We start from the raw sequence: 922,746 nt of genomic DNA, 5'->3' as shown, positions 1-922,746 counted from the left end.
AGCGAACAGGGCTTGCTCGTTCTACACTGAGTAAAATAGAAAATGAGCAGATTTCTCCGACATTTCAAGCAATGCAAAAATTGGCGCTTGGCTTACAAATTGATATGCCGCAACTCTTTGAGCCACCTAGAAAAAAGGTTGCGACAGGGCGTAGGGATGTTACCAAGAAGAATGAAGGCAAACCACACCCAACGCAAACCTATGAACATGAACTGCTCGCTACTCAACTTTCCAATAAGAAAATGATGCCGTTTAAGAGCCAAATTCGTGCTCGCAGTTTTGATGAATATAAAGACTGGGTTCGTCATGATGGTGAAGAATTTCTGCTTATCTTATCTGGTGAGGTCATGTTCTATTCTGAGTTCTACGAACCTGTCGTTCTAAGCGAGGGCGACAGCGTCTATTACGATGCGAACATGGGACATATGTTGACCAGTGTTAGCGAGGAAGATGCGCACATTTTGTGGGTGACAGCCAAATAGTAATAAATTATTGTAAATTTCCTATAGTGAAAGCAAACGATTGCTGTCGGTGGTCGTTATGATGAAAAGGCGCTTTTTTGATGAGAATACACTCATTAAAGCGCTTTTTTTGTACGATTTGTTGTGATTAAAATGTTAAGAGTCACACTTTTGCAAGTCGATCTACGTCTTGTTCGTGCAAAATAGAATGAGCCGTGTTTATTATTGGAAACACATCGAATGCCGATAGCATTCTCGGGTCTATCTAAATGGAGACGAAAATGACTCAAGAACTACTGAAAACACCACTACACGCACTTCACGTTGAAGTTGGTGCCAAAATGGTCCCGTTCGCGGGTTACGATATGCCTGTTCAGTATCCTCTAGGCGTAAAAAAGGAACACTTACACACTCGTGATGCCGCAGGTCTGTTTGATGTTTCTCATATGGGACAACTTCGCCTAATTGGTGACGGTGCAGCTGCGTTCCTAGAAACATTAGTGCCAGTGGATATTGTGGATCTTGAGTCTGGTAAACAGCGTTATGCGTTCTTCACTAATGAAGAGGGCGGCATCATGGATGACTTGATGGTAGCTAATCTAGGCGATCATCTTTTTGTGGTTGTGAACGCGGCATGCAAAGAACAAGACATTGCACACCTACAATCGCATTTGCCATCTAGTGTTGAGTTAGAAATTATCGAAGACCGTGCTCTGCTTGCGATCCAAGGTCCTAAAGCGGCAGCTGTATTGGCGCGTTTTGCCTCAGAAGTTTCTGACATGCTGTTCATGGATATTCGTAAAGTCGATATTTTAGGCGCCGAATGCATTGTTTCTCGTAGTGGCTACACTGGCGAAGATGGTTACGAGATCTCGGTTCCTGCTGACAAGGCAGAAGAACTCGCACGTAAACTGACCGCGGAAGAGGAAGTTGAATGGATTGGCCTTGGTGCTCGTGATTCACTTCGTCTTGAGTGTGGTCTTTGCCTATACGGTCATGACCTAGACACAACAACTACGCCTGTAGAAGCAAGCTTGTTATGGGGCATCCAAAAGGTTCGTCGTATCGGCGGTGAACGTGAAGGTGGTTTCCCAGGTGCGGATATTATTCTTAAGCAGATCGAGACCAAAGATGTGGCGCGCAAGCGTGTCGGTTTAGTTGGCCAAACTAAAGCACCAGTCCGTGAAGGCGCGGAATTGTTTGATGCTGATGGCGTTAAAATTGGCGTTGTCACCAGCGGCACTGCGGGTCCAAATGCAGGTAAGCCTGTCTCAATGGGTTATGTGCGTGCTGATCTTGCTGCGATTGGTACCGAATTGTTCGCTGAAGTACGCGGTAAAATGTTACCAATGACGGTTGAGAAAATGCCGTTTGTACCGCAACGTTACTACCGCGGTTAGGTTACTCATTATTGTCATTCTTCGCGTATTCGCGAGGCAAGAAACAAGCAAAAATGCCGAGCTAGAAAGCTCGGCATTTTTATGTATATCGGTTTTATTTATACGCTTGGAAGTTATCGTAGTTTCTGCAGCCTTATCCGACCGCTTTGTCGATTGTACAACACATGTCGATAACGATATCTTCAAGTTTTTCCGGATGAATCATGTCTTCTTTTGCAATCCCAAACTGAGATGCCATGATCGTATTGAACAACTCCCAATGTTTGATCAGCATTTTTTCGCGATTATCAGCGATGTCAGGCCATGTCTCTTGCATCATCGGAGTGAGACTGATTGCACCATGTGCAAAAATCAACATCTGCCACTTTGATTCCCACTGATCAAATTGGGCGTTAGGGTTTTCACTGTTGTACTGCTCAAAAATTCCGGTAAATATCGCAGCAAACTCATCTTTTGACTTTAAGAAATACTGCAGCAGGGCACCATCATCGCCTTGGCGAATAGCATCAGCGATCATCTGTACAGGGTGAGGGTTAACGAGCGCAAATGCCAACATGCGAACCATGAACAGATAAATTTTTCTATTCGAAGGTGTGTTCTCAGGCATCTCATTGATTAATTCAGCCATATAGCACTGCATGAATTCATCCATCGCGTCGCTAACCGCTTGCCAAATCTTCTCTTTGCTGCCGAAGTGGTGACGGATCAAACTATGTGAAACACCAGCCTTTTCACTGATATTGCGCAGTGAGACACGCTCGTAACCAAGTTCACAAAACATATCTGCTGCCACCTTAAGGATCAGACACTTAGTTTGTTCTGCGGCTTCAGCACTTCTACGCCCCTGCTTTCTTTCATTCATAGTTCGAATTTTCCCGAATATTGATCAACGCGCTTACTTTTACCAGAAACCGGACGCTTTGACTAATTAATTTGCTTTCCACTTGGAAAATATCTTGATCGATTTCAAATTCTGCATATACTGCACGGCTGTGTAATATATAAAACCTACGGAGAAAGCGGGTGCGAAAACAATATTTAAAGCGCACTTTAGTTGGTGCTGTGGTGACATTAAGTCTCTCTGGCATGCTAACTGGGTGTAACAAAGCCATTTCCGAGCCGTCTGAACCTTTAATCAAACCTGTAAAATTACTGGCGGTGAAAGATCTAGAAGTTGAAGACTCGCATGCCTTTTTAGCGCGTATTGATGCGACACATCGCGCACAGCTTTCTTTTCAGGTTGGTGGTGAGGTCGATGAATTACTTGTTCGCATGGGCCAAGAGGTAAAAAAAGGTGAAGTGCTTGCAACGTTAGACCCTAAAGATCTTCAGCTTGCGTTAGACGCCTCTCAAGCTCAGTTCGCGTTAGCAAAAACGCAATGGGAGCGCGCGAAAAACCTTTATGGAAAAAAGCTGATTAGTACAGATGAGTACGACCAGAAAGAAACTCAATATAAAGCGGCATTGGCAAACTACGAACAAGCCAAAACAGATTTGAGTTATACCAAGATTCACGCACCTTTTGATGGCATCGTGTCATACACCTATGTCAACCCGTTTCAAGTGGTCGCAGAGAAGCAAGAGATCCTGAATCTTATCGATAACACGACCTTAGATGTGTCGTTCACACTGCCAGTCAGTTATGCGGAATCGGTATCACTTGAGTCACTGCAAAATTCCGATATGTGGGTGACGATGGATAGCGAGCCAGGAAAACGTATCCCTGGAAAATTTAAAGAAATTTCGACTCAGCCAAATGTCGATACCAACAGTTATGAGGCGATCGTAACTATAACTCGACCAGAAGATCGCAATTTGCTAACAGGTATGACGGGGCAGGTACACATAGCTAAACAACATCTATCGGACGCGATGACGTTGCCTCAATCCGCTTGGGTAAACAAAAAAGAGACGCAAGGCGAAGTGTGGGTAATGGACAGAAACACACAGCAAGTTAATAAAGTCACTGTGTCTCTTGATGCCTCTGGAGGTGTGAAAGCAGGGCTTGATAACAATGATTACGTTGTTGTTGCTGGCGTTGAGCGACTGGTCGAAGGACAAGTCGTGAAAGCTTGGGTTCGTGAAGGAGGCATTTAATGAAACGATCTCTATTTACGATCTCTGCAATTGCGCTTGCAGTTTTAACGGGTTGCAAAAATGAAAACCAAGCTGTCGTCGAGCAGCCGCTTTTTGTGTCGACTATTTCTGTGGATGCGCCGGTACAAAGCCAATATCGAGCTTTTAAAGGAATAGTTGTACCAGCAGAGCAAACACCTATGGCATTCCGCCGCGCGGGAGAAATTCAACACGTGTTGGTGAAAGCGGGCGACGTTGTTAAGCAAGGCCAAATGATCGCAAAGCTGGATGACAGTAAAGAAAAGCAAGCCGTAAATGACGCAGAAGCGCAATATACACTGGCGATACGTCAGCTCAAACGCGGCGAAGACCTACACGCACGTCAGATGATCTCAAAAGCCGAGCTTGACGAGCTAACGGCTAATAAAGAGTTGGCAGAGGCTAATTTCTATAACGCCACCAATCAATTGAACTACACCCGTTTATTTGCCCCGTTCGCCGGTAAAGTGTCGGACGTTTTCAAAGAGCGTTTTGAACGTGTGGCAGTTGGAGAGCCAGTGTTGAACCTATATCAAAACGATTTGGTGTACGTGCGTATTGAGCTTTCCGACAATGTTCTCGCTATGGTGGACCCAAATTCAGATAACATGAGCTACAAACCTAGAGCCACCTTCTCCGGCATTAATGACACATTTGCTTTGGACTATTTAGAGCACACAAGTGAGCCTAACTCCGAAACTCAAACTTACGAAATGTATTTGACGATGCCAAAGCCAAAAGCAGAGATTCTACCGGGAACCAGCGTCAGTGTTCTGGTCGATATGGTGAAAGCGGGGATTACCTCCATAGATGGTTACAGTATTCCAGTAACGGCGCTTCAAGCGGGCAGCGAAGAGAATGAGTTCTTTGTATGGAAAAAAGAGGGTGACGTTGTCACTCGGGTGCCTGTGATGATTTCCCAAGTGAATGGCAACGGAGCCATTGTGTCGTCAGGAGTTAAGCAAGGCGACGTTCTGATTAATTCAAACCTACGTAAATTACGTGAAGGTAAACATGTGGATGTTGTGGAGAATAAACAATAATGAACATTGCTGAGTACTCAATAAAAAATAAAGTCATCAGCTGGTTGTTTATTATTATCCTTGCTGTTGGTGGTCTAACGTCGTTTTTGGAGCTTGGGCGATTAGAAGACCCGGCATTTACGATTAAAGATGCCATGATCATTTCAACATACCCTGGCGCGACGTCGAAAGAGGTTGAAGAAGAGCTGACGTATCCTTTAGAAAAAGAGATTCGAAAACTCCCTTATATAGACAAAATTACCTCTACGTCTTCTGATGGTATGTCTCAAATCACGGTCAGTATGGAAATGGACTATGGTCCTGATGAACTGCCGCAAATTTGGGATGAAATGCGCCGTAAAATTAATGACTTGCGACCAACTTTGCCTCAGGGCGTACAATCTTTGCAGATCATTGATGATTTCGGTGACGTTTATGGCGTGATGCTGATGCTCACTGGTGACGATTACGATTATGTCGAGCTAAAACGCTATGCTGATTACCTGACTCGTGAAATCGAGCTGGTTGATGGCGTAGGAAAAGTGGATATCACGGGCGATCAACAAGAAATGCTGTTTGTTGAGATCTCTCTTGACCGCCTTGCCGCGCTGAACTTAGACATGAACGTGGTTGCGAGCTTGTTGAACCAACAAAACAATGTGGTTTCAGCAGGGGAAGTGATGGTCAATGGCGAAAGCCTTGTCATTCGTCCAAGTGGTACCTTAAACACCGTAGAAGCGCTAGAAAACTTGATCATTCATGGTCGTGACACTGGGAACCTAATTCGTCTAAAAGACGTAGCAACGATTTCTCGTGGTATCCAAGAGAAGCCAAGCAACGTCGTACTCTTTAACGGTCAAAAAGCAATTAATATCGGTATCTCGTTTGCGTCAGGTGTGAACGTGGTTGAGGTTGGCGAACGTTTGGATGCGGAGCTTGCGAGCCTTGAGTCTATCAAGCCTGCTGGCATCGATATGAACTACTTTTACAACCAAGCCAATGAAGTGGATGAGTCCGTTAAAGCGTTCGTAATTAGCCTAGCAGAGGCAGTGGCGATCGTTATCATCGTTCTGCTGTTTACGATGGGCTTACGCAGTGGTGTCATCATTGGCGTCGTGCTGTTATTGACGGTGTTCGGTACCTTCATATTGATGAATTACAACAATATCGAGCTGCACCGTATTTCTCTTGGCGCGTTAATTATTGCTCTGGGTATGCTGGTTGATAACGCGATTGTGGTCGTGGAAGGCATCTTGGTTGGCCTAAAAAAAGGGCGCACTAAAGTTCAAGCGGCCGTCGATATTGTAAAGCAAACACAGTGGCCTTTGCTTGGCGCAACCATCATTGCGATTACGGCTTTTGCACCTATCGGTTTGTCGCAAGATGCAACGGGTGAGTTCATGGGCTCTCTATTCTGGGTGCTGTGTTTCTCACTATTTTTGAGCTGGATTACCGCTATTACGCTGACGCCATTCCTCGCAGATCTATTGTTGAAAGAAGAGGACAAGGGCCAAGATACCAACGAAGAAGATCCCTATAAAGGTTGGCTGTTTGTTGTATTTGGCGCATCGCTGAAATTCGCACTGCGATTCCGTTGGCTCACGGTTGCTAGCATGGTCGCGCTATTAGTGGGTGCTGTCGTGGCATTTGGTAATGTAAAACAGCAGTTCTTCCCACCATCGAACACGCCGATGTTTTACGTTGATATGTGGATGCCAGAAGGTACGGACATCCGCGAAACGATCAAAAAAGCTGAAGAGGTCGAAAGCTACATTCGTCAGCAAGATGATATTGACTTTGTTTCTGCTTCAATTGGGCAGGGTTTGCAGCGTTTCGCTCTGACTTACCAGCCAGAGAAAAGCTACGAAGCGTACGCCCAGTTCCAAGTTCGCGCCACTGATCGTGAGAGCATGTTCGGTTTGTTGCACAAGTTAGACGCTAACCTTGCGAAGACGTTTGATGCACCGACATTTCAATTTAAATTGATGGAATTTGGCCCTTCACCAGCGTCTAAGATCGAAGCGCGTATTACTGGTCCTGACCCACAAGTTTTGCGTGATTTAGCGGTGCAAGTTGAAGACATCCTTCATACCGACCCTGGTGCCCGAAACATTCGTCACGATTGGCGAGAGCGTACTAAGGAGCTTGTGCCTGTTTTCAATGAGTCTAAAGCTCGTCGCTTGGGCATTTCGAAAGAAGATCTTTCAAGCACACTACAAATGGCGTTTGGTGGTAGCACGTTGGGTTACTTACGCGATGGTACACACACTTTGCCAATTATGACGCGCCTTCCTGAAGAAGAACGCGTGGACTTTGAATCACTACAGAACGTGACCATTTGGAGCCCATCACTGCAAACGTATATTCCGGTCGACCAAGTGATTGATGGCGTTAAATTGGATTGGAGCGAGCCGCTAATTCAGCGTCGTGACCGCAAGCGCACGTTAACTGTGCTCGCTGACCACGATGTGTTGAGCGACGACACGGCGGCAAGCTTGTTTGCACGTGTGCAGCCTAAAGTGATGGCACTGCATATTCCAGAAGGTTACGAAATTACATGGGGTGGTGAGTATGAATCATCGAAAGATGCGCAAGAAGGTCTGTTTGGTTCGTTGCCGATGGGTTACTTGTTGATGTTCATCATTACTATTTTGCTGTTTAACTCAATTAAAAAGCCGTTGGTCATTTGGTTCACCGTGCCGTTGGCGATCATTGGTGTTGCCTTTGGTTTGCTTACCACTAATATGCCGTTCAGCTTTACAGCATTCCTTGGTTTGCTGAGCCTAAGTGGGATGATTTTGAAAAACGGTATTGTGTTGCTTGATCAAATTAACCTTGAGTTGGAGTCAGGGAAAGAGCCTTACCTCGCGATTATCGATAGTGCGATCAGTCGTGTTCGTCCGGTAAGTATGGCTGCTCTGACGACCATCTTGGGGATGATTCCACTCGTCTTCGATGCCTTCTTTGGATCGATGGCAATAACGATTATGGCAGGTCTTGGTTTTGCTACAGTACTGACACTGATTGTAGTGCCAGTAATGTTTGCGATTCTGTTTAGGGTAAAACCGACCACTGCATAGGGACTCCTGGCTGTTTGCCAGCTTCCTGCCTAGCCCTGAAGGTTTTCTTCAGGGCTTTTTTGATCTTACCAATATACAGCAATCCATTCATTTACTTGATTCTAATGATTTTCTTACGAATGCAATGCAAATCATGCGTATACTGATGGAACGATACATCAAAGAGCGAGATAACATGAACAAGCGCGTATTACACGGACTCTTCTTCGTCGGTTCTTTCACCGTGGTCGGCTGTACTACGACAGACAGTATGACTACAGAAGAGGCTAAGCAAGCCGTTCCTAAAATCAACAGCGTTAGCACTGAAGTCATCTCCAACTGGATTGATAACAAGGTTTTAGCGCCTGAAGGGCTTTCACTCGAACAAGACAATCTACGTTATATATCGGGTAGCGCCGACTTAAACAGCGATGGCAATGCAGAACACATTGTATTGCTACAAGACCGTTATTTCTGTGGCAGCGGTGGTTGTGCAGCTTATATGTTTGATAACGAGGGGAACGTTATCAATCGAATGTCTGTCACTCGCACGCCTATTGTACTTGCAGATAGTTACAGCAATGGCTGGCAAGATTTCATCGTTTGGAGTAATGGCTCATATCGACTCATGAGTTACAACGGTGAATCTTACCCGAGTAACCCTTCTTTAGAGCCAAAGGTGGATCGTGACTCAAACCAGCAGGCGGCAATTGCGAATGTAATGGCGACAGAGCTTTATCAGCAAGATGGCTATGACATTATGCCCGCTGATTCGAAAACTTTGTGGACGCCGGCCAATGTATACCACTTCACCTTTAAACATTACGGTGAACCGCATAGTACTTATAAAGCTACCGTGGATATGAACAGTGGGGAAGTAGACATTGTTGCCGTTCCGGCTGCGGAATAAAAAACACCTCCCTTAACCGGAATTAAAGGGAGGTGCTGAATGCCAAATTCGAGGGTGGCATTGTTAAGCGGTGTAATTCTGTTTATGCCGCGACTTCTTGTTTGGCTTCTGCTTTGCTTTTTAAGAAAGCGTAAGTAAAGCCAGTTACTGCTGTACCAGCTGCGATAGCCACTAAGTACATTAACACTGGTGAAATGGCGTTAGGGATTAACAGTACGAACAGACCGCCGTGTGGTGCCATTAATTTTGCACCGAACAGCATAGATAGGGCACCAGTAAGCGCGCCACCTACCATACAAGATGGAATCACACGCATTGGATCTTTGGCGGCAAATGGAATTGCGCCTTCAGAGATGAAACACAGACCCAATACAAAAGATGCTTTACCTGCCTCACGTTCATTTTGTTCAAATTTGTTCTTCGCAATGAAGGTCGCTAAACCCATACCTAGCGCAGGAACCATACCTGCTGCCATGATTGCTGCCATTGGCGCGTAAGTTTGCGAAGCCAATAGACCGACGCCAAATGCGTAAGCGGCTTTGTTTACTGGGCCACCTAGGTCGAAACACATCATCGCACCAAGAATAATACCTAGCAGAACTGCACTGTCAGATCCCATGTTGTTTAGGAAGTCAGTCAGGCCGTTCATGATGCCTGAAACTGGGCCACCTACGATGTATATCATCACAAGGCCAGTGAACAGTGTTGCTACAAATGGAATGATCAGAATTGGTTTAAGCGCTTCCATCGATTGTGGGAGTTTTACTTTGTCCGCAAGGACCTTCGCTGCATAACCGGCAATGAAGCCAGCTGCGATACCACCTAGGAAACCAGCACCCGTTGAGCTTGCTAGCATACCGCCAACAAGACCAGGAGCCAGACCCGGACGGTCAGCAATTGAGAACGCGATGTAACCCGCAAGAACAGGAATCATCAATGCGAATGCAGAGCCACCACCAATGTTCATCAACGCTGCTGCTAGCGTGCCTTCTTCTTTAAATGCTTCAATACCGAACACGAAAGATAGAGCGATGATCAAACCACCAGCGACAACCACAGGCAGCATGTGCGATACCCCTGTCATCAAGTGTTTGTAAGCGCCTTTCTTCTCGTCTGCTGCCGAAGCAGAATTTGCAGAACCTGAATGTTGGTAAATCGTGGCTTGCTCGAATGCTTTGTCCATCTCTTCGGCTGTTTTCTTCAGAGCTGGGCCTGTTTTCGTGCGGTACATCTTTTTGCCGTTGAAGCGGTCAAGTGGAACTTCTATATCTGCAGCAATGATCACTAGATCAGCGTCTGCGATGTCTTGGTCAGTCAGTTGGTTTTTCGCACCAACTGAACCACGAGTTTCCACCTTGATTTGGTGTCCACGGCGTTTGCCTTCTTCTTCTAACGCTTCTGCTGCCATAAAGGTATGCGCAACGCCAGTAGGACAAGCGGTGATTGCGACAATTTTCTTCGCTGCTGATGTTGCTTCAGCAGTGCTAGGGGCTGCAAGTGTGGTTGCTTTTTCAAGTAAAGTGGCGTTTTCAACCGCTTGCTGGAGAAACGTAGTTGCGTCTTTTGCTACTTCGCTGATTTCCGCTTGGTAAACCTTTTTCCCTACGAAACGAGAAGTATCCACGCTAGTATTTGCCGCAATGATAATGACTTCTGCTTGTTCAACGTCAGCTTCCGTCAGCAGTGTAGGTTCAACCACACTTGATTGACATTCGATTTTTGCATTCCAGGTTAATTTTGCGGCTGCTTGTTCTAGTAACCCTGCCGCAAGGATGCTATTTGCAACACCGCTCGGACAGGCAGTAATAATGGCAATATTCATACGATAACCTTCTGTTCCTTAGTTTTGTTCTAAGTTTGTAATAGGGTAAAGCTCGCTAACTTCAGTTTGCAGCTTGATGTTCTCCAGTTCTTCCTGACTGGTTAGCCCTACGCCGACTTGACTAACTGCCAAGGCAGAAAGTGCTGTAGCGAAGCGCAATAAATCGTTTTTCGGCATCAGTTGCATGTGACCCCAACACAAGCCAGCAACTAGCGTATCGCCAGCGCCAACGGTGCTTACCACATTCATTCGAGGGGGTTGTGCACGAAGCCATTTGCCTTGGTTTAGCCACATCACACCGTCAGCGCCCATCGACACAACAATGTTCTCGATGCCTTTGTCACTCAGTGTTTGCGCGGCGGCTTGGCATTGTTCTGGTGTTTCTAGGTGTTCGCCAACAAAATCACCAAGCTCTTCATCGTTAGGCTTAATCAACCATGGGTGAGCCTCAATACCTGATTTCAATGCGGCTTTACTGCTGTCGAACAACACCTTTTTGCCTTGTTGATGCAGTGCTTTTATCCACGCAGCACATTGTTCGGCGGTTACGCCACCAGGTAAGCTACCCGCAAGCACAAAGTAATCGTGAGTCTCTGCGAGACGGAATAGCGTCTCCTCAAAGCGAGCAATTTCGTCAGCCGTTACTTGAACACCAGGGAAGTTAATGTCACTAACGTTGCCACTAGCCTCAACGAGCTTGACGTTGATACGAGTGGCACCTTGTACTTCTACAAACTCATTCTTAACGCCGATGTCATTGAAAAGCTGATGGAATAGCTCAGGGTTATCTTTACCAAGAAAGCCGGTAACCGTGACATCTGCGCCTAAATCGCTCAACACTTTTGCTACGTTGACACCTTTACCTGCAGCATGGAGATTGCTTTGCTGCACTAGGCTCACGGAACCAACGTTTAGCTCATTTACTGAACCTGTTAAATCTAATGCCGGGTTGAGCGTAATAGTGACAACTTTACTTGTTTTGTTCGTCATATCGGCTCCTTAACCTTCACCAAGGCCAGAAGCGATAGCATTCCCGATAGACTCCAAGGCTTGCGGTGCATCAGGACCTTCCGCAGTAAATTGAAGTTGATGGCCGTGCTTAACGCCAAGCGCAATGACTTTCATTAGGCTCTTCGCGTTTACTGTTTTGCCATCACCGTCTAGGTTGGCAACGCGAATGGTGGATTCAAATTTTTTCGCTTCCGCCACTAACATTGCACCCGGACGAGCATGTAAACCATGAGAGTTTTTGATTTTAAATACAGCGGTATTGCCTTCTTCTGAAGATGCGGCTGTGACTTCTTCACCTTTAAACAAAGCAAGAATCTGTTCTACTGATGCATCTAAAAGCTTGCCGTGCTCATTGTTAAACACAATATTAGAAAGCGTTTTTAGGATAGGCTGGTGAGCATTGTTACATGCCGCAAACGCGACAAGTGCACGCACTTTTTGACCTTCATATTCGCAGTCGTTTGCCGTCGAGACAAATGACACGCCTGTACGAGTGACATGTTTGTCACTGCCAATTAACCAAAGGCCATTACCTAAGTGAGTTGGTGTTTTGGTAACGAGATCTGCGACGAACTCGTTATCAGCACAGCCCGTGTTTTTCAAAAGACCACCAGCAACAGCACTCATTTGTAGCATATCGCTCGCAGGGAACATAAGTTGAATTAAAGAGGCGTCAAAGTCTGCTTCAAGCTGAACATCACCGTGGAGCAGGGCAATAATCTCGTCTTCATTTTTTGCATTACGTAGGCGTTCTTCTACGCCGTCAGCGCCTAGCACTTTCGTTAGCTGTTTAAGAATGCCAAGGTGCTCATCAGATTTAGCTGCAATGCCGATAGCGACGAATACCGTGTTACCATCGCCCCAGTCGACACCTTGTGGAAAGTGGTGCACAGCAACACCCGTTGTTTTCACCATTGAGCGAGTGTCAGTCGTGCCGTGCGGGATAGCAATACCGTTCCCCAAAAACGTAGAGTTTTGGTTTTCACGGTTTAGCATGCCTTCCACATAACCTTGTTCAACAAGGCCTTTGTCTGTCAGGCTTTGCGCAATATTCTTGATTGCTGCAAACTTATCTGTCGCTGATTGCGAGAGGGTAATGTCGTTCTTATTTAGCTTAAGCATGGTGCTTCTCCAGCCTTAAGGTATCAATTTAAAAATGTATTCTGTGTGAGAAGTTGAACGCTGCTTCTGCTGAGCGCTTATCACTCCTCAAACCATTCTATTTTTCAAGCTAAATCGATTCAGCTTATTGGTAAATTTTTTAAAAGACTCAGAAAAACTATTTTAAAAACTGACGTTAACAAATGAGTCTTTGGCGCTGTCCTATAGCCTAGCCTACAAATTGGTTTGTTGTGTATTCAGGTGATTTACGTCAATTTTTAAGTTTTGCTGAATCCTTTCAGCTTTTATACTGAATCGGTTCAGCTTATAATTCAACTTATCGAAAGATCGCTGATGTATTAATATGATCGCGCGCACAGAATAAGGTTTAGAATATGACACTGGATGAAATAGCCAAATTAGCAGGCGTTTCTAAGACAACTGCAAGCTATGTGATTAACGGAAAAGCGCAGAAATACCGCATCAGCGAGAAGACTCAGAAGAAAGTGATGGCCGTTGTAGAAGAATACAATTATAAGCCAGATCATGCGGCGTCTTCTTTGCGAGCAGGTAATTCACGCTCATTTGGGCTTATCATCCCAGACTTAGAAAACACCAGTTATGCGCGTCTTGCAAAACTGATTGAACAAAACTCGCGTAAAGCAGGGTACCAAATTTTAATTGGCTGCTCTGATGATGATCCTGATACAGAGCAAAAGGTGGCGGAAGCGTTAGTCAGTCGTCGCATTGATGCGTTGTTTGTGGCAAGTGGTATGCCCACTGCAAACGAGTATTATCTTAAGTTGCAAAATTCTGGTACGCCAGTTATCGCGCTAGACCGCCCAATGGATGATGAGCACTTTTGTTGTGTCATCAGCGAAGATTTTGACGCCGCACTTGAACTCACTCAGTCAGTGCTGTCCGAGGATATAAAGTCCATAGGCTTGATTGGAGCGTTGCAAGACCTTCAAGTATCAAAAGAGCGTGAGCTCGGTTTTCTATCCGCTTCTCAACAAGGTGGCAAAACGGCAACAGTGGGTTATGGGCAGCACTTCTCTCGAGAAGAAGGCAAGAAAGTCTTAGAGAGGTGGCTAGCAGAGAACGAGCTGCCAGATGCCATTGTCACAACGTCATACACACTGTTAGAAGGTGTGTTGGATGTGATGCTCGAAAAGCCAGAACTCATGAGCAAAGTTCGCCTAGCGACGTTTGGTGATAATCGACTGCTGGACTTCTTGCCAGTGAAAATCAACTCTTTACCTCAACAATTTGAGTTGATCGCGGACAGTGCAATGGAGTTAGCACTCAACGCTTCCGCCAAACGTTATAAACCGGGCGTTGAATTGATTCCACGTAAAATTGTAAAACGCCACTAAATAGGTTGCTCAAAGCTTTACTTCAGCCGTCAGCGCCACAAATGCGTGGTCGCTGGCGTTTTTATCTCTGTCATAAATCGGGTTGATCAGATGTTGGTTAGACACCTGATAGTCAACAACCTCGGCAACCGATATATCTGATAAGGTGTCAAACTCTTGAGAGAGCAAGATATAGTCGAGCACATTCCCAGTGGAAAAATGATAATGCGTAGCGGGGCGTTCATCCTTCAGAGCGTCACTTTGTAATGACCATCCATCTTTGAGTTGCAATTCAGTGACGCTGTCACCAGTATTAGATACCAACGCGCTATTAACACTGGTTGGAGTGATAGGTTGATTCATATCACCCATTAACACCGTTGGCATTGGCTCCTTTCTATACCTTTTTTGCATCGCGTCTCTTAACATCGCAGCTTCCCAACCTCTTTGCTGGGTGGATAACCAGCGCCCAATAATCGTGCTAGACGTTTCTGGTTGTTCTGAGTCGGCTGGGCGTTGAGATTTTAAGTGCGTTACGTAAACGGCGATATGGCCGAGTACAGGATGTATCACTTGCGCATAGATAGGTTTGCGACTGAACTCTGGAGCAACATTCACTCCAAAAGGCTCAAGCGTTGCTAAGTCAAATTCTACCGCTTGTACTTTTTCTATTGGAAACCGAGATGCGATTGCCACAACAGGGCTTGAGTAAATGTACTCATCCTCTACATGTGGGGTGTCAACGGTCGCAAAGTAGGGGTAGCCGATGGTTGAAAAGAATGCCTGAGTCTTCTCGATACTGAACACCTCTTGTAAGCCAATCACGTCAGCTTCGAGTTTTTCAATTTGGCGTTGCGTCCAAGCAAGTTTGTCTTGCCATTGCTCTAACGAGTAGATGTTTTCGAAATCATAGTAGGCATCAGGAGGTGCGACAAAATTAAACAAGTTAGCCGTGACAAAGGTAATTCTGCTTGGTTGAGACAAAGTATTCGCTCTTTTCAACAATAACTTGAAGAGTATATACCTTCAGGCTGCGTAATTGCAGCTTCGTTTGAACCAAGCCTCGACATACAAGCTAACGAGCAGCAAGTTAAATGGGTTAAGAGGTGCTCAAATGCCAAGGCGAATCGGTGATTGAGCATCGGCAGAGGTTTCTATTTTTAAGCATTGCGTTTAAACTTCAGGGCATCAAATAGTAAGAGTAAGTAACATGACCCAAGATTACGACCACGAAGAGTATTTAGAAGGCGAAGAGATTGAGATCGAAGCGATTGGCATTGATGTTGATGCGCATCCGATCGAACTGTACAAGCTTTTTAAAATCGCGAACTTGGTCAGCGGTGGCGGCGAAGCAAAGCATATCATCGAAGAAGGTTACGTCGCGGTGAATGGTGAGCTAGAAACACGTAAGCGCCGCAAGATGTATGATGGTGACTTTTTTGAGTTTAACCAGGAATATTATGTTGTGGTTTGCGATGCGCCAGTAACTGAACCTGAAACGGCAGAGCAAAAAGCGGAAAAGAAAGCGAAGAAAGAAGCGCAATCTGCACGTAAAGAGAAATCTCGCCAAAGCAAGTCAGCTAAAGGCTCTGGACCTAAGTCAACAGGCCGAAAAGCAGCGCATAAAGAGCGTAAAGCACAACAAAACGCGCTGTCGCAATCGGCGAAGAAAGGTAAGAAAGCTGAAAAGCCGCAAGCGACTCGTGATCCGAAGAGTGGACGTAATTCTATTGATTTTTTCTAGGGGAAACAAACGCTTAACTAAATAAGTCACATCTGAGTAAAACTAAAAAGCGCTGAGCATATTATATCGGCGCTTTTTTGGTTTCACTGTGCCGTAAGTGGGCAGTGTCAATGCACTGTCGTCTCAATATTTAGGCTATCTGTCCAGTGATGAATGGCGCAAGGCTTACCTAAGTAAAAGCCTTGGTAATAATCTAAATCAAGTTGATACATCGCTTGCAGCTGTACGTCTTCTTCTACCCCTTCTATGATCACTTTTGCTCCCATATGAGCCGCGAGCTCAACGGCGCTATGTATGGAAAAGGTTTCTCCGGCGCAGTAATCAAGTAGATAGGAGCGATCGATTTTTATGATGTCAGGGCAGAGCTGCTGAACACGTGCGATATCAGAATGTTGAGCGCCAAAATCATCGATAGCAAAGATAAAGCCATTCGCTCTCATTAACTGCACGGCTTTGATCAGTAAATCAGTATCACCGCATGACTCTTCGACTACTTCAAACACCACGTCTGATGGGCTCATACCAAGGTCGGAAAGGCGCTTGTAAAGCAGGCCGTTGTCTTTAAAGCCCATGTCTTTGGTTAGGGTGAGTAGGGTTTGAGGCATTACATTGAGAAACAGTTTGATAGGCGTTCCTGCGAAACAGCGTGCAAAATTTCGAATGTGCATTGCTCTGGATAAAAACTCAACACACAATCGAAAGTAGGGATCGAGGCCATTGTTGGCCAGAAATACATCAGGACGAATTAACGAACCATCAATGCCACGAATTCGCAGTAGAGCTTCCATTCCAATAATACGCTGGTGCTTATCAAAAATCGGCTGATAAACACTGTGAAAAGTGAATTGATTGAGAACTACGTAATATTCACCAAGATTATCTTGCTTAATGTATCGCTCGTAGTCCGATTGATTCTTTAACTCCATGAAAAACGCCGAAAATTTAGCATCTTTTCAATGTAACAGGATGCAATTCTGATTTGAAGATTCAAATGTGTCTAATTACATATACAGTTGAGTTAATTTGAAATGGATTCCGATTTTGCTTCAATGTGACGAAAAATAAGTGACAACCCAAAACAAATCAAAAAGTAAGCAATGCCGACAATGAGCCAAATTTCAAAGATATAGCCTGATGAATTTGCCATTTCGGTCCCAACAAACGTCATTTCTTGTATCGAGATCAGTGAAACGATGGAGGTGTCTTTCACTAGAGAGATGGTTTGACCTGCAAGTGCTGGGGTGATGACTTTGAGCACTTGTGGCGCGATAACGAATCGGTACTTCACCCATCGAGACAAGCCCAATGAATCTGCTGCTTCCCACTGTCCTTGGTCGATACTTTGTAAACCTGCACGCACCACTTCTGCAACGTAGGCAGAAGAGAGTAGGCCGACGCATAACACGCCAGAGGCAAGATTTTCCCAAAGGTTATAAGGCCCAAAAAGAAAGCTCTGTAGCGCATTTGGTTCGCCGTTATAGTTTCGTAGAATATCTTCTAAACCGAGTAACGGGATCAACTGGTTAGAAATGAAAAAGTAGAAAATAAAAACAAAAACCAACGGTGGGATGTTTCTTACCAACTGGATAAATGTGTTTGCAGGTGTGTGCAACCAAACGGAGCGAGAGAAGCGTGCTAAGCCTAGCAACGTGCCAAGCACTAACGCGAAGCTGATGCCCCAAATACTGAGCCTTAACGTCGAAATCAAACCTTGGAAGAAGTAGGGCAAACCACCATCGGCTCTGGGCGTAAAAAGTAGTTCAAACGCCTCTTTCCACTGCCACAAATAATGTACACCAACAGTGGAGCGATGGTACAGCCAAACGCCACCAATACCACAGATAATAAGCAGTACCCAATCTAGCGTGTTTAACCGCGATAGAAAGGAACCTGTGTTGGAATTAGTGGGTACTGTGCGAGTGGTGGTTTGTTCGCCCAAAAATTTGACTCCGATAGATGATGAAAAAGTAAAATGGATGATTGGAAAGTATAGGCTCGCGAAGACCACGAGCCATTTAGATTACTGGCCTCGCGCGACTTGATCTTGCCAATCTAATGTCGAGAACCAGTATTCATAACGTTGTTTTAACCATCCATCTTGGGTTCTTGCTTCAATCCATTTATTGAAAAAGGCTTTTTTATCTTCTTCCCCCAAACGAACTGCAAAGGCTTCGTTACCTTTTGATAATCGCTCAGAAAATGGAAGGAATAGTTTGTCGCTGTGTTTCACTGTCTCATGCTCTGGTTTTGGGCTAGAAGCAATGACCGCATGGGCGTTACCATTCAGCACCTCTTGGAACGCTTGAGCGTCATCATCAAATTGCAGAATCTTCGCTTTCGGGAAGGTTTCTCTGGCGACTTGAACGGTGAATGCGCCGCGACGGGCCGCTATTTTTACGCGTCGTGAGTCAAAGTCCGAAAACTCGCTAAAACCAGAAGCCAGTTTTTTATTTGCTGCTACTTGAACACCTGAGTGTGAATAGGGTTCAGTAAACAACACGCTTTTGGAACGCTCGGGCGTGACCGACATGCCACCGATGATCACGTCGAACTTTTTCGCCAGTAGTGCGGGAATAATGCCATCCCACGCGGTCGGTACAAATTCCACTTTCAAACCTGAATCTTCTGCTAAGCGTTTGGCAACATCGATTTCAAAACCGATTAACTCACCTTGCTTGTTGCGCATTGCCCAAGGGACAAATGTTGACATACCAACGCGCAAAGTGCCTCGTTCTTTGATTTGATCTACATTGGGTGTGGCAACATCTTCTTTCGCGATTGTAGGCATAGCGATGGCTAGCCCTAATAATGCAGTAATGGTCGCTTTGAATAACTTCATGTTATCTCCTTATAATTTGCGCCAACTGGCTCCGAGTTTGTGTTCTAGCCATGCAGACAAGCCAGAAAGTGATAGAGTGAGAGCAAGATAAATTGCTGCCACGGTAAACCAAATTTCAAACGGCATCGCCGTCTCAGAGACGATGTTGCGTGCCTGTGTTGTTAAATCAAAAATCGCCATCACGCTTACAATGGAAGAGTTTTTGATCAAAGAAACCACTTCATTGGTCAATGGCGGTAATGTGCGCTGTAAAACCTGAGGCAAAATCACGTCTTTGTAAGTGTAAAACGGTGATAACCCGAGTGTTTGTGCTGCTTCGAATTGCCCTTTAGGAATACTGTTTAAACCTGCGCGGAATATTTCTGCAGTGTAAGCACCTTGGAAAAGGGACAAAGCCAGAACGGCGGTGCTGAATCGGTCCAAACCAATCACGGGGCCAAACACGAAATAGAGCAAATAGATTTGCACCAACAACGGCGTGTTACGTATTACCTCGACATAAGTGGTGCCAATAACATTGCCGACTTTCGAATCGCTAAGCCTTAGTAACGCGGTGACCAACCCCAACACTAAGGTGAAGAATAGACTAATGGCCGAGATGTTAAGCGTGACCAATAGCCCATCGATAAGTTCTGCGGGCCACCATTCGCCATCTTCATAAAAAGCGATGTAATCAGGCACGCGTTCCCATTGCCATTGATACCCCATAGCGTTGGCACCAGAGTCTAACACCCACACAATCGCGATGAAGAGGAGCATCATTTGCAGTAAAGCTTGAAGGACGGGTTTGATTACGCGAACTATCATCAGTAACTTAAAATTTGGTTCAAAAATGCTTGGGTTCGTGGATGCTGTGGTGTTTCAAATAAGGCGATCGGTGAGTTCATTTCCACGATTTGGCCTTCATCCATAAATACCACGCGGTTCGCTACTTTTTTGGCAAATCCCATTTCGTGCGTGACGCAAATCATCGTCATTCCGCTTTGTGCCAGCTCAACCATGACATCCAACACTTCATTGATCATTTCCGGATCAAGTGCCGAAGTTGGTTCGTCAAAGAGGAGTAAGTCCGGTTCCATGCATAAGGAGCGGGCGATCGCGACGCGTTGCTGCTGACCGCCAGAAAGCTGGATAGGGTATTTACTCGCTTGCTCTTCAATGTTGACTCGCTTTAGGTAATGTCGTGCGCGTTTTTCAGCTTTTTGTTTTGACAATTTGAGTGTGCGAATCGGCGCTAAGGTGAGGTTTTCCAGTACAGTCAAATGAGGAAAAAGGTGGAAGTGCTGGAACACCATGCCGATTTTACCGGGCTTGAGAGATTTTGCGTGAGAAGGCTGGTCGAATACATGAAGTTGGCCTTCTTGAATCGATTCAAGATGGTTGATGCAACGAATGAGCGTTGATTTTCCTGAACCAGAAGGGCCACACACCACGACGATCTCGCCAGAATGCACGGAGAAGTTGATATCTTTTAGAGCGTGGTAATCGCCATACCACTTGTTTACGTTGCTAAATTCAACAACAGGAGTGTTCTCTTTCAAAGGGGCACGCTATAAAGGAAAAATATCCTTCTACAATAGCAAGTTGTGCGCATTATTTCATTAAGAACAAGCTTATATTCAGGTTCTAAGATTAAGAACCTGCTCACTTTAGTGTTTGATAAAGTAATGTTTTAAGAATTAGGCACAAAAGCTATTACTAATAAGTCAGTTCAACTGAGATACGGATAACGAACAACGATGGCAACAACGGACATTACCATCAATGTTTGTGCGGAATAGTAGGTCACCATGACGACTTGTCGCGAAAATACGGATCGTCCCCCGAAGCGTTCAAAAGCTAAGACGGTACCAGAAACGATGAAGATAAAGCTTCCGAGCACTGCAAACGAGGACGATTGTGTTTTTCCACTCAAATAATACTCGATAGCAGCCCAACACATGGTCATCAATACCAATATGTAGCTGGCAACCGGGAGCTTTTCTTGACCAAGGTCCGGTCGAAACAACCAATAGAAACACACACCGAGTCCAAATAAAGCAATAGGGAGCCAAGGCGTAAAATGCCAAGCGGACATGATGGTAAAACCGTAGCTATAGGAAAGATGGGCAGAGCAGAAGAGCACTAATCCGGTAATAAACTTATCTCTAGGGAGCATTAATAGTAGATCACCAAGCAACGAGAGCGATAAGCCAATCAAAATCCAATGCGTATATGGCATATGATAGGCAGGAGACTGGATTAAAATCCCAAGCATACAGAGCACTGGTAATGGTTTGGATACGTAGAAGACCCACTTAGGACCTTTACGGATACTGATGATATGTATGAATGCTAATACGACAACAACTAGCCACATAAAATGGATTCTCGAACAGACAAGCTAATGTAGTGGATAACTACAACAAATAAAAGGTCCATTAAATGAGTAAGTTAGACCTTTGAATTCAATTTTATTTTTGTTTGTGTAAAGCTGGACAGTTGTCTCTTTACTGACCTACACGATCAATGAGTTTGTAGGGATTAATCGTTATTTTGAGGAGTTCCCGAATTTGAACGTGATGAAGCTTACAAAATAGCATAAAAAAACGGTATTGTGACCGTTAAGTCACAATACCGTTAAACCCTAGAAAGGGCAGTGAACTGTTTTTGCTGTTAGGCAACAGCGAGTTCTAAAATTTCACGACTACGTTCAAGAGTAATCGCCTGGTTTTCACCGAGAACGGTCATTCCGTGTTTATTGAGTTGTTCGATGATGGCATCGATCGCTTGTTCACGACTTTCACCATAGTTTTCTAGCTTAGTTGCGACATCAAGTTGATGATAAAACGCTTCGATCGCTTCGATGGTACGTTCAGCAAGGTCGTCTCCAGCTTCAAGTCCAAATACGTTGCGACCCATTTGCTCTAGTTTAGGACGTTTAAATTGCATTTGGTTGCGAAGTAGCGATGGTTGGACGATTGCAAGAGAACGTGCATGATCGACGCCCCATAGAGCTGTTAATTCATGGCCGATCATATGTGTCGCCCAGTCTTGTGGAACGCCACTACCAATTAACCCGTTCAATGCTTGGTTAGCAGACCACATTAAGTTTGCGCGCCACATATCGTCGTCTCGCTCGGCAAACTGTTCTCCGAGTGTTTTTAAGGTTTTCAGCAGTGTTTCTGCATAACCATCTTGAACCATTGCGCCGGTAGGAAGCGTCAAGTATTGCTCACATACGTGCACCCACGCGTCAACAATGCCGTTGATCAACTGGCGTTCTGGCAATGTTTTCATTACATCCGGGTCTAACACAGCAAATTTAGGCTGTACTGCTGGAGACATGAACGGAAGTTTGTCTTGAGTTTCTTTTTTAGTGATAACTGCGCCCATGTTTGACTCTGAGCCTGTTGCTGGCAATGTCAAAATTGCAGCTAGAGGCGTCGCTTCAGTGACTTGGTGTTTACCAATCATGATATCCCAGCCATCACCATCATACTTAGATGCTGCTGCTACGTATTTAGAGCCATCAATGACTGAACCACCACCTACAGCAAGAATAAAGTCAACACCATGTTCTTTTACCATTGCGACCGCTTTATCGAGCGTTTCTTTGGTTGGGTTGGGTTCAACACCAGAAAACTCTAGCCATTCATGTCCCTCTAGTGCTTCTGAGACTTGGTCGTACACGCCATTTTTTTTAATTGAGCCACCGCCGTATACCACTAAAACTTTTTGGTCGGATGGGATAGCTTCTTTGATTGCAGCGATTTGTTTTTGACCAAAGAAAATCTTGGTTGGGTTTACATAAGAAAAGTTCATTATTAGCCCTCTTGCTTCCAGTAAAGGAGATTGAATACGTGCATATTAGTCCTGATTAACGTTCGTTAACAGGTCGATTTCTGTAAATAATTTGCCTATTTCTACAAAATTAATGCTCTTGAACTAGAAAGTTAAAGTTGAGAGGAAGTATAGTGCTCACAATAATAATAGAAACCAAACTCGTTGGTCATTGATGGAGCGCTCTAATGCACACTCTCGCAGATATCATGCAGCAATATGTTGAAAAGCAGGGACTGCATGACTTAGAAGGTATGAAGAAAACCGCAATAGATGGCGTATGGTTTTATCGCAGTAGCAAAGGAAATCATCGCCAGCCGTTTGTCTATCAGTCTGGCATTATTGTTTTAGGTCAAGGACATAAGAACATTCATATCGGTGATACACCTGTCCAATATGGGCCCGATGATTACCTTGTCGTAGGAGTTCCCATGCCCCTGGAGTGCGAAGCGTTTGCGACAAACAATGAGCCTTTACTTGGCATCTCGATAGATATTTCGCCAACGCTTCTTCATAAGCTCGTTAAAAAACTTGAGGCAGAGAAATTCAGTAATAAGTGCCTGGACACTACCCGTTGCGGCCTTAAATCGGTACACATGAGCGAAGGTATGCTGGATGCATGCAAGCGACTAATGAGCGCGTTGTGTAATGAGCTGGATGTTGTCATGCTCGGTGATCTACTTCTTGAGGAAATTGTTTATCGCACTTTGGTAAGCAAAGAAGGGTATGTTTTATTTGACTTAGCACACCAAGAAGGCTCTTACGCGAGGGTCGCTAAAGCACTGAATCGTGTTCATCAAGCGTACCATGAACAGTTGAGCGTACAAACATTGGCAGAAGAAGCCAATATGAGTGTGTCTGCTTTCCATCAAGCTTTTCGCAATGTCACGCTTGAATCTCCGTTGCAATACATTAAGAAAGTTCGACTTAATAAAGCGCGCGAGTTAATCCAGTTGGAGGGGCGACGTGTTAATGATGCCGCGAGACTGGTCGGGTACACGAGCCCATCACAGTTTAGTCGCGAGTACAAGCGACATTTTAATGAAACGCCAAGGTCAACAAAGGCTTAGTGATCTTTATTTCAAAATAACGACTTTTTTTGCCTTTTTTATTAATTTGCGAGTGACATATTTATTTGATTTATAAAATTAGTTACTGGTGCCAAATAATAGGTACGTTGTTGCAAGCATTTAGTGGATTGTTGCGAGGCGGTGTGGAAAACTCGTAAATAGATAGTGTGAAATCACCAACTTGTACTTAAGTTATTTTACGTCGAAATAAAAGTATAAGTGCGCTTTGTTTAGCGCATTTAGTATTGTTTTAACAATAACTTAAGGAAGAGCGATTATGCACCTTAAAAACGGCAACGCAGTGAAAAACGTGTTCACACTAAGCACTCTCACCGCTTCTTGTCTTATGGCCTTCAATAGCTATGCAGCGGTTGATTGTGCCCCTCTAGAAACTTGGCAATCATCAAAAGTTTATAACGGTGGTGACCAAGTTCAACATGAAGGTAATGCTTACAAAGCACGTTACTGGACGCAAAACAGTAACCCAGCGCAATCTGGTGAGTGGGGCGAGTGGGAAACACTTGGCGCATGTGATGGCACTGGGCCGGTTGATCCACCTCAGAATGAAGTCCCGACTGTTACTCTGACATCGCCTTCTGCGTCGGCTTCTGTGACTGCGGGGGAAGTTGTTAACCTAGCTGCAGATGCAGCTGATACCGATGGTACTGTTAGTAAAGTAGAATTCTTTGTTGATGGCGTATTAGTTGGTCAGGCAACGTCTGCGCCTTATGCTGCGTCATGGACAGCGACTGAAGGCCAGCACGAATTCTCTACTAAGGCGTATGATGATGCAGGTGCAGTGAGCACAGCAAGTGCTGTGACGTTAACTGTGGCACCAGCACAACCTGATAACGAAGCGCCGACAGTGGATGTTGCGCTTTCTGCGACTTCTATTGACTTGGGTGGCTCCGTCACACTGACTGCGAATGCCGCAGATGCGGATGGCACCGTTGCTAAAGTTGATTTCTATGTGGCGGGCGTCCTTGCTGGCACCGCAACAACTGCACCATACACGCTTGATGTAATGCCTTCACAAGCTGGTTCGCTAAGTGTTTATGCGAGAGCAACCGATGATGCCGGAGCAACTGCAGATTCTGCACTCGCGACGTTAACGGTAAACGGTGGCGCGGTGACATCGAACTGTCGCCCTGATGGCTTGTATCAAACAACGGGTGTAGACGTTCCTTACTGTTCTATTTATGACGAAGAAGGTCGCGAGAAAATGGGCGCCGATCACCCACGTCGTGTGATTGGTTACTTTACTAGCTGGCGCGCAGGTGAGGACCCTCAATCTACTTACCTTGTTAAAGATATTCCTTGGGAGCAACTTACTCACATTAACTACGCGTTTGTGAGCATTGGTTCTGACGGTAAAGTAAACGTTGGTGACGTTAATGACCCTAACAACCCTGCTACGGGTAAAACTTGGCCTGGCGTTGAGGTAGATCCTGCTCTTGGCTTTAAAGGTCACTTTGGTGCGCTAGCGACTTACAAGCAAAAACATGATGTTAAAACGCTAATCTCTATCGGTGGTTGGGCTGAAACGGGCGGTCACTTCGATACGAATGGCGATCGTGTGGCTGACGGTGGTTTCTACACCATGACGACGAATGCAGACGGTTCTATTAACCATGCTGGCATCGAGAAGTTCGCAACTTCAGCCGTTGAAATGATGCGTCAGTACAAGTTCGACGGTCTGGATATCGACTATGAATACCCGACATCAATGGCTGGTGCTGGTAACCCTTACGACAAAGACTTCATGGAACCACGTCGTCAGTATCTATGGGCGTCTTACCAAGAGCTGATGAAAGTATTGCGTGAGAAACTTGACGCGGCATCCGCGCAAGATGGCATTCATTATATGCTGACTATCGCAGCACCATCTTCAGGTTACCTACTGCGTGGTATGGAAACCTTCGATGTAACTAAGTACCTAGACTACGTAAACATCATGTCTTACGACTTGCATGGGGCTTGGAATGATCACGTTGGTCACAACGCAGCATTATTCGATACAGGTAAAGACTCGGAGCTAGCGCAGTGGAACGTATACGGCACTGCTGCATACGGTGGTATCGGTTACTTGAACACAGACTGGGCTTACCACTATTTCCGTGGTTCTATGCCAGCAGGTCGTATCAACATCGGTGTTCCTTACTACACCCGTGGTTGGCAAGGTGTTACTGGTGGTGAAAATGGTCTGTGGGGCCGAGCAGCACTGCCAAACCAAGCTGAGTGTCAACCAGGTACCGGTGAGGGTGAGAAGAACAACTGTGGTCACGGTGCTATTGGTATCGACAACATGTGGCACGATACCGACCCTAAAGGCAACGAAATGGGCGCTGGCTCTAACCCAATGTGGCATGCGAAGAACCTAGAAAATGGTATCTGGGGCTCTTACGCAGCCGCTTACGGTCTTGATCCAGTTAACGATCCTTCGGATAAGTTTGTTGGTACATATACACGTCATTACGATAGCGTTGCTGTAGCGCCTTGGTTGTGGAACGCAGAGAAGAGCGTGTTCCTATCTACGGAAGATAAAGCTTCTATCGAAGTGAAAGCTGATTACGTTATCGATAAAGAAATCGGCGGTATTATGTTCTGGGAACTGGCAGGCGACTACAACTGTTACGTACTGGATGCAAATGGTAATCGTACGGCAGTAGATGCAACTGAACAAGCTTGTGCAGCTGGTAATGGTGAGTACCACATGGGTAACACTATGACCAAAGCTATCTACGACAAGTTTAAGTCTGCAACACCTTACGGCAATAAAGTTGCGACGGGTCCAACACCAACAGAAGCGGTAGACATTACAGTCAGCGTTGGCGGCTTTAAGGTTGGCGACCAAAACTACCCAATTAATCCGAAGATCACGTTTACGAACAACACTGGTCAAGCGATCCCTGGTGGTACTGAATTCCAGTTTGATATCCCAGTATCAGCTCCTGATAACGCGAAAGATCAATCAGGTGGCGGTTTGAAAGTCATTGCTTCTGGACATACTCGTGCAAACAACATCGGTGGCTTAGATGGCGTAATGCACCGCGTATCGTTCTCTCTACCTGCTTGGAAAGATTTACCTGCGGGCGGTACTTACGAGCTTGATATGGTTTACTACCTACCAATCTCTGGTCCGGCTAACTACTCAGTGATTTCTGGTGGTAAAGAGTTTGCGTTCAAGTTTGAACAGCCAGAACTACCAATTGGCGACCTAAATGCAGGCTCGGGTGATGGTGGTACTACTGAACCAGGTACGTGTGATACGACAGGTTTAGTAACATACCCAGCCCTACCACAAACGGATTGGGCTGGTAACCCAAGCCACGCTAACCAAGGTGATAAGATCATCCACAACGGTGTGGTTTACCAAGCGAACTGGTGGACAGCGGCTGAGCCGGGCACAGATGGTAGCTGGTCAACGGTATGTAACATCTAATCGTTTCTGATTAACTGTTATAGCCTAACGTTAATAGGCTCTTAAACAAAAGCGCACGATGATGATCGTGCGCTTTTTTGTTGCGATGGTTTGTCGTTTAGTCGAATTGGTAACTTTCGGGTATGACGACAATACCTTTGTCTGAGATTTTAAATCGCTTCGCATCTTCTAGTTTGTTGATGCCAATTTGAGTATGTGGCGGAATACGAACATGTTTATCAACTATGCAGTTGACCAACTGACTTCCTTCACCGACCTCTACGTCATCAAAAATGATGGAATCGACTACCGTGGCACTGTCTTGAATGCGTACGTTAGAGGAAATAATGGAATGCTGTACTGAGCCTCCAGAGTTGATGACACCGGTAGCAATGATGGAGTTAATAAAAATACCTTCATTGCCCGTGGCTGACGATACAGTACGAGCTGGTGGAAACTGCGGCTCGTAAGTACGAATCGCCCAATTGGACTGATAAAGGTTCATTGGCGGCATAGGTTCTAGTAGATCCATATTCGCTTCATAGAAGGAATCAATGGTACCCACGTCGCGCCAATAGCAATCTTTATCGACGCGCCCTTTACTGCCACAGAATTGATAAGCGTAAACGGATTCCGTATCAATCAGCTTAGGTATGATGTCTTTTCCAAAGTCATGACTTGATGAATCGAGTTTTGAGTCGTCTTCGAGTGCTTCTTTTAAAACATCCATATCAAAGATATAAATCCCCATGGAAACGAGGCTTCTGGTTTTACTTCCTGGAAGGGTAGGTGGGCATTCTGGTTTTTCTATAAATGAAGTAACTAGCCCGTTTTCTGCGGTGCCCATTACCCCGAATGCTGAAGCATCCTCTACGGGAACATCCATACAGGCAACGGTGAGCTTAGCACCTTTCTCTTTATGCTCTTCAAGCATTGCGGCGTAGTCCATTCGATAGATATGATCGCCGGATAACACAACCACATACTTCGCGTCATTGCGCGATAGTAACCACATGTTGTGATAAATCGCATCAGCGGTTCCTTCATACCATGCACCACCTTTGCGCATTTGAGGTGGAACCGCAGTAATGTACTCGCCAAGCTCTGGATTGAATATTGACCAACCATCTCGCAAGTGTTTTTGAAGTGAATGAGATTTGTATTGGGTCAAAACAAGGATTTTACGTAAACCTGAGTGTAAACAGTTGGTTAGTGTGAAATCTATAATTCTATACTTTCCGCCAAAAGGTACTGCTGGCTTGGTTCTATCATCGGTGAGTGGGCTGAGCCTAGACCCCATCCCCCCAGCTAAAATTACGGCGAGTGCGTCTTCCATATTATTCCCTTTCCCTTTTTTGCATGCATCAAAACGGTGCTAACCAGGAGGAAGTGGTGTACAGCGCAGAGGTTTTGAAAGTGCATGTGCTGATGTGTTTACTAATGCAAACTTTAGTACAAGATTCGAGCCATAGAATATCTCTTTAAAAATCAAAGGGGTTAAAAGTTCATCGCAAGGTAATTGCACCACATTAGTGAAGTGCTAAGTAGGCCGTGCATCAAATTGGCGCAAGATTATAGGGAAGGGGAGAAAATAAGTATGGATTTACAATGTAAAGTGAGGATAAAACAGTAAGATAAAGATAATCAAGCACGCCTCTTCATCTGTTCAAAGTGAGTGGATATAGAAGTAAACCACTCACTCTTTAAACGTGCTTCCTTTATAGTCAACTATACGTTGATGTTACACTAAGAGAGACCGACGATATTTCCTTCATCATCAAGGTCTAAATTCATAAATGCAGGTTTATCAGGCAAACCTGGCATCGTCATCACCGTGCCTGATAACGCATACACAAACCCAGCGCCAGCACACAGACGTAACTCGCGGATAGGGACGGTAAAACCTGTCGGCGCGCCTTTGACAGCGGAATCTGTTGTTATCGATAGTGGGGTTTTCGCTATGCAAACCGCTAAGTTGTTAAAACCTAGATTTTCAAAATGGTTGAGCTGTTCAGTAGCAAGGGAACTCATTTCTATATTGGCGGCACCATAGCCAGCTTCACACACAGCCATAAGTTTTTCGTGTAACGATTGTTCTTTATTGTATAAAGGACGAAACTCTGTAGGCTGGGTACAAGCGTCAATAACATGTTGAGCTAACTGAGTTGTGCCTTGCCCGCCTTGCGCAAAAGCGGTGCTGATAGCGACTTTAACTTCCGGATTAAATTGCTGAACCAGCTCTTTAAGTATTTTAAGCTCTTTCTCACAATCTTGCGGGAACTGGTTAATAGCGACAACAGCTGGAATGCCATATTTATGAACGTTATTAATGTGCCATTTTAAGTTTTCAAATCCCGCTTCCAATGCTGCTTGGTCTGGATTAAAAATGGAATCTGGAATGGCCATACCTGGTCGTAAATCATAGTGTCCAGAATTTGCTTTGAGGCCGCGTAATGTCGCTACTATCACTACACAATCTGGCGCCTTGCTGGCGGCGGCAGCTTTAATGTTACACGCTTTCTCAAATCCCATGTCCGAACCAAACCCCGCCTCAGTTACAGTGTAACTTGATAGTTTTAGCGCGATATCGTCGGCAATAATAGATGAATTTCCATGGGCGATGTTTGCAAACGGGCCTGCGTGAATCAACGTAGGAACACCTTCCAGAGTTTGCATCAGTGTCGGTGCTATGGCCTCTTTTAATGTCACTGCCATTGCTCCTGCAACTTGCAGATCCTCAGTGGTTACCGGGTTTCCGTTCAAATCGTACGCTACGACAATTTTCCCAATACGCTGACGTAAATCTTTTAAATCTTTAGCCAGTGCAATGATAGCCATTAACTCAGACGCGGCAGAAATATCGAACCCTTCGTCGCGTTCGTATCCATTGATGACTTTTCCTGGCTCATTTAACCCAATTTTGACTTTACGTAGTGCACGATCATTATGGTCTATTACTCGTTTCCAAGTAATGCTCGCCGTATCGATTTTAAGTGCCTTTAATCCAGTACGTGCTTCAAAGGCATCATAGCCTTCGCGCTGTTCATGATACAAGCGAGCATCAAGCGCGGCTGAAGCTAGATTATGCGCCGCCGTCACCGCATGGATGTCACCAGTAAGGTGCAAGTTCAGTTCTTCCATTGGAGCAACTTGGGAATAACCACCGCCAGCAGCACCGCCTTTAATACCGAATACAGGCCCCATAGAAGGTTGTCTAATACATGCGATAACGGATTGTCTAAGCTTAGCTAAACCTTGCGCCAGTCCGACTGTTGTAACGGTTTTTCCTTCGCCAAGTGGGGTAGGAGTGATCGCAGTAACAAGCACAAGCTTACCGTTATCATTCTCTTTGAGCCGCTCCAAACATTTTGGATGGACTTTGGCTTTGTGCTTCCCGTGAGTGTCATATTCTTCGGGTAATACCCCTACTTTTTCCGCAATAACATCAATAGAAGAAAGTGGTGTGTTTCGGCAAATTTCAATATCTGACTGCATGGATAATCCCTAAAGTGACTCGCAGGTAGTGTTGAAAAACAATCTGAGTTGGAGCAAGTATTATTGTTGGGCAAACGTTTGCTTGGTGATGGTACAGTTTCGATTCGGTATGTAAAGAGTTTACTGCTCTATACTGTGCTACATACTAACAAAATCTACTAATTACTGCGCCAGATCAAAACAAAAAGGCCACCAAATGGTGACCTTGATGTATTTTTAGCTTTAAAGCTGTGATCTTAACGATCCCAGTAAGTTTCTTCTAAGCTATCTTCCCGTTCAGGAAGTGCTCGCGATAGGCGAGGAGAGTGTTGCGTCAACACTTCATAGCTTACTCGGTTTGCATATTTACAGATCTGAGAAAGTGATGAGTAAGTCAAACAGCGTACTTCGTGCTTTTCTGAGTTAGGCACTTCTTTTTGATGGAAAGAGTTTGCAGCCATATCATGCAGTAAAGCAGAAAGTGCCGCATCACCTGCGCCGTTGGTGTTCTTAATCTCTAGTGGACCACCTAGGTAAGGACCAATGTAAGAGTATACCTTCATTGGCTTCTCACAATCTCCTTTACGCATCGCACGACTAAATTCGTATTGGTTAAAGGCTTCAATTGAGCCTTCAAGAATGTCGTGTGTGGTTTCTCGTTTTACTTTTTCGTCAGTGTAACCTGCCATGTATAGGCCATTTGGCCCAGCAGTACATAGAACAAGATCGACCCACTCAAGTGCTTTATTAGCAGCCGCTAGCGGTTCTGTCTCGCCTGTTAATGCGGCGCCTTCTTCTTCATTCATTGCAACAACAGATATGTTCTCGCGAATGTACTCTTGCCACCACTGCGCGTTACCTTCGATAACGTACTTTGTGCCTAAAGTCAGTACAACAGGGACATCGTGCTTCTTGGCAAAGTCGATCGCTTTTTGTACCGCTTTCGGCATTGGATCCTCTTCTTTGCCGCGCATGAGGTAAGAAGAAACAACCAGAGCTGATGCTTTCTCAAAGATCTCTTCAGGAATGCTTTCCGGAAGTAGTTGGTTCATGTGACCTTCATTGATAGCAAATGTGCGTTCGCCATCTTGAGAAATCAGGGTATAACAACGACCAATAGGACCATCTACCGTTTGTAGGTGGTTGAGGTTCATGCGTGAAGACGTGCGGCAAAGGTAACGGTAAGCAAAAGAACCGACTTGAATGTTCTTGGACATCACACCGAGCAAAACGGATTTGCTATCCGCCAATACTGAGTAATTGTGCAGAGTGTTGCCAATCGTGTCACCTGGGTATTGGTGTGTGATTAGGCCTTGCTCAACCAGTTCTTCGTAAAGTGCATCTGCTTTGCTTTCTTCAAGAACGAGTGAATGTCCTTTACTTAGGTTGTATTTTTCTAAAAACGCATCATCTACACGCGCTTCGATATCTACGATGGTTTGACCGACACCAACGATAGTTGGACGATATAGCTTAGGCGCTTGTCGGATTTGGTTTACTAATGGATCTCGAGCGTGAGTTGGGAAGTAGTGTTTAGATTTACGCTGACCAGGAAACTTCATGCTTGTTCTTGAGTGAGAAAAAAAAGAGGCGGGATTGTATCACAAAAAAATGAAAATCGTGGCGTTTTATTACAAAGAAGTTTGCCCGCTGAAAAAACCAGCGAGCTGGAGAAATTGCGACCAAGATAGCCTAAATTACTGATGCTTATAGTACTGCAATTGGTCGCTTTTCAGATTGTTGATCGGTTATTCTCTTTAACAACGAGCTTGGAGCTACCCAAAATTAGCTGCGTTACTTTTTAACTTCAGTTGGCTCAACGTAAGCCTTGGTGCCCCAAAGTGGAACCGTCGATAGGCTGTGCTTAAAGCTACCGTCTGTCTCTTTTGTTGTGTAAGACAGGTAGAGTAAGGTTTGGTTGTCTGCATCATAAATTCGGCGAACCTTCATTGTTTTGAAGAAAATACTTTTTGACTTCTTAAATACAATTTCGCCAGACTTACTTTTATCTATTTTTGCAATCATTTCCGGCGTGATTTCGCCAGTCTGACGACATGATATTGAGCTGTCACTTGGATCCGCTAAGCTAAAATCGGCTTCGATAGAAGCTATATGACACGTTACCCCCGTGACTACCTCGTCTTTTAATTCACCTACTTTGATGTCTTTCAAAGTAAACCAACCGAGTCCTACATCAGCAACATCGTTATCTGAACAACCAACCAGCGTAGTAGCAAGCAATGCACTTAACAGCATCTTTTTCATTATTTTTGTCCTTAACTAGGAAAGATATTGATGAAATCTATCAGAGGTTTGCAACTAAAACAAAATTTAGCCAAGGAAAGGTCTACGTACGCTAGGTTTGTTGTGGGCTTCATGCTAATGTACTGCTCTAAACGAAATGATGAGTTAGAGTGACCATACTTTCTCCCAATATGACTTTATATCGCTTGTCGCTCTGTCTAAGCTTCACTCTATGTGAGAATGAAACACTTTGCACATTTCGTTTTGCAACTAAGGTATCAAAATGAATGAACAACAGTTAGCCAGTATCGAGCGTAAAAATGCATGGCTGTATGATCTGGTTGAAGTTGAATTTCCAACACCAGAGAGTCTGAAAGGGCGTGATGTCTATTTCAAAACACTAGAACAAGCAACCTATCAAGTGGTCGACAAAGACACGCTACTTGAGAGTAATTCTGAATTTAGCTCTGACGATATTTTTCTGGTCGATTTTCACCGACTTACTATCATGTTTTCTGTCCTGCAGTCTCAGCGTTGGGATCAACAGTACGATAAAGATATGATTGTGGAATATCTCACTCAGATAATTCTAACGCCAGATTTTGAATTATATGTTGGTTTTAAAGCTGGAGCTCCAATTGGTGCCGCTATTATTAGCCACCTTGAAGGAAACACGCTTATCTCTGATGTCGCGGTTTCTGAATCAAAATACAAGAGTTCGTTTGTGGCGGATCTTGCTAAAAGACTAAGTACCGAACACAAGCTTTTAGATTCGGTGATTATTGAAAGCTAATTTGCGCACTCAAATGCATAAAAAGCAAAGCAAGATGACGATAGGTGATCTTGCTTAGAAAAACTGTAATTGCTCCCCTCTATTTCCATGAAATGCCAAGCTCGTCGTTTCAACAATCCCAAACTTAAATAAGATTAAGCCAACATTTTTAAAATCAGCTAGGGCATTAGCCTTTAAGATGTCTGGAGATGGCTATGGCAATTACCAATATTAAGTGCGTGATATTTGATTGTGATGGTACGTTGGTCGATAGTGAACGATTGTGTTGCCAAGCTCTCGTCAATGTATTTAACCTTCATGGCGCAGAATTAACGATGGAAGAGTGCGTTTCTCATTTTAAAGGAGGAAAGCTCGCTGACATCCTTTTAGATACTAAAGAGCTGAAAGATATCAAAGTCCCTATTGATGTCTTAGAGCCGCAATACCGTGAAGAAGTCCAGTCTCTTTTTGTTCGCCACTTACAGCCGATGGATGGCGCAAAGCGATTAATTCAGTTTTTAGATTCGCATAATATCGAATATTGTGTCGCGTCCAATGGGCCGAAAGATAAAATAGAATACGCATTGGAGTTAACAGGATTGCTCGATTCTTTCCAGGGGAAAGTGTTCTCTGCATTCGATGCGAATAGTTGGAAGCCTGAACCTGACTTAATTATGTACAGTGCAATGAGCATGGGCTTTTTACCGAGCGACTGTCTTTATATTGATGACACACCTAAAGGCGTAGAAGCGGGATTAAACGCTGGCATTAAAACCGTACAGCTATTTAATGGTGAGACAATCAATCGTGTTGATGATGAACGCGTAATTCGCATTCAACATTTAGATGAATTAAAAGAGCAGCTATTTAGCTGCTCTGTTTAATCTCTTAATGGCACACCGTACTTAAGCTATGGATATGTTTAAGTTTGGACTGTAGGTAAGGGGTTTGATGTAGGCATTGGATGGATGAGAAGCTTTTTGTATGAAATCCGCAAGCAGCGCATGTGAATTTCTCTCCATCCGATGAAATGAGATATTCATCCCCCTGGCAGAGAGGGCAACTTAGGTTTTCGATGTCTTTTGTATCTTTGTAATTATTCATATTGTTTTCCAGCAGCAAATTGGAATTGGCAGGATTAAGCATAGCGGAACGCTTTGTTTATGAACATTATTTCATCAGGTACAGCGAGAACTTGAGATTCACTTCAAATATCCACTTGTGTGTAGTAGAAAATATCGACGATAACGGCTGAAAACGGTTTAAAGAAAAGGGCTCCTGAGGAGCCCTTGTTGATCATAAATGCTGTAAAGTTATGCTGTGCGGTAGCGTTGTAATACCTCACCAAGAGACACTGACGCCTGAGTGAGATTAGCTACCCCTACGGTAGATTGCTCTGCAACTTCTCTGATTGTGCTCGACTGGCTGCGAATTTCTGAAAGCTCAGATGCAATATCGTTGGCGACTGCGCTTTGTTCTTCTGCTGAGGTGGAAATTTGGATACTCATGTCCATCAATGAGCGTGCGGATTCAGCAATGGACGTCACATCATGACCAATTTCATCAATAAGCTGGCTACTGGTTTGCGCTTGTTGAACGGTTCGATCAGTGATTGAAGCAATGTTCTGGCTCTCGGTTTGTAGTTTCTCAATCATGGCTTGAATTTCTACTGTTGCCTGTTGAGTTCGGCTTGCCAATGTACGCACTTCATCAGCAACCACAGCAAATCCACGACCTTGCTCCCCGGCGCGTGCCGCTTCAATTGCCGCATTCAGAGCCAATAGGTTGGTTTGTTCTGAAATGGCATTGATCGTTGTGATAACGTCATTAATCTGCGTCGTGTTTTCATTTAAATTGGTTACTGATGTGGAAGCCTGTTCAATATAGCTGGATAACGTCTCAATTTCTCCAATCACATTTTGCACGCGATTTCTGCTTAGCTCGATCTTTTGAGCATCCTGATCGGATTGCATCGTCGCTTGTTGGGAAATGCTGGATACTTCTTTTGCAGAGGCTGTCATTTCTTCCATTGCTGTCGCGACGGAATCGAGTGTTTGATATTGATGAGATATCTGCGTTTCGCTCAACTGCATATCTTTTTCGAATGCAGAAGATGTCTCACTCAATGTAGCCGCATTATTTTTCACACTGTTAACCAGTTCACTTAAGGTGTCCATAGATTTATCTAACGCGCAACCAATGGTGCCAAACTCGTCTCGGCCAGGATGAAAACCAAGGCGAGAGGTTAAATCACCTTCACCAATTTTTTCGGTTGTCGTATATAAAACCCACAGGGCGCCTCCTATAAAGGTCGCAACCCAGTAAGAGAAAAGGGCAAAAGGAACAACCCATAAAAAGCTGAGTAACAGAGAGGTTAAGGCTGACGACTTTGTAGATTCGTATTGCGCGGATACGTTTTGAGTCAACTTGATCACTTCGCCAGAATGCAGCTTTGCATAAGCGGTGACAGAGCCATCAACAAAAGAGCTCTCGCTTACGCGACTTGATTTCGATACGCCGTCAATTTGTGGAACATGACCTGCTTGAGCGTCAACAATACCAGAAAGTTTCGCTTCGCTAGCAGAAATCGCTTGTTGTTTAAATTGTTGTATTTCATTGAAGTAGCGGCTTCCAGCCACAGAAGTGAGGGCTACTAAAAACAGCAGGAATATAACCCACATTTTGTCGTTGATAGACATCTTGATAAACAGCCTGTCTATCGTTCTAAACTCAACTTCTCTCATTTAAAGCTCCATTAGAGATAAAAGATATTGACCAAATCTATTGCTATATCGAAACAAAATATGCGAAGTTAATCAGCAAAATATGTAACGAAAACTAAATTTAGTTTAAGAAATGAGATCTAAGGACGCCTATAACGGTATGTTATATCTTTAAATTGACATAAATATTGATAAAAGAGCTATTTCTATGAAGTGCTAAAGTAGATATGAAATCTGGTTGCAAACGTTTACTTTTGATTCTGCTCATAGGTTTTTAAATCTTTACTTCTCGCTGTCATGAATGTGTCATATAAAGACTATAAAAAGGAGTTGTTGACGTGGAAATGGCAAGGCCAAGCCGTCAGCAAGTACAAGCAAGAGAGCTTAAAATAAAGGAGGTCACAATGAGCGACCAATACCAAAACGATGAGAGCCTAGAGCTGCTAGATGCGCTTGAAATTGGCATTATCTTGTCGGAATACGTTGGCTCAGACAACGAAGCCGAATAGCGGAACATTCTCATCTCGTCGTAATAGACGTTATACTAGGTTCATGTCACACCAAGCCTTAAAGGCCAAAACTGGCGTCGGATGAACTTTCTAGCCCACCTGCATATCGCAGACCACTGTAACAGCCATTTATTGGGAAACTTGCTTGGAGACTTCGTAAAAGGAGATCCAAGCAAGCTGTATGAATGTGATATCTCGAACGGCATCAAATTGCATAGATTTGTTGACCGCATTACCGATCACCATCCTATTGTTAACGAATGCAAACCTCACTTCAAAGGTACTGCGCGGCGCTTTGCCCCTATCGCTCTCGATATGTTCTGGGACCATTGTCTCGCAAAACACTGGAACGACTTTTATGCCGTATCTCTCGAACACTTTGTTGATTCGGCATACGAGCGAGTAAACCGTGACGTTAATGAACATTTGCCGCCGCGTTTTTTGGTGCTCCACAGCCGGATGTGGCACGGTCGATGGCTTCAGTCATACCAAGACCTGGATAATATCGAATTTGCATTACATCGAATGTCGCAAAGAAGCCCGAGAATGGCTGACCTTACTACAACATTTAAAGTGATTGAGAGTGATTACACATTATTGGAAGAGAAGTTCTCGACACTCTATCGAGACGTTTTACGTCAGTCGTATGATTTTCAGCAACATCTTATTGATTCAGCCCAATGAGATAGAAAAGTAGTATGGCTATTGGGGCTCTGGTAAACTCTGCGCTCCAAAAATAATGAGGTTACACATGTCTGTTAATTTTGCTGACTTAGGCATTGAACAAAAGCTAATCGAGACGCTAAGCAATCTAAATATCGTGACGCCAACACCAGTGCAAGAAAAGTCTATTCCACATGTCCTTGAAGGAAAGAACTTACTTGCTGCTGCACAAACTGGTACGGGGAAAACAGCTGCGTTTGGTTTACCTATTATACAAACCGTTCAGCAAAAGAAACTCAACGGTACGCCTCAAGCATTGATTTTGGTTCCAACACGCGAGCTTGCGCAGCAGGTATTTGATAATTTGAATCAGTACTCTGCACAAACAGAACTTCGCATTGTGTGTGTTTATGGTGGTACAAGCATTGGCGTACAAAAAAGGAAGTTAGAAGAGGGCGCTGATATGTTGATTGCAACACCAGGCCGCCTTTTGGATCATCTGTTTAATGGCAACGTAAACATCTCCAAAACCAGTATGCTTGTTCTAGACGAAGCCGACCGTATGTTAGATATGGGATTCTGGCCTGACTTGCAACGCATCTTCCGACGTTTACCCGCCGAAAAACAGATCCTGTTGTTCTCTGCGACATTTGAAAAGCGAATCAAGACTATTGCGTACAAACTCATGGAATCGCCGATTGAAGTTGAAGTGTCACCAGCAAACACGACGGCTGAAACTGTAAAACAGATGGTTTATCCGGTAGACAAAAAGCGTAAACGTGAATTATTGGCGTACTTGATTGGCTCGCGAAATTGGCAGCAAGTGCTTGTATTTACAAAAACTAAGCAAGGTAGCGATGAGCTAGCAAAAGAGCTTAAGTTAGATGGCATAAAAGCGGTTTCAATTAACGGGGATAAGTCACAGGGTGCGCGTCAAAGAGCGTTGGATGAGTTCAAACAAGGTAAGGTGCGTGCGTTGATTGCGACAGATGTAGCTGCACGAGGACTGGATATTCAAGAGTTAGAGCAAGTGGTGAACTTTGATATGCCATTTAAAGCCGAAGATTATGTCCACCGTATAGGCCGTACTGGCCGTGCAGGAAAGTCAGGTTTAGCTGTCTCTCTAATGAGTCGGGATGAAGAATATTTATTGCATGCTATCGAGAATTTGCTTGATCAACGCCTACCGCAAGAATGGTTGGCAGGCTTCGAGCCAAGCCTTATAGAAGAAGTCGAGCCTGAGAAAAATGGTAGTGGACGCCGTCGAAGCCGTTCATCAGAGAAGCGTAAGCTAAAAGCAAAATTAGCGATTCATAAGAACCGTGGTAAATCACGTAACTCTCGCTAAACCGCACAAACTTTTGTTCTTACATAGTCAGGCTGTTTTTGCCTCTTCATAAACGTCTAACGTTTGCGGGATAGCGAGTAGGTATCCTTGATACATATCGAAACCGAGTTTTTTCATTAAGTTAAGTTGATGCTCGGTTTCAATTCCTTCGATAACGGTTTTAGAACGCAACGTTCTTGCTAGTGATAATGCATCGACTAGAGCTTTCCAGTCACCATTTTCGTATCTCAGCATTAACGAGCGATCCATTTTTATTATGTCTGGACGAACGCCTTTCACTCGTTCAATTGTTGATGCATTGACGCCATAATCGTCGATCGCCAATTTAAACCCGCCTTGGCTTAACTCACGAGCTGCTTGCGACAAAGAGGACTCGTCTTCTACGTTCAACTCAAGCAACTCCATGACGATTTGTTCATTTACTAAATGAGATTGATAAATGGTTTGTTTTAGCAGCCTATTGTACGTGATGTCTCTGGCTAGTATTTTTGCTGCTTCTGGTAATACATTAAGAAACAGGTGTTTATTGTGAAAGTGAGATTGGGCAAAGTTTTTGATATGAATTAGGCGACTTAAGCGTTCAACATTGAGTAGGTCTTGAGCGGCAATGATTTTTGATTGGAAAAACTGATCTGGCCTGATCATGGCACCATTAGCATTGGTAATTCTTACTAGTGCCTCAAGTCCAACGATAGAAATATCTTTTTTATATATCGGTTGAAAGACACTTCGAAGAGTGAGCTTTGCGTATTTCGCAATATATTGCCCGTCGGCTTGTTTGCGGATGCAACTAAGAAGTTGCGAGGTGCTCATCATTGTTACAACAACCTAAATCAATGCTTCTACATCAGCGCTATCGCGCTAATTTTTTATTTCATTGGCAGTGAATCTAAGTGGGCTCATGAACTCAAGCAAGAATGATGGTAAGAGATGATTAGATTTGTCGAGTGATATCAAACAAATTGATGAAATGACTGACAATCTTCCTAATGCAATTTGATGTTACCATTGTAGTACTGCATACAGTTGTAAGTATTTTCTGACCAACTGTTGTTTGTTCGAGCGACGCAAAGGATGACCAAACTTAATGTAACAAGGGCTAATGCCAAATCGAGTGTCTAACGATTGCGTGAGCTGCGATTCGCTGGTGTACAGCGTGATGCCTTGCTCCGTGTATTCGTTGATCTGATCGGGCAGTTCACCCATCCACCAATGAAGCAACTCTCGGCTCGTTTTGCTGCGACTGATCCAATGATCACAAACTAAAAAGAGTAGATCATTCGGTTGCAGTGCATAACCATATTCGCTTTGCCATTCAGTAATTGATGAGAGTAAGTTTTCTCGACAAGATTTTCCCGCACTGACCATATGGTGACTCAGGACCCAAACCGTGCCTATTTCAGATGAAATACGATAGTGATGAGGCAGATCCGGCGTATTTAAAACTTCAATTGGTTTTACCACACTGTTGTATCCGAAGTGACGGAAAGTGTGTTCCATTCGTCTTGAAAACGCGAGACCAAGATGATGCTCACTCATGCCTTGGTTATGTACCGCAGGGTAATGCTTTTCACACAGCTTAAGACAGTCGTCTTGAAAATCATTAACACTTTGAATCACTAGGTCGAGTAGCAAAGAATATCCCTTAATAATTAACAAAACGAACTGCAAAAGGTTAGCATAGTCTTTTGAGAATAGACTAATTTACTTCGGCAACTTCTTGATCTAAACACCAAATTTCTCACAAATGATCGCGCCTACTCTTTAAGAGAGCAAGACGATAGAAGTACACATAGAACAAAATTCTGAAAAAGGGCAAAGATGATAAAGTTAGAACGTGCGCAAAAAGAAACGCTGGCAACCGCCATTCAAGATTATATGCAGGACGAACTAGATGTTGAGATTGGCCAGTTCGATAGTGAATTTCTTATTGATTTCATTACAGAAAAACTAGGGCCAATTTATTACAACAAGGGGGTGGAAGATGCAAAATCACTGGTTGAACGTAGAATGTTAGAAGTGTCCGAAGAGCTGTATGAGATAGAACAAGAAGTTAAGCTGTAAGTTTCAGTTTTATAAACGATTTAAAGTTCCTTCAAAAAATTCGAACAACTTGATAGATACGGTGCCATTGGCTGGATGTAAATGATGGTAAATAATCTGTTTCATATGACGTAAATAGGTTAATGTAGTGTTTATTGCTCAACATTAACTTAGGAATATATCTAGGAACTTGAGATGGATACACTGGTAAAGAATTACAACCTTACTGCACGCGTGATGCACTGGTTATCTGCGCTGTGCATTATTGGTCTATTTGCAGTGGGTTTGTGGATGGTCGACCTTAGCTATTACAGCGAATGGTATCGAACTGCGCCACATTACCATCGCTCTGTCGGTATTTTACTCGCTATTTTAACTTTGGCACGCATTGTATGGAAACATGTTACGTCGTCACCAAAGGTAGAAGGCAAACCTTACGAAGTGCTTGCTGCTAAAGCGGCGCATGGTGTTATGTACCTACTATTGGTCACCATCTTTGTTTCAGGTTACCTCATTTCAACGTCTGATGGACGCGGTATCGAAGTGTTTAATTGGTTTACCGTGCCAGGAGCGGGAGAGTTATTCCCAGGACAATCAGACATAGCGGGTGAAATTCACTTCTACGCAGCTTGGGCCGTCATCCTGATAGCAGGTTTGCACGCTATTGCTGCGCTAAAACACCACTTTATCGATAAAGACAACACATTAAGAAAAATGTTAGGAGCTTCAAAATGAAAAAGTCACTCTTCGCTACAGGATTAGCTATCGCTATGGCACTACCATTTGGTGCGCAAGCTGCAGATTATGTCATCGATACCAAAGGTGCTCACGCTTCAATTAACTTTAAAGTTAGTCACTTGGGTTACAGCTTCATCAAAGGTCGTTTCAATACATTTTCTGGTGACTTTTCTTTTGATGAGAACAACATTGCTGATTCAAAAGTGAATGTTGTTGTTGATACAACTAGCTTAGACTCCAACCACGCTGAACGTGACAAGCACATTCGTAGTGGTGATTTCATTGATGCTGGCAAATACAGCGAAGCGACCTTTAAAAGCACAAAAGTGGTTGATAAAGGCAATGGCAAGCTAGATGTAACTGGTGATCTAACGCTACACGGTGTTACTAAGCCTATTACTATCGAAGCTGAATTCGTTGGCGCAGGTAGTGACCCATGGGGTGGTGAGCGCGCTGGCTTCGTTGGTAACACTCGCCTTGAGCTTGCTGACTTTGATATCCCAGTAATGGGTGCTTCAAGCTATGTTGATATGGAACTTCATATCGAAGGCGTTAAGAAGTAACGAACTTCTTTTAGATACAGTAAAAGCGCTCTTCAACGAAAGAGCGCTTTTTTATTACCTCAATCACAATCGACAACATTGGCAAGCCAGTCAGTGACAGCGATTGAAAGCCAACAGACGTTGCAAGCGTTTAATGAATTACGCTGTTTCTAACTCGTTTTTTTCTACTAGGTTTAAACGCTCACCAAAAATCGGGCGTAGTGCTTTTAATACTTCAGTACGAGTAACAACACCGACCATCTGGCCATTTTCAAGTACAGGAAGTACTTGTGGCTTGCTCACTTTGATGCTTTTTGCGCGTTCTTCTAAAGATAAAGACGTCATGCGAGTGGCGATGCCCATGCTGCTCGTTGGGTACAACTGCTCTTTATCGATACATAGGAACTCGACAACATCAACGAGACGGTCACCAGCATCAATTGCGACCACATCGCGGCTCATGATGTCGACGACTTTTTGGTCTTTCACCGGAATGTAGTCCTCACACCATAGTTCTACCATCACATCGTGAGCAGAGAAGAAGCCAACCAATCGATTTTGTACGTCTACAACAGGTGCGCTAGTTACGTTGTTATCAAGTAGCACATCCAGTGCGATTGCTATCGGGGTTTCTGCACTGATGGTAACTGGTTTTGGGTTCATAATGTCTTTAACAAAAGATGCGTTTTTCATGGTGAAATCCTTAACTGACGAGAGTGTTGTAGTCGTTGTGATAGAAGAGATATTCGCTGCTTTTAGTTCTGGTCGGCGAAAAATACACCAGTTTGCAAGACCAACTAAAACCGCTCCGCCGACGATGTTGCCAAGCGTGACAGGAATTAAGTTAGCGGTAATAAAGTGGCCAATATTTAAGTCTGCGTACTGTGAAGCGGGCACACCGACGGAGGCCCAAAAAGACTCAGGTGCAAAATTCGCGATAACAATGCCAAGTGGAACCATAAACATGTTCGCGACACAGTGTTCAAAGCCACTGCTGACAAACATGGCCACAGGCATGATTGTCATTGCTGCTTTTGTCATTGCATTTGCAGAGCTAAACGTTAACCAAATCGCGAGGCAGACCAATAGGTTACAAAGGATGCCGAGCGCAAACGCCTGAATGAGAGTGTGATGAAGCTTGTGCTGCGCGATGTTAAGCGCATTTAACCCCCATTGACCGCTATCCATTTGATAAAGACCAGCTGCAGTAACTAGCGCAAGTAGGAACATCGCACCAATGAAGTTGCCAACGTAAACCTTGCCCCAAATAGAAAGCATTTTTCCGAACGAGATTTGCTTATTGGCCCATGAGATACTGGAAAGAACTGAGCTGGTAAATAGTTCACCGCCGCAGATCACGATGAGGATCAAGCCCATACTAAATGCTAATCCGCCAGCAAGACGGCTTAAGCCCCAACCAGCGCCAGCGCTGCCAGTAGTCACCGTGATGTAAAACAAGAACGCCAATCCAATGAACGCGCCCGCCATGATGGCAAGACTCAGTGTCATACTGCTGGTTTTGTTTGCTTTACTTAACGCAAATTTTTCCGCTTCAGCCATCATTTCTTTTGGAGAAAAGTACTGGTGATTTTGAGAGCTGGTCACCGCCATATTGACTCCTTAATTTGTAATCGCATAAAAATTCCTTGGTTATTAACTCAAAAATGAAATTGTTGTTTTTATTTAGAAGCCTCAATGACTTCAGTCTCAAAGTCATTGAGGCTTGCGGTGTTCCCGAACCGCACAGTCAGAATAAGGAGAAGGGTTTGGTAGGTAAAATTGATAATATTTAGAAACCTCATCAAATTAATTGATAACTTTATGCGGCTAGGTAAAATGAACTCTATTGCTTATTGGGGCATGTTTTTAACGATTGTGAGGGTATGAAAAATACTCACCAATAATGGAGGACACTTTGCGCTACTCACTTAAGCAATTAGCGGTTTTTGACGCAGTTGCAGATACCGGCAGTGTAAGCCAGGCCGCAGAGAAACTGGCTTTGACACAATCAGCGACAAGTATGTCGCTTGCGCAATTAGAAAAAATGCTTGGCAGGCCTTTATTTGAGAGGCAGGGCAAGCAAATGGCGTTAACCCATTGGGGTATGTGGTTACGACCAAAAGCAAAACGCTTATTACAAGACGCACTGCAGATTGAAATGGGCTTTTATGAGCAACATTTGTTAAGCGGTGAGATTCGCATGGGCGCGAGTCAAACTCCGGCAGAGCATCTGGTTCCAGACCTTATCAGTATCATTGATAATGACTTTCCAGAAATGCGTATTTCCCTTGGTGTGCAGAGTACAAAAGGGGTTATTGATGGCGTATTAGATTATAAATATGACTTAGGGATCATCGAGGGGCGTTGTGACGATAACCGTTTGCACCAAGAAGTCTGGTGCCGAGACCATCTTACTGTTGTCGCTGCTTCTCATCATCCTTTTGCTCGCAATCAATCTGTAAGCCTCGCGCAGTTAGAACAAGCGAAGTGGGTGTTGAGAGAGCATGGCTCTGGCACACGAAAAACATTTGATAGCTCTATTCATCATCTAATTGAAGATTTGGATGTGTGGCGAGAGTACGAGCACGTTCCGGTGTTACGCAGCTTAGTTGCTAACGGCCAGTACCTTACTTGTTTACCGTATTTAGATGTAGAGCGATATATAGAAGCGGGTCATCTTGTTGCGTTAAATGTGCCCGAGCTAAAAATGGAAAGGACACTTTCATTTATATGGCGAGCTGATATGGCAGAAAACCCACTAGTCGACTGCATTAAACGAGAAGGTCTGCGCATGATGAAAGGTAAGCCTTCGGTATTGTAAGTTACTACTCAATACACGCAATAAACTCTAGAAGCACAGCAATGCCACTCGCTTAATTGGGAGTGGCATATTTCTATGTACAGTATACTGAACTTCGAAGAACAAGTGTGATTCAGGAGCTTTTATGCACTCACTTGGTGACCCATGATTCTGCACGCCGATATTAGCTTCCCAGTCTCGTTAAAGCTTGCTGGAGTGACCTATTGGAGCTATCCAACACACATCCTTTTTACCTAGCACTAGAAATACTCATTCCCTAAATCTGTTGATTTATCGGTTGCGTCAAACTTTTAGTGCAAGTCATGAAATTGTTATAACCTTATTGTGATCATTATCACCGATAAACAAGACTGATGTATCTAACATGTGTCCTTGATTTCAATGTATGAAGGCAGTTATTGAGCCATATGGGTACGATAATAGCCAAGCAGGTACGACTACCATGACGACACTTTTAGCTATCTCTATCACTACTGGAATTTTATCTGGCGTATGGGGTTGGATCGCCATTTCTTTAGGTTTGCTTTCTTGGGCTGGTTTTTTAGGTTGCACGAGCTACTTTGCTGCGCCAACTAGTGGATTGAAAGGACTTGGTATCAGCTTAATCACTAATATGACGGGTGTATTCTGGGCAATGGTAATTATCCACGGTTCAACTTACGTTGGTTTGGAAATTATCGGTTATGTGATTACCGCTATTGTGGCATTTTTCATGTGTATTCAAGCGAAACAGGCTTGGCTCGCGTACATTCCAGGCACTTTTATTGGTTCCTGCGCAACATTTGCCGCTGATGGAAACTGGCAACTTGTCATTCCATCTTTGCTGCTAGGTGGTGTGTTTGGTTATCTAATGAAAGCGACTGGACTTTGGTTGCATACGAAATCAAGCACTACTTCTTCTACGCTTGCTGAGCAAGCACAGTAGTGAACCCCCGATCTTATTTGTATCCACTGTGTATTGAGTTTTATCCCTCTCAATACCTTTAATCAAAATTAATGATGTTTGATACAAGCACACCAATTTGGTGTGCTTTTTTTGTATTACAAGGCAAGGTGTGAGTGTGAAATACTCTAACTCATGTATTGCCGTTTGCCATGGTGACAACGCGCTTAAGTGTCCAACGCAGAAGTACAGGAATGCATTCCATACCTCGCTCTTCACAGTGGGAGACAATGGCCAAAGCTAAGTCCGGTTTTGCATGCTTTTTCAAAACACGGTTTACCACTTTTTTAGCTGGGATAGGGTGATCATGAGGAACTTTGATGATGTCCTTAAAGAAAAGTTCAAACCCATGATTGTATAGAAAATGTTCGATATCTCGATCAGGTAACTCTGTAAGTCTATGCCTTTCCTGATCATGATCGAGTTGCGCTCTCACGGCATGCGCGTACTTTTTACCTGCCGGGTCACCATCGGTAACAACATGCCAGTCGATACCGAACTCTTTTGCCACTTTGATCAGTGACTTCAGTCCTGACTGTGCAAATTCAACGATTTGAACTCCTTCCGCAGCTAAGTCATATCCGCATTGACGAGCCAGTTCATGAAATAACCAAACTTCAGTTTCGCCCTCTACGAGTAACCAACACCGTGCAAACAACGCCCCTGAGCGATGAAAACGAATGTGGAAACCAATTCGGCGTAACTCATCTCTACCAAACTTGGCAGAGTTTAAGCTCTTGGCAATGGTTCGGTCTGACAAGCGAATCAAACGCCGGATTGAATAAAGTGGAACCGAGCCAAGTAACGTACCGCTGTTGGTAGTTAAAATCTTTTGCATTGGCAACAACTGCAATAATGACCACGCTCTAGCGAGATGAGTCGGATGTAGTCGGCCTTCAGGGTCCTCGATAATCAGTATCGGTCTTGCGCAGCGTCTTAAATCGGTAGGGCCTTTTGCTTGAAGGTAAGCATTGAGAAGCCCCATTAAAAGCAAACGGCTTTGTTTATCATTTGTTTCCTTAAGGAATTGACTTAATCCTTTATCAGAGGAAGGGCTCGTATAAAAAAGACCATCACGAGGTTTTCGTGGGTTACCTTTGCTGACGCTGCGGAACGCAAAATAGTGTTCGACAAGTGTTTGCATTGAATCGAGACTACTGCGAATCTCACCCTTGTTTACGTGCCCAGGCATCGCCAATAGCCGTCGGCAGGTGTTGTTGATTCGTTTTTCAATCCGAGCATTTTTGCTGTCGCCGTTTACGTGGTTTAGATCTGGGAAGCGTCGGGAGTCTCGTAGGCGGATAACAGGGTGAAGAGTCATCAACTCTACGGCGAGTTTTTCAGAGTGGTGCAGTTTCTTCGGCTTACCGTTATGATCCAAAAATGCGTATTCAGTTTTAATATCATACTCGTCGCGAGACGCACTAATTCGATAGTAAATGACCTGCTCACCATCCTCGTTTGTGCACCATGCAGGTTTTATCCGTCGATAACGCCCAGCTTTTACTTCGTTCTTGTCTTGTGCTTTAAAGCAAACAATGATCTGCAAGTGTTGGGTTTGTGGATGAGAAATTGAATAATCAACGTGAAAATCTTTTAATTCGAATTGATACAATGAGCCATTAGCAGGTAGCGCGATAGAAAGGGCATCGAGCAATGATGATTTGCCCCACGTGTTCTCACCGATGAGCGTAGTGAGTTCGTCAAAAGAGAGTGAAAGGCGTTTGATGCCTCTAAACCCGGAGATTTCGATGCGTTCTAGTCTCATCTCAATCCTCCTTGCAATTATTTGAATTATAGAGAGTTATTTTGCTACTCCTAAGCATATATTAATTCGAAATATTGGAGTTAAGCTCAGTTCACAAAATTACGAGAGCCCCTTACTGAATAGAGACCGCAACAAGCGACGCTTGCTTTCAAAAGTAGTGTAGATAGCATCGTGATCACTTAAACATGAAATCAAAAAATCACAGTTTCATAAAATTCATGATTCTGTCATGATTCACTTCTTATTATTATAAGGAATGAAAAGAGAGAAGATGAAGATGAATAACAATCATAAGCCAGTGAGAATCAAACTGGCACACATCAATGACACACATTCCTACTTTGAGCCAACGTCATTACAGTTAAAGCTTAAGATCAACAATGAACTCACGCTAGAGCCATACGTGAGTGCTGGCGGGTTTTCTCGCATCGCAACCCGAGTAGAGCAGCTACGAGACGACGCGCAACGTCAAGGGCATGGGATGTTATTTCTCCATGCTGGAGACTGCTTCCAAGGCACACTTTATTTCTCATTATTTAAAGGTAAAGCCAACGCCGATTTGTTGAATGCGTTAAAGATTGATGCGATGGCGTTAGGCAACCATGAACTGGATATGGGTAATGAACCTGTTGCCTTATTCTGTCAACGCACTCAGTTTCCATTGCTTGCTGGTAACTGGGATCTATCAAATGAATCGCTTCAAAAGCCTCACCGAGTCAGCGATAGCAACAATGTGTATAGTTATCAAACGGAGACACAAAGCGCACAATACATCGTCAAAGAGTTTCATGGTGAGCAGGTTGCGATTTTCGGATTATCCATTGATAAAATGAGCGATATCGCGAACCCAGATGCAGATACGCCATTTAAGTCTGCAATTGAAACCGCTAAGGCGACCGTAAAACAAATTCACTCCTCTGGTATTAAAAATATCATTCTTCTGAGCCACTTAGGTTATGAAGGTGATTTAGAGTTGGCTGAACAAGTTGAGGGGATTGGTATAATTGTTGGTGGACATAGCCACCGACTGCAAGGCGATTTCTCATCAATAGGTTTAGGGCAAGATGACCCTTATGGTGTCAAAGTAAAAGATACCTACGTTGTGCAAGCGGGCTTTCATGCTTTGACCATGGGGCACTGCGTCATTGAATTTGATGAAAACGGCAAAGCAACCATGCTGAGTGGTCAAAATGAACTGTTACTTGGCCGACGTATTTTTTGGGACTCGACACTAAATCAACAGCTTGACCAAGGCGTATTCGAAACCGCGTGTGACTTTATCCATGGCCAACCTAATGTGGTGGTCTGTAAGAAACACCCGGAGACTCAATCGATCCTAAGTGATAAATACATCCCTCGGGTAAGACAGTTACAGTCACAAGTCATTGCTAGTATTGACACAAAAAAGCGTCATGTGCGAATCCCAGATGAGTTTGGTGAGAGCGAGCTGGCTTCTTCTGTTGCGCGTTCATTTTTGTACAGCCTAAATAAACGCGGGCATGAGGTTCAATTTGCGATTCATAATGCGGGTGGCGTGCGAACATCATTGAATCCTGGCAATATCACAGTGGCAGATATTGCCGGACGGTTGTTGCCTTTTGCCGTTCCGATCGGCTTTTACGACGTAAAAGGCAGTGCTATTCGCCGAGCACTTGAAGGCGCCATAAACAATGCACTCAACAATGATGTGGAAGGTACTGGCTCTGGCAGTTATCCATACACTTACAATTTAAACTTTGAGTACCGAGCTGATGCCCCTAAAGGTGAAAGAATTCAGTCATTAGCAATTTTTGATGGTCAACAATGGGTCGACGTTCAAGACGACACCTGGTATCGAGGCACTTCCTCCGCTTATACCATGAAAGGGAAAGAAGGTTACGATGCGCTACTGGAGATGAAAGGCGAGGGGCGTGTAACCAACTTATCCATGGCAGACTGTTTTATTGAACTTCTGACCGATGAGCCAAACTGCTTGAATCAAAGTCACAAACTTTATACACAGCAACACAGGTAGTAGATATTGGTATCGATTTTGCTGTCTTTCAATTGCTACATGCGATGATGAGGGTGGCAGTATGTGGAATAAAGATTGGACAGATACGGCAGTGGTGGTTGCTTGGGTCGCAATTTGGTCAACGTTAGTTTACTTTGTACCTTTGAGCGGTTTTTGAATTGCTAATAACACGGAAGTTAGGAAAGGAGCAGTTATGCTCCTTTTTTTGTGTCTATGCTCTCAGAGACATCGCTCCGACTCTTAAATGTATCACCTTGAGTCACTTGCTGATCTTTACATCTAACAAAAGTTCACGAGGTTGAACCAATTCCTTTGTTTTTATATTTCTTTCTGATTTTTAATAAGAATTTTATTTCGATTGGACAAAGCTTTTTTGTTGGAAAGCGTTACATTCGGCGTTATCATTGCGGCGTTTGGGGAGTAGTTAGCGCAAGTTTACTTATCGTCATCTCGTTAAGCATCAGCTTATCCGGTAAGTAAAGGTGTTGCGTGATTCATCCACGCCGACACTTCAACGAGACCAACGCATTCATTGACTGGCAGCACATGATTACTATGTGACTGCTTGTTGTTATTGTCTGCGGAAGGTCACCAAACTCATGTCCTTCCGCCATGGGAGGAAGCATGTCTCTTATCGAAAGTACCACCCAATTGAGCCAATCGGCACCACTTCAAGAGTCATTAGCGATGTATGGCGCTTTTGGTCTTTTTACGCTTGTTCTTGTTGCGCTTGATATCTATCAAACGCGTGGTGGCGTAATAACGATGAAAAAAGCCATCCTTTGGAGTGTTTTTTGGTTCTTACTTGCCTTTGTTTTTGCAGGTTCTATCTATTTATTCTGGGACCTTTACGCACCGCACAGCACCTATACGAACGATAAAGCAACGGTTTCATTCTTAACAGGCTACTTACTAGAGAAGTCGCTAAGCGTGGATAACTTGTTTGTGTTTGCCATCATCTTTGCACAATACAGTGTGCCGGAGCATTTGCGTCCGCGAGCGCTGCTTTGGGGCGTGATTGGTGCGTTAGTTCTACGGGCTATCATGATTGTGGTTGGTGCTCAGTTACTTGCGCAGTACCACTGGATGTTGTACCTCTTTGCCGCATTCCTTATTTGGACAGGTATTAAGCTTGCTCGCGACAAAGGTGAAGCAGAAGAAGTTAACCCATATCCTGAGCAGTTTATTCGCAAAATATTGCCAGTTACGGATGATTACCAAGGAAATCACTTAATCTTAAAGCAAGCTGGTAAGTGGGTGGCAACACCAATGCTGATCGTAGTCGGTGTAATTGCAGTGATGGACGTAATGTTTGCACTGGATTCTATCCCAGCCATATTCGCGGTAACACGAGAGCCATTTTTAGTCTTAGCCGCGAACGTGTTTGCACTGTTGGGTTTGCGATCTTTGTACTTTGTTCTGCAAGCGATGTTAGACAAGTTTGTGTACTTAAAACCAGCATTATCGGTGATCATGATGTTTATCGGTGTAAAGATGTTATTGGTAGGAACAGAGTATGAGATTCCGACAACGTGGTCACTCACATTCTTAATCGTTGTGATGACATCAGCGGTTGTGGCATCGCTCCTCAAAAATAAGTCGAACAGTCGCTCTAGCGTTAAAATTACTAATCAAAAAATATAAGTAAAGCGCTAAAAATAAAATAAATAACGAAACTTAATGTTAAGAATATGTTGTTAGTTGAGATGGCTTTATGCAGGTAACGTTAAGTTATTCAACATAATTAGACAGTTTGTGACTATTTATGCTGTTATTATTCATTTGTATTTTTGATGTTTGTAATGGACTTGTTTTATTAGATAATCTAATTCGAATAGGTAAAATTTGTCATTTCTTAAACAATAAGAAACTGACTAATATACAACCAACAAAACAGACTACTGCTTTAAAGAGAGGCAATCATGGCACAAGCAATGCAAATGACAAATGTAGCTTTACCAACCTCTATGGATAAGAAAACCTACGCGGTTAACTTCAAAGGACTGATTGCTCACTTACTAGACATTCTATTCGTAGATAATACTGCACCACGCAGTTACTATGCGGAAGATTTGTCAGCTCACATTCAAAAAGATATCGGTATGTACCGTTAATCTTGAAATAATGAATGAAAATACCGGCTTATAAGCCGGTATTTTTTTAGCTGCTCAAACGCGAATAACGGAGCTAGAACTCTATACAGAGTCAATACCGGAGTAGAGGAGCTTATTCCAAATTGGTGTTCATTAGAAATGAAAACGGGGCACTAATAGTGCCCCGTTTTGACTTGTAGAGTAATACGATATTACTTCTTACGGCAGTATTCTGCGATCACGTACATTGACTGACCGCCATTTGCCTTGCCCGAAACTAGTTTCGGATCATCACCAAGGCTGATACCACGGATCACTGTGCCTTGTTTGATTACTTGGTTAGTGCCTTTAACTGGTAGGTCTTTGATTACCGTTACATCGTCACCTTTCTTAAGTTCAGTGCCGTTGCAATCCAGCGTTTTGTCATCATCAGACATACCCTTCATCGCCCAGTTCATTTGCTCTTCTTCCATGTACATCATGTCAAGAGCATCTTGAGCCCAGCTTTCAGAGTTTAGGCGAGTGAGTTGGCGCCATGCTGTCACTTGTACTGCAGGAACCTGGCTCCACATGCTTTCGTTTAGACAACGCCAGTGGTTAATGTCTTTTGGCTCATCGATCTCACCCAGACACTTATCACAAACCATGATAGCAGTATCAACGGTCACGTTACCGTGAGGTGGGACAGCGTATGCTGTTAGTTGAGATTCAGAAGAACACAGTTCACATTTTGACTCGCAGCGCGCAAGCAGAGTAGCTTCAATAGACATAAGGACTCACCTTAGTAATGTTATTTTGTGGCGGTATTATCCACTTTATCCTGAGAAATAAAAGGGTGTTAGCGAATTAAAGCCGAGATTTTACAATATTCCAACCTGATTAGGGTGAAGATGTAAAATATTCGCTAAACAAATAATACCTGTATATAAGAAAATGCATTGATTGCTTTGGGTGATGAATTGGTTGTTTCATTTCTTGAGGAAGTTAGAGGTTCGTTGGGAGTATTAACTGCGCTCAGAAGTATGGGGAGAGCCCTCTAAATACATAGAGGGCATGTTGCTAGCGTTCAATAATCTGCACAATTTGATCTTTTGAAATGCTCATTTCTTTCCCATCCATGTCTTCATACTCGTACATACCCGTTTCTTCGTTAAGGTCTGGTTTACCGTAAGAAGTAATAATTTTTCCTTCATTTGTCGACATAAGATATTGGCTACTTCCGCATGCAGCAAGAAGTAAAGCAGTGACCATTATAGTGAATATGCGCATAGAGTTTTCCTTTCAAACAAGTAAGTTAGGTACGACACCGATTTAACTATAGCAAAGGATATACGGGACGGTTTTTTATGATAGAGAACGAAAAAGCCCAGTCGAAACTGGGCTTTGGTAAGAAAGGTGATACGATTACTTCAGAACGGAAGTATTAGTCACACCCGTTAAAGTGTCATCCATTAAGAAGTCAGTGTTTTCCATTTGCATCTCAACGTGATGGTCAATATCAGAAAGTGTGCCATTTGGAGAAACAAACGTAATGTGCGATGCAGTAGCGTTATACTGCACAAAGCTTGCCATTGGAGACACTGCTGTATTAGCACTGTTTACGGTCGTTAAACCTAGCTTAGCTGCTAGAGGCTCAGTCCCGGCAAACGGTGCATTTGGAACGCTGTTTGGTACATTGCCATCGCCATCAACCTCGGTCATCAGGAATGGTGTTGTTAGTGAACCAGAAGCAACTAAATCTGACGCGTTTGTGAACGGGTCTACGGTATCTAGCGTGGTTTGTGCCGCGTAGATAAACTGCGAGAAGCCAGCTTCTAGTGTTGCTAACTGAGTTTCTGTTGCTGCGGCCTCAAAAGCTTCGTAACACGTTTTATCTTCCAATTGTGTACATGACGCATCTGCATAACTCGCGTAGTCTGCAGACGCAGCATATGCTAAGTTATGCCTGATCTGAGCGCCATAGGCTTCTGAACCTAGTAACAAATTGCCGATTTGGCCACCAGAGTTCTGTACAGAAGCAGAGCTAAATGTGTAAAGTGCATCTGCGTTGGGGCTACCTAGCGTGTTATTTGCTGCTGCCACGGCAGATGTAGCCACAATACCGCCAAGTGAATGACCTAACATTTTGACTTTAGAACCCGTCATTGGGTTAAAGCCTTGCAGAGGCCCTTCTGCCAACAGACCACCTTGCGCCGATACCACTAAGCTCGCGCGTAAACCCAATACATCCAGTACACTTTGGCGTAGGTTATCACGAGCGATTGCCAAGTTAGAAAGATTTAGATACGCCAAGATATTAGCATTAGCTGAACGTTGCTCATCTAAGCTACGTGTGCCGTGAATAGGTAAGTCGATAGCAATAACAGCCACACCTGCTTTCACCATATTAAACGCGAAGGCATATGAATCCTCTTTTGCTGAAGTGATGCCGTGTTGATAAATCACAACGTCGGTCGCGACACCAGATTTAGGTGTGAAGATAAGTACTTCGACATCTTCTACCGATTTAACGACTGGAACTGGGGAGTAGCGAGTCACAATACGTTCACTGTCGAGTTGGGTACCATCGCTTAATGTGAGTTTAGCACCCACCAGTTTTAGCTGCTCTGTAGGATCGGTTGCAAGCTTTGTCACGTCAACAGGGTTATTTGCGAAAACGCCAGTTGATAGCTGCTGAACCATGTTCGCTTGCTCGTTCGGATCCGCCAGTGCTGCACTTAGCTTCGCTAGGCTTGGCATCGCAGATACCATTGGCTGCATGTTCCAGTTTGCCCCTTTTTCTAGATAATGAGGCAGTCTGACCACACCTTGAGTCACATTTACATCGGCACCTGACTTCGCATAAAGGCCTTTAATTGCCGTTTTTGCCGCGTCTAGGTCACTAACGTACTTACTAAAGTCATCGTCAGAGTCTAGCGCAGTGCTAAAGTCTTGGGTTGCACCAAGTGTCATTGTGTAGGCTGTTGATAAATCTACTGAACCTTCGTTCGCATCGTTTTTGTAAACGGCGTTTAGTGTATTTGCACCCGTTGAGAAACCGGTTGCAGTTACACCTTTAACCGCCGCCAAAGTGTCACCTACAGACTGAGTGCTGAACCAGGAGGAGTAAACGATGTCGTCAGGGTTAACTTGAGCTAGACCAAAAATGCCTTCCACCGCTTGTGTCACCGCTTGAATAGAAGCGAGAGCACCAGTTTCATAAACGATTTCTTTCGATTTACCTGTCGCGTAACTGGCTGATGTACCGATTGGCTCACCATTCACGTCAGTAACATCTTGTGTTACTGCAAAAATGTACTCGCTTGACTCATCAAGCGCATCCATGAACTGGATATATAGAGAGTTGCCCTTTGCTTGAACAACGTAGTCTTGGTTCTGAACGAGAACGTCTTCGATTGGGTTAGACTTACCATCCCACTCGGTCAAACGTTGATTAATCTTGATGACTTTAATACCAGACGGCAGCATACCCGTTGCAAAACCATCGCCTTTAAAGTTCAGAACGATTGGCATAGACGTTGACCATCCATCCATCGTATTCATCGAGGCTCTAGGGTTGGTTAAGGCATCATCACCGTCAGTTGGCAGACCAAGCGTGCCATCTGTTGTGTCCATTAATAAGTAAGAGGGCGCAGGTACATCCGCATTCGCCCCTTGAAGCGTAAAGCTGATAGATGTTTCACGGTCGAGCAGTGCTTGGACTTCATCTTCAAATTGAACTTTGTCGGAAGTACCAGAGCTTGATGTATTATCACCACAACCAGCAAGAAGGATTGCAGAACAAAGCATTGATAATTTAAACGTGTGTTTCATTGGTTTACTCCGTAATCCCATTATTTGAAGGTGTAGTTCATCTGTACCGCGCTGATGTAAGCAGTACCTTCAGAGTCGAACTTGATCTCTTCATCCTGAGCATTTGTCTCGGTGAAAGAGCCTGATTTACTCTTAACAAGTGCAAAGCCTGCATCGAAAGTTAAATTCTCATTCATTGCGTAAGTTAGGCCCGCGCTGTACCAAAAACGGTCACTGTCAGGGATGCTCAATGTGGCTTCACCTGCTTGTTCGTCGTATGCAAAGCCTGCACGGAATGTCCAATCCGCATTGAGGGTGTAAGTTGCACCAATAGAATAACGGTTGTTGTCTTCGTATTTCTCTGGTTTGTAGAAACATTGACCAGCAGTTCCATCATTACATTGAGGACTCGTCGCTTTCAGTTCTTTAAATGTGCTCCAATCGGTCTGTTGCCAGCCGTAATGTACTGCCCATTGTTCATTCAGTTGATGGAAAGCCGATAATTCGATAATTGAAGGGAGAGAGATTTTTAAACGGCCATCCACTTTTGGTGATGGAGCTCGGCCTGAGTCGTAACTACTAAACTCACCGTCGTCAAAATCTAGATCAACTTTAGAACGGTAACCAAAGCCAAAACGGTTGTTTTCATTTAGCTCGTACAAAGCGCCAATATTCCAACCCCAAGCAAAAGTTTCGCCTTCCATGCCGACAAGGTTATCGGACTTATTACCACCTAAAATACCGGCGAGTGCGCCTTTGTGACGAGTCAGCTCCGCTTCCGCGTACACTAGGTTGATACCGCCACCGACACTGAAAGACTCGTTAATACGGTAAGCGACATTAGGATTAATGTTTACTGAAAGTAGGGAAGTGTCACCCGCCATGTCACCCGCAGAAATATCATCTGGATAATCAGTAGCAACACCGTATGTTGTGAACATACCGATACCCCAAGCCCAGTTATCGTTGATAGGGCTGATGTAATAACCCGCTGGCACGACTTGTAAAGGGGCAACATCTTTCGCATGTTCTTTGTTAACCGTGTCATACACATCGACTTCAGGATCGATGATAGATAACGCGCCCGAGAATTGAGCTTCTTTGAAAAGCGTCATCGCTGCTGGGTTTCGTGCAAGAACGCTGGCATTGTCTGCGACCGCTCCTTCACCTGAAAATGCTCGACCAAGACCAGATGCTGAATGCTCAGCTACCTGGAAGCCCGCTGAATGGGCATTACACGCAAACAATATCGAAATTGTAAGCAGAGAGCAGTGCTTCTTGTTCATCCTTGACCCTCCTAGGGTGTCATAGTGTTGGACCGAAGTCCTTGTAATTGTTGTGTGATACTTACACCAGTTGTTAATACGTGAAATACAACTGTGATGTAAATGTAATGTTAATTGTATGTTTAATAACTTGTCAAAGTTTGAGCGTATTTTGCGTTTTAAATATGATGCATAGGTCAAACGGTGATTCGTAAGGGCATGTATTATCGTTATATTTTTTAAGAGAATGGTACGACCAGAATTGTTTTACGGGCTTTATGGTTAAATGGCATTCAAACCAAGAGATAGCGGGCTTTGCCGTTTCTGTACTTAGCAGGCATAATTCGCGCCTCGCTTTGTTGTTATTCAATAGACGCAATAGGAATCGTGTTGGAATTACTGAATGTTGAATTTTTAGGTCGTTCGTTAAGGCTCGAAGGATCGATGGCTGGTTGGCAGCAGTTATATTGGGATAACACCTTGGTGTCCCAAATAGATGCCAGTGATAATGTTGCAGACACTTGTCTTCACCAGTTTAGACTCTCTGCAGGGGAGGAAGTCCTGGTATGCCATTTGGAGTGTTCATTAACATGGCAACCGTTTGAATTGAGTTACAAGGTCACAATTAACGATGAGCTTATTAGCGAAGGTTGCCGAAATGAAAAAGACATCGAACGCCAAGTACCAGAAGTTGAGCCGCCAACGGAAAAGCGTTTAAGTGTGATAGGGCTAGTATCGCTTGGAATGAAAGCACTCAAGAGTGCGAAAGTAATCAAAGTGGCGCTAGCATCTGCAAGTCTTGCTGCATATTCTTGGCTATTTTCTATCGAGTTCGCGTTAGCTTTGATCGCCTGTTTAGTTTTCCATGAGTATGGCCATATTAGAGCGATGAAGTACTTTGGAATGAAGACCAAGGGCATCTATTTGATTCCATTTCTTGGCGGTTTAGCGCTGAGTGATGAAAAGATCAACACACGCTGGCAAGATGTGGTTATCTCGATTATGGGACCATTTTTTGGTTTAGTTCTTAGCATCGCGTTTACTTTGCTTTATTGGATGACTGGAGAGGTGCTCTTCGCTGGCCTAGCAGTGTTTAACGCGTTACTAAACCTGTTTAATCTGTTGCCTATTCTGCCACTAGATGGTGGTCATGTACTCAAAAGCATTACCTTCTCGATGAACACTTGGGTTGGATTAGTCGGCAGTATAGCTGCTGCCTTGTTGGGTATTTTTATCAGCTATTCTTTCGGGCTGACGTTGCTAGGGTTTTTATTGTTAATGGGGATGCTAGAAGTGGTCATGGAATGGAGAGGTCGACATCATAGTCATTTATTGCCGTTAACCCGTTACGGACAACTCTTCTCACTTGCTTGGTACTTGGTTTCTGTCGGTGGTTTTGTCGCTATCATTTGGTATTTTGCTACCCTTGGAGATAGCCTGTTGAGCTTGCCACTACAGATACTGGGTACTTAAACTATTCCTTATACCCATTAAGAAAGCTCCCTAGGGAGCTTTTTTGCGAAAAATAGACACTGGTAGCAGAAGTTTAGCCACATTTTGGCGTTTTCGCGTTATACGCAGGCAACTTATTTATGGTTGCTTGTAAATCTTTAATACGCGTACTGTGCGATGGGTGAGTTGAGAAGAATTCAGGCGGTTGAGAACCGCCGGATGCAGCACTCATATTTTTCCATAAATCGACACTTTGACGTGGGTCGAAGCCTGCTTTTGCCATAAACTCAAGCCCGACAATATCAGCCTCGGATTCCTGTGTACGACCGTATGGTAAAATAACACCGTATTGGACACCGACACCAAGTGCCGCCATCGTCATTTGCTGATACTGTTTGTACTCGGAAGCTCCTATAGCAACGTTTGCCAGAGACAATCCCGCATTTGCTAACTGGCTTTGTGAAAGGCGTTCATTACTGTGGTCAGCAAGGACGTGAGCCACTTCGTGACCAATGACTGTTGCCAACTGATCTTGGTTTTTCGCGACACCTAAAAGCCCTGTGTAAACGCCGATCTTCCCACCAGGTAGAGCAAACGCATTGACTTGTTCACTATCAAAAACAACCACCTCCCAATCTTTAAATCCAGATTGAGCAGGGATGGTGTCAGTGATGTGTTTGGCAACGCATTGTACGTAGGCATTCGTTTTGCGATCTTTGCTGATTGGGATATCTTTCTTCATTTGTTCGAAAGATTTGGCGCCAAGCGATGACATTTCTTGATCTGAAAACATCAGGATCTGATTACGGCCAGTCGGTGATGCGCTACATGCCGTTAAGCCCGCGATAGTTAAAAGAGCAGAGGCTTTCATCCATACCTTCATAATAGGCTCCATCTAAATTATTTTTGTTTTGAAGCAATAGTATATACCCAAATAGTAACACGATGCATAGATCAAATTATTCATCAACTGGCAAGGAGGCCAAGATGTTACACCTTGAAGTTAGACCTAAGTAAAGTCTATGCTAGCTCTCTAATAAATCGTTACAATCCGACAAACCAGTTTGTGAAATTAAGAGTAAAACAATGAGTATATGGAAAAAGCCCGTTAGCATAGAGATTCTGAATGCTACGTCAAAAAATACCCTGATCGAGCACCTACAAATTGAATACACAGATTTCACGGATGACTCCCTTACAGCAACCATGCCTGTATGTAGTTTTACTCATCAACCTTTAGGAATGCTTCATGGTGGCGCTTCTGTTGTACTTGCAGAAACATTAGGCTCTTTAGCTGCGAATTTCTCTGTTGATGAGGGGAGTTACTGTGTCGGTTTGGATATCAACGCGAACCATGTACGTGCAATGCGAAGTGGTCATGTGATTGGTACGGCAAAACCCGTACACCTTGGCGTTTCAACACAAGTGTGGCAAATCGACATAACTGATGAACGAGGCCGATTAGTGTGTACTAGTCGCTTAACTATCGCAGTGAAGCAACATAAAACGAAGTCGGTATAAAGCAAGATGGTGATTGAGTTTTCATTAGGAAAAATCATTGCTACCCAGCGTGAAATCGTGATTAAGCTCTCCGGCAGTGCAATGGTAACCTTACAAGCGCAAACCGATTCTATCCAGTTACTGGGTAGAGGAGCGAACGTTGTTTTATCTCATGGTGCAGAGTGTAAATGGTCTATCAAGCTGGATAATGAGGAACAACTTGCCGATCTTGCACGAGAAATTGGCATCGATATTCAATAATTTACTGCGTGACGTTTGCACTTTTTGATAAAAATGAGGAAACTTAGCTTATCAACAATAAGATAAGAATTTCCTCTTTATGAGTAGCCCTCGTTTACGTGTTCAGTTCGAAACACTGTTTGAAAAATTCGCCGGTCACGATACGGACGTTCAGCTAGAAGACATTACCGAAGCGCTGTTTTGTACACGTCGCAATGCCCGTATTGTTCTCAATAAATTAGAAGAGGAGGGCTGGATTGAATGGCATCCAGCGGCGGGTCGAGGAAAACTCTCAAAACTCGTTTTCAAACGTAATCGTAGCGATGTCAGTGAAAACCTCGCCAGACGTTATCTTGACGAAGGGAAAATTGGCCAGGCTCTAGATGCGCTTGATAACGACGCGGCTCGATTAACGCAGGTTATTCAGGGTTATTTAGGGCTTCAGCATCGGCAGGGCGAACAGGTGGTACGTTTGCCATATTATCGACCATTGGCGATGTTAAACCCACAGAAACCGATGCGGCGTTCAGAACAGCACATCGCCAGACAAATTTTTAGCGGGCTAACTCGCCTTGATGAAAATGAACAACTTCAGCCAGATTTAGCCCACACATGGGAAGCCATTTCTGATACGCACTGGCGTTTTTATCTTCGTCGTGGGGTGCGTTTTCATAATGGTGAACCCTTATCAACCAGTTGTGTACTTGAAAGTGTGCTTGCACTAAGTAGCCTGAACCTGTTTTCTCATATAAAAAAGGTATCTTCACCACAGGAATGGACCGTCGATATTGAACTCGTCCGTCCTGATCGCTACCTGCCTTTGGCGCTGAGTGAGTCGCAAGCAAAAATTTTGCTACCAAGCGCTTTGCGTTCAGAAAACTTCGATAGACAACCAATAGGGACTGGGCCGTTCCAAGTTAAAATAAATGATGATAAGCGTCTCATTTTGACTGCTTTTGATGGCTACTTTGGCTTTCGTCCCTTACTGGACCAAGTTGAGGTGTGGGTAATTGATGAAGCGTACTCTTCAATGGTCTATCCAAGCTTGTCTAAGCCAAAGATGGATAAACAAGGTTCATCTGATGAAGTCGAGCTTGATCCTGGCTGTACATTTCTATTACTAAACAAAAACACCGGGATTGCAAAAGACCCACGCTGGGCAGAATTCCTATCACAAACTCTCAACAGTCACCAGATTTACGCGCATGTTCCTCAAGATAAAGTGATGGAATTGGGTGTATTGCAAGCCTTTGGCCTTAAGCCAGGTTGGATTGACCTTAGGCCAGCAGAGGCGGGCACCGTGCCGCAGGCTGATAAGGTGATTTCCGTAGCGTATCAGAAAAAGCATCCGATGTTTCCAGTAGTTGCCAAGGCCATCAAGACACTCTTAAAACCGCATGGTATAGAGGTCGAGTTTATTCGTTATGATTCTCAACCGCCCGCACCTGAGGAAGTGGATATTTGGGTGAAAGCCATGGGCATTGCAACGAACCGAAATGACGCGTTAGCGGGCTGGCTTCTGGATTACAGTGATATTGAGAAATTCAGTTCTGGTTACGATTTTAGCGAATGGGCTAAGCTCGTTGATCAGTGGCGTGCTGGTGTTTATCCAGACTTCCCTGCACGTGAGTTAGGACGTCAGTTGGTAAAAAGTTGTCAGGTGATTCCGATGTTTCACTGCTGGTTGGGTGTCAATAAAGACCACAGCGGTGCCTTGCAAAATGCAAAGTGTAATGCCTTAGGTTGGTTTGACTTTAATAACGTATGGGTAAAACCTGATATAGAAAATAATCATGGCGAAACCGAATAAGAAACAGCCGACGAAAACCGTCGATATCTATTGCTCAAAGTGTAAAACTCAACTATTCAAGTACCGTAAAGGCGGAAAAGGCGCACTGGTCAAATGCTTCAAAGAGCGCATTGTTGACGATTTCACACAAACCCCATGCATCTGTCCCAGTTGCGGGCAAGAGTTTGCAAGAGATACCCTAGTGAGAGGAACGCCCGCTTACAAAATGATTGGCGGCAAAGTGACAATGAAATAATGAAGGGCTAGAAAATGAGTATAAAACATGACTACTGCATGGTGTTAAGCACAACCAGCAACGAAAAAAATCGAGATCAGATCATTAAAGGTTTGCTAGATGCCCAATTAGCCGCGTGTATTCAAACGATGCCTATTGAAAGCCACTATGTGTGGAAAGGGGAGATTTGTACTGACAACGAATGGTTGCTGGTGATCAAAACTCGCCGAGAGCTCTATGAATTGGTGGAAGAGAAAATAGAAAACCTGCACGAATATGAAGTAGCACAGATCGTACAGGTTCCAATTGTTGATGGGTTTAACCCTTATTTAGAGTGGCTGAGAGAATCGACGCTGAGCCGACATTAAAAACAGCGACAACGCTGCACCAACGGTGTCGCACAACATATCTTTCTGGGCGTCCCATATGTCACCTTGCGAGCCCAGAAAGGCGATTCCTTCATCGCCGCCAGCCAATTCTGCATACCACCATTCGATAATCTCATAGCCTGCTGCAAGCGACATGATCGCAAACAAAGCAAACCAGCAAGAGAACGTTTTGTTGAACTTGTTCTTGTGTATCAAGTATTCAGCTATCGGATACGCATAAAGACCAATCGAAAAGTGCGCAACGCGATCAAAGTTGTTTCTATCTGAACCAATCATGTCGTTAAACCAGTCAAATGGTACTTCGGAAAACGTATATTTCGCTCCGATAGTGTGCAAACAGAGCCAGATGAACATTAAAAAGTAAGCCGTATTACTGAATTGATAGCGAATCGAGATTGCCCAAATAGCAACAAGAATACCAATTGCTGGGATAATCTCCGCAAACCAAACGGCACGTGAGTTAGGTTCTAACGCAGAAAATAAAAACACGATGGCATAAAAAATCGTCAATCCTAAGAGTGTCGAGGTGCTTTTCATAGAGTTACTTGATCCTTCAATTTATCTTACAGTGGGACTCCATAGACTTGGGTAATGATTACACTTAATTGAACGGTGTGCAATTGTTATTTTGATGGTGTTTTTGATCACTGAAAATGTTGATTTATTGCCAAACTGCTCAACATTAAAACGTTTGCGCGTGCACCTTTCATTAAAGTTTGATTTACAACATGGCCATCCATAGAATCCGTGATTCAGTCTAATAAAAAAGAAGTAAAGCCATGAAACTGGAAACTGTCGATTATCTTGCTGACGATGCTGCTCAACAGTTCGTTACCTCTCTGCGCGAAACAGGGTTCGGTGTGTTGAAAAACCACCCGATTCCACAAGAGCTTGTAGAGTCAATTTACAAAAACTGGCATGAGTTTTTCTGTTCAGATCAAAAGAATGATTTTCACTTTAACGTAGACACCCAAGATGGCTACTTTCCACCTTCTGTGTCTGAAGTAGCGAAAGGGTACAAAGTGAAAGACATCAAAGAGTACTTTCATGTTTACCCTTGGGGTCAGATCCCAGAGCAACTTAAAGCTGAAATCTTAGAGTACTATGAGCGGGCGAATGCATTTGCTCAGGAGCTATTAGGCTGGGTTGAAGCGTACGCACCTAAAGACGTTCAAGAGAAGTTTTCTATCGCGTTGTCAGAAATGATCAATAACAGCGACAAAACATTACTACGCGTTCTTCACTACCCGCCAATGACAGGGGAAGAGGAGCCAGGCGCTATACGTGCTGCCGCGCATGAAGACATTAACCTGCTAACGGTTCTGCCAGCCGCTAATGAGCCGGGGCTGCAAGTAAAGAGCAAAGAAGGTGATTGGATTGATGTACCCTGTGACTTTGGTAACTTAATTATCAACATTGGTGATATGCTTCAAGAAGCGTCGGGCGGTTACTTTCCTTCAACGACTCACCGTGTAATCAACCCAACGGGTGGCCGTCAAGAAAAGTCGCGTATTTCATTGCCGTTGTTCTTGCATCCAAAGCCAGAAGTGGTTTTGTCAGAGCGCTACACCGCACATAGCTACCTTATGGAACGTTTACGTGAACTAGGGGTTATTTAACCTTTACGTGATCTCCTTACAAAGGCCGATGGTTGATGACTATCGGCCTTTTGTTGTTTATGGTACAAAATGATACCCACGCTTCATTCGGTGCCACAGAAATTAGGCCTGAAACACGCGTCAGCAAGCATTTTTACCAGTACAGATGAGTGAGATTAGTGTGATGCTTCAATATTAAACAGAGAGGATGAATGGAAGGACAACGCACGGTCAGTAGTATTGAGACTCATGCAATAGAAAACCCGTTGCTTTGGCCAATGCTAGAAATTCTTAGAAAGCAGCCTTCCGATTGGAAAGTTCACACCTTAGCAAGCAAGTTGAGTGAACAGGGCTACATTTCGAAATTGGATGATTCTCCTGATAAGGATTTATTCAAACGAAATTTCTTAATCATGAACGCGCTATACCAACTGCAAGAAACGCTTTACCCAGATGCCTGGCTGCAAGTTGAAGCGATGAATATCCAGCTGATGTCTTCGTTAGAAGCTTCGAGGCATATCGTTGATATTAACGACCCTTTGCGTGAATATTATCTGGATTGGCGCAACTACGAAGCGGACGAAGATGAAGTGCGTCGATTGTTGAATGAATTTTGGACCACTTATCAAAAATTCATTGGTGGTTCGTCTACAGTCAGTGTGGATAAAACAAAAGCACTCTCACTGTTTGAGCTTAACCCTGATGCAACACCCGCAGAAATTAGAAAGCAGTGGCGAAAACTCGCGCTTCGTTGGCACCCAGATAGAGAGAATGGTGATGCAGAAAGGTTTAGAATTCTTTGCGAAGCGTGGAATGTACTGAGAAACGAATGATTCGGTATGAATAAAAATAAAGGAAGGCAGCCTAACTATTAGCTGCCTTTTCATTGGACTATCTCAATCACTCAATCAGCGTATCAAAACTAGCATGATGGCTTAAACTGAGATTTTCTCATGCGGTTAAGCGCAGCCATTACGTCTAGTGTGCGTGGTTTGGCTAAGTCCCCTTGCTTAGGAAGCGATGCATGCCACTCTCCAGACAGCATTTCTTCAATTTCCTTCGCTGGATGATTACACCAGCCTGGAAGCTGAGCAATTTGAAACCATAACCAGCCAATCGTGTTGACTTCATCAGCGGACTCAATCTGTTCCAAAGCGCTAAGGTCAGTAAACTCTTTGCCAAATCGAAGTGACTCTTTGCCTTTCGCATTCACACGGAATTTACCGTCAGTGAGAATATTCATCAAAGCAACGCGATTCAGGGCGCGAGGCGGGAAGGTTTGTAAACGTTCTTCCGATTCGTTATGACGTTGAGTAGGGTGCTGAGCGATCACTTCTTTCGCTTTTTCTGTCACATCAACCGCTTGGTAGTCGTGCATCTGAATGACTGTGTCGGCAACGTCTAAGTAGTCGCCTGAACCACCCATAACGATAATGGTAGAGATATCGAGATCATCTCGCAATTGACCAATGCGATCGACAAGAGGGGTAATTGGTTCATCACCTTTTGCCACCAATGCCTGCATACGTTCATCTCGAATCATGAAGTTCGTCGCAGAGGTGTCTTCATCAATCAATAACGTGCTCGCACCCGCTTCAATAGACTCTTGAAGCCAAGCGGCTTGTGATGTTGAGCCTGATGCATCTTGAGTCGAAAAATCCGCAGTATCTTTACCCATTGGCAAATGGTTGATGTAATTCGACAGGTTCAAATGATGCACGCATCGACCATCTTCGGCGCGGATCTTCATTGCCTTGTCATCAGCTACGATGTATTCACGACCATCTCCTGGAATATGGTCGTAAATCGAACGCTCAATAGCATTCAGTAAGGTAGATTTACCGTGGAAACCGCCACCTACGATTAGCGTAATGCCCTTTGGAATCCCTAATCCCGTGACATGGCCTCTGTTTGGTGCATGTAAAGTCACTTGCAGCGATTCAGGGGCTTTGAACTCAACCGCCTCTTTCATTGGGAGATCACAGTTGCCAGCAATTCGAGGGAGAATGCTGCCATTTGCGACAAACGCAACTAGGTTATTGGCTTCCAACTGTGCACGCAGGGCATCTTGGTCTTCAACAACTTGGCAATGCTCAATCAATGCTGCTTTGTCGAGTTCACGTTCTAAGGTCGCTCGACGGATAAACTTAGGCAAATGGAAAGTCAGTATGTTGTTGGCTTTTTTCCCCAACACTGAACGACCTTCAGCAGGCAAGTTAACTCGAAAACGCAGTTCAATACCTTCCTCGGTAAACAATACTGCGGTGCTATCCAACACAGTTTGGCCATTCAATGAAATGGATACGGAGTTTTCTTGTTTAGCAAACTGCTCAAAACTGCGCGCAATAAAATCACGTGCTGCTCGTTGAAAAGCAGGGGACTCGTCTTTTAACCATTCCAGACCAGTCAAGGACCAGGCGCGAGTTGCACGAAAACGTGACGCGGAAGCATACGGATCTCCTTGTACGTGATCGATGAACAAAGTGAAATCAGTGAAGTCGTATTGACCTTTGATTTGCTGATAAGCGCGGTAGTTCTGCTTTTCAATTTTCTTAAGCGTGGCAGTCAACTGATCCATGAAGATATTGGCCTTTTAATAGAAGCGGGCGGCGATTATAGAAACCACCGCCACCTTAGTAAAGAGAATGCTTAGGAAGAGTAGGCGTATTGTCCGCCTGAAAGACGCTGATTAAACAAACTTTGCTCAAATTCATTACAAGGCATCGGTTTACCATAGAGAAAGCCTTGCCCAATATCACCCCCCTCACCAATAAGAAACTGCTCTTGTTGGGGGGATTCAATGCCCTCAATAACCACTTGGAGGTCCAGCTTTTTAGCTATGTGTATGATAGAGCAAATGATCGCACGATCATCGTCCGACTTTTCCATTTGCTGGACAAAGCTCTTATCAATCTTGATGGCATCAAATGGGTATTTCTTCAAATAGCTGAAAGAGGCGTATCCTGTACCAAAGTCATCAAGTGACAATGTCACACCTAGTTCATGCAATTTGTTTAGCGTTGTGCGTGCTACTATTTCATCGGCAATTAAAGCGCTCTCGGTCACCTCGAGTTCGAGAAAATGTGCTGGTAAATGGAAGGATTCGAGTAGGTGTTGCACTTGCTCCGCAAAGTTCACGTTTTGTAATTGAATTGGAGAGACGTTAACGGCAATTTTGAAATTATCAATTAACTCCGACCACTGTTTAGCTTTGTCTATCGCGGTACGAAGAACAAAAGAGCCAACTTCAAAAATAAGTCCGTTTTGTTCAGCCATATGTATTAATGCTTCGTTAGAGACGTCGCCCAGTATTGGGTGTCTCCAGCGCAGCAATGCTTCTGCGCCAATCCACTTATGAGTATGGGGATGAACTTTGGGCTGAAAGTACAGCATCAGGTCGTCATTTCTTACCGCTTGCAATAAGTAGCTTTCCAATTGATTGTGGTTGTTTAGCTCATTCGAATGACTTTCACAAAAATAACTATACGCTTCGCCAGACTCTTTACACAGCAGCATGGCATAGCATGCATTTTGAAGAAGTTGTTTGGCATTGCTGGTTTGGTGGGCTTGTACAACACCAATATAAGAGTTGAGGTGAACCTCTGTGTCTTTTATATAAAAGCTTCCCAAGCCAATATTGGTGATATCATCCAGTAGCTTACGCAATTTCATATCAATATCGTTGCCCCAAATGAGTAATACAAGGTCATTCGAACTCGGCCTCCCGGTAACAAAATAACTCGATTCTCGTTTACCAAGGCGATACCGAAATTCCTTTAATATCTCGTCAAAGGCCTCAAAGCCATAACGGGTTTGGATACTGCGAGCATTACTAAAGCCAATGTTTATCACGAGCAGTGATTGCTGGCTATGATCCAACGTTCCGAGCGTTTCTCCGACAACACTTTCCAGTGCTGCGCGGTTTAAGAACCCGGTTCCCTGATCGTGTGTTTTTTGATAGCTCACTTGTTTTTCTGCGGCCTTACGACGATCAATCTCTTTTGTTAGGGAGTAACTCAACTGCGCTAGGTCCGTAGTACGGTTCTCAACTCGATTTTTGAGTTCATTATTGAGACGCTGGAGTTTGTGTTGCTGATACACGACGGAGAGCTGCGCTTCGATTGAGTCTTTGAAAGTTCCGAGCAATTGGCGGTAAGTGTCGCTGTATTCATTCTTCTTGGAATCAAGCATGCAGATGGTTCCAAACGTCTCTCCGTTTGGCCAGAATAACGGTAAACCGCAATAAGATATCATGCCTAGTTTGATGTCAGGGTTATTGCACCATTCTTCATCCTCGAGCGCATTAGGAACCATGAGTTCGCTCTTATGCTCAATGACATGCTCACAATATAAACCGTTGCCGAGCAGTTCAGTATCGCCGGTACGATAGGGGTTGCCTTGAGTTTCACTGGATGTGTTGACTTCAATACGATCTGGATGGATACGCATGATTAATGTGGTGGGTACGTGCGTGATTTGAGCCAGTAAGTTGACGATTTCCTGCCAACTTTTTTGCATAGACTCAGGGATTTCATAATCTAATGTTTGCAATCTCCCCATATAGGTCATCCTTTACGTGGTTTCACTTCCTGTGAATTTAAAATGTAGACTGCTCTATCTTGTTCTCGGTTTTTAATTAAGTATAGGGTGGCTGGGGCTTGAAACAAAAAAAAGTCCTGAAAAGTGTTCAGGACTAGGAATAGTTATCACATATCTCATACTTGAAACAGATAACAAGCATTAAGGTTTAAGCGATTTTAGCGACTCAATAGAAATGTCTTGCGAATAGTCGACGTCTTCAAAGTTAAAGCCATTTAGCTTCATAAACTCATCTTTAAAGCCTTGGTAATCACCAATCTCTTTAAAGTTATTGGCGTTCATTTGCTCTAAAAGAGCATGGACTTCTTGTTGTACTTGCGGGTCAAGCTCTAAGTCGTCTATTCGGATTAAGCGTTCACCGTCAACAGGCACTTTATCTTGATCGTACAATTTAGTGGTAAACAGTCGCTGCATTTGTTCAATACAACGTTCGTGAGTACCTTTTTCCTTCATCACTCGATAAAGTGCTAATAGGTAGGGACTTAGCGCAGGAATGAACACACTGGCTTTCGTCACCAACGCCTTACACACTGTTGCGTAAGCACCGCCGTCAAAGTTGGCAAGTTTTAGATTCAACGAGTGACTTGTTTGGTGTAAATCTATTTTCGCTCGACCTAACGTACCATCGAGATAGATAGGGTGCGTAACGTCTGGTCCCATGTAAGAAAACGCGATGGTTTTGCAGCCTTGTGCAATCGAGTCGTTATTAATCAGTGTATCAATCCAGCTTTCCCAGTCTTCACCGCCCATCACTTTGATAGTCGCTTCGGCCTCTTCCTCTGTTGCGGGAGTTAAAGTGGTTTCTACCCACTGATCGTTCTCCAGCATAATTGAAGCGCCAGTGACAGGCTCACCAATAGGCTTAATGACGCTGCGCCAAAACTCATCAGACTCTGGTTTAGGTCGAACACCCGTCGCTAAGCTATAGATGACTAAATCAACTTCACCTTCAAAGTACGTTTCAATGGCTTCAATCACTTGATTGCGGACAGAGTCAGAGAATGCGTCACCAACAATATTGATGGCGGTACGCCCCGCATGATTTGCTTCTTGTTTAAAAAAGATGTTGTTATACCAACCCGCACTTCCAACGCCTTTATCTGAAGGCCCGCGCTCGAAGGAGACACCAATGGTATCAGCTTTAGCACCTCCGAAGGTGAGGGCAATACGAGCCGCTAACCCGAAACCAGAGGAAGCACCAATAATCAAAACCCGTTTTGGACCGCTTTTGATCTGCGGGGCGTGTTTTACGTATTCAATTTGCTCTTTAATGGATGCATGACACCCGTGTGGGTGAGCAGAGCGAGCAACAACACCTTGAATTAAAGGGTCTATTCGCATGTTGTTATCTATCCTCGATGAGTGGAATTGAAAATAGATTAACGTAAAGTTAAGTAAAACTTATTGAGCTAGACCATTAAAATTAGAGATGTTTAATTAATTCTTGAGCAACAAAGTCAGCAATCCAAGGCTGTGCATCAGGCTTTGGGTGAAGGCCATCATCCATCATCCACTCGGGTTTGATGACCACATGCTCCAAGAAGAATGGCATCAGGGTAACTTGTTGATGTTGTGCAAGCTTAGGGTAGATATCGTAAAACATATCGCTATAGCGTTTACCATAATTAGGTGGCACTCGAATTTGCATCATGACAACGTCCGCACCTGAATCTTTTATCATGGTAATCATTTTTGAGAGATTCGACGTAATAAGTTTAGGAGGGAACCCCCTCAGGCCATCGTTGGCACCTAACTCAATGAGCACCATATCTGGGCTGTGTTGGGTTAGTAGCTGTGGTAATCGAGCTAAGCCGTTGCCCGTGGTATCGCCAGAAATGCTGGCATTAATAACTGTTACATCTTGACCATGTTCTGACAACGCATCAGGGAGTAAGCTAGGCCAACTCTTTTCGATCGGCATCTGATAGCCCGCGCTCAGGCTATCACCTAAGACAAGTAGCTTTTCGCTCGCATGTGCAGTAGCGGAAAAACAAAAAAATAGAACTAAGGAAAGTATACGAATCATGCAAACACCTGTACTTAATGCACCTATTGTTCAAGCCAATTTGGTTTCTAAACAAGTCTCTACTAATCAAGAGCAATTAACAATCCTCAAAGATGTAAATGTTGACATCAGGAAAGGAGAAAAAATCGCCATCGTCGGTACTTCCGGTGCGGGTAAGTCAACGTTGATGACGTTGTTAGCTGGACTTGATACACCAACATCAGGTGAGATTACCTTGTTGGGACATGAGTTATCAAAACTTGACGATGAAGCTCGCGCAAAAATTCGCGCTGACTCTCTGGGTTTTGTTTTCCAAAGTTTCTTATTAATCCCGAGCTTGAGTGCATTACGCAATGTTACGCTTCCTTGTCTTTTACGTGGTGAAGCCGAAGATGAAGCAAGAGCAGCCGAATTATTAACCGCTGTTGGATTGGAAAAACGTGTCGATCATCTTCCAAGTCAATTATCTGGTGGTGAACAACAACGTGTCGCGCTAGCACGTGCCTTTATGACACAGCCTGAACTGTTGTTCGCCGACGAGCCTACCGGCAATCTTGACCATCAAACCGCAGACAAAGTGATTGAGCTGCTATTCGATCTTAATGAGCAGCATGGAACAACGCTGATATTAGTTACACACGATAGTCATCTAGCAAGTAGATGTGACCGTATTTATCGTATGGAGGCGGGTGAGCTTAAGGAGGAGGTGTAATGTCTGCAGTATCATCAAGCGAAGCAACATCGACAGAAAGAAGCAGTGCAATAAAACACTCGTCAAACAAAAGCCTAATACGTTGGAGCTTCGGCGAAATAAGACAGGGGAACCTTTGGCCTATTAGCGTTGCTCTTATTCTTGTGATTGCGAGCATCTTTGCGCTTTCTGCATTAGCGGAGCGAATGGAGCAGGTGATCGTCAAACAGGGGAAGGATGCATTGACAGCGGATGCGGTGTTTGTGTCTGCTAATCCTATACCTGACACGTTGTTAGCCTCGACTGAAAACCTAGAACGTTCGACGATGACACGATTTGCCACGATGGCATTTAGCGACAATGGTATGCAGTTGATTTCCGTAAGGGCAGTGGACGACAATTACCCTTTAATGGGAGAACTGGTACTAGACAACAACCCATCCGGTCGCGTTAAAGAGAACCAACTCTGGCTTGATGAGCGGATTATGGCTCAACTAGACGTCAAGTCGGGTGACAGCGTCACTATAGGCGATGCCGATTTTACGGTTTCAGGTGCAGTGCTGATGGAACCTGGATTAAGCTTTAACCCATTTCAACAAATGCCTTCTGCATACATTCATCAAAAAGACGTTGAGAAAACGGGAGCGATTCAAGTCGGGAGTCGAGTTCAATACCGTCTGTTTTTACAAGCCGATGATAAAACGCTAAAAGGCCTGCAAGAAGATACGGTTCTTTCTCCTAGTGATCGCTGGCGCACGCAAGATACTGCCAGTCGTAGCAATGAAGTTTTTGAACGAACGACGCAGTATTTGTCTCTAACTGTTGCGATTGTCATCATTATGGCAGCGACAACATTGGTTCTTACTTGCCAAAACTATGTGAATAGTCGAACACAAACCATTGCGATGCTAAAAAGCCTTGGCGCAAGTCGACGATGGATTGAAAAATGGCTGTTTATTCAAGTCACAATCCTGCTCATTAGCGCCAGTGTCGTTGGGTTATTGTTGGGGAGTGGGCTGGAGTACTTATTGCGCATTCCACTCAAAGACTTATTACCCGAACCACTACCTAGTTACGGCGTCACTCCATATTTGGTGTCGTTTATCTCAGCGGTTCTGATTACCGTTCCTGCTCTTGGTATACCATTGCTAGGTTTGATTAAAACTCCAGCCTTAGAAGTGCTACAGCAGGGCAAAGCTCAACGTTCTTGGAAGCGAATGTTGCTCGTTCTAGTCCCCGTTGTTCCATTACTTTTGCTTTATGCTGATAATACCTTAGTTTGGATTGTTCTTATTGGTATTGCAGTACTTTTTGTTGTGCTTGCTGCAGTGAGCGTCGCACTCACAAAATTGTTTGCGCGTATTTCGACACAACCTGCCATGAAGCTTGCGTTGAGTCGTATCAACCGCACGCCAGTAACCAGTGGCCTGCAGTTTGGTGCTTTGGCGTTGTCTTTGATGCTGCTATCTATTATCTGGCTTGTGCGCAGCGATATTCTCGCGGATTGGGAGAGAACCTTACCTGCAGACGCGCCAAATGTCTTCGCATTAAATATTGGTGATTACGAACTCGATAGCTACCTAGAAACCTTAGATAAAAATGGGGTTACACGGTCACAAGCATATCCAATTATTCGTGGTCGATTGACAGAGATTAATGGTCAAAACGTCAAAGAGATTGAATACGAAGGAGAAGGCTCTGACGCAATACGTCGTGAATTGAACCTTACGTGGGGAGACAGCCTGCCAGAGTATAATGATGTGCTTGCGGGTGAATGGACAAATAAAGGGAGTGTCTCCGTAGAAGCCGATGTAGCAAATGACTTGGGCATCGAACTTGGTGACAAACTGCGCTTTGTTATTAATAGCCAGAACTACGATGCGGTAGTAGATACCATTCGTTATGTTGAATGGCGTGATATGAAGCCTAACTTTTACTTTATTTTCTCATCCGACGTGATGGCTAATCTACCGGGTTCTTACCTCATCAGTTATAGAATTGATGAAGGGAACGAAGCACTATTAACGTCTATGTCTCGATCTCACCCAACGGTATCTGTTTTAGATATTCGTACCATGGGCGAAAAAATCCAGGATTTGATTCAACAAATCGTATCGGCAATCACTATTCTTGCTCTTTTAGGCGTGGTTGCGGGGTTGCTACTTATCTTTACGCTATTGAGATTAAGCTTATCCCAACGTCAGCAGGAGATCCGTTTGTATCGCACATTAGGTTCAAGTAAAAAACGGATCAGTACAACTCTGTGGGCCGAATACGGCATTATGGCGTTGATAGCTAGCGGTGTCGCGGTATTCGCTGCCGAAGTTTGTGTTGCCGCGGTAATGATATATGGCTTCGACCTAAACGCACAAATTCACCCCGAATTGTGGATAGCTTTACCACTGGCAACATTTGTTACGTTGGCACTTGTCGTAATGAGTTTGTTGAAAAGATTGTTAACGCCAGTAAACACTTAATCACTGCAAATGTTATTAAATGTGGAACACTCCATGACACTTTTATTTTAGTTATCCACAAAAACAGTGGATAACTTTTGGGATAACTAAATGGGGTAAAAAGTGGGGTGTTTCTGCAGGCTTTGCGCCATGGGTCTTACAGTGAAATTGTTATTCACATAGGCATAAAAAAGTGTCTTCCTAACCATGTCGTCAAGTACTTTTTTTGCAATTTTTTTCTACTTTAACGCACCATAAAGGCGCAGTTGGATATTTCGCAAACCCATGAACTTTTTGTGATTTTAATCAAGCCCAAACACGAGTAGAATCCACCGTTAGTAAAGAATTTTCCTTATAAAATTTTTAGTGAAGCAATGAAGTCTGAGTTTCCAAATTACAAAGATAAGCACATCGCTGTTGTTGGTGGCGGTGTCGCAGGTGCAACAGCAGCAATTCATTTTGCGGAGCTGGGTTTTAAAGTTTCCGTAATAGAGAAGGGCGTATCACTGGTAAATGGTCCGCCCATTTGCCATTTACATGCAGGTGGCAACTTATATCGAGAGATTTCTGAGCAACAATGTTTAGATTTGTTAGCACAATCCATTGATACCGTTCGCCTATATCCGCTTTCACTGAATATTCGCCCGACGATCATTGCAGTCCCTTATTCTGATGGTGGAGACCCATTCGCACTTATTCCTCGACTAGAGGTGGTGAAAAATGCGTATCAAACACTCGTTGATAAAGATGAAAGCAATAAAGTGCTTGGTGAGCCAAGTGAATACTACAAATTGTATTCAAAAGAGGATCTAGAAGCACTCGCACAACGCACTCAACCAAGTCACCCTGCAACCTTTGATGAGTGGTGTATTCCTTTTGCTCAACATGCTGATCTAGAAGCGCTAAAGTACCCAATTGTGGCGGTTCAGGAATATGGCTGGAGTGTTTTTCGCCTTGCCGCAATCGCCAACTTAACGTTGAACGCCCTGCCAAACGCCTCAGTATGCACACAAGCAACGCTCAAACAAGCGGACTGGATGGGTAATCACTGGCAACTTGGTTACGAACGAGATGGCATTGATTATCTTATGACATGTGACTACTTGGTCAATGCATGTGGTTTTGAAACAGGATCCATTGACAATACCATCGGTGCCAAGCGTGATAGGTTAGTTGAGTTTAAAGCCGCTTACGTAACCAAGTGGGCAGACTGCCAACAACTGTGGCCAGAAGTTATTTTCCATGGACCGCGTGGAACTGATAAAGGAATGGCCCAACTAACCCCTTATGGTGATGGTTATTTTCAGCTTCACGGCATGACGAAAGGCATTACGCTATTTGAAGATGGCTTAGTTGAGAGTACACCGTTCTCAGCTCAGCCTGAACTGCCAGTTCCTTTACTCTCAAAGATACGTAACGGTTGGCGAGAAGAAGTCTTAGCAGAACGAACCAATAATGCTATCAAACACATGGCGCAGTTCATTCCCGACTATCACTCTGCTATCAAAGGGGGAAAAGCCCTGTTTGGTGCCCAGCAAATTCCTGGAACGGATCCGGTACTCAGGGCAGCCGACGTGACCTTTGAAGACAACCATTACGCACGAATAGAAGTGGTAAAAGCGTCATCAACACTACTCGCAGCGCAAAAAATGCTTCAGTTCTGGTTTGATATCGAACCTAACCAAAACGTGGAATCCCAACATCCAGTCGCTGTGCATTGGTCTGAGCAAGAAATTGAGCAGTACGCGATTAAACTCACGCAAGAGCGAGACTATCCGCAAGCGTTAGCAGAGCGTTATGGGATGCCGGCATAATAGTTACGTATGGGCTCAGAGGTTGTATTAATATCCAAAAAACTGAGCCCATTGGCACCATACTTCTTGCAAGCCTTGTCTATCTCCTTTCACAAAATTCACTTTTTGCCCGGGTTTCGCCTGTGCCAACCTTGGCAGGTCAATACGTGCTACACAGCCAAACTTAGGATAGCCACCGATGGTTTGATGGTCGTTGAGCAACACAATGGGATTACCATCGTTAGGAACTTGAATCGATCCTAGCGCAATTCCTTCCGACAGTACGCCTTCGTAAGGCGGTTTGATTTTGTTTCCTTCAAGACGATAGCCCATACGATTTGAATCAGGGGATATGGTGAATGCGTTGCTATAAAAGGCTTGGCGAGCGTCTTCATCAAAGTCCTCATTTTGATAGCCTTCAATCACTCTCAGCTTGATAGGTAAGTTGTAATCGGGCTTAAAGCGAAATGTCATCAGCCTTGGTTTGTGTTTCGGTAAGTTATGAGGAAAAAAGGGAAGAATATCGCCTGCTTTTAAAGCGCCACCATTTGAGTCATAACCACCAAGAAATTCTCTCGTGACTGTAGAGGCACTTCCTAAGTGCTGAGCAATATCGAACCCACCTTTAACCGCAAGATAGGATCGAAGTCCATTTTTTGCGACTCCGAACTGCAGCTTCTGCCCCTTCTTCAATATAAAGTCAGACCAATTTGAGATAGGCTCACCATCTACTTTTGCATTCAAATCACCACCACATATTGCAAGATGGCAGTTATGTAGTGCGACAAAGCAAGCGTTACCCAAAGTAATTTCAATCGCAGCACAATTGACTACGTTCCCAAGTAAATGGTTTGCCCAACTGTAGGCGTAATCATCTACGGGGCCACCTTGAGTCACGCCAATATGCGCTAAGCCAAAACGACCAAAGTCTTGAATCAAAGAAAGTGGCCCTGACTTTTCTACCAGCAATCCAGCGTAACTCATAGAACACCTCCTAACTCGATAAACTTTTGTTTGGAAATGGCACTAAACGTGACCTTGTCACCTACTTCAAACGGTATAAAAGGTGGCGTATCAGAGAAAAGGGGAAGCGGGCTTCTACCGATAATGTTCCATCCGCCAGGACTATCTGATGGATAGACGGCCGTTTTAGAGTCTGCGATTCCCACGCTTCCGGCTGGTACTCGCGTTCTTGGTGTAGCTAACCTTGGCATATGTAATTGAGTATCGACATCGGAGAGGAATGCAAAACCTGGAGCAAAACCAATCGCTGAAACCGCATACTCGGCCTGAGTATGTAAAGAAATGAGCGCGTCTAATGATAGTCCACGATCTTGAAAGCGGGACAAATCTAGCGCGGTTTCTTCGGAGTAGTATACGGGAATAGTGATGTGGTTAGGTTGAACAAGGCTGAGCGATTGAGTATCAAACTGACAGATCATTTGATGCAGTTTATGCACTAAATCTTTTTCATTGATTCGAAAAGGCAAGTAATCAATGAGGATGGTTTGATAGGAGGGGACCACGTTCATAATGATTGACGCTAAAGTGTCTTTGATGTTTCGAGCAAGTTCTCCGATCGCATTTTCAGAGATATTCTCGTCAAACTTAATGAAAATACTGCACTCAGAGATCAAAGAGATACTAAATTTCTCTTTATGCATTAATTTCCTCCCGCGTATAGGCTTTGACGGATCTTTTGGATCAGCGCGATCGACTCTTCATTGTCACCATGAACACAAATCGTATCGGCTTCCAGTAAAATGTAGCCGCCAGAAGCGGTTTTGACACGTCCAGAATCTGCTAACGTACGGACTTGCTCAAGTATCGCATGCTCACTCTTTAATACGGCATTAGGCTGTGTCCTAGGTGTAAGTAATCCGTCATCTTGATACAAACGGTCTGCAAATGCTTCAAACAGCAAGGGAACGTCATAATCATCTGCGATTTCTAAGTATTTTTCGTTTTCCTGTGACGCTAGAATCATTAACGGCACTTTGAACAAAGCTGCCGCCTTTACGACTGATCTAAATATCGCATCACTTTTCACCATGTCGTTGTATAACGCGCCATGAGGCTTTATATAGCTGATATCTGTGTATTGAGCCCGACAAAGTGCCTGTAAAGCGCCTACTTGGTATATAACCATGTTAGTAATTTCATCACCCGTCATGTTTATACTGCGCCTGCCGAAGCCTTGGAGGTCGGCGTAGCCCGGGTGTGCTCCAATATCAACATCGTTGTCGTTGGCGAGAGTGATAGTGTCGTGCATGACATTAGGATCGGAAGCATGAAAACCGCACGCGATGTTTGCCATATCAACATGAGGCATAACATCTTCGTCTGCCCCCATAATCCAAGAGCCAAAGCTCTCACCCATGTCGCAGTTCAATGTAAGTTGCTGTTTATTCAATGTCATACGTTTTATTTCTACACAAGCAATGGGTTCACGATGCAGGAAAATGCATCTAGGTTCAGTGACTCACTTCATTCTTCTATCATGAAAGCGAGGTTTATGATCTGATGGCTGACGAAAAAGATCACTTTAGTCCATAAAGATGTTGCCGTTATTTGAGTTGATCCGAATTTTAAGGTATTTCGTTCCTTTTCCATCCAATTATTGAGAATTTAAGGTTATTTTGCATTGGCATCGTGTTAATCTTGTCGCCCTTAATGGGTAATAGATTGCATAACAACGCTTCTGTCATTTTTAGTGGTTGTCTGCGACAGGAATACATATGTCATTACGAGCAAAGCTTATTTGGCCAATTTTGGTCTTTATAACGGCTATCTTTGTTATCTCAAAAGGTTATACCTCGTATACTGCATACCAATCGTCTAAGCATGAGTTGGTCGAACAAACGAGAAAGTTGATTAACAATGTTTCTTTCTCAATTAAAGATGCGCTAACGACAAAGAACAAGCAAAAAGCTCAAACTACTCTCATCAACTTTTTAAACCAGCCAAATGTTACGCGGGTCAAACTTTACGACCAAGATGATCAACCTTTCGTTGTTCTTGAAGGAAGTGGGGTATCAGCTCCCGTCCCTAATCAAACTGAAAGAAGCAAGTTACACGCGCTAGGTTATGCCTTATCAGCCAAATTTCTTTATGTTCTAGAACCGATTATTCACGATGGTCGTGTTATTGGCAGTATGAGGGTTACGCTTTCCCATCGTCCAATCATAGAAGCCCAACAATCTTTACTTCAAGATGGTGCTGTACTTCTTCTGTTGCTGTTCGCTGGTGGCACTATCTTTTACATAAGTATCAATAGGCTTGTTCTCAAACCTGTTATAGAACTGAGTCATACGATAGAGAGTGTGACACACGGACAAAATACGGATACTCAAGTTCGCTATTACTCCAAGGATGAAATTGGAGAACTCGCACATTCCTTCAATCAAATGATGAACAAGTTAACAACACGCGAGAAACAGCGGCAACATTCATTAGAAATGTTAGAACAAAAGCGGGCGTTTTCAGAAGAAGTCATTGAATCTATTCAACATGCATTAGTTATTACCGACAACTTCGGGCGTGTTATTTACTGTAATACTGCGACTCGGCAGATATTTCAAAAAAAGTCAGAGGAACTTGAACATGCCAATATCCGTGATCTAATTAAAACGAAAACACCGAATGAGCTGAGCCAAATCCTAAGTAGGGGGTTAGAATGCGATGACATTCACCTCAAAAATGCAGACAACGAACAGCAGTTGAGTTTAACCAGTCGTCGTTTGTCCACACATGGACACTTATTGTTTTCGATTCAAGATATCACCGAAATTGAAGAGGCCATGAGCAGGCAGCGTGTTGCGGGGCGTGTTTTTGAGAGCAGCCAAGATGGCCTCATCGTTCTTAATCATCGAGGTGTTATCACAATGGCTAACCCTGCGGTCACTAAGTTAGTTGGACTAGAGATGGATCAGCTTATTGGGAAGTCATTTATCCAAACACTTAAGTGGCGCAAGTTGCAGGAAATGATGCCTAGCATCATTGAATCGATAGAAAACTACGGGGTATGGCAAGGGGAAGTTATTGAACAGAACCATCTTGGCCAGTTTGTGCCGATGTTTGCAAGGGTTAATCGTATCGTTAAGTGTGAAGACAATGGGTTCTACGACCTAGTCATTGTTCTTACCGATCTTTCTGGTGCAAAAGAGATGGAACGACTTGAGTACTTAGCTCATCACGATGCACTAACGGGGTTAGCGAATCGCTCCAAGTTCCATTTAGAGTTGGAAGAATTAGTACAACGGTCGGGATACTTACGTGACGAATTTGCGGTGCTTTACCTCGATCTCGATGGTTTTAAAGAGGTTAATGATACCTATGGCCATGACGCAGGTGATGAAGTTCTGAAAAAAGTAGCCGAGCGTCTAACATCTGCGACTCGACATAGTGATTTAATCGCAAGACTTTCGGGTGATGAATTTGTCATGTTGGTTAATCCTGCCAACCAAAAAGTCGTCACCCGAATTGCAGAACAACTGCTCGAAAGCGTATGCACACCAATCGAGTACAAAGGTAACTCGCTCAAGGTTGGCGTTAGCATCGGCGTAAAATTGGTCGGTGTTAATGAGCGAGATGCCACTCGAGTGTTAAAAAGTGCAGATACTGCAATGTATCAAGCTAAAAAAGCCGGAAAAGGCCAAGCAATATTAATGGGATGTGAATTGCAGGAGACAGTTTAAATCGTAACGTCAAAGCTTTAAACTAAACCCATTCGCGTCAGAAGGAATGATAAAATGAAAGTACTTGTTACGGGTGGTATGGGCTATATTGGTAGCCATACATGTATTCAAATGATCGAAGCTGGTATGACGCCAGTGATTCTAGATAACCTGTACAACAGTAAGTCTACGGTCTTAGAGCGCATTGAAAAGGTATGTGGCGTAAAGCCAACCTTCATCCAAGCCGATATCAGAGATAAATCGACAATGGTAGAGGTTCTAAAATCGCACGATATAGAAGCGGTTATCCATTTTGCAGGTTTAAAGGCCGTCGGTGAGTCCGTAGCAAAACCTCTAGAGTATTATGACAACAATGTGAATGGCACTTTGGTATTGGTTGATGCAATGCGCGAAGCTGGAGTTAAATCGTTGGTATTTAGCTCCTCAGCAACTGTCTATGGCGATCCTGCTTCTGTTCCAATCACAGAAGACTTTCCAACTAGCGCAACTAACCCTTACGGACGCAGTAAATTAATGGTGGAAGAGTGTTTAACAGACTTCCAAAAGGCGAATCCAGATTGGAGCATCACACTTCTTCGTTACTTTAACCCTGTAGGTTCACATCCAACTGGTGAGTTAGGTGAAGATCCTCAAGGTATTCCAAATAACCTAATGCCGTTTGTTTCTCAAGTTGCAGTGGGCCGCCGAGAGTTCCTCTCTGTATTCGGTAGCGACTACCCAACGAAAGATGGCACCGGCGTGCGTGACTACATTCATGTGATGGACTTATCCGATGGTCACGTCGCTGCTTTGGAAAAAGTAGGTAACAAAGCTGGGCTTCATGTCTACAACCTTGGCACTGGCAATGGCTACAGTGTGCTTGAAATGGTGAAAGCATTTGAAACCGCAAGTGGTAAAGATGTTCCATACCAACTTGTTGAACGTCGTCCAGGCGATATTGCGGAGTGCTGGGCTGATCCATCAAAAGCAATGAATGAGTTAGGTTGGAAAGCGTCTCGCACTCTAGAAGAAATGACGGGGGATACATGGCGTTGGCAATCTAACAACCCTCAAGGTTACCCAGACGTCTAATTTTGATTTACATAATAATAACAAAAAGACGCATAATTGCGTCTTTTTTGATCCAAATCGGAAAAAATCGTAAATTACTGGTTAAAAGGTAGCAAGTCTATATAGAGCTGTTAAACTATGTCCGACTCTTAATTTGGGTTATAAATTTTCTCATAGCTATTGGGGTAGTTCATGGAACTCGGTCTGATCATCACTTTTATCATTGCAGCAGCAGTAATGGTGAAAAAAGAGATGGCAAAACAGTAAACTTTCATTTTTCATACTTTTCTTTACATTTTTGAAATGAAAGCCATAAAAAAAGCCAGCATTACGCTGGCTTTTGTGTTTTTAAGGTTTAGAACTCGTATTTAACACTAATGTTGTAATTACGCTCAGCTTGCGTTTTATCTCGACTTAACTCAGTCTTACCGCGAACATCGTTCCAAAGATGGTATTCTTCATTCGTCAGATTCATAACACCAGCATGAATGGTTATATCTTTCATTGGTTTGTAGTACGCCGTTAAGTCAACGACTGTCGCAGACGGCAAAGCAACTTGGTCTTTGATTCCGCCTTTATCACCATCAGAGTTGATATCACTGTTCGATTTCTTAGCCGTGTAGTTTACTTTTAGGCTTGTCCCCCAAAGTGCATTTGGTGAATCGTAATTTACCGCTGCCACTGCATTCCATGGGTTGACGCTGTTCAATGGGTTACCATCACCATCTTCACCTTCTGTGTATGCTGCAACAAAACGAGTTGTCACGCCTGATGGAAGACCGGAAATAGCATGCCAATCAAGACGGTTAGAGAGCTCAACCCCTTTAATATTTGCTTCATTAATATTGATATTTGTGAATTCAGTTAAACCACCATTATTTGATGACGTTTGCTCAATAAAGTCACTGTAATCACTGTAGTAGAACGCTACTTCAGTTGCAGACGCTGCAGTGTTATGACGGTAACCAAGCTCATAAGACAAACTCTTTTCAGATCCCAAATTTGGGTTAGGGCGGTTAATATAGCCATGAGACGGATTATCGTAGGTGTAGTAAAGCTCGTCGAACGATGGCGCTCGAAACCCTTGGCTCACTTGCGCGAAGATCGTGCCAGGTTGCGATATAGAGTAAGTTGCTCCTAAACGACCAGTTAATGCAGAGTCGCTAAACTTCTCGAATGACTCTTCAGAGGTGTTGGAAGGATTAGTAGAGAAGTAATCGTAACGCACACCTGGAGTCAGAATTAGCTTGTCATTAAGAAGTGAAATTTCATCTTGCAAGAATAAACCAAAGCTTTCTTCTTTTGCATCCGGAGTGTAAACGTAAACGGTATCTGGCGTGCCGGGATCGGAATTCAACTCGCGATTGGTATTACTGATGTCACTATGTTTATACGATATTCCGTAAACAATATAGTGATTTTGAATCTCTTTATCTAACTGAGTTTCGAATTCAAATTTGTCTTCAGTATATTCATAATCTTTTTTCTGTTGGTTGTCACCACTAGGCGGTACGTAAGGTGGATAACCTGGGCTGGCTTCGATAAAGCGATTAGACACGCCGTTTTCTTCTTTACCAATCCATGTAAGCTTGGACGTGATCGTATCCGAGATAGCTGCATCTGCAAACCAAATGTGCTTGAGCCCAATGCGATTTTGCTTGGTTGTGTCTTCAGCGTTGAAGTTTTTGTAACTTTTATGTGCGATCTCTGAGTCAGTCTCGTTGTAAATAACTTCTCCCAAGAACTCCAAGCGATGAGCGTCATTCAATTGAGATTGAAGTTTTACCAATAGATCGTTTTTGTAATAATCTTGGTTGTCCACAGAATAGTTATCGTAAGGTGCCTTAGAGAAATTTTGTAGATCTCCACCATCACGTCGTGTAAAGGCAATAAGTGCTTCTGTATTAGCGAAACGCTTTGCTAAAGCTACATGCTCACTAAAAGAGTTATCTTCCGATGAATAAGAAAGTTTTGCTTGACCACCAAAGTCTTTACCATCTTTGAGGAAATCCTTCGGATCTTTTGTTTCGAATGCGACAACCCCCCCAATTGCATCACTACCATGTAGACTAGAAGCTGCACCTTTAACAATTTCGACACTCTTTAGCATATCAGGGTCAACAGTAACGGCACTAGAATTGATAAACGAATATGGTCCACCGCTGAATACACCTGGTTGAGATGCACCGTCTACTAAGATTTTAACTCGTTTACCTTCCGTCCCGCGAATGTTAATACTTTGAACGCCTTGGCGTTGAGTGCCATTAACAGTAACTCCTGGCGTATACTCGAATAGATCATTCAAGTCCTTTACCATGTTTTCTTCGATTTCTTTCTCAGAAATAACGGCAACAGACGCAGCAACCGTATCCATGGTTTGGTTGGTACGGGTTGCCGACACAACGACTTCTTCAAACTTAGAAACTTCTTCCGCATAAGCAGTCTGGGAAAGGGCAACTAAAATCGAGGCTGACAAAATTGATTTTTTATACATTGGCTTCAATACCTTAGATCCATAATAGGTAACAACAAACGGGATATTAATGGATCTAAATAATAATTACTATCATTACCATTGTCATTTATGGTTTTGTCTTGAGTAGAACTCTTAGGTTATGAGCATTTCTAGTCTTTAGTTATCAGTGTGTTATATTGTTTAACGTTAGTTCTTGATAAGATCATCCAAATACAATCAATGTGACAAAAATCACATTAAGAGAGGCCATGTGCAGAGTCCAATTACGTTAGAAGCGCTCCATATTCTGGATGCCATTGACCGAAGAGGGAGTTTTGCAGCTGCTGCGAATGAGTTAGATAGAGCCCCGTCATCACTGAGTTATCAGATCCAGAAACTCGAGCAAGACTTAGACATCATTATCTTCGATCGCTCTGGTCACAAAGCCCATTTTACTGAAGCAGGAAAGCTCATCCTTGAAAGAGGACGAGCCATTTTACAAGCCAGTGAAAAGTTAGTGAATGATGCAACGTTATTGGCGAATGGCTGGGAACTGGATATTACCATTGCCTTTGATGGCATTATTCCTATATCCAATTTCTTCCCTATGGTTGATGCATTGGCTGAAGTAAGCTCAACACGAGTCAGACTGCAAGAAGAGATCTTGGCTGGTAGCTGGGAATCGCTGAATACAGGTAGAGCGGATTTACTGATTTGCCCATCACTGGATACACTTCCTCAAGAAGTCAAATCAGAAAAAATTGGTAAAATGAGCATGTTTTGGGTAGCGGCAGCTGATCACTATGTTCACAAGCGTAGTGGTAAGTTTGATGAGGCTGCGCGAGAAAAGTACCGAATCATTGCCATTGCAGACACTGCACGCGAACAACCTGCGCTCTCAATTAATATCATTCAAAAACAGCCTCGCTTGACCGTCACCAACTTTACGGCAAAAGTAGATGCGCTCACTGCAGGTTTAGGCATTGGTACGTTACCAAGCCAAATTGCACAACCTTTGATTGATAGTGGCGTATTGAAGCGAATCGAAGGTACAGAAGAGCAGCCGATGGATATTATCTTAGCATGGCGCCGAAATACCATGGGTGAGGCGAAATCCTGGTGTATTCAATACTTGAAAAAGAATTGGAAACTAAAGTAACAACGTAACTTTTACTTCTTAGGTTCCCATTGCTTATCGAATCTAAGAAGTAAAGTTATCGCTAATGCTTTATTTTTCAATTTAAAGGAAGCACCATATCTGCCGTACCATCGGCAAACTGAACATCGACTTCAAATCCCAGGTTTTGAGCTAACATCAACATCCCTCTGTTTGTAGGCATGGTCATTCCAGACATTTGCTTTGTGCCTTTAATCTTGCAATAGCTGATAATTTTCTGCATCAGCACTTTACCTAAGCCTTTTCCTTTCAAATCTGAACGAACCAAAATAGCAAACTCAGCATCACTATTATCTGGGGTAATCAATGCGCGGGCTACGCCTATGATAGACGGTCCGTCGGTATTAAACGCTACCGCAACAAACGCCATTTCGCGGTCATAGTCGATTTGAGTGAAGTTTGCCAAAGCCTCATGGTTGAACTCACCAACCTCAGAAAAGAAACGCTTATAGAGATCTTCTTTCGATACGCTATTAATGAATTGAGCATGCAGCGGCTCATCTTCAGGCAGGATAGGGCGAAGCAGGATAGGTTGGCCATCTCGAAGCGTTACAGTTTCGACAAATTCTGCCGGAAAAGGACGAATCGCCAGACGTTTTTGCGCATCTCCCTCGTATTTACACAGTGTGATGTCCGCATCGAGGATAGTTAAATCGCTTCCCGACACTAATACTGGATGGATATCCAGTCTTTGTATTTCTGGCAACTCAACCGCCATTTGGGAGATACGAACTAAGAATTTCGACAACTCACTAATATCGAGCGCATCTTTGTGTTTCTGCAGGCGAATCTTTCCAGACTTTAAAGCAACAACGACAAGGTAGCGTGCAAGCGTCATGTTCAAAGGAGGAAGTGCAGCGACGGCATCTTGAGCGATGTTCCATTCAGATCCACCTTGACCAAGTAAAATGACAGGCCCAAATACCTTGTCGACCGCGATACTGATTCGCAACTCCTCCGCGCTGCCAAGCTTCGCCATGCCTTGAACTAGCAGGCCGTGTACGTTTGCAGATGGGTAACTGAATTTGACGGTATCTAAAATCGATTGTGCAGCGTTAGAAACTTCTCGACTATTTCTCAAATTAAGCGCCACGCCGTGTACGTCTGATTTGTGAGGAATATCAGGAGAGCGAAGCTTCACGGCGACCGGGTATCCAATATTTTCTGCCATGTGAACAGCTTCGATTTCATCCGATGCTATCCAAGTAGGCAAAACATTAAAGCCAAAGAGCTTAAATAATGGGCTAGTTTGGTGTGTATCCAGTGCAACTGTATTTTTATCCAGTAGTCGTTCATCTACCCATTCTTTTGCAGAATTTACGCTACCTGAGTGCAGCGGCTCTGCTGTTGTTGGCGTTTCCATCAACTGTTTCTGGTTTCGCCTGTATTCAACGAGGTGCATGTACGCAACGACCGCGCTTTCCGGCGTACGATAGGTAGGTATCCCCGCTTGAGTGAATGCCAGTCGAGCATCTCGAGATGTTTGTTCCCCAGACCAGTTAGTTAGGACATTAAAATGTTTATGTCGAGGGTGATTCTTGATGGCTTCAATAACCGCCAAAGCCGTTTCATAAGAATCAGACACGGCAGAAGGACTGTGCATAATCAAGATCGCATCTGCACAGTCGTTATTCATCAGTGCGTTAATGGTTTCAATGTAGCGTTTTTTTGTTGCGTCACCTGACAGATCAATCGGATTTCGAGCGCGCCAGTTGGACGGGAGTACAGTTTGTAACTGCTCAATGGAAGCGTCATCAAGCGTTGCGAGCTGGCCACCACGTTCAATCAAAGTATCAACGGACATAACAGCAGGGCCGCCGCCATTGGTGATGATCGCTAAACGCTCCCCACGAAGTGGCACAGAATGCGTGAGTGTTTCTACCGCAGCGAAGAGCTCATGCGTATTGCTGACTCGTAACATACCAGTTCGACGAATGGCAGAATCGTAAATTACATCAAGCGTATCACCATCTTGCTGTTCGAAAGTATTCATCTCTTTAGAGCGGCCCGCTTTTAATACCAATATACGGCGGTTCCGTGAAGCAGCTCGCGCAGCAGACATAAATCGTCGAGCATCCTGGATATTATCCACATAAAGCAGAATAGCTTCCGTATTCCCATCCATACTTAAGTAATCAAGCAAATCTGCAAAATCGATATCCTGTCCGCGTCCAATCGAAATGAACGAAGAAAAGCCAATATTCTTATCATTTGCCCAGTCTAACACTGTGGTACAAACCGCCGCAGATTGTGAGATGAACGCAATTTTTCCGGGCTTAGCCGCAACAGGAGAAAACGTGCAGTTAAATTTGTGCCAAGGCAAGATAATACCTAAGCTGTTCGGTCCTAAAACTCGAATATTCAATGATGAAATATTTAAAGGCTGAGCGTCATCAGAGATAACAATCGCAAACGGCGTGCCTCTCTCATCTAACTCTTTAAGCAGTTGCTCATTGCGTGAAACGTTCGTACATAAAATCGCAATATCTGGCGTATAGGGTAGGGAAGCCACATCCGGGTAGGCTATAACTCCGGATACCGCTTTGTATCGCGGCGTTACTGGCATAATCGCGCCACCAAATCCACTTTGTAGAAGGTTACGCATAACGACATGCCCTGCTCGCAATGCTTTTTGAGATGCACCAATAACGGCCACAGAGTTGGGTTTAAAGAGTTTATGTAGTTTATTCATGCTGACTCCTAGCCGTTTGCAAGTAACGTTTGCCTATCGGTTTCATATCAATCATAAACGAATAATTTATTGATAAAACGCCTTCAGACCAGACATTGCATAAAATGTGGACGATGCTTATGGAGTTTGTGTTATTCATCACATCAAAATCACAGATTATTGTATTTGATGCTTGATAAACGGCCCTGCTATCGGCATGATTTATCGTAATATTTATCCAGAGCATTTGTTACTTCATGAAAAAAATCGCAATCATCGGCTTGTCAGTCCTGCTTTCTGCTTGTGCATCTGAAACTTACATCACAGACGTAACTTCTGAAAGTTATCGAGAGGACTACAAATCAGATCGTATCTCTAAGCCAATTATGGCGTCTGAAAACGCTGTAGTAGAAAAAGACGTACAACCAACTGTTGTGAAAATGACGGCAAAGCCTGAAGAGAAGAAAGTAGTCAAGCTAACGCCAAAAGAGCAGGCGAAGCCAGTTAAGATCGTACCACCGAGTAAAAAGCAAGCTGGCATTCAACGATTCGGCTATACCATTCAAGTCGCGGCTGTGGGTAGCCAAGCGAAAGTCGATCAGTTTGCAAATAAGCTGCCACAGAACGGACAGCCAATTTGGGAAAACTACAAAGTCGTCAACGGTACTAAGTGGTTCTCAGTTTTATACGGAGACTACGCAACAAGCGCGGAAGCCAAGCAAGCGATTTCGACTTTGCCTGCTCAATTTCAGCAGTTAAGACCATTTGTTAAAAGCATTGACGCCATTAAAAACTCAGCTTACCCAACGCTTAACAAATTAAACTAACACATCAAATAAGGGAGCGAATAGCTCCCTTATTTATTTGTTCAAATCCTACTCGAACAAAATTCCTCACACTAAAATTACTGTACGTCACACTTCAAAGGTTTATCATAATAAATAGTATCTTTTGTAGGTCACGGAAAGATTGATTCATGATTAAAAATATTCTTCTACTATGCGGCGGCGGCTCTTCTGAGCACGAGATTTCATTATTGTCTGCAAACTTTGTCGAACAACAATTAAATCTTATTGAAGACGTTCACGTTACACGCGTAGAAATAAAAAACGAAGGTTGGATGACCAACCAAGGTGAGTTGGTTTACTTAGATCTCAATACCAAGCAGTTGTGCTCAAGTGAATCTAATCAAACCATCGATTTCATTGTGCCTTGTATACATGGTTTTCCAGGCGAGACAGGTGATATTCAATCTCTGTTTGAAATCGCAGGCATTCCTTACCTGGGTTGCGGGCCAGAAGCAAGTAGCAATAGCTTCAATAAAATCACATCTAAGCTTTGGTACGACGCTATCGGCATTCCCAATACGCCATACTTATTCTTAACGCGCAACGATGAAGAAGCTCATGCTCAAGCTCATAAAGCGTTTGAAAAATGGGGAAAAGTCTTTGTCAAAGCCGCTCGTCAAGGGTCATCCGTTGGATGTTACAGCGTCACAGAAAAAGATAAGCTTTCCAATGCAGTAAATGATGCGTTTGGGTTTTCTGACCAAGTGTTGGTTGAAAAATCAGTAAAACCACGAGAGCTTGAAGTTGCTGCATATGAGATGAATGGCCAGCTGCACATAACGAAGCCAGGCGAGGTTATTGCACCTGACGGTGCTTTTTACTCGTACGATGAAAAGTACAGCAGTTCAAGTCACTCGCTCACCGAAGTTGAAGCGAAGAATCTAACCCAAGCACAATTAGATGCAATTCAGCACGCATCTGAAAGGGTATTTAAGCAAATGAATCTTCGCCATTTGTCTCGTATCGACTTTTTCTTAACGGAAGATGATGAGATTTACTTAAACGAAGTAAACACATTCCCAGGTATGACTCCTATCTCGATGTTCCCTAAAATGCTTCAAAATAACGGGCACAAATTCCATGAGTTCTTGGAAGATTGTATAAACAGTGCAAAGTGATTAACGTTATCGAGGCGCGTTTTATGATAGAAATTGTTTTCTAGAGCAAGGTTTATTCAAGCCGTATTTGAATATTGCTCAGTAGCAATTATGATTATATCAACGCATTAAACAGATGACTCAGTGGTATGGCGATTTCAAACTATAGAGGTTTTAACCTGCAGTCAGGCGGACCAGATGGCAGTATTTGGAAGGTTAAAATCAAGAACCACGTCTTACAAGGTAGTTTGACGGCGGTAAAGAAAAGCATTGATTGGTGGTGCGATACCGCATCAATTATTGATCCCAAAGAGTTTGCTGCGCTTGGACAAAGAGCGCAGCAAGTTGGTGGTGCAAAATCAGAAGTCTTTAACGGTTATACGATTCAAAATGATACAGGTCAGCCCAACTCTTGGTACTGTATGTTTAATGGTAAACTGATTAAGGGTAGTAAAACTGCTATTCAACGTCATATCGAAGCTTATTTAGTTGCAAAGCAAAAAGCGATGCAAGCTCAACAACAAAAGAAACAATAGAATGACTCTGGTATATTCAACAGAAACCGGTCGAATTAAGCCGGAAGAAGAGAAAACATCTCGCCCCAAAGGCGACGGTATTGTACGAATTCAGCGCCAAACGAAAGGACGTAAAGGTAAAGGTGTATGCATCGTTACAGGTTTAGACTTGGATGATGCACCTTTAAAATTATTGGCTGCAGAACTCAAAAAAGTCTGCGGCTGTGGTGGCTCGGTAAAAGATGGCAATATCGAAATTCAAGGTGATGCTAGAGACAAGATCAAAGCGCATCTTGAAAAGAAAGGCATGACAGTCAAATTAGCCGGTGGTTAATTTATATTCAGGAAAACTCAGAATGGCGTCTAAAAATAGACGCCATTTTTTATTTTAGTAAGTAATACGCTAATTGAAGAACAAGCAATCGCAGATTGATAGATCGATATTAGCTATTTTATGGTAAATAGCCATTATGTTTAATACTCACATTAAAGGCTTTAAATTTCAAATTCACAGAGGAATAGGAGTGCTCATTGGCAACATTTGGCGTACGAGCACATTCAATTTAACATAATATACATAATGCGTACTAAGGGGTAATTTGTTAACAAAGGCTAACTCTTTGATTAAGCGTTTCATAAGTGTCTGATAACCAAGCCGTAATTTTTTATTTTGTCGATTTTCATAACGCAAGTTACTTGTACTATTCGTGACGTTCGTTTTGTGCAATCAACGAAAAACCACTAAAACCCTGACCGCCACATAATGTTGCGTTCGGTAACGCCCAAAACAACAAGAAAAATATTTTTAGTCAGTTATTCAATATGCGAGCGTTGTCATGTTTCACGAATCATTCCGCACACTCTTTTGGCGTGAGTTTACCTCTATCAAGCAAGGCGCTGAATATTTTCATGTGTCTAAACCGACGATTACCCGTTGGCTCGATGGCACGGTTCCAATCAACCCAATGGCAGAAAAACTCCTGCTCATCAAGTCACTTGGTTACTTGCCTAATGACATTCGTTGGTCTGGATTTCGTGTTGATGAGAAACGCGCGGTGTTAATCACACCGTCTGGCCGTGAGTTCAGCCCTAAAGAATTGGAAAGTTTTGTGTTTTGGCGTGACGAACATCGTCAGTTTGTGGAAATGTACGGACACTTTGAGTATCCCAAGGTTTATCCTGCTAAAGAAAACGTTTTACCGTTTCGTGGCGGCCGTCGAATGAAAGCCGCCGAATGGATACCCAGTAAATTAAAAAGCTAGCTTTCCTAATATCGCGCCCCATAAGACTTGAAGAGCACTCCAATGCTCTTCCCAGTTTACGGTTAGTATGCCTATAACAACCTGAATAATAATTAAAACGAATACATACTTTGAATACTTTTTATGGTATTCAAGGTTTTCAGATTGTATAAGCTCGTTAGTCATCAGTTTTTCGTTGTTGATGTCAAGCTCTAGCTTCCCTAAAAGGATTGATACTCTATCCAGCTCCTTCTTTAATATAGGTAAATACTCATCAGTACCTTCAGAGAAATACATGCTGTCACAATTTTTATTAATTGACGTTATCGCTTTTTTGCATTCGCTTATTTCAGTGCTTAGTTTGTATAGAGATTTGTACTTTTGATTTGACGATTGTTTTTTCTCTAGGATTTTAGAGTGCTCACTGTCAATTCTTGTATAAAAATCATGTAGGTAGTTTATAAAAGAAAGTATGTGGTGTGATTCATTTAGATTACAACTCCTTGTGATATAAGAAAAGCTCAGGCCTCCTAGACTTTGCTTTTCCTTTTCTTTTAGTAAGGACTTCAAGTAAAAGTAATGGAATGGTGACTTAAATCTACTGTGCAAGTCATCAAAAATCACCTCATTCTCTAACGGCATCACCCTTAAAAGCTCTGCTGGTCTCCCATCAAAACTGAAACTGTAATCTCCCTCACGCTCCTCACTACACAAGGTTAAGTAGTCTTCTTCCGCATCGAGCCAGAAGTCCATGCCCGAAATGGCCTTATCGAGAGTTTCAGATTTTATACCAAGCTCATTTGCGACACTTTTCATGAAATGAACAGCCTCACCATGCACTTGATTAAGGTTTGATTCTAATCTTTTAAGGGCTTGGTGCTCTGGTCGTGCATAGGTCCTTGAGCCAAAGTGTTTGCTAAAAGGGTTGTAACATAAAGGGACTTGCTTCTCTTTAATGTCAGAGACATTAATATCCTTTAACAGAGCTGTCGTATGCTCTTTGCATCCTAAATACAAAGAAAGGAAAAGAACGCCTCTGCTCATAGAGTAAAAATAAACTGAGCAATCATGAAAAAATCGACTCTTAAAATTAAGGCTGGTGACGTCTGGGTAAATACGTAGTTTCTCCCCCTCTGGAGCAAAGAAACCAAAATTGGACCAGTATTCAAATTCAGACGAAGCTTTGATTTCAAACTGACTTTCTAGGCTTGTGTATCTATCCTTCTTTTTTTGCCACTTCTTTATCTTGTCAATATCTTTAACGTTGACTTCAATTAAAAAGTGAACCCCCTTTGCTTGCCATTTTAACTTCGGGTCAAGAAAACTGTATGTTACTAGCTCTCTAGATTTATTGTTTGTTTTCTCATACTCAAGGTAACCCGCTGACGCCAACTGTATTCTTTTGCTAAATAACCATGGGACTTTATTTACAGCTTGACAGAATGTTTTTAGTAAAAAATCAGATATTTTCATTAGCTTGAAGTATAGATGCGGAAGTAATTGACTAATTGTATATCAGAAGCCTAAAAAGCCGAACCCCATCGCTAAGGGTTCGGCTTTTTTAGGCCTCTACTTTGGTGGCATTCGTTTGAAGCCTGTCGAGGTCAATCGACCCGCCAAAAGTATCGGCTCCCTACTCGCTGTGTAAATCGTCATTAGCTATCACTTGAAATCTGTCGCGAGGTTTCGTTTTCGCTTTCATGTGTCTCATTACTATTCGTTGAATCAGTCGAATTTGAGCCGTTAATCTTTTTCCACTCTCGAAACTCCACCGATTTAGCCTCCCAACCTCCAAAGACGGATAACATAAGGAGTATGGTTCCGAGCGTTAAAGATATCTCTGTGGTTCGCTGGAATATGGGAAGCAACGTCTGAACGTATCTAAGTTGGTATTTGGCCATTGAACACTGCGTGTAGGCATTCGTAAGCGTTTTGCAATCAAACTCTAGTATGTTTTCAATCTGTATTTTCTCGATTCTTTCCGCCTCAAAGAGGTTGTACTTTCCATCCTTTTCTACAGGTAAGATCACCAAGCTGATTTGCATAAAGGATAGTGTGGCAAGTGTCAGAATAAATATCCCCGCTTTTCGCCAACTAACATAATGCTCTTTATGATTTAATGCCCATTCAACCCTGTCTGATATGCCAAGTAAAATTCTGATAAAAAAAGCTTTCATGTTCTTAAATCCACTCCATTTTTCGTGGACAAAGTACCATGAAAGCCTTTGTTTTTAATATGACTACTTACGCATATTTTGAGCTTCAATAACGAGAACTTTTTCTCGCATTTCTTGAAGCCCCTGAGTAAGAGCTCGGTTGATGCTTATTTGATACTTGAGGTTCACGGCCATCAAGAAGAACATCGCCACCGACTCAGACGAAAAGCCCAAACCCGATAAGGCGTTAATTAAGGCGTTTTCCATCCAAGCCCCCTACTTTTTTGCTCGGCTTCCACTTGTCCGGCAGTGATTCATAGGCACCAATCACGGCAGGAATCGCCAAGCCAACCGCACCGCCGAAATTCACGCCTGTGTCGGTCATTTCCACGCTGAATAAATGGCCGTAGCCCGTTGCCGCAGCGATAACAGAGCCGAGAAGCGTTAAGCCTTTTAATGTTGAACGTTCAAACATGTTATGTTTCTCCTTAAACCAGATTGACGCCTTTCAGCACCGTGTGTTTGCTGTAGTGGCGACCCACTTCCATGATGCTCATGGCGTGAAGGACTTCGACCAACAGCGGCTTGTTGTTCACTAAATCAATGCGCTCATCCATACCGACGCCCACACGACCCGCGACAAAGCGTGCATAGTTGGCCGTGTGGTTTTCGTTTGGTGGCGCAAAGCGGTGAATAATTTCGGTTAGCGTGTGCAGTTCATGACGTAGTTGGTAGTTACGCAGCAAAATCGCTCCCGCACGAAAGCCCCATTCGGGCGCTTTAAAGGTTTCAAAGGCTTTATCACGTGACGGCGTCACCTTGCCTTTCCACGCATTAGGTGCAATGCGAATGTTAAGCGGGTTATGAATGCGAATCCCGCGAACGCTTGATGTGGTTGAGGTTGTCATAGTAAAGGCTCCAATCCCTAAGAGTATGATGACAAAGATAAACAGCGGCATAACTACACCGCTTGATAGTTGGCTGAGCTGAAGTAATTCAAGTGCACAGGCGATTCCGAGTAGTACGCCATGATGACGGTGGTTGCATCGGCAACCGCTCCGCGCACACTGACTTGGTCATAACGAGTTTTCACCACTTCGGCGGGTAAGTTCTGCACGGTGTAATATCCTGGCGTGCCTTTTAAACTCGCAAAGATAAGGTGCTTTTCCATGCCAAACGGCATCAGAAACTTACTCACGTTGAGGTGGACGCCCGCTTCAACATCTGCTTTGCTGAATTCGCCAAACGACTCCGTTAATCGAAAGCGGCGCGTGGCGGTATCGCTCGGCGTCAGGTCTGGAATGGTGTCCAGTTCATCAGGGTTTAAAAACACGCCCGCACTGACTGGACTTGAAGTGAACTCGCCCAAGCTGGTATCTGACTCCACAAAGTAAGCGTATAAACCGCCCGCTTGGAGTTTGATGCCGTGCAACCATGCTTGTGAAAACTGGTTAAACCCAGCTTCGGCGGGGATCTGCGCTTGTGCCACATACCCGACGAAATCGCCGTTTGCATCAAGTTCAAGCAAACCAAAGCGCACGGCGGTGTTCTTTTCACCACGGAAAAACAAGCTATACGATTGATTTTCCGGCACCCACGCGGTGCCCTCATCGTTGAGTGCTCGTAGCTCTCGGTCAAAAGGCGCACTGAACACACTGAAATGCAACACTCGACTGTTTGAGCCTGTCGCCAGTAAATAGGACGCTTTGGCTGTGTAATCGAACTTCTCAATATCACCGCCCAGACTTGAGTACGCCACGCTGTGATAGTCGCTCACGCCATCAATCGGCACGACTTCCACACCCCAACCCACGGGAGCCGGACGGCCAAAACTGCGCCCAAGGTGCATTTGGTTGGCGGCTTGGTCTTTGTAGGTGTAGGCATTGGTGAGCCAACGCAGTTGATGCGGTGAGCCCATCGCCAAATCAACACCGGAATGCGATAACTCAGGGTTTACCAATAGGTTTTGCGGTGCGTCGCTTGCGCTCTCTGCACTGGCGGCCTTGGCGTCGTCGATGCAATCGGCCAAGTATTCAATTTTGTTGCGTGGGTCGCCGTTGGGTAGGTTCTCTCGTACTTGTCCCATGCGTTAAATCTCCATAGTCGTGACGGTGTCACCCGCCGTGCCTGTTAAGGTCATGTCGGCCGTGCTTTCAATGGTGATGCGTTCGCCCGCTTCCAGTTCAAACGCATCAATAAACACCGAGGCGGTGTTAGCTTTCGCCGCCTTAATCGTGATGGCTTTGCGCGTGGCGTTTTGTGCAATGTTGTGCGGGAACACGCTCACCGCTTCGGTGATGAGATTTCCACTGACTTGCTCATCCACTTTGACCACTTGCGCGGCTTCGAGCGTGACCGCGGGCAATGCGGACACTTCCACCGATGGTAATGACGTCACCGCCAATTTCTGATTGGCTGCCAGTTCAACAGCAGGCAGCGCAGACACTGCCAGTTGTTGATTTGCTGCAATGTGTACAGCAGGTAATTGGCTCACTGCCAGTTGTTGATTGGGCGCGATTTCTACCGCGGGTTGCTGTTCAATTACCACATTCGGCAGGGCTTGAACCACAACGCCTTGACCCTCAACAGGCGGCGTAAATGTCCCAAAACCAAATTGAATTTCAATCTGGTTGTCGGTGCGGCTTGAGATAAGCAAACGCCCAAGGTGTTTACCCTCGCCCACGTTAAACACCGACGACTTGCCAAGAGTGACGCGCTCACCGGACGATTCCCGATAGATTTCGATTTCAGCTTGCGCCGCTTTCAGATACAGCCAATTGCCATCTGGCGTCAGCGGGATGGCTTGACCCGCTAATAGTTGCGTGTTCATCGTTTCTTCACCATTACGTAGCCAAGCACCAACACAAGCACGATTGCTAATACCACCATCATCTTGCTTGTTTCGACTTGCCCGCCGTCCTGTTTGAATTTCGCCAAGTCCATCATGGCTTGCAGATTCTTCGAGTTCTGCGCCGCTTGGTTGCCCGCCAGTCCCGCCAACATATCGAGGTTTTCACTGTTGGTTGAGGCGTACGTTGCCAAGGAATCGCCCGCAAAATCGGCCACTTCATCAATGGCGGTTTCGGCAATGTCGTGCGTGGTGTCCATCGCTTCAAGCGAAATGCGCTCATTGCTGTTGAGCATTTCCCCGCCAAACTCAAAGGCCTGTTCGCCAAGTTCCATGGCGGCATTCACTGCGCCGTGGTCGGTCATGGTGGTGTTGATGGTCGAGTTATTAACCCCCGAAATCGCCACACCAAGGTTATCGCCACTAATGGCATTCTGACCGCTGACGTTAGTGGTGTTACTGGTATTGCTCGATTTTGATTTAGAACTACCCATTTACTGCACTCCCAAATCCAAACGAATAAAGTCACCGTCTTGCTTGGCGGTCACACCAATCGAACGCACCAAACGGGCGACGCCATCAAAGGCGGTGTCGGCGGTCATGGATGACATGCCCGCCGCTTTCACCACTTTGCATAACTGGACAATTCCCGAACGCAGACCGCGACCCGCGACGCCCCACAAAAAGTAGTTATCCCCGTCTCGCTCACCCGCAATGATGAGATCATTTTCATTGCTGATTAGGCGATACAGACTCACGCGGCCATCCTTGACCGCTTTGCACAATTCAACGTACGCATCAGGGCAAGCGCGAAACGCGGGCTTGAGTTCACCAAGCGCACGTTTCGATTGCGTCACGACTTCAATTACTTCTTTTTCCATAGCAACACCGCCGCAATCACAATCACTACAAGAATTATCAACGTGGTGGAATTGCCCCCGCCCATATTGATATTGCCTACCGATAGGCTGCCACTTGATTCACCATCGGCACCGCTGACCGCGGGACCACCGTTGGCGCTAATTGGCATCGAGCCGGAATTGCCTAAAAGCCCACCAATCATAATTTGAATCCTTTCTTGTACAGGACATAACACACCAGAAGCAGACCGAGCACCCATCCGATGCGGTCAAAACCGCCCGAGACTTTGATGCCCGCCCATACGCCCACCGCACCTGCAATCAGGTATGGAATAAACGGCATTACTTCTTCCCCTTAGCGACGTAGAACATCGCCAATAACAACAGTACGAACAGCATTCCCATCATCAGGTGCGTGGTGGTCACCCCCGCAAACGCGGAGGTGTACACAGGTTCACCTGTGGGTTGTTGGTAGTCGTTATTGTGCTTTCGCTGTTCATCTGGATTGCTGGATTCGACGCGTTGAGCTTCGTTCTCAATCTTTACGCCGAGCCAGTCTTTGCCCAAATCGGTGACGTCGGTCATCAGTTCGCCGCCCGTTTCTAAGACGCCATCCCAAATGGAACCCCACATGCTTTGCTCTTGCGCCATAACGCCCCCTTACTGCGCGGTAGGCACCGCCACTTGTTCGATGGCTTCAATCAGAACCGGAATGCTGCCCGGTGCCGTTTTTTCCACTTCAAACGCCAGTTGTTTCATGGCCGCCGTTGGCAAGCGTGCTTCGCTACCAAAACCGCAACGCGTAAAGTCCATCGAGAAGAAGCCCGCATTCTGCTCACGACCCGCCGCAGCTAAGTCGTAGGCGTTATCGGTCTTGTTGACGTTGAGCTCTTCACGTTCATCACGCAGGACGCGAACGCGTTCAATCGTGTTGTCTTTGAGGTGCAAACGCTTGATAGACAGCGCCGCACTACGCTCAGCAAAGTCAAACGGTGTGCGACCACTCGATGCGGCGTACCACGTTTGGGAATAGATGCGCGGCATGTAAATGCGTTGGCTTTGCGCCGCCGTGGTATGAGCACGAGCGCGAATCATTGGTGCCGCGGCACCCGTTTTGGCTTTTAGCTGGATGTACATGAACCAGATTTCGCCTTGCAGCGTGACTAGCTCACCTGTACGGATACCCAGTTTGGTACGCATCGACATATCGGAGAAGTTCAGCACGTAGCGACCCGCTTGCACGTATTCTTTCTTGTGCTCTTGCAAGTCGATAAGGTCTTGACCCGTCACGTTGACGATTTCACGGCCGTTCACTTTCACCGTGATGCGCTCGATGTCTGCCGCATCGAGAATGTCCGTCACCAATTCAATGTTTTGATAAGTTGGACCCGACACCAAGCGTAAGGTGGCTTGGTTACCCCAGTTCACACCCTCAACAGGGTCAAGCTCACGTGGACGCGGGTTAAAAGGTTGTTTTAGTGCTTCCATTAGAACCACCCATTTTCGCCGTTAAGAGTTTCACGCACTGGATTGAGCACGCTGATATTGTTGATAGCGGCAATCACGATTAACGTGATAATCAGTGCCATCAATAGGTTTTTGTGTTGCTGTTTCATGTTGTCCCTTTCGGTTGTACACGGTTAAAAAGTGATTTCATGAAACAGGGAAACGGACAGGCTTGGAAGTGAGAGCAACCTATAGGTTAAGCGGTTAACCTATAGGTTGAATGAGCGTTGAAATTAACGGTGAATGGTGCCCGTCAGACAGTTAAATGAGGACTTTTCCACGTTGCCGATACCGTCACGAACGAGCATATATTCGGCAATCGGCTTACCAATTGCGGCTTTGTTGTTCTTGGCTGATTTCAATCCTGCTAAGGTATCGACGCACAAGCCTTTTTTATCGGCGAGCCATCGTGCATCGGCCATCGAGTTCACCGCGCCAATCCACCATACAGGTGATTGCTCGGTCACGGTTTTGGGGACTTCCTGCCCGCGTTGGAAAATAGAATGCAGCACAAGCCCATATTGACGCCCACCGCGCCACAATTCGCCCGCTTTGCCTTTGAGTTTGCCGGACGTTTCCACGCAGCTTGCAAGCTCTTCGATGATCACATGCAGTTGTTTGGCGTCGCCATTACCCACCGCCCACACTGCCGCGCTGAAAAATTCGAGTTCCTCACTACACGCGCCATCTTTGGGGATGTACGCCAGTTTGAACGACTTGCCGCGTTTACGTGCCATCACCAAAGCTTTGACGAACGCCACGCGAGAACTGGTTTCAAGGCATTGTTGGCCGCGGAATTTCGCCCCCGCGTAGTTGCGATATGGGTCAAAAAAAACCGCTTGCGCGGCTTTTGGCACTAAACCCAAGTGCTTAACGGCGGAGGTTTTACCCCCGCCCGTGCCCGCCACGTAGATGACATGTTCGGCATCGTGTGACGGGTTGGAGTTGACCGGATTGGGGAATTTAAGCGGCGTCTTTTTCTTTTTGCTCACGCTGTTTTTCCTCCTCTATCGCTAATAGCTCTTTTTGATATGCCATGGTTTTCTTGGCACTGTAGACCAGCGACAACACCGCCAAGCCTAAAACGGCCTCTTGCATGTAATCCCCAAACAGCGACGACACGCTGTCACTGTGCTTTTCCAACACAGGCAACGCCGCATCAATCACCGCCGCTTTGCCTTTTTCGTCAAACTCAAAATCCACACCGGAAATAATCGACGTCGCTTGCTCAGCAATGGTGAACAACACCGACAACGCACCCTCGAACATTTCACCCGCGGGTTGGTGGTTGTCCTCGTTGGCGGCTTCGGTTGGTAAGTCGGTTAGTTCGCTGACTTCGGTTTGTTCCAGTCCACTGATAACCGCGGAAAAGTCGCCCCAATCATCTAGTTCTGGTTGGTTTTCCATTTCATCCTGCATTGATTGGTTCCCCTTGTTCGGTATCTGGTTCGGTTGGTTTCTTGGTTGGCATCAGTTGACGAATCGCCCAAATCAGCAAGGCGACAAAGGCTATCCCCGCTAAGACTTTTTTAACCGGAAACGGCGGCTTTTTAACGGGCGTTGGAGCGGGTTCCGGTTCGGTTACTTGCTCGGTTTCAACGCTTGGCGCTTCCACTGGTTCAGCAGCCGCAATGCTAGGCATATCAGTGCTTGCAACGATGTCGGGCACTGGTTCAACCGTTGGCGATTCAGCCTCAATTGTGACGGTGTCACTCACTTCTAGCTGTTCAACCGAGTCAACCATGTTGGTTTCTACAAAAGCGTTAATGCTCTTGCTCATTGGGCTGTTGCCACAGCTCGGACACTTGTAATACAGCAGTCCTAAGTTGCGCCCGTTTTTGGTTGGCTCGCCCTCAGCAATCAGCTTGCCCTCACCGACACGATGCACGGTTGAGGGACTTTGGCAAACGGGGCACGATACGTGCCCGCGAATTGGGTTTGGGTGTTTACTCATCGGCGGCCGCCTCGACTGTTTCCAATTGCTGCATATTGCCTTTGACACAACCGCGATACTTTTCACGCACCTTGTTGTTAAGTTTGGTTAACTGCTCGATTTGGTCGAACAGCGTCGGATTCAAACCAAACGCTTCAAGCGAGAAATTACCCGTCATGAGCATCTTGCTTGCGCGTTTGATAATCGCGTTGGTGTCCATGTTTTTGAACTGGCTCAACTCCTTTTCGACACTGGCGTTGAGTTTATCGGCCGCATCGAGCGCGGCCATTGCTTGCTGACATTCTTTAAGAGATAGCATTTCCATTATTTAAGCCTCGGCTAGTTCTTCATCGGTGTTCGGTTTGTTCTGAATCTGTTTGTTGACTTCTTTCATCCAGACCAGCAATAGACGCCAAAACACGCCGCCTTTGCTGCGCTTCACTTCGGCTTCCATTTCTTGGGTGATTTTGTCGATGGTGCTCATTGGGTTGTCCTTACCTAGTTGCTGAAAATCGTTGTCGCAAGCAATGCCCAAACGGGCTAATGAACGTAGTGGCAATAATCATGGTAAATCGCCATGTCATTGCTCTTGATTAAGTTGATGTCCGGCTCTGGCGGCCGCTCTTGTGCTAACTGACTTTTCCAATCAGCTTGTCGTAGTTGAAATCGTTCAAACTGTTCTTTGTAAAGGTCGGTGGCGTCGTCACGAGTTAACGTCAAATCATTACCATCACGCTCGGCGGTACACTTCATCGACCAACCACGCGCACCGCGTGCCCAATACAAAAACGCCCCCGCCTTGTGTTTGAATTTTTCGCCCTCAAACACGATAGAAAATTGGTTTAAGCTACTGGCGAACGTGCCGCGGCTCTTAATTTGGTTGCGAATCTGGCGTGCTTCGTGGTCTAGCTTCTTAATCAGATGGTTAAGCTTTTGAACGGCATCGTGATTGCCTTGTTTGCGGTTGATGTCGATAGCGCGAATCGCATCTTGCTTTTTGGTTTCTTTGCGTCGGATTTCGCGCTGCATCGGTTTGCGCCATTGCTCCAACATGTAACCGCACTCTTTGATGATGCCCGTCATGTTGTCCACTTCGAACGATGCCAAGACATCCCAATCAGGGGCACGGCTACAGCGTGCAATGTTGTAGCGGTTGCCTTTTATCAGTCCTTGGTCGGCGTTATCGCCCTTGGCCGCGTAACCTACGGCTTTGATGAGATAGCCCGCCGCCGCTTCGCTGAATTTGATTTTCTCCAGATGCGCCATGCCATTGCCCCAAAGCTGCTCGATGCGCTTCGCCCATCCTGCAAAGTGGTGCTGTTCCACTCGCCAGTTCAGCAGCACATGCACATGAGGATTGGGCTCGCCATCTTCATTCGCCGGAGATTCCGCAACCCAAATGTAATGAAAATCAAATGGGTTGGCGGTTGGTCCATGAATTTCTTTAACGTGCTTGATACCGTCGTCATCTTTCCAAGCGGCTTTAAGCGGACGGCCAATTCGGCCATTTACTTTGACTTTGTCACCGTCTAACCCAAGTGACCCCGCCTCGCTTGCGGAATATTCAAACCCGCGTTGGTACATTTTCTTGAGGCCATTTAGAAAACGGGATACCTCGGCACCAATCGTGGTTTGGATTGGGCAATATGGCAGTCCCTCATCGGTGACCGCTTCGCCACCAAAAATTCGCTCGCGTTGCTTTTGAGTAAACGTCAGGGTGACGAACGTGCTGAATCCACCGTGACACGCGGCGACATACGCGCCCGATTCAAAGATTTTCTTTACAGCGCGTGGGTTTAGCTTGTCAGTGAAACGCTCACCACTTTGCGGCGCGGGTGCTTCGGACGGGCTTGGGTGGTATTTCACCTGCATTTTCATCTGTTGCGCCCAAGCACGGGACATCAAATATGCTCGGCTAGTGCCAATCGGTTGCCATTCGAGGCGGTTGTTTTCGTTACGAATCCAACCTGTTTGCGCTTGTGAGCGTGCCCGATATTCATCGGTCACGTTGTCGCCACAAAACGATTCCGTTTTATGGCGCGGCGGCAGACGTCGAGAACGGGTCATTAAGCGGTCTATCTGCTTGCGTTTTCCGTGTCCGACTTTTGCGCCCTTTGACGAGCCTAGTCTTTTCTGGACTTCGTCCAGCGCTTCGCGCCCAAGTTCAGCACTTTTTAAGGTGCGTAAATGGTGGATTTGGTCAAACGATTTGAACTTTTGCAGTTCACTTTCCATCCAATCACGGTTTGGAGCACTAAAAAAACCGCTTTCGACAGCGGCAATGTTTTTCTCGGTAACGGTAACGTCTTGCGCTAACGCCGTAATAAAGCCCACATCATGCGGGCTTAAAAGTTGGGTAAATTCGCGTGGCGATTGCACGTCGTACAGATGTTTCATACACCCCCCAACTGAGAGCAATCAGGGCAAACGACGTGGTCTTGTTTGAACGTGTTTTTACAACCGTCACAAAGCTCGGTGGAAGAATCCGCGCCCACTTGGGGCGCTTCATCTTGCTTGCGGATTTCGTGTAGTGGTTGGCCGTTGTTTTGCGCGCCAAGTGTCGCCATACGATAAGCGGCGTTAGTAATATCAGCGAGCGTGGCATCTTTCGCTTTAATGCAAGCAACAAGAGTCATGCCCTGATAAAGCCAAAGAGAGGCTTCAACGGCTTCAAGCTCAAAACTGTCGAAGTAAATATGAGTTCCGTTGCATTGGGATGCAACAAGTTGGCGCTGATTGCGGCGCGTTTTCCAGATACTCAAATTCATGCTACAACCCCCTGACGAAAACGTGTAGGAATGTAGGTTTGTTTCTTCTTTGGGAATTGTTCAGCGAACTTTTCGCGTAATTGTGCAATCTTAAGAAGTGAGTTTGCTGTTTTAGCTGGGTCAGGATTGGTACACCCTGCCATATCTGGGCAAGGTAAGTGAATTGGGTCGGTAACGATACGTTCCATGTTTTAGCCTCCGCAAGCTATTGATTTCCTGTCTCAAAAATAACGTTAAGGAAATCTTTTTAAGCACGCAAGTGGCTTGCGGTAGTGAAAGAAGCCAGACTATCCACTAAAATTTAACAATATTGCGAAAGGATGCGGGAACATGACTAATTACACAAACGTGCTTTTAGATAGACTGAAAACCCAGTTAGAGCTTACCTCTGACTATCAGTTAGCTAAAGTTTTGGACGTTGGCACAAGTAGAATTAGCAATTACCGCAATGGTCGCAGTGTTCTTGATTGGGAAATTGCCTTTAAAATCGCCGACTTATTGGGGTTAGATGATCAAGATGTGGTATACGGTTTACTCGAAGATAAGTCTATAAACCCCCGCCTAATCAATGCCTTACAAGCAGGGGCGCCAGCCTAACCTCTCATTTACCAGCTTATACATAATGCGCACCTTAGAGTTAGGAGATTAGCAGTGGCGATGTCAGCTTAGTTACACACCGTATTTGGCTTTTGCGGCCTTGCAGGCTTCATCGGCTGTCTTGTATGGGCCATGAACTTCTATTTCACCGCAGCGGCCACTTGATGAGAACCTGTCATCAACTATAAAACCGTGTAGCTGATTAAGTTCCTGCACTGTATCTTTGGTTACGTTCGACACCATGCACGTTGGTTCTGCATCTTGCTCATTCAAGTAACCGAACAACTGGATTGGATATTCCATTATTTCTCTCCAACTTTCTGAGTTAACAAGATCTTTGGCTGGCGTTCTTGAAGTTCGATACTAACTCTGCTGGGCATGAGCTAGTGTTTAAGTTATATCAGATAAGCAACCTAACGATTGCTTAAAGCCTTTGTCTTCAAATCTCATTATATCCTTTCGATAACTTATGTTTTAAGTTATCGAAAGGATGAGAAAATTCAATGTTCTCACTTATGGGCACGTATTGTTCATCCCCAAAAGTGTAATTATTACATTAGCTTTATAGGAACGTAAACTCTCTACTTTTCAATCTATACCTAGATCTTTCTTCATATGTTCACTCAACTCACTAGTGGTTCTTACATTAATTTTATGTTTGCAATGATGGATTCTCAACTCTTCACCAAATAATTTTACTAACGATTTTGTATACAAAGCACTAATATTATTTATTATTCTATACAATGTACCTTTCTGATAAACAGATCTTTTCGAATTTTGTATTGCAGTCTTCATATTTAAGTATTCTCACATTTTTAACTTTATAATTTAAAGAATTATTTTCAAGTTCGATCTTTATTATTGCTTTTGTCGATTTTGAATGAGTCATTATCAATGATGCGCAATCGACAATTAAATCACCTGAATCTAACTTAGTAATTTCACGAGAGAGAATTTTTATTTTTAAATTTTCTGTTTCGTTATTTAAGTCGATTGAGTTAATTTCTTCAGGATATTTGTTTAACTTAATATCCAATATGGTTTTATTAAGATAGTAGTCTGCCATTATTTCATGACGGCTTTTAAATATCATTGTCCCCCTCCGTTGATGCAAGTTATACTTTCCCTCCCGTTAAAAGACAACGTGACTCAGAGTTGCAAAAAGGTAACAATCATGGAATTGATGAACAATGAGCTGATCTGCTTTGCAGCCATTTGTAAACACCTCTCTCTTACAGAGGCATCAAAAGAACTTAGAAAGTCGAAAGCTCAAGTCAGCAGGCAGCTAGCGGCATTAGAAAAACAACTTGGTGTAACACTCGTCCACAGGACAACAAGAAAACTCGTTTTAACTGATCATGGTGAAAGCATTAGAGAGCTTGCCATAAAAACGTTAGAGAGCTTGCAGGAGTTAAATTACAGAGCTAACTCGTTGAGTGAATGCATTAATGGAAAGTTTAAAATTACAATGCCCAACTCTATAGCCTCTTCTATTTTTGGCTCTGTTCTTAAAGGCTTACAAGAGCGATATCCAGCAGTGAACTTTGAAATATCATCAAGTAACAATGTTGAGAATTTATTAGAAAGCAACGTAGATTTAGCGATTAGGCTTAATAATATTATTGATGACAATCTGATTGCACATAAAATCGGTGATTATAACGATGTTTTAATATCTACAGTTAACAATGCCAATAACAACACGCTATTAATCTACAAGAATCACTCGAATAAGGAATCAATTAAAAAGCAGTACACTGACGTTATCGAAGTTGATAACACCTCTATTTTAATAAACTTTGTCTCTGAGGGGGTTGGGGTTGGCGTCATTCCAAATTACCTTGTAAAAGGTAACCATATAGACAAAAATATCAAAATTTCACAAAATTTTGATATAGAACGCTCCATGTATATCGCCTACCCTTATCAAAACCCTTTACCAAGAAAGCTAGCTGAAATATCTACTTTTATTAGGTCTGAGTTATCAAAAATATTGAAAAATGAATCACTTTAGGATGGCTTTTCAGGTTTATAATTTTCCTTTGATAACTCATGAGGTCTAGCGAGAAGCTTTGTAACGTATTGTTTCAAAGAGCCTCGTTAGGCATTTATGAAAATCCCCAACTTTATGCTTGTTATCACAACATGAGATGCTATACCGTTTCATTATCAAGGCTTTGCGTGGAATAAATCACGCGGGTGAAACGATAGATTGACTTACATTAAAAATTTAATCGAAAGCAGCTTTATATTAAATTGATTTCATACCATTCTGCGTGTATCTTCTACCCATATCCCCACAATAACCAAGGAGAATGCCATGGATAAGCTACTCGCGTCTGCACTAGAAATTAAGCAGCGAACTATGGTGACTGGCTTTTTTGCTAGAAATGGATTCAAAATTGCTATGACCGATTTTGATGATGTCACTTTTGAGCGAGAAGGTGTGCAAGTTAACGTGCATTTTGATTTACAGTCAAACGCAGAGTCTGCATCTATTTTATCCCAAGAGGCATCTGCTATTCCTGGTTAGTTATTTTGTTGTCAATCATACGCAAAGCCGAACGCAAACGTTCGGCTTTTTAATATGCGAAAAACGGGATTACAAAAGATGCGGCACAAACCTGCGTTACTGTCACTCATCCAAGTAAACAATCAATAAATCCGCTTCAACCTCATTCGCTACCCTTGGTACCGATGAAAAGAAACGGCTCAATAAATTATGATGATGACCGCAGACAACTAGGTCTATTCCCTCTTTTTTTACGATTCCCGACAATTTGATATGAAGGTCACCGATAACTGCCATCGTCTCGTGTACTGGATATAGGCATTTATCAGCGAGTTCTTGTAGCTCCTTTTGCAACTTTTGTTCTTCTTTCGGCTCCATGATCACACGATCAACATCCACATAAACGAATGAAAGTTTGGCGTTCGAGTTCTTTGCTTGAGTTATTGCTTTTTCGATAACGACTTGGCTAGATTGAGATAAATCAACAGCGACTAAAACGTGCTTGTAACTCATTCTTTCTCTCCTAGTTAGTTTTCATGTGCTTATAGTAAGTCTAGTTCACTAAGAGCGAATGCAATGTCTAAACTCATATTTCATGAAAATATGGGAGTTTGATATAAGAATGTGGAAACAGCCGAGCGATCAGCTATCTAATAGCCATTGAAGGCTCGTGAAGTCAACTAGTGACTTAGGAACCAGTTATTGATATGTGGCCCATTTTGTTCTCCCTCCTTAAGATGTACATAACTATGTAACTAACGCAAACAAACCCACGTTACGCCGTCACTACGCTTCTAAACCCTGTCAATTTCTATTGCAGCTTGTTTTATATTCCTAATTACAACGTCGCCTAGTTTAGTAAAACCACTTGGCAATAAGTAATTTTTTCGTGTAATCCATCGATCAAGATTAAGAGTTATTTCATAGACAACACTGAATTAAAGACAAGATTTAGAGTTAAAACAGAGTCCAACACTCCTATGTTCAACCTAAAACCGACATACGTCTGCGAGCACTTACTGTCTCTATAAGGTCAATTATATAACTATATTCAGATTTTATTTTTCTGTTACAACGTGTCTTTTTTATCTTCACAGCATAATCCTCTACTTGAAAACATACCCAATCACCATCTTGTAATTTAATTACACAAAAAGATAATCGAAACATAACCACAAGACAAAAAACCAACACAAGTTACTGATTTTATTAATTTTAATTTAAAAATAGCATTTCACCCCATATTCGTTCAAGCCAGAAGGCATCAAGGTTAACTTAAATAAGTAAAATTTTACTAACTGCTTAGTACAGAATAGAGGAAGTTGAATAAATTGAAAGGTATAGAAATAACGTTACGACGTAACTACGTTAAGGTATGAAAATATTTGAGGATAAATATGAGGACCAAAAAAACAGGGCCAAAGCCCTGATATGAATTAATTAGTTTTGTTGCTGTTGTTTTTCTGCGTACTCGGATCGAATCTGTTCGGCAACAATTTTGATGGCTTCTGCTGTACTTGTGCCCTTCGCCATCAATTCTTGAATTTTCTCTACAGCTTGTTGTTGCTCTTGGTGAGATAGAGGGGGTAAATCGTCAAACATAAAAAAGCTCCTCATTTTGAGGAGCAGACTATAACGATTCAATTAATAGGTCGCAAGGAAATTAATGGATGCCCCCATTGCGTTCTCGTTCGTGTACTGAGCAGCAATATCTAATTCGATCAACTTAAGTGGAGACAGTCCAATACCTGCAGTAATGGTACCTTCGTCGCTACTTCGAGCTAAGTTTTTCATATAACCCGCTCGCAATGCCATTTGACGCAAGATATCAAATTCAATACCAGCTCGAATCATTTGTGTATTATCATCGAAGGATGAAAAACGTTTTTCTTCATTAAGATCGTAGTCGACACTCATAGTAAAGTAATCGGCAACAACCCCTGCCCCGACCGTATATACGGGACGCATGCTGTATTCGTATGATTTTATCGTATCACTGCCATACATGAACGATTTTGTTTTAACGTCTCTTCCGATCAAGTTTTTTGCTGAAATACCGACACGATATGGGCCAAAGAACCAAAGCGCGCCCGCATCCAAGTTAAACATCGTTTCCGCTGTCTCATGTTCACGTAAGTCTTTGGTATCGAAATTCTGAAAACTCGTGGCGTAAGAGTACGTATAAATACGCTGAAGTTTAGGCGTAACACCAAATGAAAGGTGTTGATTCATAAAGTTGGTGTATTTAGCAAGTGATACACCTGCTTCAGCAACACCAATAGAAACACCTTGTACGTAGCTATCGTCTAACGGATTAGTACCTGACGTATCTACTTTTGGTTGTACGAATGATTCAGTGTATAACTTACCGTATGCAGTTGCAGATAAAAATTTATTAGGAATACCTATAGCGACAACGCCACCAAGATCAAAGTCAGTTTTTTTTCCATCTATGGCATTCATCGATTTTTTGATTTCATCGACATCGGTCAATTTGCTGATGCGTTCGATTTCATCGACAAGATCATATTGATCATCGTAGTTACCACCAAAACTTGGCACGATCATTCCTGCATCGTCGTTTCGGCGATAAATTGCAGTAAGTGCGGGGTTGAAAAAAGGAGCAGTCAGATAAGTTGCTGATACCGTACCAACGCCACCCATCGCATCGCTACGAGCTTCTATCGCATAAGTGGCAGCCGAAGCAACGTTTGCGAAAAGTGTGGTGGCAACTGAGGTGGCTAGAATTTTATATTTGGTTTTCATACTACACTTGTGATTTTGGTTCTTCCTGAACCTTTATCGGCACAAATGGTATTTCTTTAACTATTCTTCTTGGGAAAGATCATAGGTTCGGCTAATAGTTTGAGCTTGCTCAACAATTATATCGCCCTGCCAACGACGACTGTTGATACTCACTGCTAGCACGTATCTATCATTTGGGACACCCGCAAGCTCTAGTGAATTGGGATAGTTAGACTCGTACGTCTTTTTCCACATTTGCTCGTATTGACCATCAATGTAGTCATATAAACCAACTTCAAGTTGCGGTAATGGACAATGGGGATTACGAAGTGCGCTCTTTTCTACTTTCCAATTCTCTTTAGATGTCCAACGAACATATTGCGAAGAATTGGAATCTCCTAATATTACCCAAGTTCGATACTCTTGTTTATCTTTAGAAACAATAGTTAAGTGATACAAGCCTGCTTCAAGCTTACCCGTGAGGTTATAGCGTTTCGAATAACTACGCTCATTGGCTAATTCCGTACCGCTCGGCTGTTCTTCATAACTGAATGAACTGTCTGCGGATATAGAATCATCCACCCATCGATTAAATGAAATATTTTCGATGTCAGTTGTAGCTCTTAGCTTGATCACTAATCTAAATGTATCTCGCCCAGGGCTTTGGATGGTCTGACGAATAACGTTCACGCCACTTATCCATTCAGGCAGCGTTACACCAGTGAGAGACTTGCCACAGTTTTTAGATAGAGACTGACCAAGAAGGTCATTGAGATGAGGAGTCAAATCTTTACTTGGTTCCGTTTGCCACAGTTCAACAAGAGAGTTGAACATACCGGCAAGATCATCTTCAAGTAAGTGTTGATGTGCCTGCGTTAAAGGCGTGTTGGTTTGAAACCAGTCCATTGCATGGACTGGTTTCACTAACGCTAATGAGAGAACTACGGGGAGTAGTGTTTTCATTATGACTTATGCTTTCATCTTGTAGCCAACACCGCGAAGTGTTTCAATTTCCAGTCCTGGCAGTTTTTGACGAAGCTGCAATACGTGCGTATCCACAGTACGTGTCGTTGGGAAGTGATTGTAACCCCAAACGTGGTCAAGTAGCTCATCACGAGTAAACACGCGACCTAAGTTCGACGCTAAAAATAGCAGTAGATCAAACTCTGTACGAGTTAACGTAATTAGCTCATCTTTATAGGTAACTTCACGAGTTGAACGATCAATTTCTAAGTCTTTTGTGATCACTTTATCAGCGCTGCTTTGCTCTGCTGAATCCGGTGCTCGTAGCTGTGCACGGATTCTCGCAAAGAGTTCCGCTTCAGCAAAAGGCTTCGTTAAGTAGTCGTTCGCGCCGGAATCAAGGCCTGCAACTTTATCTTTTACGGTAACAAGTGCCGTTAGCAAGATAACTGGTACGTCTTTAATCTGTTTCCATTCTGGGAGACATTGTACAGAGTCACCATCTGGGAGTTGGCGATCGAGAATAACCAAGTCAGCTTTTTTCCATTGTGGTTCTACGTCTGCAATACGTTCCACATGTAAACACTCATATCCTGCTTGTTCCAGGCTTACTAACAGGCCATCAGCCAAGTTTTTATCGTCCTCAACGAGAAGCAGTGTCTGTTTCACAAGGTATCTCCAATATAAAGGTTGTAGGTGGTCCCATCAGGGACATTTTTCCGCCCATGCGGCCTACCATAGATTCAACGATTGTTAACCCAAGTCCTAACCCGCTCTTACTGACGAACGGTTTCTTCAAATTTGCCCAATCTTTAGCCGTTAGGCCACCAGCATCTCGGACTTGGAATACTATTTTTTCTTCACTAGTTGAAACATCCAATTCAACTGGTGCAATACCGTACTTAAGTGCATTACGAAGCAAGTTATCGATACAAGTTCCTAACCAGTACACATTAACTTTAGCAGCCACATCTTCATTGATGTTGAAAAGCACGGCACTATCAAATTCTTCTTCGATCTTAAATTCTAACCAGTCTGCGACAGACGGAACCCAGTCTGTTGCAAGCATTTGGTTATCAGATTGCAAATAATCTTTACTCGCTTCTGCCAATTGACGCAAACGACGTGTATCTTCACACAATCTGCGAAACTCGTCATATACGCTTTCAGGTAGATGCTCGAACTCTCGGCGAAAGCCCTCAACCGTCAGTGATAGAGATGCAATCGGTGTTCTGAGCTCATGCGTTAAAATTTGCAACACAAGCATTCTACTACGGAGCTCTTCTCGCTTACTATTCCAGCGGTATACAGCCCAACCAATCACTAGAAGAATATTTGCGATTACCAGTATGATCATACTGATCCGCAAAACTTGTGAGTGATCTTCTACATCCCAACAAATATTGCCTCGTTTAACAAAGCAACTTTTGCTTTGAGACGCTAGAGCGTACGACAGACCCGCATTAGCGACGTTTTCTTCCCAGATATCTTTCTCGAAAACAAAGTAACGGTCACCACGTCGTAACCAAAGTTCGTTACCTTCGATAAACATGCTCGCGCCTGCAATCAAAGCATTAATGGCGTCGTCGTCCATGTTTTTCAAGCTTTCTAACAACTCATCCCCTTCCTCATTGTCACGCTCTTTAATATGCATGTATTGAGCAAGCTTTGGTTTGAGTTCTGGATACTTATCCACATAGCGTGCAGCATAAGTCCCACCACCAGGGTGAATGAGGCCACTACGCGAGAACCAACGTGGTGTCAGTTGCGTCCCTTTACAGATAGCTCTTGTAAATACTAACGGCTCAGTAATTAAAGGACTTAGTGGCAATTTACCACGACAAGTATTCGCTAAGCTGTAAAGCTGTTGTATATCTTTTAACGGATAGTCAGACGTTTGCGGCAGAAGCGAATCTGGCGCAAGTAACTTGGTAGGATAATTTGATTGCAGAATACGAATATCATACGATTTAAGAGCTACTTCATAATTAAATAGCTCTGTAAACGTATCTATTCTTTCTGGTAGTGAATCGGAAAATGCAGGTGCCGAAAAAAGCGGCAATACAGTTGCAAAACCGAGCAAAAACTTTTTAATCAAACTGTTACCGTCACTTGTTACATTAGCCAAAACTATACATCAATCTACAAGCAATTGACATCTGCTAACAGAAGGATTTGCATTACTATAACATTGAAACGGAACAAAAAAGGGCCAGCGATTGCTGACCCTGTATAGTTTTAAATCAAGAATAGTTAGAGTGCTTTAAAAATAGACTCAACACTTTCCTTCGCATCACCAAATAGCATTGATGTATTTTCTTTGAAGAACAGTGGGTTCTGTACACCTGCGTAACCAGTATTCATTGAACGCTTGAATACCACTACATTTTTCGCGTTCCAAACCTCCAGTACAGGCATACCAGCAATCGGACTGTTCGGATCTTCCAGAGCTGCTGGGTTTACCGTATCGTTAGCGCCGATAACCAGTACGGTATCTGTTTCAGCGAAGTCATCATTGATTTCATCCATTTCAAGAACGATATCATACGGTACTTTCGCTTCAGCAAGTAACACGTTCATATGTCCCGGAAGACGACCTGCTACTGGGTGAATACCAAAGCGAACCTCAATACCTTTTGAACGAAGTACGTCAGTAATTTCATGCACTGGATACTGCGCTTGCGCTACAGCCATACCATATCCTGGAGTGATGATTACTGATTTTGAGTTTTTCAGCATTTCAGCGACTTCTTCTGCCGTTGTTTCGCGGTGTTCGCCCTGCTCCTCGTCACCTGAAATTACAATCTCTTGACCAAAGCCACCAGCAATAACACTGATAAACGAACGGTTCATGGCTTTACACATGATGTAAGAAAGAATCGCACCTGAAGAACCAACCAACGCACCTGTTACGATTAATAGATCATTTGCGAGCATGAAACCTGCTGCTGCTGCTGCCCAACCTGAATATGAGTTCAGCATTGAAACGACAACTGGCATATCAGCACCACCAATTGAAGCAACTAAGTGGTAACCGAACGCGAACGCAATCAGTGTCATCACAATCAGAGCGAACATGCTGCCATCTGCTTTTACGAAGTAGATCATAAGAAGCGTAGAAATCACAACCGCTGCAAGGTTCATTTTGTGCTTGTGAGGAAGGTTAAGCGGCGAAGAAGAAATCACACCACGTAACTTACCAAATGCAACAATTGAACCCGTGAAGGTTACGGCACCAATGAAAACACCCAAGAATACTTCTACAAGGTGGATAACATGTTCAGCATGAGTTGCTGCTTCTGGCGCATCAAGGTAACTGTTGTAGCCAACTAAAACCGCAGCTAAACCTACAAAGCTGTGCAGTATCGCAACTAGTTCTGGCATCTCGGTCATTTCTACTTTCTTCGCATAGAAAATACCGATCGCCCCACCTATCGCCATCGCAATAATGATCCACCCAAAGCCTTGAGCATCAGGGCTGAAGATCGTCGCGATCAGCGCGATCGTCATACCTGCGATACCATAGTAGTTACCATTACGAGCGGACTCTTGCTTTGAAAGCCCCGCCAAACTCATGATGAAAAATAATGCAGCAACAATGTAAGCTGCTTGTACTAATCCTGCAGACATTGTAACTCCTATTTATCTTTGCGGAACATTTCAAGCATACGCTTGGTGACGGTGAAACCACCGAAGATATTGATGCTGGCGATCAATACAGCAATAAAGGATAGGAATGAAACGACCCCATTACCTTGCCCAATTTGCAGTAATGCACCAACCACAATAATGCCGGAGATAGCATTCGTTACCGACATAAGCGGAGTATGAAGTGCATGGGTAACATTCCAAACCACGTAGTAGCCGACAACACAAGCTAAAACAAATACAGTAAAGTGAGAAAGGAACGCTGCCGGCGCAACCGATGCAATCCAAGCAAAAGCACCTACTGCCGCGGCTACACCAATAATCTTCTTCGTTGGAGAGGTAGGTTCTTCTACTTTATGATCTGGTTTCGCAGGTTGCTCTTGTTTCACTTGCGGCTGCGCTGAAACCTGGATTGGTGGCGCAGGCCATGTAATTTCACCTTCTTTAACCACGGTGACACCACGGATAACAACATCTTCGAAATCAATATTGATGTTACCGTCTTTTTCTTTACACAGCAGTTTTAGAAGGTTAACAAGGTTTGTCGCGTAAAGTTGAGAAGATTGCGTTGGCAAACGGCCGACCATGTCAGTATACCCAACAATTTTTACGCCATTATCTGTCATGATAACTTGGTCTTTCACTGTGTATTCACAGTTACCGCCATTAGCAGCTGCCAAGTCAACAATGACACTGCCCGCTTTCATGCTGTCGACCATTTCCTTGGTGATCAGCTTCGGAGCAGGTTTGCCAGGGATTAGTGCCGTTGTAATAATGATATCAACATCTTTAGCTTGCTCTGCGTATAACTCTGCCGCTTTTTTGTTGAAGTCATCGGACATTTCTTTTGCGTAGCCGTCACCAGAACCAGAGTCTTCTTGGAAATCCACGGTCAGGAACTCTGCTCCCATGGACTCAACTTGTTCTTTCACTTCTGGGCGAACGTCAAATGCACGAACAATAGCCCCTAGGCTACCCGCAGCACCGATTGCAGCCAAACCAGCTACACCCGCACCCGCGACCAATACTTTCGCTGGTGGTACTTTACCGGCAGCCGTGATTTGACCTGTAAAGAAACGACCAAACTCATGAGCTGCTTCAACAACCGCACGATACCCAGCGATGTTAGCCATCGAAGAGAGCGCGTCTAAGGCTTGTGCACGAGAGATACGAGGAACGGAATCCATGGCAAGAACGTTAATGTTCTTACTTGAAAGTTGTTCCATCAACTCTGCGTTTTGAGCAGGCCAAATAAAGCTAACAAGTGTTGCACCATCTTGTAGTAGTGCGATTTCGTCAATGCCTTGTTCTTCATCTACGATTGGCGCATTAACTTTTAGAATAAGACCAGATGCCCAAACTTCTTCACTAGAAACGATTTTCGCACCAGCAGCTTCATAAGCAGCATCATCGAAACTCGCAAGCACCCCCGCTTGGGATTCAATCGCGATATCGAATCCCAACTTTATTAACTGCTCAACCGACTTCGGCGATGCAGCTACTCGCGATTCACCCGCAAGTATCTCTTTAGGTACACCGATTTGCAAAACGCATACTCCTTGTATACATATCAATAAATTAGTCCCAAAACAGAGCGTCGCTCTACTCTAACTCTTTTTTATTTCTATCTGTTTACCACGCAAGACAATTGCAAACGAAAGATGGTGTTTGGGGCCACCCATTTGCACAATAACACCTTGACTAACAGCCCTGTTATTATTCTGTTTGTATCGAACGCGTCTCATTACTTCAAGTGTTTTGTAATTTAAATACTAAATTTCATTACATATAACGCTAAGTAATGAATGATTGTCGCTCTGAGCACGAAAAATAACAACGCCATGCCTTACTAGACTGAGGTCTAACCAGATCATAATTAAATGCTGACTTAACAAACATTTAAGCTCTAAAAAAAGAAAGAGCCATCAGCATATACACTAATGGCTCTTTTTAAGATGATTGGAATCAAGTTGCGGTGAATTGTTAGTCGAAGATTTTATCGCCCATTTGATCGATAAACATTTGAGATTTCTTCAACATAAGTTCATTGGCATCTTGTTCCGAGCCGAGCAAATCTGAACGAATAAATCGATGCGTTTTCACTTCATCGTCGTATTGCTTTTCTATTCGACCAGCAATGCGGTATTGCCCACCCTCTGAAAGGCTCTCTTGGTAAATAAGGAAACCTTTGTACTCAACTGGTTCCACAGTTTTTACTTCAGCAGTCTTTTCACTACCACCAAACAAACGCGAAAAAAATCCCACGGTTCCTCCTTGGGTAAGCTCATCGATAGATTAAGCTTGTATCACTTAATATTGACATTGAGGATTGGTTTTTCATACCAGTCCAATTCTTTGTCTTCATCATAACTGGTATGGGTAAAAATTACAGGTACATCATAATCTCGGTTTTTACGCCGGTCTTCTTTCACCATTTCTGCCGCGTTTTTCACCGCGATATCTGCACTTTGCTTAAATTGGGTGAGCTTTTGTTCCGGAAGCGAAGATAGAAAATCAATATCATGACGAATATAGACAGGTTTAAGCTGAATAAGTGCAAGGCACGCAATATCTGCGAGCTGCTCGTTGTTATACTGCTCTACAAACTGAGGCAAACTGAGCACTTGTCCAACAAGTGTTTCCATGTAGTTATGCACATCTGAACTTATCTGCATTGGCAAATCTCCCTTGTTCTATGAAAACAAGTATAGCAACGACTTGTTTATAACAACTTATTGATTGCTCTTAATTTAATCAATCTCTCTCTTTTTGTCGTAATGTCTCCCAAAATACTTGGGAAAATGAGCAAATAGACGTATTCTTGCTAGTTCTCGAAGCATGAAAATCGATAGCAGATTAATATCTATATTGATGAAACGCTTAACCTAACCAATTATATAATCAACTATTTTCAGGCAATTTGTAATAGATGTCCTCATCATCAATGACTTCATCAGGCTTTCGATTCCTTTTCCCATTTATGTTGCTGGGATTAGTGAGTTCGAGCATGAACAACATCATTCAGATGACTCAGTCAAACTGGGGTATTGCCGCAAATTTGCCGTACATACTGTTAGGCTGTGCACTGCTCCTTTGCTATTCATTTAAGCAAGGTCGGGAGTCAATGGTGTGCTTAGCGACGTTACTGGCCTATTTCGTGATACAGCACAGGCTACAAGTTCCACTTCAAAGTGGTACAGCCTTACTTGAGCTGACCATTTTAGCCACGCTACTTCCTGTTTCTTTTCTTGCGGTATTTTTGTTTAGTAAAGACGGTTTCGACTCAAGAGCCATGTTTACTTACCTCTTGATGTTAACGATGTTCGTTCTTTGGTCTTACCTTACGTTAGCGTATTACGTTGAAGGTGGGTTTGAACAATGGACAAGCGGCATTTTATTTATCGTACCTACGGTTTCTAAACTGCCTTTTATTCTAGTTTTATATTGTGTGGGTATTGTCTGCTTCCTCGGTATTCTTGTTTTAAAGAAGAATGAAATCATCCATGCGATGACCTACTCTGCAATGGTGCTGGCGTCCGCGACGTTCATTTTCTTTGATGTGCAATACATATCTAGCACCATGTTTACGCTAACGGGGTTGCTTATCATTATTTATGCTGCCTCTGCCAGCCATCAATTGGCTTTCACAGATAGCTTAACGCGGATCCCGAGTAGACGCGCACTCGACCTTGACTTAAAACACATGGGCAAAAAGTTCACGATCGCAATGCTTGATGTTGACCACTTTAAAAAGTTTAACGATACCTACGGTCACGATACGGGTGATGACGTATTAAAAATGGTCGCTTCGCGTCTAACTAAAACTCCCGGTGGCGCAAAAGTATATCGATTTGGCGGAGAAGAATTTACCATCGTCTTTAAAGGCAAGTACGCAGATGAGTGTAAAGAGTTTTTAGAAGAAGCACGTAAATCCATCGCAGAGTATGAGATGATTTTACGTGATGAAGAATCCCGCCCAGATAACCATAAACAAGGCCAAAAAAAGCGTGGTAACGACAGTTCGAGGAGAAAGTCGGTCTATGTTACCGCAAGTTTCGGAGCGGCCGACAGCAGAAATGGGCAAGCACCTCAGGACGTGATTAAGTTAGCGGACGAAGCGCTTTACAAAGCGAAAAAAGCTGGACGCAATTGCGTGAGGCTTCATTAATACCCCAGAGCGAAAGTTAGCTGACTAATCTTGATTAAAGAACAAGACTAAGCTTCCTCCTTTTAACGCACTGCCATAATTGATCGTTAATCCGATCCCGATATTATCTATCCAATCGGAGTCAAATGGTGGTGTCATTAACCATCCAACACTGGCTTCGTAGTAGTGCACAGTATTCATGGGTTTTCTTGTATCACCACCAATATCAACTCGATTGAAGCTCGAATACACTGACTGCACAGTATCTCCAATGTGGGTAAAATCATAAAACACCTTTATTCCATTGACCCAATACCAGCCTTCCGGATTGCCAATATCACCATTATTTGCTTTACCCCAGCCAGTGCCATAAAAATAGTGAGGAGCCGACCAGAGGTACCATTTCCCCCACGATTCATGCTCTAGGTATTTAAGCTTTGTGTTGACTTCTCCGACAACGGCCCAAGCACTGGTGTTTAGGTATACACCTTCTAGAAATGGTTTTAGGTCATTCAGTGCATTACTACGATAACTATAATCGTTTTGATAGTACATTAAGTGTGAGCCGATTGAGCCGCTAAGCGTTAGTTTGTCTGTGAGGTATTTTTCTCCAGCAAACTCAATATATCCGCCCATGACTAACTCTTTACTTTTATCTGGAATCTGTCCTTGTTGGTCTACATACACATCTTGCTCTGTACTTAAGGCATAAACTCGGCCATTTAATAGATAATGAGTTTGTATTCCCTCTTGTTCAAACAAATCAAAACTAAATGGTAGCGTTGATACAGCGATCTTCTTTCTGAGATCAACCGAATCTTGAGTACCAATGTCTTCGTTATCTATGTTGAAGTATTCGTTCGGATCGAAATCATGAAATCCTACCGTAAAGACATCGCTATCTGACAGAACGATCCCAATAGCAAAGTTCCTTTCATACTCTTTTTGTATCTGATCTTGAATCGAATTAGCCTTAGAACATAATGAAAAAAGTGACAGTGTAGCTAAGGCGTAACTATTGATAACAGCTTGTTTCAAATTGTATTTACCACCGTATGTGTATTTCTTCCTAAAGACTTTGAGGTATACAGCGCTCTATCCACCGTCGCATACAAATCAGACTGCTGCTCTTTTCCCGTCGGTTGAAAAACAAAAACACCTTGTGACACTGTCACCCTGTTGGACGCACTAGAATACTCATGTGGGTAATCCAGAAAGTACATGGCCTCTTGTATACGTTCTGCTTCTCTCTCTGCGGTTTGGGCATCTGTGCAACCCAGTAACACCACAAACTCTTCTCCGCCATAGCGCCCTACGTATTCGCCAGAGCGACAAAATGTTGCTTTAAGTTGGTTCGCAATGGCTTGCAAGCAACGATCTCCTTCTATATGACCGTAATTATCATTAAAAGGTTTGAAAAAATCGACGTCCAATAAAATCAAAGCCATTGGCATGTTGTGACGGCCATGCCATGCAACCATCGATTCTAACTTATGATCGATATAACGACGGTTATAGAGTTTGGTTAAGCCATCTTCATTCGCTTGCTGGGTCAAAAGTTGGTTCACTTTCTCCAATTGAGCTGTCGCTTGTTTAAGCTCTCGTCTCATATGGGCAATACGCTGCATTGCGATAAGCTTAGAGTTCAGTACGAGTTTATCTACGGGTTTAATTAAATAATCATCACCGCCGGCCTCTATGGCTTTTGCAATCATTTCTGGCTCTTCGTGACTGCTCAGGAAAATTATTGGGATCCAGTCGGGAAAGGTTTCTCTGATATGAAGAGAGACTTCAAAACCGTTCATATCTGGCATCGATATATCGAGTAATACCAGTTCAGGATCAAAACTCTCGTAGGTGTTTAGTGCTTCTAGCCCACTCCCCACCGCTTTTACAATATGTCCAAGTTGCTTAAGACGAATAGCCAACTGCATCCTGTCTAGCTGAACATCGTCAACCAGGAGGATTCGCATTGATGTCCCTGTCGGTTGCATAACGCGTTCCATTTCTTATTTTGTCTTTATTAAACATATACCATACTCATAGAGTTGTTGCATTCGACTCATAATTAAGTGCTATATTTTTGTTTAAATATCACGGAATCAATTGTCTATAACGATTACACTGAGAATTGCCCTACCAAAACATGACCAACGAACGTTAGTTCAATAAACTCACGTGTTCTGGTCATCTTACGGACACATGGGTATAGCTATTTGATGCATTTGGTATTAATATTCCCGCCTTTTTGTAATGAGAGACACACCATGTCAGAAGCAACTAACAGCGAAAGCAAAAAAATCGATCTAGCAACCATTTCTCCTGAACTACGTAAAGTTATTGAGTTTGACGAAGTTCCAGAGCAAATGTTCGAAATGGTTACCTCTATCCATGAAGTGTCTGAAGAAGCAGTGCGTGAGTCTTGGGACGAAATGCCTGCAAGTGCTCAGAACATTCTAGATAACTTCGAGCAATTTCATGCTCTAGTTTCTGTTGGCCAAGCATTTGCTGGTATCAACGTGATGGAAGAATTCCCTACTCTTAATCTGCCAGAAAACATGACAGATGAAGATAAAGAAGAATACCGCGCTCAATTACTTGATAATGTGCTTCACAACTGCGTGAAAGACATGGTTAAGCAACTTAAGAAAGCACGTCGCGACCCACTTCTTAAACGCGAATTCAAAGAAGTGTTCGCAAAATAACGTTTTTCCGACAAAATAAAGGCCGCGTTTGCGGCCTTTTTTGATCATTAAGCGTGCGTAGCTTTAAATGATTAATGCGGCGCTAATGCCACGTCTTTCTGCGTGACACTGACACCTTTAATTTGTGCGAATACACTATCACCTGCCTTTAAGTCGAGATCATCAAGCGCCCAAGGTGTTATCGTTGCCCACAAATAACATCCCTCATCTAGCTTTAGCGATACATTAATACTCTGTTTATCATCAGCCGCGTTAAACACCTCGATTGAATCGACCGTCGCAGGCAGGATATTTCGAATAGAAGTCGCCTTAGGTTGCTCTAGCGTAATAGAAACGTCGTTGGCACGCACTTGTAAGCGAATTGGCGTCTCTGGCTCACCATCAATCTTTTGCACCCATAGTGATGCATTAGGTGCAAGGCTGACACAAGTCAGCGCATAGCGCTCATGATGCTCAGCAATTCGGCCTTCAAATAAGCTGCTTTGATCCGAGAAAGACTGCCATGGACGCATCGCATGAGAAGCCCACACGTCTTCAAGCTTACCTGAACTCGTAATTCTACCTTGATCGATAATAGCGAGGTGTTGAGCGAGCCTTAAGATCTCCTGCAGGCTATGCGTGACATAGATAATCGGAATATTAACCTTATCCGACAATTCCTCCAGAAATGGCATCACCTCACGTTTTCTCGGCATATCAAGCGACGCAAGTGGTTCATCCATCAAAAGCAAGTTGGGTTTTGATAGTAATGCGCGCGCAATCGCAACACGTTGCTTTTCACCACCAGACAGTGAGATCGGGAAGCGCTTTAGTAACGGTTTGATAGACAAGAGTTCGATGACTGCATCAAAGTACTCGTCATCTTTTTCTTTAACGCCATACAACAAATTGCCTTGAACCGAATAGTGAGGAAATAAACGTGAATCCTGAAACACGTAACCAATACCGCGCTTGTGTGTTGGTAAGTTGATCCCCTTTTCACTATCAAACAAAACGTGATCACCAATCGCAACATGTCCCTGTTTTGGTGCAACTAATCCGCTGATGATATTAATTAACGTGGTTTTTCCCGCACCAGATCGCCCAAACAAAGCGCTAATTCCGTTACAAGGTAACTCAAGTTTGATATCGAAATCAGTATCACCAAGCATTTGTTTAAATTGAACTTTAATCGTCATTACTTCGCACCCAATCGACTTGCCGCTTTGCGATTTAGCCATTCAGAGATCATTAATGTAGACAAAGCTAGCACGATAGAAATGATGCATAGGCGAGCCGCCTGCATTTCCGCGCCTGGCGTTTCAATAAAATTGTACATTGCCAGTGGAATCGTTTGGGTCTCTCCCGGAATGTTAGAGACGAAACTGATCGTCGCCCCGAACTCACCAAGACTACGAGCAAAAGACAGCATCGTCCCAGTAATAATTCCGGGAATGGTCAGTGGTAACGTAATGGTGAGAAAAACTTTTAAAGGAGAAGCGCCTAACGTTGAAGCGGCATGTTCCAGTTTAGGGTCAACGTTCTCTAAACTTAACCGCACAGACCGAACCATCAAAGGCAAGGCCACGACAATACAAGCGACTACTGCTCCTTTCCAATTAAAGCTAAAGACTAGCCCTACATGTTCATAGAGCCACTTTCCAAGAAACCCTTGCCGCCCTAGAGAAACCAACAACAAATAGCCGATAACCACTGGCGGCAATACCAGTGGTAAATGAATTAAGCTATCTAGAATCGATTTACCGAAGAACGTTTTTCGAGAAAGTAGCCAAGCAAGAAAAACGCCGAGAGGAATGAGCCAAAGTACTGCGTACGCGCCCACTTTGAGGCTTAACATTAAGGCTTGGTATTCCAGTTCTGTCACGCTTCGTTCCTATGATTGAAAGCCGGTTTATTGCTGAAAGCCATATTGAGCAAAAACGCGTGCGGCTTCGTCCGATTTTAGGTACTGGAAGAACTGCTCGGACTCAGTAGAATCATTCACAACCGCAGCCGGATAAACAATAGCCGCATGCGTATCACTCGCGAATTCACCAACAATTTTGACTTTGTCGGTTAACTGCGCATCGGTTTTGTAGACCACGCCTAAAGGTGCTTCCCCACGTTCAACCAACGCCAACGCTAGGCGCACATTCTTTGCTGGTGCGATTTGAGTTTGAATCTCTTCCCATACACCCAGTGTAGTCAGTGATTCTTTCGCGTACATACCAGCAGGCACTGACGTCGGATTGCCTAACGCAAGGCGATTTCCATGCAATGCCTTTTCCCATGCTGTTGCATCAGAGAAGTTAAATGAGGTTAATTCTGAAGACTGAGGCGCAATCAATACTAAGCTATTGCGCACCAAGCTTGTGACATTGTCACGAGAAATAACGTCTTTATCGACCAAATAATCCATCCATTTAGTATTCGCAGAAATGAATATATCCGCTGGTGCGCCGTTGATAATTTGTCGAGCGATAGAAGAAGAACCACCATAAACGGGAGTGATAGAAACGTCATACTTTTCTTCAAAGTTTTGGGCGATTTCGTCGATCGCATTCGTCATCGAAGACGCCGCATACACTTTGAGGTTCGTAGCTGCGTTAGCTGAAAATGAAATGCTTAATATTGCCGCGAGGCAAGCATGCGTTTTCCATGCTTTCATAGAGAAACTCCAATACAAGGCAAGCGAAAGAACTGGTTATTTGGGTAGAAAGTTCAATCAGTTAATGTGCTATTTAAACAAAAAATCAAGGTTCATATGTTGTTCTATCGCATCTGCAATACGATTAATTCCTTGCTCCTTTAACTCTTCAAAGTCTTGTTGTTTGATTTGAGTGCCGTTTACCCACTCTGACACCAGGCTTAAGACATCTGCCTCATCAAAGAACCCGTGAAGGTAGGTTCCCATGATTTGGCCACACTTGCTGATAGCCCCCTCTGCTTCACCGGTACTCAATGTAAGAGGTTGAACGCCCTGCACTTCACTTTGTCCTACGTGGATTTCATACCCCTTTACATTGGCTGTTTTGCCATTAAGAGAAAGCTGTGCTTGTGTATTTGTAAGCTGTTTGCTGTTAGTTAGCGTCGTGGTGATGTCTAGTAAGCCAAGCCCTTCGCTTTGACCCGGCTGGCCTTCGACGCCATTTGGATCATCAATCAAGCTTCCAAGCATCTGGTAGCCACCGCAGATACCAATCACTTTTCCACCAAGACGAATATGACGTAAGATATCTTTATCCCACCCTTGGCTTCTTAGATACTCTAAGTCGTCTCTAACTGATTTGGTCCCAGGTAAAATAACAAGGTCGGCTTTATCTATTTTCTCGCCTTTGCTTACATAACGTAGATTGATGTCGGGATTCAATCGCAACACATCAAAATCAGTATGATTACTAATCCGGGTTAAAACAGGCACAACGACATTCAGTTTTACCTCAGAGTGCAACTCTTGCTGCGCGGTGATCGCGTCTTCTGCTTCTAAATTCAAACCATGAAGAAAAGGAAGCACGCCGAGTACAGGTTTGCCTGTTTTTTCTTCTAGCCAGTCGAGGCCCGATTGCAATAAACGAATATCACCTCGAAAACGGTTGATAACAAATCCTTTTACTCGCGCTTGTTCAGATTCAGAAAGTAACGCGAGTGTTCCGTACAAATGTGCAAACACACCACCACGATCAATATCAGCAACAATGATCACCGGAACATCAGCGGCCTCCGCAAAACCCATGTTCGCAATATCGCCTTCTCTTAAATTGATTTCAGCAGGACTCCCTGCACCCTCGATCATGATCGAATCAAATTCTTGAGTAAGACGAGAGAAGGAATCTAACACCGTGTCCATCGCAACTTTCTTGTAATCATGAAAACCAGCCGCATCCATATTGGAAATTGCCTTGCCCTGCAAAATGATCTGAGCACCTGTATCACTATTGGGTTTAATCAAAACCGGATTCATATGCACGGTTGGCTCAATATTACACGCCTGTGCCTGAACTGCCTGAGCTCGACCTATTTCACCGCCATCTTTGGTTACCGCACTATTTAGTGCCATGTTTTGTGGCTTAAATGGGGCAACGTTTATCCCTTTTCTCGCTAATACACGGCATAAACCTGCCACAAGGACACTTTTTCCGGCATCCGAAGTGGTGCCTTGAACCATTAAAGATGGGATCGCTGATTTCATGAACATTTGTAAGGAATAGAGGAAGATGAACAATCATAACGTCATCGTCCCCACTTACTCAAGCAAATGAATAGAATATGAATGTTGAAATCATCATTGGTTCAAACAAGCTCTGTTTTAATGAATCCATCAAAGCAAACCGATGAGGATGTAACATGAAAGAGAATACAATTATCGCAACAATCGCCGCCTTAGTTATTGCTCCTTCTATCGCATTCGCGAAAGATCACGCTCAAAACCAATCAAACTTGCAGTTTAATGGTCCTGTCACTGTGGAAAAATTGGACGCCTTGCTAAACGACTCCAATATGTTTACTGAAAAAGATGTAGTCGTTGAAGGTAACTTATTACGTCAAGTTCGCGCGGATAAGTTTGTCTTTAGCGATGGTTCCGGTGAAGTCATGGTCGAACTGGATGACGATATCCGACTAAACTCTCCGATTGATCACACGACTAAAGTCCGTCTGTTTGGTGAATTTGAAGGCGGAAATAAGCCAGAAATTGAAGTCGAGCAACTGGTGATCATGTAAAACAACCCCGCTTGCTTTGGATATCAGCATGATGTGGTGAGCATTACAGCTAAATGGTGACGGCAAGCACTTAAAATGATAGCTTTATCAATCTTGGTCTGCTTTTTGCAGACCATTTTTTTGTTCATTTTAATCATCTTGCCCGGAGACACCATGCTAGGTAAAGCTCTAAAGGTTGCAGCCTTTGGTTTGTGCGCTGTTTTGCCACTTTCCGCACATGCAAATAATTTCAACTACAACACGATGGAATTTCGCATGGGCACTAGCCCTGGTACATTTGGTGGCGAGTTCAATACCTACTTTACGGAAAACACCCACTTCATTGCTCGCGCAGACAGTGAATTCAGCGGAGACTGGGACATTGCTGGTGGTATTGGCTTTAACGGCCCAGCAGGCCAATTTGCAGATATTTATGGCCAAATGTTAGTACACAACATTAAAGAAAACGGCAGTGATAAAGTGGGTGACGAGTGGCGCACTGAGGTGAATATTGGTACTCGTATTTGGTTCATGCAAAATGTTGAGCTACATGCCCGTATCGGTCAAATAATGGATAACGACGATTCCAATACCGTTTATAATTTTGGCGCAAGATTCCACTCTACTCAGCAACTATCACTTGGCGCGGATTTCAAAAATAATGGTGTCTATGGCCAACAAATTGTGATGTCTGCTCGTTTTGCATTTTAATTAAGTAACTAAGCAGTTGCATTAATAAGTGTGTGATTCAATAAAAATGGCCTCCGGTTTCGGAGGCCATTTTTGTTAAGTACCGATTGTTAACAGGAACTAGTAACAAGGCTTTAATTTTTTCCGGATTTTTTAGGTTTATCTTGGACATACTTTTTCGATACATCCACAACGGCGATATCTCTAAAAAAGCTTCGACCAAGTAAAATTGGAAACTTCATATGCCCACGCTCAGCTAACGTAAACTCTGTCTTTTCTTTGTGGTCACCGACGGTAATATACGCTTTTACTACCGCTCGTTTATCCACCTCTTCTGACGATGACTGCTTGATTTTAGCCCAGCGCTCTACAGGTACTTTAAACTCTTTAGTTTCTTTATCGCCCAAGTCGATCTTAAACTGAACCCAATCTTTACCATCACGCTCAAACGGAACAATGTCTGTCGCGCTAATTGATGATGTTGTCGCCCCTGTATCAACCCTAGCTTTGAAGGTTTGATCAATTTCAGGAACGTAAACCCACTCTTCAGAACCAAGAATCAACATGCCGTCTGGTGTCTTTGTCACTTTGGCTGGTTTTGTCGGTTTTGGCTCGGGCTTTTTCTCAGGTTTTACTTCAGGCTTAGGCTCAACCTCAGGCGTTGGATCAACCTCTGGTTTCACTTCTGGCTCTACTTTGACAGGTTCTTCGACCTTCGGCGACTCAGGCTCAACAGGTTCCTGCGTCGTTTGAGTTGACGTACAAGCAATTAAACTGCCGCTCATCATAAGCGGCAGAATCAGTTTCCAGTTTTTCATCCACACTCCAATTAAGCTTGAGATACTTTCTTAATTGCGTCCGCTACGTATGGAATATGAGTTTCGGTAAGTCCAGCGATGTTAATTCGACCATCGCCAACACCATAAATGCCATAATCTTCACGCAGTTGCGCCATTTGGTTTTCACTAAAGCCTAGCACAGTAAACATGCCTTTGTGACCCTCAATGAAGTCAAATTGATCGGTATTATGGTTGTTTCTCAATTCGTTACACAAACTTTGACGAAGACTAACCAAACGATGTTGCATTTCACTCAACTCTTGCTTCCAAACGGAAGTCAGGTTGTCATCTTGAAGAATCGTCTTAACCAAAGCCGCTCCATGATCGGGTGGCATCGTGTAAGTAGAACGCGCTAACGTAAGTAACTTGCCTTTTGCGTTGGCCACGTCTTGCATGTTCTTACCAACGACAATCGCCGCACCTGTGCGCTCGCGATATAGGCCAAAGTTCTTCGAACATGATGTCGTAATTAACATCTCTTCAACGTTATCTGCCATGAAGCGAAGCCCTTTTGCGTCTTCCTCTAAGCCATCACCAAAGCCTTGGTAGGCAATATCAACAAATGGGGTGAAACCGTTCTTCTGTGACAATTCCGTAATGGCTTGCCAAGCAGAAAAATCGATATCTGCGCCTGTTGGGTTGTGACAACAACCATGCAGCAATACAACATCGGAAGGTCCTGCTTTCGCAAGGTCATCCATCATTTTTGCAGTGTCTACTTGTTTCGTTTCTGGAGAAAAGTAATGGTAGAACTTAACTTTAAGACCTGCCGCTTCCATCACTGGTTTATGGTTTACGTAGCTAGGGTTTGAAATCCAAACCGTCGTATCTGGCTGTGCGACCTTCATCAGGTCACCTAACATACGCAGCGCACCACTTGCACCTGGCGTTTGAATGGCTGCAACACGATCCATTGCTGACGTTCCCGTCAGTAGCAAATCGATCATGCTTTTATTAAATTCTTCGCAACCCGCAAGACCAACGTACGATTTGGTTTTTTGAGTTTCAACAACGACATCCTGCGCCATTTGAATGGCTTTCATGATCGGCGTTTCGCCTGCGCTGTTCTTATAGACGCCAATACCAAGGTCAACCTTGTTTGGACGGTCATCGTTACGGTATGCAACGGATAGAGATAAAATAGGATCTAATACGGGAGTTGGGAGATTAGAAAACATGAAAGTCATAACCCTTTGAAATTCAAGTACCGAACCTCACGTTAACACCATCGCAAAAAATGGCGAAATGATTTTTCACTTATTTCATCAATTAGAGAACAAAATTCTGGGTTACGATAAGTTTTGTGCGCTCTATCGGTTATAAAAAGAACGATTCACTCCTCAATATACCAATCCACTCTTCCGTTTTTCCTAAATTCTCTTGGCGTCATGCTCGACCACGCTTTAAAACGTGTACTAAAGTTGGCACTAGTTGGATATCCGACTATCTCTCCAATATGTTGAATCGGCCATTCTGTTGAACGAAGTAACCTAGCAGCGTATTCCATGCGCATACGTGTTAAATGTGCCATCGGGCTTCGACCAAACTGCTTTTGAGTCAGACGGTGCAAATGTGGCTCCGAACATGGATATAAAGCTGCCACTTGCTCGACACTCCAATCCTTATGGAGCTGACGCTGGACAAGATCGAATACGCGCCGAAGCCTCAATTGGCTGCGTGATATCGACTCTGAGGGCGGCATGTTTAACATCAGCTCTAACTGAGCCACGCTATGTGCACCAACCGCACCACCATAATCAATAGGAAGATTAATACTGCGTAACAACGTTTGGATACACGCATACATCACCTCAGGTGCAGATGTGAGCTGGTAACTAATATTACTCTCTATCATTGGCCATGCTCTATCAGGAGTAAGAAAAAGCCATGCGATCTGCCAGGGTTCCTCTTCCATACCAAAACCGTTTTCAACACCTGCAGGCACCGTGATCAACGAGCCAGGCTCCAAATCATATCGACACGCCCCACTTTCTAACCAACCTTTACCGCGCACGGTGTAAAGCAGCATGTGTTTTTTTTTGGTTTTTACGATAAACAGAGAAGAAGTCACGACAGGTTGCAATTCCGCACTGCACAATGCCTCTCTCCTCCAATGCCAGTACTCGACTGTGATCAATAAACTCTTGATAGGTTTTTTCTGAAATCGCGTAGCGTTCTTGTTTATCTTCCATGATTTATTGGCTCACATATACACTAGTGGAGAGTTTTACAAAGGTTTTGGATGCCTTTGAAAAATACACCGCCAAATCATAGGGATAAACTACTCGCATTAATCTTTAAGGAGAAATGCGATGCTCTTAACACGCGAATACATAGATAAAGCATTTTGGCAAAAGCTGATTTCGATTGGCCTTCCTGTTTCACTTCAATCCATGCTTTTTGCGTTACTCGGCGTCGTGGATATTTTCATGGTGAGCCAACTCGGCGAATCCGCCACTGCAGCCGTTGGAGTCGGAAATCGCATTTTTTTCTTTAACCTTGCAGTCATTTTCGGTCTTTGCGGTGCAGTAACAGTGCTGGCTTCTCAATATTACGGTTCAGGGAACCTGGCAGGAATCCGCAGAACATTGGCGCAATCTTGGTGTATTTCCATTTTAGTGACGCTGCCGTTTATTATTCTCTACGCGATTTTTGATAAAGAGATCGTCTCTTTCATGTCAGACGATCCTGAATACGTCGCTTATGCGCGTGATTATCTTGTGATTACGGGCTTTAGCCTCATTGCAACCGCGATAGTGGTGCCAATAGAAGCGGTATTGCGCGCCGTAGGCCAAACCAAACTGGCAACCAACGTCAGTGTCTCCGCGATTGTCGTGAACGTCGTGCTTAATTATGTTTTGATTTTCGGTTTATTCGGCTTCCCTCAATGGGGCGTATTTGGTGCAGCCGTTGGCAGCTTTGTTTCTCGATTTTTCCAAACGGCAGTGTTGATTTACTTTTTCTGTAAACGCTACGCATACCTTATTCCGACCAAGTTCGATTGGGCGAAAGGCCGTTTAAAGCAGTATCGTCAAAAATACTTTAAGGTTTCTCTACCCATGTTGGTCCACGATGCGCTCTGGACTGGTGGGCTGATCGTTTACAGCATCATCTATGGTCAATTGGGCGTTTCAGAACTTGCGATCATCTCATTCTTATCCCCGATTGAAGGCGTACTGATTTCAACCTTTATGGGATTTGCGGTCGCTGCATCCGTTCTTCTTGGGAATGATATTGGCGCAAAACATTATGATCGGGTCGAGAAAACGGCGTGGTGGTATGTGTTAACCAGCGCAATCTTAGCCACCTTATTGTTTTTCCTAGTGTGGTTGAGCTCGCCTCTGATTCATCATCTATTGGTACTGAGCCCATTAACCGATGCAGAAATGGCACTCAACGTATGCTTAGTCATGGCGCTGGGTATGATTTTGAGAGTTTTTAACATGGTAGGGATTGGCGGCGTACTAAAGAGCGGCGCAGATATTCGCTACAGTATTTTCATTGATACGTTTGGTCAGTGGGCTATTGGTATTCCCCTTACCTATTACACTGGTATGGTACTCGGGTTGCCTTTGCATTTTGTCTTGATGTCTCTGCTAGCTGAAGAATTTGTGAAAGGCGTACTTACGACTTATCGTATCCAATCTAAACGTTGGATAAATAATATGGTCGAGGATGACCAAGCGGTGACAGCGTAACTGGAAATACACTAACGAACTCACACCAAAAGGGCTCACACGTTATGCACGTGTGAGCCCTTTTTATGTTTGGAGAATACTTGATTAAATATCCGTAAAGCGATGAATGATTTGATTTGAACTGCCACGCCATTCGAGATTGAGATCTTTCTTGTCTTGTTCAAACTTACCATCAATCAAAACATCGATGTGTTGCACCACTTCTCTTTGCGCGTCATCCAGTTCAGCCAGCGTGTAGCCTGTCCAAACCCAGATGTCTTTACCGGGACACTCTTCTCTCACCCTTTTCACGATCTTTAAAATATGAGGCACATTAGCAGGATGAAGCGGATCTCCGCCCGACAACGACAAACCGCGACGTTTAATGCGCGTGTCATTCAAGTCATTGATGATTTTGTCTTCCGCTTCTTGCGTGAACAACACACCCGAATCTAAGCGTTGCGTCGACTGGTTATAACAGCCACGACACTGATGTACACAGCCCGACACAAACAATGTGCAGCGCGTACCCGGTCCGTTAACAACGTCAATTGGATAATATTGGTGGTAGTTCATAATGCGTCTCTTTGTTATCGCGAAAAAGAAAATCAACCTAAAGCAGGTTGATTTTCAAAGTGTTGAATCGAGTGGTAATTAACCTTATAGGTGTTTCACTCGACGTTTAACTTCTTCTTGTTTGCCGAAGTTAAACGGACGTGCATCTGGGCTGCCCAAGTAGCCACATACGCGACGTGTCACCGACACTTTGGTTGAATCGTGGTTGCCACAACTTGGGCAAGTAAAGCCTTTGCTTGTACATTCAAACTCGCCGGTGTAACCACATTCGTAACACTCATCAATCGGAGTGTTGGTTCCGTAGTAAGGAACGCGGGTGTAACTGTAGTCCCACACGTTTTCTAGTGCTTCTACATTACGTTGCATGTTCGGGAACTCACCGTAACAGATGAAGCCACCGCTTGAGATTTCCGGGTAAGGCATCTCGAAGTCGATCTTATCGTAAGGGTTAACTTTCTTCTCAACATCCAAGTGGAAGCTGTTGGTGTAGTAACCTTTGTCTGTTACGCCTTCAATCAAACCAAACTCTTTGGTGTCGATGCGGCAGAAACGACTACATAGGTTTTCACTTGGTGTTGCGTACAAGCTAAAACCATAGCCAGTTTCATCAGCCCATTGGTTCACCGCATCTTTTAGATGTTTGATGATCGCGACCGCTTTTTCACGCAGTACGGCATCATCGTAAACGTGCTCTTCAGTACCAAACAACGCGTTGATAGTTTCATGCACGCCAATGTAGCCTAGAGAAATTGACGCACGGCCGTTTTTGAAGATTTCTGCAATCGAATCGTCTGCTTTCAAGCGCACACCACATGCACCTTCCATATATAGAATTGGTGCAACGCGCGCTTTTACGTTCTCTAGACGAGAAATTCGTGTTTCTAGTGCTTTACGAGCAAGACGTAGACGATCATCAAGCAGTTCATAGAACTTCGCTTCGCTGCCTTTTGCGCGAAGCGCGATACGTGGCAAGTTCAAGCTAACTACACCAAGGTTGTTACGACCTTCATGGATAAGTTCGCCATCCTCTTCGTAGGTGCCTAGGAAGCTACGACAACCCATCGGTGTTTTGAATGAACCCGTTACTTCCACGACTTTGTCGTAGTTAAGAATGTCTGGGTACATACGTTTTGAAGCACACTCAAGTGCAAGCTTCTTAATGTCGTAGTTTGGATCTTCTGCCTTGTGGTTTAGACCGTCTTTAATACCGAACACCAATTTAGGGAATACGGCGGTTTTACGGTTTTTGCCAAGACCAGCGATACGGTTTTTCAAAATCGATTGCTGAATAAGACGAGACGCCCAGCTTGTACCAAGACCAAAACCAAACGTAACGAATGGCGTTTGACCATTTGCCGTGTGTAGTGTGTTTACTTCGTACTCTAGCGATTGGAATGCGTCGTAACACTCTTTCTCAGTGCGAGCTTTAGCGAACTCTTCTGGCTCAGCAATGTTCCACTCTTTCGCGATTTCTAAATGCTTTTCATAGCTCGTGATGACGTAAGGTTCTAACACTTCGTCGATACGGTTGATGGTTGTACCGCCATAAATATGGCTAGCCACTTGAGCAATAATTTGCGCTGTTACTGCGGTCGCAGTTGAAATCGATTTAGGCGTATCGATTTCTGCATTACCCATTTTGAAGCCGTGCGTTAGCATGCCTTTCAAATCGATAAGCATACAGTTAAACATCGGGAAGAATGGTGCGTAATCCAGATCGTGGTAGTGAATGTCACCCACTTCGTGTGCTTGAACCACATCGCGAGGAAGGATGTGCGTTTTCGCGTAGTGCTTCGCCACGATACCCGCTAGAAGGTCACGCTGAGTTGGGATAACTTTGCCGTCTTTGTTCGCGTTTTCGTTGATCAAATCAAGGTTACTTTCTTCAATCAACCCCTCGATTTCACGAGTTAGTGCACTTTGCTTTTCACGCGCGATGTCGCGGTCATGGCGGTATTCAATGTAAGAACGTGCTAGGGCTTTGTAAGGACCTTGCATGAGTTCATTCTCGACTAAGTCTTGAATCTCATGGATGTGAACTTCATCGTGATCTTTTAGCTGTAACTCGACAGCAAGAGCGACATTAAGAGCATAAATGGCGACATCTTTATCCTTGTTTTCCGCTGCCGCTTCAACTGCTGCTTGGATACGATCCCTGTTGAACGGAGCTCTTGAGCCGTCACGCTTGATTACGATTGGTTTCACTTTCTTCTCCTTACCCCAGCATACTCACAGAGTTATCCACAAACACACTATATGGGGTTATTTTTTATTCTGCTAACACAATATATTGTGGCGTATTTAACGAAAAGCACCACTTGAAAACATTGATTTTGATCAATAAAGATCGGCTAGCGGACAAGAACAAATCGATCTTATTGGTACTGATCTCAGTTGCGAAGAAAACCGTGAAAATTGCAAAATTGGAACTAAATCTACTTGCTTTTTTGGGATGTCTTATAGAATAAAGGTTGGAAAGGAATACGCTAAAAACCAGGAGTGAAACAAGCCAATATGCGATCACTATTTGTTACTGCCTTATTAATTTTTAGTTCAACGTCACTTGCTCAAAACTCCATCAACTTAACCAGTTGGAATATAGAATGGCTGTCTATAAATGGAGGTAAGGTTTCGAGAACCAGTGACGATTTCGTCAAACTCAACCAATATGTGGATAAAACTCAAGCCGACATCATCGCCTTTCAGGAGGTCGACTCCAAAGCAGCAGTTCAAAAAGCTGTAGGCGATGGCTACGCGATTTATCTCTCTGATCGAGCTCAATCAAACAATAAGCACCTTCAGTTTTCTGATACCAATCAGTACACTGGTTTTGCTGTGCGTAAAGACATTGAAGTGTCTGACCCAGCAGACTTCTCAATCACGCGTGGTAATAGCAAGTTGCGCTTTGCCAGCTACATCGTCGTTAATCCAAACCAAAAGGACGAGCTTCACCTGCTCTCTGTGCATCTAAAAGCAGGATGCAGCGGAGCGTACAAAAACAGTCGTGATTGCCAGACACTGAGTCAACAAGGAGAAGCACTTGCGAAATGGATGAGCGAGAGAGAAAAGAAAAAAGAGCAGTATGCCGTAATGGGCGATTTCAATCACAACTTGTCGTATCAACGTGATTGGTTGTGGGCGCTCATGACGCTCGGTAACGATGCACAATTGGTAACGCGAGATACTCAAGCCGATTGCAAGGTTCGCTCAAATAAGAACCCAAGCAAAACACACCAATTCCGCTCTTTGATTGATCACATTATTGTTAGCCCGCAAATAAAAGCGAAAAACGCGCATCAAACGCTGTTTAGCTCACAAGATGTTTTGGATTACAAACTGAGTGACCATTGCCCTGTAAACGCAACGGTAACGCTTAACTGAACGAACAAAATAGCCCAGCATGATGCTGGGCTATTTTATGTTGTTTGCCAGATAGACGTTTAACTAGTTAACAAGAGAAACCGTTCTATCAAAGCGCTCTTGGATTCAGCAGCACTACGTCACCCTGCTTCAACCCCGTTCGCACTCTCCCCAACTCTCCAAGCTGAATAAGCCGAGTTTCTACCTCACCGCTGTCTTGCACCACTTTTACATAGTCCAATTGGCCAACTTGGTAAACCGCCTCTTTTGGCACGCGAAGTACAACATCGTCGGTCAAGGTCAACGCGACTTTGGCGTATGTACCTGGATAGATAGCCGTTGGCGGCTCAAATTGAAGCTTTACGGTATAACTGCGCGAGTTGGCATCTGCCGACGGCGTCACTTCTTTTACTGCCGCTTGCGCGTTGAGGTTGTAAGACGGAAAAACAACGTCCACTTCTTTATCATAAGTCACATAAGGCATGACAGACTCAGCAAAGTTCACCTCTATTTCCAACGAGTTTGGATTGTACATTGATAAAAGCAAAGCCCCCGGCGTCGCAGTATCACCCTTGTTGATGGGCTTTTGCGTGATCAAACCATCAAACGGTGCAGTAATGATGCTGTAGCCAAAGGTCGTTTCCGCCTCGGAGACCGCCGCTTGCGCTTTATTGAAGTTGGCTTGTGCGGTTTGCAACGCACTTTCCGCTTGGTCAAATTGCGATTGAGGGATCAGTTTTTTGTTTAAAAGCGCTCTGACACGAGAAAACTCCTTTCTCGCCGCATTGAGCTGCGCTTGTGCAGAGGATAAAGCCTGCTCACTTTGACGAACTCGCGCGTCGAGATCATCGCTTTCTAGCCGCGCCAACACGTCTCCTTGCTTCACTCTATCGCCAACCTTCACCAATACCTCCATCACCGATGCCGTTAACCGTGCCGCGATATCGGCGTGCTGCTCTGCAACGACGACGCCCGGAAACTCTCGAACAACCGATTCGCTGGTTAACATCAGTTGATGTGTCTCTGCGTTATTTACATCAATCTGGTTGGTTTTCGCGTCATGTTCTGTCGGCAACTTTTCTGTAAAAAATCCAGCCATATAGAGAAAAAGAAGCGCGAGTATGGCAAACAGAATCACGCCTAACCATTTGGTATCTAATTTCATTGCTCTTCCTCCATCTGAGGTAATCCATGTCCTTTGGTGTTTTGGTATGCAAGGTTATAAACCACCGGAACCACAAGCAGCGTAAAGATGGTCGAGGCGGTAATACCGAATATGATTGCCCAAGCCAAACCGTTAAAAATTGGGTCTAACGTAATCACGACGTTACCCAGTAACGTTGTACCCGCGGTCAGCAATATTGGCCGCATACGAACAACACCAGATTCAATCAACGCATCATGTAAACTACGACCTTCAGCCAGCGATTGCTGAACAAATTCAATCAAAACGAGTGAGTTACGCACCACAATCCCTGCTAGCGCAATCATGCCGATCATCGCGGTCGCCGTGAACAGCGCCGGGTTCGGGTAATTACCGATGTCACTGCTTAACACATTCAAAATCCAGAACCCCGGCATAATCCCAATCACGGTCAGGGGTATCGCCAGCATGATGATGCCCGATACCGCAGGTAAACCAGTTTGAATCAACATCACCACAAATACGCCAAGCAGCGCAGCGCCATAAGCAATGCCTAAATCTCGGAATACGTCTACTGTGATTTTCCATTCCCCCTCGCCACTCCAAACCACCTCGATGTTGTCTGGCACGCTCCAAGTGACACCAGCGCCATTGCTCAAGTACGTGCGATCTTGCCAGTGACGATGCGCTTCTTCCTCGTGAATTGTATCTTGGTCAGCCATCACATCGGCAATCACTTCACCCGGAACACGCCCAACTACCTCAGCGTAGACATACACAACAGGCTTGAGGTTTTTATGGAAAATCGGTTTGTCCGCTGCGCGTTTCACAAAATGACCGACTTCAGACAACTGCACGATAGGCTGAGGAGCATCCACAACCGCCCCATTGGATTCTACTTTTGCAATGCCCGGACGGCCTCGCACATAAAGCTGCTCTAGTTGATTCAGGTTATCTCTGTCTTCGCGTCGGAGCTGCACTTCGATAGGCAGTGGGTCCACTTCTCTTGGATCGGCTATATAACCGAGCACTTTGGCGTTCGCGGCGGTAATAAGCGTGTTATTGATATCAGCAACGGAAATACCAGACAGCGCCGCTTTTTCTTGATCAATGATGAATTGCCACGTTTCTAAATCACCTTGGATGCTGGTATCCACCTCAGAAACCAACTGTTCTTTGCGAAGCCTATCCGCTACTTTCTCTGCTTGGATCATCAGATCTTCATAAGATGTCGCTTCATCACCGTAAACTTCTGCCGTAATGGTGGCGATAACAGGCGGGCCTGGCGGCACTTCGACTAGCTGCAGGTCAGCGTCAAACTTATTTGCAATCTGCTCTAAATCCGCCCTGAGTCGTGTCACCAGTTCGTGTGATTGCATTGCGCGGCGATTCTTCTCTGCAAGAACGACTCGAAGCTCGCCATGGTATGGTTCGCTACGCATAAAGTAGTGGCGCACCATGCCGTTGAAGTCCATTGGGGAAGCGGTGCCTGCAAAGCCCGACACACTTGTCACTTCCGGCACCGTCATTAAATAGTCCGTAAAGCTCGACAGCGCGTTAGAGGTATCCACAAAGCTTGAAGACTCTGGCATGTTTAATACCAATTGGAACTCGTTCTTATTGTCATAAGGCAGCAACTTAAGTGGAACTAAGCGAAGTGCTGGTAACAATGCCGCCAAGACGAACAACAAGGCAACCAAACCAAGGAAAAGCCACGCTTTCTTACGACTTTCAAGTAGCGGAATTAACGCACCGCGATACAGGCGATACATCGGCGAAGATTGGATGTCATAGTGGCCGTTTTCCTCAGCACCTTTGAGTAGCTTCTTGGCAAGCCAAGGCGTGATCATAAACGCGACAACGGTACTAAAGATAACGCTGATCGGAACGTTGAACGCCAGTGGCGCCATGTAAGGCCCCATCATCCCAGTGATGAAAAACATCGGCGTAAACACGATCACGATTGCGACCGTCGACATTAACAAGGCGCTACGAATTTCTGCCATGGCGAGAACAATCGCATTGGCTCGTGTTAGATTTTTGCGTTTGAGGTAGCGTTCAATGTTATCGATACTGGCAATCGGGTCGTCCACGATCAAACCTAGCGCCAAAATCAATGCAAAGAGCGTGACTCGGTTGATGGAATAGCCAAATGCCAAGTCCATCCCGAGCGCGGCACCATAGCTAATTGGAATCGCGATGCCAACCACCAATGCACTTCGCCAGTTCAAGAACAAACCAACAAACACCACGACCGTTAGAATCGAAATACCAAGGCTTGATACCAAATTGTTTACTTTTGCGTTCGCTGTTTCGCCATAGTCCCGAATGACTTCAACTTGTACTTGCGGAGGAAACTGCTCGGATTGAAGCTCCGCCAGTTTATCCCGAACAGACTGAGCCACGTTAACCGCGTTCGAGCCTTTTTGTTTAGCGACAGAAATGAACACCGCTGGGTATGCTTCATCGTGGTTTTTATCGCGATACCAAGTATCGGATGTTGCCTCACCTTCACCGTCGTAAATACGCGCGACATCTTTCAAGTAAACGGGTTTGCCATTGAGCACCGCGATAACAAGGTCGCCAACTTCTTCGGCGTTGGTCAGAAACCGTCCCGACTCCAATGTGTAATTTTGCCCGTTTACACGAATGTTCTTGCCTTGGGTTTTACTATTACTGAGCTGAATGGTCTGTTCGAGGTCATCGATGGTTACTTTGAAGTTTGCCATCGCAACGGAATCAAGCTCTATCTGGATTTTTCTCGGCTCACCGCCAATCACTTCCACCTTGTTGGTGGCATCCAATGATTTAACACCTAACGTGGCTTGGTCTGCAATACGTCTCAGCTGATGGCGATCGAGAATGTCTGGATCGGTGGAATAAATTGCGGCAACAACAATGGGTACATCATCGATCTCAACAGGCTTTACAAGCCAGTTAGTGACAGAAGGAGGAACTTTGTCTTGGTTGGAATAGAGTTTGTTGTAAAGCTTAACCAGAGCATCTTCGCGGTTTTCGCCGACATAGAAGCGAACGATGACTTGCGCTGCACCTTCCATGGACGAGGAATAAACGTATTCCACACCGTCAATTTGGCTAACAAGCTTTTCTAATGGTTCAGTGATTTGATTTTCGACTTGAGAAGCGCTTAGTCCGGGAGCCGAAACCAATACATCCGCCATCGGCACAACGATTTGCGGGTCTTCCTCTTTCGGGGTCAGCCACAAAGCCGCGGCACCGACCATAAGCGCGAGTAAAATCATGATCGGAGGGAAAAAGCTGTTCATCACGGACTGAACAAAACTTCGCTTTAGTTTGTCGGGCATCCTTTCCCCTCCATATCAGATTGATTGTTTACGCGTTCGCGGTTTTCATCTTCTTCGCGTTACGGTAAGTAATGATCGCCTTCGCGAACAGAGATCCAAGTAACATCGCAAGGAAGAACACCACAATGCTCACGTTGCCTAATGCCAGACTCGCAACCGCAGGGCCAGGGCAAATACCTGCCAAACCCCAACCTAAACCAAAGATGGCCGCACCAGATAACAAACGTCCGTCGATGTTCTTATTGGTTGGTGTGCAAAACGCTTCACCGCTAACTGATTGTTTTCTCGGCTTGATGATTAAAAAATAGCTTGGCATGAATACCGCGAGTGCGCCGCCCATCACAAAAGCCAAACTTGGATCCCAACTACCAGAAATATCTAAAAATCCAATGACTTTAGCTGGGTCGATCATACCAGACACCGCCATGCCCATACCGAATAACACACCGCTCAAAAGAGCAGAAAAACGAAAAATAGTCTTGTTCATGGAATCTCTCTTAAACTAGGTGAAGTCGAACGAATACCGTTAGGCCAGCGACAGCCATAAATACACAGGTCGCCACAATAGAGCGCTTAGACAAACGGCCCATGCCACAAATGCCGTGCCCACTAGTACATCCGTTACCCAGTCTGGTTCCGATTCCTACCAATAAACCAGCGGCAATCACCATCCCTAAAGAAAGGTTCGCGGTACTAGGAACCGCAACGCCCAACATCAGAACGCTAATCAAGCCACCAGCTATCATTCCAACCGCAAAAAGCAATCGCCACGAATAATCGCCTTTTTTCGGTGACATAATGCCATTCATAATTCCACTGATTCCGGCAATTTTCCCGTTAACCAACAACAATATAGTGGCGGAGATCCCTAACAAAATGCCACCAAACAACGATTCCCATGGAATAACGTTTAACATTATTTACCTCTAAAATCTTAGCTACGAATTAGTTACAGAAAACGCTATGAAGCGCCTTGATTAATGACTCAACTCTCGGTTCTGACAACGAATAAAACACTTGCTGTGATGCCTTACGAGCCTTGATCAATTTGTGTTTGCGAAGCACCGTCAAGTGCTGTGAAAAGGCGGATTGGCTAAGGAACGAGTTCTTTTGCAGCTCCCCAACACCAACCTCACCTTGGGTCAGTTGGCACAACACCATTAGCCTTTCCGGATGTGCCATTACTTTTAGGAGATCAGCAGCTTCATTGGCATTGCCTTTCATTGCTGCTACATCCATATCTGTATAGCTCATGACTCACCTCTATATTAAAAACTAAATTAGATATTACTAAAGTAATATATTTAGTCAACACTAAATTAGCAATGATGAATTTAGACAAATTAACATTAGACATTTCTAATTTAGATAATTATAGTGATGAATATCAAAGGATGGCGTTCTCAGTTTGAGAGTACGAAGGAGAAGAGTTATGACGTTAGAAAATGCAGTACGAATTTTTGCAGGCACGATGGTATTGATCTCGGTCATACTAACCGTGTTCGTTCACAGTAACTTCATTTGGTTCACCGTGTTTATCGGCGTTAATCTTATTCAAAGTGCTTACACGGGAATCTGCCCTGCTGCTTATTTTTTAAAGAAATTTGGTTTTAGATAATCTAGAGCGTAGTGACCTTTCACACTGGCTATTCGTGAAAGGTCAGTTCGCCCTAAAACTTGGAGTTAAAAATGACTAAGATCTTAATCGTCGGTGGTGTTGCAGGTGGTGCATCTGCGGCGGCGCGTGCTCGTCGTCTGAGCGAAGATGCCGAAATCATCATGTTTGAACGTGGCCCGTTCGTTTCATTTGCTAACTGTGGCTTGCCTTATCACATCGGCGGCGATATCCAAGAACGCAGTAAGTTACTACTACAAACGCCAGAAAGCTTTTTAGCACGCTTTAACGTTGATGTTCGCGTGATGAATGAAGTGGTTTCTATTAACCGACAGGACAAGACCGTTACGATCAAAAACCTGTTGGATGAGTCTGAATACGTAGAATCATACGACTTCCTACTGCTTAGCCCAGGTGCAGGCCCTATTGTTCCGCCAATCCTAGGTCTCGATAACCCGCTCACCCACTCGCTACGTAACATTCCAGATATGGATCGCATCATCGAAACGATCCAAATGAACAAGCCAGAACATGCGACGGTTGTTGGCGGCGGTTTCATCGGTTTAGAAATGATGGAAGCCTTCCACCAACTTGGCATTAAAACCTCTCTGATCGAAATGGCAGACCAAGTCATGACGCCAGTAGACCGTGAAATGGCAGGCTTTGCTCATGCAGAAATTCGTGACAAAGGTATCGACCTAAAACTTGGCGTCGCGCTTGAATCTGTGAAATTCGTACCTAACGAACACGTTGCAAGTTTCGACTCTGGTGAGAGTGAGAAACACCAACACCTAGAAGGTGAATTGGAGTTAACACTGAACAACGGTGAAAAACTCACTACCGATATTCTGATCATGGCAATCGGTGTACGTCCTGAGACAAAACTGGCGCAAGAAGCCGGCCTTCAAATTGGCGCGCTAGGCGGTATTTACACGAACGAATACATGCAAACCAGCGACCCATCTATCTACGCTGTCGGCGACGCGATAGAAGAGAAAGACTTCGTGACAGGCGAGCAAACTCTAGTGCCACTTGCAGGCCCGGCAAACCGTCAAGGTCGTATGGCAGCAGACAATATGCTTGGCCGCAAAGAAACCTACCAAGGCACACAAGGGACAGCGATTTGTAAGATCTTTGACCTTGCAGTGGCTTCTACCGGTAAAAACGAGAAACAATTGAAACGCGCTGGCGTTGAATACGAAAAAGTGTACGTGCATACCGCAAGCCACGCGAGCTACTACCCTGGTGCAGAAGTGGTGTCGTTCAAAATGTTGTTCGATCCAAAATCAGGCAAGATTTTAGGTGCTCAAGCAGTTGGTAAAGACGGTATCGACAAACGTATTGACGTTATGGCTGTTGCACAACGTGCTGGCATGACGGTTGAACAACTACAGCATCTTGAACTGACTTACGCGCCACCTTACGGCAGTGCAAAAGATGTGATCAACCAAGCGGCGTTTGTGGCAAATAACATCATCAAAGGTGACGCAGCGGCGATTCATTACGATGAAATCGACAACCTGACTGAAGATCAAATTCTCCTCGACGTCCGTAACCCGGGAGAATTGGAGTCTGTTGGTTATCTTGAAGGGGCAATCAACATTCCGGTTGATCAACTGCGCCATCGTATGGGTGAACTACCAAAAGGCAAAGAGATTGTGATTTACTGTCAAGTAGGCTTACGCGGTAACGTGGCATACCGTCAACTGGTCAACAATGGTTACAAAGCTCGTAACTTGATTGGTGGATACAGAACACTCAAATTCTCGCGCTTATAACGGGATAATAAAAACAGAGAAAACCGAGGGATTGGTTTTCTCTTTTGTTTATTTACATGGACTCAAATCTAACTCATTAACCTTCTATCGCCAAACGGACTGCTGCTTGAGCATGGATAGAAGTGGTATCAAGTAGCGTAACATCGGTGTGACTTTGGTTTACAAGTAAGGCAATTTCAGTGCACCCGAGAATCACAGCTTCAGCTCCCTGCTCTTTTAGTTTTTCAATAATTTGCAGGTATATCGTTCTCGATTCCTCTTTGATTTCACCTTGGCATAACTCTTTATAAATAATGTTATGCACTATAGAGCGATCATCTTGAGCAGGAGTTATGACATCCAGCCCATAGAGGTCGGAAAGCCGTCCTTTGTAAAAGTCTTGCTCCATTGTGAATTGAGTACCAAGGAGTCCGACCTTTTGAACCCCTTTCTCACGAAGTAACTCAGCAGTCGCGTCTGCGATATGTAGTATGGGGATATTAATGCTGGCTTCAATTTGAGGAGCAACTTTGTGCATTGTGTTCGTACAAATAAGAATAAAATCAGCGCCCCCTTTTTCTATTGAAGATGCAGCATCAGATAGAATACTTGCCGTTTCTTCCCATTTACCTTGGTGTTGAAGTTTCTCTATCTCTGAAAAATTCACGCTATACATACAAATTTTTGCGGAATTTAGGCCGCCTAACGCCTCTTTGACTCCTTCGTTGATCAATTTGTAATAACTAAGCGTCGACTCCCAGCTCATGCCGCCTAGAAGACCGATAGTTTTCATATAACTCTCCAATCGTTATACACCACCGTGGCAGGGGTGTTTTTACAAACAAAATCAACTACGTGAATAGACAGCCTTCTAGCTTTTTCACTAGTGAAAACTGGATAAACCTGCAATCAGAAAAAACGAGAACCAAAAAGGACGACTACGCGATTCTCATATCTCCTCGCAACATTGTTACCGCACTTCCAGAAAGCTTAACGTATTCCGGACTCAATAGTTCTGTATAAACAACTCCACTTCTCTTGGATGCTTGGAAGCCTTTTAATTGCGCTTTACCGAGCTCTTTGGCCCAGTAAACACATAAAGCGCAATGAGCAGAACCTGTTACTGGGTCCTCATCAACACCCACCCAAGGGGCAAAATAGCGAGAGACAAAATCAGCGTCAGTGCTTGATTGAGCAGTGATGACGACTCCACGGCCTTTTTGTTTAAGCAGCGCACTAAAATCAGGTTCGAGTTGCTTTATCAAAGACTCATCATTGATGACGATCAACTGCTTATTATCAAACTGACCATAAGCGTTTACATCAGCCACATCGAGCCCTAAGCCGTAAAGCAAGTCTGTGTTAATACTTGCTCGCATATCTAAAATAGGAGCAGGAAACACCAAATGAATGTCGTCATGATCAAGTTGTGCAGTTAAAACGCCGGATAGCGTGCCAAACTCAATGGTATCACCTGTACTATATAACCCTTGCTCTCTCAGCACGTGCGCCGTGGCCAATGTGCCATGTCCACACAAAGCGACTTCCGTTTCAGGTGTAAACCAACGAAGTTGCATTGTGTTTAATGACAGAAACGCGGTTTCAGATAGTGACATCTCTGCCGCTATGGCCAACATCATTTCCTCATCAAGGCTTGATTCTGTGATACACACACCTGCAGGATTGCCTTTGAACACATCTGATGTAAACGAGTCGACCTGAAAAATTTTAACTTCCACAAAATATCCTTAAGTTCTATCAACTACTGTAGAACCATTAGCAGCGCTTAGTGCATTTGTACCACGTAATGTATTGCACCAGTTATTTGAGCAGTAAACCTTTATTAACTAAGAAGAAACCACTTTTTCTTCTGATGGGATTTATTGGTATTTTGCCGAAGTAATGAACTCACCGAATGTTTCACACCAAACAACAACAGTATTGTATTCAGAAATGGAAATCCCTTGAGGAACCTCAACAACGAAGTTATTGAATGTTTTGACATCACCAACCAAGCTCATCTCAGATTTAAGGCCATTAAACGCTTGTTCAGTCTCGACAAATTTAGGAGATAAATAGAGTTTATAGTCAGGCCCGGGAGCGAGTTTTCCTACCAGCGTAATAGCTTGGGAACTCAAATGAATTTCACCTTCTCCCCAATGAAAAGCGTCGCTATCTTTGAGGTCCCTCGTGACAACTGCCCTGTATTCTGCACCTTGCATGCGCTCAGAAACTTGCTCATCGGTCGGCGCAGGCGGTGCAATAAGAATCGGTAAAGTATAGATACCTATCGCAATACCAATCGCAACAGCCACTAAGTGGCTTAACGTTAATTTAATTATACTTTTCAAGGTCATCTATCTTCTTGTTAGTTTCATCAGCTTAGATTTCGGATCAAATACAGACATCCGTCAGGTTATACGTCCAATAGCCTAATTTCATTAATATTATACACAAGCAGGGCCAATGCGCCTTAACTGCTGCCTTTCTTTAAGAACGCTATCCAATAAGCCCGTTACTAACCAAAATAACTATTTTTTAATTCAGCCTCTATACGCCTTCGACGAAATGATCTAAAGGCAAAGTGAGCAATTAAAAACGGCTGATAATTGATATCAGCCGTTTGCTTATCTGGAATGTCGTTGTGCTGGTTTGGAAACTATTCTGCTTCCACCAAAGCGATCTTATCGGATGTCGATTTTTCCAATTTGATCGCAATAAACTTAGAGGTTGGCGTAAACGTTCTATCCCCATAACTATCTAAAGGAACCAATGGGTTCGTTTCTGGATAGTAAGCCGCCGCCTGACCTGCTGGTACGTCATAGGCAACAAGCGTAAATCCGCTAACACGGCGCTCAACGCCATCTTCCCATAATGACACCATGTCCACTTTGTCGCCCGTTTCAAATCCGAGTTTACGAATATCCGCTTCATTGATAAACAGTACTTCGCGCATACCAAATACACCACGATAACGATCATTTAAGCCGTAAAGTGTCGTATTGTATTGGTCGTGTGAGCGCATGGTTTGCAAGATCAAATCTGGCTTTTGGCCTTTTTCGAGTATCGCTTCGCTGATCAACTGTTTCGGCAACTCACTAGAGCTGAACTGTGCTTTGCCGCTTGGTGTATTCCATCGACGCTCGGCAGCTGGGTTTACCAAGTGGAATCCACCCGGGTGTTTAAGCTTATGGTTAAAGTCGGTAAAGCCCGGAATCGTGTCGGCAATCAAATCGCGAATACGGTCGTAATCTTCAATCGCCCACAACCAATCAATTGGTTTTGCCCCGAGTGTAGCATTGGCAATACCGGCAATAATCGCTGGTTCTGAACGCAAATGCTCCGAACGCGGTTTTAGCTGACCAAATGAGATATGCACCATGCTGAAAGTATCTTCAACCGTCACGCCTTGTGGGCCAGTCGCTTGCTGATCAATCTCGGTACGGCCTAAACACGGAAGAATAAGCGCATCTTTACCTGTGACAAGGTGAGAACGATTTAACTTCGTCGAAATGTGTACGGTTAAATTGCAGTTTCGCATCGCGTTGTGCGTACGTTCTGTGTCTGGCGTTGCTTGTGCAAAGTTACCGCCCAAACCGATAAATACTTTCGCTTGCCCTTCTTCCATCGCTTTAATGGCTTGCACAGTGTTGTGGCCTTCACCACGCGGGACGGCAAAGTTAAATCGACTTTCAATGCGATCCAACAACAGATCTGAAGGTTTTTCATCAATGCCCATAGTACGGTCGCCCTGAACGTTACTGTGACCACGCACTGGTGAAAGACCCGCGCCCGGCTTACCAACATTACCTCGTAACATTTGCACGTTTGCGACTTCTTTAATGGTTGGTACAGAGTGACGATGCTGAGTCAACCCCATCGCCCAACACATGATCACACGTTCTGCACGTCGATACATGCTCGCCACCATCTCGATTTCACTTAAATCAAGACCCGATTGTTCCGCGATGTGTTCCCAAGAGGTTGCGTCCACTTCAGCCAAATACTCATCAATACCTATCGTGTGTTGCTTGATGAATTCACGGTCAAATACCGCTTTGCCACCGTTTTGCAATGCCTCGCGTTCCCATTGCAACAAGAATTTCGCGATGCCACGAAACACTGCCATGTCTCCGCCCAAAGCAGGACGCAGATACGCCGTGTTTGTAGGCTCTGAGCCGTTACTCAACATCTCAATCGGCATTTGTGGGTTTTGGAAACGCTCTAATCCGCGCTCTTTAAGCGGGTTTAGACAGATAACCTGTGCACCGCGTTTTACCGCTTCGCGCAGAGGTTCAAGCATTCGTGGGTGGTTAGTGCCCGGGTTTTGACCAATCACGAAAATCGCATCAGCTTCTTCAAAATCATCAAAGATCACCGTGCCCTTACCAACGCCAATGGTGTCTTTCATCCCGATTGCACTGGCTTCGTGACACATGTTGGAACAATCTGGGAAGTTGTTGGTACCGAATGCGCGTACAAATAGCTGATATAGAAACGCCGCTTCGTTGCTTGCACGGCCAGAGGTATAAAACTCAGCTTGGTGTGGTGAATCCAATTGGTTGAGATGTTTAGCCACAAGAGAAAAAGCCTCATCCCAAGAGACAGGCACATAGTGGTCGGATTCAGCATCGTATCGCATTGGGTGCGTGATACGGCCTTGGTATTCCAACCAGTAATCGGTTTGCGTTGAGAGAGAAGAAACGCTGTGATTGGCAAAAAACTCAGGATCAACCAGACGATTGGTCGCCTCCCAGTTTACCGCTTTCGCGCCATTCTCACAGAAATTGACTTTACCACTATCTGGCGACTCGCCCCATGCGCATCCAGGGCAGTCGAAACCGCCATTTTGGTTGGTTTTGAGCATAGTGCGAATGTTTTTAACTGCATTTTCACTGCCCCACCAACTTCTGGTTACGGCTTTCAGTGCACCCCAACCACCAGCTGGACCTTTGTATGCTTTTATTTGTTCTTTTTGGCTCACGACTTTACTCCTCGCAGATATACCAGCAAGCAGGGTGCCCGTGAAAACAAGCGCGTTATTTATTGAGATAATGCGGAAGTATTGAAGGGCTTAGTTTCTAATCCATGTATTTTTTAATCCAAATAAGTAACTACTCAACATGCTCTCGCTTGTCCGAGCGTTTACTTATCTAGATTCTTGATATCGGATACCCGCCTACTGTTTCTAAGACTGTTAGATTCAATTCGCATTGTTGCGCCTTGATCTAAATCAAAGATTAAGTCGTTATTCAATATGCGTCCAATTGATAATCCTGACCGAGTGATAAACAAAATCTATGACGAATTTTTCCACTGACGCTCATCACATTTTTAATCAATACAGTTTATGAGGTTAATCGTTTTCCCATTCGATTCCACCTAGTTAGCTTAACGAACTCAATAAAATCGGCATTCTTGATAATAGATAGTATCTATCACACTATAGATACTTTAAATTTGACCCTAATTAATATCAGGAATAGCCTTGATTCAGATCAATTTTGAGTGTGGTTTTATTCTTGACTTGGTTTTGGTTTTCCATTTCCCAGTTAAAACGCTCCAGCGCTTAAAAAGTACGGTAGTGCTGTGCCCTTATTTAGGGAGTTCCCCCGTACATGTGACTCACAACGCAAGGTTAACAAGCCATTATGGATATCAAACAACTTAAATATCTCATCGCACTTGAACAGACCAAACACTTTGGTCAAGCCGCCGCATTGTGCCACATTACGCAGCCTACCTTGTCGATGAGAATCCGAAGCTTAGAGGAAGAACTCGATCTCGAATTAATCAAAAGAAGTCAACGATTTGAAGGATTTACTGAAGCCGGAGAACGCATTTTAGCTTGGGCAAAAACCGTCTTAGCCGCTCATGATGGATTGCAAGCCGAAGCCGCCAACTGCCGTGGTCAATTGGTCGGCTCTCTTCGGCTTGGAATGGTGCCACTCGCCAGCCAAAACCCTATGCAATTGCTCAAACCATTAGCTCAACAGTTCCCTGAGTTACGCTTTCAAATACTCTCCATGACGACCGAACAGATCATAGACCAACTCAATCGCAATCAACTTGATTTGGGGATGTGTTATGTCGATCAAGTTAACACCGCTTACTTCGATGTTATCGAGCTAGATTCGACCAAACTTGGCGTTTTATTCGATGAGCGTCATTTTGATTTTGCCGAATCTGAAGTGTTGTGGGAGTCACTCAATAACATTCCGCTAGGGCTGCTTTCGAAGGGCATGCACTATCGCCACTCAATTGATCTTAGCTTTGTGAGTAAAGGGCTAGTTCCGCAAACCGTCATTGAAAGTAACTCCACCTTTCACTTGATCCAAGCAGTAACCAGTGGCCTTTGTTGCGCCATTATGCCGCTGAATTGTGGATTGGAAGAGTTGAACGATACGCTTCGCATTATTCCTATCGAAGAAGCCGCCGTTCACGCCCCGCTAGGTTTGTTAAAGAGAAAACAAGAACCCTTCTCCGCGCTAACCGATCAGTGCTTTGCAGAAGCAAAAAACATATTCAATCGATAACAAGAATACACACGTCAATTTTTGGCATAGACAACGGCTTATGAGGTGATTTCATGAGATGTACTACTCAGTCTTATTTTGAACTGTCCGATTTCAATCAAGCACCACCTCAACCAAGTGCGTTCAATTATCGAGAATTGATTGATGGCCGCCCAGTGCAACAAATGTCGCTGGCGAGTGAATCCGCTTTAGCTATCAGCTACAACGGCATTAGCCAAGCGGTCATGATGGTGACGCCAGGCCATCTGGAAGACTTCGTGAAAGGGTTTAGCTTAAGCACAGGCATCGTCCACGACTTCAAAGAGATCAAAGACATTGAAATGGGTGGCGATCACGAATCTCACTATGCGGAAGTGGAAATCAGCAACCGCGCTTTCTGGGCGTTAAAAACACAACGCCGAAATCTTGCTGGCACAACCGGATGCGGCATTTGTGGCGTCGAGGCTCTTGAACAAGCTTTGCCTGATTTGGCGCCGCTAACACCGTCTCTTCCTCCGCGCTCCGATGTATTCGAAGGGCTGCGAGACAAAGTCGCACAGCATCAAGAAGCCGCACGTGAATCTGGCGCGTTACACGCCGCTTTATTTGCTGATTTACAAGGCAACATCAAGTTGTGCCGAGAGGACATCGGCCGCCACAACGCGCTAGATAAGTTGATTGGCGCATTGGCCAACAATCACATCGAACCTCAAAGTGGCTTCGCAATCATGACCAGCCGTTGCAGCTTGGAGTTGATCCACAAAGCCGTTCGCGCGCGTATCCACACTCTGGTTTGCTTATCTGCACCTACAGCGTTAACCGTCGAATGGGCAAGAAGAAACCATTTGAACCTAATTCACTTGCCAAAACACGGCTCGCCGCGTCTATACAGCCCTGCGCCTTAACACGTCGACCTAGCCGAATTCCTAATATTTCTAACGGAGACCTCTGGGTCTCTTTTGTTTGCTTCTCACTCCCAATTGATACTTAGCGACAAGACACTATTCTCTCCAACCAAACGTGCTCACCCCTTGTCACCACTAAGCTTACGCATATTAATCCGTTTGCATTTGAACGCTTTCCAATCGATAAAAACTCAGTCAAAAACCCATATATTAGTAAGGGTTTTGTGTGACTCTTTTCACGCTTTTCCGCCTTCTTAGGCATTTCTAGGAATTTTTCCTAGCCGATCTAGGCAACCATCTCATGTGCCTCACAAAACCACTCTCTAGAATTCCGGTCAGTCAAAGGTAACAAGAGCGCATAACGGTCTCCGTTGTGTTTCTAAAACAATTACAAGAGAGTTCATCATGTTAAAATTCCTCGAACAGGTGCGGAAGCCGACCCTCGATCTTCCTGTCGAAGTTAGAAGAAAGATGTGGTTTAAACCGTTCATCCAATCTTACTTGGTCGTATTTATCGGCTACCTAACCATGTACTTGATTCGTAAGAACTTCAATGTCGCGCAAAACGATATGATCTCAACTTACGGTTTGAGCATGACAGACCTAGGTCTTATTGGCCTTGGCTTCTCCATCACATACGGCATCGGTAAAACCGTTGTGTCTTACTACGCTGACGGTAAGAACACCAAGCAATTCCTCCCTTTTATGCTGATCCTTTCTGGTCTTGCCATGCTTGGTTTCAGCTTCAGCATGGGCGGCGGTAGTGCAAGCCTGTTCTTGATGGTGGCTTTCTACGCTCTGAGTGGTTTCTTCCAAAGTACTGGTGGCCCTTCTAGTTACTCAACCATTACAAAATGGACACCTCGTAACAAGCGCGGCTCTTACCTAGGCTTGTGGAACATGTCTCACAACGTTGGTGGTGCGGGCGCAGCGGGTGTTGCCCTTTTCGGTGCTAACTACCTATTCGACGGCCACGTAATCGGCATGTTCGTGTTCCCTTCTATCATCGCGATCATCGTTGGCTTTATCGGTATGCGCTTTGGTAGCGACTCTCCAGAAGCTTATGGTCTAGGTAAAGTAGAAGAACTTTTCGATGAAGCAGTGAGTGAAGAAGACACCGCCGCTGAAGAAAACCAGATGACCAAAAAAGAAATCTTTGTTGAATACGTTCTTAAAAACAAAGTTATCTGGCTACTTTGCTTTGCCAACATCTTCCTTTACATCGTGCGTATTGGTATCGACCAATGGTCAACGGTATACGCGTACCAAGAGCTTGGTCTGTCAAAAGAAACGGCAATCTCTGGCTTTACTCTATTCGAAGTCGGTGCGCTTGTGGGTACGTTGATGTGGGGTTACTTATCTGACTTAGCAAACGGTCGCCGCGCATTGGTTGCTTGTGTGTCTCTTGGTTTGATCATCGTATCGCTTGAGTTCTACCAACACGCCACTAGCGAGTTCATGTACTTAGCCTCTCTATTTGTATTGGGCTTCTTGGTGTTTGGTCCGCAACTTCTTATCGGTGTTGCCGCGGTTGGTTTTGTCCCTAAAAAAGCAATCAGTGTGGCTGACGGCGTAAAAGGTACATTCGCTTACCTAATCGGTGACAGCTTCGCGAAACTTGGTCTCGGTATGATTGCAGACGGTACACCTATCTTCGGCTTAACAGGTTGGAAAGGTACCTTCGCAGCCCTAGATACCTCCGCCATGATTTGTATTGTTTTGCTTGCTTTCGTCGCTATCGCGGAAGAGAAGAAGATTCGACACGCGAAGAAGCTTCAACTTGCACAAAACCAAGCCTAACTTCTCTGCGCGCTTTACTTCGGTAAAGCGCGCGAGATCATTAAAAAGCATGGTTCAATTCAGTATCATTAAAGGTTTTTCTATTGGCTCCTGTTGGAGCTTATTGTTGTTAGTCGTCTGCTCTATTTGGTTGTAATAATGATTCATGTTGCTCTAGTTGATGATCACGTCATCGTGCGTTCAGGTTTCGCACAATTATTAAATTTAGAAAGTGATATTACCGTTGTTGGTGAGTTCGGCTCTGTCGCAGAAGCACGCACAGGCTTGCCTGCGGTACACCCACACGTCGTCATCCTAGATATTTCTATGCCAGATGAAAGCGGCTTAAACTTTCTTAGCGAAATACCAACTGGCATTGCCTGCGTGATGCTTAGCGTGCATGACTCCCCTGCGATGGTGGAAAAATCACTAAAGCTAGGTGCAAAGGGCTATCTTAGTAAACGCTGTAGCCCAGACGAACTTATTCAAGCCGTGAGAACCAGTGCTTCTGGCGGCTGTTACCTCACATCAGATATTGCACTTAAACTTGCAACGCCTAGCGACAACACCACCTCTCTATGCCAGCTGACAAAACGTGAAAACGAGGTATGTCAGCTACTTGCCACTGGGCTAGATGTAAAGTCAGTCGCGGCAGAGCTTGGCTTAAGCCACAAGACCGTACACGTGCATCGTGCGAATGCCATCGACAAACTCGGCGTGAAAAACAACGTTGAGCTCGCCAAACTATTTTCTCAAGAGTCCTTTTAATGCGAGCTTATGCTGTTACCACCATTTGCGGACTATTTGTTATGGCTTGCGCCTGGTTTTGCTTGTGGGTGATTGCCTATTACTTTGTCAATGATCCCGAGTTGGCGATCTTATTGTTTCCTTTCGCTTTACGATTAGGTGTCGCCCTGCACACTCGCACCGCTTATTGGCCGACGATTTACCTTTCGGAGTGGGGGCTTTCCATCGCACTTGCGATGTTACTGGGTCAACCACAGTGGCTTACCGTGCTGATTGCGAGCATTGCCAGTATCCCGGTCACTCTGATTGCGAAAAAATACTACTACGGAGACCAAAACCGCCATTTAGCCGTGATGAGCGTTGTCATTATCATTAGCGCGTTTATTAATGTGATGGCCGTTGGCTTTCACGTTCCTTCGGTTTACATGGTGTGGCTGGCTAGCATCTCTGGAGGCTTGCTCGTGGTGCCTATGTGCTACTTGTTATGGAGTTATTTGTTCCAAAGTCGTTGGTCTCCGCTTAGCTCTCTCCTACTTAGTAATGCCGTTGTATTTCAGGTGCGTCATATCGTGCTTTATGCGCTGCTTTTGATCGGCAGTATTTTAGTGCAAACCAGTTTGCCTGAAGAGCTAAAACGATTTGCGCCATTTTGTATGGCGATTCCAATCATCGTGCTTGCTCTGCGTTACGGCTGGCAAGGTGCCCTACTCGCCACCATGCTCAACAGCATTGCGCTGATTGCGGCTCGCAGCGGCGTGTCGAATCTAGAAATCACCGATTTGTTGTTATCTCTCTCAGCGCAAACCGTTACTGGCATTATGCTCGGTTTAGGGGTTCAGAAACAAAAAGACCTCAATCAAAAACTGCGCGGCGAGCTTGCACGCAATCAGAATTTGTCTCGCCAGCTTATCAAAGCGGAAGAGTCTGTAAGACGCGATATTGCGCGCGAGCTACATGACGAAATTGGACAGAACATCACGGCAATCCGCACACAAGCCAACATCATTAAGCGGGTAAATAACGCAGAAACAAGCGTGGGTTGCGCCGACATGATCGAAGGGCTTTCCCTCAACGTGTACGACACCACTAAGCGACTGTTAAGCAAGCTAAGACCAAAAATGCTGGATGATTTGGACTTAAAAGAATCCGTCGAGCAACTAACGCGAGAGATGGAGTTCGCCAATCACGGAACCAACGTTCAACTGAACTGGCAGGGCGATTACACCAGCCTGAGTGACACACTCAAAGTCACCCTATTCCGTTTATGCCAAGAGTCATTGAATAACGCAGCCAAGTACGCAGAAGCGCAGTTGATCAATATTGAACTGACAATTGGAGAAGCTGCGGTGTCACTGATGATTCACGATGATGGTGTCGGCTTCAAAGTTCAGGACAGCATGAAAGGCATGGGCGTTCGCGGCATGCAAGAGCGTGTGCACGCGTTAGGTGGAAAAATGGTTATCTACTCCACCAGCGATCAAGTGATCGGCACACAAATCAGCATTACTTTACCTAAGGTGTAACTCAAGATGTTTGGATTTTTACGTTCACCTAAATTTACTCAACCGAGTCTGAGCAACGAGCAAATCGACCAGCGTTACCACCATTGGCGTTTGCACATTATGTTGGGGATGTACATCGGCTACGCAGGTTTTTACTTTACCCGTAAGACCTTTAACTACGCCGCACCAGCGATGATTACCGATCTTGGCTTAGATAAAGGCGATTTGGGTCTTATAGGCACGCTTTTCTACATTACCTACGGCTGCTCGAAGTTTATTTCTGGCACGATTTCGGATCGCTCTAACCCTCGTTATTTCATGGGGCTAGGCTTGATTGCGACAGGTCTGGTCAATATCGCGTTCGGCTTTTCTAGCTCACTCGCGGCTTTCATTACTCTGTGGATCTTAAACGCGTGGTTCCAAGGCTGGGGCTGGCCTTCATGCTCCAAGCTGCTAACCACTTGGTATTCACGCTCCGAGCGTGGCTTCTTATGGGCGATTTGGAACACCGCACACAACGTTGGTGGCGCGCTGATCCCTATTTTAGTGGGCTATTTAACGTTGCACTACAGCTGGCGTGAAGGCTTTATTCTACCCGGCATCATCGGTGTATTACTCGGTCTATTCGTTTGTTGGCGATTGCGCGATAAACCCACAACAATGGGTTTACCAAGTGTCGGACAATGGCGCAACGACGCGCTAGAACTTGCGCAAGAAAATTACGGACGTGGCCTCACCTACCGCGAAATTCTGAAATCGTACGTATTTAACAACAAATATATCTGGCTGCTCGCGTTCAGTTATGTGTTGGTTTATATCGTCCGAACCGCAATCAATGACTGGGGAAACCTGTACTTAACCGAGCAGCATCACTATAGCCTGATTAACGCCAATGCTGCCCTTTCTATGTTTGAAATCGGCGGTTTTGTTGGTTCATTGGTTGCGGGTTGGGGCTCAGACAAACTCTTTGGTGGTAACCGTGGGCCAATGAACTTGCTGTTCGCGATTGGGATTTTCTTATCTGTCTCTGCGCTTTGGCTTATGCCCCTGACCAACTTTGCATTCCAAGCGGCGGGATTGTTCTCCATCGGCTTCTTTGTCTTTGGACCACAAATGCTGATCGGTATGGCGGCGGCGGAGTGCTCTCACAAAGATTCTGCCGGCGCGGCAACAGGATTCGTAGGCTTGTTCGCCTACATGGGCGCAGCATTGTCTGGCTATCCACTGGCGTTAATTCTTGAAGAATATCATTGGACGGGTTTCTTCATCACCATTTCAGTTTGTGCAGCCGTCATTGGCCTTTTATTGCTGCCATTTTTGCAAGCGCAACCATCACGAAAACCACTCGAACCAAAACCTCGGTTGTAAATCGACTTATCGCCCTTCGGGCAAATTGGCGAGTGACCTAACCGCGCTCGCCATCCTTATTTAACGTATCTCTGCTCAATTTTTCTTCCGATTAAGTTCGGAGGGTTAACTATGGGAAAAATTCATGAATTTGAACACTATTTCATCGCATAGCTTCTTTCAAATGAACAACAAAATCCAAAACTACGCTTGGGGAAGCACCTCTTCTATTCACGATTTGTTTGGCTTTTCTAACGACACGAATGAGCCTCAAGCAGAAGTATGGATGGGGACTCACCCAAACGGCTGCTCTGAAGTTCAGATTGAGCAAAACACGCTGCCTTTGTCTGAACTGATCAAACAAAACCAACCCGCTTACTTATCAGCAGAAACCGTAGCGAAATTTGGCGACCTGCCCTTTCTGTTTAAGATCTTAGCGGCCGAACATGCACTGTCGATTCAAGTTCACCCAAGCAAACAAGATGCCGAAATAGGCTTCGAAAAAGAGCAAAGTGCTGGCATCCCACTAAACGCGAGCCATCGTAACTACAAAGATCCAAACCACAAACCTGAATTGGTGTACGCGCTGACAAGTTACCAAGCCATGAACGGTTTTCGCTCGTATGCCGAGATTATTGAGGCATTTAGCCTTTGCGATATCGATGAGCTACGCGCGCCTCTTGACACATTCAAACGCGAAATCAACTCACAAGGTTTACGAGATTTCTTTGTGCACATTCTGACCATGGAAGGAGAAACAAAAGAGCGAGCACTGAAACAGCTTCTTGCCCACGCTTCACGTCAATCGGAACAAGGCACTGACTCGGAGCAAGGCACTGACAGCAATGTTTTCCAGCTCATCTTGGACCTATCCACTCAATATCCCGGCGATGTCGGCTTGTTTGCGCCATTACTGTTGAATGTCATCACGCTGCAGCCTGGCGAAGCGATGTTCCTGAGCGCAAGAACGCCACACGCTTACATTAAAGGTACGGGATTAGAGATCATGGCGAACTCAGATAACGTTTTGCGTGCAGGACTCACGCCGAAACATATGGATGTTGAAGAACTGGTTAAATGCACAGATTTTGTGCCTAAGCCTTTTGACAGCCTTGTTTTAGAACCCAATGCCAATGGTTGCCAGAGCCTTTACCCCGTTCCAGTCGCAGACTTTAGTTTCAGCATTCTTAACCAACCGAATCACGACGTGGTTGAGGCAAACAGCGCAGAGATTTTGATGGCGATTGATGCCGAACTGACACTCATCAGTGATAACGGTGAGACATTAACCGCCGCGAAAGGACAATCTGTATTTGTTCCTGCTTACGTTGGCCATTATCGCATTCAAAGTGCGGGACGTGTGGCTCGCGCCTTCAACTAGTTTTTGAACAACTGATTCAAACTAGCGTCTGACCCAAGGGACTGGGTTAGACAATTTATTCCTTTCATAGATTGAGCCAGTCCGCTTTTAAGGTACTCATGCTTGCACTTTTTCGACTCAAATCCGCAGCGGCCTAAGCCATCTAAGTTCTCTACCCCCGATTCTTCTGTTCACTACAGCACTCATTGTCAAAACCCATTTATTTCCGGTAAATCCTCCGCTCCAATATCAAATTACTTGGATAACAAAGGCGCTCACACAGTGGTATTTGTTGCAAAACGTATAATCAACGTTGTAATCAAAGCCCCAATCACTACAATCTCTGGTTCGATTTTTCAGTTAACGTTTGTATGCCGAAGTTAAACCAAGATAACCCTGTTCAAAGCTCCGCCCTTTCCGATATCGAAACCAGCAGTAAGATTCAATCGGCATTAGAACCGAAGTTTCACAAGCCAGAGAAACGTCTCTGCTTAAGCCCTGGCCTATCGGATAAGCATTTGGCGCGCCGTTGGCAAGTATTGGAACACGTGACCAATAAAGATCATCTTCTTGATCCTTTCACGCAGTCACATTGCGACGCTTACTCCAACAACATCGAGCACTTCGTTGGTACTGTCAATGTGCCGGTCGGCATCGCAGGCCCTTTACGCGTCAACGGTTTGTATGCGAACGATGACTTTTTGGTTCCGCTCGCAACGACAGAAGCCGCGTTAGTCGCTTCCTACAACCGTGGCGCAAATCTTATTACCGCCGCTGGTGGCGCGAGCGCATTGTTGCTGAGTGAAGGGGTGAGCCGAACGCCAGTGTTCGCCTTTAATAACCTTGCCGACGCTGGCCAGTTCGTCAGTTGGGTTGTGACCCATTTTGACGCATTTCGTCAAATAGCGGAATCCACCACCTCACATGGCAAACTCAAAGACATCAATGTAAATATCGAAGGAAACCACGTTTATTTGGTCTTTGAATACGTGACTGGTGACGCTTCCGGACAAAACATGGTGACCATCGCAACAAACGAAGTGTTCCATCATATTTTGGCGACCAGCCCAATCAAACCAACGCAAGCATTCTTGGATGGCAACTTATCAGGCGACAAAAAACCAAACGCGCACACGCTGCGCTCGGTACGCGGTAAGAAAGTATCCGCCGAAGTGACCATTCCAGCAGAGTTGGTGGAAAAATATCTGCATACAACGCCGGAGTCTATGGTTCAATTTGGCAAAATGACCACGGTGGGCGGTTTACTCAGCGGGACAATTGGCGTCAACGCGCATTACGCGAATGCCCTTGCCGCGCTGTACATTGCTTGTGGTCAAGATGCCGCTTGCGTTGCAGAGTCTGCCATTGGTATCACTCGTATGGATGTGGACGCTCAAGGCAACTTGTACGCGTGCGTGACCTTGCCAAACATCATGGTTGGCACGGTTGGAGGGGGCACTGGCCTTCCAACGCAAAAGGCATGTTTGGATATTTTGGGGTTGCACGGCAACGGCAATGCGAAAGCCTTAGCCGAAGTCGCGGCCGCGCTTTGTCTGGCTGGCGAACTCTCGATTGTGGGCGCATTTTGTGCCGATCACTTCTCCCGGGCTCACCATAAACTTGCTAGAAAATAATCCTTTTACTTTGTACAAGAGAACACCCATGCGGTTTTCTCTTGTGCCAATAAAGCAACTTTATTTATTAGCTCATAAATTAGTTTAAGTTATATTGCAGACTTAATAATTGCATCACTCTCACGTTGACCGCATTATTGCAGTATCACCACACATTCCTCGCTATATCACTGTTTGACCCTATTCTCACGCGATATTAAATATCAGTACGTTACCTAAATAAATATCAAAAACATCTAGCACTAAAGTACCAAATTCATAGATTGAGTTTTTTGTTAGTCACTTATAGAGACTATACTCGTTCCTGCAGCTGCTTGATTTTTCTAAATTTATTATTTAGCTCAAATGAGCTTAATCACTCCCGTTAAATGGATTTAAGTCGTTCCCTCGGGTAAGCGAGTTAACTATGAGACGTCAGAAACAGTATGAAATCTCTTGTTGGGTACTAGGGTTGATTATCGTATTACTAAGTTACGTCCCTTCAGTACCAGCAGAAATGGAACTAACGCCCTCCGATCAAACCGTTGCGCGTTTCCTCTATCAGAGCACTTTTGGGCCAACACCAACATTAATTGATGAGGTAGAAGAAGTCGGGATGGAAAGTTGGATATCTCAACAAATCTACCTTCCTGCCACCTATCATCAACCGCTCTATCGGACACCTTTTTCCAAAGGCGCACAATCCAATCGCGAAAACGCTTGGTATCAAATTGTTATTACTGCTGATGATCAACTCAGACAACGCATGGCGTATGCATTAAGCCAGATCTTAGTGGTCTCTCGCTATGGCGGTGTTCTTTCCAGTAAGCCCACAGGTCTAGTCGACTACTATGATGTATTGATTGCTAACGCTTTTGGCAACTACCGAGATTTATTATATGACGTTTCCATTCATCCTGTTATGGGCAGCTATTTGTCAATGCTCGGTAGCGCAAAAGAGAACAACACGACGGGTGCATTACCTGATGAGAACTTCGCTCGAGAGTTGATGCAGTTATTCACCCTAGGCTTGTATGAACTGAATATCGATGGCAGTAAAAAGCTTGATCGTAAAACGGGTAAGCCTATCCCCACATATACCCAAACGGATATTCAAGAACTCGCTCGAGCATTAACTGGGTGGAAAAATGCCGATTTAGCGTTTGTCGAACCGATGCGAGTCATCAGCCACCGACACGATGATGGCGAGAAACGATTGCTTGGTAACACAATTCCTGCTGGTTTAACTGCGCAAGAAGAGCTTTCAAAAGTGATCGATATTTTGATGTCTCATCCAAACATGGCGCCGTTTGTTTCTAAGCTACTTATCCAACGTTTTGTAACTTCGAATCCAAGTCCGGAGTACATCGCACGTGTTGCTTCGGTATTCAATAACAATGGCAAAGGAGAAAAAGGAGATTTAAACGCGGTCATTCATGCCATCTTGCTCGATTCTGAGGCTCTAGGCATGACAGATACCCCTCCAATAAAAGTGAAAGAGCCAATACTAGTCCTAACTAATTTTCATCGAGCCGCGGGTTTTACAATCAAATCTACACGTTACGAAGACGCCACTACGATGATGAATATCGCCAATCAAGGACCTCTTCGTTCTCCTTCCGTATTTAATTTTTACTCTCCTGACTACCAACCATCTAACGAGTTTACAGAGTCTGGTATTAGCTCTCCGGAGTATGAGCTACTGAACTGGTCTGTTTATACCGATTTGGTCAACTATATGTTGACCAGCACTCGCAGAGGCGGCGGTGATTCCTACACTCTCGATCTCGGCGAGTTTTATCTTCTTTTGGATGATCACGATGCCTTAGTCGAGCTGGTTAACGCACGCTTCTTTGCTGGAACGGCCTCGGCGGAATTAAAAAAACTCATGCTCACCGTGTTAGATGAATATCGTGAGGACTATGTGCCAACAACAAAGCTCGCCTTGGTGATTTTTACCGCCATTTCCGGCGATGAATTCTATATTCAGGATTAGGAGTGGATTATGGATATTTCACGACGACATTTTATAAAAAGCACTGCATCGATGGGCGCTTTAGCTTCGCTTGGTCTACCGGGTTATTCTCTCGCGGCGCCATCCAATGACTTTCGAGCATTGATATGTGTTTATTTAGCAGGTGGAAACGATGCGTTCAACACTGTACTGCCGTTGTCTGACGCGCACTATAACCAATATGCCAAAGTCAGAGGGGCTCTTTCTGTCGCCAAAGACGACATACTCCCTATCAATTTGCGTACCACCGATAGCTCGGATAATCTGGTAGAACTTGGCTTACACCCCAAACTAAAAGCGCTGTCTTCAATTTTCGAACAAGGCGATGCCAATATCGTGCTCAATAGCGGCATTCTCAACCATCCCGTTACAAAACAAGCGATTGAGTTAGGTGAAGCGTCACTTCCCGAGCAACTGTTTTCCCACAATTCACAAACTGACGCTTGGTTACTTGGTGGTATGCAAGAATCTAGCAACTTGGGTTGGGCAGGAAGAATGTTGGACGTATTAACTTCTGAATCAGAAATAACCCCACTATACAGTGTGCATGGGAACTCGCTTTGGTTACGCGCGATGGAACACCGCCAAACCGTGCTGAAAAAAGACCGTGCGGTTCAGCTTACCGCGATTGATAACCCGCTATACAAGGGGATCTATGACCAACTTCTTTCTCATCAAACAGAGAATCCGTTTAGTGGTCACTTTAATTTGATGGTTGATGAGTCGATGATGATGAGCCGTGTGCTAAGCGAGCAACTCAATCATATTGATGACGCGCCGCTGTTCACCTCATCAACACTCGGCAAGCAGATGCAAACCGTGTACAAATTGATAGCAAGCCAAGATGTGTTAAAGCAACAACGACAAGTCTTCTTCGTTAAACACTCTGGCTACGACCTACACGATTCTCAATTAGTTCGACACCCCGTACTACTCGAAGATCTAGCGACTAACCTCTTAGCAATGTATCGTGCGATTGAAGGGTTGGGGCTAAACAAGCAAGTCACCTCTTTTACAATGTCTGATTTTGGTCGACGGATGACAAGCAACGGTAACGGCACCGATCACGGCTGGGGTGGTCATCAACTATTGATTGGGGGCGCGGTGAATGGTCAGCGACCTATCGGCACATGGCCTGAACTAGTATTGGGCGGAAACGATGACTATTCTCAAGGTCGACTCATACCCCAAATTGCAGCTGATCAAGTGGGCTCAACCCTCGCGCAGTGGATGGGTGTGAGTGATAACGCGGCACTGGAATACGTGTTCCCGAACATCCGCAACTTCGCTAATTCAAACCTTGGTTTTATGGCTTAAGCTGCTTTAATGAGCTCTTATTTAACATGTCATGAAAAAGGGAGCATTTACGCTCCCTTCTCAATATCATTCCCGCTGAGTGTCCGTTACGCTTCGTCGCGACGGCGCTCGTTACACAGCTTAATGGCACGCTCAAGTAATTCTAGCGCGGATTGCTCACATTCAGGCAGAGCCGCATCACTTTCACCAATTGGCGTTACGCGGTCACCCCATTTCAATACTGCCGCCCCCCATGTCAAACCTGCACCAAATGCAGCAAGAAGCATGTTATCACCTGGGTTAACTCGGCCTTGCTCTACCGCTTCACACAATGCAATTGGCACCGTCGCTGCAGAAGTATTGCCGTAGTTTTGGATGTTCACAAACGCTTTGTCGTGTGGGATCCCAGATAGGTCACATAGGGTTTGAATAATACGAATATTCGCTTGATGAGGAATAACAACGTCGATTTGGTCGGTAGTTAACTGTGATGCTTTAAGCACGGTTTTCGCAGCTAGCCCCATGCCTTTTACCGCACGTTTAAAAATTTCTTGTCCTACAAAGTTGAAATCCCAGTAACCGTTGTCTTCCGCAAAACGGTCCATACAAGTACCAAACTTTGGTACGGAAAGAATATCGCGACCTTTAGCGTCACAACCAATTTGAGATTGCAGTAGACCCGTTTCTTTTTCTGTTCTTGATAACACAACGGCGCCCGCGCCATCACCAAATAGAACAGCGGTATCTCGCATGGCCCAATCGATGTAGAAAGACAATCTTTCCGCGCCAATAATGATCGCGTTGCGATAGTTACCTGATTGAATCAAACGTGTGCCCGTTTCAAGGCCGTAGACAAATCCCGTACATGCGGCATTTAAATCAAAGGCCGCCGCAGAGCGAATGCCCAAGTTCTGCTGTATTTTAGATGCGATGTTTGGAATAAGTGAATCCGGAGAACAAGTCGCCACAATGATTAAATCAACGTCGCTGGCGTCAACGCCCGCGCGCGCCAATGCGTGTTTGGCAGCAACGGTTGCCATGTCTGAAGTATTTACATGGCTAATACGGCGGTTTTCGATACCGGTGCGGGTACGAATCCACTCATCTGAAGTATCAAGGAAAGTGCTAAGATCATCGTTAGAGAGCACGGCAGGAGGAACACATTTCCCCCAACCTGTAATTTCAGCGTAGTAATTTGTCATCGCAGACCTATTTATTGTTGTATTTTAATAAAATTTCTTAGAACCTTAGGCTCAAATACAAACCTGCTCTGCGTTATTTCGGCAGGTTAAAAAATAAGTATACAAATAATGAGGCTGACTGGTAAGTCATGTTTTCATCAATACGTAATAAAGGAAGAAGTCATGTCATCGTTTAAAACTCGCTGCCCTTCATGCGGCGGTCTGAATCGTGTCCCTAATGAGCGTGTTGCAGAGTCTGCAACTTGCGGTAAATGTAAAAGTGCACTTTTTGATGGCGCGCCTATCGAAGGAACGCAAGATAACTTTTCTGCCCTATTACAAAGTGATACGCCTGTTGTCGTCGACTTTTGGGCCCCTTGGTGTAATCCGTGCGTCGGTTTTGCCCCTGTTTTCTCGGATGTCGCTCATGAACAAGCAGGAACGGCTCGTTTTGTAAAGATTGATACAGAAGCACAACAAGCGCTCGCTGCACAATTTGGCATTCGAAGCATTCCTACCATCATGGTTTTCAAGAACGGTCAACGCGTTGATATGATCAATGGTGCGCTACCGAAAAGTCAGTTTGATCAATGGTTAAATCAAGCACTTAATAAGTAATCCTCCACGCCAACCTCACTGGTAGGTTGGCGTTTTTATGCAACTTATCGACCTATCTATTTAACAAATATTATTTGTCGAAACGACTTAAATTAATCATTTTACTTGCCTAACTATTAGCCTCATATTCGCGCCGAATAACCCATAGATTTCATTTAACTTATAGGCGCAAAACAGTGGAAAACACAGTCGTTCCTGCAGCATCACCACGAGTTACAGTTCCAGTCGTCGCACTGTCTCTTTATGCGGTGGCTTCGGGCTATTTAATGAGCTTGATCCCTCTCATGCTCGGTGAATACAACATCTCAGCAGATTATGCGAGTTGGTTGGCGAGTGTTTTTTATGGCGGCTTATTGGTCGGCGCGATGTTTATTGAGCGTGTCGTGCGTCAAGTTGGTCACCGTAAAGCGTTTATTGGCTGCTTAGCGGCATTCTCGCTAACGATTGTCACGCTACCCGTTTTTGCTAATGGGTTAGTGTGGCTTGCTGCTCGTTTTATCGCAGGTATTGCCGTTGCGGGCGTTTTTGTCATTGTTGAATCTTGGCTAATGTCTGGCGACGAAGCATCACGTGCAAAACGTTTGAGCTTGTACATGCTATCGCTTTATGGCGGTTCTGCATTAGGCCAATTTGGCATTGGTGTACTTGGCGTAAGTGGCGGTGTTCCGTTCATTGCAATCACAACGCTGATCCTAATGGCGATGTTGGTGCTGATGTTTATTGAGTGTGAACAACCAAACAGCCATGAATCAACCGCTTTGTCATTTAAGCAAATTGCCAAGCTAAACCATGCTGCAATTATTGGTTGTGTTGTATCAGGTTTGACCTTAGGCGCGATATACGGATTAATGCCTGTTGAGCTCACTAACCGTAAGATCAACCATCAAGACATTGGTACATTGATGGCACTAGTGATCCTAGGTGGCATGTTGGTTCAACCAATGGTGACCACATTGAACAAATACATGAGCCGCACAGTGCTAATGGCGTTCTTCTGTATTTTGGGTATTTTTTCGATCGGTTTGACCTTTATTTCATCGTCAGCCGTGGTATTAGCTGCTGCTTTATTCTTTTTAGGTGCAGCTACTTTTGCCTTGTACCCAATTGCGATCAACTTAGGTTGTGAAGGACTTGATGAGCGCTTTATTGTCTCTGCCACACAAGTCATGCTGTTCAGCTACAGCATTGGCTCTGTTGCTGGCCCGGTTGTGGCTGATAAATTTATGGGCCAAGAACATGGCTTACTAGGCTACTTGTTTGCCGCTTTGGTTGCGACTGGCGTATACATGCTACTTGCAGCGAGCAAAACTAAGCAGCGTATGGCCGCTGGCCTCTAACCACGCAACTTCTACTCAACGAAAACGAGGGCATGTCGCCCTCGTTTTTTATTCTTCGCTTTTTTGTTTAGATAAACGTTTGTGACGGTTTGACGCGTTCGCTGCAGGTTTTTCCGGTACCGCGCGCTTTTCATGAAGTAAATGACGAACCGCCAAGATGGGATGTTTCAGTGGCATTCTGGGGCCAGAGTAACGCATCACCAAACGCATTTGCTCTTTCGGATCCGGTTTATAACAGTGAATCGGACACTTGTTACACGTAGGTTTATTCTCTCCATAAGGACAGCGGTCAAGACGAACTTCTGCGTATTCAAGCAGCTCACGACATTCTGAGCACAAGTCACTTTTTTTTCCATGGTGATCGTGACAGTAAACCTCTACCATGGCTTTTACCGTCTTAAATTCAGTGGCGAGCTTGCCAAGTAAAATATCGCTCATGAGCTTCCAAAAATCACAACGTCATTGTGTAAAGTTCTAACATTCGACCATTATCGTATTGCTGCTCAACTCGTTCAAACTCAAAGCCCAGTTTTTTGAGCAAACTTATACTACGAATATTGTCATTGTTGGTGATGGCAGCCAACTTATCGAGTTTCATTTCCCCTCGAGCATATTCCAGCACCGCGGTTGCCGACTCGACTCCGTAGCCGCAACCATAAGCAGAAGGTAAAAAACCATACCCGAGATCGTAGTGTTGCAATGTGTCACGCTTAACTAGCCCACAAATACCGATCGGCTGTCCATCTTCCTTTTTCTCTACTACGAGTAAACTCACGCCTTTAACTTTTTGCATGCGTAGCATGTTTTCTTTTATATAACGCGCCGCTTCATATTCAGTACGAATTTGTTTATCTCCGACAAAACGGTAAAAGTCTGGTTGGTTATAAAGTTCTAATATGAATGGTGCATCATCTACACTCACAAGACGTAGTATCAAACGTTCAGTGATCAGTGTTTTCATTTGGACTCCATTAAAACGCGAGAGATGATTGGACATAGAAACGTACTTGAATCTTGCGACCGACGTAAGGGCTTATTTAGTTGTAACTTGATAAAAAAATAACTATCCTGCCCCGCTAAATTAAAGGACCACCACCATGAACCGCAAGAAGAAAATCAATCAGATCTTAAAAGCGAAGCAGAAGAAGCACAACGCTAAGCTACATAAGAGCAATAAGCCGCGTTATATCTCCAAAGCTGAACGTGCAAAAATGGAAGCTGAAGAGCAAAACCAAGCTTCAGAGCACACGGAAAACGTTGTAGACACAGCGCAGACAGATCAAGCCTAAAAGAAAAGCCGCTTTAAGCGGCTTTTTTGATACTCGAAGAGAGTTAGCTTTAGTATTCAACACTGTAGTTCAGTGTGAATGTGCGACCTCTTCCTTTGTAGTCGTACGCTGCTGCATCGTAGTGTGCTGCATAGAGAATCTGCGCACGTTGACCCCAGGCGGTTGTGTAGTCTTCGTCAAATAGGTTTTGAATACCAAAGCCTAACTGCCCAACAGGTAGTGTTACATTACCCAGAAGATCAAACGTGGTGTAGCCCTCCAACTTATTGTTGGCGTCATCTTCGTAATCAAACATCGTCTGACTTTGTAGACGAATCGAGTACGAATCTTGGTAGTATGCAGCCCATGCATTAGCCTTAGACGTACTGGCTTTACCTGCGCTCAAATCTTCCCATTTACCATCGGTTTTCAGCTCAGAAACTACGTAGTGTCCTGATGCCCCTAACAGGATATCGCGGGTCACCCAGTAATTGATGTTTGCTTCTGCACCGTAAACACGCTGCTCGTCGTCAACATTCGTAATCAACAACGTTTTTCTATCATACTTGATGGAGTTGTCTGAAAGCGAGTAATAGCCTGCCGCCTGAAGCGCAAGAGAGTTGGTATCAAGACGGTAACCGATCTCATAGCTGTCCGTTTTAATACCTGACATTTTTGAGTCAGACACATTAATGCTGTTGTTCAACGCATAATGACCGTTTGCATCTACAGCATCATAGCTGCCTTGACCATAGTACTTCGCAGGGTCAGCAAGTTCGAAACCTTGGGAGAAGTTTGCCCAAAGTTGAGATTCATCATTAAGGTGATAAATGGTGCCCAAATTAAACAGACTTACAGAGTAGTCGGTGCTGCCACCTGGTACCGCATCCGCTGACACCCCCTTACCCGAGGCAATCTTCTTTTGTACGCTATAGGCAACAAAGTCATCAATCTTATTGTCCATGTATTGATAGCGGTAACCTGCTTGAACGGACCAATCTTGATTAATTTGATAGTCACCTTGAACAAACATTGCGTAAGACGTTACATCTACACCTGGGTAACGACCAACTTCGGCGTACGTTTTATTAATCAAGTTTCCAGAGTTGTTTGCAATGCTTGGATCGAATAGAGCTTGATTGCTCTCAAAACGGTCTAAATACGCATCAACACCATAAACAAGGTTGAATGATTCCCAGTTTTTTGCCAGTGCCAAACGTCCAGCAAAAACCTCTGTCTTTTGCTGAGAAGCACCTTGGTAATAAGGAGTAAACGTTTGGTCTTCACTTCGGTAAGACAACTCGCCAATCAGTTGATGACCGAATACGCTGTCGTGAGCGTAGTTCGCGCTTAAGAGAACTCGCTCTGTACCGTGTTCACGATCGGAATCGAATCCCTCTCGTACATCAACAAATTTATTGTTAACAATGTACAAGCCGTATGGCGAATCTTGCTGGCTGTCATAGTATTGTGCGAGAAGGTTTAACTTGCTGGCTTCGGAGATTTGAATCTCTGTCGATCCCATTACATCAAGCGTCGAGTTGTATTGCAGAGAGCCTTGGGAGATATCTGGCGTGACAATGTCGCCATTTGCGTCAAATGCGCCTTGTGTTTCGGTGTACACAACCGAACCCCTAGCGGCAATTCGATCGTTACCACCGGAGATAGACTGAGCTAGTTTGTAATCAAAGTCATCGCTGCTGTTAAAACCTGTAGTGCCACTGACATACGATTCAAACGATAAGTCATCCGAGTAAGCTTTCTTGGTGATAATGTTAATAACACCACCTGTAGCGCCAGCACCATAAATGGAGGTTGCACCAGATAGTACTTCAATTCGCTCGATGTTGAATGGGTCAATCGCATCAAGCTGACGACTAATTGGGCGAGAAGACTGCAGTGAGACACCATCAATCATCACCAACATCGCTCTGCCACGCAGGTTCTGGCCGTAGTTAGTTCGACCACCCGTACCAACGTCTAACGAAGGAATGGTCGCAGAAAGAATGTCACCAAGTGTCTTGCCCGCGCGATATTGCTGAGCAATTTCCTCTTGCCCTACAAACCAAACCGTTCCTGGAATATCAGAGATCGATTTCGGCATCACACTGCCCACGACCACCATTTGTTCATCACTTGGTGTTGATGTTTGTTGAAGTTCTTCCGCAGCTATTGAGCTAACTGCGTATCCACTGCTCATCGCAAGTACGATGAGATTAAGAGAAAACGTCCTTTTTATCATTGTATTTGTCTTTTTGTTGTCAACAAGAGAATGCAATGATACTTATTCTCACTCTCAAATCGAGCACTGTTACATAAGTTAACCAAATGTTAATAAGGATTATGCTTGCTCATAAGCCGTCGATTTTTTTCTAAACGAGGACAATCTTCACAAAGCTCTCTGCCTTCACACTTATAGACTAAACAACAGCTTTTTCTGACCAATTTGAGCGGCTGATCCAGTGATGTCTCATAAAGTGAATGACTATTGTTGGCATCTAAACCCAATGCCTGTAACCACAAGATGGCATGCTCACGCAATGTCGTGTTGGTCATTTGCGGAAAACGCTGTTGAAGACGAATCAAACAAGCCATGATCCCATCCGACATCAATTGATGAGTGAAGCCTGGGCGAATGCGCGTCCACTGACTCATTTCTTGTTGGTAGAAATCGAACAACTCTCGAATTTGACGTCCGGCCTCTTTTATTAATTCTTCTGGCTTACCATGTATATGTGTTTCGTCAGCGAATCGATATCCAGACACAAAACAAGGCTTGAGTTGCTGCGCCATCTCACGAATGTTTGGCAACGTGTGGAAACCGTAAATAGAAATGAACGCAACATAAACAGGCTGCCAACACAACAAATCCCACGTTCTCGTCAACCAATACGCTTTTCCCGCTTCCGGATGAGCCTCAGACAACTGTTGGTAAAGGCCTTGAATGATCGGATTGATATCATTTTCGATATGAATAACTTCTTGCCCTATTTCGCCAATATCACCGTGAAGGTAAGGCGTAATCTCACTCGAAGTTTGAAATAGTTGCGGGAAAAATTGCTCAGACATGATGGTTTATTGTTGGTGTAGTCATTCTGACACCTTTATACCCAAGCACTAATCGCAATGCAAACTATTATCTTTTGTGTTCACATAACAAGAACCTATTCTCATCTGTGGTCTCTGTCTCTATTTTCAAGCTCTTTGCGCCCGTAAGGTCTGGTTACGTATGCGATGAATAGCAACAAACTCTTAAACCTCTTCGCATTTAGCGCTGACATGATCGCAAAAATACACAGCATAAAAACACCCTGATAAAACTGTGTTAACAGTTTCCCTGTGTAGCGTGAGTTATTGCCAATAATTGAATATTGCTGTTTCTTATCCAAAGGAGTGTGAACAACATGAAGTATTTTCTTTCTGAATATCGGGACAATGTAATTAAGTAATTTGGCTATATAGCCCCCTGTTTTGAATAAGGAAATCCACATGTTGTATCTTGAGTTTCTATTTTTGCTCGTGATGCTGTATATCGGCTCACGTTATGGTGGTATAGGCCTTGGGGTCGTATCTGGTATTGGTTTGGTGATTGAAGTCTTCATCTTTAAGATGCCGCCAACCTCCCCTCCTGTCACCGTTATGTTGATCATCTTAGCAGTGGTAACATGTGCATCCATTCTTGAAGCGGCTGGTGGTTTGAAATACATGCTGCAAGTTGCCGAACGTGTGCTTCGTAAGAACCCAAAACGCGTCACCCTGATCGCTCCTTTTGTTACTTACTTTATGACCTTCTTGCTCGGCACAGGTCACGCGGTTTACTCCATCATGCCAATCATTGGCGACGTTGCACTGAAAAACGGCATTCGTCCGGAACGTCCAATGGCAGCCGCTTCCGTCGCTTCGCAAATCGCGATTACGGCCTCTCCAATTTCAGCGGCAGTGGTTTACTACTTGGCACAACTCTCTGATATTCAGCACGAGATCACTCTGCTTTCTATTTTGCTCGTTACTGTTCCAGCGACGCTATTCGGTACGTTGCTGATGTCACTTTACAGCCTAAAACGCGGTAAAGAACTGGAAGACGATGAAGAATACCAAGAGCGTTTAAAAGATCCGGTGTGGCGTGAAAAGATCCTCAACACCACTGCAACGTCTCTTGATGAAGTGCTACCAACAAGTGCTCGTAACTCTGTGTTGCTGTTCATCGCGTCTATCTTGGTTATCGTCGTTATCGCGATGTGGCCGGACATTCGTACCATCGTGGATGGCGCGAAACCAATCAGCATGGCCGTTGTGATTCAAATGATGATGCTCTGCTTCGGCGGTATCATTTTGCTTGCAACCAAAACTGACCCACGTGACGTACCAAACGGCGTAGTATTCAAATCAGGTATGGTGGCTGCCATTGCGATCTTCGGTATCGCCTGGATGTCAGATACTTACTTCCAATACGCAATGCCTCAGTTCAAATCTGGCATCGTTGAGATGGTAACCAACTATCCTTGGACGTTCGCGCTTGCGTTGTTCATTGTATCGGTTGTGGTGAATTCTCAAGCAGCAACAGCTCGTATGATGCTGCCTGTTGGTCTTGGCTTGGGTCTGGATCCGGCACTGCTTATCGGCCTAATGCCTGCGGTATACGGTTACTTCTTTATTCCGAACTACCCTTCAGATATCGCGACAGTGAACTTCGATACGTCAGGTACCACTAAGATTGGTAAGTGGTACTTCAACCACTCATTTATGTCGGTCGGTTTGATTGGTGTGATTGGTGCCTGCTGTCTGGGCTACTTGTTAGGACAAATGATCATTCCTTCATAATTAGCCAAATCAACAATAAATTAGAGGCGAGTCATTGTACGTTAGCGTACAGCCTGAATGACTCGCCTTTTCTTTGTCACGCTAGTGATTACAGTAAGAAGTCATCATCAATCGCGACAAAGTTATCGGCACAATCAATCAGAGTTTGGGATGTTAGCTTAGGCACACCATAAACAGTCACCGTTTTATTGAAGCGCTGCTGAATTCGTTCCACCAGCAGACTAAAGTCCCCATCTCCAGAAACGAGAATCACTTCCTCAACTTCAGGGGCAATTTCAATCGCATCAAGAGTAATACCGACATCCCAGTCGCCTTTCGAGCTGCCGTCACGACGCTGAATATAGGGTTTAAGCATTACCTCGAACCCAACACCGCGTAAAATGTGATGAAACTGACGCTGTTTTGGATCGTTACTCGCGATGGCATAAGCACGAGCACTCACCACCTCTTTCCCTTGCGTCGCAACATACCAAAACTGGTTGTAATCAAAATTACTGCGATACGCTTCGCGACAGGTGTAATACACATTCTGTACATCAACCAAAATGGCGATCTTTTGTTTTCTTTCTGAATTCATCTTTTCTACGCTTGATTTATTTGCTGCCTACCCTAAGTCAGTTTTGGTAAAAGCACAATGAGCCAATTCCACTAAACTTAACGTATAAACGGTATTTGGGTTTCTAGGGGAACTGTCATGGGCGGAAAGTTACTAGTGATACTACTTTCTTGTATCTTGTCATCGACAGCATTCGGTTATCCAGCACATTCAAAGTACTGGCCGCATCGGAGTGTGCTTTACTTCGCTCCAGAAAACGATGAATACGTTAAACAATTCTTACTAGAAACACTCATGAATGAGTGCGAGTTGGAAGACAGAGACGTGGTCACATTAGTCATTACAGAACAAGGTTACACGTCTCCAGCTTGGCTCAAAGAAGAGTTTGATTTGAAAATGCTTGCCAAGCTGTATGAAATTGAAAAAGGCTCACATACCGCAATTTTACTGGGTAAAGATGGCCAAGAGAAATACCGATGGGGCGCAGAAACGGATTGGCCATTTATCAACAGCTTGATTGATCAAATGCCAATGCGTAAGCAAGAAATGCAGAGACGTCACAGCCCCTGCAAAATCTAACCATTAGACGAACTTATTTTCTAAACCAGTCTAGTTTGTTGTGCAACTGAGTCACGCTGCCAACGACGATCAATGCTGGACTGATCGCCTTCTCAGCCATTTCAGAAAGTTCGTTCAGTTTTCCTTGGAACACGCGCTGCTCTGGACGCGTACCATTTTCAATAATGGCGCATGACATCTCTGGATCTAACCCATGAGTGATCAGCTTATCCATAATGTGGCCGCTTTGCTTCAAACCCATGTAGAACACAAGCGTGTTGTTGGATTGCGCCAGTGAATGCCATTCAATCTCACGACCATCTTTTTGTACGTGACCAGTGATGAATTGAACGCTTTGCGCATGGTCGCGGTGTGTTAATGGAATACCAGCATAAGCCGTTGCACCCGCCGCAGCGGTGATCCCTGGCACCACTTCGTATTTGATGCCGTATTCTGCAAGCTCTTCTAACTCTTCACCGCCGCGTCCAAAGATGAAAGAATCACCACCTTTTAGGCGCACAACGCGTTTCCCTTCTTGCGCTTTTTGTACCAAGGTTTGGTTAATTTGATCTTGAGGTACACAGTGAAAGTCCAGTTTCTTGCCTACATAGATCATCTCAGCAGATGCGTGAGCCAGTTCAAGAATGTCTTTCGACACCAATCGGTCATACACCACAACTTCAGCCGCTTGAATGGCTTTCAAACCTTTGACCGTCAGCAAGTCTGGATCGCCCGGACCTGCACCAACTAAAGAAACAAAGCCGCTGTTTAAAGATGAGTTCGCAGTAGTCATATCAACGCCTATCGGAAATTTGGATATAAAGAGTAACACTCACGTTATTAACTTAAGGTTCAAACTACCCCAAGGAGTTATTACTTTTTATAGCTAAATCAATACAATATCTATTGAAAGTTAAATGAGTTGAGTAGCCCTACCTTCCATAGGTAGGGCCAGATAAAAGCAGTTTATTTTGCGATTGCAGGCTCTGCTTTTACTTCTTCTTCAACTACGTTGATAGAAGGCGCTGTTTTCGCATGAGTTAGGTACAGTGGCAGACAAGTCATTACAAGACCACCAACGATGTTACCTAAGATGGTTGGGATAAGGTTGAAGTTCAACCAAGTCGCGATACCAAAATCCGCACCTAAGATCATACCCAGTGGGAATAGGAACATGTTTACCACGGTGTGCTCAAATACGAGTGCGAAGAAGATGAAGATTGGGAACCACATCATCGCTACACGACCAGATACTGAACGTGCCGTCATGTTGCCGATCACGCCCAGGCACACCATTAGGTTACAGAAGATAGCGCGTACAAAACACGTGATCCATCCGTCCATACCCATGTTTTCGAAACCAAGGCTACGGGCAGTCGATACAGCGACAAACTTCTTCGCTACCGCGTTGAGCTCTAGAGAGAAGTTACCGGTTAGAGAGATTGCGACTAGGTAAGCCACAATTAGAGAACCAATCAGGTTACCCAAACCTACCAATCCCCAGCAACGGAAAATACGACCCCAAGTGATACCCGGACGGTTAGCAAACTTAGCCAAAGGCGCAAGACCAAAAACACCTGTGACAAGGTCGTAACCCATCACACTGAGAATCACAAAGCCCACAGGGAAAACAAGCGCCCCCACAAGGCCAATGCCTGTTTGTACAATCGCGGTAATAGCAACCACCACTGCAAGAGACAGAATAACGCCTGCCATCGTGCCACGAAGTAGAAGATCTCGAGTGCTGGTATTAATTTTCGCTTCACCCACGTTGATCATGGTTTGCACGAATTCAGCAGGTTTAAAGTCTGTAGACATGAATGTGTCCTTATTCAAAATTGAAAGTTAAAAAGTTAAAGATTGAATAGAGAAAGGCTTCCCGTTGACACCCACTGCTGTCGACATCATCTCGCTTCCCTGTTCCCCCAAGATGACGCTTGGAAAGCCTTTGTCTATTGAATCTAAGTACTCAGTGCATTCCCTCCCCTTAAGGAGGAGGGAATGCGAACCAAGCTTATGCAGAAATTTCTACTTCACCGTTGGTTACACGCGTTTTGTACGCTTTCACGTTAAAACGCTCGTCTTCCATACAAGCACCTGTTGTCAGGTTAAAGCGTTGCTTCTTAAGTGGGCTTGCTACCCAAAGTTCGCCTTGGTGCTCACAAATCAAACCGCGAGAAAGCACGTTTGATTGGAAGAACGGGTCTGTGTTGCTGATCGCCAGCACTTCTTCTGCTTGTGTTGGGCGGAATACCGCAACTTGCTGACCATCAACCAGTGCACAAACGCCAGTGCCCGGTACGATGTCGTTGATTTGGCAAATCTTTTCAAATGACATGTTCAACCTTCCCTTATGCTTCAGTGATCGCTACGTGTAGGATGTCGCCTTTCGCTTCAGGATGTTTCTCCGTGAAGGTCGCTGGACGGTGCTGTTCGCGCTCTTGAACAAACACAACATTGTCATCGCGCTTGTCAGAGTTGATGAAGTGTGCGAAACGAGTCAGTTGTGATTCGTCATTGATGGTTGCAGTCCACTCACATTCGTACTCATCTACAAGCTTCGCTACGTCTGCTTCTAGTTGAGCGTTAATGCCAAGTTTGTCTTCAACAATCACTTCGCGTAGGTAGTCAACGCCGCCTTCCATGTTTTCCATCCAAACTGATGTGCGTTGTAGTGGCGCAGCAGTACGGATGTAGAACATCATGAAGCGGTCGATATACTTGATTAGCGTTTCTTTATCTAGGTCACTTGCAAGTAGGTCTGCGTGACGAGGCTTCATACCACCGTTACCACATACGTACATGTTCCAACCTGCGTCAGTCGCGATGATGCCAAGGTCTTTACCTTGTGCTTCCGCACACTCACGAGTACAGCCAGAAACACCGAACTTCATCTTATGAGGTGTACGAATGCCTTTGTAACGGTTCTCGATGTAGGAACCTAGACCAACAGAATCTTGAACACCGTAACGACACCACGTTGAGCCAACACAGGTCTTCGCCATACGAAGTGCTTTTGCGTACGCTTGACCTGTTTCGAAACCAGCGTCGATAAGCTTGCGCCAGATCTCTGGAAGATCGTCTTTTTGAGCACCGAACAGACCAATACGTTGAGCACCGGTTACTTTGGTGTATAGGTTGTATTCTGCAGCAACGTTCGCTAGTGCACCCAGTGCTTGAGGTGTAACTTCACCACCCGCCATACGTGGGATTACGGAGTAAGTACCATCTTTTTGAATGTTACCTAGGAAGTTATCGTTCGTGTCGTGCAGCTTAACCAGTTGTGGCTTAAGAATGTGCTCACCCCAGCAAGAAGCCAAGATAGAACCAGCCAGTGGTTTACAAACTTCACAGCCGTAACCTTTACCGTATTTATCTAAAAGCTCATCAAACGTTTTGATCTCTTCGATACGGATTAGGTGGAACAACTCTTGGCGTGAGTATGCAAAGTGTTCACACACGTCGTTCTTCACTTCGATACCCGATTTAGCAAGCTCTGCGTTTAGAACAGAGGTCACTAGAGGAATACAACCACCACAGCCTGTACCTGCGCCAGTCACAGCTTTGATGTCTCCCAATGTGTGGTGACCATCAGCAACCGCTTGTGCGATCTTGCCTTTGGTTACATCGAAACATGAACAGATCACCGCGCTCTCTGGTAGTGCGTCTGCACCTAGTGCTGGTTTCTCAGCGCCTGCGTGTGCAGGAAGGATTAAGGCATCTGGATGCTCTGGTAGGTCGATTTCGTTCAACATCAGTTGAAGCAGATCGCCGTAGTCAGACGTATCGCCAACCATTACCGCGCCAAGCAGTTTCTTGTTGTCTTCAGAAACGATAAGACGTTTGTAAACTTCTTGTTCTTCGTTCTGGTAAACGTAACTCTTACAGCCTTCAGTACGACCGTTCGCGTCACCGATTGAACCTACTTTTACACCAAGAAGTTTCAGCTTCGCAGACATGTCAGCGCCTTCGAATTTGCTTTCTGTGTTACCTAGTAGGTGATCAACGGCAACCGTCGCCATCTTGTAGCCAGGAGCAACAAGGCCGTAGAACATGTCGTTCCAAGACGCACACTCACCGATAGCGTAGATGTTCTCATCAGAAGTCTGGCAGTGGTCGTTGATGGCAACACCGCCACGAGGGCCAACTTCTAGCTCCATTTGACGAGCCAGTTTGTCTTGTGGGCGAATACCCGCTGAAAATACAATGAAGTCTGTTTCTAACTCAGTGCCGTCAGCAAAACGCATAACGTTGCGAGCACTTTTACCTTCTGGCGCAATCTCAAGCGTATTTTTGCTAGTATGAACGTTCACACCCATACGCTCGATCTTTTGACGAAGTTGATTACCACCAGCAAGGTCAAGTTGCTCAGCCATCAGCTTTGGTGCGAACTCAACAACGTGTGTTTCTACACCCAATGCTTTTAGTGCGCCTGCCGCTTCAAGACCTAGAAGACCACCACCGATAACCACGCCTGATTTGCTGTTTTTCGCACACGCTTCAATCGCTTTTAGATCTTCGATCGTGCGGTAAACAAAACAGTCTTTGCTTTCATGACCTTTGATAGGCGGGACAAATGGGAATGAGCCTGTAGCAAGAATCAGCTTGTCGTATTGAACTTCACGGCCCGTGCTGGAGTAAACAATGCGGTTTTCACGGTTAATGTTAATCGCACGTTCACCGATCAATATATTGATGCCGTGTTTCTCGTAGAAGCCTTCTTTCACTAAAGAAAGTTCATCTGCAGTGTGGTGAGAAAAGTAAGAGGAAAGGTGCACACGGTCGTATGCGACACGAGGTTCTTCACAGAAAACGGTAATCTCCATATTAGAGATATCAGCTTTCTCGACTAAGTCTTCAATATAACGGTGCCCTACCATACCGTTACCGATGACTACTAGCTTCAACTTGCTCATTATAATTCCTAAGGGTTAGGTTCTTATCACTGAGCTCATTGTTAATTGTGAAAGAAAATTAATACATGATGTAAATCAATTACAATTTCAAACTACCCTAAAGGGGTAGATGAACGTTTTTATCTTGATATTGAAGAATAAAAGGTAATTTATTAACGGATGTTGGTAGTTTTTACAAAATGAGATAACCGCAGTCATGCTCACAAAGGGCTATACAGTTTTGGCTTTTACAGAATGGCAATGATTGTCGAGTTAAACCACGCTAACGATAAACCCTGCTTTGTTTAAAAACAAAGCATTCGTTTTAACCTAGCCGTTTCAAGGCTATTAAAGGTGAACAACTGAAGTGACTGAAAGTTTTAGAAAAATCAAGTCTCACAACAAAAATCTTTTACTAGCTAAGTCGCACTATAAAGACTAGAATCTGATTTAGTTCATATGGAATAAAATCCATATGATTGATACCGTAATTGACATATAGAGTGCCGTCCCATGTTTGTGAGGCGGCCTTTTATTTGGGAGTCATAAAATGTCAGAAAACAATTCTATCTACATTTCAAGCTTAGATATGAACCGAATCACGGCTTTGTTGGATAAAATGCCAAACATCGCGGCGGAGCTTGTTGAGCTAGAAGCAGAGCTAGACCGTGCGACGGTTCTTGAGCCAGAACAAATGCCAGATAATGTGGTCACGATGAACTCAACTGTAGAGTTTAAATTTGCAGGTGAAGATAGAACCATGACAAAGACACTGGTTTACCCATCTGAGCTGAAAAGCAGTGATGATATTTCCATTTTTGCGCCCGTAGGCAGCGCACTGATCGGTTTGTCTGTTGGTCAAAAACTTGAATGGCCAATGCCAAATAATCAAGTGAAGACAATTGAAATTGTCGATATCACCTACCAGCCTGAGCGTTGTGGTGCACTAAACCGCTAACCCTCAGTAGTCCCGGTGCAAAGGCCTCATTTATGACTTTGCACCAGGAGAGCCCCTCGCTTATCCCCTATTTCCTTCTTTGTTTTTCCAAGCATTTACTTTGCTGCTCTTAAGTAACATCACCGATTCTTTATTATTTACCGTATATTCAATACCTATATCTCCAAGCTCAATCATAGAAATTGCAAAGTATTTTTCGTATATTGTCGCTCCGAAAACGACGTAAATTATGCGCAAAATGGAAGAATATCTAACTCGAATTGCCTGCTTAGAAAAAGAAAATGAAGAGCTGAAGCGGAAGAATGCGCGACTACAAGAAAAGTTGAATGCTGCACTCGACAGTAATGGACTGTGTTTGTGGGAGCAGCATATTCCTTCAGGTACTTTGACGATATTCAATATGCAGTGGGGCAAAATGCTAGGTTATCAGCCCCATGAGTTAACCGCGACGGTTGAAACGTGGAAAAACAATCTCCACCCTGAAGATTATGATCTTGCGGTGGGTGCATTTGAAGATCACCTAGCTGGCAAAACCGACCTTTATGAGGTAGTTCATCGCATGATTCATAAAGACGGCAGTGATAGTTGGGTCTACGATCGAGGGCGCATCGTCGAGTATGGTTCTGATGGCGAACCACTACGCATGATGGGCACTCATATCGATATTACAAAAGAAAAGCGATATGAGCAGCAACTGGCTAAGTTAGCTTCGAGTGATCCATTGACCGGATTGTTAAATAGAAAAGCAATTGAGGAAAACTTTAATCATCAACCTCAAACCAAGCCGTCTCAGCAGTCTGCCTTAGTGTTTGTTGACATAGATAATTTTAAAGCAGTTAACGACCAGCTAGGCCATCATTCTGGTGATACTCTCCTCATTAATATCGCCAATAGCTTAACAGAGCTTGCGCCAAGCAAGTCTCAAGTCGGACGCATAGGAGGAGATGAGTTTGTCGTTTTAAGCTCTTATTCAAATCAAGAAGAAATATCTCAACTTTGTGATCGACTCTTAAGTTCCATCATTCCAGCGATAAATCAGGACTTAAATAAAGTAACGATTGGAATGAGCATCGGTGTTTGTCTATTTGATAAAGGAAAACAACAGTTTAATGAAGTTTATCAAAAAGCCGATCATGCAATGTATGAGATAAAGAAAAATGGCAAAAATGGCGTTGCCTATATCCAGATATAATAAGTCTCTTGTTTTTTGAAATTAATATTTCTTTAATTTGACAATTTTCTCTATGAAATTGATAGCGTCTTATTTTTAATAAGTCATTTATATAGGAAACAAAAGAAATAACAAACAATTAAGAATGTTGCATATTACACGGTGTAATATTATTACTGTCTTTGTGACTGCTTTTGTTGCATACAATATTATTTCTTATTATTTTTATAAAAACCACTAGTAAAAAGCAGTTAAACATTATAATTCATAAGCTTATAAAAACCGAAATGCATGGTTGAATTTTAACCACCCCTTCTGCTAATATCTCGCCTCGTGTTTAAAAGTAATAAACACACACAAATATAAAACAAACTTTATAAAACATAATGCACACTTGATCATTACTGGTTCTATTTAGGTAGAGCTCGGTATTTATTTTATTTAAAACATTATGAATTTGTAATTTCATTTAATATCAAAATATTAAGTAGGTATATAAATTGAAGAAGGTCATCCTCCCTCAATTGGGCTTTGTTGCGTCAAATTTACGCTTGCTAGCTCTTGGCTTTGTAACCCTCGTGTCAGCATATTCTTTTTCATCAGAGGCTTATGCTGAGCAAGTGGCTAGTGGTGAACAAAAAACATTAGTTGTACTCGTCAATTTCCAAGAAAACCCTCAAGAGACCCCGATCTCTAAAGAAGACGCCCATAATGTTGTTTTTAATACCGTTAGCGACTTCTATTCGCAAATGTCCCAGGGGCAACTTTGGCTATCTGGTGATGTTGCTGGAACATTCACCTTGCCGATATCAAACCAAATTTGTGATGATGATGCTGTAGCAGCGGAAGCCAACAAAATGGCTGAAACTGCGGGATATCAACTATCAAACTATGACCGTTTTATCTACTTAACAACCAAAACTGGATGTGCATCAGAAGGCTCTGGTAGCCAAGGAGTAACTCCCTCTAGAGCGTCAATAAATGCGGTTTTCGAGCCTCGAGTTATCGCCCATGAATTAGGACATAATTTTGGATTGCATCACGCTTCCGCACTCGACTGTAAAGACGGTACGTTGGCTGGTGATTGCCGTGTCATAGAGTACGGTGATAGCTACGATACAATGGGTAACTACGATATGGGTTACTTTAGCGCCTTCCAATTGGAAAACTTAGGGTGGCAGACCTCCCCTGCTCAAATCATTTCTAGTGATGGTGTTTACTCTATTGATGCCTATGAAGACTTTGAAAGTACTTCATCAAAAGTTTTAAAAATCCCAAGAGGTACCGATCCAATTACAGGTCAGCGCCAATGGTTTTACGTTGAATATCGACAAGCTTTTGGCTACGACAGCTTTTTACGTGACCGTTCGTACATCGTTTACCGCCAAGATGTGACAGAAGGTGTAGTTGTGCGCCTAGCGACAGACGGTGATCTTAAAAGTAGCCGCTTGCTACACATGAAGCCTGACTCCACTTTCAAACAATTATTTGGGAGTAATGACTGGGAAGACCCTGCTCTTCCAATTGGTGGAACGTTCACCGATCCAAAAACAGGCGTGTCGATTACTTTGGAAAGTGCTAATGGTCAAAACGCACAGGTCAGTGTCATATTTGGTGGTGAATCAGGGCAATGCGTTGCGACATCGCCTCTACTCTCTCTAACCCCACTATCAGGTTCTGATGCTAATGCCGGAGAAACGTTAGCGTATAATCTTAAAGTGACGAACCAGAACAATACAGAATGTGCAGACGCGACCTATACAACGGCTTTAAGCGTTCCTGACGGATGGAATTATGACGCAAGCGCCTTGACGGTTCCTTCCGGCATGAGTGCAGAAACGACGGTCATGGTTACGTCAAACAGCGATGCTCAACCGAACTCTTACAGCATAGCCGTTGACGTTATAGATGCTGAAAATGAACAATCAGCCAAAACCGAGCTATCTTACACAGTGTTATCTGAGTCAACGTCACCACTTGAGGCGGTGAATGATAGCGTAACGATCAGTGATAAATCCGTCGTTCGCATCGAGCAGTTAAATAATGACTCGTTTGAACAATCGACCTCTCTTGCGATTACGGTCGCTAAGCCAAACAAAGGCAGCGCCCGTGTACTGAGTGATGGCTCCATTGAATACACACCTTCGAAGAAGTTTAAGAATAATGATTCATTTACTTATACGATCAGTGACGGTCAATCTTCTTCAACCGCGACGATTAGTATCACCTTACAATCGACTTCTGGTGGGAATGGTGGTGGAAACGGTAAAGGGAAACCGAACTAAATCACGCAATTCAATATGAAAAAGCCTGGAGAATACTCCAGGCTTTTTATTCACAAGACGTCAATTAGTTGCTTGGTGCAGGACAAATATCACAGTCTGCAGAAGCTGTATTCGTCGCTTGAGTATTATCGATTTTCAAGAAACCAACCGCTGTCACAGTATCACGGAAAGATTGTGTTTCTGCATTGCTAAATGCCGTTGGGATATAACTACCAGTATAAGACTGACATTGATCCGAAGCGAGTTCGATATTATCCACTACTGTCACGTCATCAGAAGCATCCTCAGGCGTACCTGAGTCATCCACCACAGAAACATTCACTAAAGTAAGTCCAGGCGTTGTGTTACATACCATTCCCGAGAAGCTCACTTCTGCAATTATACCGTTTTCAGTAAGTTTGAAGCCGCTTTCACATGATTTCGTTACACTAATCATTGGAGACAAGCTCAATGACTCACATGGATCACTTGCAGTATCACTAATGGTCGCTTGGCCACCCGGAGTCGCAGCTGCTGTGACTTTCACCGTATTAGTTAGACCATTGCTTGTACTTTCAAAACTGCCGCTGTATGAAGCACTGTCACCTGAAGCAATGGCACCTAAGCTATGTGTAGTACCTGCTTCTAAATCCTCTACAACAACATCGTAGAGCGTACCGACACCATCATTAATCACGTCGCCGCTGTATGAGTAAACGTAACCATCTTCTGTTTCATTCACGACCGCTTGATTACATGTTTTAGTGATATCAACACTACACAACTCAAAGTCACCAACCACAAAGTCTTTCAACTGAGCGGTAATACTGCTTGATGCTCTTGTTTCGGCTGCAAACGAGCTAAAACAGGTGTCTGTTTGTAGAAGTTCAGTAAGGTTTACACCACCTTCAAAGAAGGTTTCTGGAGGGAAGACATTTTCGACACCACTTTTTGGCGTATACGCCCATGGTGCAGGTGAGTCAGTTGTATTGGTTGAAGCACACACATCTTGCGCGCCTGGTGAACACAGTGCATTTGTCTTAACTTTCAAACGTAAGTTTGTCGCAGCACACTGACCATCTTGTGGATTATTGTTATCAGCTTTCGCACAAGTTGTGTCCCATTCAAGAACCAAAATTTCTGGCCCCTCATTTGCCCCTTGCAAATAATTCACCTGAATCAAAAGGTCGCCAGCAATATGTTGACCCGTGAATGTACCGTCTGGGTTTGTACTGACCGAGTCTTGATAAAACCAAAAACCTAAGAAGGCATCACCGCTGTTACCAAAACGGTCTGCACCAAAGGTGAGTACAAGGTCATTATTAATGTTGTATGCCGCTGCATACGCATGAAGAATGTCCCCTTTATCAAGTACCGTACCAGTCTTCCAACCAAGTTCCGGTATGTCTTTGATGTCTTTATTACCACCAGTAAAGATTGTATCCGGTGTTGCCGTGTCATTCTCAAAGCTAAATACTAATGCTCCACCACTGTTTGGCGGCGTTGACCAGTCATCCGGAGCACCTACTCCAGAGTCATCTATCGCATTAGCATTTGCTTCTAACTCAAATACGCCATCTGTTGGTGTTGCAAATGCAGAGCTACCTATTAGCAAACTTGTAAATATTGCATAAAGAAAGCTCTTCATCGTATGCCAGATACCTGACTTACAAGAATTCATAACCTACTCCTTAGAACGCTTCTAAAGCTAGACGAAGGTCCCTATGTCATTAATTGCCTTTTAAGAAAGAGTGAAAGCGAGATACAACTTTCGTTTCGAGCTCGTATAACGCATAGAGCATGCCACTACTTAAGGTTATGATTTTATTAAACTAAATATTTTCAACAGCGAAGAGAATGAACAGAGTGTTCAATTTTAAAGAAAGAGAAAGAAAACAAAAGAGACAAAAAAACCTACGATAACAAAGATATATACGTGTTCTAGGATAATGTTACAGATTGACACTTTATTGTTTACACCTGTGACAGATGCGCAAAAGCGACGGTATTGAAACTGTCCACTATGAATATGAAATAGACGCGTACTCACCTGCTCCAACTAATGTGAAGGTGATGTGTAACACCTGTTTGCATAGTGTTACATCCTTTACACATCTAATTGAATACTCATTTAACTAAAACATATTCAGTCGTTTAGCGAATAAGTTTTAGCTCAACCATTTATGAAAATATAAACAAACTGTTCACCCCTCTGTACAAAAATAAAAAATAATCAACAAATACAAAAGGTTAAATATGGAACACTCTATGCTAGTCAACTGGCGCAGTTTAACTCTGTGAGAAAACTATCACGTATGTGGGCTCAAGGACGTAGCGAGCCCACTTACACAAGGAGGTTTTATGAAAACCATATTTAACTCTTGGTGGGGCAATAAGAGTTACCGTTGTTCCACTTTATGTAGCCAGAATATACTTACAGCGATCAATATCAGCAGCATGTTTAAGCTGTTTACTTGGGTCATAGCGGTTAGCTTAGTGCTGAGCTCTCAAATTGTTTACGCATCCGCTGGCGACCCTTCAAGCCGAGGCGTGCAACCAATATTTGTTGAAGGGAATAACACCTGTCAACAATTACTTCCAGGGATCGATGGTTTGATAGAATACAAGCTTGAGCCAGTTACAGACGGCACTTTCGGTGATGGCATGCTTGAAGTGGTTATTGATCAACAACCTGGGGCAAAAACCTTCAGTTGGGATCAAGGTGATAGCCCTGTGATTATGCAAGCTATCTTCGTAAAAGGTGGTCCTGACGGAAACCTATATAACTACTTTACAGATGGATTATTGTATCAAGATGATGCCTTACTACATGCACCTGTGGGTAACAATGGTAGATACTATGGCTTAAGTCATATTTCATTCTGTTACACACCTGGCGTACCTGACATTAAAATCACTAAAACTTGTACATTTGGTGATGTTGTCAATGGTAACACTTTGAAATACAACTATAAACTCACTGTAGAAAACACCGGTGACTTTGCATTGTATGATGTTGTGGCAACAGACACTACAGCCGTTGACAACGATATGGCTGCTGGTGACCATGTGTTCAATTTAGCGATGCTCGCCGTTGGACAAACGCAAGAGTTTAATGGTTCGTTTATTATTGACCAAAACGGTATCACTAACTATGCAGAAGTAAGCGCGGCACTTGAAACTGGTGGTGGTGTTGCGGTTTCTGACAACGCAGATTGGGAATGCCCAAGCCAAAACATCCCTGGTTCATTGTCTCTAGAGAAAGACTGTAGTGTCGTCGTCGTGAATCGATTTGAAGATACTGGTATTAATGAATACGGTCTTCAAGTCAATTACAGTGGTAGTGTATGTAATACCTCCAATGTCACCATTGACGGCATTGTCGTAATCGACAACAAAGACTCGAATCCAATCCAGGTTGGTATGCTTGCGCCTGCTGAGTGTTACGACTTTACTGGTAACTACGAGCCAATCCCAGGAGATGGTGAAGGCCTTCCATTACCGGGTGAAGAAGTCAGAGCGTTTACAGATACTGTGGATGCGAGTGGTGAAACTATCTTCGGTAATGTTGTCGTAGAAGCGATAACAGCGTCTGCAGAATGTACGCTATGTCCAACTTGTCCAGAGCCTGTTAACTGCCCTGAATAAGGTCTACTTACAACTTAATAAAACAACGCCTGACGTTAACTCGTCAGGCGTTTTCTTTCGAACTATATCGTTCTATTTATTCTTACCTTTTCCATTGTTACCAGAGTTGCCAGAATCGCCACCAGATGAAGACTCTAACTTCACTGAGACCTGAGCGGTCGAGCTGCTTTGACCATCACCTATGGTATAGGTAAAGCTGTCGTTATTTTTGAATTTCTTCTCAGGTGTGTAACGCAGGGTGCCATCTGATAACAGCTCTAGTCGCCCCTTGCTTGGTCTAGTAAAAGAAACCACGCTTGCAGAGTTTTGCTCTCCAACAACATCGTTTGCCATCACATCGATAATCACCGACTGTTTCGAAGACATAGTCACCTGATCATCAACAGCAACGAGCTCTGGTGATGGCGAGATTTCAGTGGTTACAGAGTAATTTACGGATGCTGCGGTTTGCAGACTTGAGTCCTCGCCGTGCGTCACGATCATATTCAAAGCATAGTCTTTATCACTAGCGTCCACCGAAGATACGACTGATATCATTACTTGTCCGGTTTCACCTGCTGCTAGCGTGATTGCATTGCTGCTTGCTTTCCAACCAGTTGGCACTGACGCGTTTACAGAAAAACTGCTCGCAGAACAATCTGCACTATCTTTGTTAGTAATAGTGACCTGATATTGAACCTCATCGCCGGCTGCAACCGAGTTGTTTGTTGCAGCTTTCGCAGTCACTGATGGAGCATTTACAGTACAAGTCCCGATATTACCGTTGTCAGAGCCATCAAAGACAACGCTTACTTCGGCGATGCCGTTCGCTGCACTCACCAAACTCAATGTTACACCTGAGTCTGGGTCAGTATAGCTACCACCGACCGGCATAGATGGGTCAAACCAGTCATTTCGGCCAAAAACCGCACGATATTCAGAATCAGTTTTAAAGTGAAGCAGATTACTGCTGCGTCCATCGCCTTCTACAGCGCTTCGAATGATGATGCCATCCGTAACGTCCCCACGATAGAAAGAGTAAGAACGAGCATCTAAAAAGTCATCAAACCCAATAGACTGGCGGTATTCAATGTAAAACCATTTTTTTGCACCTGTAGAAGGATCAGTACCACGAGGTACTTTTATCGTAACTGGCTGCTCACTAGTCGTCTCGTAATTCGTGATGGAGTAAGTACCATTTTGAGTAACTTCCAGTGTCTTTGAGGCGTGCTCTCCCTCTAGCCATCCTAGTCGCTCGCGCTGGAAAGTATTCAAATAGCCGATGTCTGGACCACCCATTACATCATAGGTATCACCGTATTCACGCAACGTACAGTTGTCTGAAAGCGTATGCTCGCCACAATCAAGAGCACGAGAGTGATGCAAACCAAAGTTATGTCCAAGCTCATGAGCGATATTCATCGGAGAAAAATCACCATTGATGTGCGCGCGTGAAGGCATGCCATCAATAGTTGCCGATCCAGCGACACCACATTCCGTTTTTGTCATCAAGTAAACAATACGATCGTACTCTTCAAGCTTCACTCCCGCAGCGATGGCTTCTTGATCCGCTGCATCTTGAACAGCGGTAAAATCACAAACCTGATTAGACAACGGCAAATTAAACCAACCTACGACTTTCCCAGACAGCCACATTTGATCAAAAGAGCTTTCACGGTAGAAGTCATTCACTGTGCCAAAGATTAGATTATTTGCCTCTGACAAAGTTAATGGCTGCTCATTTGGGTTTTCTTTGAAGTTCAGCAGGATAACCAATGTATTTTGCTGTCCCGTCGTACTTCCTGCTGCACTGGCGTAATGGATGCTCTGTAAACAAGCGAATATTACTAATAAAAATGACAACCCTTTATTTAGGATTGTTCTATTTATTTTAATATTTTTTATCACTGCTTCACCTAATTTTAAATTAATAACTAGTTCACCTTCCCGCCAATATAAGCAGAAATGGTAGGGTAAAATAATATAAATTTTAGGCAATAAAATGCCCTAGCCTATAAAGCCAAATATGTTCCTATATACATCAACATGGTTATAAAAGGATAACCACCAAAAATATAAGAGCCGGAATCATAGCAAAGCAACCGGTCAAAATTCAACCAGAGCGATAAGTAATTTAGGTTAAGTTTGTGTAATAATAAATTTGTCCATTTTTGTCAGTTACTTAAAATAACCTTATGATTGTTTTATATGAACAAACTTTCTATTCAATAATGACTTTAATAAATCACTTGCACTACAGCCAATTTAAATCATTAAAAATCAAACAAGTAGAAATTCAACTAAAACAACCTCAATTTCATCGCATGAAATTATAACCTTTAAATTCATTAACTTAATAACGAGTCATTCGAATAATATACCTCAACAACGCTTGAGTAATATTATCCATCTTTAATTGTTAAATTTAAGTTAAATTAAAGTGGTGAAAAGTTTTTTGCTCACCTAGTTTTATACTCGATTACAAGACAGACTGAGCGATACAGTGCAATATCAACTAGAGACATATAGAGAAACAAGCAGGATATATGCGCAACTTTATTTTCAATATTGAACTAAAATCACATTGATAATATAACGCTATAGATAGCAATTCAGGAAAACCAGTTAAAGGGTGATTAACTGATAATTGAGGTTGGTATTTGTACAAAAATTAATTATTCAATAAAAAATTGTGTATTAGAATAGTTTGACAATACCAGATAGTAAAAAACCGGCACAAGGCCGGCTTTTAGAAATAGTGGAGGCGCCTCCCGGAGTCGAACCGAGGTCCACGGATTTGCAATCCGCTGCATAGCCACTCTGCCAAGGCGCCTTTCTGATTTTTATATCTCTGTTACCAAAGATTTTGATGGTGCCCCGGGCCGGACTTGAACCGGCACAGCGCGAACGCCGAGGGATTTTAAATCCCTTGTGTCTACCAATTCCACCACCAGGGCAACGCAATCATGCGATGGGTTAGACACCATCTGTCTCAGCGGCCTTTGCCGTGAGAACGAGGCGTACTTTAACGGATTAATTTATCTGGTCAACAAAAAATTAGTCTTTTTTATTCAAATGGTTAAAAAGCCAACTCAAACGAACAAAGGGCGATCATTTTGCTCACAAGAACATCAGCATGCTTTGCTCTCGTTTGCTTTGCTTCATCACTTCATGTCAACGAGGAATCGACAAGTCGCACAAATAGACAATATGGGTATAAACTTAACTCGTACTGCAGGGGACAAATAAGCGCTCATCATGTTTCGAAAGTCATCATTTCAATTACCGCTACATACTGATTCCGAACTCGACTTCGTAGTGCCCCACTTCTTACTTACTGAATTTGATTATGCACGCTCTCTGGAACAGGGGATCGTCCATGACTTGGACCCTGAATACACACACCAGTATCGCGTCACACTAAGGCGCATACGCTCACTATGCGTACTACTTCGCGAACTGATACCTCCTTTTGAACTGCGTATTTTGAAACCTCATTTAAAAATAATGATGAAGAAAACAAATAGGCTGCGTGATTTGGACGTATTTATCTTGGACAAAAGCCAATACATTGAAATGCTCCCAAGCCACAAACCCTCTCTTGAGCAGCTTTTGGGCTTTATAGAATCCGAACGTGCTTACGAACAGGCAAAAGTTGCGCGTTGGCTAGCGACAAAAGAATACACAACGCACTGCACTTTGGTCAGGAACAGTCTGCTGCGAAGTACAAAGCACGTACGAGTGGATAACAACGTACCTGCGTTACTCTTCGCAAACCAAAAAGTCTCCGAACAATTTAAAAAGGTCGACAAAGCACGGCGCAAGATCTCGGACAAAAGTCGTGACAGCGTGATCCACTCAATGAGGATAAAGTGCAAAGCGCTGCGTTATTTGTTAGAAGGGTTTTCCGCACTCTACCCTTCCCCACAGCACAAAAACAACGTGAAACAATTAAAACTATTACAAGACAAGCTCGGTGATTTTAACGACACTTCAAGTCAAATTGAATTTTTCACTCGGCTCAAACAGGCAGTAAACCTCAATGAACAAGATCGTAAGACCCTGAAAAAGCTGCTTAACGTGCTTAGTGAACATCACGATACTTCGCGCCAGACCATCTTAACGCACTTAGATCAATTTGAGGCTTTCATCCACGATACCAACACACAAAGTCTCTACCAGCACTAACCTAGGTTCACGTATTTTTAATATTCATTAATTACAGTCAGTCGTTAGGCTCCATAAAGAAAGATAACGTGAAACCATTAAAACGATACCAATATGAGCGCTATGCCGTACTCTGTAATCTCGCCTATCCTCGCGTCTTCAGACAAACTCAATATGGATTCGATCCTAATGGGCAACGAGTCATTAGAAATGAACACGGTAAGATTATGATTCGCGTGCTCTGGAGTAAAAAACAGAGTGAAGTGGTCGTAGTAATTAAAGGCTCACACAGTATCAGTGATTGGTTGTTAAACTTCGCGATGTGGACGAGAAGTTGTCGAAGGTTGGGACTGAATTACCGCATTCACGCGGGTTTCTATCATCTGCTGTTTCAAGAAAGTTTACCGAGCCGAAATGAAGATCGGTTGGGGTTGACCGTGATCGAGCGCCTCGAAGGTATCGTTGTACCGCTCATTCTTAAGGGAAAAAGAATCACCATTACTGGTCACTCTTCAGGTGGCGCGATTGGCAGTGTTTTTGCCGATTATATAGAGAAAAAATACCCAAAGAGCATTAAACGCGTTGTGACTTTCGGTCAGCCCGCAGTTGGAGATTGGACCTTCAAAAAACGCTACCGTTTGGGGCACAAAACTTACCGGATTTGTTGCGACATCGACATCGTGACATTCATGCCGCCAGTGCCTTTTCTCTATTGGCATGTAGGCAAAATGCTATGGTTGTATAACGGGAAAATATACGAGAATACGCCAACGTTCATTCGACTTGGACGTTCTCTATTTAGTTGGTTGATGCGACCATTCTCTTATCACTTTATGAGTAAATACATCCGCGATAAAGACTTCTTTGACGAACGCTGAGCTAAGTACCCTAAAACTATGATGTACAGGCACTAAAAAGCCGGACTCAGCCGGCTTTACGTTTTTGTGGTGAATTACAGAGAGGCAATTTCTTTTTCAAGTTGATATTTGCTATCTGTGACTATGCGCTCTAACACTTCAACGCGTCGCTTCAAGTCACCAATTTGCTTGTTAAGGTTATCTTGTTCTTCTTGGCTCATCGTATTACGTTCAGATATCTCCAAGGCTCTTACTTCTTTACGATGATTCAAGATTAACTTAATTATCCCGCCCCCAAATATGGCACCGAACACAATAGCCACAACCAATACATCAGCAATAGATTCCATTCTTCATCTTCCTCTAGATAATGCTCAAATATAAGTTACTCATTTGTTATATGAATATCAAATAACGTATTGATTCACTGCAAAGTTTCATCAAAATTTGCCTGTTCTGTATCAAAATCACAAGAATGGATTACTCAACGCTAACCCAAACCGAGACAGATCCACCATTTACAGGGAACTCAGCCCACCCATTCGCATCTGTCCAAATGTCTTCAGTTCGGATGCCCAACTTGTCGACATAGCGTGTACTTGGCTTGCCCGTATACATCCACTTCGAGCCACCTGGTCCATCGCTCATGATCACTGCCATTGAATGTGGATGTTCTGCATCGCCCTCGCGAGTCCAGCCAATTACATCCCAATGGTCGAGATATGAATGTTGTTTACCATACGCATAGTCTTTACGCAGTGCTACGAGCTCTTCGATGTAAGGCACTTTGACCATATTGATGTCATGCCCTTTATCACTGTACTGCGCGCCGTAGTAATCTGCATAAAACACAGATGGATAACCTTCTTCACGCAATAAGATAAACGCGTAAGCGAGCGGCTTAAACCACCAATCGACCGTCGACTCCAACGCCTGCAAAGGTTGAGTATCATGGTTTTCTACTAAGGTTACCGCTTTGACTGGATTGTCCTTCATCAGCGTACCATCCATGATTTGACGCATATCGTAGCTACCACCCGATTTAGACGCATTGTAGAAGTTCATATGTAGCGGTGCGTCGAATAGAGACATGCTGCCAGAAGTTTTGGTGATAAAGTTATGCAGCTGATTCACATCGTAGTTCCAGTACTCTCCGACCGTGAAGAGTTCTTTCCCTGTTTTCCAACGTAGGTGATCAATCCATTCTTGAAGATATTGGTATTTGATGTGCTTCACCGCATCCATTCTAAAGCCATCAACACCAGTCATGTTGATGTACCACTCACCCCAATCTTTCAGTTCTTGTTTAACTTCAGGATGATCCATGTCTAAGTCAGCATACATAAGGTAGTCGTAATTCCCCTTTTCAGAACTGACTTCCCAATCCCATGCCTTACCTTCACCTTTGAATTTAAAAATGGCTTTTTCTTTACCTGCATCGTCCCAGTCCACGCCATCAAAATGGTACCAAGTCCAATGGAAGTTAGAGTACTTGTCGTTGCGTCCAGGGAAATCAAACTCCACCCACGCTTCAATCCATTTATCACCAAGTTCAATGTTGCGGTTGTTCCAATCTACCCGCTTAGTATCAACCCAAGATTTCCCATCCGCACCACCACGGTGGTTAAACACCACGTCACCATAAACCTGGATATTGTTATTGTGAGCGGCATTGATAGCACTAAGGTACTGATCTTTCGTGCCGTATTTGGTGCGCACTGATCCTTTTTGATCAAACTCCCCCAAGTCGTACATGTCATAAACGCCGTAGCCGACATCATTACTGCCACCCGCTCCTTTGTATGCAGGTGGTAGCCAGAGCGCTGTGAATCCGTTTTCTGCTAGCGTTGGAGCGTTATTTTCCACTTGAGTCCACAGTGTGCCATCGTTAGGCACATACCAATGGAAATACTGCATCATTGTGCCATTCTCAGCAGCCAATGCAGATGAACTTAGCAACAAGGTTAAAGGTAAAATAGTGCGTTTTAATTTAAATGTTTTCATTATTTTTCTCTCACGTTAAGGACTAAAATCCTCCTTTCTGCTCATACACACCAAGCATTGCCAACGGTCACGCTAGCCAAGTTGCTGCCTGTGATACAAAAAGTTCGGATTACAATCGAAGAGAAATTAGCACCAATCACCCTATACAATTATTGAGTTATTTAACATTTATAAAATCAATGACTAGCGCATTGAAAATATTGAATGGTGATCAAAACATGGGAGGAATTTAGAGAAGAGTGAACGAGTATAGATTGATGGATTTAAAACGAAGAAAGCCAGTCATTTAAGACTGGCTTTCGAAATAGTGGAGGCGCCTCCCGGAGTCGAACCGAGGTCCACGGATTTGCAATCCGCTGCATAGCCACTCTGCCAAGGCGCCTTTCTGATTTTTATATCTCTGTTACCAAAGATTTTGATGGTGCCCCGGGCCGGACTTGAACCGGCACAGCGCGAACGCCGAGGGATTTTAAATCCCTTGTGTCTACCAATTCCACCACCAGGGCAACGCAATCATGCGATGGGTTAGACACCATCTGTCTCAGCGACCTTTGCCGTGAGAACGAGGCGTACTTTAACGGATTAATTTATCTGGTCAACAATAAATTTTATCTTTTTGATTTAAGTGCTTAAAAAGCGATCCAGACGGTACAATTGGCATTCAATTAGGCCAAGAAACACTCGTTAGCTTTCATCAACTCTAAGTCACACACATGTTGATGCCCGTAACTGCTTAGCTTGTAAACGCCTGACTAACACGGATCGTAGTCACCACTCTCTTCAGCTCTATAACATCTGTAACAATTGGAGACTCTACTCTTGGCACTATTTCACACGAAATATCATATTTTGTTACCGATAACTTTGCATCGAATGTGGTCGTACCTTTATAAAATCATTGACATTTTTTATTTTCAAAAAAAGCTCAATTCATTATCGAAAATATCAATAAATAATGATAGCTTACACTCGTTGCAGTAATTTAATGGACATATATCACATATAAGGACGTGGTTTACTTTGGCGACACACCATAAGAAAAACAAGGTATATCACTAATGTCTATCAAGAATCTTTCTATAGCGAAAAAGATATCGCTATCGTTTTTACTCATTGCCATCGTCAACATTGCGTTTGGCGTATTTTTATCTACAGAGCTCAAAAGCATTAAATCTGAGCTTTTAAACTATACCGATGATACGCTTCCTGCTATGGAAAGAGTAGATTCGATCCGAGATCACTTGTCTCGCTGGCGCCGTGCTCAGTTTGCGACATACACTTATGAAGACGCAGACCAAATCAGAAACAAAATTGCCAGCAACATTCGCGAACGTGAAAAGATCAGCAAAGAGCTCGATTCTTACGGTGAAACGATTTGGCCAGGTGAAGAGCAACAAACTTACCAGCGCCTTATGCGTCAGTGGAAAAAGTACTTGGTTACTATGGATCAGTACAACGAAGCGATGCTAGCCAACGACAAAAGCAAAGCCCACCCTATTTTGGCGAACTCTTTACCTGCTTTCGAAGCGGTTGACTCTGAGCTCGGTGAACTGATCCGTCTACTTAAAAATGCTATGGACAGTAACAAAACTCATATTCTTTCTTCTGTAAATGGATTGAGTAACTCGTCAATTGCAAGCAACGTGATTATTCTGCTTATCATGGTAGGCATGACGTACGTGTTGACACGCCTTATTTGTGGCCCACTAAAACTTGTTGTCGAGCAAGCAAATGCCATCGCAACAGGTGACCTATCAAACGACATCGATCGTAAAGCCATCGGCAATGACGAGCTAGGTGAGCTGGCAGATGCGACCACTAAGATGCAAGATGACTTGCGCCAAGTTATCGACAACGTGATTGCTGCGGTCACACAGTTAAGCAGTGCAGTAGAAGAGATGAATCAAATCTCTGATATTTCTGCGTCTGGTATGAAAGATCAACAACTGCAAATCACACACATTGCTACGGCAATGACAGAAATGAAAGCAGCAGTAGCCGATGTTGCACGTAATACTGAAGATTCAGCGAACCAAGCTAACGAAGCAAACCGTCGTACACAACACGGTGTTCGTGAAACACAAGGCATGGTTGATGCGATTCATGAAGTTTCAAACGTAATTGGTGCTGCGGGCGATACTGTGGCAGAGCTTGAACAGCAATCGAATAAAATTAACGTTATTGTTGATGTTATCCGTGACATTGCCGATCAAACCAACCTACTTGCGCTTAATGCAGCCATTGAAGCTGCGCGTGCTGGTGAGTCTGGTCGCGGTTTTGCCGTGGTTGCGGACGAGGTTCGAACGCTTGCAGGCCGTACGCAAGATTCAACCAGCGAAATTACGTCGATCATTGAACAGCTACAATCGCTTGCAAAAGACGCGAAATCTGCGACAGAACTTTCTAGAACCAGTATCTCAGAATGTGCAGAGCAAGGCATTCAATCAAAACAGCTGATGAGCGACATTGAACACTCGATTTCTGATATCTCAGACATGGGCACCCAAATCGCCACGGCTTGTAACCAGCAAGACTCTGTTGCAGAAGAGCTTAACCGCAGCATTGAAAACATACACTTGGCATCTCAAGAAGTATCACAGGGCTCAGAGCAAACCGCACAGGCTTGTCGTGAGCTAAGCCAGCTGTCAATTTCTCTTAAAGATGTAATGAGCCGCTTTAAACTGAGTTAAACTCAGTTGATACCTTAGTTGATATTGAATCAACCTCGATTTGCGCAAATTGAGTGCAATCACTGAGATATATTTAGGTATATTGAATCATGATCTTCAAAAACGCTCCAAAGCACTACTTGGAGCGTTTTACTTCGTCAGGTACTTTCCCCAAGTACTCAATAACATAACCAATACAAAAAACGCGTACGGAGACTTTATGCGCTTAAATAAAACCTTACTATCACTGACTATCGCTGCTGCAACCGTTGCTCCTGCGATGCAAGCTACTGCTGCCCCTCTTCAAATTAGCAACACTGTAGTAAAAGCAGAGCAAGTTCAAGGCGCTAACGCTTGGCTGGAAATAAACTTAGGTCAATTCCGCGATAATATTGAGCAGTTCAAGTCGCACATGGATGGCAAAACGAAAATCTGCGCCGTGATGAAAGCCGACGCATACGGTAATGGCATCGCGGGCCTGATGCCGACTATTATCGAACAACAAATCCCTTGCGTTGCCGTTGCAAGTAACGCCGAAGCACAGACCGTTCGCGACAGTGGCTTTAAAGGTCAACTTATGCGTGTACGCTCGGCGGATATTGGCGAGATCGAAGCTGCAATCGACTTAAATATTGAAGAGCTGATTGGCACTGCAGAGCAAGCCAAAGTACTGTCTAAGCTAGCAGAGAAAGCGGGTAAAGAAATCAAAGTTCACCTTGCTCTTAACGACGGTGGTATGGGACGTAATGGCGTTGATATGACGACAAAAGCGGGCAAGCAAGAAGCGCTAGAAATCGCTCAACAAGCTGGCGTTAATATTGTTGGCATCATGACTCATTTCCCTAACTACAATGCAGACGAAGTTCGTCAAAAGTTATCTTCGTTCAAAGACAGCTCTGCATGGCTGATTAAAGAAGCGGGCCTAAAACGCGAAGATATTTTGCTGCACGTGGCCAACTCTTACACTGCACTTAATGTTCCTGAAGCACAGCTTGATATGGTTCGTCCTGGTGGCGTTTTATATGGTGATCTGCCAACCAACCCTGAGTACCCTTCTATCGTGTCTTTCAAAACACGCGTGGCATCCGTTCACCACCTGCCAAAAAATAGCACTGTCGGTTACGACAGCAGCTACAAAACGAGCAAAGAAAGCCTAATGGCGAACATTCCTGTTGGTTACTCTGATGGCTACCCACGAAAAATGGGCAATACGGCAGAAGTACTGATCAATGGCCAACGAGCAAAAGTGGCAGGTGTGGCTTCAATGAACACCACCATGGTTGATATTACAGGTATCAAAGATGTTGAGCCTGGTTCTGAAGTTGTACTGTTTGGCTCTCAGCAAGGCAAAACGATTTCGGCAGCAGAAATGGAAAAACATGCAGAGGTCATCTTCCCAGAACTATACACGGTTTGGGGTACTGCGAACCCTCGTGTCTACGTAAAATAAACCCTTTCAGTTATTCGTAACAGAACGAAAAAGCGAGCCTCGTGCTCGCTTTCCTACTCATATACTAATCTGTAACAATCCGTGCTCTTCTCAATTGAGCAGAGCTTGCTATTTGCGTTACTTTCCTTGAGCCCTGGCAAGTGACAAATCCTCTAACCCCTTCATCTTAAAATCGTTCAGGTATACTTGTTTTTTTATATAGCACTTAGTGTTTGAAAGCCATTTCAATTGATGTTAAACATTAAGTTTACAAAAGAACAACAAACGCATTCATATGGCACTGCCCTTTTTGCCTGCTGGCTAGGTATCTCTATGACAGAAAATACTCAACATCTTCAGCGTTCCTCATCTGAGTTGCACGAATTTACTCGGATCGACGTGTGGAACGGTTTCACCCAACTTTTACCTCTGTCCATGTTTGTGGTCATATTTGGCCTCGCATTCGGTGTTGCCGCCGTACAAACTGGACTAGATGTATTTCCCACTATGTTGATGAGCACACTGGTCTTCGCCGGTGCTTCACAATTTGCCACGCTAGAAATGTGGGGAGCAGAAGTACCTCTGATTCCAGTGCTTATTACTGTATTTGCTATTAATGCTCGTCACCTCTTGATGGGCGCTACGCTTTATCCATGGTTACGACAACTCCCACCGACAAAACGTTACGGCGTAATGCTGGTAGCATCAGACGCAAACTGGGCAATGGCACTCAATGCATTTGGTAGAAAAGAACCAGGTTTTGGCTTGCTTGTTGGTGGCGGCTTGGCGATGTGGTCGTTTTGGATTGTTGGCACCTGGATCGGCATTTATTTTGGTAACGCAATCAAAGACCCGGTGGGCCTCGGGCTCGATATGGTTATGGGATGCTTCCTGCTGTCTATGGTGGTGGCTGGGCCGAAAGACTTAAGAATCTTTGCGATTTGGGCCACAGCAGCAGCCTCTTCTATGTTGGCGTATTGGTATTTACCAGAGAATAGCCACGTAGTGGTTGGCGCCATTACTGGTGGAGTCTTAGGTGCTTGTTGGAAGGAGAAAAAAGCATGAACATCGAAACGAGCGTAGGTGGAACACTGCTTATCATCATCGCTATGGCGTTAGTCACGCTCATAACCCGCTGGGGCGGAGTATATGTCATGTCATTCATTCCAATTAGCGAACGGGTTCAACGTTTCATTACTGCGATGTCAGGTTCCGTATTGGTTGCCCTTTTAGCCCCACTAGCGGTTGAGGGTGATTACGGTGCTAGAGCAGCACTTTTTTCTACTGCTGTCGTCATGTTCATCGTGAAAAAGCCTCTGCCCGCAATTGCAGCTGGCATCATCGCAGCCGCCGCGGTACGCGCTATTTAACCGTTGTTTCGACGTCAATACCAGTCATCAATAAAAAGCCCCAAAACACGAAGCCCTGATGTCACGAGTGTCATCAGGGCTTATCTTATGCTCATTATTTTAACGATGATCAACGATATTAATCACGGTGAGATAGCAAATTACGCACAGCAGTTACAATTGCGCTTGTATTTGTCCATTTTGCCAATACCAGGGTTAAAGGTGTTGGTTGGATCTAGCTCGTGGTAAAACTTCTGCAGCGAATTTTCAGCTTCGTACAAGTGACCCACATTATGTTCTGCTGGGTATTTAGCACCACGGCTATTGAGGTGTTCTAGCATCAGCTTTTTCATCAACTTCGTGTCGGTCCCTTTTTTGAAAATGTAATCTTGATGGAATACATAACACATAAAGTGGCCATAATAGAGCGCTTGAACAAGGTTCTTACTCACTTCTTCTGGTAAAGTTTCTAACCACTCTTCATCATTACGTCGCAAAGCGATATCAAGTGCAACGATGTCTTCTACGTCTTTTCGGTGAATCGTCTCGTAACGAATTGCTGCACCTGCTGCTGCAAAGCGATGTAAATAAGCTTTTTTACCCTCTTCCGGCGTACACTCGAAGAAATCACAGTCGTCTTCAACAGCCCAAACTTCTTTGAGGTATTTTTGCGCTTCAGCAATACCACCATCACTCATTTTCAATACCAGGTGGTGCTCATACTTGTCGCGGAAATCCAGCATTCGTTCTGGTAAATGTTGTGGGAACAACTTACTCGCGTAGTACAAAATGGTGTCTGGCAGGTATTTACTAACAAACGGGACGCGCTCTAAGACATTTTCTACTTTAGCTTTAAGTGCAAACATTTTTGGCAGCTTATCTGTGCCTAGCAAGTCGATGGATAAAAAGACGTCTTTGCCGTACTTCTCTGCCATGTTGAAGATATCTCGATGCAAGTATTCTCCCATCTCAGGCAAGTTCTCAAACGTAGATAAGAAATCTTTTCGCAGCTTCGTCAGTTTCGCAGGATCATTGGTGCCAAGGTAAAAAACCTGCTCTTTTTCGGGTACTGGGTAGCTATCAACTCGAACGGCGAAAACACCCAATTTACCAGCGCAGCCACTGGCTTCAAATAAACGACGTTCATCGGCATTAAAGCGAGAAGGAATGTCAGAAGTCACGTCTCGAACACGTTCATCGTATTCTTTGTCTGATGCCATTCGCTCGTCATGAATGATCTTCGCAGGGTCAAAGTTTCCTTCTTGCAGGTTTGTCAGAATTTCTTCTGGCGTTTCACCTAAACCTTCAATACCAAGGTGATTAACCAGGTGTAACTGGCCTTGCTTATCGACCTGCGCATAAATCGCCAACTCCGTGTAAGCAGGACCACGCTTGACTAACGCACCGCCTGAGTTATTGGCGATACCCCCAACCACAGTGGCACCTAATGATGAAGAACCGATGATAGAGTGCGGCGCTCGGTTCACCGCCTTCAATTCTTTTTCCAATGAGTGCAAACTTGCACCAGGCAAGCATACTGCCTGCTTACCGCCATCTAATAAGTGAATCTTCTTGATTTTGGTAATATTGATCACGACCACATCACGGTCATAATCATTACCACTTGGAGCTGAGCCTTCTGTTAAACCTGTTTTGGCAGCCTGCATAATAATAATGCAGTTTGCTTCAACGCACTGTTTAATGATCTTCCATTGTTCTACAAGAGTATTAGGAAACACGATAGCAAGCGCAGTGCCACTACCTGAGCGAAAACCCGAACGGTAGTATTTTGTTTTAACCTCGTCGGTTAGGACATTTTCTTCCCCAACGATAGTTTTAAATTCGTCAATCAGCTGCTTTTGTTTCATATCCGTATCTCTAGTTATTGTACTTCGCTCACATCACCGTTTAGTGACGGTAATGGGCGTCTGAGCCACTATAAGCAGTCCATTTCTCGGCGTCTATGTCAGGCAGGCGAGCAATACTTAACCAACAGACAACAAACAAAATAATTCTTTTATTTTTCTGTCACTTATCTTTCACATTCGGAAAATTTAACGCAAGAAACAGACCGTTTCTTAAAAGAAACAATAGCAAAACCATTTGTTAACAGTTGTGCGCAGCATCTTGTTATCAATATTAGTGATAAAACAAGGAGAAGGCTTAAGCTTCTAAATTTATAAGAATTATTAGAAATGAAGATGGAAACAATAACTCAACACCAACATAACGATTGGTGTTGAGTTATTGTCTTAAAATCGATGATTTTGACTTTGAAAGCTGGTGTATAGATGATCAATGAAGATCTTAATTTTTTCTGGCTGTTGACGAGTGTAAGGATACACTGCATAAATACCCAAACATTTGGCGGTTTCGTCTTTGAACAATTGAATCAGGCGGCCTTGCTTTAAGTCTTCATAAACCAAGACACGTGGCACATAGATGATTCCCTGCCCCAACAGTGCGACGTTTCTCAATACCGAAGAGTTGTTGGTACAGAGGTTACCGTCGACTGTAACTTGATACACCTCGTCTCCCTCTTTAAACGCCCACTCACGCGCCCCGGTTTCTTGGTAGGAATAAACCAAACAATTGTGCTTATACAAGGCTTGAGGTTGCTTAGGAATGCCATGTTTAGCAAGGTATTGAGGTGACGCACAAACAATCCAATTGGCATCCACCAGCTTTCTTGCGATCAGGCTAGAATCTGGCAACACACCCGTTCTAATTGCCAGATCAAAACGTTCATTCACGATATCGACGAAACGATTATCTAGATCCATATCGATATTGATGTCAGGGTATTTCTGATTAAACTCATTGATCACTTGAGGAAGAATTAACTCACCAGAGATAGTGGGTACAGAAACTTTAATGTTTCCAGATAAATTCTTACCTAACCCCACAATGGATTCTTCTGCCGTTGCCACCGCTTGATAAACGGCTTTTGCATGAGTAAAGAACGCTCGCCCTGCCTCCGTCAACGTTAACGTTCGCGTTGTTCGGTAAAGAAGCTGTACACCAAGCTCTTGCTCAAGCTTCGCGATGCGTTTACTGACAACCGATTTAGTCAATGACATGTGTCTTGCAGCAGCACTGAATGAGCCTTGCTCGATCAGGTGATAGAAAATGATGTAATCGTCGGTATTTCTCATGCGTCTTCGTCAAATCCTTTGTAGACCGATATTGTAAACGGATATTGGTCAATCTACGAAATATCGGATCACACTTAACAGCATAACTCGCGAAAGAAACAAGGGTTATACCGACAGTTCAAGAAATTGAGATGGCGTAAATTTATCAATATTCAGATACAAAAAAACCAGCTTTCGCTGGTTTTAAGTTGATGCGCTTGGCATCGAGATACCGCAATTGCCATATCTGAATAATTTGGAGCGACACACGAGGTTCGAACTCGTGACCTCAACCTTGGCAAGGTTGCGCTCTACCAACTGAGCTAGTGTCGCATTGATTCTCGAAAGCCATTCACTCTCAAAGAATAATGGAGGCGCCTCCCGGAGTCGAACCGAGGTCCACGGATTTGCAATCCGCTGCATAGCCACTCTGCCAAGGCGCCTTTTTTTACTTCGCTTCAGGGCTCTTCCCCGTTGCGTTGGTGGCTACTTTACGGATTGAGAGAAGATAGTCAAACAAAAATCTTTCATTTTCTGTTTGTTTGATTTCTTTTAAGCCAATTAGACCAAAGTTCGATCTTATCGGCTTAAAACGAAGCAATATAAATCTAGCTTTCTGTACGTTTTACTCAATAGAATTTCAATGCCACTTAGTAATTACCGACCCGTTTAAGCAACCTGCCCACAACATTAGGATGATAAGACCACGTGTGATCAAACATCGACATCAATGCTGGGTTTCCGTATTTAGATAGGCTGATCGCGTGAAAACGGTTTTTCTTCGCTTTAAGCGCATCCACTTTGGCAAGCAACTCGTCTTGTTGTTTTGGCGCGATAAAGTCGGAAATGACCACCATATCGGCATTTTTGTACTTATCACCGCTCATCAAGTCGATAGATTTGATCAAAGTTGGCTCTAAGTCTGTACCACCATGGAAGCTATAAGTTAAAAAGTCCGCCGCCTCGCGCAGACCATCTTGTTTGGTTAGCTCGTACGTAATGTGTTCCGTCGAAAAAATAATGACATAGCAGTCACGTTGCTCCGCTAATGCGATTTGCATCAGAGCATAAGCCATGGCTTTGGCGCATTGCTCAGGAAACCCGCTCATGGAGCCGGACGCGTCCACACACACAATAAACGGTCCTTTTTCGATATCTACCGCTTTGTTGTCAGGTCGGTGAGCTTTAACTTTACGTAACGTGCGCGATTTGCCTTGTGTACGGTAGTTCATAAGTCGTTTATCGACTAAGTGTTTATAGAACACGACCTCGAGTTCGGGATACGCCAAAAACATCGTTTCGTTGGGAAGTAGCTTATTTAAATCATCGCTTTCGTGAATGCCGACAATATCATCTGTCGCTTCATCACTCTTCTCTTCGATCATTTGTAGCTCTTCAGTAGGCGCGCGGTTAAGTTCGGGATCATTCACTTGCCCCGCCATACGGCCAAGTTGCTCGGCTATTTCTTGCAAGCCTTGGTGCTTCTTCAGAAACTCCGCATGGCGTTTCATCACTGTTAAGTCAGTTTTGCTCAACTTGGCAGATGCCATATCCCATAAGCGCCCTACACTTTCAGCATCACCCGACTCCGTGACCTTATCCATATTACGCATGGTCTCCATACGCTGATACAGGTCATTCAGCACTTTCTCTTTATTGGCCTCAAGCTCGCTTACTTGCGCTTGCTTAATCGCATCGGCTAGACTTTGGTACCATTGATCACAGAAGTAATGTGGGAACATGGGATTATTCATCCCCTTGTTCTTCTCCATCATTCGGCGAGCCTGCATATAAAAAGCGGAGTGCCACTCAAGCTTTTTAATCACATCTTCGATGTTTTCGAAAAACGCCTCTTCATCCCAGTGAATGACCTCTTGATATAAAGACAGCTCTTGTTGGAAACGCTCTGTCTCACATACCTTGGTAATCCGTTTTTTAACACTGCCCCTCCACTTTAATAAGTGGCCTTTGACTGAAGATTTAACGCCTCGGTTTTCTGCCATCATCATGACTTGTGAACGCGCCATTAAATCATTAACTGCACTATCGATGATGCCAGAGTCGGCTACCATCAGCGCGAGGTTAAGTCCGTCTGCACCTAGCATGTCGTCTCCTTATGAGAAAAACTGATGTAAGTTTTTAAAGCGTTGGATAACTTTCTCGCTTTCAGCTTGGATAGACTCAAGTCTCTGACTGACCTGCTGCAGACTCGACTCCATTAGGCGTGGTAATTCAGGATCAACAAAGCTATGCGGAAGCGCATCATGAAAATTCGCTTTTACCTTGCGCATATGGTGCTCTGCTTCACTGAGTTGATTTACGGCTTTTTCACTCTGCGTTAACCACTTTTGGTAAAGCTCTATATCCAAGCCCTCTTGAGTCACTAAGCTCACCAGAATGCCTCGGTTTGCTATATCACGGATAACTAGGTTATTTGCGGCATCAACATCAAATCGTAAACGGCACATGTTGGTGTTTTGATTGACGTAGCCATACACATCACCGTGTCCCTCTTTGATGACTCGGTCTAGCTCATCTTTTGGCACGTAAACCCAGCGGCTATCACCTTTCTCTGATTCTGAAACCGACATGTTGCTTTGCAAAATAACCAGTTTAACTAAGTTAACGGCTGCGCCAACTTTGTAGGTCTTAGCTTTAGAGGTATCAAAACGCATGGTTTCTTTGCGCAGAATACCCGTTGCCGCTTCAGACGTTAACGTCATGCGGTAGGCATCTTCAAGCTCATGCTGAACATCGACCAAAGACTCGCGACAGTATTCAATTTCCTGTTCGGCGTCTTGTTGATCAAATGCATGTTTTAAGGCGAACTCTTGAACCACTTCACGTACCACATCTCGCGATTCAGGACTGTTCCATAAACAATCTTGCAGCAACAGTAGATCAAGTGGGTTGATTTCATCGCGTCCATTAAAAAACGCGCTCGCTTTTAGCAATTTCACGGCTTTCTTCCAGCGGCGGTCAGAGACATACATGTCGGTATTGGCGACATCGCCAAACTGAGCTTCGACTTTGCTTTCTAACATCGTTTTAAGCTGGAAAAGCTTCTCAAATGCATTATCGGTTAGCGTCAGCTTGTCGAGCTGCTGTTGCCATTGATGATATTCTTCATCTGTTATTGCTAGCCCTTCTGGCACTTGTGCCTCTTGTGACGTGCCTACCGTCAACATCGACTTAAAGTTTTGTTTATTCTGAATTCGATTCACAAACACGCGCACCAACATGCGGTCATAGAGTGCATCCAAACCGCTGTCTTCATCTGGCAGTTCATTGGAAGCCGATACCAACAAACGCATTGGCACACGCTCAATATCGCTGCCATTTTTGAACGTTTTCTCATTGACCACTGTCAGCAATGTATTCAGAATGGCGGGGCCCGCCTTCCAGATTTCATCTAAAAATACGACTTGTGCGGTTGGCAAATACCCTTTAGTTAAGCGAACATAACGACCGTTATCTTTGAGTTCTTGAATACTCAGTGGCCCAAAAACTTCTTCAGGTGTTGAGAATCGAGTCATCAGGTATTCAAAGTAACTGCTATTATCGAACGCTTGGATAAGTCGCTTGGCAATTAAGCTTTTTGCAATGCCAGGTGGGCCTAAAAGAAAAACACTTTCACCAGCAAGTGCAGCGAGGAGGCAGAGCTTGATGGTATGTTCGCGTTCATAAACGCCGTCCGTTAACGCTTTAGCCAACTTGTTGATGCGTTCTGAGAGAAGCGCTTTTTCGGCATTTGAGGCAAATAAGGTTTGTGTCATACGTTCTCCGGCTGCTGAACTGGTATTGCGTTAACATTTTTATACACTTGTTATAACTTTGTTACAAATGTATTTTATTGAATTCCCCTTATAGCAGATGCTTACCCCCTTCTTTAGCCAGCAATCAAAGTTTCCATTTATGAGATACAGCTCACTGAAAGTGCAAACGCTTTCGTCGTGTTGCAACATTTTTTGCTTTTGTTTCCCACCATTTGTGGTTAATGTCGAAAAACGTCAAAATGCGGTAACAGCTAGGGTTAATAACTGCATGAGCAAAATAATTCATAGATGGAAGCAAATTTCTCTGATTGAAGAAGAGGTTATGCTTCCTACAGGACAGGCAATTACGCACACCACAATCCATCATCCGGGCGCTGCGGTGATTCTCCCTATTACAACGGAAGGTGAGGTAGTTCTTGTCCATCAATTTCGCCCTTCACTTAATAAATGGCTTTTGGAGCTTCCTGCTGGTACAAGAGAAAGCAATGAAGACCCTCTCTGCTGCGCGAAAAGAGAGCTAGAAGAAGAAACGGGCTATAGTGCAGAGAAATTTACCTCTCTCGGCCAAGTCACTCCCCTTGCCGGATTTTGTGATGAAATACAGTACCTATTTGTCGCTGAGAAGCTCAGCCAAACCAACCGTTACGAATGTGATGAAGATGAAGTGATTGAGGTTATTACCCTGTCACTCCAACAACTCGAAGACAAGATTATTGATGGCACAATTACCGATGCCAAAACGATCGCTTGTTTAAGCAAAGCGCGCCTTTGCGGATATATTTAGGACTTTGACCAAGGAGACATTCATGGATTTTCGATCAGATACCGTTACACAGCCTACCCAAGCCATGCGAGAGGCCATGTTTAAGGCCCCCGTTGGGGATGATGTTTATGGTGATGACCCTACGGTCAATGAGCTTGAGGAGTTTGCCGCAGAGCTTGCAGGATTCGAAGCGGCTTTGTTTACCACTTCAGGCACGCAAGCCAATCTGCTCGGCCTAATGGCGCATTGTGAACGCGGAGATGAATATCTATGTGGGCAGCAAGCACATAACTACAAGTACGAAGCTGGCGGCGCAGCAGTACTTGGGTCAATTCAACCTCAACCAGTCGAAAATAACCCAGATGGCACACTCCCATTTGATAAACTGGCAGCGGCGATTAAGCCAGATGATTGTCACTTTGCTCGTACCAAGCTGCTCAGCTTAGAAAATACGATTAATGGTAAAGTATTACCTCTGTCTTATTTAGCAGAAGCACGTGACTTCGTGAATAAACATAACTTGCAGATGCATCTAGATGGCGCTCGCGTTTTTAATGCAGCCGCTGCGCTTGATGTTCCGGTAAAAGAAATCGGTCAGTATTTTGATTCAATGACGATTTGTCTGTCGAAAGGTTTGGCTGCCCCTGTTGGTTCGTTACTGCTTGGTAGCAAAGAGTACATCGCAAAAGCACGTCGCTTAAGAAAGATGGTCGGCGGTGGTATGCGTCAAGCGGGTATTCTTGCCGCAGCAGGCAAACTCGCCCTTACCGAACAAGTGGAACAGCTAAAACAAGATCATATCAACGCAAAAACCTTAGCGGAAGGTTTAGCTGAACTGCCTGGTTTTTCAGTCAACCCTGAATTTGTTCAAACGAATATCGTATTCGCGAAGCTTGATCCTCAAGTGGACATAGTAAATATCGCTGCGAAACTAAAGGAACAAAATATCACGATAACACCTGGAAACCCCATTCGTTTCGTGACTCATAAAGACATTTCAGCGCAAGATATCGACAATTTCTTATCAAGCATTAAATCTCTGCTTTAGTTTGATTTTGATCATTGAGCTTCCCCTAAGGGGAAGCTTTATTGTATCGATATGACTTTTTAGCGAATAGACAATCTTCATGTTCAGATTTGTACTTCTAACCTCTCTTATTTTCTCTTCCGCTAGCCATGCCGCGCCTTTTGGTGATGCTGATAAAGGTAAAATCAAATCCCCTAGCTGCGTCTATTGTCATGGTGCCACAGGCGTCGCAGGTAATGATGCCTACCCAAATCTTGCAGGTCAAAATGCTCAGTATCTATACGATGCGATGAAGTCTTACCAAGCAGGCGAACGTAAAGGGCCGCTTGCCGAAATGATGGGCGCACAGTTAAGAATGTTAAATGATGAGGATCTTCGTGATGTCGCTGCATTTTATGCAGAACAGACGCAAGACAAATGATTTGTTTATCTCGGCTCACAACAAGAGCTTGTGAGCCCCCGAACCGAGAAAAAATATTTAACCAAACTCTGCTTGTAAAATAATCACAATGACTTCACTTCAAATATTTGATGAATTTATAGTTCAATATTTCCATTAATATTGACTTTTTATTCTGGTTTATTGATATTTCATGCTTCATTGAATTTAACGTGAAGTAAGTTATGTCTCACACACATGCGCAACCAGCAGACTCGGTTGCTACACCCAAATCATGGCAGATGCCAGATACCCTCATTTTGATCTTCATTGTTGGTATTCTCGCTGCGATTCTTACCTACTTAATTCCTGCTGGCCATTTTGACAGTCAGCAAGTGACTTATATGGTCGATGGTGCGGAAAAAACACGCACGGTTATTGATCCATCTTCATTCTCTTATGCAACCGATGAAAACGGTGAATTGGTTTACAACAAGGTTGGCCTGTTTGCTTCTGGTGGTGGCATTGGCCTGATGAACTTCCCTTTCGAAGGGCTAGTTTCTGGCTCTAAATGGGGCAGCGCGATCGGCGTGATTATGTTCATGTTGGTTATCGGCGGTGCTTTCGGCGTTGTAATGCGCACAGGCACAATCGACAACGGTATCTTGCGCCTTATCGATAAGACCAAAGGTAACGAAGCACTATTCATTCCAGTGCTATTTTTGCTGTTCTCGCTAGGCGGTGCGGTATTTGGTATGGGTGAAGAAGCCGTAGCATTTGCGATTATTATCGCGCCGCTTATGGTTCGCCTTGGTTATGATGGTATCACTACGGTAATGGTTACCTATGTTGCGACTCAAATTGGCTTTGCTACTTCTTGGATGAACCCTTTCTCCGTCGCTATTGCGCAAGGCATTGCGGGTGTACCTGTTTTATCCGGCATGACAGTGCGCATGGGGTTATGGGCTGGCTTTACGTTAATCGGTATCGCTTTCACAATGCTCTACGCCGCTCGAGTAAAGTCAAACCCAGAACTTTCTTACAGTCACCGCACAGACAAATACTTCCGTCAGCAAGAGCTTGGCAATCAAGATTCTCGTTGGAATATCGGCGATACACTCGTCATTCTTACGGTCATCGCGACCACAGTATGGGTTGTTTGGGGCGTAGTCGCTAACGCATGGTACATCCCAGAAATCGCTTCTCAATTTTTCACTATGGGCTTTGTTGTCGCGATCATCGGTACGATTTTTCGCTTAAACGGTATGACGCTCAACTGCGCAGCCGATGCGTTTAAAGAGGGGGCGGCTATTATGCTTGCTCCTGCTCTATTGGTTGGTTGTGCGAAAGGTGTGTTACTTATCCTAGGTGGCGGTACGACCGATGAAGCGAGTGTACTGAATTCTATTCTGAACAGTGCTGGCGGCGTGATCAGTGGGCTTCCTGACGTAGCTGCGGCTTGGTTAATGTATGTATTCCAATCTATCTTCAACTTCTTCGTTACTTCCGGATCTGGACAAGCGGCACTGACGATGCCTTTATTAGCACCATTGGCGGATATTGCAGGTGTCACGCGCCAAGTTGCCGTTTTGTCATTCCAACTTGGAGATGGTTTTACCAACGTTATCGTCCCTACTTCAGCATCCTTGATGGCAACACTTGGTGTCTGCCGCATCGACTGGGGTGATTGGGCAAAATTCTGCTGGCGATTTATCCTATTACTCTTTACCCTGTCGAGTGTCGTCGTTATCGCAGCTCATATGATGGGGTTTGCGTAAAACGAAATCAATTGGCACTAAGGCGAGACACGTTCTCGCCTTATTAATACTCTTCGTATGGCGACGTTAAGGTTTTAGATTGGCTTATGGTTTTGGAGTGGTAACTTTAATGGCAACACAACTTCTCGATGACATGATTCAAGGTCATCAAGTGATTCAATCTCTCAATGTAGCAGACCTAGGTCCGGGTGAGCATAAGTTTTGGTTCCGCATCGCGACCAACGCGCTCTCTCAGTGGCAACATCTTCCTGTTTTGGTATTCAAAGGTGAAAAACCTGGCAAGAAAATCATGATCACCGCAGGGGTTCATGGTGATGAATATAATGGTGTGTTAGCAGCGCAGAAGACCGCTAGAGAACTCATTGGCACTGAAGTCGCTGGTACTGTCACTATTGTTCCAACCATTAACATGCCAGGTATGCTAAACCACAGCCGCGATTTCTATTCCGCAGACCCGGATGCGTCTCCTGCAAACTTAAACCGCTTTTTCCCTGGTGACCAAAACGGCAATGAGGCACAACGCTACTTATATGCATTGTGGAATGATCTGCTCAAGCCAAATGCTGATTTAGCCATTGACCTTCACACTCAAACCAGTGGTGCGGCCTATCCACTATACGTGTTTGCAGACTTCCGAATTGAGCAATCATTAGAAATGGCTCGTCTCATTAATCCTGATGCGATTTTAAATGATCCCGGAGATGCTGGCGTCCTTGAAACCGTTTGGAATAACCATGGTGTCCCAAGCATTACGGTTGAAGTGGGTATGGGGCGCTACACAGAGCAAAAACTCATTAGTCGAACCGTATCAGGCATTTTAAATGTGTTGAAGCAGCATAATGTCGTAGAAGGTGAGATAGAGCCTATCACTTCATGCTTGGAAGGAAACGAGATCGTCAGTATGAAAGCGACACATGGCGGCTTTGTACTACCTCATGTCGGTTTGATGGATTTTGTCGAGCAAGGCCAACTGGTTGCGATTCAATACGACAGCTTTGGCACTGAAGTTGAGCGCTACACCGCCCCTACAAGTGGTACAGTGCTCAGCCACAATGTGGAATCTATTCGGGCGCCTGGCTCTCTGATCGTTCGTTTGATTAAGTAAACCATAACCGTTTGTCGATAAATCAACCTTTCGACGCTCACTCAAATTTATATAAGCCCCATCACGAGTAATCACAAATGATGGGGCTATATTTTTGGTTACATGAGGTTACAAGGTAACAAAAATATTCCAAGCAAAACTCAAAACCGCTTAGACAGAAACTTCGCTTCTGTTGATTTTAGAAGTCACATTGATGAACTTAAAACTGGCGTCCACTCTCTTGATCAACGAGAATTAGCTCATCTAACGCGAAACCTTTCTCTTTAGCAACCTGCTTAAAACGCTCCAGGATTTTCTCATCAACGTTGGGTGTTCTAGACAATAGCCACAAGTAGTCGTGGTTGTAACCGGAGACAAACGCATAGTCGTAGTTTTCACCTAGCTCAAACACAATGTAAGAAGAATAGATTGGCCCAAAAAAGGAGACTTTTAAGTGCCCAACCGTTTCGTCTTCAACAAAATAAGCTTTACCTTCAACTTCGGACCACTGTTGATCTTCTTCTGAATATCCGCGGTTTGTCACCTTAACCCCACCATCCTCGCGAAGCCGATACTCGGCCGTAACGTTGGATAGACCACGCTCAAACGAATGATCGAGCCGTGCGATTTCGTACCACTTGCCTAGATAAGGCTCTAAATCAAAATTGTTAACTGGCTCCACCCCATCAGGTTTAGAGGTACAGCCAAATAAAGTTACAAGTGATAAAAGTAATAATGTTTTTAGCGATTTCATACAACACCTAAATTTGATTTAGTGATTGATTTTACTGTAGAAGGTAGCAAATCGATCACTAAGTCGCACCACTGTCCCAAAGGTACGTAGCTACACATCACAGTTCTTCATTATCAATAGCATGCTGAACACCAAAACCTCGTTATGTCAGCAATTCCCTAACAATATTGTTCTATGTTTGACTTACAAGTTGGTCATACTTGTATATTTTGTCAGCATTTAACCGTATGCATATAGAAACTTTGCACAATATAGACATACGCTGTCATATCACCCTCCTATAATACGTCGCGATATAGACAGAGGTTATTGTTATGAAATTAAAAACAGTGTCAGTTTGTGCACTTTTGGTATTGCTTGCAGGTTGCCAGCAGGAAAACCCAAGCCAAGCGACACAATTAACAACCTCGGCAGATGTATGTAATACACAAGGAAACATGCCAGGTGGGTGGAATGAGTTTAATGCTACCCCTGATGCACAAAAGGCAATGGCTTTTGTTTTGAAAAGAATGGACACAATAGCGTCGTTCAAACAAATACTGAACGTTCACGCGCAAATCGTTAGCGGCGTCAACTATGCCATTGAGTTTGAATTGGATGATGGCTCTATTTGGAATACAGTTGTTTATCGCAACCTAGATGGTGAGTATGCGATTACCCAGTCGCCAAAAGAAGGCCACTTTTGCGAACAGTAGCGATTAAGTAAGAAAGCCCCTAGATAGGGGCTTTGGGTTTTGTGATAGCAACTGAATTAGACAGCGAAGCTACATTGAGATTTGACCGATATTGTCGAACCGACTCTTGATGGTTCAACATCAATCCTCTGCGCCATTTGTTCTTTTAACTCAGAAACGTGAGAAATAACACCGATCATGCGTCCAGTCTGTTGTAAATCCACTAGCGTTTGAATCGCGAGATCCAAAGATTCTGGGTCTAAACTACCGAACCCCTCATCAATGAATAAAGTGTCTAAACGGATACCACCACTATAGGATTGCACAACATCCGACAAGCCAAGCGCCAAAGCGAGCGCTGCCATAAACGATTCACCACCGGAAAGTGTTGCAACATCACGTGTTTTTCCTGTGTAGCCATCTTCAACCATTAAATCTAAGCCGCGACCCGCAGCGCCTTTGAAGCCCTCTGTTTTTCGAGCAAGGATATAGCGCCCTTTACTCATGAGGCTTAAACGTTGAGAGGCCTGAATCAATACATCATCCAACAGTACACCAAGAACAAAGCGATGCAGGCTAACCCTGCTGCCTGTTTTACCGCTGGTAACGTCGTATAACGTACCAAACACTTTGTACTCTTCTTCTAACTTGCTATTTTTTTCATGCAGCGTAGCAATATCTTTACGAACTTTTTCAATTCGCTCAAAGGTTGAGCGCGTGGTATCGAGCTGATTCCTTACTTCAATATACTGCGCCTGCAGAGTGGTTAAGCTGTCGTTAAGCGAATCCAAGTCCGGTCTTTCAAGCGCTTTCAATGCGTGGTTTAAATCATGTAGTGTTTGTTCAAGCTTGGTTTGTGCCTGTTTGAAGTTGTCTATTTCTTTCTGCCACACTTGAAGCTCATCATCTGTCACTCTGCTATTTAGATAACTGCTTTCATCCTCAAATTTACTCGCCTGTAACGCCTCATTCCACGCTAATTCTGCTTGGCTAAGCTTTTGTTCTGACTCAGATAGCCACTGCTTGTTCGTCACTAACTGACTTTCAGCATTCGATTGCGCTAATACCGCTTGCTGCAAAGCGTTTTGTGCCTTTTCTAAACCTGTATTCAAGGTCAGAATTTGCTCTTTTGTGAGCGAAATGTCACGCTCAAGCGCATCAACGGAACTGTATTTCGGATCAATGGAAGCTTGTAATTTAGTCAATTGTTCTTGGTTTGCTTGAACGGTTGATTCATTTGCCGCCATTTGATTCTGCAGCTCATGAATTTTATTTTCACCCACTAAGCAGCGTTGATTAAGCTGCTCAACGTTCTTTTCTAGCTTTTCAATATCAATAGATTGTAGACGTAGAAGTTGATCATTAAGCGCCTGTAACTCAGTTTGAACCGTCGAGATCTCAGACGCTGCATGCTCACCAAGCTCTTCTTTCAACTGGTCGATTTGATTCTGATGCTGAATAATGACAACGTTATGTTGTTCTAGCTGATTACTTAGCTGGTTCAGTGAGGTTTGAGCTTCTCTTTCTTTCACTCTGGCAGCCTGAACTTGCTCTTTTGTAACGACTTCTTCAACAAACGTCGCAAGGTTAGGATGCGCTTGGCTGCCACATACCGGACATGCTTCACCTGCCTTTAGTCGCTGCGCTAATACTGCCGCTTGAGCGTTGTGCCACTTAAGCTCTATCGTATCAGCGGCTTGTTGACACTGAATATAGCGCTGACTGGCTTCCTGTAATGACTGCTGCTTGCTTACGGTTAACGCCGTGAGTTTAGAGAGTTCCAAAGTAAGACCATGCAGCTTTTGTAGATCCTGTAGTAGTCGTTGTTTTTGTTTTATTTCCGCATCGATGCTGCCAACAAGCGCAACATCTACTCGGGCTTGCTCTAGATCTTTCTGGCCCTGTTGCGCCTGAAACGCCAACTTGTCTTTCAGCTCTATGTACTGTTTTAACGTTGCTTCAAATTGTTGCTTTTGTTGATGACCTGCCGTTATTTTTCTTTCCAAGTTGGCTTTTTCAACCAACTTGTCTTTCATGCTTTCAAGTTGATACTGCAGTTGCGTTAACTGTGGGACTTTTGCCGCGGCTTCTTTTGCACTTTGCTGCAAGTTTTCTTTTTCTTTCGTAACAGCATTGGCTTTATCAAGGCTCTCTTTCAAAGCTACGATTTTTTGTCTGAGCTCTTGAGTTTGAGTTTTTGCATTTTGTAATGAGACGTAGGGTAATTCTATCTTATTGGCATTTTTAGCATTTTCTAATTGCTGTTGACGAACTTTTATCGAGTCTGAGTGTTCTAGATGCAGCTTGAGTGCGTTTTCTGCTTGCTCTCGTTTCGAAAACTCTCCATTAATAGTTTCCGCTTTTTGCAATTCAGATTTAGCAACATTTAGCTTATCTAACGAAGCTTGTTCTTTCTTTCTATCGACCTCTAGCTGCTCAGTTGCTTGTTCAAGCTGGTGTAATAATTCCTGCTCTGAACTCACTCCTGCAACTTGTAAAGCGCCTCGAATTTGATTATCAAATTCATCTTTCGCTTTACTGATTGCGCTCGCTTTATCTTTGAGCGCGTACTCAATTTTTTTATATATGTCCGTTTGAAAGAGCTGACCAAAAATTTCTTCGCGCTCTTTAGAACTAGCAAGCAACAGCTCCCGGAATTTTCCTTGAGGCAATACCATTACTTGGCGAAATTGCGTTTCATTCAAACCAATAATATTGCTCACTTCTGTTTTAACTTGAGTCGTCTTGCTAGTGATGAGCTTTTCGGTCTCGCCGAGTTCATAAAGAGCCGCAGTGTGCTTTTTTACCGTCATCCCTTCACCACGCGCTTTGGGCGCTTCCTGCTCTGGAGATCGCACAACTCGGTATTGTTTGCCATGTAACGAAAACTCTAGAGCGACTTCGGTTGGTAAGTCTTGCGCCGATAAGTCACATCGCATCTGGATGCCTTGCCGCTCATTACCGGTAGTTTCACCGTAAAGGGCAAAGCAAATGGCATCTAAGATCGACGTTTTACCTGAGCCTGTAGGACCATTAATCAAAAACAGAGGGTTACGGCCAAGCTTTTCAAAGTCAATGACTTCGGTTTTTGCAAACGGACCAAAGGCTTGCATGGTAAGTTTAATTGGTTTCATCTTTGGTCCCTATTGCTGTGATAATTGCTTAATAATGTCAGTAACGGCTTGTTCTTGCTCTTGGGATAATTGACTATCTTGTGCCTCAATAAAAAAGTCTCGGAACATATCAATTTCGCTTCGGGCCAACTTTGCTTGCGCCATTTCCTGCTCTACCCCAATTAACATACCCGGTTTCTCAAGATGTAAAACGTTTGGATAAACCGAACGAAGCTTTTCCATTGGATTTAAAATCGCATGTTTATCCATCAAACGAACTAACAAATAATCTTCATTTTTAGGGTCAGTCTTGCCCTGCTCTATGACTTTATCTAGCTCTCCTTCAACAATGCGCATTTCATGAGGGGCAATTAGCTCAATATGTTTAGCAGAGACAAATCCTTTCTTGTCTAGTTCGACTAACGTGAAGCCTTTCTTCTGGTTCTGTTCACCAAAACTGTACTTCATAAGTGAACCAGAATAACGGATATGCTCTGCGCCTTTCTTTTGAGGCTGATGTAAATGACCAAGTGCGACGTAGTCGAAATCTAAGAAATGCTCATGACTTACGCGATCAGAGCCACCAATAGATAGTGGTCGTTCAGAGTCAGACTCAATAGCACCATCAACAAAACAGTGGCTAACGAGAACACGCCTTTGCTCTGAAATGAAATGCTCTCTTATTTGCTCTACAAGCAGTTGATGTGCCTCATCATGAGTTGATACCGAGGTTTTGTAGGCAAATCTGACCTGTTCAGGGTCGTTATAAGGCATGCCATAAAACGCTACCTCACCCGCAGAGTCCGTTTTTATGATGATGGGAGTTAGCATATCTTCAAAGTTACTAACAATATGAAGGCCTGCATTTTTCATTTGCTCTGAGCCAAAACCTAATCGTTCTGCACCATCATGGTTGCCAGATATCAATATCATCGGTGTTTTCAGTTCAGTACAAATACGCTTCACGACTCGATTTAGCAGTTCTATTGCAACCGTTGGTGGCACCGAACGGTCATAAATATCTCCCGCCACTACAACGGCATCGACGGGGTTGTGTTCAATATAGTTAATCAGTTGTTCGAGTACTGCTTGTTGATCTTCGAGTAGTGATACATTGTGGAATTGTCGACCAAGATGCCAATCTGAGGTGTGGATAAACTTCATTCGAATTCACTTTCCGCCAAATCTTTAAGCAAGGTTTGCTCCTGCAAGAATCCGAATTTCAGCCGTGTAAACATCAGAGTATTACGTGACTGGCTGAATCTGGCACAAACCAAAGCTCAATTTATTTAATTTGGGTTAGGATATCTTGAGTCGAACAGCTTTTCATGTAGTTTATGTTCTATGGTTCACTATTTCACCGGAAAGCGAGAAGAACGTTGTATAAACACCTTTTAAGCAACATTAAGTGATGGTCTCGAGTAAACATAACCGTCACATTTAAACCATTAAAAGCCAACGTTTAGAAGGGACAAACTAGATCCAGAACTACTCGTTATGCCAATTGTATAGAACTCCCACTGTATAACCATCTGGCTCGATATCAGCTTGCAAAACGTGGAAGTCTGAGTTGAGGCTACTTCTTTGATGCTCCTCAATCATTAACACTTTTAAAACACCTCCGCATGCGCCCAGCCCTCCTAGTTTAACATCAATAAATTGATACTGAGTTTGATCGGTCACCCAGGGAGACAAGAGTTGCATAGCATTTAACCATCGAGGCTCATCTCCATCAATGGATAAATGCAACTCACTAAGTGAGTGATCACACCCTACTCCAAGTTGTTTAAACACTTTATCGACAGCAATGCTTTGTTGTTTGGTATCTAAATCAATTCGAACATCATCAGTAACAAGGCCGGACTGTTGAAAAAAGCACTTCGTCAAAATGATCGAGTTTTGAGATTTGGCATGCTCTTCTGCATCGCGAGCAATTTCTATAGCCAGTATCCAAGTTGCTTGTGTTTCGTTAACTTCACGGTTTATCCGATTTAGCGCCATCAAGAACGCCGCTTGACCATAAGGATAAAAATAAATTTCTCTGTTGGCAGAGTTACCAAGGATAAGAGAAAACTCGTTTATCAATGCCTTAAGCAAGCTTTTATCTACCGAAGACGGTAAAAGAACACAGATATTCCCTTTGATATCACTTTGCTCCAGTATCTCGCGCTTAGAGCGCACAAGATTTAATATCTGCTCATACAGTGATTGATCAGGATAGGATCTTGGTGTTTCTGCGGGCAATCTAAAACATTCGTTAGCTATATCACGAACAGTGTATGGCCTGCCATTAATGGCAAGAAGATGAGTTTGAAATGCGAGTGGCATCTAGCCTCCGATTAAAACCGTAGGCATGCCAGACAGAATTTTACCACTATGAGACGTTGAATCCCCGACCCTTGCCGCTGGCTTACCGTTGATTGTAACGCTAGAAGAGCCTGCTGAGATGCTATCCGGAGGACCTATACATATAAGCTTATCTCCCTGCCTAGCCGCTGGAATGCCGCCAATTGTCACGTTTGGCGAGCCAACTACGACGGGGCCACCTACATGAGGAATTTTTCCTGTTTTTTTAGGACAAAGATGAAAGCTGCCCAATATCGCGGCTGGTTTACCCACTTTAAATCACCTTAGTTCAATGAAATTTGCCCAGCTTTAAGAGCGATAGCAGAGCCGTTAATAGATATTTTATTGCCTTTGATGTTGATTTCTCCGGAACTAGACATCTGAATCGAAGCGCCACCGACTTTGATCTCGATACTCTTTCCTGCATTAAAAGACAACACTTCACCCGTTTCATTAGAAAAGTTTTTACCTACTTTCAAGGTCGCATTCTTGCCAATCTCTTGATTGACATCATTCGTCACTTTTTCGGTTTTACTGTTTTCAACGGCAATATCAACACAGTCTTCAACTAGCATTTGGAAAAGTTTTTCGGCATGAAGATAGATGTGTTCTTCACCGGGTTTGTCATCAAAGCGCAACTCATTAAAATTAGATGTGCCTTTTTGTACAGAACGCGATTTATAACCACTTTGAGAGCTTTGCTCTGGTAACGTGTAGGGAGGGAGTTGACTACCATTGTACAGTGACCCCGTAACAATTGGCTGGTCAGGATCACCATTGACAAACTCGACGATGACCTCCTGTCCTACTCTAGGATGAAATACCGAGCCCCACCCGTTACCCGCGATATTTTGCGCAACACGAATCCAACATGAGCTGTTTACATCGTACTTACCAACACGATCCCAGTGAAACTGAACTTTAATACGACCGTGTTTGTCTATGTAAATTTCGCCATCTTTGTTTCCCGTTACCACTGCGGTTTGCAAACCTTTCATCTGAGGTTTCGGATAGTTCACTGAAGGGCGAAGGATTGTTTTTGAGTCAACACAACTAAATGATACTTTAACACCTTGCGCAGCAGTGCCACCTTGACCAGTCTGATTATAAACAGCCGCAGATAAAAAAACGGAGGACAGTACGTATTCTTTGCCGACTCGAGACTTATCTTCATGCTTTTTAAACTTAAAGCACTTTCCCACACTGAACGTTCGACACGTTGCCTCGCCACGGCACAGATATGCGTTTTGCTGTAGTGCTTCTATAGCGTGCGTGTTTCTAAGTGCGTATTGGTCATCACTTTCCGTTTCACCCATGTATTCAAAATACTCGCTTTCAGGCACGGTAAAAAAATCACTTTCACCCTTGGCAGTATTTTTAGGATTAGACGAAGGCTTAAGCATGTTATAGCCAGACTTTTGGCTTGCTTTAGTCGTCAAAACTTGGGTTTCATGCCAAGAAGAAATATGGCTAGACTTAGCCGTACCTGTATCAAAATCGACTAAAAACTCTGTACCCGGCTTATAGAAACTGATGTCGTCAAAAATCTTAAGCGTGTGGACAGACTTAGTGTGTGTGAAACAGAACGATAGCCCTTCTTCTGACAATAAGCGTCGGACAAATTCAAGGTCTGACTCTTCATATTGCACTTTGTATGTGTATTTAGGGTACGACTTAGTTAACTCAAAACTAAAGGCGACACTATGCTCCGAGAGTACTTCGGAGACAATTTCTTTTATATCTTTATGCTGAAATATTCTGCAATTTTTTCTATAATCGGCGAAACGTAATTTAGGCTCTATTAATAACTCTATATTTTTATAATTCTCACCATTATGAGCATTAGAAACTCGTTGCCCTTCCAATCTTGCAGCAGATACATAACCATGTATATAACGAGGTTTTGAAGAAACATCCTCACTATTTTCAAGGATAATTGTTACTTCTTTACCAATTATTTCGTTTAACTCACTTCGTTGATCATTAAAGTAAGCTTTAGCACGCAATGAAAAAAGTTCTGAGATCTCTTCTCTATACTCAAATGAGTTTAGTATGATGGCATCTTTTCCGAATGGAGAGGAAATTCGGATGAAATTGTTATCTTGAGTTGCTCTTTTCATTAAATACTTCTTTCAAAAAATGCGGGGGAATATCCCCCCGCATAAAAATTACATTTGTTGACCTTTAACACCGCTGTAGCCGTAAACCAATGGCGCAGAAGTGTTGTTTTTATCGTCAGTAGGAGTCACTGTCATCATCATTTCAGTGTAAGAAATAGTGATGGTTTCAACTGGACGATCATCCTGGATAGAAACTGAGTAGTTAGAAATCATCGCATCAGTCAGTTCGATCTTCATGATTTCTTCAACTTTCTCACCTTGCTTAGTAATATGGAAAACCGCAGGTTTACCTTTACCAATTGTCGCTTCTTTAAATAAGTCAGGAGAAGAACGGTCTTGAAGTTTAGTGATAGTCAAATCATATAGACGAGTAGCGCTCGCTTCACGGTCCATCGCTGTACCAGTGTATGATGAGATCTCACGACCTACACTCCAATCTACAGATAGTAGTGTAATCAAATCCTTATATTGCTCGGCAGTTGCCTCACCCTTAATATCTGCGTATTTAAGATACGTATTAGACTGCATGCTAATCTCCTATAGCATTATTAATTGACATATATCGTAGTAATTTAATTATCTGACGTTTGATGATAATTAGTGATTAATGTATCAAAAACTTCATTTTAAATACGCCCTGTTATATCTTTAAATAAGACTTAATTTAAGCGTTTTTTATAAAAAATAATAGTTAATATGAACCAACTCCCAATTATTATTGAGAGTGTAAAGGATGTTAAACTATTGAGACATCAAGTCCACTAGTTGTACCTTTAACAATAATTTCATCAAACGTCTTATCATTAAGAATTGCATGCAATATTTCATGAGAAATCTTAGGAAGTAATGTGTTTTCTATGGTTGTCTGTACCACACGTGCACCGCTCCCCGACTCATTACTATTGTCTACAATATCATTAATTAGTTCTTCATCAAAAAATAGGTCAGCGCCGTAATTTTTACGAATGCGATTCGTAACTTTGGCTAATTTTAATTTTGTTATTTCTATCAATACTTCTCTTGATAGAGGCAAATAAGGTAATACATTAACACGTCCTAAAAATGCAGGCTTAAAGTCAACCAACAAATCGTCACGCAAAGCATCTTTTAGTGCTGAAGGTTCTGGAAATAAATCAGGATCAGAATACAACGACATCGTCGTTTCGGTCCCTGTATTCGCGGTCATAATAATAATAGTGTTTTTAAAATCTATATCGCGACCTTCACCATCTTTAATTGAGCCTTTATCGAATACCTGATAAAAAATATCTTGAACTCCAGGGTGTGCTTTTTCCATTTCATCCAAGAGAATCACACTATAAGGTTTGCGTCTGACGGCTTCAGTAAGTACACCACCTTCGCCATACCCAACATAACCTGGAGGCGAGCCTAATAATAAGGAAACTTTGTGCTCTTCTTTAAACTCGGACATATTGATAGTTGTGACATTCTCTTCACTGCCGTACACTTTCTCTGCAATAGCTAAAGCAGATTCAGTTTTACCCACTCCACTTGGTCCCGTGAGAAGAAATACACCATTTGGTCGTGTCTCATCCGTGAGCTGTGCACTGGCAGTTTTTATCACTTCAGACATGACTTCCAAAGCGTGCTCCTGTCCGACAACTCGTTTACACAAACTCTCTTTCAAACTCAGTACTGCTTGGATTTCATCATCCTGGAGTTTGCCCAGTGGTATCCCGGTCCAATCTGAAATTACTTCTGCAATAAGCGCTTCATTGACATGCGAAAATACTAATGGCTGCGAGTTAGCGGAGAGGCTACTTTCGAGCTCCTGTAACTTGTCCCTAGCAGTCTCAGAACCCTCCTTGATTATTTGAGCTCTAAGTGACTTAGCTTCACTTACCCACTCTTTTTCTTTCTCCCACAGCGTCTCTAGTTCAACTATTTCACTAGATAGAACATCAATCTCTTTTCTGACATCTTGCAACTGCATATCAAGAGGTGTACCTAGCTGACTTTCTTGGCTTAGGTGCTCATACTCAGCTTGCTTGGCTTTTAGTTTATTCCTTTTCGCATCTAGACCTCCCGGTGTAGACGATTGACTTAACGCAACTCGCGAGCAGGCTGTGTCTAAAACAGACACAGCCTTATCTGGCAGTTGTCGGCCATTAATGTATCGAGCTGAGAGTTGAACGGCAGCATTGAGAGCCTGGCTAGTGATGTGGACGTCATGGTGTTGTGCCATTACGTCAAGTAAACCACGTAACATCTCGATCGCTAGCTCCGGCGCTGGCTCGTCGACCTTCACTACTTGAAAGCGTCTGGTAAGAGCCGCGTCTTTTTCAAAATACTTTTTATATTCTGCCCAAGTTGTTGCTGCGATCGTCCTGAGTTCACCTCTCGCTAACGCTGGCTTTAGAATATTCGCTGCATCACCTTGTCCTGCTTGTCCCCCACCACCAATCAGACCATGTGCTTCATCGATAAACAAAATAATGGGTTGTGGTGCGTCGTTAACTTCTTTCACAAGGTTTTTAAGTCTGTTTTCAAACTCACCTTTCATGCCAGCACCAGCTTGCAATAACGCCAGATCCAAAGACTTAATCGCTACATTTTGTAGAGCAGGAGGTACATCGCCATCGATAATCTTTTGCGCCAAGCCTTCAACAACGGCTGTTTTTCCAACGCCAGCTTCACCAGTTAGAATCGGGTTGTTTTGTCGACGTCTTAATAAGATGTCGATCATTAAACGGATTTCATTGTCTCTACCAATAACCGGATCTATCTTACCTTCCCTAGCCTGCTCAGTAAGATCTGTTGTAAATTGATTCAGCGCAGAATTCGCGTTTGATTTCCCTAGGTCATTCGATCCTGATTGACGCGTATTACTTTCTTTAAAGTTCAATAACCGAGATGGTTCTATCTTGTTTAGCTCAGGGCTAATCGAACCAGCCATGTTGACTAACGTATTATCGGACAAGTAGGCAAATAAAAGATGAATGCAATCCAACTGCTCCTGATTGAATTCAATCGTTGCCGATAGCAAAGCATTTTGCATCACAGTCACTGTGTGAGCTGAAAGACCTGGGACCGATTGACATCCCGTTTTGTATTTTTCAAGTGTCTTTTGAAGATCAGTTTCAACCTTGATTTTATCGACATCAAATTCGTCGAAAACTTCCGAGTAAATATCGGCAGGGTGTTGAATAATCGTCATTAACCAGTGAGACATTTCAATACTGTGATGGGTTCGAGAGCTTGCCATCGCAGCTGCTTGTTCAAGTGTTTCCTTAGCCTGAGGAGACAATCTTTCGACCAACGCTGAAAGTGAGAGTGAAGCCATTATGTTTCCTTTAAATAGTAATTGTTATGGTTCGATCTTTTGTGCGTTTATGTTTTTTAAGTACAGAACCAACACCTAACTGACCATGTTTTTTTGATAAACAAACTTGAGGTAATAAACTATGTTTGGTGGTGAGCTGCCATTTCACTTGCTTATGCTTACCAATAAATTCATAAGCCGCACGTTTAATAATTTCTACATTTGGATGGTTAGGCAGTAATTTACTAACCAGATCTTTGTGCTTTGGCAGAAACTCGATCGTTGTTCCTGCGTTTATATTCCAAGCTTTCGAGCCTAAGGATGCTCCGGAACCAAGTTGAGCAAACTGCCCTTCTGGCATAGTTCGAGATGAAAGACGTGTTTGCTCTTCTTTTGCAAGATGTAGCCACTGCCCTTGAAACTCATGAATCTTTACTTGGCATCCAGATAAACATTCAAGAACACTTTTTAGTCCAGCTTTACTTCTCGTCGGTGAAGCAAAAACACCACCATAGTGCAGGGACAAAGAACTACCCTGCCCAGTTAATGCCGATTTACAATCTTCTAAAGGTGAACGTAATCCCTGTGCATGAGCACGAGACTGAACGGTCAATTGACTTAGTTGCCAGCATCGATAGTAAAGAGACAGTAAACGATGGTTAAAAATATCGTAGAAGTCCACCATTGCTGTATCGCCTTCTTTTTGACGATGCAAAGCTAACTCGCTGTAGTGCTGAGGAAGCACCCCCTGCTCACCCGTTAGGCCTATCAGATTAGTTTCTAGTGCTAGCTTGTGGCTATCAATATGTTTCAGATCGCAAAGCTGCGCATTTTCAAAACCTAACGATGGGTTGACCTTTAGGTTTAGTTTTTCATGCTTAGGCAGAGCATCTGTCCCTATTTGTGCCTCGGCTTGCAAGATCTCGTGTTCGATAAGGTGAATTGCTTCAAACAACGGATGTTGCTTTAGATCTCGATAAAATTGCTCCGCGATCATAGCAACACCTTATCGCCAGTTAATGCAGGCCATAAGTGGAAGGGTTTTCCCGTTGACTTAAGTCTTATTTCTAGCTGCGTAAAAATGTTAATTTCAGCATATTGTGCAAAGTAAACGGATAAAACACTACCTAGGAGGAAGATTTGCTCTTTAGGTAAAATTTGATCAGAAACCGTCAAAATGATTTTTATACCGTGCGCAAAACCAACTTTACCTTTCTGACTTACTCTGCCTGTAGTCGGCTCGAACTCTAACTTCGCTAAAGCATCAATTACCGCTTTCGTTTCTGCGGTCCCAGAAAATGCATAGAGATTCAGAGTTTGCTTCAAAGTTGTTAATCCATCTTCTTCGGTAAAGTGGTTTAAAGTTAGAAGCTTAGTTAACTGCCATCGTGTACTTTCATCCATTTCTGGCCGGAGGGTTTCTGATATAGAAACTAAACAACGAACTGACTCGAAGTTGTCATTTACTTTCGGCAAAGAGACTTTTGGAAGACCGCCTCCAAATGGAAGCTTCTGCGCTAAATTACGATTGCAGCACTCCGCTTCAACGTACATTAGCCAGTTTTCTCGGCTCTCTGGACTGAACAATTGATGCCTTTTATCAACAAAAGAAATGTAAGTTTCCCTGCCCGGTTCATCGTATCCACCAGCCCAATTTTTATCCTCACGTCTCATCAACCAATAAATTTCACTGGCGTTCATATAATGCGTGTGCTCACCAGCGTGATAACATGGCAGGTTGTGATACGTTTTGTTCCAGTTTCTCAATGTTACGTCAGAAATAGAGACAACCTCGTTACTCTCGGCTTCCTGGTATTGCGGTGATAAGTGGTAATCGTACTCGGTTGGTAGAATACGCTTGGGCTCCATAACACTTTTAAATAAGTTGACGACTGGCACACAACCAACCATCAAGCTCTCTTCATCCACTTGCTTAGGAAGCCAATCATCATTGGTATCAAAGTAAAAATACAGTTCAGCTTGCTCTCCAAGAGCTAGCTCTGATAATCCAAGTTCAGTGATATCAAAGAACATGAACTTCTCAGGAAAGTGCAGATACTCAACAAGTAATCTTGCTCCCGAAAAGCTTCTCTTACTGTATGGAACAACCTTCTCATCTTCTGAAAATCCCACTTCAATAAGATGCCTTTTCGTTAAAGAACGAACTTCTTTGCCACCCGCAACGACAGATAAACCAATTAGATTTTGAAATAGCATTTGGTAAAGTTTAAACGTCAACTGAGATTGCCCGTTTAAATAAAAGCGCAACCGTTCTAATCCCATGTCACTCAGAGATGTCTCTTCATCTTGGGCGGTGAGCTGGATTTTCAAAACTGAATGAGCATGGCTTTCCCATTGGGAGCCCACCGATTTAAGCGGTGCGTTTTTGAAAGCGCCAGAGGTCACATCAACAGGGTACATTCTGACCGGATAACAGGTTCTAAACTCGCATTCGTGGTATCCAGGAGCACCGATAACGACTCGCTCACCTTCTTCTACGTCAAAAAAAGAGGAAGTGGAGCTAGAGCAGTTCATCTTAATGACGGACATTGATGGAATTGGTGCGTGAAAATCCGGATATAACTGCCCCATCAAAGATTCAGTGAACTGAGGATAACTATTGTCTAAACTTTGTCTAATCCTTGCCGTTAGAAATGCACAGCCTTCTAGCAATCTTTCTACATGTGGATCGTCAACCTGCTCCTCACTGATACGGAGTCTCGCAGCGATCTTAGGATACTGCTCCCCAAACTCTTGTCCTTTGTGACGTAAATAAGCTAACTCGCGATTATAGTATTTGAGAAACTCTTCACTCATTTCGCTCTACTCAGTTTCATACCTAAATTTACCGGCTCTACTTCAGAATTGAATCGCACTTCATGAATGCTGTTATCGATTAAGCAAGTGGCGCTAATTTGTAACCTCAACACCCTATCAATAGCGTTTTTCTCGTCCGAAATCTGGACATAAGGATTCCTTAACCTAGGCTCGAACTCTTTAATTGCATCATGAACAATGTCACAAAGCTGATTCTGCCCCTCTTGGCTGCTATAAGGCATCGAGGAAAAATCTGGCAGACCATAATTCAATATTGAATAGCGAACCTCTAAAAGGTCATCAGGAATGTTTTTCCATCCGATACGACTATTTAACATAGACTCCAGATCTCTAAGCAAGCTGTTCAACATCTGTTGTTGGCTCGTAGGGAAGTCTTTTTCATCTCTAGTTGAAGGATCACTATCCATCAATTTGTCGAGCAGAGAAACGGTTAAAGACATGTTATTGTTACGCTATTTGTTTCGACTCTAACAATGTAATCAAGTCACAGATTGGGAGGGCTGAATCACCAACTAGCCAACATTTTTGGCCTAAACCCACGAAGGATTCTTGCTCACCAAGCTGTTTCCAATCTGTTTCTCGACCTAGCTTTTGTGCGTCAGTTTCTGAGTCAACATAGGTCAATGGCATATGGCCTTCTCCTTCGCCAAGTCCGTCAATATCAAACTCTACAGGTCGCCAAATACTTTCTAATAAAGAGGTAGGTGCTTTTATTTCTAGCGCTTGAATGCTAGAAATTGGAACAAGAAAATAGTTACCCGCGGTGGAAAACAGTTCAATGTAACCACCTAAACGATCATCAATATCCCTAGCATCTTCATAGTTTGTACCGTTTATGTTAAAGCCTTTAATAGTACGATGCTCTTCAATGCTATGCGCTAGGTGTGACGCTTCTGCATAGTCTTGATTTTTGAGAGCGAGGTTAAAGCGAACAAGCTCTTTAGTGAATTCCTCGTCACCTAATACCTTGGCACTAGCCGCACCGTCGATAAAATCTTTTCTAGCCTGGGCCGCTTTCACTAAATGTCGCAACTGACTTGCACCAGGTAGATACTCAGGAAACAATTTGATCGATTGCATAAGTTGCTCATCCGCACGCTCGAAGTCTCCATCAATGCAAAGCAGCTCAATGAACGAGCTTCTCAAGCTTGCATCTTTAGGCGCCGCTTTAATTTCATCGATTAATAGCTCTAGAGCTTGTTGCAATTGGCCTTGGGACAAAGCATTTTTCCATTGGGTCATTGTTATTTCCTTACACCAAGTGCTCTGGTGATAATTCAGTAATTAATTTAATGCTAGATACCATTTGATCGAGCTGGAAGTGCGGTCGCAAATGGATAACAGAGTAATAGTGTCCTGGAGTTTCTCTTTTCTCTCGAACCGTAATTTTCGCTTCATTTAAGGGGTACTTCGCCCTAAGTTCATCAGATGCTTCATCCGACGCGGTAGTGTACTGATGCAACCATCGTTGAAAGTCTCGCTCAAGGCTTTCTGCATCTTGATATCCACCAATCTTGTCACGCCCCATAACCTTGAGATAATGTGCGACTCGCGACACACACAACGTGTATTGCAACATCGACGTGAGCTTTGCATTCGTTGAAATGTGTTTTTCTGCATATTGCTTAGGCTTGTAGAGAGATACATTCGAGGTCATCCCTACCATATCGGTTTCAGGTACAGGAGAAATAGAAATGAAACCGCATTCAGACAACTCTTGTTCTTTTCTCTCAGAGATCTTTAAGTTTAAAGGACATCTTTCACGGTCATTCTTGCCATTAACACGCATTTTGTTCCTAGTAGGAGCAACGATAATACCCTGACTATAATCCCCTTGCTTAATGCCTCGCATGTGCGTAAACCACCCATGCTCCTGAAACGCTCTAATTGATACGGCCGCAAAACAATACGCGCTACTCCCCCATAGCAAATCGCGATTAGAGTCGTAGACATGCTCTTGAAAGTCGAACTGATCGTTGCGTGAACCATCACTTTTATATGGCTGACGGAATAAAACATTCGGCGCAGTCAGGCCAATAAATTTGGTATCATCGTTGTCTCTCAAACTGCGCCATTTTGCGTAATCTGCCTGTTCAAATTGGGCCGCAATATCTCTTATCGCAGAAAGCTGTGAAAAACTGTCAACACCAAACATCTCCGGCGATGCTGACATAATGAACGGGCTGAATGCTGCCGCTGCAGACTGAGAGATCTTGCTGAGCACAGACAGATCTCTATCAAAATAATTTTTACTCGCATCACAACGAAGTTGATAATCGCCAACTACCACGCCAAAGGGTTCTCCCCCGGCCATGCCATATTCATTTTGATAGAGCAGCTTAAATAGTGCTGATTGGTCAAACTCGATGGCTTTTAGTGCATCTTTACTGACTTCATTCCATGTTGCCGCCAACACCTTGACTTTGACGGAGTCTGATGAGCGAGTGTCGACCTGTTCGCATAAATACCTCACGCCGATCCAACCTCTTTCGAGTTGTTGAAACTCAGGATGATGTATTATTTCGTTTAATTGAGATTCTAATAGCTCATCAATTCGGTTTATCGTGTTCATCACACTATGACGAAAACTGTCCAAATCTCTTGAACGCGTACCTTCTAGCCAAATTCGAGCTGACTCTAAAAGAGCAGAAGATTCATTGAATCGAGTCAACCACGGGCTATCAAGCTCAGCATAGCCTCCTGTGCTGAATTCATGCTTTAGCTTGCTGGGATCGCGAAAGTTAAGTGACACTGCTATTTCCATCTAGAACATAACGATTTGGTATGGCTGGCCCTACGACCAGCCAATTCATTTCTTATCCACCCGACTGAGGGATCTTTGCAACAAGTCGCAAAGATGTCGTCAATTCTTCCATTTGCAGCCAAGGCTTAAGCCATGCTACAGCATTGTAAGAACCTGGTGCGCCAGGGATTTCCTTAACCTGGACACGAGCATCTGCTAGAGGGTATTTCGCTCGGATCTCTTGACCACCACCCTCTGAAGCATTTACATAGCCTAGAATCCAGCGGTTCAACCAAGACTCAACGTCTTCTGCTTCCATAAAGCTACCGATTTTATCTCGAGCCATTACCTTCAAATAATGCGCGAAACGAGATGTCGCCATCATGTAAGGTAGACGTGCTGAAATCGCCGCATTAGCCGTTGCTTCTGGAGATTCGTGGTTCGCCGGTTTTTGACAGGTTTGCGCACCAAAGAACACCGCATAGTTGGTGTTTTTGTAGTGACAAAGCGGTAAGAAACCAAGTTTACCCAGCTCTGCCTCACGTCGGTCGGTAATACCAATCTCTGTTGGACACTTCATATCAGGATCGCCATCATCACTCATGAAGAAATGTGTTGGCAAATTATCCACTCGACCACCACCTTCTGCACCACGGATAGCTGTACAGAATCCATATTTTGAGAAGGCGTCTGTTAACTTAACACCAAGAACATACGAAGAGTTCATCCAACAGTAGTCATTATGCTCAGCATTGACAGCAATACCTGACACTGGATCTACTTCGAACTCTTCAAATCCAAATTCCTCAACTGGAGCAGTGGCTTGTCCGTATGGCAAACGAGCCAGAACTTTCGGCATAGTCAGACTAACAAAACGTGAATCAGCACTCTCACGGAACGAACGCCATTGAGCGTATTCTAGCGACTCAAAGACCTTGTCTAGATCGCGTGGTTTTGACAGTTCAGTCCACTCATCAAAGCCAAATAGTGCTGGTGAGGCCGCGGACAAGAATGGGGAGAAGCCTGAAGCGGCTACATTTGACATTAGGCGCAGCGACTCAATATCCTCTGGGTGGTTGGTAAACTCATAGTCACCAATTAATGCACCATAAGGTTCACCACCTGCACTGCCAAACTCAGACTCGTAAACTTTCTTAAAGATCTGGCTTTGGTCAAATTCAACCGCTTTACTCAAGTCTTTATGTAACTCTTTCTTAGTCATACTCATCATGCGAATTTTCAGAGTAGAGCTCGTCTCTGAGTTCATCACTAGATAATTTAAACCACGCCAAGAACCTTCAAGTTTCTGTAATTCAGGATGATGCATTACTTCAGACAACTGATCAGAAATCTGTTTATCAAGTAAATTAATCGCTTCACGAAAAGTTACCGTTAGGTTTTTGTTCCAAGTAACCGTCCCTTTCATCGCTTCTTCAGTGAGCGTTTTAATTAGCTCTTCAGCACGAGAGGCTTCTGTCTGCTTAGTTGCACCAATAGCTTGATCTAAAAATGAAGTTGTTTGTTCATTAACAGTTGGATCTAACTGCTTTTCAGCTTCAGTCGTCATTATTCCGCTCCTTCAGTACTGTCTGACTTCGCTTTCTTGCCAAGATCTAACTCGCCCGCAAGTTTTGCCAGATTGTCTGTGTTGTTCAAAACATCCTCTAAGATGTTTTCAAGCTCTTCAGAACGGTCAACTTTTGTCATCAAATCACGCAGTTTATTACGCGTTTCCATCAGTTGGCGCAGCGGATCAACTTGATTTACGATCGCAGCGGGCTCAAAGTCTTGCATTGATTTAAAGTTCAAATCCACCTCAAACTGTGAATCGTCGTTCGCAAGCTTGTTCGCAACTTTGAACTTAACCGATGGGTTCATCTTTTTGAGCACATCATCGAAGTTGTCTCGATCGATCTGAATAAAACGGCGGTCTTTCAAAGGCTTCAACGCTTCAGTGTTTTGACCAGCGAAGTCACCCATTACACCTACAACAAAAGGTAGCTCTTTCTTAAGAGTTGTACCTTCAGTTTCAACATCATAGGTAATGTGGACACGAGGCTTCCGTACTCGTGACAGTTTCGAGTGGATACTCGTCATACCATTCTCCCTTTATTAATTTTCATTTTGTTCTGCTATGCCAACCAAACGGAAGTAGCTTTTCTTTGCATCTCCGTCGGAGATAAGTTCCGCCAGTAACTCCGGCAGAGGCATTCCACACCAACGAATGATCTGTTCGATGGAGTAAGAAACTGGTGAGTGAGGCTCACTCTCTCTGAAGAAATCAGCCACTTGCTGCAATTGTCTAATCGCCTGCTCTCGTGATTTCATGTTTGTCGCTAATAGTGCATCAGAACTTTGTGAACTCACTTGTTGTTCCGAAGAAGAAGATTCATCCACCTCCTCCAGTTCTTCAAACACAGCTTGTGGTTGATTAAAACGCTCTCCAAGGAGATGCTTTAATGCCGAGTGTATTGATTCAAGCCTTTTTGATATATAAGAGCTAGGAGTAACATCACCTACCGCTTCATCTAATCGCTGACTGAATTCATTAAATGACTCTGTGGCGAACTCCAGATCAGCGATTAGCTCACGATAAAAGGCATCAGAGGTAGATTTAACTGTAGTTGTAATATCAGATAGCTCTGTAGCGCCAAGATCGACTCGATTTCGGCGCTTATCTTCATCTAAACGCTCCAACTCAATAGCTTGCTGATATTCCCAGTAGGCATACGCTTGCTCAACGCCTACGTCAGTAAGCGGGATACAAGCAATAGGGAAAATAAGTGTTCCTTCGCTATCGATACCATTGAGGCCAGTAATCGCCGATATTCTTGTTTCAATGCCATCCTCATCAGGCATTGGATAGAGAGCATCCCAAAACTTCTCGATGTACTCGGTTGCGAGTTTGTACCCAACGCCCATACCACGAAAACCATGCAATCGAGTTAGGGCTTCTATAAGCCAAGCAACAAATTCCAAATCTTTAGACTGATTCGTAAGTATCTCTGGTACTTCCTCAATAAATACACGCCATAAGTTACTGTGGGTATAAATGCTTTCTTCTTCTATAAGCGCATTGCGCTCTGCATTTCGCGCAGCCATACGCTGATCTTTTAATCGGTAATAAGCGGACTGTGGCGAGACATCTTCTCTAGGATCAACACCTGTGGGATTCTCTTGAGATATAGGAGCCAACGCTTGTTCATACCAATCGAACATCTCACTATTCATAAGACCTCCCTCTAAGAAAAACGGGGATCGTCGCGTCTTCTCTCGTTACTGCTTCAAATTCTGTCTGCGCTTGGCGAACTTTGACTAACGCACAAGTAACGTTATCACTTGCACCTCTCACTAACGCCGAATGCATGAGCGCTAATCCTGCTTGATTTACTGAGTCCGCATACAATGTCCGGTGAATTTCATCACTCGTTAATTCTTTAGAAAGCCCATCACTACACAGAAGAAATTGATCTCCGTCAGCCAACTGCCCCGAAACTTGATCAATAGTGATACTCTCATCTACCCCAACAGCTCTGGTAATAACATTTGCGAGAGGATGTGACTCAGCATCTTCAAATGCCAATAACCCTTGATCGACTAAATCCATAACTTGACTATGATCGCGTGTTTTTTGAGAAAAATGACCATTTCTAAGCTGGTAAATTCGGCTATCACCGACCCAAAGACAGTGGTAATACCCGTCCTGGATAAACAACAAAACGAGAGTTGTTCCCATCGTTTTACCGTCTAAGTGATTTTGTGCGTATTGATAAATTTCTAAATTCGCGGCTTGAACCACACTCCGGATATCATCGATATTGGTATTTGGGACATCCTGCATATGGCGCGCGATTCTATCCACTAGCATCTGGCTTGCTATGTCGCCAGCACTATGCCCACCCATTCCATCGGCTACAACCCAAATATGCTGCTCTGTCATATCTAAAAGAGCATCCTCGTTATAAGGGCGTACTTTTCCTGCGTGCGATTTAGCAAAGGTAAAATAGTTCCAATTCATTCTTCTATCCTACCAATTCCACTTTTTCCAACCGCCATCAAGCATGGCAGAAAATTGACCAATAGAAGGGAAACCGCTGGTCATAAACATACATGGTTCAACTAGAGTAGAGCCTTCAGTCCACCAAAAGCATGGCTTACTCAATTTTTCTTTAATGAGGTAATTCAAAAGTGCGCTTTGATCTGCTCCACCTTGATCATGAAAAATCGTAGATATTTGGCTTTGATAAAGAAACTTAAGAGGCCGCACTTCACTTTTTACATTCGCCACTAAATCGTTTTTTTCTTGCATGCTCTTATGCCAAACATCAAATACAAAGTCGTCCTCAAGTACTGCTAGGGCAAGAGATGCACTGTCCTCGGTCCAAGCTTTGTCCTCCCAATATTGCGCAGCTTCACCTTTTACGGCACGAGCTATAGTAAAGAAAAAGTATCTACCGCATGCATCTACACTAGGAATCATGCTACCAATGTATGTCGAGTCTTCTAAGTAACTAACATCCAGAGCAAAGTGCCACACAGGCGCGGTTAAAAAGTGCTCATTCCAACTTTCACCCAATTGTTCTCTGCTGACTGCAATAACAGCCTGCAGCCAGTCATGCCAGCGCTCTGAAAAGTCTTGTGATAAGCCATCTTTCACAAAGTCGCCTTTTGCAGGCATTTTACCGATATAACCCCAGGCTGATGTTACAAGGTTCGTGGACATCTGAACCTCTCCATTTCATTTGACCAAAACGGATTAATAGCACTAGACGGAATAAGCTCTAGTTGCACCTTATTTCCCTTTAAATCAATCATAACTATGTTGTCTTTACGTGATTCTGGTCTTGCTTTAAGTGATTGATCTAGCAGTTTGAATATGCCCCACTCACCTTCATAAGTATGGGCAATCTCACGTTTAGATTCAGGTGGTGTGAACACTATTCGAGTCTGGTCTTGACCCGCAGGCCAGGTCAAGGATTTAGCTCGTGCTGGTCCATGCTTATAAACCAAATCTTGCTTACCTAACTCTAGAACAAACCGAGTAATGTGCTGATCCAGATACACTGGTTTCATACCGAACTCTACGCGCAATGAATTATCAGATTCAAAGAAAGACTGCCTGATACGCTTCGCTCTTTGAAAGACCATCAGCGTTTCTGGACGAACTCCAATTTCCTTTTCTAATCGCCAACGACTGTTCGACGTATCGACAAACGGTTCAAGATACTCTTGGAAGAATGAGTCAAGCGTACCTCCATAACCAAAGAAACGTTTGAAGTCCTTCAGCCTTACTTCTCTGCTCGCATTTGGCTCGAATGGGTATCTGCCCGCAATCGTCCGCTGATAAGGGCGCACCACTTGCGTAACCCAAAGCTGATTTAGATGATCTTTCGACCCTCTCTCCGCAAACTTAACTGACTCTTGAGAAAGTTCACCTAGCCATTGATTAAATGGCCTAGGCAAAAGTTCTTTAGCGCGAGCAAAGGAAGCAGCCACATCTTGTGTAACGGTCCCATCTAAAATACTTTTGTAAGCAATTTTCTGATTATTACCTGAGCTTGATAAATCGCTTAAGTACGAGCGCAAGTTAACCATAGCTTGTTGAATATCATCAAAGTCTTGTTCGCCGAGACGTAAGATCTCCGAAAAATGAGATTCGACTTCTTTACCTGGCAGTGCAACATTGAAACCATTTTCTTCAGGCAAGTACATGTCTAGTCTATCTGCCGTATTCGAAAATTTAACTTTGGCAACCTTACCAGCAACTTCAGAAGCGGCCTTCTGATTTTCTGACAATGATACTTTCGACAAACCAACTTCTTTTTGGATTGCCCTCAACAACGATTCGATTGGTCTTTCAACTCCAGATAGAACTCTAGCTTGTTCTGTTGCAAGCTCTAGGCTCGGAGCCTGCTTAAGTTGAATATCTTCGATCAGAGTTTTCCATTCATTCACATAATCTTGATAGTATCGAGATTGGACTCCTTGAATAGCGCTATCTTGATCAATTTCATGAGCCTTAAGATCGTCACCATAAACCCAGTTCTCTTCCATTAGGCTTTTTACTGTACGGTTGATCTGAATCTGAAAAATGCTATGAAAGCCATTGTACGTATAAAAGCCCGAAATGCCTTGTGATAACGGCTTTCCACTCGCTCGTTCAAACTGCTCAAGCCCTTTAGGCCCCAAGACATCAGTCAAACGAAATGAAGGAACATGACTCTTCGAAAATTGTATCTTCATTCGCTGATAAGCACGTTCTGGTAGAGACATTTGTGTCAAAACCTCGCGAGCATTAGTCACGGCAGCAGTATTATAAGAAAAGCCTTGTCCATTATTCTCTAATAAATTTTGAGTGTGCTGTAACAGACCTTTTCTTAAGTCTATATTTAGTTCACCCGGATATTGACGTTCAAAATAGAAGTTAAACCAAGCCAACACTTCATCTTGTTGGTATTTGTCTGGATTAAACAACATCAAATAAGTTTTCAACGTTTCATACAAATACTCTCGATGCTGTTGATTACTTTCCATTTCCGTCACCAAGCTATCAAGAAGCAAGGGAGCGTAATATTGGGTCAACGCATCAGAATATGCATTGTTTGCCGCCTGTGAGACTTTATCTCCTTGATAGAGACCAAACCTTTTTACGGAATCAGCATCGCCGTAGTTGCTTTGCTTTCCTAGAGGAAGCGTCATCAATCGGTCTAATGTCTCTACGGCTGAGATAATATCCGCCTCAAAATCTAGGCTCTCAGCACCAATCATTGCTTCAATATGGCCGGCTTGCTCATTGGTATCGACAATCAACTGAGAATTCCACTTGTAGCTCATAAGCCAAAGTGCAGACGCACCTAGCAGTAGAGAAGCACAGCCAATGTAAACACCTCGGCGCATCCATCCTGACTGCTTTTGATAGTGACGATTAACCGTTCCTAACAGTTGTTCCTTGAAAATAACCTTATCAAACAAGTTCTTCACGAAATAACTATGAGACCCTGTTGGGCTCTTTGCTAGAGCGAGGCGATTTAGTCCTAGTCCATTGGTCGATTCATTCATTAACTTATCGACTGGTAAGCCTTCTTGGACCGAGCTCAACATAAACACACCACGAATCAAGGCTGGCTCTTCAAAACTATTTTGTGCAAATATTTCCGCTAAAAATTCATCAAGGTTAGCTTGCAATACCCTTAGCTGTTTAGGAAACTCAAAAATAAGTGCTCGCTTCTCTAAATCATCTTCAGTTTCAAGGATTCTCAGCATTCGCGCATCAAGGCGCTCCAACATGCCATGAAATTCTTTATTGAATAAAGAAATAACCCCTCTTTCATCAGCCACTTCACGCGGAAACATGAAACCGAACAATTCCTCACGCTCTTCCTTACTTAGATCAGAGAAGAACTCATTGAAACCCGCAACTAAATCCATTTTGGTCAGTAGTACGTAAATAGGAAATTGCATCCCTAACTGATTCTTCAGTTCTTGAAGGCGCGACTTGATAGCTCGAGCATGAAGGCTTCGCTCGGTTCTTGTCTGCGACATCACACTGGCTAAACTGATCGTGACAATTGCACCATTAATTGGCCTTTGCGTTCTATATTTTTTCAACAATCCTAAGAAGCCGTGCCATGCTTTAGAGTCGACTTTTTCTTGACTGTCTTGTGTCGTGTATCGACCGGCCGTATCAATCAGAACGGCTTTATTTGCAAACCACCAATCACAATGACGAGTTCCACCGACACCAGCAATAGAGTCAGAACCAAGGCTATCCGCTAACGGAAACTCCAGCCCTGACTGCTTTAACACTGTTGTTTTCCCTGTCCCTGGAGGGCCGATCAACACATACCAAGGCAAGTCATATAAGCTTCGCTTTCCTTTATGTGTTTTCGTTACTACTTTGACAGCTTGCTCAATACGCTCGCGCATTAAGTCAATTTCACTCGCCGCTTCTTTATCTGACTGACTATCAACCTCAAGTAACGTTTGAATACTTTCGTCTTCTTTAACTTTTTGCTTGTGCTGCTTAGTCACGTTGAATAAAGCCCACACAAACACCAGCACCAAAATCGTGACGAGTCGTTGGAAGTCGCTCTTTAGTGGCTCATATCCCGCTATCGTGATAAGTGGACCAACAACCCAAATAAAAATTGAACAAGCAGCGACACCGATAAGACCGAGAAACCACCTTTGAGTAAATATTCTGCCAATTTCTTTAATACGCATCTCTATCTACCTGTTATTAATTCGCGACAAGGAGGTCGATTGCAATTCGACGGTTAATAGCTCGGTTTTCGTCACTATTGTTTTCAACCAATGGTCTTGCATCACCCAGCCCTTCTGGTATGACTCGACCTTCTAGTGCGCTATTCGAGATAAGTTGTTCAGACATAGCAGTAGCTCGAGCTAATGATAGATGCCAGTTCGAAGGATATTTACTCGTGAAAATTGGCCTATCATCGGTATGACCTGTCACAATGATCTTGCCTTGGGTCGACTCCAACGTTCTAGCGAGTTTAGAAATTACGGGTTGGATATACGCAACAACATCAGCACTACCTGATTCAAATAGATCTTGCGACTTTAACGAAATTCTTACCCTGTCTTGCAACGGCTCGACGTTAATTAGCCCCTTCCCGATCTCAGTTGCCAGATACATAGAGATCCTTTCTGCAATTGGCGCTGATTTTGATTCTGACGTTGTATCTTGATTAAGCTGTTGCGGTTGAACCAAATTGACTAATTGAGAAAAGGTGCGGTTGGAAGCCTTGTTTAGCTCATAGCTAAAATACATAAATATACAAACCAATAATGCAGCCGTTACAGAGCACACAACCCAGAGAGGAGCTCTGTCGGAAGCCTTAGAGCCATTCAAAATGTGTTGTTCGATACTATTGCTTAGCTCTTGAGGTATCCCTCTTCCGTAAGACTTAAGAATAGCGATAATCTGCCTTCTCAGTTTTCGGTGAGACTCCAGTCCGTTTTTTTCCAAACGATATTGGCCGAGAAACCCAAGCGATAGGCACACGTACATCAATTCAAGCAAATCTAAATTTGTATCTGGTTGCGCCATGCACTTATCAAGGTACTTAAAGAACGCTTCCCCACCCTGGCTGCTGGCATAGAAAGAACTAAGCAATGAGTCATGGCTCCAAAATGAATGCCCCCCCCAATTAGTATTGAGCACCGCTTCATCTAACGAGCAACACAAACAGTAACGAGCCGTATCAATAGTGTCCAAATCAACGTCGTGGTGGCGTAGTCGGTTCTCATAATCTCTAAGTTTTTGTGCCAACGTCTCTTTTAGAAACAACGGGTCAGAATGAGTCGCTGTCGCTCGAATTTGACCAATAATGGATAAAAGACCATTCGCTTCTGCCAATAAAGGGTTGTTCCCATAAGCGACCACTGAATCGTTATTCACCAATTCAGGACTTTTTGAGATAACTACCGTATTATCTGCTGACTTTTCTGATTGTGGTTTCGGTGCGGGCGCTCTTCCACCCGGTGTTGGTTTTACGATCGTTTGTTCCATACTGAGCACACCTATTGACTAATACTCCACAGCTCAAGGTCAGCATTCGGAAAATGCCCCGATAAATGCAGCGCAATACCACCACTGTCTTTCAGCCTCATCCAAAACGGGCCTTTCTTGACTACTTCGAAGTAGACATAACCCGTTTGGTAAGGGATCTGCCTCGGTACTACACTCAATGGCGCTACGTTTATGCCATTAATCTGATTGTTGATCAGATCACGAATCTGCTCCGCTGGTCCAAACTTGAGCTGCGCCGGGACTAAACGTCTGATTTCATCTGTTGTCGTATCAGCTTTGACCGCAAGCACAAACTGGCATGATTCAAGTAAACGCTTATCTGGAAGTGGCGTCACTTGAATTCCATATTGTCGTGGCTCCAAAGGAAGTTTGCTTGCTGTTTGATCAAGGACAACGCTCAGATATTGACTCAGAACTTGATTCAATTCGCTATAAACACTTGATACATCTAAGTGATCGTATGTAAGTAAGCTTGGCATCCTCTTAGTTTTGTCAGAAAACGTAGCTAATTCACCAATATAACCTTTCAGGGTCGTAGCTAATTCCAATGGATGTAGCCTGTCTAGGTCACTAAAGTGCTTTAACATCGCCTCATACCTGTTCAACATTTGTAGCATGATGAAATCAACAGCAGATGCAGATGCGGCTTTGCCCTTAATCAATCGCTGCGCAATAACGTCGGCACGCATCTTTGTCATCGCAATAACGTTACGCAAGTAAGCCGACATAACTTTGTCGCTAAGTAAGTTGATAAGCGGTGGAACATACGAATCGTCTAGTATTACTTCGCCTTCTGCCGTTACCTCTTTTATTTTCAAAATCGGTAACTCAACATAACCCGCTAATTTGTCATTGCTGGCTTTCAGTTCCAGGTTTAGGGCTGCGACTTGAATCGTTTCTTCATCCTGCCCAGTGAGATTATCTATAACGTCAACGTCTTTAAGTACATAACGAGAAACGATCGCCTCACTTACATCAGAAACATTTTTACCTTTGACATTTGAAAGGGGAAGAGTGATTTTTACTAACGTATTTTCTACGTCTTTATCAATAAATAAAGGCACAACCGAATCGCTGGCTGTTAAGGTATTAACCAGAGTCATATCTGGCAAAACTGCCTCAAAGTGATCTAATTCAATCAGACCATCTTTTAATGCATGTTCTTTTACTCGACATTTCCAAACCCCCCAATTATAAGCCCCACCAAACTGATGTAAGCCTTTGAATTCTTGAGAGGTTGCGCGTTCATGTTGTTGAAAGTGCTGGGGACGTAAAAACATCCCTTCGCACCAAGCCGTCTTGGAGTATTGCGTCATTTATAATTAGCCAACTAAACGTTATTTTACGACCAAAGACAGATCTTCTAACAGAATTTGATAGGTGTTGTAACCGGTCTTATCCACTTCAATGACTTGTCGCCAATTTGAATTTTCAATATCTCGAAACGCTGCGACAATGCCTAAGTATTCAGTCTTTGGAGACATACTTGCCTGATATGTTTCTTTCTGACCTGGAGTTAATGATATTTCATATTTATTCACTAAATCAGGGCCTAAGACTTTTTCACTTTCTTCATAAATTGAAAAAAAATCCTGACTTTCAAAAAGGGTATTTGATGTTAATTCAAAAACATACACGACTACAGGGGATGGCCTACCATTGGAGTCAGGGTTAATATTGTGATTTGCTGTTATTTCTAAATCTGAATATGGGTCAACAACTAAATTGGCTGCTGAGCATCCAAATAAAACCATTGAAATTAATACCAAAATGTACTGATAAACTCTTTTCATCACCCTATTTCCTAGCTTTTATTTTTTAATGCTAACTCATAGTGTTTAGCGAAATCTTCTAAATAAAATGGAGATTCTTTATTGATAATGTCATCGGATAGCTTTTCATGAATATCCTCAAACCGCTTCCAACTTTGAGCATATTTTCTTGCTGGAATAACCTTATTAATAACCGTGTCTTTAGCTAAAGCTTCTGAGTATATCGACGTAGGCTCAACAAGCGACATAACACTTGAAACCGTACCCTCAACACCTTTCATTAACGCTTGTTCATGATTTTCTATATCACTAAACGCTTCTTTAATGGCTGCACTTGGTTTTAGGAAACTTGCAGTTTGACGGTTATATAAGTTATGAATTGCATCTTCTAAATTCGCAGAGAACTTCAGAGGATTATTTTCTGACTTCCGAAACGCAGTATGACTAAGTCGATTTGTTTGTTTAAATACCGCTCGATTGTGCAGCGTTTCCATTAAACCAACTAACATCAAAGAAAATGATTCCCCCAGTTGTTCAAACCATTGCTCTCTGTTATCGCTGGGAATCATCGTTGGATCAATACCCGCTCCTTTAATGAACGCCGCAAGCTCGCTCCCTTTACTATCAAATTTGGGAGTTGATTGACGTTCTAGCTGTCGTGGGGTTTCCGGTACAGGTGTAGGATCTACACTCTGTTTTTCTGGTTTGGGGATATCAATAAAATCATCGACTAAGCCAATATCTAGTTGAAAGTCCGAAGGAACACTCTCATTCAAAAGCTCACTGGCACTAAGGCCGAGGTCTACAAACTCTGCTTCAGATGAACTCGAGAATGCTTCAGGTTCTGAACTGGAACGAAAGTTACTTTCCTGATTATTGAATGCCTCAGTGCTAGTTTGAATACTTACTGAAATTTGGTAATCCCCTAAACTAACCGTATCGTCGTCACTTAGTGCAATCTCATTTCCTTGGCCCACAGGTGTCACAGCGTTATTAACAAACGTGCCATTAGTTGATAAGTCTTTTATCAAGTATTTATCACCAAACTTGATGAGCTCTCCGTGAGTTCCGGATACTACTCTTTCAGGGTCTGGCAGTGTCCAATCACATTGTTCAGACCGACCAAATGTAACTTTGGCATGCTCATCACTTGATTCAAACACAAACTCACTCTCAATCTCTGGAGTAAATTTGTGAAAACTTGTTATGGTTAAAACCAACTTCATGTAAACCTCGCCAAAGACCTGCTAAATATTATTTTTAATTTTATTATTAGTCACTTTCTTATTAACAGTAAGATTAATAAAAACCTTAAATCTGCCATTGAAAATCATGCACGGAATAATGAATCATTTTTTTATCAAAGCAATCACGTATTGTTCAACAATTTTAATTATCCAACCAAGTTCAAATTTTTGACACTTAGACTTTCATCAATAAAAAAACGAATGTTAGTTTGGCCGAGAAATTCTAACATAATGACTTTTCATTGAGCAGAAAGGTATATATTCCCCCATCATTTATACGGAGTTCTTGTGATGGAAGACAGCAATAAAAACAATTCTATAAATAATAAAGATAGCGGAGACAAAACTAAAATTGTAAAGACTCAAAAACGAGACAATGCAATTCAATCAAATAAAGTTGCTAGCAATGAAGGCTCCGTTCAAAATAAAAATGAAACAAATACAAAACTGTCTCAAAAAGAAAACACTCCGTTAGTTAATAAGAAAATAAACAATAAAAATAACACATCAAATAATGACAAAGATGTTATTAATGAAAATTTAATAGGCACAACTGTCAAAAATCGATATGAAATCGAGTCGGTTCTTGGCCATGGCGGACTTTGTGATGTTTATTTGGCAAAAGATAAGATATTAGAATCTTCAGGTTCAGAAGCCCCTTACGTAGCATTAAAAATTTTACAAAAAGAGTTTGCATCTCAGCCAGAGACTGCACGCATGTTGATACGTGAAGCTCAGCAAACACAAAGATTAAGTCACCCTAATATTATTAGGGTTTTTGATTTTGGTGTCGATGGCGAAATATATTTCTTAGTGATGGAATATATTAATGGGGAAACATTAGAGAATTTAATACAACGATCTAGGCCGCATGGGCTGAAGTTTAATGCAACTTTATCGATTCTAAATCAGGTACTTGACGCCCTGTCTTACGCCCATTCACTTGGTGTCGTGCATGCCGATTTAAAGCCTGCTAACGTCATTTTAACGTCTGAAGGTAATGTTAAATTACTCGACTTTGGTGTATCTAAAACTCATCAATTAAAGCAAGATCAATACGCAGCTAAACGTAAATCCGAAAATGTGGAGACTCTTGGTTATACTCCAAACTACGCATCGCTCAACTTGTTGTCGGGTAAAGAGCCAAACTTAAGCGACGATATGTTTGCGCTATTTTGTATAGCTTACGAGTTATTGAGTTGCAAGCATCCTTATTCAAGAACTCCTGTTAATGAAGCTCTCAAAAAGAAAGTGAAGGTCTCGAAACCTGCTAATATGCCAGCATCTAAGTGGCCTATCTTTGCACGCGTGTTTTCAACTGGCATCATCCCTAAAGACCTTACCCCAGAGCAGTTAAAACAAAAGTTGAACATGCGATATTGGCCTATCGTTGGCGGTGTAGCTGCAAGCGTACTATTGGTTACCGGAATCGTATTTGGCTATCAACAACAACAAGAAACCATCTCTGATTTAGAAATAGCTATTAACAAGCAAAATGATCAGATTAATGGGCAGGAATGGTTGCTTGATACACCGCCAGAAAAAAGCTTGTCACTGATTAATAGTGAGAAAAACTTACACCCGGTGATTAAAGCTGGCTTACTACGACAGCACAAGAGCTACCTTCTAAGTGAGTTTGAATCTGAGATTGATCAGGTTCTGAATTCTGATGCTAACAACTATCCAAATTATGATGAAATCGAGTCTGTACTAAACAAAGCAAAAGCCTACTACCCTGACTCACATAAAATTGAAGTTCTGGCGTTAGATATTCAATCAAGCAAGCACTCCACATTGCTTTCGATAGCCAGACAAATCAATAGCCAACTGGAAAAGTCTCGATACAGTAAAGAAGAAGACAGTAAGTCCATCTATGAACTGAAAGATGAGTTAAATCAAATTCATCAGGATTACCCATTTACACCAAGCTCATTATCTAGCGATGTTTTTGGTAAACACCTAACTGAAGCACTCAAAAATAAAGATGCTGCAGCACTTGTTGCGCTAATTAAGGTTGGGAATACTTTCTTCTCGAACGTTGAAGAGCATCAAAACAACTTAAAAATAAGCAACGCGATGAAAGATGCAGTCCTCGAGATGAAACTGTATGAGACCGCGCTAGACTCTAACGATCCTCTACCATTTCCAGACGAGGCTGCTCGAATTTTGTTCCAAGAGGAATTTGAAAACTTCTATTACCGCCTAGAAAAGGCAAGAACAACAACTCACCTCGATAACTTAGTGAAAGATGTTGATCAGTTTTCGAAGAACTTTCCTATCGGTTTTCAAGATATTAACGATTTGAGATTCAAAACTGCAGATAAATACCTGCGCTTCTCCGACATACTGCTCAATAAGAGAAGGACCACAAGCGCAAGGCGCGCAATGAAGAAAGCGAACGAGTTAATGAGGCAGGTAGAACAGGACTCCAAGCAAAGTTAATTGTACAAAAGGGGCTCAAGGCCCCTTTTTTGCGTCAAGCTACTTGCTATTATGCAACTAGGTTGCTAGCTTGTATTTGTACTCGATTAGGAGAGTTAACCTTGACTGAAGGAATAGTCAAAGTTGGCGAGCGCTTGGCTTACTTATTTGATGATTGCTTTAAACTAGGTAGACAAGATTGTTCCCAACCCAGCATTTTATTTGGAGCCCACTATCACGTAACTTGTGTTGCCACGACACGAGTGCAAAATGCTTTGCACAAAAGATTAGATCATAGACACTTGTATATAAGGCAAAGTGTACCGAACAATAACTTTGTTTTTATGAGTCTAGCTCAAGTGATAAGCACACTGTTCAGCGCTCAACTCCCCCAACTTCAACCTTCCTATCCGATACATTTTTCTACCTCGCGGTTAGTCAGAGGTAAACATGATTAATTTTGATGTTCTCAATAAATACATGGAGAACGACGTAGATCTTATCGTCACCGTTTTTTCCACATACTTAGAAGACCACGCCAATGACATACAGCGTATCAATGAGTTGTACGCAAACAAATGTTGGCCGGAACTCTACTTATTGGCTCACAGTCTAAAGGGCATTCTAGAGAGCTTTGGTGAAGAAACCGCTGTCATTGTTTTCACCAAAATAGAAGCAGAAACAAGAAACGATAACAAGCCAGATAGCTCAGATATAGCTATAGTTACTAAAGAGCTAGCTGCCATTAATCAACAAATTTTTGCTTACTTGAAGAATATGCAATAAAACAAATTAAGGCTTAACTGGGGGAAATATGGCAATGAACAATAGCAATTTCAAGGAGCTGATTGAGTCTCTCAAAGACTTAACGCCAACTCAAAAGAGGTACTTGCTTAGTCGTACAAAGATGGCGTTAGATGATGAGAGCAATATGCTAAACATCAGTGATATACTGACACCAGAAGAGTTGGAAGCATTATTGTCGCCTTCACCAACCACAAATACAAAATAACAATAATATACAACGTAACCGTCAGATTAACGCTAGGGACCAGGTGGGGTGAATAGATCTTGCTTGGTTGTGAGTTTTTCTCCGTTCTTCTTCACTAAAACAAACGTGTTTTTTCCAATCTCTTTTTCTAACTTGAACTGGTCAGATAATTGAGCGACTAACATCAGTCCACGACCTGAAGCAGACCAACTATCATCATCCATTAAGTTAGGAGCCTCAATCTGTTTATTTTTATGTTGGTTGAATGTCATTTCATTGATTGACGCTCCGTAGTCAGAAACCCTAAGTTCAATGAAATCTGACATTTGGTCACATCTAATCCTACACTCCACGTCTATCGGCTTGCCTTCAATTTCACTGTAAGAATGGATGTAAGCATTGTTCATAAGCTCAACAACACAAAGCTCCAACGACTGAGCCGTACTTAACGATACTTGATTATCCATTAAAAACTTAGCAACCTCTTTGCTCGCACTTCGAGAGCGAGTAAGGGATCCGCCGTAAGTTCGTTTAAACTCGCTCTGGAACATTCTTTTCCTTTATCCCTAGGCTATCAGTCACGCCACCTTACTTGTAAAAGACTCGCATCATCATCAAACTCATCTTTGTTCTGCCACGATTGTACTTGTTCAAAGACACATCTAGCCTGCACTTCTGCTTCTAATTGCGAAGTACAAACAGCTTTTATACTTGATGCCAACCTTTGTACTGAATACATCGCCTCGCCTCGCCTCGCTTCTATCAAACCATCCGAATAAAGCCATACTACATCCCCCTCACTCAGAATAATTTGATTACCAACGTACTCCATCGGCTGCAAAGCGCCAATCATAAAGTTGTCTTCACCCGCCAGCTCTGTAGTTTCGGTGCTCGCTCGCCAAACAAGGAACTTAGGATGACCAGCAGTACAATAGCGAAGTTGTCCTGATTCTGTATTAAGAATGGCATAAACCATGGTGAAATATAGCTGACTGTTCCTAGTTTGCTGATACCGTCGGTTTAGCCGATCAATAACGGCTGCTGGTTCACTGATACAGTAGTCGCCATCTCTTAGCTCCATGGTTATCGAATCAGGTCCCAGATTTTGAGATAACGTCTGTTGGATAGAAAAAGCCATCAAAGCAGACGAAACACCATGACCTGAAACATCGAATACATAAAATGCGACATGTTGTTCATCAAGCTCAAAATACCCCAACATGTCACCACCAATCTGGGAGCACGGTTTGTAGGCGTAACTAAATTGCATGTTCTGGATAGACGACTCCGCTGGGAGTAGTTGCTCCATCAGGTGACTAGCAGACTGTAAATCTTGATGGATCATTCGATAGGCTGCATCTAACTCTTTATTTCTATCAACGAGTTTGTTGTGCAGCTGCAGAGTGCGAAAACCTGCTCGAATTCTCGCTTGAAGTTCTTCGACAGACGTTTTCTTATCCACAAAGTCATCTGCGCCAGCATCGATGCCTTTCACGATCGAGCTTTGGTCATTTCTAGAGGACAATAAAACAAAGAAAATGTAACGTTCGCTAACTTGCGATTTTAATTGCCGACACAGCTCAATACCATTAATGCCAGGCATCATTAAGTCACTAAGTACAAACTGAATATCTTTGCGATAAGTCAGCACTTCAAGTGCGGATTGTCCGTCTTCAACAGCAATAACTTCATAGCCCTGCTTTTCTAATGCACTACTGATATAAAGTAGTACTGTTTTACTGTCATCGACCAAAAGAATGGATTTCATTCGCCTCCTTAAGACGGTAGTCGGGCACGCTAACGCAGAACACTAGTCACTGATTGCTCATTTCTAAAACGACTATAATCTTCAGCTAATAACTGGTGTTGATATCGAGTGTAAGACAGCGCCTCATTGGAGATTAATATCTGATGCTCTTTCTCTATTAACTGACTTTGCAGTTTTTCAATCTGCTCATTCTGCTGTGTGTTATTGAGGTACAGCGCGACGAGACCAAAGACCGAAACCATTAAAAGAGCAATAAGAACATTATTGATAGTTTTAACTAGAATACGCATGACCTCTCCTTGTCTATTAATAGACTTCCCACTATGAAAAGAACGTCTACAGACTAAGAGCGCTAGGCTCTAAAACGCATTGAAGCCCATTGAGGTTGTTTTTCCAATTATAGGCGATAGGAGACAAAATAAGAAAAAAGCTGAAGAATTTGAATATCCTTGTGAATTCGAAAGGCAATAGCAGCGAGCAATGATCTACTCGCTGCTGGTACATCAACTTAGAAATGCAGGCCGAGCTGAAACTTGCTCATACCAACGCGCAATGTTTGGTGCAGTAGTAAGCACATCGATTTCTAGGCCTTTAATTGCAAAACCAATCAAAATAAAGCCTGTAATATCGACGATAGTAAAATGGTCAGCGGCAATGAACTCGCTTTCACCAAGTCGCTTATCTAACAACGGTAAAAACTCTTGCACGCGTTGCTTGGACTCTTCGCCCCACTCTTTAACACAACGCTCTCTATCTTCATAGATAGCTGTGATGTTTCTAAATGCTTGAAAAGCGGCATATAGACCTTGAAACTCCACCACGCGATGCCACATTTCCACTTGCGCTCGCTCAAGTTGGTTTGCCCCAAACAACGCCAAATCGTTTTCAAACGCTTCATCGAGATAGCGGCAAATTGCGACGCTCTCACAAATCGTCGTGCCATCTTCAAGCTCAAGCAATGGCACTTTTCCATTGACGCTTTTTTTCTTGAAATCTTCCGCTAGATTTTCGCCGTCACGCACATTTAAAGCGATGCGTTCAACATCGCCACCAATTTCCTTTAAAAAAATGCTAACTCGCTTACAACTTGGAGTTATCGCGGTTTCGTAGAGCTTCATTTTATATCCTTTTTTCTTTTTCTAACCGATTGGTTAGGATATACTGTAGCCAGTTTATAAACGATCAGTCAAGAACTTCATTTCCCAAAAGTTGTTCAATAAGTTTAGGAGTGGTTTGAGAAAAACCGCTCAGGTAGGTACGCATATGGCAAGAAAAGCCAACTTCGATCGAGAAGAAAAACTATTAGTCGCTATGGACGTTTTTTGGCGCAAAGGTTTCGCTAATACATCCATTTCTGATCTCACCGACGAGTTGAACATCAACCGCTTCAGTCTTTACAACACCTATGGTGACAAGCAACAGCTCTACTACGAGGCGCTCGATACTTACTTGAAGAAGGTCTCGCTACCGTCACTGAATGATTTGGAAAAAGACGACGCGTCTTTACCTGAATTGGAATCGTTCCTTAAATCTTTTGCTGAGCTGCAACGCAAACGCAACTGTGGGTGTTTTATTCAAAATGCGTTGATTGAGCACGCTGGCGAAGACGATGACGTGCTGCGCAAAGGGCATTTTTTGTTTGACCATCTTATCGACATCATTGCGGATTCACTAACCAATGCGCAAAAAGAAACCTTAGTGCCGAAAACGCTGAAACCAGAAGAGCTCGCTCGTTTCGTTCTCAACAACATGCAAGGTATGCGCGTACTTGGCAAAGCCAAACGTTATGCAGACTTGGATACGGCGCTTTCCTGCTTGCTGGTTTTAATTAGGAAGTAATATGTCGATTGAAGTGATAGCAGTTCGTCTTACCAAAGGCATGGACTTAAAGCTGAGCCTAGCGAAATTGGTCGAGAAGCACGGTATCAAAGCAGGCTCTATTGCCTCATGCGTTGGCTGTGTCTCTGACCTCAATCTTCGTTTGGCAGGTGCAGAGTGTACGTTAACCAAACAAGAGCCATTTGAAATCGTCTCTGTGATGGGAACACTGACGCCTGAACATCAGCACGTTCATATCTCGGTGTCTGATCGTGATGGACGAGTCTGGGGCGGGCATTTAATGGAAGGCACGGTTATAGACACCACCGCAGAATTGATCATCCATTCTTATCCAGAACTTGAGTTTACCAGAGCGATGGACGACTCGACTGGCTATACCGAGCTACAAGTGAATTCTTGCAAATAGTCAAAAGCTCCAGAGCCACACTGTGCTGTCTCTGGAGCCTTATTCGCTTGTCTCTTACGCCAATAATTTATTCATATCGAGCAAGCTAATTTCGAGGATCATTCTTCGACTAAGTAACAAACCTGATTATCGTCGACCGTTACTTGCCACGTTTTTAGACAGTGCGCTTCGTCTTCCAAACACTGCCCGCTCTTTAGGCTGAAATGCTGTTTGTACAGTGGTGACGCAACACACATCTCACCATCAATATCGCCGACAATCCCTCGACTCATCACGTAAGCCTTGCCTATTGGGTCCCAATCTTGAACGGCGTAAACACCGCTATCAGGAATGTAGAATAACGCGACATGCTCGCCTTCAATCAACACAGTGGCACCGATGAACGGCATTAGGTCATCAAACTGACACAATTTCACTTTGGTTAAAGCTGCCATTTACACCTCCTGTTTCACCGGAATACGCTGACCGCGCACACGTTGGTACGGCAAGACTTTGCTGCCCGACGTGCTGTTCAAGAAAGGACGGAAGCGCTGCAGTTTTTGAGGATTATCCAACGTACTCTTCCACTCACACTGATAGGTATCTACGACTCGTGCCATTTGCTCATCCAATGAATCACATAGATTCAGAGAGTCATCCAAAATCACTTGTTTAAGGTAGTCTAAGCCCCCTTCCATGTTCTCCATCCACACTGACGTACGCTGCAAGCGATCTGCGGTGCTGACGTAGAACATCAATACTCGGTCAATCATGGTGATCAACTCTGATTTGGATAAGTCGGATGCAAACAAATCAGCGTGTCTTGGTCTCATGCCGCCATTACCACAAACGTATAGATTCCAGCCGTTTTCGGTGGCGATCACCCCAATGTCTTTACTTTGCGCTTCTGCACACTCGCGAGTACAGCCCGATACGGCAAACTTAAGCTTATGGGGCGCTCGCAATCCTTTGTAGCGGTTCTCTAACTCAATGGCTAATCCAACTGAATCATCAACACCATAACGACACCAAGTAGAACCCACGCACGATTTCACGGTGCGCACCGATTTACCGTAGGCGTGCCCTGTTTCAAAACCAGCATCAATTAAGGTTTGCCAGATTTCAGGAAGCTGTTCTAACTGCGCGCCAAATAAATCCACGCGCTGACCGCCAGTGATCTTGGTGTACAGATCGTATTGCTGAGCGACTTCACCAAGTACGATGAGTTTGTCTGGTGTAATTTCGCCCCCCGGAACACGAGGTACAATCGAGTAAGAGCCGTCTTTTTGCAGGTTAGCCATAAAGGCATCGTTAGAATCTTGCAGAGATTGATGCTGTGGCTCCATGATGTGTTCATTCCACAAAGAAGCAAACACAGATGCTGCTGTCGGCTTACAGATATCACACCCATGCCCTTTGCCATGCAGTGCGATTAAGGTGTCGAAGTCTTTGATCTGTTCCACTTGGCAAATATGGAACATCTCTTGGCGACTTAACTCAAAGTGCTCACAAAGGTGGTTGTTAACCTCTACCCCCATGGCTGCCAATTGCGTATCCAATACCGACTTCACCATATTGCTACAGCCACCACAGCCAGTACCGGCTTTGGTGTTGGCTTTAAGGTCCGTCAGGTTGGTTGTGCCAGCTTGAATCTCGGCAACTAAGTCACCTTTTGTGACGTTGTGACAAGAACAGATTATGGCGCTGTCTGGCATCTCTCCATCCAGCATTCCGGTATCAAACAGCAGGTTCGCCGCGTGGTCTGGCAGGACAGTTTTGTTCAAATAACACTGTAAGAGCGCATCGTAGTCGCTGTTGTCACCAACGAGAATCGCACCAAGCAATTGAGTGCCACTCGCATCAACCACCAGCTTTTTGTAGATGCCTGCAACCGCATCTTGCAATACCATTTCTTGTGCGCCTTCGGTTTGCATTTGTGCATCGCCGATAGACGCCACATCCACTCCAAGCAGCTTGAGTTTAGTGCTCATGTCTGCACCTTTAAAACCTTCGCTCGGCATCCCAGTCAAGACATCGGCGGTGGTTCTCGCCATGGTGTAACCGGGTGCGACTAAACCAAAGATCTTCTGCTCCCAAAGGGCACATTCGCCAATCGCGTAAATATTCTCATCGCTGGTTTGGCATTGGTTGTTAATCACAATGCCACCTCGCTCACCTACTTCTAGCTCAGCCAGCCTTGCCAACTCATCTTGAGGGCGAATGCCTGCGGAGAAGACTATCACATCAACTTCGAGAGGATCTTTGTCTTTAAACACCATACGATGCTTAGCCGTTTCACCATCGCAGATTCGTTCCGTACCCGTTGAGGTGTGTACTGTTAGCCCTAGCGCTTCAATCTTCTCTTTCAGCACTAAGCCAGCACCATCATCTAACTGTACGGGCATCAGACGAGGCGCAAATTCAATAACGTGAGTTTCTAGCCCCAATAGTTTGAGTGCATTTGCCGCCTCTAAACCCAATAAGCCACCGCCAATTACTGCGCCTGTTTTTGCGCCTTCACATGCTTTTTTGATTTGTGAAAGGTCATCAAGCGTACGGTAGACAAACACGTTGTCGCGGTCTTTACCTTCAATTGGCGGCACAAATGGGTAGGAACCGGTCGCGAGCACAAGTTGGTCGTAACCCAGCACATCTTCACCATCAAGCAGAATACGCTTTTGCTCTCTGTCGATGCCTGTTACTTGGCTGCCAAGTACTAGTTGGATGCCATGCATGTCGTACCATTCTTGGTTACTCAGCATCAAATCATCATAGGACTTACCCGCAAATAAAGAAGAGAGTTGTACACGGTCATACGCGATAAAACGCTCTGCACCAATAACGGTAATTCGGTGCTCCAAATGCGCGTTTTTCTGCACTAATTGCTCGACGAGGTGTTGCCCGACCATACCGTTGCCTACCACAACGATGTGGCTCAATGCGTTCTTTACTGGAATCGTTAAAGGACTGTTCATCGCTGCCTCCTTATGCCGTTTGCGCTGCGGTTTTGGGTTTGTCTTCTTTCGAAGCAGGAATCTCGACTTTGGATTGCTTCTCGTAAAGGAACTTCAGCACCGCTTGTCGACACTTCTGATACTGCACATCATCCGCCAGTGCCACACGCTCACGAGGGCGCGATAGATTCACTTCTAACACTTCACCAATTGTTGCTGCCGGTCCGTTAGTCATCATCACGATTTTGTCGGATAGCAACACCGCTTCATCCACGTCATGGGTAATCATGATGACGGTGTTGTTTAGCTCGGCTTGGATCTTCATCAATGCATCCTGTAAGTGCGCACGTGTTAACGCATCCAACGCGCCAAATGGTTCATCCATCAGCAAAACCTTTGGTTGAAGTGCCAGTGCTCTGGCGATGCCGACTCGCTGTTTCATACCGCCCGATATTTCATCCGGCTTTTTGTGCGCGGCATGCTGCATTTGAATCAACTCCAAGTAGTGATTCACTTGTTCCTGAATCCACGCTTTGCCCTTTTTGCCGGCAATTTGTTTTACTGCGAGCTCAACGTTTTGATACACGGTGAGCCAAGGCAATAATGAATGGTTTTGGAACACCACTGCGCGGTCTGGTCCCGGTCCAGCTACTTCTCGTCCATCGACGATCACGCCACCGTCTGTTGGCATGTGTAGCCCTGCGACTAAGTTCAATACCGTTGATTTACCGCAACCAGAGTGACCAATCAGCGATACAAACTCGCCTTTATTGATTTGCAAATCGACGTTCTTAAGCGCGATGAACTCACCATCTGGCGTTGGGAATCGCATCCCTAATCGCGTTAGATCTAATAATGCTTTTTCCATGATCTTTTCCCTTATCTCAACGCTTGTTGTTTATTCCAAGAAAGCCACTTTTGAAGTTGCAGCATGCCTCTATCGAGCATCAAACCGATAAAGCCAATGGTGATGACCGCCACCATGATACGCCCCAGTGATACTGAACTGCCGTTCTGGAACTCATCCCAAACAAACTTGCCTAACCCTGGGTTCTGCGCGAGCATTTCTGCCGCAATCAATACCATCCAAGCGATACCTAAAGAGAGACGTAAACCTGTGAAGATCATTGGAATGGCAGAAGGTAAAACGATGGTGCGTATGTGCTGCCACCACGAAAGTTGGAGCACTTTGCTCACGTTGATTAAGTCTTTATCAACGCTTGTTACACCCACAGCAGTGTTAATCAGCGTCGGCCATAAGCTACACAGCGCCACTGTGATCAGAGAGTTAATGAACGACTTAGCAAACATCGGGTCATCACTCACATAAGTGGCACTCACCACCATGGTAACGATGGGTAGCCAAGCTAAAGGTGATACGGGCTTGAGCAATTGAATGATTGGGTTAAAGGCTTGATACAGCCCTTGATTAAGACCAAGCACGATGCCAAGTGGAATCGCGATAACCGTCGCCAGCAAAAAGCCCGCTGTCACAGTCACTAAGCTCGTCACAATTTGGTCGAAGAACGTAGGCTTACCTGTGTAAGGACGAATCTTCACTTCGGCGTCCGGATTCTTGGCTAACTTCGCAGCATTGCGCTTTTCCTGACGCTCGATAAACGCTTGTTCCTTCTCTCGCTCTTGCCAATGATCATCGACAAGGTTGCTGAACTGCTGAAAAGTTTGCACTGGTCCCGGTAGCGTACCTAATGAGGTTTGCACTTCTCTCGCCGCTAAGTGCCACATTGCCAAAAAGATCAGCAAACCAATGACGGGTAAAAGCACCAACCGACTTCGGTTCACTACCTGCTTAGCAGGAAAAAGGGAAATGACGTTACTAGACATACTCACTCCTAAGAAATTTACATCCTTGTTGCCACAAGCGAATCCCCTCGCCTGTGGCGTTTATCGTTATGGTTAAACCTTGTCTTTTCCTTTAAGCCCGATAGAGAACTTCTCTAGATATTTATTTGGCTCACGACCGTCATAAACGATGTTGTCGATAAAGTGTGTTTGTGGCGCACGGAAACCATCTTCAGCACTGAAATCTGGGAAGTCTTTTTTGCTCAACACACCATCTTCAATTAGCGCTTGAGCTGCTTGTTGGTAGATATCTGGACGGTAAACCTCTTTTGCCACATCCATGTACCAATCATCGGATTTCTCGCTTGAGATCTGTCCCCAGCGACGCATTTGGGTCAGGTACCAAATCGCATCGCTGTAATACGGATAAGTGGCGTTATGACGGAAGAACACGTTGAAGTCTGGCACGTCGCGTTTATCACCTTTCTCGTATTCAAATGTGCCGGTCATTGAGTTAGCGATAACTTCGGCATCGGCTCCCACATACTCGCTTTTTGATAGCATCTTCACTGCTTCTTGGCGGTTGGCATTGTCGTTTTCATCCAACCAATGTGCAGCTCGAATCAAGGCTTTCACTACGCGAATGTGCGTGTTTGGATACTTCTCAGCCCAAGCTTTGGAAACACCAAATACTTTCTCTGGGTTGTTCTTCCAGATTTCGTAGTCGGTCACGACGGGCGTACCAATGCCTTTGAATACGGCTTGTTGGTTCCATGGTTCGCCTACGCAGTACCCTTTGATCGTGCCCGCTTCCATTGTCGCTGGCATTTGTGGTGGCGGTGTAACACTCAAAAGAACGTCAGCATCCAACTGGCCACTGTTGTCACCGGATTCTGGTGCATAAAAGCCTGGATGAATCCCACCTGCCGCTAACCAGTATCGCAACTCGTAGTTGTGCGTCGATACAGGGAACACCATGCCCATGTTGAACGGGTTGCCTTTATCCAGATATCTGTCGACAACTGGTTTTAAGGCATCTGCTTTGATTGGGTGAACAGGCTTGCCATCTGGTTGTTTTGGAATGTACTGCTTCATCTGCTCCCAAGTATCATTGGAAACCGTGATTGCGTTACCGTTCAAATCCATACTGAACGCGGTAATCACTTCTGCTTTTGTGCCGACACCAATCGTCGCGCCCAATGGTTGACCAGCAAGCATGTGAGCGCCAGCAAGCTCACCATCGATGACTCGGTCTAAGAGCACCTTCCAGTTTGCTTGCGCTTCTAAAGTGACGTACAAGCCTTCGTCTTCAAAAAAGCCTTTCTCATAAGCAACCGCCAGCGGTGCCATATCGGTTAACTTAATAAAACCAAACTTCAGGTCTTCAATTTCTGGCTCACCCAACTCTGCCTTTACGCTGACCGTGGTGAATACCGATAACGAAATTGCTGACACTTTCAGCATCGAACTCCATTTCATTGGTTTGCTCCCATAAAAAAAGCGCCACTACTCCGAAGAGCAGTAGCGCCGTTGCTAAGTCTACAATTACCGCCGTTGATAATTGAGATAAGCGATTCAACAATAAACCCGTTTTAACTAATCCAAGTACTGTGCCAACTTATTTTCTACTTTAAATACAGCACATTAGAGTCTACCCTCGTAACCAAGCAACTGTTTTTGCTTGCTGTTAGTGCAACACGCACCACGGTAGAATTTCTGCCATAACCCCAAAGTAGTAGAGAAGTTAATCCATTAACTGCAATGCCGTAATCAGATTCTTCGCCACTTGTGAGAGCGTTTGGCTCGATTGCATGGCTGAATTTCTAAGCGCTTTATAAGCCTGATCTTCATCAACACTGTGCATCTTCATCAGCAGACCTTTGGCTTTTTCCACCAGCTTGCGCTCTTCAATCTTATGGGTCAGCGATTCAATTTCCGATTGCATACTTTCGAATTTCGCTCTCACTAATGTCGCATGTTCAATCCAGGGTTGAAGTGCAAACTCACTATCATGTGGCATGAGAACATAATCCATTTTTTCTGATAACCGATTGATATCATTGGATGATAGTTGCTTCAGCACGATAAGGAGTGGTGCCGATTTTCTGCGACAGAAATCGACAATCAAACGCAGTTCCGCCGTCGGCTGCTGCCATCCAACAACAACGCGTGCCGATGGTTCTCGCTGCATCAAAGTTTCTAGTTGTGCCAATTGGCAGCCAACGATGTTGTCGTAATCTTTGCTCAACAAGCCGGACAGTCGAGCCTGCTCTTGAAGGCTATCACAGCACACTATGATGGGTGTTTTTGACGTTGATCGAGTCATGCACATTCCTTGTTTATATCTCACTCACTAAGAGAGACATAACAAGGACTGTGCCAATTAAAGTTGAAGCGTTTTAACTAGAGGCGAGATGTTCTTTGAAGAAACCTAGTGTGCGTTCCCACGCGAGCGCCGCTTCTTCTGGTGCGTAGCGAGCCGTTGAGTCGTTATGGAAGCCATGGTTGACGTTTTCATACATTAACGCCTGATATTGCGCATCGTTCGCGATCAATTGCTGCTCATAGGCAGGCCATGTGTCGTTGACGCGCTTATCGAGCCCTGCGAAGTGAATCATCAACGGCCCTTTGACCTGCTTTTGAATCTCTTGCGCCGCTGGTGTTCCGTAGAAAGGCACACCTGCATCCAGCTCTTCTGGCATTACCGCTGCAAGCATATTGACGATGTATCCACCGAAGCAGAACCCAACTGCGCCCAATTTACCGTTCCCACCCTCGTAGTGTTTAATGAAATTAGCAGCAGCAGTAAAATCTTGTTCGATCTTGGCTCTGTCCATCTCTTTCTGCATGGCGCGACCTTCATCGTCGTTCCCCGGATAGCCACCGAGTGGATAAAGCGCGTCAGGAGCGAAAGCAATAAAGCCGTCTTTCGCGAGTCTTCTGGCGACATCTTTGATGTATGGGTTTAGACCTCGATTTTCATGAATCACCAACACTGTCGGCGATTTTAAGGTCTTCTTTTGTGGCACAACCAAATAGCCGCGACCTTCCCCATGTCCATTGGGCGAAGCAAAGGTTTCATAGGTTGCTTTGATCTCAGGATCATTAAAGGAAACTTGCTCTGCGAGTGCATAATTTGGAGTCAGAGCATCAACCAGGGCCGTCATACTAAAACCTAAAACAGCGAGGCCACCAAGACGGTTGAGAAACTCTCGACGAGAGATTTTGCCATGTGCGTATTCGTCATACCAATCGAAAGCTTCTTGTGGAATGGGATGTGACGCCTTGTTGTTAGAATTTGAGTGCTTTAGAACCATTATCCTTGTCCTCATTTCTTATCGAAAAGTAAACTCATCAGGCCTCACTGATGTTTGCCCCAATCAGCTGTGAGACACTTCAAGTGATAAATACATCACTGACAAGCTTACACAAACAATAGATAAAGGATTCCGATCCAACAACGTTTCGCGGTTAGCTCGTCACAGGATTAACTGCCACAACAATAGTTTTCCCAATAAGTAAACGCATGTTCAAAGGCCTGTTCCCTATCGTGCACTTGAGCAAAGAGTACAACTGTCATCGTTGCCAAAACCGTATTCGCCATTTGGTTCATGTCATCTTCTGACGTCCCAAACGGACAGTTCGTAGGCATTGGCACCTCAGACAGCATTTGCTCCGTCCAGTAGTGCGATGTCACGCCGCTTGTTTGGCTTAACCATACCGTTTGGCTTACTTTCGGGTTGTATTCTGATTCGCCCGATTGCCCTTTGAATGACACAACGGCGTGAGCGGTTTGACCGATTTCATATTCGACTTCTGCATGAAGTTGTTGGAAACCAGGATGGAAGCTACCACGAATACCAACCGTTGCTTGCCCCGGATTCAATGCTCGAACCACGGTATTAATCGGCGTTCTAAGCCCATAACGATTCTTCCAACCGATCATGGTTTCTGCTTGAGGAGCAAATGCACTGAGCGGTAGATACACGATGTTTTGTGTTTCTAACACACGCTTTGCGTCTTCTGCTGATTCCGCTTTCGTAATAGCAAATTTGCCGAGGTAATCTTCGGCGTGTAAACGTCCAGATTGACGGTCGTGATAGCCATGCATCAGCACTTTATGACCATTATCGGCAAGGATCTTCGCTGCCAACAGGTGCCAAGGCTGACCTGCCGCTTCACGTTTGCCTGCGTAACATGGCCAGTCGATGTCTGCACCAATAGCAGGCATGCGGGATTGGAATGCTTTTACAAAGCCAGCGATTTCTTGTTGAGTCTCGTTTTGTACGCGGATCAGCATCAGCAGCATTGCCATTTGATCATCATCGCACTCTCCGTTTAGGTATTCATCCATAACTCGAAACGCTTGATCAAAGTTCAGTGGTTTTCTACCACGTTCGCCACGACCGACTGTTCTGATACATTCCAAAATGCTGCTCATATTCCCTCGTATTCCGTCACTGACTGTACGGTTTCTATTAGTTGTTCGCGCAGTTTGACAACTTCTCCCATCACAATCAATGCTGGGCTGATGCCTTTAAGTGTAATCGATAACTCATTGAGCTGATTGAGTTGGGTCACATGAACTTGCTGCTGAGGGCTGCAACCATGAGTGATGACCGCAACAGGGAAATCTTGGTTCAAACCAGCGCCGACTAAACCGATTTGTATGTCTGCCGATTTTTCTAATCCCATGTAGAACACCAATGTTTGTCCGCTTTGCATCAGTTGGCTCCACGCTTCAAATGCGCCTGTTACCACTTGCCCTGTAACAAAGGTAACGCTGCGAGCAACGCCACGATGAGTCAGCGGAATCAAGCTGTTTGCTGAACATCCAATCGCAGCAGTAATACCGGGGATGACTTCGTAAGCGATAGAGTGTTTGACGAGTGCTAATGCTTCTTCGCCTCCACGACCAAATACAAAAGGATCTCCCCCTTTTAAGCGCACAACTCGCTTTCCTTGTAGAGCGAGCGACACCAACAAATTACAGATTTCTTCCTGACCAATACTAGGTTGTCCGCATCGTTTGCCCACGTAAATCCAATCGGCTTGTGGCGAAGCCAACTCCAAAATATCTTTGTTAACCAAACGGTCGTATAGCAATACCTCTGCCGATATAATCGCTTTCACTGCCTTCACGGTTAACAAGTCTGGATCGTGCGGTCCTGCTCCGACAATCGAGACAAAACCTTTGTGGTTCGCATCTAGATCTGCGGAGTGATTTTCTAGAAGTTGGTTCAGTTTGCTTGCTTGGTCATGCTTAGAAAAGCGAGACGAGCGTTCTTGATTCTGACTCGCTTGTCCTTTCTTAAACCAAGACTTTTGATAAGGCGCTTCCATGTGCTTATCCTCTTTATGATTTACTTTATTTGCATCGCCAGACTTTGCTGGCTCGCTTGCTGTTTGCCCTTTTGATGCTGAAGTCTGTCGACCATTTGTTTGATTTGAGAAACGCACGAACCACAGTTAGTACCGCATTTGAGTTTGTTTTGAAGCTGGGTCAGTGACGTGCAATCTTGTTTCTCCATCGCGTCATGTATTTGTTTATCGGTGACACGGAAACAACTACAAACCAGTTTGGCACTGCTTTGCGATTGAGTGATGGTAAGCAGTTGCGATAGCTCCATCGGCTTACCAATCAAGCCTGTAAAGTTGGTGTAGTCGGTTTGAATCGGCTCACTAGACACCACCAAAACAGAACGAATGATACGAACGTCTCCAACAAGATCGTAATCTACCGCTAACCAACCTTGGGCAATATCAATCGTGATCCTGCGACTCTTTTCGGTTCGACAAAAACTCTGCTTCTTTGGTCGTTTATCGTGTGCGAAGCGCCAGATGCCCAAATTACTTTCTGCCTGAAATGCGCTGTAGAGAAACTTGCCGGAATCAAACTGTGTCCCGATGAACATACCGTAGGTTTTTACCGCTGCGTCTTGCACTTCAACATAAGACGACTTAAACGCAGGTTGCCCAGAAATAGGGTCTTTTGCGCTGTTTATTATCGCGTTAACACTGCTTTCACCCCCATATCGGCCCGCCCAGTGCATTGACATAAACAGCTCCTGAAAACCCAAACCTTCATCAATGGCCACTTTGGCATAAATACTGGTGTTTGAAGTAGGCTGGAACAGCTTGGTGAGTTGTCCTGCTTTTAAGCGATTTTGAGTGGCGGAGAGTGTGTTCATGTACACGGTTGGCTCTAACTCAGAGGCGGCAAGGTGTGCGATATGCCCTGTACGCGTCATGGTATGCCATTGGTCGCGTTGTCTACCCGTATTGAGCCACCAGCCTTTTGCTCTCTCTAAGCGTTGAGGCAATTCACTGGTCACGACAAAACGCGCTTTACCATCTGGGTGCGAATAGATTCCATCAGCAAAAGGGCGCTCTCCTCCCCATTGTGTCGGCACCCACTCTTCGTATTCTTGCTCGGTTAAGTTCGCGTGTTGAGACAGGTCGAGCTTCAATGGCGAATCTGCATTCATACCTGTCATCGCCGCATATTCCCTGAATACCGCCCGCTCAGAAGTAAACGCAAAGCCATTTTGTGTCTTTTCCAATGTACACAAAGCTTGCCCGACTTGGCTTATCGCCCACCAATCTGGTTTTGCTTCACCAGGTGGTACTTGAAACTGACGTTGACGAGACATTCTACGTTCAGAGTTAGTCACCATGCCTTGCTTTTCACCCCAACCAGCCGCTGGCAATAAAACATCTGCATATTTAGCAACGTCCGACTCCGCAGTAATATCAGACACAATCACAAAAGGACAAGCCTCTAACGCGCGCTTAACCATCTGATTATCAGGCAAAGAAACCACGGGATTGGTTGCCATGATCCACAGAACTTTAATCTCACCACGTTCTACCGCCTCAAACAGTTCAACGGCTTTTAAACCGGGCTGAGTGGCAATTTCGGGTGAATCCCAAAACGCCTGCACTTGCTTGATAGACTCTGCGTCAAAAGCACGATGAACCGCTAACTGGTTGGCCAATCCACCAACTTCTCGCCCACCCATCGCATTCGGCTGACCTGTAATAGAAAACGGCCCACAACCTGACTTGGCAATTTTACCTGACGCCAAATGGGCATTAATAATGGCATTGCCTTTATCGACACCATTTTCGGCTTGGTTAACCCCTTGGCAAAACAACGTGATTGCGGTTGGGCTTTGTGCAAACCATTGGAAGAATGTCGTGAGTTTTTCTTCTGAAATCCCAATGGAAGAGGTTAGATTAGTGACATCGTAACGCAAATCAGAAACTTCTTCTGCAAGCGCATCAAACCCGTCGGTATGGGAATTTATGTATTCAGAATCAATACATTGCTGCTCGATAAGAAACTTGAGCAGCCCATTAAAAAGTGACACATCCCCATCGTTTTTAATCGGTAGATGCAAATCCGCTTGCTGCGCGGTGACCGTTTCACGCGGGTCAATAACCACTAATTTAAGGTTTGGATTATTCTCTCGCGTTTGCTGAACACGACGGAATAACACGGGATGCGTCCAAGCGGTATTCGCACCGCAGATGATCAACAGCTCGGTATTATCAATGTCGTCGTAATTGACAGGAACCACATCTTCGCCAAATGCGCGTACGTGAGCAGCAACCGCCGAAGACATGCATAAACGGGAATTGGTATCGATGTTCGCGCTACCCACGTAACCTTTCATGAGTTTGTTCGCGACGTAGTAATCTTCAGTAAGCAACTGCCCTGAAACATACATCGCGACAGAATCTGGTCCAAACTCCGCTTTCGCTTGATGGATCTCTTGTGCAATTAAGTCTGTGACCGACTGCCATGACACTTCTTTTTCCCTTAGCTTGGGGTAGAGCAACCTTGAAGGCATTTTTAAGCTTTCTGCTAATGCGACACCCTTTACACACAGTGAACCGGAATTGGCCGGATGAAGCGCATCTCCAATAATCTTGTTATTGCTGATTTCAATTCCGCAGCCTACTCCGCAATACGGACAAGTTGTCTTTCTACACCCTTGTGACATAACGCCTCCTGCGCGACTAATCCTAAATTACAGGCAAAAAAAAGCCTCTCCCGAATCGAGAGAGGCAGCAATGCCTTTAACGCTGTTAGTACATTTTCAAAAGTAATACCCTATCCCGCTCTCGCCTGCTATAGAGAGCGGTGCATCGAGTTAACGATGAACATTTATCTCAAAGCAAACGAGGTGCCAAGATTGAAAATCTTTAATTTACAAAACGTTAGAACGTAAAAAACTATTGCAAAGTAATACCGCGCACTGATTGAGTGCAAGTTTCGTTCATTATCGTGCAGGGTTACTTTACTAATTCCATGACCAATCTAGACTCTTCGTCACCGAAATAATGCGCTTCTTCTTTTAATACTTTGAAGCCAAGGGAGAGGTACAAAGACAATGCAGGCTGATTATTCGGATCGACCGTCAACTTCACACTTGAGCCCAACTTCAACGGCGCGATGGCACTTTCAATCAGAGAACGCGCAATACCCTTACCACGATGTTGAGTATCGACAGCCAGTGACATGATCCAATATTGCTGCGCATTTGTGCTTGTCGTCAGCAAAATATACCCTGCGACTTGCTCCCCCTCTTTCGCCACTAGTAAGCTTTCCCCCCAACAATCAAAAGCTTGTCGAAAGAAAAATTGAGGATAGGCATGTTCTCCAAATAAAGTATTTTCAAGCGTATACACAGCCAATAAGTCGTCTTTATGTGCAGACAGAATGTCCATTCAATAATTCCTCCTTTAACATTTGTGGCGGCAGTATATACCTAAAACTCATCTAAATGCAGGACTCATAGACCTGACACTTGCTAACTCTCCAATATGCACCATGGCACATTAAGTAAGAGCACGCTTCTTTAGCATATACATCCATGATTAAGTTTTAACCACAAAATCAAAAACCATCCATCAGTAAAAATTTGAAATATAACACCAATTTATTACTTAATTTTTAGATTAAAACTCTAGTTTTTAAAAAAATTCATAGTTTGATAAGTTACAACCACCCCTTATATTCAGCATGATTCACCACACTTCCGATGTGATAACAAACACCAAAACCTATACCATTCTCCGCATTATTATTTTTATAAAAGCGAGTTTTAAGTGAAAGAATCTCGAAATGCGTTAAATTCCAGTGAATTAAACACAACAACATCTTGGTCAAAACACGACACACATTGGGTCCTTAGTCTGTTTGGAACAGCCGTTGGTGCAGGCATTCTATTTCTGCCGATCAACCTTGGTATTGGCGGGTTTTGGCCGTTAGTCGCAATGGCTGTGCTTGCTTTCCCAATGACTTATCTTGCCCACCGTGGTTTAGCTCGCTTTGTACTGTCTTCCAAGATCAAAAATGCAGACTTTACTGATGTAGTGGAAGAGCACTTTGGCGCAAAAGCGGGTCGCTCTATTTCACTGCTGTATTTTCTTTCGATCTTCCCGATCCTGTTAATTTACGGTGTCGGTATTACCAATACCGTAGACAGTTTTATGGTTAACCAAGCTGATATGGCTTCTTTGCCTCGCCCTCTGCTTTCAGGTGTACTAGTGTTTGCATTAATTGCCATTATGATGGCGGGCGAAAAAGTCATGCTACGGGCTTTTGCCATTATGGTTTACCCATTAGTGGCTATTCTTGCCTTTCTTTCATTTTACTTGATACCAAACTGGACCATGCCAATCATGGACGCCCCTGAAGCGTCTGCTTTTGCTAGCACTATGTGGTTAGCGGTTCCTGTGGTTATTTTCTCGTTTAGTCACGCAGCTGCGATTTCAAGCTTTGCAAATGTGCAACGTCGCCATTATGGCGATCAAGCGGATGCGAAATCCGAAGTAATTCTTCGACGCACTAGCATCATGTTAATTGCGTTTGTGCTTATTTTTGTCTTTTCGTGTGTATTAGCGCTGTCACCAGAGCAATTGGCTCAAGCTAAAGAACAAAACGTGTCGGTGCTGTCTTATTTAACCAATGCAACAGACAACCCATTTATCGCAACGCTTGGTCCTTTGGTGGCTTTTGTTGCTATCACTTCCTCTTTTCTTGGGCACTTTTTAGGTGCACGCGAAAGCTTAAATGGTTTAATTACTAAACACTCTAAACTGTCTGAAAAGCGAGTTGATCGTATCAGCGTTGCAGTACTTTTCTTTTCAATCTGGGCAGCAGCGATCATGAACCCAAGCATTCTTGGTATGATGGAAGCGTTGTCAGGGCCTGTTATCGCGATGATCTTATTTATTATGCCAATGTTAGCGGTATACAAAATCGATGCATTGAAACAATATCGTGGAAATGGCTCAACTTACTTTGTTTTAACTGCGGGCATTGTAGCGGTAAGTGCATTGATTTTTAGCTTCTTCAGCTAAAAAGTAGTTATTAGGTTGGATTTTCAGGGGAATACCTTATACGAGATTAAGGTGATTCCCTGAATTTTCTTACTCTTAAGCGGGTAACCATCGTTACCATTGACTCTTAAATAAGAGCAAAAACGCCCGCAATCATAAGTACTGAAGCGATACAAGTGCGGCCAATAATACCGAAGTGTGAAGGTTGAATCATTTCATTATGCATAGTTAATCTCCTGTTTATTATAAAAGCCATTTTTTATTGGCTTAATAACACTATGTCTAATATCGAGTTTTTTAACAACCCATACAAACATTAAATATTTATGACAGAAAGATAATTTTTTAGCGAACCAGCCATCTTTCGAGATGCGAATCGCACCGACTAAATGATGAAACTTACACCACTAACAATGTTCGACACACTAGATTCGTCGTACTGTTTATCTTGTCGTTAAATCAATCTTTCCACTTTTGAACAGATTTATCATTATAAATCATAATATTAGCCTCACCTTTCGCGAAACTTTCTTCACAAGCCGTTTGTAACTCGGAATCCATCCGCACTTAGCCAATAAGAAGTGATAGACTTACCTAGTATTAGGGTTAAACGAGATCACATTTTATTAATAAGCTCATGCACTTTCCGATTAAAACGCTAACTTGCGCGCTGTTCTCAGTACTTGGATTCTTCTTCCATCCAACCCATGTACTTGCCAACACAGAAAAACAGAGCTACCTGGAAGAACACATTTCTCCTCAAAGCAGCTCCATGCTCAATCTCTATTTTCGTTCAATGGGTAAGCCGCGCTCAATTGAAGAAGATGAATTAGTTGCGCCACAGAATGCGTCAGCGGAATCTCTTGCGCTTTATTACTTTGCGCGCCTATACCTAAAGCGCTACGAAGGCGTTCCGCTGCCCAAAGATATGCCTGATTTAATTGAGTTTGGGACAGAGCATCATTTACCGTGGGTAGTCGCTGAAGCACAGCTTAATAAAGCGGTAACCATGATTGAACTAGACGACAATTGGAATGCAGAACTTGTACTCCATGACATCATCGCTGAAGCCCGCGATCTCGGCTATTTAGCGCTAGAAGGAAGAGCATATCGCTGGCTAGGGAACTTAGAGGTTTCACGGAATCAACTACGTAGCGGACTCAAGTATTACCGGACCGCCTATGAGTTGTTAGAGAGAACCGTATTTGAAATGCAAGTTGCCATGACGCTGAATAACATCGGTACCGTCTATATCGATGCATCCGATTGGGCTCGCGCCAGTAGCTACCTTACGCAAGCACTCGATACCTATTTAAACAGCGAATATCAATATGACAACAGCCTTTTCATTGGGGTTATCTACGCAAACTTAAGTATTGTTCACTTAAGCAGTGGAGATAGCGAAAAGGCAGAATACTATTTTAATGAAGCAATCCGACTCTCAATGCAAACGGGGTCAGACGTCATCAAACACTATTCATTATCCAGCTTCTCACAAATGTTAAGTTCGATAGGGAAAATTGATGAAGCGTTGATGGTTGCACAACGTTGCGTAGCTCTCCCTATCACGGGAAACGTAGAGGCGAAGAAAATGCCTTGTTATGAAGCATATGCAGAAGCATACCTCGCAGATGAACAATACGATAAAGCTATTTCGACAGCTATCAACGTACTTGAGCAAACTAAATCAACCGATGAGCTAGAAATACGACAGCGCATTGATATGCTGTCGGTCCTAGTAAACGCGAATCAAACCCTTAATAATTTTGAAGCGGCTTTTCGTTACTTAACTCAATTAAGAGAGCTAGAAGCTGAATTTTCTCATCATATTCACGGCGAAGAGATGATTAACATTAAGTTTGACCTCGAAGCTAAGTTAGCCCAGAAAGAACTCAAGCTACTAGAAACGAAAAATGCGTTGCAAGCTTCAGAGCTGCGTTCACAACGCTATAGAGAAATGTTCTACTTTATCGCTATCGCAGCGATTGGTGTCGTTGGCTTTCGTTACGTACTACGCGTTAGGCGTATTAATAAAGCACTCACTCAAGAAAATACTACCGATCCATTAACTCAATTGCACAACCGTCGCTACCTTCCCATTTGGCTGGATAAAATGGCTCGTAGAAGCCCAGATAGAACGTTTGCCTTAGCCGTATTAGATATCGATCATTTTAAAACGTTTAACGATGAATATGGGCATGATATTGGCGACAAGATGTTAATTCATATTGCCAGGTTATTTAATGAATCGACTCGCTCTGGGGACCTACTCATCCGTTGGGGTGGAGAGGAGTTTGTCTTATTATTTGAAGTAAACAGAACTGAAGATTGCGCTAAATTCTTGGAGCGATTGAGATATATCGTGGAAAACACGCCACTAGTGGTTGACTCTAAGTCATTAAACGCGACAATTTCTCTCGGGGCTGTCGACAGACTGTCCGTAAAAACTATTCAACAAGAATGGGATCAATGGTTTTTCTTCGCAGATCAAGCTTTGTATGACGCAAAGCAAGCAGGAAGAAATCGCTTCGTTATTCACCCGACGTCATAAGAGCAAAATGAAAAAAATCCTAACCATCGCTATTTTTGCGCCTGCACTTCTCACTGCGTGTAGTAACCATCAAGCCTCTCAACTGGGAATGCGCAGCAGCAGTGTTAACGTATATGCCCAGCAAATGAGTAACACTCAGTTGTGCGAGACCCTCTACTACAACCGTGCAACCAACCAAACCAAAGTTGCGATTGGCGCTGAGTTTAACCGACGTGGTTTAAACAAGAAGTGGTGTGATAGTGAGTTCAATAAGCTATACATCAAAAAGTGGATTGATAACGTGTTACCCAAAGAAAAGGCCAAACCGAAGAAACCAATGGCGACAATTCAACCAGCTTCAACTAAATAATCCTTCCTCTCAAAGCAGACAGTACGACCGTATTTTCTGCTTTTTACTTTTCATGCATGCGCTATTCGACATTAAAAAACCCTATAATTTCAGTGAATTAACACTGACTCATGTTGTTCGTCGAACTTTTGACGTAAACAAGTTGTAAATGGTTTTCGTCCTTATTCTTTGTCGTTAGCTTTGTTTATTCCTGTTAGAGGAATATGAAACAGGAGCTAAAAAATTCCAAACAAAGACATGAGGTCAAAAATGGAAATACGCATTAACCGCCTATTTGCTGCTATGTTGGCAGTAGGCATTGCACCTGCCGTCTCGGCGTTTGATCCACTCTATTCTGAACAATGGCACTTAGACAACACAGGGCAAACTGCTTTTGCAGCTAACCCAGCTGTTGCTGGGAACGACCTAAACACCAAGCTCACTCAAGCAATGGGTATTGCGGGTATTGGTGTAAAAGTCGCGGTCATTGATTCTGGAGTGCAGATCGATCACCCAGATCTTGCAGGTAATATAGTTACAGGTAGCAGAAACTTCGTCGAAGACTCTTCTTTCCCATTAAGTTATCCGGTTGATACCAATGGTCACGGCACTGCTGTCGCCGGTTTGATCAGCGCAGTCGGCAACAATGGTGAAGGTGGACGCGGTGTTGCTTCTCACTCTTCTCTTATTGGTTTTAACTGGTTAGCCAACCAGACATTAGAAGGCTGGCTAATCTCTCACGGCATGGATCCAGCCACACGCGATGTTCGTGTATTTAACCAAAGCTACGGTTTCAGCCCGATCAACCCAATAACTTTTGATGAAAGCGATCCTCAACTTAAACTTGAAATGGACGTGATAAAAAATGTCAGCGAGAGTAACTCATGGGGACGCGGTGCTGTATTTGTTAAGTCAGCAGGCAATGGTTATCGCTATTTCAATGCGGGAAGATTCTTCGTATTACCAAGTAACTTCTTTGCTGGTGGAGACAACCAAGGCTTGCCGATGCACAACTCCGCTCAGTCTTATGACAACGCCAACTATTTTAATTTAATCACCAGTGCACTACGTGCGGATGGCACGCGAGCGAGTTACTCATCGGTGGGCTCTAACGTGTGGGTTGCCGCACCAGCAGGTGAATATGGGCAAGACTTCCCTGCCATGGTCACCACCGATTTGATGGGTTGTGAAGAAGGGCAAAATACCAGCGACGGACTTGGTATCAATGGCTTACACGGCGGAACGGAGCTAGACCCGAACTGTAACTATACCAGTACAATGAACGGAACCTCGTCTGCTGCGCCAAACACGTCCGGTGCCATCGCGGCAATCATGTCCACGAATCATGCACTTTCTGCTCGTGATGTACGTGCTTTGCTAGCAGAGACAGCAAAAGTAACGGATAAAACGCATCCAGGCGTACAACTTGAATTTACTAACCACAAAGGTGAACAGGTTAGCTACGAGGCCATTTCTCCTTGGCAGAAAAACGCTGCAGGCGTAGATTTCCATACTTTTTATGGCTTCGGCGCTGTCGATTTGGATGAAGCAATGCAACGTGCTCGCATGACGAATCGTGTTTTACCGCCTCAAGTTATTACGCCTTGGGTTAATAATGCTAAAGAAGTCAGTGTACCCGATGCGAGTCTGGCTGGCGGTTCATCAAGTATCGCTATTGCCGATGATCTGAAGGTAGAATCCGTTCAAGTGAAATTGACATTAGACCACTCTCGCCTGCCCGACTTAGCTATCGAGCTCGTTTCGCCATCAGGGACTCGTTCCGTTTTGCAAACACCACGTAATGGTCTTGTTGGTCAATCTCTTGACCCAACGATTACTGGCTACAAAGACCAATTAATGTTGTCTAACCAGTTCTATGGCGAAGATGCAAAAGGCGAATGGACATTACGAGCAATCGATACGAATGGCGACGAAGTCTTTTCTTACATTGCATATTTTAACTCTTCAACCATCTATGATGTTCCGATGGCAAACAACACTCAGCCAGGTGTTATTAAGAACTGGTCGATGCGCATCTTTGGACACTAAGGAGTCAATTACATGAAATACATATCATTTTCTATGCTGGCTCTTTCTATGATGACGGCTAGCGCATACGCTGAGCAACAACTCTCTCAACAACCCGCACCTGAACTGTTCGTGCCTTCAGAAGCGGTTGAGATTAATGGCCAAGATTATCGCAAGGTGCAAACGGGTACAGCTAGGAGCCTATCCGAAGAAGTAAAGCTTCAAGCCGGTGATGAAGTGTTTAAGAATGCATTTAGCAATGTATCCAAGGCCACTGGACTGGTTTACATCACGGTAAACAACCCTAACGAAGCGAAAGCGGTCGCCAAAGAGCTAAAGCTGGAAGTTGTCTTCGCAGAGGGAGAATCTGCGGTGTTAAAAGCATCTCAAGATCAAGATCTACTGAGCATTAGCGACTATCTAAACGCAGACAGCCGGGTAAAAGCGTCTAAAATTGAACTAAACAGCGGTAAGTACCGTGCACAATAATTCTCTAGCAAGAGAAGTTGGCTGATAAAACCATGCCTCGGCAATTGCTGAGGCATTTTTATAGGTGGGTATAGAAACCCTCTTTTTCTTTTGTAGATTACTACGGAACTAGCATGATATTTAGGGGAGCGTGTCCGGCAACGCCTGTCATTTCTTAAATAAAATAACTTCGGTTCTTAGTTTATCCTGCGTGGTTTCTTGCGGGTTATCTAAGTAGCGCTCAATCCCTAATGGACTGGTTTTGGCTTTCATACCACTCTGACGAACCAAGTTCATCGCTAAAGCCCATGCATTTCCCAAAAACTGATATTCCCCACGGTGCTCGACGACAAATGTTTCACTCTCAGGTATGGTACCGGAAACCGCTCCCTCTGGCGCAGTTACTGCGTTATCAAGTGGCAAGCAAGTGATAAACTCAAACGTGCCTTTCTGCATATCCATCGACTGGTAATAACAAAATAACTCGCCGTTCACAGATAAGCCCTTGTCATCAACTATCTGCTTTAACTGTTGAACTTGTTCTTCTATTACCGGACCTAATTCTGGAATGCTGGCCTCGCCTTTTATTCCGATGTAGTGAACCTGAGGCAGGGTTCGATTACCAATTTCAACCAAGTCTGAGAGCACTTGCCCGGTTTCAAGTTTGCTTTTGAGCATGCGTAGCCCACGTTGATAATCCATCTCTATCATCGACTTAAACATACTTTTCAAAAAGAACAGATACCAAGGAACGCGTGATTGCATTTGCCATTCGACTAAACAGCCATTTTGTGACGGCGTCACGACTAGAGTCACCTTTCCATGGCTCTTGATTGGGCGAAAGAAATGCAGCTCCATATCTAATCGATGCTCTTGAGTACTTTCCAGTACAATCGCGCCAGTCCCAATACGCTGACCATTCCATTGATAACCAGCCCCAACGTGGCCCTGATTATCACTGAATGTCAGCTCGCAGCTTGGTTCAAGAATGATCCATGGTGACCAGCTTGGCCAGTTATTGAAGTTCTTGAGATAGCCAATAATTTCACTTTGATTCTTATTAATTTCAATACTTCGGCTGACCTGATAAGAGAGCATAACGGTTCCTCGAGTTTCCGCTTCACTAACTTCAGTCTAATTCAAATTCCAGTTTTTTCTTGTTTGACTGTGGGTTAGACGCACAAAGCTAGGAACGGAATTCCACTTTCGCACTAAATCGAACACCATCATCGTCCAGTATTAACGCCCATCCCATCCGTTCACATATGCGTTGTACGATAACAAGACCACAACCGTAACCAGCGTTGTACGTCTCGTTACCATCGTGACGATTCAGGATCTTAAGAGCATGACCATCCAACTCAATCTCAATATCTCCCACACTATAGCTAAAGGCATTTTTAATCAGATTGTTGATTACAATGGTCACAAAACTCTCTGGTGCATTCACGACACCACTATGTTGTTCGTGCAAAGAGTAATTCGAATCTTGCTTGGCAAATAAAGGAGCCAGCTCTTCCAGTTGTTTTTGTAAACAAGTAAGAAGCTGATGCTCTCCGTAATGCTGAGGCTCTATTTTCTCTTTACCGAGCAAGAGAAACGCTTCTGTCAGTACGCGCATTTCTTCACAAGCTGACTGCATTCTCGCGATGGCTTTTTGCGCGACTCGAGGTTGTTCTGGAATACGCGTTAGAATGTCTGTTGAGCCTTTGATCACCATGATTGGCGTTCTCAACTCATGCGATGCAAAACGACTAAATTCTTGTTCTCGTTTGAAATAGCCTGCGATATCGTTTTTATTATCCAGCAAAGTTTGCTCTATTTGGCGTGTCTCGCTGAACTTAGTTTCAACTTGGAAAGCGGGTTGATCCGGTGACATTTGGCTGATTTTGTCTTCGATTTGCGCTAGTGGTCGAGACAATATTCGCACCATATAAATGCCATACCCGACCATAACAAATGAAAATAAGCCACCGAGCAGTAGCGTAAACTGATGCAGCGAACTTTCGTATTCGTCGAGGTAATCATCGGAGTCATCTTGAAACACAATGTACATAAGCCCCTTCCCTGAGGGGTGTTTCAATACGACAAAGTGTTTGTCTTCTTCACCAAGCAGATATTCGTAAAAACCGGGCGAAGTAAAAGAGAGCAACCAATCCGGTGTCGGTGCTTCACTCCAATATGAGTTGAACTCCAATACGTTTGGCAATGGCGCATCCCAGCCCTGTTTCTCGAAATTCTCACTATAAAGCGCAGCTTCAGTATCAAGCCAGTGATGTAAACTCAGCACTTCAAGTTTGTTTTCTGCCACATAAATCAGCGACCAAAAAAGAGTAAACATCACAAGCGTCATCACCCCAAAACCCCAACGGATCTTGCGATAAATACTTGGATATTCGTTATGCTTTAAGTCGGTAACCTTGTCCATGAATAGTCTCTAATCGTGATTCTTCAAAACCTTTGTCTAACGCGGTTCTTAAACCATAAATATGGCTACGAAGTGCATCACTTCCGGGTGGTTCGTCTCCCCACACACTATCGATCACTTCTGTGCGCGAAACCGATGCTGGAGCACGTTGGAGAAGTAACTTTAAAATCTTGGTTTGAATTCGGCTCAGCTTAATTTCTTTGTCTTTTCTCGTCACTTTGCCTGTGCGCGCATCTAAACAAATGTCCGCAAACTTGAGCGTGCCAATATCTTGCCTTGGACCGCGATTAGCCAAAGCATGAACACGCAAACTAAGCTCTTCCATCGCAAATGGCTTCATTAAATAGTCATCGCCTCCCGCTTTAAATGCCGCGATTTTGTCATCTAACGTATCTTTTGCGGTTAGGAAGAGGATTGGAGTTCCACAGAGCTGATCTTGTCGAAGTTTCTGTACCGTACTAATGCCATCGAGCTTAGGCATCATGATATCCATGATGATTACATCGTAATGATTATCCTCGATTAACTTCAGTGCGGCCTCACCATGATACGCACAATCGATAATCACGCCTTCAAGCTCAAGATAGTCCGCAATCGTCTCCGAGACATTGTGGTTGTCATCTACAATTAAAATTTTCATAAAAATCACATTTCTTCACGATCTCTTCACGATATGCCCAATAAGATACAGGCAATTTCCTAAACTAGCTCGTAAATTGAGGTTAATACAATGAAAAAACTCGCTCTTATTTCTGTAGTAGGTTTGGCATTGTCTGGTTGTGGTGGTTCAGGTGGTGGCAGCAATAGCGATAGCACACCAACTCAACCAGTAGTGAAACCAAGTGTAGCGATTGGCTCTGTTGAAGCGGTCAACGCTGAAGAAAACACGTTAACCGTCAATGGATATACATACCATGTGTCTGGGGTGGTTTATGGCGATACATCAATGCAATTGGCCGATGTAGAACCAAAAATGATGGTTCAAGTAGGAACAGATGTTCGTAAAGCGTCTGACGATGGCTTCTTAGTAACACTTGAGCCAACCATTACCGGACGTGTTACAGCAATTGATTATGTGAAGAAAACATTTGCGGTAAACGGCGTAGATCTGCAGTTTGACGGTTTAAGTGATGATATAGAGATCAACGACTGGGTGATGGTGTCATCCTTGCCGACTGCTGATGCGGGTTATCGAGTGTTGTCTGTGGTCGAAATCGACGTAGATAACGATTACCCAACTCTTGGAAGCTACTACGAACTGGAAGGTCGCATTACTAGTATCGATGAAAATGCTGGCACGTTTAAGCTTGGTACAAATATAACCGTATCTTACGACAACATTAGCCAACTTAGCATCGGCCAATGGGTGGAAGTAGAAGGTGAAATGCAAAACGGCATCTTCATGGCAAATGAGGTAGAAGTTGAAGGCTACGACGTCATAAGCAATGACAGCGATGTGGAAGGCATCGTGACTTGGGTTGCAAATGATTACAGTGAGTTCTCATTAAACTACCGAGGTGCATTCTTCATCGATAACGCAACACGATTTGAAGATGGCAGCAAAGCGAACCTAAAACAAGGCCGAGAAGTGGAAGTAACGTCTGTCATGAAAAATGGCAAACGCATCGCTACCGTTATTGAGTTTGAGCAACCAGACTTTGACGATAACAACCAATGGCAAGGTAAAGAATTTGAATGTGAAGGATACGTATCAAACTACGATGCTGAAGCAAGAACATTTGACATCGAGCGTTGCGAAAACGACGCAGATCAATTGCTAAACAACACTACCGTTGTGATTGATGCACAAACACGCTTCCAAGGCATCGAAGAACTTAACCTAAATGGTGCTCGTGTCGAAGTCGATGGTGTAATCATCAACGACCAAAATATTGCCCGTGAAGTGGAGTTGGACGTTTACGACAACTGATCCCTTCTACGCTAAAGAAAAAGTGTCACTTCGGTGGCACTTTTTTGTTTTTCTATTTTTAAATCCTCTCTCTTCTTTTGGCTCACTTTAGTAGCGAAACCTTACAGTAAAAAAAGAGCGCCGATTGACGCTCTTTCCGATCTCTAATTGATAACCAATTATGCGGCCTCTGTCTGACCTATCCAATGATAATGGTGGTTGGCTTTTTTACCCACTAAACCGAGCTCTGCCAATTCCTCAAACACCTTGTCTACCTCTTCCGCAGATAGCCTAAATTGTTTGGCAACGGCTTTTTTTGTGCACGTAATTTGATGCGTTTTAAGTGCATCGCTCACTTGCTCTAACAACGTTTTCGGTTCCTTTGGTTCTTCTGGCTCCGGCGTTACTGGTATTTCTTGCTCTTCTTCCTCTTTGATATGAGGAAGATATCCCGCTGGCTCTGGATCGATATCGCGAACCGTTTTCAGTATCATGCCCTCATTTCGGCGATAGAAATGTCTGAACCGTTGCTCTTCACCAATCAGGCCGACAAAAAATGCAGCAAAGAAATCCAACAGAATCGAAAGAAATACAACCAAGCCAAGCTGAGCTTGCTGAGAGGTGGTACCAAATGCGTTGGCTAGGCTATCAATCAAACCAATCACTGAGCCTTGCGTGACCGGTGGCAAACTATCACGTTCCATAGCCAAGCGTTGCTGCTCTTCGCGTAAGGTTTTGTTTTGCTCCTGAATGCGAGTTACACCGGTCGCGATACGCTCCATCTCGATGTATTTCTGCGCTGCCATATTGTTGAGCTCAATCTGTTTATCGATTGCCGCAATTTGGCGATTAAACGCTTCCACTTTCGCCTGCTCTACCGAAATATGACTTTGTGCGCTGTTTGTTGCACTGTTAATGCCACCAATACTACCGCCAATGGAGATCGCAGCTAAGACTAAATAAAACACGAGAGCGGTGGCCGCCCCTGTATAGTTGCGATGGGCTCGGCGCTCACCGTATTCATACCAAGCGTAGAACTTACCCGCTTCAAAAATAATCGCTAAACCACCAAATAAGGTTTGCATCATCGGGTTTTCGTCGATCGACAAAAACAGCAATAGAGAAAAAATAGTCGATGCTAAAATCGCAGCACCAGTGAATGCGTATACACTCACCATGGCAAATCGACCTTTAGGGTATCGATATCCAATCTGTTGTTCGTATTTCATTTGAGAAATTTCTTAAGATTAATCGCCCCTCCGACTAAGTAGGACGGACGTTCTGGCATGTACAAAGGAGCGCAGAATACCGTATCCTTTATTAAATTACTGTCATAATTCCGTTAATGGAAAACAAGTGAAGATTCGGTGTGCATTTTGAATCGATATCAGCCAAATCTAGCACGTAAAAACATCACTTCGGCACCCACTAACCGAAGTTTCAGTGACATATAAGAGAGATTAATTCAGTATCTTCAAAAGCGACTAGGCAAGACAGACAAGCTGAATTGGAGGTTATGAATGCCAGCCGAATCAAGACATGCCATCTGCCGTAACACGTTGCTTTAAATCGTAAAAAGCCAAGCTATTAAAGCGTTAAAAATAGGCAATAAAACAAATAATGCACACTTGCATCACCTTTTAGTAAACTGATAATTACATTGTTTGGTTAATTTGTTAGTATCCCGCGCCGAAGAAGATAAGCACTCAATTGTATGGAAAACACTCTAATACAGCATAAACACCATCGCTTGCACGCTATTGCGGTTATTATCGCGGTGTTGTTTCAGTTGTATTTAGCGTCCACAGCGACTCTTAACCCAACACAAGTTCACAGCACAACCTGGCTTAACAAAGTTCAAAGTGAAAAGGTCTTACTGTGTACCGCAGATGGTTTCAAATGGGTGGACATCAATACGCTGATTGAAGCTAACGCTCAACCTTCTTCTACGCTCATTCAAGATCTTAATTTACATGAAGGCTTTCAGTTTGAGTGTCCGCTTCTTCAAGCGGTTCAATTCTTTCTTTTGGTTGCGATTGGGCTATACCTGACTACCATCCATTGGCTGCGCCGAGTCAAGAATGCCCTGACGCCTTACCGATTTTCAAAATGCGATAGGCTCGTTTACAAACACATCGCGCCTAAGCACTCTCCGCCGAGTGTTTTTCCTGCCTAACAGGCATCTAATCATTGACAACTTTATTCAAAAATAACGATGACTCTGTTTGTTGTCCATTCAGAGAAGCTATTCATTCAAAAGGAAAAACACATGCTTAAATCATTAAAAACCGCCGCTATCGCGCTTATTGCTGTCATCGCTAGCCCATTGAGTTTAGCGCACGATTATGAAGCAGGAAAAATTCATATCGACCATCCATGGAGCCGCGAAGCGCCACCAAACGCACCTGTTATCGGTGGTTTTTTTCAATTAACCAACCACGGTGACAGTGAAGATGCATTGATCGCAGCAGAAAGCCCAATCGCAGGACATGTCGAAATTCACACGCATAAGAAAGAAGATGGTGTGATGAAAATGATTAAGATTGACGAAGTGCGCGTTCCAGCCAATGACTCTGTGTTGTTTAAGCCAGGCAGCTTCCATTTAATGATTTTCAATCCAACACAAGCGCTCAAAGAAGGTGACCGCTTCCCTATGACGTTAACATTCAAAAACGCGGGTAAAGTGGAAGTAGAAATGGCGGTTGAAAAACAAGGTCACATGGAAAAACACATGCACCATTAATGACGTAAACAAAAATGCCCGCTGATTTAGCGGGCATTTTTTCAGCTTAGTAAAAATCATTATTCCGATAGATCATAACCCGATTCTTCAGAATAACGGCAGCGAGTAGCGCTTAGCGAGACGAAGTCATATACATAACAGCATGCTCGGACAATAGATTCTGAATCACGCTCGTCCCTCATTGTTCAGAATGACATTGAAAGATTTAAGAACCCTAACAAGGTTCCCTACTCGCATGAAACTCAATCTCTCAGCGAAGTCTTCCAACCATCATTTGATAAGCCTAAGCGAAGTCATAAATTTGGTAACAATGCGCCCATAGCGCAATTAGTTTTCTTTCGACTTGAAACAGACCTCAGCCCAACGAGCTAGGCCAGCAGTTACCGAGCCAAAATAATTTCCACTGACAACCGGAATATTTGGCAGTACGGTTTGCACCGCATCGCGCAAAATTGGCGAGCGTGCCGTACCACCAGTCATAAAGATAGCATCGGGTTTCACCCCAGCTTGCTCTACCGCTTCTGTCACCAACGCCGTCATTTTATTCTTCGGCGACTGAATCGCTTCGATCATTTCGTCTCGTTGCACATCGACTTCAATCAGTTCTGACAGTAAGTTGATGCCAGTTCGGTAAGAAGCTTGTTCTGAAAGCGCCACTTTCGCTTCTTCGGCACGGCGAACAATGTTGTAGCCTAAAGACTCATGATACACCTCTAGCAAACGAGCAAGCTTTTCTGGCTCTTGAGCCTGCTTTTGAAGCAACTTCAACGCGGATAGGTTCTCTCGCGAATAGAAATCACTCTGCGCTTCTACATTGTTGATTGCTATCGGGTTCCAGAATTGGGTGGTCGGCATCACAATACCTGACTCCATTTTGCTTTCCATGCCAAACGGGAACATGAGCTGCTTAAATGCTAACGCGATATCAAGATCATTCCCGCCGACGCGCTGGCCACTATGAGCTAACAAGCTTGCGGTCCTATCCGCTTTGCCACGCCAAGACGGCCCCATTTGAATCAACGAGCAGTCCGTTGTACCACCGCCAATATCGACCACTAGAATGGTTTTGTCTTCGCTGAGTGTCGCTTCATACTCTAGGCCCGCCGCGACAGGCTCAAACTGAAACTCCACATTTTGGAAGCCCGCACGTTTCGCTGCCCGCAACAAAATGCGTTCAGCCTGAATGTTAGCCGTTTCACCGCCACGCCCATGGAAGTTAATTGGCCGGCCGATAACAGCATCGGTAATACTTTGCTGCGCATCGTTTTCGGCTTGCGACTTAATATTGTCCATCATCGCGCAGACAAGATCTTCGAAGAAAGCCAATTGCATGTCACGCAAGCCAGAAGCGCCAAGAAAAGACTTCGGCGACTTTACGTAATAGATATCACGAGGATCTTCCAAATAGAGATTAAGCGCCGCCTGACCAAATGCAATGTCGTCAGATTCGAGATCAATACTTTCTTCTCTGTTTAAATTGATTGCCCGGCGTAAAACCTGCTCACCAACTTGATCTAATGGTTTAATATCTCGATGGCGAAATAAGTGCTCGGATACCGATTCACGAGTCGGTGCAGCAAGGGTGGAAGGAATAAATGGACTGCTCCCTTCTAGGTTAAGCATTACTGGCTCACCCGATTCCATTTTTGCCACTGAACAGTTTGCAGTGCCATAGTCAAAGCCGATAAACATAGTTCCTCCCACTAATAAGGGCCTGTAGACCGTTAAAAAGCCGGCAATGCTAACTTAATGGCATAGGAATTACTATCCTAAAATCGTGTGTAATTTAACGTGGCAAGTCTATCTAAGGTTTATTGCTCTCTTTTTTCATAGATGGCAAAACAACCGCAACCAATAACGCTAATAATAAGAATACAGGAGTAAGCGTTAACCCGTGCCAGATCGAATAACCGTCATGGAACAACCAGAAAATACCAACTGTCAAGAGATACGCAAAGTAACTGCAAAACACTAAGCTAATCGCAACAAAGCGCGTTCGATTGATAATAAGAATCCGCACTAGATACTGACTAAGAATACCAGAACAGTGCATGGCAAGCTGCCAATTGATGATAAAGAAAGCAAGCGCAATAAACCCTGCAACCACTAGTGAATCGTGAGTATTTAAAATAAAGTAGCTACCAAATCGGCTTATGATGATCGGGTAATCCCCTTCATATACTGTTGACCAAGATATCGCATTTGCTGCTGCAATATAATTCGCAAAATAAGCGATGGCGTAAAAAGTCGTTTGAGAACTGAACGGCTGAAATACATCCGTACAATATCCTCGCCATTCTTCTTTGTTGGCTGTAGGTCCAACCCAGTTACGTTTTTGATGAGCGACGCGCTCGGCGAATGCAGGTCCGTTGCGAAACAACAACCAAAATATATACAGTGAAAGTATGACCAAGAGTATCGAAAGCATACCCTTCCCCCTCAGAAATTATCGGCTCCACTGCCAATGGCGTTGGGGTCGTAAACTGCACTTCCCTGCTATACCTATTTCATTTATCTGAACTTATTATTTTATTGCTGCCAAAACTTATTTAACGACATGCTAAACAGAAACATGGTCTCACTTGATGCTTAAGCTCAAAAACCTACTTGTAGGTTTAGCACACAAAAACAGGGCCTGCAGAATGGAGAAAAGGAAATCGCGACTTATTAACGAACATGAAAACACTAACTTGCTACGGTGACCGCGATGAGGGGAGAAGCATTCAAAGCGGTCATACATGCGGGAGGAACAGCTATTTCTCTAGCTTCTCTTCAAATACACCAATCTCTCTACCCAGCCAAATCGCGCGTTCCGTATGATCGAGCAACTCTTCTTCACTCACAGGATGGATAAGCACAGAAAAATCACCTCGAATCGTATCGAGCCAAGCCAAAAACTCTTCACTCAATGACTCTAGGTGAATTTCAAACATCGGCATTTTATGTGGGCCAACCAATCTTCCAACCAAAGGAAACACACGCAGCACATCTTGACGCTCTTGACGGATGATCTCGTTCAAGGCTTGCGCTTTATCTTGTTCTCTTAAAGGAAAATAAACATGAGCGTGATACATAATTTCTCCATAATCACTTCGACTTGAGCACCATCTACTGTTGATAAGCTCAAGGACCGCCGAGGGTATACATTTGTAATGTCGTCACCCTACCCTGATTCCACTCTGTTGGGAAGAAGTTATGTATTCTCATAAGGCCGGAGTTTCGGGCACAACAAAAAATCTCAATACAACACATAACAACTACTTGAGTTGATTCATTAATAATGACTCACTTTGTCAAATTTTACAGCCAAATTTTGTTGCAAATATGTTTCATTCAATAGCAATTAAATTCGAGTTTAAAAATGCCAACAATTAAAAATTAGCATATTACTCTACAAAATCAGGGTGTAAGCAAAACTTTACTACTGATCAAAAGTCAAAATGAAGCACAATTTAACAATTTGTTTACACTTATTGTATCTGGCTATACCACGATTTAGTTAGAGGTTAGATGCAGAAAAAATGTTTCTCTGTGTCTTGCGATGAAATAGCCGCAGCGGTGTTATCGAAAAATAGTTTAAAGGACGTACAGATGCCTACAGCTATAGAAAACACAAGCAACCTTAGGTATGGCCTTTGCGCTGATATCAGAGTTTGAGTACCCATACAAACTCTGGTTTGATATGAACAGCTGCAGTCCAAAAGACACGCAGCGTCAAAAGGAGCTTGAGATGAACGTTCAGGCATTACCCATGCATCGGTTTATCGACCATCATGGGGACCTAGTCGGCCAACTACCCAACTGGGCTGACACTGAAACTTTGGTCGGTTTTTACCGAGACATGGTATTAACTCGCACTTACGACAACAAAGCCGTTGCGTTGCAACGCACCGGCAAGTTAGGGACCTACCCTTCGCACCTAGGTGCTGAAGCCATCGGCATTGCGGTCGGCAGAGCGCTGAAAGCCGATGATGTATTTGTCCCTTATTATCGCGATATGCCTGCAATGTGGTGTCGTGGTATTGGCATGGAGAAGAATCTTCAATACTGGGGCGGTGATGAGCGCGGTAGTGATTTTGCTCCTGAGGGCAGCCCAATTCCTAGCCGAGATCTTCCATTCTGTGTTCCCATTGCGACGCAATGTACACACGCTGTCGGGGTGGCTTCCGCATTGAAAATTCAAGGTAACCATGAAGCTGCGCTAGTCATGTGCGGCGATGGCGGTACATCCAAAGGGGATTTTCTAGAGTCAATAAACTGTGCGGGTGCTTGGAATATTCCACTTGTTTTCGTTGTGAATAACAACCAGTGGGCAATTTCAGTGCCGCGTAGCCTTCAATGTGCTGCCGATTTCTTATCAGAAAAAGCGCAAGGCGCTGGTATACCGGGCATTACAGTAGATGGTAACGATGTCGTCGCGGTTTATGATGCAACCAAGACCGCACTTGAGAGAGCGAGAAAAGGGAAAGGCGCAACACTCATCGAAGCGGTGAGTTACCGACTGAGTGACCACACTACGGCCGATGATGCGACTCGTTATCGTAAAGAAGATGATGTTCAAACCGCATGGCAATACGAACCTATCGCACGTCTTAAAACGTATCTCCTTAATCAAGGCGCTTGGAGCGACGAACAAGAACAGCAATGGCTAGATTACTGTAAAGAGCAAGTAGAGTTAGCTGTTGAACGCTATCTGAGCTTACCGCCACAAGCACCAGAAACCGGTTTCGATTATTTGTATGAATCGCTACCTCAAGAGCTTCATGCACAAAGAGATGAGCTCATCAACAAAGCAATGCGAATGCAGGGAGGCAAACATGGCTGAACTAACGTTAGTTGAAGCAGTAAACCTCGCTCTGCACCACGAAATGCAACAAAACCAAAATGTTGTCGTGTTAGGTGAGGACGTAGGTGATAATGGTGGCGTATTCCGTGCCACCGTAGGGCTCAAACAAGAGTTTGGTCTCAAACGAGTGATCGATACGCCCCTCGCTGAAGCGTTAATCGGCGGTGTTGCGGTCGGTATGGCAACGCAAGGATTACGACCTGTCGCCGAATTTCAATTTCAAGGTTTTGTTTTTCCTGCAATGGAGCACTTAATGTGCCACGCGGCACGCATGCGTAACCGAACTCGCGGTCGCCTCACTTGCCCCGCGGTTTTCCGTGCGCCATTTGGCGGCGGTATTCACGCTCCAGAGCACCACTCAGAAAGTGTAGAGGCGCTATTTGCGCACACTGCTGGCTTTAAAGTAGTGATTCCTTCTTCACCTCAACGCGCATACGGCCTGCTTCTCGCCGCGATTCGAAGTAATGATCCTGTCATGTTCTTCGAACCGAAACGCATTTATCGAACCGTAAAATCTGAAGTCGTTGATAATGGCGAAGCACTTCCACTCGACACCTGCTTCACCTTACGTAAGGGGCGCGATATCACGCTTGTTACTTGGGGCGCATGCGTCGTAGAGTCACTTCAAGCCGCACAGACCTTATCTAGTCAAGGGATTGAAGTCGAGGTGATTGATTTGGCGAGCATTAAGCCAATTGATACCGCAACGATTTTCAGCTCACTAGAAAAAACCGGACGTTTACTCGTTGTTCATGAAGCGAGTAAAACTTGTGGTGTGGGCTCTGAGCTTTTAGCTCGAACAGCCGAACACGCCATGTGCTTACTAAAAGCCCCACCTAAACGAGTAACTGGAATGGACACCATTATGCCTTATTACCGTAACGAAGATTATTTCATGGTTCAGGAAGAAGACATTGTGACCGCAGCGCGCGAACTCGTGGAGGATTGGAAATGAAGACGTTTAACTTACCCGATCTCGGCGAAGGCCTCGCTGAATCAGAAATTGTAAAATGGCACGTTAATGTCGGTGACATGGTTAAGTTGGATCAAGTGATCTTAACTGTCGAGACAGCAAAAGCGACGGTCGACGTTCCCGCCCCCTACTCGGGCCGTGTAGTCAGCCGCCATGGGGAAGAAGGTGATATCGTCAATATTGGCGCATTGCTACTCGAAATTGACGAAACTGGCGCAGAGCGCGGGGCAACGGTAGATAAAAAAGAGACCGCTGACGCCGCGACCGTTGTCGGCAACGTTTCTCATCAAGCGCATCACGTTAACGTCGATGACTTCTGGATTGGAGGCAATCACAACCCGACTGAGAGTAATCTAGTTACTGCTCTACCGTCGGCTCGTCTATTGGCACAAAAACTTGGGGTAGATCTTAATCTCGTGTCAGGCAGTGGTCCAAACGGTCTTATCGTTGATGCCGACATTTACGACGAAGCCGGAAAACAGCGTCCGGGCACAGAAGTATTGAAAGGTGCTCGACGCACCATGGTGTCCTCGATGACTGAGTCACACGAGCACGTTGCTGCCGTGACCATTACAGAAGAAGCGTTGTTGGAAGACTGGCTGCCGAACGAAGACATCAGTATCCGTCTGGTTCAAGCGATTGTTCATGCGTGTCAGGAAGAGACCGCTTTAAATGCTTGGTTTGATGCAGAAACCATGACGCGTTGCGTGCATAATACAGTTAACCTTGGTATTGCTGTAGATAGCCGTCATGGCTTGTACGTACCCGTATTGCGCCACGCAGATGAATACGAGCCACAGGATGTTCGTCGTTGGCTCGATCAAACTGTTGAAGGGATCAGAGAGAGAAAAATCGGTCGAGAGCAATTACAGCACGCGACGATTACGCTTTCCAACTTCGGAGCGATTGCCGGCATTTACGCGACACCTGTCGTCACACCTCCGCAAGTCGCTATTGTTGGTGCTGGTCGAATACTCGACCGAGTGGTGATAAGAAATGGTCAAGCAATTTCGGTGAAAGCAATGCCGCTATCCGTAACGTTTGATCATCGCGCTTGTACTGGTGGTGAAGCAGCAAGGTTTACTAAAGTGCTTGCAGAACACCTGCAACGCCCGAGCGAAAAGTAACTGGTAAAAACCAAATGATAAAGGCTTCCAGTTCGGAAGCCTTTTGTTTGAGAGAACAGATTATATCTACAGCTTCTCTAGCAACTCCGGCATCACCTCAAATAAATCGCCGACCAACCCATAGTCAGCGATGTCAAAAATAGCCGCATCGGGATCGCTGTTAATTGCGACAATCACCTTTGAGTCTTTCATTCCCGCTAAATGTTGAATAGCACCAGAAATTCCGACGGCAATGTATAATTCAGGTGCAACAATTTTACCAGTTTGCCCGACTTGATGGTCATTAGACACATACCCCGCATCAACCGCCGCTCGGGACGCTCCTACCGCTCCACCTAGCTTATCAGCCAATTGTTCGACTAAAGCAAACTTCTCTTTACTCCCGAATGCACGACCACCCGATACCACCACTCTAGCCGCTGGCAATTCTGGTCGCTCACTTTCTGGCGTTTGCTGCGAAATAAACTCACTAAGTTTGTTGATAATCACTGTATCGACTTGAGTAACCTTAGGGATAACTGGTGTGTCTGACAGCTCTAGGGCATCAAAAGCCGTACTTCGTATGGTCATCACTTTAAAGGGATCGTTCGACGTGACTGTAGCCAATGCATTCCCGGCATAAATTGGACGAATCACCGTATCGATAGACTCGATGGTCATCACGTCCGAAAGTTGCCCTACATCGAGCAACGCCGCCACGCGAGGCATCACATTCTTACCAAACGTACTGGCAGGAGAAAGAATGTGTGAGTAATTTTTGGCTACTTGTGAGATCAAAGGAGCTATATTTTCCGCTAACCCATGCTCGTATTCCTTCGCGTCAACCCAGATAATTTCTGCAACGCCCTTAACGCACTTCAACTCATCCAAAACCGATTGGCACTGATAACCAATAAGCAATACAGAAATAGGAAGCGATTTAGCATCATCCTTGATATCAAATGCCGCTTTAATTGCACACAGCGTCCCTACAGCCAACGACTGGTTGTCATGTTCCGCAATGACAAGTGTTGCTAATGGTCGGTCGTCCATGGTCATGCCTCGTATAACACGTCAGATCCATTACTTGAGCTTAGTTCACTTCACGTTAACGTCAACTGAGCTATAGTTTTCTGTATAGAAACCAAAAACCTGTCACGCAGATGACGATAATAGAAAGGAAGCAGATAGATGGAACGAGAATGCATGGAGTTTGATGTCGTGATCGTGGGAGCCGGACCTGCGGGCTTAAGTGCCGCTTGTCGCCTAGCTCAACTCAACCAAGACAGTGAAGGTGACGCACTTTCAATTTGCGTTGTAGAAAAAGGCTCAGAAGTGGGCGCACATATTTTATCTGGCGCTGTTTTTGAAACTAATGCCTTGGATGAACTTTTCCCCGATTGGAAAGAAATGGACGCCCCGCTATCAGCCTCAGTTCAGCAAGACCATTTCCTTTATCTTACTACTGAGCAAAACCATATTCGCGTCCCTCATTTCCTTACGCCACGTCCAATGATAAATGGCGAAAATAATTATGTAATTAGCCTTGCCAACCTTTGCCGTTGGCTCGCTAACCAAGCAGAAAGTCTTGGGGTGGAAGTTTTTCCTGGCTTTGCCGCTGCAAGCATCAATTATGATCAGACTGGCGCCGTGACAGGCATTAATACGAGCGATATGGGACTAGATAAGAACGGCCAAGCCAAATCTAACTTTGAGCCAGGTATCGAGCTAAAGGCAAAATACACCCTTTTTGCTGAAGGTTGTCGCGGACATCTGGGTAAAGAACTTATTCAAAGGTTCGACCTAGACGCAGGCAAGCAACCTCAGCACTACGCGCTTGGCCTAAAAGAGATATGGGAATTACCCACTGACAGCAAGGATGTATCTGGCAGTGTTATCCACTCCGCTGGATGGCCTTTGAGCGAGACAAATACCACTGGCGGCGGTTTTCTATATCACATGGAGAACAACCAAATCGCAGTCGGTTTGATCGTAGATTTAAACTACAGCAACCCTTACTTAAGCCCGTTTGACGAGTTTCAACGCTTTAAGCATCATCCAGCTATCGAGCAGCACCTAAAAGGTGCCCAACGTATCGCATATGGTGCAAGAGCCATTGCAAAAGGTGGGCTTTCTTCTCTGCCGAAACAGCAATTCCCCGGCGGTTTATTGATTGGTTGTGATGCAGGAACTTTGAATGTCGCTAAAATTAAAGGCAGCCACACAGCCATGAAGTCCGGAATCATTGCAGCAGAAGCAGTACATACTGCCCTACAAACTGGGGCTTCTGAGCCAGACTACCAGTCATTGTTTGAATCATCATGGTTGTATGACGAGCTCACCGAAACACGTAACTTTGGTGCGAACATCCACAAGTTTGGCAGCATACTGGGCGGTGCACTTTCGACCTTTGAGCATAACCTATGGCAACCACTGGTTAAGAAGCCGTTACCTTGGACTATCAAGGACTATTCGTACGATCACGAACAGTTAAAACCTAAACAAGAGTGCCAACCAATTACATACCCAAAACCAGATGGTGAAATCAGTTTTGATAAGCCTTCGTCGGTATTTTTGTCGGGAACACAGCACGAAGAGAACCAACCTTGCCACCTTGTTCTGACTTATCCTCACATTCCAATTGATGTGAATTTGGGTATGTATGACGAGCCGAGCCAGCGCTATTGCCCTGCAGGGGTTTACGAAGTGGTGGAAGTTGAGAGTAAGTTGAAGTTTCAGATAAATGCCGCCAACTGCGTGCATTGCAAAACCTGTGACATCAAAGATCCTTCACAGAACATCACATGGAAAGCGCCAGAAGGTGGTGGCGGACCAAGCTATCAAAACATGTAATCAAAGAACCACTTAAAGTGCAGAAGCAGTGCATTTACTACTGCTAATTTTTAAAGTGGTTAAACAAAAAGTCGGTAGCTAGCCGCGGCAGAAATAAAAAATAGCACCTGATGATTCAATCAGGTGCTATTTACTAAAATAACTTTATCTTCAGGTAATATTAATCCACGCTAAAAACTTGGTGATGGAACAGCTGATCAACGATTTCATGAGATGTCGCTGACGACCCTAGCTCCAACCCTGATAAATCAAAGTTCTCTAATGCCACGGACATTGTGTTGCTGTCTTCTCCAGTAATCGTCAAATTCAGAGTATCTTGGGCACTATCGTAGTCTGCGCTTACGTGTTCCAACAAGTTATCCATATCCGTTGTGTCGTCACCGACAAACTCAAGAATGTCACTCAAATCCAACTTGTCTTCATCCAGCCTAAAGTCTTTAATCACATCTCTTGATGACGTCATGTCCAGTGATTCTTGAGTAAAGGTGAAGGTGTCAATACCCTCTCCACCTGTCAAGATGTCACTGCCTAGACCTCCCGTCAGGATATCGTTTCCAAGCCCACCAACCAGAATGTCATCGCCTGCGCCACCATTCAACGTATCTTCACCTGCTTGTCCTAGCAAAATATCAATGCTTTCGCCACCGGTGATGCTATTCGCAAACTCATCTCCCACCGACGCATGACGCTCAGTTTGCACAATATCGGTGCCAGAATCGTTCAATGTAAGTGTAAAGACGTTTTCACTTATGCCACCTTTACCATCAGACACTTTAAACAAGAAATGCAAATCCGCCTGCTGGTCTCCCTGTAGAGTAAGCTCATCGCTTTGAGTAAAGCTATAACTGCCATTGGATGACACTTCCAAAGTGCCGAACGCTGTCTGGATATGAAGCTGACCATCTACGTCACTGGTTGAAGAAACTAACGGCTGATTTACGGTTACACCGTGCAGATCTGCGCCCAACAGAGTGAAATCGCCTTCTGCCAAAGAAACGGTCATGCTATCACCATCAGCGTCCTGGCTTCCCGCCAGTAACTCACCGGCAATTGGATCGGGAGAGAACTGGTTTAGGTACTGCCCCAAGTCTTCACCTGAGTCGATAAACACCACTTTGTCGCTAAGCTCATCTAGAGCCTCTGCTGCTTTGACATTATCAGAGAGAGCAATACCAATCCCATATACCTTGGCGTCATGAGTCTGTTTGTAATCCTCCCAGCGCTCGTCTAGATCAGGAGAAGTAACAGCGTCCTCGCTAGGGTTGGGTTCGCCATCTGAGATAAAGAATATGGTGTCCTTACTCTCTGACGGTTTTTCTGGACCGAAATAGTCCCAACCATCCTGCCAAGGGTAAACGGCATTACTTGCCTCACCAGGCTCCATTACAGCCTCTAAAGCTTTATCGTAATCCGTATTGGTACCGTATTCTACGTCACACCAGTTGCGCACATATTCTGAAACTTCATTTTGGAAACTTAAATCGTTTGGATCACGGCCATTCATCTCTGGTGGGCGTGTCATCAACTCAACTTCACTCAAAGTCAGCCAGCTATGTGTGGATGTATCACCGTCGAAACGTACCAGGCGGATATAGGTATTTGATTCTCCTCCATCGGCAATCATGTTTTCAACCATGGAATGTAACGCTGCTGCTGCTTTGTAAGCTCTCGATTCAGTTTTCGGTGCGGTTGCATCACGACCCACGGTATTCTCACCGTCAAAGGTACGGGTCATGCTGTTCGAGTGGTCGAACACTACCGTCACTTTATTGATCGGTAAGTCTTCCATCTGAGCAAAGCCCTGAACTGGAGATGAGGTTGGGGCATGGTTCTCAGTGACATTCAGGATAACCTGAGTTGTATCGGTATCCACACCATCGCTTGCAGACACTTCCAACTGATACGTTTGCTGAGTCGAGTGATCCAGTTTTACACCATCTTTCAGCCAAATCTCACCACTATTAGAGTCAACACGGAATAGATCAGCATCACCACCACTCAATTCATACTTTATGGTGTCACTGCCATCCGGATCAAACGCTTCCACCTGGCCGACTAATACCCCAACTTCTTGCTCAGCGACGTCAAAGCTTGTTGTATCTTCTGTTGGCATACCGTTGGCATCGGTGCCATGGGTTTGGTCTGTATCACCGACACTGATGAATTCTGGTGCGCGATCTCGGATATCAATGGTAACTTCACTATTTGTAGTATCACCGTCAGCATCGATAACCGTAACGTCAAGCTTCTCTTGTTGATGACCTACAACATTGCTCGCTTGATAGTCGTAGTGACCATTTTCAAAGTTAATGGTCAGCTTGCCGTGGTTGGTATCAATTTGCGCCAGAGAATGATCCGATATTTTCGTGCCATCGCTGGTAGTGACATCACCGTTTATTTTGTTGTAGTAATATATCTCGCCATCGATAGTGATGTGATCTACCCACTGAGCATCACCGCCATTGTCATCCAGAAGGTTACCTTGCAACTGGCCTGAGACCGTTTTGCTAAGCAAATCCCCAATCTGAGAATCATCTACAACGACAATAGCACTGCCTTTATCTGTCGCGATCGACTCCAGGTGTTCCAGAGACGCACCATTACCGATACCGACAGACCAGATATTTTCAACATCCTGACCGCTACTGCTGATGCCATTTTCCATCGCATTTTGCAGAATGATGCCCTCTTCTTCAGAAGTAGGCTGAACCCGACCATTCACTATGTCCTGATAACGCTGTTCACTTTCAAAATCATCTGATGTTGACCACTTAATCAAGTTTTCACGGGTTTGAATTTCTCCCACGTTCGTTTGATTTGTCCAATAGGTAAAATCGGAAGGTCGACCATCTGAGATAAAGTAAAGCTGGGTATCGGTATTACTAAGCAATGCATCATCTTCTGGATCACTAAGTATTTCATTTATTTGGTCAACGGCCTGGTTATATGGCGTCGATGCATATGGATGTATACCAGAGATAAAGGCATCAATGGCCTCGGCAGAATCTAGCCACTCAGAAATCTGGCCAGATGGTTGTCCGCTGTAAGTTGCAATTCTAAAACTTACTGGACCCAAATCTTGGTATTGCTCAAACATTGACTTAATAGAGTCTTGAGCAAGTTGCCAGCGAGTAACATATTGTCCGTCTGCATCTGTTACCCAGTCGAGCATTGATTCTGACGCATCAAGTGCAATCACAACACTATTACTTTGTGAATCAACATCATTTATTTCGTAGTGAGCTGAAGACGATGACGGTAATGAATCCGTCACATTCAGATGCAAGGTGGCACTCTCAGACTGACCTCCGGCATCCACCTCGACGCTAGCGCGGATATCCAGCATGTCCGCCCCCTGCTCCGCATGATCAAGAGGCATATGTTGATCAACTGTGAAATGACCCGTTTTGCTATCTATGTTTGCTTGAACCACTTTGATGCGGTCGGCACCTGTTCCAGTATAACCAGTTAGAGTGCTCTGATCTGCACTCACTTCAAACACAACCTCTTTACCATCACTGGTGAAACCACCTAGGTTTTGATCGGCGTTGAAGTGATATTCAGCCTCCGTTGCAGAACCGAGGTTTGCGATAAAGTTGCCTTCAGCATGTACGCCAGTATCCGTATCAACTTGAGATTCATCCAATGCTGCGTGTGCATCACTGAGCGACATAGGCTCACCCATCACACTAACGGTAACTTCTGCTTTATCAGTCAGGCCGTCGTCATCACGGATGGTGTATTCGAAGGTATAATCTTTCACTTCACCCGTTTTCAGGGGTTGTTGATCAGCTGGCAGTGACTCTAGGTACTTGGCCGCATCAAAGACCAATTTACCATCTTGCAGACTAAGGAAACTTTCTGATGGATAGTCGATAATAGTCAGAGCGTCACCATCCGGGTCGCTGTCATTCGCCAGAACATCCAGCTCTAACGTGCCTGAGCCGTTGGTCTGGTAAGCTTCATCAAAGGTCGTCAGGTCCGCTGATACCTGAGTAATAAAGTACTCTGAGCCTTTAGGATCAATGACACCGTCTTTATAGCTGGTAGTAGACATTTCAATACTATCGAAGAAACGCCCATCTGCATTGATGTTGACTACTTGATTACCACCACGGGTACCTTCAAACACACCTGTCGCAACCAAGTCACCTTTGTAGTAAGCCTTCCAAACACCGCGCTCAATACCAGGCTCCCAGCTACCGTTCGAAGTGTCTGTCCATAGGTTTTTCACTTCAACTTCAGCATGATCGGCAACCTGACCATTAGCGAAGGAGAAGCGCATTGCTTCACTTTGTCCAGTTGCATCATCATATCGAATCTGACCATCTTGAACCCGGTCTGAGCCGCTGTCTAGCGCAGAACTAACGCCATATTTGTGGTCGCCGTCACCAACATAATCAGCTTTCGATGCATCAGAAACCTTGTTTCCAGATCGAGTATCAATCACATAATAATCAACTGTGATATCAGTGCTATCATCCCAGTTGCTCTGGTCAAGTGTCTTGGTTGTTTTTTCAATGCCCTTATCATCTTCAGCAATAGGGGCTTCATTAATATCGCGAACCAACACTTCGACCTGAGCGGTGTCTTTACCGCCAAACTGGTCACGAGCTTCCACTTCTAGCTGGTAGTTATCGATAGATTCATGGTCCAGATTTGCACCATTTTTGACACGGATCTCACCAGTAAGACTGTTGATTTCAAACAGTTCGCTATGACCGTTTAAGTGATACGTTATCTGACTGTCCTGATCGACATCGAATGCATTTACTTTTCCAATTACACCCGATTGACTGTTTTCATCAACGCTAAACTGGTAACTATCGATGTCGGTTTTACCTTGAGCATCCAGACCAAAGTTGTCATTACTCCCACTAACAAATTCAGGAGCATCATTAGTGCCCGTAATATCAATCACGATGTTTTGTTGGGTGCCATCGGTTGCCGTCAGGGTGATGGTATCTTGTACCTGCTCACCCTCGTCCAGCTGTTGAACCTGGCTTTGGTCCAGCGTATACGTCCACTGACCATCCACCAATACCAACTCACCGTAGGTGCCCGTAACGTTGGTGTTTGCAAAAATCGGATCGTCGCCGCTATCAACATCAGAGATGGTGATGGTGCCTGTTGCGGTCGCGACATCACCGAGATTACCTTCGCTCACCTTGCCGGTAAACATACCGTCAACAATGGGCGTGTCTTCGGTGCCCGTAATATCAATCACGATGTTTTGTTGGGTGCCATCGGTCGCTGTGAGAGTGATGGTGTCTTGTACCTGATCACCCTCGTCCAGCTGCTGAACCTGGCTTTGATCCAGCGTATACGTCCACTTTCCATCCACCAATACCAACTCACCATAGGTGCCCGTAACGACAGTGTTGCTAAACACTGGCTCATCGCCATTATCAACATCAGAGATAGTAATGGTACCTGCTGCGGTCACAACATCACCGAGATTGCCTTCGGTCACCTTGCCCGTGAATGTGCCCGTCACGACTGGCGCGTCTTCGGTGCCCGTAATATCAATCACGATGTTTTGTTGGGTGCCATCGGTCGCCGTGAGAGTGATGGTATCTTGCACCTGATCACCCTCGTCCAGCTGTTGAACCTGGCTTTGGTCCAGCGTATACGTCCACTTCCCGTCCACCAATGCTAGCTCACCATAGGTGCCCTTAACGGTGGTGTTTGCAAAAATCGGATCGTCGCCGTTATCAACATCAGAGATAGTAATGGTACCTGCTGCGGTCACAACATCACCGAGGTTGCCTTCGGTCACCTTACCCGTGAATGTGCCCGTCACGACGGGCGTGTCTTCGGTACCCGTAATATCAATCACGATCTTTTGTTGGGTGCCATCGGTCGCCGTGAGAGTGATGGTATCTTGCACCTGCTCACCCTCGTCCAACTGCTGAACCTGGCTTTGGTCCAGCGTATACGTCCACTTTCCATCCACCAATACCAACTCACCGTAGGTGCCTGTAACGGTAGTGTTGCTGAACTCTGGCTCATCGCCATTATCAACATCAGTAATAGCAATGGTGCCTGTTGCGGTCGCGACATCACCGAGATTGCCTTCGGTCACCGACCCCGTGAACGTACCGTCAACAATAGGCGTGTCTTCGGTGCCCGTAATATCAATCACGATGCTTTGTTGGGTGCCATCGGTTGCCGTCAAGGTGATGGTGTCTTGTACCTGATCACCCTCGTCCAGCTGTTGAACCTGGCTTTGGTCCAGCGTATACGTCCACTGACCATCCACCAATACCAACTCACCATAGGTGCCCGTAACGGTGGTGTTGCTAAACTCTGGCTCATCGCCATTATCAACATCAGAAATAGTAATGGTACCTGTTGCGGTCGCGACATCACCGAGATTGCCTTCGCTCACCTTGCCTGTGAACGTGCCCGTCACGACTGGCTTGTCTTCGGTGCCCGTAATATCAATCACGATGTTCTGTTGGGTGCCATCGGTTGCCGTGAGAGTGATGGTATCTTGTACTTTTTCACCCTCGTCCAACTGCTGAACCAGGCTTTGGTCCAGCGTATACGTCCATTGCCCATCCACCAATACCAGCTCACCGTAGGTGCCCGTAACGGTAGTGTTGCTGAACACTGGCTCATCGCCATTATCAACATCAGAGATAGTAATGGTACCTGCTGCGGTCACAACATCACCGAGGTTGCCTTCGGTCACCGACCCCGTAAACGTACCCGCCACGACTGGCGTGTCTTCGGTGCCCGTAATATCAATCACGATGTTTTGTTGGGTGCCATCGGTCGCCGTGAGAGTGATGGTGTCTTTTACCTGATCACCCTCGTCCAGCTGTTGAACCTGGCTTTGATCCAGCGTATACGTCCACTGACCATCCACCAATACCAACTCACCGTAGGTGCCCGTAACGTTGGTGTTTGCAAAAATCGGATCGTCACCATTATCGACATCAGTAATAACAATGGTGCCTGTTGCGGTCGCAACATCACCGAGATTGCCTTCAGTCACCTTGCCCGTGAACGTGCCCGTCACGACTGGCGCATCTTCAGTGCCCGTAATAGAGATCACAACTTCATGCTCAGTGCCATCTACAGATAAAACGGTAATACTTCTGATGATTGGGTCACTGTCATGATCCAAAGCCTGCACTTCTTCGTGCTCATTATTCAGCTGATAATTCCAGTTACCGAAAGCATCAATTGAGAAGACGCCCCAATAACTATCTTGAACCTCACTCTGTGATTGGAATAACGCTTCACCTGTATTTGGATCAGTAACACTGAGGTTGCCAGAAGTTCCAAGCGTCACATCTTCTTGAACGGCACCTCTATCTTCACCATCAATCAACGCTTCAGTTTCACCAAGCTCTGAGGTTGTGAATCGAGAAATATTAAATAGCGTTGTACTTTGCTCTGTCGTCACGCCGGCGGTTTCAAAAAAAGTACTTGCTAGTACTTCTGCCCCCGTTCGTTCAACAGTACCAGAGGCCGTCAAACTTGAACCCGTAATTTCACCAGCTTCAGTAGCATATTCATCACCTAGTTGACTCGGGTCTTGTCCTTTTTCGATGGCCTCTAATATTTTCGCAAGCTTGTCGGTAGAATCAGTTTGAGCTTCACCTTCTGTGTCAGCAATATATACATGCTGAGGTTGGATCTTCCCCTCTACTAATTCAACGACCACTTCTCCCGGTAACAAGTTTTCTTTAGACGCAAAAGCTTTAATTTGACCATCTAGGCCGATTACAACATAGGTTTGTGCGGTTAATTTTGATGGTCCAACCAAGAGCTTATACCTCATTTAGTAAATACAAAAATCTCAAAGTCCATAAAACTAAGAAAGTAATAAGACTTATTTTCAAGAAGCGATATACACAATTGGGCGTAAGCTAGCATCAATTAACCCACCTAAAACACGCAATTATCCTATCAATAATTTTCATGTTTTAAATTTGTTTTATTTTGCACCGTAAAAACATATGTTATGCGACCTATTTTTAATATTCTTTAAACTTGTCATTAAATTTTCATTGAAATAGCAGCTTACATTCCAAAAAAGCAAGCAAAGGGAAACGTTTGCCTTGGGTAACATTAGTAATCTTTAATATTTATTTTTGAAAAATAACTGGCGTTAAATTATTTGGGGAGATTTTAGTGAAGCTAAGTAATATTAGTATCGCGTGTTTTGGTTTGCTAATACCACTGGTTTCTAGCGCACAAACTTTAGAACAAGCAATAGCGACAACATTTGCAACGAACCCTGATATCAAAAGTGCGTTTAACGAGTATATGAGTAGTCGTTATATTATCGATAAATCACGTGGAGCATATAAACCTAGTCTCGATATTGACACGGGTATCGGTTACGAGAGCATTCACCCTTCCGACTCTACTGGTAAGAGTGATACCGAGATGACCCGCAAAGATATGGCAATTACTCTTACCCAGTTGATCTGGGATGGTTCAAAAACCCTATATGACATTGATCGTACCTCTGCAGATGCAGAGTCTGTGCGTTATCAGTTACTTGCAGATGCCCAAAATGTTGCGTTAGAAGTCATCAAAGCTTATTTGGATGTAGTAAAAACACAAAAGCTGACTGCGCTTTCCACTAGCAACCTAAACACACATAAGCGAATTTATACTGATATTAAAAAGCGTACAGAGTCAGGAATTGGCTCAGTTGCCGACCTTAACCAGGTTAAAGCTCGTTTAGCAAAAGCTCAAAGTAATGTTTTAGCTGCACAAAATAACCATAAAGACGCTCAAACAGCATTCTTTCGCTTAGTTGGTGAAGCACCAACTAACCTTATTTTTCCGCACGCAGACCAAAACTTTATCCCCAATTCTCTAGACGAGGCCCAATCGCAGGCTTTTGACAATCATCCTGTCATAAAAATAGCACTCGCAGATGTCGATTCTGCCAGGTTCCAATATAAACAAGCAGATGCAAACTATTTCCCAGTCATCTCATTTGAAGCGAAACAAAGCTGGAACGATGATGTAGGAGGAGTAAATGGTCTCAACTCTGAAACACAAGCAATGCTCCGTGTCCGATACAACCTTTACAACGGTGGCCGAGACTCTGCAAACAGTGACAGTATGGCCTACCAACTCAATAAAGCGAAAGACCTCAGAGAGCGAGCATACCGAAGTGTGGAGCAAGAGCTCCGCCTTTCTTGGAGCGCTCTTGAGCTGACTAAACAACAAAAGTCTTTTTTAATACAACACGTTGATTCCATGTCAAACACCGTTATTGCATACCAAAAACAATATCGTATTGGAAAGCGCACCCTACTTGATCTGCTGAACACTGAAAACGAGTTGTTTGAATCACGCAAAAACTACTTAGAAACACAATTTGCGCAGCAATACGCACAATATCGAACCCTGACTTCAACCGGGCAGCTTTTAGACGCATTGCGCGTCGACATACCGGAAGAGTGGACTCAATCGGTGGAGTACTAAATACAATGAAAAAGAATCTTCTAATCACTCTGGCTTTAGTCATAATGAGTCATCATAGTGCATACGCAAAAGATGAGCTGGCGTACATTCCTATACCAAAGGCGAATCAGATTGCTGACCTAAACGACTTGGACCAAGATGGTGTGATAAACGCTCGTGATCTTTGCGCAGGTACTCCAATAGGGGCAGAAGTGGACAATGATGGTTGTGAAACCTATTTGCATAAAGAAGAGCAATACCAACTTAAGATTTTGTTTGATAATGACTCTGCTCTTATTAACCAAATTTTTAAAAACAAGATAGATGAGTTGGCTGCATTTCTTAAAAAGTATCCAACCACTTCTATAGAGATACAAGGATACGCAAGTAAGGTAGGACGTGAAGAATACAATTTAAACCTATCTCGCCATCGTGCAGAGAATGTACGCAATCTATTGATAGAAAAAGGAATCCCGGGTGACCGCCTAGCAATTATTGCTTTTGGCGACACACAGTTAGCAGAGCCGGGTATGGATCGTGTCAGCCACGCATTAAACCGCCGCGTTACTGCCACTGTTGTCGGCCAGCAAGGAATGGTTAAAGATGAGTGGACGATATTCACTACCTTCCCAGAAGTAAAATAAACTTATACCCCTGCTTATTTGCATAGATGAGTGGGGGTATTTTCATGTCATTACGCCTAACTAATTAGACACAACTAATAAAACAAACACTAACATTAATCATAACTTACTAATATTATGGCAAAAATTAAAAAGTGAGCCTTTACTCTATATTAGTAGTAATATATTAGAGTCAAAATGAAAACCACCAATACTTTTAAATGGGAAGAAGATAAGCCAATCAATAACACTGAGGGGTTTAAGCAATCACCTTTCTTCACCACAATATGAAATCAATTTATTATATAGCTTTAATAAATCAATCATCTATTGAGGAAACATAATAAAACATGACAGAAACATGTCTTCGTAGATTGAGCCAGTTATTAAAACATTACAAACACTCTCAAACGTATCAGGTAAACCTCGACGATTTAGAACTGGTTTTTTCAACTTCTAGACGCAACATATCTAATATACTGAGAATACTTGACAGCTACAATTGGATCCATTGGGAGCCAGGTCGTGGTCGTGGGAAAGCCAGCACACTAAAAGTGACGGTAACAATACATCAAGCCCTCTACTTTACGATTCGTAATGAAATCAACAATGGTAGCTTTGACGTCATCTCGAGGTTACTTGAGCATTACCGTAGCACCGCTGTAAGCGCACTTAGCCAAGCACTCGCAGAAGTTTCAGAAGAAAACAAAGATTCAAATACACTCATCGTCAGCCAGTATCCTTGGGTAGATGAGCTAACCCCTTCACTGACTTATCGCTTTTCAGAACTGCAGGTAATACGCAGCTTGTATGACACCCTATTTACCGTTGATCACTACGGTCAATTAAAAAATCACCTCGCTTGTGAGTACAAAAATGAAGGCAGTTGTATATATATTTGGCTCCGCCCTGATATCTGCTGTCACGATGGGCTAACATTACAAGCAGAAGATGTCGTACACTCTTTAAATAAGCTCGTTACAACAGATGGCCCCGTCCAAAAATTACTTCAGCAAGTCACTCGTATCAGCTTCGATAATGCCAAACAAGCTATACGTATTGACTTAAAGCAGCCTAATAACTTATTCATTTACTGCTTAGCAACCGCAAATGCGTCTATCACTACTCGACGTCAGAAGAGCTTTAAAGGTCGCAGTATCACAATAGGTACTGGCCCGTTTGTACTTAGGCATTGGGATACCAACAAAATAGTACTGAAGAAACATCATAACTATTTCGCAAAAAAGGCATTATTGGAGCAAATAACGCTCTCTCATCAAGGGACTGAGCTGGATCAATACATCAGTTATAATCAGGAAACTGACGATACCGAATGTTATATGATTCAGGCATTTTCTTTTCTAGCACGTAATCGTCGCGCCGAGTGCTCACTAAGCGAGCAAACTTGGCAGCGCCTATTTTCTTTTATCGAGAGTCGTAGATTTGAATTTGCCAAAGCGAATGGCTTGGAAACGATGCACATTCTCGATGATAACTCTCACAACGAGAGTGTTCCTCAGCTTGAGGGAACGTTAGTCATAACCCATCCAAAGTGGACGATTGATTATTTAAGTAAAGCGAACCAATGGATCGTAGATTTAATCCGTCAAACTGGGTTGCATGTAGAATTTGTGGAGCTAACTGACGCTAGTAATCCTCAACTTGTAAAAGAACAAGCCGACTTGCTCTTTGTCGAAGATGTCATTGAGCCACCTTTAACCTATGGAATTTATGAGTGGCTATTAACAGGTACAGGTATTCGATTTGCTCTTCACTCTGATGAATTTGAACAGCATGTTAATCACGTACACGATGCAGTCTCAGATCCCACGCCTGAAAAACGTTTGGAGGGAATACTCTCGGAGCTCAGAGCTGATACAACAATCTTGCCATTGTTCTGGGGGCAAGAAAAAATCACCAGAGCGAAAGGTGTAAGCGGTGTTCAACTCCGTAAATCTGGGTACAGTGATTTCTACAAACTAAGAGTCAGAGCCGGACAAGACTAATCTGTTAGAAGCTCCTGTTTGCTAATTACTTTTGTAATCTACGATGTGAGTTTTCAAAATAATGCTTAATCACACTACGCGAGCACAAAATTGAACTCACCGACGACTCGACCATCAATGTTGACAGGCTCAAACTGCAAATAATCACGGGCTTTTCCGCCCCACCACTCGTTACCAGTTCGCCCTTTCAAATAAAGCTGAGTCGTTAACAGCTCTTTCTTTCCACGCCATAATTTGACGTGGATGTGGGGAGGTCGAGAGCTATATGGAACCGGAAATAACGTTTGAAAAAGGTAATTCCCATCTTCGTCAGTTAAAACTGCACCAAAGCCTGCAAAGTGAGAATCAAACTTATTATTGTTAGGTTGATTCGGGTGATCATAGATGCCTTGTCCATCACATTGCCATATTTCTATTTTCATTTCAGACAATGGGTTTCCTGCTGTATCCATTACCTTACCCTGCAGAAAAATGGGCTCACCAATAAGACCTTTCGACTGCAAAATCAAATTTTGACGAAGTGGCACTGGAACCACGGGATAAAATGGCCCTTCCGTTTGAGGCGGTGTCGGCTTCATTGGGCTAGCGGATTTTAGCGAAGGCGCAAATATTAGCGACCATAAAGCTAAGAAGTGTCGACGTTCCATATTATCACCAGTGATTGTTTACCTTACTTAAGTTTGGTGATTCTTGATGATTTTTCCAGCATAGCAGCACACTAAAACAAATATGCCTCTGTTCAGGGCAACGCTTGAACAGAGGCATTTACAAATTAGCAACTAATAATTAAACGGCTTCAAAGGCTAGTGCTTTCTTCTCTACCTGACGGAAAATGAGAGTTAGCACACCATTTACCGTTAAATAAAATGCGCCCGCAATACCAAATACCGTCAACGTATCGTAAGTTTGTGCGTTAATGCGCTGCGCGTAACCCATCAGATCCATGATCGTGATCGTGCTCGCTAATGACGTGCCTTTGAAGACCAAAATCACTTCGTTCGAATAAGCCGGAACGGCACGACGAATAGCGTATGGCAGCAGCACTTTTAGCGTTGCGGTTTTGTTCATCCCTAGAGCACGACACGCTTGCCATTGACCAGAAGGAATCGCGTTAAACGCCCCTTTGAACAACTGAGTGCTGTATGCCGCGGTATTCAGTGCTAGCGCTAACATCGCACAGAACCAAGGTTGGCTTAACCATGTCCAAAAAACACTTTCTCTCACTACATCAAACTGACCCGGACCGTAGTAAACCAAGAAGATCTGTACCAACAAAGGCGTACCAGTAAACAAGGTGATGATGCCACGGCTTACCCAATGCAAACCCGGAGTACGTAGGATCAGAGTCAGCGTCATCATCAAAGCTAAGAGGCAGCCGACAACCAAGGAAGCGGCGGTTAATTGAAGGCTAGTGCCCAAGCCATTCAGCATTTGCCAAACGTGTTGTTCGTTCATGCGGTTGCCTCCTGTCCCATGCTCATGCCTTGAATTGAGAACTTCTTATCAATCAGTTTGACGGCACGTTGCGTAATCAAAGTAATGCCTAAATAAATCGCCGCAGCGGTTGCGTACCATGTAAAGGCTTCATGAGTTGCTGCCGACGTTAGCTGCGCTTGCTTCAACAAATCTGTTACGCCGATCAGTGATACAAGTGCGGTATCTTTCAACAGAACCAACCATTGGTTAGTTAAGCCTGGTAGTGCGTGTCTTACTGCCTGTGGCAAAACAATGCGAACAAAAGCATGTGCCTGACTGATGCCGAGTGCACTTGCTGCTTCTCTCTGTCCTCTTCCAACGGCTTTTAACGCGCCACGTAGAGTTTGAGAAGCATAAGAAGCGAAGATCAATGACAACGCCACCGCGCCAGACAAGAACGGGCTAACTTCAATAAAGTCGCCGGTGATTAAAAACAGAACCTGCGTCGAACCAAAATAGATGAACAACACGACAAGGATTTCTGGCAAGCCACGCACAATCGTCACAAATGCCGTCATTGGCCATTTAACGAAAACGCGGCGAGACATTTCACCACTGGCGAATACCACTGCCAGAATCAAACCGACTAAAAGGCTTGTGAAGGCTAGCTGGACAGTCATCCAACTAGCTTGAACAAGCGATAAAGAGTAACCCGTTAGTGCCATATTACTTACCGAAGTACTTGTTGTAGATTACGTCGTATTCGCCGTTCGCTTTCGCTGTTTTCAGTGCCGTGTTCAGCTTGTTCACTAGCTCATCGTTACCTTTGTTTACTGCGATACCGAAACCGTTACCGAAATATTTAGGGTTGGTTACGTGCTCGCCCACGTATGCTAGATTGTCTTCTTTCTTGAACCATTCGGCTACGACAGCTGTATCGCCGAATACAGAATCAATACGACCGTTCTTCATATCGATGAATGCGTCTTGGTAGCTTGAGTAAGGAACCGCTGTTACGCCCGGCATTTGCTCAATCAGGTAACTTTGGTGTGTTGAACCGTTTTGAACACCAACGCGCTTACCTTCTAGTGCTTTTTGATCAGCAACTTTTTCTTTGATAGAAACAAACGCTGCTGAGTTTTCATAGTATGCATTCGTGAAATTCACTTGCTCCAAACGCGCCTCAGTAATATCCATTGCAGAGATAGCCGCATCGTAACGTTTGAATTTTAATGCAGGGATCAGGCTGTCAAAAGATTGGTTATGGAAGGTACATTTGGCTTCCATTTCTTTACATAGTGCGTTCGCCAGATCCACGTCAAAACCTTGGATTTGGTTATTTTCATCCATGTATTCGAATGGGGCGTACGTCGCTTCCATCGCGAATTTGATCTCTTCTTGTGCTGCTGCGTTTGCTGCCATAGTTGCAGAAGAAAGGCCGATTAGTGAAGCTAGTAGAATCTTTTTCATTGCAATACTCCGTGTGTACTTAGTGGGCTGACACTCGCAATGACAGCCGAGCTTATCTGTTAAATAGACTGAACTTTAAAAACGTAATTTAGTGATTTAGGTAGTCAGCAAACTGGGCGGTTTGCGGGTTAGAAAACGAATCATTTGTGCCGTGCTCGACGATGTGTCCTTTTTCTAGATACAGTACGTGGCTAGCGATTTTCTTAGCAAAATCGACCTCATGCGTTACTACGACTTGGGTGATGCCAGTTTCGCTTAAATCTTTAATAATCTTAACGACTTGGTTAGTAATTTCCGGATCAAGCGCTGCGGTCGGTTCATCAAAAAGCAAGACTTCCGGTTTCATCATCAATGCACGAGCAATCGCCACACGTTGTTGCTGACCACCAGAAAGCTGCATCGGCCATGCATCCGCTTTGTCTGCCAAATGCAGTGTTGCGAGAATTTGCATTGCTTGGTTCTTCGCTTCTTCTTTATCCATGCCAGATACTTTTACCGGAGCCTCAATCAGGTTCTCCATTACTGTCATATGCGGCCATAAGTTGTACTGCTGGAACACCATGCCTACTTTACGACGAAGTGCTAAACCTTGTTTCTCTTTGATTTCAGTAGAGAAATCAAAAACATCATTTGCGATGTTTAGCTTGCCGTTATCCGCCCCTTCAAGAAGGTTAAGAACACGCAGTAGAGAGCTCTTACCTGCGCCACTTGGACCAAGTAACACCAGTGTTTCCCCGCTTTCACACTTAAAGCTGACATCGTGAAGCACTTGTGTCTCACCGTAGGATTTATTGATTCCGCTTACCTGAATAGTCATGCTGACATACCGCATTAATTGTCACTTGGTATTTATATTACTCAACTGGACTTTTTATGCAATAAAAATGTATAAAAATTTAATTTGTTAATTTTTTGTATGATCTGCAACCACCAAGACAGAGTATCTGACTGGTTTGAAGAGTTAGTTTTAACTGAATTTGTTGAAGAAAAATCCAACAACATGGTGACGACCGAAACAAGGTTAAAATGGTGGTTATTTTTGTGCTGACGTGTAGAGGAAGTTTTGAGTCTATGAGGATGATCTATTCCAAGTACAGCCGCTCATTTTTACACAGCATCCCCTGTTAGTTTTCCTGTAAAGTCCTCTATGGCAGGGTCCTGATTACGACTTCGCGAATGGACTATAATTTCTTTTTGTATCTGACTCTTAATTTGAGTCATCTAAGTATTAATGGGATAACTCCATGTTGAAGTCGCATTGTTTTTCTCTCGTTACACTCATTTCTTTGAGCTTGCTTTCTGTACCCAACGTTTGGAGTAGCACAGCAATCGTGTTACCTGGGTTGCATGAACAGGGTATTGATCTTCAAGATAAGCCTATCTCTGCTGCCGCTGCACTTGAATGGGAGTTGGATAATGCCGATATCGTGTTTGGAGCTTACGAAAATAAGAGTGATAACGAGCGTGTAAAAGCGCTTGGTTACATGTACAACCAAAAGCTGGAACTTAACTCAGGTTGGCTGGAAAACGATATACGTAACCAAGCAGAAATAAATAACATCGATTATGAGGACTTTTTTCTTCATTTTTCGGAAGACACTATCCTAGCTGAAGTCGACTCAAGCCATGGTGAAAATACCTTACTCAATCGAAAACCGATGATTGTTGGTTATACGGCTAGTGCTGACCACGCCGGTTTTTGGCTATATCAACCACCGCCATGGGATGCTGATGTATTCGGTCAGGCGAATAATGGTGGTGCCCTCTATGTTTATCACTCAGAGAAGTTCGACCGCCTAACCCTTACGTTTTCCCAGTTTGCTCAAGGTGGCAACTTCATAATTGAATACCCTTCTGCTATCGACTCGTTTGGTCAGGTATCGGAGTGGAAGCCCTTTGATATTAAGAAAGATAGAACACAGGGCATGACCAAAGACCAAACAGTAAACTGGTCTGTTCCTTCGGATTGGGTTCGCGCAACAACGCATGATGGTAGCGGAAAAACCTATGGTGGCGGTCAGTACTTTGGTTCCACTTTTTTACGCGATGGTGGCCGTCTATACGTGGCGCGAGTGACTTGGCATGACGACAACATAGAAAACCGCCCACGTCTCGAAAACATTCAACTCAAAGATAGCTTCCCTGTCGTCAATGTCTCAGGAGCACCAACGGAGACACCTGAAGGTCAAACCATTCAACGCTGGCGACAAATTCGTGGCTTCGACAAATCTGCAGATCGAAACCAAGACAATTATCTTTCTTGGCATGAATACAAAAACCGTTCGAATAAGAATGCAACGGCACGATTTCGTTGGGAGTCACGGGTTATTCCATTTGGTCGTATGTGGAATCAAACCTCTTCTTGGGCATTGACCAATCTCGGCAATCCCGTTTTTACCAATACAATGCGCCACTATTACCAAGCTGAATGGGCGAAACAAGGTTTAAATGGTGCGTACAACGACGACACGAATAAGTTACTCGGAGAAAATCAGTTCTACGTTTATTCCGGTGGTACGGTGGATGAGCTTGGTTTGGTGGCGGGTAGCCAAGCTGCTGACGATGCGTACCAAGCGCAATTCTCGGCGTTCTTAAACAAATTGGCGACGCTGGATGCGGATGCGTTAATTGGCCTCAACATAGGCGCGGCCAACTTATTCGGTCGTAACGGCCAAAACCACTTGGTTGGTGCTGGCTCCTTGTACTTGCGCGAGCATTACCTTTTCCCTTCTACCGGCTTTAGTGGCTATGCTGGCTTGGCTAAGTTTTGGGACAACTCTTCTCTCGCCAAAGTTGGCCAGAAAGTGATTTATCAAGCAACAACGCGTTATGGTCGCGTTCAATACTTTGGTAACACAGAAAACAATTGGAAGCAGGACCAATATTCTGCACTAGCGGTGTTCTACTTAAACTATCACCCTGAGCGCAGTTACTTTAATCAGTGGAACAATGGCTACTTATATGGAAGTAATAACACAACAGGTGACAACTTCTGGAAGGCAGGCGTACCAAAGAATATTGCTTATCAACCTAGCACCTTGCTTGCCGTTGATTTAGGTACACCAGCCAATCAAATCCCAGATGGGTATCAGGCGACTCCGCTAATGATGTCCACCAGCACGCCCTATTCCGCCGATTACACGGTGATTGGAGATGCTTCTATGAGCAAAGTGGCTCATCCTGACTTGCCTAATGGCGCTATCGATTTGTTACCAACCCATACGTACTTTGCGTATCGCTCAGACGATACGGTAGTGATGCATGGCCCTACGGAGATGGTGTTAGCCCGCGAATTCACCAAAGGCCGAGTGTTGTATCGGACTGATTTCTTTGGCAAGAATATCGATTATTTCTCCTCACCGAAGATGACGATCAAGCTTCCAGAGCCTATGCAACCTGTAGATCAAGACGGTAACATCGGCGACTATGTTTCTCACATTGAGATCGGCGGCTACGAAGGGGTGTTCTTGCTGTATTAACTCCCTTTCAAACACTCTCACTCAACGCTTCATAAATCGCCGTTTTTATGCTTAACGTCACTGAAAAAACCTTGTTCACTGAATCTTTATAAACCGATGTATATACTGAAGTAAATGACAACGACAAGGAAATTCAGTCACATGAAGACGACACCTTCAATGCTCTCTGTTCTGCTGCTATCAGCATTATCAACTCATGCAAATGCGGATGAATGTGGAAAAATAACCATCGCGGATATGAATTGGAATTCGGCCAGCTTAATGGCGCACATCGACCAATTTGTCTTAAATGAAGGCTACCAGTGCGATGCGGAATTGATCCCTGGTGATAGCGTTCCTACAGGCACCTCTATGATTGAAAAGGGGCAGCCTGACGTTGCGCCAGAGTTATGGACAAACGGTATTAAAGAAGCACTTGATAAAGGGATTGCGGATAAACGCTTGCGTATCGCTGGTGAATCGCTTGTCAATGGCGGTGAAGAAGGGTTTTGGGTTCCCGCCTATCTGGTAAAACAGTATCCAGAGCTCGCGACGATAGAAGGCGTCATCAAGCACGCCAAACTATTTGAACACCCAGAGGATGATGACAAGTTCGCCTTTTATAGCTGCCCTGCTGGTTGGACATGCCAAATCACCTCCGGTCACTTGTTTAATGCATTAGGGTTAAGTGAGCACGGCTTTGAGATGGTTGACCCAGGCTCTGGCGCTGCACTAGCTGGTACCATCGCCAAAGCCTATGATCGCAAAATGCCTTGGTTTGGTTACTACTGGTCACCAACACCCGTATTGGGCAAGTATGATATGGTCAAAGTGGATTTTGGTAGCGGAACGGATCTGGAAGAGTATCGCAACTGTACCACCCAGCCTGATTGTACTTCTCCCAAAGTAACAATGTACCCACCTTCTCCAGTTCGCACAGTAACAACTGAGGCATTTGCGAACAAAGAACCCCAAGCATTCGCGTACTTGCAGAAACGCGGATTTACCAACGAGCAAATGAGTGAAATGCTGGCCTGGATGGAAGATAACTACGCAGATAGTGAAGAAGCGATGTTTTACTTCTTTAATACCTACCCTGACTTATGGAAAGGTTGGGTATCTGAAGACGTAGCGATGAAGATCGAAAAAGCGCTCTAGTGATTGACGTCTAACTCGTACCAAATAATTTAGCCTCCCATACCGTTTGAATAAATAGTATTGGAGGCTAATCAACGATTCGTCAATACATGGTGTGACCATTCAATGTTTCTTTAGGAATCTCTTGCAGAGCGTCCCAATGTTCGACGATTTTCCCATTATGATCAAAACGAAAGAAATCCATCGTCACGTATTCAATATCATTAGGCCATGTTTGGTGAGTGTGTAGTGCCACCAAATTCCCTTCAGCAATGGCTCGCACAAACGTAATGTCTTTATTTGGATACTCGTTTTGCATCCGCTCAAAATACTCGATAAAAGCCTCGGGGCCGTTTCCAACTAATGGATTGTGCTGGATGTACTCATCGCCAACGTAGTCTTCAACCGCCTTTCTTGGATTACCTCGATAGGCGGTTTCGTAAAACGCAATGGCATTTCTTTTGTTCTCTTGCAGGTCCATTTTTCTTCCCTATGTCGCTCTACTTGGTATTTAACGATAATCATAGTCTTAGAACCTAAGAAGTGACCGAACATCGCGCACAAAAAAGGCCGTTAAACCGCAGCCTTCATCACTTGAAACTTGGAATCACCGTCCCTTCAGAGCTTAAACCACACCACCAGCGCCCTGCTTGGAACGCTCACTGTTCTCCACTAGCAACGCGGTTGCGGTTTGTTTCAGTGTTTCCCACTCTTGGTCTTCGACAAAAATACCATTTTGCCAAGAGGCTTGTTGCGTGTTGCTTAACTCATCGCCTTCAATGTGAATGGTGTATCCCTGTGCGCTTTTCTCGATATCGAAATCGTTCACAGAGAGTTCGATAACCATACTATGCAAATCCGTATCATGCCCATCAAACTGATCCGAGAAAAAGACTTCTGGCGCGATTCGTCCACGGTTTAACACATAAAGCGTTCGTTTTGGACTAGAGCCATTGACCCATTGTGCACGGCACGCGATGCCTTTTGCAGAGAGCTTCAACAACTCACTAAAACCTAGCCAACGGTTATGGCACTGCTTCAACGTGATAGTAATCGACTTACTGTTAATCATTTTCTCAAGTGCGAAATCCAACACGGCGGGTAAGTGGCACGCCACACTGCCATTGTGCAAATCCATCTCGATACTCGCTGACGTGCTGTTGGTCACCGATACGGCGCAGTCCGAATCTAACCCAAGAAACAGGCTGGCGTTATTAAAGTGACGCACCCCGTGCAAGCCAACCATTTGCAAGTCCGCCACCATGTTCGCAATGACATCCGCCTCACCACAGTGACGGCGCATGCCAAGAAATGCCTTATTAACCGCGGCCACCAATTCGTTGTGAGAGACGATCATAATGCAAATCCTCCGTTGATTTTTAGATTGTCACTTTGCGCAATTTCTTCTCGTTCCGGCATGCTTGGGAAAATCCATGTGTCCGCCAGTTTAGGATCGTGAATTTCATCCAACAACGGCGCGCCTTGGAAGAAAGTTACTCGAACCCAACGATCCGAGCGCGGATCAAACTTAGTCGCACCAAAGATCGCCAATTTACATCGCAGTAAGTGCATTGGCAGTGCATCTTGGCGTAGCACGTTCATTTGAATATCCCCCATCGCACGGTTACCTAACGTCCATACGCGACGTGTGATCGAACGATAAGCCGGTTTTTGCAATAGAAACTCTGCTACGGACATTTCTTCATCACAACCAAGCAAGGCGTGGTACAAGCGATTCACTTGTCTGCCGATATCAAGCGGCAATTCTTTTTCTTCTCCTGCCTCTTCCCCACGAACACCAAGCCTTGGCTCTTCTTTGTCTTGTGAGCGATACCAGAACCAGTAGTTGTTCTCGGCTAGTGAGTAATCCGCATTAATCGCCCAGCGGTATTTGCTTTGCAGCACCTCAAGTAAGTCATGGATCTTTTTCCCGCCCGGAATAGATAACGTTTCATCCGTATTCATTTGGCTGGCAAATTCGTCCACCAAAGATGGGTAGAGTTCGATCAAGCAAGAGGTGAGGATTTCTTGGGCTTCCACACTCATTGTTTTCTTTTGCTCGACCAAACTCGCCCAGTTCGGATGTGATGCCATTAACGTTGTTAGCTCCGATAGCAGTTGTTTGATGTCTACTGTCGCTTGATGATTGAGCCTGTCTTGATGTTCATTGATGGTGATGACTTGCTCTAAATGACGCTGCGCTTTTTGTAGTAATCCTTGCAAAGGAGCATGGAATGAAGCTTCACATGGCATCGCAAAAACTCGCGCTACCGCACGCTCGCGAGAGGTCATCCATTGGTCAACGATGCACGGGTGATTAATCAAGTATGGAGCCATGCCTAAGCCAGTAGCATTGCCGACACCAAGGTAGCGCTGCAAGCCACGATGCAAAGCCACCGCTTTGTCGCCTCCTTGCTGAAGTGCCAGGTAGTGCACCCAATCCAGGCTGAATTCACGCAACATATATACGGCACACATTTGCGCACTAAAAGACTGGCTGAAATCTGGGTTATTCTCTAACAGTTTGAAATCGGCGATACCAAACTTTCCGTTACCATACACAGCAGTGGTACGAAGGATATACCCCACTTCCGCCAGCTCTTTTGGCTCGGGCTGCTTGCCTTGAGAAAGAGCGCTAACAATGTGCTCAAACACGCGCACGCTTTTGTTTGCGCGAGCCAAAACAAGTACGTTGTTTGGATTGCGTCCCGCTTCTTGCAGCGGTACATTTGCTCGCAATCTTTCCAACAAAGTAACATCAACATCGCCTTGAACCAGTGCGAATGTGACGTCCCACTTTTCAGCAATGACGCGGTCATTACGCTCGTCATCAGCAATTTCATCACAGAACACCACCAAATGATAAACGTGCTCTGGCGTGGTCAACTTGTAAATAACGTGACCATAACCACGCGGACAAAGTTGCCACTCATGCTTGGTTACTTGCCAATTTTGGCTTGCCATATTACGAATCAGACTACGAACAAAGCTGATTCGGTTTTGGTGCATTGCGCCAAGCCTTTCGGCTGCCATGACAATCGCTGCGTCGCGCATAGTTGCTTCCGTATAAGTAGAACGATGTGCATCCATTTTGCTCACCACCTATTTGTTATTGTAAGAATACTAGGGTTTGTGCGGATGCAGGAGGAAAACACCCGCACAAGCTCCACGTTGTTTGAATTAGATAATTGTTATAGCCCTTGCTCTTTCGCCATTTTGATTGCGATTTGCGGTGCATTCCAAAGTGACGGCAACAGAATCAGAGAAACCGGAACCGCGGTAATCACAATGAAAGATTGCAGTGCAGAGATGCCACCAGAGCCAAGCGAAATCAGGATCAGAGCTGTCACACCCATCATTACGCCCCAGAAGGTACGGATGATCGCATTCGGCTCCGTTTCACCACTGATCACGACACTGATTGTGTAGGTCATTGAGTCGCCCGTCGTGACGATGAAGATCGTGGTTAAAATCAGAAATAGAATTGAAGTCAGCATTGGCATTGGTAGTTGCTGAGTCACCGCAAGCAAAGCACCTGGCAAGTTAAAGCCTTCAAACGCCGCACTCACACTACCCGGCTCAGCAATTTCAAACGCAAGGCCAGAGCCGCCTACAATCGTGAACCAAAAACAGGTGGTGAGCGGAGCCACAATACTGATGGTTGAAATAACTTGGCGAATAGTGCGACCACGAGAAATACGCGCAATAAAGATTGCCATCATCGGACCATAACCAAGGAACCAGCCCCAGAAAAATACTGTCCACCAGCTTAGCCAACCCTCGTCACCGCGATAGGTCGCCATTGGGATAAAGTTATCCAGCATGCTACCTACGCCTTGAATGTATCCGTTAAAGATAAAGTTCGTCGGACCAAAAAGCAGGATGTAAACCATTAATGCCATGGCCAGAATCACGTTATAACGACTAAGCAGTTGCATGCCTCGGCTTAATCCGCTGAGCGCAGACAAGGTGTAGAGCGCAATCGCAAATAAAATGATGATGAGCTGAGTGGTAAAGCCATCAGGAATATCAAACAGTGCATTTAACGCATAGCTAACCTGCAAGCCGAGAAACCCAATTGGGCCGATGGTGCCCGCGGCTACCGCGATAATGCAGCACGCATCAATCAATGCACCGAGCTGGCCTTTAAGCGCTCGTTCGCCCAACACTGGATAAAGCAAAATACGGGGTTTTAGTGGTAAACCTTTGTCGTAATGCAGGTGCATCACTACGATGGAAGTTAAGCTACCTACAATCGCCCAAGCCAGAAAGCCCCAGTGCATAAAGGATTGCGACAACGCATTCACCGCGCCTTGCTGCGGGTTATCTTGCGCGCCGTACAAAGGGGGTGGGCTAACATAGTGTGCGATAGGCTCAGCCGCGGCCCAGAAAACGCCACCACCAGCCAACAAGGTACAGAAAATAATCGCCATCCAGCGGAAAGAATCCATTTCTGGTTTAGCAATCCCGCCCAACATCACCTTGCCTGTTCGCCCTGCAGCCAAGCCAAGACCAATAAGAAAAGTGAGAAGCAGCAGTAACTGCCAGTAAGGACCAAACACCTGAACTGCCCAGCCAAAGCCGGCGTTAACGATCGTAGATAACAACTCGCCGTCATAAAGTGCAATAGCAACGAACAACGCGATAAAACCACCGCTATACCAAAAGGCCGGGTTATTCAGTCCCAATTTGTCCGTCGTGTTTTCTGTTGTTGATGTGTTGTGTGTTGCTTTTGACTTGCCCGATGACACGCTCATCGTGGAAGCTTTCATGCTATTGGTTAAATCAGACATACTCTGGCTCCAGAGGTTCTTTGCAGCTGCCAAAGACTGGCTACAAATGTGAGTTTTACGCCTGCCGTATTGTTGTTATGTAGGCAGGCGGTTCCTAATTTTGGGAGTACTATGAAATAGGCTCTAATCCTTCTTTGAGGAAGTTGAACCAGTTTTCACCCAATATTTTTCCTGCCTCAGATTCACTGAATCCGTGACGCATTAATCCGTTGTAGATGTTCTCCATCCCTGCACTGCCGCAGAACCATGGCAGCGCATCTGGCCATCCCGAGTTACTTGCCGAACCTTCGCCGTAATCCATCGCTTTTGACCAACGACCGTTGCGCATCCACTCCAACACTTGTTGCGGCTGGTTTAAGCACAAATCGCTACCGATACCTAAATGGTCAACGCCAAACATGTCTGCGGTTTTCGCAACCATCTGGCAGAAATCATCCAGCGTGCACTGGCTGCCATTTGGCAAATGGAACGGATATAAACTGAATCCAATCAAACCGCCGCGCTCCGTCAGTGCTTTGATCACGGTGTTGGACTTGTTACGCAGTGCGTCATGCGCAAATGTCGGGTTAGCATGGCTGATACAAATTGGACGCGAAGAGAGCTCGATAGCTTCCAACGTTGAACGCTCCGCGCTGTGGGACATATCAATGATCATCCCGACTCGGTTCATCTCTTCAATCGCTTGCTTACCAAAGCGAGTTACGCCGGAATCGTTTTGTTCGTAACAACCTGTCGCCAGTAAGCTTTGGTTGTTGTAGGTCAGTTGCATGATCAGCAGACCTTGGCGGCGCATCACTTCAATCAGGCCAATTTCATCATCAATTGGTGAGCAATTTTGCGCGCCGAAGAAGATGCCGACTTTGCCTTCTGCTTTGGCTTTTTCTACATCTGCCATTGAATAAATAGGCATGATGAGGTCCGCATTTTGCTCGAAGCGCAAGTTCCACTCAGCAAAACGCGTTAAGGTTTCGCGCGCAGTTTCGTGGTAGACGATGGTGGCATGAACGGCGGTAATGCCACTCGCCTTAAGCGTTTGGAAGTACTCTCGATCCCAATTGCAGTACTGCAATCCGTCAATCACAATCCGTTGTTGGTACATAACCACTCCTTAAACAATTTCTTAGCCTTTCAGTGCGGGTAGCTGACACCATCAGCTACCCTGCTGTTCTTAGTAAGGGCGCTGATAAGCGGTTTTCACCACGGTGTAGAACTCTTTGGCGTACTGACCTTGCTCACGAGGGCCAAAGCTAGATTCTTTACGGCCACCAAATGGGACGTGATAATCTGTACCCGCAGTTGGCAAGTTAACCATGACGCAGCCCGTTTGGACTTGCTGTTTGAAGATCGCGCTATTGCGCAGGCTTTGCGTGATAATGCCGCCTGTCAGGCCAAAGCGCGTATCGTTCGCGACCGCAATTGCCTCATCCAGATCAGAAACGCGAATCACGCTTGCCATTGGTGCAAAGACTTCTTCTTGGTTCACTTCCCAGCTGTTTTGTGTGTTCAAGAACAGGGTTGGTGACATGTAGTACCCGTCATGCTCTAGGCTCAGACGCTCACCACCGAAAGCCAGCTCTGCGCCCGCTTGGCGAGCGTTTTCGATCCATTCAAAGTTCGCATTCAGCTGGTTACCATCAACAACAGGACCCATGAATACGCCCTCTTCCAGCGCGTGACCCACTTTAAGTTCGCTCATGCGTTTGATTAGCGCTTCAACATACGCGTCGTGAATTCCGTCCATAACCACAAGACGAGAAGACGCAGTACATTTTTGACCCGCACCCGAGAATGAGCCTGCGATTGTGGCTTCAACGGCAACTTGAATGTCTGCATCATCTGCCACTACGAGCGCGTTTTTACTGCCCATCTCTAGCTGACAACGCACAAAGTTTGGTGCCGTAGCCGCTGCAACTTTACGGCCAGTGTCCACAGAACCAGTGAAGCTAACGCCGTTCACGTCTTTCGAATTGATAAGGGTATTACCTACTTGCGAACCGCTACCCAAAACGAGGTTAAACGTGCCAGCAGGTAAACCTTGGCGATGGATAATCTCAGTCAGTGCAACGGCACTTGCTGGAGTTAGGTTGGCAGGCTTCCAGACGACACTGTTGCCAAACGCAAGTGCTGGCGCGATTTTCCAAGCCGCTGTTGCTGTTGGGAAGTTCCAAGGAGAGATAATGGCGATAACGCCGACGGCTTCGCGAGTAACTTCAACGGAGACACCTGGACGGACGGAAGCAGCGTTATCGCCAATTTGACGCAGTACCTCAGCAGCAAAATATTGGAAGAATTGGCCAGCACGGTAAATCTCACCTCGACCTTCAGCAAATGGCTTGCCTTCTTCACGCGAAAGCAAGGTGCCCAATTCGTCACATCGTGCAATGAGCTCATCACCAATCGCTTGCAGCACTGCTTGTTTACGCTCGATTGGTGTTTTTTCCCACTCTGGCTGCGCTGATTTAGCCGCTTGAATCGCTTGCTCTACTTGCAACACACTCGCTTGTGCGAAATCGCCTATGTTTTCGCTGATATCAGAAGGGTTAATATTGGCGATGGTGTCCATGCCCGATTGCCATTCACCTGCTATGTAGAGGGATTTTTCTGCTTGAACATTGTTAATAAAAGTCATGGTTCTTTCCTTGTTCTTCCGATTTGTGATGGCAAGCCACCCACTCACTGATCTCAATTATTCTTGTTGGATTTATTCTGGTTGGCTTGCCGACGCGTAGACGACAAACTCCACCAACATTTCTTCTCGTGCTAACCCTGCAACCACCATGGCGGCGCGATTTGGGTACGGCGCTTCAAAATATTCCGCGTACACTTGGTTAACGGTTTTTAAGTATTCTCTGTCGGTCACGTAAATCAGGACCTGCAATACAGAGTCCAAAGACTCCCCTGCACACTCCAGGGTATGAATGAGATTGTTAAAGGTTTGACGTGTTTGTGCTTCGATGCCGCCTTCCACAACCGCGCCTGTGTCATCAATAGGAATTTGAGCCGTATACAGGGTTCCGTTGTTGACTATCGCCCATTCAAGCGGCGCTTTAGAAGCAAATAGACTGGTTTTAACTGGGTGTTTTTTAGTAGGAGTATTCACGTGCCTTTCAACCTTTGTAACAGCTTTGTTTCAATATAGTTAAATGATGCACATTGACAGGCGATAAATCTAACGGTAATTTTTTTACATTTGATAAATAAAACTTATCACCTCATTGAGAATAACGTAAATAAAGGGATTAAGAGGCATTAGGGATGAGTATTAAGCTTCAACAATTAATGCATTTTGTGATGGTAGTCGAGGAAGGTGGGTTTCGAGCCGCTTCACATCGTGCAAATCGATCTCAGGCTGCGCTCTCCACGTCGATAAAAGAGCTAGAGAAAATGCTAGGACAAACGCTGTTTGAGCCCGGCAACAAAACCAAATTAACGCCTTTTGGTGAGATTTGTTTGCCCAAGGTGGTTCAGTTTCTCAATATCTACAGTGCGCTGGACAACGATCTCAAAGCTGCCGCGGCCGGACAGCAAGGGAGAGTGCGAATTGCGAGCGTTCCTTCTGTTGCAGCGAAACTCATCCCGAGCGTGTTGGGTGCCTTTTGCGAGCAGTATCCAAATGTAGAAGTAAGCTTGATCGATGATAACGCGGCGGGCGTCGAGGCTCGCTTACTCTCCGGTGAAGTCGACTTGGCGCTCGGTAACCCCTCTCACCTTGATGAGGGCGGCATTGACTTTACACCGCTGTTGTCCGACCCCATTGGCGTGGTGTGTTTAAAAGATAACCCGATTGCCAATAAAACAGAGGGAATCGAGTGGCAAACTTTGCTCGAACAACCTTTTATTCGTAACGGCACCTGTACGCTTCTCGATCCAACCCCAGCCAGAGCACTGAGTGAGCAAGCGCTCTATTCGGTCGAGAATATCACTTCGCTGTTTTCTGTCTTAGAACTTGGGATTGGTGTCACGACCCTACCGAAGCTTGCTTTCCCAACCAATGAAACACGCTTGGTTTGGATCCCACTTATCGATCCACCGCTTGAAAGGCAAATTGGTATCTTTACGTTGACCGACCGCACGATCTCGCCTCAAGCAAAAGCGTTTCATGATTTGTGTGTACGTTATCTAAACTATCAAGATGAAGAGACGTAGTTCGAAGGTTTTAGCTAACAGTGGCTCCATTAGATTTTAGAGCCACTGTTATTTGATATTAAGTGACAGATCCGGTCATATGAAATGACGACGCTCTTATTGCACTTATTCTGGCTTGATATTCTGATTCATTCTGAACAAGTTATTTGGATCAAACATCTTCTTCACTGCTTGTAAACGCGCAAAGGTTGGACCGTAGGCAGACTCTGTACGTTCAGCTTCGTCTTGTGTAAGGAAATTGATATACGCTCCGCCACTTGCATAGGGCTTAGTCTTGGCAAAAAATTCCCTTGCCCAGCTGATGCAAGCTTCATCATCTTCTGCTAAATCCCATCTTCCATGTACATTTAATACATAGTTTGCATCACGGCTAGAATAAGCCATAGACTCGGGCTCAGGTCTAGAGGCAGCGCAGCCAAGAGAGGCGATAAAAATCTCACACTGAGGCGATGGTAACTTACCTGCGTATTCTATCGCTGCATCAATCACACCTTCGCTTAACGAGTTAAAATTGTGCGATTTCCAATAGTTACGTGCGCCCGGAGTAAGCAATGGATCAAACGCTTGCTGCCACGCCGCAAATGGCTGTACACCAACGTGCTCACCATGTGCATCACCAAACTCTCTCAACGGTGCAATTAACTTCTCACCTTCAGCCGGGTCACCCGCATAACATATCGCGAGTACAACTACTTCTTTACCGTGAACGCTTTCAGGTAAGAATGGGAGTGGCGGCGCTTTCCGACTCACCATCCAGACACTTAGGTCATCAGGGGCCGACTCAGTGAATTTCGCAAACTGGGTGATAATGGATTTCGCTTGCTCAAATGGAAAGACAATGAGACCACTTAACACCTCTGGACCGACAGGATGTAGCTGGAATTCAAAACGCGTAACGATACCAAAGTTACCGCCGCCCCCACGTAACGCCCAGAACAAATCGGCATTTTCTGTCTCATTCGCGAGCAGTTGACGACCATCTGCAGTTACGACATTTGCAGAGACCAAGTTGTCTATCGTCATACCATATTTTCGGCTCAACCAACCAAAACCACCACCAAGCGTTAACCCCGCAATTCCCGTGGTTGAATTAATGCCGACAGGCGTTGCTAATCCATATTTTTGTGTGGCCTCATCGACATCAGCCAACGTACAGCCAGGTTCAACGAAAGCCCTTCTTTCGCTTTCATCCACTTGAACATGATTCAAAAGCGACAAGTCGATCATCACACCATGATCGCAAACCGCATTGCCCGCAATATTATGCCCACCACCTCGGACCGAAAGTAGCTGATTGTTATCCCGAGCAAAGTTAACCGCCATCACGACATCATCGGCAGACTTGCAGCGAGCGATAACACCGGGACTGCGATCTATCATGCCATTCCAGATTTGACGAACTTCGTCGTACGTAGGATCTCCGGGCAAAACAACATCACCCTGAAATTGATTTTTGAAGTGTTCAATGGTTGCATTTTCTAGACTATTCATATTAGTTGCCTCTCACGTTTTACATGAGGCTTGCAAAGCACAATGCAACGACAAGCTAATACAAGTCCCTCACAATTAAACGTGACGTTTGAGTAGCTATTTTCAGCAAATAAACAAGGCCCCACAGTAACGATACCGCAGGGTCACAAATTCCCTTACTCTCTTGGGTTCGATAAAGCTGAAACACAGTTATAAAAATCAGATAGTTATCGCAATGATACCGCACCTCAAAGCACCTTCTGTATTCTTTACCCTGCGTGACACTCGCACCTAATTATTAATAAGTTCATTGTAAGTTTAGAATGCAATTTAGTTTCAGATATGAAACTTTGTCTTATAATTAATATTTTTAATAATTAATTATATTACCTTTATTTATCAATTAAATAGGATTATAAAAATATTTCGGACTGCGAATAGTGAATAGCCGTTAGAGGCAGTGATATTGAATTAAATAGAATAGCCTTCTTAGTATTTTAGAAGACTATTGCATTATTAATCAGTGACATACCGTCACTTAAGGTGGGTTATTTACGACGATTTCGGTTCTTATACACTACGCAAAAGTTACCACGTTTGGTACGGCACTTTGAGCAACGTTCGCAATCCACTGGCGCTCGATTACCCTCTTTCCAGCGCTTTATTAACTGAGGCTCAGCCAATAAAGGACGTGACACAGCGAAAAATTGGATATCTGTGTTTTCTGCAATTTTCTCAATCGCATCAATGTCACTCAATCCGCCGACAGTAATCACCGGTATGTTAACGTCCTGACTGATCACGTGCCCATATTCGTGAAAGTAACCTTCTTCTTGTAGTGTATAACCATCGAACGTTTCACCAACAAGTTCGTTTGCTTTGCCGTGAACATTGCCAGATACGATGATCGCATCAACGCCTACTTCTTCAAGTTTCTTACAGACGACGCGAGTTTCATCGAACGTTAAACCGCCGTCAAAGAACTCTGTTGCCGTCAGTTTAACGAGGATGGGAAATTCGCTCCCAACCAGCTTTCTGGTTTCAGAAAAGATTTCTAAAAGGAAACGCATGCGATTTTCTAAGCTACCACCGTATTCGTCTTCGCGACGATTATAGTACGGGCTTAAAAACTGGTTAATTAAGTAAGTGTGTGCCGCATGAATCTCTACGCCGTCAAAACCAGCGTCTTGAGCACGTTTACTCGCCAATGCGAATGCCTTTACGATGTAATCGATCTCGTCCTTAGTCATCGCTTTGCCTTGCGTATTCGTGCCACGCTCAGGCACGTCACTCGGAGCGAAGATGACACGCTCACCGACGTTGTAGGTGGTTTTGGTTCCGCCGTAAGCAATTTGCATTACGATTTTAGAATCGTGTTGATGTACTAGCTCTGTTAGCTTTTTGTATTCTTCAATAAAAGAGTCGTTGTAGATCCCCATCATCCCAGCGTTGGGTTTCTCTTCTTCCACGATATTGGCATAACCGGTAACAATTAGACCCACTTCACCTTTCGCCAACTCTTCGTAAATATCGTAAAGCTTATCCGTCATGTGGCCATTTTCAGTCGCCATGTTTTCCCACGTTGCGCTGCGCACAAAACGGTTCTTTAGGGTCATGTTGCCAATGCGGGCTTCGGAAAACAAAATGCTCAAAACCAGTCCTCTTAATGTTGTCTTTATGGTTCTATCTTTTCCCAAGTAACCAAGAACAAAAAAGGAACAGCGATACACAACGTATGGCTGTTCCTTCTCTGAACCCGTGAGACCTGCAAACTACAGGCGCACCTTAATGCCTCGTGGGTGACAAAACTTTAATCTGGATTAAGGTTTAGTGAGATAAGCTTGTAAGCAAAGCAACTCGGCCGATTTCTCAGTTTACCTTCACTCTACATTCTGGGGGTAAGATCTTCTCTTTTTCGAATGAGACTTCACAATCCACAAGAACGCTTCCTCCCCCATGTAGGTAAAAGTAATCAAACACGAAAAATACTTTATTATCACGCTCTCCATACTCTTCTACAAAAACGCCAGCACTCTGGTTGAAATCCAGTTTTTCATTATCTAGAGAAATGGAGGAAACTCGAAATACATCATTTATTTCATAATCTGAACGATTAATTGTATCGACTTCAATCACTGGATTAATCTCCATGTTGTGGATAATAAGCCTGACAAGAATATCTCCAACGCGATAAGTTTCCACGGAGCTAACCGAGGACGGAACTTGGGCTAATACGCATGAAGACATTGCAACAATTGAAAGAAGAGTAAAACGACGAAACATGAACCACGACCATAGTTAAAAGGGATAATCATATTATCTCTTTTAGGCATGAATTCGAGTCTAGCAAAGCATGTAGCTCTCAGAATAGGAGCTACATGGAAGTGATATTAAAGAATTTCAAACTCAATAAATAAATGGCAACGGAATAAGCTCTAATCCTAGTACACCACTGATCCCCATCACCACTAGCAGTGAGACTTTAAACACCGACTTTGACCAAGCGATGTAGTTGCTGTCATCAATGCTGCGAAAGGTCACTTTCGTCCACATAAAGCAAACGACCGCTGCAACCGCTAAGTATCCATACCCGGCTTCACCAAGTAAAAATAACCCCAGCGATACTGCTCCAAACGCCACGACATACGCTTTCATGTGTCGATGCACTTTATGAATGCCTTCTTTAACTGGCAATACGGGAATCCCGGCTTCTCGGTAGTCTTGCATGCGGAACATGGCAATGGCATACGAGTGCGGCATTTGCCAGAGACAGAACATGGTAAAGAGTAAAATCGCTTCCAAGCTAATGAAGTTTGTTACCGCCAAGTAACCCACCAATGGCGGAACTGCGCCTGAAATACTTCCCACTAAAGTTCCATACACCGAGTTACGTTTGTACCACATCGTGTAAAAGAACACGTAATACACGTAGCCAAGCAAAACGACGACAGCGGATAGTGGGTTCACTCGGATAAATAACAGTGCGGTGCCTACCAGCAATAAAGCAAGTGCATAAACAAACGCAATATCGATATTGATGTTGCCTTTCACTGTTTCACGATTTCGTGTACGTGCCATCTTTTGGTCGATATCACGATCGAAAATATTATTCACCACACAACCTGAAGCGATGACTAACCCAACCCCAACTAACGTCGTAACGAACAACATTAGACTGGCTGGTTCTGTTTTTGCGGCGAGGAAGAACCCCGCCGCAACAGAAATCAGGTTGCCGAAAATAATGCCCGGTTTGGTGATAGACAAATAACTTTTCAGCATACCTTGGCCTACAACTTCATGTTGACGTTCATGTTGTAGATGATCCATACCGAGCCAGCGATAAGGATAAGTACAACAATGGCGGTAAACATCAGTGATACAAGGTTCCAACGTCCGTCGGATGTTTTTGTTTCCATGTGCAAGAAGTATTTAAAGTGAACAAATATCTGCACTAATGCACATCCAAATAGAATCGCATAGGTCGTTGTATCTGGTAATGATTTCGTCCAAACAAAGTAGAACGGAATTACCGTCAGAATCAGTGAGGCAATAAAGCCTTTCACGTAATCTGACGCACTGGTTTCTACATGTTGATCCATTACATTACCCCCAGTAAGTAAACGATGGTAAAGACACAAATCCAAACGATATCTAGAAAGTGCCAGAATAGGCTTAAGCAGTTAAAGCGCATTGCCATATTGTCGTTCAGACCTTTCGTCGACAGTTGGTGATATGCTACCGCCAACCAAATCAGACCAAAGGTTACGTGCAGGCCGTGCGTACCAACCAACGTAAAGAATGCCGATAGGAATGCACTTGTTTGTGGGCCATAGCCTTCTTCAATCAGGTGATGGAACTCATAGACCTCCATACAGATAAAGCCAAGACCAAGCGCGAACGTTACTAACATCCAACGTTTGAGACCAGCAACGTTGTTGCGCTTCATCGCGATAATGCCAAAACCAAATGTGATACTGCTATACAGCAGCAGCATGGTTTCGACAAACACGAATGGCAGTTCGAAAATGTCTTTACCTGTTGGGCCCGCAATTGAATTGCTCGACAGCACAGCGTATGTCGCGAACAAGGTCGCAAACAGTACACAGTCACTCATCAGGTAAACCCAGAAGCCAAATAGCTTGTTGCCATTCGTGTCATGGTGGTGATCATGGTCGTGATGTGCTGCGATATTAGTTTGCATACGTCACCTCCAGATCATCTTTACTTTCGCTGTCTTTCACTGAGTTTTTCTTCGCTTCTTCAAGCTGAGCTCGACGCTCGGCCTCAATTGCTTTGATCTCTTCAACTTCCACGTAGTAATCCACGTCATCGTTGTAGCTGTGCTGAATACACGTCACGATAATACCGACCAAACTTGCTGCCGCTAGCCACCAGATGTACCAAATCATGCCGAAGCCAAATAGGAGCGACCAAGCCGACACGTAGATGCCTGTTGCCGTGTTTTTTGGCATATGAATACGTTCGTATTCCACTTCTTTAGTTGGATCGAACTCGCCACTTTGTTTCTGGTACCAGAAGGCATCCAGCACATCACCTTTTGGCAGGTGTGCAAAGTTGTAGAACGGCGGTGGAGACGATGTTGCCCACTCAAGAGTACGACCACTCCACGGATCACCAGTTAGGTCACGGTTTTGCTCGCGGTCGCGGATACTCACGTAAATTTGGATGAACTGAGACAATACGCCCAGTGCAATCACAACCGTACCTGCTGCGGCAATCGACAACAGTGGGAAGTATTCAGGGTTGATGTCTTGGCTTAAACGACGAGTCATCCCCATAAAGCCCAACGCGTAAAGCGGTAGGAACGCCATTAAGAAACCAATAATCCAAAGATAGAACGCACGTTTGCCCCAAGTTTCATTCATGGTGAAACCTGTCGCTTTCGGGAACCAGTAAGTGATCGCAGCGAAACATCCAAACACCACACCACCGATGATAACGTTGTGGAAGTGAGCAATCAGGAATACTGAGTTATGCAGAACGAAATCTGCACCCGGAACAGCCATTAGTACGCCTGTCATACCACCAACAGTAAAGGTGATCAGGAAGCCCACCGTCCACATCATTGGCGTCGTAAAGCGGATGCGGCCTTTGTACATGGTGAATAGCCAGTTGAAGATCTTCACCCCTGTTGGGATAGAAATAATCATCGTGGCAATACCGAAGAAGGCATTTACGTTCGCGCCAGATCCCATCGTAAAGAAGTGGTGTAGCCAAACGACAAACGCAAGAATCGTGATAACTACGGTAGCCCAAACTAGCGATGTGTAACCGAACAACTTTTTACGTGAGAAGGTTGCGGTGACCTCTGAGAACACACCAAAAATTGGCAAGATCAAAATGTACACTTCTGGGTGGCCCCAAGCCCAAATCAGGTTGACGTACATCATTACGTTGCCGCCAAGATCATTGGTAAAGAAGTGCATGCCTAGGTATCTATCCAGCGTTAGCAGAGCGATAGTCACCGTTAGGATTGGGAATGAAATGATGATCAAAATGTTTGCACACAGAGACGCCCAAGTGAAAACTGGCATCTTCATCATTGGCATAGACGGTGTACGCATACGCAAAATGGTCGCGAAGAAGTTCACGCCTGTTAACGTCGTACCGACACCTGATATCTGCAGCGCCCAAATCCAATAGTCGACCCCGACTCCTGGGCTGGCCTCAATACCTGAAAGCGGCGGATACGCTAGCCAGCCGGTGCGACCAAATTCACCTAAGCCGAGAGACATGTTTGTTAGAATGACACCAACAACAAACAGCCAAAAGCTCAAGTTATTCAGATACGGGAAAGCTACGTCACGCGCACCAATCTGTAATGGCACGATGATGTTCATCAGACCAATAACCAATGGCATCGCTACGAAGAAGATCATGATCACGCCATGGGCAGTAAAAATTTGATCGTAGTGATGCGGTGGCAAGTAACCTGCTTCACCCGCAGAAGAAAGGAGTTGCTGACTACGCATCATGACTGCGTCAGCAAAACCACGAACAAGCATCACCATCGCTACTGCGATGTACATGAAGCCAAGTTTTTTATGGTCTACTGAAGTAAACCATTCATTCCACAAATATTGCCACTTTCCGGCTTTAGTTACCGCGTAAACTACGGCTAAACCAACCAGCGCCACAACCGCTAAGGTGATGACGATAATAGGTTCGTGGAATGGAACTGAATCAAGAGTTAATCTTCCAAACATTACGATTATCCTTGGTTTTCAGGCAAACAGTTCATTGAACCAGGATGCTGAGTCACAACGTCGGTGAACAAGAACGGAGGAACGCTAGAGAACAAAGTGACTGGCTCTGCGATACTTGGCGCTGCCAGTGAGCTGTATTGCTCCCAATCTTCAATACGATCAGGGCTCGCCTTCACTTTCCGCACCCAATTTAGGAACGCAGCACGATCAGACATTGCTGAAGCTGTGAACTTCATTTGCGAAAAGCCTTCGCCGCTGTAGTTCGATGCAAAACCCTTGTAGTCACCTTCGTGGTTCGCGATCAGGTTGAGCTTGGTTACCATTCCTGGCATCGCGTAGATCTGTGTACCTAAACGAGGGATGAAAAACGCGTTCATGATGTTGTCCGAAGTCAGTTTGAACTGTACTGGCACATCTTTCGGGAACGCCACATAGTTCACCGTCGCAATGTTTTCTTCTGGATAGATGAACAACCATTTCCAATCGAGTGACACCACTTCGATGGTCATTGGTTTAACATCACTTTCCAATGGTTTGGAGGGCTCTAGTTCATGAGTCGAACGCCATGTGATCGTCGCAAGAATCGCAATGATGATGATTGGAATTGTCCATACCACCACTTCGATTTTGGTCGAGTGTGACCACTCGGGAGCGTACTCTTCTTCAGTGTTAGAGGCGCGGTATCGGTAAGCGAAGTAAATCGTCATTAGAATCACAGGGATTACAACGATCAACATCAGCAAAAGAGCAGTAATAATTAGCTCTTTTTCCTGCACACCAATGGCACCTTTGGGGTCAAGTAAAGCTGAATTACATCCTGAGAGCATAAGTATGACGGACGCCAAACTTCCCCTCGACAAGATGCGTTTATATCTTGAGGCTTCCATTAACTTTCTCGATGGTTGTCTGGTGTCAAAACAAATGCCAATCACAGTAAATAAGAGCTCAGAAACAGCGCAGGGGAAATGTTTGATAAAAAGGCAAAAATTTTGATAAGTAGTTATTCTACTTACAAATTTTTCAGCGCCGTTATCAAGCATCTTAACCAGCTAGAATGAACAATTACTTGCTACGATTGGTATCAAGCTAAGAACCAGTTGTTATAGTCATTAGAATGTTTATGTGTTGAGCATGAGTAACGTCGGGATCAGAGCGAAACAAAACGGAATTGAGTGGAGATCAAAACCACACTGTTAGTGTGAGTTTATTGTTACACTTTGAAACACAATGTTACATTTGGCGCATTATGAGGAGTAAAAAGTTAAAGCTCATTAGCCACAACTGGAAACTAACCTTCCATTAATGAAACCCACACACTTAAAATAGGAGATTAACCTCAACACGAATTTCACGTGCTTCACAGTTAATGTCTTTTGAAACAGACAGTTGCAAATTTATTTTGGTGAGACTGACTATCAACTGCATTTACGTAGATAGCTTGAGTACGAAGGGGGAATTAAAAGTTGAAAATTGTGATCAATATCAAATTAATGATTTCACTTAGTATTTGAGTGGTATTTACTTCTCATTATTTACTTTTGGCAAACCATTCGCAGGGCGAATCCAAACATGAGTAATAAACACACTTACGTTGCCCAGAACTGGCTCTCGGAAAAATAGGAAATGTTGAAAGGGAAAGAAGCTTGTCATTCCGGTCTGTGGGGTCTAACCCTAGGGCTTTACATACGAATGCCTCCATCCACTTCTAAAACTCTGCCAGTAAAGTAATCACTCTCAAGAATGTATTTTACTGCATGTGCGATTTCACTTGTTTCACCCATCCTTCCAATTGGGATCATCTTTTCTAGCCGTTCTATGGCTTCTGGTTTCATTTGCTCTGCCATCGCGGTATGTACCACACCTGGTGCAATCGCCGCCGCGCGGATACCGTATCTTGCTAACTCACGGGCCCACGTTGTCGCCATGGTTGCGACCGCCGCTTTAGATGCAGAATAATTGGTTTGACCGATATTCCCTGCTCTCGCGACACTAGAAATATTGATGATAACGCCTTGTGAACCGCTCTCAATCATCTTGACGGCAGCTTCACGCCCACACAAAAATGTCCCCGTAACGTTGACGTTCATGACCAAATTGAATTGATCCAAAGACATCTTACTGATCACGCCGTCTTTTGATTTTACAAGTAACCCATCTCTTAGCACGCCAGCGTTATTGACTAGCCCATTGAGTTGGCCAAAATCTTGGATAACCGCTTCAAACGTGTTTTCAACATCGATTTCGCTCGTTACATCCACTTGATAAGTCAACGCTTTTGCGCTCAGCATTCGGCACTGCTCTTGTGTTTCCATTAAGCCGCTAGCGTTTACATCTAATAACGCTAAATCTGCACCGGCTTGAGCAAGCGTAATTGCCATCATTTGCCCAAGTCCCTGCCCTGCACCTGTAATGGCAATGACACTATTTTTAATATCCATAGTTACTGCACTCCGTCGCTAATAATGTTCCCTATTTCAAGCCTGTTTCGGTGGTCCGAAATGATGAGTTTCACTTCACCATTTCAGACGGCTTTGTAGCAAAACTCAGTCTAGCCCTTCTTACTCTTGTAAAACTCAAACAAGCTTGAGAAGTCGAGCTCGCCGTGGCCGCTCGCGTTGTGGAAAGAATATAAATTACGCGCCAGTGAGCCCATCGGAACCGAAGAGTGTGTTTGTAACGCCGCATCTAACCCCAAACCGAGATCTTTCAACATGAGTTTGCTCATAAAGCCCGGTTGGTAATCGTTGCTGGCTGGTGCACTGTCCATCACTCCTGGGCAAGGATTGTAAAGCTCCAATGCCCAATTTCGGCCGGAGCTTTGCAGCATGATGTTTGATAACACTTTGGGATCGAGCCCATGATCGATACCTAGATTTAGCGCCTCGCACGTACCAGACATTAAAATGCCGAGCATAAGGTTGTTACAGATTTTCGCCATTTGACCATCGCCCGCTTTACCGGCATGGAAAACATTTTTTCCCATGTACTGCAAAATGGCATTGGCTTTAGAAAATGCTTCATCCGAGCCACCAACAATAAAGGTTAATGTCGCCGCTTTAGCGCCGGCAACACCACCCGAAACGGGCGCGTCGACAAACAGCACGCGTTTATTTGCCGCTTCATTGGCGACTAATCGCGCAGAGTCCGGATCAATGGTTGAACAATCAATCATCAAGGTACTTGGCGAGACAAGGTTGAGGACACCTACGCCGCCGTGTAAGTCGCCAAGATACACGGAACGAACGTGAGATCCTGCTGGTAGCATCGTGATGACTGTGCTTGCACCATCCACGACTTCCTCAATAGAGCTCGCCACCACCGCACCAAAAGGTGCAAGTTGCTTTGCCGCTTCGCTATCGACATCGAATACTTGCACGTTAAACCCAGACGCTAATAAGTTCTGCGCCATCGGATGCCCCATTCTTCCTAAACCGATAAATGCGATGGTACTCATGATCATTCTCCTTATTGACCTGGTGTTTGTTCACCCAAATCAGCAAGCGGATGTTCGTCATCCAGCCAAAGTGAGGTAAACAAGGTATCGATGACATCTTCATCGACTTCACTGACACTGTTAAACATCCAATTAGGTTCGCCATCCCGGTCAATAAGCCGAGAACGGACGCCCTCTTTAAACTCACCTAATAAGGCGCTGCGAACCGATAAACTCAGCTCCAAGCGGAAGCAATCTGCAAGCGGTAAGCTGTGGTATTCTTTCACTTGTCTGAAGCAAATATGCGCGGTGATTTGACTGCCCGCGGCGAACGTTTGTTTCGCGTTTTCTATCCACTGACTGTTCCCTTCGATAGCCATGATTCGCTGTGCTATTGCATTAAGATCAAAGCCTTTGCACGCTTCCTCTATCTGATCTAAGTATGGACAAATTTGCGTGGTTGGTTTGCTATCAATAACCTGTTCTTCCATTAATTGTAGTAGCGCAGTTACCAACTCTTTCGCATCTTCTTTGCCCCACTGGAGCCGCTTTAGCTCATCCAGTAAGGTGGGATACTGCTCTTCCAACAGTAACCAATCGGCCAAACCAATAGTGACAGCGTCACTTGAATTCACCATTGAACCTGTCAATCCGAGGAATAAACCCACTTGCGGATCTATCTGGCTTAAAAACCACGTACCTCCCACATCAGGATACAGTCCGATATTGATTTCTGGCATAGCAAGGCGTGATGTTGTTGTCACAACTTTATGGCTGGTTCCCATAAAAAGCCCCATCCCACCACCCATGACAATACCTTCTCCCCAGCCGATAATAGGTTTGTTGTAAGTGTGGATAAGATAGTCACACTCATACTCCAACGAGAAATAGTCCGTACAGAACTCTACGATTTTTTCTTTACTCTCGTTATGCATGACGTGATACATAGCTCGAACATCGCCACCAGCGCAGAATGCTTTTTCTCCAGCGCCAGTGAGTACCACACAAGTCACATGCGGATCATCTTGCCACTTGATAAGCTGATCGTTGAGTTGGACCAACATGTCATACGTCAATGCATTCAATGAAGCGGTGTTGTCTAACGTTGCGATACCAATGCGGTGCACGCCATCTAAGCACTCTATTTCACTGATGGTTACCATCCCTGCCATGTGGCCTCCTATCGGTTTTTCCATTGCGGTGGGCGTTTTTCTAAAAAGGCGCGAACACCCTCAACTTGATCTTCCGTATCAAAAAGATTCAGAAACAACTCTCGCTCTTTCATTAAGCCGTGCTTAAGTGGCGCAGAGCGCATATTTTGAATGAGCGCCTTACATGCGGCGACAGAAGATGGTGACTGGTTCGCAACAGATTCAGCAAGCTCCAACGCTTTACTTAACGCTTCGCCTTTGGGAACCAACTCCTCAGCCAAGCCTAGTTCTTTTGCTTTGTCAGCGCTAACTTGTTCTCCACATAAAATGATGCGCTTTGCCCAGCCTTCTCCTACTAACGCTGTGAGGTTTTGGGTACCGCCAGCGCAGGGCAAAAGTCCGACTTTGGCTTCAGGTAAAGCAAGTACCGCTTGCTCTTCAACTACTCGAATATCACAAGCTAATGCCACTTCTAAACCTCCGCCCATGGCGTAACCATTAATGGCGGCAATGGAAACACCACGGAATTCCGAGAGTGTTTCAAACGCTTCACCAAAGCATCGCGCCATGTCTAACGCAACCGCTTTGTCACCATCAGAAAATAGCTTGAGATCCGCACCAGCAGAGAAAAACTTTTCTCCACTGCCGGTTAAAACCAGTGCGTAGACCTGCTTATCATCGTTAAGTGTGAGTATCAGCGACTTCAGTGCCTTGAGGCTCTCTGCTGTCCACGTATTGGCTGGCAGGTTGTTCATCGTGACCACCGCAACGTGATTAGCGATCGTATGTTGAATGGCTTCTTGGGTTAATGGCATATATGAATCCTTTCTCAATGAACAAATCCAATACTTCGCTACAGCAAGGTCGACTCCTCAGAGAGCAAACGGCGCGCGATGATTAAACGCATAATTTCGTTCGTTCCCTCCAGAATTTGATGCACACGCACATCTCTGAAATGACGTTCCATTGGATACTCTTTGATATAACCATAGCCGCCATAAAGCTGCAGCGCTTGGTCGCAAACATGAAAGCCCACATCGGTTGCGAACCGTTTTGCCATCGCGCAATAAGCAGTGGCATCTGGGTCATTTCGGTCGAGCTTACTGGCGGCATAGCGCACCAACTGCCGCGCAGCCACTAGCTCTGTCGCCATGTCTGCCAATTTGAATTGTAAGGCTTGAAACTGCGCAAGCGGCTTGCCGAACTGCTTACGTTCTTGAATGTACCGTGTCGCCTGATTAAGGGCCTGTTGAGCCGTACCGACGGAGCAGGTCGCAATGTTTATACGCCCTCCATCAAGCCCTTTCATCGCAAAGACAAAACCGTGCCCTTCTTCGCCCAGTAGATGGCTAGCTGGAATAACGACATTTTCAAAAGTAACCGCTCGTGTTGGTTGGCTGTTCCAACCCATTTTGGGTTCTTTGCGCCCATAGCTGATACCATCTGTTTGAGCTGGAACAACAAATGCAGACACGCCTTTGGCACCCGCTTCTCCAGTTCTCGCCATCACGACCAAAACATCTGTCTCTCCTGCGCCAGAGATAAAGGTTTTGCCACCGTTGAGGACATACTTATCTCCCTTTTTTGTAGCGGAAGTGGTCAGTGCAGCGGCGTCTGATCCTGCGTTGGGCTCGGTTAAGCAATAGGAGCCTAACCATTCCCCCGTAACTAACTTCGGGCAGAACTGCGTTTTGGCTTCATCGGTAGCAAAACTGGCTATCATCCAACTGACCATGTTGTGAATCGTCATAAACGCCGTAGTGGACGTACATCCCATGGCCAGTTGTTCAAAGATAATTGAAGCATCCAAGCGACTCAGCCCTAGGCCACCTTGCGCTTCTGGAGTGTAGAGACTGAGAAACCCCAGTTCTCCCGCCTCTCTCAATACGTCTTTGGGGAAGATCTGTTTTTCATCCCACTCCGCCGCCATCGGTGCTAAACGCTCATCGGCAAATTGCTGAGCGGTATCGGCAAATGCACGTTGATCTTCATTAAGTTCAAAGTCCATAAAAGCTCCTTCTATTCACTCAGCGCAGTTGGATGGTCAAATTAGGCCCCGTTGGAATATCGTCATCAAACCAACGTGCCGTCACCGTTTTAGTCTCGGTATAAAAACGTACCGCTTGTTTACCATACGCATGCAAATCGCCATAGAAACTGCCTCTCCAGCCTGTAAAAGAGAAAAATGGCAAAGGTACCGGAATAGGCACATTGATCCCGACCTGACCGACTTGAATGTCATGCTGATATTTTCTTGCAGCAGCGCCATTAGCCGTAAAAATGGAAGTGCCGTTCCCGTAAGGGTTACGATTCACCAACTCAATGGCCTCTTGCAACGTTTCGACTTCCATACAAACTAAAACGGGGCCAAATATCTCTTGCGTGTAAATCGACATATTCGCTGTTACACCGCTAAACAAGGTTGGGCCAATCCAGTTTCCATCGGGAAAGCCTTCCACTTCACACTGACTGCCATCCAGTTCACACACTGCGCCTTGTTGTTTGCCATCTTCAATTAAGTCCAATACGCGTTGTTTAGCTTGCTCACTGATGAGAGGACCATAAGCAGCTTGCTCATCGTCCCAAGGCCCTGGGTGTACTTTCGCCATTGCCTGTTTGAGGTCTGTAATCCATTGTTTTGAATCGCCGACAAATACCGCAACAGAAATCGCCATACAACGCTGCCCCGCCGCCCCAACGGAGGACCCCACTAGGTTATTCACCACTTGTTCTTTGTTCGCATCAGGCATGATCACCATGTGATTTTTAGCACCAGCAAAAGCTTGAACGCGTTTAAAGTGTTTCGTACCCGTGGTGTAGATATAACGGGCAACAGGAACCGAGCCAACAAATGACACCGCTCGAATGTCAGGATGAGCCAGCAGAAAGTCGACTTGGTCTTTGCAACCGTGAACGATTTGCAACACTCCTTTCGGCGCGCCAGCTTGCTCAAATAGTTCGGCTAAACGAATAGAGGTCAACGGCACTTGTTCGGAGGGTTTAAGCACAAACGTATTGCCCGCAGCGATAGCGATTGGGAACATCCACAACGGAATCATGGCAGGAAAGTTAAACGGCGTAATGCCGCAACACACACCTAGGGGCTGAATCATTGAGTAACTATCAATATCCGTGGCAACGTTTTCGACGGTTTCGCCCATCATATTGCTGGCAATGTTTGCAGCCTGCTCAACAACCTCTATGCCTCGCCACACATCGCCTTTAGCATCCACTAAAATCTTACCCGTTTCATGAGAAAGCAGTGTGGCAAGCTCGTCATGATGTTCTTTGAGAAGGTGCTGATAACGAAGCATGACTCTAGCACGCTCGGATACTGCCACTTCCTTCCAGGATTGGAATGTCTCTTTCGCATTATCAATGGCGGCTTCCATCTCGTGATCCGTTGAGCAGGGAACGTACGCAATGACATCATTAGTGGCAGGATTGGTCACCTCGATCCAATCCGAAGTTTGAGATTCACGAAACTCTCCACCAATAAACAAGGGAACTAAACGAGTCATCATTTACTCCTTTCTGATTTCAATTAAAGCGGTATTTCAATGCCTATCGCCGTTGCCTCTCCACCACCGATACAAAGTGACGCAACGCCTCGCATCACTTTTTTGGCGTCTAGATCACCGTCGGTACCTAAAGCTTGTAGCTGACGCAAACTATGAATCAATGTCACCAGAATTCGTGCGCCACTTGCGCCTATCGGATGCCCGAGTGCACACGCTCCGCCTTTAATATTGACTTTGCTCATATCAAGCCCAAGTTCTGCTACCGCGATTTGTGTCACGACAGCAAAGGCTTCATTGATTTCCCACAGATCCACTTCGTCAATTGACCAATCCAACTGGGACAACAACTGTTCAATCGCATAAACAGGAGCCAAAGTATATTCAGCAGGTTTTCTGGCGTGTGTGGCGTGAGACTTGATAACGGCGAGTGGCTCAAGACCTTGGTGGAGCGCAGTCTCTTCATCCATTAGAACAAGCGCTGCAGCGCCGTCGGAAATCGCACTCGAATTAGCAGCGGTCACCGTGCCTTTTTTATCAAATGCAGGTTTGAGTTGAGGGATTTTATCCAGATCAATCGAGCGCGGGTGCTCATCGTAATCCAGCGTTCCTTGTTCAGACTTGGTGTTGAATTCAATCGGTGAGAGCTCGTCTGCAAATAAGCCTCGCTCTTGAGCTTCCAACGCACGTTTTGCCGACATCACTGCCCATTCGTCCATGTGCTCTCTGGTAAACTTAAGCCTGTCTGCGACGTGCTGAGCATAAACACCCATTAAGTGCCCTTCGTACGCATCTTGCAATCCATCGAGAAACATATGGTCATACGTCGACTGGTGGCCCATGCGCATTCCCTTTCTCGCCTCTTTCAATAAATACGGCGCATTGGTCATACTCTCCATACCACCAGCAATGGCCGTTCGAATCATTCCAGCTTTGATAAGATCGTGCGCCAACATGACGCTCTTCATGCCCGAGCCACACACTTTATTGATAGTCGTGCACCCTACACTCATGGGTAAATCCGCACCAATTGCCGCTTGTCTCGCCGGGGCTTGCCCACAACCCGCAGGGAGCACACATCCCATGAAAACTTCATCTACAGATGTCACATTCACTTCATGCATCGCAGCTTTTATCGCTTGTGCACCTAATTGGGGAGCGGAGTAAGTTTGCAACTTTCCTTGAAAGCGCCCGATCGGCGTTCTCTTCGCGCTGACAATCCAGATGTCTTTTTCCATGATTCGCATTCCCTTGAGGTATATGTGAACACTAGACTGACTGATAACGCCCTTGCATGACATTGCTTACCAAGTGCTAAGCCAGTCTTTGTCGCCCTTTCTCACTGACAAACTTTCATACTGCGATTTCTTGACGTTTACGTAAGCATAGCACTAGCCTTTACAATGAGATGAAAAAACACACCAAGTAGGCGTTTATCTTTCAAAATTTGCGTTCGGCCTTTCCGTTGAAGGTTCGATTTCCAGAAACTGGATTTTTATTCGAGGTAAGTATGTTATGGAAAAATACAAGATCAGTGACCTCGCCAAGGAGTTTGATATTACCACTCGCAGTATCCGGTTTTATGAGGACGTAGGTCTGATTGAACCAGAGCGAAAAGGCAACATGCGCGTTTATCAACGCAGAGATAAAATTCGTCTCAAACTGATTTTAAGAGGGAAACGGCTCGGTTTTTCACTGGCAGAAATTCGTGAACTTTTCGAGCTCTATGACATGCAACAAACCGAAGGACAGTTATTGAAAATGCTCAATATCATTGAAGAGAAACAAGCCGTCCTACAACAGCAACTCAATGACATCAGCGTCGTAATGGCAGAGTTGAATGCCGCTAAAGAACGCTGTATTCAAACACTCAAAAGCAAAGAGACATAACCGCTATACTCAAATAGCGACACTGCAATCGGCTTTTCCACCTTACCTCTGATATCGGGAGACGTTATGAAAAGCACCTACGCCCCACTCAATTTCGGACTTGGTGATACCATCGATATGCTCCGAGACCACGTTAATGCCTTTGCTACGGAACATATTGCTCCCATCGCCGCAGATATAGACCGCGATAACCAGTTTCCGAAGCATTTGTGGCCTTTGTTTGGAGATATGGGGTTGCTTGGTGTCACCGTCGATGAAGAATTTGGTGGTGCAGGCATGGGATACCTTGCTCACGTTGTGGCGATGGAAGAGATCAGCCGAGCCTCTGCCTCCGTCGCTTTAAGCTACGGCGCTCATTCCAATCTGTGCGTCAATCAGATTTTTCGCAATGGCACGCCTTCTCAACGCAAGAAATACCTTCCCAAACTCATCGATGGTACGCACGTTGGCGCCCTAGCTATGAGTGAGCCCAATGCCGGTTCAGACGTGATAAGCATGCAACTGAAAGCGGAGAACAAGGGCGACCATTTTGTACTGAATGGCAACAAAATGTGGATCACCAACGGTCCCGACGCTGACATAGTGGTGCTTTACGCTAAAACGGATGTCAATGCAGGTTCACGAGGTATTACCGCATTCATTGTTGAACGCAACGTCGAAGGTTTCAGCCATGCTCAAAAGCTGGACAAACTAGGTATGAGAGGCTCGAACACTTGCGAACTTGTATTTAACAATTGCGTAGTGCCGAAAGAGAATATTCTTGGCGAGCTGAATCAAGGCGTCGAGGTGTTAATGAGTGGACTAGATTACGAGCGCGTCGTCCTCGCTGCCGGACCACTCGGGATAATGCAAGCTTGCATGGACATTGTGGTCCCGTACGTACATGAACGAGAGCAGTTTGGAAAGTCCATTGGCGAGTTTCAGTTAGTTCAGGGCAAGATCGCCGATATGTACTCTCGAATGAGTGCAGCAAAAGCGTATGTATATACCGTCGCAGCGGCTTGTGATCGAGGTAACGCAACACGCAAAGATGCCGCAGGAGCGATTCTGTACAGTGCAGAACTCGCCACACAAATGGCACTCGATGCAATCCAATTGCTCGGTGGGAATGGCTACATCAATGAATACCCTGCTGGTCGTTTGCTACGTGATGCAAAGCTTTATGAAATCGGCGCGGGTACCTCAGAGATTCGCCGCATGTTAATAGGCCGAGAACTGTTCGAAGAATCTCGCTAAAGGAACATACGACAAGGAAGTCATTATGGCCATTATCAAAAGTAAAACTAAGCCAACTGACGAGTTATTTCTTTCCAATAAAGCGGCGATGGAAACGTTGGTCACTCAACTGAATCAACACATCGAGACCATCAAACAGGGAGGCGGTGAAAAAGCCATTCAGCACCAGAGGCAAAAAGGAAAACTCCCCGCCCGAGAACGCATCGCGCGCTTGCTTGATGACAACACTGACTTTCTTGAAATCAGCCAGTTTGCCGCCTGGCAAATGTATGACGAATCCATCCCCTGCGCTGGCGTTATCGCCGGCATTGGTTTCATAGCGGGGATTCAATGTATGGTCATCGCCAACGATGCTTCGGTAAAAGGCGGAACCTACTACCCACTCACGGTAAAAAAACACCTTAGAGCGCAAGAGATAGCCCAACGTTGCCAACTCCCCTGCGTATACTTGGTGGACTCCGGTGGCGCAAATCTCCCTCATCAGTCCGACGTCTTCCCCGACAAAGAACACTTTGGTCGCATTTTCTTTAACCAAGCGAGGATGTCAGCAAAAGGCATCCCTCAGGTTGCTGTTGTGATGGGGCTTTGCACTGCTGGGGGCGCATATGTTCCTGCCATGGCGGATGTGTCCATTATGGTCAAAGAGCAAGGCACCATATTTTTGGCGGGACCGCCTCTAGTTAAAGCGGCCACTGGCGAAGTCGTGACGGGTGAAGAGCTCGGCGGTGCAGACGTGCATTGTCGTAAATCTGGTGTTGCTGATTATTACGCTGAAAATGATGAGCATGCCCTAATGCTTGCCCGAGAAGCCATTGCCAATGCCAATAGAGCGAAACCGATTAAGTCGGAAAACACCGTGCTACCTCCCCGCTACGATGCAGAAGAAATCTACGGAATCGTGAATGCCAACTTACGACTATCATTCGACGTTCGAGAAATCATTGCCCGCATCGTCGATGATTCTGATTTTGACGAATTCAAAGCCTTGTACGGCAGAACGTTAGTGTGTGGCTTCGCTCGCGTTCACGGACACTTGATCGGCATTGTGGCAAACAACGGCATCTTGTTTTCTGAATCGGCACAAAAAGGCGCACACTTTATTGAACTTTGCGCCAAACGGAAAACACCGCTTCTCTTTCTCCAAAACATTACCGGATTTATGGTCGGGAAAAAGGTGGAAGAAGAAGGCATCGCAAAACATGGCGCCAAGCTGGTGATGGCCGTCGCTTGTGCTGATGTACCGAAGTTTACCGTGATCATCGGTGGGTCGTACGGCGCTGGCAATTATGGCATGTGCGGCCGAGCTTATGATCCAACCATGATGTGGATGTGGCCGAACGCGCGTATTTCTGTGATGGGCGGAGAACAAGCGGCAGGCGTCTTAACACAAGTTCGAAAAGACGCGAAGGAACGCCAGGGAGAAGCGTGGTCAGAGCAAGAAGAACACACTTTTAGAGAATCGATCATAGACTTGTATGAAACACAAGGACATCCCTATTTTGCGAGCGCTCGGCTATGGGATGATGGAATTATTGACCCCAAACAAACGCGTCAGGTGTTGAGTCAGGCGCTAACGGCAGCATTAAATGCTCCCATTCCTGATAGCGAGTTTGGCGTCTTCAGAATGTAAATATCCAAAGATGAATTAAGGAAGTTAGTATGCAGGAAATGCAACCAAGCATTATTCCCAACGCCCAAAGGCAAGATGATGTTCTTTGGCATGTCGATGACAATGGCGTAGCAACCATCACTCTAAACAGAACAGCCAAGCACAATGCTTTTGACGCTTGTACGATCGACTTGCTGATCCACCGCCTAGATTATCTCGCTTTACGAACGGATGTGCGATGCTTGGTATTAAAAAGTAACGGCAAGCACTTTTCATCCGGGGCCGACCTGAATTGGATGCAGTCGATGGCCGACAGCACGAGGCAAGATAATTTCGTTGATGCCCAAAACTTGGCAAGACTCATGGAAACACTAGATTCGTTCCCTCAACCCACCATCGCGGTTGTACAAGGCTCCGCTTACGGCGGCGCGCTGGGATTGATTTGTTGCAGTGATATCGCCATCGCGAGCCAATGTGCTAACTTTTGCTTAAGTGAAGTTAAGCTTGGTTTAGTTCCGGCAACCATTGCGCCTTACGTCATGCGCGCGATGGGGAATCGACAAGCTAGACGCTATATCTTAAGTGGTGAAGTCATTTCAGCCGAGGATGCCGAACGGTTTGGTATTGTGCATGAAGTGAAAGAAGCCAAACAACTTGAAAGTGCGGTCGATAGCGTGATCAAGACGTTACTACTTAATAGCCCAGATGCGATGCGTAAAGCGAAAACGCTCTGTCACCAATGTCATCAAAACCCCATCGATCAACAACTGATTCACTATACCAGCAAGCTCATTGCGGACATTAGGGTATCGCCACAAGGCCAAGATGGCTTGCAAGCGTTTCTTGAAAAACGAAGCCCAAGTTGGGTAACCAAATCACAGGACAAGTAATGCTGCCTTCCAAAGTAAATATTGTCGAAGTAGGTCCACGAGATGGGTTGCAAAATGAATCTCCTGTTGCGACCCAGACTAAAATCCGGTTGATCAACTTACTCTCTGATACTGGGCTAATGCATATTGAGGCGGGCTCTTTTGTTTCGCCCAAATGGGTGCCACAAATGGCGGACTCAACAGAGGTCATGAAAGCAATAACAAGGCGAAATCATGTTACTTATTCTGCCCTGACACCAAACCTAAAAGGCTTCGAACAAGCCTTGGAGGCTGGTGTCAATCAGGTCGCAATTTTCACTTCATCATCAGAAGGATTCTGCCAACACAATATCAATTGCTCGATTGCAGAAAGTTTAACTCGCTTCGAGCCTGTAATGCGATTAGCCACCAAACACGGCATCCCTGTTCGAGGTTATCTATCCTGCGTTGCCGATTGCCCTTACGACGGTCCAACAGCCCCTAAACAGGTGGCGAGCGTGACCAAATCGCTCATCGATTTAGGGTGCTATGAGGTGTCTCTAGGTGACACCATCGGCACAGGCACGCCAAATCGAATTGCAGCCATGCTGGAAGCCGTCATGTTGGTTACACCTCTCCCCCAGCTTGCTGTCCATTTCCACGATACATGGGGACAAGCGCTCGCCAACATTCATCAAGCCTTGAGTATGGGCATCAATACCATCGACAGCAGTGTCGCTGGGCTGGGTGGATGCCCATACGCTCATGGGGCCTCGGGGAATGTCGCGACGGAGGATGTACTGTATTTATGCCAAGGATTAGGGATCGAAACGGGGATCGACTTGGAGCTGTTAGCAAAAGCTGGCTGGATGATCAGCGAAGAGCTTAATCGAGAACCCACGTCAAAAGTATCGCTAGCTTTGCGTAACCGTATGACATCTCTAACGTAAGACGTTTATTAAACCTCGTAGTTTGCTTTAATACCAATATCAAAATGAAGTGGCATCCGCCACTTTGATATAGACAGGAAACCCATAATTAAGCCAGACAACCCTGTCGCAATAGTCGCTACCGTCAGTATTTCGAAACAAAACGCAAAGGTTGCGATGGCAAGTAGCACTGGCACCGCTTTCAAGCCTGGAACTTTAAAACAAAAGGACTCTTTCAGCGCCACACCGGAAAAAGTGACAAAGACAAAACCAAGAGAAAGCCACACGCGGGATAAGTCTGGATCGCTCACCATGAAGAGCAGTCCCACCCAAGTTGACCAGTTGATGACAGTACGCACAGTTTTACTGTAGACATGGATATTGGCTGCAGTTAATACACCTGCAATAGCGATGATCAGCAACACATTTCGATCATAAAATTCCGAACCTTCAATAAGGTGCAAACCCGATATCGTCATCGTGATAAGTCCAAAGGCAAATACGCTAATTCCTAAACGGTATAAACAGACACTTAAAATATCTAAAAAGTCTAGTGATTCCTGATGCTCAGTATTGGCCATGCTTCACTCCTAAATTGTTCCCTACCCACATTTCTTGAAGCTACCTAGGGATAGACAAACGAAATCGACCGCCAGTACGATAAATAATAAGAGAAAATAAGATAAGCACACAGCCAACTAGCTTATTTGCCGTTAGCACTTCGCCATACCACAGCACGCTTAGAATGACGGTCCAAACTGGCTCTAATATCATGATCAAGGCAGCATTACCTGCCTGAACAAATTTTTGCCCCATGGTTTGCATTACGTAACGCAAGCTCGTCGCTAGCAAAGTGCTCAACGCGAACCACCACCAAATGGAAGAGTCAACCTCTGCCGGAAAAGACTCCATAAAGAAAGAAACCAACAAACCTAAACAACCAGCAGAAAAAAGCTGCACGCAAGTAAGCAGCAACACAGGCAATTTTTGAGAATATTTACTGTTCACATTAAAGTGAAGCGCAAGAACCAGTGCCGCCCCAAGAAACCAAAATTGACTGGCCGATTGCTTCCAACCGCCAACTAAAGAGAGACAGGCGAGACCTAATACCGCGATAGGCAAAGAAAGCCAGAAAATTCGTTGTGGTCGTTGACGAAACATAACCCACGCAACAATCGGCACAAATAGCATGGAGAGACTCATGATAAATGCGCCTTCCCCGAGCGTGTCGCTGATGGAGATGGCGTAAATCCATGTCATAACGGCACTACCTAACAGTAGCCCGACACCACCAGCAGAAAGCACATCTCTCAAATTCGCTTTCAACAAAGGTCGATAGCACAACGGCAGCAGACAGAGCGATGCAATAGTAAATCGCGCCCCGATAAAGCCGAAAGGTGGTAAACCCTGTATTGTTTCCTTAGAAAAGATCCAACCAAGTGCCGCGATCATCGTTGTCGCAACCAGAATAACCGTCGCTTTGCGTTCTGAGTTAAACATAAGTACTCACAAAATATGGAACACAGTATCGCAGCAAGGGAAGTTTGCTGCGCTGTTGTATCAATTTGAAAGGAGTTTCTGTCGAGCGGAAGTGAAAGCCCGATTCTCTCCTGTGTTGTTGTTAAGCAGATTGAAGTTCTGCGGTCGGATACATTAAAGGCAGGCAAAGTCTTAAGGCAAGCGTTTTCGTATACTAAATTGCCTAAGCATCTTATGCATTAAACAAACTGGCTAAAACTTGGACCGGATGTCGAACGACCTCCCCTTCAAAACGCTTAACCTGACTGCGACAGGAATACCCCGTGGCTAACACACGCTCAGTGGGCAGGTTCTTTATATTCGGTTCCCAACTCAGCTGATAAATAGCTTTAGACGTACTTTTCTTATCCACTTCATGGCCGAATGTCCCTGCCATGCCACAACATCCCGTAGGTATCACATGCAGCTTTAAGCCAAAGTGATGAAAAATAGACTGCCAAGATTTCTCAGTCTCCGGTATTTTTGTCTTTTCTGTGCAATGCGCCATCAAATACCAAGGCTCTTCATCTGATGCGCGTACAGCTGGCCATTCATTGAGTGTATCCACCAGCCATTCATGAGCCGTATAAACTGTAAACTCGCCCCGCTTTTCTTTTAGAACCTGATGGTATTCATCACGATAACAAAGCACTAAGGTAGCATCGATACCGATCATAGGAATTTCAAGCTCAGCAACTTGGTTGAGAAAATCCGAAGTGTTTTGTGCATTTCTGGCGAATGCCTTAAGGAAACCTTTTACATGTTGAGCTTTCCCATTAGGTTTGAAAGGCAGAACAACAGGGTGTTTCCCTAACCGCTGCAATAACTGAATAAAGTCCGCAACCAACTCGGCTTCATAAAAGCTGGTAAATGGATCTTGAACAATCAAGACGTAATTTTGCTTCACTTCTGGGGAAAGCGATTCTAGATACGCAAAGTCAAACGGGCTCACGCCAAGTGCCTGACATCGACTTTGCAACGTAGGGATCGATAGCACTGGCGAATCAACAAAACCGATGGATGTCTCTAATACCTGCGTAACAGGCCTACTAGATGCAATTCGATTAACCAGCTTGGGGGCTTTTGCCATAATCGGCAGCAGTTGCTCAATATTCGACACCAGATAGTCGCGCAGCGGTCTGCGATAACGAGAGTGATAGAGGTGTAAAAAACGCGCTCTAAAATCAGGCACATCAACTTTAACAGGACACTGACTCGCACACGCTTTGCACGCTAGACAACCGCTCATCACCTCATAAACTTCATGCGATAGGTCATCAGATGCGGGGCGAGATATCAGTTGACTCAGCTTCTGAGCCAAAAGCTTAACCGATAACGTTTGATTGAGAAGTTGCTGTTCGTTAGCGAGCAAATCGAAGCCACTGTCATTAAGGCGACGCAGCCATTCACGCATTATCCCTGCCCTCCCTTTCGGAGAGTGGCGACGATCGGCTGTTACTTTAAATGATGGACACATTGGGCTATCAGCATCGTAATTAAAACACAGCCCATTGCCATTGCAAGACAGCACGGGCTTAAGCGACTCTCGGACTTCTACGGGGATCTGACGATCATAGTAGCCACGCTTGGTCGCTGTGACTTTTACCATTTCAGCGTCGCTATTCAGTGGTGTGCAAATCTTCCCCGGATTCATTTTATTGTCTGGGTCAAACGCCGCTTTAATGCGCCTTAATTCAGTAAAGAGCTCATCACCAAAGAAGGCAGGTCCATATTCTGAGCGATATCCTTTACCGTGCTCTCCCCACATTAAGCCATTGTATTTTGCCACCAGCGCGACCACATCATCGGACAGTTGATGCATCAACGCTTCCTGCTCAGGGTCACACATATCGAGCGCCGGACGCACGTGAAGGACGCCAGCATCCACATGACCAAACATGCCATAATGCAGGTTATTGCTGTCTAGCAACGTACGAAATTCCGCGATAAAGTCCGCTAAATTTTCAGGCGGCACACAGGTATCTTCCGCGAATGCAATCGGCTTTGCCTGACCTTTAGTCGCGCCAAGCAGCCCAACCGCTTTCTTGCGCATTCCATAAATAGCCTGGATGTCTTGGGGGGCGCGACAGACTTGATAACCGATGATACCACTGCGTCGGTGAGCCATTTCTTTATCGAGAATTGAAAGTAAGCGTTCAACTTTATCCTCAATATCATCGCTGTGACTGCCTGCGAACTCGACAAAGTTAATCCCTTGCATCTCTTTGCCCTGCACATCTGAGATCGCGTGTTTTACCGAGTGCCAGACAATGTCTTCTCTTGCAAGATTAAGCACCTTTGCATCAACCGTCTCTACCGATAGCGCCTCTGCTTCGACCATCAAGGGAGCATTTCGCAATGCAGAATCAAAGCTATCGTATTTAACGTTCACTAACCGTCGCGTGGTAGGTATTCGCGTAAGATTGAGCTTGGCTTCAGTGATAAAAGCTAACGTGCCTTCAGAGCCACATAATATTCTCGTGACGTCAAACTCTTCACTCTTGTCGTTGATGGCATTTTTTAGGTCATAACCAGTAAGAAATCGATTCAGAGGAGGAAACTTATCCAAAATCTGTTGACGCTTGTCTCGACAAACTTTCTCTGTAATTTTTAACGCTCGCGATACTACATCACTGTTTAACCATTTGTTTTGTTGAATAGCTTCGGTATCGAGCACCGAACCATCCGCCAATACCGCTTTGAGCGCCAACACATGATCCGAGGTTTTACCATATTGCAAAGAGCCTTGGCCTGATGCATCGGTATTAATCATCCCACCTAATGTTGCGCGGTTGCTGGTCGATAGGTCTGGCGAGAAGAAATAACCATAAGGACGAACGATGTCATTGAGTTGGTCTTTGACTATCCCAGTTTCCACTCTCACCCAGCCTTCCTGCTCGTTAATCTCTAACACTCGATTCATGTAGCGAGACAGGTCAACCACAATCCCCGAGTTCAATGATTGTCCGTTGGTGCCCGTTCCGCCTCCTCTGGGCGAAAAGGTCAGGTGCTTAAATTCATCACGTGCACTGACCTTGCCAAGTATTACCACATCATGATGGTTGGCAGGAAAGACGACCGACAAAGGAAGTTGCTGGTAGACGCTGTTGTCAGTCGCCATACTCAATCGAGTGGTATAACGAGCATCAGTATCCCCCTTGAAACCAAGTTGTTTAAGGGTGTTAAAGAACTTGATAACCACAGGATCAGAGGAAACCTGTAGCGGAAGTGCAGGAAGCATAATTTGAATCGGTGCCTTACGGTTGTCTTTTTAGGTTCGTAACATGAATGCGGAGTTAAAAGTGGTAGAGGCGCTTGGGGTTATCGACCAGAATCTTGCCAAACAGTGTCGTATCTTGCGTCCAGTGCCACAAGGTATCTAATAGCTGGCCATCATTTGGCATCTCAGCAGCAAAACATGGATGAGGCCAATCCGAGCCCCAGACACATTGCTCTTCATTCGCTTCTAACAAAGCTTGAGCAAACGAAGAAACGTCATCATAAGGCGGAGATTGAAGCGACAAACGATACGGCGCCGACAATTTTGTCCACACTTTCCCTTCGGCCTTAAGCTTCAATAAGGTTTGAAAACCAGGATGAGAAATAAGCTTGTTTGTTGGCATATGTCCAAGATGATCAATCACTACGGGCACGGGTAAAGCCCTTAATCGCTGATATAAGTCATCAAACTGCGAAACATCAATTAAGCATTGAAGGTGCCAGTGTCGCTCTGCAAGGCGAGCCGCTAAACGTTCAACATCACGCCACTCAATACCACCTTTAAACAGTAGATTCATCCGCACCCCACAAAATCCCGCTTCTTGTAGCTCATCCAGCGTTTGCTCGGACACATCCGCATCCACGACCGCGACGCCTTTGTAGTCGTAACCTTGCTGGCGTAAATACCGTAATGTATCAAGATGCAACTGGTTGTCATTGCCATACACACTCGGCTGAACCAGCACGCCATGACGGATGCCTAATTGCTGGTGCAAATGCAGGTACGCGCCGACGCTGGCATCAGGTGGTGTGTAGGTTCGCGTTTCACAGTACGGATAACGTGAAGAAAAAACGTGGGCGTGACAATCAACCGCGCCTTCAGGAGTCGCGATTGTTGGTTTATTTACAAATGGGTCAGCCGCTTCACAAAATGGAATTATGCTCATCGAAAATCATCCTGTCAGAAAGGTAGAGGTGCCATCAACGAAAGCACCTCTTAAAGACTTAACTGAAGTTCTCACTCAACCAGTTCGCGATCACGCCAGAGAACTGAATAAACTTAGGATCGTCGTCCAACATCCACTCGGTGTGACCACCTTCCGGCAGTAAGAATAGAGATTTCGGCCCAGGGTATTTCGCGTACAGCGACTTTGCTTCGGTCACTGGGTGAAGGTCGTTTTCTGCACCGTGCGCAATCAAGATTGGCGCGTCTGCAAATCGCTCGTCCAGTAGAGCTTCCGGTTTGAAATTGATGAGAGAATCCGCAAAATCCAGATCAGATGTCACGCCGTAGCCCGGCGCTTTGACCAGTTCAGTGAATACATATTCGCGGCTTACTGGATCAAGCGGGTAGATTTCAAATGGATCAATCCCCTGCTTTTCTCCACCAAGAGCAAGACGTGTACGCTCTTCTAACATAAATTGACGGAACGCTTTCCAACCGTGCTCACCACGTTGAGCAACCTGAACACGTACCGCATCATAAAAGCCGTTCATGGAGATAAGGCCATCAATCGCATCTTGGCAAACGCGGTAAGCATCAAGAATTAATCCCCCCGCCATGCCCCAGCCAGCCAGTACGACTTTGCGGCCTTCCTCGTCAGCGCGCTTTTTCACAACCGCAACCGCGTTGGCGATGTCGCGTACTTGTTCATCCAAAATAACTCGCTCACGAATACCCTCAGATTCGCCAAAGCCACGGTAGTCAAATCCGAATACTGTAAAGCCCTTCGCAGTTAAGGCTCTCGCGTAACGCTCTGGGTGAATATTTTTTTGCCCAGTAAAGCCTGAGCAGACAATAACGATCGGTAAGTCTGGGTTGTTAACGTTCTCGTCAGTAAAGAAAGCGCCATCAAGGCGTAGACCATCACTAATTACTGGGGCTTTTTGTTCAATCATAATTATCTCGTCCAAATGAATGTGTATGCTCGACAAAGAAGTCCTTGTCTTAAGTCACATCATGTTCGAATTTTGATAGCAATAATTTAACAATTGCGACATTCTTATCCAGAAATACGACATAGATGAACTGCCCACTTGGTGACCACAGAGAATGAAAACGACACACACGTATCGCATTGGTTTTTTCCTTATTCCTGATTTTTCGATGCTCTCTTTTTCGGCGGTTATCGAACCTCTTCGAATGGCAAATCGCCTCGCTGGTTGCGATTTGTATCAGTGGGATATTTATGGATTCGAAGATAAAGAAGTGTCGGCCAGTAATGGCGTTTCATTCTCGCCAACACAGTCAATCAACAACATTGCTCATTTAGACTTGCTGCTGGTTGTGGCAGGTATTGGCGCCCATGTTGCTGCTGCGAGTGGCTCGGTGAATCAGTGGTTAAAGCAAGCACTTCGTCAAGGCATCGCCGTGGGCTCGACTTCGACAGGCAGCGTGTTGTTAGCAAAAGCTGGGCTATTAAAAAACAAGACGTGTACCGTGCATTGGGAGTCCGCCAACAGCCTGGCAGAGGAGTTTCCAAACATTAACGTGACCAGTGAGTTGTACGAATTCGACCCACGCACACCAACTTGTTCGGGCGGCTTAGCCGGTTTGGATATGATGCTTCATTTAATTACAAACCAACATGGGAGCGACTTGGCGAATCAAGTGGCTGAGCAATGCATTCACCCTGCGATTCGACCAGCGCATGATAAACAGCGGATGTCGTTAATCCGTAAGCACAACATCCGCCACCCGCGCCTGCTCGACGCTGTAGAGATCATGGAAGCCAACATGGAAGAACCGCTAAAATGCTATGAAATTGGCGAACAAGTAGGGTTATCGGTCAGGCAGATGGAGAGGTTATTTTTGCAATACTTGCAAGACAAACCAGGCAATTACTACCTTCAATTGCGCTTAGAACGTGCTCAACATTTGTTGTTGCAAACCATGCTGTCCATCACCCAAATCAGCACCGCTTGTGGGTTCAGTTCTACATCGTATTTTGCGCGCTGCTACAAAAAACGCTATGAAAAAACGCCGCGTGAAGAGCGACGTTTAGCTTAAGATTGAGTAAGAGAAAAGAAGTTCGATCTCTTCGATCTCATCGTGATGTGTCAGGCGACGTGTCAGACGGCTTATCAGACAACGTGCCTTGGTAAAGCAGTGATAGCCAAGCAAGTACCTGCTCTTTACTGGCTTTATCAAGTTGCAAACAGCCCTCTTCTATCGCTGACACGCGTGAAGCGGACAATTCTTTCTCTGCCAAAGTGCGAAACTTACCTCGCATCTCGTCTCGACTGAGAGGATTTTCAGGATTACCTCGCGCAATACAGGGAGGCGAAGTCAGTTTGTCGCCATTTTTCAACGTCACCACGACATGCGCCCAGCGTTCGGCTGGAAACTTATCATTGTAAGCGGGCTCTTCAATTAACTTCATCCGCTCCGTAAGTGCCAAGCGAGCAGGATCTTTCAGTCCTTTGGTGACGGCTTCTACCGTGACCGTATTATCAATAACCGCACTCGCGACTGAAAATGGCAAACTGTACTGAGCCTGCTCGGTTGTCTCTGGGCGCTTGATATGCAGGCACACCGCCTGATGAAAGCTGTGAACTTCGATAAGTTCAATCTCATCAGGTTCTAGTTTATTTTCTTGTTGCAGTGCTCTCACCGCTTCAACCGCAGGTTGAGCCCAACGACAAACCGGATACGGTTTAAAGTATTGCTCCAGAATATACCAGCGCTGCCCTAAATCTGCCCACAAAGCGTGAGTTTGTTGGTCCAGAAGAGTCACGGCTGGCGCGCCAGTAAATCCTTCTTCTGCCAGCTCTGCACTGGCAAAGCCCGCCATTGCTCCCCAGCCAGAGCCGTCTTTGAGCATGGTTGGATGTTCAATACAACGCATCATTTGGCTGCGTGGACCATAAAACTCAGCAATGCCGAGCGCATGCTCTGTTTGTGCATCCGTTAAGTCTTTTCTTCTTGCAGACACCGCAGCGACGCCCAACGCATTCCAAGCACCAGAAGTATGATAATCACAAGCGGTTTGATGCAGCGCGATTCCGGCGCGAGTTGCTATTTCGTAGCCAATGACGAGGGACGTTAATAACTCTTCTCCCGTAACTGCTGACTCATGCATACTGGCGAGCAGCCCCGGCAAAACAGCGACGCCAACATGACCTTTCGTCAGGACTTGGCCGTCGTGCGCGTCCATACTGTCAATCAACATGCCGCCATATAGAGTTGCCCCACAACCACTAGCCGTGTGATCAGAAAACAGCATCGGCGTATCACCGGCAAACTGCTTCTGCGCGAGTTTGGCTACCATGTTTTGCAGCTGCGTCGCTTTACCAGCTGCGGCGACACCTAACAAATCCAAGACGCAATATTTCGCTTGTTCAATAACGTCAGCAGGAAGCTGTTCAAAGGTTAATTCGTGAATAAATCGATGAATAGATTGCATCATCTACTGCTCCAGTTTTAGCGTTTTGCCTTCGACAATAGCGTTGTGATCAATGGTGTATTGCTGTCTCGCATGGTAGGCAGCTCAAATCTGGCTTTATCAATATCGTCCAATGACAAGGTCGCAGTTATCAAGGTTTCACTATCTTCTGCCTGCGCCAATAGCTCACCCGTTGCAGACAAAATACAGCTTCCTCCCCAAAACCACGCTTCGCCCTCTGGCCCGTAACGATTGGCCATCAAAACTGGAGTTCCGTAGAGCACCGCATAAAATTTAACGTTAACTAACCAGTTGTCTTCATTGGAAAAGTCTTTACTGACAATACTGCTGGCCGAGTTGATCGGCGCGAGCAAGATTTCAGGCTTATCGAGTAGCGCGCAATGAACCAAAGGTGGATTCCATAAATCGGCACAAATTAAAACCGAGCCTCGCCAATTATCATCAAGAGAAACGCTGGTGGTTGCGTCACCAGAATGAAACCACTTGCCCTCTTCAAGCCCACCATAGGTTGGTAAATTGATTTTGCGATGCACAGCAACCACCGTACCACCGAGCAACCAAGCCATCGCGTTGTAGTACTCTCCCGGAGCAGCCTGTTCAACAAAGCCGACAATCACGGACATGTGCGGTGCAAGTTGCGCAAGCTCTTTAAGCCGAGCATCATCACGCTTCATGGCAACTTCACGCACAGAAGATTGGAGCTGGTATCCGGTCAAGGAGAGTTCAGGAAATAGCAATAGCTGCGACCCCAAGGCCGCAGCTTGCTTTATGTAATCCTGATGAGTATTCAGATTGGCATTCACATCGCCTAACTGGGCGTTGATTTGGGCCACACTGACTTGCAGGATAGTCATGGTATTACCCCAAGTTATGCTCAGATAGGAACTGGCTTGCGACTTCTGAGATCGAACGTCGCTCCACATCAACTTGTTGATTCAAAGTCGACATCGTATCGCCATCGATCGCCGCAGAAAGCGCGTTCATTTGCTCGGCAAGCTCTGGGTTCGCATCTAGCGTTTCTTGGCGAACCACAGGTGTGATCGCGTAATCAGGGAAAAACTGTTTGTCATCCGTTAAAACGGTAAAACCGAATGCTTTGATACGACCATCTGTTGCGAATACGAGCGCAGCATCGACTTCTTTCCCTTTCAGCGCATCATAAGTTAACCCCGTATCCATGCGTTTCACTTGGTCTCGTGAAGCTTTGAATTTGTAGGTTTTCTGTAAAGGTCGGAAGCCATCTTTTCGTGCATAGAATTCCGCATTCAAAGCAATGGTCATTGGCGGGTCTTGGCGCATTTGCTCGGCGAAGTCGGATAAGGTTGAAATGCCACGTTGTTTCGCATCGTCACTGCGCATAGCGAGCGCGTAGGTGTTGTTCGCTTTTGAAGGGTTAAGCCAAACTAGGCCTTTCTTGGCATCCAGTTCCTTAACGCGTTGATACACTTGCTCTGCTGGGAGCTTATCTTTGACTTTGTTGTAAATAATCAGTGATGTGCCCGTGTACTCCCAATAAAGATCAATCTGGCCGTTTTCTTGCGCTTTACGCAAAACCGCACTGCCCATGCCCGAGCGCTTATCAACGTCGTAGCCTTTTTTGGTTAAATATTGAGACGTGATCTCCGTTAAAAGCTGTTGTTCTGTAAAGTTTTTACCACCTACGACGATTTCCGCAGATGCGTGAAAACTTGAAAGCAGTACACCAACGGCCAGCAAGCGGCGAGTAATTTGCTTCAACATGTTTGACTCCTGTCTGTGTTCAATTTTTAGGATTGTTATTGTCTAGCTCTAATAGGGTTACAGCCTTTAGGTACAGTGACATAAGAAACGGCTCCTACCACACTGTCGATAGCGATAGCCAGCATCGCTGTAGGAATAGCGCCTGCCAGCATCATGATGGGTTCATCCAGATCAATACCGGTAAAAATGAGCTCCCCTAACCCACCGCCACCAATTAAGAAGGCCAGTGGAACGGTGCCCACGTTGACAGCTAACGCCGTGCGGATACCTGCAAAAATGACGAACAGCGCATTAGGAATTTCAACCTGAAACAACATTTGTAACTCGGTCATACCAATGCCTGACGCCGCTTCTTTTAAATGAGCGGGCACTTCTTTCAGCCCGATGTAGGTGTTTCTGACAATCGGCAACAACGAGGCAATCGTCAGTCCAAATACCGCAGGCACGGTGCCAATGCCAAGAAAGCTCATCGCCAGGGCGAGAATGGCTAAAGTAGGAATCGTGGTCCCCACATTCAAAACCTGCATCGCCGATTCTGCGACTTTCTGAAAACGAGGACGGCTGAGCAATACGCCGACGGGAATCGCGATTAGGATCGCCAATCCACCAGACAGCAGCACCAGTTCAATGTGCTGAACCGTCAGATAAACAATGTCTTCTTGGTAGTAAAGAAAATCATCGATCGTACCCGCGCCTTGTAAATAAATACCCAATGCAAAGACACACGCCAATAAAACGAAATAGTAAGTTTGTTTTAGCTGATTGGTCACGATGCCTCCTTAGCCTGATGCAATGGCTGCGGCTGACTAGGAGAGGTATCGCGCTGATAAGTTGCGCCTAGATAATGAGTAATGCCGCGCTGTGTGACTTCGCCCACTAAGCGGCCACTCTCGTCAACACACGGCATCCAAACAATGTCGTGCGTGAACATCTTCGACGCGACTTTACGCAGATCATCCGTGGTTCGGGCGATTGTTTTCAGGCCGACATAATGTTCGCCGCAGTACCCCTTCATATTGATTGCGGTAGCTTTTGGCACATAGCCGATAGGTTGGTGTTGGTCATTCACTAATATCACGGCGTCGCGATACCCATACGCGTCAATTTTGGTTAAAGCGTCGGCAAGCGTCTCGTTAGGTTTCACGTGTGCAAAGGTGGTCTGCATGACGGATTCAGCCGTCACTAAGCGAAGACGTTTAAGTGCGCGATCATCTCCGACAAAGTTTTTCACGAAATCATCTTTCGGGTGTGCGAGCAAATCGTCAGGCGTATCGTACTGAACCAGGTGACCATCACGGAAAATCGCAATTCTATCGGCCATTTTGACCGCTTCATCAATGTCATGACTGACAAACATGATGGTCTTGTTGAGCTCTTGCTGCATTTTAAGGAACTCATCCTGAATTACTTCACGGTTGATCGGGTCAATCGCGCCAAATGGTTCGTCCATCAGCATGACGGGAGGATCCGCAGCTAGAGCTCGAGCAACTCCAATTCGTTGCTGCTGTCCGCCAGACAACTCATTTGGATAACGATTAAGGAAGACACTAGGATCAAGAGCCACCATCTCCAATAGCTCTTTTGCACGCGTCATGTACCTTGCCTTATCCCACCCTAATAACTTGGGAACCACCGCGATGTTTTCGCCGATCGTCATGTTGGGAAATAAGCCAATTTGCTGAATAACATAGCCAATGTTGCGGCGCAGAGTGACCGTATCCATCCCAGAAGTATCTTCACCACCAAGATAGATCTTGCCCGATGTCGCGGGAATAATTCGGTTGACCATTTTCAGCGTGGTAGTTTTGCCACAACCGGACGGGCCAAGTAACACACATATTTCACCACTGGGAACTTCCATCTCAATGTGATCTGCGGCAGTCACCGGGCCATTAGGCGTTTCAAAAATTTTGGTTAGCTTGTCAATTTTGATCATTTGAATGTCCCTATTATTTGTCCTTTATCGAGCTGCAGTTAGGCCCGGTGGCGTTAATCTTTTTTGTAGTCGAATCAATCCATAATCCGCGATGATAGCCAGAAGGCTGACGGCGATGGCACCAACGATCAGTTGTCGAGGATCACTTTGCGAGATGCCGCGGCTGATAAACACGCCTAGCCCTCCTGCTCCGATATACGCGGCGATCGCCATAACGCCAATATTCATTACTACTGCCGTTCTCACACCCGCCATAATCACCGGAATCGCCAATGGAATTTCCACCATTTTCAAACGCTGAAAAGGCGTCATCCCGATGCCGCGAGCTGCCTCTCGGAGTGACGGTTCTACGTTGTGAATGGCGGTATAAGTGTTGCGAATAATAGGCAGCTGAGAATAAAGCAGTACGGTAATCACGGCGGGCACGTAGCCAATCCCATGACCAATGGTCGATAAGAGAGGAATCATCAAACCAAACAGTGCGATTGAAGGAATGGTGATAATGATGGACGCTACGTAAAGCACCACTTTCGCAACGCGCTCATTTTGTGTGATAAGAATGCCGATAGGTACGCCAGTTAGGATGGCAAGCCCAACAGCCAGAGCGACCAAAGAGATGTGCTCCATGGTAAGCGTACCTAGCAGCGCTAAGTTATCTATGGTGAAATTTAGTAAGTCCAAGTAGGTCTCCCCCAACTGTGATTCGCAACCAAGTTAACAGGAGATTAAATTACGCTACTTTTTATTAACAGTGTTGTAAAATAGCGACACGTTAAGATAGAAATACGAAATATTAAGGAGGGAAATAATTAGCTTTCTCATCACCAAAAAAAGCGCTTTATTGGCGATGAGCAGCAGTATTAAACAAGTTGATTATATCGGAACCGAAAACAGCCATTGATAGCATGAAGAACCCACTACAATGAGCGGTTAAATTGCTCCACAGCCTCTACGACACGGCTAGCGCCATCTTGTATTTCGTTCATCACATTCCCCGCTTTTTCTGAAAGCTCTAGCGTATCTAGTGCTTCTTTTTGGCACTTGGCGATCAGTTGGACAGCATTATCGGTTCGCTCTAAGTTTTCAGTTACCATTGTGACAATTTCATCAGTGGTCGCATTGGTTCTTGTGGCAAGCTGTCTGACCTCGTCAGCAACAACGGCAAAGCCTCTACCATGCTCACCCGCGCGAGCTGCTTCTATCGCCGCATTTAACGCCAGTAAGTTAGTTTGGTCAGCAATACCACTGATGCTATTAACCAGTTCACTAATGCGTGATGAGTGCGCTTTGAGCTCGTCAATGGCCGTATTCGCTTGCTGCATTTGGTCAGACAGTGTTTGCACCTTTTCTAGCGTCGAACCTATCACTTGCTGACCTTGCAGTGTTTGTGTTCCGGTCTCTTGAGAAACTTCATTAGCCAATTGCGCAGCCTGAGCCATTTGCTGCTCTTGCATCACCTGCTGGGTGATGTCAGTCGCGAACTTGACGACCTTGTAGAGCTCTCCTCTATCGTTATGGATAGGGTTATAGGAGGCTTCTAACCATACTTCTTCACCGTAACGGTTAACTCGCTTAAATCGGTCTGAAGCAAACTGTCCTTTTGCCAAACGTTGCCAGAACTCGCGATAAGCTTCAGAACCAGCCTCTTCCTGATCGCAGAACATACGATGATGTTTCCCTTTAATTTGATCCAGTGTATAACCCATCGTACTAAGGAAATTATCATTGGCCTTTAATACATTACCATCTAACGTGAACTCAATAACCGCCATAGAACGGCTCAACGCATTCAGCATGTCCTCTTGCTCACGCGATGCTTTGATCGTTCGCGTAAGCTCAGAAGCAAACACAAAAAAGCTTTCGACTTCTTGATGTTCGTTTAAAACAGGCTGGATAACCGTTCGTAACCACGCTTCTTCGCCGTTGCCTTTAAGTACTTGCATCGCGCCATTCCAAAATACTTTGTCTTGAACGGCTCTCTTCATTCGATGAAAGTGCTCTGTATTACGCGAATTTGATGGAACCAGCTCGGTAATCGGTTTCGCTAAAATATCCGCATCAGTGAAAAAAAGTTGTTGCTGAAGTTTTGTATTTACAGAGGTAATGCAACCTTTCTTATCCAGCGTTAAGCGAAGCATTTCTTCATCTAAACTGTGTTGGATTTGCTGCAAGCGTTGCAGATCCTGCTTTAATCGTTGGTTTTCTTGCTGAAGCGACTTATTAAAAAACATAACTTTCTCTCATTTGACTAATCTTCGAACTAGTCAACGGTGTATTATTTATATGCCCAATAGCCTGCAAAGATACGATTTCGTTTGATCGTTCTTCAAACGCAATTCCTGTCTCCGAGCTGAGACATCTACATGACATAAGGCTATTTTTCTTTGGTATGACTTAAGCGCAGTATACTGAAATTTCTTCACCGCCCAAGTTGTTTATATATTTATCAATATTAAGGCAATTGGCAGCTATTAGAGATCCGTATTAATGCGGATAGTTGTATGGAGAAAGGATGTATTTGGATCAAAAAAAGCCCTTTCCATAAAGGAAAGGGCTTTGACTTAGTTCCCAAAATTTTTGCCGTTTTACAGCAGTTCCACCGACTGTTGAGCGATTACCCACTCTTCATTGGTAGGAATAACTAGTGCTTTCGCACCGAGCAACTCAGATGTTGCAATAACACCTGCGTTGCCAAATCTTGCATCTTCGTTGCCTTTCTCATCTTCAACAAAACCTAGCAGTTTTAGGTTTTTCAAGATTTCACGACGAATTGGTAGTGAGTTTTCACCAATACCACCAGTGAAGATGATGCCGTCTAATGAATCCAGAGCAGCTAGGTAAGAAGTAATGTATTTCGCAACACGGTAAGTGAAAATTTCAAATGCCAACTTCGCACGTGTGTTACCCGCTTCCATGGCTTCTAGTACACCACGTGCGTCACTTGTTACACCGGATACACCTAAGAAGCCTGACTTCTTGTTCATCATCTCGAACACTTCGTCTTTTTCCCAACCTTTACGGAAAAGGAACTCGATAACACTTGGGTCGAGGTCACCACAACGAGTGCCCATCATTAGGCCAGCTAGCGGCGTCAAACCCATACTTGTATCAACACATTCGCCATTTTTAACCGCACTCACTGATGCACCGTTACCTAAGTGCACGGTGATAAAGCTGCTTTCTTCAACCGGTTTATCTAGCATTTTCGCTGCTTCACGGCTTACGTAGTAGTGGCTTGTGCCGTGAGCACCGTAACGACGCACTTTATGCTCCTCGTAAAGCTCGTAAGGAAGCGCGTACATAAACGCTTTGGCAGGCATTGTTTGGTGGAAAGCAGTATCAAACACAGCGAATTGAGGCAGTGAAGGGAATGCTGCCATTGCTGCTCGCATGCCTTCTGCATTCGCTTTGTTATGAAGTGGCGCTAGCTCAGCAAGACGCTCAACTTCTTGAATAACTTTTTCATCGACTTTTACTGTGCCTTTAAAGGTTTCACCACCAGCAACAATGCGGTGGCCTACAGCTACAAATTTTGAGCTCAAACCCAAAGTCTCGAGTAGTTTTACCACTCGCTCAACAGCGTACTGATGATGGTTACCGCCAGCAGGAATTGCTTCAACGGTTTTTTCTCCCTGATATTTCCAACTGATTTCAGCTTCAGGTAGGCCAAAACACTCACCAATACCTGATACCAAAGCTTCACCGGTTTCAGAATCAATAACAGCAAATTTTAATGAAGAGCTACCAGAGTTGATCACCAGTACAAACGAATTAGACATGAAATAGTTATCCTGTTGTAGAGCAGAGGTTGTAATAGCGCTTGTGCGCTGCGTACTTCTTGTTTGCCCCTCTATTATTCAATAATTTTTTAATCTTTCAACAATCTTTTAGTAAAAGCGATTTGATTGAACAAATTTTGTTGATCTGTAGCAAGTTTTGATTTTATTTGAAGACTAAAAAATATGACTTGTTAAACATAATTTATGAATAGGTCAATTTGTACAAATTCAGAGATATGAGCTACGTTGTTTATTGGGTGAACAAAAATAATAAACCAATCAATAAATCGGGGTAATAATGTGCCCACTATTGCATTTCTATTAGTGATCTTAGGTTTGATTTTGCTCTGCTGGGGATGGCAGATGACAAAAAACATCTGCTCGAGAACTGATGTACCCGGGTGGACTTTCCTATTGTTGTTAATCAGCTGTTTCATTTTTGCGTATGCCGCTTTTTTACACGCTATAATGCAAAAACCTATCGCTTCCCTCTTGGAAACCGGAGTTTCTCTCATTTTATTCGGTGGCAGCATTTTTGTGGTGCTGGTTATCAAATGGAGCAACGACTCCATACTGGAACTTCATACCGTTGCTGAAAAAGAGAAGCGTAATGCCGTTCACGACGCACTTACTGGACTCCCTAACCGTAAATACTGCTTTGAGTTAATCGAAGATAGAATACAGTCTGGAGACCCTTTCTCAGTGATCCTTTTCGATGTCGTTAACTTTAAACAAGTCAACGATGCTATGGGACACTTTTGTGGAGACCAACTGCTGATTCAAATTGGGCAACGTCTCCAAGAGAAACTTAAAGGCAGTGACAAAATTTTCCGCGTTGGTGGCGATGAATTTGTCATCCTCACCTCGTCAGCATGCGAGGAAACAGGCAAAAGTCTCATCGAAGAGTTAGATTCGGCACTGTCTAATCGCTTCCATTTAGATGAGTTTCAAGTCTCTTCCCGCGTTGTTTTCGGTGTCAGTACCTACCCTTATGACGCTCTGTCCAATGATCTATTGATAAAGCACGCGGACATTGCCATGTATCACGCCAAACGAAATGGCAATCTCTTTGCATTTTATAATGAGGACATGAACGTCGGTGCCAAATACCAGCTCGAAATCTCTTCTCGTATTCAATGTGCGCTGGAAAAAGAGGAGTTCCAGCTATACTACCAACCGTTGATTGATGCACATACTAACTTAGCTGTCGGCTTTGAAGCCGTGATCCGTTGGCACGATGAAAATGGTAAAACGATTTCGCCTAACGACTTCATCCCCATCGCGGAGCGAAGTAATCAAGTGCACAACATCACCATGTGGGTCCTCAACCAAGTTGAAAAAGATCTCCAGACCTTTATAGAAAAAGACATCAAGCTTCCTGTCCACGTTAACTTATCTGCTAAAGATCTCTCGTCTAATTTATTGTTTAACCGTTTGGAAACACTGCTCAAGGTAAACCCTCAATTTGCTGACCTTATAAGCTTAGAGATTACTGAAACGATGGCGATTGATAGAGTTGTTGAGCTCAACCCCCTAATTCACCAAATCAAAGGATTGGGTATTAAGATCAGCTTGGACGACTTTGGCACCGGGTATTCATCTCTGTCGCTTTTGAGAGATCTCCCAGTTGATCAAATTAAAATCGACCGATCATTTCTTTGTACCGCAAGCCGGACAGAGGGCACCCGCTCTATCGTTGAGAACACAATAGCGTTAGCGCATGGCCTAGGGTATTCAGTCGTCGCAGAAGGCGTTCAAGACATGGATACACTGCATTTTTTACGCAGTCATGGCTGCGACATCATTCAGGGCTACTTGTTTTGTCCAGCCCTACCCTTAAACGAAGTAATAACCTGGGTAAATGAGCACGATGAAAAACAAAGCCGTATTCGACGCGCATAAAAAAGCCGAGCATTTCGCTCGGCTTTCAATTCTTGCGGCAATTTAATCAATTGCTCTGATCACTGATTCGTGATTATGCTTCTTGAGTGCGACGACCACGGCCGTGACCACGCTCACCACGGTGGTTACCACGGTGATCACCACCACGGTTACGATCGAAGCGACGTTCGCCACCTTCACGGTTACCATCGCGGTTGCCGTCACGGTTACCACGGAAGCCACCTTCGCGACGACCGCCTTCACGACGATCACCACCACGGTTGCCGCCTTCGCGGTTGCCACGGTAACCGCCGCCATCACGACGACCGCCATCGCGACGACCACCGTCACGGCGACCACCACGAGACTCTCGGAAGTCATCGAAGTCACATACTACAGCACCAACATCTTGTTGACGGATGCGTAGTTTGCTTAGCTTGCCCGCAGCTTCAGAAGTCATTGCTTTTGGTAGCTGAACGAATGTATGGCCTTGTGCTAGCTTGATCGCACCGATAGAGCCTTTACCTAGGCCTAGTTCGTTCGCTAGAGCACCAACGATGTCTTTAACTTGAACACCTTGCTCGCGACCAACTTGAAGCTGGTAAGTATCCCAATCTTGGTTGTTGAAGTTACGACCGCCGTCACGACCACCTTCACGGCGCTCTTTGCGACGTTGCTTATCACGCTCAATCGCTTCAACCATTGGGTCTTCGCCAATGTAGAACAGAGGACGTTTACCTTGCTGACGCTTAAGAAGCATAGCAGCAAGCGTTGCTGGGTCGATTTCTAGAGAAGTTTGTAGTTTCTCTACTAGCTCAGCAAATTTGTCTAGAGCTTTGTGCTCTTTCTCTGCTTCAAGCTCAGCGCCTAGCTTAGCTAGACGAGCTTCAGCAACTTGGTCACGTAGAGGAAGTTGAATCTCTTCCATAGATGACTTAGTTACGCGCTCGATAGTGCGAAGCATACGGATTTGGTTAGTGCGAACAAGAAGGATCGCTTTACCTTTACGTCCAGCACGGCCAGTACGACCGATACGGTGGATGTAAGACTCAACATCGAATGGGATGTCGTAGTTGAATACGTGCGTAATACGTGGAACATCAAGACCACGTGCCACAACGTCAGTTGCAACTAGGATGTCGATAACACCTTGTTTGATGTGATCAACAGTACGCTCACGTAGAGACTGAGGAATGTCACCGTGCAGAGCAGCCGCTTTAAAGCCACGTGCAGATAGCCAATCAGCTAGACGCTCTGTGTCTTGACGAGTACGTACGAAGACGATTGATGCATCAGTTTCTTCCGTTTCAAGAAGACGAGACATCGCTTCATCTTTCTCTACACCCTTCACTACCCAGAACTGCTGTTGAACTTTGTCTACAGTGTGGTTCTTACCAGCAACGTCAACCATTACAGGCTCACGTAGGAAACGCTCAACGATTTTCTTAAGCATCGGAGGCATTGTTGCAGAGAATAGAACGCGTTGAGCAGACTCTGGTGCATGTTCCATGATCGCAGTAACGTCATCAACGAAACCCATGTTTAGCATTTCGTCAGCTTCGTCTAGTACAAACGTGTTTACTTCATCTAGGTGTAGACGTTCACGGTTGATAAGGTCTTGTACACGACCTGGAGTACCAACAATAACTTGTGCACCACTCTTAAGAGCACGCATCTGATCTACGATAGAAGCACCACCGTAAATCTCTAAAACTTTAAGACCCTTGATGTTCTTACCAAGGTTTTTCATTTCAGCCGCAACCTGAATCGCTAACTCACGCGTTGGCGCAAGAACGATAGCTTGTGGTTTACGTTGGTTGAGATCGATCTTATTTAGAAGAGGCAGAGAGAACGCTGCCGTTTTACCTGTACCTGTTTGAGCTTTACCCAGCGCGTCAGCACCTTCCAACAGGTGTGGGATTGCCGCAGCCTGAATTGGAGTTGGTGACACGAAACCCATTCCGTCTAGAGCAGAAAGGATAGAATCATTCAGAGATAAATCGCTGAATTGAATAACAGAATCTTGCATTGGGATCCTACTTAATTAAACAAAAAAACAGTCCCATATGCTCTTCCAATTCGATACTGATTCATCCAGTTACTGATTCCATTCAGACAGGAACACAGCACAGTACACAACCGCGATAAGCCATTAGGGACGACTAAGGGAGGCGGATTATTCCTTAAAAGCATAAAAAAAGCCAGAAAAAATTGAATTACATCACAATTTATTCTCAATAATGGCATTTTTAGCATATTTTTCCACCAGCCCCACCATTCCCCGTAGATTTGCGCAGCTCGCAGATGAGTTTTTCATCAATATTTAAGCCGATTTCCTGCAATTCGATCAGCAAATTTCACGGCGAAATTGCGCTCCACAGGTAGTAATAATAGCTCGCAATGATTATAGTGTGCCCAACTCCATAGGTAATTTAAGAAAAGATGTTTCAAGATAACCCACTACTCGCTCAGCTTAAGCAGCAAATCCAAGAAAACCTGCCGAAAAAAGAAGGCTCAATAAAAGCCACAGATAAAGGCTTTGGCTTTTTGGAAGTGGACAGCAAGACTAGCTTCTTCATCCCACCTGCGTACATGAAAAAGTGCATGCACGGTGACAAAGTCGTCGCCATTATCCGCACAGAAAATGAACGCGAAGTTGCAGAGCCACAAGAGCTGTTAGAACAAGCCGTGACTCGCTTTATTGGTCGAGTCAAAATGTTCAAAGGCAAGCTAAACGTAGCACCTGACCACCCACAGCTTAAAAAGCTTTCTCTTAAAGCGAAACTAAAGAAAGGTCTAAAACCAGACGAGTTCGCTGAGGGAGATTGGGTTGTCGCACATCTTATTCGCCACCCTCTAAAAGGCGATAACTCTTTCTTCGTGGAAATTTCTGAAAAAATAACAGACGCGAACGACAAAATTGCACCTTGGTGGGTAACGCTTGCTCAAAACGATCTACCAAACTCTGAGCCAGCAGGCATCGAGAACTGGGAACTGAAAGACGACGCCGATCTAGAACGCGTAGACATGACACACGTTCCTTTCGTGACTATCGATGGTGAATCAACCAAAGATATGGACGATGCGCTGTACGCGAAGAAAACCGAATCTGGCGATTTCGAACTGACAATCGCTATCGCAGATCCAACCGCCTACATCACACCAGAAGATGAAATGGATAAAGTAGCACGTGAGCGTGGCTATACTATTTATCTTCCGGGCCGCAATATTCCAATGCTGCCTCGCGATCTAGCAGACAACCTATGCTCTCTGATTGAAGGCGAAATCCGCCCTGCTATTTGCTGTACCGTAACCATAAATAAAGACGGCGTAATTGGCGACGATATCAAGTTCTTCGCAGCAAACATCAAATCACACGCACGCCTAGCATACGATCACGTGTCTGATTGGCTAGAAAACGGCAGCTCAGAAGCATGGCAACCATCTGAAGAGATCGCGACGATCGTTCGTGACCTTTACGACTTTTCCCTTGCTCGCGCAGAATGGCGCGAGAAAAACGCAGTGGTCTTCCCAGACCGCCCTGACTACCGTTTTGAGCTGAGTGAAGACAACGATGTGGTTGCTATCCATGCAGATATGCGCCGCAGTGCAAATCGCTTGGTTGAAGAGTCAATGATTACCGCAAACATCTGTGCTGGTCGTACACTGCGCGATAAATTTGAAACAGGTGTTTTCAATACTCACGCTGGCATTAAGACTGAGAAGATTGAAGAAGTGGTTCAACTTGTCAATCCAGAAGGTGCACTGGAATTCACAGCGGAGTCAATTACCACTCTAGAAGGCTTTGCTGCATTGCGTCGCTGGTTGGCTGCGCAAGAAACCTCTTATCTTGATAATCGTATTCGTAAGTTCCAAGCCTACAGTGAAGTAGGTAATCAGCCTCTTCCTCATTACGCTATGGGGCTGGATATCTATGCGACTTGGACATCACCAATTCGTAAGTACGGCGATATGATCAACCATCGCATGTTGAAGGCCGTCATCCTAGGCAAAGAGCCAGTGCAAAAACCTGATGATCAAGTCGGTGAAGAACTAGCTCTGCACCGTAAACATCATAAAATTGCTGAGCGAAATGTCTCAGATTGGTTATATGCACGTACGCTTGCTGATGAGCCGAACAAGAAAACTTGTTTCACAGGTGAGATTTTCGATATTAATCGTGCTGGTGCACGTGTCCGACTTCTCGAAAATGGTGCAGCAGCCTTTATTCCTGGTGCACTAATTCTTGATAATAAAGAAAGAATTGAGTGCAATGGCGACAACGGTACCATCTCTATCGATAAAGAGGTCGTATACAAACTTGGTGATACATTGGAAATTGTCCTTGCGGACGTAAACCAAGAGAACCGCAGTTTAGTTGCAAAGCCAACCCAGGTATTTGCTGAACAACCAGCAGCACAAGCAGAACAGACTGTAAGTGAATAATACCGAATGAAGTTAAAAGGCGCTCTATTGAGCGCCTTTTTTATTTGTTATGTAAAAATGATAAGAACGAATATGCCGAACATTGAGATCATTCGCTTTAATCACTTCACTGCGCGCAAAAGTGAGCGTTACACCGCAACACATAATGGCTTATATGTTGTTGAAGAAGGTGCCCTATTAGTACATCAACCAAATGGTGAACAGTTTGAACTTAAAGCAGGAGATTTTACTCTCTACAACTCCGCTGATTTGAGCAGCGCAGAAGCCATCCCTAGTGAAAAAGGCTTTAAAGCACTGGCTCTAGTCTTCAACCCAAACCTATTCTGTGACTTTAAAAAAGCGCACCCAATGCTACGCTCCAAGACTGAAGAAAGGCGCTTCTATCCTTTTTCAGCGCAAGCCAGCAGCGAAGTAGCACAGCTAAAAGACACATTGGTCAACTTAGCAAGTCGCAATGCCCCAGACTACACACAAGGCCATATAGCAATGGCACTGCTGTCGTTAATGGTGGAGGCAGAGCCAAACATCCTATCAATCATAGATGATGCAAGCAGCCTAAGCGACTCTCAAAAGGCCATCAAGTATATTGAGAACAATATCGAGAAAGATATCACTCTGGAAGGCTTAGCGGCTCATATGAGTATGTCTATCGCGACGTTAAAACGCCGCCTCGCCGCAGAGGAGCTTTCATTTTCACAGATATTAAAAGTGAAGCGGATCAACTTCGCCGCAACCCAGCTGCGCATGTCAGAAAAATCTATAACAGAAATAGCGTTTGAATCCGGATTTAAAAGTGCTGCGCATTTCAGTACCGCATTTAAATCGGTTTACAACATGACACCGAAAGACTTTAGAAACCAAGTCGTTAAATCCAAAGCATAAATTATGGCGACATTGGCAGCTGTTAGAATTGGAGCGTTCCCTATTCCCAAAAACACGCTTGAGGATCGCTTTCCAATTCGGTGAGTAGGTCTTCAAGCGTTTGGCTGTATGGAAGTGGCTTATAAGGTATCCACCTTAATAATTCGTTCCGGTACGTTGGGACGTAGAAATACCAAAGCTGATTGCCCTCATCAAACACGATCTTCGCGACGGGAGACGTATATTCGCTGTGCTGTGAATCAAGAAGGAAATGCGCTCTATGAAGTTCGACACCATTCTCTACTGGCTCATATAAGCACTTACCCTGCTCGACAGGCAGGTTAGCATTACGCGCAGAGCAGAGCGATTGAACTGATTTGTATAAACGACTTGTCGCCATTTGGGACACTGACATCAACGTTCTCCCGATGGATGATAGTTAGAGCTGTCGATCCTAGTATATAACCTTTACACCACCACCGATGGTGATTATCTGCCTACCTCAAACAAAGGGTGGCTATATTCTCATTTACTCAGATTATCATCTCACTCTGCTTGGAAACGCTACCTACATCACCTCTTGGTTAGAAAGAATTCCCTTGTTTAGACCTGACAGTTCACAAAAGTGTAACCTGAACGCAATATCATAAACGCTGCTTTATACCGTATATGGAGTTTAATATGTTACGTTTTACTGTGGCGACGTTATTGGCCATAGCAGTCTCCCTCCCCGCCATTGCAAAAGAAATTAATATCTCTGGGTCAACCTCGGTTGCTCGCGTAATGGATGTACTTGCAGAGGAATACAACAAAACACACCCGGACGATTACATTGCAGTTCAAGGTATTGGTTCTAGTGCGGGTATTACAATGGTTAATAAAGGTGTAGCCGAGATTGGGATGAGCTCTCGCTATCTGACAGAAAGCGAAAAAGGTGAAGATCTCAACGTATATCCTATCGCTTATGATGGCCTAGCTGTTGTTGTAAACCGTACAAACTCTGTAAAAAATCTTTCTCAACAACAACTGTTTGATATCTACAAAGGTAAAATCAAGAATTGGAAAGAGGTTGGTGGTGCAGATCAACCTATCGCTGTTGTCACTAGAGAGGCGTCTTCAGGCTCACGCTACAGTTTTGAAAGTCTGCTAGGACTAACCAAAATCGTAAATGATCGCCTCGTCTCAGATATCAGCCCGAACAACTTGGTTGTAAATAGCAACAGCATGGTAAAAACCATCGTGAACCATAATACTCGTGCAATTGGGTTTATTTCTGTGGGATCAGTAGATCGCTCAATAAAAGCGATTCAATTAGATGGTATTGACCCAACTTCGGCAAACATTAGCAATCACAAGTATAAATTGGCGCGGCCATTCCTAGTACTCTACAAAGTCAATAAGATTAGCGAACCAGGTAAAGGATTCGTCACCTTCCTTCGTTCAGAACAAGGACAAAAAGCGATTGCTGATTACGGTTACACTCCAGTAAAAAGCTTTAATCAATAAAACCAAAAAGAGAGCATATTAATGCTCTCTTTTTATATGTTTTCTATCTGGCTCTGGAATTAGAAATGCAGTTGAATAACAGAAACGACAACAGCACCAGGTCGACGAATACCTTCGATTTCCACTTTAATTTCACGCTCGATCTCCAAACCTTTTTTGATCGGCGTTACTTTTGTTAACGTGCTGACAGCACGAACATTGTTTCCTGCTTTAACAGGGTAAGGGAAACGAACTTGGTTTAAGCCTAAGTTAACGACCATTTTGGCTGTTGGGAACATTGGCTTATCAGGGTCCACTGAGTCAGTCAATTTAGGCAACAATGCTAATGTTAAAAAGCCATGAGCGATGGTTGTCTTAAATGGAGATTCAACTGACGCACGTTCTGGATCTGTGTGAATCCACTGCATGTCTTCCGTTACCGCACCAAATTGATTGATACGTTCTTGAGATACATGCACCCAGTCACCAGTGTGAATCACTTCACCAATTTTTTCACTTAACTCGTCATACAGCTTTTGAGCCTCAGGTGCCATTACGATTGGTGCAGGTTGAGGTGCAACCTCTTCGTTAACAGCTGGCTGTTGGTGATCACGAACTTTCGAGAAAAGAAAGCTATTCTGAGCTTTTCCCAAAAAGTCACTCCAATAATCGCGTAACGTTGGAGACATCCAATTCATAAACTCGGATTGATGAGCAGAAATCGCATCAACTTTGTCTTTAAATAGATTTGTGACCTTCATAAACACCCTTAAAAAATTTAAGCACAACTGGCTATACCAGTTAATTTTGAATTAGTTCACAAAGTCTTGCAAATACTTTCGGGCGAACACATGTACCCTAAAAGCAAGTTATTTCTTAAATATCATAAAGATAACAATAAAACACCATTTTATTGACTTGCGCCAATATAAAGTAAAAACTCTATAAATTGCTACTATTTGTCTCTTTTTTACCCCATTTTCAAACTGTTTAACATCACATCAGCGACTATAAAACGAGCAAACAGTACTTCTATTATAATTCAGCACTTTACAAGTCGGACTATGCTCCCTATTATACGTTCCGCAACGGAGAGATGGCTGAGTGGTTGAAAGCACCGGTCTTGAAAACCGGCATACGTTAATAGCGTATCTAGGGTTCAAATCCCTATCTCTCCGCCACTTATTCTTAGAAAAAAGCCTTTGATTATCAAAGGCTTTTTTCCTATCTGAAGCATAGAAAAGTCACCTAACACAGATAGGTGATACATATGTATTTGATAAAACTGGCTTCTGGCGTGTACTACACACGTATTGCCACCCCTGCTTTTCTACAAAACTCCCATGACTATCCGAAGGAAGTTCGCTTCTCTTTGCTTACTAAAACGCGTCGTGAAGCGATTAAACGCAATACTCGGTTAGCTAGTGCTATCTGCTCTCTCTTTGACAGAGCATTCAATCAGTACATGCCATACAAAACGTTCAAAGCCATTCTCCTGGTGTTGATAAAGCGTGTACGCGAGGAGTTTAAGACGAGTTCGAAGATGGAGCCTCATCATGCGCCAGTTACCGTCGAAACTCCGCCACCAACTCCTGTGGAAGCCTTACCTGAACAACAATCTAAGGACTCGAAGTTCTTCGCAACGGAATTAGATGATTTTATTCGCTCTAAAAGCCTTGAAAACATTACTCATCTATCTTCTGTTCAGCTTAAGCAACGTTGTACAGACTTCATCTTCTTTGTGAAGAAGCGGAAACTTCCAGTAACGCCTAAAACAGCCATACCCAAAAGAGACAGGTCACTCCTCACAAATCTTCATTTAAAAAACAGTTTAAAATAGACACTATTTTGTAGACAGTTTAACGCAGACAAAATGCCATTCTAGGGACATAGAAAATGATAAGAGCTTATTTAAGAGCCTCAACTGATGAGCAAGACTCTTCTCGTGCTAAGCAGGAATTACGAGAATTCGTTAAATCCAATAATCTACAGATTGCATCTTTCTATCAGGAGAATATATCAGGTACAGCAGCCGAGCGTCCTGAGCTAGATCGGCTCATTGAAGACTCTGAAGATGGCGATGTCCTATTGATTGAAAAAATGGATAGATTGACGCGCTTGCCGTTCCAAATCTGGGAAACCCTCAAAGCGCGAATCAAAGCTAAAGGGATATCAATCGTAGTTGTAGATCAACCTATGACCCACCAGTCTTTATCTGATGCAGATGTGTCAGTCTCGGCAATTCAGCAGGCGTTAACAAACTTCATGTTGGATCTGGGCGCAGCGATGGCTCGTGATGATTACGAAACGCGCCAGAAACGTGCTCAGCAAGGTATCGCAAAAGCAAAGGTAGAAGGACGCTACAAAGGACGACCTGTGAACGCAGAGACAGCACAAAAGTGCCGAACTGTTAATTTGCTAGTTTCTGACGGTGAAACCGTCAGTGCTGCATGTAAAGCACAGGGGGTAGGTAGAGCAACTTATTACAAGTACCTATCCGCCCGAGGCTGACGGCTCAAATATACTCTTTAGCGTATAAATAGAAAATATACGCCATAGAGTATATGAGGATTTGAATTACTGGGTAAAAGGAAGATAGAAGATGTACGTGAGTGATCCATTAGCGTTGGCAAACTGGATGCGAGAAGCAAGGCAAAACAGTGGATTGACACAAAAGCAGGCTTCAGAGTTAAGCGGGCTACGGCAAGCAAGGATATCTAAAATCGAAAATGAACCAGCATCTTGCACCATCGAAACCTTGTTATGCCTGGCTAGAGTCTATCAATTAGAGCTTCACCTGTTGCCGATGCTGGCTAAGGGAGAGAACTACAAGCACGAAATTTCTAAGTTGAAATAGTGAATAAGTGGTACCAATATCAGTAAAAATTTGCTATTTAACCTGGTGACAATAGCTAAGAGTAAGTAATCTATAACAATCTTACTAATAAATTACTTAATGCAGTTCAAAGTTAGGAGCCGTAAGTAAAGTTATATAAGTTTGGAAACATCACCTCGCTACCAAGTTTTTTGGATAAATCACCATAACCATAATACCGAATTAGCTTTATATAACTTACAAAAAGTATCTCAAGCACAAACTTATCTAACAGTTTATTCTCAATGTCAAGAAACTCTTTAAATTTCCGCTCATCAATTCTATATGCCCATTTTTATTACGACAAAACTCGTATGCAGAAATACTAATTACATTAGACATTTTTATAATATCACTTCCTAGTACATCTTCGTCGTGTTCATTATTCATGAAAAAACGAACCTCATTATAGAATTCATCACGAGACATAGGCACTTTACCATTATTATGGTAATTAAATCTAATAAATTCATGAAGCCTAACTTCTAATTCTAACTTCGAGAAGAGATATAATTCATGAGAAGAAGGATTATTCGACAATAATAATCTCTCAAGATTAGTTTTATTTTCATATATAACTTCAGCCAAATCGCCCCTTGAATATTGGACTAAGTGCATATGTTCGTGAGAAATTGTTCTTTCTTCACGCCTGCTGCCTTTATTATTTATAAAAATTAGATTTCCCTTGATAGGAGATACATGACCAAGCACATTTTCTTCAACGAAAATACCCTTTGTCAACTGTTTAATGATTGCAGTGAACAATTTGATAACTGAGAAAATAAAGTGAGCAAATAAAATCGGAATTGCTAACAGCATCATAAGTGATGCGAAGGTTAAGAATATTAACCAAACAAATTTATTATTGTTACGAATATAGTTTGATTTTATTATTGCTTCACTTATTGAATCTCGAACTGAACTAATTGAAAGATCCAACTCCTTTATTGGTTTAAGGTATTCCTATGGCAGTATAGCAAATGTCAAACTTAAAATCAGCGAAATCAATTTTTCCCATTCCAGGGAAAGGAAATATAATAAAATCTTTCTTAAATTGATTTATACTTTTTCTTTTCATGTTTATAATCAAAATTAATAGTAATTAGTAACATTGGTCATCACGGTTTTATATTGCTACTGAAAAATCCTTTATATTTACTATCATAGCAATCAAAAATAACCAAATTTTTCCTTGCTCTAGTTATACCTGTATATACCATTTCTTCGTGATCATCATTTAACAAAATGCAAAACACTGTATCAGACTCCAACCCCTTGAAACTATGGGTAGTAGACATTTTTATAACGCCAGAGTTCTGCATGAAAAAGCATTTCTTCCTTCTTCTGATTTTTTCTATTCTATTGACACGTTCCTTTCCTGTAATATGTTCAATCTGCCTTAAATCATCTGCATCCTCAAACATAATTTTAGTTTTTTCAATACTTCGTATTTTCTTTTCGATGGCAATAAGAGGTTCAACCTTAGAACATATTATTGCTATATCATTTGGATTTATACTCTTCTCTTTTACATAAGAGTTGATCAAGTCAATAACCTTCTCTGTATTAATAATCGAACCATAAGATTCATATGCTAGTAAGTCAAAGTTCATACTTCCTTGGATATAATTCGATTCAAATACATCACTATCACTATATTTACTTACCAGAAACTCTTCCTGGAAGCCTTTGAAAAGCTGAATCAAAGGCGTATCAATTTCTGATCGATAAGATTTACTCAACTTAAACCAACGTCCGAAGCCTTGTACTAACGCTGACTCTCTTTTATTATCATCACGCTCATAAATATTTTGAGATTGATCACCAAATAAAATCATTTCACCATTAGGTTCAAGGAAGCAATCTCGAATAATCTTTATCCAATCTGGTTCATAATCTTGAACCTCATCAATAAATATTGTCTTATATTTTTCATTTATAGGTAAAGACTCAAATAAGTTTCGATCCTTATACAGTTTTTCAAGCTTCTCTTTATCTGTGCCTTGGTATTTTTCTAACAACGGAGCTACATCTAAACCATACTCATTTAGTTTATTATTGATAAAACCATGATAATGCATGATTTCAAACTGATTACCTGCTCCTTTGCATTGAATCTGCGAAATCTTATCGCGAATGTAATGCCTTAAAGTAATGTTGTATGTGAGAATTAAAACTTCACTACCATGCCGTTCAAAGGCACTTATCGCTCGTTTTGCGAGAATTGAAGTTTTTCCACAACCAGCCACCCCTTTTACCTTACGTTTTTCAGATACGCTATTAATTAGAGATTCTTGCTTTCTATCAAATACTATAGGTAAACCTTGATCTAAAATGTGAGTAGGAGGAGATAACCTACGGATGAAGTCAAGATATATGTCATTCGTAAAAAGATTATTCTTCCTCATTCTCTTTATTTTAGATACAAGATCATTAATATTATCTTTACCATAAGAGATGTAAGCGTCACGAGAAATTTGTTTTATCTTATTACTCAAATACTTTTGTTTTTTATCATACTCGAAATGAACTATCTCTCGATTCTTTATAGAAGCATTTAGTAAATTCAACTCCATTCTTACTTCATTTTCTGGAGTTAGGTATAGCTCTCTAATTTCTAACTTGCTTGCGCAGTTAAAATATACATACGTACTAATTACATTATAAAAGTTTCTATTTACTAGCTCCTTTAAGCCTAAAATAGGGAGGTGCAATTCAAACATATTCTGTTTGTATCTGAAAACTTGTGTTTGAGGTGAGCGAATGACGCTATCTTTGATTAACCACTTGTTGTCCTTTGTTACTACATAGTTATTAATTGACCAATCTTTAACCTCTATAATAATAGCCCCATAGTCTCTTTTTACGATAACTATGTCAGGTCTGTCTCCATCAAGAAATGGGTTAAAAAACACCTCATATGATTCATCAAGACTTTCATCTATTTTTTTCAGGAGATACAGTTCACCTTCAGTTGGTTTAACAGTTAGTCTTTCAATATTGCTCCAGGAAGGATAGATCTTAGCCATACAGATTTCCGCATTAATGCTTGGTTAGATGGGACATGCATTAGATTAGTGCTATTGAAATAGAATATAAAATTCTAATCTAAAAAATTGGTTCTATTTAAATTGTAGAGCCTCATTTTTTGATGAGGCTCTACTCGTTAACTTTTATTAACTATTTGACACCGTGATTTTCAATACCTTTTCCAACACTTCGGATTAGGTCATTTGTAGCATCAATTTTTTCGTCAGTTTTATCACTATGAGTTTCAATTGCCTTCGTCTCAGCAATTACACGCTTTTTTTGTTGCTCAATGATGAATAACTCTAACTCTTTAGCTTTTAAGTCTTGCTCTAGAGCTTTCGCAGCTTGTTCCTTTTGCTTCTCATCCTGTTCTTGCTTTAACTGTTCTTGAAATTTTAATTTCGCAGCGTATTCACGAGTCTGAGCAACCTCAGTAAAAGTCTGTCCGTTGTCTAGATAAATGTTACCACTATTAAGCACCTGACCATTTAAAAATAGAGTCATTTCACTACCAAAGCAGATATCTGCTTGTGCTACACCACCACTAACGTGTTTATAGCTGTAAACTAAGCAGTCTTTACCAATACTTTGCTCATCGATGAGGAAAACAAATACTTGATCTCCAAATGGCACAGTAATAGAGCGCTTTGAGCCAGCGACTAGTGCACGCTCAGTGAGACCGTCTGCCCACTCCAAAGTCGCATTAGAACGCATCTTTTCTGGCTGTCCAACATTTGCACAGCCAGAAATAACAAGTAATGCAGTCGCTAATATGATTTTCTTAAACATTAATTCAATCAGCCTTACTTAGTTACTACGTATTGCAGACTGTAACTTGTCGCTTGCTCAATCACGATATTGTAACCACCAATTGGGAAGGACTTCGTCGTCATAGGTACTTTAAACTCAACTGTATTTGGTGGTAATTGAGTAGATTGAGCATCTTGCTTACGGTATGTAGTCGCTGATACGTTCCCCCAAGCATCAGCACTCATGTAAGTACGATCCGAGCCATAGCGAGACATCGTTGTCTCATTGCTTTCAACGACAACATCTGTGAATCGAAAAACCACTTCATTATTGTCAGACATACCCATGAATCTTAAATCAGAGTAACCTGTATTAACTTTGCCGCCATAGATATCAGCACCTCCGAAAGCGTTAGGGAGATCTTTAGTCTTCTGTAAGCGGAACACGCTACCACCGATAGAGGTCTGTAGACTTACGTTCTGGTTTACGCTGATATTTTCATAATGCTGAATATTCGCACATCCCGTTAGAGAAAGAGAAAGGATTAGACCAAGTGTCGCTAGTAATTTAGCTTTCATATGCACCAAATAGTTTAGTTGTAAAAAATTCAGTGCATTCTATGGATTAAATGAACGCTAATTTTGATATAAATCAATAATACACTTTTGATTGATAGGAGTTATTTGTCGTAAAGATAAAGTTTGATGGTTTTTTGCGTCAACCTTAAATAACTAGTTAGTTCTATGATAATGAGACACTTTCGATGGCCAAAAGGCAGTTGCTATGTCACAAACATTTCAATCAGGCTTGTAAATGATATCTGGTAGCGTATCATCTAATATGACACATTACTGTAACTTAGACTTTTCTAATTTTGATGGAAAAACCTCCATTTAGTCAAAGACTTTGATTTTTATAGGTTTCAGTGTAGATAGTTTTCAAATCCCTATCTCTCCGCCACTTATTTAGAAAGCTCGCATTTATTGCGAGCTTTCGTCGTTTTAGTGTTTGTAAAATGACGGAGGTTCGAACCCCTAGTCGTATACGGCCCCAGAATTTCACCACATTCCCATAAAGAGCCCGCTAAAACTTAGCGGGCTCTTTATTTCTATTTTCTAGTGTTTAAGCAAACTTCTTAATCATTTCAGATAGGTCATTGGTACAACTTTGCACTTTAGAGTTCATCTGATTCGTTTCTGTCATCAGATCATACGATTCACTGTACTTTAAGTTAAGCGACTGGATGTTTTCGTTAATCTCATCCGTTACGTAAACCTGTTCTTCTATCGCTACCGCAATTTGTTGATTTCGCTCGACTACATCCTGAACGAGAGATTGCAGCTGTTGGATGCTCTCTAAAGCCGTGCCTAATAATGTTACCGTTCCGGTCGACATTTCATTGCCTTTCTCTAGCGCAGAAACCGCTGATTTACTGCCCTTTTGAATCCCTTCAATGGCCGCTTTAATTTCTGTTGTCGATTCCTGTGTTCTTTTAGCAAGGGTTCTCACTTCATCCGCAACGACTGCAAACCCTCTCCCTTGTTCGCCTGCCCTCGCCGCTTCAATTGCTGCATTCAACGCTAATAGGTTGGTTTGTTCAGCAATATCATTGATCACTTCAACAACGGTTCCTATTTGCTCGGTTTGTTGGTTCAAACGCATGACCACTTTAGAGATTTCGCCGAGCTCATCCACCAGCTCTAGTACCGAGTGGTTAACATTATCGATAACGCTACGGCTATCTGTCATCGTGTTCTGCGCTTCTAGCGTAGCATCAGCAGTCGCTTGAGCATTATTTGATATCTCAGATGATGAGGCTTGCATCTCGTTGACCGCTGTGGCGACCGAGTCGATCTCTACTTTCTGTGCACTCAAGTTTTCCGTTACTTGCTGGCTATTAGTCGCAGCACTGTTGGCACTTGCACGCGTTTCTTCGCAAGAGTCTTTTACAGACACCCCGACTCGCCCTAATAGCGCATCTGCAAATTGCTTACGCATCTTCATACCCAGCTCAATTTCAGCCAGATCGTTAATTTTTCCGCAATAAATATACTCCATTAGTGGATTGTTGAAGTCTTGCCTAGCCTGTCTAGCAAGCTTTTCAACTGGCCTTGTTAATACATAAATTGAGAAAACGGAAAGTAATGCAGCAATGCCAAAGGCCACCGCTGGTGATTGGTTCATTTGTAGAGTTAGCAAGCCAAGAAGGTTTGAAATGAAAAGAAAGAAGGCTGATCTCATCCACAAACGCGTACGAGGAAGATACATTTGCAATGGTTTACCGTTATTCCGAAGCTTTGAATACGCTTTTTCCGCTCGTTGAACGTGTATACGCTCAGGTTTAAATCGAACCGATTGGTATTCAACAACTTCACCATTGGATTTGATAGGAGAAGCAAACGCATCAACCCAATAATACCCTCCGTTTTTACGTCGGTTTTTCACCATTCCCATCCAGTGTTTTCCGGCTTTTAGGTGCGTCCATAAATCTTTAAAAGCCTGTTTCGGCATGTCGGGGTGGCGTACAACATTGTGAGGCTTACCGATAAGTTCACCATCACCAAACCCCGCGACTTCATTAAAGTTTTCACTGGCATATTTGATATAGCTGGACGTATCGGTGATAGAAACTAGGCTGTAACTCGAAGGGTAATCATATTCCGTTTCACTCATAAACATGTGTCCTTACATTGATTAATTAAATAAACGGCAAGTATGAGTGTAGCAGCATAACATTTATGCGCATAATGATAAGCTCATTGTAAAATTCAATGAAATTACTGATAGGTCAATTTATTACCTGCAAGCGTAGTGGCGGTTTCACTCTCAAATAGCACTACCCTTGAGTGCTCACAAGATGCTGCGTTGATTAAAATTAATACACAAAAGCGCTTCCTTACTGAGTTCGTAAATTGTTATAAATAAACGATTACAACGAAAACAAGGAAGACAAACATATGACTATTCGTTTTAGTCAGCTTGCCGCTCAAGGGAACACGGCTCACCTATTTATTGACGATTGGAAAATAGACACTCAGCAATCTTGGGGAATATTCAGCGCGGATGGGGATATTGGTTCTCTACTTGGAGACCTTATTTGTGGTGAACTTTCACCAATAAGCGGGAAACTTGAGCTTGATGGGCTGTCCGTTGCTCAAGTGTCGCTATCAGAGCAACAGCGATTACTGGAAAGAGAATTAGAAAAGGACGATACAGACTTTCTTGATCGTATCGATCAAGGCAGTACCGTTTACTCACTCATTCAGGAGCGCAGCCAAGACGCTAATTTAATAGATCAGCTGATTACCGATCTCGACCTAACTCACCTTAAACACAGTGGCTTTCGTGTTCTCTCTACAGGGGAAACAAGACGAGTGATGTTAGCTCGCGCTTTAGCAACACAGCCTGATTTGTTACTGCTAGATAACCCATTTACTGGTTTAGATATTGCCCATCGAGCAGCTCTCGCTCACTATTTACACTCGCTTTCTCAAACCGTACAGCTACTGGTCACCTTCTCTCGCGAGTCTGATATGCCTGAGTGGATTGATCGCGTTGCGCTTTTCAGTGCAGGAAAGCTGGACAGTACAATGGATAAATCCAGTTGGGATAATCATCCAATCATTGGACAGCTTAAATCTCAGTCCGAGCAACAGAGTGAAGAAATGATGAACTTGATACGTCAGCATCAGCACTCGACACACTTCGACAACCCAATATTTGAACTAACAAATGGGTCTGTTGAATACACTGATAAGAAGATCTTTACTGACTTAAACTGGCGAATAGACAAAGGTCAGCATTGGCAGGTCAAAGGCCCAAATGGCTGTGGGAAGAGCACCTTGCTTGGGTTAATCTTTGGTGATCATCCTCAGTGCTACAGCAATGACATTGATATCTTTGGTAAAAAGCGAGGGTCTGGCGAGACAATCTGGGAAATTAAGCAGCACATAGGCATGGTATCTTCAGCGTTACACCTTCAATACCGCGTTAACTGCAGTGCGCTAGACGTGATTTTGTCCGGTTTTTACGACTCCATAGGGTTGTATAACCAACCCACTCGTAAAGAAGTGGACATCGCAAACGAATGGCTCGACATCCTACATATGAGCCAATACCGAAAAACCTCATTCAAGCAATTAGAGTACGGTCAGCAGCGCCTGTTGTTGATTGCAAGAGCCATCGTTAAACAGCCTACATTACTGATTTTGGACGAGCCATATCAAGGGTTGGATTTTCTTGGCAGGCGTTTAGTTAAGAATACACTTGAGCTCATCGCCCGAGAGAATTTAAGCCAGCTATTGTATGTATCTCATTACCAAGAAGACCGCTTGGATAGCATCAAGAATGAGCTAGAGTTTGTTTTTGATGACAATGACCAATGTTACCGGGCTAACGTTTACCAATCATAATGACTTCGCTGAGCAAGTTGATCATAAGGTAAAGGCTTGGAGTAAAAATATCCTTGATGATATCGCACTCCCATCTTTTTCAAATGGTCGGCTTGCGCCGTTGTTTCTACACCTTCAGCGATGAGTTGTACTTTCAGCTCTTCCGCAAAGTGAACAATAGCTTTTAAAACAGAAGCACTAAGGCTAGGTATACCAATAGTTTCGACAAAACATTTATCGATTTTTAGGTAATCAATACGCATGTGCTGCAGAAACGCCAGCGAGGTTTGACCGGTACCAAAATCGTCGATTAACACATCAATGCCATGTACTCGCAGCGCTGCGATACACTTTCTGGCTTCAGCATCAATGAGTTGACGTTCTGTTATCTCTATGCCTAATGAGACGTTATTTCGACTTAACTTCCTGTCAATGAGTTGAATCTTTCTAATCGCGTTTGGCCCAACTAAGTAACCGGGCGGCACATTAATACCAAGGTGAACAGACTGATTAAAGTCTAATTTACTAAAGTCTTCTGCCGCTTTATCGAGAACGTAATCCGTGAGCAAAAAGACCAATCCACTTTGCTCCGCCGCTGGCACAAACTCATCAGGAGAAATGAACCCTTTATTCTGATGTTCCCATCGCACTAGGGCTTCAAAACCAAATAGTTGACCAGTATCGACGTTAATCTGGGGCTGGTAATACAGAGTCAACTCGCCTTTCTTTATGGCTTTCTTTAAATCCAGAACCAAGCTTCGATGAGGATCGATAAATTTATTTAACGCATATAAGCAAAGATAGATAACAAAAATGATTGGAATTGAATACAAAAAATAGGAAAGTGTTCTCTGTTTGACGAACAGATCGCTAGCTTCACTCAAAGCTTCATACTCAAACATTTGCGACGATTTGATGCCAATAGGATTACTTCCCGTTCTCAACGCTTCTTCAGGTGCAACTTGGTCATGGATAAATAAGGCAGAGCGTTTTAAACGTAAATCGTTATTAAATCCTATCTTCGCATTAAAGTAGTCATGATCAATAATCGTCACCGCTTGATAACCTCGCTCTCCTTCGGTCACGACGAGCAAAAATTGGTCATATACGCTATCCACGTTTCCCAGTGCTAACGCTTGTCCCTCAGGAAATGTAATGTGCTCGGCTAACGGCTTAGAAATTACGCCCAGTTTAGAGGAACACGTAATGATCCCATCTTTTACAATCAGCATTTCTTCGATATCTCGTTCAAACATCAAGTTTTGCTGAAGCTCTTCACATCGTCTAGGATGCAACAAAGCCGTGCGGTTTTCGGTCTCTATTTGGAATAAAATTTCGTCTGCGATTTGAACGTTTTTTTCTAATAGATGATTGAGGTTGTTTTGCACGCTTTCACGAGCTAAATACAAGACCTCGCCAACAATCAAAGGAATGGGCAACAAAAAAATGATGGCTTTTTTAAAAAGCGCCTTATTCAGCATATAAAAGTAACCTTTTATAAAACCGATTTACTGAGATGGTATCTGGATTCTGATACCCACTAGCAACTCTCGTTTATAATATTATTTATTTAGATTAACTCAGTATGCGAAACACTTGGTAATACCGCAAACTAAACAATGCCTTAATCCCTCCTGTTCCAATTTAGCATCAAACGACTCAAACCTGAGACGTCAATACGACATCATTTTTGAACCTATCGGTACCGAGGTAAGCCCTCAGTCGTCAAATTCTCACTCTGCGAGAATTACCCATTAAAATTATTTTTCTTTTCTCAGTGATTAAGAATTATATTTGTCGTAATTCATATAACACGTTACAACACTCTCATGACGACAAACAAAGCTAATGCGAACCAGGTAAACGAAAAAGCACTGCAGTTGTTAATGCAAGTTGCAGTTAGTCCATTCCCAGTCTCTGCGAAAACGCTAAGCGAGCAATTGAACGTTCCTTTGAGCAGTCTCTACCGACACTTGAAGCTACTCAAAGAGTGGAACTTGATTGAAGAAAGCGTACACGACAAGACATTTGTCGTTGGCCCGGCAGCATTGCTGCTCATGCATAGCTATGAGACCGCACAGCATGGGTTAGATATGGTCGAAACCATACTGGCTCGGTTGGTACAACAAACAGGGGAAATGGCCGCTTATATGGTACCTGCAGGGTATCGCGCGCTTTGTGTCAGACAAAAAGAAAGTATGCAGGCGCTACGTTGCAGCTTCGTCCAGGGTCAAAGTCAACCTCTGCTACGTGGTGCCTCATCTAAAGTGATGCTCGCTTTTATGCCTCAAAGTCGATGCGAGAAAATCTTGAGATACTTTAATCAAGATCACCGACGAGACGAATGGGAACAAGAGCTCACAACCATCCGTAAACACGGATATGCCGTCAGTACTTCTGAAATTGACCCGGGTGTTTCTGGCATCAGTGCACCAGTGATGAAAGGAAGCAAACTGATCGGCGCGGTCTCGGTGATGGCTCCGGCCCACCGAGTCGAAAAGGATAAGCAGCGCATTATTTTGCATGTGTTGCAAGCGGCAAGGGCACTACCACCAGAAAGGTAATTCATCATGTTAAGCTTTTTCAAACGCTATAAACTCCACCACACCGTGAAACAGCCGCAGCATTACCCTTTTTCTTTTATGACAGTGTGTGAGTATTTGCCACCCATGTCTAAGGGCGCGTTTGAATTAGCTGATCAAAGTTTGGAAAATGCTAGTGATTGGCTATACCAACAGCATGATCATGAAACCGCTGAAAACTTTGGTCACTTCAACCACGACAAGCTGGAAAATGGCGAGTTTCAGGAAGCGTTAAGTCTTTCGCTTTCTCGTCATTCTATTCCCGTTTTAGTGACCAACTGTACCGAGGCAATCTTGTCCATGTTACCTGTGGTAGTGTCCTATCGAGACGAAGTGGGTGTGGTAAATATTGGACATGACATGAACTTGAAGCCAACACTTGAACCACGTTTAGGCTCGGCATTCCATTTTGCTCTTTCTCGCTATCAAAACGTGCGATTATTTTTTGCTGGTGTTAGCGAACAAGATACAAAGCAAGAAACGTGGGAATACGCGGAGGATCAAGGTTGTGACTGGGTAACCGATAAAGAGTTTTCTTTTCGTCATCGCAATAATGTAAAGCAGTTGATCGGCAATTACCTCGACCATTGCGACCAAATAATCCTCAGTATCGACCTTGGCTCCCTAAAAACCAAAAACAGCCTTGATGGTACCTCAGAGATTGATATCCAAATGGTTCTACGCACCATTAGGCAATGCCTGGTTGCAGGTAAAGTCAGAGCCATTCAACTCGTAGGCGATCGCGATCGTCTGGTCTATTCGAGACAAACGAAAGCCATACTAGAAGAGTTATATCAAATGGCCCCACTCATTGTTCACGCAGCCTAGGATTAAGTTCGGTTCAGAATCAGGACGCTCAAGCTACTGGTTCTGAATCAACATGGTTAATTATTATCTTTTACCAACAAATAGTTACATGAATAAAGCGACTCATGTCACACTTAGCTATTGAACTAATCTCATACTTACGTTCTAATAACGCCACTAAGCTTTGGTATGACATACGAAATAAAAATAGCCAAAGTTCAATAAGTAAGCGGATTAAAAACCAAAAACACCGCCGACATTTCAACTTCTGTGAGCACTTGCTCACGCTCGCTTGATGCCATCTTGTTCCACTTTTTTAGGACATTTGATGATGCGTCTTTGCAGTATTTTCGCTGCGGTTCTTGTTTTACCGCTAACCTCACACGCCACCACCTATGACTTAGCAGATATCAAGTCAAACACTAATGTTGCCTTTTGTAAAAACGGAACCATTCATGTAACGGGTTCTACTTACGATTGCACTACAAATATTGTTCTCCCGAAAGGCGATCAAATTATAAATAGTAGTCAAAGCTCATCGTCTTTAACCGCTCATGGTTCCATAACACTCCGTGGGCAGAATGTCATAGGCTCAAAGGAAAGCCCTATAAACATCAAAGCTAAAGGAACTTGGTTAAAAATTAATGGTAATAGCTACGTACTAGGTAATGTCTCTGCTTTAGGTTCTATAAAAATAACTGATAGTGAAATCGAAGGAGATATAGAAACCAATGGTGTTGGTGGAAATGGCCGTTCTGTCGAGTTTCACGGAGAGCACAACGTCCTTAATGGCAACATCATTGCTCAAAGTGACGTGTACATCGAATCTGGTATGTTCTGCGGTGATATCAAATCAAAAGGAACAAAAGTAGAAATGAATCAACTGGCATCGTCGCTTTCTAATACACCAATAGTTGTGGGCAACATCAATGCTCTATCGGGGATAAATCTTAATAATACGACAGTTTTTGGTTCTTTGACATCTCAGGGACATACTGTAGATACAGGTTTTGGCACGACCAAAATATATGCTAATAAGCAAGCTATTTCGGCAATGCATTTTTCAATTAATAACTCCAATACTTCTATTTGCGGTAGTGTGACAGCCACCCTAGAATCAAGTTCAAATTTCAACCACTATTGTGGCATTGATGAACCCAATTGTGATTACGCAAATCAAACACCAACAACTTGCCCTATTCCTTCTTATATCCCTGAATGTAAAATTACGCCTCCATCAGAGAACGACTTCGACCTAAGCGTCACACCATCGGACGATATGGCACTGATGTGCGGCGACGATCTTCCGCAATTTACAGCAACAACAACCAATAATGGAGAAGTTGTAAGCGCAGAAGTCAGTGCTGCCCTATCACACCCTGACTTGTTCACTTTAGAGGTGGTCAAAGGTCAGCAGACATTAAAAGCAAACCAATTTATGTCTGACGACAATGGTAAGCTCGTTGTTCGAGTGGTCCCGAACGATATTGATGCCATCGCGTTAGATACGAACTACACGCTGACTTTCACTATGGCAGAAGACACCAGCAAGCATCAAACGGTTAGCTTTATGTTTACGCCATTTATGTTTGAGGCATACTCAAAGACGAAAAGCGCAACTTTAAATGAAATACGCGTTATTGCAGGTAAACCAGAAAACGTGCATACGCGATTGCTTGCTTGTGCCTCCACCGGCGAACCTGTAGTGGCAAGCAACTACAATGGTACTCCTAAGGTTTTTCATCCATTGGTTCAACCATTAGAAGGAAGTGAAGGAAACTTTAGCTATTCAGCGGAATTTAAAGACGGCTTGTCTGAGCATGGTCTTATCACGAACGAGTCCGGCATATTTGAAGTGACATTGTCCGATCATTTTGAATGTGAGGGATTTGAAGAGTGCCCAGAAGAAGGCAAAGTGGAAGTGAAAGGAACATTTAATGTGTACTCGCGACCATGGACACTGGCTATCTGTGACAACCAACGTGCTTTGCCTTCTGGCACCTCTGAACAAGGAGATGGGTTTATTGCTGCCGGAGAACTTTTCTCTCTAACAGTGAAACCCATCATTTGGCAACCTGACGGCTCTGTAAGTGGTTCTGTTGAATCAGCACGTTATTGTGATGCATCTATCACCCGTAATTTTATGCTTGATGGCGCTCCAGCAGCATCGGTTGTCTTGTCGAGTGAGCAATATACGCCATCAGAGACAGCGAACCAAACCTCGAAATTGCTACAAAGTAGTGACTCACTGGCTCAGGCGCATAATTCAGCCAAGAATGATCAATTCGTCTTTAATGGATTATATTGGGAAGAAGTCGGGAGCTTGAGAGTAAAAGCAAACCTAGAAAGTAAATATCTAGGTATGACTGTTAACGAAGGCTATCGTTACATCGGTCGTTTTTACCCAAAATATTTTCAAGTGCAAGACCAAGAATGGCACTACCCACATGGCCAAACTTTTGCTTACATGAATCAACCTTTTGAGAAAGTCACTTACGATGTTGTCGCACTCAATGCGAATAAGGAAAACGTGAAGAACTACGTCCACTTTTCATCTAACCTTCAACAACATTTCGACTTAGGCGAACTAAGCTCATACTCCGATCGGTTTTTGCCGCCTAAGCCTAAGAAGGTAGACTGGAAACTACTGGGTAACGCGAGTGTCGGAACGTTTGTTATCGAGAAGCCCTCAACCAATGCGACTTGTAACAATAGCCCATGTTGGAAAAAGAACACGACCGATAAACAATATCCTGATGGCCCATTTAATAAAGGGACTAACAGTGACAGCAGCAAAATAGGTATAGTCACGACTAAAGCCGTTGATGAGGTAAATTTCTTTGATAACAGCGAAATGCTCACTCAACAACCGGACATTCGATTCGGTCGTTTGAACTTTCAAGATGTGGGTGGCAACCAAGGCATGGTGATCAAAGTGCCACTTGATGTGGAAATTTGGCAAAACGGTCGATTTACGACTAACTTCGATGACAGCTCAACAACGGCGAATGGTGAATATTACTTCAGCACGCCAATTTGGTCGCATGCGCCAGCAAACAACGCCCTGCTTTCTGGCGTTGGAACGATGAGTATTGGCAGAATGACCGATATCGTTGCAAGCCAAATTGACTCAGCGCGCGAGCAAATACAATTCCACCTAGATTTAGACAGCTCAGGCAATCGCATCCCTTGGCTGAAATACGACTGGGATAGCTCTACAAGTGAAGAGGAAAACCCACCCGTCATTGTTACGTTTGGTATTCACCGAGGAAACGATCGCATTATTTATCGTGGTGAACCCAATATGCTTGGCCTAAATTAACGCGAAACGGCAAACAAAAAGAGCCCCTCAATTGAGGGGCTCTTTTCATCACAAACTGATGTAATTTACTTTGCGCCACGACGCGCTTTCAGGCGCTTCACCATAGCAAGACGACGCTCTGCCGACCCTTGGTCTGTTGCCGACTGGTTCGGATTATTACGACGACCTTGACGATTCTTGAATGCTGGTTTTGAGTGCAGCTTTTCAATGTAAGATTCACGCTGTTTTGGTTCATAGCCTGCAAGCTCAATACGGCGAATGCGTTGCTGGATTAGATTTTCAACCTGAACCACCGTGAGCTCTTCATCTCGGTTTACAAATGAAACAGCATGACCTTGTTTACCTGCACGACCCGTACGACCAATTCGGTGAACGTAATCTTCCGCTAGGAAAGGCATGTCATAGTTCACAACGTGAGGTAAGTCTTCAATATCTAGACCTCGAGCAGCGACATCGGTAGCCACCATGACACGTGCTTTGCCAGACTTGAACTCTTCTAGCGCACGACGACGAGCGCTTTGAGCACGGTCACCATGGCAAACCACCGCTTTGATACCATCAAGTTTCAGCTCTTTTACCACTTCGTTTGCGGTCTCTTTGTAGTTCACAAATACCAACACTTGTTTCCAGTTTTTGCGACCAATTAGCTCTGAAAGCAGTTCCGTTTTTCGCTCTTGATCAACTGGATATAGCACGTGAGCAACTGTTTGTGCCGTAGTATTTGCACGCTCTACTTCGATACGTTTTGGTTTACGCAGAATGTCTTTCGCTAACAGGTTTAGCTGGCTTGAAGTCGTTGCCGAAAACATCATGATTTGTGGGTCTGTATCCACATCCAGCATGATCTTACGAACTGCATGAATAAAGCCCATATCCAAGATACGGTCTGCTTCATCAAACACCAAAAACTCTAAGTGTGCCACCGAGACATTACCTTGTTCGATGTGTTCTTCCAATCGACCAGGTGTAGCCACAAGGATATCAACACCATTTTCCAGTGCCGCAACCTGAGAAGACATTTTACGGCCACCGAAAATCGCCGCCACCGACAGATTGGTGTACTTCGTGTAAGCTTTGATGTTGTCAGCAATTTGTTCAGCAAGCTCGCGAGTTGGAGCCAAGATAAGTGCACGAGCAGTCTTACGAGAAGCGCTACGGTTACTGTCTAACAACTGCTGAATCATAGGCAGAGAAAACGCAGCCGTTTTACCAGTACCTGTTTGTGCTGTAGCGAAAATATCATGGCCTTTGCGAGCCATTGGAATCGCCTTCTGTTGAATTGGCGTTAACTTTTCATAACCGCATTCTGCCAGTGCTTTAACCACTTCTGGCGCAAAACCTTGAGATGAAAATGACATTGAGCGTATTCCTTAAACAAACCACTAAAAATAGCTTTAAAAATTTAGCCGTGCACTATACCCGAATTTGAGTGATTTATCTCACTTTTCTCATTGAAACGCTACAAAAGCAAAAACGGCGAACGCAGACAGATTGCAGGCTCAGCGTTTCCGTTTAATATTTGTTCGATTTAACGCTTAATGCCAGACAGCTGAAGGAGAATTTGCTCAAGTTCATCCCATGGCAACAGCTGAGAATCTATCACTTCTAATCGTGATTCAAACCCTTCTAAGCTGATTTCATTCACCGACACGACTCGGTTGGCAACATTAAACGCGTAGCACCCCTGATCCGTGTTGACCACCGCTTTAACGCGTTCCGCCGTTAAGTCCGAAAGCATTGAGAAAAGTTTATCAAAATCAAACGTGTACTCTGCCCCAAACAACCACCCGCAGCTAAAATACCCTTGCCCTTTGTTCTCTTTGCGCACAAAGGCTTCACCTGGCGGCAACTGGAATTGAGGCTCTTGGTGAGCATGGTCATGATGATGTGACTCGATATGGGAAGAAGCGCTGCCGTAAACCCGTTCGATATCCAATACTTCTATCGGTAACTCACCATCATGAATAAGCTTACTGAATACTTTTGAGGGAGATTGGTCCGTCACCCAGTCATTAAACACATCAATGTCGTGACTGGTACAAAGGTCAACCTTACTACCTATAACCACATCTGCGCTGTCTAACTGGTCCACGAAATTTTGGTTAGAAAGGTACTTTTCATCACTTAAGTTACGCGGATCAACCAGAGCGATCGTCGCTTTTAGATCAACGTAAGGTTCATACTGTTCTGAGGTAAGCGTCGCGATAACCTGTTTTGGATGACCAAGTCCTGTCGGCTCAATCAATAAACGGTCCGGTTTTTGGCGCAGTAACGCGGTAATACCGACCGACATCGGCACACCCGCCGTGCAACACATACAGCCACCCGGCACTTCTTTAATCAGCGCACCTTGGTCTGTCATCAATGCACCGTCGATGCCAATCTCACCAAATTCATTGACCAAAACCGCCCAGTTTTCGTTTTCCGGTTTGTTCTTCAGTAGATTTAAAATCGTGGTCGTTTTACCGACACCCAAAAATCCGGTCAGTATGTTGGTTGGTACTCGATTTGACATGCTTATCTCCGACACGTTAGTGCATTAATGCTCCAGCAAAGTATACGGAGAATGTGACTCGCTTCAACGCTTTTTATCGCGCTCATCAAGCTCATTGCGTGATGCGTGGGTACACATTTTTTGAGAATGATCAGAGTGACTTATCAACTCTGAACGCTTCATATCAGAAAGATACATACTTGTGTAAATGACGCAGGTAAAAAACGCGATAATAGCGACTACGATGGGAAGAACTCCGAGCGTGTTTTCGAATTTAAGCGCAGCGATAGCCAATGCGAAAACAACGACAGAGATAAGTGCGATTGACTTACTTTTGTTGCTTTTCATGATAACTCGCCTTTCGTAAGGGTAGCCCCTAATACCTCCTGTATTAGGGAAGTGCCAGTTTGAACAACATCCAACCTGACTATTCAATGCTACTCCTTTCGCTACTTGTGAAATTTGACAAAGCTAACATTTATTACAACATCAAACGATGAACTTATTACTAGCTTTCAGACACTTAGTGGACTGTAAAACACTTACTAGCAAATCGACCCGCCGCTGACCAATATGTCGTTTTCATTGGCAATACAAACTTGAGCCACCAGCCTTAGCCCTTCGACTATCATCTCCAGAGACATGGAAGGCTGACTGCCATCTGCTGCTTGTTCTGGCAATAATGGGATATGAACAAACCCATGACGAATAGGTTTGTCTTTTAGATAATGTTGGATGCCATAAAAAAGGTGGTTACATACAAATGTTCCGGCACTGTTGGAAATCTGGCTAGGTATCCCCTGCTTTTGCAGCGTTTGAACAATACGCTTTATCGGCAGCGTCGAGAAGTAAGCATCTGGGCCGTCAGCCACTACGGGATCATCAATCGGCTGATGACCAGCGTTATCTGGAATACGAAAATCATCCACATTAATTGCGACACGCTCTGGGGTGATCGCGCCACGTCCAGCCGCTTGCCCAACGGTAATCACACAATCTGGCTGGTGCGCTTCTATTGCATCAATAACGGTATTCACTGACTCATACCGAATCACAGGAACTGGGCAAGTAACGATCATGGCATCTTCTATTGCCGCAGCCTCTAATCGCTTGACCGCTTCTAAGGCGGGGTTAATGGCGTCACCACCAAAAGGTTCAAAACCGGTAATCAGGACTTTCTTCATAACAGCCTTTAGGAAAAGAGTTTCACAAATTATTGCACTCCCCTTCACCCCATCCAATAGCAAAAGTATTGTTGACATAAGCCAGACAACATTATGTGACTCATGTCTAACCAGCGAGGGTTTTCACTTTATTGAATCTAGACAAGTTCCGGACTATCGAGACTAACTATCGATGATTAGTGGCAGGGCTAGGCTCTCTCATTACATGACTCACGCAGAAACTTGGTTTCCACGCTTAACTTAGGTAGAGTACGCGACCGCAATGCAATTCGAAGAGATTGAATACAATGAATATTGATAACCATGTAATCGAAACGATTGAAGAGTTAGAGGCATTTCTGCATTTAGTAGAAAGCGGCGCTCTGGGTCTTGAAGGTGTCACTGGCGTTGCGCTAGCCACCACTAATACCGATGGCCGTCCATTTGTTGCCGTATTAGGAGAAAAGCACCAATTGCTCCTTGGCCGCTGGGTTTCGCAGCACGTATATGACAATGGTAAAGACATCGTTCGTAACGGCTCAACCAGAAAACACTAAGCGCTCAGCACCATCTATAACACCATGCCGTCTTATACACCAAGCGTATGCTTTGAAAGCAATGCGCTTGGTGTACTTAAAAAATAAAAAAAGAAAAGGCTAGCCTTTATTAATTTTGTCGGTATACTGCACATCAGCTCTTACGGAAAGAGCTATTAATGTAATTAAAGATCAAAGTTTCTCTCAGTTCCACATCGAATTCCTCGTTTACGTTCCTGCGACAAAATAGTTATCTCTAAAATCATATAGTAGCACTTGATATTAGCTAAAAATTCAATATTTAAAACAATCAAATATAGAGGTATCTATGTCTAATAAATTAACTGGTTCAGTAAAATGGTTCAACGAAACTAAAGGTTTTGGTTTTATTTCTCAAGACAATGGCGGTGATGACGTATTCGTTCACTTCCGTTCTATTGTTTCTGAAGGCTTCAAAACTCTTACTGAAGGCCAAAAAGTATCGTTCGTTGTTGAACAAGGTAACAAAGGTTTACAAGCTGCTGAAGTAACAGCACTGTAATTCTTTGTGTGGCATCAACGTTGTTGGTGCCACAATCCCCTTCCACTTATTGCCGCCCTTACTATTCTCTATCTAAGTTTATATACCCAAATCACTTACCTCTCCCACACCGTCATTAATCACTTTCAATAAAGTCACTTTGGTATACATCTTTAGGTAATCACACTACCTACCTTGCAATTCCAGTTTGGAATTAAATTAATCTGATTCATATCTGAATCACTTCGCCTCATGCTTTGCTCATATAAATAAAGTTTATAAAATAAAAGCGATTGGCGAATATAAGAGAAAAAAATGAAATTAAATATATCCGCACAATCAATAAATTCTAATAATTACGAGCAAATTATCCCTAGCCGAGACGTTATCCTTAGCCTATTCGATAAAGTCAAAAATCACTTAAGTCACGAGCAAATTTCTCGCTCTACTGGCTTAGATGAGAAACCACAAAAAGACGCTTTAAAAAAACGTTTACGCGCTATGGAGCGCGATGGCCAGTTGATTTTCACGCATCGCCGTGGTTATAAAAAAGTCGATCAAACCGCTTTGGTTTCTGGAAAGGTCAGCATTCACGCAGACGGCTTTGGTTTTGTCACTTACGACAGTAATGAAAAAGACCTTTTCTTACCTAAACACCAACTTACTCATGTGTTTGATGGCGATATCGTACTGGTTCTGAAAGGCAATGCTCAGCATCAAGGACGCTCAAATCATCGTTTCATCAAAATAGTGGAACGAAAAACAACCCATATCGTGGGCTTGTTAAAGAGAAAAGGTTCGAACTTCTATCTAGTGCCAGAAAGCGCGAAACTGACTCAAACCATTCATGTCACACCAAATGATCTTATCGCCAAAAGTGCCGGTAAACTCGTTCATTGTAAAGTCACGGCCTATCCAGATCACAGACAATCAACAACAGTTGAAGTGGCTGAAGTATTAGGGCGTCCGGGAGAAGCAGGGATTGAAGTTAAATTGGCGTTACGTCGACATGGCATCAATGACCATTGGGATGATGAAGTTCTTCACGCTGCTTCCGCATTTGGCAATCACGTAGAAGAAAAAGACAAAACGTCACGAGTGGATTATCGAGATTTACCGTTCGTCACTATCGACGGGGACGACGCGAAAGACTTTGATGATGCCGTTTATGCATACCAAATGGACAATGGGCATTGGAAGTTATTCGTCGCGATTGCAGACGTATCTCACTACGTTCAGCCAAACGACCATTTAGATCTTGAGGCGCAATCTCGTGCAACGTCCGTTTACTTCCCCGGATACGTTGTACCAATGCTGCCAGAAACATTATCTAACGGTTTGTGCTCGCTTAACCCGAATGAAGACCGATTGGTTATGGTATGTGAGGTGACCTTTGACGACGAAGGTAACATGCTAGATTCAGAGTTTTCTGAAGGGATCATTCACTCGCATGCTCGTTTAACTTATAACGAAGCTTACCGCATTGTTTCCCAATCAACGGAAGCAAAAAAATACCAAGGTAATAACCCACAACAAAACATCAAACAGCATCTGGTGAATCTCCATCGCTTGTATTTGAACCTATCTGGTCAACGTCAAGTCCGTGGTGCCATTGATTTTGACACGCAAGAGCTTTCATTCACGTTAAACAATAAAAAGAAAATCGCGTCCATCGTTCCGGTAGTTCGAAATGATGCCCACCGAATGATCGAAGAATTCATGCTGTGTGCCAACGTTGCCACCGCTCAATTTTTGCAGCAACAAAAAATACCGAGCTTATACCGTGTGCACTCTGGTCCTCAGATGAAAAAACTGTCCTCATTAAGAATGATGCTTGCAGACAAAGGGCTAACGCTTGCGGGTGGTGATAAACCAACTTCTCATGACTACAACGCATTACTGGAACAAGTACGAGATTTAGATGAGTGTGATGTGATTCGTACCCTACTGCTACGTTCTCAGAGTCAAGCCGAGTATTCGCCGAAGAATATGGGTCACTTCGGTTTAGCCTATGACGCATACGCACACTTTACTTCGCCAATTCGTCGTTACCCAGACTTACTCGTTCACCGCGCCATTCGCGCTAAACTTCGAGAGCAAAAAACAGGCAAGCTACGCAGTCTGCTCATGAAACTAAAACCTATTCGTCAATTGACAGGTGCTGCTAACAACTACCCTTACGATACAAAAGTAATCGAGCAACTGAGCGTGCACTGTTCGCATCAATCTCGTCAGGCAGATGAAGTGAGTCGAGAGGTTGAGTCAGCACTGAAATGTCATTACATGAAGCCATTTATCGGGCAACACTTCATGGGGACGGTGTCTGGAGTCACACACTTCGGAGTATTTGTTGAGTTAGAGGAAAACCGAATCGAAGGTCTCATTCCTTTACCAAGTTTCCAAAATGGTGAGTTCGAATTTGATGCAGTCAAACAAAAAATTTCCAGCCAGAGCACCACGTTTACTTTAGGGACTAAAGTGCACGTGTTGGTTAAAGACGTCGATTCGAAACAAAGAAAGATCATGTTCAATTTAAAAGATGCAGAACACACGGTAGGTTAGTCTGTTGTAGTCTATTTTCTAACCCATTGTTCAAAAATAAAAAATAAGCTTTAGATACCACGATTAACTTGTGACATTTCGCTGACATCAGCTCATTCTAAAACCCTAATATCTGGCAAAGGAAACGAATCTAACTTTTGTTTCCAGACACCATCGCAGAGTGTATTTCCAGCACTCTGTTTGCCTCGAGAGGTTCTTATGACAGCCTAGGATCTCTCGGGGCTTTTTTGCGCCTCTGAAACCCCACCTTATGTTGTATCCAACCCGTTAACAACTACACAAATTGTACTTTTTAACTAGTTCACTAGATCACGAATTCTGATTTAAGCAACTGATCACACAACCTCTTCCAAATTTTGGGTATAAAAGTATCAATACTTTCGTTAACTAGGATGTAAATAATGAAAAACTCGTTTGATCTCACCATGCCCAATGAAGAAGGATACTTTGGTGAATACGGTGGTAGCTTCGTGCCGCCGGAGCTTGAACAAATCATGCGTGACATCAACGCAGCTTATGAGGAATGCAGCAAAGATCCTGAATTTAAAACGGAGCTTGCTCGCCTGTATAAGCACTTTGTTGGACGACCTAGCCCAATCTTCCATGCGGAAAACTTGTCTAAGAAATACGGAGCAGACATCTACCTAAAGCGCGAGGACTTAAACCATACAGGCGCACATAAAATTAACCACTGCTTAGGAGAAGCCATTCTCGCTAAAAAGATGGGTAAGAAGAAACTGATTGCTGAAACTGGCGCAGGGCAACATGGGGTCGCGCTTGCGACAGCCGCCGCACTGGTCGGCTTAAAGTGCGATATTTACATGGGTGAAGTTGATATTGCCAAAGAGCACCCGAATGTAGTCCGTATGAGAATCCTTGGTGCCAATGTCATCCCTGCCACTCACGGGCGCAAGACTCTCAAAGAAGCGGTTGATTCTGCCTTCGAAGCCTACCTAAAAGATCCTGACACACAACTTTATGCGATAGGCTCTGTCGTCGGCCCTCACCCATTCCCTAAAATGGTACGAGATTTCCAATCAATTATCGGTAACGAAGCACGAGTTCAATTCAAAGAAATGACAGGCAAGTTACCCAATAATCTCGTCGCATGCGTTGGAGGTGGTTCTAACGCGATGGGGCTATTTACTGCTTTCTTAGACGATGAACAAGTCGCCATTTACGGCGTCGAGCCCGCGGGCCGCTCTTTGCAAAAGGTTGGCGAGCATGCTGCAACACTCACACTCGGTGAGCCAGGTATTATGCACGGATTTAAGTCTTACATGCTCAAAGATGAGCAAGGCGAACCTCAAGAAGTGTACTCTGTAGCAAGTGGCTTGGATTACCCATCGGTTGGGCCTCAGCATAGTTACTTAAAGGACATTGGCCGTGTCAATTACGGCTCAATCACTGATGACGAAGCGATTGATGCCTTCTTTGAACTGTCTCGCGAAGAAGGGATTATTCCAGCGATTGAATCCTCACACGCTGTCGCTTACGCGATTAAACTCGCGAAGCAAGGAGAAACTGGCTCAATTCTGATCAACTTATCCGGTCGCGGTGACAAAGACATTGATTTTGTCGTTGAACACTACGGCGCAAAATACGGCATTGAATCAATTGTTTAGTCCCTGTTTGGTAGGCTAACTGTCTATACAAAAAGCTACCTATTACTAGGTAGCTTTTTGTTTGCGCCTTATTTCCCCTACATGCGCTTTGAAGGCTTAACTACACAGTCCAAACCTTTTACTTTTGAGAAATAGGCATAGCTTGAGAAAGCCCTCTTACTCACCACTCCAACTATGCCTCTAGAGCATGATTCGATTAACCGATCAGAGCAGGAATGCCCGGAAGCTGACCAACGACAGCAAGCGAGCCTGCACAGACGATAAATGCAGTGCCAGGAATCAGGTATTTATCTTTTCTCGAGAGTTCGTTGGCACGCTCATGGTCGCCGATAAGTCCAAGGTTATCCAGCAGCATCGTGATTGCCCAGCCAAAGACTGGATTAACGAATGCACAGGCAAAAATACAGATACCGGCACTGAGTGAATCTTTATGATTGTGGATCATCTGCATTCCCGCCTCAAGAAGTGGTAAGAATACACCGACAATCAAAGCAACGCGCAGAACAGGTTCCCACATCGCTAGATCCATAGGGTAACCAATTACCGCCGCGGCAATACACATGAAACCCGTTAACAGTGCGCCACCTGGAATAGGACGTTTAGCAATTGCTGCTGGAATCATGTACGTCCCCCAAGAAGAAGCTAGGTTTCCGCCCCCTAAGAGTGAGCCAACCCCCTGACGAACAGACGCTCCGACCATCGTGTCGTCGACATCCATGAGTACGCCTTTCGCTTCTTTTGGGTAGTTAAGTTCTTGGAACACACGATGGCCGAGATAATCAGGGGACCACATAGCGACTGCCAGTAGAGCAAATGGAGTCACGGCAATAAAGTGCTCTAAGGTTGGCCAACCTAGTTGCCAGCCTGTATCTTCACCCCACCAATAGAATGGACTGAAATTAGGCAGGCCCGGCTCAGTGGTAAAAGCAAACTCAGCGCCCATCAAATAAGCAACAATACCCGCGAGTGCAGAGCACAATGGGATTGCCAACCAACGCTTGTTGATCTTAGCTAGGTAGGCATAAACCATAACGGTTAGGCCTATGACCACAAACGAAATGTAACCTTGGTCTGTACTTGCAGCCCACGCCTCAGTCTTATTAATCTGTCCGAGCAACCCAACAGCGCCTAGGTAGATCAATAACCCTCCTCGAACCCCAATGCCAGTCAAGGTCATGAGTTTAGAACCGCCTTTAGTCAAAGCGAGAATTAAGCCAAAAGCACATACCATCAAGCCAAGCGCCAGAGGATGCCCTCCTGCGGCAGCAATCATGGGAATCAGCGGTATCATTGGGCCGTGGGTACCGGCTAAGTTTGCGTTCGGGTTTAGGATGGCAGAAAACAAAATAACGAACAAAGCACCCGCGATAAGCAATTCGTAACGCACGTTTTCTGCAACGAACTCCGGAGATAAACCGAACTGAGCAGCAAATGCAGCAACCATGGCGGTGACCATCACCACCTTACCAATGGTTGCGGCTAATGCAGGCACCCAGTCTTCGATTTCAATACTGTAATCACGTGATGGCAAATGAATACCCCAGCGACGAAAGCTCATGATGGTTAAATCATGGTTTAGAAAGTCTTCACGACTTTCAAATTCATGCGGTTTTTTGCGCACATCCCTGTAAAAGGTCTTACTTGAGTCAGACATTGAGCTATCCTTTGTTATATTTCAACGTTGAACTATGCCAACTAGAGTTTCGCTTGGTATACAGACCAATACGAGACAACACCCACATCAAACATCGAGACCACACCAAGACAGCGGTATGGCTAATTTTTGATTTGAACCTATTAAGCATGTGTTGCTATCGGTAGGAATATTAGACATTAGTAAAAGGACAACAAAAATCTCACTTATTACACAAAGATTTAACATCACATTAGAGTACGCTGATCTTTAGTGAGAGTTTTTGAAAAGCAATTCAAGAAGAGGAACAGCCGCAACTCCACCTGTGCTTTTCAAGGTAGAAAAACATGTCTGAATTCACACAGGTAATTGGTTAATTTTGCTCATGCAAGTACGCACTAACAACATCAAATCGAGTTGCAACCCAAACCATCACTGCCTAACTATAGATATCTCTGTAATGTATAGTTTGCTAAACTCCACCCTTTGATGAGTAAGGCCCCTAAAATGATGACTGACGAAGAAAGAATCGAGCTGCAACGAAACAACCCACTGCACGGGTTAAAGCTAGAAACTATGTTGCAAGAGTTGGTGGATTTTTATGGCTGGGACATTCTAGATACAGCAATGCGCTTTAATTGCTTTAACACTAAGCCTTCGATTGCAAGTAGTGTGAAGTATTTAAAGAAGACCGAATGGGCGAGAGAAAAATTAGAAAACTTTTACCTTTATCGCTTTAAGCGCATGCCACGCGCAAGTGAAGAAGAATATGATTTACCACCGAGAGCTCGTACGTTCCCTCATGGTCTTGAACCTAAAGAGCCAATGCCGCTAACCGTTGACTCTATCCTCAAGTCACAAGCTAAAGCTGCATCCGCATTTAAAAAACGCTCACCTCGTGGACGTCCGACGCGTCGATAGTACATAACCTTGAAAAGCAATAGAGCCCTACTGGTAGCTCCAGCAAGGCTCTATTGTTCTTTAAAGAAATGGCTAGAAGAGAATACTCAAGCTAGTGCGCCCCCTTCTCCAGCGCCTCCCATAAGTAAACTCACATGTAGTTTACGTTTTCTATTGATTACGCTTTTTCTTCTTTTTACCCGTACCTGCTGGCTTTGCACGCGGCTTCATCGGTAAAAAGTAGGCTTCACTTTGGTCGTCTTCCACTTCAAATCCCTCTACCTGCTCACGTTCAAGTTGGAACTTATTTTTCTTTTCTATCACTTTGAAATGGTGATAGTCATCGTAATCGATAAGAGATAACCCTAGACCCACTTCACCAGCACGACCACTACGCCCTATTCGATGCATATAGTCAGCAGGACTACGTGGAAGATCGAAGTTAATCACCACTGGCAGCTTTTCAATATCAAGGCCACGTGCTGCGATATCGGTGGCAATAAGAACTTGAATCTCGCCAGACTTAAAACCGTCAAGGACACGAGTACGAGCGCCCTGCCCTTTATCACCATGGAAAACTTCAGCAGTAATACCGCGTTTTGACAGCTTTTGAGCTAAATGGTTACAGGCATTCTTAGCATTCACGAAAATCAAAGTCTGTCGCCACTGATGCTGTTTGATTAAGTGCGCGAGTACCGCCGTTTTCTCACCTTTATTTACACTAAACACGCGTTGCACCAAAGTGCTGGCTTCTGCGCTCTGCAACTGAACTTCAACAGGGTCGCGGAGCAAGTGCTTAGCCAGCGTCGTGACTTTATCAGGGAAAGTAGCAGAAAATAGCAGCGTCTGTTTCTTCTCTGGCAGTAACGCAAGAATCTTATTGAGTTCTTCGGTAAATCCGAGGCTCAACATACGGTCAGCTTCATCGAGCACGAGCGTTTTTACTTGGTCCAACTTAATCGCGTTACTGGATACCAGATCAAGTAATCGACCCGGCGTAGCTACGATAATGTCACAGCCACCACGAAGCGCCAGCATTTGTGGGTTCACCGATACACCACCAAATACGGCAACCGTTTTGATCTTATCTCTAAGATGGTATGAGTAAGATTTGACGTTGTATGCCACCTGTGATGCCAGCTCACGAGTTGGAACTAAAATCAGGTGAGAAACGAAGTTACCACGGCGATGATTTGTTTCGTCTTGCTGAACAATTTTTTGCAGAATTGGCAGCGAAAAAGCAGCGGTTTTACCAGAGCCCGTATTGGCACCGCCAACAATGTCTTTCCCTTCAAGGACATAAGGAATGGTATGAGATTGAATAGGCGTCGGTTGGCTGTATTCTAACGCTTCTAGTCGCTCGACTAAGGTTGGAATCAGGCCAAGATCGGCAAATGTCGCTTGCTGTGTTTTATCTGTCATTACGATGAGTGGCTCATTGCTAGTAAAGGCCGTGTATCTTATGCTATTTCGCGTCTGGATGTTAGAGATAATGGCCCAAACAGAAGATTGGTGAGAGAAGCACTGTAGAGAGCAGGAATCTCCTTTCACTAACATGAGTTAATGGTTTCTATAACCAAGGCTCTACAACTCACGATGGTAACGTTCGCGACGAACAAAGGGAAAAAGAGTCAGGCCTTCTGAATCCTGTAAAGCCAAAACACATTTTATCTTGGAAAAATTAAGGTTGCAGAGACAGACCAAATCCGCTTGAAAGGCTTAATCATACTATCTAAACCTTCGGTGTTGAGAGCTTAATATAGCTTGAGAAAACTCCAGCTCACTAATGTCCATCGTTATCTATTTAGCTAATGTTGTGGACTCGGTTGTATAGATTACTTTCGCCCGATACCAGGTTCTTCTCAGTGTACGTTTGACAGCTGTAGCCACAATCGTTGCTGATGTCGTATATGGAAATACCTGTTGTCAGAAAGGTAACGCGCCAAGATGAGTAATGTTGCATATCATCCTCGTAAGCCCAATTCCTTCACGAGGTAGTAATGGAACAAATTAATTTGCCCCGATATCTGATATGTAGCTTCGCCTTTGTGTTGCTTTATCCTACGGCAATAGATCTCTACTTGGTTGCTTTACCACAAATCGCCAATGACCTGTCTGCGAGCGAATCACAACTTCATATTGCTTTTTCTATTTACCTTGCTGGTCTAGCTTCGACTATGGTTTTTGTTGGGCGAGTTGCTGATTGTTTTGGACGCAAACCTGTTGCCATTTGCGGTGCAGTGATTTTTACCCTTGCATCAATGTTCGCGGGCTCTGCTGAGACCAGTAATAGCTTCCTAATAATGCGCTTCTTCCAAGGTGTAGGTGCCGCATGTTGCTATGTAGTGGCCTTCGCCATTTTGCGCGACACTTTAGGTGACCCAAAGCGAGCTAAGGTTCTATCGATGCTCAATGGAATTATCTGCTCTATTCCAGTACTTGCCCCCGTGATCGGCAATCTGATTATGATCAAGTTTCCGTGGCCCGTGTTATTCACTGCCATGGCGATGATGGGTATTGCGATAGGCTTAATTGCTTGCTTTGTCTTAAAAGAAACCTTGCCTAAAACCAAGCGCACAACTTTAAATGTGAGTGAAGCTTCGAACGAATCACTATCTAACCGTTTTTTTATATCGCGCGTTATTTATACATCTTTAGGCGTCACAGCGATTCTCTCTTATGTAAATACGTCACCAATGATAATAATGGATTCGATTGGCTTTACTCGAGGCGATTACTCAACCACGATGGCACTACTCGCAATGGTAGGTATGGCAACATCGTTTTCAGTCCCATTTGCTCTGTCTTACTTCAAACAAACCACATTGATGTTCGCTGCACAAATGACCAATTTTTTGTCGGCTATCGTTATTCTCGCGGCTCACTTGAATAGCGATAGTCCGACACTTTATATGGTAGGATTCACTCTGCTCAGCATGAGTTTTCCAATGGGGTTTGGTGTGGCGATGAGTCAAGCGTTAAGCCAGTTCTCACGCAAAGCTGGACTTGCAAGCTCTATGCTTGGCATAGGTCAGGTTTCTTGGTCTGCACTTTACATTTGGTTGATGGCGACGTTAGGTGTGCCAGCTGTGATGATGTTAATGATAGCGTTGGTTGCTAGTGGCGTTATTGGACTCTCCATAATATTATTATTTCCAAATCAGAACGTTAGTGAGCCTCATGAAGAAATCTCTTGCCCGACTTGATCTTAATTTACTGCTCACTCTGCAATTGCTACTGCAAGAGCAGAGTGTTACTAAAACGGCGAAAAAACTTAATGTAACTCCCTCAACCGTGAGTAAGTCTTTAGGCAAATTGCGCGCTTGGTTTGATGACCCGCTTTTTGTGAATACGCCGCAAGGCCTAAAGCCAACAAATCTCGCGACAAACGTGCAAGTGCTTTTGTCAGACTGGATGCAGATCGGTAACCAGATTGTTTCACACCGAGGTGATGATGCGCCAAGCGGGGTTAAATTTCATCTTGGAGTAGAGTCGCCATTGTCACTCATCATGGCGGATGAACTGACCAAACGAATCCATGATTTTTACCCAGACTCAACGGTAAAGTTCCATAACTGGGATTACGACTCGTTAGATGCCATTACCAGCGGTGAAGTGGATATTGGTTTTACTGGCCGTGAAAGCCATCCTCGCTCCAAAGAGTCGTTAGAACTGCTCCCGTATTTTATTAATTTCGAAGTGCTGTTCTCGGATTTACCTATGGTGTATGTCCGCAAGGATCATCCTGCACTCAAGCAAAAGTGGAATTTAGATACTTTCTTAAGCTATGCCCACATCAATGTAGCATGGGAGAAAAATGACAGTTGGGCATTGGATGAGATCTTGGCTGAGCAGGGACACACTCGAAACGTTAGCCTAACGATGGCGAGTTTCGAGCAAGCTTTATTTGTTGCAGAAAAGCCCGATCATCAAATGTTAACCACAGCACCAAAATATTGTCAGCGATACTGCGAACAGCTTCACCCCAACTTAATAGCGTTGCCTATCCCCATTGCGGAAGATTATCAGCACAAGCTACTGATTCCATTTACTATGATTTGGCACAAGCGCAATAACCAAAACCCTAAAATCGTGTGGTTGAGGGAGACGATAAAGAGCCTGTATGGCACAAGTTGAACGGGTAATTTTGAAGTACATTTAAAGCAAAGGAATGAACATTCTCCCCCCTTTATGTTGTCAATAACCGTAGGAGTGTGGTCTTGCCTTCCATTAGATTAAATATTTTAAAATCTTGAAATCTATTATCCACTTCGAAATTGATTTCAGCTCATTTGGGGCAGAAAGAAGCTAGAAGCACTTGCTTATGTTGGGTGAGTAAATGTATGTAAAGCCTCAGTACATAAAAACGAACCTAATTTAGGTAAGCTCTTGGCAACTATATGCCACGACTCGAAAAGTAACGCGTGGGTGAATCGCCATAGACCCGACGAAACATAGCGATAAAGTTACTGGGCGTCGAATAACCCAAAGCATGTGCAACCGCTCCTACAGATTCTCCGCGTGCCATCATTTCTAACGAATGTATTAGCAGTGCTTGTTGCCGCCATTCACTAAAACTCATGTTTAACTCACTTCGAATCAATCGTCTTAATGTCCGAGATGAGACGGCCCCGATATTTGCCCAATGCTCCACAGAATGTTTGCTGTTTGGGTCTATTAAAATTGCTTGAGTAACTTTTTGCAGTCTCGGATCTCTGGGCTGTGGGATGTGGAGTGACTCATGAGGGCTATTGACGATTTCATCGGATATTACGGCAAGAATACGTAAAGACTGTATGGATAGCTCGTCTGTTTTGCTCCATATCGATGCCCTAACCGATAGGGCTTTCAAGACATCGCTCATTTGGATCACACAAGGTCTCATTGGAAACCGCTCACAACTCTCTGGAGTAAACAGTAATGAACGACCTTTCAGAGAACCACAAAAATAAACACTGTGCATCGCACCCGGGGGGATCCAACCAGCTCGGTGAGGTGGTAGTATCCACGCTCCTTCATCGGTTTTTACCTGTATTAGCCCTTCATCTATACACAGTAACTGGCCTCGATGATGGCTGTGCCAATTATGTGGCCGTTGATCCAAATGGTTGAAGTCGCTCCTTTCATGCTGCCACTCCTTAGCGATCAAAGCGGCGCCATTTTTCCATTCGCTGTAGTCAGAGTTTGTCACTTTATTTACTCAATTCCATTTTGGCCATTATTCATTATTTTCTGTCCTCTTAACGTTACCATAGCAAGTTAGCGTTCGAGTAACATTTTAGCAACGACCATTTTATCGAAGGCAGAACCATCATGAACGAACCTATCTTTATTATCTATTACATTACAGCAGGCTTGGGCATTGGCTTTCTCGCTGGACTCGTTGGTGTGGGTGGTGGTGGAATGGCCGTCCCTATTTTTGCGTTTCTGTTTTCACTACAGGGAATAGCTGATACAGAAGTGGTCCATCTTGCGTTAGGGACATCAATGGCTTCAATGATTATTACAACATTGGGCAGCATGCGCGCCCACTACAAAAAAGAGAATGTAGACTCGACAATGGTAGTAAAAATGTTGAGCGGAGTTCTAGTCGGAACATTTTGCGCCACATTCGTAGCATCGTATCTACAGGGGATCTATCTGGCAGGTTTTTTCAGCGTATTCATGTTGTATGTAGCTTATAAGATGTTTCTCAACACTGAAAATGAGTACAACCCTAACCCACATGGGGCTATCGGTAATATCACTGTAGGCTCGGTGATTGGCTCTGTATCAGCACTTGTCTCTATAAGCGGTGCGGGGTTGATCATCCCCTATCTTGTCCAGCAAAATTTTGAGGTAAAACGAGCTATTGGCACCTCTGCTGCGATAGGTTTCCCTATCGCGCTGTCAGGAAGCCTCGGTTACATGTTAAACGGATGGGAAAATACAGATTGGAACAACTTAGTATTAGGATACATATACCTTCCTGCAATGATCAGCTTCTCCATTAGCAGCTACTTAACTACTAGCCTCGGAGTGCGTTGCGCAGAGTATTTCCCAAATAAAGTTCTTAAGAAAATCGTTGGTATTTTGTGTGTTCTTCTAAGTTTTAAAATGCTGGTACAAGTACTTAATTAGGGCAAATAATACCGTCATTAGTAGGTCTTGTAATATGGTGTGGGGACAAGCCTGAAAAACTTACTCCTCGCTTTGCTTGTTCAAGCAGACAATGTGTAAGAAAGTGCCGCATTGTTGCACTCTTATGACTTTGTTAAGCTAGCCAGAATCACATCCAAAATTTTCTGGTGATTATCCTTTCTGGAAACCTCGTCACGCTCCTGGCAAAGTGCTTCCTCCCCTTCTGATGCGAGAATTTTAATGCCACGCTCAGTACATTCTGCGAACGCACTAAACTGACTCGCACTGGGGATCTCTTGAAATGTTACATTGGAAAGAGCAATAAGTGATTCGGCTGGTGTCAGTGCGGGATGTAGCCGTTCAGAAAGCGTCACCACGGTGATGGTATTTTTCATCAAGGCCAGAGTTTCAGGGACAACAGTTTTCGTTAGCTCAGGGTTGATAACGACGACCGATTTCAGTTTGCTTTCAGACTGAAATCGGGGGAATTTTTGATCCGGGGTGTTGGTAATATCAACGTTATTTTCACGTAACCAATGACAGTCTATATTGGTGGCGTCGTGACACGATGTTCGGTATTTTTCCGGGCTTATTTGCGCTCCGGAGAGCATCAGCATAGATGTCCCGCCCAGAAAAAAGCCGACACCCTGCACTTCATCAGTATCTACGCCTCCGGACAGTATCCCGACCGAACTTAATTCGTTCAGCCCAAGCACCAAATCACTAGTCCTGAAAGTGATTTCATCAACAGCCATTTCTGCATTGATTTCGTTTGGTGCAGGAGGCTTTGGTGCAACAACGACATACCCTTGTTTCGCTAGGCCTGAAGCTATCCAACCACTATGGGAAAATGCTGACCGTGTTCCGCCCTGCGACAAAAGCACAACGGGAAATTTTCCACTTGCTAAAGGGGCATCTAACTGCGTTTCGACTGATTTAAAAATGTTACCCTTACCAAACGTGAAGTTGTTTTTTTCGTTCGTTGTGGGATACCAGTAGTAGACTTCTACAGGCTTGTCTCTGTCTTCACTGAATACCGTTTTGACTGTTAGCGCAGAATGGTATTTCGGCTCATTCGTACTGGCGGTGACACTGACACACAATGAAGTGAGTAGAAACGACATTATTATTTTGGTTTTCATTTTTCCCTCAGCCGGTCAACACATTATTCTGCACGGCATCTGGAAAAATAACGCGCAGGAGGTTCTCCATATATTTTGCGAAACATAGCAATAAAGTTACTCGGAGTCGAGTAACCCAAAGCGAGTGTTTGCTTTGAGCTACGCCAGCAAGCTTTTGGACAAAAGTGAGTCAGTGAAATACCTAATTTAGATAGTTCAGGATTAGCTAAATTATGGAGTAGTAAAGCTCGAATAGCTCTCCAAAAATTATCGAATTCGGAATTTACCCATTCGATATTCGTTCAATGGGCTAGACTCTCCTATTTCATTTATAGCCCCACCAATCTTCTCAGCTAGCTCTTGGCTACCAGAGGATAGTAACATACAGGCTCTGATATATGATGTTAGGTCTTCCCCCTTAAATCCTTTGAATAGCTCAACAAACTGCTCCTGAGAAAGCTTATTCAGCACTTCAACTTCTGACGAGTTATAGCTATTAGAGCCTTTCCTCAACTCAAGAATATCCATAACCGTTGGTTCAGGTTTTAACTCTAGGTACTGCTTCCTTAGCTTTTCTGCGAACTTCTTATCTTTAATACCAAAAGGATTTGCATCTATGCTATCAATATTAAACACTTCTGGATTATCTTTTCTAGATTCGATGAAGAGTTCAATAAGCTCATCAGCTTTCTCATTTTTCCCCAAAGTTCTTAGCAAAGCTAAACCAGTGGCATATTGTGAGCATGATGTTGTGCGTGCGATATCCCTCATACCCGCTTCCATTGCTTCAGCAACCTCTTCTTCGTTAGAATCGAATGAGCCATGAAAAAGCTTCCAAGCCTCATCCCATTTAGCACTAGCATGTTGAATTTCTAAATCTTTCTGCTTATGTCTACAAAGAGGAATCAACTTTTCTTTGTCAAGAAAACCTTGCTCAATACCACGAGCAACAGCCAAGTCGATTTCATCGGTATATCTGTAGCCATATCGATTTAGCGTCATATTCCAACGATCGGTTATTTCTTTCGTCCATCCCGATTCTTCGTTTTCCTTTCTAGTCCCTGATTGGTTTACAAACGCAAACTCTGGAATGTGCACCTCATCAGCACCATGGCAGTAGTAACACCAACTGAGCAATATAGTGGAGTGAATCACTTGCTTCTTGATGCTTTCATCGAAGCCATCAACAAGCTCCAAAAACTCATTTGTGTGCTCCACTATCTTTCTGATGACTCGTTTATTTTTGATGTTCAATCCAATACAGCAATCACGAACATAATCTCTAAACTCGAAGTCGTCAGCAAACATTATATCGAAGCACTGTTCAGCGGTTGGTTCGAAGTGAAGTTGTCTATCTACGATTTTCTCTTTGTACTTCCTGTAATCTTTGAAAGTATCGTCACCAGCTTCCTCATTAAGCAACAAGACAACCTTGCAACCTTTTTGCTCCTTGAAGAAAGAAACTAACCCCATGAAGTCTTTGATAGTGATTCCCTTGCTATGACGCTCTAAATCATCAAAGCAAATTATTGTCTTGTTCATCGCCAGCTGAGAAACTGAATCAATAAGACTGCCAATACCTCCAACATACTTACTCACATAGGGAATTTTTGTATCCTTCACCAAGTCAGCAACTTTCTTTGAATAGCCTTTGATGTTAGGCGCTTCTCCAATTCGATTTGTATCAATAGTGTTTAAGAACGTAGTTTGCTTTAGCTCAGCAATAGAATTAATCCCAAACAATGAAACGTAGGAGTATGATTTTAAAGCGCATTCGATTTTGAACTCTTCGATGTACTGCTTCCAACTATAAGTCTTACCGACCCCCCAATCGCCTTTGATAGCTAGTACTTCGGGAGTATCGGTGGAAAGGAACCTTCGAACTTGCTCTTTAACTAATTCAACTGACATGTATGCAAATTTCCTTACAAAACAGAATGGTACTCCGACAACTATAAGCCTGTTAATCAATATATTGAATAGAAAAAGGTGTGTTCATAGGCATTCATCAAAAAAGCGCAGGGGGGACAGATCTTTTGCTTGTCCATTATTTTTAGTAGAAAAAACCGACAAGCAGAATGAGGTGTATTTTCGTTCTAACTCACTTTGGGGCAAATTCGTGTTACCAATGGCGTCAGTCGTGACTCTGCACGCATGACCAAAAGTATGGAAAAACTCTATATACGTGGCCAGTTTTAGTTAATCACTACAAGATGTCTGGAACATCTTGACCAGAATAGTGGCCCCTAACTGGCTTAGGGCTTTAGCTTGAGTTTATCTTGGTAGGGTCATAGGGGGGCGGTGTGTGTCTGGATTCTAAAAGCCGATCAGATTTCAGCGTGGTTTGATAGGTATCTACTGAAGAAAGACAAAGAGTAGACGTGATTGTGAAGCTCTAATATCGGTCTTTAGCATGATAAAAGCGAGTAGCCAAATAAAATGGTTCTCGCTTTTTTAATCAATTGCCACGTTCGATTCGAGATAAAAATTACCCAGTAAACTCTTCAGAATCGGGACGATTGGTAAACTGCACACCATTTAAGAAGTCGCACAGCAGTTGGTCTTCACACTGTTTGTAGTTTTTGTTGTTTGGCTTGCGGAAATACGCACCAATTTCGTATTTACTTAAACTAATACCAACCACTTCTAATACGTCCAACACATCTTCTGCTTTCATGTTTAGCGCAATGCGCAGCTTCATGAGAATCATGTTGTTGGTCAACGTGACTTCTGGCTTAGGTTGCTCGCCGTCTTTTTTTCCTCGCTTGAGGTTAATAAAGCCATTTAAGAATACCGCTAACTCTTGATCCTTCATCTTAACGCAAGATTTGTCGCTTTCGTCTTTTAACCAGTTTGCCACTTTATCGTGAGCCACAGTGACTTCGGCCTGCCCGAAAGCTTTCATTATCTGCGCGTTTTTAAGGTTTAACGCGTGTTGGATACGACGTAAAATTTCGTTGTTAGTCACTAGGGGTTCCTAAAATGAGTTCTAAGAGTGAATAAAAATCCATCAATGATATGCAATCTGTGGGTGTCTTTATTCAATAGCGTAGTTGACGGTGACTCTAACAGAGAACACGTTTCTTCGGTAGGTTAAAAAATAGAAATAAGACGGCCTATTCGAACTAGTTGGCTAAGTTGGTAAGACCCCACTTTCATAGACACTATGCTGATTAGAAGAAGTAGGTCAAACCACCTCACTGTTATTTGTGAGGTAGAAGGTTACTGGTACGGAACGGGGCAAAGGTGTGTTGCAGTTCTTAAATGGGGAAGTGTTTTTCCTCATATTCCTCAACCAATGCAGCTAGCCTTTCAAGTTTACAAATTAGTCTTATATTTGCTCTATCTAAAGGGATTGAGGTTACTTACCTTGGCGAGTTTTTTAAAGTGCTCAATACCGTGTTGTATGCGACATTCAACACTTGTGCTGTTTCCCTAACTCCAGAGCTATTTATTGACATATCGACAATTTTTTCTTTTACATCTGGCTTGCGGGCTTCGTAAACTTAATCGAGTTGAAAGCCCTTTCGACACTCGATACACCTGAAACGAGGAAAGCCAGAATGCCCTTTTCCATGTTCACGGACGGGCTCTGTTTTATTACAGAAACGACATTGAACTTGGATAGTAGCCATGAGTTAAAAAACATCAGAAATCAGGTGGCTATATTAACATCTATCACCGATTTGAGTCATGACCAATGAAAGGATAGTTAGGTTTTTATTGCGTAAATTATCGGTAAGAATAGTGCATATAACAGGCAATAAGCCAAGTGTGTAGAATTATTCTATTTTAGGGATTTTGCTCTAAATCTAAATGAATCTTTGCATTTCAATTTCAATAAAGCTTAGTTATTGATCATGTTTCTGAGTATGTGAATCATTCTCAACTATGCACATGATTGCTCATTGTCTAGTTTGATTTGTGTAACGTCACTGCAGCACGTATTGAGCGTACTACGCTGATTGTCTGTGTTTTCGTGTTGACAGTTTGGTACTAGGTAAAATCAACAAGACTATGATTTCAAGGAACATTTTATGTTAAAGAAACTACTAAGTTGTTGTATCACCTCCGCGATCTGTTTTCATTCTTCTCTCGCTTTTTCGCAACCCAATGAGATTGCGGACAGTGCAGAGTTACAACAAGCTCCCGACACATTGCCTGCCACTTTGATGCTTGCACCGGACGACATCGCCATTGCAGATCGATATATAGTGGTATTTCAACAACCGCAAATGATGGCGAGCAGCTCACCGGAATTCGAGCAATTCACGCAACAGTCTGTAGACCGCATGTCTGGTTTGTATTCGATAAAAGTGGAGTCGGTTTTTGACCACTCGATAAGTGGATTTGTCGCTAACTTGAGCCCTGAGCAGCTACAAGATCTACGTTCTGATCCTCGTGTGGACTACATTGAGCAAGACAGAATCCTATCGCTTGACCCAATAGTCTCGGTAGATGCAAATCAAACCAATGCCATTTGGGGACTAGATCGAATCGACCAACGTAACTTGCCACTCGATAACAACTACAGTGCCAACTTTGATGGGACTGGTGTAACGGCTTATGTTATCGATACTGGTGTGAACAATGCACATGTTGAGTTTGGTGGGCGCTCGGTTTCTGGGTATGACTTTGTCGATAATGATGCAGATGCAAGTGACTGTAATGGACACGGCACACACGTGGCGGGCACCATTGGCGGCAGCTTGTATGGTGTTGCGAAAAACGTCAACCTTGTCGGCGTGAGAGTATTGAGCTGTAGCGGATCGGGGTCTACGTCTGGTGTTATCGCCGGTGTGGATTGGGTGGCTGCGAACGCTTCCGGACCTTCAGTTGCCAATATGAGTTTAGGTGGCGGTCAATCTGTCGCTCTCGATAGTGCGGTGCAAAGTGCGGTTCAATCAGGTGTCAGCTTTATGCTTGCAGCAGGTAACTCCAATGCCGATGCGTGTAACTACTCTCCAGCGCGCGTTGCTACTGGTGTAACTGTCGGCTCGACCACCAGCACGGATGCACGTTCGAGTTTTTCAAACTGGGGCAGTTGTGTGGATGTGTTTGCGCCAGGCTCACAAATCAAATCTGCGTGGTATGACGGTGGTTACAAAACCATTAGTGGTACTTCGATGGCGACGCCACATGTGGCGGGTGTAGCGGCATTATATCTTCAAGAAAACAGCTCGCTGTCGCCAAGCCAAGTCGAGGCCTTGATCGTTAGTCGCGCAACTAGCGGAAAGGTGACGGATACAAGAGGCAGCGTGAACAAGCTGCTTTATAGCTTAACGGATGCTGATTGTGGCCAAGACTGTGGTGGCCCAGATCCAACACCAGACCCAGAGGGCAAGTTAACCTCGGGCGTGCCAGTGAGCGGTTTAAGTGGCTCAAACGGTCAAGTAGCGTATTACTATGTTGATGTAGAAGCTGGGCAGCGCTTAACCGTACAAATGTATGGTGGCAGCGGTGATGCGGACCTGTATCTCCGTTTTGGTGCAAAACCAGCACTGAACGCATGGGACTGCCGACCTTTCAAATACGGTAACAATGAAACATGTACGGTCAGCGCGACACAAAGTGGACGTTACCACGTCATGATTCACGGTTACTCAAACTATAGCGGTGTCAGCGTTCAAGCGAGCTACTAGTTATTATTTTCGTTGTTGAAAGAGAACAAAGCCCACTTGTCGGTGGGCTTTGCTTTGGGAATACTGAGTTTAATAGGTGGCGTTCGATGCTATTCAAACGCACCGGCCTTTTTCTTCAAGAACTCAACTCGAAGCGGCATCGAAGCTTTCTATTAGTACACCGCATAAGTCGGGTTCTCCAAGTCGTGTACATCAAATAGGATGCGAACTTAATCTCCTCGGGCTAACTCTTTCTCCATCATAAATCTTGGCATGATGGCAAACCCAAGATGATACAAAACAAATTCTTTACTGTGACCGCGGTTCTCACTTGCACTTTTGGGCTGTGAGACAAACGCGTGACCTGACCTTGGCTGTTGGTCATCGTGAACGATATGGTGGCTAATCCGAGAAGATTGTATCCACTCAAAACTCAGACCCTATACTGCACATGTTATGGGCTGGCAACGGTAACATTGGATGAAATGGGCCTTGAACCACGGCAAGATCATTATAAATGGGAACTATTAGGCAAAGAGACGATCAAACGAGGTAAATTGGAATGGGGCAAAAACGTTACAAACCATACAGACACGCCACTGATATAAGTGTTCTAGTCCTTTTCTATTAAATTATTAATAACTAAGTATATTGTAAAGAGAGTTGTGGACAGTTAGCACGAGCAGTAGGCTTGTGCTAGCCAGGGCGCCTGACATTGGGAGAGCACTAAACATAAACCTTGGATTCTGCTACCGTAAAGCCCATATTTAATTTGAGAGAGATGGATAATGAACGACAGTTGGGCTAACTTCTTTCCGTACTTTGCTGGAGCTTTTAAGCTTATTGTACTAGGTATTGGAGCCTACTTAGCTATTAAATGGCATTTTGATGAAGAGCGAAGAGTAAGGGAGGCCGAAGGCGTGGTATTCGATAAACCAAGCTTCAAGAAAAAGTTCGCAATGATGCTAACCTTCCCATTCCTTCTAGGTCTTCTAGTCCTTCTCGTTATTTATGCAACTAACTGGTTTCTCTACTGACGGAATTTATTGATACGATCAATGTTTAAGCTCTCAACGGGTTGGGAGCAAAAAAGAGTCAGCCTAACGGTCTGGCTCTTTTGATGAAAACACATGGTATCGTGGAATAACTAGGGAAGCTGTGGCAGGTTACACTCACTTACTCCTTAGGCAGGTGACCAGTTTCCTTCGCAAGCTTTTGCATCGCCTCGGCAAACGTTGTTGTCCCGCCTTTAGCTTTAACCTGTATTACCTTATACCCCATTTTTTCCAACGCTTGGCGCTCTGCCAAAACAGCTTTGTCATCTTGCTGGCTACCTTGAGCTGGCTGATGAATGTAACATCCCTCTAATTTACCATCTTCGACCAATTGGTGGTGTTTCAGTGCATCGATATCAAAATTCATAATAAGTCTTTTCATTAAAAGTGGGAGTTTCTGTGGCTAGTTACATACGCTTCAAAGGCTTCACGACATTATCTAAGCCTTCAATTTTGAGCGCTAAACACAGCTTGAGCAAATCCCCTAGTTCGCCGCTTGGCCAGCCCTTTTTATCGAACCACAGTAAGTATTCTTCAGGTAGGTCGATTAACACTCGCCCTGCATATTTCCCAAATGGCATTTGCATTCTAGCGAGTTTAATGAGGTTTTCTTTTTCTAACATAAGTGACAAAGATTTGAGGTAACTCGTCCAAGAATATCACTGCCGCCCTCTCCTCACCAGCAAATCGCACTCACGTTTATTTTGGCGGCTTTGACTCGCTTTGTGCTAGAGTACGCGGCATAAAAAATGAGAACGAGAAAGCAATGAAGTCACCTTGTCGAGCAGCATGTAAAAATAACGCCGGAATATGCTCTGGTTGTCACCGAACGATGGATGAAATCATCCAATGGAAAGACAAAACCGATCACCAACGAAACACGATTATCGAACAAATCGCAGGGGAAGATTCAACGCACAATTGTCCTGAATGCGGGACTCAAGCCCATTGTGATATCGCCGCAGGCAAAGAAACCTGTTGGTGCTTTACTATTGAAACCCGTGATTTACCCAAGCCAAGCGCCAACCAGCCGTGTTTGTGCCGAAAATGTCTAGAAAAAAAGCCAGTCGCATAATACGACTGGCTTACTGTTCTGCGTTTTCAGACTGGTGTTTATTTAGCGGTTAAAGCGCGTGCTTCAAACTTAATACCATCCCACCCTGTTACCATAAAATTACGAATATTCTGGTGATCGCTATTCTCTGGATGCTGCAATACATCTTCACGATAAAAGCGACCAAAGCAGGCTAGCGTCGCTTCTTTGTCTAGGTTGTTTAGCAAACCGAAAGCGAAGATCTTACACGAACCGTTGTTCTCACCTGCATTGTTTTGCGTCTCACCATTAACAAAAGCGGTTGGCTCAAACGTATAGTTATCTTCGATCACCGCCATCGTTGCTTCAAACTCGACCTGCTCTGGTGAAGCTGCCAACAAATCTAAAAACGATTTTAATTCCATTATTCCTCTATCCCTACTTCATCATTTTGATGACACATTAGTTTCATAAAAAGCCAATATAAGAGTCATCAATCATACATATATTCAGAGCCTTACCAAATCACACGTCATTCAGCGTTCCATCATTCCAATTGCGGAAATGGACAGAAGCATAAACCCCATGCTGATTGACAACGTATCGGATTGATAAGGAGATATCATGATCACCCCTTTAAAGGCAATCGGTGCACTCGCATTGTCATCACTTGCCATCGCGTGTTCATCACAACCCGAAGATACCGTGGCTTCATTCGCTACACAATGCAAACCTACCACTGCGCCCGTTGCTGGGGAAACTTCAATTCAAGGGTTAACGTTTATCGGGACATCCGTTGCTGATGCCCCATTCGACACATCGGCAGCTGAAATCGTCAGTTATGACGCCTGTACGGATAAGCTCTATGTGATCAATGCTGAAGCAAAACGTGTCGATGTACTTTCTATGGATGACAACGGCGTACCAACGCAAACCGCATTCATTGATCTCAACAGCGCTGGCGAAGCAGCTGGCGTTGAAATTGGCGCTGCAAACAGTGTCGCTGTATTCAATGGTTTGGTCGCGGTTGCGATTGAAAACAGTAATAAACAAGCGAATGGTATTGTTGGTTTGTACCGCTCCGACGATTTGTCATTAGTCACGACGTTCCCAACAGGCGCATTGCCAGACATGGTGGGCTTCTCGAAAGATGGCCGATACATCGCAACCGCTAATGAGGGCGAACCAAACAGCGATTACAGCGTCGATCCTGAAGGTAGCGTCACTTTGATCGATCTGAACCTTGGCGTTACTCAAGCAGAAGTGACACAAATTGGCTTTAATGAGTTTGATGGTTCACGAAAAGCAGAGCTCCCAATGAATGTGCGTATTTCGGGGCCAAACGCCACTATCGCTCAAGATCTAGAGCCTGAATACCTCACTTTTGCAGATAACGGTAAAATCTATGTCGCGCTACAAGAAAATAACGCTATGGCAATCGTCAATCCAGTGAGCAAATCGGTAGAAAAAATTGTTGGCTTAGGTGAGAAGTCTTGGTCGGACGCTAAACTCGATGCATCTAACAAAGACAAAATTATTGGAAACTTGAAAAGCTACCCACAACTGGTTGGCTTATTTATGCCTGACACCATCGACAGCTACTCAGTGAATGGGAGTACTTACATCGTATCCGCAAATGAAGGCGACGGGCGTGAGTACGGATTCAAAACCACTCAAGAACTGTGCGACAAAGCTGGCTTTATGTGGGATGAAGACGATTACCTTGGTACAGATGAATACACATCTGAGCAAGGGAGCTGTTTAAGCCATATTGATGAAGTGCGCGGTAAGAAGCTGAAAGTAGCAGCAGAACACCCATTGGCAGAGGCACTAAAAGACAACAAACAACTCGCGCGTTTAAAAGTGATTAAGCCGGCACAAACGCTTTCTGCACAAGATAAGGTTCAAGCATTTGGCGCACGTTCATTCTCGATTTGGGATGAAAACGGCAAGTTGGTGTTCGATAGTGGTGACGATTTCGCGACCATCGCGCTGCTGAATGAAGGTAAAAACTTCAACAGTACCAACGATAACAATCACAGTGGCGATGACCGAAGTGATGATAAAGGCATTGAGCCAGAGGCGATTGAAGTAGCACAAATTAACGGTCGTCATTACGCGTTTATCGGCTTGGAGCGTCAAGGCGGTATCATGATTTATGACATTACCGATCCGAAACAAGCGCAGTTCCTACATTACGTAAACCGTCGTGATTACAATCAGCCAGTGTGTACAGAAGTCGAAGATGGTGAATCCGCGATCGACACATACAATCCAAAAGCAGGCGATTTAGGCCCAGAATCCATCAATTACTTTACCCGTAGTGGTGGTCATTTTATCGCTGTTGGCAATGAGGTATCGGGCACGACATCCGTCTTCCGAATCAATCTATAAAGTAATGTAAAAGTCATTTAGAACCAAAACGCCCGACGTAAGCCGGGCGTTTTTTGTATGAGGTAATGTCCTACTCTGCCGATGCTAGCGCGTCACATTTTGATGCGCAGATAAAATCGTTCTTATGCAGACCTTTGATCGAGTGACTCCACCAAGTTACGGTGACCTTACCCCACTCCAACAAAATAGAAGGATGGTGGAACTCATCTTCTGCCAGTTCCGCGATTTTGTTACTGAAAGCCCATGCTTGTTTGAAGTTCTTAAATTTATACACCTTTTCTAGTTGAGGTATGTCTTCTCTTTCAATGATCTGCCAATCAGACAATTGCAGCAGCAGAGATTGTTGTTCTTCTTTGCTTAGTGCAATGGCATCGATACTACAAGCTTCGCATTTTTGTTCATTCAACATGAGCAGGTTCCTTTGGTTCAAAAAGTGGAGGAAGCAGTCCAGCTTCAATCGCTAGATCGGCTTGTTTCAATAAATTTAACTGACTGATTTTAAAGAGCTGAGAAAAGTCATCAATCACGTAGTACTTCGGTTGCATGATGTCGATACGATAAGGCGTTCTCAGCACAGTTTGTAATTCAAATGGGTCGCGAATTGCTACATCACTCTCTAATGCGTAGAGGGTTTCGCCAGGAGATGAGAGAATACCACCACCGTAAATTTTGGTTTTGTCCCCTTCTTTCACCAAGCCAAATTCTACGGTAAACCAGTAGAGACGAGCGAGATACGCTCTTTGTTTTGGTGTAGCGGCTTGCCCTAGTTGACCATAATGTTCGGTAAATGCAGCAAAATCTGGGTTGGTTAACATCGCACAATGACCAAATATTTCATGGAAGAAATCCGGCTCTTGCAAGTAATCGAACTCTTCTCTGGTACGCAAGAATGTGGCGACGGGAAAGCGCTTATTACCGAGCAGATTAAAAAAACGGTCGAAGTCAATAAGCGCAGGAACGGGCTCCACTTGCCAACCTGTTGTCTCCATCAGGACACGATTAATTTCTGGCAATTGAGGAACGCGGTCTTGAGGTAAATCAAGCAGCGTTAAACCGTGTAAATAAGCCTTACAAGCTCTGTTTTGGATCACACCCATTTGTCGTGTTACCAAATCTCGCCAAATGGCGTCTTCTTCACGGCTCCATTCAACCCTGCCTTCCTGGTTTACGGGTTTAGAACGATACTGAGTCATGGCACATCTCCATTAACAAATCCTTTACATTAAGCCTATCTTCAGTCTTGCGAGCTTCCAATCCCCACACGATTTTCTCAGTATCAGTCCGATGTAACATATTGTTTACAACACGTCGTAACTGCATGATTTTTATGACACGATATAATATCTAGCTTGTTTGACTTTATCGTGTATTCCTCTCAAACTAAAATCTGTTACCACTTTGTTATAGAGGGACCTATGCGCGAGAGCAGCAAAGTATGGCAACCGAGCGAAAGTCGTATCGAAGAAGCCAACATCACACAGTTTATTGAACACATTAATCGACAAGGAAATACCATTGAAAACTTCGCCGATCTGCATCAATGGTCGCTCGATCATGTGGAAAAATTTTGGCAAGAAGTCTGGTTATTCTGCGACGTCATTGGTACTCAAGGAGAGACCGTAAAGGAGCAAGCAGAAAGTCGCTGGCAGCAACCCGTCGAAAATAGGGACATGAAATGGTTCCCAAACGCGCAGATTAACTACGCCGAAAACTTGCTAACCTACGCGTGTCACCAACCCGATGATCTCGCGATTTGGTTTGAAAATGAACGTGAAGAAAAGCAAACCTACACATGGAAACAATTGTGTGAAGAAGTTTCGAGTGTCCAGCAATGGTTGAAAGAATGTGGAATCAAGCAAGGTGATGTCGTCGCTGGCTATTTGCCTCACTTACCTCAAACGGTGATAGCCATGTTAGCAACCACCAGTTTAGGGGCAACCTGGACTTCTACCTCACCTGATTTTGGCGTTGAAAGCGTTTTGGAGCGCTTTGGTCAAGTGAAACCTAAAATCCTGTTTACTTGTGATGGCTATACATTCAATGGCAAAACTTTCGATATGTCTGAGAAAAACCAGCACATTGCGGATCATCTTGATGGTCTTAAACAGGTTTGCCAAATTAGCTACCTGAAACCACACATTTTTGAATGCGACGTCTGCACTCAAGATTGGCAAAACGTCCTTAATCAATACACACCCGAAGCGCTGACTTTTACTCGTGTTAATTTTAACGATCCGCTATTTGTGCTCTATTCTTCAGGCACGACAGGCAAACCGAAATGCATCGTTCATTCCGTCGGCGGAACAGTGCTTAACCATTTGAAAGAGCATCAACTGCATTGCGACATCCAACCGAACGACAGAGTGTTTTATTACACGACCTGTGGCTGGATGATGTGGAACTGGCACGTATCTTCACTCGCGAGCGGCGCATGTTTAGTAATTTTTGATGGTAGCCCTGTTTATCCGACTCATAATGTGCTTTGGGACCTCACTGAACAAGCCGAAGTGACGCTGTTTGGAACTTCGGCGAAATACCTAGAGGCATTGGAAAAAGTTTCTTTTTCTCCGCCGAAAAGTGATGCATTTCCAAGTCTGAAAACCATTTGCTCAACGGGCTCAGTTCTGTATCCAGAACAGTTTGATTATGTCTATCAGCACATTAAAGAAGATGTCCACCTCGCATCGATCTCAGGCGGGACAGACATTTGTGGCTGCTTTGTGTTAGGCAACCCTATTTCTCCCGTTTATCGAGGAGAGTGCCAATCAGCGGGATTAGGGGTCGATGTCAGAGTCTTTAACCCGCAGGGTAATAGCGTAATCGGAGAGCGCGGTGAGTTGGTTTGTGCCAATGCATTGCCCAACTTCCCCGCTGGCTTTTGGAACGACACCGGGGAGAGATATCATCGTGCTTATTGGGATAAGTTCGACAGTATTTGGCACCACGGCGACGATGTTGAACAAACCTGCGTTGGTGGATACGTGTTTTATGGTCGAAGTGATACCACGTTGAATCCCGGTGGCGTAAGAATCGGCACGGCCGAAATCTATCAGCAAGTGAACAGTATAGACGGTATTCTAGATTCCATCGCAGTAGGAAAAGAAGTCGATCGCAACGAACAAATATGGCTGTTTGTCCAATTAATGAAAGGGATAGAGCTCAACGACGAGATGATCGCCTCCATCAAAGCACAGCTAAAATCTGCATGTTCTCCAAGACATGTACCTAGTGCGATTTACGCAATAAGCGATATTCCTAAGACCCGTTCCGGAAAACTGGTTGAGTTAGCCGTTAAGCAAGTCGTTAACAATCGGAGCGTAGAAAATTTAGGCGCAATAGCCAATCCTGAAGTGTTGGAGGAGATACGCAGGATAATCGCCCAAAAATAACCTCAGAACACTTGGTTGTTAGAGAACCACTTTGCGTACACCCGCGGCGACAGGTTGAAGAACAAGTGAGATTAACTTAGTTACATCCCCTCAACCGATAAGAAAAAAGCGAGCTAGGTAGCTCGCTTTTATCGTGTGGTGTTCTTTATTCAGTCTTAACGGCGACCAAGCCCCATTAATACCGACATCGTTTTACCATCAGATGTAATGTCAAAAACGTGTTGCGATTCCACCTCAGTAAAACCTGCATCTTTCAAAGCACGTTTAGACTTCGCAAGGGTAAAACCGTCTTGTTCAGATTCTGCAATCCAATCAAAATGAACAAAGTAACCGCCGTGGTTAAGTAAAGAATGCGAGATTTTTAATGACGCGTCTAAGTCTTCCACAAACGCTAAAACTGACGATGCAACTACTAGGTCAAACTGTCCACGAAACGCTGGATGCTGAGCGACCAAGCCGCGAGACAATGCATCTACGACAGGTTCTACATTGGCAAGCTCTTTTTTATCGAGTTCTTCAATCATGGCTTCCGATGCGTCTAATGCTACGATGTCTTTAACCATCGGTGACAATCGTTGACTTAACTGCCCTGTTCCGCATCCAAAATCTAGTACTTTAATGCCATCAAGCTGAGTTAGCTGTTGTAACTGCTCAAACACCGACTGCGCAAATTGCTCTGTTGCTGGATTTGATTCCCAGTTTTTTGCTAAGCCGTCCCAATCTTGTGCCATCGTGGCCTCCATGTTCACTTTTTGTAACCCACATAGATTACCGCAAAACCGTTAAAAGACCATAGACTTATCTGGCGGATTCGCGTTTTTTTCGATAATCTTTCACGGCTTTGGGAGCACATCTGCATAATACCCAAATTATTTGAATTCATTTATTGGTTGTGTCAAATCATGAACTTAACTCAAGTAGAAGCCTTCTGCACCATCGCTGAGTGTGGTTCTGTTTCTGAAGCAGCAAGGCAACTCGATTGTAATCGCACCAAACTCAGTATGTCGATTAAGGCTTTAGAGAAAGATCTCAACGTTGAGTTGTTTACCCGAACTGGCAACCAGCTCACTCTCTCTGAAGCTGGGAAAGCCATTTACAAAGATTGCGAACACCTACTTATCATCGCACAGCGGATAAGAAAAACCTGTGCTCAAATCTCAGAAGGTTTTAACGCGGAAGTTTGGGTTGCACGTGACGACTCCTTACCTGATGATCTCTGGCAGGAGCTTTCTCATACACTGAATAACCGCTTCCCTTCCACAACCTTCAACTTAATCCTGGCATCCAGTGGCGACTTGGCCAACTTAGTCAGTACCCACCAAGTGGATTTTGCCTTTGGTGTTGATTATGAGCGCGTCGACGATCCTCGTATCGTGTATAACCCACTAGGCAAGATACGTATGATGTCAGTATGCAGTGCAGAACACCGCCTAAGTAAGATGCGCAGAGTCTCAGACGAAGATCTGCGCAGCCAGATGCAAGCGTTGATGGTGTACCTAAATGAGAAAGACAACCCTGAACTGCAGCCTTTCTCGACTCGATACATTGGCTTTTCGAGTTTTGACTACATGCTCAACACCATCTTAGAAGAAGACGCTTGGGGTGTACTGCCAGAACCATTAATCCGCCATTACCTTCGCCAGCAAAAGCTCGCCGTTATCAAGCATACATACGGATTGACACAAGAAGACTACTGTATGTTTTCACCTAACGGTCAAACTGAGCACCCAGCAATGACATGGTTAGCGGATAAATTGAGCGAGTATTTATTTGACTTCTAAACATTTTATCAGTGAGCGCCAATTTTATTGGCACCACAACCATGCAGCAAGTCATTGTTTTATAAGAACATAAACAAAAACGCAACTTTTTAGATTAGAACCTGCTCACTTAGTGGTTGCCTAAATTACCTTATGCGAGAAGAATAGTAAGGTATTAAAATTTAAAGGCATCTTTTATGTGTGACAGGACAAGCAAAAACGAAAACCGTATTCTAACCATTTCAGCCCTTTTAGCATCTGGGTTCGCTGCTGGTGGTATGGTACTTGGCTTGCTTGTAGGATCAATTGTCATCGTTTTTGACGGTGTTTACTCTTTGGTCAGCTTACTGTTAACTTTATTGTCACTGGCCGCTTCCTACTATATTAACAAGCCCTCAAAATCTGTATTCCCATTTGGAAAAGCGGTCTTAGAGCCAATCGTTATTGCGATAAAAGCGGCTGTCATTTTAGTGGTTGTAAGCTTGTCTCTTTACTCTGCAATTTCAGCATTGATGTCCGGAGGCCGTGAAGTCGATGCTTCTATTGCTACTCTATTCGGCATCGTAAACGTCATCGGTTGTGGTTACGCTTGGTGGTTTATGGCGAAACGCAGCCGTCGCTTCTCATCAGGCTTGATTGAAGCAGAGAAAAAACAGTGGCAGATGGATACGCTATTAAGTGTGGCAGTGACGGTAGGATTTGTTGCTGCTTGGGCTGTATCACTAACGCCATTCGCTGAATATGCGGTTTATGCCGATCCTATGATGATGGTGCTAATGGGCTTCTACTTTCTGAAAGTTCCTTTTGATATGTTGGTTGGTGCACTACGTGAGCTACTAATGATGACACCAAGCAAAGAGCTATGTCAGGTCGTTGGCAATGATGTACTAGAGATAGAAAAAACATCTGACCACCAGCTGAAGTTAGCGGGTATCACTAAAGTGGGCCAAGAGCTTCGTATTAACATCGATTTGCACGTCGATGACGACACCATTGCATTGGATAAGTTGGAACAAACTCGCACTCAGTTAACGAAACGTCTGTCGAAGCACAGATTCAAACTGCAACTCCATTTAAACGTCGCAAACTGTTAGAACACGAAAGAAAAAAGCTCCCTCGGTCGGGAGCTTTTTTCTTTCTGTCATTTGAGCATACAGCGCAAAGATAAAATCAGATAATTTTGGTTTAACCTGCAGCTTCACGCTTCTCCTTGGTGACAACCCAGCAAAGCAAAGAGCCCACCGTAACCATCACAACCCCCTGCCAAAAGCTCGGGCTCAACGTCACACCAAGAATAATGGAAGAAAATAGCGCAGAGAAAATGGGCGTAAAGTAAGAAAGTGTCGCAAGAAAGACCATGTTTCCGCCAACAATCGCGATGTTCCACAAACCATAACCACCAGCCATCAACGCCGCAGAAGCAAAAAGGTAGCCCATTGCTTCCCATGAAAAAGTCATCTCTGGCTCATCGGCAAACGCATATTTCACCCATAACGAAACAGCAGTAGCAATGAAAAACAACGTAATCGCGTTATGTTTGGATTGCTGCCTCTGGGTTAAATTACAATAAAAAGCCCATATAACTGCTCCTGCGAAAGCCATAAAGTAAACCAAAGGGTTACTACTGACATTGGACATAATCTGAGTAACGGATAAGCCATTTTCACCACTCACCGTCCACGCGACTCCGATAAACGCCAGCGCAACCGCTGGATAAAGCAGCCAGTTTGTTTTTTTGTTACTGCCTAAAACCGCAAACAAAACGGTGAGTGCTGGCCAAAGGTAATTGACAATCGACACCTCAATAGCCTGCGCACGCGAGTTGGAATATCCCAGAGATAAAGCGAGAAATATTTCATAACAAACGAACATCGCGCCACCAAGCACGAGATACTTTGGAGAAAAGTACGATAACTTCGGAATGCCAACTACGATAAGAAGGAAAATAGAACTGAGAGAGTACAACATGGCCGCCCCGCCCACGGGACCTAGGCTCTCGGTAACCAACCTGGCAATGCCAAGTAAGCAACTCCAAGAGAGGATGGCAATACAACCATAAAGTGTGAAACGAAATTGCACTGATTTCATGTGACCTACCACTCACGAATGCCAAAGGAAACATCAGCTTAACTCAAAAATGATCAGGTTCAACGTACTGTTTTATAAAAATCAGTATAAAAATCACTCCATTACGCAGTTGGAGTCGATATGAAACATTTTCTGCCCTCGAGTGTTATGCTTACACCTTTTGTTGTGCGCTACTATGATGAAGAAGACGACGATAGCGAAATCGTCGAAACTGATTCGAGCACTCAGCATCTAAAAGAAACAGAGCAACAAACGGAAACCTCAGACTAAAGGAATTCTCAAATGAAAAAAGTCGCAGTTATCTTCAGTGGTTCAGGTGTTTACGATGGCACAGAACTACATGAAGCCGTATTAGCACTCCATGCCATTGAAAAAGAAGGTGCATCATGGCATTGCTTTGCTCCTAACATCGATCAATTACACGTGATTAATCATCTAACTGGCGAAGAGATGGACGAAACACGAAATGTGTTGGTGGAATCTGCACGCCTTGCACGTGGCAATATTGATGATGTTGCAAGATTAAACCCAGATGAGTTTGATGCCCTACTCTTACCTGGCGGTTTTGGTGCCGCTAAAAACCTCACTGACTTCGCAGTATCAGGAGCTGAGTGCTCGATTAATACACACGTAGCTCAAGCATGTCGCGCATTCGCTCATGCGAAAAAGCCAGCAGGTTATCTGTGTATTTCACCTGTCATTATTCCGATGATTTATGATCAAGGCGTGAAAGGCACCGTAGGCAACGATGAAGCGATCTCGATAGCATTTAATCAAATGGGCGGTGAGCACATCACTTGCTCTGTCGAGGATATCGTTTTTGATGAAACACACCTCGTTCTATCAACCCCAGCTTATATGTTGGCAGAGAATATCTCTCAAGCGGCATCAGGTATCGAAAAGTTAGTATCAAAGCTGATTGATATTGCCTAATTATTGATAGATAACTTATAAACCTACCTCCCATCCCCATTGATAGTTAAGTTATTAATGGGGATTTTTTATACTTTAGTCTAATTTAGAGATATATCCGTATTAGATATCAATTTTCGCCAATCGATTGCGTCACTGGTTTCATATTTGTTCTACTTTATATCTGTGTTGCACCTATACGCTGTGCAACAAGATCACTGTCACAGTTTTTCTCTTGCAAATACCTCTAAATAGGTAAACTTGCTTCAGATCAACTTCAATCTGGAAACGAGTGTGCGACAGTAAATGGCAAATTAAGAAAGATTATTAAAAATAACGACGGAGCTATCCAATATGACAAGTGCATTTTTTATCCCTACGGTAAACCTAATGGGCGCTGGTTGTTTAAAAGACGCAGCAGACAGCATCCAATCTCAAGGCTTTAAAAAAGGTTTGATCGTTACGGATAAGATCCTTAACCAAATCGGTGTAGTCAAACAAGTTCAAGACCTTCTCACTGAACGCGACGTAGCAACCGTTGTGTACGATGGCACTCAACCAAACCCTACTATCACCAACGTTAATGATGGCTTAGCTTTACTAAAAGAAAACGAATGTGACTTCGTTATCTCACTCGGAGGCGGCTCACCGCACGATTGTGCAAAAGGTATCGCTTTAGTGGCGTCAAACGGCGGCAAGATCGGCGATTACGAAGGCGTTGACCAATCCGCAAAACCAATGCTGCCTCTCGTATCAATCAACACAACGGCTGGTACTGCTTCTGAAATGACGCGTTTCTGCATCATCACAGATGAAGAGCGCCACATTAAGATGGCGATTGTGGACAAACACACAACACCATTGATGTCAGTGAATGATCCTGAATTGATGCTTGCTAAACCTGCGTCTCTTACTGCCGCAACAGGTATGGATGCGCTAACACACGCGATTGAAGCTTACGTATCTATCGCTGCGACACCAATCACTGACGCGGTAGCAATCAAAGCAATTGAACTGATTCAAGCTCACCTTCGCACAGCAGTGAAAAACGGTGAAAACCTTGAAGCTCGCGAGCAAATGGCATACGCACAGTTCATGGCAGGTATGGCATTCAACAACGCATCTCTTGGTTACGTTCACGCAATGGCGCACCAACTAGGCGGCTTCTACGACCTGCCACACGGTGTATGTAACGCGATTCTTCTACCTCACGTACAACGTTACAATGCGCAAGTATGTCCAGAGCGTTTACGTGACGTTGCTAAAGCAATGGGTGTTGATGTTGAAGGTATGTCAGCAGAGCAAGGTGCTGCGGCGGCCATTGATGCTATCGTTGAGCTTGCTAAAGATGTCGGCATCCCATCAGGCATTAAAGAGCTTGGTGCGAAGCTAGAAGATATCCCAACCTTAGCGGACAACGCGCTAAAAGACGCTTGTGGTTTCACTAACCCGAAACAAGCAACGCACGAAGAGATCTCTAAGATCTTCGAAGAAGCGATGTAGGCTCGCTAAGTAAACAATTCTCTAGTCTTAATTCAATCCCCGATCTCGTATTGGGGATTTTTTATATTCGCATACCCTGCCAAACGTCCTCTTTTAGTGTTAGCTTTTAAGTATCTTGGATTCATATTGGAAGGAACCATGAGAACTATCACTGCGACCCTACTCGCTTGCCTAGCTTTTTCTATCGATGCTGCGGACTATCGTGCCAATGAGGTTGCCAATGGGTTTCAAATCCCATGGGGAATTGAATTTCTCGATAAGCAACAAATGATCGTGAATGAAAAAAACGGCACCGTTTCATTACTTAATATTGCGTCGGGAAAACAGCAAACCCTCTTCAAAGTACCGAATGTGAACACCAGTGGGCAAGCTGGTTTATTAGATGTAGCTCTAGTGCCGAATACCGCTCCACAAAATCCACAACTTTTCTTTACTTACAGCAAACGTACCGATAAAGGAAATACTGTGGCCTTAGCGACCGCACAATTGAAAAACAATCAACTTGTGGATTGGAAAGACGTCTTTGTCGCCGACGCAATCACGGACACCAGCCGTCATTACGGCAGCCGTATTGCGTTTGTCGATGACAAGGTTTACTTCTCAATTGGGGACCGTGGCGAACGTAATAATGGGCAAGACACTCAAACCCATGCAGGCACTATTCTTCGCCTCAACCTTGATGGCTCGGTACCACAAGATAATCCATTCAAGACTTCTGAGGCTCGCCCTGAAATATGGAGTTACGGGCACCGTAACCCACAAGGCATGTTTTACGACAAAGCAACAAAACAGCTTTGGTCGATTGAACATGGCCCTCGTGGTGGTGATGAAATCAACCTGATTAGGAAAGGAGCAAACTACGGCTGGGCAAAGGTCTCTCAGGGTAAAGAGTATTGGGGACCGTTAGACGTTGGAGAAGCGAAAAGCTTACCGAATATGGAAGACCCAAAGTTGGTTTATATTCCGTCTATCGCGCCAAGCAATATGGTGGTGTATCGTGGTGATAAGTACCCAGAGTTGGATGGAAAAATCCTCGCCGGTGCCTTGAAGCTGGCGCACATCAACGTGGTTTCTATTGAGAATGGCAAGCTCACCGAATCAAAAAGATTGATGGAGAATCTTGGCGAGCGAGTCAGAGATATCACCATCAGTCCGGATGGCTATGTCTATTTTTCAACAGATACAGGCAAAATTTTCCGTCTTGAAGAGAAGTAATCAAACACCAACATTATTGAGGCTATTTAATTTGTGACGTATCAGTGATTTATTTTCGTACAAGTAACACGTTTGAATCTAAAATTAACAATAACCTTTTGTTTTTAGAAAGATAGCTTGGTTTAAGTCGTACGAGGTCATCATGGTTCCTTTTCCATTAAAACTTGAAAGAGTCAAAGCCGTTATTTTCGACTTAGACAATACGCTCGTCAGCTCCGATATGAACTTCAAAGATCTTCGTCAGCAACTAGGCTGTCCACAAAACGAAGATTTATTGGATTTTGTTGATAAGCTTGACCATCCACATCAGAGAGAGCATGCCCATAATGTTATCTTTGATCATGAAATTTCTGATGCTGAGCAATCATCTCCGATGCTGGGTTGCCACGAGCTTTTGGCATACTTACATCAGCATAAAGTTAAAACCGCGATAGTAACGCGCAACTGTTTGATCGCTACGCTGCGTAAGTTGGAACATAACCGAATTGATGTTGAACATGTCCTCACTCGTGAATGCTACCCAGCAAAACCTGATCCTTTATCGCTCCAAGTCCTAGCCAAAGAGTGGCGATTAATGCCAGATGAAGTACTTTATGTGGGCGATTTCCTTTATGACCTACAAGCCGCATACAACGCCCAAATGCCATCCTGCCTTGTTCACCACAATACGACTGCACAATTCCGCGACTCCGCCTCTCTTGCTGTAACAGAACTGACCGATTTACTCGAACATTTTCAGTCTTTTAAGCACATTCGCGACTAACTAGGTACTTTCATAAACAAAAGGAGCACTCGCGTGCTCCTTTGACTTATTCCCGATTTATTTATGCCTCCCCAAGTGAGTGCTTGGGTGATGCGTCGCTTAGCCTTGTAGGTAAGCGTTAAGCATCCACATTAATTTTTCTTGCTCACGGATGTAGTCACCCATCAATGCCGCGGTACCTTCATCGCCTGCTTCACCCGCGTTTTGTAGAATCTCACGCTGTTTTAGAAGTAGAACGCTAAAGCCTTGAACCAGACCTTGTACACACTCCTCACCAGAAGTCGCGTTTTGATGTTCTTTAATTTCACTTGCTTCCAAGTAGTTGCTGAATGCGTGCGCTGGTGTATGACCCAAGGTAAGAATACGCTCTGCAAGCTCATCGATTTTGGTTTGTAGATCCGTGTAGATCTCTTCAAATTTTACGTGCAGTTCGAAGAATTGCTGACCTTTGATGTTCCAGTGGTAACCGCGTGAGTTCATGTACAACACTTGGTAATGCGCTAGTAGTTGATTTAGCTGTTGAGCTAGTTGTGCTGATTGTTCGCTGTCTAGACCAATTAGGCTTACTTGTTTGTTCATAATCTTGCTCCTAGAAGGATGATACCAATCGTAGTAACGAACGATTCTCTTACCGGGATTGGTATAAAGTTTAAAAATTCTTTTGCAGTATTTGCTGCCGATGGAGTCATATTACGACTCCACCTCGGTGAAGAAAATTTGGTTTTAGCTATGATTTAAATAGACAAATCCAATGAGCAAGCAGACGAATATCGGCGTATCATCCAACAAAAAGCCCCAACCCTTTTTGTGTAAAAAGGATTGGGGCTTTTTTACTATTTGGTTAACGTTCAAAAGTAGATGAACAGACGTAAACCTTATCTACGCCGTTTTAAAAGTTGCCATCTGTTGATTCAGCTCAGTAACTTGCTCTTTTACTTGCAATGATGTCTCTGATGCACGTTGGCTGTTATTCGAAACCTCATCCACTGATTGAGTAATACCGGACATCAATCCAGTGATCGAATTGGTCGCATGAGATTGCTGCTCTGCCGCTGCCGCAAGCTCTGCCATTTGTTCATTCAAAGAACCAATTTGCTCGGTCGTGACAAGCAAACGAGTTACCGCTTTTTCAATGTGCTCAGCGCCCTGCTCCGCAAGTGATTGACTGTGTTCAATCTCCTCAACCACCGAATGGGTCGAGCGTTGAATCGCATTGATGATACCGTTGATTTCTGTCGTCGATTGAGTAGTGCGCGTCGCTAACATGCGTACTTCGTCTGCCACGACTGCAAAGCCTCGTCCTTGGTCGCCCGCACGCGCCGCTTCTATCGCGGCATTCAATGCCAGTAAGTTAGTTTGCTCTGCCAAGCCTTCAATCACTTCCGTCACTCGACCAATGGCTTCGCTCTCTTTGCTTAACTGCGTTACTTGCGTGCTCGCGGTTTCAATGCTGCCGTGCAAGCTTTCCATGGTGACTTTATTTTGCTCTAAAGCATCACGACCTTGTTCAATCTCGCCTTTTGAATCAGAAAGCTTCTGCACCGATTGATTGGCTTGATCTAGAGTGTTACGCGCGGCTAAAGCGATTTCATCCAATTGGCTTCCCATTTCAACAATGCTGGTCTGTTGCTGTTCCACATTCGATGAAGTGACTTGCGCCGATTCCAACAAAGCTCCCATGCTGGTATCCACTTGATGCGCTTTCTCACTCACCCCGGCCACGATGCTCGCTAACGATTGGTTCATGCGGTTAATCGAATCGGTAAGGTCTGCCAATTCATCTTTCCCAACAACAGTGAGCGAAGGCTGAGAAACGTCCCCTGAAGCGATCGTCTTTGCTCGCTCCGATAAGTTTTTCACTCGGCGACCAATGGTGTTGCCCATGTATTTTGAAATCGCTACTGCGGCAAACAAAACCAACGCTGCCGCAATCAGCATGGTGGTGAGTACGTTCTTGATGGACTGATTAATGCCCTGTCCGCTTTGATCAGCACGACTTTGCTGCGCCAATACGATCGTCTCTAAGCTTTGGTCTAGGGCATCTGCTGCTGGCAACAGTTCGTTCGCCATCAGCAAGTTTGATTCGTTCCACTCTGGCGATTGACGCAATGCAATTACCTGCTCTGCTAAAGGAAAGTACAGTTGCTGCATTTCTTTAAACAGTGACCACAATGATTGGTCGTTATCAGTCAGTCTGTCGAGTTTACTGTCGATTTCCGCCACGGACTGATTGTGGTACTTAATCAAGTCGTGGTATTTGTCCAGATGATCTTGCTGCCCGTACAACAGGAAATCTCGCAAAGCAGACAGTGCATTGGCGAGTGAGGTATAGCTGTCGGCATAAACTTTAAACAGACGCTTTCTGTCTCCACCAAATGGGTTTCCTGACTCTTCATTGATTAAGCTTTGAAGCTGATCAAGTGCTACTTCTGCAATGGGTGCCGCTTCGTTAATAAAGAGGTTATGCGCGGGTAAGTTTTCGTCACTGTGGCTAAGTTCAATCAACTTGTTCAGAGAAACTTTTACTGCGTCCCACTGGCTTTGGATCGCTTGAAAATCCTGTTCAGAGATCAAAGCCTGCAACGTCGGAAGCGACTCGTCTGTTGACACCATGATATTACGCACGTCCTCACTCAGACGTGCGCTAGCCTCTTCATCGCCACCTAGCAACATGTAGGCTCGAATAGAAGACAACGACGCTTGAACGGACTGTTGGATACCGCGACTGGTGTCTACGGTCGGTAAATCGGATTTAAGTAGCGAAGAGGCGTATTGCTCTACGGTGGTGACGTTGCGATACGTGAATACCGCTGATGCCATAAAAAGTACGGCTAGCAGCACAAAACTGAGCTGCAACTTCCCTGATATCGTAAGGTTCATCCATAAACTCCTGACAACGATGAGCCTTAAATATAACGATGTTTATAAAAATGTTAAATGCTTGTATCAAAAACAACTTCAGAACAAGGCATTATTTGTGATTGATTGCATTATTTAGGGATAGCAGCTAAATGAAAGGCGTCTCTAGTAACTATACCGGATATTAGCAAACACCAAAGTTGCAGGTGTTTCTCCAAATAAGCTGCCGTCCGTACCGTTAAAATGTTGAACTACAGTTAGCAGTTGCCAATTATCACTGAGTGAATAGCTGCTGGATAATCCAGCAAAGTAAGAGCCATCATCATAGTAACTAGCCGATAAGGTGACGCGGTTGAGCGCCGTTAAGTCGAAGCTAGCATCGGCATAAACAGTATGCTCCGTGAAGCTCAAGGTTTTCGCAGAGAGAGGGAGGTTTAGGTAAGATAATGCGCTGCTCGCTGACTTTGGTTCAGAAATAAACAACCAAGCACCTCTCACCATCCAGTTACGCACACCACCAAAACTGTAGTCTGACTCCAAACTAGCGACTGTCGTATCCTCAGTAGGCTGACCTTGACGCTCTGTATCAATAGGATCAAACCAGCTTAACTCGCCTCGAAACCCGGCTTGATAGATATCCGTCGCAAACCCTGCTCCAAGAACATAGTCTTGCCGAGATCGACCCGCAATGATTTGATAGTCCCAACCAGAAACGTTGGAGAAATATCGTAGTGACGTGCTGTTTTCTTTAGACTGCTTTGACGGAGAGAAAACGAGATCTAACCCGTCGGCAAACCCAAGTTTTTTACTCACCATGACAGCGTCGGTGCCCGCCCGCTCTTCGTAATCAAAGTCGTAAATAGAATAGGCGTTGTAGATGTCGTTTGGGTTCCAAATGGTGTTCATTGACCAGTTGACCCGGAACCGCCCTAACCTTGCACCCCAATCTTGGTCACTCCAAGAGACGTAGAGTCGATCCAGTTGGGTATTGAGGATTACATTATCTTCTCGCCAGTTTTTGCTTAGATCAAAATACCCATTATCAAGCGCCACGAGTTCCGCATATTGAGGAATCTCAAGCGCATCGCCCCACAATGCTCTATTCCTGATACCAAGATTTATTCGCCATTCAGGAGAAAAGCGATATTCAACGTTAATCCGGTTATGGAGTAGATGGTCAAGGGTATTATCCTGCTCGTCAGGCATACTATAGGTCACCATGTATTTCACATAGCCATTGATATCCCATGCTTTTTCAGGCTCCAAACCCGGTATGCTGGCATTAGTTTTAATGCAAATTACCGCAGGACTTAACGCAAAAAAAAGCCGCAATAACTTGGATAGTAAGCTTACGCCTTCTACTCTACCACGCATGGCTCTTCTCTATGGTGTTATCAATGTTGGCAAAATCTCGTGCCAAACGCCCGTCCTCAAATACTATGATTCGATGTGCGCGCTTAATAACTCTAGGATCATGGGTAGAAAAGATAAATGTCGTGCCTTCTTTTTCACTGAGTTGTTCCATGATATCAAGCAGCTCGGCTGTACTTTTTGCATCTAAGTTGGCGGTAGGCTCATCTGCCATTACAAACCTTGGTTTTGGTGCCAATGCTCTTGCAACCGCAACTCTCTGTTGTTGGCCTCCAGACATTTTACTCGGACGTTTATGCATCTGCTGTGATAATCCAACCTGTTGCAGTAGCGCGCTGGCGCGTTCACGACATTCCCTTTCTGTTTTCCCTTGCAATTGCATAACAAACTCGACGTTTTCAAGAGCTGTCAGTACGGGGAGCAGACTATAATCTTGGAAGATAAAGCCAATGTTATCGCGTCGATAAGCGATCAACTCTTTTTCTGACATATCAGAGATTAAGCATCCATCAATTTCCACGCGTCCTGATGTAGGGGAATCGATCCCGCCCAACATGTTTAGTAGGGTCGTTTTCCCTGAACCAGAAGGTCCCATAATAGCGACAAACTCACCTTGCTTGATCTCCAAATCTACGCTCTGAACCGCATGTACCGGAAAGTCACTCTTTGGGTTGTACGTCTTGGATAAGCCTTCCAATTTAATCGTCATTACGTTTTCTCCGCCATGGCATCCGCAGGTCGATGTTTGAGAATTTGCCTTGCTGGATACAAAGCCGCAAATAAGCTTGCGACAAAAATAGCCACAATAATCAATTGATATTCATAAAACGACACTCTTGGATAAAGCAAGGTATCGACGCCATAAGCACCTAATCCATCCGCAAGTGCGCCAAGCGATAAGCCAGTAATACTCAGTATTTTCAACATGACTGCGCTTCCTAATAACCCTAGCGCGCAACCACTCAAACCAAGGAATAGCGTTTCCAAAATAATCAGTGTGCGAATTTTATGCTGCTGCATGCCAACCGCCATTAACACCCCAAACTCTTTCGTTCTTTCAAAAACTGACATCAGCATGATATTGATGATTCCCAGAGTCATGGCAAGTACGAAAACGACCAACATAATTTGGTTAGAGATATCCATTGAGCTCATCATTGTTGCGAGTAAAGGCTGTATTTCTTGCCATTTTCTCACGACCAATTGTTCACGGTTGGCTTGTGGCAATATTGATAACGTAAATGCCTCTGCACTTTCTAGCTGTTCAGTCTCGTTGGAGTTCAACAAAACGCCAATTTCATGCGCACCCGACAAGCCTGCGATTGTTTCGAGATCGACTTTACGAACGTAGACATTACCGTCATCAAACGTGGTGGATGGCGTTTTAAAAATACCTCGAACGCGAAAAGCTGCGCCAGATACATCACCCTTGATGTCAGATAATGTTAAAACCACTTTCGATCCAACACGCAGCTTCAACCGATTTGCGGTTTTTTGCGAAACGAGAATGGGGTTTCTTCCCACTTCGTTTAACCATTCTCCGTCTATCACATGGCTTGTAAGCGGTGTGATACTTTGCTCTTGTTCAATATTGATGCCATTGATCCGAACGCCTCTCGTACTGCGCGCAGAAGCAATCATGCCATCAGCAAGAAATCGCGCCGATACCGCTTTAACATCTTGATGTGCAGCCAAAGCGGCCGTTATCGTTTGATAATTCGTTATTGTGTCACTAAGGTCAGGATTATTAAGGTAGGATTTCTGATGCACTTGTAGATGACTGGTTTGCCACGCAATCGCGTTTTTGATCATGCTGTCGACCAAACCGTTCATGAATCCAATCATGGCAACAACGCCCATTAAGCCGAACACCATCGCTCCCAGCATAATGGAAGTTCTGAGCTTGTTCCGCCATAAATTACGCCACGCCAATTTAATCAACATGCGCGCCTCCTTTTAGCCCACTAGCAATGGGCAAGCGAAGAAGTCTAGCCATCGGATACATCAGACATAACGATAAAATAACGAGAACGACAAGAATTTGATCCATTAACAAATAAGGGGCTAGCGAAACAGGTACGATTGGTTCAAAGCCACTCTCCAGCATCACTTGTGCAGCATCGCCTGTAATCTCAATCGGATTGATATAGAAATACGCAAGCACAGGCGCGCTGATCAAGACACCGAGCACAAGACCAATAACGGAGATAAACATCGATTCAATGGCGACGAGCCCCATAAGCTTGCTGCGCAACATACCCGCCGCGAGCATCACCGCAAATTCACGCTGGCGCTCTAACGTCATCATCAAAATCGTGGCAAACAGGCCAAAACCAACAATGCCGTACAAGATATAGATCAAAAAGATCCCACCCGCTTTGTCCAAGGCTATCTGTTGAGAAAGTTCTGGCGACAGCTCCTGCCAGCTTTTTACTGCGACGCCATTCCCGTAGTGGCGCTTTAGTTGTTTAACAATGTCAGGCAACACGCGTAAACTTTGAGTGTTAAGGACCCATGCGGTGACTTGGTTATCAAGCGAATACAACGCTTGTGCGGTATCAAGAGGCATGTAGACCAACTGAGAATCTAACTGCTGCAAAGGAAAGTGCAAAATACCGGACACCTGATACAGTCCAGCCGCCGTTTGACCACGATAACCCGAACCATACAACACCAGTTCATCACCAACGTTCAAATGAAGGTAGTTTGCCAAGCCCTCACCAACAAGCACCGAGTTTTGTCCAGATGCAATAAAGCGCCCTTGTACGATTTTGTCACTAATGCTGGAGTAGCTATCTTCAGCGTCAGGCTCAACGCCGAGCACCATCACGCCTTTGGATCGTTCGTCTTTGGCGGCAAGCGCAAATGACTCAATTCTCGGCAGAACGATGTCGATATCAGGATTATTTTTGGCAGATGCAATGAACGCAGGCGTTTGAGGAAGGACATCATCAATGCTAGAGGAGTCCCCAAAATCGGGATGTTGTAGCTGAATTAATCCCGTATAGAACTTCGCAGCGTTTTTAATATTTGAGGAGTAACTTCCTTCTTGGAACGCTCGAGTCAGTAAGGAGAGAAACAGAACAAGAGCTAACGCAGAAGCGGTTAACAATGTCCGCCGTTTTTGCCGCCATAGATTTCGCCATGCGAGCTTGATGAGCATCCGATTCTCACCTCTTATCTAAACCAAAATCCACCCTAATCTCGCAGAGCCTTCATTTGCTGCTGGGAGAAAAAGTCATCATCGATATCAAAATCAAATTGCGCTTCGTGCGTAATCAAAACCGTTTTATTTCCTGGTTTATCTATCGGCTGCATCTCCATGCGAGTCGCAACGTCTCGCCCACCCAACGTTTTCACATCGTAAGTCGTCAAAACATTTACCAGTTCATCAAATTCATCGTAAAACTCGACTTTGCGCTGTAACAAGCTCGTTTGAGAAATCCACAGTCTGACTTTGCTCCAAACCACTGGGGCGTCAGGCTTGGCAAGTGCATCAACTACCCAAACTTTGTCGCCATCAAAGGTTTCACTTTGAAGCAGTTGATGTTGATAATCGACAACAATAGAAGATTGGTTAATTAAATCATCATTCGTGAAGTCTGATCCCATCCAAGACTGACTGAGCATGGATGGCGCAATTTTAATCACTCGCTCTATACTCGGCACCCAATTCCACATTTCTCTATGACGTTTTAACGAGGCGCTACCTTTATCTTTCGCCGGAGCAGTCACCAAGACCAAAGATAATTCCGTACCTTTCGTCCAACTCTTCATGGTCATTGAACGTGACCAGCCAGGGCGAACAATTTTCATGGTGGCTTCGCTATAACTAGATTTCCCGCGCATCGCTTGATCAGACTTTTGGACTATATCGAAAGCGCTCTCAGCGTAAGAAAAAGAAGAGAGAAGTACACAAGCGAGAACACAAAACGTTTTATACATACCTTCCCTTTGTACCGACACGACCTAGAATTTGAAGCTAAACGGGTATAATAATTTTAAATTCAATTGAGTATAGCAAGTGAGGATTTAGAAATAGCGATTGGTGACTCAAAAACGCTAAGGGACTTGACGAAGCTCAGGTTGAACTTGGCTGTCTGTTATGACTTGAAACACAGCGCGATTTTTACCTTCAGACTTACCTTGATACATCAGTTGATCAGCGTCTTGTAAATTCACGATGTGAGTAAATTCAGGGTAGTATGCGCAGCCTAAGCTAATGCTCAAATGAATCGCTTGCCCACCAAGGATAATAGGTTGTTCGTACACGGCTTTGCAGAGCATTTGAGCAAAGTTGCGCGCTTCTCGCTCAGAGAGCGATGCCGTCACGAGTGCGAACTCTTCTCCGCCAATTCTCGCCAAGGTCATACGTTCATCAGTCATTGATTTTGCTGTTTCAGCCACGGCCACTATCGCTCTATCTCCGACAAGATGACCGTATTGGTCATTAATTGATTTAAAATCATCAATATCAAATACCATTACCGTCAAGCTTCGCTGCAAGTGATTCAAGAGCGCCAATTGTTCAATCAAGTGTCTACGGTTGTAGAGTTTTGTTAGGGAATCCGTTAACGTCATCTCCAGCAATTGCTGGTTGGCAATCGTCAATTGTCTTGTGCGCAGCGCAACCATGCGTTTGAGTGCGAAGATATGATACAGCGTCGCAACCGCCATAACGAAAATCGCAATAGGTAGGAGATAAAGAGGATAGACCGTTTTCACCACACTCCAGCGATTGAGGATCCTTTCTCGATCTGTATCGATAACTTTTTCAAACGCTCGAGAGACATCCAAAATGGAAGCAGAACTATGCAACCCTGCTGCAATCCGAAGGTCTTTACTATATAAATTTATTACAGGAACAAACATGCCTGCTCCCGGCATAGTTGCCATATAAAAGTTAGCAACTTGAAGGTCCGCGACAAAATACAGCACCTTCTTATCGACAGCAGCCTGTATCATCGTGTCGTTATTGATGTACTCTGCGATAGGCGCATTAGGATAATTCGTCTTAATAAACTCAGACTCGTAACTTCCTTTAACGACACCAATTGGCAACGTCATTTCACCAGCTAAAACACTTTTGACATCAATCGAAAGCACGTCTTGATTGACATATAATTTAGTTTGAATGGGCATGATAACTGCGCCAAAATCCAAGTAATCGGCTCTTTCCGATGAGTAAACCAATCCCGCGTGAAAGTCAGCACGCCCCTCTTTTACGGCCTGTAAAGAAGCCTCCCAATCAAGAAGCAGAAACTGAACATCAATTTGGTTGTCCGCCGCATACGCTTTCCAGAAGTCGATCAAAATGCCTTTGGGTTCACCGTCTGGGCTAAGGTAAGAGAATGGCTTCCAAGCTTTGGAGTTAGCAACAATTAAAGAATGAGACTCTGACTTGTGCGCATACGTCATCGGGCAAATAGACAGCCATAGTAGTAACAAAGACGCACACGCTTTTGTATACTTGCAACCATAAGTACCATAACTCGTCGATGACATACCTACTTCTCACCAGTCTTTTTAAACCATAATCTCGGCTGTTTTGTCTGATCTAAAGATATAGCAGAGCGGTGTCGGACAGGAAGTGGCTCCTATTGATATGAATCTAACTTAGTAGGTTTTAGTACTTATTTGGTACTTTTCAGCGTCTAGTTTTAAGAAGAAAGCTAGCCAGTATAAGGTGAGGTAAGAGTGATTTAACTAACACTAACCCATTGAATTTGAATAGTTTGATAAAAACCAGCTTCAATAAAAAAGCCCTATTCAAAATCCACATCGGGGAGAACTTTGAATAGGGCTCTTTGCCTCTATGCTTCATTTTCCGACTGAAGCTGCCTTTACCTTTTTTCGCTTTTACGACACGTGTTCTGAACAATTGACTGGTGACAACCGCTTTTAACGCATTGTCCTTGATTTCACCTCTGCCGAAATCGGTCTCGTGTTGTAACTCATTCGGCTGAGGACTGGTTTTAGGTTTTGCCATAAATCCTCCTTAATGGTCGAACCAGATTGGACAATAATTATATAAATAAGTCAAATTTATAGATTTAGTTGAATTTTATGCTGAAAAACTTCACATCACCGTCATTTATTTGAAATTTAATCAAAAACATGCTGGTTAAATAGTGACTAAATACAAATATTTGTCCATAAAGCACTAATATATGTTGACTCTTCGTGGAATTAACCTAGACTCAAACACGGCTAGAAAGAAAGTTCTTTGTTTTCACATTTCGTTGGATTACTTGTAACCCGTCGTCCTGTGGTACGCAATAGCAATTTATTTTTCCACGCTATAAGCGCCGTTGAGGCGAAAGATTACATTATTTAGATATTTAGGAAATAGACATGTCTAACACAGCTACTGGCACAGTTAAGTGGTTCAACGAAACTAAAGGCTTCGGTTTCATTCAACAAGAAAACGGTCCTGACGTATTTGCTCACTTCTCTGCAATCACTGGTGACGGCTTCCGTACTCTAGTTGAAGGCCAGAAAGTAGAATTTGTTATCTCTCAAGGTCAAAAAGGCCCTCAAGCAGAGCAAATCAAAGTACTTTAATTCTTAAAGAATTTGATACGATAGCCAGCTTCTAAAGCTGGCTATTTTTTTGTCTATAACTTATTTTTGCCAACAAAAACGATATAAATCCATGGCTCTTAAACCGACTATTTATAAATTTCGTATCGCCATTTCCGATATGAATAACGACTATTACGATTCTAAAAATCTAACTATCGCCCTTCACCCTTCAGAAAAACCTCAACGAATGCTGGCTCGTGTTTTAGCTTACTGCTTAAACGCTCAAAGTAATTTAGAGTTTACGAAAGGGCTTTCTACAATTGAAGAGCCTGATTTATGGCATGTTGGCGATGATCAAAGCATTACTCACTGGATTGAAATTGGCGAACCAGAACCAGAAAGAATTAAGAAAGCCTCTCGCCTAGCAAAACACGTGAAAGTCTACACTTATAACACTAAAGCGACGGTATGGTGGGATAAAATGTCAGGAAAGTTCTCAATGCTTCCCGTCAACGTAGAAAGCTTTGACTACGACGCTATCGACTTGATTTGTCAGCACCTTGACCGAGGCACTAGCCTTTCTGTTATGATTACCGGCAGCTCTATTTTTGTTGATATCAACGATCAACACGTCGAAGTAACGGTGAAGGAACTAAAAAGCCATGACGTCTCTTAGTGAACTGAGTCAAGAGATGGGATTCAAAGAAATTCCCTTCGTTAAAGAACATAAAGCGGCAAAGCGACGTTGGTTAAAAGAACAGTCACAACTGTTTACAAAAGTTTGTGAGAACAAACCCGCCACGGCGCCTACTCTTCACCTGCTTGGTCTTTTGACTAAGTCGCATATTGAAGCCAGCGCTAACTATGAGCAACATGCGCATTCTGCCCAGCAAATGCAGCAAGTGCTGACTGACTCCTTGGGTGCTGAGCACGCGGATAAGTTCACTAACCAGTCCGCAGAAGACCTTATCTTGATAACCCACCTTTGGCTTTATACTCAAGGCTATTTGAATATGGACTTTAGCTTGGCGCACGATCATGCCGAGCAAACTCAGAATACATTGCAACACGAGCTTGTTGTAAAACGCATGGATGTTGATGCATTCAGAACCGAACTGATGCAAAGCTTTTATCTAGGTAGAGAAGCCAGTCCAGCTTCGACTAGCGGTTTTTGGGGCAGGTTAAAACGCTTATTTTCCGCATAAAATACATGGTTTTATCCATTTCAAACAACTGATAGACTTCACGCTCAATCCAATAAGCATCATTATTGCATTTTTAAAGGACAGTTACCCAATGAACATCAAGGGATCATTATGAAGTTTATCCGTTGGATTTTAGGCAAGGTTATCTTATTGCTGAACGCTGTGTTCTCACCTCGTGGTATTAAACGCAGTGCAGAAGAACAACAACGTATTGATGAAAAAGCAAAGCAATACGCACTTTACCAATTTGAAGCTTGCCCTTTTTGCGTAAAAGTCCGCCGTGCAATGAAGCGTCAGTCAGTGAACATTGAGCTACGTGATGCAAAAAATAACCCGACTCATCGAGCTGAACTAGAGCAAGGTGGTGGACGAATTAAAGTCCCTTGCCTGCGTATCGAAAAAGATGGCGAAACACAGTGGCTATACGAGTCATCTGACATCGTCGCTTACGTTGAAAAAGAATTTGCCTAAGTTCCCCCTATGAACATTGGCGGATGTAAAAGAGGCACCATACAGGTGCCTCTTTTCTATTCAGTCTAGCTGCTCGTTGCTATGCCTAGCCTTTGGGTTCACTCTTCTTGCTCATTCCCAGACGGAAACGCCAGTAAACACATAAGGGCTCAGTGAAAACGACACGACGTAGTTTATCGACCAGCCATCGCCTTACTCATCAACGATCAGCGTTAGCTCTACGCGTCGATTACAAGCTTTGCCACTGGCTGTCGAATTACTGCACTGCGGCACATACTCGCCAAAACCTCTAGAAAATACGCGTTGACGAGGAATACTCGTCGCCAGTAGTTGCTTTTCCACTTCACGAGCTCGCTTTTCTGACAACGTGTCATTAAAGCTGGCAGCTCCTGTGCTATCGGCATGGCCATCGATCACGACATCCACATCCGTTCTTCCTGCTAGATAGTGACCAATGTTTCGAATCCAGTCTTGAGATTGCGCTGATAACTGAGCAGAGCCAGTTTGAAAATGCACTTGCTCTTTCAAACGTATCATTAAGTGACCGCCACTGAGTGTCTCATGAGGAATATTGTGCCTGTTCAGAAACATTTCCAGAGAGGTCACATTTTGCGACTTTTTTACTGATGCCCTCTCAGTCTGATACGTGCGAGGTGAAGAAGCCACACTGGAAGCACTCGGATAGCCCCACTCAGGATGTCTCAGCTCGGTGTTTGTTTTAGGAGCTGTATCTAAAATGTTCCCGCCAGGAACCATGTCTTGATCAAGGCTACTGCACCCAGTCAGAATGCCGCAAACAATTAAAAACCACTGCTTCATACCACTACCAACTTAGAAAAACTCTTGTCCATTGTGTCGACAAAACACGCCGAATCTTTAGCGCTTTTATCCACCGATTGGTTTGTATATGCAGCGTTCATGCCACTGGAATCAATATCAAGTCTCTCTCAAATAAAAAGCGATGCCAAAATACCTCCCTGCAGCCTACACATCAGGAAAAGTCTGTTACCAATCGTCTCACTTTATTGTTATTTAATGGTTTTAGTCACTATCGTTAACCGATAAACTAACGCAAATTTCTTACTTAGAGCATTATTATGTTAAAAACCATATCGAAAGGCTTTGCTGTGATTGCCGCTATGATGGCTTTGTCGGCATGCGATAGCGGCAACACTCAGCCTCAGCAAGGCAAACAATACGAAGTTTTGCCTGTATCTCTTCAAGAATATGATTTAACTCCCCTGACTGAAGCATTCTCTTTAACGTGTGGCCACTGTCGCTCAATGGAAGAGTTTGTCCCTCAAATTGAATCATTGACCGAGCAAAGCGTTGAAAAAATGCATGTAACTTTCAATGAAAGTGCACAAGTAAGCGCCATCATCTTCTACACTGCAGTCATGCAACTAGAGTCGACACCTGACAAAGCATTTATGGCGGATCTTTTTGCTGCCGTACAAATGGGTCCTGATGCGACTGCTGAGGAACGTCAAATCGCCGTAGAGAAAGCCTTTGAGTCTCGCAACCTTATCAGCCCTTACCATTTAGATGAAGCACAGCAAAAAACGCTGTTTGAGTACGTCACTAAGGCAGAAGCGATCACGACTCGCGGCCAAATTAACTCCGTTCCAGCCTTTATCGTTAACGGAAAATACCAAGTCATTACTGGTGGTCATGACAGCGTCGAAGCCATGGCAAAAACCATTAACTATTTGCTAAAACAACCTAAATAGACAAGGAGCTTACGTGTCTAAATTTTTGTTTCCTCTCATTATTTTCATTCTGGCGGGCTTTTTCATTTACCGTACTTGGACAAACCATAAAGTAGCGGATGAAAACTTTGCGAAAGGCCAAGCATTCTTGCTCGAGAATGCGAAGAAAGAAGGCGTCATTACAACAGAAAGTGGTCTTCAATATATTGTTCTTGAAAAAGGCGAAGGTGAGGTTCACCCAACCGCGACAAGCAAAGTCAAAGTGCACTACCACGGTACGTTGATTGATGGCACTGTGTTTGATAGCTCCGTTAATCGCGGTGAGCCAATTTCGTTTGGTCTTAACCAAGTCATTAAAGGCTGGCAAGAAGGCCTGCAATACATGGTCGAAGGTGAAAAAATCCGCCTTTTCGTACCAAGCACGCTCGGTTATGGCAAAAGTGGCTCAGGCCCAATTCCACCAGCAAGTGTTTTGATCTTTGATGTTGAATTGTTAGAGATTCAATAATTCTAGAAACTTTGCATTAAAGCCAACTATCAAAACCAAAAACGCCGCGAACCACGCGGCGTTTTCTGTTTAAAGAGAGGCTACAAGCCAATATAGTGATCCGAAAGCAATGCAATGAACAACGCAAAAAGGTGATAGATAGAAAATTTAAACGTCTCCATCGCGGTATTGGGCTCTGGCGCGTATTTTAGCTTCCATGCATGGTACATAAAGCCAGCGTTAAGTAGTAACGAGGCAAAAAGATAAACTACGCCGACCATTCCAACCAACACCGGCAGCACACAAACCAACGTCAACAATACTGTATACAACAGAATGGAAGTTTTGGTGTACTCGATACCATGTGTCACTGGCAACATTGGAATATCCACCTTACGATAGTCCTCTACGCGATGAATTGCGAGTGCCCAAAAGTGTGGTGGCGTCCAGATAAAAATGATCATCACAAGCAGCCAAGCATTCGCATGCAACTGCCCTGTTACGGCAGTCCAACCGAGAAGAGGCGGCATCGCACCCGCAATACCTGCAATTACGATATTTTGCGGAGTAGCGCGTTTGAGGTACATGGTGTACACCATCGCATAGCCGAGTAAACTCATCAAAGTCAGCCATGCCGTCAGTGGGTTAACCAGCGCATACAAAAGAACAAACCCTATGACGCCTAACGCCGTCGCAAAGGTTATCACCGATAACGGCTTAGCTTCACCCGATGGCAACGGACGTTTGTGTGTGCGAGCCATTCTCGCATCAATGCGGCGGTCAATCAGGTGATTAAACGCTGCCGCGGAGCCTGCCATCAAACCAATGCCTGTTAGGCCAACCGCCGCCTGCAACCAAGGAAACTCAGTAACAGGCGCTAAACTCATCCCGACAACGGCCGTCACCAGCATTAATGCGACTACTTTAGGCTTCGTTAACTTCAAATAAACGAAACTTAGTCGCTTTCGCTCATTTAACGACAGTGCGATTTCTTTACTCATAGCGAACTCCTTTCGCGGTGTAACTCCAAGCTTTTTTGCCCTGCCACAAATAAAACTGACTCACACAAACAAGACTCAACATAATGGCGGCACCCAAGTTATGTGCCACGGCGACATAAATAGGAAGTTGGAATACAACGTTGCTCACGCCCAACATAACTTGACACGCTAAAGTGAGTAGTAACCATCCTCCAATGCGCTGTGAATGATGGGAATCTTGCCTCATGAGCATAATGCTATAAGCCAATACGACGGTAGCGGTGACCATCGCACCGAGGCGATGCGTAACATGTATGGTCATTCTTGCGGGATACTCCAATACACCAAACTCGTAATTCTCGAATCCGGTTTGCCAGAAAGAAAACGCCTCTTTCCATGAGAGATGACTCATCCAATCTCCCTCACAAATCGGCAGTGAGGTGCACATGAGCGCGGCATAGTTTGACGAAGTCCACCCTCCTAGCAGCACCTGCATAAAAACAACCAGAAAAACCAATAATGAGAAGCCTCGCAGCGAGCTGGAAGATGGAGAGAAATAGAGATTATTTTGCGCTTTTAACTGGCAGTAAAAAATCGCCTGCAGAACCAGTAAAGTAAAGCCACCAAGCAGATGAAGCATTACGATAACTGGCATTAATTTGAGCGTCACGGTCCACATCCCCAAAAGTGCTTGCCCGACCACCAGTACACTGAGCAGCATCGGAATAGTAGGATTCACGCGCTCAGACCTCATTGATATCACTGTCATGGCAAAAATGACCAAACCCAACGTTCCTGCAAAATAGCGATGAATCATTTCAAGCCATGCTTTCTCATGCTCGACAGCCCGTTCAGGGAAATTAAGATTGGCACGTATTACGTCTTCTTCTTGATGAGGCACACCAAGGTGCCCATAGCAGCCGGGCCAATCAGGGCAACCTAACCCTGCATCAGAAAGGCGAGTATACGCGCCTAACATGATCACCACGAAAGTTAGGAGCAAACTGAATTTAACCAACTGAATTAACTTCATATACGCCCCTTTCTAACCAACTCGTGACAATTTTAAGAGCTTGCGTAAATCCGCCAACATACCTTTGTTGAACGAGACTAAATCTTCATTCGGTTGCGGCGAGTAAGACATCACCAATTGCCCCAGAGGATCAACGATTAACATTTGTCCGGGTTTCACTTTGGCGGTAACCGATTGATTAATTTGCATTGTCGTCATCGATACATCTATGGTATCGGACAACTCTGTCTGCCAAAGCACCGGCACCACACGCTCTTGATATTTTCCTAAAGCGACATGGCTTTGCTGAAGCAGGTAAAGCTGCTGCCTGCATTGTTCTGTGCACTCATTAGGTAAAACATAAGCGAGTTGCCACCTGTGCTCCTTGAGTGGGGACTCTTGACCAAGTAGCTCTAACGTTGTGTATGGTTCAACTAACACACCTCTATTGGTCACACCGCTTTGATACCACCCTTGGGTGAGAATGACCTTAGCGATGACGGCAGGAAGCGCAAACGTACACACCAACGCAATCAACATTAGCCGCCCTTTGGTTACTTTAGATGTCATGCTTCACCTCCATGTGACGCAACTTTCTTTGCCAACGAACAAAAACAATTAAGGTCAATAACAAGAAAACGCCCGCCATCGAAAACCACTGAATCGAATAACCGAAATGCTTGGCGCTGTTGAGCGGCAATGGGTTCCAAGGAAAGTCGTAAGGCCAATTTTTTAGATTGTCTGGCTGCAAGACTGCGGGCATAAGTTCAATATTAAGTAGCTGATTCAGATGCACGATATTAAGGTTCTGCACACGAATGGCATCGCCAACTTCTGGCATTAATTCAGAGCTCAACGGGTTAGCAGATTTTCGGTACAGACGTCCCGAGATAAAGGTCGACACTTCGAGTGTTGTGACGGTTGGTAATATTGAACGATCTGCTATTCCCTCCACAAAACCAAGCTCTAATAATGCATAGGTTCCTGATTCATCACTCATAGAGACAATCTGAAATGCTAAATAGCCCACATTGCCCTGATGCGTTTGGTTATCCAGTAAAATCACGGGAAACGCCTGAGGAACAACATTAGCTTCCACTTTTTTCCCGAGAATGCTGCCTTCTCTCCAATCGTTTTCTTCAAGAACTTCGCCTAATGCTTGGTACGCACTATCCGCTCGCGCAAGAATGGCTTGTTCCAAAGCCTGTTTTTCTTGCCCTCTCTCAAGCTGCCAAAAACCCAGTTTGACCAAAAGAGAAAACACAACCACAGTTAAACCAACTGCAACCCAAAACCGTTTCGATAGCCATAATTGTCTCGATAACAACAACGATGAAACTGGAGGTGCTATGTCCACCGTATTTCTATTCAAACTGACGCTTGTCCTTTTGCTGCTTTTCATTATCTTCAACCTCGCAAAAGCGCTTATCGAAATGGTTCGTGAAGACCCAGATAATCCCGAAAAAAGAGACAAACCTATGAGTCATTACTTAGGCCGTCGAGTCATGTTCTCCGCTTTGGTGGTCGTCCTTCTGCTTATTGCGCTCAGCTCGGGCTGGCTGGCTCCGACCCCCCGTCCTTACTAATCGCCCAATGCACCTACAGCACGTACACAAACACAAACAGACATAACCAAACCACATCCACAAAATGCCAATACCAACTACCTGCTTGGAAGGCAAAATGGTTCTTAGACGAAAAATGATCTTTAGCGATTCGGAGCAATAATACGATTAAGAAAATCGTCCCAAGACAAACGTGCAAACCGTGAAAACCCGTCAGCATAAAGAAGGTGTTTCCGTAGATACCAGATTGCAACGTGAGCCCCATTTCTTGATAAGCATGAGCATACTCGACCGCTTGGTAATATAGGAAAAAGCCCGCAAGCACGATGGTGATTTCCAACCAAACAATCAGTGCCGTTCTTTTGTCTTTTTCAAGGCTTATGTGCGCCATATGTAGCGTAATCGACGACAATAGCAGCAAAACAGTATTAGTAAGGGGAATGCCCTGCCACGGCATAGCTTGTGTTGTTTCTCCACCCGGAGTAAGTGTGAGTGGCCACATCGCTTCGAAGGTTGGCCACAAAACCTCGTTGGTCATGAAGTTGTTATCTGCCCCACCTAACCAAGGCACAGAAATCATCCTGGCGTAAAATAACGCACCAAAAAAGGCACCAAAAAACATCACTTCAGAGAAGATGAACCAGCTCATCCCTTGGCGAAAAGAACGAGTAATTTGTGAGCTGTACTTTCCACTCAGTGACTCAGTAATCACATTACTAAACCAGCCCGCCAACATGTAAAGCAAGAACAGAAAACCTACCGCTAACACAATGCTACCAATGGTTCCCACAGCCCCTTCACTTTGTGTCCCCTGAACGGTCATTCCTGCACCAACGGCAACTAAAAATAGAGCAAACGCACCGATGATCGGCCAGCTACTTTGAGCGGGAACATAATATGTTCCTGGCTTGTTACTCATAATTTCTCTCCTTACTGACCAGCCTTGGTCTGTATCTCTCTCCTTGAGTGGCTAAGAACCTGTAGGAGGGGGAAGTTTATAGAGTGTGTAAGACAGCGTTAACGTGTGTATCGACTCCGGTAAGTCCGGTTCGATATAAAAAATCAACGGCATTTGAGCTTGTTGTTTGCCATCCAAAGGCTGTTGGTTAAAACAAAAGCACTCAATCTTATTGAAATAAGCGGCACCATTCCCGGGAGAAACAGAGGGAACGGCTTGCCCTACCAACTTCTGCCCGCTTTCATTAAATGCAAGGTATTCGGTTTGCACGACTTCACCGGGATGAACGTCCATCGAAATCACTTTGGGTTTAAACTCCCAAGGCATATCGGGGCTTACATGCGCCATAAACTCCACGCGAATGGTTCGGCTCATATCCGGTTGCATACCAGTTGGTTGAATGGCGGCCACTTCACTTGTTTTTCCATTGATACCCAGTGCATCGCACATTACGTCATACAATGGGACAAGTGCGTAGCCAAACCCGAACATCAAAAGGGTCGCTAAAAGCAACTTCACTGTGAGCTTTTTGTTTGATGGATTCGGTTTCATCTCACTCACCCTATTCGTTTCTAATCGACTTTAGGCGGCGTAGTAAACGTATGATGGGGCGCCGGGCTTGGCACCGTCCATTCTAAGCCCTCCGCACGTTCCCACGGTTTTGCAGCGGCCTTTTCACCGCCACGAATACACTTAATCACCACCCATAAAAAGATCAATTGTGACAACCCAAACGCAAATCCACCAATGGAGACGATTTGATTGACATCAGCAAACTGAATAGCGTAATCCGGGATACGTCTTGGCATACCCGCTAAACCTAGAAAGTGCATCGGGAAAAACAAAACATTAACTGAAATAATCGAGCACCAGAAATGCCACAAACTCAGTTTGTGGTCGTACATATTGCCTGTCCACTTAGGTAGCCAATAGTACGCAGCCGCCATAATCGAGAATACAGCACCAGATACCAACACATAGTGGAAATGCGCAACCACGAAGTAAGTGTCATGATATTGGAAATCCGCCGGCACAATCGCCAGCATCAACCCTGAGAAACCGCCAATCGTAAAGAGCACAATAAAGGCAATGGCAAACAACATTGGCGTTTCAAATGTCAGAGCCCCACGCCACATGGTGGCGACCCAGTTAAAGACTTTCACCCCTGTTGGTACCGCAATCAGCATGGTGCAATACATAAAGAAAAGCTCTGCAAAAACTGGCATCCCCGTTGTAAACATGTGATGCGCCCACACAAGAAAAGACAGCAACGCAATACTGCACGTCGCGTAAACCATCGAATGATAACCAAACAGCTTCTTGCCACTGAAAGCAGGAAGGATAGCAGAAATGATGCCAAACGACGGTAAAATCATGATGTACACTTCTGGGTGACCAAAAAACCAAAATATGTGTTGGAACATCACCGGGTCACCGCCACCAGCAGCATCAAAGAAGCTAGTCCCGAAATATTTGTCAGTAAGAACCATCGTCACCGCGCCTGCTAATACCGGCATAACCGCGATCAACAAGAAAGCGGTGATTAACCAAGTCCAAACAAACATTGGTAACTTGAACCAAGTCATTCCCGGAGCTCGCATATTTACTATCGTCACGATAACGTTGATCGCGCCCATAATGGAGCTGATACCCATGATGTGAACAGAGAATACAAACAGCGCGGTGCTATCTGGGCCATAAGTCGTGGACAACGGAGCATAGAACGTCCAGCCAAAATCGGGGCCGCCGCCAGGTAAAAACAACGAGCTCAACAAAATAAGAAATGCAAAAGGTAGAATCCAGAAGCTCAAGTTGTTCATGCGAGGTAGCGCCATATCTGGAGCACCGATCATCATTGGAATCATCCAGTTAGCAAGGCCCGTAAATGCTGGCATCACAGCACCAAACACCATCACCAAACCGTGTACCGTAGTCATTTGATTAAAAAACTGTGGATCAACCAGCTGAAGTCCAGGCTGGAATAATTCGGCACGAATGACCATCGCCATCGCCCCACCAGTCAGAAACATCGCAAAACTAAACCAAAGGTACAGGGTGCCAATATCTTTATGGTTTGTGGAATACAGCCAACGAGCAATACCTTGGGGAGCATGATGATCATGGCCATCATCAATCGCAATGGTACTGTTTGCACTGGCTTCCGCTGGAGCAGACTTCACTGCCTTTTCTATTGGCTTACTCATATTTCCTCCTTAGCACTGCCTTGTGCCTTAAAGGCATTCACATCGGATGCTTGCACCGTATCATCAGTGTCGTTGCCCCATGCGTTTCGCTGGTATGTGATGACCGCAGCAATTTCTTTGTCACTTAACTGGTTCGAAAAAGACTGCATTGCAGTGCCCGGACGGCCATTCACAATCACATCAATGTGCTCTGAAATTGGGCCTGTTGCGATAGGACTGCCCTTAATCGCGGGAAATGCACCCGGAATCCCCTCACCATTAGCCTGATGGCACACAGCACAACGCGCCGTGTATATCGATTCGCCCTGCGACATCAACTCATCCATGGATAAGTCTTGAGAGAGCGCCTCTTGTGCCGCCGCTTTTTGAAGTGCGATTTCTTCCTTCTTACTCGCTAACCATTCATCAAACTTTTCTTCTTCCATCGCATGCACCACCACCGGCATGAACCCGTGTGCACGACCACAGAGCTCCGCACATTGACCGCGATATACGCCTGGCTCATCAATTCTTGTCCATGCTTCATTAATAAAACCAGGGATGGTGTCTTTCTTGACAGCAAAATCCGGCACCCACCATGAGTGAATAACATCATCAGAAGTCATCAAAAAACGCACTTTGCGATTCACAGGCAACACCAAAGGGTTGTCTACTTCCAATAGATAATGCGCGCCTTTTGTCTCGATACCATCAATTTGCTTTTGGCTGGTGGCAAGCAAACTGAAGAACTCAACATCTTCACCAAAATAGCTGTAATGCCATTTCCATTGCGAGCCTGTGATCTTGACCGTGATATCTGATTGGCTTGTGTCTTCCATTGCGACTAAAGTTTTCGTTGCGGGAATCGCCATGGCGACAAGAATGATGATAGGTATGACTGTCCAAATAATTTCCACTTTTGTACTTTCGTGGAAATGTGCGGCAACTGCTCCTTTTGACTTGCGATGACGAAAGATGGAATAGAACATGACACCAAATACAATCAAAGCAATTACGCAGCAGATATAGAAAATCAGCATATGTAATTCATACACTTGCCCACTTATCGCTGTGACCCCTTTGGTCATGTTGTAGTCACTTTCCTTTGACCAACTGAAAGAGGAGAATGTGATTAAAATCACATTCAGTGATAAGGCTAGAGTAGTCGTTAATCTTTTCAAAAGATCTCTCCTCTGCTCAGCCGCTACGCTTGCGCGAGCTTCCTTGCGTCCCGATGCAAATATCGAACAACTTTACGAAAAATCACAAAAACTACGATTTCGACACGGTTTGTTATATTTATGTTAAAAGGCTAGTTATAGTTCCAAGGTTCTTCAAGAAATTAAATATGATTAAATTTTGTTCGGATAAGAAAAATTAATTCGGTTTATCGATTGCCCTCTTTGAAATGTAATTGAGAACCATTTACATTAATTTAAAAGAAAACATTGAGATACTTACAAAACGAAGTGTCCAAGAAAGTAGGCGCCCCCTACTAAGGAATGATTGATATGACAGCACTAATTACTCAATGGCTAGAACGAGACCCTGATCCTAAGACTCGCGAAGAGCTACAACACCTCGTCGATACAAATAATGAACAAGAGCTTACTGATCGCTTTGGATCGCGCCTTGCCTTTGGTACAGCAGGGTTACGCGGCAAAGTGGGCGCAGGTCCAAACCGAATGAACCGTTTGGTGATTCAAGAGACAGCCACTGGCCTAGGAAACTATTTGCTAGAGCAAGTCAAAGATGCCGCAAGTCGTGGTGTCGTTATTGGCTACGACGGTCGTCCTGATTCAAAACAATTCGCGCATGATGCCGCTTCCGTACTGACTGCCCTTGGCATCAAGGTTTACCTAACATACGATGTTGCAGCAACCCCAATTGTTGCGTTTGGTGTCCGTACATTGAATGCTGCGGCCGCTGTTGTTGTTACCGCTAGCCACAATCCACCAGAGTACAATGGCTTTAAAGTATATTGGGAGAATGGCGCACAAATCATTCCTCCACACGACTCTGGAATCGCAGCGAAAATTGATGACGCAACAACGAAGCCATTACCTTTAATGTCTCTCGATGATGCAAAACAGCACGGTTTGTTAGTTTGGTTGGAAGACGACTACTACCAAACTTACCGTAAAACGATGAACGAAAACGCGCTGCTTACTCCTGACAACAACACCGATATTTCTATCGCTTACACTGCGATGCATGGCGTTGGGGCGAATATGGCGGAAACGCTCCTCGCAGACGCTGGCTTCAAAAAAGTGGCAAGTGTTAAGGAACAGCGCGAACCTGATGGCAGCTTCCCAACCGTCAACTTCCCAAACCCTGAAGAAGCCGGTGCAATGGATATGGTGATGGCGTTAGGTAAGTCCGTAGATGCTGATATCGCTTGTGCTAACGATCCAGATGCCGACCGTTTTGCAGTGGCGGTCAAACGCCCAGATGGCGAATACCAAATGTTAACCGGCGACCAAGTGGGGTCACTGTTTGGCGATTACTTGCTAGAACAGCAACCTAACGCTCTGGTTGGCAACACCATCGTATCATCAAGAATGCTGAGTAGCATTGCCAAAGCGCATGGCGCCCAATACTACCAAACGTTAACAGGCTTCAAATGGCTCACGAACGTTGCAATGGAGCAAGAGACAGAAGCCAATCCATTCTTGTTTGCTTATGAAGAAGCGCTCGGTTATACCGTGGGTAACAAGGTGTGGGATAAAGATGGTTTATCTGCAATCGTCGCATTTGCTCAGCTAACAGGTAAACTTAAAGCTCAAGGCAAAACACTATGGGATAAACTGGAAGAACTGTACCGCGAGCACGGTTTCTACTTTAACGCGCAGCGCAGCATCGCTCTCGACCCGAACTCTCCACCAATCGGCGACAAACTCCGAGCAAATCCACCAACAGAGATTGCTGGTAAAAAAGTTGCAGTAACCGAAGATCTAAAAACATCGGTTCGCATGTTTGACGACGGCTCAGAAGAATCCATTGACTTACCAGCAAGTGACGTATTGATTTATCACCTAGAAGATCAGTCTCGTGTGATTGTTCGCCCTTCGGGTACTGAGCCAAAACTAAAATGTTACTACGAAGTCATCAACCTTTTCCCTGCGGATATGAGCTATGCACAAGCACAGCAAGCGGCAGAGGCGAAGATGAACGAACTTATCGACGCGCATCAGACAAGTTTGTAAGTCAAAGAGAAGCCGAGACATCTGATACGATAAGAGGCGCAAATTCGCGCCTCTTTTTTTGATTTTGACTAGAACAAGTCAAGCTAACCCGTGCTTTTCCCTAGCCTACAATTTCCTTTTGTAGAAAGTACTTGTGGATGCCCTCTGCAAGATAGCCTGAGTACTGCCCTACTTTCTCAAAACCTAATTTGAGATAGAACTCAAGAGCTTGAAAGCTGTAGGTATCCAAATAAACATGGGTAACCCCGTGAGGCTTTACTTTTTGTTCTAACATCGCCATTAACTGGCTACCGAGACCGGAGGTTCGACTTTCAGCATCTACCCACAAAAACTCAACAAACACCGTGTTTTTAAACATTTCGCCAGTCAGACCACCCATGATCTTGCCATTCTCATCTTTAGCAAAACATCCCACAGCATGCACCTCCCCTTCAGGCAAGTGCATTCGGTTATAAGATCGAATACCTTCACGAACAAAATCAAGGTCTGTTTGATCTGGATTTAAACAAAATTCAAGCTTCATATATCCTCTCCTTAGGAAACACCAATATCCTAAAACAAAAAGCCAGCAATTGCTGGCTTTCTGGTGGGATATGATAACTTTACAAGGCGAAACTGCTCAGCATCCACAACGCGAGAATAACGAACACCAAACCCATTAGTTTATGTTGATACGTGCGGAATTTTTCGTTCTCAAGCAGCCCCTTACCCAATGTGCCTGCCAGCCCAACAAGTAATAAATTGAATGACAAGCCAAGGACGTTTAACAATAACCCTAGTGCTAGCATCTGCTCACCAGAAGACGCTGTGATATTGCTTGAGACAAACTGCGGCAAAAACATCACAAAAAAGACCAACGCTTTAGGGTTAAGCAAATTACTCATCAAGGCACGTTGATAATAAGTCGATGCCATTTTGTTTTGATTATCAAGTTCTGGAGCCGCTGATGCCTCAGCTCGTAAGCAGTCCCAGCCCATTTTTAGCAAGTAAGCGCCACCTAATAGATGAAGGACTTTAAGGGCGATTGGGCTCATTGCAATCAGGGTAGATACGCCCATTGCAGCAAGCAAAGTAAGAATAACACCAGACGTCGCATTGCCTAAGCTAGCAAAAAGACCGACCTTCTTACCGTAACTCATACTAGAGCTCGCGATAAGCAACATATCGGGCCCTGGTAACAGCAACAAAGCCACTACTGCGGTGAGATAAACAGGAAGTACAGATAAATCAATCATGATGGAACCGCTTTTTCTACAACAAAGCGGCGAATGTTATACCAACAAAATGACAACAGCCAGCCCAAAATCACCAAGATAATTCAGAAAATAAAAATCATAGTTTGCTAGGACGAAAAATAACAATCAATTCGCCTGTTTATAAAAATCGAATAGCAATTTTGTACAAAAATAAGCACGATGGATCCGTTACACTTCTAAGATGATTTTCTTGAGCAGACCGGATAAAGATGAAAGAAAAGAATAAGGAAATCGCTACCTTCAAGATAGCTCAAGAGCTCGGCGGTTTAGAACTTCTCGATGCAAAGTATGAGAAGCAGAATTTTTCACGCCATAGCCACGAAGGTTACACTATTGGCGTCATCGAGAAGGGAGCACAGCAGTTCTTTCGAACAGGCGGAAATCATATCGCGCCACAGGACAGCATCATCCTTGTAAATGCAGATGAAGTACACAACGGGCATTCGGCCTCAGAAGGCGGTTGGGAATACAAAGCAATGTACCCCGTACCACAGCAGTTTCAGACCTTGGGGCAAGAGCTTGGTTCACCAAATGTAGCTCTACCCTATTTTCCTCAACCTGTGGTTTACGATCCTGAGCTGGCTAGTCAGTTGCGATTGGTGTTTGAAACGCTAGAAAAATCAGACAACCGACTACTACGAGAAACTTTGATTTACGGCACGTTGATCAAACTAGCCAGCAAACACAGCACCCACCGGGCACCGCTCAAAGAATCAACCAGAGCTCCGCGACAAATACAGTTGGTCAAAGAGTTTTTGGAAGACTTCCCGCAAACGGACGTCTCGCTAGAAGAGCTCGCAAAACTGGCTGGGTTAAGCCCTTTTCATTTGCTAAGAGAGTTTCAAAAACAGTTTGGCTTCCCTCCCCATGCTTATCAAATTCAGCAACGTTTACGTATGGCGAAGAAGCTACTAAAAATGGGACAAAAAATTTCAGATGTGGCACAAGAATGTGGCTTCCATGATCAAAGCCATCTGCATCGACACTTTAAAAAAGCCATGGGCGTCACTCCCGGCCAATACGTCCGTCACAGCTAAAGCAGCAATATTGTACAAGGCGTTATGCGACTACCGAGCTATCTTGGTAGCCTGATTTAGGAATAACTAAGAAGAAACTATGGACCACACTTTGCCGTTACAAGAAGAATCAAAAGCCACGCTATTTTGGCAAGGCACACTTGCGATGATGCCACTGAGTATCGCGGTGTTACCTTGGGGTTTGCTCGCAGGCTCATTCGCGATTGATACTGGGCTTCACCCTTTGGAAGGACAAGCACTATCCGCCATTCTGTTCGCAGGTTCCGCGCAGCTCGTCGCGATGGGGATGATTAAATCGGGGGCAGGCCTAGTAACCATGTTACTAACAACGTTTTTTATCACCTCTCGACACTTCCTCTACAGTGTATCGATGCGCAGTAAAATTGCACCACTTCCTCTTAAATGGCGGTTATCACTCGGATTCTTACTCACTGATGAGCTGTTTGCGATTGTAGGTCATCATTCCGATAAACAATTTAATCGCTGGTATGCGCTTGGGGCTGGTTTGAGTTTTTACCTGTTTTGGAATATCGCGACATTGACGGGCATTATTGCGGGAAGCCTGATCCCTGAACTGAACGAAATGGGATTGGAATTTGCTGTGGCCGCGACTTTTATCGCAATTGTAGTTCCGACTATTAAAAATATGGCGGTGCTCGCGAGTGTTGTCGTGGCATTAGTGAGCTCGGTCGCCCTAACCTATTACCAAGTGGAAGGAAGTTTGATGATTTCGAGCATTTTAGCCATGCTTACAGGCTACTTTGTGGAACAAGTACAGGAGAAACACTAATGATCATGTTGTCTATTTTGCTGATGACGGGACTTGTTTTCACTAGCCGCTACTTGTTTTTAGAACCCAAGCTACCACTGCGATTAGGGACACGTACACAAAAAGTGCTCAACTACGCCAGCCCTGCGGTACTCACTGCGATCTGGGCGCCTATCGTTTTCATTCCCGATGGAGCACTCAGCGTGAATGTGCAGAACCCATTTTTATTGGCTGCCTTGCTGGCTGCGTTAATCGCGTACTTTACTAAAAATGTTCTTTTAACGACGGTGATCAGCATGGTGGTATTTCTCGTTCTGCGAATTTGGCTTTAATCCGCCACCCACTCAATCTCCAACAAGGTGACATCACCACACTTTAATCGTCCAAGGAAGATGTCACCTTTATGCACCTCACCAACTCCTTTTGGTGTGCCAGTCATTACCACATCGCCATCTTGAAGTGTTGTGTAACTCGTTAATTCATCCAAAATGGTTAGCGGCGGATAGAGCATCTGGTTAACGTGACCTTTTTGTACACGAACGCAGTTAATCAAGAGCTCTAGGTTAAGATCATTAATATCAATGTTATCCAAAGAGACAAATCGACTAAACACTGCGGAGCCATCAAACGCTTTAGCACGCTCCCAAGGCAACCCTTGTTGTTTAAGTGAAGACTGCAAACCGCGCTTGGTCAGATCCAATCCCAAACCGACCGCTGAATAGCGTCCATCTTTGATCAGAAAACAGATTTCAGCCTCGTAATGAAGAGGCTCTTGATGAAATGAACGCAGAGTTGTCGATACGGAAGTCGCGGGTTTATTAAATACCACCATTTGCTCAGGTATCGCATTATCAAGCTCATGAATATGTTCAACGTAATTTCGCCCAACACAAAGCACTTTACCCACTTCTACTTTCTTTTCTTCAACTTGAATAACGCTCATCGCTCTTCCCTGCAAAACAAAAACCTCATCATAATCTAACCTATTGACTTAACGACACTAAATCCCATCCTCTAGTGTGAAAAATAAGACATTCACCCCGTTTTGAGTTTTGTATCATCTAATTGAAACATCACGGTATTTACAAAACAAATAGACAAAAAAGCCAGCACGAGGCTGGCTTTAAATCAATAAGGGTGAATGATTGTTCTCGCTAAATCCTATTATAGGTAGTAACGAGCACCTATCGCCCATTTGTCATCAGTTTCACGACCATGGTCATCATTTAGGTCAAACTGGTAACCCGCGTAACCAACAAATTTAGGCGTGAAGTTGTACTCTGCCTGCAGTGCCATTTCCTCACGAGCGGTTTCTGTTTTAGAATTTTTGAACTCTTTACCTTCAACCATCTCGTAGTTAACGCTCAAGTTTAAGCTGTTCGCTAGAGCGTATGCGATGATCGCTTCGTACGCATCACTTTCCGCCAAACGGTCGCCATTTACACTGAAGTTCATATTTTCATTTGAACCATATACCGCGGCAAGGAACAGACCTTGGCCGTAAGCGCCGTAAGATGCAGACACAACATGTGATTCTGCGGTGTGTTTACCTGTGTAAGCAGGGTGTTGGAAGTCACCACCGTTGTATGAGTAGCCAATTTTCGCGCCCATGATTGCGTAAGAAAGCGCAACTTGCATGCGGTCATCGTATTTAAGACCACCAGTGATAGTACCTGCGTCGTTACGCGTGTATTCATCATTTGCGCCTTGCCATCCAAGACCAACGTTAATCGCACCTGCTTCGCCTAAATCAAAGCCATTTCGATAAGACAGCATTTTATCCGCACGACCTGTGCCTAGGTTTCCGTGATCGTCGTAAATGAAGTCATTCGCAAACGCAATTGGCATATCCGCGATGCCTGCCACATCATAGTAAGGTGACCATTGCGTACCACCTACTGCACGACCGTAAACCTCATGTGTTAAACCTAAGTAACCTAGACGAGTTTTAAACGACTCTTCACCGCCATCTAAGTAGTTTAGAGCCCATTCACCACGTGCGTCTGCGGTGAAGCCATTGCCTAAATCTTGTGTCGCAGAGATATTGATACGAGGAGAGTTAGTACCAACATCCGTGTCACCTTGCTCTGAACCATTTAAGTTAACAGAAACGTGGCCGCCCATCGAAAATGTTGTGCCATCGTTATTATAAAGTTCCACTGCCACTGCTTGAGTGCCGAAAGTTGCTGCTGCGATTGCCGCTGCTAATAATTTTTTATTCATTTCTAAATCCATTACTTATTAGTTGGTTAGTCAGTTTTAGACCCAGCTCTGATTCACTTTCGTAAGACGAAATGATGAACACAGAAAGGAATACAAAGGCCCTCTGGGGCATCTTTTCCGCCAGAATGGATTTACCTTTGTGTAACAACTGCCGACACTTTATTTGATTAGTTCCTGATAACCGAGTGAAAAATTCTCAGCAAAAAACTAAAAAGCAAACGTTTACTTATCCGAAAAAAAATCCAGGCGTAAAAACCTTACAAAAAGAAATGCTTTAACGAGATAGTGCTCACAAATACTTGATGAACCCCAACTTTTAAAAATAACTTTCCCGTCAAAATGAAATATTTACTTACATTTTGGAACAAAAATAGGTTCAGGAACTTTTTGAAAAAAGCACGGTCTCCAATAGAAGGCAGAAAAACCTCAAAAAAGATAAAACCTTTCTTTTTATAAGAGATATAAGAAGGGGCACTTATTCTCGCCAGCAATAAAAGTGCAATCAAATCATAACTTAACAGAAATCTATCTTTCATTTTCAGCGTTTACCTTAACGTCATCAACACATCGGGCAAGAAAGCCCATCGATTACAACTAGGGTAATAAGAAAATGAAAAAGGCAGCACTAACTACTGCAATTCTTACAGCATTGGTATCAGCACCATCATTCGCAGCAACAGTATACAAAAACGACGGTACTGAATTAAAAGTTGGCGGCCGCGTTGAGTTCCGTGGTGACTTCATCGGTTCAGGTGGTGCTGAAGTTGAAGGCTCAATGGAAGATAAAAGCCGCGCTCGTCTTAATCTAAAAGGTAAAACGGACATCGGCAATGGCCTTTCTGCATTCGGTGTTTACGAAGCCGAGCAAAAAACGGGCAAGAGTGAATTCAAAAACCGCTACATGTATGCAGGTGTCGACTCTGATATCGGTGCCTTCTCTGTAGGTCGTCAAGACATGGCTGCAGTCATCATCTCTGACATGACGGATATCACTGAGTTCTCTGGTGTTCAGCAAGTTATCGATTCGTCTTCTGATAAGCAAGACAGCGTTTTCGCATACCGTGGTGCGTTTGATGCGCTACAACTGCAAGCAACCTACCAAGCAAACTCTAGCGATAACGAAGATAAATACGGCATCTCTGGAATGTACTCACTACCAATGGGCCTCGACTTTGGTCTTGCATATTCTGGTGGCGACGTAAATAAAGACAACTCTGAAGATCAAATTCTAGGTGGTATCGCCTACTCGATGGATAACCTATACCTAGCAGGTACTTATTCTCAAGGTTCCCTGACTGACGCTGAAGACTTTACGGCTTACGAGCTAGTCGCAAGCTACAAAGTAGCAAGCAAAGTGACACTTGCAGCTCTATACACAGCTCAAGAGAATGATCCAGACAACAGTTCAAAGTACGACACCGTTGAAGGTATCGAGCTTGTTGGTTACTACAAACTAAACAGTAACTTCCGTACTTACCTGTCTTACTACATCAACCAACTCGATGAAAAGAAGGATGTAGTAGATGGTAAAGTGAAAGTGGTTCAAGGTGAAGACACACTACGTCTAGGCGTACGTTACGATTTCTAATTCACTCTTGTCCTAAGAGCGAGTCCAATTGGCCAGCATGCTTGCTGGCCATTTTTTTGTGTAACCCAACATAACTCGATAAATTTTCACACTATCCAAACGTCGCTCAGCAATGAAAAACGAGCGTAGTGACTCCTGCCTCTGCCCTCTTTTAATGCGATTTGTCACTAAGTTAGTGCATTTCTCCTAATAGCCAACCGAACTAAAATAAAAAGACAATTAAAATCAAATAGATAAAAATTGGCACGCGTTCTGCAATATTATTTATGCAAATGCATGGCAGCGTTTGTGCTTCTCGTTCTTTGTACCTGTTATAACAGGCACGTCCTTTGAATTGGTAATGTCGCCTCCCTCTGGGAGGCATTTTTTTATTGGCGCGAAAAACAATAGGACGTATGATCCCGCCACCTCTATCAAACTGGAATTTTTCAATTGAATCATCATCCTGTTCAAGGTGCGTCCTGGATGCTAACAGCTGGCTTGGCATTCGCCATAGTGAACAGCTTCGCCCAAATTGCTAGCATCAACTTTGGTGTCTCTTCCACCACATTCGCATTATTCCAATACGCTATTGCCTTATTTGTCATTCTGCCCTATCTGCGTACACTTGGAATTAGACGCTCACTAAGAACCCAACACTTTGGTTGGCATGCCTTCCGTATTTTTCTCTCTGTTATCGGGATTCAGCTTTGGCTTTGGGCACTCGCTTATCCAGTTCCAATTTGGCAAGGCATTGCGCTGCTGATGACCTCTCCGTTATTTGCAACGGTTGGATCTGGCTTGTTACTCAAAGAGAAAGTAGGTACTGCACGCTGGTTAGCAACATTAACAGGGTTTGTTGGTGCTATGATCATTCTTGAGCCGTGGGCAGATTCATTTACATGGGCGACCCTGCTTCCTGTTGGCGCCGCATTTTTCTGGGCAGCGTATTCTCTGATGGTAAAGAAAATGTCGGTCAACGATCCGCCCTCAACCATGGTTGTCTATTTATTACTGCTGATAACGCCGTTTAATATCTTATTGGCAATACCGACATTTACGATGCCAAATACCTGGACGATATGGGGCGTACTTTTAGCCGCAGGCGCGCTTACAGCACTCGCTCAATGGGCTATCGTTAAAGCGTACGCAGTTGCAGACGCCTCGTTTGTGCAACCATTTGATCACGCAAAACTGCCTTTGAATGTCGTTGCTGGCTGGTTGGTGTTTGGCTGGGTACCACCTGGTCGTTTATGGCTAGGCGCCGCGATTATTATTGCCTCCATTGCGTTTATTACGCACTGGGAATCGAAAAAGACAAAGCTAGTTGAAAGAAAAGTCTAATTTCAAGGTTCTATATTTTCAGGAAAGGAAATGAGGAACACCATATGAGTCAACCAATCAAAATTACACTGTACCGCTGGGCTGGTAGTTGGGGTCCATTCAAAGTCAATATTCCTTGTGGTGAATGTACGTTAACTAAAGATATTTTGACGGATACTTTTAAAAACGAACTCGCTGATGTCCCCGTTGAACTGGAAGTAAAAGATTGGTTATCACATTGGTGGGAACCATTAAAAGCAGGGGCCTGGCATGCACCGATTCTTATTGTCGAAGGAAAAGTGGTCAGCCAAGGAGAAGCGCTAAACCGGGGCGTGCTTGTGCAATCAGTTATCGCTGAATGGGTCAAACGCGATGAGCTAAAAGGCAACATTGTTTATGGTAAAGCCACCTGCCCTTACTGTGTCAAAGCGAAACAACTACTTGACGATGCTGGTGTTCAATACGAGTATCATGACGTGGTTAAAGACAGCGCCGCTTTGTATCGCATGATCCCCGAAGTAAAAGCCATCATTGGAGAAAAAACGCCGGTAACAGTGCCGCAGATCTGGTTGGATGGAAAGTATGTTGGAGGCGCTGACGATTTAGAAAAGTGGTTAGCAGCAAAGGGGCTAGATAAAGTGCCTAATAATGTCGTGGAGATACCAAGCCAATCCGCTTAGCGTTTGATTCAAATGCCATCCGTCTTTGAGTAGTGGTTTACCAATGTTGTTCAATATGTAGGCTGCCACTAAAAACAAGACAGATAAAAGCAAAAAGCCCTGATTCTTCAATCAGGGCTTTTTAAATTATTTCGCCAGTTTTTTCATAACACGAGCAAAAACAGAAGCTTTTTTCTTCTTCGCTTTACCGTAAAGCGCTTTGTGCATCGCGTCTTTTGCAATCATCTGGCCAATATAAGCACCACCAAGTTCGTTACCCATGACCTTCTCCTGAATGTATTGACTTAACTATGTTGTAATTTTACACCACAATTAGATAAAAACAAGACTGATGTCACATTTATTTTGTAATTAACTTTCAGGTTGGTTCTGATTACTTTTTCGAAACGGGCGCCTATCGCTTAGGTTGCTGGTATGTTTTACCCGCTGCGACGTACGTATCTTTCTGTTTGATTTCAAAGAATGTTTCAAAGAACCACGCAGCAAATTTGATCAAGTGATCGCCTTCATTCATGACGTGCTCCACGTATTCTTGCTCTTCTCCGGACTCGTCTTCTTGAGTGGTAATATGGTAAATACGTTTCTCGCCATCAACTTCTGCAAGACCAAACTGACCCGTTAGGGATTGTGCCGCTTGTGCAACTTCTTCTTCCTCACACGCCTTCAAGACTTCGAGTGCCTTTGGCATGCTTTCTTGCTGAGTAATTTCTTTTACCAGTGTTTCAAATTCGTTTTGTTGCATTCTTTCACCTAACGATTAGAGATCGGATAGTCATATGGGCAGAAAGGTATCCCCAAGCTGAGAGGAGCATCAGGCATTGCCCTCTTCCTCTCAAACTGAGTCATTCAATATACACAATGATCCTGACTTAATTTAGCAGCGCATTTTAGAAAGCAGCCTCTTTCGTTGCAAGTATATTCAGGTGGAAGTTTCTGCTTGAATCGTCCCTTTGGGGACTTTACGAAATTGACTCAATGCAAGCACACAGCAAGAAAGTAACGCAATAAACAAATAAAACACCCCAAGCTGGTTTTGATTCGTGACCCAAGAATCTACCAAGTATCCGCCAAACAAACCGGCTAAACACATTTGAATTGATCCAGATAGCGCAGAAACCGCTCCGGCCTGTTGCTTATGTGGCGACAGCAACAAACTAATCGATACCGGAAACGACATGCCTTGGGCAAAACTTAAACACGTAAATGCCACTAGTAATGAAAATACACTGAAGGGTGTAACCAACAACATGAAGCCAGCAATAGCAACAATCACGAAACTCATCAGCAAGATTTGCTGAGCTTTGTAACGAGCGTTGATCAAATTAAGCACCAAGCTACCCGTCAGCAAACCAACTGACGGTATGATCATCAAAGAACCGTAATCTGCCGCCGTTAAGCCTAACTCTTGTTGCATTAAAAATGGATACAAGGAGAGCGTGACCAGAGCCGATAAATAACTAAGCCAGTTGTAGCTCGCACTACCAATCACTTGAGTATTCGTTAACAGGCGCAAATAATTTGCACTCACGTGGCCTACTTTAAATTTTCGCTTCGGGTAAGGCAGCGTTTCTGGCAGCACCAATAAACCAAGCGTAAAAATTGCCATTAAGTAAATCAGCACAAACACAAAGACAGCATGCCAGCTCAGGTGAAAAGCAATCCAACCACCAAACAGCGGAGCAATAATTGGCATCACAGATGCCGTGACTGAAATATAAGATAGCGCTTTGGTTAATTGCATACCGTCATAACTGTCACGCAATACGGAGCGACCAAGCACCGAGGCACTACCCGCCCCCAAACCTTGAAGTAACCGCCCCGCTTCAAGAGCAATAATGTTGTCCGAAAAGGCGATACAAATAACCGTACCAACTAGGTACACAGTTTGGCCCAGAATAAATACTGGTCGACGACCAATCGCATCAGACAATGGGCCATAAAAAAGCTGAGAGATACCGAAACCAACGAGAAATAGTGTGACGAGATTCTGAATCGAATGTTGCGGCAAATTCAAGTCATGACCAATCAATGGCAAAGAAGGAAGATAAATACTAACGCCAACTTGGCCTGTGGCAATGATCATCATCGCTAATAACAATGGTGTTTTACGCAAACGTTCCTCCTACTTTGTGACAGATTGATGGCAAACAGTGTATATTTGATACTCAAAGATGATAATCAGCTAAGTTGGAAAGGAATTAATTCCCAAGGAGACACAATGGACTGGATTCAAAGCGTGAAGAGTTATATTCGTGTGGTCGAAGAAGGTAGCTTTAATGCAGCAGCGCGGAAACTCAATACCACCAGCTCAGCTATCAGTAAACGAGTTCAATGGCTAGAAGATAAAATTGGCGTTCAGTTACTTAAACGCACGACCCGCTCTATTAGCCAAACCGAAGCTGGTGCGCTGTTTTATCAACGAGCAAAAAATCAGTTGGATTCATGGCAATCAGTATTAGATGAAACTCGCTCAGTCAATCAATCACCAGCGGGGTTATTGAAAATTGGCGCGACACTGGCGGTTGGTTCTAAGTTTTTGGTGCATTACCTAGATGATTTTCTTGAGAAATATCCAGACATCACGCTTCAATTAACGACAACGCTACCAGGCCAATTGCCAGAGCTAAGCTTAGACCTGTTTATTAGCCGGGAATTAGAGCAACTTAATTCACTAAGTTTCAAAGCCACCGCACTTTTCGAACATAAAGCCCAGTTTTACGCCGCGCCTAGTTACCTAAAAAAATATGGCACCCCACAATGCGTTGAGGATCTGACAGAGCATAATGTCCTGATTTGGGGTGAAAAGCCCTCACGAGAAATCAAAACCAATCGAGGCAAACGTATCAGCTTGTCCGGTAACTTTGCCACGACCAACCCAGAAGCGCTGTTTCATGGTGCCAAAAGAGGCATGGGTATTCTGATGACGAATAACGTCATGATCAAAGATGATCTCAAATCCGGAGCTTTAGTGCCTATCTTGCCCGATATCACAGCGGATAAAGCCACTGTATATGCCTACTATCCAAAGCTGGATTATCAGCATACCCGAACTAAGCTGTTCCTCGATTATCTCAAATCGCGATTAGAAGAGGAGAAGCGCGCCTAGCTTAGCGTTTTTATCGCTATACCTTTAAAAGGTTCAAGCATAAAAACATGAAAATAATGATTTGTTCGTTCACAAAATTTGAAAAATTCGCCTTAGTAACCGATAGTTTATTTGATGCATATCAAATAATAATTCTTCGTGTCTCACACGATATGGTAATCACAACGCTAGGTGAAATGCTCAATGGGTCAGGTACAAATCAGTTTCCACAAAATTGATGAAATATTGAAGCTAAACGGCACGGCTCAGCTAAACCGAGTCACGTTAGATATTCATCAACAATTGCAGAGCCATTGCACTTGCGTTGTAGAAGTTGCGCATCTTCAACATTCGGCTCATACCATCTCCTTCGCTAGCAATGGAAAAATTACAGACAATCTAAGCTACCACCTTTCAGGCACCCCCTGTGAAAAAGTGGCAAAAGACATTGGCGAACATATTTTCTATCAGGACCAAGTTTACAAACGCTTTCCTGAAGATCAGATGTTTCAAGAGGATGGTATTCAAGCTTACATTGGTCTGCCATTAAAGACACAAAATGGCGAGGTTCTGGGAATTTTATTGTCCACCTTTACCCGAAGCATCCACGCTAAGGAAGCGCAAGATATCCTCGACTTCCACCGCTTTTATGCCAATGTCATTATTCACAGCTTACGTGAAAAGTGGGTCAGTGAACGTTCAGATAAGCTTCTTAATCAGCTTAGCTATGAAGTATCGCATGATAACCTAACTGGACTGCTCAACCGTAGCTGCTTAGCTGACACCTTGGAGACATTGACGCAACAGGCCACTCGTCCATTCAGTTTGGCTTACCTAGACATCGATAACTTTAAATCGATCAATGATATCAACGGAAACTACATCGGCGACCAAATCATTAAGTTTACGGCGAACGCCATTCAACAAAGCTTGTCATCGCCAAACAACGCTTTTCGTGTAGCAGGAGATGAATTCGCCTTCATTACTTACGACGAAGATCCTGTCGCCGTGTGTCAGGAAGTACTCGACAAAATTGAAAGCGGCTACAGCGACAAATCTAACCGAATTTCTTTCACTGTTAGTATTGGTATCGCGCGCGCACCAGTACATATGTTGAACAGCGATGAGCTAATTTTGAATGCCAGTCTCGCTCTCAAAGACTGTAAAAAACATCGCGATACACGAATTCAGCATTACGACACACACCTTAGCGCCCTTTATCACCGTAGAACGCAGCTTATTGAAGCTATGCGCATTCAACTTAGCGCTGACATACATGATAGCGAAGAGTTGTATGTCGTTGTTCAGCCAATCGTAGATATCACAAGCGATCGCTGGAATTACTTTGAAATCCTAGCCCGCTGGAACAGCAATGTTTACGGAAACATCTCCCCTGCGGAATTCATTGAAGCTGCCGAACAATCAGGCCTGATTATCGAGTTGGGTGAACGTATTATTGAGCTCGCATGTATCGCAAAACAAGAGCTAGAGGCCAACTTAGGATACAAAGTTAAACTCTCTATCAATTGCTCTGCGTATGAGCTGGTCGACTCTAACCGCTATATTAACCACCTAACTAACATGGTTGAAAAGTATCAGCATGAAGCAAAAGACTTTGTTATAGAGCTCACCGAGACCGTTTTACTCTCGCAAAGTGGCAGTGAACAGATGGTACTTAACTCATTGCGGTACTTAGGTTTTAAGGTCGCGTTGGATGATTTTGGTACTGGCTACTCAAGCTTGAACTATATACACAATTATCCGATTGATAGCATTAAAATCGATGCAACCTTCGTTCAAAACATGCTCTCAAATACAACCTCTGAACAAGTGGTGTTTTTGATAGCACAATTAGCAGAACTGCTTGATGTGGATTTGATTGCCGAAGGCGTAGAAGACGATAGAGCATTACAAAAATTAATTGAAATGGGCTGCCACTACATTCAAGGCTATTTCTACTCTCGCCCACACAGTGTTGATGAAATCGTACACCTGATAAATGAACGTGAAGTGCGGAGCGCCTAAGAGCTCTAAACAAGCGACGGTCATGGAATGTAAATCTAGTTAATGCACAAAGTAAAAGAGACCAAGCTATACTTAGTCTCTTTTTATTTTTTGAGCGAAGTACTTTGTTACAGCACTGCTTTCTCTTTATCGCGTAATAGCTTATCCATTTCATCTCTGTTCGCGACAAAGGTTGCCATCTCTTTCTTAGGAACAGAGCTCGCCATTGGGATGTTTGCTCGCATGGCGTTAACTGGACGGCCGTATTCAATCAATTCATAGTGAAGGTGTGGCCCTGTCACTCGACCTGTTTTACCTGAAAGACCGATACGCTGGCCTCGAGAAACCTTTTGCCCTTTCTTCACCAGAATCTTACTTAGGTGTAAGTAACGGGTTTTGTATTTGCTGCCATGCTCAACAACCACGTAGTTACCCGCATAAGGGTGTTTACGAGTCATGATCACTGTACCGTCACCAGTAGAAACGACTGGAGTACCGGTTGGTACGGCAAAGTCAGTACCGTTGTGTGGCGCGACACGCCCCGTTACTGGATGTAAGCGATTAGGATTGAAGCCAGAACTGATACGCCAACGGCTACTTACAGGATAACGCTGGAATGCGCGCTGCAAGCTCTCGCCTTTGGCATTGTAGAATTGACCATCGGTATGAAGGTAAGCTGTGATTTCACGTCCGCGATTGTAAATCTTAATCGCCTCAATTTCGTTCTTGCCCGTTGGTATACCATTGATGCTTTGCGAACGACGAACGACTTCAAATCGATCACCTGCACGAAGATCACGCCCAAAGTTGAGTTGCTCTTTGAGTAAGCTCACAACTTGACTCACTTCTGCCGACGTTAGACCTAATCGACTTGCAGAAGAAGAGAAACTGCCTTGAATAACACCAACCAATGGTTCTTGGCTCCACACGCCAGGAATCGAGATATCGGTAAAGTCATAGCTACCATCACTATTTAGTTGGTAGACCACTTTATCTGCAATAGAAAATTGCAGTTCCATTTTCTCTAACTCGCCTGTCGCATCATCACGCCAAAAGCGGAGCGTGTTGCCCGGCTTTAGTGTATCAAGTGCAAGGTAGTTCAAATCCGTTTCCATTACTTTCATTAACGAGCTGTAACCGAAACCGAGCTGGCTAAAAATAGTGCTTAGGTTGTCACCTGCTTGGATTTGATATTCGAAGTTCGGGGGAGTGACAACTTCGGCAGTTGTCGCATCAAGAATTTTTTCAACGACCTGAGATTCAGGCAGGTTCAATGCGATGGTTTTGGTTAAAGATGACTCTTTGAGAGAGTGAGAAACACCAATCGCAACTAAAACTGGCAAGGAGTATAACAGCAGCGCTCTACGACTTGTCAGATTCGGCAACCGTCTTGTAATTTCATTTGTAGACACGGGAATTACTATCTCCTTTCAAACAAGGCTCATAGCTTATGCATTCCCGTATAAGAAATCACTATGAAATTTCGAGATCTAGCGCAGAAAACACTGAATTTTTACAGAACTCAAAAAAAATTCATCACTGTTGCATATGTAAGTTATTCCCTACACGCTTTAATGTGGATGAATTTAATTGATTTGGCGTATCTGCCATTGCTTGATCGTCACCATGCGCTAAATATGAAAGCGCGATAATGGCATCACTTTCCCATGTAATTTGGGTAAATTTAACGCGGTCACCGACAAAAATATTGTCTAAAAGGACAACTCGGCTCGGCACGGGGTCAAACTTAAACAAGCCAACATAGTTAAACGAACCGCTACCTTGTGTCGTTACAATCATCGGTGCAGCAATCCATGAAACACTCTCAATCTCACGCTGACTAATAAACGCAGTTGGAACGAGTACCTGACCTTTTGTCGCACCTGCATCATAATCGCCTATCAAATAGCCGTTTTCTTTATCCCACTCATCAAGAAAAGTGACCGCTCCCTGCTCTGGTACTTGAATCGTCCATGGGTTGCGTGAAGTAATTCCCAGCGTCTCTTGCACAATAACATTGGTTTCTGCTTCCGTTTGAGGGAACTTAGCCATGATCTCTTCATCAGACAAACTAAAGCGATAAACACCCGCGATCACAACCACGACCAATAATACGATCGGAATAAGAAGAATAAGTGGTATCGGCAGGATTCTTTTGTGAGCCATGAAGACTTCCTTGTTTAAAGGTATAAATGAAAAGCGAGTATAGCATTGTATACCCAAATGATTTCATCCCTTCAAGTGTTTCAAAATTAAACTAAACTGACTGTATCCAAATGATTTTCAAGCCCAGATTTCATAACTGGCCACTGACACTGCTCTCAGTGTTCCAAATTCATTGGTGTATTGGGAAGAATAGGTAATCACGATGACAACAACCATTCATACATGCGAATGCGCCTGCGGTTTAGTTGAGATCCGTTGTAAGGGAGAACCCATCCGTACATCTGTCTGCCATTGTTTTGAATGCCAAAAGCGGACAGGCAGTGTGTTTGGGGTACAGGCTCGCTTTGATAAAGAGCACGTAACCTTAAACGGTGAAGTCACCTGCTATACCCGAATGGGGGATGATGGCAGCGAGGTTCAGTATGAGTTTTGCCCTTCTTGCGGCACGACAATGCGCTTATTGGTCTCTACATTTCCTGAAATCATTATCATTCCCGTCGGTCTTTTTACTGATAAAGAGTTCCACCAACCAACGGTTTCAATCTATGAACAGAGGAAACATGGGTGGGTGAGTTTCGAATGTACAATGGAACACATCAGGTAGGGGAAATCCCCCTCTATGTCGTTATCATGGTCAAAGCAAAAGCTCGATAAGTGAGATTTTTTTGAGAATGATCAACCGAGTTTTACTGTAAGGGGTTTCGTAACGCGGTGTGAGCGTTATAATCGGCTCCTAACATTTGGTGGGGTTTTATTGTGATTTCCAGACTTCCTCGTTGGGTGGAATATGGCGCGTTTCTACTTGCCCTTCTCGCGGGCTGCGTCAATGCCGTTGGTCTTCTCGGCTTTCAACATCAAGCGATAACACATCTTTCGGGAACCGTAACTCAGCTAGGGAACAGCTTGCTAACAGGTGTGGATAGCTCCATTCACCTGCTCTTTATCGTATTTAGCTTTTTGATCGGTGCTGCCTTTAGCGGCTTTTTTATTGAGAGCAGTGCGTTAAAACTAGGGCGAAGATATGGTGTTGCACTGTGCATAGAAGGGAGCTTGCTCCTACTCAGTTTGGGCTTTTTGGTGCAAGGGGATTTGTACGGCCAATATCTAGCGTCAGCAGCATGTGGATTACAAAACGCAATGATCACTACATTCAGCGGCGCAGTAGTCAGAACCACACATATGACTGGGATCATCACCGATCTGGGGATTATGATTGGAGAAAGCTTAAGAGGTCGTCAATTTGATCGACGTAAAGCAAAGCTATTCCTATTCATTTTCTTCGGATTCTTGCTGGGCGGTGTCGCAGGAGCCGCACTATTCGTGGTATATGGATTATATACGCTCGTTTTCCCTGCAATATTGGCTTTCGCTACGGCTCTGATCTACTGGAGTTACCTTTACGTGCTTAGTCGCCAACAAAAAGCATAAAATCTCGAACCGATTGAGGCCGAATGCTTCAATCGGTTGTAGCTCAACTCTCTCACCGCTGCACATCATAATAAACGTTTTATCGTGTTGTAACGCAGCTAAAAAACCTTATAACAGCTAGGGCTAACAGGGCTTCCGGCAAAAAGTTAGTTAGATCAAAGTCACATTTGTTTAGCGTTTTATTATTCCAGTCACAATGCGCCCCATAATTCTCTGCGCTGCCCGCGCTCCGTGCTACAATTTTCTAACACAAGCAACATATTCGTATACACTTATACGTTATTTGACCAATTACCCGACAAATCGGCTGAATAACTAGATGTATTTAATGAATAGTATTGCAATGGATGCAGTTTGCGGGTACCCTCCGCAAAACTGTGATTAAATACGGATGTTTAGTGAATATTTATGTCATGGAAATGGCAAGTATTGACTAGTAGTAACACGAGACAACTATGCATAACACCACTAATGCTACTGAAGCTCCTAAGGGCAACTTTTGGATGTTTTTCATCCCTTCCCTAATCGGTCTTCTACTCTTTATGGCTCCGATCTCATACGATGGCGGCCTAACTATCCCTGTTGCGGTTATGGCAAAAGTCATCCCGGCAGTATTAGGCGATACCTTGATCGCTATCGTCACCAGTATCATCGCTTTCATGGCAGTCGCTTCTGTTCTTTGCAAAATTTTCAAGCCTGCAGCGATTTTACGTAATGGATTTTTAAACGGTCTTTTCAATCCATCGCCACTTTGGCTTATTGTTCGCTTAATCGGTGGTGCAGCCGTATTAATGACATTCTTCCAAGTGGGTCCAAAAGCGATTTGGGAAGAAAATACAGGTGGCCTTGTTCTTACCGGTCTTCTACCAACTTTGTTTGCGGTGTTCATTTTTGCGGGCCTACTCCTTCCGCTTCTTCTGAACTTTGGTCTTCTTGAGCTGTTTGGCGCGTTACTGAGTAAAATAATGCGCCCGGTATTCAACCTGCCTGGCCGTAGCGCAATTGACTGTATGGCGTCTTGGTTAGGCGACGGCAGTGTTGGTATCTTGCTAACCAGCAAACAGTACGAAAATAAATTCTATACTCAGCGTGAAGCCGCTGTTGTCGGGACAACGTTCTCAGCAGTATCGATCACGTTTAGCTTAGTGGTTATCGCTCAGGTACAGTTAGAGCATCTGTTCCTACCTTTCTACGGCGCAATCTGTTTAGCAGGTATTGTCGCTGCGGTTATCATTCCTCGCTTACCGCCGCTAAGCCTGAAGAAAGATCGTTACATTGATGGCAGCAACCCAGATAAAGATGCTGACGCCGTACCAGAAGGCCACACCACATTCTCATGGGGTATGGATCTAGCACTTAAGCGCGCGGGTCAGGTAACATCTGTTCAGTCGGTATTTAAAGAAGGCGTACATAACGCAATCGACATGGTGTTTGGTGTACTGCCTGTGGTTATGGGTCTGGGTACCGTGGCATTAGTGATTGCAGAGTACACTCCTGTATTTGAAATTCTAGGTCAGCCATTCATTCCATACCTAGAGCTACTGCAAATTCCAGAAGCTGTCGCCGCATCACAGACTATTGTTGTTGGCTTTGCGGATATGTTTATCCCGGCAATTTTAGCGGCATCAATTGATAATGAAATGACACGTTTTGTTATTGCAGCAATGTCAGTAACTCAGCTTATCTACATGTCAGAAGTTGGCGCCCTACTACTAGGCAGCAAAATTCCAGTAAACATTGTAGAACTGTTCGTTATTTTCATTCTGCGTACGCTAATCACATTACCTGTGATTGCTGGTGTTGCTCATCTGATTTTCTAAAATCAAAGCATCAATCAACAAAGGCTCCGCATTGTCGGGGCCTTTTTTATGTCTAAAACTCTATCTACAGCTCTATTCAGATCACTTAATTAGCAAACGCTCATAACTTACAACGAACAGCTCCAATCACGCCCCCTTTTACGACAGTTAAGTCGCTCTCATCTCACCAATAACGCCAACCTGAAACACTATGCTTTACACAATTCTTTTCATTATGACGCTTTCATTAACAGAGCGCACAAACCTGATCAAACTCACGGTTTTTGTCGTAACTTACCGTTTTGTTTAAATTTGGTTAAAAAAGACAACAAATAGACTCATGTTTTTGACAAAGATGTCGATAAAAAAGATAACCAAACACAATAGGTTTCTCTTGATGCGGATTCACCCGTTTAAAAAGAGGTGAAAGCATAGTGAAGCCAACCGGGAGAATCAGAGGAAAGCTCATGAAATTTAGACATAAGGTTGTCACAGCCTCGTCATTTTTGCTGCTAATTACCGTGTCACTACTGTCGACGCAACAAGTTATGACGATCCGCTCCCAAACGCAGGAGCACATTGACTCGAGTGTGAACGAGATATTGACCAGTGTTGGCAATACCGTGCAATCAGAAATGAATGCTAAAAAGGATCTCGCTCGTTCTATTACTGAAGTTATCGAACTTAATCCAAGTTCACACAACTACGTTCAGAACATTCTTGAGCGACCAACACCAAAAGCCAGCTTTCTTGCGATTGGCTTTGGTTATGAAAGCAATGGCTTCGTGATTGAAAATGACGACGGCTGGGAAGCAGGACCAGACTACGATCCGCGTCAACGTCCTTGGTTCATCGCAGCTAAAAACAAAGGCGATTTGGTCGTAACAGACCCATACGTCGATGCGTCTTCAAAAAACGTCATCATCTCTGTTGGTACACCAGTAAAAGAAAACGGCCAGTTCTTAGCTGGTATGTTTTATGACCTTGAGCTAACTACCCTTTCTGACCTCGTCAACCAAGTGAATCTGTTTGACGCTGGTTACTTATTTTTGGTCACCGCTGATGGAACAACCATTGCTCACCCTCAAAGCAAATACAACGGTGAAAAAGTTGGTAGCTACCTACCACAGGTCGATCTTACACAATCAACGCAACACATTGAGATCGATGGCGATCGTTATATGATTAACTTGACTCACATCCCTGGCGAGAACTGGTACGTGGGTTCAGTTATTGATGAAGCTATCGCCTACTCTGCCGTAGGAGAGCTTCGCAACAGCGCTATTATTTATTCAATCATTGCCGTGATTGCTTCTGTTATTGCACTGACTCTGCTCATTCGCACACTCATGCGTCCGCTAGACACATTAAACAACGCGATTAAAGATGTTGCGTCAGGGAAAGGCGATCTTACACAGCGCCTTGAAACTGATACTGACCAAGAATTCTCAGAGCTTGCTACAAACTTCAATACGTTCATGGAAAACTTGCAACAGCAAATTATTGAGTCGAAGAGTATTTCTGATCAAATTTTGAATGGCACTCAAATCACCGCTGAGGGTGCAAAAGATTCGGCTGGTGCTATTCAAACTCAGCTACAAGAGCTAGAACAATTAGCCACCGCGATGCACGAAATGTCTGTTACCGCGACTGAAGTTGCCAATAATGCGCAAGGCGCAGCGAGTACAGCCAAAGAAGCTGATCAAGCAACGGTTGAGGGCTCTTCTGTGGTCGGTGAATCGACACAAACGATCAATATGCTTTCCGATAGCATTGACCTTGCTGTCGAAGAAGTGCAAGTGCTTGAATCTGCAACCGCCAACATCGAAACGATTCTAAAAGTCATCAACGATATTGCGGACCAAACGAACTTACTCGCGCTGAATGCCGCAATCGAGGCTGCACGTGCGGGAGAATCTGGCCGAGGCTTCGCCGTCGTTGCTGATGAAGTTCGTACACTGGCGCAACGAACTCAAGAATCAACAACAGAAATTCGTACTATGATTGAGCAGCTGCAATCTGGCGCATCATCTGTGGCAAATGCTATGCATCAAAGCAAGGGTAGCGCTGTAGAAGCCGTAGAAAAAGCAGACTTGGCAAACAACGCGCTACAACGTATTCGTGATGCGATTCAGCGTATTTCTGATATGAACTTACAAATAGCCTCAGCGGCGGAAGAACAAAGCTTAGTTGCGGAGGAGATCAACAACAATACGGTGAATATTAAAGACCTATCGACTCAAGTCGCCGAATCTGCAAATCGAACTAACGATGCTATGCAGGCACAGCAAGAAGATGTACATAAACAAGATCAAATATTAAACCGATTTACAGTCTAGTCTTCACCTAAACAAAAACAGCGAGCCAATGCTCGCTGTTTTTGTTTTTAGACCTCTATCGCAGTGGTATCTAGACTTAGAACGCCTAGTTTTTAGTGTTGTTGCCACTCGACTCAAAACTGTTATCACGCTTGCTATGCTGCCTTTCCCACTCTAGTTGAATTCAACATGGATATAGCGGTCATTGGAGCGACGATAATAACGATCATCCACTTTTAAATAGGTGAAATCTCCAATCTTTATGTAGGTACTATTACGAGGAATTCGGTCGTGGTAGTAGTAACTGCGTCTTGGTCGTCGAGACTCCACATAAATAACGTCACGATGTTTATACTTATGTTTATGCTTGTGCTTGCGTTTATGATGATGGTGATGCTCATGATGGTGATCATATCGATGACCATGCCTATGTTTCGGGTCAGCCATCACTTCTGTACTAAACACACCTAAAGACAATATAACGCCAACCATGGCAAAAGATAATTGCTTTGACACAACAGAGCCTCTTATTAATATCAATAGCAACATAATAGGTAGGTGAATCACTGCACATGTCAGCCTTTCGCTAAGGAGTTTTACTACAAGGTCAAAGCTTATCGTGATTATCAGAGAAACGTCAAACATCACAAATGCTGATGACTTTGAGTGGCTTGGATTCGGCTATGAATACAAAAAAGCCGCCCGTTATACAACGAGCGGCTCAGTTTTTAAATCAGCTAGCGTGATTTTATACTGCTTGGGCAAACAGCAAGAAACAGCCGAACAGGAAGATCATGCTCATTCCCATTACGCCACCACCAGCTTCATAAATATTGTCATCTTCTACTGGCACTCGACGCACTTTCATTGTCATTGATAATGGGACAAAGACCGCGAGAAACACAAGAATAATCCCCGCGTAGCTAAGAATAGCCAAGAAATGTTCTGGCGCAAACACAGCACCTAGTAGTGGTAGCACAAAAGTAGTAACAAAAATCACTGGCTTACTTGCTTTCAGTAAGTCTGCATTTTGATCGTATAGCGCCATTGCCACACCTAAGAACGACGTTAGCAGTGCTAACCCAGTGAACATGGATAGGATAAACTCCAAACCTTCGTATTGCTGACCTAATACCGAGATTAACTCTGTTACATTGGAGTATTGAACAAGCTCATGAGGTGGTAGGTTACCGACAACTGCTAACAACCATAATAGGTAACAAACAAGCGGAATAGTTGAACCCACGATAATCATATTACGCAGTTGTGTTTTGCTCGCCTCTTTGTTGTAAGTTACAAGCGATGGGATCACGACCATAAAACCGAAACTGGTGAAAAGCACCGAGCTTGTCTTAATTAGCGCCATCTTATCGTCACTCACGACTTCATCAAGTCCCTCAAACGAGACGCTTGGTGCAAGCGCAAAAAGTGTCAGGATCAACGCCACGATCATGCCTAGGAACAAACCGCGATTAAGCTTATCTACAACTCCTGTACCTGCCGAAACAATGATACCGACTAAAAGAGTAAAACCGACTTGGCTTGCGATCGTAGATGTTGGCAGCCCAATTGAGGCTGTTACTTTTTGTACGAGATCACCCGCACCAATGATATAAGCCATCAATAGACAAACTAACAGGGCGTAAAGCAAGCTGTTGGTTACCAACTGGCCACCTTTACCTAGCGTTTCGCGAGCAATTGCATTCATGCTCGCGCCGCCGCCTACTTTGCAACTGGCCTCAAGAAGGAGCAGCGCAGCGTAAGTCGTCCCAGCCCAGATAAATAACATAAGAAGAGTGCCCCAGAGGAGGCCAAATTGAGCAAGCACCATTGGTATAGCAAGCATACCAGCGCCAAGAGCAGTACCTGCAACGATCAAGGAACTGCCGACAAGTTTTAGGTTCACGGTTAATACCTCTAAATTCAATCCGTTTATTTCTCGCCAGTTGTGCTACATCCAAAGCACACCCAACAAAACGCTCTACTCAGCCAAAATTTGGTTACAAGAACCCTATATGGCTAAGAAAACATGCAGCAAAAGGTGGTTAATTCAATTGCACATGAACACTTGAGAGTCGTTTTGGGCGATGTCATCGTTGATGAAATGCGCACAACTTTGGGTTCGAAGCAAAATTGTTCATCTTAATTCATCAACCCCCATTCGTTGTGAATGGATTTGGTTCGAAAAGATTGTAAGGCATAAGCAGGACGATTGAAAAGCAAAAGGTCAATCTTATAGCGATATATTTTAACAACTCTCCTCATTCACCTAAGATGTGTTGTTATTTTCATCACTAATCAGTCTTTTATCGCCTAATGAGAGTAAGAACGTGCTCAACCGCTCAATTTTGGATGGGTGTACAAATTAATTTACAGTTCAAGTAAAGGTGTTAGATTCCAGGGGCGTAGCCTAGATCGGACAATATCGCTATTATTCGCTGCGTACCGACACTGTTCGGTTCACATACCTCTAAACACTGATTTACGGTTCGAAACTATAGGTAAATGAGTGTCCGAATGCTGGGTGTGGTTCCCCAGCATTTGCATCCTTTCTTTTTGGTGTTATCCAAACTGTCTAAATCTAAGCTAGCTTGCCCATTCTATTAATACGCTTTATCTAACGCTCCGATGATATAAGTTAATGCTGAAACGCCCATATCCGCGACCTGCTTCTCAGTCACACTCATATTTTCATACGCAATCTGCAACTCTACCTCACCTATCGATTCTTTATGAAGATAAAGCTCTTTGTAGTTCATCAACCTCTGTTGAGACTGTCGAGTCAGAGCGACAACATTTTCTTTAGTGATACGATGCTGCTTATTAAGCTCGCTAAATAATTGATCTAAAATGCGTTGCATTTTGCGAATTGAGGATTTTGTCTCGATTGATTTGTATGATTGATACTTTTCCATTGAGTTTATAACTGACTAAAATATGTACATTTTTATTAGATAGCTATTCTTATACTGATTGCAAAACAGGTAAATATGAGATGGTTAAACTGGTCCACTTCTTGCTTTATTTAGGTCAAAACTGTCCTTTCAGGAGAGCACATGCAGGTCGATCCTATTATTGAAGCACTGATTGCGAGAAGAAAAGCGAGTGGCCTCTCCCGTGAACAAATGGCAAACATCGCAGGGATGAGCGTGAAAACGTATCAACGGATAGAGCGTGGAGAATCCGACCTGAAACTTTCCCAATATCGCTCCATACTGCGCTCTCTGCATTTGACCGATCTCGACATCGCATTGGATATAAGAGACGTTCAACACGTAACAGCGGATGATCTAATTGCCGTTGCACGCTTGCTGTCTCCTGAAGCTCAGTCCCTACTTGTTCGCCTGTTATCGCTCGTTATTGAACAGCGGAACACAAAAAGCGGCTCATAACCTTATGACTGATTAAGAGCAATAAAATTCCCGCTCGTCCTATAATATTCTCGAATTATGGCCTTCGTTCCCTTTTTCATTGATTCTTCTTTTCACGCTTTAAATCACAGTCGCGTTGTTTGTTCTACGCCTCCCCAAAACGAATAAAACCCGCAGCTTGGCGGGTTTTAGGGCTGTATAAGAAAATACTTCATTTAATGTGTTTAGGATTTTACTTAGTAAAAATCCTTAAACTCTGGAATCCTCGCCTTACCTCTCAGCAATAAGAAGTTCAAGAATCGGCTCGTCGACGTAGTGAGTATCTTCTCTTCTTCCACACCGTGTTTTTCCAGCAAAGCAATCGCCAAATCTAACTTAGAGATCTCTTCACAGAAGTGCGCATCAGATCCGGTACTGAAGTAAACGCCAATCTCTTTGCCCAGCTCGACAATGCGATCACAACGGGAGTCACTGCCCTTACGGCTTTTGCCTGTCAAAGATGTATTGTTAACTTCAACCGCAACATTGTGCTCTTTCGCGCAGCGCAGCACCTGTTCCATATCGAATGGGTAATTTGGGTTACCTAAGTGACCAAGAACATCCACTCTGCCGCTTTTAATCGCATTTATTAGAGCGGCAGTATGCTCAGCTTCGGTTGCGGGCTTGAATACGGGTTCATGGAAACTCGCAATCACCCAGTCAAGATGTTGGTCAGAAGACGATGGTAAGTCTATCTCCCCTTTCACATTCAGCGTGTTGGCTTCGACACCACGGAGAATACCTACATCGTGTAAAAAGCGGGGCAAAATTCTTTGATTATTGAAATGCCAGTAGTGAGGGGCTCCTGGCATTTCGGGAGCATGATCGGTGGTACAAAGAAGTTTTAGCCCCTTATTCTTGGCGGACAATGCGTTCTCTAAAATGGTGCTGTAAGCATGTCCACTGGCAATAGTATGGGTGTGGCTATCAACGACGATATCCATGGTGACCTCCTAAGTTGTGGACGAATTATCGAATTTCGAACGAACCGTTTTGATTCAGAAACAGCGTGAGATCCGCTGGAATCGAGTGATTTAAAACCTTATCTACATTTACGGCATCTGAGTTCAAATAAAACTCCAATGCAGCTTCTGGCTCTGTACCACCACGAATCTTACGATTGACTAAACGCTCTTGTAGAAACTCAGGCTGTGTATCTACGAAGACGGTGAAATCGGCCAAGCGATGCAGTTCTTTCCATACTGGTTCATCTAACAGCAGCCAGTTGCCCTCGACGACGACAATATTGCGTTTAACCTGAATGGCATCATCCACAGGATCATGTAAGTTGCGATCGTAGTAAGGCCATTTGCTGTCTTTCACTTTAAGCTGTTTCAGCTTGTCGATAAGCTCCGTCAGATTAAATGTTTGATAGGATCCCTTAATACTGCGCAGAGGCACGAGCTCGCCATCTCGTTCAATCGTATTGTTGTCGAGGATCTCATTTGGATAGTGGAAACCATCAAAAGGCAGAACCTGAAGTGGCTCTTGGTTTTCATCTTGTTCAGAGAGGTATTCCCAGAACGCAGCAAGGGTTGACTTGCCACTACCCGGAGGGGCACACAAGAACACCACAATGCGCTCCTGCTTCTCATGATATAGGCGGGTAAATTTTTCGATAAGAGGTTGATGGATTCGCTTTACGTCGGCATCAGGAAAGGTAGCTTCGGTTTCAAAACCACTGACGTTTAAATTCACTTTCATGGTGAACCCTTATTGATTGATCTCCCCTTCGATTCTTTCTATCAACATTTCACATGACAGCTTCAACACTGTTTTGATGAGAGATTCGTATCTCATTTGCGAAAAGGACTCAAACGAAGAGAACTTAAGCTGATTGATCGATTCAAGATAAAAGCTGTCTTGCTGAGAAGAGAGTACCGCTTGGTTTTTGATGAAATCATAAATCACGTCATCCGCGAATTCGACTTTCTCCGGTTGGCTAACCACGTACTCCAAGACCTGATCGTACAATCCGATATCGGCGTAAGTTTCCAAAGAGATTTTGCCCATCGCAAACATCAGCTTCGATACCACATCGGTCGTCACCAACGGACCATCTTCTTTCAATAAAGGATCCACAGCATACTCCTTCACCAGATCGTCTTGGACGAACACGCTCGGAAGTAATGCTTTTAACTTGAGGTTAATTATTTTGTTAGAAACCTGAAGAAACGCAGTCGCATTTTCGCACTCGTCCAGTTTCTCCAGTAATTCGTCTTCACGTGACAACGTATTATGACCTCTCCATTATGTGGCAGCGCAAAGGCTACCACACAAATTCGTTGCAACTAAACCGTTAAGCTCACGTCATAAAACTCAAGTAACGCTTTTTCTGCATGTGCGTTCCACACATAGTTATTCGCGTTCAAAATTGCGTCTAATTCGGCGAAGAACGGGTCTTGGTCTGCCAACGATAGGAAATCATCAATCGCGGTCAATGGCAGGTCGATGTGTGGGTAAATCAACTTCTTACCGCCCGGAATATCCAGCTGATTCAAGATCGTATGTGGCGCAGCTTGCAGACCACCAACGTGCGTGATCATGAACGATGGATTGATCTTACCTTGTGAAGACAAGTCGATAGATTCCACCATGTCACCGGTCGAGCCGCCAGATGTGCCCACAATGTGCGTTGATTCGTAATGCACGTTGTAGAAGTTAAACGGTACTTTGAATTTTTTATCGGTAGGGCCTGCGAAGAAGTTCAAGCAACCGTCGTTGCCCAACAGCTCATCGGCTTGTTCTAGCACTTGAGCAACCGCCGCGTAGACCATTACATCGTCGTAGCCTTTGCCACCGTTGAGTACTTTGAGATACGCGACCGGATCGTCGATTTGAGCGGTATTCACATAGTGCAGTTCAACGCCCTGCTCTTTGGCTTTTGCAACGGGAATGAGGCTTTCAGCTCGGTCTAAACGCGCGGCGTCGATGTCCGTCACCACGATCAGTTTTGGCTTTACAGGGCCGTTGATCGCATAGTCAATCGCACCAATCCCCATTGGGCCAGCACACGCAAGTAGCGCTAATGCTCCGCCCTCTTTGATGCCCATATCGTGCTCGTACACGTATTGCGTAGTGTGGTAACTCGCATGGTACGCACCGATAATGCAAGACATTGGCTCAGCCAAAGACGCATCTGCAAAGTAGTCACCGTGGTAAGGCAGTACGCAGCCTAGGTCGATAGCGATTTTAGGAATAATGGAATACGTCGCGTTGCCACCAAAGGTTTCGTAGCTGTAACCCGCTGAGTAACCAGTAGGCAAACCCATTGCTGGTTGCAGAACAAAGTAATCGCCAGCTTTGAATCGGTCTTTTAGATTCTCACCGACTTCAACAATCACACCTGCGTATTCATGACCTGTCATCACTGGCACTTCGTCAATGTTTTCAGGAACGCGTTTGTGTTTGCTACCTAACAATGCTGCTTTGTAAGTGGATAGACAAATGCTGTTTGAAATGTTTTTAACCAGAAGTTCATCGGCTGAAATGCTTGGCAAATCAAAAGTTCTTAGTTGAACGTTTTTCTCACCACAGATAACCGCTGCCGTTGTTTGTACCATGATTTATCTCCTAAATGGGGCGATACCTGCCGCCCCAAACTGCATTGTTAGGCTGGTTGCTCAGTCGCGACCGCTTGTTGCTTAATCTTGTCCATCAGCTCGTCAAGCGCTGGGTCGTTGAGGAAGTTCTTGATCGTTACGACTGGTAAACCTGTCGCGTTGACTGCGCGGCTTTCTAAGCTCTCGTGCGTCACGACGATGTCGGCTTCACTCGGGACTTTCTCGATGGCAAAGTTCTTCACTTCAATCTCTATCCCAGCTTGTACTAGCTTGCGTTTGAAGGTCGAAGCGCCCATTGCACTAGAGCCCATACCTGCATCACAAGCGAATGCGACGAATGAAATTGATTTGCTTAGTTCTTGCGTCGTAGCAGCTGCAACTGGCTTAACTGCGCCTTCCGCTTTCATCTCTTTCATGTCAGAAACTGACTTCTCAAACTCGCTTTCTTTTTCTTCTGATTTGCTCACCTTCAGAATCGCACTTGCTACCAAGAAAGAGACAATCGTTGCACTTGTCACACCTGCGATGGTCGCGATGAAGCTACCTTTCGGAGTAAGAGCAAGGTAAGAGAAGATAGAGCCTGGACTTGGACCCGCGACCAAACCGGCATCAAATAGGTTGAAGGTTGCGATGCCTGTCGCCGCACCAGCAATCATTGCCACAATCATGATTGGTTTCATGAGTACATATGGGAAGTACAGCTCATGAATGCCACCAAAGAAGTGAATGATGATGGCGCTTGGCGCAGAGCGTTTAGACAAACCCTGACCAAACTTCGCGTAGGCCAGCAGCATACCAAGACCAGGGCCTGGGTTAGACGCCACCATAAAGAAGATGGACTTGCCCGTTTCTGCGGCCGCTTGCAGACCTAGTGGGTAATAAATACCTTGGTCGATAGCATTGTTTAGGAACAGCACTTTCGCAGGCTCGTTAATGATCGCTAACAGAGGCAGGAAACCCGTCGCAACCAACGCTTCGATGCCTGATTTCACAAACAAGTTTGCTGCGGTGACTGAAGGGCCAACAATCTCGTAGGCGAACAAACACAACAACATACCGACGATACCCAACGAGAAGTTGTTGACCACCATCTCAAAACCAGAAGGGATGCGGTGTTGAATACGTTTATCCACTTGCACCACAACCCAAGCACTCAGTGGGCCCATGATCATTGCGCCAACAAACATCGGTATGTCAGCCCCGACAATCACGCCCATCGTACCGATAGCCCCCGCTACCGCGCCGCGTTTTTCACCAACAATCTGACCACCAGTGTAACCAATTAAAAGTGGCAGCAAGTAAGTGATCATTGGCCCCACGAGTTCGCCAAAGGCTTCGTTTGGCATCCAGCCCGTAGGAATAAAGAGTGCAGTAATAAAGCCCCAAGCGATAAAGGCTCCGATATTTGGCAGCACCATGGCGGTCAAATGACCTCCGAAGGCTTGCACATTGGCTCGCATGTTTGCTTTCACGTTATGTTCCTTTTAGTATGCTTTTATTATGTCTAGCACTTGTTCTTTGGAAGAGGCTTGTGCCAGTTTTGCAATGTTCTCTTCATCCACAAACATCTCGCTCAACGCTTGAATCACCTCAATGTGGGTATCAGAGTCTTTCGCAGCTAAGGTAATAAGAATATTGGCCGGACCGAGATCCGATCCAAAATCAACAGGTGATGGGAAAATATGAATGCCTAAGCCTGTTTTTAAAACACCAGTTTCAGGTCGGGCATGAGGCATTGCCAATCCAGGGCATAACACATAGTAAGGACCGTTTTCTTCCGTTGAACGGATGATTGCATCAGCATAATGCTGGGAGACGTAACCTTTATTTTCTAGGTATTGCGTTGTCTTTTTAACCGCATCTTGCCATTGGTAAGCGCGATCATTAATTACATCTACTAGTTCGTGGTCGATTAACTCGTACAACATATTTAACCCTATCAACAGTTCGTCATCTGATGGGTTAATTATCAATAACAGAGTCCCAACCGCGCAACCGAGCTACTTTTGCGCTTCGAGTCACACTTTAAAGCCTGTCAATTTGTTTAAATGGACAGAGCTCAAAAATCCCACACGTAAAAAATCTACAAATTTTATTTGAGCAACAAGTCAATAGACGAATTTTGAATACAATCACCTTCTCGAAAATATTCTTAAAGTTACATTATTTAAATTAGATCACATTAGACCTATTGACTCGATATAATTCGTGATTAATTTCAAAGTTCATTTCGGGCCGTTTCTTGATCACTCGCGCTCAAACGTAGATAAGCATCACACTTGTTGGCTAGAAAAAATAAAAACGTCACTGGCTTTCACCAAATTGCAGACACAAAAAAACCGCCATTCAGGCGGTTTTGATCAGTCCGCAGACCAAACGGATCGTATGTCTGGCCATCCCCAGTTTGTGAGTGCGACATCTTCCAAGACCCCTTGAAAACGTAGCGTCTGAGTATGGTGAAACATAGGTGCAATCCAATATTCGCTAATCAATGTGGACGCAATCGGCTCTAACGCGCTCAGGTAATCTTCAAGCGGTGAGAATGCGCGGACATTTTCCATTTGAGCATCCAACCACGCCGCATTTTGCGCCCCTAAGGTGTGGTAAAGCACAGTATTGCTAAAGAAGTTGCTAAACGCAGACGCATGACGGTTATCGTCCAAGTTGATATTGGTTACAACCAGAGTCTCATCAAGCGTGCCGTTTTTGGCTTTCTCGCTCAGTTCACGGTAGGAGTACATAACGATCTCCACTCGGCTGCCCGCACGCTCTAAACACGAAGAAATCGCTCGTGCGCACCGGCGTAGCGCCGTGTAATTGTACCCTGCGATGGTGATCAGCTTTGGCAACTTGACCGCATCTCCAAAGGGGCGCAACACTGGCTTCCAGTTAGGCAATAAGTTATAAGCAGGTATGCTCCCAAATATAATGTTTTCATTACGCATCACGTCAGCTAGCAGTTCAGGTTGAATCAATTCACTGATGTATCGGCGCTGGGCCTGAGACAAAGCGTGCTTTGCATGATGGTTAAACAGTGCGAACAAACAGCCGTCTTCCGTTCGACTGCGTTTACTCGCTGGTGATACTTCACTGTTTGGCGTCGACATATAGTGGCTGCACATGTCATCAGCAGAATCAGGTTCTGGTTGCAATGTGTTTGCGGCAAGCGATGGATTTTCCATCTGTTCATCGTTGACGATCCATATCGTCACAAAATCCGTTAATACTCGACACGCGTAATAGCCATCAAACGCTTGCAGTTTCAAACGGTTTTCACTGTGCTCAACGACGGAAAATGGACCACTCCCCACCACCAACTTGTTGTTAGCAACGTTCACCTGACTCACGGGCTGAATGCCATATTTCACGCCAGAAATAAGTCCAGCAAAACCCAAGTCAGGTCGGTTAAGCTTAAAAACAACCTTCAATGGATTAAGTGCCGTAATGTTGGCAACATGCGCCAGCTCTTTTTCGTAGTATTCCAAAGAGCTTAATTTGGCGAACAAACTGACAACCGTTTCAGCATCAATTGGGTTGCCATTATGAAAAGTCAGACCCGGACGAAGATAAAATGTCCATTCGTACAAGCTGTCATCATAACGCCAATGATGAGCCAGCTCTGGCTGCACCTGCCCGTTGTAATCGCTCGAAACCAAACAACAATAAATTTGGCGAAGCAAAAAACGCTCACTACTTCGCTGCAGTTGATGCGGAACCACACGCTCGAACATGCGTTTGTAGGTCAGCTGAATATTGAGCCGCCCCTCTTTTACCGATGCGCCCGACGTTGTTTTGAGGAGTCGCCCAAATGCAGCTTCATCTTCATCCAGAATCGACAGCGCTTTCTCGTACTTACCAAGCTTGATTCGCTCTAGTGCAAGGCTTTCTTTTAGCGCGCTGAGTTCAACGTTTAACAACAATGTTGAACGCTGGTTCCGTCCCGGTTTTGGTCGCCAACTTAACCACGCTATCTCTTGCATCTGCGCCAGCAAACTGCGCGCATGACGAGGCGAAGTAAACAATAAATCGGCGATTTCTTGCAGCGTGGTTTTTGCTTCATTACCAACACCAAAAGAGAGCAAGCGTTGGTAATAACGAAATAAGTTGAGATCAGACACCGCACGCACCTTAACTCTAGGAGGCCATTCAATAGGCGTATTTTACTGAACTTGGCGGCAATAAAATAAGAAAACTTCCAAACACTTTGTTCCCCTTTTACTAACATTTCGTACCTATATTGTAGGAAAACCCCACCAATTCGGTTTTATCAGGAATAAAGCGAAGAAATCTACTCTCTTTTTCGCCTCCCCTTTTTTCACCATACTGATTTAGCGAGCAGGAAATATAGAAAATTGCTCATAACCTAACCCCCAAGCAGAACTTAGCTCCTGATACCACACCCCCCAATTCGTCGTATCTTTAAGTTCTGCTTTTTTACTGCCAACAGTTGCGCCTTATAAAAAGCACACGTACACTTAATCGTAATTCGACGATTAACTATAAAGGTCTGCTCATGAGCAACAAATGCAGCGAAACATGCGAATTTGCTTTTGAAGCCACACAAAAACAACTGGATAAAGAGCAAGCACTCGCCGCTCAAGCAAAAGCGCTGTCTCATCCTGCTCGCTTACGCATTCTGCATATTCTTCACACTTTAGACACTATGGGCGGCTGCTTAAATAGCGATTTAGTCTCTGAGTTAGGTTTAGCGCAATCGACCGTATCAGAACACTTACGTATTCTAAAACAGGCAGGGTTTATCAGTGCAGAACCTAACCCGCCAAAGGTTTGTTACCGCATTCAACGTGAAAAACTGAACGCGTTTAACGCTCAATTTTCCGGTTTATTTAGCTAAGACACGTTGCGCGCTTTCCATGCGCGCAAAGATAAACTATAACCTTATATATCGCCTTTCGACGATAAACGAATAGAGACCACTATGACGACTGAAGTTTTAAATAGTGCCAGCGAAAAAATGAGCTTTCTTGACCGCTACTTAACGGTTTGGATCTTTGTCGCAATGGCCATCGGCGTGGGGATAGGCGCAGCCTACCCGCAAGTAGCAGAATGGAACGAAGCAATGTCAGTTGGTAGTACGAACGTACCACTCGCCATTGGTTTGATTTTGATGATGTACCCACCACTCGCCAAGGTGAACTACGGTCTATTGGGAACGGTAACGAGAGATAAAAAAGCCATCACGCTGTCTCTGGTTATGAACTGGATCATCGGCCCAATCCTGATGTTCGTTCTTGCTTTAACCTTTCTTGGTGATCATCCAGGTTACATGGTCGGTATTATTTTGATTGGCCTTGCACGCTGCATCGCTATGGTTTTAGTGTGGAATGATATTGGCGGCGGCAACAAAGAATATGGCGCGGCCTTGGTGGCATTAAATAGCGCATTTCAAATTCTGACTTACAGCGTTATGGCTTGGCTATTCATCACCGTACTTCCACCGTTCTTTGGCTATGAAGGTTTTGTGGTTGATATTTCCATGGGAGACATTGCGGAAAGCGTATTGATTTACTTAGGTATTCCGTTCCTCGCTGGTTTTCTCAGTCGTAAATGGTTAGTCGCTGCAAAGGGTGAGAAGTGGTACAACGATGTGTTTATTCCTCGAATTTCACCCATTACTTTGATCGCTTTGCTCGCCACCATCGTGCTGATGTTCAGCCTCAAAGGAGAGATGATTTTACAGCTACCAATGGATGTGTTCCGCGTGGCAGTCCCACTAGCGATCTACTTCGTATTGATGTTTTTTACCAGCTTCTTTATCGGGAAGAGAATGGGCATCCCCTACGATAAAAATGCCTCCATTGCTTTTACGGCGACGGGCAACAACTTCGAGCTGGCGATCGCGGTTTCCATTGCTGTATTTGGCCTGAACTCCGATCAAGCATTCGCTGGCGTGATTGGTCCGCTAATCGAGGTTCCCGTTCTGATTGCTTTGGTTAACGTCGCACTGAGGATGAAAACCAAATACCAGAGCTAAAATTGGAAACATAAAAGATCGAGCCAAACAGCAATATTAAGTACTAACTGACGACAGTTTTTATGTACTCGCTGGGCGTTAAACCAAACTTGCCTTTAAATCGTTGGCTAAAACGCCCTTCCGATTGATAGCCACACAACTGCGCGAGTAACGCAACGTTGTATGAACCATTTTGCATCAGGTAGAGTGCGTGATTTAAGCGCACTTCTGCCAGCACTTCGCGATACTGAGTGCCCTCTTGTTTGAGCTTGCGTATCAGCGTTGCTCGGCTCATAGCAAAGCGCTCAGCAACAAATTCCAAAGGATGGTCATCGCCCGGAGAGCGTGACAGATAGCGGCTGAGTTTCTGACTGAACGAGGTATTGGAACTCGAGAAAAGTCGATGCAATAGTCCTCGCTCTGCTAGCTGCTGATACAACCCCATCATCCAATAACGTTGCGTCGCTTCACTTAAACTTTCCCGTTCAAAAGAAAACAAGGCATTTAATGTCGCTTGCAGTGCTTTATCTGTCTCCACCGCTGGGACGTAATTTCCCAATGCATTACTCATACTCAGCTCTAACATTTCATCGCTAGGTACGCAGTGAAAACTGAACATTCGTGAGAGAAAACGCCCTTGTTGAGGAAGGTTTTCAAAATTCAGCGAAGCGTTTGCTTCACAAAGCATGATGTTAGGATGAAGAATATCAAACGCTTCGTCTTTCCAAAACAGACGCTTACTCCCTTTAATTATCTGGATAATACTCGGGGAGTGAATCCTGACGTTACGCAGCTTTTGCTGCTGCTCCGCACGAAACAGCGTCACTTGATATTGATGCCCCATCTTCTCCCCTTTCGTATTCAATTATCGTGTGTAAGTCGCGGTTAACTTCGCGTTGTCCAATGCAACACTATTCAACGTAAATCCTACAACCGCCGCTGGCGTGTTCTCATCCAAGTTCAACTTATCACTCGGCAGCGCCCAAACGGTAAACTGGTAGCGGTGCATACCATCTTTTTCTGGCGGACATGCGCCGCCAAAACCAGTAGTACCGTAATCGATACGAGACTCCTTACCGCCGAGCTTACTGATATCAACGCCACGAGGCAGCTCGTTAACTGAGGCTGGAATATCAAACGCTATCCAATGCCAAAAACCACTGCCTGTTGGTGCATCAGGATCGTACGCGGTAATCGCAAAACTTTTTGTACCCTTTGGAACGTCTTTCCACATCAGTTGTGGAGACTGGTTCGCACCATCACATCCCCAACCTGAATATTCAAATTGGATGACCTTCTTGAATATCTTTGCTCGTTAGTTCAAAAGCATGGGCAGAGCCGATAACCAAAACGCTAAGGGCCAAAACAGACTTGTGAATCGCTTTCATGTGTTTCTTCCTTTCAATGAGTTCAATTCAAGTCTATTCATCAACCCAAGCCAGGGCACACCAATAAGTATCATAAAACATAAAATCATCGTCCATTTTGAAACTTTAAGATTCTAACATAAATTTCTTATTTTCTGAGTTGCATCTGGTTTATGCTAACTAACCACTTATAGAACAAGGAAGACAAAATGGAACTGGATATCTTCGTCGTTGACGCATTTACAGACACGCAATTTAAAGGCAACTCAGCCGCAGTTGTACCCTTGCAAGAGTGGTTAGAACCAGATCTAATGCAAAACATTGCAGCGGAAAACAACCTCTCTGAAACCGCTTTTGTTAAAGCGATTGGTACGAATCAATATGAAATACGCTGGTTTTCACCACTTACAGAAATCGACTTTTGTGGACACGCAACGCTCGCCGCTTCCATGGTGTTGTTCGATCAACTCGGCGTTACAGGAAGTATTGAGTTTCACACATTAAAAGTGGGCACCTTAACCGTAATTAAGAACGCACTTGGCAAGATTGAAATGACATTTCCGACAAGAGCGCCACACCCCGTAAACGCCATTCCTACGCAATTGATTGAGGGATTAAACTGCGAAATAACACACGTACTGCTTAGCCCACAAGCTTACTTCGTCGTCGTGGAAGATGAGCAAACCGTTTTTGATGTTCAATATCGATCCGACCAACTGAAACAACTCGCCCCTTACGATGTCGTCGTCACATCAAAAGGCAGTCAATACGACTTTGTATCTCGCTACTTTTGGCCAGCTAACGGCGGAGATGAAGACCCTGTCACAGGATCAATCCACGCAGGCTTAGCACCATATTGGGCGCAAGAGCTCGGCAAAGCATCTTTAGTGGCGTATCAAGCATCAGCGCGTGGTGGCGTTCTGTACTGCGAAGTCAAGGAGGATTGCGTCAATGTATCTGGTGATGGTGTGTTGTATATGAAAGGCAAAATTTACGTCTAACTGTACGTTGAAGATTGGCGTTAACTGTTTTTATCCTGAAAGCCTAGCCGCCCGCTAGGCTTTTCTATTTCCTGTTGTTTCAGCGTTAATCGTTACAAAGGTTGTTCGACAATACACACAGGAGAGCCTATCTCACAGTCATAACCCGTTGGGGTAATTTCACCTGTTTGAGGATTGCGACGAAAGCTCACCACATTGTTGGAATGTTGATTGGCAACCAGCAACCACTTTTGATCACGAGACAACACAAAATCTCGTGGAAAAGCCCCTTCACAGTGAATGGCTGCTCGCCTTTTTGGCGTATCGCCAGACACATCAAACACACTGATTTTGTTCTGAGCTCGGCAAGAGACATACAAAAACGTTTCATCTTGCGAAAGACGAATCGCCGCCGCCGCTTGCTGATTCTCTTCCCCTTCTAATAATTCTGTTTGATTCGAGATAAGCCACTTATCTTGGTGCTTAACCAGAACAATCAAGGTTTCTGACAGTTCGCAAACCACATACGCTGTCGACTCTTGTTGGTTAAACACCACATGGCGCGGTCCCGAACCTGCGGGCAAATGAATCACTTGCGACAGTGAAAAATCCGGCGGCTGGGCATCGTAATCATAAATAAGGACGCTATCGCTGCCTAAGTCTACGACAACCAATTGATCACTGTGCTTTAAAAGCGTGACTTGATGAGCGTGAGGAGAAGTTTGGCGCTCTAAATTCGGCCCGCATCCATCAACGTATAAATCCGTCAACAAACCAAGCGGTTTACCATCGCGATCCAATTGAAATACGCTAACATTTCCAGAGCCATAATTAGCAACCGCCAACAACGGTTCTTTGATATCCAAATGACACGGATAATCGCCATTAATCGGCAAAGAGACGGATTCACTACCGCGAAAAAACGCGAGCTCTGCACCTTCATTTCTATCCATTTCGCTAAACGTATACAGCCCGTGTTCGGTGATCGTGAGATAGGACGGATTACGTTGAACTACAGCATCGTCAAGCCGAGTTAGTTCACCCGTTTCAACGTTCAGCGCTACACGCGCAATGCCCGTGCTCGTACTCGGTGGGTTGGTGTAAGTGCCAATATAAAAATGCACGTGACCAGTTGTTGTCATGGATGGCCTTATATGAGTGATTCGTATTATTCAACACCTTGCCTATTGTCATGGCCGACCGCAATCCATTTTACGAATCAGCAACTTAAAATGTGAAGTGATTTCTAATTCAGAATCAAGTGACAACTTGCAGCCCCAACTAGCCTAGTGTTTATCGCTGGGCATTTAATTTTACTTATCAGGAAAAACCTGACCTCGTTCAAGGTTTTTTCATTCCACCTCGCGACAAGCTTGTTCCAACGCTAAGCCTCTCTATTTAAAAAGAATCGCTTGTAGATAAAATGCTAAGCTCTAAAAAGAAATCGTTATGGATGGCAGTTAGCGACGGGTTGGCAGGCTCAATCAACACGCTCCCGTTCACAAGTTATCTATTCATGCATTACTTCTTCAAAGGAAGCACCGCACTATGAAGCGAATCATTTTTGGCACATTGGTTATTGCCCTTTTAAGCGCCTGTTCAAAAGATAACACGCACCAAGCGCTTGGCACTTTAGAACGTGACCGCGTAACGTTCACTGCCACATCTAATGAGATAATTAGAGCCCTTCCTGTCAAAGAAGGCAGCTTGGTCAGTGAAGGGGAAGTGTTGGTTCAGCTCGATACCAAGAATCAACAAGCCGTTCTTGCACACGCCGTTGCCGAGCAAGCCAAAGCGGGAGCGTATTTGCTTAAATTGACCAATGGTGAACGTCCAGAAGACATTGCTGCCGCATCGGCACGCGTAGCCCGAGCGGAAGCGCAGCTCACCGAAGCGCAGAAAAACTATCAACGCAAAGCAGAACTGGTGCGTAAAAAGCTCATCAGCCAATCCGAAAAAGATTCCGCTCTTGCGGCAAGGGACTCTGCGAGAGCGGAATTAGACTCAGCAAAAGAAGAGTTCAGTAAGCTCACCGCAGGTTCTCGCCTAGAAGACATCGAACAAGCTAAAGCCGCTTTAATGGCGGCAAAAGCCGAAGTGGCGTTGCAAGAGCAGAAACTGGCAGAACTCACCATCACGGCCACGCGTGACGGTACGCTCGATAATTTGCCTTACAACCTTGGCGAACGCGTACCAGTGAACGGTGTGGTTGCCGTGATTCAAGCCAACCGCGTGCCGTATGCGCGAGTGTATGTTCCTGCCGATTATCGAATCGGGTTTATTCCTGGGAAAACCGTGACGGTAAATGTCGATGGCCTTGAGAGTTCATTACAAGGCACCGTTCGTTGGGTGGCTAGTGAGCCTTCATTCACGCCCTACTTCGCACTAACCGAAGAAGAACGTTCACGATTGATGTATCTAGCAGAAGTTGATTTACCTGAGTCAGCAAAAACCTTGCCGTCAGGTGTGCCTGCCCAAGTAGATTTGGTGGAGTAAGCCAATGACCGAGTATGCAATTCAAGCTCAAAATGTGGTCAAAAAGTTCGGCGACTTTACTGCTATCAATAACATCACACTCAACGTGCCCAAAGGCAGCATTTACGGATTTTTGGGGCCAAATGGTTGTGGTAAGTCGACTACCATTCGTGTGCTCACCGGCCTTCTCAGCCCAAGCGAAGGCAGTGTGGATGTGCTTGGATTAGAAATCCCAAAACAATCCGAACAACTGCGGCTCAAAATTGGCTACATGACACAAAAGTTCTCGTTGTACGACGACCTATCCGTTCAAGAAAACCTCGAATTTATTGGGCAAATTTTTGGTTTAAGCAGCAAGTCGCTGAAAGAGCGGATAGAAGAGCAGCTCACCACTTACGGGTTGGATCAATTGCGAAAACAGCGCGTAAGCGGCATGAGTGGCGGTCAAAAGCAGCGCCTTTCACTCGCCGCGGCGACCATGCACAAACCCGAACTGCTATTTTTGGATGAGCCGACATCCGCCGTTGACCCCGAAAATCGACGCGATTTTTGGGAGCAGTTGTTCGACTTGTGCGATCAAGGTACGACGATTTTGGTCACCACGCATTACATGGACGAAGCGGAACGCTGCCACCGTCTGGCGATCATGGAATCGGGCGAAATTCGTGCCGATGGCGAACCCGAACAGTTAATGGAACAGATGGGCGTTAATATCATCGAGGTGAAAGCCGACAAACTTCGTGAACTCAAAGAAAAGCTGATTCAACGTGACGAAGTTCGCTCTGCGGCTCAATTGGGGATTCGTTTACGCATCCTTATCCACCAGCATGTCGAGCAGCCGATTGAGTGGTTAAAGCAGACGTTTCCCGAACTTCAAAACGCTGAAATGAACCACGCTCGCCCTAGCTTAGAAGATGTTTTTGTCAGCGTGACAGGGAAAGGCCGCCAATGATGAAACCTATCGCTCGCATGAAAGCCGTCATGATCAAAGAGATTCGCCAACTTTCCCGTGACCGAATCACGTTTGGCATGGTGGTGATGATCCCGCTTATCCAGCTTTTGCTGTTCGGCTTCGCAATCAATACGGACATTCGCAACATTCCGGTAGGTGTTGTTGACCAAAGTGGCAGTACCGCCGGGCGGATCATTACTCAGTCCGTCAAAGTCACTCAAGTGGTGGATATCAAAGAAACCTATGCCACCGCGCAAGAGGCTGAACAAGCGATTCAAGATGGTATTGTGCGCGCAGTGCTGATTTTGCCAAGCGATCTCACACAACGCATGATGCAAGGTCGAGAGCTTGGGCAATGGATTGTGGATGGGTCAGATACCATGATCAGCTCGGCAATATTGTCGTTGCAAACCATGCCATTGACCGATTTTGATTTCGAGATTCGCCCAGCGCCAAGCAAAACATTCGAAGTCGCACTCTACTACAACCCAAGTCGGCGTTCTGCGGTCAACATCGTACCCGGCTTACTCGGTGTGATTCTCACCATGACGATGATTTTGTTCACCAGTGCCGCGATTGTACGAGAACGTGAACGGGGAAATTTGGAGCTATTGATCACCACGCCCATCCACTCGATAGAGCTAATGGTGGCGAAAATCGTACCGTATATCTTTGTCGGCTTAATTCAGGTTTTCATCATTCTAGGGTTGGGACATTGGATTTTCGGCGTACCGATTAACGGTGCAATCAGCCAAATTCTGTTTGGAACCTTGTTGTTTATCGCCGCCAGCTTAACTTTGGGATTGGTCATATCCACCATCGCTACAACACAGCTTCAAGCGATGCAAATGACGGTGTTCATTCTTCTGCCTTCGATTCTGCTGTCTGGATTTATGTTCCCTTACGAGGGCATGCCAGTCGCAGCACAGTGGATTTCAGAAGCCCTGCCCGCCACTCACTTTATGCGCATGATTCGAGGCATAGTGTTGCGAGGAGCGGATCTGATGGACTTATGGCGAGATACCCTTTGGTTGCTCGGGTTTACCGTATTTGGATTGGTCGTTGCGTCACTGAGGTTTAAGAAATCGCTCGATTAAACTTGCCAATTTTTCTCTTTCGCAGAAACAAAAATAGCCTCGACAATGAGGCTATTTTTGTTTGGATATTCAAATTTAGTTTTACCGGACTTAACTAAGCAACTCACCTTAATAATATTCGCCGTACGAGCAGTCTCGTAAGTCTGAAATACTGTAGTTTTTCAACGAGTTAATTTTGAAGTTAAACACCACCTGTTTACAGACGACACCTTCACGATCGGTATAGGTAATAAAGCCTTCACTGTAAGCACGTTTGCCATCAGAAGACGTAACATCGGCCACGAGTTCTAAATGCCCTTTGTGAGCTTCTACGCGGTTCATCATTTCAAACACATCCATCCACTCTTCACGATTTGCCATTTGTATCAACATGGATTTGGCCTGTGTTTCCAACTGCTGCGGATACACGTAATAACGGTTGTAACCAAAGTATGCGCACATCAGTAATAGAACGAGTGCAAATGAGGTTGTTCTTGTCATGCAAGCTGCCTCTTGTTGTTATAAAAATCCTGCTTCGTTAGTTCAGTATAGGAAGCAAGCAAAGTTTAGGTCATGGAACTTGCTCAAATAACAGAGAACAGTCAGAGACAGTCAATTCTATGAAAAGCTCAGTACCGGTTTTACTTATGAAACATGACAAACTCTAAGGGCTTGAACTATGGGATATGCACACCGATCTGGGTTGTCACCATGCGGTGATCTGAGCCTTGAGGAAAAGCAGAGGATTCACGAGAGCAGATGATTCGCTGTCCTTGCTCAGATTTTAGCCACAAATGATCAATACCTATCATCATCGGCTCTGGCACGTTGATGCCTTTGATGTTAGTTGGCCAGCTCGTCACTGGCGCGGTTTGGAAACTCGGGAACAGCGCAGAAAAACGAGGGCTAACCGAGGAGAGATTGAAATCCCCCACAACCAACACCTCTGGCTCAGGATAAAGCGCGGTCAGCGTTTCTATGGTTCGCACCAGCGCATTTCTTTGATGCCAAAGCTCGCTGGTTCTTGGTGACGGAGGATGAGCTGCAAACAAAGTGATCGGTGCTTGACCTTTAGGCAACCAAGCCGCTCTGATGACTTCTTGTCCATTTGGCGCACGATAAACCGAAACTTCCGTGATGGGGTGTCGACTAAGAATCATCAAATTTGAAGGGTACCCTACGTCACGTTGGCCACCATAATAATGCGGATAGATATCATCCAACATGTGCAAGACGCTGCCAACACGCGGCGTCAGATCTTGCATCACCACCAAATCAGCAGGATGCCTCAACAGATAGTTGATGAACTGATTGATGTCTGAGTTTTCGTAAAAAAGATTGAATTGAATGACGCTCAAAGACTGCGGGCAAGACGCCACATGGCTGCGCTGCGACGGAACAAGGAGCGAGACAAACAAAATAGCGACAAAGGCAGAAAATGCACTTTGCAACCATCGACGAGTGATGAAAAACGCCGAGGCTAACACAACGTAAGTGAACACAATGAGGGCGGGAATCGAGGTAAGATTCTCCGCCCACCAAATATGTTCAATTTGCCTGACCGCCAGCCAAATAAGAGCGGGTAGAAGCAATATGACCCACTTAAAAACGCTCGACACACGCACTGCTCGTTTCGCTATTACATATCATAAGCTTAAATGCAATTTCTCAACTCGCCAGTGCGTGAAGCGTTGATGTTAGATGTGGTGTACCGCCTCCTCGACAGGCTCTGGTTGAGCGGCCGTTTCACTGATTTCAATCTTAACCGCTGCGACTTTGAATTCAGGAATTTTCGCATGCGGGTCCGTTGCCGTAGTCGTCAAGCGGTTGACTGGCGATTCAACGAAATGGAACGGGATAAACACGACGCCTTTTTGCATTCGCTTGGTCACAAACGCATCAATTTCGATGCTGCCACGACGAGTCGACACTTTTAGGCGCTGACCATTATGGATACCAATTGCTTCTGCATCTTCAACACTGATCATCGCTCTTGGCCCAGCAAGGTTATCCAACCCTTTCGTTTTGCGTGTCATCGTACCGGTGTGGAACTGTTCTAGCACACGCCCTGTTGTAAGCACCAAAGGATACTCTTCATCAGGCAACTCAGCTGCATAGCGGAACGGCACGCCCACCATTTGCCCTTTCCCTCGGGTAAATTGGGTTTGGTGCATAATACGAGTACCGTTTGGATTGTTCTTGTTACTTGGCCATTGAACACCGTTCGGCGTGATCGCGTCCCAGCGCAACCCTGCATATTGCGGCGTTACACGCGCGATCTCGCTAGTGATTTCAGAAACACACTGGTAATGCCAATCGCTACCCATCGCGTTTGCGATCGCTTGAATGATCCACCAATCTTCTTTCGCCTCACCCGGCGCTTTCACTGCTGCATTAACGCGCTGCACGCGTCGCTCAGTATTGGTGAAGTGACCGGATTTTTCCGCAAATGAACAAGAAGGCAATACCACATCCGCGTACTGCGCCGTCTCGGTGAGGAAGATGTCTTGCACGACCAAGAAGTCGAGTGCTTCCAACCCTTCAATCACGTGTGCTTGGTTTGGATCGCTAAGTACTGGGTTTTCGCCCATGATATACATCCCGCGAACTTCTCGTTTGCACGCCGCATCGATGATTTCCGTTAGGGTAAGCCCTTGCTCAGAAGGTAAGTTCGGCGCATCCCACTCAATCGCGAATTTCTGACGAACAATCGGGTTATACACTTTTTGATATCCCGGATAACAGTTCGGCAAAGCGCCCATATCACACGCACCTTGTACGTTTGATTGACCGCGCAGTGGGTTAATACCACCACCCTCAATACCGATGTTGCCACACAACAATTGCAGGTTTGCAATCGAACGAACGTTGTCGTGCCCTGTTGTATGCTGGGTAATACCCATTGAGTAATACACCGCCGTGCGTTTTGCCGTACCAATCATTCGCGCCATCGCGAAAATATCGTCCGCTTTTACGCCCGTAACTAACTCAACTTTGTCGAGGTTGTACGCTGGCGACATCACCTCTTGAAGCAAGGTATCAAAGCCGTCGACGCGCTCTTCGATGTATTCTTGATCGTACCAACCATTTTTGATGATTTGCTGCATCACGCCGTTGAGCAACATAACATCCGTACCCGGTCGATGCGCTAAGTACAACTCTGCATGTTCGGCCATGTCCACTCGTTTCGGGTCTGCCACAATCAAGCGTGCCCCGTGATGACGAATCACCTGCTTGATGTGCGAAGCGATGATCGGGTGCGCAGATGTGGTGTCAGAACCGATAATAAAGATCACATCGGAATGCTTAATGCTCGGAATGTCGTTGGTCATCGCACCACTCCCCAACGATGCTTCAAGCCCTGTCACACTTGATGCGTGACACAAACGTGCGCAGTGATCAACGTTGTTCGTACCAAGTTCACGACGGATGAATTTTTGAAACGCGTAGTTATCTTCGTTAGTGGTTTTCGCTGAAGAGAATCCGGCCAGTGCGTTGCTACCAAAATCTTGCTTGATGGTCGAAAGCTTCGAAGCCACTAGCTGAATCGCTTCGTCCCAACTTGCTGGCTGCAACCAACCATCTTTACGAATCAGTGGTGTCGTTAAACGCTCTTCGCTGCTAATGAAATCAAAACCAAAACGGCCTTTCACGCACAGCATACCTTGGTTAACCGGCGAATCCGCCCCTTTTACATAGCGGATTTTGTTTTGTCGCTCATCGACAAACATGGTCAACTTACAACCCACACCGCAGTAGGTACAAATGGTGTCGACGGCTTTTAGGTGTTCGGTTCTACCTTGAGAACGATCACGGCTGTCCACCATCGCGCCCGTTGGACACGCCTGAACACACGCCCCACATTGCACGCATTTTGAATCGCCCATGAGCGTCAAACCGCTGCAACTTGCGCCTTTTTCATCGGAACGGAATCGTGGACGATCATCTGGTCGTAAAGCTGGTCGGCCATTTTTATCCGACACAAAACTCAACACACCATGTACCGCTTGCTCACGGCATGCTTGAATACACTGACCACAACTAATGCAGCGGTTAGCATCAAATTCAATGAACTCTGAACTGTGGTCTACTTCGTATTTGTGACGAAGATCTTTCGCACGTAAATCGAGCCAATCTTGATGACCAATCACGCTAGCAGAGGAAACGTCCATGGAAACATCGAAATGTTGCTCGGCATGATATTCCGTTGAGTAATCTCGCAAGGCACAGTCAGTATTCGCCTGGCAACCACACTCTAAGCAGCGCGCCGCTTCTTTCATGGCCTCTTCGTTATCAAAGCCCAGTTCCACTTCAGCAAAACTCTGCTCACGCTGCGCTGGCGTCAACTCCGGCATGATTGAACGAGCAACTTTTTGGATATTTTCGAAATGAAGTGGGTCAACCTGCGCCAGTTTTTTCTCTTTACGAGAGTTGAACGCAGGTTTCGGCATGTCCGCCATATCGCCATTGAGGAACAGATCAATCGCTTTTGCCGCAACTCGCCCATCGCCCACCGCTTCAACCGCTGTTGCAGGACCACGACGAAAATCACCGATACTGAAGATATTGCCCGTACCCGTGTGCATGGTTTGAGCATCGGATTCAGATGTGTTCCAACGCGTTAGAGGAATGGAGAGCTCATCGTTTTCTAAGAAGCTGAGATCCGGCTTTTGCGATACCGCTGCAATCACGGTATCAAATGCTTCAGTAAATAACTCACCCGTTGGTTTCGGACTACGACGACCAGACGCATCTGGCTCACCTAACGCCATTCGTTCTAATCGAATTGCCTTCACGCGGCCGTTTTCATCCGCGATGTTTTCCGCCGGATTCGTTAAGAAATGGAACTTCACGCCCTCATGTTCAGCTTCGACGATTTCGTAGTCTTCGGCTGGCATTTCGTCGCGAGTTCGACGATAGATCAAAGTGGTATCGGCACCCGCACGACGCGCCGTACGCGCACAGTCGATCGCAGTGTTACCACCACCAATCACGGCAACTTTTTTGCCCGTAACGTAGTTTTGCTCTGTAACGTAATCTTTCAGGTAATCAACACCGAGGTAGCAACCGCCCAACTCGCTACCAGGATAATTCATTTCTACCGCTTGAGACGCCCCCACTGCCAAACAGACAGCATCGTAGTCTTCACTCAATTGAGACAGCGTGAAATCAACACCAAGCTTTTTGTTGGTTTCAACTTGCATGCCGTTGCGGCACATCAGTTCGATTTCTTTGTCTAGAATGTCTTTAGGTAGGCGATATTCAGGAATGCCATAGCGTAGCCAACCGCCTGCTTTTGGCATGGACTCAAATACGGTGACGTCATAACCTTCATTCGACAAGTAATAACCTGCCGTTAAGCCACCGGGGCCACTACCAACAACGGCGATCTTGCAATGCTTCGCTGGTTTTTTCTCTGGGACATACGCTTCATGCGCCGCTAAATCTGCGTCTGCGGCATGGCGTTTGAGTTGGCGAATGGCAATCGGCTCATCCACCAAAGAACGGCGACACTCACTTTCGCAGAATGCCGGACACACACGCCCAATCGATAACGGCATTGGTAGTGTGCGTTTAATAACTTCAATCGCTTTTTGATGATCGTTTTGCGAGATATGGTAGAGATAAGATTGGATGTCTACCCCAGCAGGACACGCCGTTTTGCATGGAGCTTCACAGTCTGCGTAGTGGTCCGTCATGATTCGGTTGAGCGCTTTTCTGCGGTGCTCACTCAGTTGTTCTGATTGTGTGACGACATTGAGACCGCGGTACACTTTGAGATCACAGGCGCGCTTAGTTCCGCCACTTTCCACTTCGACCACACACAAATCACACGGAATTTTCTCGTTACTTTTGTTCATTCCGCACAGTGAAGGGATTTCGACCCCGCACACTTTGGCTGCTTCCAGAAGGGTTAGCCCCTCTTCTACAATTCTATATTTTCCATCGATGACAATTTCTATCATACAACCCCCGAAGCAGGCACACTAAACCTTACATTCTATAAGGATAAACCCTACCATGGAAAGTTCGTGTGACAAAAAACTCACTAGCGAGATATTTCTTAGCGATTAATATGTCCAATTGACTTTAAGATGTAGAACTCATTATCTCGAAGTGGGGTCGGTATAATCCTTGACTTTACCCCTAGGGTAACCTTTATTATTTAGTGGTTACTCGATATATAAGCTCATTTTGACTGGAAACCGTATGCGTCTGAAATCATTGCATACAATTTGGCTAACGTTATGTACAACGCTGATACTGCTGGTATCTAGCGTGGTAAATAGTGCGCCTTTAATGAGCCTAAAAATGATGTCGAGTGATGCCATGATGTCTGCTCACATGACGGAAATGGCAAGCGAGAACGATCACTGCGGCTCCCCGAGTATGAGCATGGAGATGGCCTCATCGTTGAGCTCCGACTCTGCAGAGATTACCATGAGCTGTGTTGATGGCTCCGGTATGATCCACAATTGCTGTACAGCATCTTGCTCATTCGTTTTTGTCCCATTACCAGTCACTGACAGCCAGCTCTCCCCATTGGCTTGTCGCGCATCCATTGCCTCAGAAATTACCGCACCAGTGGTACAAGTCACCCATGATTTGTATCGGCCTCCGATAGTTTAATCCATACAAAGCATTCGACCCTGCATCGCTTTGCAGGCAGTTTCTTTGCGCCTAACTGATAGCGTGCTCACCTCAGCTATTCGCTCGTAACTCCATTTGTTACCTGCTATTTAGCGATAAAAAAGTGCGTCATCCGTTTGGCAAATACCAACGCTCTCCCGCTCGGTTCAATCGATCCCGAAACGCAAAAGAGCTTGGTATCAATTTGGATGTAAATTATGGAATTCAACCCAAATCGCTTAGTGGCACCAGTATGCTCACTGGCTCTGGTTGCCCTACCTGCTTTCAATGTGGTGGCACAATCGCCAGCCAATACGAAAGCACAACAAGAAGCGCAAGCTCAATCAATCCAAGCTCAGTCAACCAATGAGCTAGCAAACCTCATTAGCGTTGCGTTGAGTAACGATGGCAACCGTAAGCAGTTCTATGCTCAATCGGAAGCCATGCGTGAAACAGGCGTAGCCAGCGCAACCTTGATGGACCCGAAATTGAAAGTCGGTTTTGGTGGTTTGCCTGTCGATAGCTTCAAATTTGACGAGGATCCGATGACCAATATCTCCGTCGGTTTGATGCAACAGTTCGAACGTGGCTCGACGCTCGATCTTCAACAAAAGAAAGCCAATCAACAAGCCGATGGTTTGTCGTTGCAAGTTCACGCACGGGAGCTTGAAGTGGCAAACAGCATGACTCAGCTTTGGTTGGAGCTGGGCTATCAGCAGAAAGCAGAGCAAATTTTGCTAGAAAACCGTCGGCTCATGACGGAAATGGAAAACTTCATTCAAACCAATTACTCAATCGGCAAAAGCGAAGCGCAAGATTTACTGAATGCACAGCTTCAAGTGAGTAAGTTGGATGAAAAGCTGCAAGCCAACGCACAAATGCAGCGCCGTTTGGTCTCGCAACTCTCAGAATGGTTGGGCTCTGACTGGCTCAATACCTATACCCAAAACGGACGCTCAACACTTCAAGCCAGCAACACACTGACTTGGGCGTCATTAAACCAAAAGTTGTCTGCAAATAACGAAACGACCAAGCACTACCAACAGTTGAGTGAGCACCCGATGGTAAAAATGGCAGACGTAAGTATTTCTGCCAATGAAACTCAAGTGGACATTGCAGAGCAAGCTTACACACCTCAATTTGGTGTGGAAGTGATGTATGCCTATCGTCAAGCCAACAATATGAAAGGCGAACCAGCATCGGATTTGGTGAGCGCGTATCTAACGATGGACATTCCCCTGTTCACTGGCAATCGCCAAGACCGCAACTTAGCTGCCGCCCAGTATCAAGTGGGTGCCGCTCGTTCACAAAAAGATACGTTACTGACTCAGATGAACGCAAAGGTCAACACATTGCTGGTTGATCGCGCCAACTTGAGTCAGCGTTTAGAGCGTTATCAATCCACCTTACTTCCCCAAGTTCAAGCTCGTATTCACGCGGTAGAAAGGGGCTATCAAAACAACACCGCACAGTTTAACGACGTGATCATGGCAAGCACAGACGAGCTGGCGCTAAAGCTCGAACAGCAACGTCTTATTACCGATTTAAACATCGTAAACAGCAACTTAGCGGCTTTATTGGGTGGTTTCGAATATCAAGTATCCGCACCCAACATCACGACTGAAGCAAGCGCGAACTAAAACAAAACATGAGAGAACCCAAGTTTGGGGACGATGGCGAATGCACACCAATAAACAATCAACATCGCTGTCATGCCTCATGGGGAAAATAAGGAATTAGGAATGAGTTCAAATTCAATCAAGATAGCAACCATCGCTCTGCTTGTTGGCGGGGCACTAGGGTTTGGCGTTAATCAGTACCTATCTGGTGCAAACCACGACATGAGCGGCACAGGCGGTAGCGCTGCGAGCAGCTCAAACGAGCCACTCTATTGGGTTGCGCCGATGGATCCAAATTATAAGCGCGACAAACCGGGCAAATCGCCAATGGGCATGGACTTGATCCCAGTGTACGCTGAAGATCTCGCGGGTGAACAAGACAAACCCGGCACGGTAAAAATTGACCCATCAGTTGAAAACAACTTAGGTGTAAAAACCGCTCAAGTCTCTGTAGAGCAACTTTCACCTCGGATTGAAACTGTCGGATATATCGCGTTTGACGAAAGTCATTTGTGGCAAACCAACGTTCGCGTGGCTGGCTGGGTTGAAAAGCTTTACATCAATGCCGTGGGTGAAAAGGTCAACAAAGGCGACGTGCTGTTCACGCTGTACTCGCCTGAGCTAGTCAAAGCACAAGAAGAGCTGCTGAACGCCTACCGAACTGGGCGTAATGGCCTGGTGAAAGGCGCGACAGAACGTTTAGTGACACTGGGTGTTGATCGTTCTCAAATAAAAGCCATCGCTCAACGCGGGAAAGCATCGCAAACTATTGAAATTAAAGCTCCGGAAGATGGCGTCATCGCGAGTTTGAACGTTCGTGAAGGTGGTTACCTATCCCCTGCTCAAGCGGTGATCAGCGCGGGCCCACTTGAAAATGTATGGGTAGATGCCGAAGTATTTGAGCGCCAAGCTCACTGGATGAAAGCAGGAAGTAGCGCCACTATGACGCTTGATGCTATTCCAGGCAATGAATGGAAAGGGGTTGTCGACTACGTATACCCTATTCTGGATCCTAAAACTCGTACCTTGCGTGTACGCCTCAAGTTCCCTAACCCGAATGGCGATCTTAAACCTAATATGTTTGCCAACATTGCCCTTCAACCAGTCACTGATAACGCGGTTATGACGATTCCTAAGTCTTCCGTTATTCGATCCGGCGGTATGACCCGAGTCGTGTTGTCTGAAGGCGATGGTAAATACCGCTCAACGCGCATCAAAGTCGGGCGTGAAGCCGACGACAAAATCGAGGTGCTGCAAGGTCTGTCTCAAGATGATCGCATCGTAACCTCTGCGCACTTTATGTTGGATTCGGAATCGAGCCAAACGGCTGATCTATCCCGTATTTCATCACCTACTGAAGCCAAAGTAGAAACAGTTTGGGCTAAGGGTGAAATCACCGATGTGATGAAAGATCACCGTATGTTGACCATTAATCATCAGCCCGTAGCAGAGTGGAATTGGCCGGGTATGGTCATGAACTTTACCCTCGCAAATGACGTTGATGTGGGCACTCTGCAAAAAGGCCAAGCTATCGAGTTTGAAATTCAGAAAACAGAGTCCGGTCAATATGAAGTCGTTGACTACAAAGCCGATGACAGCGTTGTCGTGACTGACGTATGGATTACCGGAGATATCAGCATGTTGATGGCGGATTTTGGGATGATAACTCTCAACCACCTCCCAGTTGCAGAATGGAACTGGGAGGCAGGAGAGATGAACTTCTCTGTGGGTGATGAAGTGGATCTATCCGGATTCAAAGAAGGTCAGAAAGTACGGTTTTTAGTTGAAAAACAAGGAGCTGACTACGTCTTGAAGCAACTTGAAGCGGTTGAGGGCTAACTATGATTGGAGCAATAATCCGTTGGTCGATCAAAAACCGTTTCATGGTTTTGATCGCAACCTTAGCGCTTGTTTTAACCGGACTTTACAGTGTAAAGAATACACCTGTAGACGCCATTCCGGATCTTTCTGATGTTCAGGTGATCATCAAAACAAGCTACCCAGGCCAAGCACCTCAAGTAGTTGAAGATCAAGTTACTTACCCGCTAACCACCGCCATGCTCGCCGTACCAGGAGCGGAAACCGTTCGTGGTTATTCATTCTTTGGTGACTCATATGTTTATATCATTTTTAACGATGATACCGACATGTACTGGGCACGCTCGCGCGTTTTAGAGTACCTAAGCCAAGTAGCACCTAAATTACCACCAAGTGCAAAACCGACATTAGGACCAGATGCAACGGGTGTGGGCTGGGTCTACAGCTATGTACTGCAAGATAAAACTGGCAACCATGATCTTGCTGATCTACGCAGTATGCAAGACTGGTTCTTGAAATATGAGCTGCAAACCGTCGATGGCGTCTCTGAAGTCGCAACCGTTGGCGGTATGGTGAAGCAATATCAAGTTCAGATTGACCCAGCTAAGCTACGTGCTTACAACCTGACACTGCAACAAGTGAACATGGCGATCCAAAACGGCAATCAGGAAACGGGTGCCTCTGTTGTTGAAGTAGCAGAAGCGGAACATATGGTTCGCACTACAGGTTACCTAACGAGTATTGAGGATATTGAATCACTCCCGCTCAAAGTGACAGAGAAAGGTACACCGCTCTTATTGGGCGACATTGCTGACATCAACTTAGGTCCGCAAATGCGTCGCGGCATCTCGGAGCTTAACGGCGAAGGTGAAGCGGTTGGTGGCGTTATTGTCATGCGATTCGGCGAAAACGCGAGTGAAGTCATCAGCAAAGTTAAAGACAAACTGGAAGATTTACAGCGCAGCTTACCGGATGGTGTAGAAATCGTGCCTACTTACGATCGCTCCACGCTGATTAACGCTGCCGTAGAAAACTTGTGGAAGAAATTGGCGGAAGAATTCATCGTCGTGGCGATTGTTTGTGCCCTCTTCCTATTTCACATCCGTTCGTCTTTGGTGATCGCTCTGAGTTTGCCCGTCGGTATTTTATCCGCGTTTATCGTCATGCATTCTCAAGGCATTAATGCCAACATCATGTCGCTCGGGGGGATTGCCATCGCCATCGGTGCAATGGTGGATGGTGCCATCGTAATGATAGAAAACGTCCACAAGCATATTGAACGAACGCCTCTCACGGATAAGAACCGCTGGCAAGTGATTGGCAAAGCCGCTGAAGAAGTGGGCGCACCCCTGTTCTTCTCACTGCTTATCATCACGTTAAGCTTTGTGCCAGTGTTTGCACTGGAAGGTCAAGAAGGCAAGATGTTCTCCCCTCTCGCCTTTACTAAGACTTATGCGATGGCCGCTGCGGCAGGTTTGGCAATTACCCTCGTACCTGTGCTAATGGGGTATTTCATCCGTGGCAACGTATTACCAGAGCATAAGAATCCAGTAAATAGAGGCTTAATTGCGCTGTATCGCCCGTTGCTGAATACCAGCCTCAAGTACCCTAAGAGTATGATCGTTATCGCTTTAGGCCTAATGGCGTCAGCTTACTATCCAACCAGTCAACTGGGTAGCGAGTTCATCCCACCATTGGATGAAGGCGATTTGATGTACATGCCGACCACCTACCCGGGCATTTCCATCGGTAAAGCACGTGAGTTGGTTCAGCAAACGAACAAGCTGATCAAAACCGTACCGGAAGTTAAAACGGTTTGGGGCAAGATTGGCCGTGCAGAAACGGCCACCGACCCTGCACCACTCACCATGATTGAAACGGTAATTCAGCTCAAACCTCATGACCAATGGCGTGAAGGTGTGACCACTGAGTCATTGCGCAAAGAGTTCGACAATCTCGTGCAGTTCCCGGGGCTAACCAACGCGTGGGTAATGCCGATCAAAACGCGTATCGACATGCTTGCGACGGGCATTAAAACGCCAATCGGGATCAAAATCGCAGGCCCAGACCTGAAAGAAATCGAAAAGATTGGCGCGCAGTTAGAACCTATCTTGAACAACGTTCGCGGCACTTCATCGGTTTATGCGGAGCGTGTCGCGGGTGGCCGTTACGTAACGATTGATATCAAACGCCGCGCAGCTGCGAGATATGGATTGAGCATCAAAGACGTTCAGCAAGTCATCTCAACCGCTGTCGGTGGTATGAATGTTGGAGAAACCATTGAAGGCTTGGAACGCTACCCGATTAACGTTCGCTACCCGCAAGACTACCGTGACTCGGTTGTTAAACTGCAAAACCTACCACTGGTAACCCCCAACGGCGCGCGCATCGCACTCGCAGACGTGGCAGATATTCGTTATGAAGATGGTCCACCGATGATCAAAACCGAAAACGCGCGTCCAAACGGTTGGGTTTTCGTGGATATCGAAGGTCGTGACCTAGGCTCATACGTCGTGGAAGCACAACAAGTAGTAGCAGATCAACTTGAATTACCTGCGGGTTATTCGCTGGCTTGGTCAGGTCAGTACGAATACATGGAACGCGCCAAAGACCGCTTAAGTGTCGTAGTACCAATCACTATTGCGATCATCATGATGCTACTTTACTTCAGCTTCCGCCGTGTGGGTGAGGTGCTGATTATCATGCTGACGCTGCCTTTAGCAATGGTTGGTGGCTTATGGCTGATGCATTATCTGAACTACAACTTCTCTATTGCCGTGGGGGTTGGGTTTATCGCCCTCGCCGGCGTTGCGGTGGAGATAGGCGTCATCATGCTGGTGTATCTCAACCAAGCGTGGCACCACCGAAAACTGGATGCAGAAGAGAAACAACGACCGCTTCAAGCGCGGGATCTTACAGACGCAATTCGCGAAGGCGCTGGCTTGCGTGTGCGGCCTGTCATGATGACCGTATTAACGGTAATCATTGGTCTTATTCCAATCATGTACGGTGAGGGGACAGGCTCTGAAGTGATGCAACGCATCGCTGCACCGATGATTGGTGGCATGGCCTCTGCCCTGCTGTTAACACTGCTTGTGTTACCCGCCATCTTCAAGCTGTGGAAACAGCGTGAAGTGAAATCAACTCAACACCAAGACAAATAATAACGAGCGCCATTATTCAGAGAGTAATGGCGCGATAGCTCATTGATAGTAAAGGAAATCAACATGAAAAAGACTCTTATCACTCTTGCTCTAACCATGGTATCGAGTGGCGTATTTGCTCAAATGGATAACTCAAACATGAACCACGAAAATATGGAGCATGGTCAAATGGAACACGGTTCCATGAACATGGATAAAATGACGATGGATCATGGAAAAATGGACCACGGTAAAATGGATCATTCAGGTATGAGCGGCATGCCGGGCATGTCAGCGGTTGGTATGCCTGCAAATGGCGCAAAACCAGACAAAGTCGTTCATGTACTCTTAACGGATGATATGAAAATTACATTCAAAAAAGACGTGACAATAGAACCGGATGATGTGGTTCAATTTGTGGTAATGAATACTGGCAAAATCAATCACGAATTTACCATTGGTTCAGTAGAAGAACAGCTTAAACACCGTGAAATGATGAAAACCATGTCTGGCGATCACATGCATGACTCCGGCAATGCTGTCACAGTTGAACCAGGCAAAGCGAAACAACTCCTGTGGCACTTCCATGGCGATAAAAATGTAGAGTTCGCGTGTAATATTCCCGGTCATGCAGAAGCCGGCATGGTCAAAAAAGTGGAACTGTAGTGAGACCGGATTAACGCATTAACACGGTTCATAGACGTTAAATGTAAATACAAAAGGAGCTGATTCAGCTCCTTTTTATTTCACCCCAAATACTAGATTATCGCATCACAAACAGCTCTTCATGATAGTGATGTTCTGTATCAAAACGATATGCCTCTAACTCTTTTTTCAGGGTTCGAGAAAATACCTCCGGTCCACAGAAATAAAACTCATAACGCGATAAATCGCCGCATTCCTTCGCAATTTGTTCAACATTAAGTCGAGGTGAAATCGCAGTATCTATCACGTTCAGTTTCACTTGTGCCTGACGCGCAGCATTCCACAGTTCATCCACTAAATGACTATCTAAGCCACGTGTGCAATAAAACAAATGCACTGGCGGATGTCTTTTTAACGCTTTCAATGAAGATAAGATAGCAAAGAACGACGCTATCCCGACACCACCAGCAACCCAAACTTGCGGCTTGTTGACATCAAACTCTAAACGCCCATACGGTCCTTCAACAACAACCTCATCGCTCGCTTTCACGCGCTGGTACAAATTGGTCGTGAAATCGCCTAGCTCTTTGATCAAAAAGCGAATCTCTGGATCGTGCTCACCTGAAACAATCGTAAACGGATGCGGATCTTCATTACCAAAACGAACATAAGCAAACTGCCCGGCTTTGTGTCCTTGCCAAGGTTTTCCTTGACCGTTATTGCTTGGCGCCAAAACCAGCCCCATCACGCGCGCTTGAGGGAAGTAGCGAGTCGACACCACTTTGGCGGGATAGCGATTCGCTCGTCCGACAAAGCCAAACAAGCTATAAACGGCAGCCGCAGAGCCCATCAATGCAAAACCAAAAGCGATAAAATGAATGGGATCGCCCCAGTACGCGTGCTTGATCAGCAAAACGGAGTGAACAGCAACCATCAAATACACCACCGCCATTAAACGATGGGATAACTTAAACGGTTTGTACTTAACAACAGTCCAGAGTGACACTGCCAGCAATACCAATAGAAAATAAAAGCCCCACTCACCTAAATCCAAGCCTATATCACGCAGTTCTTTAACCCATAACTCAAAACCAACGAAGTTATTGCCTGATGGCCCTGCTCCAGTGTGTTTTACTGGTTTTTCCAACCAACCAGCAGCAACGAGCCACTTCGGCACTTTATACATAAGCCAATGGATCACACCCAAACTGACGCCTGCTATACCTAACCACTTGTGTACTCGATATGCCTTGTCCATGCCATGAACCCATTGCTCTATCACAGGTAAGCGCAGCGCCAGCACCATCGCAATAGACATCAAAGCTAACGACAAAACACCAGAATATTGAATAAGCGCGGAGCGCCATTGGAAGAATGGGGTCGAGGAAAGCAGTTGCGGTTCACTCATCCACCACAACACAGACACGGCGGCAATTATCATCCATACAAAATTTCGTACAGTTTTCATGAACATCACTCTCAAATTGACGACAACTCTAGTTTAGTTTTTCTAGCGTAATGCAACGTCAATATTCGTAAAGTTGAGTAAACCCACAATATACCTAAGGTCAATAACAAGCTTGGAGGTATTGCGCAGAATCCTACAAAAAATCGACATGGATTTAACAGTGGTTAGAGTATTCGCTCGTTATAGTTTGCGTAACATCGCCACAGTGCGAACCAAAACCAAAATGAAGAACACGACGCATGAAAAAGTTATTTTTGTTGGCTGGGCTAATGGTTTGCTCAACCCTAAGTTACGCTTCCCAACTGAATGAAGACATTTCTCTCATCGAACAACAAACCTCAAGCAGAATTGGAGTCTCGGTTTGGGATACACAAACCGATGAGCGCTGGGATTACCGCGGCGATGAACGCTTCCCACTCATGAGCACATTCAAAACCTTGGCTTGCGCCACAATGCTAAGTGATATGGACAGCGGTAAGCTAAGTAAAAATGCGACCGCGAAAGTCGATGAGCGCAGCATCGTTGTGTGGTCTCCAGTGATGGACAAACTCGCAGGCCAAAACACACGCGTAGAACACGCTTGTGAAGCTGCGATGTTGATGAGTGATAATACTGCTGCCAACTTAGTATTGAATGAAATCGGCGGCCCTAAGGCCGTGACAATGTTTCTGCGAACTATTGGTGATAAAGCGACGCGCCTAGATAGATTAGAACCACGTTTGAACGAAGCGACACCGGGAGACAACCGCGACACAACCACACCTAACGCTATGGTAAACACTCTGCGAACCTTGATTGAAGGAGAAACGTTGTCTTACGAGTCTCGCGTGCAATTAAAAATCTGGATGCAGGACAACAAGGTTTCAGACTCGTTAATGCGTTCAGTATTACCAACAGGTTGGTCTATCGCCGACCGCTCTGGTGCGGGTGGTCACGGTTCGCGCGGTATTAACGCAATCATATGGAAGGAAAACCATCGTCCTGTTTACATTAGTATCTATGTCACAGAAACCGAGCTATCACTTCAAGCCAGAGACCAGCTCATCGCGCAAATCAGTCAGTTGATTTTACAGAAATACAAAGATAATTAATTCACTGCGTACATATTTACTTTCCTAAGTTCACCCTCTTTGCCCTTCTCTTCCCTGAAGGGCTTTCTCATTCTTTGGTTCTACCTCAAAAACACCCCTTATTGAGTAATGACTTACTTATAAATAGGTATAACATTTATTCATTTAGGCGTGAGTTAACGCCCACATTAAGCAATTGAACACACATAGATGGCGATAAATAAACCATAATCTTACGTAGAAACGCATTTTTCTTGAAAATAGCTTCGTGTAACTTATTGTTGGTATTTGCAACATCGCAAGGAGATGTCTATTGAGACTTGAAAGAACTTTTAACCCTGATGACTTATCGATGCAGAACATGGAAAGTCCGATCTGTATGCCGATAGGGTTTGTTCACTTTTTAGCTCAATCGGAAACATTGCAGCAGGTGCTTGATACGGTCGCAGAATGGATAAATCGTATATTCAATTCCGACCGCGCGAGTATCACGCTTTATGAAAATGATGATCATCTAAAGGTCTACTCTTTCTCTGGTAATAAAGCGATTCCGGCTGAATTCTTGGTACCTATTCACCGAGCTTTTGTTGGCCGAGTGTTCAAAAAACAACAACTGATGATCTGTGACGATGTCACTCAATCTGATGAGGTCGATTGTGTGATGCTGGCATCCAATGGCATGGGAACGTGTATGGATGCGCCTTTAATGCACGGTAAAGTCTGTTTGGGCACGCTTAATGTTGCACATCACCAAACGCACACTTATACAAATGAACAAGCGGCACAGCTTCAGTGCATTGCTAACTGGATTGCTTTAAACATTGCCCTTCATATACAAATTATGAAAATGGAGCATCTCGCCACAACGGATGATCTGACTGGCATTCCAAATCGCAGAGAATTCATGCGACAAATCGAAAGCCGCTTGACTGAATACCGTACCCAAGGCATTGACTTCCATGTTGCTATTCTAGATTTAGACAACTTTAAGAGCCTTAATGATCGGTTTGGTCATGATGCTGGCGATAAATCGCTGATCCATGCAGTCAACACCATTCAAAGTAATCTACTTGACTGTGACTTACTTGCCAGAGTTGGCGGTGAAGAGTTTGCCATCGTACTAAGAAGCCGCTCATCGCAAGAAGCCCTAAACACATTAGAAACGATTCGCAATGCGCTAGAAACTACGACGATTCAACACTCAGGTCGTGATATGAGCTTTACCGCTAGTATTGGTGTAACTCAAGTCTGTAGCTTGGATGACTCGTTTGAACCACTCGTAAAACGCGCCGACTTAGCCCTTTACAAAGCCAAAGAAACCGGTAGAAACCGTGTTGAGGTTCATAAAACAGAAGAAAACTAGAAAAGAGAGTGATAAAAAAGGTAGCGACTTGTTGCGCTACCTTTTATAAATTCTAACCCGCCTAAAATAAGTAATACGAACTTTAAGCCAGTTTAGAAATAAGAGTGAGCAAATTTAATTATGCTTTCTTAAGATCTTTAGCTGGGTAAGTTAGCGTTTTCTCGCCTGCTTTTACGTGTGTGTAAAAACCGCCACTGCTTAAACCTGTAACAACCATTTCGCCAAGATCGATACCTTTAGTCGCTACTACTACGTCACCGATTGAAAACATATTGAATACCTTGTTTATTTAGATTAAGACACTAAGTCGTTGCGCGGTATTTAATATGATATTAGGCAAACCACCTAATCGAATTTTTTATCGTAAAGATTAATTTTTATTTGGCGTGAACTCTAAGTTTCCATATTGAAAAAAACACAATATTTCCCAAAAACAGATGCGCTATTCTTGTTAAATACGTTAAGATTTTCTAGCATCAATTGCGGAGGTTTACTTCGCCTCATTGGAGATAAATGATGAAGAAAGGCCTAAAAATGCGAGCACTAGAACGCTCTGATTTGCGCTTTATTCACGAACTAAATAACAACCGAAATATCATGGCCTACTGGTTCGAAGAGCCCTATGAATCTTATGATGAGCTCGAAGAACTGTACCGAAAACATATACATGATGACGCAGAAAGACGCTTTGTGGTTGAAGATGAAGACGGCATAGTGATTGGATTGGTCGAACTTATTGAGATCAACTACATTCACCGAAGCGCTGAGTTTCAGATAATCATCGCCCCAGAGCATCAAGGACGAGGTTATGCGACAGAGATGATTAATCGTGCATTGGATTACTCCTTCTCGATTCTTAATCTACGTAAAATATACTTATTGGTCGCAGTGGATAATGAAGTCGCTATTCATTTATATAAGAAATGTGGTTTTATTGAAGAAGGCCATTTAGTAGAAGAATACTTTATTAACGGAGCCTATAGCGATGTTAAGCGCATGTATATATTAAAACACCAATATCAGAAAAAGATCGAAGAAAAGAACGCGATTCACTAATTTATTCCATCAAAGTAAAAACGCAGCCATCGTTGCTGCGTTTTCAATTTACTCAAATTGATATTGGTAAGATAATGCGACGCGCCTATCTGCCTCATCTAAATACGTGTTGTTGTCCATGACAAACGTCATTACGTTAAACGAGTGACGTTTATTCACGAGATAACCAAGGCCGATACCACCAAAGAAGCCTTTGTAGTTCTCTCCTTCACTGTTTTCTGAGCCGTAAGTGCCTGCTGCGAAGCTGATTAACGTCAGCTCTTTGGTAAACGATTTCAGCGCAAATGCACCAACGTAACCACTGCTGCCTGAAGAGCTCATCATATTGAAGCCATTCTCTGCACTTGGAGTGCCCGTAAAATTAGGCTCGCTACAGTGGCTACTTTCTGCACCGTCACATACGGGAACATCACCAGTGTTGTACGTATAGCCTGCCATTGGGAAAATTTGGAAGCCTGCTGGCTCAATCCCGAAATAACTTAACGGCATAAAGGTACCAACGCTGTAGTTGGTTTGATCCGCGCCGTTTACGTATTCATTTTTACCAAAATTGAAATTCACGATACCGACCGGAAACAACCACGAACCACCAACACGCCACTCGCTCGCATCATCATTGATACGCAGGTTGATTTTGCGCGCTTGGTCAAGCGCAAGTGAGCCCGAGAAGGAGATGTTTTGATCATCAAAATCGTAGTTGTTTGCGTACGACGCGCCAAATTTCGTGATGACTTTTGTTGGGTCATCCGCCAACTTGTTTTTATTGTCTTTTACTCGATGCTCGGCACCATGAGCCAGCGTACTGACCAACAAAGTCGTACACACTAACGCTAGTTTGTTTTTCATTTTTAGTCCTTTGAGATGTTGAATACCCACACTTAGCCGCACAGATACTTTTTAAATCATCACTCACTGGGTGTGACAGAAGCGCCCTAACTACCTTAGATAGCGCGACAGCATCCAGTGCAGGTAGTTAGGGTAGAATGGCCTGTAAGGAAGGCGTTTTAGCGATTAGGAATGATTAGTTTTTCCAGTTGTAGCTCATGCTCATGAAGTACAGAGCAGGCTCATCAAAGCCAGCTTGTAAGCGTGGCGTTTCTGACGATTCCATCAAGATCGCTTCAAACGCGAAACCAATTGAGTTTTCTGAATCCAATTTGTAATCAATGCCTGTACCAATGCGGTACGCCTTGCCAGTAGGAACGGTTATGTCACCGTTTGATTGGCTTTCATACATGCTGGTATCGAATGCAAAACCTGCATTCCACATCATTTTTTCATTCAGTTTGTACTGAGTACCCAATGCGATTTGGTAAGTGTCTTGTGTCTCTACGTTCAGCGTGGTTGTGTATCCGCTCCAGTCTTGCCAGTTCACGTTCCACATCACCGCTAGGTCATCATTCACTTCATGGTAAGCACTGAAGATCAGTTGTTGTGGAGCAATGGAGTTACTATTGTCGAATTCAAATTCGGTTTCAGAAGAATAAGACAGACCAAGACGCGTGCCTGGTGTTGCCTCATAAAGCACACCTACTCGGCCGTTGACTTGAGTATCTTGGTCTTCGTCTAAGTATTTTTTATGCATGTCAGAGCTAGCCAACGTCCCTTCCGCTTCTACTTCATACATACCGTACTGAATACCAAGCGCCGCACCCACAGACCAGTGATCATTGATGCGGTAAGAAGCGGAAGGTTGAATGGTCAAGGCTTGTGTCGTTGCTGTAGGAATATCTAAATGATCACCCAAAAGGCCTTCGTACTCGAGGCCAAGACCGTAGTTGCCATACAGACCAATACCCAGCGTCCATTTGTCGTTCACTTGTTGGCTGTAAAATGCCGACGCCATAGGAACAAAACCAATCACGTTGCCCGCGTCGCCAGTCATCGTGTCTAGTTGCGCGTCACCGTAAAGGCCAATCAGGTTACCAGAGAAAGATTTACCAGAAACATTCGCCAGACCAGCCGGGTTTGCTGCCATTACTGAGGCATCTTGCGCACGAGCCGCCATACCAGCGGATGCCAAACCAATATCCGATGCTGTAGTTTCGTAAAGGTATAACCCACCCGCTTGCGCAGCAGCACACGTCAGTAGAGAGCTCGCTACGACGATTTTTGAAAGATTTTTCATGCTAAAACCTATTATTGTTTGGGGCCCCCACGCTGCGACGGTGGTTGTATATCAATGAAAGACATTGACCAATCGCATACAGCGTGGGGGTGTTGTGGAGTCAGTCAGTTGAAATCAGCGTTATTGCTCGCTCACCTCAAGTTCAGTGGGTTTCTTTCGCTTAAACTTCTCGCGCAGAGATTGCATCATCACGAAAAACACTGGCGTCAGCAACGTGCCTACAAACGTAGAAAGAATCATGCCGCCGAATACTGCAAAGCCCAGTGAATGACGAGATGCCGCACCAGCACCCGATGCAATCACCAACGGGAATACCCCCCAGATGAAGGCGAATGCGGTCATCTGTACTGCACGGAAACGGATTCGAGCAGCTTCTTTGGCAGCATCAATGATGGATAAGCCCTTTTCTTCTCGCAGAACTTTGGCAAATTCCACGATAAGAATCGCCACTTTGGCGGACATACCGATCAAGATGACCACACCAATCTGCACGTACAAATCGAACGGTTGTCCCACCAGTAATAACGTCCCCATTGCGCCGAGAATCGCGACTGGAACCGCCATCATTACCGCAGCAGGAATGGTCCAACTTTCGTACTGAGCCACCAAGAACAAGTAGGTGAACAGCAAAGACAATGCGAACGCGATTGGCGCCATGTTGCCTGCTTTCATCTCTTGGTAAGTCATGCCTGACCACTCGTACGAGTAACCACTTGGTAAAGATTCTGCAGCCAGTTTTTCAATGGCTTTTACAACATCACCCGAGCTGTAACCTGGCGCTGGTGCACCGTTCACGGTTGCAGAACTGAACATGTTGTAGTTCGACAAGGTATCAGGGCCGAAGATCGGCTTCACTTTCACTAGCGTTGCCAATGACACCATTTTTCCAGAGCTTGAACGAACAAACAGATGGTTGATGTCGTCGATGTTGTCACGGTATTGCTCTTCTGCTTGCACTTTCACTTGGTACGAACGACCAAACAAGTTGAAGTCAGAAATGTAGGCACCGCCCAACTGTGCTTGCAGTGTGCTGAAGATTTCATTCAACGGTACGCCCATCGAAATCGCTTTATCGCGGTCAATATCGATGTAACGTTGCGGAATGTTCGCACGGAAAATCGAGAACGCACGCGCCACTTCAGGCAGTTGATTGATTTGGGCAACAAAATCAGCGGTTGTTTTTGCCAACTCTTGTGGAGAACGGCCCAAGTTGTCTTGCAGCACAAGGTTGAAACCATCCACCGCACCCATGCCTTTGATTGCCGGCGTCGCGAAAACGAACGAAGCGGCATCTGGCGTTGAGTTCAGCATTTGGTTAACTTTGTTCATCAACGCGCGTTGGTGTAACTCAGGGTCTTTACGTTTGTTCCAGTTATCCAGTTTGATGATCAACATGCCCGAGTTTGGAATCGACGCCATGTTAATTACCGAGAAGCCCGCAACCGAAACCACGTTCTCCACACCTTCCATCTGTTTTAGCTCATCAACGTACTTCTTCATTAATGGTGCAGTACGCTGCAATGCTGCTGCGTCTGGCAAACGCATTTCGACCATGAACACGCCTTTATCTTCGTTCGGTACGAAAGAAGAAGGTACGGTCATGAACGCAAATGCCAGCACCGCAATAAGCGCGCCATAAACACCGATACTCAGCACAATACGACGGCTCAAGAAGCCAACTAAACCTTGGTATTTGCGCGTTATTGCTTCAAAACCGCGGTTAAACGCACGCAAAGGCGCAATAGGTTGCGAGTGAGTAGATTTCAACATCAACGCACAAAGCGCTGGCGTTAACGTTAATGCGTTGATCGCAGAGATCAGCACCGACACACAGATGGTGACCGCGAACTGGTTGAACATTCGACCAGAAATACCCGGCAATAGCGCAACCGGTACGAATACCGCCAACAAAATAAGCGTTGTTGCCAATACTGGACCCGTCACTTCTTTCATAGCTTGGATCGTGGCCGGAATCGGGTCTAAATGCTCTTCATGAATAACCCGCTCCACGTTCTCCACCACGATGATCGCATCGTCCACCACGATACCGATGGCGAGGATCAAGCCAAACAACGAGATGGTGTTAATGGTCATGCCCATCACGCCCATGATTGCGAACGTCGCAATGATGGAAACCGGAATCGCTAAGGTTGGAATGATGGTCGCTCGCCAGTTCTGCAAGAAAACGTACACAACGAAGGTGACAAGAAGTACCGCAATCACCAGCGTCTCGTACACTTCATCAATCGATGTCTCTACGTATTCGGTAGAGTCATACGCGATGTCGTAGACCAAATCATCTGGGAACGATTTCTCGTACTCTTTCATTGCCTCTTTCACGCGTTCCATCACGTCTAGCGCGTTCGCGGTCGGCAACTGGTACAAGGCCAGAACGGCGGCTGGTTCGTTATTCATACGACCATCAGCTTCGTAGCCTTGTGCGCCAACTTCGACACGAGCCACATCTTTCAAGCGAATCAAAGAACCTTTCTTGCTCGCACGGATGATGATGTTCTCGAACTCTTCCGCAGAAGTAAGGCGGCCTTTGGTTTGCAAAACATATTGATATTGCTGGTCACCCGGAGCTGGCATACCACCGATCTTACCCGCCGCCACTTGGATGTTTTGCGTTTTAATTGCGCCAATAACATCGCTAGCAGAAAGCTTCAAGGTGGCCAATTTATTTGGGTTCAACCAAATACGCATTGAGTAGTCTTTCTTACCCAGCAGCGTAATGTCACTCATACCTTCGATACGTTTTAAACGCTCAACAATATTGAGATCCGCATAGTTAGAGAGGTAGATACTATCGTGAGACTGTTTCGGGGAACGCAGTGTAATAACGCCCAACATGTCAGAAGATTTCTTCTTAACCGTCACACCGATTTGGTTTACTTCTTGTGGGAGAGAAGACGTCGCTTGCGCCACCAAGTTGTTCACACGAACTTGCGCCATATCGCCATCTGCGCCCACTCGGAAATAGATACGTAGTGTGTATGAACCATCGTTACCAATCACAGAAGACATGTAAATCATGTCTTCAACGCCGTTGACTTTGGCTTCTATCGGCTGTGCAACCGTCTTTTTAACCACGTTCGCGTTTGCACCCGGATACATGGTGCTCACCGTAATTACCGTCGGAGAGATTTGAGGATACTCAGAAATTGGCAAGACTTTCAGGGCGATCATACCCATCAATGTCATCGCCAGTGAGATCACCAAAGCAAACTTCGGCCGGTGAATGAAAAATTTACTTAACATCAGTACTCACTCAGCCTTGTTCACTCTGTAGTTCAACGTCTTTCACCGTTGCACCCGGACGCACTTTTTGTAGACCATTGACGATGACTTTTTCGTTAGCCGCCAAGCCAGTCAGCACAGCACGTTTCACACCGTAGGTCTGACCAAGTTCAACGTTACGACGTGACACCACGTGATCATCACCAACCACCATGACGTAGTCACCCGCTTGGTCTTGCTGAACAGCCGCCGATGGGATAAGCAAACCATCAATGGTTTTGTTGCGCAGCTTTATGGTCAAGTTGCCATATTCACCCGGCATAAGCGCGTAAGTTGGGTTATCAAATTGTGCTTCTGCTCGAATTGAGCCTGTTTCTAAATCGATCTTGTTGCCAACGGCGTAGATCTTGCCATCAAGCGGATACAATGAACCGTCTGAAAGCGTCAGTGTTAAATCAACATCCAGTTTGTCATCGTTACGATGAGCCACATCAATCGCGCTTCTTACGCGGCGGTAGAGCTTCTCATCCACATCAAAGCCAAAGCGAATTGGGTCGATTTGAGTGATCGAAACAAGAGGAACAAGTTGAATTTTCGAAATACGGTCACCCACTCGGAAGTTGCTGAAACCCACACGGCCAGAGAAAGGAGCACGCACAGAGCTAAATTCAAGATCGAGCCTTGCTGAAACCAGCGTCGCTTTCGCCTCTTCTACCGAAGCAATCGCTGCGGCGTGCGCGGCAATGGCGTCATCGTATTGCTGCTCACTGATGCTTTTATCTTTGATGAGTTTCTTAACACGTTCTGCATCACGCGTAGTTTGAACGAGTTGTGCTTTTGCTTTTTGCAACGACGCTTTTGCATACGCTAGTGCCGCTTTGTAAGGGCGGTCGTCGATTTCAAACAGCAATTGGCCTTTTTCGACCATATCGCCATCTTTAAAATGAATCGCGGTTAATTCACCACCGACTCGAGGCATAATATCAACGTCATTTACCGCTTCAGTTCGACCGATAAAAGTATGATAAGGAGTGATTTTTGTTTCGGTTAGGGTAACGGTTTCAACAGAGGGTGCTTGGGCAGTTTTCGTTGCGATATCGCCAGTTTTGCATCCTGATAGTAATGCAGAAGATATAGCAATAGATACCAACGCAAATTTATATTTGGCTTTCATGATAAACCTACTTTATGTAGAAAGTGTCCTAGCCTAAATATTTAAATATATGGATAAACACACTTTCTATTCTGGAAATAAATGAGGGAGTTAGAATTGGTAGTTAAATTCGATACGGTGATCACCATCACCGAAATTAACGTGCTCATTCCAGTTTGCAAAGTAACGAATATTTGCGCGAGGATTAATTTGATAAGACAACGCAAACTCATGAGTTAAGATATTATCTTCACCCGCGTAATAAGTATCTTTATATTGACTAGACCCTGACAATGTATGCATATACATTGGGTTGTAATTAATCCAGATTTTATCGGTTAATTCAATTTTTGAGTACATACCGACAACGGTGAAAGTACCTGGAATTTCGTAACCTTTGTCATCACCACTAAAATCATTAGCAATAGTGACACCCGCCCCAGCTAAAGGAAATAGCTGCAACATACCAAACTTAGGTAGGCCTTGAATAAAGCTATAAGATGCATCTAATTTATCGTTATCAACATCGTAGTTTACATCCAATTGACGGCCTAGACCTTTTGCGACTTCTACTTGGAAATTACGTAGTCGGAAAGAGTCAATGCTGTCATCAACATTGGCATACATTGGATCGTCATTGTCGCGAATGCCAAATAGCTCACCACCAATGCCTTTCATTTCGATGATGTTCATCGCCATGGTGCCAGGCTGGCTAGATTGGTAAGTTTGACCGATTTTGATGTTCGCGCCTTTGTCAGTAATACCAAAGCCCGCTTGGGTGTAAACCGCAAGTGGGTCAGACATGTCTTGTAGTTCTTCGTCATTATTTGTCTGAGCATAAGCAGAAGACGCGAGTTGAAGGGCTGCTGCCATGATAACAACAGACGGTTTCACTAAATTCATAAAACTGTATCCATTTTAATGATTATAAAATTATTCACGTCATGAGGTCATCATAAATAGCAAGTAACACAACTCGCTTTGGATAATATAAATTATCAAAGCAAATTTAATAATGACGAAACATTAGACGTTTTAATTAAAATAAAATAAAGCGTCGTAAAAGTTCAATCACTGCTACTTATATCTTATATAACTTGAAATTTGGTAAGCTTTACGAAGAAGGGAATATTAAAACTTATGAAAATTCAATTATCATTAGAACAAATGATTAATTAAATTTACCATATAAATAAGGAGTGCAATGGTGTTAGGTGATCGCGATCAAGTTTTATTTGTATCGTATATTACTCTTCAGGTAAAGAAGAGAGTTGTAATAAATTGCAAATACCTTAATTTAATTAGCCTTGCGGTCAATTTAGAATAGTTACTCCACAATAAATTGAAAGGAAATCACACTCTGTGATTCCCTTTTATTTTCGAGTGCAAAGAACCAATACTTTTCGTTAACTAAAAACGCAAACGATTCGCACTATTGCAGTTTCTCTATCCCCATATTGAACAGTGCAAAGCTATAAATATCTGCATTTGTCTCAATTATTTTACGCGTTGGTGTGCCAGCACCATGCCCTGCATTGGTTTCGATACGAATCAAGGTCGGATTTGAACCCGCCTGTTTTGACTGCAACTCAGCAGCAAATTTGTAAGAGTGAGCAGGAACAACACGATCATCATGATCACCCGTTGTAATCAATGTTGCTGGGTATTCCATCCCCGCTTTTACATTGTGCACTGGCGAATAACCTTTCAGATATTGGAACATCTCTTTACTTTGCTCTGCCGTACCGTAGTCATACGCCCAACCAGCACCTGCGGTAAAAGTATGGTAACGCAGCATATCCAGTACGCCGACTGCTGGCAGCGCCACTTTAAACAGCTCTGGACGTTGCGTCATAACAGCCCCCACTAACAAGCCACCATTCGATCCACCGTTAATGCCTAACTTGTTTGATGACGTTACCTTTTCATCGATTAGGAATTCAGCCGCCGCAATAAAGTCATCAAACACATTTTGCTTTTGCATTTGAATGCCAGCGTTGTGCCACTCTTTACCATACTCCCCACCGCCACGAATGTTCGCTACCGCGTAAACACCACCAAGCTCCAGCCAAGCCGCACGTGTCGGGCTAAAAGATGGTGTGAGGCTGATGTTGAAGCCGCCATAACCATATAGGATGGTTGGTGCACTGCCGTCCATCGGTGTCCCTTTTTTATAGGTGATGATCATCGGCACTTTTGTTCCGTCTTTTGAGGTGTAAAACACCTGGCGAGAGTCATACAAAGCTGGATCAAATGGCGCTTTAGATTTGTAGTACACCTCGCTATCACCATCTTTGATGTTCAGACGATACGTAGTGCTTGGCATCTTGTAGTTGGTGAAAGAATAGTAGACTTCGGTTTCATCTTTTTTACCCGAGAAACCGTATGCGCTGCCAATATCAGGCAATTTGATTTCTCGAATGAGTTTGCCGTTCATGTCGTATTGCTTCACCATCGAGATCGCATCAACAATATAACTCGCAAACAAATTGCCACCTGCGGTAGAAACGCGTAACACATTCTTTGTTTCAGGAATCAAATCTTTCCAGTTTTTGGGCTGCGGCTGACTCGCATCCACCGTCACGACGCGTTTGTTCGGCGCGTTAAGGTTCGTAACCAAGTACAGCTTCGTGCCTTGGTTGTCTATTACCCAAGTATCAGAACTGGTGTTATCTAAAATGGTTTTAAGCGGGCTGTTTGGCTTACTCAGATCTTTAAAGAACAGTTTGTTACCCGATGTCGATACGCTGGCTGAGATAAACAAGTAGCGTTCATCATCCGACGTATAGCCGCCAACATAACGGTATTTCTCTTCCTCAAAGCCGCCGAAAATCAGCTGGTCTTCACTTTGCTTCGTTCCAAGTTTATGAAAGTAGAGCTTGTGTTGATCTGTCTTCGCGGAAAGTTCACTCCCCTTTGGCTTGTCATAACTTGAGTAATAGAAACCTTGATTGCCGAGCCAACTGATACCGCTGAACTTAATATCCACCAGCGTTTCACCGACTGGCTTTTTGGTTTCTGTGTCTAACACAATGACTTTGCGCCAATCGCTACCGCCTTCCGAAATGCTGTATGCGACCAAAGAACCGTCTCGTGAAAAGCTCACTCCCGCTAACGATGTGGTGCCATCCTCACTAAAAGTATTTGGATCGAGGAAAATTTCTGCTTCACCATCACCTAACTGCCGATAAAGCACATCTTGGTTTTGTAACCCGTCATTTTTGTAGAAATAAGTGAACTTACCCTCTTTGAACGGTTGGCTTTGCTTTTCGTAGTCCATGAGCTTAGTGATGCGCTCTTCAATCTGCTCGCGGTAAGGGATTTTCGACAGATAATCAAACGTCACTGCATTTTGTGCCTTCACCCATTCTGCGGTTTCTAGGCTGAGATCGTCTTCCAACCAACGATAAGGATCACTCACTTTTGTACCAAAGTAGTCATCGACAACATTCACTTTTTGTGTGGTTGGGTACGTGATGGCTTTCGGGGTTACCTGTTCAACCGACGATTGCGCCGCTTCATTTGCATGCGCCACAGACAACACACTTCCGAGTGCGAGAGCCGTTGCGAGTGCTAGGGTGTTCTTTTTCATGAAATTCCTTTTTATTTTTCTGTTGTCTTTTTGTGCAATACATCAGAACTCTACTATATATCGACAAAATGAATCTAATTTCATTAAACGAGTTGTGAAAGCCATCCTAACTCCCTTATTTCCCGCCAATTCTACATATCGGTAAGTGGAGGTGTAGAGCTTAGGAACAACGCTGAAGAGCTACGATGGCGTTTACTCTCTTTCGTCTAAGTCAGTTCGATTTGACGCAAAACCCCAGACTCAGAAGCGAAATCTTGGTCGTGACTAATCAGAACAAATCCACCTTTGTATGCATTTAACGCCTGACTAAGCATTATTTTTGACTCGAGATCGAGATGGTTATCTGGTTCATCAAGCAGCAGTAAAGGCTGGAAGTGTTGATGGCTGACGATCAGCATTGCGAGCTTCATTTTCTCGCCACCGCTTAGTACGCATCCCAACCGAAACACAGCGTCTCGACGAAAACCGATCCCCGCCAGTAAGGTTCTCGCTTCACTTTCCGTCATCTCTTGGCAGGTCTCGATTACGTTCTCAAGTAACGAAAGATTTGGATTCACTGCGCCAAAGTGTTGGTCGAGATAATACAAGGGAGTATTCACTTGCAGCTCACCACTCAGCAACGACAACTCGCCAAGCAACGTCTTTAACAAGGTTGACTTTCCGCAGCCATTTTTCCCTTTGAGATGGACTTTGTCGTTCGCAAAAATCTGCAAAGTGATAGGAGTAGAATCCCCAAAAGGCAATATACCTTCTTGTATCGACAACACTTTTCGCGAACGGTTCGGATTATCTGCAAGATAAAGCTTTTGCGCTTTGAGTTGCTCATGTCGCGATTGCAACGCCTGTTCTTTGGCTTGTAAATGCGCTTGTCTGAGTTGCTCATTCTTATTGCGATTTGAGGCGCTGGCGGTCGCGCTATCCTTTTTTCCATCAAGCAAAATTTTAGGCTGACTGCCGTCTTTGCGCAGTTTGTTCCCTTGCGCGGCGCGTTGGTCTGCTTTTTCGCGATTTTTCTGGGCTTGCTCGGCTAATCGTTTTTTCTGTTTATCGACTTGCGCTAACTGCCTCTCGACCGCTTGCAGTTCAGTGCGTTTTTGCTCGGCATACACATCGTAATCTCCACCAAAAACCTGTAAACCTAGGGCCGATAGTTCCCAAATTTCCTCCATTGCTCGCAGCAGCTCACGATCGTGACTGATGAGTAAAATCGCGCCACCGAAATGCGTCATAGACTCTATCAGCCATTGTTTCGCCTCGGTATCGAGGTGATTGGATGGCTCATCGAGAATCAAAAGCTCCGTTTCGTTTTCAAACAACTGCCATAACTGCAAACGCGCCAACTGACCACCACTGAGCCGAGCACAAGAGAAATCAGGGTCTTGCGGTAAGCCCATCGCAGCAAGCTGCTGTTTGAGTTTCAATTCAATATCCCACTGCTCGCCAACCAGTTCGAACCAATGCTCAGAAACATCACCTTGTTCAATCTGCTTTAAAGCATGCAAGACCGCATCTTTGCCCAGAAACTGGGCGATCGATTGCTGACCTGAAAGCAAATCAGACGGCTGCTGGCGATACATCATGAAAGAAGAGGGAAAAGTCACTACACCGCTGGAAGGCTGAGTTTCTCCCGCCAAAATGGAAGCCAAAAGTGACTTACCGATGCCATTGCGCCCAACCAAACCAACACGTCGTTTAGTCATGGAGCAAGAAATAGACTGGAATAGCGTATCGCCATTATCAAACTGATGGCTAACATTAAAAGCTTGTAAAACTGGCATAATTTGCCTCCTGTATGACAGGGACAACAGCCGTAGCTATGATTTGAGATTGCAACAAAACGCGTGCACAAACGCATTAAGCTCTATGTAAAGCTCGACGATAAACGTCAAATCAAAAATTTGTCTTGTTGCAAAGAAATATCGGAAAGTGAGCTACGCCTACTAACCCTGCAGATCCAAAAAATAAGTAAAAAATATGGATGACAGGTTTAGTTCTTCATGTTGGCGTAATCTCCTAGAGAAATGATTTGCGAAGTTTAGCGGGTTTTCTGACTAAAAAGCAAGCAGCATTATTTATCAAAACTTTGAACGATTTCGAGATCTTATCTACACAAATTTTGCCCAAGCCATACTATGCTTACAGTAAAGCTAATCCACATAAGGGCGTGGTAATGAAATACAAACATATCCTTGTTGCACTCGAACTGTCCGATGAGAGCACTGTTCTGATCGACAGAGCCGTAGCGATGGCTAACTATCTCGACTCCGATATTTCATTCATCCATATTGATGGAACTCACGGGGAAATTTATCGTGAGCTCGTAGACATTAAAGAGAACCCAGACCAAAGGCCGCTGAATGAGCACTCTATGGAATGTTTGAGAACATTCAGTGAGTACATGGATTATCCACTCAAACACTTCTTCGTGGGTACTGGTGATTTAGCCGATAAGCTCGAAATGACCATCAAAGAGCAAGAAGTGGACTTGTTGATTTGTGGACATCATCAAGATTTCTGGAGCAAAATCATTTCCTACTCAAGACATCTTATCAACAAGTCACCAGTCGATATTTTAGTCGTTCCTATTCATGATTAATTAGAATTTGACGCTTGCCAAAACCACCAACTTATTTGGTGGTTTTTTATTGATATTGAAACAGCTTAAGCACTTTTCCAAGCTAGCTTGACGGCCATTTATGAGTTACATTTTCTAACCAACCTGCGCTCCTACCGGGCATGGTTATTTAGATAGCAAGGATCCTTATGGCGAATAAAAAAGTATTAATTCTCTTTGCTCATCCTTCCCAGCATCGTTCAGAAGTGAATACTCCACTTTTCAAAGAAGCTCAAAAAATTGAAGGCGTGACATGTGTTGATCTCTATGGTGAATACCCTCGTTTCGATATCAATATCGACCGTGAACAACAACGCTTGCGTGAGCATGATGTAGTGGTTTTTCAATTCCCACTATATTGGTATTCAACCCCAGCAATTTTAAAAGAGTGGCAAGATCTGGTTTTGGAGTATGGCTTTGCTTACGGCACTGAAGGAACCGAACTACAAGGTAAAACCATGCTGTGCGTGCTTTCGGCCGGCGGCAAGGAAGAAGCCTATAAAGCCGAAGGCTACAACCATTTTACGATTCGGGAACTGCTCGCTCCTATCGAGCAAATGTCAGCGCTCACGGGTATGCACTACATTGCGCCTCTTGCTTTGTTCGGCGCACGTACAGCCGAAGAAGAAGGCCGAATTCCTCGTCATGTCGAACGGTACAAAAGCCTGCTAACAGCATTAGTCGAAGATAGACTGGATGTTGAAGCAGCTGCGTCATTAATCAAACTCAACAGCGCACTTCCGAAGCTCATCAAGGAGGCTTCATGACAGGGATATTCTTACAAGCCTTCGTGTATTTGATTGCCGCTGTGATTGCGGTACCACTTGCCAAGCGTTTAGGGCTCGGTTCCGTTTTAGGTTACCTCATCGCTGGTGTGGTAATTGGTCCAATTATCGGCTTAGTCGGTGAGGAAACAACGACAATTCAGCACTTTGCCGAATTTGGCGTGGTGATGATGCTATTCCTAGTGGGGTTAGAGCTAGAGCCTAAAATGCTCTGGTCAATGCGAAATCGTTTAATGGGCTTAGGCGGTCTTCAAGTTGGCGGTACCATCGCGGCGATTATGGGTATTGCCCTGTACTTTGAGCAGCCTTGGACTATTGCCTTAGCCATCGGTTTGATTTTCGCCCTTTCTTCTACCGCGATTGTTTTGCAAACTTTTAGCGAAAAAGGGTTAACGAAGACAGAAGGCGGACAAAACGCGTTCTCTGTTTTGCTTTTCCAAGATATCGCTGTTATCCCGATGTTGGCCTTTATTCCATTGCTGGCCCTGCCGGAGTTAGTCGAACAAGCACAAAATGCCGTTCAAACGGCCGCGCAGCATCATGACGATTTAAACCTCGTGGCCGATTTACCAGGCTGGGCGTACGGAATAGTCATCACAGCATCGATAGCGATTGTTGTCGTTGGTGGTCACTTTTTAAGTCGACCTCTGCTGAGCTATGTTGCTAGCTCTGGGCTGCGTGAGATTTTTACCGCCACCGCATTGATGCTGGTGATCGGCATCGCAGCACTGATGAGTTTGGTTGGCTTATCTCCTGCATTAGGAACTTTCTTGGCTGGCGTTGTATTGGCGAACAGCGAATTTCGCCACGAGTTAGAGTCCAATATCGAACCATTTAAAGGGTTGTTGCTGGGTCTGTTCTTCATCACCGTCGGAGCTGGGATCAATTTCTCAGTTCTATTTGGTGACTTCTGGTTGATCATGGCACTGACCATTGGCGTGATGGTATTGAAAGCCTTGGTGCTATTTATTCTCGCGCTGATATTTAGAGTGAAAGGCAGCAACCGCTGGCTGTTTACCTTAAGCTTGGCTCAAGCGGGTGAATTTGGTTTTGTGTTGCTAAGCTTCTCTGTGCAAAACCACGTCATTCCGTTTGAACTCTCGCAAACTCTTGCGCTGGTTGTTGCTATCTCAATGTTCTTAACGCCAGGCTTGTTCATTCTATTTGACAAATTAATACTGCCGCGTTTTGAAACTCAATCAAACGAAAGAGAAAGCGATACGATTGAAGAAAAAGGCACAGTAATCATCGCTGGTATCGGCCGCTTTGGTCAGATTGTTAACCGCTTGCTTGTTTCTAATGGTGTAACAACAGTGGTGCTCGATCACCAAGCCAACCAAGTCGATAACATGCGCCAGATTGGCACTCGCGCTTATTTTGGCGATGCGACTCGACCAGATATGCTGCACACTGCGGGCATCGAGCATGCGGCTGCGTTGGTCGTCGCAATTGATAACCAAGAATCGAGTGTGGAACTGGTGAAGTACGTCAAACACACGTACCCCAAAGTAACGGTGATCGCACGCGCCTTTGACCGTGGTCACGGCTATCTTTTGCGTCAAGCTGGGGCTGATATTATTGAATCGGAAACCTACCATTCCGCATTGGAGATGGGCGGTCACACGATGAAAGCACTTGGTATTCATCCCTTCTTTGTTGAGCAGCAAAAAGCGACATACAAGCGTGTTGAAGCACGCAAGTCCGAGCTACTCTACAAAGCTTGGGAAGATGATTCTGAAGGCGAACGTTATGACAACAATTTCCGACAACTGTTTATTCAGTTAGAGGAAAAAATGGCGGAAGAGATGCAAAAAGATCGCCATGACAAACTCTCGCGCTCAGAACGTGGATGGACTCCACCGCCGAAAGGTTACGCCGATGACTTCAATGAAGATAACGTTCAAGAACTAACACCGCCGAGAGAAGAGCCGCTCTGACGGTAACTTGCTCAATATTAAAAACCTCCCGTTTGGGAGGTTTTTCTTTTTCAGTACCGAGTCACATGCCGTGCAGGATAAAATGATCTTCTCACGAGATTACATAAGATCATTCATTAAAATCTCATACTCTTCGTTTGCTTCTTCCACTAAATGAGAAAGCTCTAACGCATCAGTAACTGCAAGATTGAACTGCCACGGAGTTGTGTCTTCTTTACCACAGATTCGAGTTTCACACCCACGACTCTCAAAAGACAAATCATCAAACTCTGTGGTATGGCGCTCTTGAAGTTCTACAATCTCAACTTCTAATTTACCGACAGGGTTAACTTTAACGTGAGCATGTAAATCCGAACTGTTAGACAAACAATAATCTCTATGAACCGCAATCATGGCCGCCTCCTTGGTCTGCCAACTGACAACTCACCCATGAGTGTAGACGAGGGAGTTTGAACGTGGGGTGAAATAATAATGAAGATTGATCTGTCTCATTGGAGTAGACAATTATTGTTGTGCTGGTATGAGCCGGTATGAATCTCATCTGATTTAAATCGTTCCTAGATCACAAGAGTTGGCATTTACCGAGACTTTCCCTATTATCGAAACAAATTTACTGTAGTCATTCTTTAGAGGTCAGTATGGAGCTTGAAGCCGTCGCTAAAGCACTAAAAGAGTTAGGTCATCCTACTCGTTTAAGTATTTACAAAGAAGTTGTCAAAGCGGGATACAAAGGTATCGCGGTAGGCGGCGTACAAGAAAAGCTTGGCATTCCTGCTTCAACTCTCTCTCATCATATTTCTAGTCTAGCCTCAGCCGGGCTTCTCACCCAACGTCGTGAGGGGCGAACCCTTTTTTGCGTTGCAGAGTACCAATGTTTAGATGATGTGATCGGTTTTTTAAAGGCTGAATGTTGCGTTAATGAGTGCTCATAACCTCATAGCAGACGCGAAAGACTTCGGTTTTACATTAGACTTTACCCGTTCTTGAATGACCGCCGATAAACATAAACACCGAGCTCGCTAAGCTCGGTGTTTTATTTTTTAGTTTTCGACGAGCAACATTGAGGCTTTAGGTGGCACAATTAACTTACCGTCAGATGGAACGTCCTGATCCGTCATCAAATCCACCCAGTCGCCATCCATTTTCAATGCCAAAGACTGCTGACGCTGCGATTTATTAAGCACGACAATGCCTTTGCTCCCTCGCTTAAATACCAGCATATCATCGTTACCTTCAAGAACACTCATCGACTCGCCATGCGTCATATTATGGAACTGGATCATTTTCGCCATTCGCGGATCGTTCCATGCGCCTTGCCATCTTGGTTTGCCATTTTTATCTGTAATACCGCTAGTGTTTAAGTCGGTATAAACCAATGGCACACCACCATCGCGGCCTAGAATGTAGGCATAAGCTAACCATTCGTTTTCCTCATCCATGATCAGATCAAGAAAAACGTCATTGTTAGGAATGTCATGCGTGACAACAAATGTAATGGCGCGACCAGGCGAAAGGGCCTGACCGAAACAGTATGGGTCAATCAACGACTTGAAACTGCCCTTTTTAGCAAACGCCTTAAAAATGGTCGAGAACAACGGGAAATCGTAAGCGCCTAAGCGAGTTTCCTGTAAATACGGCTCAAGAAACAACTGATACTCTTCTTCCGTCGCACCGCCATCGGTAATAATTTCGCCAAATATATGCACATCGCGCGTGATGTCGTCTGTCCAAACACGTTTAAGATGCTCTAACGTCATGTGTTTCGCGGCATCAATACGAAAACCTTTCACACCAATGGCTTTCAGTGCTTTTAGGTAAGCGCGTTGCTGCTCAACGACATGGTCACAAACACGGAGGGTTGGCAAGCCAGGATCGGTTGGTCCACCTGTGATGCGTCCATTTTGTACCTGCCATTTATCTTTCCAGTCTTTAATACCGAACGCTTCAACAAAGTCCTCTTCATCAAAAAGCGGTTGAGATAAGTCGCCAAATAACGTTAGCGACTGATATTTCTGTTTGTTTTGTTGGTATTCCTCCAAGACATCTTTTCTTGGGTATTGGAGGTCTCGGCGAAGGTGGGCCTCATTTGCCATATGGTTAAACACCACGTCAGCGTAAACCCACACGCCAACTTGCTCCAGTTCACGAACCATACGGATAAAGTCTTTGGTATCACCCAACGCATTGTCGATGACACGGTAATCTTGAGGTTGATAGCGCTGCCACCAGCGATCATCGTGGGCGCTTTTCATTGGTGGCGAAACCAGCACGGAGCCGTAACCTAGCTCGTGGATTTCTTTTGCTCGTTGGGCAATGTCAGCATACTTCCAATCAAATGCATGTAAGATAACATTCGCACCGAATGATTGTATTTCCTGTGAGCCACTCATGTTGTTCTCCTACTCGTTTTCACTCACGATTACTTGTTTGCATTTTTTTGTGAGTGAATTCAATAGTCGAAATTATAAGAGCTATTCATCAGACGCCCTCACCCTTTTCGCCCTAACTCAAGGCTGAAAATGAAGGCGTAGTGACTCCTCCATTGCACAAGTAGAAACGGTTCTGGACGTAAACGAGTAGATGGCATTCAAGCACACCGCACATAAAATAAATTAAGTCATTGTTTTGTATTGCAAAAAATTGCATTCAAAATATATGAAAGAAAATGCCCGGGTACGCCCTAAAGGAGGCCAAAGACTAAAAACAGCCAAACCACTCTATTGAGTAACTAATTTTTAATAAAGTGAAACTGGCAGGTGGATCACGTTTGGCGCGTATTCAAAACAGCCCCCTTCTGCGTATCCAACCTTAAAACATGGAAGATTACCGTTTGTATCTATCCCGAAATGACTTCAAAATGCGGAACTTAGCTTATGCCTATTGGTATGAATTACCTTGGAGGGTAATCATGAATATCAAAGAGTTTTCTAGCCTCGTCGGCTTGTCTGCTCATACACTTCGATACTATGAAAAAATTGGCTTACTTAAACATGTCCATAGAAACGCGAGTGGGCATCGAGTGTATAGTGCGAAAGATCTAAGCTGGATTAGCTTCGTAAAGCGATTAAAAGAAACTGCAATGCCGCTTGAAGAGATTCTGGAATATGCAAAATTAAGGGAAGTCGGCTCAGAATCTGTACGACAACGCCAAGCCTTGCTAGAGCAACACCAAGAAAACCTCAAGCTCCACATTGAACAGCAGCAAAAGCACTTAACGGCTCTAGAAGAAAAAATTGCCTTGTATAAAAGCGGAAAAGTTCGTTGACTTAGAGTTAACTCTAACGATTAAGGTATGTTTGCATTTATTCACTAGGAACATATCGATGGAACAATCACGCTTTAACAAAGGATTAGAACTACTCTCTCACATTGATGGCGACGCTGGTCACAATGTTATCGAAAGCTTACAAGATATTTGCCCAGATTTAGCTCAGTACACCATTGAGTACCCGTTTGGCGATATTTATGCTCGCCCAGGCTTAGACCTAAAATCGAGAGAAATCGCAACCGTCGCCGCGCTAACGGCAATGGGGAATTGTTCGCCACAACTGAAAGTACATCTCAATGCAGCACTGAATGTAGGCTGCAGCGAGGCTGAAATTAAAGAAGTCATCTTACAGATGTCCGTCTACGCAGGGTTTCCAGCGGCATTAAACGGCATGTTTGCCTTCAAAGAAGTGCTGGCGGAAAGAGCAGAGTAATCACGACGTTGAAATCAATTTAAAGGCAATTAAAAACGGCCCTTGGGGATCGGGCCGTGATTTAAACAACGAGTGAATTAGCGCTCAGGGGTTTCAAGCAGTTTAACCGCGCAATCTACCGCGTTGTTAATGCCTTGACTACTCTCCAACTTGCCTGAACTTGCAGGACCAAGGGCACAAGAATACAAAGCCAGCTGCTTATCGAACGGCAGATCCAACTGTTCATATAGATTTTGTCGGATTCTTGCGTGTTGTTCTGGTTCTTGGTTAGCAAGGCTAATCAACGTTTCATAAATAAGCGTTTTCATGTCTTTCCCTTTTCACTTTATTGCACGGGGTGCATATATATTGTATCCGTTTGGAAAGCACAAATCAGAAGCTAGGTCACAGAACGCGTCGCTAAAAAAGTTTATGTGCGCGGTAAATTGTAATACAAACCTAAAGCCGTTTAGAAAAAGAGCAAAGGATAACTCGATAAATCAGCCGATTAACTGGCATTCGCCGCTGTTTGATCACAATGGCATCCGATACAAACAAAAACGCCGCTCTATGAGCGACGTTTTTTATCTCGATTTCAGCTAATCGAGCATGTTTTAGTTGAAGTGCACTAACATTTCAACGTCATCACCTTGTTCTGGTGCTTGAAGAGAGAAGTGCACATAGCCCGCTTCAGTAACAGGAATCGCAAGGTATTCGTTGCTGCCTGCATAGTTGGACACGTACTCGTGTTGCTCAACTGTAGGCCAATGCTCCCTACTCGCGTATAGGTCGACATTACCTGTTTGAGAGTGAGCCGTTAGCCATACACGAACCTCTTCAACACCTTCAGGTACATACACTGCCGCATAACGCTGCTTGTGAACGGTCAGCATTTTTGCTTCACCAGACTCTAATACCACCGGTGCCAAATCGTCTTGCACTTGTGTTGGCGGTGTTTGCGCTTCAACGTCTAAAGCAGCCACAAGATTCACTGAGTCATAGTTATCACGGCCAGTTAAACTGATGTAGTAACGACCTGCTTTCACGTAACCATCCTGCTCTGGCTCAAATACAATCTCTTCATTGCTGCCATCGCCATACTGGCTCATTTCAAAGTCGTAGTAATGCGCAACTTTGTTGTAGCTCATGTAAAGATCCGCATCCCCCGCACCTTCAATAGATACATTAAAGCGAACGGTGTTGGCTGGTACGTCAACGTAGAACAGTTTTTCGCTATACGCTTCGCCACTGAGTTGAAGGCTTTGGTTCGCCGTCAATTCAGTCACTTGTGCTTCAGGTTCTGTTGGCTCTTCTGGGTCAGTACCTGGTTGCTCTGGCTCCACTTCTAACGTATCCAACCAGCGCTCAAACTCTGCGTCATATTGTTGACCTAATGTCGTCACCTGTTGCGCCCACTGTTCAAACTGACCAGTGCGCGACAACGCCAACAAGCTTTCTACGTCTCGCGGATGATTTTCTAGCATGAATCGAACGGCCAAGTAACCCCAACGATAGATACGATTAGTATCGTGAGAATATGTGGTATCAAACACAGTTGAAAGGCTCAGTTTACCGCCTGCAATCAGTTCGATCGCCGCTTGGTAGCCTTGTTTGTAATGCATGTATTCAGCAAAACCTTCCAGCCACCACACGATATGACCGTGGGCTAAGTTATCACTGAATGAGCCGTACTGGTTAAATCGCGCGTCCAAATAGTGCGTGTACTCATGCTCTAGATTCAAAATCGATAAATCTTCGCCATTCGCATAGCGATAAGCCACGAAACGGGCGGTATTGTCCGCTTTTGATGGATTCCCTTCAAGGTACTGACCACCGTTGTCCGTTGTATTACCAAACAGGAACGAAGAATAATCAACGTAGCTGTCGTTACTAGCAAACACCGCTACCTCAACACGGTCATTCAAGTCATCAGCGACAGGTTGATTGCCCGTATTCGCCACTTGATGGAAGTCGGCTTCTTTCGCAGCCAGTACTTCACACGCTTTCGCAGCTTGAGCATCGGTCAGATCTTCAGAGCGAATGATGGCAGGTCCCTGACACTCAAAACGATTTGGCATCACGCGCGCTGCTAGATCTTGCTTCGCTTGATCTAGGTCCAGACCGTTTAAACCTTCAGGTGCGTAGTAGCTCATCATCTCTACGGCAGCAAGCCACAGTTTGTCATGCTCACTACCCAGTGGGTAACGCTGCATCACTTGTTGCATCACAGCCAAGGCTTTGCGTTTGGTCTCCTGATCTGGGCTCGCAAGCAAACGACCAGTTTCACGTAATGCATTGAAAACAATAAAGCTCGCATCCGTATCCAATGCCCAAGCGTTATCAGATGCGAATCTCGCTAATGTATCAATATGGTGAGTATTGTTTGCCATGTAGCGGTAGAACTCATCGTTTGCTACATGACCTGCCATAGAACGGAACAGGTTGTTTAAACCATCGACCCATTGCGTGTCCTGCGCGGTTTCACGGTTAAAGTGCATCAACGCGGCCATCATGCTATCCATGGTCAGCGGCAACTGTTTCACGTTATCAACCATCAAAGTCAAGCTCTTCATTGCGCCAACTTGTTCACGGCCTTGATCCAAAGCATGAGGGTTGTTAAGGAATAGGTTCGTCGACTGAGCAAAACGCTGACTCAACGCTTGCGAAAACTCAGGTGTACCTGTGCCAGCATTGTAACGAACGTAGTATGCAGCACGAATAAACTCGCCCAGATTTTCTAGAACACGAGCTTGCTCTGCTTCTCCACGATAGCGGGCAATTTCTTGATCCAACGCGACTTGGATACGGCTTAAGCTCGCTTCGCTGTAAATGTCGTTCAGCGTTGCGGAAGGAGCTGAAAACCAAGCGTGGTAGCAATCATACTCAGCACCAGAAACGGCAGCAGCCAGATCTCGCGATTGTTGTAAATCAGCAACAGCACACTGATTTTGTGCAAAAGAGAAGCTAGACACACTCGCTAGCATACAAGCAAGCGCCAAACGATGGCGCGGGAAAAAACGGATATGAGACATAACAACACTCATTGATTATTAACATACATTGAGTGGGGGTTTATATTCTTTACAGCTCAAACAGTGAAATTAGTATCATAAAATTTATGAAATCGCTCCCAAAAATAGGCTTTTTACTCTAAATTTATGGGATCAATCCCAACCCAAGATTTCTCATAATTATCAATAAAAACATTAATTTACATTTTTCTAAATAACGACTTCATGAGGAAAATTGCCCTTAAACGCCCCCCTTAACTCTTCCAGATAGAGTTCACGACAATCAAAGGTTCTAAATTAAATTTTGATGCTTGATACCATCTATTTTTATTTGTGACTCATTCCCAATAAGTTATCGAGTGCATATCAAAAGGCTGGCATTAATGGTAAATTCTCTTCCAAATCAAACACATTTACTCCTCGAATCATTGATGAGTGAATAAGCAGATATTTGGCTAGGGATAATACATGTCACTTTGGGGATTTTTGGGAGCGGGGCTTGCCTACTTCATGACAACGTTTGCCTTTGTTTTTGGCGGCATTTTTTGGTTATGTGCTGAAGGTAATACATTAAGAGAAACAAAGCGCCAATCATCAATAATGTCCGGGGTTATTGCTTGTACTATTGGAACTTGGGTGCTTGCTTTTGGTGTTTACGTTTACGGTTACTTTTGGGATAACTCTTCTCACTATTATTTTTATTTGCTCGCTCCATGGGGACTTGCCATTTTTGGGGTAAAACTTCGTAACCGCTGGGTTAAGCAATACGCGCGTGTAAAACACGCAAAAGAAGAACAGTGGCAAAAGCGCTGGCGAGAATTATTAGGGGAAGATACTGAAGATCTTCCACCATATACACATGATTACGAGCTCTACTCGGGCATTTGGCAAGCCAATGAAGCGCTCCGAGAACAGTGTTTTGCAGCCCTTCCTCACGGGAAAGCAGTCTACGAGAGAGTGAAAGCCTTCCAAACGATGGCCTCCCACGCTGGTGACATAAACAATCAAGTTTTGCTGAGTAAACTCGATCAACTAGAGGATGAAATCATTCAAGTTCTTGAGCAACACTCGCAAAAGAAAGTAAGCATTGAAACTGGCGCAGGTACTTTACGCAAAGAGTCAAAACGCAATGTTTATCACCATGAGAATGACCCAACAGAAGAGCAACTGTACGACTCAATCAACCTCCAACATGATTTGGATCGAGAGCTACGCAACATTATCTATGATCGGCTCGGTTACGATGGTGAAGATGAGTACTTTTTCCTCCAAGCGCCACTCGAAGAGCTTACCGAGAATGAAACCGCAATCAACTGGATGCTCTGGGGTTTAGTAAGCGACCATTTTGCTGTTGACCCATACCAAACGGCGTTGGATCTCAGCCTAATGAATGCGGAACCAAGATGGGGGCAAAATGAACGGTTTGTAATGATTACGGCTCAATAAACGCAAGTACTAAGTCTAACTTTAATACCACCTATTCTGAAACCACCCTCGCGTTGGTTAACTTAGCCAATAAGCCGCCAACGCGATCACGCATTTCACGTCTGTCTACAATCATATCTAATGCACCATGTGCTAATAAAAACTCACTTCTCTGAAACTCGTCTGGTAACTTTTCACGTACCGTTTGTTCAATAACACGCCTTCCCGCAAAGCCGATGCTTGCTTTAGGCTCACCAATATTGATGTCTCCCAACATGGCTAAACTCGCCGAGACGCCACCATAAGTTTGGTCCGTCAATACTGAGATATAGGGTAATCTGTACTCAGATAAGTGGTTTAACGCGGCGCTGGTTTTTGACATTTGCATTAGTGCTACCAAAGACTCTTGCATGCGCGCCCCTCCGCAAGCAGAAAAACACACTAGCCCAGATTTTGTATTAATCGCAGTTTCAACGGCGCGGACAAATTTCTCGCCAACCACCGCCCCCATCGAGCCAGCCATGAAAGAGAATTCAAACGCACAAGCTACAACAGGCAAGCCTAGTAACTTCCCCTGCATCACAACCAAGGCATCTTTTTCTCCAGTCGTTTTCTGCGCGATGGCAATTCGCTCTTTATATCGCTTTAAGTCTTTAAAACCCAAAATATCCTGCGGTTCCAACTCACTTGCCAACTCTTGCTGTGTTCCATGATCCAGAAAAGTGTTCAACCTTTGACGTGCCGCCATTCTCATGTGATGAGAGCACCTAGGACATACTTCCAAATTCTCTTTTAATGCCGCGCAATAAAGTATTTGTTCACATTCGGGGCATTTTGTCCAAACGCCCTCAGGAATAGACGCTTTGCGCGAACCTATTATATTCTTATTCTCAAATAACCTTTCTAGCCAACTCATGTGTACCTCATTATTTATCACCTCGTAGCAGGACATCTGCATCGTTTGCCCGCTCTGACTTTTAAATAAAATTGTATGCAACTCAGTCTGAGGATAAAGTGCAATATGCTGGCTTGATAATCCAATAAAGTGGGACAATAGAATGTTTGATAACGTCGACCAAACCTGGTTAAAAAGTTTTCATTGTGTTTATGAGAACAACAGCTTTAAGCGAGCCGCTGAGTGTTTGAATATACCAACATCGAATGTCAGCCGACATATTGCCCTGCTTGAAGAAAAGTTAAACATTAGGTTGTTCAATAGAACAACAAGGCGAATGACGCCTACCGAGGCTGGAGAAGAGCTCTATAGCAGCACTCGTCCATTATTGGAACAACTCAACAACGCGCTAGAAACCGTGACTCGCCACTCGCACACCGTAACTGGAGAGCTACGTATTCTTATGCCAGACACACCTGTACTGGCCAAAGCGGTTGTCACCTTTTGCACGCAATACCCGTCAATCTCTTTATCTTGCGATACAACGCTAAACCCTAAAGATGAGATTATTGATAGCTTTGATGTCATTTTGAGTTTTCATAGAGGGACTTTGTCTGACAGCAATTGGGTAGCAAGGGAAATAAAACGCTGGCCCAGTGCTATTTTGGCTGCGCCTCAACTGCTTAATAAGTACGCCAGCCCTTACAAAATTACGGATTTAAATCATGTTCCCAGTATCACGACACTTACTGCAGTAAATGGCGCTCCCTGGGTATTTAAAAATCCCGACGGAGGTCATATTACGCAAACAGTACAATCCTCGTTCAAAGTAAACAGTGGCCATCTCGCTAAATCTGGCGCGTTATCAGGGCTTGGATACGCAATACTTCCAATAGAATCATGCAAAGGTGAGATCGAGAGCGGCAAGCTTGAAGTCATCCCTCTAGAATACGAACCTGAAGATTTAGTGCTTTATGCGTTTTACTCTTCTAGAAAGCACTTAGCCAAGAAAATCTCTATGTTTGTTGAGCACTTAAAACAACACGCGAAGCTTAACGCCTAGTTAAGCATTAATCATTTATCACAATAACTATAAAAACTGGCATAGTAGAGCAATTCAACATGCGATTTTCTCAAATAAAAAAGCCAGCAATCGAGATTTACTGGCTTTTGCAAAAGGATTTCCGTTGGCGTTTAAATTCTAAACGCTCCTACGTGACGATCGAGAGTTCTCGATAATTCCGCAAGTTGTTGACTTGATTCTTCCAATTGCTCACTCGCCGTTAGCGCGTTTTTCACGGAGTGACTGACGGTATCCATATTCATGTTAATTTCATTTGCTACCGTCGATTGCTGTTCTGTTGCCGTTGCCACCTGAGTATTGATATCCAAAATGGTGGTCACTTGATCTGCAATAGCCTCTAGTGCTTGTCGAGCGAGCTCCGTTTCTGCAGTGCCTTCTTCAATTAGGGTTCTACTATTACTCATTGAATTAACCGCACTTTGGGCTTCGGTTTGCAACTGATGGATCATGTTGTCAATTTCATCAGTGGACTGAGCCGTTTTAGTTGCAAGATTACGAACCTCGTCTGCCACTACGGCGAAACCTCGTCCGGCGTCACCGGCGCGCGCTGCTTCAATAGCGGCATTTAACGCTAGTAGGTTAGTTTGCTCAGAGATCCCTCTAATGACTTCGAGAATACTACCAATCGACTGAGTGTTGTCCGCAAGGCTTACGATAATATTGGAAGTACTGTTCATCTCGTTTTCAAGATTCGTCATCGCCGTCTTGGTGCGTTCTAGCGTCTTGTAGCCATCTTGAGTCTCATTACTTGCCGTGCTCGCAGCACTTGCTGCACCAGCAGCATTTGACGCGATTTCGTTGACGGTCGCGATCATTTCGTTCATAGACGTGACAACCAGCATGGTTTGCTCATTCTGCTCCTGCCCTCTTGCAAGCGCTTGTTGAGATTGTCCACGCAGCGCAACAGCAGAACCATTCAGATCCACACCAGTATTTACAACTTGTGTAATGATTTCATGTACCTTGCCAACAAACACGTTGAACGCCGAAGAAATTTGTGCGACTTCGTCATTACCTTTTGCTGGTAAACGAACCGTTAAGTCTCCGTCACCTTTCGAGATGTCTTGCAACGCCTCCTTAAGCGCAGATAGCGGTCGCATCAGCTTGTTGAGTAGCAGCGATAGAGCCAAAACACACAGAACGAAGATCACCACCATGGAAATCAGTTGGGAAGTAATAATTCCATTCGTCGCTTGGCTTACTTCTGTAATAGGAATACCAATATCAAACGTACCGTACAACTGACCATTCACGTAGATCGGCGCCATGATATCAAACACCCACACTTTCTGGACATCGGCATACCACTTTGAATACTGTTGTACACCCTTGGTTGCACCTTCAACGGTATAGTTATCATTGTAGGTTTTATTTAGCTTTTGCTTATCACTGTGAGCAACCGCCGTCACATTGCGATCAATTACGACTGCATAGCTTACGTCTGAACGTTGTTTCAAACCCTCAACGAGCGATTGTAAGTCTTGCATTGGGTTGGCTGAGTTCTCCAAAATATAACTTGCATTTCCTGCTAAAAACTCAGCTTGAACTTGGGATTTGTTTAAGATGATGTCATCGATTTTCTGACTCGAAATTAGGTACGTTGATGCCATACTTGCCACGACAGCAATACCAAACATGGCGCAAACGGCTAATAAGATGATTCTTTTCATTTTAATTGTCTCGGTACAATTCAATGTGATGCTCACGACAGAGCGTTAAGCCTTTCGCCTCTTATAACCAACACAAACTGTATTTTTAGCCTGTCTGGCAAAGCTAGACGTAACTTTGTAGCCACTGTATCTGCCTGATTACCGATAACTTTAGAATGAAGGAAGAAAAGTCTTCAAAACGTCACATTTCTACGAGGTTTGGCTGAAAGACAAGAGAGCAATCGCTAACTTCAAGTAAGCGGCCACACTAGCATCGAGAGTTAAAAAAAAGTTCTAGTTAGAGCCTTGAAAATATAAATAAGCGAACGCTTCGACCTATATTCTTACAATTCTCCTTTGCTCAACTAAGTTAATTCTATTCCAAACTCTTTGATAACGATGGTCACAATGAAGAAACAAACGATTGAAATAATGGCGCAAATTCCCAAAGAGAACCAAAACGAATATCGGCTCAGTAAGAAAGGAAAAACTAGAAACATCGGCAATGTAGGCAGTACATACCAAAAAGTATAAAACGCGTGGTTCGCGAGCTTTTCCTGACCTTGACCTTCAATATACATCCAAATCAAAGCTAAAATAGTGACCGTCGGGAGCGCGGCAATCAGCGCTCCCGCTTTATCACTTCTCTTGGCAACTTCAGATATCAGCACCACTATTCCTGCGGTTAACGCGTACTTAGTAATCATCCACAACATGAAAGAGCTACCTTTAATAAACAAAAAGCGACGTAATAATTACAACAGAGCTTAGCTCATTAACGTCGTAAACCCGTGCATGCCCATATATACACCAACGGCACTAATCAAGATCCCCGATAGATAAGGTGCACGACGAGCCACATCGTTCAAACCACTCCACTTCGATGTTGCTTTTTGAACACCCACTGCCGCGACAACACCAACCGCAACTAAAGTTAACGCTAGACCAATACTGAACGACACCACCAAGGTTGCACCAAGTGTCATGGCCTTAAGTTGCAAACAAATGAGTAAAACAGTGACCGCCGCCGGGCATGGTATTAACCCACCAGTCAAACCAAACAGAAGTATTTGTCCATTGGTAACATCTCGATCGCCAAAGCGCTTTTGAATATCTAGAGCGTGAGCACGCTCATGAGCGTCTTGGTACTCTTTATTCTCACCTTCCGAGTGGGAATCCGCATGAAAATGCACCTCGAAATCGTGGGTGTGATCATGGTGCCCGACCATCAACGTGACGAAAAAATCATCAGAGGCTTCAATACAGGAGGCGGATTCCAAATAGCCATCGCGCTCAATAAAGTGATAAATATCAGAAGGCTGTCTGATTGCGTTGGGTAGCACTAGTTTAACGCTTTCAGCCGTTAAAGGCTTACCATTAAGTGTGCGTAACTGAAAACGGCAGTGATACCCTTCATCTACAATAGAAAGCGATAGATGCCCATGACCAGTATCGACAACTTGCGTTCTCCAGTCTCGAGCTTGCTTATGAGCTTTGTGCCAAGCTCGCTCATCGCTCCACGTTCTCCAGAACATCCATAAACCCGTCGAGACGATAATTACCCCAGAGATAAGCTGCATCCATGGCTCCGCAGCTTCTGCAGTAAATCTTTGGCTTATATACATCCCACCCGCAGCAATTATCCATACGATCGCCGTATGGGAAAGCGTTGCAGCCAGCCCCAACATAACCGCCTGCTTCACTGTTCCTTTTACGGCCACAATAAACGCCGCCATCATCGTTTTTGAATGTCCTGGCTCTAATCCATGTAACGCTCCTAATAAAATGGCGCTGGGTATAAAAAACCATCCATTACCTTGTTGTAATAATGCGACAAAATCCATTGTTATTCTCAATATGCTCTTCTAAAGTTGCCTTAAACTATACTCCCCCCCAGTATTTAATACTACCCCCCAGTATAAGATGAGTGCTACATTATCAGTTAGAATCTCGCAGTCAGTAACTTAAAGAAGATAAGTCATGTCCCATACAACCAGAGATCAAAAGAAGCTCAATACCCGTGTCAGCAAAATACAGGGTCAGGTGAATGGTCTTAAAAAAATGCTGGAAGAAGAACATGAGTGCCAAGATGTGTTGCAACAAATCGCTGCAATTCGAGGGGCTGTAAATGGCTTAATGAAAGAAGTAATTAAAGGTCACTTACTTGAGCACGTTGTACTTGAGGAAGACAAAACTCAACGTGAAAAAGATATGGAAGTCGTATTGAAAGTACTGGACTCTTATATAAAGTAACCCTACTTCGCTAGAGTAAAGTCACTAGGGTTAAACTCGAATAGATCCTTTATATGTAATCGTTAACTAAACGGGAAATAGAGATTCCATTTCATATCGATTAGGTTGAAAGAAACTATATCAGTTCAAGTTAAATAGTTTAGTTATCAGAACTAAAACGGCCCAAACATAGGGCCGTTCATATTATTAAAAATCCCTAAACTATCTGCTAAAAATACATATTGTGATAGGTTTTGACTTTATGGAAGAGTACAAGTAAACCTTTATACCTCTTGTAATTCGACGTGCTTAGCGCTGTAAGATTTTGTAAATGCAATACACCCCAAAAGTACAGCAAGTGGTAACACGGGATCAAAGATTGAACCATGAGATCCGAAGAATAAGTTAAGAATCATGACTAATGAACCACCAATAGCCCAAGCAATTGTTGTTGGAATAGTCCAAATGATGAGTTGTTTCTTAACCTCAGTCACCCCCATTAGTCGATTAACAATATGGAATAACGAGTCATTAAAGTAGCCAGCAAATAGAGATCCCATCGTAGCTGCCGTCGCTGCGAATAAAAGGTTAACATCAGGAATATTCACTAAAACTGGGGCAGATATAGAAGCAGCGGTTATCATGGAGACTGTACCAGAGCCTTGAATAATGCGAACTAACGTCGCAATAATAAATGGAATCATAACCGCAGAAATAGGAAGCCCTGCAACTTGGTTGGCAATCTCTGCGCCCGCACCCGTTTCACGCAATACCGCACCTAACGCGCCACCAGCACCTGTTACTAACAAAATGATGCCACAAGTGGAGATTCCTTGTTCCATCTTTTCATTCGCTTCTTCTTTGGTAAGGTTATTACCCAATGTGTAAACCGCTAATAAGGTTGCTATTGATAGTGCAATTGTAGGGCTGCCGATAAAAGCGATAAATTGACCAAATGTTGTTGCTGTCAGCCCTTCGAAACCGAAAGTCCCCTCTAATAAACCCATCACTGATTTCGCAAGTATAAGTAAAATAGGGATAATAATTGGAGCGATAGATTTACTTAAAGATGGTAGGTCTTTCGCTTCTTTACTTGCAATGTACTCTTTGTGATCATTAATCAGTTGCTCACTAGACTTCGAGAAATGTTCGGTTGGAATGAATTCAGGAAACTGCTTTTCTAACCATCTTGCATACCAAACAATACCCATGACACAAGGCGCTGCGATCATCAAACCAAAACCTAACATGCTGGCAAGATCGACACCAAAGATACCAGCAACTCCCAAAGGCCCTGGAGTCGGCGGAATAGCGTGATGCGCTACGACCAAGCCGCCCGCCAGAGCAACCGTAAGCGTTAAAATCGAGCGATTGGACGTTTTTGACAAAGACTTCGCAATTGGATAAAGAATGATAAGCGCGCTATCCACAAAGATTGGGATGCTAACAATATAGCCAGTTACAGCAAGAGCGGCCTCTTCTTTCTTTTTTCCTAACCACTTTATAAAATTATAGGCAATACTTTCTCCTGCTCCAGAAGCCTCTAAAATAGCCCCCATCATAACGCCGAGACCGATGACAATCCCTATACCGCCTAATGTTCCACCAAATCCTTTGCTAACGGTCGCAATCGTGTCGTCAACACTTAACCCACCAATAATACCTGCGATACATGCCGCAATTAACATCGCAATTAACACATGTACTTTTGTACGTAATACAAGAAAAACAAGGACTGATACGGCTACTATTAGTCCAATTACTGAGGTTGGTAACATTAGACAATCTCCATATTGTTAACAGAAATAAATTGTTGTAATACATCCTTGAAATTACTGTCTGCTTTAAATCCAAGCTCCAGTTCTTTAGTACAATCAATTTTTTGTGGCCAACTACTCACAATACGATCAATACCCGCATCATGCTCATAGGTAATATAATTAGAAAGTTGCTTACCCACTAAAGTGTCCATTGTTTGAATCATCTCAGCTGGTGTAGTTTGAATGCCAGGTAAATTAAGCGTTCTATAGGACAGATTATTTAACTGCTCATAAGGCATTAGCCCTGCATACTGAATATTGTCAACCACTCTAGACGGGCTCGATATCCAAAGTTTTAGCGTAGGGTCTACAGGACAATTTGATTCTTGAGCATTCAAAGGCTCACGAATAATTCCGCTTACGAAAGAGCTAGCGGCAAGGTTTGGTTTCCCAGGGCGAATACAAATAGTCGGTAAACGTACGGATACAGCTTTAACAAAGCCTTTACGGGCATAGTCGTTCACCAATAACTCACCTATAGCTTTTTGCGTCCCGTAGGATGACTGAGGATGAAGTGCTGTTATTGGTGTAATCGTTTCCGGAAGTTCACCACCAAATACAGCTAAAGATGAAGCAAACGTAAAACGAATATTAGGGTTTACTTTACGGCAACGCTCAAGCAATAACTGTGTGGTCGTCAGATTTACAGCTACGCCTAAATCAAAATCTTGCTCAGCATGGCTCGATACAATTGCCGCTAAATGAAAAATGTGTGTCGTTTCGGCAGTAATAACTTGGTCTATATTTTCTCGCTTTGTCATATCCATGACTAAAGAAACGACTCGGTCATCAATGCCCTCTAAGCGCGACTTTTGAATGTCGACAATAGTAATACTTTCAGCTTTGTTTTCTTTTAGTAGTGATTTGGCAAGTAGGGTTCCGAGAAAACCCGCCCCTCCAGTTATGATAATATTCATAGTCACGACCCTTTGTTTTTGTAATTAGTTTCAAGTTATTTATGGATAGAAATTAAAATTGTTATAGGTATGGTTTAACCCAACTAAGGCCCAGCTGCGTGCTATGCCTTGGGTTGTATTCACAACCGATCCAGCCTTGGTAACCAGAGTCATCCAAAACATTGAATAGGTGTGGGTAATTCAGTTCGCCTTCCGATGGTTCGTGCCTTTCAGGCACAGAAGCAATTTGAATATGGCCTGTGTATGGCGCCACATCGCGAATCAACGTACTCAGATCACCGTCCATAATTTGTGCGTGATAGAGATCGAGCTGCAATTTCACGTTTGGACGAGCCACTTGTTTGATGAGTTCCACCGCTTCACGTTGATGTGCAACAAAGTAGTTCGGTACATCGCGATTGTTGAGTGGCTCAATCATCAGCTCAACACCATGTTCGGCAAACTTATCCGCTGCATAACGAATGTTTGAGATAAAGGTTTCAATATGCTGATCACGAGTGAAGCGTGAATCAACAATGCCAGACATAGCGTGAACCTTTTTACAGTTCAGTGCCTTGGCGTACATCAACGCAGTCTCGACGCTCGTTTTAAATTCATCCTCACGCCCCGGAATAGCTGCAAAACCTCGTTCACCTGCATCCCAATCACCTGGAGGCATGTTGAATAACGCTTGCTCAAAACCAAACTGCTGTATCTTGCTTGCTAGTTCTTGCGCTTCGAATGCGTATGGAAAAAGGTATTCCACCGCTTTGAAGCCCGCTTGGTGTGCTTTTTCGAAACGATCTATAAAAGGAACTTCTGTGAATAACATTGTCAGATTTGCCGCGAATTTAGCCATTACTTACCTCTCCCTTTTAGGTCTTGAATCTCAGTATCCGTTAAGTAGCGGATGTTGCTGTCTTTAAGAATGAACGCTAGCTTCGCTGTCTCTTCTAGCTCTTCTGCGTTATCCACTGCATCTTCAAAGTCCGTACCCGTGATCACTGGACCATGGTTCGCCAGGAGGAAAGCTCGGTAGTCACTAGCCCGCTGCGCAAGTTCTTCAGCAATCTGAGGGTCGCCCGGGCGCAGGTACGGAATCACTGGCAGTTCGCCAATGCGCATTACAAAGTAAGGTGTGAAAGCTTTGATGGCATTCTCGCGATCTAAACCTTCAAGACAAGAAAGCGCCGTCAAGTAAGTAGAATGCAGATGCACAATCGCATTACACTTTGAGTTATTTCGATAAATCGCCAGATGAAAAGCCACTTCTTTTGATGGCTTTTCACCAGAGATATGGTTGCCATCAATATCCACAACCGAAAGCTCTTCAGCAATCAAGCGGCCGAACGAAGAACCAGTTGGCGTTGCCAGAAAGTGTCCATTAGGCAGTTTTAGAGAAAGGTTGCCAGCGCCGCCAGTCGCATAGCCACGTTCAAACATAGAGCGCGCCATAGTGACCATTTGCTCTCGCAGTTGTTGTTCTGTCATCAATTCTTTATTCATCACAACCTCACCTATTCAAAAAACGACTGTGCTTTGGCAAAGAAGTGTTCATCGCCGAAGTTGCCCGATTTCAGAGCCAAAGAAAGCTCGCCTTCAAGTGACTTCACCCAAGGTACACCTGGTGCGATTTGAGGACCGATATGAAAACCTTTTACGGCTAGGCTTTGGGTTACAACCCCTGAGGTTTCCCCACCCGCAACGATGAAATTTTTCACACCGTGCTGCTGAAGTTTGATTGCAAGTTGGCTAAAGAATTGTTCAACCGCGTGACTTGAAGCATGCGCGCCAAACTCTTGTTGAATCGCTTTTAACGCCGCTGCATCTGCGGTTGCGTAAACCAGTGGTGCGAACTCGCTTTCGATGTTGGTCATGACCCAATCAAACACTTGATTTGAGTAATCTTCTTCCGTCAGACACGCCTTCACATCAATAGCAAAGTGTGGCGCTTTTTCTTTGTAAACAGCGACCTGTTGGTTGGTCATGACAGAACAAGATCCAGATAACACAACGGTTGGTGCCTTTTTAGGGTTCCCCTCTTGCTTCGCATCACTTTGATCTTCAAGGTTCTCTATCCAGTTCTTAGCAATACCCGCAGCCAAACCAGAACCACCAGTTACCAGTTTTAGAGACTTCGCCGCTTGGCCAAGTGTGACAAGATGCTCTGCATTGAATGCATCAACCACTGCATAGCGGTTGCCTTGTACTTTTAGCTCTTCAAAGCGCTCAATTACCGCTTTTGGACCTTGTTCAATTATTTGGAAGTTCACCAGGCCAGATTTGCCTTGAGATTGAGCATCCATCATACGAACTAGGCTTGAATCAGTCATTGGTGTCACAGGGTGATTACGCATACCTGAGTCGCTTAGCAAGTCTTGGAATACAAATAGATGGCCGTTGTAAACTGTGCGACCATTCACTGGTAATGATGGGCATACAATGGTGAACGCTTCACCTAGCTCTGCAAGCAGTGCATCCGTTACAGGACCAATGTTACCTTCTGCTGTGCTGTCAAACGTTGAGCAGTACTTGAAGTAAAACTGCTGACAGCCATTTGCTTGCAGCCACTTAAGCGCAGCTACTGAATCCTCGATTGCCTCATCTACAGGACAGGAGCGAGATTTAAGACTGATCACGACCGCATCTGCGTTTACATCAATCTCTTCTTTTGGAATACCGTTAAGCTGAACTGTGCGCATGCCGTTTTCTACAAGAAAACCTGCGATGTCTGTTGCGCCAGTAAAGTCGTCTGCGATAACGCCTAATAACATCATTTTTTCTCCGTTTTACGTGCGCTTACTTCTGTTTGTTTTCTACACCTGGAAGCTCAATACCATCAAAAATCTTGATAACGGCACTGTCGTCTTCCTGGCCAAAACCAGCATTGCTTGCACTCAAAAACATGTTTAGTGCTGTGCTTGATAGAGGAAGTGGAAATTTGAGATCTTTTGCTGTGTCCGATACGAGGTTTAGATCTTTCACAAAGATGTCGACCATAGATTTAGGGGAGTAGTCACCATCAACTACATGCTTCATGCGGTTCTCAAACATCCAAGAGTTACCCGCTGCATTCGTCACCACGTCGTACATCAGGTCAAGAGGAATGTTTGCACGTGCCGCTAATGCCATTGCTTCAGCACCAGCTGCGATATGAACACCTGCTAGCAATTGGTGGATAATCTTCACAGTTGCGCCTAGGCCAATCGCTTCACCGATGTTGTAGACCTTAGCTGCCGTTGCGTTGAGTACTGGTTCAAGTGCATCAAATGTGCTTTGCGCTCCCGACGCCATAATAGTCATCTCACCTGATTCTGCTTTTGCAGCACCACCAGATACCGGTGCATCAAGCATCACAAGGTTGTGTTCTGCCAATTTCGCTTCAATTTGTTTTGCGTCTTCTGCTGAGATGGTTGCTGAAACCATTACTGGCGTATTCGGCTTAAGCGCTGTAGCAAGACCGGTTTTGAACAAGACCGTGTTAACTTGAGCTGCGTTCACAACAAGAACTAGAACCGAATCAAGCTTATCTGCAAACTCAACTGCATTTGTAGAAACAGCTTTTGCACCGAATGAACCTAGCTCTTCAAGCGCTTGAGAATTTAAATCGAAACCATATACATCTAGGCCTGCACGCACACATGACTTTGCGGCGCCCATTCCCATAGAGCCTAAACCGATAACACCTACAGATTGAACTTCACTCATAAAAACAATGCCTTCTGGTCTATTAAACTTTGTTAATTCTTGTTTGGTTAATGTGATTATATGTGAAGATTAATACTAAGACTTCGCTTTGAATCACATTTTTTCACATAAATTAACAATGTCGTGATATATACCTCTTTATGGGAAGAGACATTCCGAGCAGTTAACACAAGCGAAGGCTGTTCTTACAACGTTGAGAACATAATTCACAGATATTCACAAAAAATAAAAAGATTGGTAGGATACTGAAAAACAAGAATATAGAAGTGAAATTATGATCCCAGCAGAACGTCAAAGAACCATATTATCCCTGTTATCACATCAAGAAGTGTTAAGCATTTCAGATTTAACCGACCACCTTGGCGTATCACATATGACCATTCGTCGTGATATCGTGAAGCTTGAATCCTCAGGTAAAGTCGTTTCTGTTTCTGGTGGAGTGCAACTCGCTCAAGCTCTACATTCAGAACTTTCCCATGATGCGAAGGTCGAGCAACAAGCGGATGAAAAGATTCAAATTGGTAAGCTGGCGGCTACGTTAATTGGCCAAGACGCTACTATTTACTTGGATGCGGGAACAACCTCTCTAGAAATCGCCCATCAAATAGCAAATCGTAGTGATCTTTTAGTGATCACCAATGACTTCTCTATTGCTGCTTTCCTTATGACGCACAGTGAATGTGAGCTTTACCACACAGGAGGAAAAATTGACCGCGAAAACCAATCCACCATTGGTGGAAAAGTCGCAGAGTTCTTGAACGGGCTAAATATTGATATCGCCTTTATTTCGACCTCATCTTGGAGCTTGAAAGGCTTATCAACACCTAATGAAAATAAAGTTCTCGTAAAAAAAGCGATCATCAAGGCAGCACAAACCAACTATCTGATCTCAGACTCAACTAAATACGGTCAGATAGCGAGCTTTCATGCATTAGACATCGAGCAATTGGACGGAATTATTACCGATCGAAACCTATCAGAAGTGGTCACACAAGAATTAACGGATAAAGGATTACGTGTTTATAAAGAGTAACACTACCTAAACACCTGAGTTCGCGTCACTTTTATACTCGTTAATCTATAGGTGCTTCCAATATACATAGACCTTATTGTGTACTTTCTGGCAGAAAACACATCCTTTTGTTTTCTAAATTACCAAATTACTGATTACATCTGGATATGGACGCTCACTTCGCTTTATCGCTGCTCGTCACTTGTCATCAAAAATCAAATTCACCGCAATTGCCATCAAAACTAAGCCTGAGATTGGCAGCAAGACACCTAATGGCGAGCGCTCTATGTAAGGCAGATTCTCTGCAATCAATAAACCCCACTCGGGTTCTGGCGGCTTAACGCCTAGTCCGATAAAACTCAGAGAAGTCAGGCTGATCGTAATGTACGGCAAACGCAGAAACGCGTGACGAATCAATGGCGGCAGCACATAAGGCAACAAGTAGTAACGGAGTACTCGCCACTGACTGGTTCCCCAAATGGGCGCAAGATGCGTATAAGGCTGCGCTTTGGCTTCCATCAACAAGCTCGCGCAGGGCGCCGCTAATGGTGCCCACGACACCATAACAATCGCAATCAAGGCACTGTTTGGGTTCATCCCCGTTAGACCAGCGGTCAGCAGACCCGCCACAATGTATGGCACACCTTTGGTGATCTCAATTAAGCCTCGGCTATAACGAGTCACGAAGCCGAGCAGCAAACTAATCACCAAACTTAGGAACTTTGCGATGATGCCCATTTTGATCGTCGACATCATACCGCCGCCTAAACGAGCAAGCAGATCTCGACCAACGGCGTCGGCACCAAACGCAATTCAAGGCGAGTAAAGTGGATGGTGTAAGGATCGCGCATTAACGCCCACCCCGCACAACCAATCAGCAAGGCAAAGCGTAAGATTTGAAACTTACTGATGTTCGCCGATAGCCAAGTGATCACCCAAGGCTCATCTAATACACGCTAAGGCTGTCATTGAGCAAGCGCCCGAACATGAACCAGAGTTCTCCAGCAAGGAATAGCATGGATAACTGATACAACCAGCAAACGTATTCTCATACAAAGCTTCAAATAGGATAACGACTTATGAGAAAAGCCAAGTTAACTACATATAAATGAGTTTCTAGTTTGGAAAGATTAGCGTTTGGTTGAGCATGGCAGATCAGAATGTATCTGCCATGTCATAACGGTAGTGATTGGTGAAAAGAGACCGTACAGATGATATTTAAGGCTTGTGGGTTTCATCTGACAATGTTTAGGTAGATACCAAGCCTTATGTTCTGTAAAGCACCTTTACAACATGCCAGCCGAACTTGGTTTTGACTAGATGTGGCGTCAGAACCTCGCCAGAAAAGCACACTTTGTCGAACTGAGGTACCATTTGACCACGGCGGAACTCACCAAGATCACCACCGCGCTTACCTGACGGGCAAGTGGAATACTTCTTCGCTAGTGTCTGAAACTTTGCGCCTTTTTTCAGTTGCTTGATAATGTCTTCTGCTTGCTCTTTGTGCTTCACAAGAATATGTAATGCGGCTGCTGTATTTGCCATTGATCTATCTCTCACTATTCTGGTCGCGCAAGTGTACCCAATCCCTTTTAACACGCCAAACATTTCTTGTTTATACCTAGGCGGCTTCAAGGTTCAAATACATGGGACTATAAAACTTTCGGCATAACAAGATTAAAATACAACCAAGTTTTGCTCAGTTAATCACTATTCTTTAAGAGATTGTCTAAAAAGCTCACATTTGTCTCTCCGATGGTTGAAGCCTTCGTCTGATAAGATTAGATTAGACACAATTCGGTGGTATTTATAAGGTTATTTCATGGCAAAAGTCGTTAGTAAAGCGAATCAATCTCAGGGCATGTTGATGTTCAAACTCACCCTGCAACAGAGTTTCGCGATAGGCACGCTAAAAGTCCGTGAAATCGTTCCGTATATGCCAACCACGAAGATCCCTTACTCGCATCATCACGTCATTGGCACCGTTACAATACGTAACTTAACAGTGCCTGTGATCGACATGTCAGCGGCTGTCGGCTTTCGTCCTATCAGTGAAGAAGAATACAAGAATTGCTACTTGATCGTGACAGACTGTTTGCGAACCGTGGTCGCCTTTATGGTTCGTAGTATTGAGAAGATCATTGAATGCGATTGGAAAGCCATTGAAACCCCACCAGCGAGCGCTGGGAAAAATATTTTCGTAACAGGTATTACTCGCTACGAAGACAAAACGGTTCAGATGCTGGATGTAGAACTGCTACTTTCCAAAATTTATCCGCAATACGAAAACTCAAAGATCCCGATGCTGACAGATGTTGAACGTGAGCGCCTAAAAGCATTAAGCATTCTTTTGGTGGATGACTCTTCCATCGCTCGTAAACAGCTGTGTGATGCTCTTGATAGTATCAATATCGGATACCAAATTTGTAAAAATGGTTTAGACGCATTAGAGCTGATGAAAAGCGAGGCTGAGGCTCATCGACCAATCGATATTTTGGTCAGTGATATTGAGATGCCAGGGCTTGACGGCTACGAGCTAGCATTCGAAGTACAAAATGACTCCGCTCTTAATCACTCATACCGCATTTTGCATACATCGTTATCGAGCGAAATCTGTGTAGACAGAGCTCACCAAGTTGGCGCACACGAGGCGCTTGAGAAGTTCAATGCTGGTGAGCTGATTGAAGCCATGCTGCGCGGTGCAAAAGAACTAGAAGCCAAAGCTATGGCTTCTTAACTCTTAACTAAACAGCCAAGAAGCAAATTGTCGAATATGGTGTTTTGCGGCCATTTTTTCGCGCAGAAGCTTTGATGTTCGCAGCTGCTAGTTTCTCAGGTCACTTCTTTGGCATCGAGTAACTACAAGATACAAACTCTGTCTCTTCGACTTGATTGATGTGATTAATATAAGAAGCCAAGCTATAAAGTACATTCGCCAATAAGTTCGCGTAACGAAATAGAATGGGGGCAGGTTGCTTCTTACCTGCATGTTCGATCGCAACTAATGCTCGTACCGTTTTTTTAGCTTGGCAACGGCACAAATGCAATTGACTGGATGCAGGGTGCCCTCCGGGTAGAACGAAACCTCTGAATCCACCATCAATGCGTTGCTTAAGCAAGTCATAATCTGCCTTTAGCTCTTCAACTTCCGCTTCTGTAATCGCTAGCTTTCCGCGAACCGAACCATTTAGGTGATAAACATTAGGCTGCATTCTTGTCAGTATATCGCGGCTAAACTCGTCCAGATCCATCGCGAGAACTAAACCAATACGACTACAAAGTTCATCTGCCGTGATTTCAAAGTCACAAACCGGACTGTCCTCGTAAATAAAGGGATAGCAAATCTCGCTCAATTCCTTGCTCACAGGTTTCATGCTTTTGTTCCAATATAAAAAAGGGAGTCAGTATAACCTAACTCCCTTTATGCATTCATTATTCCGAATGTTCGATATTTACATGACTGGTTTACAATCAAGCACTTTCGATTTTCTTGTGACCTTCTTGAAGGTGAACAAAATCTACTAAATCATCACCAGACACTTGATACGCCTGACCAAAGCCTTTAACAAATAGCCCCGATTCTGGCTTTAAGTTAAACAACACGAAATCCTCTAGTTGGCTGAGACCATCAATTATCTCCCCAAAACGTTCTTTCATTTGTCCAACAACTTGGTGCCACATCTCCGTGTCACGCTCAACCACATTTGCCACAGCATCAAAAGTTAAGCGCTTACGAGCAAACAACTGCTTTGAAGATTCTTCATCTTCGATCATCATCAAAGAAACGTTTGGGTTTTCTAGAAGGTTACGAGCATGACGAGCGATTTTAGAAATGAGTACGAAGTAGCCTTCCTGATTTTGGACATAAGGCGCGTAGCTTACATTAGGGCGAGCTTCTGCATCGACAGTTGCAAGCTGAAGCGTACGACGCTCCTGACGAAACTCTTTGATCTCTGGCCCTAAACGACCTTGCAAACGCTCTTGTTTAACTTGTTGATCCATATTGATACCTGACTTTACTAATTAGTATTCGAGTTGAGCCTCGATTATGTTTGTGATTACTTTTTCAATTCGGCTTGCAGGGCGCGGAATGCCGTGACTTGATCTTCAAGTAGCTCGCGCTTTTCGTTACGGCCTAAATAAACTTTGAAAATATTGCTTCCGCACTCAGAGAAAAAGCCAAAATAGTGACTCTCTCTGCCCATAAACGGTTTGCTGACCAATGCAACATTTTTAACATTATCTAGCTTCAAGTGACCGTGTAGCTCACCTTCTCTGCCCATTAAATTGTAATAGCCACGCGCTACTTTTCCCTTTGGGAATGGCGCTTTGACTTCAAAAATAGAGCCAAAAGAGTGAACAATAGTCGTCACTGGGCCGAAGCCAACCAAACCTTCTAGAATGCTTTGTGCTTGCGCTCCTGGAGCGATGGCCACCATTTCCTGCGGCAAAGCCGCAACAACCTCAAATTCAGAAATACCGAGACGTTCTGCCATCGCTGCTGGCAATAATTGCGGTTCTTGCTCTAGTAATGCTTCAACTTGTTGTTTGATTGATTCCATATGTTTTCCGTCTTTTTTCAATTTTTTCATTAATTATTGGATACTTTCGGTACGGTTTCGTTCATCTCTGACGTAAGTACCTGAATACAACCTTGAGCCAATGAAACAGCCCAGAAACTACCAGCAAGAGTAAGAAGTAGGCTGCGTTCATGCAGTTCCACTAAACCTTTTTGCTGCCACACTTTAAATAGGGGCATTAAAAATCCGAACGTGTCCTCCCCCATAAACGATGGCAGTTGGTTTGCCTGAACGATACCGCGATCAAACCCGGATTTGAGTGCAGCAAATAGTGGCTCTAGAGGGCTTTGCTTCATCATCATAGCGATGGTGCTTTGCCCTTCTTTGATGGCTTTAATATAGGTCGCCAATGTGCTATGTTGCATCATTCCGTAACCACCGATATTACCTCCAGCGCCACAGCCAATTGGCAGTACCTCTGCATATGTCTTGGCTAAACTGTTGTATAAACTACGTTCACGGTTATCGATTGCCCAATGGTTCACACTCAGTTGCTTCATATGGTGTTTGGCCATAAAGTTCACACCAAGCTCATACATGCCTGCTTTTTCTGGCGTGGTAGCTGGTGGGGGGATTTTTCCTTTTTCTACAAGGTTAAGCATGGGTGCTGAACCACCGACTACCAACTGATATAAGTCCAACCCGTGTGCGCCAGTCGAGAGAAAATCATTTAAATCTTGCTCTAACACTTCTTTGGTTTGATAAGGCAAGCCGTAGAGTAAATCGATAATGACAGGAATTTTGTCATCGTTGGCAATCTCGCTAACTCGCTTTAGCACATCTTCTCTATCATCTAACCGTTTCGCGCTGCGACGCACTTGTGTATTAAAACTTTGTACACCAAAAGAGAAACGATTAAATCCACCGTCGAGAGCGCCTTGGTATAGCTCATCAGAAAAACGGTTGATGCGACCTTCTAAGGTGATTTCACAATCCGCAGCCAAAGGAAAGTGCTCATGAATCGCCTGGCCTAACACGCGAACCTGTGCTGGAGACAGATCCGTTGGCGTTCCACCACCGATATACACAGCATGGAAAATACCGTTTTGTGTCCAAGGCAATGCAGCTTTCTCCTTGAGCTCCTGCATCAGTGCGTCAAAGTACTCATCAACCAGTGCGCGGCTCGCAGCATTTTGAAAGAAGTTACAAAAGGTGCAACGTACGCGACAAAATGGAACGTGAATATAAAGACAACGTTTATTGGTCGCTTTAACCGAGTTAGCGGTAACGCTTGAAAAAATTGCCTGTTGCTGAGGTGGAGGTACAGGCACGCTCGCTCCGCCAGCGTGTGCCGAATGTTTCTTAACAAAGGCAAATCGCAATGGGTCAGGGCTATCGCTTCCCAACACTGATTCGTCAAATTTATCGATATCGACGCTCATATATACTCGCTTAGCTCCCACCATATAAGGGGTAGAGGCTGGTCTTTAAAAATCTGCAAGAATCATAATTTGAGCGTAATGATAATGCAATTGATAATTGATCTTATTTCGGTTGTGAGTAATAATCTGCTCAAGTTTTCATAGTTTCCCGAGATATTCCGTGAACGTACAAAGATATGTCATTGCAGGAGGTGCTTCCCTTGCCATCCATGCCGCACTTCTTTTTGTTTCTCAAGAAACGAAAGTGTTCGCGATGCCTGCTGGAAATCCAGCAAGTTCGGTAAGTTTAAACCTTGTATCGGCACCACCACCTACCGTCGAAACATCCACGCCAGAAAATGTGGCGCCACCAAAAGAACCGCAGCCTCAGGAGCAGCCTGAGCCGGAAAAGAAGATCGTAAAGAAACAGGTCGTTAAGAAAGACGCTGTTAAGAAAAAGGTAGTGAAGAAAAAAACAGAGCCGGTTAAACAATCTAAGCCTAAGACGGTGGAACCAGCCAAAGCCGTAACAAAACAAGAGAATCAGCCCGAAGCCAAACCGAAGAAAAAAACGGAACCGGCGAAGAAAGAGATGGTCGCTCAGCAAACCGCGCCAGCGAGCCAATCCAAAGGGGCAACGTCTCAACCTATTTTGGTCGACAAACCTACGTTTGTGAATCAACCAACTCAGCCTCGCTACCCAAGATCTGCACAAAGACGCGGTATCGAAGGCGTAGCCTTATATGAAATATGGCTCGATGAAAATGGCAATCAAATTAAACAGGTTTTGATTGAGTCTTCCGGCACAAAATCGCTGGACGCCTCAGCGCTTCGTGCCATCAAACAGTGGCAATTTACACCACATATTTCGGGCGGGCTAAAAGTGGTTCACCGAGTACAAGTACCTGTTCGTTTTAAGTTGGATGGATAATGGAACAACTACAAGAATTACAAACTCAACTTGGCCTAATGACATGGCCTTTGATCATTTGCTCAGCCCTCACCGTCATGATCATTACCGAGCGGTTATTCCACGTTTTGATTAGCCTTGGCGTAGGGAAACGAGCCATTCGCCAAAAGCTCATTGGGTTAGACCCAACGAATGGAAACGATCTTGAGACGCTTGCAGAAGAATTGTCGCATAAGCGACCGCTCCTTTATCGTGGCGTTGCCATGTTGCTTGCCCATCACTCTTTCTCAAAGTCTCTAAGAGAAGATGCCGCAGGCATTTGGCTACAAGAAAAACGTCATCAGCTGCATTCTGGCCTTCGCTTACTGACGTTGATTGGCGTCATTAGCCCTTTGATTGGTTTGCTTGGTACGGTACTTGGCTTAATTGAGATGTTCAAAGGCATCGCTGTCTCAACGGGGAATATCACCCCGAATGATTTGGCAGACGGTCTAGGTTTGGCCATGCGCACTACTGCAGCAGGTCTTATTATCGCCCTTCCTGCGATTTCAGGAGCACAAATCATTGGTTTGTGGGCGGATCGTGTGATCGCCAAACTCGAACACACATTAAACTATGTCAACTTATGGCTTGAAGGTATCTCTCTGCAACACGTGTCGCCAGACAATTCAACATTAGCAGTGCGCTCTTCTGCAAAGGTCAAGGCAGAAGCACAATGATTAAAACGCCACAAGACAACACTCGTAACGACTTAACTCCTGATTTAACACCGCTGTTGGACATCATTTTTATCGTAATGGTTTTCCTGATGTTAACTGCAGCGGTCAAGCTCGATTCATTAGATGTCAATTTACCGAGTACAGAATCTCAGGCCGTTGCAGATGTCGATAAGCAATCCATCACGGTAAACATTCTTAAAGACGAGCCTTACTGGGCCATTAACGGCAAGACATACATCAATTGGGACAACTTTACCCTCGCGCTGCTAGAAGAGAGTAATTCAAGCGATAAACCGATTGTGATTGGAGCAGAAAAAACCGCGAACATTCAGTCGCTAGTTCAACTTCTCGGCTTTTTACAAGAAAACGGAATTCAGGCAACTCAGTTACTCACTGAAGAGCCGTCATAAAAATAAATAAGATAGAGATCCTTTCAAAATGAAGAACACACGTGCCACCATTCACGCTGTTGTTACGGCAGCCATTTCCCTACTTGCGAGTAGCCAACTTTTTGCCAATGAAACACCATCATCAGAGCGTGTTGTTAGTGCAGGCAGTGCCGTCACTGAACTGTTGCTTGAACTCGACGCCAAAGATAGCTTGGTTGCTATCGACGTAACCAGTCAGTTACCAAAAGGCATGGAACTGCCTAAAGTAGGCTACCATCGCCGCCTTTCAGCAGAAGGGTTGCTCGCCTTACGTCCGACAAAAGTCATTGGCTCTGATGAGATGGGACCGAAAACAGCATTGAACCAATTAAAAGCGGCGGGGGTAGATGTAGAAATCGTCAATACCGATGCCAACGTTGAGGGCCTTTACCAACGTATCGATCAAATTGCGAACCTTATGAATCGCCAGGCTAAAGCGGAAGATTTAAAGCAAGATGTGAAAGCGCAAGTTCAAGCACTCAATGCAAATCAACCTGCTCAAGCTCAGAAAAAGAAAGTACTGTTTCTACTCATCCATGAAGGTCGACCTGCGAACGTTGCAGGATCAGAAACCACACCCGATGCAATTATCCAGCTAGCAGGCGGACGAAACCCAGCTGCTGACCAGCTGTCTTCTTACAAGCCTTTATCCACAGAAGCCATGGTAGAGATGCAGCCTGACGTTATTCTCGTTAGCGGTCGCAGCTATGAAACGCTGGGCGGTGCCGATGCGATTTTAAAAGCAATGCCACTTCTCGCCGCAACACCTGCGGGAATGAATAAAAATATCATCACGATTGACGGTCACGCCCTTGTTGGTGGTTTGGGTCTTAAAAGCCTTGCAGAAGCCGAGCGTTTGAATGCGCTGCTTTACCCATAGAGACATGGCATGTTGTTAAGACGTATCTCCCTTTCAACGACGTTATCCGTACTTAGTGGCTTTTTAGCATTTGTTGCTATCGCCTCTATTACAGTAGGTCCAATGAGCATTAGTTTCACTGACAGTTTGCGTAGCCTAACAGGAAGCAGTTCTGATCTCGCTCCTCACATTCAGTTGGTGATTAATGAGATCCGATTACCTCGCACCATTTTATGTATGTTCATCGGGGCTATTTTGGCGATTTGTGGCGTGGTTATGCAGGGCCTATTCCGTAACCCGCTGGCCGAGCCCGGCATCATTGGTGTGTCTGCTGGTGCTGCACTTGGCGGTGCGTTCGCTATTGTTGTATTTGCAGAGTTTAGCCAAAACTATCCGCAACTAATGAACTTAGCTGCGCTGCCTCTTTTTGCTTTCCTAGGTGGTGCGTTGACGACCATTCTCGTTTATAAACTCGGCACAAGTAAGTTTGGTACCTCAGTTACGATTATGTTGTTAGCTGGTGTCGCCATTAGTGCGCTTTCAGGAGCGGCGATCGGTTATATGAACTTTATCGCTGATGATCAGATGCTACGAGATCTGACACTTTGGTCGATGGGCTCATTAGCTGGCGCAAATTGGTCGGGGATAGGCCTATCTGCTGTTACGCTGGTCATCCTGTTATTCTGGTTCCAGAAAAAATCGATGGCGCTAAATGCTCTGTTGCTAGGGGAATCAGAAGCAAGACACTTGGGAGTTCCGGTCCAAAAACTCAAACGACAGCTTATTTTGCTCTCTGCATTGGGGGTTGGTATTACGGTGAGTATTAGTGGTGCAATTGGTTTTATTGGGCTCGTGATTCCTCACTTAGGACGCATGCTAGCAGGCCCCGACCATCGAACGCTACTGCCAATCTCTGCACTCATGGGAGCGCTGCTTCTTACCGCTGCTGATATGTTTGCTCGTATTGCCGTGGCACCAGCAGAATTACCCGTCGGTATCGTGACCGCCTTGATCGGTGCGCCCTTCTTCATCTACTTATTGTTCCAGCAGAAAGGGAAGATTTTGTAATGAACCAGATCGTTTTATCGGGTAAAAACATTTCGATGAAATTTGGCAAGCGCGTTGTTCTCGATGACATCAATATTGATATCCGAGCTGGTGAAGTGACCGCCCTACTCGGCCCCAACGGTGCGGGCAAAAGTACTTTGCTCAAGCTTCTGTGTGGTGAAATCTCTTCAAATCATGACATCGCCTACTTCGGTAAACAAAAGCATGATTGGGAGCCTGAAAAAAGCGCAAAACACATTGCGATGCTTCCACAGCACAGTACCTTGACCTTCCCATTTCTAGCCAGAGAAGTGGTCGAATTAGGCGCGATTCCGCTATCGCTGTCCAATAAAGAAACCACTAAGTTAGCTTTACATTACATGGAACAAACCGATGTAATGCATTTGGCAGAAAGCCTCTACCCATCTTTATCTGGTGGCGAAAAGCAACGATTACATCTAGCACGCGTGATGACACAGCTACACCAATCTGGCGAGGAACGAATCTTGATGCTTGATGAGCCAACCTCTGCGTTAGATCTCGCCCACCAACACAACACGTTAAAGATTGCTCGTGAGGCCGCGAAAATACAGAACGCCGCAGTCGTTGTCGTGTTGCATGACTTGAATTTAGCCTCCCAGTACGCAGACCGACTTGTACTTTTACATAACGGAAAACTGGTTTGTGATGACACACCATGGAATGCACTGACGCCAGAACGCATTGAGCACGTTTATGGCTACCGCTCCATCGTGACAAAACATCCAACTTTAGACTTTCCTCAAGTTCACGCCGCCGCTTAGCGTGTATCTCTTCTGAGCCGTCTCTTCTGCTTTCCAAACGACAAAGGCCCGCAATAATCATATTGCGGGCCTTTGCTTTGATATTTAATCGAATCTTGGGCTCAAAAGAGCGGCGAGAAAATTACTGTGTTCTGCCTTGGCTTTACAGCCAAAGCAGCAAACAAGTGTTCATCTAGCGCTCTCAATTGCTATTACTTACTCATTTGGATCAATGAACGACCAATCAACCACTCGAGCTCTTTGTCACCACCTGCGCCAAACTGGCTTTCAACCATTTTGTATAAACGGTCAATACCGTTAGCAGCAAATTCTTGCGCATTTTCGGCCGTGACAATGTGATGGAATAGCAGTCGTAAAATCGCGAGGAACTCAGCATCTTCCAGTGCTTTAATCCAACTTTGTGAAAATGCACTTAGCCCTTTATCAAACTCTAGGTGTTCAATAAACATTTTAAAGATACGGCCATCCAGTGCGGCGGTGAAGTCCGTTTTCTTAGGGAAGTGATGGCTAATACCGGTACGAGATATACCTGTCTGCTGACTTAGAGTCGTGTACGACATTTTGTCGTAACCTAGTCTTAGTAGCTGATCAACAACGGCATCCATGATCTTTTGGATAGTGATTTCGGTATCTTCTTTACTACGCTTTGGCATATTTTAAGCTCTTCTCTTTGTAAATCCATCTAACTCACTATTAAATGAGGCCAGAATGAAATCATTCTTAGCATTATACCCAAGTTGCCCAAGGCACTTCGTTAAGCGAAACCTAAAAATTGAACCGCTAACACCTGCGCATTAAGGCCATTTGGATATATGTACTGCGACTACTTAATATAAAGTTAAGTTCCAAATCATAACGTCTTTACAGTGCGTAATGTGCAATTTGCAGTTATGTTTTTGTCAATACATGCTACTCAAAATAAGGCGAAAAGTTAGTCTCATCAAAACCTTGCGCCAATTATTCATCGAAACTATTCAAAGACCAAGAATGATAATTATTAAAAATAATCAATCAAGAAATAGTCTTATAAATTGTCCATTAGTTCAACTGGGCTGAGCGAAATCTCGTCACTATGTTCGTTAATTGATTTTAAATGTTGATATATATCACATTAACGTTCTTGATGATTTAGTAATCCAATCTTTAACCCTTACTTAACAAGCGCCTATTCTGTTCTTTTTTTATTCAAAACTCGTCATTTTTGTAGATACAGATCAAATACCTGATAGAATACCCTTAGTATTTACAAGAGGATTCGTTATGAGTGTCGAATTAGAAAAAAACCAAGTATGTGAAGCTTGCGGCTGCGCGGGCGAGATTGGCTTCATCATCAAAGAAGGTGACGAAGTTGCCGACGTAACGGTTTTCGCACAGACAAAAACAGAGCTAGAGTCTGAACTACAAAAATACATTGAGCTCGCTAAATCAGTATGTGCTGATGTTGAATACAATGTTTCTGAAATAACAGAAGAGTCCAACCAAGCGACGGCTCGATTCAAATTTGAAGTAAGTGCTGAAAAGCTTATCTTTGAATTAAAAACTCGCTCACTCGCGCGTTAATGGAAAAAGCGAGCTCTGTGCTCGCTTTTTTATTTTTCCGTTATCCTAATATTAAACAAACCGTTTTTTGGCGTTTATTTATCTTTTTTGAATACCACCCACTTTAACGAACCATTCGTTTCAAAATCGTTCTCAGCTGTACACATCAGTAATACACCCTCAACATTAATCACGGCTCCGGTGGTGTAGGCTTTATCATCGTAGTAACAGATACGCTGACCTACCTTGCCGTCAGCGACCACCAGCGCTTTGCTTTCTGGCGTACTGTATGATTTAGCAAAAGCGGCCCCAGATAGTAGTACTGCTACAACACCAGCGGCAAAAATAAACACTCTTTTTAACTTCATGAAAATCTCCCTCAGACGCTCATGATACTAACAAGGACGCTTGTTCAGTTCTTGGCAGAACCTCATATTCTTCATATCTCTACTGATATTTTTCTCACATTTACTTTTAAATAAACTATATAATCAATCACTTAATCATTCCCTAACTTGCACACTGAAGCAACTCGGCATCGTGAGAGCGTGTATGCTTTCAGATAAAGCCCTAATTTGAAGTTCTTGGGCTAAAAATCAAAAACTGTTAACAAAGTATGCATAATGAGTCTATTTAAGTATAAGATGAGCACTTAAGATCTCTATGTTTAACTAAGTCTCTGGCTATGCGTTTTGTTTCCCTTTTCCTTACCTTGATGCTGCTCTGCTTCCCATCTTTCGCATATGAGCTAGATTACTACTCTAAGTTTGGTCACACCGATAATTACGGTAATCTTGATCTACGAAACAAACCTTACACTCAATTACCTTCTGGGTTAGTGGTCAAAGGCAACTTAAATATCTCGCAAACCCCGATCAAAAAGCTGCCTAAGGGGCTTGATGTGGGAGGCAGTTTGGAAGCAACCAACAGCGCACTCAAAACCATTCGCTCAGGTACAAAGATAAAAGGTTATGCGAATCTACTGGGTAGTAAGATCGAAAGCTGGCCTAGGGGCATCAAACTCGGCGGTTATCTGAACTTGACGGATACACCATTAAAAACGCTCCCAGCTAAACTTCGAGTCAAAGGCGATTTAAGTGTTATTCGCACTCCTATCTCTGCTCTTCCTGAAGGATTGGTGGTTGATGGTAACCTTTATATAGGAGGATCCGCGCTACAAGTATTTCCAGACACGATGACGGTGAAAGGGAATATCTTTTTAGGTGGCAACAAGATTACCAAGTGGCCTAGCAATTTAACCCTTGGCGGGGCCGTTGCTCCTTAAAAAGTAGACAAAAAAAGCCCCGGAAAACCGAGGCGTTAAGGCGTTCATAATCCATCAAGTTCAGTGATGAATATTACTCTTGATTGTTCACTGGGTTGGCATAGCTCGCCACCAAATAAGGTCTTGCACCTTCAGGTAACTGCTCCAATTTATCCGCGAGGTGACGCTTCACCGCCTCTGTGATGATGCTTGAATCTTCGCGTCCAGCAGCTAACAAGTTGATTGGGTACAACTTGTAGTTATTGTGAATTTGGCGGTCGATTTCACCGGCAAGAGATTCTGGCGTTTCAAACTCTTGATCAATCACATCACCAAACGCGACATGCACACGACCTTTATAACCAATGATGCCCTGAATGATGCTTTCGATATCTTCAAATTCACCTTTTTCATAACGGCCATTTTCTGCTTTTTCGTACAGCTCTTTTGCTTTGGCAATGTCACATGGATCATTTTCATAGGCAATCGAGACAGGAACGATTTTCAAAGAACGCGTGTATTCACCAAAGCTGATCTTCTGCTTGCGGCCTTCAACATGGAACATTTTTAAAATCGCAGGATCAGTAAAGTCGTTTCCATCTTTGGCACGACCTTCCTTTTGGGCAATCCAAATTGAATTACCGGTATCAAGCGAGTGTTTAATGTAGCTCGACAGTTGTCCTAATGCTTTCATCATTTCTCTAGGCGCCTTAGCAGAGCGCTTAACGATGAAGCTTTTATTGAGTCGCATCAATTCTGTCGCACATGGCTTCTTCAGCAGGTTGTCACCAATCGCAATACGAACCGTACGGTGCCCACTTTGGTACAAGCCATAGTTTACTAGAGCAGGGTCCATCGCAATATCACGGTGGTTAGAAACGAATAAGTACGACGTGTTTTTATCCAGCTTATCCAAACCAGAAAAAGTGACGCCATCCGTTGTCTTATTCAATGTATCTTTCAGATACTTCTTCACTTCAATCTGAATCGCTTCTACTGAATCAAGCTTGCTCCATTTAGCTTTCAGATAGATGCGCAGGATCGGGCTCATTAGCGTTTTAAACCACGCTGCTTTATTAGCAAAGCGATGATCGAGAATAGCAGTGATAAATTCATCATCTTGGATTAGACGATCCAGCGCTGCTGGAATTTCTTCGTCATTGTAAGGACGAATTTCAATATAAGGATCGGTATTGGCAGTCATTGTTCATTACATATCAAAAAAAGCTGGCACATTTTACGCATAGTTTTGCTGACAAGCAGCATTTCAACCCATACTTTTAACATGGTCATACCAGTTAGGCTACAATTTCTCATGCTAAAAAATTCTCTCAGCTGGTTGGAATCGTATAGGTTTAACGTTACCCTTAGCGCCAAAAAACACTGGTACTCATAATGAACTACGCAATTGAATTTCACGACGCTAAATACCCCTTTCTTGAAGTAGCTGCGCGCAAAAAAGCACTGAAGCACAGTCTGCTGTCTGTCGTCGAAGGGTTAGCCGTCATTAAATTGGGTAAGCAGGAGTATGCCATTGAACCAGGCCAATATTTTTGGATTCCTCAAGGATGTTTGAGCTCCCTCACCTTTTTACCTAATTCTCGTGTATATCGTTGTGATTTTTCTGTGCGTTTAAATGATGACTTCTCACAACAAGCAGGTTTTGTGAAACCTTCACCGCTGCTAAAAGCCCTCGTCGAGAAACTAGCAACAACAGCCGAGCGCTCGGATCTGCAAACCGATCTGCTGACGGTAGTAAGACATGAAGTATTGACTCTCTCTCCTAAACTAGCGCACTCAACGTTAACAAAAACCATCAATCAGTGGACGCCTGGTTGTGACATGGACATTTCTAAAGAGCTGTGCTTGGTACTCACACTCCGTGAAGCAAGAAAAATGAAGCTGTCGGGAAAGAAAGAAGAGCAGATTGTCGATACGCTTTTTGCAGGTAACACAGAAGAATATGAGCAACTTTGCTTTTTGGTCTTTGGAGAAGCGCTATAACTCGCATTCTAAAGAGCCATCTTTTCAGTATTACGCAGAGTGACGCGCACAGAAAATCGAGACTCAGATAAAAATAAAAAGGGCGTACATGGATAATGTACGCCCTTTTTATGTTCGCTCAAGGTGACTAGAAGGGAACTTCAATCTGCATCATCCAGTCAGCGTCGTAATATTCGTGCCAACGATAATCAAATCGCATTCTTGGCTGTCCGTCGGATTTATCACCAAAACCCACGCTGAACATCAGGCCATGACTACGGAGCCACTCTTCTGTGTCCATTTTGCTCTCTTCGTCTCGGAGCTCTTCCGGCATCCAAAAACCAAGTCCAAAATAATTCTTTTCTAGATTTTGGGTTAGGAGTGGTGTGTCTTCCGGCTTAATCGCCCACTCTTCCCAATAGTTTTCTGTTGGCCCTTCGAATTTCGCTTCCGCAGCATACCAAATCAACGCATCCGTACTTAATACGCCAATGGAATCTAAAATTTCTTCACAGATAGGAAGGGTGTTATCTTCAAACACAACAGAACGATCAGAAAAATAGTTACACGCAGAATGAGCTTGTGTGACCACAAGCAGCGCACATGCACTAAATACGGCTAATCTGACCATGAAAATCTGACCTCTCAGTTCCCAGATAATGTTTCTTTGTATAAGCCTTCGTTAAGCAACAATTCACAGACGGACGGGGTTGTGTAGGCGCTTATGTCTTCACCCGTAACCAATGCGTTACGTATATCCGTGCTTCTGACTTTTACTTTTTCAGGGCACGCCATAACAGTCCAACGTTCCATAATCTCTTCTGCTCTACTAAATTTAGCAAATTTGAAGAAATTATCAGGACCTATGACAAAAGTTATATCGGCTGTTGGGTAGATTTCTTGAATTTTTTCTAACAACGCATAGGTTGTCACACTTTGTCCGGGTTGGTACAAAGCTTGCTCTGCATCAGAACGCCGAACATTAGAAAGCCCCATATCTTTGATGAATGCATCAACCATTTTGCACCGAGTTGGGTAATCGAGCATATTCTTGCCCCAAGCGTGTGCAATGCTAGGTTCAAGTAGCACAAGGTCAAAGTGGCTCAATGACTCAATAACACTTTTGTGCCCTAAACTAGGTGGGTTAAATGCACTACCAAAAATGGCGATTTTTTTCATATCCGGTGATTACCTGGTTGAAGAGAGTTTTCTAATCTGATGATTTCGGTATGATACTACTAATCTTTACAGCTTTTGACCCTAAAGTCGTGTTTATCAGTCTCAATTGCATGGTTTATCACCATTTGAGCAAGCGGGCTTTGGTGTCTGAAATATTTGCAGGAAAAGGAACCCTAAATGGAACAATCCATCCGTGATGAAATGCGTGTACTCCCTTCAATTGATCCGCATTTTGAAATTGAACGCCGTATTGCTTTTATTAAGCGTAAGCTACAAGAAGCAGGTTGTAAGTCACTCGTGCTTGGCATTAGTGGCGGTGTTGACTCAACCACGTTAGGTCGCCTTGCCCAGCTTGCAGTAGAACAATTGAATGCGGAATCTGGTACTGACAAATATCAGTTTATCGCAGTACGTCTGCCTTACGGTGAGCAAAAAGATGAAGATGAAGCGCAACTGGCACTCTCTTTCATCAAGCCAACACACTCTGTGTCTGTGAACATTAAAGATGGTGTTGACGGTTTGCATGCGGCGACTGATACCGCGTTGCAAGGGACGGGCCTGCTTCCGACTGAAGCCGACAAAATTGATTTCGTAAAAGGTAACGTAAAAGCGCGAGCTCGTATGATTGCACAATATGAAATCGCTGGTTACGTTGGCGGCTTAGTATTGGGAACAGACCACTCAGCAGAGAACATCACTGGTTTTTACACTAAGTTTGGTGACGGCGCGTGCGACCTTGCCCCTCTATTTGGTTTAAGCAAGCGTCAAGTCCGCGAGTTGGCTGCAACATTAGGCGCACCAGAGCTACTTGTTAAGAAAGTACCAACGGCAGATCTAGAAGAACTAGAGCCGCAAAAAGCAGATGAAGATGCTCTGAACTTAACTTATGAACAGATCGATGACTTCTTAGAAGGCAAACCCGTTCCACAGCAAGTGAGTGATCGTCTGGTAGCGATTTACAAAGCAACGCAGCACAAACGTCAGCCAATCCCAACGATTTACGACTAAGCGATATTTTCCGTTCACTTTTAAACTCAAAACGCTGCTAAAGTTAGCAGCGTTTTTATTGAGAACCGGGGAGCCTTCTCGCTTAGTTTGTTACCGTCACGTCCGTCTCTGGGACAGCACAACACGCCAATACGGTTCCCATCGCACGTTCCTCATCTGTCAACGCAGGCACGTCCGGATGATGTACTTGACCCGACGTAAGCTGAACCTTACACGCGCCGCATAAGCCAGCACGACAGCTATTGCTAACAACCTTCCCTGCGTCTTCAAGCTGATCTAACAACGTTTTCTGATTATTCCCTACAACTTTCGTCCCATTGAAATCGATCGCTATGCTCTTCTCTGGTCTTGAAGTGACTGAAGATACGCCAAACGCTTCTTGATGGTAGTTTTCTTCTGGCAGCCCTTTTCTTAGTAGGAGATTTTTCGCTTTCTCCATAAAACCATCAGGACCACACACAAACACTTGGCGCTGTTCAACATCTTTGATTTGCTTAATGTGTGACAAACTTAAACGCCCTTTTAACCCAAACCAATCAACGGCAGGTTGCGTTAAACAGACTTTTACTTCTAGCCCTGGGTGCTCACGCTTTAACTGCTCCAACTCTGAGCGACAAGGAATATCATTTTCGGTACGACATTGATGGTAGAAAACCACGTTCTCCAACTGATTGTGATCCGCTAAGAAACGTACCATCGATAGCATTGGTGTTACTCCACTGCCTGCAGAGAGTAAGAGCAGAGGCTGCGCTTCATGAGTTTTTAGGTGGAACTGGCCATCAGGTTGTTCTGCCTCTAAAACATCACCGACTTGTAAATTGTCTAAGAGCGAATTAGAGACTCTTCCACCTGCAATACGCTTAACAGAAATAGCATAGCGACCCGGACGAGACGGACTGGATGATAGCGTATAGCGTCGACCTACTTTCTTACCATCAATATTCACTTCTATTGGCAGGTGTTGTCCTGGCAAGTAATTAGGTAAAGAACCTTTGTTTGGTTCTAACCATAAGGTCACGAAGTCTTGGGCGATTTCTTCACGCTCAACACATGTTAACGTCATGCGCACTGGCGAGTTATCCGCGTAAAACTCCGGTTCTTTGTATTCCAGCACCTCAACTTTATCGCCTTGACGAATAATGCCTTCATTCCGCGCGACAAGATTTTGCCCGAAGAACACACCACCGACATCATTTGCACGGAACTGTTGTAAGGTTTTAAGTGGCTCCTTGCTCTCTCGGAATGTGCCTCTTTGGGTATTCACCGTAGTCAGGATACAGCGCTCGCAAGGTTTGAGAGACTCAAACTCTACCTCACCGATTCGTATGCGCTTCCATGAATCTTCTTCAAACGGCTTGGTATCAGAGACCACTAAGTTAGTACGGAACTGATCCATAGAGTGTTGCTCAGAGCTTCTTCGGTTCAGTTCATCAAGGGAAGCCTGGCTAATCACTAACACCGGATAACCATCGGCAAAGCTAACGTTTTGACCTAGCTTTTCGCGGACACGATTCGATTGCTCACCACTAAACAACAACTCAACGCGCTGCCCCAACACACGACTAAACCAGTCATCTGCATCATCTGTCGTGGTATAGGCAGTAAACGTATCTTTCCAAACCGTTGCAGGTGTCTCCTGCATTTTGAAATCTTGGTAACGGATTTTAAGTGGCTCCATACCCAAACTACTAAACACCACTCCATCGGACAATAAGGCTGACTTAATGGTTACCATTTGCGGATACTTTCGCGCAGTGATCATCGAGCCATCAGCTTTCGCAATCATAAAGCGACGATCGAAGCTCAATCCTTGCTTCTCAACCCATACGGATGACAGCGATAATCCGCCAACTGACTTAACCGGAAAAACATTAATTTGGGATAAAACGGGTTGCGACATGGCCTTCTTCCTACGGGTGTTTTTTATTTGTTGCGGTATTGTATACTCAAATCACATTAAGTTGCAGAGTCTACTGCCTCTTCATCCATCGCAACTTTCTCGAAACCATATTCTTATAAATTTGGTTTTAGTGACAAGTATTTACTACACTCAATATTCGCGTTTTTTAACACCGTTCTGACCAAATACCGTTTGATAAAATGTGATACGACACACATAATTCACCCAAGTTATCACTGCCCCCATTTATCGATTTGGAGCTTAATTATGGATACAAGAAAACTGGTTCTGATTTTGTTATGTATCTTTCTTCCGCCTGTCGCGGTGTTTATGGAGAAAGGTCTAAATAAAGACTTTTTGATTAACCTAATATTGACGTGTTTCTTCTTTCTGCCGGGTACGATCCACGCGCTTTGGTTAACAATGAAGTAATCACTTACACTCTCACTCTGTAGAAAAGTGAAAAATGGGATGAAATGTGAGGGCAATTCCTCTATCATCCTGTCGCCTAAGCGCAAGCGTTTGCTCAAAAGCAAATACGGCGCTTGGGCTCCAATCAGACAACTTTTCAATGGTGGGAGCAATTAATGACAACACTGACAATCACTCGTCCTGACGACTGGCACGTTCACTTACGCGATGGGGAAGTTCTTAAAGACACCGTTCGCGACATCAGCCGCTACAATGGCCGTGCGCTGATCATGCCAAATACCGTCCCACCAGTTACTACAACTGAGCTCGCCCTAGCCTACCGTGACCGAATTCTAAAAGAGCAACATGGCGAACAGTTTGAACCTTTGATGGCGCTTTACCTCACAGACAACACCACACCAGATGAAATACGTAAGGCTAAAGCCACCGGAAACATTGTTGCTGCCAAGCTTTATCCTGCTGGAGCTACCACAAACTCAGATTCCGGTGTGACCAATGCGAAGAACATTTACCACGTTCTCGAAGCGATGGAAGAAGTCGGAATGTTACTTTTGGTTCATGGCGAAGTAACACATCACGATGTTGATATCTTCGACCGAGAGAAAGAATTCCTTGATACTGTCCTCGCTCCTATCGTCAATGACTTCCCTAATCTTAAAATCGTTCTAGAACACATCACTACCGCCGACGCAGCAAACTTCGTTAATAACGCCTCAGATAACGTAGCTGCTACCATCACTGCTCACCATCTTCTTTTCAACCGTAACCATATGCTTGTGGGTGGTATTAAACCTCATTTCTACTGTTTGCCAATTCTTAAGCGCGGAACCCACCAGCAAGCGCTGATCGAAGCAGCAACTAGTGGTAGCAAGAAGTTTTTCCTAGGTACAGACTCGGCACCACATGCGAAAGGGGCAAAAGAGTCCGCTTGCGGTTGTGCTGGTTCTTACACTGCACACGCAGCGCTAGAGCTTTATGCAGAAGTATTCGAGAATGAAGGCAAGCTGGAAAACTTGGAAGCGTTTTCAAGCTTCAATGGTCCTGATTTTTACGGCATTGCGCGCAACACAGATACGGTAACGTTAGAAAAATCCGCTTGGGATGTGCCGGAAACGATGCCATTTGGCAATGATATCGTTGTGCCTATTCGAGCAAATGAACAAATTGAGTGGAAAGTGAAGTAAGTACTTTACTGACGTTCCATCCATAAAAGAGGGTCATGCCTTTCTGTGAAAAGAAGTCATGACCCTTGTTGTTCTTGTCTTGTTTTGAGCTGTGATTATTAGTGGCCGCGAATTTTTTCTACAGCAGTCCACACAGCAACCACAATCAAACCCGCCACAAAACCGATAATACCGTTAAGCAAAATAGGCAGAATCGCTGTAGCAACCGAATGACCACTAAAGTTCATAATAATCGGCTCTACAAAGTGATGAATGGCAGGCACGTTGTGCACTACAATCCCCCCACCGACTAAAAACATCGCGGCAGTTCCCACAATCGTTAACAACTTCATCAGCTTTGGTGCAAAAGCAACTAAAGCACTGCCGACTTTCGCCATCCAGCCCTTACCTTTTGAGCGAATTTCAAGGTAGAAGCCCAAGTCATCCAATTTCACGATGCCTGCTACTAAGCCATAAACACCAATGGTCATGATGACTGCAATTAAGCTCACCACTAAGATCTGCGTCACAAGGCTCGCCCCAGTCACGGTACCCAACGCAATCACAATGATTTCCGCTGAAAGAATAAAGTCCGTTCGAATCGCACCAGCAACTTTGCGTTTTTCATACTCTTCTATCGACTCGCCAGTATGAACTAACTCATCTTTTTCTTCGTGCGGATGGGAGTGAGGGAACACTTTCTCAAGCACCTTTTCTGCCCCTTCAAAGCAGAGAAACAAGCCGCCAATTAGCAATAATGGCATGATAAGCCATGGAATAATCGCGCTAATTAGCAATGCTGAAGGAACTAAAATCAATTTGTTTTTGAACGAGCCTTTCGCAACCGCCCAAACCACTGGAATTTCTCGCTCAGATGCAACACCAGACACTTGTTGAGCGTTTAACGCTAGGTCATCACCCAACACACCTGCGGTTTTCTTTGCCGCCATTTTCGACATTAAGGCGACATCGTCGAGTACCGTGGCAATATCATCCAACAGTGTGAGTAAACTTGCTCCAGCCATTTTTTGTCTCTTATATGAAATCGAGTAAGTAACAAAATGTAACACCAATAAATCACTCATCAAAGTGATGATTTTGCAAAGAATACTATCCCAAATGGTGTTTTATATTGCCGTTAAGATAAGACAGGTCTAGTCTTGTGGTACCTTTCAGCAGTCAAAAGAAAAAGTATAGATGAAAAGTGGATACATTTACCCAATCGGTACCCCTGGCCAACCTTGGAGCGAAGAAGAACGTAAAGCTTGGTTAGCAACTCAAGAAGTAAAACGTAGCTACCAAGATGAAGTTGTCAGTAAAATCGATGCTCTACGCGAGCGTTTTGATGTTGAACAATACGGTGCACTCTCATACAACGAGGCACGTTTCCCTCTGTTTTGTATCAAAACTCGCAACTGGGATTCAACGAAGCCTGTTGTTTTGGTCACAGGTGGCGTGCACGGTTACGAGACGAGTGGTGTACATGGCGCTTTAAAGTTTGTAGAAACAGATGCAGAGTGCTACGCAGAGCATTTCAATATTGTCGTTGCACCTTGCGTGAGCCCTTGGGGTTACGAGGTGATCAACCGCTGGAACCCAAACGCGATTGATCCAAACCGCTCTTTCTATAAGGATAGCCCTGCCGAAGAATCTGCCAACCTCATGAAGCTCGTTGCGACATTAGGCAATGTATTAATGCACATTGATTTGCACGAGACGACAGACTCCGATGAAACAGAGTTCCGTCCTGCGCTTGCCGCTCGTGATGGCATTGAGTACATCGAGGGCATGATCCCAGACGGTTTTTACACGGTGGGAGATAGTGAAAACCCTCAGCCTGATTTTCAAAAAGCGGTGATTGAATCGGTTGCAAAAGTGACTCACATTGCACCTGCAGATGAAAATGGCGAAATCATTGGTTCACCAGTCGTACAGTTTGGCGTTATCAACTACCCAATGGTGAAGCTGGGTCTGTGTGGCGGCGTAACAAATTGCGTTTACGGCACGACAACGGAAGTGTACCCAGACAGCCCAACGGTGACCGACGAAGAGTGCAACGATGCGCAAGTTGCAGCCGTGGTCGGTGGTCTGAATTACGTTCTGGCTCAGTTATAATAAGCGGTTCTTATATTGCTCCGGTGTCATGCCGGAGTATTTCTTGAACATCGCGATAAAAGGGCTGGCTTGGTTATAACCTAACGTTAGCGCGACTTCTTTCACGGTCTGCCCTTTACGCAGCAACTCCATAGAATGCAAATAGCGTACACGTAAACGCCACTCAGTAAAGCTCATGCCCAACTCACTCTGGCAGTGTCTCGCTAACGTGCGTTCAGTGGTATGCACTTTTTCTGCCCATTCTGCCAAACTGATCTCATCCGTCGGCGATTCTTCTACTGCTTTTAAAATCGGTTCAAGATACTTGTTATCGGTCGTTGGTAAAAAGTGGTGTTCCACTTCTTGTTTTGCGAGCTGGTCCAATAACACCTGTACCAAGCGCTTGTCTTCATCACTTTGCGCCACGTTAATATCTCGTTGACGAAAGTCCTCAATAATGGACGACACGATTGGAGTCACTTTGATCAGACTCGTTTTGGTAGGAAAGTGCGCCGTCAATTCAGGGGCAATGTTCAAAGAACAATATTCGATAGGTTTACGGTTGTAACTAGTATGACGGATTCCAGCAGGAACCCAAATTGCAAGATGCGGAGGCGCTAGAAATCTTGTATCTTCTGCATCCATCTCTAGGATCCCACCGCTGATCAGCTGCACTTGCCCCCAAGGATGGCTATGAATTCGTGTTTCTGTATTAGAGAGAAAGGCTTCAAAATTCATAAATACATCCGATGGTGCGCGGTCGATTGATAATGAGGGATGAAGATTTCTGGCGCTCTTTTTCAAAATTGTCTTCCTATCGCTTACGATGTCTTTTAAGAGATACTTTTTATTATAAAGACCTGCCAGACTAGCGCCATCAATAATTGTGCTATAGGGTTCTCATGATTTATTTACTTCCGTTTTTCACCGTTATGATTTGGGGTGGTAACTCAATTGTGAATAAGATGGCAGCAAGCGCCATTGAACCAAGTGCGATGAGTTTCTATCGTTGGTTTGTCGCAATGGTACTTCTAACTCCATTTTGTCTGCCTGCGATCATCAAACAACGACACATTATTCGACCTTACTTAACTAAGCTGGCGTTTCTTGCGTTACTTGGTATGGTGCTCAACCAATCACTTGGCTACTACGCTGGTTTAACGACAACGGCTTCCAACATGGCACTGATTACCTCTTTGGTTCCTTTGATCAGTGTGTTTTTAAGTGTTCCTCTGTTAGGCAAGTCTGTATCAATGTTAAGTATCGTCGGTGGTGTGATTTCGCTCGGCGGCTTGGCGTTTATGCTTGGTCATGGTGATATCACCTACTTTTTACATCAAGACATGACCCAAGGTGATAGCCTTATGCTGATTGCAGCCATGGTATACGCGGCTTATTGCGTGCTGCTAAAACGCTGGAAGATGCCTTTCAGCAGTTTGACTCTGGTTTACATGCAAGGCTTCTTCTCGGTTGTGATGCTTACACCACTTTGGCTCTCTAGTGAGCAACTGTTACCAAGCCAAGACGCGCTACCATTAATCGCCTATGCTGGCATTGCGGCTTCCATTTTTGCGCCGTTAATGTGGGTGAAAGCGATCGATTCAATTGGCGCTGATTCAAGTGCCATGTTCATGAACTTAATGCCCGTCGTTTCTGTCGTACTTGCTTCAACGTTGATTGGTGAGAAAATTTACGCTTACCACATTATTGGTGGGCTGTTAGTCATCTCTGGCGTTATCCTGTCGCAAATAAAAATACGACACAGAAAGCCATTGCCCAATTCTGAGATTGCCTCAACCGCCAATTAATCCCAGTTCCCCAAGCCACAGAACTACGCTGTGGCTTGTCACTTCCAGCGTTCGAATAAAAGTTAATATTTTGTTTCATTCGCTATTCCCGAAAATTCATCTTGCTGCTAAATTGGGAAAACAATAACTCACCAAGGAAAGACAGATGAGCAGTGGTCAAAGAGACATTACCCTTCGCTTTTTAGCAGAACCCAGTGACGTCAATTTCGGCGGAAAAGTGCACGGCGGTGCCGTAATGAAATGGATCGACTTAGCAGCCTACGCCTGCTCTGCAGCGTGGAGTGGCAAATATTGCATTACTGCATACGCAGGTGGTATTCGTTTTGTTGCGCCGATTCATGTCGGCAACTTAGTCGAAGTTAGCGCGAAAGTCATTTATACCGGACGAAGCTCAATGCACATCGCGATTGACGTGCAAGCCAGTGACCCAAAACAAATGAAAAACAGACTCACCACCCACTGTATCGTTATTATGGTTGCTGTAGATGAGAACGGAAAACCAACCGACGTGCCGAAATGGGTTCCAGAGTCTGATGAAGATAAAGCCTTGGAACAATCCGCTATCCGCCTTATGAACATGCGCAAAGAAATCGGGGAAGAGATGGAAGCGCACGTAAAGTATCTCAAGTAACCTACATCCGTTAAGAACGCTATTGACTACCTCAACGTTACTTATAACCAGAGTGTGGAGCAACATCATGGTTTTGCCATTTGCTTCACACTCGGCCTCCTCTGTCATAAATCCTTCACCTAGCTTTGCTTAAATCCTTCCACTATTTTGGAGTTGGATAGAGTTTGGATCTTGAGACTAAAAGAAACGACCTTAAGTGAAGAGACGTTGACCAATTTAAAAGCGGTCGAGTACCAGTGGGTAAGAACCATGTACGTCGAGGGGTATAACGAAACAGAAATTAACCATTACATTCAAACCTGCTTTGGCGGTGATGTCACCTTTGCAAATTTATTTCGTCGCGTCGCACTACAGCAAGAAAGCTTATACACGCTGCTTCAATACGTTGGATGTGCCCCCTCCAGTCGAGAGTTTTAATCCTTACCTACCTCAATTTTACTGATACCTGAACTCAGGTTATTTATGTGAAGTGCTACGCAGGGCATTCTCCTAGCCCTGTGTAATCCATTGCAAAGCCGCTAATCTTTATCCGCTTATTGAACAACTGTATTTAACAGGTATAAAAAAACCTGAGTCAAAACTCAGGTTATGGTTACAAAAACTGTTAGTGATTGAATCGTAAGGAACTAAGCTAACAGCCAGCTATGCGTAACGCCAATAAAAGCCAAGATATTACTGATCGGCGGCCAAACCAAAATTGTAATATCCGTGCTACGTATAAGGGCGACCATATGGTCGCCCTTTTCTAGTTATTCTTATCAATCTCAGACCACAAGAGATTATCCTTTCACACCACCAGCGGTTAGACCACCAACCAACCAGCGTTGAGCAAGTAAGAATACGGCAGTGATTGGCACTGCTGAAAGTACAGCAGCTGCAGCAAAGTCACCCCACAAGTAGTTTTGTGGATATAGGTATTGCTGCATACCCACTGCAAGTGTGTACGAGTCTACATCAGAAAGTAGTAGTGATGCTACAGGAACTTCACCAATTACCATGATGAACGACAAGATGAATACTACCGCTAGGATTGGCACTGACAGTGGAAGCAGTACCAAACGGAATGCTTGCCATGGTGTCGCACCATCCAGTGCCGCCGCTTCTTCTAACGAAGAGTCAATACTTTCGAAGTAGCCTTTAATCGTCCAAACGTGCAGGGCGATACCACCTAAATAAGCGAAGATCAGGCCGCCGTGCGTGTTCAAACCAAGGAAAGGAATGTACTGACCCAATTTGTCGAACAACGCGTATAGAGCAACCAATGCCAATACCGCAGGGAACATTTGGAAGATCATCATCGCTTTTAGGATAGTGTTCTTACCTTTGAACTTCATACGAGCAAACGCATAAGCTGATGTGGTTGATAGCGCCACGATTAGGATTGCAGAAATACCACCCACTTTTACTGAGTTCCACAGCCATGTCATGACTGGGAATGGTGGCGGTGTAACTGTACCGTCTGGGTTAGTCACCGAGAAACCTAATGCCAATTTCCAGTGATCAAGCGTTGGGTTGTCTGGGATCAGGCTACCCGTTGCAAAGTTACCTTCACGGAATGAAATCGCGATGATCATCAGTAAAGGGAAAATAATCAGTGCCAAGAATGCCCACATCGCAATATGAGTAGCCCAAACACGATACTTTAATGACTTACCTTGTACCATTGCCATTGTAATCTCTCCTTAGTCCTGAGCTACTTTAGTTACGCGTAGGTTGATAAGTGCCAATGCGCCAACCAATAGGAAGATAAGTGTTGCTACTGCACTTGCTAGACCGAAGTCTTGACCGCCCGCACCTTCGAATGCGATTCGGTAGGTGTAACTTACCAATAGGTCTGTGTAACCCGCAGGTTCTGACGTACCAATCATGTTTGGACCACCGCCTGTCAACAACTGGATAAGCACGAAGTTGTTGAAGTTAAAGGCAAAGCTCGCAATCAACAATGGTGTTAACGGCTTCAACATCATTGGTAGCGTGATACGAGTAAAGTTAGTAATAAAGTTCGCACCATCAATTGCTGACGCTTCATATAAATCATCAGGAATCGCTTTTAGTAGACCCATACATAGAATCATCATGTAAGGGAAACCAAGCCACGTGTTCACAATCAGGATCATGGTTTTCGCCATGAACGGGTCTGAGAACCAAGCAGGGCTAATACCGAACAAACCTTCCAGAAGCATGTTGATCTCACCAAAGCTTTGGTTAAACAAACCTTTAAAGATCAAGATAGAAATAAACGCCGGTACCGCATAAGGCAGAATCAGTAAGAGTCGGTAAACCGAACGGCCTTTTAATGCTTCCCACTGAACAACACTTGCTAGAACAAGACCAATTACAAGCGTAAATAGTACGGTGAGTGCTGAGAACACAATCGTCCAGATAAAGATACTGATAAACGGCTCTTTGATACCATCATCTTTCCACACACGCTCAAAGTTGTGTGTGCCAATGTTCACCACAAAGCCAGGAGACACTGTGCTACCAACAAACTGACCGTTTTCATCGACAGGTTGGTAGTAACCTACTTCCATATTTGGACGTAACGTCTCTTCAGTACGATTGTTGTAAAGCGTTTCGCCGTCTTCTTGCAGCGTGTACAAAGGCACAACTGCCGCAAACTTACGTAACCCGCTCATGCGGATGTCTTCACCGCTCGGCAGATGCAAATCAACACTGCTCAACGTATTACGGCTCTTAACAATCGTCTTGATTGATTCTTTCTCGCCCGTAGCTTCTTCAATTGGCGATAGGTCAAGATCCGATGCTGAAAGGCTATCTAGTTGAAAAGTGGGCGTAGCAAGTAGCTCCCCATCTTTTTCAACCACAAGCTGATGTCCTTGATCCGTTTTATATAAAGTGAACGGGTAGCTATCACCACTTTGATAAGTTCTGTCCAAAAGTACGCTCTGCGCACGATCAAAAGAGAGTTGGTTTTTCGCGCTGTAGTTGGTAAACGCCAAACCTATGGTGTACGCCAGAGGGAAAAGAATGAAAAGGATCATCCCTGCGATACCAGGGTAGATGTAACGGTGTGCGTACGTCTTTTTACTACCAAAGATGAACAACGCTAAAGCGGTAAGAATGATCGTAAGTAGTGCAAACGCAATCTCACCGCGTGAATACATAAGGATTGTTGCGTAGCCATTGATAATGCCGACTGTGCCTAAAAGTGACCATTTCATGAACACTTTTTTGCTGCTCGGAAGGCTGGCTTCTGGTGCTGTCATAGCATTTGTACCTTGAACTGACTGCATAGGGAACCTGCTAGCGAATATAGAATAAATATAGAAAAGTAAGGAGGAGTTGCCCCCTCCTTAAAAAGGTCTTACTTAATTATTTAGTCATTTGTTTTTCTGCGTCTGCCAATGCTGCATCGACAGTTTGACGACCATCAACTACGTTGATGATTGCGTTCTTAGCCGCGCCCCAGAATGCGTTCATTTGAGGGATATTTGGCATAATTTCGCCGTTCATCGCGTTATCCATAGTCGCAGCGATACGAGTATCTGAATCTAGTTCACGTTGGAACGAGTTAAGCGCTACCGCACCTAGAGGCTTATCGTTGTTAACCATACGTAGGCCGTCGTTTGTTAGTAGGTAGTTCTCAATGAACTCAACCGCTAGGTCTTTGTTTGGAGACGCAGTGCTGATACCAGCCGTTAGAACACCAACGAATGGCTTAGAAGATTGACCTTGGAACTTAGGTAGCGTAGTCACGCCGTAGTTAACGCCAGACTTCTCGATGTTGCCCCAAGACCATGGACCGTTAATCGTCATCGCTGTCTTGCCTTGGTTGAATGCAGACTCAGATACTGAGTAGTCCATATCTGCAGAGATCACGCCTTTGTCGACCAAGCCTTTTACGAAGCTCATTGCGTCTTTAACGCCTTCTTTCGCGATACCAGCGTCTTTAACATCGTAACCTTCAGAAGTGTATTTGAACGCGTAGCCGCCATCAGCAGCCATTAGTGGCCAAGTGAAGTACGGTTCTTTTAGGTTCCACATGATTGCAGACTTGCCGTCTTTTTTAAGTTTTGCATCTAGCGCTGCAACTTCTTCCCAAGACTTCGGTGGGTTTGGAACTAGGTCTTTGTTGTAGATTAGAGATAGAGACTCAACTGCAACTGGGTAGCCGATCAATTTGCCGTCGTAACGTACTGCATCCCAAGCGAAATCAACAATACCTTCTTGAATGTTCTTAGAAGGTTTAATTTCTGCTAGCAGGCCAGCTTCTGCGTAACCACCGAAGCGGTCGTGAGCCCAGAATACGATGTCAGGACCGTCACCAGTCGCTGCAGTTTGAGGGAATTTGTCTTGAAGGCCATCTGGGTGAGCCACTGTCACTTTAATGCCAGTGTCTTCTTCGAATTTTTTACCAACTTCAGCAAGGCCGTTGTAACCTTTGTCGCCGTTGATCCAGATAGTAAGTTGTCCTTCTTCGATGGCAGCATTAGCACCAAAAGAACCCAAAGCAACAAGAGTACCTAGTGCTACAGCGCTTAACTTTTTCATGTTCGTATCCTTTTTATATTTTTGATGTAGGGCTAGTCCATTGAGGTTCAGCCGTATTTCGACATATATCATCTGAAATAATCCAATATGTCTCATCCTCCTAATCCCTACGCCCTTACAATTATGACGTATTTTCGTGATCTAAATCGCCAAGGGTAAGAGACTCAAATCACAAAACGGATACTTCCTGTGATCGGTTTCAACTTTAGGTGGTGCAATAATGTGATTTCCGACCAACTGCTTTATTCCTCCTCCTTTTTTACTCCTCCCTACCTACTCCCCCTACAATTATTTCTATTAGGAGGATGTCGCACCTCGCACAATCTTACAAACTTCAGTCATCCAAGAGTGGATGGTAAGAACCCTTTCCCAGCAGTGCCTACGTATTAGGAAAAAGATTTGCTGGTTTTGCATTGCCAGACGAGTGGAATGTCATTATTGGTGTTGTTTGTGGTAATTATTTCACGGGGGAGACAACACGAATAATGTGGGGGAGAGAAACTCGTACTTGGCTATGATGGGTAGCACTTCTATTCAGGACATTTTATTGAAGTGCTACCCTACTTTTCTTACCAACCGCAATAACTTACCGATTCCTACTGTTACTGCTCGCTAGATAATTCATATAATGATGAGCGGTGAATAATAAAAAATTGATCGAGGACGAGCTACATGGCGAGTGTCACGTTAAAAAATGTTTGTAAAGCGTATGGCGACGTACTGATTTCTAAGAACGTAGACCTAACAATCAACGAAGGTGAATTTGTTGTTTTCGTAGGTCCATCAGGTTGTGGTAAATCTACCCTTTTACGTTGTATTGCCGGTCTTGAAGACATTACTTCAGGTGATTTGTATATTGGTGACCAGCGCATGAATGACGTCGAACCATCCAAACGTGGTGTTGGTATGGTATTCCAGTCTTACGCTCTTTACCCACACCTTAACTTATATGACAACATGTCATTTGGCTTAAAATTAGCAAAAGCAGACAAAGCAGAAATCGACAAACGTGTTGAGCAAGCTGCAGAAATTCTACAATTGGGCCACTTACTTGAACGCCAACCAAAAGCGCTTTCAGGTGGTCAGCGTCAACGTGTGGCTATCGGTCGAACACTGGTATCGCAACCTAATGTATTCCTTCTGGATGAACCACTATCAAACTTGGATGCCGCACTGCGTGTAAACATGCGTGCGCAAATCACTAAGCTACAACGTCAACTTGGTTGTACCATGATCTACGTAACACACGATCAGGTGGAAGCAATGACAATGGCAGATAAAATCGTTGTACTAGACGGCGGTTATGTATCGCAAGTTGGTAAGCCACTTGAACTTTACCATTACCCACAAAACCGCTTTGTAGCAGGCTTTATCGGTTCTCCGAAAATGAACTTCATGAGCGTATTCATTGATGAAGTAGAAGCAGAGCGCGTCAAAGTTCAACTATCTAATGGCGTATCTTTCTGGATTCCAGTGGATGGCACGACGGTTAACCGTGGCGACCGCATGTCTTTAGGCATTCGCCCTGAGCACCTATTATCCGCTTCTGAAGCTGATGCAAGCATTCACGGTGAAGTGATGATTGTTGAGAAGCTAGGTAACGAAACTCAAGTATACCTAAACCTAGAAGGTGCGGACGCGGACGTTATTTTCCGTCAGCCTGACACGCTCGCAGTCGATACCGGCGATAAAATCGAGATTGGTATTCCAGCACACCGTTGTCACCTGTTCCACAGTGATGGTCGTGCATGCCGCCGCCTATACAAAGAAAACGGCGTAGAAGTCGAATAATTCTTTCGTCCTGATTCACAATAAATCCCTCTCACTTGAGAGGGATTTTTTTATCCTAATAAATATAAGTAATTCGATACTAAATCATTAATCGTTAACCCATAAGATCACCCGTTTCTTCTACCTTTACATAAACCATTGTCTTTGTACTGATACTTCATTTTTAATACTTTTCCTCATCCCTCATGAGTAAGTACCAGCTTTTTCCTAACCCGCCAAACTTAGCCAAAGGTCTAAATTTCATTCTTATTTCCACTTACCTCAACAACGCAAATTTTTACACTTATCAACGAAATTACACGTGACAAAAAACTCAGAAGCATTCAACAGAATGCTCTGTTCACCAACTACTAATAACGCTCACGACACGGCAATTGGGGGAGACACCCAAGGGCGGTAGCGTGTAAGAAGGGAAACTGAGTCATGAAACAAAAAGGACTTATCCGCTCTCACGAGATGGAGTTCGCTTTTTTATATCGCATCTCAGATCTTGCTGTCATCGTCTCTTTTATGCTGCTTTTAGTGTTCAAAGACATGAATACTGCGATGGGGAAAGATTACGTCATACTGGCTTTTGTTGGAGGCATCTCCTTTCTATTTATGGCAGAAAGCGGCAATCTGTACCGCTCTTGGCGAACCAGTTCGTTTAAAGAGCAGATGATTATTGTCTGTGTGGCCTGGGCAGTAACTTCCGCGCTTATCTTTATTGTTCTGTATTTTTCGGAAGTCTATGACTTATTTGATAACACTATTCTGGCATTGTGGTTTGCGATTACGCCCGCTCTACTTTTGGCATGGCGAGTGACATTCCGTACCGGATTAGCCTATTTAAGAAAAAAAGGATTCAACACTCGTACTGCAATAATCATCGGCCAAACTCCTCACGGCATTACCCTTGCTAACGAAATTCAAAACCACACTGAACACGGTGTACTTTTTGATGGCTTTTACGATGAGCGTTCTTCCGACAGATTGCCAAATTCTGCTTACCCTATTAAAGGGGCAGTTGACCACGCTCTTGAGCGAGCCAAGAAAGGGGAAGTGGATTACGTCTATATCGCAATGCCAATGCACGCAAAAGAACGTATTGCATCGCTTCTTAACCAATTCTCAGACACCACCGCAAATACGTATCTGATTCCTGACTTCTTTACCTATAACCTTTTGCATTCTCGTTGGGCGCAAATCGGCCAAGTTCAAACGCTCAGCGTATTTGATACGCCATTTGCTGGAATTTCTTCCTGGGTAAAACGGTTTGAAGACATCTTGTTTTCGAGCATTATTTTAGCCTTGATATCTCCAGTCCTGCTCACCATTGCGATTGGCATTAAGCTGACCTCTAAAGGTCCGGTCATTTTTAAACAGCATCGTTACGGCCTCGATGGACGCAAGATTGAAGTATGGAAATTCCGTTCAATGACCACTATGGATCAAGGCCCTCACGTGAAACAGGCGACAAAGAACGACCCACGCATTACGCCTTTTGGTGGTTTTCTGCGTCGCACCTCTTTGGACGAACTGCCTCAATTTATCAATGTACTGCAAGGGACCATGTCTATTGTTGGTCCACGCCCTCACGCCGTGGCGCACAATGAAGAGTATCGCCAGATTGTTGACCGCTACATGCTACGTCACAAAGTAAAACCGGGCATTACTGGCTGGGCGCAAATTAATGGCTATCGCGGCGAAACAGACACCTTAGAAAAAATGGAAAAGAGAGTCGAATTTGATTTGGATTACATCCACCACTGGTCGGTTTGGATGGACATCAAAATCATCTTCATGACCGTTTTCAAAGGGTTCACTGGTGCTAACGCTTACTAAGGTTGAGATTATGAAGAAACTGACAATGGCAATAGCATTGAGTCTGTTTTCAACTGGCTTACTCGCAGAACCGATGGCTTACCAAACCGAGTCTGGCATTGAGTTTATTCCCCTCGTAAGAACTTTCTACGAGGGCGATGACAACATCAACAAAGCGGAGGAATCCGGCAATGTAGAATCGGTCAATATTTGGGGTATAGAGCCAAGCTTATTAGCACGTATAGAAAGGAATCGCTATCGCGCAGATATTTTGTACAAGTTGAAAGCAGGTTTTTCATCCGATGACCGCAACGACTTCGACGATCATACCTTTCAGTTTTCCAACTTTTTTGAGTTCAATCATCGTCATCGTTTAGTGGTTGATTATCGTTTTCGCGCCCAGCATGAAATTAGAGGGGAAGACATTACCGAAGGTAATGGTAGCGCAATCGACTCACCAATTGAGTTCAACCGTAACGATATCAAAACCAATTATGTCTTTGGCTCTAACGGTGCAAAAGGCAGACTCGAATTCGGTTTAGGCTACAGTGATAAAACCTATCAAAACTACCGTGACGGATTACCTGGGCGCCCAAACGCTAAAACGAAATACAACGATTTTCGAGCTCCCAATGCACACTTGGAATTCTATTTAAGGGCGACGCCAAGAACCTATTGGTTGGTTGGGACAAAACAACTAGTAACCGACTATCAACACCGAAATTCTGCGCAGCCTTCCAAAGATAACAACACCAGTTTCTATTACACAGGTGCCGAATGGGAAGTAACGGGAAAAACCAAAGGCATCGCTCGACTCGGTTATCAAATCAAAGATTTTGACAGCGCTCAACGAGAGACATTTAAAGGCTTCAGTTGGGATATCGGCTTTGAATGGCTGCCTCAAGAACAAACTCTAGTCAGCGTGAAAACCACTCAAGCGGCAGTTAACCCAGATCAAGATGGCGATTACAACCTACAAACTCGTTACCGACTGAACCTCAAGCACGATTGGAATAGTTACCTTGCAACTCGCTTAGGTGCTATTTATCAACAAGATGACTATACGGGGATCACCAGAAACGACGATCGCTACACTCTCTCTTTTGGTATCGATTATCAAATTAAACGCTGGGTACAGCTGCAAGCCGACTGGCAATACCAAGATAAAAACTCTAGCCGATCGGGTTATAGCTTTGAACAAAACATTTGGACTTTAAGCGCACAGTTTTCTCTGTAAAAAGGATTATTAATGAAGGCATTCATCACATTCATGAGTGTAGCGTTGTTGCTATTTAGCACTTTGGTCAACGCTGACTCAAACGAGGAAGATTACTTACTCGATACTGGCGATACCATTTCCGTGCAGGTCTATGGTGAAGAAGATCTTACGATTAAAAATATTCTAATAACGTCAGATGGCTATTTTGATTACCCCTACCTTGGCCGAATCAAAGCAATCAAAAAAACACCGAAACAACTCAAGTACGAAATAGAAACGGGCTTAAAAGGCGATTATCTCATCAACCCAAAAGTGATGGTCACTATCAATAACTTTCGTCTGTTTTACGTTAATGGCGAAGTCAGGAAACCAGGTGGATTTGAGTACCGTCCAGGGTTAACCATAGAGAAGGCCATCGCTTTAGCGGGTGGCTTGACCGACCGAGCCTCACGCAAAGGCATTAACCTCACCAAACATAAAACGGGTCAAACGATAGAGGGTGTCAGTATGCACCGCAACGTTGAGCCTGGTGACATTGTATTTATCGACCAGAGCTTCTTTTAAGTGACAGGGAATCAAATGAACGGGACTCATCCAAATAATCTCCAGATGAACAAAGTAGAACTGATTCGTTTTGGTCATCACTTTAAAGCGATTAAAAAGAATTGGCTAAGCATCGCAGCTTTCACGCTTCTGTTTTCATTAACTTGTACTTGGTATATCTACTCCAAAGCATCGATATACCAAGCTACAGCAACGCTACTCATCCAAGAAGAACAAAAAAGCGCCCTTTCAATCGAGGAAGTATATGGCGTCGACACGACAAAAAAAGAGTACTTTCAAACGCAAATCGCTATTTTAAAATCGAATCATATCGCAGATAAGGTCATTAGAGAGCTGAACCTAACTCAACTACCGGAGTTCACACGCTCAGGTGGATTAAATCAAAAGATCGACCAAATAAAGTCGATCCCTTTTGTTCAAGACCTACTGAATGTGGCACCAAGCCCAAAAGAAACCGCCCAATTTTCAGAGTCCTATTATCAGGCACTTCAAGCTTTCAGAAGTAAACTCGATATAGAACCAGTACGTAACACCCAATTAGTCAGAATTCGCTTTCGTTCTACCGATCCTAAGCTTGCTACAACAATCGCCAACGCGGTCGGCCAAGCCTACATTGACGCAAATTTTGAAGCCAAATTGGTCGTTACACAAAATGCGGCCACTTGGTTGACAAATAACTCACAAAAATTGGAGGAGCGATTACGTAACTCTGAGCAAGCGCTGCAAGAATTCTTGTTAAAAGAAGGGTTGATCGATATAAACGGTATTGATGAAATTTACGCAAATGAGCTAGAAGAACTCACTCGCAAGCTGAATGTCGCTGTTAATAAGCGTATTGAAGCACAGACGTTAATCCAACTGTTAAGACGTAAATCTTCACAAAGTTTAGACAGCTTGCTGTCAATTGATGAATTCGCTAATCAAGCGCAGATCCGCGACCTAAAATTATCGGAAGCCCAAGCAGCCAAAAATCTCTCTGAGCTGGCACAGCGCTACGGCCCCAAGCATGACCGAATGATTCAGGCGAAAGCGCAGCTTGCTGAAATTCAAGCAAGAACCCAGCAACTCATTCGTGACATTTCCTTTAGCAAACAACAAGACCTTCTTGCTGCAAAAGCGCAAGAGGACATGCTTAGAGCAGAACTCGATAACAAAAAGGCCGATTTCCAATCGTTAGGGTCACAAAAAGCGCGTTACGAGCAGTTAAAACGCGAGGTTGAATCCAATAAGGCACTCTATGAAGCGTTCTTAAATCGTGAGAAAGAGACCAACGCCACCAGCGACTACAAGAATGTCACTGCACGATTTACTGACAAAGCCATCATCCCTCTATTCCCGGTGGCACCACAACGAATCAAACTGGTACTGATTGCCACCTTTTTTGGCTTTGCCATTGCTTGCGCTCTAGTCATCATCTTAGAAACGATGCGAGAAGTTATCCGAAGCACAGCCGATGTGCAGGAAAAACTTGGTGTTACGTGTTTAGGTGTGATTCCTATGGTCAAAAAACGCAATTTGCGTAAAAACGGCGTCAGTTATACCGCATATTTAGATGATGAAGAAAAGCTATTTAGTGAAGCTTGCCGCTCCGTCAGAACCTCGCTTCTGCTCAGATTAACCAACACGAAGCAAAAGATATTGTCCTTTACCTCTGCTATTCCAGAAGAAGGAAAAACATCGACCAGTATCAATATGGCGGTGTCGTTTTCAAAAATGGAAAAGGTATTGATCATCGACTGCGATTTACGCCGACCTTCCATCGCAAAACGGTTTGGTATTGCTGAATCAAGCCCAGGCTTAACGCATATCCTGACTATGGATACGCCAATCAAAGATTGTGTTACACATATAAAAGAAGCCAACTTAGATGTATTACCAGCAGGCCTAATTCCGCCAAACCCACAGGAACTGCTAGCTTCTGATCGCTTTAAAAAGTTGCTCGAACATTTTCAAAATAAGTATGACCGGATCATTATCGATACACCGCCCCTACTGTCAGTGAGTGATGCACTTATTCTTGGTCAGTATGCCAATGGTCTGATTACCGTCATTCGCTCTGAGTCGACAAAATCATCACTGGTTAACCTTGCGTTATCTAAACAAATACAACACTCAGTTCCATCTCTTGGCGTCTTAATCACACAAGCCAAGACTAAGGAAGGAGAAACGCTTTATGTCCAGAAATATGCCTACTAACTCAAACGCATCTTGGTACCAAACGTTGAAAAGCCAAGAACAACCGGTATTGATCTATCAAATGGGCAAAGTAGGTTCGAGTGCATTAGAACATTCCATTCCTAACTCGATTCACTTGCACGATCTTATGACTGTCGATGCGCAAAAACAGATATCCCCTGTAAGGGCGCAATTGCATAAACCTCAGATCAATGCGTTAAAGCGACGACTCAAGCGCATAGCGATGAGCCGTATGTTAAAGCGCAAGAAAAAAGTTCGAATTATCTCGCTGGTGCGTGAACCGATCGGACGAAATGTTTCAATGTTCTTTCAAGCACTTCCGTTTTGGATGGCGGACAAATATCTAAAAGATGACAGCGCAATACGTACCGAACGACCGCAATTACTCCAAGAGGCATTTGATAAGCACATGAATCATCAATATGCGCTGCAGTGGTTTGACAACGAGATCAAACAACTAACAGGGATTGATGTGTTTAACGAACCTTTTAATCACGAAGTAGGCTATCAGACATACCATAACAATAACTTTTCACTGTTGGTCATTCGAAGTGACAAGCTAAAGCAGGCTAACTCCGCAGTTGAAGGCTTTTTAGGTTACCCCGTGGATGTTGTTTATGAAAATCAGTCAGACAACAAATGGTACTCGCCACTAATGAAAGAATTCAAAACGCAATTTCAACCTACACCCGAGTACGTTGAAGAAATGCTGAATTCTAAATTGACGAAGCACTTTTTCTCAAATGCAGAAATCACCGACCTTAAACAGCAATATCTGACCAATTAATCATGAAAACCAAGATTCTACATATTATTAATGATCTTTCTCAGAACGGCGGTGCTCAGAAGTTCTTAGTCGACCTTGTTTTAGAACATAAGCCTGAATACGAAATCAAAATTTTGGTCTTATGTGATGAAAATGATTACTTACCAACGCTATCCGCCCAAGGGATAGAGTGTTTTAACTGGCGCACTTTGTCATTGAGTGAGAAATACTGTTTGCTACGTTGGCCGCATGTCGTTCACGGGCACCTCTACCCTTCCATTTATCTAGCGCTATTGGCGGTAGGTAAAAAACGAATCCAGACTGAGCACTGTTCTTACAACCGTCGACGTGACTATCCGTTGTTTAAGTTCATGGAGTACGTCTTATATTGGGGCCACGACTTGACGGTCAGTATTAGTGAAAAAGTACAAGATGAACTGGTGAAGTTCATGCCTCGCTACCAACATAAATATCACGTGGTGCACAATGGCGTTGATTTAAAAAGGTTTCCTATGATGCCGAAGTGCGCCAGCCACCTAATCGACAAACCAATCATCAAGATTGGCATGGTGGGCCGACTTCACCAACATAAAGATCATGAAACGCTTATCCAAGCACTTGTCCATTTACCGAGACGATACGAGCTCTATCTTGCTGGAGATGGCGAAAAAAAATCGTCACTGCAAGCGTTGGCAACAAAGCTCAACGTCACGCAACGTGTTCACTTTCATGGGGTAGTTTCTGATGTTCCAGCGTTTTTGAACGACATGGACATTTACGTGCAATCATCGCATGTCGAAGGCTTTGGCTTGGCGGCGGTTGAGGCCATGGCAGCAGGCTTACCCGTATTATCATCGGACGTACCCGGTTTGGATGACGTCACCGGACGTGCCGAATATTTATTTCAGGTAGGTAACTCAAATGAGCTGAGCCAAAAAGTGCTCCAGCTGTGTGAAAGTGTTGAGCGGTATGACGCTGCAAGTCAATACTCAGTCAATAGGGCCTCTCTCTACACCATCGATAAATTTCGTGAAGGTTACTATGGAATCTACCAGCAGCTTTGCGCCAACAAATAGTTCCGCGCCATCGAGCCAGCGAGCATCATGGTTTGCGGCATGCCTACTGGCATTATTCTTTATTCCCATGAAGTTTCGTGCTGGAGGAGTTGCACTAGCAACTTCAGACATCGTAAGTCTTTTGTCCATTGGTTTTACAGCGTTAGTGGTATTGGAAGGAAAAGCTGAAAAACTCATGCATCCCTGTATGGGGTTCCTCGTATTGTTCACTGGGTATGTGTTCTTAAATGGCCTGCTAAATCGCGTCCCCTTAATGCCGCTAGTTATAGAAACCGTGCAATGGCTGGCGATTCTCTGCTTGCTTAGCCTAATGTACGCCTATGGCGTGTTTGATGATGAAAGGGTTATGGTTTATTTCACTTACCTGCTGTTTTTGATCTGCACGCTCGTTGCCTTATGGCACTTTGCTCAAGGCTATCAAAGCGGGTTTAAGTTACTCGGGGTAAGTAAATACGGGTTCGGTGTACTTTGCTCACTACTATACCTTTATCGGGATAAAATTCGCGCTTTCCACCTTTTGATGCTCGTTGCTTTGGTATTACTGGTGTTGTCGCAAGAAAGAAAAGCACTACTTGGTTTTTGTCTGCTTTTCTTCTTTGACCAGCTGCTCGTAAAAAACCTGATGAGAAAATCGCTTAATGAAACGTACACGTGGACGATTTTATTAGCCTTAAGCTTCATTGTGTTTACTGCCGTCACAACCACACTCTACGTTGGGTTTGAAACGCTAGCGGACACATTGGAAATAACCCAAGAAGACGTCTTATTTGCCAACCAAAGTGAAGCCCGCTGGGTATCGAATCTTCATAGAAAGCTTTTACTTGCCAATGGGCTAGATATTTTACTTCAACACCCGGTGTTAGGTGTCGGCGCGAAAATGTTACCCAACTTTATGATCAGTTACTTTAACTATGATGAGCTGGCGATCTACACCCACAACTTTGTGTTAGATACCGCAATTGAATACGGGTTGCTCGGTATCGCCCTATTATTTGGTGGTTATTTTCTGTTTATTCGCTTTTGCTTCCGTAGTCTCAATGACAACAGGAAAAGCCTCTTACTCGCGATATACGCCCTCATCATGGTGTTCTTCGTTGCGGTAAATACCACCATCATTTTAATACTCTTATTACCCGTCATGATAAGCATGAGCCGCGAGTCAAAGGTCAACACCATTGCTCATACTTTTCCGGTAAACCATCACCACGAATTTGAATAATCAAGGATAGGATAGATGAAGTATTCAATCTCTCGACAATTTGAAAAGAACCGAGAACTCCAAGCTGACAATTTTGTTTTAGTTTACCAAATGGGCAAAGTTGGCTCATCGTCAATTGAGCACACGCTGGGAGAAAGAAATATCCCGAGCTATCACATCCACACCTTTGATGATCACGAAGAATTTCACATGTATCACAATAAAAAAGACGTGAGTAAATTTTTCGATTTCAAAAACCGAGCACTCTATCGCTTAGTGCTCAAGCAACGAAAACGTATCTTACAAAAACGCGAACAGATCAAAATCGTCACACTGGTCCGTGATCCAATCGCAACTGTCTTTTCTCGTTTCTTTCAAGACCTCCATTTGCAATTTATCGAAGGCAAAAAGAATGATGCAATTCACCGAGATATGGCAGTCACGTATCAGCACCTCGAACATTGTTTCGATAACTATATCAATCTCAACTATTTTGCGAACTGGTTCGACAACGAGTTAAAACGTAACTTCAATATCGATGTGATGCGTCAAGAACTGGACAACACTCAACCTTTCTTCACATTCAAGAACGAGCAAGCCAACGTCATGCTAATCAAATGCGAAAAGCTCAGCTCTCTCGATAAAGAAATTGGTGAGTTTCTCGGGCTGCAAGACTTCGTGCTAAAAAACAGCAATGAAGCGAAAAACAAGTGGTACTCCAATATCCACCAGCACTTTAAGCATCACTACGACTTTTCAAAGCTGTTCTATATGTACGATCTTCCCTTATATCGCCACGTTTATTCAGAACAAGAACGTGATGCTTTCAAGCATAAATGGATGCAGACAGCAGGAACAAAATCATCATGAAAAAAGTGCTCCATATTACAGAAGCCTTCGGAGGTGGCGTTCAAACAGCCCTCTATAGTTATGCTCACTCCTCTCGAGATGAGCCCTATCAACATTTCTTGCTAGCCAGAGCTCGAGAAAACGACTTAACCAATGAGAACAACCATCATATTTTCACACAGACCAAATGGGTGGAAGGCGGCTTACTTCAATTTGTTCGCGATGCAAACCACATGATTGCATCACTTGCGCCTGACGTTGTGCATTTGCACTCGAGTAAAGCGGGATTTCTCGGGCGATTTCTAAAACTTGGCAAGGCGCGCTTGGTTTACACTCCGCACTGTTATGCTTTCGAACGTGAAGATATCTCCGAATTCGCGCGCCAGCTCTATAAAGCGCTAGAGAAAGTAAAACTAAGCAAAATTGATGTGGTGGCAGGCTGTAGCCAACGAGAATGTGACCTAGCCATTAGCATTGGTGCGAAACGTGCCGAGCTGCTCAATAACTACGTGTCCTATCAAAGTGAAGAGCGTTTATTGCGAAACAGACAAGAAGCGCTGCGACTTGTTGTGCTTGGTCGTGTCGCCCCCCAAAAGGATCCGCAATTTCTCATCGACACATTGCAACACCTTAATCGATATGCGCTTAACCGCCCATTAGATATCACTTGGATAGGTGGCGGTGACAACACACTCGAACAAAAATTGCGTACAGAAAATGTGGATGTGACTGGCATGTTGCCTCGTGATGAAGTGGTTAAAAAGCTGAAGGGTTCAGACCTTTACTTACATACTGCAGCATGGGAAGGGATGCCGTTAACTATTCTAGAAGCAGCCAAATTACATCTTCCTATGGTGATTCGAACTATCGGCGCGACCAAAGATCTCAACTACCCATTTTTAGCGCTAACACCTGAAGAAATGGCCAAGCAGATCGCGCACTGTGTCAATCATTATGATGAAATTGATTTTTGCCAATATACAACAGCGTTAAACGACGCCTTCAGTGAAGAAAAACAGCGCCTCGCACTTAATAATATTTACGGTTAAATACCTCTATGTTTCACACTATTCAACAAAAATTACTGTTGATGCCCAGCGGTAAAAAAAGCTTGCTATCTACTGGATTGAAAACCGCAATCACGCGTGTGTTGAGTGCGCTATTTGCTTTTTTACTGACACTGATTGTATCGAAGGCCAGTGACGCTTCGACTTCCGGTCAATTTTTCTTTTTATTCAACCTAGTCTCACTACTCGCGATCGTTTCTCAGCTAGGTTTTGATGTCTCATTAGTTCGCTACAATGCGATCGCCTTTAACAACAAAGAGACACTTCAACAAAGCCATAACTATAAAACAGCACTTTATCGAAGTATGGCGTTTTGCTTGCTAGCCATTGCCGTTTTGTTGGCAGGATTTAATCTGTTTCCTGAACAGCTAAACCAGACCCAATCGCCAATGCATGCGATTACTTTAGGCTTGTTCTGCATACCGTTTTTGGTGCTTGCACAGACCAACAGTCGTGTGCTTCAAGCATGTAGAAAGGTCGTGTCATCACTGTTTGCTTTACAGCTTGGCGTGAGTATGTTGATGGTCTTTTTTGTCTTTGGCTTGGACTATATCGGTCAGCAAAATATCAACAATCTGATGACCGCACTGCTTCTGGCGAGTATGAGCGTCGCGGTAATATCCAGTGTTAATTGGCTAGGTTCAGGTCAGTATCAGACATCGGCTTTCGTACCAAACAAAAAAATGGTCGCTTCTGCCAAGCAAGTCTGGATTGGCAGTATCTTCACGAACGTCCTTCAATGGGGAAGCCTTGTCATTGCGGGCTTTTTTATCTCAACAGCGGAACTCGGTCTATTAGCTGCAGCTCAACGTACATCACTACTGATTGGCTTTGTGCTGATTACCATTAACTTTGTGGTCGCCCCGATGTTTGCCTCTCTCTACAAAGAACGCCAAATGATCAAACTGCAAAGCCTGAGCCGTTTAGCTTGCCGAGCCAACGTTGGTTTAGCCATTGTGCCCGTGATTATTTGCACTCTATTCCCAGAGTTTGTGATGCGGTTTTTTGGTGAAGAGTTTCTTGCTGCTGCGCCACTGTTAGTCGTCCTGTCTTTAGGGCAGTTAGTCAATGTTGCGACTGGCTCTGTAGGATTTTTATTACTCATGAGCGGTCACGAAAGAACCATGAAATACATTACAATTTCCTCCGGCACAATCTCTATCTGCTTGCTCATTGCGCTTTGCCAAGCGTTCGGTGTTATTGGTGCAGCATGGGCGATAGCAGTTGGCATGGCAATCCAGAATCTAGCAGCGCTGTACTTTGTAAAACGTTACTTAGGCTTCTTTCCAATAGGTTAATTATGGTTTCAATACTGACACGGATGAGTTTTGTTTTCGTTCTGGTGGTTACGGCTTCACTCTCTTTATGGAAAAGCTCTGACTTACACCATGCCACTTACCTGAAAATGGAAACCTACTTAGGTGGATCGAGTACGCTTCACTTTACTTTCAGTTTATTGATCGGCTTTTTATCGGTCTTCACCTTTCCCTCTTTAGTAAGTTCCAGTAAAGCCGACGTCTTTGGCATCCGCCTTTTGCTACTGCTGTTGGCTATCGTTTCAATGGAAGAAATAAGCCAAATTTTTATTCCAAGTCGCTCATTTAGTTTTGATGATCTCAGTACCAACTGGATAGGCATTATCTCGGGTTACTTTAGTGCCAAGTTGATTCGCGTCCTGCGCACTCGCTCGTTCTCTTGAAATAAGCACCTCAAGGTTATTTGGGTATATAATTACGCCAAACAATCAGACTAACGAGTACATCATGTCATCCCACCCAACCAAGATTACCTTTTTTGAATTCTTAACCCCGTTGATCACATCAGGCAAAAAAACGATTACGATTCGAGATGAATCAGAAAGTCACTACGTTCCAAATACAGAGGTCGAAGTTTTTACCCTAGAGACGGATCGTAAAGTCTGCAACATCAAAATACGCTCTGTAGAACCACTCAACTTTGAAGATATCAATGAGTTTCATGCTGAACAAGAAGCCATCGAACTACCAAAACTCAAGCAGTTAATTCGAGAAATCTACCCAAACACCGATACGCTATTTGTGATTGAGTACGAGCTAATCAAATAACCTACAACAAACACTAGACGACTGGTCTAATTCATTCTATAGTACGCTTCATGAACGCAAAGACGAACGACACACGCCAACATATTCTCGACGTCGGATACGAGTTAATCGTAAACCGAGGGTTTACGAGTGTTGGCCTTTCAGAGCTTTTAAAAAAGGCCGCGGTGCCGAAAGGCTCGTTTTATCATTACTTCAAATCCAAAGAACAATTTGGTGAAGCGATGATTCAAGACTACTTTACTAAGTATTTTGAGCGTTTAAACGCACGCTTTACCAATACCGATCTGAATGGCTACCAACGCCTAATGAGCTACTTTGAAGAAATGGTCAAAGTAGAAGACGACGTATGTAATGCGAACAAATGTTTGTTGGTCAAGTTAAGTGCGGAAGTCTCCGATCTCTCAGAGTCCATGCGTCTAGCGTTACGCCAAGGTGCAGACAAAACCATTCAAGCAATGGCGGATTGCATTGACGTAGGCATTCAAGATGGCTCTATCCCAAATGGTGACAGTGCTTTATTGGCAAGGCAGATATACTACCTTTGGAACGGCGCAAGCTTGCTGAACAAACTGTATCAAGATCAGGCAGCATTAACGCAAAGTCTGACCTATACTCAACATCTACTGCAAAACACGCGAACTTGCCCATAGTAGGTAGCGTAAAAGTAAGATGAACACCCTACATGTGTTTCGCATTTGGTAATAACTCCTGTGATTGCACAATACACCTTCCCGCTCTATGAGCGGGATATTTTGAAATCAAAACTAGACGACCGGTCTAATCAATAAGTGAGATAAATATGACTAACGCAACAAATCGCAGAATCGTACTCGCGTCACGTCCCCACGGTGCACCAACAAAAGAAAACTTTCGTCTAGAAGAAGTGGCGAAACCGACTCCTCAAGATGGTGAGATGCTACTGAGAACCGTTTACTTATCTCTCGACCCATACATGCGCGGTCGCATGAGCGATGCCGAGTCATACGCCGATCCTGTTGCGGTTGATGACGTAATGATCGCTGGCACAGTTTGTCAGGTAGAAGCATCGAACCACCCAGATTATGAAGCGGGTGAATGGGTTCTTGCATACACTGTTGGCTGGCAAGACTACGCCATCTCAACTGGTGAGATGGTGATTAAACTTGGCAAAGAACCACAAAACCCATCATACGCTCTAGGTGTTGCTGGCATGCCAGGCTTTACCGCGTATATGGGCTTGCTCGATATCGGTCAGCCAAAACCAGGTGAAACCATTGTGGTAGCAGCCGCGACGGGCCCTGTGGGCGCGACTGTTGGTCAAATTGGCAAAATCAAAGGTTGCCGAGTTGTTGGTATTGCAGGCGGAGAAGAAAAGTGCCGTTACGCCAAAGAAGTCCTTGGCTTCGATGAATGTATCGATCACAAAGCTGACGACTTTGCAGAGCAGTTGAAAAACGCCTGTGACCAAGGTATCGATGTTTACTTCGAAAACGTAGGTGGCAAAGTATTCGAAGCTGTAATGCCACTTCTGAATACCAGCGCACGTATCCCACTTTGTGGTTTGATTTCTCAATACAACGCAACAGAACTGCCTGAAGGTACCGACCATCTTCCATTATTAATGGGTAAGCTGCTGACTAAACGAATCAAGGTGCAAGGCTTCATCATTTTTGATGACTACGGACATCGTTACGGTGAATTTGCGCAAGATATTAATCAATGGTTGGCAGAAGGAAAGATCCAATACCGTGAACATCTAGTACAAGGACTGGAGAATGCACCAGAAGCATTTATCGGTCTGTTGGAAGGTAAGAACTTCGGCAAGCTTGTAGTACAGATTAACGACCCATTATAAGGAAGGGATAAATAAATGATTAAACTTCACCATCTCAATCAGTCTCGCTCAAAGCGCATCATTTGGTTACTTGAAGAGCTAAATGTGGATTACGAAATCGTGCCTTATGTTCGTGACAAAGTGACCTTCATGGCACCGCCTGAGCTAAAGAGCGTTCATCCGCTCGGTAAATCGCCTCTGCTTGAAGATGATGGCGAGTTCATCATTGAATCAGGCGCGATGACCGAATATTTGATTGAGAAGTACAGTGATGGTGCGTTGGCTCCTGAGCGTGGGACGAAGGCGCACACTGAGTACCTACAATGGATGCACTTTGCTGAAAGTTCAGCAATCTTACCAATGTTGTTAAAAATCTTTATTAGCAAAGAGCCAAACGAAACTCAATTTCTGTCAGGCTATGCTGACAAAGAAGCGATGAACGTTCTGGGTTATTTCGAGCAATCGCTAGAAGGCAAAACTTACCTAGTAGAAGAACGTTTAACTGGCGCAGACATCATGATGTCATTTATTGTCGAGCTCGTGCATAAGTTCGGTTTGGCTGGTCACTTCCCGAATATTGAGCGTTATGGAAAACAACTCGCAACGCATCCAGCGTTTGAAAAAGCTGAGCAAATTGAAGTGAAGTACTCCTAATCATTCCGCCCCTTTGATGTTCAATAAAGCGATATCAAAGGGGCGATTTCCGACGTTAGCCTTGTCAACAAAGCGCAATTCATGCAAATGCCAGCGTGCTCTTTTTACCCTTTTCGCCAATACGTTAATAAACCAATCATAAAAATCAGCTAAGAATTTGATTCTAAGTTACTTTTCATCATCGTTACCACCTATTGAATTGATAAGCAGTATCAGTTTTTGCTTCCAGCTTTTCCGTAATAATCTTCTCTTCAGTTGCTAAGGTATTGATCCCTGGAGGGGAAGAAAAATGACAAATAAGAAATTAACCACCGCCGCAGGCTGTCCTGTCGCCCATAATCAAAATGTGATGACTGCAGGTCCTCGTGGTCCCCAACTACTGCAAGACGTTTGGTTCCTTGAAAAACTGGCACACTTTGATCGTGAAGTGATTCCTGAGCGTCGTATGCACGCCAAAGGCTCAGGCGCTTACGGCACCTTTACTGTGACTCATGACATCACAAAATACACTCGCGCGAAGATCTTCTCGGAGATTGGTAAAAAGACCGAACTATTTGCTCGCTTTACCACTGTTGCGGGGGAGCGCGGTGCCGCAGATGCAGAGCGCGACATCCGTGGTTTTGCGCTAAAGTTTTACACCGAAGAAGGCAACTGGGACTTGGTTGGTAACAACACGCCAGTGTTCTTCCTCCGTGATCCACTAAAATTTCCAGATCTAAACCACGCGGTGAAACGCGATCCACGCACCAACATGCGCAGCTCGACAAACAACTGGGATTTTTGGACATCACTACCAGAAGCATTCCACCAAGTTACGATCGTTATGAGTGATCGTGGTATTCCAGCGTCTTACCGTCATATGCACGGCTTCGGTAGCCACACATTCAGCTTTATCAACGCAGAAAACGAACGTTACTGGGTGAAATTCCACTTTAAAACTCAGCAAGGCATCAAAAACCTGACTGACCAAGAAGCAGAAGCGATCGTAGGTAAAGACCGCGAAAGCCATCACCGTGACCTTTACGAAGCGATTGAGCGTCAAGACTTCCCTAAATGGAAGATGTACGTACAGATCATGCCTGAGCTAGAAGCGGATGAAGTGAACTTTAACCCGTTCGATCTAACAAAAGTATGGTCACAAAAAGATTATCCATTGATCCCAGTAGGCGAGTTTGAACTGAACCGTAACCCAGAAAATTTCTATGCGGAAGTTGAGCAATCCGCGTTTAACCCGGCAGCTATCGTTCCTGGAATTGGCTTCTCACCAGACAAAATGCTGCAAGGCCGTCTGTTTGCATACGGAGACGCGCAGCGTTACCGCCTAGGTGTAAACCATCACCAAATTCCAGTTAACACGCCTCGTTGTCCGGTACACAGCTACCACCGCGATGGCGCAATGCGCGTTGATGGCAACTTTGGTTCCACACTAGGTTACGAGCCAAACTACAAACAAGAATGGGCAGAGCAACCAGATTACTCTGAGCCACCTCTACGCATCAACGGCAATGCTGATCATTACGATCACCGTGTAGACGAAGACTACTTCAGCCAAGCGGGTGACCTATTCCGTCTTATGAGCGAAGAACAGCGTCAAACTCTATTCGACAACACCGCTCGTGCAATGGATGGTGTGCCAGACTTCATCAAAGAACGTCACGTTAACCACGCCTACCAAGCGGACGAAGCTTACGGCAAAGGCCTTGAGATTGCGCTAGGCTTAAACAAGTAAACGGACACTGCACCAGCAAATGCTGTGATAAGAAGACATAAAAAAGGAGGTGCCCCAAAGCACCTCCTCATTAAAGTTCGTTAATCACACACTAATGTTCAAGGGGAACGATCATGATCAACTTAAATTTCTTCAAGCTCTTTGATACCAAAGAACTGTTTATCTACTACTGATTCTTAGCGACGGCTTTAATCAGAACAGACGTATCCATGCGGCCTAAACCATCACGCTGAAGGTCAGCGTATTGCTCATCCACTTTTTTAGTTAGTGGTAAGTTGAGCCCAACCCGCTCTGCTTCTTGCAGACAGAAGCCTAAGTCCTTGCGCATCCAATCAATCGCGAAGCCAAAATCAAACTTATCTTGCGCCATCGTCTTGGCGCGGTTTTCCATTTGCCATGACCCTGCAGCACCGTGCTTGAGTGTTTCAACTACTTGTTCAATATCCAAACCGGATTTCTGCGCGAGTAACAACGCTTCGCTCAAGCCTTGAAGCACGCCACCAATACAGATTTGGTTTACCATCTTACAACGTTGACCTTGGCCATTTTCACCCAGAAGCGTCATTTGCTTTGCATATACGTCCATCGCTGGAGACACACGATCAAAAATGTCCTGCTCGCCACCACACATGATGGTTAGTACACCGTTTTCTGCGCCTGCTTGACCACCAGATACCGGAGCATCAATGAAGTGATTGCCATATTTGGTACAAGCATCGGCCAATTCAACGGCTAAATCAGCAGAAGTCGTGGTGTGATCAACCAGTACCGCGCCTGCTTTTAGACCGACTAGAATGCCTTCTTCACCGTATACAACGCTGCGCACGTCATCGTCATTACCGACACAAGTAAATACGATATCGCAACCTTCTGCCGCTTCTCGCGGTGTCTCGCACGCAATGCCATTGTATTCTGCAGCCCATTTATCAGCTTTGGCTTTGGTGCGGTTGTATACTTTGGTTTCATACCCCGCTTTGCTCAAATAGCCCGCCATTGGGTAGCCCATGACACCCAAACCAATAAATGCTACTCGTTGTTTTTCCATTGCACGCTTCCCTTAGTTCACCTGACTGAAATGTTTTGTAACATTCTACTAAAGAATTGAAAACATTACTCGTAATTTATCCTTCACTCGCGGCACAAATAAAAGCGGACCACGATGTTGGAGTAAAAACCGAAGCAGTCAGAGGGTTATTAAGGAAAAATTTCTCAGAAGTAAAATGCTAAGACACTCTACGTGCTTGCAACAAAGCCGTAGCGTTCAACATGGCATCCTTGGTCGTCACATCCAACACTTTTATTTTTCGAAAACGTTCCGGTTCTTTGATCGCGACATCATGAGCAAAGATCACAAACTTCGCTTTCTCGATGTCTTTCTCGGTAATTCGGTTGATGACGCCATTCGCCCCTTGGGTTTCGACTTTAATCTTAATGCCGAGTGCACAAGCCGCTTTTTCCAATGACTTCGCCGCTAAGAACGTATGTGCCACACCTGATGGACAAGATGTAACCGCCAAAACATCCGCCTCACCTTCGCCTTGAACGGAACCATATACCTGAGAATGACCTGTGTAACTCTCATCTTCGGTGACGGTTTTCTTTAGTGCAATCACGATCAATGCCGTGGTAACTGAGCCCGCAATCGTGCCGATGATGTAACCAATTTTTCCATCCACAACAGGGAGAACAATCCAACCGCCCCATGGTGCATGGTTCATTACGTGGAACATAAAGCCGATCACGTTACCGACGATGCCACCCGCCACAATAGCGGGTAATACTCGTGCAGGGTCGCCAGCGGCAAAAGGAATCGCACCTTCGCTAATACCGATCATCCCCATAATACCTGCGGCTTTCCCCGCTTCGCGTTCATCTCGCTTGAATTTACTCGGCGCCAAAAACGTGGCTAGTGCCATACCCAATGGCGGCGTACAAATCGCAATACCGACCCCGCCCATCAACCATGGTTGCGTGTTCACTTGAGTTTGAGCAAACAACGTCGCCACTTTGTTAATTGGGCCGCCCATATCAAACGCGGTCATTGCCCCAAGCACAGTTCCGAGCATTACTTTGCCTGAGCCCGCCATGCCCGTCAGCACTTCGTTCATGGTGGTCATTGCGCTGGCAATCGGAGCACCTATCACCCACATCACCGCGCCACAAGTAACAAACGTCCCCACTAGCGGATAAATAAAAATCGAGCCAAGCGAACTCATGCTGTCTGGTAGCTGAATTTTCTTTAATAGCCAAACGACAAAGCCAGCAAAAAAGCCGACCACAATTGCACCTAAAAAACCCGTATTGTAATGACTGACCGCAATCCAAGATCCAATCATACCCGGTGCAAGGCCCGGCTTGTCGGCAATGGAATAAGCAATGTAACCGCCAAGAACAGCAGTAAACAATGTCAGGCCAGCAATCCCCATTTGGGCAATATCGGCCAAAATTCCTTCTTGTGGTACACCACCGTGACCAGAGATCATCACCGACAATGACAACAACACACCGCCCGCAACGATAAACGGGATCATATGGGATGTGCCAAACAGCAAGTGCTCTTTAATGCGGCCAAGTTTTTGCGCCCAAGGGCTCAGGGGTTCTGATGCAAATTCTAAAGAAGTTGGGAGAAATTCATTGGATTGGGTTTGAATATCAGTCAGCATCTCAAGCGCTTCTTCTCGCGATTGAGCCTGTTTGAGCTTTTCAACAAAGCCGTCTTCGATAATTTTGGTGGAAATTTGTGCCAATACTTCAATGTGATGATGATCATCACCATCTGGAGACGCCAGCATGAAAAACACATCGGACAGCTCGCCATCTTCGGCGCCATAATCAATCCCACTGCGGCTGATCCCGACCGCGACAGCCGGTTTCGCTACAGCATCACTTTTGGCATGAGGGATCGCAATACCATCATCAAATCCTGTGTTACCGATCTCTTCTCGTTTCCAGATATCTGCCAAGAACTGGCTTTGACTATTGAGCTTGCCGGCGGCCTCTAACATCTCGACCAGCTCTTTGAGCGCTTCATCTTTGGTTTGAGCTTTTAGATCTAAACATATCGTTTCCAGCTCAATTAGGTTTGTGATGTCCATTGTTTTACCTTCCAATATTCACGCTCGAATATATACCCAAGTGAGTTTGAGATACAGGGTCCCCTGGCTCGTATGCGTTCCTACTCATTTTATTTGGGCATAGATTAACCAGTGCCTACCCTTTGATATATAGGACTAAAAGTGCATTAACTGGATTAATGTAACATGAGATTCAAACTGTGATAGAGCTCTTGCGTTAATCCAGCTCAAATCAATTCAATCTGCGGTGGCTGTGCTAATATCCACAAAAAATAAAATGGATAGAACATGAAAATCGTAGCGGTGACAGCATGCCCTACAGGCATCGCTCATACTTATATGGCGGCAGATGCACTAATGAAAGCTGCGCCAAAACATAACGTGCAAATTAAAGTAGAAACGCAAGGTGCGATGGGGATAGAGAATCAGCTCACTCCTCACGATATTGCTCAAGCGGATCGGGTTTTGATCGTGTCGGATATTGAGATAGAACAACCTGGCCGATTCGAAGGGGCGCGCAAAATTCAAATCCCCATTGAAGAGGTTTTGCTGAACGTCGACAAAGTATTCCTCGTCCACTGCCGCGACTAAATTTGCAGATGAACGAATACCAAATCACCTTTTTCGTCGATAATGCAAATGCCAGTGCGCACCTTGCTCAGCCACTCAATCGAGTGGCAAAGAAGTTCAAAAGTACCTTACATATCATTAATGTAACGCAAAATCGTGTTGCGGAACTCACCAAGTCCGTGGCGATTTTGCAAGCAGGCCTACAACAAGGTGATTTGTGTCAAATCACAGCTATTGGCATTGACGCAGAGCTGGCCTGCTTCGTCATCAAAGACATGATTGCTGAACACTTTACGGTGGTGGGATCTCATATCAACTATGAGTTTTCTAGCCAACTGGCCGAGCGTTTACCGCAAATTTGCCCACCTTGTGAAATCAAATGGCACTACGCCAAAGCGCATACCGCGCTCACCAAGTTTGAATGCCTTAAAGGATTAGCTCAGCTGATCCACCCCATTCATCCCGACGAACTGATTCTTGCTTTTATTAAACGCGAAGAACGTTCATCAACTTGCGTGACTCCGGGGATCGCTCTACCGCATGTGATGTTTTCAGGTGTTGACCATATTTCCATTGCCGTTATTGCAAATGACAAGTCGATGGATTGGGCTTCAAAGATGGGTGATGTTCATCTGGCTATAGCACTGGTGATGCCAGAAAAGCCGACCAGAGAACAGATCATTGCGGCCACTAACCTCACACGAAATCTGCTTACCGATCAAATGGCGGAACGCCTACTACTAACAAAAAGCAGCGTCGACTTACAAGCGCTGCTGATGTACGCCATGTCGAGGCTGCTCGCCTAAACTTCTCTATGATTTACGCACTCTGACTGAAGGTTTAAATCGAACCACGATATTCCGTCGGCGTTCTGCCTGTACGGTTCTTAAATACTCGGCAGAAATAGTTCACGTCTTTAAATCCACAGCGCACTGACACGTCATTGAGTTTGAAGTTGTATTTCTTGAGCATAAACTTCGCACGATCCACGCGTACCCAAGTAATGTAGTCTGCCAAGGTCATGTGCCCCTGCTGACGGAACAAGCGCGACAAATGGTTCGAGGAAATACTGAATCTCGACGCAATGCTGTCACGCGTGATTGGGCGATGGAAGTTCTCTTGAATGTAGATACAAATCCCTTGATAGAGATCTTGCACACGGCTATGTGACTGCTGCTCGACTGGTGCATCCAACATCGTCTTCGCGTATTGCAGTAATGCTTGCAGTAAAAGCTCATCCATTGGTTTTTTAGTATTCTCACGAGCTAGTGAGCTCAACGCTTCTAAGATGTTATCTATCGCAAATCCTGAGCGTGTTTGGATGCTATGCTTTTGAATATCGTAAAAGTTTGCCTCACCTTTGCGTTTGCTCACCAAACTTAACCCAAGTTGTCGACGCCCAAACAAAATACTTAACACTGAGCAATCGGTATCCCAGTCTGGTTTATTCCAACAGTTAGGTGGAATAAATATCGCGTCGCCTTTTTTAGCAACGATGTGCGTTACTTTTCGATCATGACTTTCCATTTCATTAATATATTCCCCATCCAGAACTAACTCTAGGCGAGGGAAATTAACTTGATAGCTAAATTCAGGCGGCGTATGAAAATCTCCTGCAAACCAAATATTATGAAATGGCTCTCTTTCATTTAATACCGCTGAAATTAAATCATGAAAAATCATTGTCTCACACTCTATATATGCATCAATGATGCTATTTACTATAGATATACACCGGACTGGACTTTTGTGCTATTGAGCAAAATCACACTTCCATTTTAATGTTACAAAAATCCAGTTAACGCATCAATTTTCCAGTAACAAAAACTCTATCAAAAACACTCAATCCCTTTTTAAATAGGAGCAAAGCCACATTTCACTTATCGTTTAGCTTCTTATCCATCATGTCACAGATATGCAGCTAGATTTGTCCAGCGAACGATCTAAATCACACTATAGTTAGCCGGTTACAATCCTCCAGTAAATGCATTTTTTCTTCACTACAGTCTTTTTCTCAGTAATTTAAAAATACCCCTGAAATAAAAATTATATTTATAGGGGTTCGACAATGATCACCAAACTAATAAATGAAGACTTAATTAAGCTTGATCTTAAAGCGTCTTCAAAAGAAGACGTATTTAAAGAACTGGTTGCCGTTCTTCATGCCCAAGGTCGTATTTCTGACCAAACACAATTTCTTGAAGATATAAAATCACGTGAAGAATTAGGAAATACCGGATTTGAAGATGGCGTGGCAATTCCACACGCGAAAAGCGCCGCTGTGATTGAACCGGCGGTTGTGATCGGCGTAAGCAAATCAGGTATCGAGTACGGCGCGGAAGACGGTTTACCTTCAAAGCTGTTCTTCATGATCGCTTCTCCAGACGGTGGCGATAACCACCACATCGAAGTACTTGCAGAACTGTCTTCAAAACTGATTGAAGATGGTTTCATCGATGCGTTCTTAGGCGCAACAAACAACCAAGACGCACTGGCACTCCTTCTTGCTAAAGAAGAACCGCAATCAGTGACAGATTCTCCAGCAAACCAAGGTTTTATCATTGGTGTTACCGGTTGTCCTGCGGGCGTTGCTCACACCTACCTAGCAGCAGAAGCGCTAGAGAAAGGTGCAGCGGCAATGGGTTACGAAATCAAGGTTGAAACGAACGGTTCAATCGGTGTGAAAAACAGCCCAACCGCAGAAGAAATCGAGCGTGCAGATGCCATCATCGTCGCATGTGACAAGCAAGTTGACATGAACCGCTTCGCGGGCAAACGCGTGGTTAAAACCAACGTAAAAGCCCCAATCCGCGATGCTCAAGGACTGATTAATGAAGCGTTAAACGCACCGACGTACCAAGCTGAGTCCAATGGCAATACTCAAGCGTCGGTTGCCGACAAAGCTTCTCAAGCTCGTTCTGACTTATATCGCTACTTGATGAATGGCGTATCACACATGATCCCATTCGTCGTAACCGGTGGTCTGTTGATTGCCCTTGCTCTTGCTGTAGGCGGTCAGCCAAGTGAAGCGGGCATGGCGATTCCTGAAGGCAGCATGTGGAACCAAATCCTCAACGTCGGTGTGGTTGCCTTTACGCTGATGATCCCAATCCTTGCCGGTTACATTGCTTACGCGATTGCTGACCGCCCAGCTCTAGCTCCTGGCTTGATCGGTGGTTGGATTGCAAATAATGGTTCTTTCTACGGCGCAGACGCTGGTACAGGCTTTATCGGTGCCATCATCGCAGGTCTGCTTGTGGGTTACTTCGTGAAGTGGATTACGTCGATTAACTACCACAAATTCATCCAACCTTTGGTGCCAATCATGATCGCACCAATCACAGGTTCGCTATTCATCGCAGGTCTATTCATCTTCGTTATCGGCGCGCCAATCGCAAGCCTAATGGATGGTCTGACTGCGCTACTCACTAGCATGAGTACAGGTAACGTCGTTCTACTGGGTATCGTACTTGGTGGTATGGCTGGCTTCGATATGGGTGGTCCATTCAACAAGGTCGCATTCCTATTCTCTGTGGGCATGATTGCGAGCGGTCAAACTCAATTTATGGGTGCGATGGCGTGTGCAATCCCTGTTGCTCCTCTAGGCATGGCACTGGCAACGGCGCTTGGTCGTAAGTTCGACCTGTTCGAAGAATCAGAAACCGAAGCAGGTAAAGCAGCAGGTGCAATGGGTCTGGTTGGTATCTCTGAGGGTGCTATTCCATTCGCGGCGCAAGATCCAATGTCAGTGATTCCTGCAAACGTACTTGGCTCAATGGTGGCGGCAGTAATGGCGTTCTCATTCGGCATCACCAACAGCGTTGCTCACGGCGGTCCCGTGGTCGCTCTACTTGGCGCGATGAACCACCCAGTCCTTGCTCTGATTTGTATGGCAGCTGGCGCAACGGTTACCGCAGTAACGTGTGTAACGTTGAAGAAAGTACGTAAAGCAAAAATGATGCAAGCAGCCGCTTAATCCCCCTCCCCCAAATGGCTCCTATGGCTTGGGCAATGTCGCCCAAGCCATGATTTTCTCTCATGGTGACACTCTATGTCTGATTTAACGATGTCCGATACAAAAACGATTCAAACTCAAGCTGCGCATCCGACGTTTTTCCTGATGAACAACGTGATTCAAAACTACGCTTGGGGCAGTACTACTTCTGTTAACCAACTGTTTGGCATTGAAAACCCAACGGGCGAACCGCAAGCAGAAGTATGGATGGGTGCGCATCCAAACGGTTGCTCAGTGGTGATGGTAAACGGCGAGGAGACCAAACTCTCTTCACTGATTGCTCAAGACATGAATGCTTTTCTGAGTGAAGAAGTCGCAAACCGTTTTGGTGAACTTCCGTACCTGTTTAAAGTGCTTGCCGCTGAGAAAGCGCTGTCGATTCAGGTGCACCCAAACAAGCAACAAGCAGAACTAGGTTTTGCACTGGAAGAAAAACAAGGCATTCCCCTAACCGCTGCAAACCGTAACTACAAAGATCCAAACCACAAACCAGAATTGGTTTACGCGCTAACCGAATACCAAGCGATGAATGGCTTCCGCCCAACCAGTGAAATCATCAGCTTCTTTTCTGAGCTGGCGATTCCTGAGCTGCAAGGCTTGGTGGATGACCTTATCGACAATCAAACTTCCAAAGGATTGGCGAGCTTCTTCTTCGGTCTATTGTCACTGGAAGGCGAACAGAAAGAGATGGCGTTGACGGTGCTATTGGCACAAGCTCGCATCACCGACTTACCTCTGTTCAACCTGATCTTGGAGTTAGAAACGCAATACCCGGGCGACATTGGTTTGTTTGCGCCCTTGCTACTCAACGTTATCACGCTGAAACCAGGCGAAGCGATGTTCTTGGATGCAGAAACGCCACACGCGTACTTGAAAGGGACGGGGCTTGAGATCATGGCGAACTCAGACAATGTGCTACGCGCAGGTTTAACACCGAAGTATATGGACATAAAAGAACTCGTTGCATGCACACGCTTCGAAGAAAAACCATTCGATACCCTACTGCTTGCACCAATCGAAAACAACGACATGTTGGAATACCCAATTCCCGTCGACGATTTCAAATTCGCGATTGTAAAGCAGGCCAACCAACGAACACTTGATGTAAGAACCGCAGAAATCCTGTTGCCGCTAGATTCCCCGCTCGTAATTACACACGCAAATGGTGAAACGTGTGTAGTAGATAAAGGCCAATCTGTTTTCATCCCAGCTTATGCCAAACAATACACCTTGAATTGCGAAGGTCGTGTTGCACGGGCTTACAGTTAATATCGCTGATTAAGTTCACATGTCGTTACTGCCAATAAGCAAAAAAGAGCAGAGAAACGTCTCTGCTCTTTTACTTAATATGCGCTTTTCCCGATAAATTCACGCAATAATCAAATTGTCTAGAAAGGTTTACTGCTTAGCGTGGAACATCGCTTGTCCACTTTTATCTTTATTCGACCAAAAGTTAATATTGAACTGTGCATCATCGCTCATTTCAATACGATGCCAATACTGTGGCGGGCTTGTCGCGAACTGACCTGCGTTGATCACGACGACCATTTCAGGCTCTGTCGCGAATTCATCAGCAAAACCATAGTAGGTGACTTGCCCCTCCATTACGCATAACTGCCCAAACACACCTTCGGCTGTGTTGTGATGAGTTAGAAGAGCTGGAGGCACACTGCCTTTGGTAAAAAATGGCGTCGAACGTTGAACCGTCCAGTCTTTCGGAATACGAAGATGTGACATGGTTATACCCTCTTTGAATATAAAATTGTGCTGCTTGAAGCGAGTTACGATTGCGCGACTTGAGACAGTTCACGCAGTAACAGAAAAGCCTGAGCCACTTGCTCGCCCGTCACAACAAACCCTGTCAATATGCTTTGTTCATTTTCAGCTTTTGCTACGATGCCAGATTGAGAAATCTGCACATTCCAATTCGCGACAGCACTGAAGTCCCCGGCAAGCTGAATTGGGTAACTCGGCGTTTTGACTTTTACCATCATTGGCGGCAACTTCAATTGCGCTTCCTGCCCAAGCAACTGCTTACCTAAAACATTAGCGCTCAACACGATTGGCTGAAGGTATGGAAGCATACGCCCTTGTATCTCGGCGCAATCGCCCAGAGCGAATACATTGTTCGCAGAAGTCTGCAGCTTAGCGTCAACAGCAATGCCTTTCCCAACCTCTAATCCACAAGCATTCGCTAATTGAGTGTTTGAACGTAAGCCAGCGGCAGAAATCACTACATCAGTATCGATCACTTCACCGCTGTTCAAAGTCGCCACCAACGAATCGGCGGTACGATTCACCTCAACAACCCCATTTCCCAACGCCAGTTGAATGCCTTGCTGCTTAAGTTGGCTTTCCAGAGGCAACGCCACAAACTCAGGAATAAGATTGGCAAGCAAGCGTTGGTTTGATTCAACCACCGTAACGGCTTTGCCGCTGCTCGCAATATCCATTGCAATCTCAACGCCAATCAAACCACCACCGATAACCATTACGCGCTTTGCTTGACTGATTCGCTCTTCTGCGAGCTGATACTCTTGTAACGAATTGAGCGTTAGGACATCGCCAGAAGCATCACCTCGCATTGGAGGAACAAAGGCTTTCGCGCCCGTTGCAAAAATCAGTTTGGAGTACGCATAAACTTGTCCATCTGCTACCACTTGTTGGGCTTGCGTATCCACACTCTCAATTTTAGTGTGGGTTAATAACTCAATATGGTGCTCTTGGGCAAACGCTTCTCCCGTTTTTACCACCAGATCCCCCGCGGTCTGTTTTCTACTGAACACATGGCTCAAATCGGGCTTGTTATACTCCGCACCGTCATCAGCGGTGAATACTTGAATTGACACCTGTGCATCCATTCGACGCACAGTTTTAACCAGTTGATAGGCAGCAAAGCCACTGCCTATGATTACAATTGGTGCTTGCATCACAGCTCCTTAACCCTTGAACTCAACAAATACATCTTTACCCAAGTGACACTCAGGGCAAAGGAAGTAATCCGGAACGTCTGACCACACGGTACCCGGTTCTATTCCTTGATTAGGCTCACCCTGAGCAGGGTCATACACCCAGTTGCAAACGGTGCAAATCATGCATTGGCAATCTGATGGATGTGCCTCTGAGCTTGGATTAATAAGCTCCCTTTCGACCACGGCTTGCGTTTCTACTTGTACAACGGGCTGTGATTGAACTTGCGGTGCAGACGCAGCCATCATCTGAGCCGTAACAGGACTTGTTAGTGGATGTTTCGCCCACAGTTTCGCGATGCTCTTACCATGTTCACGACACTCACGCATCGCTTTACCATCTGGTCGCCATTTGGTTTTCAGGCTGACTGCCGTTTCAAAACCCGCGTCGGTCAATCGTGCGTGGATACGGTCTACCGCACCACCATTCCAGCCATAACTACCAAAGGCAGCGGCTTTCTTGGCTTTAAAACGAAGACCTGTGATCTCCTCCAGCATGCCAGCAATCTTCGGCATCATGACGTTGTTCATGGTAGACGAGCCAACCAAGATGCCTTTAGAGCGGAACACATTGGCGAGAATTTCATTCTTATCGTGCTTAGACACATTGAAGACTTTAACCGCGACACCCGGGTCGACATCGTGAATGCCCTGTGCAATCGCGTCTGCCATCATTCGGGTATTGTTCGACATAGAATCGTAGAAGATGGTAATACGATCTTCTTGGTAGTTATCCGCCCACTCTAGATACTGTTCGATGATTTGGACTGGGTTATCGCGCCACACAATACCGTGTGAAGTTGCGATCATGTCGACAGGCAAGTTGAAGCTCAGTACTTCTTTGATTTTGGCTGTTACCAAGCTGCTGAACGGCGTTAGAATGTTTGAGTAGTAACGCAAACACTGTTCCATCAGCTCATTTTGATCCACTTCATCATTGAATAAGCGTTCATCGCAGTAGTGCTGACCAAATGCGTCGTTACTGAATAACACTGCATCGCCAGTTAGGTATGTCATCATGCTGTCTGGCCAATGCAGCATTGGCGCTTCCACAAACACCAATTGCTTACCGTTACCAATATCGATGCTGTCACCCGTTTTTACCGTTTTAAAGTTCCATTCGGGATGATGGTGATGGCCAACAATCGAATCAATCGCCGCTTCTGTACAGTAAATCGGCGTGTTCGGAATCTTCTCCATCAATGCAGACAATGCGCCCGAGTGATCTTCCTCTGCATGGTTCACGACGATAAAATCGATCGTCTTAAGATCGATTTCCATTTCTAGGTTCTGGATAAATTGTTGGCTGAATCGATGATCAACCGTATCGATCAGCACCGTTTTTCCTTCACGAATAAGATAGCTGTTGTAACTGGTGCCTTTTGTCATTTTGTATTCTGTACCATGGAAATCTTGAACTTCCCAATCGCGTTGACCTACCCAGTGGATGTTGTTTTTTACGTGAATTGTCATAATTACTACCTTGAATGACGGGATAAACAAAAATAATTTCTTCTTGTATTGCACTGGGCATGCCAACTTTTAATTGCTATATATTTCAATAATTTAATTAAAATACAACTTTAATAACTGTCATTTAGACACAGTTGAAAATTGTCATTAAGACACTACAATAGTCATATTGACACAATTGGTATTGGCTATGACTTCTTTAATCGCGCAATGGCTACACATCACGCAAGACCTAAATTCAGCGCTCACTCGGCAAGCTCGATTTGATACCTTATTAACAACGATTCGCGAGATATTAAAATGTGATGCTTCTGCTCTTCTTTTGTATGAAGATCAGCACTTTAAGCCGCTGGCTATCAATGGCTTAGCAAAGGAAGTATTGGGACGCCGTTTTTCTATAAACCAACACCCGAGATTGGAAGCCATTGCACGCGCTGGCGATATCGTACGGTTTCCATCGAATAGCGACTTACCCGATCCCTATGACGGGTTAATTCCGAACCACGACGACAAGCTGCACGTCCATTCATGTATTGGTCTCCCTTTGTTGATCGACGATCAATTGATTGGCGCGATCACTATTGATGCCTTCGATCCGAATCAGTTCGATGGTTTACTCAATCAAGAACTACGCTTTGTAAGTGCGTTAGCCGCGGGTGGCTTGCACACTGCTCTACTACTGGAGCAGTTAGAAACACAAGCCAGCTTGCCACGTGATTCTTACACTGAGAAACGCACCTTGAGCAACGAAATCATTGGCAAATCGGCTGGGATGAAAGCACTTCAAGAGCAAATCGATGCGGTGGCAGATACCGAGCTATCTGTGTTGATAATGGGTGAAACAGGGGTTGGTAAAGAGTTGGTTGCCAGCGCTATTCACCATCGCTCTAGCCGCTCTAGCAATACCTTGGTTTACCTTAACTGTGCGGCGCTGCCAGAATCGGTCGCAGAAAGCGAGTTGTTCGGCCATATCAAAGGCGCATTTACAGGTGCAATCAGCAATCGCAAGGGTAAGTTCGAACAAGCCGACGGCGGCACACTATTCTTGGATGAAGTTGGCGAACTTTCTCTGGAGTTGCAAGCCAAGCTACTTCGCGCATTGCAATATGGCGATATCCAGCGTGTTGGGGATGACCGACATATTCGAGTCAACACACGCATTGTGGCGGCAACGAACCGTGTTCTGCATGAAGAAGTAAAAGCTGGCCGTTTCAGAGCAGATTTGTACCACCGTTTGAGTGTATTCCCTCTTCATGTTCCCCCACTTCGTGAACGTGAAGACGATGTCGTGCTACTGGCTGGTTTCTTTGCAGAGCAACTACGCAGCAAGTTGGGGCTGAACAGTGTTCGACTCTCTCCCACTCTAGTTCAAGAACTTAAAGATTACTCTTGGCCGGGCAACGTGCGTGAACTGGAACACGTCATCAAACGAGCGGGCGTGCTTGCCAAAGCTAGAACTCAATCGCTGGATATCGAATTGGTGGAACAAGATTTCGATATCAAAGCGTCGAACAATCAGCCCATCACTGAAGAGCCAGGTATACCTAGCTCTTCATTTGAACTGTCAGACGCTGGTTTAAAACAAGCCACTGACACCTTCCAAAAATCCATGATTCTAAAAGCACTAGAGCAGAATCAAGGAAACTGGGCTGCAACAGCACGTCAGTTAGAACTCGATAATGGTAATTTACACCGCTTAGCCAAACGGTTAGGTATAAAGTAAAAAAAGGATACGGACGGTTTGAATTCCGCAAGAAAATCTATCTCGCTTATGTCAAAATGCACCATCACAATCGAAAAGTCTGTAATGTAATGAACTACCAAGCTGCTATTTTTGATATGGATGGTTTGCTCCTTGATACTGAGCGCGTCTGTATGCGTATTTTCCAAGAAGCATGTGAAGTCCAAAACCTTCCGTTTTATGAAGATGTTTACCTGTCGATCATTGGTCGCAATGCGGCAGGTATTGAAGCAATTTTCCGCAAAGCCTACGGTGAGAACCTAGACCGCCTGCATCATGAATGGCGTACTCGTTACAATGCTGTCGTCAAACACCAAGCCATCCCAGTGAAAAATGGTGTTGTTGAGCTGCTAGAATGGCTGAAAGCACAAGGCTTACCAATCGCAGTAGCGACTTCTACGGCAAAGGAGGTAGCGAAAATCAAACTGGAATTAGCGGGTTTGAGTAAGTACTTCGACAACCTCACCACAGGCTGCGAGGTAAACCACGGTAAACCCGATCCAGAAATCTATTTGTTGGCAGCGAATCGTCTGGATGTAGAACCAAGCCAATGTTTGGCCTTTGAAGATTCCAATAACGGTGTTCGCGCAGCGGTGGCAGCGAATATGGTTACTTATCAGATTCCGGATTTAGTTGAACCTTGCGAAGAGGTAAAACAATTTGGTCATTCCATCGTGCCGTCATTACATGAAGCGTTAGATGCGTTGAAGCAAAATCGCTAAACGTCAACTGCCGCTCTAACTGTTAAAGCTCAGCAATTTGGCTGAGCTTTTTTATACTTGAGCCTCTCCTCTCACCTTCTCTAATCTACTTCTAATAAATGCCAAGATACTGCTCCAAAGGCTTAATAAGATAGACCTTATCTCTGTACGGGGCGTGTTCCTTTCTTTTTTGATTTACCTCACGCCATCGCATGAAATAGGGCCTATGAGTGATCAAATAGTGGAACTAACCAGTACAACTTTGCAACAAAACGTCAATATACCGCTTGAAGCACGTTTTTCGAGTGAAAATTGGCTGATAATGAGAACTATTGGATGAGATTAATCCAAGTCAGCCCAAAATATAAAATGGAGAGTGTTATATGTCTTTACGTTTATTAGCAGCAACCTTCGCATTAGTAGGAATGAGCTTTGGTGCCCAAGCCAGTGCCGAGTGTGAAGTGTCCCTAGATGCTAACGATATGATGCAGTTTTCTACTAAAACACTGAGCGTTCCAGCCACTTGTAAAGAAGTAAAACTGACGCTAAACCACACAGGTAAAATGCCTGCACAATCAATGGGTCACAACGTCGTTATCGCAGATACCGCTAATCTACAAGCAGTAGGTACGGACGGCATGGCAGCAGGTGCAGAAAACAATTACGTGAAGCCAAATGACGACCGTGTATACGCTCACACAAAAGTGATTGGCGGCGGTGAAAGCACCAGCATTACTTTCAGCACTGAAAAAATGAAAGCTGGCGGCGACTACTCATTCTTCTGCTCGTTCCCTGGTCACTGGGCGATCATGCAGGGTAAATTTGAGTTCAAATAAGAGCTAACTAAGTCAAAACAAGACTCACTATAGGGAAGCCATCGCTTCCCTTTTTATTGCACGTTAGTTAAGCACGTCGATGGATAATCTCATCCAAAGGTACAGGCCTTGCTAAGTAAAATCCTTGAACTTTATCAACCCCACTTGACCGCACAAAGTCATAGTCAGACTGCGTTTCCACCCCTTCCGCTACGACCTCGCAATTTGCAATATGTCCTAACTTAGCAACCAATCGATACAGTTGACGTCCACGATGATCGTTAGCGTCCAATAGCAGCGATCTGTCTAGCTTAATCTTGTTAAATGGATACTTGAACAAATGAGGAAACGATGCGTAGCCCGTACCAAAATCATCCATTGTGATACGAACTCCCATACTCTGTAGAGCTTTCATGGTGTTAGTTAAAGAAACTTCATTGTCTAATACGGCTTCTTCAGTAATTTCAATTTCAAGCCATTCAGCCGGGATTCCAAAATAGACCAACCTGCCTTGTAAATGCTGAACAAAATCCACTTGTTGAATGGTAGCAACAGAAACATTAATGGCCACTCTTCGCTGATCAGATAATCCCATTTCCTTCATATCCGACAACACCTTTTCGAGAACTAGTTTATCGAGCAGTGGCATAGCATCTAACCGGTGAAAATCTTCAATAAACGTTGGTGAAAGTAAGTTTCCATCTTCATCTTTATATCGAATAAGCGCTTCGTAAGAATACTGTTCCGCATCCTTTGTTGAATGCTGCTTTTGATAAAACATCACCAACTCGCCTTCACGAAGAATGGAAGTTAAACGCTTCTGCGCGGATGACTTGCTGATACTCGATGTGTTCGCATCTTTCACACTACTGAGTAGTGATTTAAATAGGGATTGTTCTAAACCATTGTAAGTATTACTTACACCAAGCTGCCCCACATATTTGCCTGCATAGGCTAGATAAAAAGGTCGATAAATTAGTACACCAATCGCAATCACCACCAGTTGAAGTATCGCCCCCTGGACCTGATGCCCCATTGCAACATAACCACTCAACAGAGGCGGTGTCATCCAGTTCACAATATTTTCAACAGGCGCAATTAAGCCGGAAGCAATTGCGCAGTAGGTGATGATAAAACTTACCAGCGGCACTAATACAAATGGGACGACCAGAATAGGATTAAAGATGATAGGCAACCCAAATAGCAGCACTTCATTGATGTTGAACATCACCAATGGTGCTGCCGCTAACGCCAGTAAAATATGATTGCGCTCTTTAGCGAACAATAACAGACACAGGAGTAAACTGATGCTATTCCCTGACCCGCCCATGGATAAAAATGCGTCGTAAAAACCTTGGCTAATGACGTTAAGCGACGCTTCGCCTGTTTGCCAAGCAGCCATGTTGGCTTCGGTCGCAGCGTATATTTGCTGCTTGATAGCAAACAACATGTTGTGACCATTAATGCCCGCCGCTCCTAATAAGCTCAAGATGGATTGATAAAATAATCCTCCTGTGAACGTCAGCGGATCAAAGTTAAGTCCAGCCACTGTTGTAGTAAAAGCATCCATCACCGCTGCGGTGACATGAGATAAGCTAACCGCAAATAAAACGAATACGAAAAAATGTAAGACATCTTTAAAAAGACGAGAAGAGAAGTCCATTGCTTGAGGATCAAGCAGCTCAATTCGGAAACTTTTACAATAAACGTATGACACCGTTGCACTAAAGAGTGCTAATAACGGGTTATTCGGCAACATGTAATTACTAGAAAGGCTGTCATTCTCTATTGAAATTAAATAGAACATGACCAACGAATAAATGATGATAATCGCGCTCGACACGTTCACTTTGTGCGATAAATAGTAACCAGCCACAATGCAAAACGCTGTGGGATATAAGTTGATTAAAATATCAGAAAGATGGAACAATAACTGAGAAACCTCTGACACCCCTAGGATTCTAGAAGCGTGACCAAGAAAGATGGCAAGTGCGTTAGATAGCGTCAGCGGTAACAGCAATAAGGCAATAGAAGCGAGATCAGTAAGATAAGATTTAGATCCAAATCGCCATTTATCTGTAAATACCGTTAGACGATGAAAGGGGTCAAATACGCGTTCACGACGAGTGTGCATGGTGAGTTCTTATATTAAGTAATAATCATCGGCTGCGAAATAGGCAGCCGTAAATGCAACGGCCAGACTCAGTAACGTATTATTTGGTGGATAATTTTTAGTGTTTCTATTGGCTAAAACAATAGTTTGAATTGCCAGTCACAGCGCAAAGATGTCGCAAGTGCAATTTAACGATTATATACCCCTTGATCCAATGAGATTATTATCCTTAACGATAAAAGCCATACCAAGCATCTCGATATGGCTATCGTTAAAACTGATGTATATACCCAAATGACTTCAAGAAGGAGGCTTCGGTGACACGCCCTTGACGAGCGAGTTGATTTGGCTCACATACACTGTGAACAATTTTTGATTTAGCACGAGTAGAACTTCAAGTCGTTGTCTCGTCTGTAAAACAAATCATTCAATCCCGTGTAGCTCTTTCCAGTTTCCTGGATGAACCACGTAGCCGAATAGAGCATGCCCACCATAAACTAGCTCGGTTCCTTCCGGGATCCACAGCATTTGACCTGGGTGCACAAAATGTGTCTCACCATTTGCGGTCAGCTCGAAACAGCCTTCAATCACAAAAATAACCTCATCATAAAGCACCGTCCAAGCCACTTGAGCGCCTTCCCATTTAGCAAAGCCTACGCCAATGTTTGGTGAGATTTCTGGGCTTAACGCTCGGGCTACGTACGCCATTCCCGGCGTATCACCACGAACATTAAAATCTAGGTTTTTACTATCAACGAGTTTGACTTGCTTCATAACTCACTCCGGCTTTGCCATTTTGCTAATTGGATACGCGTTTTTACTCCCATGCCTAAAAAAGGCTCTGGCGGATTCAAACAAGGCATTCCTGTCACTTGCTGTATGTCATCCAATGATTTAGATGTCGCACCAACAACATAGTCAGCTAACAGCGTTCCAGAAATGGTTCCCCACGCAGCACCAACACCATTGTCACAAGCGCTGGCATAAACACCTTCATCTAATTGACCAAAAAAGTTAGTAAAGTTACGAGAGATGGCATATACCCCACCCCATGTGTGAGTAAATGGTACGTCGGCCAGCTCGGGGTAACGCGCCAAAAAGACTTGACGATGATCGTCTCGGATTTGCTCTCTGACTTTATCGTTCATGCTTGAGCCATATTTCGGCACGTGTTTGTAAGTATTTCGGATCAAAATACGTCGATCGGCGGTCATACGTAACGTCGTTCCCGCATGATCTGCTGGAGTTAAACCCCAATTCAGCTCACCTCCGTATCGTTGCATTTCTGCGTCGGTCAATGGACGCGTCCAGCTTGCAAACGTCATCACTGGCAGTAATCTGTTTTTAAGGTAACCAAACTCACGAGTAAAAATGCTGGTGCCAAGTAACAGTTCAGTGGTTTCAACAGAACCACTATCTCCATGTAATACCCAGTAACCGTTTTCTTTACTGAGTTTGCGGATTGGCGAGTTTTCTAACACCTCGACATTCTCTGGAAGGCTTTCCCCTAGCCCACGCACCAGAGCAGCAGGTTGCATTAAATAACCACCTGGCGTGTAAATTGCGCGGCTGTAGTAATTTGTCCCTAAGACTTTCGCCAGCTCACTGCCATTAACATGGAAGTATGGTTCGCCAAGGTCTTTCATTAGGTGCTCAAAGTGATCGAGATACGCTTCACCGCGCGCCCCTACGGCTCCTTGATATTTGCCCTTTGCTAACCATTGACAAGAAATACTGTGCTTCGACACTAAAGTGTCTAGCTGAGCAATCGCAGAACGGTTGAGCGATAATAACTTTTGTTTGTGCTCAGGGTCGGGATGCTCAAGTGAAAACTTATGGGGCAAATCGATCACAAAGCCCGAATTTCTCCCTGACGCCCCTTGGCCGATACGTTGTGCATCAATCAGTATAATTCGTGCGTTAGGCTGAAGCTCAGCTAAACGTCTTGCCATAGCTAGTCCAGCGAAACCGGCACCTAGCACGGCATAGTCAGCAGTTTGTTTACCTTTTAACGCTGGTTTTTCTGCAATACTTGGCAACGCATGGTACCAACCACATGTTGCATCATCATTGGGTAAATGAATCATCTTCTTTCTCCGTTACGCTGCTGACAGTTTCAATGACAATTGATCTAGCCAAGGACCACGTAATGACTGTACTTTTCTTCCTAGCAACGCAAAGCCAAGCATCGTTCCCTCAGGAGAATAAAACGCAGCGGTCAATTCATCTGCCTGACTCTCGATGTACCATTGTCCCAGTTCGTTCGGGGCAACCGGGAAAATAGTGAGTGGAAGAATCGGCGTTTTTACAATCACAGGAGTTGGCGTTAACGAGATTGACGCGACATCGCCTAGCAAGCTTTTCGCTACGGAAGGAATCATTTGATTAATCGGCGCAATATACGGCTGCCAACCTTGCTCCGTTTCAACACAGTCGCCTAGCGAGTAAATATTCTCATCACTCGTCTGGCCAAATTGATTTACTTTAATGCCGCGGCCTACTTCTAGCCCTGCTTGCTCAGCCAGCGATACATTTGGCTTGAGTCCAACCGCGCTTAGCACTAGGTCTGCTTCAATCTGCTTGCCACTGTTCAGATGTAAAACCGCACTGGATTCGGACCTTGGCTCGATTCTGGCGATACTGTCTTGTAGAGCCCATTGCACGCCTCGATCTGCAAGTGCGCTTTGTAATGATTCACCCAACTGTTGCGGGATCAAACGCTCCATTGGCCATTGACCTAACCCGATAACTGTCACTTCATAGCCGCCTTCGATCAGGTCATTCGCGAACTCACAGCCAATTAAGCCATCGCCGAGGATTGCGATGCGCTTTTTGTTCTGTAGCTGGGTTCTGAAACGGCGGTAATCAACTAAGTCGTTCACACTCATAACACAAGAGCGATCGCCCTCAATTGGGATTTCAATCGGTGATGCACCTGTTGCCAGTACCAAACGGCTGTAGGCGTATTTACCGATAGAGGTGTGTAGCGTTGAATTGGCACGCTCGATCTTTTCAACGCGGGTATGCGGGTAAACGCGGACATTGAGACGGCTTTCCCACTCCAACGCGCTCTCACTTTGTAGCGCGTCGCCATCTTTCTTCATGGCCAGTGCATTAGACAAGGCAGGCTTGCTGTACAGTGCGCCATCATCAGCGGTAAAGACAGTGATCGGAACCGTTTCAGATTGCGCTCTAAGTGCCGCTGCCAACTGGTAACCACTGTGGCCACTACCGATGATAACGATAGGGTCAGCTGAAAATATAGGTTGAGTGACTTCAGATGGAAGTGGCTGAGCCGAATTTGGCTGAACAGACGATCCTACCGATACCGAAGACACTGCCGCGACCTCTTCTACTGGCTCATCGTCGGTGATTTCGATCATTTCAAAATCGGCCTTACCCACTAAACAGTCGGGGCATAACCAATCATCCGGCACATCTTCCCATGCTGTTCCTGGTGCAATGCCATCGGATGGCCAACCTTGTGCTTCATCATAGATTAAGCCGCAAATAATACAGAGCCACTTTCTCATCACTTTTACTCCAACTACCTTGTTCAGAATTTCCGTGTTTACAAACCACTGTCAGATTTGTAGCGATTCCATCAACCTCGCCCTAGCTTGTGGTCTGAAATCCAAGCCGGTGCGAGGTGATGAAAATCAAGTTACACGGTAGCTATACGTTGCTGTCTTGCTGCAAACGAATGGCAATATTGCGTGTCTGGACATAGCTATAAATCGCTTCTTGTCCTTTTTCTCGCCCAAAACCGGACAAGCCCACGCCACCAAATGGTGTTTCGATACCACCAGCAAACCATTCATTGATGAACACTTGCCCACCACGCAGTTGCTGCGCCACACGCAATGTTTGGTTTAGGCTTTCACCAAAGACACCAGCAACCAGGCCAAAATCGGTGCCATTCGCGATCTCGATTGCTTCTTGCTCAGTGTCAAACGGTGTAATCACCAAAACAGGACCAAACACTTCTTCTTGTGCAATGCGCATATCTGGCGTGGCTTCAATCACTGTTGGTGCCACAAAGTAACCCGATAGATCAGGTGCGTAGCCACCCGTCAGGATGTTTGCGCCGTCGGCTTTTGCTTGCTCTATCATTTCAAGCACGCGTGCTTGTTGATCAGCCGATACCAACGGTGTGATGTCCGGCTGGCTTTCGCCTTGGCCAATGGTTAGGCTTTTTGCCATTTCCACAACCGCCGCTTTTACTTCTTCATAACGCTCTTTTTGAATCAGCAAACGAGACATTGCCGAACAAACTTGACCAGCGTTAAAGAAAATACCGACCTGAACGCTTTTCAAAAGTGTTTCGAGGTTCGCATCTTTCAGTGCGATAGCAGCCGATTTACCACCCAGCTCCATCACCGATGGAGTAGCGCGTTGCGCTGAATCTTGCAGAATGCGTTGGCCGGTCGGTACCGAACCTGTAAAGACAATTTGATCGACCTCTTGATGCTGCACCAAGTGGCTGCCAACGACTGAGCCTTTCCCACATAGCAGGTTAATCGTGCCTTTCGGGAAGCCCGCTTTTTCAATCGCTTTAATCAACAGTGTCATGGCGAGTGGTGAGATCTCTGGCGACTTAATAACCACTGTGTTACCTGCAGCTAATGCAGGTGCCAATGAACGTGCACAAATGGAGACGGGGAAGTTCCACGGCACAATCTGCACTGACACGCCAAACGGCACATATTGAGTGAAGTCGACATAGTCTTTACCCAACGGAATTGACGTGCCTTCCAGCTTGTCGGCCATGCCAGCGTAGTATTCGAAGTAACGTGCCGACTCTAAAAACTCATCTTTGGCATCTTGCAAAGATTTCCCATTTTCACGACAGGCAACTAACCCACCTTCATCAACCATTTCACGAATAGCTGCGGCGGCTTTTAACATCCACTCGGTTCTGACGGCTGGACGAACGTCCGAAAGAAGGCCTTGATTGACTACTCGACGTGCCGCTGCCATTGCGCGATCTGCATCGGTGATAGTGGCTTCTGCAACCGTCGCATACGCTTCGGCTGTGCCAGGGTTCATGACGGTCAGCGCTTGCTCTGAATCGCACCACTCACCATCAATATAATTAAGGTAATGCATCATATTACTGCTCCAGGGTCGCTTTCACTTGCTTTGCCAACCAGGTTTGGAAGAAATGCGTCGGAACATCCATTTCTGGTGAGAACACACCACCACCAAAGCCAGGTGAGTAACGACCTTCCTGCATGCCCTCGACCGCTCCAATATCTTCGCCGAATACGACTCGCCATGACTCAACGGTAGCAGTACGGCACGCAGCGAACTCATCTTTCGTTGCTTCATCACCCACATAGAAAACACGTAGGTGCTCAACACTCTTATTCGCAGTGATTGGTTCAATCATCATTGCAAAGGCATGATCGGCTTGAATACCAAGCAACACGTTTGGAAAGAGTGCAACGTATTCTGCATGACGCAGTTTATCTTCTGGCCAGCTTGGAAATTTAGGTAAGTGTGTTCCTGCTGTATCAGAAAGGTTGTACGCGAGACTACCTTGACCAGCAAAGCGCTCTGCAAACATGATGTTGTAGTGATCCTCTAGGCGAGAATAACTGTTCAAACTCGGATGCACCCAAGGTAAGTGGTAAGCCTCGCAGTAGTTTTCTACGGCAAGCTTCCAGTTACTTTTCACTTCTATCTCTAAGTTGCCACCCATGTTCACGCGGCGAAGAAGCCCTAATCCTTCTTCACCTAAGAATTGCTGCCAACGTTGCTCTAGCGGCGCGATATGCTCTTCAAAGCTTTCTGCATTGCCCGATAAGTTAACGAATACCATGTCCATCCAAACGGCTGAACGAAGTGGCTTAAGGCCGTGTTTTTCACATTTAAATCGATCATCTTTGTGTTTTGCGATACCACCGATGTGTGGTGTGCCTTTTAGATTGCCGTCAAGATCGTACGTCCATGAATGGTAAGGACAGCGAATCATGCCTTGAACTTCGCCTGCCTCATGCACCAGCTTCATACCACGATGACTACATACGTTGTGGAAGACTTGGACTTCACCTTGACGATTTCTCATCATGAGTAGTGGAAGATTCATGAAATCAAGTGGCATCACATAGCCATTTTTAAGCAGGTCTGATGCAAAACCAATGCATACCCAAGTGTTACCAAACACCTGATCACGCTCAAAAGTAAAATACTCTTCGCTGGTGTAGGCCTGATTCGGCATTCCTGTTGCTTCACTGATTGGGTTCAGTACATTATCAACAAGTTCAACAGGAATAATGGTTTGGTTGACATTGCTCATATTCTTATCTCCGAGAGTCGAGTTGCATCCAGTGCGTACAACATCGTGTTGTGTTAGTGGAGATGATTTTGATTAACAACCCAGCAACAAACAAACGACTTTTTCGCCGGGTTTGGATGAGTTTTTGTCATTCATGCATTGATCTCGAACAACAAAATAGCCTTTTAATTAACAAGGTTCTTCTTGTCATGATTAATACTCATTAACCGATGAGTATTAATCAGTTGAAACACAAAAGCCCTCTCTCTACTCTCTTTCAAAAATTAACAATAACGCAACAAACAATAACGCTAAAACAAAAGCACTGTGAGGGATGCCTATGAGAGCAACATCTGGGATATTGAAAGGACTCAATCCGACTGTGACTATCGCATCAAAGATCGTCGTTATCGGTTTTGTACTTTTCTGCGCCATTCTCGCCAACCAAGCGGGCCAATACTTCGAAACGATTTCCGGCATTTTGCTGCAGAATATGAAGTGGTTTTACATCGGACTTGTTTCACTCGTTGTCGGTTTTCTTCTTTATCTTATGGTTAGTCGATATGGACATATTCGTTTGAGTAAAGATGACGAAAAACCAGAGTTTAGTTATTTGTCTTGGGTATCCATGCTTTTTTCCGGAGGCATGGGGATAGGCTTAATTTTCTGGTCGGTCGCCGAACCGATGTGGCATTACGCTGACAACCCATTTACTCAAGGCCTGACCAATGAAGCCGCAACAACATCAATGAAACTGACATTCTTTCACTGGGGTCTACATCCTTGGTCTGTCTTTATCATTGTTGCACTCGCATTAGCCTACTTTTCCTACCGTAAAGATCTGCCTTTTACCCTACGCTCTATCTTGTACCCTTTGATTGGCGATCGTATTTATGGGCCTATCGGGCACACGGTTGATATCCTAACAGTCGCGGTGACTGCTTTCGGTATCTCTCAAACCTTGGGGATGGGAGTTATCCAAATAAACTCTGGTTTGAATCAAGCCTTTGGTCTAGACATTAGTTTGGGGATTCAACTCTTTATTATCGTTTCCCTTTGTACTTGTGCGGTTGCGTCGGTGCTATCTGGTGTAGGGAAAGGTATTCGCCGTTTATCAGAATGGAACATGCTGCTTTCACTCGCACTCGTGCTGGTCGTACTTTATATTGGCCCAACTCGCTATATCTTAAATACGCTACTTGAAAGCACGGGGCTTTATGCACAAAACATTGTCGGTATGAGCTTATGGAGCGATGCACAGAATGACTCTGGCTGGCAAAACTGGTGGACGGCTTATTACTGGCCTTGGTGGATGACTTGGGCACCTTTCGTTGGCATGTTTGTAGCTCGTATTTCTAAAGGGCGCACAATACGTGAGCTTATCGGCGGTGCTCTCATCGTACCCACGCTGATCACGTTTTTATGGATTTCAGTATTTGGTGGCGCAGCGTTGAAGGTAGAGCAAGACGCTCGTGTTTCTCATCAAGAGCAAGTCACTGCGGCACAAGAAGCAAAACAAACACCACCTGCAGATTTTTCTGGCGGCCCGATTCTTGAAGCGACTAAAGCCGATACGACACGCGCTTTGTTTACGCTATTCGACAATCTAGATACAGGTATGTTTGGTAAACTACTTAGCGTACTTGCGTGTTTATTACTCGGTACTTATTTCATTACCTCCGCTGACTCAGGTACCTTAGTTCTATGTACCCTCGATGCCGCTGGACACAGTGAACCTCCCACGTCTATACGCGTATTATGGGGGATCATGATCGCCGCCATTGCGGGAGTGCTTCTATACGCAGGAGGCTTAAAAGCAATGCAAACGGCCTCCATTATTGCCGGTTTCCCTATCGCCATTTTTATCGCGGTGATGAGCTTAACGCTGTTCCATAGTATTCGACGCGAACCTAAGCCATGGGCAATGCTGCCTGAGCATGTTCACCCAGAGCAAGAGAAACTTGATGGTCCTGTTGAACCGCTTGTTGAAAGCAAAACAGTGGTTTCCGAGCCTATCGCTTCAACATCCTCACTAAAAGATGATTCCACACTTAATCAGGGACCAGTACTAAGTTAGTGCGTCGTTTCATCAATCAATTAAAAAAGCGGGAACTGATATTCCCGCTTTTTTAACATTACCAAACTCTGTTATTTTCTCTGCTTATTGAATTAGGCTAAGCCTCGATCACCCACCTCATCTGGCAACTGATGCAAAAGCCATTCTCTAAAACGTTTGACGCTGGCTGGGATTAAACCTCTATTTTTAGGTTCAAGCATAGAAAAATTGGAAGGTGTTGAAAGCACGTGTTCGACTGGCCTAACCAAAGCGCCGCTTTGTAAATAGTCGTCCACTAATGACCCCCAGGCTAACGCGATGCCCTGACCATTAATTGCCGCTTGTAACAGCATTGGATAGTTATTGATGTTCATGCGATTACGAGGCGAAATATTTGGCAATCCTACACTCGCAAACCACTGCTCCCAATTCACCCAGTCTCTTTGAGACTCTTCCAGATAGAGTAACGTTTTATTGAAGATGTCTTCTGGCTCACTAGGCTGGCCGATTTTCTCTAGATAAAGCGGGCTACACACAGGGAATACTTCTTCTGAAAATAGCGTTGTGACGTCCATTTCCGCAGGTGGAGTGCGACAATAAAACAAGGCGATATCGCAATCTAATCGGCGTAAGTCCAACACATTATCTGAGGCCAATATCCTTATATCGATGTCATCATGTTCATTTTGAAATTGAGCAACCTTAGGCAACAACCACAAGGCTGCCATTGCATTTGTCGTCGCAACAGTGATCTTTTGTTCGCCCTGCCATTTCTTCACTTCACCCGTGATTTGAGCAATATCGAGCAAAGATTGGCTGACAGCTTGATAATATTGAAGACCTGTAGGCGTTAAGTTAATGCTTCGATTGGCTCGCGTGAACATAGCCTTGCCCAAGTATTCTTCTAATTGTCTAATTTGGCGACTGATAGCACCTTGGGTCACGTTTAGCTCGTCAGCGGCTAACGTAAAACTCAAGTGCCGCGCCGACGCTTCAAACGCAACGAGGCTATTTAAAGGTGGGAGGGGTTTGATTTTCATGTATCTTCCAGTAAGGCAGTATTGTAATTATTTTTATTCCCGGCAATCTTATGTTGCACGTGGATAATGCCATTCTGGACAACACCCCAAAAACGACAATTTATAAATGATAAAAAATAGAGATGAATCATAAATTGTTGTGAGAGAGACTGCCGTATACAGTTTCGTGGCTACAACGAGCACAAAAAAGAGGAGCAGTTACTCCTCTTTTGCCTAGCCTTTTGCTCACTTTCTTCGAGTTAGCCCATTTACCCTATTGCCAGTTTAGTACTCGCGTAACGCGCTTTTTTCTTTCTTGGACTGGCTAAGAAGTACGCCAAAGTAAGAGGCCCTAATCGTCCCATAAACATCATGAAGATGATCACTAACTCACCCGGTTCGGACAAACTGCCCGTTAAGCCTCGCGACAAACCAACCGTACCCAGTGCCGAGACCGCTTCGAACATAATGTCTAACATAGACGCTTTCTCTGTCAGTAACAGCGTGAAGATGGCAAACCAAGTCACACCCACCGAGATCAGAGTCAGCGCCAATGCTTTGCTGATGGTCTCTTTGGGAATCTCGCGTTGAAAGGCATAGGTTGCTTCATCGCGACGCAAATAGCTGTAAGTTGCCAAGACTAACACCATAAATGTCACAACTTTAATACCACTTGCCGTGCTCAGTGATCCACCGCCGATAAACATCAACACCAGAATGATCGCCGTTGTGGCATCTTCCAACTGATCGATAGCTAAAGTGTTGAACCCTGCCGTTCTGGGCGTCACCGCTTGAAACCACGATGCCCACCATTTCCCTGCTTCGCTCAACGGGGCAAGCGTGTTGGGGTTGTCATATTCAATCAGGTAAATCGCGATAAGTGCCACCACGTTAATGATCATCGTGCCTAAGATCATCATTCGACTGTAAACGGTGAGTCGGTGCCAACGGCGATTGCGTTTTAAGTCAATCCAAACCGAGAAGCCTAAACCACCAATAATGAACAAACTGGTAATGATGAAGTTAACGACCGGGTCGTCCACGTAAGGCATTAAGCTATCGGCACTCAACGCAAAACCTGCATTGTTAAACGCACTGATGGTGTAGAAGAAACCATGGAACAAACTGGTTTTCCAGCCCAGCTCTTCACTCCAATAAACGCTCAAAATAGTGAAACCAATAAGTTCAACGAGCAGAGCGAACATCAATACAGATTTAGCGGTGGCAATGAGTGTCGATGAGTCAGTCTGGTTGAACGCCTCTCTCGCGACTGCTCGCTCCAAAAAGCCAATTTTTCCGCCCAGAGCCAGCAAGGTCACGATGGCAAACGTCATCAAACCTAGGCCACCACATTGAATCAGGAAAGCAATAACCACTTGCCCAAAAGGCGTAAACGCCGTGCCCGTGTCCACCACAACTAATCCCGTCACCGTAATGGCCGATGTCGCAGTAAACAGGCTTTGAATCCAAGTAATGGGCTCTGTGGTGGCAATCGGCAGTTTGAGTAAGACCGTGCCGAGCATGATCAAGCACGCAAAGCTGAGGCTAAGTATCAGCGGCGGTGCGCCCAACAATTTTTTGCCCGCTTTGGGTTTTCGCTCGATTGGGATAATAGAGGGATGCCACAAAACCATGTTACACCAACCTTGGAGCGACGTATTTCAGCTCAGCGCGACTACCGCAAAGCAACAGCGTGTCAAACTCATTAAGCACAAACTCATCATTGATATTGGTATAGACGGCTTCTTCGCGCTTCACCAATATCGGCTGAATGTTGTAACTGCCTCGGCTGATCAACTTAGAAAGCGGCGTATCGTGCAGATTGGATTTAACGTGGATTTCCACCACATACAAACCATGCCCCATTTCCAAATAGTTGTTCACCATCGGATAGTTGAGTGCCTGCGCGACTCTTACGCCCATCTCCTCTTCCGGATGAATAATGCGTTGTACACCCAGCTTAGATACGATGGTGTGGTGTGCTTTGGTGCTCGCTTTGACCCAAATGGATTTCACGCCTAAATTTTTCAGCGCCAGCGTACACAACAAACTGGCTTGCATGTCTTCGCCAATCGCCACCAACACCACATCACTGTTCGCTAACGCTAACTCTCTGAGTGCGCCTTCGTCTGTTGCGTCACATATGACCGCTTGCGTTAACTCTTCGACGTATTTTTCGACGATTTTCGGGTCGCTATCCACCCCCGTTACCGTGTGTCCAAGATGAATAAGTTCTAAGCTGGCGGCAACGCCAAATCGCCCTAGACCAATTACTGTAAAGTGAGCCATATCAATACCTAACTGTGTTTTATGTATAGAAAATACTAATGCGTTAAGGGCTAGACTGATTCTCCGTCACGGAAAATAGGCAACACGAATCCTGTTCGAGTGCCGATAACCAGCACTAAACCTTGGCATTAACGTTGATTAAATTTGGAATTTATTGGTGCTTGGACGTCTCAAGCACTAAACGATAACCCAGCCCCGGCTCTGTTTTTAATAGCCGCTGTTCGTCAGCACTATCGTTCAGTTTTTTGCGTAGTTGACTCACTAACACGCGTAAGTAGTGAGTATCTTCGACATGACTTTTTCCCCAAATCACCGCTAGCAAATGAGTTTGCTCAATGAGTTTTCCCGGCTTGAGAATCAACTGTTCAATGAAAGAAAACTCTTTCTTGGTGAGTGGAATTTCCCTCTGATCCAACCAAAATTGGTGAGTACTTTTGATGATTTTGACTCGGCCAGCCACCAGCTCATCAGCGACGGTTTGCTCATCCACCAAATCTCGAACCAGCACTTTGATGCGCGCGATGAGCTCTTTTACGCCAAAAGGCTTGCTCAAGTAATCATTCGCGCCCGCTTCTAAAAGGCGGATTTTTTCCTCTTCTTGATCGCGAGCTGTCAGCACTAGCACTGGCGTTTTATAGGTCTGACGAAGCGTAGTGAGAAACTCCGTCCCATCGCCGTCGGGCAAGCCTAAATCTAGCAGAATGACGTGCGGCAAATGCGCTTCGAAACACGCTTTGGCTTCTGCAATGGTACTCGCGCCAATGTAATCAAACCCTTCAGCAGACAGCGAAATTCGAATAAAGGTATGAATGCGAGGCTCATCGTCCACGACTAAAACTTTGTAACTCACGCCTGCTCTGCTCCTTGATTGAGTGGAAGTCGAATGCGGATCAGCGTCCCTTCTGATACTGGCATAGATTGAATCTCTCCTTGGTGTGCGGTGATGATGCCTTTGGCAACCGCGAGTCCCATTCCGGTGCCTGAATCGGCCGATTTGTTGTTCGCGCCGGAATAGAAAAGGCTGAATATTTTTTCCGCATCTTCAGCTTTGATGCCAATCCCCATGTCCCGAACATCAATCACGCACGACGAACCCTGCTTAGAAAGAGAAACCTCAACAGATTCATTCTCTGGCGAAAATCGCATGGCATTATCCAACACATTGAAGATCGCTTGTTCGATAAGCGAACGACTTACTGATAAATAACCAACGGAATCATCCATATTCATGGATACTTTCTCGGTGTAATTCGGCAAACGAGAAACCGCATCCCGCACAATATCCGCAATCAGCTCATCTTTTTTAGTAATTTTTAATGTGCCATGCTGGAGCTTAGTCGCCTGTAAGAGGTTCTCGATATATTGATGCAAGCGGTGGCTTTCTGAAGTCGCACTGTCGAGCAATTCTTTGCGCTCTAAGTCTTTGAGCTTGGGCATGTACTCGTTGAGTGTGGTCAGTGTTCCAATAATGGTTGCTAGCGGCGTGCGTAGGTCATGGGACACCGATAGCAGGATGCTGTTTTGCAGCTTGGTTTGTTTTAACTCGCCCTGCTGGCGACGATAAAGATCTGCAAAAGTGCTGGTGATAAATGCCACCACCATAAACACGACTAGATTAAAAATGTCTTCCGGACGAAACATCTGTAAAGAGTAACGAGGCGTCGTGAAAAAGAAGTTGAAGCTCAACGCTTCGATCACCGCCGCCGCATAAGCGAATCGCGAGTTGCATTGAAACGCCACCACCACAACTGCTAACTGCAAAATCAGCAGGACCGCAGCTGTAGAGCCAAACAATTGGTCCAACAGCCATGAGGCCACAACCGCGCCAACAATCACGATGGCAGAAAAGAGAAATGTGTTATCTCGCCAATGAGCAAACATAAAGTACATCAACCAAAATTCGATGCAGAAACTTTAGCAAAAGCCCATTCGGAGTTCGCGTAAAAAAAGCGTAAAAAATGCAAGAACGACAGTGAGTTATAGACATAACCATCATTAAGTTGGCCTAACTTAATGAATAATCACAAGTAAACGTCACCCATTGACGCCTACTCACTCGGTATAAACGGCAGACACAAAAAAGAGGAGCATTTGCTCCTCTTTCGTGTCGCGTCATATTAGATGACTTGCAATTGAGCATCACCTTGCTCAGACAAAAAGCCGCCGGTTTGATGTTTCCACAACTGAGCGTAAACACCACCCAATTGCAGCAGCTCGTGGTGTGAGCCTTGCTCAATGATTTTGCCGTCATCCACCACAATCAAACGATCCATCGCGGCAATCGTTGATAAACGGTGAGCAATTGCAATCACTGTTTTTCCTTCCATCAGAACTTCAAGGTTTTCTTGAATTGCCGACTCCACTTCTGAATCAAGTGCAGACGTTGCTTCGTCCATGATCAAAATTGGTGCGTTTTTCAGCAGCACGCGAGCAATCGCCACACGTTGACGCTGACCGCCAGACAACTTCACGCCGCGTTCACCCACTTCAACGTCATAGCCAACGTTACCTTGCTCGTCTCTTAGAGATTGAATGAAATCATGCGCGTGTGCTTTTTCAGCAGCTGCGATAACGGCATCCATTGAAGCATCTGGATCACCGTAAAGAATGTTTTCCTTAATTGAGCGATGTAGCAAAGAGGTGTCTTGCGTGATCATACCAATGTGTTGGCGCAGCGACTCTTGTTCGACTTGAGAAATATCCTGTCCATCAATACAAATTTTCCCCGTATTTACGTCGTAAAAACGCAGCAACAGGTTAACCAACGTGGATTTTCCTGCCCCAGAACGACCGACAATACCGACTTTTTCGCCCGGTTTGATGGTCAGATTCAAGTTCTCAAATACCGCCTTTTCATCACTGTAGTTAAAACCTACGTGATCAAAGCAGATCTCACCTTGAGAGATTTGCAGAGGCTTGGCATTTGGTATGTCTTTCACTTCAACGTCGTTTGAAATCGTATTAATACCGTCCACTACCGTACCGATGTTTTCAAACAATGCGCTAACTTCCCACATGATCCACTTCGACATTCCTTGTACGCGCAACGCAATACTAATGGCAATCGCAATAGCACCAATTGTTACAGCGTGATCTAGCCATAAATAAACCGAAATGGCACTGATAGACATCAGCAGTAAATAGTTGATGGCATCAACACTAAACAGCAAACAAGTCACCATGCGCATTTGGCGGTAAACCGTCACCAAAAATTGCTTCATGCTGCTTTCTGCGTATTCCAACTCTCGCTGTGAATGAGCGAATAGTTTTACGGTAGAAATGTTGGTGTAAGAATCGACAATGCGTCCAGTCATTACAGAGCGAGCATCCGCTTGCTCTGTCGCTACTTGTTTCATTTTAGGGATAAAGTAGAACTGGATAACCGCGTACATTCCTATCCAAATCACAATAGGCAACATCAGCAAACCATCGGCCTCGCCCATCATCCAAAGCATCGAAAGAAAATAAACGCTGATATAAACCAGTACATCCACCAACTTCATGACCGTTTCTCGTACCGCTAACGCACTTTGCATCACTTTGGTCGCAACTCGGCCTGCAAAGTCACGTTGGAAAAATCCAACCGCTTGTTTTAGCAAGTAACGGTGAATCAACCAACGGATAGACATCGGGTAGTTACCCAATAACGTTTGGTGCATCACCATTGAGTGGACAAAACCGAGAACTGGCATCACAACCGCCACTAAGAACAGCATCATTAGCATGCGATCACCCTGGTCTTGCCAGAATGTTGCGCGATCTTGATTAGAGAGAATATCTACGAGCTCGCCCATATAACGCAACAGCGTCACCTCAGTAATGGCAATAAGCGCACTGAACACAGCCATGACAAATAAAGGGGCTTCAAAGCCACGAGTGTAAAAGCGACAGAAGCCAAAAAGTGTCTTCGGTGGCTTTTCGGTTTCCATCTGGGGAAAGGGTTGGGTCAGTTTTTCAAACCAATTGAACATAACAACGACTTTAAGTACCGCGAATGAATTTGCGAACGTTTTACTATCTTTTGATACAAAAGTCAGTAAAATACCGAAACAAAAGTTCAAATGATAATAATTACAATTAAGCTTAGCGTTAATCATAATTGTCGGGAATATATTTATGACAAAGAATAACTTACTGACCATCGCGATCCGTAACGCGTTGGTCTGTGCTTTGGCACCAACAGCAGCAGTGGTTGCATTCACAGCACAAGCTCAAGAAGACGTTGTACAAGATGACATTATTGCAATGGAGACTATTACGGTCACCGCGCAAGCACTTAAAGTAGAAACCCCTGCGGCAGAAACACCGCGCAGCGTATCTATCATTTCTGAAGATGAACTTCGTGTTCGTGCACCGCAAAAATTGGACGAAGCATTACGCTACACATCTGGCGTAACCGCTCAGCCTTATGGTGCCGACAACGACACCGATTGGTTCAAAGTTCGCGGTTTTGATGCAGCGACTTACCTAAACGGCAACCGCCTATTCCGCGATGGTTACTACACATGGTTAGTCGAACCTTACGGCCTAGAAAGTGTGGAAGTGGTTAAAGGCCCATCAGCTATTCTGTTTGGTGAATCGGCACCAGGCGGTATCGTGAATGCTGTACAGAAAAAACCAACGTTTACGCCTCAAGGCGAAGTAAAAGTCGAAGTAGGCAACAACCAACACCAGTCTGTAGGTTTTGACATTGCTGATGAAGCAAACGACGCTGGCACAATCCGCTACCGTTTGGTTGGCCTGATGACAAGCCAAGATGGCGAACTGGACGGCACTAACAACGAGCGTTTTTATCTAGCGCCAAGCGTCGAGTTCGACATTTCTGACCGTACAATGCTGACCATTTTGGCTACTTACCTTCGTGATGACGGTGTGCCAACCAACCCATTCTTCCCAGCAGCAGGAACTTTGATTGGTTCTAACTTTGGCAAAATCGATCCTTCGACTAACCTTGGTCAGCCAAACTACGATAAATACGAACGCACGCAGTTCTCTCTAGGTTACTTGCTAGAGCACGACATCAATGACACGTGGTCATTCTCTCAAAACCTCAACTACGGCTCCAATGAGTTGTACTTGCGCAGCTCTTACGCATTCTCAAACAACGATCCTGCAAAAGAAGAATTAGCGCAAGGCATCGTATTCCGTGACGGCAAAAACCAGAGCATCACATTCGACAATAACGCTGTCGGCAACTGGATGACAGACAACGCAGAGCACACGGTGCTTGTCGGTATGGATCTGCAATTCCACAAAACCGATGGAGACGAGCAAGACAACTACGCATTTGGCACCATCAATCCGTGGAACCCAGTTTACGGCAACTTCACCCCTCTTGATCCTGCCAACAACGTGAAACGTGAGATTGAGAAATCTCAAGCAAGTCTCTATTCACAATACCAATTGAAACTGCATGAACAGTGGATTGGTAACATCGGTGCTCGCTACGACTGGGTGAAAACAGAAAACGCTGGCAAAGGCGCTACCGTTGATCAAAGTGAATCTCGTGATGATGGTCAGCTCTCTCTAAGTGCGGGTGTGATGTACCTTGCAAACAATGGCCTGTCACCTTACGCAAACTACTCTCAGTCGTTTGAAGTGATCAGCACTATTGATGCGGCAACCAATGAACTATACAAACCGCTGGAAGGCGAGCAAGTAGAAGTGGGTGTGAAGTATGAGCCAAACTTTATGGATGGCTTTATCAACCTTGCATGGTTCGACATCACGCAAAAGAACGCGTTGGTCACCAACCCATCAACATGGATTGCGACACAAACGGGTGAAGTGACTTCTCAAGGTATTGAGCTTGAAAGCACAACACAGCTAACCGACGATCTAAAACTGATGGCAAGCTACACCTACACCAAAGCGAAAACAGATGAGAGCTTTGGCCAAGGTAAAAAACAAGCCGCACTTATTCCTGAACACCAAGCTTCAGCATGGGTAGACTACAGCGCCTACAGCCTGATTCCAGGCCTCAATATCGGTACTGGTGTGCGCTACGTAGGTGAGTCAAAAGATAACCCTAAGAGCTCGAACCTAACTGTTCCTTCAGTCACTCTTTGGGATGCGTCAGTCACTTACGACATCACTTCACAGTGGCAAGCACAGCTAAACGTGAACAACATTCTGGATAAAGAGTTTGTTTCAGGTTGCGATTACTGGTGTTACTACGGCCAGTCTCGCTCTGTCATGCTAAACGCAAACTACCGCTGGTAATTGAACTTTCTACTCCCCTCTCTTGAGGGGAGTTTTCTCCTAAGAGTCATCCATGTTTCAACTGTCTAATATTGAGATCGTTCGAGGTGGACGTCAGATCCTCGGCATCGACCAACTTAACATCCCAACGAATGAACTAACTGTCGTTTTGGGCCATAACGGTTCAGGCAAATCGACACTGGTGAACCTGCTTTCTGGTCAAATGTCACCAGATAAAGGCACGGTAACACTAAACGACACTTCCCTTTCGTCACTCAAAACCAAAGAGCTGGCAAAGCAGATCGCCTATTTGCCACAAAAGCTGCCCTCCTCGGCTGGTTTAACGGTAGAAGAGCTAGTGCGCTTGGGCCGCTTTCCGTGGCGTGGCGCACTTGGTCGTTGGAAACCTGAAGACAAACAGATCATCACGCAGGCTATGGAACGAACAGGAGTTACACCTTTTGCTCAAGCTTTGGCGGATGACTTATCGGGCGGCGAGCGCCAACGCGCTTGGGTGTCTATGCTGTTGGCTCAACAATCACCAATTTTGATCCTAGATGAACCGACCTCCGCGCTCGATGTTCACCATCAATTTCAACTGATGGCGCTACTTGCAGAGCTAAATAGAACCGAGAACGTAGGCATTATCGTGATCCTGCACGATTTGAACTTAGCACTGCGCTATGCAACCCACATTGTTGCGCTCAAGAAAGGTCAAATTGCGTTCGAAGGCAACGCCGACATGTTGCTAGATGAGGAGCGCCTTTCTGAGTTGTATGAGTCACCGATTAAGCTCATTGATCATCCAACTCCAGCCAACACATTGGCGAGCCAAAAGGTGGCTGTTGTATGCGCATAATAGCTCGTTTACTTACTGTGGTTACACAATCTGCTTTTCTGTTGGTATTTTTTATGACTAATGCAAATGCAGTCATCACCGTTACCGATGAATATGGTGAGCATAGTTTTGAGCAAGCGCCACAACGCGTTGTTGCCTTAAACTGGGACATCTTAGAACAAGTTTTGGCGCTAAACGTAGAACCAATCGCAGCCCCAAATTTACCAGGCTACCGCCAATGGGTCGTCAATCCAACTGCACCAGAGTCAATTGAAGATATTGGAACCCGAGCAGAGCCCAACTTAGAAAAAATCGCCAGCTTGAAGCCAGATGTCATCCTTGCTGCGTCTCCACAGCAAGACTTGATTCCGTTACTCAAACAAATTGCTCCGGTTATATATTTACCTAATTTTTCTGAAAATGAGGCTGCGGCCGAGACTGCTATTCGTCACTTTCGTACGCTCGGCAAGCTATTCAATAAAGAGGCACTTGCTGAACAGAAACTGGCAGAATTAGATGCTTCATTTGCGCAGATGCGCCAGCGAATTCGCCACTATTACTCTGAGCCACTCAGTGTTCTGGTGATGCGTTTTTCAACGCCGAATACGGTGTTTCTTGCAACCGAAAATTCCACCACAGACTACGTGGCCAGAAAGCTGGGATTACACGCTCCAATTAAAGAGGCTCCACGCGCGTGGGGCGTAAAGCAAGATCGGATTAATCGACTTCAAAACCTTCAAAACAGCTACGTTCTCTACGTACAACCTTTCCCAGAAGAACGCAAACTGAAAGATTCGCCACTTTGGCAAGCGATGCCGTTTGTAAAGAAGCAGCGGGTAAATTCAGTCAGAGCAGTGTGGGCGTATGGCGGTGCTATGTCTTTGCAATACACCGCTGAAGCGATTACCGACAGTCTAATAGAGTTGGCACCAAAGCAATGAGAACGAAACATTATATTGGTTATCTGGCGCTGATTACGTTACTTAGCGTCTTTAGTCTACAAATTGACACTAATTTATCACTCTTCGAACAATGGCAATTATTAACAAAACCAGAGGTAGCGAGCGAATTTCGTGACGTATTTTTTACGCAAGCTCAGCTTCCTAGGTTAAGTATGACCCTGCTTGTTGGTGCCATGCTTGGTCTCACCGGCAGCTTAATGCAGCAATTAACGCAGAATAACCTCACCTCGCCGTTAACTCTTGGCACCTCTTCTGGTGCTTGGCTTGCATTAGTCGTGGTAAACATTTGGTTCGTCGATTGGGTAGCCGATTACTCTGCATTAGCCGCAATGGCGGGGGCTTTAGTGGCGTTTGGCCTGATCGTATCAATTGCTGGTGTGCGTAATATGACAGGTTTGCCGCTGGTCGTTTCGGGGATGGTGATTAATATCCTGCTCGGTTCTATCGCCACAGCCATCATTATTTTAAATGCTCAGTTTGCGCAAAATATTTTTATGTGGGGAGCAGGCGACCTCTCACAATACAGCTGGGATTGGTTTGAATGGTTGCTGCCACGCGCTGCTATTGCAATCGTCATTTTGATCGTCGCACCACGCATTCTGACTCTAATGAAACTAGGGCAAGAAGGCGCAGCAGCGCGTGGGTTAGCAGTATTACCTGCTTTTGGTACGTTAATGGTGATGGGTATTTGGCTGGTATCTGCCTCAATCACCGCAGTTGGCATTATCAGCTTCATCGGATTACTGACCCCCAATATCGCCAGAGCGATGGGGGCAAGAACACCGCGCGACGAATTGATCAGCAGCATGCTTTTGGGCGCAATGCTATTAATCATCACAGACTCTGCCGCTATCTCGCTAAGCTTATGGTTAGAGGAAACCATTCCTAGCGGCGTAGCGGCTGCAGCTATTGGCGCTCCCGCTTTAATTTGGTTTACTCGTAAAAAGCTGACGGCAACCGATCAACTTAACCTTTCAATGAGCCAAGGAAAAACGGCGCTTTCTAAACGCGCGGTATGCAGCATTGCGCTATTCAGTCTGGTTGGGATTCTAGCTTACTCATTCGTTACCCATGGTATGAGCGGAATTCAATGGTCTGTGCCAGGTGAGTTCCAATGGCAATTGCGCTGGCCGAGAATGTTAACTGCTCTTTCTGTCGGTATTGCTCTATCCGTTGCCGGAATCATTTTGCAACGCATTGTTTACAACCCTCTGGCAAGTCCCGATATTCTCGGTGTGTCTTCCGGAGCCACGTTTGCCATTATTACGACAGGAGTCATCGCTGGGTCACTTCTCTCCGCATTTAACTGGGGTATCGCTTTTTTCGGAAGTATGTCCGTATTGATGTTATTGCTGATTATCGGTAAACGAAGCCATTTTAATCCATCTAACTTCGTGTTGTCCGGCATCGCACTAACGGCACTATTAGAAGCCCTTGTTCAATTTTCGCTAGCTCAAGGTTCTGGTGACAGTTACAAAATTTTATTGTGGCTAACTGGTTCAATTTATCGAGTCACAGCCGACACCGCACTGATGCTATGTTTGGCAATAATGGTTCTGCTTACCGCTGTATTCGCGATTTCTCGCTGGCTAACATTAATTTCCATCGGACGACAATTCTCAAATGCACGAGGACTTAACCCCACCGTAGCCAATACGCTAATGCTCACCATCGTTGCTTTATTATGCGCCTTTTCTACCGCTACAGTTGGTCCGATATCTTTTGTTGGCTTGGTCGCTCCCCATATGGCGATGATGTTAGGAGCAAGAAAAGTGAAAGAGCAACTAAGTGTCGGAGCCTTAATTGGTGCAACCCTAATGTTGTGGGCAGATTGGCTGGGACAAATCGCTATTTATCCAAGTCAGGTCGCAGCTGGCACATTGGTCGCTATTTTAGGCAGTACTTACTTTCTGTTTTTAATGCTGAAAAGTAAATTCAGCTAAGTATTCAGGGAATATAGTTAGAGCTGGAAATACCGTTAGAACAAACCCCGCTATGTTTGATAGCGGGGTTTGTTCTAACTGGCGTACGACACTTCTCTATTTTTCACTCACCACAGGAAAGCGCTGCTCATAAAGTTCCATAAAGTCTTTACGAATCAAATGCTCCAAGTGGTTAGCTTTATCGGTCGGGCAGAAAATCATAACATGCAAAATCTGCTCACCATTGATATTGCTAGAAATATGCATATGTGGCTCTGCACCGGGAAGGTCGACCCCAGCGTGTTTTTCAATCATCGCGTTGTAGCGATGCGCAACATCACTGAAGTAGCTACAATGCTCTTCAATCTTGTCGGTCAAGATTGGTAACAGAGGATACAAATTAACGAAGTCTTTCACCACGATAGAGAAATTGTGGTAGACGTAGCGCTTCATAAAATTGAGGTTCTTTACTGGGTAAGTAAAAAACATACTATTGGGTAAGGTCGCGGTTTTTCCGGTGTAGTGATATTGCCCATGGTGCAGGTCGATCTCTTGAATCACCGTCGCCATCATATTGTGCTCGATCACTTCGCCGCACAGTTTACCGACCTCAATCCAGTCACCGACACGAAAAGAACGTGAGCTTGCTCTTTGAATCGAGCCTGTAAAACACAAAATTATCTCTTTGGATGCCACAACAATGGCAACCGCTATCGCCGTGACACTTAGAGCAAACTCGTTTATTTCTGATTGCCATAAAATAAATAAAATCAGTAATGTAACGGCAAAGGTGCCGTTCTTAGTTCTGGACATCCAGCTGCGCTGATCTTCAGAAAGAAAGGCATGGTCACCACGAATCATCGATAAAATGGTACGACGAATTAACCACATAATCACAAAGATCAGTGCGGTAAAAATCAGTTTATGAGTGAGAAGAAAATCGACGACTAACTGCACTTTCTCCATTCCACGGCTCCCTTAGAATTAAAATACGGCCTAGTAACGGGTAACCATAACAAATTATTTTGTCAGTTGTCCGTGTTCACTCAAGTACTTTTGAGATTACTCCTCTCTAAAAGCGCGATTCATGCTTTCAGTGATTGGCTTTATTAAATAACTTAAAGGCGTTCGCGGTTCAGATAAAATAAGCACTTCCGCGTTCATTCCTGAAGTTAAGCGGTGTTTGGCTACATCTTCTTGCGAAATTGCAATTCTAGCGAGGTAAAAATCCTCTTGGTTTTCTTGTGAAAGCTTATCCGCAGAAATCGTTAACACCGTGCCGTCTAATGGTGCCAACGTTCTAGCATTCAGAGCGGTCAGACGAACATGCGCCTGCTGACCCGGGTTAACTAAATCGATATCCTGAGGATTCACGCGAGCCTCGACTAACAACTTATCGTCTTGAGGAACCAACTCTAATAACGTTTCACCCGAACCAATCACACCTTTTTCGGTAAACACCTGCATGTTGACCACACGGCCTGCAATAGGTGCATTGATGGTTGTTCTCGCGACAATATCTTGGGCTGAGCGATACTCTTCACGGATGGCGACGATTTCCTTTTTGGTGTTTCGTAGCTCCTCGACAATCTCATTCAGTCTTTCAAGCTTCAACTCTTCAATTTGCGCTTGGTTTTCATCCAACCTTTTGCTTACTGTGAGTGATTGTCTGTCTAACTGACTTAAGGTACTCCGCACTTCCGCCGCAAGACGTTTGAGTTGAAGTAAGGTGGATTTACCCGAAAAGCCTTTTTGAACTAGAGCTTGGTTACTGTCTATTTCTTCGGCGATAAAATTGAGTCTTTCTCTCTCAATTACTTTGGTTTGCTGGAGGTTTTCCAGCTCCAAATTTGCCCCAGAAATACTCTGCTCAATGATGCTCAGCTTACTATCAAAGAATCGCTTTCTCGCTTCAAAGATCTTGTTTTGAACCAGTTGAGCTTCTTGGACGATATCGACGCGAGGAATACTTTCAAGATCATCAGACCATACGATCGTTGGCAATTCATCTAGCTCAGCACTTAGACGGTTTTCCTTCGCTAGAGTATGAATAAACTGACCACTTAATGAATCCAACTTCGCCATAGCTTGCCGCTTAGAGAGTTGAATTAATAATTGACCTTTTTCAACTAAGTCCCCCTCCTGCACGTACAGCTTTTCAATAATGCCGCCTTCTAGATGTTGAATTTCTTGTCGCTTAGTGAGAACAGACAAATCGCCATAAGCAATTGCAGCACTCTCTAATTTCGCTGTCGCAGCCCAGTAGCCTAGGCCACCAAGAAAAATACTTAGCGTCACCACACCAAGTAAAATTGGCTTTCGAAAGCTTAGTTTCGCTTGCGGACTAAAACGATAAACGGTTTCAGACGGATGCTGATTAACGGCTGGCAGTTGATTGCTCATTTCTTACCCTTGGAATATCTGTTCTTTCTTCGCCCATCAAGCGTTTTAATACTTCATCTTTAGCACCGTATAATTTGACTCGACCTTCAGCCAAATACAACAATCTATCCATTTGTCGTAATGTACTCGGATTATGGGCAATGACGATAATCGTTGAGCCTTGCGCCTTTAAATGGGCAATCAAACGTTGATATGCAGCCTCTCCTTCACCATCAAGGTTGGCATTAGCTTCATCGAAAATCACAATAGATGGATCGCCATAAACGGCTCTTGCAAGTGCGATTCTCTGCCTTTCTCCTCCAGATAAACCACGGCCATTTTCGCCAATAACGAAATCATAGCCTTTGTTTTTCTTGAGTATTAATTCATGACATCCTGCTAGTTGCGCCGCCTTGATGACTTTAGCGGGGTCTTCTTCTTTGAAGCGCGCGATGTTCTCTCGAATTGTGCCAGGAAACAACTCTACTTCTTGAGCGAGATAGCCAAAATGGGCGCCGCGGTCTTCCGATGCCCAAGTAGACACTTCCATACCATCAAGCGTAACCTTACCTGCTAATGGCTTGATCGTACCTAATAACAACCGAGCAAACGTCGATTTACCAGTACCAGAAGGGCCAATAACTCCGACAGCGACTCCGGGAGGAATAGATAAGTTGATCGATGAGAGTACAGGCTCTGCTGTGCCAGGATGGCGATAAGCAAGTCCAGTAAGTTCATAGTGTCCTTTTGGCTTTGGCAGTGGCATATTCGATTCATCTTGGCGCACGATTGCGTCGATTTCTTTTAGTCGTTTATACGCGCCTTTAGCAGACATAGCACTTCGCCATGTTCCAATCGCCTGCTCCATCGGCGAGAGTGCCCGACTCATTAAAATGGAACTCGCGATCATAGCTCCCGCAGTAATCTCATGTTGGATCACTAACCATGCTCCGCCTCCCAACAAGAAGATCTGTAGTGAACCACGTACAAACTTAGAAAAGTTAGCCATGTAAATGGACTTACCTGCCACTCGCTCTTCGAGCATATTGACTTCATTCACGCGCGACTGCCATTTCTCTAAAAACGCGTTCATCATCCCCATCGCAAGAATTGAATTGGCATTTTGCGTGGCTAACTCGGCGTTGTTGATATGAGAGATCGCCCTAACTTCACTCTCTTGCATGGTTTTACGCGTCATTAGCTCATTGAGTAGCCCGAGACTAAACAATACGATAGACCCGAGTAACGCGATGTGACCCAATACTGGGTGCAATAAATATACGAACAAAATAAACAGCGGTGTCCAAGGCGCATCCAATAGTGGATAGGGTGCTTGGCTGCTCAAAAAGCTTTTGATGTTCTGAATGTCTCGCAGCGTTTGCGAGGTGTAACTCTTCCCTGTGTGCGATTGGTATTGAATGCTGCGCTTAAGCATAAAAGTGGACAGTTTGGTGTCCATCCAATAACCAAATGATTTACTCATTTGCGCGCGAGCGATATCAATAATCGACATGGTTAGTAACGCGACAATCACGATAATAGTGAGTAAAAGTAGAGTATCGGTTGAATAGGAGGATATCACTCGGTTGTACACTTGAAGCATGTACAAGGGAATCGAGAGGACTAGTATGTTGATAAAAAGGCTAAAAGCGATTAGCAAGCCCGCAAGCGTGCATAGTTTTTGTCTCACTTCTTTGAAAACCGTTTTTTGCACGACTATTTCCGTTTAAATTGAAAATATAGGCGCCAGCAAAAGCTAGCACCTAACTTAAGACAGCCTCAAATACACTCTAGAATGACCGAGTTAGTTCACCTCAGCGTGACAGAGCCACACAAACTAATCCCATTCTGAGTGATTTAAGTCATTTAGATTGCAAATAAATCCGCACCGTAAGTATTGATGTCAGTTTCGGTAACGCCAATGAGTTTCACGGTTAGATCAGCACCATCGGTAAACACGGCATTACCTACAGCATCATAGCTAAAGCTTAAATCACCGAAGTCTGTGACCGAGTCGCTAATAATGTGCAAAGAATCTTCACCAATGGTGAAATCCACAACTTTTGCTTCGCCATGGCCACCAAACTTATCCGTGAACACAAACTTATCGCCATTGCTGCCGCCAACTAGAACATTATCACCAGAACCAGCTACAAGGATATCTTCACCGACGCCGCCATTTAGTTTGTTGTCACCCAACAAACCCAAAAGCAAATCATTACCTGTACCACCGCCGAGGTAATCGTTTCCTGTACCAGCCCTTAGGATGTCATCACCAGCACCACCAGTTAGGCGATCATCACCGTCGCCGCCGATCACATAATCGTTACCGCCACCGCCAACAAACGAATCATTACCACCAAAACCAATAAACAAGTCATCGCCGCCATCGAAATCAGCAAATTGGTTATTTACACCTGCATCGCCTAGATACGTGTCATTGTCACTTGTGCTCATTTTTATTCCCTCTTGTCTTAATAATTGAATAGACCTTTTATTCTATGTCTGAGTAGATTTGTAACAGACATGAGAAGTCTAATAGTCAACCGAATAGGAATAAGTTTGAATATGGGATGATATTTCAGACTGACATTTTAATAATAAATATAAAACTTAGTACTTTATAGAGTATTTTCTTTTTATTACAGTAAGTTAATACTAGTACTACAGATTTCGCCTAGCCCAACTTGTTGCTTGCGTACGGTTCTTTACTTCTAACTTTCTAAAAATATTGTATAGATGTGATTTAATAGTATGCTCACTGATAAATAAAGAATCAGCAATTTCCATATTTGAGCCTCCTTCTTTCAACATTTTTAAAACTTGAATTTCACGCCGAGTAAGCTCTACCTCGATAGCAGGCTCAATAATGCTATTCGCTTCTTTTCCTCGATAATAATTAACCAGCTGATCCAGTAATCTTCGAGACAGCCAATTATCTCCTTTTATTATTGCTTTTAACCCCTGACACACCTTGTCCATGGAGTCTCCCGGACCGAATATACCCTTTACATGCGGCCATGAGGCGAGTTCTTCTGTGTCTAAGTCATAACCTAAATTAAGCATTATGGTTCCTAGCACTTTATTACTATCTTTTAAATAAACTAAAGTTTCGGATGGAATCTCAACTGAAAAATCAACAAGCAAAAAGTAGCGTTCCGGAATGAGTTCGTGATAACTAGGGTTTTTAGTATCTATGATCGTTATTTTAGTTTCTATATTTTTAGAAAGCATTTCCTTAAAGTTTTCACTCTGTAAACTTTGTTGAGTGAGCATTAGGACTTCAGGCTTTTCCATATACTGTTCCATAATGTTTCTCATACTTTCAGTGACTTAACATTCTTAAATTCGTCGTTAATCGTCCGCACTTAGTGTGATATGTAAGTGCTAGTCCACAGAGTAAAGTTATTTGCTACTTTTTTAAATTCCAAAGTTATTAAAAAGAGAATCAAAAAAAGTGTTTCTCATAAAAGAAACACTTTTAACACATTTAGGTCACAGTAATGATTAAGAATTCACTAAATTAAATAACGTAGTATTTCAAGGAGATTACACTGTTAACGAGTTATCCGAAATATTTTCTTTCGCCCAAATAAGTGCTTGGACTCTATTTTTTACTTCAATCTTCTTGAAAATATTGTGTAAATGAGTCTTTACCGTATTCTCGCTCACAAATAGTTGTTCAGCAATTTGTTGATTGGAAGCCCCCATAGAGAGAAAGGTAATTATTTGTTGCTCTCGTTTGGTCAAAATAGCGGGAACATTCTTATTTATCGGTTTGCAGTGGCGACGAAGGTGAGTAATGTATTGCTGAGAAAACTTACGGCTGAACCACATATCCCCCTGAAGTACCTTACCAATCCCAACTTGCAGCGTTTTTATATCATCAGAGGTATAAAAAATACCTGCTAGAGTACGCCAAGCAAAAAGATCTTCAGTCGAAGTGGATTGATCACAATTAATTAAGATTTCGAGCGTATCTTTCTGTTGCGACTCTTTAAATTCCGAATAACGCCGAAATATTTCATCAGTGATCACGCTGCAATCAACAATAATGGCTGACGCTAAAGGCGAATCTAACGCTCCGTGAATAAGAGAGTCTGGTGTGATTAGAGCAACACTAATACCGAGTTTGGTCTCCAATACATCTTTCAGCAGAGATGACTGCAGACTGCCCTCCGTGATTAAAATGACATTTCTTGTTTTTTGTTGCTCCATCCTGATCGCATTCCCTTGGTCGCTTTTATTGAAATACGCAATAGATTTAGATAGAGCAGTAGTATTGTCAAGTATGAAAATAACTAGTACTAATTAATAACTCATTGAAGTGTCAATAATTTTTAAGTGGCAAGTATGTAAGAGGTATTAGCATTTTTCAGGCATTAAAAAAGGGAGCATACACTCCCTTTTTTGTATTTGAGTTGGTGATTTTGTCGCGCCCGTTAGAGCCGAAACCTCACCCTAGCTTAGTGAACTGGAACAGAGTTTTTTTGGTTAAATTTACCAAAGTGTTGCTCTAACACTTCTGGCGTCAACTTACCTTCTGCTTCCAGCTTTTTTAGCTCAGCGACGATCGCTTTTTGCTCTTCTAGCGACGGCAGTTTTACTTCTGGCTCCTGAGCTGCTTCCTGAGAAATCTGCTCTAGTTCTTTTTCGAAGTCATTCATAGTACTTACCTAAATTTAGTTAGTGAACTTTTAAACTTCGGCTATTCTATCCAACTCTATAGCTTGAAGCTACCAACCATCTTGTCCAGACGTGAAGAGAGCGCTTGAAGATCACGACTTGCATCCGCCAGCTCTTCTGCCGTTGCCGTTGTCATTTCATTGATCGCGTTGATTTCTTCAATGTTTTGGTTAATGGTATGCACCACTGTGGATTGCTCTTCCGTCGCCGTCGCAACTTGCGTATTACGATCAGAGATGTCTGTAATTCGCTCAGAAATATTGACTAACACTTCCACGGCTTCATCGGTTGAAGCGACCCCTTCAATAGTGACCGCTTTACCCGCTTCCATCGCACTTACTGCGTCTTGTGCGTCACTTTGAAGTTGGTTGATCATCCGTTGGATCTCTTCTGTTGAGTCAGCTGTGCGTGACGCTAGGTTTCTGACCTCGTCAGCAACCACCGCAAAACCACGACCTTGCTCTCCAGCACGTGCAGCCTCAATCGCGGCGTTCAACGCAAGCAAGTTGGTTTGTTCTGATATGTCACGAATTACGCCCAGAATCGAGCCAATATCTTTAGTTGTCGATGCCAGCTGCGTGACGACAATATTGGTCGTTTCTACGTCATCAGCTAGGCGGCTAATCACCTCTTTGGCTTTCATAACCACTTCACGACCCGTTTGAGTATTGTCAGAAGCCTGATTTGCCGTATCGGCAGCAGTAGCCGCGTTCGATGCAATTTCGCTGATGGTCGCACCCATCTGGTTAATCGCCGCAACAACTTGAATGGTTTGATCACGTTGCTCTTGGCTGTTGTCATGTGTGGATGTTGCTTTCGTCGAAACACTTTCTGCCGCTTGACTTAATGAGCCACTGGTTAAAGCAACTTCTTTCATTGTGGCGTGGATCTTCTCAATAAATCCGTTGAAGCCTTTTGAAAGCTGAGCAATTTCATCATTACCCTGAATTTCAATGCGCTGCGCCAAGTCGCCTTCACCTTGCCCAAGATCGGTAAAACGATCAGCAATCAGTCTAATTGGTTTAGTAATACTATTTGCCAACCATACGCCCATCAGAATGAATACAACGGCGACAATGATGGTCGTAAACAGCATTTTTTGCGCAGTAGCATTTAGGTCAGCGAAGACTTCATCGACAGGAACTACACCAATGACAAACCAGTTCATTGAAGGAACATACAAACTGGAAACAAACGAGTCCTGCCCTTCAAAGTCCACATTAATCAAATTGAAGCTGTTTTTATTCAGCAGTGCACTCGCATCACTACCAAATAGCTTAGTGATAGAAGTTTGGTTTTTACCTTGTTGACGATGTATTTGAATCTCACCCTGTTCGTTAGTGAGGAACACATAACCCGTATCTTCAATTTTAAACCCATTGAGCAGCGCAACCATGTCGTCCATCGACTTTGAAAGACCTGACATTGATGTACCATTTAAGTCTTGGTAGTTGGCAAACATTTTTACTTCGCCGTTTGCCTCTTGGAAAACGCTCACTGACGTTTCTTGACCAGAAGACGTAAAGCCAAAGAACCAAGCATCTTGAGTTCGATTAAGCTGACGCAAGAACCCGTTTTGATTCCAGTAATATGCCGTTTGACGATTGGCTACCGACGCATCATTAAGTCCGTACTGGGATTTAACGTTATTGAGCTGCTGAACTAACTGAACTTCTACCGACGGATCGCGGTCTGTATTAGATAGAGCTTCGACAATAAACTCGTTTGTTGCGAGCTGTTTTGCGGCTTGTTGCATCTCTACAACTTCGCGGTCAATTTCTGTATTGATTTGCTGCAGCATCGCAGGTAGTTCGATATCAATAAGACGGTGGCTCAACACATCTCTTGCATGACGCTGAGCCATAACACCAACGATAATTGTTGATGCTAAAACAGCAAACGTAATACCAAGTACAACCTTCTGTTTGATGCTCAAGGAATGAAGTTTCAACATATTCGGACCTTTTAAAAGAATCACTTGTTATTGGCCCCATAAGGGGAATCTGGTGCATATCTCATGACACGCACATCACAGAAACTTTATCGGCTCACATATACAAAACTAGAGGCATTTCTCACTATATTATGAAAAATAAATGTAACACTCTGTCAGATAAGAACTTTCAGTGATAGCAAGTACTTGCAATTCTCTGCAGAGTCCCAATATTGAAAAGATAAATTGCGAAAGCGCATTGGAACTTTTTCCATCTGGAAAATGACCAATACTCAACACAAAAATCAAATGGATATCGAGAGTCCAAAGCATGCATAAATCTAACTTCGAAACTCTTCAGCAATACCTAGAGTCGCAGATCATTGGTCAGCAAGATCTAGTCAAACAACTGCTTGTTGCCCTTTTGGCCGATGGACATATTTTGGTTGAGGGCCCTCCTGGGCTGGCAAAAACCCGTGCAGTAAAATCACTCTCAGATTGTGTTGAAGGCGACTTCCACAGAATTCAGTTTACCCCTGACTTGCTGCCAGCCGATTTAACCGGCACCGATATCTTCCGGCCCGAAACCGGAGAGTTCACTTTCCAATCTGGCCCTATCTTCAATTCTCTTATCCTTGCGGATGAGATAAACCGTGCACCGGCCAAAGTACAAGCGGCGATGCTTGAAGCAATGGCAGAAAAACAAGTCACAGCAGGTCGTCATACCTACCCACTGCCAGAGTTGTTTTTGGTCATGGCGACTCAAAACCCGATTGAACAAGAAGGGACTTATCCACTACCTGAAGCACAGCTAGATCGCTTTTTATTACATTTAGAAGTGGAATACCCAGATGCGGAACATGAGCTATCTATCTTGCGTATTAACCGCGGTGAAGCAAAAGGCGAAACTACCGTCGAGCGCCCAATGTTAAGCCAACAAGATATATTCACTGCGCGTAAAGAAGTGTTGGATATTCATATGGCCGAAACGATAGAGCAGTACATCGTCCGTTTAGTTATGGCAACACGTCGAGCCAGCGAATATGACACTGAGCTGGATAAGTGGTTGTCAATGGGCGTTAGTCCGCGTGCCACCATAGCTCTGGATCGTTGTGCCCGCGCGCACGCTTGGCTTGCAGGTCGTGATTTTGTGTCCCCAGAAGATGTTCAAACCATGGCTTATCCGGTTTTGCGCCACCGTTTATTACTGAGTTACCACGCTCAAGCGGAAGGCATTACGGCAAACCAAGTCATTGATAAGCTGCTAAACCTCGTTGGCAGTGCATAAGACGGATGAGTGATATGTCCACAACGCATCCACTGCCACCTCATGCGAATGGGGTGACATTAACCCTTGAAGAGCTGCTGCAATACCGCACTCAATCTGTACGTTGGTTGCCACCAGCACAAAGTATCTGGTCGCAAATGAGCGGTAACCATACCAGCCGCCAAAAAGGGCGAGGCATGGATTTTATGGAAGTACGCCAATACCAACCTGGCGATGATATCCGCAGTATTGATTGGCGGGTAACTGCTCGTACAGGGAAAGCGCACACAAAGTTATTTGCAGAAGACAAAGAGCAAGCTGTGATTCTTTACCTTGACCTGAGTTCTAGCCTGCATTTTGGGTCTAAGTATATGCTGAAGTCGGTTCAATTGGCTCACTTTGCCAGCGTGTTGATTTGGCTCACTTTGGCTAAAAAGGATCGCATCGGTGCGGTGATTGACGATGGACATCAATGTTTTGAGTTTCGCCCTTCCTCTCTACAAAAACAGGGGCTGCGGATTCTTAATGCTATCGTCGATACACATAACGCGCAGGTGGCTCGTACTGCCAACAACGAGGCTCGTACACTGCCGTATACTCAGGTGTTAGAAACACTTCATACACTGACACCTAAGGGCAGCGAACTGATTATGCTCAGCGACTTTGCCCACATAAGCGCAGCAGAGTTGACGCAGTTACGTCGACTAAAACAGCACAACAGTGTGAGGGCTATTCAGTTTTATGATCCTTTAGAAAGAGGTGAAACAAACTTTAGAGGTCAAGTAAAAGCCTCGGATGGACAACGTAGTCAATGGTTCAACTTTGGCTCCAAGGGCCAAAGAAAGGAACTCGAAACACACTTTACTCAACACCAAGAAACCATTAAACAGCAATGCCATTCGATGGCGATTCCATTTAACACGCTATCAAGTGGTTGGCCCTTGATTTCACAATTAAGCTAACAAACTGTACAAGCAGCATTTATTAAGCAGTAATAATAATGACAACAAACAACCAAAGCCTAGACCTTGAACCTCTGATTTTACCAAACGCTCCGGATTGGTTTCCGCTCGCTTGGGGATGGTGGGCAGTGCTTGCGGCCACCGTGCTTTTCGTTTTCAGCATTTATCTTTATACGAAATGGCGTAAAAAACGCCTACGCGCGCAAAAGGCAGCCTTAAAACTTTTAACTCAATCTGTCACACCTCATACCCCCTCCTCTGCTCTGGAAATATTGCGTCAGGCGGCATTGAGTTACTTTCCGCGTGAAGAAATCGCGCCATTAACTGGAATCGCTTGGTATGAGTTTCTCGATAGCCATACAAAAGAAACTCGATTCGTAGACAAACAACATCAGTGGCAAGAAGCGCTGTATCAGAAATCCTCTCAAGAAAATCATCAAAGCTTGGTCGATGATTGTGTCTTTTGGATAACTCACGCTTTGCCACCAAAGAAAAAGGCAAATAACCGTGACTGAGCAAACACTCATAACCGATCTTGCCCAATGGCTAAACATTGAATTTGTCTGGTGGTGGGCACTATTTTTGCTGCCTGTCCCCTGGCTGGTATACAAGCTCCTGCCACAAGAATCTCAACAAGCCGAGATCAAATTGGCGTACTTACCAACTAATGAGAATGGCAGCAAGCCTAGGCAAGCCCTGCAAAAATCACTATCAATGGCGATCTGGGTTCTTCTTATCATTGCTTGTGCGCGTCCAGTTTGGTTTGGTGATCCAGTTGAGTTCCAACCCAAATATCGGGACTTGATGTTGGTCGTCGACCTATCTGGCTCGATGCAGCAAGAAGACATGGAGCTCAACGGCGAATACATCGACCGCCTCACCGCTGTCAAAAAAGTTCTATCGGATTTCGTGGCAAAAAGAAAAGGTGACCGTCTCGGGGTTGTTTTGTTTGGCGATCACGCGTATTTGCAGACGCCACTCACTGCAGACCGTAAAACCGTCATGCAGCAGATTAATCAAACCGTCATCGGCTTGGTTGGTCAACGAACCGCCATTGGTGATGGCATTGGCCTAGGCACGAAAACTTTTGTAGACAGTGATGCTCCGCAACGAGTCATGATTTTGCTTAGTGACGGCAGCAACACTGCCGGTGTGCTCGAACCGCTCGAAGCAGCGGAAATCGCAAAAAAATACAAAGCGACCATTTACACCGTAGGCGTAGGTGCTGGTGAAATGATGGTGAAAGAGTTTTTCATGACTCGCAAGGTTAACACCGCAGCCGACTTGGATGAGCAAACACTAACTAAAGTGGCAGAGATGACTGGTGGACAATATTTTCGAGCACGAGATACTGATCAGCTCGAAAAGATCTACGACACGATCAACCAGCTCGAGCCCGTGTCAAGCGACACGCAAACTTGGCGTCCGCAGTCAGAATGGTTCCCATACCCATTAAGCGCTGCATTCGTACTGTCGGTATTGTTATTCCTACTGAGGAGAAAACATGGCTGAGTTTATTTTCCTTAACCCTTCTTGGCTTTTGGGGCTCATCGCAATCCCTATTGCGCTCTTGCTCAATCACAAATTTAGAGCAAAAAAATCGACACTGATTGCCCCTCACCTAGCTAAAGTGCTCGGACAAAACACGCAGTCCAAACACTATTTTATTCTCTGGGGCGTAGCTTGGGCCATTGCCTGTATTGCGCTAGCGGGACCAAGCTGGCAATCCAACGCTCGCCCAAGCTTTGAATTAAACCAAAACCGCATTTTAGTACTTGATATGTCTCGCTCGATGTTCGCTACGGACATCAAGCCTAATCGACTCGCGCAAACACGTTATAAGGCGCTGGACTTACTTCCTAAATGGAAAGAAGGGGCTACGGGTCTTATTGCTTACGCTGGCGATGCCTATAACTTAAGTCCACTGACGACTGATTCCAGTACGCTTGCCGGCATTATCGAGAATTTGTCACCAGAGCTAATGCCTTTTCAAGGGGCAAACCTGCCTTCCGCAATTGAATTAGCGCTCAACCAGTTCTCTCAAGCAGGTGTGCAACAAGGCGACATCATCGTGTTAGCTGATGACCTTGATGAGTCAGAACTGTCTCGCGCGTTGAATTTAGTCGAAGGTAAAAACATTCGGATCTCTGTTCTTGCAGTAGGAACCGCTAATGGTGCTCCCATTGCCCTACCCGATGGTTCTCTTTTAAAGACTGCACAAGGCACAACTGTCGTAGCGAAAACAAATCTGAAGAATTTACAAATACTAGCAAAGAAAACAGGTGGAATTTTTGTTCCTATTCAGCACACCAATCGCGATGTTGAGAGAATTTCGGCCTTTACGAGCAACGTTGGCAGTCAACTTTCGGCCAAGAAGAGTGAAGAAGTGAGCACTGACTCTCGCTTAAACGGTGGCTTTTGGTTGCTGCCGCTGTTACTTCTGCCTGCAGCTTTACTGTTTCGACGCGGCCTGATTTGGATGCTTGTGGCAACAGCAATACCGATGACTTGGACACAACACGCCGAAGCAAATCCGTTCTTAAATGCCGATCAACGAGGAGCGGAACTCTACAAGCAAGGTGAGTATGAACAAGCTCAAAACCTATTTACAAACCCAAGCTGGAAAGGAGCCGCCAGTTACCAAAAAGGTGACTACGAAGCCGCTATTGAAGCATTTTCTCATGACGCCTCTCCTAACGGCCGCTATAACCTTGCCAACTCTCTGGCGCAAAATGGTCAATTAGAAGAAGCAGCAGAGCTTTATAAAAAACTGCTTGAAGAAAAGCCCAACTTTGAAGCTGCAAAGAAAAACTTGTCGGTTGTGGAACAGAAGCTGAAACAGCAACAGCAACAGCAACAGCAACAGCAACAGCAACAGCAACAACAGTCTCAAAACGGTGAGAAGGAAGAGCAAGGACAACAGTCTCAAAACGGTGAGAAGGAAGAGCAAGGACAACAGTCACAAAATCAGCAAGAATCTGAAAATAAAACAGAAAAGCAAAAAACAGAGCAACATCGACCAAAACGAGGTGAAAAGCAGGCTCAGGAACAAGGTGAACCAATGCAGGCTCAAGTGCAGCCAAAAAACACGCATCGGAATGATCCTGAATTCCGTCGTCTAGAAACAGTCGAAAGCGCTCGCGATCCAAGCTTTTTGATTCGTGCACAAATGCAGCTTCAAGCTCAACAAAAACAACCTCCACAACAATCTCAAAAGGAGTGGTAAGCCCGTGATGAACAAAGGCGTACAACTGATCTTTATTCTTGTGGCCAGCCTATTATCCAGCTTCTCGGTGATGGCACAGACGCTTCAAGCAAGCGTCAATAAAACACAAGTTGCTAAGAATGAAGTGATCAACCTCAGAATCATGGCAGATACTGAGCTCAGCTCAGATGCAATTGACTTTAATGTACTTGAGAACGACTTTTTCTTGGGTCAACCTCGTTATGGGCGCTCCAGCAATAACATTAACGGAAGAAAATCTGTACGTACTGAGTGGAGTATCTCGATTGCGCCGATGAAAGAAGGTGTTCTGACTATTCCGAGCTTTTCCGCAGATGGTATGAGAACGGAGCCAATAAAGCTTCGTGTCACCGCAAGCCAAGCTGAACCCAATCTCGATGACCTATTTAGCTTTAATATCAGTGTCGACAACAGCACGCTGTACCCTCAACAATCTGCAACATTACGTATGCAGCTTTTGATCAAAGCAGATACCCGCCGTCTTGATAACCCACAAATTGTGCCTCCACAGATTGAAGGCATGAAGCTTGAAGCGATTGGTGGCTTACAGCAGGGACAAAAGATCTTAAATGGATTAGAAGTAGCGGTCATTGAACAGTCGTTTCGCTTAACGGCGAATCAGCCGGGTACTTACACCTTGATAGGTCCTAGACTGACAGGCTCTTACATTTATGGCGACAGCTTGACGGGCTCTACCAAGATCATGCCAATCAACACCAAAGCTGAGCAAATGCCTATCGAGGTAAAACCAATTCCAAGCGAATTTGAAGGGGAATGGCTTCCAGCTTCAGCGTTAGAAATGACGCAGAGCTGGCAAGACGATCAAGGTAATCCTCTGTCGGTTAATGCGCTCAACACTGTCAAACAGGGCTCTTCACTCACTCGAACCATTCAAATTAAAGCTCGCGGAACACAAGCCGAATACCTTCCACGAGTAAGTATTGATTATCCAAGTTCGCTGCGGGTCTACCCAGAACAGCCTCAATTCGACAGCGCGAGAGATGGCACCGTTATCATGACAGTGAAGCAAGTCATTATCCCCACTGAGGCTGGGTCATATACCTTGCCGGGATACCATTTGAACTGGTGGGACAGCCAAAATGATGAAGCGAAAAAAGCGACGTTACCAGAGCTACAATTAGAAATAGAGCAAAGTGACACCGGGCTTATCACGTTGCCGGAATCGTCTCTGCCAACACCACCTGAGTCAGCCATCAGTCCCGAACCAAACAGTGGAGTGAACAGTCTCTGGCAAACTCTGACCTTTGTTTTCGCAGGGCTTTGGGTGGCGACGTTAGGAGTCGCGATTTGGACATGGAAGAAGCGTCCTATGACGGCGAGTAAAACGGTTTCGAATACCGAGCAACCTCTTTGCGTTGATGCCTTGAAAAAAGTCATCAATGAAGGGGACGCTGCTAAAATTGAACGCTCAGTAAACGAGTATCTAAACACTCACCGAGACAGGTTAAGCCCTGGTGATGCGCAAGCCGTAAAACAAGAACTTGATGCTATGAACCAAGCGCGTTTTAGTGCCAATCAACAACCTTGGCGTCCAGACTCGCTACTGGCAAAAATTCAAAACCTTAGCAAAGCAAACGTAACGAAAACCGACCACCAGCTAGAAAAACTATAAAGCAAAATGGCAGCTCACGAGAGCTGCCATTTTTCTTGTGCGACCAAACACACTTTAACAGTTTTATCTAAAAATCAACCAAACTGTCTCAGTAACTTTGATGTTATGAGCATCACTTATTCAACAAAAGCTTGATGCTCGTACTCATATCGCCTTACGCAATTTCGACCATGGCTCTTCGCTTGATAGAGAGCCTTATCCGACAACTGGTAAAGATGGTCGAAATTAAAGTCTTTGCCTTTCGTTTTGTAGCAAGAATAACCGACTGACACAGTGAGCAACTCCCCTTCTGGGTTGTGTTGGTGTTTGATGCCTTCATCTTCAATGCATTGACGAATACGTTCCGCTCTCTGCTTTACCGCCTCTTGATCAGAGCCGATCATTAGTAACACAAACTCTTCTCCACCAATGCGACAGAAAACCTCGTCTTCACCTTTGGTATGATGATCCAAGATATGACCCACGCGCATTAGTGCGATATCCCCTTCGAGATGGCCATAGTGATTGTTAAACAAGCCAAAGTGATCAATATCAATCAGGATAAGACCAAAGGACATCGCTTCCTCACACTCTAGCGCGCAATATTTCTGCATCACATGTTCTAACATACGGCGATTGCCAAGACGTGTCAGAGGGTCAAGTTTAGAAAGCACCTCAAGCTGTCGGTTGGCTTCTTCCAACTCTTTGGTTCGGTTCTGTACTTCTAACTCCAGGTTTTCGTTTAATCCGCGAATCGCCTCTTGCGCTTGAGTGCGCTGCAAAACCTCCGCTAGACTGGAAGCGAACATACGAATCACTTCACGTAGCTGAGAAGTCAGCGGCGCGCGCGTCAATAAGTTATCAACAGCAATAAAGGCGATGGGCCCGCTGCTGTTCGAAGTCAAAACCGTCATCGCAGCCCAGCCAAAGCCGACAATATTACAGTCATGATAAATAGGAACGGATTCCTCAAATGCAACTTCACTAGGTACGGCGCGAGCTAAATTGATCAACGAAAAGTCTTGTGTCTCACCAAAGAAATAAGACTCATCCACCACATTGCCTTGAATGTCAGTCCCCCAAGTACCTTGCATGTATGAGCAGTTTTCATCGGTCAAAAACACCGCCATCCGATCAATACCAAGATTTTTGATGGCAAAAGTGACGGCCGATTTACATACATCACTGACGGTTGTACAGCGTGATAGCTCAACCATGCTTGAATGCAACATACGCACGTTCTGCTCTTGGCGCTTTCGAATGTAAATTTGTGAGAAAAGGGAGCCAAACGAGTCCAACATCTGTTTTTGATACGCTGTTATCGGCTTGCGATGAATAAAGTTATCAAGCGCGAACCAACCAAATGGCTCATTGCCATCACGTAGAATCAACATCGCGTTCCACCCCTGCCCAACCACTTTACCTGCTGTGTATATCGGCGCATCTTCTACGATCACTAGGTTGCTCTCAAGGCTTGACAGCGCAGCGATGTATTCTTCGCTCAGTTGGTGTAAATCGTATTGCGTGTGGAACTCATCAATGGTGATGCCTGATTCATCCGTGCCGTACGTTCCACTGAAACTGCGCTTTTTCATGTCCAAAAGCATCAGTGTGGAGCGATCAAACCCCAACCGTTGACGTAGCGCTTCGACGGCTTTGTAATACAAATCTTTTAAGGAATCAGGGTTGGAGATCTCGAGAGCAACTTGCTGAACTAACTTCATGTTCTCGATAAAGCGCTCGCGTTGGTTAATTTCATCGACATATTGCGCTTCACGAATGTCTCTGTGTCTCATCTCTTGCGACGCATTTTTCTCGGCGCGAATGCACTGCCAACGCGCCGCTGCAAGCTGCATTGCATCATAGCTTTCTTCATAGATATTGTGTGCCGTGCGAGCATGAACAGACTGAATCAGTAGGTAGGTGCGTTTGATAGGCGTGTTATCGAGCATCATTATGTAACTATCTCCACCTAAATCTTGGGTGTGATTCCAGTTACAAGTATTGATCGCCAGAGGAATGATGCTTTCAGAAGTGTCAAACTGACTCGCCCACTCCCAGAAGCTGTCAGGATAGCTTTGGATTGGGTAAAGCTCCCCGCGAGAGAAACTCACAGAATAACGGGGATTGATTGAAGGATCTTCAAAAATGGCTAAGGCTTGAGGGGAGAACAAACTCTCTAAATGATCAAATATCGCCTCCGCTAATAACCGATGATCCCTCGTTGAAGACACTTTTCTTGTAAAACTTCTTAAACTCACCCTACCAACCTAATCTACTTTTTTATTCTCGATAAAAAACTACTTAGGCCATCATATGCAATCAATACAATCAAATTTGAGCTGTTAAGTCATTCGCAAAATTATCAGACTTAGTTTCACATTCGAGAGCTCTTCAGCACTTTTATAACCGTATTTCACATAAGTTACATGTTCTATAAAAAAGGGGGATATTTGTGCTTCCTTGCAAGAATTATTGGTATAGGTTGGTGTTATAAATCCGCAGCTTGAAAAGAAAAAGGCCCCTCAAAAAGAGGGGCAAAGTTACCATCGCTTATAGTTATTTAGTTATGCTTGTAAATATGGCGAATTAACCGAAATCACCATTTACGTAGCCTTGAGTACGGTCATCTTGAGGGTTACTGAAGATCACTTGAGTATCGTTATGCTCAACCAGTTCACCCATTAGGAAGAACGCAGTACGGTCAGAGATACGACGCGCCTGTTGCATTGAGTGAGTCACGATAACGATGGTGTAGTTCTTCTTCAGCTCTTCCATCAATTCTTCGATTTTATGTGTCGCAATTGGGTCAAGTGCCGAAGTTGGTTCATCCATCAGAATCACGTCCGGTTCCATCGCGATCGTACGTGCGATACAAAGACGCTGTTGCTGACCACCCGATAGACCAAATGCGTGTGACTTCAGACGATCTTTCACTTCGTCCCAAAGTGCTGCGCCGCGTAGTGAACGCTCTACCACTTCGTCAATGTGTTTCTTGTCTTTGATACCTTGAGCACGTAGGCCGTAAGCCACGTTTTCGTAGATGCTCATCGGGAATGGGTTTGGCTTCTGGAACACCATGCCAACCTTGATGCGAAGATCCGCGACATCAATGTTGCCGTAAATGTCTTCGCCGTCCATCGCCAATTTACCCGTAATTTTCACGCCTTCTATTAGGTCGTTCATGCGGTTCAAACAACGTAGAAGCGTTGATTTACCACAACCTGACGGGCCGATAAGTGCCGTTACTTGGCGAACTGGAATTGGTAGGTTGATCGATTTCAGTGCTTGGTTTTCACCGTAGAATAAGTCTAGGTTTTCAATATCAAATTTGTTCATTTTCTTAATCTCTTAAATCTTGAATTCGTGTCTTTTAACGTGCGTTCTTAATTAGTGTTGTTAGTAAGTTGCGGTGTTAAAACGTCTAGCAATCAGTTTCGTTACCATGTTGATCAGAAGAACAACCACGATAAGCACTGTTGCGGTACCGTAAGCCTGATTCCATTCTTCAACGGTAAACAGTTCGGTAGTCAGTTTGTATAGGTGAACGGTTAATGTACGACCGGAGTCCAACAGAGAATCTGGAATACGAGCAACCATGCCTGCTGTCAGAAATACAGGAGCAGACTCACCAATGACACGACCAATACTTAGAATGACCGAGGTTAAGATACCTGGCATTGCACTCGGAAGAATCAAACGCCAGATAGTGTAAATTTTTGAAGCGCCAAGGCCGTAAGAGCCTTCACGATACGTTTGAGGCACTGCCATTAGTGCTTCTTCCGTAGTACGGATGATCACTGGCAGAATAAGAATACTTAGAGTCAGTGCACCCGACAGAATCGAGAAGCCCAGACCAAGAATTGCCACGAAGAACGTCATACCGAATAGACCGAAGATGATCGACGGGATACCCGCCAACGACTCAGTACAGAATCGGATAATTTTTACCAATCGGCTACCGACTTTCGCGTATTCGGTTAAGTAGATTGCCGTCATGATACCCAGTGGCGCCGCTACCGCGATGGATGCGATAACCATGTAGATGGTCGAGACGATCATCGGGAAGATACCGTGCTCTTCACCAGTACGTGTGTAGTTATCAGTAATGAAGTTCCAATCTACGTGTTGTAGACCATTTGATAGGATGTACCAGATAATCCAGAACAAAAAACCTACCGTTAGTGCTGCCGAAATCCAAACCAAAGCGTTAAAGACGTTATCTTTGAACTGGCGAGCTTGTTTTAGTTTTGCGCGATCCATAATAGTCACCTTTAACGAGCGATTACTTCGCTTTTTCTCGGTTTAGGTAAAGAAGTACAGCGTTCAACGACATGATGAAGACCAGAAGTACAACACCAGTGGCGTAAAGAGCGTTGGCGTGAATACCACTTGCGTAAGACATTTCAATCGCGATGTTTGCGGTTAGCGTACGTGCCGAATCTAGGATGCCTTCTGGCATAGCAGGTGCATTACCCATCACCATGATGATCGCCATTGTCTCACCTAGAGCACGGCCAATACCCAAAATCACACCCGTCATGATGCCTGAACGAGCCGCTGGAACGAGCAATTTGAAGATTGTGTATATTTTCGAAGCGCCAAGTGCCAAAGAGCCTTCTTTGTATGCGCGAGGCACAGCTCGAATAGACGTTTCAGATACCGTGATTACGGTCGGTAGAATCATCACACCAAGCACGATGATACCTGCCAAAATCGTGTTACCCGCAGGGACATTAAAGATGTTTTGAATCAGCGGTACGATGATGACCAAACCAAAGAAGCCATAAACCACAGACGGGATACCTGCCAAAAGCTCAACTGCAGGACGAATAATATCCGCAAGACGCTTTGGTGCGATTTCGGCAATAAAGATAGCCGTCAGCACACCAATTGGTACACCAACGATTACCGCACCTGCCGTCGATACAATAGATGCAACAATCATTGTCGCAACACCGTAAAGTGCAGGCGGCAGCCAGTTTTGTCCAAGAACGATGCCCGATATACCAGCTTCTTGGAATGCCGGGATACTCTCTCGAACAATGAAGTATGCAATAACGGCTAATGAGACGATGCCGATAACGGCACTGGTTAGGAACAAGCCGTGGAAGATACGCTCTTTCCAGTCTACGCGACGTTTCTCGCGCAGGCCGGGCTTGCTGATAGCTTTAGCGTCAGTATTCATAAGCTTTTCACTATTTGTTGCGATGGTCATTTAAAAAATCTCACGGTTCTGGGCGTTTTGCCGGTGAACACTATGGATAGAAAAGGCTCAGCCCTAAATGGTGGGCTGAGCAAACTTAAGAGTCCCGATAAAATTAGTGAACTGAGATGTAACCGTTTTGGTCAACTAGCTTTTGCGCATCTTCAGTTAGCATCCAGTCTAGGAATTTTTGCGTTTCAGCTGATGGCTTGCCTTCTTTGTAAAGAACAAGGAATGGACGAGCTACTTTGTAAGAACCGTTTTTCACGTTAGCCACTGTTGCATCAACACCGTCGATTGCTAGAGCGTTAACTGTGTTGTCTACCGTACCTAGTGAAATGTAGCCGATTGCGTATGGGTTAGATGCAACCATTGTTTTGAGTGCGCCGTTACCGTTTGCAACTTGAGCACGTTGAGAGATAGCTGATACCTTCTTACCAGAAATCTTCATTTTAAGAGACATGATGTCTTCAAATGCGCCACGAGTACCTGAAGCCGTGTCACGAGTAATTGCTACGATTGGCTTGTCTGCACCACCGACTTCTTTCCAGTTTGATACTTCGCCTTTGTAGATTGCAGTCACTTGCTCTGCTGTTAGGCCAGGCAGTTTGTTTTGTGGGTTAACAACCACTGCGATACCATCACGAGCAACCACTTCTTCTATTAGTGTTGATTCTTTTTCAGAGTCTTTTAGATTACGAGAAGACATACCAAGGTCTGCTGAACCATTTTTTGCTGCTTTAACACCAGCTGAAGAACCAGGGCCTTGAACTTCGATAAATACGTTAGGGTTCTTCTTCATGTACGTTTCAGAGAAAACTTCCATCAGTGGAGTTACGCTGCTAGAACCCACTGCAGAGATAGTTTCTTTAGCAGAAACAGGAGTCACTGCCATTGCGCCTAGAAGTGCGATTGCACCGATTACTGTCTTTTTCATCACAATTTCCTTAAGTGGCTTTATTGCCGTTGTGTTTCACTTGAACGGTGCTCACTTTAGAATTTGAATATGACAGTTGTGTTTCACTTAGTTGAACCCTCTATGACACGTTGTCATTTCTGTATATTAATTCCGCGACTGATCCCTCTACCGTTTTTAGCTTAGCGCTTTTATAAATTGCCGCGCGCTCAAAATGATAACTCCATCGATTTTGGTACATTTCATAACAATTGGATATGAGTAAGTCATTGATTTAGCGAATGTGGCAATTAAAATCGAGACGCTTATTTATAAAAAAGATAATAATCAAACCGATAGAGGGTCAATCATGCGTCAATTTCTTAGTACGCTTTCTATTAAACTTCAGGTCTTTTTACCTGTTCTATTCACCGTTGTATTACTCGTCATTGGATTGAGCGTCGGAATCGGCAAGCTCGACCAAGCATTCAATAAGGTTTCCACTTCCACCAACAAGCTGATCATTCATAAAGAGGAACTCAGCGCCATCGTAGACAACACCTACGCTATGCGCATCAAAGCCATTTACAGTCTATTTAGAGCCGAAGATGTCCAATCTCTCAACCAAGAACTGTCTGAACGACAAAACAAAAACCGCGATTTTCTCAATTCCATCGATAGCCTCCCAGGCGTTCAAACCGAAGTGAATGCTATGCGCAAAGCCATGGATCACTATGTTGATTTCACGCGCGTCACCATGACACCTCTGCTCACCACCAAACACTCTTCTGGCTACACCACATCCGATTTCAATCAAAAGTACGAATCTGCGATGGCAGAATATCGATTGGCTGGCGAAGCAATGATCAACGCCATCGACAACCTGTCTAAACAATTAAATCAAATCGTCACCGATGAAGTGGAAGCGAATGGCGAACAGCATTCAACCACGCTCACTTACAGTGCGGTTTCACTTGCGGTGATCTTGAGTGCTGCTTCGCTTATTAGTTGGATACTAGCCAGCTATATCGTTGCACCGATTCGTAACCTTCAAGGAACCATGCAAGAAGTCGCGAAGGGAAATCTATTGGTTAAAGCCGAAGCCATCGGAAAAAACGAAGTGTCGCAACTGGCTCAGGATGTAAACCAAACCATCAACAAACTGCGTGAAACCGTGAGTGCATTAGTTCGAATTAGTGAAGATGTGGCATCAGCATCGACCGAGTTAGCGACTGTTATGACTCAAAGCAGCGTTAACTCAGATCAAGAAAAGCAAGAAGTTGAGCAAGTGGCTTCGGCAATCAACCAACTAGAATCGACCGCAGCTGAAGTGTCGACCAATGCACAAGAAGCCGATAGCGCATCAAATCAAGCAAGCATGCTTACCTCACAAAGTCTGAGCATGTTTGAGGAAAGCACTCGCGCAAGCGAAAAAATGGCAGAACAACTCAACGAAGCCGCAGCCGTCGTGACATCGCTGAAAGATCAATCAGAACACATTGGTCGCGTGATCGAAGTGATTGAAGGCATTTCTGAGCAAACCAATTTGCTTGCACTGAATGCAGCGATCGAGGCTGCACGAGCGGGCGAAAGTGGCCGAGGCTTTGCGGTAGTCGCCGATGAAGTACGTATGTTAGCGGCGCGAACTCAGGAATCGACGAAAGAGATCCAAACCATCATCGAAGAGCTTCAGCAGCAATCGGGTCACGCAAATGAAAGCATGCACTCTAGCTTAGCCATGTTGTCAGACAACCAAGCTCTGGCACAAGAAGTTAGCCAATCACTTGCTAATATCAGTAACGCTATCGCCGATCTGAACTCAATCAACACTCAAGTGGCGACCGCATCAGAAGAGCAGAAACAGGTCACGGCTGATATCAACAACAACTTAACGAACATCTATGAACTAGTGAGCCAGAACGTGACTGGCATTACGCAGTCCGCCTCTGCCGCTCAAGAGCTTTCGGGCTTAGCGGAAAACCAAAAGCACCAACTTAAGCAGTTCCAAGTTTAAACATTCTGCTCAACACGATAAGTGCCAAAGGTTAGAAAAGAAAAAAGCTCCGCACTGGCGGAGCTTTTTATAAAGGCAAAGCTATCAATCTTTATTAACGTAATAAGTATTATTCATCTGTCACTAACAAGAGAGAGCTTTTGAAACTTGAGTCTAATGGATCTCTATTGAAAACCTCACCATTAGTCGTATCAAGAGTAGCAACATGCTTACCGTCACCATTAGGTGTGTTACTCCAGATATTACGTCCTAAAATATCGTCCTTGTCTGTCAGTGTATAACCGCTCGCAAAGCCTGTACCATTCATCGCTGGGCTATAGCAAGCTTGCTCCGTTAACGATACCAACTCTTTAATGTTTGCTAGTCGCCAATTCTTTTTGCCAGCAAAGTTGTGTAGAGGGTGGTTACCGGACGAATTACGAATTTGTTGGGCCGTAGACAGCGCGAATTGCCATGACATCGTAGCTCGCGTTCCGGTGCATTCTTCGTTTGCTGCATTCCATGTCATACCGACTGGACAGCGCATCCATGTAAGACCTGTTTTTAAGTCAGTTACAGTTCCCTTATCTGAATAAGTGTAACGTGTATTAGGTGCTGTTTTAGCAAACTCAGTCGAACACTCTTGTGCTGCCATTGCTACTTGAGAAGCCAACACAAGAGATAGCGCGGTCATTAGTTTCTTCATCTTATTGTCCCTTAACTGCTACTAGACGGATTGGGAATTGGTAGGAATCATAGGCATCTTCACTTGTACTGCTTGAGCGAATCTCAACGAATGAAGTGGCCCCTCTATCTGCGCCCCGAGAGACAATTGCGGGGAAATAAATCTCACCATCCATGAGCTGTGATGATGTTTCCGTAAACCTAAAACCATCATGCCAAAACGCACCTTTTTCTAAATAAGGGCTGCCTAAAGTTTGCTGTGGGAAGTATTTGACATTAAAACCATACACATTGTTCGGTTCATATTCTGTGCTCGGCGCAAATAGTGTCTTTTCACCGAAATCTAGTAAGTCATAAGTTTCACGGTAAGTAGGCAGGCGCCAACCAGTGATTCCACATAACGATTGTTTGTTTATGTACTCAACGTATTGGCTCGTAGTACAAATTTCATCGCCCACCTCTTTACAGCCCGCAAGATCTACATCTTTGCTAAATGGCTTAAATGTTTCAGACTCAAACGCAAATAGGCGGTCTTTAAATTGAATAGAGCTCGCATCCGCACTCTTGTTTTCCCAAACAAGACCAGTACGCTCATCCAAAGTGCAAGCCCACTCAGTGGCATCTGCAGCTAAAGCAGCGCCTTGTGAATCTAGCTTAACGAACTTAAAGCCCGCGCCTGTCGACGTTTGCTTGTCCTGTTTGTCGAAGCCGTATTCCGCATCTTGACCAGGGTAAGAAGCTTGAACCTCTGCAACGTCTGCAGCGCCATCAGCAAAGTGAAGAATGGCACCCGTATCGTTACTACCAACCGTTTGTTCAGCAACCGCTGCAATTTCTTCAGCAAATGCACTCACTTCCGCTTCAGACAGAAGATCAGAGGCTAGCGATTTACCTTGGAAGCTAAGACTTTGAGCAAGCAGCGCTACGCCTTTGGTCATTTGTTGTGGTTGCATCGCAGCTAATAGTGCAACCGTGTTTTGCTCTAGCTTGTCTAGCTCGCTGGCTTCTGCGTTAGACATCACCGAACCATTCAGCGAAACGCCTACACTAGCCAGTTGCGCTTTAACAATCTCTTCAGCTTGAGCAACGGTTTTACCGTCAACCACAAGACCTGCGAGCAATGTTGTTACACCATTTACTGTGTTACCCGTGGCTAAGTTTTGGCCTGGAGCCGCAAGACGCAACGTTTGGTTTGAACCTTGATCAACTTGAGCAAGAATCGCGCTAGTCAAAATGTTCTTGTCGCTTGACGTAAGGGAGAACTTACCAGCATTATCCGTTTTAGCACTCGGTTCAGTAGTATCACAAACGTAGTTCTGGTTTAAATCGATACATACTGGCGTATCAAGAAGTGTACCTGCAGAAACGATGGTGCCAGCTACATTATAGGTCGGTGTTGACGTGTCACCACCAGAACCACCGCCACAACCAGCTAGGGCTAGTGACATAGCAACGAAAGAATATTGAAACTTCATAAATTTTGTCTTCTTTAGATTTTAATTAACAAGAACGAATCACTCTCACCATTGAAAGCAGGAAAAGTCCTAACAAGGTCCAAGGCGAACCACTGCCACCTGAACCACCACCACTGCTTTCTTTAGTGGTATCAGCACTACACTGATACTGAGCAAAGTGACTAACACCCCACTCTTTCAACACCCCAGAGTTCCCTGACACGCGGTCAGATACTTCGAGACGCCAAGTACCCCAACTCGGTTGACCGACAAGTGCTTGTAACTCCTCGTCATACTGAGCGGTGAAGTAACCTTTAAACCCATTGGTATTGCTTGATTGATGACTAAGTAGCACAACCGATTTACCTTGTGGAGACACAAGCGTCACTTGCAGATCCTGCAGTGAGTCATGTTCGATGTTCAGGTAAACCGCAAACGAATCATCAATCGTGCGTGACTTGTCCGATAGCGTCTGAGAGAACAATCTGTCACCCTGCTCAGGCAAAGCGGAGTTCACTGGTTGAGGCTGGATATCGAGCTCTGGCGTACCATTAACCAGCATCACCTTTTCGCTCCACTGGTGAGTCTTTAAGCCTTCAGCAAATTGGTAATCCAATGAAATAGAGGAATCGAATTGCGTGCCACATGTCAGACCGCTTGGTAACGCCACCTTCATTGAGGTCGAGTCAGAAAGCGTTTCATCAAAGTCGAAAACGGATGCGTTATTTAGCTGCCATTGCCCTTTGATGCTCGCTTCGCGGCCAGTTTGGCTCAGGCTCACTCCCACGTCTTGACCTTGTGCGATGTATCGAGCGTCATAGCGAACACGAAGAGGCGCCTTAAGTAAGTTGTGTTTTTTGAAGCTGTCCGTCAGGAACTGGGCATAGTCTTTATTTGGGAACAAAGTGCGTGCGGCAAACACGGTGGACTCCGCCAAATCATGCATTTTTACACCACGACCAATACCGTACATGCCTTCAAGAACAATGGCGTCAAACTCGCGGAACACGCTATCGGTGTCATCACCGTATCGTTCAATCGATGCTTTAAGCGCTTGGAACAATGGCGTTGACCACAGCTCATCGCCTAGTTCACCGCCCACACTAACGTGCGCTGGATACTCTGAGCTCTCGAAGTAACGCGCTCTTTGGTTCCATAAGCTACGAGTTGTTTTGCGTGTTCCGAACATACCGTCCCAGTTGAACACCGTATCTAACTCGAATTCTTGGCCACGGCGAGCTGCATCTAAATACTGTGTTCGGTAGCTCGCGCTGCCCGCCCAGTAATCACCAACACCTTCTCCAATCGCGCCAGTATGTCCATACGCCCAATCAGGAACGATTTGATAGTGAATACCGTGTCCTAGCTCGTGCAAAATCACATCTGCATCTGCAGCATCTGGAGATACTCCGCCAACGCCTAACATCAGCGCACGCGAACCTGTGTAGTAAGAAGAGTTGTCGAGCGCTAAACCACGCCCATCAAAACGAAGCGGCTCTTCAAATAAGTCATAGCTCAAGCTCGATAAGTACTGTAGTGAGCTATCAAGATGGTAAAACGCCATCAACTGCAAAAAGGCATTGTCGCCAAGTTGAGCGCTTTGCATCGCTTTTACATCCGCAAAAGATTGAACCCCCTCAGGCGGCAAAATACTGCTTGTATCACGCACAGGCTCCGCACCTACCGCAGGTGAAGACAGTAATGCAAGTGCATCCACCTGTTTAACGCGCTCGTTGGCTAGGTAGAACTTGCCCCCGGACTGCAAAACTTGAATCTGCTTCTCAACATATTGAAGTGGCTGCGGATAATCCTCTAACGAATTCCAAGCAGAATCAGGCGCAGCTTGTTGTTGCATTGTACGTAAATCAGGATCAAAGAGTGAGACGGGAACCGTCACTAACTCACCAGAGCTCAATGCTGGCGGCTCGGTCACTTCCAATCGAACAGGCAGTTCCAGTTCTCCGGCTGGCATCGCCTCACCATTACGAATCACCGTATCTTCAAGGCTTTTGAAAATACGCTCAACTTGACTGTCTTGGTTAGTCGACAGCACAATGGTGCGTTGCGGTTGATACTGCCCATCGACCCACACATCAAAGTTGTAATGATCTCCGAGCTGAGAACGAGTTTGATAGCGAAACTTAAGTTCGCCAGCGCTAGCGTAATTGGCTTGTAAGTAGCGCAGCGCTTCGGCTTGGTTCGTGACCGTAATAGCCGCGCTAGGGTAATCCCACTCGGCAGCGTTCGTCACTTGAACGCCTGCCAACGCAAGAGAAAGCGCTAAAAGTTTGAGTTTCATGCAGGGCTCCTACTAAAAGACGTATTTCGCGTTAACCGTAAAGTAACGACCAGGTTCCGTTGAGTAGCGTTTGCTCTCATCTGCTATGCCAGCAACGTCTTGGTAGCGAATGTATTCTTTGTCGAACAGGTTGATGATGGTCGCACTCAAACGAAAATCTTTGGTGATTTGGTAACTTGCCCCCAAATCGAGCGTGTTCCATGCCTCTGTTTGTGCGCATTCGGTTTTTTGTCCGAGAGACGTTTGGCAACTCGGCACACGATCCATCGAACCAGCCCAATTCCACGTCGCGAACGCATTAAAGTCTTGCTGCTGATAGTTCAGCCCAACATTGCCCTCGAAAGGTGTGATGCTACGAACGTACTCGCCTTCGGCGTCCTTTCCGTCAACATAACCAAGCTTGGTACTTAGCTTCCAAGACGAAGTGAGAGCATACGCAGCAGAAAGCTCTGCGCCGTAGGTTTCAACGCCGTGTAAATTTTGGTATTGCTTGATGTAGTTACCGAAGTTATCTTGCCCTGTGGTAACTACATCAATGAAGTTTTGGAACTTGTTGTAAAACGCAGAAACGTAAAGTTGCGCGCGGCCATTATCGAATTTGTTACCGATTTCAAAGGAGTCCGAAGTTTCAGCCTCTAGGTCCATGTTCGGTGCAATGACAAACGGCGTTAGCGGCACAAAGTCATGGTTTACGAAGCCATACGCTTTGTCGTATTCCGGAGCACGATAACCGTGGTTATAAGAGACATAAGCGATGTTATTGGCAAACACTTCACGAGAAATCGATAGGCTTGGAGATACCTCTGAGCTATCCATGTCTTTTAATGGGAAACCGCCCACTTCACCCTCACCGTCCGGTGTTAGACGATGCGCATCAAAGCGCAGGCCGCCTGTAATGGTCCATTTATCCAGCTCCACCATGTCTCGAACGTACAGACCAATGTTATAAGCGCGAGCGGGAGCGAAAGGTTGTTTGGTCGAAAGCGTTACCCCGTTCCAATCAATCTTGGAATCGCTATCTGTGCGTTCATAATAGTCAGTAGAAAGCTCGATACCGTAAGCCAATTGGTGCTCAGCATTTGCAGCATAAATCGTATTAGTGAAATCACCACGGAAGCCAATTGTTTCGTCAATGAAGGTTTTGTGTTCTAGCTCGCGACGTCTAACAGTCAAACCATTGTGGTCAACTTGTCTCATTAAACGATTCGTGTCTTCCACCACTTCGGTGTGGCGCCAGTAGACCTTTGTATCTAACTCTTCGAACCAAGTTGGATTAACCGGTGTGACCTCTGCACCAATATAAGCGCTGTACTCTTTTGTCGATTCATCTTCTGCGAAGTCTTCGATATGCCATTTGCCATCCTTCTGTATAGATGGCGAACCTTCCAGGCGTTGTTGGTCTTGCCGATAAAGTTCGGCACGCGCTTTGACCATCACTTCATCATTGAAGAAATGATTGATGGCGTATGACGCGCTGTAACCATCCAAATCGCGGTTGTACAAATCTTGGCTGAAGTTACGCGTCTCTTCACCTTGCCAATACGCCGCGTTGACTAAGCTTTCCGTGTCGCCAGAACGAAATGCCAGATTGCTCGCACCTTTGTATTTATTGCTGATCCCCGTGTACGTGCCCGTGGCATCAACATAAAAGTCACGATCTTTTAAAAACTCGCCCGGCTGTTTGGATTTTAGAATCACAGCGCCACCGATAGCACCAGAACCTAAGACTGATGAGCTCGCCCCTTTCACTACTTCTAATGATTCAAGATTAGAAAGATCAAACGTATCGCGGCCCACTTTGTCATTGCTGTCATTCGCACCAAAACCGTCTGCTGAGCGAATACCGTCACGAATGATCATAATGCGGTTACCCGTCATGCCTCGAATCGTGATGTTTTGTGGACGCCCAGCTCCGCCAGAAACACTTACCCCAGGTTCATGACGCAGAGCATCATAAAGCTCTGTTTCGCCCTTTTGTTCAATCTCTTCGCTAGTGACAACTGCGACGCTGCCTGCTAGTTCAGACATTGGTTGTTCAATCCGATTCGCCGTCACCACGACCTCTTCCATAGAGAAAACGTCAGATTTGGCGTGCACTTGGCTGGCAGCTAGTACCGAAAGTACTGCCGCTGACACTGGGGTAAGCTTCATTTACTGCTCCGCTTTAGATGTTTTAATTAGTGATAAAAGAAAGGCGTATTCTTTTGCTTGTTGTTCTTGCGCTTGTCGTGGGTCCATTTGGTGGCCCGAATTAAAATCGGTCTGCAACAAGTACGGCCCGTCGCGCTCACTTAGCGCGGAAACCTTGGCGAGATACTTGGCGCCTTCCCAATAAGGCACGCGCTGGTCGATCAAACCGACTTGAACCAGCATGGGTGGGTAAGCGTCTTTATGAATGTTGAGAATTGGATCGTACGCTTTCATTAGCGCCAGTTGCTCAGATTTGGTTGGGTTACCCCATTCGCGATACTGCTGTGTGGTCAGCGGAAGTGAGGTATCCGACATGCTTGCTACCACATCAACAAAAGGTACTTTAAGCACGACACCTGAAAATAATTTAGGGTCTTGATTAACCGCTCCTGCGACCAACGTGCCACCAGCACTTGAACCGATGGCAAAAATCTCTCTATTGCCGCGTTCAAACGTTTGCAGCGCATTAGCGGCCGCAACAAAATCACCAATAGAATTGGCTTTTCGCACACCACGGCCTTGTTCGTGCCATTCATCGCCAAAGTACCCACCGCCACGGACATGGGCGATAGCGTAAATCACGCCTTGGTCGAGCAAGCTTATGACTTGAGGCATAAAGTACGGTTTCATCGTAAAACCATATGCGCCATAACCGTAAATCATCACGGGTGATTTCGCGTGTAATTTGTCTTTGCGATACGCCAAAGAGACCGGGACAGAAACACCATCGTGCTTGATAAAAATGCGTTGGGAGACATAACGTTGACTATCAAAATCTTGGTAAGCATCTTGAGAATACAAGGTTTTAGTCAGCGTTTTTACATCAAACTCTTCCCACTGAGGAGGCGTAGTCATCGACATGCTTCGTATACGAATCTTGTTTGATTCAAAATCGCCCAACGTGCTCAACCAAGCGACATTGCCATCCTGTTCTAATGGCAGTATCACTTTTTCCTGACCTTGGTATGAATACACCGTCAATGTCGCTACGTTGTTCGGCTTACTGAGTGCCACAACTCCTGCATCATAAAGGTAGAACTGGTCAAGCGGTTCGCGAGGGGTAGTAAAGCGTTGCCATGTTGCGCTAAGAGGTGCTAGATCGGTTTGATAAAGTGCAAATGTACCTTCAAGATTGCTGTTGACGTAAACGCGCCCTTTCGCCACATCCGCGTAATATTCCACGCCCGCTTCCGGCACTCTCAGTGAATCGCTTACGGTGCCCGTTTCTAGATCAACAAGCTTCTGCTCTGTGGTTGACTCGTTGTTGCTTTGCAGCACCACGTAACGGCTATCTGCCGCACGGTAGAAAGAAAGTAACCAATCTGATTTGTATTCGTGCCATACAACGGTTTTAGCCGAAGATTCAGTGGAGATGCGTAGGATCTGATGAGGTCGCTGTGTACGCATTTCCTTCGAAACGAGGTAAGCCATCTTACCATCAGGTGAAAGCAATACACCGCTATCGACGTGCGTTGCCAGCTCTGTAGATTGGCCAGAGAGTAAATCAACAACCACGGCGCGATATTGCTCGCTTCCATCAATATCTTCAGTGAAAAGCAAAGTGTCTCCGCTTACTTGCCACTGCCCTACTTGATAATACGGATATGCAGATTGACGTTCAGAGAAATCAAATACTGTGTTCTCTTGTGCATACTGGTTCGAACGTGATAGCAACACATAACCACTGTCACGACGCGTTAACGTCCATTCGCGTCCATTTACGATCGACCATGGTTTATCACCTTTATCTGCCACCATGGCTTCCCACTGCGCGAGCAGATCTTGCGTCAACGTCTGATATTTTTTTTGATGCTGTTCAGTCTTACGGTTCTGCTCTGTTAGGTAGGTAAGAACTCGCTCATCTTTACGAGCGTCATCTCGCAACCAATTAAAGTCATTAACGGCAAAGCAAGAACTAGAGGTAATTATGAGCCCTAAAAAAACATGAGTAAATTTCATATAGAGAGCGAATTCATTTATAGGATTAATACAATGGCGCGTATTTTGCCCTTAAATAAAAATGAGATCAATTATCATTTTCATAATCATGTGAAATTTTTATCTAGTATGTGAGGAAAAACGTTTGCTTGGACCGAGGTGATAAAACTTAATATCTCTCTAAATTAGCGATCTATGCTGTTTATATAAAACCAGATAAATATAAAAGCCTAGCAAACACGTTAGTATAGAAAGACATCATTTCGCCTGGAGATAAGCATAAAAAAACCCGAGTGCGAACACTCGGGTTTTGAAAAACTAAAATCAGTTGAAAACTGGAGCGACTTTTACTCTTCAGAGTTTGGTGCCGCTGGCTTTTTCTTCGGGATGAACACATCATCACCCACTGATACGTTTTTGTAGAAACTCTTGTCACGTTTAACAGGTTTCTTAGCCGACCTCTTCGCTTGAGGGCGTGATTTCTTCGCTGTCGCTTTCTTGTTACGGAAATCTGGCTTAGGTGGTTTCAGGCCTTTGAACTTGCCTTTCAGATCTTCGAATACTGAAAACTCAAGATCTTGTTGTAGGTAAGCTTCTACACGTTTAAAGCTATCCCAGTCTTTTGGACCAACAAGAGAAATCGCATCACCCTTGTTACCAGCACGGCCCGTACGGCCAACACGGTGTACATATTCTTCAGTATGCTTTGGCATATCGAAGTTAATGACGTGTGTCACTGTCGCAATATCCAAGCCACGAGAAGCAACATCTGTTGTCACTAGGATCTTGAATACCGCTCGCTCAAACTGGCTCATGATCGTATTGCGTTGAGCCTGGTTCAAGTTACCACTCAGTGCAACGGCCTTCAGTTTCTTCTCGTTTAGCTTCGCTGTTAGGCGCTCAGTATCATCGCGCGTCGCCGTAAAGATGATAACTTGGCGATATTCTGCTTCTGAAAGTACGCGATCTAGAATCGCCTCTTTATGATCAAGATGATCACACAAGTAGAATTTTTGCGTGATATCTTTGTGTTCTTCGTTAGAAACACCGATAGCAATACGTTTCGGAGCATTAAGCATTTCAGCCGCAATGTCATTTACGTCGGCGTGATCCAACGTCGCAGAGAACATTAATGTTTGACGGCGACGATGCTTAGCTGCCTTATGGATACGACGAAGCTCTGGTGCAAAGCCCAAATCCAACATACGGTCTGCTTCATCAAGGATCAGAGTTTCCAAACCTTCAAGGTAAAGCGAGCGGTGCTCTAAGTGGTCAGCCAGACGTCCTGGTGTCGCCACGATGAATTTCGGGTAACGGCGCAGTGCTTTCACTTGATCATTAAAGTTCTCACCACCCAAAATCAATGCAGCTTCATAAGATAGGCCAGCAAGCATAGAGCGAAGCTCACCATACACTTGTTTCGCTAGCTCACGAGTGGGAGCAAGAATAACTGCGCGAGGGTCTTTGGCAGAAAACGATTTTGTCTTTAAAGACTTGTGAAGCATTGGTAATACAAACGCCAAAGTCTTGCCCGAACCCGTTTTCGAAGATGCCAATAAATCCTTGCCTGCAATCGCAACAGGAATAGCCTGCTTTTGAATGTCAGTTGGTTTTTTAAAATCGTAGTGTTTTAGGTTCTTCAACAATCGGTTGTCTAGGCCTAGATCTTTAAATTGCAAAGTATTCTCCAATAAATCAGTCAGCGTCTGAGCGCTCTGTAATGTCGTTTCCGCTCTAACGCAGCAAAAAAATAAAGCTCGGTATAATACCGCAAATCATAGGAGTATAGATAGAGATCACACAAACTAATTCCCACGGATGAAAACAAAACATCATTTGCGGCTCAATTAAGAACAACCCCTCGCTTTGTTGGTCAGCAGCTTGGCTTAAGATTTAGAGAAAAGCGAGCTCAAGGTGCGCCTCTCGTTCTCCAATAAAACTGCGTAAATAGCAGTTATTTGCGCCGAGAAACTTTCATTTGTGTCAATATCGTCTAAATTATTGATATCAGGAACGTGGCAAAAACACCTGCTATGAGAACTGTTGTGGGAATAAGGGAGATGATAATTCACTCACCTTTGTTAAGCTCAGGTAAAAGTTGACGTCAGGTACTCCATGAAATTCTTGGTTTTTTTTGACTTTTGCTACATCATGTACTGATAAAATGTATCCACATTTAACCTCGCTACTGTATAAAATAATAGTTGGTAGCGAGACTTTCACTATAAGCAAGGAGTTCTTATATGAACAAAACGTTGATCGCAGCTGCAGCAACTTCAGTACTTCTACTAGCAGGTTGTGCTTCTTCTGATGACGCAGCAACAGCAAATGCAGCAAAACTAGACGAACTAAGCAACCAAGTTAGCCAACTAAGCCAAGACGTACAAGCTCTTCAATCTGACGTTCAAAAATCAGGTGCAGCAGCAATGGCTGCTCAAGAAGAAGCTGAGCGTGCTAACGAGCGTATCGATAACATCGCTCAGTCTTACACTAAGTAAGATTTGATACCGCGTCTTAACGCCTGTTAAGGCGCGGTTATTTCGACAGGAACCCCATTCTGTGCGGCAATAGCTGCTTTAGCCTTCACATTTTTCAGTCCGAACTCATCCAGCCACCACTTTAACTCTTTTGGTACCTGTAGGTGATCTTTCTCACCATTGCTGCGAGTCAATGGCTCATGTGCCTCTAAAAATACACTTCTGTCCGGCTCTAGTGATACTTTCACTGGTTGGTTAATGATATTCACTTCTTCACCATTACGAACTTTTTCAAACAACCATTCAATGTCGCTCGGGTCCATACGAATACAACCCGCGCTGACTCGCATACCGATGCCAAAGTCTTTGTTGGTACCGTGAATAAGGTATTCACCATTTCCGTAGGCTAAACGCAATGCAAACATGCCCAGCGGGTTGTCTGGGCCGGCAGGTACAACGGTTGGCAAGTCAATGCCCTTCGCTTTGTACTCGGCACGAATCGAGGCTGGCGGCGTCCACGTAGGGTTTGGACGCTTTTGGCTAATACGCGTTGTCATCACCGGGGTGTCTCGCCCAATTCGCCCGATTCCCACGGGGAATACATGCACAATATCTTCTCCTTTCGGGAAGTAGTATAAGCGCAATTCCGCTAAATTAATGACAATGCCTTTGTGGGGTACATCTGGGAGGATCAGTTGTGTTGGAATAGTAAGAACGTGTCCCTCTTCTGGCAAGAAGGGATCCACGCCTTTATTTGCCGCCATTAAACCTAGCATCCCGACATCATAGTGCTTGGCAATATTTGCCATGGTTTCGCCTTCTTGCACGACGTGGTTTTCAAGGCGACCAATTAAACGACTGCCATCCTCTGGTAGCTCGTACATTTTAGCGAATGACAAACCACTCGCTAAAGATAACGATACATATAACAGCGTACGTTTTGCGAAACTCATTGATCGCTTTTTGCTAAGCATTTCACTTTATTCCTTGGCACTTTTAAAGAGCCGTAAGGTTATCTCTCTTTCTGTCTTGTGATCAACCATCGGCTTGTGATATTCCAGTAAAGAAAATCCCTCCCAAGTCCAAGGTTTATGGATGTATTTGTTTGGCACACTTTTGATTTCAGGCACCCAGTGGCGCACGAATTGGCCATCAGAATCAAACTTCTCACCTTGGCTTATCGGGTTGAAAATACGGAAGTACGGCTGCCCATCACAACCCGTCGATGCAGACCACTGCCAACCACCATTGTTTGCTGCGAAATCGCCGTCCACCAACTTACTCATGAAGTACGCTTCGCCCCAACGCCAGTCAATGTGTAAATCCTTGGTGAGAAAGCTCGCGACAACCATGCGAAGCCTGTTATGCATCCAGCCTGTTTGGTTGAGCTGACGCATTGCTGCATCGACGATCGGGTACCCTGTCGCTCCAGTCTTCCATCGCTCAAAAGCCTGCTCATCATAAGACCACTGAATTTTATCCTCCCAGTCGATAAAGCCTTTGCCTTTAACGAGCTTTGGTTCGAAAACCAACAGATGCTGATAAAACTCACGCCAAATGATCTCACTCAACCAAGTTGCTTTCCCTTCTGTTAGGTCATTTTGTTGGTTTTCAGCATACAAGCGAGCAATACATTGCCTTGGTGACAATGCACCAATCGCAAGATAGGGAGACAGTTGACTGGTGCCATCAATAGCCGGAAAATCTCGATCTTCCTTGTAAGCATCACTGCGCTCACGAGCAAATTCCCTAAGCTGCTTTAAAACATCATTGGTCGAAGCAAACCAATCCTCGCTGGACTCTCGAGGATAGCTAAACGTGAAGTCTGAACTAAATCGAATCGGCTCTAATTGTTCCAATATTTTGCTGCTTAGCGGCGCTTGTTCGTGAGGCTTTGTTACCGCTGGCATTTGAAACTGCGTCAACCAAGCACGTTTGAATGGTGTAAATACCTTAAAATACTCACCTTGCTTATTGAGAACCGTCGTTGGTGGGTGCACACATTTGTCGTGAAACAGTTCAAAATCGATATCATGGGAAGCGAGCGCCTCTCTCACTTGTGCATCGATCTCTCGTTCATTCACTTCATAGTGAATATTCGCCATAACAGACGTTGCTTCAAGTGTTTTCGCCCATTCACTAATCACTTCGGTACAATCAGAAAACGACGGCACCTCTTTATATAAAAAAGGAACATTCAGGCTTTCCAACTCATCGTTGAGATACTCTAAACGACGAGCAATGAGATCCGCCTGCATCGGCGCCATGTGGTGTTCTCGCCACTGCTCTGGCGTCGCGATGAAACAAGCGACAACAGGCTGACCTGAATCTAACGCCGCTTTAAGTGCGGTGTGGTCTAACGTTCGTAAATCACGTCGAAACCATACTAAGATCATGGTGTCTCCTTCGTTTCGTCTACTCTGTTAGATGCAGTTTCTCAATCACTTCAGAACATCCAATACGTTCTCCAAAACGTGTTTGAAGCATTTTGATGGACTCCACTTGCTTAGCTGCCAGCGCTTTATTGGAAAACAGGTAAATGAGCGAGTAGCTATCAACAACTTCGTGCTCCAGTAAACCAGAGACATCATCAACTTTGTCGATCAACGTCGTGTGATACCCTTGCTCACACAACTTCGCCGCTTGAATCCAGCTCTCTGCTTCCCTATGTTGTTCAAAGCTGATAAGCAAGCACTTCCCTTTGGAAGCGGCTTTGTTTTCAGAGTCGATAACAAGGGCAAGACGAGTGATCAAACAAGTTTGAAATAACCCCATCTGCAACGATCTCAGCGATCCTTTGACCATCTCCAGCGCGTCAAATACAGGGTCAATAAATTGTTCAATAACCAAGTTCAATGGATACTCTTTGATAACAGAGGCAAGTAAGCTCTCCGCTTTGCCTCGATTCAGTTTCGACAGTGCTGATAACATGGTTTCTACTTCTTCGAGAGTACGAACTTCATTGTTGACTTCTACGTCCGCACTTTTTCCCAAAAGTCCCTTTACTTTACCGATTGCAATCCCCTTCGCGAGCCAACTCTGGACTTCACGAATCGTATCGAGATCTTGCTGTCGATAAAGTCTGTGCCCTTTTTCTGTTCGCTGGGGCTGGATCAAATTGTATCTTCTCTGCCAAGCTCTCAGCGTAACTGGCTTCACACCCGTGATTTCTGCGACATCTCGGATCGCGTATAGTTTTTCTTCTGAACTACAAACCATAGCGTAATCTCATCTCCTGCGGATACGGTTCTAAAAACTTCTGTTTTGCTAAATACTCATCTGGGTAAGTGTTTAAGTAGTGCTTAATCAATGTCAACGGTGCTAATAATGGCAATGTACCAGTGCGGTAGTCATGAATTACTGTTGCTAATTCTTCTTTTTCGTCTTTAGTTAAAGCGCGCTTAAAATACCCTTGTAAATGCATTAGTACGTTAGTGTTGTTTTTTCGGCTAGCACGATTCGCAAGTGCCTTCATAAGACCTAAGCGATACTCTTGATAGAATTCTTCGATTTCATAGCTAGCGACATCGGCAACTAAACGACCAAGAGAGCGGTATGACTCAGGGTGATGCGCCATCAAGGTCAACTTATAGCGCGAATGAAAATCGATAATTTTGCCTCGAGTTGGCTCTCCGTCCATTGAGTCATAAAAGTCGTTCAAGCAAAATACTCGGGTAATAAAGTTTTCTTTTAATACAGGATCGTTGAGTCGGCCATCCTCTTCGACGGGCAACCAAGGCATTTTTTTCATCAGCGTTTGTGTGTACAAGCCGACGCCTTCTTTCGCTGCGTTATTTTTGCTATAAACCTTGACGCGCTCCATACCGCAAGTTGGAGACTTGGCACAGACGATGTAACCACAAAGTTGCTCGCTTTGTAGCTCCTCCACTTTGTTAGCAGAGTAAGCAAGCATATTATCGGTATGGTCATTTTCTGGATTTTTAGTTTCTACTAGAGCTACACGCTCTTCTTCGGAAATCAAACGAATTGTTGGTCGCGGCACTGGCATTCCGACACCCACTTCGGGGCATACCGAAACAAAGTCAAAATATGGGCTGAGCTCTTTAGTCACAAAGTTACTTACTTTATGACCAGAGTCAAAACGAACCCGTTCACCCAAAACACAAGAACTGATACCTACTTTGATTGAAGATTCCATGATGACGCATCCCTATACAAAATGTTTTGTTGTATAACTTATAGCAAGGCTTTTCAGATTGTACAAGAAAATAAATTGTACAATTTAATCGTTTTACTTTTCTCAAGAGCATTTCGATCAGCGCTTTCTCAAAAGTTTTTTATGTTCTCAATGTCCATTTTGTGCGCGCAATCGACAAATCGCTCAAAAGCGAATCGATTGCTCTTTTGCTTTCAACAGATTTAGTTATCAATGACGTTCATGGTTTCTAAAAGCGTGGTTTTTGTGACTAAGCTCTCAAGGGGCCACTGTACGTCCCGATATTATTGCTTCAACGAAAACGAACAAGTTCAACAGAATTGGTAATAGCGTTCTATACTAGAGGCGTTTTATCAAAACAAAACTTTGGAGAGCACTTATGGCAACCCCACACATCAATGCACAACCAGGTGATTTCGCTGAAACGGTTCTAATGCCAGGCGACCCTTTACGTGCTAAATACATCGCAGAAACGTTTCTTGAAGATGTGAAGCAAGTTTGTGACGTTCGTAACATGTTCGGCTTTACTGGCACTTACAAAGGCAAAAAAGTGTCTGTTATGGGTCACGGCATGGGTATCCCTTCTTGCTGTATCTACGTACACGAGCTAATCGCAGAATACGGTGTGAAAAACGTAATCCGTGTAGGTAGCTGTGGTGCGGTACGTGACGACGTTAACCTAATGGACGTTGTTATCGGTATGGGTGCTTCTACAGACTCTAAAGTGAACCGTATCCGTTTCAACAACCACGACTTCGCTGCAATCGCTGACTACGGCCTTCTAGAAGAAGCGGTAAACCAAGCGCGTGCTCAACAAGTACCAGTGAAAGTTGGTAACGTATTCTCTGCAGACTTGTTCTACACACCAGAAGCTGACATCTTCGAGAAGATGGAAAAACTAGGCATCCTAGGTGTAGACATGGAAGCGGCTGGTATCTACGGTGTTGCTGCAGACCTAGGTGCGAAGGCGTTAACTATCCTAACGGTTTCTGACCACATCATCCGTGGCGAAAAACTAAGCTCAGAAGAGCGTCAAAAGTCGTTCAACGACATGATGAAAGTTGCGCTAGAAACCGCAATCAACATCTAAGAACAAGTAGTAAGTAATAATTTGCAGCCAGAGTTATTGCTGGCTGCCCGAATTATCCCGAGGGGGCGATTGTGTCTAACGGCGAACTGCCAAAAGACGCAGATGGGTTACAACTCAACTTTTGTAAAACATTGGCGTGTGACAACTTTGGATTGAGTGATGCAAAGCGTTACGTTCTGCAACATGCTAACCCTAAACGTCCGGCGATGGTATGCCGTGAATGTGGAGCTTTCCCCCCCTTACTTAACAATCGCGATGTCGTGAACGAACTTCATCGCCTGCGACACGTCCACAGTGACGGGTTGCCTGCGTGCCGCAATGATGATTGCGAGAACTTTGGACTATCCGTCCACACACATAAACACCTCTACCACGCTTTCGGTTACAGCGGCGATCGTCAACGTTACCGTTGTAAAGCGTGTCAAAGTACCTTTGTTGATAAATGGTCAGGCGCGAACAAGAAGCTACAATTCCAAGAGAATTTAATGGGCTTATTGTTTACTGGTTACTCTGTGCGCGAGATCTGCCGAAAACTCAGTATCAACCCGAAAACCTTTTACGACCATGTTGATCATATTGCGAGTCGCTGTCGCCGTAAATTAGCCACTATTGATGCTCGTTGGGTAAACCACGCAACGCACTATGAATTGGCCTCAAACTATGTTGCATTGCAGCCAAACAGCAATAATGGTGTCTACTGGATTGTTTCTGGTGAAGCCCACTCAGGCTATATTCTTTGTCAACATGTGAACTATTCTGCTGATGAAGAGCCAATCGCCACGCTAGACCATAACCCGTACGACGAGGTCTCTCGTTTTGTTTCCCAAGAGTACACAGCGGAAGCAAGTGAACCGCCAGCGGAACCTTCGAACCTCTTGCGTGAGCGTATTGACCAAAAATACCAAACCATTTTGGCTCGCGGTAACGTGGAAGATCCTCTTGGTAATCTTTCTGTATTCCATTACCCATCTAAAGGTGCATTAGTTCGTCCGCCTTACACATCATACGCTCATTACCTGCATGTACTTGATATGTGTTGCCCCAACAAACGTGTATCTCTATATATGCCTCAAGACCCCCTACTACGTTCGGCAGCACTGAGCGTTTGTTTGTCTCGAATTAAAGAGAAAAATGTCGACTTGATGTACGTAGAAGAAGACGCAAATTGGGACATGAGCACACCTTTTGGCAAGGTCGATATCGCCTATATGAGCTGGTGGCGAGATCGCTGGGCGATCTCCACTCAAGACGAAAGCCACAAAGGCATTTGCTACCTTGCAGGTGATCGAAATGAGCCCGAGAAATGGTTTAACGTTGCAACAACTCGCCATGTGCAGTTCTATCAAAATCGCTTCCAGATCCTTTTCGAAAGCTTCATTAACGAGCCACGTCGCAAATTACGACCTGCTGGAATTTTACCTCTTTTAGATATATTCAGAGCTTGGCATAATTTGTGCTATCAGGATAAGCAGGGTCTTACCGCCGCACAAAGGCTAGAAGTCACTGATGCTCCTTTGACCATCAAACAGCTCCTATCGTAACTATTGGCATTTAGATGTAGTAATTAGGGGCTGTGACAGTATACATTACGGCACCTAATCGTTTACCAAAGCGTTATCCGCATCGTTTTGGTAATAAAACATGCATCTAACCACTTAATATTAGGTGTGAATTCCAGTTCGATAGTCATGGATGTGAACGTTGGATAAAAACCAAATTCAGCTAGAAGATGAGCTCAAAAAGCTTAAAGGCCAAATAAAAACGGCCCCTGAACACACCTTCAGTATTGCGCAGCAATACCGTATCCGCGCGGAGCAAATTTTATTTGTGGATGGTGAAATCAGAGCATTGCTGATAATGGCGCAGTGCTGTTGGTGCCTAATGGATTACCGACAAGGCTTAAAGCTAGTCAAAGACGCCTACAGCAAGCAAACCCAACTTGAAACCGACGACCACCTGCCCGAAATTCTTCATTTATTTGCTCTCCAATATTGGGGACAAGCAAAGTATTACTCAGCCCAACAATATTGGATTAATGCACTCGAACAATCTGCCCTCGTTGATGATATTGAAATTCAAATCGAATCTCTAATTGGGCTTGGCAACGTATGGCGCATCACAAATGAGCATCAACTTGCCGCTTCCACTCATGAGCTGGCCGTTAAAGTGGCAAACAACGTCCGTATTGCTTGGTTGGAAGGCAAAGCTCGTATCCTGTTGGCTTGGGACTATTACTTACTGAATAAGTTTGTCGAAATGCTCACTGTGCTGGATGGTGCAACCGAAGTACTAAAAGATCATGATGACAGCACATGGCAAGCCGAGATCTGGGACTTTAAAGGCTTAGCGCTACTTGGGCTAGAACGCCTTGATGCCGCAGAAGAAGCCACACAAAAGGCCCATAAACTCGCTATTGAACATGATCTCATTTGGATGAAGGCACACTCGTTTATTAGCCGCGCAAGGCTCGAACTCTTGCGCAAAAATACGGATAGTGCAGCAAAGTTACTACTCGCAGCAGAAGAGTCCGCGCTTAGTTTTGACAACGGCGAGCTACTAAGTCAGATCTGCTTTCAGCAATCCCGAGTCGCTGAAGAGCAAGGTGATTTTGAATCAGCGTTTAACGCGTTTAAAAAATACCGTAAACATGCACTTAAAATGCTCAAAGAACAGACTCATCGAGTCAGTATGGATAAAGCACGCGGCTCCAAACGCCAGCTAGAGCAACGAGCGCGTAAGCTGATTAATCGTATTCGTTCCCAACATGAATATGACCCTGAAAAACAGTTTTCTAATGTTGTGTCCGAGACCTACTGGTGGGAACAGTTAGTTCTGTTTAAAACAGAGCTCAAACGCTCCAACCACGCGATCATTATGATTCAGCATGCAAACCCCGAATTTCTCGATGTTTGTACTGAGCTAGTTCATGCATTGACGACCTCAAATGATCTCATCTCACGAATTTCCAGTGACAGACTAGCTATGTTAATTGCTGAGAAAGGTCAAGCAGCAGAAGATGTCTATCGCACGGTTCAGGCAATGTTAGACATCTATCCATGGAAACGTCGCGGGCTAAAAGGTCCCAAACCGATACTGTATTTGCAAGATATCCTGACCTTCCCATTCACTTTAGAGCAACTCGAAGAAAGCTATATTGAGGTAATGAAGCATGGAACAACTGCTTAGCAAGGTCACTGACGCAGGCATCGATCCTTCTTCCGTCTCTGGTGAAGAAGCGATTACGCTGTGGGAGCACATCGGGTTACATATTGCATCCACGAACCGAGAAAAAGCACATTGCTATATCATTAGTGCCGAGTATCGACGAGAAATTAAACAGCTCAACGACAGTATCGAAGAACTACGACAAGCCCTTGAGTTGCTCGTTTTACCCTACGATGTAGAAGATATTCTGTCTGTAAAAGCAAGCTTGAGTGATCGTTTAGTAGAAGTAGGTGACTACAACGCAGCATTAACCGAGTATGTCGCTGCAACGAATATCGCCGTCGAATATGGCTATATTGATGAGTACGTACTGGCTATTATTGGAATGGGCAATTTGTGCGATGCCTATGGGGATCACCATCGCGCCTTGCGTTATTACCAAAAAATCGATGCGATCGATCACGCCATTAGCAGTCGCTCCCTACGTCTGCGCTACAAACTTTACATGCTTGCCTGTTACATCAGTTTGAACCGTACCGCAGATGCACAAGAATTATTGAGTGAGTGTGAAGAGCTAAGTATCCTCGTCAGTGATAAAAACCTTGCTGCGCAAATTCATCTCTACCGAGCCAAACTGCATCGTTTGCAAGAGGATTACCCTAACGCATTGCTTGCTATCTCGAATGTTCAGTATACGACGGGCAGTGCTACCACGTACTGGTTGTCCACAATGGTCAAAATCGAGACCGCATATTGTCTAAACGGTGTCGGACACATCTCTTTAGCCAACTTAGTACTGGACTCTATCGGTAAACGAATTCAGAAACACTCGTCTCCTCTTGTCGCTCAGCATTTTTACAACGCAATGAGTCAAGTTTACGCTTCTCAAGGGTTATTTCAGAAAGCATTAAACTGTGAAAAAAAAGCGTTTCGCATTGAATCTGACCTTGTCAAACACATTCCAATTGGTGAATTGGGTTCTACTCAATTACGTCGACTTTCTCGTTTTGAGCTACAGCTCAAACTCATTTTGTCAGAACTTGAAAACAAAGAGCTCAAGGAAACCACCAAACAACATAAGAATACGGTCGCCCAACTACAGCAAGATGTCTTTACTGACCCGCTGACCTCTTTGCACAACCGGCGCTGGTTAGAAGTCAAACTCAAAGACCTGCTTTTGCACGATACTGAATTTGCGTTGATGGTCATCGATATTGACCATTTTAAGTCCATCAATGACGAGCTCAGTCACCTTGTAGGAGACAAAGCGATTAAACGTGTGTCTCAAGAATTAGCAGGATACTTCAAATTTAAAGGCGCTTCTTGCGTTCGCTTTGGCGGTGAAGAGTTTCTTGTCATTCTAGAGAATAGCAATCTAGAACGGGCAGAAATGCATGCCGAGAATTACCGCGAACGCATTTATCAATATGGTTGGGACGATATTCTTGGCGAGCGGGGGTTGACCGTATCGATCGGGATTACCTTACATCGAGAAGGAGAGAATACCCAACGAACCTTCTACCGCGCCGACAAAGCCTTGTACCGCGCCAAAGCCAATGGCCGAAACCAAGTCTGTACCGAACTTTAAACCGTGCCCCAACCTTCACTTGGGGCATAACCGTGGCTTTTATTCTCTATTCCTTCCTTTATTACTACTTAGTTTGAATATAGTCGCCTTCACTTCTTATTGTCCCCGAATAGCAATCGATACGGATATCGCATAAACATAATTCAAGCACAAAATAACTTGATTGAACGATAGTTAAGACAAATACTTAAACTGTTCATTTACGTAAGATTTTCCATTAGGTAACAAGCACAGGCAGGTAAGATGTTTCTAGACTATTTTGCACTTGGGTTACTCATCTTCGTTGCTTTGGTGATCTTCTATGGGATTATCGTTATTCACGATATTCCGTATGAAATTGCTAAAGAACGCGAACACCCTCATCAAGACGCAATTCATTACGCGGGCTGGGTTAGCCTTTTCACTTTACATGCACTGTGGCCATTTTTATGGATATGGGCAACATTGTGGCGCAAGGAGCGAGGCTGGGGCTTCAAACAACTTGAGCAAGAAACTCACGACATTCATCACCGTCTTGAAGAGCTCATCGACGAAGTCAACGAACTCAAAAACGAAGTATCGATGTTGAAACAACAAAAGATTCAGCAAAGGCCTTTGACTGAACAAAGTAAAGAGGACGAATAATGGATTTATTGCTGATTCTGACTTATACAGCCCTTTGTATCGCCATTTTTAAAGTCTTTAATATTCCTTTGAACAAATGGACTGTACCCACAGCCGTACTTGGCGGCGTAGTGTTAGTGGGCACACTCGTCCTTCTTATGAACTACAACCACCCATTTACTCAGTTAGGTAACCAAGTGTTCCCAACTACGCCTATCGTCTCTGGTGTACGTGGCCGCGTTGTGGAAGTGCCCGTTCAAGCGAACCAACCGCTCAAAACCGGCGATATTCTTTTCAAAATCGACCCTGTGCCTTTTGAAGCGGAAGTCGCACGCCTTGAAGCGAAAGTGAAAGAAGCAAGCCAAGGCGCGTTGGGTTTAGAGTCTGACTTGAGAGAAGCAGAAGCGGCAGTTTTGAAAGCGCAAGCCGATAGAGATAAAGCGCAAAGAGAATTTAGCCGATATCAAAGGGGCTTTGATCGCGGCGCGTTTACGGAACAAGATTTAGATACTCGACGCCAAGCGTACAAAGCGGCAGAAGCCATGCTAGACGTTGCCATTTTGCAGCAAGAGCAAGCACAGATCGCATTAGAGTCGGAAATCGGCGGTGAGAATACCCAAGTCGCGCAACTACTCGCTGAGCTACGTAAAGCAGAGTTCAACCTTGAGCAAACCGTCGTTCGTGCGCCAACCGATGGTTACGTTACGCAATTGGCTTTGCGCCCTGGTGTGATGGCTGTGCCGTTGCCGCTTGCCCCTGCAATGACCTTCGTGCATACCGAAGACATTACGTACACCGCGGCGTTCAGACAAAACTCGCTACAACGTTTGAAGGCAGGCTTTGAAGCGGAGTTTATGTTCCGCGCAATTCCGGGCAAGGTATTCCGTGGCGAAGTCATCGACGTGATTCCAGCCATTGGTGAAAGCCAAATTCAAGCCAGAGGTGCTCTGCTTGGTACCGATGCCCTGCGCACAAGCGGACGTGTATTTGCGAAGCTGAAAATCACGGACGATTTGAGCGAATACCACCTACCAATGGGTACCGCGGTTGAAGTCGCCGTTTACTCAGACAGCTTTACTCACGTGTCAGTGATGCGCAAAGTGCTGATTCGCATGAAGAGCTGGCAGAACTATTTGTACCTAGACCATTAATGAACAGCTAGCTCATTCATTTATCGATGAAAATAGTATCAGAAAGTGTAATCGGGGGCTGACAATCAGCCTCCGATTTCATTCTAGCCATCCAGACAGATAGCATTCCCACTTTTATCAATATTCTGTATAATGCGCGCCTTATTTTTAATGCTTGCTAAAAAACAAAGCCAGTCAAAGGGATACGTGAATCAAATCACACATTTCCTGAAGAAAAATAGAGCAAACAATAAGCAACTTGGTTGTTTTGTATGTATGTTACACAATCAAATAACCAATGCTTTCCAACAATATAAATGAACGTTCTTTAAAATCGACCATTGAACTGAGGTTATCTATGAATCTTTCTGCTAAAACCGTTGTGGTTATTGCAATCGGTGCTGCTCTTTACGGCATCGGTGGCTTACCTATGTTTGGCATCCCTGTGTTTGCAAACACAACGCTAAAACCAGCCATGGCAGTATTAGCATTGTTCTCAGTACTATTTGGCCCACTTGTTGGCTTTTTGGTTGGTTTTATTGGCCACTGGGTCACTGACCTATTCGCAGGTTGGGGCGTATGGCTCACTTGGGTACTTGGTTCAGGTATTGTTGGTTTGATTATCGGTCTATTCCCTTCTCTAACGCGCTACCGTTTAGAGAAAGGCGATTTCAATATGAAAGACTTCGCGTTATTCGTAGTACTTGCGCTATTAGGCAACGTATTTGGTTACGGTTGCTCTGCATTCCTCGACACGATTTTATACGCAGAACCGTTCACTAAAGTGTTTACCCAGCTTTCTATTATCGCGATCGGTAACACCATTCTTATTGCTATTGTTGGCTTCTTCATTCTTAAGTCTGTCGCTAAACGTAACAAGCAAAGCCGTAACTTAACAGAGGCTTAATGTCGAATGACAATCGAATTTTCTAACTTCTCTTTTAGATATGAGTCGCTGGACAAACCGACGCTAAAAAATATCAATCTAAGGATAGAGAAAGGAGAGAAAATCGTCATTATCGGTCCAAGTGGTAGTGGTAAATCTACCCTTGGGCAATGTCTTAACGGACTGATCCCACACGCAATCAAAGGGGAAACCAGTGGAACATTGACCATCAATGGTCAAGACACCGCCCCTTTCGACATGCACCAATACACTGAGCAAGTTGGCACCGTACTCCAAGATACGGACAGCCAATTTGTCGGTTTGAGCATTGGCGAAGACATTGCATTTGCGCTGGAAAACCAGCTAACTTCAAATATCGACATGTACCCATTGGTCAAAGCCACGGCCAAAATGGTCGACTTGGAACAGATGCTAGAACGCTCTCCCCACGATTTATCTGGCGGGCAGAAACAGCGTGTTTCTTTAGCGGGCATTCTCGTCGATGACGTCGATATCCTTTTGTTTGATGAACCACTAGCTGCGCTTGACCCTAAAACGGGTAAAAAAACCATCGAGATCATCGATGATCTACACCGCGAAACGGGCAAAACCATCGTAATCATTGAGCATCGTCTTGAAGACGTTCTGCATTGCTCAGTTGACCGTATTATCTTGATGGAAAGCGGCGAAATCATTGCCGATACGACGCCAGATGAAATTTTAGCGTCGCCTCTGCTAGAAGATTACGGCATCCGCGAACCGCTTTATATTTCAGCACTGAAAGAAGCAGGCTGCGCGATTGAGGGCGATGCAAAACCTTCTAGCTTAACCACATTACCGTTGGAGCAATATAAACCAGCAATACAAGCATGGTTTGATGGTTCAACAGCACAACCGCCTAAAACGCCAGCCGAGACTTTGCTTGAAGTCCGTGGCCTCACCTATTCTTACGACGGTGAGAAAAACGCGCTAGAAGACGTGAGTTTTGACATCAAGCGTGGCGAGTTTGTCTCTGTACTTGGCAAAAATGGCTCGGGTAAATCGACCATCACCAAACTGATTATGGGCGTTATTGAAGCGGATAGCGGCTCAATGAGCATGAATGGTCAAGATCTAAACGAACTGACCATCTTCGAGCGTAGCCAGAAAGTGGGCGTGGTGATGCAAAACCCGAATCACATGATTTCCCATCACATGATTTTCGACGAAGTGGCCTTCGGCCTCCGTAATCGTGGCGTTGAAGAGAAACAAATCGAAGCTAAAGTACTTGAAGTCCTTGAGCTGTGCGGTTTGAGCAAATACCGTCACTGGCCAATCGAAGCATTGAGCTACGGCCAGAAAAAGCGCGTGACCATTGCGTCAATTTTGGTCTTGGAACCAGAGCTTCTGATCCTTGATGAACCGACGGCAGGTCAGGACTACCGGAACTACACGTCTATGCTGAGTTTCATCGAAAAGCTCAATCGCGAGTTGGGCGTAACCGTGATGATCATCTCCCACGACATGCATTTAGTGCTGGAATACACCACGCGCTCTATCGTGATTGCAGACAGTAAATTAGTCGCGGATGCACCAATGACGCAGGTATTCAGCAGTCCAGAGCTACTAGACCAAGCGAACCTCACCACAACAAGTCTGTTTGAGTTGGCTACGAAAGTTGGCATCGAAGACACCAATGGCTTTATGCAGCATTTTATCAATGTAGAAAAAGCGCACCGCCAACAAAAAAGCAGCGAAGTAAACCAACCAGAGAAAGCGGTGGCATGAAAGACAATAAGATGAAGTTTGGTATCAACTACATCGATACCCAATCGCCACTTCATAAGTTGAATGGCATTACTAAGTTCTTGCTTTTCATTGCTTGGGTAACGGTGGTGTTGACCACGTTTGACTTGCGAATCATTGCACTGTTGATCGTGCTTGGTTTGGGCTTATTGAAAATGACCAAAGTGCCATTTCATGTCTACAAACCACTTTTACTCGGTACAGGCACGGTATTGCTGATCAATGCCCTGTTTATGTTCGCGTTAGCACCGCAACAAGGTACTGAGTTCATCGGCTCATCGACGGTTTTACTCTCGTTACCCGGTAATTACTCGCTCACTCAAGAGACGTTGTTTTACTTAGTAACAGTGACGTTGAAATACTTCAGCATGTTCCCAATCGCGTTGGTGTTTGTATTTACCACTCACCCGACGGAGTTTTCAGCCAGCTTGAACCGCTTGGGTGTGCCTTACAAAATCGCCTATGCCGTGAGCTTAACGCTGCGCTACTTGCCGGAAGTGAAAAAGGACTTTGTTAACATCATGCACGCGCAACAAGCACGCGGAGTAGAACTGAGTAAGAAGGCTCCGTTGTTCACTCGTATGAAGAACGTGGCGAAGATTCTTGGCCCTCTGATTTTCTCTAGTTTGGACAGAGCCGACCAAATCTCAAACGCGATGACGCTACGTGGTTTTGGCCGTCACTCATCTCGCACTTGGTACAGCCTAAAACCACTTACCAAAGCCGATATGATCTGCATGGCGGGGATTGCGGTGATAGTGATTGCTGCGATCAGCAAGCGTGTTATGGACACACAACTGTTCTGGTATCCGTTTTAAATTCTAAAGCTTCAAACTGAACATAACGTGGTTAGTGTTGTGACCACGTTATGTTTCCCTCTTTCCCCTCGATAACCCGCTCATTAGCCTCTTGCTTGCAGGTGCTCAAAATAGGCGTGTAATCTCAGCGGCTCGTTGATGTGCCAGAAAGTTGCTTATTTAAGCGACCAACATGAACTAAACTCATCAGTTTTATCAGGGGCTTAATGATCAACTGCGCGCTGCCTACGATGAACAGCCAAGTACCACTTTCAATCAACGAATCATTCAAAAAGAAAAAGCTACCAATTAAAAACCAAATAGCAATGAGTAGGTCGTTTGCAGCACCTAACGCCTCATAGCGGCGCTGAATAACGATGTGACGGCTTCCTAGATCTAAATCCAACTCTCTGCCATGTATCTGCACTGTATAGCTCCCCTCTTATTGTTTCGCGTCAGTTATGCCCAAGTTATTTCGAAATACTTAGTTCTAAACCCTAACGGACGTGGCATGCATTGACAACCATTGGAGGGATTATCTATTTGCAATAAAAAGAAAAGGGCGCATAAGCACCCTTTTTAGCGAGTCTAATTACAGGTATTCGCTTTAATGATTAGATAGTGAGTGCCAACTTAACTCCACTTCAACAAGCGAGTTTCGTTGCCTTCTTCCGGCTTCGCTGGAATATTGAGTGACAACAGCAAGCTCACTGCTGCCATACCAGCGCCGATGTAAAATACGCTCGCAGGTGAAACAAGCCAAATGACACCAAACGTAACAGGTATTACAACCGCCGCAATATGGTTAATCGTAAACGCAACGCCCGCGGTCGACGCCATATCGGCAGGATCGGCAATTTTCTGGAAGTAGGTTTTAATCGCAAGCGCTAACGCGAAAAATAAATGATCGACAACATACAATGCTGCCGCCCACTCTGCCGTTTGCACCAAACCGTACCCGACGAACACGAAGATCAAACCGACGTATTCAAACATCAACGCTTTGCGCTCACCAACAACGCCGATAAAACGGCCTATTCGCTTCGCAAACAAGAAGTTAAAGACATAGTTGATCAAAAACAGCAAGGTAATGTCTGCGGCAGAGTAGCCAAACTTCTCTACCATCAAGAAGCCAGCGAAAACAGTGAAAATCTGACGGCGAGCACCACTCATAAACGTGAGCGCGTAGTACAACCAGTAACGTTTACGCAGAATGAGTTTCTTGTTTTGAGGCACTTTTGTTTTAAATTGAGGGAAAGCAAATGCCATCACCAAAATAAGCACAAAACCTAAACCACCTGCCATTAGATAGACCGTTTTAAAATCAAGTTTGAGCTGTTCGAGCGAAACCCAAATGGCGCCGTAGGTAAACAGAGAAGCCAAAGCCCCAACAGAAATAAATTTACCCAGCATTTCCGGGGCTTCTTCTTTCGATAGCCATTGTAAAGACAAAGACTGCTTTAGTGTTTCAAAGTAGTGGAAACCGGTGGACATTAACAAGGTGGTAAAAAGTAGACCGTATAAAGTGGGAAAATAACCTGTTAATGCCGTACCAAGCGTAAGCATCGCCAAAGAGACGAGCATAAAGCGTTGTTCACGGATAAAAAGTAAAACGAATACCGCGGTGAAAGCGAGAAAGCCAGGTACTTCTCTAACACTTTGAAGTAAACCGATATCAGCGCCATCAAAGTTCGCTTTCTCGATAACGAAGTTGTTCAACAACGCCATCCAGGTAGAAAAAGCAATGGGCACGATAATGGAAATTAACAGGAGGAAATTTTGCGGCGTTCTCCAGCCTTGCGATGAGGTAGTCATGATGTTTCCTTTAAATATGAAGGCATCATCATAGCTTTAAATGTAACAAATTCGCAATATCATTATTATTTTCAACCCTGGCCAAGCAGATACGGTGTAGAGATATTGTTATGAAAATAAACATCGCACTCAATTCCTTGGCTAAGCGCGATGTTGAAATATCGAGAGAAATAGGTAAAACGCCAGTGATGAGGCTCAGTAACTTAATCGATATTCTTTACTGTTAGACGATTCTTAAATTCAAACACATGTTCTGGACACACATCCAAACAGCGGCCACAACTTATGCAGTTTTGATCCATAACTCGACGATCTCCCTCTTTCAAAGGCTGCCAAAGCACTTCTGGTTCTGGGCAAACATAAAAGCAGTCCATGCATTTCGTGCAATCCTCGCGGCGAACAGCGGTAACGCGCAACAGGCTTTTTCGGCCTATCACGCCATAGGTAGCTCCCAGTGGACATAAGTGCCCACACCACCCATGCTCAACCAAGAGTAAGTCCAGTACGAACACCAGTGCGATCAGCACCCAACCTGCGCCCATACCAAACACCAATCCGCGATGCAGTGCCGCCACTGGATCTAACCATGTCCAAAGAATCGCGCCAGACAGCGCGCTGCCCAACATCAAAACAGGGATCAGCCAATAGCGAATAGCAGGAGACCAACGATAGCTCGCTTTAATGTTGAACTTTCGGCGCAGCCACGCCGCTAAGTCCGTCACGATGTTCAACGGGCATACCCAAGCACAAAATGCGCGCGGTGCTAAAATCGCATAGAACACCACGACAATCACTACGCCTAACAACGCATTAAACTCCGGTATATGCCCTGTCGCCAAAGCTTGAAGCACAATTAACGGGTCACTTAAAGGGACCGTATCGAGCAACATACTCGATGAGAGGTTACCGGTTAGAACCCCTAATGTCGGCCCAGCCATAAACAGCGCAATGATGGTGAGCTGACATAGCCGACGTAAAACCAGAAACCGATGCGCGCGCCACCAACCAAGCTTTTCTACCACTTCTTTGCCAGCATTTTGAGCTAAGTTCTTTGCCATTACTTACCTCCTTTTAGCGATTCAAGCGCACCTTCCGGTACAGGCGTCTCACTAGGGAGGATATTTTCGAGTGGTTTGTCGATCTCTTTCCAACCAAAATTGTAGTGACTGCCCACTTTGCCTTTCGCCAAATCCGTCGGGACGACTTTAATAGCAGCGACATCCAACACGCACGCTTGTTCGCACTTACCGCATCCGGTACACACTTCGGAATTCACTGTTGGGATAAGTTTGGCGTGATAACCGGTTCGGTCGTTGTGAACCATCTCTAACGTGATGGCTTCATCAATCAGCGGACAAACGCGATAACAAACGTCGCATCGTAATCCTTGCCAGTTAAGGCAAGTTTCATGGTCAATAAGAACCGCTGTCCCCATGCGAGCATCATCAATATCGGTTAGCTTCGGATCCAGCGCCCCACTCGGGCAAGCCACCACACAAGGAATGTCTTCGCACATTTCGCAGGGAATATCGCGCGCAGTAAAGTAAGGAGAACCAGTGGCTACAGGAGAAAGTAATGTCGCGAGTTTCAATGTGTCGTAAGGGCATGCTTGAACACACAAGCCACATCGAATACAGGCTGATTCGAAATCGCCTTCTGGCAATGCACCGGGTGGGCGAATAGGCACACCTTTAGTTTCTCGAGCTTGGCTTTGCAGCGATTGTAAGCCCAACACACACGCCGCTGCGCCAACGCCTGCCGCAGTTCGGACAGTATCACGCAAAAATCGACGCCGACTTTGCGATGTTTTAGACTGAGAGGATTTCATGCTATTTCCTCAACGAAACTCCTTTATCAAGTTAAGCATAAATAGCGCTAAACGTACCTCTTCCCCATACCTCATAAGAGGTAACTCCACCCTCAATTGATTCAAGTCAACTGATGTACAGTGCCGTCGTCACAGTTTGAATAATTCCATTTATTTCCTCCAAAATGAAATTCACCACGATACTCTGCCGTGCACGCCATTTTCAGTACAATAATTCAACACCTTTGCAATCTATTCGCTAAATTCAAAGATAAATGACTACTAAAATTTAGAAAAACATCGCTATAACAACCTAATTTAAAAGGTGTTTATCTCTCAAACTTAAAAAAATACTATCCAAAATAAGGAACTGTGGTTAGATTGAAAATTAATACTAAAAAGCGAAGGAGAGAAGCATGGAAATTATCGTACGTCCAACAACCGTTGAAGACGCAGCGGCACTCGTAGAAATCTATTCACAACCAAAAGCACAACGTGAAACCCTGCAACTCCCAAAACCTTCGCTCGCAATGTGGGTAGAACGATTGTCAAATATGCCCGCTGGCGTTTACAGCTACGTAGCTGAAATCGATGGTAAAGTAGTGGGTAACATTGGCTTTCATCACTCGCAGCGTCCAAGAACAATGCACACAGCATCATTTGGCATCGGAGTGCATGACAGCTTCCATGGGCTCGGTATTGGTAGCAAGTTGATTGAAACAGTCACTGAACTGGCAGATAACTGGCTAAACGTGAGAAGAATTCAGATAGAAGTCAACGCCGATAATGGCGCCGCCATTGGGCTGTACAAAAAGCATGGATTTCAAATTGAGGGCGAAGCCATTGATGGCTCCTTCCGAGATGGCGAGTTCATCAATACCTATTACATGGCACGTATCAGGCCAAGTAAAAAGTAAATCAAAGCCTCCTAATTGGAGGCTTTTCTTCTTAAACTTCTACTCACTTTCGTAAGTGAGTCAGCGCTCTGCTAGTCAATGCTTCTGTGTAAGGATTGATCTTCCAGTGATCGGGGCTCCAACCTTTCACAAATCGTTGAAAGTCAGCCCACGCAACCGCAAACAAAGGACGCCATTCGCGCTCGACTTCATTGGGGGCAAGATTCGGATGATAAACCATTAACGCCTGTTGCAACTGAGCAAAATACGTATCCAAGACCCAAACTTCCATCTCTGCACAACGTTCTGGCTTGACGGCGCTGCTCATGAACAGTGCTACGTCTTTCATCGCACAGCCATGTCCGACGTATTGAAAGTCGACCGCAGCAACGCTTGATTCTTCTCGATCAAAACAGAAGTTCGCCAATTTGGCATCACCGTGTACAAGCGTCTTGAACTTGGCTTGCGAAAGCGTTTGATCAATCAATTGAGCGGCATCTTTTAGCTCGGTGTCTTGCAGCACCTCAAGCTCATCGGGTCTGGTTGCCAAGTGCCAATACGTGCCGCTATGCCACAGCTTATCCGAGCGAACACCGATGTAGCGCGCATGAAAGTTCGCCAACCAAGCAAGGCAGGCTCGTAGATGTTCTAGCTTTGCATCGGTGATGACTTTTGGAAAGCCTGCCTCGGCGAGATCTTCCATCACGATGAGCCATTCATTCTCCGATTGGAACGTTTTTAGACCTTGTGGTACTCGGCAGCGAGTGCTCACCTCTCTGGAAAAATCCGTATACCAATTCACTTCCACCTGATAAGAGTGCAGCTTTCTTTGGTGAGATCGGTCAGTATTCCAGCCTCTTGGATGCTCTGAAGGTTTAGGGAGTTTTACATGCTTAATGATCAACGAGCAAGTTGAATAAGTAACTCGGACTAACTCACCATAGCCTCCCCATAGCGATTGTATGACTTCTACCGATTGATAATTCCCGAGCTTTAGCTCCTGGCCAATGCTTTGGTAACGTTGGTGGTTGTCGTTCATCATCATGCAAGCAGATGTGACCACGCTTGGTTTTTCTCCATATAATGAATGACATATGGACAGACTGGTTTGATTTTATAACCGAGTGCCTCAATTTCTGGCAATACCGCTTCCATCATCACTTTTCCGTACCCTTTACCTCGTAATGCTTCAGGAACTACGGTTGATGTGATGTGCATGACATTGTTCTCAAGCTGATAAACCACCTTGGCTTTATAACCTTGTTCTAAATCAACCCAAAATGTGTTGTTTTCAACTTCATGAGTTACTTTATGCATATCTTGCTCTCTAATTTTTGTTACGGATTGATTGAATCAAACTATATCACTGAATAGAATCAACACCATGCTGAAGTGCTCTGTCACTTCACGCCATTACCTTCTCAAATCAGGTACGACAATAATAATGAGAAATATGAGCCCTATTGCCAGAGACGGCAAACTACCTCTGCAAAGCAAGAAGGCACCCGAACGTCAGGCAAGTACACTAAATAGCACCGATGCAATGGCAATGGTCGAACATGGCAGTGAAGTAAGTTTAAACGTCACGACACCTGTTGGTACCAAGTTTATTACAACCAGCACATTTGTCGGCTGTCACTCAAATAATACCGCATTGATAGAGGTTCCGAACATCTCCGATGAGGACTTGAAATTCTATTTTCAAGAAGGCTTTTGGATCAATGTAAAAGCGTACTCTCATCGAGGGGAAGGTGCTGTCATTCCATTTCGGGCGCAATTGCAGCACCGACTCGGCGACCCGTATCCAATTTTAGTGCTAAGTCTACCTAACACCATGCAGGTCTTTCAGCTTCGTAAAGAAGTACGTTACGAAGTGAATTTGAGAGCGCGCGTTTGTTTAGAAGCCTATCGAACTGAATGCGAGATAAGAGATTTATCTCGTAGTGGGTGCCGCTTTGTGACATCACCAATGAGCCGACCACTTCAGGTTGGTGATCGCGTTTCATTGGACCTAACCATGCCCGGTGAAAGCCACATGCTCGCGCCATTGCGAGGTCGTATTTGTAACTTACAAAAATCGACACACCATGCTCGCTATGGAATGGAGTTTGATGAGGTTGGTAAAACCAACGCTAAAAGTCTCCTGAGTCACCTAAAATTTGATGGGACTAAACTCACACTAAAAAGGTAGCTTTGATAACGAGCACCAAGCATCGGCCAGTTTTGATACCCGGAAAACAAGAAACCCCTTACTGTAAAGTAAGGGGTTTTGTTTACTAAGAATAAGGCAGAATCTTAGATAACAGTTTCGACTTAGAAGTCGTAACGTAGACCTAGCGCTAGCTCATCTTTTTCATCAGCACCTTCGTTATCCATTAGATCGAAGTTGTATGATGCGTAGCCACGGAAGTTAGGCTTGAAGTAGTAAGTAACATCAACAGCTAGGTTTTCTACAGTATCAGCATCTTCTAGCTCACCTTTGTTGAACGTAGAAGTAAATACAGTTTGACCCATAGTGTATGATGCAGCTAGTTCGTAGCCTTTGTAATCCGCAGACTCACCTGCAACATCCACGTCTGCGCCTGTGTAGTTACCAGCGAAGTAGAAATCACCTACAGAGTATGCAGCAGCAAGCATGAACTCATCACTATCGTTTTGGTCTGCATAACCAGCACCTAGTTCAATACCAGTATTAGCAAATGCGTAGATACCAGATAGAGAGAAGCCATCTTCCTCGTTGTCTGTAAAACCTTTTGCATCTGTTGTGCGATCAGCAAAGCGGTAGCTAGCACGTACAGCTAGTTGCTCGAATTGGCCTTTGTAAGACAGCATGTTGTCTGTACGGTCAGATACAGGCAGTTTAAGTGCTGCAGTGTTACCGTGGTAAGCCATAATATCGGTAAAATCAGTAAGAACGAATAATGCACCGTCGTTTTTACCGTAAGTTACTTCACCGTATTTACCGCCTAGGCCTGCGTAAGCGTAACGAGTTTCAAGATCACTGTTGTTATCTACGGCACCTTCTTCTTTTGTTTCGAACTCACCTTCCCAAAAACCAACACCGTATAGGTTTTCATTGATTTCCTGTTTGCCTAGGAAGTTAAGACGGATGCGAGTACGGTCTTTTGCCTTACCATCCATCATAGAAAGACGCGCTTCAGCGCGGCCGCCCATCTCAAGAGAAGTGCCATCTTGGTTGTATAGTTCTGAAGCGACAACTTGAGATCCTGATGCCATTAGCGCCACTGCTACAGCTAAAGTTTTTAATTTCATTGTTATTTTCCATATCATTGTTTTATATGTATTTTCTCACCAGAAAAACAGGACTTTTCTGTACCAACGAGAAAACAGGCGGCATAGTAGCAGCTGTTATTTTTCACGCAACGCGTTGAATAAACAGCACTTATAGAAGAAAACACCAAGTAAAATGACGATATGAATACCTCTCAACCATCAAGTTATCGGTTGAGGTAAAAAAATCGTTCGCGTCAAAAAAAAATTGACGCAAAAAATGTAAAAACAATCTCATTATATGTGATTTTGCTCGCAAAATATTTTCACTAAATGACTGTTTTAGATAGACTTCCTGATTTTAAATCCGTTTCTCACAAACAAAAAAATCCCCAAGCAATAGCTCAGGGATTTATACATTTTGTTAGGCGAATAGCGAATTAAAGCTTAAAGAAGCTCAATTGCTCTTTCTGCTTCTCTGCAAGTAATGAAAGCTCAGTACTCGCGCTTGCGCTTTGACTAATACCCGCCACATTCTGGTTAACGAGTTCAGACATGTTAACCACGTTGCGGTTGATGTCTTGAGTGACTTGAGACTGCTCTTCGGCTGCGGTTGCCACTTGCGTGTTTGAATCGTTAATGTTGGCTACCGACTCGGTAATACCAACCAATGCCTCATTCGCTTGTTGCGTCAGTTCGTTGTTACGACTGAGCATATCAAGGCTGACTTGCATGCTGTCATTCGCAAGCCCAGACTGCGCTTGAAGTTCTTCAATAATCGTTTGGATCTCTTGAGTCGAGTCTTGCGTGCGTGCCGCGAGCATACGTACTTCATCCGCAACAACCGCAAAACCACGACCAGACTCACCAGCACGCGCAGCTTCAATCGCAGCGTTCAATGCGAGTAAGTTGGTCTGCTCAGAGACACCGCGAATCACTTCAATAACGTCGTTGATCTGAACCGACTGCTCTTTTAAACGCAGTACGACTTGCGCTGCATCGTTCAATGCCTGAGACATCTGTGCGCTTGCTTCTGCGCTCTCTTGGAAGATAGCCAGACCTGATTGCGCAAGACCATCAGCTTCGCGAGCTGTCGAATCCGCAGACGTTGCGTTATCGCTCACGTTGTTTGCGGTGCTGGCAAGTTCATTAACAGCCGATGCAACTTGTTCTATCTCAGCGAGCTCTAGCTGAGCATTCGCTTCTGCTTGCGTCATTACTGCGGCAAGCTCAGTCGATGCCGAGGCAACCTCTTCACTGATACGAGTTAGCTGGTCGACCGTGTTATAAAGCTGTTCTGCTGTTTGGTTAACATCTTTGCTCAGCTTCGCAATTTCGTTATCACCATCTACATCTGCGCGAACTGATAAGTTGCCCATTGCCAACTGACGCATCACTTCTTGAAGTTTTTGAATAGGCGTAACAATCATGCCTGATAAGATCCACGCCCCCACCAATGAGAACGCAAATACCGCAAGAACTGTCAGCATAGCGTTGTTTTGTACACGCTCATTCTGTTGATGGCTTCTTATGGTTGACTGCTCTGCTTGATCATTCACATGCTTCGACAGAGTATTGATTTGTTGAACCATTTCTCGGCCAACATTACGGTACTCTTTAATGAATGCACGGTACTCACTGTCCGATTTCAAGCCTTGATCGTACTGGTTAAAGAAAGCCACTGAGCGCTCTGAATATCGAACATAGGCTTCGATCGCTTGGCGAACTTTAATCGCATCTTCACGAAACAGATTACGAGCTTCAATCGCACTTAAATCAGCTTCAACCTGCTTTAAGCCTTCTTTCAATTCATTAAGAAAATTTTCACGACGGGAAGCGTCGTAGATAGCGTAAACCGCTGTAATACGAAGTGGATAAATTTCATCGTCAATACGCGCCAAAGTGTCTTTATGGAAAACCAAAGACTCTTGGTTGGAAGCAATAACATCTTGCTCAGCTTGAAGATTGTTTTTAGTAATCCACAAAGCAATAAACAAAACAATCGCGGTAAATAATACCGGAACCAAAATTTGCGTTCGTACTGACAAATTTTTCAGTGATAACTGCATGACTGGACCTCAGTTGTATGCGTGATGCCTATATCCAAACGAACTCAAGCAACTCTCAATACTGAAGCTGCATTTCGGTTATTTGAATATCTATGCTTCCTTGCGACGGGAAAGTTCCCAGACGAATAAACAAGTGGCGAATATTAGAGGTCGATCACACTTTTGTCTAGTACAAAAAGTCCCCATTTTCAATCTGTTATTGACAATATCCCGACAGTAGTGTCGGGATATTGTCGTTATGATAAATTGTGATCACTTATGATGAGATACATTCACATTTAGGGCGGTTTTAGGCTATTTTCTCAACGAATTGAGCTTAGCTTGAGCAAGGCCAAAAATCGTATCTATTGGATAAGAACCTTCATCGGTTGGCTCACCGGCGACTTTCCCCGTGAACAGCTCGATGGCTTCAGTGACATGATCAATCGCCCAAATATTAAACTCACCTTTTTCTACTGCTTTCACGATGTCGGAACGGAGCATCAAGTTATGAACATTAGATTGCGGGATAATGACCCCCTGCCCTTCATGACGACCTTTAATCACACACACATCGTAAAAGCCTTCAATTTTTTCGTTCACACCACCAATCGGCTGAGCTTCACCAAACTGATTCATCGAGCCTGTAATCGCAATGTCTTGTCGGTTTGGTTGCTTTGAAAAAGCAGACACTACAGCACATAGCTCTGCCATGCTGGCACTATCACCGTCGACACCACCATAAGATTGCTCAAACGTAATCGTTGTGGTTAATGGTACTCGCGCCGTTTTACCAAATACGGAAGACAAGTAGGCCGATAGAATCATCACGCCTTTAGAGTGAATACTGCCGCCCAAATCCACACTGCGTTCGATATCGATAACATCTCCATCGCCGTAACACGTCGTCGCGGTGATGCGATTCGGCGCACCAAACATGTAGTCACTGGTACTTAATACCGAGAGGGCATTCACTTGACCGATAGCCTTCCCTTCAGTGCGAATCAAGGTTGTACCGTTAACAAACGTTTCCATCACGCTGTCGCGTAATCGGCTCACTCGCATTTCTTGGTTCTTGAGCGCCTCTTCCACATGACCGATACGGATCATGTTGGAGTTGGCTTGACGAGCAACGTAGTTTGACTCACGTAATAAATTCGCAATATTGGCAGAGTGGAGTGATAGCTTGGTTTGATCACCAGACAAGCGTGAACTGTATTCGATAATCCGTCCCATGGACTTTCTATCACAGTGCAGCATATTGTTGTCGTTCACGACGCTAGAAATAAAGCGCGCATAGTGCAGTTCCGACTCTGGCGTTCGCTTCATCTCATCTTCAAAATCTGCTGTCACTCGGAACAACTCACTGAACTCTGGATCGTAATGCTGCAGCAATTGATAAGTTCGGTAGTCACCAAACAGAATGATTTTAATATCGAGCGGGATAGGCTCGGGATCGAGTGATACCGCCCCTGTCAATGTCACTTCTTTTTCTAGGGAGGTAAAGCTCAATTGACGAGCGCGCAGTGCGCGCTTCAAACCATCCCAAACGTAAGGCTGTTCAAGCACTTTCTGTGCATCCATTAACAGAACGCCGCCATTCGCCTTATGCAAACTCCCCGCACGAATCAGCGAAAAGTCGGTAAACACGGTTCCCTTGAAAGTGGCTGTCTCAATCGAACCGAAGAGCGAATGGTAATTAGGGTTTTCTTCAACAACGATAGGAAAGTCACTGCTGTTGCGGCTTACCAATACGTTCACTTTATAACGACGTGGTAATTTTTTATCCAACGACGCCGTCGCAATTTCGCCTTGCTCACCACTTTGATCAAGGAAGATATCTGCGTTTTCAACAATATCTTTTTGCAGCTCAGTTAAGTACGTTTTGATTTCAGAATATTCCGCGTAATCCACTTTGAGTTTTTTGATGAAGTGAGTAATCACATCAAGCGTCACTTCATCATTAAGCTTTTTGATTTTATCGCTGTACGTCTCTTCCCACTCCGTGAGCTCACGAACCATCGAGCGTAATCGCACTTCGAGTTCATCAATAGCATCGCTGAACTGCTCTTGCTCTTTCTTACTTAGTGCATCAAAAGACTCTTCCGTATGAAGCTCGTCACCATTCATGGCGACAAACTGATAATCGCCTTGTGTGGTAAGCGTCAAGCTAATGCCTTTCTCTTTTGCCTCTCGGCTAATGCGGTCCAGCTCGTTTTGTTGCTTCGCTGCCAATTGATTTTTTAATCGCTCAGCGCGGCTAAAGTACATTTCATTGTCGAACGCTAGGGGTAAAGCATTCAGTAGTTTGCCCATTAAGGCTTCAATATCAACACGTAACTTATTCCCGATACCACAAGGCAGCTTCAAAACCTTGGGTGTGCGGGTATCTTCAAAGTTCGCAACGTAACACCAATCAAACAAGGCTGCTGCATCGTGCTGGTGACGATTCAGATAGCGCAGGATCATGGTGCGTTTACCTAGCCCATTCTGACCAATGGCGTAGATGTTATACCCTTTCTCTTTGATGGACATCGCAAACTCGACCGCTTTTTGCGCGCGCTCTTGGCCCACAATCTCATCAATTGGAGGTAACTCCTTGGTCGACTTACATGGCATATTCTCTAGATCTGCTACAGAATATAGCTGCTTAGCTTCCAATCTTAGTATTGCCATATCCACTTCCTTTTTTCTTATTTTCGTCATTTGAGTGTAGAGATTATTTGCTTAATTTTAAGTGATTTACCTTCCACCCTAGTTTGATTGGACGTTTTATGAGCATAAAAGTGATATCAACACTCACTTGCAATTGATAATCAATTTCATTTAATATCAAAACAAATCAACTCTTGTGGAGATGGACATGAATATTGAGCAATGCTGGATGCGCTACTTGAAAGCAGAGCAATTGATGGAACAAGGCCACTGGCCCGAGGCACATCGTTTATACGACGATGTACTCAGCAATCTACCGAACCACATTCATTCGGCGCTCGAAAATGCTCAAACCAAACCTTGTCAGTTTGTCTGTCTTATCACCGGGCTTAGAGATGCGTGCGTCGCACAATCGGAGATTCTCAACAAACTCGGATTACAGCGCGATGCTTTTTCAACACTCAATCAAACGTACGCACTATTCCAATTCTTGCAATTAGAGAATCATGAACTTATTGAGCGTGTGGGTCATTTACTTGGTCAACAAAGTGAAGACTTGTTAGCTCATATGGCGGCATTTTGCTCTGCTCAACGCAATGCTCAATGGATGATTGAGCTAGACCATGTAACGCGCGCACATGAGCAGTTTTTGCATTTGCAAGCGATGAGTTCGGCAAAGTCTTCGCCTTCTCACCTTTATAATTAATCTAAAGCCCAAGCATTTAGGCCAGCTAGGTTTGTGCTGTCCATTGCTTGAGTATCATTTGCTTTACCAACCACAAGGATCTGTGATGTCTTCTAAAACCATTCTTTCGGTGAGTAACCTATCGGTCAGCTTTACGACAAACGATGGGATCGTCGATGCAGTAAAGAATGTTAGCTTCGATTTAAAAGCAGGCGAGACGCTTTCCATCGTTGGCGAGTCTGGGTCTGGCAAGTCAGTATCAACCAATGCACTGATGAAACTATTGCCAGACAACGCTATTTTGCATACGAACTCATCCATCATGTTTGAGGGTAGCTCCATCTTGGATAAAACGGAGCGTGAAATGCAAAGCGTTCGCGGTGATCGTATCGGTATGATTTTTCAGGAGCCGATGACCTCACTGAACCCATACATGCGGGTGGGGATCCAAGTTGCTGAGGCCATCATGTGCCACCGTCCAGTGGATAGACGGAAAGCCAAAGCGAGAGTGTTAGAGCTGTTTGAACTGGTTCACATGCCAGAGCCAGAGAAAGCGTACAGCAAATATCCGCACGAGTTTTCTGGCGGTCAGTTGCAACGCATCATGATTGCAATGGCATTGATTAACGAACCCGATATTTTAATTGCCGACGAACCAACCACCGCGTTAGATGTCACGGTTCAAGCAGAAGTGCTGCACCTGATTAAAGAAATTCAGGCTCAGATGGGCATGGCAATCCTATTTATTACTCATGATTTAGGCGTCGTAAAACACTTTGCCGACCGTGTCATTGTGATGTGTAAAGGGGAAGTCGTCGAAGAAGGCGAAACGCAAACACTCTTCGAAGACCCAAAGCACGAATACACACGTATGCTGATCAACTCGATTCCAAAAGGCAGTAAGGACCCTATTAGCGAGAGTGCTACACAACTATTAAAAGCTGACGATATACGAGTCAAATTCTTGATAAAGTCGCATTTTATTGCCAGTAAAAATGAGTACTTCGAAGCCGTAAAAGGCATTTCTCTTGAGCTCAAACAAGGGGAAACACTCGGGATTGTTGGGGAATCCGGTTCAGGCAAGTCTACCCTCGGCCGCGCACTGATAGGCCTCCTGCCATCCACAGGTAAAATCGAATACAAAGGCCAAGATATGGCTTTGCTGACAAACAAAGAACGTTTTGAGCTGAAAAAAGACGTTCAGATGGTGTTCCAAGACCCTTATGGTTCGCTTTCTCCTCGTATGACTATCGGCGAGATCATCACTGAAGGATTAACTGTCCACCAGCCAACGTTGAGTAAAAAAGAACGTATGCAGAAAGCACGCGACGTGCTTCGAGAGGTTCGCTTAGATCCCGCGTCCATCAACCGCTATCCGCACGAGTTTTCAGGAGGCCAGCGTCAGCGTATTGCTATCGCGCGAGCACTGATCCTTGAACCTTCGTTTATTTTGCTTGATGAGCCGACCTCTGCATTGGACCGCTCGGTTCAACTGACTGTGATTGATCTCCTGAAAGATTTGCAGAAAAAGCATAACATTGGCTACTTGTTTATTAGCCACGATCTATCAGTCGTCAAAGCCCTTTCTGATCGTGTTCTTGTCATGCAAAAAGGCGAGGTCATGGAACAAGGTACAGCCGAAAATATTTTCCAAAACCCTAAAAATGACTACACGAAAAAACTGATAGATGCCTCATTTGATCTTGAAAACAGTGAAAATCAGCACAATGCGGCTTAGGTTCATCACAGTTTCATATTCATAAACTAGGATTAAGAAAAGGTGATGATTTCATCTTGTCTTAAGAATGGCGTAGCTGCCTTTCGGTTTGGCCGCCGAGACTGGTTGGTTCAAGAGTCAGACTTAGTCAACCTGGCTCAAACACTGGTAAACAGTATGAATTGAGTTCCCCCAACCATGAAAAATGCCGCGACAGTGTCGCGGCATTTTTTATTCTCAGAAGCTTCGAGCAACTAAGGCATTAAATCGACTCAATACCCATATTGTATAACGTAAATGCATACACGTCTGTGGTGAGGTCAATTTGCTTACTCAGCGGCATCCCTGCACCATGACCAGCATTGACATCAATGCGTATTAATACTGGATTAGCGCCTTGCTGCTTGTCTTGCAGCTCCGCAATAAACTTGTACGAATGTGCTGGAACCACACGATCGTCGTGATCGGCAGTTGTCACCAATGTCGCAGGATACTGCACGCCTTCTTTTACATTGTGAACAGGAGAGTAGCCAAGCAAGTATTGGAACATCGCTTCGCTTTGTTCAGACGTGCCATAGTCATACTTCCAGCCTTCTCCAGACGTAAACGTGTGGTAACGCAGCATATCAAGCACACCCACGGCTGGCAGCGCCACCTTAAATAACTCAGGACGTTGCGTCATACACGCACCAACCAACAAGCCGCCATTTGAACCACCACGAATCGCTAGGCGCTCGGAGCTAGTGTAGTCGTTTTCAATCAGGTATTCCGCCGCCGCAATAAAGTCATCAAATACGTTTTGCTTTTGCTGCTGAGTGCCTGCGTTGTGCCAAGCTTTACCGTATTCACCGCCGCCTCGCATGTTGGCGACAGCGTAAATACCACCCAATTCTAGCCAGTTGGCCACATTGCCAGAAAACATCGGAGTGAGGCTGATATTAAAACCGCCATAACCATACAGCATGGTTGGCGCACTACCATCAAGTGCGATGCCCTTCTTGTATGAAATGATCATCGGAACTTGCGTGCCGTCTTTTGAGGTGTAAAACACCTGTTTTGATTCATACTCACTGCGGTCGAATGGCGCTTTTGATTCTTGAAACAGCGTCGATTCACCAGACTCAACATCAAATGAGAAGATCGTCGGTGGTGTCACATAGTTAGTGAATGTGTAGTAAAGTGTGGTTTCTTCTAACTTGCCAGCTAGACCATAAGCCGTGCCCTCTCCCGGCAGTTCAACATCTCGAATCCACTCACCTCGGTAGTTAAACTGCTGCACTTTAGAAAGTACATCCACCATATAAGTCGCAAACAGATAACCGCCACCTTTGCTAATTTCTAACGGCTGTTCTTGTTCAGCAATCACGTCAGTCCATCGTTCTGTTTGGGTGTTATAGCTGACAACTTTGCCGTTCGGCGCATCTAGGTTGGTGTAAAGCAGCAAGGTTTCGTCTTGACTATCAATCAAGTAGGTGTCGCCTTGCGTTGTATCACGAAGCGTCACAATCGCTTGGGACTCAGACTGTAAATCGATATAAAACAGACGATTACCCGATGTGGATTCTGCGCCAGAAATAATGAGGAAGCGATCGTCCGTCGTCGTGGTACCAGACACATAACGGTGAACCTGCGTATCCAACTCACCGAAAATCACTTTATCTTCAGACTGAAGTGTACCAAGTTCATGATAATAAAGCTTGTGATGTTCAGTTCGCGCAGATAACTCACTGCCTTGCGGCTTATCATAGCTTGAGTAATAGAAGCCTTTGCTGCCCAGCCAAGAAATCGACGTAAACTTCGCATCCACAATCTCAGGCTCTAACTGTTCTTTGGTTTCCGCATCAATAACAAAGATCTTGCGCCAGTCACTGCCCCCTTCCGAGATGGAATACGCGACCAAACGATAATCTTTCGAGAAGCTGACTTCGCCAAGAGAGGTCGTGCCCTCTTCAGAGAACGTATTTGGGTCAAGGAAGACTTCGGCTTCTCCCTCGCCTTTACGGCGATACAATACGCTTTGGTTTTGCAAACCGTCGTTTTTGTAGAAATAGGTGTAGTCACCACGTACAAATGGCTGGGAATATTTTTCGTAGTTTTGGCTGTTCGCGACCAAGTCACGGATTTGTTGGCGGTACGGGACCTGACCAAGAAAATCGAAGGTCACTGAGTTTTGACCCGAAACCCATTGTGCGGTTTCTTCGCTGCGATCATTTTCTAACCAGCGATAAGGGTCGGCAATGTCGTGACCAAAGTAAGTGTCCACGACAGAATCTTTACGTGTTTTTGGGTAATGCATAACGTCCGTGTTACTCCGTTGTTTTTATTAAGTTGTTTATTTTCATATCGTTTTATTGCGGTGATTACCTTAGAGCACCCAATATTGATTTCAACGACATTGTTTTAAATCTATGAAGGAACTAGAAATAATGAGATATCGTTAAGTAACGATCACGAATGTGCTCAATAAGCAGTTTCACTTTATTCGGTGGTTGACGAGTAAACGGGTACACCGCATAGATACCCAACTTTTTACCCACTAGTTCAGGAAAAATATCCACCAGTTGGCCATTGCGAATATCGTGATACACCAAGCAGCGCGGGACGTAAGCTATACCATGGCCGCCCAGAGCGGCTTTACGTAATGCGGTCGCGTTATCAGTAGAAAAGCAGCCCGATACTTTGACGATGTAATTTCCGTCTTCGCCTTTAAACTCCCAGTCTGTTGCACCTGTGGTTTGGTAAGCGTATTGCAGACAATTGTGCGTGGTGAGATCAATCGGCTCGATCGGCTTCCCATTTTTAGCGATATATGAAGGGGACGCGCATACCACCCATTGGGAATCGAGAATATGTCGTGCGATCAAACTGGAATCGGCTAGGTAGCCAGTTCGAATGACTAAATCGTAACCATCAGCCACCAAATCGACAAAGCGGTTATCCAATGACATGTCCACGGTCAGACCCGGATGAAGGTTACAAAATTCCGCAACGGCATCAGCAAGTATCAAATCTCCAGAGATACACGGCACGGACATTTTTATGTGACCGCTCACATTCTCTCCAAAGCCTGCAACAGCGTCCATAGCCTCCTGAGTGGCCTGCTTCACATTTTTAGCACTGTGGAGTAACACCTTACCTGCTTCGGTTAAGGTCAATTTACGCGTTGTTCGATATAATAGCTGCGCCCCTATCTCTTCCTCCAACCTTGCCATTCTTTTGCTAACTACCGAATTTGTAAGGTTATTTGCTTCTGCAACCTTACTAAAACTGCCCAGTTCGATTACTTGAGAAAATAGGATTAGGTCGTCTGCTCTCATACGATTATGTCACTTTTGGAATTAATTATTTTCATTATTTCCCTATATCAACAAAAAATAAAGGAGTAAATTCACGCCAAATTAACAAAACCATTACAACAAAAAGTCACCTCTACAGCGGATTGACACCGTTCGAGAAGTCAGCGTACGAAGGATGTACAAATGAGTGAAACCCTACTTGCCCTAGTGGCATTTTCGCCAATTGTTGTTGCCGCCATCTTATTGGTTGGTCTCAACTGGCCTGCTAAAAAAGCCATGCCTGTTGCGTTCGGTTTAACCGTCGCTATTGCCCTAATGTTTTGGGATATGTCAGCCAATCGCGTACTGGCTTCTGTATTCCAAGGGCTAGGCATTACTGTCTCTGTTCTATGGATCGTGTTTGGTGCCATCTTCTTGCTCAACACTTTAAAACACACTGGAGCGATCACCACTATCCGTAATGGATTTACCGATATTTCAGCTGACCGCCGTGTGCAAGCCATCATCATTGCTTGGTGTTTTGGCTCATTCATTGAAGGCGCATCAGGGTTTGGTACCCCGGCAGCAATTGCTGCACCACTACTGGTTGCAATCGGCTTCCCTGCGCTAGCCGCTGTCCTAATGGGCATGATGATTCAGTCAACGCCTGTTTCATTCGGTGCGGTGGGTACACCAATCATCGTGGGTGTAAACAAAGGTTTAGACACGCATAACATCAGTGAGTCTTTGGCTGCACAAGGCGCAACATGGGAAATGTACCTGCAAGATATCACCGCGCACGTTGCTGTGATTCACGCTGTTGTAGGTACGATGATCCCTGTATTAATGGCGATGATGTTAACACGTTTCTTCGGCAAGAACAGAAGCTGGAGTGAAGGTCTGGATATTCTACCATTTGCTTTATTCGCAGGCGTCTCTTTCACTGTGCCATACGCGTTAACCGGTGTGTTCTTGGGCGCAGAATTCCCTTCACTAATCGGTGGTTTGGTTGGTCTTTCTATTGTTGTTACCGCAGCGAAAAAAGGCTTCTTAGTACCAAAGACTAAGTGGGATTTCGAAAGCGAAGACAAATGGCCTGCTGAATGGCTGGGCTCGCTAAAAGTCGATCTAAACGACAATCCAGGCAAACCAATGAGCATCGTAAAAGCTTGGGTACCATATGTAATGCTGGCAGTAATTCTCGTCGCAAGCCGCGTAAGTCCGGAACTGAAAGGCTTTGTACAAAGCGTAAGTTTGTCGTTCAGCAATATTCTTGGTGAGACTGGTGTGAGCGCCGCTATTCAGCCGTTGTACCTGCCAGGCGGCATTCTGGTGTTTGTCGCACTGCTTGCCGCAATGCTACAAAGTGGCAGCGCAAAACCATTGCGTGAAGCGTTTGGCGAGTCAAGCAAAACACTTATTGGTGCGGGCTTTGTCTTGGTATTTACCATCCCGATGGTTCGTATCTTCATCAACTCTGGCATTAACGGCGCTGACCTAGCAAGTATGCCGGTCACAACAGCGAACTTTGCCTCTGACCTTGTCGGTTCTGCGTTCCCAGCACTGAGTGCCACTGTTGGTGCGCTGGGTGCTTTCATCGCTGGCTCAAATACGGTTTCAAACATGATGTTCAGCCAGTTCCAATTCGAAGTCGCACAAACACTGTCTATTTCGAGTGTGATTGTTGTGTCGCTTCAAGCCGTTGGCGCTGCCGCAGGTAACATGATTGCGATTCACAACGTTGTTGCCGCATCAGCCACCGTAGGCTTACTTGGCCGTGAAGGCGCAACATTACGTAAGACGATTATCCCTACGTTCTACTACATTGTAATGACGGGCATTATTGGTTTGGTGTTGATTTACGGCCTCCAAATGACGGATGTCTTGATGAAGTAACGCGAAACGCAGGGTTTGTAGCCCTGCCTAATTTGACACAGCTGTCAGCACTACTACCCCGACATGTTGATTTAGCTTGCTACATCAATCCCCCCGTCAGCTGTGTCATCCTTTCCAATTTGTGTAACTGATTGAGTGATTTAACAAAATTTTTCAATCAATTATGTAAATGAGTTACCAACATCACCAGTTCAAACGTAAGTGAACCATAGGTAACTATACTCATTTTGATGCCTTCACTGCTTTGCGATGAAGGCTCAACGAAAGAGCAAATTGCTCCACAACTTTGCTTAGAATAACCGCTAGGACACCATTATGATTATCTCAGCTTCTACTGACTACCGCGCTGCCGCGAAAGCCAAACTTCCCCCGTTTCTATTCCATTATATTGATGGCGGCTCTTACGACGAACGCACGCTGAAGCGTAATACTGACGATTTAGGTGATGTCGCCCTTCGCCAACGCGTCCTACGCGATATGACAGATTTGAGCCTAGAAACCGAGATCTTCGGTGAGAAACTGGCAATGCCAATCGCGCTAGCTCCTGTTGGTCTAACTGGTATGTACGCGCGCCGAGGCGAAGTGCAAGCAGCAAAAGCGGCCGAGAAGAAAGGCATCCCGTTTACTATGTCGACCGTTTCGGTTTGTCCTATTGAAGAAGTCGCACCTGCAATTGAACGTCCAATGTGGTTCCAGCTTTACGTGCTTAAAGACCGTGGCTTTATGAAGAACGTGCTTGAGCGTGCAAAAGCAGCGGGCGTCACAACGCTGGTGTTTACCGTTGATATGCCAGTTCCTGGCGCGCGTTACCGTGACATGCACTCAGGCATGAGCGGCCCTAACGCAGCCATGCGTCGTGTATTCCAGGCGATGCGCCACCCAAGCTGGGCACTGGATGTGGGTCTACTTGGTAAACCGCACGACTTAGGTAACATCTCAACGTATCGCGGCGAACCAACAAAACTAGAAGATTACATCGGCTGGTTAGGCGCAAACTTCGACCCGTCTATCTCCTGGAAAGACCTTGAGTGGATTCGTGACTTTTGGGATGGACCTATGGTCATCAAAGGCATCCTCGACGAAGAAGATGCGAAAGATGCGGTACGTTTCGGCGCGGATGGCATTGTGGTATCTAACCATGGTGGTCGTCAGTTAGATGGCGTACTTTCAAGTGCTAAAGCACTACCAAGCATTGCAGATGCGGTAAAAGGCGATCTTAAGATCTTTGTTGACTCAGGTATCCGTACTGGTCTTGATGTGGTTCGTATGCTCGCGCTGGGCGCAGACTGCACACTGCTTGGTCGTTCATTTGTGTACGCATTGGCTGCACAAGGCGGCGCAGGCGTTGAAAACCTACTGGATCTGTACGATAAAGAAATGCGTGTAGCTATGACGCTGACAGGCGCGAAGTCTATCGCGGATCTTTCTCGCGATTCGCTAGTGAAAATCCCATAATCTTTGCAGGCGATTAAAAACAGAAACGAAAAAACGAGCCACAGTTGGCTCGTTTTTTATTGCTCTTCAACCCGATAATTTGACGAGCAAGCTAACTAACTTGGTGAACGTACTCGATCACGACTTGGTTGCCGTCGATAAACACGTTACTGATATCGCCATCCACCGTCACACGATTTTGTAAATAAACCGTACCAGATGCAGATAGATCACGCTCCGTCAAAGACGGAATCACCTGACCAGGACGTACATGTAGCTGCTCGCATAGCTGTTTTACAAAACCTAGCGTCAGTGGAGAATTCCCACGTAACAAGCCAGAAAACTCGTGTAGACTCAAACCAAGGCGCTTCGCCATTTCCATTTGAGTGATGTGCATTTTGGCTTTTTGTGACATCCAGATGTCGTAGAGCGCGTTTCGATCCAGCTCTGTAAATTCCATATCTGCCTCCGCTAATTCAAGAGCCAATACACTCTCACACTTACTTAAGATAAATGTTAGCGATAAGTCAGAGAAGTTATAATTGATCGTTCAAATATCAACGCAAATCGGAGATGGCGAAGCTCCGCACACGAATGGAACGGCGGCTCATCACCCAGTTTCGACCACTCACTTTTCACCTCACGAACTAGCCTACCTCAGGTGATTTAAACATAAGTAAATGATTAAAAGGAAATCACTGGGGTGAAGGAGTAATATCTGCTACCTTTCCTTCCATGGTTCACTAGAAAGAAGTTACATATGTCACAGTGGTTTACCGATTTGCAAAGCTATATTGAAACATCTCATCAAGATTGGAGTGGGAGTGTCCTTTTCATTACACTCGCCAGCTTTATTGCTTGGATAGCTTGGCGACTGATCCGCTCTCGTCTCGCAGTACTAGTAGAGAAAACCCCTTTCCACTGGGATGACATGTTGCTTGATGCGCTAAAAGCGCCAGTCAGTACACTCATTTGGTGTTGGCCAGCAACCGTCTCTATCGGCATCATATTAGAGAGCGAGCTCAACGATAAAATAAACTGGTTAAGCACGCTGAAACTGATTTTGGTGATCAGTATCTTCGTCTGGACCGTTATGCGACTCATTACCAATGTTGAAGAGTACGTCCTAGAACAAAAAAACCGAGATGAAACCACAGTACAAGCGATAGCTAAAGTCGCGCGCTTGTTCTTTATTACCGTCGGAATTCTCACTGTGATGCAGGCGTTTGGCTTGTCACTGTCAGGATTGCTCACCTTTGGTGGTGTCGGTGGTTTAATCGTTGGTTTAGCGGCGAAAGATCTACTATCGAACTTCTTTGGCGGCCTTATGATCTACTTCGATCGTCCGTTTAAAGTTGGCGACTGGATCCGCTCTCCAGATCGCCAAATTGAAGGTACGGTAGAACGAATTGGCTGGAGAATGACCATCATCCGAACTTTCGATAAGCGTCCTCTTTATGTGCCAAACTCTGTGTTTAGCAACATAGTCGTAGAAAACCCATCTCGCATGCTAAACCGACGCATCTACGAAAAAATTGGACTTCGTTACGACGACGCCGAAAAAATGCCGCAAATCATTACAGCGGTGAAAGAGATGCTTAAGAATCACAAAGATATTGATGCACGCCAAACGCTTATCGTCAACTTCGATACGTTCGGTCCATCGTCACTGCATTTCTTCATTTATACCTTCACAAAAACCGTGAATTGGGTGAGATACCATGAGGTTAAACAGGATGTTCTTCTTCAAGTAATTAACATCATTAAAGAACACGAAGCAGATATCGCCTTCCCAACTCAAACACTCAAGCTCGACCCAGTTCAAATGATAAAAGCTGAAGAGCAAGAAGATCACGGCTTCTAATTTCCATCAATACCAATAACAAAGCCCGCTTTATTCAAGCGGGCTTTTTCATTTTTTATTTGCTTGGATTGGTTAATGTTGCATTAACACCATACGAGCATTCAATGGTTGGATGGGACGATTGTTTTCCCCCATCACTGTCGTAAACGCTTTAATCTGCTCAGGGGAAATGGTTTGTGCTTCTTTCATCACTAACCAACGAACCCCTTCAGAGCATGGTGGTGTCGTTAGTGAGCCATTAAAGCGATAATACGCTTTGTCTTTTGGAAGCAACGCATCCGCTTCAAATGGCAATTTAATCTCTACATCTTGATCTTTGCTTGGTATGTTTGCCAGTAACTTCGCTAAATCTGGGTTCGCTTTTCCGGATTGAAAAAACACGGCCACAACCGCCAAATGGCCAGTTGTATCAGCATGCACAAAGTGCGCTTCTAATGGATATTCTTTGCCATCCACATGGTTTTCTGACGGAGTATGGAAGTGGAACTGCTTTAACGTGAATGCATTACCATCAATCAACAGTGTGTTGTCACCCTCTATGCTGGTTTGCAGGGTGTGGCCGTTATTGAGCAATGAGATTGCTTTGCCATGGTAGTCGAACTGTAATTTGTCTAACTTCGCTTCTGCTGCGGAGACAATATTAATTGGGCTTTGGTTTTGACCTTTGGAACATTCAGACGCAAACTCGCCCCAATGCTCAGGCCCGTGACTCCCCTCGTAACCCCAGCTTGCTGCGTAAGCTGTTCCTGTAAATACCAACGCCAAACCTAGAGCTGCCAGTGACTTCTTCATAGTTTTCCTTATTCCTTCAAGTTAAATGTTGTGAAAACAAAACCATACTAATCGCACAGAATTAAGCGGGAATAGAGTGAAAACTATGATTACAAAAGTTTTTTGGAATAGATGCCTCTAGTTATGCAATTGATATGATGCTCAAAATTGAACATCAACGATTATCGAGTCGGTATAAGTGCCAGCCGGTGGGGTGGTTTGGCTTGTTATTATCTCTGCGCGATAATTGAAGTTCTGCGGAGTGATGCCATCGGGAATGGTGTCACCCGTATCCACATCGCTCTGTTCACGACGTTCAGAACCAGTCCCCCCCCACCGCTCCGTCGATGAGGATTTATAGATTTCATACTCCAAATAGTTACCGCCAAATGCCATGCGTCGTTGGCCTCCGGAGGCATTCACACCGTCGTTTAAACCAATGGTAAAAGCACTGTTCTTGGTACAGGTTAATGATATAACCTGACTGACAGGGTCAAAACCTGCCACCAATGGTGATGAACCAAAATTTATATCTGGTGCCGTGATCATACAATCGGGAGTGACTTCCAACTCTACCGTAATCAAGCTTTGTGCATTGCCTGTTTCTCGCCCAAGACATACGCCTCCAACTCCAATTCCTGAGCAATAATTCCAAATCCAAGACACCGTAATTTGGTCTCGATAAGTCCCTGCTGAGAGATTACTACCAGCTCCTGTCCGGGCATAAAGCGGAAATTCAGCTTGAGTGCCAAATAAACCTAGTAAATCGAGCAGCCCAATTTCAAAAAAATTGTAAGTTTGGCCAAAAATGTACTCTTGCGAAAGGCTTGGGTCTCCAAAAATCTGATAGCTAAGTTCCGAACTGATATCCGCCGCATTAAGCAACCGCCCATCGTTAGCGCTGTTAAACGTTGCAGACACATAATCGCCACTCAACAAAGAAACAAGTGTAGAAAAGTCACACGTTATCCCTGCGTGAGGCTGGGCTGAGCTCTGTTGCTGAATAGTTGAAACGGTAAACGAGGAAACGCTTCCAAATTGAATCAAAGGCGTCGGCGCAGTGAGCTCACAAGCCATGTTACCGGACGATATAAAAAGAAGAAAAAACCAAAGATAACGAGAATACCGACTCATAATTGTACCTCTGCTTTTTGCTCTTTCGTGCAGACTTGTTTACCTAATGTCTGTATCTTCTCGCTCCGTGTTTGATAGAGTCCCGTTATAAACACTTTACATGGTGGAAAGCCTTCGGGGTAAAAGATAATGTACTCACCTACATTACGCCCCTCAAAATACGTTACTCCATCCCAACCAATTTGCCCAACCACTCCAGTATCTGATTGACCATAAGTTCCTAACGGCAAGTAGGCGTCATTTTCATCAACAACCTCCATACTTAACGCAACTTGCAAAGCTATTGGGAACTCGAGCAAATAGCCATACCCAGAATGTATCGACGCGTATTGTTCTGTTGTTGGGAAAAAAGCATTGGCAGGTAATCTAAGCGGATCAATTTCATATTTTGCGGTGTAATATGCCATTGCCCAAGGCACAAGTAAGTAACCGTCATCATCAGTCAATCCAACAACTTGATTCTCATATTTGACGGGCACACCTTCAAAACCGCTAGTACTGACAACAGCGAAACTATCATACACATTATTTGCAGGGAATATTTCACCATCGAGTGACGCAACCGAACCCGACATTTCGGCAAAATAATCGTAATTACCACTCGTCCCATTTAAGCCCGCTCGGAACTCCGCCCAAGAGGCTCGGTAAGTAACATCGGCCTGCTTTCTATTGTCAGGCTTTTCATTAATATCATGCGCTAAGTTGATTCCCCAACCACCTCGAATCGGCGCAAGTCGACTAACACTAGCACGGCCACTAAGATGACCATCGCTTTCACGCTTCATGGTTAATCCCGCACTACCAGAGAAGGCGCTCAAAGGTAATGAGAATTGTGCTAACGTAACGGCCTCCCCACCGATGTTTCGATTAAACGATAATGACATGTTGATATCGAACGGAAGCGAGCGGCTGTAAGTTACATTAAGTATTCTCGATCGAGAGTCGGTTTGCTGAACATCAAAGTATCCCCCTGATAACGAACCCCACTCATTCAGCCGGGCGCCAACATTTATCTGAGAGACATGCCGAGACAAATTCTCTCGCTCGTTAGTGTTGTCACTTCTCAAGTTCTCTGGTGCTTGGGAAAGCGTGTAAAATCCCTCGCTCTCAACTTGGGTACGAGCGGAAAAGCTAAACATTCGAGATTGATAACTATAACCAACTGAATAGGAACTCGCTCTCTGCTCATAATTGCTAAACCTTACCGCCCCATCAATCGTTCCCATATTGAATAGGTTGGTAACAAAACCGACTCCCGCAACAATTAAGTCATCTTTCGCTTCGGTTTGTGCCTCCAACGTTAGCCAGTTTGTCATTCCGTGCCTCGCAGCTGCGACAACAGCACCATCGCCATAGTCATTTGAAGCATTGCCATAGTTTCGGCGTAAAGCACCAAAACTGGCGTTGTAAGAGGTGTAGTTAGCCTTCAGCAAGTTGGCTGAAAGGAAAAATGGACTGGTCATTGCAGTCCGCCTTCCCTGGGCATCCGTTGCAATCACTGTCGCTTCACCAGCTCCCGATACCATTGGAATATCATTGATAACAAACGGTCCCGGCCCCACAAACATTGAATCGGTTTTTAATCCGTTTACAAATAAATCTAACGTCGTGGGAGCAGTTACTTCGCCATAAAATGCAGGTAAAGGTGCGGTAACCACATCTGGACGCATAGAGAAGTCATGTGAGAGTTGAATACCAGCCATTCGAACTGGTTGACTCCACGCAAGGGGCCTCACAATGTAATCCCCTACTTCAAAGCGCAATCGACGACTTTGATCAACATATTCGTACCTCGTGTCGAAGCGTGTATATTTATTACTTTGTTGCGCTTGAACGTCTCGATGAAGGTTAGATTTAAATATTCCCGTCGTAGAAAGTACGCCGAATTCAGAAAAGGCTCTCAATTCGTGGTTAATAGATACTTCTTTTTGACTACTTTCGTGATCATAAACACCAAACATACTGTAATTAAATAACCCACCAGTTCCGAATTTAGCGGGGGAAAAACGCCTCCTGTTCTGCGCAGAAAAGCGTTGCATCGGCAACCAATTCGGAGGCACTGTGATTGATAATTGCAGTGACGATTGCAAATAATCGACCTCTACACCCGATATTGATGTTATGTCTAACTTCTCTTGGGTTCCAGGTAATACATCCGCGACCACGCCAGCAGACAGTAAATCGTCTCTATACACGAAGTAACGCTGGCCTTTACGTTCAACATCCGCGATTAAACCAGTCGGTCGTTGATTAATGACTAGTTCTAACGACAAATGAATATTTTCAAAATTCTCATAAGAAAAGTTTTCAGGACTAGGTAACTGCGATAAATGGGTCACTACGTTATCGCACCAACCCACGCCAGGCGTCATACTGGTAAATAAACAAGATAGATATAAAATCTTATTCATTTTGTTCGAGTGGAATAACGTAACGCTTACCTTCAATATCCGCCTTTACTTTTATATTTTTCATATTGGAGTAAGAAATAGGCCACGTTTTATATTGCTCAGGTAATATATACCCTGCTAACCCTTTCGAAACGATAAAAGGCGATTGGTTTGGTGCGGTCACTGCTAGGTTGACTAATCTGACATAGTGATTACTGGTGTTTTCTATATGAATAAGGTTCTTATCTTTACTCTTTATAATCTTTGCCTGTAGTCCGCTCCAAACTTCATTTGTTCCTTGGGATGGTCTTTTCATCCCTTTACCGTACATAAACAATGGTATGGAATATCTCATTCTCACTTTTACTGCCAGATCATTTTCTTTATTTTCATCTTGAGGCCCTTTAGCTGGCGGGAGTTCATCGATGATAATACGATATGCGTACTCTTTATTCGAAAGCGCCCCATCTTGATTTAATATACGAATAAGTTGCTTGGCACCAGGTGCAATTTTCACAAAAGGAGGCGTAGCTATCAGTTGTCGTTGCTGCGCATATGTATCCTGCCCATCCTTCTGTCCCCACTGAAAAATACGAACCTGCAAATAAAAATCTTCAGTGCCTTGATTAACCATCCAAATTGATGTTGCATTCGATTCAGAAGATATTTTAGGGTAAATAGGCCAAATAAGGAGAGAATTAGCATAGGCCTGTGAAGTTAACGTTGATAAGAAAATAGTGACGAAAACCAGTCTTTTTATTATTAAATCCATTTAATTTCTCCGAAGGTTATCATTTCTTCGAAACAGCACTTACCACTCAAGCGTTAAGGTAAGAGTATCTGTATAAATACCAGCGATTTCATTTCCATTTAATATCGCCTTTGCCCAAATTGGCACCTGAATGTTGTCAGGGTCTTCATTAGTTCCAACAGAATAGGGGGTATCAATGTCTAATACTTGAGAGTGTTCTGCATCTTCAAATAATAAATAATCCACCGTACTCGACTTTTCTGTGTGCTTCAGCTTGCGTACCCCTAGCGAAGCGTTCAAACCACCGTCAATCTTAATATTCATGGCTATGCCAGGGGTACAACTTAACGTAAGCCCACCGTTGTAGGTGATGCTGCCTTCTACTTCCGCAGCATAAATAGCAGAATGTTCACCAAAGTTTAACTCTCCTATTGTTCCAATTTGAGTGTTACTCTCTTCTGTCAGCGCACCATTGATCAGACATCCCGTATCAATGGTCGCTGACACTTGGAAAGTTTCACTCTGCGCTGCAAAAATAGGATAGGAAAAAGTGGCACAGGCGGTGAATAAAAATGCTTTGAGTAATATAGAGTTCACTTACCAACTCAGAGTTACGTTTAGTGTATCAACATAATTTCCTGCGACGCTGCTGGTACCGTATGCCGTGGCGTACAAATTAATGGTCTCTGAATCAACACCATTAAATGTAGAGAGTGCTATAGGGTTACTCGAGGTAAACTGGTTAGAACGATCTGAATCAGTGAAGAGAGTGTAATCCACAAACTCGGATCCGTTGGTCATTGCGTGATTACCTGTCGTCGAACTGGGATCGTTGGCACCACTGACTAAAGAGAAAGTAGGCGTGACTCCATTGCTGCAAAGTATTTCGATCCCCGTACCACCTTCCCCAGCCAAGACTGCTTCTTGCTCAGTAAAAATGGCCGGAACGTCACCAAAATTTAATGAGCCAAAACCAATATTACTGGAACCGTTCACCGCATTGTTGCCATTAATGACACAGCCTTCCACTAAATTGATCGAAACGTCTATCGTACCGCTAATTGTCTCTGCCCTCGTTTGTAAGCTCAACACTGTAAATAACAAGGGAATAATCAAACAAAAAATTTTCATATGAAGCTCCATTTCTATCTCTGTGAACTCTATACAGATGATTGTATTATTAGTTATAGCTCAACAAATAAAACAAAGTGCATATCAAGATTAAAAAGATAAAAAGAAGTCAGTTCATTGTAGTTGTCAAAAGAAAAGCAGTGCTTTAAACCAAGATATTCTTTTAGGTTGGAATATAAAACCACCAATTAACCATATTAAATAAAAGGTCTTTAGTGTATTCTGCATACGTTGAAACACGAAGAAGGCAGTTTTTTCTGAGTTAGACAGCTTTTAGAAACGAAAAGAGATAGGGTGTGAGCTAAATAATAAAAAATCTAAGCGTTTAAAAAACGAAAAAAACGCCCCTTTCGGAGCGCTTTCTTATTTGAGCAGATTATTCCCAATCAAGGATAACTTTGCCAGACATGCCTGAACGCATGACATCGAAGCCTTCTTGGAAGTCATCAATCTTGTAGTGGTGCGTAATAATTGGTGATAGATCCAGACCAGATTGAATCAGTGAAGCCATCTTGTACCATGTTTCGAACATTTCACGACCATAGATACCTTTGATAACTAGGCCTTTGAAGATCACTTGGTTCCAATCAATGCCCATATCTGATGGTGGAATACCGAGTAATGCAATACGACCACCGTGGTTCATTGTGGTTAGCATTGAGTTGAATGCCGCTGGGTTACCAGACATTTCTAGGCCTACGTCAAAGCCTTCTGTCATGCCTAGTTCAGCCATTACATCTTCAAGCTTCTCTTCAGCAACATTTACTGCGCGTGTTACACCCATTTTACGAGCTAGCTCTAAACGGTACTCGTTTACGTCTGTGATAACCACATGACGAGCGCCGACGTGTTTCGCAACTGCGGCGGCCATGATGCCGATTGGGCCAGCACCAGTGATGAGCACGTCTTCACCGACTAGATCGAAAGAAAGCGCAGTGTGTACCGCGTTACCGAACGGGTCGAAGATCGATGCTAGATCGTCAGAAATCTCGTCAGGGATCTTAAACGCGTTAAATGCAGGAATCACTAGGTATTCTGCAAATGCGCCTTCACGGTTTACACCCACACCGATCGTGTTGCGACACAAGTGAGTACGACCGCCACGACAGTTACGGCAGTGACCACAAGTGATGTGACCTTCACCAGATACGCGGTCACCGATTTCAAAGCCACGAACTTCCTGACCAATCGCAACCACTTCACCCACGTATTCGTGACCGACAACCATAGGCACTGGAATTGTCTTTTGTGACCATTCGTCCCAGTTGTAGATGTGTACGTCAGTACCACAGATAGCGGTTTTCTTAATTTTGATCAGAATATCGTTATGGCCAACTTCAGGTTTATCAACCTCAGTCATCCAGATGCCTTCTTCAGGCTTTAGCTTTGATAATGCTTTAATTTTCATAATGTAACCTTAATTAAAGGCCCTATTATCTAGGACCTAGAGTCTTAAATAAGACCCATGTCCTTACCAACTTCGATGAACGCATCAATTGCACGATCTAGCTGCTCACGAGAATGCGCAGCTGACATTTGAGTACGGATACGAGCTTGGCCTTTTGGTACCACAGGGAATGAGAAGCCGATTACGTAGATGCCTTTCTCTAGTGCTCGTTCAGCAAATTCTGCTGCCACTTTCGCATCACCTAGCATGATTGGAATGATCGCATGGTCAGCGCCGCCCATTGTGAAACCAGCAGCTTCCATACGTGCGCGGAAGTGTGCTGCGTTTTCCCATAGACGGTCACGTAGGTCACCGCTCTCTTCTAGTAGATCTAGAACTCGGATAGAAGCGCTTACGATTGCTGGTGCAACAGAGTTAGAGAATAGGTATGGACGAGAACGCTGACGTAACCAGTCGATCACTTCCGCTTTACCAGACGTGTAACCGCCTGAAGCGCCACCCATTGCTTTACCTAGCGTACCTGTAATGATGTCGATACGGTCAACCACGTTGTGGTATTCGTGCGTACCTGCACCCGTTTTACCCATGAAGCCAACTGCGTGAGAGTCATCAACCATGGTCAGTGCGCCGTATTTTTCAGCTAGGTCACAAATAGCCGGAAGGTTCGCCACTACGCCATCCATTGAGAACACACCGTCAGTAACGATAAGAATGTGGCGTGCGCCTGCTTCTTTCGCAGCAATCAGTTGTTGCTCTAGCTCTTCCATGTTGTTGTTTGAGTAACGGAAGCGCATTGCTTTACATAGACGAACACCGTCGATGATTGACGCGTGGTTTAGTGCGTCAGAGATGATTGCGTCTTCTTTACCTAGAATAGTTTCAAATAGGCCCGCGTTTGCGTCGAAACATGATGTGTAAAGAATCGTGTCTTCTTTACCTAGGAACTTAGAAAGCTTCTGCTCAAGCTCTTTGTGGATGTCTTGAGTACCACAGATAAAACGTACTGACGCCATACCAAAGCCGTGTTCGTCCATACCCGCTTTACCCGCTTCAATTAGCGCAGGATGGTTAGCAAGACCAAGGTAGTTGTTTGCACAGAAGTTTAATACTTCTTCACCGGTAGAGATTTTAACAGCCGCTTGCTGCTGAGACGTGATTACGCGCTCTGATTTGTAAAGACCTTCAGCCTTCACTTCTTCAATTTGCTGCTGAATCTGTTGGTAGAATGCAGAAGACATTTGAAATTCCTTCCTGGTTATTTTGGCGAGTATTTACTCGTTTAGAATTAGGTTGAGCCTTTATGTGACGGGCATCACGGGCTATCACTCATCAATTAATTGTAGTGTAATTCAAGGAAGGAAGAAGGATTATCCCTTAAGGTGGAAAAGCATTGATGAATCCAAGGCACGAATTCAATTAATGCTTTCCTATAATATTGTAATAAAAGGAGTTATAGCCCAGTTGGTTGTTTAAGTAGTGCTTCAAAGTCTTTGGCTGGTAACGGGCGGCTATAGTGGAAACCTTGCCCGAACTCACAGTTTAAGTCTTTTAGATAATCGACATGACGCTGTTCTTCAATGCCTTCAGCAACAATCTTAAGGTTCAGCGCTTTCGCCATTGCAATGATCACGTTGACGAGCTCACGATCGGAGTCGTTTTCGAACATATTTTGCATAAAGCTGCGATCAATCTTAAGGCGATCGAACGGAAATTTCTGTAAGTAACTCAACGCAGAATAGCCAGTACCAAAGTCATCGATGGTAAGCTTAGTGCCTAACGCTCTTAAGTTATTGAGCATGTCTAATAGCTCTGAGTCGTGGTTAAAGAGAAGGCTCTCAGTCACTTCAATATCGAACTTATCTGATGGAAGACCAGACTCCTCAAGGCTCTTCTTAATAAACGCAAGTAAGCGATCACAATACCTAAATTGAACACTGGAGAAATTCACAGAAACAAACAGCGGCGTCAGACTTTGCCATTGCGCCGCTTGGCGGCACGCTTGCTGGATAGCGAATTCACCAATTTGATGAATCAAGCCATTTTTCTCAGCAATAGAGATAAACTCTTCAGGATTTACGAATCCGTACTTCTCATCATTCCAACGCATTAACGCTTCTGCGCCAACAATTTTACCACTGCTCAGCTCAATAATAGGTTGATAATACAACTCTAGTAATTGACTAGAGATGGCATTTCTTAGTCGATTTTCCAAATCCAAATAGCGTTGCAAGTCTTGGTTCATATTGTGGTTATAAAAACAGAAGGCATCGCGTCCATCTTGCTTCACGCGATACATCGCCATGTCAGCACAGGCGAGGAGCTGCTCGGCATTATCTCCATCATCCGGAAATACAGACATTCCGACGCTGCTACTCAAGAAGAATTCATGGTTGTTCCATACAAATGGATCGTTAAACGCCGAAAGCACGCTTGAAGCAACGCGCTTCGCGGTGTCGTTGTCAGGTAAGTCAGGAATCACTAATAAAAACTCATCCCCACCAATTCTCGCCAGTAAGTCTGTTTTTCTCGCGACTTGATGCAGTCGTTGAGCACTAAGTTTAAGGATCTCGTCCCCAACAAAGTGACCCATTGAATCGTTAATCTGCTTAAAGTGGTCTAAATCAATAAACATGACCAATACTTTTGAACCGCTACGTGACGCTCTAATCAACTCCAAAGCCAGTCTCTCAGAACCGTAGCTGCGATTAGGCAAGTTAGTCAACGTATCGTATTTAGCTTGGAAGGCGAGTTCTTTTTCAGACGCTTTTCGGCGTTCAATTTCGTTAGTTAGTTTTCGGTTCTGTTGAGAAAGAATGTCTTTTCGCTTTTTCTCTTCTTCAAGTTTAATTTTCAATTCAATTCTATTATTGTTTGTAATGAACGCATAACACAGCGCAATAACAACCATAACAGCAAGAATACTCAAACCGAGAATGAAGATCCGTGATGTGAAAATATCTCGCTCACTCAAAGGCTCAAACCAAGCCATAAGTTTGAAGTGATGTTTTTCAACAGGCACTTCAAAATATATCTTTCCATCAACGGCTTCAGATATTAAATAATTCTCATCTTTATTATGAGAAGACGTTTTATTTATTGTATCCCATACGACCATCTCAACGTCTTTTATTTTGAGCACCATCCGGCTATAACTGTCTTCGTGCTCTTGATTAGTGAGCTGATCAATAACAATGTTTTTATTGAGATCTGCAATTAGAAAGGCAACTGGCTTTCCAGAAAACTTAACTTGCTTAATGACTTGAATACGCACATCGTCGTTATATCGAGTTGCACAAACCTCTTCGGGATGCCCATGTTGAGTCATTAAGGTTTGGATATCCATCTTATGCTCTATGTTGTCTTCAGAGCCCGTCGTGACAATCGTTGTGCCATCACTTCCTACCAGTGTGAGCTTTTTATAGATTTGGCTGCTATTAATTAACTTACCATCTATCTTTTCATCGAAACGACGCTTCAAGTTAATTAAACTCGCTCCTAATCCGTACTCCATTGACATGCCAGAGGCTAAATTAGCAAAGAAGGTTTGTACTGTTTTATCTGTAGATAAATTATCAACATCCTCACTGGCAATGGTAAATAAATTATCGAGTGTGCTTGCGTAGCTTTTTACTTTTAAACCGAGTTCCCTATGTTGGGATTCTTTTAATTTATTTTGCCCCAAACTTGTCACAACAATAAGCATAGCTAAATAAATAGAGACTAATATTGCGCTTATTGCAATAAATTTTTTACTGGATATTTTTTTAACGGCCTTTTTCATCGGGTTTTCTTACTATCTTCTATGAAGTAATCGTTATAAAAGTAGTAAATAGATGGATAGTATTTTTTTACTAATTTTTCGTAGGTTCCATCTTTCTTTATTGAATCTAAATAACGATCAAATGCTTTGCGTAATTCCGGCGAGTTTTTCCGGAATGCAACAGCCATTTTCTGATTTTCGGATACTGGACCAATGACTTTTATTTCACCTGGCCATTTTTCTAATGCAATTAACGTATCGGCGACGTCTAGTAATGTGCTTTCCGCATCATTTTTCATTATCGCTGGCACCATCTCATTCAGAAGACGAGCCCCATCAGGCAGTATGACTTTTGCGCCTGTGTCATATAAGTCATAAAGGTTAGGGTCCAAGCAAGAGTGCTCCAACGCCAACACTTCGCGACCATGAATAAGCTGCTTGACGGTTTTTACATCTTCATCAACCGACCCACTTGGTTTAATCGGACTCAGCGTGGAATCTGTTCTGGAAACTAACCAAACGCCTGACGGGAAGTAATCTTGTGAAAAGTCTAAAACTTCAGAACGCCAGTCAAGAATGGTAACGCCATTTGCGATCAAGTCCCCCTCGATTGGAACACTTTCTCCCACGACGGCTTGCTTATTATGGTATTGAACATCTTGGCCCGTCAGCTTACCGACCATATCGCTCCACTGAGCTGGAACATATTGGTACTTAACGCCCAACGACTTGGCAAAGCCTTTTACTATCTCTACATCTAAGCCAGTCAAGGTTTCCACTTCACCTTGTTCAATATAAGAAACGAAGTTAGCGTACGGCACACCAATATGGCGCAACACTCCGCGATCACGGATCTGTTGTAAGTCGTCTGACCAAGCGGAAGAGGACATAACAGAGGCCGCCATAAGCGCCATCGCCGCTAAAGTTCTTTTGAATGTTTTGACTGACATAATAATATCCTTACCTTTCACAAAGCGCCCAATCATGGGCGCTTGAGTGATAAACAACGATGTTAGAACGACGAGTAATACAAATTCGTCATCGCCACCACGAGCCCTTCAACATCCTGCTCGTCATGGAACAAGTGCGTGGAGATACGGAGTGCGTAAGTATCAAAGTCATCATCTTTATGCAGCTTAAAGCTGGTTGTTCGAATGATGTAGCCATATTCTTCACGCAGACGATCTCTGAATTCAGTCAATATGTCTTCATTCGTCACATCAGAGAATGGGTTAACTGTGGTTAAGCCACTCGTTAAACCTTCCACGTTTGGTGAGTACATTTGGGCTTGTGGCAAGTACTCTTGAAGTAAGGTTTTACACAAACTACCAAGACTTAGAACACGTTCCTCAATGCGGTCACGGCCAATCTCATCCCACATTTTACAGCTATCAACTAACGCTTGTTTAGCAGGATAGTTGTCGTTCCCGATGTACTGCATCTGTAACTGCTTGCCTAAGTAATCCGCATGAGAAAGTGAAGAGTTGATCAACCACAACGGGTTATCACGATCACTCCAATACTCATTCAAGCGATTGGCGTTATCACGTACGTACAAAATACCGGTTGCGCCAGGACCACACTGCCATTTGTGGCCAGAACCTGCATAGAAATCACAATCCATATCATGGAAATCGAGGTCAAACATACCGACAGTATGCGCTCCATCTACAAGCGTAGGCACACCATATTCTCTCGCTAAAGCACAAATGGCTTTGGCTGGTAACGCCGTTCCCGTTTTATAGGTGATATGAGAGAACATGATGAGGCGAACGTTTTGATGCGCATCAAGCGCGTCGCGGAAAGCTTGGATGTAATCTTGTTCAGAAACGTCTTCAGTACCAGTAAATACCGGTAGTTGAATTTCAACAACATCGACGCCAAAACGATGCTTTGCGACGTTCATCGGTGATGTTGCAGCCATATGCTCATGGTGCGTTGTTAGAATCACATCGCCTGGTTCAAAGTGTAAGCCGTTAATGATCGAACATAGACCATCAGTAGTATTGCGGCTGAGAATGATTTCTTCTGGGTTAGCACCAAAGCCAGGCGCTACTTCTTGAACCATCTCAGAGACATAAGGCCAAGAGCCAAACTTGCCCTTCATATCCCAAGGATACTTAGCCACCAACTTGTTGTTATGCTCGTAATCTTGAAGAACTTGTCTTGGCATAGAACCCGTTGTGCCAATGTTCATGTAAGTCGTACGTTTATCCAAAACGAACTGTCGTTGCACTTTACGCCAAAAGCGCTTATCGTGTTTTCTACCTAGCCCGCGGCTGCTCCAATCAATTTTCTGTTCTCGTGCTTGAACTGCGCCCGAGAAAGCGGAAGCACTCACACCAGCAACAACAGCTCCTGTTGCGCCTTTCAGAAAATTACGGCGGCTGCTATTAGTCTGAATAGATTCCTTGTCTTTCATCTTTTTCAATCCTTGTCGGAAATTAGCCATATTATTAATTTTAAGTGCGTAACTATCTGTTACTAAAACATTATTACCCATTAAAACCAGAGTTTAATTTTTTCCTCTGCCATTAAGTGACTTTAGTTCCAATTTTTTATCTTATTTGATGATATAAGCAACAGTTTGACCACAAACCTATAAACAACCATATTCACATTAAAATATTCATTAAATTGATTATTTTTTATAGAAGACAATTCCGACAACTTCTTTATAAAACAATTATGAGCTTTGTTATAAAGTCATTAAAAATTTAACTTTGCGTTAATTTAAAAATATTCAGGCTATTTTTTGATTGACGTCTATTCTTTTTATATCTGAACAATCTCAATATGTTAAGTCTTAATAAAGGAGAACTGGTTTCGCAGATAGATACCAGTTTAAGACCATAGAGTGAGACACATCACTCTCTGACATAAACCCACCGCTCAACAGACATAAGGAAGAGAAGTTTTCACTAATATGTGCTTGAGCGTACAACCAAAAAGAAGGAAGTCCCATGTTAAAAGGATTGCTATGCATTTCAGTTGCTGCCACTCTCGTAGCCGCTCCTAATGTACTTGCGCAGACTGTCGCGATGACCGATCTCAACAGCAAGAAGAGCGCTGGCACCATTGAGATTTCACAAAGTGACTATGGCGTGGTATTTATGCCTCAGTTATCAGGTTTGTCATCAGGGGTGCACGGTTTCCATGTTCACACCAATCCATCGTGCGATAGCGCGGAGAAGAATGGCAAAACCGTCCTTGGCGGTGCAGCAGGTGGTCACTATGACCCCAGCAACACAGGGAAACATGGCTACCCTTGGACCGATGACAATCATTTAGGCGACCTGCCTCCACTCTACGTGGACATGCATGGCAATGCTAATCAGCCCGTTGTCGCGCCTCGCCTAAAATTATCAGATTTAAAAGGCCGAGCATTAATGATTCATGCTGGTGGTGACAATCATTCCGACCATCCTGCTAAATTAGGCGGCGGCGGTGCGCGCGTTGTATGTGGCGTTATTAAGTAGTCATTCGATAAGCCAAATTCGCGCTTCTCCTCAAGTAGCGAGAAGTGCGAATTTTTGTTGATACTCAGTGTCCGTCTCGCACGTCTCTAAGTAGCTGTGGTGCAACATTAAAATTGACTGCACTATCTTTGTACCAATTCCTAATGCGCCCCCGACGGCATCTTTATCAATTCGATTGACAAAAGTGAACAGGATTCGCGACTTATCCTCACTCAAATGCGCTTGGCAATGCACTTCCGAGCCGATTGGGCTGTGACGCAACGCATTTTCAAGCAGGTTCAATACCAACCGCTCTAAGAGTCCTTTGTCACCCACAGTTTGGATCTTGCTATCCATATCCACTTTCAACACCACTTCTTTACGAGAAAACTGGCTCTGCATCGTCTCGGCACATTCTGCCATCAACGCGCCAAGATCTATGGGGCGGTACTCATAGTTTGGCATTGGTTCCTCTTTACGCGCGGCGTCTAATAAAGAGTGCAATTGAGTTGAGAGCTTCTCACAATTTCGGAACGCGATATCAATCAGCGGATCGGATCCCGGATGCTGCAAACGCCACGTTTCCAGATAGCCAAGCACGCTCGATAACGGCGTTTTTAAATCATGACTGAGCTGCAATAAGCTTTGACGGCGATGAGAAGACTGATACTCCAACTGTAAAAACTGCTGCTGAATGTGCTTCGCCATCATCTGATAAGAGTGCGCAATCGGCACGAGCTCCGGCACTTGGTCAGTAAAGTCAGGTTGCAGGTGAAAATCATGTTCGGCTTGCTGTTGAAGTTGCTTGGTCACACGCTCAATCGGGTTCAAGAGGCTACGTTTGACCAGCACATAAGCCCCGAGAGCAAAGCCTAAAATGGACACTAAGACCAATCCTGCCAGCGCGATGTAAGGGGTATCGACTTGCGCATTGGCAATGGCGTCATGTCGGGTACTGCCAATCACCACATAGAGATAACCGACCGTAGAGCCTAATTCCTCTATCGCCGCAACAGAAAACACTTTGTGTTCACCGCGATTACGAGGATCTTCGCCTAATATGGGAAGCGGTTCGTTGGTTAAGAATTGCTGAATGGGGTTCAGATCCACCGAGTCCATAAGCTTTGCCCCATCTGGCGCAGCATGGGTGGTGATATTGCCTTGGCTATCGAGGAAGTAGATTTCAAAATCAGGGCCAATCAGCATGAGCGTGTGAAAGATCGACTTTAGCGCTTTAGGGTTGTAATCCGTCCCGATCATCAGCGGATTATCATCACGCATGTGGCTGGCTAGCTCTTTGTGCAAACTTTGCTTAGTGCGTAACTCGATGGTTTCTTTTTGCCAATTGTAAGTCAGTGCAATCACCACCGCCGCGAGGCAGAACCACAAGCTGGTAAATACTACCAAGCGAGATTTGAAGCTCATCCTATCGCCTCCTTAAACAGCGGTGTTTTTGAAACACCCGTGATGATTGAAAAATGACGGTGAAAACAACTGCCGACTTACTGTCTTGGCTTGATATTTTGACTTGCTTTTTTGCATTAGTGTCTTGGTTGAAACTTATACCCAACGCCCCACACGGTTTGGATGAAGTGATGATCTGAATCAGACAAAGACAATTTGCTGCGTAAACGGTTAATGGTGCTACACACCGTGTGGTGATAACCAGAATGACTGGTGTTCCATACGTGATCGAGCAATTCATCTTTACTGTAGACTCTGCCCGGACGAGTCGCGAGAAACTGCAGCAAAGTAAACTCTGTCGCGGTAAGAGTGACATCCTTGTCGTTTAGGGATACTTGGTGCAACTCCGGAATGATTCTTAGCGGACCAAAATCCATCGCTTCGTCGAGGGCTTCATTTGCTACTTTGGCCTCTGCGGTTTGACTGACTCGGCGCAGCACGTTACGTACTCGCGCTTGGAACTCTAATACGCTAAATGGCTTAGTGATGTAGTCATCCACTCCCGCTTCTAAACCGTCAACCTTGTCCATTTCACCGTCTCTTGCTGTCAACATAAGCACTGGGATCCAATCTTGTTGCTGACGCAAATAATGGCAGATGTCTAGGCCATCACCATCTGGTAAACCTCGGTCAAGGATCAATAAATCAAAGGGGTGTTGCTGATATTGCGCTTTAGCATCGGCGACATTTGTTGCTCGCGACACTTGGTGTCCTTGAAACTTAAGATGCATCTGAACCAGTTCTGCCAAATCATCGTCGTCTTCCACCAGTAAAATCTTCGCCGATAAATAGCTAGCTTGTCGTTCCATGATCCTTTCCCTAACTTACGTAAAGCCACTCTGCACATGACCGGAACAAACTAACATTTCTTTCATATCACCAAGTGCTCCCTTACTGCTATATTCAGCGAGTATCACCTTAGGTAATAAAAAGGTTCCGATGACGCCATGAGGGATAAATCGCTCGGCTACAAGCGCTTTGGAAAGGAGACGTCATCGGAGCCTGTGTTACTCGACTCGAGTGATGGTGACTTTCGCACCTGGATTCAAGAAACGATGGTTCGCAGAGAGTGCTGAGTTTGCTAATCCGTCATCTTGGCTAACAACACCCGCATGGAATGCAACAACGTCATTGCTGTCATTACGGGCGGCATTGAAACCCTCACCGCCACCTGCTGGGCCCGGAATGGTTGCAGCAAGTTCATCGTTCAGTTCCGTGCCGGAATCCCAAACGTTCATGCTCATTTCGTAGCTTTCACCCACTGCGAGCGATTTGAGCGATAGTCCCGTTTCGCCAACAAAGGCATCATTGGTATTCACAAACATAGACGCCACAGACAAGTAACCGTAACGACTAGGATCAACCGTGATGGTGACTTCGTCCGATGCCCCCGGCAACACCAATCCATTACCTGCAATACCTTGGTAAACACTGTCATTGCTGTTCATCAATTCAATCAGCTCGGCGTTACTACCGCCTTCAGCAAGATGCTCAAGTTCAACAGATGCCGCTTGTCCAATTTCAAACAATTGGTAGTCACCATTGTGAGTGAGTACCGCAAGCGGAGACATAGGTTGATTCGCAGTCAAGTTCGCCACGTTGACGGTGTAACGGTACGATTTCACTACGTCATTATCATCATCGCTTGGACAACCGGCGAGCAAGCCGACTGAAGCTGCTACTAGTAAGATTCTGACTTTCATACATCCTCCTTACTTCACAACAATTGTGATGGTTGCAACTGGGTTTAACCAACGATGGCTGCTGCTGTCTAGGTCACTGATGCCGCCGGTTGGATCGCTATCACCAAGGTTACCCGGATGCACGTGAACTTTGTCGTTAGTTACCGTTGCTTCAACGCCTGTGCCGCCAGTACCAAAGGTAATGAAAGGTGGGTTTGGCATGCTAGACGCAAGTTCATCGTTCGCTTCTGTACCGGCATCGTAGCTTCTTAGCGTTGCTCGGTATGTACCCGCTTCCGTTGGAATCTTCCAGCTATCCAGACCGACGAAGCCATCGTTGGTTGGCAGCAACATCGCGCTTAGAGAAAGATAACCGTGGTCGCCACTGTCTAAGGTGAAGGTGGTTGCAACACCCGGATTCAAAATGCCACCAGCAGGGTTCTCAACCACCGCACCACCAGCGTTACCAATCACGCTAGCAAGACCAGAGATATCACCGCCTTCTGCCATTGCTTCTAGTTCTGAAGTCGCTGCTTGACCCGTTCTGAACATTTGAAGATCAGAGCCATGTGCGGCAACAATAAGTGGCGTAAAGTAGATGCCTTTGGTTGCGTTTGTCACGGTGATTTCCAATTCCGCCGCATTCACTGATGCAGAGCCGAGTGCCATAGCGACTGAAGTCATGACGAGTCCGAGTTGGGTACGTTTTTTCATTGTGATTCCATCCTTTAATGAGGGTTGAACTACCCAAGCCCATGTGTACGGCTTTACTTCTTTGTTCGTGACTTGAGTAGGTTAAGCATTACGTTTCGAACGTTTTGCGTTCTTGCCTCTAAGAATGACGAGCAAATCTATCAGCAACTTCATCGAATTCTCATAAAATTCTCACAAGTTCTGTTCGAATTCTGTCAGCAGCACTTTTTTACTCTTAATCAGGAGTTTACACTTCGCGCTTTCCCCTCCTACAATGCGGTATTCCCTGTTTAAATCACGATTCTCACCATGATTCATAACGTTCTGTCTGCCTACTATGGCGAAATCTACGGCATCGCTTTTTTCAACCACTACTTGAACCATTACGCCCAAAGTGAACAACAAACGCTGTGGCAAACCTTGATTGAAGTGGAAGACCTCACCGCAGAAAAGCTCAAACCTGTACTGCTGACAAATGGCATGGATATCGAAAGTCGACACCAAGAGATGCTGGATAAAGGCTTGGCAGATGCAACCAAGTGGATTGGTTTACCATGGCAAGAGTTGGTAGCGACTCTTCTGAAGTGGGTAGAACCTTATGAGGTCAAGTATCAAGAGTGGCATGAAGAAGTGAAAGCTTCGCAGCAATATTCAATCGCTGAGCGAGAAGCTATCGAGTTAATTGCAGACCACGAAACAGCCATTTATCACTGTTGGCAACAATACCATACTGGTGAATCCGGCTTGCCTGCACTCAATACATTTTTAGCAAAATATCGTTAAAGCGAGACGGTGACACTTGAACCTCTTGAAACCGTACCAGACAATATCGTTATTCCGCTGCGCAGAACTGAACAATTATGGTTAATCCAAAACTCATTGCCCTACTTCCTGATCTTGCTTCGTTTATCTTAGTGGTAAACGAGGGCAGTTTTACCGCTGCAGCCAAACAGCTTGGCGTGACGCCATCGGCTTTAAGTAAGTTGATCACACGGTTAGAACAAGCCCTCTCAGTGAAACTGTTCGAGCGAACGACTCGCAAGTTGATCATCACTCAAGCGGGGCAAAAGGTTTACGACCAAAGCATCGCCATGGTGAATGCGGCGCAGCAAGCGGTTGAATTATCGGCTGAAGATCATGCCGAGCCCACGGGTGCACTCACAGTGGCTGCACCCGAAGCGTTTCTTAACTCGGTGCTTCAACCATTTGTGTTGCCATTCCTAGATCGCTACCCAAACATTCAGCTCAAGCTACGTGCTGCTGATGGTGAGATTGATCTTTTTCGCCAAGGTATCGACGTAGCATTTAAGCTCACCGACAAACCCGATGAGAATCTGGTACTCAAAGAGATCAGCAAGACCAATCTTGTTTTGTGTGCCTCTCCAGATTACCTTGCCAAACACGGTATGCCTGAGCACCCAACCGAGCTTGAGCAACACGACTGTATTTACCTTGCCGAGAACGACAAAGACAACATCTGGTCGTTCTTTAAAGAGGAAGCCTTTCATTCGATTGCAGTAAGTGGACGCTACGCCGTCAACCATTCTCAAATGCGCTTGAACGGGGTTAAGTCTGGCTTGGGAATTGGGATCTTCCATGACTTCGTGATCAAAGACGCGTTAGAGCAAGGAGAAGTGGTAGAGGTGCTACCGGATTGGATGATAAAGAGTAACTACCACGGCGCTATCGCGATGCAGTATGCGCAAACCAAATACATGCCTGCTCGTCTGCGCGTGTTTATCGACTTCGTTAAGGAGCATTTAGTCTCCGAGGACACTAACCATGCTTGAGGATACTAACCATGTTTGAAGAGGCTAACCATGTTTAATGCCATTCATCACGTCGCGATCATTTGCAGTGATTATCCAAGGTCAAAACGCTTTTACACCGAATTGTTAGGGCTAAAAGTCATTGCTGAAAATTATCGTAAAGCCAAAGACTCGTACAAACTTGACCTTGCTCTGCCTGACGGTAGCCAAGTTGAACTATTTAGCTTTCCGGACGCACCAGAGAGACCGAGCTTTCCTGAAGCTCAGGGGTTACGCCACCTTGCTTTTCAAGTGGATGATGTCGAGCATGTTAAAGAATATTTAGAGGCGAGAGAAATTGAGGTAGAGCCCATTCGCATCGATGAATTTACAGGCAAAGCGTTTACCTTTTTCAAAGATCCAGATGGCTTGCCGCTAGAGGTTTATCAACGCTAACTTTGGTGGGGCACGAGGAACTGGCGTTTCAAATCGTACACTTAGAGCCAAAAAAGTGTAGCTTTCAGAAATGACCAAGCTCAGTTGTGGAAGTATTGGTGTAGTTGGAAGTGAATCATGATGAAAAGTCGAAAAGTGGCTAAAAGGACAAGGTTTGCCTTTATGGCTGACGGCATTGTCACTTTCTTCGATTTGAACCAATTCAAAACCATTAAGCGTACATAGCGTCGCCCACACGCCCATGCTGTTACCATGAGCATTGATAACAGGCATAAGCGTCACTAGCACCCAACTTAGAGCACTAGCAAATAGCATGGAGCGATAAAAAGGAATTAATCTACGCATAACGGTGACTTAACAAATTTAATTCAGCGTAACTAATTCTGAGTGCTAGCTCAAAAACAGGATCAATAAGTGGTTGCCACCTCACAGCTTTTCTTCAATAACGCAATTGACAGACACAAAAAAGCCCACCAAAACGGCAGGCTATTTTCATATTCTATTGTCAGCTTTTATCGCGATTAGCCGAACAGCTTACTCCAAATACTTGGGTTACGCTTGTCATGGTATTCTTCACGTAGGCTATCAATTTCACGTAATTGTGCTTTCGCGTCTTGCAGGTTACCAGCGTCTAAGTCTGCTTCAATCTTGTCTAACGTTACCGTTAGTTTATTAAAGCCTTCTAAGTAGGTATCGAATTTCTCTGGTGGATAGTTACCGCGCTTAGATTGCTCGACGATTGCTTGCAAGCTATCAATTGCAGACTTCATGGTTTCAACATCCGACGCTTCTGCCGCCTGTTTGAATTCCATCTTCATCTGCTTCATGTTTTGTTTTAAATCAACCGCTTCTGCCATTGCGTATGTTGAGCCAAACGCAATCGCACACCCTAGGACTAAAGGACGTAACATTTTCACTTCTCCATTTATAGTGCCGAATTCTGTGTCGGCTTTATTTACCCAAATAACCCACGCCATAAAAGGCGACAAACTAGCTTAGTTGAGTATTTCCGGGTCGCAGTGTAAAGCAATCTTACGCCAGGTGCATACCTAAAATGTAATCAAGTTTATGCGTTGCGAATGTCGTCATACTCTGGAATTGGCTTACGGCCTCTCAGAGCTAAGAAAGACAAAAACTGCTGGGCGGTGTGAGTAATCACTTTTTTGCTATCGATACCCACTTTATCCATTAGCTCTCCAACCAAATCCAGATTACCAACATCATGGCAGAAATGTGCATCACTTCCTGTTGTGAAGAAGACACCGAGATCTTTACCGATTTGTGCAATCTCGTGGCAACGGTCTACGCTACCCACTCGGCTATTCCCTTTTAGCGTGGTGTTATTGATTTCAATCGCAACATTATACTCTTTCGCGCACGCTAAAACGGCCTGAAAATCAAAGTCGAAATTTGGATTCCCAAGATGGCCAAGCGCATCAATACGACCGTTTTGAATCACACTAATGAGCGCTTCCGTATGAGTTTCTTTGTTTGCAGGACGAAAAACAGGTTCATGGAAACTTGCAATAACCCAATCTAGGTTACGATCGACACTCAGCGGAATATCGATGTCGCCTTCGGTATTAAGAATGTTGGATTCCACACCCCGAATGATCGCGATACCGTCTAAAAATCGAGGCAGGATTTTTTGGTTGGAGAAAAACCAGTAATGCGGCGCGCCCGGCATTGATTCTGCGTGATCGGTCGTACAGAACATATCCAAGCCGTTCTCTTTCGCCAATTTTGCATTTTCAATCAAGGTGCTGTACGCATGACCACTGGCGTACGTATGTGTATGGGTATCAACTTTAAATTCCATCATCCACTCTCTTAGGTGCGCTATCTTGCGTGCTATTGTATACCTACACGTGACGTACCGTCAGCCCAAGATGAGTATCAGACTTAAGCTTGCTCCTCACTGATGGCTTTTATTAGGGGCAACGCTTTTTCCCATCCGTGATTAAACATAGAAACAAAGTCGCTGTGCGTATGAATGGTGACATTGAGTAACAAACGATCACTGTTGGTGTCGATCTGATAGATCTCTCGTGATCCAATCCACTTAGATGCTAAATCTCCATCCAGTTGCTGCCTATTATCCGGATTAAAAATGGCAATGTGATGAAATTCAAGGCGCTGTTGCGGTTGCACGATATCGATAGTCGCTCGCGTTCCGCCCATATCGGGATCAAAAAAAGTGATGTCTTGCCCTTCTTCCCATATCCCATCAAATTGAGACTGGGGTGAGAAAGCCTGTGCCCAGCGTTTGTATAACTCAGCATCGGTTAGCACTTCCCACACCCGTTGCGGTGTAGCCGAAATCTCAACGTAATAATTTAGCGTAAGCATTATTTCTCTCCCTGAACCTTTCTTGACGCTAGTTCATTGTCAGAAAAAATCAAACCTCACCTCTGATTTGCCTTATTTAATCCTCTATTTTCCGACAGGCTAAGAAGTTCTCGCTTGTAACCTGCCACCACGATGCGCCGTAAAGCGAACCCAACATGTGTTCAGTATGGTTGCGAGCACAATTAAACTCATCCCGATAATTTGGCTTTGGCTCATTCGGTCATCGAAAAACGCACTCTGCCAAACCGCAGTGAACAGTAGGTTGGTAAAAATAAGTGGTGCAAGTTGAGAGCCGCTGCTTGCCAGTTGATACGCTTTGGAGCGGAAAACTTGGGTGTTAATGATCATCAGGGACATCACACCGAGCCACAGCATATTAGAAGAAACAGTAGATTCCATCACATTGGCTTTGAGGAAAACATCGATGTCGTTAAACAACGTTAGCGGTAACAGAAATACGGCAGCAAACCCAAACGCCCAAAAGTTGATTTCTAATGGCGACATATCAGTTTTACTCACTTTATATAGCGTAAGCTGAGAGCCGGAATTGAAGAGTCCACCAGCTAGACCGAGTAATAAATCCGAACGCCAAGTAAACTCCCCACCAACTCCCGCCAACATAACCACTCCAGTAAACGCCATTGCTAAAGCCGCCAATGTTGAAACGCGAATGTGGCCTCCCATAAACAGCTTTTCAACCAAAGGAATAAATAATGGGCCAGTGGCAAACAATACCACCCCTTCTACCAGCGTTAACGTTTGTAATGACGCGATGAAACACAACTGTGATAAGCCGATACAGAAGGCGCGAAGCAAAATCGGTTTTAACGTCCCAGCTTTAGGAAAGGTAAGATTTTTGAAACGAAGTAAGACAAGCAAAATAAGTGCAGGAGCCAAAAAGCGTAAGAAGCTAAACAGTGTGACGGAAAGTTCACCTGTCAACTGCTTTGCTAACAACCCAGTAACAGATAAGCTTAACGTAGACATCAGCATGAAAAGGATAGATTTATTTACTGCATTCATTCGATACTCCTTAATATGTGGAGTATTTTATGAGATATCACTTATTGTAAATAGCGAGTAATATTAACCATTAATGTAAGAAAAACTTACAGGTTAACTTATCTCTCATCATGTTATGGTTTCTAAAATATGCGTAAATTAGTCCCTCTAAAATCCATCTATGCATTTGTCGCCGTGGCGGAATCTGGCAGCATGACAGAAGCAGCGCAGATATTAAGTGTGAGTCATTCGGCGGTGAGCCAGGCGATAAAATCACTGGAGACTCAGGTCAACAAACCTCTGTTTGATCGCGTAGGCAGACAAGTTCAACTTAATGCTGACGGTAAAAAATATTATCGAAAGGTTGCGCCAGCTTTAGAACAAATTGTCGATGCCACAGAAGCGCTAATCCAAGACCAAAACTTGCAACGTATTACGCTTAATATGGTGAATTCCTTGGCGCTGCATTGGTGGATTCCGCGAATGTCGAGTTTGCAGGACTTTGCTCCGCAATTAGACGTTCGTTTATCCAACCTGTCTGGCAGGTTTAATCTAGAACAAGAAGGCATCGACGCAGCACTCGTGCATGGAAACACCGAGGAATGGCAAGATTATTACTGTGAAAAGCTCAGTGAAGATGAACTGGTTTTGGTGTGTAGCCCTGAATTGATAGCTAAGACGAATGACTCAAATATCGCTCAACTGTTAAAGCAGTATCCCATCATTGAAGTCACTAACGAACGAAGAAAAAATGACTGGAACGTGTGGCAGAATGCGACTGGCATCCTGCGACCTAAAAGCAAAAAACCAATCACTTTTAATATGTCGATACAAGCCGTGCAGGCGACGACTCGTCGTTTAGGCTTATTGGTGACTCATCGCTTGTTTGTGAAAGATGACATCAAATATGGCCAGTTAATCGAGCTGGGTAAACCCGTCATTAATCCTAACCAACAGTTTTACTTTGTTTGCCCACCACACAAGCTAAAGCTGGAATCGTTTCACCTTCTGCGCTCGTGGTTGCAACAATCATTCAATTAAAGAAACCTTTTGTTAAGCACATTCATTGAAAAATTAGTATAAAGTTAGAAAGAGCACTTTTCATCCAAGGATGGTTTATGAAGCGGTATCAAATATGGTTAAGCGTACTCTGCCTCGTAGTACCCATGAGTGCAGTCGCTGAAAGTGAAGACGCTCATTCAGAGCAAGGCATCTCAACGGCAATCATAGGCGGCCAGCAAGCCACTCAAAATCAATTGCCCTTTTTCGCACGACTCATTCTACACAAAACTGGCGCTAATCAATTTGCCAACATCTGTGGCGGCACGATTGTTAATGACCGCTTCATTTTAACCGCCGCTCACTGTGTAGAGCCGAGTGTTTTTTCTGACGGATGGACAATCAATGATCTACGAGTTTTAGTAAAAAACCCGACAATGAATGATGTGTTTGTTGAAGAATTCAAAGATGTTCGCTCTATCGTCATTCATCCAAATTACGAGCCTAGTGATTTATGGATTAATGATATCGCCGTACTTGAACTTACCCACCCGATCACCGACAACGTTCAATCCATTACGTTGCCGCAAGATTTTGGTGATTACAGCAGCCAATCGGTTTATCAGATATTCGGTTTAGGGCAAACCTCGACCAACGATGAAAATGGACCAAGTTATTTGCGATGGGCGGAAGTAAAACCACTCACCGATGCGCAATGTGCTTCTTTAGTGACCGGGTTTAATGCTCAAGAAAGCTTATGTGCCAATGGGTTTCCTGAGCGCAGTTATACCGGTATTTGTAGCGGTGACTCTGGTGGCCCTCTCACCTATCAAGACAATAACGGAATGTATCAACAAATCGGTATTGTAAGCTATGGTTCTTCTGTTTGTGAATCCGCTGCGATTCCGAGTGTGTTTACTGAGGTTCTAAATTACACAACATGGATTGAAGCCCAAACCAGCTCGGGAGTGAAGACTCGTTACAATGCTCTCTTAGCAAGCACAGAAGATTATCATAGTGAAGGTGATTCCGGCTTTGAACCAGAAGATACCAACACATCTGGCTTTGAGGATAATCGCAGTAGTGGTGGCGCACTTGGCGCAGGGATGATCATGCTTGGAGGCTGGTTTGGTTGGCTAAGACGCCGAAGAAATTATTCGCGCTCCAAATAGCTTCGATAAGACATCATAATATCTTGCGCTTAACACGAGAGTTGATGATGTCTTCTATTATTTTTTGCTCTTTTTTCGCTTTTTCATAATTTTGCTTAGTACGCCATCGTTCGAGCACTTTTTCTAACCCTTGAACACGAGCGTGTTTGTGCTCCAGCGTTTTTTGTACAGACGCGCATTCCGCTTGCATGACGGCTTGTTCATGCTCATGGTGGCGAAGCATTTTTTGCAGCATTTGATCGACACGATTAAAGTTCATCAGCGCAGCGCTTGTCAGTGTTGGAACAGTTCTGGTTGATTGTCCCGCATGGCCTTTCAATGCTGACAATTGTTCCAACTGCATTGAAAGATGGGAGTGACGTTGACGCATAGCATCAAGTTGTTGACCCACACGATCACGTTGCTTTTCTTCCATTTGTTGCAGCTTACCCACTGCTTTTAACTTGGATTTCATCTCAACGATACCACTCCCATTTGGTTAAGCACTTTGAAAAAGCTGCGCGAGCTCGGTCAAACTGGTTGGGTAATCCACTGACTCATTGGCGGCTTGTTGTAAATACGCGCGTAAGTTTGGATACATAGCAACAGATTGATCTAATTCAGGATCTTGCCCCGGTTGATAGCCTCCTAACGGCAGTAATTCTTTCACCTGAAGATAGTTGGAGTACATCTGGCGGAAATTATTCGCGATCGTGCTATGCGCCTCCTGTGTACAGGTGCTCATACAACGGCTGATAGACGCATTAATATCAATGGCAGGATAGTGCCCTTGCTCGGCAAGTTGACGCGATAATACGACATGCCCATCTAAGATAGCACGCGCAGAATCCACGACAGGATCTTGCTGGTCGTCCCCTTCCGCCAACACGGTATAAATTGCGGTTAGGCTACCGTGCTGATTTTCACTGTTGCCCGCACGCTCAAGGAGTTGCGGTAACACGCTGAAGACAGAGGGCGGATAACCGCGAGATGCCGGAGGCTCGCCAAGCGAAAGAGCGATTTCACGCTGTGCCATGGCGTATCGAGTGAGAGAATCCATCAACAACAGAACATCTTTGCCTTGGTCTCGAAAATACTCGGAAACGCGATGACAAAGCAGTGTCGCTCTTAACCTCATCAGCGGGGATTCATCAGCAGGAGCCGCGATGATAATCGCCTTCTTGCGCGCCTCTGGGGTTAAGTTTCGTTCGATGAACTCGCGTACCTCTCGGCCTCGCTCACCAATAAGACCGACCACAATCACATCGGCTTCGGTGTTTTTGGTGATCATCCCCATTAAAACACTTTTACCGACACCACTGCCCGCCATTAAGCCAATGCGTTGCCCTTTTCCGACGGTCAAGAGTCCATTGATTGCGCGCACCCCAACGTTGAGTGGGGTATCAACAGGACGTCGCTTCAAAGGGTTAATCGGTTTTGGTTCAAGTGAAACACGATCTCCCCCTTTTAGCGGTGCCCCGTCATCCAACGGCTCACCTAAACCATTCAGCACTCGCCCTAACCACTGAGCACTTAACTGCACGGTACTGTCACCGTCCAGAGGAATGACTTTCGCACCAGCAAATAAGCCACCTAAGCGCCGAATAGGCATTAGGTAAGCAATAGTGTGCTCAAACCCCACCACTTGCGCTTCGATCATGTCGCCTTCTGCGGTTTCTACGAGACAGCGCTGCTCCAGTTTAAACCGGCACCCAACGGCTTGTAACATTAAGCCGTTTACTTTAATCAAGCGCCCTGTCACGCGAGCAACAGGGATTGAATCGAGCGAAGCCAATGCTTCGCTCAAACGCTCACTCAATAGCTCATGGTTTAAGGTATTACTCATGCTCTGATTCTACCTGCGGAATACTAACTTCATCCAAAAGGTGTTGTTTTACATTGTCCATACAGGCTTCTAAACGAGAGTCGCAACTTGCATCCGCCTCTGCATCATCGGTCACTAGTTGACAGCCACCAATCGGAAGTTCCGTATTAGCCACCAGTTTCCAAGATTGTGGTAGATCAGCATTAATGTGAGTAATTCGTTCTAAATCCTGCGGATTTAAATGCACGGTTACGGTTTCCGCTTTGCCTGGCATGGCAGACAATGTCTCATCCACCAAAGCAAGGATCTGTTGAGGCATTAAAGTGAGCTCAGCACGAATCACTTGCTGAGCCACTTTTTGTACCAGCTCACAAATCATATGGCGTTGCTGTTGCTCTTTTTCGTCTTGCCAGCGAGACAGCGCATGAAAGAGCTCGTTCACGGGTTTCGCCGCCTCTAGAAAACTCTGTTTTCCTGACTGCTCACCAGACACAAAGCCTTTTTGGAAGCCTTCTTTTTGCCCATCTAGCAGACCTTGTTGCTTACCCTGCTCGATACCTTGACGTAAGCCTTCCTCATGCCCTTGCTGTAAACCTTGTTGAAAACCGGCTTCAAGCTGTTGTTGAATATCAACTTGCGGCTCTTGCCAACCCTGGTTATCTAGCCCGAATTCGTCTTCTATAACCTTAGGCTGCGCCAAAGGCGGAAAACGGTGCAAACGGTATCCACTCGGCGGCAGTCGCATCGTACTTGATTTTGTCTCTACCATGACGTTACTCCACCGTTGGCTCTTCATAAAGAAGCAACTGAACTTCACCAGATTCATCCAACTCACGCACCATTTGCATGATGTCTTGACGCGCTTTTTGAACACGACTTAGCGCAACAGCCCCGCGCGCTTCCATATCGTCTTCCAGTGCTTTCACCATACGCTGAGGCATAGAACGTTTAATGGCTTGCTGTAACGTAATTTCTGAACCTTTGAGTGCAACTGCCCACAATTCTAGTGGGATCTGCTGCACCAGCATGTCCATGGTTTCTTCACGCTGACGACCAAGAACCATAAAGTCGAACATATTCTCTTCAATGGCATTAACGACATCTTCATCATGCAACTTCAGCATTTCCATCAACGACCCGCGATCACCTTCAAAGCGGTTAATGATGTCAGCAGCTTGCTTGACACCAGATAGCGGTGTGCTTTGGCTTGCAGATACTTTTTCAATGCAGCGCTCAACGAGCTCATGCAAATCAATAGCAACTTGATGATCGATGTCTTGCAACTGAGCAATTCGGAACAAGATTTCGTCATGGTAATCTTGTGGCAGGTGCTTCAACACTGCTGAAGAGCTATCGGCTGGCAAATACGCAAGAAAAATCGCTTGCATTTGCGGGTGCTCATTCACAATGAAACGAGCAAGCGTTTCTGCTTCCACCCACTGTAAGCGCTGCATATTGTTGCGAATTTCATCACCATACAGCGTATTCAGCAGCCCTTTTGCCAAATCATTACCCAATGCTTTACGTAGCGTATTGGACAAATATTCTTTAGAAGCTCCACGAATGCCACTGTGCTCACGAAAGTCTTCAAAGAAAGTTTGAATAACGCCGCGAGCGGAATCGCTCTTAATGCCATTCAACTTCGCCATTGCACGAGTCACCCGCTGGGTTTCATCACGGCTAAAGTGCTGTAAAACCTTCGCAGCGGCATCCTCGCCCATGCCTAATAGCACGAGCGCGGTTTGTTCTACATAACTAAGCGTCTGCTTTGATGGAACTGTGTTCATTGATGTTTACCCATTGTTTCAGTATTTCGGCTACGCGCTCTGGCTCTTCATTGGCAATAAGCTGTAGGTGTTTCAATTGAATCTCTAGTGGCGAACCGGCTGGAGGCAGCATGTCGCTGTTTACATCTAAACCGGAAGAGGCTGAGATACCTTTTTCTGATAGACGACGATCAAGCACTTCTTCATGCTCACGCTCTTCACGCGTTTGCAGGTTGTCGTAATCAGGCTCTTCTTGCGGCTCTGCAAAGTCTAACTCTGGTACTGGCTTATCAACGCCAGTGAGGTGCATGATCAATGGGCGTAGTACGAAGAAGATCATCGCCAAGCCTAACAAACCACCGATAACGTAACGTATTGGCTGCTGTACTGTAGGGTCTTGCCACCACGGCAGCGCAGGAGGCGCATCAATTTCAATTGGAGTGAAGTTGAAACTCATCAAGCTTAAGCTGTCACCTCGTGCCGCAGAAATACCGACAGCATCCATGATCATATTTGAAATCTGCTCTTTATCTGCTTCACTCCAAGCAACACCATCCGGAGAGGCTTTCGAGTTCAGCAGTACCGACACGCTCATTTTCTCAATTTGACCTTGTTGGTATTGAGTACGACGAACACTACTCCCCACTGCATACTGACGGTTTACTTCAGAGCGTGCGTTGGTGTTTTGGCTATCGTTCGTTTCTACTTCTTCACCAGTTACTGGCGGTTGGTTGCTTAGAGAACCTGGTACGCCTAGCGCGATTTGGTCAACTGAGTTGTTGTGAATGGTGTGCTCGTTACGTACGACAGGTGCGTTATCCAAAATCTCTTGCGTTTCTTCAACTTGGCTAAAGTCCATATCGGCAGCAACTTGCACACGGAAGTTACTCGGACCCACAATTGGCGTAAGCATGTCTGCTGCGCGTTGAATGATCTGCTTCTCAACGTTCTTTTGATATTCAAGGTATTTTGCATTGACTTTACCTGCTTCCGCCGAAGCAACATCTGCACTGAGTAAACGGCCATATTGGTCGATAACAGATACAAATTCAGGCTTCATCGCCGTCACGCTACCAACCACTAAGTTGATGATTGCTTCAACTTGCTCAGACTTGAGGTCTTCGCCAGGTTTCAGCTCAAGCATCACTGACGCTGAAGGGTTCTCGCTGTTTTGACGAACAAATAAGGTTTGACGAGGAATAGCTAAGTGAACACGCGCATTCGCCACTGAATTCAGAGACATGATAGTGCGTACTAACTCACCTTCTAAACCATGACGGTAACGCGCCGTTTCCATAAATTGGCTTGTACCGAGAGAGCTGTCTTCTTTAAGCGAATCCAAACCTGTCGGCAGTTTGGCTTTAACACCTTTTGATGCAAGCAACATGCGAACTTTCGCAACTTCGCCTTCAGGCACAAGAACTTGGCCATTTTGCTCTTGCATACGGTAGCTTACACCTTCGCTTTCTAATACCGAGACAATCTCTCCGATATCAAAACGTTCTTGTTGGCTATACAGTGGACGGAAGCTTTGTGAGGAACTCCAAAGAGCGACCACAATGATTGCCGCAACAATCGCAGCGAGTACGGCAGATAACACTAGGTTTCTCTGGCTACTCGACCAGATTTGCTTCAGCTTCGTTGTTACATCGTCCATGCTATTCGCAGTAGAAAATGTCTGTGCTGAGCCGGAGGTCATGGCTGTATTTCCGGCGACTTGGGGGGTTAGTTCTGACATGAATTACACCGGCATCTTCATAATATCTTCAAATGAGGTCACGACTTTGTTGCGCACTTGCATCAAAGCATTAAATGATAAGCTGGCTTTTTGGCTAGCGACCATCGCACCAACTAGGTCATCACTTTTTCCTGTTTCTACGGCCGTCATTTTTTGACTAGCCACTGATTGATGTTGATTCACTGTATCCAACACATTTGTCATCGCTTGTGAGAACGATAATGGTGCGTTTAGTGATTGTTGATCTAAAGGATTTGCACTCACGATAAACTCTGGCGGCTGCACTTGTGCCTGCATCGCCTGCATTTTTGACAACATAAGTTGCTCTGCCGAGACCGCATGAGTAGGTTGACTTGCCATCTATTTTTTCTCCTATTAGGCAGCCGAGCCTAGTGCCGACTGTAAATCAATACCATGTTCTCGCATGGCTGCGAGTTTGTAGCGTAGCGCTCGAGTTGATACTCCAAGCGCGTTTGCGGTTTTCGTTCGGTTTCCACCAAACTGACGTAATTTTTCTAAAATAAATTGATATTCGGCCTGCTTCTTCGCTTCTACATGACCAAAGCTTGAAGCTGGCTCAGCGGATGGAACTGGCGCAACAAGTTCAATAGGCAGCATCAGATCATGGGCAGTAATGTAGTCACCATGACGCATGACCAATGCACGCTGAATGACATTTTCCAACTCGCGAATATTGCCTGGCCAGTGATACTGACTCAGCGCACTGATCGCATCTTGGGATAGATGACAGCGACTGCTATCTTGATACTTTTCAATAAAGAATTGGCTGATCGGTAAAATGTCTTCTTTTCTTTCACGCAAAGGCGGCCAGTGCAGAGGCAAAACATCCAATCGGTAATAAAGGTCTTCACGGAATGTGCCTTTTTGAACTTCTTCACGTAAGTCTTTATTGGTTGCCGCAATAACACGAATATCAAGCTTCACCGCCTTGTGGCTGCCTACGCGTTCCACTTCACGCTCTTGAAGAACGCGTAATAACTTGGCTTGAACTGCAGGGGACATTTCACCGATTTCATCTAGCAAAATCGTCCCGCCATTCGCTTCTTCAAACTTACCGCTTTGAGAGTTAGTCGCTCCTGTGAAGGCACCTTTTACATGACCAAATAGAACCGCTTCTAGCATCGACTCTGGAATGGCGGCGCAGTTAACCGCCACAAATGGACCATCAATACGTGGAGAGTGCTCATGCACATATCGAGCCAGCACTTCTTTACCCGTTCCCGATTCGCCTGTAATTAACACACTGGCGCTGGTACAAGCGGCACGATGCGCCAATTGCAGTACCTGCTTGCTTCGCCAAGATTCCGCAACAATGTTGGCCATTGGCTTACCTAACGCTTCAACGCGCTTCAGTAAATTAAGCAGCTGATTCGCTTCAAATGGGCGTAATAGATAATCGGTTGCTCCCGATTTCATCGTCTCAGCCGCCAAGATTCCCTGCTCTTGATCGACAATAGCGATAACAACACCAGAGTTACGTTGCTTTTGGTGGCAAGCAACAAACTCGCGGACACACATGTCCGGTAAAGTAGAGCTCACAAGAGTGATTTCTGCTCGCTCTTCAAGTAATGCGCCTCGGCCAGTACGAGTGTGTTTTGCGGTGTAACCTGCATTTTGCAACACATCCAATACTGGTTGAGCAAGAGCTTCATTCGGCTCAACCAACAAAATTTTCGTTTTCGTCATCATTGAACCTTAACTTTCGTTTGTTGATTTTGTTGTTGTACATCAGGGTGGTGTTTCACTGCCGTTCGTTCGTTATCTCTAACTAGGCGCAACGTTACACGTCGATTTTTCGCTTGGCCCTTCGTCGAACTATTGCTGGCAATTGGGTAACGAGAACCATGCGCTCTTGTTTCGAGCATCGATTTATCAATACCAAGTTCAACTAAGGCCTCGGCAACTTGCTCTGCTCTAGTACGTGATACTGAAAGGTTCGCCAAGCTAGAACCAACGTTATCGGTGTGGCCATCAATTAAGATCTTGGTCACACGATCATCAACAGATACATAGCTATTTAGTGCTGCGAGCGTTTCTTGCTGCTTACGACTTAGCGCCTTCTGACCAAAGTCAAAAGACAGAACAAGATTTCGTGCCTCTGAAAACGAAAGCTTAGGCAAACGCGCTCGACAGGCATTAAATGACTTGAGCGCGTTTTGAATTTGAATAGTCGGAATCACAATCTCCGACAAAGAGGAAGCATTACTTCCCTTTAGTGACAACGTCACCCAATTACCAGTAGCAATTGAATCCATGAGTTCATCAGCACCTTTGCTGAAGACAAATCGTTGGGATGGCTTAGTAAAATCAAGGGTGGCAAACTCTTTTCTATAAAGCTCACTAGACCATGGGGCACTTTGACTTATTAGAGCAATCGTTTTCCATTTATTATTTTCATAATGTATATCGGAAATAAAATAAGTTTTATTGTTAGGTTCCGAACGGAAATAAAACTTCCCATACGGCGTGCTTGAGTGCAATAAGTTGCATTCAAAGTTGTTTCCTTTATATGTCCACTTTGAAAGGTCCATGGGGATGGTCACAACCTCACCTGAATATGTCACCTTAGACACTAGCAAACTGACAAAAATAAATATTTTACAATTTATTAAACCGTTAGGGTTCATGTATATCTTACAATTCCATGACCTTATCAATTTAATTAAATATGCCACTAAGCCGTGATAACTGGCATAGCTAATCATGTTAATTACCTATTCTGAATATTGAAACTGGTTACAAAATACTCACAAGAGCATAGCCAAACCTTTGAAATCAAGATTTAAGCTTTAAAAACAATGTCTTATATTTTAATTATCTAAATTAGCCGTTACACCATGAAGATGGTTTTAAAAAGTTAATAACAACTAAAAACGCTTAATATTTTTATATTTTCTTATTAAGCAATTTATAAAGGAAACTAACCCTTTTTAAATTTTATTAAAAGATTAAGACTATATGCTCAAGGCAACATGTGAACTAAAGTCACAATCTTAGAGTTTGAAACTAAAAGATCATTAAAATTTCTGTGTAGACTACACGCCATTAAGTTAAAACAGTTTCGATTGTTAACGCACGGTAAAATATAAATGGAAAATAGAGTTAGCGAGCCTATTTCTGATATTCAACTACTTGATGTAGAATTATTAGGCAAACCTATTCATATCATTCGTGAAAAGCTTGAAGGCTTGATTTCAGAGTCTTGTTCCAGCCTTACGATTGAATTACAAAATTGGCTCAGTACGAGTAAAGTGGAAGCTAGCTTAACCTCTGTAGACTTGCATCGCTTTACACCAATAAAAATGGATAAAGACCAAACGTCAACCTATCAACACCAAGAGGGCGGCATGGTATTTGTTCATGGAGATGCTCACACGTTAATAAAACTGGCGGATCGGTTCTATGGTGCCAGCACTGAGCGTTCAGCAACAACACTGACAGCAAGTGACCTCCGCCTACAAGAGAGAATCAGTCGTATCATTATTGGTTGGCTTGCACCAGGTGAGATGTGGGAAATGGGTGAGTACGAAGCCCCCCGAGGGATTGGGATTAACGTGCAGTTAAACATCGCGTTTGACGATCACCAAGGCTCAATTCATCTCAAACTAGATAGCCACCTTATTCAAACACTGATCGAGCAGCTTGAACTGCAGCCCGATACGGATTTGTACCAACCATTCTGTCGCTCTTTAGAGGCAACGCCTGTTCGACTGAATGTTGTTTTAAGTAAAAAGAAGATGCCGTTGAGCGACGTTGTAGGCTTACAACCTAACGATATTTTACCAATTGAGCTTCTTAATACGGTTCCAGTCAGCATTGGTAACCAATCTTTATTTACAGGTCGTATTGCTGAGCAAGACGGCCAACTTGTTTTGATCTTTAACCCTGATAAGGAACCGCAGCGATGAGCGAAGCGCCAGAAACGAATGCATTCGACGCAGAAGAATTGAACTTTGACGACTTTCAATTAGAAGACTTTGAAGCTGAAAGTACGCTCCAACAAGAACCAGCAACTGCGGAACGTGATCTTAGCTTTTTCAAAAGTATTCCCGTCACTGTCACGCTGGAAGTTGCAAGCAAAGAAATCCCACTTGGGGACTTAATGAAAGCCGGAGAAGGCACGGTTATCGAACTTGAAAAGCTCAATGGTGAGCCTTTAGACGTAAAGGTAAACGGCTCTCTAATGGGTCACGCTGAAGTCGTCGTTGTTAATGATAAGTACGGACTTCGTCTGATCGATGTACATGACTCTGCATTGAGTGGCGTTGGTCAATAATCTTAGGTAGGCATCACAATGAAAAATCTGAGCGCTTGGCACCGTTGGTTACCTCTTTTGGTACTGGTGTCACTTTTGTTTGCTTTCCCAACCATGGCGGCAGACAACGGCTTAACTATCTTGTCCGTTTCTGATGGCGACACACAGCAAGAATACAGCGTTAAATTGCAAATTCTGTTGTTGATGACGGCGCTCAGTTTTCTTCCAGCATTCATTCTGATGGCAACGAGCTTTACTCGGATTATCGTCGTCCTCGCGATTTTGCGCCAAGCCCTTGGTCTTCAACAAAGTCCTCCTAACCGCGTATTGGTTGGGATTGCTTTGGCATTGACCTTGCTGATCATGCGACCTGTTTGGAGCGATATTCATGAAAATGCATTTCAACCGTATGACAATGGTGAAATCACGCTAATACAAGCATTCTCTGTAGCAGAGAAACCAGTGAGAGAATTCATGCTGGCACAAACTCATCAAAGCTCTCTTGAGCAAATGCTGCGTATTGCCAATGAACCACTCGACCAAAACGTTGAGGATATTTCTTTTGCGGTTGTCTTGCCTGCGTTTGTCATCAGTGAACTAAAAACCGCCTTTCAAATTGGCTTTATGCTCTTCATCCCCTTCTTAGTTATCGACTTGGTTGTCGCCAGTGTGCTCATGGCAATGGGTATGATGATGCTATCGCCTTTGATTGTTTCACTCCCTTTTAAACTGGTAGTGTTTGTACTCGTGGATGGCTGGGCAATGACGGTTGGCACATTATCTGCCAGTTTCGGTTAAATAGGAGCATGCTATGACCCCTGAACTAACCGTAACGTTATTTTCCGATGCAGTATGGCTGATCATTTTAATGGTTGCGGTACTGGTTGTTCCTGGCTTAATTGTCGGTTTGTGTATCGCCGTTTTCCAGGCCGCCACACAAATCAACGAGCAAACACTCAGCTTTTTACCACGTTTGCTCGTTACGCTATTGATGGTGATTTTTGCGGGTCATTGGATGCTCCGAAAAATCATGGAACTGTTTGATTTCTTATTCCACAACATACCGGGGATGATTGGCTAATGGCCATCACATTTGCAGAGCTCTCAGCGATACTCGGTCAACTCTGGTGGCCGTTTTTTCGTGTGGGAGCTGTATTTATTTCGATGCCCTTCTTTGGTGATGCAATCATTCCCGTTTGGATCCGTACCTTACTGGCACTTTCGATCGTCGTGATTACCGCACCATTGATGCCACCAATGCCACAAGTCGAATTATTCTCCATGACGTCTCTATTCCTTGCTTTTGAGCAAGCGATTTGGGGCGTGATGTTTGGGCTAATTTTGCACATGCTCTTTAACGTTTTCACCATGCTTGGTCAGGTCGTTTCTCTGCAAATGGGATTGGGTATGGCAATGATGAATGATCCTATCAACGGACTTTCTGTCGCCATTTTGGGCCGTATATTTCTTATATTTTCAACCTTGTTATTTCTCGCGCTAGAAGGACACTTGCTCGTCATTGATATCGTGATTCAAAGTTTTGTCGTGTGGCCGGTCGGTTCTGGCATCACATCGCTTTCTCTGCAAGGCGTTGTAAATATTTTCGGTTGGATGTTTGCCTCAGCTTTAGCACTAGCGTTGCCTGCTATTGTTTCAATGCTCTTAGCCAACATCAGTTTTGGTGTGATGAATCGCGCCGCCCCCTCACTCAACGTATATGCATTAGGTTTTCCAATGACGATGCTTCTTGGCCTGTTCAGCGTATTAATTTCAGTATCTGGTGTGCCGGGTCGCTACACCGCGCTTGTGCACGACACCATCAGACACTTGAGTAACTTTATGTTGGGGGGCGCATGAGCGATCAATCGTCTCAGGACAAAACTGAAAAAGCCTCGCCGCAGAAAGTAAAAAAAGCGCGCCAGGAAGGACAAATTCCTCGTGCTAAAGAGTTTACTACTGCGGTGATATTTCTAGCGGTGGCGCTCTACTTTTACTCTCAGCTCAATAGCATTTGGGAAAGTATGTCAGGTATTTTTCGCTACAACATGATGCTGACGCGAGCCGACTTAGAAAACCCGAAACAGCTTGTCGAGCAATTGGGACAAAGTTTAGCGGTCATCATCGACATGCTATTGCCGTTGTTTACCGTCATTATTATCGTGACCTGTGGTAGCAGCCTTGTACTAGGCGGTTGGATGTTCCGTCCGGCGAACGTTATGCCAAAGCTGAGCAAAATTAATCCTTTAAGTGGGATAAAGCGCATTTTTTCGACACGCTCAGTGGTTGAGCTCTTAAAGTCCACATTCAAAGTAGCCGTTATTTTCGGCATCTTATATGGCTATTTAGACAACCACTTACAGCCTCTGCTAGGTATGCAAAACTTACCTTTAAGCCAAGGCTTTTCCCTCGTGATGTCTATTCTCTTTGAAGGCTTATTGTTGATGGGGTTTGCGTTGTTGTTATTTGGTGTTGTAGACATTCCCTACCAACGTTGGGAGCACCTAAAAGAGCTGCGTATGACCAAACAAGAGCTGAAGGAGGAATTCAAGAACAACGAAGGCCGCCCTGAAGTAAAGCAGCGAATCCGTCAAATTCAACAGCAGTTTGCACGCCGTAAAATCGATAAGATGGTACCAACGGCTGACGTGATCATCACTAACCCAACTCACTACGCTGTCGCTCTGAAGTACGAACCTTCACTTTCTGATGCTCCATTTGTGGTTGCAAAAGGCGTAGACGAAACAGCCATGCACATTCAACGAATCGCCCGAGAAAACAAGGTGGAGATCATCAACTCACCACCGTTGACTCGTTCGATCTATCACACCACGGCGATTGAACAAGCAATCCCAAGCCAACTGTACATTGCCGTGGCACATATTCTTACTTACGTTTTGCAATTGAAAGCCTTCCGTAAAGGTGAAGGAAAAGAGCCAACTCCTTTGCCTCATTTTTCGATTCCAAAGCATTTGCAGCACTGATTAACCCGCGTTTATCCAAGGACACGAAAGTATGCTTAACCGGTTAAAACAACTTCAAACATCAACCAAAGGCTACATTGGCATTCCAATTGTCTTGCTAATGATTTTGGCAATGGTGATTTTACCTTTGCCTCCCCTGCTATTGGATGCGTTGTTTACCTTCAATATCGTCTTGGCAATCCTAGTATTGCTGGTCAGCACTACCGCAAAGCGACCATTAGACTTCTCAGTTTTTCCAACAATTTTGTTAGTCGCGACATTATTGCGTCTTACACTGAACGTCGCTTCCACACGAATCGTACTCCTAGAAGGACATAATGGGGGGGATGCGGCAGGTAAAGTCATCCAAGCGTTCGGTGAAGTCGTTATTGGCGGTAACTACGTCGTTGGTATGGTGGTGTTTGTTATCTTGATGATCATCAACTTCGTCGTAATTACCAAAGGTGGCGAACGTATCTCTGAGGTGTCAGCGCGCTTTACTTTGGATGCCTTACCGGGCAAACAGATGGCGATTGATGCCGACTTAAATGCCGGTCTTATCGATCAGGAAACCGCTCGATTGCGTCGTAAAGAAGTCGCTAACGAAGCCGATTTCCACGGCTCGATGGACGGTGCCTCAAAGTTTGTGCGAGGTGATGCTATCGCTGGTTTGCTGATTCTGTTTATCAACATCATTGGTGGTATCAGCATCGGCGTCTTTGAGCATGGACTCGCAGCATCTGACGCCTTTAAAACATACGCACTACTTACAATCGGTGATGGCTTAGTAGCTCAAATTCCGTCACTTCTATTGGCAACGGCTGCAGCGATTATCGTTACGCGAATTAATGATAGCGATAATGGCATGTCGGAAACCATGCAAAAACAATTGCTGGCAACCCCGGCGACACTGTTTACCGTCGCAGGCATCATGGCTGTGATAGGCATGGTACCAGGCATGCCACATTTGGCCTTTTTTGCTTTCGCGGGTGCTTTAGCTTTCGCGGGTTGGCGTCAAACGAAAAAGCCCGTGCAAGACTCCCAAATCGAGGAGGTCGAAGCACTTTCACAAGCCATGCAAGAGGACGATACACCGCTTACATGGGAAGATATTCCTCATGTTCAAACGTTGTCGCTTTCCCTGGGTTACCGTCTCGTTCACCTAGTCAACAAAGAACAAGGTGCACCTTTATCACAGCGTATTCGCGGTGTGCGCCGTAACCTATCTGAACAAGTCGGCTTTTTATTACCAGAGGTGCGTATTCGAGACAACCTAAGCCTTAAACCGAATCAGTATACAATTTCTCTCAATGGCGAAGTGATCGAACAAGGCTTTATCGAGCCAGAACGTTTGATGGCGATTGCAGTCGGAGAAACGTACGGTGAAGTAGATGGTATTTTGGGCAGTGATCCTGCTTACCAATTACCAGCAGTGTGGATTGAACATCAAGACAAAGCGAAAGCGCTGAACATGGGTTATCAAGTGGTCGATGATGGCACGGTCATCGCGACTCATATTAGCAAGATAATGAAAACAAACCTTGCTGAGTTGTTTACGCACGACGATGTTGAAGCCATGACGCAACGCTTGACACAGCAAGCACCGAAGTTAGCCGAAGCCCTAGCCGCGGCACTTAACCCTGCGCAGCAACTCAAAGTATATCGCCAGTTGTTACTAGACCAAGTGCCACTAAAAGATATTCGTACGATTGCTAACACGATGCTGGAGTCCGCGGAAAACACTAAAGACCCGATTTTACTGGCATCTGATGTGCGTTGCGCACTAAAACGCACGCTCGTAAACCTGATTGCGGGACAGAAAAACGAATTAAATGTCTATGCTCTCTCTGATGAACTAGAACAAATGCTACTGACTTCGCTACAACAAGCACAATCTTCTGGTACAGTAATGTTAGACAGCTTCCCAATTGAGCCAAATATTCTTGGTCAGTTCCAACAAAACTTGCCACTGATAAGACAACAGCTCAAACAACAGGGATTACCTCCGATTCTTCTCGTTATGCCTCAGTTACGTCCACTTCTGGCTCGTTACGCACGCACATTTACGCAAGGACTGGCAGTATTGTCTTACAACGAAATTCCAGAAAACAAACAAATCAATGTGGTAGGAAACCTTGGTTAATCTTATTTCAACACATGCGATGTACGAACATTTGGTTGGTCTCGCAGTACAACATATCGTCACGGATGACGATCAATTAGTATTTGATGCTTTAAAGCACAATGACATTCAACACGCGTGCCAAGCCATTCGCGAGACTCAATCAGGAGAGGTAGAATTCCAACACCTGACGTTGAGATTTGGCACGCGTGGCGAACAAAGCGTCTATCAATTCGAACTCTCTGAACAAATGCAGTACTGCCTAGATTTGTTCAGCCTTTATCTCGCATTGCGACAAACACAGTTTCAGCTAGAAGCCTTTCACCCCGACTTAATCAGTAACGTCGTCGTGCCGATAAGAATTGACGCATTACTATGGGAACCAGGCATATACTTTCTCGAACAGATGATTCAGTTTCACTCTTCCGCTTTTCAACATGTGATTCCTTCTCTTCAAGCAGACAAAACGCTATGCGCCTATGATAAAGTCTCAGCGCTGATAGAGAAGTTAAGAGAAAACGCCTACTCACTTTGGTTTGAAGTCGCGACATCACAAGTGAACTTCGAACGAGTCGCTGACTTTAGTCCCGATATGATCAAACTATCAGTCACATTAGAGGATAAAGAAGAAAGACATGCTTTCCTACCGATTGCTAAGTTCTTAAGAAAGCACAAATACCCTTGGGTAGCCGGGCGGGTAGCGAGCCAAACAGAGCTAAACCGCTATCGCTTGTTAGGGGCCAATTATTACTTTGGTTATTTCAGTGACATCCCGACCTCCCTCTCTTTTCAATCTTTTGGTGAGGAATGACAGAATCCTAACTATTAATCTTTATAAAACAGCGCGAATTATTCGCGCTGTTTTTTTATTTATAACGAAGAACGATAATATTGATAGATGACTGCTTCCCTGATTAAGTCAGGCTTATTCAGGTTATTTGATGTTATATCTGTATTTTCATGGAATACAAGTCACTAAAAATCATCAATTTTGATCTTTTTTAGGAATTTTTTAATTTTCAAATTAATCATTAAAGCTGACCGACCGCCTCTAGTTAGTGACTAGGGAATATCCCGAGGCCTGAAAGATATAGTGACTAACTAAGGAGACTAAGATGGCTTTATCAATGCACACTAACTACGCATCGCTTGTAACTCAAAACACTCTGAACAACACAAGCGGTCTTCTAAACACTGCGATGGAGCGTCTAAGCACGGGTTACCGCATCAACTCAGCAGCAGACGACGCTGCGGGTCTACAAATTGCAACTCGTCTGGAAGCTCAGACTCGTGGTATGAATGTAGCGATGCGTAACGCACAGGACGGCATCTCTATGATGCAGACTGCTGAAGGTGCAATGGATGAGATGACAAACATCACATACCGCATGAACGACCTAGCAACACAATCTTTGAACGGCTCAAACAGTCAAGAAGACCGTGCAGCTTTGGATGCAGAGTTCAAACAGCTAGCATCTGAGCTAGGCAACATCATGGAAAACACTTCATTTGGTGGTCAAAAACTTCTAGCTGAAGGCGGCGGTTTTGGTGCAAGCAGCGTTACTTACCAAATTGGTGCGACTGGTGCAGAGAAACTAGCTGTAAATGCAAAAACACAGCTAAACGACATCTCGACAGCAATTGCTGGCCTGACAAGCATCAGCACTGCTGCTGCAGCTTCTACAGCTCTTGCAAACCTTTCAAGCTCTGGCGGTATGCTAGCAGATCTAGGTACAGCACGTGCTCAGTTTGGTGCTAACATCAACCGTCTAGAGCACACAATGACTAACCTTGGTAACATGACTGAAAACACTTCTGCAGCAAAAGGCCGTATCACTGATGCAGACTTCGCTACAGAGTCTTCAAACATGACTAAGAACCAAATGCTTATGCAAGCAGGTACAACAGTTCTTTCTAAGACTAACCAGCTTCCTGGCATGGCAATGTCTCTACTACGCTAATCATTGAAGCTTATAACCCCACCCATCCGGTGGGGTTTTTTACTATCTGAATATTATGACACCAGTTTATTCTCAACATATTGATATCATTCGCTCTCGTTGGCCTGACGTAGCAAAAGCCTTAGACAGTGCAGACTTTAGCGACTTACACTTTGAAGTAGTTGAAAAAGCAGCGATGACCCTAAAAGTCAACGGAGTTCAACTTAGCAGTGCTTATGACCCGGTCGAAGAAGCCTTCCAGTACCGAAGCCTAACGTCTAGCGACGATTATCATATTTGGGGCATCGGTATGGGCAATGTCCCATCCCTGTTAACACAAGATAAAAATGCTCGATCAATTCGTGTTTATCTTTATAACCTACCGTTAGCAAAATTGGTGCTTTCTCTCGTTCCACAACAATGGATATCCGATCCTCGTGTTTCGTTGATCATCGTCTCAGAAGACCAAAGCGATATAGGTAGAAAACTCGCGAGCCTTACTTGGGATGATTGTATCATTCTCAATGCCGACAGAGCCATTTCGCGTCATACTCATCAATGGCTTTATTTCCGCTTAGAAAACCGTGTTTTGATCGGCTATGCAAACGCTAGCTATAGACATAGCGATGAAGAACTGCTCACAAGAGAGAAAGAAAACGAACCTCTTTTAAAACGCCTAAACTCTTCTGATCATTATCTTATGTATCAAGTAGACGACGCTATTTGTATTGGTGCTGGCCCATCACTCCAGCATCATATTGAAGAGTTAAAAACAGTCTATAACCGACCAAATCGTCCCAAGCTTATTGCTGCATCAACTGCATGCAAGTGCTTAATTGAAAATAACATCAAACCAGATGTCGTATTTGCTGTAGATTTAAATTTAGGTGACGAACATATTCCATATGAGATCGCCAAAAATACTATTTTGGTGTTTGGTAGCCATATGCCTAGCCGTATTTTCCAAAACTGGCATGGCGAGAAGTATTACTTACACTTGGGTGACTTCACATACGACAGATTTGCAAGCAAACTACCGGTTAAATATCGCCCTTACTCGTTTGGTTCGGTAATCCATCCTCTAATCCACTTCACCCTTTTACAAGGTGCTACCCAAGTATCACTCATCGGATGCGACTTTGGTTTCCCTGGAGATATCATCCATTCAGGACGCGAAAACAGACCAGACGACCCGAACGCGACGATGACAGCACGAGTAGAGAATGGTTATGGTGAGATGATCAAAACCTCACCAGCCTACCGCATGTTTGGAAGCGGTGTTGAGAACCTAATAGCAGCATCACCACAGACCAAGTTTTACAATTGGAGCCGTATTGGTGCAAAAATTATTGGTGCTGAATATTTCAATGTGGAGGAACTATATGGCAACCGAGATTAACTCTGTTTATGACACTTTTATTAAAACTTCAGAGGTTTACTCATACGGTGACCACTTGACAGGCGACTTAATGTTAGGGAGATGTCTAAATCTCCTAACAAAATTATTCACCGTTCAGTCAGAGCGCACGTCTGTTCTCGAAATACTTTCGCGAATAAATACCGCCCGAGAAGTTCATGACTTCACTGCACTTGCAGATATTCTAAGGTATGAAATTGCGCCTAACATAAAAGCGTTGAGTGAACGCTATTAGCTCTAGAAAGCCTCATCATTGAGGCTTTTTTATCGCCTGATGTAAATAGAACTATTATTATCCCAATGAGAGTCTGGCAATCTAAAACCTACTTTCAGCATAATATTCCTTAACACTTTGTTAAATAACTCTAGTTCCACTGGCTCAGGACTATTATCGAACTGATAGCGTTTTAACTCAGGAAATTTTGATATGGCCTCTTTTTGGATACTTGCCAACTCGTCAGAATTAAGACTCTGCTTGCTAAGTAATTTAGCGTGAATAAAGCGCTCATATTCGCGAGCACACTTCATTAGTCGTAAGGCAAATTCGTTCATAATTGTTGTTTTTCTTTCCGATACTCCAATTTGATGAAAAGATAACAGGAAGCATATAAATACGATGTAAGAATTATCTTAATTCATTAGAAGTAAACACCGAAATATCTGTTCTGAGTCCCTTCCTCCCTTTCAACTCCACTTAGAAATTCTATTAAACATTTACGAGTCTTGAGTCGCCTTGTCTTATAGGAAAACGCTACTTGTTTTCTAGAGGAAAGCGGAACACAAAAGGTGGAACCACAGCTTCCTCTCTATGAAATAATACATCGCAAAGCATTGTTATATATAGCCATTTATATACGGCACACATCTTGCGATGAACTGTTAAACCAAGGCATAGCAGATAAGCTATTTAAGCCGTATATATGAGAGAGGGAGTAACCTCATGAGTTCATTAGATCCAATTACAATGGCTACTAAATTTGCCACTTTTGACGTTCAACCGTTTCAACAGCGCTATCAGCTACAAGCCAGCAAATATCAAGCGCAACTTTCCGCTCTAGGTAAAGTTGAAACGGCATTACGAGACTTTCGTAATTCGTTAAACGAAATGAACAGCAGCACAAACACCATCATTAAGAACAGTGCAACCCTATCTCAGGAAGGTTACTTTACAGCCAGTGCAGATGCTAAGGCCCTCACAGGCAACTACCAAATTTTTGTTGAGCAAGTTGCCACGTCTCATCAAGTCTCTACAGGGATGCCTGCTGATCTAGAAGCAACAACTGAAGTCCCAACAACTGGCTCTCTCGAGTTCACGATCAATGGCGAAACAATGACGCTAGATCTATCGACTGTTGATTCAGACGGTGATGGCACAGCAACAGTCAGTGACTTAGCAAAAGCAATCAACAACAACAGCGATAACCCTGGAGTAAACGCCACCTTAGTTCGCTCAAATGGTCAAACTCACTTTATGTTATCAAGCACTGAAACTGGTGTTGCTAACCAAATCAACGTATCGGCGTCTGGTACTGGCCAAGCCTGGTTTGAAGATGCATTCACAAATCTAAACCAAATTAGCGCCCCGCAAGATGCTGTAATGTGGTTGGGAGCTAAAGACTCTGGTCTCAAACTGACGAACGCAAGCAATACATTTGAAGGTGTAATCGACGGTGTAGATATTACTCTAACCAAAGCTCAAGCTTCTGGTGAAACACCTGTTGGCCTTGATATAGGCTCTGACAGCGAAGCAACTAAAGAGCAATTGGATAAGTTTGTTGACGCATATAACACTCTTATTGGCGCAATGAACCAGCACACCCAAATAGGTAGTGAAGACAAAAAACGTGGAGTGTTAGCAAGTGATCCAACACTTCGCTCCATTGAGAGCCAATTAACTAATTTGGTTCGAGGGGAACACGGTGGTATGCGTCTGAGTGAAATCGGTGTGAGCTTGGATCGTGATGGGAAAATGAAAGTCGACCACGAAAAATTCGCCGAAGTTCAAAAGAATAACAGCGTGGGCTTGGAAGCAATGTTTAATGGCGACGATGCCTTACTTGACTCAATGGACGCGATGATTGATCCATTTCTGAAGTTTTCATCAGGCGCATTCAAATCCCGTAAAAATGCGCTTCAAGCTAACTTGGATCGCATAGAAGATAAACAATCTACATTAGAGCGTAAATACGATATGTCGTACAAACGCTACATCAAACAGTTCACACAAATGAACGCGTTAATGACCCAAATGAACCAAACCATGTCGATGTTTGGCTAAGCCTTTAGGAGAAAAAACTCATGCTTATGGACTCTGGCTATGACTCGTACCAGCAAGTAGACCTCAACGCGCAAGCGGCAGCAGCAAACCCACACCAATTAGTCATTATGTTGATCGATGGCTTACTTGATGAAGTTGAACGTATTCGTGGCCATTTGGCTGCGAATCGCTTGGCGGAGAAAGGTAACGGAATCAACAAATGTATGAACATCTTAATTGGGCTCACAAGCGCTCTAGATGATGAGAATGGTGGCGAAATTGCTGAAAACTTACGCCAGCTGTATGACTTCTGCCAAGTTGAGCTTTATTACGCCAGCGTGCAGAACGATGCGAATCGCTTGGTTAATGTCGAGCGTGTAATGGGTAACATTCGTGAAGGTTGGATGAATTTTGGACAACAAGCATAAAGTGTCGCCAGAGCGATTTCGTCATTTATCTCAGCTCATCCAATTCGCTACAAAAACAGCAGATTGGCATGCGCTTAAGCGCTATGACTTGCAGTTGCGAGAGCTATTGATCAGTCACAAACCTTTTTTGAAGGATCCTAAGCTTGCACCTGAAATTCAACGTGCCAAAACCGTTCATGCAGATGCATTCGCTAGATTAGAAAAGTCGAAGAACGAGTTAGAAAAAGAGATGAATATGGTCAATGACCATCAAGAGCGCGCTATGGCCTATCAATTAGCGATGACCATGGAGCTAACTCAATGATCGTATCTCCTTCAACTCAAATATCCGGCAATTCATCACCTGGCCATGAAGGCAACATAAAACAAGCAAGAGCTGTACACGGTTTTTCTCATAACCCTATGTCTGAGCATAGCCAGTATGACGGCCAAGGTTTCGCCTCAGCTTCAACCGTGCCGAGTTTTCATCTTACCGCTCCAGCTTTGGACAGCGAAGAAAAGGCGCATGCTCGTGGTTCGGATACTGACGAGCACTCGGCTTCTGAAGCAGATGCTCACCTGACAAGTACACTGGGTTCAACAGAATCACCTGATCTTGCTATGCAAGCTCAGGCTCTAACCCAGAGTATGCTCACTATGGCAGAAAAGCAGTCGGGTCAGTTCGGAAAAACTCCGCCTTTATCGGTAGCTAACGATGTTAAGTCTACAATACAAGACTCAAATAACGCCTTGCTAAACACCTCTCCAAAACAACAAGAGGTGCAACAAAGCCAACCGATGTCATCGAACTCGCGTCTATCAATCTCCAGTGCCGACTTTCAGACCCTATTGAGTCAACCAGTTCAAGGGCAACCAACGGCCTCACCACTCCAAGGACAAACACCAACGCCACAAGCCCCGAACACCGCCGTTGCCACGAGTCATATTCAAACTCAAGGCTCTGAGTGGGCGGCTGTGCGCGTTGACACCAGTGCTGGGAAATGGGGAGAGCAAATGATGCAAGTTCTGCATGACCGTGTGACTCTTCAAGCGCAACAAAATGTACAAGAAGCCAAAATCCGCCTCGACCCACCGGATTTAGGTAAGCTGGATTTACTTGTACGTGTTGAAGGCGACCGACTAAGCGTGCACATCAATGCCAATACAGCCGCAACACGAGAAGCTTTAATGCAAGTGTCTGAGCGTCTGCGCACAGAACTGCAAGAGCAGAACTTCGTCCATGTCGATGTCAACGTAGGCTCTGATCAAAGCCAGAGTCGCAATGACCAACATACAAATGAAGAAGACGCCACTATTTTCGCAGCACGAGAATCTGGTGCATTCCAAACCACAACAACAAACTATTCAGAACACTGGCTGAACACTCAAGCCTAGTTAATCCTCGAGGAAAAAGGTTATGACCAAACAACAAATGATCGCCCTGTTTATCGCCATGATCATCACCAGCGCCCTCGTTTCGGCCGCCACGATTATGGGCGGAATCTGGTACTTAAACAAACACGCTCAAGAGTCACCTGACTCTGGTTCCTTGATCGATGATTCTCCATTGTCATTTTTAGTCACAGAAGAACCGACAAGCAAAGGTCCTAGCTTCCATCCTTTAGACAAAGTCGTTTTAACCGTGAAAGGTAAAAAACAGACTCACTTTGTCATGCTAGAACTAGCAATTGAAACACGCCGTCCTGAGCGCATCAAAGACATTGATGAGTACATGCCAATGGTACAAAACTCATTATTAAAATTGTTTAGCGACAAAACATTTGATGAGTTACAGCAAGCGGGTGCCATCGATATTCTGCAAAACGAAGTAAAACAAACGCTTTTACTGGCTTTTGCTAAGACAGACATCGTTCGCGAAATCGACGATGTTTTGTTGACTAAATATGTTGTGCAATAACGGAGCACAACCATGTTAGACATGAATATACAAGACACCTATACCACAGAAGAGGAAGTGACGACGCCATCACGCCCAATTGACGAAAATGCACTGCTGCAACGTCATCAAGTTATGGTGAAACGCGTCGTTAACCAGCTACGTGTTCATGCCACTTCTCACTGTAGTATTGAAGATATGCAGCAAATTGGCCTTATCGCTCTAGTTGAAGCTGGACGCCGATACGGCGATGTTGACGATCCTCATTTCCCTGCCTTTGCCGTGTGTCGCGTTCGAGGTGCAATTTTAGACGAATTACGCCGGTTAGATTGGCGCTCACGTAAAACTCGCCAACAGGCTCACGAACTCAACGACGTGACTCGAGATCTCACACGCTCTTTAGGTCGGATGCCTACGGATGCAGAAATCATCCAAGCCTTGGGGACGAATGAGCAGGACTATTACAACCGCCAAAATGCCGCCCTTGCGGGAGAGATGCAAAGCCTTGACCAACTGATGGAAAGCAGTGGTGATAGTTATATTGGCGGGCAATATGATGGCATGGAACATGAGCATATTCGTCGCAGTTTAGATAGCGCTTTAGGCAAATTGCCGAAGCGTGATCAATTGCTGCTTACTCTGTTCTATCAACATGAACTCAACTTACACGAAATAGCTCTGGTATTGGATCTGACACCACCTCGTATATGTCAGCTTCACAAACAAGCGCTGAAACAACTCAACCAATTAATGTCCTCTTAGGAGTCACAAGATGCAAAAGTTTTTTGGAGTCCTCACTATCCTGGTGTGCGTCTTCGGTGGATACATGTGGGCCGGCGGTAACTTAGGCGCTATCTGGCAACCAGCCGAATTCCTTATCATCATTGGCGCTGCTGCTGGTTCTTTGATCATCGGTAACCCACCTCACGTACTGAAAGAAATGCGTCGCCAAGTGCCTGCGACCATCAAAGGCCCGACAGAAGAGCATGAGTACTACATGGAATTAATGGCGCTACTCAATAACTTGCTTGAGACAGCGCGCAACCGTGGTTATAAGTTTCTCGACTCTCACATTGAGTCGCCAGAACAGAGCTCTATGTTTCTCGCTTACCCGACGATTGCTGAGGATCATCGCCTAATTTCTTTCATTACTGATAATTTACGTTTAATGGCAATGGGACAAATGTCGCCTCATGAATTAGAGGGACTGCTAGAGCAAGAAATTGAAGCTATCCAAAACGAAATGCTTTTGCCTTCACGCTCACTACAGCGTACAGCAGAAGCACTACCTGGCTTCGGTATTCTTGCAGCAGTTGGTGGCATCATTATCACCATGCAGGCCATTGATGGCTCAATCGCTATGATTGGTTATCACGTTGCAGCAGCTCTCGTAGGTACATTCATTGGTATTTTCGGTTGTTACTGTGGTTTAGACCCACTAAGTAACGCCATGGCTCAGCGAGTAAAACGTAATATGACTGCTTTTGAATGCGTACGCGCAACCTTGGTTGCCTACGTAGCGAAGAAGCCGACATTGCTCGCCATTGACGCTGGTCGTAAACATATTCAGCTAGACATCAAACCAACATTCAACCAAATGGAGAAGTGGTTAGCTGAACAGGAGGGATAATGCAAAAACAAGAGCATGTAGTGTTCAAACGTGCCAAAGCACACAGCCATGATGAACCTCATGGCGGCGCGTGGAAAGTCGCGTTTGCTGACTTCATGATCGCCCTAATGGCGCTGTTTCTTGTGCTTTGGGTTATGCAAGTGGTAGACAAAGAAGAGCGTAAAGCAATTGTCGCCCACTTACATAGCTCAAGCGTATTCGACAAGAGTTACGGTAATCCATTTGATACTTCACAAAGTATCTCTCCTATTGACTTGGCACAGGACTCTTCTGTGCCAAGTAAACACAATTCCAACCACGTGGTAAGCTCATACTTTCGAGGTGACGGCGATGGGCCAGAAATCGACTCGTTGATTCCTGGTAACTTCGATACTCAGGAGCAACTTGCAGCGCTGGCGAAAGTCATTGAACGAATGACCGCTCAGATTAACGCACAAGGAAATGTCAACGTCACCGTGACCCCACAAGGCCTACGTATCGTCCTTCAAGATGATTACAAACAGCATATGTTCAGTCGTGGAGGCGCAGAGCTGACCCCTTTCTTCGAAGACTTATTACTTGCACTTGCGCCTGTATTTCAGCGTGTGAACAACCCACTGATCATCAGCGGACATACGGATGCGATTCCATTTAAAAAACGCTTTGGTCGTCAATCAAACTGGGCGCTATCTGCATCTCGAGCTGATGTCGCAAGAAATACGCTGGTTGAAGGTGGCATGCCGGATGATCGAGTCATGCAGGTCACAGGCATGTCGGATAGAGCACTGCTTAACCCTGATGAACCAGATTCAAGCGAAAACCGCCGTATCGAGCTGTTCATTTTAACGACGCCAGCAGCCAAAGTACTCGAAACTCTTTTTGGTAACCACCAAGAAAGTGAACTGCAAAAAGCGAAAGATAAAGCAGAATTTAACCAACCAGTCATTCGACAAGAAGTCATCAATTACTCGGGTGATACGGCCACCAACGAAGTAAATATTCAACAATTATAACCTCAAAAGGTCACCTCGCCTGATGGTGACCTTTCTAACTGAAACCTCTGTTACTGTGACTTTTTAGTTGAGTTCTATATGCACATAACACCTTCCGAAAACAAAAAACGCGATCTGTTGAAGAAAGCCTTTTTATGGTTAATTGTCTTCGACTACCTTTTATTGGCGTTTTTCTTAACTCAGCTGTCCAGTTTAACGCTTAACAATGGGACCATGATCAGTATGCTGCTCGTCGTCTACAACGTCTTACTCGTTTCTCTGTGCTTTCAAAGAACCAATAAACAGGACTCTTATATTATCTACCCTGTTTTATCCGCGACGTTGTTGGCATTCGTCTGCTTTCTTTATTTCTTTTTTTTAATTTAGATACCAGACTCCACCATTGATTTGATTTTTAATGCTTTTTCGAAGTGGTCGAGCCGATGGGTCTGAATCCACCACGTAGCCGCCTCCATCAACTGTTCAGGATCATCATTTTTGTTGGCGAAAAACGCATAAAATGAGAGCCCAACCTGCTCACCTTTGCTTTCGATCTTTTTGTCACAGACCTCTATTATTTTGTCTCTCAATGAAGCTCTCATTTCTATTCCCTTACGCTAGTACATACTCACTAACCATACGGTTGAAAGAAATCAGATCAAACGAACCTTTAATTTCAAAACGTACTCTTCCCACCTCACTCATAAAGAACTCAATTTCACAATCTAAGTCAAAAGTACCAGACGTCTCGATAGAAAATGCATTGATCTTGCTATAAGGCAGCGACGTGTAATCCACTTTTGAGCCCGTAATCCCTTGCACATTCGCCGCAATCACTCGCTTGTTGGTAAACACCACTTGGTCGCGAACCGTTTTAAAGCCCGCAAATACCGACTCGCCATCAATAAGAAACTTGTGAAAATCTTCCCTAACTTTTGATACCTCAATGGGTTTAAGCTTAAACACTGATGAATTGTCGAAATCGATCATAGTCATTCCTTTTTAGTTGATAGCGAACAAACTCAACGTAGCAGATACACAGACCGTTGCCTATCAGCTAAGTACCATCTTTCGATTTCAAACCTAGGAAAAAATTCAACAAAGTGCATTACTTCCAGCCCTGCCGCCATAGCTCTGGGTCTTTCAGCTCTTGCCAGTTCATCTCTTGCTCACGTTTACTCATAACCGCCTCAATGACACATTTCACAACATTGCCGTCTTCATCCAGTTCCATTTCAGTTACGACAAAGTGCTTCTCTTTATTTTTAGGTGACGTCGCCGTCCATTTGCTGTGCAATAGCTTCTTGGGGTGAATTTTATTCATAGTGGTATACCAATTTAACTAGCATCTTTATGTATACGACTGAATACCAAGAGAGAATCAGATTTTATTTTTAAGCATCCACGAAAAGAAAAAGCCGCAAAAGAGGTCATCCCCTAATGCGGCCTTACTTGCAACCCAATTAGGTCTTTTGACCGTTCAAACGAGGGTTTAAGTACTGACTCTGTAGCAACTGCAACGCCTTACCAACCAGCACAATCACTACCGCGCCAATCAATACGGGCGTGAACAGAAAACTCCACCCCTGCCCAGATGCCATGATCAAGATAGGATTTGCGCCCGCAGGTGGATGCGTTGTCTTCGTAATCAGCATTGCTGACACTCCTAACCCAGTCGCAATCGCGAGGGTGATTGGCGTGATCTCAACATATTGGCTAAACGCAATACCGATAGATGCCGTAATCAAGTGACCAATGATCACGTTTTTTGGTTGAGCGAGAGGGCTGCTAGGCACCCCAAACACCAACACCGCAGTAGCACCAAATGGCGCCATGAGAAGTACAACCTCAGTAAGAGATACCTCGACGTAAGACAACACACCAATAGCCAATGTCGCACCAAGCCCCGCGACCAACGATAAAATTAAATTATTCATAAACACCTCAAAGTAGACCGAATTGTCTACAAGTTAAAATAGACAAATCTGTCTACCTTTGTCAATATGTGTTTGTAGAACTTTTTGAGGACGTAGTTATGAACAAAAAGAAACAGTTATTGATCGATACCGCGTTGTCGCTGTTTTACAAACAGGGCATCAACTCCATTGGCATCAATGAAGTCCTTAAAGTATCTGGCGTGGCTAAACGCACGCTGTACAGTCATTTTGAAAGCAAAGAAGCGCTCATCCTCGCCGCACTAGAACAACGCCACCAAATCTTCATGGCGTGGCTAGAGGAGAAACTATCACCAGCACAATCGAGCACAGACGTGATCGACCAGTTGTTTACCGCGCTTAACGGCTGGTTTCATGGTTCTGAGGAAAAATTGGGCGAGTTTCGCGGCTGTTTCTTCATCAACACGTCCGCCGAATTCAGTGACGACAGCGGCGAGATCGCAACGTATTGCCGCCACCATAAACAACAGGTTCGAGAGCTAATTCAACGCTATCTCAAATCAGACAACACATCATTACTCGATGCCATTTGCATCATGAAAGAAGGCGCCATCACTACCGCTTACATGACAAAAGAGTACGACGACGTCACAAAGAAATGCGTGGAAATTTTGCACAAGCTGTAACGGTAAGAAAGCAAGAAACGAAACGACCGAGCACCAAACTGGCGAGAATGTTCAGAAATGGTAAGGTTATTTTATCAACCTAATGAGACACGCTTGATATGAAAATTGGCGAACTGGCGCAAAAAACGGGCCTTGCTCCCTCGCGTATTCGATTTTACGAGCGCATCGGACTGCTAAAAACCGTGACCCGTAAAGCCAACGGGTACCGTGAGTATCCGCAAGAAGCATTAATGATTCTGGACATGATCACAACGGGTCAGCAAGCTGGATTCAGTTTGGATGAACTAAGTGCGTTACTGCCATCCGACCTTTCTAACTGGGATCATCATCAGTTATTGACAACCTTGCAGCAAAAAGTCCAAGAGCTCGACGAGCTTGAGCGAAAAATCGCGCAGAGTAAAAGCAAGTTAAAAGAAGTACTTAAAGAGATTGAAGCTAAGCCAGATGACATGGACTGTGCAATGAATGCAAAACGCGTCATGTCTCAGCTTGGACAAACGATTCTGACCAAAGAAAACCCGTCAAATAAAAAGTAAAGCCGTCAGCAAATCAAAGCAATGTTAACAAGCGAAGCTTTACTCTTGATGTTGGGTTAGAGATTCGCCAACTCCCCTGCTAGCCACTAAATTGAGTCTGTCAAAACCATTCGCCCTTAGCTCAGGTGTGCCATCTCCTTGTTTCTATAATCAATAAAAAATCAATCCAATTTATCTTCAAAATGTGGGTTGACCTTAAACCTAACTTTAACGTTAGGATGAATATCAAAGCAACACAGCAGGAGATTGGTGAATGCAAACGATATTGGGTGCAAGTGGGCAAATTGGCCGTGAGCTGGCATTAAGCCTAAAACGAGACTTTACGAGCGACATCCGATTGGTGAGCCGCAATCCGCATCGAGTCAACGAGACGGATCAACTGGTAAAAGCGGACTTGCTCGACGCGAAACAAACATCAGATGCCGTAAAAGGTTCTAGTATCGTTTACCTTACTGCAGGGCTACCAATGGATACTCAACTGTGGGTGGAACAGTGGCCAACAATGATGCGTAATGTCATCGCCGCATGTAAAACTCATCAAGCAAAGCTTGTTTACTTTGATAATACCTACATGTACCCGCAAACGGATACGCCTCAACAAGAAGATGCACCATTTCAGCCCAATGGAGAAAAAGGTCGAATTCGTGCGGTCATTACTGACATGCTGCTAGAATCGATGAATAAAGGAGAAATCGAAGCCGTTATCTGTCGTGCTCCGGAGTTTTACGGCCCGGGGAAAACGCAAAGCATCACTAATTCCGCCATTATCGATAATCTACTTAACCAAAAGAGCGCAAAGGTGTTTTTACGTGATGACACCAAACGCAGCTTAATTTATACGCCAGACGCAAGCCGAGCCATGGCGCTAATTGGGAATACGCCCGATGCTTACGGACAAACTTGGCATTTGCCTTGTGATGATCGTCGACTGACGTATCGGGAGTTTATCGCTGTTGCAGCAAAGGTTTTTAACGTTCCGCCGAACTACAAAGTCATCAAGCGCTGGCAATTGTGGCTAGCTGGGCGATTTAATCAAACCATTCGAGATGCTGCCGAGCTTTTGCCTCGCTACGAATCTGACAACCTTTTTGTTTCGGATAAGTTTCAGACTCGTTTTCCAGATTTTCAAATCACCACATTCGAACAAGGCTTGACCACAATTCAACAAGAAAAAGCCGATGACCAGAAACCTCTTTAAACAGGCATTGATAGGAGCTTTTTGATGAAAGATAACACACCGGCATCATCCCCAGATCGTTGGATCATATACGGAGCCAATGGTTATACAGGCGAGCTAATTGCGAGAGAGGCCGTAAAACGAGGTCACCACCCAATCCTTGCTGGTAGAAGTTTAGAGAAAGTACAAAGCCTAGCGGCTGAACTAGGGCTGCAAAGTCTTGCTTTTTCTCTTGAGGATAAAAGCAGCGCGGTCCAACATATTTCGGGTTCATCACTGGTATTAAACTGCGCAGGCCCCTTTTCTTCGACGGCAAAACCGATGATGAAAGCGTGCCTAGATGCAGGCACACATTATCTCGATATTACAGGTGAGATCTCTGTGTTTGAGTTTGCACAAACGCTGCAATCACAAGCAAAGGAAGCTGGTGTCGTATTGTGCTCCGGTGTTGGATTTGATGTTATTCCAACGGATTGCATTGCAGCCATATTGAAAGCTGAGCTACCAGATGCAACACACTTGTCTCTCGGTTTTGACTCTCGCTCTGGTTTTTCTCCGGGCACAGCGAAAACGTCTGTCGAAGGTTTGGCTCAAGGCGGAAAAGTGAGACTTAACGGAAAAATCACCACCGTTCCGCTAGCGTATAAAGTTCGCAACATTGATTTTGGTGACGGCGAAAAACTTGCGATGACCATTCCGTGGGGCGATGTTTCAACCGCCTATTACACCACGGGGATTGAGAATATTGATGTTTTTGTTCCCGGATCGCCGAACATGATAAAAAACGCTAAACGAGCGAATTGGGTTCGCCCCCTTCTCGGCATAACCTGGGTACAAAGCCTCATAAAAAGCCGTATTGAAAGAACCGTAAAAGGACCGAATGAGGAGCAAAGAAACCAATTACCCACATATGTGTGGGGTAAAGCAAGCAACAAACTCGGACAAAGCAAAACAGCACGAGTACAAACGGCCAATGGCTACAGCTTAACCGTAACGGGATCTCTGGCGATTGTAGAACACCTGCTACATACGAAGCCTGAAGCCGGTGTATACACCCCATCTAAGCTCATGGGATCCAATTTTGTGTCGCAGCTTCCCGGCTCTAGTGGCATAACCATTGAAGAGTAAACAAAAAGGCACCAATCGGTGCCTTCTGCATTAACAGGGGTTGAGGCCATCACAACTCGTGTTCGGTACGAGCGATGATGTCATCCTGCGCGTCTGGTGACAGCGCGGTAAAGAAGGCTGAATAGCCCGCAACTCGTACGACAAGGTCACGATATTGCTCAGGGTTCTTCTTCGCTGCCAGCAAGGTTTCACGAGAGACGATGTTGTACTGCACGTGCCAACCTTTGTGGTGATTAAAGAAGGTGCGAATCAGCATTGAAAGCTTGAGCTTATCCCCTTCTGAAGCGACAGCCGCTGGGCTTAACTTCTGATTAAGCAGCACGCCACCTAGGATTTTATTGGCTTGAATTTTACCGACTGAGTTATACACCGCCGTTGGTCCCAAACGGTCAGAGCCCGATGCTGGACTTGCGCCTTCCGCCAGTGGCGTTTTCGCTTTTCGACCATCTGGTGTTGCCATCGTGGATGCGCCAAATGGCACGTTGGCAGAGATGCTTGATGTTCCCGCGTAGTAGCCACCACCAATTGGCCCGCGCCCATGACGTGTGTTGACAAATTGCGCCAACTCATCGATATAAACTTGGTAAGCATCAGCCAGCAATTGGTCGACATAATCGTCGTCATTGCCGTATTTTGGCGCGAAGTTGATTAAGCGTTGGCGAAGTTGTTCGTTCTCAATACCATCAAAGTCTTCTTCTAATGCTTTTGCCAGTTCCGTTTGGCTGATTTGTGCTTCTTCAAACACCAAATGTTTGATCGCCGCCAAACTGTTACCCAAATTGGCGATACCCACTTGCAGGCCAGATACCCAATCGTATTTCGCTCCGCCTTCTTTTACTGTTTTACCACGCGCCAAACAGTCATCCACCAGCGATGAGCAGAAAATATCTTGCGCTTGCTGCTCAAGCACACTGTCGACTACGGTATCGATCTCTATCGATTTACGTGTGTAGTAGCGAATTTGCTTCGCCCAAGAAGCGGTGACTTGCTCAAAGCTCTCGAAGTTGCCTTTTGCCAACGACTTATCATGCGGCAAGAAGGCTTTGCCCGTCGTTGCATCCACACCTTCGTTAAGCGCAGCCAGTAAAATACGCGCAAAGTTAATGAAGCTCATGCCCGTGCAACGGTAACCCCATTTGCCTGGAACAGCGGTTTCAATACAGCCAATAGACGCATAGTTGTAAGCGTCTTCTTTCTCAACGCCAAGCTTGATGAATTCTGGAATGACGATTTCATCGTTGTTGAATGCAGGCATACCGAATCCACATTTGATCACTTCAATACAGCCCATCAAGAACTCTTGATTCAGACCTTCATGATAGCGAACACTCAAGTTCGGTTGCGTGGAACGTAGCTGACCACAAGACTCTAAAATCGCCCAAGATAGCGGGTTTACGGCGTCTTCAGGTTCTCCATTCTCATTCAGCTTTTGGCCACCGATACAAACGTTTTGATACAGAGGAGAACCTGCCGATGCTTTTGAGTGCGCACCAGAGCGAATCTTGTTTACTTCAAGCAATTTCAACCAACAGCTTTGCAATAACTCAAGGGCGAACGCTTTGTTCATCGTGCCACTTTCAAGATCACGCACGTAGTAGTCGTTTAGGAACTGGTCCATCCGACCGAATGAAACAGAGTGGCCATTCGATTCTATTTGCAGCATCAACTGCACAAAATAGCTCAGTTGCAGAGCTTGCCAGAAGTTGGTTGGCGCATGGAAAGCCACATGACGACAGTTTTCTGAGATTGTCTCCAGTTCTGCTTTCCTCTCTGGTCGAGTTTCGTTTTGTGCCATTTCCAGAGCGAGATCGGCGTAACTCACCATGTGCTCCTGAATCGCAAGCAAGACAATTTCGACGGACTTATAAAACTGCTCTTTCTTTAACCCTTCATACGTCGACACGTCGTTATTAGCGCGATGCTGGCGAACCTCATCCAACAGACCGTTCATACCGATCTTCAGGATTTTTTCGTTATCCACTGCAAGGTGCGCGTCGCCCGAAGTCATGTTGCCCTCGGCTTTAATGATAGTGCTGGCTAGGATCTCTTGTTGCTCGTCGGTAAAAAGTCCATAGCAGCGATCTTGAACCGTTTTACCGCGCCAGTATGGCGTAATGGCGTGAATGCTTTGTTTGTCTTCTTCACTTACCGCAAAACCAGCCCCAGGTCGGTCGGCCAGTTCGTCGATTTCCGCTTCAATCCAACGCACCGTGTATTCAGGGAAGATCGGCGCAGCGCGTACTTTGCTCGCTTGGTTACCGACAATCAGCTCGTCGTGCTTAATCCAAATGGTACGAGTGCGTAAGTGCTCTTGTAACGCCAACGCTCGTTGCACAATCACAGGTTTGTCTTCATTTGCCTGATACGCTCGAGTATAAGCCTCTGCGCGCTCAGTACAGATAGGCGGCGTTACGATGTTGACCAGTGCCGATTTGTGGGCTTTGATTCGCTCTGGAAGGGTATGTAGGTCCATGGTTAACCTCTAACAATCACGTTAAGTTGAGTATGTTCGCTTGCGTATTGCATTGCGTTTTCTAGCAGTTCTGGATTATTTAATGGTTTGTCAGAACACTCGTAAGGCATATCGAGCAAACGGTATTTATTGATGCCGAGGGTGTGATACGGCAGCAAGTGAAGTTCTTGGCAGCTTTCTAATGAAGCTGCGAAATCAATGATCGCTTTGAGCTCATCAATGGTGTCATTTAAGCCCGGCACAACCGGAATACGAATCACAATGCGTTTCGCAATCGGTGCCAGTTTTCTAAAATTGTCTTTGATGCGTTTTAACGATCCCTTCGCCCAGCAGAGAAACTTTTCTTCGTCGGTGTGTTTAAGATCCGCTAACCAGCAATCAATATACGGCGCGACTTTTTCTACGTTTTTCCACGGAACATGCATGCACGACTCCACCGCCGTAGACACATGGTTTTGATGCAAACGTTCGGCAAGTTCTGCCACAAGACTTGGCTGCATCAGCGGCTCTCCACCAGAAAATGTCACGCCACCTTGGCTTTGATCGTAGAAAGGTTTGTCTTTCATCAACACTTCAAACAGTTCGTCCGATTTCGCCGCTTCTCCACATATGCTGAGCGCTTGTGTTGGACATACGTTTCGCAGCGCAATGATCTGCGCTTCTCTCATGGCTTTTCGATTGATGATGATTTGATCGTCAATGCGTCGGATACCATCGCTCGCCATGTCGCCGTTTACGGTTTGTTTATAAGCCGACACACAAAGCTGGCAGTCCGCTATACAACTGCGCTCATCAAACAGCAGAGAGTGCTTTTCACTGCGGCTTTCTGGGTTTTGGCACCAAGGACAGGACAGACTGCATCCCTTCAGAAACAGAATGGTGCGAATACCATCACCATCGTGGGTCGAGAACCTCTGAATATTGAAATACATTGCTGTCCGCCTCTTGGTTTGCTCTTCTACTTTTCACGCTTTTCTTTTGCTGAAAGCTTCATTTGATAATGAAATATTGGCACTTAACTTTCACTTTGTGAAATTATTATAGTTTCAATTGAAATTACAATTGATCAAAATCAAGATCTCAGCGGATTGTCAGATCTATAGTGATCCCATCATCAAAACGAAGATTTTGTATAAGGTAGAACCCATGATCGAACTCTATTTAGATACTGCTGACGTGGCAGAAGTAAATCGCTTTAACCAATGCCTACCTCTGAAAGGGGTAACAACAAATCCAAGTATTTTGGCGACATCAAAACAAGGCTTGAACCAAACCTTAGCTGGCATGCAAGAAGCGTTAGGGGGCACACCCCGTTTTCATGCTCAAGTGGTGAGCACAACTGTAGAAGGCATGGTAGAAGAAGCGCGCCAAATCCAAGAATTACCCTATGATATGGTCGTTAAAGTGCCAGCGACCGAAGCGGGCTTAGCGGCAATTAAGTTAATGAAAAAAGAGGGAATTCAAGTACTCGCCACTGCTATTTACTCTGCTCAGCAAGGTTTCCTTGCGGCATTGTGTGGCGCTGACTATCTTGCGCCTTATGTGAACCGTATTGATGCGATGAACGGAAACGGTGTAGAAGTGGTCGCAGACCTGCAATTGCTACTGGATCAAAACCAACTGCCTGCAAAAATTTTGGCAGCGAGTTTTAAGAATACCCAACAAGCGATGGAAGTGATGAAGTTAGGTATTGAAGCGATCACCTTACCTGTCGATGTGGCCGCGCAGATGTTTTCTCATCCAGCAGTTCAGCCGGCTGTCGATCAATTTGACAAAGACTGGAAATCCACGTTTGGCAACAAACTTTCATTTGAAAGTTAAACATAAAATTATCGAAAGTCCCGTTCCTCCTCGATCGAGGAGCTTTTGATATGGGAATCTCTGAGAAAAAGTAACATTCGCGCAGGCAACTGTTTATAGATGCGGCTTACGAAGAGATTCCCACACCACTAATCTCGCCTCAACCTTCACGCAAACTACTCTATTCGTAACATCACTACTGACGAAAAACGCTCGTTCCACAAGCAAAAAATTTTTGCTTCAAGCAGACAAACTCACAAGCACAACGCATCAATAAGTCGGTAATTATTAATTTTATCTATTGGAAATGAACACTGTTCATTTATAATCAGCGAACCTAACGCAGTAACAAGGAATCCACTTCATGAAACGCATTGCGCTTCTCTTTGCCATGTTTGCATTACTTTCTGGTTGTAGCAGCATGTCGCCAGAACAATGCCAAACCGCAGATTGGTATCGCGTCGGCTACCAAGATGGCCGCTCAGGCAACAACCCAAACATTTTGTACGAATACATTAAAGACTGTCGCGAAGCAGGCGTAACGCCAAATCACGTTGAGTGGCAAGACGGTTTTGATAAAGGCACCATTCTTTACTGTTCGCCAGACAATGGTTACACGGTGGGTGTAGAAGGAAAAACCTACTATGGCGTTTGCTCTAACGATCTTTTCCTTAAAAACTATCAGTTAGGCCATCAAGAATATCAGCGTCAACAACGCATTAACGCATTAGATGCAGAGATATCACGCCTTGATCATCAATTGGATGCAAACTTAGATAAAGACAACGCGAAGCGTATTAGAGAGAGAAGAAAACAACTGGCGCGTGAGCGTGCATCACTCATCTCGCCAGGAGCTAATTACTACTTTAACTTTTAGTCGCGACGGGCTACAACGCTAGGGTCATAAAGCGGCTGTTTGGATCAGGTTGATAGTCGCCAAACGGCTCGCAGTACGCGAAGCCATATTTTTCATATAGGCGATGCGCGGGTTCAAAAAATGCCATCGACCCAGTTTCTAAACTTAGACGTTGTATCCCCTGATGTTTCGCTTGCTCAATCACGTGATTGAGTAAGCGGGATGCCACGCCCTGTTTTCTCGCCGACGGCGTCGTACGCATCGATTTCAACTCTGCGTGACCATCTTCTAGTTGGCTCATTGCCACACATCCCAATAGCTGCTCACCATCCCACCCCGTCCAAAACGTGATTGAAGGCAGCTTCAACTTGCTTACATCTAACGCATGCACGCTCTCTGGTGGCGATGTAGCGTACATGTCCTGTAAATGCTCTTCCAACAACGCAAGCACCTGCGGCCGTTCTAAATCGTCGATTTCAATTCTCATATATCCATCCTTGGTGTTTTTACTATCCAAGTCACCTTAACTATATGTTTTAAAGTTAAATGTCCATCCAAACCTCAAAGATACCTAGGTTTGCACGAAACTAAGATGATTGAATAATAAAAAAGCCCCAACACAAACATCAGAAAAATCATGTGTTGGAGCTTCCTTTGCATTTCTATGTAAGTCTATTCGTAAAGTGCTGGCGTACTTTGTAATTGCTCGCTAAATTTGAAAATATCATCAATCGAGTCGATTGGATGACGGGTTTCTGTTTTAGCTTCATCAAAGAGGCCAATGTACTTTTGTTTGGTATTGAACCAAAGGCGACATAATGGCTTCCTATTGTTGTCATCAAGCAGGATACCAAAATAACTTTGCGTATCACGGGCACACACTCGCTGTACATCAACTTGTTGTCGTAATATCGCTTTAACGACATTAAAACCCTCGATCTCTTCATCTGTCGTTTGAACTTTGGGTTTATCTTGAACGGGTTCAACAGATTCTTCAAAGGTGTTAACGCTATCGTCAACCTTGATCGGTGCTTTATCATCTCCACCAATTGCAGATTTCAATCGAGCATTAATGCTGTCGTTCAAGAATTGTTTTAGAGCCTTCGTTGTAATATCCATGAACTGTGCTTTGACTTTTGCGGTTTGGACGCCATCGTACACTTTTGAAGTAAAGAATTTTACAAACTCCTCTTCAGGGTTCTGAAACTGTTCATGAAGTGCTTTTTTAATTTGATTGAGGTACTTGAGCTCGCCGGCAGCATCAACTACAGAATCAACATCAAAAGAAGACTTGGTAAGCTTTTTCACTTCGGGAATTACGTGCTCATCAAGATTGGCAAGATCCAAAGTCAAAAACGGCTTTTCATCCATTTTATTTGGAGCGTCTAAGTCCGTAAAAAACTGATATTCAGATCCATTAGTTAAAATCGCAATACGAGCATTGGTTACTGAAAAATACCGAAACAATTGATTAGCATGTTTAGTGGCCAATGGCTCACCAAATTTTTTACACTCGATAAGAATTTGTACAACCCCATCTTTAATGAGTGCGTAATCTACTTTTTCTCCCTTCTTCGTAGCAATGTCAGCAGTAAACTCAGGGATAACCTCATTTGGATTAAAGACATCATAACCTAATACAGAGTGCAAAAATGGCATTACTAATGCGTTTTTTGTTGCTTCTTCTGTAGCTAAACTCGCTGATACTTGGGGAATTTTTTTGGAAAGAGCTTGAACTCGTTCTATAAAATCCATAAGACACTCCATCATATTGTTCATTTAAACACTTAAAGTATATATGACACTGGTATCTTAAAATGTTGTGTAGTTAAAAGTTTGAATGCCATATGCAAACACTCACCCAACAGCGAACTTAAAGCGGCTGTCTCATAATGTGCTGCGGTCCAACGGGGCCGCCGTGGTAAAGCTCATTGGTATCTTCAAACCCTGATTTTAAATAGCACTGATAAGCGGGTATGTTGCGGCAATTCACAGTGAGATAAAGCGCATCAAACTCGGGAAAATGGCGTTTGGCGAAATCGGCAAACTGTTGAATGGCTTGCTTGGCGATGCCTTTGCCTTGATGACGGTGATCCACCAGCAAAGCACGTACGCCTAAGCTGTTTTTCGGGCAAAAATCGTATTTCTCGCTGTAAGCAGCATCGAACAGAAAAAAGCCAACCACGTCATCGTCTGCCAGAATCAGATGCGGAAGCTCTGTGGGTTCAAGACGTGTAAGCATTTCACCCACATCCGCGACCGTAAACTGCGATTGCTCCTCTAGCACGCTAAGTTCGCAAGTTTGTTCATGTCGCTCAGGCGAATACTTTTCAATAGTAATCATAATCTTCCTTGTTGTTTTTATGCTCAATTCATACAGGGTATGTCGTAAATAGAAATACCTAGTGTCGTATTTCCCACTCGCAGGCAAACGTTTAGCACTCTATTATCCTCGCCATTCGATAGAGAGGTTTCCATGTCCCGTTTTTTACTTTGTAGTTTTGCACTCGTTTTACTCTACCCTACTGCCATTGATTTGTATCTTGTTGGTTTGCCTCAAATTGCGTCAGATCTCAACGCCAGTGAATCACAGTTGCATATTGCGTTTTCGATCTATTTAGCTGGCATGGCTACCACGATGTTATTCGCGGGGAAAATTGCAGACTCTGTGGGACGAAAGCCTGTTGCCGTCGTCGGCGCGATGATCTTCGTGCTCGCGTCTTTTCTCGGCGGGATGGCTGAGCAACCAAACGCTTTCTTGATTGCTCGCTTTTGCCAAGGCATCGGGGCTGGATCTTGCTATGTCGTCGCGTTCGCGATTTTACGCGACACGTTAGACGATGAACGCCGCGCGAAAGTATTGTCGATGCTCAATGGCATCACCTGTATCATTCCAGTGATCGCACCCGTGATTGGTCACTTGATTATGCTGAAATTTCCTTGGCCGAGTTTGTTTACCACGATGGCAGGAATGGGCATTCTCGTCAGTGTATTGGCCATTTTTGTGCTCAAGGAATCACTACCCAGCCAACAAGGTGAAGAACAGACAACGCCAGAGAGCCATCAAGAGACTTTCTTCGAGCGATTTTTTATCAGTAGGCTGATCATTACTGCACTTGGAGTGACCACCATTCTGACCTTTGTTAACGCTTCACCAATTGTCGTGATGAGCATGCTTGGTTTTGATCGCGGCGGCTATTCTTCCATCATGGCAGGGACTGCGACGATCAGCATGTTGATTTCGTTCTCGGCGCCATTGGCATTGGGGATTTTTAAGCAGCGAACCTTAATGATCACCTCTCAAGTATTGCTCGCTTGTGCAGCCATAGTACTCAGTGCTGCCCATTTCCATGATGGACAATCTCTTTACTATGTATTCGGACTTGGGCTGATTTGCGCTGGCTTCGCTTGTGGCTTTGGCGTGGCCATGAGCCAAGCGCTCAGCCCATTCTCTCAACAAGCTGGCGTGGCAAGCTCGTTACTGGGCATTGCTCAAGTTTGTAGTTCCGCGTTCTATATTTGGTTTATGGGTTTCATCGGCGTTAGTGCTCTGAATATGTTGGTGTTTATCTTAGTGTTAGGTAGCGTAATCAGCCTTGCTCTAATACTATTGATTCCAAAGCCTGTTCACGATACCCATTATGAAGAAATCCCTAGCGCGACTTGATTTAAACTTACTGTTCACTCTGCAATTATTGCTGCAAGAGCAAAGCGTCTCGAAAGCCTCGAAAAAGCTGAACGTTACGCCCTCTACCGTAAGTAAGTCGCTCAACAAACTTCGTCATTGGTTCGATGATCCTTTGTTTGTCAAAACACCTAAAGGTCTTGCGCCAACGCCTTTGGCGCAAAGCATGGAGCAAGATCTTGCAGAATGGCTGCAAATTGGCAGCCAGATTGCAGAAAAACGCAGCGATATTACGCCTAAAGGAGTGCGTTTTGATATCACGATTGAGTCGCCATTGGTGCTCACGGTGCTGGACAGACTCATCGTCGCTATCCACCAGCGATACCCTGAAGCGAAAGTAAAAACCAGTAACTGGGATTACGATTCACTCGACGCCATCATTCGAGGCGAGGCGGATATCGGTTTTACCGGCCGAGAAAGTCACCCTAGATCGAAAGAGTCGTTGGATCTTCTGCCGTATTTCTTGGATTTTGAGATTCTATTTTATGACCTGCCGATGGTGTATTTACATAAAGATCATCCGGCATTACAGCAAGAGTGGAATCTCGAGACCTTTCTGAACTACCAACACATCAATATTGTTTGGGAAAAAAGTGAAACTTGGGCGTTGGATGAAGTGTTAACGGAACTAGGGCTACAGCGCTCTATCGGGCTGACGATGTCCAACTTTGAGCAATCCCTTTTTATGGCAGCGCAGCCGACTCATGGCATGATCACCACCGCGCCGCACTATTGCAAAAGCTACACAGAAAAGCTGCATCTCGATTTGGTGTGCTTGCCAATTCCGTTAGACCAAACTCAACAAGACAAGTTACTGATTCCATTTACCATGATTTGGCATAAACGCAATGCGTACAACCCCAAATTGCTATGGTTGAAAAACACCATCAAGTCATTGTATGAACAACCATCCCTACCACAGTAACACTCAGGCTAAGGTCAGGTTTTCTTTGGTGATTTTTGATGGTTTTCTCGCTCTGACAGCTATAACTAATCACTTTATCAACTAATGAAAAAGGTCGTTTGACGCTACACTCAATCCATATTTCTGCGTTAAGGGCCAAGGATGTCGACCTTTTTACTCACTGCTATTACGATGCTGGCGTTCGCCGCCAATTCATTATTGTGCCGACTTGCATTGGCCGAAGGGTTAATTGATGCAGGAAGCTTCACTCTCGTCCGATTGATATCTGGCGCGATTACCTTAATCGCATTGCTTGTCGTGAGAGGTCAGTGGAAAGCCGATCGGCCAACTTCTCGCTTTCGCTTTTTTGCTGGCGTGGCGTTATTTGGTTATGCTGCCCTTTTTTCTTTCGCGTACTTACAACTGGCGACAGGAACTGGTGCTTTGCTTTTGTTTGGTGCCGTGCAACTTACATTACTGGCAATCTATTGGTGGCAAGGTGAGCGCTTTCAGTTTCTCGAAATCATCGGTATCGGCCTTTCAATTGTTGGCTTTGTTTGGTTGATGTTGCCATCTGCCACTCGCCCTGATATTAGCTCTGCACTTCTCATGTTGATTTCTGGCGTTTGTTGGGCTGCGTTTACTGCACTCGGTAAACAAGCGCCTTCTCCAAGTAGTGGGATCACGTGGGGATTTATCGCTGCATCAATAATTGGCGTGCTCCTTTCGCCATTAATCTTGTCCTCAATCCATCTTTCTTTGAGCGGAGTGTTGCTCGCTATCGCATCTGGTGCCATTGCCTCTGGCCTTGGTTATACGCTTTGGTATCAAGTCATGCGTAAGCTCTCTTTACTTCAAGCCGCCGTCAGTCAACTTTCCGTGCCGGCCATTGCTTTGCTGCTAGGCACCGTCGTACTCCACGAGCCTCTTTCACTACACACACTTTTAACCAGTGGCATCATTCTTGGTGGCATCGCTTTGGTTTTTTTATCTCGATCCAAAAAAGCAAGCGAACAATCGGCAAGCCGATAAAAAATAATAACTTTCCCTCTCAAATACCCATTCATCATCTATGCTTTTTAAAGCAGCAAAGCTCATTGCAGATGGTACGAGTGGCCTGCTTTAGTATCAGGCGAAGGATATAAGGTGAGAATTGGCTCACACAACACAACGATTTTGTTTCAAAAGTGAGAATCGTCATAGATCGAGATTTTGCTCGTTTTAGCCGTTTCGTCAATAACGCCAAGGGCTAGCGCGAGATCGAGCCAAATACGCACTTTGTGTTTTGACAAAGGGTTTACAAAGCACACTTTTTCACCCGCTATATTCCGCCCCCCGAATTTATTCAGAACAAGATTCTGATTATTCATATAAGAAATTCATCAACTTATAACGATAAGCCTGAGCAAACTTTGACACTATGAACGACAAAATAAAATTCGCTATTAAAGTATCGCTTAGCCTGACTCTGGCTTATCTGATCCCGTTTGCCATGGGTTGGCCGCAAGCATCGACGGCCGCAACCACAGTGATGCTGATTGCATCCACAGGCAGTCGTCGTGAATCACTCGCCAAAGGTACCTTACGCGTGTTCGGTACGTTGGTTGGCGCCGTCGTTGGCTTGTTACTGGTGGGGTTGTTTGCTCAAGACCGCTTGCTGTACATGCTGAGCGTGTCGGTTGTGGTCTCTTTCATTTTTTACTTCCGTAATGCCTATCAAAAAGATCCAACGCTACTCATGCTGACCGGTGTCATGACGCTGATGATGTCCAATGGCGGTGACGCAGAAGGTGCGTTTCTTTATGGCGTTGACCGCGCTTATATGACGGTGTTTGGGGTGGTGGTTTACACACTCGTGGGGACTTTCTTATTCCCGACCAAAACAGAACAAAACCTAAGACAGCTCATCGAACAACTCAACCAAGCACAACGCGCGTTGTTCACCGCTATCTTGCAAAATTTTGAGCAAAAATCGGCGAGGCAAGTATCTACTCTAGAAGAGGGAGAAGAAAACCCAGAAGCTGAAGAGCCACAACCTAGCGTGGATTCTCTTATCGAACAGATGTTTGCCGCCCAAAATGCGCTCGAACAGCGTTTTGCCACAGTCAGTGTGGAATGCAGCGACGTGTCGGCCTACATGAAAGAGTGGCGCTTAGCGGTTCATTTGAACAAGCAAGTAACGCAACAATTGACCGTCGCGGCGCACAGCCACTTTAGCCACCAGCAAGACCGTGAAAGCATCAGCAACTTTGATCAAGCCGTTGCGGAAATTGACGCGCTATTTGATACCTGCCAACAAGTCTGGGACGAAAAAGAGCCCGCTTTTCGTGCTCAAGAATTCAAAGTCGAATACAACCAAGCGTTGCTTGAAGACGCAGCGCACCTAGAGAAAGGCTCTGCGCTTATGCTGGGGCACCTCTTGGGGCTCATGCATCAAAACTTGTCGCGTTTGGCGGAGAGCATTAGCTGCATTGACTCTGTAACGAACAATGTCTCCTTTGACGTGCCACTGCCGAAACCGAAAGGCAAGTTTCTATGGTGGGACGCAGAAAACTTTAAAACCGCGGTCAAGACCTTTGTCACCTATTGGGTTGCAGGACTGATTTGGATTTATTTCAATCCACCAGGCGGCTACTCGTTCGTGGTCTTCTCAACCATGTTTATGTCTTTGCTGTCGTTCGTGCCTGTGCACCCGATTTTGTTGCTTGTGCTGTTCACTTTCGGCTTCTTGTTCGCGGTGCCTTCTTACGTCTTCATTCTTCCGCAATTGGATCTCGGGTTAGAGCTTGGCCTGTTCATTTTTATCTACACCTTTATCGGCTTTTATCTGTTCAACGGGCCAGTGACGATTTTCTACATGGTGGGCTTGTTTGTTCTCGGTTTAGACAACAACATGTTCTATCACTTCGGGATCCTCATGACGATCATGCTGCTGTTCTACATGGTGGTATTCATGATCATTTTCGCGCACTACTTCCCGTTTAGCTCACGACCAGAACACCTCTTTTTGACCATAAAAGAGCGCTATTTTAGGCACACTCGGGATCTGTTTGACTCCTATCAGAAGCAATCCAGCTCGATTATCACGCCGCTCAAACGGGCCTTGCATTTGGTGACGCTCAACGTTTCATCGAAAAAGCTCAAGGTGTGGGGTTCGAAAATTAACCATAAACACTTTGACAAAACCACGCCAGAAGCGATTGGCGCGTTTAGCAAAGCGTGTGATGTACTCAGTAATCACATCAACATCTTAATGGCCGCCGAGAAAAAGTTGATGACCAATCCGCTGATTACTCAGCTTCGCCAACAACACCGCGATTCCATCATTCCTTTGATGGCGGGCGCTTTAGCCAGCCATCAAGCAACACAAGAACTCGATTCCGTATTCGACCAATACAGTCAGGATTACCAATCATTCGAAGATAAACTGGAAGATTTTTTTAGTGAGTTAGATTTATCTGACTACGCTTATTCAGAGATAGCCGGTTTTTATATCTTGCTGAATTTAAAACGGAACGTGTTCGAAGCAATCAAGCATTGCAAGCAAACCTACGAGGATATCGATTGGGTGAACTTACAACAGAAGCGTTTTTAAAGGTGGGGATATGATGCTTCCAAAACTAACTAAACCAAGCCTCGCCATACTTTCTTTGCTCGGACTCAGTGCGTGTACCGCTGTGGGGCCAGACTATGTTCATCCAAAGCAGGCGCCAATGCCAAGTGACTGGTCGGTGCAAAAAGCAGCCAAAGATACGCAGCAATCAGAGCAACAGCTACAACAATGGTGGCAGCAATTTAATGACTCAACTCTCAATCAGCTGGTTGAGTTGGCGAGCAAACAAAACCTCGATTTAGAAGCCGCGGGACTGCGTATTGTCCAAGCTCGTTCATTGCTTGGCATTTCGACTGGCTTGCAATACCCGCAAGTTCAAACCGTGTCAGGAAATCTAGCGCGTGCCTACGTGAATGATCAGGGTGTAAACAACTCCGCTCTGTCGTTTGATGCGGCGTGGGAAATGGATATTTGGGGCAAATACGCTCGTGGCATCGAATCAGCAGAAGCGGGTTATTACGCATCCATCGCGTCGTATCACGACATCATGGTCACCATCACCGCCGAGGTGGCGCGTAACTACATTAACTATCGCACATTCCAAGAACGTATTTTGCTGTCTCGCCGCAATATCGAGATTCAAGAGCGTGTCGTCCGCATTACACAGGTGCAGTTCGACTCTGGCAACGTTACAGAATTGGACGTTCAACAGGCGAAAAACCAACTCTATACCACCAAAGCGGCATTACCGAGTCTCGAAGTCGCGATGAAACAATCACGTACCGCGTTGGCGTTAATACTAGGTGCATTACCGGAAGAAGTAGACGAGCTGCTGCAATCAGATGGAATGCATAAGCAAATTGCTGACTACGAAAAACAGTTCAAATCGACAGGCAGAAAATCGGCGTTATCGGGGACCGACGAGCGCTCCATTGTGCCGCGTCCACCTCTGTTGGATACCCAAGTGGACGCAAACTTAGTGATGCGACGCCCGGATTTGCAAGTCTCTGAGATGCAAGCTCGCGCGCAGAGTGCGCAAATTGGCGTGGCGGAAACCGCTCTGTACCCAAGCTTTTCGCTGTTCGGTTCCATCGGTATCGACAGTACGGTTCCCGATGGCAGCAGTTTCAGTTTTAGCGATTCGCTCACCATGGTGGTTGGCCCAACGTTCAGTTGGAATATTTTCCAATACGGGCGCGTGAAAAATAACATTCGTTTCGAAGATGCTCGCTTCCAAGAAACACTGACCAACTACAACAAAAAAGTGCTGCAAGCCGTGAACGAAGTGACCAATGCGATCGAAGCGTATGACCTGTATTTGCAGCAAAAAGATTTACGTCTGCAATCGGTCAACTCTTCCATTCGTGCATTCAACATCTCCATGACGCAGTACGAAAACGGCCAAATCTCTTTTGAACGTCTGCTCAACTCGGTAGAGAAAATGACCCGTGCGGAAGACAGCTACGCAACGATCAAAGGGAACGTCGCGAACCAAGTTGTAGCGCTCTACAAAGCCCTAGGTGGAGGCTGGCAAACCCAAACAGGCAAACCCTTCCTCAGTGAATCTATTGCCAAGCAAATGACAGAACGAACTGACTGGGATGGTTATTTAAATGAAGAAAACCGCGTATTGCCGCCTTTGCGCCTCGAAACTCCGGATGAGACCAGTGATGAGAACAAAACGGAGGATCTCTAATGCCTCATGAACTCTCTTGGGGAGACATTTACTTTTCTCCCACGTTACTGGTGCTCTTTCTCGCCGTCACGGCAACGTGGATAACGGTGATGATATTGAACAAGACACGTCTGTCTCGCTTCATTGCTTTTCCGTCTCTGACGTTTATTGCCATCATGGTCGGTTATGTGGTGGCCATCGACAGCTTTTATATTCAATTTTAGGTGCCAAACAAGATGAAAAAACTATTCGTAATCGCACTCAATCTTGTCATTCTTGGTGGCGCAGCTTGGCTCGGCTATCAAAAATTTGAAGAGTATTTTAATAACCCTTGGACACGCGACGGCCAAGTGCGCGCGAACGTCATCAAAGTAGCTCCTCGTGTATCAGGCCCAATTGTAAATGTCGCGGTGCAAGACAACCAAGAAGTGAAAACAGGCGATTTACTGTTTGAAATCGACCCTGCGACTTACGAAGTTGCTTTGTCTCAAGCCGAAGTGGCACTAGAACGCGCCATTGTTAGCTCTCGCGGTAAAAAAATCGAATACGACCGCCTTAAAGATATTCGCGCCAAAGACCGCGGCGCGGTTTCTCACAAGGATCTGATTCGTCGTGAAATCGCTTACGAAGAATCGCTACTGCAAATCAAATCTGCAGAAGAGCAATTAAAGTCAGCGCGCCTTAACCTCAGCTTTACCAAAGTTTATGCGACCGTCGATGGTTTTGTGTCTAACCTCGATATTCGAAACGGTACGCAAGCGGTCGCAAACCAGCCACTGCTGGCGCTGATCGACAAGAACAGTTTCTGGGTGTTTGGTTTCTTCCGTGAAAACCAACTCGCGCAAATCGAACCTGGCAGCCAAGCACGTGTCACTTTGATGTCTCACCCAGACACGCCAATTGACGCAACGGTTGACTCTATCGGTTGGGGTATTGCGCCGAAAGACGGCACGGTCGGCTACAACCTTCTTCCAAACGTGAACCCTGTATTTCAGTGGATTCGCTTGGCACAACGTATTCCGGTGCGAATCTCAATCCAAGAACTTCCAGAAGATGTTGATCTTCGATTCGGGCTTTCTGCGTCCATCATGGTGATGAAAGATTCATCAGCAGAAAATGAACAGTAACTAAGTGAGAAGAACCATGGTCATTGGTAAAAAACTCAAAAACATTAATGAAGAAAACAACTTCTTCTATCTAACTTTAGCGCTGGTGATTTTGTTGCTAGGGAGTGCGATGGCACAAGTGGTGGGCGAAGGGACGATTGAACACATACTGCAGGCATTCACGGTTCTCACGTTCATTGTCTGTTTTGCCAGCCTTCGCTTCGACAAAATGTGGTCTCGTTTCCTCTATACCCTGTTTGGCGTTTGGGTTCTTGTGATTGTTATCAAGACCGTTTTCAACATCCGAGAGATGAATGTAGTGATGCTTGCCCTCACCTTCGCATTCTTTTTCGGCACTTTTAAATCCATCGCAAGGCAGATTCTTTTCACTGGCCACGTCAATAGCAACAAAGTCATTGGCTCAGTCGCGCTTTTCTTACTGCTTGGTCTGATGTGGGCAATTGCCTATCTCATTCTTCTAGAGTTCTCGCCAACCTCATTCACTGGGATGGAAGCCATTTCTTGGGGGCAGAATTTCTCTAATGCGGCGTATTTTAGTTTCGTCACCTTAACCACGCTTGGTTATGGCGATATCAGCCCTCTAACGCCATTGGCTCAAGTCGTGGTGTATTTAGAGGCCATTACAGGTGTGTTCTATATGGCGATTGTTGTTTCAAGTCTCGTCAGTTCTAACATTGATCATCAGGTAAACAAAAATGGATAAACAATCGGTAAAAATCGACAGTAAGCTTTTCATCAGTAATATGGTGGAATCAGCAATACGCATTGGCTTGATCTTCGTCTTGCTGATGTTTACATACGACATCATCAAACCCTTCATTCTTCCCGTTATTTGGGGTGCAATTATAGCCGTCGCTTTAATGCCACTTACAAAAAAGCTGGAGCGTGCATATGGCGGTCGTAGAGGCCTAGCAGCCACAACGATTGCTTTACTTGGTATTGCACTCTTAGTCACACCACTTGTTATGGTGTCAGGCTCCATTGTGGATGGTGCAACGCATGCGCTTGAAGTATTGCAAAACGGACAAGTGAAGATCCCAGGTCCAAAACCTTCCGTTGCGGATTGGCCTGTCGTAGGTGATAAGCTCTATGAGGTGTGGACCCTATTCGCGACTAACCTTGAACAAGCGATTCAAACCTTTATGCCGCAGATAAAGTCCGCGCTCACTTCTTTGCTAGGCACACTTGGCGGTGTATTGGGAAGTTTATTGCTTTCAATCTTGTCACTTGCGATTGCAGCAGGTTTTATGACGTACTCTGAATCTGCAGCATCAGGTCTAAGAACCATCGCTATTCGTACCGCTGGTGAAAACGCTAAAAGCTGGACCACGCTTATCGCAGCAACCATTAAGAGCGTACTGCTTGGCGTAGTCGGTGTGGCGGCGATTCAAGCCCTTTTGATCGGTGCTGGTTTCTTTGTATTTGGCGTTCCGGCTGCTGGTTTGCTCACTCTGATTCTGATGATCTTGTGTATCGCTCAGCTACCAGCGCTGCTTGCCGTACTACCAGTGATTGGCTTCATGTACATGACTCAAGATACAACGACAGCAACCATGTTTACTGTCTGGGTAGTAGTTGCAGCACTTTCTGAAAACCTCTTTAAACCAATGTTAATGGGACGTGGTGTCGACGTGCCAATGCCTGTGATTCTGCTCGGTGCCATCGGTGGTATGCTTTTCTACGGCATCGTTGGTCTGTTCTTAGGTGCCGTTATCCTAGCGATTTGGTATGAGTTATTTGTTTGGTGGTTGAGCATTGAGAAAGCACAACAGCAAGAAGAAATGGCAGAACAACAAGACGCTTCTGATGACCAATCAGAGCCTGGACACGGTGCAGGCATATAATAAATCAATAAGTTAGAAAGAAATTTAATCTATAACTTATGATATCAAACCGCTCTATTGCAGCGGTTTGATTCTATTTGGATCACAGTTTCCCCGTAATAAATGCGATAAAAATGACGTTCTTGTTAAATTTTCATACTTCTTACACTTGGGAGTTGCAATCGGGCAATGAACGATGCACTCTCGATGACCACTAATTTGCTTAGGATAAAAACAATGAAATTGATCAAGCCTTTAACTTGTGCGCTTGCTCTCGCAATGAGTGGCATGGCATTCGCAGATGTAACCGTGAGTGTTCCTGACAACGTTTCAGTATTAGCGGCTAACGGTGAAAAAGCAGACCTTTCGGGTGGTTTTTTCGCCTCGGAAAGAACACTAACGTTACCTGATGGCGTTAACCAAGTCGTATTTCGCTTCGCCCCTTACTTTAACCAAGGCAATGACCGTTTAAGTGTTGAAAGCGATGTTATCGTTACACGATTTGACGCTGCCAATGCCGAGCTGACGCTACAAATGCCAGAATACCGCAACCTTCGCGACGCGGAAGAAAAGATCAAGGACTTAGATTGGAAACTGGTTGATGATTCAGGCAACACCGTCGCTGTTGAGCAAGACAAATTGATCAAACCGGGTATGCAAATCGGTCGTGATTACGTGCGTGAAGTGGAAAGCTACAACAAAACAGGCGGCGTTGCTGCTATCGCTGTTGCTGGTGCAGCCGTTGCTCAACCAGTCACACTACCAGCAAAGATTCCTGAAGATATGAAACAAGCGAGAGCGACTGCGGTTAAATCAGATTCGACAGCAGAAGAGATGCTGCACTTCTGGTACCAAAAAGCAGACGCAGAAACCAAAGCTCGCTTTAAAGCGTACGTTAATCAACAATAAGTCTGATTAACTCTATCGATATTAAAAAAGCCACTTCATGTGGCTTTTTTGATCGAACAAGCTAGGACGCTTGAGCGACTTTGTTATTGGTGATCATCATGTCTTCAATATGGTTATATCAATTTAACCAAACGCTACCAGTAACGCTCATAGATGATATTGCCTCCTGTTTTAGGACGATACTTTTCCAACCCAAGCCCTTGTAAGACTGGCAAGGTATCTTTGATCATCTGCGGGTTCCCACACATCATGACAAAACTACTTTGAGCAGAGAATGGCACATCAGCAGCGTTGGACAGTCTACCCGATTCGATGAGTTCGGGAATTCGACCTTGTAACTGACCATCCACCACTTCCCTACTGACTATCGGGATGTACTTTAATCTGCCTTCATATCGTTGCTGTAGTTGCTCAATCAGATATTTATAGACCAGATCTTTTTCGTAGCGAACCGCATGAACAAGCACAATTCGCTCATTATGAGGTGGTAAGTTTATATCATCCAGTAGCGATAAAAACGGTCCAATACCTGTGCCTGTAGATAGCAGCCACAGATCATGAGCCTGTTTAGGAATAGAGTCGTGGATTAAGTCACCATGTGCGGTCTCACCAACATAAATGCTATCACCAGATTTAAGCTTTTGGAGCCTTGGGGAAAGTTGTCCTTGAGGGTCCGCTACTATTAGGAACTCCAACCAATCGAACTGTTCGCTTGGTGCATTAACCACAGAGTAAGCACGGCTGATCGGCTTGCCCTCATCATCTAGCAAAGCAAGCTTGGTGAACTGGCCGGCTTTAAAGGTAAGAGGCGCGCCTGAGACCCTTAAACTGAACAGCTCGCCAGTCCAGTCAATGCGTTTTTCCACCTTGGCTAGATTGAAACCTTTCAGCTCAGTCATGAGACACCTCCTATTTGGTTACTCTTAGTTAAACTTACGCCTTCAACTCGATTATGTAAAGTTTCTAGTTTACATAATAAGATTGCCATTTCATTTCACATTTTAAAAACAATTTTATTACATATTAAATGATTACATCTAGAATAAATGCTCAAAGTGATAAGTCGCGTCGCAATTTGTGGCAATGCAGATGAAAAAGGAGCACTAAAAATGGACACACTGTTAAAGGACTTTCCCGTTATCACAGAGATCAAAGTCGCATGGGGTGAAATGGATGCTCTGCAACACGTCAATAACGTGGTCTATTTCCGCTACTTCGAGACAGCGCGTTTAGATTACTTCAACAAAATTAATCTGCTAGTCGACCTGCAAACCTCGCAAATTGGGCCAGTACTGAGCGAGACGCAATGCCGCTACAAGCTTCCTGTCACTTACCCAGACACGTTATTAGTCGGCTCGCGCGTAATCGACATGCAAGAAGATCGCATCACGATGGAATACCAAGTGCTGAGTAAGAAGTGGGGTAAGATTGCGACCATCGCGACCGCTACTGGTGTGATGTTTGATTTTAAGAACAACGTAAAAGCTGCGATTCCAGACCACGTTCGCCAGTCGATTTTAGACTTGGAAGGAACTGTGGGTAGCACGCATCATTTAGAGTAGCAAGAAACGAGAGATTAAAGGCGAGGTTCTCGACAGCGATTCTTCATCGCTGTCGGGAATAACGTAGGGCTAATCTTCCAACCTACGCGATAAGAGAACTAGCGTCATTCTAGAGAGCCGAGGCGAGACTAAGAATCTACTTACCGCTTGCTGCAGGCCATAGAGCTATGAATAAACTCAATACAATCTGAGGGTAGATTCTGAATCACGCTCGTTCCTCGCTGTTCAGAATGACGAACCTCGTTTAGGTTCTGACTCTAAAACACTATCTAAAAAAACCATCCCGGACGAGCACAAGCGAGTCATCCGAAACCTCGCTTTAGACGTAATAGCAGAGCTATTCTTCCAGCCTACGGGATAAGAGGACTAGCGTCATTCTAGCGAGCCATAGCGAGACTAAGAATCTATTGATAGCTTGTGCAGACCCTAGAGCGATGAATCTACTCAATACAATCTGAGAGTAGATTCTGAATCACGCTCGTTCCTGGCGGTTCAGAATGACGAACCTCGTTTAGGTTCTGACTCTATAACACTATCTAAGAAAACCATCCCGGACGAGCACAAGCGAGTCATCCGGAATCTCGCTTTAGACTTGATAGCAGGGCTACTCTTCTAACCTACGCGATAAGAAAAACTGCGTCATTCTAGCGAGCCATAGCGAGACTAAGAATCTACTTACGGCTAGCTGCAGGCCATAGAGCGATTAGCAAAACGTCTCGATGTATAGCGCTTCCACCTTATCTCTTGCCCATTGCGTTTTACGCAAAAACTTCAGCGAAGATTTGATCGACGGATCTTTCTTAAAACAGTTCACTCGAACGCGCTCATACATGCAATTCCAACCAAAGTGTTCAACTAGTCGGGTGACGATTTTTTCTAAACTCAACCCGTGAAGTGGGTTGTTCGGCTGCTGTTGGTTCATGCTATTGATCCGGTAAAGTGAAGTTGCGCGCTAATCTAACCCAAACTCGCCGTGCAACCTAATGTTTTAACCTTGAATTGCCGTGCGACTCTCCCCTATAGTAACCCAAACTTCTTAAAAGCCCTTTTCATTATGAAAGCCCTCAACGACCTCAATATTTTTGTCGAAACCGCGCGCCAAGGCAGCTTTTCAAAAGCTGCTAACAGCATAGACATGACACCTGCCGCCATTAGTGCATCGATTAAGCGTCTTGAGGGGCAAATCGGTTTCCCGCTGTTTGTGCGTTCTACCCGAAGCCTGCGTTTAACCTCAGAGGGCGAACTGTTTTTGGACAAAACCACGCAAGCGTTGGCAACATTGCAAGAGGGGTTGGATCAGATCTCAAGTGCGCGCGGTGAACTGTCTGGTCAGCTACACATTACCGCGCCCTCCGATTTTGGTCGCAACATGTTGCTCGATTGGGTGGATGAGTTCATCGATCTCTACCCAAATGTTTCCATCAAACTAGAGCTGTCCGATAGCTTGACGGATATGTACACCAAGCCTGTCGATATTGCGATTCGCTACGGCGAGCCGGCCGACTCCAATCTGGTCGTGTTGGCTTTGTGTGGGTCAAACGAACGGATCTTATGTGCATCGCCAGAGTACGTAGCCACACATCCAGAACTCACTTCTCCTGCCGATTTAATGCAACACAACTGCTTGTGCTACATGGTCGCGGATTCGGTCTACAACAAATGGACGCTCACGCGTGACGGCGAGAAAGAACAAGTCGTGGTCAGCGGTAACTTGATGAGCAACGATAGTGACTTGCCACATCGGTTAGCGATCAAAGGCAAAGGCATTGCGAATAAATCGTTGATGGACATCAGCCGAGACTTAATCGAGGGAAGATTGGTGCGAGTATTACCAGAGTGGGATTGCGGCCCAGTACCGCTCTACATGGTGTGCGCCGATCGTCGCTTACTGACGCCAACGATTCGGACTTTCCGCGACTTTATCCAACAAAAATGCTGCCAGCAACGCGCCAACGTGCTGGCAACCTTCTGTCATTAGGCGATAAATCGAAGAGGACGAATCTGGGTATATTCAACCCAATCGTTCTCTTCCAATGTTTCAAGAAACGTCGCCATGTGCGGGCTTTGCAAATGCTTATCCAAGGCCTCTTGCGATGCCCAAATTTCTTGGAACATAAATAGGCCTTCAACTTTTTCGTCGAGATATAACTCGTATTGGCAACAACCTTCTTCTTGACGAGTTGGCTCTAGTAAACCAGAAAGCAAATTCGCCACCTGATCCTTACTGTCTGGGTAGGCTTTCACTTCTGCAACTAAGTGGATCATCGTTTTATCACTCTTTTGCGATTTATATATTGATTACAGGGTTCTACGTCACCTGTAAGTAAGCTCGAATTAGATCTCGGTGAATACGGTTTCTGCGTCCCAGCGAGACTTTGGCGTTTTCGCGTTGAAGTCATCTTCCGCGTGGTAGCCAAGCGGCACGATCACAACGCTGGTGTAACCTTTTTCACGCAAGCCAAATTCTTCATCCAGCACTTTGGGATCAAACCCTTCAATTGGCACTGCATCGATTTCTAGCGTCGAAGCACCCAACAGCAACGTACCCACGTTGAGGTAAACTTGTTTCTCCATCCAATGGTTCGCATCTTTCAGATCAAAACGGTGCATGTTCACAAAGTAGCTACGACCACCGCGCACAGCCGCTTTCGCTTCTTCAGTTGGGAATCGGCCATCTTTTTCTTCTTGCACCATTAGCGCTTCAATGTAGTCGTTATCGATGCCTGTTTTTGCACAAAACACCAATACGTGAGAAGCGTTGAGAATCTTCGCCGCGTTAAACGCGTAGTTCTCTTGCGCCGCTTTAGCGATGCGCTGTTTGCCTTCTTCTGTGCTTGCCAGAATGAAATGCCAAGGTTGAGAGTTCACACTCGATGGACTAAAACGAATCAGCTCTTTAACTGCATCGATTTTTTCTTGAGGTAGCTTGCGCGTTGGGTCAAACACTTTCGTTGAGTAACGAGATTTTGCAGCTTGTACGATATCCATGAGGTTCTCCAATTAATGAATTTAAGCTGAGTAACAGCATAACCTCATGAGATAAAGGGAAAAACCGATTTCGATTAAAAACATTTTCAAAATAAATTTGAAAATAAAACGATAAGAAAGGCTTTGAGCGTTCTCACTGAACTTCTTCATCCTTTCAGCAATAATGCATGTTTGCTCGCAACCGAACTCAACTAATGCTGCCTCAAGATAACGTTATTACATCCTTTCTGTGCAAAAAGCTCGGTCACAATCATCTGCGAATTGCCGGCGAATATTGGCACATTGAGAAGTTGGTTGCCTTGCAATGCATGATGTTGAAAGAAGCGCCTAACCTCCAAGAAGGGCTGCTTTGGTGGAGTAAAAGTGTTTCATTATTCGACCGCCGTTTGTACGTCACATTTCAACATGGTGATGCCCAAATCCATCTGCAAGTCGAATGCAGAACGGCCGATATGCCAAATTGGGCGGAGTCGGTGTTTGGCTTGCTCAAAATGCAATTGGAAATGCTTGAGCTAAGCGAATCAATACAGGTACAAGTTCAAGCCAGCAATCCACTCGCGGCCGATTTTTTTCTAGAGGAAACGCGAGATTCTAAAACGAGTTCAAGCGTGTTTGAACTGGTGAAACATGTTTATTTGCTGCTTTCTCACCAGCCAATTGAACAACCCGAATTGCTGAGTGTTTTGAACGCCTTATTCATCAAAAACAGTAATTACGCGCTCAAGTTAGAGCAAGCGGCAAGGCAACTAGGCGTCTCCAAACGCACCTTGCAACGTCGACTGCAAGAAAAGCAAATGAGCTACTCTCAATGCGTTGATTTCGCGAAAAAAAAGCAAGCACTCACTTTGCTTGCCGACACCCAACTCACAACGCAGCAAATCGCCTATCAACTCGGTTATGAAGAACCATCGAACTTTCACCGCACTTTTCGTCGTTGGTATCCGTTTTCACCCATGCAGTATCGCCAACAATGTTTGGATAACCGAACTCAACTAAATCAGCAACCGATCCGCTTGTACTACGCCAAAGCCAATACCTTCGACGATAACCACATCGACCAACCTGTCGGCAAAATCTGGATAGAAGTGGACAATATTGCGTTTGAGAAAGTGGTCTCGGTAGAATGCCGTGACCGTGATGGCGCATGGCGGCGCTACCCCGCCTTCTTCGAGCGTTTTTTAAGTCATGGCACCGAACTCTGGGCAACGACCGAACTTCCGGTAGCGCATCCCCTTACCTTTCGCCTGTGTTATGAAGTCGATGGAGAACGTTACATTGAGAATAACCACCAGCGTGATTATGTGGTTTCTAAGGGGCTTTTAATTGGAGCAACGGAATACATTGTCCCGACTCGGCAGCTTATTAATATTGGGGCGCAATACACGCTCTTTGTCGAACTGGCATGCCGACTTGAAAACGTTGCGAGGATTGACTGTTACGCCGATGATGACCCCACACCTCACGCAATGCGCTTGACCAAACACTCGCTACATTATGCTTGTTGGGTGCTGCAATTATCGCTCACTCAAACTGCAAAGCAGTACCGTTTCCGCCTTTATGATGAATCCGACAACGAGCTCGCGAAAGAGCATTACCCGATACAATATCCTATTGTGCAACCGCTCAATTAAAACTGTCGGTCAGATCAAAGTCGCCGCTTCGTGACATCATTTCACGTCTTTTTTGGCGTGAAATGACACCCTCAATTTCAAACCTTTGCTTTATCGTTTATGCATTGCTGCATAACGGAGGCAAAAACTGTGTTTGAAACTCTACCTAACCCAATGAATAAAATAAAAATACTTCCTTTAGCGATCGCTCTTGCTCTTTCTGGCTGTGGAAGCGACGAAACCACACCAATCGATACAGGCAGCCACGTGGCATCTCCTGATTGGCAAGATCAAATCATTTACTTCCTGATGATCGACCGTTTTAACGACGGCGACAGCGCTCTTAATGATCAAGGGCAAAACGAATTCGATCCGACTTCGGATAAAAAATTCAGCGGCGGCGACCTCGTTGGTGTGAGTGATAAGTTAAGCTATATCGAAGATCTCGGTGCCACATCGATCTGGATTACTCCGCCAGTTGCTAACCAATGGTGGGATGCAGAGCAAAACTACGGCGGCTACCACGGGTACTGGGCGCGCGATTTCCAAAAAGTGGATGAACACTTTGGTGACATGGAAAGCTACCAAGCGTTAGCACGCGAAGTGCATGCGCGAAACATGTTCTTAATTCAGGACATCGTGACCAACCATGTAGGCAACTTCTTTACCTACGATGATCCTTACAGTTATGATCCTAGCCTACCTTGCCAAGGTTTCCGTTTGATAAAAAATGCGCTACCTGCCGGGCAAGAGCTGCCGTACCCACTCAACATGAACGAGTGTAAAACAGACGGCACAGGCAGCTACCACTGGACGCCAACCATCACCGACCACAACGATCCGGTACAAGAGAAAACCTGGCAGCTCTCTGATTTGGATGACCTCAATACGTCCGATCCTGAAGTACGCGCTTATCTAAAAGAGAGCTACCGAAAATGGATTCGCGAAGTCGGCGTCGACGGATTCCGTATCGATACGGTGAAGTTTGTTGAACACGATTTCTGGAACGATTTCCTACACGCCGACGATGGTGTGATGACGCAAGCGGTTGATACCGGTCGTGACAACTTCCTCACTTTTGGTGAAGTATTCGAAACATCTACGCCATACAACACCGAAGGCGAAGAGAAGATGCTGACTTACATCGGTGAAAGTGGCTCACCGAAACAGCTAACCTCGGTACTGAACTTCCCATTGCAAGCGACCATGACGCGCGTATTTGCATCAGGACAACCGACCGACTATTTACGTTTCCGTCTTGAGAAAATGATGGAGATGTTCCCAAATCCATACATCATGCCGAACTTCATTGATAATCACGACATGCCGCGTTTTCTGTCGCAAGGTAGCGTGAATGACATGAAACAAGCACTGATCACCATGATGAGCGTGCCGGGTATTCCTGTGATTTACCAAGGTACAGAACAGGCGATGTCAGCGGCGCGCGATGCGATGTTTGCTGGCGGCTACCGTGAAGACGGCGACTACGTAGACTCATTCGACCAAAACAGCGAGATGTACTTGTTCATCCAAGAGCTTGCTAAGTTACGTACCGAAAACAAAGTCATGACACGCGGCGAAATGAAAGTGATTGGCAGCGATAAAGCCGGCGCCGGTGTGTTCGCTTTTACCCGAACGTTGGATAACGACGAAGTCTTAGTGGTAATGAACACATCGAATTCCCCGATGTTGATGAACCAACTCGATGTAGAGCAAGCGGGCGGCACTGTTTTCCAACAACAAATCATGTCGAACTGGGCAGACGCTCCGGAGAAGCTAATCGCAGATGAAAACGGTCACGTAACCCTTGAGCTACCAGCCAAATCTGCCGTGATTTACTCGAAAACTAACGACACCCAATCGGTAGATACACCAGACCTCAACATCCAACTAGCGCAGGATTGGAAAGGGCAAACCATCACAGATGACATCGTGATTGCTGGTACTGCTAATGCAAACGAGAAGTTGAACCTCGTCGTCGATGGTAACTTGGAAACAGCGCAAACCATTACTGTAGGTGCTGATGGTCAGTTTAGTGTCACGCTGTCGACTCGTCACTTTGCTATTGGCGAGCAACAGCACCGCTTCGCGATTTATTCCACCGAGAAAAAAGCAGGCATCGAGGACGTGAATTTTGTCTCGAACCTAAGCTGGTCAAACACGCCGGATGACACCATTGATGATACAGGCGATGCGCAAGACGGCACTGGCGGTCCTAACGGTAACTACTCATTACCAACCGATCCAACGTTCGACAAAGACAACAGCCAACTCGCAATCAACAAAGCAGAGGTGTTTACCGTTGGCAGTAACGTACGTTTGACCTTCACCATGGACAACATCACCGACACTTGGTTGCCACCAAACGGCTTCGACCACGTGGGTTTCACCATCTTTATTGATTTACCTGAAGAAGCCGCAACTAACCTGTCTGAGCTACCGAAGATCAACGCTTCTATGCCAAGCGGAACCTGGAGTCGTAATGCGGTTGTTTTTGGCTGGCAAAGCTCGATTTACAACACCAAAGGAGCAAATGCGACGACATGGGGAGAAGCGGTCACGCCAGCACCAACAGTGACAGTAGACAAAGCCAATAACACTATTTCGATGGACTTTGCGAGTGACGCGCTGGGTCGACCTGATTCACTGGATGGCATTCGATTCTATGTGACAACTTGGGACTTGGATGGATTGTCTGCCACTTACCGTCCACTGGAACAAAACAAAGGCCCTTGGAACTTCTCCGGTGGCGCATCGGATGAGAGCAAGATTTGGGATGACTTACCAATCATCACCTTGTCTGAATAAACCGTTAAATAAGACACCGTCCAGCGTTTAGCTGGGCGGCCATCAACAAAAGAATGCAGAAAGACACTTCTGCTCGTTTTTATTCTAGTTAAAGAACGATTTCACCCACAGCACCAGACTGTCCCAAAGCTGACCGAACCACGAGCCCTCTTCTACCGCTTGGCTGCTGACCAGGGGATAACTCGCCACGGTACTGTCATCGCTTTTCCAAACGACCTTACCAATTTCATCTCCTTGCGCGAGCGGCGCAATCAACGGTTCATTTAACACCACACTCTTATCAAGCCCAGCCGTCATAGAACGAGGCAGAGTGAGATAGGCATCTTTGGCGAAGATCGCCTCAACTTGATTGTCATTTCCCTTCCAAACGCGAACTTTAGACTCAACCTGCCCTTGTTTGGCAACTTGTTTGGTGTCATAAAAACGAAAACCATAACTGAGTAAATTCTTGGATTGGCTCGTTCGAGCCTGTTTACTTGGCGTGCCCATCACTACCGAAATCAACCGCATTTTCCCTTCTTTGGCGGAGCTCACCAAACTGTATCCCGCATTGCTGGTGTAACCGGTTTTGCCCCCGTCGACATCAATGGAATTGTCCCACAGTAATTTATTGCGGTTGTACTGCGTAATGTCGTTCCACTTGAAGACTTTCTCACTGTATAGCGCATACACAGTGGGAACATCATTGATGATCGACTGCATGAGTTTTGCCATATCGGTAGGTGAGGTTTGGATGCCTTCACTATCGAGACCATGGGAGTTTACAAAATAAGTGTCTTGCAGCCCTAACTTCTCCGCCCAACCATTCATCAAGGCGACAAAGCCGCGTTCACTGCCAGCAACGTGCTCAGCCAGTGCAACGCACGCGTCATTACCCGATTGGATGATCACACCGCGCATTAAGTTCGAAACACTAATTTCATCTTTCGGTTTGATGAACATTTTAGAAGATCCGGGAAACTTGGCCGACCACGCGTTTTCGCTCACGGTGACAACATCATCCCATTTCAAACGCCCCGCTTTGATTTCTTGTCCAACGACGTAAGCGGTCATCAACTTGGTTAAACTAGCTGGAGCAAGGCCAGCTCGCCCGTTATGCTCGGCAATAATGGCACCGGATTGAAAGTCCATTAATACGTAACCTTTCGCCTTTAATTGAGGTGGGTTGGGCGTAACAACGGCAAAAGTAGGTACGCTTATTAAACAAGTCACAATAATCCATCGAGCCAGTGACACTTTCATCCGACTTCCTCCATGCTCTTACTTTGTCGCAACTCTATTGAGCATAGCTCACTCAACCAGTTGCACCAGTCGCTAATCGTTTCATTTTCTTGAACTTACATTGATTTGACCAAGGTATAGAACTGAAGAGGCAATTGGGAAATAGCATTGGTTCTTCGCGCCATTCGCAGTAAAGTAGCGCTACCCCTCAATAAGGAAATAAAGATAACAATGAACGCTCAATCATTTATCGACGCAGGATTGCATTACACTCCCCACAGTTTTACCGTTCCTCTGGATTACCAAGACGCGAGCAAAGGCACCATTGAAGTCTTCGCCCGTGCGGTTTGCCTAGTTGGCGATGAAGAATCGACCAAACCTTGGTTGGTTTACTTTCAGGGCGGACCGGGCTTTCCCTCTCCGCGTCAAAACGGCAATAACGGCTGGGTAAAACGCGCGCTGCAAGAGTACCGAGTTTTGCTTCTCGACCAGCGCGGTACGGGCAATAGTTCGATGGTTAATCATCAGACTCTGGCTCATTTCACGCCGCAACAACAGGCCGAGTACTTAAGCCACTTCCGAGCGGATAACATCGTGCGCGACGCGGAGTACATTCGAGAGCAATTTGGCGTCGAAAAATGGGCGATCTTAGGTCAAAGCTTTGGTGGTTTTTGCTCCCTCACCTATGTGTCTTTATTCCCAGACAGCTTGCTGCAAAGCTACATCACAGGTGGCGTGCCATCACTCTCGCGTCATGCCGACGATGTGTATGAAGCCACCTTCAAACGCACCATGGAGAAAAACCAAGCGTTCTTCCAGCAATTTCCAAAAGCGCAACAACTCTGCCAAAACATTGCGAATCACTTGCTGGAAAATGAAGAGTATCTACCAAATGGTCAACGCTTCACGGTGGAACAATTTCAACAAATCGGCATCAACTTTGGTGTGAGTGATACTGTCTTGCCCACTTACTATTGGCTAGAGAGTGCATTGATTGAAGTGAACGGCAAAAAACAACTTCGTTATGAGTTCTTGAACGATATGTTGGCGCAGCAAAACTTCCAAACCAACCCGATTTACGCCATTTTGCATGAATCGATTTATTGCCAAGGCTTTGCGTCGAATTGGAGTGCTCACCGTGTTCGCCAAAGCCGTTCAGAGTTTAATTATGAACCTGGCAAGCCATTTTACTTTACGGGGGAAATGGTCTTCCCATGGATGTTCGAACAATACGTCAACCTCAAGCCACTAAAAGATGCTGCTGAAATATTGGCTGCGAAAGAAGATTGGACTGCGCTGTACGATCAAACACAACTGGCTCAAAACAAAGTGCCTGTCAGTTGCGCCGTTTACGCCGATGATATGTTTGTGGAAATGGATATCAGCCGAGAAACGCTCGCGTTAATCCCAAACTCAAAAGCGTGGATCACTAACGAGTACGAGCACAACGGTTTACGTGCCGACGGTGAACGCGTTTTAGATAAGTTAATTGCGATGGGGAATCAAACCGCCGCTAATTTGAAATAAATACTATAAAAACGCCTCTTCTAGAAGTAAGAGGCGTTTCATTCCTACCATCTTGTTTTTACAAATCTCTTACGCGCTTGGTCATACGTTTCGTCATCACCCGGTAGCCCATTTTATGATAGAAATCCTCACCTTCATGGTTAAATGACGCCACGGTTAAGCCGATTTCTTCTATTCCTTGAGCACACAAATCACTTTCCATCTTATCCATCAGCGATAAACCTATTCCTAAGTTTCGATGGTTCTCTGAAACAATAAGCTCATTAATAAAGCCAACGCGTTTTTCTGGTGAAATCAGCGACTGAACGTTACGAACCGAACCAGAGATAAAACCGACGACCTTTCTTTGCGAGCAAGCAATAAAAGCGCTCACGCTCCCGTCAAAATACTTTTCGAAGGTGCTATATGATTCTCTTAGTTGCGCCAATTCCTTGGGTGGACGATAGAAGTTCGGTTCAGCTTCATAGTGCGATGTATCGAGTTCAACGAGTAATTGTTTGAGCAAGGGAGCATCTTCTTCCCTCAGCCGCCTGATATAAAACTGCTGCATGTCCTTTCCTTGCCAACTGATCCGATTATTATTTTGTAGCTCTTGCGCACAACTTTAATGAAGAGCCGAAGAAGGAATCACAGTACAAATTTAAACCAAAAGTGTCGAGTTCAACTTACCTTGTTCTCTGCAATTTATGCTTATAATTTGAACACATAGCGATTTTACCCGCGTGACGCTTTGCCGCATCAAAACACCGCTACATCCCGCCTAGCCATAATATCCGCATAATTTGTCCGTATTTCCGACTAATTTAGTCAGGTATACTTCGTGCCGCTAAAATTTTAAGGTCGTTGACCACCTGTATTTTTAAAGGAAACCTCATGAGTCAGTATGTAGTTTGTGCGCTGTACAAGTTTGTTGAGCTGAATAACTATCAAGAACTACGCGAGCCATTACTTGCGTTGATGGAAAAACACCATATTCGCGGAACATTACTGCTGGCAAGTGAGGGCATCAACGGCACTGTTGCCTCTGATCGTGCAGGTATTGATACGCTACTGGAGTGGCTAAACAACGAGCCTCGTTTGACAGGCACCGTATACAAAGAGTCGTACTCTGAGACCCAGCCATTCAATCGCACCAAAGTGAAATTGAAAAAAGAGATCGTAACATTAGGTGTTGAAGGCATAGACCCTCGCCACGTAGTGGGTACTTACGTGAAACCTCAAGAGTGGAACGATCTTATTGCTGATCCTGAAGTGTTTGTTGTCGATACACGTAATGATTACGAAATCGAGATCGGCACATTCAAAGGCGCTGTAAACCCAAATACTGAAACCTTTCGTGAATTCCCAGACTATGTAAAAGAAAACATGGACCCGGAAAAGCATAAGAAAGTGGCGATGTTCTGTACCGGTGGTATCCGCTGCGAAAAATCAACTGCTTACATGAAAGAACAGGGCTTTGATGAGGTCTACCACTTAGAAGGCGGCATTCTTAAATATCTTGAAGAAGTTCCTCAAGAAGAGAGCATGTGGGAAGGTGACTGCTACGTTTTTGATGGCCGTGTTGCAGTAAACCACCAGCTAGAAAAAGCAGATTACGACTTATGTAACGCTTGTCGTCTACCGATCACTGAAGAAGACAAACAGTCTGATTTGTTCGAGCAAGGCGTGAGCTGCCCGAAATGTCACGGCACACACTCAGAAGAACAAATTGCTCGATTCCGCGAACGTGAAAAACAAATTGTTCTTGCAGAACAACGAGGCGAGCAGCATGTTGGTGGCGAAAGTGCCAAGCAAAGAGAAGCTCGACGTGCCGCTAAGTACGCACAAAAAGAAGCTCAGCGTAAACAAGACTAAGCTCAACTCTAATTCTATTTTAAGCGAGCTGCCGTAAGGTGGCTCGCTTTTACTATGCACCAACACTCTTTCAATACAATTTTGTATCCCTCACCAAAACCTCTAGTTGATTGTCTCTTTTGCCTTCGGGTAGCCCCACCATCTCATCATAAGCACTTTGATGTACTAAAACCTGCTTATTTGCTTTGATGTTCTTGCACTTCTTTTGCATCTCGATAAGGGAATGAGCCCTCAAAAAGATACCGTTGTCATCAGTGATGAATTGCGCTTTCCCATCAACTACGACAGATGCTTGATACAATGCGAGATCAAGCGAGTGAATGATCAATTTATCTACGTAGAAGAACTTTTCTAACTTACTCAGTGGTATCGACATATCTCACCTCCTTGTGAGCAACCTCTACGTTTTAATGAACAAAACCGATCATTAGGTGAGATCTCTTCGGATCATTTGCGTACAACATCGGAAACAAAGAGGATTCCGATGCAAACAATCAATGTCGTGTGGTTAAAACGAGATTTGAGACTGACTGACCACCAGCCCTTAACACAAGCATTGTCGTCAAAGCACCCAACGGTACTTTTATATATTGTTGAACCGTTGCTGTTAAACAACCCTCACTATTCTGAGCGTCACTGGCGATTTGTTTGGCAATCATTGCAAGACATGAATGAGACGCTCAAAGCCTATGGACACCGCATCACGGTTCTGTTTGGCGATGCCTTAGCATGTTTTCAATCAATTCAAATGCAATATCAAATCAACGCTGTGTTTTCTCATCAGGAAATAGGGCTCAACTGCACCTTTGAGCGCGATAAGCAAATTGCCGACTGGCTGCATGAGCAGAACATCACGTGGTTTGAGTTCGAGCACGGTGCTGTTATTAGAGGAGCAAAAGACCGGCAGGGTTGGGACAAACATTGGGATTTGGTCATGAGAGCCTCCATAAGCCCTCTTGAGCTGCAAACCAACTTGTTGCATTCATTGGATGCAGAATCACTCGGCTGCGCGTTTTCGCCACCTTCATCCTGGCTATCAAAATGCAAAGGAATGCAAACGGGAGGAAGCCAACTCGCTTGGAAAACACTGGAGGACTTTTTCAATCGTCGAGGTCGTGATTACTATCGAAGCATTTCTAGTCCCACAGCCTCACGTACAGCCTGTACTCGCCTTTCTCCATACCTCGCTTGGGGTAATATATCCTTGCGTGAAGTTTATCAGTACCTATTGAAACACTGGCAAGTTGTTGGGTTTCGTCGCAGCTTAATTGCGTTGTCTTCACGGCTGCATTGGCACTGCCATTTCATACAGAAATTCGAGTCGGAATACGACATGGAGTTTTACTGTGTTAACCGGGCTTACGAATCGTTGATTAAACAAAGTAGCACTTTCGATGAAGAAAAGTTAGCAGCATGGAAATCCGGGCATACTGGCGTACCTTTGATTGATGCCTGCATGCGCTGTTTGCACCACACTGGTTACATTAACTTTCGCATGCGTGCCATGCTGGTTAGTTTTCTCACTCATCACATGAACACGGATTGGCGAACTGGCGTGACGCATTTAGCGCAACTATTCCTCGACTTTGAGCCTGGTATTCATTACCCACAATTCCAAATGCAAGCCGGGGTAACTGGGACCAATACAATCCGGATTTACAACCCGGTTAAGCAAGCCCAAGAACATGACCCTGATGGCGCGTTCATCTATAAATGGGTGCCTGAATTGCAAATGGTCCCCACCCCACTATTGTTCGAGCCCTGGACAATGACACAGATGGAAACCGTCATGTACCACTTGAAACCGGATAGCCGTTACCTAGCGCCTATTGTCGACCTAAATAGCGCAGCTAAAGACGCAAGGGAGCGTCTATGGGCATGGCGGAAACGGGCCGATGTAAAACAAGAAGGCAAACGGATTTTAACGCGACACGTGAGGCCATCGAAAGAAAGCAGGGCTCGTTGATCATCTTTTCATTTAGATGCGTACAAACAAAGACATTCTCTAGGGAAACCGTTGTACCCCCAACTCGTAAGGAACACATTATGTTTAAACGTATCTTGGTTATCACGGCTACATTGATGGCGACTTTATCTTTTATGCTTCCCGTCAAGGCTCATGAGCATGGCATGATGAAGGCTGATATTGTCGACGTTGCCACTGAAAACGGCTCTTTCAATACACTTGTCGCTGCAGTGAAAGCGGCTGATCTAGTCGATACACTCAAAGGAGAAGGCCCATTTACTGTTTTTGCACCAACGGATGACGCTTTTGCAAAACTGCCTGACGGTACAATCGATATGCTCTTAATGCCGGAAAACAAAGACAAGTTAGTATCCATTTTGACTTATCACGTCGTCCCAGGGAAAGTAATGGCTGCCGATGTTGTTAAGCTGGACAAAGCGACTACGGTTCAGGGCCAAGATGTGATGATTAAAACCATGGGCGACAAAGTCATGGTCAATGGTGCAAATGTAATGGCAACCGATGTGAAAGCTAAAAACGGCGTCATTCATGTTATTGATACCGTCATTATGCCTAAATAAAATGATTCAGAGGGCGGTATATTCCGCCCTTTAAACGGTGCTTCTTCTATCCTTAATACTGCCCCTCCCACCTTCGACCCAACAACCAATCACTCATTCACTCCAGCTATCAAAAAGACAAAAACAACATCAAAACCAATACCTTAGAAACAAAAAAGCACAATATCAATGAGGTTGGCGTACCGTTACCTTTCAATTTGAGAACATGATTCCATGTCAGTGTCGTTTACTTTTCCACATGTAAATTCTTGAGCTAAATTTTGGCTGCTCAATCACATTTCGGCAAACCATTCGAAAGGGTGGGACGCAAAGCTTCCGGTCTGTCAGCATTCCATCATCAAAAGTAATGCTCATGATAGCGGGGTTGCCATGTTGCAACACTACATTATCCAAAGTATGGATTCATGCAGCGTTGCTTCGTGCTCAGCATGCGCCGAGGTGTGACATTAATTTGTCAGCCATAACAGAGGACATGTGATGAAATCCTTCCCAACCAAATCCGTACTTACGTTAGCACTTGCAAGCATTAGCTCAGGTGCTGCGGCTCACGGCTACGTATCAGAAACCAATGATGGTGTCGCTGCAAGTCGCTCGGCACTATGTAAGTATCCAACATCTGATACTAACGAAAAAAATAATAACTGCGGTGCCATTCAATACGAGCCACAAAGTGTTGAAGGTCCTGATGGTTTTCCACAAACAGGGCCTCGCGATGGAAAAATAGCAAGTGCCGAAACCGCTCTAGCTGCCGCTCTTGATGAACAAACTGCCGACCGCTGGGTTAAACGTCCTATTCAATCAGGTACACAGACTTTTGAATGGACATTTACAGCTAACCATGTGACGCGTGACTGGAAATATTACATCACCAAACCTGATTGGAACCCAAATGCCTCACTATCACGCGACTCGTTTGATCTGACTCCTTTCTGTGTAGTCGACGGCAATATGGTTCAACCTCCAAAACAGGTGAGCCATCAATGTAATGTGCCTACGCGAGAGGGGTATCACGTCATTCTGGCGGTATGGGATGTTGGCGACACAGCGGCTTCATTTTATAACGTGATCGATGTGAAATTTGATGGTGACAGTCCAGTCATTCCAGATTGGACGCAAGGCGGTCAAATTATTCCGACGATGGATTTAAATGTTGGAGATTCGGTTTATACACGCGTATTTGATCAGGCGGGTGAAAACATAGCTTATCGAACCGAGCTAGAAATTACCGATGCAGTCATGGGCAAAGCGAAAAACTGGTCTTACGCTCTAGCAACGAAGATCAACCAAGAGCAAACTAAACTGCAAGCTGGACAGTATGCCGAGGATAAATTCACTCCTGTTTATGGTACTAACCCGGTGTATCTGCAAGCTAATAGCGGCCTTGAGCGTGTAGAAATCGGCTACAAGATAGAAACTCCCGCTCCAGAGTACTCACTCACAGTAGATGGCTTAGCAGACGAATATATTATTGAGTCAACACCGACAACGTTGGAGCTGACACTAACTGCTGAAGGCGATTTAAACGCAGAACTCACCGTGTACAATCACCACCGTGAGCCACTTGCAAGCTGGGCAGACGAAATGAAAGACGGCTCGGTGGAGGCTGTATCGCTCGCTTTAAGCAAATCAGAGCCTGGTCACCATATGCTCGTGACTCGTATTAAAGACAAAGATGGTAACTTGGTGGATCAGCAAACGCTCGACTTTCACTTAAAAGAAGAGTCAGTAACGCCACCACCATCTGGCGAGTACGATTTTGTCTTCCCTGAAGGGCTATCTAGCTACACGGCGGGTACAAAAGTGCTTGCAAGCGACGGTGCCATTTACCAATGTAAACCCTTCCCATACTCTGGTTACTGTGTACAGTGGAAAGAAAGCGCAAACCAATACGAACCAGGAACAGGTTCACATTGGGAAATGGCTTGGGATAAAGTCAACTAAATCGCCCTTTGAACGTTAAGTAAAAAGAGCCTCGCTATGAGGCTCTTTCATTATCAAACGCAAAAATGGCAGTTTTCCCGATCTAAACCATGAACACCTGACAAATTAGCCAAATGAGCCCGCCCTTCAATCAGCCCCATTTCATAACCTTCCAATAGAACGGTTTGTCGCATTGATAAGCGCTGAACAGGAAAATTATCTGGTGGTGCAATCACTCTGACATGCGTTCCCGGTGGAGGATTACGAATAAATTCCAACGATTGATTGTAGTTATCTGCACGTCTTAACATCGCGTCCGCCATTTTAGGATGTTCGGCAAATAACTTCTTCATCAACCATGTGGTTTTTACTGGCTTCTTGGCATAATTTAGCGGGTGAGAAAGTACAACGGTTATGTCGCGAGCCCCGCGACGATAAGCCTCACGCACTGGGATAGAATCTGCAACCCCACCATCGGTATAGCAGCCTCCAGAAAAGCAAGGGGTATGCTTGTATGCAATGGGTAACGCTGTTGTCGCTTCAATCGCATGATGAAAATTATCACGCGTCACGCGATAATAATCTGCCTGTCCTGTATCTACATTCGTCGTCGCTGCCAGAAAAGGAATACCATTAAACAGTTTATTTTCATCGACGGGATACAAACGATTAGACTCTTCAAACAGCCACTTCACATCAATGAGATCCCCACCTTTAACGAAGCGAGTCGGATCAAAAAAGCGTTTACTCGTTGCCAGCTTAGTAATGACATTGATGCTGCGATGCGGATAGTCGGTCAAATAACCAATCAAGTTTGATGCGCCAGCAGATACACCAATGGCAAAATCAAACGGTTTATAACTCTGCTCTAAAAACGCATCTAGCACTCCGCTTGCGAAGACACCTCGCATCGCGCCACCTTCCACTACAATTGCTTTTGTTGCCATATTTCCCCCATTATTCTTTCCAAAAGAGTAATGAAATTCGTGCAATCAAAACAATTGAATATTCTTATTATTGAAATAGGTGAAGTCTATTTATTTCTTTCTTAGAAAGTGAAAACTAAAGTTCAAAAAATCCACACCTGCTAGAAATGTAGGTGTGGATTTAGACGAGAGGGAAACGCCTAAGAGAAAACAGTTTTATAGGCTTCGCCCGCGCCATCAATAAACATTTGAGTACCGATAACCGCTAGGATTAAGCCCATCATTTTCGTCACGACGTTCAGAGCACTCGGTCCAACTGCTTTGACCAATTTGTCTCCAAATAAAAACAGTATATAGGTAATAACACACAACACAGCAAAAGAAACGATGGTAATAATGGTTTGATCAAAACCACCCGCCGTAGCAAAGTTCATCGCGGTAGCAATCGTTCCAGGCCCTGCTAATATCGGCATCGCAAGTGGAGAAACGGCAATGCTCAACGCCGCCTGCTGCTGCGCTGGAGAATACGCTTTCTCTTTAGTTTTCTGATGCGTCGAATCACCTTGAAGCATATTAAAACCGATCAAAAACACCAAGATACCGCCCGTTATTCGCAAGGCGTACAGCGTGATACCAAACAAATCAAAAATTAATTTACCGGCGATCGAAAATATCGCAATGATGACAAATGCAATAAAAACCGAACGAAGCGCCATGGAACGTACGGTTTCCCTATCCTCATCAGCCGTTAAACTCAAAAAGATAGGAATATTGGCGATGGGGTTCATGATCGCAAAGAAGCCCATAAACACCGTGACTGTATGAACGATGAGTTCTTTCATATTTTCCACTGCAGTTAAATTGTTGATTCTAAAAACAGTATATACGCTCTCAAGCAGAACGAGTGATGTATTCTCTATTCATCTTCACACTTATGCGCTAAGCATTGTTTTTCTTTTGAGATAGTTTACCGACTCATTAAATATCGCTAAGGTGAGGCTTCAGCCTTTACATATAACAGGGGATGTTAAGTCACCATGAACAGTACGATACAAACAATTCTCAATCACCGCTCAATTCGAAAGTTCACCTCGCAACCTATTGAAAGCGAACAATTAGAAACGATTCTACAAGCTGGCCTTGCGGCGTCTTCATCAAGTATGTTGCAAGTCGTCTCAATTATCCGCGTGACTGATAAAGAAAAGCGTACGCTATTGGCACAATATGCGGGGAATCAAGGGTACGTTGAAAGCGCTGCTGAGTTTTTGGTGTTTTGCATTGATTACCAGCGCCACGCCACTATCAATCCTGATGTTCAAGCTGATTTCACCGAGTTAACACTTATCGGTGCTGTTGATTCTGGCATCATGGCACAAAACTGCTTACTTGCTGCAGAGTCTATGGGACTAGGAGGCGTGTATATTGGTGGCTTACGAAACAATGCTCAAAAAGTCGACGAGTTATTAGGCTTACCTAAAAATACCGCCATTTTATTTGGTATGTGTCTTGGTCATCCAGATCAAGCCCCTGAAGTTAAGCCACGTCTACCTGCTCATGTCGTGGTGCACGAGAATCAATATCAAGACCTAAATTTGGATGATATTCAGGCTTATGACCAAACCATGCAAAACTACTATGCAAACCGTTCGAGCAATCAAAAACAAAGCACTTGGTCACAAGAAGTCACCAGTAAACTAGCTGGCGAATCACGTCCACACATCCTGCCTTACTTAAACAGTAAAGGGCTCACTAAAAGGTGATGACCACAGTACGATAGGATCAAAAAAGGCCTCCGAAGAGGCCTTTAGAATTTATCAGCAAAAACTCGCTTAGTTACCGCCTGAACCACCTGATGGCGGATCAACAGGATCAACTGGTTTGCCTGGCTTCGCATCTGGAATCGGTGGCACTACCGGTTTGAAATCATCTACAGGTTTTCCTGCTTCGATCTCTTTTTCAACCTGGTTAACAACATCTTTAGTATCTTCTTCAGATATCTCTACGTAGATAACGTCACCAGAATCATTTTTAGGGTAATTTGGGTTCTTCTTAATTACCTCTTCAGTTACAGCTTTAGCTGCTACTGAAATTGCTTTCGGAGAAGCCGTAGGGTTCGCTTTAATGACATCTGAAACTACATTCGCTGTAGCAACCAGTTTAGTCGCTAATGCTTTTGTTGCAGCATCACCACTCTCATCTAACTGCTTAACTACACTTTCAGTATTGCGAAGCAAATCATTAACTGAAACGCCCATCGCATTGACATCAAGACCTAAGTCAGCAAACACTTGCTCTGCAACCTCTGGCGTGTAAATTGCACCTTCTTCCAAAGTATCCGTTACTAGAGTAGTAAACGGTGAACCTGTTACAGGTGCATCTGCTTGCGCTAGACCTTTTGGAATTTTGTAATCAGTTGTAATACGTTTACCATTAGATGCATCTACACTCTTATCAGTGTGCTTTAATGTGAAAGTACACTCACTTGGAGCACTAACTACATCTATGTGACTAATGCGCGCATAGCCAACCATACCTTTGTAGTTTGTTGTCAGTTCATCAGCCTTACCTTTTAAATCTCCACCACAGTCGTAAGAGACTTCCATGCCGATAACAGCTGGATCATAAGCCTGTACTGAGTATGTTTTTACCTCAGGATCGCTGTCACTACCACAACCTGCTAGTAGGACTGCAGCCACACTTGCCGTTAAAAGTTTGATTTTCAAAATTAGCTCCAATATTTGTTGTTATATCCGACCGCAACAGGAAGCATAACGGCAGTTGCATATGGTGTAAATAGGATGCATACAACTTTGGCATGAGTTTTTTCACATTCCTGCCTGTTTACATGTGCAAAATCATGCATTCATCTCAATAACGCTAAATAGACATAATTTTGTCATGTATTCGTAAGTATTTTTTAAGTATGTAGTTGCCTTTATTGCAACCAGATGGATAATGGTTGACTATTTTTGTGGGGTAGATTTTTCACCTTCATAAATGAAACTAAGAGCTCTAAGTCGCTAGCAGCCATTTGGAGTGTTTATTACACAAATAATTCTGAATGGACTCGCTTTCTAAAGGCTTAAAACTGCAGTAAATCGTCAACATTGATGAAATGCAGTTCAATTAGAATGAATCAATTTCAGTCGGCAAACTTTCTTTCGGTAGTTATAAACCAATGAACACATTTAATAAATTTTTGGGGATATCAGTACTTCCTATCCTTCTTACAGGGTGTACTCTGCCTGGTAGCCATCTTTCGGTCAGTGACAAAACAGTAATGAGCACTGAATCGAGTGATATAGAATCGCAGGTTACGGTTTATCCTTTAACTTTGGAGCGAGTGACCTCTTTAAATTCAATAGATCCTTTTTCAAAGCCAAATCCAGAGTTAGATATTGAAATCGCCAAGTATGAATACGAAGTAGGACCTGGCGATATCTTAAATATTACTATTTGGGACCACCCAGAGCTCACGATCCCAGCTGGCTCATATCGTAGTTCAGCCGAAGCAGGTAACTGGGTGCATTCGGATGGCACGATCTTCTACCCTTACATTGGCGTTGTACACGTTGAAGGTAAAAACGTTCGCCAAATTCGTGCAGACATTGCCAACCGTCTTGCAAAATACATTGAGAGCCCGCAAGTCGATGTAAGCGTTGCAGCATTTCGCTCTAAAAAGACTTATGTGACTGGCGAAGTAAACAAGCCAGGGCAACAACCAATCACAAACATTCCTCTTACTCTTCTTGATGCCGTGAATAGAGCAGGCGGACTGGCAGCCGAAGCCGATTGGCGTAATGCAACACTGACGCGAAACGGTGTGGTTGAAAATGTCTCTTTGTATGCTCTGATGCAACAAGGCGACTTAACTCAAAACCGTCTTCTAAAGCCAGGTGATATTGTTCATATTCCCCGTAACGATGCACAAAAAGTATTTGTTATGGGCGAAGTTAACGATCCAAAACTACTCAAAATTGATCGCAGCGGTATGAGCCTTACTGAAGCTCTAAGTAGCGTTGGTGGTATTAATGAAATCTCCGCCGATGCTACTGGCGTTTTCGTCATCAGACGTTCAAAAGAAGAAGCTAAAATGGCGGACATTTATCAGTTGGATGTTTCTGATGCTTCTGCTTTGGTGATTGGAACAGAGTTTGATCTCAACCCATACGACATAGTCTATGTAACAGCCGCGCCTGTTAGCCGTTGGAACCGCGTTATTGCTCAACTTGTTCCAACCATTTCCGGCTTTAACGAATTAACCGAAGGTGTACTACGAGTACGCACTTGGCCGTAAAAACGACGTGCCGCAAGAAAGTTATCTCTTGCGGTACGCATTCAATAGTTACGTAGCTCAATTGTGCAATATAAAGAAGCAAGCAATTCAGTTGGGATCATAGGCATACAATTTAAAATAGGGTAAGCATTTGTTTTCTAATATTCTTGTCGTCTGTGTAGGTAATATTTGCCGCTCTCCAACAGGAGAGCGGCTTTTGCAGTCTTTACTACCAAACAAACATGTCGCGTCAGCGGGAATCGCGGTGGATAAAAGTCATTTAACAGGAAAAGCTGCTGATGATATGGCAACCACCATCGCGAACGAACATGGCGTAAGCTTAGATGGACACGAAGCACGACAATTAACACCTGAGCTTTGCGCTCAATACGATCTGATATTGGTTATGGAAAAAGGTCATTTAGAAGCCTTAACCAAAGTCGCTCCTGAGGCACGAGGCAAAACGATGCTGTTTGGACAATGGATAAGTGAAAAAAACATTCCTGATCCATACAGACAAAGTAGAGAAGCCTTCGAACATGCTTATACGCTTATAGAAAAAGCAGCAAAAGCGTGGTCTCAAAAACTATAAGCCGCAAGGCTAAATAAATAAACGCCAATGGCAAGGTATTTAAGAAGTTAAAGTAATGACAACACAAACTATTAAGCAATCACGTCAAGCCGACGATGAGATCGATTTGGGAAAGTTATTTGGGATCATTCTTGATGCCAAATGGCTCATTCTATGTACCGTAGTCCTATTTTCAATTATAGGCGTCGGCGTTGCCATTCTATCAACACCTATCTACAAAGCTGATGCTCTTATCCAAATTGAAAGTAAGAGCTCCGGTGGTATTTCAGCGATGGTTGGTGATATGGGAGAGCTGTTTTCAGCAGAGTCATCAGCGACAACAGAAATTGAGATCATTAAATCTCGTATGATTTTGGGTGGTACAGTTGATAAGTTCAACTTAACCACGGTCGTCTCTCCGAATTACATGCCTATCATCGGTAAGGGCTTAGCTCGACTGCAAGGCGAACAAATCAGTCTGAGCGTTTCACGATTTAATACCCCTTCTTACGCAGTTGGAATTCCTCTAACTCTCGAAGTTATTGATTCTGAAAAACAGACGTTCAGACTTATAGAAGATGACAATAACGTCATTTTAGAGGGTAAGGTTGGCGAGCTCATTGAAAAGAACGGCTATCAATTCTTAGCTACAGAAATGATAGCGCAAGACGGCGCATCGTTTACCGTGAGTAAAGTCAGCAAATTAGATGCAATTAATAAACTTCAAGAAAACTTATCGATAAGCGAACGTGGTAAGCAAACCGGGATTATTTCTTTAAGCTTCTCTGGTGAAGATCGCGCTAAGATTCAAGCTATCTTGAACGACATTAGCCAGAACTACTTCTTGCAAAACGTTCAAAGAAACTCAGCAGAGGCAGAGCAAAGTCTCGAGTTCTTGAAAGGTCACCTTCCAGACATCAAAACAAAACTGACCGCTTCTGAAGACGTTTTAAATCGATTCCGTCAAGAAAATGAATCTATCGACTTAGGCCTTGAAGCTCAATCAACGCTTAAAGTGATGGTTGAATTAGAAGCGCAGTTAAATGAGCTGACATTCAAAGAGAGTGAAATCAGCCAGCGCTTTACACAAGATCACCCGGCTTATAAATCTCTGCTTGATAAACGTGAGACGCTACTCAAAGAGAAAGAGCGTCTTAATAAACAAGTTCAAAAGTTACCGAAAACACAGCGTGAAGTTCTACGCATGACGCGCGATGTAGAAGTAAACCAACAAATCTACATCCAGCTATTGAACAAGGTTCAAGAGCTCAACATCATTAAAGCAGGAACCGTTGGCAACGTTCGAATCTTAGATAACGCTCAATCGTTCTCTAAGCCAATCAAGCCGAAAAAAGCGCTTATCGTTGTGCTAGCAACACTGCTTGGCGGCATGGTAGGCGTGGCTTTCGTATTAATTCGTGCGGCATTCCACCGTGGTGTAGAAACACCAGATCAAATTGAGCAGATTGGTATGCCTGTTTACGCTAGCGTTCCAAAATCTATTCAACAACTGGAATTTGCAAACAAGCTTAAACGAAACAAAGGCAGCAACGATGAGCTAGTCCTTCTTGCTGAAGCTAACCCGGCCGATCTTTCCATCGAGGCCCTGCGTAGTCTTCGTACTAGCCTGCACTTTGCGATGATGGAAGCGAAGAACAATGTTCTTATGATTTCAGGTCCAGCACCATCTATCGGTAAAACGTTCGTATCGACAAACTTTGCAGCCGTCGCTGCGAAAACAGGTCAGAAAGTACTGCTTATCGATGCGGATATGCGTAAAGGTTATTTGCAGCAATGTTTTGGTTTACGTTGGGATAACGGTCTTTCTGATTATTTGAGCGGCAAGACATCCCATAGCAATATCATTAAATCAACATCCATCGACAATCTAGATGTGGTTACTCGTGGCCAAGTACCACCAAACCCGTCAGAGCTTTTGATGCATCCTCGCTTTAAGAGCTTTGTTGACGAAATGTCGGCGCAGTACGATCTTGTGATCATCGATACGCCGCCTGTACTCGCGGTTACCGACCCAAGCATTGTTGGTGCAATCGCAGGAACAACACTGATGGTAGCTCGTTTTGATCAAACGACTTTGAAGGAAATTGAAGTCGCACAAGGCCGCTTTGAACAATCCGGCGTGGAAGTAAAAGGCGTGATTCTAAACGCCGTAGAGAAGAAAGCGTCAAACTCATACGGATATGGTTACGGTTACTATAACTACGCTTACAAGAGCGAGTAATTAATATCTACATGTATTACAAAGCCCTGCTAGACCTAGCAGGGCTTTTTTATTACTGGATCCTGTAATGCATATCTACTAGAAAACGGATGGTTGTTAGCATCTACATAGGCATTGGCTGTCAAACTATTCAGCACTTCTTTAATGGGGCTGATATTTTGTGATGCAGCTCTCTCATGAATAGTTGCATGATGGATTGTGAAACTCTACTATCAGTCTGCTCACGCCTAAAGCCCCCAACACTCGCGGAAAGAACTTGGTTCACGGCAACTCTTCTACCCTGCTCTGTATAGCAGGAACAATCTGTTTTTACCTTCTTTTTAGCTTCTATTTAGGCGAGTGTGGAAGAGATAAGAAAGGTGAAAAATGAACTCTACAAATAGCTTCTTAATCAACATTAACCAACAAAAATCCGTTGCTAAAAAAAGGCTCAAAGCTATACGTCAACACGATGATGAGATGTTGGATCGAGTTAAGCGATTTCACTCCAAACCAGAGTCATTAGCTCCCAATACAATTCAATTAGCTGACGTTCAACATTCGCTAGCCAGAGAATTAGGTTTACCAAGTTGGAGTAAATTAAAAGCGCATGTCGAAGAGTTAGAAGCTCACAAAGACGCCATCAAAAATCACTTCCCTCCTCTTGATAGCGAACTAAAAACGCTCCATGTCCGCTGTGGGCATGATATTCAGCAACGGCTTAAAGACAGCGGATTCGAGGGGACATTTTTAGCCCTAATAGATCCGCTTTGTATGGGTCCAATCCCAGCAACACCACAAAACTTCCTTGCCATTCGTGCCCAATATGTCGTAGAGACTCTGCTGCCCGTGATGAAGCATGAGGATTCAGTGCAAGATATTGTCAAATTTGAGCAAGCTAATATTGATACGCTGCTCAGTGATACATTTGAACGAATCGTCTTTTGGGTCGAACATGACAGCTATGATCAATTGATGCTAATTCGTGCTCTAACACAGTTAGAGAATGTAGAGAATAAAGTGATAGAGATCATTGAGTTGAACCAGTTCCCGGGCACTGAACGATTCATCGGCTTTGGGCAGTTGCCTGAAGAAGCTATTCGCGCTTGTTGGCAATACCGTAAACCCGTGACAGCCAAATTATTCAGTCAGGCTAAACATTCCTGGCACGCTGTCACATCACCGACACCCATCTCTATGGTTAATTTGATCGAGCAGCATGATCTAGATTGCTTACCCAATATGCTCAACGTGCTAATACGCCATATGCAAGAGTTACCTCATTCACAAACAGGATTAAGCTTGACTCAGCAGATTGCATTAGAGGTCCTAAGTTCTCAAAATCGTTCAATTCTCATCAAAGATTGGTTTGAGCAATATCAACAACGTGAACCTCTACCTTACCTGGGCGATGTGATGTTTTACGCCTTACTCCTCCCTCTAGCACAAGGTCAAACGCCTTTAATCACGATTGAGTCACGTGAAAGGGACTGGTGGGAACAGAGCGTCCATATCACTGAGGCTGGTCAGCATTGTTTGGAAGGCTTCATACGAGCGAAGAAATGCTATTGGGTTGGGGGTATTAGCAATACCAATCAGAATTATTGGAGTTGGGATCACCTCCAATTATCTACATTGACCAACCATCATTGATTCAGCGGATAGGTAACATAAGCAGGGGCATAGACGGCTCGTTAGCCCCTTGTGTTCAGCCCAATACAAAAACAGTCAAAAAGAGACGACTTCTAGCCTGAATAAAATCTAGATAGTTATGCACGAGTAACATTTCTTAGAAAGAATATGCACTCCATTTACTACCAAAAATAAATGTAAATACTCTTTCTTATCGGTTGTATGTTCGATAAAAGTGTTAAAATACAAACTTTTCGACCAGTCAAATAGTTAAGATTTGGTTAAAACTCCATTTTTATTAGTGATAAAGTTCACATCTATTAACCATTTAGAGGATTATTCTTTCGTATTTTCTCACTCCACTGCTACTCTGCTCGCCGCTTTGAAGTGAACTCAAGGTGCATAACTATAAGGAGTGTTCTCATGAATACCAAGAAACCGATGTCGCTAACCAGCCGCGTAATTTTGGGTATGGTAGCGGGTATCTTGACAGGATTTGCAATTCGCACACTTTTTGCCGGCAACGGATTTGTCGACGCATACATTGTTAATGGATTATTTGAAGTTGGTGGACAGATCTTCGTCGCCAGCTTAAAAATGCTCGTAGTCCCTCTAGTGTTTGTTTCACTAGTTTGTGGTACTAGCTCCCTCAAAGACCTTTCTACACTGGGTCGCATGGGTGGTAAAACCCTCGCTTTCTACGTTACGACAACGGCTATCGCGATTACGCTTGCTCTAACTATGGGTACTCTGTTCCAGCCAGGTGCTGGCGCTGACCTAACCGCAGCAAGTTCATTCAAATCAGCAGAAGCACCATCTTTGGGTCAGGTGATCATCGATATGTTCCCAACCAACCCTATCAGTGCGATGGCTGAAGGTAAAACCCTGCAAGTTATTGTGTTCGCAGTGCTATTTGGTATCGCGATCAGCGCAGCAGGCAAACCTGGTGAACGTATTGCAGCGTTCTTCTCTGATCTGAATGAAGTGATCATGAAACTGGTTGCGATTTTGATGAACTTGGCGCCTTATGGTGTGTTCTTCTTAATGGCGAAGCTATTTACTGGTCTTGGTCTGGGCGCAATCGTCAATCTGGCGGAGTACTTCTTAGTACTGGCGGGTACGCTTGTCCTGCACGGCCTAGTCACTTACAGCTTAATGTTAAAAGGTTTCACTGGTCTAAATCCAATTACGTTCCTACGTAAGATGGAAGACGCGATCATGTTTGCTTTCTCGACCGCATCATCAAACGCGACGATTCCAGTGACAATGGAAACGGCTAAGCACCGTATGGGGGTTGAGAACCGCGTATCATCGTTCACAGTACCACTTGGTGCAACCGTGAACATGGACGGTACGGCGATCATGCAAGGTGTAGCAACCGCCTTTATTGCTCAAGCCTTCAATATTGATTTAACTATGGGCGATTACCTCATGGTAATCATGACAGCTACATTGGCATCTATCGGTACTGCGGGTGTCCCTGGTGTTGGCCTTGTAATGCTAGCCATGGTATTGAACCAAGTTGGTCTGCCGCTTGAAGGTATCGCGCTCATCATGGGTGTTGACCGTCTACTTGATATGATTCGTACTGCGGTAAACATTACTGGTGACAGTGCAGTTACCGTCATTGTCGCAAAATCAGAAGGTGCATTGGATGAAGCTCGCTTCAACGACCCAATGGCAGGCGTTGCCGAAGAAGAAGTGCATCTTAAACGCGCTGACGCCTAAATCGTTCTGCGATTACCATTCTGAAATTACATAGTCCTGTCTAAAAGAAAGCCCCGATGGAAACATCGGGGCTTTTGTTTTCTCCGCGTCTAGAAATGCTCTTTCTAATCTGCCATCGAATTCAGTTTTTCTCTGGCTTGTGCTTCGTGTTCTTTAGTGATGGCATTGCCGACAGAGTTAGCGGCTAACGTAAGCGCTGCCATGTCATCGGTAAAGCCGACGCCTGCTAGTACATCTGGCACCATATCGGTTGGTAATACGAAGTAAGCCAACGCGCCACCTAAAATCGCCTTATGGCGAACGGCGGTGTTGGAATCTGTCATCGCGAGCCATGATTTGATGCCCATAACGGCAATTTCTTCACCCGCTTTCTTAACCGACCCTTTCATTTTGCGCCAGAAGGTTTTCTCATCTGGCGCTTGCATCGTTTGATCTTTGGCGTCTTTCGGCGCCGATTTTACAGACATTGTTGTGATCATCGTTGCCTCCGAAATTTATGACTGTGGCCAACATATTAATAAATCGAACCTGAACGCAAGATTAATAACAAGAAATGATAGTAAAGTGAAACAAAAACACAGATAGAAAAATCCCCAAACCGAAGTCTGGGGATCGTGATGTTGAGAACCAAGCTTTACAAGGAGAATGCCTTATTGAGCAATCTTCTCCAGTACACGCATCAGCATTTTGATTCGTGGCTCGATAGACTCAAGCAACAAGTACTCTTGATCGCTATGGAAACCTGCACCGATAGGTCCTAGACCATCCAAAGTTGGAACGCCAAGAATTGCCGTATTGTTTGCATCAGAGCCGCCACCCACTTCTTTCCAGTTGATGTCGATAGACAGTTCACTTGCCGCTTCTTCAACTAATGCCATCAAGCTTTCAGTTTGCGCGCTTGGCACCATAGAAGGTTTGTAAGCTTCACGAACCAACTCGATGCTAACGCCATCAACGAATGGTGTTTCCAGCATGCCGTTTAGCTTGCCATCGACATCATCGTATTCTTCATTACTCCAGAAACGCACATCCACGATCGCTTCAGCGTGCTCAGGGACGATGTTTGCGCCGTTACCGCCAGACACAATACCCACGTTTAATGTGGTGCCAGATTCGAAGTTCGTCATGGCATTGATTGCGAGAATCCAGTTCGCCATCTCGGTAATTGCACTGCGGCCATTTTCTGGCTCGTTGCCAGCGTGGGCTGCAATGCCATTAAACGTGATTTTGTAACGCGCCATGCCTTTGCGCGCTTTGACTAAACCTCCGTCTGCGCGTGCTGCTTCTGCCACCAATACGTTTTTCGCGTTTTTTGCAACAGATTGAATCCAGTCGACCGAATCTAACGATCCGGTTTCTTCGTCTGGGTTCATGCAGATACAAATCGACAGTTTATCCAACACCGCTTGGTCGAGGTTACACATCGCGTACACAATATTCAGCAAGCCAGATTTCATGTCCGAGACACCCGGACCGTACGCTTTGTCAGCGTCTTGAGACATAGGACGTAATCCAGCGGTGCCGACAGGGAACACTGTATCCATGTGACCAATCAGCATCACGTCAACTTGCTCAGCTTCCGGCTTGTTTCGAACTTCAAGACCGATGCCCGCTCTGCCACAGTCGATGCGTTTTACGCTCCAACCTGACATCGCTTGGTACTTCTCTTCAAATTGAGAAGCGATGAACTCGATACCATCAGTAGTGTACGTGCCACAATCGACATTGATCAGAGGACGAAGTTCTTCGAGATATTCATTAAGAGAAAACTGCATGATTGCCCCCTAAACAAACAAGTTCATGACTAGCATTGCGCCAAATGCGTTCAATACGGAAATCGCAATCATAATTGGGATATAACGACCTTCAGTACCGATAGGTCCCATAATTCGACCCATGTACTGAACCTGAGAGCCCATTAGGTAAATTGCAGGTGCAAGAATCGCGATGTGCGTACCGTTCAAGATGCCTTGGTCAAACAATGTGATAACCACGCCAACTGCCCCGCCCATCGACATCCAAGCACCAATCAGCACCGCAGCCGCTTCACCTGGCAAACCAAAAACCGCCATTACTGGAGAAAATACCGAGCCCATCAAATCCAACGCGCCAGTAATCTGCAACGCCTTAATGATGACAAACGCCATAAGAACGTTAGGCACGGTTGATGTTGTCGCAATAACCCAGCCTTTTTTAGCGCCTTCAACGAAAATATCCGTCACCATCGGCTTACTTACTTTTACGTCACTCATTACGCCGTCTCCTCTTTTAAGTTCTCAGATTTGCTTTGCTCTTGCTTGTCTTCTTTACCTTCTGTGATGTTTAGGTAGATACGGAATAAGTTCGCACCCATGATTTTAAACAAGAACATCACCACAACCGCCAAACCAATAGAAGACGTTACGGCAAGCGAGCCATCCGCCATCGTCAGCGTAAACAGCACCGCCCCTGAGGAGAAAAAGTTAACAATGGTGGCACCAGCGGTGAACTGGAACATAGTGAACACATCGGTTTCACGTTTGGTAAGATGGCCTTCATCTTTAAGCTGACGAGTCATCGCCGCGCCCGCGTCGGTACTTTGCAGTGAAGCGATAAGAGCCAAACCAGAGTTACCCGGAATACCCATAATTGGACGAAGAAGCGGCGTTAACAGTCTGCGTGCCGCTTCTAGTGCGCCATAGTGCTCAAGTACATTGATCATACCCAGTGCGAACATAACGGTAGGAATCAAAGTAAGTGCAAAAATGAAACCGTCACGTGCACCGCTACCACCAGCACCACGAAGCGACGTTGTTGCAACTTGCACGCCGTCAGCCGTTTCGGTGACACCATAAGCCACCTTGCCAAAAGAGCCATTCAACGTGGTGAAATCAAATACGCCATACCATTCGTTCGATTGCATGAGACCAGAAAAGAAGACGACCGCAAACGCCAGTGCAACGTAGCACCCCAGCGTAACCTTGCGCTCGGTTTGAACAGGATTTTTCATAACATTACCTACACATGTGGGACAGGACACATATGTTCACCCGAATAATGTGCTAGAGAGATGATCAAAATCAATCTGCCTGCCGAACATTCTAGCGACTCAGTTATGAAGTTTTGTTTTATGATTTTAATCACATTTGAAAGATAATAAAAATTTGTGCTAACAATTAGGTATATTAATCTATATCGATACCTCAGGACTTCTTCATCAATCCGACCAATGATTCTGACGAATATTGCTTTCTACAACATTCATGACGTACTTCATACTTTGGCATTGAGGCGATATCGATTAACTCGAAAGTAACATTCCATAATGAAATTTAGGTTAGGATTGTCCGGTCATATGCAAACGGCATAAACCAGAATCAACAGGACTAGGCAGCCCATTGTTACGCTCACAACCTAAAATAGCCAAGTGGACACTCGCCCTCGTGTTTTGGGTGGTGATGGTATGTTTAAGCCAAAACTCCGGCTTCTCGAAAAACTGCCCTAAGGCTCACCAAATACAGAGTCAGCAAGATGATAACGTGAATTTGTCATCATCTTGCGACCTTTCAGAGAAGCTAGTTCAAGCGTACCAACACCAGTTTGATCATATTCTTATTCCATTTTTTCTGTTTGCTTTGATTGTGGCGCTGCCGATGGCATCCACAGCAATTCGTTATCTGGAATACACAGAACCGATACGGGAAAAGTATCGGGTTCACCTAAAACTTTGCGTGTTTAGAGAATAAACCCAGCAAGGCGAGAAACCCGCTCGCCTGACTTTTGTACGTATTTTATTCACTTCACATAACAAACAACGAAATCTAAAAGTTTTAGGAAATATTATGACATTCACTCGTACACTTTTGGCGTTAACGATGGCTATCGTACCTGCCGTATCTTTCGCATCAGAAAAGACCTCAGAACAAAAGCTAGAGGAAATTACTCAGATACTAAAAGAGAACCCTCAAATTCTTGATTCATTGCACCAAAACCTGCAAGAGTACATTGCGTATCAACAGTCATTTGGCGACACCTTGAAGGAGGTTCGTCAATATCTAAATGATGGCAAACATTCCTCTTTTGGAGCTGAAACCCCAGAGTTAACCATTATTAACGTAACGGACTACAGTTGCCCTTTTTGTAAACGTTTAGAAGGCGAACTGGTCAAAGTTGGTAAGGAATATCCGCAGATAAAAGTGCTTAACCTCAATGTTTCTTTTAAAGAACAATACGAGAAAAACGGCTACAACTCGGCAAGTTACGCATTAAATGTTTGGCAAAACCAGCGAGATAAGTACGAACAAGTGCATGCGTTATTGGTAAAAAAACCGGGCGCACATGATGCACGTTCGTTAAAACAGATCGCGAAGAAAACGGGGACAGAAGCGCAGCTTGTCGACGACAAAGAGACCAAAGCGCTGCTTGATAAAAACTATCAGTATTTCACACAACTTGGTTTACGCGGCACGCCCGCGTTAATCATTAATGATCAAATCATTCCTGGTTATGTGCCGTTTGACGAGCTAGAAAAAGTCATCGACCAAGAACTGGCGAACTAAAACAATAGAGCCCTTCCCTGATAACTCAAGGAAGGGCTTTTTATTTACCGACATAAATAGCGTTTAGTTACTTATCACGTCCTACAAACGCCACGACGACTTTGTCATTGCCAAGCGAGCGAGAGAAAACGTACGCGCCTTCCTGTTCAATCACTCGATGCTGACCTGCGCCAATGGCAGGGTGTGCTTGACGAAACTGACCCAGGGTTTGCCAGTGCTTCAGCAAAGCTTGTTTGTCATCAGATAGCTTCCAAACCATGTCTGAACGTGTGCCTTGGTGGAAATCATCCGCATAAGGGCCAATGTTACGGCCTACTTCATCGCCATAATAAACCTGAACCGCTCCTGGGCTAAGGAGCAATGCGTTCGCGGCGTTACGTTGCATACCGTAATCTTTAAAACGTGAGAAAAACAACTCCGTATCGTGAGAAGACATGTAACTGACTGGGTTGAAGTCTTTCTCGTTCGCGATAGTGTCCGCATAGCTTTGGTAAGTGTCTGCCATTTGGCTAAAGCACGCCGCGCCTTTGTCTAGCTTCTTCTGCATATCGAAGTTGATCAACGCGTCAAAACCATCATCGAAATAAGGGCTGCGATACGCGGTGTGTCCCCAGACTTCGCCCATCATCCAGAACGGCTGACCTGATTTGCCATTTTCTTTACGCCACTGTTCTAGGCTGTTCGATGCTTCTTCTTTTAGACGCTTCCAAACTTCACCTTCGACGTGTTTCACCGTATCGACGCGATAGCCATCAATGCCAAAGCGTTTCACCCAGTCAGTTTGCCACTCAATCAAGTAATCCGAGACGGTGTAATTGTCACGAGCTTCTACGCGAGTGCCAGGGTTATTCAACAACCATTGCGGCGGCGTGACTGCTTTATTGGATTCAGTAATGAAATCTGGCAAGCCAGCAAGAGACATCGTAATGTCGCTACTGCCCGGAGCTGGGTAACCTGGCAAGCCGGTTCTTACCCAATCGCCGCCCCACCATTTAGCCCAGTTCGGACTCTGATAATCAATATTCTGGTGATAGCTATGCCAATTTTCACCCGCTTTTGGTTGCCAGTCGCCCCATTTCTTGGGCAGATCGGCATTAGGCTTTAACACATCGATACCATCGAACTGTAGATCCGCCAATGTTGAGTAACCAGAATGGTTGATAACCGCATCCATCAAGACTTTGAGGCCACGTTTGTGCGCCTCTTCCACCAGCGTTTTCAAATCTTCTTCGTTACCGAAGTTCTCATCAATCTTGGTGAAATCGCGCGTCCAGTAGCCGTGGTAAGCATAAAACGGGAATGAGCCACTATCGCCACCACCGACAAAGCCGTGCACTTGTTCAACGATTGGCGACAACCAAATCGCGTCTGTACCTAGGCTCTTAATGTAATCCAGTTTCTCAATCACGCCTTTAAGGTCACCGCCGTGGAAAGTACCGATCTCTTCTTTGCCGTCTTTTTTGCGACCATAGCTGTTGTCGTTACTTGCGTCTGCGTTGTTGAAACGGTCAACCATCACGAAGTAAATGTTCGCGTTTCGGTAATCAAATAGCACCGCTTCTTTGGTTTTCTGTACAGGCTCTAAAAGCACTAGGCCGCCAGAGTCTTTGCTTGGCGTCAGCGATACTTGCTGATCTTTTACTTCGACCATTTGACCAGAATAGGCATCACGCAACTTGGTACCATCTGGGAAACTATCACCTAACGCAATGGTGACTTCTCCGCCTTGGTAAACCTCACATTGCACTTGTGGGATTGGGCGTTTAAATTCAGTTTTGGCGGCTTTCTTAGGTTCACGCTTAAAACGCAGTGTTTTGGCTTCCGCATCAAAAGCAAAAGAGTAATCGCCGGTAAAGCGGATTTTTAACGGCAGTTCCGTTGGTTTTCCGCAGTTCAGCGCAAGAGGTTTGTTGAACTTCACTTTCTGACCATCGGGTGCAACGCAATCACCTTCAACGCCCGTGATTTTAAGCGTGTATCCGTCTTTGGTTAGAGGCACAACCAAAGGCTGCTCTGCACTTAGCGGGAAGTCACGGCTGTTGGTCGTGGTAGAAATGGTGATGTTAGGCTCGGCGATGGCACCTGCCGACGCAAGCAGTAAAGTAGTGGTAATCAGGTTCAGTTTCATCGTTCAGTCCATTGGCAGCACATGGTAACCATGCACATTTATTAGTTTTATTCACACTAATTGTGCCTAGATAAGAAACTGAACACATCATTCTAATTGCCTACGCCCCAAAGGTTGTGACGCTTCACATTTTATTGATATAGGGGCGTAGTTCTATTTAAGCGCAATGGATTGAGGGAGTTAAAGTTGCACGCTGCCAAGATTGCTCATTTGGTTCATCGCCCATCTTGTGCGGCGAGCAGTGTAATCACTTTGTGGGTAGACTTTGATTCGATATGGGTTTGGCAACACCACGGCTAAACGCGCTGCTTGCCACTTCGAGAGTTGCTTTGCACTGACACCAAAATAATTCTGCGCCGCCGCTTCTGCACCGTAAATACCGGGACCAAATTCAATCACATTTAGATACACTTCGAGAATGCGCTCTTTACTCCACATCAGCTCCATCAGCAAAGCAAAGTAAAGCTCGTAAGCCTTGCGAGCGTAGGAGTGAGAAGGAAACAAAAACACATTTTTCGCGGCTTGTTGGGTAATCGTGCTCGCGCCTCTCGACGGGCCATTGTCACCTGCCTCGGCAATCACGTCGAATAGCGATTCGAAGTCCAATCCATAGTGATGAGGGAATTTTTGGTCTTCGGTCGCAATCACCGCTAACTGCATATTTTTTGAAATACGTGACAAGGGTACCCATTCGTGTTGGCTGCTGTCTGGATAGTTCTTTGGTGGCACAACAATGCGGCTTAACTTCCATCCCCATATTGGCGGATCGACATATTTCACCACACCAACCAAAACGACTGGGGCGATCAGCAATATCAACACCATTTTAAATAGAAATGACTTAAGCCTTTTCAACATGTGTAGTTCCCCAATGCATTAGCGATTGATGATAAACAAACCAGCGAGCTTGCCTGATTCAATCAGGAACAACAAGTTTTTGAGGTAAAAAATAGGTCAAAAAAAGCCCGATTTACAATGTAAAACGGGCTTAGAATTTGATTAGACTGAATTATTTATTCAGCTTGTAGAACACGGTTGAAAGTGGAGGCAAACGAAGCTCAAGTGATTGAGGCAGTGATTCACTTTCGACTTTTTCCGTTTTCACACTAGTCAGCACTTTAAAATCGCTGCCGCCGTATTTGCTGTCGTCCGTGTTCAGCAGCAGTTCGTATTGACCTGCATTTGGAACACCTAAACGGAAACGCTCGTGTGGTACGGGCGTAAAGTTGGTGATGATGAGAATACGCTCACCCTCTTTACTGATACGCTCGTGCGCTAGGATGCTTGCATCTGCCTCGTCTTGTAGACGCCACTCAAAACCAGCAGGAACACAATCTTGATCGTGCATCGCCGCTTCATTGCGGTACAAGTGGTTCAAATCGCGCATCAGCTTTTGAACGCCTTGATGACGTTCGTATTCCAGCAAGAACCATTGCAACTGATCATCGTGGTTCCACTCCGCCGTTTGGCCGATTTCCGCGCCCATGAAGTTCAGCTTTTTGCCCGGTTGACCATACATGTAACCGTAGTATGCACGTAGGTTTGCGGTTTGCTGCCATTCATCGCCCGGCATCTTGTTGTGAATAGAACCTTTGCCGTACACCACCTCGTCGTGAGAGAGAGACAAGACGTAGTTCTCGCTATGCGCATAAACTAGCGGGAATGTGATGGTATTGTGGTGGTATTTGCGGTGAACAGGATCTTCTTTGATGTATGAAAGACTGTCGTGCATCCACCCCATATTCCACTTGAAGCCAAAGCCTAACCCACCCATAAAGGTTGGCGCAGACACACCCGGAAACGCCGTTGACTCTTCCGCAATCGTCATCGCATTCGGGAAGTGCTTGTACACTTCTTCGTTCATCCACTTTAAGGTTGCGATTGCGTCGTAGTTTTCGTTACCACCGTCGACGTTCGGTACCCACTGATCGTGACTACGTGAATAATCGAGATAGAGCATCGATGCGACTGCGTCCACGCGAATGCCATCAATATGGAATTGTTCAAACCAATACAGCGCATTCGATACAAGGAAGCGACGCACATGCTCACGGCCTAAATCATAGATGTATGAGTTCCAATCTTGGTGCCAACCGCGACGCGGATCCGGGTCGTGGAACAGCGGTGTGCCGTCAAAGTTTGCTAAACCGTGGTCATCCGATGGGAAGTGCGCCGGAACCCAATCCAGCACCACACCGATACCAGCTTGGTGACATGTATCCACGAAGAATTTGAAATCATCAGGTGAGCCAAAACGGCTGGTTGGCGCAAACAAGCCAACGGGTTGATAGCCCCATGAACCGTAGAATGGATGCTCAGACACAGGCATCAGCTCAACGTGGGTGTAGCCCATATCCACAAGGTATGGCACCAACTGCTCCGCGAGTTCGCGGTAGTTGAGGAAATCGCCTTTCTCGTTGCGCTTCCATGACCCAGCATGCAGCTCATAAAACGATAACGCTTCATCACGCTTTTGTGTCACTGCGCGATTTTGCCATTTCGCATCTTGCCATTGGTAACGCTTGTGATCGTAAGTAATGGATGCGAACGATGGGTACTGCTCAGAGTAAAAACCCCAAGGGTCTTGTTTGTGTGGCAGCCCTTCCCCATTTGGCCCTTTGAGCTCAAATTTGTACTGAACGCCTTCTTCTAAGCCAGGAATGAACAAGCCCCAAATGCCATAATCTAAACGTTGCATTGGGTGACGACGACCGTCCCATTGGTTGAAGCAACCCACAAGGCTAACAGCCGATGCATGCGGTGCGTAGACAAGGAAGCGAACACCGGAGATGTTTTCACCGCCACGTTCTAGCGTGACAAAGTGTGCGCCCATATAGTGATACATGTCTTTGGGCGTATGCAGATGCTCGTACTCTTGGTAAATATTGTGGTACTGGTACGGGTCATCAATAATTTGTTCAACACCATTCCAATCGACCGCCAAACGGTAGTGGGTCAGGTGTAAATCGCGTTGCTCTTTTAAGATGAAACCGCTGTCGCCATCACGCTCAAGCGCCACGCGAGGTTCGCCATTAACAAGCAGTTCAACCTTGTTTGCGCCCGGCATCCACACTCGCAGCGATCCTTCGCCATCATCAATGAATGGCCCCAACGCCGAAAATGGGTCTGAGTAAGCCGCCTCAGCAAGCAGTTCATATGCGCGTTCGTGTTGTTTCTTTATTTTCTTGGTTTTGGTGGTTTTCAAATCTTTCTCCCTAGAGCCAATATCCTTTTCAAGACCAGAAATCTGAATCAAACATCGGTTTCTCCACAGCCAACGTTGTGAACTCACAAAAGACTTCGCTTAAAACATGTATGCATCAAGCGATGTCAAAAACAAAAAATGCCCGCTATTGTCGCGGGCATAATAACGGTACTTCATCCTAACGGATTGTGTTTTCGGAATGAGTGACCTAGACGGAACTTTCGTACCTCTGAGCTAACAAAATTGGTAATCCGCTCATTCATCTACGTCACTCTACGCATCTTATTTGCTCGCCTGTGCGCGAACTTCAGTGAGGCGTTTAGAAATGCGATTCACATCTTCACGGCTGAAGATTTCATCTAGGTTCATAGACAATTTACGACGCCAGTTTGGATACTCATCCACCGTGCCAGGAATGTTGACCGGTTGATCCATTTCTAGCCAGTCTTCAAGCTGAACGCTAAGCAATGCAGAGTCACCCGCTGCTACGTGCAGTTGCAGCGCTTCGCTTAGGTACGAGTCCATCGGTACGTACTGAGCATCATGACCAATGCCTTCTGGCAAATAGCCGTGCCAACGAACGCTGTCTAAGATGCCTTGCTTGCACTTCAAGCGATCAGCAAATAAGCCTTCCAACTGTTTTTCATCTGGGTAAAGGCCAATCTCACGACCCATTTTCAAATCATCGCAGTGCCAGAAACCACGCAGGGTTGGCATGTCATGCGTACACAGTGCCGCCATCGATTGCTCTGCGTAGTGCTTCGGAGAAATGAACCCACCGTCTTCTTTCGAAGTTTCGAAGAAGAATACTTTGTATGAGTGCACACCTGCATCGCGTAGGATATCGACGATTTCATCTGGCACAGTACCCAAGTCTTCACCAATCACAGAGCACTGATGACGGTGCGACTCAAGCGCTAGGATTGCGAGCATATCTTCCACTGGGTAGTACAAGTAAGCGCCTTCTGTCGCTTTCTCGCCTTTTGGAATCCACCAAAGGCGAAGCAGGCCAAGTACGTGGTCGATACGCAGTGCACCACAGTGCTTCATGTTGGCACGTAACAACTTGATGTACGCGTCGTAACCCGTCGCTTCTAAAACTTGAGGGTTAAGCGGTGGCAGACCCCAGTTTTGACCCAGAGGACCAAGTACATCCGGCGGCGCACCGATGCTGGCGTCTAACACTAAGTTACCGTCGTCGGCCCAAGTTTCACTACCTGAGTCGGCAACACCGACAGCAAGGTCACGGTACAAGCCCACAGCCATGCCTTTTTCTTCTGCCAGTGACTGCGCTTCTTTGATTTGATCGTCTGCGATCCACTGTAGGTACATGTACAAGTGAACGCGGTCTTGATTGTCTTTGATGTATTTCTGAGTGCCGGCTGCGTCGAATGTGCGGTATTTCTCAGGGAATACAGGCCAACCCCACATGTTTGAATCTTCTGCGTGTAAATCCGCATGAAGCGCATCGAATGCAGCTTGGTGTAACAAGCTATCGCCGCCTTTTTCTACAAAATCCAAGAATGCACGAGCGCGGTCGGTGTTTTTGTCTAAATGGCGAGCTTTAAACTCACTAAACAGCAGCGGAAGAACGCTCATTTTCAGTTGCGAAACTTCTGTGTAGTTCACCCAATGAGAATCACGTGCTTTTTGTAGACGCTGTTGAAACTCTGCACTGCCAACACGTTGCTGAGCTTCAGCACTCAGTGCGAATTCAGGTACAGAACTTACGTCGATGTACATGATATTCAACCAACGACGAGAAGACGGGCTGTATGGGCTCGCGCCTTCTGGGTTCGCTGGGAACAGTGAGTGAATCGGGTTCAAACCAATGAAGTCACCGCCACGAGAAGCGATATCGCTCACCAACTGTTTTAGGTCACCAAAATCACCGATACCCCAGTTGTGCTGAGTACGCAATGTGTAAAGCTGGATACTAGGACCCCATAGCTTTTTATGTTGGTTTAGATCGTCTTGTTTGAAACACGCTTTCGGCGTGATGATCAATGACATCTCGTAAGGCGTTTTACGACGCTTACGGCTGACAATCAATTTGTGATAACCCCAAGCCAAGTTCTTTGGCAATGCAAACACTAGAGGGCCACCCTCAGCACGCTCATCACGAACAATTTGGGACTGAAGATAGCCTTCAAGTACCTCTCCTTGTTCTGTTTCTAAACGCCAGCTGAATTCACTCTCACGAGCACTCGTACCTAGGTTTAGTTCCACTTCGACTGGTTCGCCGTCGCGTAAAACAAGAACAGGGGCTAGTACGTCTTTTTTATGTTTCTTTTCAGCAGAAGCCAATAGTTTTTCATCGCTGCTAGTATCGTAGCCAAGCGAAGCGAGCAAGCGGCGTAGCGTCTCCTCAGACACTTTTGCCTCATCTCCCCAAGCACTGACATAGCTATCAGCCAATCTCGCCATTTCCGCGACTTTCTTTAATGCTGTTTGTTCTTTCATCGCTTTCTCCGAAGGTAATACCAACACCTTCCATGTAGGGTTTTATTGTTATCAATAACTTCTTTTGGAAAATGACCAAAGGTAGCGCTTGGCTACCTTGGTCTTAACTCTGTTCTATTAACGGTGAACCGCTTTTAGTTTCCAGATGTTGTTCACATAGTCGCGAATTGAGCGATCTGAGGTGAACTTGCCGACAAGGGCGGTATTGAGAATGGCTTTCTTCGCCCAGCCAGCTTGGTCTTTGTATTGTTCGCTCATGTCTTCGTGCGCTTTCACGTAAGATGCGAAGTCCGCAAGACATAAGTACGGGTCACCACCATCTAGTAGGCTGTCGTACGTTGCACGCAGTAAGCCTGGTTGACCTGGAGTGAATTCTTCACCCAGTAGTAGGTCCATAGACGCTTTGAGTAGGTGATCCGCATTGTAGTAATCAAATGGGTTGTAACCTTGAGCTTTCAGCGCTTTCACACCTTCAACGTCTAGACCGAAGATGTAGATGTTCTCATCGCCTACTTCTTCACGAATCTCAACGTTAGCACCATCCATCGTACCGATCGTTAGGGCACCGTTAAGCGCCATCTTCATGTTACCAGTACCTGATGCTTCTTTACCCGCAAGTGAAATTTGTTGTGATACGTCCGCCGCAGGAATAATAATTTCAGCCATACTCACGCGGTAATCAGGAATGAAGACCACTTTCAGCTTGTTGCCGATGCGAGGGTCGTTGTTCACTTTCTCAGCAATCTTGTTAATAGCGAAAATGATTTCTTTCGCTAGGTGGTAACCCGGTGCCGCTTTCGCTGCGAAGAACACAACGCGAGGCACACATTCGAAGCCTGGTTCGTTAATAATGCGATGGTACAGAGACAGTACGTGTAGAAGGTCTAAGTGCTGGCGCTTGTACTCGTGCAGACGCTTGATTTGAACATCGAAGATCGCATTAGTATCGAGTTCGATACCCATGTTCTCTTTCACCCAGTTAGCTAGGCGTTCTTTGTTCTCTTTCTTCACTGCCATGAATTCTTTCTGGAATTTCTCGTCAGTGGCGTACTTAGCAATGCCTTCTAGTTGCTCTAGTTTCGCTGGCCATTCTGGGCCGACTTTCTCTGTGATTAGCTTAGAAAGACCTGGGTTACAGAACTTCAACCAACGACGTGGCGTAATACCGTTCGTTACGTTGTGTAAACGTGTTGGGTACATTTCGTGGAACTCTGGGAATAGGTCTTTCTTAACCAATTCAGAGTGAAGTGCCGCTACACCGTTTACTGCGTAAGAGCCAATTACACATAGGTTTGCCATGCGAACCATGCGGTGGAAACCTTCTTCGATGATAGAAAGCTTCTGTTGTTTCGCGACATCACCCGGCCACATTGCACGTACGTCTTGTAGGAAGCGGTGGTTGATCTCGTAAATGATCTCCATGTGACGTGGTAGTAGGTGCTGAATTAGCGACTCAGGCCATGTCTCTAGTGCTTCTGGAAGTAGTGTGTGGTTCGTGTACGCGAATGTTTGAGAGCTGATCTCCCAAGCCGCTTCCCAAGTTAGACCTTTTTCGTCCATCAGGATGCGCATTAGCTCAGGAATCGCAATCGTTGGGTGCGTATCGTTAAGCTGAATAGTCTCTTGCTTCGGTAGATCCGCTAGCGAGTAGCCAGCTGCTTCGTGGCGACGTAGGATGTCACGTACAGACGCAGCTGAGTGGAAGTACTGTTGCATTAGACGAAGTGTTTTACCTTTCTCGTGGTTGTCATTCGGGTAAAGCACTTTAGTGATGTTGCCTGCGTCGATCAGTGCGTGCTGCGCTTCGAAGTAGTCACCGTTGTTAAAACTTGCTAGCGAGAACGGTGCAATTGCCTGACATTCCCAAAGACGTAGCGGGTAAACCGTGTCTGATTCGTAACCTACGATTGGTAGATCCCAAGGCATTGCTCTTACAGACATGCCAGGAACCCATTTGCGAACTTCTTTACCGTTCTCGTTAACCACTTCAACGTGACCGTAGAAACCGATCTCTTGTGCAAGTTCTGGACGAGCAATTTCCCAAGGGTAGCCTTCTACACCACGCCATGCGTCAGGTGCTTCTTGCTGGCGACCATCTTTGAAAGACTGTTTGAACAAACCGTATTCGTAGTGCAAGCCGTAACCGACGGTTGGGAATTCTTGTGCCGCACATGAATCCATGAAACATGCCGCTAGACGACCAAGACCACCGTTACCCAATGATGGGTCACGTTCTTCTTCTAGCAGGTCAGTTAGGTTGTAACCCAGTTCAGCCATTGCTTCTGTTACTTGTTCGTACAGACCCATGCTGATTAGGTTGTTACCCGTCAAACGACCGATAAGGAACTCTAGAGAAAGGTAGTTAACGCTCTTCGCACTTTTAATGCGTGGATCTTCTTCAGTAGCAAGCAAATCTAAAGTAGTGAACTCAGCCAGTGCATGACCCATTGCTAGGTACCAAGCGCGGCTGTCTGCGTTTTCAATCGTGTGAGCGTAAGTTACAGATAGGTGTTTCTTTACGCTTTCTTGGAACGACTTCTTGTCAAATTGTTTTTGTTGAGTAGGTTTCATTACGAAATTCTCACGTCTTTTGGTAATTCATCTGCCATACATCGTGCATTTACCTCTGTGAATAAACATCCTCCTAATTCTCCTCCTTTGAAGGAGGAGGGCTGAGGGCGTAGAGGGGGTACCATTGCTAGGTTAGTGATCCAAATCTCAACAAAGTGAGCTTTGCTCCAGTTCTTAGTGATTTTGATCACAATGGAATATGAGAAAGGTTAAAACCCGTTCATGACGCTTTTTATAGCCCACTCATCTGATGATGTGAAAATTGTAATATTGGTCACATTAACTTGGTTAACATGGAAAGATTTTTCATAATCGATGTGCAACGCGATCTTAACGCTAACGACACAAACGATATTTAAGTGACAAGAATCACAAATAAAGGGCGTAGTTGATGGTAAATCCATCAACCCTTGAGAATTAGGAAGTGGATCAAAGTAACGGACATTTCTGATGTCGTAACATCCCACACGGCTCACAGGATTGTACGCTTTTTATACAAACTAGAATTAGGCGGTGTGAGTTATTTCTAGTTTTCGCTAGCTTTTATATCTAAGTGACCGTATGGAATGCTTTTTCAGACGGATGCAAGCCCCAACAAGAGGCGACATCAACCAGCATTCAAACAGTTTTTGATGCCGGTGAAATCATTCAGTAAGACGAAGCTTTCGAGGGGGCCTTACTGAAATGATCATGTCGCAATCACTTGGGTATACATAAATAAGGACATAATTACTAATGTGGATTCCATCTAAGCTTACTCGACCAGGACGCCTGCACAATGCCATCGTGCGCCCACGAGTGTTGGACTTACTACAGCAAGCGCCTTACTACAAATTGGTTTTATTCCGCTCCCCAGCAGGTTACGGAAAAACCACCATGGCAGCGCAGTGGCTATCCGATAAACCAAACGTCGGTTGGTACAGCATTGATGACAGCGATAACGACGGCTTTCGTTTTGTGAACTACCTGCTTCAAGCATTAAACAAAGCCACCAACTTCAGTTGCTCTAACGCACAAAAACTGGCGGAAAAACGCCAGATCTCTTCTCTACGTTCTTTATTCAGCGAAGTATTCGCGGAAATGGCTGATTTTCATCAAGAGTGCTACGTGGTGCTGGATGACTATCACTTGATTACCAACGATGAAATCCATGAATCCATGCGTTTCTTCTTAAAACACATGCCAGACAACCTCACCGTTGTGGTAACAAGTCGTGCAGCGCCGCCTCTGGGTACTGCAAACTTACGTGTTCGTGATTTAATGATCGAAATCGGCAACGAGATGTTGGCGTTCGATACCGAAGAAACGACTCGCTTCTTTAATCAGCGTATTGCCGATGGCATCGACGAAGACATGGCAAACAGCCTCAGAACCTATGTGGAAGGTTGGCCATCGGCGATGCAGTTGATCGCGTTGCAAGCGCAACATCAAAACCGTACATTGGCACAAACCGTAGAGTCGGTATCGCAGTTCAATCACGCGCATTTGTGGGATTACCTGGTCGAAGAAGTATTTGACCTACTCGATCACGAAACTCGTCATTTCTTGATGCAAGTTTCCGTGCTTGACCACTTCAATGATGAGTTGGTGTTTGCCCTCACCCAACGCGAAGATGCGCTTGGTTTGATCGAATCATTAAACCGCTACGGCTTATTCATCTACCCACTCGAAGGGGAGCAAAACTGGTTCCGATTCCATAACTTATTTGGCGAGTTTTTGTCTCATGAGCGCCAAGCGCGTATTCCTCAGCAAGAAAAAGATCTCCACCGCAATGCAGCTGTTGCCTGGTTACAACAAAAAGCACCGCACCAAGCGATTCACCATGCACAAAAGTCGAACGATAAAGACTTGGTGGTAGAAATTCTAAACGAATTCGGCTGGAAGATGTTTAACCAAGGCGAGCTCAGCACACTGGAAAGCTCAATTAATAAGTTGGATGCTGAGCTTCTGTTCAGCCACCCAAAACTTACGATGCTCCGAGCTTGGTTGGCTCAAAGTCAGCACCGTTATAACCAAGTAGGCCACCTGCTTGAAGAAGCGGAAGAAGAGCATAAAAAGCGTAACATTGAGTTAGATATTCATTATCAAGGTCAAGCAAACGCGCTGCTTGCTCAAGTGGCTATAAACAGCAACCAGCCAGAGAAAGCACTCGAATTAGCGGAGCTAGCACTTAGCCAACTTGATAACACGATTTACCGTAGCCGCATTGTGGCAACTTCGGTTGTTGGCGAAGTTAACCACGTGCTAGGTAAACTCGACCGCGCGTTACCGATGATGCAACAAACCGAGAAACTGGCTCGTCAGTACCAAGTTTACCACCAAGCGTTATGGGCGATTTTACAACAAAGCGAGATTTTGATTGCGCAAGGTTACGTACAAGCCGCCTTTGAGCTGCAAGATTCCGCATTCCGCCTGATTGAAGATCAGCAACTTCAACATGTTCCTCTGCACGAGTTTTTGCTGCGTATTCGAGCGCAAGTGCTTTGGTGCTGGAACCGACTTGATGAAGCAGAAGAATGTGCCTACCGAGGTCTGCAAATTCTCGAAAACCATTCGCCAAGTAAGCACTTACACAGCTACTCGATGCTGGCGCGTATTGCGGTTGGCCGTGGCGAGCTAGACAAAGCCGGTAAATTCATTGAGCACATTCAACATTTGATGAAGCAGTCGACTTACCACGTAGATTGGACAGCAAACGCTTCACTATCGTTGATCCTATTTTGGCAAGCGCGCGGTAACACCGATGCAATGCAAGAATGGCTCAACACTGCGGTTCGTCCTGAATCGGCATGCAACCACTTTTCACAATTGCAATGGCGTAACATTGCACGCGCACACATCAACTTAGGTCAATATACCGAAGCGCGCGCAGCATTGGATTTCCTCCAAAGTGAAGCTCGTCGAACCAACCTGATCACAGATACTAATCGCAACTTAGTGGTCGAAGCGGTGTTTGCTGCTCGTCAAAAAGACGAAGAGCAAGCAAAAGCTTTGCTAAAAGAAGCGTTAGTGATGACAAACCAGACGGGGATGGTAGGTAATTTCCTCATTGATGGCGCCACCATTGGCGGGCTACTGGAGAAGTTAAGCCTCCGCCATGAGTTAGGCGATCTAGAACGTCACCGCGCTCAACAATTGATGAAGGATATTTCCTCCAATCAGCGCAGCCGCTCTATTCACTTTGATGAAGACTTCATTGAGAAGCTGGTAAACCACCCTAACGTACCGGAACTAGTTCGCACAAGCCCACTGACTCAACGTGAGTGGCAGGTGCTTGGTTTGATTTATTCTGGTTTCAGTAATGAGCAAATCGCGCAAGAGCTTGATGTGGCAGGCACCACGATTAAAACCCACATTCGCAACTTGTACCAAAAGCTCAATATCGCCAATCGTAAAGAGGCCATTGTGACAGCTGAAAATTTACTCCAGTTGATGGGGTACTGATCAGCTCAAGAAAACAGATTAAAACCTAAAGTGAAATACAAGGGGTTGGCGTGATGCGTCAGCCCGTTTTTATGAGTCTAGAACGAGGGAAGTGCAATTTGCAAAGCACGTAAGTAACGTTGTTCATATAAAAAAATAGCCAACCGCAATAATCGCGATTGGCTTATATTTAGTGTGAACAAATTGTATTCACTAACAACGTCAGTTGGCTAGGTGACCCTCGGCTTAAGAAGGGTCGAGCAGTATTATGCATTAATCATGCCAAAATGCAAATACTTATTTTTGGGCACAGGATCTCATATAAAGTGAATTTGTCTATATAAAATATAGCAAAACGCAAATCCAATTATCAAATTGCATTTGCATAATGCAACAGGCGTAGCCATTGATAGTACAGTTAATCATCTCAATAATGTAAGCCAAATATTAAGATATCGTTGTATTTGAATCACCTCATAACCTGTAACAAAAATAAGCAATTGCTTGGATATAAAACCCAGTAGCTACAGCACTATTTCATACTTTTTTCGTCGCAATGTTTGTATACTCTGTGCCATCGAAACGACTTAGCATTAGAGCAATGAACTACTTAATTACTTTCTTCAAAGGAATCGCCATGGGCGCAGCAGATGTTGTTCCTGGCGTATCAGGCGGCACCATCGCGTTTATCACCGGCATTTACGATACGCTGCTTGAGAGCATTCGACGCATTAACCCATCACTTTTCTCTATTTGGCGAAAAAAAGGGGTTAAAGCCGCCTTTAATCACATCAACGGTTTCTTCCTTATCGCTCTGTTTGCCGGTATTTTCACCAGCATTGCTACGCTAGCAAAGTTGATCACTTGGCTTCTTGACACACACCCCATCCCACTTTGGTCATTTTTCTTTGGTCTGATTTTGGTCTCGGTCTATCACATTATTCGTCAGGTTGAACAACGTGATCTTATCCGCTTTGTGACTCTACTTGTTGGTGTCGGGTTTGCTTACAGCATCACCGTGCTTAAACCTCTGCACATGGAACCAACGGCCATTAACACATTGTTCGCTGGTGCTATCGCGATTTGCGCGATGATCTTACCGGGCATCTCTGGCAGTTTTATCTTGTTATTGATTGGGATGTATGCGCCAGTATTAGCCGCCGTGAAAGGCTTCCAAGTCGATACATTAGCGCTGTTTTTGTCAGGTTGTGTGATTGGTTTGCTGTCCTTTTCGCATCTATTGTCGTGGTTACTACGCAAGTTCCGCGATTTCACTCTGATGTTTTTGACTGGATTAATGATTGGTACGTTGCCAAAGATTTGGCCTTGGAAAGAAACCATCACTTGGCGCACCAATTCAAAGGGTGAGCAAGTGCCCTTGCTACAGCACAACCTATCACCATTTGAATTTGAACACGTGACGTCACAACCTTCTCAGTTAGTGCTTGCCGTTGTGATGATGCTTGCTGCCATTGCGCTGGTTTTGAGCCTCGAAAAATTTGCAGATTCAGACAAGTAACTGCGGTATCAAATCAATACGGAATCAACAAACAAGAACGGAGCCAATTGGCTCCGTTTTTGTTTGTTGGCTAAGAGAAAATCATCGCAATTGAAAATCTTTATGGGTTTGATTCAACCCCCCCCCCCCCTACACCGCGCGGTTATTTTGAACTCTGTCATCGAGGCACAACGCACAATTTATCTAGGCCACGAGTTGGAGAATGACGCTTCTGTGCTACGATGCAGGTAATGTTAAGTGATAAATGCTGAACCTTAATGAAAGTGTTACAAATCGCCGCTGTTTCAGCCGCACTGGTTGCGGGATTTTATGCCCCGACGTTACTAAAAAGCTTTTCTTCATCCACTCCGATCAAATCGATAGATGAGTATTGCTTTCTCTCTACTGCCTCGTGCGTTCAAGAGAATGTTACGATGACGCTCAACGCAGATACTGCTCAACCCTTGGTCCCTACTACTCTGAATGTTGAGTGGCGCACAAGCGATGCTGAGCAACTCGTCCTAAGCCTTTCAGGAAGAGAAATGGAGATGGGAGAACCCAAGTTTTTACTGAAGCAAGTCGCTCCCGGTCGATATCAAGGTGACATCATTCTGCCGGTTTGCACTCAAGACGCCATGACCTGGGTTGGTGAACTCAGTGATGGAGAGAGTACCGTTTACCCTGCTATAAAAATGCAAAGATAAGGAATCGTTATGAGCCGCAATTGGTCCCTATTTCTCGTAGTTGCTTTCGCCCTCGGGTTTGGCGTAAAGAGCTATTTAGATAATCAGAAAACGAAGCCAGAGCAAGTGGATAGTTCCACCTCTCAACAAATGGTATTGTTTGGGGAAAATAACCAAGCCGTCAATATCTTCGATGTGAATGACCCTCGCATTCGAGTCGTCTATTTTGGTTTTACTCGCTGCCCAGATGTTTGCCCAACTTCGCTTGCTATGCTGGCAGGAGCCCTAAATCAGATCGATGAAGCGCAAAAAGCGCAACTGCGCCCAATGTTCATTTCTTTAGATCCAGAGCGTGATGAGGCCGATGCCTCGGCGAAATATGCCCATTACTTCCATCCAATGATTGAAGGCCTATCGGCACCGCTTGATGTAACCACACCTTTGGCACACAACTATGGTGTTATTTTCCGCAAAACCGAATTGGAAGGCTCGGAGCTCAAATACACGCTTGATCACAGCTCTTACTTTTACTTCTTGAAGCCGGATGGCACGTTAATCACCAAGGTACCGCATACACTCTCGCCGGCACCGATTGTTGAAGCCATTTCAAAACTGACGACTGAAGGCTCCTCAAATGACAGTTAAGTCAGTGCTGAAACAGTTTTTCAGTTTCCTAACTCAAACCAACCCCAATGTCGAACAAGACGTCGATACGATCATTGACGCCATTGGGGGGATAGAAAACCTGCTAGAAACTGGAGCATGCGCGACTCGGCTGCGTCTTACCCTTAGAACGACGTCCATCATCGATAAAAATGCACTCAAAAATCATGGCGCGCATGGCGTCGTGATACTGGATGAGCGTCATGTCCAAATCATATACGGCTTAAAAGCCAACACGTATTCGCAGATAATGGAAGAGCGCATCAACAAACAAAGCTAATATTTTCGCAGTATAGCTACCCTCTAAGAAAAAGGGCGGCTATACTCTCTTGGCTTAATTAATTCACTTATTTATTAACCAACGAAGAGGACACATGATGATTGTATTGAATAGCACTAACTGGGCATCGCAAGGGTAACCCTAACCGCACCAATTGCGTGGCATAGCCACAACTCCCCTTCTCTGCCCGGTCTTCACCGGGGTCAACTCTATCCGAATTAGACCCTAATGCGATTTGTATTAAGGCGCTTTTTTGCGTCTGGGATAATTCAACAATGAATCAAACACATACTTTTTGTGACACATTAATTTCAACTTCAAACCCACTAAAACGATTGGGTTGGAAACCATTTTTTCAGCAACAACTGACACTAGACGATTACGACGACACTATCTTTGCACGTGTGATTGCGCATCACCGAAGTGGTTACCTATTGGCGACAGAAACGGGGCAAGTCTACCTCAATGCCCACCACTCTCTACCCAATATGACCGTCGGAGACTGGGTTATCTTAAATGACGATCAGCAATTTGTTCGCTTACTGGATCGCTTGAGCCTCTTTAGCCGCAAAGCAGCAGGCAGCAAAGTGGCAGAGCAGCTCATCGCCGCAAATGTGGATACCGTTTTTATCGTCTGTTCCCTTAACGACGACTTCAATTTAAGTCGTATTGAACGCTATCTCGCCTTGGCTCATGAAGCCGAAGTCGAACCCGTCATCGTGCTTTCCAAAGCCGATTTGTGTGGCAACATTGATGAACTAAAAAGCCAAGTACAGAAGCTCGACCCTCTATTAGTCATAGAGACAGTCAACGGCTTAGAAACAGAGAGTGCTTCTAAACTCATGAGCTGGTGCGAAGAAGGACAAACCGTCGCTTTTATCGGTTCTTCAGGCGTTGGCAAATCAACTCTTGTGAATGCATTACTCGGGCAGCAAGAACAGGCGACTGGGCATATTCGTGAAGACGATAGCAAAGGGCGACATACAACCACATCGCGCTCTATCCATCTATTACCTGATGGCGGCATCTTGATTGATACTCCGGGAATGCGCGAGCTTCAACTAGCAGACTGCGAAGTGGGCGTCAGTGAGGCATTTTCTGACATTGAGGTTCTCGCTCAGCGTTGTCGCTTTGGTGATTGCCAGCATCAAACTGAGCCGGGTTGCGCAGTTCAAGCTGCGATTGAAAATGGCAAACTGGAGGTTCGTCGTTTCAATAACTATCAAAAACTATTGCGAGAACAAGCCTTTAACGGCGCGACTTTGGCAGAACAACGAGCTCAAAGTCGACAGTTCGGGAAACTCACTCGAAATGCCATGAGTGATAAGCGCAGGCGCCAACAAAGTTACTGATTTGTTACGTTTGAGTTGTCAATAAAATCAAAGGAGACGAAAGTCTCCTTTTTAACAACTTTATTAAAAACCATTACTCATAACTAATGATAATTTTCAACATAAAAATCTTATTTAAATAACATTGAGCAAACATTTAATCCAAAAACAAACTAAAACTAGACACAAAATATTACCAAGCTAAGATATGTGATATTCAGCAAGAAAATGGCTGAATTTATAAAAACAGGATAATTGATAATCATGTGTCTTAGTGACCAGAAGCAATGCTCACCCCTTGCAATACAAGGGCATTATCGCCGTGTAATGATGGACTATTGCCCTGCTCGCTCTGCCATAAAATTGCAGGAATGATGTATGCAACACAACAGCCTCGTTGCCCGATTTGCTCGTGGTAACCTCGTCGTCCAGATCCTTGTCGGTATTGTCTTTGGTATTTTGCTCGCCACAATTTCCCCAAGCCATGCCGAAAGTGCAGGATTAATTGGTAGCCTTTTTGTTGGTGCTCTTAAAGCGATCGCGCCAATCCTTGTGTTTATTTTGGTTGCCGCTTCAATTGCAAACCAAAAGAAAAACCAGCACACGTACATGCGTCCAATCGTTGTACTGTACCTGATGGGTACGTTCTTCGCGGCGCTATCAGCAGTGGTTCTAAGCTTCCTTTTCCCGACCAATTTAACGCTTGTCACCGGCGCTGAAGGTGCAACGCCGCCTCAAGGTATTGCTGAAATTCTGCGCACACTGTTGTTTAAACTGGTCGACAACCCAGTAAATGCACTAGTAGAAGCAAACTACATCGGCATTCTTGCTTGGGGTGTGGGTCTGGGTCTTGCGCTACACCACGCATCTGCAACAACGAAAGCCGTGTTTGAAGATCTTAGCCACAGCGTGTCTCACATTGTTCGCTTTATCATTCGTCTTGCACCATTTGGTATCTTTGGTCTGGTTGCTTCAACGTTCGCAACAACAGGCTTTAGCGCACTAGCAAGCTACGCACACCTTCTGGCTGTTCTTCTTGGCGCTATGATGATCATCGCACTCGTTGTAAACCCGGCGATCGTGTTCGTTAAAACTAAGCAAAACCCTTACCCACTTGTATTCCGTTGCCTACGTGAAAGTGGTGTAACCGCGTTTTTCACTCGTTCAAGTGCGGCGAATATCCCAGTAAACATGGCACTATGTGAGAAGCTAAAACTGGACGAAGATACATACTCAGTATCTATCCCTCTAGGTGCGACCATTAACATGGCTGGTGCTGCAATCACTATCACAACGCTAACGCTTGCAGCTGTGCACACTATGGGTATTGAAGTTGATCTACTGACTGCACTACTGCTAAGTATTGTGGCTGCGGTTTCTGCATGTGGCGCATCAGGTGTTGCAGGTGGCTCGCTACTACTTATCCCACTTGCGTGTGGTCTGTTTGGTATCTCAAACGACGTAGCAATGCAGGTTGTAGCGGTTGGCTTCATCATCGGCGTGATTCAAGACTCTGCTGAAACTGCACTAAACAGTTCAACAGATGTTGTCTTCACAGCAGCAGTTTGTAAATCAGAACAGCAAAAAGCTCAGTAAGACTGACAGAATAAATAGAAAGGGGAGCCGATGATGGCTCCCCTTTTTTATATACTAATTATTTGCGCTCAATTACGCGGTGGCCAGAGCCACCTCTTCAATTGAGAAATGCTTACTTGGCTCAACAAACTCTTGCTGTGCCGCGATAGTTTGCAGCTCCCACTCCCCTGCATGGTAAGTGGCGCTTAATACCCCGTAGCACGCGTCATGGCAGTGTTGGAAAGCTTGCTTAGGAGACCACCCCTTCAATAATCCAGCGGTGAAGATAGCCGAGATAAGATCACCCACACCCACAGGCTGTTTGGCAAACTCAAACTGAGGACGCTTCGCTAAGTAAATGCCTTCTTGCGTTGCCAGTAACATGTTGAAGCTGCCATTCTCTAGGCAGTAAAGGTGCTTCACTAGCACTATTTTTGGACCTTTCGCTAGTGCACGTTGGCATGCGGTGATCGCATCGTCTAGTGAGTGGATTTCCATCTCTGAAAATTGGCTTAGCTCGAACTGGTTAGGCACGATCACGTCCGCCATTGGCATCAAACGAGTCAGAAGATTTTCAGCAATACCCGGAGCTACAATGCAGCCTTTGTCTGGCGCGCCCATCACAGGGTCGCAAACATAAAGTGCCTTCGGGTTCGCTTGCTTCACCTTCGTCACGGTTTCTTCAACAGCAAGGCACTGCTCTGCGCTGCCTTGGTAGCCCGTCAACACCGCTTGGCACTTTTCCAATGCACCGATGTTACTAAGACCACAAACTAATTCGCTAATGTCTTCAGCCGCAAACGCTCGCCCAGTCCAACCTTCTTGATACTGCGTGTGGTTAGAAAATTGAACGGTATGAATCGGCCATACTTCGAAGCCCATGCGTTGCATTGGGAAAACGGCACTGCTGTTACCAGCATGACCAAAAGAAACATGAGATTGTATAGAGAGGATACCTTGCATAGTACCTTACCTCTTATTGTTGTTATCGATAGTTCAAAGACAGCGGCAAGCGCCAGTTTTGCGAAACCAGTAGTGTATCCGACAAACCAAGATTCTCTAACTCAATTCTCGTTAACTTCTTCAGAGTAAGTTGGAGCGCTGGTTTTCAACACCATCTTCTTGATTTCCATTTTGTCTTTATTCAGTGCGATTTCTAGGGTATCTCCTTCCCTTATCCCGAGTTGAGTCAGGATTACGCTTGGAATGACTACGGCGGTATCGTCACCGATTTTAACAGGTTGACTTATCATCTTTCGTCCTCCAAATGTCGAAAATGAGTTTTCACATCATTGGATATTTATTCCCAAGAGCCTTGTTCTGACTTGGGCTTGGCATAAGCGCCTAAAAACAAAGAGCCTTCCACACCGCGTTTGGGAAGGCTCTTTCATTATTATTTTTTAATTTGCTAAAGGCTCATGCTTGGCAGCAATCAGACCGTAAGCACTCCAGCCTAGGAAGGTGACGATTGAGCCCCACATCATCGCTTCGTAGCCAGAACCATATAGCGCGTAGAAGCTGTATAGGGAACCAATCAGAGCGATAATGTTGGTGGTTTTCATCTCGCGCTCTGGCACGTGCGCCACTTGCTGCATGATGAAAATTGCGCCCATACATAGGATGTAAGGAATTACGTTCGTTACTACCGCTAGGTTAACCAGCGCTTCGAACTGCTCGTTCAGCGTTGGAGAAATAGTCATTAAAGACAGCACCGATTGGATAACCGTGATGGCCACCATACCTTTGATTGGCGTACCACGTTTGTCCACTTGAGAGAACAATTTAGGGAAGAAGCCCGCATCAGAAGATGATTTGAACACTGACGCGATAGTGAACTGCCAACCTAATAGAGAACCCGCACAAGCCAATACCGCCATACCAGCAACCGCTTTACCTGCTGCTGAGCCAAGCATCACAGACCATACGGTTGAGAATGGCGCGGTAGAAGCGGCAAGCTCAGAGTTTGCAACGATACCAGAACAGATGTTTGTCGATACAATGTAAACCACCGCAGCAATCAACGTACCGCCCAATACTGCGATTGGTACGTTCTTCTCTGGGTTTTCTACTGCTTCAGAGTTCGCACAAGCCGATTCAAGACCAAGAAACGCCCATAGTGTCATGGCAATAGAAGCGCTCACAGCTTCACCAAATGGCAGGTGGTGTGGGTTCCAAGCTTCGATGTACATGGTTGGGTTAAACCAGAACCAACCAACAATACCTAGCGAACATACCGGTAGGATCACACCCCATACCGTGAAGGTGCCGATTTGACCTGTAATTTTCGCACCACCGAAGTTAGCGAAAGTACAAATCCAAAGAATGGCGATGGTGTACAAACAGGTTTCGACCGGAGATAGGGTCACTTCAAAAAATGCGGAGCCGTAACCCACACAGGTAATCGCTATCGCAATATTCGCAATAAGGAGCGACAAACCGTAAGTCCAGCCCGCCATAAACGCACCCGATTTACCGAATGCGTAAGACGCGTAACCGTTCATACCGCCGTCACGTTTACTAAAGCGACCACATTTTGCAAACACATAAGCCAACGCCAAAGAGCCCGCTGCCGTGATCAGCCAAGATAACACAGAAATGGTGCCCACTTGCGCCAGTTTACTTGGCAGCATAATGATACCGGAGCCAGCCATGTTGATGAACGTCAAAATGGTTAACTGCACCACCGACATTTTTTTAGTTTCAGTACTCATAAATTATTCTCCACGAATAAGCGGTTCGCACCGACGCCGGAGCGTGGTGCGAACGGGTAGATTAATCTTTTAGGACATAGCAATGTGCGGTAGTGCGACCGTCGACATCTTCAAGGTACACACCTTGAATTTCTGGCGCGAAGCCTGGGAATCGGTTGATGCCTTCTTCTAGAGATAAGAAGTAATCCACCACCTGTTGAGTCCAGATTTCACCAGTGATCACACAGATAATGCCTGGAGGGTAAGGCAGTGCACCTTCGGCGGCTACGCGGCCGACGGCCTCTTTAAGTGGTAGGTAATCGCATTCACCGCGGAAGTATTTACGTGTTGCCACGTCTGGTTTGTGAACCATTTGTGGGAAGTATTCACTGCGGAACATCGCTTTTTGTAGCTGTTTCACGTTCAGCTCTTTGTACATGTCATGCATTTCCTGACATAGCTGACGGATGGTGTAACCACGGTAGCGCTCTTTGTTCGCTTCGTAGACGCCTGGTAGCACGATACTGAGAGGTGCATCATCACGAATGAATTTTTCAAATCGGTTGATTTGCGCGACAAGGTGACGGATCTTACCCATATCTTCAGCAGGAGTGAGTAGGAACAAGATGGAGTTCAAGTCACACTTCTCAGGGATGATGCCGTTTTCTCGAAGGAAGTTCGCCAATAGCGTTGCCGGAATACCGAAATCTGCGTAGCTGCCGTCTTCTGCAATACCTGCCGTGGTTAGCAACAATTTACATGGGTCAACAAAGTATTGACCTTCGCCATAACCTTCAAACTTGTGCCAGTTTGCATCTGGCTCGAACATGAAGAACTTCTTGTTGGTCGCGATCACATCAGTGTCGTAGCTGCCCCAAGGTTGACCTTCAATTTCATTTGGAATGAACGGACGAATTAACTCACAACTTTTGAGAATTTCTTTACGCGCTTCGATACCTGTCTTAACTGCGTCGCTCCATAAACGTAAGCCTGCTTCACCATCGTGGATCTTCGCGTTCACATCCAATGCAGCAAACAACGCATAGAAAGGAGATGTCGATGCGTGCATCATAAACGCGTTGTTAAAGCGTTTGTGATTGCAGTAACGAGCTTGGCCTTTGATATGGCGGTCTTTTTTGTGGATTTGCGACGTTTGAGAGAAGCCAGCTTGTTGCTTGTGAACAGACTGAGTCACGATCACACCCGCATCATCTGGTTTCAGATCCAGTAGCAGTGGCGAACAGTCTTTCATCATAGGGATGAACTGCTCATAGCCTACCCATGCCGAGTCAAACAAGATGTAGTCACAAAGGTGGCCGATCTTATCCATGACGTAACGAGCGTTATAAATTGTACCGTCGTAAGTCCCCAACTGGATGATGGCCAGGCGGAACGGACGTTCATCTCGTGCACGCTCTGGAGATACTTTCGCGATTTGAGCACGAATATACTCTTCATCGAAACAGTGCTCATCCATACCACCAATGAAGCCCCAAGGGTTACGCGCCGTTTCTAGATAAACTGGCATACCACCCGCTTGGATTAACGCGCCGTGGTGATTCGACTTGTGGTTATTGCGGTCGAACAATACCAAATCACCTTCAGTTACTAGCGCATTACACACCACTTTATTTGAAGCAGAAGTACCGTTAAGTACGAAGTAAGTTTTGTCAGCGTTAAATACTTTTGCAGCGTGTGCTTGCGCTTGGTGTGCAGAACCTTCGTGGATCAGTAAGTCACCTAAGTCCACGTCCGCGTTACACAAGTCGCTACGGAATAGGTTTTCGCCAAAGAAATCGTAGAATTGTTTACCAGCAGGGTGTTTTTTGAAGAACTGACCACCTTGGTGCCCTGGACAGTCAAACGCCGAGTTACCCATCTCAACGTAGTGCGTTAATTGCTTGAAGAAAGGAGGGAGCAGACGACACTCATATTTAGTCACGGCTTCATTAATTTGACGGCAGTAGTAATCGATAGATTGTCTTTCTAAATCAATAACCCCCGTTAACCAAACGTAATCTTCTGCCGAAACTGGAGTTTCATCGGTCACTAAGAAAACAGGAATTCCGTACCCTGTTTCCGAAATCATTCTGTGCAGACCCGCTTTAATGTCTGCTGACGTAATAATAGCTGCACCAACGTCGGTTAATTCAACTTGTTCTAAAGGCAGCAAGTGACGATTAAATTGTTCATCTAAAGATTCAGCTAATAAGCTAAAGTCTTCAGGCATGTAATTACTAACACCTATAATTAAACGTTTCATTTGAAATATCTCTTTTTTGTTCTTTAAAAATGACAAGGACAGATATTACAAACGAAATATTTATTTAAAATTCAGATTACAAATTTCGTGATTAAATTTTCATATTTAAAAGACTTATTTTATCGAATTAAAATTTAGAGACTTTCATCACTTTCCAGTTTCTATCTCAATGATATTGAAACGCACCTAAAAGGAAAGAACCTTCAATAATTATGTGACAACGCCCATTATTAAAAAGAAGGTTATTATAAGAAAATAAAGTTTTGAGATTTCCATCACTATATAATAAGTTAAATTATATTATTGCAGTTTAAAACACTCCACTTTTAACCAAATTTAAACACATAATAAAAGAGCCATCAACACATGTATTGATGGCTCTTTACTTTGGATATAAAGAAAAAACAACTTAATTGAATAAATGACTATCTAGCTTGACTCCACCATTCGACCATTGCTGATAACGCTTTACAGACATGCCTGACGAGTACATGGTATGTTTACAATCCATACACTCAACAAAATACAACCCACTCATTCCTGCCATAACGTGCAGCCTTCGGCTATCGCAGCGCTTGCAGGACAGGCGCTTTACTTTGGTGTTGACGTCAATACGCCGAGCAAAGTTTAACGTTTCGTGAGAGCATAAAGCGTCAACAGCACTATCTTTAAAAGGATGCTCACTAAGTAAATAATTAATGGCGTAATCGTACACCGGGGGGATTGAAGATTTTCCACTTTCAATATTACTTATCTTAGCAACGGAAACGCCTAATAAAGAAGCGAACTCAGCCTTACTGTACTCTAAGATAAATCTTGAAGAGATGAATTTATCTGCACTAATGATTCTCAACATACACAAATCTCTAATAGAAATAAAAACAGAGCAAACTAATTCGCTCCATTTCTGCTGAAACATGTAATGAAAAAGTTACTTCCTAGTGTAATTCTGCATATTATCTATGCTATTTTATTTTGTATGTCATCTTGCGCCTAATTAATTATAAAATCAATAATCCATGCCTAAATATAAAAACACAATTTAAGATTTATAATACAATTTTTAATTTACATTATTAGATAAAGTAATGAATACTATTCACCTATTACTCTGGGCATCAAGTATTGCTCTTCAATCATTATTACTATCAATTGAAGAGACTTGATTTGAGCCCAACAGGAGAAGTAGATAAAGAGGGAAATCCCTCTATTTGAAGATAAACATATCCCGCCTTAGCGAAGCATTAAAAATGTGTTGAAAAATCGAACAAATAGTATGCAATCCAGTAAATAAGTCGCTTAGATAAGTTTACAGTCTGTAATTGTGATCGACAGAGATACTGAGACAGAAAGACAAAAGAAAAGCCTCAATTATGAGGCTTATGGATAAGATAAATTATGGTTGAAGGAAATTCTGCGTGAAATCGAGCGCCTCTTTAGAGAGCTTTTTTTCGGTGGACGCTGTAGTTGTCTGTCCCTCCGTCGTTGCGGTCGTCATGTCAGGCTGGAAGTTCGGCGCCGATGCTTCATCCCATGCGTTAGCATCGTCTTTATTTTCGTCACTCAACACCGCGTTAAGCTCCTCCTCTGCAGGAAAATACGCTTCGCGTTTGTACACCTTGTTCAGCGCCCGAATAATGGAATGCTTTCTTACCATCCCTGACGCCAGCTTCCTTTGCAACGGTTTCGCTATAGATTGCAATCCAACGACGACGTCAACACCAATATTGGTCGCCACTTCGTCACGCAACGTACGCGCTGGCTGATACCCCATATTGGCAGCAAGAAACAGCCAAACATAAGCAATCGCATTGCCTGTTTTACCTTTGTCCTTCCACGCTTCGCCAGCATGATACATCGCCTCGGCGCTGCCACCTTCTGCGGCCCTTTCAAGCCAATAGCAGCCTTTGACCATGCTTTTTTCTGTACCAACACCATTTAGGTAACATAAGCCAACTTGGATCTTTCCGTCCGCACTGTCTTTTTCAGCCGCTTTCATAAACCAATAAAGTGCATCTGCACTGCGTCCTGCACTATTGTCTGGTGAAAGTTGCCACTCACCCATGTAAAGCATGGCATCAATGCAACCTTCCTCGGCTGCGGTTTCAATCAGTTGGTTACCTTTGGGAATATTTTTTTCCGTTCCGCGACCAAAAACCAATGCTTTGCCTGTCGCAAATTTTGCTTCGGTATCCCCTTCCATTCCGGCAATGGCGGTACGCCAAAAGTTTGCCTGCTCTTTTAAAATCACATCTTCACGCATGCGCTCACTCAAGCGAACAATACCGTACATTCCCGTCACGTTGTCCAACTTAGCGGCTTTATCATACCAATACAGCGCTTGACGAATGTTGTCCTTCTCGGCTTCTTTCGCTAGAAATAAAATGGTGGGGATATGCCCGGTTTCTGCTTTGAACTCACGCTCTTTACGCTCTTGCTCTCGCGCTTTTTGCATCGCCTTTCGATAAGCGGCTTCGCGAGCTTTCCTCTCTGCCTCGAGTCTCTGTTTCCGCATCGACAACGAGATCATCCACACAAATATCAGGACGAGTGAAAGGCCAGTTGCCGCAATGGCAATGCCCATACTACTCATAAATAGCCTCTTTTGGTTTCAGGGCCCAATTCATCTCCCTCTCAGGGAAATCTTAAGATTACGCGCCGACATAACGCCGACTACCTTCATTATATAACGACCACTTAGCGAAAATCTGAAGCTTGCCAATACTTAATGGCGGTATTTTATGCAATATCACTGCAACTTATTTTTAATTAAAAAATATCACTGCGATTTTTATAGAACTTAATCACGGTTTTGGGGCTGAGATATTCTCCTCCCCTATCATCCCCCCTTGCTCCTCCTATAAAAATTTACATTTTAATGATGTGCAGAAGCTCTCACTATGCGTCTGTTTTATTATTTAATTTGTGAACAGAATCGACTGTGACAGAAAATTTTCACTTGTAAAAAACTTAACTGCCTGCTCTCACATTTTGCTGATGATTCAGTGTATTAGCATCTAGTTGAACATTTCCTTTTTCGGCATCTGCCTTTCTAGCGTGTGCGAAACCTTCTTGATGACTGAGTCAGCGAAGGCAGCGCGCAGCTCAATATCAATTCAATAACAATGGATTTGTAAACGTGGACAATAAGACATTTAAATTATCAACAATTGCCAAAACCGTACTGCCTTTGATTTCCGTCGCAGTCATCAGCGGTTGTGGTAGTGATAGCACGAACGAAGATACGACGAACCCAGGCTCAGGCTTGTACCCTGCGGGAGAGAACGAGGTCGTCATTTATTACAAACGCGACGTGGCGTCCGCTTCAACGGCCAGCGACTACGAAGGTTGGGGCTTGCACCTGTGGAACGGTGAAGGCTGTACCAGCACAGATTTAGACGCAATGGGCATTCCTGGCACAGGAACGGATTGGTCGGCACCGCATCCATTCGATGGCATCAACGACACCTACGGTGCTTATTACGTACTGAAAGTGAACCCAGATGCCTCTGACCCACACGAATGCATGAACTTCATTCTGCACAAAGGTGATGAGAAAGCATTCGGCAGTGCAAACTCAAAAGTAGAGCTGACGAAAATCGGCGAATCTAAAGGGTTGTTTGGCTTCCACGGCAGCAGTGAGCTTTACTACGAGCCAATCGAAGAACGCCCTGTTGATATTGATGGTCAAAAAGCGCATTGGCTAGATGCCAACACCATCGCGTGGGAAGCGGCGGCCAATGCGGATTCCATGAAGCTGTTCTACAGCCTCAGCAACGACATTAAAATGGATGAAGACAAGCAAATCTCCGGTGGCACGGCGGTTGAGTTGACGAAAGCAGGTGATTTATCTGATGGTCTGAAATCACGCTTCCGTCACCTTGCTAGCCTCCAAGCTGCAGGCATTGATGTCGATGACGCGACCCTACGCACGATCCTGAAGTCACAAATCGTTATGGTAGCTTACAACGCAAATGGTGACGTCATTTCTGCAACTGAAGTGCAAAAGCCGGGGGTTCTTGATGCAGTATTTGCCGATTCCAAGGCAGGTAACGCGATTGGTCAAGAGCTCGGCGCGATTGTGGAAGGCGGTGCTGCAACCTTCAAGCTATGGGCGCCAACTGCTCAAGATGTTGATCTGATAATCTACGATGAAAACTTAGCGGAAGAAGCTACCGTTGCAATGACAGAAGATCCAGCAACAGGTATCTGGGCTTCTGAGGCACAAAGTAATGTTGTTAACAAATACTATCGCTACCAAGTTAAGGTGTACCACCCTACAACTGGGGTCGTTGAAACGCGTTTGGTAACAGACCCATATTCAATGAGCTTGTCTAAGAATTCACGATACTCGCAAGTGGTTGATTTAGATGATCCAAGCTTAATGCCTCAAGATTGGAAAAACTACGCACGCCCAACGGTTAAAAAAGACGAAGACCACGTCCTTTACGAGTCACACATTCGTGATTTCAGCTTTAACGACAGCAAAGGCACACCAAGTCTTGATGGCAAATATCTGGCGCTTACAGAACCTGAGCGTGAGTCTGTATCTCACTTACAAGCTTTAAAAGATGCTGGCCTAACAACGCTACATATCCTGCCAGCATTTGATATTGCAACCGTGGATGAAGACGCTGACCAGCGAGTCGATATCACCGACACCGTGGGTAAACTTTGTGGCATCAAGCCAGAAGCCTCCATTTGTGAGACCGAAGATGATGGCAAAGTGATTGAAGAGGTATTAAATAGCTACGACCCAACAACGGGCAAAGCACAAGCGTTGATGAACGATCTTCGCATGCTAGACAGCTTCAACTGGGGTTACGACCCATACCACTACACTGTACCAGAAGGCAGTTATGCGACCGATCCTAACGGGTCTAAACGTATCCTTGAGTTCCGCGAAATGGTGCAAGCGACGCATAAAATGGATCTGAAACTGGTCATGGACGTCGTGTACAACCACACGAATGCATCCGGTGTGAACGAAAAATCAGTACTGGATAAAATTGTCCCTGGGTACTACCACCGCCTAAACGTCAACACTGGCGGCGTAGAAAACTCAACCTGTTGTGATAACACCGCCACCGAAAACCTAATGATGGGTAAACTGATGGTTGACTCATTGATGGTGTGGGCGGATGACTATAAAGTCGATGGTTTCCGTTTTGACCTTATGGGCCACCAGCCGAAAGATGTCATGGTCTACGCACTTGAAAAAGTCCGTGAAATTGATCCGAATACTTTATTCTACGGCGAAGGCTGGGACTTCGGTGAAGTCGCGCAAAACGCTCGCTTCGATCAAGCAACACAAGTCAACATGGCGGGGACAGAAATCGGTACTTTCTCTGATCGTCTACGTGACGCAGTTCGTGGCGGAAGCCCGTTTGATGGCGGTGTAGATTCAGAAGGTAAGCACCCACTTCGCTTCAACCAAGGCTTTGGTAACGCTGCTTACCCGAACGAAGAAACTAAAACTGATGCAGAATCTGTGAATGGCCGCCTACACAACCAAGATCTGGTTCGTCTAGGTATGGCTGGTAACTTAGCTGACTACGTCCTTCTGGATTACAAAGGCGAAACCAAACTTGGTAAGAATGTTGATTACAATGGTGCTCCAGCAGGCTACACAAAAGTGCCATCAGAGAACATTTCCTACGTGTCTAAGCACGATAACCAAACGCTGTGGGACAACAACGCTTACAAGATTGCGACAGGTACTTCATCTGCTGAGCGCGCACGAATGCAGTCTGTGTCACTATCAACGGTGATGCTAGGTCAAGGTATTCCGTTCATTCACATGGGTTCTGAGCTATTGCGCTCTAAGTCAATGCAGCGTGACTCGTACGATTCTGGTGACTGGTTCAACCGTGTATTCTTCGATGGAAGCGACAATAACTGGAACGTTGGTCTACCACGTGAAGACAAAGACGGTGCAAACTGGGAGTTGATCAAAACCATCGTCGGTGACAGCACGGCGAAACCAGACTCAACGGACATCGAGCTGACGAAGCAACAATTCCTAGAGCTACTAAAAATCCGAAGTACAAGCGAACTGTTCCGCTTAGACACTGCGCAAGAAGTGATGAATCGTGTTGATTTCCGCAACGTGGGCCAAGACCAAGTAGAAGGCTTGATTGTGATGTCTATCGACGATGGCACATCAGCAGGTGCCGATTTGGATTCGAACTACGATGCGATCGTGGCCGTTGTTAACTCAACATCAACTGAGAAATCTTTCAAAGTTGCTGGCGCAACTGGTTTCGAGCTGCATGAAGTTCAACAAAACTCTGCGGATGACATCGTGAAAGGTGCAAGCTTCGCCAATGAAACATTCACAGTACCAGCACTGACAACAGCGGTATTCGTACAGCCACAAGACGGCGCGCAAGGTGCTGGCCTACCAGTAAACACGGATAACAAAGACGTATCGAGCATTCCTCCTTACGGCGAAACCGTGGTTTACGTCAAAGGCACCATGAACGAGTGGTCAGATAGCAGTGACTGGGCGATGACCTTTATTGGCAATGGCATGTACTCTGTAACTGGCGTTCTTGAAGCTGGTGAACACGAGTTCAAATTTGCGGATTCAGGATGGGCAAATCCAAACATCGGTTGTGATGCTGCGGATTTGGCTTCTGGCTCACTAGACTTAGGCTCTGCGGGAAACTGTACGTTGTCTGTCGCTGAAACTGGTAAGTACAACTTCACTCTGAACGCGTTACATGTTCAAGATGAAAGCGTAGAAAAACCTGTCGTTTCAGTGACGAAGTCAGCAGATGCACCAACGTTCGGTGAAACAGCACTTTACCTACGTGGCACTATCACCACATGGGATACTCCAGCGCAAGACTCCACTGCGAAGTTCAGCTATGTAGCAAATGACGTTTACTCGCTAGACATTGACCTAGCGGCGGGCAACTACGAGATGAAAGTTGCGAGCGCAGACTGGGCAGCAGACACCAACTTCGGTGGCGAAGGCAGTGTTGAGCTTGGTAAAGCGCTAACGATGGAAGTCGGTGGCGGTAGTGCAAACCTCAAAATTGCGATTGCAGAAGCGGGAAATTACAACTTCCACTTCAACGCGGCTGACAAGTCGGCGCCAATCGTGACGGTAACGAAAAACTAGTTTCATTTAAAAACATCCGTAATGAAAAAGGGGAAGCATCGCGCTTCCCCTTTGTTTTGTTGGTGTCACTATCACTAAATGGTGGATACCAAAATCAAGAAGGTGTTAGTTTCCCCAAATCTGTTCAACAAACTCTGGGTGATCAACGAATGGATTGCGATTGCCCTGAAACTCAAACACTTGTTGATTGCGGTTTTGTTCTTTTTCACTAACGGGATCATTTTTGTGCCAACGCTTCAGCATGTTTAACATCCAAGGTTCAAAAACTGTTGAACTTGAACCATCAAGGACAGCATCCGCATTGCTTGAATTGCCTTCCCAGTTACCTACAACATTTTCATAGCGGGTTGCTATGTAGAAATAGGCACGAGCAAAGTCGCCTTTGAACTCATCGATCGGCTCAAACACCGTACCGGAATAACCTAGGCTAGTACTTGCTTGACCAAGTTTAGAACCATTACTAGACACGTACGTCGCGGTGGCAACTTCACCAAATGGCCAGTTACTGCGCTTCGCATTCACATAGCCATCGGTCGCAAACAAATGGTGACCATCTGAGTTCATCGGTTCAACTTTACCGCCAAACCAGCTTTTCGGGAACGAGTGTTCACGGTTGTAGCAATCCCCTTCTTGGCTATATTGACCACATTGGTCTGTCACTTTCGTGAAGCTGATAGCATCACTGCCCGCAGGTTTCTCTGAATACATATCGAGAATAGAGCCATCATTTTCGTAATAGCGATCAATATCAGCATCTTTTACCAAGGTCCACACCGCAGAATAACCTCGGCTAGTGTGGTTGTTGATGATGTTAAACAGCGCCGTTTTTAGAGCGTAGCCCGTCTTGCCAGACGCCGCTTGGTAGTAACCATCAACCACTGGTGGGGTCGTGGTTGAGTCACCTAACGTAAAGTCGGTGGTTTCGCTTTTCGCAAATTCATCGCCAGAGGCAAGCGTATTATCACCCACCTTCAACGCGTAAGACCCCGACCCATTGCCACAGCAAATGCCGTCGCCATAGCTGTCTTGAATCGTAAATTGGTAGTTACCATCGGCTAAACACATGGTCTTTTCAACAGTGGTTGACGACTCATACCCCTGACCAGAGAAAAGCACTTGCGCTTGGCTATTTTTCAACTCCCAGCTAGTTTCTGAGCCATAGTTGTCCGTCGTGAGTGTAAGAAGCACTTCATGATCACTACAACTTTCTACAGGAGGTTGTGTACTTGTCTCGGTCGGTTGAAAATTATCGATGTAGACAACTTCTGAGCCGTCAAAACCGGCCTCATCATAAAAACGCAACCCGACATTGATGGTCTTGTTCGAACTCGCAGTATAGTTATGCGCCAGCTCTTGCCACTGGTTTACCTGCTGCGGATCTGAGTAATTGTGATAACCATCAACCACCAGACGTGCTTTTACATTTCCTTCGGTGTGATAAACCGAGACAGAAAACGGATAGGTTTTCCCTTGCTCCACATTAATGGTTTGCAAAAGGTCAGTGTTGCTTTGGGTACCTGTATTCACGACGACTTGAGCAGCCAGGCCGCCCGATTTGATTTGTTCGCTGCTTGGCGACACCGCGATGCCAGCGTCAATCACTGACCACTGCGTAGGCGCAGTGCCATTCCACTGTTCAAAGTCACCATTGAGAATTTGGCTATATGCAAGCGGAGAGCTAATAACAGCAAGAAGACAGAGGGGTTTCGTTATGGATTTCATTATACTTTTCCATTAGTTATGTAAATCCCAAACACGATAAACATATTAGTAAGGCATAAGTAATCCTTAGGTCACACTTTTACGTTGCACAAGTGTTAATTTACTTTTTAATGTGCAGCTTATCTCACAAATATCTACCAGCCGAAAACAAACACCAATGCAAAAAGCGAAGCAACCTGTTGGCTACATCGTTGGAAAACCATTAAGGGAAAAGTAAAACAGACAGAAAAAAGCCAAGTGTGCGCCTATGGGGGTCAGCAACAACACTTGGCTTGTGTATAAGAAAGCTTGTGGTCAGCTCAACTGGTGAGCATCAATTCTGGATAATTCCTTAAGGTGTTACCGCAAAGAATCGTCCTTGTAGTGGCGACATCAGAATCTGATATTGACTATTGCTCGGAGTAATTTTTTCATTCGTGAGCAAATCCACCAACTCACCTGTGCCAACACTCTCCTGAGTAAGAATGACAGTTCTCGCGCTTTTCGAAGTGTTTAGCGCAAACAGTACTTTGTCTGTACCAGATTGTTTCAAGTCCACATAACTGCCGTTACTCGCAACTAAATTCGTGCGTGACCCCTGATACAATGCTGGGTGCGCACTGCGCATCGTCATCAGCGATTTCACGTAAGCTTTGAGATCGGCTTGGTTTGCGTCAAGTGTCGCCGTCACACCTTCAATTTTTGCACTGCTGCGCGCAACGTGATCATCGCACAAACCTTGAATGGCGCAGGTGTTGTTGTCTTCTTTTGCGGCAAAACCATCCACTTGATCCCCGATTTCATCGCCGTAGTACAGCGTGATTGGCCCAGTGTAGGCAGCTTGGAAGGCAAACGCAGCTTTATGGCGTAACCAATATTCTGCATCATTCACATCCGCCAAGTTTCCGCGTTGCAACAAGTCACCAAAGCGCACTAAATCATGGTTGCCGATCATCAAATTCGGTTGCGCATGCGTTGGATATTGGTTGTGTGTGCTGTAGCCGTTGTCTAGCCAATCCACACCGCGACCACCCACGCCGCTCTCATTCACGGCCAAAGTTTCTACGATGCGATAGCGCATCGGGAAGTCAAATGCAGAGCACAATGCTGGATCGCTGTTCGATCCATACGCCTCATTCGCGATCTCAGACTCCCCTTTCCAAATCTCTGCCACCATGTAACCCAACGGATAGACTTGTTCGCCTTTGCTATTGGTGTACGTGACACCTTGCGAGGCTTCATCGACAGCTTTACGAAGTTGTGTCCAAGCGTCTGTCGGAACTTGATAGGCTTGATCTAAACGCCAGCCGTCAATCTTGAGTTCTTTGATCCAATACGTTGCTACCTCTTTGTAGAAGTCGAGACTGGCCGGGTAATCAACGGGGTTACTCGAGCCCGTTGGCAACAAGCCGGAGGGAGATGGTTTGATCAAACCATCTTTGTGATGACCAAATACGCCATCAAAAAACACGTATAAGCCGCGTTTGTGTGCTTCTTCGACTAGAGTTTTCGCGGTCGCTAAATCACCAAATTTGGGGTCAATCTTAAAGTAATCTGTCGCAAAATATCCCGTGGCATCCAAACGATCGGCCCAGTGATCTTGTCCTGCGATCGCTTCAGACTCAAAAATCGGCGTCAACCAAATCGCGTTCATCCCTAAATCTTGGATGTAATCAAGTGAATCAATCACCCCTTGCAAATCGCCATTATGATGACTGGTGCCATAGCCCGTACCGTGACCAATGCTCGCATCGCCATCCACAAAACTCTCGACCATGATTTGATAAGTACGAAGTTGGTTACTTTGCGCCATGACATTGGCTTGGCAAGCATAACTGGTATCCGGTAGCGGAGTGCTGCTATTAGTATCACCACCACCAGAAGAATTACACGCAGATAAAGCACCAATCACACTTAACGCAAGCAGCGATCGATACAGGCGATGGTTACGTCGGACGTTACGCATTTTACTCTCCCTAACTTACTCAAATAACCTACAAACATTTGAGTAATAAAATTAACCCCAACATGCTTCCCATGTAGGGGTTAATAAATAAAAACAGATTTTAAATAACTGAATGGAATATTATTGACACTTATTTACCATAACATGAAGCGGTTTGCCTTTTCCTTCAAATTGAAGGCTCCAGACATATTTCCCGTCTTCTTTAATATCAACTGAAGTATCTGTACCGTAACCACCAAATGTTAATGGTGTTAATTCACCAACGTTCATTCGATTCCCTTTAGCGGTAAATTGTGGGAACCACAACTCGGTCGCATACTGCATTTTGTAGGAGCCTACTTTTTCTTGAACCACAGCTTGGTAGAAATTATTTCCTTTGTAGGTGTATTGACGTTGAGGCACGTGTTTCCAGTCGGAATCCGCAAACGTACCCACCACAAACAGTGGTTTAGAAATTGGTCCTTTCGCTGTGCTATCTGGGTTGTCACACGCTTTCATGAAAGCAACCACTTCGTCTTGAGACATATTCACAACTGGCTCTGCGGCCGCTTCTGATTCTGCAGTCGATTGACAACCCACTAAGGCAACAAGTAGGGCAGCAGCAAGAGAGGTCTTCATCATGTTCATTTCACGTAATTCCTTTTTAGTATATCCAAAGCAAAATAAACTCAACGTTTAAAAGAAATATTAATCGTTATTAAAATGGAAATATCAAACGCTAAATAAATATCGTCGGATTGCGAATTTAAATTACTTCGAGAAGTTTATTTATTTCCTAAATACAAAAAATAAGTTAGGAACTGTCAATAATTATTGATCTAACCAATATAAAAAACAAAACAATAAAAATAAATATGTGAATAAGATAACTCTATGTAGGGGTATTTTTATTGGTTTATATTCTATGAAAAAAGGCCAGCATTTTGCTGGCCTTTTATATTCAATTATTTTTTATTTACGGCTTTCACAAACACTTGTTGCGCACCTTCAATACCCAGCTCTTTTGCTTCATCGAGCAAGGTGAGTGCTTTCGGAATATCGTTCGCTGCGACCGCCGCTTCAATTGAGCTGTGGTAGTAGCTAGTGAGATCCGTACCTTGAGGAATGTTGTCGTTTTTCGCAACAATCTTGGTATTCACGATATCATTTGCGGATACCGACAAACGGAACTGACCCAGTGGGCTGTGTTTCGCTAAAGGGTCTGCAATATCTGGCGGCTGAGTGTGGCGCGCCATGGCGAAGGCTTTTGCAGGATGCAGAACTTGCGTACTGCCTTTTAGATCAGCGGAAGTCGTGTACACCAATACATGCAGATCGTTACCTGTCATGTCTGGAATCACATTGAGATCAAGTACGAATTTATCATTGTCCAACAGTTTTGCTGGTTCGTACTTAAACTTTGAGAAATCTGCTTGGTAAATGGTTTCTCCTGCCGAGTTCATCACTGCGACATTAGGAGCATAAAATTGAAGTTCTTTACTTACGAATGTCTCTAATTTGATATCGAGACTGCCACGGTTGCCCGGAAGAGCAAACGCTGCAATAGCGCCAGCACTGTTACCATCCAACAGCATTTGGCTTTTATTAGTCAAAGCGAATTCAGTAACCACAGGTACATCAACCGTTACCCATTGAATATCACCCGATTGAGTGATCACTTGTTGCTGATCTTTTGGACTCATCTCTACTTGTTCTACGGACGCACAACCAGTAGCCAACATGCCCAGCAGTACGGGAGCAAGCCATTTTTTCATTACTGTCTACCTCGACTCTTTATTGTTTTTTAAATAAATACAGCCAGATAAGTTCTGGCTGTATCATTCTAGGACAATTTAGGACTTAGTGGTTAGATGATTACCACCAAGCTTCAGCTTGTACACCGAATTGGAACGTATCGTCTGAACGACCGTTGTCAAATGTGTTAGAGTTGTCTTCTTTGTCAGCCGTTAGGTAAGAAGCGTAAACACGGATTTCAGGACGAGCCCAGAAGCTAGAACCAGCAGACCATGCTTGAGCAACAGTTAGCTTACCGTATTTGTTTTCGTCGCCGTCGTTATCATCGATAGCGTAACCAGCTTCGAAGATAGTTTTGTGGTTGTCATCCCATTTGTACATTGGACGAACTACAACAGACATTGTTTCCCACTTGTCTTGGCCAGCCCACATGTCTTCACCAACACCGTAAACTAACTGGTGACCCATTTCCCAGCTGTCACCCATGCCGATTACACCCCAGTTGATTAGGCGGTAACCAGATGCACCGTTATCAGCTTCTGCACCGTACCAGCTACCGTCGCCGTAGAATGCCATTGTTTTTGAGTAGCCTTCAGTACCGTACTGAAGCACTGTTTTGTTGAAACCAGCGTCTAGACCTTGAGTCAATTCTGCTGTGAACATTACGCCGTTTTTCGCATCTTTAGTGCCGTTTGGCGCAGCGTCAGTTTCGTTAAGGATTGCGTAGTTCAAGCCCATTTCTAGAGAACCGTTGTCCCATAGAGGAAGACCTGCATAACGTACGTCTAGAGTGTTAACGTTTGTATCGCCGCCATCGTTACCTGGATCTGCGATATCGCCACGGTCATTACGAACCCAAGCGAAAGAAACTTTACCTGGACCAGCTTCGATACCTTCAACACCAGCGCCCGCGCCAGAGATGTTCCAGTAGTAGAAGTCAGAGATATGAATGTCGTGACGTTGGTAGTAGCGCTTACCAGCCCAAAGTGTTGCTTCTGGAGCAAAGTTTAGTAGGCCTTTAGCTTGAACGTTGAATTGACGTAGTGCGAATTGTGCATCGTCAACACATTTCACTTCGCCGTTATCCAAACCACAGTTAGCAGAAGTGCTTTCCCAGTCGTTTGAACCATTAGAAGTCATTGCAACCATAGAGTCTACGTAGAACGTTTTGCCGTTGTTGTTGTAAACTTCTTTACCTAGTTGAATCTCGCCGTAGATATCGCTTTCATTACCTAGACGACCGATCTTGTTCTTTTCGAATGTTAATTGTTGACCACCGTCAGCGTTCACGCCAACGCCAGCACGCATGTAACCGTGGAAATCCACTGCGAACGCAGAACCAGCAGCTAAAGTTGCAGCCACAGCAGCAGCAATTGCACTTACTTTTTTCATTCTTAACTCCATTAAGGGTATTTATAATTCTGTCTTCCCTGCTCACTCTTTTAGGTGAATATAGGCAGTAAAAACACACCTAAAGAAAGAGAGGTAAGATGGGAACGAATCCCCGTTTGTTTCAACAGTTATGAGATTACCCGAGGCGTACAAGGATGACTTCCTCCGCCCCAAACTAATTTAGGGGGGATGAGAAGGGAGTAGAAAATTTACCGAATGGTGTTTTTTCGAGTCAGATCACCAATCTAGGGAGGAATTAGTAAGTTTATTCGGTTTTGAGCCGCTACAAAGTGATAGCCATTTCATATTTTTGACTCTAGGCCGTCACATAAAGTAATTAAATTACATGAATATTTTTATATTTAGGGTGGTTGACCTTAGTAAGACAAAGTTTTTAACTTATAGTTTCCTAAAGGTAGCAATAAATATTAAATAAAGTATCTCCGATGACACGACTTCTCTCTCGCCCTTACCCCTTGGGTGCAACTGTAAATAAAGAAGGTTGTAACTTCTCTATTTACGCTCCGGGGAATAAAGACATAAAACTCGCCCTGTTTGCAGACGATGGCAGTTACGCGCTTCATGATTTACCGAATGAATACGCTGGCATACGTCATACTTTTATTCCGGATATTAAGCCGGGGCAAAAATACGGTTACCTTGTCTCCCACAAGGAAGAGCCACTATTAATTTCTGACCCTTACGCAAAGTCAATTGATAAAGCCCTCCATTACCACCCTCCCTACTCTCCAGCCAAAAGTTTCGATATGCCGAAGTGCATCGTTATCGAAGATAATTTTGACTGGCAAGATACGGATCATCCGCGTATACCCAGAGAAGAGATGGTGTTGTTTGAGACACACGTCAAAGGGCTTACCCAACTCCACCCAGAAGTTGAGGACAAACTGAAGGGGCGCTATTTAGGTCTTGCGTCACCTGAAATGCTGGCCTTTTATGAACAGCAAAACATCAACACGCTGCAATTGCTACCTGTCGCTGCGTGCATGCATGAGCCTCACCTACTAGAGATGGAAAAGGTCAATTATTGGGGATACAACCCTTATCTCTTTATGGTACCCGATCCGCGCTACGCAGAAAAAGACGCCGTCACAGAGCTCAAAACAACGATTCGAGAACTGCACAAAAACGGCATCGAAGTGATTCTCGACGTAGTTTACAACCACACCGCAGAGGGGGGGGAAGGGCCTACAACTTTCAACCTGAAAGCGCTCGATTCCCGTTTTTACATCAAACATGGCAACCACTTCGCAAATTACACTGGTTGTGGCAACACGGTCGATCTCACCTATCAACCCGCTTTAAACCTTGTAATGGATACATTGCGCTACTGGGTTAGCGAATTTAAAGTCGATGGCTTCCGTTTTGACTTGGCTGCAACGTTAGGTCGACAGGGCGATGATTACAACTCAGAAGCAGCTTTCTTTAAAGCCGTTGCACAAGACCCTATTTTGCGTGAAACCAAATTGATTGCCGAACCTTGGGATATTGGTCCAAATGGCTACCAAGTGGGTAACTTTCCATTTGGCTGGAACGAATGTAATGACAAACTGCGTGATATTTCCCGCAGTTTTTGGCGCGGTGATCAAGGCTATTTAAAAGAGTTTGCCACTCGATTAATGGGCTCTCGTGACATTTATAGTGCAGCGAACTGGCCATACAAACTCACGGTGAATTACATCACGTATCACGATGGCTTCACACTGCAAGATTTAGTGTCTTACAAGCACAAACACAATGAAGCTAATGGCGAAGAAAATCGCGACGGCCACGGTGACAATCGCTCAGAAAACTACGGTGTCGAAGGCGAGACAGAAAATCTGATGATCATCGCCACGCGTGAGAAGCAAAAACGCAACCTTATTGCCAGCTTGCTGTTTGCTTTTGGAATCCCACACATCCTCACTGCTGACGTGCTGTCTCACACCCAAGGCGGTAACAATAATGCCTATTGCCAAGATAACGAAACCAGTTGGCTTAACTGGGGAGAAACGGAGCGTAAGCAACATTTCAAAACGTGGATGTCACAAATGGTCGCCAACCGAAATCAATACATGGTGCCATTTATCCGAGCTTTCAGTGGAGAAAACCGCAATAACAACCGCATTTTCTGGCGCCGAACAGACGGTCGCTTAATGGAGCATGATGATTGGAACCGTTTAAGCTCTGTCGCACTTCACCTTGGCATCGGTAAAGAAGGACAAGAGCTGGTCTATCTCATCAACCAAACTAACGCTACAGCGCGCTTTAAGCTCCCCAATGAGCGAAAGCAAGAATGGGTAACGATCTGCGACACAAACGTACGTAACCTCAACCCAGGGCATGCTGAAGGCGAAGTCTTACTGTCACCCACCTCGATGGTGATTTTGCATTACCAGCCGAAATCAGATCAATCATAGAACAATAACCCGGAAAGCTTATATACACGACTTTAATAGCACAAGACCCGAAGTCCGTTAACGACTTCGGGTCCATTTAGTGTTGTAAGCATTAATGAACCTCTGTATATTTATGAGCCATTACAGTATATGAACCAAATTAAAAAGGCGTATAGTCCATATGGCTACTTATCTTTACACACGTTACTCGCCAAAGAATCGAGCTTATCAAGAGCACCTCGGTGTCCTAAAAGCGTTCGTGCCTGACGCCCAACATTTTGAGGATAAGGTTTGCGGTTGCATGCCTCCAGCAGAACGAGAAGCTTTCCAACAGCTACTCAATATCGTCAAAGCAGGTGATACGATTGTGCTCTGGTGGCTAACGGCATTTGGTCGAGATTTTAGTCAGGCGTTAAATACAATAAAAGTATTACTAGCAAAAGGGGTCACACTGAAAACCGTTTGTGAACCACTCACATTTGAACCGGATTCTGTTCAAACTCAAACGCTACTCACCGTGCTATCTGGATATGGAAAAGTGCAGACTGAACATCGCCTGTATGCAGCAGAGCAAGGACGGCAAGCCATTAAAGATCAACCAGATTTGTGGAAACAGAAATTTCGCGGACGCCCAGCAGACAAAACTAAACACCAACAGATCGCAACGTTGCTGTTAGAAGGCTATACGTTGAAGAGTGTTTCGGAGCAGTGTGATGTCAGCCTATCTACCGTAAAACGCGTCAAATCTAAGTTAAATGAAGTGGATGATGAAGGCTGCCTCAGAACACGAAAGCAAAGAGGTTATTCTGATGGTGATCCATCATGAGTCGCCCAATCAACTTTCGCACTATCTTACTCGCCTGTCTTATTATCAGTGTTGGCCAATTGAGCATGGGGCTTGTTATGCCCTCTTTGCCATGGATCGCAAAAGACTTTTCTATCTCCCTTGATCAAGCCCAACTGCTCGTGAGTATTTACTTACTCGGTTTTGGTCCCTCTCAGTTCATTTACGGTCCGGTATCGGATGCTTTGGGTCGAAAAAAAGTACTATTGACGGGTTTGCTCATCGCGATGTCTGGTCTATTAATGATCATTTACCTCAGTGACATCTTCACAGGCATGGTGATGGGGCGCTTTCTACAAGGCTTGGGAACTGGGTGCTGCGCGGTACTCGCAAGAGCATCGACTCGAGATAGATTTAGCGGTGATGAGCTCCCTGTCGCCATGTCTTATATCGCTATGGCAGCTTCGATCACGCCACTCATTGCGCCTGTGATTGGCGGTTTTATCAACTTCCACTTTGGTTGGAGTATGGTGTTCATTTCACTGTTAGGTTATGTCTCACTCGCTTGGGTAATCATCGCCTTTAAGTTTACAGAAACCATTGCAAAACGATCTGTTATCCCGTCACCACGCAACATGCTTTTCCAGTATCGAGACTTGGTGACGTCACGTTACTTTATGAGTTTTGCCAGCATCAGTTGGTTAAACTTCAGCCTGATGATAACGACCGTGTCCGTGATGCCATTTATCATGCAAGACCAAATTGGCATGACATCCGATCAATACGCAATGTGGGCACTCATTCCCGCTTTAGGTATGTTAGGCGGCACCACGATTTGTAACCGAGTAAGGCCAATTATCGGCAACAAAAGAATGCTACTTTGTAGTCCATTCTTGCATCTCAGTGCTGCAATATGGTTGTTCTTCTGCCCGGTAGAACCGCTGTATTTAATGTTGGGCCAACTATTAATGATCTTAGGTAACGGCATTGCCTTACCTTGCGCGCAAGCCATGGTAATGCAACCCTACAAAAAGCAGGCTGGTGCTGCAGCAGCCATGTCTGGAGGTGGACAAATGATCGTATCCTCATTGGTCAGCTTAACATTGGTACAGCTTGGTTTAAGCCAAGCCTGGCATCTATCAATCGTTATTGTGGTGTTTGCAGCAATAACGCTCACCAATATTCAACGAGGTTTTGGAGCAGAGCAACCTTCAGAACAGTAACGAAAAGACTTACTATTGTCCTTATAATTAAGAACACATCGTATAAGCTTTAACTAAGGATAAGTTGGCGGGTACTAACATGATGTTGCATTTACGAATTGGCGCGCTACTACTCGCCACTTTTATATCCGCTGGCACCGCCGCAAAAGCCAACGAGTACTGGCAATTTGATAGTGACGATAACGGAATCACTATCTACTCTCGAGAGCATACCGACGGTTTAGTTGAGATTCGTGCTCGGATGTTCACACCCACCAGCTATGGCGCATTTTTAACGCTATTGGAAGATAGTGACAATATCCCGAACTGGATTGACAATGCCAGTCATAGCCGGGTTTTAAGTCAAATATCAGCCACCGAAAACATCGTTTATACCCAATTTACGGCGCCATGGCCTGCAAAAAATCGTGATATGCTCACCTACTCTGAATATTGGGTCGATGAGCTTGGGTTCACGATAAAAATCAAAAGCGCACCAGACTCATATCTTGCTGAACAAAAGGGCTATGTTCGCATTCGTTCGGTTGCTGCAACTTGGGAATTACAAAAGCTCACTAATGGCACGACACTCATTGACTACAAAGCGTTTGCTGACCCCGGAGGCCTTTTGCCAATCTGGCTAATCAACAAACTATCAAAACAAAGTGCACGAGCAACATTTAGTAATCTAAGGAAAGAGTTACCAAAATATCAGCAATACTCCCATCCTCAGATAAAGGAGTAAACTTCACGTTTGCTCTTTAATTACGTTTACGGTGTTTGAAAAAAGTGCCCACAAAAGAGGCGAAGGCTAACCCTAAAAAGAGCCAAAATAAAGGGATAAACCCAAATGACTCTACTAATAAGCCATTTTCATCTACGTAAGAGCCCTGAGCGTGGTACGCAATTAAACATGCCACACCGCTCAAAAATAAAACTACGCTCAGTTTATATTTACGAATAAACCCCATCTAAACCTCAAGCAATCAATTGATATGTCTTCGACATATTGCCACCGTATATAGTTCACTCAAAAAACATATTGTCTCTATGTTTGCTCCAATCTTTATTAGAGGTCTTTTAGTCAGAGACAAGATAAAAACCCAAACATAAAGAATAAAAAGTCAAATTTAACTCAAAATATTATATGCGTTCTCAGAACTATCTTGACCTTTTTTCTCACATATACAGTGTAATTGTTATCATTTTGTTTGCTCAATGCTGCCAAAAATCGTTCACATCTCTCCCAAAATAATTAGTGTTCTAAATATTTTCATTACTCTACGCAAAAACAAACCAAACAACAAAAAACTTTTAAAATCAAAACTTAAGATTCAGAAATCAATTGTAAAACAATAATAGAAACGAGTTGACCTCTTCATTTCTTTCGCTTTTTTAATTGAACGTCTAATCAAGTTAACGCACAATGCCATCGACAACTCACATAATAAATCATGAAAAAAAGGAAGTGTCTTCATGCATAATTTTTCAAAAAGTGCAGTGGCAACTTTAATCTCTGGCCTTTTGCTTGGAACTTCAGCGAATGCGGGAGTGAGTATCACACAAGGAAAGACCACGATCCCCGATGGCGAAGCTACACACGCTCAAGACATTACCGTTCAAAACGAACATGTCGCCTTCGCTCTCGCTGTTGAATCCGCACCACCATGGGGCGTACCGCGAGGAACATTGGTCGATTTGGCAGCAGTAAAGAATGGCAAAGTAGACCTTGACCGTGTTGCCTTTGCTGACTTCATTCCTAACAGCTGGTCCGCATGGCCGAATGATCGCAAATCCATTGAAATTATCGAAGACAGCGACAATAAAGCGGTCATTAAAGTGAGCCGCAACTTCGATAACGTTGATATCACAACATGGTATACACTCGCTTCTGGATCTGACTCAATTGCGCTTAAAACGGTCATGACCAACCAAGGTAAAAAAGATCTCGCGTTAGAATCAGGGCACACCATTTGGCCAGACACTGGCTACCAATTTGCCGTGCCGGGATTGGAAGGGAAAGAAGAATCCATGGCCGACAATGCCCTCGCCGATCGCATGGTCGCTTATGATCGAGACTGGGCCTTTGCACTTCATGCTCCTTATTTTGATCGCGTCAAATACAATGGTCGTGACATGTACCTAGGGCATACCTTGAAAGCAGGTGAAAGCCGCACTTTCCAATCCCGATTACAAGTGGTTCCAAATGGAGACATGGCCCCCATTGTCAAGGCAGAAGCTGACCGACTAGGACAAGCGACAGGCACCATCAACGGCCAATTACGCGCAGATAATGGTCATGTTCCTGAAGATGCTATCGTGATGATCGAAAAAGAAGGACAACCCTATGCCTGGACATTGGCCAAAGATGGCCAGTACAGCATGGCGCTGCCTGAGGGTGAGTACCAAATCTACGGCACAGCGACTGGTCACGCAAACAGCAAGCTGCAATCGATTAAAGTGGCGAGAAATAGCGAGCAAACACTCGATTTTACGTCTCTAAAACGCCCAGCAACTCTCTCACTTCAAGTTGAAGAGGCAACATCAGGTCTGGCCAAAGATGCGAGAATCACCATCCTTGAAGGTCAAGCGCCACCGGTTGAATTTTTGGGTAAACGCACCTTCTTTACCGATCTGCTGCCTGCAGGTCATGCGGAGCTAAAACTGGCACCCGGTCAATACAAATTAGGTATCAACCCTGGTGGAGGCTTTACAGCTAAAACCCAAACATTAGACGTAACCCTAACGTCCGGTAAAACGACGAAGCAACGAGTAGAAGTGCCTCAAGTGACGTTTCCTAACCGTCAGCATTGGTATGGCGCAGATTTACACCATCATGGCAACGTGTTGGAAGGCGTTACTCCGCCAGAAATTGTTGTGCGTGCTCAATTGGCAACGGATCTTGATCTGACTTTCATTAGCGATCATGACTCAACCATTAACCACCAGAAGTTTGCAGAACTATCTGCGAAACGTGGCGTGCCTTTCATCCCGTCGATCGAAGTTTCGCCATCATGGGGACATATGAACCCATTTCCTATCGATAATGGCGCCGAGCTAACGGTCGATCCTGGCACCGCTGACGTTCACACGTTACTTGACGCCGTACATGAGATGGGGGCTGAAGTCGTACCGATGAACCATCCATACAACGATTATGGCTACTTTACGAATATCGCTAAAAATGCAGTCCCTGGTGGTAAAACGGATCGCTTCGACCTTATGGAGCTTAATGCGCGCGTAGACAATGAACCAACGTTGAAGAAAGCACATAAACTCTGGGACCTGGGTGAAGCAATGTACTTTACGGCGGGAACCGACACCCACGATGCGTGGAACCAACTCACGGGGCAGATTCGAATGATGGCAAGAGTCGATGGAGAGCTAACGCCGTCGAAGTTTGCGCAAGCACTTAAAGCCGGCCATGGCTACGCAACACAAGGCCCTATTCTTTATCCGCAAAACATTATGTTTGGTGAAACAGCAACAGCAGGCGATACGTGGGACATCCACGTCGTTGCAGCCGATGGTCTAAAAGAAATTCGATTGATCGGTAAAGGCGGCAAAGTGCTGAATACCCTGACGATTAACCCGAAAGTTGATACTCAACGCATAGAGCTGTCGCTACCTATACCTAGCGACGCAGAGGGATGGATAAGTTTAGAAGTCGAAGATAAAGACGGCAGCACGGCCTGGAGTAACCCTGTTTGGTTGCAGTCATAGTCTTGATGAACGTCCGACTCGATGGTAAACAAACCTGAGTTCGACGATGAAATAAAGGCGGCACTGCGCCGCCTTTTTCTACTCGATGTTTTACTGCTGTGCAACCGTCACGGGTTTGGTCGCACCACGGTAATCAAACTCAAAACCAATCCCTTGATCTGTTACATCCATCGTCATACCACCAACAAGCTCGCCTTGTAAGCTTTTCATAACATCATCAGGTAGCGGTTCACCAGTCACGGCTGACGCACTTTCCAACACTTCCAAAATGCGTTCTGAATCGAAGTCAAAACTGAACAAGCCATTTGGAGAAAGTGGTTGTGCCATAACTTCTTTGCTCGCGTCTTCGGCATTCTCACCACTGTAGAGCGTAAAATGGTTTTCGTTTAAGCGAGCAAACACATCCATCTTCAAGCCTGTATGCATTTCTAGCAGGTCACTGACATTAACAGGCTGGTTATCCGGCTGAATTTGTAATTGAGCAAGTTCAGGGACAAACATTTGCGCGGTTTGAATCAGCATCATTGGATCATTGGCAGATAGAGACAACATACCATCCAGCTGGCTAAATACTTCACCGTGCTGAGCATTAGTGTCAACGTGGATATCAAACATTTGCAGGCTTAATCCTTTCAGGCCGTTAACCATGCCGGAGCCCATGCTCACAGCTGCGGCTGGGTTTTGGCCACCCATCTCTTGCTGCATTTGAGTCAATACAGAACATTGGTACTGAGGCTGAGTCAAGTCGCTCCAAATCTGACCAATCGATGGCGCTAGCGTATTAATGTCTAAACCAAGCGCCATGCTAAAGAAGCTCTTATCATTGTTCGATTCCGCCAAAACGCCACGAATCGACTTAAGCGCATCTAGAATCACTTTATTTTTCGATTCAACAACAAAAGCACCTTTAATGAATGCCTGCTCGCCTTTCAACTTGTATTCCGCAAATGCGACGGATTGAGGCCAGTTTTCTGCAACTTGAGTAAGTTCAGTATGACAAGCTGGTGAGCGCATCTCCTGAATAGTCGGCTCAGGGTCAACGGCATCCAGCATGCTGACTTGACGCGCAAAGATATTGCCATCTTTCGTCGTCAAACCTTTAACCAATTCACGGTGATCAAAGTAACCGAAAGAGTTATTGTTTTCGCCGTATTTAGCCTGCAACGCCGCTAGGCGTCCACTCTCCGCAATGCTTTGACTTGGCGACTCAAGTCCCAATGCCATTTTAAGCGGGTTTTGAACACCCAATTGCGGAATATCAACCGTTAACGTAAGTACGTTGTCAACCACGGCAACAACCAAGCCAATGCCATCTTGCGGGTCAACCGAATCTGTCATCTCGTAACGACGAAACTCAACTTCACCGAGTTTAACCAGCTCGTGCTTAGCACCGCTCATCTGCTCTTCGTGATCCAATGTTTTCCATAACGCGGCAGGGTCTTCAATCTTCAATTTGTACACTGGTACCATACCGATTGTGTACAACACAGGATTAATGTTTTCTCCGGTACCTAAGTAGGCTTTTAACGTTTCTGGCGATGCTGCGCTCTCCAGATATCCATCAAACAAGTTAACGGCAAACTGTTGCTGTGGAGAAAGTGGTTCATCGGCAAAAAGTTCAGCAATCGAGCCTTGGTTAGCCGTGCCAAATGCATTCATGTATTTATAATGATTAAAAGGTTCCGTCTGATACGTCACCATGAGCGAATCCGCAGGAACTTGCGAAAGTAGTGATACTGAATCACTCGGGGTAGTATTGTTTTGGTACAGGTAGCCAGCGCCCCCTGCAGCTGCGACCACTGCTGTAGCCAATAGTAGTTTTTTCACGACCAACTCCGTTGTCATAGTTATGTGTTCCTAAGCGAAAGATCACGCTTAGGTTTAAAGCCTTTGAATAGCACTTTTATATCGACCGCTATCATAAACAAGTTATCGATATAATGAATGTCGGTTTGATAAATTATCCAACATTTATAAGGTAAACCGTGAAGTAAGTTGAATTGCGTGAGGATGCTATTGGCAATATTCACAATCTAATTTCTCGGATAACCACCTTATAAATCAAAATCTTCAGTTCAATAAAGCGATTTGGAGTAACTACGACCAAAAGCACTAGGATATTAAATCTTTATTGAGTCTTTTATCTAATATCTGAAAACGCCTCACGACCTGACACTTCTTTCCAATTTGCCTCTAGCGGTCCCCGTTCGTTTTCCTTACATTCCCATTAACTCAGTGACGAGACGTATACCAGATACGAGCAGTAGAAGACGATGAAAGACCAGTTGACGATCTCTATATCAACCATCAATGGCTCCAGACATTGGTACTTCAGTAAAAGGATGCAACGCAATCTAAAAACGTTTTTATGCTTTTTTGTCATTGCTCTGGCCGCAACCGCGATCTTAATTCATCACTTGTACACTCGCGTCGATAATGCCGCGTTAAAACAAGCTGAATTGACAGAACATTCGCGCACTATGGGTGAAGAGCTCAGCACACTGAAAGCATTAAAATCCGAGCTGGAAAGCGATCTCTCAGAGCGAGAAGAGCGAGTACAACTTGTTTCGGAGCGTTTGGGAGAGTTAGAGAAAGTCCTTGGAGTTGGAGAACATACTACCACGGATAATTTGGATGCCCGACTTGATGCGGCGGCGATTACGTCGAACGTTCGCATGGTGTTGTTAAACCAAATACCAAGCGGGTCTCCGGTCGGTAAAGCGCGGCTCTCTTCTCGCTTCGGTAAGCGCATTCATCCGGTGACAAAAGTCGCTAAGATGCATCGCGGGCTCGATTTTGCCGTGAATACCGGTACTAAGGTTTATGCCCCAGCAGATGGGGTTGTGGAAGTCACCCGCCGCAGCAATAAAGGCTCTGGTAACTTCCTCAGGCTGCAACATTCTTTCGGTTTTTCGAGTTCTTATTCGCACTTGAAAAAGTTCAAAGTAAAAAGTGGTCAGTTCGTCAAAAAAGGACAACTGATTGCAATTTCCGGCAACAGTGGGCTCTCTTCTGGCCCTCACCTTCACTACGAGGTGCGTTTTGTTGGGCGAGCACTGAATCCGAAGCCATTTGTCGATTGGAGCCTCAATGATTTCGAAGACATTTTTACTAAGGAGCGAAGAATACGATGGGAATCTTTAATCAAAACCGTGGAACAACGAGTAGCTCAGCAGCTTCAACTCTCATCGCCAAAGGCTGTGCTGTTAGCGGAGAACTCAAAGTAGAAAACGATGTCCAGATTGATGGCATCGTCGATGGTCAAATTAATGTAGAAGGCACTCTCGTCGTTGCAGAAAGCGGCCGAGTAAACGGTGAGATCTACGCTAAGCAACTGATCATCAATGGCATGATGGATGGTAACTGTCACGCAGAACACATTCAAGTACTTGCCAAGGGACGTGTAAGTGGGAGGATCTGGAGTAATAACCTCAGCATCGAACCTGGTGGTAAATTCTTTGGTGAAGCGGCCGAATTACCTGAAAAAGAAGTGGTGACACTGAAAGGGAAGACTCAAGAGAACGCCAGCACGAAAGAAAACAATACCAACAATGAAAAGCGGCCTGCGCGTAAATCAGCGTAAACTCTTTGGTTAAAGTGCATAAAAAAGACGGCTTTCACGCCGTCTTTTTTATTACTAGAGACACGAGCTTCGTCAGAAGCTACAGTGATTATTCGGCCGGGTTTAAAATCATCACCGAGCGCTTTGCTTGTGGACCAAAAGCCGCTCTCGCATGCGCTTTCACTTCTTCTAATGTCACACTCTTAGCCGCGTTTTCAACGTCAAGTAACACATCGACGCCGTAATCATGCACCAAGTAGCGAGTATACGACCATGCGCGCTGAGCAGGGTTATCATCTAATCCTTGCATCGCTACCGCCAATTGCTTCGCTGCCGTATCCACCTCTTTTTGCGTGATGTTCGAAGCTAGGTCATCAAACATTTTGCCTAACTTGCTATCTAAAACTGCCACGTCTTCGGGCTCAACTTGAGATTCCAAGAGCCAATCAGAGATTGGTTCGCGATCTTGCGTCACGGTGTAAATATTTGGGCTGTAATCGAGACTAGACTCTTCTCGCACAATATCCAAGACACGCGCATTACTGATACGTTGCAAAATATCTTCGATAACCGTATCCCTTGCCGTACGTTGGTAATCGTTCGTGTTAGTCAAACGCATTACGTACAACGATGAAGGTTCATGACCATCCGCAACGACTGTTCGCGCCGGCACGTCGGTGTTGAACGCAACATGGTAATCAATCGAACGACCCGGTTTCATCTCGATAGAGGCCACATACTTACGCAAGAGTGGCGTAATTTCTTCCGGCTCGACATTTGCCACAATGACCATCTTAAAACCATCATTGGTTTTGAAAAGTTGCTCATGCACCGCCAATATTTGCTCGGAAGTCACTTGCTCCACATCGTCACTGGACACTATACGATGACGACTACCCGGCAAATAAGAATTACCGTTTGCTTTCTGAATCAGTTTTCCCATCGGCGATTCAAAAAAAGCGCCACTCTGCTGTTTAAACTCTTGCTTTGCTGCCGCCATCTGGCGCTCGTCAACTTTGATCTCCGTCGCTAGGTTGTATAGTCCATTCAACGCGTAAGTTAAATGCGTTGTTGGCGCGGTAATTTGTGAACCGTGACTGGTCGCATCGAGAATCGCGCTAAGCGCAATGTTATTTTTGCGTAAGTAACTGTCTAACTCTGAACCAGAAAATGCCCCTAACCCACTGCGTATCGCCGTCGTTGCAGCGATTTCATACGCAGCATATAACGCTGGATCAACGGCGGCTTTACCACCTTGGCTCGCATAGTAAATATAAGCTCGACCACCCGCTTTGGCATCTTTTTGGAACCACACTTCGACACCGTTTGATAACGTATAAACTTGAAAGCCACCCGCTTCCTGACGCATGCTGGTGATGGTACCTTCTTGAGTAGGCTGTAAGAATCCATCCACTTTGTCATACATCTCTAACGGTTTTTCGCCCGTTTGGAGGTAGGCACTGTATAGATCGGTAAATACATCATTGAACTGAGCTGACGTTTCACTTTTCCCTAACCCAATCACAAAGATTGGTTGCTCAGACAACAAGGCATTCAATTGCGTGTTAATGCTCTCTAGATTCTCGTTGTTGATGAATTCAGACAAACTCTGGGCGTAACTCTCTTTTGATTGACTCACACTGCCTTGGTCAATTTGAAAAACGCGCGCTTCTGCATAACTGTTTGGCTTACGTTGGTCCCAGTCTGAATCAATATTTGCGAGCTCACCTTGCCAATTTGACATGATGCTCTCTAACTCAGATTGAGTCGCACCATAATCTCTCAGTGACGCCAACGTGCTGATGAAAGTTTGATGCATTTGTTCACGACGCTCAGGCGCAAACGAAATACCTGCCGACATCATGCGCTGGTAGTTGGAGTAGTAAGGCTGGGCATAAGCATACTGAAAAGGTTCAGCGGCATCATTAAGTACACGAATCAGACGTTGTTGAATTAGCTGTGTTGCCACTTCATCACGCCACACTTGATGCTGTTGTTCAATCGTAGTGCTGCCACTTAGACCACGCTCAATCACTAAATGAAGGCTTGGTGATTCCATCGTGTTACTTGGCAAGATTCGGTTTTGGTTATTCACTCGAATATCGCGGCGCTTCTCTATTACGGTATCCGAGGTGCTTTCCCAGTTCGAGAATTTGTTTTTGATAATATTGGACAGTGAATCCACGTCGATATTACCGGTCACAACCAACTCGGCATTTTGTGGTTGGTACCACTTGTCGTAAAACGCTTTTAGCTTGCTTGATGAGGCATTTTGAATCGCTTCGCGAGTACCAATTGGGTCGTGTTCACCATACATAGTGCCTTCAATCGACGCTTGATAAGCATGCATAGAAAAGGACTTATCATCCGGGTTAGCACGTCGCCATTCACCAAGGATCACCCCTTTTTCTTTCTCTACTTGTTCAGGAGCAAACTGAAGTCCGTTTCCGATATCTCTCATCCACTTCAGGGCATCTTCCAGCTTTGTATTATTGGCAAGATCAAGTTGGTAAGAAGTTTGCTGATAAGTGGTAAAGGCGTTGATATCGGCACCAAAGCTACCACCAGATTGCTCGAAAAGTTTAACAACGTCGTTGCCGGTAAAATGCGTGCTGCCATTAAACGCCATGTGCTCAACAAAGTGAGCGTAACCTTTTTGATTGGTTTCTTCTTGGAATGAGCCGACATTCAGAACCAAACGGACCGATACTTCTTGGTCTTTTGTTGGGTAAAGATGGTATTTCATACCGTTCGATAACTGGTCGACATGCCAGTTGGCGTCAGGCTGAATCGGCGTCGATTGTTGTGTCAGAGCACACCCTGACAGTAATAACGCGGGGACTAACAATATACTGCGCATAACTATTGCCCATAACAATGATTAAGCCGATTAATATAATCCTCGTTCGATGACCTTCACATTTTTAATGGATTATTTACCACTCAAACGTGACGTAAATCACCTTTTAATGAAATCAATTATCATTTACAAAAATAGACAAATCCTTACTTTACAAATAGATAAATAACACAGCTTAAAAGCCTTTTTCTTATTTGATGTAAAACTCAAAATCGCGACATGGAGTCAGTATTTATTTTGAGCAATAAAATATAATTATTGAACAGATTCGAATCTGACTTTCTGCTTCATATTCAACGGCTCGGTGAGTCCTGATGAGAATAAAAACACAACAACTATTATTCAAAGATCTATTATTCGCTTTATGTTCAAAAATCTATCATTAAAAAACAAACTGGCAATCTCTGCCAGTGCTGCCATCATTCTCGGGGGAGTGCTGGTAGAAGGGCTGTCTTTTCGAGATTCATTAAACAGACTGGATGTCGAAGTCGCGCAACGACTAGAGAGCACCAGCGCATCTTACAATCAATACGTAAAGGACTGGTTACTCTCAAAAGAGCGAGCACTGACGTCACTCTCTTCCGATTCAGAGAAGCGTTCTCTGGTTACGCACTTGAAACAAGTCCGAGACTCTGGCGCGTTTGATAACGTCTTTCTCGCTTACCCAGACGGCTCACAAGACAACGCCAATGGGGTGGTTTTGCCACCAGGTAATAACGACCCACGCAAATGGGGTTGGTACACCAACGCCATTGCCAATCCATCGAAAGTCTTTATGGATAACCCAACCGTCGCAGCGGCCACGGGGGCCAACGTCGTGTCGCTCGGTAAAGCCCTGCAACTACATGGTCAAACCGTCGTTCTGGGTGCAGATGTCGAAATTGGAGATATTTTAAACAGCCTCAACCAAGTGATCCTGCCGGGTGAAGGCTATATGTTTATTGCCAATGAACAGGGCAATATTTTCACCCATAACGACGGTAAGCTGCTGAATCAACCTGTTAGCAAGCTGGGCCTAAACAACAGCGATATTACCTCTGCCGCACGTTCCGGCACAGAGCGTCGTGTCTCGATTAACAACACCGAATATGTGGTTTACGCGCGCCATATTGAGGGCACCAAACTCACAACGGTCACAGTGTTAGATCAAAACTCGTTGGTTGCCCCACTTTACGATGCTGTTTGGGATCAAATCATCGCAACCACTATCGTCGTCGTTATCTGTGTGGCTTTGTTTAACCTGTTATGTAACATCTTGTTCCGTCCGCTCTACAATGTTTCGAATGCGCTCGCGCAAATCGCCAACGGTAGCGGCGACCTGACTCAACGCATCAAAGTAGAAAACCGTGACGAAGTTGGTGAACTGGCTGAAAACTTCAACCAGTTCGTTGAAAGTTTGCAGCAACTTATTGGTCACATTCGTCACCAAGCGGAAGAACTGAGCCAACAATCGGAGCTGAGCACGACTCGCGCGAATCAGTCGGTTTCTGATCTGAACCATCAGCAACAAGAAATTACTATGGTGGCGACCGCTGTGACCGAAATGGCATCGGCAACGCAAGAGATTGCAGCGCATGCAGAGCAGACGGCCAAAGCCGCACAAGACTCTTCAGCGAGCACACAAAATGGTCATGAACTGGTGATCAACTCCAAATCGTCCATCAACAATTTGTCTTCTGAAGTCAACCAAGCGAGCGTTGTCATCGGCGAGCTCAACCAGCACGCGCAAGACATCTCAACCGTGCTATCAACGATTCGAGACATCGCAGAGCAAACCAACTTACTGGCTCTGAATGCGGCGATTGAAGCGGCGCGTGCAGGTGAACAAGGCCGCGGTTTTGCCGTTGTTGCAGACGAGGTTCGCGTGCTATCACAACGCACACACACCTCAACCGAAGAGATTCGCTCGACGATCGAGACTTTGCAACAGACCACACAACGCGCTGTGACCATCATGGATACAAGCTCTCAACTTGCCCAAGGATCAGTGGAAGATGCCGATCGCGCAGCACTGGCTCTGGATGAAATCAACGCGGCCGTTGCGTTGATCAGCGATATGGCAACGCAAATCGCGACCGCAGCCGAAGAGCAAACGCACGTAACCAATGAAATCACACAAAACGTCACGTCAATTAAAGATGTGACTGATCACTTGGTGGTTGGTGCCGAAGAATCGATGAATCAATCTGCTGAGCTGAAATCACAAGCCGAGGATCTCAACTCGAAAGTAGCGACGTTTAAACTGGCTTAAACGCCACGCTAGGAACGCACTTAAAAACAACAAACCCCGCTAGCAAATGTATAACTAGCGGGGTTTATTTTTATGGCTCGACGCTTTTATTGCAGATAGCTTTCGAAAGACGTAAGACCTACACCGCCACACACATCGGCGTGCCTGAGATTGGATCGTTAAATACTCTCGCTTGTAAATCAAACACCGATGCCAACATGCCTTCTGTCAGTACCTCTTGCGGCGTTCCCTGCGTGACTAACTGACCTTTTTCCAACACCACCAAATGATCGCAGTAACGGCACGCTTGGTTTAGATCGTGCAGCACTACCACCACTGTTTTGCCTTTGTCGTTCATCTGCCTCATGAGTGTCATCAGCTCAACTTGGTGAGAGAGATCCAAGTAAGTGGTTGGCTCATCAAGCATCACTACGTCGGTATCTTGCGCCATTACCATCGCAATCCACGCCCTTTGCCTTTGACCGCCAGACAACGATTCAACTGGCTTGTCAGCGAACTCAATCACGCCAGTATCTTGCATTGCTTGCTCGACTAAGGCTTTGTCTTGTTGACTTAACCGGCCCCAATGAGAGAGATAAGGCGAGCGGCCATATTCGACCAGTTTTCTGACTGTAATACCTTCAGGACTGACAAGAATCTGCGGCAGCAAAGACAACGAGCGTGCCAAGCGTTTATCGCCGTAGTTGCTTAGCGGTTTGTCGTCATACAATACTTGGCCAGAAGCTGGTTTATTGATGCGTACCAAGGTTTTTAATAGTGTCGACTTACCACAACCATTTGGGCCAACTAGCGCGGTAATTTTACCTTGAGGAATCGACAAAGAGAGATCTGGAATGATGGTCTGTTTGCCGTACGCGACGGATAAGTTCTGCGTTCGTAACATGCTTACCAACCCCTATAACGATACAAAAGAAAAATGAAATATGGTGCGCCAATAACAGAAGTCAGCACACCCGCTGGCAGCTCAATTGGTGGCTGTAAGCCTCTCGCTAGACCATCGGCGCAAATCACCAACAGCGCGCCAAGGGTTGCAGAAGCAGGAATCAACAACTTGTGGTTGTGACCAAACAGCAAACGCGCAAGATGCGGCGCAAGCAGGCCAACAAAGCTGATCGTGCCTGCCACAGAGACACTTATGCTCGCCAATAGCACGGCAGCAATCAACGCAATAATTTGGATCTGTCTTGGTTTCGTGCCAAGTGTAGTGGCACTTTCTTCTCCCAGTCCCATCACATCTAACCGCCATGCCAGCCAAAACGCCAATGGCAGTAGCAGCAATAGAGCACTCCAAATAAACGGCACTTGTTGCCAGTTTCGTCCCCACAAACTGCCGGTTAGCCATACCATCGCCGTGTTGATTTCGATAGGGTGCACAATCAGAAGAAAATCGATACCGCTGGCTAAAAATGCGCTGACAGCAACACCAATCAGCGCCAAACGTGCAGGTGTTGGTTTTGACCAGTAAGCCAGCACAGCAATAAAGCCAGCAGCAAGCAAGCCTCCCGCCATGGCGACCATCGGCAACATTGCCACTGGCGCATTTGGATACAGCACCAAACAAGCGGTAGCCGCCAGCCCTGCCCCTGCGCTTATCCCCATTAAATCTGGTGAGGCAAGTGGATTACGGATGACGCCTTGCACTAAAACGCCTGACAGCCCCAACCCAGCGCCCACGCCAATGGCGAGCAACATTCTCGGCAATCGATATTGGTGAATCACAAAGTCCGAATCAGAGAAAGAAAACAGCAATGCAAAAACCTGTTGAGCCGACATGTTCGCCGCGCCAACAAACAGCGTGAGAGAAGACGCAATCAGCAACAATCCAACTAATGCAAACAGTTTGGTTTGATTCATCATGATGATTTCCTCATTGCAATCGCGATAAAGCAAGGTGTGCCCAACAGCGCGGTAATCACGCCCACTGGCGTTTCAGCCGGAAAGGCAATCGATCGTGATAAAGCATCTGACCACGTCACCAGTGCCGCGCCACACAAGGCGGAAACCGGAATGAGAATGTGATAGTTGTGACCAACAATCGGGCGTACCAAGTGCGGCACTAACAACCCGACAAAGCCAATTGGCCCTGCAATAGCTACGCTAGTACCTGCCAACAGCACAACCGCTAAACCACTGATTAATCGCGTAAGACGAATGTTACCACCTAGCCCAACAGCAACTTCGTCCCCCAACGCGAGTAAATTTAAGTTTCGCGCTAAGCCCATGGCGAGCACCAAACCTAAAGTCGCAAAAGGCCACAGTTGCTGCCACTGCTGAGAGTCCACCACAGAGAGTGAACCCGTTAACCAATGCAACACGCTGTAAGCCATGTCATCCGCCAAAATTACCGACGCACGAGTTAACCCTATCAGCAGTGCACTGATGGCAATGCCCGCTAGCACTAAACGCAATGGGTGAGAACGCGCGGAGAAAAAACCGCCCAACAACATGACCGCACCACCACTTAGTAGCGCGCCGAGTACTGCGTTGATGATTGGGTTCAATTGACTAAAGAATGGTACGCCGATGGACGCCAAGGCCATAAAACACGCCGCACCAGCATTAATGCCGAGAATGGATGGCGACGCCAAAGGGTTACGAGTTAATCCTTGCATCAGCACTCCGGATACCGCAAGCGAAGCGCCAATTAATAACCCAGCATAGGCACGAGGCGCACGCAGCGTCGCGAGGATTTGATGCAGCATATTGCCCTCATCAAACGCAAACCAATAGCTTGTCAGATCATTAACACTCAAAGAAAAGTTGGACCACCCAATCATTGAGGCGGTATAGCCTGACAACGTACACAACGCCATAGCACAGACAAACAAGCTCGCTTTCCAATGCGATTTGCTAACCGAAGACGGGCTTTCTGAGATTATCGACGCACTCATGAGCGCCCCAATAACGCTTCAAGGTTGCGGGCAATTTCTTCCGCCGCCAACATGCCGCGATTTAATGACCACAGTTCCGGAGAGACTTCTACCAGTTGCTGCTTTTTCGCCGCAGTTAACAGCTTAAATAATGGATTTTTGCGCCATTCATCCACGATATTTGGTTGAGAGTAAAGTCCAACTAGTAACCAATCAGGGTTGGTTTTTAGTAAAAGTTCGAAGCTGGTTGGGATATACGCATTGCGCTCAGATGGAGCCAGCGGGCTTTGGATGCCTAGAGTGCTCAAAACGCCACCAGCGTAAGAAACCGAGCTATGCAGCCACATCCCTTTGTCGGAAACCACACCAAACTGAATGGTTTCTTGTGTCGAAAAATGCTGTTTGAACTCTGCCATGGTCTGTTTGTGCTGCTCAATGCGTTGCGTCATTTGCTCTTGCTTGCCAATCGCAACCCCGATTTTCTGTGCAGATTCGAGGTTTTCTTGATATGTCTCTCCACGGCTTTTTAACAGCAAGGTTGGCGCAATTCGCTGCAAATCCTGATAAATAGCACGATGGCGTTCGGCATCGGCAATGATCAAATCAGGCTTGAGCACCGCAATCGCCTCTAAACTCGGTTGTGAGCGCATGCCGACCGATTGCCAAGGTTCGATCTTGTCACGAACAGCAGGGATGACTCGTGTGGCATCGTTGTCATCGGCAACGCCTACCGGTGAGACATCGACGGCCGCCAGAGCGTCCACAAACGAAAACTCCAAAACCACAATACGTTGAGGTATCGCTTCTAGCTCAAAAATGCCTTGCTCATCTTTCACGCTGCGCGCCTGAGACAATGCGCTAAATGACATCAAAGCTGAGCTCAGTAGCATCAGCAAAACGGTTGAAAAGTGTTTGATCGTAAATTGTTTTTTATTTTTCATCTTGCTTTTTCCAGTGCTAAGATCGGCAAAGTCGCCAAGGTAAATTGGCGACTTTTCTTTTCAGACTCGGTGAACGAAACGCTTAAAACTGATAGTTCAGATCCAGCGTGTAAGAGCGTCCCGGAGCTGGGTATCGACCAACTGGGCTGGTATCAATCCCACGGAAGTAATACTCCTCGTCAAACAAGTTGTTTACTGCAACATTCATGCGCAACTTGCCTTTGTCGTCTTTGTATAAATCCGTGCCTAAATTGAAGTTCCACACCATGTAAGACGGCACTTTGCCCGTTTCACCTATTGCGTCTTCGGCACTGGTGTTGGCGTTATCGGTATACGAATCACTGAAGTAGAAGCCCGATAGCGTGGTGTCCATGCCGTAAAATGCGTAGGTTGCATCCCAACCAAGCTGATGCTTAGAGGTGTAAGGCAGTTGATTACCTTTATTCTCACCTTCTTCTTCAAGCGTAGCGTCTAGATAGTTATAGCTTGCGCCTAAACTCAGTGCAGGTAGTGCTTCAGGCACGTAACGAGCAGAAAGCTCTAAACCTTGGTGAAGGGTTCTACCTATATTTTCAGACGTATTTGTCGCACTCCGCCACTGCAACTGATCCTTAAAGTCAATGCGATACAAAGCTGCATTGAAGCTTGTTGAATCTTGAACATACCGAACGCCAAGTTCGTAGTTCCAAGCCAACTCACTGCTTTCCTTACCGACCCCTCGAACATTAACAAGCTGAGGAACGCGAAGAGATTTCTGCGCATTGGCATAGCTCAGCCATTGTTCATTCCAGTTATATGCGATCGTCACACCAGGCAATAATTCAGTCACCTTGTTTCCAGATTCTTGCCCGCTGCCCAAATCTTTATAGGACATATCAACAAATTCATAACGAAGTCCGGGCGTGACTTTTAACGCACCATTAAACAACCCGACTTCGTTGCTCACATATCCTGCGTACGCATCGGTATCAAGGTGCCAGTTTCGCGGTACATTTGTGGCTCCGCCTGACACTGGTGTTTGTGTCACTTTATATTGAATGTCTTCATTAATGTAACGAGTCCCTATAATCCAGTTTTGCGTAATGGCACCTCCATCAACAAAAACAGCAAGCTTAGGTTCGATACCATAAACACGGAACTCTCGTGGTGAAGTACTAACTTTTGTAGAAGGCAGAGCCGGATCCGCCCAATGGCCACCCGCGCTGTTAAAGCCCCACTTGAAAAGACGCTCTGACTTATGGCCAAACGTTAGCACTTCTAGCTCGGCACTGTTGGCAAATGGCAAATCGTGGATGTACTTAACACTCCAGCGCGTCGACTTACCTTCATAATCATCGTAAGGACGTTTCGATTGGTGACGATCTTGCTCGTAATCTTGTGGCGAAAGTGCGCCCGGCATTTGCGTTTCAGCATCGTAACGTTGCAGGAATGCTTGAATCTCTTGAGTGTCACTCAATAGCCACTGTGCTTTAGCTTGAAAGTTCTTCACGTCCGTATCGGAATGTTCACGGAAGCTTTCACCTTTTAGGAAGTTACCTTCCAACTGCAGTGCAAACGTGTCGCTTAACCAGCCGCCCGTGCGCAGGTAAAAATCATTCAGCGGCGCATCACCGCCATCAAACACGGTAAGACGGTTACTGATTTCAGTTTGCCACGTGTGTGGAATCGGTTTGGTCACTAAGTTGATCACACCACCGACGTTGTTTGGGCCGTACTGTACTGCGGCACCACCGCGTACAATGTCAATACGATCAAGCATCGACAGTGTTGCTGGGAAGATAGACTGACCAGTGTGACCATATGGCGCAAGTGTTAGCGGTACACCATCCATCAAGAACTGAGCATGACCACTACGGCTTGCTTTCAAACCACGTACAGAAATGTTAGGCAATACGCCCGTTCCGCTTTCATCCTGAACTTTAATACCCGGCACGCGCTGTAGCGCGTTATCAATCGAGCCTGCGGCGGTTTTCTCGATTTGATCGCGGGTAATGACGGTACGAGCACCTGGGTACTCTTTGACATCTTCAATTTCAGAGTTACCAATCACGCTACCAGTGACAACGACGGTTTCCATCGCGGTAGTTTGTTCTTTTTTAGCAGGAGCGGCAACCGCGCTCATGGATGTGGCAGAAGCGATTGCAATCGCAAGCACACTGTAAGTGGTAGACAAACCAGCACGTACACGCACTTTACCATCCAAATTCTGGTAAGACATTAAGATCTCCTTTGCGAGAAATTGAGCCTCGGGCAGAATACATCCCGTAGGCTCTCGGGGCTAAACATCCTCAATATGAGGTAAAAATTGGCTAACAGGCGCTAACTACGCACAAAAAGCCTAGAACTGATATCCGTAGCTGAGCATGAACTCGGCAGGTGCGCCGTAGCCAATCTGGTTTAAGCCAGACGTGCCGTTTGTTGCGCCAAGAATGTATTTCTCATCCATAATGTTGTAAGCGTTCGCTTGGATTTTGTGACGACCAGTGGTGTACGCCGCCATCAAATCCACCGTTGTGTAATCGCCAAGTGCGACTGCTTCGTCGTTACCTGCGTAACGATCGCCCACGTACTTCACACCACCGCCTAAACGCCAGTTGTCATCCAATTGGTAAGTGCTCCAAAGAGAGAACAAGTGGTCTGATACATCGTTCGGCTTTTTGCCTGTGGCTTTGTCTTCCGCATCCAAATAGCTGTAACCCACAGAGATGTCCCACTGTTTGGTGATTTGACCGCGAGCCTCTAATTCAATGCCTTGGTGACGCACTTCAATTTTATCGATCACATCGCCGTCCACGTTGGTTTGTGGTTGCTCTTGATCAATCTGGAACAGTGCCGCATTCAACATTAATGCGTTATCCAAAAGGTACGCTTTTGCACCCACCTCTTTTAAGTCGGTGTGGAAGAATTCCGCCAATTTTGGATTGATGTAGATACCAGCGTACGGTAACTGCCAAGAGCGCGCTAAACTGGCGTATACGGATGTGTCGGAATTGATACGGTATACCAAACCAGCACGGTAGCTGACTTTGTCATCATCCAACTTTTCCTTATCTGAGCCCGCTTTTTGTTGTTCTAGCTCCATCGAGTCGTAACGCACGTTACCGATCAAAGAAAGGTCACCCCACGTATAGACGTCTTGCACATACAAACCTGTCGTGGTGGTGGTATTGTCACGAAATGGCTTAAAGCCCGGATCAGGCGTTGGACCAACGACTGGGTCGTAGATATTTTGCGGAGGAAGCGTTTTGTCACTTGCCAACGTTAGGTCGATATCGATCTGGTTGAAATCTGCACCCACCATCAATTGATTGTCCCTGGTTTCCCAAACCAACTCAGATTGTAAAGTGGTCGTAGTACGCGGATCGTAACCAAAGTTGTTGACGGTTTGAGACACTTCATTACCCGTCACTTTGCCCTGACGCGTGCCTTTTTGCTCAAGTTCGATATGGTTGAACGCCGCTCGGTTGTTCCATACCCATTGATCATTCAGACGCCATTCGTAATCCACCGCAATACGGAGACTGTCTGACTCCTGATAGTCGTTTGTGCCGCCAAAGTAAGTGCTTACTGGCAAATCAACTGGCTTGCCATTTTTTGATGGCACACCACGATATGGCACTAGTTCTTGATGGGCGTATTCCACGTCAATATCAATGGTGTGACCATCCGCTGGTAACACACGAATGGTCGGTGCAATGAAGAAATCGTTTGAATCAACATGATCAACGTACGAGTCGGCTTGACGGTATTCCAAGTTAATACGCCCGTTGACCTTATCTGAAAACGCCATTGAGCTGTCGACCTGACCAACATACTGGTTGTTGCTACCTACACTGCCGTTTACGTGAGTAAAATTCTCACCGTTAGCGCGTTTTGTCACCAAGTTGATGATGCCCCCAGCCGAACCGCGGCCATACAAAGCACCCGCAGGGCCTTTCACAATTTCAACGCGTTCAACGTTCGCTAAGCTGCGGTAAGACTGCAACGTACCGTCATCTCGCAAGCCATCACGGTACATATCGTTGAGTGAATCAAAACCACGGATCATGAACTGATCGCGGCTGCCTTCGCCCAAGGTGTTATTGACCCCGGCTACCCCATCTAGCGCATCCACTAAACGCACCGCGCCTCGGTCTTGCATTTCTGTTTTCGTTACTACAGATACCGCTTGTGGCACATCAAGCCATTCCACATCGGTTTTGGTGCCTGATTGAGGCATGTGTTCAGCATAACCTTCGTACTGATGACCGAAGACTTGAATCGTTTCAGTTGCTGATGAGGTTGAGTTCGTCTCTTCTGAAGCCACTGCGCTTGGTGCTACTAGTGAAGAACCAATCGCGACCGCCAAGGGGGTCAGGGTCAATAATTTATTCATTCCATAATTCCGTTTAGTTGTTATAAAGTCAACGGATGGAAATAAGAACAAATATTATTTCTATTTGCAATATTAATTTTATGCTCTATATTTATTTACCCTAAAAACACAACTAACAACAAAAAAAACCAAACATAATAACAATAAACACTAAAACTTCTGCCCTCCGTCTCGCGAGAGGCACATTGGAAGACGACCGTGAGCGACTTTATCAACGTTAGAAGAAAATGTTAGAAAATTAGGAAAGCTCATGAAATCTACGATGATTATCGTAAGTCATGTCGTTAACGATGCAGTCACTCACGGCTTCGTGCCTGCAGCTAAAGCGATGGACCTTCACGTCGTTCTTATCACCGACCATAAGCTCAGCCATTTAGAGCTGGCGAGTCGTGATAGTCACTTTAATCCGGATACCATTCTAGAATGTGATGTCTTCAACCCATTAGAACTCATCGAAACCATCACGGAGCATGAATTAAAGCCAGACGCTATTTTCAGCAATAGTGATCACTTACAAACTTCCACCGCCATCTGCGCGCAATTTTTTGGCCTCCCATCCAAAGATTGGTCTGTCACGTTAAAAGCCAAAAACAAACACTTAACTCGACAAGTGTTAAATGAAAAAGCCCTACCCAACACACAAAGCTGTTTGCTGCACCGCCATGCGAATGTGGCATTAGGCATGGCCTTTCCTGTCGTGGCAAAACCCAAAGAAGGCGTGGCAAGTTTAGATGTGCAGCGCTGTGACTCCCAAAGCGAGCTCGACGCATACTGCGATGCGTTTTGGCAAAAACACCCAAACGCCGCCATTCTGGTGGAGCAATTCCTTCAAGGGCCGTTGGTTACGCTCGAAACTTTAGGAGATGGTGAGCGCCTTATCGCCGTGGGCGGTTTTGATGTGTCGCTCTCAGAGCCGCCTTACTTTATCGAAACCGCCGCAGACTGGAACGGACCAAACGGCATTGCTCACCGAGAAGCTTGCTTGGCTCAACTGAAAGCGTTCGGCGTTGGTTTTGGAGTTTGCCATAGCGAATTTATCATTACGGAAAATGGCCCGGTTCTGGTGGAAATTAACTACCGCAGTATTGGAGATGGCCGCGAATTCTTGCTCAACAATCTCGCTCACTTCGGTTGGTTTAGCACAATTTTAGGTCTGCATTTAGGCCGAAGATTGGACGGCGATTACCAAATTCATGGTTCAGCGCACGTGCACTACGTGGTTGCCGAACACAGTGGTGTGATTGATGGAGATTCGACGTCGTTCATCCAACACGATGACGATATCATCACCCAGCAACAGGTACTAAAAACCGCTGGAGAACACTTCCAACAGAGTTATTCCAACAAGGATTATCTCGCCCGAATTTCGATTGTCTCACCATCAGGGCGAAACCTCGACCAAGCACTGCAGAACGCGCTTAGCAATTTCGATCTAGCTCCGACTCGTGAGGTGGCAGCATGAATGACAACGCTTTGTATCTAACGCAACGATTGATCGACACTTGCTTACGCGAAGACATGTTTGGCATTTTGTCAAAAGCCAAGTTCAGTAGCGACGCGCCAAAAGGGGTAATTGTTCCTCAAGACGAGCAAGTCTGGCTGATATTTGCCAACTCTGATTTCACGTTGTATTTACCCGTTGCGCCAACGTATTACATGCAGCATTGGTGTTACGACCAAGCCAATGGCGAAGCGCCGCTAGGTTGGTGGGTGGAGAAAAATGGTCAAGTCGAGCATCAGCAGCATTATCAAGAGTGGATTGCGCTACTAACGACACTGGCGCATGAGAGCTCTCACGAATTGTTGGCGGGGTACCTTCAAGAACTGGAATGTGCAGAGAAACACAAAGCGCTGTGTGACCAAGCGTTTTGTCACCACGCCGACCACATTTCTCAACCAATATCCGAGCTTGGTTCTTGGCATAAAAAGCTACTGCTTGCCGACCAGATCGCTTCTTACCTTGACCACCCGTACTATCCAACTGCGCGGGCGAAGTTTGGTCTGAGCGATGAAGACCTTGCTAAGTACGCGCCCGAGTTCGCACAAAGCTTTGCTCTGCATTGGATTGCGATTGAAAAATCACTGGTGACATTAACCAGCGAACAACCTGATTGCTGGCCGACGATGGAGCAAGTGGGGCTTCCTGCTGATTTTGCACTGAGCCACGTACTGTTCCCTGCGCATCCGCTCACCCTTCGCTCTTTAGAAGCCTTACCCGAAGGCATGATAGAAGCGCCGTTTACGTACCTAGACGTGACGCCAACGCTTTCCGTTCGTACTGTGGTAGTCAACGACGCGCCGCATATTCACATCAAAGTTCCGCTGATCATGCGATCGCTAGGCACGAAAAACATTCGCTTAATCAAGCCTTCTACACTGTATGACGGCCACTGGTTTGAACGCCTACTCAGCCACCTTGAGCAAACGGACGCTGACTTAAACAATCGCTTGTTCCATTGCAACGAAAAACACGGTGGACACGTCGGCGAGGATAAAACCTTCGCGTACATCGTACGTGAGTACCCACTTACTCATTGCGAAGACAAAGCGTTAGTTCCGGTTGCAGCACTGGCAAGCCCAATGCCTGACGACCGCTTGTTCTTAGAACATTTGGCAGAGCAGTACTATCAACAAGATACGCTGGCGTGGTTCCAAGATTACGTCGACCTTCTTTGCCAAGTGCACCTCACCTTGTGGCTTCGTTATGGCATCGCATTGGAGTCCAACCAGCAAAACGCCATCGTTGCATTTGATCAACAGGGCAAAATGACGCTCGCGATGAAAGACAACGACGCGGCGCGAATTTGGCCAGAGCGCTTCCACTTTGCAACAGAGCATGCTGCCCAAAAACACGGCGCAAAACTACTTCCAGTGGATTGCGATGAACTGCTCGATCAACGCATCAAAGTCTACAATGAATTGGCGCTCGGTCAGATGTTTACCACCATCACATTACAATTGGATATCGCAGCGATTGTAGAAGCCATGGCAGCGAAGGGCATTGCCTCTTCAGCATCGCTTTACGCCATCGTGGCCAAAAGCATTGCAGAGCAACTCAACCGATTGGAAGGCGAAGGGTTAGAGACAAAACTGGCACGCGAGTTACTGCAAGATGCGCCTGATTTGTACGCCAAGTACTTGTTGAGCTCTGGCAGTTTGCTCTCGAAAGAAGCCTCCGGCGCGAGCGACATCAATAAGTTCTATGGTTTGTCGGCCCCGAACTTCTTACTGCTTTCTAGCGAAGAAGCGCAACGCGCCTACATAGAAGCCATCAAAAAAAGCGTACGTTAACGATTATGACCAAACTCATCTACAGTGTGTTGTTGTGCCACTTTATCGCTGCGTTTGCCGCGTTAGGTATGCCGCTATTTCTACCCGTCGTGTTGCCAACGTTAGGCGCAAGCATTGATGCAGACTGGGCAGGAGTATTGTTTATCCTACCTACGTTTTGTACTGCGTTGGCGGCGCGATTTTGGGGCAACTTTGCTGATCGCTACGGTCGCCGCCGCTCACTCTTGCGCGCGCAACTTGGCCTTGCAGCAGGGTTTGCGCTATGCGGCTTAGCAGACAACCTCGCCATGTTTGTGTTTGGTCTTATTGTTCAAGGGACCTTTGGCGGCACCATGGCCGCTTCGAACAGCTACTTATCTAGTCAAATTAAAGAAGCCAAAACACTCGGCAAGTCACTCAATAAAACCCAGCTATCTGCTCGCTTGGCGCTGATCGTTGCGCCCATTGGGCTCGGCTGGAGCTTGTCAGAGACCGACCCACTCAACGCGTACCTGTGGTTATGCGTTTTGCCTTTGATTGCTATGGGCATCACGCTAACACTGCCAGCGGATAAACCCGCCGACCAAAACCTCGAAAAGCCAAACTCAGAATCTCAGCAAGAACAACCTGTTGCACAGAAAAACGCAATGCATGCTATTCGTTGGATCTTCTTTGCTCAGTTCGGGTTTGCGTTTTCTATGGTGGTGACCTTTCCTTATTTCTCGCCGTTTGTGCAGCAATATGGCATCACTAACCACGCATGGATCGGTTTTTTGTACGCACTGCCGCATGGCGTCTATCTGTTGCTGGCAGGCAAAATCCACGTGTTGTCAGATGGGCTGAATCGCCATCAACCGCTGCGCACGTTGTGGCTCGGGTTTGCATTGCTTGCCGTGAGCTCTGCCTTGCATTTGATTGCGTCCGAAACCGCACTCATTGCTGCGAGAATTATCTTTGGCATCGCGATGGTGTGTTGTTATCACGGATTGCATCAGCATCTTGCGAGCAATCTGGATCGCAAACTCAGTGGCAAAGTATTTTCTCGCTTTGATGCCATGTCCAAATGGGGGGGCGTGGCGGCGGGATTTTGCGCTTCTTTCATTTCTAGCTTGGGGCTACTTGAGGTTCCTTTCCTACTTTCTGCGATAGTCAGCGTAATCACCTTGATCGCGCTGGTTCTCCATTCAAAATTTGGAAATCAACATGTTACAAACTCAATCCTCTCAGACTAGCGAGTTGCGCGCGCATGATGTGCAGCTCAATCGCGAGAAGGCCCAACTCAACACGATAATGGGTGTTCTTAATTGTTACTTACGTGAATTTGCGCTACCGAATCAACAAGTGGAATGGCACTACCAATCGACATCGCTACCCCAAACGTTAAAACGCAACTATTCCGCCAAGCAGCGGGTAGCCGTTCATCTTTCTCAACAAAATGGCGTGCTGGTTTTGCCGATTCACTACGCGAGCAAACTTGGCAAAATCAAATTGGCAGAACTGCCTTGGGCGAAAATGCCGGGATCTGGTTGGGCAAAATTGGATGCCACGCAAACTCTTACGCTTTTGCTTAACTATCTCAAGCAGGTGTTGGCGATCCCGTTTAACCATGAGCTGATCGAACAACTGGAAAATAGCGTGCTGGTTACCGAGCAGTTTCTCAACGTCGGGTCCAAATCGCATCACAACGAATTTATCGCTTCGGAACAATCTCTGATTTGGGGGCACACTTTCCATCCGACCCCAAAAAGTCGTTCGGGCGTCACCATGGATGATCTCTTGGCGTTTTCTCCAGAAGTCGGCGCACAAGTCCCGCTATACTGGTTTGAAGTGGATACGTCCTTACTTGATGTGCTGAGTTCCGACGGAGAAGCTAACCCGGCGCAACGCATGCTACAACAGCTCGCGCCACAACACGCCACCAGCAATGGGAAGACCCTCTACCCTTGTCATCCTTGGGAAAGCTACACCATTTTGAGCAACCCAAGCGTGAAGCGTGCCATTGAACAAGGCAAGATCACGCCACTGGGTTTAGGTGGTGAAAAGATGCAGCCGACCTCTTCAGTTCGTACCCTCTACCACCCAGATATGGACTGGTTTGCGAAATTCTCCATCAACGTACGATTAACCAATTGCGTGCGCAAAAACGCGTGGTACGAACTCGACAGCGCCGTGCAGCTCACGTCGATTCTCAAACCGATTCGAGAAAACGAACAGCTGCACAACCCTGTATTTAAAGTGATGACAGAGCCTTACGCCACCACGTTGAATCTAGAAAGTGTCGCTGAGCACAACTGGGACAACAACACCAAAGCGCGCGAATCGTTTGGGATTTTGTATCGCGAAAATTTCTCGCTGAGCGAAGTCGACATATTAAAACCAACCCTCGCTGGCGCTCTGTTTGCTTACGACAAAAACGGCAACAGTTGCATTGCTCAACGCCTTAAAAACAAAGCGCGTACTACGCAAAATCGCTATTCCGACATCGCGACACTGTGGTTTGAACGCTATTTGCATGGCCTAATTCCGGGCGTGTTTAATTACTACTTCAAACACGGGGTGGCGTTTGAGCCGCATTTGCAAAACACCTTGATTGGCTTTGAGCAAGAGATGCCGTGTTGTGTTTGGATTCGTGATTTGGAAGGCACTAAATTACTGCCAGAGTTCTGGCCAGCAGAAACATTAACTGATTTGTCTGAACGCGCGCGACAATCGGTTTACTACAGTCGCGAACAAGGCTGGAATCGCATCGGATACTGCACCTTTATCAACAACATCAGCGAAGCGATTTTCTTCATCGCAGAAGGTGATGAGCCACTAGAGCAAACGCTGTGGAATGCGGTGCAAAGTGCCATTGTGCGTTGGCAATCAGTGAATGGAAAACAGCCGGAACTAGAAGCGTTGCTGAATGGCGGTCACTTCCCAAGCAAAAATAATTTCACCACGCGTTTGATGCAAAAAGCCGATAAGGAGTCGGGCTATACCCAAGTCGCCGCGCCTTGGCAGCAACACGAAAAAGGAGCGCAACATGCCTAATTCACTCTCCCTACCGACACGCGTTAGCCAGCAAGTTCACACGCTCGCACTGCAGCAAAATCAACCCTTATGCGCGTACTTGTATGACCTAAACGCCTTAGAAGAACACATCAAACAACTGCGTCACGTTTTGCCGAAAAATGTCGAGCTATTTTACGCAGCCAAAGCCAATCCATCGGGCCCGATTCTCAAAACGCTCGCGCCGTATGTCGATGGTTTTGAAGCAGCATCTGGTGGGGAGTTGGCACACCTCCACCAGCAACAACTCGATAAGCCATTGATCTTCGGCGGCCCAGGAAAAATGCCAAATGAATTGCAACAAGCGATTGAACTTGATGTCGATGCGATTCACGTCGAAAGCCTCACTGAGCTGCAACGCATTGGTGCCCTAACCGAGCGCCTCAACCGCCCTGCTTCGATCTTTTTGCGTATGAACATCGATATTGGCGACATCACTCTCAGCAAGTTGGCAATGGGCGGCAAGCCGACTCCTTTTGGTTTGGACGAATCCGAACTGAGCAATACTTTGATGTTGCTGCGCGATTTTCCGCAAGTGTCACTGAAAGGCTTCCATTTTCACTTGATGTCGCATCAGCTTGATGTTGAACGTCACTTAGCGTTAATGCAGCGCTATTTCCAAGTCGTGAAAGCGTGGCAACAGGAGTTCGAACTCGGTGAGCTGATGATCAACTTGGGCGGCGGCATGGGCATCAACTACCAAAACCCTGATCAACACTTTCCGTGGATGGAGTTTTGCGACAAGTTGGAATTCCTCATCGCTAAAGAGCAAGTGCAAGATTGGACACTGCGTTTTGAATGCGGACGGTTCATCACGGCGGCATGTGGTTATTACGTCATGGAAGTGCTGGATATTAAGCAAAATCTTGGCGAAAACTTTGTCATCGCGCGCGGAGGAACCCACCATTTCCGCACGCCAGCAGCGCAGAGCCATGATCATCCATTCGTCATCCTGAAAAGCGAGCAACACCATGAGATTTCTCACCCAATTCAGCATGCACAAGCGACCTTGGTCGGCCAGCTTTGTACGCCCAAAGATGTGCTGGCACGCAATCAACACGTCGCCCACGTCGATATTGGTGATTACGTTGTGTTTACCTTAGCGGGCGCCTATGCGTGGAACATCTCCCATCAAAACTTCTTGATGCATGAACCGCCGATCTTCCACTATTTCTAAACGGCATACTTCGCTTCACTCAAGCCCCAATCATTGGGGCTTTTTTATTCCATCTCGGCGCAGATTCATTGCCATTAACCGCTTTGCGAAATAGCAATAATGCGTTTTATCAGCTCGTCGGGTTCCATCTTGGGATTGCGGTAAAATCGGAAGATTTCCGAGTTTATCGCTTGCTGAGCAACCGGATTGACCGCCATCGAATCAATCATACTCGGCACAGCGAGGTTGTGTTTAACGCCATAATGAAAGTCTTGATATGACTGGACCTGACACGGATTAAAATCGCTGATGTCGATATCGGTACGTACCGGAATCGAGCCTTTTACCTTATTGAACTTAGCTTGAAACTCGACGTCTGCCAGCGCGCTTGCGGTTTGCTGCGCCGCCTGGGCAGAAAACGACTTGCTCGACATAAACACCAAACTGTCCATGTTGTAGAGGAATACACCATCGCTGTCCGGCGTTGGGTAGCAACCAATCTCTTGAGGAACCGTAACTTGATTGGCGAGCAGCTCACCCAAAACCCAATCACCACCGATTTGAAACAGCGCCTTACCGCTGGCTAACGCTTGGGTGGCGGTATCCCACTTGCTGTCGGGTAATTGGTTGTCGATCAACAAACTTAGGCGACGAAATTGCGTCAGCGCTTGGCGCAGTTTTTCGCTGTCGATGCTGTCTCGCTCAAGCTTAACCATTGCATTGGTGTAGAACTCAACGCCGCCAGTGGAGATCACTAAGTTCTCGAAAAGTTGGGCGACTTGCCATGGCTGCTCACCGACCGCGATCGGTACGATGCCATTGTGCTTAGCAAGCTCCATGGCAGCGAACATCTCTTGCCAGTTTTTCGGCGCGGACAGATTCAGCTGTTTAAGCAGCTTGTGGTTGACCCACAACCAGTTCAAACGGTGCAGCGTAAGTGGCAGGGCGATATAGCCGTTTTGTGTTTTATTGATTTCGATAGACAGCGGGTAGAGCACCTCGTCCCAGCGCTGCTCATCGGCCACCGCGTTGACGTTGTGCAAAATACCGATGGCATCCCACGCTTTAATACTTGGCCCTTCGATTTGCGCGAAGCTCGGTGGATTGCCCGCCAGCGCGCGAGCTTGCAGTACCGTCATCGCGCTGTCACCACCACCGCCTAACACCGGACTTTGCAGCAGCTCAATATCGTGCCGTTTTAGCTGAGCTTTAAGTGTTTGCAGCGCTTGCTGCTCGCCGTCAGAAGTCCACCAATGTAAAAACTCTACCCCTTGTGGCGACTCAGCGTGAGCGACGCAAGGGGCGAGCAACAGTGGGAACAAGAATGCCAGTTTGTTCATAGTCAGTCTCTCGGGAAAGTCAGTGTGGCGCAGAGGCCGCCAAACTGAGAATGGCTCAGCAACAAGTTGCCGCCGTGAGCCTTTGCAATGCTCTGTGAAATGGTTAATCCCAGCCCACTGCCTTCTTTATCGTTGCTAGCGCGGAAGTATGGCTGGCAGAGCTTTTCAAGTAATAAATCGTCAACACCATCACCGTGATCTTCAATTTCAATCTGGATCGACTCTGGGCTTTCACTCAGCGTAATGTCCGCTTGATGGCCGTATTTGAGCGCGTTATCGACCAGATTCTGAATGCAGCGCTTAATCGCTAACGGTTTACCAGCAAAGTGGGTGCGGATTTCACCGTGGATGCGAATTGTGTCCGGCGCATCGGCGATATTGGCGGAAATGTGCTGAATCAGTTGGGTGAAATTGATCGGCTCGATTTCCTCGTGGATATCGGTCTCTTTAATGCATTGCAATGCGCCTTTGACCATCAAGTCTAGGTCGTTACTCAGGCGGATAAAGCGTTCTCGGTCGGCGTCGTCATCTAGCATTTCCGCCCGCAGTTTTAGGCAGGCTATTGGCGTTTTCAGATCGTGTGAAATGGCACTGAACAGCATCTCGCGGTCTTTAATGTGGCTGTCGATGCGTCGATTCATTTTGTTAAACGCACGTACTGCCGCTTTCAGTTCGTTACTGCCTCGCTCAGAGACTTCGGGCACGTCTAATCGGCTCGACATCAGGGTTGCGGCTTTTGCCAGCTCTCGAATGGGTTGAATTTCTTTGCGAACGATAAACCAGGTACACAGCAACAGCATTAGCGCGGACACCAATAGCGTCAGCCATTGGCGCAGCTCAAAATAGTTAGTCTCTAGGTTGATGTAAGGCGCGGGTAGGACCGCCGCGAGATAAAACCATTCGTTCTGTGCGACTTCGACCTGCATCACCAGAATCGGTGGGTTGAGGTCACCAAACGAAAGCGAATAATGCGCCCACAATAGTGGCAGTTCATCGATAGGTAGCTCGTTGTTGAACACTTTGAGTTTGTCGCGCTGGGTGAACTCCACCTCAATATTAGGAATGCCGCTCAGCTCGCTTTCTAATACCTCGCGAACTTGGTTGATAACCAACGTTTTGCGCTCGCTCTCTGGCAGTGGGTCGACCTCAATCTGGTGATTATTGAGTGAGACGAAAAAGCGCGTACCACCCATGTTGCGTAGTTGATTGAGCACCAAGTGGCGGTATTCCGAAGGGAGGGTTTGAAAGAAAGCGATGGTGGAAGAAGCGCTCAGTGCTAAGCTTTTGACCGTGGTGGTCAGGCCTTCTTTATCGCGTTCGCTGGCGTGTTGATACCAGATTATCCCGGATAATACCTGCGCCAGAATGATCACCAACAACAAGAACACACTGGTACGAACGACCAGTGATCCCGTCCAGCGTTTAATTCTCATAGTGCACGTCCGTGGTCAGCATGTAGCCTTTATTGCGCACCGTTAGGATCAGCGAGCGGTCTTTATCTTCAAGGTGATGACGCAAGCGGCTGATCTGCACGTCAATGCCGCGTTCAAACGGGTCGGCATCGCGTCCCCAGATCTCGCGCGCAATGTCATCGCGAGACAATATTGATTGCGCGTGGTTGACGAACAAACCGAGCAGCGACAAATCCGCGCCACTCAGTTGCTTGACCTCGCGGCTAGCAATGTGGGTCAGTTGCCGGGTTACGGTATCCAACAACCAATCGTCAAAACGCACTTTACGCGTCAGTTTGCTATTGGCGGTCGATTGGCTGCGTCTCAGAATGGTTTTGATGCGCGCGAGCAGTTCACGCGGGCTGAATGATTTGGTGATGTAGTCGTCAGCGCCCATTTCTAGCCCTGCGACTCGGTCGGCTTCTTCAGTGACGGCGGTCAGCATGATGATCGGGATATCGGAGTTTTTGCGCAGTTTCTGGCACAGGGTAAAGCCGTCTTCACCGGGCATCATAATATCGAGGATGATCAAATCAGGATGGTGATCGTTGAGCAGCTGCCACATCACGCCGCCGTTTTCTGCGCAAAGCACTTCAAACCCAGCGCGGCCAAGGTAATCTGACAACGCTTCGCGAAGGTCGAGGTTGTCATCGACGACCAGTATCTGCTTGTTTTCCATCCTACTTTCCCTGTGTCCGTCCCTGAGTTTGGCGCTGGCCAATATGATGCATTCTTAAACGCACATTCACAATCGAGCCGATTACAATTTTCACTTCTCGGTGTAAGAGATTTGTAAGCGGCCACTTACAAACTGATTGCCTTTTGTAACCTTAGGCGCCGCCTTGCTCGCTATGATCATTCTGACCTTACGTGAAACAACATGACCTGAAGGAATCAGGTCCTACAACACTGGCATTCGTCAGGAGGAAACCATGTTTGCAAGTATATTTGGACAACTACAAAAAATAGGGCGGTCGTTGATGCTGCCTGTGGCGGTGTTACCGGTGGCCGGCTTGATGCTGGGGATTGGTAATGCGGGGTTTGCGTTTATTCCAGACGCGGTCAACAAAGTGATGCTCGCCGCCGGTGAAGGCGTGTTCGGCAACATGCAGTTGATGTTTGCGGTCGGTGTGGCGCTCGGGTTATCAAAAGGTAATGACGGTGCCGCGGCGCTCGCTGGCTTAGTTGGCCTAATTATTATGAACGCATCGCTCGGTATCGTGACAGGCTTGCGTGGCTTAGAAACTGACGCCACCATCATGGGCGTTGAGACGCTGCAAACCGGGGTGTTTGGCGGCATCTTTATCGGTGCGGTCGCGGCAATTATGTACAACCGCTTCTACAACATCAAACTGCCGGAGTATTTGGGCTTCTTCGCAGGTAAACGATTTGTGCCCATTGTCACCGGTTTATCGGCGATCGTCGTTGGTGCGATTCTCGCGTTTGCATGGCCACCTGTCGGACAACTTCTTGATGCATTTTCTCATTGGGCAGCGTACCAAAACCCTGTACTCGCGTGGGCGGTTTACGGCGCGGGCGAACGTTCATTACTCCCGGTTGGTTTGCACCACATCTGGAATGCGCCGTTCTTCTTTGAAGTCGGCAGCTATGTAGACCCAGAAACCGGCAAAGAGTTTACTGGTGAGCTCACTCGCTTCTTCGCGGGCGATAAAACCGCAGGTTATCTGTCTGGTGGCTTTATGTACTCGATGTGGGCACTACCAGCAGCGGCACTGGCGATTTACCACTGCGCGTCTCCTGAGCGTAAGAAAATCGTCGGCGGTTTGATGATGTCTGCGGCGTTGACCTCTTGGTTGACTGGTATCACAGAGCCAATCGAATTTACCTTCCTATTCGTCGCGCCAGTGCTGTACGTAATCCATATTTTCCTAACTGGTATTGCGTTTGCGATCACTGCATTTTTGGAAATCAAACACAGTACGGACTTTGCGCACGGTGCGATTCAGTTCTTCCTTTACTACCCAATGTCGACCAACGCGTGGATGTTCATCATCATCGGTCCAATCTGGGCGACGCTGTACTACGGCTTGTTCCGCTTCCTAATTGTGAAGTTGGATCTGAAAACGCCGGGTCGCGAAACCGACATTGCAGAAGTGAAGATCGCCGGACAACCTGATGAAATTGCGGTGGATGTAGTAGCTGCATTGGGCGGCAAAGCCAACATCAAGTCGGTTGATGCGTGTATCACTCGTCTGCGCGTCTCGGTGAAAGACATTGCCAACGTTGATGTTGCTAAGCTAAAAGCACTTGGCGCGCGAGATGTGTTAGTGATTGGCGACAGTTTACAAGCGATTTTCGGCACGCAGTCTGACTCAATTAAGTCAGAAGTGCACAGCGTACTCGCCACCTCCTGATCTTACCTCCCCCCAATCTAGGTAAGATTTGCCAACCTCCTTGTGAGGTTGGCTTTTTCGTTTTCGGAGTAAAAAAAGCGACGCCAATAACCAGCCCTACTTCGCCGCCGCGTTGGTTAAATTGCCCAGCACGCCGCTGATTTTGTTCAATACCTCGTCACAGCCTTCAATATGATGGCGCTGCTTTAAATACATAGGATCGTTATAAGCTAACCACGTTTTGCCTTCATCATCTTCATACACCAACACTTTTTGGGGTAAATCGAGCGCCACTTCCTGCGCACAGATCATCAGTGGCGTGCCCACTTTAGGGTTTCCAAACACGATAACTTCGGTTGGTCGCAACGTCATATCGACTTTCACGGCATTCTCTTGATGGTTAATGCGCGCAAAGACGTTCAACCCTTTTTCTTGCGCGATAGCGACAAATTTATCCGCCGTATCTTTTGCTGAATGCGTGCTCGCAACGGTTACCACACCCTCACCAGCCAACGCACTCAATGACGTCAACGCCACGACCAACCCGATGATTACTTTTTTCATTTGTCGTCCCTTCCTCTCTACTGAGTCGAAAACTAGATATAGAAAAACCAAGTGTAGGAAAACTATAGAAGTCAGATTCCGCTATCGCGAATTGCACCCTACCCACTCAAGAGTCGACCGTGTAACACGGATTAATTGATTCAGATTAATAAAGTATTAACTAGCCGAGCATCAAAAGCGTGAAATACGTAACATTTGCCGCCTATTTTAGTAAGAAAGAGAAAAATAGTGACACGCGATCAATTTGAGTTATTAGCACCCGGTGGTGATTTAGATTCCATCAAAGCCGCCATTGCCGCTGGCGCCGATGCAATTTACTGTGGGCTCGACCGCTTCAATGCTCGTAACCGAGCGACCAACCTCACCTTAGATAACTTAAATGGCGTGTTAACGTTGGCCCATCAGCACAGCTGTAAGATTTTCCTAACGTTGAATGTGCTGATTTTAGAAAGTGAAATTCCAGCGATTGTTCGCTTACTCAGCCAACTGAACACCACCAAAATCGATGGCGTGATCGTGCAAGATCTCGGTCTGGCCTACATTCTCAAACATCACTTTCCCGATTTGGATGTGCACGCTTCAACGCAACTAAACACGCATAACGAAGGCCAGATCCTCTTTCTCAACCAGCTCACCGCAAGCCGAGTAAATCTATCTCGCGAACTTAACATCGATGAAATAAAACATCTGGCGCAATTTGGTCGCGAGCACAACGTAATGATGGAAGTGTTTGTCCACGGCTCATACTGCATCGGATTCTCCGGAATTTGCTACATAAGTTCCGCTCGCAATGGTGCATCAGGTAACCGTGGACGCTGCAGCCAACCTTGTCGCGAACAGTACGAAACGACCAAAACAGGTAACAACTACCCACTCAATATGAAAGACAACTCCGCCTTTGGGGACTTGAAAGCGCTTGCCGATGCTGGCGTGTATTCATTAAAAGTGGAAGGACGAATCAAGAAATCGCACTACGTCTATACCGTGGTCGACAATTGGCGTCAGCAAATCGATCGCTTGTGCGAAGGTTTGGAGCTCTCTGAAGACACTACCGAGTTATACACGGTGTTCAACCGTGATTTCTCCAACGCATTTTTGCAAGGTGATTTCGGCAAGGCGATGTACATCGACAACCCGCGCGACCACGCTGTAAAGCATTTTTCGAAGGTTTATCAATGCCAATCTGCTGATGATGTGCAAGCGGTGAAAAAGAAACTCTACGACGACAAAACCGCGATCATTGAGAAAGTGGCAGAGCAAACCAAGTCGTTCGATGTCGCTTCGACACAAGTATCCGGCTGCAGCTTGAAAGGGTCGATTGATGTGCCAACTCTGCCAGCGTTACCTCAACCAGAACCTCGCCAAGGTGCGCCAAAATTATCGGTTCTGATCTCGTCAGCACAAGAAGCCATGCTGTACGAATACCAAGACATTGATGTTTACTATCAATTGCCAATGGGATTGTCTGGTGAACTGAGCGCGATGATGGAGTTGTTCCAAGCCAACCCAATGCTCAAACCTTGGTTCCCAGCCATTTTGATTGGCGAAGACTACCACGCCGCGCGCGTATTTTTGGAAACCATCCAACCTGAGTTGTTGATCACCAACAACTCAGGCGTCGGCATGATCGCAAAAGAGCTCGGCTTAGGCTGGGTGGCAGGCCCACAAATGAACACGGTGAACTCATACGCGTTTAAATGCCTTCAAGACGAGTTCGCGGCAAGTGGCGCGTTTGTTTCTAACGAGCTGAATATGAAGCAGATGCGCCATATCAAGCGTCCGAAAAACATGCGCAGCTTCTACAGCATTTATAATCCAAATACCCTACTCACGAGCCGCCAATGTTTGTTCCAACAAACCGAAGGATGCCGTAAGGTGAAGGTCAACAAAGGTTGTTTGAAACGCTGTGATAAACGCACGTCTATCATCAACTTAAAAGACAATCCTTACGTGGTGCAAAAACAGAAAGGCAGCCACAATTCGATCTACAGCGAACACAACGTCTTAAACCTGCAAGTGCTGCACGATCTGCCTCAATTATTTACCGATGTGTTGATCGATCTGCGTGATATCCAGACCGAAACGAAAGTCTCAGCAAGCAAACCTGAGTTGATTGACGCGTTCTTAGCTCTACTTGAAGAACACAGCGAACAAACCGTCCAAACGCTGAATGCCATGATTCAACCAACAGCCAACGCGCAGTATTTAAAGGGGTTGTAGGGGAACAAAACTAAGTTCTACAACCTTTACTAAGGGCCAAACAAATAGGGGGAACTCTCAGGATTGCTTTGCCTGAGCGCCTCAATGCCAAGATGAGAAAAATACCAATGAAGAGTACAAGTGCCGTCTTGAGACGTTAGTGTATGCGCCCCGAAGTTGAGCCATATCTTCTCTCCGACAGACACATCAACACCATCAATAAAGCAACGGTTCAAGCGGTCACTCTCTAGCACGTACCAACCCGAGCGCAGTAAATCGCCTCGAACACTAGATTGTGTTTTTAACCCAAGAGTCAGAATAAGCGGAGCAACAGATACATAGTGTTGCCGAAGAGCATCACGGTCCTCCTCTAATAACCAATCAGGAATTCGATAGCTTTCGACGATGAGTATAGGCTTTACTGCACGAATTTCCTGCCAAACGTCATACTGACCCCGATAGTAGTTGTCTATCTTGATGGCAGATGTTCGCCAATGATAAGTCGATGGACGAAAAAGACCTATTCCTTCATAGGCAAAGACCGCATCGTCAACTTGCGTTTGCCTTTCTATGAATGTGTGTAGGGCGATTTGGTGCTGATTATTATGTTGTACCGGATAGTGGATGATACGAGCAATCACAATCAAGAATAGTACGATACAAGTGGCAACCGTTCCTTTCGACCACTCCCGAGTAGATGAAACAACGTACTGGATTGAAAACGCAACAAATACCGCAAGCAAAGGGTAAAGTGTGACCAAGTTATATGCATGATAGTGGGGGTTAGCCAAAACCGACAACACAGCTAATATAACCAGAGCTATCAAAAACTGAGCTTGCTTAAACGACAGCACTTTCCACTTACCGACACATATTCCTACTCCTATGAGAGCAAACAGCCAATAAACAATATCATGTAAAAAGTACTGTATCAGTACATCAACCTTCAGAGAGTTTGCGTCACTAACATGCGATGTCGAATACAGAAATAAATCAAACGTCGTGTACAAAAACAGTTCAAGTGAAGAGATTCCAACGGTCGCAACAAACAAAGCCGTGCAAGAGATAATGCCTAACAAAAGCGCACTGACATCCAAGACAAAGTCCCGTGCGGAGCGCTTTTGAAATAGCCGAATAAGCCCGAAGAGACCAATCACTACGCCAATCAAAATCGCCTTAAATTTGAAGAGTATCGCAAGCCCGAATAATAACCCCACCCAAAACAATTTATGAGCATCACTTCCTGGGCACACATACAACACAATGATTATTTGTAACCAAAGAAAAAGAATAACGAGGTCAGGACGAAGGTCAATGCCACGCATCACCATCGCAGAAGAGGCAAAGAGCAATAACAATGTAGTGAGTGCAATATTGACCGTAAATATTTGGCGAAGAAGAACATAGACTTGCCAACCTATCGCCAACAAAAACAAAACAAAAAACGAACGAAAAACGTAAATAAGCTCGAATCGATCGCCAAAGAAAAAGTAAACTGGAGTCATCCAATCAAAAAGCAAAGTATAGCTATCAACATTGAAGTCAAGATTCGGCCGTTTCCCAACGCTCATTAACCATGTGGTATAAAGCGCCATGTAATCATCATTAACTAGCGCGAGATTGAATATGATGTAAACATAAAAACCGAATAACAGACTTAAGTTAATCCCAAGTAGCCATCTAACTCTTGCTTCACTCATCGCTTCTTAAGTATCCAAACTTGTTTCGTTTTGAGTAAACTCGGCCAAATTGACTCAAGCCATATCAACGGGCGCATTAAAATGCCTGGAATAAAGTTATAGACAAAGCTAGGAAAGAGCAGGATCACTTGAGAGTCTATAACTTCGAAACCGTGTGCATCTGCCAGCTTGTAAATACTAGATGTGCTATTGGTGTAAACATCTCCTCCTAGCTGTTCCGAAAAAAGTCGGGTCCAAGTTCGCGGAGACCACCTTAGGCTATCAAAAATAAGATATCCTTCTGGTGCAATTAACCGTTCAAACTCTGCAAACAACCGATCTTGATCATCGCAATGAAACAGAAAACGACTAGATAATACTACTGAAAACTGCTGCTCTGGATATGTCGTTGAATAGATGTCTTGTTTAGAAAAATGTGTTTTTTGGAGCAAAGGGTTCTCGTAACAAACTGCGAGCATCTCATCAGAGTAATCTGCCGCATAAACCTGTTGAAAGCCAGACGCCGTAATAGTTGGAAGCATTCTTCCCGTGCCACAGGGTATATCTAGAATTGACTCTTGCAAGGAGCAGATATTAAGAAACTGTGAAAACAAAGACACTTCAGACTGATGTACAAATTGTCCACCAACATTTGAAAAACGTAGATCTTCATACTTTTTCACCGTTTCAGAATCACTGTAGAAATCTTGTTTTTCTTGCCGATTCGTTTTCATAAGTCACCTCTTTTCAGCGCTGAAACAAATGAGCTTGATTAAAGACAATGCGTTTCATTAATAGATATACAATTGGGAAACGAATCAACACGACTAAAATCTGCGAAATGAGAACATGAATGCCTACAATACTTTTAAAGATATAAAGCAGTAAAACACTCAAGAACAATGATCCTGCCGTTATGGTGATGAATTTAAAAAAGCTTCTTACATTTGCACAAACAGAAAACGTATATCTTGAGTTCATGATGTAACTAAAGGCAGAACCCACTAAAAAAGACAAAACAGAAGATGTCAAATAATAGACATCAAAATAAATAAGCACACAAAAAACGAGGTAACTGACCAGAGTATTCATGATACCCACTGAACCAAACTTAACTATCTTCATCGCTACTCTTTATATTCCTTGTGTAACGAATAATGTAATCGGGTCGGTCTTGACCTTGCTCGAAAATTCGCCCGACGTAAGAGCCGATTAAGGCAATAAAGAACAATAAAATCCCTGAGAAAAAGACTTGGAAAAAGATGATTGATGTCCAACCATCGACAGTTGTGCCAAAAACGAACTTACTTACTAGTGCTTTGGTGAGATATAACAAGCCAAGTGACCACATCAATGTTGAGATAACAAACATCAGTTGAATAGGAAAGCGGGAAAAATTAAGTACCGCGTCTGACGCTAAAGCAAACATCTTAGTAAGTGAATACTTCGTTTCTCCTGCATGTCTACCATCACGTTCATATTGAATAATGGTTTGATTAAATCCGATAATGGCAAAAATACCCCTCAAGTATTTGTGCTTCTCTCGGTAACATGAAATGGCCTCTCTAACTGGCTTAGTAAATGCCCGAAAATCACCGCAATCTTCAATTAAATTAGCGGGAGAAGTTAGGGATAAAAAGCGGTAAAACAATTTTGCACTAATTAGCTTAAAAGCGGTTTCATTTCTTCTCGACAAGCGTTGGGCATGGACGATATCAAAGCCTTTATCGATCTCTTTTAAGAACTGTGTAATAACTTCTGGGGGATCTTGAAGATCAATATCAATGGTAATATTAATATCTCCAGTTGCAGCTTCGATTCCAGCAAACAAAGCGGTTTGCTGCCCTACATTCGCAGCAAGATGCACGATCACTAATCGTTCATCCGCCATAGCCAGCTTGTCTAAAATTACTGCACTTTTATCAACACTAGCATCATTAACTACAACAAACTCAAACAAATACTGATCGTATTGCTTAGCAATTTCGGACAAACGCGAGTAATACTCCTCGATGACAGACTCTTCATTAAAACACGGAGCGATAAAGCTAATTTTATCCATACTCCCTCCTACCCAAGGCCGAGTGTTCGCGTATAGCCAGACACAAAACTTTCTAACGTATAACGAACTTTAAACTGCTCTATTTGATTTCTAGACATCTGGTCAAGTTGACCTAACTTAAAACCGTTCTCTATCGCACTTGCACTCGCTTCTAAATCATCCAGATCAATTTCAATGGCGTTAGAACCAAATTGAATAACATCCGATAATTGCTCGAAATCAGGAATCGCAATCGGTAATCCGCAAGATACCGCCTCCACGATTAGGTTAGGTGTTAGGCTCGTTCCGACACATGTCCTTAGTGGTAAAACCAACAAATCTGCACTCGCCATCTCAACTGAAATATCAATGCTCTCTTTAAATTCTATTTGGTGATGTAGCTCATGTTTAGAAACAAGTTTCTCTATATTTGCTTGGTCGCCGAAGCCACTGAGACAGAGAGTTAGATCAAAGTCGATATATTCTCGTTTCTTTAGTATTGCAGCCAATTCAATTAAAGCGTCAACGCCTTTTGATGGCTTAGAATGCCCGATATAAAGTAAAGACATTCTTTGTGTCTGCTTTGCAGGATTAGGTCGCGAAAAGTGCTCAGAAAAAACCCCATTTTGAATGAAATATACTGGCAAATGAGACAGAGAAGATAACTGAAATTTCTGGTAGTTACTGTGCACAATCGCTTGACAAAAATTGTCTAACAAACGCTTGTATAAAGGCGCACTGATAAACGAATTAAATAGAAGTAAATGTAAATACTTAAACCAATTCCGAAAAAAATAATGCTTGTTATTACGGACCTCGTCTAAGGTCAAATATGACTGCCAAATGGATAAAGTCGTCTGCTTTTGATATCGAGATTTTAAAAAGAAAAAAACCACCAATAGTTCTACAGGCGTAGCAATGTGTAGGTTAACCTTCGCACTGTTGGTTTTCTCGAGCAGCCTGTTGAGCTCTCTACATAAGTAAATTAGATTCATCAGCCCCTCAAACAGAGATTCATATCGACTCTCATTACGAAAGGTATGTTGTTCAACCTTAATATGAGAACGAAACTCAGTTGGAGAAACAGTGACAACATGATGTCCATTCTCAGTTAAGCACTGCGCTAAATTGACGAAGTTTTTACTCATTGCTTCTTTTTGATCACTTCGAAATCTAGCGATAGCTAAGATCACAAGTTCCATTTGTTTTCCTAATACTTATCGCACCTAATAACCATAGTATAAACAACGAGAACCTGAGAAACTGTTGACTAGTAAGAGAATCAAAATGATAAAAAGATAATGATTGAATTAGTTTTAAAAGGGCTCACCGAAAGAGCAAAAGGAGATAGATAAAAATCAGGGCTTTATTGCAGTTCGGTCCATTAAAACCAGTCACAATCCTTGAACACTCGCCTTGCACTGACTACAATGACGCACTTTTTTTAATGACTTCAAGGTCACACAAAATGACAGATACAGCTAAACCAGCTCTACCAGATCGCCTAGCGGGTAACCCACGTAGCCCATTCTTCATCAAAGAATGCTTCGAGCACCAAATCGGTATTCGTATCAACGGCCAAGAGCGTACTGACGTAGAAGAATACTGCATCAGCGAAGGTTGGGTAAAAATTGCTTCTCCTAAAGCAAAAGACCGTTTCGGTAACCCAATGCTAATCAAACTTAAAGGCGAAGTTGAAGCGTACTACGTGTAAGCTAACCACGCTGAATTTCTTTGAAAGCTCGAGTCTGACTCGGGCTTTTTTAATGCCTGTCATATCCCCTTCTCGTTTAATCTATTCCCTCTTCTTTTCAGTACAAGTTATTAAGAAATCGATGTAAATCGCTGTTTTTATCTGATTGTTGTCTAAAGTTTCTAAAGAACGAACTGCAATAGCCATTGCCAAAAGAAACGACACCTTTTGATTGTAGGGGGAGGAAATGGAAAGCCCACTTGTCACACTCAAACACGCCAGCAAAAGCTTTGTTGATGGCAAAGAGACACATCGCGTGTTGGAAGGCGTCGACTTTACGTTGAACACAGGAGCGAGTGTTGCGCTGACGGGCGCCAGTGGTAGCGGCAAAAGTACCTTACTCAATGTCATCGCTGGCTTTGAGCCACTTTCCGATGGTGAATTGTGGTTAGATGGTGATAACACAGCGACTTGGAAAGACCCACAATGGAGCCGATTTCGACACCAAAAACTCGGTGTTATCTTCCAGCAATTCAACCTATTAACGCCGCTCAACGTGCAGCAGAACATCGCCTTCCCTCTGCATTTGAATCAACAAAAATGGAGCGACTGGTGCGATTATTTGGTCGAGACTCTAGGCATCAGCCAACTTCTCGACAGGCATGTTTCTGCCCTTTCCGGCGGCCAACAACAACGAGTCGCTATTGCGCGCGCATTGGCACACAAACCTAAACTGCTACTTGCTGATGAACCCACAGGAAACCTCGACCAAAAAGCAGGGTTAGAAGTAATGAAACTACTCAGTGAAATCACCACCCAAGGCAATACCGCCGTGCTATTGGTGACACACAGCCCTGAATGTGCTGAGTTTATGAAAACACGGCTGAGATTGGATAATGGTCAGCTACAGAACAGTCATCAAGTAAACAAACATGAGCTTCGCCATGAAGCAAGCTAAGCTATCAAACACCAGATTTACTCATACTCGACTCTCCCTGAATCTGTTTGTAGCGCACTATCGGCAGGCACCACTGCAAGCCGCCGCGATTCTGATCGGTATTGTGCTGGCTGTGACCTTGTTTGTTGCGGTGCAAGCCATCAACCTCAATGCCAAGCGCAGTTATGCTGAGTCTACCGAGCAGCTTAGCGCACAAGCTCAGAACTTAATTATTCCACCAGCAGGGCAAAACTATCTGCCCGAATCGCTCTACTTCACCCTTAGACAAAACGGGCTCAGTGCAGCGCTACCTGTAATCGAAGGGCGAGTGAGAGACGAACAAGGTCGACGCTGGTCAGTACAAGGTAGCGAGTTGATTGCCGCCATCTCTTCACGTTCGCGCTATTCTTCAGAAAACCAACAGAACGTGTCTTTGTTCGACAGTGCTTTGCCTTTACCTGAGCTTTTAGCTGGCAAGCCAATCGTGATGATGAGCCAATCTCAACATCAAAACTTAGGAGAGGTAGAAACCCTAACTCTGGACGACATCCCAACCCAAGTAGTGGTGCTACCAGACGAATGGCAGTTAGGTAGCCGAATGTTGATGGACATTGGCTTTGCCCAGCGACTGCTCAATAAACAAGGGCAGCTCAGTTACATTGCGGTTTTCCATTCGGGTGATAAAGGGAATAAAGGCACACAAGCAAATTGGCAAAGCATCATTGGTGAGCAAGGACAATGGATTTCCAATAACCAAAGTACAGACCTTGGCTCGCTGACCGACAGCTTTCACCTCAATCTCACCGCGATGAGCTTACTTGCCTTTTTAGTCGGGCTTTTCATTGCTTACAACGGCGTAAAGTACAGCTTGCTTAAACGCAATCGGCTGTTAGTACAAATTCAACAGGCAGGTGTTGCGTCGAGCATTGTGTTCTCTGCGCTGTTAGTTGAACTCACTATTCTCGTTACCATCGGTGCTTCACTCGGTTTTGTATTGGGCATGCAGCTTAGCCACTGGTTACATCCGACCGTGGCACTGACTTTAGAACAACTTTATGGCGCGACACTGCTGCCCGGCACTTGGCAGTGGCAATGGTGGGTGCAAGCGCTGCTGCTCACTTTAGCCGCAACCCTATTGGCATGTTGGCAGCACTTTAAACAGCGAGTGCGCCAACTGCTCTCCTCTCATGGCGGATTTTATCAAGCACCTGAAGCTTCTAACGAAAACCAATTGTTCGTGATAGGTATTGCGTTGACGGCTTTCGCGCTTTCAGGTTTGTGGCTGAGTGAGCATCATCGTTTTACCATGGCGTGGCTCGGCGTGCTTGTGGTGTCGATTCCTTTATATCTACCCAAAACACTCAGCGTATTAGCCAATTGGTGTGAGAAGCGCACCACTTCCGGTTTGATGCAATACCTGTTTGCCGAGCTGCGTGAGCTGATTTCTCCGCTTTCTCTCGCCATGATGGCGCTGCTACTCGCCGTTACAGCCAATATGGGCATGAACACGCTAGTTGGTAGCTTCGAGTCCACCCTAAAACAGTGGTTAGAACAAAGGCTACACGCCGATATTTACGTCAGCCCTGCCCAAGGAGAAATCGCTGATGTAGAGCGCGCGTTAGGGCAGTTCGACAAGGTTGAGACCGTCTACAAGCAATACTACGTCGACGATAACCTGCAAGGCTTACCGATTTTGCTTGGCACCAAAGACAAAGACACCTTAGAACAAACCATGGTGTTCAAATCGCATTTGGAGAACTTCTGGTCCCGCTTTTACCAAGGTGAGTTAGTCGCTATCAGTGAACCAACCGCGGTCAAACTGGGTTTATCACTGGGTAGCGAACTCACGCTTGATGCCGTTCCAAATAAGAACCTGCTTGTGGGTGCGGTATTCCATGATTACGGCTCACCCAACGGTGAAGTGTTATTGGCACCCAAATTATGGCAAGAGAGTGGCTTTACCGACCTGCCAACAAGCCTTGGTATTAAAGTCTCGGGGGACCCACAAATCGTCTACGAGCAACTGCGCGAGCAACTGAATCTACACCCAAGTCAGCTCTACGATCAGGCGCAAATCAAATCCATCGCGTTGGATATTTTCTCGCAGACCTTCGCCATTACGCGCGCACTCAACGGCGTGACTTTGATGGTCGCCGTGATTGGTTTGTTCAGTGCTTGCTTCATGTTGCTTGACGCGCGCAAAGCCGCCATTGCAAGACTGTATGCACTTGGCGTCAGCCGTCGTAAATTAATGACCATGGTGGTCGGACAGATCATTGCTTTGGTGAGTTTTACTCTTGTTATCGCCCTACCTTTAGGAGCTATGGTGGGTTATGTGCTGACAGATATCGTCACCTTGCGCGCTTTTGGTTGGAGCTTAAATTATCTGTGGAATTGGAGTGATGCCCTCTGCATTGCGGCAATCACCATCTTGGTGGCGGTGATTGCAACCTTGATTCCGCTGTGGCGATTGGTCAGTAAGCCTGTCGTGTCCAGTTTGCAAAGCGAGGTGTTGTGATGGTTCGATTAGCAAGCAAACTTACTCTACTCATAAGCAGCTTGATCCTATTTGGATGTGAAGATCCCCAACAAAAAAATATGGGCTCACAAAATATGGGTACGTTGCTGGGCAGTGGAGATACGCAAAGCGAGAGCAACCTATTCACACCCGTAGAAAAAAGGATTGAACTCACCTTCCCGGCAGACCATCAAGCACACCCGGATTTTCGTCATGAATGGTGGTACTTAACCGCTAACTTAATTGATGAAGACGGCAACCCACTTGGCGTTCAATGGACACAATTTCGCTTTGCTGCTGCGCCGCCAACGGGCGAAGATGACGTGAAGAAAACCGAGTGGCAAGCTCAGCAAATCTACATGGCGCACAGCGCGGTCACTACAACGGATAAACACTACGCCGATGAAAAGTGGTCACGTGACCAAGCCTCTCTAGCAGGTGTTGATACTTCACCATTTCGAGTTTATCTCGATGATTGGCAGTGGACCTCTTCAACCAACGACCTCTTCCCTGCCACATTGAAGGCGAACTCCGAACAGTTTGGCTATTCGCTGACGCTTAACAGCAGTGCGCCTTATCAAAAGCAAGGCGAGCAAGGTTACAGCACAAAAAGCGCCGATGGTCAGGTGGCTTCGTACTACTACAGCCAACCGTTTATTGATGTCTCCGGTGAAGTCACTATCGACGGAGAAACCCATCAAGTGTCGGGTAAAGGTTGGATAGACCGAGAGTGGAGCTCGCAATTCTTACTCGACTCACAACAAGGCTGGGACTGGTTTGCTCTAAGGTTGAGTGACGAGACCAGCTTGGTAGTGTTCCAATTGCGGGATTCCAAAACAGGACAAGCCAGTTACTCCAGCGCAAGGCTGATGCAGCAAGATGGATCTGGCATCGCTATCCCACAAAAAGACATTCAGTTAGAGGCGACCAAGCAAACAGAAATCCAAGGGCGAAAGTATCCAATCCAGTGGCAAGTGTCGATTCCAAATCAGCAAATTGAGCTTACCGTTTCTGCTCTCAACCCGAACGCGAAAATGCCGCTTTCTGTGCCTTATTGGGAAGGCCCAGTGCGTATTGAGGGCTCTCATTCAGGGACAGGTTATATGGAGCTGACGGGATATTAAGCGCTCTGAACAGATTTCAATTACCGTTGAGAAGCCATCTTAAGAACCCTCTCCTACCCGCAACAGAATGCATCACAATCAGAAATAAATGACTACGACGCATTTATTCGATACTAGCCTTGAATCCTTGCTTCGTTGCGGTACGCTTTGAGCAAATCAAACAAGGGTGGCCCCTCTCATGCGTGTCGATTATCACCAACGACTCGTTCCTGTTATTCGCTATCTGGAACAGCACTTTAACGATCCTCTCAATTTGCTCGAAGTGGCAGCGCTAGCCAACCTCTCTCCCTATCATTTTCACCGTATCTTCAAGGCGGTACAAGGCGAAACATTAGCCGACTTCATCCGACGTTTACGGCTAGAGGCGGCAGCAGACGACCTTTTCAAATCAAAGCAACCAGTGCTGAACATCGCGTTAGAGTACGGTTTTTCTAGTTCGCAAAGCCTAGCTAAGGCGTTTAAGCAGCATTATGGCGTAACACCAACCGCCTTTCGCGACTGTAAAAACTACCAGCAATTTTCTGAACTCGCGCGAAACAGCAAGATTGGACACGCACTGCGCAAGAATGGAAACGAACGAGCCCTAAGCGATTCATATACTGACTCTGAACTCACAACATGGAGCAACAATATGGAAACGCAAAACTTTGATAAAGCAAAACTGGCTTACATTCGCGTAAACGGCCCTTACGGCCAAGGCTATGAAGAGCCATCAGGTCGCTTGTATCAATGGGCAGGGATAAAAGGTTTAGCGGGTAATACCTGTATCTTCATTTATCACGATAACCCAGAAATCACGCCAGACGAGAAGTGTCGTACTGACATCTGTCTAATGGTGCCAGAAGATACCGAAGTACCAAAAGGCATTGAGCTGCAAGACTTCCCCGGCGGTCAATATGCGGTGATGCGCCAGCAAATTACCGAATTCAGCCAATACCCTAAAGCATGGGATGATTTGATGAGCAAAGTGGTTGAATCTGGTATTGAAAACGACTGTCGACCTTGCTTCGAACTTTATCATAGCTACGATCCACAAACGCACCATGCAGACGTCAGCTTCTGCACTGCCATCAAATAATCGAAAAAAGCCTGCACGTTCGCAGGCTTTCCTTCTATTAGAAATAATGTCTAAATCGATTAGATCGCTTCGCCGTTTACTGTAACAGCAACATCAATATTGCCACGAACGGCGTTTGAGTATGGGCAAACTTGATGTGCGATGCGCGTTAGTTCTAATGCTTGTTCTTGTGGCATATCTAGCTCTACCGCTAAGCTCACTGTTAATACAAAGCCGCCGTTATCGTTCGGACCAATGCCCACTTCCGCTGTTACGGGTGCACTTTTCAGGTTTACTTTACCTTCACGTGCTACGTGCAGAATAGCGTTAGAAAAACATGCTGAATAGCCCGCTGCGAAAAGCTGCTCAGGGTTAGTTGCCGCACCTGTGCCGCCCATTTCCTTCGGGTATGACAGCTCTAGATCGAGAAGACCGTCATCTGTTTTTACTTGACCATTACGACCAGCCAAAGCAGTAGCTTGAGTTTTGTATAGAGTAGTCATGCGAGTGTCCTTCTTAATTTAAGTTGTGCACAATTTAATTGCCTGCAATCTTATATCGAAGTAAAGATCGTTTGCAACTATATTGTGCACAATTTATTTTGTTACTCTCTTTCTCTGTGAGCAGGTAGGCAACGCCAATGAGCCAGTGTTACACCGACAACACCATGACCGACGACGATAAACTCTTACTCGAAAACCAAGTTTGCTTTCCGCTCTATAGTGCAGCAAATGCGGTGATCCGAGCTTACCGCCCTTTGCTGGACGAACTTGATCTGACTTATTCGCAATACTTAGTGATGATGGTGTTGTGGGAGAAAGACGGCGCCAGCGTTAAAGAATTGGGCTCGCAACTGCATTTGGATTCAGGCACGCTCACGCCGCTGCTTAAACGCCTAGAAGCGAAAGGCTATGTAGAGCGTGGTCGTAGTGAAACCGATGAGCGCGTTCGCGTACTCAACCTAACCGAGCAAGGTCGTGACCTCAAAGAGCAAGCCAAGTCAGTGCCAAACGCCATGATGTGTAAAATCACGTTAGAGCTGGATGAAATGATCATGCTGAAGAAGTTGTGCGGCAAGGTGCTCGACAATCTGAACTAAAAAATAAAAGCATCAGCTTCCCCACTTCTTATTAGAAAGAGCCTGCCGAAATGCAGGTTCTTTCGAGCTTAGCCAGACGATCTCTTAAAGGTCATCATCGGTATTCTCTATTACCACTTGGCCTTCCTCTTCAATAAAACCTATCAAAGCAAACTCACTTATATCGGGTTTCCCTATTAAGAAAGATAGGAAATGACTATCAATAGGATAGTTACAAGCGATTTTCCTTAAACACGTTCCAATGCGAATATACTTTCCGAAAGCAAGAACTGCTCACCCTAAAACATTCTGAGGAAAGTAAAAATGATTAATACAAAGATCAAACCATTTGCAGCTACAGCATACAAAAACGGCGAATTCGTTGAAGTAACAGAACAAGATGTTCTAGGCAAATGGGCTGTATTCTTCTTCTACCCAGCAGACTTCACATTCGTATGTCCGACAGAACTAGGTGACCTAGCAGACCACTACGAAGAGCTACAAAAACGCGGCGTTGAAGTGTACTCAGTATCAACAGACACACACTTCACTCACAAAGCTTGGCACGATAGCTCAGAAACAATCGGCAAGATCCAGTACTACATGCTTGGCGACCAAACAGGCAACATCACAAACAACTTCGGTGTGATGCGTGAAGGTCAAGGTCTTGCAGACCGTGCAACGTTCCTAATCGACCCAGAAGGTACTATCCAAGCAATGGAAATCACTGCTGAAGGTATCGGTCGTGACGCAGAAGACCTACTACGCAAAGTAAAAGCAGCTCAGTACGTAGCAGCACACCCAGGTGAAGTTTGCCCAGCGAAATGGAAAGAAGGCGAAGAGACGCTAGCTCCTTCTCTAGACCTAGTAGGCAAAATCTAAGCCACTGAATTTAAGCTCAATTTGACATGCTAATTGACGCTTAACTTAGAGAGCATTCCAGGTTAGATACCTTGACGACCTTCTGCCTGGTTTGCTCTCACCCTACTGATTTTATCCAGAGTAACCACTCTTTTGTTTATTTAAGGTAACAACAACTATGTTAGACCAAGCGATCCAACAACAACTCAAACAATATCTGGCTAATGTAAAAGAAGACGCTCGTCTAGTGGTTAGTCTAGATGAAAGCAAAGCATCGAATGACATTCTGTCTCTGGCGAACCAAATCGCAGAGATGAGCGACTTTATCACCGTTGAACGTGACGACAACGCAAGCGCACGTAAACCAGTGATGACGGTGACCAACCCAGTAAAAGGCACAGCACTTCGCTTTGCTGGCCTACCAATGGGTCACGAATTTACCTCTCTGGTATTGGCATTGCTGCACTCTGGTGGTCACCCAGCCAAACTAGAGCCGGAAGTGATTGAACAAATCGCAGCGCTAGATAAAGAGTTGGAAGTTGAAGTGTTCATTTCACTGTCGTGCCAAAACTGTCCAGACGTCGTTCAAGCGTTCAACATGATGGCGGCAATCAACCCGAAAGTGAAAGCAACCATGATCGACGGTGCACTCTTCCAAGATGAAGTGAAACAGCGCGACATCATGGCCGTACCAAGCGTATTCGTGAACGGAGAGCTATTCGGACAAGGCCGTATGTCTTTGACTGAAATCCTAAACAAAGTAGATGACGGCGCGAACGAGAAAGCCGCCAAAGCACTGAGCGAAAAAGACCCATACGACGTGCTAGTTGTCGGCGGTGGCCCTGGTGGTAGTGCAGCTGCACTATACGCAGCGCGTAAAGGCATTCGCACTGGCGTTGTCGCTAAACGCTTCGGTGGTCAGGTGATGGACACCATGGCAATCGAGAACTTTATCTCGGTAAAACGTACTGAAGGTCCAAAACTGGCGACTGACCTAGCCGAGCACCTAAAAGAATATGACGTAGACGTTGTGACTGAGCAACAAGCGCAAAAACTGATGGGCGCAGCGCACACAGATGATGGCTTGATTCATATCCAACTTGAAAGCGGTGCAACACTGAAAAGTAAGAGTGTCATCCTAAGCCCTGGTGCACGCTGGCGTGAAATGAACGTTCCGGGTGAGCAAGAGTACCGCAACAAAGGCGTCGCGTACTGCCCACACTGTGACGGCCCGTTGTTCAAAGGCAAGAAAACTGCGGTTATCGGTGGTGGTAACTCAGGCATCGAAGCGGCTATCGACCTAGCAGGTATTGTTGAGCACGTAACCGTTCTTGAATTTGCAGACGTACTTCGCGCAGACCAGGTACTTATCGACAAAGCGAACTCACTACCAAACATCGACATCATCACGATGGCGCAAACTACTGAAGTTGTGGGTGACGGTACTCGCGTAACAAGCTTGAAGTACAAAGACCGCAACACAGATGAAATCAAAGAGATTGAACTGTCAGGTATCTTTGTTCAAATCGGTCTAGTACCGAACACAGAATGGCTAAAAGATTCAGAAGTAGCGCTTTCTGAGCGCGGCGAAATTGAAGTTGGTAGCCGTGGTGAAACCAGCCTAGAAGGTGTCTTCGCAGCGGGTGACGCAACGACGGTTCCTTACAAACAGATCATCATTGCGATGGGTGAAGGTGCAAAAGCAAGCTTAGGCGCGTTTGACTACCTAATCCGTAAGCAAGGTTAATCTCCAATTTCTTGAGCACAAAGCGCACGGTGCGGTGTTTTCTTCCCCGGAAAACCAATCGGGGCACCGTGACAGCGATGAGTAACAAGAAATAAAATCAAAAAACCTAAAAGCCCAAAGACTTTGCCAGCAGATATTAACTATTAACTGCTGGCTTTTTTGGTTTTTGGGGAGGGGTGTAAGTACATCCCCCAGCACTCCGTGCTTAAGGTGGCAAGTTCTACAGTCACGGATAATTCAATTCACACCACCAGCATCAAAACGCGCTGCAAATAGATTCTGAATACTCGCTTAGGCTCCTTCAGAATGACGCTGTTCGTGTAGCGCTCTCTTCACGTCATTCCCGCGAACCTAGGTGAGACTGGGAATCTACCCACCGCAAGCTTGAACGAAAGAAATTCATACACATACACGTGACGCATCAACGGTTAGAGGGTTCTGAACATGATCCTCCTCTCAACCTCAAACCACCAACCCCACCTAACCTGCGCTTGTATCAAACTCTAAAGATCTCAGCACTCCGAGCTCACGGTGGCAAGTTCTACAATCGCGGATAATTCAATTCACACCACCAGCATCGAAACGCGCTGCAAATAGACTCTGAATACTCGCTTAGGCTCCTTCAGAATGACACTGTTCGTTTAGCGCTCTCTTCACGTCATTCCCGCGAACCTAGGTGAGACAGGGAATCTACTCACCACAAACTCGCTCGAAAATGATTAGCACGAACAAACAAAAGATGAAAGAGGGTTGCAAGCACCTAACCCAACTCGCAGATTCAAAGTACCACCCCACCGAATCTCTCCATGTATCAAGATCCAAAGATACCAACCCTAAAAAATTTTAAAAAAGCTCTTTACCTCGACTTAACTTGAGGTTTTAGCATGTTCATCGTTGGCTAGGAAATGACAAAAAGGAGCACATCATGATCCAACTAGAACATATTAATTTAGTCGTGAAAAACATCCCTGAAATGCTGAAGTTTTATCAAACTGCATTTCCACATTGGTACGTGCGTGATGAGGGGAAAGGCGAATGGAGTGGCAAGCCAAGAAACTGGCTACATTTTGGCGACGAGTATCAATATATTGCGATGAGTGACCACGGTGAAGGAGAGAACCGCGAGTTGGGCGGCCACCAAGTAGGGCTAGCGCATTTTGCTTATGTGACCAATAACGTCGAAGCCATCATACAAAGACTGACCGATGCAGGTTATCCGATTGCCCAACCTGGGGCTGATGAGCCATATCGCAAGAATGTGTATTTTGTTGACCCGGCAGGTTTTGAGATCGAATTCGTTGAATACCTGACGGATGATCCAAAACTTCGTAACCTGACAAGCTAAAAGAGACGTAAATAATAAAACGCCAGCAGATGGTTACTGCTGGCGTTTTAGTTTATCTATCAGGTTTATTTATCGCATTAGCGCTGTTTGGCAAAAACCTGAGTCCAGTAATACCCGTAGCTTGCCGAGTGATTTTCGACAAGCGACGCGCCCATCTGATCAAAATCCGAACTCATGATATTTAGGCAGTGACCTTCGCTCGATAACCAAGCATTAACGACGGCGTTAATGGAACTTTGCCCTACGGCGACATTCTCACCAATAGCGCTCCAAGCATAGCCCGTTGCGTTGACTCGATCTGACATATTGCTGCCGTCAGAGCCTGTATGACTCATGAAATCGCTGTTCGCCATGTCGCTTGAATGTCGATAAGCGGCGCTTTCCAAATCGTAGCTCCAAGTCAGGGCCCCAACAGGTGGCATGGTGGTTGCGCCACACTGTTGTGTAGTAGAGCGAGCACTGTTGATCGCTGCGAGCATCTGCTCGGCAAATGTGCCTTGTGACGATGTGGAACCTGTGTTTTGAGAGCCGCAGTCTACAGGTGCTGACGACTCCCCGTCGCCGCCACATGCGCTGAGAAGTAGAGCCAAAACTGGCACTAAGATCTTAGTTGGCATTGTCTTTCCTTTATGAGTGACGAAGAGCAAACTGCGCTTGTCGATAATAACGCCCAATAACCTAACAAAAACCCATAAAAGCACCATATGGCTTGGAGTGTTTTAACCAAAGACTCACATGAAGTTTTCAATCTCCTTGGTTCGGTTGGTAAATCGGCAACGTTTCAGCCCACGTATGGAATTGCGTTTCATCCATATCCTGTATCGCTTGGGTGATAAAATCGATGAACACCCTCACTCGAGCAGGCACATATTCCCGGTTGGCATAGAGAAGATACACGCCATTTCCTGCTTGGCGCATACTCGGAAATATCGGCACTAAACGCCCCGCTTTGAGCCAATCTCTCGCGATAAAGTGAGGAATCTGAGTTAACCCTAAGCCTTCTGCGCAAAGCTCTGCCATGGATTCGCCGTCGTTTACAATAAAATTTCTCTCGGGGTTATACTCACTTGCACCGTCTGGTTCTGGCATCCGAATCGGCAACAGTTTCCCCGTTTGTTTAAAACGAAAACGAACCCAAGAATGGTCATTGAATACATCCGGGCCACTCGGAACACCATGCCGCGCTAAGTAATCCTGACTGCCACAAATAATAAAATCGATAGGACTCAGCTGGCGCACAATCAACTGGCTGTCCTGAACGACACCAGATCTAATCGACACATCAATCCCTTGCTCAATAATATCAACGTAGGCGTCATCGTAATGAATATCGATAGTGATGCTGGGGTAGCGGCGACAAAACTCTTTTAATAAAGGGCGAATGTAAAGGCGACCGTAGGAGACTGGCACGTTAATCTTAAGCAGCCCTGAAAGCGCATCATTGTGGCTTTTCAATGAATCCTCACACGCCGTCAGTTCGTCCAGTACAAACCTAGCGGTATTTGCGTATCGACGACCGGCTTCTGTCAGACGGATCTGTCGCGTAGAACGTTGGAAAAGCTGTATTCCCAAGTCGCTTTCAAGACGATGGATAGCCTTACTCACCGCAGAAGGGTCTGTGCCATACGCTTTGGCGGCCGCAGCAAAACTGCCACCTTCTAAAGTGGCAATAAAAAATCGTAGGGACCGTATCTTATCCATAAAACTCGTGCATTCCATTCGTGAACTTTATTCACTTTAGTAAAGACAAAGTGGCTCTTCAATCACCAATCAGCCCAAATATAATGAATCTCAATAACTTGATGCTCTGTTAGCGAGGAAAAAACAATGGGTAAAAATGGATTAAAGAATGCACTACAACTATTGATAGCGACCTTAGTTCTATTCTTTGGGATGCTTCAAACGGCACATGCGGCGGATAAACGCATTGGCATTCTGGTTTATGACGGCGTATTGACCTCTGATGTTACTGCGCCTTTAGAGGTCTTTGGTGTCGCAAGTCGGCTGACTTGGTTTAGTGATTATGAAGTGCTCACTATTTCCGTCTCTGAGCAGAAAACCATCACCACTGAAGAGGGATTAAAAATTGGTGTGGATGCTTGGATTGGCGATCAGCCGGAACTCGACGTGCTGGTTTTAACATCCAGCTACGACATGGATGCGCTAATCGAAAACAAGGATCTCATTCACTTTATTCAAACCACATCAAAGGCGGCAGATTGGATGGCAAGTAATTGCTCTGGTGCGTATCTATTGGCCGAGGCTGGCCTTTTAAACGGTAAGAAAGCGACGACATGGGCAGGAGGTGAAAACGGATTACAAAAAGACTATCCAGCAGTTGATGTACAGATCGACCAGAATTTTGTTGTTGATGAGGGCGTCATCACCTCAAACGGCAGCCTAGTCAGCTATCAGGCCGCCCTTAAATTGCTGCATCTCATGACTTCAGAATCTAAAGCTCAAGAAGTCGCAGACGCCCTTCAATACTCACGTTTTTCTACCCAGCCATTTTAAGCGGGCAAGGACGAAACCGCAGGTAACCTTTGAAGCTTCAGAGGTTACCTGCTGCTCAGCTCTACACTTCTGATCTTAATGCTATGGAAAAACACAAACGATACGAAGCACTGACGAAGGAGCGATACCAAGATATCTATCGTCTCGCATATTGGCTATGCAAAGATCATCACCTTGCTGAAGATTTGGCGCAAGACACCTTCCTGAAAGCGTGGCGATTCTTTGATAACTTAAATGATCCCAATGCCGCGAAGCCTTGGCTCATCACCATTTTGCGTCGTGAGAATGCTCGGCGCTTTGATAAAAAGCAGTACGATTTTGTCGATATTGATGAGTGTGTAATACAGGCAAAAACCTACCCTGGCAGTGACCACGACATGGCACAAGATTGGCTTCAAAAACAAATGATGATTCTCGAACCCAAATACCGAGAGCCATTGGTCTTAAAACTCGTAGTCGGGTTTAATCATAATGAAATTGCTCAAGTATTAGAGCTTAATCACAACACCGTGGCGACTCGATTATTCAGAGCACGCAATCAGATCATTGCGCAGAGGGAGCGCGATTAAGACACAAAAAAGTAGTCAATCATGTCAACTAACTGGCTATGCTCCGGTCTATTTCATAAGTCGTTACACAACTCGGCGCTTTAACGCTTTACATCAAGCGCGACTAGATGAACACTTCTCGTCAAAGTACAATAACAGCCGACATAGAGTAGAGTCAGTAAAACATTATGAGTAACACAACGGCGAAAAAGCCGAATCCCCTATTCGAGATTCTTTTTAACGTATTCATCCCTTCCTTTATCTTGATGAAGTTTAGCGGCGATGAACACCTAGGAACAGCAATGGCGCTGGTTGTCGCTTTGCTATTTCCTATCATTTACGGCGGTATGGACCTTGTCCGGAACAAGAAATTTAACTTTATTTCTGCACTTGGCTTTATCAGTGTTTTATTAACTGGCGGCATTGGCTTGTTAGAGCTCGATACACGTTGGTTAGCCTTGAAAGAAGCCCTGATCCCTGGCCTGATCGGTTTAGCGGTTTTGGGCTCAACGTTTACCCGCTACCCACTGATGCAGAAGTTAGTACTGAATGACACGGTATTGAATTTATCGCTGATTAACGAACGCTTGAAAGAGAACGGTCAATCAGAGGCATTTGAACGTTGTCTAATGTCATCAAACTATCTGTTTGCGAGTACTTTTGCGTTCTCATCCGCGATGAACTACTTCCTTGCGACTTGGATCGTGACCAGTCCTTCGGGCACGGCTGCCTTTAATGAAGAGTTGGGTAAGATGACGCTTTACAGCTACCCGATGATTGCAATTCCAAGCATGTTAATGATGTTCGGTATTTTTTATTACATTTGGCGTCAAGTACGTACGATGACATCGCTCGAAACAGAACAAATTTTCCATTTAAAATAGTCCCATCATTACAAATAACCCATCAAAAAAGGGAGGATTTTATCCTCCCTTTTCTCAACAGACTCACTGTAATTCATAACGTCAAAATGATTTTTCCTGACACTGCCGATGAGCGTTGCTCAACCATTTCAATCGCAGTTTGAAAATCCTCTAGCGGCAGCTCAGACGCTACATTTAACTTTATATCGTTGGCAATAAAGTGGTCTAACATTTCAGCGAATACCGCCTTTCTCACGCTTTTACCTACCGACTCTTCCCAATATCGCAAAAAGAAGGTGCTAAAGTCGATGTTGTTGGTCTTCATCGATTCAAAAAACGCCGGCGTATAAGGCGCCAACGACAACGTTCCGTAGTTGATGTATTGACCGTTTTCTTTCAAGGTACGAATGAGATACGTGCCAGCCTCACCACCTATCGCATCCAAAGCGACCGTTGGTTGTGGCAGTTTGCGCGTTTGCAGTTGCGCGTGTAAGTCTTGCTTCGCGTCCAATACTGGAATCGTATCGTACGGATACTCGTCTGGCTTTGAAGTGACAGCAATCAGTGTAAAACTCAGGGAGTGGGCGAGCTGGGCAAATATCTTACCGATCGCCGAACCCGCCGCATTGATGATCACCACATCCTCTTTGTTCAACTTAGCCACTTTAGTGGTGATCACCCACGCGGTTAACGCGTTGATGTACAACTGGCAGGCATAGCCGTTATCCAAACTCTCAGGTAGCGGAAAAAGATTCTCAGGCGAAGCATCTATGTAGTATTGCCAAGTACCACTCATCGCCACCAACACTTTTTGCCCAACTTGAAGGTCAGTTTGACCAACAGCACTGACTTCCACCACACGCCCAACCGCTTCAAATCCCGGCACGCGAGGTGGTACGTGAACGCGGCGGTATTGCCCAACACCATAAATGGAAAGCAAGTCACTTGGGTTAATGTTTGTAGCTTCGAGCCTCACCCGAATCTTGCCCTGAACAAGCGGTTTGAGGGGCTCTTTTTCCAACGACAGCGACGTTTTGGACTGACCAAAGCAGAATTGATTCACTCGAGTATTTATCGTTGGTGCCATTGTTATTCATACCATGTAGTTGAAATTAAAAAGGGACGTTTCATGGCTTCTTCTCAAAAACATTAAGTGAAGTCGAAGCTCTGTATTTCTACCTGCGCGATGCGCCGTTCACTCTAAACTGTTGTGGCGTCATATCAAAATAGGCTTTAAATGCTTTGATGTAGGATGAGTCGTTTTGATAACCCACTAGGTCTGCAATGGCTTGGATTGGCAACGATTCATCTAACAAAGAAAGCGAGTAAATCAGCCGAATTTGTTGCCGCCAAAGCAGAAATGAAGTGTTGAATTCCTTGGCGAACAACCGTGATAAAGTGCGCTCAGACGCCCCAATTTTCTCCCCCCACTCTTTTAGCGAACAGCTCAACGCGGGCTCGTCAGTCAGTTGCTCGAAAATCAGTTTTAGTCGGCGATCTTGTGGCAGTAATAACTGAAATGTCTGCACGTTGCTTTTCAAAATTTGATCATGCAACACCGCCAGCAAATGCAGCACTTCTTCGTGGCTTGTCTCACCTTCACACTGTCTGCGGATCTCTTGTAAAAGCTCATTTAAAAACGGCGTTAAAGCAATGGTTCTCACTTGTGGCTCGTACGTTGCGCCAAACGCAGGGTTGAGGTAAATGCCAACAAATATCGTATTGCTCAGAGCAATCGACTCGTGTTGAACACCCGCAGGAACAAATAACGCAGAAGTGTGCGGAACCAAATGCTGATAATGCTCCGTTTGCGTTTGCAATAACCCTTTGATAGGAAAGATGATTTGATGCCAAGTGTGTTGATGTAGCGCATCAATGTAACCTTTTGGCATGTCGATGGTTTTCACCAAAACAGGAGAATGGGGATTCGCGGCCATCATTTCATTGGAGGTCATGACGCCTGACTTCGAATCAATTTGGCGAGTTAGCATTGTTGATTGTCTTTTCATCCCTATTCCGACACAAGTTCACTAGGCTATCATGCTCCGCATCGCGAATGAAGGTAAACACTTTATCTCTCATTCAAATAATAAGGAGGTTACATGAAGAAAATCGGCGTCGTAAAAGCTGTGCTAGCAGGGAAAACTGTCCCTTATGCTCATGGAGCGCAAAGCGCAATCAACAAACAAGTGTTGCCCGAGCGCCAGCACGCAACAGAGCTTGGTTTTACCAGTGATGAGCAAGGCGATCCGCGCTTTCATGGTGGGATTCAAAAAGCGCTTCATATTTACCCAAGCGAGCACTACCCAATCTGGCAACAAGAATTAGGCGAAAGAACTATTTTCCAATCCGCTGGCGGCTTTGGCGAAAACATCAGCTCCGAGGGCGTCACCGAATCCACGATTTGCTTGAAAGATAAAATCCGTATCGGCTCAACACTACTTGAAGTGTCGCAAGGTCGCATGCCTTGTTGGAAACTTAACGTACGATTTGACCAACACGACATGGCGAGAAGACTGCAAGATACGCTTCGAACAGGCTGGTATTTCCGAGTATTGGAAGAAGGCGATATCGGTGCAGGTGACGAGATTATTCTGTGTGAAAGACCTTATCCAGAATGGCCATTGGCTCGCATCATGGGCGCGGTTTTCACTGGCTGTTTAGATAGAGAAGAACTCACTAAGCTGTCTGAACTGCCGTTAGTCGAGTCTTGGGGCAAGTTGGTCGAGCGCCGCCTAGAAACTGGCGAAGTCGAGGATTGGGAAATGCGCTTGGTTGGCCCAACAAGACAATAAAAAACGCAGAGTAAAAGCTCTGCGCTCACTATAAAAACGTGGCCTTGGTTATTACTGTCCTGCTGCATACTGACCATCGGTGACCTGCTCTTTCCAGATAACGTTTTCACCGTCTTTTGACGCCGTAACCACTAGGTGAGTCATTGGCGCATTTGGTGTTGCACCGTGCCAATGGTCGATACCAGGAGGACACCAAACACTATCACCAGCAGCAAATCGAATTACATGCCCATCACGCGTTCCTGTAAGTGCGGTACCGGAAGTGACGATCATGTGTTGTCCTGCAGGGTGAGTATGCCAAGCGGTTCGAGCTCCTGCATCAAAAGTGACATAGGCGGCGCTGTAGTTTGCAACTTCGTTTTCAGGAAACAACATCTCGACGTTAACTTTCCCGGTAAATAGGTTTTCAGGTCCTTGAAACGATTTCTGATCAGCAGAGCGATAAACTTGCTGCGAAGATGAGTTACCATCGGCTGCTTGAGCGATTGGAAGCATAAATCCCGTCGACAACAGCACAGACCAAATAAACAATGATGATTTATTTTTCATAAAACGAATTCCTTTCTAATTGATATGATTGGCCAAATAATATTTATTTTTCCAAAACTGTTTTTAGGACCGATTGAGCATTGTTAGACACACTTTCACCACAGCACTCATTTAATACAACAATAAATTCCTCTAACTCTTTAAGAGAAACATTGTTATTCATACTGATATTATAGTGAGCTGCTAATTGGCTATTAACACCGTTCATATTTGCTAATGCTGCAATCGTAGCAATTTCACGCTCTTTCCAAGTGAGCACATCGCGTTCAAAAATATCACCAAACAAATGTGCTTTTAGGTATTCATCAATTTGCGGAGAAAAATCGAATAGCGCGCCTTTTACTTCTGCACCAACAAGTTGTGTTTGGTTTTCAGCGCCAAATTCTAAGCTGGTTTTATCGTTAGGTAACGCGCTTGATTCTCGCCCTAAGATATCGGTAATACCTCGGCTTTTACGTTCCTCCAACACCGTCATAAATGTTGCTAGTCCATTCAAACTGCGCGGAAATCCAGCATACGCGTACAACTGAGCCAGCACTTCTTTTGTCTCGTTGACCGTTAGGCCTGCGTCTAACCCATCATTAAGGCTTTGTGTTAGTTTTTCTATTTCACCACTCGCAGTAAAAGCAGAAATAGGAATAATAGCTCGCTCTTTATCACTGAATATTTCTGATGCTGAAGCGATATTCGTTGTGCATAGTGTTGCCATAGTGAGCACCAATATTAATATTGATTTAACAGATTTGTTTAATGCTTTCATATCAAAATTCCATTATGTAACGGTGTTCTAATCCATAGAAGTTCTAGAAATATATTTATTAGCGTTCTGATTTCTACATTAATAATTCACATTGTTAACTAGGTCATTAATTTACTTTTTCGATCGTGACACGGTTTGTTTCTTTCGAAATAAAGCAATGAATCCCATCATCGATTTGACCTAATTTAATTAACCCAGACGCGTAACCAAAGTCCTTATAAAAGATAACTAAATTTCCCCAAGGGGCGTAATAAGAGATGTCACCCGTTTTTGATTGAGTTCCAGAAGGTGCGCCTTCGCGAGTTAACTTATTCGGTAAGTAAGCAATTTTCTCTGTATTTGCGTAGTCTTGTAGATCTAATGTTAGAGGCAATTGACGAACAAAATCGTCTGTACTCGCACTGCTCTTCAATGTACCTAAAACACTGCAATCATCGAAAATAAAACGAATTTTCACCATATTTTCCTCCAATCCAGCGCTATTAACTTCTGCGTTTACAATGCAGGGGAACATCCAGGCACTACTCACCAAAACGCATCTCACCCACTGATTGAAACGGTACGCTTGTCTCATCGAGATTCCCTTTTCTCACTGAAAACTTAGCTCGGGCTACTTTAGTTGCATGTACTCTTGATCAGAGACTGGTTCGCACCATTCATTACTTGCGCCTTCAGCCGGTATTTCTATTGCAACATGTGAGAACCAACTGTCTTTAGCTGCGCCATGCCAATGCTTAGTACCTGGCGCGATATGCACGACATCGCCAACATTCAACTCTTGTGCTGGTTGGCCAAATTCTTGATACCAACCTCGCCCTCCTGTCGCTAACAGAATCTGCCCACCTTCATGATGAATATGCCAAAAATTGCGACACCCTGGTTCAAACGTTACGTTCGCCACGATAAGACCAGGCTGATTGAGCAACGCCAGATAACTCGTACCGGTAAAGTAATCCGCATACGCTTCATTCTTTTCACCAAACTCGAAAATGCCTCGACCTTGAAATACACTGGCTTGCAGTACGTCAGGGATTTGAGTATTGCTTTTGTTATTCATCATGACTCCAAATAGTGTTCTTGAGTGCTTACAACTCACCAAACCATGGGTTCACTGTATTGCGCTTTGATAGATGGCCGTTAGCCTATTCTTTGCTAATACTTGCCCAATATTCCAAACCAATACAAAAGACAACCATACTTGAGACCGGTTAGAAAAAACGGAATAAAAACTCATCTATACATAAGTATTTGACTATTAAATAATAAAATTCATTACAGACAATTAACCCGCTCAAAAACCAACCAGAAAGATCACTCTCTGATCGCTTAACCTCGAAATAGACACTTGCCCAATATTCTTTACTTAAAGAAATGAACTGTTATAACTATGCTTAATGAAGTCGCTTAATTGACTCCGAAGAGGCGTTAACTACAAAGGCAGAAATCGCATGCCGTTAACCCCGAACCTGAGGCCAACCAGAGGAGAGCACTGACTTATGCAAGAGGTACCGTCAAACACTTCGTCAACCCTGGCCAGTGCAATAGAAAAGCTTGCCAAGCACATAGAGAAATGGGCAAATGGCGCGAACCAATATGACACAGAAATTCCAGGATTAAGGTTCAGTCGCTGGGCAACCCCAACACCACCGACAAGCTACACCCACAACCCAAGTATTTGCTTAATTGCTCAAGGGAGAAAGCGCGTGTTGTTGGGTGAAGATAGCTTTGTTTACGATGCGAACCACTTTTTGATCTCCTCTGTCGACTTGCCAATTATCGCCAATATCATTGAAGCCAGTGAAGATAAACCTTATTTAGGGGTGATTATGGAGCTGGATCTAACTGAAATATCTCAACTTATTGTCGATAGTGAACTGACGTTTAATCAAAGCAAAGAAGCGCAAAAAGGCATAGCGGTTGGAGAATTATCGGAGCCATTACTTGACGCCTTTCTGCGTTTAATAGAGCTGCTGGATGAAGGACAAAGCATCAAAATTTTAGCGCCGATTATTAAACGAGAGATTTTTTATCGACTGTTAATCACCGAACAGGGCGCTCGTCTTAATCAAATCGTAACTGCAGGAAGTCACAGCCATCAAATCGCGAAGGCCATTGATTGGTTGAAGAATAATTTCGTAAAGCCGTTAAGTGTCAGTGAGTTAGCCGCCTACAGTGGCATGAGTAAATCGGCGTTTTATACTCACTTTCGTTCTATGACATCCATGACTCCACTGCAATTTCAAAAGAAATTAAGACTCAGCGAAGCTCGGCGTTTAATGCTGACAGAAAACCTCGATGCCATGGCCACTACGTTCAAAGTGGGTTACGAAAGCCCTTCTCAATTTAGCCGTGAATACAGCCGTTTATTTGGTGCGCCACCATCCAAAGACATCAAGTCTTTGCGCGAGAGTATGGGTTAAGCTCGGAATATCCTAGGAAGAAGCTAGAAAGTGAAACCGTCAGCCTCGTACTGCCTCGAGGCTAACGGTTTTATTATTTGGGAGAGAATGAACGTCACCTGCATGTGCAAGCAAAACTGCACAATATGTTTATAACACCGCTTGTCGACTAGGCAAAAAGACCTCACCCAACATACAGCGAACCGAGCCACCACCAATAGATTCTATGGTAGAAACATCGAATGGCAGCAATTTACCGTGCGTCGCAAGTTGATTTCTTTGTGCAGGAGAGAAAGCATCGTATGCCGATTGCGACATCGCAATGACTTTATCTCCATTGATGGTTTCCAACTGAAGAATGTTGCCGCAGAAGTGGTTCATTTGCTCAATCGAGATAGAGATCACTTGCTTATCTTTGGCGAGTGATTTAATCACAAAACGACGCTCAAATTCTGGGATCACTTCGTCACAAATCACGCAGAACTGCTCACCCACAGCCATCATCACGTTGGTATGGTAAATAGGCGCACCAGATGGCAAACGAGTTTGGAAAGAGATCACTCGTTCATAGCCAATACGATCGGCGTAATCTTCTAAAACCAGACGATCACAACGTTGTGAGAGTGCGGCATAGACCGTTTTATTTAAGTGGTCAAAGACCATCACACCCGTGCTTTCTAAATACGCTTGCTCATCAAGATATTCAGTTAGGCTGCTACGTCGATGAACTTCTCGCCCAGCTTGCGCTAGTGCCGCCACAAGCGCATCGGGACGCACTTCTTTTTGACGGTTTTCACAGGCCATTGGAAAGGTGTACAACGTGCCATCTGGCGTAGTGCTAAACCAGTTGTTTGGAAATACCGCGTCTGGCGTCGAAACATCTGAAGCTGGATAATCAAACTCAACAACTTGAACGCCCTCTTGACGCAGCGTAGCTACCATACTCGCGAACTCGGCCATCACTCTACGCGAGACTTCTTCTTGGCTGAGTGACACTTTATGTTGGAACTCATTATCTTGTGCGGTTTCTTCATTAAAACGAAACTCTTTCGGTGGCACCATCACTACGCAGTTTGCGGTTTGGCGCTGAGCACTTTGCGTGCTTTCTTCTTTCCCATTAGCAAATTGGGTCACTGATTCGTGTAATAGCATCCAATACATTCCTTATCACTAGAATGAGGAGATTGTAAATTTATTGTTAACTTCAGTTTTGCTGTTTTCACAATTAATTTAATTATCTAGAAGTAATTTTCACTGAACTTAACTTATTTCTCCCGAAATTTTATTGTCACTATGCAGGTTTAAGGTTTTATGGCATCGCGATGAACATGCTAAGAATTCATCATAAGAATCAGAACCATAGACAACCACACCCATAACCAACTAGTTACATTTAAAACACAATCGGTTAGACTATTTTTTCGCCCCTCTCGTCAATCCGTCTGCTTTCTCGAGGAGCAGCCAAAAACTCTTATACACGCGGCTTCGTCCAAAGCTGCGTGAATCGATGGATTTAGCCACCCCAAATGGCACTGTTTTAACTTTAGGATGAGTTATGTTTAAACGATTTGAAGGCTTTACAGAGCCGTTCCCCAAATCCACACCAGATCAGCCTCCTTCAGGGATGCTCGCTTTTTTACGTTATTACACCCGCGGCTACGAAAAGCCTTTGATCATCATGTCTTTGATGGCCACGATTGTTGCTGTCGTTGAAGTTATGTTGTTTGGCGCGATGGGACAATTGGTTGATTGGTTGTCCACCAGCAATCCAGAAACGTTCTTGCAAGACAATAAAGCAGATTTGATTTTTTACGGAACCTTATTGTTGGTTGTCATGCCCATTTTGGTGATCGTGTATTCGTTGCTCGTTCACCAAACATTATTGGGCAACTATCCAATGTCTATCCGCTGGCTTGCACACCGGTATTTGCTCAATCAAAGCTTAAACTTCTATCAAGATGATTTTGCAGGCCGAGTTGCAACTAAAGTCATGCAAACCTCATTAGCTGTGCGCGAAACCGTCATGAAAGCTATGGATGTATTTGTTTATGTTACGGTTTACTTCACCAGTATGATCATTATGTTAGCGACGGCAGACTGGCGTTTGATGATCCCAATGATCGTCTGGCTGCTCGCTTACATCGCTATCCAAATCTATTTCGTTCCTAAGCTCAAAGACGTCGCTTCAGCGCAGGCCGATGCTCGTTCGACAATGACAGGACGCATCGTCGACAGCTATACCAATATTCAAACGGTCAAACTGTTTTCTCATAGCCAGCGCGAAACCCAATATGCTGAGCAAGGCATGAAGGGATTTTTGAATACGGTCTATCGTCAAATGCGCCTAGTGACCGGCTTCGACGTTGCTGTAGAGATCTCAAACTATATTTTGGTGTTTTCCGTTGCTGCTTTATCGATTTACCTGTGGTTGGATAGTGCCATCAGCGTTGGCGCGATTGCGATTGCTGTTAGCCTTGCATTACGCGTAAATGGTATGTCGATGTGGATCATGTGGGAAGTTGGCGCCCTCTTTGAAAATATGGGAACCGTAGTCGATGGAATGAAAACGCTCTCTAAGCCAATTGATATTAAAGATAAACCAGACGCAAAAGACTTAGTTGTCACTGAAGGTGGCATTCACTTTGATAACGTCAGCTTCCATTACGGTGAGAACAAAGGCGTGATTAGCCACCTCGATCTCAACATCAAACCAGGAGAGAAAGTCGGCTTGGTTGGGCGCTCCGGCGCCGGAAAATCAACTCTGGTGAACTTGTTACTTCGTTTCCACGATGTCGAAGACGGCAGCATTAAGATCGATGGACAGAACATCTCAGAAGTCACACAAGACTCTTTGCGTTCAAAGATCGGTATGGTGACCCAAGATACTTCTCTGCTACACCGCTCGATTCGCGACAATATTTTGTATGGCAACCCAGATGCGACAGAAGAAGATTTGCTGAAAGCCACTAAGCAAGCGCATGCCCATGAGTTTATTGAAACTCTGACCGACCCATTTGGTAATGTCGGATACGATGCGCAAGTTGGTGAACGTGGTGTGAAACTGTCTGGCGGCCAACGTCAGCGTATCGCAATATCTCGTGTGCTACTCAAAGATGCACCATTGTTGGTACTGGATGAAGCAACATCGGCTCTGGATTCAGAAGTCGAAGCAGCCATCCAGGAAAGCTTGAATGAGTTAATGCAAGGAAAAACCGTTATTGCGATTGCGCACAGATTGTCGACCATAGCACAAATGGATCGCCTCATCGTGCTAGATAAAGGCAGTATTGTTGAGCAAGGTTCTCACCAAGAGCTCATCGCGAACAACGGTATTTATGCCCAGCTTTGGGCGCATCAAACTGGCGGATTTATCGCTGAAGAGTTAGAAAATCAACACGTTTCTTAATTAGCGAGAAACCCAATAAAAACGGCGCATGAAGCGCCGTTTTTCATTTTTATTAATAAGCCTATACTCATATAGCCATTATAGTTTCTCATATATGAAACACCCTCCATGATAAAGCTCACATTTTTTCTGCTAATATACCGCCTCGTTGCGTATCCATTGCAATGAACACAATACAGAGTTTTGAGCCGTCTTCATTTGTCATTTCACTTTTTGAGAAACAGCTATACTCAATAGATGGCTTAGTTATTAGATTAACAATAAGGTAATTAGCTTATGTGTAAATGTGGTTCAATGCAGATCGTACAACTCAAACCAAGTTGGGCTGACAAGCTATTCGGCTACTCAGAAAGATGGAAATGCCAACTTTGTTGTAAGATCTACCGCATCTAAAATTAAAAATAGAATCTTAGTTTTTCTAAGAAAAAGCAGTGGCCCGACAGTAATTGTCGGGTTTTGTTTTTCTGCACATCCATTTTTATCCCTTCGCAACACGGTCACTCATCACGGCAAAACCTAGCATCTCAATGTGACTTAGGTATAGAATCAGGCCCACTTATTTATTCCGATATTCACATATAACTGGTCACTATGAACAAAAGTTTGCTAACGAATGTCCTCGCTATCGCTTTGATGGCTGGAGGTCATCAATTACAAAACGACTACCTTTGGTATGCGGGGCTGTTTGCGTTCTCAGGCGCCATCACTAACTGGCTTGCCATCCACATGCTGTTTGAAAAAGTGCCTGGATTATACGGTTCTGGCGTGATCCCCGCGCGATTTGAAGAGTTTAAACTGGCTATCAAAAACTTGATGATGGAGCAGTTCTTTACCGAAGCGAACATCGATCGATTCTTGAACAAAGAAATGGCGGGCGGTGTAAACATCGATCTTCAACCTGTGATTGAGAAAGTGGATTTAAACCCAGCGTTTGACTCTTTGGTAGAAGTGATCGAAGGCTCTCAATTTGGCGGCATGCTAGCAATGTTTGGCGGCGCGGAGGCATTACAACCTATGCGGCAGCCTTTCGTCGAAAAGATGCAAGAATCCATTATTGAGTTGAGCAAGAGCGATAACATCAAAGAAGCACTGAAAGAGCAGTTCGAATCTCCTGCTATGATGGATGAGATAAAGCAGAACATTGAAGGCATCATTGATCAGCGCTTGAGCGAATTAACACCCGCACTGGTCAAAGAAATGGTGCAAAAAATGATTAAAGAACACCTTGGCTGGCTAGTCGTTTGGGGCGGTGTTTTTGGCGGTTTAATTGGCGTTATCAGCACCTTTATCGGCGCATAGTCGCTCACCGATTTATCAAAAAGGAGCTTCGGCTCCTTTTTTGATCTTGAAAAAGTAATATGCCAAGCCACGCTAAATAATATGCTCAACGCATAAGCGCTGCAGTCATAGAATATCAGCCTCTAACCAAGAAGCTCCGGGTTTACGCCAAATCCTGTTTTATGTTCTTCAATTACCACTTCACTGCGAGTCTGGATTACGCCCGGAAGCGTGCCTAACTTACTCGACATAAACTCCTGATACGCTTTCATACTCTTAACACGAACCTTTATCATGGTATCGAAGTCCCCAGAGAGCGAATAACACTCTTCAATTTCCGGCATCAATTCGACGGCTTTCGCAAACTTTTCAAAAATGGAAAAACTGGTTTGGTCTAAGCGAATATGGATGAATACTTGCACATCCAACCCTAATTTTTCCGCATTCAGCTCCGCATGGTAGCCATTGATATACCCCTCTTTTTCTAGCCGCTTCACGCGGTCAGAACATGGCGAGGTCGTTAAGTTGATCTGCTTTGCGAGTTCAACAACTGGAATTCTGCCTCTTGAATGAAGCACTCTCAAAATGTGTAAATCAATCCGGTCCAATTGGTAACTCATTAACCACATCCTTGTAACCACTCAGGAAGCATCACATTAATCGTTGCTTAAACAATTGCAA

Annotated in this window: 806 protein-coding genes, 7 tRNA genes, 5 pseudogenes and 1 riboswitch (1 of these 819 only partly in view); of the genes and pseudogenes, 356 read left to right on the top strand and 462 right to left on the bottom strand. The window is 44.8% G+C overall.

Annotated features, from left to right (window positions below; all coding sequences use genetic code 11):
• Together MTR11_RS14040 and gcvT are read left to right on the top strand one after the other, a co-directional pair.
• A protein-coding gene (locus MTR11_RS14040) for a helix-turn-helix domain-containing protein (RefSeq protein WP_164665596.1) crosses the window boundary here: on the top strand, nt 1–482 show its 3' portion. The gene continues 142 nt to the left of window position 1, outside the view; only the last 482 of its 624 coding nucleotides appear in the window; the start codon falls outside the window, past its left edge; it ends in the stop codon at nt 480–482.
• A gap of 260 nt (nt 483–742) precedes the next feature.
• A complete protein-coding gene (gene gcvT, locus MTR11_RS14035) occupies nt 743–1,861 on the top strand; it encodes a glycine cleavage system aminomethyltransferase GcvT (protein ID WP_243327875.1) in 1,119 nt (372 codons plus the stop codon).
• 133 nt (nt 1,862–1,994) lie between these two features.
• Here gcvT and vdeR read toward each other — a convergent pair whose 3' ends face one another.
• Nucleotides 1,995–2,723 (bottom strand): efflux transporter transcriptional repressor VdeR, encoded by a 729-nt coding sequence (vdeR, locus tag MTR11_RS14030; RefSeq protein ID WP_006742273.1) that lies wholly within the window; start codon nt 2,721–2,723, stop codon nt 1,995–1,997.
• A 161-nt stretch (nt 2,724–2,884) separates the two neighbouring features.
• On the opposite strand from vdeR, the gene MTR11_RS14025 reads away from it, so the two are divergent.
• From MTR11_RS14025 to MTR11_RS14010, 4 genes are all read left to right on the top strand, one after another.
• Nucleotides 2,885–3,958 carry an efflux RND transporter periplasmic adaptor subunit gene (locus tag MTR11_RS14025; RefSeq protein WP_074190630.1) on the top strand — a complete coding sequence of 358 codons (1,074 nt, stop codon included), beginning with the start codon at nt 2,885–2,887 and terminating at the stop codon, nt 3,956–3,958.
• A complete protein-coding gene (locus MTR11_RS14020; protein ID WP_053808453.1) occupies nt 3,958–5,019 on the top strand; it encodes an efflux RND transporter periplasmic adaptor subunit in 1,062 nt (353 codons plus the stop codon). Before MTR11_RS14025 ends, MTR11_RS14020 begins: the two co-directional genes overlap by 1 nt.
• A complete protein-coding gene (locus MTR11_RS14015) occupies nt 5,019–8,078 on the top strand; it encodes an efflux RND transporter permease subunit (RefSeq protein WP_243327874.1) in 3,060 nt (1,019 codons plus the stop codon). The genes MTR11_RS14020 and MTR11_RS14015 overlap by 1 nt, the downstream gene beginning before the upstream one ends.
• Before the next feature lie 175 nt (nt 8,079–8,253).
• Nucleotides 8,254–8,967, top strand: coding sequence for a hypothetical protein (locus MTR11_RS14010; protein WP_243328118.1), 714 nt, complete (start codon nt 8,254–8,256; stop codon nt 8,965–8,967).
• Between the two features lie 82 nt (nt 8,968–9,049).
• Here MTR11_RS14010 and fruA read toward each other — a convergent pair whose 3' ends face one another.
• From fruA to fruB, 3 genes are read right to left on the bottom strand one after another with little or no spacing between them, the layout of a single operon-like run.
• Nucleotides 9,050–10,789: a PTS fructose transporter subunit IIBC gene (fruA, locus tag MTR11_RS14005; protein ID WP_243327873.1), complete on the bottom strand. Its 1,740-nt coding sequence runs from the start codon at nt 10,787–10,789 to the stop codon at nt 9,050–9,052.
• An 18-nt stretch (nt 10,790–10,807) separates the two neighbouring features.
• Entirely contained in the window at nt 10,808–11,779 is a 972-nt protein-coding gene (gene pfkB, locus MTR11_RS14000; protein WP_047008322.1) for a 1-phosphofructokinase, read from the bottom strand.
• Between the two features lie 9 nt (nt 11,780–11,788).
• Complete coding sequence (gene fruB / locus MTR11_RS13995; RefSeq protein ID WP_005397987.1) at nt 11,789–12,922, bottom strand: fused PTS fructose transporter subunit IIA/HPr protein; 1,134 nt, start codon at nt 12,920–12,922, stop codon at nt 11,789–11,791.
• Between the two features lie 374 nt (nt 12,923–13,296).
• On the opposite strand from fruB, the gene cra reads away from it, so the two are divergent.
• Nucleotides 13,297–14,277, top strand: a complete 981-nt coding sequence (cra, locus tag MTR11_RS13990; RefSeq protein WP_005397989.1) for a catabolite repressor/activator — start codon at nt 13,297–13,299, stop codon at nt 14,275–14,277.
• 9 nt (nt 14,278–14,286) lie between these two features.
• Here the strand turns inward: cra and MTR11_RS13985 are convergent, their stop codons facing one another.
• The gene (locus MTR11_RS13985) at nt 14,287–15,240 is read right to left on the bottom strand and encodes an endonuclease/exonuclease/phosphatase family protein (protein WP_243327872.1); all 954 of its coding nucleotides are present in this window, start codon (nt 15,238–15,240) and stop codon (nt 14,287–14,289) included.
• A gap of 226 nt (nt 15,241–15,466) precedes the next feature.
• On the opposite strand from MTR11_RS13985, the gene MTR11_RS13980 reads away from it, so the two are divergent.
• A complete protein-coding gene (locus tag MTR11_RS13980; protein ID WP_053808449.1) occupies nt 15,467–16,000 on the top strand; it encodes an RNA-binding S4 domain-containing protein in 534 nt (177 codons plus the stop codon).
• Nucleotides 16,001–16,107: 107 nt separating this feature from the next.
• On the opposite strand, the gene MTR11_RS13975 is transcribed toward MTR11_RS13980, so the two are convergent.
• The 7 genes from MTR11_RS13975 to MTR11_RS13945 form a co-directional block, all read right to left on the bottom strand.
• Nucleotides 16,108–16,926 (bottom strand): EAL domain-containing protein, encoded by an 819-nt coding sequence (locus MTR11_RS13975; protein ID WP_005397994.1) that lies wholly within the window; start codon nt 16,924–16,926, stop codon nt 16,108–16,110.
• Between the two features lie 92 nt (nt 16,927–17,018).
• On the bottom strand, nt 17,019–17,939 hold the full coding sequence (locus tag MTR11_RS13970) for an amino acid ABC transporter permease (RefSeq protein WP_243327871.1): 921 nt from the start codon (nt 17,937–17,939) through the stop codon (nt 17,019–17,021).
• A gap of 81 nt (nt 17,940–18,020) precedes the next feature.
• Nucleotides 18,021–18,839 carry a transporter substrate-binding domain-containing protein gene (locus MTR11_RS13965; protein WP_104973657.1) on the bottom strand — a complete coding sequence of 273 codons (819 nt, stop codon included), beginning with the start codon at nt 18,837–18,839 and terminating at the stop codon, nt 18,021–18,023.
• 9 nt (nt 18,840–18,848) lie between these two features.
• Nucleotides 18,849–19,646 (bottom strand): amino acid ABC transporter permease, encoded by a 798-nt coding sequence (locus MTR11_RS13960; RefSeq protein ID WP_124007861.1) that lies wholly within the window; start codon nt 19,644–19,646, stop codon nt 18,849–18,851.
• The gene (locus MTR11_RS13955) at nt 19,646–20,380 is read right to left on the bottom strand and encodes an amino acid ABC transporter ATP-binding protein (protein ID WP_193447281.1); all 735 of its coding nucleotides are present in this window, start codon (nt 20,378–20,380) and stop codon (nt 19,646–19,648) included. The genes MTR11_RS13960 and MTR11_RS13955 overlap by 1 nt, the downstream gene beginning before the upstream one ends.
• A 170-nt stretch (nt 20,381–20,550) precedes the next feature.
• Nucleotides 20,551–21,198, bottom strand: coding sequence for a lysoplasmalogenase (locus MTR11_RS13950; protein WP_048625012.1), 648 nt, complete (start codon nt 21,196–21,198; stop codon nt 20,551–20,553).
• A gap of 296 nt (nt 21,199–21,494) precedes the next feature.
• Nucleotides 21,495–22,643 (bottom strand): iron-containing alcohol dehydrogenase, encoded by a 1,149-nt coding sequence (locus MTR11_RS13945; RefSeq protein WP_006742257.1) that lies wholly within the window; start codon nt 22,641–22,643, stop codon nt 21,495–21,497.
• A gap of 206 nt (nt 22,644–22,849) precedes the next feature.
• On the opposite strand from MTR11_RS13945, the gene MTR11_RS13940 reads away from it, so the two are divergent.
• Together MTR11_RS13940 and MTR11_RS13935 are read left to right on the top strand one after the other, a co-directional pair.
• Complete coding sequence (locus MTR11_RS13940; RefSeq protein WP_164665609.1) at nt 22,850–23,731, top strand: AraC family transcriptional regulator; 882 nt, start codon at nt 22,850–22,852, stop codon at nt 23,729–23,731.
• Between the two features lie 277 nt (nt 23,732–24,008).
• Nucleotides 24,009–27,173, top strand: coding sequence for a chitinase C-terminal domain-containing protein (locus tag MTR11_RS13935; protein WP_243327870.1), 3,165 nt, complete (start codon nt 24,009–24,011; stop codon nt 27,171–27,173).
• A gap of 97 nt (nt 27,174–27,270) precedes the next feature.
• On the opposite strand, the gene glgC is transcribed toward MTR11_RS13935, so the two are convergent.
• The 4 genes from glgC to MTR11_RS13915 form a co-directional block, all read right to left on the bottom strand.
• Nucleotides 27,271–28,488: a glucose-1-phosphate adenylyltransferase gene (gene glgC / locus MTR11_RS13930; RefSeq protein WP_065646271.1), complete on the bottom strand. Its 1,218-nt coding sequence runs from the start codon at nt 28,486–28,488 to the stop codon at nt 27,271–27,273.
• A 410-nt stretch (nt 28,489–28,898) separates the two neighbouring features.
• Entirely contained in the window at nt 28,899–30,647 is a 1,749-nt protein-coding gene (locus MTR11_RS13925; protein ID WP_243327869.1) for a formate--tetrahydrofolate ligase, read from the bottom strand.
• 236 nt (nt 30,648–30,883) lie between these two features.
• Nucleotides 30,884–32,188, bottom strand: a complete 1,305-nt coding sequence (locus MTR11_RS13920; protein WP_048625017.1) for an inosine/guanosine kinase — start codon at nt 32,186–32,188, stop codon at nt 30,884–30,886.
• A gap of 232 nt (nt 32,189–32,420) precedes the next feature.
• Complete coding sequence (locus tag MTR11_RS13915) at nt 32,421–32,891, bottom strand: CreA family protein (protein ID WP_005397614.1); 471 nt, start codon at nt 32,889–32,891, stop codon at nt 32,421–32,423.
• A 262-nt stretch (nt 32,892–33,153) separates the two neighbouring features.
• On the opposite strand from MTR11_RS13915, the gene MTR11_RS13910 reads away from it, so the two are divergent.
• Nucleotides 33,154–33,663: a flavodoxin gene (locus MTR11_RS13910; RefSeq protein WP_243327868.1), complete on the top strand. Its 510-nt coding sequence runs from the start codon at nt 33,154–33,156 to the stop codon at nt 33,661–33,663.
• A gap of 194 nt (nt 33,664–33,857) precedes the next feature.
• Nucleotides 33,858–34,526 (top strand): HAD-IA family hydrolase, encoded by a 669-nt coding sequence (locus MTR11_RS13905; RefSeq protein ID WP_048625019.1) that lies wholly within the window; start codon nt 33,858–33,860, stop codon nt 34,524–34,526.
• A gap of 429 nt (nt 34,527–34,955) precedes the next feature.
• Here MTR11_RS13905 and MTR11_RS13900 read toward each other — a convergent pair whose 3' ends face one another.
• Nucleotides 34,956–36,386, bottom strand: coding sequence for a methyl-accepting chemotaxis protein (locus tag MTR11_RS13900; RefSeq protein WP_243327867.1), 1,431 nt, complete (start codon nt 36,384–36,386; stop codon nt 34,956–34,958).
• A 569-nt stretch (nt 36,387–36,955) separates the two neighbouring features.
• Between MTR11_RS13900 and MTR11_RS13895 the strand changes: the two genes are divergently transcribed.
• Together MTR11_RS13895 and MTR11_RS13890 are read left to right on the top strand one after the other, a co-directional pair.
• On the top strand, nt 36,956–37,558 hold the full coding sequence (locus tag MTR11_RS13895; RefSeq protein WP_048625021.1) for an ACP phosphodiesterase: 603 nt from the start codon (nt 36,956–36,958) through the stop codon (nt 37,556–37,558).
• Nucleotides 37,559–37,625: 67 nt separating this feature from the next.
• On the top strand, nt 37,626–38,885 hold the full coding sequence (locus tag MTR11_RS13890; protein WP_203342509.1) for a DEAD/DEAH box helicase: 1,260 nt from the start codon (nt 37,626–37,628) through the stop codon (nt 38,883–38,885).
• Nucleotides 38,886–38,912: 27 nt separating this feature from the next.
• Here MTR11_RS13890 and MTR11_RS13885 read toward each other — a convergent pair whose 3' ends face one another.
• Entirely contained in the window at nt 38,913–39,701 is a 789-nt protein-coding gene (locus MTR11_RS13885) for an EAL domain-containing protein (RefSeq protein WP_048625023.1), read from the bottom strand.
• Between the two features lie 186 nt (nt 39,702–39,887).
• Nucleotides 39,888–40,520, bottom strand: a complete 633-nt coding sequence (locus MTR11_RS13880) for a hypothetical protein (RefSeq protein WP_005395531.1) — start codon at nt 40,518–40,520, stop codon at nt 39,888–39,890.
• 186 nt (nt 40,521–40,706) lie between these two features.
• Here MTR11_RS13880 and MTR11_RS13875 point away from each other — a divergent pair, with 186 nt between their 5' ends.
• The 3 genes from MTR11_RS13875 to MTR11_RS13865 all read left to right on the top strand — a co-directional run bounded on the left by MTR11_RS13875 (nt 40,707) and on the right by MTR11_RS13865 (nt 42,229).
• Nucleotides 40,707–40,949, top strand: a complete 243-nt coding sequence (locus tag MTR11_RS13875) for a DUF2164 domain-containing protein (protein WP_005395529.1) — start codon at nt 40,707–40,709, stop codon at nt 40,947–40,949.
• 174 nt (nt 40,950–41,123) lie between these two features.
• The gene (locus MTR11_RS13870; protein WP_048625024.1) at nt 41,124–41,663 is read left to right on the top strand and encodes a cytochrome b; all 540 of its coding nucleotides are present in this window, start codon (nt 41,124–41,126) and stop codon (nt 41,661–41,663) included.
• Entirely contained in the window at nt 41,660–42,229 is a 570-nt protein-coding gene (locus tag MTR11_RS13865) for a YceI family protein (protein WP_005395526.1), read from the top strand. Before MTR11_RS13870 ends, MTR11_RS13865 begins: the two co-directional genes overlap by 4 nt.
• Before the next feature lie 138 nt (nt 42,230–42,367).
• Here the strand turns inward: MTR11_RS13865 and focA are convergent, their stop codons facing one another.
• Nucleotides 42,368–43,819, bottom strand: a complete 1,452-nt coding sequence (gene focA / locus MTR11_RS13860) for a formate transporter FocA (RefSeq protein WP_012842317.1) — start codon at nt 43,817–43,819, stop codon at nt 42,368–42,370.
• A 304-nt stretch (nt 43,820–44,123) separates the two neighbouring features.
• On the opposite strand from focA, the gene MTR11_RS13855 reads away from it, so the two are divergent.
• On the top strand, nt 44,124–45,029 hold the full coding sequence (locus MTR11_RS13855) for a LysR substrate-binding domain-containing protein (protein ID WP_005395522.1): 906 nt from the start codon (nt 44,124–44,126) through the stop codon (nt 45,027–45,029).
• A gap of 442 nt (nt 45,030–45,471) precedes the next feature.
• Entirely contained in the window at nt 45,472–45,954 is a 483-nt protein-coding gene (locus tag MTR11_RS13850; RefSeq protein ID WP_005395520.1) for a DUF1097 domain-containing protein, read from the top strand.
• A gap of 151 nt (nt 45,955–46,105) precedes the next feature.
• Here MTR11_RS13850 and MTR11_RS13845 read toward each other — a convergent pair whose 3' ends face one another.
• The gene (locus tag MTR11_RS13845) at nt 46,106–47,740 is read right to left on the bottom strand and encodes an ATP-dependent endonuclease (RefSeq protein ID WP_012842315.1); all 1,635 of its coding nucleotides are present in this window, start codon (nt 47,738–47,740) and stop codon (nt 46,106–46,108) included.
• Between the two features lie 271 nt (nt 47,741–48,011).
• Here MTR11_RS13845 and MTR11_RS13840 point away from each other — a divergent pair, with 271 nt between their 5' ends.
• The 3 genes from MTR11_RS13840 (at nt 48,012) to MTR11_RS13830 (ending at nt 51,868) form a co-directional block, all read left to right on the top strand.
• On the top strand, nt 48,012–49,754 hold the full coding sequence (locus MTR11_RS13840; RefSeq protein ID WP_048625026.1) for a bifunctional metallophosphatase/5'-nucleotidase: 1,743 nt from the start codon (nt 48,012–48,014) through the stop codon (nt 49,752–49,754).
• Nucleotides 49,755–50,378: 624 nt separating this feature from the next.
• On the top strand, nt 50,379–51,398 hold the full coding sequence (locus tag MTR11_RS13835) for a TerC/Alx family metal homeostasis membrane protein (protein WP_243327866.1): 1,020 nt from the start codon (nt 50,379–50,381) through the stop codon (nt 51,396–51,398).
• A gap of 278 nt (nt 51,399–51,676) precedes the next feature.
• The gene (locus MTR11_RS13830; RefSeq protein ID WP_005376351.1) at nt 51,677–51,868 is read left to right on the top strand and encodes a hypothetical protein; all 192 of its coding nucleotides are present in this window, start codon (nt 51,677–51,679) and stop codon (nt 51,866–51,868) included.
• Between the two features lie 191 nt (nt 51,869–52,059).
• Here the strand turns inward: MTR11_RS13830 and MTR11_RS13825 are convergent, their stop codons facing one another.
• The 4 genes from MTR11_RS13825 to MTR11_RS13810 form a co-directional block, all read right to left on the bottom strand.
• Nucleotides 52,060–52,617 (bottom strand): PhnA domain-containing protein, encoded by a 558-nt coding sequence (locus tag MTR11_RS13825; protein ID WP_005395511.1) that lies wholly within the window; start codon nt 52,615–52,617, stop codon nt 52,060–52,062.
• 289 nt (nt 52,618–52,906) lie between these two features.
• The gene (locus MTR11_RS13820; RefSeq protein WP_109169951.1) at nt 52,907–53,116 is read right to left on the bottom strand and encodes a YgdI/YgdR family lipoprotein; all 210 of its coding nucleotides are present in this window, start codon (nt 53,114–53,116) and stop codon (nt 52,907–52,909) included.
• A 135-nt stretch (nt 53,117–53,251) separates the two neighbouring features.
• On the bottom strand, nt 53,252–55,660 hold the full coding sequence (locus MTR11_RS13815; RefSeq protein ID WP_243327865.1) for a VolA/Pla-1 family phospholipase: 2,409 nt from the start codon (nt 55,658–55,660) through the stop codon (nt 53,252–53,254).
• 20 nt (nt 55,661–55,680) lie between these two features.
• Nucleotides 55,681–56,925 (bottom strand): outer membrane protein transport protein, encoded by a 1,245-nt coding sequence (locus tag MTR11_RS13810; protein ID WP_005395507.1) that lies wholly within the window; start codon nt 56,923–56,925, stop codon nt 55,681–55,683.
• Nucleotides 56,926–57,348: 423 nt separating this feature from the next.
• On the opposite strand from MTR11_RS13810, the gene MTR11_RS13805 reads away from it, so the two are divergent.
• On the top strand, nt 57,349–58,377 hold the full coding sequence (locus MTR11_RS13805; RefSeq protein WP_047010406.1) for a site-2 protease family protein: 1,029 nt from the start codon (nt 57,349–57,351) through the stop codon (nt 58,375–58,377).
• A gap of 73 nt (nt 58,378–58,450) precedes the next feature.
• Here the strand turns inward: MTR11_RS13805 and MTR11_RS13800 are convergent, their stop codons facing one another.
• Nucleotides 58,451–59,239 carry a M48 family metallopeptidase gene (locus MTR11_RS13800; RefSeq protein WP_182033671.1) on the bottom strand — a complete coding sequence of 263 codons (789 nt, stop codon included), beginning with the start codon at nt 59,237–59,239 and terminating at the stop codon, nt 58,451–58,453.
• A 203-nt stretch (nt 59,240–59,442) separates the two neighbouring features.
• Here MTR11_RS13800 and MTR11_RS13795 point away from each other — a divergent pair, with 203 nt between their 5' ends.
• The 5 genes from MTR11_RS13795 (at nt 59,443) to cutA (ending at nt 62,488) form a co-directional block, all read left to right on the top strand.
• Nucleotides 59,443–59,877: a hotdog fold thioesterase gene (locus tag MTR11_RS13795; RefSeq protein ID WP_012842307.1), complete on the top strand. Its 435-nt coding sequence runs from the start codon at nt 59,443–59,445 to the stop codon at nt 59,875–59,877.
• 6 nt (nt 59,878–59,883) lie between these two features.
• Nucleotides 59,884–60,117, top strand: a complete 234-nt coding sequence (locus MTR11_RS13790; RefSeq protein ID WP_005395503.1) for a DUF3389 domain-containing protein — start codon at nt 59,884–59,886, stop codon at nt 60,115–60,117.
• Nucleotides 60,118–60,196: 79 nt separating this feature from the next.
• Nucleotides 60,197–61,906 (top strand): SgrR family transcriptional regulator, encoded by a 1,710-nt coding sequence (locus MTR11_RS13785; RefSeq protein WP_243327864.1) that lies wholly within the window; start codon nt 60,197–60,199, stop codon nt 61,904–61,906.
• Nucleotides 61,890–62,141 carry a hypothetical protein gene (locus tag MTR11_RS13780; RefSeq protein ID WP_053349877.1) on the top strand — a complete coding sequence of 84 codons (252 nt, stop codon included), beginning with the start codon at nt 61,890–61,892 and terminating at the stop codon, nt 62,139–62,141. The genes MTR11_RS13785 and MTR11_RS13780 overlap by 17 nt, the downstream gene beginning before the upstream one ends.
• Before the next feature lie 14 nt (nt 62,142–62,155).
• Nucleotides 62,156–62,488: a divalent-cation tolerance protein CutA gene (gene cutA, locus MTR11_RS13775; protein WP_031780471.1), complete on the top strand. Its 333-nt coding sequence runs from the start codon at nt 62,156–62,158 to the stop codon at nt 62,486–62,488.
• Here the strand turns inward: cutA and MTR11_RS13770 are convergent.
• Nucleotides 62,450–63,046, bottom strand: a complete 597-nt coding sequence (locus MTR11_RS13770; protein ID WP_005395495.1) for a DUF2238 domain-containing protein — start codon at nt 63,044–63,046, stop codon at nt 62,450–62,452. The two genes, cutA and MTR11_RS13770, sit on opposite strands and share 39 nt — an antisense overlap.
• A 242-nt stretch (nt 63,047–63,288) precedes the next feature.
• Here MTR11_RS13770 and MTR11_RS13765 point away from each other — a divergent pair, with 242 nt between their 5' ends.
• A complete protein-coding gene (locus tag MTR11_RS13765) occupies nt 63,289–64,128 on the top strand; it encodes an isopenicillin N synthase family dioxygenase (RefSeq protein WP_243327863.1) in 840 nt (279 codons plus the stop codon).
• 191 nt (nt 64,129–64,319) lie between these two features.
• The gene (locus tag MTR11_RS13760) at nt 64,320–64,940 is read left to right on the top strand and encodes a DNA-J related domain-containing protein (RefSeq protein WP_012842300.1); all 621 of its coding nucleotides are present in this window, start codon (nt 64,320–64,322) and stop codon (nt 64,938–64,940) included.
• A gap of 89 nt (nt 64,941–65,029) precedes the next feature.
• Here the strand turns inward: MTR11_RS13760 and MTR11_RS13755 are convergent, their stop codons facing one another.
• The 4 genes from MTR11_RS13755 to tesA form a co-directional block, all read right to left on the bottom strand.
• A complete protein-coding gene (locus MTR11_RS13755) occupies nt 65,030–66,685 on the bottom strand; it encodes an ABC-ATPase domain-containing protein (RefSeq protein ID WP_243327862.1) in 1,656 nt (551 codons plus the stop codon).
• 71 nt (nt 66,686–66,756) lie between these two features.
• Nucleotides 66,757–68,667 (bottom strand): EAL domain-containing protein, encoded by a 1,911-nt coding sequence (locus MTR11_RS13750; RefSeq protein WP_243327861.1) that lies wholly within the window; start codon nt 68,665–68,667, stop codon nt 66,757–66,759.
• Nucleotides 68,668–68,847: 180 nt separating this feature from the next.
• Entirely contained in the window at nt 68,848–70,047 is a 1,200-nt protein-coding gene (gene fabV, locus MTR11_RS13745; RefSeq protein ID WP_243327860.1) for an enoyl-ACP reductase FabV, read from the bottom strand.
• Nucleotides 70,048–70,129: 82 nt separating this feature from the next.
• A complete protein-coding gene (gene tesA, locus MTR11_RS13740; RefSeq protein WP_005395483.1) occupies nt 70,130–70,732 on the bottom strand; it encodes a multifunctional acyl-CoA thioesterase I/protease I/lysophospholipase L1 in 603 nt (200 codons plus the stop codon).
• Between tesA and MTR11_RS13735 the strand changes: the two genes are divergently transcribed.
• From MTR11_RS13735 to MTR11_RS13725, 3 genes are all read left to right on the top strand, one after another.
• The gene (locus MTR11_RS13735; protein WP_074190665.1) at nt 70,731–71,423 is read left to right on the top strand and encodes an ABC transporter ATP-binding protein; all 693 of its coding nucleotides are present in this window, start codon (nt 70,731–70,733) and stop codon (nt 71,421–71,423) included. The two genes, tesA and MTR11_RS13735, sit on opposite strands and share 2 nt — an antisense overlap.
• Entirely contained in the window at nt 71,423–73,879 is a 2,457-nt protein-coding gene (locus MTR11_RS13730) for an ABC transporter permease (RefSeq protein WP_243327859.1), read from the top strand. Before MTR11_RS13735 ends, MTR11_RS13730 begins: the two co-directional genes overlap by 1 nt.
• Nucleotides 73,880–74,232: 353 nt before the next feature.
• Nucleotides 74,233–75,672 (top strand): FAD-dependent oxidoreductase, encoded by a 1,440-nt coding sequence (locus MTR11_RS13725; protein ID WP_243327858.1) that lies wholly within the window; start codon nt 74,233–74,235, stop codon nt 75,670–75,672.
• Nucleotides 75,673–75,699: 27 nt separating this feature from the next.
• Here the strand turns inward: MTR11_RS13725 and MTR11_RS13720 are convergent, their stop codons facing one another.
• The 3 genes from MTR11_RS13720 to MTR11_RS13710 are packed head-to-tail and all read right to left on the bottom strand — an operon-like array spanning nt 75,700 to nt 78,070.
• Nucleotides 75,700–76,635 (bottom strand): biotin-dependent carboxyltransferase family protein, encoded by a 936-nt coding sequence (locus MTR11_RS13720; RefSeq protein ID WP_114323730.1) that lies wholly within the window; start codon nt 76,633–76,635, stop codon nt 75,700–75,702.
• Complete coding sequence (locus MTR11_RS13715; RefSeq protein WP_243327857.1) at nt 76,632–77,315, bottom strand: 5-oxoprolinase subunit B family protein; 684 nt, start codon at nt 77,313–77,315, stop codon at nt 76,632–76,634. The genes MTR11_RS13720 and MTR11_RS13715 overlap by 4 nt, the downstream gene beginning before the upstream one ends.
• On the bottom strand, nt 77,315–78,070 hold the full coding sequence (locus tag MTR11_RS13710; RefSeq protein WP_243327856.1) for a 5-oxoprolinase subunit PxpA: 756 nt from the start codon (nt 78,068–78,070) through the stop codon (nt 77,315–77,317). The genes MTR11_RS13715 and MTR11_RS13710 overlap by 1 nt, the downstream gene beginning before the upstream one ends.
• 319 nt (nt 78,071–78,389) lie before the next feature.
• Here MTR11_RS13710 and MTR11_RS13705 point away from each other — a divergent pair, with 319 nt between their 5' ends.
• Together MTR11_RS13705 and galE are read left to right on the top strand one after the other, a co-directional pair.
• Nucleotides 78,390–80,348: a diguanylate cyclase domain-containing protein gene (locus MTR11_RS13705; RefSeq protein WP_243327855.1), complete on the top strand. Its 1,959-nt coding sequence runs from the start codon at nt 78,390–78,392 to the stop codon at nt 80,346–80,348.
• Nucleotides 80,349–80,402: 54 nt separating this feature from the next.
• Nucleotides 80,403–81,419: a UDP-glucose 4-epimerase GalE gene (galE, locus tag MTR11_RS13700; protein WP_243327854.1), complete on the top strand. Its 1,017-nt coding sequence runs from the start codon at nt 80,403–80,405 to the stop codon at nt 81,417–81,419.
• 334 nt (nt 81,420–81,753) lie between these two features.
• Here galE and MTR11_RS13695 read toward each other — a convergent pair whose 3' ends face one another.
• Nucleotides 81,754–83,892 (bottom strand): TonB-dependent hemoglobin/transferrin/lactoferrin family receptor, encoded by a 2,139-nt coding sequence (locus MTR11_RS13695; RefSeq protein ID WP_243327853.1) that lies wholly within the window; start codon nt 83,890–83,892, stop codon nt 81,754–81,756.
• 232 nt (nt 83,893–84,124) lie between these two features.
• Between MTR11_RS13695 and MTR11_RS13690 the strand changes: the two genes are divergently transcribed.
• The gene (locus tag MTR11_RS13690) at nt 84,125–85,012 is read left to right on the top strand and encodes a LysR family transcriptional regulator (protein WP_005395465.1); all 888 of its coding nucleotides are present in this window, start codon (nt 84,125–84,127) and stop codon (nt 85,010–85,012) included.
• A gap of 76 nt (nt 85,013–85,088) precedes the next feature.
• On the opposite strand, the gene MTR11_RS13685 is transcribed toward MTR11_RS13690, so the two are convergent.
• Nucleotides 85,089–87,722 (bottom strand): bifunctional acetate--CoA ligase family protein/GNAT family N-acetyltransferase, encoded by a 2,634-nt coding sequence (locus tag MTR11_RS13685; RefSeq protein ID WP_243327852.1) that lies wholly within the window; start codon nt 87,720–87,722, stop codon nt 85,089–85,091.
• A 236-nt stretch (nt 87,723–87,958) separates the two neighbouring features.
• Here MTR11_RS13685 and MTR11_RS13680 point away from each other — a divergent pair, with 236 nt between their 5' ends.
• The 5 genes from MTR11_RS13680 to MTR11_RS13660 all read left to right on the top strand — a co-directional run bounded on the left by MTR11_RS13680 (nt 87,959) and on the right by MTR11_RS13660 (nt 91,423).
• On the top strand, nt 87,959–88,528 hold the full coding sequence (locus MTR11_RS13680) for an SPOR domain-containing protein (protein ID WP_005390018.1): 570 nt from the start codon (nt 87,959–87,961) through the stop codon (nt 88,526–88,528).
• A 149-nt stretch (nt 88,529–88,677) separates the two neighbouring features.
• Nucleotides 88,678–89,667 (top strand): D-alanine--D-alanine ligase, encoded by a 990-nt coding sequence (locus tag MTR11_RS13675; protein WP_047010388.1) that lies wholly within the window; start codon nt 88,678–88,680, stop codon nt 89,665–89,667.
• Between the two features lie 128 nt (nt 89,668–89,795).
• Nucleotides 89,796–90,182 (top strand): DUF3319 domain-containing protein, encoded by a 387-nt coding sequence (locus tag MTR11_RS13670; RefSeq protein WP_005395460.1) that lies wholly within the window; start codon nt 89,796–89,798, stop codon nt 90,180–90,182.
• Between the two features lies 1 nt (nt 90,183).
• A complete protein-coding gene (yciH, locus tag MTR11_RS13665; RefSeq protein ID WP_012842285.1) occupies nt 90,184–90,495 on the top strand; it encodes a stress response translation initiation inhibitor YciH in 312 nt (103 codons plus the stop codon).
• Between the two features lie 502 nt (nt 90,496–90,997).
• On the top strand, nt 90,998–91,423 hold the full coding sequence (locus MTR11_RS13660; RefSeq protein ID WP_243327851.1) for a phage protein: 426 nt from the start codon (nt 90,998–91,000) through the stop codon (nt 91,421–91,423).
• Here MTR11_RS13660 and MTR11_RS13655 read toward each other — a convergent pair.
• From MTR11_RS13655 to MTR11_RS13555, 22 genes are all read right to left on the bottom strand, one after another.
• Nucleotides 91,412–92,875 (bottom strand): hypothetical protein, encoded by a 1,464-nt coding sequence (locus MTR11_RS13655; RefSeq protein ID WP_243327850.1) that lies wholly within the window; start codon nt 92,873–92,875, stop codon nt 91,412–91,414. The genes MTR11_RS13660 and MTR11_RS13655 overlap by 12 nt on opposite strands.
• Nucleotides 92,876–93,057: 182 nt before the next feature.
• Nucleotides 93,058–93,579 carry a hypothetical protein gene (locus MTR11_RS13650; RefSeq protein WP_064377237.1) on the bottom strand — a complete coding sequence of 174 codons (522 nt, stop codon included), beginning with the start codon at nt 93,577–93,579 and terminating at the stop codon, nt 93,058–93,060.
• Nucleotides 93,580–93,642: 63 nt separating this feature from the next.
• On the bottom strand, nt 93,643–93,825 hold the full coding sequence (locus tag MTR11_RS13645) for a hypothetical protein (RefSeq protein ID WP_005457394.1): 183 nt from the start codon (nt 93,823–93,825) through the stop codon (nt 93,643–93,645).
• Entirely contained in the window at nt 93,806–94,033 is a 228-nt protein-coding gene (locus MTR11_RS13640; protein WP_005457391.1) for a hypothetical protein, read from the bottom strand. Before MTR11_RS13640 ends, MTR11_RS13645 begins: the two co-directional genes overlap by 20 nt.
• Nucleotides 94,034–94,046: 13 nt before the next feature.
• Nucleotides 94,047–94,517: a structural protein gene (locus MTR11_RS13635; protein WP_123768039.1), complete on the bottom strand. Its 471-nt coding sequence runs from the start codon at nt 94,515–94,517 to the stop codon at nt 94,047–94,049.
• A gap of 2 nt (nt 94,518–94,519) precedes the next feature.
• Nucleotides 94,520–95,644, bottom strand: a complete 1,125-nt coding sequence (locus MTR11_RS13630; RefSeq protein ID WP_226420657.1) for a CalY family protein — start codon at nt 95,642–95,644, stop codon at nt 94,520–94,522.
• 3 nt (nt 95,645–95,647) lie between these two features.
• Complete coding sequence (locus MTR11_RS13625) at nt 95,648–96,388, bottom strand: hypothetical protein (protein ID WP_243327849.1); 741 nt, start codon at nt 96,386–96,388, stop codon at nt 95,648–95,650.
• Entirely contained in the window at nt 96,385–96,900 is a 516-nt protein-coding gene (locus tag MTR11_RS13620; RefSeq protein ID WP_029826361.1) for a hypothetical protein, read from the bottom strand. The genes MTR11_RS13625 and MTR11_RS13620 overlap by 4 nt, the downstream gene beginning before the upstream one ends.
• Nucleotides 96,901–97,287, bottom strand: a complete 387-nt coding sequence (locus MTR11_RS13615) for a DNAase (RefSeq protein ID WP_104971700.1) — start codon at nt 97,285–97,287, stop codon at nt 96,901–96,903.
• Nucleotides 97,272–97,469, bottom strand: a complete 198-nt coding sequence (locus tag MTR11_RS13610) for a hypothetical protein (protein WP_140346835.1) — start codon at nt 97,467–97,469, stop codon at nt 97,272–97,274. The genes MTR11_RS13615 and MTR11_RS13610 overlap by 16 nt, the downstream gene beginning before the upstream one ends.
• The gene (locus tag MTR11_RS13605) at nt 97,466–97,609 is read right to left on the bottom strand and encodes a hypothetical protein (protein ID WP_017636141.1); all 144 of its coding nucleotides are present in this window, start codon (nt 97,607–97,609) and stop codon (nt 97,466–97,468) included. Before MTR11_RS13605 ends, MTR11_RS13610 begins: the two co-directional genes overlap by 4 nt.
• Nucleotides 97,609–97,917: a hypothetical protein gene (locus MTR11_RS13600; protein WP_025627790.1), complete on the bottom strand. Its 309-nt coding sequence runs from the start codon at nt 97,915–97,917 to the stop codon at nt 97,609–97,611. Before MTR11_RS13600 ends, MTR11_RS13605 begins: the two co-directional genes overlap by 1 nt.
• Nucleotides 97,918–97,926: 9 nt before the next feature.
• Nucleotides 97,927–98,754: a major capsid protein P2 gene (locus MTR11_RS13595; RefSeq protein ID WP_047010301.1), complete on the bottom strand. Its 828-nt coding sequence runs from the start codon at nt 98,752–98,754 to the stop codon at nt 97,927–97,929.
• On the bottom strand, nt 98,754–98,882 hold the full coding sequence (locus tag MTR11_RS24090) for a hypothetical protein (RefSeq protein ID WP_005457441.1): 129 nt from the start codon (nt 98,880–98,882) through the stop codon (nt 98,754–98,756). The genes MTR11_RS13595 and MTR11_RS24090 overlap by 1 nt, the downstream gene beginning before the upstream one ends.
• A 123-nt stretch (nt 98,883–99,005) precedes the next feature.
• Nucleotides 99,006–99,764: a hypothetical protein gene (locus MTR11_RS13590; RefSeq protein WP_104980680.1), complete on the bottom strand. Its 759-nt coding sequence runs from the start codon at nt 99,762–99,764 to the stop codon at nt 99,006–99,008.
• A complete protein-coding gene (locus MTR11_RS13585; protein ID WP_186585285.1) occupies nt 99,736–100,191 on the bottom strand; it encodes a hypothetical protein in 456 nt (151 codons plus the stop codon). The genes MTR11_RS13590 and MTR11_RS13585 overlap by 29 nt, the downstream gene beginning before the upstream one ends.
• Nucleotides 100,181–100,726 carry a hypothetical protein gene (locus tag MTR11_RS13580; RefSeq protein WP_140316130.1) on the bottom strand — a complete coding sequence of 182 codons (546 nt, stop codon included), beginning with the start codon at nt 100,724–100,726 and terminating at the stop codon, nt 100,181–100,183. The genes MTR11_RS13585 and MTR11_RS13580 overlap by 11 nt, the downstream gene beginning before the upstream one ends.
• Entirely contained in the window at nt 100,719–101,030 is a 312-nt protein-coding gene (locus MTR11_RS13575; protein WP_005457413.1) for a hypothetical protein, read from the bottom strand. Before MTR11_RS13575 ends, MTR11_RS13580 begins: the two co-directional genes overlap by 8 nt.
• Nucleotides 101,031–101,033: 3 nt before the next feature.
• Nucleotides 101,034–101,189, bottom strand: coding sequence for a hypothetical protein (locus MTR11_RS13570; RefSeq protein ID WP_017635786.1), 156 nt, complete (start codon nt 101,187–101,189; stop codon nt 101,034–101,036).
• 56 nt (nt 101,190–101,245) lie between these two features.
• Nucleotides 101,246–103,102: a hypothetical protein gene (locus tag MTR11_RS13565; RefSeq protein ID WP_243327848.1), complete on the bottom strand. Its 1,857-nt coding sequence runs from the start codon at nt 103,100–103,102 to the stop codon at nt 101,246–101,248.
• Complete coding sequence (locus tag MTR11_RS13560) at nt 103,099–103,473, bottom strand: hypothetical protein (RefSeq protein WP_029823326.1); 375 nt, start codon at nt 103,471–103,473, stop codon at nt 103,099–103,101. Before MTR11_RS13560 ends, MTR11_RS13565 begins: the two co-directional genes overlap by 4 nt.
• The gene (locus MTR11_RS13555) at nt 103,470–103,661 is read right to left on the bottom strand and encodes a hypothetical protein (protein ID WP_005457445.1); all 192 of its coding nucleotides are present in this window, start codon (nt 103,659–103,661) and stop codon (nt 103,470–103,472) included. The genes MTR11_RS13560 and MTR11_RS13555 overlap by 4 nt, the downstream gene beginning before the upstream one ends.
• Nucleotides 103,662–103,803: 142 nt before the next feature.
• Between MTR11_RS13555 and MTR11_RS13550 the strand changes: the two genes are divergently transcribed.
• Nucleotides 103,804–104,070 (top strand): helix-turn-helix domain-containing protein, encoded by a 267-nt coding sequence (locus MTR11_RS13550; RefSeq protein WP_005388732.1) that lies wholly within the window; start codon nt 103,804–103,806, stop codon nt 104,068–104,070.
• A 72-nt stretch (nt 104,071–104,142) separates the two neighbouring features.
• Here MTR11_RS13550 and MTR11_RS13545 read toward each other — a convergent pair whose 3' ends face one another.
• Together MTR11_RS13545 and MTR11_RS13540 are read right to left on the bottom strand one after the other, a co-directional pair.
• Nucleotides 104,143–104,373 carry a hypothetical protein gene (locus MTR11_RS13545; protein ID WP_243327847.1) on the bottom strand — a complete coding sequence of 77 codons (231 nt, stop codon included), beginning with the start codon at nt 104,371–104,373 and terminating at the stop codon, nt 104,143–104,145.
• Nucleotides 104,374–104,809: 436 nt separating this feature from the next.
• Entirely contained in the window at nt 104,810–105,166 is a 357-nt protein-coding gene (locus tag MTR11_RS13540) for a hypothetical protein (protein WP_243327846.1), read from the bottom strand.
• An 81-nt stretch (nt 105,167–105,247) separates the two neighbouring features.
• Between MTR11_RS13540 and MTR11_RS13535 the strand changes: the two genes are divergently transcribed.
• Complete coding sequence (locus MTR11_RS13535) at nt 105,248–106,087, top strand: LysR family transcriptional regulator (RefSeq protein ID WP_243327845.1); 840 nt, start codon at nt 105,248–105,250, stop codon at nt 106,085–106,087.
• A 306-nt stretch (nt 106,088–106,393) separates the two neighbouring features.
• Entirely contained in the window at nt 106,394–106,606 is a 213-nt protein-coding gene (locus tag MTR11_RS13530) for a hypothetical protein (RefSeq protein WP_012842272.1), read from the top strand.
• 102 nt (nt 106,607–106,708) lie between these two features.
• Here the strand turns inward: MTR11_RS13530 and MTR11_RS13525 are convergent, their stop codons facing one another.
• The 10 genes from MTR11_RS13525 to MTR11_RS13480 form a co-directional block, all read right to left on the bottom strand.
• Complete coding sequence (locus MTR11_RS13525) at nt 106,709–107,098, bottom strand: universal stress protein (RefSeq protein ID WP_012842271.1); 390 nt, start codon at nt 107,096–107,098, stop codon at nt 106,709–106,711.
• 927 nt (nt 107,099–108,025) lie between these two features.
• On the bottom strand, nt 108,026–108,187 hold the full coding sequence (locus MTR11_RS13520; protein WP_005394474.1) for a YoaH family protein: 162 nt from the start codon (nt 108,185–108,187) through the stop codon (nt 108,026–108,028).
• A gap of 42 nt (nt 108,188–108,229) precedes the next feature.
• Nucleotides 108,230–109,351, bottom strand: coding sequence for a conjugal transfer protein TraF (locus tag MTR11_RS13515; protein WP_046875459.1), 1,122 nt, complete (start codon nt 109,349–109,351; stop codon nt 108,230–108,232).
• A gap of 60 nt (nt 109,352–109,411) precedes the next feature.
• Nucleotides 109,412–110,293: a DUF2861 family protein gene (locus tag MTR11_RS13510; RefSeq protein ID WP_005394478.1), complete on the bottom strand. Its 882-nt coding sequence runs from the start codon at nt 110,291–110,293 to the stop codon at nt 109,412–109,414.
• Nucleotides 110,294–110,299: 6 nt separating this feature from the next.
• Entirely contained in the window at nt 110,300–110,962 is a 663-nt protein-coding gene (gene vxrB / locus MTR11_RS13505) for a response regulator transcription factor VxrB (RefSeq protein ID WP_005394480.1), read from the bottom strand.
• On the bottom strand, nt 110,937–112,391 hold the full coding sequence (gene vxrA / locus MTR11_RS13500) for a sensor histidine kinase VxrA (protein ID WP_005394482.1): 1,455 nt from the start codon (nt 112,389–112,391) through the stop codon (nt 110,937–110,939). Before vxrA ends, vxrB begins: the two co-directional genes overlap by 26 nt.
• A 155-nt stretch (nt 112,392–112,546) precedes the next feature.
• Nucleotides 112,547–113,923 carry a Re/Si-specific NAD(P)(+) transhydrogenase subunit beta gene (gene pntB, locus MTR11_RS13495; protein ID WP_005394484.1) on the bottom strand — a complete coding sequence of 459 codons (1,377 nt, stop codon included), beginning with the start codon at nt 113,921–113,923 and terminating at the stop codon, nt 112,547–112,549.
• A gap of 8 nt (nt 113,924–113,931) precedes the next feature.
• Entirely contained in the window at nt 113,932–115,488 is a 1,557-nt protein-coding gene (locus tag MTR11_RS13490) for a Re/Si-specific NAD(P)(+) transhydrogenase subunit alpha (RefSeq protein ID WP_243327844.1), read from the bottom strand.
• A gap of 436 nt (nt 115,489–115,924) precedes the next feature.
• On the bottom strand, nt 115,925–116,206 hold the full coding sequence (locus tag MTR11_RS13485; protein WP_005394488.1) for an HlyU family transcriptional regulator: 282 nt from the start codon (nt 116,204–116,206) through the stop codon (nt 115,925–115,927).
• Between the two features lie 41 nt (nt 116,207–116,247).
• Nucleotides 116,248–116,616: a late competence development ComFB family protein gene (locus tag MTR11_RS13480; RefSeq protein ID WP_085343796.1), complete on the bottom strand. Its 369-nt coding sequence runs from the start codon at nt 116,614–116,616 to the stop codon at nt 116,248–116,250.
• A gap of 254 nt (nt 116,617–116,870) precedes the next feature.
• Here MTR11_RS13480 and MTR11_RS13475 point away from each other — a divergent pair, with 254 nt between their 5' ends.
• Nucleotides 116,871–118,109, top strand: a complete 1,239-nt coding sequence (locus MTR11_RS13475; RefSeq protein ID WP_134645673.1) for a GGDEF domain-containing protein — start codon at nt 116,871–116,873, stop codon at nt 118,107–118,109.
• A gap of 24 nt (nt 118,110–118,133) precedes the next feature.
• Here MTR11_RS13475 and MTR11_RS13470 read toward each other — a convergent pair whose 3' ends face one another.
• Together MTR11_RS13470 and MTR11_RS13465 are read right to left on the bottom strand one after the other, a co-directional pair.
• Nucleotides 118,134–119,126 carry a Solitary outer membrane autotransporter beta-barrel domain gene (locus tag MTR11_RS13470; protein WP_243327843.1) on the bottom strand — a complete coding sequence of 331 codons (993 nt, stop codon included), beginning with the start codon at nt 119,124–119,126 and terminating at the stop codon, nt 118,134–118,136.
• Nucleotides 119,123–120,082, bottom strand: coding sequence for a diguanylate cyclase (locus MTR11_RS13465; RefSeq protein WP_243328117.1), 960 nt, complete (start codon nt 120,080–120,082; stop codon nt 119,123–119,125). The genes MTR11_RS13470 and MTR11_RS13465 overlap by 4 nt, the downstream gene beginning before the upstream one ends.
• Before the next feature lie 273 nt (nt 120,083–120,355).
• Between MTR11_RS13465 and MTR11_RS13460 the strand changes: the two genes are divergently transcribed.
• Nucleotides 120,356–120,793 carry a DUF3069 domain-containing protein gene (locus MTR11_RS13460; RefSeq protein WP_005394495.1) on the top strand — a complete coding sequence of 146 codons (438 nt, stop codon included), beginning with the start codon at nt 120,356–120,358 and terminating at the stop codon, nt 120,791–120,793.
• Between the two features lie 71 nt (nt 120,794–120,864).
• Here MTR11_RS13460 and modC read toward each other — a convergent pair whose 3' ends face one another.
• From modC to MTR11_RS13440, 4 genes are all read right to left on the bottom strand, one after another.
• Nucleotides 120,865–121,971 carry a molybdenum ABC transporter ATP-binding protein ModC gene (gene modC / locus MTR11_RS13455; RefSeq protein ID WP_243327842.1) on the bottom strand — a complete coding sequence of 369 codons (1,107 nt, stop codon included), beginning with the start codon at nt 121,969–121,971 and terminating at the stop codon, nt 120,865–120,867.
• Nucleotides 121,971–122,657, bottom strand: a complete 687-nt coding sequence (gene modB, locus MTR11_RS13450) for a molybdate ABC transporter permease subunit (protein WP_104972611.1) — start codon at nt 122,655–122,657, stop codon at nt 121,971–121,973. The genes modC and modB overlap by 1 nt, the downstream gene beginning before the upstream one ends.
• Nucleotides 122,658–122,684: 27 nt before the next feature.
• On the bottom strand, nt 122,685–123,440 hold the full coding sequence (modA, locus tag MTR11_RS13445) for a molybdate ABC transporter substrate-binding protein (RefSeq protein WP_243327841.1): 756 nt from the start codon (nt 123,438–123,440) through the stop codon (nt 122,685–122,687).
• A 69-nt stretch (nt 123,441–123,509) separates the two neighbouring features.
• Nucleotides 123,510–124,961, bottom strand: a complete 1,452-nt coding sequence (locus MTR11_RS13440; RefSeq protein ID WP_243327840.1) for a cobyric acid synthase — start codon at nt 124,959–124,961, stop codon at nt 123,510–123,512.
• A gap of 155 nt (nt 124,962–125,116) precedes the next feature.
• On the opposite strand from MTR11_RS13440, the gene MTR11_RS13435 reads away from it, so the two are divergent.
• Together MTR11_RS13435 and MTR11_RS13430 are read left to right on the top strand one after the other, a co-directional pair.
• Nucleotides 125,117–125,491, top strand: coding sequence for a YgiW/YdeI family stress tolerance OB fold protein (locus MTR11_RS13435; RefSeq protein ID WP_243327839.1), 375 nt, complete (start codon nt 125,117–125,119; stop codon nt 125,489–125,491).
• Between the two features lie 153 nt (nt 125,492–125,644).
• A complete protein-coding gene (locus MTR11_RS13430; protein ID WP_005394515.1) occupies nt 125,645–126,181 on the top strand; it encodes a hypothetical protein in 537 nt (178 codons plus the stop codon).
• Nucleotides 126,182–126,294: 113 nt separating this feature from the next.
• Here the strand turns inward: MTR11_RS13430 and MTR11_RS13425 are convergent, their stop codons facing one another.
• The 3 genes and pseudogenes from MTR11_RS13425 to MTR11_RS13415 all read right to left on the bottom strand — a co-directional run bounded on the left by MTR11_RS13425 (nt 126,295) and on the right by MTR11_RS13415 (nt 129,191).
• Nucleotides 126,295–126,978 carry an ATP-dependent zinc protease gene (locus MTR11_RS13425; protein ID WP_054867620.1) on the bottom strand — a complete coding sequence of 228 codons (684 nt, stop codon included), beginning with the start codon at nt 126,976–126,978 and terminating at the stop codon, nt 126,295–126,297.
• A gap of 11 nt (nt 126,979–126,989) precedes the next feature.
• A complete protein-coding gene (locus MTR11_RS13420) occupies nt 126,990–128,177 on the bottom strand; it encodes an aromatic amino acid transaminase (RefSeq protein WP_048625063.1) in 1,188 nt (395 codons plus the stop codon).
• A gap of 155 nt (nt 128,178–128,332) precedes the next feature.
• Nucleotides 128,333–129,191, bottom strand: a pseudogene (locus MTR11_RS13415) (AraC family transcriptional regulator).
• Between the two features lie 120 nt (nt 129,192–129,311).
• Between MTR11_RS13415 and MTR11_RS13410 the strand changes: the two are divergent.
• Nucleotides 129,312–130,697: an MATE family efflux transporter gene (locus MTR11_RS13410; protein ID WP_243327838.1), complete on the top strand. Its 1,386-nt coding sequence runs from the start codon at nt 129,312–129,314 to the stop codon at nt 130,695–130,697.
• Between the two features lie 84 nt (nt 130,698–130,781).
• Here MTR11_RS13410 and nrdG read toward each other — a convergent pair whose 3' ends face one another.
• Together nrdG and nrdD are read right to left on the bottom strand one after the other, a co-directional pair.
• A complete protein-coding gene (nrdG, locus tag MTR11_RS13405; RefSeq protein ID WP_182036281.1) occupies nt 130,782–131,252 on the bottom strand; it encodes an anaerobic ribonucleoside-triphosphate reductase-activating protein in 471 nt (156 codons plus the stop codon).
• 84 nt (nt 131,253–131,336) lie between these two features.
• Nucleotides 131,337–133,457, bottom strand: a complete 2,121-nt coding sequence (gene nrdD, locus MTR11_RS13400) for an anaerobic ribonucleoside-triphosphate reductase (RefSeq protein WP_243327837.1) — start codon at nt 133,455–133,457, stop codon at nt 131,337–131,339.
• Between the two features lie 309 nt (nt 133,458–133,766).
• Here nrdD and MTR11_RS13395 point away from each other — a divergent pair, with 309 nt between their 5' ends.
• Nucleotides 133,767–134,633, top strand: coding sequence for an endonuclease/exonuclease/phosphatase family protein (locus tag MTR11_RS13395; RefSeq protein WP_243327836.1), 867 nt, complete (start codon nt 133,767–133,769; stop codon nt 134,631–134,633).
• An 88-nt stretch (nt 134,634–134,721) separates the two neighbouring features.
• On the opposite strand, the gene MTR11_RS13390 is transcribed toward MTR11_RS13395, so the two are convergent.
• Genes MTR11_RS13390 through MTR11_RS13370 form a run of 5 tightly spaced genes read right to left on the bottom strand, consistent with a single transcriptional unit; the run spans nt 134,722 to nt 140,336 of the window.
• A complete protein-coding gene (locus tag MTR11_RS13390) occupies nt 134,722–135,777 on the bottom strand; it encodes an efflux RND transporter periplasmic adaptor subunit (RefSeq protein WP_104970722.1) in 1,056 nt (351 codons plus the stop codon).
• The gene (locus MTR11_RS13385) at nt 135,774–139,082 is read right to left on the bottom strand and encodes an efflux RND transporter permease subunit (RefSeq protein ID WP_243327835.1); all 3,309 of its coding nucleotides are present in this window, start codon (nt 139,080–139,082) and stop codon (nt 135,774–135,776) included. Before MTR11_RS13385 ends, MTR11_RS13390 begins: the two co-directional genes overlap by 4 nt.
• 28 nt (nt 139,083–139,110) lie before the next feature.
• Nucleotides 139,111–139,569 carry a YeeE/YedE family protein gene (locus MTR11_RS13380; RefSeq protein WP_243327834.1) on the bottom strand — a complete coding sequence of 153 codons (459 nt, stop codon included), beginning with the start codon at nt 139,567–139,569 and terminating at the stop codon, nt 139,111–139,113.
• Nucleotides 139,570–139,579: 10 nt separating this feature from the next.
• The gene (locus tag MTR11_RS13375) at nt 139,580–139,999 is read right to left on the bottom strand and encodes a YeeE/YedE family protein (protein WP_005394547.1); all 420 of its coding nucleotides are present in this window, start codon (nt 139,997–139,999) and stop codon (nt 139,580–139,582) included.
• A 28-nt stretch (nt 140,000–140,027) separates the two neighbouring features.
• A complete protein-coding gene (locus tag MTR11_RS13370; protein ID WP_012842251.1) occupies nt 140,028–140,336 on the bottom strand; it encodes an ArsR/SmtB family transcription factor in 309 nt (102 codons plus the stop codon).
• Between the two features lie 178 nt (nt 140,337–140,514).
• Between MTR11_RS13370 and MTR11_RS13365 the strand changes: the two genes are divergently transcribed.
• Together MTR11_RS13365 and MTR11_RS13360 are read left to right on the top strand one after the other, a co-directional pair.
• A complete protein-coding gene (locus tag MTR11_RS13365; RefSeq protein ID WP_012842250.1) occupies nt 140,515–140,700 on the top strand; it encodes a DUF2892 domain-containing protein in 186 nt (61 codons plus the stop codon).
• Between the two features lie 71 nt (nt 140,701–140,771).
• Nucleotides 140,772–142,475, top strand: a complete 1,704-nt coding sequence (locus MTR11_RS13360; RefSeq protein ID WP_243327833.1) for an FAD-dependent oxidoreductase — start codon at nt 140,772–140,774, stop codon at nt 142,473–142,475.
• 76 nt (nt 142,476–142,551) lie between these two features.
• Here MTR11_RS13360 and MTR11_RS13355 read toward each other — a convergent pair whose 3' ends face one another.
• The 4 genes from MTR11_RS13355 to MTR11_RS13340 form a co-directional block, all read right to left on the bottom strand.
• A complete protein-coding gene (locus MTR11_RS13355; RefSeq protein WP_012842248.1) occupies nt 142,552–143,247 on the bottom strand; it encodes an aspartate/glutamate racemase family protein in 696 nt (231 codons plus the stop codon).
• 145 nt (nt 143,248–143,392) lie between these two features.
• Nucleotides 143,393–144,193 carry a PhzF family phenazine biosynthesis protein gene (locus MTR11_RS13350; RefSeq protein WP_243327832.1) on the bottom strand — a complete coding sequence of 267 codons (801 nt, stop codon included), beginning with the start codon at nt 144,191–144,193 and terminating at the stop codon, nt 143,393–143,395.
• Nucleotides 144,194–144,334: 141 nt separating this feature from the next.
• The gene (locus tag MTR11_RS13345; protein ID WP_243327831.1) at nt 144,335–144,811 is read right to left on the bottom strand and encodes a DM13 domain-containing protein; all 477 of its coding nucleotides are present in this window, start codon (nt 144,809–144,811) and stop codon (nt 144,335–144,337) included.
• A gap of 302 nt (nt 144,812–145,113) precedes the next feature.
• Nucleotides 145,114–147,438 (bottom strand): FdhF/YdeP family oxidoreductase, encoded by a 2,325-nt coding sequence (locus MTR11_RS13340; protein WP_243327830.1) that lies wholly within the window; start codon nt 147,436–147,438, stop codon nt 145,114–145,116.
• 667 nt (nt 147,439–148,105) lie between these two features.
• Here MTR11_RS13340 and MTR11_RS13335 point away from each other — a divergent pair.
• The 10 genes from MTR11_RS13335 to MTR11_RS13290 all read left to right on the top strand — a co-directional run bounded on the left by MTR11_RS13335 (nt 148,106) and on the right by MTR11_RS13290 (nt 161,553).
• On the top strand, nt 148,106–148,990 hold the full coding sequence (locus MTR11_RS13335) for a LysR family transcriptional regulator (RefSeq protein ID WP_140348734.1): 885 nt from the start codon (nt 148,106–148,108) through the stop codon (nt 148,988–148,990).
• Nucleotides 148,991–149,043: 53 nt separating this feature from the next.
• Complete coding sequence (gene fdhD, locus MTR11_RS13330) at nt 149,044–149,874, top strand: formate dehydrogenase accessory sulfurtransferase FdhD (protein ID WP_243327829.1); 831 nt, start codon at nt 149,044–149,046, stop codon at nt 149,872–149,874.
• Nucleotides 149,875–150,279: 405 nt separating this feature from the next.
• Nucleotides 150,280–151,674 carry a hexose-6-phosphate:phosphate antiporter gene (gene uhpT / locus MTR11_RS13325; protein ID WP_021707729.1) on the top strand — a complete coding sequence of 465 codons (1,395 nt, stop codon included), beginning with the start codon at nt 150,280–150,282 and terminating at the stop codon, nt 151,672–151,674.
• A 138-nt stretch (nt 151,675–151,812) separates the two neighbouring features.
• Nucleotides 151,813–152,421: a transcriptional regulator UhpA gene (gene uhpA / locus MTR11_RS13320; protein WP_046875403.1), complete on the top strand. Its 609-nt coding sequence runs from the start codon at nt 151,813–151,815 to the stop codon at nt 152,419–152,421.
• Nucleotides 152,421–153,923 carry a signal transduction histidine-protein kinase/phosphatase UhpB gene (gene uhpB / locus MTR11_RS13315; protein ID WP_243327828.1) on the top strand — a complete coding sequence of 501 codons (1,503 nt, stop codon included), beginning with the start codon at nt 152,421–152,423 and terminating at the stop codon, nt 153,921–153,923. Before uhpA ends, uhpB begins: the two co-directional genes overlap by 1 nt.
• A 6-nt stretch (nt 153,924–153,929) precedes the next feature.
• Entirely contained in the window at nt 153,930–155,270 is a 1,341-nt protein-coding gene (locus MTR11_RS13310; protein WP_005376086.1) for an MFS transporter, read from the top strand.
• A gap of 124 nt (nt 155,271–155,394) precedes the next feature.
• Nucleotides 155,395–156,630 carry a mannose-6-phosphate isomerase, class I gene (gene manA / locus MTR11_RS13305; protein ID WP_243327827.1) on the top strand — a complete coding sequence of 412 codons (1,236 nt, stop codon included), beginning with the start codon at nt 155,395–155,397 and terminating at the stop codon, nt 156,628–156,630.
• 350 nt (nt 156,631–156,980) lie between these two features.
• On the top strand, nt 156,981–158,243 hold the full coding sequence (locus MTR11_RS13300) for a hydroxymethylglutaryl-CoA reductase (protein ID WP_243327826.1): 1,263 nt from the start codon (nt 156,981–156,983) through the stop codon (nt 158,241–158,243).
• Between the two features lie 406 nt (nt 158,244–158,649).
• Nucleotides 158,650–160,218, top strand: a complete 1,569-nt coding sequence (locus MTR11_RS13295; RefSeq protein WP_243327825.1) for a DUF1800 domain-containing protein — start codon at nt 158,650–158,652, stop codon at nt 160,216–160,218.
• A gap of 9 nt (nt 160,219–160,227) precedes the next feature.
• Complete coding sequence (locus MTR11_RS13290; RefSeq protein WP_243327824.1) at nt 160,228–161,553, top strand: DUF1501 domain-containing protein; 1,326 nt, start codon at nt 160,228–160,230, stop codon at nt 161,551–161,553.
• Nucleotides 161,554–161,639: 86 nt separating this feature from the next.
• Here the strand turns inward: MTR11_RS13290 and MTR11_RS13285 are convergent, their stop codons facing one another.
• Nucleotides 161,640–162,734: a ketoacyl-ACP synthase III gene (locus MTR11_RS13285; protein WP_005394577.1), complete on the bottom strand. Its 1,095-nt coding sequence runs from the start codon at nt 162,732–162,734 to the stop codon at nt 161,640–161,642.
• Nucleotides 162,735–162,896: 162 nt separating this feature from the next.
• Between MTR11_RS13285 and trxC the strand changes: the two genes are divergently transcribed.
• Both trxC and MTR11_RS13275 read left to right on the top strand, forming a co-directional pair.
• Nucleotides 162,897–163,331 carry a thioredoxin TrxC gene (gene trxC, locus MTR11_RS13280; RefSeq protein ID WP_005394579.1) on the top strand — a complete coding sequence of 145 codons (435 nt, stop codon included), beginning with the start codon at nt 162,897–162,899 and terminating at the stop codon, nt 163,329–163,331.
• A gap of 176 nt (nt 163,332–163,507) precedes the next feature.
• Nucleotides 163,508–164,668, top strand: coding sequence for an MFS transporter (locus tag MTR11_RS13275; RefSeq protein ID WP_012842235.1), 1,161 nt, complete (start codon nt 163,508–163,510; stop codon nt 164,666–164,668).
• A gap of 48 nt (nt 164,669–164,716) precedes the next feature.
• Here MTR11_RS13275 and MTR11_RS13270 read toward each other — a convergent pair whose 3' ends face one another.
• Both MTR11_RS13270 and MTR11_RS13265 read right to left on the bottom strand, forming a co-directional pair.
• A complete protein-coding gene (locus tag MTR11_RS13270; protein WP_243327823.1) occupies nt 164,717–165,106 on the bottom strand; it encodes a nitrous oxide-stimulated promoter family protein in 390 nt (129 codons plus the stop codon).
• A gap of 13 nt (nt 165,107–165,119) precedes the next feature.
• On the bottom strand, nt 165,120–165,629 hold the full coding sequence (locus MTR11_RS13265) for a GNAT family N-acetyltransferase (RefSeq protein WP_243327822.1): 510 nt from the start codon (nt 165,627–165,629) through the stop codon (nt 165,120–165,122).
• 136 nt (nt 165,630–165,765) lie between these two features.
• Here MTR11_RS13265 and MTR11_RS13260 point away from each other — a divergent pair, with 136 nt between their 5' ends.
• Nucleotides 165,766–165,957, top strand: coding sequence for a DUF2986 domain-containing protein (locus MTR11_RS13260; RefSeq protein WP_005376066.1), 192 nt, complete (start codon nt 165,766–165,768; stop codon nt 165,955–165,957).
• Nucleotides 165,958–166,006: 49 nt separating this feature from the next.
• Here the strand turns inward: MTR11_RS13260 and MTR11_RS13255 are convergent, their stop codons facing one another.
• The gene (locus MTR11_RS13255; protein WP_243327821.1) at nt 166,007–168,178 is read right to left on the bottom strand and encodes a TonB-dependent receptor; all 2,172 of its coding nucleotides are present in this window, start codon (nt 168,176–168,178) and stop codon (nt 166,007–166,009) included.
• A gap of 89 nt (nt 168,179–168,267) precedes the next feature.
• A complete protein-coding gene (locus MTR11_RS13250) occupies nt 168,268–169,005 on the bottom strand; it encodes a siderophore ferric iron reductase (protein ID WP_243327820.1) in 738 nt (245 codons plus the stop codon).
• A gap of 420 nt (nt 169,006–169,425) precedes the next feature.
• On the opposite strand from MTR11_RS13250, the gene MTR11_RS13245 reads away from it, so the two are divergent.
• Complete coding sequence (locus MTR11_RS13245; RefSeq protein WP_005394592.1) at nt 169,426–170,757, top strand: anaerobic C4-dicarboxylate transporter; 1,332 nt, start codon at nt 169,426–169,428, stop codon at nt 170,755–170,757.
• 88 nt (nt 170,758–170,845) lie between these two features.
• On the opposite strand, the gene MTR11_RS13240 is transcribed toward MTR11_RS13245, so the two are convergent.
• Complete coding sequence (locus MTR11_RS13240) at nt 170,846–171,334, bottom strand: NYN domain-containing protein (RefSeq protein WP_005394594.1); 489 nt, start codon at nt 171,332–171,334, stop codon at nt 170,846–170,848.
• Nucleotides 171,335–171,451: 117 nt separating this feature from the next.
• On the opposite strand from MTR11_RS13240, the gene MTR11_RS13235 reads away from it, so the two are divergent.
• Nucleotides 171,452–171,892, top strand: a complete 441-nt coding sequence (locus MTR11_RS13235) for a DUF4174 domain-containing protein (protein WP_243327819.1) — start codon at nt 171,452–171,454, stop codon at nt 171,890–171,892.
• A gap of 13 nt (nt 171,893–171,905) precedes the next feature.
• On the opposite strand, the gene cobA (MTR11_RS13230) is transcribed toward MTR11_RS13235, so the two are convergent.
• From cobA (MTR11_RS13230) to nirB (MTR11_RS13215), 4 genes are all read right to left on the bottom strand, one after another.
• Nucleotides 171,906–172,664 carry a uroporphyrinogen-III C-methyltransferase gene (gene cobA, locus MTR11_RS13230; RefSeq protein WP_243327818.1) on the bottom strand — a complete coding sequence of 253 codons (759 nt, stop codon included), beginning with the start codon at nt 172,662–172,664 and terminating at the stop codon, nt 171,906–171,908.
• Between the two features lie 173 nt (nt 172,665–172,837).
• Entirely contained in the window at nt 172,838–173,689 is an 852-nt protein-coding gene (locus tag MTR11_RS13225; protein ID WP_005394601.1) for a formate/nitrite transporter family protein, read from the bottom strand.
• Between the two features lie 196 nt (nt 173,690–173,885).
• Nucleotides 173,886–174,209, bottom strand: coding sequence for a nitrite reductase small subunit NirD (nirD, locus tag MTR11_RS13220; protein ID WP_046875391.1), 324 nt, complete (start codon nt 174,207–174,209; stop codon nt 173,886–173,888).
• Nucleotides 174,210–174,222: 13 nt separating this feature from the next.
• Nucleotides 174,223–176,787, bottom strand: a complete 2,565-nt coding sequence (nirB, locus tag MTR11_RS13215; protein WP_243327817.1) for a nitrite reductase large subunit NirB — start codon at nt 176,785–176,787, stop codon at nt 174,223–174,225.
• A 529-nt stretch (nt 176,788–177,316) separates the two neighbouring features.
• On the opposite strand from nirB (MTR11_RS13215), the gene rnk reads away from it, so the two are divergent.
• The 3 genes from rnk to MTR11_RS13200 all read left to right on the top strand — a co-directional run bounded on the left by rnk (nt 177,317) and on the right by MTR11_RS13200 (nt 181,180).
• A complete protein-coding gene (gene rnk / locus MTR11_RS13210; RefSeq protein ID WP_005394604.1) occupies nt 177,317–177,724 on the top strand; it encodes a nucleoside diphosphate kinase regulator in 408 nt (135 codons plus the stop codon).
• Nucleotides 177,725–177,962: 238 nt separating this feature from the next.
• Nucleotides 177,963–178,916: a GGDEF domain-containing protein gene (locus MTR11_RS13205; protein WP_243328116.1), complete on the top strand. Its 954-nt coding sequence runs from the start codon at nt 177,963–177,965 to the stop codon at nt 178,914–178,916.
• A gap of 479 nt (nt 178,917–179,395) precedes the next feature.
• A complete protein-coding gene (locus MTR11_RS13200; RefSeq protein WP_243327816.1) occupies nt 179,396–181,180 on the top strand; it encodes an Ig-like domain-containing protein in 1,785 nt (594 codons plus the stop codon).
• A 64-nt stretch (nt 181,181–181,244) separates the two neighbouring features.
• On the opposite strand, the gene MTR11_RS13195 is transcribed toward MTR11_RS13200, so the two are convergent.
• Nucleotides 181,245–182,840 (bottom strand): DUF11 domain-containing protein, encoded by a 1,596-nt coding sequence (locus MTR11_RS13195; protein ID WP_124007964.1) that lies wholly within the window; start codon nt 182,838–182,840, stop codon nt 181,245–181,247.
• Nucleotides 182,841–183,520: 680 nt separating this feature from the next.
• Here MTR11_RS13195 and MTR11_RS13190 point away from each other — a divergent pair.
• Nucleotides 183,521–184,807: a DUF11 domain-containing protein gene (locus MTR11_RS13190; protein ID WP_225461124.1), complete on the top strand. Its 1,287-nt coding sequence runs from the start codon at nt 183,521–183,523 to the stop codon at nt 184,805–184,807.
• Nucleotides 184,808–184,879: 72 nt separating this feature from the next.
• Here MTR11_RS13190 and MTR11_RS13185 read toward each other — a convergent pair whose 3' ends face one another.
• The 3 genes from MTR11_RS13185 to MTR11_RS13175 form a co-directional block, all read right to left on the bottom strand.
• On the bottom strand, nt 184,880–186,562 hold the full coding sequence (locus MTR11_RS13185; RefSeq protein WP_243328115.1) for an Ig-like domain-containing protein: 1,683 nt from the start codon (nt 186,560–186,562) through the stop codon (nt 184,880–184,882).
• Nucleotides 186,563–187,545: 983 nt separating this feature from the next.
• Nucleotides 187,546–187,619, bottom strand: a tRNA-Cys gene (locus MTR11_RS13180).
• Nucleotides 187,620–187,656: 37 nt separating this feature from the next.
• A tRNA-Leu gene (locus MTR11_RS13175) sits at nt 187,657–187,743 on the bottom strand.
• A 301-nt stretch (nt 187,744–188,044) separates the two neighbouring features.
• Here MTR11_RS13175 and MTR11_RS13170 point away from each other — a divergent pair.
• Nucleotides 188,045–188,974: a CHAD domain-containing protein gene (locus tag MTR11_RS13170; RefSeq protein ID WP_243327815.1), complete on the top strand. Its 930-nt coding sequence runs from the start codon at nt 188,045–188,047 to the stop codon at nt 188,972–188,974.
• Nucleotides 188,975–189,042: 68 nt separating this feature from the next.
• Nucleotides 189,043–189,831, top strand: a complete 789-nt coding sequence (locus MTR11_RS13165) for a lipase family protein (protein ID WP_134645705.1) — start codon at nt 189,043–189,045, stop codon at nt 189,829–189,831.
• A gap of 74 nt (nt 189,832–189,905) precedes the next feature.
• Here MTR11_RS13165 and MTR11_RS13160 read toward each other — a convergent pair whose 3' ends face one another.
• The 4 genes from MTR11_RS13160 to MTR11_RS13145 all read right to left on the bottom strand — a co-directional run bounded on the left by MTR11_RS13160 (nt 189,906) and on the right by MTR11_RS13145 (nt 192,320).
• Nucleotides 189,906–190,160, bottom strand: a complete 255-nt coding sequence (locus tag MTR11_RS13160) for a hypothetical protein (protein WP_012842214.1) — start codon at nt 190,158–190,160, stop codon at nt 189,906–189,908.
• A gap of 130 nt (nt 190,161–190,290) precedes the next feature.
• Nucleotides 190,291–191,814: an alpha-amylase gene (amyS, locus tag MTR11_RS13155; RefSeq protein ID WP_243327814.1), complete on the bottom strand. Its 1,524-nt coding sequence runs from the start codon at nt 191,812–191,814 to the stop codon at nt 190,291–190,293.
• Nucleotides 191,815–192,122: 308 nt separating this feature from the next.
• Nucleotides 192,123–192,196 (bottom strand) — tRNA-Cys (locus MTR11_RS13150).
• A gap of 37 nt (nt 192,197–192,233) precedes the next feature.
• Nucleotides 192,234–192,320 (bottom strand) — tRNA-Leu (locus MTR11_RS13145).
• Nucleotides 192,321–192,872: 552 nt separating this feature from the next.
• Between MTR11_RS13145 and MTR11_RS13140 the strand changes: the two genes are divergently transcribed.
• From MTR11_RS13140 to MTR11_RS13125, 4 genes are all read left to right on the top strand, one after another.
• Nucleotides 192,873–194,504 (top strand): methyl-accepting chemotaxis protein, encoded by a 1,632-nt coding sequence (locus tag MTR11_RS13140; RefSeq protein ID WP_012842212.1) that lies wholly within the window; start codon nt 192,873–192,875, stop codon nt 194,502–194,504.
• A 199-nt stretch (nt 194,505–194,703) separates the two neighbouring features.
• Nucleotides 194,704–195,933: an alanine racemase gene (alr, locus tag MTR11_RS13135; RefSeq protein WP_164665665.1), complete on the top strand. Its 1,230-nt coding sequence runs from the start codon at nt 194,704–194,706 to the stop codon at nt 195,931–195,933.
• A 312-nt stretch (nt 195,934–196,245) separates the two neighbouring features.
• On the top strand, nt 196,246–196,977 hold the full coding sequence (locus tag MTR11_RS13130) for an AzlC family ABC transporter permease (protein WP_047009226.1): 732 nt from the start codon (nt 196,246–196,248) through the stop codon (nt 196,975–196,977).
• Nucleotides 196,974–197,282, top strand: coding sequence for an AzlD family protein (locus MTR11_RS13125; RefSeq protein WP_005396412.1), 309 nt, complete (start codon nt 196,974–196,976; stop codon nt 197,280–197,282). The genes MTR11_RS13130 and MTR11_RS13125 overlap by 4 nt, the downstream gene beginning before the upstream one ends.
• Nucleotides 197,283–197,422: 140 nt before the next feature.
• Here MTR11_RS13125 and dld read toward each other — a convergent pair whose 3' ends face one another.
• The 6 genes from dld to MTR11_RS13095 all read right to left on the bottom strand — a co-directional run bounded on the left by dld (nt 197,423) and on the right by MTR11_RS13095 (nt 204,171).
• On the bottom strand, nt 197,423–199,129 hold the full coding sequence (gene dld, locus MTR11_RS13120) for a D-lactate dehydrogenase (protein ID WP_085343756.1): 1,707 nt from the start codon (nt 199,127–199,129) through the stop codon (nt 197,423–197,425).
• Nucleotides 199,130–199,513: 384 nt separating this feature from the next.
• Nucleotides 199,514–200,416, bottom strand: a complete 903-nt coding sequence (locus MTR11_RS13115; RefSeq protein WP_243327813.1) for a LysR family transcriptional regulator — start codon at nt 200,414–200,416, stop codon at nt 199,514–199,516.
• Nucleotides 200,417–200,652: 236 nt separating this feature from the next.
• Nucleotides 200,653–200,728: transfer RNA gene (locus MTR11_RS13110), tRNA-Gly, on the bottom strand.
• Between the two features lie 36 nt (nt 200,729–200,764).
• Nucleotides 200,765–200,838 (bottom strand) — tRNA-Cys (locus MTR11_RS13105).
• 207 nt (nt 200,839–201,045) lie between these two features.
• Nucleotides 201,046–202,500: an ATPase RavA stimulator ViaA gene (gene viaA, locus MTR11_RS13100; RefSeq protein WP_012842207.1), complete on the bottom strand. Its 1,455-nt coding sequence runs from the start codon at nt 202,498–202,500 to the stop codon at nt 201,046–201,048.
• Between the two features lie 9 nt (nt 202,501–202,509).
• A complete protein-coding gene (locus MTR11_RS13095; protein ID WP_145472985.1) occupies nt 202,510–204,171 on the bottom strand; it encodes an ATPase RavA domain-containing protein in 1,662 nt (553 codons plus the stop codon).
• Nucleotides 204,172–204,439: 268 nt separating this feature from the next.
• On the opposite strand from MTR11_RS13095, the gene MTR11_RS13090 reads away from it, so the two are divergent.
• From MTR11_RS13090 to MTR11_RS13070, 5 genes are all read left to right on the top strand, one after another.
• Nucleotides 204,440–204,955 carry an NUDIX hydrolase gene (locus MTR11_RS13090; RefSeq protein WP_243327812.1) on the top strand — a complete coding sequence of 172 codons (516 nt, stop codon included), beginning with the start codon at nt 204,440–204,442 and terminating at the stop codon, nt 204,953–204,955.
• A gap of 22 nt (nt 204,956–204,977) precedes the next feature.
• Nucleotides 204,978–205,982 carry a low-specificity L-threonine aldolase gene (ltaE, locus tag MTR11_RS13085; RefSeq protein ID WP_134645716.1) on the top strand — a complete coding sequence of 335 codons (1,005 nt, stop codon included), beginning with the start codon at nt 204,978–204,980 and terminating at the stop codon, nt 205,980–205,982.
• Nucleotides 205,983–206,061: 79 nt separating this feature from the next.
• Nucleotides 206,062–206,382 carry a c-type cytochrome gene (locus MTR11_RS13080; RefSeq protein WP_005396401.1) on the top strand — a complete coding sequence of 107 codons (321 nt, stop codon included), beginning with the start codon at nt 206,062–206,064 and terminating at the stop codon, nt 206,380–206,382.
• A gap of 203 nt (nt 206,383–206,585) precedes the next feature.
• Complete coding sequence (yfcC, locus tag MTR11_RS13075) at nt 206,586–208,118, top strand: putative basic amino acid antiporter YfcC (RefSeq protein ID WP_243327811.1); 1,533 nt, start codon at nt 206,586–206,588, stop codon at nt 208,116–208,118.
• Between the two features lie 109 nt (nt 208,119–208,227).
• On the top strand, nt 208,228–209,223 hold the full coding sequence (locus MTR11_RS13070; protein ID WP_243327810.1) for a succinylglutamate desuccinylase/aspartoacylase family protein: 996 nt from the start codon (nt 208,228–208,230) through the stop codon (nt 209,221–209,223).
• A gap of 199 nt (nt 209,224–209,422) precedes the next feature.
• Here the strand turns inward: MTR11_RS13070 and MTR11_RS13065 are convergent, their stop codons facing one another.
• A complete protein-coding gene (locus MTR11_RS13065; RefSeq protein WP_085343749.1) occupies nt 209,423–209,956 on the bottom strand; it encodes a lipocalin family protein in 534 nt (177 codons plus the stop codon).
• A 314-nt stretch (nt 209,957–210,270) separates the two neighbouring features.
• On the opposite strand from MTR11_RS13065, the gene MTR11_RS13060 reads away from it, so the two are divergent.
• The gene (locus tag MTR11_RS13060) at nt 210,271–210,651 is read left to right on the top strand and encodes a cystatin family protein (protein ID WP_005396397.1); all 381 of its coding nucleotides are present in this window, start codon (nt 210,271–210,273) and stop codon (nt 210,649–210,651) included.
• 56 nt (nt 210,652–210,707) lie between these two features.
• Here the strand turns inward: MTR11_RS13060 and MTR11_RS13055 are convergent, their stop codons facing one another.
• From MTR11_RS13055 to tagH, 22 genes are all read right to left on the bottom strand, one after another.
• The gene (locus tag MTR11_RS13055) at nt 210,708–213,764 is read right to left on the bottom strand and encodes an AAA family ATPase (protein ID WP_243327809.1); all 3,057 of its coding nucleotides are present in this window, start codon (nt 213,762–213,764) and stop codon (nt 210,708–210,710) included.
• A 9-nt stretch (nt 213,765–213,773) separates the two neighbouring features.
• Nucleotides 213,774–214,907, bottom strand: a complete 1,134-nt coding sequence (locus MTR11_RS13050; protein ID WP_012842192.1) for an exonuclease SbcCD subunit D — start codon at nt 214,905–214,907, stop codon at nt 213,774–213,776.
• A 324-nt stretch (nt 214,908–215,231) separates the two neighbouring features.
• Nucleotides 215,232–216,071 carry an NAD/NADP transhydrogenase subunit beta gene (locus tag MTR11_RS13045; RefSeq protein WP_167427554.1) on the bottom strand — a complete coding sequence of 280 codons (840 nt, stop codon included), beginning with the start codon at nt 216,069–216,071 and terminating at the stop codon, nt 215,232–215,234.
• On the bottom strand, nt 216,072–216,362 hold the full coding sequence (locus tag MTR11_RS13040; protein WP_243327808.1) for a PAAR domain-containing protein: 291 nt from the start codon (nt 216,360–216,362) through the stop codon (nt 216,072–216,074). It lies immediately after the preceding gene.
• 11 nt (nt 216,363–216,373) lie between these two features.
• Entirely contained in the window at nt 216,374–218,209 is a 1,836-nt protein-coding gene (gene tssI / locus MTR11_RS13035) for a type VI secretion system tip protein TssI/VgrG (RefSeq protein WP_243327807.1), read from the bottom strand.
• Between the two features lie 48 nt (nt 218,210–218,257).
• Nucleotides 218,258–218,737, bottom strand: coding sequence for an Hcp family type VI secretion system effector (locus tag MTR11_RS13030; RefSeq protein ID WP_005375967.1), 480 nt, complete (start codon nt 218,735–218,737; stop codon nt 218,258–218,260).
• A 208-nt stretch (nt 218,738–218,945) separates the two neighbouring features.
• Nucleotides 218,946–221,513 (bottom strand): type VI secretion system ATPase TssH, encoded by a 2,568-nt coding sequence (gene tssH / locus MTR11_RS13025; protein WP_243327806.1) that lies wholly within the window; start codon nt 221,511–221,513, stop codon nt 218,946–218,948.
• Between the two features lie 10 nt (nt 221,514–221,523).
• Entirely contained in the window at nt 221,524–222,489 is a 966-nt protein-coding gene (tssG, locus tag MTR11_RS13020) for a type VI secretion system baseplate subunit TssG (protein ID WP_046875360.1), read from the bottom strand.
• Nucleotides 222,486–224,309: a type VI secretion system baseplate subunit TssF gene (tssF, locus tag MTR11_RS13015; RefSeq protein ID WP_243327805.1), complete on the bottom strand. Its 1,824-nt coding sequence runs from the start codon at nt 224,307–224,309 to the stop codon at nt 222,486–222,488. Before tssF ends, tssG begins: the two co-directional genes overlap by 4 nt.
• Nucleotides 224,306–224,770, bottom strand: a complete 465-nt coding sequence (gene tssE, locus MTR11_RS13010) for a type VI secretion system baseplate subunit TssE (RefSeq protein WP_012842186.1) — start codon at nt 224,768–224,770, stop codon at nt 224,306–224,308. The genes tssF and tssE overlap by 4 nt, the downstream gene beginning before the upstream one ends.
• A 7-nt stretch (nt 224,771–224,777) precedes the next feature.
• A complete protein-coding gene (locus MTR11_RS13005) occupies nt 224,778–225,572 on the bottom strand; it encodes a type VI secretion system accessory protein TagJ (protein ID WP_104973744.1) in 795 nt (264 codons plus the stop codon).
• Nucleotides 225,573–225,582: 10 nt separating this feature from the next.
• Nucleotides 225,583–227,094: a type VI secretion system contractile sheath large subunit gene (gene tssC / locus MTR11_RS13000; protein WP_243327804.1), complete on the bottom strand. Its 1,512-nt coding sequence runs from the start codon at nt 227,092–227,094 to the stop codon at nt 225,583–225,585.
• Nucleotides 227,095–227,146: 52 nt separating this feature from the next.
• Entirely contained in the window at nt 227,147–228,640 is a 1,494-nt protein-coding gene (gene tssC / locus MTR11_RS12995) for a type VI secretion system contractile sheath large subunit (protein WP_005396386.1), read from the bottom strand.
• The gene (gene tssB / locus MTR11_RS12990; protein WP_005396385.1) at nt 228,640–229,170 is read right to left on the bottom strand and encodes a type VI secretion system contractile sheath small subunit; all 531 of its coding nucleotides are present in this window, start codon (nt 229,168–229,170) and stop codon (nt 228,640–228,642) included. Before tssB ends, tssC (MTR11_RS12995) begins: the two co-directional genes overlap by 1 nt.
• Nucleotides 229,171–229,185: 15 nt before the next feature.
• Nucleotides 229,186–230,304 (bottom strand): type VI secretion system protein TssA, encoded by a 1,119-nt coding sequence (gene tssA, locus MTR11_RS12985; RefSeq protein ID WP_243327803.1) that lies wholly within the window; start codon nt 230,302–230,304, stop codon nt 229,186–229,188.
• The gene (locus tag MTR11_RS12980) at nt 230,297–231,091 is read right to left on the bottom strand and encodes a PP2C family protein-serine/threonine phosphatase (RefSeq protein ID WP_005398381.1); all 795 of its coding nucleotides are present in this window, start codon (nt 231,089–231,091) and stop codon (nt 230,297–230,299) included. The genes tssA and MTR11_RS12980 overlap by 8 nt, the downstream gene beginning before the upstream one ends.
• A 9-nt stretch (nt 231,092–231,100) precedes the next feature.
• Complete coding sequence (gene tagF / locus MTR11_RS12975) at nt 231,101–231,796, bottom strand: type VI secretion system-associated protein TagF (protein ID WP_048625112.1); 696 nt, start codon at nt 231,794–231,796, stop codon at nt 231,101–231,103.
• Nucleotides 231,778–235,296 carry a type VI secretion system membrane subunit TssM gene (gene tssM / locus MTR11_RS12970; protein WP_243327802.1) on the bottom strand — a complete coding sequence of 1,173 codons (3,519 nt, stop codon included), beginning with the start codon at nt 235,294–235,296 and terminating at the stop codon, nt 231,778–231,780. The genes tagF and tssM overlap by 19 nt, the downstream gene beginning before the upstream one ends.
• Nucleotides 235,297–235,312: 16 nt before the next feature.
• Nucleotides 235,313–236,605, bottom strand: a complete 1,293-nt coding sequence (gene tssL / locus MTR11_RS12965; protein ID WP_243327801.1) for a type VI secretion system protein TssL, long form — start codon at nt 236,603–236,605, stop codon at nt 235,313–235,315.
• An 11-nt stretch (nt 236,606–236,616) separates the two neighbouring features.
• Nucleotides 236,617–237,942: a type VI secretion system baseplate subunit TssK gene (gene tssK, locus MTR11_RS12960; RefSeq protein ID WP_081441242.1), complete on the bottom strand. Its 1,326-nt coding sequence runs from the start codon at nt 237,940–237,942 to the stop codon at nt 236,617–236,619.
• 21 nt (nt 237,943–237,963) lie between these two features.
• Nucleotides 237,964–238,419: a type VI secretion system lipoprotein TssJ gene (tssJ, locus tag MTR11_RS12955; RefSeq protein ID WP_243327800.1), complete on the bottom strand. Its 456-nt coding sequence runs from the start codon at nt 238,417–238,419 to the stop codon at nt 237,964–237,966.
• An 11-nt stretch (nt 238,420–238,430) separates the two neighbouring features.
• A complete protein-coding gene (gene tagH, locus MTR11_RS12950; RefSeq protein ID WP_012842177.1) occupies nt 238,431–239,624 on the bottom strand; it encodes a type VI secretion system-associated FHA domain protein TagH in 1,194 nt (397 codons plus the stop codon).
• A gap of 312 nt (nt 239,625–239,936) precedes the next feature.
• Between tagH and MTR11_RS12945 the strand changes: the two genes are divergently transcribed.
• The 3 genes from MTR11_RS12945 (at nt 239,937) to MTR11_RS12935 (ending at nt 243,078) form a co-directional block, all read left to right on the top strand.
• Nucleotides 239,937–242,087 (top strand): serine/threonine-protein kinase, encoded by a 2,151-nt coding sequence (locus MTR11_RS12945; protein ID WP_046875351.1) that lies wholly within the window; start codon nt 239,937–239,939, stop codon nt 242,085–242,087.
• Between the two features lie 429 nt (nt 242,088–242,516).
• Nucleotides 242,517–242,852: an Hpt domain-containing protein gene (locus tag MTR11_RS12940; protein ID WP_046875350.1), complete on the top strand. Its 336-nt coding sequence runs from the start codon at nt 242,517–242,519 to the stop codon at nt 242,850–242,852.
• Nucleotides 242,853–242,886: 34 nt separating this feature from the next.
• Nucleotides 242,887–243,078, top strand: coding sequence for a hypothetical protein (locus tag MTR11_RS12935; protein WP_054868056.1), 192 nt, complete (start codon nt 242,887–242,889; stop codon nt 243,076–243,078).
• A 32-nt stretch (nt 243,079–243,110) separates the two neighbouring features.
• Here MTR11_RS12935 and MTR11_RS12930 read toward each other — a convergent pair whose 3' ends face one another.
• From MTR11_RS12930 to MTR11_RS12915, 4 genes are all read right to left on the bottom strand, one after another.
• Entirely contained in the window at nt 243,111–243,608 is a 498-nt protein-coding gene (locus tag MTR11_RS12930) for an ATP-binding protein (protein ID WP_053808346.1), read from the bottom strand.
• Nucleotides 243,609–243,631: 23 nt separating this feature from the next.
• Entirely contained in the window at nt 243,632–244,825 is a 1,194-nt protein-coding gene (locus MTR11_RS12925; RefSeq protein WP_243327799.1) for a PP2C family protein-serine/threonine phosphatase, read from the bottom strand.
• A gap of 29 nt (nt 244,826–244,854) precedes the next feature.
• A complete protein-coding gene (locus MTR11_RS12920) occupies nt 244,855–245,115 on the bottom strand; it encodes a hypothetical protein (protein WP_243327798.1) in 261 nt (86 codons plus the stop codon).
• 213 nt (nt 245,116–245,328) lie between these two features.
• Nucleotides 245,329–245,943, bottom strand: a complete 615-nt coding sequence (locus MTR11_RS12915) for a glutathione S-transferase (RefSeq protein WP_104970773.1) — start codon at nt 245,941–245,943, stop codon at nt 245,329–245,331.
• Between the two features lie 145 nt (nt 245,944–246,088).
• Here MTR11_RS12915 and MTR11_RS12910 point away from each other — a divergent pair, with 145 nt between their 5' ends.
• On the top strand, nt 246,089–246,664 hold the full coding sequence (locus MTR11_RS12910; protein ID WP_047009250.1) for a TetR/AcrR family transcriptional regulator: 576 nt from the start codon (nt 246,089–246,091) through the stop codon (nt 246,662–246,664).
• 1 nt (nt 246,665) lies between these two features.
• Nucleotides 246,666–247,070 (top strand): PPC domain-containing DNA-binding protein, encoded by a 405-nt coding sequence (locus tag MTR11_RS12905; RefSeq protein WP_054868037.1) that lies wholly within the window; start codon nt 246,666–246,668, stop codon nt 247,068–247,070.
• A gap of 98 nt (nt 247,071–247,168) precedes the next feature.
• Here MTR11_RS12905 and nirD (MTR11_RS12900) read toward each other — a convergent pair whose 3' ends face one another.
• The 11 genes from nirD (MTR11_RS12900) to MTR11_RS12850 form a co-directional block, all read right to left on the bottom strand.
• Nucleotides 247,169–247,504: a nitrite reductase small subunit NirD gene (gene nirD / locus MTR11_RS12900; RefSeq protein ID WP_124007993.1), complete on the bottom strand. Its 336-nt coding sequence runs from the start codon at nt 247,502–247,504 to the stop codon at nt 247,169–247,171.
• Nucleotides 247,505–250,024, bottom strand: coding sequence for a nitrite reductase large subunit NirB (gene nirB, locus MTR11_RS12895; RefSeq protein WP_243327797.1), 2,520 nt, complete (start codon nt 250,022–250,024; stop codon nt 247,505–247,507).
• Nucleotides 250,025–250,034: 10 nt separating this feature from the next.
• Nucleotides 250,035–250,871 carry an ABC transporter ATP-binding protein gene (locus MTR11_RS12890; protein WP_243327796.1) on the bottom strand — a complete coding sequence of 279 codons (837 nt, stop codon included), beginning with the start codon at nt 250,869–250,871 and terminating at the stop codon, nt 250,035–250,037.
• An 11-nt stretch (nt 250,872–250,882) separates the two neighbouring features.
• Nucleotides 250,883–251,848, bottom strand: coding sequence for an ABC transporter permease (locus tag MTR11_RS12885; RefSeq protein WP_243327795.1), 966 nt, complete (start codon nt 251,846–251,848; stop codon nt 250,883–250,885).
• Nucleotides 251,849–251,920: 72 nt separating this feature from the next.
• Nucleotides 251,921–253,285, bottom strand: a complete 1,365-nt coding sequence (locus MTR11_RS12880; RefSeq protein ID WP_243327794.1) for a CmpA/NrtA family ABC transporter substrate-binding protein — start codon at nt 253,283–253,285, stop codon at nt 251,921–251,923.
• A gap of 265 nt (nt 253,286–253,550) precedes the next feature.
• A complete protein-coding gene (locus MTR11_RS12875; RefSeq protein ID WP_182018475.1) occupies nt 253,551–254,132 on the bottom strand; it encodes an ANTAR domain-containing response regulator in 582 nt (193 codons plus the stop codon).
• Nucleotides 254,133–254,205: 73 nt separating this feature from the next.
• Nucleotides 254,206–255,123, bottom strand: coding sequence for a dienelactone hydrolase family protein (locus MTR11_RS12870; protein ID WP_243327793.1), 918 nt, complete (start codon nt 255,121–255,123; stop codon nt 254,206–254,208).
• A 170-nt stretch (nt 255,124–255,293) separates the two neighbouring features.
• Complete coding sequence (locus MTR11_RS12865; RefSeq protein ID WP_243327792.1) at nt 255,294–256,247, bottom strand: glycosyl transferase family protein; 954 nt, start codon at nt 256,245–256,247, stop codon at nt 255,294–255,296.
• On the bottom strand, nt 256,244–257,149 hold the full coding sequence (gene cobA / locus MTR11_RS12860; protein WP_124008001.1) for a uroporphyrinogen-III C-methyltransferase: 906 nt from the start codon (nt 257,147–257,149) through the stop codon (nt 256,244–256,246). Before cobA (MTR11_RS12860) ends, MTR11_RS12865 begins: the two co-directional genes overlap by 4 nt.
• A 20-nt stretch (nt 257,150–257,169) precedes the next feature.
• Nucleotides 257,170–259,815 (bottom strand): nitrate reductase, encoded by a 2,646-nt coding sequence (locus tag MTR11_RS12855; protein WP_243327791.1) that lies wholly within the window; start codon nt 259,813–259,815, stop codon nt 257,170–257,172.
• A gap of 292 nt (nt 259,816–260,107) precedes the next feature.
• Nucleotides 260,108–260,542 carry a GNAT family N-acetyltransferase gene (locus tag MTR11_RS12850; protein ID WP_005395641.1) on the bottom strand — a complete coding sequence of 145 codons (435 nt, stop codon included), beginning with the start codon at nt 260,540–260,542 and terminating at the stop codon, nt 260,108–260,110.
• Nucleotides 260,543–260,923: 381 nt separating this feature from the next.
• Between MTR11_RS12850 and MTR11_RS12845 the strand changes: the two genes are divergently transcribed.
• From MTR11_RS12845 to MTR11_RS12825, 5 genes are all read left to right on the top strand, one after another.
• A complete protein-coding gene (locus MTR11_RS12845; protein WP_243327790.1) occupies nt 260,924–262,180 on the top strand; it encodes an aromatic amino acid transport family protein in 1,257 nt (418 codons plus the stop codon).
• 616 nt (nt 262,181–262,796) lie between these two features.
• Entirely contained in the window at nt 262,797–264,710 is a 1,914-nt protein-coding gene (locus MTR11_RS12840) for a tetratricopeptide repeat-containing diguanylate cyclase (protein WP_243327789.1), read from the top strand.
• Between the two features lie 7 nt (nt 264,711–264,717).
• Nucleotides 264,718–265,059, top strand: a complete 342-nt coding sequence (locus tag MTR11_RS12835; RefSeq protein WP_012842508.1) for a hypothetical protein — start codon at nt 264,718–264,720, stop codon at nt 265,057–265,059.
• 249 nt (nt 265,060–265,308) lie between these two features.
• A complete protein-coding gene (locus MTR11_RS12830; protein WP_046875333.1) occupies nt 265,309–267,087 on the top strand; it encodes a S8 family peptidase in 1,779 nt (592 codons plus the stop codon).
• A 12-nt stretch (nt 267,088–267,099) separates the two neighbouring features.
• Complete coding sequence (locus tag MTR11_RS12825) at nt 267,100–267,555, top strand: hypothetical protein (RefSeq protein WP_012842506.1); 456 nt, start codon at nt 267,100–267,102, stop codon at nt 267,553–267,555.
• A gap of 147 nt (nt 267,556–267,702) precedes the next feature.
• On the opposite strand, the gene MTR11_RS12820 is transcribed toward MTR11_RS12825, so the two are convergent.
• The 3 genes from MTR11_RS12820 to MTR11_RS12810 all read right to left on the bottom strand — a co-directional run bounded on the left by MTR11_RS12820 (nt 267,703) and on the right by MTR11_RS12810 (nt 270,602).
• Entirely contained in the window at nt 267,703–268,632 is a 930-nt protein-coding gene (locus MTR11_RS12820) for an SRPBCC family protein (protein ID WP_243327788.1), read from the bottom strand.
• An 88-nt stretch (nt 268,633–268,720) separates the two neighbouring features.
• A complete protein-coding gene (locus tag MTR11_RS12815; protein WP_150918057.1) occupies nt 268,721–269,962 on the bottom strand; it encodes a sensor histidine kinase in 1,242 nt (413 codons plus the stop codon).
• Nucleotides 269,934–270,602, bottom strand: a complete 669-nt coding sequence (locus tag MTR11_RS12810) for a response regulator transcription factor (RefSeq protein ID WP_243327787.1) — start codon at nt 270,600–270,602, stop codon at nt 269,934–269,936. Before MTR11_RS12810 ends, MTR11_RS12815 begins: the two co-directional genes overlap by 29 nt.
• Nucleotides 270,603–270,692: 90 nt before the next feature.
• Here MTR11_RS12810 and MTR11_RS12805 point away from each other — a divergent pair, with 90 nt between their 5' ends.
• On the top strand, nt 270,693–271,892 hold the full coding sequence (locus tag MTR11_RS12805) for a DUF5666 domain-containing protein (protein WP_243327786.1): 1,200 nt from the start codon (nt 270,693–270,695) through the stop codon (nt 271,890–271,892).
• A gap of 158 nt (nt 271,893–272,050) precedes the next feature.
• Here MTR11_RS12805 and MTR11_RS12800 read toward each other — a convergent pair whose 3' ends face one another.
• Complete coding sequence (locus MTR11_RS12800; protein WP_047009268.1) at nt 272,051–273,100, bottom strand: hypothetical protein; 1,050 nt, start codon at nt 273,098–273,100, stop codon at nt 272,051–272,053.
• A 485-nt stretch (nt 273,101–273,585) separates the two neighbouring features.
• Here MTR11_RS12800 and MTR11_RS12795 point away from each other — a divergent pair, with 485 nt between their 5' ends.
• Together MTR11_RS12795 and MTR11_RS12790 are read left to right on the top strand one after the other, a co-directional pair.
• Nucleotides 273,586–274,047 (top strand): hypothetical protein, encoded by a 462-nt coding sequence (locus MTR11_RS12795; RefSeq protein ID WP_065646681.1) that lies wholly within the window; start codon nt 273,586–273,588, stop codon nt 274,045–274,047.
• A 93-nt stretch (nt 274,048–274,140) separates the two neighbouring features.
• Nucleotides 274,141–274,614 (top strand): copper chaperone PCu(A)C, encoded by a 474-nt coding sequence (locus tag MTR11_RS12790; RefSeq protein ID WP_046875325.1) that lies wholly within the window; start codon nt 274,141–274,143, stop codon nt 274,612–274,614.
• 327 nt (nt 274,615–274,941) lie between these two features.
• On the opposite strand, the gene yegD is transcribed toward MTR11_RS12790, so the two are convergent.
• The 3 genes from yegD to MTR11_RS12775 all read right to left on the bottom strand — a co-directional run bounded on the left by yegD (nt 274,942) and on the right by MTR11_RS12775 (nt 277,688).
• On the bottom strand, nt 274,942–276,306 hold the full coding sequence (gene yegD, locus MTR11_RS12785) for a molecular chaperone (protein ID WP_243327785.1): 1,365 nt from the start codon (nt 276,304–276,306) through the stop codon (nt 274,942–274,944).
• Between the two features lie 112 nt (nt 276,307–276,418).
• On the bottom strand, nt 276,419–277,042 hold the full coding sequence (locus MTR11_RS12780) for a hypothetical protein (RefSeq protein WP_243327784.1): 624 nt from the start codon (nt 277,040–277,042) through the stop codon (nt 276,419–276,421).
• Nucleotides 277,043–277,367: 325 nt separating this feature from the next.
• Complete coding sequence (locus MTR11_RS12775; protein ID WP_005375836.1) at nt 277,368–277,688, bottom strand: DOPA 4,5-dioxygenase family protein; 321 nt, start codon at nt 277,686–277,688, stop codon at nt 277,368–277,370.
• Between the two features lie 656 nt (nt 277,689–278,344).
• On the opposite strand from MTR11_RS12775, the gene pdhA reads away from it, so the two are divergent.
• Genes pdhA through MTR11_RS12760 form a run of 3 tightly spaced genes read left to right on the top strand, consistent with a single transcriptional unit; the run spans nt 278,345 to nt 281,560 of the window.
• Nucleotides 278,345–279,439: a pyruvate dehydrogenase (acetyl-transferring) E1 component subunit alpha gene (pdhA, locus tag MTR11_RS12770; RefSeq protein WP_243327783.1), complete on the top strand. Its 1,095-nt coding sequence runs from the start codon at nt 278,345–278,347 to the stop codon at nt 279,437–279,439.
• Entirely contained in the window at nt 279,432–280,415 is a 984-nt protein-coding gene (locus tag MTR11_RS12765) for an alpha-ketoacid dehydrogenase subunit beta (RefSeq protein ID WP_243327782.1), read from the top strand. Before pdhA ends, MTR11_RS12765 begins: the two co-directional genes overlap by 8 nt.
• Nucleotides 280,412–281,560, top strand: coding sequence for a dihydrolipoamide acetyltransferase family protein (locus MTR11_RS12760; RefSeq protein WP_243327781.1), 1,149 nt, complete (start codon nt 280,412–280,414; stop codon nt 281,558–281,560). Before MTR11_RS12765 ends, MTR11_RS12760 begins: the two co-directional genes overlap by 4 nt.
• Before the next feature lie 66 nt (nt 281,561–281,626).
• Here MTR11_RS12760 and MTR11_RS12755 read toward each other — a convergent pair whose 3' ends face one another.
• Nucleotides 281,627–282,592 carry an electron transfer flavoprotein subunit alpha/FixB family protein gene (locus tag MTR11_RS12755; RefSeq protein WP_243327780.1) on the bottom strand — a complete coding sequence of 322 codons (966 nt, stop codon included), beginning with the start codon at nt 282,590–282,592 and terminating at the stop codon, nt 281,627–281,629.
• A 138-nt stretch (nt 282,593–282,730) separates the two neighbouring features.
• Between MTR11_RS12755 and MTR11_RS12750 the strand changes: the two genes are divergently transcribed.
• A complete protein-coding gene (locus tag MTR11_RS12750; RefSeq protein ID WP_243327779.1) occupies nt 282,731–284,392 on the top strand; it encodes an electron transfer flavoprotein-ubiquinone oxidoreductase in 1,662 nt (553 codons plus the stop codon).
• Between the two features lie 160 nt (nt 284,393–284,552).
• Here the strand turns inward: MTR11_RS12750 and MTR11_RS12745 are convergent, their stop codons facing one another.
• Nucleotides 284,553–292,172 carry a VCBS domain-containing protein gene (locus MTR11_RS12745; protein WP_243327778.1) on the bottom strand — a complete coding sequence of 2,540 codons (7,620 nt, stop codon included), beginning with the start codon at nt 292,170–292,172 and terminating at the stop codon, nt 284,553–284,555.
• A gap of 368 nt (nt 292,173–292,540) precedes the next feature.
• Here MTR11_RS12745 and MTR11_RS12740 point away from each other — a divergent pair, with 368 nt between their 5' ends.
• From MTR11_RS12740 to MTR11_RS12730, 3 genes are all read left to right on the top strand, one after another.
• A complete protein-coding gene (locus MTR11_RS12740; RefSeq protein WP_243327777.1) occupies nt 292,541–293,854 on the top strand; it encodes a TolC family outer membrane protein in 1,314 nt (437 codons plus the stop codon).
• Between the two features lie 5 nt (nt 293,855–293,859).
• Nucleotides 293,860–294,477, top strand: coding sequence for an OmpA family protein (locus tag MTR11_RS12735; protein WP_243327776.1), 618 nt, complete (start codon nt 293,860–293,862; stop codon nt 294,475–294,477).
• A 329-nt stretch (nt 294,478–294,806) separates the two neighbouring features.
• Entirely contained in the window at nt 294,807–296,462 is a 1,656-nt protein-coding gene (locus tag MTR11_RS12730) for an ABC transporter substrate-binding protein (protein ID WP_243327775.1), read from the top strand.
• A 74-nt stretch (nt 296,463–296,536) separates the two neighbouring features.
• Here MTR11_RS12730 and MTR11_RS12725 read toward each other — a convergent pair whose 3' ends face one another.
• The 5 genes from MTR11_RS12725 to artP all read right to left on the bottom strand — a co-directional run bounded on the left by MTR11_RS12725 (nt 296,537) and on the right by artP (nt 300,165).
• Nucleotides 296,537–297,109, bottom strand: coding sequence for a protocatechuate 3,4-dioxygenase (locus MTR11_RS12725; protein WP_243327774.1), 573 nt, complete (start codon nt 297,107–297,109; stop codon nt 296,537–296,539).
• Nucleotides 297,110–297,248: 139 nt separating this feature from the next.
• Nucleotides 297,249–297,917 (bottom strand): arginine ABC transporter permease ArtM, encoded by a 669-nt coding sequence (artM, locus tag MTR11_RS12720; RefSeq protein WP_074190885.1) that lies wholly within the window; start codon nt 297,915–297,917, stop codon nt 297,249–297,251.
• Nucleotides 297,914–298,603, bottom strand: a complete 690-nt coding sequence (gene artQ / locus MTR11_RS12715; protein ID WP_074190884.1) for an arginine ABC transporter permease ArtQ — start codon at nt 298,601–298,603, stop codon at nt 297,914–297,916. The genes artM and artQ overlap by 4 nt, the downstream gene beginning before the upstream one ends.
• Nucleotide 298,604: 1 nt before the next feature.
• Nucleotides 298,605–299,348 carry an arginine ABC transporter substrate-binding protein gene (locus MTR11_RS12710; protein ID WP_243327772.1) on the bottom strand — a complete coding sequence of 248 codons (744 nt, stop codon included), beginning with the start codon at nt 299,346–299,348 and terminating at the stop codon, nt 298,605–298,607.
• Nucleotides 299,349–299,436: 88 nt separating this feature from the next.
• Entirely contained in the window at nt 299,437–300,165 is a 729-nt protein-coding gene (gene artP / locus MTR11_RS12705; protein WP_104970792.1) for an arginine ABC transporter ATP-binding protein ArtP, read from the bottom strand.
• A gap of 427 nt (nt 300,166–300,592) precedes the next feature.
• Here artP and MTR11_RS12700 point away from each other — a divergent pair, with 427 nt between their 5' ends.
• Together MTR11_RS12700 and MTR11_RS12695 are read left to right on the top strand one after the other, a co-directional pair.
• On the top strand, nt 300,593–302,827 hold the full coding sequence (locus MTR11_RS12700) for a hypothetical protein (protein WP_243327770.1): 2,235 nt from the start codon (nt 300,593–300,595) through the stop codon (nt 302,825–302,827).
• 141 nt (nt 302,828–302,968) lie between these two features.
• On the top strand, nt 302,969–303,964 hold the full coding sequence (locus MTR11_RS12695) for an ABC transporter substrate-binding protein (RefSeq protein WP_243327768.1): 996 nt from the start codon (nt 302,969–302,971) through the stop codon (nt 303,962–303,964).
• 82 nt (nt 303,965–304,046) lie between these two features.
• Here the strand turns inward: MTR11_RS12695 and MTR11_RS12690 are convergent, their stop codons facing one another.
• From MTR11_RS12690 to MTR11_RS12660, 7 genes are all read right to left on the bottom strand, one after another.
• Nucleotides 304,047–304,424 (bottom strand): nuclear transport factor 2 family protein, encoded by a 378-nt coding sequence (locus MTR11_RS12690; protein ID WP_005390944.1) that lies wholly within the window; start codon nt 304,422–304,424, stop codon nt 304,047–304,049.
• 144 nt (nt 304,425–304,568) lie between these two features.
• Nucleotides 304,569–305,300: a DUF3726 domain-containing protein gene (locus MTR11_RS12685; RefSeq protein WP_104970794.1), complete on the bottom strand. Its 732-nt coding sequence runs from the start codon at nt 305,298–305,300 to the stop codon at nt 304,569–304,571.
• Nucleotides 305,297–307,033: a hypothetical protein gene (locus tag MTR11_RS12680; RefSeq protein ID WP_243327766.1), complete on the bottom strand. Its 1,737-nt coding sequence runs from the start codon at nt 307,031–307,033 to the stop codon at nt 305,297–305,299. The genes MTR11_RS12685 and MTR11_RS12680 overlap by 4 nt, the downstream gene beginning before the upstream one ends.
• Nucleotides 307,034–307,134: 101 nt before the next feature.
• Entirely contained in the window at nt 307,135–308,736 is a 1,602-nt protein-coding gene (locus MTR11_RS12675; protein WP_006742452.1) for a BCCT family transporter, read from the bottom strand.
• 109 nt (nt 308,737–308,845) lie between these two features.
• The gene (locus MTR11_RS12670; RefSeq protein WP_006742451.1) at nt 308,846–309,835 is read right to left on the bottom strand and encodes a membrane dipeptidase; all 990 of its coding nucleotides are present in this window, start codon (nt 309,833–309,835) and stop codon (nt 308,846–308,848) included.
• A gap of 69 nt (nt 309,836–309,904) precedes the next feature.
• On the bottom strand, nt 309,905–311,365 hold the full coding sequence (locus MTR11_RS12665; protein WP_243327764.1) for an aldehyde dehydrogenase family protein: 1,461 nt from the start codon (nt 311,363–311,365) through the stop codon (nt 309,905–309,907).
• Nucleotides 311,366–311,437: 72 nt separating this feature from the next.
• Nucleotides 311,438–311,836, bottom strand: a complete 399-nt coding sequence (locus MTR11_RS12660) for a RidA family protein (protein WP_005375789.1) — start codon at nt 311,834–311,836, stop codon at nt 311,438–311,440.
• A gap of 155 nt (nt 311,837–311,991) precedes the next feature.
• Between MTR11_RS12660 and MTR11_RS12655 the strand changes: the two genes are divergently transcribed.
• On the top strand, nt 311,992–312,882 hold the full coding sequence (locus tag MTR11_RS12655) for a LysR family transcriptional regulator (RefSeq protein ID WP_005390962.1): 891 nt from the start codon (nt 311,992–311,994) through the stop codon (nt 312,880–312,882).
• A 105-nt stretch (nt 312,883–312,987) separates the two neighbouring features.
• On the opposite strand, the gene MTR11_RS12650 is transcribed toward MTR11_RS12655, so the two are convergent.
• The 15 genes from MTR11_RS12650 to MTR11_RS12580 form a co-directional block, all read right to left on the bottom strand.
• Nucleotides 312,988–314,373, bottom strand: a complete 1,386-nt coding sequence (locus tag MTR11_RS12650) for an FAD-binding oxidoreductase (RefSeq protein ID WP_243327763.1) — start codon at nt 314,371–314,373, stop codon at nt 312,988–312,990.
• Nucleotides 314,374–314,900: 527 nt separating this feature from the next.
• Entirely contained in the window at nt 314,901–316,004 is a 1,104-nt protein-coding gene (locus tag MTR11_RS12645; protein WP_243327761.1) for an NADH:flavin oxidoreductase, read from the bottom strand.
• Between the two features lie 217 nt (nt 316,005–316,221).
• Complete coding sequence (locus tag MTR11_RS12640; RefSeq protein ID WP_243327760.1) at nt 316,222–316,635, bottom strand: hypothetical protein; 414 nt, start codon at nt 316,633–316,635, stop codon at nt 316,222–316,224.
• 123 nt (nt 316,636–316,758) lie between these two features.
• Complete coding sequence (gene cyoE / locus MTR11_RS12635; RefSeq protein ID WP_243327758.1) at nt 316,759–317,679, bottom strand: heme o synthase; 921 nt, start codon at nt 317,677–317,679, stop codon at nt 316,759–316,761.
• Nucleotides 317,640–317,951 (bottom strand): cytochrome o ubiquinol oxidase subunit IV, encoded by a 312-nt coding sequence (cyoD, locus tag MTR11_RS12630; RefSeq protein ID WP_012842490.1) that lies wholly within the window; start codon nt 317,949–317,951, stop codon nt 317,640–317,642. The genes cyoE (MTR11_RS12635) and cyoD overlap by 40 nt, the downstream gene beginning before the upstream one ends.
• The gene (gene cyoC / locus MTR11_RS12625; RefSeq protein WP_243327756.1) at nt 317,951–318,553 is read right to left on the bottom strand and encodes a cytochrome o ubiquinol oxidase subunit III; all 603 of its coding nucleotides are present in this window, start codon (nt 318,551–318,553) and stop codon (nt 317,951–317,953) included. Before cyoC ends, cyoD begins: the two co-directional genes overlap by 1 nt.
• Nucleotides 318,543–320,579, bottom strand: a complete 2,037-nt coding sequence (cyoB, locus tag MTR11_RS12620; RefSeq protein ID WP_243327755.1) for a cytochrome o ubiquinol oxidase subunit I — start codon at nt 320,577–320,579, stop codon at nt 318,543–318,545. The genes cyoC and cyoB overlap by 11 nt, the downstream gene beginning before the upstream one ends.
• Before the next feature lie 5 nt (nt 320,580–320,584).
• Nucleotides 320,585–321,466, bottom strand: a complete 882-nt coding sequence (gene cyoA / locus MTR11_RS12615; RefSeq protein ID WP_243327753.1) for a ubiquinol oxidase subunit II — start codon at nt 321,464–321,466, stop codon at nt 320,585–320,587.
• Nucleotides 321,467–322,258: 792 nt separating this feature from the next.
• Nucleotides 322,259–323,017 carry an SDR family oxidoreductase gene (locus MTR11_RS12610; protein WP_005390975.1) on the bottom strand — a complete coding sequence of 253 codons (759 nt, stop codon included), beginning with the start codon at nt 323,015–323,017 and terminating at the stop codon, nt 322,259–322,261.
• A gap of 110 nt (nt 323,018–323,127) precedes the next feature.
• Nucleotides 323,128–324,033: a 3-hydroxyisobutyrate dehydrogenase gene (mmsB, locus tag MTR11_RS12605; protein WP_005390978.1), complete on the bottom strand. Its 906-nt coding sequence runs from the start codon at nt 324,031–324,033 to the stop codon at nt 323,128–323,130.
• 11 nt (nt 324,034–324,044) lie between these two features.
• Nucleotides 324,045–325,184, bottom strand: a complete 1,140-nt coding sequence (locus MTR11_RS12600) for an enoyl-CoA hydratase/isomerase family protein (RefSeq protein WP_243327751.1) — start codon at nt 325,182–325,184, stop codon at nt 324,045–324,047.
• Nucleotides 325,185–325,192: 8 nt separating this feature from the next.
• Nucleotides 325,193–325,978 carry an enoyl-CoA hydratase gene (locus MTR11_RS12595; RefSeq protein ID WP_243327749.1) on the bottom strand — a complete coding sequence of 262 codons (786 nt, stop codon included), beginning with the start codon at nt 325,976–325,978 and terminating at the stop codon, nt 325,193–325,195.
• 38 nt (nt 325,979–326,016) lie between these two features.
• Nucleotides 326,017–327,171, bottom strand: coding sequence for an acyl-CoA dehydrogenase family protein (locus MTR11_RS12590; RefSeq protein ID WP_243327748.1), 1,155 nt, complete (start codon nt 327,169–327,171; stop codon nt 326,017–326,019).
• Nucleotides 327,172–327,190: 19 nt separating this feature from the next.
• Nucleotides 327,191–328,684 carry a CoA-acylating methylmalonate-semialdehyde dehydrogenase gene (locus MTR11_RS12585; RefSeq protein WP_109169067.1) on the bottom strand — a complete coding sequence of 498 codons (1,494 nt, stop codon included), beginning with the start codon at nt 328,682–328,684 and terminating at the stop codon, nt 327,191–327,193.
• Between the two features lie 23 nt (nt 328,685–328,707).
• The gene (locus MTR11_RS12580; protein ID WP_243327746.1) at nt 328,708–329,919 is read right to left on the bottom strand and encodes a thiolase family protein; all 1,212 of its coding nucleotides are present in this window, start codon (nt 329,917–329,919) and stop codon (nt 328,708–328,710) included.
• A gap of 277 nt (nt 329,920–330,196) precedes the next feature.
• Between MTR11_RS12580 and MTR11_RS12575 the strand changes: the two genes are divergently transcribed.
• The 5 genes from MTR11_RS12575 (at nt 330,197) to MTR11_RS12555 (ending at nt 335,214) form a co-directional block, all read left to right on the top strand.
• On the top strand, nt 330,197–330,571 hold the full coding sequence (locus MTR11_RS12575; RefSeq protein ID WP_012842485.1) for a MerR family transcriptional regulator: 375 nt from the start codon (nt 330,197–330,199) through the stop codon (nt 330,569–330,571).
• A 66-nt stretch (nt 330,572–330,637) separates the two neighbouring features.
• A complete protein-coding gene (locus MTR11_RS12570) occupies nt 330,638–331,807 on the top strand; it encodes an isovaleryl-CoA dehydrogenase (RefSeq protein WP_243327744.1) in 1,170 nt (389 codons plus the stop codon).
• Nucleotides 331,808–331,832: 25 nt separating this feature from the next.
• Entirely contained in the window at nt 331,833–333,437 is a 1,605-nt protein-coding gene (locus MTR11_RS12565; RefSeq protein WP_150918002.1) for a carboxyl transferase domain-containing protein, read from the top strand.
• Between the two features lie 29 nt (nt 333,438–333,466).
• A complete protein-coding gene (locus MTR11_RS12560; protein WP_005390997.1) occupies nt 333,467–334,306 on the top strand; it encodes an enoyl-CoA hydratase-related protein in 840 nt (279 codons plus the stop codon).
• Nucleotides 334,306–335,214, top strand: coding sequence for a hydroxymethylglutaryl-CoA lyase (locus MTR11_RS12555; protein WP_243328114.1), 909 nt, complete (start codon nt 334,306–334,308; stop codon nt 335,212–335,214). The genes MTR11_RS12560 and MTR11_RS12555 overlap by 1 nt, the downstream gene beginning before the upstream one ends.
• Nucleotides 335,215–335,222: 8 nt before the next feature.
• Here MTR11_RS12555 and MTR11_RS12550 read toward each other — a convergent pair whose 3' ends face one another.
• The 5 genes from MTR11_RS12550 to MTR11_RS12530 form a co-directional block, all read right to left on the bottom strand.
• On the bottom strand, nt 335,223–335,774 hold the full coding sequence (locus MTR11_RS12550) for a DUF2301 domain-containing membrane protein (RefSeq protein WP_243327742.1): 552 nt from the start codon (nt 335,772–335,774) through the stop codon (nt 335,223–335,225).
• Nucleotides 335,775–335,814: 40 nt separating this feature from the next.
• The gene (locus tag MTR11_RS12545) at nt 335,815–336,693 is read right to left on the bottom strand and encodes a DMT family transporter (protein WP_048625206.1); all 879 of its coding nucleotides are present in this window, start codon (nt 336,691–336,693) and stop codon (nt 335,815–335,817) included.
• A 211-nt stretch (nt 336,694–336,904) separates the two neighbouring features.
• Complete coding sequence (locus MTR11_RS12540; protein ID WP_243327740.1) at nt 336,905–339,952, bottom strand: FAD-binding and (Fe-S)-binding domain-containing protein; 3,048 nt, start codon at nt 339,950–339,952, stop codon at nt 336,905–336,907.
• Between the two features lie 55 nt (nt 339,953–340,007).
• Nucleotides 340,008–340,877 carry an amidohydrolase family protein gene (locus MTR11_RS12535; RefSeq protein ID WP_243327738.1) on the bottom strand — a complete coding sequence of 290 codons (870 nt, stop codon included), beginning with the start codon at nt 340,875–340,877 and terminating at the stop codon, nt 340,008–340,010.
• 58 nt (nt 340,878–340,935) lie between these two features.
• Complete coding sequence (locus tag MTR11_RS12530) at nt 340,936–341,829, bottom strand: alpha/beta hydrolase (protein WP_005391008.1); 894 nt, start codon at nt 341,827–341,829, stop codon at nt 340,936–340,938.
• A 154-nt stretch (nt 341,830–341,983) separates the two neighbouring features.
• Here MTR11_RS12530 and MTR11_RS12525 point away from each other — a divergent pair, with 154 nt between their 5' ends.
• The gene (locus tag MTR11_RS12525) at nt 341,984–342,940 is read left to right on the top strand and encodes a GlxA family transcriptional regulator (RefSeq protein WP_047009304.1); all 957 of its coding nucleotides are present in this window, start codon (nt 341,984–341,986) and stop codon (nt 342,938–342,940) included.
• A gap of 37 nt (nt 342,941–342,977) precedes the next feature.
• Here the strand turns inward: MTR11_RS12525 and MTR11_RS12520 are convergent, their stop codons facing one another.
• The 8 genes from MTR11_RS12520 to MTR11_RS12485 all read right to left on the bottom strand — a co-directional run bounded on the left by MTR11_RS12520 (nt 342,978) and on the right by MTR11_RS12485 (nt 351,791).
• Nucleotides 342,978–344,339, bottom strand: a complete 1,362-nt coding sequence (locus tag MTR11_RS12520) for an MmgE/PrpD family protein (RefSeq protein WP_243327735.1) — start codon at nt 344,337–344,339, stop codon at nt 342,978–342,980.
• 14 nt (nt 344,340–344,353) lie between these two features.
• The gene (locus MTR11_RS12515; RefSeq protein ID WP_243327733.1) at nt 344,354–345,190 is read right to left on the bottom strand and encodes a nitrilase-related carbon-nitrogen hydrolase; all 837 of its coding nucleotides are present in this window, start codon (nt 345,188–345,190) and stop codon (nt 344,354–344,356) included.
• 4 nt (nt 345,191–345,194) lie between these two features.
• Entirely contained in the window at nt 345,195–346,076 is an 882-nt protein-coding gene (locus tag MTR11_RS12510) for a glycine betaine ABC transporter substrate-binding protein (RefSeq protein ID WP_046873659.1), read from the bottom strand.
• Between the two features lie 35 nt (nt 346,077–346,111).
• On the bottom strand, nt 346,112–346,846 hold the full coding sequence (locus tag MTR11_RS12505; protein WP_006742426.1) for an ABC transporter permease: 735 nt from the start codon (nt 346,844–346,846) through the stop codon (nt 346,112–346,114).
• On the bottom strand, nt 346,843–348,012 hold the full coding sequence (locus MTR11_RS12500; protein ID WP_167427605.1) for an ABC transporter ATP-binding protein: 1,170 nt from the start codon (nt 348,010–348,012) through the stop codon (nt 346,843–346,845). Before MTR11_RS12500 ends, MTR11_RS12505 begins: the two co-directional genes overlap by 4 nt.
• A 24-nt stretch (nt 348,013–348,036) precedes the next feature.
• Nucleotides 348,037–348,639 (bottom strand): ABC transporter permease, encoded by a 603-nt coding sequence (locus MTR11_RS12495; RefSeq protein WP_005391019.1) that lies wholly within the window; start codon nt 348,637–348,639, stop codon nt 348,037–348,039.
• Between the two features lie 290 nt (nt 348,640–348,929).
• Entirely contained in the window at nt 348,930–350,243 is a 1,314-nt protein-coding gene (locus MTR11_RS12490; RefSeq protein ID WP_243327731.1) for a methyl-accepting chemotaxis protein, read from the bottom strand.
• A 354-nt stretch (nt 350,244–350,597) separates the two neighbouring features.
• Nucleotides 350,598–351,791 carry an acetate/propionate family kinase gene (locus MTR11_RS12485; protein ID WP_104970111.1) on the bottom strand — a complete coding sequence of 398 codons (1,194 nt, stop codon included), beginning with the start codon at nt 351,789–351,791 and terminating at the stop codon, nt 350,598–350,600.
• 363 nt (nt 351,792–352,154) lie between these two features.
• On the opposite strand from MTR11_RS12485, the gene MTR11_RS12480 reads away from it, so the two are divergent.
• A complete protein-coding gene (locus MTR11_RS12480) occupies nt 352,155–353,693 on the top strand; it encodes a putative bifunctional diguanylate cyclase/phosphodiesterase (protein ID WP_225461189.1) in 1,539 nt (512 codons plus the stop codon).
• 73 nt (nt 353,694–353,766) lie between these two features.
• Here the strand turns inward: MTR11_RS12480 and MTR11_RS12475 are convergent, their stop codons facing one another.
• Nucleotides 353,767–355,701, bottom strand: coding sequence for a DEAD/DEAH box helicase (locus tag MTR11_RS12475; RefSeq protein ID WP_047009310.1), 1,935 nt, complete (start codon nt 355,699–355,701; stop codon nt 353,767–353,769).
• A gap of 413 nt (nt 355,702–356,114) precedes the next feature.
• On the opposite strand from MTR11_RS12475, the gene rnb reads away from it, so the two are divergent.
• Both rnb and MTR11_RS12465 read left to right on the top strand, forming a co-directional pair.
• Nucleotides 356,115–358,118, top strand: coding sequence for an exoribonuclease II (rnb, locus tag MTR11_RS12470; protein WP_243327728.1), 2,004 nt, complete (start codon nt 356,115–356,117; stop codon nt 358,116–358,118).
• A 72-nt stretch (nt 358,119–358,190) separates the two neighbouring features.
• A complete protein-coding gene (locus MTR11_RS12465; protein WP_085343619.1) occupies nt 358,191–359,000 on the top strand; it encodes an AraC family transcriptional regulator in 810 nt (269 codons plus the stop codon).
• Between the two features lie 40 nt (nt 359,001–359,040).
• On the opposite strand, the gene MTR11_RS12460 is transcribed toward MTR11_RS12465, so the two are convergent.
• The gene (locus MTR11_RS12460) at nt 359,041–359,394 is read right to left on the bottom strand and encodes a DUF3024 domain-containing protein (RefSeq protein ID WP_104970115.1); all 354 of its coding nucleotides are present in this window, start codon (nt 359,392–359,394) and stop codon (nt 359,041–359,043) included.
• 266 nt (nt 359,395–359,660) lie between these two features.
• Between MTR11_RS12460 and MTR11_RS12455 the strand changes: the two genes are divergently transcribed.
• Entirely contained in the window at nt 359,661–360,485 is an 825-nt protein-coding gene (locus tag MTR11_RS12455) for a phosphate ABC transporter substrate-binding protein (RefSeq protein ID WP_005391035.1), read from the top strand.
• Between the two features lie 59 nt (nt 360,486–360,544).
• Here the strand turns inward: MTR11_RS12455 and MTR11_RS12450 are convergent, their stop codons facing one another.
• Complete coding sequence (locus MTR11_RS12450) at nt 360,545–361,225, bottom strand: MaoC family dehydratase (RefSeq protein WP_005391037.1); 681 nt, start codon at nt 361,223–361,225, stop codon at nt 360,545–360,547.
• A 329-nt stretch (nt 361,226–361,554) separates the two neighbouring features.
• On the opposite strand from MTR11_RS12450, the gene MTR11_RS12445 reads away from it, so the two are divergent.
• From MTR11_RS12445 to MTR11_RS12430, 4 genes are all read left to right on the top strand, one after another.
• Nucleotides 361,555–361,645: transfer RNA gene (locus MTR11_RS12445), tRNA-Ser, on the top strand.
• A gap of 89 nt (nt 361,646–361,734) precedes the next feature.
• Nucleotides 361,735–362,304: a DUF6538 domain-containing protein gene (locus MTR11_RS12440; RefSeq protein ID WP_134645821.1), complete on the top strand. Its 570-nt coding sequence runs from the start codon at nt 361,735–361,737 to the stop codon at nt 362,302–362,304.
• A gap of 56 nt (nt 362,305–362,360) precedes the next feature.
• The gene (locus MTR11_RS12435; RefSeq protein ID WP_012842477.1) at nt 362,361–362,975 is read left to right on the top strand and encodes a recombinase family protein; all 615 of its coding nucleotides are present in this window, start codon (nt 362,361–362,363) and stop codon (nt 362,973–362,975) included.
• A gap of 91 nt (nt 362,976–363,066) precedes the next feature.
• Nucleotides 363,067–363,321 carry a helix-turn-helix domain-containing protein gene (locus MTR11_RS12430; RefSeq protein ID WP_134645823.1) on the top strand — a complete coding sequence of 85 codons (255 nt, stop codon included), beginning with the start codon at nt 363,067–363,069 and terminating at the stop codon, nt 363,319–363,321.
• Between the two features lie 246 nt (nt 363,322–363,567).
• Here the strand turns inward: MTR11_RS12430 and MTR11_RS12425 are convergent, their stop codons facing one another.
• The 5 genes from MTR11_RS12425 to MTR11_RS12405 all read right to left on the bottom strand — a co-directional run bounded on the left by MTR11_RS12425 (nt 363,568) and on the right by MTR11_RS12405 (nt 369,792).
• Complete coding sequence (locus MTR11_RS12425) at nt 363,568–364,161, bottom strand: hypothetical protein (protein WP_243327726.1); 594 nt, start codon at nt 364,159–364,161, stop codon at nt 363,568–363,570.
• A gap of 296 nt (nt 364,162–364,457) precedes the next feature.
• Nucleotides 364,458–366,368, bottom strand: a complete 1,911-nt coding sequence (locus tag MTR11_RS12420; RefSeq protein WP_243327725.1) for a nuclease-related domain-containing DEAD/DEAH box helicase — start codon at nt 366,366–366,368, stop codon at nt 364,458–364,460.
• A 151-nt stretch (nt 366,369–366,519) separates the two neighbouring features.
• Nucleotides 366,520–367,158 carry a hypothetical protein gene (locus MTR11_RS12415; protein WP_006742004.1) on the bottom strand — a complete coding sequence of 213 codons (639 nt, stop codon included), beginning with the start codon at nt 367,156–367,158 and terminating at the stop codon, nt 366,520–366,522.
• 14 nt (nt 367,159–367,172) lie between these two features.
• Nucleotides 367,173–367,697, bottom strand: coding sequence for a hypothetical protein (locus tag MTR11_RS12410; protein ID WP_006742005.1), 525 nt, complete (start codon nt 367,695–367,697; stop codon nt 367,173–367,175).
• 544 nt (nt 367,698–368,241) lie between these two features.
• Nucleotides 368,242–369,792, bottom strand: coding sequence for a PAS domain-containing methyl-accepting chemotaxis protein (locus tag MTR11_RS12405; RefSeq protein WP_005391040.1), 1,551 nt, complete (start codon nt 369,790–369,792; stop codon nt 368,242–368,244).
• 284 nt (nt 369,793–370,076) lie between these two features.
• On the opposite strand from MTR11_RS12405, the gene modF reads away from it, so the two are divergent.
• Complete coding sequence (gene modF, locus MTR11_RS12400; RefSeq protein ID WP_243327723.1) at nt 370,077–371,531, top strand: molybdate ABC transporter ATP-binding protein ModF; 1,455 nt, start codon at nt 370,077–370,079, stop codon at nt 371,529–371,531.
• Here modF and MTR11_RS12395 read toward each other — a convergent pair.
• On the bottom strand, nt 371,519–372,991 hold the full coding sequence (locus MTR11_RS12395; protein ID WP_047009316.1) for an EAL domain-containing protein: 1,473 nt from the start codon (nt 372,989–372,991) through the stop codon (nt 371,519–371,521). The two genes, modF and MTR11_RS12395, sit on opposite strands and share 13 nt — an antisense overlap.
• A gap of 348 nt (nt 372,992–373,339) precedes the next feature.
• Here MTR11_RS12395 and MTR11_RS12390 point away from each other — a divergent pair, with 348 nt between their 5' ends.
• From MTR11_RS12390 to MTR11_RS12380, 3 genes are all read left to right on the top strand, one after another.
• The gene (locus MTR11_RS12390; protein WP_005391048.1) at nt 373,340–374,074 is read left to right on the top strand and encodes an IclR family transcriptional regulator; all 735 of its coding nucleotides are present in this window, start codon (nt 373,340–373,342) and stop codon (nt 374,072–374,074) included.
• Between the two features lie 6 nt (nt 374,075–374,080).
• Complete coding sequence (locus tag MTR11_RS12385; protein ID WP_005391051.1) at nt 374,081–374,920, top strand: arginase family protein; 840 nt, start codon at nt 374,081–374,083, stop codon at nt 374,918–374,920.
• Between the two features lie 310 nt (nt 374,921–375,230).
• Nucleotides 375,231–378,221: a DUF6701 domain-containing protein gene (locus MTR11_RS12380; RefSeq protein WP_407327364.1), complete on the top strand. Its 2,991-nt coding sequence runs from the start codon at nt 375,231–375,233 to the stop codon at nt 378,219–378,221.
• Nucleotides 378,222–378,286: 65 nt separating this feature from the next.
• Here the strand turns inward: MTR11_RS12380 and MTR11_RS12375 are convergent, their stop codons facing one another.
• The 4 genes from MTR11_RS12375 to pcp all read right to left on the bottom strand — a co-directional run bounded on the left by MTR11_RS12375 (nt 378,287) and on the right by pcp (nt 381,899).
• Nucleotides 378,287–379,579, bottom strand: a complete 1,293-nt coding sequence (locus MTR11_RS12375; RefSeq protein ID WP_005386186.1) for a DEAD/DEAH box helicase — start codon at nt 379,577–379,579, stop codon at nt 378,287–378,289.
• Between the two features lie 170 nt (nt 379,580–379,749).
• Nucleotides 379,750–380,736, bottom strand: coding sequence for a CobW family GTP-binding protein (locus tag MTR11_RS12370; RefSeq protein WP_017635758.1), 987 nt, complete (start codon nt 380,734–380,736; stop codon nt 379,750–379,752).
• 63 nt (nt 380,737–380,799) lie between these two features.
• Entirely contained in the window at nt 380,800–381,063 is a 264-nt protein-coding gene (locus MTR11_RS12365) for a hypothetical protein (protein ID WP_005391057.1), read from the bottom strand.
• Nucleotides 381,064–381,260: 197 nt separating this feature from the next.
• Entirely contained in the window at nt 381,261–381,899 is a 639-nt protein-coding gene (gene pcp, locus MTR11_RS12360; protein WP_085343607.1) for a pyroglutamyl-peptidase I, read from the bottom strand.
• A 287-nt stretch (nt 381,900–382,186) separates the two neighbouring features.
• On the opposite strand from pcp, the gene MTR11_RS12355 reads away from it, so the two are divergent.
• From MTR11_RS12355 to trpB, 4 genes are all read left to right on the top strand, one after another.
• A complete protein-coding gene (locus MTR11_RS12355) occupies nt 382,187–382,435 on the top strand; it encodes a hypothetical protein (protein WP_243327712.1) in 249 nt (82 codons plus the stop codon).
• A gap of 307 nt (nt 382,436–382,742) precedes the next feature.
• Nucleotides 382,743–382,955 carry a cold-shock protein gene (locus tag MTR11_RS12350; protein WP_005375644.1) on the top strand — a complete coding sequence of 71 codons (213 nt, stop codon included), beginning with the start codon at nt 382,743–382,745 and terminating at the stop codon, nt 382,953–382,955.
• 294 nt (nt 382,956–383,249) lie between these two features.
• Complete coding sequence (gene rnr / locus MTR11_RS12345; protein WP_243327710.1) at nt 383,250–385,496, top strand: ribonuclease R; 2,247 nt, start codon at nt 383,250–383,252, stop codon at nt 385,494–385,496.
• 401 nt (nt 385,497–385,897) lie between these two features.
• The gene (gene trpB / locus MTR11_RS12340) at nt 385,898–387,121 is read left to right on the top strand and encodes a tryptophan synthase subunit beta (RefSeq protein WP_243327700.1); all 1,224 of its coding nucleotides are present in this window, start codon (nt 385,898–385,900) and stop codon (nt 387,119–387,121) included.
• 196 nt (nt 387,122–387,317) lie between these two features.
• On the opposite strand, the gene MTR11_RS12335 is transcribed toward trpB, so the two are convergent.
• Nucleotides 387,318–388,775, bottom strand: coding sequence for a DUF3360 domain-containing protein (locus MTR11_RS12335; RefSeq protein WP_243327698.1), 1,458 nt, complete (start codon nt 388,773–388,775; stop codon nt 387,318–387,320).
• A 486-nt stretch (nt 388,776–389,261) separates the two neighbouring features.
• Between MTR11_RS12335 and MTR11_RS12330 the strand changes: the two genes are divergently transcribed.
• Nucleotides 389,262–389,675, top strand: a complete 414-nt coding sequence (locus MTR11_RS12330) for a VF530 family DNA-binding protein (protein WP_005391068.1) — start codon at nt 389,262–389,264, stop codon at nt 389,673–389,675.
• 150 nt (nt 389,676–389,825) lie between these two features.
• Here the strand turns inward: MTR11_RS12330 and MTR11_RS12325 are convergent, their stop codons facing one another.
• Nucleotides 389,826–391,076 carry a DEAD/DEAH box helicase gene (locus tag MTR11_RS12325; RefSeq protein WP_243327696.1) on the bottom strand — a complete coding sequence of 417 codons (1,251 nt, stop codon included), beginning with the start codon at nt 391,074–391,076 and terminating at the stop codon, nt 389,826–389,828.
• 578 nt (nt 391,077–391,654) lie between these two features.
• Between MTR11_RS12325 and MTR11_RS12320 the strand changes: the two genes are divergently transcribed.
• Together MTR11_RS12320 and yidZ (MTR11_RS12315) are read left to right on the top strand one after the other, a co-directional pair.
• Complete coding sequence (locus MTR11_RS12320) at nt 391,655–392,860, top strand: MFS transporter (RefSeq protein ID WP_319941534.1); 1,206 nt, start codon at nt 391,655–391,657, stop codon at nt 392,858–392,860.
• On the top strand, nt 392,835–393,791 hold the full coding sequence (gene yidZ / locus MTR11_RS12315) for an HTH-type transcriptional regulator YidZ (protein ID WP_243327694.1): 957 nt from the start codon (nt 392,835–392,837) through the stop codon (nt 393,789–393,791). Before MTR11_RS12320 ends, yidZ (MTR11_RS12315) begins: the two co-directional genes overlap by 26 nt.
• A 259-nt stretch (nt 393,792–394,050) precedes the next feature.
• Here the strand turns inward: yidZ (MTR11_RS12315) and MTR11_RS12310 are convergent, their stop codons facing one another.
• Nucleotides 394,051–394,845 (bottom strand): AraC family transcriptional regulator, encoded by a 795-nt coding sequence (locus MTR11_RS12310; protein WP_243327692.1) that lies wholly within the window; start codon nt 394,843–394,845, stop codon nt 394,051–394,053.
• Between the two features lie 122 nt (nt 394,846–394,967).
• On the opposite strand from MTR11_RS12310, the gene MTR11_RS12305 reads away from it, so the two are divergent.
• Nucleotides 394,968–395,774, top strand: a complete 807-nt coding sequence (locus MTR11_RS12305; RefSeq protein ID WP_006742023.1) for a sulfite exporter TauE/SafE family protein — start codon at nt 394,968–394,970, stop codon at nt 395,772–395,774.
• A 122-nt stretch (nt 395,775–395,896) separates the two neighbouring features.
• Here MTR11_RS12305 and MTR11_RS12300 read toward each other — a convergent pair whose 3' ends face one another.
• The 4 genes and pseudogenes from MTR11_RS12300 to MTR11_RS12285 form a co-directional block, all read right to left on the bottom strand.
• Nucleotides 395,897–396,916 (bottom strand): alpha/beta hydrolase family protein, encoded by a 1,020-nt coding sequence (locus MTR11_RS12300; RefSeq protein WP_243327691.1) that lies wholly within the window; start codon nt 396,914–396,916, stop codon nt 395,897–395,899.
• Between the two features lie 246 nt (nt 396,917–397,162).
• Complete coding sequence (locus MTR11_RS12295; RefSeq protein ID WP_064354802.1) at nt 397,163–398,806, bottom strand: hypothetical protein; 1,644 nt, start codon at nt 398,804–398,806, stop codon at nt 397,163–397,165.
• Nucleotides 398,807–399,383: 577 nt separating this feature from the next.
• Complete coding sequence (locus MTR11_RS12290) at nt 399,384–399,863, bottom strand: DUF1456 family protein (RefSeq protein ID WP_243327688.1); 480 nt, start codon at nt 399,861–399,863, stop codon at nt 399,384–399,386.
• 400 nt (nt 399,864–400,263) lie between these two features.
• Nucleotides 400,264–400,530, bottom strand: a pseudogene (locus MTR11_RS12285) (IS1-like element transposase); the annotation flags it as partial.
• Between the two features lie 402 nt (nt 400,531–400,932).
• On the opposite strand from MTR11_RS12285, the gene MTR11_RS12280 reads away from it, so the two are divergent.
• Entirely contained in the window at nt 400,933–402,537 is a 1,605-nt protein-coding gene (locus MTR11_RS12280) for a S8 family peptidase (protein ID WP_243327687.1), read from the top strand.
• A gap of 767 nt (nt 402,538–403,304) precedes the next feature.
• Nucleotides 403,305–403,553, top strand: a complete 249-nt coding sequence (locus tag MTR11_RS12275) for a hypothetical protein (RefSeq protein ID WP_046873682.1) — start codon at nt 403,305–403,307, stop codon at nt 403,551–403,553.
• Between the two features lie 139 nt (nt 403,554–403,692).
• Here MTR11_RS12275 and MTR11_RS12270 read toward each other — a convergent pair whose 3' ends face one another.
• The gene (locus MTR11_RS12270) at nt 403,693–403,938 is read right to left on the bottom strand and encodes a hypothetical protein (protein ID WP_046873683.1); all 246 of its coding nucleotides are present in this window, start codon (nt 403,936–403,938) and stop codon (nt 403,693–403,695) included.
• A gap of 40 nt (nt 403,939–403,978) precedes the next feature.
• Nucleotides 403,979–404,194, bottom strand: coding sequence for a DUF3820 family protein (locus tag MTR11_RS12265; RefSeq protein ID WP_182031658.1), 216 nt, complete (start codon nt 404,192–404,194; stop codon nt 403,979–403,981).
• Between the two features lie 143 nt (nt 404,195–404,337).
• Here MTR11_RS12265 and MTR11_RS12260 point away from each other — a divergent pair, with 143 nt between their 5' ends.
• Entirely contained in the window at nt 404,338–404,646 is a 309-nt protein-coding gene (locus MTR11_RS12260; RefSeq protein WP_243327685.1) for a cysteine-rich CWC family protein, read from the top strand.
• 38 nt (nt 404,647–404,684) lie between these two features.
• On the opposite strand, the gene MTR11_RS12255 is transcribed toward MTR11_RS12260, so the two are convergent.
• On the bottom strand, nt 404,685–405,029 hold the full coding sequence (locus tag MTR11_RS12255) for a HopJ type III effector protein (protein ID WP_243327684.1): 345 nt from the start codon (nt 405,027–405,029) through the stop codon (nt 404,685–404,687).
• Nucleotides 405,030–405,228: 199 nt separating this feature from the next.
• Between MTR11_RS12255 and MTR11_RS12250 the strand changes: the two genes are divergently transcribed.
• On the top strand, nt 405,229–406,998 hold the full coding sequence (locus MTR11_RS12250) for a choice-of-anchor I family protein (protein ID WP_243327682.1): 1,770 nt from the start codon (nt 405,229–405,231) through the stop codon (nt 406,996–406,998).
• A gap of 70 nt (nt 406,999–407,068) precedes the next feature.
• Here MTR11_RS12250 and MTR11_RS12245 read toward each other — a convergent pair whose 3' ends face one another.
• Together MTR11_RS12245 and phhA are read right to left on the bottom strand one after the other, a co-directional pair.
• Nucleotides 407,069–407,407 carry a 4a-hydroxytetrahydrobiopterin dehydratase gene (locus MTR11_RS12245; protein ID WP_005375563.1) on the bottom strand — a complete coding sequence of 113 codons (339 nt, stop codon included), beginning with the start codon at nt 407,405–407,407 and terminating at the stop codon, nt 407,069–407,071.
• Nucleotides 407,397–408,191: a phenylalanine 4-monooxygenase gene (phhA, locus tag MTR11_RS12240; protein ID WP_005391119.1), complete on the bottom strand. Its 795-nt coding sequence runs from the start codon at nt 408,189–408,191 to the stop codon at nt 407,397–407,399. The genes MTR11_RS12245 and phhA overlap by 11 nt, the downstream gene beginning before the upstream one ends.
• Nucleotides 408,192–408,413: 222 nt before the next feature.
• Between phhA and MTR11_RS12235 the strand changes: the two genes are divergently transcribed.
• Nucleotides 408,414–410,387 (top strand): acetoacetate--CoA ligase, encoded by a 1,974-nt coding sequence (locus MTR11_RS12235; protein ID WP_243327680.1) that lies wholly within the window; start codon nt 408,414–408,416, stop codon nt 410,385–410,387.
• Between the two features lie 155 nt (nt 410,388–410,542).
• On the opposite strand, the gene MTR11_RS12230 is transcribed toward MTR11_RS12235, so the two are convergent.
• Nucleotides 410,543–411,118, bottom strand: a complete 576-nt coding sequence (locus MTR11_RS12230) for a class I SAM-dependent DNA methyltransferase (protein WP_006742039.1) — start codon at nt 411,116–411,118, stop codon at nt 410,543–410,545.
• Between the two features lie 171 nt (nt 411,119–411,289).
• Here MTR11_RS12230 and MTR11_RS12225 point away from each other — a divergent pair, with 171 nt between their 5' ends.
• Both MTR11_RS12225 and MTR11_RS12220 read left to right on the top strand, forming a co-directional pair.
• A complete protein-coding gene (locus MTR11_RS12225; protein ID WP_006742040.1) occupies nt 411,290–412,168 on the top strand; it encodes a LysR family transcriptional regulator in 879 nt (292 codons plus the stop codon).
• 176 nt (nt 412,169–412,344) lie between these two features.
• Nucleotides 412,345–413,241 carry a cation diffusion facilitator family transporter gene (locus MTR11_RS12220; protein WP_243327678.1) on the top strand — a complete coding sequence of 299 codons (897 nt, stop codon included), beginning with the start codon at nt 412,345–412,347 and terminating at the stop codon, nt 413,239–413,241.
• A gap of 91 nt (nt 413,242–413,332) precedes the next feature.
• Here the strand turns inward: MTR11_RS12220 and yddG are convergent, their stop codons facing one another.
• Nucleotides 413,333–414,235, bottom strand: coding sequence for an aromatic amino acid DMT transporter YddG (yddG, locus tag MTR11_RS12215; RefSeq protein WP_048625236.1), 903 nt, complete (start codon nt 414,233–414,235; stop codon nt 413,333–413,335).
• A 120-nt stretch (nt 414,236–414,355) separates the two neighbouring features.
• On the opposite strand from yddG, the gene MTR11_RS12210 reads away from it, so the two are divergent.
• From MTR11_RS12210 to MTR11_RS12190, 5 genes are all read left to right on the top strand, one after another.
• Nucleotides 414,356–414,505: a hypothetical protein gene (locus MTR11_RS12210; protein ID WP_243327676.1), complete on the top strand. Its 150-nt coding sequence runs from the start codon at nt 414,356–414,358 to the stop codon at nt 414,503–414,505.
• Nucleotides 414,506–414,517: 12 nt separating this feature from the next.
• Nucleotides 414,518–415,168 (top strand): isoprenoid biosynthesis glyoxalase ElbB, encoded by a 651-nt coding sequence (gene elbB, locus MTR11_RS12205; RefSeq protein ID WP_046873691.1) that lies wholly within the window; start codon nt 414,518–414,520, stop codon nt 415,166–415,168.
• Between the two features lie 333 nt (nt 415,169–415,501).
• On the top strand, nt 415,502–416,650 hold the full coding sequence (yiaY, locus tag MTR11_RS12200) for an L-threonine dehydrogenase (RefSeq protein ID WP_005391135.1): 1,149 nt from the start codon (nt 415,502–415,504) through the stop codon (nt 416,648–416,650).
• A gap of 138 nt (nt 416,651–416,788) precedes the next feature.
• A complete protein-coding gene (locus tag MTR11_RS12195) occupies nt 416,789–417,865 on the top strand; it encodes a PQQ-dependent sugar dehydrogenase (RefSeq protein WP_243327674.1) in 1,077 nt (358 codons plus the stop codon).
• A gap of 142 nt (nt 417,866–418,007) precedes the next feature.
• Entirely contained in the window at nt 418,008–418,628 is a 621-nt protein-coding gene (locus MTR11_RS12190; protein WP_243327673.1) for an HAD family hydrolase, read from the top strand.
• Between the two features lie 99 nt (nt 418,629–418,727).
• Here MTR11_RS12190 and MTR11_RS12185 read toward each other — a convergent pair whose 3' ends face one another.
• The 9 genes from MTR11_RS12185 to MTR11_RS12145 all read right to left on the bottom strand — a co-directional run bounded on the left by MTR11_RS12185 (nt 418,728) and on the right by MTR11_RS12145 (nt 428,847).
• A complete protein-coding gene (locus tag MTR11_RS12185; protein WP_045373755.1) occupies nt 418,728–419,207 on the bottom strand; it encodes a Dps family protein in 480 nt (159 codons plus the stop codon).
• Between the two features lie 300 nt (nt 419,208–419,507).
• The gene (locus MTR11_RS12180) at nt 419,508–421,508 is read right to left on the bottom strand and encodes a methyl-accepting chemotaxis protein (protein ID WP_243327670.1); all 2,001 of its coding nucleotides are present in this window, start codon (nt 421,506–421,508) and stop codon (nt 419,508–419,510) included.
• 144 nt (nt 421,509–421,652) lie between these two features.
• Nucleotides 421,653–422,861, bottom strand: a complete 1,209-nt coding sequence (locus MTR11_RS12175; RefSeq protein WP_243327669.1) for a hypothetical protein — start codon at nt 422,859–422,861, stop codon at nt 421,653–421,655.
• A complete protein-coding gene (locus tag MTR11_RS12170; protein WP_005391145.1) occupies nt 422,851–423,567 on the bottom strand; it encodes an ABC transporter ATP-binding protein in 717 nt (238 codons plus the stop codon). Before MTR11_RS12170 ends, MTR11_RS12175 begins: the two co-directional genes overlap by 11 nt.
• Nucleotides 423,567–424,802 (bottom strand): ABC transporter permease, encoded by a 1,236-nt coding sequence (locus tag MTR11_RS12165; protein ID WP_243327667.1) that lies wholly within the window; start codon nt 424,800–424,802, stop codon nt 423,567–423,569. Before MTR11_RS12165 ends, MTR11_RS12170 begins: the two co-directional genes overlap by 1 nt.
• Nucleotides 424,792–426,021 carry an ABC transporter permease gene (locus MTR11_RS12160; RefSeq protein WP_243327666.1) on the bottom strand — a complete coding sequence of 410 codons (1,230 nt, stop codon included), beginning with the start codon at nt 426,019–426,021 and terminating at the stop codon, nt 424,792–424,794. Before MTR11_RS12160 ends, MTR11_RS12165 begins: the two co-directional genes overlap by 11 nt.
• 35 nt (nt 426,022–426,056) lie before the next feature.
• Nucleotides 426,057–426,803, bottom strand: a complete 747-nt coding sequence (locus tag MTR11_RS12155; RefSeq protein WP_243327664.1) for an outer membrane lipoprotein-sorting protein — start codon at nt 426,801–426,803, stop codon at nt 426,057–426,059.
• 117 nt (nt 426,804–426,920) lie between these two features.
• Nucleotides 426,921–428,363: a diguanylate cyclase domain-containing protein gene (locus tag MTR11_RS12150; protein WP_243327662.1), complete on the bottom strand. Its 1,443-nt coding sequence runs from the start codon at nt 428,361–428,363 to the stop codon at nt 426,921–426,923.
• Nucleotides 428,364–428,505: 142 nt separating this feature from the next.
• Nucleotides 428,506–428,847, bottom strand: coding sequence for an alternative ribosome-rescue factor A (locus MTR11_RS12145; protein ID WP_046873700.1), 342 nt, complete (start codon nt 428,845–428,847; stop codon nt 428,506–428,508).
• A gap of 365 nt (nt 428,848–429,212) precedes the next feature.
• Between MTR11_RS12145 and MTR11_RS12140 the strand changes: the two genes are divergently transcribed.
• The 4 genes from MTR11_RS12140 to MTR11_RS12125 all read left to right on the top strand — a co-directional run bounded on the left by MTR11_RS12140 (nt 429,213) and on the right by MTR11_RS12125 (nt 431,059).
• Entirely contained in the window at nt 429,213–429,422 is a 210-nt protein-coding gene (locus tag MTR11_RS12140) for a cold-shock protein (RefSeq protein WP_005375625.1), read from the top strand.
• Nucleotides 429,423–429,513: 91 nt separating this feature from the next.
• Entirely contained in the window at nt 429,514–430,059 is a 546-nt protein-coding gene (locus MTR11_RS12135; RefSeq protein ID WP_005391156.1) for a YaeQ family protein, read from the top strand.
• Nucleotides 430,046–430,588, top strand: coding sequence for a hypothetical protein (locus MTR11_RS12130; protein ID WP_243327659.1), 543 nt, complete (start codon nt 430,046–430,048; stop codon nt 430,586–430,588). Before MTR11_RS12135 ends, MTR11_RS12130 begins: the two co-directional genes overlap by 14 nt.
• Nucleotides 430,589–430,699: 111 nt before the next feature.
• Complete coding sequence (locus MTR11_RS12125; protein WP_053809555.1) at nt 430,700–431,059, top strand: glutaredoxin family protein; 360 nt, start codon at nt 430,700–430,702, stop codon at nt 431,057–431,059.
• Between the two features lie 192 nt (nt 431,060–431,251).
• Here the strand turns inward: MTR11_RS12125 and MTR11_RS12120 are convergent, their stop codons facing one another.
• Nucleotides 431,252–431,878, bottom strand: a complete 627-nt coding sequence (locus MTR11_RS12120) for an OmpA family protein (RefSeq protein WP_048625248.1) — start codon at nt 431,876–431,878, stop codon at nt 431,252–431,254.
• A 278-nt stretch (nt 431,879–432,156) separates the two neighbouring features.
• On the opposite strand from MTR11_RS12120, the gene MTR11_RS12115 reads away from it, so the two are divergent.
• Together MTR11_RS12115 and MTR11_RS12110 are read left to right on the top strand one after the other, a co-directional pair.
• Nucleotides 432,157–432,789 (top strand): thiol:disulfide interchange protein DsbA/DsbL, encoded by a 633-nt coding sequence (locus MTR11_RS12115; RefSeq protein ID WP_243327658.1) that lies wholly within the window; start codon nt 432,157–432,159, stop codon nt 432,787–432,789.
• 13 nt (nt 432,790–432,802) lie between these two features.
• A complete protein-coding gene (locus MTR11_RS12110; protein WP_005391162.1) occupies nt 432,803–433,276 on the top strand; it encodes an FKBP-type peptidyl-prolyl cis-trans isomerase in 474 nt (157 codons plus the stop codon).
• A gap of 80 nt (nt 433,277–433,356) precedes the next feature.
• Here MTR11_RS12110 and cyoE (MTR11_RS12105) read toward each other — a convergent pair whose 3' ends face one another.
• From cyoE (MTR11_RS12105) to MTR11_RS12090, 4 genes are read right to left on the bottom strand one after another with little or no spacing between them, the layout of a single operon-like run.
• A complete protein-coding gene (gene cyoE, locus MTR11_RS12105; protein WP_243327656.1) occupies nt 433,357–434,256 on the bottom strand; it encodes a heme o synthase in 900 nt (299 codons plus the stop codon).
• A complete protein-coding gene (locus MTR11_RS12100; protein WP_243327647.1) occupies nt 434,249–435,268 on the bottom strand; it encodes a COX15/CtaA family protein in 1,020 nt (339 codons plus the stop codon). Before MTR11_RS12100 ends, cyoE (MTR11_RS12105) begins: the two co-directional genes overlap by 8 nt.
• 12 nt (nt 435,269–435,280) lie before the next feature.
• Nucleotides 435,281–435,817, bottom strand: coding sequence for a cytochrome oxidase biogenesis cluster protein (locus MTR11_RS12095; RefSeq protein ID WP_243327645.1), 537 nt, complete (start codon nt 435,815–435,817; stop codon nt 435,281–435,283).
• A complete protein-coding gene (locus tag MTR11_RS12090; RefSeq protein ID WP_395207081.1) occupies nt 435,807–436,604 on the bottom strand; it encodes an SURF1 family protein in 798 nt (265 codons plus the stop codon). The genes MTR11_RS12095 and MTR11_RS12090 overlap by 11 nt, the downstream gene beginning before the upstream one ends.
• Here MTR11_RS12090 and MTR11_RS12085 point away from each other — a divergent pair.
• Nucleotides 436,597–436,833: a DUF2909 domain-containing protein gene (locus MTR11_RS12085; protein WP_243327642.1), complete on the top strand. Its 237-nt coding sequence runs from the start codon at nt 436,597–436,599 to the stop codon at nt 436,831–436,833. The genes MTR11_RS12090 and MTR11_RS12085 overlap by 8 nt on opposite strands.
• A gap of 13 nt (nt 436,834–436,846) precedes the next feature.
• Here the strand turns inward: MTR11_RS12085 and MTR11_RS12080 are convergent, their stop codons facing one another.
• From MTR11_RS12080 to coxB, 4 genes are read right to left on the bottom strand one after another with little or no spacing between them, the layout of a single operon-like run.
• Entirely contained in the window at nt 436,847–437,731 is an 885-nt protein-coding gene (locus tag MTR11_RS12080) for a cytochrome c oxidase subunit 3 (protein WP_243327641.1), read from the bottom strand.
• 51 nt (nt 437,732–437,782) lie between these two features.
• Nucleotides 437,783–438,322: a cytochrome c oxidase assembly protein gene (locus MTR11_RS12075; protein WP_005391173.1), complete on the bottom strand. Its 540-nt coding sequence runs from the start codon at nt 438,320–438,322 to the stop codon at nt 437,783–437,785.
• Nucleotides 438,323–438,342: 20 nt separating this feature from the next.
• Nucleotides 438,343–439,974: a cytochrome c oxidase subunit I gene (gene ctaD, locus MTR11_RS12070; protein WP_005391175.1), complete on the bottom strand. Its 1,632-nt coding sequence runs from the start codon at nt 439,972–439,974 to the stop codon at nt 438,343–438,345.
• A complete protein-coding gene (gene coxB, locus MTR11_RS12065) occupies nt 439,971–441,134 on the bottom strand; it encodes a cytochrome c oxidase subunit II (RefSeq protein ID WP_052708163.1) in 1,164 nt (387 codons plus the stop codon). Before coxB ends, ctaD begins: the two co-directional genes overlap by 4 nt.
• Before the next feature lie 330 nt (nt 441,135–441,464).
• Between coxB and MTR11_RS12060 the strand changes: the two genes are divergently transcribed.
• Nucleotides 441,465–443,159: a phospho-sugar mutase gene (locus tag MTR11_RS12060; RefSeq protein ID WP_243327638.1), complete on the top strand. Its 1,695-nt coding sequence runs from the start codon at nt 441,465–441,467 to the stop codon at nt 443,157–443,159.
• A 100-nt stretch (nt 443,160–443,259) separates the two neighbouring features.
• Here the strand turns inward: MTR11_RS12060 and MTR11_RS12055 are convergent, their stop codons facing one another.
• Nucleotides 443,260–443,682 carry a GNAT family N-acetyltransferase gene (locus tag MTR11_RS12055; protein ID WP_243327637.1) on the bottom strand — a complete coding sequence of 141 codons (423 nt, stop codon included), beginning with the start codon at nt 443,680–443,682 and terminating at the stop codon, nt 443,260–443,262.
• A 79-nt stretch (nt 443,683–443,761) separates the two neighbouring features.
• A complete protein-coding gene (locus tag MTR11_RS12050; protein WP_005391182.1) occupies nt 443,762–444,394 on the bottom strand; it encodes a LysE family translocator in 633 nt (210 codons plus the stop codon).
• Nucleotides 444,395–444,624: 230 nt separating this feature from the next.
• Between MTR11_RS12050 and MTR11_RS12045 the strand changes: the two genes are divergently transcribed.
• From MTR11_RS12045 to MTR11_RS12035, 3 genes are all read left to right on the top strand, one after another.
• Nucleotides 444,625–445,452, top strand: a complete 828-nt coding sequence (locus tag MTR11_RS12045) for an AraC family transcriptional regulator (protein ID WP_243327636.1) — start codon at nt 444,625–444,627, stop codon at nt 445,450–445,452.
• A gap of 79 nt (nt 445,453–445,531) precedes the next feature.
• Nucleotides 445,532–446,242 carry an AzlC family ABC transporter permease gene (locus tag MTR11_RS12040; protein ID WP_046873712.1) on the top strand — a complete coding sequence of 237 codons (711 nt, stop codon included), beginning with the start codon at nt 445,532–445,534 and terminating at the stop codon, nt 446,240–446,242.
• Complete coding sequence (locus MTR11_RS12035; RefSeq protein WP_243327634.1) at nt 446,242–446,553, top strand: AzlD domain-containing protein; 312 nt, start codon at nt 446,242–446,244, stop codon at nt 446,551–446,553. Before MTR11_RS12040 ends, MTR11_RS12035 begins: the two co-directional genes overlap by 1 nt.
• Here the strand turns inward: MTR11_RS12035 and MTR11_RS12030 are convergent.
• Both MTR11_RS12030 and MTR11_RS12025 read right to left on the bottom strand, forming a co-directional pair.
• On the bottom strand, nt 446,550–447,164 hold the full coding sequence (locus tag MTR11_RS12030; RefSeq protein WP_065645772.1) for a fumarylacetoacetate hydrolase family protein: 615 nt from the start codon (nt 447,162–447,164) through the stop codon (nt 446,550–446,552). The genes MTR11_RS12035 and MTR11_RS12030 overlap by 4 nt on opposite strands.
• A 221-nt stretch (nt 447,165–447,385) precedes the next feature.
• Nucleotides 447,386–448,444 carry a porin gene (locus MTR11_RS12025; RefSeq protein WP_046873713.1) on the bottom strand — a complete coding sequence of 353 codons (1,059 nt, stop codon included), beginning with the start codon at nt 448,442–448,444 and terminating at the stop codon, nt 447,386–447,388.
• 610 nt (nt 448,445–449,054) lie between these two features.
• Here MTR11_RS12025 and MTR11_RS12020 point away from each other — a divergent pair.
• From MTR11_RS12020 to MTR11_RS12010, 3 genes are all read left to right on the top strand, one after another.
• Complete coding sequence (locus tag MTR11_RS12020) at nt 449,055–450,032, top strand: porin (RefSeq protein WP_046873714.1); 978 nt, start codon at nt 449,055–449,057, stop codon at nt 450,030–450,032.
• A gap of 465 nt (nt 450,033–450,497) precedes the next feature.
• Complete coding sequence (locus MTR11_RS12015; RefSeq protein WP_053809570.1) at nt 450,498–451,355, top strand: DMT family transporter; 858 nt, start codon at nt 450,498–450,500, stop codon at nt 451,353–451,355.
• 44 nt (nt 451,356–451,399) lie between these two features.
• Nucleotides 451,400–452,014 (top strand): glutaredoxin domain-containing protein, encoded by a 615-nt coding sequence (locus tag MTR11_RS12010; RefSeq protein ID WP_053809571.1) that lies wholly within the window; start codon nt 451,400–451,402, stop codon nt 452,012–452,014.
• Nucleotides 452,015–452,140: 126 nt separating this feature from the next.
• On the opposite strand, the gene MTR11_RS24085 is transcribed toward MTR11_RS12010, so the two are convergent.
• The 3 genes from MTR11_RS24085 to MTR11_RS12000 all read right to left on the bottom strand — a co-directional run bounded on the left by MTR11_RS24085 (nt 452,141) and on the right by MTR11_RS12000 (nt 454,127).
• Nucleotides 452,141–452,275 carry a hypothetical protein gene (locus tag MTR11_RS24085; RefSeq protein WP_005391196.1) on the bottom strand — a complete coding sequence of 45 codons (135 nt, stop codon included), beginning with the start codon at nt 452,273–452,275 and terminating at the stop codon, nt 452,141–452,143.
• Nucleotides 452,276–452,408: 133 nt separating this feature from the next.
• Nucleotides 452,409–452,756, bottom strand: coding sequence for a hypothetical protein (locus MTR11_RS12005; RefSeq protein ID WP_005391198.1), 348 nt, complete (start codon nt 452,754–452,756; stop codon nt 452,409–452,411).
• A gap of 177 nt (nt 452,757–452,933) precedes the next feature.
• Nucleotides 452,934–454,127 (bottom strand): multidrug effflux MFS transporter, encoded by a 1,194-nt coding sequence (locus MTR11_RS12000; protein ID WP_243327633.1) that lies wholly within the window; start codon nt 454,125–454,127, stop codon nt 452,934–452,936.
• A 105-nt stretch (nt 454,128–454,232) separates the two neighbouring features.
• On the opposite strand from MTR11_RS12000, the gene MTR11_RS11995 reads away from it, so the two are divergent.
• Both MTR11_RS11995 and MTR11_RS11990 read left to right on the top strand, forming a co-directional pair.
• Nucleotides 454,233–455,120 (top strand): LysR family transcriptional regulator, encoded by an 888-nt coding sequence (locus MTR11_RS11995; RefSeq protein WP_005391202.1) that lies wholly within the window; start codon nt 454,233–454,235, stop codon nt 455,118–455,120.
• 183 nt (nt 455,121–455,303) lie between these two features.
• A complete protein-coding gene (locus MTR11_RS11990) occupies nt 455,304–457,124 on the top strand; it encodes a putative bifunctional diguanylate cyclase/phosphodiesterase (RefSeq protein ID WP_243327631.1) in 1,821 nt (606 codons plus the stop codon).
• A 107-nt stretch (nt 457,125–457,231) separates the two neighbouring features.
• Here MTR11_RS11990 and MTR11_RS11985 read toward each other — a convergent pair whose 3' ends face one another.
• Nucleotides 457,232–458,515 (bottom strand): peptidoglycan DD-metalloendopeptidase family protein, encoded by a 1,284-nt coding sequence (locus MTR11_RS11985; RefSeq protein ID WP_047008385.1) that lies wholly within the window; start codon nt 458,513–458,515, stop codon nt 457,232–457,234.
• A gap of 124 nt (nt 458,516–458,639) precedes the next feature.
• Complete coding sequence (locus MTR11_RS11980) at nt 458,640–459,269, bottom strand: hypothetical protein (RefSeq protein ID WP_243327625.1); 630 nt, start codon at nt 459,267–459,269, stop codon at nt 458,640–458,642.
• A gap of 202 nt (nt 459,270–459,471) precedes the next feature.
• Between MTR11_RS11980 and MTR11_RS11975 the strand changes: the two genes are divergently transcribed.
• The 4 genes from MTR11_RS11975 (at nt 459,472) to MTR11_RS11960 (ending at nt 464,835) form a co-directional block, all read left to right on the top strand.
• Nucleotides 459,472–459,873 (top strand): GFA family protein, encoded by a 402-nt coding sequence (locus tag MTR11_RS11975; RefSeq protein WP_243327623.1) that lies wholly within the window; start codon nt 459,472–459,474, stop codon nt 459,871–459,873.
• Between the two features lie 152 nt (nt 459,874–460,025).
• A complete protein-coding gene (locus MTR11_RS11970; protein ID WP_005391213.1) occupies nt 460,026–460,697 on the top strand; it encodes a YoaK family protein in 672 nt (223 codons plus the stop codon).
• Nucleotides 460,698–461,152: 455 nt separating this feature from the next.
• Nucleotides 461,153–462,517 carry a YjiH family protein gene (locus tag MTR11_RS11965; protein ID WP_031780191.1) on the top strand — a complete coding sequence of 455 codons (1,365 nt, stop codon included), beginning with the start codon at nt 461,153–461,155 and terminating at the stop codon, nt 462,515–462,517.
• Between the two features lie 446 nt (nt 462,518–462,963).
• Nucleotides 462,964–464,835: a methyl-accepting chemotaxis protein gene (locus MTR11_RS11960; protein ID WP_243327621.1), complete on the top strand. Its 1,872-nt coding sequence runs from the start codon at nt 462,964–462,966 to the stop codon at nt 464,833–464,835.
• A gap of 153 nt (nt 464,836–464,988) precedes the next feature.
• Here the strand turns inward: MTR11_RS11960 and MTR11_RS11955 are convergent, their stop codons facing one another.
• The 3 genes from MTR11_RS11955 to MTR11_RS11945 form a co-directional block, all read right to left on the bottom strand.
• On the bottom strand, nt 464,989–465,330 hold the full coding sequence (locus MTR11_RS11955) for a hypothetical protein (protein ID WP_081441257.1): 342 nt from the start codon (nt 465,328–465,330) through the stop codon (nt 464,989–464,991).
• Nucleotides 465,331–465,562: 232 nt separating this feature from the next.
• Nucleotides 465,563–466,720 (bottom strand): amino acid permease, encoded by a 1,158-nt coding sequence (locus tag MTR11_RS11950; protein WP_006742085.1) that lies wholly within the window; start codon nt 466,718–466,720, stop codon nt 465,563–465,565.
• A gap of 697 nt (nt 466,721–467,417) precedes the next feature.
• Complete coding sequence (locus tag MTR11_RS11945; protein ID WP_243327620.1) at nt 467,418–467,729, bottom strand: hypothetical protein; 312 nt, start codon at nt 467,727–467,729, stop codon at nt 467,418–467,420.
• Nucleotides 467,730–467,870: 141 nt separating this feature from the next.
• On the opposite strand from MTR11_RS11945, the gene MTR11_RS11940 reads away from it, so the two are divergent.
• Nucleotides 467,871–468,206 (top strand): helix-turn-helix domain-containing protein, encoded by a 336-nt coding sequence (locus tag MTR11_RS11940; RefSeq protein ID WP_104972794.1) that lies wholly within the window; start codon nt 467,871–467,873, stop codon nt 468,204–468,206.
• A 215-nt stretch (nt 468,207–468,421) separates the two neighbouring features.
• Here the strand turns inward: MTR11_RS11940 and MTR11_RS11935 are convergent, their stop codons facing one another.
• From MTR11_RS11935 to MTR11_RS11905, 7 genes are all read right to left on the bottom strand, one after another.
• A complete protein-coding gene (locus MTR11_RS11935) occupies nt 468,422–469,168 on the bottom strand; it encodes a phosphatase (RefSeq protein ID WP_243327619.1) in 747 nt (248 codons plus the stop codon).
• 25 nt (nt 469,169–469,193) lie between these two features.
• Nucleotides 469,194–469,928 (bottom strand): nucleoside/nucleotide kinase family protein, encoded by a 735-nt coding sequence (locus MTR11_RS11930; protein WP_243327618.1) that lies wholly within the window; start codon nt 469,926–469,928, stop codon nt 469,194–469,196.
• 9 nt (nt 469,929–469,937) lie between these two features.
• Complete coding sequence (locus MTR11_RS11925; protein WP_005435522.1) at nt 469,938–470,456, bottom strand: MltR family transcriptional regulator; 519 nt, start codon at nt 470,454–470,456, stop codon at nt 469,938–469,940.
• A 59-nt stretch (nt 470,457–470,515) separates the two neighbouring features.
• Nucleotides 470,516–471,787, bottom strand: a complete 1,272-nt coding sequence (locus MTR11_RS11920) for a zinc-binding dehydrogenase (protein ID WP_243327617.1) — start codon at nt 471,785–471,787, stop codon at nt 470,516–470,518.
• A 47-nt stretch (nt 471,788–471,834) separates the two neighbouring features.
• Nucleotides 471,835–473,259 (bottom strand): PTS mannitol transporter subunit IICB, encoded by a 1,425-nt coding sequence (locus MTR11_RS11915; protein ID WP_272165520.1) that lies wholly within the window; start codon nt 473,257–473,259, stop codon nt 471,835–471,837.
• 12 nt (nt 473,260–473,271) lie between these two features.
• Complete coding sequence (locus MTR11_RS11910) at nt 473,272–473,715, bottom strand: PTS sugar transporter subunit IIA (protein WP_005391226.1); 444 nt, start codon at nt 473,713–473,715, stop codon at nt 473,272–473,274.
• 432 nt (nt 473,716–474,147) lie between these two features.
• Entirely contained in the window at nt 474,148–475,905 is a 1,758-nt protein-coding gene (locus MTR11_RS11905) for an SgrR family transcriptional regulator (RefSeq protein WP_243327616.1), read from the bottom strand.
• Between the two features lie 395 nt (nt 475,906–476,300).
• Between MTR11_RS11905 and MTR11_RS11900 the strand changes: the two genes are divergently transcribed.
• Nucleotides 476,301–476,642 carry an ArsR/SmtB family transcription factor gene (locus MTR11_RS11900; RefSeq protein ID WP_145472108.1) on the top strand — a complete coding sequence of 114 codons (342 nt, stop codon included), beginning with the start codon at nt 476,301–476,303 and terminating at the stop codon, nt 476,640–476,642.
• A gap of 84 nt (nt 476,643–476,726) precedes the next feature.
• Nucleotides 476,727–477,782, top strand: coding sequence for an ACR3 family arsenite efflux transporter (gene arsB, locus MTR11_RS11895; protein ID WP_005391233.1), 1,056 nt, complete (start codon nt 476,727–476,729; stop codon nt 477,780–477,782).
• Between the two features lie 43 nt (nt 477,783–477,825).
• On the opposite strand, the gene MTR11_RS11890 is transcribed toward arsB, so the two are convergent.
• A complete protein-coding gene (locus MTR11_RS11890) occupies nt 477,826–478,605 on the bottom strand; it encodes a helix-turn-helix transcriptional regulator (RefSeq protein ID WP_046873725.1) in 780 nt (259 codons plus the stop codon).
• Nucleotides 478,606–478,626: 21 nt separating this feature from the next.
• Nucleotides 478,627–479,149 (bottom strand): annotated as a pseudogene (locus MTR11_RS11885) (YbhB/YbcL family Raf kinase inhibitor-like protein).
• Nucleotides 479,150–479,337: 188 nt separating this feature from the next.
• Between MTR11_RS11885 and MTR11_RS11880 the strand changes: the two are divergent.
• On the top strand, nt 479,338–480,129 hold the full coding sequence (locus MTR11_RS11880; protein WP_243327615.1) for a PhzF family phenazine biosynthesis protein: 792 nt from the start codon (nt 479,338–479,340) through the stop codon (nt 480,127–480,129).
• A gap of 92 nt (nt 480,130–480,221) precedes the next feature.
• Here the strand turns inward: MTR11_RS11880 and MTR11_RS11875 are convergent, their stop codons facing one another.
• Nucleotides 480,222–481,250: a lactonase family protein gene (locus tag MTR11_RS11875; RefSeq protein WP_243327614.1), complete on the bottom strand. Its 1,029-nt coding sequence runs from the start codon at nt 481,248–481,250 to the stop codon at nt 480,222–480,224.
• 406 nt (nt 481,251–481,656) lie between these two features.
• Between MTR11_RS11875 and MTR11_RS11870 the strand changes: the two genes are divergently transcribed.
• The 3 genes from MTR11_RS11870 to MTR11_RS11860 are packed head-to-tail and all read left to right on the top strand — an operon-like array spanning nt 481,657 to nt 484,632.
• Entirely contained in the window at nt 481,657–482,604 is a 948-nt protein-coding gene (locus MTR11_RS11870; protein ID WP_045603079.1) for an HlyD family secretion protein, read from the top strand.
• A gap of 4 nt (nt 482,605–482,608) precedes the next feature.
• Nucleotides 482,609–483,535, top strand: coding sequence for an ABC transporter ATP-binding protein (locus MTR11_RS11865; RefSeq protein ID WP_005487744.1), 927 nt, complete (start codon nt 482,609–482,611; stop codon nt 483,533–483,535).
• Complete coding sequence (locus MTR11_RS11860) at nt 483,535–484,632, top strand: ABC transporter permease (protein WP_005498311.1); 1,098 nt, start codon at nt 483,535–483,537, stop codon at nt 484,630–484,632. The genes MTR11_RS11865 and MTR11_RS11860 overlap by 1 nt, the downstream gene beginning before the upstream one ends.
• Before the next feature lie 108 nt (nt 484,633–484,740).
• Here the strand turns inward: MTR11_RS11860 and MTR11_RS11855 are convergent, their stop codons facing one another.
• The 3 genes from MTR11_RS11855 to fdhF form a co-directional block, all read right to left on the bottom strand.
• Nucleotides 484,741–485,112 carry a hypothetical protein gene (locus tag MTR11_RS11855; RefSeq protein ID WP_005391248.1) on the bottom strand — a complete coding sequence of 124 codons (372 nt, stop codon included), beginning with the start codon at nt 485,110–485,112 and terminating at the stop codon, nt 484,741–484,743.
• A gap of 176 nt (nt 485,113–485,288) precedes the next feature.
• Nucleotides 485,289–486,236 (bottom strand): endonuclease/exonuclease/phosphatase family protein, encoded by a 948-nt coding sequence (locus MTR11_RS11850; RefSeq protein ID WP_413777593.1) that lies wholly within the window; start codon nt 486,234–486,236, stop codon nt 485,289–485,291.
• 72 nt (nt 486,237–486,308) lie between these two features.
• A complete protein-coding gene (fdhF, locus tag MTR11_RS11845) occupies nt 486,309–490,577 on the bottom strand; it encodes a formate dehydrogenase subunit alpha (protein ID WP_243327608.1) in 4,269 nt (1,422 codons plus the stop codon).
• 244 nt (nt 490,578–490,821) lie between these two features.
• On the opposite strand from fdhF, the gene MTR11_RS11840 reads away from it, so the two are divergent.
• The 5 genes from MTR11_RS11840 (at nt 490,822) to copI (ending at nt 498,487) form a co-directional block, all read left to right on the top strand.
• Complete coding sequence (locus tag MTR11_RS11840) at nt 490,822–491,241, top strand: hypothetical protein (RefSeq protein WP_005391253.1); 420 nt, start codon at nt 490,822–490,824, stop codon at nt 491,239–491,241.
• A gap of 218 nt (nt 491,242–491,459) precedes the next feature.
• Nucleotides 491,460–492,881 (top strand): TolC family protein, encoded by a 1,422-nt coding sequence (locus MTR11_RS11835; RefSeq protein WP_053313547.1) that lies wholly within the window; start codon nt 491,460–491,462, stop codon nt 492,879–492,881.
• Nucleotides 492,882–492,983: 102 nt separating this feature from the next.
• On the top strand, nt 492,984–494,699 hold the full coding sequence (locus MTR11_RS11830) for an efflux RND transporter periplasmic adaptor subunit (RefSeq protein ID WP_053313546.1): 1,716 nt from the start codon (nt 492,984–492,986) through the stop codon (nt 494,697–494,699).
• A 2-nt stretch (nt 494,700–494,701) separates the two neighbouring features.
• The gene (locus MTR11_RS11825; protein ID WP_243327606.1) at nt 494,702–497,842 is read left to right on the top strand and encodes an efflux RND transporter permease subunit; all 3,141 of its coding nucleotides are present in this window, start codon (nt 494,702–494,704) and stop codon (nt 497,840–497,842) included.
• A 63-nt stretch (nt 497,843–497,905) separates the two neighbouring features.
• A complete protein-coding gene (gene copI / locus MTR11_RS11820) occupies nt 497,906–498,487 on the top strand; it encodes a copper-resistant cuproprotein CopI (RefSeq protein ID WP_104973861.1) in 582 nt (193 codons plus the stop codon).
• Between the two features lie 97 nt (nt 498,488–498,584).
• Here copI and MTR11_RS11815 read toward each other — a convergent pair whose 3' ends face one another.
• Complete coding sequence (locus MTR11_RS11815) at nt 498,585–499,934, bottom strand: ferric reductase-like transmembrane domain-containing protein (protein WP_243327605.1); 1,350 nt, start codon at nt 499,932–499,934, stop codon at nt 498,585–498,587.
• A 239-nt stretch (nt 499,935–500,173) separates the two neighbouring features.
• Here MTR11_RS11815 and MTR11_RS11810 point away from each other — a divergent pair, with 239 nt between their 5' ends.
• Nucleotides 500,174–501,025 (top strand): carbenicillin-hydrolyzing class A beta-lactamase CARB-57, encoded by an 852-nt coding sequence (locus MTR11_RS11810; RefSeq protein WP_005391263.1) that lies wholly within the window; start codon nt 500,174–500,176, stop codon nt 501,023–501,025.
• A gap of 292 nt (nt 501,026–501,317) precedes the next feature.
• Complete coding sequence (locus MTR11_RS11805) at nt 501,318–502,367, top strand: sensor domain-containing diguanylate cyclase (protein ID WP_243327604.1); 1,050 nt, start codon at nt 501,318–501,320, stop codon at nt 502,365–502,367.
• A gap of 118 nt (nt 502,368–502,485) precedes the next feature.
• Here the strand turns inward: MTR11_RS11805 and MTR11_RS11800 are convergent, their stop codons facing one another.
• Nucleotides 502,486–502,638, bottom strand: coding sequence for a hypothetical protein (locus MTR11_RS11800; protein WP_005375418.1), 153 nt, complete (start codon nt 502,636–502,638; stop codon nt 502,486–502,488).
• Nucleotides 502,639–502,883: 245 nt separating this feature from the next.
• Here MTR11_RS11800 and speG point away from each other — a divergent pair, with 245 nt between their 5' ends.
• Nucleotides 502,884–503,423, top strand: a complete 540-nt coding sequence (speG, locus tag MTR11_RS11795) for a spermidine N1-acetyltransferase (protein WP_041853120.1) — start codon at nt 502,884–502,886, stop codon at nt 503,421–503,423.
• 48 nt (nt 503,424–503,471) lie between these two features.
• Here the strand turns inward: speG and MTR11_RS11790 are convergent, their stop codons facing one another.
• The 7 genes from MTR11_RS11790 to MTR11_RS11760 all read right to left on the bottom strand — a co-directional run bounded on the left by MTR11_RS11790 (nt 503,472) and on the right by MTR11_RS11760 (nt 515,314).
• Nucleotides 503,472–504,269: a hypothetical protein gene (locus tag MTR11_RS11790; protein ID WP_243327603.1), complete on the bottom strand. Its 798-nt coding sequence runs from the start codon at nt 504,267–504,269 to the stop codon at nt 503,472–503,474.
• Nucleotides 504,270–504,444: 175 nt separating this feature from the next.
• The gene (locus MTR11_RS11785; protein ID WP_243327602.1) at nt 504,445–505,551 is read right to left on the bottom strand and encodes an OmpP1/FadL family transporter; all 1,107 of its coding nucleotides are present in this window, start codon (nt 505,549–505,551) and stop codon (nt 504,445–504,447) included.
• Between the two features lie 120 nt (nt 505,552–505,671).
• A complete protein-coding gene (gene vmeQ / locus MTR11_RS11780) occupies nt 505,672–508,812 on the bottom strand; it encodes an efflux RND transporter permease subunit VmeQ (protein ID WP_243327601.1) in 3,141 nt (1,046 codons plus the stop codon).
• A 10-nt stretch (nt 508,813–508,822) separates the two neighbouring features.
• The gene (gene vmeP / locus MTR11_RS11775) at nt 508,823–509,965 is read right to left on the bottom strand and encodes an efflux RND transporter periplasmic adaptor subunit VmeP (RefSeq protein ID WP_005391278.1); all 1,143 of its coding nucleotides are present in this window, start codon (nt 509,963–509,965) and stop codon (nt 508,823–508,825) included.
• Between the two features lie 90 nt (nt 509,966–510,055).
• A complete protein-coding gene (locus MTR11_RS11770) occupies nt 510,056–510,847 on the bottom strand; it encodes a hypothetical protein (RefSeq protein WP_005479226.1) in 792 nt (263 codons plus the stop codon).
• Between the two features lie 529 nt (nt 510,848–511,376).
• A complete protein-coding gene (locus MTR11_RS11765; RefSeq protein WP_243327600.1) occupies nt 511,377–513,536 on the bottom strand; it encodes a prolyl oligopeptidase family serine peptidase in 2,160 nt (719 codons plus the stop codon).
• 206 nt (nt 513,537–513,742) lie between these two features.
• Nucleotides 513,743–515,314 (bottom strand): ATP-binding cassette domain-containing protein, encoded by a 1,572-nt coding sequence (locus MTR11_RS11760; protein WP_243327599.1) that lies wholly within the window; start codon nt 515,312–515,314, stop codon nt 513,743–513,745.
• 392 nt (nt 515,315–515,706) lie between these two features.
• On the opposite strand from MTR11_RS11760, the gene MTR11_RS11755 reads away from it, so the two are divergent.
• The 3 genes from MTR11_RS11755 (at nt 515,707) to MTR11_RS11745 (ending at nt 518,872) form a co-directional block, all read left to right on the top strand.
• The gene (locus tag MTR11_RS11755) at nt 515,707–516,132 is read left to right on the top strand and encodes a universal stress protein (RefSeq protein ID WP_243327598.1); all 426 of its coding nucleotides are present in this window, start codon (nt 515,707–515,709) and stop codon (nt 516,130–516,132) included.
• Nucleotides 516,133–516,299: 167 nt separating this feature from the next.
• On the top strand, nt 516,300–516,917 hold the full coding sequence (locus MTR11_RS11750) for an NAD(P)H-dependent oxidoreductase (protein ID WP_005392538.1): 618 nt from the start codon (nt 516,300–516,302) through the stop codon (nt 516,915–516,917).
• Nucleotides 516,914–518,872 carry a monovalent cation:proton antiporter-2 (CPA2) family protein gene (locus MTR11_RS11745; RefSeq protein WP_046873745.1) on the top strand — a complete coding sequence of 653 codons (1,959 nt, stop codon included), beginning with the start codon at nt 516,914–516,916 and terminating at the stop codon, nt 518,870–518,872. Before MTR11_RS11750 ends, MTR11_RS11745 begins: the two co-directional genes overlap by 4 nt.
• 99 nt (nt 518,873–518,971) lie before the next feature.
• Here the strand turns inward: MTR11_RS11745 and MTR11_RS11740 are convergent, their stop codons facing one another.
• Nucleotides 518,972–519,265, bottom strand: coding sequence for a hypothetical protein (locus MTR11_RS11740; RefSeq protein WP_005392536.1), 294 nt, complete (start codon nt 519,263–519,265; stop codon nt 518,972–518,974).
• Nucleotides 519,266–519,510: 245 nt separating this feature from the next.
• Here MTR11_RS11740 and MTR11_RS11735 point away from each other — a divergent pair, with 245 nt between their 5' ends.
• Nucleotides 519,511–519,804 carry an ArsR/SmtB family transcription factor gene (locus MTR11_RS11735; RefSeq protein ID WP_005375388.1) on the top strand — a complete coding sequence of 98 codons (294 nt, stop codon included), beginning with the start codon at nt 519,511–519,513 and terminating at the stop codon, nt 519,802–519,804.
• 108 nt (nt 519,805–519,912) lie between these two features.
• Here MTR11_RS11735 and MTR11_RS11730 read toward each other — a convergent pair whose 3' ends face one another.
• Nucleotides 519,913–521,262, bottom strand: coding sequence for an alpha-amylase family protein (locus tag MTR11_RS11730; protein WP_005392534.1), 1,350 nt, complete (start codon nt 521,260–521,262; stop codon nt 519,913–519,915).
• 518 nt (nt 521,263–521,780) lie between these two features.
• Here MTR11_RS11730 and MTR11_RS11725 point away from each other — a divergent pair.
• Both MTR11_RS11725 and MTR11_RS11720 read left to right on the top strand, forming a co-directional pair.
• Nucleotides 521,781–522,137 carry a MerR family transcriptional regulator gene (locus tag MTR11_RS11725; protein WP_005392533.1) on the top strand — a complete coding sequence of 119 codons (357 nt, stop codon included), beginning with the start codon at nt 521,781–521,783 and terminating at the stop codon, nt 522,135–522,137.
• A gap of 58 nt (nt 522,138–522,195) precedes the next feature.
• Nucleotides 522,196–522,573 (top strand): carboxymuconolactone decarboxylase family protein, encoded by a 378-nt coding sequence (locus MTR11_RS11720; protein ID WP_053809605.1) that lies wholly within the window; start codon nt 522,196–522,198, stop codon nt 522,571–522,573.
• Nucleotides 522,574–522,650: 77 nt separating this feature from the next.
• On the opposite strand, the gene MTR11_RS11715 is transcribed toward MTR11_RS11720, so the two are convergent.
• Together MTR11_RS11715 and MTR11_RS11710 are read right to left on the bottom strand one after the other, a co-directional pair.
• Nucleotides 522,651–522,881 carry a PAS factor family protein gene (locus MTR11_RS11715; RefSeq protein ID WP_005375384.1) on the bottom strand — a complete coding sequence of 77 codons (231 nt, stop codon included), beginning with the start codon at nt 522,879–522,881 and terminating at the stop codon, nt 522,651–522,653.
• Between the two features lie 285 nt (nt 522,882–523,166).
• Nucleotides 523,167–525,584 carry a M9 family metallopeptidase gene (locus MTR11_RS11710; RefSeq protein ID WP_243327597.1) on the bottom strand — a complete coding sequence of 806 codons (2,418 nt, stop codon included), beginning with the start codon at nt 525,582–525,584 and terminating at the stop codon, nt 523,167–523,169.
• 447 nt (nt 525,585–526,031) lie between these two features.
• On the opposite strand from MTR11_RS11710, the gene MTR11_RS11705 reads away from it, so the two are divergent.
• A complete protein-coding gene (locus MTR11_RS11705) occupies nt 526,032–527,009 on the top strand; it encodes a hypothetical protein (protein WP_243327596.1) in 978 nt (325 codons plus the stop codon).
• Nucleotides 527,010–527,040: 31 nt separating this feature from the next.
• On the opposite strand, the gene accD is transcribed toward MTR11_RS11705, so the two are convergent.
• On the bottom strand, nt 527,041–527,904 hold the full coding sequence (gene accD, locus MTR11_RS11700; protein ID WP_243327594.1) for an acetyl-CoA carboxylase, carboxyltransferase subunit beta: 864 nt from the start codon (nt 527,902–527,904) through the stop codon (nt 527,041–527,043).
• A gap of 142 nt (nt 527,905–528,046) precedes the next feature.
• Here accD and MTR11_RS11695 point away from each other — a divergent pair, with 142 nt between their 5' ends.
• Complete coding sequence (locus MTR11_RS11695; protein WP_243327592.1) at nt 528,047–528,946, top strand: LysR family transcriptional regulator; 900 nt, start codon at nt 528,047–528,049, stop codon at nt 528,944–528,946.
• A 131-nt stretch (nt 528,947–529,077) separates the two neighbouring features.
• Here MTR11_RS11695 and MTR11_RS11690 read toward each other — a convergent pair whose 3' ends face one another.
• The 3 genes from MTR11_RS11690 to MTR11_RS11680 form a co-directional block, all read right to left on the bottom strand.
• Entirely contained in the window at nt 529,078–530,637 is a 1,560-nt protein-coding gene (locus tag MTR11_RS11690) for a methyl-accepting chemotaxis protein (RefSeq protein ID WP_047008423.1), read from the bottom strand.
• A gap of 344 nt (nt 530,638–530,981) precedes the next feature.
• Nucleotides 530,982–531,332: a DUF3147 family protein gene (locus MTR11_RS11685; RefSeq protein ID WP_005392525.1), complete on the bottom strand. Its 351-nt coding sequence runs from the start codon at nt 531,330–531,332 to the stop codon at nt 530,982–530,984.
• A 51-nt stretch (nt 531,333–531,383) separates the two neighbouring features.
• On the bottom strand, nt 531,384–532,460 hold the full coding sequence (locus MTR11_RS11680; RefSeq protein ID WP_085344498.1) for a nickel/cobalt efflux protein RcnA: 1,077 nt from the start codon (nt 532,458–532,460) through the stop codon (nt 531,384–531,386).
• 136 nt (nt 532,461–532,596) lie between these two features.
• Between MTR11_RS11680 and rcnR the strand changes: the two genes are divergently transcribed.
• Entirely contained in the window at nt 532,597–532,869 is a 273-nt protein-coding gene (rcnR, locus tag MTR11_RS11675; RefSeq protein ID WP_085344497.1) for a Ni(II)/Co(II)-binding transcriptional repressor RcnR, read from the top strand.
• A 263-nt stretch (nt 532,870–533,132) separates the two neighbouring features.
• On the opposite strand, the gene MTR11_RS11670 is transcribed toward rcnR, so the two are convergent.
• The 6 genes from MTR11_RS11670 to ltnD all read right to left on the bottom strand — a co-directional run bounded on the left by MTR11_RS11670 (nt 533,133) and on the right by ltnD (nt 539,272).
• A complete protein-coding gene (locus MTR11_RS11670) occupies nt 533,133–534,626 on the bottom strand; it encodes a GntP family permease (RefSeq protein ID WP_048625307.1) in 1,494 nt (497 codons plus the stop codon).
• Nucleotides 534,626–535,585 carry a D-erythronate dehydrogenase gene (gene denD / locus MTR11_RS11665; protein ID WP_243327591.1) on the bottom strand — a complete coding sequence of 320 codons (960 nt, stop codon included), beginning with the start codon at nt 535,583–535,585 and terminating at the stop codon, nt 534,626–534,628. The genes MTR11_RS11670 and denD overlap by 1 nt, the downstream gene beginning before the upstream one ends.
• A 61-nt stretch (nt 535,586–535,646) precedes the next feature.
• Nucleotides 535,647–536,423: a 2-oxo-tetronate isomerase gene (otnI, locus tag MTR11_RS11660; RefSeq protein ID WP_243327589.1), complete on the bottom strand. Its 777-nt coding sequence runs from the start codon at nt 536,421–536,423 to the stop codon at nt 535,647–535,649.
• Nucleotides 536,423–537,070: an aldolase gene (locus MTR11_RS11655; RefSeq protein ID WP_005385078.1), complete on the bottom strand. Its 648-nt coding sequence runs from the start codon at nt 537,068–537,070 to the stop codon at nt 536,423–536,425. Before MTR11_RS11655 ends, otnI begins: the two co-directional genes overlap by 1 nt.
• An 11-nt stretch (nt 537,071–537,081) precedes the next feature.
• Entirely contained in the window at nt 537,082–538,338 is a 1,257-nt protein-coding gene (gene otnK / locus MTR11_RS11650; RefSeq protein WP_048625565.1) for a 3-oxo-tetronate kinase, read from the bottom strand.
• 25 nt (nt 538,339–538,363) lie between these two features.
• The gene (ltnD, locus tag MTR11_RS11645) at nt 538,364–539,272 is read right to left on the bottom strand and encodes an L-threonate dehydrogenase (RefSeq protein ID WP_085344551.1); all 909 of its coding nucleotides are present in this window, start codon (nt 539,270–539,272) and stop codon (nt 538,364–538,366) included.
• A 274-nt stretch (nt 539,273–539,546) separates the two neighbouring features.
• Between ltnD and MTR11_RS11640 the strand changes: the two genes are divergently transcribed.
• Nucleotides 539,547–540,305, top strand: coding sequence for a DeoR/GlpR family DNA-binding transcription regulator (locus MTR11_RS11640; RefSeq protein WP_243327587.1), 759 nt, complete (start codon nt 539,547–539,549; stop codon nt 540,303–540,305).
• Between the two features lie 177 nt (nt 540,306–540,482).
• On the opposite strand, the pseudogene MTR11_RS11635 reads toward MTR11_RS11640, so the two are convergent.
• Both MTR11_RS11635 and ppiC read right to left on the bottom strand, forming a co-directional pair.
• Nucleotides 540,483–541,171 (bottom strand): annotated as a pseudogene (locus MTR11_RS11635) (ABC transporter permease); the annotation flags it as partial.
• A 379-nt stretch (nt 541,172–541,550) separates the two neighbouring features.
• Nucleotides 541,551–541,892, bottom strand: coding sequence for a peptidylprolyl isomerase PpiC (gene ppiC, locus MTR11_RS11630; RefSeq protein ID WP_074189873.1), 342 nt, complete (start codon nt 541,890–541,892; stop codon nt 541,551–541,553).
• Nucleotides 541,893–542,106: 214 nt separating this feature from the next.
• On the opposite strand from ppiC, the gene MTR11_RS11625 reads away from it, so the two are divergent.
• Nucleotides 542,107–543,021, top strand: coding sequence for a chemotaxis protein (locus MTR11_RS11625; RefSeq protein ID WP_005392519.1), 915 nt, complete (start codon nt 542,107–542,109; stop codon nt 543,019–543,021).
• 100 nt (nt 543,022–543,121) lie between these two features.
• On the opposite strand, the gene MTR11_RS11620 is transcribed toward MTR11_RS11625, so the two are convergent.
• From MTR11_RS11620 to hutW, 4 genes are all read right to left on the bottom strand, one after another.
• A complete protein-coding gene (locus tag MTR11_RS11620) occupies nt 543,122–543,658 on the bottom strand; it encodes an ATP:cob(I)alamin adenosyltransferase (RefSeq protein ID WP_243327586.1) in 537 nt (178 codons plus the stop codon).
• A 97-nt stretch (nt 543,659–543,755) separates the two neighbouring features.
• Nucleotides 543,756–544,286 carry a heme utilization protein HutZ gene (hutZ, locus tag MTR11_RS11615; RefSeq protein WP_065645732.1) on the bottom strand — a complete coding sequence of 177 codons (531 nt, stop codon included), beginning with the start codon at nt 544,284–544,286 and terminating at the stop codon, nt 543,756–543,758.
• 56 nt (nt 544,287–544,342) lie between these two features.
• Nucleotides 544,343–544,846: a heme utilization cystosolic carrier protein HutX gene (hutX, locus tag MTR11_RS11610; protein WP_047008487.1), complete on the bottom strand. Its 504-nt coding sequence runs from the start codon at nt 544,844–544,846 to the stop codon at nt 544,343–544,345.
• Between the two features lie 29 nt (nt 544,847–544,875).
• On the bottom strand, nt 544,876–546,246 hold the full coding sequence (gene hutW / locus MTR11_RS11605) for a heme anaerobic degradation radical SAM methyltransferase ChuW/HutW (protein ID WP_243327584.1): 1,371 nt from the start codon (nt 546,244–546,246) through the stop codon (nt 544,876–544,878).
• A 160-nt stretch (nt 546,247–546,406) separates the two neighbouring features.
• On the opposite strand from hutW, the gene MTR11_RS11600 reads away from it, so the two are divergent.
• From MTR11_RS11600 to MTR11_RS11575, 6 genes are read left to right on the top strand one after another with little or no spacing between them, the layout of a single operon-like run.
• The gene (locus tag MTR11_RS11600; protein ID WP_243327582.1) at nt 546,407–547,156 is read left to right on the top strand and encodes an energy transducer TonB; all 750 of its coding nucleotides are present in this window, start codon (nt 546,407–546,409) and stop codon (nt 547,154–547,156) included.
• Entirely contained in the window at nt 547,156–547,854 is a 699-nt protein-coding gene (locus MTR11_RS11595; RefSeq protein ID WP_053809617.1) for a MotA/TolQ/ExbB proton channel family protein, read from the top strand. Before MTR11_RS11600 ends, MTR11_RS11595 begins: the two co-directional genes overlap by 1 nt.
• Nucleotides 547,851–548,264: an ExbD/TolR family protein gene (locus MTR11_RS11590; protein WP_243327580.1), complete on the top strand. Its 414-nt coding sequence runs from the start codon at nt 547,851–547,853 to the stop codon at nt 548,262–548,264. The genes MTR11_RS11595 and MTR11_RS11590 overlap by 4 nt, the downstream gene beginning before the upstream one ends.
• Nucleotides 548,265–548,292: 28 nt before the next feature.
• Entirely contained in the window at nt 548,293–549,162 is an 870-nt protein-coding gene (locus tag MTR11_RS11585) for a heme/hemin ABC transporter substrate-binding protein (protein ID WP_237284382.1), read from the top strand.
• A 9-nt stretch (nt 549,163–549,171) separates the two neighbouring features.
• On the top strand, nt 549,172–550,209 hold the full coding sequence (locus MTR11_RS11580) for a FecCD family ABC transporter permease (protein WP_167427675.1): 1,038 nt from the start codon (nt 549,172–549,174) through the stop codon (nt 550,207–550,209).
• Complete coding sequence (locus tag MTR11_RS11575) at nt 550,209–550,991, top strand: heme ABC transporter ATP-binding protein (RefSeq protein ID WP_243327578.1); 783 nt, start codon at nt 550,209–550,211, stop codon at nt 550,989–550,991. Before MTR11_RS11580 ends, MTR11_RS11575 begins: the two co-directional genes overlap by 1 nt.
• A 191-nt stretch (nt 550,992–551,182) precedes the next feature.
• Here the strand turns inward: MTR11_RS11575 and MTR11_RS11570 are convergent, their stop codons facing one another.
• Nucleotides 551,183–551,644 (bottom strand): TetR/AcrR family transcriptional regulator, encoded by a 462-nt coding sequence (locus MTR11_RS11570; RefSeq protein ID WP_005392508.1) that lies wholly within the window; start codon nt 551,642–551,644, stop codon nt 551,183–551,185.
• Between the two features lie 607 nt (nt 551,645–552,251).
• On the opposite strand from MTR11_RS11570, the gene MTR11_RS11565 reads away from it, so the two are divergent.
• The gene (locus tag MTR11_RS11565) at nt 552,252–552,551 is read left to right on the top strand and encodes a YfcZ/YiiS family protein (protein ID WP_005375307.1); all 300 of its coding nucleotides are present in this window, start codon (nt 552,252–552,254) and stop codon (nt 552,549–552,551) included.
• A gap of 74 nt (nt 552,552–552,625) precedes the next feature.
• Here MTR11_RS11565 and MTR11_RS11560 read toward each other — a convergent pair whose 3' ends face one another.
• Entirely contained in the window at nt 552,626–552,898 is a 273-nt protein-coding gene (locus MTR11_RS11560; protein ID WP_005392505.1) for a YnjH family protein, read from the bottom strand.
• 317 nt (nt 552,899–553,215) lie between these two features.
• On the opposite strand from MTR11_RS11560, the gene MTR11_RS11555 reads away from it, so the two are divergent.
• Nucleotides 553,216–553,815 (top strand): hypothetical protein, encoded by a 600-nt coding sequence (locus tag MTR11_RS11555; RefSeq protein ID WP_031780261.1) that lies wholly within the window; start codon nt 553,216–553,218, stop codon nt 553,813–553,815.
• A 73-nt stretch (nt 553,816–553,888) separates the two neighbouring features.
• Here MTR11_RS11555 and MTR11_RS11550 read toward each other — a convergent pair whose 3' ends face one another.
• A complete protein-coding gene (locus tag MTR11_RS11550; RefSeq protein WP_006742201.1) occupies nt 553,889–554,998 on the bottom strand; it encodes a 1-acyl-sn-glycerol-3-phosphate acyltransferase in 1,110 nt (369 codons plus the stop codon).
• 191 nt (nt 554,999–555,189) lie between these two features.
• Here MTR11_RS11550 and MTR11_RS11545 point away from each other — a divergent pair, with 191 nt between their 5' ends.
• The gene (locus tag MTR11_RS11545) at nt 555,190–555,798 is read left to right on the top strand and encodes a hypothetical protein (protein WP_047008435.1); all 609 of its coding nucleotides are present in this window, start codon (nt 555,190–555,192) and stop codon (nt 555,796–555,798) included.
• A 127-nt stretch (nt 555,799–555,925) separates the two neighbouring features.
• On the opposite strand, the gene MTR11_RS11540 is transcribed toward MTR11_RS11545, so the two are convergent.
• Together MTR11_RS11540 and MTR11_RS11535 are read right to left on the bottom strand one after the other, a co-directional pair.
• Entirely contained in the window at nt 555,926–556,408 is a 483-nt protein-coding gene (locus MTR11_RS11540; RefSeq protein ID WP_006742203.1) for a hypothetical protein, read from the bottom strand.
• 14 nt (nt 556,409–556,422) lie between these two features.
• Complete coding sequence (locus MTR11_RS11535) at nt 556,423–556,956, bottom strand: nicotinate-nicotinamide nucleotide adenylyltransferase (RefSeq protein WP_005392500.1); 534 nt, start codon at nt 556,954–556,956, stop codon at nt 556,423–556,425.
• 177 nt (nt 556,957–557,133) lie between these two features.
• Between MTR11_RS11535 and nadE the strand changes: the two genes are divergently transcribed.
• The gene (nadE, locus tag MTR11_RS11530) at nt 557,134–557,964 is read left to right on the top strand and encodes an ammonia-dependent NAD(+) synthetase (RefSeq protein WP_006742205.1); all 831 of its coding nucleotides are present in this window, start codon (nt 557,134–557,136) and stop codon (nt 557,962–557,964) included.
• Nucleotides 557,965–558,046: 82 nt separating this feature from the next.
• Here nadE and MTR11_RS11525 read toward each other — a convergent pair whose 3' ends face one another.
• Entirely contained in the window at nt 558,047–559,864 is a 1,818-nt protein-coding gene (locus MTR11_RS11525) for a hybrid-cluster NAD(P)-dependent oxidoreductase (RefSeq protein WP_243327576.1), read from the bottom strand.
• 267 nt (nt 559,865–560,131) lie between these two features.
• On the opposite strand from MTR11_RS11525, the gene MTR11_RS11520 reads away from it, so the two are divergent.
• Entirely contained in the window at nt 560,132–560,296 is a 165-nt protein-coding gene (locus MTR11_RS11520; protein WP_005375297.1) for a YqaE/Pmp3 family membrane protein, read from the top strand.
• Between the two features lie 155 nt (nt 560,297–560,451).
• Nucleotides 560,452–561,480 carry a dihydroorotase gene (gene pyrC / locus MTR11_RS11515; RefSeq protein ID WP_048625318.1) on the top strand — a complete coding sequence of 343 codons (1,029 nt, stop codon included), beginning with the start codon at nt 560,452–560,454 and terminating at the stop codon, nt 561,478–561,480.
• A gap of 98 nt (nt 561,481–561,578) precedes the next feature.
• On the opposite strand, the gene MTR11_RS11510 is transcribed toward pyrC, so the two are convergent.
• Nucleotides 561,579–562,484, bottom strand: coding sequence for a DUF808 domain-containing protein (locus tag MTR11_RS11510; RefSeq protein WP_243327574.1), 906 nt, complete (start codon nt 562,482–562,484; stop codon nt 561,579–561,581).
• A 172-nt stretch (nt 562,485–562,656) separates the two neighbouring features.
• On the opposite strand from MTR11_RS11510, the gene MTR11_RS11505 reads away from it, so the two are divergent.
• Entirely contained in the window at nt 562,657–563,574 is a 918-nt protein-coding gene (locus MTR11_RS11505) for a M14 family metallocarboxypeptidase (protein WP_243327573.1), read from the top strand.
• Here the strand turns inward: MTR11_RS11505 and MTR11_RS11500 are convergent.
• Nucleotides 563,569–564,357, bottom strand: a complete 789-nt coding sequence (locus tag MTR11_RS11500) for an AraC family transcriptional regulator (RefSeq protein WP_048625321.1) — start codon at nt 564,355–564,357, stop codon at nt 563,569–563,571. The genes MTR11_RS11505 and MTR11_RS11500 overlap by 6 nt on opposite strands.
• Before the next feature lie 98 nt (nt 564,358–564,455).
• Here MTR11_RS11500 and MTR11_RS11495 point away from each other — a divergent pair, with 98 nt between their 5' ends.
• The 3 genes from MTR11_RS11495 (at nt 564,456) to MTR11_RS11485 (ending at nt 566,409) form a co-directional block, all read left to right on the top strand.
• Entirely contained in the window at nt 564,456–565,361 is a 906-nt protein-coding gene (locus tag MTR11_RS11495) for a DMT family transporter (RefSeq protein ID WP_074189861.1), read from the top strand.
• A 145-nt stretch (nt 565,362–565,506) separates the two neighbouring features.
• Nucleotides 565,507–565,992 carry an acyl-CoA thioesterase gene (locus tag MTR11_RS11490; protein ID WP_005392490.1) on the top strand — a complete coding sequence of 162 codons (486 nt, stop codon included), beginning with the start codon at nt 565,507–565,509 and terminating at the stop codon, nt 565,990–565,992.
• A gap of 171 nt (nt 565,993–566,163) precedes the next feature.
• Nucleotides 566,164–566,409, top strand: a complete 246-nt coding sequence (locus tag MTR11_RS11485; protein ID WP_005375277.1) for a hypothetical protein — start codon at nt 566,164–566,166, stop codon at nt 566,407–566,409.
• A gap of 362 nt (nt 566,410–566,771) precedes the next feature.
• Here MTR11_RS11485 and malG read toward each other — a convergent pair whose 3' ends face one another.
• The 3 genes from malG to malE all read right to left on the bottom strand — a co-directional run bounded on the left by malG (nt 566,772) and on the right by malE (nt 570,507).
• Entirely contained in the window at nt 566,772–567,662 is an 891-nt protein-coding gene (malG, locus tag MTR11_RS11480) for a maltose ABC transporter permease MalG (protein WP_005375275.1), read from the bottom strand.
• 12 nt (nt 567,663–567,674) lie between these two features.
• Nucleotides 567,675–569,249, bottom strand: coding sequence for a maltose ABC transporter permease MalF (gene malF, locus MTR11_RS11475; protein WP_031780258.1), 1,575 nt, complete (start codon nt 569,247–569,249; stop codon nt 567,675–567,677).
• Between the two features lie 79 nt (nt 569,250–569,328).
• On the bottom strand, nt 569,329–570,507 hold the full coding sequence (gene malE, locus MTR11_RS11470; RefSeq protein WP_005375272.1) for a maltose/maltodextrin ABC transporter substrate-binding protein MalE: 1,179 nt from the start codon (nt 570,505–570,507) through the stop codon (nt 569,329–569,331).
• A gap of 672 nt (nt 570,508–571,179) precedes the next feature.
• Here malE and malK point away from each other — a divergent pair.
• The 17 genes from malK to MTR11_RS11385 all read left to right on the top strand — a co-directional run bounded on the left by malK (nt 571,180) and on the right by MTR11_RS11385 (nt 589,316).
• Nucleotides 571,180–572,298 carry a maltose/maltodextrin ABC transporter ATP-binding protein MalK gene (gene malK / locus MTR11_RS11465; protein ID WP_005375271.1) on the top strand — a complete coding sequence of 373 codons (1,119 nt, stop codon included), beginning with the start codon at nt 571,180–571,182 and terminating at the stop codon, nt 572,296–572,298.
• 423 nt (nt 572,299–572,721) lie between these two features.
• Complete coding sequence (locus MTR11_RS11460) at nt 572,722–574,122, top strand: undecaprenyl-phosphate glucose phosphotransferase (RefSeq protein WP_005392488.1); 1,401 nt, start codon at nt 572,722–572,724, stop codon at nt 574,120–574,122.
• A gap of 10 nt (nt 574,123–574,132) precedes the next feature.
• Nucleotides 574,133–575,338 carry an outer membrane beta-barrel protein gene (locus MTR11_RS11455; RefSeq protein WP_243327572.1) on the top strand — a complete coding sequence of 402 codons (1,206 nt, stop codon included), beginning with the start codon at nt 574,133–574,135 and terminating at the stop codon, nt 575,336–575,338.
• A gap of 12 nt (nt 575,339–575,350) precedes the next feature.
• On the top strand, nt 575,351–575,884 hold the full coding sequence (locus tag MTR11_RS11450) for a polysaccharide biosynthesis/export family protein (RefSeq protein WP_005392485.1): 534 nt from the start codon (nt 575,351–575,353) through the stop codon (nt 575,882–575,884).
• 15 nt (nt 575,885–575,899) lie between these two features.
• The gene (locus MTR11_RS11445) at nt 575,900–578,080 is read left to right on the top strand and encodes a GumC family protein (RefSeq protein WP_243327570.1); all 2,181 of its coding nucleotides are present in this window, start codon (nt 575,900–575,902) and stop codon (nt 578,078–578,080) included.
• On the top strand, nt 578,058–578,867 hold the full coding sequence (locus MTR11_RS11440) for a putative capsular polysaccharide synthesis family protein (RefSeq protein ID WP_243327569.1): 810 nt from the start codon (nt 578,058–578,060) through the stop codon (nt 578,865–578,867). Before MTR11_RS11445 ends, MTR11_RS11440 begins: the two co-directional genes overlap by 23 nt.
• Nucleotides 578,868–578,869: 2 nt before the next feature.
• Nucleotides 578,870–579,922, top strand: a complete 1,053-nt coding sequence (locus tag MTR11_RS11435; RefSeq protein WP_243327567.1) for a glycosyltransferase — start codon at nt 578,870–578,872, stop codon at nt 579,920–579,922.
• Nucleotides 579,888–581,141 (top strand): O-antigen ligase family protein, encoded by a 1,254-nt coding sequence (locus MTR11_RS11430; protein WP_243327566.1) that lies wholly within the window; start codon nt 579,888–579,890, stop codon nt 581,139–581,141. Before MTR11_RS11435 ends, MTR11_RS11430 begins: the two co-directional genes overlap by 35 nt.
• A 15-nt stretch (nt 581,142–581,156) precedes the next feature.
• The gene (locus MTR11_RS11425) at nt 581,157–581,990 is read left to right on the top strand and encodes a putative capsular polysaccharide synthesis family protein (RefSeq protein ID WP_114322830.1); all 834 of its coding nucleotides are present in this window, start codon (nt 581,157–581,159) and stop codon (nt 581,988–581,990) included.
• A complete protein-coding gene (locus tag MTR11_RS11420; protein ID WP_243327564.1) occupies nt 581,987–583,018 on the top strand; it encodes a glycosyltransferase family 4 protein in 1,032 nt (343 codons plus the stop codon). The genes MTR11_RS11425 and MTR11_RS11420 overlap by 4 nt, the downstream gene beginning before the upstream one ends.
• Before the next feature lie 8 nt (nt 583,019–583,026).
• Nucleotides 583,027–584,334 (top strand): oligosaccharide flippase family protein, encoded by a 1,308-nt coding sequence (locus MTR11_RS11415; protein ID WP_243327562.1) that lies wholly within the window; start codon nt 583,027–583,029, stop codon nt 584,332–584,334.
• A gap of 2 nt (nt 584,335–584,336) precedes the next feature.
• The gene (locus tag MTR11_RS11410) at nt 584,337–584,735 is read left to right on the top strand and encodes a VanZ family protein (RefSeq protein WP_243327561.1); all 399 of its coding nucleotides are present in this window, start codon (nt 584,337–584,339) and stop codon (nt 584,733–584,735) included.
• Nucleotides 584,736–584,799: 64 nt separating this feature from the next.
• Nucleotides 584,800–585,120 (top strand): N(4)-acetylcytidine aminohydrolase, encoded by a 321-nt coding sequence (gene yqfB / locus MTR11_RS11405; RefSeq protein WP_005392475.1) that lies wholly within the window; start codon nt 584,800–584,802, stop codon nt 585,118–585,120.
• Nucleotides 585,121–585,170: 50 nt separating this feature from the next.
• Nucleotides 585,171–585,770 (top strand): TetR/AcrR family transcriptional regulator, encoded by a 600-nt coding sequence (locus MTR11_RS11400; protein WP_006742221.1) that lies wholly within the window; start codon nt 585,171–585,173, stop codon nt 585,768–585,770.
• Nucleotides 585,771–585,919: 149 nt separating this feature from the next.
• Nucleotides 585,920–586,954, top strand: coding sequence for an NADP-dependent oxidoreductase (locus tag MTR11_RS11395; RefSeq protein WP_006742222.1), 1,035 nt, complete (start codon nt 585,920–585,922; stop codon nt 586,952–586,954).
• A gap of 15 nt (nt 586,955–586,969) precedes the next feature.
• The gene (locus MTR11_RS11390) at nt 586,970–587,587 is read left to right on the top strand and encodes a glutathione S-transferase family protein (protein ID WP_006742223.1); all 618 of its coding nucleotides are present in this window, start codon (nt 586,970–586,972) and stop codon (nt 587,585–587,587) included.
• A 289-nt stretch (nt 587,588–587,876) separates the two neighbouring features.
• Nucleotides 587,877–589,316 (top strand): catalase, encoded by a 1,440-nt coding sequence (locus MTR11_RS11385; RefSeq protein ID WP_152813093.1) that lies wholly within the window; start codon nt 587,877–587,879, stop codon nt 589,314–589,316.
• Nucleotides 589,317–589,482: 166 nt separating this feature from the next.
• On the opposite strand, the gene MTR11_RS11380 is transcribed toward MTR11_RS11385, so the two are convergent.
• Together MTR11_RS11380 and MTR11_RS11375 are read right to left on the bottom strand one after the other, a co-directional pair.
• A complete protein-coding gene (locus tag MTR11_RS11380; protein WP_243327560.1) occupies nt 589,483–590,361 on the bottom strand; it encodes an NAD(P)-dependent oxidoreductase in 879 nt (292 codons plus the stop codon).
• A 178-nt stretch (nt 590,362–590,539) separates the two neighbouring features.
• Nucleotides 590,540–592,411 carry a fructose-specific PTS transporter subunit EIIC gene (locus MTR11_RS11375; RefSeq protein ID WP_021821967.1) on the bottom strand — a complete coding sequence of 624 codons (1,872 nt, stop codon included), beginning with the start codon at nt 592,409–592,411 and terminating at the stop codon, nt 590,540–590,542.
• A gap of 267 nt (nt 592,412–592,678) precedes the next feature.
• Here MTR11_RS11375 and MTR11_RS11370 point away from each other — a divergent pair, with 267 nt between their 5' ends.
• On the top strand, nt 592,679–592,981 hold the full coding sequence (locus MTR11_RS11370; RefSeq protein ID WP_243327558.1) for a PTS fructose transporter subunit IIB: 303 nt from the start codon (nt 592,679–592,681) through the stop codon (nt 592,979–592,981).
• Nucleotides 592,982–592,989: 8 nt separating this feature from the next.
• A complete protein-coding gene (locus tag MTR11_RS11365) occupies nt 592,990–593,766 on the top strand; it encodes a PTS sugar transporter subunit IIA (protein WP_005463046.1) in 777 nt (258 codons plus the stop codon).
• Between the two features lie 34 nt (nt 593,767–593,800).
• On the opposite strand, the gene MTR11_RS11360 is transcribed toward MTR11_RS11365, so the two are convergent.
• A complete protein-coding gene (locus MTR11_RS11360) occupies nt 593,801–594,643 on the bottom strand; it encodes a helix-turn-helix transcriptional regulator (RefSeq protein WP_006742228.1) in 843 nt (280 codons plus the stop codon).
• A gap of 385 nt (nt 594,644–595,028) precedes the next feature.
• On the opposite strand from MTR11_RS11360, the gene MTR11_RS11355 reads away from it, so the two are divergent.
• Nucleotides 595,029–596,936, top strand: coding sequence for a fructose-specific PTS transporter subunit EIIC (locus MTR11_RS11355; RefSeq protein WP_243327556.1), 1,908 nt, complete (start codon nt 595,029–595,031; stop codon nt 596,934–596,936).
• Between the two features lie 90 nt (nt 596,937–597,026).
• Entirely contained in the window at nt 597,027–598,244 is a 1,218-nt protein-coding gene (manA, locus tag MTR11_RS11350) for a mannose-6-phosphate isomerase, class I (RefSeq protein WP_413777598.1), read from the top strand.
• A 129-nt stretch (nt 598,245–598,373) separates the two neighbouring features.
• Here the strand turns inward: manA (MTR11_RS11350) and MTR11_RS11345 are convergent, their stop codons facing one another.
• From MTR11_RS11345 to norV, 3 genes are read right to left on the bottom strand one after another with little or no spacing between them, the layout of a single operon-like run.
• On the bottom strand, nt 598,374–598,712 hold the full coding sequence (locus MTR11_RS11345; RefSeq protein WP_006742231.1) for a DUF1971 domain-containing protein: 339 nt from the start codon (nt 598,710–598,712) through the stop codon (nt 598,374–598,376).
• Between the two features lie 44 nt (nt 598,713–598,756).
• On the bottom strand, nt 598,757–599,905 hold the full coding sequence (gene norW / locus MTR11_RS11340; protein ID WP_243327550.1) for an NADH:flavorubredoxin reductase NorW: 1,149 nt from the start codon (nt 599,903–599,905) through the stop codon (nt 598,757–598,759).
• 9 nt (nt 599,906–599,914) lie between these two features.
• Complete coding sequence (gene norV / locus MTR11_RS11335) at nt 599,915–601,417, bottom strand: anaerobic nitric oxide reductase flavorubredoxin (RefSeq protein ID WP_065645705.1); 1,503 nt, start codon at nt 601,415–601,417, stop codon at nt 599,915–599,917.
• Between the two features lie 190 nt (nt 601,418–601,607).
• Between norV and norR the strand changes: the two genes are divergently transcribed.
• The 3 genes from norR to azu all read left to right on the top strand — a co-directional run bounded on the left by norR (nt 601,608) and on the right by azu (nt 604,695).
• Entirely contained in the window at nt 601,608–603,140 is a 1,533-nt protein-coding gene (gene norR / locus MTR11_RS11330; RefSeq protein ID WP_243327549.1) for a nitric oxide reductase transcriptional regulator NorR, read from the top strand.
• A gap of 89 nt (nt 603,141–603,229) precedes the next feature.
• Entirely contained in the window at nt 603,230–603,880 is a 651-nt protein-coding gene (locus tag MTR11_RS11325) for an HAD family hydrolase (protein WP_005392456.1), read from the top strand.
• A gap of 362 nt (nt 603,881–604,242) precedes the next feature.
• Nucleotides 604,243–604,695, top strand: coding sequence for an azurin (gene azu, locus MTR11_RS11320; protein ID WP_005392455.1), 453 nt, complete (start codon nt 604,243–604,245; stop codon nt 604,693–604,695).
• A 67-nt stretch (nt 604,696–604,762) separates the two neighbouring features.
• Here the strand turns inward: azu and MTR11_RS11315 are convergent, their stop codons facing one another.
• The 7 genes and pseudogenes from MTR11_RS11315 to MTR11_RS11285 form a co-directional block, all read right to left on the bottom strand.
• Nucleotides 604,763–606,808, bottom strand: coding sequence for an EAL domain-containing protein (locus tag MTR11_RS11315; RefSeq protein ID WP_193447379.1), 2,046 nt, complete (start codon nt 606,806–606,808; stop codon nt 604,763–604,765).
• Nucleotides 606,809–607,210: 402 nt separating this feature from the next.
• Nucleotides 607,211–607,561: an ethanolamine utilization protein EutQ gene (locus tag MTR11_RS11310; protein ID WP_025768531.1), complete on the bottom strand. Its 351-nt coding sequence runs from the start codon at nt 607,559–607,561 to the stop codon at nt 607,211–607,213.
• Nucleotides 607,558–608,874 (bottom strand): NAD(P)/FAD-dependent oxidoreductase, encoded by a 1,317-nt coding sequence (locus MTR11_RS11305; RefSeq protein ID WP_243327547.1) that lies wholly within the window; start codon nt 608,872–608,874, stop codon nt 607,558–607,560. The genes MTR11_RS11310 and MTR11_RS11305 overlap by 4 nt, the downstream gene beginning before the upstream one ends.
• A 12-nt stretch (nt 608,875–608,886) precedes the next feature.
• Entirely contained in the window at nt 608,887–610,170 is a 1,284-nt protein-coding gene (locus MTR11_RS11300) for an NAD(P)/FAD-dependent oxidoreductase (RefSeq protein WP_237309053.1), read from the bottom strand.
• Nucleotides 610,159–610,320 (bottom strand): annotated as a pseudogene (locus tag MTR11_RS11295) (rubredoxin); the annotation flags it as partial. The gene MTR11_RS11300 and the pseudogene MTR11_RS11295, both read right to left, overlap by 12 nt.
• A 142-nt stretch (nt 610,321–610,462) precedes the next feature.
• Complete coding sequence (locus MTR11_RS11290; protein ID WP_243327546.1) at nt 610,463–611,899, bottom strand: aldehyde dehydrogenase family protein; 1,437 nt, start codon at nt 611,897–611,899, stop codon at nt 610,463–610,465.
• Between the two features lies 1 nt (nt 611,900).
• On the bottom strand, nt 611,901–613,088 hold the full coding sequence (locus tag MTR11_RS11285; protein ID WP_243327544.1) for an aromatic ring-hydroxylating oxygenase subunit alpha: 1,188 nt from the start codon (nt 613,086–613,088) through the stop codon (nt 611,901–611,903).
• Between the two features lie 319 nt (nt 613,089–613,407).
• Between MTR11_RS11285 and MTR11_RS11280 the strand changes: the two genes are divergently transcribed.
• Nucleotides 613,408–615,144, top strand: a complete 1,737-nt coding sequence (locus MTR11_RS11280) for a BCCT family transporter (RefSeq protein WP_237311287.1) — start codon at nt 613,408–613,410, stop codon at nt 615,142–615,144.
• A gap of 92 nt (nt 615,145–615,236) precedes the next feature.
• Here MTR11_RS11280 and gcvA read toward each other — a convergent pair whose 3' ends face one another.
• The 6 genes from gcvA to MTR11_RS11250 all read right to left on the bottom strand — a co-directional run bounded on the left by gcvA (nt 615,237) and on the right by MTR11_RS11250 (nt 622,402).
• Nucleotides 615,237–616,163: a transcriptional regulator GcvA gene (gcvA, locus tag MTR11_RS11275; protein WP_243327542.1), complete on the bottom strand. Its 927-nt coding sequence runs from the start codon at nt 616,161–616,163 to the stop codon at nt 615,237–615,239.
• 248 nt (nt 616,164–616,411) lie between these two features.
• Nucleotides 616,412–617,776 carry a TrkH family potassium uptake protein gene (locus MTR11_RS11270; protein WP_243327541.1) on the bottom strand — a complete coding sequence of 455 codons (1,365 nt, stop codon included), beginning with the start codon at nt 617,774–617,776 and terminating at the stop codon, nt 616,412–616,414.
• Between the two features lies 1 nt (nt 617,777).
• On the bottom strand, nt 617,778–618,431 hold the full coding sequence (locus tag MTR11_RS11265; protein WP_005375180.1) for a potassium channel family protein: 654 nt from the start codon (nt 618,429–618,431) through the stop codon (nt 617,778–617,780).
• Between the two features lie 151 nt (nt 618,432–618,582).
• Complete coding sequence (locus tag MTR11_RS11260; protein WP_243327540.1) at nt 618,583–619,281, bottom strand: response regulator transcription factor; 699 nt, start codon at nt 619,279–619,281, stop codon at nt 618,583–618,585.
• The gene (locus MTR11_RS11255) at nt 619,278–620,312 is read right to left on the bottom strand and encodes an ATP-binding protein (RefSeq protein ID WP_193447391.1); all 1,035 of its coding nucleotides are present in this window, start codon (nt 620,310–620,312) and stop codon (nt 619,278–619,280) included. The genes MTR11_RS11260 and MTR11_RS11255 overlap by 4 nt, the downstream gene beginning before the upstream one ends.
• A gap of 236 nt (nt 620,313–620,548) precedes the next feature.
• Nucleotides 620,549–622,402 carry an ABC transporter ATP-binding protein gene (locus MTR11_RS11250; protein WP_243327539.1) on the bottom strand — a complete coding sequence of 618 codons (1,854 nt, stop codon included), beginning with the start codon at nt 622,400–622,402 and terminating at the stop codon, nt 620,549–620,551.
• Nucleotides 622,403–622,547: 145 nt separating this feature from the next.
• Between MTR11_RS11250 and MTR11_RS11245 the strand changes: the two genes are divergently transcribed.
• From MTR11_RS11245 to fhuB, 4 genes are read left to right on the top strand one after another with little or no spacing between them, the layout of a single operon-like run.
• Entirely contained in the window at nt 622,548–624,653 is a 2,106-nt protein-coding gene (locus tag MTR11_RS11245; RefSeq protein WP_243327537.1) for a TonB-dependent siderophore receptor, read from the top strand.
• A 52-nt stretch (nt 624,654–624,705) separates the two neighbouring features.
• Entirely contained in the window at nt 624,706–625,491 is a 786-nt protein-coding gene (locus MTR11_RS11240; protein ID WP_048625354.1) for an ABC transporter ATP-binding protein, read from the top strand.
• Nucleotides 625,482–626,411, top strand: coding sequence for an iron-siderophore ABC transporter substrate-binding protein (locus tag MTR11_RS11235; protein ID WP_243327536.1), 930 nt, complete (start codon nt 625,482–625,484; stop codon nt 626,409–626,411). Before MTR11_RS11240 ends, MTR11_RS11235 begins: the two co-directional genes overlap by 10 nt.
• Entirely contained in the window at nt 626,408–628,375 is a 1,968-nt protein-coding gene (fhuB, locus tag MTR11_RS11230; RefSeq protein ID WP_243327534.1) for a Fe(3+)-hydroxamate ABC transporter permease FhuB, read from the top strand. Before MTR11_RS11235 ends, fhuB begins: the two co-directional genes overlap by 4 nt.
• A gap of 96 nt (nt 628,376–628,471) precedes the next feature.
• Here fhuB and MTR11_RS11225 read toward each other — a convergent pair whose 3' ends face one another.
• The 8 genes from MTR11_RS11225 to MTR11_RS11190 all read right to left on the bottom strand — a co-directional run bounded on the left by MTR11_RS11225 (nt 628,472) and on the right by MTR11_RS11190 (nt 637,376).
• Nucleotides 628,472–629,320: a mechanosensitive ion channel family protein gene (locus tag MTR11_RS11225; RefSeq protein ID WP_005392418.1), complete on the bottom strand. Its 849-nt coding sequence runs from the start codon at nt 629,318–629,320 to the stop codon at nt 628,472–628,474.
• 96 nt (nt 629,321–629,416) lie between these two features.
• Entirely contained in the window at nt 629,417–630,757 is a 1,341-nt protein-coding gene (locus tag MTR11_RS11220) for an HlyD family type I secretion periplasmic adaptor subunit (RefSeq protein ID WP_005392416.1), read from the bottom strand.
• Nucleotides 630,732–632,450: a type I secretion system permease/ATPase gene (locus MTR11_RS11215; protein ID WP_243327532.1), complete on the bottom strand. Its 1,719-nt coding sequence runs from the start codon at nt 632,448–632,450 to the stop codon at nt 630,732–630,734. The genes MTR11_RS11220 and MTR11_RS11215 overlap by 26 nt, the downstream gene beginning before the upstream one ends.
• Nucleotides 632,451–632,602: 152 nt before the next feature.
• Nucleotides 632,603–633,193 (bottom strand): calcium-binding protein, encoded by a 591-nt coding sequence (locus tag MTR11_RS11210; RefSeq protein ID WP_005392412.1) that lies wholly within the window; start codon nt 633,191–633,193, stop codon nt 632,603–632,605.
• A 207-nt stretch (nt 633,194–633,400) separates the two neighbouring features.
• Complete coding sequence (locus tag MTR11_RS11205; RefSeq protein ID WP_080619247.1) at nt 633,401–634,057, bottom strand: LuxR C-terminal-related transcriptional regulator; 657 nt, start codon at nt 634,055–634,057, stop codon at nt 633,401–633,403.
• A 228-nt stretch (nt 634,058–634,285) separates the two neighbouring features.
• Nucleotides 634,286–634,954, bottom strand: coding sequence for a LuxR C-terminal-related transcriptional regulator (locus MTR11_RS11200; protein ID WP_243327531.1), 669 nt, complete (start codon nt 634,952–634,954; stop codon nt 634,286–634,288).
• Between the two features lie 248 nt (nt 634,955–635,202).
• Nucleotides 635,203–635,403, bottom strand: a complete 201-nt coding sequence (locus MTR11_RS11195; RefSeq protein WP_005392406.1) for a restriction endonuclease subunit S — start codon at nt 635,401–635,403, stop codon at nt 635,203–635,205.
• Between the two features lie 56 nt (nt 635,404–635,459).
• Nucleotides 635,460–637,376 (bottom strand): methyl-accepting chemotaxis protein, encoded by a 1,917-nt coding sequence (locus MTR11_RS11190; protein ID WP_243327530.1) that lies wholly within the window; start codon nt 637,374–637,376, stop codon nt 635,460–635,462.
• A gap of 310 nt (nt 637,377–637,686) precedes the next feature.
• Here MTR11_RS11190 and MTR11_RS11185 point away from each other — a divergent pair, with 310 nt between their 5' ends.
• The 6 genes from MTR11_RS11185 to MTR11_RS11160 are packed head-to-tail and all read left to right on the top strand — an operon-like array spanning nt 637,687 to nt 644,461.
• The gene (locus tag MTR11_RS11185; protein WP_005392397.1) at nt 637,687–638,643 is read left to right on the top strand and encodes an AAA family ATPase; all 957 of its coding nucleotides are present in this window, start codon (nt 637,687–637,689) and stop codon (nt 638,641–638,643) included.
• A gap of 14 nt (nt 638,644–638,657) precedes the next feature.
• Entirely contained in the window at nt 638,658–639,584 is a 927-nt protein-coding gene (locus tag MTR11_RS11180; protein WP_053808320.1) for a DUF58 domain-containing protein, read from the top strand.
• Nucleotides 639,585–639,622: 38 nt separating this feature from the next.
• The gene (locus MTR11_RS11175) at nt 639,623–640,099 is read left to right on the top strand and encodes a DUF4381 domain-containing protein (protein WP_047008481.1); all 477 of its coding nucleotides are present in this window, start codon (nt 639,623–639,625) and stop codon (nt 640,097–640,099) included.
• On the top strand, nt 640,092–641,096 hold the full coding sequence (locus MTR11_RS11170; RefSeq protein WP_074190417.1) for a vWA domain-containing protein: 1,005 nt from the start codon (nt 640,092–640,094) through the stop codon (nt 641,094–641,096). Before MTR11_RS11175 ends, MTR11_RS11170 begins: the two co-directional genes overlap by 8 nt.
• Nucleotides 641,089–642,810: a VWA domain-containing protein gene (locus tag MTR11_RS11165; protein WP_243327529.1), complete on the top strand. Its 1,722-nt coding sequence runs from the start codon at nt 641,089–641,091 to the stop codon at nt 642,808–642,810. The genes MTR11_RS11170 and MTR11_RS11165 overlap by 8 nt, the downstream gene beginning before the upstream one ends.
• A gap of 4 nt (nt 642,811–642,814) precedes the next feature.
• On the top strand, nt 642,815–644,461 hold the full coding sequence (locus MTR11_RS11160) for a BatD family protein (RefSeq protein WP_243327528.1): 1,647 nt from the start codon (nt 642,815–642,817) through the stop codon (nt 644,459–644,461).
• 116 nt (nt 644,462–644,577) lie between these two features.
• Here the strand turns inward: MTR11_RS11160 and MTR11_RS11155 are convergent, their stop codons facing one another.
• The 5 genes from MTR11_RS11155 to MTR11_RS11135 form a co-directional block, all read right to left on the bottom strand.
• Nucleotides 644,578–646,701 carry a GGDEF domain-containing protein gene (locus tag MTR11_RS11155; protein ID WP_006741920.1) on the bottom strand — a complete coding sequence of 708 codons (2,124 nt, stop codon included), beginning with the start codon at nt 646,699–646,701 and terminating at the stop codon, nt 644,578–644,580.
• Between the two features lie 328 nt (nt 646,702–647,029).
• Nucleotides 647,030–647,779 carry a phosphate ABC transporter ATP-binding protein PstB gene (gene pstB, locus MTR11_RS11150; RefSeq protein WP_005397884.1) on the bottom strand — a complete coding sequence of 250 codons (750 nt, stop codon included), beginning with the start codon at nt 647,777–647,779 and terminating at the stop codon, nt 647,030–647,032.
• A 60-nt stretch (nt 647,780–647,839) separates the two neighbouring features.
• Entirely contained in the window at nt 647,840–648,703 is an 864-nt protein-coding gene (pstA, locus tag MTR11_RS11145) for a phosphate ABC transporter permease PstA (RefSeq protein ID WP_005397882.1), read from the bottom strand.
• A gap of 22 nt (nt 648,704–648,725) precedes the next feature.
• The gene (gene pstC, locus MTR11_RS11140) at nt 648,726–649,658 is read right to left on the bottom strand and encodes a phosphate ABC transporter permease subunit PstC (protein ID WP_005397881.1); all 933 of its coding nucleotides are present in this window, start codon (nt 649,656–649,658) and stop codon (nt 648,726–648,728) included.
• A gap of 103 nt (nt 649,659–649,761) precedes the next feature.
• Entirely contained in the window at nt 649,762–650,583 is an 822-nt protein-coding gene (locus tag MTR11_RS11135; protein ID WP_005397879.1) for a phosphate ABC transporter substrate-binding protein, read from the bottom strand.
• A 328-nt stretch (nt 650,584–650,911) separates the two neighbouring features.
• On the opposite strand from MTR11_RS11135, the gene MTR11_RS11130 reads away from it, so the two are divergent.
• Nucleotides 650,912–652,555 carry a methyl-accepting chemotaxis protein gene (locus MTR11_RS11130; protein WP_243327527.1) on the top strand — a complete coding sequence of 548 codons (1,644 nt, stop codon included), beginning with the start codon at nt 650,912–650,914 and terminating at the stop codon, nt 652,553–652,555.
• 109 nt (nt 652,556–652,664) lie between these two features.
• Here the strand turns inward: MTR11_RS11130 and MTR11_RS11125 are convergent, their stop codons facing one another.
• From MTR11_RS11125 to MTR11_RS11100, 6 genes are all read right to left on the bottom strand, one after another.
• Complete coding sequence (locus tag MTR11_RS11125) at nt 652,665–653,240, bottom strand: DUF1566 domain-containing protein (protein WP_243327526.1); 576 nt, start codon at nt 653,238–653,240, stop codon at nt 652,665–652,667.
• 1 nt (nt 653,241) lies between these two features.
• Nucleotides 653,242–654,693, bottom strand: coding sequence for a DUF1566 domain-containing protein (locus tag MTR11_RS11120; protein ID WP_243327525.1), 1,452 nt, complete (start codon nt 654,691–654,693; stop codon nt 653,242–653,244).
• 25 nt (nt 654,694–654,718) lie between these two features.
• The gene (locus MTR11_RS11115; protein ID WP_243327523.1) at nt 654,719–656,971 is read right to left on the bottom strand and encodes a proprotein convertase P-domain-containing protein; all 2,253 of its coding nucleotides are present in this window, start codon (nt 656,969–656,971) and stop codon (nt 654,719–654,721) included.
• 12 nt (nt 656,972–656,983) lie between these two features.
• Nucleotides 656,984–659,122: a TonB-dependent hemoglobin/transferrin/lactoferrin family receptor gene (locus tag MTR11_RS11110; protein WP_243327522.1), complete on the bottom strand. Its 2,139-nt coding sequence runs from the start codon at nt 659,120–659,122 to the stop codon at nt 656,984–656,986.
• The gene (locus MTR11_RS11105) at nt 659,123–661,120 is read right to left on the bottom strand and encodes a prolyl oligopeptidase family serine peptidase (RefSeq protein ID WP_243327521.1); all 1,998 of its coding nucleotides are present in this window, start codon (nt 661,118–661,120) and stop codon (nt 659,123–659,125) included.
• A gap of 326 nt (nt 661,121–661,446) precedes the next feature.
• Nucleotides 661,447–662,790: a DEAD/DEAH box helicase gene (locus MTR11_RS11100; protein WP_243327520.1), complete on the bottom strand. Its 1,344-nt coding sequence runs from the start codon at nt 662,788–662,790 to the stop codon at nt 661,447–661,449.
• A 552-nt stretch (nt 662,791–663,342) separates the two neighbouring features.
• Here MTR11_RS11100 and MTR11_RS11095 point away from each other — a divergent pair.
• On the top strand, nt 663,343–663,597 hold the full coding sequence (locus tag MTR11_RS11095; RefSeq protein WP_005375145.1) for an Lpp/OprI family alanine-zipper lipoprotein: 255 nt from the start codon (nt 663,343–663,345) through the stop codon (nt 663,595–663,597).
• A 26-nt stretch (nt 663,598–663,623) separates the two neighbouring features.
• On the opposite strand, the gene MTR11_RS11090 is transcribed toward MTR11_RS11095, so the two are convergent.
• The 4 genes from MTR11_RS11090 to MTR11_RS11075 are packed head-to-tail and all read right to left on the bottom strand — an operon-like array spanning nt 663,624 to nt 667,735.
• Nucleotides 663,624–664,550: a L,D-transpeptidase family protein gene (locus MTR11_RS11090; protein ID WP_243327519.1), complete on the bottom strand. Its 927-nt coding sequence runs from the start codon at nt 664,548–664,550 to the stop codon at nt 663,624–663,626.
• A 6-nt stretch (nt 664,551–664,556) separates the two neighbouring features.
• Complete coding sequence (gene phrB, locus MTR11_RS11085) at nt 664,557–665,972, bottom strand: deoxyribodipyrimidine photo-lyase (protein ID WP_243327517.1); 1,416 nt, start codon at nt 665,970–665,972, stop codon at nt 664,557–664,559.
• A gap of 19 nt (nt 665,973–665,991) precedes the next feature.
• Complete coding sequence (locus MTR11_RS11080) at nt 665,992–666,795, bottom strand: MerR family transcriptional regulator (RefSeq protein ID WP_005394919.1); 804 nt, start codon at nt 666,793–666,795, stop codon at nt 665,992–665,994.
• Nucleotides 666,785–667,735 (bottom strand): YbgA family protein, encoded by a 951-nt coding sequence (locus tag MTR11_RS11075; protein WP_046875782.1) that lies wholly within the window; start codon nt 667,733–667,735, stop codon nt 666,785–666,787. The genes MTR11_RS11080 and MTR11_RS11075 overlap by 11 nt, the downstream gene beginning before the upstream one ends.
• 397 nt (nt 667,736–668,132) lie before the next feature.
• Between MTR11_RS11075 and deoD the strand changes: the two genes are divergently transcribed.
• From deoD to MTR11_RS11030, 9 genes are all read left to right on the top strand, one after another.
• On the top strand, nt 668,133–668,843 hold the full coding sequence (deoD, locus tag MTR11_RS11070; protein WP_005394915.1) for a purine-nucleoside phosphorylase: 711 nt from the start codon (nt 668,133–668,135) through the stop codon (nt 668,841–668,843).
• A gap of 71 nt (nt 668,844–668,914) precedes the next feature.
• Complete coding sequence (locus tag MTR11_RS11065; protein ID WP_005394913.1) at nt 668,915–670,384, top strand: hypothetical protein; 1,470 nt, start codon at nt 668,915–668,917, stop codon at nt 670,382–670,384.
• Nucleotides 670,385–670,544: 160 nt separating this feature from the next.
• Nucleotides 670,545–672,029, top strand: coding sequence for a tetratricopeptide repeat protein (locus MTR11_RS11060; RefSeq protein WP_164665883.1), 1,485 nt, complete (start codon nt 670,545–670,547; stop codon nt 672,027–672,029).
• On the top strand, nt 672,013–673,596 hold the full coding sequence (locus MTR11_RS11055; RefSeq protein ID WP_046875779.1) for a diguanylate cyclase: 1,584 nt from the start codon (nt 672,013–672,015) through the stop codon (nt 673,594–673,596). Before MTR11_RS11060 ends, MTR11_RS11055 begins: the two co-directional genes overlap by 17 nt.
• A gap of 243 nt (nt 673,597–673,839) precedes the next feature.
• Entirely contained in the window at nt 673,840–674,220 is a 381-nt protein-coding gene (locus tag MTR11_RS11050; RefSeq protein WP_006741936.1) for a DUF3302 domain-containing protein, read from the top strand.
• Nucleotides 674,220–675,350, top strand: a complete 1,131-nt coding sequence (locus tag MTR11_RS11045) for an HlyD family secretion protein (protein WP_005394904.1) — start codon at nt 674,220–674,222, stop codon at nt 675,348–675,350. Before MTR11_RS11050 ends, MTR11_RS11045 begins: the two co-directional genes overlap by 1 nt.
• 337 nt (nt 675,351–675,687) lie before the next feature.
• On the top strand, nt 675,688–676,236 hold the full coding sequence (locus MTR11_RS11040; RefSeq protein ID WP_005375133.1) for an ECF-type riboflavin transporter substrate-binding protein: 549 nt from the start codon (nt 675,688–675,690) through the stop codon (nt 676,234–676,236).
• A 6-nt stretch (nt 676,237–676,242) separates the two neighbouring features.
• On the top strand, nt 676,243–677,982 hold the full coding sequence (locus MTR11_RS11035; RefSeq protein WP_243327515.1) for an ABC transporter ATP-binding protein: 1,740 nt from the start codon (nt 676,243–676,245) through the stop codon (nt 677,980–677,982).
• The gene (locus MTR11_RS11030; protein ID WP_243327513.1) at nt 677,979–678,818 is read left to right on the top strand and encodes an energy-coupling factor transporter transmembrane component T family protein; all 840 of its coding nucleotides are present in this window, start codon (nt 677,979–677,981) and stop codon (nt 678,816–678,818) included. The genes MTR11_RS11035 and MTR11_RS11030 overlap by 4 nt, the downstream gene beginning before the upstream one ends.
• A 124-nt stretch (nt 678,819–678,942) precedes the next feature.
• Here the strand turns inward: MTR11_RS11030 and MTR11_RS11025 are convergent, their stop codons facing one another.
• The 4 genes from MTR11_RS11025 to napG form a co-directional block, all read right to left on the bottom strand.
• Nucleotides 678,943–679,224: a YrhK family protein gene (locus tag MTR11_RS11025; RefSeq protein ID WP_053808304.1), complete on the bottom strand. Its 282-nt coding sequence runs from the start codon at nt 679,222–679,224 to the stop codon at nt 678,943–678,945.
• A 206-nt stretch (nt 679,225–679,430) separates the two neighbouring features.
• Nucleotides 679,431–680,612, bottom strand: coding sequence for an MFS transporter (locus tag MTR11_RS11020; RefSeq protein WP_005394895.1), 1,182 nt, complete (start codon nt 680,610–680,612; stop codon nt 679,431–679,433).
• A gap of 203 nt (nt 680,613–680,815) precedes the next feature.
• Nucleotides 680,816–681,670, bottom strand: coding sequence for a quinol dehydrogenase ferredoxin subunit NapH (napH, locus tag MTR11_RS11015; RefSeq protein WP_243327512.1), 855 nt, complete (start codon nt 681,668–681,670; stop codon nt 680,816–680,818).
• A complete protein-coding gene (gene napG, locus MTR11_RS11010; RefSeq protein WP_015313573.1) occupies nt 681,670–682,440 on the bottom strand; it encodes a ferredoxin-type protein NapG in 771 nt (256 codons plus the stop codon). Before napG ends, napH begins: the two co-directional genes overlap by 1 nt.
• 395 nt (nt 682,441–682,835) lie before the next feature.
• Between napG and MTR11_RS11005 the strand changes: the two genes are divergently transcribed.
• The gene (locus tag MTR11_RS11005; RefSeq protein ID WP_054866853.1) at nt 682,836–683,336 is read left to right on the top strand and encodes a GNAT family N-acetyltransferase; all 501 of its coding nucleotides are present in this window, start codon (nt 682,836–682,838) and stop codon (nt 683,334–683,336) included.
• A gap of 43 nt (nt 683,337–683,379) precedes the next feature.
• Here MTR11_RS11005 and MTR11_RS11000 read toward each other — a convergent pair whose 3' ends face one another.
• Entirely contained in the window at nt 683,380–684,354 is a 975-nt protein-coding gene (locus tag MTR11_RS11000; protein ID WP_413777597.1) for a phosphotransferase, read from the bottom strand.
• Between the two features lie 2 nt (nt 684,355–684,356).
• On the bottom strand, nt 684,357–684,632 hold the full coding sequence (locus MTR11_RS10995) for a GNAT family N-acetyltransferase (protein ID WP_182033283.1): 276 nt from the start codon (nt 684,630–684,632) through the stop codon (nt 684,357–684,359).
• A gap of 127 nt (nt 684,633–684,759) precedes the next feature.
• Between MTR11_RS10995 and MTR11_RS10990 the strand changes: the two genes are divergently transcribed.
• A complete protein-coding gene (locus MTR11_RS10990) occupies nt 684,760–685,506 on the top strand; it encodes a flagellar brake protein (RefSeq protein WP_043884593.1) in 747 nt (248 codons plus the stop codon).
• Between the two features lie 122 nt (nt 685,507–685,628).
• Here the strand turns inward: MTR11_RS10990 and MTR11_RS10985 are convergent, their stop codons facing one another.
• From MTR11_RS10985 to MTR11_RS10975, 3 genes are all read right to left on the bottom strand, one after another.
• Nucleotides 685,629–686,588, bottom strand: a complete 960-nt coding sequence (locus MTR11_RS10985) for a porin (protein WP_005394882.1) — start codon at nt 686,586–686,588, stop codon at nt 685,629–685,631.
• Nucleotides 686,589–686,986: 398 nt separating this feature from the next.
• The gene (locus tag MTR11_RS10980; RefSeq protein ID WP_005394881.1) at nt 686,987–688,615 is read right to left on the bottom strand and encodes a methyl-accepting chemotaxis protein; all 1,629 of its coding nucleotides are present in this window, start codon (nt 688,613–688,615) and stop codon (nt 686,987–686,989) included.
• A 294-nt stretch (nt 688,616–688,909) separates the two neighbouring features.
• On the bottom strand, nt 688,910–691,270 hold the full coding sequence (locus MTR11_RS10975; protein WP_182033217.1) for a Lon protease family protein: 2,361 nt from the start codon (nt 691,268–691,270) through the stop codon (nt 688,910–688,912).
• 187 nt (nt 691,271–691,457) lie between these two features.
• Here MTR11_RS10975 and MTR11_RS10970 point away from each other — a divergent pair, with 187 nt between their 5' ends.
• Nucleotides 691,458–691,955, top strand: a complete 498-nt coding sequence (locus MTR11_RS10970; RefSeq protein WP_054866850.1) for a hypothetical protein — start codon at nt 691,458–691,460, stop codon at nt 691,953–691,955.
• An 85-nt stretch (nt 691,956–692,040) separates the two neighbouring features.
• Nucleotides 692,041–693,672 (top strand): ABC transporter ATP-binding protein, encoded by a 1,632-nt coding sequence (locus MTR11_RS10965; protein ID WP_243327505.1) that lies wholly within the window; start codon nt 692,041–692,043, stop codon nt 693,670–693,672.
• Nucleotides 693,673–693,913: 241 nt separating this feature from the next.
• Here MTR11_RS10965 and MTR11_RS10960 read toward each other — a convergent pair whose 3' ends face one another.
• Both MTR11_RS10960 and MTR11_RS10955 read right to left on the bottom strand, forming a co-directional pair.
• The gene (locus tag MTR11_RS10960; protein ID WP_243327504.1) at nt 693,914–695,947 is read right to left on the bottom strand and encodes a prolyl oligopeptidase family serine peptidase; all 2,034 of its coding nucleotides are present in this window, start codon (nt 695,945–695,947) and stop codon (nt 693,914–693,916) included.
• A 121-nt stretch (nt 695,948–696,068) separates the two neighbouring features.
• A complete protein-coding gene (locus MTR11_RS10955) occupies nt 696,069–696,968 on the bottom strand; it encodes a LysR family transcriptional regulator (protein WP_005375112.1) in 900 nt (299 codons plus the stop codon).
• A 162-nt stretch (nt 696,969–697,130) separates the two neighbouring features.
• On the opposite strand from MTR11_RS10955, the gene MTR11_RS10950 reads away from it, so the two are divergent.
• Together MTR11_RS10950 and lldD are read left to right on the top strand one after the other, a co-directional pair.
• Nucleotides 697,131–698,822, top strand: a complete 1,692-nt coding sequence (locus tag MTR11_RS10950; RefSeq protein ID WP_006741952.1) for an L-lactate permease — start codon at nt 697,131–697,133, stop codon at nt 698,820–698,822.
• A 315-nt stretch (nt 698,823–699,137) separates the two neighbouring features.
• Complete coding sequence (gene lldD / locus MTR11_RS10945) at nt 699,138–700,277, top strand: FMN-dependent L-lactate dehydrogenase LldD (protein WP_005383962.1); 1,140 nt, start codon at nt 699,138–699,140, stop codon at nt 700,275–700,277.
• Nucleotides 700,278–700,368: 91 nt separating this feature from the next.
• Here the strand turns inward: lldD and MTR11_RS10940 are convergent, their stop codons facing one another.
• Nucleotides 700,369–700,716, bottom strand: a complete 348-nt coding sequence (locus tag MTR11_RS10940; RefSeq protein WP_005375109.1) for a helix-turn-helix domain-containing protein — start codon at nt 700,714–700,716, stop codon at nt 700,369–700,371.
• Between the two features lie 300 nt (nt 700,717–701,016).
• On the opposite strand from MTR11_RS10940, the gene MTR11_RS10935 reads away from it, so the two are divergent.
• On the top strand, nt 701,017–702,120 hold the full coding sequence (locus MTR11_RS10935) for a mechanosensitive ion channel family protein (RefSeq protein WP_046875767.1): 1,104 nt from the start codon (nt 701,017–701,019) through the stop codon (nt 702,118–702,120).
• Between the two features lie 72 nt (nt 702,121–702,192).
• Here MTR11_RS10935 and MTR11_RS10930 read toward each other — a convergent pair whose 3' ends face one another.
• The 11 genes from MTR11_RS10930 to MTR11_RS10880 all read right to left on the bottom strand — a co-directional run bounded on the left by MTR11_RS10930 (nt 702,193) and on the right by MTR11_RS10880 (nt 715,887).
• Nucleotides 702,193–702,912: a carbonic anhydrase gene (locus MTR11_RS10930; RefSeq protein ID WP_243327502.1), complete on the bottom strand. Its 720-nt coding sequence runs from the start codon at nt 702,910–702,912 to the stop codon at nt 702,193–702,195.
• Nucleotides 702,913–703,053: 141 nt separating this feature from the next.
• Nucleotides 703,054–703,968 (bottom strand): spore coat protein U domain-containing protein, encoded by a 915-nt coding sequence (locus MTR11_RS10925; protein WP_243328110.1) that lies wholly within the window; start codon nt 703,966–703,968, stop codon nt 703,054–703,056.
• A gap of 53 nt (nt 703,969–704,021) precedes the next feature.
• Nucleotides 704,022–706,397 (bottom strand): fimbria/pilus outer membrane usher protein, encoded by a 2,376-nt coding sequence (locus tag MTR11_RS10920; RefSeq protein WP_243328109.1) that lies wholly within the window; start codon nt 706,395–706,397, stop codon nt 704,022–704,024.
• A 31-nt stretch (nt 706,398–706,428) separates the two neighbouring features.
• The gene (locus MTR11_RS10915; protein ID WP_046875764.1) at nt 706,429–707,187 is read right to left on the bottom strand and encodes a molecular chaperone; all 759 of its coding nucleotides are present in this window, start codon (nt 707,185–707,187) and stop codon (nt 706,429–706,431) included.
• 39 nt (nt 707,188–707,226) lie between these two features.
• Nucleotides 707,227–707,763, bottom strand: coding sequence for a spore coat U domain-containing protein (locus MTR11_RS10910; protein ID WP_225461341.1), 537 nt, complete (start codon nt 707,761–707,763; stop codon nt 707,227–707,229).
• Nucleotides 707,764–708,297 (bottom strand): spore coat U domain-containing protein, encoded by a 534-nt coding sequence (locus tag MTR11_RS10905; RefSeq protein ID WP_243327501.1) that lies wholly within the window; start codon nt 708,295–708,297, stop codon nt 707,764–707,766. It lies immediately after the preceding gene.
• A gap of 376 nt (nt 708,298–708,673) precedes the next feature.
• On the bottom strand, nt 708,674–709,705 hold the full coding sequence (gene tdh / locus MTR11_RS10900; RefSeq protein ID WP_005394871.1) for an L-threonine 3-dehydrogenase: 1,032 nt from the start codon (nt 709,703–709,705) through the stop codon (nt 708,674–708,676).
• 44 nt (nt 709,706–709,749) lie between these two features.
• The gene (locus MTR11_RS10895; protein WP_005394869.1) at nt 709,750–710,943 is read right to left on the bottom strand and encodes a glycine C-acetyltransferase; all 1,194 of its coding nucleotides are present in this window, start codon (nt 710,941–710,943) and stop codon (nt 709,750–709,752) included.
• Between the two features lie 212 nt (nt 710,944–711,155).
• Nucleotides 711,156–713,486, bottom strand: coding sequence for a putative bifunctional diguanylate cyclase/phosphodiesterase (locus MTR11_RS10890; RefSeq protein WP_243327500.1), 2,331 nt, complete (start codon nt 713,484–713,486; stop codon nt 711,156–711,158).
• Nucleotides 713,483–714,415 carry a transporter substrate-binding domain-containing protein gene (locus MTR11_RS10885; protein WP_005394865.1) on the bottom strand — a complete coding sequence of 311 codons (933 nt, stop codon included), beginning with the start codon at nt 714,413–714,415 and terminating at the stop codon, nt 713,483–713,485. The genes MTR11_RS10890 and MTR11_RS10885 overlap by 4 nt, the downstream gene beginning before the upstream one ends.
• A 62-nt stretch (nt 714,416–714,477) precedes the next feature.
• Complete coding sequence (locus MTR11_RS10880; RefSeq protein WP_085342558.1) at nt 714,478–715,887, bottom strand: aminotransferase class V-fold PLP-dependent enzyme; 1,410 nt, start codon at nt 715,885–715,887, stop codon at nt 714,478–714,480.
• Nucleotides 715,888–716,428: 541 nt separating this feature from the next.
• Between MTR11_RS10880 and MTR11_RS10875 the strand changes: the two genes are divergently transcribed.
• Nucleotides 716,429–716,944: a superoxide dismutase family protein gene (locus tag MTR11_RS10875; protein WP_114322786.1), complete on the top strand. Its 516-nt coding sequence runs from the start codon at nt 716,429–716,431 to the stop codon at nt 716,942–716,944.
• 30 nt (nt 716,945–716,974) lie between these two features.
• Here MTR11_RS10875 and MTR11_RS10870 read toward each other — a convergent pair whose 3' ends face one another.
• The 4 genes from MTR11_RS10870 to MTR11_RS10855 all read right to left on the bottom strand — a co-directional run bounded on the left by MTR11_RS10870 (nt 716,975) and on the right by MTR11_RS10855 (nt 720,783).
• The gene (locus MTR11_RS10870) at nt 716,975–718,348 is read right to left on the bottom strand and encodes a sensor histidine kinase (RefSeq protein ID WP_114322785.1); all 1,374 of its coding nucleotides are present in this window, start codon (nt 718,346–718,348) and stop codon (nt 716,975–716,977) included.
• A 116-nt stretch (nt 718,349–718,464) separates the two neighbouring features.
• Nucleotides 718,465–719,196, bottom strand: coding sequence for a response regulator transcription factor (locus MTR11_RS10865; protein ID WP_048625388.1), 732 nt, complete (start codon nt 719,194–719,196; stop codon nt 718,465–718,467).
• A gap of 198 nt (nt 719,197–719,394) precedes the next feature.
• Entirely contained in the window at nt 719,395–720,090 is a 696-nt protein-coding gene (locus MTR11_RS10860) for a spondin domain-containing protein (protein WP_243327498.1), read from the bottom strand.
• A 9-nt stretch (nt 720,091–720,099) separates the two neighbouring features.
• Complete coding sequence (locus MTR11_RS10855; RefSeq protein ID WP_243327497.1) at nt 720,100–720,783, bottom strand: spondin domain-containing protein; 684 nt, start codon at nt 720,781–720,783, stop codon at nt 720,100–720,102.
• Nucleotides 720,784–721,071: 288 nt separating this feature from the next.
• Here MTR11_RS10855 and MTR11_RS10850 point away from each other — a divergent pair, with 288 nt between their 5' ends.
• From MTR11_RS10850 to MTR11_RS10840, 3 genes are all read left to right on the top strand, one after another.
• Nucleotides 721,072–721,545, top strand: coding sequence for a hypothetical protein (locus tag MTR11_RS10850; RefSeq protein WP_237284443.1), 474 nt, complete (start codon nt 721,072–721,074; stop codon nt 721,543–721,545).
• 77 nt (nt 721,546–721,622) lie between these two features.
• On the top strand, nt 721,623–722,552 hold the full coding sequence (locus tag MTR11_RS10845) for a LysR family transcriptional regulator (RefSeq protein WP_243327495.1): 930 nt from the start codon (nt 721,623–721,625) through the stop codon (nt 722,550–722,552).
• A gap of 30 nt (nt 722,553–722,582) precedes the next feature.
• On the top strand, nt 722,583–722,966 hold the full coding sequence (locus tag MTR11_RS10840) for a VOC family protein (protein WP_114322783.1): 384 nt from the start codon (nt 722,583–722,585) through the stop codon (nt 722,964–722,966).
• On the opposite strand, the gene MTR11_RS10835 is transcribed toward MTR11_RS10840, so the two are convergent.
• From MTR11_RS10835 to MTR11_RS10815, 5 genes are all read right to left on the bottom strand, one after another.
• On the bottom strand, nt 722,946–723,311 hold the full coding sequence (locus MTR11_RS10835) for a hypothetical protein (RefSeq protein ID WP_104972915.1): 366 nt from the start codon (nt 723,309–723,311) through the stop codon (nt 722,946–722,948). The two genes, MTR11_RS10840 and MTR11_RS10835, sit on opposite strands and share 21 nt — an antisense overlap.
• 176 nt (nt 723,312–723,487) lie before the next feature.
• Nucleotides 723,488–723,877 carry a cytochrome b562 gene (locus MTR11_RS10830; RefSeq protein ID WP_005394852.1) on the bottom strand — a complete coding sequence of 130 codons (390 nt, stop codon included), beginning with the start codon at nt 723,875–723,877 and terminating at the stop codon, nt 723,488–723,490.
• A gap of 155 nt (nt 723,878–724,032) precedes the next feature.
• On the bottom strand, nt 724,033–724,785 hold the full coding sequence (locus MTR11_RS10825) for a phosphatase (protein WP_047009782.1): 753 nt from the start codon (nt 724,783–724,785) through the stop codon (nt 724,033–724,035).
• Between the two features lie 83 nt (nt 724,786–724,868).
• Complete coding sequence (locus tag MTR11_RS10820; RefSeq protein WP_005394850.1) at nt 724,869–725,315, bottom strand: SRPBCC family protein; 447 nt, start codon at nt 725,313–725,315, stop codon at nt 724,869–724,871.
• Nucleotides 725,316–725,414: 99 nt separating this feature from the next.
• The gene (locus MTR11_RS10815; RefSeq protein WP_005394849.1) at nt 725,415–726,338 is read right to left on the bottom strand and encodes a DMT family transporter; all 924 of its coding nucleotides are present in this window, start codon (nt 726,336–726,338) and stop codon (nt 725,415–725,417) included.
• Nucleotides 726,339–726,467: 129 nt separating this feature from the next.
• Between MTR11_RS10815 and MTR11_RS10810 the strand changes: the two genes are divergently transcribed.
• Nucleotides 726,468–727,358: a LysR substrate-binding domain-containing protein gene (locus MTR11_RS10810; RefSeq protein ID WP_006741976.1), complete on the top strand. Its 891-nt coding sequence runs from the start codon at nt 726,468–726,470 to the stop codon at nt 727,356–727,358.
• Nucleotides 727,359–727,483: 125 nt separating this feature from the next.
• Nucleotides 727,484–728,488 carry a trypsin-like serine protease gene (locus MTR11_RS10805; protein WP_243327494.1) on the top strand — a complete coding sequence of 335 codons (1,005 nt, stop codon included), beginning with the start codon at nt 727,484–727,486 and terminating at the stop codon, nt 728,486–728,488.
• A gap of 13 nt (nt 728,489–728,501) precedes the next feature.
• Here MTR11_RS10805 and fliJ read toward each other — a convergent pair whose 3' ends face one another.
• Genes fliJ through MTR11_RS10765 form a run of 8 tightly spaced genes read right to left on the bottom strand, consistent with a single transcriptional unit; the run spans nt 728,502 to nt 736,522 of the window.
• Nucleotides 728,502–728,942 (bottom strand): flagellar export protein FliJ, encoded by a 441-nt coding sequence (gene fliJ / locus MTR11_RS10800; RefSeq protein WP_005394844.1) that lies wholly within the window; start codon nt 728,940–728,942, stop codon nt 728,502–728,504.
• Nucleotides 728,943–728,966: 24 nt separating this feature from the next.
• Nucleotides 728,967–730,313 (bottom strand): flagellar protein export ATPase FliI, encoded by a 1,347-nt coding sequence (fliI, locus tag MTR11_RS10795; RefSeq protein ID WP_243327493.1) that lies wholly within the window; start codon nt 730,311–730,313, stop codon nt 728,967–728,969.
• Entirely contained in the window at nt 730,306–731,061 is a 756-nt protein-coding gene (gene fliH / locus MTR11_RS10790; protein ID WP_243327492.1) for a flagellar assembly protein FliH, read from the bottom strand. Before fliH ends, fliI begins: the two co-directional genes overlap by 8 nt.
• A 4-nt stretch (nt 731,062–731,065) precedes the next feature.
• On the bottom strand, nt 731,066–732,079 hold the full coding sequence (locus MTR11_RS10785) for a flagellar motor switch protein FliG (RefSeq protein WP_005394839.1): 1,014 nt from the start codon (nt 732,077–732,079) through the stop codon (nt 731,066–731,068).
• Entirely contained in the window at nt 732,048–733,796 is a 1,749-nt protein-coding gene (gene fliF, locus MTR11_RS10780) for a flagellar basal-body MS-ring/collar protein FliF (protein ID WP_031780427.1), read from the bottom strand. Before fliF ends, MTR11_RS10785 begins: the two co-directional genes overlap by 32 nt.
• A gap of 3 nt (nt 733,797–733,799) precedes the next feature.
• The gene (gene fliE, locus MTR11_RS10775) at nt 733,800–734,156 is read right to left on the bottom strand and encodes a flagellar hook-basal body complex protein FliE (RefSeq protein WP_005375045.1); all 357 of its coding nucleotides are present in this window, start codon (nt 734,154–734,156) and stop codon (nt 733,800–733,802) included.
• 15 nt (nt 734,157–734,171) lie between these two features.
• Complete coding sequence (locus tag MTR11_RS10770; RefSeq protein WP_006741978.1) at nt 734,172–735,503, bottom strand: sigma-54 interaction domain-containing protein; 1,332 nt, start codon at nt 735,501–735,503, stop codon at nt 734,172–734,174.
• Nucleotides 735,503–736,522: an OmpA family protein gene (locus MTR11_RS10765; RefSeq protein WP_053808281.1), complete on the bottom strand. Its 1,020-nt coding sequence runs from the start codon at nt 736,520–736,522 to the stop codon at nt 735,503–735,505. The genes MTR11_RS10770 and MTR11_RS10765 overlap by 1 nt, the downstream gene beginning before the upstream one ends.
• Before the next feature lie 384 nt (nt 736,523–736,906).
• On the opposite strand from MTR11_RS10765, the gene MTR11_RS10760 reads away from it, so the two are divergent.
• From MTR11_RS10760 to MTR11_RS10715, 10 genes are all read left to right on the top strand, one after another.
• A complete protein-coding gene (locus tag MTR11_RS10760) occupies nt 736,907–737,725 on the top strand; it encodes a FliM/FliN family flagellar motor switch protein (RefSeq protein ID WP_005398043.1) in 819 nt (272 codons plus the stop codon).
• Complete coding sequence (gene fliN / locus MTR11_RS10755; protein WP_005398044.1) at nt 737,722–738,093, top strand: flagellar motor switch protein FliN; 372 nt, start codon at nt 737,722–737,724, stop codon at nt 738,091–738,093. The genes MTR11_RS10760 and fliN overlap by 4 nt, the downstream gene beginning before the upstream one ends.
• A gap of 18 nt (nt 738,094–738,111) precedes the next feature.
• Nucleotides 738,112–738,870, top strand: a complete 759-nt coding sequence (gene fliP, locus MTR11_RS10750; RefSeq protein ID WP_005398045.1) for a flagellar type III secretion system pore protein FliP — start codon at nt 738,112–738,114, stop codon at nt 738,868–738,870.
• 13 nt (nt 738,871–738,883) lie between these two features.
• Nucleotides 738,884–739,153 carry a flagellar biosynthesis protein FliQ gene (fliQ, locus tag MTR11_RS10745; RefSeq protein ID WP_005375036.1) on the top strand — a complete coding sequence of 90 codons (270 nt, stop codon included), beginning with the start codon at nt 738,884–738,886 and terminating at the stop codon, nt 739,151–739,153.
• Nucleotides 739,153–739,929, top strand: coding sequence for a flagellar biosynthetic protein FliR (gene fliR, locus MTR11_RS10740; RefSeq protein ID WP_006741982.1), 777 nt, complete (start codon nt 739,153–739,155; stop codon nt 739,927–739,929). Before fliQ ends, fliR begins: the two co-directional genes overlap by 1 nt.
• The gene (gene flhB / locus MTR11_RS10735) at nt 739,926–741,053 is read left to right on the top strand and encodes a flagellar biosynthesis protein FlhB (RefSeq protein WP_006741983.1); all 1,128 of its coding nucleotides are present in this window, start codon (nt 739,926–739,928) and stop codon (nt 741,051–741,053) included. Before fliR ends, flhB begins: the two co-directional genes overlap by 4 nt.
• 31 nt (nt 741,054–741,084) lie before the next feature.
• Nucleotides 741,085–743,175 (top strand): flagellar biosynthesis protein FlhA, encoded by a 2,091-nt coding sequence (flhA, locus tag MTR11_RS10730; RefSeq protein ID WP_006741984.1) that lies wholly within the window; start codon nt 741,085–741,087, stop codon nt 743,173–743,175.
• 19 nt (nt 743,176–743,194) lie between these two features.
• Entirely contained in the window at nt 743,195–743,965 is a 771-nt protein-coding gene (locus MTR11_RS10725) for an EAL domain-containing protein (RefSeq protein ID WP_046875750.1), read from the top strand.
• Nucleotides 743,966–744,269: 304 nt separating this feature from the next.
• Nucleotides 744,270–745,115 (top strand): lateral flagellin LafA, encoded by an 846-nt coding sequence (gene lafA / locus MTR11_RS10720; RefSeq protein ID WP_005398051.1) that lies wholly within the window; start codon nt 744,270–744,272, stop codon nt 745,113–745,115.
• 55 nt (nt 745,116–745,170) lie between these two features.
• Nucleotides 745,171–746,493, top strand: coding sequence for a 6-hydroxymethylpterin diphosphokinase MptE-like protein (locus tag MTR11_RS10715; RefSeq protein ID WP_005398053.1), 1,323 nt, complete (start codon nt 745,171–745,173; stop codon nt 746,491–746,493).
• A 282-nt stretch (nt 746,494–746,775) separates the two neighbouring features.
• Here MTR11_RS10715 and MTR11_RS10710 read toward each other — a convergent pair whose 3' ends face one another.
• Entirely contained in the window at nt 746,776–747,063 is a 288-nt protein-coding gene (locus MTR11_RS10710) for a hypothetical protein (RefSeq protein WP_041853112.1), read from the bottom strand.
• A gap of 388 nt (nt 747,064–747,451) precedes the next feature.
• Between MTR11_RS10710 and fliD the strand changes: the two genes are divergently transcribed.
• From fliD to MTR11_RS10665, 9 genes are all read left to right on the top strand, one after another.
• The gene (fliD, locus tag MTR11_RS10705; RefSeq protein ID WP_006741986.1) at nt 747,452–748,789 is read left to right on the top strand and encodes a flagellar filament capping protein FliD; all 1,338 of its coding nucleotides are present in this window, start codon (nt 747,452–747,454) and stop codon (nt 748,787–748,789) included.
• A gap of 20 nt (nt 748,790–748,809) precedes the next feature.
• Complete coding sequence (fliS, locus tag MTR11_RS10700) at nt 748,810–749,196, top strand: flagellar export chaperone FliS (RefSeq protein ID WP_005398523.1); 387 nt, start codon at nt 748,810–748,812, stop codon at nt 749,194–749,196.
• On the top strand, nt 749,180–749,500 hold the full coding sequence (locus MTR11_RS10695) for a hypothetical protein (RefSeq protein ID WP_005398525.1): 321 nt from the start codon (nt 749,180–749,182) through the stop codon (nt 749,498–749,500). Before fliS ends, MTR11_RS10695 begins: the two co-directional genes overlap by 17 nt.
• Nucleotides 749,497–750,570 (top strand): flagellar hook-length control protein FliK, encoded by a 1,074-nt coding sequence (locus tag MTR11_RS10690; RefSeq protein WP_243327491.1) that lies wholly within the window; start codon nt 749,497–749,499, stop codon nt 750,568–750,570. Before MTR11_RS10695 ends, MTR11_RS10690 begins: the two co-directional genes overlap by 4 nt.
• A 22-nt stretch (nt 750,571–750,592) precedes the next feature.
• The gene (gene fliL / locus MTR11_RS10685) at nt 750,593–751,093 is read left to right on the top strand and encodes a flagellar basal body-associated protein FliL (protein ID WP_005398533.1); all 501 of its coding nucleotides are present in this window, start codon (nt 750,593–750,595) and stop codon (nt 751,091–751,093) included.
• Between the two features lie 12 nt (nt 751,094–751,105).
• Nucleotides 751,106–751,834 carry a FliA/WhiG family RNA polymerase sigma factor gene (locus tag MTR11_RS10680; protein ID WP_005396579.1) on the top strand — a complete coding sequence of 243 codons (729 nt, stop codon included), beginning with the start codon at nt 751,106–751,108 and terminating at the stop codon, nt 751,832–751,834.
• Nucleotides 751,835–751,844: 10 nt separating this feature from the next.
• Nucleotides 751,845–752,702 (top strand): flagellar motor stator protein MotA, encoded by an 858-nt coding sequence (motA, locus tag MTR11_RS10675; protein ID WP_005396580.1) that lies wholly within the window; start codon nt 751,845–751,847, stop codon nt 752,700–752,702.
• A complete protein-coding gene (locus MTR11_RS10670) occupies nt 752,702–753,694 on the top strand; it encodes a flagellar motor protein MotB (RefSeq protein WP_104972922.1) in 993 nt (330 codons plus the stop codon). The genes motA and MTR11_RS10670 overlap by 1 nt, the downstream gene beginning before the upstream one ends.
• Nucleotides 753,695–753,772: 78 nt before the next feature.
• Nucleotides 753,773–754,060 carry a hypothetical protein gene (locus MTR11_RS10665; RefSeq protein ID WP_104972923.1) on the top strand — a complete coding sequence of 96 codons (288 nt, stop codon included), beginning with the start codon at nt 753,773–753,775 and terminating at the stop codon, nt 754,058–754,060.
• Here MTR11_RS10665 and MTR11_RS10660 read toward each other — a convergent pair.
• The 4 genes from MTR11_RS10660 to MTR11_RS10645 all read right to left on the bottom strand — a co-directional run bounded on the left by MTR11_RS10660 (nt 754,057) and on the right by MTR11_RS10645 (nt 755,610).
• Nucleotides 754,057–754,275: a DUF6500 family protein gene (locus MTR11_RS10660; protein WP_085342540.1), complete on the bottom strand. Its 219-nt coding sequence runs from the start codon at nt 754,273–754,275 to the stop codon at nt 754,057–754,059. The two genes, MTR11_RS10665 and MTR11_RS10660, sit on opposite strands and share 4 nt — an antisense overlap.
• A 10-nt stretch (nt 754,276–754,285) precedes the next feature.
• Nucleotides 754,286–754,663 (bottom strand): PH domain-containing protein, encoded by a 378-nt coding sequence (locus MTR11_RS10655; RefSeq protein WP_005396583.1) that lies wholly within the window; start codon nt 754,661–754,663, stop codon nt 754,286–754,288.
• A gap of 118 nt (nt 754,664–754,781) precedes the next feature.
• Nucleotides 754,782–754,997, bottom strand: coding sequence for a TIGR02450 family Trp-rich protein (locus MTR11_RS10650; protein ID WP_046875742.1), 216 nt, complete (start codon nt 754,995–754,997; stop codon nt 754,782–754,784).
• 139 nt (nt 754,998–755,136) lie between these two features.
• Complete coding sequence (locus MTR11_RS10645) at nt 755,137–755,610, bottom strand: HPP family protein (protein ID WP_243327490.1); 474 nt, start codon at nt 755,608–755,610, stop codon at nt 755,137–755,139.
• Between the two features lie 98 nt (nt 755,611–755,708).
• Between MTR11_RS10645 and MTR11_RS10640 the strand changes: the two genes are divergently transcribed.
• The 4 genes from MTR11_RS10640 (at nt 755,709) to MTR11_RS10625 (ending at nt 759,095) form a co-directional block, all read left to right on the top strand.
• Complete coding sequence (locus MTR11_RS10640; protein WP_047009615.1) at nt 755,709–756,254, top strand: TetR/AcrR family transcriptional regulator; 546 nt, start codon at nt 755,709–755,711, stop codon at nt 756,252–756,254.
• 98 nt (nt 756,255–756,352) lie between these two features.
• Nucleotides 756,353–756,790: a MerR family transcriptional regulator gene (locus MTR11_RS10635; RefSeq protein ID WP_006741992.1), complete on the top strand. Its 438-nt coding sequence runs from the start codon at nt 756,353–756,355 to the stop codon at nt 756,788–756,790.
• A 253-nt stretch (nt 756,791–757,043) separates the two neighbouring features.
• Nucleotides 757,044–757,988, top strand: coding sequence for an SDR family oxidoreductase (locus MTR11_RS10630; protein ID WP_243327489.1), 945 nt, complete (start codon nt 757,044–757,046; stop codon nt 757,986–757,988).
• A 24-nt stretch (nt 757,989–758,012) separates the two neighbouring features.
• A complete protein-coding gene (locus tag MTR11_RS10625; protein WP_243327488.1) occupies nt 758,013–759,095 on the top strand; it encodes a saccharopine dehydrogenase family protein in 1,083 nt (360 codons plus the stop codon).
• 49 nt (nt 759,096–759,144) lie between these two features.
• Here the strand turns inward: MTR11_RS10625 and MTR11_RS10620 are convergent, their stop codons facing one another.
• Complete coding sequence (locus tag MTR11_RS10620; protein WP_243327487.1) at nt 759,145–761,568, bottom strand: formate C-acetyltransferase/glycerol dehydratase family glycyl radical enzyme; 2,424 nt, start codon at nt 761,566–761,568, stop codon at nt 759,145–759,147.
• A 2-nt stretch (nt 761,569–761,570) separates the two neighbouring features.
• Nucleotides 761,571–762,500, bottom strand: a complete 930-nt coding sequence (locus MTR11_RS10615; protein WP_243327485.1) for a glycyl-radical enzyme activating protein — start codon at nt 762,498–762,500, stop codon at nt 761,571–761,573.
• A 214-nt stretch (nt 762,501–762,714) separates the two neighbouring features.
• On the opposite strand from MTR11_RS10615, the gene MTR11_RS10610 reads away from it, so the two are divergent.
• Together MTR11_RS10610 and MTR11_RS10605 are read left to right on the top strand one after the other, a co-directional pair.
• Entirely contained in the window at nt 762,715–763,389 is a 675-nt protein-coding gene (locus tag MTR11_RS10610; protein WP_243327483.1) for a fructose-6-phosphate aldolase, read from the top strand.
• 343 nt (nt 763,390–763,732) lie between these two features.
• Nucleotides 763,733–764,245 (top strand): DUF2799 domain-containing protein, encoded by a 513-nt coding sequence (locus tag MTR11_RS10605; RefSeq protein ID WP_005484189.1) that lies wholly within the window; start codon nt 763,733–763,735, stop codon nt 764,243–764,245.
• 10 nt (nt 764,246–764,255) lie between these two features.
• Here the strand turns inward: MTR11_RS10605 and MTR11_RS10600 are convergent, their stop codons facing one another.
• From MTR11_RS10600 to MTR11_RS10590, 3 genes are all read right to left on the bottom strand, one after another.
• A complete protein-coding gene (locus MTR11_RS10600) occupies nt 764,256–764,711 on the bottom strand; it encodes a GNAT family N-acetyltransferase (protein WP_243327482.1) in 456 nt (151 codons plus the stop codon).
• 185 nt (nt 764,712–764,896) lie between these two features.
• On the bottom strand, nt 764,897–765,979 hold the full coding sequence (locus MTR11_RS10595; protein ID WP_005462737.1) for a type I restriction endonuclease: 1,083 nt from the start codon (nt 765,977–765,979) through the stop codon (nt 764,897–764,899).
• 118 nt (nt 765,980–766,097) lie between these two features.
• Nucleotides 766,098–766,568, bottom strand: a complete 471-nt coding sequence (locus tag MTR11_RS10590; protein ID WP_164665914.1) for a GNAT family N-acetyltransferase — start codon at nt 766,566–766,568, stop codon at nt 766,098–766,100.
• Between the two features lie 132 nt (nt 766,569–766,700).
• On the opposite strand from MTR11_RS10590, the gene MTR11_RS10585 reads away from it, so the two are divergent.
• The 10 genes from MTR11_RS10585 to MTR11_RS10540 all read left to right on the top strand — a co-directional run bounded on the left by MTR11_RS10585 (nt 766,701) and on the right by MTR11_RS10540 (nt 777,900).
• Nucleotides 766,701–767,891, top strand: coding sequence for an MFS transporter (locus tag MTR11_RS10585; protein WP_237309138.1), 1,191 nt, complete (start codon nt 766,701–766,703; stop codon nt 767,889–767,891).
• A complete protein-coding gene (yidZ, locus tag MTR11_RS10580; protein ID WP_152813222.1) occupies nt 767,866–768,834 on the top strand; it encodes an HTH-type transcriptional regulator YidZ in 969 nt (322 codons plus the stop codon). Before MTR11_RS10585 ends, yidZ (MTR11_RS10580) begins: the two co-directional genes overlap by 26 nt.
• A 141-nt stretch (nt 768,835–768,975) precedes the next feature.
• A complete protein-coding gene (locus MTR11_RS10575; RefSeq protein WP_243327481.1) occupies nt 768,976–769,845 on the top strand; it encodes a DMT family transporter in 870 nt (289 codons plus the stop codon).
• A gap of 388 nt (nt 769,846–770,233) precedes the next feature.
• Nucleotides 770,234–772,408 (top strand): FUSC family protein, encoded by a 2,175-nt coding sequence (locus MTR11_RS10570; protein ID WP_243327480.1) that lies wholly within the window; start codon nt 770,234–770,236, stop codon nt 772,406–772,408.
• Nucleotides 772,409–772,418: 10 nt separating this feature from the next.
• Nucleotides 772,419–774,062 (top strand): TolC family protein, encoded by a 1,644-nt coding sequence (locus tag MTR11_RS10565; RefSeq protein ID WP_243327479.1) that lies wholly within the window; start codon nt 772,419–772,421, stop codon nt 774,060–774,062.
• Nucleotides 774,062–774,265: a DUF1656 domain-containing protein gene (locus MTR11_RS10560; protein WP_005462724.1), complete on the top strand. Its 204-nt coding sequence runs from the start codon at nt 774,062–774,064 to the stop codon at nt 774,263–774,265. The genes MTR11_RS10565 and MTR11_RS10560 overlap by 1 nt, the downstream gene beginning before the upstream one ends.
• A 12-nt stretch (nt 774,266–774,277) precedes the next feature.
• Complete coding sequence (locus MTR11_RS10555) at nt 774,278–775,168, top strand: HlyD family secretion protein (RefSeq protein WP_006740779.1); 891 nt, start codon at nt 774,278–774,280, stop codon at nt 775,166–775,168.
• 16 nt (nt 775,169–775,184) lie between these two features.
• Nucleotides 775,185–775,871: a potassium channel family protein gene (locus tag MTR11_RS10550; protein ID WP_005396612.1), complete on the top strand. Its 687-nt coding sequence runs from the start codon at nt 775,185–775,187 to the stop codon at nt 775,869–775,871.
• Nucleotides 775,864–777,012 carry an AI-2E family transporter gene (locus tag MTR11_RS10545; RefSeq protein ID WP_005396613.1) on the top strand — a complete coding sequence of 383 codons (1,149 nt, stop codon included), beginning with the start codon at nt 775,864–775,866 and terminating at the stop codon, nt 777,010–777,012. Before MTR11_RS10550 ends, MTR11_RS10545 begins: the two co-directional genes overlap by 8 nt.
• Nucleotides 777,013–777,228: 216 nt before the next feature.
• Nucleotides 777,229–777,900 carry a DUF2057 domain-containing protein gene (locus MTR11_RS10540; RefSeq protein ID WP_054866817.1) on the top strand — a complete coding sequence of 224 codons (672 nt, stop codon included), beginning with the start codon at nt 777,229–777,231 and terminating at the stop codon, nt 777,898–777,900.
• A gap of 134 nt (nt 777,901–778,034) precedes the next feature.
• Here the strand turns inward: MTR11_RS10540 and MTR11_RS10535 are convergent, their stop codons facing one another.
• Entirely contained in the window at nt 778,035–778,799 is a 765-nt protein-coding gene (locus MTR11_RS10535; protein WP_047009626.1) for a ferredoxin--NADP reductase, read from the bottom strand.
• A 210-nt stretch (nt 778,800–779,009) separates the two neighbouring features.
• Here MTR11_RS10535 and MTR11_RS10530 point away from each other — a divergent pair, with 210 nt between their 5' ends.
• Nucleotides 779,010–779,462, top strand: coding sequence for an acyl-CoA thioesterase (locus MTR11_RS10530; protein WP_005374933.1), 453 nt, complete (start codon nt 779,010–779,012; stop codon nt 779,460–779,462).
• A gap of 703 nt (nt 779,463–780,165) precedes the next feature.
• Here the strand turns inward: MTR11_RS10530 and MTR11_RS10525 are convergent.
• The gene (locus MTR11_RS10525) at nt 780,166–780,384 is read right to left on the bottom strand and encodes a VF530 family DNA-binding protein (protein ID WP_069537417.1); all 219 of its coding nucleotides are present in this window, start codon (nt 780,382–780,384) and stop codon (nt 780,166–780,168) included.
• Nucleotides 780,385–780,516: 132 nt separating this feature from the next.
• On the opposite strand from MTR11_RS10525, the gene MTR11_RS10520 reads away from it, so the two are divergent.
• Nucleotides 780,517–781,440, top strand: coding sequence for a LysR family transcriptional regulator (locus tag MTR11_RS10520; RefSeq protein ID WP_243327478.1), 924 nt, complete (start codon nt 780,517–780,519; stop codon nt 781,438–781,440).
• Here the strand turns inward: MTR11_RS10520 and MTR11_RS10515 are convergent.
• Nucleotides 781,437–781,727 (bottom strand): putative quinol monooxygenase, encoded by a 291-nt coding sequence (locus tag MTR11_RS10515; RefSeq protein ID WP_182035979.1) that lies wholly within the window; start codon nt 781,725–781,727, stop codon nt 781,437–781,439. The genes MTR11_RS10520 and MTR11_RS10515 overlap by 4 nt on opposite strands.
• A gap of 69 nt (nt 781,728–781,796) precedes the next feature.
• Nucleotides 781,797–782,450: an oxygen-insensitive NAD(P)H-dependent nitroreductase NfsB gene (locus MTR11_RS10510; RefSeq protein WP_005374924.1), complete on the bottom strand. Its 654-nt coding sequence runs from the start codon at nt 782,448–782,450 to the stop codon at nt 781,797–781,799.
• A 167-nt stretch (nt 782,451–782,617) separates the two neighbouring features.
• On the opposite strand from MTR11_RS10510, the gene MTR11_RS10505 reads away from it, so the two are divergent.
• Complete coding sequence (locus tag MTR11_RS10505) at nt 782,618–784,081, top strand: helix-turn-helix domain-containing protein (protein ID WP_243327477.1); 1,464 nt, start codon at nt 782,618–782,620, stop codon at nt 784,079–784,081.
• 129 nt (nt 784,082–784,210) lie between these two features.
• Nucleotides 784,211–786,868, top strand: a complete 2,658-nt coding sequence (locus tag MTR11_RS10500; protein WP_243327476.1) for an alpha-amylase family glycosyl hydrolase — start codon at nt 784,211–784,213, stop codon at nt 786,866–786,868.
• 84 nt (nt 786,869–786,952) lie between these two features.
• On the opposite strand, the gene MTR11_RS10495 is transcribed toward MTR11_RS10500, so the two are convergent.
• A complete protein-coding gene (locus tag MTR11_RS10495; protein ID WP_243327475.1) occupies nt 786,953–788,110 on the bottom strand; it encodes a D-alanyl-D-alanine carboxypeptidase family protein in 1,158 nt (385 codons plus the stop codon).
• Nucleotides 788,111–788,320: 210 nt separating this feature from the next.
• Between MTR11_RS10495 and MTR11_RS10490 the strand changes: the two genes are divergently transcribed.
• Nucleotides 788,321–789,616 carry an alpha/beta fold hydrolase gene (locus MTR11_RS10490; RefSeq protein ID WP_243327474.1) on the top strand — a complete coding sequence of 432 codons (1,296 nt, stop codon included), beginning with the start codon at nt 788,321–788,323 and terminating at the stop codon, nt 789,614–789,616.
• Nucleotides 789,617–789,674: 58 nt separating this feature from the next.
• Here MTR11_RS10490 and MTR11_RS10485 read toward each other — a convergent pair whose 3' ends face one another.
• A complete protein-coding gene (locus MTR11_RS10485) occupies nt 789,675–790,166 on the bottom strand; it encodes a GNAT family N-acetyltransferase (protein ID WP_243327473.1) in 492 nt (163 codons plus the stop codon).
• A 323-nt stretch (nt 790,167–790,489) separates the two neighbouring features.
• Between MTR11_RS10485 and MTR11_RS10480 the strand changes: the two genes are divergently transcribed.
• The gene (locus tag MTR11_RS10480; RefSeq protein WP_047009631.1) at nt 790,490–791,470 is read left to right on the top strand and encodes a rhodanese-related sulfurtransferase; all 981 of its coding nucleotides are present in this window, start codon (nt 790,490–790,492) and stop codon (nt 791,468–791,470) included.
• A gap of 70 nt (nt 791,471–791,540) precedes the next feature.
• On the opposite strand, the gene MTR11_RS10475 is transcribed toward MTR11_RS10480, so the two are convergent.
• Nucleotides 791,541–791,846, bottom strand: a complete 306-nt coding sequence (locus MTR11_RS10475) for a DUF6482 family protein (protein WP_006740792.1) — start codon at nt 791,844–791,846, stop codon at nt 791,541–791,543.
• Between the two features lie 108 nt (nt 791,847–791,954).
• Here MTR11_RS10475 and MTR11_RS10470 point away from each other — a divergent pair, with 108 nt between their 5' ends.
• The 3 genes from MTR11_RS10470 to gbpA all read left to right on the top strand — a co-directional run bounded on the left by MTR11_RS10470 (nt 791,955) and on the right by gbpA (nt 795,958).
• A complete protein-coding gene (locus MTR11_RS10470) occupies nt 791,955–793,436 on the top strand; it encodes a cryptochrome/deoxyribodipyrimidine photo-lyase family protein (protein WP_243327472.1) in 1,482 nt (493 codons plus the stop codon).
• 80 nt (nt 793,437–793,516) lie between these two features.
• On the top strand, nt 793,517–794,017 hold the full coding sequence (locus MTR11_RS10465; protein ID WP_047009633.1) for a fasciclin domain-containing protein: 501 nt from the start codon (nt 793,517–793,519) through the stop codon (nt 794,015–794,017).
• A 271-nt stretch (nt 794,018–794,288) separates the two neighbouring features.
• Nucleotides 794,289–794,389: riboswitch (cyclic di-GMP riboswitch) on the top strand.
• Nucleotides 794,390–794,494: 105 nt separating this feature from the next.
• Nucleotides 794,495–795,958 (top strand): N-acetylglucosamine-binding protein GbpA, encoded by a 1,464-nt coding sequence (gbpA, locus tag MTR11_RS10460; RefSeq protein ID WP_243327471.1) that lies wholly within the window; start codon nt 794,495–794,497, stop codon nt 795,956–795,958.
• A 53-nt stretch (nt 795,959–796,011) separates the two neighbouring features.
• On the opposite strand, the gene MTR11_RS10455 is transcribed toward gbpA, so the two are convergent.
• Together MTR11_RS10455 and MTR11_RS10450 are read right to left on the bottom strand one after the other, a co-directional pair.
• A complete protein-coding gene (locus MTR11_RS10455) occupies nt 796,012–796,884 on the bottom strand; it encodes a patatin family protein (protein ID WP_005397800.1) in 873 nt (290 codons plus the stop codon).
• A gap of 179 nt (nt 796,885–797,063) precedes the next feature.
• A complete protein-coding gene (locus MTR11_RS10450; protein ID WP_046875716.1) occupies nt 797,064–797,705 on the bottom strand; it encodes a MarC family protein in 642 nt (213 codons plus the stop codon).
• 195 nt (nt 797,706–797,900) lie between these two features.
• On the opposite strand from MTR11_RS10450, the gene nfsA reads away from it, so the two are divergent.
• Nucleotides 797,901–798,623 (top strand): oxygen-insensitive NADPH nitroreductase, encoded by a 723-nt coding sequence (gene nfsA / locus MTR11_RS10445; protein ID WP_243327470.1) that lies wholly within the window; start codon nt 797,901–797,903, stop codon nt 798,621–798,623.
• Between the two features lie 69 nt (nt 798,624–798,692).
• Here the strand turns inward: nfsA and MTR11_RS10440 are convergent, their stop codons facing one another.
• Complete coding sequence (locus tag MTR11_RS10440; protein WP_176319819.1) at nt 798,693–799,586, bottom strand: hypothetical protein; 894 nt, start codon at nt 799,584–799,586, stop codon at nt 798,693–798,695.
• A 455-nt stretch (nt 799,587–800,041) separates the two neighbouring features.
• On the opposite strand from MTR11_RS10440, the gene MTR11_RS10435 reads away from it, so the two are divergent.
• The 5 genes from MTR11_RS10435 (at nt 800,042) to MTR11_RS10415 (ending at nt 807,291) form a co-directional block, all read left to right on the top strand.
• Entirely contained in the window at nt 800,042–801,160 is a 1,119-nt protein-coding gene (locus tag MTR11_RS10435) for a polysaccharide export protein (protein ID WP_006740798.1), read from the top strand.
• A 130-nt stretch (nt 801,161–801,290) separates the two neighbouring features.
• Nucleotides 801,291–801,731: a phosphotyrosine protein phosphatase gene (locus MTR11_RS10430; protein WP_031780663.1), complete on the top strand. Its 441-nt coding sequence runs from the start codon at nt 801,291–801,293 to the stop codon at nt 801,729–801,731.
• Nucleotides 801,732–801,786: 55 nt separating this feature from the next.
• Complete coding sequence (locus tag MTR11_RS10425; protein ID WP_243327469.1) at nt 801,787–803,952, top strand: polysaccharide biosynthesis tyrosine autokinase; 2,166 nt, start codon at nt 801,787–801,789, stop codon at nt 803,950–803,952.
• Between the two features lie 366 nt (nt 803,953–804,318).
• Nucleotides 804,319–805,584, top strand: coding sequence for a DUF1835 domain-containing protein (locus MTR11_RS10420; RefSeq protein WP_243327468.1), 1,266 nt, complete (start codon nt 804,319–804,321; stop codon nt 805,582–805,584).
• 402 nt (nt 805,585–805,986) lie between these two features.
• Nucleotides 805,987–807,291, top strand: a complete 1,305-nt coding sequence (locus MTR11_RS10415) for a dicarboxylate/amino acid:cation symporter (protein ID WP_005397791.1) — start codon at nt 805,987–805,989, stop codon at nt 807,289–807,291.
• Between the two features lie 104 nt (nt 807,292–807,395).
• Here MTR11_RS10415 and MTR11_RS10410 read toward each other — a convergent pair whose 3' ends face one another.
• The 4 genes from MTR11_RS10410 to MTR11_RS10395 form a co-directional block, all read right to left on the bottom strand.
• The gene (locus MTR11_RS10410; RefSeq protein ID WP_031381517.1) at nt 807,396–807,770 is read right to left on the bottom strand and encodes a YkvA family protein; all 375 of its coding nucleotides are present in this window, start codon (nt 807,768–807,770) and stop codon (nt 807,396–807,398) included.
• 171 nt (nt 807,771–807,941) lie between these two features.
• Complete coding sequence (locus MTR11_RS10405) at nt 807,942–809,066, bottom strand: M20 family metallopeptidase (RefSeq protein WP_243327467.1); 1,125 nt, start codon at nt 809,064–809,066, stop codon at nt 807,942–807,944.
• A 9-nt stretch (nt 809,067–809,075) separates the two neighbouring features.
• Nucleotides 809,076–809,543 (bottom strand): YjiG family protein, encoded by a 468-nt coding sequence (locus MTR11_RS10400; RefSeq protein WP_005458317.1) that lies wholly within the window; start codon nt 809,541–809,543, stop codon nt 809,076–809,078.
• Complete coding sequence (locus tag MTR11_RS10395) at nt 809,543–810,280, bottom strand: nucleoside recognition domain-containing protein (RefSeq protein WP_243327466.1); 738 nt, start codon at nt 810,278–810,280, stop codon at nt 809,543–809,545. The genes MTR11_RS10400 and MTR11_RS10395 overlap by 1 nt, the downstream gene beginning before the upstream one ends.
• A 448-nt stretch (nt 810,281–810,728) precedes the next feature.
• Between MTR11_RS10395 and MTR11_RS10390 the strand changes: the two genes are divergently transcribed.
• Both MTR11_RS10390 and MTR11_RS10385 read left to right on the top strand, forming a co-directional pair.
• Nucleotides 810,729–811,016, top strand: coding sequence for a hypothetical protein (locus MTR11_RS10390; RefSeq protein ID WP_319941535.1), 288 nt, complete (start codon nt 810,729–810,731; stop codon nt 811,014–811,016).
• Between the two features lie 96 nt (nt 811,017–811,112).
• A complete protein-coding gene (locus tag MTR11_RS10385) occupies nt 811,113–811,829 on the top strand; it encodes a DsbA family protein (RefSeq protein WP_015313645.1) in 717 nt (238 codons plus the stop codon).
• 67 nt (nt 811,830–811,896) lie between these two features.
• Here MTR11_RS10385 and MTR11_RS10380 read toward each other — a convergent pair whose 3' ends face one another.
• From MTR11_RS10380 to MTR11_RS10360, 5 genes are all read right to left on the bottom strand, one after another.
• A complete protein-coding gene (locus tag MTR11_RS10380) occupies nt 811,897–813,957 on the bottom strand; it encodes an alpha-amylase (RefSeq protein ID WP_243327464.1) in 2,061 nt (686 codons plus the stop codon).
• A 180-nt stretch (nt 813,958–814,137) separates the two neighbouring features.
• Nucleotides 814,138–814,815, bottom strand: coding sequence for a monofunctional biosynthetic peptidoglycan transglycosylase (gene mtgA / locus MTR11_RS10375; RefSeq protein WP_006740807.1), 678 nt, complete (start codon nt 814,813–814,815; stop codon nt 814,138–814,140).
• 151 nt (nt 814,816–814,966) lie between these two features.
• Nucleotides 814,967–817,162 (bottom strand): 1,4-alpha-glucan branching protein GlgB, encoded by a 2,196-nt coding sequence (gene glgB, locus MTR11_RS10370; RefSeq protein WP_230198158.1) that lies wholly within the window; start codon nt 817,160–817,162, stop codon nt 814,967–814,969.
• A 282-nt stretch (nt 817,163–817,444) separates the two neighbouring features.
• Nucleotides 817,445–819,625, bottom strand: a complete 2,181-nt coding sequence (gene malQ, locus MTR11_RS10365; protein WP_005396760.1) for a 4-alpha-glucanotransferase — start codon at nt 819,623–819,625, stop codon at nt 817,445–817,447.
• Between the two features lie 117 nt (nt 819,626–819,742).
• Entirely contained in the window at nt 819,743–822,196 is a 2,454-nt protein-coding gene (locus tag MTR11_RS10360; RefSeq protein ID WP_005396762.1) for a glycogen/starch/alpha-glucan phosphorylase, read from the bottom strand.
• A 735-nt stretch (nt 822,197–822,931) separates the two neighbouring features.
• On the opposite strand from MTR11_RS10360, the gene malT reads away from it, so the two are divergent.
• From malT to sstT, 7 genes are all read left to right on the top strand, one after another.
• On the top strand, nt 822,932–825,640 hold the full coding sequence (gene malT / locus MTR11_RS10355) for an HTH-type transcriptional regulator MalT (RefSeq protein ID WP_005396763.1): 2,709 nt from the start codon (nt 822,932–822,934) through the stop codon (nt 825,638–825,640).
• A 580-nt stretch (nt 825,641–826,220) separates the two neighbouring features.
• Entirely contained in the window at nt 826,221–827,138 is a 918-nt protein-coding gene (locus MTR11_RS10350; protein WP_041853110.1) for a DUF368 domain-containing protein, read from the top strand.
• Nucleotides 827,139–827,395: 257 nt separating this feature from the next.
• Entirely contained in the window at nt 827,396–827,821 is a 426-nt protein-coding gene (locus MTR11_RS10345; protein ID WP_237311412.1) for a hypothetical protein, read from the top strand.
• Between the two features lie 9 nt (nt 827,822–827,830).
• Entirely contained in the window at nt 827,831–828,445 is a 615-nt protein-coding gene (locus tag MTR11_RS10340) for an SCO family protein (protein ID WP_243327463.1), read from the top strand.
• Nucleotides 828,435–828,743: a PTS transporter subunit EIIB gene (locus MTR11_RS10335; RefSeq protein ID WP_046875700.1), complete on the top strand. Its 309-nt coding sequence runs from the start codon at nt 828,435–828,437 to the stop codon at nt 828,741–828,743. The genes MTR11_RS10340 and MTR11_RS10335 overlap by 11 nt, the downstream gene beginning before the upstream one ends.
• A gap of 275 nt (nt 828,744–829,018) precedes the next feature.
• Nucleotides 829,019–830,095, top strand: a complete 1,077-nt coding sequence (gene rsgA, locus MTR11_RS10330; protein WP_243327462.1) for a ribosome small subunit-dependent GTPase A — start codon at nt 829,019–829,021, stop codon at nt 830,093–830,095.
• Nucleotides 830,096–830,452: 357 nt separating this feature from the next.
• The gene (gene sstT / locus MTR11_RS10325; RefSeq protein ID WP_005396770.1) at nt 830,453–831,670 is read left to right on the top strand and encodes a serine/threonine transporter SstT; all 1,218 of its coding nucleotides are present in this window, start codon (nt 830,453–830,455) and stop codon (nt 831,668–831,670) included.
• A 72-nt stretch (nt 831,671–831,742) separates the two neighbouring features.
• Here sstT and pdxY read toward each other — a convergent pair whose 3' ends face one another.
• From pdxY to MTR11_RS10295, 6 genes are all read right to left on the bottom strand, one after another.
• On the bottom strand, nt 831,743–832,612 hold the full coding sequence (gene pdxY / locus MTR11_RS10320) for a pyridoxal kinase PdxY (protein ID WP_161442662.1): 870 nt from the start codon (nt 832,610–832,612) through the stop codon (nt 831,743–831,745).
• Between the two features lie 101 nt (nt 832,613–832,713).
• The gene (locus MTR11_RS10315; protein ID WP_005396772.1) at nt 832,714–832,902 is read right to left on the bottom strand and encodes an AbrB/MazE/SpoVT family DNA-binding domain-containing protein; all 189 of its coding nucleotides are present in this window, start codon (nt 832,900–832,902) and stop codon (nt 832,714–832,716) included.
• A 147-nt stretch (nt 832,903–833,049) separates the two neighbouring features.
• Nucleotides 833,050–834,360, bottom strand: coding sequence for a putrescine-ornithine antiporter (potE, locus tag MTR11_RS10310; RefSeq protein ID WP_005396773.1), 1,311 nt, complete (start codon nt 834,358–834,360; stop codon nt 833,050–833,052).
• A gap of 61 nt (nt 834,361–834,421) precedes the next feature.
• Complete coding sequence (gene speF / locus MTR11_RS10305; protein WP_069528156.1) at nt 834,422–836,602, bottom strand: ornithine decarboxylase SpeF; 2,181 nt, start codon at nt 836,600–836,602, stop codon at nt 834,422–834,424.
• 409 nt (nt 836,603–837,011) lie between these two features.
• Nucleotides 837,012–837,458, bottom strand: a complete 447-nt coding sequence (locus MTR11_RS10300; protein ID WP_031780583.1) for a helix-turn-helix transcriptional regulator — start codon at nt 837,456–837,458, stop codon at nt 837,012–837,014.
• Between the two features lie 540 nt (nt 837,459–837,998).
• Complete coding sequence (locus MTR11_RS10295) at nt 837,999–839,195, bottom strand: tetratricopeptide repeat protein (RefSeq protein ID WP_243327461.1); 1,197 nt, start codon at nt 839,193–839,195, stop codon at nt 837,999–838,001.
• A 546-nt stretch (nt 839,196–839,741) separates the two neighbouring features.
• On the opposite strand from MTR11_RS10295, the gene pulA reads away from it, so the two are divergent.
• A complete protein-coding gene (pulA, locus tag MTR11_RS10290; RefSeq protein WP_243327460.1) occupies nt 839,742–843,731 on the top strand; it encodes a pullulanase-type alpha-1,6-glucosidase in 3,990 nt (1,329 codons plus the stop codon).
• Nucleotides 843,732–843,836: 105 nt separating this feature from the next.
• Here the strand turns inward: pulA and MTR11_RS10285 are convergent, their stop codons facing one another.
• The 5 genes from MTR11_RS10285 to MTR11_RS10265 all read right to left on the bottom strand — a co-directional run bounded on the left by MTR11_RS10285 (nt 843,837) and on the right by MTR11_RS10265 (nt 850,524).
• Nucleotides 843,837–845,453 carry an endonuclease gene (locus MTR11_RS10285; protein WP_243327459.1) on the bottom strand — a complete coding sequence of 539 codons (1,617 nt, stop codon included), beginning with the start codon at nt 845,451–845,453 and terminating at the stop codon, nt 843,837–843,839.
• 331 nt (nt 845,454–845,784) lie between these two features.
• Complete coding sequence (locus tag MTR11_RS10280) at nt 845,785–847,398, bottom strand: alpha-amylase family glycosyl hydrolase (RefSeq protein ID WP_243327458.1); 1,614 nt, start codon at nt 847,396–847,398, stop codon at nt 845,785–845,787.
• A gap of 120 nt (nt 847,399–847,518) precedes the next feature.
• Complete coding sequence (locus MTR11_RS10275) at nt 847,519–848,025, bottom strand: glycosidase (RefSeq protein WP_243327457.1); 507 nt, start codon at nt 848,023–848,025, stop codon at nt 847,519–847,521.
• 317 nt (nt 848,026–848,342) lie between these two features.
• Nucleotides 848,343–849,152: a MalM family protein gene (locus MTR11_RS10270; protein ID WP_167427807.1), complete on the bottom strand. Its 810-nt coding sequence runs from the start codon at nt 849,150–849,152 to the stop codon at nt 848,343–848,345.
• Between the two features lie 100 nt (nt 849,153–849,252).
• The gene (locus tag MTR11_RS10265) at nt 849,253–850,524 is read right to left on the bottom strand and encodes a maltoporin (RefSeq protein WP_006740823.1); all 1,272 of its coding nucleotides are present in this window, start codon (nt 850,522–850,524) and stop codon (nt 849,253–849,255) included.
• Between the two features lie 446 nt (nt 850,525–850,970).
• Between MTR11_RS10265 and glgX the strand changes: the two genes are divergently transcribed.
• The 4 genes from glgX to MTR11_RS10245 all read left to right on the top strand — a co-directional run bounded on the left by glgX (nt 850,971) and on the right by MTR11_RS10245 (nt 855,651).
• Nucleotides 850,971–852,941 carry a glycogen debranching protein GlgX gene (gene glgX / locus MTR11_RS10260; RefSeq protein ID WP_243327456.1) on the top strand — a complete coding sequence of 657 codons (1,971 nt, stop codon included), beginning with the start codon at nt 850,971–850,973 and terminating at the stop codon, nt 852,939–852,941.
• A 160-nt stretch (nt 852,942–853,101) separates the two neighbouring features.
• Nucleotides 853,102–853,746: a recombinase family protein gene (locus tag MTR11_RS10255; RefSeq protein ID WP_243327455.1), complete on the top strand. Its 645-nt coding sequence runs from the start codon at nt 853,102–853,104 to the stop codon at nt 853,744–853,746.
• The gene (locus tag MTR11_RS10250) at nt 853,743–854,927 is read left to right on the top strand and encodes a multidrug effflux MFS transporter (RefSeq protein ID WP_243327454.1); all 1,185 of its coding nucleotides are present in this window, start codon (nt 853,743–853,745) and stop codon (nt 854,925–854,927) included. Before MTR11_RS10255 ends, MTR11_RS10250 begins: the two co-directional genes overlap by 4 nt.
• A 79-nt stretch (nt 854,928–855,006) precedes the next feature.
• Entirely contained in the window at nt 855,007–855,651 is a 645-nt protein-coding gene (locus tag MTR11_RS10245; RefSeq protein ID WP_243327453.1) for an START domain-containing protein, read from the top strand.
• A gap of 16 nt (nt 855,652–855,667) precedes the next feature.
• Here MTR11_RS10245 and MTR11_RS10240 read toward each other — a convergent pair whose 3' ends face one another.
• Nucleotides 855,668–855,877 (bottom strand): DUF3955 domain-containing protein, encoded by a 210-nt coding sequence (locus tag MTR11_RS10240; RefSeq protein WP_199804528.1) that lies wholly within the window; start codon nt 855,875–855,877, stop codon nt 855,668–855,670.
• Between the two features lie 505 nt (nt 855,878–856,382).
• On the opposite strand from MTR11_RS10240, the gene MTR11_RS10235 reads away from it, so the two are divergent.
• Complete coding sequence (locus MTR11_RS10235; RefSeq protein WP_243327452.1) at nt 856,383–858,629, top strand: CehA/McbA family metallohydrolase; 2,247 nt, start codon at nt 856,383–856,385, stop codon at nt 858,627–858,629.
• 90 nt (nt 858,630–858,719) lie between these two features.
• Here the strand turns inward: MTR11_RS10235 and MTR11_RS10230 are convergent, their stop codons facing one another.
• On the bottom strand, nt 858,720–860,474 hold the full coding sequence (locus MTR11_RS10230; protein WP_243327451.1) for a hypothetical protein: 1,755 nt from the start codon (nt 860,472–860,474) through the stop codon (nt 858,720–858,722).
• 428 nt (nt 860,475–860,902) lie between these two features.
• Between MTR11_RS10230 and MTR11_RS10225 the strand changes: the two genes are divergently transcribed.
• A complete protein-coding gene (locus MTR11_RS10225; protein ID WP_005395595.1) occupies nt 860,903–861,856 on the top strand; it encodes a M23 family metallopeptidase in 954 nt (317 codons plus the stop codon).
• The gene (locus MTR11_RS10220; RefSeq protein ID WP_074190324.1) at nt 861,760–862,212 is read left to right on the top strand and encodes a bactofilin family protein; all 453 of its coding nucleotides are present in this window, start codon (nt 861,760–861,762) and stop codon (nt 862,210–862,212) included. Before MTR11_RS10225 ends, MTR11_RS10220 begins: the two co-directional genes overlap by 97 nt.
• 88 nt (nt 862,213–862,300) lie before the next feature.
• Here MTR11_RS10220 and MTR11_RS10215 read toward each other — a convergent pair whose 3' ends face one another.
• Entirely contained in the window at nt 862,301–865,051 is a 2,751-nt protein-coding gene (locus MTR11_RS10215) for a M16 family metallopeptidase (RefSeq protein ID WP_243327450.1), read from the bottom strand.
• A 364-nt stretch (nt 865,052–865,415) separates the two neighbouring features.
• On the opposite strand from MTR11_RS10215, the gene MTR11_RS10210 reads away from it, so the two are divergent.
• The gene (locus tag MTR11_RS10210; RefSeq protein ID WP_053808230.1) at nt 865,416–867,302 is read left to right on the top strand and encodes a methyl-accepting chemotaxis protein; all 1,887 of its coding nucleotides are present in this window, start codon (nt 865,416–865,418) and stop codon (nt 867,300–867,302) included.
• A 118-nt stretch (nt 867,303–867,420) separates the two neighbouring features.
• On the opposite strand, the gene fecE is transcribed toward MTR11_RS10210, so the two are convergent.
• The 6 genes from fecE to MTR11_RS10180 form a co-directional block, all read right to left on the bottom strand.
• Nucleotides 867,421–868,185 (bottom strand): Fe(3+) dicitrate ABC transporter ATP-binding protein FecE, encoded by a 765-nt coding sequence (gene fecE / locus MTR11_RS10205; RefSeq protein ID WP_243327449.1) that lies wholly within the window; start codon nt 868,183–868,185, stop codon nt 867,421–867,423.
• Between the two features lie 2 nt (nt 868,186–868,187).
• On the bottom strand, nt 868,188–869,159 hold the full coding sequence (locus MTR11_RS10200; RefSeq protein WP_243327448.1) for a FecCD family ABC transporter permease: 972 nt from the start codon (nt 869,157–869,159) through the stop codon (nt 868,188–868,190).
• On the bottom strand, nt 869,156–870,115 hold the full coding sequence (locus tag MTR11_RS10195) for a FecCD family ABC transporter permease (protein ID WP_413777596.1): 960 nt from the start codon (nt 870,113–870,115) through the stop codon (nt 869,156–869,158). The genes MTR11_RS10200 and MTR11_RS10195 overlap by 4 nt, the downstream gene beginning before the upstream one ends.
• Before the next feature lie 74 nt (nt 870,116–870,189).
• The gene (locus MTR11_RS10190) at nt 870,190–871,113 is read right to left on the bottom strand and encodes a Fe(3+) dicitrate ABC transporter substrate-binding protein FecB (protein WP_243327446.1); all 924 of its coding nucleotides are present in this window, start codon (nt 871,111–871,113) and stop codon (nt 870,190–870,192) included.
• Between the two features lie 82 nt (nt 871,114–871,195).
• On the bottom strand, nt 871,196–873,331 hold the full coding sequence (locus MTR11_RS10185) for a TonB-dependent receptor family protein (protein ID WP_243327445.1): 2,136 nt from the start codon (nt 873,329–873,331) through the stop codon (nt 871,196–871,198).
• A 120-nt stretch (nt 873,332–873,451) separates the two neighbouring features.
• Nucleotides 873,452–875,488: a TonB-dependent receptor gene (locus tag MTR11_RS10180; RefSeq protein WP_243327444.1), complete on the bottom strand. Its 2,037-nt coding sequence runs from the start codon at nt 875,486–875,488 to the stop codon at nt 873,452–873,454.
• Nucleotides 875,489–875,738: 250 nt separating this feature from the next.
• On the opposite strand from MTR11_RS10180, the gene MTR11_RS10175 reads away from it, so the two are divergent.
• The 5 genes from MTR11_RS10175 to MTR11_RS10155 are packed head-to-tail and all read left to right on the top strand — an operon-like array spanning nt 875,739 to nt 882,986.
• Nucleotides 875,739–876,950, top strand: coding sequence for an ATP-grasp domain-containing protein (locus MTR11_RS10175; protein WP_243327443.1), 1,212 nt, complete (start codon nt 875,739–875,741; stop codon nt 876,948–876,950).
• Entirely contained in the window at nt 876,947–878,779 is a 1,833-nt protein-coding gene (locus tag MTR11_RS10170; protein WP_243327442.1) for an IucA/IucC family protein, read from the top strand. The genes MTR11_RS10175 and MTR11_RS10170 overlap by 4 nt, the downstream gene beginning before the upstream one ends.
• Nucleotides 878,780–878,784: 5 nt before the next feature.
• The gene (locus tag MTR11_RS10165) at nt 878,785–879,990 is read left to right on the top strand and encodes an MFS transporter (RefSeq protein WP_243327441.1); all 1,206 of its coding nucleotides are present in this window, start codon (nt 878,785–878,787) and stop codon (nt 879,988–879,990) included.
• Nucleotides 879,962–881,791 (top strand): IucA/IucC family protein, encoded by a 1,830-nt coding sequence (locus MTR11_RS10160; protein WP_243327440.1) that lies wholly within the window; start codon nt 879,962–879,964, stop codon nt 881,789–881,791. The genes MTR11_RS10165 and MTR11_RS10160 overlap by 29 nt, the downstream gene beginning before the upstream one ends.
• Nucleotides 881,784–882,986, top strand: coding sequence for a type III PLP-dependent enzyme (locus MTR11_RS10155; protein WP_243327439.1), 1,203 nt, complete (start codon nt 881,784–881,786; stop codon nt 882,984–882,986). The genes MTR11_RS10160 and MTR11_RS10155 overlap by 8 nt, the downstream gene beginning before the upstream one ends.
• A gap of 74 nt (nt 882,987–883,060) precedes the next feature.
• On the opposite strand, the gene MTR11_RS10150 is transcribed toward MTR11_RS10155, so the two are convergent.
• Genes MTR11_RS10150 through MTR11_RS10140 form a run of 3 tightly spaced genes read right to left on the bottom strand, consistent with a single transcriptional unit; the run spans nt 883,061 to nt 886,435 of the window.
• The gene (locus MTR11_RS10150; RefSeq protein ID WP_243327438.1) at nt 883,061–884,305 is read right to left on the bottom strand and encodes an ABC transporter substrate-binding protein; all 1,245 of its coding nucleotides are present in this window, start codon (nt 884,303–884,305) and stop codon (nt 883,061–883,063) included.
• A 2-nt stretch (nt 884,306–884,307) separates the two neighbouring features.
• On the bottom strand, nt 884,308–885,738 hold the full coding sequence (locus MTR11_RS10145) for an ATP-binding protein (protein WP_140215248.1): 1,431 nt from the start codon (nt 885,736–885,738) through the stop codon (nt 884,308–884,310).
• Nucleotides 885,728–886,435, bottom strand: a complete 708-nt coding sequence (locus MTR11_RS10140; protein WP_031850184.1) for a response regulator — start codon at nt 886,433–886,435, stop codon at nt 885,728–885,730. Before MTR11_RS10140 ends, MTR11_RS10145 begins: the two co-directional genes overlap by 11 nt.
• A 253-nt stretch (nt 886,436–886,688) precedes the next feature.
• Here MTR11_RS10140 and ptsG point away from each other — a divergent pair, with 253 nt between their 5' ends.
• Nucleotides 886,689–888,131, top strand: a complete 1,443-nt coding sequence (ptsG, locus tag MTR11_RS10135) for a glucose-specific PTS transporter subunit IIBC (RefSeq protein ID WP_025500127.1) — start codon at nt 886,689–886,691, stop codon at nt 888,129–888,131.
• Nucleotides 888,132–888,227: 96 nt separating this feature from the next.
• Here ptsG and MTR11_RS10130 read toward each other — a convergent pair whose 3' ends face one another.
• Entirely contained in the window at nt 888,228–888,674 is a 447-nt protein-coding gene (locus tag MTR11_RS10130; protein ID WP_218768643.1) for a DUF302 domain-containing protein, read from the bottom strand.
• Nucleotides 888,675–888,902: 228 nt separating this feature from the next.
• Here MTR11_RS10130 and MTR11_RS10125 point away from each other — a divergent pair, with 228 nt between their 5' ends.
• Nucleotides 888,903–890,894 (top strand): U32 family peptidase, encoded by a 1,992-nt coding sequence (locus MTR11_RS10125; RefSeq protein WP_243327437.1) that lies wholly within the window; start codon nt 888,903–888,905, stop codon nt 890,892–890,894.
• 29 nt (nt 890,895–890,923) lie between these two features.
• Here the strand turns inward: MTR11_RS10125 and MTR11_RS10120 are convergent, their stop codons facing one another.
• From MTR11_RS10120 to MTR11_RS10100, 5 genes are read right to left on the bottom strand one after another with little or no spacing between them, the layout of a single operon-like run.
• Nucleotides 890,924–892,573 (bottom strand): glycosyltransferase family 39 protein, encoded by a 1,650-nt coding sequence (locus MTR11_RS10120; protein ID WP_134646228.1) that lies wholly within the window; start codon nt 892,571–892,573, stop codon nt 890,924–890,926.
• Nucleotides 892,570–893,286: a class I SAM-dependent methyltransferase gene (locus tag MTR11_RS10115; RefSeq protein ID WP_124008149.1), complete on the bottom strand. Its 717-nt coding sequence runs from the start codon at nt 893,284–893,286 to the stop codon at nt 892,570–892,572. Before MTR11_RS10115 ends, MTR11_RS10120 begins: the two co-directional genes overlap by 4 nt.
• Before the next feature lie 13 nt (nt 893,287–893,299).
• Nucleotides 893,300–893,677: a GtrA family protein gene (locus MTR11_RS10110; protein WP_025520528.1), complete on the bottom strand. Its 378-nt coding sequence runs from the start codon at nt 893,675–893,677 to the stop codon at nt 893,300–893,302.
• On the bottom strand, nt 893,664–894,614 hold the full coding sequence (locus MTR11_RS10105) for a glycosyltransferase family 2 protein (RefSeq protein ID WP_134646230.1): 951 nt from the start codon (nt 894,612–894,614) through the stop codon (nt 893,664–893,666). Before MTR11_RS10105 ends, MTR11_RS10110 begins: the two co-directional genes overlap by 14 nt.
• An 8-nt stretch (nt 894,615–894,622) precedes the next feature.
• The gene (locus MTR11_RS10100; RefSeq protein WP_238935380.1) at nt 894,623–895,795 is read right to left on the bottom strand and encodes a glycosyltransferase; all 1,173 of its coding nucleotides are present in this window, start codon (nt 895,793–895,795) and stop codon (nt 894,623–894,625) included.
• Nucleotides 895,796–896,061: 266 nt separating this feature from the next.
• On the opposite strand from MTR11_RS10100, the gene MTR11_RS10095 reads away from it, so the two are divergent.
• The 5 genes from MTR11_RS10095 (at nt 896,062) to MTR11_RS10075 (ending at nt 901,943) form a co-directional block, all read left to right on the top strand.
• On the top strand, nt 896,062–896,307 hold the full coding sequence (locus MTR11_RS10095; RefSeq protein ID WP_005374689.1) for a DUF3297 family protein: 246 nt from the start codon (nt 896,062–896,064) through the stop codon (nt 896,305–896,307).
• Nucleotides 896,308–896,533: 226 nt separating this feature from the next.
• Nucleotides 896,534–897,244: an ABC transporter ATP-binding protein gene (locus tag MTR11_RS10090; RefSeq protein ID WP_243327436.1), complete on the top strand. Its 711-nt coding sequence runs from the start codon at nt 896,534–896,536 to the stop codon at nt 897,242–897,244.
• Nucleotides 897,231–899,741 (top strand): ABC transporter permease, encoded by a 2,511-nt coding sequence (locus tag MTR11_RS10085; RefSeq protein WP_243327435.1) that lies wholly within the window; start codon nt 897,231–897,233, stop codon nt 899,739–899,741. The genes MTR11_RS10090 and MTR11_RS10085 overlap by 14 nt, the downstream gene beginning before the upstream one ends.
• Nucleotides 899,741–900,865: a lipocalin-like domain-containing protein gene (locus MTR11_RS10080; protein WP_243327434.1), complete on the top strand. Its 1,125-nt coding sequence runs from the start codon at nt 899,741–899,743 to the stop codon at nt 900,863–900,865. Before MTR11_RS10085 ends, MTR11_RS10080 begins: the two co-directional genes overlap by 1 nt.
• A gap of 178 nt (nt 900,866–901,043) precedes the next feature.
• Nucleotides 901,044–901,943 carry an AraC family transcriptional regulator gene (locus MTR11_RS10075; protein ID WP_243327433.1) on the top strand — a complete coding sequence of 300 codons (900 nt, stop codon included), beginning with the start codon at nt 901,044–901,046 and terminating at the stop codon, nt 901,941–901,943.
• Nucleotides 901,944–902,002: 59 nt separating this feature from the next.
• Here MTR11_RS10075 and MTR11_RS10070 read toward each other — a convergent pair whose 3' ends face one another.
• Complete coding sequence (locus tag MTR11_RS10070) at nt 902,003–902,425, bottom strand: organic hydroperoxide resistance protein (protein WP_046875669.1); 423 nt, start codon at nt 902,423–902,425, stop codon at nt 902,003–902,005.
• A gap of 137 nt (nt 902,426–902,562) precedes the next feature.
• On the opposite strand from MTR11_RS10070, the gene MTR11_RS10065 reads away from it, so the two are divergent.
• The 4 genes from MTR11_RS10065 (at nt 902,563) to MTR11_RS10050 (ending at nt 906,953) form a co-directional block, all read left to right on the top strand.
• Nucleotides 902,563–903,021 (top strand): MarR family winged helix-turn-helix transcriptional regulator, encoded by a 459-nt coding sequence (locus MTR11_RS10065; RefSeq protein WP_145472412.1) that lies wholly within the window; start codon nt 902,563–902,565, stop codon nt 903,019–903,021.
• A gap of 303 nt (nt 903,022–903,324) precedes the next feature.
• Nucleotides 903,325–903,882: an alkyl hydroperoxide reductase subunit C gene (gene ahpC, locus MTR11_RS10060; protein WP_005395542.1), complete on the top strand. Its 558-nt coding sequence runs from the start codon at nt 903,325–903,327 to the stop codon at nt 903,880–903,882.
• Nucleotides 903,883–904,039: 157 nt separating this feature from the next.
• Nucleotides 904,040–905,608, top strand: coding sequence for an alkyl hydroperoxide reductase subunit F (ahpF, locus tag MTR11_RS10055; RefSeq protein WP_243327432.1), 1,569 nt, complete (start codon nt 904,040–904,042; stop codon nt 905,606–905,608).
• A 925-nt stretch (nt 905,609–906,533) separates the two neighbouring features.
• Nucleotides 906,534–906,953 carry a VOC family protein gene (locus tag MTR11_RS10050; protein ID WP_006740863.1) on the top strand — a complete coding sequence of 140 codons (420 nt, stop codon included), beginning with the start codon at nt 906,534–906,536 and terminating at the stop codon, nt 906,951–906,953.
• 77 nt (nt 906,954–907,030) lie between these two features.
• Here MTR11_RS10050 and MTR11_RS10045 read toward each other — a convergent pair whose 3' ends face one another.
• Together MTR11_RS10045 and MTR11_RS10040 are read right to left on the bottom strand one after the other, a co-directional pair.
• Nucleotides 907,031–907,570: a CAP domain-containing protein gene (locus MTR11_RS10045; protein ID WP_243327431.1), complete on the bottom strand. Its 540-nt coding sequence runs from the start codon at nt 907,568–907,570 to the stop codon at nt 907,031–907,033.
• A gap of 127 nt (nt 907,571–907,697) precedes the next feature.
• Complete coding sequence (locus MTR11_RS10040) at nt 907,698–908,654, bottom strand: LysR family transcriptional regulator (protein WP_243327430.1); 957 nt, start codon at nt 908,652–908,654, stop codon at nt 907,698–907,700.
• 126 nt (nt 908,655–908,780) lie between these two features.
• Between MTR11_RS10040 and MTR11_RS10035 the strand changes: the two genes are divergently transcribed.
• From MTR11_RS10035 to MTR11_RS10025, 3 genes are all read left to right on the top strand, one after another.
• Nucleotides 908,781–909,467, top strand: coding sequence for a DJ-1/PfpI family protein (locus MTR11_RS10035; protein ID WP_243327429.1), 687 nt, complete (start codon nt 908,781–908,783; stop codon nt 909,465–909,467).
• An 83-nt stretch (nt 909,468–909,550) separates the two neighbouring features.
• Entirely contained in the window at nt 909,551–910,036 is a 486-nt protein-coding gene (locus MTR11_RS10030; RefSeq protein WP_012842407.1) for a sigma-70 family RNA polymerase sigma factor, read from the top strand.
• A 167-nt stretch (nt 910,037–910,203) separates the two neighbouring features.
• On the top strand, nt 910,204–910,899 hold the full coding sequence (locus MTR11_RS10025; RefSeq protein ID WP_046875662.1) for a VC0807 family protein: 696 nt from the start codon (nt 910,204–910,206) through the stop codon (nt 910,897–910,899).
• 73 nt (nt 910,900–910,972) lie between these two features.
• Here the strand turns inward: MTR11_RS10025 and MTR11_RS10020 are convergent, their stop codons facing one another.
• Together MTR11_RS10020 and MTR11_RS10015 are read right to left on the bottom strand one after the other, a co-directional pair.
• A complete protein-coding gene (locus MTR11_RS10020; RefSeq protein ID WP_243327428.1) occupies nt 910,973–911,965 on the bottom strand; it encodes a zinc-dependent alcohol dehydrogenase family protein in 993 nt (330 codons plus the stop codon).
• Nucleotides 911,966–912,053: 88 nt separating this feature from the next.
• Nucleotides 912,054–912,869: an AraC family transcriptional regulator gene (locus MTR11_RS10015; RefSeq protein WP_181869487.1), complete on the bottom strand. Its 816-nt coding sequence runs from the start codon at nt 912,867–912,869 to the stop codon at nt 912,054–912,056.
• Between the two features lie 111 nt (nt 912,870–912,980).
• Here MTR11_RS10015 and MTR11_RS10010 point away from each other — a divergent pair, with 111 nt between their 5' ends.
• The gene (locus MTR11_RS10010) at nt 912,981–913,673 is read left to right on the top strand and encodes an MOSC domain-containing protein (protein ID WP_114322693.1); all 693 of its coding nucleotides are present in this window, start codon (nt 912,981–912,983) and stop codon (nt 913,671–913,673) included.
• A 51-nt stretch (nt 913,674–913,724) separates the two neighbouring features.
• Here MTR11_RS10010 and MTR11_RS10005 read toward each other — a convergent pair whose 3' ends face one another.
• The 4 genes from MTR11_RS10005 to MTR11_RS09990 all read right to left on the bottom strand — a co-directional run bounded on the left by MTR11_RS10005 (nt 913,725) and on the right by MTR11_RS09990 (nt 916,042).
• The gene (locus MTR11_RS10005; RefSeq protein WP_005398244.1) at nt 913,725–914,222 is read right to left on the bottom strand and encodes a cupin domain-containing protein; all 498 of its coding nucleotides are present in this window, start codon (nt 914,220–914,222) and stop codon (nt 913,725–913,727) included.
• A 43-nt stretch (nt 914,223–914,265) separates the two neighbouring features.
• A complete protein-coding gene (locus tag MTR11_RS10000) occupies nt 914,266–914,931 on the bottom strand; it encodes a carboxymuconolactone decarboxylase family protein (protein ID WP_243327427.1) in 666 nt (221 codons plus the stop codon).
• A gap of 157 nt (nt 914,932–915,088) precedes the next feature.
• Nucleotides 915,089–915,442 carry a cyclophilin-like fold protein gene (locus tag MTR11_RS09995; protein WP_225461427.1) on the bottom strand — a complete coding sequence of 118 codons (354 nt, stop codon included), beginning with the start codon at nt 915,440–915,442 and terminating at the stop codon, nt 915,089–915,091.
• Between the two features lie 150 nt (nt 915,443–915,592).
• Entirely contained in the window at nt 915,593–916,042 is a 450-nt protein-coding gene (locus MTR11_RS09990) for a cupin domain-containing protein (RefSeq protein ID WP_182033896.1), read from the bottom strand.
• 436 nt (nt 916,043–916,478) lie between these two features.
• Here MTR11_RS09990 and MTR11_RS09985 point away from each other — a divergent pair, with 436 nt between their 5' ends.
• Nucleotides 916,479–917,402, top strand: a complete 924-nt coding sequence (locus MTR11_RS09985) for an AraC family transcriptional regulator (protein WP_005392187.1) — start codon at nt 916,479–916,481, stop codon at nt 917,400–917,402.
• A 129-nt stretch (nt 917,403–917,531) separates the two neighbouring features.
• Here the strand turns inward: MTR11_RS09985 and MTR11_RS09980 are convergent, their stop codons facing one another.
• Nucleotides 917,532–918,533 (bottom strand): arginine deiminase-related protein, encoded by a 1,002-nt coding sequence (locus tag MTR11_RS09980; protein WP_243327426.1) that lies wholly within the window; start codon nt 918,531–918,533, stop codon nt 917,532–917,534.
• Between the two features lie 403 nt (nt 918,534–918,936).
• Here MTR11_RS09980 and MTR11_RS09975 point away from each other — a divergent pair, with 403 nt between their 5' ends.
• Both MTR11_RS09975 and MTR11_RS09970 read left to right on the top strand, forming a co-directional pair.
• Nucleotides 918,937–920,787, top strand: a complete 1,851-nt coding sequence (locus MTR11_RS09975) for an ABC transporter ATP-binding protein (protein WP_104972120.1) — start codon at nt 918,937–918,939, stop codon at nt 920,785–920,787.
• Nucleotides 920,788–921,378: 591 nt separating this feature from the next.
• A complete protein-coding gene (locus tag MTR11_RS09970; protein WP_005392172.1) occupies nt 921,379–922,086 on the top strand; it encodes a DUF445 domain-containing protein in 708 nt (235 codons plus the stop codon).
• 122 nt (nt 922,087–922,208) lie between these two features.
• Here MTR11_RS09970 and MTR11_RS09965 read toward each other — a convergent pair whose 3' ends face one another.
• Nucleotides 922,209–922,685 carry an Lrp/AsnC family transcriptional regulator gene (locus MTR11_RS09965; protein WP_006740877.1) on the bottom strand — a complete coding sequence of 159 codons (477 nt, stop codon included), beginning with the start codon at nt 922,683–922,685 and terminating at the stop codon, nt 922,209–922,211.
• Between the last annotated feature and the right edge of the window lie 61 nt (nt 922,686–922,746).

This window comes from Vibrio sp. CCB-PB317 (assembly GCF_022808245.1).
Taxonomy (GTDB): Bacteria; Pseudomonadota; Gammaproteobacteria; order Enterobacterales; family Vibrionaceae; genus Vibrio; species Vibrio diabolicus.
This window is presented reverse-complemented; position numbering and strand designations above follow the sequence as displayed.

What these genes read in the sequence shown, in the direction of transcription:
- gcvT (WP_243327875.1), top strand. Translation starts at nt 743, where the DNA reads ATGACTCAAGAACTACTGAAAACACCACTACACGCACTTCACGTTGAA.
- vdeR (WP_006742273.1), bottom strand. Translation starts at nt 2,723, where the DNA reads ATGAATGAAAGAAAGCAGGGGCGTAGAAGTGCTGAAGCCGCAGAACAA.
- MTR11_RS14020 (WP_053808453.1), top strand. Translation starts at nt 3,958, where the DNA reads ATGAAACGATCTCTATTTACGATCTCTGCAATTGCGCTTGCAGTTTTA.
- MTR11_RS14015 (WP_243327874.1), top strand. Translation starts at nt 5,019, where the DNA reads ATGAACATTGCTGAGTACTCAATAAAAAATAAAGTCATCAGCTGGTTG.
- MTR11_RS14010 (WP_243328118.1), top strand. Translation starts at nt 8,254, where the DNA reads ATGAACAAGCGCGTATTACACGGACTCTTCTTCGTCGGTTCTTTCACC.
- fruA (WP_243327873.1), bottom strand. Translation starts at nt 10,789, where the DNA reads ATGAATATTGCCATTATTACTGCCTGTCCGAGCGGTGTTGCAAATAGC.
- pfkB (WP_047008322.1), bottom strand. Translation starts at nt 11,779, where the DNA reads ATGACGAACAAAACAAGTAAAGTTGTCACTATTACGCTCAACCCGGCA.
- fruB (WP_005397987.1), bottom strand. Translation starts at nt 12,922, where the DNA reads ATGCTTAAGCTAAATAAGAACGACATTACCCTCTCGCAATCAGCGACA.
- cra (WP_005397989.1), top strand. Translation starts at nt 13,297, where the DNA reads ATGACACTGGATGAAATAGCCAAATTAGCAGGCGTTTCTAAGACAACT.
- MTR11_RS13980 (WP_053808449.1), top strand. Translation starts at nt 15,467, where the DNA reads ATGACCCAAGATTACGACCACGAAGAGTATTTAGAAGGCGAAGAGATT.
- MTR11_RS13975 (WP_005397994.1), bottom strand. Translation starts at nt 16,926, where the DNA reads ATGGAGTTAAAGAATCAATCGGACTACGAGCGATACATTAAGCAAGAT.
- MTR11_RS13965 (WP_104973657.1), bottom strand. Translation starts at nt 18,839, where the DNA reads ATGAAGTTATTCAAAGCGACCATTACTGCATTATTAGGGCTAGCCATC.
- MTR11_RS13960 (WP_124007861.1), bottom strand. Translation starts at nt 19,646, where the DNA reads ATGATAGTTCGCGTAATCAAACCCGTCCTTCAAGCTTTACTGCAAATG.
- MTR11_RS13950 (WP_048625012.1), bottom strand. Translation starts at nt 21,198, where the DNA reads ATGTGGCTAGTTGTTGTCGTATTAGCATTCATACATATCATCAGTATC.
- MTR11_RS13945 (WP_006742257.1), bottom strand. Translation starts at nt 22,643, where the DNA reads ATGAACTTTTCTTATGTAAACCCAACCAAGATTTTCTTTGGTCAAAAA.
- MTR11_RS13940 (WP_164665609.1), top strand. Translation starts at nt 22,850, where the DNA reads ATGCACACTCTCGCAGATATCATGCAGCAATATGTTGAAAAGCAGGGA.
- MTR11_RS13935 (WP_243327870.1), top strand. Translation starts at nt 24,009, where the DNA reads ATGCACCTTAAAAACGGCAACGCAGTGAAAAACGTGTTCACACTAAGC.
- glgC (WP_065646271.1), bottom strand. Translation starts at nt 28,488, where the DNA reads ATGGAAGACGCACTCGCCGTAATTTTAGCTGGGGGGATGGGGTCTAGG.
- MTR11_RS13925 (WP_243327869.1), bottom strand. Translation starts at nt 30,647, where the DNA reads ATGCAGTCAGATATTGAAATTTGCCGAAACACACCACTTTCTTCTATT.
- MTR11_RS13920 (WP_048625017.1), bottom strand. Translation starts at nt 32,188, where the DNA reads ATGAAGTTTCCTGGTCAGCGTAAATCTAAACACTACTTCCCAACTCAC.
- MTR11_RS13915 (WP_005397614.1), bottom strand. Translation starts at nt 32,891, where the DNA reads ATGAAAAAGATGCTGTTAAGTGCATTGCTTGCTACTACGCTGGTTGGT.
- MTR11_RS13910 (WP_243327868.1), top strand. Translation starts at nt 33,154, where the DNA reads ATGAATGAACAACAGTTAGCCAGTATCGAGCGTAAAAATGCATGGCTG.
- MTR11_RS13905 (WP_048625019.1), top strand. Translation starts at nt 33,858, where the DNA reads ATGGCAATTACCAATATTAAGTGCGTGATATTTGATTGTGATGGTACG.
- MTR11_RS13900 (WP_243327867.1), bottom strand. Translation starts at nt 36,386, where the DNA reads ATGAGAGAAGTTGAGTTTAGAACGATAGACAGGCTGTTTATCAAGATG.
- MTR11_RS13895 (WP_048625021.1), top strand. Translation starts at nt 36,956, where the DNA reads ATGAACTTTCTAGCCCACCTGCATATCGCAGACCACTGTAACAGCCAT.
- MTR11_RS13890 (WP_203342509.1), top strand. Translation starts at nt 37,626, where the DNA reads ATGTCTGTTAATTTTGCTGACTTAGGCATTGAACAAAAGCTAATCGAG.
- MTR11_RS13885 (WP_048625023.1), bottom strand. Translation starts at nt 39,701, where the DNA reads ATGATGAGCACCTCGCAACTTCTTAGTTGCATCCGCAAACAAGCCGAC.
- MTR11_RS13875 (WP_005395529.1), top strand. Translation starts at nt 40,707, where the DNA reads ATGATAAAGTTAGAACGTGCGCAAAAAGAAACGCTGGCAACCGCCATT.
- MTR11_RS13870 (WP_048625024.1), top strand. Translation starts at nt 41,124, where the DNA reads ATGGATACACTGGTAAAGAATTACAACCTTACTGCACGCGTGATGCAC.
- MTR11_RS13865 (WP_005395526.1), top strand. Translation starts at nt 41,660, where the DNA reads ATGAAAAAGTCACTCTTCGCTACAGGATTAGCTATCGCTATGGCACTA.
- focA (WP_012842317.1), bottom strand. Translation starts at nt 43,819, where the DNA reads ATGGCGGTGACCAGCTCTCAAAATCACCAGTACTTTTCTCCAAAAGAA.
- MTR11_RS13850 (WP_005395520.1), top strand. Translation starts at nt 45,472, where the DNA reads ATGACGACACTTTTAGCTATCTCTATCACTACTGGAATTTTATCTGGC.
- MTR11_RS13845 (WP_012842315.1), bottom strand. Translation starts at nt 47,740, where the DNA reads ATGAGACTAGAACGCATCGAAATCTCCGGGTTTAGAGGCATCAAACGC.
- MTR11_RS13840 (WP_048625026.1), top strand. Translation starts at nt 48,012, where the DNA reads ATGAAGATGAATAACAATCATAAGCCAGTGAGAATCAAACTGGCACAC.
- MTR11_RS13835 (WP_243327866.1), top strand. Translation starts at nt 50,379, where the DNA reads ATGTCTCTTATCGAAAGTACCACCCAATTGAGCCAATCGGCACCACTT.
- MTR11_RS13830 (WP_005376351.1), top strand. Translation starts at nt 51,677, where the DNA reads ATGGCACAAGCAATGCAAATGACAAATGTAGCTTTACCAACCTCTATG.
- MTR11_RS13825 (WP_005395511.1), bottom strand. Translation starts at nt 52,617, where the DNA reads ATGTCTATTGAAGCTACTCTGCTTGCGCGCTGCGAGTCAAAATGTGAA.
- MTR11_RS13820 (WP_109169951.1), bottom strand. Translation starts at nt 53,116, where the DNA reads ATGCGCATATTCACTATAATGGTCACTGCTTTACTTCTTGCTGCATGC.
- MTR11_RS13815 (WP_243327865.1), bottom strand. Translation starts at nt 55,660, where the DNA reads ATGAAACACACGTTTAAATTATCAATGCTTTGTTCTGCAATCCTTCTT.
- MTR11_RS13810 (WP_005395507.1), bottom strand. Translation starts at nt 56,925, where the DNA reads ATGAACAAGAAGCACTGCTCTCTGCTTACAATTTCGATATTGTTTGCG.
- MTR11_RS13805 (WP_047010406.1), top strand. Translation starts at nt 57,349, where the DNA reads ATGGCTGGTTGGCAGCAGTTATATTGGGATAACACCTTGGTGTCCCAA.
- MTR11_RS13800 (WP_182033671.1), bottom strand. Translation starts at nt 59,239, where the DNA reads ATGAAGGTATGGATGAAAGCCTCTGCTCTTTTAACTATCGCGGGCTTA.
- MTR11_RS13795 (WP_012842307.1), top strand. Translation starts at nt 59,443, where the DNA reads ATGAGTATATGGAAAAAGCCCGTTAGCATAGAGATTCTGAATGCTACG.
- MTR11_RS13790 (WP_005395503.1), top strand. Translation starts at nt 59,884, where the DNA reads ATGGTGATTGAGTTTTCATTAGGAAAAATCATTGCTACCCAGCGTGAA.
- MTR11_RS13785 (WP_243327864.1), top strand. Translation starts at nt 60,197, where the DNA reads ATGAGTAGCCCTCGTTTACGTGTTCAGTTCGAAACACTGTTTGAAAAA.
- MTR11_RS13780 (WP_053349877.1), top strand. Translation starts at nt 61,890, where the DNA reads ATGGCGAAACCGAATAAGAAACAGCCGACGAAAACCGTCGATATCTAT.
- cutA (WP_031780471.1), top strand. Translation starts at nt 62,156, where the DNA reads ATGAGTATAAAACATGACTACTGCATGGTGTTAAGCACAACCAGCAAC.
- MTR11_RS13770 (WP_005395495.1), bottom strand. Translation starts at nt 63,046, where the DNA reads ATGAAAAGCACCTCGACACTCTTAGGATTGACGATTTTTTATGCCATC.
- MTR11_RS13765 (WP_243327863.1), top strand. Translation starts at nt 63,289, where the DNA reads ATGAAACTGGAAACTGTCGATTATCTTGCTGACGATGCTGCTCAACAG.
- MTR11_RS13760 (WP_012842300.1), top strand. Translation starts at nt 64,320, where the DNA reads ATGGAAGGACAACGCACGGTCAGTAGTATTGAGACTCATGCAATAGAA.
- MTR11_RS13755 (WP_243327862.1), bottom strand. Translation starts at nt 66,685, where the DNA reads ATGGATCAGTTGACTGCCACGCTTAAGAAAATTGAAAAGCAGAACTAC.
- MTR11_RS13750 (WP_243327861.1), bottom strand. Translation starts at nt 68,667, where the DNA reads ATGGGGAGATTGCAAACATTAGATTATGAAATCCCTGAGTCTATGCAA.
- fabV (WP_243327860.1), bottom strand. Translation starts at nt 70,047, where the DNA reads ATGCGAATAGACCCTTTAATTCAAGGTGTTGTTGCTCGCTCTGCTCAC.
- MTR11_RS13735 (WP_074190665.1), top strand. Translation starts at nt 70,731, where the DNA reads ATGCAAACACCTGTACTTAATGCACCTATTGTTCAAGCCAATTTGGTT.
- tesA (WP_005395483.1), bottom strand. Translation starts at nt 70,732, where the DNA reads ATGATTCGTATACTTTCCTTAGTTCTATTTTTTTGTTTTTCCGCTACT.
- MTR11_RS13730 (WP_243327859.1), top strand. Translation starts at nt 71,423, where the DNA reads ATGTCTGCAGTATCATCAAGCGAAGCAACATCGACAGAAAGAAGCAGT.
- MTR11_RS13725 (WP_243327858.1), top strand. Translation starts at nt 74,233, where the DNA reads ATGAAGTCTGAGTTTCCAAATTACAAAGATAAGCACATCGCTGTTGTT.
- MTR11_RS13720 (WP_114323730.1), bottom strand. Translation starts at nt 76,635, where the DNA reads ATGAGTTACGCTGGATTGCTGGTAGAAAAGTCAGGGCCACTTTCTTTG.
- MTR11_RS13715 (WP_243327857.1), bottom strand. Translation starts at nt 77,315, where the DNA reads ATGCATAAAGAGAAATTTAGTATCTCTTTGATCTCTGAGTGCAGTATT.
- MTR11_RS13710 (WP_243327856.1), bottom strand. Translation starts at nt 78,070, where the DNA reads ATGACATTGAATAAACAGCAACTTACATTGAACTGCGACATGGGTGAG.
- MTR11_RS13705 (WP_243327855.1), top strand. Translation starts at nt 78,390, where the DNA reads ATGTCATTACGAGCAAAGCTTATTTGGCCAATTTTGGTCTTTATAACG.
- galE (WP_243327854.1), top strand. Translation starts at nt 80,403, where the DNA reads ATGAAAGTACTTGTTACGGGTGGTATGGGCTATATTGGTAGCCATACA.
- MTR11_RS13695 (WP_243327853.1), bottom strand. Translation starts at nt 83,892, where the DNA reads ATGTATAAAAAATCAATTTTGTCAGCCTCGATTTTAGTTGCCCTTTCC.
- MTR11_RS13685 (WP_243327852.1), bottom strand. Translation starts at nt 87,722, where the DNA reads ATGAATAAACTACATAAACTCTTTAAACCCAACTCTGTGGCCGTTATT.
- MTR11_RS13680 (WP_005390018.1), top strand. Translation starts at nt 87,959, where the DNA reads ATGAAAAAAATCGCAATCATCGGCTTGTCAGTCCTGCTTTCTGCTTGT.
- MTR11_RS13675 (WP_047010388.1), top strand. Translation starts at nt 88,678, where the DNA reads ATGATTAAAAATATTCTTCTACTATGCGGCGGCGGCTCTTCTGAGCAC.
- MTR11_RS13670 (WP_005395460.1), top strand. Translation starts at nt 89,796, where the DNA reads ATGGCGATTTCAAACTATAGAGGTTTTAACCTGCAGTCAGGCGGACCA.
- yciH (WP_012842285.1), top strand. Translation starts at nt 90,184, where the DNA reads ATGACTCTGGTATATTCAACAGAAACCGGTCGAATTAAGCCGGAAGAA.
- MTR11_RS13660 (WP_243327851.1), top strand. Translation starts at nt 90,998, where the DNA reads ATGTTTCACGAATCATTCCGCACACTCTTTTGGCGTGAGTTTACCTCT.
- MTR11_RS13655 (WP_243327850.1), bottom strand. Translation starts at nt 92,875, where the DNA reads ATGAAAATATCTGATTTTTTACTAAAAACATTCTGTCAAGCTGTAAAT.
- MTR11_RS13650 (WP_064377237.1), bottom strand. Translation starts at nt 93,579, where the DNA reads ATGAAAGCTTTTTTTATCAGAATTTTACTTGGCATATCAGACAGGGTT.
- MTR11_RS13645 (WP_005457394.1), bottom strand. Translation starts at nt 93,825, where the DNA reads ATGGAAAACGCCTTAATTAACGCCTTATCGGGTTTGGGCTTTTCGTCT.
- MTR11_RS13640 (WP_005457391.1), bottom strand. Translation starts at nt 94,033, where the DNA reads ATGTTTGAACGTTCAACATTAAAAGGCTTAACGCTTCTCGGCTCTGTT.
- MTR11_RS13635 (WP_123768039.1), bottom strand. Translation starts at nt 94,517, where the DNA reads ATGCCGCTGTTTATCTTTGTCATCATACTCTTAGGGATTGGAGCCTTT.
- MTR11_RS13630 (WP_226420657.1), bottom strand. Translation starts at nt 95,644, where the DNA reads ATGGGACAAGTACGAGAGAACCTACCCAACGGCGACCCACGCAACAAA.
- MTR11_RS13625 (WP_243327849.1), bottom strand. Translation starts at nt 96,388, where the DNA reads ATGAACACGCAACTATTAGCGGGTCAAGCCATCCCGCTGACGCCAGAT.
- MTR11_RS13620 (WP_029826361.1), bottom strand. Translation starts at nt 96,900, where the DNA reads ATGGGTAGTTCTAAATCAAAATCGAGCAATACCAGTAACACCACTAAC.
- MTR11_RS13615 (WP_104971700.1), bottom strand. Translation starts at nt 97,287, where the DNA reads ATGGAAAAAGAAGTAATTGAAGTCGTGACGCAATCGAAACGTGCGCTT.
- MTR11_RS13610 (WP_140346835.1), bottom strand. Translation starts at nt 97,469, where the DNA reads ATGATTGGTGGGCTTTTAGGCAATTCCGGCTCGATGCCAATTAGCGCC.
- MTR11_RS13605 (WP_017636141.1), bottom strand. Translation starts at nt 97,609, where the DNA reads ATGCCGTTTATTCCATACCTGATTGCAGGTGCGGTGGGCGTATGGGCG.
- MTR11_RS13600 (WP_025627790.1), bottom strand. Translation starts at nt 97,917, where the DNA reads ATGGCGCAAGAGCAAAGCATGTGGGGTTCCATTTGGGATGGCGTCTTA.
- MTR11_RS13595 (WP_047010301.1), bottom strand. Translation starts at nt 98,754, where the DNA reads ATGGAAGCACTAAAACAACCTTTTAACCCGCGTCCACGTGAGCTTGAC.
- MTR11_RS24090 (WP_005457441.1), bottom strand. Translation starts at nt 98,882, where the DNA reads ATGAAACAGCAACACAAAAACCTATTGATGGCACTGATTATCACGTTA.
- MTR11_RS13585 (WP_186585285.1), bottom strand. Translation starts at nt 100,191, where the DNA reads ATGCAGGATGAAATGGAAAACCAACCAGAACTAGATGATTGGGGCGAC.
- MTR11_RS13580 (WP_140316130.1), bottom strand. Translation starts at nt 100,726, where the DNA reads ATGAGTAAACACCCAAACCCAATTCGCGGGCACGTATCGTGCCCCGTT.
- MTR11_RS13575 (WP_005457413.1), bottom strand. Translation starts at nt 101,030, where the DNA reads ATGGAAATGCTATCTCTTAAAGAATGTCAGCAAGCAATGGCCGCGCTC.
- MTR11_RS13570 (WP_017635786.1), bottom strand. Translation starts at nt 101,189, where the DNA reads ATGAGCACCATCGACAAAATCACCCAAGAAATGGAAGCCGAAGTGAAG.
- MTR11_RS13565 (WP_243327848.1), bottom strand. Translation starts at nt 103,102, where the DNA reads ATGAAACATCTGTACGACGTGCAATCGCCACGCGAATTTACCCAACTT.
- MTR11_RS13560 (WP_029823326.1), bottom strand. Translation starts at nt 103,473, where the DNA reads ATGAATTTGAGTATCTGGAAAACGCGCCGCAATCAGCGCCAACTTGTT.
- MTR11_RS13555 (WP_005457445.1), bottom strand. Translation starts at nt 103,661, where the DNA reads ATGGAACGTATCGTTACCGACCCAATTCACTTACCTTGCCCAGATATG.
- MTR11_RS13550 (WP_005388732.1), top strand. Translation starts at nt 103,804, where the DNA reads ATGACTAATTACACAAACGTGCTTTTAGATAGACTGAAAACCCAGTTA.
- MTR11_RS13545 (WP_243327847.1), bottom strand. Translation starts at nt 104,373, where the DNA reads ATGGAATATCCAATCCAGTTGTTCGGTTACTTGAATGAGCAAGATGCA.
- MTR11_RS13540 (WP_243327846.1), bottom strand. Translation starts at nt 105,166, where the DNA reads ATGATATTTAAAAGCCGTCATGAAATAATGGCAGACTACTATCTTAAT.
- MTR11_RS13535 (WP_243327845.1), top strand. Translation starts at nt 105,248, where the DNA reads ATGGAATTGATGAACAATGAGCTGATCTGCTTTGCAGCCATTTGTAAA.
- MTR11_RS13530 (WP_012842272.1), top strand. Translation starts at nt 106,394, where the DNA reads ATGGATAAGCTACTCGCGTCTGCACTAGAAATTAAGCAGCGAACTATG.
- MTR11_RS13525 (WP_012842271.1), bottom strand. Translation starts at nt 107,098, where the DNA reads ATGAGTTACAAGCACGTTTTAGTCGCTGTTGATTTATCTCAATCTAGC.
- MTR11_RS13520 (WP_005394474.1), bottom strand. Translation starts at nt 108,187, where the DNA reads ATGTTTGACGATTTACCCCCTCTATCTCACCAAGAGCAACAACAAGCT.
- MTR11_RS13515 (WP_046875459.1), bottom strand. Translation starts at nt 109,351, where the DNA reads ATGAAAACCAAATATAAAATTCTAGCCACCTCAGTTGCCACCACACTT.
- MTR11_RS13510 (WP_005394478.1), bottom strand. Translation starts at nt 110,293, where the DNA reads ATGAAAACACTACTCCCCGTAGTTCTCTCATTAGCGTTAGTGAAACCA.
- pntB (WP_005394484.1), bottom strand. Translation starts at nt 113,923, where the DNA reads ATGTCTGCAGGATTAGTACAAGCAGCTTACATTGTTGCTGCATTATTT.
- MTR11_RS13480 (WP_085343796.1), bottom strand. Translation starts at nt 116,616, where the DNA reads ATGCAGATAAGTTCAGATGTGCATAACTACATGGAAACACTTGTTGGA.
- MTR11_RS13475 (WP_134645673.1), top strand. Translation starts at nt 116,871, where the DNA reads ATGTCCTCATCATCAATGACTTCATCAGGCTTTCGATTCCTTTTCCCA.
- MTR11_RS13465 (WP_243328117.1), bottom strand. Translation starts at nt 120,082, where the DNA reads ATGCAACCGACAGGGACATCAATGCGAATCCTCCTGGTTGACGATGTT.
- MTR11_RS13460 (WP_005394495.1), top strand. Translation starts at nt 120,356, where the DNA reads ATGTCAGAAGCAACTAACAGCGAAAGCAAAAAAATCGATCTAGCAACC.
- modC (WP_243327842.1), bottom strand. Translation starts at nt 121,971, where the DNA reads ATGACGATTAAAGTTCAATTTAAACAAATGCTTGGTGATACTGATTTC.
- modA (WP_243327841.1), bottom strand. Translation starts at nt 123,440, where the DNA reads ATGAAAGCATGGAAAACGCATGCTTGCCTCGCGGCAATATTAAGCATT.
- MTR11_RS13440 (WP_243327840.1), bottom strand. Translation starts at nt 124,961, where the DNA reads ATGAAATCAGCGATCCCATCTTTAATGGTTCAAGGCACCACTTCGGAT.
- MTR11_RS13435 (WP_243327839.1), top strand. Translation starts at nt 125,117, where the DNA reads ATGAAAGAGAATACAATTATCGCAACAATCGCCGCCTTAGTTATTGCT.
- MTR11_RS13430 (WP_005394515.1), top strand. Translation starts at nt 125,645, where the DNA reads ATGCTAGGTAAAGCTCTAAAGGTTGCAGCCTTTGGTTTGTGCGCTGTT.
- MTR11_RS13425 (WP_054867620.1), bottom strand. Translation starts at nt 126,978, where the DNA reads ATGAAAAACTGGAAACTGATTCTGCCGCTTATGATGAGCGGCAGTTTA.
- MTR11_RS13420 (WP_048625063.1), bottom strand. Translation starts at nt 128,177, where the DNA reads ATGTTTTCTAATCTCCCAACTCCCGTATTAGATCCTATTTTATCTCTA.
- MTR11_RS13410 (WP_243327838.1), top strand. Translation starts at nt 129,312, where the DNA reads ATGCTCTTAACACGCGAATACATAGATAAAGCATTTTGGCAAAAGCTG.
- nrdG (WP_182036281.1), bottom strand. Translation starts at nt 131,252, where the DNA reads ATGAACTACCACCAATATTATCCAATTGACGTTGTTAACGGACCGGGT.
- MTR11_RS13395 (WP_243327836.1), top strand. Translation starts at nt 133,767, where the DNA reads ATGCGATCACTATTTGTTACTGCCTTATTAATTTTTAGTTCAACGTCA.
- MTR11_RS13390 (WP_104970722.1), bottom strand. Translation starts at nt 135,777, where the DNA reads ATGAAATTAGATACCAAATGGTTAGGCGTGATTCTGTTTGCCATACTC.
- MTR11_RS13385 (WP_243327835.1), bottom strand. Translation starts at nt 139,082, where the DNA reads ATGCCCGACAAACTAAAGCGAAGTTTTGTTCAGTCCGTGATGAACAGC.
- MTR11_RS13380 (WP_243327834.1), bottom strand. Translation starts at nt 139,569, where the DNA reads ATGAACAAGACTATTTTTCGTTTTTCTGCTCTTTTGAGCGGTGTGTTA.
- MTR11_RS13375 (WP_005394547.1), bottom strand. Translation starts at nt 139,999, where the DNA reads ATGTTAAACGTTATTCCATGGGAATCGTTGTTTGGTGGCATTTTGTTA.
- MTR11_RS13370 (WP_012842251.1), bottom strand. Translation starts at nt 140,336, where the DNA reads ATGAGCTATACAGATATGGATGTAGCAGCAATGAAAGGCAATGCCAAT.
- MTR11_RS13365 (WP_012842250.1), top strand. Translation starts at nt 140,515, where the DNA reads ATGACGTTAGAAAATGCAGTACGAATTTTTGCAGGCACGATGGTATTG.
- MTR11_RS13360 (WP_243327833.1), top strand. Translation starts at nt 140,772, where the DNA reads ATGACTAAGATCTTAATCGTCGGTGGTGTTGCAGGTGGTGCATCTGCG.
- MTR11_RS13355 (WP_012842248.1), bottom strand. Translation starts at nt 143,247, where the DNA reads ATGAAAACTATCGGTCTTCTAGGCGGCATGAGCTGGGAGTCGACGCTT.
- MTR11_RS13345 (WP_243327831.1), bottom strand. Translation starts at nt 144,811, where the DNA reads ATGACCTTGAAAAGTATAATTAAATTAACGTTAAGCCACTTAGTGGCT.
- MTR11_RS13335 (WP_140348734.1), top strand. Translation starts at nt 148,106, where the DNA reads ATGGATATCAAACAACTTAAATATCTCATCGCACTTGAACAGACCAAA.
- fdhD (WP_243327829.1), top strand. Translation starts at nt 149,044, where the DNA reads ATGAGATGTACTACTCAGTCTTATTTTGAACTGTCCGATTTCAATCAA.
- uhpT (WP_021707729.1), top strand. Translation starts at nt 150,280, where the DNA reads ATGTTAAAATTCCTCGAACAGGTGCGGAAGCCGACCCTCGATCTTCCT.
- uhpA (WP_046875403.1), top strand. Translation starts at nt 151,813, where the DNA reads ATGATTCATGTTGCTCTAGTTGATGATCACGTCATCGTGCGTTCAGGT.
- uhpB (WP_243327828.1), top strand. Translation starts at nt 152,421, where the DNA reads ATGCGAGCTTATGCTGTTACCACCATTTGCGGACTATTTGTTATGGCT.
- MTR11_RS13310 (WP_005376086.1), top strand. Translation starts at nt 153,930, where the DNA reads ATGTTTGGATTTTTACGTTCACCTAAATTTACTCAACCGAGTCTGAGC.
- manA (WP_243327827.1), top strand. Translation starts at nt 155,395, where the DNA reads ATGAATTTGAACACTATTTCATCGCATAGCTTCTTTCAAATGAACAAC.
- MTR11_RS13300 (WP_243327826.1), top strand. Translation starts at nt 156,981, where the DNA reads ATGCCGAAGTTAAACCAAGATAACCCTGTTCAAAGCTCCGCCCTTTCC.
- MTR11_RS13295 (WP_243327825.1), top strand. Translation starts at nt 158,650, where the DNA reads ATGAGACGTCAGAAACAGTATGAAATCTCTTGTTGGGTACTAGGGTTG.
- MTR11_RS13290 (WP_243327824.1), top strand. Translation starts at nt 160,228, where the DNA reads ATGGATATTTCACGACGACATTTTATAAAAAGCACTGCATCGATGGGC.
- MTR11_RS13285 (WP_005394577.1), bottom strand. Translation starts at nt 162,734, where the DNA reads ATGACAAATTACTACGCTGAAATTACAGGTTGGGGGAAATGTGTTCCT.
- trxC (WP_005394579.1), top strand. Translation starts at nt 162,897, where the DNA reads ATGTCATCGTTTAAAACTCGCTGCCCTTCATGCGGCGGTCTGAATCGT.
- MTR11_RS13270 (WP_243327823.1), bottom strand. Translation starts at nt 165,106, where the DNA reads ATGAGCGATATTTTACTTGGCAAGCTCGCCACTGAATTTAAGACGGTA.
- MTR11_RS13265 (WP_243327822.1), bottom strand. Translation starts at nt 165,629, where the DNA reads ATGAAAACACTGATCACTGAACGTTTGATACTACGTCTTGTGAGTGTA.
- MTR11_RS13260 (WP_005376066.1), top strand. Translation starts at nt 165,766, where the DNA reads ATGAACCGCAAGAAGAAAATCAATCAGATCTTAAAAGCGAAGCAGAAG.
- MTR11_RS13255 (WP_243327821.1), bottom strand. Translation starts at nt 168,178, where the DNA reads ATGATAAAAAGGACGTTTTCTCTTAATCTCATCGTACTTGCGATGAGC.
- MTR11_RS13250 (WP_243327820.1), bottom strand. Translation starts at nt 169,005, where the DNA reads ATGTCTGAGCAATTTTTCCCGCAACTATTTCAAACTTCGAGTGAGATT.
- MTR11_RS13245 (WP_005394592.1), top strand. Translation starts at nt 169,426, where the DNA reads ATGTTGTATCTTGAGTTTCTATTTTTGCTCGTGATGCTGTATATCGGC.
- MTR11_RS13240 (WP_005394594.1), bottom strand. Translation starts at nt 171,334, where the DNA reads ATGAATTCAGAAAGAAAACAAAAGATCGCCATTTTGGTTGATGTACAG.
- MTR11_RS13235 (WP_243327819.1), top strand. Translation starts at nt 171,452, where the DNA reads ATGGGCGGAAAGTTACTAGTGATACTACTTTCTTGTATCTTGTCATCG.
- cobA (WP_243327818.1), bottom strand. Translation starts at nt 172,664, where the DNA reads ATGACTACTGCGAACTCATCTTTAAACAGCGGCTTTGTTTCTTTAGTT.
- MTR11_RS13225 (WP_005394601.1), bottom strand. Translation starts at nt 173,689, where the DNA reads ATGTCTACAGACTTTAAACCTGCTGAATTCGTGCAAACCATGATCAAC.
- nirD (WP_046875391.1), bottom strand. Translation starts at nt 174,209, where the DNA reads ATGTCATTTGAAAAGATTTGCCAAATCAACGACATCGTACCGGGCACT.
- nirB (WP_243327817.1), bottom strand. Translation starts at nt 176,787, where the DNA reads ATGAGCAAGTTGAAGCTAGTAGTCATCGGTAACGGTATGGTAGGGCAC.
- rnk (WP_005394604.1), top strand. Translation starts at nt 177,317, where the DNA reads ATGTCAGAAAACAATTCTATCTACATTTCAAGCTTAGATATGAACCGA.
- MTR11_RS13205 (WP_243328116.1), top strand. Translation starts at nt 177,963, where the DNA reads ATGGAAGAATATCTAACTCGAATTGCCTGCTTAGAAAAAGAAAATGAA.
- MTR11_RS13195 (WP_124007964.1), bottom strand. Translation starts at nt 182,840, where the DNA reads ATGAATTCTTGTAAGTCAGGTATCTGGCATACGATGAAGAGCTTTCTT.
- MTR11_RS13190 (WP_225461124.1), top strand. Translation starts at nt 183,521, where the DNA reads ATGAAAACCATATTTAACTCTTGGTGGGGCAATAAGAGTTACCGTTGT.
- MTR11_RS13170 (WP_243327815.1), top strand. Translation starts at nt 188,045, where the DNA reads ATGTTTCGAAAGTCATCATTTCAATTACCGCTACATACTGATTCCGAA.
- MTR11_RS13160 (WP_012842214.1), bottom strand. Translation starts at nt 190,160, where the DNA reads ATGGAATCTATTGCTGATGTATTGGTTGTGGCTATTGTGTTCGGTGCC.
- amyS (WP_243327814.1), bottom strand. Translation starts at nt 191,814, where the DNA reads ATGAAAACATTTAAATTAAAACGCACTATTTTACCTTTAACCTTGTTG.
- MTR11_RS13140 (WP_012842212.1), top strand. Translation starts at nt 192,873, where the DNA reads ATGTCTATCAAGAATCTTTCTATAGCGAAAAAGATATCGCTATCGTTT.
- alr (WP_164665665.1), top strand. Translation starts at nt 194,704, where the DNA reads ATGCGCTTAAATAAAACCTTACTATCACTGACTATCGCTGCTGCAACC.
- MTR11_RS13130 (WP_047009226.1), top strand. Translation starts at nt 196,246, where the DNA reads ATGACAGAAAATACTCAACATCTTCAGCGTTCCTCATCTGAGTTGCAC.
- MTR11_RS13125 (WP_005396412.1), top strand. Translation starts at nt 196,974, where the DNA reads ATGAACATCGAAACGAGCGTAGGTGGAACACTGCTTATCATCATCGCT.
- dld (WP_085343756.1), bottom strand. Translation starts at nt 199,129, where the DNA reads ATGAAACAAAAGCAGCTGATTGACGAATTTAAAACTATCGTTGGGGAA.
- MTR11_RS13115 (WP_243327813.1), bottom strand. Translation starts at nt 200,416, where the DNA reads ATGAGAAATACCGACGATTACATCATTTTCTATCACCTGATCGAGCAA.
- viaA (WP_012842207.1), bottom strand. Translation starts at nt 202,500, where the DNA reads ATGCTAGGTGCAGACGGACTTAACCTCGCGCTGATGGTAGCCGACTCT.
- MTR11_RS13095 (WP_145472985.1), bottom strand. Translation starts at nt 204,171, where the DNA reads ATGACACAAACCTTATTTGCCTCAAATGCCGAAAAAGCGCTTCTCTCA.
- MTR11_RS13090 (WP_243327812.1), top strand. Translation starts at nt 204,440, where the DNA reads ATGAGCAAAATAATTCATAGATGGAAGCAAATTTCTCTGATTGAAGAA.
- ltaE (WP_134645716.1), top strand. Translation starts at nt 204,978, where the DNA reads ATGGATTTTCGATCAGATACCGTTACACAGCCTACCCAAGCCATGCGA.
- MTR11_RS13080 (WP_005396401.1), top strand. Translation starts at nt 206,062, where the DNA reads ATGTTCAGATTTGTACTTCTAACCTCTCTTATTTTCTCTTCCGCTAGC.
- yfcC (WP_243327811.1), top strand. Translation starts at nt 206,586, where the DNA reads ATGTCTCACACACATGCGCAACCAGCAGACTCGGTTGCTACACCCAAA.
- MTR11_RS13070 (WP_243327810.1), top strand. Translation starts at nt 208,228, where the DNA reads ATGGCAACACAACTTCTCGATGACATGATTCAAGGTCATCAAGTGATT.
- MTR11_RS13065 (WP_085343749.1), bottom strand. Translation starts at nt 209,956, where the DNA reads ATGAAATCGCTAAAAACATTATTACTTTTATCACTTGTAACTTTATTT.
- MTR11_RS13060 (WP_005396397.1), top strand. Translation starts at nt 210,271, where the DNA reads ATGAAATTAAAAACAGTGTCAGTTTGTGCACTTTTGGTATTGCTTGCA.
- MTR11_RS13055 (WP_243327809.1), bottom strand. Translation starts at nt 213,764, where the DNA reads ATGAAACCAATTAAACTTACCATGCAAGCCTTTGGTCCGTTTGCAAAA.
- MTR11_RS13050 (WP_012842192.1), bottom strand. Translation starts at nt 214,907, where the DNA reads ATGAAGTTTATCCACACCTCAGATTGGCATCTTGGTCGACAATTCCAC.
- MTR11_RS13045 (WP_167427554.1), bottom strand. Translation starts at nt 216,071, where the DNA reads ATGCCACTCGCATTTCAAACTCATCTTCTTGCCATTAATGGCAGGCCA.
- tssI (WP_243327807.1), bottom strand. Translation starts at nt 218,209, where the DNA reads ATGAAAAGAGCAACTCAAGATAACAATTTCATCCGAATTTCCTCTCCA.
- MTR11_RS13030 (WP_005375967.1), bottom strand. Translation starts at nt 218,737, where the DNA reads ATGCAGTCTAATACGTATCTTAAATACGCAGATATTAAGGGTGAGGCA.
- tssH (WP_243327806.1), bottom strand. Translation starts at nt 221,513, where the DNA reads ATGGCTTCACTCTCACTTTCAGCGTTGGTCGAAAGATTGTCTCCTCAG.
- tssG (WP_046875360.1), bottom strand. Translation starts at nt 222,489, where the DNA reads ATGATCGCGGAGCAATTTTATCGAGATCTAAAGCAACATCCGTTGTTT.
- tssF (WP_243327805.1), bottom strand. Translation starts at nt 224,309, where the DNA reads ATGAGTGAAGAGTTTCTCAAATACTATAATCGCGAGTTAGCTTATTTA.
- tssE (WP_012842186.1), bottom strand. Translation starts at nt 224,770, where the DNA reads ATGTCTTTAACCGTTTCTCTGCTCGACAAATTGATGGATAGTGATCCT.
- MTR11_RS13005 (WP_104973744.1), bottom strand. Translation starts at nt 225,572, where the DNA reads ATGACCCAATGGAAAAATGCTTTGTCCCAAGGCCAATTGCAACAAGCT.
- tssC (WP_243327804.1), bottom strand. Translation starts at nt 227,094, where the DNA reads ATGGAAATAGCAGTGTCACTTAACTTTCGCGATCCCAGCAAGCTAAAG.
- tssC (WP_005396386.1), bottom strand. Translation starts at nt 228,640, where the DNA reads ATGACGACTGAAGCTGAAAAGCAGTTAGATCCAACTGTTAATGAACAA.
- tssB (WP_005396385.1), bottom strand. Translation starts at nt 229,170, where the DNA reads ATGACGAGTATCCACTCGAAACTGTCACGAGTACGGAAGCCTCGTGTC.
- tssA (WP_243327803.1), bottom strand. Translation starts at nt 230,304, where the DNA reads ATGAATAGTGAGATGTTCGATTGGTATGAACAAGCGTTGGCTCCTATA.
- MTR11_RS12980 (WP_005398381.1), bottom strand. Translation starts at nt 231,091, where the DNA reads ATGAATTGGAACTATTTTACCTTTGCTAAATCGCACGCAGGAAAAGTA.
- tagF (WP_048625112.1), bottom strand. Translation starts at nt 231,796, where the DNA reads ATGTCCACGAACCTTGTAACATCAGCCTGGGGTTATATCGGTAAAATG.
- tssM (WP_243327802.1), bottom strand. Translation starts at nt 235,296, where the DNA reads ATGCGTATTAAAGAAATTGGCAGAATATTTACTCAAAGGTGGTTTCTC.
- tssL (WP_243327801.1), bottom strand. Translation starts at nt 236,605, where the DNA reads ATGGAACAAACGATCGTAAAACCAACACCGGGTGGAAGAGCGCCCGCA.
- tssK (WP_081441242.1), bottom strand. Translation starts at nt 237,942, where the DNA reads ATGACGCAATACTCCAAGACGGCTTGGTGCGAAGGGATGTTTTTACGT.
- tssJ (WP_243327800.1), bottom strand. Translation starts at nt 238,419, where the DNA reads ATGAAAAGAGTTTATCAGTACATTTTGGTATTAATTTCAATGGTTTTA.
- tagH (WP_012842177.1), bottom strand. Translation starts at nt 239,624, where the DNA reads ATGAAGTTGGTTTTAACCATAACAAGTTTTCACAAATTTACTCCAGAG.
- MTR11_RS12945 (WP_046875351.1), top strand. Translation starts at nt 239,937, where the DNA reads ATGGAAGACAGCAATAAAAACAATTCTATAAATAATAAAGATAGCGGA.
- MTR11_RS12940 (WP_046875350.1), top strand. Translation starts at nt 242,517, where the DNA reads ATGATTAATTTTGATGTTCTCAATAAATACATGGAGAACGACGTAGAT.
- MTR11_RS12935 (WP_054868056.1), top strand. Translation starts at nt 242,887, where the DNA reads ATGAACAATAGCAATTTCAAGGAGCTGATTGAGTCTCTCAAAGACTTA.
- MTR11_RS12930 (WP_053808346.1), bottom strand. Translation starts at nt 243,608, where the DNA reads ATGTTCCAGAGCGAGTTTAAACGAACTTACGGCGGATCCCTTACTCGC.
- MTR11_RS12925 (WP_243327799.1), bottom strand. Translation starts at nt 244,825, where the DNA reads ATGAAATCCATTCTTTTGGTCGATGACAGTAAAACAGTACTACTTTAT.
- MTR11_RS12920 (WP_243327798.1), bottom strand. Translation starts at nt 245,115, where the DNA reads ATGCGTATTCTAGTTAAAACTATCAATAATGTTCTTATTGCTCTTTTA.
- MTR11_RS12915 (WP_104970773.1), bottom strand. Translation starts at nt 245,943, where the DNA reads ATGAAGCTCTACGAAACCGCGATAACTCCAAGTTGTAAGCGAGTTAGC.
- MTR11_RS12910 (WP_047009250.1), top strand. Translation starts at nt 246,089, where the DNA reads ATGGCAAGAAAAGCCAACTTCGATCGAGAAGAAAAACTATTAGTCGCT.
- MTR11_RS12905 (WP_054868037.1), top strand. Translation starts at nt 246,666, where the DNA reads ATGTCGATTGAAGTGATAGCAGTTCGTCTTACCAAAGGCATGGACTTA.
- nirD (WP_124007993.1), bottom strand. Translation starts at nt 247,504, where the DNA reads ATGGCAGCTTTAACCAAAGTGAAATTGTGTCAGTTTGATGACCTAATG.
- nirB (WP_243327797.1), bottom strand. Translation starts at nt 250,024, where the DNA reads ATGAACAGTCCTTTAACGATTCCAGTAAAGAACGCATTGAGCCACATC.
- MTR11_RS12890 (WP_243327796.1), bottom strand. Translation starts at nt 250,871, where the DNA reads ATGGAAAAAGCATTATTAGATCTAACGCGATTAGGGATGCGATTCCCA.
- MTR11_RS12885 (WP_243327795.1), bottom strand. Translation starts at nt 251,848, where the DNA reads ATGTCTAGTAACGTCATTTCCCTTTTTCCTGCTAAGCAGGTAGTGAAC.
- MTR11_RS12880 (WP_243327794.1), bottom strand. Translation starts at nt 253,285, where the DNA reads ATGAAATGGAGTTCGATGCTGAAAGTGTCAGCAATTTCGTTATCGGTA.
- MTR11_RS12875 (WP_182018475.1), bottom strand. Translation starts at nt 254,132, where the DNA reads ATGACTCGATCAACGTCAAAAACACCCATCATAGTGTGCTGTGATAGC.
- MTR11_RS12870 (WP_243327793.1), bottom strand. Translation starts at nt 255,123, where the DNA reads ATGGTTCTAAAGCACTCAAATTCTAACAACAAGGCGTCACATCCCATT.
- MTR11_RS12865 (WP_243327792.1), bottom strand. Translation starts at nt 256,247, where the DNA reads ATGAGCAGCATTTTGGAATGTATCAGAACAGTCGGTCGTGGCGAACGT.
- cobA (WP_124008001.1), bottom strand. Translation starts at nt 257,149, where the DNA reads ATGGAAGCGCCTTATCAAAAGTCTTGGTTTAAGAAAGGACAAGCGAGT.
- MTR11_RS12855 (WP_243327791.1), bottom strand. Translation starts at nt 259,815, where the DNA reads ATGTCACAAGGGTGTAGAAAGACAACTTGTCCGTATTGCGGAGTAGGC.
- MTR11_RS12850 (WP_005395641.1), bottom strand. Translation starts at nt 260,542, where the DNA reads ATGGACATTCTGTCTGCACATAAAGACGACTTATTGGCTGTGTATACG.
- MTR11_RS12840 (WP_243327789.1), top strand. Translation starts at nt 262,797, where the DNA reads ATGCACTTTCCGATTAAAACGCTAACTTGCGCGCTGTTCTCAGTACTT.
- MTR11_RS12835 (WP_012842508.1), top strand. Translation starts at nt 264,718, where the DNA reads ATGAAAAAAATCCTAACCATCGCTATTTTTGCGCCTGCACTTCTCACT.
- MTR11_RS12830 (WP_046875333.1), top strand. Translation starts at nt 265,309, where the DNA reads ATGGAAATACGCATTAACCGCCTATTTGCTGCTATGTTGGCAGTAGGC.
- MTR11_RS12825 (WP_012842506.1), top strand. Translation starts at nt 267,100, where the DNA reads ATGAAATACATATCATTTTCTATGCTGGCTCTTTCTATGATGACGGCT.
- MTR11_RS12820 (WP_243327788.1), bottom strand. Translation starts at nt 268,632, where the DNA reads ATGCTCTCTTATCAGGTCAGCCGAAGTATTGAAATTAATAAGAATCAA.
- MTR11_RS12815 (WP_150918057.1), bottom strand. Translation starts at nt 269,962, where the DNA reads ATGGACAAGGTTACCGACTTAAAGCATAACGAATATCCAAGTATTTAT.
- MTR11_RS12810 (WP_243327787.1), bottom strand. Translation starts at nt 270,602, where the DNA reads ATGAAAATTTTAATTGTAGATGACAACCACAATGTCTCGGAGACGATT.
- MTR11_RS12805 (WP_243327786.1), top strand. Translation starts at nt 270,693, where the DNA reads ATGAAAAAACTCGCTCTTATTTCTGTAGTAGGTTTGGCATTGTCTGGT.
- MTR11_RS12800 (WP_047009268.1), bottom strand. Translation starts at nt 273,100, where the DNA reads ATGAAATACGAACAACAGATTGGATATCGATACCCTAAAGGTCGATTT.
- MTR11_RS12795 (WP_065646681.1), top strand. Translation starts at nt 273,586, where the DNA reads ATGGAAAACACTCTAATACAGCATAAACACCATCGCTTGCACGCTATT.
- MTR11_RS12790 (WP_046875325.1), top strand. Translation starts at nt 274,141, where the DNA reads ATGCTTAAATCATTAAAAACCGCCGCTATCGCGCTTATTGCTGTCATC.
- yegD (WP_243327785.1), bottom strand. Translation starts at nt 276,306, where the DNA reads ATGTTTATCGGCTTTGACTATGGCACTGCAAACTGTTCAGTGGCAAAA.
- MTR11_RS12780 (WP_243327784.1), bottom strand. Translation starts at nt 277,042, where the DNA reads ATGCTTTCGATACTCTTGGTCATACTTTCACTGTATATATTTTGGTTG.
- MTR11_RS12775 (WP_005375836.1), bottom strand. Translation starts at nt 277,688, where the DNA reads ATGTATCACGCTCATGTTTATTTTCCTTTAAGAGAACAAGATAAAGCG.
- pdhA (WP_243327783.1), top strand. Translation starts at nt 278,345, where the DNA reads ATGAACGTTCAGGCATTACCCATGCATCGGTTTATCGACCATCATGGG.
- MTR11_RS12765 (WP_243327782.1), top strand. Translation starts at nt 279,432, where the DNA reads ATGGCTGAACTAACGTTAGTTGAAGCAGTAAACCTCGCTCTGCACCAC.
- MTR11_RS12760 (WP_243327781.1), top strand. Translation starts at nt 280,412, where the DNA reads ATGAAGACGTTTAACTTACCCGATCTCGGCGAAGGCCTCGCTGAATCA.
- MTR11_RS12755 (WP_243327780.1), bottom strand. Translation starts at nt 282,592, where the DNA reads ATGGACGACCGACCATTAGCAACACTTGTCATTGCGGAACATGACAAC.
- MTR11_RS12750 (WP_243327779.1), top strand. Translation starts at nt 282,731, where the DNA reads ATGGAACGAGAATGCATGGAGTTTGATGTCGTGATCGTGGGAGCCGGA.
- MTR11_RS12735 (WP_243327776.1), top strand. Translation starts at nt 293,860, where the DNA reads ATGAAAAAGAATCTTCTAATCACTCTGGCTTTAGTCATAATGAGTCAT.
- MTR11_RS12730 (WP_243327775.1), top strand. Translation starts at nt 294,807, where the DNA reads ATGACAGAAACATGTCTTCGTAGATTGAGCCAGTTATTAAAACATTAC.
- MTR11_RS12725 (WP_243327774.1), bottom strand. Translation starts at nt 297,109, where the DNA reads ATGGAACGTCGACACTTCTTAGCTTTATGGTCGCTAATATTTGCGCCT.
- artM (WP_074190885.1), bottom strand. Translation starts at nt 297,917, where the DNA reads ATGAACGAACAACACGTTTGGCAAATGCTGAATGGCTTGGGCACTAGC.
- artQ (WP_074190884.1), bottom strand. Translation starts at nt 298,603, where the DNA reads ATGGCACTAACGGGTTACTCTTTATCGCTTGTTCAAGCTAGTTGGATG.
- MTR11_RS12710 (WP_243327772.1), bottom strand. Translation starts at nt 299,348, where the DNA reads ATGAAAAAGATTCTACTAGCTTCACTAATCGGCCTTTCTTCTGCAACT.
- artP (WP_104970792.1), bottom strand. Translation starts at nt 300,165, where the DNA reads ATGACTATTCAGGTAAGCGGAATCAATAAATCCTACGGTGAGACACAA.
- MTR11_RS12700 (WP_243327770.1), top strand. Translation starts at nt 300,593, where the DNA reads ATGTTGAAGTCGCATTGTTTTTCTCTCGTTACACTCATTTCTTTGAGC.
- MTR11_RS12695 (WP_243327768.1), top strand. Translation starts at nt 302,969, where the DNA reads ATGAAGACGACACCTTCAATGCTCTCTGTTCTGCTGCTATCAGCATTA.
- MTR11_RS12690 (WP_005390944.1), bottom strand. Translation starts at nt 304,424, where the DNA reads ATGGACCTGCAAGAGAACAAAAGAAATGCCATTGCGTTTTACGAAACC.
- MTR11_RS12685 (WP_104970794.1), bottom strand. Translation starts at nt 305,300, where the DNA reads ATGATCGTCTCTCACAACGAATTGGTGGCCGCGGTTAATAAGGCATTT.
- MTR11_RS12680 (WP_243327766.1), bottom strand. Translation starts at nt 307,033, where the DNA reads ATGGATGCACATCGTTCTACTTATACGGAAGCAACTATGCGCGACGCA.
- MTR11_RS12675 (WP_006742452.1), bottom strand. Translation starts at nt 308,736, where the DNA reads ATGTCTGATTTAACCAATAGCATGAAAGCTTCCACGATGAGCGTGTCA.
- MTR11_RS12670 (WP_006742451.1), bottom strand. Translation starts at nt 309,835, where the DNA reads ATGTACCAACAACGGATTGTGATTGACGGATTGCAGTACTGCAATTGG.
- MTR11_RS12665 (WP_243327764.1), bottom strand. Translation starts at nt 311,365, where the DNA reads ATGACTTTTATTAACAATGTTCAAGCAGAAAAATCCCTCTACATAGCA.
- MTR11_RS12655 (WP_005390962.1), top strand. Translation starts at nt 311,992, where the DNA reads ATGAGTATTAAGCTTCAACAATTAATGCATTTTGTGATGGTAGTCGAG.
- MTR11_RS12650 (WP_243327763.1), bottom strand. Translation starts at nt 314,373, where the DNA reads ATGAATAGTCTAGAAAATGCAACCATTGAACACTTCAAAAATCAATTT.
- MTR11_RS12640 (WP_243327760.1), bottom strand. Translation starts at nt 316,635, where the DNA reads ATGTTTCGTCGTTTTACTCTTCTTTCAATTGTTGCAATGTCTTCATGC.
- cyoE (WP_243327758.1), bottom strand. Translation starts at nt 317,679, where the DNA reads ATGGATCATCTACAACATGAACGTCAACATGAAGTTGTAGGCCAAGGT.
- cyoD (WP_012842490.1), bottom strand. Translation starts at nt 317,951, where the DNA reads ATGGATCAACATGTAGAAACCAGTGCGTCAGATTACGTGAAAGGCTTT.
- cyoC (WP_243327756.1), bottom strand. Translation starts at nt 318,553, where the DNA reads ATGCAAACTAATATCGCAGCACATCACGACCATGATCACCACCATGAC.
- cyoB (WP_243327755.1), bottom strand. Translation starts at nt 320,579, where the DNA reads ATGTTTGGAAGATTAACTCTTGATTCAGTTCCATTCCACGAACCTATT.
- cyoA (WP_243327753.1), bottom strand. Translation starts at nt 321,466, where the DNA reads ATGGAAGCCTCAAGATATAAACGCATCTTGTCGAGGGGAAGTTTGGCG.
- MTR11_RS12610 (WP_005390975.1), bottom strand. Translation starts at nt 323,017, where the DNA reads ATGGATATTAAAAATAGTGTCATTGCCATTACAGGTGCAGGGCAGGGA.
- mmsB (WP_005390978.1), bottom strand. Translation starts at nt 324,033, where the DNA reads ATGAGTACCATCGCATTTATCGGTTTAGGAAGAATGGGGCATCCGATG.
- MTR11_RS12600 (WP_243327751.1), bottom strand. Translation starts at nt 325,184, where the DNA reads ATGGCAGGGATGGTAACCATCAGTGAAATAGAGTGCTTAGATGGCGTG.
- MTR11_RS12595 (WP_243327749.1), bottom strand. Translation starts at nt 325,978, where the DNA reads ATGCCATTAACCCAAGAAGCCATTCAACATACGATCGCTAATCACGTT.
- MTR11_RS12590 (WP_243327748.1), bottom strand. Translation starts at nt 327,171, where the DNA reads ATGGACTTTGAACTTAATGAAGATCAACGTGCATTTGCCGATACCGCT.
- MTR11_RS12585 (WP_109169067.1), bottom strand. Translation starts at nt 328,684, where the DNA reads ATGACTCGTTTAGTTCCCTTGTTTATTGGTGGAGAGTTTCGTGAATCT.
- MTR11_RS12580 (WP_243327746.1), bottom strand. Translation starts at nt 329,919, where the DNA reads ATGGAAAAAGACATCTGGATTGTCAGCGCGAAGAGAACGCCGATCGGG.
- MTR11_RS12575 (WP_012842485.1), top strand. Translation starts at nt 330,197, where the DNA reads ATGGAAAAATACAAGATCAGTGACCTCGCCAAGGAGTTTGATATTACC.
- MTR11_RS12570 (WP_243327744.1), top strand. Translation starts at nt 330,638, where the DNA reads ATGAAAAGCACCTACGCCCCACTCAATTTCGGACTTGGTGATACCATC.
- MTR11_RS12565 (WP_150918002.1), top strand. Translation starts at nt 331,833, where the DNA reads ATGGCCATTATCAAAAGTAAAACTAAGCCAACTGACGAGTTATTTCTT.
- MTR11_RS12560 (WP_005390997.1), top strand. Translation starts at nt 333,467, where the DNA reads ATGCAGGAAATGCAACCAAGCATTATTCCCAACGCCCAAAGGCAAGAT.
- MTR11_RS12555 (WP_243328114.1), top strand. Translation starts at nt 334,306, where the DNA reads ATGCTGCCTTCCAAAGTAAATATTGTCGAAGTAGGTCCACGAGATGGG.
- MTR11_RS12550 (WP_243327742.1), bottom strand. Translation starts at nt 335,774, where the DNA reads ATGGCCAATACTGAGCATCAGGAATCACTAGACTTTTTAGATATTTTA.
- MTR11_RS12545 (WP_048625206.1), bottom strand. Translation starts at nt 336,693, where the DNA reads ATGTTTAACTCAGAACGCAAAGCGACGGTTATTCTGGTTGCGACAACG.
- MTR11_RS12540 (WP_243327740.1), bottom strand. Translation starts at nt 339,952, where the DNA reads ATGCTTCCTGCACTTCCGCTACAGGTTTCCTCTGATCCTGTGGTTATC.
- MTR11_RS12535 (WP_243327738.1), bottom strand. Translation starts at nt 340,877, where the DNA reads ATGAGCATAATTCCATTTTGTGAAGCGGCTGACCCATTTGTAAATAAA.
- MTR11_RS12530 (WP_005391008.1), bottom strand. Translation starts at nt 341,829, where the DNA reads ATGATTGAACAAAAAGCCCCAGTAATTAGTGATGGTCTACGCCTTGAT.
- MTR11_RS12525 (WP_047009304.1), top strand. Translation starts at nt 341,984, where the DNA reads ATGAAAACGACACACACGTATCGCATTGGTTTTTTCCTTATTCCTGAT.
- MTR11_RS12520 (WP_243327735.1), bottom strand. Translation starts at nt 344,339, where the DNA reads ATGATGCAATCTATTCATCGATTTATTCACGAATTAACCTTTGAACAG.
- MTR11_RS12515 (WP_243327733.1), bottom strand. Translation starts at nt 345,190, where the DNA reads ATGACTATCCTGCAAGTCAGTGTGGCCCAAATCAACGCCCAGTTAGGC.
- MTR11_RS12510 (WP_046873659.1), bottom strand. Translation starts at nt 346,076, where the DNA reads ATGTTGAAGCAAATTACTCGCCGCTTGCTGGCCGTTGGTGTACTGCTT.
- MTR11_RS12500 (WP_167427605.1), bottom strand. Translation starts at nt 348,012, where the DNA reads ATGATCAAAATTGACAAGCTAACCAAAATTTTTGAAACGCCTAATGGC.
- MTR11_RS12495 (WP_005391019.1), bottom strand. Translation starts at nt 348,639, where the DNA reads ATGGAGCACATCTCTTTGGTCGCTCTGGCTGTTGGGCTTGCCATCCTA.
- MTR11_RS12490 (WP_243327731.1), bottom strand. Translation starts at nt 350,243, where the DNA reads ATGTTTTTTAATAAGTCGCTTCAGCAAGAAAACCAACGATTAAAGCAG.
- MTR11_RS12485 (WP_104970111.1), bottom strand. Translation starts at nt 351,791, where the DNA reads ATGTCTAATTCGTTTGTACTGGTGATCAACTCTGGTAGCTCTTCATTA.
- MTR11_RS12480 (WP_225461189.1), top strand. Translation starts at nt 352,155, where the DNA reads ATGACAAAAAACATCTGCTCGAGAACTGATGTACCCGGGTGGACTTTC.
- MTR11_RS12475 (WP_047009310.1), bottom strand. Translation starts at nt 355,701, where the DNA reads ATGCAAGATTCTGTTATTCAATTCAGCGATTTATCTCTGAATGATTCT.
- rnb (WP_243327728.1), top strand. Translation starts at nt 356,115, where the DNA reads ATGTTTCAAGATAACCCACTACTCGCTCAGCTTAAGCAGCAAATCCAA.
- MTR11_RS12465 (WP_085343619.1), top strand. Translation starts at nt 358,191, where the DNA reads ATGCCGAACATTGAGATCATTCGCTTTAATCACTTCACTGCGCGCAAA.
- MTR11_RS12460 (WP_104970115.1), bottom strand. Translation starts at nt 359,394, where the DNA reads ATGTCAGTGTCCCAAATGGCGACAAGTCGTTTATACAAATCAGTTCAA.
- MTR11_RS12455 (WP_005391035.1), top strand. Translation starts at nt 359,661, where the DNA reads ATGTTACGTTTTACTGTGGCGACGTTATTGGCCATAGCAGTCTCCCTC.
- MTR11_RS12450 (WP_005391037.1), bottom strand. Translation starts at nt 361,225, where the DNA reads ATGAAGGTCACAAATCTATTTAAAGACAAAGTTGATGCGATTTCTGCT.
- MTR11_RS12440 (WP_134645821.1), top strand. Translation starts at nt 361,735, where the DNA reads ATGTATTTGATAAAACTGGCTTCTGGCGTGTACTACACACGTATTGCC.
- MTR11_RS12435 (WP_012842477.1), top strand. Translation starts at nt 362,361, where the DNA reads ATGATAAGAGCTTATTTAAGAGCCTCAACTGATGAGCAAGACTCTTCT.
- MTR11_RS12430 (WP_134645823.1), top strand. Translation starts at nt 363,067, where the DNA reads ATGTACGTGAGTGATCCATTAGCGTTGGCAAACTGGATGCGAGAAGCA.
- MTR11_RS12425 (WP_243327726.1), bottom strand. Translation starts at nt 364,161, where the DNA reads ATGATGCTGTTAGCAATTCCGATTTTATTTGCTCACTTTATTTTCTCA.
- MTR11_RS12420 (WP_243327725.1), bottom strand. Translation starts at nt 366,368, where the DNA reads ATGGCTAAGATCTATCCTTCCTGGAGCAATATTGAAAGACTAACTGTT.
- MTR11_RS12415 (WP_006742004.1), bottom strand. Translation starts at nt 367,158, where the DNA reads ATGTTTAAGAAAATCATATTAGCGACTGCATTACTTGTTATTTCTGGC.
- MTR11_RS12410 (WP_006742005.1), bottom strand. Translation starts at nt 367,697, where the DNA reads ATGAAAGCTAAATTACTAGCGACACTTGGTCTAATCCTTTCTCTTTCT.
- MTR11_RS12405 (WP_005391040.1), bottom strand. Translation starts at nt 369,792, where the DNA reads ATGAGTGAAACGGAATATGATTACCCTTCGAGTTACAGCCTAGTTTCT.
- modF (WP_243327723.1), top strand. Translation starts at nt 370,077, where the DNA reads ATGACTATTCGTTTTAGTCAGCTTGCCGCTCAAGGGAACACGGCTCAC.
- MTR11_RS12395 (WP_047009316.1), bottom strand. Translation starts at nt 372,991, where the DNA reads ATGCTGAATAAGGCGCTTTTTAAAAAAGCCATCATTTTTTTGTTGCCC.
- MTR11_RS12390 (WP_005391048.1), top strand. Translation starts at nt 373,340, where the DNA reads ATGACGACAAACAAAGCTAATGCGAACCAGGTAAACGAAAAAGCACTG.
- MTR11_RS12385 (WP_005391051.1), top strand. Translation starts at nt 374,081, where the DNA reads ATGTTAAGCTTTTTCAAACGCTATAAACTCCACCACACCGTGAAACAG.
- MTR11_RS12380 (WP_407327364.1), top strand. Translation starts at nt 375,231, where the DNA reads ATGCGTCTTTGCAGTATTTTCGCTGCGGTTCTTGTTTTACCGCTAACC.
- MTR11_RS12375 (WP_005386186.1), bottom strand. Translation starts at nt 379,579, where the DNA reads ATGTCATTTTCATCTCAAGGTTTTGCGCCAGAAGTGGTTAAAGCACTG.
- MTR11_RS12370 (WP_017635758.1), bottom strand. Translation starts at nt 380,736, where the DNA reads ATGTCAAATCGAGTACCAACCAACATACTGACCGGATTTTTGGGTGTC.
- MTR11_RS12365 (WP_005391057.1), bottom strand. Translation starts at nt 381,063, where the DNA reads ATGAAAAGCAACAAAAGTAAGTCAATCGCACTTATCTCTGTCGTTGTT.
- pcp (WP_085343607.1), bottom strand. Translation starts at nt 381,899, where the DNA reads ATGAAGAAAGTCCTGATTACCGGTTTTGAACCTTTTGGTGGTGACGCC.
- MTR11_RS12355 (WP_243327712.1), top strand. Translation starts at nt 382,187, where the DNA reads ATGAATATTGATAACCATGTAATCGAAACGATTGAAGAGTTAGAGGCA.
- MTR11_RS12350 (WP_005375644.1), top strand. Translation starts at nt 382,743, where the DNA reads ATGTCTAATAAATTAACTGGTTCAGTAAAATGGTTCAACGAAACTAAA.
- rnr (WP_243327710.1), top strand. Translation starts at nt 383,250, where the DNA reads ATGAAATTAAATATATCCGCACAATCAATAAATTCTAATAATTACGAG.
- trpB (WP_243327700.1), top strand. Translation starts at nt 385,898, where the DNA reads ATGAAAAACTCGTTTGATCTCACCATGCCCAATGAAGAAGGATACTTT.
- MTR11_RS12335 (WP_243327698.1), bottom strand. Translation starts at nt 388,775, where the DNA reads ATGTCTGACTCAAGTAAGACCTTTTACAGGGATGTGCGCAAAAAACCG.
- MTR11_RS12330 (WP_005391068.1), top strand. Translation starts at nt 389,262, where the DNA reads ATGATGACTGACGAAGAAAGAATCGAGCTGCAACGAAACAACCCACTG.
- MTR11_RS12325 (WP_243327696.1), bottom strand. Translation starts at nt 391,076, where the DNA reads ATGACAGATAAAACACAGCAAGCGACATTTGCCGATCTTGGCCTGATT.
- MTR11_RS12320 (WP_319941534.1), top strand. Translation starts at nt 391,655, where the DNA reads ATGGAACAAATTAATTTGCCCCGATATCTGATATGTAGCTTCGCCTTT.
- yidZ (WP_243327694.1), top strand. Translation starts at nt 392,835, where the DNA reads ATGAAGAAATCTCTTGCCCGACTTGATCTTAATTTACTGCTCACTCTG.
- MTR11_RS12305 (WP_006742023.1), top strand. Translation starts at nt 394,968, where the DNA reads ATGAACGAACCTATCTTTATTATCTATTACATTACAGCAGGCTTGGGC.
- MTR11_RS12300 (WP_243327691.1), bottom strand. Translation starts at nt 396,916, where the DNA reads ATGAAAACCAAAATAATAATGTCGTTTCTACTCACTTCATTGTGTGTC.
- MTR11_RS12295 (WP_064354802.1), bottom strand. Translation starts at nt 398,806, where the DNA reads ATGTCAGTTGAATTAGTTAAAGAGCAAGTTCGAAGGTTCCTTTCCACC.
- MTR11_RS12280 (WP_243327687.1), top strand. Translation starts at nt 400,933, where the DNA reads ATGTTAAAGAAACTACTAAGTTGTTGTATCACCTCCGCGATCTGTTTT.
- MTR11_RS12275 (WP_046873682.1), top strand. Translation starts at nt 403,305, where the DNA reads ATGAACGACAGTTGGGCTAACTTCTTTCCGTACTTTGCTGGAGCTTTT.
- MTR11_RS12270 (WP_046873683.1), bottom strand. Translation starts at nt 403,938, where the DNA reads ATGAATTTTGATATCGATGCACTGAAACACCACCAATTGGTCGAAGAT.
- MTR11_RS12265 (WP_182031658.1), bottom strand. Translation starts at nt 404,194, where the DNA reads ATGTTAGAAAAAGAAAACCTCATTAAACTCGCTAGAATGCAAATGCCA.
- MTR11_RS12260 (WP_243327685.1), top strand. Translation starts at nt 404,338, where the DNA reads ATGAAGTCACCTTGTCGAGCAGCATGTAAAAATAACGCCGGAATATGC.
- MTR11_RS12255 (WP_243327684.1), bottom strand. Translation starts at nt 405,029, where the DNA reads ATGGAATTAAAATCGTTTTTAGATTTGTTGGCAGCTTCACCAGAGCAG.
- MTR11_RS12250 (WP_243327682.1), top strand. Translation starts at nt 405,229, where the DNA reads ATGATCACCCCTTTAAAGGCAATCGGTGCACTCGCATTGTCATCACTT.
- MTR11_RS12245 (WP_005375563.1), bottom strand. Translation starts at nt 407,407, where the DNA reads ATGTTGAATGAACAAAAATGCGAAGCTTGTAGTATCGATGCCATTGCA.
- phhA (WP_005391119.1), bottom strand. Translation starts at nt 408,191, where the DNA reads ATGACTCAGTATCGTTCTAAACCCGTAAACCAGGAAGGCAGGGTTGAA.
- MTR11_RS12235 (WP_243327680.1), top strand. Translation starts at nt 408,414, where the DNA reads ATGCGCGAGAGCAGCAAAGTATGGCAACCGAGCGAAAGTCGTATCGAA.
- MTR11_RS12230 (WP_006742039.1), bottom strand. Translation starts at nt 411,118, where the DNA reads ATGGCACAAGATTGGGACGGCTTAGCAAAAAACTGGGAATCAAATCCA.
- MTR11_RS12225 (WP_006742040.1), top strand. Translation starts at nt 411,290, where the DNA reads ATGAACTTAACTCAAGTAGAAGCCTTCTGCACCATCGCTGAGTGTGGT.
- MTR11_RS12220 (WP_243327678.1), top strand. Translation starts at nt 412,345, where the DNA reads ATGTGTGACAGGACAAGCAAAAACGAAAACCGTATTCTAACCATTTCA.
- yddG (WP_048625236.1), bottom strand. Translation starts at nt 414,235, where the DNA reads ATGAAATCAGTGCAATTTCGTTTCACACTTTATGGTTGTATTGCCATC.
- MTR11_RS12210 (WP_243327676.1), top strand. Translation starts at nt 414,356, where the DNA reads ATGAAACATTTTCTGCCCTCGAGTGTTATGCTTACACCTTTTGTTGTG.
- elbB (WP_046873691.1), top strand. Translation starts at nt 414,518, where the DNA reads ATGAAAAAAGTCGCAGTTATCTTCAGTGGTTCAGGTGTTTACGATGGC.
- yiaY (WP_005391135.1), top strand. Translation starts at nt 415,502, where the DNA reads ATGACAAGTGCATTTTTTATCCCTACGGTAAACCTAATGGGCGCTGGT.
- MTR11_RS12195 (WP_243327674.1), top strand. Translation starts at nt 416,789, where the DNA reads ATGAGAACTATCACTGCGACCCTACTCGCTTGCCTAGCTTTTTCTATC.
- MTR11_RS12190 (WP_243327673.1), top strand. Translation starts at nt 418,008, where the DNA reads ATGGTTCCTTTTCCATTAAAACTTGAAAGAGTCAAAGCCGTTATTTTC.
- MTR11_RS12185 (WP_045373755.1), bottom strand. Translation starts at nt 419,207, where the DNA reads ATGAACAAACAAGTAAGCCTAATTGGTCTAGACAGCGAACAATCAGCA.
- MTR11_RS12180 (WP_243327670.1), bottom strand. Translation starts at nt 421,508, where the DNA reads ATGAACCTTACGATATCAGGGAAGTTGCAGCTCAGTTTTGTGCTGCTA.
- MTR11_RS12175 (WP_243327669.1), bottom strand. Translation starts at nt 422,861, where the DNA reads ATGCGTGGTAGAGTAGAAGGCGTAAGCTTACTATCCAAGTTATTGCGG.
- MTR11_RS12170 (WP_005391145.1), bottom strand. Translation starts at nt 423,567, where the DNA reads ATGACGATTAAATTGGAAGGCTTATCCAAGACGTACAACCCAAAGAGT.
- MTR11_RS12165 (WP_243327667.1), bottom strand. Translation starts at nt 424,802, where the DNA reads ATGTTGATTAAATTGGCGTGGCGTAATTTATGGCGGAACAAGCTCAGA.
- MTR11_RS12160 (WP_243327666.1), bottom strand. Translation starts at nt 426,021, where the DNA reads ATGCTCATCAAGCTCGCATGGCGAAATCTATGGCGGCAAAAACGGCGG.
- MTR11_RS12155 (WP_243327664.1), bottom strand. Translation starts at nt 426,803, where the DNA reads ATGTATAAAACGTTTTGTGTTCTCGCTTGTGTACTTCTCTCTTCTTTT.
- MTR11_RS12150 (WP_243327662.1), bottom strand. Translation starts at nt 428,363, where the DNA reads ATGTCATCGACGAGTTATGGTACTTATGGTTGCAAGTATACAAAAGCG.
- MTR11_RS12145 (WP_046873700.1), bottom strand. Translation starts at nt 428,847, where the DNA reads ATGGCAAAACCTAAAACCAGTCCTCAGCCGAATGAGTTACAACACGAG.
- MTR11_RS12140 (WP_005375625.1), top strand. Translation starts at nt 429,213, where the DNA reads ATGTCTAACACAGCTACTGGCACAGTTAAGTGGTTCAACGAAACTAAA.
- MTR11_RS12135 (WP_005391156.1), top strand. Translation starts at nt 429,514, where the DNA reads ATGGCTCTTAAACCGACTATTTATAAATTTCGTATCGCCATTTCCGAT.
- MTR11_RS12130 (WP_243327659.1), top strand. Translation starts at nt 430,046, where the DNA reads ATGACGTCTCTTAGTGAACTGAGTCAAGAGATGGGATTCAAAGAAATT.
- MTR11_RS12125 (WP_053809555.1), top strand. Translation starts at nt 430,700, where the DNA reads ATGAAGTTTATCCGTTGGATTTTAGGCAAGGTTATCTTATTGCTGAAC.
- MTR11_RS12120 (WP_048625248.1), bottom strand. Translation starts at nt 431,878, where the DNA reads ATGAAGCAGTGGTTTTTAATTGTTTGCGGCATTCTGACTGGGTGCAGT.
- MTR11_RS12115 (WP_243327658.1), top strand. Translation starts at nt 432,157, where the DNA reads ATGTTAAAAACCATATCGAAAGGCTTTGCTGTGATTGCCGCTATGATG.
- cyoE (WP_243327656.1), bottom strand. Translation starts at nt 434,256, where the DNA reads ATGAGTAAAGAAATCGCACTGTCGTTAAATGAGCGAAAGCGACTAAGT.
- MTR11_RS12100 (WP_243327647.1), bottom strand. Translation starts at nt 435,268, where the DNA reads ATGAAGTTAATTCAGTTGGTTAAATTCAGTTTGCTCCTAACTTTCGTG.
- MTR11_RS12095 (WP_243327645.1), bottom strand. Translation starts at nt 435,817, where the DNA reads ATGACATCTAAAGTAACCAAAGGGCGGCTAATGTTGATTGCGTTGGTG.
- MTR11_RS12085 (WP_243327642.1), top strand. Translation starts at nt 436,597, where the DNA reads ATGTCCACCGTATTTCTATTCAAACTGACGCTTGTCCTTTTGCTGCTT.
- MTR11_RS12080 (WP_243327641.1), bottom strand. Translation starts at nt 437,731, where the DNA reads ATGAGTAACAAGCCAGGAACATATTATGTTCCCGCTCAAAGTAGCTGG.
- MTR11_RS12075 (WP_005391173.1), bottom strand. Translation starts at nt 438,322, where the DNA reads ATGAAACCGAATCCATCAAACAAAAAGCTCACAGTGAAGTTGCTTTTA.
- ctaD (WP_005391175.1), bottom strand. Translation starts at nt 439,974, where the DNA reads ATGAGTAAGCCAATAGAAAAGGCAGTGAAGTCTGCTCCAGCGGAAGCC.
- MTR11_RS12060 (WP_243327638.1), top strand. Translation starts at nt 441,465, where the DNA reads ATGACAGCACTAATTACTCAATGGCTAGAACGAGACCCTGATCCTAAG.
- MTR11_RS12055 (WP_243327637.1), bottom strand. Translation starts at nt 443,682, where the DNA reads ATGAAGCTTGAATTTTGTTTAAATCCAGATCAAACAGACCTTGATTTT.
- MTR11_RS12050 (WP_005391182.1), bottom strand. Translation starts at nt 444,394, where the DNA reads ATGATTGATTTATCTGTACTTCCTGTTTATCTCACCGCAGTAGTGGCT.
- MTR11_RS12045 (WP_243327636.1), top strand. Translation starts at nt 444,625, where the DNA reads ATGAAAGAAAAGAATAAGGAAATCGCTACCTTCAAGATAGCTCAAGAG.
- MTR11_RS12040 (WP_046873712.1), top strand. Translation starts at nt 445,532, where the DNA reads ATGGACCACACTTTGCCGTTACAAGAAGAATCAAAAGCCACGCTATTT.
- MTR11_RS12035 (WP_243327634.1), top strand. Translation starts at nt 446,242, where the DNA reads ATGATCATGTTGTCTATTTTGCTGATGACGGGACTTGTTTTCACTAGC.
- MTR11_RS12030 (WP_065645772.1), bottom strand. Translation starts at nt 447,164, where the DNA reads ATGAGCGTTATTCAAGTTGAAGAAAAGAAAGTAGAAGTGGGTAAAGTG.
- MTR11_RS12025 (WP_046873713.1), bottom strand. Translation starts at nt 448,444, where the DNA reads ATGAATAAAAAATTATTAGCAGCGGCAATCGCAGCAGCAACTTTCGGC.
- MTR11_RS12020 (WP_046873714.1), top strand. Translation starts at nt 449,055, where the DNA reads ATGAAAAAGGCAGCACTAACTACTGCAATTCTTACAGCATTGGTATCA.
- MTR11_RS12015 (WP_053809570.1), top strand. Translation starts at nt 450,498, where the DNA reads ATGCTAACAGCTGGCTTGGCATTCGCCATAGTGAACAGCTTCGCCCAA.
- MTR11_RS12010 (WP_053809571.1), top strand. Translation starts at nt 451,400, where the DNA reads ATGAGTCAACCAATCAAAATTACACTGTACCGCTGGGCTGGTAGTTGG.
- MTR11_RS24085 (WP_005391196.1), bottom strand. Translation starts at nt 452,275, where the DNA reads ATGGGTAACGAACTTGGTGGTGCTTATATTGGCCAGATGATTGCAAAA.
- MTR11_RS12005 (WP_005391198.1), bottom strand. Translation starts at nt 452,756, where the DNA reads ATGCAACAAAACGAATTTGAAACACTGGTAAAAGAAATTACTCAGCAA.
- MTR11_RS11995 (WP_005391202.1), top strand. Translation starts at nt 454,233, where the DNA reads ATGGACTGGATTCAAAGCGTGAAGAGTTATATTCGTGTGGTCGAAGAA.
- MTR11_RS11990 (WP_243327631.1), top strand. Translation starts at nt 455,304, where the DNA reads ATGGGTCAGGTACAAATCAGTTTCCACAAAATTGATGAAATATTGAAG.
- MTR11_RS11980 (WP_243327625.1), bottom strand. Translation starts at nt 459,269, where the DNA reads ATGGCTCACAAAAGAATCCTGCCGATACCACTTATTCTTCTTATTCCG.
- MTR11_RS11975 (WP_243327623.1), top strand. Translation starts at nt 459,472, where the DNA reads ATGACAACAACCATTCATACATGCGAATGCGCCTGCGGTTTAGTTGAG.
- MTR11_RS11965 (WP_031780191.1), top strand. Translation starts at nt 461,153, where the DNA reads ATGCATAACACCACTAATGCTACTGAAGCTCCTAAGGGCAACTTTTGG.
- MTR11_RS11960 (WP_243327621.1), top strand. Translation starts at nt 462,964, where the DNA reads ATGAAATTTAGACATAAGGTTGTCACAGCCTCGTCATTTTTGCTGCTA.
- MTR11_RS11945 (WP_243327620.1), bottom strand. Translation starts at nt 467,729, where the DNA reads ATGGAAAAGTATCAATCATACAAATCAATCGAGACAAAATCCTCAATT.
- MTR11_RS11940 (WP_104972794.1), top strand. Translation starts at nt 467,871, where the DNA reads ATGCAGGTCGATCCTATTATTGAAGCACTGATTGCGAGAAGAAAAGCG.
- MTR11_RS11935 (WP_243327619.1), bottom strand. Translation starts at nt 469,168, where the DNA reads ATGGATATCGTCGTTGATAGCCACACCCATACTATTGCCAGTGGACAT.
- MTR11_RS11930 (WP_243327618.1), bottom strand. Translation starts at nt 469,928, where the DNA reads ATGAAAGTGAATTTAAACGTCAGTGGTTTTGAAACCGAAGCTACCTTT.
- MTR11_RS11920 (WP_243327617.1), bottom strand. Translation starts at nt 471,787, where the DNA reads ATGGTACAAACAACGGCAGCGGTTATCTGTGGTGAGAAAAACGTTCAA.
- MTR11_RS11910 (WP_005391226.1), bottom strand. Translation starts at nt 473,715, where the DNA reads ATGTTGTACGAGTTAATCGACCACGAACTAGTAGATGTAATTAATGAT.
- MTR11_RS11900 (WP_145472108.1), top strand. Translation starts at nt 476,301, where the DNA reads ATGAGCAACAAATGCAGCGAAACATGCGAATTTGCTTTTGAAGCCACA.
- arsB (WP_005391233.1), top strand. Translation starts at nt 476,727, where the DNA reads ATGACGACTGAAGTTTTAAATAGTGCCAGCGAAAAAATGAGCTTTCTT.
- MTR11_RS11890 (WP_046873725.1), bottom strand. Translation starts at nt 478,605, where the DNA reads ATGGGGCATCAATATCAAGTGACGCTGTTTCGTGCGGAGCAGCAGCAA.
- MTR11_RS11880 (WP_243327615.1), top strand. Translation starts at nt 479,338, where the DNA reads ATGGAACTGGATATCTTCGTCGTTGACGCATTTACAGACACGCAATTT.
- MTR11_RS11875 (WP_243327614.1), bottom strand. Translation starts at nt 481,250, where the DNA reads ATGACAACAACTGGTCACGTGCATTTTTATATTGGCACTTACACCAAC.
- MTR11_RS11870 (WP_045603079.1), top strand. Translation starts at nt 481,657, where the DNA reads ATGAAGCGAATCATTTTTGGCACATTGGTTATTGCCCTTTTAAGCGCC.
- MTR11_RS11865 (WP_005487744.1), top strand. Translation starts at nt 482,609, where the DNA reads ATGACCGAGTATGCAATTCAAGCTCAAAATGTGGTCAAAAAGTTCGGC.
- MTR11_RS11860 (WP_005498311.1), top strand. Translation starts at nt 483,535, where the DNA reads ATGAAACCTATCGCTCGCATGAAAGCCGTCATGATCAAAGAGATTCGC.
- MTR11_RS11855 (WP_005391248.1), bottom strand. Translation starts at nt 485,112, where the DNA reads ATGACAAGAACAACCTCATTTGCACTCGTTCTATTACTGATGTGCGCA.
- fdhF (WP_243327608.1), bottom strand. Translation starts at nt 490,577, where the DNA reads ATGATAGAAATTGTCATCGATGGAAAATATAGAATTGTAGAAGAGGGG.
- MTR11_RS11840 (WP_005391253.1), top strand. Translation starts at nt 490,822, where the DNA reads ATGCGTCTGAAATCATTGCATACAATTTGGCTAACGTTATGTACAACG.
- MTR11_RS11835 (WP_053313547.1), top strand. Translation starts at nt 491,460, where the DNA reads ATGGAATTCAACCCAAATCGCTTAGTGGCACCAGTATGCTCACTGGCT.
- MTR11_RS11830 (WP_053313546.1), top strand. Translation starts at nt 492,984, where the DNA reads ATGAGTTCAAATTCAATCAAGATAGCAACCATCGCTCTGCTTGTTGGC.
- MTR11_RS11825 (WP_243327606.1), top strand. Translation starts at nt 494,702, where the DNA reads ATGATTGGAGCAATAATCCGTTGGTCGATCAAAAACCGTTTCATGGTT.
- copI (WP_104973861.1), top strand. Translation starts at nt 497,906, where the DNA reads ATGAAAAAGACTCTTATCACTCTTGCTCTAACCATGGTATCGAGTGGC.
- MTR11_RS11815 (WP_243327605.1), bottom strand. Translation starts at nt 499,934, where the DNA reads ATGAAAACTGTACGAAATTTTGTATGGATGATAATTGCCGCCGTGTCT.
- MTR11_RS11810 (WP_005391263.1), top strand. Translation starts at nt 500,174, where the DNA reads ATGAAAAAGTTATTTTTGTTGGCTGGGCTAATGGTTTGCTCAACCCTA.
- MTR11_RS11800 (WP_005375418.1), bottom strand. Translation starts at nt 502,638, where the DNA reads ATGTTTTCAATCGGTGACGTAGTAGTAGCGACTAAAGGTATCGATCTT.
- speG (WP_041853120.1), top strand. Translation starts at nt 502,884, where the DNA reads ATGAAGAAAGGCCTAAAAATGCGAGCACTAGAACGCTCTGATTTGCGC.
- MTR11_RS11790 (WP_243327603.1), bottom strand. Translation starts at nt 504,269, where the DNA reads ATGAAAAACAAACTAGCGTTAGTGTGTACGACTTTGTTGGTCAGTACG.
- MTR11_RS11785 (WP_243327602.1), bottom strand. Translation starts at nt 505,551, where the DNA reads ATGAAAAATCTTTCAAAAATCGTCGTAGCGAGCTCTCTACTGACGTGT.
- vmeQ (WP_243327601.1), bottom strand. Translation starts at nt 508,812, where the DNA reads ATGTTAAGTAAATTTTTCATTCACCGGCCGAAGTTTGCTTTGGTGATC.
- vmeP (WP_005391278.1), bottom strand. Translation starts at nt 509,965, where the DNA reads ATGAAAGCCAAATATAAATTTGCGTTGGTATCTATTGCTATATCTTCT.
- MTR11_RS11770 (WP_005479226.1), bottom strand. Translation starts at nt 510,847, where the DNA reads ATGAATTTAGTGAAACCGTCTGTTGTTATCATGGCAGCAGCCCTTCAA.
- MTR11_RS11765 (WP_243327600.1), bottom strand. Translation starts at nt 513,536, where the DNA reads ATGAAAAAGAACACCCTAGCACTCGCAACGGCTCTCGCACTCGGAAGT.
- MTR11_RS11760 (WP_243327599.1), bottom strand. Translation starts at nt 515,314, where the DNA reads ATGCCAGTTTTACAAGCTTTTAATGTTAGCCATCAGTTTGATAATGGC.
- MTR11_RS11755 (WP_243327598.1), top strand. Translation starts at nt 515,707, where the DNA reads ATGAAATACAAACATATCCTTGTTGCACTCGAACTGTCCGATGAGAGC.
- MTR11_RS11750 (WP_005392538.1), top strand. Translation starts at nt 516,300, where the DNA reads ATGGCGAATAAAAAAGTATTAATTCTCTTTGCTCATCCTTCCCAGCAT.
- MTR11_RS11745 (WP_046873745.1), top strand. Translation starts at nt 516,914, where the DNA reads ATGACAGGGATATTCTTACAAGCCTTCGTGTATTTGATTGCCGCTGTG.
- MTR11_RS11740 (WP_005392536.1), bottom strand. Translation starts at nt 519,265, where the DNA reads ATGATTGCGGTTCATAGAGATTATTGTTTGTCTAACAGTTCGGATTTA.
- MTR11_RS11735 (WP_005375388.1), top strand. Translation starts at nt 519,511, where the DNA reads ATGGAGCTTGAAGCCGTCGCTAAAGCACTAAAAGAGTTAGGTCATCCT.
- MTR11_RS11730 (WP_005392534.1), bottom strand. Translation starts at nt 521,262, where the DNA reads ATGAGTGGCTCACAGGAAATACAATCATTCGGTGCGAATGTTATCTTA.
- MTR11_RS11725 (WP_005392533.1), top strand. Translation starts at nt 521,781, where the DNA reads ATGAATATCAAAGAGTTTTCTAGCCTCGTCGGCTTGTCTGCTCATACA.
- MTR11_RS11720 (WP_053809605.1), top strand. Translation starts at nt 522,196, where the DNA reads ATGGAACAATCACGCTTTAACAAAGGATTAGAACTACTCTCTCACATT.
- MTR11_RS11715 (WP_005375384.1), bottom strand. Translation starts at nt 522,881, where the DNA reads ATGAAAACGCTTATTTATGAAACGTTGATTAGCCTTGCTAACCAAGAA.
- MTR11_RS11710 (WP_243327597.1), bottom strand. Translation starts at nt 525,584, where the DNA reads ATGTCTCATATCCGTTTTTTCCCGCGCCATCGTTTGGCGCTTGCTTGT.
- MTR11_RS11705 (WP_243327596.1), top strand. Translation starts at nt 526,032, where the DNA reads ATGTCACTTTGGGGATTTTTGGGAGCGGGGCTTGCCTACTTCATGACA.
- accD (WP_243327594.1), bottom strand. Translation starts at nt 527,904, where the DNA reads ATGAGTTGGCTAGAAAGGTTATTTGAGAATAAGAATATAATAGGTTCG.
- MTR11_RS11695 (WP_243327592.1), top strand. Translation starts at nt 528,047, where the DNA reads ATGTTTGATAACGTCGACCAAACCTGGTTAAAAAGTTTTCATTGTGTT.
- MTR11_RS11690 (WP_047008423.1), bottom strand. Translation starts at nt 530,637, where the DNA reads ATGAAAAGAATCATCTTATTAGCCGTTTGCGCCATGTTTGGTATTGCT.
- MTR11_RS11685 (WP_005392525.1), bottom strand. Translation starts at nt 531,332, where the DNA reads ATGTTGTGGATGATTACTAAGTACGCGTTAACCGCAGGAATAGTGGTG.
- MTR11_RS11680 (WP_085344498.1), bottom strand. Translation starts at nt 532,460, where the DNA reads ATGGATTTTGTCGCATTATTACAACAAGGTAATGGATGGTTTTTTATA.
- rcnR (WP_085344497.1), top strand. Translation starts at nt 532,597, where the DNA reads ATGTCCCATACAACCAGAGATCAAAAGAAGCTCAATACCCGTGTCAGC.
- MTR11_RS11670 (WP_048625307.1), bottom strand. Translation starts at nt 534,626, where the DNA reads ATGTTACCAACCTCAGTAATTGGACTAATAGTAGCCGTATCAGTCCTT.
- denD (WP_243327591.1), bottom strand. Translation starts at nt 535,585, where the DNA reads ATGAATATTATCATAACTGGAGGGGCGGGTTTTCTCGGAACCCTACTT.
- otnI (WP_243327589.1), bottom strand. Translation starts at nt 536,423, where the DNA reads ATGGCTAAATTCGCGGCAAATCTGACAATGTTATTCACAGAAGTTCCT.
- MTR11_RS11655 (WP_005385078.1), bottom strand. Translation starts at nt 537,070, where the DNA reads ATGAATAAAGAATTGATGACAGAACAACAACTGCGAGAGCAAATGGTC.
- otnK (WP_048625565.1), bottom strand. Translation starts at nt 538,338, where the DNA reads ATGTTATTAGGCGTTATCGCAGACGACTTTACTGGCGCAACAGACATC.
- ltnD (WP_085344551.1), bottom strand. Translation starts at nt 539,272, where the DNA reads ATGAGTGAAGTTCAATCTGTAGGTGTTATCGGTTTAGGCTCTATGGGA.
- MTR11_RS11640 (WP_243327587.1), top strand. Translation starts at nt 539,547, where the DNA reads ATGATCCCAGCAGAACGTCAAAGAACCATATTATCCCTGTTATCACAT.
- ppiC (WP_074189873.1), bottom strand. Translation starts at nt 541,892, where the DNA reads ATGTTTGGCGTGTTAAAAGGGATTGGGTACACTTGCGCGACCAGAATA.
- MTR11_RS11625 (WP_005392519.1), top strand. Translation starts at nt 542,107, where the DNA reads ATGGCAAAAGTCGTTAGTAAAGCGAATCAATCTCAGGGCATGTTGATG.
- MTR11_RS11620 (WP_243327586.1), bottom strand. Translation starts at nt 543,658, where the DNA reads ATGAAACCTGTGAGCAAGGAATTGAGCGAGATTTGCTATCCCTTTATT.
- hutZ (WP_065645732.1), bottom strand. Translation starts at nt 544,286, where the DNA reads ATGGATCAACAAGTTAAACAAGAGCGTTTGCAAGGTCGTTTAGGGCCA.
- hutX (WP_047008487.1), bottom strand. Translation starts at nt 544,846, where the DNA reads ATGGAATCAATCAAACAACAAGTTGAAGCATTACTAGAGCAAGAACCG.
- hutW (WP_243327584.1), bottom strand. Translation starts at nt 546,246, where the DNA reads ATGAGCGTCGATATCGATAAATTTGACGAATCAGTGTTGGGAAGCGAT.
- MTR11_RS11595 (WP_053809617.1), top strand. Translation starts at nt 547,156, where the DNA reads ATGGAACAACTACAAGAATTACAAACTCAACTTGGCCTAATGACATGG.
- MTR11_RS11590 (WP_243327580.1), top strand. Translation starts at nt 547,851, where the DNA reads ATGATTAAAACGCCACAAGACAACACTCGTAACGACTTAACTCCTGAT.
- MTR11_RS11585 (WP_237284382.1), top strand. Translation starts at nt 548,293, where the DNA reads ATGAAGAACACACGTGCCACCATTCACGCTGTTGTTACGGCAGCCATT.
- MTR11_RS11580 (WP_167427675.1), top strand. Translation starts at nt 549,172, where the DNA reads ATGTTGTTAAGACGTATCTCCCTTTCAACGACGTTATCCGTACTTAGT.
- MTR11_RS11575 (WP_243327578.1), top strand. Translation starts at nt 550,209, where the DNA reads ATGAACCAGATCGTTTTATCGGGTAAAAACATTTCGATGAAATTTGGC.
- MTR11_RS11570 (WP_005392508.1), bottom strand. Translation starts at nt 551,644, where the DNA reads ATGCCAAAGCGTAGTAAAGAAGATACCGAAATCACTATCCAAAAGATC.
- MTR11_RS11565 (WP_005375307.1), top strand. Translation starts at nt 552,252, where the DNA reads ATGAGTGTCGAATTAGAAAAAAACCAAGTATGTGAAGCTTGCGGCTGC.
- MTR11_RS11560 (WP_005392505.1), bottom strand. Translation starts at nt 552,898, where the DNA reads ATGAAGTTAAAAAGAGTGTTTATTTTTGCCGCTGGTGTTGTAGCAGTA.
- MTR11_RS11555 (WP_031780261.1), top strand. Translation starts at nt 553,216, where the DNA reads ATGCGTTTTGTTTCCCTTTTCCTTACCTTGATGCTGCTCTGCTTCCCA.
- MTR11_RS11550 (WP_006742201.1), bottom strand. Translation starts at nt 554,998, where the DNA reads ATGACTGCCAATACCGATCCTTATATTGAAATTCGTCCTTACAATGAC.
- MTR11_RS11545 (WP_047008435.1), top strand. Translation starts at nt 555,190, where the DNA reads ATGAACTACGCAATTGAATTTCACGACGCTAAATACCCCTTTCTTGAA.
- MTR11_RS11540 (WP_006742203.1), bottom strand. Translation starts at nt 556,408, where the DNA reads ATGGTCAGATTAGCCGTATTTAGTGCATGTGCGCTGCTTGTGGTCACA.
- MTR11_RS11535 (WP_005392500.1), bottom strand. Translation starts at nt 556,956, where the DNA reads ATGAAAAAAATCGCCATTTTTGGTAGTGCATTTAACCCACCTAGTTTA.
- nadE (WP_006742205.1), top strand. Translation starts at nt 557,134, where the DNA reads ATGGAACAATCCATCCGTGATGAAATGCGTGTACTCCCTTCAATTGAT.
- MTR11_RS11525 (WP_243327576.1), bottom strand. Translation starts at nt 559,864, where the DNA reads ATGTCGCAACCCGTTTTATCCCAAATTAATGTTTTTCCGGTTAAGTCA.
- MTR11_RS11520 (WP_005375297.1), top strand. Translation starts at nt 560,132, where the DNA reads ATGGATACAAGAAAACTGGTTCTGATTTTGTTATGTATCTTTCTTCCG.
- pyrC (WP_048625318.1), top strand. Translation starts at nt 560,452, where the DNA reads ATGACAACACTGACAATCACTCGTCCTGACGACTGGCACGTTCACTTA.
- MTR11_RS11510 (WP_243327574.1), bottom strand. Translation starts at nt 562,484, where the DNA reads ATGGCTGGAGCAAGTTTACTCACACTGTTGGATGATATTGCCACGGTA.
- MTR11_RS11505 (WP_243327573.1), top strand. Translation starts at nt 562,657, where the DNA reads ATGAAAAGTGGATACATTTACCCAATCGGTACCCCTGGCCAACCTTGG.
- MTR11_RS11495 (WP_074189861.1), top strand. Translation starts at nt 564,456, where the DNA reads ATGATTTATTTACTTCCGTTTTTCACCGTTATGATTTGGGGTGGTAAC.
- MTR11_RS11490 (WP_005392490.1), top strand. Translation starts at nt 565,507, where the DNA reads ATGAGCAGTGGTCAAAGAGACATTACCCTTCGCTTTTTAGCAGAACCC.
- malG (WP_005375275.1), bottom strand. Translation starts at nt 567,662, where the DNA reads ATGGCAATGGTACAAGGTAAGTCATTAAAGTATCGTGTTTGGGCTACT.
- malF (WP_031780258.1), bottom strand. Translation starts at nt 569,249, where the DNA reads ATGCAGTCAGTTCAAGGTACAAATGCTATGACAGCACCAGAAGCCAGC.
- malE (WP_005375272.1), bottom strand. Translation starts at nt 570,507, where the DNA reads ATGAAAAAGTTAAGCGCTGTAGCACTAGGTACTCTTGTTGCTTTGGGT.
- malK (WP_005375271.1), top strand. Translation starts at nt 571,180, where the DNA reads ATGGCGAGTGTCACGTTAAAAAATGTTTGTAAAGCGTATGGCGACGTA.
- MTR11_RS11460 (WP_005392488.1), top strand. Translation starts at nt 572,722, where the DNA reads ATGAAACAAAAAGGACTTATCCGCTCTCACGAGATGGAGTTCGCTTTT.
- MTR11_RS11455 (WP_243327572.1), top strand. Translation starts at nt 574,133, where the DNA reads ATGAAGAAACTGACAATGGCAATAGCATTGAGTCTGTTTTCAACTGGC.
- MTR11_RS11450 (WP_005392485.1), top strand. Translation starts at nt 575,351, where the DNA reads ATGAAGGCATTCATCACATTCATGAGTGTAGCGTTGTTGCTATTTAGC.
- MTR11_RS11445 (WP_243327570.1), top strand. Translation starts at nt 575,900, where the DNA reads ATGAACGGGACTCATCCAAATAATCTCCAGATGAACAAAGTAGAACTG.
- MTR11_RS11440 (WP_243327569.1), top strand. Translation starts at nt 578,058, where the DNA reads ATGTCCAGAAATATGCCTACTAACTCAAACGCATCTTGGTACCAAACG.
- MTR11_RS11435 (WP_243327567.1), top strand. Translation starts at nt 578,870, where the DNA reads ATGAAAACCAAGATTCTACATATTATTAATGATCTTTCTCAGAACGGC.
- MTR11_RS11430 (WP_243327566.1), top strand. Translation starts at nt 579,888, where the DNA reads ATGGAATCTACCAGCAGCTTTGCGCCAACAAATAGTTCCGCGCCATCG.
- MTR11_RS11425 (WP_114322830.1), top strand. Translation starts at nt 581,157, where the DNA reads ATGAAGTATTCAATCTCTCGACAATTTGAAAAGAACCGAGAACTCCAA.
- MTR11_RS11420 (WP_243327564.1), top strand. Translation starts at nt 581,987, where the DNA reads ATGAAAAAAGTGCTCCATATTACAGAAGCCTTCGGAGGTGGCGTTCAA.
- MTR11_RS11415 (WP_243327562.1), top strand. Translation starts at nt 583,027, where the DNA reads ATGTTTCACACTATTCAACAAAAATTACTGTTGATGCCCAGCGGTAAA.
- MTR11_RS11410 (WP_243327561.1), top strand. Translation starts at nt 584,337, where the DNA reads ATGGTTTCAATACTGACACGGATGAGTTTTGTTTTCGTTCTGGTGGTT.
- yqfB (WP_005392475.1), top strand. Translation starts at nt 584,800, where the DNA reads ATGTCATCCCACCCAACCAAGATTACCTTTTTTGAATTCTTAACCCCG.
- MTR11_RS11400 (WP_006742221.1), top strand. Translation starts at nt 585,171, where the DNA reads ATGAACGCAAAGACGAACGACACACGCCAACATATTCTCGACGTCGGA.
- MTR11_RS11395 (WP_006742222.1), top strand. Translation starts at nt 585,920, where the DNA reads ATGACTAACGCAACAAATCGCAGAATCGTACTCGCGTCACGTCCCCAC.
- MTR11_RS11390 (WP_006742223.1), top strand. Translation starts at nt 586,970, where the DNA reads ATGATTAAACTTCACCATCTCAATCAGTCTCGCTCAAAGCGCATCATT.
- MTR11_RS11385 (WP_152813093.1), top strand. Translation starts at nt 587,877, where the DNA reads ATGACAAATAAGAAATTAACCACCGCCGCAGGCTGTCCTGTCGCCCAT.
- MTR11_RS11380 (WP_243327560.1), bottom strand. Translation starts at nt 590,361, where the DNA reads ATGGAAAAACAACGAGTAGCATTTATTGGTTTGGGTGTCATGGGCTAC.
- MTR11_RS11375 (WP_021821967.1), bottom strand. Translation starts at nt 592,411, where the DNA reads ATGGACATCACAAACCTAATTGAGCTGGAAACGATATGTTTAGATCTA.
- MTR11_RS11370 (WP_243327558.1), top strand. Translation starts at nt 592,679, where the DNA reads ATGAAAATCGTAGCGGTGACAGCATGCCCTACAGGCATCGCTCATACT.
- MTR11_RS11365 (WP_005463046.1), top strand. Translation starts at nt 592,990, where the DNA reads ATGAACGAATACCAAATCACCTTTTTCGTCGATAATGCAAATGCCAGT.
- MTR11_RS11360 (WP_006742228.1), bottom strand. Translation starts at nt 594,643, where the DNA reads ATGATTTTTCATGATTTAATTTCAGCGGTATTAAATGAAAGAGAGCCA.
- MTR11_RS11355 (WP_243327556.1), top strand. Translation starts at nt 595,029, where the DNA reads ATGATCACCAAACTAATAAATGAAGACTTAATTAAGCTTGATCTTAAA.
- manA (WP_413777598.1), top strand. Translation starts at nt 597,027, where the DNA reads ATGTCCGATACAAAAACGATTCAAACTCAAGCTGCGCATCCGACGTTT.
- MTR11_RS11345 (WP_006742231.1), bottom strand. Translation starts at nt 598,712, where the DNA reads ATGTCACATCTTCGTATTCCGAAAGACTGGACGGTTCAACGTTCGACG.
- norW (WP_243327550.1), bottom strand. Translation starts at nt 599,905, where the DNA reads ATGCAAGCACCAATTGTAATCATAGGCAGTGGCTTTGCTGCCTATCAA.
- norV (WP_065645705.1), bottom strand. Translation starts at nt 601,417, where the DNA reads ATGACAATTCACGTAAAAAACAACATCCACTGGGTAGGTCAACGCGAT.
- norR (WP_243327549.1), top strand. Translation starts at nt 601,608, where the DNA reads ATGACTTCTTTAATCGCGCAATGGCTACACATCACGCAAGACCTAAAT.
- MTR11_RS11325 (WP_005392456.1), top strand. Translation starts at nt 603,230, where the DNA reads ATGAACTACCAAGCTGCTATTTTTGATATGGATGGTTTGCTCCTTGAT.
- azu (WP_005392455.1), top strand. Translation starts at nt 604,243, where the DNA reads ATGTCTTTACGTTTATTAGCAGCAACCTTCGCATTAGTAGGAATGAGC.
- MTR11_RS11315 (WP_193447379.1), bottom strand. Translation starts at nt 606,808, where the DNA reads ATGCACACTCGTCGTGAACGCGTATTTGACCCCTTTCATCGTCTAACG.
- MTR11_RS11310 (WP_025768531.1), bottom strand. Translation starts at nt 607,561, where the DNA reads ATGAAGCAAGTCAAACTCGTTGATAGTAAAAACCTAGATTTTAATGTT.
- MTR11_RS11305 (WP_243327547.1), bottom strand. Translation starts at nt 608,874, where the DNA reads ATGATTCATTTACCCAATGATGATGCAACATGTGGTTGGTACCATGCG.
- MTR11_RS11300 (WP_237309053.1), bottom strand. Translation starts at nt 610,170, where the DNA reads ATGATCGAAATCACCGACGATGAGCCAGTAGAAGAGGTCGCGGCAGTG.
- MTR11_RS11290 (WP_243327546.1), bottom strand. Translation starts at nt 611,899, where the DNA reads ATGATGCATTACCTTAATTATATTGATGGTGAGTGGTGCGATTCAGAG.
- MTR11_RS11285 (WP_243327544.1), bottom strand. Translation starts at nt 613,088, where the DNA reads ATGAGCAATGTCAACCAAACCATTATTCCTGTTGAACTTGTTGATAAT.
- MTR11_RS11280 (WP_237311287.1), top strand. Translation starts at nt 613,408, where the DNA reads ATGAGAGCAACATCTGGGATATTGAAAGGACTCAATCCGACTGTGACT.
- gcvA (WP_243327542.1), bottom strand. Translation starts at nt 616,163, where the DNA reads ATGAAAATCAAACCCCTCCCACCTTTAAATAGCCTCGTTGCGTTTGAA.
- MTR11_RS11270 (WP_243327541.1), bottom strand. Translation starts at nt 617,776, where the DNA reads ATGGTTTTGTGGCATCCCTCTATTATCCCAATCGAGCGAAAACCCAAA.
- MTR11_RS11265 (WP_005375180.1), bottom strand. Translation starts at nt 618,431, where the DNA reads ATGGCTCACTTTACAGTAATTGGTCTAGGGCGATTTGGCGTTGCCGCC.
- MTR11_RS11255 (WP_193447391.1), bottom strand. Translation starts at nt 620,312, where the DNA reads ATGTTTGCTCATTGGCGAGATAACACATTTCTCTTTTCTGCCATCGTG.
- MTR11_RS11250 (WP_243327539.1), bottom strand. Translation starts at nt 622,402, where the DNA reads ATGTTCAATTGGTTTGAAAAACTGACCCAACCCTTTCCCCAGATGGAA.
- MTR11_RS11245 (WP_243327537.1), top strand. Translation starts at nt 622,548, where the DNA reads ATGACAAAGAATAACTTACTGACCATCGCGATCCGTAACGCGTTGGTC.
- MTR11_RS11240 (WP_048625354.1), top strand. Translation starts at nt 624,706, where the DNA reads ATGTTTCAACTGTCTAATATTGAGATCGTTCGAGGTGGACGTCAGATC.
- MTR11_RS11235 (WP_243327536.1), top strand. Translation starts at nt 625,482, where the DNA reads ATGCGCATAATAGCTCGTTTACTTACTGTGGTTACACAATCTGCTTTT.
- fhuB (WP_243327534.1), top strand. Translation starts at nt 626,408, where the DNA reads ATGAGAACGAAACATTATATTGGTTATCTGGCGCTGATTACGTTACTT.
- MTR11_RS11225 (WP_005392418.1), bottom strand. Translation starts at nt 629,320, where the DNA reads ATGGAGAAAGTGCAGTTAGTCGTCGATTTTCTTCTCACTCATAAACTG.
- MTR11_RS11220 (WP_005392416.1), bottom strand. Translation starts at nt 630,757, where the DNA reads ATGAGCAATCAACTGCCAGCCGTTAATCAGCATCCGTCTGAAACCGTT.
- MTR11_RS11210 (WP_005392412.1), bottom strand. Translation starts at nt 633,193, where the DNA reads ATGAGCACAAGTGACAATGACACGTATCTAGGCGATGCAGGTGTAAAT.
- MTR11_RS11205 (WP_080619247.1), bottom strand. Translation starts at nt 634,057, where the DNA reads ATGAGAAACATTATGGAACAGTATATGGAAAAGCCTGAAGTCCTAATG.
- MTR11_RS11200 (WP_243327531.1), bottom strand. Translation starts at nt 634,954, where the DNA reads ATGGAGCAACAAAAAACAAGAAATGTCATTTTAATCACGGAGGGCAGT.
- MTR11_RS11195 (WP_005392406.1), bottom strand. Translation starts at nt 635,403, where the DNA reads ATGAATGACTTCGAAAAAGAACTAGAGCAGATTTCTCAGGAAGCAGCT.
- MTR11_RS11190 (WP_243327530.1), bottom strand. Translation starts at nt 637,376, where the DNA reads ATGTTGAAACTTCATTCCTTGAGCATCAAACAGAAGGTTGTACTTGGT.
- MTR11_RS11185 (WP_005392397.1), top strand. Translation starts at nt 637,687, where the DNA reads ATGCATAAATCTAACTTCGAAACTCTTCAGCAATACCTAGAGTCGCAG.
- MTR11_RS11180 (WP_053808320.1), top strand. Translation starts at nt 638,658, where the DNA reads ATGTCCACAACGCATCCACTGCCACCTCATGCGAATGGGGTGACATTA.
- MTR11_RS11175 (WP_047008481.1), top strand. Translation starts at nt 639,623, where the DNA reads ATGACAACAAACAACCAAAGCCTAGACCTTGAACCTCTGATTTTACCA.
- MTR11_RS11165 (WP_243327529.1), top strand. Translation starts at nt 641,089, where the DNA reads ATGGCTGAGTTTATTTTCCTTAACCCTTCTTGGCTTTTGGGGCTCATC.
- pstB (WP_005397884.1), bottom strand. Translation starts at nt 647,779, where the DNA reads ATGAACAAATTTGATATTGAAAACCTAGACTTATTCTACGGTGAAAAC.
- pstA (WP_005397882.1), bottom strand. Translation starts at nt 648,703, where the DNA reads ATGGATCGCGCAAAACTAAAACAAGCTCGCCAGTTCAAAGATAACGTC.
- pstC (WP_005397881.1), bottom strand. Translation starts at nt 649,658, where the DNA reads ATGACCATCGCAACAAATAGTGAAAAGCTTATGAATACTGACGCTAAA.
- MTR11_RS11135 (WP_005397879.1), bottom strand. Translation starts at nt 650,583, where the DNA reads ATGAAAAAGACAGTAATCGGTGCAATCGCACTTCTAGGCGCAATGGCA.
- MTR11_RS11130 (WP_243327527.1), top strand. Translation starts at nt 650,912, where the DNA reads ATGCGTCAATTTCTTAGTACGCTTTCTATTAAACTTCAGGTCTTTTTA.
- MTR11_RS11125 (WP_243327526.1), bottom strand. Translation starts at nt 653,240, where the DNA reads ATGAAGAAACTAATGACCGCGCTATCTCTTGTGTTGGCTTCTCAAGTA.
- MTR11_RS11120 (WP_243327525.1), bottom strand. Translation starts at nt 654,693, where the DNA reads ATGAAGTTTCAATATTCTTTCGTTGCTATGTCACTAGCCCTAGCTGGT.
- MTR11_RS11115 (WP_243327523.1), bottom strand. Translation starts at nt 656,971, where the DNA reads ATGAAACTCAAACTTTTAGCGCTTTCTCTTGCGTTGGCAGGCGTTCAA.
- MTR11_RS11110 (WP_243327522.1), bottom strand. Translation starts at nt 659,122, where the DNA reads ATGAAGCTTACCCCAGTGTCAGCGGCAGTACTTTCGGTACTAGCTGCC.
- MTR11_RS11105 (WP_243327521.1), bottom strand. Translation starts at nt 661,120, where the DNA reads ATGAAATTTACTCATGTTTTTTTAGGGCTCATAATTACCTCTAGTTCT.
- MTR11_RS11095 (WP_005375145.1), top strand. Translation starts at nt 663,343, where the DNA reads ATGAACAAAACGTTGATCGCAGCTGCAGCAACTTCAGTACTTCTACTA.
- MTR11_RS11090 (WP_243327519.1), bottom strand. Translation starts at nt 664,550, where the DNA reads ATGCTTAGCAAAAAGCGATCAATGAGTTTCGCAAAACGTACGCTGTTA.
- phrB (WP_243327517.1), bottom strand. Translation starts at nt 665,972, where the DNA reads ATGATCTTAGTATGGTTTCGACGTGATTTACGAACGTTAGACCACACC.
- MTR11_RS11080 (WP_005394919.1), bottom strand. Translation starts at nt 666,795, where the DNA reads ATGGTTTGTAGTTCAGAAGAAAAACTATACGCGATCCGAGATGTCGCA.
- MTR11_RS11075 (WP_046875782.1), bottom strand. Translation starts at nt 667,735, where the DNA reads ATGGAATCTTCAATCAAAGTAGGTATCAGTTCTTGTGTTTTGGGTGAA.
- deoD (WP_005394915.1), top strand. Translation starts at nt 668,133, where the DNA reads ATGGCAACCCCACACATCAATGCACAACCAGGTGATTTCGCTGAAACG.
- MTR11_RS11055 (WP_046875779.1), top strand. Translation starts at nt 672,013, where the DNA reads ATGGAACAACTGCTTAGCAAGGTCACTGACGCAGGCATCGATCCTTCT.
- MTR11_RS11050 (WP_006741936.1), top strand. Translation starts at nt 673,840, where the DNA reads ATGTTTCTAGACTATTTTGCACTTGGGTTACTCATCTTCGTTGCTTTG.
- MTR11_RS11045 (WP_005394904.1), top strand. Translation starts at nt 674,220, where the DNA reads ATGGATTTATTGCTGATTCTGACTTATACAGCCCTTTGTATCGCCATT.
- MTR11_RS11040 (WP_005375133.1), top strand. Translation starts at nt 675,688, where the DNA reads ATGAATCTTTCTGCTAAAACCGTTGTGGTTATTGCAATCGGTGCTGCT.
- MTR11_RS11035 (WP_243327515.1), top strand. Translation starts at nt 676,243, where the DNA reads ATGACAATCGAATTTTCTAACTTCTCTTTTAGATATGAGTCGCTGGAC.
- MTR11_RS11030 (WP_243327513.1), top strand. Translation starts at nt 677,979, where the DNA reads ATGAAAGACAATAAGATGAAGTTTGGTATCAACTACATCGATACCCAA.
- MTR11_RS11020 (WP_005394895.1), bottom strand. Translation starts at nt 680,612, where the DNA reads ATGACTACCTCATCGCAAGGCTGGAGAACGCCGCAAAATTTCCTCCTG.
- napH (WP_243327512.1), bottom strand. Translation starts at nt 681,670, where the DNA reads ATGGCAAAGAACTTAGCTCAAAATGCTGGCAAAGAAGTGGTAGAAAAG.
- napG (WP_015313573.1), bottom strand. Translation starts at nt 682,440, where the DNA reads ATGAAATCCTCTCAGTCTAAAACATCGCAAAGTCGGCGTCGATTTTTG.
- MTR11_RS11005 (WP_054866853.1), top strand. Translation starts at nt 682,836, where the DNA reads ATGGAAATTATCGTACGTCCAACAACCGTTGAAGACGCAGCGGCACTC.
- MTR11_RS11000 (WP_413777597.1), bottom strand. Translation starts at nt 684,354, where the DNA reads ATGAACGACAACCACCAACGTTACCAAAGCATTGGCCAGGAGCTAAAG.
- MTR11_RS10995 (WP_182033283.1), bottom strand. Translation starts at nt 684,632, where the DNA reads ATGCATAAAGTAACTCATGAAGTTGAAAACAACACATTTTGGGTTGAT.
- MTR11_RS10990 (WP_043884593.1), top strand. Translation starts at nt 684,760, where the DNA reads ATGAGAAATATGAGCCCTATTGCCAGAGACGGCAAACTACCTCTGCAA.
- MTR11_RS10985 (WP_005394882.1), bottom strand. Translation starts at nt 686,588, where the DNA reads ATGAAATTAAAAACTTTAGCTGTAGCAGTGGCGCTAATGGCATCAGGA.
- MTR11_RS10980 (WP_005394881.1), bottom strand. Translation starts at nt 688,615, where the DNA reads ATGCAGTTATCACTGAAAAATTTGTCAGTACGAACGCAAATTTTGGTT.
- MTR11_RS10975 (WP_182033217.1), bottom strand. Translation starts at nt 691,270, where the DNA reads ATGGCAATACTAAGATTGGAAGCTAAGCAGCTATATTCTGTAGCAGAT.
- MTR11_RS10970 (WP_054866850.1), top strand. Translation starts at nt 691,458, where the DNA reads ATGAATATTGAGCAATGCTGGATGCGCTACTTGAAAGCAGAGCAATTG.
- MTR11_RS10965 (WP_243327505.1), top strand. Translation starts at nt 692,041, where the DNA reads ATGTCTTCTAAAACCATTCTTTCGGTGAGTAACCTATCGGTCAGCTTT.
- MTR11_RS10960 (WP_243327504.1), bottom strand. Translation starts at nt 695,947, where the DNA reads ATGCATTACCCAAAAACACGTAAAGATTCTGTCGTGGACACTTACTTT.
- MTR11_RS10955 (WP_005375112.1), bottom strand. Translation starts at nt 696,968, where the DNA reads ATGAGAGCAGACGACCTAATCCTATTTTCTCAAGTAATCGAACTGGGC.
- MTR11_RS10950 (WP_006741952.1), top strand. Translation starts at nt 697,131, where the DNA reads ATGAGTGAAACCCTACTTGCCCTAGTGGCATTTTCGCCAATTGTTGTT.
- lldD (WP_005383962.1), top strand. Translation starts at nt 699,138, where the DNA reads ATGATTATCTCAGCTTCTACTGACTACCGCGCTGCCGCGAAAGCCAAA.
- MTR11_RS10940 (WP_005375109.1), bottom strand. Translation starts at nt 700,716, where the DNA reads ATGGAATTTACAGAGCTGGATCGAAACGCGCTCTACGACATCTGGATG.
- MTR11_RS10935 (WP_046875767.1), top strand. Translation starts at nt 701,017, where the DNA reads ATGTCACAGTGGTTTACCGATTTGCAAAGCTATATTGAAACATCTCAT.
- MTR11_RS10930 (WP_243327502.1), bottom strand. Translation starts at nt 702,912, where the DNA reads ATGAAGAAGTCACTGGCAGCTCTAGGTTTGGCGTTGGTATTTACAGGA.
- MTR11_RS10925 (WP_243328110.1), bottom strand. Translation starts at nt 703,968, where the DNA reads ATGGCTTGTGAGCTCACTGCGCCGACGCCTTTGATTCAATTTGGAAGC.
- MTR11_RS10920 (WP_243328109.1), bottom strand. Translation starts at nt 706,397, where the DNA reads ATGACGCCTGGCGTGGGTTGGTGCGATAACGTAGTGACCCATTTATCG.
- MTR11_RS10915 (WP_046875764.1), bottom strand. Translation starts at nt 707,187, where the DNA reads ATGGATTTAATAATAAAAAGACTGGTTTTCGTCACTATTTTCTTATCA.
- MTR11_RS10905 (WP_243327501.1), bottom strand. Translation starts at nt 708,297, where the DNA reads ATGAAAATTTTTTGTTTGATTATTCCCTTGTTATTTACAGTGTTGAGC.
- tdh (WP_005394871.1), bottom strand. Translation starts at nt 709,705, where the DNA reads ATGAAAATTAAAGCATTATCAAAGCTAAAGCCTGAAGAAGGCATCTGG.
- MTR11_RS10895 (WP_005394869.1), bottom strand. Translation starts at nt 710,943, where the DNA reads ATGTCTTCTGCATTCTACCAACAGATTCAGCAGCAAATTGAAGAAGTG.
- MTR11_RS10890 (WP_243327500.1), bottom strand. Translation starts at nt 713,486, where the DNA reads ATGAAAAAGGCCGTTAAAAAAATATCCAGTAAAAAATTTATTGCAATA.
- MTR11_RS10885 (WP_005394865.1), bottom strand. Translation starts at nt 714,415, where the DNA reads ATGTCAGTCAAAACATTCAAAAGAACTTTAGCGGCGATGGCGCTTATG.
- MTR11_RS10880 (WP_085342558.1), bottom strand. Translation starts at nt 715,887, where the DNA reads ATGAAAGACAAGGAATCTATTCAGACTAATAGCAGCCGCCGTAATTTT.
- MTR11_RS10875 (WP_114322786.1), top strand. Translation starts at nt 716,429, where the DNA reads ATGTTAAAAGGATTGCTATGCATTTCAGTTGCTGCCACTCTCGTAGCC.
- MTR11_RS10870 (WP_114322785.1), bottom strand. Translation starts at nt 718,348, where the DNA reads ATGAGCTTCAAATCTCGCTTGGTAGTATTTACCAGCTTGTGGTTCTGC.
- MTR11_RS10865 (WP_048625388.1), bottom strand. Translation starts at nt 719,196, where the DNA reads ATGGAACGACAAGCTAGCTATTTATCGGCGAAGATTTTACTGGTGGAA.
- MTR11_RS10860 (WP_243327498.1), bottom strand. Translation starts at nt 720,090, where the DNA reads ATGAAAGTCAGAATCTTACTAGTAGCAGCTTCAGTCGGCTTGCTCGCC.
- MTR11_RS10855 (WP_243327497.1), bottom strand. Translation starts at nt 720,783, where the DNA reads ATGAAAAAACGTACCCAACTCGGACTCGTCATGACTTCAGTCGCTATG.
- MTR11_RS10850 (WP_237284443.1), top strand. Translation starts at nt 721,072, where the DNA reads ATGATTCATAACGTTCTGTCTGCCTACTATGGCGAAATCTACGGCATC.
- MTR11_RS10845 (WP_243327495.1), top strand. Translation starts at nt 721,623, where the DNA reads ATGGTTAATCCAAAACTCATTGCCCTACTTCCTGATCTTGCTTCGTTT.
- MTR11_RS10840 (WP_114322783.1), top strand. Translation starts at nt 722,583, where the DNA reads ATGTTTAATGCCATTCATCACGTCGCGATCATTTGCAGTGATTATCCA.
- MTR11_RS10835 (WP_104972915.1), bottom strand. Translation starts at nt 723,311, where the DNA reads ATGCGTAGATTAATTCCTTTTTATCGCTCCATGCTATTTGCTAGTGCT.
- MTR11_RS10830 (WP_005394852.1), bottom strand. Translation starts at nt 723,877, where the DNA reads ATGTTACGTCCTTTAGTCCTAGGGTGTGCGATTGCGTTTGGCTCAACA.
- MTR11_RS10825 (WP_047009782.1), bottom strand. Translation starts at nt 724,785, where the DNA reads ATGGAATTTAAAGTTGATACCCATACACATACGTACGCCAGTGGTCAT.
- MTR11_RS10820 (WP_005394850.1), bottom strand. Translation starts at nt 725,315, where the DNA reads ATGCTTACGCTAAATTATTACGTTGAGATTTCGGCTACACCGCAACGG.
- MTR11_RS10815 (WP_005394849.1), bottom strand. Translation starts at nt 726,338, where the DNA reads ATGAATGCAGTAAATAAATCTATCCTTTTCATGCTGATGTCTACGTTA.
- MTR11_RS10810 (WP_006741976.1), top strand. Translation starts at nt 726,468, where the DNA reads ATGCGTAAATTAGTCCCTCTAAAATCCATCTATGCATTTGTCGCCGTG.
- MTR11_RS10805 (WP_243327494.1), top strand. Translation starts at nt 727,484, where the DNA reads ATGAGTGCAGTCGCTGAAAGTGAAGACGCTCATTCAGAGCAAGGCATC.
- fliJ (WP_005394844.1), bottom strand. Translation starts at nt 728,942, where the DNA reads ATGAAATCCAAGTTAAAAGCAGTGGGTAAGCTGCAACAAATGGAAGAA.
- fliI (WP_243327493.1), bottom strand. Translation starts at nt 730,313, where the DNA reads ATGAGTAATACCTTAAACCATGAGCTATTGAGTGAGCGTTTGAGCGAA.
- fliH (WP_243327492.1), bottom strand. Translation starts at nt 731,061, where the DNA reads ATGGTAGAGACAAAATCAAGTACGATGCGACTGCCGCCGAGTGGATAC.
- MTR11_RS10785 (WP_005394839.1), bottom strand. Translation starts at nt 732,079, where the DNA reads ATGAACACAGTTCCATCAAAGCAGACGCTTAGTTATGTAGAACAAACC.
- fliF (WP_031780427.1), bottom strand. Translation starts at nt 733,796, where the DNA reads ATGTCAGAACTAACCCCCCAAGTCGCCGGAAATACAGCCATGACCTCC.
- fliE (WP_005375045.1), bottom strand. Translation starts at nt 734,156, where the DNA reads ATGGCAAGTCAACCTACTCATGCGGTCTCGGCAGAGCAACTTATGTTG.
- MTR11_RS10770 (WP_006741978.1), bottom strand. Translation starts at nt 735,503, where the DNA reads ATGACGAAAACGAAAATTTTGTTGGTTGAGCCGAATGAAGCTCTTGCT.
- MTR11_RS10765 (WP_053808281.1), bottom strand. Translation starts at nt 736,522, where the DNA reads ATGATTAGCTATGCCAGTTATCACGGCTTAGTGGCATATTTAATTAAA.
- MTR11_RS10760 (WP_005398043.1), top strand. Translation starts at nt 736,907, where the DNA reads ATGGAAAATAGAGTTAGCGAGCCTATTTCTGATATTCAACTACTTGAT.
- fliN (WP_005398044.1), top strand. Translation starts at nt 737,722, where the DNA reads ATGAGCGAAGCGCCAGAAACGAATGCATTCGACGCAGAAGAATTGAAC.
- fliP (WP_005398045.1), top strand. Translation starts at nt 738,112, where the DNA reads ATGAAAAATCTGAGCGCTTGGCACCGTTGGTTACCTCTTTTGGTACTG.
- fliQ (WP_005375036.1), top strand. Translation starts at nt 738,884, where the DNA reads ATGACCCCTGAACTAACCGTAACGTTATTTTCCGATGCAGTATGGCTG.
- fliR (WP_006741982.1), top strand. Translation starts at nt 739,153, where the DNA reads ATGGCCATCACATTTGCAGAGCTCTCAGCGATACTCGGTCAACTCTGG.
- flhB (WP_006741983.1), top strand. Translation starts at nt 739,926, where the DNA reads ATGAGCGATCAATCGTCTCAGGACAAAACTGAAAAAGCCTCGCCGCAG.
- flhA (WP_006741984.1), top strand. Translation starts at nt 741,085, where the DNA reads ATGCTTAACCGGTTAAAACAACTTCAAACATCAACCAAAGGCTACATT.
- MTR11_RS10725 (WP_046875750.1), top strand. Translation starts at nt 743,195, where the DNA reads ATGTACGAACATTTGGTTGGTCTCGCAGTACAACATATCGTCACGGAT.
- lafA (WP_005398051.1), top strand. Translation starts at nt 744,270, where the DNA reads ATGGCTTTATCAATGCACACTAACTACGCATCGCTTGTAACTCAAAAC.
- MTR11_RS10715 (WP_005398053.1), top strand. Translation starts at nt 745,171, where the DNA reads ATGACACCAGTTTATTCTCAACATATTGATATCATTCGCTCTCGTTGG.
- MTR11_RS10710 (WP_041853112.1), bottom strand. Translation starts at nt 747,063, where the DNA reads ATGAACGAATTTGCCTTACGACTAATGAAGTGTGCTCGCGAATATGAG.
- fliD (WP_006741986.1), top strand. Translation starts at nt 747,452, where the DNA reads ATGAGTTCATTAGATCCAATTACAATGGCTACTAAATTTGCCACTTTT.
- fliS (WP_005398523.1), top strand. Translation starts at nt 748,810, where the DNA reads ATGCTTATGGACTCTGGCTATGACTCGTACCAGCAAGTAGACCTCAAC.
- MTR11_RS10690 (WP_243327491.1), top strand. Translation starts at nt 749,497, where the DNA reads ATGATCGTATCTCCTTCAACTCAAATATCCGGCAATTCATCACCTGGC.
- fliL (WP_005398533.1), top strand. Translation starts at nt 750,593, where the DNA reads ATGACCAAACAACAAATGATCGCCCTGTTTATCGCCATGATCATCACC.
- MTR11_RS10680 (WP_005396579.1), top strand. Translation starts at nt 751,106, where the DNA reads ATGTTAGACATGAATATACAAGACACCTATACCACAGAAGAGGAAGTG.
- motA (WP_005396580.1), top strand. Translation starts at nt 751,845, where the DNA reads ATGCAAAAGTTTTTTGGAGTCCTCACTATCCTGGTGTGCGTCTTCGGT.
- MTR11_RS10670 (WP_104972922.1), top strand. Translation starts at nt 752,702, where the DNA reads ATGCAAAAACAAGAGCATGTAGTGTTCAAACGTGCCAAAGCACACAGC.
- MTR11_RS10665 (WP_104972923.1), top strand. Translation starts at nt 753,773, where the DNA reads ATGCACATAACACCTTCCGAAAACAAAAAACGCGATCTGTTGAAGAAA.
- MTR11_RS10660 (WP_085342540.1), bottom strand. Translation starts at nt 754,275, where the DNA reads ATGAGAGCTTCATTGAGAGACAAAATAATAGAGGTCTGTGACAAAAAG.
- MTR11_RS10655 (WP_005396583.1), bottom strand. Translation starts at nt 754,663, where the DNA reads ATGATCGATTTCGACAATTCATCAGTGTTTAAGCTTAAACCCATTGAG.
- MTR11_RS10650 (WP_046875742.1), bottom strand. Translation starts at nt 754,997, where the DNA reads ATGAATAAAATTCACCCCAAGAAGCTATTGCACAGCAAATGGACGGCG.
- MTR11_RS10645 (WP_243327490.1), bottom strand. Translation starts at nt 755,610, where the DNA reads ATGAATAATTTAATTTTATCGTTGGTCGCGGGGCTTGGTGCGACATTG.
- MTR11_RS10640 (WP_047009615.1), top strand. Translation starts at nt 755,709, where the DNA reads ATGAACAAAAAGAAACAGTTATTGATCGATACCGCGTTGTCGCTGTTT.
- MTR11_RS10635 (WP_006741992.1), top strand. Translation starts at nt 756,353, where the DNA reads ATGAAAATTGGCGAACTGGCGCAAAAAACGGGCCTTGCTCCCTCGCGT.
- MTR11_RS10630 (WP_243327489.1), top strand. Translation starts at nt 757,044, where the DNA reads ATGCAAACGATATTGGGTGCAAGTGGGCAAATTGGCCGTGAGCTGGCA.
- MTR11_RS10625 (WP_243327488.1), top strand. Translation starts at nt 758,013, where the DNA reads ATGAAAGATAACACACCGGCATCATCCCCAGATCGTTGGATCATATAC.
- MTR11_RS10620 (WP_243327487.1), bottom strand. Translation starts at nt 761,568, where the DNA reads ATGGACCTACATACCCTTCCAGAGCGAATCAAAGCCCACAAATCGGCA.
- MTR11_RS10615 (WP_243327485.1), bottom strand. Translation starts at nt 762,500, where the DNA reads ATGTATTTCAATATTCAGAGGTTCTCGACCCACGATGGTGATGGTATT.
- MTR11_RS10610 (WP_243327483.1), top strand. Translation starts at nt 762,715, where the DNA reads ATGATCGAACTCTATTTAGATACTGCTGACGTGGCAGAAGTAAATCGC.
- MTR11_RS10605 (WP_005484189.1), top strand. Translation starts at nt 763,733, where the DNA reads ATGAAACGCATTGCGCTTCTCTTTGCCATGTTTGCATTACTTTCTGGT.
- MTR11_RS10600 (WP_243327482.1), bottom strand. Translation starts at nt 764,711, where the DNA reads ATGAGAATTGAAATCGACGATTTAGAACGGCCGCAGGTGCTTGCGTTG.
- MTR11_RS10595 (WP_005462737.1), bottom strand. Translation starts at nt 765,979, where the DNA reads ATGGATTTTATAGAACGAGTTCAAGCTCTTTCCAAAAAAATTCCCCAA.
- MTR11_RS10590 (WP_164665914.1), bottom strand. Translation starts at nt 766,568, where the DNA reads ATGATTACTATTGAAAAGTATTCGCCTGAGCGACATGAACAAACTTGC.
- MTR11_RS10585 (WP_237309138.1), top strand. Translation starts at nt 766,701, where the DNA reads ATGTCCCGTTTTTTACTTTGTAGTTTTGCACTCGTTTTACTCTACCCT.
- yidZ (WP_152813222.1), top strand. Translation starts at nt 767,866, where the DNA reads ATGAAGAAATCCCTAGCGCGACTTGATTTAAACTTACTGTTCACTCTG.
- MTR11_RS10575 (WP_243327481.1), top strand. Translation starts at nt 768,976, where the DNA reads ATGTCGACCTTTTTACTCACTGCTATTACGATGCTGGCGTTCGCCGCC.
- MTR11_RS10570 (WP_243327480.1), top strand. Translation starts at nt 770,234, where the DNA reads ATGAACGACAAAATAAAATTCGCTATTAAAGTATCGCTTAGCCTGACT.
- MTR11_RS10565 (WP_243327479.1), top strand. Translation starts at nt 772,419, where the DNA reads ATGATGCTTCCAAAACTAACTAAACCAAGCCTCGCCATACTTTCTTTG.
- MTR11_RS10560 (WP_005462724.1), top strand. Translation starts at nt 774,062, where the DNA reads ATGCCTCATGAACTCTCTTGGGGAGACATTTACTTTTCTCCCACGTTA.
- MTR11_RS10555 (WP_006740779.1), top strand. Translation starts at nt 774,278, where the DNA reads ATGAAAAAACTATTCGTAATCGCACTCAATCTTGTCATTCTTGGTGGC.
- MTR11_RS10550 (WP_005396612.1), top strand. Translation starts at nt 775,185, where the DNA reads ATGGTCATTGGTAAAAAACTCAAAAACATTAATGAAGAAAACAACTTC.
- MTR11_RS10545 (WP_005396613.1), top strand. Translation starts at nt 775,864, where the DNA reads ATGGATAAACAATCGGTAAAAATCGACAGTAAGCTTTTCATCAGTAAT.
- MTR11_RS10540 (WP_054866817.1), top strand. Translation starts at nt 777,229, where the DNA reads ATGAAATTGATCAAGCCTTTAACTTGTGCGCTTGCTCTCGCAATGAGT.
- MTR11_RS10535 (WP_047009626.1), bottom strand. Translation starts at nt 778,799, where the DNA reads ATGACTGAGCTGAAAGGTTTCAATCTAGCCAAGGTGGAAAAACGCATT.
- MTR11_RS10530 (WP_005374933.1), top strand. Translation starts at nt 779,010, where the DNA reads ATGGACACACTGTTAAAGGACTTTCCCGTTATCACAGAGATCAAAGTC.
- MTR11_RS10525 (WP_069537417.1), bottom strand. Translation starts at nt 780,384, where the DNA reads ATGAACCAACAGCAGCCGAACAACCCACTTCACGGGTTGAGTTTAGAA.
- MTR11_RS10520 (WP_243327478.1), top strand. Translation starts at nt 780,517, where the DNA reads ATGAAAGCCCTCAACGACCTCAATATTTTTGTCGAAACCGCGCGCCAA.
- MTR11_RS10515 (WP_182035979.1), bottom strand. Translation starts at nt 781,727, where the DNA reads ATGATCCACTTAGTTGCAGAAGTGAAAGCCTACCCAGACAGTAAGGAT.
- MTR11_RS10510 (WP_005374924.1), bottom strand. Translation starts at nt 782,450, where the DNA reads ATGGATATCGTACAAGCTGCAAAATCTCGTTACTCAACGAAAGTGTTT.
- MTR11_RS10505 (WP_243327477.1), top strand. Translation starts at nt 782,618, where the DNA reads ATGTTTGCTCGCAACCGAACTCAACTAATGCTGCCTCAAGATAACGTT.
- MTR11_RS10495 (WP_243327475.1), bottom strand. Translation starts at nt 788,110, where the DNA reads ATGAAAGTGTCACTGGCTCGATGGATTATTGTGACTTGTTTAATAAGC.
- MTR11_RS10490 (WP_243327474.1), top strand. Translation starts at nt 788,321, where the DNA reads ATGAACGCTCAATCATTTATCGACGCAGGATTGCATTACACTCCCCAC.
- MTR11_RS10485 (WP_243327473.1), bottom strand. Translation starts at nt 790,166, where the DNA reads ATGCAGCAGTTTTATATCAGGCGGCTGAGGGAAGAAGATGCTCCCTTG.
- MTR11_RS10480 (WP_047009631.1), top strand. Translation starts at nt 790,490, where the DNA reads ATGAGTCAGTATGTAGTTTGTGCGCTGTACAAGTTTGTTGAGCTGAAT.
- MTR11_RS10475 (WP_006740792.1), bottom strand. Translation starts at nt 791,846, where the DNA reads ATGTCGATACCACTGAGTAAGTTAGAAAAGTTCTTCTACGTAGATAAA.
- MTR11_RS10470 (WP_243327472.1), top strand. Translation starts at nt 791,955, where the DNA reads ATGCAAACAATCAATGTCGTGTGGTTAAAACGAGATTTGAGACTGACT.
- MTR11_RS10465 (WP_047009633.1), top strand. Translation starts at nt 793,517, where the DNA reads ATGTTTAAACGTATCTTGGTTATCACGGCTACATTGATGGCGACTTTA.
- gbpA (WP_243327471.1), top strand. Translation starts at nt 794,495, where the DNA reads ATGAAATCCTTCCCAACCAAATCCGTACTTACGTTAGCACTTGCAAGC.
- MTR11_RS10455 (WP_005397800.1), bottom strand. Translation starts at nt 796,884, where the DNA reads ATGGCAACAAAAGCAATTGTAGTGGAAGGTGGCGCGATGCGAGGTGTC.
- MTR11_RS10450 (WP_046875716.1), bottom strand. Translation starts at nt 797,705, where the DNA reads ATGAAAGAACTCATCGTTCATACAGTCACGGTGTTTATGGGCTTCTTT.
- nfsA (WP_243327470.1), top strand. Translation starts at nt 797,901, where the DNA reads ATGAACAGTACGATACAAACAATTCTCAATCACCGCTCAATTCGAAAG.
- MTR11_RS10435 (WP_006740798.1), top strand. Translation starts at nt 800,042, where the DNA reads ATGAACACATTTAATAAATTTTTGGGGATATCAGTACTTCCTATCCTT.
- MTR11_RS10425 (WP_243327469.1), top strand. Translation starts at nt 801,787, where the DNA reads ATGACAACACAAACTATTAAGCAATCACGTCAAGCCGACGATGAGATC.
- MTR11_RS10420 (WP_243327468.1), top strand. Translation starts at nt 804,319, where the DNA reads ATGAACTCTACAAATAGCTTCTTAATCAACATTAACCAACAAAAATCC.
- MTR11_RS10415 (WP_005397791.1), top strand. Translation starts at nt 805,987, where the DNA reads ATGAATACCAAGAAACCGATGTCGCTAACCAGCCGCGTAATTTTGGGT.
- MTR11_RS10410 (WP_031381517.1), bottom strand. Translation starts at nt 807,770, where the DNA reads ATGATCACAACAATGTCTGTAAAATCGGCGCCGAAAGACGCCAAAGAT.
- MTR11_RS10405 (WP_243327467.1), bottom strand. Translation starts at nt 809,066, where the DNA reads ATGCAGTTTTCTCTTAATGAATATCTCGAAGAACTTCGTCCTCTGATC.
- MTR11_RS10400 (WP_005458317.1), bottom strand. Translation starts at nt 809,543, where the DNA reads ATGAGTGACGTAAAAGTAAGTAAGCCGATGGTGACGGATATTTTCGTT.
- MTR11_RS10395 (WP_243327466.1), bottom strand. Translation starts at nt 810,280, where the DNA reads ATGAAAAATCCTGTTCAAACCGAGCGCAAGGTTACGCTGGGGTGCTAC.
- MTR11_RS10390 (WP_319941535.1), top strand. Translation starts at nt 810,729, where the DNA reads ATGGTATGTTTAAGCCAAAACTCCGGCTTCTCGAAAAACTGCCCTAAG.
- MTR11_RS10385 (WP_015313645.1), top strand. Translation starts at nt 811,113, where the DNA reads ATGACATTCACTCGTACACTTTTGGCGTTAACGATGGCTATCGTACCT.
- MTR11_RS10380 (WP_243327464.1), bottom strand. Translation starts at nt 813,957, where the DNA reads ATGAAACTGAACCTGATTACCACTACTTTACTGCTTGCGTCGGCAGGT.
- mtgA (WP_006740807.1), bottom strand. Translation starts at nt 814,815, where the DNA reads ATGTTGAAAAGGCTTAAGTCATTTCTATTTAAAATGGTGTTGATATTG.
- malQ (WP_005396760.1), bottom strand. Translation starts at nt 819,625, where the DNA reads ATGAAAGAACAAACAGCATTAAAGAAAGTCGCGGAAATGGCGAGATTG.
- MTR11_RS10360 (WP_005396762.1), bottom strand. Translation starts at nt 822,196, where the DNA reads ATGAAACCTACTCAACAAAAACAATTTGACAAGAAGTCGTTCCAAGAA.
- malT (WP_005396763.1), top strand. Translation starts at nt 822,932, where the DNA reads ATGTGGATTCCATCTAAGCTTACTCGACCAGGACGCCTGCACAATGCC.
- MTR11_RS10350 (WP_041853110.1), top strand. Translation starts at nt 826,221, where the DNA reads ATGAACTACTTAATTACTTTCTTCAAAGGAATCGCCATGGGCGCAGCA.
- MTR11_RS10345 (WP_237311412.1), top strand. Translation starts at nt 827,396, where the DNA reads ATGAAAGTGTTACAAATCGCCGCTGTTTCAGCCGCACTGGTTGCGGGA.
- MTR11_RS10340 (WP_243327463.1), top strand. Translation starts at nt 827,831, where the DNA reads ATGAGCCGCAATTGGTCCCTATTTCTCGTAGTTGCTTTCGCCCTCGGG.
- MTR11_RS10335 (WP_046875700.1), top strand. Translation starts at nt 828,435, where the DNA reads ATGACAGTTAAGTCAGTGCTGAAACAGTTTTTCAGTTTCCTAACTCAA.
- rsgA (WP_243327462.1), top strand. Translation starts at nt 829,019, where the DNA reads ATGAATCAAACACATACTTTTTGTGACACATTAATTTCAACTTCAAAC.
- sstT (WP_005396770.1), top strand. Translation starts at nt 830,453, where the DNA reads ATGCAACACAACAGCCTCGTTGCCCGATTTGCTCGTGGTAACCTCGTC.
- pdxY (WP_161442662.1), bottom strand. Translation starts at nt 832,612, where the DNA reads ATGCAAGGTATCCTCTCTATACAATCTCATGTTTCTTTTGGTCATGCT.
- MTR11_RS10315 (WP_005396772.1), bottom strand. Translation starts at nt 832,902, where the DNA reads ATGATAAGTCAACCTGTTAAAATCGGTGACGATACCGCCGTAGTCATT.
- potE (WP_005396773.1), bottom strand. Translation starts at nt 834,360, where the DNA reads ATGAGTACTGAAACTAAAAAAATGTCGGTGGTGCAGTTAACCATTTTG.
- speF (WP_069528156.1), bottom strand. Translation starts at nt 836,602, where the DNA reads ATGAAACGTTTAATTATAGGTGTTAGTAATTACATGCCTGAAGACTTT.
- MTR11_RS10300 (WP_031780583.1), bottom strand. Translation starts at nt 837,458, where the DNA reads ATGTTGAGAATCATTAGTGCAGATAAATTCATCTCTTCAAGATTTATC.
- MTR11_RS10295 (WP_243327461.1), bottom strand. Translation starts at nt 839,195, where the DNA reads ATGAGTAGTATGGGCATTGCCATTGCGGCAACTGGCCTTTCACTCGTC.
- MTR11_RS10285 (WP_243327459.1), bottom strand. Translation starts at nt 845,453, where the DNA reads ATGAAATCCATAACGAAACCCCTCTGTCTTCTTGCTGTTATTAGCTCT.
- MTR11_RS10280 (WP_243327458.1), bottom strand. Translation starts at nt 847,398, where the DNA reads ATGCGTAACGTCCGACGTAACCATCGCCTGTATCGATCGCTGCTTGCG.
- MTR11_RS10275 (WP_243327457.1), bottom strand. Translation starts at nt 848,025, where the DNA reads ATGAACATGATGAAGACCTCTCTTGCTGCTGCCCTACTTGTTGCCTTA.
- MTR11_RS10270 (WP_167427807.1), bottom strand. Translation starts at nt 849,152, where the DNA reads ATGAAAAAATGGCTTGCTCCCGTACTGCTGGGCATGTTGGCTACTGGT.
- MTR11_RS10265 (WP_006740823.1), bottom strand. Translation starts at nt 850,524, where the DNA reads ATGAAAAAAGTAAGTGCAATTGCTGCTGCTGTGGCTGCAACTTTAGCT.
- glgX (WP_243327456.1), top strand. Translation starts at nt 850,971, where the DNA reads ATGACACGACTTCTCTCTCGCCCTTACCCCTTGGGTGCAACTGTAAAT.
- MTR11_RS10255 (WP_243327455.1), top strand. Translation starts at nt 853,102, where the DNA reads ATGGCTACTTATCTTTACACACGTTACTCGCCAAAGAATCGAGCTTAT.
- MTR11_RS10250 (WP_243327454.1), top strand. Translation starts at nt 853,743, where the DNA reads ATGAGTCGCCCAATCAACTTTCGCACTATCTTACTCGCCTGTCTTATT.
- MTR11_RS10245 (WP_243327453.1), top strand. Translation starts at nt 855,007, where the DNA reads ATGATGTTGCATTTACGAATTGGCGCGCTACTACTCGCCACTTTTATA.
- MTR11_RS10240 (WP_199804528.1), bottom strand. Translation starts at nt 855,877, where the DNA reads ATGGGGTTTATTCGTAAATATAAACTGAGCGTAGTTTTATTTTTGAGC.
- MTR11_RS10235 (WP_243327452.1), top strand. Translation starts at nt 856,383, where the DNA reads ATGCATAATTTTTCAAAAAGTGCAGTGGCAACTTTAATCTCTGGCCTT.
- MTR11_RS10230 (WP_243327451.1), bottom strand. Translation starts at nt 860,474, where the DNA reads ATGACAACGGAGTTGGTCGTGAAAAAACTACTATTGGCTACAGCAGTG.
- MTR11_RS10225 (WP_005395595.1), top strand. Translation starts at nt 860,903, where the DNA reads ATGAAAGACCAGTTGACGATCTCTATATCAACCATCAATGGCTCCAGA.
- MTR11_RS10220 (WP_074190324.1), top strand. Translation starts at nt 861,760, where the DNA reads ATGGGAATCTTTAATCAAAACCGTGGAACAACGAGTAGCTCAGCAGCT.
- MTR11_RS10215 (WP_243327450.1), bottom strand. Translation starts at nt 865,051, where the DNA reads ATGCGCAGTATATTGTTAGTCCCCGCGTTATTACTGTCAGGGTGTGCT.
- MTR11_RS10210 (WP_053808230.1), top strand. Translation starts at nt 865,416, where the DNA reads ATGTTCAAAAATCTATCATTAAAAAACAAACTGGCAATCTCTGCCAGT.
- fecE (WP_243327449.1), bottom strand. Translation starts at nt 868,185, where the DNA reads ATGTTACGAACGCAGAACTTATCCGTCGCGTACGGCAAACAGACCATC.
- MTR11_RS10200 (WP_243327448.1), bottom strand. Translation starts at nt 869,159, where the DNA reads ATGATGAATCAAACCAAACTGTTTGCATTAGTTGGATTGTTGCTGATT.
- MTR11_RS10195 (WP_413777596.1), bottom strand. Translation starts at nt 870,115, where the DNA reads ATGGCGTTGTGTACGTTGTCAGGCTATACCGCCTCAATGATTGGGTGG.
- MTR11_RS10190 (WP_243327446.1), bottom strand. Translation starts at nt 871,113, where the DNA reads ATGAAAAATAAAAAACAATTTACGATCAAACACTTTTCAACCGTTTTG.
- MTR11_RS10185 (WP_243327445.1), bottom strand. Translation starts at nt 873,331, where the DNA reads ATGTCTTACCAGAATTTGGATGGTAAAGTGCGTGTACGTGCTGGTTTG.
- MTR11_RS10180 (WP_243327444.1), bottom strand. Translation starts at nt 875,488, where the DNA reads ATGAATAAATTATTGACCCTGACCCCCTTGGCGGTCGCGATTGGTTCT.
- MTR11_RS10175 (WP_243327443.1), top strand. Translation starts at nt 875,739, where the DNA reads ATGAAATCTACGATGATTATCGTAAGTCATGTCGTTAACGATGCAGTC.
- MTR11_RS10170 (WP_243327442.1), top strand. Translation starts at nt 876,947, where the DNA reads ATGAATGACAACGCTTTGTATCTAACGCAACGATTGATCGACACTTGC.
- MTR11_RS10165 (WP_243327441.1), top strand. Translation starts at nt 878,785, where the DNA reads ATGACCAAACTCATCTACAGTGTGTTGTTGTGCCACTTTATCGCTGCG.
- MTR11_RS10160 (WP_243327440.1), top strand. Translation starts at nt 879,962, where the DNA reads ATGTTACAAACTCAATCCTCTCAGACTAGCGAGTTGCGCGCGCATGAT.
- MTR11_RS10155 (WP_243327439.1), top strand. Translation starts at nt 881,784, where the DNA reads ATGCCTAATTCACTCTCCCTACCGACACGCGTTAGCCAGCAAGTTCAC.
- MTR11_RS10150 (WP_243327438.1), bottom strand. Translation starts at nt 884,305, where the DNA reads ATGAACAAACTGGCATTCTTGTTCCCACTGTTGCTCGCCCCTTGCGTC.
- MTR11_RS10145 (WP_140215248.1), bottom strand. Translation starts at nt 885,738, where the DNA reads ATGAGAATTAAACGCTGGACGGGATCACTGGTCGTTCGTACCAGTGTG.
- MTR11_RS10140 (WP_031850184.1), bottom strand. Translation starts at nt 886,435, where the DNA reads ATGGAAAACAAGCAGATACTGGTCGTCGATGACAACCTCGACCTTCGC.
- ptsG (WP_025500127.1), top strand. Translation starts at nt 886,689, where the DNA reads ATGTTTGCAAGTATATTTGGACAACTACAAAAAATAGGGCGGTCGTTG.
- MTR11_RS10130 (WP_218768643.1), bottom strand. Translation starts at nt 888,674, where the DNA reads ATGAAAAAAGTAATCATCGGGTTGGTCGTGGCGTTGACGTCATTGAGT.
- MTR11_RS10120 (WP_134646228.1), bottom strand. Translation starts at nt 892,573, where the DNA reads ATGAGTGAAGCAAGAGTTAGATGGCTACTTGGGATTAACTTAAGTCTG.
- MTR11_RS10115 (WP_124008149.1), bottom strand. Translation starts at nt 893,286, where the DNA reads ATGAAAACGAATCGGCAAGAAAAACAAGATTTCTACAGTGATTCTGAA.
- MTR11_RS10110 (WP_025520528.1), bottom strand. Translation starts at nt 893,677, where the DNA reads ATGAAGATAGTTAAGTTTGGTTCAGTGGGTATCATGAATACTCTGGTC.
- MTR11_RS10105 (WP_134646230.1), bottom strand. Translation starts at nt 894,614, where the DNA reads ATGGATAAAATTAGCTTTATCGCTCCGTGTTTTAATGAAGAGTCTGTC.
- MTR11_RS10100 (WP_238935380.1), bottom strand. Translation starts at nt 895,795, where the DNA reads ATGGAACTTGTGATCTTAGCTATCGCTAGATTTCGAAGTGATCAAAAA.
- MTR11_RS10095 (WP_005374689.1), top strand. Translation starts at nt 896,062, where the DNA reads ATGACAGATACAGCTAAACCAGCTCTACCAGATCGCCTAGCGGGTAAC.
- MTR11_RS10090 (WP_243327436.1), top strand. Translation starts at nt 896,534, where the DNA reads ATGGAAAGCCCACTTGTCACACTCAAACACGCCAGCAAAAGCTTTGTT.
- MTR11_RS10085 (WP_243327435.1), top strand. Translation starts at nt 897,231, where the DNA reads ATGAAGCAAGCTAAGCTATCAAACACCAGATTTACTCATACTCGACTC.
- MTR11_RS10080 (WP_243327434.1), top strand. Translation starts at nt 899,741, where the DNA reads ATGGTTCGATTAGCAAGCAAACTTACTCTACTCATAAGCAGCTTGATC.
- MTR11_RS10075 (WP_243327433.1), top strand. Translation starts at nt 901,044, where the DNA reads ATGCGTGTCGATTATCACCAACGACTCGTTCCTGTTATTCGCTATCTG.
- MTR11_RS10070 (WP_046875669.1), bottom strand. Translation starts at nt 902,425, where the DNA reads ATGACTACTCTATACAAAACTCAAGCTACTGCTTTGGCTGGTCGTAAT.
- MTR11_RS10065 (WP_145472412.1), top strand. Translation starts at nt 902,563, where the DNA reads ATGAGCCAGTGTTACACCGACAACACCATGACCGACGACGATAAACTC.
- ahpC (WP_005395542.1), top strand. Translation starts at nt 903,325, where the DNA reads ATGATTAATACAAAGATCAAACCATTTGCAGCTACAGCATACAAAAAC.
- ahpF (WP_243327432.1), top strand. Translation starts at nt 904,040, where the DNA reads ATGTTAGACCAAGCGATCCAACAACAACTCAAACAATATCTGGCTAAT.
- MTR11_RS10050 (WP_006740863.1), top strand. Translation starts at nt 906,534, where the DNA reads ATGATCCAACTAGAACATATTAATTTAGTCGTGAAAAACATCCCTGAA.
- MTR11_RS10045 (WP_243327431.1), bottom strand. Translation starts at nt 907,570, where the DNA reads ATGCCAACTAAGATCTTAGTGCCAGTTTTGGCTCTACTTCTCAGCGCA.
- MTR11_RS10040 (WP_243327430.1), bottom strand. Translation starts at nt 908,654, where the DNA reads ATGGATAAGATACGGTCCCTACGATTTTTTATTGCCACTTTAGAAGGT.
- MTR11_RS10035 (WP_243327429.1), top strand. Translation starts at nt 908,781, where the DNA reads ATGGGTAAAAATGGATTAAAGAATGCACTACAACTATTGATAGCGACC.
- MTR11_RS10030 (WP_012842407.1), top strand. Translation starts at nt 909,551, where the DNA reads ATGGAAAAACACAAACGATACGAAGCACTGACGAAGGAGCGATACCAA.
- MTR11_RS10025 (WP_046875662.1), top strand. Translation starts at nt 910,204, where the DNA reads ATGAGTAACACAACGGCGAAAAAGCCGAATCCCCTATTCGAGATTCTT.
- MTR11_RS10020 (WP_243327428.1), bottom strand. Translation starts at nt 911,965, where the DNA reads ATGGCACCAACGATAAATACTCGAGTGAATCAATTCTGCTTTGGTCAG.
- MTR11_RS10015 (WP_181869487.1), bottom strand. Translation starts at nt 912,869, where the DNA reads ATGCTAACTCGCCAAATTGATTCGAAGTCAGGCGTCATGACCTCCAAT.
- MTR11_RS10010 (WP_114322693.1), top strand. Translation starts at nt 912,981, where the DNA reads ATGAAGAAAATCGGCGTCGTAAAAGCTGTGCTAGCAGGGAAAACTGTC.
- MTR11_RS10005 (WP_005398244.1), bottom strand. Translation starts at nt 914,222, where the DNA reads ATGAAAAATAAATCATCATTGTTTATTTGGTCTGTGCTGTTGTCGACG.
- MTR11_RS10000 (WP_243327427.1), bottom strand. Translation starts at nt 914,931, where the DNA reads ATGGCAACACTATGCACAACGAATATCGCTTCAGCATCAGAAATATTC.
- MTR11_RS09995 (WP_225461427.1), bottom strand. Translation starts at nt 915,442, where the DNA reads ATGGTGAAAATTCGTTTTATTTTCGATGATTGCAGTGTTTTAGGTACA.
- MTR11_RS09990 (WP_182033896.1), bottom strand. Translation starts at nt 916,042, where the DNA reads ATGATGAATAACAAAAGCAATACTCAAATCCCTGACGTACTGCAAGCC.
- MTR11_RS09985 (WP_005392187.1), top strand. Translation starts at nt 916,479, where the DNA reads ATGCAAGAGGTACCGTCAAACACTTCGTCAACCCTGGCCAGTGCAATA.
- MTR11_RS09980 (WP_243327426.1), bottom strand. Translation starts at nt 918,533, where the DNA reads ATGCTATTACACGAATCAGTGACCCAATTTGCTAATGGGAAAGAAGAA.
- MTR11_RS09975 (WP_104972120.1), top strand. Translation starts at nt 918,937, where the DNA reads ATGTTTAAACGATTTGAAGGCTTTACAGAGCCGTTCCCCAAATCCACA.
- MTR11_RS09970 (WP_005392172.1), top strand. Translation starts at nt 921,379, where the DNA reads ATGAACAAAAGTTTGCTAACGAATGTCCTCGCTATCGCTTTGATGGCT.
- MTR11_RS09965 (WP_006740877.1), bottom strand. Translation starts at nt 922,685, where the DNA reads ATGAGTTACCAATTGGACCGGATTGATTTACACATTTTGAGAGTGCTT.